Origin of the sequence: Chloracidobacterium sp. (assembly GCA_016720705.1) — a bacterium.
Classification (GTDB): Bacteria; Acidobacteriota; Blastocatellia; order Pyrinomonadales; family Pyrinomonadaceae; genus OLB17.
On record JADKKB010000007.1, the window covers coordinates 1,383,612 to 2,306,357 of the forward strand.

General features: G+C 52.8%; 757 protein-coding genes, 6 tRNA genes, 6 pseudogenes and 1 CRISPR repeat array (2 of these 770 running past the window's edge). Of the genes and pseudogenes, 406 read left to right on the top strand and 363 right to left on the bottom strand.

Annotated features, from left to right (window positions below):
• The 3 genes in view from IPQ00_13380 to IPQ00_13390 are tightly spaced (at most 4 nt apart) and all read left to right on the top strand, a layout consistent with a single transcriptional unit that may run on beyond the window.
• Positions 1–1,869: the 3' portion of an efflux RND transporter permease subunit gene (locus IPQ00_13380; protein ID MBL0241552.1), read on the top strand. 1,326 nt of this gene lie to the left of the window's left edge; 1,869 of the gene's 3,195 nt are visible here — the last part of the coding sequence; the start codon falls outside the window, past its left edge; its stop codon occupies positions 1,867–1,869.
• Positions 1,870–1,873: 4 nt separating this feature from the next.
• Positions 1,874–3,595, top strand: coding sequence for a TolC family protein (locus tag IPQ00_13385; GenBank protein ID MBL0241553.1), 1,722 nt, complete (start codon positions 1,874–1,876; stop codon positions 3,593–3,595).
• 4 nt (positions 3,596–3,599) lie between these two features.
• On the top strand, positions 3,600–4,583 hold the full coding sequence (locus IPQ00_13390) for an NAD(P)H-quinone oxidoreductase (GenBank protein MBL0241554.1): 984 nt from the start codon (positions 3,600–3,602) through the stop codon (positions 4,581–4,583).
• Here IPQ00_13390 and IPQ00_13395 read toward each other — a convergent pair.
• Positions 4,580–4,996, bottom strand: a complete 417-nt coding sequence (locus IPQ00_13395) for a hypothetical protein (GenBank protein MBL0241555.1) — start codon at positions 4,994–4,996, stop codon at positions 4,580–4,582. The genes IPQ00_13390 and IPQ00_13395 overlap by 4 nt on opposite strands.
• Before the next feature lie 477 nt (positions 4,997–5,473).
• Between IPQ00_13395 and IPQ00_13400 the strand changes: the two genes are divergently transcribed.
• Positions 5,474–6,646 (top strand): AAA family ATPase, encoded by a 1,173-nt coding sequence (locus IPQ00_13400; GenBank protein MBL0241556.1) that lies wholly within the window; start codon positions 5,474–5,476, stop codon positions 6,644–6,646.
• A 382-nt stretch (positions 6,647–7,028) separates the two neighbouring features.
• Here the strand turns inward: IPQ00_13400 and IPQ00_13405 are convergent, their stop codons facing one another.
• Complete coding sequence (locus IPQ00_13405) at positions 7,029–7,388, bottom strand: transposase (protein ID MBL0241557.1); 360 nt, start codon at positions 7,386–7,388, stop codon at positions 7,029–7,031.
• Positions 7,389–8,007: 619 nt separating this feature from the next.
• On the opposite strand from IPQ00_13405, the gene IPQ00_13410 reads away from it, so the two are divergent.
• The 10 genes from IPQ00_13410 (at position 8,008) to IPQ00_13455 (ending at position 19,621) form a co-directional block, all read left to right on the top strand.
• Positions 8,008–8,277, top strand: a complete 270-nt coding sequence (locus IPQ00_13410; GenBank protein ID MBL0241558.1) for a helix-turn-helix transcriptional regulator — start codon at positions 8,008–8,010, stop codon at positions 8,275–8,277.
• A complete protein-coding gene (locus tag IPQ00_13415) occupies positions 8,274–9,983 on the top strand; it encodes a DNA cytosine methyltransferase (GenBank protein MBL0241559.1) in 1,710 nt (569 codons plus the stop codon). Before IPQ00_13410 ends, IPQ00_13415 begins: the two co-directional genes overlap by 4 nt.
• Positions 9,976–11,409, top strand: a complete 1,434-nt coding sequence (locus tag IPQ00_13420) for a hypothetical protein (protein MBL0241560.1) — start codon at positions 9,976–9,978, stop codon at positions 11,407–11,409. The genes IPQ00_13415 and IPQ00_13420 overlap by 8 nt, the downstream gene beginning before the upstream one ends.
• A complete protein-coding gene (locus IPQ00_13425) occupies positions 11,409–13,385 on the top strand; it encodes a DEAD/DEAH box helicase (protein ID MBL0241561.1) in 1,977 nt (658 codons plus the stop codon). Before IPQ00_13420 ends, IPQ00_13425 begins: the two co-directional genes overlap by 1 nt.
• A 502-nt stretch (positions 13,386–13,887) precedes the next feature.
• Entirely contained in the window at positions 13,888–14,415 is a 528-nt protein-coding gene (locus IPQ00_13430; protein ID MBL0241562.1) for a DUF3883 domain-containing protein, read from the top strand.
• Between the two features lie 1,105 nt (positions 14,416–15,520).
• The gene (locus IPQ00_13435; protein MBL0241563.1) at positions 15,521–16,591 is read left to right on the top strand and encodes an SDR family oxidoreductase; all 1,071 of its coding nucleotides are present in this window, start codon (positions 15,521–15,523) and stop codon (positions 16,589–16,591) included.
• A 49-nt stretch (positions 16,592–16,640) separates the two neighbouring features.
• Positions 16,641–17,774 (top strand): VWA domain-containing protein, encoded by a 1,134-nt coding sequence (locus IPQ00_13440; GenBank protein MBL0241564.1) that lies wholly within the window; start codon positions 16,641–16,643, stop codon positions 17,772–17,774.
• A 189-nt stretch (positions 17,775–17,963) separates the two neighbouring features.
• The gene (locus IPQ00_13445) at positions 17,964–18,398 is read left to right on the top strand and encodes a transcriptional repressor (GenBank protein ID MBL0241565.1); all 435 of its coding nucleotides are present in this window, start codon (positions 17,964–17,966) and stop codon (positions 18,396–18,398) included.
• A 116-nt stretch (positions 18,399–18,514) separates the two neighbouring features.
• The gene (locus IPQ00_13450) at positions 18,515–19,054 is read left to right on the top strand and encodes a peroxiredoxin (GenBank protein MBL0241566.1); all 540 of its coding nucleotides are present in this window, start codon (positions 18,515–18,517) and stop codon (positions 19,052–19,054) included.
• A 99-nt stretch (positions 19,055–19,153) separates the two neighbouring features.
• Positions 19,154–19,621, top strand: coding sequence for a TlpA family protein disulfide reductase (locus IPQ00_13455; GenBank protein MBL0241567.1), 468 nt, complete (start codon positions 19,154–19,156; stop codon positions 19,619–19,621).
• An 82-nt stretch (positions 19,622–19,703) separates the two neighbouring features.
• On the opposite strand, the gene IPQ00_13460 is transcribed toward IPQ00_13455, so the two are convergent.
• From IPQ00_13460 to IPQ00_13470, 3 genes are all read right to left on the bottom strand, one after another.
• Positions 19,704–20,186, bottom strand: coding sequence for a DUF4112 domain-containing protein (locus tag IPQ00_13460; GenBank protein MBL0241568.1), 483 nt, complete (start codon positions 20,184–20,186; stop codon positions 19,704–19,706).
• A gap of 40 nt (positions 20,187–20,226) precedes the next feature.
• Positions 20,227–22,470, bottom strand: a complete 2,244-nt coding sequence (locus tag IPQ00_13465; GenBank protein ID MBL0241569.1) for a peptidylprolyl isomerase — start codon at positions 22,468–22,470, stop codon at positions 20,227–20,229.
• Between the two features lie 442 nt (positions 22,471–22,912).
• Positions 22,913–23,335, bottom strand: coding sequence for an OsmC family protein (locus IPQ00_13470; GenBank protein ID MBL0241570.1), 423 nt, complete (start codon positions 23,333–23,335; stop codon positions 22,913–22,915).
• 146 nt (positions 23,336–23,481) lie between these two features.
• Here IPQ00_13470 and IPQ00_13475 point away from each other — a divergent pair, with 146 nt between their 5' ends.
• Both IPQ00_13475 and IPQ00_13480 read left to right on the top strand, forming a co-directional pair.
• Positions 23,482–25,089, top strand: coding sequence for a hypothetical protein (locus tag IPQ00_13475; GenBank protein MBL0241571.1), 1,608 nt, complete (start codon positions 23,482–23,484; stop codon positions 25,087–25,089).
• Positions 25,090–25,198: 109 nt separating this feature from the next.
• Complete coding sequence (locus IPQ00_13480; GenBank protein ID MBL0241572.1) at positions 25,199–25,999, top strand: winged helix DNA-binding domain-containing protein; 801 nt, start codon at positions 25,199–25,201, stop codon at positions 25,997–25,999.
• Positions 26,000–26,119: 120 nt separating this feature from the next.
• Here the strand turns inward: IPQ00_13480 and IPQ00_13485 are convergent, their stop codons facing one another.
• A complete protein-coding gene (locus tag IPQ00_13485; protein ID MBL0241573.1) occupies positions 26,120–28,294 on the bottom strand; it encodes a dehydrogenase E1 component subunit alpha/beta in 2,175 nt (724 codons plus the stop codon).
• 174 nt (positions 28,295–28,468) lie between these two features.
• Complete coding sequence (locus tag IPQ00_13490) at positions 28,469–30,145, bottom strand: M1 family metallopeptidase (GenBank protein MBL0241574.1); 1,677 nt, start codon at positions 30,143–30,145, stop codon at positions 28,469–28,471.
• A 241-nt stretch (positions 30,146–30,386) separates the two neighbouring features.
• Here IPQ00_13490 and IPQ00_13495 point away from each other — a divergent pair, with 241 nt between their 5' ends.
• Both IPQ00_13495 and IPQ00_13500 read left to right on the top strand, forming a co-directional pair.
• Positions 30,387–30,884: a peptidylprolyl isomerase gene (locus tag IPQ00_13495; protein ID MBL0241575.1), complete on the top strand. Its 498-nt coding sequence runs from the start codon at positions 30,387–30,389 to the stop codon at positions 30,882–30,884.
• A gap of 4 nt (positions 30,885–30,888) precedes the next feature.
• Positions 30,889–31,356, top strand: a complete 468-nt coding sequence (locus IPQ00_13500; protein MBL0241576.1) for a hypothetical protein — start codon at positions 30,889–30,891, stop codon at positions 31,354–31,356.
• A 24-nt stretch (positions 31,357–31,380) separates the two neighbouring features.
• Here the strand turns inward: IPQ00_13500 and IPQ00_13505 are convergent, their stop codons facing one another.
• The 4 genes from IPQ00_13505 to IPQ00_13520 form a co-directional block, all read right to left on the bottom strand.
• Positions 31,381–31,755, bottom strand: a complete 375-nt coding sequence (locus tag IPQ00_13505; protein ID MBL0241577.1) for a VOC family protein — start codon at positions 31,753–31,755, stop codon at positions 31,381–31,383.
• A gap of 6 nt (positions 31,756–31,761) precedes the next feature.
• Entirely contained in the window at positions 31,762–32,082 is a 321-nt protein-coding gene (locus IPQ00_13510; GenBank protein MBL0241578.1) for a tetratricopeptide repeat protein, read from the bottom strand.
• 92 nt (positions 32,083–32,174) lie between these two features.
• The gene (locus IPQ00_13515) at positions 32,175–32,876 is read right to left on the bottom strand and encodes a lipid-binding SYLF domain-containing protein (GenBank protein ID MBL0241579.1); all 702 of its coding nucleotides are present in this window, start codon (positions 32,874–32,876) and stop codon (positions 32,175–32,177) included.
• A gap of 102 nt (positions 32,877–32,978) precedes the next feature.
• Positions 32,979–33,992 (bottom strand): radical SAM protein, encoded by a 1,014-nt coding sequence (locus IPQ00_13520; GenBank protein MBL0241580.1) that lies wholly within the window; start codon positions 33,990–33,992, stop codon positions 32,979–32,981.
• Between the two features lie 94 nt (positions 33,993–34,086).
• Between IPQ00_13520 and IPQ00_13525 the strand changes: the two genes are divergently transcribed.
• Entirely contained in the window at positions 34,087–34,488 is a 402-nt protein-coding gene (locus IPQ00_13525; GenBank protein MBL0241581.1) for a hypothetical protein, read from the top strand.
• A 10-nt stretch (positions 34,489–34,498) separates the two neighbouring features.
• On the opposite strand, the gene IPQ00_13530 is transcribed toward IPQ00_13525, so the two are convergent.
• From IPQ00_13530 to IPQ00_13540, 3 genes are read right to left on the bottom strand one after another with little or no spacing between them, the layout of a single operon-like run.
• Positions 34,499–35,029, bottom strand: a complete 531-nt coding sequence (locus IPQ00_13530; GenBank protein MBL0241582.1) for a GNAT family N-acetyltransferase — start codon at positions 35,027–35,029, stop codon at positions 34,499–34,501.
• Between the two features lie 31 nt (positions 35,030–35,060).
• A complete protein-coding gene (locus tag IPQ00_13535; protein ID MBL0241583.1) occupies positions 35,061–36,260 on the bottom strand; it encodes a glycosyltransferase family 1 protein in 1,200 nt (399 codons plus the stop codon).
• Between the two features lie 53 nt (positions 36,261–36,313).
• A complete protein-coding gene (locus IPQ00_13540; GenBank protein ID MBL0241584.1) occupies positions 36,314–37,492 on the bottom strand; it encodes an acyl-CoA dehydrogenase in 1,179 nt (392 codons plus the stop codon).
• An 82-nt stretch (positions 37,493–37,574) separates the two neighbouring features.
• Between IPQ00_13540 and IPQ00_13545 the strand changes: the two genes are divergently transcribed.
• Positions 37,575–38,648, top strand: a complete 1,074-nt coding sequence (locus IPQ00_13545) for a flippase-like domain-containing protein (GenBank protein MBL0241585.1) — start codon at positions 37,575–37,577, stop codon at positions 38,646–38,648.
• Here IPQ00_13545 and IPQ00_13550 read toward each other — a convergent pair.
• From IPQ00_13550 to IPQ00_13560, 3 genes are all read right to left on the bottom strand, one after another.
• Positions 38,645–40,432, bottom strand: a complete 1,788-nt coding sequence (locus IPQ00_13550) for an SLC13 family permease (GenBank protein ID MBL0241586.1) — start codon at positions 40,430–40,432, stop codon at positions 38,645–38,647. The two genes, IPQ00_13545 and IPQ00_13550, sit on opposite strands and share 4 nt — an antisense overlap.
• 162 nt (positions 40,433–40,594) lie before the next feature.
• The gene (locus tag IPQ00_13555) at positions 40,595–41,836 is read right to left on the bottom strand and encodes a VCBS repeat-containing protein (protein MBL0241587.1); all 1,242 of its coding nucleotides are present in this window, start codon (positions 41,834–41,836) and stop codon (positions 40,595–40,597) included.
• A complete protein-coding gene (locus IPQ00_13560; protein MBL0241588.1) occupies positions 41,814–42,152 on the bottom strand; it encodes a hypothetical protein in 339 nt (112 codons plus the stop codon). Before IPQ00_13560 ends, IPQ00_13555 begins: the two co-directional genes overlap by 23 nt.
• Before the next feature lie 135 nt (positions 42,153–42,287).
• Here IPQ00_13560 and IPQ00_13565 point away from each other — a divergent pair, with 135 nt between their 5' ends.
• From IPQ00_13565 to IPQ00_13575, 3 genes are all read left to right on the top strand, one after another.
• Positions 42,288–44,060 carry an alpha/beta fold hydrolase gene (locus tag IPQ00_13565; GenBank protein ID MBL0241589.1) on the top strand — a complete coding sequence of 591 codons (1,773 nt, stop codon included), beginning with the start codon at positions 42,288–42,290 and terminating at the stop codon, positions 44,058–44,060.
• A gap of 14 nt (positions 44,061–44,074) precedes the next feature.
• Positions 44,075–45,619 (top strand): serine hydrolase, encoded by a 1,545-nt coding sequence (locus IPQ00_13570; protein ID MBL0241590.1) that lies wholly within the window; start codon positions 44,075–44,077, stop codon positions 45,617–45,619.
• A 96-nt stretch (positions 45,620–45,715) separates the two neighbouring features.
• Entirely contained in the window at positions 45,716–45,928 is a 213-nt protein-coding gene (locus tag IPQ00_13575; protein MBL0241591.1) for a hypothetical protein, read from the top strand.
• Between the two features lie 74 nt (positions 45,929–46,002).
• On the opposite strand, the gene IPQ00_13580 is transcribed toward IPQ00_13575, so the two are convergent.
• Genes IPQ00_13580 through truB form a run of 3 tightly spaced genes read right to left on the bottom strand, consistent with a single transcriptional unit; the run spans position 46,003 to position 48,660 of the window.
• Positions 46,003–46,743, bottom strand: a complete 741-nt coding sequence (locus tag IPQ00_13580; protein MBL0241592.1) for an aminotransferase class IV — start codon at positions 46,741–46,743, stop codon at positions 46,003–46,005.
• Positions 46,744–47,745 (bottom strand): alpha/beta hydrolase, encoded by a 1,002-nt coding sequence (locus IPQ00_13585; GenBank protein MBL0241593.1) that lies wholly within the window; start codon positions 47,743–47,745, stop codon positions 46,744–46,746.
• Between the two features lie 21 nt (positions 47,746–47,766).
• On the bottom strand, positions 47,767–48,660 hold the full coding sequence (truB, locus tag IPQ00_13590) for a tRNA pseudouridine(55) synthase TruB (GenBank protein MBL0241594.1): 894 nt from the start codon (positions 48,658–48,660) through the stop codon (positions 47,767–47,769).
• 38 nt (positions 48,661–48,698) lie between these two features.
• Between truB and IPQ00_13595 the strand changes: the two genes are divergently transcribed.
• The 8 genes from IPQ00_13595 (at position 48,699) to IPQ00_13630 (ending at position 54,208) form a co-directional block, all read left to right on the top strand.
• Complete coding sequence (locus tag IPQ00_13595; protein MBL0241595.1) at positions 48,699–49,253, top strand: RecX family transcriptional regulator; 555 nt, start codon at positions 48,699–48,701, stop codon at positions 49,251–49,253.
• A gap of 191 nt (positions 49,254–49,444) precedes the next feature.
• Positions 49,445–49,999, top strand: a complete 555-nt coding sequence (locus tag IPQ00_13600) for a fasciclin domain-containing protein (protein MBL0241596.1) — start codon at positions 49,445–49,447, stop codon at positions 49,997–49,999.
• Between the two features lie 229 nt (positions 50,000–50,228).
• On the top strand, positions 50,229–50,810 hold the full coding sequence (gene msrB / locus IPQ00_13605; GenBank protein MBL0241597.1) for a peptide-methionine (R)-S-oxide reductase MsrB: 582 nt from the start codon (positions 50,229–50,231) through the stop codon (positions 50,808–50,810).
• Between the two features lie 93 nt (positions 50,811–50,903).
• A complete protein-coding gene (locus IPQ00_13610; GenBank protein MBL0241598.1) occupies positions 50,904–51,734 on the top strand; it encodes a hypothetical protein in 831 nt (276 codons plus the stop codon).
• Position 51,735: 1 nt separating this feature from the next.
• A complete protein-coding gene (locus IPQ00_13615) occupies positions 51,736–52,098 on the top strand; it encodes a hypothetical protein (GenBank protein MBL0241599.1) in 363 nt (120 codons plus the stop codon).
• 2 nt (positions 52,099–52,100) lie between these two features.
• On the top strand, positions 52,101–52,730 hold the full coding sequence (locus IPQ00_13620) for a response regulator transcription factor (GenBank protein ID MBL0241600.1): 630 nt from the start codon (positions 52,101–52,103) through the stop codon (positions 52,728–52,730).
• Positions 52,727–53,359 (top strand): class I SAM-dependent methyltransferase, encoded by a 633-nt coding sequence (locus IPQ00_13625; GenBank protein MBL0241601.1) that lies wholly within the window; start codon positions 52,727–52,729, stop codon positions 53,357–53,359. Before IPQ00_13620 ends, IPQ00_13625 begins: the two co-directional genes overlap by 4 nt.
• Before the next feature lie 150 nt (positions 53,360–53,509).
• Positions 53,510–54,208, top strand: a complete 699-nt coding sequence (locus IPQ00_13630) for a pirin family protein (protein ID MBL0241602.1) — start codon at positions 53,510–53,512, stop codon at positions 54,206–54,208.
• A gap of 35 nt (positions 54,209–54,243) precedes the next feature.
• Here the strand turns inward: IPQ00_13630 and thrA are convergent, their stop codons facing one another.
• Positions 54,244–56,688 carry a bifunctional aspartate kinase/homoserine dehydrogenase I gene (gene thrA / locus IPQ00_13635; protein MBL0241603.1) on the bottom strand — a complete coding sequence of 815 codons (2,445 nt, stop codon included), beginning with the start codon at positions 56,686–56,688 and terminating at the stop codon, positions 54,244–54,246.
• Complete coding sequence (thrC, locus tag IPQ00_13640; GenBank protein ID MBL0241604.1) at positions 56,685–57,977, bottom strand: threonine synthase; 1,293 nt, start codon at positions 57,975–57,977, stop codon at positions 56,685–56,687. The genes thrA and thrC overlap by 4 nt, the downstream gene beginning before the upstream one ends.
• A gap of 66 nt (positions 57,978–58,043) precedes the next feature.
• Between thrC and IPQ00_13645 the strand changes: the two genes are divergently transcribed.
• The 4 genes from IPQ00_13645 (at position 58,044) to IPQ00_13660 (ending at position 63,212) form a co-directional block, all read left to right on the top strand.
• Positions 58,044–58,961, top strand: a complete 918-nt coding sequence (locus tag IPQ00_13645; GenBank protein ID MBL0241605.1) for a homoserine kinase — start codon at positions 58,044–58,046, stop codon at positions 58,959–58,961.
• A gap of 54 nt (positions 58,962–59,015) precedes the next feature.
• Complete coding sequence (gene clpA / locus IPQ00_13650) at positions 59,016–61,265, top strand: ATP-dependent Clp protease ATP-binding subunit ClpA (protein MBL0241606.1); 2,250 nt, start codon at positions 59,016–59,018, stop codon at positions 61,263–61,265.
• 4 nt (positions 61,266–61,269) lie between these two features.
• The gene (locus IPQ00_13655; GenBank protein ID MBL0241607.1) at positions 61,270–61,956 is read left to right on the top strand and encodes a hypothetical protein; all 687 of its coding nucleotides are present in this window, start codon (positions 61,270–61,272) and stop codon (positions 61,954–61,956) included.
• 308 nt (positions 61,957–62,264) lie between these two features.
• Positions 62,265–63,212, top strand: a complete 948-nt coding sequence (locus IPQ00_13660; GenBank protein ID MBL0241608.1) for a TonB family protein — start codon at positions 62,265–62,267, stop codon at positions 63,210–63,212.
• Between the two features lie 13 nt (positions 63,213–63,225).
• Here the strand turns inward: IPQ00_13660 and IPQ00_13665 are convergent, their stop codons facing one another.
• The 4 genes from IPQ00_13665 to IPQ00_13680 form a co-directional block, all read right to left on the bottom strand.
• Entirely contained in the window at positions 63,226–63,393 is a 168-nt protein-coding gene (locus IPQ00_13665) for a hypothetical protein (GenBank protein MBL0241609.1), read from the bottom strand.
• A 989-nt stretch (positions 63,394–64,382) separates the two neighbouring features.
• Complete coding sequence (locus tag IPQ00_13670; GenBank protein MBL0241610.1) at positions 64,383–64,961, bottom strand: hypothetical protein; 579 nt, start codon at positions 64,959–64,961, stop codon at positions 64,383–64,385.
• A 109-nt stretch (positions 64,962–65,070) separates the two neighbouring features.
• A complete protein-coding gene (locus tag IPQ00_13675) occupies positions 65,071–67,572 on the bottom strand; it encodes a zinc-dependent metalloprotease (protein ID MBL0241611.1) in 2,502 nt (833 codons plus the stop codon).
• Positions 67,573–67,715: 143 nt separating this feature from the next.
• On the bottom strand, positions 67,716–68,882 hold the full coding sequence (locus IPQ00_13680) for a phosphodiester glycosidase family protein (protein MBL0241612.1): 1,167 nt from the start codon (positions 68,880–68,882) through the stop codon (positions 67,716–67,718).
• 53 nt (positions 68,883–68,935) lie between these two features.
• On the opposite strand from IPQ00_13680, the gene IPQ00_13685 reads away from it, so the two are divergent.
• Positions 68,936–70,315, top strand: a complete 1,380-nt coding sequence (locus IPQ00_13685; GenBank protein ID MBL0241613.1) for a deoxyribodipyrimidine photo-lyase — start codon at positions 68,936–68,938, stop codon at positions 70,313–70,315.
• 117 nt (positions 70,316–70,432) lie between these two features.
• Here the strand turns inward: IPQ00_13685 and IPQ00_13690 are convergent, their stop codons facing one another.
• The 13 genes from IPQ00_13690 to IPQ00_13750 form a co-directional block, all read right to left on the bottom strand.
• Positions 70,433–71,101, bottom strand: a complete 669-nt coding sequence (locus tag IPQ00_13690) for a GNAT family N-acetyltransferase (protein ID MBL0241614.1) — start codon at positions 71,099–71,101, stop codon at positions 70,433–70,435.
• Positions 71,102–71,138: 37 nt separating this feature from the next.
• On the bottom strand, positions 71,139–71,432 hold the full coding sequence (locus IPQ00_13695; protein MBL0241615.1) for a Fe(2+)-trafficking protein: 294 nt from the start codon (positions 71,430–71,432) through the stop codon (positions 71,139–71,141).
• Positions 71,433–71,520: 88 nt separating this feature from the next.
• On the bottom strand, positions 71,521–71,976 hold the full coding sequence (locus IPQ00_13700; GenBank protein MBL0241616.1) for a peroxiredoxin: 456 nt from the start codon (positions 71,974–71,976) through the stop codon (positions 71,521–71,523).
• Between the two features lie 22 nt (positions 71,977–71,998).
• Positions 71,999–74,287 carry a family 20 glycosylhydrolase gene (locus tag IPQ00_13705; GenBank protein ID MBL0241617.1) on the bottom strand — a complete coding sequence of 763 codons (2,289 nt, stop codon included), beginning with the start codon at positions 74,285–74,287 and terminating at the stop codon, positions 71,999–72,001.
• Positions 74,288–74,420: 133 nt separating this feature from the next.
• Positions 74,421–74,996 (bottom strand): transposase, encoded by a 576-nt coding sequence (locus IPQ00_13710; protein MBL0241618.1) that lies wholly within the window; start codon positions 74,994–74,996, stop codon positions 74,421–74,423.
• A 168-nt stretch (positions 74,997–75,164) separates the two neighbouring features.
• On the bottom strand, positions 75,165–76,121 hold the full coding sequence (locus IPQ00_13715) for an RluA family pseudouridine synthase (GenBank protein MBL0241619.1): 957 nt from the start codon (positions 76,119–76,121) through the stop codon (positions 75,165–75,167).
• Positions 76,114–76,929, bottom strand: coding sequence for a prolipoprotein diacylglyceryl transferase (lgt, locus tag IPQ00_13720; protein ID MBL0241620.1), 816 nt, complete (start codon positions 76,927–76,929; stop codon positions 76,114–76,116). Before lgt ends, IPQ00_13715 begins: the two co-directional genes overlap by 8 nt.
• 46 nt (positions 76,930–76,975) lie before the next feature.
• The gene (locus IPQ00_13725; protein ID MBL0241621.1) at positions 76,976–77,206 is read right to left on the bottom strand and encodes a four helix bundle protein; all 231 of its coding nucleotides are present in this window, start codon (positions 77,204–77,206) and stop codon (positions 76,976–76,978) included.
• Positions 77,207–77,240: 34 nt separating this feature from the next.
• Positions 77,241–77,774 carry a signal peptidase II gene (gene lspA / locus IPQ00_13730; protein ID MBL0241622.1) on the bottom strand — a complete coding sequence of 178 codons (534 nt, stop codon included), beginning with the start codon at positions 77,772–77,774 and terminating at the stop codon, positions 77,241–77,243.
• A 3-nt stretch (positions 77,775–77,777) separates the two neighbouring features.
• Entirely contained in the window at positions 77,778–78,212 is a 435-nt protein-coding gene (locus IPQ00_13735) for a hypothetical protein (GenBank protein MBL0241623.1), read from the bottom strand.
• Between the two features lie 8 nt (positions 78,213–78,220).
• On the bottom strand, positions 78,221–81,079 hold the full coding sequence (ileS, locus tag IPQ00_13740) for an isoleucine--tRNA ligase (GenBank protein ID MBL0241624.1): 2,859 nt from the start codon (positions 81,077–81,079) through the stop codon (positions 78,221–78,223).
• 269 nt (positions 81,080–81,348) lie between these two features.
• Positions 81,349–81,666: an ATP-dependent Clp protease adaptor ClpS gene (locus IPQ00_13745; GenBank protein ID MBL0241625.1), complete on the bottom strand. Its 318-nt coding sequence runs from the start codon at positions 81,664–81,666 to the stop codon at positions 81,349–81,351.
• Positions 81,667–81,846: 180 nt separating this feature from the next.
• Positions 81,847–85,353, bottom strand: a complete 3,507-nt coding sequence (locus tag IPQ00_13750) for a glycosyltransferase (protein ID MBL0241626.1) — start codon at positions 85,351–85,353, stop codon at positions 81,847–81,849.
• A gap of 211 nt (positions 85,354–85,564) precedes the next feature.
• On the opposite strand from IPQ00_13750, the gene IPQ00_13755 reads away from it, so the two are divergent.
• The gene (locus tag IPQ00_13755) at positions 85,565–88,609 is read left to right on the top strand and encodes a sigma 54-interacting transcriptional regulator (GenBank protein MBL0241627.1); all 3,045 of its coding nucleotides are present in this window, start codon (positions 85,565–85,567) and stop codon (positions 88,607–88,609) included.
• A gap of 8 nt (positions 88,610–88,617) precedes the next feature.
• Here IPQ00_13755 and IPQ00_13760 read toward each other — a convergent pair whose 3' ends face one another.
• Positions 88,618–88,995 carry a hypothetical protein gene (locus IPQ00_13760; protein MBL0241628.1) on the bottom strand — a complete coding sequence of 126 codons (378 nt, stop codon included), beginning with the start codon at positions 88,993–88,995 and terminating at the stop codon, positions 88,618–88,620.
• Between the two features lie 17 nt (positions 88,996–89,012).
• Entirely contained in the window at positions 89,013–90,161 is a 1,149-nt protein-coding gene (locus tag IPQ00_13765) for an aminotransferase class V-fold PLP-dependent enzyme (GenBank protein ID MBL0241629.1), read from the bottom strand.
• Positions 90,162–90,242: 81 nt separating this feature from the next.
• On the opposite strand from IPQ00_13765, the gene IPQ00_13770 reads away from it, so the two are divergent.
• The 4 genes from IPQ00_13770 to IPQ00_13785 all read left to right on the top strand — a co-directional run bounded on the left by IPQ00_13770 (position 90,243) and on the right by IPQ00_13785 (position 95,011).
• A complete protein-coding gene (locus IPQ00_13770) occupies positions 90,243–91,928 on the top strand; it encodes an FHA domain-containing protein (GenBank protein ID MBL0241630.1) in 1,686 nt (561 codons plus the stop codon).
• A 64-nt stretch (positions 91,929–91,992) separates the two neighbouring features.
• Positions 91,993–93,066 carry a rod shape-determining protein gene (locus tag IPQ00_13775; protein ID MBL0241631.1) on the top strand — a complete coding sequence of 358 codons (1,074 nt, stop codon included), beginning with the start codon at positions 91,993–91,995 and terminating at the stop codon, positions 93,064–93,066.
• A gap of 155 nt (positions 93,067–93,221) precedes the next feature.
• Positions 93,222–94,061, top strand: a complete 840-nt coding sequence (locus IPQ00_13780) for a TIGR00159 family protein (GenBank protein ID MBL0241632.1) — start codon at positions 93,222–93,224, stop codon at positions 94,059–94,061.
• Positions 94,062–94,078: 17 nt separating this feature from the next.
• Positions 94,079–95,011, top strand: a complete 933-nt coding sequence (locus IPQ00_13785; protein ID MBL0241633.1) for a hypothetical protein — start codon at positions 94,079–94,081, stop codon at positions 95,009–95,011.
• A 5-nt stretch (positions 95,012–95,016) separates the two neighbouring features.
• Here the strand turns inward: IPQ00_13785 and IPQ00_13790 are convergent, their stop codons facing one another.
• Positions 95,017–95,751 (bottom strand): hypothetical protein, encoded by a 735-nt coding sequence (locus tag IPQ00_13790; protein ID MBL0241634.1) that lies wholly within the window; start codon positions 95,749–95,751, stop codon positions 95,017–95,019.
• Positions 95,752–95,796: 45 nt separating this feature from the next.
• Between IPQ00_13790 and IPQ00_13795 the strand changes: the two genes are divergently transcribed.
• Positions 95,797–97,374 carry an O-antigen ligase family protein gene (locus tag IPQ00_13795; GenBank protein ID MBL0241635.1) on the top strand — a complete coding sequence of 526 codons (1,578 nt, stop codon included), beginning with the start codon at positions 95,797–95,799 and terminating at the stop codon, positions 97,372–97,374.
• Positions 97,375–97,393: 19 nt separating this feature from the next.
• Positions 97,394–99,847, top strand: coding sequence for a serine hydrolase (locus tag IPQ00_13800; protein MBL0241636.1), 2,454 nt, complete (start codon positions 97,394–97,396; stop codon positions 99,845–99,847).
• A gap of 7 nt (positions 99,848–99,854) precedes the next feature.
• Here IPQ00_13800 and ttcA read toward each other — a convergent pair whose 3' ends face one another.
• Positions 99,855–100,778, bottom strand: a complete 924-nt coding sequence (gene ttcA, locus IPQ00_13805) for a tRNA 2-thiocytidine(32) synthetase TtcA (GenBank protein ID MBL0241637.1) — start codon at positions 100,776–100,778, stop codon at positions 99,855–99,857.
• A gap of 200 nt (positions 100,779–100,978) precedes the next feature.
• Between ttcA and IPQ00_13810 the strand changes: the two genes are divergently transcribed.
• Positions 100,979–101,608 (top strand): polymer-forming cytoskeletal protein, encoded by a 630-nt coding sequence (locus IPQ00_13810; protein ID MBL0241638.1) that lies wholly within the window; start codon positions 100,979–100,981, stop codon positions 101,606–101,608.
• Positions 101,609–101,646: 38 nt separating this feature from the next.
• Positions 101,647–102,066, top strand: a complete 420-nt coding sequence (gene mscL, locus IPQ00_13815; protein MBL0241639.1) for a large conductance mechanosensitive channel protein MscL — start codon at positions 101,647–101,649, stop codon at positions 102,064–102,066.
• A gap of 40 nt (positions 102,067–102,106) precedes the next feature.
• Here the strand turns inward: mscL and IPQ00_13820 are convergent, their stop codons facing one another.
• The 4 genes from IPQ00_13820 to IPQ00_13835 form a co-directional block, all read right to left on the bottom strand.
• Positions 102,107–102,679 (bottom strand): 5-formyltetrahydrofolate cyclo-ligase, encoded by a 573-nt coding sequence (locus IPQ00_13820; protein ID MBL0241640.1) that lies wholly within the window; start codon positions 102,677–102,679, stop codon positions 102,107–102,109.
• A 15-nt stretch (positions 102,680–102,694) separates the two neighbouring features.
• Positions 102,695–102,883 (bottom strand): hypothetical protein, encoded by a 189-nt coding sequence (locus IPQ00_13825; protein MBL0241641.1) that lies wholly within the window; start codon positions 102,881–102,883, stop codon positions 102,695–102,697.
• A gap of 12 nt (positions 102,884–102,895) precedes the next feature.
• Complete coding sequence (mnmA, locus tag IPQ00_13830; GenBank protein ID MBL0241642.1) at positions 102,896–104,005, bottom strand: tRNA 2-thiouridine(34) synthase MnmA; 1,110 nt, start codon at positions 104,003–104,005, stop codon at positions 102,896–102,898.
• Between the two features lie 64 nt (positions 104,006–104,069).
• Positions 104,070–105,182, bottom strand: a complete 1,113-nt coding sequence (locus tag IPQ00_13835) for a twin-arginine translocation signal domain-containing protein (GenBank protein ID MBL0241643.1) — start codon at positions 105,180–105,182, stop codon at positions 104,070–104,072.
• Between the two features lie 215 nt (positions 105,183–105,397).
• Here IPQ00_13835 and IPQ00_13840 point away from each other — a divergent pair, with 215 nt between their 5' ends.
• The 4 genes from IPQ00_13840 (at position 105,398) to IPQ00_13855 (ending at position 108,863) form a co-directional block, all read left to right on the top strand.
• Positions 105,398–106,822: an MATE family efflux transporter gene (locus IPQ00_13840; protein MBL0241644.1), complete on the top strand. Its 1,425-nt coding sequence runs from the start codon at positions 105,398–105,400 to the stop codon at positions 106,820–106,822.
• 105 nt (positions 106,823–106,927) lie between these two features.
• A complete protein-coding gene (locus tag IPQ00_13845; protein ID MBL0241645.1) occupies positions 106,928–107,569 on the top strand; it encodes a leucyl/phenylalanyl-tRNA--protein transferase in 642 nt (213 codons plus the stop codon).
• A 1-nt stretch (position 107,570) separates the two neighbouring features.
• A complete protein-coding gene (locus IPQ00_13850; protein MBL0241646.1) occupies positions 107,571–107,765 on the top strand; it encodes a YwbE family protein in 195 nt (64 codons plus the stop codon).
• Positions 107,766–107,816: 51 nt separating this feature from the next.
• Positions 107,817–108,863: a saccharopine dehydrogenase NADP-binding domain-containing protein gene (locus IPQ00_13855; protein MBL0241647.1), complete on the top strand. Its 1,047-nt coding sequence runs from the start codon at positions 107,817–107,819 to the stop codon at positions 108,861–108,863.
• On the opposite strand, the gene IPQ00_13860 is transcribed toward IPQ00_13855, so the two are convergent.
• The 4 genes from IPQ00_13860 to recF all read right to left on the bottom strand — a co-directional run bounded on the left by IPQ00_13860 (position 108,860) and on the right by recF (position 114,980).
• The gene (locus IPQ00_13860; protein MBL0241648.1) at positions 108,860–110,422 is read right to left on the bottom strand and encodes a beta-lactamase family protein; all 1,563 of its coding nucleotides are present in this window, start codon (positions 110,420–110,422) and stop codon (positions 108,860–108,862) included. The two genes, IPQ00_13855 and IPQ00_13860, sit on opposite strands and share 4 nt — an antisense overlap.
• 297 nt (positions 110,423–110,719) lie before the next feature.
• Entirely contained in the window at positions 110,720–111,274 is a 555-nt protein-coding gene (locus IPQ00_13865) for a hypothetical protein (GenBank protein MBL0241649.1), read from the bottom strand.
• A 17-nt stretch (positions 111,275–111,291) separates the two neighbouring features.
• Positions 111,292–113,706, bottom strand: a complete 2,415-nt coding sequence (gyrB, locus tag IPQ00_13870) for a DNA topoisomerase (ATP-hydrolyzing) subunit B (GenBank protein ID MBL0241650.1) — start codon at positions 113,704–113,706, stop codon at positions 111,292–111,294.
• Positions 113,707–113,879: 173 nt separating this feature from the next.
• On the bottom strand, positions 113,880–114,980 hold the full coding sequence (gene recF / locus IPQ00_13875) for a DNA replication and repair protein RecF (GenBank protein MBL0241651.1): 1,101 nt from the start codon (positions 114,978–114,980) through the stop codon (positions 113,880–113,882).
• A gap of 151 nt (positions 114,981–115,131) precedes the next feature.
• Between recF and IPQ00_13880 the strand changes: the two genes are divergently transcribed.
• From IPQ00_13880 to IPQ00_13895, 4 genes are all read left to right on the top strand, one after another.
• A complete protein-coding gene (locus IPQ00_13880) occupies positions 115,132–115,641 on the top strand; it encodes a TlpA family protein disulfide reductase (protein ID MBL0241652.1) in 510 nt (169 codons plus the stop codon).
• Positions 115,642–115,804: 163 nt separating this feature from the next.
• A tRNA-Ser gene (locus IPQ00_13885) sits at positions 115,805–115,890 on the top strand.
• A gap of 171 nt (positions 115,891–116,061) precedes the next feature.
• On the top strand, positions 116,062–116,679 hold the full coding sequence (locus IPQ00_13890) for a TetR/AcrR family transcriptional regulator (protein MBL0241653.1): 618 nt from the start codon (positions 116,062–116,064) through the stop codon (positions 116,677–116,679).
• Positions 116,676–118,529: a long-chain fatty acid--CoA ligase gene (locus IPQ00_13895; protein MBL0241654.1), complete on the top strand. Its 1,854-nt coding sequence runs from the start codon at positions 116,676–116,678 to the stop codon at positions 118,527–118,529. Before IPQ00_13890 ends, IPQ00_13895 begins: the two co-directional genes overlap by 4 nt.
• A 2-nt stretch (positions 118,530–118,531) precedes the next feature.
• On the opposite strand, the gene IPQ00_13900 is transcribed toward IPQ00_13895, so the two are convergent.
• Positions 118,532–119,527 (bottom strand): SLBB domain-containing protein, encoded by a 996-nt coding sequence (locus IPQ00_13900; GenBank protein ID MBL0241655.1) that lies wholly within the window; start codon positions 119,525–119,527, stop codon positions 118,532–118,534.
• 172 nt (positions 119,528–119,699) lie between these two features.
• Here IPQ00_13900 and IPQ00_13905 point away from each other — a divergent pair, with 172 nt between their 5' ends.
• From IPQ00_13905 to IPQ00_13915, 3 genes are read left to right on the top strand one after another with little or no spacing between them, the layout of a single operon-like run.
• Positions 119,700–121,646 (top strand): polysaccharide biosynthesis protein, encoded by a 1,947-nt coding sequence (locus IPQ00_13905; protein ID MBL0241656.1) that lies wholly within the window; start codon positions 119,700–119,702, stop codon positions 121,644–121,646.
• A 6-nt stretch (positions 121,647–121,652) separates the two neighbouring features.
• On the top strand, positions 121,653–122,645 hold the full coding sequence (gene galE, locus IPQ00_13910; GenBank protein MBL0241657.1) for a UDP-glucose 4-epimerase GalE: 993 nt from the start codon (positions 121,653–121,655) through the stop codon (positions 122,643–122,645).
• Between the two features lie 28 nt (positions 122,646–122,673).
• On the top strand, positions 122,674–123,876 hold the full coding sequence (locus IPQ00_13915; protein ID MBL0241658.1) for an aminotransferase class I/II-fold pyridoxal phosphate-dependent enzyme: 1,203 nt from the start codon (positions 122,674–122,676) through the stop codon (positions 123,874–123,876).
• A 26-nt stretch (positions 123,877–123,902) separates the two neighbouring features.
• Here IPQ00_13915 and IPQ00_13920 read toward each other — a convergent pair whose 3' ends face one another.
• The 8 genes from IPQ00_13920 to speD all read right to left on the bottom strand — a co-directional run bounded on the left by IPQ00_13920 (position 123,903) and on the right by speD (position 131,633).
• Positions 123,903–124,403: a hypothetical protein gene (locus IPQ00_13920; GenBank protein MBL0241659.1), complete on the bottom strand. Its 501-nt coding sequence runs from the start codon at positions 124,401–124,403 to the stop codon at positions 123,903–123,905.
• A 124-nt stretch (positions 124,404–124,527) separates the two neighbouring features.
• Positions 124,528–125,571, bottom strand: coding sequence for a hypothetical protein (locus IPQ00_13925; protein ID MBL0241660.1), 1,044 nt, complete (start codon positions 125,569–125,571; stop codon positions 124,528–124,530).
• A gap of 81 nt (positions 125,572–125,652) precedes the next feature.
• The gene (locus tag IPQ00_13930; protein ID MBL0241661.1) at positions 125,653–127,257 is read right to left on the bottom strand and encodes an FAD-dependent oxidoreductase; all 1,605 of its coding nucleotides are present in this window, start codon (positions 127,255–127,257) and stop codon (positions 125,653–125,655) included.
• Positions 127,254–128,777 (bottom strand): polyamine aminopropyltransferase, encoded by a 1,524-nt coding sequence (locus IPQ00_13935; GenBank protein MBL0241662.1) that lies wholly within the window; start codon positions 128,775–128,777, stop codon positions 127,254–127,256. The genes IPQ00_13930 and IPQ00_13935 overlap by 4 nt, the downstream gene beginning before the upstream one ends.
• Positions 128,778–128,860: 83 nt before the next feature.
• Positions 128,861–129,121 (bottom strand): DUF350 domain-containing protein, encoded by a 261-nt coding sequence (locus IPQ00_13940; protein ID MBL0241663.1) that lies wholly within the window; start codon positions 129,119–129,121, stop codon positions 128,861–128,863.
• Between the two features lie 2 nt (positions 129,122–129,123).
• Entirely contained in the window at positions 129,124–129,273 is a 150-nt protein-coding gene (locus IPQ00_13945) for a hypothetical protein (protein MBL0241664.1), read from the bottom strand.
• 15 nt (positions 129,274–129,288) lie between these two features.
• Positions 129,289–131,244, bottom strand: coding sequence for a DUF4178 domain-containing protein (locus tag IPQ00_13950; GenBank protein MBL0241665.1), 1,956 nt, complete (start codon positions 131,242–131,244; stop codon positions 129,289–129,291).
• The gene (gene speD, locus IPQ00_13955) at positions 131,241–131,633 is read right to left on the bottom strand and encodes an adenosylmethionine decarboxylase (protein ID MBL0241666.1); all 393 of its coding nucleotides are present in this window, start codon (positions 131,631–131,633) and stop codon (positions 131,241–131,243) included. The genes IPQ00_13950 and speD overlap by 4 nt, the downstream gene beginning before the upstream one ends.
• Positions 131,634–131,748: 115 nt before the next feature.
• On the opposite strand from speD, the gene IPQ00_13960 reads away from it, so the two are divergent.
• Positions 131,749–132,672 (top strand): hypothetical protein, encoded by a 924-nt coding sequence (locus IPQ00_13960; protein MBL0241667.1) that lies wholly within the window; start codon positions 131,749–131,751, stop codon positions 132,670–132,672.
• A 50-nt stretch (positions 132,673–132,722) separates the two neighbouring features.
• On the opposite strand, the gene IPQ00_13965 is transcribed toward IPQ00_13960, so the two are convergent.
• The 7 genes from IPQ00_13965 to mnmG form a co-directional block, all read right to left on the bottom strand.
• Complete coding sequence (locus IPQ00_13965; GenBank protein MBL0241668.1) at positions 132,723–134,357, bottom strand: GWxTD domain-containing protein; 1,635 nt, start codon at positions 134,355–134,357, stop codon at positions 132,723–132,725.
• 123 nt (positions 134,358–134,480) lie between these two features.
• Positions 134,481–135,548 carry a twin-arginine translocase subunit TatC gene (gene tatC / locus IPQ00_13970; GenBank protein ID MBL0241669.1) on the bottom strand — a complete coding sequence of 356 codons (1,068 nt, stop codon included), beginning with the start codon at positions 135,546–135,548 and terminating at the stop codon, positions 134,481–134,483.
• Between the two features lie 7 nt (positions 135,549–135,555).
• Positions 135,556–135,960: a twin-arginine translocase subunit TatB gene (tatB, locus tag IPQ00_13975; protein MBL0241670.1), complete on the bottom strand. Its 405-nt coding sequence runs from the start codon at positions 135,958–135,960 to the stop codon at positions 135,556–135,558.
• Positions 135,961–136,980: a selenide, water dikinase SelD gene (selD, locus tag IPQ00_13980; GenBank protein ID MBL0241671.1), complete on the bottom strand. Its 1,020-nt coding sequence runs from the start codon at positions 136,978–136,980 to the stop codon at positions 135,961–135,963.
• 44 nt (positions 136,981–137,024) lie between these two features.
• Positions 137,025–137,891 (bottom strand): ParB/RepB/Spo0J family partition protein, encoded by an 867-nt coding sequence (locus IPQ00_13985; GenBank protein MBL0241672.1) that lies wholly within the window; start codon positions 137,889–137,891, stop codon positions 137,025–137,027.
• Positions 137,884–138,645: a ParA family protein gene (locus IPQ00_13990; GenBank protein ID MBL0241673.1), complete on the bottom strand. Its 762-nt coding sequence runs from the start codon at positions 138,643–138,645 to the stop codon at positions 137,884–137,886. Before IPQ00_13990 ends, IPQ00_13985 begins: the two co-directional genes overlap by 8 nt.
• A 129-nt stretch (positions 138,646–138,774) precedes the next feature.
• Positions 138,775–140,664 carry a tRNA uridine-5-carboxymethylaminomethyl(34) synthesis enzyme MnmG gene (gene mnmG, locus IPQ00_13995; protein ID MBL0241674.1) on the bottom strand — a complete coding sequence of 630 codons (1,890 nt, stop codon included), beginning with the start codon at positions 140,662–140,664 and terminating at the stop codon, positions 138,775–138,777.
• Positions 140,665–141,011: 347 nt separating this feature from the next.
• Between mnmG and IPQ00_14000 the strand changes: the two genes are divergently transcribed.
• From IPQ00_14000 to IPQ00_14030, 7 genes are all read left to right on the top strand, one after another.
• Complete coding sequence (locus IPQ00_14000; GenBank protein ID MBL0241675.1) at positions 141,012–142,202, top strand: succinylglutamate desuccinylase/aspartoacylase family protein; 1,191 nt, start codon at positions 141,012–141,014, stop codon at positions 142,200–142,202.
• Between the two features lie 5 nt (positions 142,203–142,207).
• Positions 142,208–144,124, top strand: coding sequence for a CBS domain-containing protein (locus IPQ00_14005; GenBank protein ID MBL0241676.1), 1,917 nt, complete (start codon positions 142,208–142,210; stop codon positions 144,122–144,124).
• A gap of 444 nt (positions 144,125–144,568) precedes the next feature.
• A complete protein-coding gene (locus IPQ00_14010) occupies positions 144,569–145,165 on the top strand; it encodes a Crp/Fnr family transcriptional regulator (GenBank protein ID MBL0241677.1) in 597 nt (198 codons plus the stop codon).
• Positions 145,166–145,256: 91 nt separating this feature from the next.
• Entirely contained in the window at positions 145,257–145,715 is a 459-nt protein-coding gene (locus IPQ00_14015) for a cyclic nucleotide-binding domain-containing protein (protein ID MBL0241678.1), read from the top strand.
• 141 nt (positions 145,716–145,856) lie between these two features.
• Positions 145,857–146,888 (top strand): cytochrome C, encoded by a 1,032-nt coding sequence (locus IPQ00_14020; GenBank protein MBL0241679.1) that lies wholly within the window; start codon positions 145,857–145,859, stop codon positions 146,886–146,888.
• A 23-nt stretch (positions 146,889–146,911) separates the two neighbouring features.
• Positions 146,912–149,005: a hypothetical protein gene (locus IPQ00_14025; GenBank protein MBL0241680.1), complete on the top strand. Its 2,094-nt coding sequence runs from the start codon at positions 146,912–146,914 to the stop codon at positions 149,003–149,005.
• 253 nt (positions 149,006–149,258) lie between these two features.
• Positions 149,259–151,172: a cytochrome b/b6 domain-containing protein gene (locus IPQ00_14030; GenBank protein ID MBL0241681.1), complete on the top strand. Its 1,914-nt coding sequence runs from the start codon at positions 149,259–149,261 to the stop codon at positions 151,170–151,172.
• Positions 151,173–151,274: 102 nt separating this feature from the next.
• On the opposite strand, the gene IPQ00_14035 is transcribed toward IPQ00_14030, so the two are convergent.
• The 4 genes from IPQ00_14035 to IPQ00_14050 form a co-directional block, all read right to left on the bottom strand.
• Positions 151,275–152,882, bottom strand: a complete 1,608-nt coding sequence (locus tag IPQ00_14035; GenBank protein MBL0241682.1) for a NapC/NirT family cytochrome c — start codon at positions 152,880–152,882, stop codon at positions 151,275–151,277.
• 125 nt (positions 152,883–153,007) lie between these two features.
• Entirely contained in the window at positions 153,008–153,337 is a 330-nt protein-coding gene (locus IPQ00_14040; protein ID MBL0241683.1) for a cytochrome c, read from the bottom strand.
• A 214-nt stretch (positions 153,338–153,551) separates the two neighbouring features.
• Positions 153,552–154,445, bottom strand: coding sequence for a hypothetical protein (locus IPQ00_14045; GenBank protein ID MBL0241684.1), 894 nt, complete (start codon positions 154,443–154,445; stop codon positions 153,552–153,554).
• Positions 154,445–155,665, bottom strand: coding sequence for a hypothetical protein (locus IPQ00_14050; GenBank protein MBL0241685.1), 1,221 nt, complete (start codon positions 155,663–155,665; stop codon positions 154,445–154,447). Before IPQ00_14050 ends, IPQ00_14045 begins: the two co-directional genes overlap by 1 nt.
• Before the next feature lie 277 nt (positions 155,666–155,942).
• Between IPQ00_14050 and IPQ00_14055 the strand changes: the two genes are divergently transcribed.
• From IPQ00_14055 to IPQ00_14070, 4 genes are all read left to right on the top strand, one after another.
• Positions 155,943–157,439 (top strand): cytochrome c biogenesis protein ResB, encoded by a 1,497-nt coding sequence (locus IPQ00_14055; GenBank protein MBL0241686.1) that lies wholly within the window; start codon positions 155,943–155,945, stop codon positions 157,437–157,439.
• 25 nt (positions 157,440–157,464) lie between these two features.
• The gene (locus tag IPQ00_14060) at positions 157,465–158,928 is read left to right on the top strand and encodes a hypothetical protein (protein MBL0241687.1); all 1,464 of its coding nucleotides are present in this window, start codon (positions 157,465–157,467) and stop codon (positions 158,926–158,928) included.
• Between the two features lie 77 nt (positions 158,929–159,005).
• The gene (ccsA, locus tag IPQ00_14065) at positions 159,006–160,628 is read left to right on the top strand and encodes a cytochrome c biogenesis protein CcsA (protein ID MBL0241688.1); all 1,623 of its coding nucleotides are present in this window, start codon (positions 159,006–159,008) and stop codon (positions 160,626–160,628) included.
• Between the two features lie 6 nt (positions 160,629–160,634).
• A complete protein-coding gene (locus IPQ00_14070; protein MBL0241689.1) occupies positions 160,635–161,348 on the top strand; it encodes a tetratricopeptide repeat protein in 714 nt (237 codons plus the stop codon).
• Positions 161,349–161,481: 133 nt separating this feature from the next.
• Here the strand turns inward: IPQ00_14070 and IPQ00_14075 are convergent, their stop codons facing one another.
• Positions 161,482–162,420: a universal stress protein gene (locus IPQ00_14075; GenBank protein MBL0241690.1), complete on the bottom strand. Its 939-nt coding sequence runs from the start codon at positions 162,418–162,420 to the stop codon at positions 161,482–161,484.
• A 191-nt stretch (positions 162,421–162,611) separates the two neighbouring features.
• On the opposite strand from IPQ00_14075, the gene IPQ00_14080 reads away from it, so the two are divergent.
• Positions 162,612–164,006 (top strand): sigma-54-dependent Fis family transcriptional regulator, encoded by a 1,395-nt coding sequence (locus tag IPQ00_14080; protein ID MBL0241691.1) that lies wholly within the window; start codon positions 162,612–162,614, stop codon positions 164,004–164,006.
• A gap of 14 nt (positions 164,007–164,020) precedes the next feature.
• Positions 164,021–165,943, top strand: coding sequence for a PAS domain S-box protein (locus IPQ00_14085; protein ID MBL0241692.1), 1,923 nt, complete (start codon positions 164,021–164,023; stop codon positions 165,941–165,943).
• A 15-nt stretch (positions 165,944–165,958) separates the two neighbouring features.
• Here IPQ00_14085 and IPQ00_14090 read toward each other — a convergent pair whose 3' ends face one another.
• Positions 165,959–166,414, bottom strand: coding sequence for a universal stress protein (locus tag IPQ00_14090; protein ID MBL0241693.1), 456 nt, complete (start codon positions 166,412–166,414; stop codon positions 165,959–165,961).
• 260 nt (positions 166,415–166,674) lie between these two features.
• Between IPQ00_14090 and IPQ00_14095 the strand changes: the two genes are divergently transcribed.
• A complete protein-coding gene (locus IPQ00_14095; GenBank protein MBL0241694.1) occupies positions 166,675–167,163 on the top strand; it encodes a pyridoxamine 5'-phosphate oxidase family protein in 489 nt (162 codons plus the stop codon).
• A 55-nt stretch (positions 167,164–167,218) separates the two neighbouring features.
• Here the strand turns inward: IPQ00_14095 and IPQ00_14100 are convergent, their stop codons facing one another.
• Positions 167,219–167,599: a DUF5335 family protein gene (locus IPQ00_14100; GenBank protein ID MBL0241695.1), complete on the bottom strand. Its 381-nt coding sequence runs from the start codon at positions 167,597–167,599 to the stop codon at positions 167,219–167,221.
• Positions 167,600–168,167: 568 nt separating this feature from the next.
• Here IPQ00_14100 and IPQ00_14105 point away from each other — a divergent pair.
• Positions 168,168–168,428 carry a hypothetical protein gene (locus IPQ00_14105; protein MBL0241696.1) on the top strand — a complete coding sequence of 87 codons (261 nt, stop codon included), beginning with the start codon at positions 168,168–168,170 and terminating at the stop codon, positions 168,426–168,428.
• 69 nt (positions 168,429–168,497) lie between these two features.
• Positions 168,498–169,031, top strand: coding sequence for an Hsp20/alpha crystallin family protein (locus IPQ00_14110; protein ID MBL0241697.1), 534 nt, complete (start codon positions 168,498–168,500; stop codon positions 169,029–169,031).
• Positions 169,032–169,095: 64 nt separating this feature from the next.
• Here IPQ00_14110 and mnmE read toward each other — a convergent pair whose 3' ends face one another.
• The 8 genes from mnmE to IPQ00_14150 all read right to left on the bottom strand — a co-directional run bounded on the left by mnmE (position 169,096) and on the right by IPQ00_14150 (position 175,770).
• Positions 169,096–170,478, bottom strand: coding sequence for a tRNA uridine-5-carboxymethylaminomethyl(34) synthesis GTPase MnmE (mnmE, locus tag IPQ00_14115; protein MBL0241698.1), 1,383 nt, complete (start codon positions 170,476–170,478; stop codon positions 169,096–169,098).
• A 91-nt stretch (positions 170,479–170,569) separates the two neighbouring features.
• The gene (locus IPQ00_14120) at positions 170,570–171,019 is read right to left on the bottom strand and encodes a hypothetical protein (protein MBL0241699.1); all 450 of its coding nucleotides are present in this window, start codon (positions 171,017–171,019) and stop codon (positions 170,570–170,572) included.
• A 47-nt stretch (positions 171,020–171,066) separates the two neighbouring features.
• Positions 171,067–172,983 carry a membrane protein insertase YidC gene (gene yidC, locus IPQ00_14125; protein MBL0241700.1) on the bottom strand — a complete coding sequence of 639 codons (1,917 nt, stop codon included), beginning with the start codon at positions 172,981–172,983 and terminating at the stop codon, positions 171,067–171,069.
• The gene (yidD, locus tag IPQ00_14130; protein MBL0241701.1) at positions 172,983–173,192 is read right to left on the bottom strand and encodes a membrane protein insertion efficiency factor YidD; all 210 of its coding nucleotides are present in this window, start codon (positions 173,190–173,192) and stop codon (positions 172,983–172,985) included. The genes yidC and yidD overlap by 1 nt, the downstream gene beginning before the upstream one ends.
• A 65-nt stretch (positions 173,193–173,257) precedes the next feature.
• The gene (rnpA, locus tag IPQ00_14135; GenBank protein MBL0241702.1) at positions 173,258–173,596 is read right to left on the bottom strand and encodes a ribonuclease P protein component; all 339 of its coding nucleotides are present in this window, start codon (positions 173,594–173,596) and stop codon (positions 173,258–173,260) included.
• A 26-nt stretch (positions 173,597–173,622) separates the two neighbouring features.
• Positions 173,623–173,769, bottom strand: a complete 147-nt coding sequence (gene rpmH, locus IPQ00_14140) for a 50S ribosomal protein L34 (protein ID MBL0241703.1) — start codon at positions 173,767–173,769, stop codon at positions 173,623–173,625.
• A 280-nt stretch (positions 173,770–174,049) separates the two neighbouring features.
• Positions 174,050–174,628 carry a phosphoribosylglycinamide formyltransferase gene (locus IPQ00_14145; GenBank protein ID MBL0241704.1) on the bottom strand — a complete coding sequence of 193 codons (579 nt, stop codon included), beginning with the start codon at positions 174,626–174,628 and terminating at the stop codon, positions 174,050–174,052.
• Entirely contained in the window at positions 174,628–175,770 is a 1,143-nt protein-coding gene (locus IPQ00_14150; GenBank protein ID MBL0241705.1) for a transglutaminase domain-containing protein, read from the bottom strand. The genes IPQ00_14145 and IPQ00_14150 overlap by 1 nt, the downstream gene beginning before the upstream one ends.
• Positions 175,771–175,883: 113 nt before the next feature.
• Here IPQ00_14150 and IPQ00_14155 point away from each other — a divergent pair.
• The 3 genes and pseudogenes from IPQ00_14155 (at position 175,884) to IPQ00_14165 (ending at position 177,608) form a co-directional block, all read left to right on the top strand.
• Positions 175,884–176,230, top strand: a pseudogene (locus IPQ00_14155) (type II toxin-antitoxin system RelE/ParE family toxin).
• A complete protein-coding gene (locus IPQ00_14160) occupies positions 176,227–176,502 on the top strand; it encodes a helix-turn-helix transcriptional regulator (protein MBL0241706.1) in 276 nt (91 codons plus the stop codon). The pseudogene IPQ00_14155 and the gene IPQ00_14160 overlap by 4 nt, the downstream one beginning before the upstream one ends.
• 68 nt (positions 176,503–176,570) lie before the next feature.
• Positions 176,571–177,608: a hypothetical protein gene (locus tag IPQ00_14165; GenBank protein ID MBL0241707.1), complete on the top strand. Its 1,038-nt coding sequence runs from the start codon at positions 176,571–176,573 to the stop codon at positions 177,606–177,608.
• A gap of 547 nt (positions 177,609–178,155) precedes the next feature.
• Here IPQ00_14165 and IPQ00_14170 read toward each other — a convergent pair.
• Entirely contained in the window at positions 178,156–179,178 is a 1,023-nt protein-coding gene (locus tag IPQ00_14170; protein ID MBL0241708.1) for a phosphoribosylformylglycinamidine cyclo-ligase, read from the bottom strand.
• A gap of 103 nt (positions 179,179–179,281) precedes the next feature.
• Here IPQ00_14170 and IPQ00_14175 point away from each other — a divergent pair, with 103 nt between their 5' ends.
• The 6 genes from IPQ00_14175 to IPQ00_14200 all read left to right on the top strand — a co-directional run bounded on the left by IPQ00_14175 (position 179,282) and on the right by IPQ00_14200 (position 184,663).
• Positions 179,282–179,665 carry a hypothetical protein gene (locus IPQ00_14175; protein ID MBL0241709.1) on the top strand — a complete coding sequence of 128 codons (384 nt, stop codon included), beginning with the start codon at positions 179,282–179,284 and terminating at the stop codon, positions 179,663–179,665.
• 28 nt (positions 179,666–179,693) lie between these two features.
• The gene (locus IPQ00_14180; protein ID MBL0241710.1) at positions 179,694–181,310 is read left to right on the top strand and encodes a DUF445 family protein; all 1,617 of its coding nucleotides are present in this window, start codon (positions 179,694–179,696) and stop codon (positions 181,308–181,310) included.
• Positions 181,311–181,344: 34 nt separating this feature from the next.
• Complete coding sequence (locus IPQ00_14185; GenBank protein ID MBL0241711.1) at positions 181,345–181,824, top strand: nuclear transport factor 2 family protein; 480 nt, start codon at positions 181,345–181,347, stop codon at positions 181,822–181,824.
• Between the two features lie 100 nt (positions 181,825–181,924).
• Positions 181,925–182,614: an ABC transporter ATP-binding protein gene (locus tag IPQ00_14190; protein MBL0241712.1), complete on the top strand. Its 690-nt coding sequence runs from the start codon at positions 181,925–181,927 to the stop codon at positions 182,612–182,614.
• The gene (locus IPQ00_14195; protein ID MBL0241713.1) at positions 182,614–183,891 is read left to right on the top strand and encodes an ABC transporter permease; all 1,278 of its coding nucleotides are present in this window, start codon (positions 182,614–182,616) and stop codon (positions 183,889–183,891) included. The genes IPQ00_14190 and IPQ00_14195 overlap by 1 nt, the downstream gene beginning before the upstream one ends.
• Positions 183,892–183,961: 70 nt before the next feature.
• Positions 183,962–184,663, top strand: coding sequence for a DUF2807 domain-containing protein (locus IPQ00_14200; GenBank protein ID MBL0241714.1), 702 nt, complete (start codon positions 183,962–183,964; stop codon positions 184,661–184,663).
• A gap of 54 nt (positions 184,664–184,717) precedes the next feature.
• Here the strand turns inward: IPQ00_14200 and IPQ00_14205 are convergent, their stop codons facing one another.
• Complete coding sequence (locus IPQ00_14205) at positions 184,718–185,155, bottom strand: hypothetical protein (protein ID MBL0241715.1); 438 nt, start codon at positions 185,153–185,155, stop codon at positions 184,718–184,720.
• Between the two features lie 447 nt (positions 185,156–185,602).
• Here IPQ00_14205 and dnaA point away from each other — a divergent pair, with 447 nt between their 5' ends.
• From dnaA to IPQ00_14220, 3 genes are all read left to right on the top strand, one after another.
• Positions 185,603–186,982 carry a chromosomal replication initiator protein DnaA gene (gene dnaA / locus IPQ00_14210; GenBank protein ID MBL0241716.1) on the top strand — a complete coding sequence of 460 codons (1,380 nt, stop codon included), beginning with the start codon at positions 185,603–185,605 and terminating at the stop codon, positions 186,980–186,982.
• Between the two features lie 473 nt (positions 186,983–187,455).
• Positions 187,456–188,646: a DNA polymerase III subunit beta gene (dnaN, locus tag IPQ00_14215; protein MBL0241717.1), complete on the top strand. Its 1,191-nt coding sequence runs from the start codon at positions 187,456–187,458 to the stop codon at positions 188,644–188,646.
• Between the two features lie 66 nt (positions 188,647–188,712).
• Positions 188,713–189,219, top strand: coding sequence for a hypothetical protein (locus IPQ00_14220; GenBank protein ID MBL0241718.1), 507 nt, complete (start codon positions 188,713–188,715; stop codon positions 189,217–189,219).
• Here the strand turns inward: IPQ00_14220 and IPQ00_14225 are convergent, their stop codons facing one another.
• The 3 genes from IPQ00_14225 to IPQ00_14235 form a co-directional block, all read right to left on the bottom strand.
• Positions 189,220–190,686: an MATE family efflux transporter gene (locus IPQ00_14225; protein ID MBL0241719.1), complete on the bottom strand. Its 1,467-nt coding sequence runs from the start codon at positions 190,684–190,686 to the stop codon at positions 189,220–189,222.
• Positions 190,687–190,766: 80 nt separating this feature from the next.
• The gene (locus IPQ00_14230) at positions 190,767–191,117 is read right to left on the bottom strand and encodes a DoxX family protein (protein ID MBL0241720.1); all 351 of its coding nucleotides are present in this window, start codon (positions 191,115–191,117) and stop codon (positions 190,767–190,769) included.
• Between the two features lie 15 nt (positions 191,118–191,132).
• The gene (locus IPQ00_14235; protein ID MBL0241721.1) at positions 191,133–191,681 is read right to left on the bottom strand and encodes an SRPBCC family protein; all 549 of its coding nucleotides are present in this window, start codon (positions 191,679–191,681) and stop codon (positions 191,133–191,135) included.
• Between the two features lie 197 nt (positions 191,682–191,878).
• On the opposite strand from IPQ00_14235, the gene IPQ00_14240 reads away from it, so the two are divergent.
• The 14 genes from IPQ00_14240 (at position 191,879) to IPQ00_14305 (ending at position 211,611) form a co-directional block, all read left to right on the top strand.
• Positions 191,879–192,637: a hypothetical protein gene (locus IPQ00_14240; GenBank protein ID MBL0241722.1), complete on the top strand. Its 759-nt coding sequence runs from the start codon at positions 191,879–191,881 to the stop codon at positions 192,635–192,637.
• A 548-nt stretch (positions 192,638–193,185) separates the two neighbouring features.
• The gene (locus tag IPQ00_14245) at positions 193,186–194,148 is read left to right on the top strand and encodes a S1/P1 nuclease (protein MBL0241723.1); all 963 of its coding nucleotides are present in this window, start codon (positions 193,186–193,188) and stop codon (positions 194,146–194,148) included.
• A 12-nt stretch (positions 194,149–194,160) separates the two neighbouring features.
• A complete protein-coding gene (locus tag IPQ00_14250) occupies positions 194,161–195,306 on the top strand; it encodes a M20 family metallopeptidase (GenBank protein MBL0241724.1) in 1,146 nt (381 codons plus the stop codon).
• A 24-nt stretch (positions 195,307–195,330) separates the two neighbouring features.
• Positions 195,331–195,430, top strand: a tRNA-Sec gene (locus IPQ00_14255).
• Between the two features lie 7 nt (positions 195,431–195,437).
• Complete coding sequence (gene dprA / locus IPQ00_14260) at positions 195,438–196,565, top strand: DNA-protecting protein DprA (GenBank protein ID MBL0241725.1); 1,128 nt, start codon at positions 195,438–195,440, stop codon at positions 196,563–196,565.
• Positions 196,566–196,704: 139 nt separating this feature from the next.
• Positions 196,705–197,487 carry a YkgJ family cysteine cluster protein gene (locus IPQ00_14265; GenBank protein MBL0241726.1) on the top strand — a complete coding sequence of 261 codons (783 nt, stop codon included), beginning with the start codon at positions 196,705–196,707 and terminating at the stop codon, positions 197,485–197,487.
• A gap of 502 nt (positions 197,488–197,989) precedes the next feature.
• Positions 197,990–200,554 (top strand): type I DNA topoisomerase, encoded by a 2,565-nt coding sequence (gene topA, locus IPQ00_14270; GenBank protein MBL0241727.1) that lies wholly within the window; start codon positions 197,990–197,992, stop codon positions 200,552–200,554.
• Positions 200,555–200,785: 231 nt separating this feature from the next.
• Complete coding sequence (locus IPQ00_14275; GenBank protein ID MBL0241728.1) at positions 200,786–201,367, top strand: hypothetical protein; 582 nt, start codon at positions 200,786–200,788, stop codon at positions 201,365–201,367.
• A 91-nt stretch (positions 201,368–201,458) separates the two neighbouring features.
• Positions 201,459–203,219 carry a M20/M25/M40 family metallo-hydrolase gene (locus IPQ00_14280; GenBank protein ID MBL0241729.1) on the top strand — a complete coding sequence of 587 codons (1,761 nt, stop codon included), beginning with the start codon at positions 201,459–201,461 and terminating at the stop codon, positions 203,217–203,219.
• Positions 203,220–203,343: 124 nt separating this feature from the next.
• Positions 203,344–204,129 (top strand): hypothetical protein, encoded by a 786-nt coding sequence (locus IPQ00_14285; GenBank protein MBL0241730.1) that lies wholly within the window; start codon positions 203,344–203,346, stop codon positions 204,127–204,129.
• Positions 204,130–204,245: 116 nt separating this feature from the next.
• Entirely contained in the window at positions 204,246–205,049 is an 804-nt protein-coding gene (locus IPQ00_14290) for a CbbQ/NirQ/NorQ/GpvN family protein (protein MBL0241731.1), read from the top strand.
• A 6-nt stretch (positions 205,050–205,055) separates the two neighbouring features.
• A complete protein-coding gene (locus IPQ00_14295; GenBank protein ID MBL0241732.1) occupies positions 205,056–206,429 on the top strand; it encodes an FAD-dependent oxidoreductase in 1,374 nt (457 codons plus the stop codon).
• Between the two features lie 626 nt (positions 206,430–207,055).
• Positions 207,056–207,769: an NADAR family protein gene (locus tag IPQ00_14300; protein MBL0241733.1), complete on the top strand. Its 714-nt coding sequence runs from the start codon at positions 207,056–207,058 to the stop codon at positions 207,767–207,769.
• Positions 207,770–208,056: 287 nt separating this feature from the next.
• Positions 208,057–211,611, top strand: a complete 3,555-nt coding sequence (locus IPQ00_14305) for a TonB-dependent receptor (protein ID MBL0241734.1) — start codon at positions 208,057–208,059, stop codon at positions 211,609–211,611.
• A 107-nt stretch (positions 211,612–211,718) separates the two neighbouring features.
• Here the strand turns inward: IPQ00_14305 and IPQ00_14310 are convergent, their stop codons facing one another.
• From IPQ00_14310 to IPQ00_14325, 4 genes are all read right to left on the bottom strand, one after another.
• Positions 211,719–213,827 carry a tetratricopeptide repeat protein gene (locus IPQ00_14310; GenBank protein MBL0241735.1) on the bottom strand — a complete coding sequence of 703 codons (2,109 nt, stop codon included), beginning with the start codon at positions 213,825–213,827 and terminating at the stop codon, positions 211,719–211,721.
• Positions 213,828–213,900: 73 nt separating this feature from the next.
• Complete coding sequence (locus tag IPQ00_14315) at positions 213,901–215,106, bottom strand: hypothetical protein (protein ID MBL0241736.1); 1,206 nt, start codon at positions 215,104–215,106, stop codon at positions 213,901–213,903.
• Complete coding sequence (locus IPQ00_14320; protein MBL0241737.1) at positions 215,107–215,400, bottom strand: Dabb family protein; 294 nt, start codon at positions 215,398–215,400, stop codon at positions 215,107–215,109.
• Positions 215,401–215,407: 7 nt separating this feature from the next.
• Positions 215,408–216,190: an outer membrane lipoprotein-sorting protein gene (locus tag IPQ00_14325; protein MBL0241738.1), complete on the bottom strand. Its 783-nt coding sequence runs from the start codon at positions 216,188–216,190 to the stop codon at positions 215,408–215,410.
• 181 nt (positions 216,191–216,371) lie between these two features.
• On the opposite strand from IPQ00_14325, the gene IPQ00_14330 reads away from it, so the two are divergent.
• From IPQ00_14330 to IPQ00_14340, 3 genes are read left to right on the top strand one after another with little or no spacing between them, the layout of a single operon-like run.
• The gene (locus tag IPQ00_14330) at positions 216,372–217,055 is read left to right on the top strand and encodes an ABC transporter ATP-binding protein (protein MBL0241739.1); all 684 of its coding nucleotides are present in this window, start codon (positions 216,372–216,374) and stop codon (positions 217,053–217,055) included.
• A gap of 14 nt (positions 217,056–217,069) precedes the next feature.
• Positions 217,070–219,610, top strand: a complete 2,541-nt coding sequence (locus tag IPQ00_14335) for an ABC transporter permease (protein ID MBL0241740.1) — start codon at positions 217,070–217,072, stop codon at positions 219,608–219,610.
• Positions 219,611–219,657: 47 nt separating this feature from the next.
• Positions 219,658–220,818 (top strand): hypothetical protein, encoded by a 1,161-nt coding sequence (locus tag IPQ00_14340; protein MBL0241741.1) that lies wholly within the window; start codon positions 219,658–219,660, stop codon positions 220,816–220,818.
• On the opposite strand, the gene IPQ00_14345 is transcribed toward IPQ00_14340, so the two are convergent.
• Entirely contained in the window at positions 220,815–221,267 is a 453-nt protein-coding gene (locus tag IPQ00_14345) for an SRPBCC family protein (protein ID MBL0241742.1), read from the bottom strand. The two genes, IPQ00_14340 and IPQ00_14345, sit on opposite strands and share 4 nt — an antisense overlap.
• A 135-nt stretch (positions 221,268–221,402) precedes the next feature.
• On the opposite strand from IPQ00_14345, the gene IPQ00_14350 reads away from it, so the two are divergent.
• From IPQ00_14350 to IPQ00_14365, 4 genes are all read left to right on the top strand, one after another.
• A complete protein-coding gene (locus tag IPQ00_14350) occupies positions 221,403–222,914 on the top strand; it encodes an MHS family MFS transporter (GenBank protein MBL0241743.1) in 1,512 nt (503 codons plus the stop codon).
• A gap of 73 nt (positions 222,915–222,987) precedes the next feature.
• Complete coding sequence (locus IPQ00_14355; GenBank protein ID MBL0241744.1) at positions 222,988–223,350, top strand: hypothetical protein; 363 nt, start codon at positions 222,988–222,990, stop codon at positions 223,348–223,350.
• A gap of 228 nt (positions 223,351–223,578) precedes the next feature.
• Positions 223,579–223,941 carry a helix-turn-helix transcriptional regulator gene (locus IPQ00_14360; protein ID MBL0241745.1) on the top strand — a complete coding sequence of 121 codons (363 nt, stop codon included), beginning with the start codon at positions 223,579–223,581 and terminating at the stop codon, positions 223,939–223,941.
• Between the two features lie 404 nt (positions 223,942–224,345).
• A complete protein-coding gene (locus tag IPQ00_14365) occupies positions 224,346–225,320 on the top strand; it encodes a VWA domain-containing protein (GenBank protein MBL0241746.1) in 975 nt (324 codons plus the stop codon).
• 46 nt (positions 225,321–225,366) lie between these two features.
• On the opposite strand, the gene IPQ00_14370 is transcribed toward IPQ00_14365, so the two are convergent.
• Positions 225,367–226,818: an amino acid decarboxylase gene (locus tag IPQ00_14370; protein ID MBL0241747.1), complete on the bottom strand. Its 1,452-nt coding sequence runs from the start codon at positions 226,816–226,818 to the stop codon at positions 225,367–225,369.
• Positions 226,819–227,002: 184 nt separating this feature from the next.
• Here IPQ00_14370 and IPQ00_14375 point away from each other — a divergent pair, with 184 nt between their 5' ends.
• Positions 227,003–228,553, top strand: coding sequence for an amino acid permease (locus IPQ00_14375; protein MBL0241748.1), 1,551 nt, complete (start codon positions 227,003–227,005; stop codon positions 228,551–228,553).
• Positions 228,554–228,580: 27 nt separating this feature from the next.
• The gene (locus IPQ00_14380; protein ID MBL0241749.1) at positions 228,581–230,410 is read left to right on the top strand and encodes an amino acid permease; all 1,830 of its coding nucleotides are present in this window, start codon (positions 228,581–228,583) and stop codon (positions 230,408–230,410) included.
• Positions 230,411–231,057: 647 nt separating this feature from the next.
• Here IPQ00_14380 and IPQ00_14385 read toward each other — a convergent pair.
• Positions 231,058–233,046 carry a peptidyl-prolyl cis-trans isomerase gene (locus tag IPQ00_14385; GenBank protein MBL0241750.1) on the bottom strand — a complete coding sequence of 663 codons (1,989 nt, stop codon included), beginning with the start codon at positions 233,044–233,046 and terminating at the stop codon, positions 231,058–231,060.
• 190 nt (positions 233,047–233,236) lie between these two features.
• Between IPQ00_14385 and IPQ00_14390 the strand changes: the two genes are divergently transcribed.
• Positions 233,237–234,088 (top strand): NAD(+)/NADH kinase, encoded by an 852-nt coding sequence (locus tag IPQ00_14390; protein MBL0241751.1) that lies wholly within the window; start codon positions 233,237–233,239, stop codon positions 234,086–234,088.
• Positions 234,089–234,128: 40 nt separating this feature from the next.
• Here the strand turns inward: IPQ00_14390 and IPQ00_14395 are convergent, their stop codons facing one another.
• The 4 genes from IPQ00_14395 to IPQ00_14410 are packed head-to-tail and all read right to left on the bottom strand — an operon-like array spanning position 234,129 to position 236,392.
• The gene (locus IPQ00_14395) at positions 234,129–234,530 is read right to left on the bottom strand and encodes an MGMT family protein (protein MBL0241752.1); all 402 of its coding nucleotides are present in this window, start codon (positions 234,528–234,530) and stop codon (positions 234,129–234,131) included.
• Positions 234,531–234,535: 5 nt separating this feature from the next.
• Positions 234,536–235,045 (bottom strand): molybdopterin-dependent oxidoreductase, encoded by a 510-nt coding sequence (locus IPQ00_14400; protein MBL0241753.1) that lies wholly within the window; start codon positions 235,043–235,045, stop codon positions 234,536–234,538.
• Position 235,046: 1 nt separating this feature from the next.
• Positions 235,047–235,682, bottom strand: a complete 636-nt coding sequence (locus IPQ00_14405) for a cyclase family protein (GenBank protein MBL0241754.1) — start codon at positions 235,680–235,682, stop codon at positions 235,047–235,049.
• A complete protein-coding gene (locus tag IPQ00_14410) occupies positions 235,682–236,392 on the bottom strand; it encodes a hypothetical protein (GenBank protein MBL0241755.1) in 711 nt (236 codons plus the stop codon). The genes IPQ00_14405 and IPQ00_14410 overlap by 1 nt, the downstream gene beginning before the upstream one ends.
• Positions 236,393–236,520: 128 nt before the next feature.
• Between IPQ00_14410 and IPQ00_14415 the strand changes: the two genes are divergently transcribed.
• Complete coding sequence (locus tag IPQ00_14415; GenBank protein ID MBL0241756.1) at positions 236,521–237,315, top strand: menaquinone biosynthesis protein; 795 nt, start codon at positions 236,521–236,523, stop codon at positions 237,313–237,315.
• Between the two features lie 39 nt (positions 237,316–237,354).
• On the opposite strand, the gene IPQ00_14420 is transcribed toward IPQ00_14415, so the two are convergent.
• Entirely contained in the window at positions 237,355–237,894 is a 540-nt protein-coding gene (locus IPQ00_14420) for a DUF1905 domain-containing protein (protein MBL0241757.1), read from the bottom strand.
• 89 nt (positions 237,895–237,983) lie between these two features.
• Between IPQ00_14420 and mqnC the strand changes: the two genes are divergently transcribed.
• The 5 genes from mqnC to IPQ00_14445 all read left to right on the top strand — a co-directional run bounded on the left by mqnC (position 237,984) and on the right by IPQ00_14445 (position 242,246).
• Positions 237,984–239,129 carry a dehypoxanthine futalosine cyclase gene (mqnC, locus tag IPQ00_14425; protein ID MBL0241758.1) on the top strand — a complete coding sequence of 382 codons (1,146 nt, stop codon included), beginning with the start codon at positions 237,984–237,986 and terminating at the stop codon, positions 239,127–239,129.
• A gap of 234 nt (positions 239,130–239,363) precedes the next feature.
• Positions 239,364–240,248: an arsenite methyltransferase gene (arsM, locus tag IPQ00_14430; GenBank protein MBL0241759.1), complete on the top strand. Its 885-nt coding sequence runs from the start codon at positions 239,364–239,366 to the stop codon at positions 240,246–240,248.
• Between the two features lie 257 nt (positions 240,249–240,505).
• Entirely contained in the window at positions 240,506–240,841 is a 336-nt protein-coding gene (locus tag IPQ00_14435; protein MBL0241760.1) for a hypothetical protein, read from the top strand.
• A 5-nt stretch (positions 240,842–240,846) separates the two neighbouring features.
• Complete coding sequence (locus IPQ00_14440) at positions 240,847–241,305, top strand: SRPBCC family protein (GenBank protein MBL0241761.1); 459 nt, start codon at positions 240,847–240,849, stop codon at positions 241,303–241,305.
• An 83-nt stretch (positions 241,306–241,388) separates the two neighbouring features.
• Positions 241,389–242,246, top strand: coding sequence for a fatty acid desaturase (locus IPQ00_14445; GenBank protein MBL0241762.1), 858 nt, complete (start codon positions 241,389–241,391; stop codon positions 242,244–242,246).
• A 56-nt stretch (positions 242,247–242,302) separates the two neighbouring features.
• Here IPQ00_14445 and IPQ00_14450 read toward each other — a convergent pair whose 3' ends face one another.
• From IPQ00_14450 to IPQ00_14460, 3 genes are all read right to left on the bottom strand, one after another.
• Positions 242,303–245,158, bottom strand: a complete 2,856-nt coding sequence (locus IPQ00_14450; protein ID MBL0241763.1) for a VCBS repeat-containing protein — start codon at positions 245,156–245,158, stop codon at positions 242,303–242,305.
• Positions 245,159–245,217: 59 nt separating this feature from the next.
• Positions 245,218–245,691, bottom strand: coding sequence for a hypothetical protein (locus tag IPQ00_14455; GenBank protein ID MBL0241764.1), 474 nt, complete (start codon positions 245,689–245,691; stop codon positions 245,218–245,220).
• Positions 245,692–245,962: 271 nt separating this feature from the next.
• Positions 245,963–246,166 carry a hypothetical protein gene (locus IPQ00_14460; GenBank protein MBL0241765.1) on the bottom strand — a complete coding sequence of 68 codons (204 nt, stop codon included), beginning with the start codon at positions 246,164–246,166 and terminating at the stop codon, positions 245,963–245,965.
• A gap of 109 nt (positions 246,167–246,275) precedes the next feature.
• Between IPQ00_14460 and IPQ00_14465 the strand changes: the two genes are divergently transcribed.
• The 6 genes from IPQ00_14465 (at position 246,276) to IPQ00_14490 (ending at position 254,905) form a co-directional block, all read left to right on the top strand.
• Positions 246,276–248,204, top strand: a complete 1,929-nt coding sequence (locus IPQ00_14465; GenBank protein ID MBL0241766.1) for a winged helix-turn-helix domain-containing protein — start codon at positions 246,276–246,278, stop codon at positions 248,202–248,204.
• Between the two features lie 9 nt (positions 248,205–248,213).
• On the top strand, positions 248,214–248,570 hold the full coding sequence (locus IPQ00_14470) for a DUF962 domain-containing protein (GenBank protein MBL0241767.1): 357 nt from the start codon (positions 248,214–248,216) through the stop codon (positions 248,568–248,570).
• Positions 248,571–248,730: 160 nt separating this feature from the next.
• Positions 248,731–249,354 (top strand): DUF2721 domain-containing protein, encoded by a 624-nt coding sequence (locus tag IPQ00_14475; protein ID MBL0241768.1) that lies wholly within the window; start codon positions 248,731–248,733, stop codon positions 249,352–249,354.
• A complete protein-coding gene (locus tag IPQ00_14480; protein MBL0241769.1) occupies positions 249,317–250,324 on the top strand; it encodes a radical SAM protein in 1,008 nt (335 codons plus the stop codon). Before IPQ00_14475 ends, IPQ00_14480 begins: the two co-directional genes overlap by 38 nt.
• Positions 250,325–250,375: 51 nt before the next feature.
• Entirely contained in the window at positions 250,376–253,546 is a 3,171-nt protein-coding gene (locus IPQ00_14485; GenBank protein ID MBL0241770.1) for a GH92 family glycosyl hydrolase, read from the top strand.
• A gap of 87 nt (positions 253,547–253,633) precedes the next feature.
• On the top strand, positions 253,634–254,905 hold the full coding sequence (locus IPQ00_14490) for a DUF1501 domain-containing protein (GenBank protein ID MBL0241771.1): 1,272 nt from the start codon (positions 253,634–253,636) through the stop codon (positions 254,903–254,905).
• 45 nt (positions 254,906–254,950) lie between these two features.
• On the opposite strand, the gene IPQ00_14495 is transcribed toward IPQ00_14490, so the two are convergent.
• The 3 genes from IPQ00_14495 to IPQ00_14505 form a co-directional block, all read right to left on the bottom strand.
• Positions 254,951–255,310, bottom strand: coding sequence for a DUF4157 domain-containing protein (locus tag IPQ00_14495; GenBank protein ID MBL0241772.1), 360 nt, complete (start codon positions 255,308–255,310; stop codon positions 254,951–254,953).
• 208 nt (positions 255,311–255,518) lie between these two features.
• Positions 255,519–256,274 carry a hypothetical protein gene (locus IPQ00_14500; protein MBL0241773.1) on the bottom strand — a complete coding sequence of 252 codons (756 nt, stop codon included), beginning with the start codon at positions 256,272–256,274 and terminating at the stop codon, positions 255,519–255,521.
• Between the two features lie 72 nt (positions 256,275–256,346).
• A complete protein-coding gene (locus tag IPQ00_14505; GenBank protein MBL0241774.1) occupies positions 256,347–257,546 on the bottom strand; it encodes an argininosuccinate synthase in 1,200 nt (399 codons plus the stop codon).
• 90 nt (positions 257,547–257,636) lie between these two features.
• On the opposite strand from IPQ00_14505, the gene argH reads away from it, so the two are divergent.
• The 8 genes from argH to holA all read left to right on the top strand — a co-directional run bounded on the left by argH (position 257,637) and on the right by holA (position 265,773).
• Positions 257,637–259,025, top strand: a complete 1,389-nt coding sequence (argH, locus tag IPQ00_14510; GenBank protein MBL0241775.1) for an argininosuccinate lyase — start codon at positions 257,637–257,639, stop codon at positions 259,023–259,025.
• The gene (locus IPQ00_14515; GenBank protein MBL0241776.1) at positions 259,022–259,447 is read left to right on the top strand and encodes a PaaI family thioesterase; all 426 of its coding nucleotides are present in this window, start codon (positions 259,022–259,024) and stop codon (positions 259,445–259,447) included. The genes argH and IPQ00_14515 overlap by 4 nt, the downstream gene beginning before the upstream one ends.
• 65 nt (positions 259,448–259,512) lie before the next feature.
• On the top strand, positions 259,513–260,508 hold the full coding sequence (gene tilS / locus IPQ00_14520) for a tRNA lysidine(34) synthetase TilS (protein ID MBL0241777.1): 996 nt from the start codon (positions 259,513–259,515) through the stop codon (positions 260,506–260,508).
• A 171-nt stretch (positions 260,509–260,679) separates the two neighbouring features.
• The gene (gene ftsH, locus IPQ00_14525) at positions 260,680–262,569 is read left to right on the top strand and encodes an ATP-dependent zinc metalloprotease FtsH (protein ID MBL0241778.1); all 1,890 of its coding nucleotides are present in this window, start codon (positions 260,680–260,682) and stop codon (positions 262,567–262,569) included.
• An 81-nt stretch (positions 262,570–262,650) separates the two neighbouring features.
• Positions 262,651–263,499 carry a dihydropteroate synthase gene (gene folP, locus IPQ00_14530; GenBank protein MBL0241779.1) on the top strand — a complete coding sequence of 283 codons (849 nt, stop codon included), beginning with the start codon at positions 262,651–262,653 and terminating at the stop codon, positions 263,497–263,499.
• A gap of 1 nt (position 263,500) precedes the next feature.
• Entirely contained in the window at positions 263,501–264,136 is a 636-nt protein-coding gene (locus IPQ00_14535; GenBank protein MBL0241780.1) for a hypothetical protein, read from the top strand.
• Positions 264,137–264,157: 21 nt separating this feature from the next.
• Positions 264,158–264,709 carry a hypothetical protein gene (locus IPQ00_14540; GenBank protein ID MBL0241781.1) on the top strand — a complete coding sequence of 184 codons (552 nt, stop codon included), beginning with the start codon at positions 264,158–264,160 and terminating at the stop codon, positions 264,707–264,709.
• Between the two features lie 17 nt (positions 264,710–264,726).
• The gene (gene holA / locus IPQ00_14545) at positions 264,727–265,773 is read left to right on the top strand and encodes a DNA polymerase III subunit delta (protein MBL0241782.1); all 1,047 of its coding nucleotides are present in this window, start codon (positions 264,727–264,729) and stop codon (positions 265,771–265,773) included.
• A 6-nt stretch (positions 265,774–265,779) separates the two neighbouring features.
• Here holA and IPQ00_14550 read toward each other — a convergent pair whose 3' ends face one another.
• The 5 genes from IPQ00_14550 to queA all read right to left on the bottom strand — a co-directional run bounded on the left by IPQ00_14550 (position 265,780) and on the right by queA (position 270,092).
• Positions 265,780–266,511: a zinc-ribbon domain-containing protein gene (locus IPQ00_14550; protein MBL0241783.1), complete on the bottom strand. Its 732-nt coding sequence runs from the start codon at positions 266,509–266,511 to the stop codon at positions 265,780–265,782.
• A 13-nt stretch (positions 266,512–266,524) separates the two neighbouring features.
• A complete protein-coding gene (locus IPQ00_14555) occupies positions 266,525–267,727 on the bottom strand; it encodes a PilT/PilU family type 4a pilus ATPase (GenBank protein MBL0241784.1) in 1,203 nt (400 codons plus the stop codon).
• 143 nt (positions 267,728–267,870) lie between these two features.
• Positions 267,871–268,506 carry a thiamine phosphate synthase gene (thiE, locus tag IPQ00_14560; protein MBL0241785.1) on the bottom strand — a complete coding sequence of 212 codons (636 nt, stop codon included), beginning with the start codon at positions 268,504–268,506 and terminating at the stop codon, positions 267,871–267,873.
• A 13-nt stretch (positions 268,507–268,519) separates the two neighbouring features.
• Entirely contained in the window at positions 268,520–269,053 is a 534-nt protein-coding gene (rimI, locus tag IPQ00_14565) for a ribosomal protein S18-alanine N-acetyltransferase (protein ID MBL0241786.1), read from the bottom strand.
• 7 nt (positions 269,054–269,060) lie between these two features.
• Positions 269,061–270,092, bottom strand: coding sequence for a tRNA preQ1(34) S-adenosylmethionine ribosyltransferase-isomerase QueA (queA, locus tag IPQ00_14570; GenBank protein MBL0241787.1), 1,032 nt, complete (start codon positions 270,090–270,092; stop codon positions 269,061–269,063).
• 211 nt (positions 270,093–270,303) lie between these two features.
• Between queA and IPQ00_14575 the strand changes: the two genes are divergently transcribed.
• A complete protein-coding gene (locus tag IPQ00_14575; GenBank protein ID MBL0241788.1) occupies positions 270,304–271,677 on the top strand; it encodes a hypothetical protein in 1,374 nt (457 codons plus the stop codon).
• Positions 271,678–271,743: 66 nt separating this feature from the next.
• Here the strand turns inward: IPQ00_14575 and IPQ00_14580 are convergent.
• The 4 genes from IPQ00_14580 to IPQ00_14595 form a co-directional block, all read right to left on the bottom strand.
• Positions 271,744–271,831, bottom strand: a tRNA-Leu gene (locus IPQ00_14580).
• Between the two features lie 76 nt (positions 271,832–271,907).
• Positions 271,908–272,447, bottom strand: coding sequence for a DinB family protein (locus tag IPQ00_14585; protein MBL0241789.1), 540 nt, complete (start codon positions 272,445–272,447; stop codon positions 271,908–271,910).
• Positions 272,448–272,454: 7 nt separating this feature from the next.
• Positions 272,455–273,762, bottom strand: coding sequence for a hypothetical protein (locus tag IPQ00_14590; GenBank protein MBL0241790.1), 1,308 nt, complete (start codon positions 273,760–273,762; stop codon positions 272,455–272,457).
• Positions 273,746–275,611: a M61 family metallopeptidase gene (locus tag IPQ00_14595; GenBank protein ID MBL0241791.1), complete on the bottom strand. Its 1,866-nt coding sequence runs from the start codon at positions 275,609–275,611 to the stop codon at positions 273,746–273,748. Before IPQ00_14595 ends, IPQ00_14590 begins: the two co-directional genes overlap by 17 nt.
• 100 nt (positions 275,612–275,711) lie before the next feature.
• Between IPQ00_14595 and IPQ00_14600 the strand changes: the two genes are divergently transcribed.
• The gene (locus IPQ00_14600; GenBank protein ID MBL0241792.1) at positions 275,712–276,980 is read left to right on the top strand and encodes an MFS transporter; all 1,269 of its coding nucleotides are present in this window, start codon (positions 275,712–275,714) and stop codon (positions 276,978–276,980) included.
• Here the strand turns inward: IPQ00_14600 and IPQ00_14605 are convergent.
• Together IPQ00_14605 and IPQ00_14610 are read right to left on the bottom strand one after the other, a co-directional pair.
• Complete coding sequence (locus IPQ00_14605) at positions 276,977–279,958, bottom strand: PAS domain S-box protein (protein ID MBL0241793.1); 2,982 nt, start codon at positions 279,956–279,958, stop codon at positions 276,977–276,979. The genes IPQ00_14600 and IPQ00_14605 overlap by 4 nt on opposite strands.
• 264 nt (positions 279,959–280,222) lie before the next feature.
• The gene (locus tag IPQ00_14610; protein ID MBL0241794.1) at positions 280,223–281,962 is read right to left on the bottom strand and encodes a carboxypeptidase regulatory-like domain-containing protein; all 1,740 of its coding nucleotides are present in this window, start codon (positions 281,960–281,962) and stop codon (positions 280,223–280,225) included.
• Between the two features lie 153 nt (positions 281,963–282,115).
• Here IPQ00_14610 and IPQ00_14615 point away from each other — a divergent pair.
• From IPQ00_14615 to IPQ00_14640, 6 genes are all read left to right on the top strand, one after another.
• Positions 282,116–282,206 (top strand) — tRNA-Ser (locus IPQ00_14615).
• Positions 282,207–282,322: 116 nt separating this feature from the next.
• Positions 282,323–282,940: a DUF421 domain-containing protein gene (locus IPQ00_14620; protein MBL0241795.1), complete on the top strand. Its 618-nt coding sequence runs from the start codon at positions 282,323–282,325 to the stop codon at positions 282,938–282,940.
• A gap of 56 nt (positions 282,941–282,996) precedes the next feature.
• Positions 282,997–284,622 carry a glutamate--tRNA ligase gene (locus tag IPQ00_14625; protein ID MBL0241796.1) on the top strand — a complete coding sequence of 542 codons (1,626 nt, stop codon included), beginning with the start codon at positions 282,997–282,999 and terminating at the stop codon, positions 284,620–284,622.
• A 101-nt stretch (positions 284,623–284,723) separates the two neighbouring features.
• A complete protein-coding gene (locus IPQ00_14630; GenBank protein MBL0241797.1) occupies positions 284,724–285,233 on the top strand; it encodes a hypothetical protein in 510 nt (169 codons plus the stop codon).
• A 175-nt stretch (positions 285,234–285,408) separates the two neighbouring features.
• Positions 285,409–286,869 carry a catalase gene (locus IPQ00_14635; protein MBL0241798.1) on the top strand — a complete coding sequence of 487 codons (1,461 nt, stop codon included), beginning with the start codon at positions 285,409–285,411 and terminating at the stop codon, positions 286,867–286,869.
• 46 nt (positions 286,870–286,915) lie between these two features.
• On the top strand, positions 286,916–287,332 hold the full coding sequence (locus IPQ00_14640) for a cupin domain-containing protein (GenBank protein MBL0241799.1): 417 nt from the start codon (positions 286,916–286,918) through the stop codon (positions 287,330–287,332).
• 14 nt (positions 287,333–287,346) lie between these two features.
• Here IPQ00_14640 and IPQ00_14645 read toward each other — a convergent pair whose 3' ends face one another.
• Positions 287,347–287,781, bottom strand: a complete 435-nt coding sequence (locus IPQ00_14645) for an Lrp/AsnC family transcriptional regulator (GenBank protein ID MBL0241800.1) — start codon at positions 287,779–287,781, stop codon at positions 287,347–287,349.
• A 197-nt stretch (positions 287,782–287,978) separates the two neighbouring features.
• Here IPQ00_14645 and IPQ00_14650 point away from each other — a divergent pair, with 197 nt between their 5' ends.
• From IPQ00_14650 to IPQ00_14720, 15 genes and pseudogenes are all read left to right on the top strand, one after another.
• Positions 287,979–288,884 carry a phenylalanine 4-monooxygenase gene (locus IPQ00_14650; protein ID MBL0241801.1) on the top strand — a complete coding sequence of 302 codons (906 nt, stop codon included), beginning with the start codon at positions 287,979–287,981 and terminating at the stop codon, positions 288,882–288,884.
• A 39-nt stretch (positions 288,885–288,923) separates the two neighbouring features.
• Positions 288,924–289,268, top strand: a pseudogene (locus IPQ00_14655) (type II toxin-antitoxin system RelE/ParE family toxin).
• On the top strand, positions 289,252–289,554 hold the full coding sequence (locus IPQ00_14660) for a helix-turn-helix transcriptional regulator (GenBank protein ID MBL0241802.1): 303 nt from the start codon (positions 289,252–289,254) through the stop codon (positions 289,552–289,554). Before IPQ00_14655 ends, IPQ00_14660 begins: the two are co-directional and overlap by 17 nt.
• 220 nt (positions 289,555–289,774) lie before the next feature.
• A complete protein-coding gene (locus IPQ00_14665; protein ID MBL0241803.1) occupies positions 289,775–289,981 on the top strand; it encodes a hypothetical protein in 207 nt (68 codons plus the stop codon).
• 85 nt (positions 289,982–290,066) lie between these two features.
• A complete protein-coding gene (locus IPQ00_14670) occupies positions 290,067–291,143 on the top strand; it encodes a WG repeat-containing protein (protein ID MBL0241804.1) in 1,077 nt (358 codons plus the stop codon).
• Between the two features lie 18 nt (positions 291,144–291,161).
• Positions 291,162–292,271 carry a 4-hydroxyphenylpyruvate dioxygenase gene (gene hppD / locus IPQ00_14675; GenBank protein MBL0241805.1) on the top strand — a complete coding sequence of 370 codons (1,110 nt, stop codon included), beginning with the start codon at positions 291,162–291,164 and terminating at the stop codon, positions 292,269–292,271.
• A gap of 175 nt (positions 292,272–292,446) precedes the next feature.
• A complete protein-coding gene (locus IPQ00_14680; GenBank protein MBL0241806.1) occupies positions 292,447–293,379 on the top strand; it encodes a PD40 domain-containing protein in 933 nt (310 codons plus the stop codon).
• A 121-nt stretch (positions 293,380–293,500) separates the two neighbouring features.
• Entirely contained in the window at positions 293,501–293,971 is a 471-nt protein-coding gene (locus tag IPQ00_14685; protein MBL0241807.1) for a hypothetical protein, read from the top strand.
• A gap of 8 nt (positions 293,972–293,979) precedes the next feature.
• Entirely contained in the window at positions 293,980–295,269 is a 1,290-nt protein-coding gene (locus IPQ00_14690) for a homogentisate 1,2-dioxygenase (GenBank protein ID MBL0241808.1), read from the top strand.
• A gap of 18 nt (positions 295,270–295,287) precedes the next feature.
• A complete protein-coding gene (locus IPQ00_14695; protein ID MBL0241809.1) occupies positions 295,288–295,710 on the top strand; it encodes a hypothetical protein in 423 nt (140 codons plus the stop codon).
• A gap of 22 nt (positions 295,711–295,732) precedes the next feature.
• On the top strand, positions 295,733–296,404 hold the full coding sequence (locus IPQ00_14700) for an alpha/beta hydrolase (protein ID MBL0241810.1): 672 nt from the start codon (positions 295,733–295,735) through the stop codon (positions 296,402–296,404).
• Positions 296,405–296,451: 47 nt separating this feature from the next.
• A complete protein-coding gene (locus tag IPQ00_14705; protein ID MBL0241811.1) occupies positions 296,452–297,108 on the top strand; it encodes a hypothetical protein in 657 nt (218 codons plus the stop codon).
• A complete protein-coding gene (locus IPQ00_14710; GenBank protein MBL0241812.1) occupies positions 297,109–297,381 on the top strand; it encodes a DUF2277 domain-containing protein in 273 nt (90 codons plus the stop codon).
• Between the two features lie 3 nt (positions 297,382–297,384).
• The gene (locus tag IPQ00_14715) at positions 297,385–297,759 is read left to right on the top strand and encodes a VOC family protein (GenBank protein ID MBL0241813.1); all 375 of its coding nucleotides are present in this window, start codon (positions 297,385–297,387) and stop codon (positions 297,757–297,759) included.
• 8 nt (positions 297,760–297,767) lie between these two features.
• Positions 297,768–298,217, top strand: coding sequence for a hypothetical protein (locus IPQ00_14720; protein ID MBL0241814.1), 450 nt, complete (start codon positions 297,768–297,770; stop codon positions 298,215–298,217).
• Here the strand turns inward: IPQ00_14720 and IPQ00_14725 are convergent, their stop codons facing one another.
• The 3 genes from IPQ00_14725 to IPQ00_14735 all read right to left on the bottom strand — a co-directional run bounded on the left by IPQ00_14725 (position 298,218) and on the right by IPQ00_14735 (position 299,751).
• Positions 298,218–298,958, bottom strand: coding sequence for a YebC/PmpR family DNA-binding transcriptional regulator (locus tag IPQ00_14725; GenBank protein ID MBL0241815.1), 741 nt, complete (start codon positions 298,956–298,958; stop codon positions 298,218–298,220).
• Positions 298,959–299,092: 134 nt separating this feature from the next.
• Positions 299,093–299,473, bottom strand: coding sequence for a hypothetical protein (locus IPQ00_14730; protein ID MBL0241816.1), 381 nt, complete (start codon positions 299,471–299,473; stop codon positions 299,093–299,095).
• A complete protein-coding gene (locus IPQ00_14735; GenBank protein ID MBL0241817.1) occupies positions 299,470–299,751 on the bottom strand; it encodes a YggU family protein in 282 nt (93 codons plus the stop codon). Before IPQ00_14735 ends, IPQ00_14730 begins: the two co-directional genes overlap by 4 nt.
• A 79-nt stretch (positions 299,752–299,830) precedes the next feature.
• Between IPQ00_14735 and IPQ00_14740 the strand changes: the two genes are divergently transcribed.
• A complete protein-coding gene (locus tag IPQ00_14740; GenBank protein ID MBL0241818.1) occupies positions 299,831–302,905 on the top strand; it encodes a bifunctional YncE family protein/alkaline phosphatase family protein in 3,075 nt (1,024 codons plus the stop codon).
• Here the strand turns inward: IPQ00_14740 and IPQ00_14745 are convergent.
• Positions 302,902–303,504, bottom strand: a complete 603-nt coding sequence (locus IPQ00_14745) for a YggT family protein (protein MBL0241819.1) — start codon at positions 303,502–303,504, stop codon at positions 302,902–302,904. The genes IPQ00_14740 and IPQ00_14745 overlap by 4 nt on opposite strands.
• A gap of 6 nt (positions 303,505–303,510) precedes the next feature.
• Positions 303,511–304,206, bottom strand: coding sequence for a YggS family pyridoxal phosphate-dependent enzyme (locus IPQ00_14750; GenBank protein MBL0241820.1), 696 nt, complete (start codon positions 304,204–304,206; stop codon positions 303,511–303,513).
• 87 nt (positions 304,207–304,293) lie between these two features.
• Between IPQ00_14750 and IPQ00_14755 the strand changes: the two genes are divergently transcribed.
• Positions 304,294–304,380: transfer RNA gene (locus IPQ00_14755), tRNA-Leu, on the top strand.
• 83 nt (positions 304,381–304,463) lie between these two features.
• On the top strand, positions 304,464–305,072 hold the full coding sequence (locus IPQ00_14760; protein MBL0241821.1) for a class I SAM-dependent methyltransferase: 609 nt from the start codon (positions 304,464–304,466) through the stop codon (positions 305,070–305,072).
• A gap of 8 nt (positions 305,073–305,080) precedes the next feature.
• Here IPQ00_14760 and IPQ00_14765 read toward each other — a convergent pair whose 3' ends face one another.
• The gene (locus IPQ00_14765) at positions 305,081–306,472 is read right to left on the bottom strand and encodes a sigma-54-dependent Fis family transcriptional regulator (GenBank protein ID MBL0241822.1); all 1,392 of its coding nucleotides are present in this window, start codon (positions 306,470–306,472) and stop codon (positions 305,081–305,083) included.
• An 11-nt stretch (positions 306,473–306,483) separates the two neighbouring features.
• The gene (locus IPQ00_14770; protein ID MBL0241823.1) at positions 306,484–308,151 is read right to left on the bottom strand and encodes a PAS domain-containing protein; all 1,668 of its coding nucleotides are present in this window, start codon (positions 308,149–308,151) and stop codon (positions 306,484–306,486) included.
• Positions 308,152–308,339: 188 nt separating this feature from the next.
• Here IPQ00_14770 and IPQ00_14775 point away from each other — a divergent pair, with 188 nt between their 5' ends.
• Positions 308,340–309,038: a hypothetical protein gene (locus IPQ00_14775; protein MBL0241824.1), complete on the top strand. Its 699-nt coding sequence runs from the start codon at positions 308,340–308,342 to the stop codon at positions 309,036–309,038.
• A 33-nt stretch (positions 309,039–309,071) separates the two neighbouring features.
• Positions 309,072–311,933: a carboxypeptidase regulatory-like domain-containing protein gene (locus IPQ00_14780; protein MBL0241825.1), complete on the top strand. Its 2,862-nt coding sequence runs from the start codon at positions 309,072–309,074 to the stop codon at positions 311,931–311,933.
• Positions 311,934–312,124: 191 nt separating this feature from the next.
• Here IPQ00_14780 and IPQ00_14785 read toward each other — a convergent pair whose 3' ends face one another.
• The 5 genes from IPQ00_14785 to IPQ00_14805 all read right to left on the bottom strand — a co-directional run bounded on the left by IPQ00_14785 (position 312,125) and on the right by IPQ00_14805 (position 320,047).
• Entirely contained in the window at positions 312,125–314,257 is a 2,133-nt protein-coding gene (locus IPQ00_14785) for a VCBS repeat-containing protein (protein MBL0241826.1), read from the bottom strand.
• 239 nt (positions 314,258–314,496) lie between these two features.
• Complete coding sequence (locus IPQ00_14790; protein ID MBL0241827.1) at positions 314,497–315,909, bottom strand: S8 family serine peptidase; 1,413 nt, start codon at positions 315,907–315,909, stop codon at positions 314,497–314,499.
• A gap of 92 nt (positions 315,910–316,001) precedes the next feature.
• Positions 316,002–318,791, bottom strand: a complete 2,790-nt coding sequence (locus IPQ00_14795) for a CHAT domain-containing protein (protein ID MBL0241828.1) — start codon at positions 318,789–318,791, stop codon at positions 316,002–316,004.
• A gap of 83 nt (positions 318,792–318,874) precedes the next feature.
• Positions 318,875–319,363 (bottom strand): hypothetical protein, encoded by a 489-nt coding sequence (locus IPQ00_14800; protein MBL0241829.1) that lies wholly within the window; start codon positions 319,361–319,363, stop codon positions 318,875–318,877.
• 75 nt (positions 319,364–319,438) lie between these two features.
• Entirely contained in the window at positions 319,439–320,047 is a 609-nt protein-coding gene (locus tag IPQ00_14805) for a sigma-70 family RNA polymerase sigma factor (GenBank protein MBL0241830.1), read from the bottom strand.
• Between the two features lie 250 nt (positions 320,048–320,297).
• Here IPQ00_14805 and murA point away from each other — a divergent pair, with 250 nt between their 5' ends.
• The 12 genes from murA (at position 320,298) to IPQ00_14865 (ending at position 335,777) form a co-directional block, all read left to right on the top strand.
• Entirely contained in the window at positions 320,298–321,596 is a 1,299-nt protein-coding gene (gene murA / locus IPQ00_14810) for a UDP-N-acetylglucosamine 1-carboxyvinyltransferase (GenBank protein ID MBL0241831.1), read from the top strand.
• Positions 321,597–321,647: 51 nt separating this feature from the next.
• Positions 321,648–321,998 carry a histidine triad nucleotide-binding protein gene (locus IPQ00_14815; protein MBL0241832.1) on the top strand — a complete coding sequence of 117 codons (351 nt, stop codon included), beginning with the start codon at positions 321,648–321,650 and terminating at the stop codon, positions 321,996–321,998.
• 33 nt (positions 321,999–322,031) lie between these two features.
• A complete protein-coding gene (locus IPQ00_14820; protein ID MBL0241833.1) occupies positions 322,032–322,889 on the top strand; it encodes a tetratricopeptide repeat protein in 858 nt (285 codons plus the stop codon).
• Positions 322,890–323,020: 131 nt separating this feature from the next.
• Positions 323,021–325,126, top strand: a complete 2,106-nt coding sequence (locus IPQ00_14825) for a sigma 54-interacting transcriptional regulator (protein MBL0241834.1) — start codon at positions 323,021–323,023, stop codon at positions 325,124–325,126.
• Between the two features lie 138 nt (positions 325,127–325,264).
• Positions 325,265–327,415 carry a VWA domain-containing protein gene (locus IPQ00_14830; protein MBL0241835.1) on the top strand — a complete coding sequence of 717 codons (2,151 nt, stop codon included), beginning with the start codon at positions 325,265–325,267 and terminating at the stop codon, positions 327,413–327,415.
• A gap of 20 nt (positions 327,416–327,435) precedes the next feature.
• A complete protein-coding gene (selB, locus tag IPQ00_14835) occupies positions 327,436–329,355 on the top strand; it encodes a selenocysteine-specific translation elongation factor (protein MBL0241836.1) in 1,920 nt (639 codons plus the stop codon).
• A complete protein-coding gene (locus IPQ00_14840; protein MBL0241837.1) occupies positions 329,355–330,053 on the top strand; it encodes a DUF2071 domain-containing protein in 699 nt (232 codons plus the stop codon). The genes selB and IPQ00_14840 overlap by 1 nt, the downstream gene beginning before the upstream one ends.
• Complete coding sequence (locus tag IPQ00_14845; protein ID MBL0241838.1) at positions 330,053–330,526, top strand: dihydrofolate reductase; 474 nt, start codon at positions 330,053–330,055, stop codon at positions 330,524–330,526. The genes IPQ00_14840 and IPQ00_14845 overlap by 1 nt, the downstream gene beginning before the upstream one ends.
• Positions 330,527–330,570: 44 nt before the next feature.
• The gene (locus tag IPQ00_14850; protein MBL0241839.1) at positions 330,571–330,867 is read left to right on the top strand and encodes a DUF962 domain-containing protein; all 297 of its coding nucleotides are present in this window, start codon (positions 330,571–330,573) and stop codon (positions 330,865–330,867) included.
• A gap of 26 nt (positions 330,868–330,893) precedes the next feature.
• Positions 330,894–332,234 carry a gluconokinase gene (locus tag IPQ00_14855; GenBank protein MBL0241840.1) on the top strand — a complete coding sequence of 447 codons (1,341 nt, stop codon included), beginning with the start codon at positions 330,894–330,896 and terminating at the stop codon, positions 332,232–332,234.
• A 43-nt stretch (positions 332,235–332,277) separates the two neighbouring features.
• Positions 332,278–334,296, top strand: coding sequence for a transketolase (gene tkt, locus IPQ00_14860; GenBank protein MBL0241841.1), 2,019 nt, complete (start codon positions 332,278–332,280; stop codon positions 334,294–334,296).
• Positions 334,293–335,777: a tetratricopeptide repeat protein gene (locus IPQ00_14865; protein MBL0241842.1), complete on the top strand. Its 1,485-nt coding sequence runs from the start codon at positions 334,293–334,295 to the stop codon at positions 335,775–335,777. The genes tkt and IPQ00_14865 overlap by 4 nt, the downstream gene beginning before the upstream one ends.
• Before the next feature lie 67 nt (positions 335,778–335,844).
• Here IPQ00_14865 and IPQ00_14870 read toward each other — a convergent pair whose 3' ends face one another.
• The 3 genes from IPQ00_14870 to IPQ00_14880 all read right to left on the bottom strand — a co-directional run bounded on the left by IPQ00_14870 (position 335,845) and on the right by IPQ00_14880 (position 338,812).
• Positions 335,845–336,789, bottom strand: a complete 945-nt coding sequence (locus IPQ00_14870; protein MBL0241843.1) for a hypothetical protein — start codon at positions 336,787–336,789, stop codon at positions 335,845–335,847.
• Between the two features lie 46 nt (positions 336,790–336,835).
• The gene (locus tag IPQ00_14875; GenBank protein MBL0241844.1) at positions 336,836–337,516 is read right to left on the bottom strand and encodes a hypothetical protein; all 681 of its coding nucleotides are present in this window, start codon (positions 337,514–337,516) and stop codon (positions 336,836–336,838) included.
• A 138-nt stretch (positions 337,517–337,654) separates the two neighbouring features.
• Positions 337,655–338,812 (bottom strand): beta-lactamase family protein, encoded by a 1,158-nt coding sequence (locus tag IPQ00_14880; GenBank protein MBL0241845.1) that lies wholly within the window; start codon positions 338,810–338,812, stop codon positions 337,655–337,657.
• Positions 338,813–338,949: 137 nt separating this feature from the next.
• Here IPQ00_14880 and alaS point away from each other — a divergent pair, with 137 nt between their 5' ends.
• Both alaS and IPQ00_14890 read left to right on the top strand, forming a co-directional pair.
• Positions 338,950–340,836, top strand: coding sequence for an alanine--tRNA ligase (gene alaS, locus IPQ00_14885; GenBank protein ID MBL0241846.1), 1,887 nt, complete (start codon positions 338,950–338,952; stop codon positions 340,834–340,836).
• A gap of 79 nt (positions 340,837–340,915) precedes the next feature.
• A complete protein-coding gene (locus IPQ00_14890; protein MBL0241847.1) occupies positions 340,916–342,493 on the top strand; it encodes an aldehyde dehydrogenase family protein in 1,578 nt (525 codons plus the stop codon).
• 1 nt (position 342,494) lies between these two features.
• Here IPQ00_14890 and IPQ00_14895 read toward each other — a convergent pair whose 3' ends face one another.
• The 11 genes from IPQ00_14895 to IPQ00_14945 form a co-directional block, all read right to left on the bottom strand.
• On the bottom strand, positions 342,495–342,827 hold the full coding sequence (locus IPQ00_14895; GenBank protein ID MBL0241848.1) for a hypothetical protein: 333 nt from the start codon (positions 342,825–342,827) through the stop codon (positions 342,495–342,497).
• A 16-nt stretch (positions 342,828–342,843) separates the two neighbouring features.
• Complete coding sequence (locus IPQ00_14900) at positions 342,844–343,392, bottom strand: hypothetical protein (protein MBL0241849.1); 549 nt, start codon at positions 343,390–343,392, stop codon at positions 342,844–342,846.
• A gap of 469 nt (positions 343,393–343,861) precedes the next feature.
• Complete coding sequence (locus tag IPQ00_14905; protein MBL0241850.1) at positions 343,862–345,226, bottom strand: sigma-54-dependent Fis family transcriptional regulator; 1,365 nt, start codon at positions 345,224–345,226, stop codon at positions 343,862–343,864.
• Between the two features lie 22 nt (positions 345,227–345,248).
• Positions 345,249–346,505: a hypothetical protein gene (locus IPQ00_14910; GenBank protein ID MBL0241851.1), complete on the bottom strand. Its 1,257-nt coding sequence runs from the start codon at positions 346,503–346,505 to the stop codon at positions 345,249–345,251.
• A 197-nt stretch (positions 346,506–346,702) separates the two neighbouring features.
• Positions 346,703–349,318 (bottom strand): zinc-dependent metalloprotease, encoded by a 2,616-nt coding sequence (locus IPQ00_14915; GenBank protein MBL0241852.1) that lies wholly within the window; start codon positions 349,316–349,318, stop codon positions 346,703–346,705.
• A gap of 318 nt (positions 349,319–349,636) precedes the next feature.
• The gene (locus IPQ00_14920; GenBank protein MBL0241853.1) at positions 349,637–350,359 is read right to left on the bottom strand and encodes a superoxide dismutase; all 723 of its coding nucleotides are present in this window, start codon (positions 350,357–350,359) and stop codon (positions 349,637–349,639) included.
• 52 nt (positions 350,360–350,411) lie between these two features.
• Positions 350,412–351,332: an alpha/beta hydrolase gene (locus IPQ00_14925; GenBank protein MBL0241854.1), complete on the bottom strand. Its 921-nt coding sequence runs from the start codon at positions 351,330–351,332 to the stop codon at positions 350,412–350,414.
• 57 nt (positions 351,333–351,389) lie between these two features.
• Positions 351,390–352,160 (bottom strand): exodeoxyribonuclease III, encoded by a 771-nt coding sequence (xth, locus tag IPQ00_14930; protein MBL0241855.1) that lies wholly within the window; start codon positions 352,158–352,160, stop codon positions 351,390–351,392.
• 34 nt (positions 352,161–352,194) lie between these two features.
• Positions 352,195–352,470 (bottom strand): hypothetical protein, encoded by a 276-nt coding sequence (locus IPQ00_14935; protein ID MBL0241856.1) that lies wholly within the window; start codon positions 352,468–352,470, stop codon positions 352,195–352,197.
• A 33-nt stretch (positions 352,471–352,503) separates the two neighbouring features.
• Entirely contained in the window at positions 352,504–352,713 is a 210-nt protein-coding gene (locus IPQ00_14940; protein ID MBL0241857.1) for a hypothetical protein, read from the bottom strand.
• Between the two features lie 13 nt (positions 352,714–352,726).
• Complete coding sequence (locus IPQ00_14945) at positions 352,727–353,686, bottom strand: site-specific DNA-methyltransferase (protein ID MBL0241858.1); 960 nt, start codon at positions 353,684–353,686, stop codon at positions 352,727–352,729.
• A 175-nt stretch (positions 353,687–353,861) separates the two neighbouring features.
• On the opposite strand from IPQ00_14945, the gene IPQ00_14950 reads away from it, so the two are divergent.
• From IPQ00_14950 to IPQ00_15050, 21 genes are all read left to right on the top strand, one after another.
• The gene (locus tag IPQ00_14950) at positions 353,862–354,311 is read left to right on the top strand and encodes a hypothetical protein (GenBank protein MBL0241859.1); all 450 of its coding nucleotides are present in this window, start codon (positions 353,862–353,864) and stop codon (positions 354,309–354,311) included.
• Positions 354,312–354,317: 6 nt separating this feature from the next.
• Complete coding sequence (locus IPQ00_14955; protein MBL0241860.1) at positions 354,318–354,902, top strand: hypothetical protein; 585 nt, start codon at positions 354,318–354,320, stop codon at positions 354,900–354,902.
• Position 354,903: 1 nt separating this feature from the next.
• Positions 354,904–355,446 carry an ATP synthase F1 subunit delta gene (gene atpH / locus IPQ00_14960; protein ID MBL0241861.1) on the top strand — a complete coding sequence of 181 codons (543 nt, stop codon included), beginning with the start codon at positions 354,904–354,906 and terminating at the stop codon, positions 355,444–355,446.
• A 71-nt stretch (positions 355,447–355,517) separates the two neighbouring features.
• Entirely contained in the window at positions 355,518–357,050 is a 1,533-nt protein-coding gene (locus IPQ00_14965) for a F0F1 ATP synthase subunit alpha (protein MBL0241862.1), read from the top strand.
• 74 nt (positions 357,051–357,124) lie between these two features.
• Positions 357,125–358,000: an ATP synthase F1 subunit gamma gene (atpG, locus tag IPQ00_14970; protein ID MBL0241863.1), complete on the top strand. Its 876-nt coding sequence runs from the start codon at positions 357,125–357,127 to the stop codon at positions 357,998–358,000.
• A gap of 182 nt (positions 358,001–358,182) precedes the next feature.
• Positions 358,183–358,428 carry a hypothetical protein gene (locus IPQ00_14975; protein MBL0241864.1) on the top strand — a complete coding sequence of 82 codons (246 nt, stop codon included), beginning with the start codon at positions 358,183–358,185 and terminating at the stop codon, positions 358,426–358,428.
• Between the two features lie 28 nt (positions 358,429–358,456).
• A complete protein-coding gene (vanZ, locus tag IPQ00_14980) occupies positions 358,457–358,894 on the top strand; it encodes a VanZ family protein (GenBank protein MBL0241865.1) in 438 nt (145 codons plus the stop codon).
• Between the two features lie 95 nt (positions 358,895–358,989).
• Positions 358,990–360,144, top strand: coding sequence for an SPFH domain-containing protein (locus IPQ00_14985; protein ID MBL0241866.1), 1,155 nt, complete (start codon positions 358,990–358,992; stop codon positions 360,142–360,144).
• A 113-nt stretch (positions 360,145–360,257) separates the two neighbouring features.
• On the top strand, positions 360,258–360,434 hold the full coding sequence (locus IPQ00_14990) for a Trm112 family protein (protein ID MBL0241867.1): 177 nt from the start codon (positions 360,258–360,260) through the stop codon (positions 360,432–360,434).
• Complete coding sequence (locus IPQ00_14995; GenBank protein MBL0241868.1) at positions 360,434–361,480, top strand: glycosyltransferase family 9 protein; 1,047 nt, start codon at positions 360,434–360,436, stop codon at positions 361,478–361,480. Before IPQ00_14990 ends, IPQ00_14995 begins: the two co-directional genes overlap by 1 nt.
• A 78-nt stretch (positions 361,481–361,558) precedes the next feature.
• Positions 361,559–363,058: a signal recognition particle protein gene (gene ffh / locus IPQ00_15000; protein MBL0241869.1), complete on the top strand. Its 1,500-nt coding sequence runs from the start codon at positions 361,559–361,561 to the stop codon at positions 363,056–363,058.
• A 64-nt stretch (positions 363,059–363,122) separates the two neighbouring features.
• Positions 363,123–363,374, top strand: a complete 252-nt coding sequence (gene rpsP, locus IPQ00_15005; GenBank protein MBL0241870.1) for a 30S ribosomal protein S16 — start codon at positions 363,123–363,125, stop codon at positions 363,372–363,374.
• Between the two features lie 68 nt (positions 363,375–363,442).
• A complete protein-coding gene (locus IPQ00_15010; GenBank protein MBL0241871.1) occupies positions 363,443–363,676 on the top strand; it encodes a KH domain-containing protein in 234 nt (77 codons plus the stop codon).
• A gap of 31 nt (positions 363,677–363,707) precedes the next feature.
• On the top strand, positions 363,708–364,220 hold the full coding sequence (rimM, locus tag IPQ00_15015; GenBank protein MBL0241872.1) for a 16S rRNA processing protein RimM: 513 nt from the start codon (positions 363,708–363,710) through the stop codon (positions 364,218–364,220).
• Positions 364,221–364,934 carry a tRNA (guanosine(37)-N1)-methyltransferase TrmD gene (gene trmD, locus IPQ00_15020; protein ID MBL0241873.1) on the top strand — a complete coding sequence of 238 codons (714 nt, stop codon included), beginning with the start codon at positions 364,221–364,223 and terminating at the stop codon, positions 364,932–364,934.
• Between the two features lie 35 nt (positions 364,935–364,969).
• Positions 364,970–365,335 carry a 50S ribosomal protein L19 gene (gene rplS, locus IPQ00_15025; GenBank protein ID MBL0241874.1) on the top strand — a complete coding sequence of 122 codons (366 nt, stop codon included), beginning with the start codon at positions 364,970–364,972 and terminating at the stop codon, positions 365,333–365,335.
• A gap of 76 nt (positions 365,336–365,411) precedes the next feature.
• The gene (locus IPQ00_15030) at positions 365,412–366,038 is read left to right on the top strand and encodes a ribonuclease HII (protein MBL0241875.1); all 627 of its coding nucleotides are present in this window, start codon (positions 365,412–365,414) and stop codon (positions 366,036–366,038) included.
• A gap of 669 nt (positions 366,039–366,707) precedes the next feature.
• Entirely contained in the window at positions 366,708–369,098 is a 2,391-nt protein-coding gene (locus IPQ00_15035; GenBank protein MBL0241876.1) for an ATP-dependent Clp protease ATP-binding subunit, read from the top strand.
• A gap of 18 nt (positions 369,099–369,116) precedes the next feature.
• A complete protein-coding gene (locus IPQ00_15040) occupies positions 369,117–369,326 on the top strand; it encodes a hypothetical protein (GenBank protein ID MBL0241877.1) in 210 nt (69 codons plus the stop codon).
• An 81-nt stretch (positions 369,327–369,407) separates the two neighbouring features.
• Positions 369,408–369,980 carry a transglycosylase SLT domain-containing protein gene (locus tag IPQ00_15045; protein MBL0241878.1) on the top strand — a complete coding sequence of 191 codons (573 nt, stop codon included), beginning with the start codon at positions 369,408–369,410 and terminating at the stop codon, positions 369,978–369,980.
• Between the two features lies 1 nt (position 369,981).
• Complete coding sequence (locus IPQ00_15050; protein ID MBL0241879.1) at positions 369,982–371,250, top strand: amidohydrolase family protein; 1,269 nt, start codon at positions 369,982–369,984, stop codon at positions 371,248–371,250.
• Here the strand turns inward: IPQ00_15050 and IPQ00_15055 are convergent.
• The 4 genes from IPQ00_15055 to IPQ00_15070 form a co-directional block, all read right to left on the bottom strand.
• Complete coding sequence (locus IPQ00_15055) at positions 371,247–372,440, bottom strand: HEAT repeat domain-containing protein (protein MBL0241880.1); 1,194 nt, start codon at positions 372,438–372,440, stop codon at positions 371,247–371,249. The two genes, IPQ00_15050 and IPQ00_15055, sit on opposite strands and share 4 nt — an antisense overlap.
• 92 nt (positions 372,441–372,532) lie before the next feature.
• Entirely contained in the window at positions 372,533–372,826 is a 294-nt protein-coding gene (locus IPQ00_15060) for a type II toxin-antitoxin system RelE/ParE family toxin (protein ID MBL0241881.1), read from the bottom strand.
• Complete coding sequence (locus IPQ00_15065) at positions 372,823–373,059, bottom strand: addiction module protein (protein ID MBL0241882.1); 237 nt, start codon at positions 373,057–373,059, stop codon at positions 372,823–372,825. Before IPQ00_15065 ends, IPQ00_15060 begins: the two co-directional genes overlap by 4 nt.
• A gap of 105 nt (positions 373,060–373,164) precedes the next feature.
• Positions 373,165–374,067, bottom strand: coding sequence for an SCO family protein (locus IPQ00_15070; GenBank protein ID MBL0241883.1), 903 nt, complete (start codon positions 374,065–374,067; stop codon positions 373,165–373,167).
• 71 nt (positions 374,068–374,138) lie between these two features.
• Between IPQ00_15070 and folD the strand changes: the two genes are divergently transcribed.
• The 11 genes from folD (at position 374,139) to IPQ00_15125 (ending at position 385,889) form a co-directional block, all read left to right on the top strand.
• A complete protein-coding gene (gene folD, locus IPQ00_15075; protein MBL0241884.1) occupies positions 374,139–375,068 on the top strand; it encodes a bifunctional methylenetetrahydrofolate dehydrogenase/methenyltetrahydrofolate cyclohydrolase FolD in 930 nt (309 codons plus the stop codon).
• 68 nt (positions 375,069–375,136) lie between these two features.
• Positions 375,137–375,436: a nucleoside triphosphate pyrophosphohydrolase family protein gene (locus tag IPQ00_15080; protein ID MBL0241885.1), complete on the top strand. Its 300-nt coding sequence runs from the start codon at positions 375,137–375,139 to the stop codon at positions 375,434–375,436.
• A gap of 93 nt (positions 375,437–375,529) precedes the next feature.
• Complete coding sequence (locus IPQ00_15085) at positions 375,530–376,150, top strand: dephospho-CoA kinase (protein MBL0241886.1); 621 nt, start codon at positions 375,530–375,532, stop codon at positions 376,148–376,150.
• Entirely contained in the window at positions 376,140–378,044 is a 1,905-nt protein-coding gene (locus tag IPQ00_15090; GenBank protein MBL0241887.1) for a peptide ABC transporter substrate-binding protein, read from the top strand. The genes IPQ00_15085 and IPQ00_15090 overlap by 11 nt, the downstream gene beginning before the upstream one ends.
• Before the next feature lie 46 nt (positions 378,045–378,090).
• Entirely contained in the window at positions 378,091–380,127 is a 2,037-nt protein-coding gene (locus tag IPQ00_15095; GenBank protein MBL0241888.1) for a peptide ABC transporter substrate-binding protein, read from the top strand.
• A gap of 12 nt (positions 380,128–380,139) precedes the next feature.
• Positions 380,140–381,057, top strand: coding sequence for an ABC transporter permease subunit (locus IPQ00_15100; protein ID MBL0241889.1), 918 nt, complete (start codon positions 380,140–380,142; stop codon positions 381,055–381,057).
• Positions 381,058–381,059: 2 nt separating this feature from the next.
• Entirely contained in the window at positions 381,060–382,211 is a 1,152-nt protein-coding gene (locus IPQ00_15105; GenBank protein ID MBL0241890.1) for an ABC transporter permease, read from the top strand.
• Positions 382,212–382,814 (top strand): hypothetical protein, encoded by a 603-nt coding sequence (locus tag IPQ00_15110; GenBank protein ID MBL0241891.1) that lies wholly within the window; start codon positions 382,212–382,214, stop codon positions 382,812–382,814.
• Positions 382,815–383,166: 352 nt separating this feature from the next.
• The gene (locus IPQ00_15115; protein MBL0241892.1) at positions 383,167–384,195 is read left to right on the top strand and encodes an ABC transporter ATP-binding protein; all 1,029 of its coding nucleotides are present in this window, start codon (positions 383,167–383,169) and stop codon (positions 384,193–384,195) included.
• A 4-nt stretch (positions 384,196–384,199) separates the two neighbouring features.
• Complete coding sequence (locus IPQ00_15120) at positions 384,200–384,850, top strand: hypothetical protein (protein MBL0241893.1); 651 nt, start codon at positions 384,200–384,202, stop codon at positions 384,848–384,850.
• 1 nt (position 384,851) lies between these two features.
• The gene (locus IPQ00_15125) at positions 384,852–385,889 is read left to right on the top strand and encodes an ATP-binding cassette domain-containing protein (protein ID MBL0241894.1); all 1,038 of its coding nucleotides are present in this window, start codon (positions 384,852–384,854) and stop codon (positions 385,887–385,889) included.
• 32 nt (positions 385,890–385,921) lie between these two features.
• Here the strand turns inward: IPQ00_15125 and IPQ00_15130 are convergent, their stop codons facing one another.
• Positions 385,922–386,476, bottom strand: coding sequence for a DUF1232 domain-containing protein (locus IPQ00_15130; GenBank protein ID MBL0241895.1), 555 nt, complete (start codon positions 386,474–386,476; stop codon positions 385,922–385,924).
• Positions 386,477–386,604: 128 nt separating this feature from the next.
• Here IPQ00_15130 and pta point away from each other — a divergent pair, with 128 nt between their 5' ends.
• On the top strand, positions 386,605–387,615 hold the full coding sequence (pta, locus tag IPQ00_15135; protein MBL0241896.1) for a phosphate acetyltransferase: 1,011 nt from the start codon (positions 386,605–386,607) through the stop codon (positions 387,613–387,615).
• Positions 387,616–387,620: 5 nt separating this feature from the next.
• On the opposite strand, the gene IPQ00_15140 is transcribed toward pta, so the two are convergent.
• Together IPQ00_15140 and IPQ00_15145 are read right to left on the bottom strand one after the other, a co-directional pair.
• A complete protein-coding gene (locus tag IPQ00_15140) occupies positions 387,621–388,184 on the bottom strand; it encodes a hypothetical protein (GenBank protein MBL0241897.1) in 564 nt (187 codons plus the stop codon).
• Between the two features lie 77 nt (positions 388,185–388,261).
• Positions 388,262–388,552 (bottom strand): nucleotidyltransferase family protein, encoded by a 291-nt coding sequence (locus tag IPQ00_15145; protein MBL0241898.1) that lies wholly within the window; start codon positions 388,550–388,552, stop codon positions 388,262–388,264.
• A 100-nt stretch (positions 388,553–388,652) separates the two neighbouring features.
• Here IPQ00_15145 and IPQ00_15150 point away from each other — a divergent pair, with 100 nt between their 5' ends.
• Entirely contained in the window at positions 388,653–389,921 is a 1,269-nt protein-coding gene (locus tag IPQ00_15150) for an Nramp family divalent metal transporter (protein ID MBL0241899.1), read from the top strand.
• Here IPQ00_15150 and IPQ00_15155 read toward each other — a convergent pair.
• The 5 genes from IPQ00_15155 to IPQ00_15175 form a co-directional block, all read right to left on the bottom strand.
• Positions 389,918–390,742 carry a cyanophycinase gene (locus IPQ00_15155; GenBank protein ID MBL0241900.1) on the bottom strand — a complete coding sequence of 275 codons (825 nt, stop codon included), beginning with the start codon at positions 390,740–390,742 and terminating at the stop codon, positions 389,918–389,920. The genes IPQ00_15150 and IPQ00_15155 overlap by 4 nt on opposite strands.
• The gene (locus IPQ00_15160) at positions 390,714–390,944 is read right to left on the bottom strand and encodes a cysteine-rich CWC family protein (protein MBL0241901.1); all 231 of its coding nucleotides are present in this window, start codon (positions 390,942–390,944) and stop codon (positions 390,714–390,716) included. Before IPQ00_15160 ends, IPQ00_15155 begins: the two co-directional genes overlap by 29 nt.
• A 12-nt stretch (positions 390,945–390,956) precedes the next feature.
• Positions 390,957–392,171: a beta-ketoacyl-[acyl-carrier-protein] synthase family protein gene (locus IPQ00_15165; protein MBL0241902.1), complete on the bottom strand. Its 1,215-nt coding sequence runs from the start codon at positions 392,169–392,171 to the stop codon at positions 390,957–390,959.
• Positions 392,172–392,173: 2 nt separating this feature from the next.
• The gene (locus tag IPQ00_15170) at positions 392,174–392,467 is read right to left on the bottom strand and encodes an acyl carrier protein (protein ID MBL0241903.1); all 294 of its coding nucleotides are present in this window, start codon (positions 392,465–392,467) and stop codon (positions 392,174–392,176) included.
• Positions 392,468–392,580: 113 nt separating this feature from the next.
• Positions 392,581–393,510 (bottom strand): lysophospholipid acyltransferase family protein, encoded by a 930-nt coding sequence (locus IPQ00_15175; GenBank protein ID MBL0241904.1) that lies wholly within the window; start codon positions 393,508–393,510, stop codon positions 392,581–392,583.
• Positions 393,511–393,742: 232 nt separating this feature from the next.
• Between IPQ00_15175 and IPQ00_15180 the strand changes: the two genes are divergently transcribed.
• Positions 393,743–394,555 carry a fatty acid desaturase gene (locus tag IPQ00_15180; protein ID MBL0241905.1) on the top strand — a complete coding sequence of 271 codons (813 nt, stop codon included), beginning with the start codon at positions 393,743–393,745 and terminating at the stop codon, positions 394,553–394,555.
• Positions 394,556–394,639: 84 nt separating this feature from the next.
• Positions 394,640–395,530 (top strand): ATP-binding protein, encoded by an 891-nt coding sequence (locus IPQ00_15185; GenBank protein MBL0241906.1) that lies wholly within the window; start codon positions 394,640–394,642, stop codon positions 395,528–395,530.
• A gap of 1 nt (position 395,531) precedes the next feature.
• Here the strand turns inward: IPQ00_15185 and dapF are convergent, their stop codons facing one another.
• The 5 genes from dapF to IPQ00_15210 form a co-directional block, all read right to left on the bottom strand.
• Positions 395,532–396,383, bottom strand: a complete 852-nt coding sequence (gene dapF / locus IPQ00_15190) for a diaminopimelate epimerase (GenBank protein MBL0241907.1) — start codon at positions 396,381–396,383, stop codon at positions 395,532–395,534.
• 62 nt (positions 396,384–396,445) lie between these two features.
• Positions 396,446–398,329, bottom strand: a complete 1,884-nt coding sequence (locus IPQ00_15195; protein ID MBL0241908.1) for a M28 family peptidase — start codon at positions 398,327–398,329, stop codon at positions 396,446–396,448.
• Positions 398,326–398,925: a hypothetical protein gene (locus tag IPQ00_15200; GenBank protein ID MBL0241909.1), complete on the bottom strand. Its 600-nt coding sequence runs from the start codon at positions 398,923–398,925 to the stop codon at positions 398,326–398,328. Before IPQ00_15200 ends, IPQ00_15195 begins: the two co-directional genes overlap by 4 nt.
• A 35-nt stretch (positions 398,926–398,960) precedes the next feature.
• Complete coding sequence (locus IPQ00_15205; GenBank protein ID MBL0241910.1) at positions 398,961–400,007, bottom strand: PD40 domain-containing protein; 1,047 nt, start codon at positions 400,005–400,007, stop codon at positions 398,961–398,963.
• A gap of 109 nt (positions 400,008–400,116) precedes the next feature.
• The gene (locus IPQ00_15210; GenBank protein MBL0241911.1) at positions 400,117–401,076 is read right to left on the bottom strand and encodes an MBL fold metallo-hydrolase; all 960 of its coding nucleotides are present in this window, start codon (positions 401,074–401,076) and stop codon (positions 400,117–400,119) included.
• Positions 401,077–401,498: 422 nt separating this feature from the next.
• Between IPQ00_15210 and IPQ00_15215 the strand changes: the two genes are divergently transcribed.
• The 4 genes from IPQ00_15215 to moaA all read left to right on the top strand — a co-directional run bounded on the left by IPQ00_15215 (position 401,499) and on the right by moaA (position 408,038).
• Positions 401,499–405,269 carry a TonB-dependent receptor gene (locus IPQ00_15215; GenBank protein ID MBL0241912.1) on the top strand — a complete coding sequence of 1,257 codons (3,771 nt, stop codon included), beginning with the start codon at positions 401,499–401,501 and terminating at the stop codon, positions 405,267–405,269.
• A gap of 92 nt (positions 405,270–405,361) precedes the next feature.
• Positions 405,362–406,279, top strand: coding sequence for a tRNA epoxyqueuosine(34) reductase QueG (queG, locus tag IPQ00_15220; protein ID MBL0241913.1), 918 nt, complete (start codon positions 405,362–405,364; stop codon positions 406,277–406,279).
• Positions 406,280–406,306: 27 nt separating this feature from the next.
• The gene (locus tag IPQ00_15225) at positions 406,307–407,011 is read left to right on the top strand and encodes a hypothetical protein (protein ID MBL0241914.1); all 705 of its coding nucleotides are present in this window, start codon (positions 406,307–406,309) and stop codon (positions 407,009–407,011) included.
• 37 nt (positions 407,012–407,048) lie between these two features.
• Complete coding sequence (moaA, locus tag IPQ00_15230; protein MBL0241915.1) at positions 407,049–408,038, top strand: GTP 3',8-cyclase MoaA; 990 nt, start codon at positions 407,049–407,051, stop codon at positions 408,036–408,038.
• 17 nt (positions 408,039–408,055) lie between these two features.
• Here moaA and IPQ00_15235 read toward each other — a convergent pair whose 3' ends face one another.
• From IPQ00_15235 to IPQ00_15245, 3 genes are all read right to left on the bottom strand, one after another.
• Complete coding sequence (locus tag IPQ00_15235) at positions 408,056–409,450, bottom strand: tyrosine phenol-lyase (GenBank protein ID MBL0241916.1); 1,395 nt, start codon at positions 409,448–409,450, stop codon at positions 408,056–408,058.
• A gap of 237 nt (positions 409,451–409,687) precedes the next feature.
• Positions 409,688–410,833: a sugar ABC transporter permease gene (locus tag IPQ00_15240; protein MBL0241917.1), complete on the bottom strand. Its 1,146-nt coding sequence runs from the start codon at positions 410,831–410,833 to the stop codon at positions 409,688–409,690.
• 100 nt (positions 410,834–410,933) lie between these two features.
• A complete protein-coding gene (locus IPQ00_15245; protein ID MBL0241918.1) occupies positions 410,934–412,445 on the bottom strand; it encodes a xylose ABC transporter ATP-binding protein in 1,512 nt (503 codons plus the stop codon).
• A 249-nt stretch (positions 412,446–412,694) separates the two neighbouring features.
• Here IPQ00_15245 and acs point away from each other — a divergent pair, with 249 nt between their 5' ends.
• The 6 genes and pseudogenes from acs to IPQ00_15275 all read left to right on the top strand — a co-directional run bounded on the left by acs (position 412,695) and on the right by IPQ00_15275 (position 422,952).
• Positions 412,695–414,647 (top strand): acetate--CoA ligase, encoded by a 1,953-nt coding sequence (gene acs, locus IPQ00_15250; GenBank protein MBL0241919.1) that lies wholly within the window; start codon positions 412,695–412,697, stop codon positions 414,645–414,647.
• Positions 414,648–414,650: 3 nt separating this feature from the next.
• Entirely contained in the window at positions 414,651–415,286 is a 636-nt protein-coding gene (gene mtnB / locus IPQ00_15255; GenBank protein ID MBL0241920.1) for a methylthioribulose 1-phosphate dehydratase, read from the top strand.
• A 10-nt stretch (positions 415,287–415,296) separates the two neighbouring features.
• Positions 415,297–415,845, top strand: coding sequence for a peptide-methionine (S)-S-oxide reductase MsrA (gene msrA, locus IPQ00_15260; GenBank protein MBL0241921.1), 549 nt, complete (start codon positions 415,297–415,299; stop codon positions 415,843–415,845).
• 149 nt (positions 415,846–415,994) lie between these two features.
• Positions 415,995–419,291 carry a hypothetical protein gene (locus tag IPQ00_15265; GenBank protein ID MBL0241922.1) on the top strand — a complete coding sequence of 1,099 codons (3,297 nt, stop codon included), beginning with the start codon at positions 415,995–415,997 and terminating at the stop codon, positions 419,289–419,291.
• Positions 419,276–419,631: pseudogene (locus IPQ00_15270) on the top strand (peptide-methionine (S)-S-oxide reductase). Before IPQ00_15265 ends, IPQ00_15270 begins: the two are co-directional and overlap by 16 nt.
• A gap of 237 nt (positions 419,632–419,868) precedes the next feature.
• A complete protein-coding gene (locus IPQ00_15275; protein ID MBL0241923.1) occupies positions 419,869–422,952 on the top strand; it encodes a hypothetical protein in 3,084 nt (1,027 codons plus the stop codon).
• A 68-nt stretch (positions 422,953–423,020) separates the two neighbouring features.
• Here the strand turns inward: IPQ00_15275 and IPQ00_15280 are convergent, their stop codons facing one another.
• Positions 423,021–423,293 (bottom strand): TMEM165/GDT1 family protein, encoded by a 273-nt coding sequence (locus IPQ00_15280; protein MBL0241924.1) that lies wholly within the window; start codon positions 423,291–423,293, stop codon positions 423,021–423,023.
• Positions 423,294–423,488: 195 nt separating this feature from the next.
• Between IPQ00_15280 and IPQ00_15285 the strand changes: the two genes are divergently transcribed.
• A complete protein-coding gene (locus IPQ00_15285; protein MBL0241925.1) occupies positions 423,489–425,285 on the top strand; it encodes an amino acid permease in 1,797 nt (598 codons plus the stop codon).
• A 102-nt stretch (positions 425,286–425,387) separates the two neighbouring features.
• On the top strand, positions 425,388–425,927 hold the full coding sequence (locus IPQ00_15290; protein ID MBL0241926.1) for a hypothetical protein: 540 nt from the start codon (positions 425,388–425,390) through the stop codon (positions 425,925–425,927).
• Positions 425,928–426,012: 85 nt separating this feature from the next.
• Here the strand turns inward: IPQ00_15290 and IPQ00_15295 are convergent, their stop codons facing one another.
• Positions 426,013–426,972, bottom strand: coding sequence for a phosphoesterase (locus tag IPQ00_15295; GenBank protein MBL0241927.1), 960 nt, complete (start codon positions 426,970–426,972; stop codon positions 426,013–426,015).
• Between the two features lie 73 nt (positions 426,973–427,045).
• Here IPQ00_15295 and IPQ00_15300 point away from each other — a divergent pair, with 73 nt between their 5' ends.
• The 3 genes from IPQ00_15300 to IPQ00_15310 are packed head-to-tail and all read left to right on the top strand — an operon-like array spanning position 427,046 to position 428,458.
• The gene (locus IPQ00_15300; GenBank protein MBL0241928.1) at positions 427,046–427,489 is read left to right on the top strand and encodes a GNAT family N-acetyltransferase; all 444 of its coding nucleotides are present in this window, start codon (positions 427,046–427,048) and stop codon (positions 427,487–427,489) included.
• Positions 427,486–427,779 (top strand): hypothetical protein, encoded by a 294-nt coding sequence (locus IPQ00_15305; protein MBL0241929.1) that lies wholly within the window; start codon positions 427,486–427,488, stop codon positions 427,777–427,779. The genes IPQ00_15300 and IPQ00_15305 overlap by 4 nt, the downstream gene beginning before the upstream one ends.
• Positions 427,766–428,458 (top strand): MBL fold metallo-hydrolase, encoded by a 693-nt coding sequence (locus IPQ00_15310; protein MBL0241930.1) that lies wholly within the window; start codon positions 427,766–427,768, stop codon positions 428,456–428,458. Before IPQ00_15305 ends, IPQ00_15310 begins: the two co-directional genes overlap by 14 nt.
• 93 nt (positions 428,459–428,551) lie before the next feature.
• On the opposite strand, the gene IPQ00_15315 is transcribed toward IPQ00_15310, so the two are convergent.
• Entirely contained in the window at positions 428,552–429,628 is a 1,077-nt protein-coding gene (locus IPQ00_15315; GenBank protein MBL0241931.1) for a class I fructose-bisphosphate aldolase, read from the bottom strand.
• Between the two features lie 250 nt (positions 429,629–429,878).
• Between IPQ00_15315 and IPQ00_15320 the strand changes: the two genes are divergently transcribed.
• Both IPQ00_15320 and IPQ00_15325 read left to right on the top strand, forming a co-directional pair.
• Positions 429,879–431,888, top strand: a complete 2,010-nt coding sequence (locus tag IPQ00_15320) for a DUF3857 and transglutaminase domain-containing protein (protein MBL0241932.1) — start codon at positions 429,879–429,881, stop codon at positions 431,886–431,888.
• A gap of 14 nt (positions 431,889–431,902) precedes the next feature.
• Entirely contained in the window at positions 431,903–433,885 is a 1,983-nt protein-coding gene (locus IPQ00_15325; protein MBL0241933.1) for a DUF3857 domain-containing protein, read from the top strand.
• 73 nt (positions 433,886–433,958) lie between these two features.
• Here the strand turns inward: IPQ00_15325 and IPQ00_15330 are convergent, their stop codons facing one another.
• The 6 genes from IPQ00_15330 to IPQ00_15355 form a co-directional block, all read right to left on the bottom strand.
• Complete coding sequence (locus IPQ00_15330; GenBank protein MBL0241934.1) at positions 433,959–436,742, bottom strand: insulinase family protein; 2,784 nt, start codon at positions 436,740–436,742, stop codon at positions 433,959–433,961.
• Positions 436,743–436,842: 100 nt separating this feature from the next.
• Entirely contained in the window at positions 436,843–437,703 is an 861-nt protein-coding gene (locus tag IPQ00_15335; GenBank protein MBL0241935.1) for an anti-sigma factor, read from the bottom strand.
• On the bottom strand, positions 437,700–438,260 hold the full coding sequence (locus IPQ00_15340) for a sigma-70 family RNA polymerase sigma factor (protein MBL0241936.1): 561 nt from the start codon (positions 438,258–438,260) through the stop codon (positions 437,700–437,702). The genes IPQ00_15335 and IPQ00_15340 overlap by 4 nt, the downstream gene beginning before the upstream one ends.
• Before the next feature lie 138 nt (positions 438,261–438,398).
• The gene (locus IPQ00_15345; GenBank protein ID MBL0241937.1) at positions 438,399–438,863 is read right to left on the bottom strand and encodes a vitamin K epoxide reductase family protein; all 465 of its coding nucleotides are present in this window, start codon (positions 438,861–438,863) and stop codon (positions 438,399–438,401) included.
• The gene (locus IPQ00_15350; protein MBL0241938.1) at positions 438,860–439,630 is read right to left on the bottom strand and encodes a thioredoxin domain-containing protein; all 771 of its coding nucleotides are present in this window, start codon (positions 439,628–439,630) and stop codon (positions 438,860–438,862) included. Before IPQ00_15350 ends, IPQ00_15345 begins: the two co-directional genes overlap by 4 nt.
• 16 nt (positions 439,631–439,646) lie before the next feature.
• Entirely contained in the window at positions 439,647–441,575 is a 1,929-nt protein-coding gene (locus IPQ00_15355) for a 1-deoxy-D-xylulose-5-phosphate synthase (GenBank protein ID MBL0241939.1), read from the bottom strand.
• A 209-nt stretch (positions 441,576–441,784) separates the two neighbouring features.
• Here IPQ00_15355 and IPQ00_15360 point away from each other — a divergent pair, with 209 nt between their 5' ends.
• A complete protein-coding gene (locus IPQ00_15360) occupies positions 441,785–442,369 on the top strand; it encodes a Spy/CpxP family protein refolding chaperone (GenBank protein ID MBL0241940.1) in 585 nt (194 codons plus the stop codon).
• 71 nt (positions 442,370–442,440) lie between these two features.
• Here the strand turns inward: IPQ00_15360 and IPQ00_15365 are convergent, their stop codons facing one another.
• Both IPQ00_15365 and IPQ00_15370 read right to left on the bottom strand, forming a co-directional pair.
• Positions 442,441–442,980, bottom strand: coding sequence for a hypothetical protein (locus tag IPQ00_15365; GenBank protein ID MBL0241941.1), 540 nt, complete (start codon positions 442,978–442,980; stop codon positions 442,441–442,443).
• Positions 442,981–442,988: 8 nt separating this feature from the next.
• Positions 442,989–443,426, bottom strand: a complete 438-nt coding sequence (locus tag IPQ00_15370; protein MBL0241942.1) for a YtxH domain-containing protein — start codon at positions 443,424–443,426, stop codon at positions 442,989–442,991.
• Positions 443,427–443,605: 179 nt separating this feature from the next.
• On the opposite strand from IPQ00_15370, the gene lepA reads away from it, so the two are divergent.
• Together lepA and IPQ00_15380 are read left to right on the top strand one after the other, a co-directional pair.
• Entirely contained in the window at positions 443,606–445,408 is a 1,803-nt protein-coding gene (gene lepA / locus IPQ00_15375) for an elongation factor 4 (GenBank protein MBL0241943.1), read from the top strand.
• A 38-nt stretch (positions 445,409–445,446) separates the two neighbouring features.
• A complete protein-coding gene (locus IPQ00_15380; protein ID MBL0241944.1) occupies positions 445,447–446,022 on the top strand; it encodes a hypothetical protein in 576 nt (191 codons plus the stop codon).
• Positions 446,023–446,095: 73 nt separating this feature from the next.
• On the opposite strand, the gene IPQ00_15385 is transcribed toward IPQ00_15380, so the two are convergent.
• Positions 446,096–448,312: a penicillin acylase family protein gene (locus IPQ00_15385; protein MBL0241945.1), complete on the bottom strand. Its 2,217-nt coding sequence runs from the start codon at positions 448,310–448,312 to the stop codon at positions 446,096–446,098.
• Positions 448,313–448,537: 225 nt separating this feature from the next.
• Between IPQ00_15385 and nhaA the strand changes: the two genes are divergently transcribed.
• Complete coding sequence (gene nhaA, locus IPQ00_15390) at positions 448,538–449,704, top strand: Na+/H+ antiporter NhaA (GenBank protein MBL0241946.1); 1,167 nt, start codon at positions 448,538–448,540, stop codon at positions 449,702–449,704.
• A gap of 521 nt (positions 449,705–450,225) precedes the next feature.
• On the opposite strand, the gene IPQ00_15395 is transcribed toward nhaA, so the two are convergent.
• On the bottom strand, positions 450,226–451,584 hold the full coding sequence (locus tag IPQ00_15395; GenBank protein ID MBL0241947.1) for a phosphomannomutase/phosphoglucomutase: 1,359 nt from the start codon (positions 451,582–451,584) through the stop codon (positions 450,226–450,228).
• 190 nt (positions 451,585–451,774) lie between these two features.
• Here IPQ00_15395 and IPQ00_15400 point away from each other — a divergent pair, with 190 nt between their 5' ends.
• On the top strand, positions 451,775–452,770 hold the full coding sequence (locus IPQ00_15400) for a VWA domain-containing protein (GenBank protein ID MBL0241948.1): 996 nt from the start codon (positions 451,775–451,777) through the stop codon (positions 452,768–452,770).
• Between the two features lie 18 nt (positions 452,771–452,788).
• A complete protein-coding gene (locus IPQ00_15405) occupies positions 452,789–453,880 on the top strand; it encodes a VWA domain-containing protein (GenBank protein MBL0241949.1) in 1,092 nt (363 codons plus the stop codon).
• Between the two features lie 259 nt (positions 453,881–454,139).
• On the opposite strand, the gene IPQ00_15410 is transcribed toward IPQ00_15405, so the two are convergent.
• The 3 genes from IPQ00_15410 to IPQ00_15420 are packed head-to-tail and all read right to left on the bottom strand — an operon-like array spanning position 454,140 to position 456,488.
• A complete protein-coding gene (locus IPQ00_15410; protein MBL0241950.1) occupies positions 454,140–454,514 on the bottom strand; it encodes a VOC family protein in 375 nt (124 codons plus the stop codon).
• A gap of 8 nt (positions 454,515–454,522) precedes the next feature.
• Positions 454,523–455,041, bottom strand: a complete 519-nt coding sequence (locus IPQ00_15415; protein ID MBL0241951.1) for a histidine phosphatase family protein — start codon at positions 455,039–455,041, stop codon at positions 454,523–454,525.
• 22 nt (positions 455,042–455,063) lie between these two features.
• Positions 455,064–456,488: an FAD-binding protein gene (locus tag IPQ00_15420; GenBank protein ID MBL0241952.1), complete on the bottom strand. Its 1,425-nt coding sequence runs from the start codon at positions 456,486–456,488 to the stop codon at positions 455,064–455,066.
• Positions 456,489–456,588: 100 nt separating this feature from the next.
• Here IPQ00_15420 and IPQ00_15425 point away from each other — a divergent pair, with 100 nt between their 5' ends.
• Positions 456,589–457,995: a dicarboxylate/amino acid:cation symporter gene (locus tag IPQ00_15425; GenBank protein MBL0241953.1), complete on the top strand. Its 1,407-nt coding sequence runs from the start codon at positions 456,589–456,591 to the stop codon at positions 457,993–457,995.
• 10 nt (positions 457,996–458,005) lie between these two features.
• On the top strand, positions 458,006–458,713 hold the full coding sequence (locus IPQ00_15430; protein MBL0241954.1) for a rhomboid family intramembrane serine protease: 708 nt from the start codon (positions 458,006–458,008) through the stop codon (positions 458,711–458,713).
• Here IPQ00_15430 and IPQ00_15435 read toward each other — a convergent pair.
• Positions 458,710–460,398 (bottom strand): glycosyltransferase, encoded by a 1,689-nt coding sequence (locus IPQ00_15435; protein MBL0241955.1) that lies wholly within the window; start codon positions 460,396–460,398, stop codon positions 458,710–458,712. The two genes, IPQ00_15430 and IPQ00_15435, sit on opposite strands and share 4 nt — an antisense overlap.
• 109 nt (positions 460,399–460,507) lie before the next feature.
• Here IPQ00_15435 and IPQ00_15440 point away from each other — a divergent pair, with 109 nt between their 5' ends.
• Complete coding sequence (locus IPQ00_15440; protein ID MBL0241956.1) at positions 460,508–461,434, top strand: class I SAM-dependent methyltransferase; 927 nt, start codon at positions 460,508–460,510, stop codon at positions 461,432–461,434.
• Here IPQ00_15440 and IPQ00_15445 read toward each other — a convergent pair.
• From IPQ00_15445 to IPQ00_15455, 3 genes are read right to left on the bottom strand one after another with little or no spacing between them, the layout of a single operon-like run.
• The gene (locus IPQ00_15445; GenBank protein MBL0241957.1) at positions 461,426–462,667 is read right to left on the bottom strand and encodes an ABC transporter ATP-binding protein; all 1,242 of its coding nucleotides are present in this window, start codon (positions 462,665–462,667) and stop codon (positions 461,426–461,428) included. The genes IPQ00_15440 and IPQ00_15445 overlap by 9 nt on opposite strands.
• 15 nt (positions 462,668–462,682) lie before the next feature.
• Positions 462,683–463,522 carry an ABC transporter permease gene (locus IPQ00_15450; protein MBL0241958.1) on the bottom strand — a complete coding sequence of 280 codons (840 nt, stop codon included), beginning with the start codon at positions 463,520–463,522 and terminating at the stop codon, positions 462,683–462,685.
• A 37-nt stretch (positions 463,523–463,559) separates the two neighbouring features.
• Entirely contained in the window at positions 463,560–464,492 is a 933-nt protein-coding gene (locus IPQ00_15455; protein MBL0241959.1) for a glycosyltransferase family 2 protein, read from the bottom strand.
• Between the two features lie 80 nt (positions 464,493–464,572).
• Between IPQ00_15455 and IPQ00_15460 the strand changes: the two genes are divergently transcribed.
• On the top strand, positions 464,573–465,724 hold the full coding sequence (locus IPQ00_15460) for a glycosyltransferase (protein MBL0241960.1): 1,152 nt from the start codon (positions 464,573–464,575) through the stop codon (positions 465,722–465,724).
• Between the two features lie 271 nt (positions 465,725–465,995).
• Here IPQ00_15460 and IPQ00_15465 read toward each other — a convergent pair whose 3' ends face one another.
• On the bottom strand, positions 465,996–467,990 hold the full coding sequence (locus IPQ00_15465; protein ID MBL0241961.1) for a DUF1800 domain-containing protein: 1,995 nt from the start codon (positions 467,988–467,990) through the stop codon (positions 465,996–465,998).
• Between the two features lie 216 nt (positions 467,991–468,206).
• Here IPQ00_15465 and IPQ00_15470 point away from each other — a divergent pair, with 216 nt between their 5' ends.
• On the top strand, positions 468,207–468,731 hold the full coding sequence (locus IPQ00_15470; protein ID MBL0241962.1) for a hypothetical protein: 525 nt from the start codon (positions 468,207–468,209) through the stop codon (positions 468,729–468,731).
• On the opposite strand, the gene larA is transcribed toward IPQ00_15470, so the two are convergent.
• From larA to IPQ00_15495, 5 genes are read right to left on the bottom strand one after another with little or no spacing between them, the layout of a single operon-like run.
• Positions 468,715–469,974: a nickel-dependent lactate racemase gene (gene larA / locus IPQ00_15475; GenBank protein ID MBL0241963.1), complete on the bottom strand. Its 1,260-nt coding sequence runs from the start codon at positions 469,972–469,974 to the stop codon at positions 468,715–468,717. The genes IPQ00_15470 and larA overlap by 17 nt on opposite strands.
• 2 nt (positions 469,975–469,976) lie before the next feature.
• A complete protein-coding gene (locus IPQ00_15480) occupies positions 469,977–470,930 on the bottom strand; it encodes a cation transporter (protein ID MBL0241964.1) in 954 nt (317 codons plus the stop codon).
• 16 nt (positions 470,931–470,946) lie between these two features.
• The gene (locus IPQ00_15485) at positions 470,947–472,185 is read right to left on the bottom strand and encodes a FecR domain-containing protein (GenBank protein MBL0241965.1); all 1,239 of its coding nucleotides are present in this window, start codon (positions 472,183–472,185) and stop codon (positions 470,947–470,949) included.
• Between the two features lie 11 nt (positions 472,186–472,196).
• Positions 472,197–473,222 (bottom strand): TerC family protein, encoded by a 1,026-nt coding sequence (locus IPQ00_15490; GenBank protein ID MBL0241966.1) that lies wholly within the window; start codon positions 473,220–473,222, stop codon positions 472,197–472,199.
• Positions 473,223–473,225: 3 nt separating this feature from the next.
• Entirely contained in the window at positions 473,226–473,732 is a 507-nt protein-coding gene (locus IPQ00_15495) for a GAF domain-containing protein (protein MBL0241967.1), read from the bottom strand.
• 105 nt (positions 473,733–473,837) lie between these two features.
• Here IPQ00_15495 and crcB point away from each other — a divergent pair, with 105 nt between their 5' ends.
• A complete protein-coding gene (crcB, locus tag IPQ00_15500) occupies positions 473,838–474,221 on the top strand; it encodes a fluoride efflux transporter CrcB (protein MBL0241968.1) in 384 nt (127 codons plus the stop codon).
• Here the strand turns inward: crcB and IPQ00_15505 are convergent.
• The 5 genes from IPQ00_15505 to IPQ00_15525 form a co-directional block, all read right to left on the bottom strand.
• Entirely contained in the window at positions 474,204–475,346 is a 1,143-nt protein-coding gene (locus tag IPQ00_15505) for a 5-(carboxyamino)imidazole ribonucleotide synthase (protein ID MBL0241969.1), read from the bottom strand. The two genes, crcB and IPQ00_15505, sit on opposite strands and share 18 nt — an antisense overlap.
• A 75-nt stretch (positions 475,347–475,421) precedes the next feature.
• On the bottom strand, positions 475,422–475,772 hold the full coding sequence (locus IPQ00_15510) for a hypothetical protein (GenBank protein ID MBL0241970.1): 351 nt from the start codon (positions 475,770–475,772) through the stop codon (positions 475,422–475,424).
• 200 nt (positions 475,773–475,972) lie between these two features.
• Positions 475,973–476,470 carry a 5-(carboxyamino)imidazole ribonucleotide mutase gene (purE, locus tag IPQ00_15515; protein ID MBL0241971.1) on the bottom strand — a complete coding sequence of 166 codons (498 nt, stop codon included), beginning with the start codon at positions 476,468–476,470 and terminating at the stop codon, positions 475,973–475,975.
• A 101-nt stretch (positions 476,471–476,571) separates the two neighbouring features.
• Entirely contained in the window at positions 476,572–478,119 is a 1,548-nt protein-coding gene (locus IPQ00_15520) for a bifunctional metallophosphatase/5'-nucleotidase (GenBank protein MBL0241972.1), read from the bottom strand.
• Between the two features lie 81 nt (positions 478,120–478,200).
• Positions 478,201–480,768, bottom strand: coding sequence for a cation-translocating P-type ATPase (locus IPQ00_15525; protein ID MBL0241973.1), 2,568 nt, complete (start codon positions 480,766–480,768; stop codon positions 478,201–478,203).
• A 335-nt stretch (positions 480,769–481,103) separates the two neighbouring features.
• Between IPQ00_15525 and IPQ00_15530 the strand changes: the two genes are divergently transcribed.
• Both IPQ00_15530 and IPQ00_15535 read left to right on the top strand, forming a co-directional pair.
• Positions 481,104–483,314 carry an NADP-dependent isocitrate dehydrogenase gene (locus tag IPQ00_15530; GenBank protein ID MBL0241974.1) on the top strand — a complete coding sequence of 737 codons (2,211 nt, stop codon included), beginning with the start codon at positions 481,104–481,106 and terminating at the stop codon, positions 483,312–483,314.
• Between the two features lie 209 nt (positions 483,315–483,523).
• Entirely contained in the window at positions 483,524–484,549 is a 1,026-nt protein-coding gene (locus tag IPQ00_15535) for a hypothetical protein (GenBank protein MBL0241975.1), read from the top strand.
• A 5-nt stretch (positions 484,550–484,554) separates the two neighbouring features.
• Here IPQ00_15535 and IPQ00_15540 read toward each other — a convergent pair whose 3' ends face one another.
• Entirely contained in the window at positions 484,555–484,842 is a 288-nt protein-coding gene (locus tag IPQ00_15540; protein MBL0241976.1) for a 4a-hydroxytetrahydrobiopterin dehydratase, read from the bottom strand.
• Positions 484,843–484,912: 70 nt separating this feature from the next.
• Here IPQ00_15540 and IPQ00_15545 point away from each other — a divergent pair, with 70 nt between their 5' ends.
• The 15 genes from IPQ00_15545 (at position 484,913) to IPQ00_15615 (ending at position 500,666) form a co-directional block, all read left to right on the top strand.
• Complete coding sequence (locus IPQ00_15545) at positions 484,913–485,413, top strand: hypothetical protein (protein ID MBL0241977.1); 501 nt, start codon at positions 484,913–484,915, stop codon at positions 485,411–485,413.
• Positions 485,414–485,422: 9 nt separating this feature from the next.
• Entirely contained in the window at positions 485,423–486,649 is a 1,227-nt protein-coding gene (locus IPQ00_15550) for a DUF1015 domain-containing protein (protein MBL0241978.1), read from the top strand.
• A gap of 5 nt (positions 486,650–486,654) precedes the next feature.
• Positions 486,655–487,299, top strand: coding sequence for a pyridoxamine 5'-phosphate oxidase (pdxH, locus tag IPQ00_15555; protein ID MBL0241979.1), 645 nt, complete (start codon positions 486,655–486,657; stop codon positions 487,297–487,299).
• Between the two features lie 10 nt (positions 487,300–487,309).
• The gene (locus tag IPQ00_15560; GenBank protein MBL0241980.1) at positions 487,310–487,852 is read left to right on the top strand and encodes a GNAT family N-acetyltransferase; all 543 of its coding nucleotides are present in this window, start codon (positions 487,310–487,312) and stop codon (positions 487,850–487,852) included.
• 9 nt (positions 487,853–487,861) lie between these two features.
• Positions 487,862–488,389 carry a hypothetical protein gene (locus IPQ00_15565; protein MBL0241981.1) on the top strand — a complete coding sequence of 176 codons (528 nt, stop codon included), beginning with the start codon at positions 487,862–487,864 and terminating at the stop codon, positions 488,387–488,389.
• Positions 488,386–489,171 (top strand): SDR family oxidoreductase, encoded by a 786-nt coding sequence (locus IPQ00_15570; protein MBL0241982.1) that lies wholly within the window; start codon positions 488,386–488,388, stop codon positions 489,169–489,171. The genes IPQ00_15565 and IPQ00_15570 overlap by 4 nt, the downstream gene beginning before the upstream one ends.
• Entirely contained in the window at positions 489,168–489,998 is an 831-nt protein-coding gene (locus IPQ00_15575; GenBank protein MBL0241983.1) for an MBL fold metallo-hydrolase, read from the top strand. Before IPQ00_15570 ends, IPQ00_15575 begins: the two co-directional genes overlap by 4 nt.
• Before the next feature lie 147 nt (positions 489,999–490,145).
• Complete coding sequence (locus IPQ00_15580) at positions 490,146–492,269, top strand: diguanylate cyclase (GenBank protein ID MBL0241984.1); 2,124 nt, start codon at positions 490,146–490,148, stop codon at positions 492,267–492,269.
• Positions 492,270–494,450, top strand: a complete 2,181-nt coding sequence (locus IPQ00_15585; protein MBL0241985.1) for an ATP-binding protein — start codon at positions 492,270–492,272, stop codon at positions 494,448–494,450.
• 759 nt (positions 494,451–495,209) lie between these two features.
• Positions 495,210–495,653 carry a DUF559 domain-containing protein gene (locus tag IPQ00_15590; protein MBL0241986.1) on the top strand — a complete coding sequence of 148 codons (444 nt, stop codon included), beginning with the start codon at positions 495,210–495,212 and terminating at the stop codon, positions 495,651–495,653.
• A 195-nt stretch (positions 495,654–495,848) separates the two neighbouring features.
• Entirely contained in the window at positions 495,849–496,100 is a 252-nt protein-coding gene (locus IPQ00_15595; GenBank protein MBL0241987.1) for a hypothetical protein, read from the top strand.
• Positions 496,101–496,295: 195 nt separating this feature from the next.
• Positions 496,296–497,795, top strand: coding sequence for a trypsin-like peptidase domain-containing protein (locus tag IPQ00_15600; protein MBL0241988.1), 1,500 nt, complete (start codon positions 496,296–496,298; stop codon positions 497,793–497,795).
• A 358-nt stretch (positions 497,796–498,153) separates the two neighbouring features.
• Positions 498,154–498,480 carry an STAS domain-containing protein gene (locus tag IPQ00_15605; GenBank protein ID MBL0241989.1) on the top strand — a complete coding sequence of 109 codons (327 nt, stop codon included), beginning with the start codon at positions 498,154–498,156 and terminating at the stop codon, positions 498,478–498,480.
• A 456-nt stretch (positions 498,481–498,936) separates the two neighbouring features.
• On the top strand, positions 498,937–499,302 hold the full coding sequence (locus IPQ00_15610) for a four helix bundle protein (protein MBL0241990.1): 366 nt from the start codon (positions 498,937–498,939) through the stop codon (positions 499,300–499,302).
• A gap of 83 nt (positions 499,303–499,385) precedes the next feature.
• On the top strand, positions 499,386–500,666 hold the full coding sequence (locus tag IPQ00_15615) for an HD domain-containing protein (protein ID MBL0241991.1): 1,281 nt from the start codon (positions 499,386–499,388) through the stop codon (positions 500,664–500,666).
• 9 nt (positions 500,667–500,675) lie between these two features.
• On the opposite strand, the gene IPQ00_15620 is transcribed toward IPQ00_15615, so the two are convergent.
• Both IPQ00_15620 and IPQ00_15625 read right to left on the bottom strand, forming a co-directional pair.
• On the bottom strand, positions 500,676–503,804 hold the full coding sequence (locus tag IPQ00_15620; GenBank protein MBL0241992.1) for a M36 family metallopeptidase: 3,129 nt from the start codon (positions 503,802–503,804) through the stop codon (positions 500,676–500,678).
• 118 nt (positions 503,805–503,922) lie between these two features.
• Positions 503,923–504,807 carry a LysR family transcriptional regulator gene (locus IPQ00_15625; protein MBL0241993.1) on the bottom strand — a complete coding sequence of 295 codons (885 nt, stop codon included), beginning with the start codon at positions 504,805–504,807 and terminating at the stop codon, positions 503,923–503,925.
• Between the two features lie 179 nt (positions 504,808–504,986).
• On the opposite strand from IPQ00_15625, the gene IPQ00_15630 reads away from it, so the two are divergent.
• The 10 genes from IPQ00_15630 to lpxA all read left to right on the top strand — a co-directional run bounded on the left by IPQ00_15630 (position 504,987) and on the right by lpxA (position 514,855).
• Positions 504,987–505,703, top strand: coding sequence for a succinate dehydrogenase (locus IPQ00_15630; protein MBL0241994.1), 717 nt, complete (start codon positions 504,987–504,989; stop codon positions 505,701–505,703).
• Between the two features lie 33 nt (positions 505,704–505,736).
• Entirely contained in the window at positions 505,737–507,530 is a 1,794-nt protein-coding gene (gene sdhA, locus IPQ00_15635) for a succinate dehydrogenase flavoprotein subunit (protein MBL0241995.1), read from the top strand.
• Positions 507,531–507,569: 39 nt separating this feature from the next.
• A complete protein-coding gene (locus IPQ00_15640) occupies positions 507,570–507,866 on the top strand; it encodes a nucleotidyltransferase domain-containing protein (protein ID MBL0241996.1) in 297 nt (98 codons plus the stop codon).
• Entirely contained in the window at positions 507,856–508,191 is a 336-nt protein-coding gene (locus tag IPQ00_15645; protein MBL0241997.1) for a DUF86 domain-containing protein, read from the top strand. The genes IPQ00_15640 and IPQ00_15645 overlap by 11 nt, the downstream gene beginning before the upstream one ends.
• 7 nt (positions 508,192–508,198) lie before the next feature.
• On the top strand, positions 508,199–508,999 hold the full coding sequence (gene sdhB, locus IPQ00_15650; protein MBL0241998.1) for a succinate dehydrogenase iron-sulfur subunit: 801 nt from the start codon (positions 508,199–508,201) through the stop codon (positions 508,997–508,999).
• Positions 509,000–509,420: 421 nt separating this feature from the next.
• Positions 509,421–512,504: an outer membrane protein assembly factor BamA gene (gene bamA, locus IPQ00_15655; GenBank protein MBL0241999.1), complete on the top strand. Its 3,084-nt coding sequence runs from the start codon at positions 509,421–509,423 to the stop codon at positions 512,502–512,504.
• A 163-nt stretch (positions 512,505–512,667) separates the two neighbouring features.
• Entirely contained in the window at positions 512,668–513,240 is a 573-nt protein-coding gene (locus IPQ00_15660) for an OmpH family outer membrane protein (protein ID MBL0242000.1), read from the top strand.
• A gap of 112 nt (positions 513,241–513,352) precedes the next feature.
• The gene (fabZ, locus tag IPQ00_15665) at positions 513,353–513,802 is read left to right on the top strand and encodes a 3-hydroxyacyl-ACP dehydratase FabZ (protein ID MBL0242001.1); all 450 of its coding nucleotides are present in this window, start codon (positions 513,353–513,355) and stop codon (positions 513,800–513,802) included.
• A 1-nt stretch (position 513,803) separates the two neighbouring features.
• Complete coding sequence (locus IPQ00_15670; GenBank protein MBL0242002.1) at positions 513,804–514,079, top strand: hypothetical protein; 276 nt, start codon at positions 513,804–513,806, stop codon at positions 514,077–514,079.
• The gene (gene lpxA, locus IPQ00_15675; protein ID MBL0242003.1) at positions 514,076–514,855 is read left to right on the top strand and encodes an acyl-ACP--UDP-N-acetylglucosamine O-acyltransferase; all 780 of its coding nucleotides are present in this window, start codon (positions 514,076–514,078) and stop codon (positions 514,853–514,855) included. Before IPQ00_15670 ends, lpxA begins: the two co-directional genes overlap by 4 nt.
• Here the strand turns inward: lpxA and IPQ00_15680 are convergent, their stop codons facing one another.
• Genes IPQ00_15680 through IPQ00_15715 form a run of 8 tightly spaced genes read right to left on the bottom strand, consistent with a single transcriptional unit; the run spans position 514,856 to position 521,839 of the window.
• Positions 514,856–515,452 (bottom strand): bifunctional phosphoribosyl-AMP cyclohydrolase/phosphoribosyl-ATP diphosphatase HisIE, encoded by a 597-nt coding sequence (locus IPQ00_15680; GenBank protein MBL0242004.1) that lies wholly within the window; start codon positions 515,450–515,452, stop codon positions 514,856–514,858. It lies immediately after the preceding gene.
• A complete protein-coding gene (gene hisF / locus IPQ00_15685) occupies positions 515,449–516,204 on the bottom strand; it encodes an imidazole glycerol phosphate synthase subunit HisF (protein ID MBL0242005.1) in 756 nt (251 codons plus the stop codon). Before hisF ends, IPQ00_15680 begins: the two co-directional genes overlap by 4 nt.
• Positions 516,194–516,916 carry a 1-(5-phosphoribosyl)-5-[(5-phosphoribosylamino)methylideneamino]imidazole-4-carboxamide isomerase gene (gene hisA / locus IPQ00_15690; protein ID MBL0242006.1) on the bottom strand — a complete coding sequence of 241 codons (723 nt, stop codon included), beginning with the start codon at positions 516,914–516,916 and terminating at the stop codon, positions 516,194–516,196. Before hisA ends, hisF begins: the two co-directional genes overlap by 11 nt.
• The gene (gene hisH / locus IPQ00_15695) at positions 516,913–517,497 is read right to left on the bottom strand and encodes an imidazole glycerol phosphate synthase subunit HisH (GenBank protein ID MBL0242007.1); all 585 of its coding nucleotides are present in this window, start codon (positions 517,495–517,497) and stop codon (positions 516,913–516,915) included. The genes hisA and hisH overlap by 4 nt, the downstream gene beginning before the upstream one ends.
• Positions 517,494–518,597 carry a bifunctional histidinol-phosphatase/imidazoleglycerol-phosphate dehydratase HisB gene (gene hisB, locus IPQ00_15700; GenBank protein ID MBL0242008.1) on the bottom strand — a complete coding sequence of 368 codons (1,104 nt, stop codon included), beginning with the start codon at positions 518,595–518,597 and terminating at the stop codon, positions 517,494–517,496. The genes hisH and hisB overlap by 4 nt, the downstream gene beginning before the upstream one ends.
• Entirely contained in the window at positions 518,594–519,691 is a 1,098-nt protein-coding gene (gene hisC / locus IPQ00_15705) for a histidinol-phosphate transaminase (protein ID MBL0242009.1), read from the bottom strand. Before hisC ends, hisB begins: the two co-directional genes overlap by 4 nt.
• Positions 519,688–520,980, bottom strand: coding sequence for a histidinol dehydrogenase (gene hisD, locus IPQ00_15710; GenBank protein ID MBL0242010.1), 1,293 nt, complete (start codon positions 520,978–520,980; stop codon positions 519,688–519,690). The genes hisC and hisD overlap by 4 nt, the downstream gene beginning before the upstream one ends.
• A 4-nt stretch (positions 520,981–520,984) precedes the next feature.
• Positions 520,985–521,839: an ATP phosphoribosyltransferase gene (locus IPQ00_15715; GenBank protein ID MBL0242011.1), complete on the bottom strand. Its 855-nt coding sequence runs from the start codon at positions 521,837–521,839 to the stop codon at positions 520,985–520,987.
• A gap of 239 nt (positions 521,840–522,078) precedes the next feature.
• Between IPQ00_15715 and IPQ00_15720 the strand changes: the two genes are divergently transcribed.
• The 6 genes from IPQ00_15720 (at position 522,079) to IPQ00_15745 (ending at position 530,960) form a co-directional block, all read left to right on the top strand.
• Entirely contained in the window at positions 522,079–522,312 is a 234-nt protein-coding gene (locus tag IPQ00_15720; GenBank protein ID MBL0242012.1) for a hypothetical protein, read from the top strand.
• Entirely contained in the window at positions 522,312–523,820 is a 1,509-nt protein-coding gene (locus IPQ00_15725; protein ID MBL0242013.1) for an FHA domain-containing protein, read from the top strand. The genes IPQ00_15720 and IPQ00_15725 overlap by 1 nt, the downstream gene beginning before the upstream one ends.
• 144 nt (positions 523,821–523,964) lie before the next feature.
• A complete protein-coding gene (locus IPQ00_15730; protein ID MBL0242014.1) occupies positions 523,965–527,072 on the top strand; it encodes a VWA domain-containing protein in 3,108 nt (1,035 codons plus the stop codon).
• A 16-nt stretch (positions 527,073–527,088) separates the two neighbouring features.
• Entirely contained in the window at positions 527,089–527,745 is a 657-nt protein-coding gene (locus IPQ00_15735) for an HAD family hydrolase (GenBank protein MBL0242015.1), read from the top strand.
• A 131-nt stretch (positions 527,746–527,876) separates the two neighbouring features.
• On the top strand, positions 527,877–529,775 hold the full coding sequence (locus IPQ00_15740) for an ABC-F family ATP-binding cassette domain-containing protein (protein ID MBL0242016.1): 1,899 nt from the start codon (positions 527,877–527,879) through the stop codon (positions 529,773–529,775).
• A 27-nt stretch (positions 529,776–529,802) separates the two neighbouring features.
• A complete protein-coding gene (locus tag IPQ00_15745; GenBank protein ID MBL0242017.1) occupies positions 529,803–530,960 on the top strand; it encodes a PQQ-dependent sugar dehydrogenase in 1,158 nt (385 codons plus the stop codon).
• A 9-nt stretch (positions 530,961–530,969) separates the two neighbouring features.
• Here IPQ00_15745 and IPQ00_15750 read toward each other — a convergent pair whose 3' ends face one another.
• Positions 530,970–531,935 carry a polyphosphate kinase 2 family protein gene (locus IPQ00_15750; GenBank protein ID MBL0242018.1) on the bottom strand — a complete coding sequence of 322 codons (966 nt, stop codon included), beginning with the start codon at positions 531,933–531,935 and terminating at the stop codon, positions 530,970–530,972.
• Positions 531,936–531,957: 22 nt separating this feature from the next.
• Here IPQ00_15750 and IPQ00_15755 point away from each other — a divergent pair, with 22 nt between their 5' ends.
• The 8 genes from IPQ00_15755 (at position 531,958) to IPQ00_15790 (ending at position 543,760) form a co-directional block, all read left to right on the top strand.
• A complete protein-coding gene (locus IPQ00_15755) occupies positions 531,958–533,160 on the top strand; it encodes a PQQ-dependent sugar dehydrogenase (GenBank protein MBL0242019.1) in 1,203 nt (400 codons plus the stop codon).
• Between the two features lie 78 nt (positions 533,161–533,238).
• Positions 533,239–534,255 carry an abhydrolase domain-containing 18 gene (locus IPQ00_15760; GenBank protein MBL0242020.1) on the top strand — a complete coding sequence of 339 codons (1,017 nt, stop codon included), beginning with the start codon at positions 533,239–533,241 and terminating at the stop codon, positions 534,253–534,255.
• A gap of 75 nt (positions 534,256–534,330) precedes the next feature.
• Positions 534,331–535,293, top strand: coding sequence for a sigma-70 family RNA polymerase sigma factor (locus IPQ00_15765; protein MBL0242021.1), 963 nt, complete (start codon positions 534,331–534,333; stop codon positions 535,291–535,293).
• A gap of 140 nt (positions 535,294–535,433) precedes the next feature.
• Entirely contained in the window at positions 535,434–536,561 is a 1,128-nt protein-coding gene (locus IPQ00_15770) for a hypothetical protein (GenBank protein MBL0242022.1), read from the top strand.
• 38 nt (positions 536,562–536,599) lie between these two features.
• Positions 536,600–538,495 carry a PQQ-binding-like beta-propeller repeat protein gene (locus IPQ00_15775; GenBank protein ID MBL0242023.1) on the top strand — a complete coding sequence of 632 codons (1,896 nt, stop codon included), beginning with the start codon at positions 536,600–536,602 and terminating at the stop codon, positions 538,493–538,495.
• An 88-nt stretch (positions 538,496–538,583) separates the two neighbouring features.
• Entirely contained in the window at positions 538,584–539,939 is a 1,356-nt protein-coding gene (locus IPQ00_15780) for a M28 family metallopeptidase (GenBank protein MBL0242024.1), read from the top strand.
• A gap of 132 nt (positions 539,940–540,071) precedes the next feature.
• A complete protein-coding gene (locus IPQ00_15785; GenBank protein ID MBL0242025.1) occupies positions 540,072–541,769 on the top strand; it encodes a DNA/RNA non-specific endonuclease in 1,698 nt (565 codons plus the stop codon).
• Entirely contained in the window at positions 541,769–543,760 is a 1,992-nt protein-coding gene (locus IPQ00_15790) for a hypothetical protein (GenBank protein ID MBL0242026.1), read from the top strand. The genes IPQ00_15785 and IPQ00_15790 overlap by 1 nt, the downstream gene beginning before the upstream one ends.
• Here the strand turns inward: IPQ00_15790 and IPQ00_15795 are convergent.
• The 4 genes from IPQ00_15795 to cas9 form a co-directional block, all read right to left on the bottom strand.
• Positions 543,724–544,374: a class I SAM-dependent methyltransferase gene (locus IPQ00_15795; protein ID MBL0242027.1), complete on the bottom strand. Its 651-nt coding sequence runs from the start codon at positions 544,372–544,374 to the stop codon at positions 543,724–543,726. The genes IPQ00_15790 and IPQ00_15795 overlap by 37 nt on opposite strands.
• A gap of 347 nt (positions 544,375–544,721) precedes the next feature.
• A CRISPR array of direct repeats spans positions 544,722–545,354; the repeat unit is 36 nt; unit sequence GTTGTGAGTTGTGACGATTCTCTTATCTGCTAAAAT.
• A 223-nt stretch (positions 545,355–545,577) separates the two neighbouring features.
• A complete protein-coding gene (gene cas2, locus IPQ00_15800; GenBank protein ID MBL0242028.1) occupies positions 545,578–545,910 on the bottom strand; it encodes a CRISPR-associated endonuclease Cas2 in 333 nt (110 codons plus the stop codon).
• Positions 545,907–546,815, bottom strand: a complete 909-nt coding sequence (gene cas1, locus IPQ00_15805) for a type II CRISPR-associated endonuclease Cas1 (protein ID MBL0242029.1) — start codon at positions 546,813–546,815, stop codon at positions 545,907–545,909. The genes cas2 and cas1 overlap by 4 nt, the downstream gene beginning before the upstream one ends.
• The gene (gene cas9 / locus IPQ00_15810) at positions 546,808–549,810 is read right to left on the bottom strand and encodes a type II CRISPR RNA-guided endonuclease Cas9 (protein ID MBL0242030.1); all 3,003 of its coding nucleotides are present in this window, start codon (positions 549,808–549,810) and stop codon (positions 546,808–546,810) included. The genes cas1 and cas9 overlap by 8 nt, the downstream gene beginning before the upstream one ends.
• A 179-nt stretch (positions 549,811–549,989) precedes the next feature.
• On the opposite strand from cas9, the gene IPQ00_15815 reads away from it, so the two are divergent.
• Positions 549,990–550,304, top strand: coding sequence for a hypothetical protein (locus tag IPQ00_15815; protein ID MBL0242031.1), 315 nt, complete (start codon positions 549,990–549,992; stop codon positions 550,302–550,304).
• A 56-nt stretch (positions 550,305–550,360) separates the two neighbouring features.
• Here IPQ00_15815 and IPQ00_15820 read toward each other — a convergent pair whose 3' ends face one another.
• Entirely contained in the window at positions 550,361–550,741 is a 381-nt protein-coding gene (locus IPQ00_15820; GenBank protein ID MBL0242032.1) for a holo-ACP synthase, read from the bottom strand.
• Here IPQ00_15820 and pgeF point away from each other — a divergent pair.
• The gene (pgeF, locus tag IPQ00_15825; protein MBL0242033.1) at positions 550,734–551,567 is read left to right on the top strand and encodes a peptidoglycan editing factor PgeF; all 834 of its coding nucleotides are present in this window, start codon (positions 550,734–550,736) and stop codon (positions 551,565–551,567) included. The genes IPQ00_15820 and pgeF overlap by 8 nt on opposite strands.
• 5 nt (positions 551,568–551,572) lie before the next feature.
• Here pgeF and IPQ00_15830 read toward each other — a convergent pair whose 3' ends face one another.
• Genes IPQ00_15830 through rlmN form a run of 3 tightly spaced genes read right to left on the bottom strand, consistent with a single transcriptional unit; the run spans position 551,573 to position 553,697 of the window.
• Entirely contained in the window at positions 551,573–552,040 is a 468-nt protein-coding gene (locus IPQ00_15830) for a hypothetical protein (GenBank protein ID MBL0242034.1), read from the bottom strand.
• Positions 552,041–552,059: 19 nt separating this feature from the next.
• Entirely contained in the window at positions 552,060–552,575 is a 516-nt protein-coding gene (locus IPQ00_15835) for a hypothetical protein (GenBank protein MBL0242035.1), read from the bottom strand.
• A gap of 30 nt (positions 552,576–552,605) precedes the next feature.
• Positions 552,606–553,697, bottom strand: a complete 1,092-nt coding sequence (gene rlmN, locus IPQ00_15840; protein ID MBL0242036.1) for a 23S rRNA (adenine(2503)-C(2))-methyltransferase RlmN — start codon at positions 553,695–553,697, stop codon at positions 552,606–552,608.
• 94 nt (positions 553,698–553,791) lie between these two features.
• Between rlmN and IPQ00_15845 the strand changes: the two genes are divergently transcribed.
• Both IPQ00_15845 and IPQ00_15850 read left to right on the top strand, forming a co-directional pair.
• The gene (locus IPQ00_15845) at positions 553,792–554,646 is read left to right on the top strand and encodes a DNA/RNA non-specific endonuclease (GenBank protein ID MBL0242037.1); all 855 of its coding nucleotides are present in this window, start codon (positions 553,792–553,794) and stop codon (positions 554,644–554,646) included.
• A gap of 46 nt (positions 554,647–554,692) precedes the next feature.
• A complete protein-coding gene (locus tag IPQ00_15850) occupies positions 554,693–555,124 on the top strand; it encodes a DUF4281 domain-containing protein (protein MBL0242038.1) in 432 nt (143 codons plus the stop codon).
• A 21-nt stretch (positions 555,125–555,145) separates the two neighbouring features.
• Here IPQ00_15850 and IPQ00_15855 read toward each other — a convergent pair whose 3' ends face one another.
• Positions 555,146–557,890: a pyruvate, phosphate dikinase gene (locus IPQ00_15855; protein ID MBL0242039.1), complete on the bottom strand. Its 2,745-nt coding sequence runs from the start codon at positions 557,888–557,890 to the stop codon at positions 555,146–555,148.
• Between the two features lie 151 nt (positions 557,891–558,041).
• On the opposite strand from IPQ00_15855, the gene IPQ00_15860 reads away from it, so the two are divergent.
• Positions 558,042–558,506, top strand: coding sequence for an SRPBCC family protein (locus tag IPQ00_15860; GenBank protein MBL0242040.1), 465 nt, complete (start codon positions 558,042–558,044; stop codon positions 558,504–558,506).
• Between the two features lie 63 nt (positions 558,507–558,569).
• Entirely contained in the window at positions 558,570–559,280 is a 711-nt protein-coding gene (locus IPQ00_15865; GenBank protein MBL0242041.1) for a response regulator transcription factor, read from the top strand.
• A 5-nt stretch (positions 559,281–559,285) separates the two neighbouring features.
• Here IPQ00_15865 and IPQ00_15870 read toward each other — a convergent pair whose 3' ends face one another.
• The 3 genes from IPQ00_15870 to IPQ00_15880 are packed head-to-tail and all read right to left on the bottom strand — an operon-like array spanning position 559,286 to position 564,593.
• Complete coding sequence (locus IPQ00_15870) at positions 559,286–562,303, bottom strand: VCBS repeat-containing protein (GenBank protein ID MBL0242042.1); 3,018 nt, start codon at positions 562,301–562,303, stop codon at positions 559,286–559,288.
• Positions 562,304–562,362: 59 nt separating this feature from the next.
• Positions 562,363–563,835, bottom strand: coding sequence for a hypothetical protein (locus tag IPQ00_15875; protein ID MBL0242043.1), 1,473 nt, complete (start codon positions 563,833–563,835; stop codon positions 562,363–562,365).
• Entirely contained in the window at positions 563,829–564,593 is a 765-nt protein-coding gene (locus IPQ00_15880; GenBank protein MBL0242044.1) for an SGNH/GDSL hydrolase family protein, read from the bottom strand. Before IPQ00_15880 ends, IPQ00_15875 begins: the two co-directional genes overlap by 7 nt.
• 32 nt (positions 564,594–564,625) lie before the next feature.
• Here IPQ00_15880 and IPQ00_15885 point away from each other — a divergent pair, with 32 nt between their 5' ends.
• The 4 genes from IPQ00_15885 to IPQ00_15900 are packed head-to-tail and all read left to right on the top strand — an operon-like array spanning position 564,626 to position 568,049.
• Complete coding sequence (locus IPQ00_15885; protein MBL0242045.1) at positions 564,626–565,318, top strand: hypothetical protein; 693 nt, start codon at positions 564,626–564,628, stop codon at positions 565,316–565,318.
• Positions 565,319–565,321: 3 nt separating this feature from the next.
• Complete coding sequence (locus IPQ00_15890) at positions 565,322–565,753, top strand: PaaI family thioesterase (protein ID MBL0242046.1); 432 nt, start codon at positions 565,322–565,324, stop codon at positions 565,751–565,753.
• A gap of 41 nt (positions 565,754–565,794) precedes the next feature.
• Complete coding sequence (locus IPQ00_15895; protein MBL0242047.1) at positions 565,795–567,549, top strand: ABC transporter ATP-binding protein; 1,755 nt, start codon at positions 565,795–565,797, stop codon at positions 567,547–567,549.
• Positions 567,550–567,590: 41 nt separating this feature from the next.
• A complete protein-coding gene (locus IPQ00_15900) occupies positions 567,591–568,049 on the top strand; it encodes a hypothetical protein (GenBank protein ID MBL0242048.1) in 459 nt (152 codons plus the stop codon).
• A 72-nt stretch (positions 568,050–568,121) separates the two neighbouring features.
• Here IPQ00_15900 and IPQ00_15905 read toward each other — a convergent pair whose 3' ends face one another.
• Positions 568,122–568,649: a 3D domain-containing protein gene (locus IPQ00_15905; protein ID MBL0242049.1), complete on the bottom strand. Its 528-nt coding sequence runs from the start codon at positions 568,647–568,649 to the stop codon at positions 568,122–568,124.
• A gap of 342 nt (positions 568,650–568,991) precedes the next feature.
• Between IPQ00_15905 and IPQ00_15910 the strand changes: the two genes are divergently transcribed.
• From IPQ00_15910 to IPQ00_15920, 3 genes are all read left to right on the top strand, one after another.
• Complete coding sequence (locus tag IPQ00_15910; GenBank protein MBL0242050.1) at positions 568,992–569,357, top strand: PilZ domain-containing protein; 366 nt, start codon at positions 568,992–568,994, stop codon at positions 569,355–569,357.
• A gap of 12 nt (positions 569,358–569,369) precedes the next feature.
• Complete coding sequence (locus IPQ00_15915) at positions 569,370–570,515, top strand: saccharopine dehydrogenase NADP-binding domain-containing protein (protein MBL0242051.1); 1,146 nt, start codon at positions 569,370–569,372, stop codon at positions 570,513–570,515.
• 449 nt (positions 570,516–570,964) lie between these two features.
• Complete coding sequence (locus IPQ00_15920) at positions 570,965–571,360, top strand: heme-binding protein (protein ID MBL0242052.1); 396 nt, start codon at positions 570,965–570,967, stop codon at positions 571,358–571,360.
• A 162-nt stretch (positions 571,361–571,522) separates the two neighbouring features.
• Here the strand turns inward: IPQ00_15920 and IPQ00_15925 are convergent, their stop codons facing one another.
• From IPQ00_15925 to IPQ00_15940, 4 genes are all read right to left on the bottom strand, one after another.
• Positions 571,523–572,071, bottom strand: a complete 549-nt coding sequence (locus IPQ00_15925) for a carbonic anhydrase (GenBank protein ID MBL0242053.1) — start codon at positions 572,069–572,071, stop codon at positions 571,523–571,525.
• A gap of 98 nt (positions 572,072–572,169) precedes the next feature.
• The gene (locus tag IPQ00_15930; GenBank protein ID MBL0242054.1) at positions 572,170–573,630 is read right to left on the bottom strand and encodes an NADP-dependent isocitrate dehydrogenase; all 1,461 of its coding nucleotides are present in this window, start codon (positions 573,628–573,630) and stop codon (positions 572,170–572,172) included.
• A gap of 159 nt (positions 573,631–573,789) precedes the next feature.
• Positions 573,790–574,197 (bottom strand): helix-turn-helix transcriptional regulator, encoded by a 408-nt coding sequence (locus IPQ00_15935; GenBank protein ID MBL0242055.1) that lies wholly within the window; start codon positions 574,195–574,197, stop codon positions 573,790–573,792.
• 207 nt (positions 574,198–574,404) lie between these two features.
• Positions 574,405–575,001, bottom strand: coding sequence for an RNA polymerase sigma factor (locus IPQ00_15940; GenBank protein MBL0242056.1), 597 nt, complete (start codon positions 574,999–575,001; stop codon positions 574,405–574,407).
• Between the two features lie 363 nt (positions 575,002–575,364).
• Between IPQ00_15940 and IPQ00_15945 the strand changes: the two genes are divergently transcribed.
• On the top strand, positions 575,365–576,135 hold the full coding sequence (locus IPQ00_15945) for a hypothetical protein (GenBank protein ID MBL0242057.1): 771 nt from the start codon (positions 575,365–575,367) through the stop codon (positions 576,133–576,135).
• Here IPQ00_15945 and IPQ00_15950 read toward each other — a convergent pair.
• Entirely contained in the window at positions 576,132–577,256 is a 1,125-nt protein-coding gene (locus IPQ00_15950; GenBank protein MBL0242058.1) for an aminotransferase class V-fold PLP-dependent enzyme, read from the bottom strand. The two genes, IPQ00_15945 and IPQ00_15950, sit on opposite strands and share 4 nt — an antisense overlap.
• Before the next feature lie 103 nt (positions 577,257–577,359).
• Here IPQ00_15950 and IPQ00_15955 point away from each other — a divergent pair, with 103 nt between their 5' ends.
• The 4 genes from IPQ00_15955 (at position 577,360) to IPQ00_15970 (ending at position 581,810) form a co-directional block, all read left to right on the top strand.
• Positions 577,360–577,989 (top strand): SOS response-associated peptidase, encoded by a 630-nt coding sequence (locus tag IPQ00_15955; protein ID MBL0242059.1) that lies wholly within the window; start codon positions 577,360–577,362, stop codon positions 577,987–577,989.
• Between the two features lie 100 nt (positions 577,990–578,089).
• The gene (locus tag IPQ00_15960) at positions 578,090–578,419 is read left to right on the top strand and encodes a YegP family protein (protein MBL0242060.1); all 330 of its coding nucleotides are present in this window, start codon (positions 578,090–578,092) and stop codon (positions 578,417–578,419) included.
• 68 nt (positions 578,420–578,487) lie between these two features.
• Entirely contained in the window at positions 578,488–579,669 is a 1,182-nt protein-coding gene (locus IPQ00_15965) for a DUF1343 domain-containing protein (protein ID MBL0242061.1), read from the top strand.
• A gap of 323 nt (positions 579,670–579,992) precedes the next feature.
• Positions 579,993–581,810: a hypothetical protein gene (locus IPQ00_15970; GenBank protein ID MBL0242062.1), complete on the top strand. Its 1,818-nt coding sequence runs from the start codon at positions 579,993–579,995 to the stop codon at positions 581,808–581,810.
• 27 nt (positions 581,811–581,837) lie between these two features.
• Here the strand turns inward: IPQ00_15970 and IPQ00_15975 are convergent, their stop codons facing one another.
• The 8 genes and pseudogenes from IPQ00_15975 to IPQ00_16010 form a co-directional block, all read right to left on the bottom strand.
• On the bottom strand, positions 581,838–583,304 hold the full coding sequence (locus tag IPQ00_15975; protein ID MBL0242063.1) for an SDR family oxidoreductase: 1,467 nt from the start codon (positions 583,302–583,304) through the stop codon (positions 581,838–581,840).
• Positions 583,305–583,385: 81 nt separating this feature from the next.
• Positions 583,386–584,462: a hypothetical protein gene (locus IPQ00_15980; GenBank protein ID MBL0242064.1), complete on the bottom strand. Its 1,077-nt coding sequence runs from the start codon at positions 584,460–584,462 to the stop codon at positions 583,386–583,388.
• A 203-nt stretch (positions 584,463–584,665) separates the two neighbouring features.
• Positions 584,666–584,974, bottom strand: coding sequence for a HigA family addiction module antidote protein (locus IPQ00_15985; GenBank protein MBL0242065.1), 309 nt, complete (start codon positions 584,972–584,974; stop codon positions 584,666–584,668).
• 11 nt (positions 584,975–584,985) lie between these two features.
• Positions 584,986–585,267: pseudogene (locus IPQ00_15990) on the bottom strand (type II toxin-antitoxin system RelE/ParE family toxin).
• Positions 585,268–585,307: 40 nt separating this feature from the next.
• The gene (locus tag IPQ00_15995; GenBank protein MBL0242066.1) at positions 585,308–585,916 is read right to left on the bottom strand and encodes an ASCH domain-containing protein; all 609 of its coding nucleotides are present in this window, start codon (positions 585,914–585,916) and stop codon (positions 585,308–585,310) included.
• A 40-nt stretch (positions 585,917–585,956) separates the two neighbouring features.
• Positions 585,957–586,448, bottom strand: coding sequence for an SRPBCC domain-containing protein (locus IPQ00_16000; protein ID MBL0242067.1), 492 nt, complete (start codon positions 586,446–586,448; stop codon positions 585,957–585,959).
• A gap of 10 nt (positions 586,449–586,458) precedes the next feature.
• Positions 586,459–587,976, bottom strand: a complete 1,518-nt coding sequence (locus IPQ00_16005; GenBank protein ID MBL0242068.1) for a DUF853 family protein — start codon at positions 587,974–587,976, stop codon at positions 586,459–586,461.
• A 66-nt stretch (positions 587,977–588,042) separates the two neighbouring features.
• Complete coding sequence (locus IPQ00_16010) at positions 588,043–588,642, bottom strand: YdeI/OmpD-associated family protein (protein ID MBL0242069.1); 600 nt, start codon at positions 588,640–588,642, stop codon at positions 588,043–588,045.
• Positions 588,643–588,926: 284 nt separating this feature from the next.
• Here IPQ00_16010 and IPQ00_16015 point away from each other — a divergent pair, with 284 nt between their 5' ends.
• Positions 588,927–591,047, top strand: coding sequence for a sodium-translocating pyrophosphatase (locus IPQ00_16015; GenBank protein ID MBL0242070.1), 2,121 nt, complete (start codon positions 588,927–588,929; stop codon positions 591,045–591,047).
• A gap of 150 nt (positions 591,048–591,197) precedes the next feature.
• Positions 591,198–591,932 (top strand): hypothetical protein, encoded by a 735-nt coding sequence (locus IPQ00_16020; protein ID MBL0242071.1) that lies wholly within the window; start codon positions 591,198–591,200, stop codon positions 591,930–591,932.
• Between the two features lie 95 nt (positions 591,933–592,027).
• Here IPQ00_16020 and carA read toward each other — a convergent pair whose 3' ends face one another.
• The 3 genes from carA to IPQ00_16035 form a co-directional block, all read right to left on the bottom strand.
• Positions 592,028–593,116: a glutamine-hydrolyzing carbamoyl-phosphate synthase small subunit gene (gene carA / locus IPQ00_16025; GenBank protein ID MBL0242072.1), complete on the bottom strand. Its 1,089-nt coding sequence runs from the start codon at positions 593,114–593,116 to the stop codon at positions 592,028–592,030.
• 94 nt (positions 593,117–593,210) lie between these two features.
• The gene (gene lepB, locus IPQ00_16030; protein MBL0242073.1) at positions 593,211–593,939 is read right to left on the bottom strand and encodes a signal peptidase I; all 729 of its coding nucleotides are present in this window, start codon (positions 593,937–593,939) and stop codon (positions 593,211–593,213) included.
• 95 nt (positions 593,940–594,034) lie between these two features.
• Positions 594,035–594,268 (bottom strand): hypothetical protein, encoded by a 234-nt coding sequence (locus IPQ00_16035; GenBank protein ID MBL0242074.1) that lies wholly within the window; start codon positions 594,266–594,268, stop codon positions 594,035–594,037.
• Positions 594,269–594,598: 330 nt separating this feature from the next.
• Here IPQ00_16035 and IPQ00_16040 point away from each other — a divergent pair, with 330 nt between their 5' ends.
• From IPQ00_16040 to IPQ00_16105, 14 genes are all read left to right on the top strand, one after another.
• Positions 594,599–595,615: a chitosanase gene (locus IPQ00_16040; protein ID MBL0242075.1), complete on the top strand. Its 1,017-nt coding sequence runs from the start codon at positions 594,599–594,601 to the stop codon at positions 595,613–595,615.
• Positions 595,612–595,794 carry a hypothetical protein gene (locus IPQ00_16045; protein MBL0242076.1) on the top strand — a complete coding sequence of 61 codons (183 nt, stop codon included), beginning with the start codon at positions 595,612–595,614 and terminating at the stop codon, positions 595,792–595,794. Before IPQ00_16040 ends, IPQ00_16045 begins: the two co-directional genes overlap by 4 nt.
• A gap of 21 nt (positions 595,795–595,815) precedes the next feature.
• Positions 595,816–596,217: a hypothetical protein gene (locus IPQ00_16050; GenBank protein MBL0242077.1), complete on the top strand. Its 402-nt coding sequence runs from the start codon at positions 595,816–595,818 to the stop codon at positions 596,215–596,217.
• The gene (locus tag IPQ00_16055) at positions 596,114–596,557 is read left to right on the top strand and encodes a hypothetical protein (GenBank protein ID MBL0242078.1); all 444 of its coding nucleotides are present in this window, start codon (positions 596,114–596,116) and stop codon (positions 596,555–596,557) included. Before IPQ00_16050 ends, IPQ00_16055 begins: the two co-directional genes overlap by 104 nt.
• 19 nt (positions 596,558–596,576) lie before the next feature.
• A complete protein-coding gene (locus IPQ00_16060) occupies positions 596,577–597,848 on the top strand; it encodes a phage portal protein (GenBank protein MBL0242079.1) in 1,272 nt (423 codons plus the stop codon).
• 54 nt (positions 597,849–597,902) lie between these two features.
• Positions 597,903–598,346: a hypothetical protein gene (locus IPQ00_16065; GenBank protein MBL0242080.1), complete on the top strand. Its 444-nt coding sequence runs from the start codon at positions 597,903–597,905 to the stop codon at positions 598,344–598,346.
• Between the two features lie 78 nt (positions 598,347–598,424).
• Positions 598,425–599,276: a P22 coat protein - protein 5 domain protein gene (locus tag IPQ00_16070; GenBank protein ID MBL0242081.1), complete on the top strand. Its 852-nt coding sequence runs from the start codon at positions 598,425–598,427 to the stop codon at positions 599,274–599,276.
• A gap of 114 nt (positions 599,277–599,390) precedes the next feature.
• Positions 599,391–599,732: a hypothetical protein gene (locus tag IPQ00_16075; GenBank protein MBL0242082.1), complete on the top strand. Its 342-nt coding sequence runs from the start codon at positions 599,391–599,393 to the stop codon at positions 599,730–599,732.
• A 112-nt stretch (positions 599,733–599,844) separates the two neighbouring features.
• Positions 599,845–600,105 carry a hypothetical protein gene (locus IPQ00_16080; GenBank protein ID MBL0242083.1) on the top strand — a complete coding sequence of 87 codons (261 nt, stop codon included), beginning with the start codon at positions 599,845–599,847 and terminating at the stop codon, positions 600,103–600,105.
• Between the two features lie 38 nt (positions 600,106–600,143).
• A complete protein-coding gene (locus IPQ00_16085) occupies positions 600,144–601,472 on the top strand; it encodes a phosphoenolpyruvate kinase (protein MBL0242084.1) in 1,329 nt (442 codons plus the stop codon).
• A gap of 292 nt (positions 601,473–601,764) precedes the next feature.
• Entirely contained in the window at positions 601,765–602,502 is a 738-nt protein-coding gene (locus tag IPQ00_16090) for a hypothetical protein (GenBank protein ID MBL0242085.1), read from the top strand.
• A gap of 4 nt (positions 602,503–602,506) precedes the next feature.
• The gene (locus IPQ00_16095; protein ID MBL0242086.1) at positions 602,507–606,457 is read left to right on the top strand and encodes an InlB B-repeat-containing protein; all 3,951 of its coding nucleotides are present in this window, start codon (positions 602,507–602,509) and stop codon (positions 606,455–606,457) included.
• 224 nt (positions 606,458–606,681) lie between these two features.
• Positions 606,682–610,167 carry a hypothetical protein gene (locus IPQ00_16100; protein ID MBL0242087.1) on the top strand — a complete coding sequence of 1,162 codons (3,486 nt, stop codon included), beginning with the start codon at positions 606,682–606,684 and terminating at the stop codon, positions 610,165–610,167.
• 108 nt (positions 610,168–610,275) lie between these two features.
• Positions 610,276–611,307, top strand: coding sequence for an LD-carboxypeptidase (locus IPQ00_16105; GenBank protein MBL0242088.1), 1,032 nt, complete (start codon positions 610,276–610,278; stop codon positions 611,305–611,307).
• A 6-nt stretch (positions 611,308–611,313) separates the two neighbouring features.
• Here IPQ00_16105 and IPQ00_16110 read toward each other — a convergent pair whose 3' ends face one another.
• Positions 611,314–612,384: a CapA family protein gene (locus IPQ00_16110; protein ID MBL0242089.1), complete on the bottom strand. Its 1,071-nt coding sequence runs from the start codon at positions 612,382–612,384 to the stop codon at positions 611,314–611,316.
• A 121-nt stretch (positions 612,385–612,505) separates the two neighbouring features.
• Between IPQ00_16110 and IPQ00_16115 the strand changes: the two genes are divergently transcribed.
• The 5 genes from IPQ00_16115 to IPQ00_16135 all read left to right on the top strand — a co-directional run bounded on the left by IPQ00_16115 (position 612,506) and on the right by IPQ00_16135 (position 619,911).
• Positions 612,506–612,964 carry a universal stress protein gene (locus IPQ00_16115; protein MBL0242090.1) on the top strand — a complete coding sequence of 153 codons (459 nt, stop codon included), beginning with the start codon at positions 612,506–612,508 and terminating at the stop codon, positions 612,962–612,964.
• Between the two features lie 356 nt (positions 612,965–613,320).
• Positions 613,321–613,563, top strand: coding sequence for a hypothetical protein (locus tag IPQ00_16120; protein MBL0242091.1), 243 nt, complete (start codon positions 613,321–613,323; stop codon positions 613,561–613,563).
• A gap of 25 nt (positions 613,564–613,588) precedes the next feature.
• Positions 613,589–614,041 (top strand): hypothetical protein, encoded by a 453-nt coding sequence (locus IPQ00_16125; protein ID MBL0242092.1) that lies wholly within the window; start codon positions 613,589–613,591, stop codon positions 614,039–614,041.
• A gap of 72 nt (positions 614,042–614,113) precedes the next feature.
• Complete coding sequence (locus IPQ00_16130) at positions 614,114–616,765, top strand: PD-(D/E)XK nuclease family protein (protein ID MBL0242093.1); 2,652 nt, start codon at positions 614,114–614,116, stop codon at positions 616,763–616,765.
• 83 nt (positions 616,766–616,848) lie between these two features.
• Positions 616,849–619,911 carry a UvrD-helicase domain-containing protein gene (locus IPQ00_16135; protein ID MBL0242094.1) on the top strand — a complete coding sequence of 1,021 codons (3,063 nt, stop codon included), beginning with the start codon at positions 616,849–616,851 and terminating at the stop codon, positions 619,909–619,911.
• 6 nt (positions 619,912–619,917) lie between these two features.
• Here the strand turns inward: IPQ00_16135 and IPQ00_16140 are convergent, their stop codons facing one another.
• The 4 genes from IPQ00_16140 to IPQ00_16155 form a co-directional block, all read right to left on the bottom strand.
• A complete protein-coding gene (locus IPQ00_16140) occupies positions 619,918–620,436 on the bottom strand; it encodes an ATPase (protein ID MBL0242095.1) in 519 nt (172 codons plus the stop codon).
• A gap of 242 nt (positions 620,437–620,678) precedes the next feature.
• Positions 620,679–620,754 (bottom strand) — tRNA-Thr (locus tag IPQ00_16145).
• 175 nt (positions 620,755–620,929) lie between these two features.
• Entirely contained in the window at positions 620,930–621,379 is a 450-nt protein-coding gene (locus IPQ00_16150) for an ImmA/IrrE family metallo-endopeptidase (protein MBL0242096.1), read from the bottom strand.
• Between the two features lie 71 nt (positions 621,380–621,450).
• Positions 621,451–621,987, bottom strand: a complete 537-nt coding sequence (locus IPQ00_16155; protein MBL0242097.1) for a helix-turn-helix domain-containing protein — start codon at positions 621,985–621,987, stop codon at positions 621,451–621,453.
• Between the two features lie 422 nt (positions 621,988–622,409).
• On the opposite strand from IPQ00_16155, the gene IPQ00_16160 reads away from it, so the two are divergent.
• The 4 genes from IPQ00_16160 (at position 622,410) to IPQ00_16175 (ending at position 631,583) form a co-directional block, all read left to right on the top strand.
• Positions 622,410–630,245, top strand: coding sequence for a tetratricopeptide repeat protein (locus IPQ00_16160; protein MBL0242098.1), 7,836 nt, complete (start codon positions 622,410–622,412; stop codon positions 630,243–630,245).
• A 51-nt stretch (positions 630,246–630,296) separates the two neighbouring features.
• Positions 630,297–630,539 carry a hypothetical protein gene (locus tag IPQ00_16165; GenBank protein MBL0242099.1) on the top strand — a complete coding sequence of 81 codons (243 nt, stop codon included), beginning with the start codon at positions 630,297–630,299 and terminating at the stop codon, positions 630,537–630,539.
• 61 nt (positions 630,540–630,600) lie between these two features.
• Complete coding sequence (locus tag IPQ00_16170) at positions 630,601–631,098, top strand: GNAT family N-acetyltransferase (protein ID MBL0242100.1); 498 nt, start codon at positions 630,601–630,603, stop codon at positions 631,096–631,098.
• Positions 631,095–631,583: an N-acetyltransferase gene (locus tag IPQ00_16175; GenBank protein MBL0242101.1), complete on the top strand. Its 489-nt coding sequence runs from the start codon at positions 631,095–631,097 to the stop codon at positions 631,581–631,583. Before IPQ00_16170 ends, IPQ00_16175 begins: the two co-directional genes overlap by 4 nt.
• Here IPQ00_16175 and IPQ00_16180 read toward each other — a convergent pair.
• Positions 631,577–632,143 carry an aspartyl/asparaginyl beta-hydroxylase domain-containing protein gene (locus IPQ00_16180; protein MBL0242102.1) on the bottom strand — a complete coding sequence of 189 codons (567 nt, stop codon included), beginning with the start codon at positions 632,141–632,143 and terminating at the stop codon, positions 631,577–631,579. The genes IPQ00_16175 and IPQ00_16180 overlap by 7 nt on opposite strands.
• Before the next feature lie 228 nt (positions 632,144–632,371).
• Between IPQ00_16180 and IPQ00_16185 the strand changes: the two genes are divergently transcribed.
• The 6 genes from IPQ00_16185 (at position 632,372) to IPQ00_16210 (ending at position 641,010) form a co-directional block, all read left to right on the top strand.
• Positions 632,372–632,686, top strand: a complete 315-nt coding sequence (locus IPQ00_16185; GenBank protein ID MBL0242103.1) for a hypothetical protein — start codon at positions 632,372–632,374, stop codon at positions 632,684–632,686.
• A gap of 43 nt (positions 632,687–632,729) precedes the next feature.
• Complete coding sequence (locus tag IPQ00_16190; GenBank protein ID MBL0242104.1) at positions 632,730–633,176, top strand: hypothetical protein; 447 nt, start codon at positions 632,730–632,732, stop codon at positions 633,174–633,176.
• 22 nt (positions 633,177–633,198) lie between these two features.
• Positions 633,199–633,714, top strand: a complete 516-nt coding sequence (locus tag IPQ00_16195) for a phage tail protein (GenBank protein MBL0242105.1) — start codon at positions 633,199–633,201, stop codon at positions 633,712–633,714.
• 32 nt (positions 633,715–633,746) lie between these two features.
• Positions 633,747–634,247, top strand: coding sequence for a phage tail protein (locus IPQ00_16200; GenBank protein MBL0242106.1), 501 nt, complete (start codon positions 633,747–633,749; stop codon positions 634,245–634,247).
• 15 nt (positions 634,248–634,262) lie between these two features.
• Positions 634,263–634,781: a phage tail protein gene (locus IPQ00_16205; protein MBL0242107.1), complete on the top strand. Its 519-nt coding sequence runs from the start codon at positions 634,263–634,265 to the stop codon at positions 634,779–634,781.
• A gap of 61 nt (positions 634,782–634,842) precedes the next feature.
• Positions 634,843–641,010 carry a DUF11 domain-containing protein gene (locus IPQ00_16210; GenBank protein ID MBL0242108.1) on the top strand — a complete coding sequence of 2,056 codons (6,168 nt, stop codon included), beginning with the start codon at positions 634,843–634,845 and terminating at the stop codon, positions 641,008–641,010.
• A gap of 111 nt (positions 641,011–641,121) precedes the next feature.
• Here IPQ00_16210 and IPQ00_16215 read toward each other — a convergent pair whose 3' ends face one another.
• Entirely contained in the window at positions 641,122–648,129 is a 7,008-nt protein-coding gene (locus IPQ00_16215; GenBank protein MBL0242109.1) for a VCBS repeat-containing protein, read from the bottom strand.
• A 525-nt stretch (positions 648,130–648,654) separates the two neighbouring features.
• On the opposite strand from IPQ00_16215, the gene IPQ00_16220 reads away from it, so the two are divergent.
• Positions 648,655–651,042 carry a TonB-dependent siderophore receptor gene (locus tag IPQ00_16220; GenBank protein ID MBL0242110.1) on the top strand — a complete coding sequence of 796 codons (2,388 nt, stop codon included), beginning with the start codon at positions 648,655–648,657 and terminating at the stop codon, positions 651,040–651,042.
• A gap of 155 nt (positions 651,043–651,197) precedes the next feature.
• Here the strand turns inward: IPQ00_16220 and IPQ00_16225 are convergent, their stop codons facing one another.
• The 4 genes from IPQ00_16225 to IPQ00_16240 all read right to left on the bottom strand — a co-directional run bounded on the left by IPQ00_16225 (position 651,198) and on the right by IPQ00_16240 (position 663,446).
• Positions 651,198–652,610 (bottom strand): VCBS repeat-containing protein, encoded by a 1,413-nt coding sequence (locus tag IPQ00_16225; protein ID MBL0242111.1) that lies wholly within the window; start codon positions 652,608–652,610, stop codon positions 651,198–651,200.
• A gap of 403 nt (positions 652,611–653,013) precedes the next feature.
• Positions 653,014–657,552 carry a VCBS repeat-containing protein gene (locus IPQ00_16230; GenBank protein MBL0242112.1) on the bottom strand — a complete coding sequence of 1,513 codons (4,539 nt, stop codon included), beginning with the start codon at positions 657,550–657,552 and terminating at the stop codon, positions 653,014–653,016.
• A 538-nt stretch (positions 657,553–658,090) separates the two neighbouring features.
• Positions 658,091–660,856, bottom strand: coding sequence for a hypothetical protein (locus IPQ00_16235; GenBank protein ID MBL0242113.1), 2,766 nt, complete (start codon positions 660,854–660,856; stop codon positions 658,091–658,093).
• Between the two features lie 364 nt (positions 660,857–661,220).
• Complete coding sequence (locus IPQ00_16240) at positions 661,221–663,446, bottom strand: hypothetical protein (protein MBL0242114.1); 2,226 nt, start codon at positions 663,444–663,446, stop codon at positions 661,221–661,223.
• Between the two features lie 320 nt (positions 663,447–663,766).
• Here IPQ00_16240 and IPQ00_16245 point away from each other — a divergent pair, with 320 nt between their 5' ends.
• Both IPQ00_16245 and IPQ00_16250 read left to right on the top strand, forming a co-directional pair.
• The gene (locus IPQ00_16245; GenBank protein MBL0242115.1) at positions 663,767–664,339 is read left to right on the top strand and encodes a sigma-70 family RNA polymerase sigma factor; all 573 of its coding nucleotides are present in this window, start codon (positions 663,767–663,769) and stop codon (positions 664,337–664,339) included.
• A gap of 89 nt (positions 664,340–664,428) precedes the next feature.
• Complete coding sequence (locus IPQ00_16250; GenBank protein MBL0242116.1) at positions 664,429–667,152, top strand: protein kinase; 2,724 nt, start codon at positions 664,429–664,431, stop codon at positions 667,150–667,152.
• Positions 667,153–667,167: 15 nt separating this feature from the next.
• Here IPQ00_16250 and IPQ00_16255 read toward each other — a convergent pair whose 3' ends face one another.
• The 4 genes from IPQ00_16255 to IPQ00_16270 all read right to left on the bottom strand — a co-directional run bounded on the left by IPQ00_16255 (position 667,168) and on the right by IPQ00_16270 (position 674,154).
• Positions 667,168–670,491 carry a VCBS repeat-containing protein gene (locus IPQ00_16255; protein MBL0242117.1) on the bottom strand — a complete coding sequence of 1,108 codons (3,324 nt, stop codon included), beginning with the start codon at positions 670,489–670,491 and terminating at the stop codon, positions 667,168–667,170.
• 186 nt (positions 670,492–670,677) lie between these two features.
• Positions 670,678–671,499, bottom strand: a complete 822-nt coding sequence (locus IPQ00_16260; GenBank protein ID MBL0242118.1) for a hypothetical protein — start codon at positions 671,497–671,499, stop codon at positions 670,678–670,680.
• 181 nt (positions 671,500–671,680) lie between these two features.
• Positions 671,681–672,202: a carboxypeptidase regulatory-like domain-containing protein gene (locus IPQ00_16265; protein ID MBL0242119.1), complete on the bottom strand. Its 522-nt coding sequence runs from the start codon at positions 672,200–672,202 to the stop codon at positions 671,681–671,683.
• Between the two features lie 83 nt (positions 672,203–672,285).
• Positions 672,286–674,154 carry a hypothetical protein gene (locus IPQ00_16270; GenBank protein MBL0242120.1) on the bottom strand — a complete coding sequence of 623 codons (1,869 nt, stop codon included), beginning with the start codon at positions 674,152–674,154 and terminating at the stop codon, positions 672,286–672,288.
• An 81-nt stretch (positions 674,155–674,235) separates the two neighbouring features.
• On the opposite strand from IPQ00_16270, the gene IPQ00_16275 reads away from it, so the two are divergent.
• Positions 674,236–674,796 (top strand): sigma-70 family RNA polymerase sigma factor, encoded by a 561-nt coding sequence (locus tag IPQ00_16275; protein MBL0242121.1) that lies wholly within the window; start codon positions 674,236–674,238, stop codon positions 674,794–674,796.
• 41 nt (positions 674,797–674,837) lie between these two features.
• Complete coding sequence (locus IPQ00_16280) at positions 674,838–677,558, top strand: serine/threonine protein kinase (GenBank protein MBL0242122.1); 2,721 nt, start codon at positions 674,838–674,840, stop codon at positions 677,556–677,558.
• Between the two features lie 84 nt (positions 677,559–677,642).
• Here IPQ00_16280 and IPQ00_16285 read toward each other — a convergent pair whose 3' ends face one another.
• The 4 genes from IPQ00_16285 to IPQ00_16300 form a co-directional block, all read right to left on the bottom strand.
• The gene (locus IPQ00_16285; protein ID MBL0242123.1) at positions 677,643–678,662 is read right to left on the bottom strand and encodes a VCBS repeat-containing protein; all 1,020 of its coding nucleotides are present in this window, start codon (positions 678,660–678,662) and stop codon (positions 677,643–677,645) included.
• Complete coding sequence (locus IPQ00_16290; GenBank protein ID MBL0242124.1) at positions 678,566–679,729, bottom strand: M20/M25/M40 family metallo-hydrolase; 1,164 nt, start codon at positions 679,727–679,729, stop codon at positions 678,566–678,568. Before IPQ00_16290 ends, IPQ00_16285 begins: the two co-directional genes overlap by 97 nt.
• Positions 679,730–679,967: 238 nt before the next feature.
• Complete coding sequence (locus IPQ00_16295; protein MBL0242125.1) at positions 679,968–683,066, bottom strand: VCBS repeat-containing protein; 3,099 nt, start codon at positions 683,064–683,066, stop codon at positions 679,968–679,970.
• Positions 683,063–683,389, bottom strand: coding sequence for a hypothetical protein (locus IPQ00_16300; GenBank protein ID MBL0242126.1), 327 nt, complete (start codon positions 683,387–683,389; stop codon positions 683,063–683,065). The genes IPQ00_16295 and IPQ00_16300 overlap by 4 nt, the downstream gene beginning before the upstream one ends.
• Before the next feature lie 91 nt (positions 683,390–683,480).
• Between IPQ00_16300 and IPQ00_16305 the strand changes: the two genes are divergently transcribed.
• Positions 683,481–685,373: a winged helix-turn-helix domain-containing protein gene (locus tag IPQ00_16305; GenBank protein MBL0242127.1), complete on the top strand. Its 1,893-nt coding sequence runs from the start codon at positions 683,481–683,483 to the stop codon at positions 685,371–685,373.
• A 73-nt stretch (positions 685,374–685,446) separates the two neighbouring features.
• On the opposite strand, the gene IPQ00_16310 is transcribed toward IPQ00_16305, so the two are convergent.
• The 8 genes from IPQ00_16310 to IPQ00_16345 form a co-directional block, all read right to left on the bottom strand.
• Positions 685,447–686,538, bottom strand: coding sequence for a VCBS repeat-containing protein (locus tag IPQ00_16310; GenBank protein ID MBL0242128.1), 1,092 nt, complete (start codon positions 686,536–686,538; stop codon positions 685,447–685,449).
• 11 nt (positions 686,539–686,549) lie between these two features.
• Entirely contained in the window at positions 686,550–688,280 is a 1,731-nt protein-coding gene (locus IPQ00_16315) for a tail fiber domain-containing protein (protein ID MBL0242129.1), read from the bottom strand.
• Between the two features lie 160 nt (positions 688,281–688,440).
• Positions 688,441–690,216, bottom strand: a complete 1,776-nt coding sequence (locus IPQ00_16320) for a tail fiber domain-containing protein (GenBank protein MBL0242130.1) — start codon at positions 690,214–690,216, stop codon at positions 688,441–688,443.
• A gap of 170 nt (positions 690,217–690,386) precedes the next feature.
• Positions 690,387–690,590 (bottom strand): hypothetical protein, encoded by a 204-nt coding sequence (locus IPQ00_16325; protein ID MBL0242131.1) that lies wholly within the window; start codon positions 690,588–690,590, stop codon positions 690,387–690,389.
• A gap of 27 nt (positions 690,591–690,617) precedes the next feature.
• Positions 690,618–692,678 carry a tail fiber domain-containing protein gene (locus IPQ00_16330; GenBank protein MBL0242132.1) on the bottom strand — a complete coding sequence of 687 codons (2,061 nt, stop codon included), beginning with the start codon at positions 692,676–692,678 and terminating at the stop codon, positions 690,618–690,620.
• 112 nt (positions 692,679–692,790) lie between these two features.
• Positions 692,791–694,410 carry a hypothetical protein gene (locus IPQ00_16335; GenBank protein ID MBL0242133.1) on the bottom strand — a complete coding sequence of 540 codons (1,620 nt, stop codon included), beginning with the start codon at positions 694,408–694,410 and terminating at the stop codon, positions 692,791–692,793.
• Between the two features lie 18 nt (positions 694,411–694,428).
• A complete protein-coding gene (locus IPQ00_16340; protein MBL0242134.1) occupies positions 694,429–696,324 on the bottom strand; it encodes a hypothetical protein in 1,896 nt (631 codons plus the stop codon).
• A gap of 15 nt (positions 696,325–696,339) precedes the next feature.
• Complete coding sequence (locus IPQ00_16345; GenBank protein MBL0242135.1) at positions 696,340–696,657, bottom strand: delta-60 repeat domain-containing protein; 318 nt, start codon at positions 696,655–696,657, stop codon at positions 696,340–696,342.
• A gap of 89 nt (positions 696,658–696,746) precedes the next feature.
• Between IPQ00_16345 and IPQ00_16350 the strand changes: the two genes are divergently transcribed.
• On the top strand, positions 696,747–697,295 hold the full coding sequence (locus tag IPQ00_16350) for a sigma-70 family RNA polymerase sigma factor (GenBank protein ID MBL0242136.1): 549 nt from the start codon (positions 696,747–696,749) through the stop codon (positions 697,293–697,295).
• Positions 697,296–697,336: 41 nt separating this feature from the next.
• A complete protein-coding gene (locus IPQ00_16355; protein ID MBL0242137.1) occupies positions 697,337–699,736 on the top strand; it encodes a protein kinase in 2,400 nt (799 codons plus the stop codon).
• A gap of 169 nt (positions 699,737–699,905) precedes the next feature.
• Here the strand turns inward: IPQ00_16355 and IPQ00_16360 are convergent, their stop codons facing one another.
• The 8 genes from IPQ00_16360 to IPQ00_16395 form a co-directional block, all read right to left on the bottom strand.
• On the bottom strand, positions 699,906–703,196 hold the full coding sequence (locus IPQ00_16360) for a carboxypeptidase regulatory-like domain-containing protein (GenBank protein ID MBL0242138.1): 3,291 nt from the start codon (positions 703,194–703,196) through the stop codon (positions 699,906–699,908).
• A gap of 356 nt (positions 703,197–703,552) precedes the next feature.
• Positions 703,553–704,122 (bottom strand): VCBS repeat-containing protein, encoded by a 570-nt coding sequence (locus IPQ00_16365; protein ID MBL0242139.1) that lies wholly within the window; start codon positions 704,120–704,122, stop codon positions 703,553–703,555.
• The gene (locus IPQ00_16370) at positions 704,100–704,645 is read right to left on the bottom strand and encodes a VCBS repeat-containing protein (protein MBL0242140.1); all 546 of its coding nucleotides are present in this window, start codon (positions 704,643–704,645) and stop codon (positions 704,100–704,102) included. The genes IPQ00_16365 and IPQ00_16370 overlap by 23 nt, the downstream gene beginning before the upstream one ends.
• An 11-nt stretch (positions 704,646–704,656) precedes the next feature.
• On the bottom strand, positions 704,657–707,386 hold the full coding sequence (locus IPQ00_16375) for a tail fiber domain-containing protein (protein MBL0242141.1): 2,730 nt from the start codon (positions 707,384–707,386) through the stop codon (positions 704,657–704,659).
• Positions 707,387–707,467: 81 nt separating this feature from the next.
• Positions 707,468–710,395 (bottom strand): tail fiber domain-containing protein, encoded by a 2,928-nt coding sequence (locus tag IPQ00_16380; GenBank protein ID MBL0242142.1) that lies wholly within the window; start codon positions 710,393–710,395, stop codon positions 707,468–707,470.
• Positions 710,396–710,661: 266 nt separating this feature from the next.
• The gene (locus IPQ00_16385; GenBank protein ID MBL0242143.1) at positions 710,662–712,155 is read right to left on the bottom strand and encodes a hypothetical protein; all 1,494 of its coding nucleotides are present in this window, start codon (positions 712,153–712,155) and stop codon (positions 710,662–710,664) included.
• 73 nt (positions 712,156–712,228) lie between these two features.
• Positions 712,229–714,208, bottom strand: a complete 1,980-nt coding sequence (locus IPQ00_16390; GenBank protein ID MBL0242144.1) for a tail fiber domain-containing protein — start codon at positions 714,206–714,208, stop codon at positions 712,229–712,231.
• A 524-nt stretch (positions 714,209–714,732) separates the two neighbouring features.
• Positions 714,733–715,554 (bottom strand): hypothetical protein, encoded by an 822-nt coding sequence (locus IPQ00_16395; GenBank protein ID MBL0242145.1) that lies wholly within the window; start codon positions 715,552–715,554, stop codon positions 714,733–714,735.
• 324 nt (positions 715,555–715,878) lie between these two features.
• On the opposite strand from IPQ00_16395, the gene waaC reads away from it, so the two are divergent.
• The 7 genes from waaC (at position 715,879) to IPQ00_16430 (ending at position 722,176) form a co-directional block, all read left to right on the top strand.
• Positions 715,879–716,910, top strand: a complete 1,032-nt coding sequence (waaC, locus tag IPQ00_16400) for a lipopolysaccharide heptosyltransferase I (GenBank protein MBL0242146.1) — start codon at positions 715,879–715,881, stop codon at positions 716,908–716,910.
• Between the two features lie 17 nt (positions 716,911–716,927).
• Positions 716,928–717,476 (top strand): isoprenylcysteine carboxylmethyltransferase family protein, encoded by a 549-nt coding sequence (locus IPQ00_16405; protein MBL0242147.1) that lies wholly within the window; start codon positions 716,928–716,930, stop codon positions 717,474–717,476.
• Positions 717,477–717,485: 9 nt separating this feature from the next.
• Positions 717,486–718,301, top strand: a complete 816-nt coding sequence (locus IPQ00_16410; GenBank protein MBL0242148.1) for a DUF3108 domain-containing protein — start codon at positions 717,486–717,488, stop codon at positions 718,299–718,301.
• Between the two features lie 88 nt (positions 718,302–718,389).
• Positions 718,390–719,697: a DUF4912 domain-containing protein gene (locus tag IPQ00_16415; GenBank protein ID MBL0242149.1), complete on the top strand. Its 1,308-nt coding sequence runs from the start codon at positions 718,390–718,392 to the stop codon at positions 719,695–719,697.
• A gap of 100 nt (positions 719,698–719,797) precedes the next feature.
• Positions 719,798–720,010, top strand: coding sequence for a hypothetical protein (locus IPQ00_16420; GenBank protein MBL0242150.1), 213 nt, complete (start codon positions 719,798–719,800; stop codon positions 720,008–720,010).
• Positions 719,982–720,341: a type II toxin-antitoxin system PemK/MazF family toxin gene (locus IPQ00_16425; protein MBL0242151.1), complete on the top strand. Its 360-nt coding sequence runs from the start codon at positions 719,982–719,984 to the stop codon at positions 720,339–720,341. Before IPQ00_16420 ends, IPQ00_16425 begins: the two co-directional genes overlap by 29 nt.
• A 95-nt stretch (positions 720,342–720,436) precedes the next feature.
• On the top strand, positions 720,437–722,176 hold the full coding sequence (locus tag IPQ00_16430) for a DUF1957 domain-containing protein (GenBank protein ID MBL0242152.1): 1,740 nt from the start codon (positions 720,437–720,439) through the stop codon (positions 722,174–722,176).
• Positions 722,177–722,236: 60 nt separating this feature from the next.
• Here IPQ00_16430 and IPQ00_16435 read toward each other — a convergent pair whose 3' ends face one another.
• Both IPQ00_16435 and IPQ00_16440 read right to left on the bottom strand, forming a co-directional pair.
• The gene (locus IPQ00_16435; GenBank protein ID MBL0242153.1) at positions 722,237–725,050 is read right to left on the bottom strand and encodes a VCBS repeat-containing protein; all 2,814 of its coding nucleotides are present in this window, start codon (positions 725,048–725,050) and stop codon (positions 722,237–722,239) included.
• 173 nt (positions 725,051–725,223) lie between these two features.
• A complete protein-coding gene (locus IPQ00_16440) occupies positions 725,224–728,334 on the bottom strand; it encodes a VCBS repeat-containing protein (GenBank protein ID MBL0242154.1) in 3,111 nt (1,036 codons plus the stop codon).
• A gap of 183 nt (positions 728,335–728,517) precedes the next feature.
• Between IPQ00_16440 and terL the strand changes: the two genes are divergently transcribed.
• From terL to IPQ00_16460, 4 genes are all read left to right on the top strand, one after another.
• Entirely contained in the window at positions 728,518–730,668 is a 2,151-nt protein-coding gene (gene terL / locus IPQ00_16445; protein ID MBL0242155.1) for a phage terminase large subunit, read from the top strand.
• A 68-nt stretch (positions 730,669–730,736) separates the two neighbouring features.
• The gene (locus tag IPQ00_16450) at positions 730,737–732,053 is read left to right on the top strand and encodes an inositol-3-phosphate synthase (GenBank protein ID MBL0242156.1); all 1,317 of its coding nucleotides are present in this window, start codon (positions 730,737–730,739) and stop codon (positions 732,051–732,053) included.
• Between the two features lie 94 nt (positions 732,054–732,147).
• Positions 732,148–732,660, top strand: a complete 513-nt coding sequence (locus IPQ00_16455) for a hypothetical protein (protein ID MBL0242157.1) — start codon at positions 732,148–732,150, stop codon at positions 732,658–732,660.
• Positions 732,661–732,960: 300 nt separating this feature from the next.
• On the top strand, positions 732,961–734,169 hold the full coding sequence (locus tag IPQ00_16460) for an ATP-dependent Clp protease ATP-binding subunit (protein MBL0242158.1): 1,209 nt from the start codon (positions 732,961–732,963) through the stop codon (positions 734,167–734,169).
• Positions 734,170–734,217: 48 nt separating this feature from the next.
• Here IPQ00_16460 and glpK read toward each other — a convergent pair whose 3' ends face one another.
• Together glpK and IPQ00_16470 are read right to left on the bottom strand one after the other, a co-directional pair.
• On the bottom strand, positions 734,218–735,702 hold the full coding sequence (gene glpK / locus IPQ00_16465; GenBank protein MBL0242159.1) for a glycerol kinase GlpK: 1,485 nt from the start codon (positions 735,700–735,702) through the stop codon (positions 734,218–734,220).
• 35 nt (positions 735,703–735,737) lie between these two features.
• On the bottom strand, positions 735,738–736,916 hold the full coding sequence (locus IPQ00_16470) for a PLP-dependent transferase (protein ID MBL0242160.1): 1,179 nt from the start codon (positions 736,914–736,916) through the stop codon (positions 735,738–735,740).
• A gap of 155 nt (positions 736,917–737,071) precedes the next feature.
• Between IPQ00_16470 and IPQ00_16475 the strand changes: the two genes are divergently transcribed.
• The gene (locus IPQ00_16475) at positions 737,072–737,470 is read left to right on the top strand and encodes a metalloregulator ArsR/SmtB family transcription factor (GenBank protein MBL0242161.1); all 399 of its coding nucleotides are present in this window, start codon (positions 737,072–737,074) and stop codon (positions 737,468–737,470) included.
• On the opposite strand, the gene IPQ00_16480 is transcribed toward IPQ00_16475, so the two are convergent.
• Together IPQ00_16480 and IPQ00_16485 are read right to left on the bottom strand one after the other, a co-directional pair.
• Entirely contained in the window at positions 737,462–737,647 is a 186-nt protein-coding gene (locus IPQ00_16480) for a hypothetical protein (GenBank protein MBL0242162.1), read from the bottom strand. The genes IPQ00_16475 and IPQ00_16480 overlap by 9 nt on opposite strands.
• Positions 737,631–738,377 (bottom strand): TlyA family RNA methyltransferase, encoded by a 747-nt coding sequence (locus tag IPQ00_16485; protein MBL0242163.1) that lies wholly within the window; start codon positions 738,375–738,377, stop codon positions 737,631–737,633. The genes IPQ00_16480 and IPQ00_16485 overlap by 17 nt, the downstream gene beginning before the upstream one ends.
• Before the next feature lie 178 nt (positions 738,378–738,555).
• Here IPQ00_16485 and IPQ00_16490 point away from each other — a divergent pair, with 178 nt between their 5' ends.
• Positions 738,556–739,545, top strand: a complete 990-nt coding sequence (locus IPQ00_16490; GenBank protein ID MBL0242164.1) for a COX15/CtaA family protein — start codon at positions 738,556–738,558, stop codon at positions 739,543–739,545.
• Here IPQ00_16490 and IPQ00_16495 read toward each other — a convergent pair.
• Positions 739,516–740,199: a lysophospholipid acyltransferase family protein gene (locus IPQ00_16495; GenBank protein MBL0242165.1), complete on the bottom strand. Its 684-nt coding sequence runs from the start codon at positions 740,197–740,199 to the stop codon at positions 739,516–739,518. The genes IPQ00_16490 and IPQ00_16495 overlap by 30 nt on opposite strands.
• A 101-nt stretch (positions 740,200–740,300) precedes the next feature.
• Between IPQ00_16495 and IPQ00_16500 the strand changes: the two genes are divergently transcribed.
• The 3 genes from IPQ00_16500 to IPQ00_16510 all read left to right on the top strand — a co-directional run bounded on the left by IPQ00_16500 (position 740,301) and on the right by IPQ00_16510 (position 743,412).
• Positions 740,301–741,101, top strand: coding sequence for an ATP-binding protein (locus IPQ00_16500; GenBank protein ID MBL0242166.1), 801 nt, complete (start codon positions 740,301–740,303; stop codon positions 741,099–741,101).
• 48 nt (positions 741,102–741,149) lie between these two features.
• Complete coding sequence (locus IPQ00_16505; protein ID MBL0242167.1) at positions 741,150–742,814, top strand: NAD+ synthase; 1,665 nt, start codon at positions 741,150–741,152, stop codon at positions 742,812–742,814.
• 82 nt (positions 742,815–742,896) lie between these two features.
• The gene (locus IPQ00_16510) at positions 742,897–743,412 is read left to right on the top strand and encodes a hypothetical protein (protein MBL0242168.1); all 516 of its coding nucleotides are present in this window, start codon (positions 742,897–742,899) and stop codon (positions 743,410–743,412) included.
• Between the two features lie 2 nt (positions 743,413–743,414).
• Here IPQ00_16510 and IPQ00_16515 read toward each other — a convergent pair whose 3' ends face one another.
• From IPQ00_16515 to IPQ00_16530, 4 genes are all read right to left on the bottom strand, one after another.
• Entirely contained in the window at positions 743,415–744,533 is a 1,119-nt protein-coding gene (locus IPQ00_16515; GenBank protein ID MBL0242169.1) for a VWA domain-containing protein, read from the bottom strand.
• An 83-nt stretch (positions 744,534–744,616) separates the two neighbouring features.
• Positions 744,617–745,585: an OmpA family protein gene (locus tag IPQ00_16520; GenBank protein MBL0242170.1), complete on the bottom strand. Its 969-nt coding sequence runs from the start codon at positions 745,583–745,585 to the stop codon at positions 744,617–744,619.
• Positions 745,586–745,925: 340 nt separating this feature from the next.
• On the bottom strand, positions 745,926–747,632 hold the full coding sequence (sucB, locus tag IPQ00_16525; GenBank protein ID MBL0242171.1) for a 2-oxoglutarate dehydrogenase, E2 component, dihydrolipoamide succinyltransferase: 1,707 nt from the start codon (positions 747,630–747,632) through the stop codon (positions 745,926–745,928).
• Between the two features lie 127 nt (positions 747,633–747,759).
• Complete coding sequence (locus IPQ00_16530; GenBank protein MBL0242172.1) at positions 747,760–748,188, bottom strand: hypothetical protein; 429 nt, start codon at positions 748,186–748,188, stop codon at positions 747,760–747,762.
• A gap of 231 nt (positions 748,189–748,419) precedes the next feature.
• Here IPQ00_16530 and IPQ00_16535 point away from each other — a divergent pair, with 231 nt between their 5' ends.
• The gene (locus IPQ00_16535) at positions 748,420–750,597 is read left to right on the top strand and encodes a DPP IV N-terminal domain-containing protein (protein ID MBL0242173.1); all 2,178 of its coding nucleotides are present in this window, start codon (positions 748,420–748,422) and stop codon (positions 750,595–750,597) included.
• 87 nt (positions 750,598–750,684) lie between these two features.
• On the opposite strand, the gene IPQ00_16540 is transcribed toward IPQ00_16535, so the two are convergent.
• From IPQ00_16540 to lpdA, 5 genes are all read right to left on the bottom strand, one after another.
• Positions 750,685–751,119 (bottom strand): hypothetical protein, encoded by a 435-nt coding sequence (locus IPQ00_16540; GenBank protein MBL0242174.1) that lies wholly within the window; start codon positions 751,117–751,119, stop codon positions 750,685–750,687.
• A 59-nt stretch (positions 751,120–751,178) separates the two neighbouring features.
• Positions 751,179–751,433: a hypothetical protein gene (locus IPQ00_16545; GenBank protein ID MBL0242175.1), complete on the bottom strand. Its 255-nt coding sequence runs from the start codon at positions 751,431–751,433 to the stop codon at positions 751,179–751,181.
• A complete protein-coding gene (locus IPQ00_16550; GenBank protein MBL0242176.1) occupies positions 751,430–752,443 on the bottom strand; it encodes a glycosyl hydrolase in 1,014 nt (337 codons plus the stop codon). Before IPQ00_16550 ends, IPQ00_16545 begins: the two co-directional genes overlap by 4 nt.
• A gap of 92 nt (positions 752,444–752,535) precedes the next feature.
• Complete coding sequence (serA, locus tag IPQ00_16555; GenBank protein MBL0242177.1) at positions 752,536–753,771, bottom strand: phosphoglycerate dehydrogenase; 1,236 nt, start codon at positions 753,769–753,771, stop codon at positions 752,536–752,538.
• 67 nt (positions 753,772–753,838) lie between these two features.
• Positions 753,839–755,248, bottom strand: coding sequence for a dihydrolipoyl dehydrogenase (gene lpdA, locus IPQ00_16560; GenBank protein ID MBL0242178.1), 1,410 nt, complete (start codon positions 755,246–755,248; stop codon positions 753,839–753,841).
• Positions 755,249–755,358: 110 nt separating this feature from the next.
• Here lpdA and IPQ00_16565 point away from each other — a divergent pair, with 110 nt between their 5' ends.
• The 6 genes from IPQ00_16565 to IPQ00_16590 all read left to right on the top strand — a co-directional run bounded on the left by IPQ00_16565 (position 755,359) and on the right by IPQ00_16590 (position 761,287).
• A complete protein-coding gene (locus IPQ00_16565; GenBank protein ID MBL0242179.1) occupies positions 755,359–755,730 on the top strand; it encodes a sulfurtransferase in 372 nt (123 codons plus the stop codon).
• Positions 755,730–756,425, top strand: a complete 696-nt coding sequence (locus IPQ00_16570) for a class I SAM-dependent methyltransferase (protein ID MBL0242180.1) — start codon at positions 755,730–755,732, stop codon at positions 756,423–756,425. The genes IPQ00_16565 and IPQ00_16570 overlap by 1 nt, the downstream gene beginning before the upstream one ends.
• 177 nt (positions 756,426–756,602) lie before the next feature.
• Positions 756,603–757,994, top strand: a complete 1,392-nt coding sequence (locus IPQ00_16575; protein MBL0242181.1) for an MBL fold metallo-hydrolase — start codon at positions 756,603–756,605, stop codon at positions 757,992–757,994.
• A gap of 33 nt (positions 757,995–758,027) precedes the next feature.
• Complete coding sequence (locus tag IPQ00_16580; GenBank protein ID MBL0242182.1) at positions 758,028–758,441, top strand: rhodanese-like domain-containing protein; 414 nt, start codon at positions 758,028–758,030, stop codon at positions 758,439–758,441.
• A gap of 197 nt (positions 758,442–758,638) precedes the next feature.
• Positions 758,639–760,018, top strand: coding sequence for a T9SS C-terminal target domain-containing protein (locus tag IPQ00_16585; protein MBL0242183.1), 1,380 nt, complete (start codon positions 758,639–758,641; stop codon positions 760,016–760,018).
• 63 nt (positions 760,019–760,081) lie between these two features.
• The gene (locus IPQ00_16590) at positions 760,082–761,287 is read left to right on the top strand and encodes an aminotransferase class I/II-fold pyridoxal phosphate-dependent enzyme (GenBank protein MBL0242184.1); all 1,206 of its coding nucleotides are present in this window, start codon (positions 760,082–760,084) and stop codon (positions 761,285–761,287) included.
• A gap of 107 nt (positions 761,288–761,394) precedes the next feature.
• Here the strand turns inward: IPQ00_16590 and IPQ00_16595 are convergent.
• From IPQ00_16595 to IPQ00_16610, 4 genes are all read right to left on the bottom strand, one after another.
• Positions 761,395–762,497 (bottom strand): IS3 family transposase gene (locus IPQ00_16595; GenBank protein ID MBL0242185.1). Its coding sequence is split into 2 segments (ribosomal slippage): positions 761,395–762,233 and positions 762,233–762,497, totalling 1,104 coding nucleotides; the frame shifts between segments, so codons are not numbered across the junction.
• A 193-nt stretch (positions 762,498–762,690) separates the two neighbouring features.
• Positions 762,691–765,417, bottom strand: coding sequence for a carboxypeptidase regulatory-like domain-containing protein (locus IPQ00_16600; protein ID MBL0242186.1), 2,727 nt, complete (start codon positions 765,415–765,417; stop codon positions 762,691–762,693).
• 31 nt (positions 765,418–765,448) lie between these two features.
• Positions 765,449–766,318, bottom strand: a complete 870-nt coding sequence (locus IPQ00_16605) for a hypothetical protein (GenBank protein ID MBL0242187.1) — start codon at positions 766,316–766,318, stop codon at positions 765,449–765,451.
• A gap of 42 nt (positions 766,319–766,360) precedes the next feature.
• Entirely contained in the window at positions 766,361–766,807 is a 447-nt protein-coding gene (locus IPQ00_16610) for a hypothetical protein (protein ID MBL0242188.1), read from the bottom strand.
• A 1,156-nt stretch (positions 766,808–767,963) separates the two neighbouring features.
• Between IPQ00_16610 and IPQ00_16615 the strand changes: the two genes are divergently transcribed.
• Both IPQ00_16615 and IPQ00_16620 read left to right on the top strand, forming a co-directional pair.
• Complete coding sequence (locus IPQ00_16615) at positions 767,964–770,141, top strand: PD40 domain-containing protein (GenBank protein ID MBL0242189.1); 2,178 nt, start codon at positions 767,964–767,966, stop codon at positions 770,139–770,141.
• A 123-nt stretch (positions 770,142–770,264) separates the two neighbouring features.
• Positions 770,265–770,567 carry a PLP-dependent transferase gene (locus IPQ00_16620; GenBank protein ID MBL0242190.1) on the top strand — a complete coding sequence of 101 codons (303 nt, stop codon included), beginning with the start codon at positions 770,265–770,267 and terminating at the stop codon, positions 770,565–770,567.
• A gap of 317 nt (positions 770,568–770,884) precedes the next feature.
• On the opposite strand, the gene IPQ00_16625 is transcribed toward IPQ00_16620, so the two are convergent.
• The 4 genes from IPQ00_16625 to IPQ00_16640 form a co-directional block, all read right to left on the bottom strand.
• Complete coding sequence (locus IPQ00_16625) at positions 770,885–771,451, bottom strand: hypothetical protein (GenBank protein MBL0242191.1); 567 nt, start codon at positions 771,449–771,451, stop codon at positions 770,885–770,887.
• A 133-nt stretch (positions 771,452–771,584) separates the two neighbouring features.
• Entirely contained in the window at positions 771,585–773,009 is a 1,425-nt protein-coding gene (locus IPQ00_16630; protein ID MBL0242192.1) for a hypothetical protein, read from the bottom strand.
• 20 nt (positions 773,010–773,029) lie between these two features.
• Positions 773,030–774,403 (bottom strand): OmpA family protein, encoded by a 1,374-nt coding sequence (locus tag IPQ00_16635; protein MBL0242193.1) that lies wholly within the window; start codon positions 774,401–774,403, stop codon positions 773,030–773,032.
• 8 nt (positions 774,404–774,411) lie between these two features.
• A complete protein-coding gene (locus tag IPQ00_16640) occupies positions 774,412–774,921 on the bottom strand; it encodes a hypothetical protein (GenBank protein ID MBL0242194.1) in 510 nt (169 codons plus the stop codon).
• 124 nt (positions 774,922–775,045) lie between these two features.
• On the opposite strand from IPQ00_16640, the gene IPQ00_16645 reads away from it, so the two are divergent.
• Genes IPQ00_16645 through IPQ00_16655 form a run of 3 tightly spaced genes read left to right on the top strand, consistent with a single transcriptional unit; the run spans position 775,046 to position 779,427 of the window.
• Positions 775,046–777,268, top strand: coding sequence for a PD40 domain-containing protein (locus tag IPQ00_16645; GenBank protein ID MBL0242195.1), 2,223 nt, complete (start codon positions 775,046–775,048; stop codon positions 777,266–777,268).
• Between the two features lie 34 nt (positions 777,269–777,302).
• Positions 777,303–778,709: a class II fumarate hydratase gene (gene fumC, locus IPQ00_16650; protein MBL0242196.1), complete on the top strand. Its 1,407-nt coding sequence runs from the start codon at positions 777,303–777,305 to the stop codon at positions 778,707–778,709.
• A 46-nt stretch (positions 778,710–778,755) separates the two neighbouring features.
• Positions 778,756–779,427 carry a hypothetical protein gene (locus tag IPQ00_16655; GenBank protein MBL0242197.1) on the top strand — a complete coding sequence of 224 codons (672 nt, stop codon included), beginning with the start codon at positions 778,756–778,758 and terminating at the stop codon, positions 779,425–779,427.
• Positions 779,428–779,496: 69 nt separating this feature from the next.
• Here the strand turns inward: IPQ00_16655 and IPQ00_16660 are convergent, their stop codons facing one another.
• The 27 genes and pseudogenes from IPQ00_16660 to thiO form a co-directional block, all read right to left on the bottom strand.
• Complete coding sequence (locus IPQ00_16660; GenBank protein MBL0242198.1) at positions 779,497–779,994, bottom strand: hypothetical protein; 498 nt, start codon at positions 779,992–779,994, stop codon at positions 779,497–779,499.
• Positions 779,995–780,154: 160 nt separating this feature from the next.
• Complete coding sequence (locus tag IPQ00_16665; GenBank protein MBL0242199.1) at positions 780,155–780,859, bottom strand: hypothetical protein; 705 nt, start codon at positions 780,857–780,859, stop codon at positions 780,155–780,157.
• Between the two features lie 9 nt (positions 780,860–780,868).
• Positions 780,869–783,619: a type VI secretion system tip protein VgrG gene (gene tssI, locus IPQ00_16670; GenBank protein ID MBL0242200.1), complete on the bottom strand. Its 2,751-nt coding sequence runs from the start codon at positions 783,617–783,619 to the stop codon at positions 780,869–780,871.
• 70 nt (positions 783,620–783,689) lie between these two features.
• On the bottom strand, positions 783,690–784,286 hold the full coding sequence (locus tag IPQ00_16675; GenBank protein ID MBL0242201.1) for a hypothetical protein: 597 nt from the start codon (positions 784,284–784,286) through the stop codon (positions 783,690–783,692).
• Between the two features lie 5 nt (positions 784,287–784,291).
• Positions 784,292–787,009 (bottom strand): type VI secretion system ATPase TssH, encoded by a 2,718-nt coding sequence (gene tssH / locus IPQ00_16680; protein MBL0242202.1) that lies wholly within the window; start codon positions 787,007–787,009, stop codon positions 784,292–784,294.
• 13 nt (positions 787,010–787,022) lie between these two features.
• Positions 787,023–788,048 carry a type VI secretion system baseplate subunit TssG gene (tssG, locus tag IPQ00_16685; protein MBL0242203.1) on the bottom strand — a complete coding sequence of 342 codons (1,026 nt, stop codon included), beginning with the start codon at positions 788,046–788,048 and terminating at the stop codon, positions 787,023–787,025.
• A 3-nt stretch (positions 788,049–788,051) separates the two neighbouring features.
• Positions 788,052–789,944 (bottom strand): type VI secretion system baseplate subunit TssF, encoded by a 1,893-nt coding sequence (gene tssF, locus IPQ00_16690; GenBank protein MBL0242204.1) that lies wholly within the window; start codon positions 789,942–789,944, stop codon positions 788,052–788,054.
• A 46-nt stretch (positions 789,945–789,990) separates the two neighbouring features.
• Positions 789,991–790,470: a type VI secretion system baseplate subunit TssE gene (tssE, locus tag IPQ00_16695; GenBank protein MBL0242205.1), complete on the bottom strand. Its 480-nt coding sequence runs from the start codon at positions 790,468–790,470 to the stop codon at positions 789,991–789,993.
• Positions 790,471–790,575: 105 nt separating this feature from the next.
• Positions 790,576–791,061, bottom strand: a complete 486-nt coding sequence (locus tag IPQ00_16700; GenBank protein MBL0242206.1) for a type VI secretion system tube protein Hcp — start codon at positions 791,059–791,061, stop codon at positions 790,576–790,578.
• A 174-nt stretch (positions 791,062–791,235) separates the two neighbouring features.
• The gene (gene tssC, locus IPQ00_16705) at positions 791,236–792,726 is read right to left on the bottom strand and encodes a type VI secretion system contractile sheath large subunit (protein ID MBL0242207.1); all 1,491 of its coding nucleotides are present in this window, start codon (positions 792,724–792,726) and stop codon (positions 791,236–791,238) included.
• Between the two features lie 6 nt (positions 792,727–792,732).
• The gene (gene tssB / locus IPQ00_16710; protein MBL0242208.1) at positions 792,733–793,242 is read right to left on the bottom strand and encodes a type VI secretion system contractile sheath small subunit; all 510 of its coding nucleotides are present in this window, start codon (positions 793,240–793,242) and stop codon (positions 792,733–792,735) included.
• A 107-nt stretch (positions 793,243–793,349) separates the two neighbouring features.
• Positions 793,350–794,543: a type VI secretion system protein TssA gene (gene tssA / locus IPQ00_16715; GenBank protein ID MBL0242209.1), complete on the bottom strand. Its 1,194-nt coding sequence runs from the start codon at positions 794,541–794,543 to the stop codon at positions 793,350–793,352.
• A 116-nt stretch (positions 794,544–794,659) separates the two neighbouring features.
• Positions 794,660–795,454, bottom strand: coding sequence for a hypothetical protein (locus tag IPQ00_16720; GenBank protein MBL0242210.1), 795 nt, complete (start codon positions 795,452–795,454; stop codon positions 794,660–794,662).
• Between the two features lie 20 nt (positions 795,455–795,474).
• A complete protein-coding gene (gene tssM, locus IPQ00_16725; GenBank protein MBL0242211.1) occupies positions 795,475–799,056 on the bottom strand; it encodes a type VI secretion system membrane subunit TssM in 3,582 nt (1,193 codons plus the stop codon).
• Between the two features lie 12 nt (positions 799,057–799,068).
• Entirely contained in the window at positions 799,069–799,746 is a 678-nt protein-coding gene (locus tag IPQ00_16730) for a DotU family type IV/VI secretion system protein (GenBank protein ID MBL0242212.1), read from the bottom strand.
• Between the two features lie 7 nt (positions 799,747–799,753).
• Entirely contained in the window at positions 799,754–801,106 is a 1,353-nt protein-coding gene (gene tssK / locus IPQ00_16735) for a type VI secretion system baseplate subunit TssK (protein ID MBL0242213.1), read from the bottom strand.
• 110 nt (positions 801,107–801,216) lie between these two features.
• Positions 801,217–802,011: a YkgJ family cysteine cluster protein gene (locus tag IPQ00_16740; GenBank protein MBL0242214.1), complete on the bottom strand. Its 795-nt coding sequence runs from the start codon at positions 802,009–802,011 to the stop codon at positions 801,217–801,219.
• Positions 802,012–802,017: 6 nt separating this feature from the next.
• Positions 802,018–803,274: an FHA domain-containing protein gene (locus IPQ00_16745; protein MBL0242215.1), complete on the bottom strand. Its 1,257-nt coding sequence runs from the start codon at positions 803,272–803,274 to the stop codon at positions 802,018–802,020.
• Between the two features lie 16 nt (positions 803,275–803,290).
• Entirely contained in the window at positions 803,291–804,700 is a 1,410-nt protein-coding gene (locus tag IPQ00_16750; protein ID MBL0242216.1) for an FHA domain-containing protein, read from the bottom strand.
• A gap of 845 nt (positions 804,701–805,545) precedes the next feature.
• Positions 805,546–805,710 (bottom strand): annotated as a pseudogene (locus IPQ00_16755) (hypothetical protein).
• Positions 805,711–806,093: 383 nt separating this feature from the next.
• A pseudogene (locus tag IPQ00_16760) lies at positions 806,094–806,339 on the bottom strand (FHA domain-containing protein).
• 67 nt (positions 806,340–806,406) lie between these two features.
• Positions 806,407–806,865 (bottom strand): hypothetical protein, encoded by a 459-nt coding sequence (locus IPQ00_16765; protein MBL0242217.1) that lies wholly within the window; start codon positions 806,863–806,865, stop codon positions 806,407–806,409.
• Between the two features lie 28 nt (positions 806,866–806,893).
• Entirely contained in the window at positions 806,894–808,261 is a 1,368-nt protein-coding gene (locus IPQ00_16770; GenBank protein ID MBL0242218.1) for a pyridoxal-phosphate dependent enzyme, read from the bottom strand.
• A gap of 264 nt (positions 808,262–808,525) precedes the next feature.
• On the bottom strand, positions 808,526–809,308 hold the full coding sequence (locus tag IPQ00_16775; protein ID MBL0242219.1) for a hypothetical protein: 783 nt from the start codon (positions 809,306–809,308) through the stop codon (positions 808,526–808,528).
• The gene (locus IPQ00_16780; GenBank protein ID MBL0242220.1) at positions 809,305–809,958 is read right to left on the bottom strand and encodes a class I SAM-dependent methyltransferase; all 654 of its coding nucleotides are present in this window, start codon (positions 809,956–809,958) and stop codon (positions 809,305–809,307) included. Before IPQ00_16780 ends, IPQ00_16775 begins: the two co-directional genes overlap by 4 nt.
• Before the next feature lie 4 nt (positions 809,959–809,962).
• Complete coding sequence (locus IPQ00_16785; GenBank protein ID MBL0242221.1) at positions 809,963–811,360, bottom strand: TlpA family protein disulfide reductase; 1,398 nt, start codon at positions 811,358–811,360, stop codon at positions 809,963–809,965.
• Positions 811,361–811,376: 16 nt separating this feature from the next.
• Complete coding sequence (gene thiO, locus IPQ00_16790) at positions 811,377–812,495, bottom strand: glycine oxidase ThiO (GenBank protein ID MBL0242222.1); 1,119 nt, start codon at positions 812,493–812,495, stop codon at positions 811,377–811,379.
• Positions 812,496–812,603: 108 nt separating this feature from the next.
• Here thiO and IPQ00_16795 point away from each other — a divergent pair, with 108 nt between their 5' ends.
• Both IPQ00_16795 and IPQ00_16800 read left to right on the top strand, forming a co-directional pair.
• A complete protein-coding gene (locus IPQ00_16795) occupies positions 812,604–813,623 on the top strand; it encodes an isocitrate/isopropylmalate dehydrogenase family protein (GenBank protein MBL0242223.1) in 1,020 nt (339 codons plus the stop codon).
• An 86-nt stretch (positions 813,624–813,709) separates the two neighbouring features.
• Positions 813,710–814,105, top strand: coding sequence for a hypothetical protein (locus IPQ00_16800; protein ID MBL0242224.1), 396 nt, complete (start codon positions 813,710–813,712; stop codon positions 814,103–814,105).
• A gap of 6 nt (positions 814,106–814,111) precedes the next feature.
• Here IPQ00_16800 and IPQ00_16805 read toward each other — a convergent pair whose 3' ends face one another.
• From IPQ00_16805 to IPQ00_16815, 3 genes are all read right to left on the bottom strand, one after another.
• Positions 814,112–814,516, bottom strand: coding sequence for a DoxX family protein (locus IPQ00_16805; protein ID MBL0242225.1), 405 nt, complete (start codon positions 814,514–814,516; stop codon positions 814,112–814,114).
• A gap of 87 nt (positions 814,517–814,603) precedes the next feature.
• Positions 814,604–814,966, bottom strand: a complete 363-nt coding sequence (locus tag IPQ00_16810; GenBank protein ID MBL0242226.1) for a hypothetical protein — start codon at positions 814,964–814,966, stop codon at positions 814,604–814,606.
• Positions 814,967–815,123: 157 nt separating this feature from the next.
• Complete coding sequence (locus tag IPQ00_16815; protein MBL0242227.1) at positions 815,124–816,431, bottom strand: aminopeptidase P N-terminal domain-containing protein; 1,308 nt, start codon at positions 816,429–816,431, stop codon at positions 815,124–815,126.
• 187 nt (positions 816,432–816,618) lie between these two features.
• Between IPQ00_16815 and IPQ00_16820 the strand changes: the two genes are divergently transcribed.
• From IPQ00_16820 to queC, 7 genes are all read left to right on the top strand, one after another.
• A complete protein-coding gene (locus IPQ00_16820; GenBank protein ID MBL0242228.1) occupies positions 816,619–817,215 on the top strand; it encodes a hypothetical protein in 597 nt (198 codons plus the stop codon).
• An 87-nt stretch (positions 817,216–817,302) separates the two neighbouring features.
• Positions 817,303–817,509, top strand: coding sequence for a hypothetical protein (locus IPQ00_16825; GenBank protein ID MBL0242229.1), 207 nt, complete (start codon positions 817,303–817,305; stop codon positions 817,507–817,509).
• A gap of 30 nt (positions 817,510–817,539) precedes the next feature.
• Positions 817,540–818,544 carry a hypothetical protein gene (locus tag IPQ00_16830; protein ID MBL0242230.1) on the top strand — a complete coding sequence of 335 codons (1,005 nt, stop codon included), beginning with the start codon at positions 817,540–817,542 and terminating at the stop codon, positions 818,542–818,544.
• 147 nt (positions 818,545–818,691) lie between these two features.
• A complete protein-coding gene (locus tag IPQ00_16835) occupies positions 818,692–819,069 on the top strand; it encodes a hypothetical protein (protein ID MBL0242231.1) in 378 nt (125 codons plus the stop codon).
• Positions 819,070–819,073: 4 nt separating this feature from the next.
• Positions 819,074–819,565, top strand: coding sequence for a hypothetical protein (locus tag IPQ00_16840; GenBank protein ID MBL0242232.1), 492 nt, complete (start codon positions 819,074–819,076; stop codon positions 819,563–819,565).
• A gap of 1 nt (position 819,566) precedes the next feature.
• Complete coding sequence (locus IPQ00_16845; protein MBL0242233.1) at positions 819,567–820,229, top strand: radical SAM protein; 663 nt, start codon at positions 819,567–819,569, stop codon at positions 820,227–820,229.
• On the top strand, positions 820,213–820,893 hold the full coding sequence (gene queC, locus IPQ00_16850; GenBank protein MBL0242234.1) for a 7-cyano-7-deazaguanine synthase QueC: 681 nt from the start codon (positions 820,213–820,215) through the stop codon (positions 820,891–820,893). The genes IPQ00_16845 and queC overlap by 17 nt, the downstream gene beginning before the upstream one ends.
• Positions 820,894–820,897: 4 nt before the next feature.
• Here queC and IPQ00_16855 read toward each other — a convergent pair whose 3' ends face one another.
• From IPQ00_16855 to IPQ00_16870, 4 genes are all read right to left on the bottom strand, one after another.
• Entirely contained in the window at positions 820,898–821,566 is a 669-nt protein-coding gene (locus IPQ00_16855) for a hypothetical protein (protein ID MBL0242235.1), read from the bottom strand.
• 56 nt (positions 821,567–821,622) lie between these two features.
• On the bottom strand, positions 821,623–822,918 hold the full coding sequence (locus IPQ00_16860; protein MBL0242236.1) for an insulinase family protein: 1,296 nt from the start codon (positions 822,916–822,918) through the stop codon (positions 821,623–821,625).
• A 45-nt stretch (positions 822,919–822,963) separates the two neighbouring features.
• Positions 822,964–823,338 (bottom strand): GxxExxY protein, encoded by a 375-nt coding sequence (locus tag IPQ00_16865; GenBank protein MBL0242237.1) that lies wholly within the window; start codon positions 823,336–823,338, stop codon positions 822,964–822,966.
• Positions 823,339–823,403: 65 nt separating this feature from the next.
• Positions 823,404–825,803 carry a hypothetical protein gene (locus IPQ00_16870; protein MBL0242238.1) on the bottom strand — a complete coding sequence of 800 codons (2,400 nt, stop codon included), beginning with the start codon at positions 825,801–825,803 and terminating at the stop codon, positions 823,404–823,406.
• A gap of 239 nt (positions 825,804–826,042) precedes the next feature.
• Between IPQ00_16870 and IPQ00_16875 the strand changes: the two genes are divergently transcribed.
• The 8 genes from IPQ00_16875 to IPQ00_16910 all read left to right on the top strand — a co-directional run bounded on the left by IPQ00_16875 (position 826,043) and on the right by IPQ00_16910 (position 835,155).
• Positions 826,043–828,385 (top strand): oligopeptide transporter, OPT family, encoded by a 2,343-nt coding sequence (locus IPQ00_16875; protein MBL0242239.1) that lies wholly within the window; start codon positions 826,043–826,045, stop codon positions 828,383–828,385.
• 90 nt (positions 828,386–828,475) lie between these two features.
• Entirely contained in the window at positions 828,476–829,375 is a 900-nt protein-coding gene (locus IPQ00_16880; GenBank protein MBL0242240.1) for a hypothetical protein, read from the top strand.
• Between the two features lie 95 nt (positions 829,376–829,470).
• A complete protein-coding gene (locus IPQ00_16885; protein MBL0242241.1) occupies positions 829,471–829,935 on the top strand; it encodes a hypothetical protein in 465 nt (154 codons plus the stop codon).
• Positions 829,936–830,018: 83 nt separating this feature from the next.
• Entirely contained in the window at positions 830,019–831,086 is a 1,068-nt protein-coding gene (locus IPQ00_16890) for a Gfo/Idh/MocA family oxidoreductase (protein ID MBL0242242.1), read from the top strand.
• A complete protein-coding gene (locus IPQ00_16895; GenBank protein MBL0242243.1) occupies positions 831,079–831,168 on the top strand; it encodes an SEC-C domain-containing protein in 90 nt (29 codons plus the stop codon). Before IPQ00_16890 ends, IPQ00_16895 begins: the two co-directional genes overlap by 8 nt.
• 206 nt (positions 831,169–831,374) lie before the next feature.
• Positions 831,375–832,364: a methyltransferase domain-containing protein gene (locus IPQ00_16900; protein MBL0242244.1), complete on the top strand. Its 990-nt coding sequence runs from the start codon at positions 831,375–831,377 to the stop codon at positions 832,362–832,364.
• 18 nt (positions 832,365–832,382) lie between these two features.
• Positions 832,383–834,110 carry a carbamoyltransferase gene (locus IPQ00_16905; protein ID MBL0242245.1) on the top strand — a complete coding sequence of 576 codons (1,728 nt, stop codon included), beginning with the start codon at positions 832,383–832,385 and terminating at the stop codon, positions 834,108–834,110.
• Positions 834,111–834,123: 13 nt separating this feature from the next.
• Positions 834,124–835,155, top strand: a complete 1,032-nt coding sequence (locus IPQ00_16910) for a hypothetical protein (protein MBL0242246.1) — start codon at positions 834,124–834,126, stop codon at positions 835,153–835,155.
• A gap of 23 nt (positions 835,156–835,178) precedes the next feature.
• On the opposite strand, the gene IPQ00_16915 is transcribed toward IPQ00_16910, so the two are convergent.
• Positions 835,179–836,537 carry a hypothetical protein gene (locus IPQ00_16915; protein ID MBL0242247.1) on the bottom strand — a complete coding sequence of 453 codons (1,359 nt, stop codon included), beginning with the start codon at positions 836,535–836,537 and terminating at the stop codon, positions 835,179–835,181.
• A gap of 97 nt (positions 836,538–836,634) precedes the next feature.
• Here IPQ00_16915 and IPQ00_16920 point away from each other — a divergent pair, with 97 nt between their 5' ends.
• The 3 genes from IPQ00_16920 (at position 836,635) to IPQ00_16930 (ending at position 842,779) form a co-directional block, all read left to right on the top strand.
• The gene (locus tag IPQ00_16920) at positions 836,635–837,327 is read left to right on the top strand and encodes a membrane dipeptidase (GenBank protein MBL0242248.1); all 693 of its coding nucleotides are present in this window, start codon (positions 836,635–836,637) and stop codon (positions 837,325–837,327) included.
• Between the two features lie 181 nt (positions 837,328–837,508).
• Positions 837,509–840,814, top strand: a complete 3,306-nt coding sequence (locus tag IPQ00_16925) for a VCBS repeat-containing protein (protein MBL0242249.1) — start codon at positions 837,509–837,511, stop codon at positions 840,812–840,814.
• 1,116 nt (positions 840,815–841,930) lie between these two features.
• Positions 841,931–842,779, top strand: a complete 849-nt coding sequence (locus IPQ00_16930) for a hypothetical protein (protein MBL0242250.1) — start codon at positions 841,931–841,933, stop codon at positions 842,777–842,779.
• Positions 842,780–843,526: 747 nt separating this feature from the next.
• Here IPQ00_16930 and IPQ00_16935 read toward each other — a convergent pair.
• From IPQ00_16935 to IPQ00_16955, 5 genes are all read right to left on the bottom strand, one after another.
• Entirely contained in the window at positions 843,527–845,530 is a 2,004-nt protein-coding gene (locus IPQ00_16935) for a VCBS repeat-containing protein (protein MBL0242251.1), read from the bottom strand.
• A 354-nt stretch (positions 845,531–845,884) separates the two neighbouring features.
• Positions 845,885–847,909 (bottom strand): M13 family metallopeptidase, encoded by a 2,025-nt coding sequence (locus tag IPQ00_16940; protein MBL0242252.1) that lies wholly within the window; start codon positions 847,907–847,909, stop codon positions 845,885–845,887.
• A 74-nt stretch (positions 847,910–847,983) separates the two neighbouring features.
• Positions 847,984–848,730 (bottom strand): 1-acyl-sn-glycerol-3-phosphate acyltransferase, encoded by a 747-nt coding sequence (locus tag IPQ00_16945; protein MBL0242253.1) that lies wholly within the window; start codon positions 848,728–848,730, stop codon positions 847,984–847,986.
• Positions 848,731–848,746: 16 nt separating this feature from the next.
• Positions 848,747–849,610: an energy transducer TonB gene (locus tag IPQ00_16950; GenBank protein MBL0242254.1), complete on the bottom strand. Its 864-nt coding sequence runs from the start codon at positions 849,608–849,610 to the stop codon at positions 848,747–848,749.
• Positions 849,579–850,862, bottom strand: a complete 1,284-nt coding sequence (locus IPQ00_16955) for an HD domain-containing protein (GenBank protein ID MBL0242255.1) — start codon at positions 850,860–850,862, stop codon at positions 849,579–849,581. The genes IPQ00_16950 and IPQ00_16955 overlap by 32 nt, the downstream gene beginning before the upstream one ends.
• Positions 850,863–851,196: 334 nt before the next feature.
• Between IPQ00_16955 and IPQ00_16960 the strand changes: the two genes are divergently transcribed.
• The gene (locus tag IPQ00_16960) at positions 851,197–854,451 is read left to right on the top strand and encodes a carboxypeptidase regulatory-like domain-containing protein (GenBank protein MBL0242256.1); all 3,255 of its coding nucleotides are present in this window, start codon (positions 851,197–851,199) and stop codon (positions 854,449–854,451) included.
• Positions 854,452–855,276: 825 nt separating this feature from the next.
• On the opposite strand, the gene IPQ00_16965 is transcribed toward IPQ00_16960, so the two are convergent.
• The 5 genes from IPQ00_16965 to IPQ00_16985 all read right to left on the bottom strand — a co-directional run bounded on the left by IPQ00_16965 (position 855,277) and on the right by IPQ00_16985 (position 860,548).
• A complete protein-coding gene (locus tag IPQ00_16965; protein MBL0242257.1) occupies positions 855,277–856,284 on the bottom strand; it encodes a tetratricopeptide repeat protein in 1,008 nt (335 codons plus the stop codon).
• A 25-nt stretch (positions 856,285–856,309) separates the two neighbouring features.
• Positions 856,310–856,912, bottom strand: a complete 603-nt coding sequence (gene ribA, locus IPQ00_16970) for a GTP cyclohydrolase II (GenBank protein MBL0242258.1) — start codon at positions 856,910–856,912, stop codon at positions 856,310–856,312.
• A 185-nt stretch (positions 856,913–857,097) separates the two neighbouring features.
• Entirely contained in the window at positions 857,098–857,523 is a 426-nt protein-coding gene (locus IPQ00_16975; GenBank protein MBL0242259.1) for a hypothetical protein, read from the bottom strand.
• A gap of 97 nt (positions 857,524–857,620) precedes the next feature.
• Positions 857,621–858,613 carry a hypothetical protein gene (locus IPQ00_16980; protein MBL0242260.1) on the bottom strand — a complete coding sequence of 331 codons (993 nt, stop codon included), beginning with the start codon at positions 858,611–858,613 and terminating at the stop codon, positions 857,621–857,623.
• Between the two features lie 69 nt (positions 858,614–858,682).
• Complete coding sequence (locus IPQ00_16985) at positions 858,683–860,548, bottom strand: ABC transporter ATP-binding protein (GenBank protein MBL0242261.1); 1,866 nt, start codon at positions 860,546–860,548, stop codon at positions 858,683–858,685.
• Positions 860,549–860,618: 70 nt separating this feature from the next.
• On the opposite strand from IPQ00_16985, the gene IPQ00_16990 reads away from it, so the two are divergent.
• A complete protein-coding gene (locus IPQ00_16990) occupies positions 860,619–861,626 on the top strand; it encodes a stage II sporulation protein M (GenBank protein MBL0242262.1) in 1,008 nt (335 codons plus the stop codon).
• Positions 861,627–861,636: 10 nt separating this feature from the next.
• Here IPQ00_16990 and IPQ00_16995 read toward each other — a convergent pair whose 3' ends face one another.
• The 6 genes from IPQ00_16995 to IPQ00_17020 form a co-directional block, all read right to left on the bottom strand.
• Positions 861,637–862,077 carry an META domain-containing protein gene (locus tag IPQ00_16995; protein MBL0242263.1) on the bottom strand — a complete coding sequence of 147 codons (441 nt, stop codon included), beginning with the start codon at positions 862,075–862,077 and terminating at the stop codon, positions 861,637–861,639.
• 72 nt (positions 862,078–862,149) lie between these two features.
• The gene (locus tag IPQ00_17000; GenBank protein MBL0242264.1) at positions 862,150–862,941 is read right to left on the bottom strand and encodes an aspartate/glutamate racemase family protein; all 792 of its coding nucleotides are present in this window, start codon (positions 862,939–862,941) and stop codon (positions 862,150–862,152) included.
• Entirely contained in the window at positions 862,910–864,220 is a 1,311-nt protein-coding gene (locus IPQ00_17005; protein MBL0242265.1) for a class I SAM-dependent methyltransferase, read from the bottom strand. Before IPQ00_17005 ends, IPQ00_17000 begins: the two co-directional genes overlap by 32 nt.
• Positions 864,221–864,229: 9 nt before the next feature.
• Positions 864,230–864,745 (bottom strand): hypothetical protein, encoded by a 516-nt coding sequence (locus IPQ00_17010; protein MBL0242266.1) that lies wholly within the window; start codon positions 864,743–864,745, stop codon positions 864,230–864,232.
• 83 nt (positions 864,746–864,828) lie between these two features.
• Entirely contained in the window at positions 864,829–866,577 is a 1,749-nt protein-coding gene (locus IPQ00_17015) for a radical SAM protein (protein ID MBL0242267.1), read from the bottom strand.
• A gap of 50 nt (positions 866,578–866,627) precedes the next feature.
• Positions 866,628–867,950: a DUF58 domain-containing protein gene (locus tag IPQ00_17020; protein MBL0242268.1), complete on the bottom strand. Its 1,323-nt coding sequence runs from the start codon at positions 867,948–867,950 to the stop codon at positions 866,628–866,630.
• Between the two features lie 118 nt (positions 867,951–868,068).
• On the opposite strand from IPQ00_17020, the gene IPQ00_17025 reads away from it, so the two are divergent.
• Positions 868,069–868,575 carry a hypothetical protein gene (locus tag IPQ00_17025; protein ID MBL0242269.1) on the top strand — a complete coding sequence of 169 codons (507 nt, stop codon included), beginning with the start codon at positions 868,069–868,071 and terminating at the stop codon, positions 868,573–868,575.
• A 78-nt stretch (positions 868,576–868,653) separates the two neighbouring features.
• Here IPQ00_17025 and IPQ00_17030 read toward each other — a convergent pair whose 3' ends face one another.
• Entirely contained in the window at positions 868,654–869,031 is a 378-nt protein-coding gene (locus IPQ00_17030; protein ID MBL0242270.1) for an RNA-binding protein, read from the bottom strand.
• A 295-nt stretch (positions 869,032–869,326) separates the two neighbouring features.
• Positions 869,327–870,106 carry a patatin-like phospholipase family protein gene (locus IPQ00_17035; protein ID MBL0242271.1) on the bottom strand — a complete coding sequence of 260 codons (780 nt, stop codon included), beginning with the start codon at positions 870,104–870,106 and terminating at the stop codon, positions 869,327–869,329.
• Between the two features lie 340 nt (positions 870,107–870,446).
• Here IPQ00_17035 and IPQ00_17040 point away from each other — a divergent pair, with 340 nt between their 5' ends.
• Positions 870,447–871,571, top strand: a complete 1,125-nt coding sequence (locus IPQ00_17040; protein MBL0242272.1) for a S8 family serine peptidase — start codon at positions 870,447–870,449, stop codon at positions 871,569–871,571.
• Here the strand turns inward: IPQ00_17040 and IPQ00_17045 are convergent.
• Positions 871,564–871,971, bottom strand: coding sequence for a hypothetical protein (locus tag IPQ00_17045; GenBank protein ID MBL0242273.1), 408 nt, complete (start codon positions 871,969–871,971; stop codon positions 871,564–871,566). The two genes, IPQ00_17040 and IPQ00_17045, sit on opposite strands and share 8 nt — an antisense overlap.
• A 160-nt stretch (positions 871,972–872,131) precedes the next feature.
• On the opposite strand from IPQ00_17045, the gene IPQ00_17050 reads away from it, so the two are divergent.
• Entirely contained in the window at positions 872,132–874,750 is a 2,619-nt protein-coding gene (locus tag IPQ00_17050; GenBank protein ID MBL0242274.1) for a VCBS repeat-containing protein, read from the top strand.
• A 93-nt stretch (positions 874,751–874,843) separates the two neighbouring features.
• Here the strand turns inward: IPQ00_17050 and IPQ00_17055 are convergent, their stop codons facing one another.
• From IPQ00_17055 to IPQ00_17065, 3 genes are all read right to left on the bottom strand, one after another.
• Entirely contained in the window at positions 874,844–875,659 is an 816-nt protein-coding gene (locus IPQ00_17055) for a hypothetical protein (GenBank protein MBL0242275.1), read from the bottom strand.
• A gap of 165 nt (positions 875,660–875,824) precedes the next feature.
• Positions 875,825–876,400, bottom strand: coding sequence for a hypothetical protein (locus tag IPQ00_17060; GenBank protein ID MBL0242276.1), 576 nt, complete (start codon positions 876,398–876,400; stop codon positions 875,825–875,827).
• 63 nt (positions 876,401–876,463) lie between these two features.
• Positions 876,464–878,584 (bottom strand): ATP-dependent helicase, encoded by a 2,121-nt coding sequence (locus IPQ00_17065; protein ID MBL0242277.1) that lies wholly within the window; start codon positions 878,582–878,584, stop codon positions 876,464–876,466.
• A gap of 174 nt (positions 878,585–878,758) precedes the next feature.
• Here IPQ00_17065 and IPQ00_17070 point away from each other — a divergent pair, with 174 nt between their 5' ends.
• Entirely contained in the window at positions 878,759–879,124 is a 366-nt protein-coding gene (locus tag IPQ00_17070; protein ID MBL0242278.1) for a cytochrome c, read from the top strand.
• Positions 879,125–879,154: 30 nt separating this feature from the next.
• Here the strand turns inward: IPQ00_17070 and IPQ00_17075 are convergent, their stop codons facing one another.
• Entirely contained in the window at positions 879,155–879,892 is a 738-nt protein-coding gene (locus IPQ00_17075; GenBank protein ID MBL0242279.1) for an SIMPL domain-containing protein, read from the bottom strand.
• A gap of 177 nt (positions 879,893–880,069) precedes the next feature.
• On the opposite strand from IPQ00_17075, the gene IPQ00_17080 reads away from it, so the two are divergent.
• Together IPQ00_17080 and recR are read left to right on the top strand one after the other, a co-directional pair.
• Complete coding sequence (locus IPQ00_17080; GenBank protein ID MBL0242280.1) at positions 880,070–880,375, top strand: YbaB/EbfC family nucleoid-associated protein; 306 nt, start codon at positions 880,070–880,072, stop codon at positions 880,373–880,375.
• A gap of 5 nt (positions 880,376–880,380) precedes the next feature.
• A complete protein-coding gene (gene recR / locus IPQ00_17085) occupies positions 880,381–880,995 on the top strand; it encodes a recombination protein RecR (GenBank protein ID MBL0242281.1) in 615 nt (204 codons plus the stop codon).
• A 74-nt stretch (positions 880,996–881,069) separates the two neighbouring features.
• Here the strand turns inward: recR and IPQ00_17090 are convergent, their stop codons facing one another.
• Positions 881,070–881,684, bottom strand: coding sequence for a phosphoribosyltransferase (locus IPQ00_17090; GenBank protein MBL0242282.1), 615 nt, complete (start codon positions 881,682–881,684; stop codon positions 881,070–881,072).
• Between the two features lie 72 nt (positions 881,685–881,756).
• Positions 881,757–882,206, bottom strand: coding sequence for an NUDIX domain-containing protein (locus IPQ00_17095; protein ID MBL0242283.1), 450 nt, complete (start codon positions 882,204–882,206; stop codon positions 881,757–881,759).
• 131 nt (positions 882,207–882,337) lie between these two features.
• On the opposite strand from IPQ00_17095, the gene IPQ00_17100 reads away from it, so the two are divergent.
• Entirely contained in the window at positions 882,338–884,314 is a 1,977-nt protein-coding gene (locus IPQ00_17100) for a VCBS repeat-containing protein (GenBank protein ID MBL0242284.1), read from the top strand.
• Between the two features lie 70 nt (positions 884,315–884,384).
• On the opposite strand, the gene IPQ00_17105 is transcribed toward IPQ00_17100, so the two are convergent.
• The gene (locus IPQ00_17105) at positions 884,385–886,523 is read right to left on the bottom strand and encodes a M4 family metallopeptidase (protein MBL0242285.1); all 2,139 of its coding nucleotides are present in this window, start codon (positions 886,521–886,523) and stop codon (positions 884,385–884,387) included.
• A gap of 187 nt (positions 886,524–886,710) precedes the next feature.
• Between IPQ00_17105 and IPQ00_17110 the strand changes: the two genes are divergently transcribed.
• The 3 genes from IPQ00_17110 (at position 886,711) to IPQ00_17120 (ending at position 890,027) form a co-directional block, all read left to right on the top strand.
• Positions 886,711–887,136 (top strand): hypothetical protein, encoded by a 426-nt coding sequence (locus tag IPQ00_17110; protein ID MBL0242286.1) that lies wholly within the window; start codon positions 886,711–886,713, stop codon positions 887,134–887,136.
• Positions 887,137–887,155: 19 nt separating this feature from the next.
• Positions 887,156–889,126, top strand: a complete 1,971-nt coding sequence (locus IPQ00_17115) for a S9 family peptidase (protein MBL0242287.1) — start codon at positions 887,156–887,158, stop codon at positions 889,124–889,126.
• Between the two features lie 673 nt (positions 889,127–889,799).
• A complete protein-coding gene (locus IPQ00_17120) occupies positions 889,800–890,027 on the top strand; it encodes a DUF433 domain-containing protein (GenBank protein ID MBL0242288.1) in 228 nt (75 codons plus the stop codon).
• A 418-nt stretch (positions 890,028–890,445) separates the two neighbouring features.
• Here the strand turns inward: IPQ00_17120 and IPQ00_17125 are convergent, their stop codons facing one another.
• The 4 genes from IPQ00_17125 to IPQ00_17140 form a co-directional block, all read right to left on the bottom strand.
• Positions 890,446–893,310, bottom strand: coding sequence for a PD40 domain-containing protein (locus tag IPQ00_17125; GenBank protein MBL0242289.1), 2,865 nt, complete (start codon positions 893,308–893,310; stop codon positions 890,446–890,448).
• Positions 893,311–893,412: 102 nt separating this feature from the next.
• Positions 893,413–894,255, bottom strand: coding sequence for a pyrroline-5-carboxylate reductase (locus IPQ00_17130; protein ID MBL0242290.1), 843 nt, complete (start codon positions 894,253–894,255; stop codon positions 893,413–893,415).
• A 198-nt stretch (positions 894,256–894,453) separates the two neighbouring features.
• Complete coding sequence (locus IPQ00_17135) at positions 894,454–896,583, bottom strand: serine/threonine protein kinase (GenBank protein ID MBL0242291.1); 2,130 nt, start codon at positions 896,581–896,583, stop codon at positions 894,454–894,456.
• Positions 896,584–896,655: 72 nt separating this feature from the next.
• Positions 896,656–897,225, bottom strand: a complete 570-nt coding sequence (locus tag IPQ00_17140) for a sigma-70 family RNA polymerase sigma factor (protein MBL0242292.1) — start codon at positions 897,223–897,225, stop codon at positions 896,656–896,658.
• A 139-nt stretch (positions 897,226–897,364) separates the two neighbouring features.
• Between IPQ00_17140 and IPQ00_17145 the strand changes: the two genes are divergently transcribed.
• The 5 genes from IPQ00_17145 to IPQ00_17165 all read left to right on the top strand — a co-directional run bounded on the left by IPQ00_17145 (position 897,365) and on the right by IPQ00_17165 (position 903,472).
• Positions 897,365–899,368 carry a VCBS repeat-containing protein gene (locus tag IPQ00_17145; protein MBL0242293.1) on the top strand — a complete coding sequence of 668 codons (2,004 nt, stop codon included), beginning with the start codon at positions 897,365–897,367 and terminating at the stop codon, positions 899,366–899,368.
• Between the two features lie 278 nt (positions 899,369–899,646).
• Positions 899,647–900,312: a hypothetical protein gene (locus IPQ00_17150; protein ID MBL0242294.1), complete on the top strand. Its 666-nt coding sequence runs from the start codon at positions 899,647–899,649 to the stop codon at positions 900,310–900,312.
• A 406-nt stretch (positions 900,313–900,718) separates the two neighbouring features.
• Positions 900,719–901,930: a tyrosine--tRNA ligase gene (locus IPQ00_17155; GenBank protein MBL0242295.1), complete on the top strand. Its 1,212-nt coding sequence runs from the start codon at positions 900,719–900,721 to the stop codon at positions 901,928–901,930.
• Between the two features lie 67 nt (positions 901,931–901,997).
• On the top strand, positions 901,998–902,861 hold the full coding sequence (locus IPQ00_17160) for a metallophosphoesterase (protein ID MBL0242296.1): 864 nt from the start codon (positions 901,998–902,000) through the stop codon (positions 902,859–902,861).
• Positions 902,858–903,472, top strand: a complete 615-nt coding sequence (locus IPQ00_17165; GenBank protein MBL0242297.1) for a CDP-alcohol phosphatidyltransferase family protein — start codon at positions 902,858–902,860, stop codon at positions 903,470–903,472. The genes IPQ00_17160 and IPQ00_17165 overlap by 4 nt, the downstream gene beginning before the upstream one ends.
• On the opposite strand, the gene IPQ00_17170 is transcribed toward IPQ00_17165, so the two are convergent.
• Positions 903,469–904,407, bottom strand: coding sequence for a hypothetical protein (locus tag IPQ00_17170; protein ID MBL0242298.1), 939 nt, complete (start codon positions 904,405–904,407; stop codon positions 903,469–903,471). The genes IPQ00_17165 and IPQ00_17170 overlap by 4 nt on opposite strands.
• A gap of 115 nt (positions 904,408–904,522) precedes the next feature.
• Positions 904,523–905,818, bottom strand: a complete 1,296-nt coding sequence (locus IPQ00_17175) for a PD40 domain-containing protein (GenBank protein MBL0242299.1) — start codon at positions 905,816–905,818, stop codon at positions 904,523–904,525.
• A 195-nt stretch (positions 905,819–906,013) separates the two neighbouring features.
• On the opposite strand from IPQ00_17175, the gene dnaK reads away from it, so the two are divergent.
• The 7 genes from dnaK to IPQ00_17210 all read left to right on the top strand — a co-directional run bounded on the left by dnaK (position 906,014) and on the right by IPQ00_17210 (position 919,001).
• Positions 906,014–907,951 carry a molecular chaperone DnaK gene (gene dnaK, locus IPQ00_17180; protein ID MBL0242300.1) on the top strand — a complete coding sequence of 646 codons (1,938 nt, stop codon included), beginning with the start codon at positions 906,014–906,016 and terminating at the stop codon, positions 907,949–907,951.
• A gap of 137 nt (positions 907,952–908,088) precedes the next feature.
• Entirely contained in the window at positions 908,089–909,258 is a 1,170-nt protein-coding gene (dnaJ, locus tag IPQ00_17185) for a molecular chaperone DnaJ (GenBank protein ID MBL0242301.1), read from the top strand.
• A gap of 65 nt (positions 909,259–909,323) precedes the next feature.
• A complete protein-coding gene (locus IPQ00_17190) occupies positions 909,324–909,725 on the top strand; it encodes a helix-turn-helix transcriptional regulator (GenBank protein ID MBL0242302.1) in 402 nt (133 codons plus the stop codon).
• A 135-nt stretch (positions 909,726–909,860) separates the two neighbouring features.
• Complete coding sequence (locus tag IPQ00_17195; GenBank protein ID MBL0242303.1) at positions 909,861–913,307, top strand: TonB-dependent receptor; 3,447 nt, start codon at positions 909,861–909,863, stop codon at positions 913,305–913,307.
• Positions 913,308–913,444: 137 nt separating this feature from the next.
• Complete coding sequence (locus tag IPQ00_17200) at positions 913,445–914,206, top strand: DUF4388 domain-containing protein (protein MBL0242304.1); 762 nt, start codon at positions 913,445–913,447, stop codon at positions 914,204–914,206.
• Between the two features lie 97 nt (positions 914,207–914,303).
• Positions 914,304–918,140 carry a chromosome segregation protein SMC gene (smc, locus tag IPQ00_17205; GenBank protein ID MBL0242305.1) on the top strand — a complete coding sequence of 1,279 codons (3,837 nt, stop codon included), beginning with the start codon at positions 914,304–914,306 and terminating at the stop codon, positions 918,138–918,140.
• A 72-nt stretch (positions 918,141–918,212) separates the two neighbouring features.
• Positions 918,213–919,001 (top strand): hypothetical protein, encoded by a 789-nt coding sequence (locus IPQ00_17210; protein MBL0242306.1) that lies wholly within the window; start codon positions 918,213–918,215, stop codon positions 918,999–919,001.
• Positions 919,002–919,040: 39 nt separating this feature from the next.
• On the opposite strand, the gene IPQ00_17215 is transcribed toward IPQ00_17210, so the two are convergent.
• A complete protein-coding gene (locus IPQ00_17215) occupies positions 919,041–920,165 on the bottom strand; it encodes a CapA family protein (GenBank protein ID MBL0242307.1) in 1,125 nt (374 codons plus the stop codon).
• 50 nt (positions 920,166–920,215) lie between these two features.
• Positions 920,216–922,746: the 3' portion of a multifunctional oxoglutarate decarboxylase/oxoglutarate dehydrogenase thiamine pyrophosphate-binding subunit/dihydrolipoyllysine-residue succinyltransferase subunit gene (locus tag IPQ00_17220; GenBank protein MBL0242308.1), read on the bottom strand. 1,147 nt of this gene lie beyond the right edge of the window; only the last 2,531 of its 3,678 coding nucleotides appear in the window; the start codon falls outside the window, past its right edge — the gene reads right to left on this strand; it ends in the stop codon at positions 920,216–920,218.

Genomic DNA, 922,746 nt, shown 5'->3' on the forward strand with positions numbered 1-922,746 from the left:
ATGGCGGTATTTGTCCCGATCGGGTTTATGCAGGGCATCGTCGGGCGATTTATGTCGAGCTTTGGCCTGACCGCATCGTTTGCGGTGCTGGTGTCCTTGATCGTTTCTTTTACGCTCACGCCGATGCTCGCGGCACGCCTGATCAAGCGTAAGGCCGAGGAACCGGCGAAAGAGCAGGACGAGATCAGCGGTGACGGTATGCTCACGCCGAAAGCGGCGTCGGACAGTCATTATACCGGTTGGTTTCGCGTCGTGGACAAAGTTTACACGTCGATGCTCAGATTCTCGATGGGGCATCGTTGGGCTATCGTCGTCCTCTGTATTTTGGTTTTTCTCAGCATCGTTCCGCTATTTATGTTCGTCGGTAAAAACTTTTTGCCGGTCGACGATCAATCACAGTTTGAGGTTACCGTCCGGGCACCTGAAGGGTCGAGCATCGGAGCGACGTCCCAGATCTTTGAGCGAATTGCCGCGGAGATCCGCAAGATGCCCGGCGTGACCGACACACTCGCCACGGTAGGCGGCGGCCAACAGCAGGTCGTTAATGCCGGCTCGATCTACGTTAAACTCACGGATATCAAGGAGCGTGCGAAGTCGCAGGAAGAGTTAATGGGCGATGCCCGCGAATTGCTAAAACAATTTCCCGGCGAGCTTCGCACAGGCGTCCAACCCGTACAGGCATTTTCCGGCGGCGGTTTCCGCAGTGCCAATGTCCAGTTTCTGATCGCCGGACCTGACCTCAAAAAGCTCGAGGAGTATTCGCAGAAGATCCAAGAAAAGATCAAGTCGATCCCGGACGCAGTGGACGTTGACTCGACGCTGGTCAGCGGCAAACCCGAACTTCAGCTTGAGATCGATCGTGACACGGCGGCCGACCTCGGCGTACGCGTCGGCGACATTTCGCAGGCACTCAATACCCTCGTCGCCGGCCAGGAGGCGACTACTTTCAACGCCGGAAACGACCAATACGAGGTGCGTGTGCGTGCTATCAACCCGTTTCGAACCAGCGTTGAGGGACTGCGGCGAATGATCGTGCCGTCATCCAAGGTCGGCGTGGTGACACTTGACCGCGTCGTCAAGACCTCCACGGGCACCGGTCCGAGCTCCGTCGACCGAACCAATCGACAGCGTCAGGTCACGCTTTTGGCAAATACTCGGCCCGGCGGTTCAGCGGCGAGCATCACTGCGGGGATCGACAGTTTCGTCAAGGAGATGAATCTGCCATCGACCTACCGCACAGGCTACGTCGGCCAGTCAAAGGAAATGGGTAAGGCCGGTTTCTACTTCCTGCTTGCTTTTGCCCTGTCATTCATCTTTATGTACATCGTTTTGGCGGCGCAGTTCGAGTCGTTCATCCATCCGGTGACGATCCTTCTGACGCTGCCGCTGTCGATACCATTCGGTATTTTCAGCCTTTTGGTGGTCGGGCAAACGGTGAATATCTTCTCGGGACTCGGCCTTTTGCTCCTATTCGGCGTCGTTAAGAAAAACGCAATTCTGCAGATCGACCATACAAATACGCTGCGTTCGCACGGAATGGGTCGTTACGATGCCATCATTCAGGCCAATCGTGATCGCTTGCGGCCGATCCTTATGACGACCATCGCATTGGTCGCCGGTATGATCCCGCTGGTCATTTCGACCGGCGCAGGTTCGGGTACAAACCGCTCGATCGGCGTTTTGGTGGTCGGCGGCCAGAGCCTCTGTTTGCTTTTGACGCTGCTGGCTGTCCCGGTCTTCTATTCGATCTTTGACGATCTGGCCGAAATGAAGATCTTCAAATCTGTTAATGGCTTTGCTACGCGGATGTTCGGCGGAGCCAAACGAAAATTATCAACTGCGACCAGTTCGCTTTTCGCGAAGCAGTAAATATATGAAACGGCACCTTTATATCATTTGGTTGGTAATGCTGTTAGCGTTCGGCACGGCCGCACGCGCGCAGCAGCCCACACCGACACCGACGCCGTCCGACACGCAGACTGTCGCACCGGAAAACCTGCAGGGCGTTCCTGCGATCGCACCTAACTACCGCTCGGACGACCGCAGCTTGCCCGATCTCGGCCGCGTCGGCGTCGATATGACACGGCAAAAATCGCTTACGCTGCGCGAGACCATCGAGCTTGCACTCAGCAATAACCGCGATATCGAGGTTTCGCGCAAGACGGCGCGAATGGCCGAGTTTGACCTGCAATCGACCCGAGGCTTTTTTCAACCGCGGCTGTCGGGACAGACCTATTACGACCACACGACGACGCCGAACGTCAGCATTTTCAGCAACAATCAAAAGGCGACTCAGGGCACGCTGCTCGGCAATGCCGCCCTGCAGGCTTTTGCTCCGCAGTACGGCACGATATTCACGGGTGCGTTCAATAATACGCGGGTGACGACCGACAATCCGATCTCGATCCTCAGTCCGCAATACAATTCGACGCTCTCGTTCGCCGTCACGCAACCGCTATTTCGCGGCCGCAAGATCGACGCCGCACGGCGGACCATCGAGATATTTAAGAAAAATCTGTCGCTCACCGACACGCAGTTTCGCCAGCGTTCGATCGAGATCGTCGCCGGTGCCGAAAAGGCGTATTGGGATCTCGCCTTTGCTCTGCGCAATCTGCAGGTCCAGCGTGACAGCGTCCGGGACGCCAAGTCACAGCTCGAACATAGTCGTCGTCTGGCCGAAGAGGGCCAGCTTGCACCGATCGACGTGGTCGCCTCAGAAACGCAGGTCGCCAATTTCGAACAAGCGGTCTATGACGCTCTGAATGTCGTCAATCTGACTGAGAATGCTCTCAAAAATCTCATTTCGGCTAACCGCAGCGACGTCATCTGGTCCGAGGCTCTGACGCCGGTCGATCCGGTCGAGCTCGACACTCCGCGCACCACATTGACCGAGGCAATGGATGCGGCGCTCAGCAATCGGCCTGAGCTTGAGCTCAATCGGGCCCAACGCGACATCAACGCGATCGATCAAAGGCTCTATCGCGATCAGCAAAAGCCGCAGATCGACTTTATCGCCAGCTACTCGTCCTCGGGTGTCGGCGGCACGCAAAATCCGGATTTCAGCCCGTCCTTTCCGACGCCCTGCACCACGGCGCCGACATCGCCTGCGTGTGCGCAGCAGCAGGCCAATCTGGCACTCTTGACCGGCAATCCACTCAGCGGCATTTTCGCCAATCGCTACCCGACGTTTCGCTTCGGCGTACAGTTCAATCTGCCGCTCTTTGGCGACAAAACGGCCGGGGCGTTGCTCGGCAAATCCAAGGTCGAAGCCGAGCGGATCGACACGCAGCGTGAGCAGATCGAGCAAGGCGTCCAGGTCGAAGTACGAAATGCTCTGCAAGCGATCCGCACGAACGAGGCTCGGCTCAGGGCCGCCGCGGTCGCCCGCGATAATTCGGCCAAGCAATACGATTCGGAACAGCGGAAGCTCGACGCCGGCCAGTCCGACATCTATAAGGTGCTCGAACGCCAGACCGCTCTCGCCGTCGCCCGCAGCAACGAACTCCGTGCCCGCACCGAGCTTAACAAGGCGATCGCCGAGCTCGAACGCGCGACCGGCAACTCGCTCAAGGCCAAGAATATCGAGCCGAAATAACACGATGAAGGCCGTCTATATCAATGATCCGTCGCCGAATGCCGCTGTCTCGCTGTGCGAGGTTGACGAGCCCGCATCGCCCTTGGCGTCGCAAGTTTTGGTGCGTGTGCGTGCCGCCGGGCTCAACCGAGCGGACCTTATGCAGGTAAAGGGACTTTATCCGCCGCCGCCCGGAGTTTCGCCAAATATTCCGGGTCTTGAGTTCGCGGGTGAGGTTACCGAGGTTGGTAGCGACGTCACACAATGGAGCGGCGGCGAACGTGTTTTCGGCATCACGGCCGGCGAGGCTCAAGTCGAGTATCTCATCACCGACGCCCTTCATCTCGCACGCATTCCCGACTCTCTGACCTTTATCGAAGCCGCCGCCGTGCCCGAGGCGTTTATCACCGCACAGGACGCCGTCATCACTCAGGCCGCACTTTCGGCGGGCGAGACGCTTCTGATTCACGCGGTCGGATCGGGCGTCGGCCTCGCCGCACTCCAGATCGCCAAGGCTATCGGAGCACGCGTGATCGGCACTTCGCGAACGGCCGCCAAACTTGCAAAATGCGACGAGTTTGGCATCGACGCGGGCATTGTCACCGCCGAACCGCTCTTTGCCGACGCCGTCGCTGAGGCAAACGGCGGCAGAGGCGCCGACGTCATTCTGGACCTCGTCGGCGGTGCGTACTTTTCCGAAAATATTAAGTGTCTTGCGGCAAAAGGCCGTCTGATGCTCGTCGGCCTGACCGCTGGCCGCAAGTCGGAGATCGACCTTGGGGTGGTCTTGCAAAAGCGTTTGACGCTCACCGGCACGGTGCTTCGCGGACGCAGTTTTGACGAAAAGGCGGCGGTGACTCGCAAGTTTGTCGATGAGATCGTGCCGCTATTAGGCTCGGGCCGACTCCGCCCGGTCATCGATCGCGTTTTCGCCGCCGCAGACGTGTCCGCCGCGTACGATCACCTCGCGTCTAACGAGAGTTTTGGAAAGGTTGTGTTGGAATTTTAGCTTCGGGCGATGCGGCGGGCGGCTTCGTCCGTAATTATGCAGAGTCCGCTCGCGCCCTGCGAAGTGAGTTCGTTCATCACGAAAACGGCCTGAGCATATGTAAGCCGCGATACTTCGACACGCTCAAATGAGACGACCGCCCACATCGGACGCGCGAGCTCACTCGATATCGTCATTTCCGCAGGCTCGCATACCGCCTTTGCTGCTTCGGGTTCCGCCACGGCGGCCTCCAAAGCGACCGGCGTTGCTACGGTTTCAGGCTCGTCGTTCTGCAGTTCGCGCTCAAATCGCTCCGCCACCGCGCACAGATCCTGCTCCAGCAGCGTCTGCATCTCAAATATTCTATCGACGGCCGCCGACTCTTGCCTTTTTCGAAGGAGTTCGACTCCCGACCGCATTTCCTGAATTCGCATAAGTACTCGCGTTTCCCGTACCTTAGCACACGCCGGACGGCAAAGTAAACGATTATGTTACAAACCGGCGCAAACACTCACAGCCGATCTGACCGCAAACGCTGCCCACATCAGCAACACCCGCAATAGCGTTCTGGCTCCGGTCACTTGTTCCCGATTTCCCATTCACTCTTCCCCATTCCCCATTCCCAATTCACGATTCCCAATTCCCCATTCCCAATTCCCAATTCACGATTCCCAATTCACCATTCACGATTCCCCATTCACCATTCACAATTCACCATTCACAATTCACCATTCACGATTCCCCATTCCCCATTCCCCATTCCCCATTCACCATTCACGATTCACGATTCACGATTCACGATTCACGATTCCCCATTCCCTCGTTTCACTCTCGCAACACTTGACCATCTACACAACATCTGTTACATTCTAAATTACGGCCGTTTCCATAGGCTTCGGCCGCCGACTTCGATGAATTACGACGACCCATACGCATTTGACGAGTCCGAACTGCCCGAACAGGAAAGCGAGGATTACGTCCTCAAACAGTTTGAGTCGGATCCGCCCAAGACGGCCGAAGAACTCCGCCGCGACGAGGCGGTCGCCAAAGAGACTCAACGCTTTGAGGCGGCGTGCACCCGACACAATATGTTTGAGGTGCTGTCCGCCAATGATTGGATCCGGATCGGCAGCCGGCAGGGCAAGGCTCGTCACCTGTTCGGCGATCTATGGTGTGAGAATGAGCTGACGATAATGTTTGCCGACACCGGCGTGGGCAAGAGTTTGCTCGCTATGCAGATCGCCGATTCGATCGTCCGCGGCCGCCGGATCGAGCCATTTGAGATGACCGCCAAGCCGCAGAGAGTTTTGCTGCTCGACTTTGAAATGACGCACCGTCAGCTCTACGACCGTTATTCTACGGCCGACCCCGTCAAGCTCTCCAAGCGAAAGCCGCACGAGTTTCACCGCGACATTCTGCGAGCCGAGATCGACTGGCAAAAGGGTTTGCCCGACGGTTATCGCACGTACGCCGATTTCGTCCTCGGCTCGATCCAGCAGAGCCTGACCGAGTACGAGGTCCGCGTTTTGATCGTGGACAATATCTCCTGGCTCGTCGCCGGCGGTTTTGCCGCCGATGCCGCCGCTCGCCTGATGAAGGGCCTCAAACTGCTCAAAACCGAACTCGGTGTCTCGATCCTCGTGCTCGCCCACTCCATCAAACGCCCTGATACCCTGCCGATCACGATCGACGCCCTCGCCGGCTCTAAATCGATCGTCAATTTCGCCGACAACGTCTTTGCCATCGGCCGCAACATCTACCAGCCCGAGATCCGCTACCTCAAGCAACTCAAACAGCGAAATTCGGTGATCCGCCACGACACCACAAATGTCGCCGCCTTTCGGATAATTACCGATGAGTCATTTCCCCGCTTTCGCTTTATCGAATGCACCCACGAAGCATTTCACCTCCGCCGCGGCTACGACACGCTCCTTGATCGCGAACCCATCCGCGTAACCCCGGCCCGCCGCGTCGAATCCGTCCGCCGATTCAGCTCCGCCGGCCTCTCCTATCGCCAGATCGCCGACCGCCTAAACATCTCAAAATCCACCGTCGCCCGCATCCTAAAATCCGACAAACCGTAGCCCCCGCCATCCCCGTCGCTGCCGCGTCGCCTCATTGTAGCCGTGGGTAAAAACCCACGGACCGGTGAAAATCCACGGGCGCATCCCCGTCGCATCGCGACGCCTCATTGTAGCCGTGGGTAAAAACCCACGGACCGGTGAAAATCCACGGGCGCATCCCCGTCGCATCGCGACGCCTCATTGTAGCCGTGGGTAAAAACCCACGGACCAGCGATAACCCCCGAAACGCCGAAAACCCCGGAATGTTTCGCGCATCCGCGTCGTATCGCGACGCCTCATTGTAGCCGTGGGTAAAAACCCACGGACCGGTAAAAACCCACGGACCGGCGACAACCCACGGAGCCGTTCGCCAAATCCATCTCGGCGCGTAGCGACGGATGAATCAATCAAATAAATATTTGTCGTCGTAATCTATACCGTGATTCTCCAATAATCGAACATATTCTTCTTCAAAACTTCGTGTCGAATGATGATCCCGCTGCCGCACAATGTAATCGACCACATCCGGCACCGCCGATCTTGAAACCGAAAACACCCCATAACCATCTTGCCATCCAAAATCCGACATTCCTTCAAATTCACGGCGAATTCCGTACGAGGAATCGCCCTTAACGTCTTTGCTACCTGACTCGGTGACAGAGTCGTTGGGACACTCAACAAGGCGTGAATATGATTTTCGATGCCGCCAATTTGAATTGGCGTAATACCGTGGTGCCGTGCGACTCCTGCAATGTATGCCCAGACACGCTCTTCGATCTCGCGGTGAATTAGATCTGTGCGGTTTTTGGTGCTAAAAACGAGGTGCAAATAAACCTGCGAATATGTGTTTGCCATTTCTCAATCGTCGCTGCCGCGACGCAATCATTTTACAATACCTTTTCCGTGGGTTCTTACCCACGGCTACGATCATTTCGTCGCTCCGCGACCCAAAGACACCGCCAATGTCAGTACCACCTGCCGTAGCGGGTGGGGCTTTTCTGCGTTATCCATACACCATCGCGCCACCATTCCCATCCCGTAGCGTAGGGACGATCGCGACTGGCTTCTGACTCTACCCACACTCTTCACTTTTCATTCGCCGCTTTCAATTCTAAACTCGACCCGTGCCCTACACCCGCGACAAACGATAACCAACACCCAACAGCCAAACCGTCTGGCGCGTGATGAGCACCAACCACCTGTCAGAACCGGAAGCCATAGCGACTGGGTTCCTACCGCTTTTCATTGTCGGATAATCTGTTTCCAAAACCGGCATTATACTGATTGTTCCACCCACACAGAACCACACTCCCGCTTTCTAAAAATAGTCGATTTTGGACTATTCAAAATTGACCTTTAATTTGTTTCATAGATGAAATTTCATGGAAAAATCTATCTATTCGCACGATTATTCGATTTTTCTCGACCAATTGCGTAGATTGCGTGCTTCTAAATCACTTACACAGGTTCAAATTGCCGAGCGATTGAATCAGACCCAGTCTTTCGTAAGCAAGGTGGAGCGTGGTGAGCGCCGCCTCGATGTAGTCGAGCTCCGTGCATTTTGCAGAGCATTGGGAATCGATTTTGCTGCCTTTTTAACCGAACTCGAGTCAAGGCTTGAGGGTTCGACAAATGGGGGCGGCAAGATATGAAACCGTTGACTGTGATTGATGTCTTTTGCGGAGGTGGTGGTTTCTCTGAAGGTTTTCGTCAACAAGGATTTGAGATAGAACTCGGAATCGATCGGTGGCAACCCGCAATTGATACGTTCAACCATAATTTTAGATTGGATTGTAAAGCTCGCAATGTTCTCGAATTTTTAGAATCGGTCGATGCAATCGAAGGGCTACCCGATACTGACGTAATTTTGGGAAGCCCGCCGTGCGTAAGTTTTTCATCTTCCAACATCTCTGGAAAAGCAGACAAAAGCGTTGGTATCACTCTTACTCAAACTTTCTTGCGAATCGTCGCGGTTAAGAAATGGAAGAAAGGTTCAAAGCTCCAAGCTTGGTTGATGGAGAATGTGCCGAGATCTGTAAAACACCTTGCGAGCGAGTACACCTTTGAGGATCTTGGCCTAGGGGATTGGGCCATTGAAAACAAAATCGGACCTTCGAAGGTAGCAATACGTCTGTCGGGAAACCATGAAATAGTAAATTCCGCAGATTATGGGAGTGCTCAAGCCCGCAAAAGAGTCATTTCAGGCGAACTTATTGCCCGAAAATCTTTAGTCGTGCCCGAACCGACCCATAGCGAGACGGCATCAAACGGCAAGAAAATCTGGCGTACGCTCGTGGAAATTAAGAATGGATTACCCGATCCGTCTTCGTCGAGAAAGCGATTTGAAACTACAGACCCGAACTATACAAATCTCAAATTATTTAGTGACGAGTTGACAGACCATTTCTACGATACAGGGTTGTATGAGTGCGAATGGAATCTATCAAGATATTGGAAAACCAATCATCCGTTTATGGGGAAAATGTCTTTTCCTGAAAATGAGGATAAGCCTAGCCGAACCGTTACGGCTACCAAGATTGGTTCGTCGAGAGAAGCATTAATTTATAAATCGGCATTAGCTCGGGAAGGGAATGGCGAATATAGAACACCAACTGTTCGAGAGGCCGCTTGTCTTATGGGCTTTCCCATTACATACCAATTTAAGGGGAGCGAAGGAACTAAATGGAGGCTGGTTGGGAATGCAGTTTGTCCATCTGTTAGTCGTGCCTTCGCTGCGCAGATATTGATCGAGCTTGGAGAGGAAAGCCCAGCGAAACCTTTACTAAGCGAGGCGGTAAACACAGAAAATGTATGTAACTTGAATACGTTTACCGAAAAAATATTCAACAATCCGCCCAAGAAAAATAAAGGTTCTCGTTTTAGGCGGCATCCCTTTAAGGACGGCAATATGACGGTCACGCTTTCAAATTATGATATTGCAGAAAAGACTTTAACTATGGGTCACTGGTTAACGTCGGTTCAATACGGTACCGGCAACGGCTTCCCGAATCACGTATGCTCCGATGACACCTATCTTCGTTTGGAACCGCAAATTGCAAGATTTGAGAAGGGCTTCGAGTTTCTCACACTTATTAACAACGGTTTTTTGGAGAAGATTGGGAACTCTAATCAACTACAAATCTTGCATGAACTTCAAAACGCTAATGGTGCACTATTGAATCCGAGTCAACTAGTTGATGAAGTGGGTCGAATCATTGATGAGCTTGACCTTGATAATCAGATTTTCGAGGACGAGGATCAAATTATATTCAAAAACAAGAAGAAGATTCCAACTAAACAGCTTTTCGCCTTATATGCGATAAGCCGGATTGCCGCTAAAGCAAATAGAAATGAATAAGGAAACCCGAACACAAAAAATCGCTGAAATTATGTTAAGAGATGCATACGGAAAACAAGATATTCTGTGGCATGACCGACTCGAGCAAATGAGTGTCTTTGAAATTCCGTTAGAGTATTTGGTTTACAACAAATTTAACGGCCGTATTTTGAGCCGGACGAAGACGCTCGAAAAGCAGGGCCGAAATGTGAATCCGGAGACCAAGGAAGGAAAATTCGTTATTGAAGAACTACTATGGCGATCGAAAGTGTCAAAGAACGAAATTACAAAAAAGGACATTTCAATAAAAGGGCAGCTAAAAATAGGCATAGTTACCCGCGATGGAATTGTAATCGATGGTAATCGGAGGTTGATGCTTCTTAACAAGCTCCAACCCAAATACCGTTTCTTTAAGGCGGTCGTATTGCCGGTAGCTCTGGAGGATGATCCGATTGAGGTCGAGAAACTCGAAACGACCTATCAGATGGGCGAAGATGAAAAGCAAGGTTACAACCCGATCGAGAAATACCTTAAAGCGAAACAAATCTACAATAAACTAATCGCCGAAAACGCGCCCGAGAATGCTATTGGGCAAATTGCTAATTGGATGGGGGAAGAAAAGTCTGAAATCCAGCATTACCTTGACGTGATGGACGTTATTGATGAGTATTTGCAGTATTTGGAGTACGACGGCATTTACGCAATGGCGGATACGCCGAATGATGGAAAGGAGGATCTTTTTCTTTATCTAAAGAAATGGCTAAAAACATTTGGCGATGGAAAAGAATCGACTAAGGCGTTTGACGGCTATGAGCAGCTAGACGTCGATGATCTTAAAAACATCTGTTTCGATTTTGTACGCGCGAAAATTGGAAAGTCATACGACGGAAAATCATTTCGACATATCGCCGACGGACAAAGGAAGAATCACTTTTTCGGTGATGCAAAGATTTGGAAGGATTTTGCAGATACACACTTTTCAATCGTTTCACCAGCTGTCAAAAAAATCAATTCAGAATATCCAATTGACTATAATTCAGAGAATATTGAAGCATCCCTTTCAAACAGGGATGCTAAATTTCGGGATGAAGTATTGGAAGGTATAGCGCACAACCTAGAGGAACATCAAACCGATCTCGGATACCTAAGAGCAGCGGATAAGCCACTCGAACTCGTCACAAGTGCTCGTAAAGCAATCGATTCAATCCAACAAGGACACAAGAATTTCTCCCAACCAGAAGTTCTAGAACGCGTGGAGGATTTAATCCAAACACTAACGGGAATGCTTATCAAGAAATCCCCAGAAGAAACTCTGTCGTTGGTACTAAGCTTGCTTCAAGGAATTGACTTAGATTCGGCACGATTTGACGAAGAAATTATGCTTGCGAATATTAAGAATGTGTCGAAGGCTGCGTATCAGATGGAAAAGCGTATAAAGGCTAGCTAATGAGTCAAACCATTCAAATTCAGACGGAGACTAACATTGGATGGTTTCGCTTGACGGGAAACGTCCTCGAGCTTCTAGATAATCCACGGATTATGTTTGCCCTTCGACGAATGAAGTTTGAAACGGACGAAAACGCGGTTTTGGTTCCATATGAAGAGAAGACTAAGATACAAACACTTCAAGAACTTCAGCGACTTCTGGAAAGATTCTCGTTTGGCTCGACACTATCGGCGGGGACACGCGACGATGTCTCAAGTTTTGAACGTGAAGAAAGTACATTTAGGGAATTCTCAGAAAGAGCAAGGTCTATTAGAAACGATCAGTTTCAAATTGTCCCCGATCTTGTTTCGTACTTTGATGATTTTCAAAAAGTAGTTAAGAACACATTAGTCCGTCCGTTGTACCCTCGTCAGCTGTTGTCAGCTTTTCACATGGCTTTCTCACAGAATGCATGTAATTTTGCTGTACCTGGTGCCGGAAAAACATCAATTGTTTATGGAGCCTATTCCTATCTTCGAGGGCTTCCTGAAACGGATCCAAAGCATGTAAACAAGCTAATGGTACTTGGCCCCTTATCTTCATTTGCTCCATGGGAAAATGAATACAAAGATTGTTTTGGAAAGGAGATAATCTCGCAACGTTTGTCCGGTGAGGCATCTGTTAGTCGCGAACAGAAGGAACAGCACCTATTTTCGACCAACCCAGCCGAACTAACACTGATTTTTCACGGTGGGGTGGTTAGCCTTCAAAACGAGATAATCTCATTTTTGAACCGGAATAAGACCATGGTCGTCATTGATGAAGCTCATCGTATCAAAAACCCAGACGGAGTTTGGGGACGGAGTGCAATTGAGATAGCAAAGGCAGCTAGGTCCCGAATTATATTAACCGGAACGCCAGTACCTAATGGCTACGAAGACCTTTTTAATCTGTTTCAATTTTTGTATCCATATCGATACAAAAGCATTCTGAAAGCCCACTATGGGAATTTGGTTGAAATGACAAAAAGTGCGTCATATGAAAGCGACAGTGTAAAGAACTTTATTGAAAATATTTCACCGTATTTTATTAGAATAAAAAAGAGCGATCTGAAACTGCCGCGGTACTTCGAACATTCAATCGACGTAGTCATGAATCCTATACAGCGTGAGATTTATGATTTCATAGAAACAAAATCTATTCGATTGTTCGAAACCAATAGCACGGCCACGGTAAAGGACTTGCTTAACAGGGCAAAGCTAATCCGACTAAGACAGGCGGCATCAAATCCGTCTTTGTTATTGAAGCCACTCGCAGAAACCTTGTATGAGAACGATTATGAATTCAACGGTACTTTGGGTGAAAATTTGCCGGATGAATTACAGAATGACTCTCAGATTCTTTCAAAACTCTATACTTATCAAAAGAACGAAACTCCGCAGAAGTTTACTGTGGTCAAGGAGCTTCTTGATCAAATACTTTCTAAAAAAGGCGGCAAAGCTATTGTTTGGACCATTTTCGTGCAAAATGCAAAGCAACTACAGTTGTACCTCTTGAATAACGAGATCGTTTCCAAACTCCTTATTGGAGAGGTGGATCAACCTAGCCGTGAACTGATTGTCGAGGAATTTAATAATCCTACAAATACCGACTTTCGAGTTGTAATTGCCAACCCCTTTGCGGTCTCTGAATCAATTTCGCTACATATGGGTTGCCATAATGCAATTTACTTGGAGCGCGATTACAATTGTGCGAATTTCCTTCAGTCTAGAGATCGTATTCACAGATATGGATTACCCCCTAATCAAGAAACCCATTATTACTATTTAATTTCAAGTAATTCGATTGACGGAGTAATAGATGACAAGTTAAAGCGGAAAGTTCAGCGTATGGAGAGAATCATTGACGAGGAAATACCACTTTTCAGCCGACTTGATGATTCTGACGAGACGGATCTCATAATGGCACTCATTAACGACTATGCTCGACGTTCTTAGTCGCTACGAGAATCTAGGCACGCCCCAATTCTTTAGCGAATTATTCAACCAACTTAATGCAGTAAGTCGCGGCTGGACTTCCAATCACGTTCAGGAGCACTTTTTCAACCGAATTATAGACGGCAATCACGTTTTTGACGGCTGCTTGCCCCTAGCTGAGTCGATCGGTGCCGTTGTGGTCAGTAACGACGGGTTTATCACGCTTCATCCTTCACTTGTGCCGGCCCTTGTAAGCGAGAGTTATCTAAAAAATAAATTTCTTGAAATGGTTCTTATTTCGGCAAAGAAGGACGATTTATTCCATCAGATATTTTGTTCCGACTACATTTCGTATGACATTATTTACCGTCTGATACAAATCGACGTTGGTGCATTTCGATTTCGTTATGCCAATTTTCGACAGTTACTTTTGACGTTCGATTTTCTATTTCCTCATCCTGATTCGAATATTAGAAAATACATAGTTAACTCGAAATACAAAAAGCTTTTCGATCGAGAGCTAATGCCCGAAATCAAGAAAAGAAAACTCGGAATTGATGAACTTGAAAAATTACTTGAGCAAAACCATATTCACGGCGAGGAAGCTGAGATATTTGTTGAAGAATATGAAAGGAAACGTCTCGTCACGCACCCAGATCTACGAAAGATCGAGAGAATATCGATGTATGATACAGGCGCCGGATACGACATAGTGTCATTTGACGATTTAGATTCTCACGAGACGAACCGATTCATCGAAGTAAAGTCATTTTCCGGCGTCCCGAATTTTTTTTGGTCCCGTAATGAATTGGATGCCGCCCGGGTCAAGAAAGGGTCATATTTTCTCTATCTAGTTGACCGAGACAAAATGATAAATCCCAACTACCACCCAATCATAATTTCTGATCCATGCCACCGTGTAATCAATGACGACAAAACTTGGACTAAACGCATTGAAAAATACTTCATTAACTTAAACACGTCCTTTGAATCGTTGAACAATTCTTTCGAGTTGGGTGTCTGTAGTAATGAATCGATAGATGGGCAATGAAACCGTTAGTGTTTGACCATGCCGATGTAGGTGCGGTGAAAGCCGGTTTGAAACGAAAGTTGCTCTTGTGAGAGGCCTTTTTCGTGACGGAGCTGTCGGATCCTCTGACCAAATTGATCGATCAGAGATTGGTTTATAATTGGGATCAAAACTATACGTATTGTATGCAGCGATCAACCGACAATAAGTATCGGCCGGGCGCCGGGTCTGACAATGCTCTGACCAAACGTGATGTTTGCCGCCGGTGAGGATCGGTGCGGGTGGACCACTCTGGTCCATTGCGGGCGAATGGGGCAGGGCAGATTTCAGGAAACGCAGGTTTTATGGGCGTTTGAAGGCGTTTAGGTGTCCCAAAAGGTGGTCCATTTGGGACAGAAAGTGCCGTTTTGGACCGCTTTTGGGACAAAAACAGCCGAAATAGGGGCTTTTTTGAGTCAAATAATGGGTCCTTTTGGTGTTTTTTGACCCGTTTGGGACAGATTTTGACCCCAAAAACCGCAAAGATATCCAATTCACTCGTCACTATTCACTATAAACGCCGGATTTTAACGCAAAGCTCGCAAAGGTAGGACGCAAAGTTCGCAAAGAGATCCAAATTAATATTCCCTATTCCCCATTCACAGTTCACAATTCACGACCGACCATTCACAATCCACTATCAACGCCGGATTTCAACGCAAAGCTCGCAAAGGCAGGACGCCAAGCCCGCAAAGAGATCCAATTCACTCGTCACCATTCACGATTCACTATTCCCCATTCACGATCCACCATTCACCATCCACTATCCACTATCAACGCCGGATTTCAACGCAAAGTTCGCAAAGAGATCCAAATTACTATTCGCTATTCTCCATTCACGACCGACCATTCACGATTCACGATTCCCCATTTCACAATCCACTATCAACGCCGGATTTTAACGCAAAGCTCGCAAAGGTAGGACGCAAAGTTCGCAAAGAGATCCAAATTACTATTCACGATTCACAATTCACGATTCCCCATCGACTATTCACGATTCACGATCGACCATTCACAATTCACTATTCACGATTCACGATCGACCATTCACTATTCACGATCCCCCATTCTGCTATGATAGACAGTGATGTTGTACCGAGAGTCGATCTTTATTACGGGGTTTCCGGGGTTTATTGCGGGGCGGCTGGTGGCGAGGCTTGCTCGGTCTGAGACGCAGTTTTATCTGCTGGTGCAGCCGCAGTTTGTCGAGCAGGCGATGCAGGACATCGAGGATATCGCCGAGGAGACTGGCGTGGCTCTAGAGAGCTTTGTGATCGTCGAGGGCGACATCTGCCAGCCCGATCTCGGCATTGACGCCGCCGACCTCGAGACCATTCGGTTTGAGACGACCGACATCTATCACCTTGCTGCGATCTATGACCTCGCGGTCGCACACGACCCGGCATTTGCCGTCAATCTCGAGGGCACCCGTAACGTCAACGCCTTTGCCCGCTCGGTCAAAGAGCTTCGCCGATACAACTATATTTCGACCTGTTACGTCGCCGGCAAGCGCGTCGGTCAAATACTCGAGACCGAGCTCGAGCACGACGCCGGCTTTCGCAACTTTTATGAGGAGACCAAGTACCTCGCCGAGGTCGAGGTCGAGCGGCTCAAGGCCGATCTGCCGGTAACGATATTTCGCCCGGCGATCGTCGTCGGCGACTCGGTGACCGGCGAGACCGTCAAGTATGACGGCATATATTACCTTATAAAATATCTGCGCAAGGCCGCCGTGCTGCTGCGTCTGGTAAATGTCGGCAATGATAAGGTGCGGCTCAATCTTGTGCCGGTTGATTTTGTGGTCGAGGCGATCGCCGCCCTCGCCCGCGATAAGCAGGCCATCGGCAAGACGATAGCCATCGCCGACCCGACGCCAATGACGACCGCCGAGCTTTTTGACGCGATCGCCCACGATATGACCGGCCGCAAGTCAGAGTTTAGCCCGCCCGTTAAGCTCACCGAGTGGTTTCTGAATACGCGTATCTCGCCGCCGCTGACCGGTCTGCCGCACGCCGGCGTACCATACTTTTTTATCTCGCAGACCTACGACACCGCCATCGCCGACGAACTGCTTGCTCCGCACGGCATCGTCTGCCCGCGTTTTGGCGACTACGTCGGCAATCTGCTCGATTTTGTCGAGGAGTTTCCCCAGCTTTAGGGCGCCGCCGCAAGCAAAGATTTGCGGCGTTTGGGCATCATACCGGCTTATGAAGCGTTTCATTGCCACGATCGTCGCTCGGTCCGCCGTTGCTCTTGCGATCGTTATCATCTCGTCCGCCGCCACCCTCGCCCAGAGCGGACGCGTCCAGTCCACCCCAACACCGACGCCCGCCGACGATACCGTCCGCATTACGACCGAGGAGATCAAGCTCACCGTCCTCGCCTTTGACGAAAACGGCAAATTCTATTCCGGCGTCACCGAAAACGACCTTGTGATATCCGAAAATGACCGTCTGCATCAGCCCACAAGCGTGCGGCGTTTGCCAGCCAATGTGCTCATCGTCCTCGACACCGGCGGCGAACTCCGCGCCGTCAAGAGCCTCGATAAAACGCGCGCCGTCGCCCGCGCCGTTGCGCGATCCCTCGCACCAGACGATTCGGTCGCCGTTATGCAGTACAGCGACAAACCCGAGATCGTCGACGAATGGACCACCGACCGTACGCAAACTCTCGCCGCCATTAGCCGTAAGACAAACTTCGGCCGCCGCTCCGCTTTTGTGGACGCGATCACTATGGCGACCGACTTTCTGCTTCGCACTCCGCTCGAAAATCGCCACCTTGTACTCATCACCGATGGCACCGACAGCCAGGGGCGTTCGTCGGCTAAATTTGACGCTTTTCAGCGTCTGCTTACGACCGACATCACCGTCCACGTGCTTAGCTATACCCTTATGGAGACCGGCGATATCGAACCGCGCACCAAGAGCATCTCAAACTCGCCGCCGCCCAAAGCGATGCCCGACGAGGTCGCCGCCGGCTTACCAAACGGCGTCCGCGATGTCGCCACCGCCCCGCGCGCCAAGACCATCACCCTCGATCGCACGCTTATCAAAAAGATGAAGTCGCGCAAGGCCGACCTAGAGGACAGCCAGGACCGCCTCGAGCGCCTAGCCGAAAACACTAACGGCGAATTCGTCCTACCGCTCTCGCCCGACGAAATGGAGTCGAAAGCCCCACTCGTCGCCCGTATGATCGACTCTTCATACGTCGTCACCTATATGCCCAAGATCCCTGTCATCGATACCCGCGGTATCGCGGAACGGGTCATCCAAGTAATGTCAAAACGCCCCGGCCTCATAGTACAGGCCCGCCGCAAACTCCTCGTCGCGACCAAAAACTAGAGCCATTTTCTGTCTTTTCGTCGTTACTCTATTGCAAAAAACTTGATCACCGCTAATCGTACCGATCACTTCACAGCTTAAATGTGACCGCGCATAGTCAATATTTTGTTACCACAGGTCCTTTTTGATTACTCTGTTCATTTGACAAAATTTAGAATAATACTTATTCTAAATACAAGTTGTAACGCTATGGATTTATCACCGATCAAAGAAAAGGGCTTAACGAAACAGCGAGAACTTGTGCTAACGGTTATTCGCTCGAGCAAGAGCCATCTGACAGCGAACGAGGTTTTTGGTGAAGCAAAAACTATTTCGTCAAATATTAGTTTTGCGACCGTTTACAACTCACTCCGTTATCTAAAAGATGCGGGGCACATTGCCGAGATCCAGTTTGGCAATGGTGCGAGTCGATTTGACCGAATTACGCGCCGTCACGATCACGCCATTTGTACCAAGTGCGGTGCGTTGGCTGATATCGAAATGGTTCATCCGGTCAAATTGGTGAGAAAGGCCGCGGAGATCTCAAACTTCAGGCCTGAATCACTTGAGTTTACATTGAGGGGAGTTTGCCCTGATTGCGTTAATAGAGAGTCGTCGGACGACAGTGGCGATGGAGAATTTTAATAATAGCTATTTTGAAAATTCTATTACCAACGTTAACCGGCGGAAAATATTTGAACTAGGAGAATAATAAAATTATGTCAACAGCTACAGGAACTGCTACTGAAAACACCGTCACAATGGCGAAAGTCGGAAAGCCGGCACCGGACTTTAATATGCCGTCGACCAAGAATATGGAAACCTTGGCCGAAAACGTAAAATTGTCGGATTACAAGGGCAAATGGTTGATCCTTATGTTCTATCCGCTCGATTTCACATTTGTTTGCCCGACCGAGCTTACTGCTTTTTCGGATCGCCTCGACGAATTGAATGGTGTCGGAGCAGAAGTGATCGGCATTTCAACCGATTCGGTTCATTCACACCGTGCGTGGATCAAGACTCCGCGAGACAAAAACGGAATCGAGGGGTTGAAGTACCCGCTTGCATCTGATGTCGGCGGTAAACTTTCGCGTGCGTACAACATCCTGGTTGAGGAAGCCAACATCGCGCTTCGCGGCCTGTACATCATCAATCCGGATGGCGTACTTCAGTACGCGGTAGTGCACGATCTGAACATCGGACGTTCGGTCGACGAGACGCTTCGTGTTCTGCAAGGGTTGCAGACGGGCGGATTGTGCTCGGCCGATTGGAAGCCGGGTCAGGAAAATTTGAAAGTGTAGTTTAGAGGGTTCGCTCGGTTTGGCGGGTTGACCGATCAGTCGACCCGCCAAATTTTGCAACGGACTTACTCGTATTACTAAGGAGAAATTAATATGCCAATGAGAATTGGAGATGCTATGCCGGATCTAGACGGGGCGACTACCTGGTTTAACGGCACAGCGGAGCAAATAGCTGAGCACGTCAAAGGCAAGCCTACGCTTGTTCATTTTTGGGCAGTCTCGTGCGGTATCTGTAAAGATAAGATGCCGGCACTGAATGATATCAAAGCGAAGTACGGCGAACTGGGCCTACGGACTGTTGCGGTACATATGCCCCGATATGAGGCCGATACGGATCTTGAGACGGTGAAAGAAGCGATCGAGGCTAACCATATCGTCGAACCGACTGCCGTGGATAGCCTGCACAAACTCAAGGACGCCTTCCTGAATGAACAGGGATGGGTTCCGGTTTATTATTTATTTGACGCCGAGGGGAAATTGAAGACGCGTGCTGCCGGCGAATTCGGTATCGGCGTGCTTCAGACGGCTCTTGATAAAATGTTTGCGACGCAGGGTGCTGCGGCTTAATACGAATTTATTAAATAACGGCGCTTGTCACGACTTAACGGTCTGATGAGCGCCTTTTTGCGGTTCAATTAGTATTGGTCTACTAGAATCCGTTTGAGATAGTCCAGATCAACCACCCAAGAATATAGAAACTGAGGAATATTGAACTTAGCAGGATCAATATCAGAGTCCCGATCAGTCCAAATACAAAAAGATAATCGCTGGTCGTCCCTTCCCCTTGACCAGCGGCGCGCGTCCGGATCAAGTCCATATTTTGTTTATTGGAGCGCCACACGAAGTCAAAAGCGTCGCCAATGAACGGAACCATCCCGACGACATAATCCAGACCAATATTGAAGGCCATTCGGAGAAGCGTGATCTTTGGAACACCGTATCGAACTCCGGCAAACAGAATATAGAATGAAGCGAATGACGTGATCGTATCGCCGACGTTCGGGATCAGCCCGATTACGGCGTCGAGCCCAAACCGCCACCCCGTGCCGGGCACGCGAAAAAGGCCATCCAGATAATGGGCCAGGTTATCCAGGCCTTCTTCGATCTCGACCTGCTTTTGGATCTTATCCATAAGAAATATCAATTGCGGCGGATCGGCGGATTATTACGGACTACTTCCCAATTATCTTTACTGTCAAGATCTTGTCACCGCGGGCAAGACTATCTACGACTTTCATATCCGTTTCGTTCACGTGTCCAAACACCGTATAACCGCCGTCGAGGTGCGGTTGCGGTGAGTGTGTGACGAACCACTGCGAGCCACCCGTATCCTTGCCTGACAAAGCCATACCGACGGCACCGCGGTCATACGGCAGCATATTGACCTCGCAGCGGATCGACCAACCCGGACCGCCGTTGCCGTCACCGCGAGGGTCGCCATCCTGCATAACAAAGTTGGGCACGACGCGATGCACCTCGAGGCCGTTAAAGTAACCCGTACGGGCAAGATGGATCCAATTATCGACGGTTAGTGGGGCTTGTTCAGGAGCGAATTCTATCGAAAATGTGCCCTTTTCCGTCGTTAGTACCGCCTTGACCGAGCCGTTCTTTCGCGAAAGCGCCCGTCGATAGTCAGCATCATTATTCATAACCACCCCAAGAGTAGTTGCAAAAACTGACGAATACGGCAATACCTGATCTTTCTTTTTCGACTTGGCGGCGGCGAGCGAGACGGCAATACCTGGAGACTGCATTTGGAGTTCCTTATCGTTCAATAGTTCAAATGCTTTTCTGCGAATAACGTAATCTTGATCGTTGAGTGCCATTAGCAGCGAACCGACCGCTGCCTTTTTGTCTAGCTTTGTGAGAGCGTCCAAGATCGCTATTTTCGCATCGCTGTCGAATTTGTCGGTAATCATCGCGGCCGCAGATGCCGCTTTTAGAGCGTCGATATTTTCTTTCGATGCCGGAAGGTCGGCGATCGCACCGGCAGCGGCAGCACGGATAAATACGTCGCTATTTGTCAGTTGTCCGCGAAGGACTTCGGGCAAATTATCCGGCTTGAGGGCTGCGAGCGAACCGGTCAGATCGGGCATCGATTTGAGCATTGTGGCTTGATCTGCCGGACGAACACCGGTGGCCATACCCGAGACGAATTTAGTCAACGTCTCGCCCGCTTTGGCGGTCATCATATCGTCCTTAAGGCTTGCAATCTCGGCAAGTCCCTGACCGTATGCCGATGCGATATGAAAATTCTGATAACTTCCGTCAGGACGAGTTAGCAATAGATATGCCTTTGGTGCGACACGCGCTAATGCGATCTCGGTCTCGGGGGATTCAAAATTGTCGGCCTCGCGAAGATTGGAAAGAAATGAGATCGCCGCGGGTTTTTCGGTATTGGCTAAAAGGCGTCCAACAGTTGTCGCGATCTCAAGCAGTTCATTTTTCGGGATCGGAACTTCAATCGGCTTCAGGTCATCGACCTTTTGTCCCGGCCGTATAGGTCCCGGATCGCCGTGGACCCGTATAAGCATCTCGTTTCCGCGTTCGATCAGTTTGTCGGCGGCCTGATGGTCTTTCAAGGCGGCGAGCGAGCGTATGGCGGAAACCCGTACACGTAGATCCTGATCGCTTATCGCCGTCTTTAGCAGCAGGTCGAATGCACCTTTGTCTTCCGCTGCACCAAGCACCCGAGCGGCGTTTGCCCTCACGGTAGGATCTTTGTGATCAGCCAGAAGTTCGCGAACCTCGGCATTGGCGTTCTTTGCGCGAAGCCGCGTAAGCGTATTCAGAGCGACTGCTACGACACGCGGATCTGAAAAGCGAATAAAGTTTTTGACCGAATCCGCCCCACCTTCGGGACGTGCCCGCAGAATAGCAGTCAGCGAAAGCGATACGATCCCCACGTGCGCCGCTGATCGCTTATTGTGTTCGAAGTCTAAGATCGCGACGATCGCTTTCCCAAGCGATTTCGAGCGTTCATCCTTTGGGTTTGCCGCAGCGATCTTGCCTGCGGCTTCGACCGAACGGGCGATTGTGCCCGATGCGGTTCCGCGAGGACGTTTGTCCGGATCCAGAATTTTAAGAATCGCATCGGTAGCATTGATCGATTCGATCTCGCCTATCGCGAACGCGGCCATCTCACGAACTTCTTGCGACACGTCGCTTTCGAGCAAACCGGTCAAAACAGCGATCGCCCGTTCGTTACCTATACGTCCGGCGGCGAGTGCGGTCCGCTTTCGGACATCCGCGTCAGGTGATTTCATTAGGATCTCAAGCTGTGGTCCGTAGGCCCTTGAGTCTTCGGCCCTGACGATCTTTATAAGGGTAGCGGTTGGCACCTGAGCAGCAAAATGGCCGCTAGCAAGGAGGGCGAATGTTACAGATAAGATCAGTTTAGTTATGGAGTTTTTCATTGGGGATCAAAAGCTCTTGTATTGGTTATTACAGATAGGTTGAAAATGTATGTCCAGGCTCGCAAATTCAGTTTACCTTAACAACCGTCCAATGGGTTTGCGATATTGGATCGATTTGCGCCCTTTACGTTAATATCCGTCGTTAATAGGGAATCGTCAACAAATGGCTCTATAGATAACTTGCCTATGCGGTTTTTGGGGTCAAAATCTGTCCCAAACGGGTCAAAAACTACGAAAAGGACCTATTATTTCGCTCAAAAATGCCCCGATTTTAGCTGTTTTTGTCCCAAAAGCGGTCCAAAATGGCCCATTTTGTCCCAAATGGACCACCTTTTGGGACACCTAAACGCCTTCAAACGCCTATAAAACCTACGTTTCCTAAAATCTGCCCTGTCCCATTCGCCCGCAATGGACCACGGTGGGCCACAAATTGGACCGTATCTTAGACCTCTTTGATCTCGTAGCTTGTCGTGATCTCCGCAGTTGGCCGCACGGTTGCCGCAACCGAGCAGTACTTGGTATCCGACAGTTCGATTGCCCGTTCGACAGCATCCGCCGAAACACTACGTCCGTGCACGATATGGTGAACGTGGAACGCGGTAAATTTACGAGGATGATCGTCGGCACGTGTGCCGCTGATCTCGACGTTATAGTCAGTCACATCCTGTCGCTTCTTTTGCAAGATCGAGATGACATCGGCCGCCGTACAGGCTGCAACGGACACCAAAAGCATTTCCATCGGCGTCGGTGCCGCGTGCCTATCACCTTTAGTATCAATAGCTTGGGCGTGTCCACTTGGGCTCGTGCCGATAAAGAATTCGTCGCCGGCGTACTGTACGGTCGCCTTTAATGCATTTTCTGCCATATCATTCTCCTGTGTGTCTTTTGTGATTTTATCACATCGGTATGCGAGCCGAAGTATCACTGGAACAACCATTGGCACGAAAAATGCTACATACTTAGTAGGGTTCGTGTGCGCGCCCGACGCTCAGTGAGGATAGGATGGAAAATATGAAACGATTCGGAAATTCGTTGGCGATGATCGCAATGATCACAACCATAGTATTTGGAACTGTTGGACTCGCTCAGGCGCAAAAGCGTAATGATCGAGATGTGCGTGACGCGGTTCGGACGCTGTCGTCAAAGCTCGACGATTTTGAATACGACCTGCGGTATCAGATGCAGAGTAGCTCGGACAATAATAGCGATGTTTCGGCCGTGACCGACGACATTCGATCGCTCCGTGACAGCGTAAAGCAGTTTCAGCGCAATCTCGATCAAAAGCGTGAAAATCGCCGTGATGTCGAAGATATGATAACGAATGCCCGACAGATCAATTCGTTCGTGATCACATCCTCGCAAAACCGAAAGATTCAGGATGGTTGGAAAGCGATAACCCAGCAGATAGATCGGATCGGAACTAATTACGGCATATCAAATACCTGGGACGATGAGAATGAATCTCAGCCAGTGGTTGACTATCAGGATAACAATCGCCCAAACACCGTCAGCGTCGGACTTTCCGGCACGTACGATCTCGATCTCACACGCAGTGAGCGGATCGACGATATTCTCGACAATGCCAAGCTTGGCAGCGACGACCGCGAAGATCTGCGTGAAAAGCTGGAAGCGCCGGGCCAGATAGCCATCGACATTCGCGGAGATCGTGTTACGTTGGCAACGACAACCTCAGCGCCTGTGAGCTTTAACGCGGACGGACGTGAAAAGGTGGAACAAGCCGGAAACGGCAAATCGATCCGCCTAAGGGCAACCGTCAGCGGGCAAACCCTGACAGTGTCGAGCATCGGCGGCGACACCGACTATACGATCACATTCACATCTCTTAGCAATGGGCAGGCACTCAAGGTCTCGAGACGCGTGACCACCGGCTATCTTGATCAGACCGTGTTTGCCGAAAGCGTCTATAACAAGTCCGATGCGGTCGCTCGTTTGGGAATCGATCGGGTCGGAAATATTAATGACGCAAACGGCGGATATTCGGACAATGACCAGGGCGGCAACCCGACTTATGGCGGGACACCCTCGACTGTAACGGGACGAACCGGCGATTTTGTCGTGCCGAACGGCGTGGTCATTACCGGCGTTTTGGAGAATGAGATCAATACCAAGGCATCGCAGAACAACGATCGGTTTACTATGACCGTTCAGTCGCCGGATGAATTTCGCGGAGCCAAGATCGAGGGTTACGTGACCGGCGTCGGACGATCGGGTAAGGTAACGGGTCAGTCCAATGTGACATTTAATTTCGAAAAGATCACCCTGCAAGACGGCAAGACCTACGACTTTGCCGCCAATCTGCAGACGATCAAAGATCAGAACGGTAAAACGGTCAAGATCGACAGCGAAGGAAGTGCAAAGGGCGGCAGCCAGACCAAGGAGTCTGTAAAACGCGGCGGCATCGGTGCAGGCCTGGGCGCTTTGATCGGTGTCATCGCCGGCGGTGCCAAGGGTGCCGCGATCGGAGCGATCATCGGCGGCGGTGCCGGTGCAGGGTCGGTCGCCATCCAGGGCCGTGATGATCTGCAGTTGATGAAGGGTTCGACCATCACGGTCACGTCATCATCGCCTTTACGCTCGTCGCAGCCGCAAGATAAATAGCAGAACTATCTCACCAGCAACTGATCAAAAAGGGCGGCCGCACGGTCGCTCTTTTTTTCGCTTAGCTTTCCATCTGCTCCGATCTGCGTTAATCTGCGGTTAAATTCTTATGCGAGAGCTACCCGAAGAGATCGAACTATACCGCGACCGCAAATGGCGTCGCGAGGAGTCGCTAAAGGTTGATACTGCCGATGAGGTCGAGACGATGGTCGAGGATCTGGGCTTCTGTCTTGGCCTGACCGATGTGCGAAAGATGTTGCCGTCGGTCTACATCGCCGTCTGCGGCCGACGCGACGCTCATCTGCCGCGAAACGTGCAAAAGGATTTCGAAGCAAGCCGTGCTTGGGTACTAAAGGATGAGGTGATAGCTCGCGGCAAGGTCTATTACGGAAAGTTGGTCAAGGGCAATTCGATGTTTCTGGCTAAAAGGATGATACCGGTTTTCAACGCAATATGGGGTTGTTCGCGTAAGGGTGAGGCCGGCATTTTGTCTATCGATGCTCAGCGCGTTTTGGCCGTTTTGAGAAAAGAGTGGGAAATGACGACCGGTGACCTCCGCGAAGAGTGCGGCTTTAAGGACAAAAAAGATCTGACTCGGGCAATGGACGAACTGCAACGGCGAATGAAGATCGTCCCACGTGAAGTGGTGTACGTCCCAAAATTTACGTATATCTGGACACCGGCTGAGGCCCGATTTTCCGAAGAAATGGAAATCAGAATGTCCCGGGAAGATGCTGTCCGCGAACTCGCCCGATGCTATTTGCAAATGTGCGGGTTGACGCTGTTAGGCGAACTGTCTGGCAAATTCGGCCTCTCCCGTCGGGAGTCAGGTAAGGCAAATCACGAACTTGTCGATGAGGGATTTGCGAAGCGTCTCACGACCGGTGTCTATAAATTAAAAGAAGTTTAACCGCAGATGAACCCAAATGTGCATAGATCAAAGATCAATAGGGCTTTTCGATCCAACTTATCTGAAAATATCTTGTAAATATCTGTATTCATTTGCGGTCATCTGCGGTTAATTCTTTGTCTAGTACCTCATCAATTCCTGCACAGCTTTTTCCACATCCTCCGACTGCGGCAGGATGAAATCTTCGACCTGCGGAGCGTAGGCTACGAATGTGTCGGTCGCTCCGACGCGGCGAACCGGAGCGTCGAGGTACTCAAAAAGCTCATCAGAGATGCGTGCGGCGATCTCGGCTCCGTAACCGTACGAGATAGGATCTTCGTGAGCGACGATGACGCGCGAGGTCTTTTTAACAGACTCGGCGATCGCTTCCCAATCGTATGGGACGAGCGTACGCAGATCGATCAGTTCGACCGAGATACCTTGTTGCTCGAGCCGCTTGCAAGCCTGATTTGACCGTTCGACCAATGCCCCAAAGGTCACGATGGTCACATCATTGCCCTCGCGGACCTTTTTCGCTTTGCCAAACGGGATAAGGAAATCTTTCGACGGATACTGCGACTTGTTATACACCTGACGATATAGATGCTTGTGCTCAAGGAACAAGACGGGATCGTCACAGCGGATTGCCGTCCGCAGAAGGCCGTTGGCGTCGAGCGCCGTCGATGGATAAGCGATCATCAGACCCGGCGTATGTGCGAAAAGGGTCGTACCCGATTGCGAGTGATACACGGCGCCGCCCTTGAGATACCCGCCGACCGGAACGCGAATGACCATCGGGCATTTCGTGTCGCCGTCAGAGCGCCAACGCGTGACTGCAACCTCGTTGCGGATCTGGTGAAATGCCGGAAAGATATAATCAAAAAATTGGATCTCGACCACCGGCTTTAGATCACGCAGAGCCATACCGACGGCCCGGCCGATAATATTTGCCTCAGCCAGCGGTGAGTTGAAAACGCGAGCCGAGCCAAACTTACGCTGAAGATTTGCCGTCACCTTAAACACGCCGCCCTTGCCCTTGACCAGTTCGAGATACTCCTCTCGCGAACAATCGGCCACGTCCTCGCCGAAGACGACGATGCGCTCGTCACGCTTCATTTCTTCGTGCATACACCGATTGATCAGATCGACCATTGTACCGGCATTACCGTGCAGTTCGGCTCCGTCTTCAGTGTCAAAAAGCTGTCGGTCCGTCGGATCGATATCCGGCGAAAAGACGTTTCGATATGCTGTTTCGGGTGCCGGTTGCGGCGTTTCGATAGCGATATCCGATGCCGTATTGACCTCAGCGTCAACATCCTTTCTGAGCGCCTCGAGCGCCTCCGAGGAGGCAATGCCCTCTGTCATCAAAAATTCGGCAAACTTTCCGATCGGATCGGTCGCCCTATCGGCCTCGAGCTCCTCGGCTGGGCGATAGAGCTTTTCGTCGTCGGAAAGCGAATGTGAATACGGGCGAATTACCTTGGCGTGGACGAAGGCCGGCCCTTTGCGGGCCCGGCAATATTCAACTGCGTTCTTGAATACTTCGTACGACGCAAGCACGTCAGTACCATCGACCTTTTGAATGAGCAGGTCCGGAAAACCAACGACTAACTTCGAGATATCTCCCCCGGCCGTACCGACCTCGACCGGTGTCGAAATAGCGTAGCCGTTGTCCTCGACGACAAAAATGACCGGCAGTTTAAGGTTGCTGGCGGTATTTAGAGCTTCCCACCACTCGCCCTCGCTGGTCGTGCCGTCGCCGACCGACATATAGACGACCTCGTCGCCCTTAAATCCGGTGATCTTTTTTTCAAGGCCCTTGACCAAGCCGGCTCGATAGCTCGCCTCGGCGGCACCGACAGAATGCAGAGCCTGTGTCCCGGTGCAGGACGATTGCGAGGGAACATTCAACTTAGTGCTGCCCCAGTGCGAGGGCATCTGTCGCCCGTGCGAATTCGGGTCAGCCTCGGCCCCGACCGCCGACCAGAGCATTTCCTGGGCCGTCATTCCTAGCCCAAGCATCAAGGCACGATCGCGATAATACGGAAAGAACCAATCGTAACCCGGCTTCATCGCCTGTGCTGCGGCAACAAGTACGCCCTCGTGGCCGGCACCGGAGATCTGGAAAAATATCTTGTTCTGACCCTTGAGCTGAATTTCTTTGTCGTCGACGCGGCGGGACATATACATTGTCCGGTACATCCCCACCATAGTCTTAGCATCAAGTCCGTGATACTTGTTAACTGACGATTTCCCGCCATTCGCTCCGGTCTTTGACGCAGTTTTGGTATTAAGTTTTTTGCTCGCAGTGGCCATTATGATTGATCCTTTATATAACGAATATTAATAGTGGGTTAACATTCTAAAATAGCAAAACTGGCGGATTCGGGCAATTTTGAAACCGCAGGCTGGTAGATGAGCCTCCCCAAGGCCGACGACAAACGGTCGGCCTTGGGAGTCAATTGTGCAGAAAAAATGTAGGTGAAGTTACTAGCGTGAAAGCGATTTCAAGACCCAACCGTCAGGATCAACCGCCGGAGCGGCGCCATTGTAGGTGACCGATCCCTTTCCGCCTTTCATCTCGATCCGTTGACTTTTGCCGCCGATCACCACGTCGACGGGCATTGGAAACGGCATATTATTTGGTGTTTGCCAGCTCAAACTCATTGTGCAATTGCTAGTGCATTCCGGCGTTGTGCTAAACACTAACGTGGGCAGTTTCGGTTGACGCAGGTACAACTCGAAATACCAGTCGAGATTCATCTTGCTTTCCTCGTTGACGATCGTCAAAAAATCATCGGTATTGACAAGGCGTTCCTGGCTGCCGTCAGTGAGCTTTTCCATCGCTTTGGTCGGATATGCCATACGGCGGAGCGAGCGGAAAAATGCGGCGTCGCCGACCAAGTACCGAAGCGTGTGCAAGATGTACGAACCCTTGCCATAAATATCGCCATCAGAATTAACGTAGTCGGGCTCCGACATATACACCTGATAGGTGAGCTTAGGTTCCCGAGGTGCGACGGCTTGCTTATTCTTAAAGCCTCGCTGCCGATTGCGCATCGATCTCATATACGCATCTTTGCCGTGCAGTGTCTCGGTGTAGAGCGTGTCCATATAAGACTGAAAACCCTCGTGGATCCAAAAGTCGCGCCAGTCGCTGGCGGTAACGAGGTTAGCCCAGTATTCGTGACCAAACTCGTGCAGCAGCAAGGTGTCAGTACCGTCGTCGTTGTATTTGAATTGGTTGCCGTATGCGATCGCGGTCGAATGTTCCATACCGAGATGCGGAGTTTCGACTATTCCGACCTTTTGCGAGCGAAACGGATACGGCCCAAGATATTTTTCGTAAAATGCGAGGTACTTTTTTTGTTCGGCGATCAGACGCGCTCCTTTTTCAAAGCTCTCGGGCAAAATGTAGAAATATATCGGCATTGTTTCGCCCGTTGCGGTCGTATATTTGTCCTCGATGATCTTGTACGGGGCCGCGTTGAAAACGATCGAGTAATTAGCGATCGGGTTGGTCATTCGCCAGTTGTACGTAGACGTGCTGTCGGCGTTTTTCTTAACGCCCTGATATTTGCCGGGACCGACCGCCATCAGTGGATCGGGTACGGTAATATGCATCGATACGGTCGCCGCCTTGTCCGACGGATGGTCCTTGCAGGGAAACATCAGATCGGCGCCGTCATTTTGAAGTGCGACCGATATCCAGTCAGCTCCATTTGGTGTTTTTTTCCACATAAAACCGCCGACCCAGGGCGGACGCGGTGCCTCCTTAGGTACACCTGCGTAGGTGATCGAGGTCTTGATCTCTTCGCCGACCTGCTTGGTCATCGGAAACCATATCCATATCTTTCCGGCCTTTCGTTCATATTTGAGATCGTGGATACCGTCGGTCAATTTGCTAATGGTATAAGCGGAATCGAGATCGAGTACGATCACATTTGTCGGGATGACCGTCCGCGCCGTCATTACGGTCGTGCCCGCAATTGATTTTGTCTTGGGATCCGCCGAGATGGAAATATCGTAATTTTGGACATCAAAAACGGCCTGTTCGAACATAAGAGGCCCGCCCGAGTCGGTCGGGCGGACGCCGAGCTCACGCTGTGCCAAGATCGCTGTAAATGAGAACAGAAGTACAAAGATCGACCAGGATAGATTTTTCATTGCTTTAGCTTCCTTTATTTTAATACCTTTACTTATTGACCGGATTTATCGAAAATACACCAAAAGAAACGAAATGTTAAAGAACCTTTTGCCAGCACTATTTTCCTTTAGTATTTTTGCCGCGGCGGCATTCGCACAAAGTCCGACGCCGTCGTCAACACCTTTGCCCAAGGCAAACGTCCGCCCTGAACCGAAGGTTGAACAGCAGAGTGAACCCTTTGATACGGCAGACGTCGCCACAATGGTTTCAAAATGCGTCAAGTTTGAGACTGAGGCAGGCAATATCGACATTGAGTTGTATCCCGAAAGCGCTCGCGAAAGCGTGCGGAATTTTCTCAACCTCGTTGCGATCGGGGCTTTTGACACTACGACATTTAGCCGCGTCGTGCCTGGATTTGTGATTCAGGGCGGCAATCTATACACCCGCGAGGGCAAGATGAGTTTTTCGCTTGGAATGCGTGCCCGAAAGGTAATTCCGGATGAGCCGAATAAGATCCTGCACGAACGCGGTGTCCTCTCAATGGCCCGAATGGACGAGCCAAATACCGCGACGACCAGTTTCTTCATTCTCGTCGGGCCCGGGCAGCACCTCGATGGCACATTTGCAGCTTTTGGGCGTGTCGCCAGCGGTATGGAAACAGTGGACGCGATCAACAAGGCGGCCGTTACGGACGAAAAGCCGGACAAACCCGTGCGGATCAAAAAGGCCACGATAACGCCGTGTGTGGCGACCCAATAAATTGATGGGCCCGATCATTCAAACCCTAAAGGGATTTTGCATTCTGATCATTGAAGCCTTGGTCGGCACTATAGTCGGTAGCCTTTTACTGATGATGGCGATGACCTCGATCTATCAAAGCCCACTCGTCACGCTGGCTGTTGCTGCTCTGTTTACACCGTTCCATCTTTCGGATTACAGGCGATTTATGAAAGAACGCGAATGGGGGCTTATCGCACTTCGGTTCGTATTCCTTGTCGGGATCAGTTCGTTTTTGGTGGGTCTGTTTCGACTGGCATTGGCTTATATTGTGTTCGATCGGGTTTTACCTGCGATCCTGATATTTACGGCTCCGCTTTTGTTCGTTTTGATCGTGACGTATCGATTCTTCGACTTTTTCGCACCAAACAATACCGCGTTTGTCAGACTTAATCGCTGGTGGGGCGATATGGTGAGCGGCGGCAAGATCTACGGCGTTTTCTGGAACAGTTGATCGTCGATCAGATCTGGCGAACTTCTAATTGCGGGTTTCCTTGGCGAACGCAAGCACGTGACCGTCCGGATCGAGGGAGTACGCTGCGTCGTGCCCCCAATCGCGCCGTGACAAAGGGCTGATCTCTTCGGCACCGGCGGCCAATGCTCTTTTGTGATAAGTGGCGGGGTCATCCACGATCAGATAGATCTCAGCCCGAGGCTCCGCAGTTTTCCCTATTGGACGCCCCAAGAGACGCGATGCACTCTCTACGGGCATCAAACCCAGAACCGACTCATCGCCGAGACGAAATTCGGTCATTCCAGGCACGTCAAGAACAGGCCGTACGTCCAAAACCGCTTCGTAAAACGCAGCACTTGCCCGCTGGTCCGAAACATAGAGAATAAAGTGGCTCTTAATCACAGATCATTCGTCGGAAAAATCAAGATCCAAGGTCATCCGATACTCATTGGCCATCGACGGATGGCCGTGGGCCATTGATGCGTCGATCCCTTTTTTGTAGGTTTCAATGGCCAATTCGCGATCACCCGACAAAACGTAAGCATTTGCGAGCACGCCGTAGGCGTTACCCTCGTCATCAGAACGAGCAATATAGGTCTCGAGCAGTTCGATGACATCCTCGTGCTGCCCGAGCTTTTCATATTCCTTGGCTAAGCCAAACATTACCATCGTGTTCTCAGGGTCGTTGGCGAGCATTTCCTTAAAGACTTCGATTCGGTTAGACATATTCGATTAGACTAACATCACACCGCGAAATGTATAAGAAAAAAGCGCCGCGATCGCAGCGGCGCCCGTTATTCTGCTATTTTAATTTGCTATCATTTAGCATAGGTCGCCACTAATTTAGAGAACTCTTGCAGCGAAACAGGGGCCGATGACCACTCCATGCCAGTACCGCCGAGTATCTCCTTAGCCGATTTTTGATAGATCGCCTGATTGATGCTCTCGTCCTGTTTTATCACAACGCCCTTTAACGCGACGCCGGCAAAGAGTCCACGGCTTCGTGAATACGACAATATCTCGGCGTCTAACGTCACGTTGGTCGAAGCCGCGGCCGTACGTCCGACGGGGCCGGCCGAGACGCTGCCTTCGCCGCCGATCTCAAATTTGTCTTCAAGCAGGCCCTTGAGACCCTTTTCATTCATTATCAGTAAAACGTAGTCGGTTTTTTGCCCGCCGATCTGCGCTCCGATGCTACCGCCGGCCATATTCATAAATGCCGGTGCGCTCCAGCCGTTCGCCAACCGTCGAATGACAACACCCTCACCGCCCTGGCCACCGAGAATAAATCCGAACTTTAACGCTCCCGGAAAAACAACGATCGCCTTTGCCTTTGCCAACAGGTCGCGCGGGATCGCCTTTTCGTTGATCCGCATCACATCTCTGACAACTGCCGATGCCTTATCGACACGTTCCTCGGCCGCCTTCAACTCTTTTCCCTTTTTCTGAGCAAAAATCTCCGAACCAAATGCCGCGATACCGGCCATGATCAATACCAACGCAATAAATCTGGATCTCATAAACCCTCCATAAGCAAACTTTTGAAATGCACCTGAATGCTTTGAGTGCCGCGTGCGTTAAGACGTTGTACGTGTTTTAAGTCAATGTGCTCATTCGATGGACTAGAAAAGCTTAGGTTGGAAAGGGGCGGCGACCCGATCGGGCTCGGCGGGCTTTTCGTGCCGGCGAAATCCGAGGCGCTTTGCGTGAAAAGCGAAAAGCTTTTTCGTCACTTCCCATTGCTCGGTCTTGCCGGTCATACGGTCTTTGTAGGTCGCGTGGCGGAGTGTGCCGCCGCGTTCGCGTTTCATCGTATTAATGATCTTAGTCACACGGGTCGGCGGCAGACGGTCGTGCATTTTTTGGACAAAATACGCCTCGATCGAATCGGTATCGAGGTGCAGCATCGACATAAATGCCCGTTTTGCACCGCACTCCTTGGCGCGTTCGAGCAGGCCGGGAATATCCGATTCATTATAGCCGGGAATTACGGGCGCGATGCCGATGCCGACCTCGATACCGGCATCGGCGATCTCGCGCATTGCACGAAAGCGCGCCTCGGGAACCGGCGTGTACGGCTCAAACGGGTTTGACCTCTCTTTTGTAAGAAACGGCATTGAAAAGAAAACCGAAACCTTTTCGAGTTTTTTCAAAAGGTCGATATCGCGAGTCACAAGTGGCGCTTTTGTAATTACGGTGACCGGCACGCGAAAATCAACGCAGACCTCGAGACATCTGCGCGTCAGTTCGTAGTTCGCCTCCAGAGGCAGGTACGGATCCGTAGCGAATGAGAAATCGAGGTGCGGCATCTTGTCCCGGCATTTCTTTAACTCCTGTCTCAGCAACTGCGGGGCGTTGGGTTTGACGACGATCTTGGTCTCAAAATCAGTTCCGGCACCGTAGCCGAGGTATTCGTGATATTGCCGTGCAAAACAGTAAGTACACCCGTGAACGCAACCGCGATAGCAATTGACCGTGTAGCGCCAGCCGCCATCCGAGTCGGACGAAAACGCTTTCGTTATAACTTTTTTTGTGGCAGTTTCCTCAAACACCTCTAGCTTGGTCGGCGGCGGTTCACCAACGTATTCGGATGAGTATTGAGAATAGGGATTCGGGGGATTTGTGATCTGTCGCACAGATGAAAGGATATCCCATACCTTAATATTGAGCAAATTCGTTTGCTTACGTTCGTCATCAAATCAGACTATCGTTCGAAAGGGAGTAGAGAATATGTCAACTTATGAACTAAAGCGTCCGTTTTTAACGTCAGCTTACATATTGGCTTCAAATGTATCGGTCGGTAACATAACGGAATTGAAGGTGGGCCGTATAAGCGATAGTGAGATCGGGTCGCTTGTCGGTGCCCTCTACGTACTTCACAGTTATTTTGCAAAATGGGCTGTAGTAACGATCAGCTCAAGCGGAATACTAGCGTTTTCGCCGGAAAAGCAGGACACGCTTAGAAAGGCTTCCGGGGTTACGGTTTTTGTGAGATATGCGAGCGTTTATGAACAAACCGATCCCGGAATGATAAATATTATGAATGGCCTTCCGGCAAATCGGCCGCCTATGACCAAACAGCAGATCAAGGAGGCTACCGAAGTTGCCGACCGCATGCGCGAGTTATTGTAATTCGGTGACATCAGATCGCCCGTTGCATCAGCAGATCGGTCTGCGGGTCGTTTCCGAGTTGGAAGACGTGGCGGCCGACCTGGCGGAAACCGTTCTTTTCGTAAAACCTTTGCGCACGCGGATTATACTCCCAGACGCCGAGCCACATAACGTCGTGGGCATTTTCGATCGCAAACTCAAAGCAGGCGTCCATCAGATTTTGCCCGACGCCTTTGCCAATGTACTCCTGATGTGAATATAGCCGCGAAAGCTCGATAGGGCGTATCGCTGTGATGCCGTGTTCGGTGCTGTCGAGGATCAATTTGGCATAGCCGGCAGCCTTGCCATCGACCTCTGCTATTAGAAAGATCGAATTTGCCTCTGCCAACTCAGCCGTGATCTGATCGACATTGAACGCCTGCCGCATATAGTGGTTGAGATCGTCCGGCGCATTCTTAGGGTGATGGGCGAACGCATCCCAGAAAGTGGTGTACGAGAGATCGGTGAGCAGTTTCGCATCAGCTATCGTTGCCTCGCGTATACGGATCAAATCATCTTCCATCTTTTATGAATAGTACCATTCAAACCGTAGTCTATAATAGGTCCTCGATTGCGTCGCAGCTATCTTTTATGCCGTTCTCATCTACAACAATTTTCGAGATCGCCCGAGCTTTCTGCAAATAGGCCGGATCACCAAGTAGATCATTTAATAGAACGACCGCAGATGCTGCGTTGTATTTATCTCTCGATATCGTCCGCCCGACGCCAAGCCGTTCGACCCTTGCTCCGTTGTCCGGTTGGTCAAAACTGTATGGCATTACAAGTTGCGGAACGCCGGCCCGCAAAACCTGTGCGGTCGTTCCGACCCCGCCCTGGTGAATGACGCAGGCCGCTCGAGATAAAACTTCGGAAAACGGAATATAGTCAAAGACCGCAATGTTATCCGGTAGATCCTGTCTTAGCTCATTCTGGCCGACCAGCAAGATCGCACGTTTATTCAGCTTTTTCACCGCTCTAATGCTCTCTTCATAGAACATTCCGGCGGTTCGAACGGCGGCCGATCCTAGCGTGAAAATTAACGGGGGGTCGCCCGCGTCAAGAAATTTTGCAAGAGCCGCTGGAATTTCCGCGCTATGATCTTGTTTATCATAGAAGACAAATCCTGTTTGTACAGTATTTTCCGGCCAATCGGGTTGTGGGGAGGCGATGATCTGAGAAAACATCGCGAGATTCAGATGAGGCGAAAATTTGTCGTGGAACAGCAGTTCATCTAGTTCGGTGAGGCCGAGTTCGCGGCGAAGATCGGCCAATGGCTTGGTCCAGCTCTTGCTCATCCGCTTTCCGATCCCTAACAAAGCCTGATGAAAGATCGTCGGAGCGTTGCGCAGGTATTTCGTCCACGGCAACGGTGCAAGAACGGACGGATCATAGGCCGAAAAAAATGCCGAGGGCTGTAAAACTGCCATCGCCCATTTAAGGCCTTTCTGTTCGGCGAGAACCTTGGTTGCGAACACGAGTTCACCCGAAATGATGAAATCCGCCTCCGATGCAATGTCCGAAAGATCATCATACATTTCACGCAAACGGGGCATAAAAAGCTCACGGATAATAAACTCCGGCCCCTTTTTAAGATCCATAACGTGCCGCATAAGTTCCGGATCATCCGGCGACATATTTGGCCGCATTGGCTTGAAGTCGAGCCCTATAGCCTCGATCTTTTCACGATAGAATTCGGTGGTGACGATCGTCGTCCGATGCCCGCGTTTTTCAAGTTCAATAGCAAGGGCGATCATCGGATGAAGATCGCCCAAAGAACCTATCGTGGTTAGTACGATATGTTTGCCCACTATTTTCCGCTCATTATCAGCTTTGCGATTGTCTGCAGCTGCATATTTGACGTGCCCTCATAGATCGCTCCGATCTTTGAGTCGCGCCAGAATTTTTCGACCGGATAATCTTTGACGTAGCCGTAGCCGCCGAAGAGCTCGATGGCCTTGGACGCCACCGCCTCGGCACAGCGCGACGAGTAGAGCTTGGCCATTGCCGCTTCCTTGAGAAAAGGCTTTCCGGCGTCTTTTAGGCGGGCGGCATTGTAAACCAGAAGCCGTGTGGCTTCGATCTCGACCGCCATTTCGGCAAGCTGAAACTGGACGGCCTGAAAATTATTGATCGACTGTCCGAACTGCTCTCGTTCGGCGGTGTATTTGAGAGCTGCCTCGTACGCCCCCTGAGCGATGCCGAGCATCTGGGCACCGATTCCGATGCGGCCCTCGTTGAGAGTTTCGATCGAGACCTTGTAGCCCTTGCCGACCTCGCCAAGCACGTTCTCTTTCGGCACTTTACAGTTGTCGAGGATCAGTTCGGTGGTGCTTGAGGCCCTGATGCCGAGTTTGTCTTCTTTCTTGCCGACGGTAAAACCCTCGAACTGCTTTTCGATGATGAATGCGGTAATTCCACGGTATCCGGCGGCCGGATCGATAGTGGCAAAGGTCACAAAGATCTCGGCTTCGTTGCCGTTGGTGATCCAGAGTTTTTGGCCGGTTAATTCCCAATAGTCGCCCTTGTCGACCGCTCGGGTCGTGAGAGCAAACGCGTCCGAGCCCGAACCGGCTTCACTGAGTGCGTACGCCCCGACCCTGCCTTCGGCGAGCTGAGGCATATATTTCTTTTTGAGTTCGTCGCTGCCCCAACGCATAAAAGCATTGGTGACGAGCGTGTTATGAACATCGACAAACACCGACACACTGGCATCAACACGCGCGAGTTCCTCGATGGCGAGGATCGCGTTAAAGATCGTCGAACCGGCACCGCCGTATTCCTCAGGCGATTCGATAGCCATCAGGCCGAGTTCGAAACATTGCTTGATAAGTTCGGGGTCGAGCTTTGCAGCTTGCTCCATATGTTCGACTCGCGGCCGTACTTCACCCTCGGCAAATTCGCGAACCGAAGACCGGAACAGTTCCTCTTCTTCGGATAAAACAGTCAGGCCGGCATTTGATAAGGCGGTTCCAGTTGCAGTACTCATAATTTAATTCCCTTCAAGTGTTTTGTTATTTAGGTTTCGATAAAATACCATTTTAGTCACTAGTAGGCTTAAAGGCAACGCAGTGAACCCTGAACAAGACGCCGAAGATCACGGCCCACCACCAACTAAAAAGTCCAATGGCAATCTCGGCCGACTCAAACTCGCGGGCGCGATCCTGACCGTGTTGGGAATCGCTCTGTTTGCGTATTTTATATACTCGGTCGGGTTTAGCGAATTGATCGGCGGCATTTCGCGGTTCGGGACAGTCGGTTTCGCCATAATTCTGGTGATCTTTTTTCTGCGGATGGCAACGAGGGCAAGTGCGTGGTCACTGTCTGTTTACGAGCCATATAAGCTCAGCTTTCGCGACACAATGCCGGCGGTCGTGATCGGCGAGGCGATGAGCAGTCTCATTCCGCTCGGAATTGTTGTAAGCGGTACGTCAAAGGCACTTGCCGTCAGGCACCGCGTCCCGCTTGTCGTCGGGCTCTCGTCAGTTGCGACGGAAAACCTTTTCTATAGTCTGCTGACCAGTATTTTCCTGATCGTCGGATCGATCACGATCCTGCGCAGTTTCACGCTTGATGAAAGTTGGGTCGTGACGATCGATATTGCGATCGGCCTGATAATTGCGGTCCTGATCTTTCTGTTTCTGCTAGTGATCCGACAATGGCACATCGCCAGTGAACTCTGCGAAAAGTTGTATCAACGCGGATTTGCACGCGGGATCCTGGAACACGGCCGGCTTCAGGTTCGCCTTTTCGAGAATATGATATTCGGCTTTTATCGACGCTATCCTAAGCGTTTCCTGCCGATCTGTCTGCTCGAAGCGTTGTACCACGCACTAGGTGTGATCGAGGTTTGGTACATACTTAGCCGGCTTTCCGACGCATTCCCGACCTTTCTGACGGCATTTTCGCTTGAGACTGTAAGTCGTCTGATCACGATCATCTTCAAATTGATACCGATGGCGATCGGGGTCGATGAGGCCGGTGCTCAGTTTATAGGTGAGACCGTCGCTTTGGCCGCAGGTGTCGCCGTGACGGTCACTGTGATCCGAAAGGGCCGGACGCTTTTCTGGACCGTTATCGGACTGATATTGACCTTAAAACGCGGCTTTTCGTTTCGCGATCTCTTCAACTTTCGGGGCCATTAGAGCGGCCAAAAGATCGGCACCATAACTATCGATACAAAAAAGACGATGATAGTAAGGATCGTGCCGACCTTCACAAAATCCATAAAACGATACCGTCCCGGCGTGTAAACCAGCACACACGCGGGTTCGAGCGGCGTGATAAACGAGAATGATGCAGCGTACGTTACCGCCACTATAAATGTGCGTGGATTGACACCGAGAGCGATGGCCGCCTTGACCGCCACCGGCAGCACGACGAGAGCGGCAGCCTGATTTGACATCGGTTGAGTGAGTGCCACAGTCAGAATGAAGAAGCCCGCCAGCACCGCATTACTTCCATATTGCGCAAAATGTTCATTGATGAGCGACGCCAAATAAATATCCGCCTTGGTGTTTTCCATTGCGACGCCAAAACTCATCATACAGGCGATCAAAACCAACAGACGAAAATCTATCAGCGAATACATCTCGCTGTAACGAACTGTTTTGGTCGCAAGCAAGACCATAACGCCGGCGAGTACACATACCGCAAGCGGCACATCAAATCCGATCGTGACCTTTGTCAGCGAAAGTGCGAGGAACAGGCCAAATGCGGCCATCGCCCATTTACGCTTTTCGACGCGGACGGTGGCGTCCGAAACATCGTCAAGCAAAAGCACCTCGCGATCGTCTACGAGTGGTTCGATCCCGTCCCGCTTGCCCTGAACAAGCAGAACGTCACCGAATATGAACCGTACGTCACTTAATTTGTTGACGAATGTCTCACCGTGACGGTTGACCGCCAATACGGTCAGATCGTAGGTTTGTCGAAATCTGAGGCCCTTGAGCGACTGGCCGACCAGTCGCGAATCACGCATCACCAAGAGTTCGAAAAGTTCGACATCCTCACTCTCAAGATCGACGTCGTTAAGCAAGATATCGGGCTTGATCTCGAGTCCGACCGCCTCTTTTACGCGCAGAATATCGCTGACCTTACCCTCAACGATCAGTGAATCGCGCCGCTGGATACGCTCGCTCGACCCCGGAGCCGATATGCGCTCACCGTCACGAACGATGCCGAGGATCGTGAGCTGGAGTTCGGTATTGATGCCGGCCTCGTCCAGAGTTTTACCGACAAGCGGCGAATCGGGCAGGACTATCAGTTCGGAGATATAATCTCGGATATTGTATTGCTCGGTAAATGACTCTTCGCCGCCGCGGCTCGGCAACATCCGCCGGCCGATCAGGAGCATATATATCATCCCGACCGAAAAGGTAATGATTCCGACCGGCGCAAGCTCAAACATCGAGAATGGTGCTTGGCCATAACGCTGGATCGCGCCGCTGACCGCAAGATTGGTCGATGTGCCTATGAGTGTGCAGCTGCCGCCGAGGATAGCCCCGAAGGCAAGCGGCATAAGCAATTTTGACGGCGGGATCTTGGCTTTGGCGGCGAGTCCGACCACGACCGGTAGAAACATCGCTGTGGTGGTCGTATTCTTGAGAACCGAAGCTCCGATCGCCGCGGCGAGCATTATCAGGGCTGTGAGGATAAACTCACTATCGCCTGCCATCTTATGCATTCGGCGGCCGAGCATATCGACCATCCCGGTTTTGATCAGTCCCCCGACCAATATAAAAAGTCCGCCGATCGTAATTATTATGTCGTTGCCAAATCCGGCCACCGCCTCGTGCACCGTCAGAACGCGGGTCAGTATCAGACCCATCACCAGCAAAATACCGATGACATCAACGGGCAGTTTCTCGCTAGCGAATAAAACGATCGCTACTAAAAGGAGAATGAGGGTTATAGCGATTGGCGACATTTCGCCCTAAGGATAACTAAGTTTACTGATTTTGAAAAGAAGTAATTTGGAAACTGAGAGCAGATTATGTGTTTTGCTTAGATAGGAATCGAGGTGTGTGTGCTTAGTGGCAAGCCGATGATCGACTTGCCACTTATTTGCGATCGATAGCTGTCAGTGCTGCTATTGAGCACCGCCCTGGACAGGGATATCGCCGTTTGCACCGAACGGGTATGCAAAGAATGTTGAGAAGTTGGTGCTGCTTCGAAGAACAAAGAAATTACCGTTTGACGGACGCCAGATCGCGATGTCACTGATGCCATCCTTGTCGTAGTCAGAAACCACGGGCTTATCGCCCGGCGATCCGAACGTAGCCCCGAGGGTTGTGCCGTTCGAACTGCGTTTGAAGAACCAAACGCCGGTCGATGGCCTGTAGATCGCCAAGTCAGCCTTGCTGTCGCCGTCGAAATCACCGTCGATAGGTATGTCGCCGTTAAGTCCCCAATTCTCCTGTTCGAAGGTGTTGCTTCCCGAATTCAGTCGAAACCACGTACCGGAGCTTGGTCGGAAAACAGCGGAATCAGAGAAACCGTCACCGTCAAAATCGCCGCTGTGGAATTGCGTAGCGTGTGGTTCGCCGTAGATAAAATCGTCCATTGCGATCACGTCAACTCCGCCGGTTCCATCGACGTTGCCTGCTAGGAGTGGAGCGTTGCCCGACAATATTTCTACACGGGCGATCTTTTCTCCGGCATTAAATGAAACGCCAACAAATGACAACCCGTTATTCGCTGCCGCTATGGACAACGGGGTTGTTAGCAGACGTCCGTCCGTACCGTAAACGCGCATTATCGCATTGGTATTATTGTCAACGTCGCAGAAGACGGCGCCAAATCCGCTGACTCCGGCCGGAATGCCGGTACCGGGAATAAAAAATTGGATCGACAGCACGTTTGAATTGGCCGTAGTGCTTCTGACGGCAAACAGCCTTTCTGAGCTAAACGTCTGAAAGATCGATGAGTAACTAGCGTTGATATTGCCAAAGCGGACCGCAGTCCCCGACGCGGTACTAGCACTGACTATAAAGTTAGAGGTATCGTTACCGACGTTCGACGCAGGCGACCCGAAGATCACGCCGCGCGGACTGTTTGAATTAAAGAAATTGGCCGGGAAAAAGTTTGGGGCAGCGAATGCATCCGGCACGCCGTCCCAATTTATCTCACGCCTGCCGGTCGCGAAGGTCGAAGCGGTGTTTGGATTTAGAACCCCGCCGAGATCGACGCGAAACTGATCAACCGTTGCCTGGATCGCGGCCGCGTTCGCTCCATTTGCAGTGCGAAATATTGGCGTAGCCGATGCAATGGTTGCCAGTGAAAGTAGCACGAAACCGCTAACTATGGTTTTAAGGTAATGTCTTTTCATCATTTTGATCTCCTATCATTTTTATCTGTTTGGTTGTTGATCTCATTGCTGCCAGCAGTGACGGCAGGCAGAGCGTGATGTCGCCACCGTTTGCCGCACGGAAATGGCCGCTGCCATTCGCAAATTTGAAAATATTGTCGGCATTCGTCTCGAACAGTTCCGCAGCGTCTGTGAGCCTGACAAAGTCCGCTTCGGTGCCGCACTTATCGCAATGGGCAAGTGCGGTCCTTGCACGTTTGCGTATGAGGCGAATCTGTTCATATTCGACGACTATCTCTCGTTTTCCCTTAGGCGTCATATTTTGTTCTAAACTGCACATTTTTTACGCTAAAACAGTTATAATCTTCCTCACCAAGTTTGGTCTTTAGTTTTTTGTGAAGTTTTTCTGAAAGATTTCTGAGGATGTCTTTCGGTTTGGTACAACGTCTGCCAGCCGTAAATTATAGCGATCAGAATGAGCAGATCCTCCAACGAGATATATACCTTTGGCAATTTTCGCCTCGATTCGACCGAGCGGTCGCTGACCGATGGTGGGCGGTCGGTCACGCTGGCACCCAAGGTCTTCGACACGCTCCTGATGCTGGCCGCAAATGCCGGCCGTGTGCTCAGTAAAGAGCGGATGCTCGATGAGGTTTGGGAAGGTAGCTTTGTCGAAGAGAATAATCTCGCACAGAATATCTCTCAGCTTCGGCGAATATTGGGCGCTGAAATGATCGAGACCGTGCCAAAATTCGGCTACCGATTCATTGGCGAGCTTTTGATCGACCAAAGGCTGACGACGGAACCCGAAGTCTTCGAAACGATCAGGGCACGAGTGTACTTCGATGACGGAACACAGAGCATTGATAAAGGCGCTCCCCACATTCACACGACATCTTCGCCGCTTCTCGTCCGGCACACACCGGAAACGCGTTATGTGCAGAATGGCGACGTAAATATCGCATATCAAGTTGTCGGCGATGGTCCGGTCGATATTGTATTTGTGATGGGTTGGGTCTCGCACCTCGAGTATTTTTGGAAACATCATCTTTTTGCTTCGTTTCTCGAACAACTCTCGTCATTCTCACGTCTGATATTGTTTGATAAGCGAGGCACTGGCCTTTCGGATCGCGTTCCGATCGATCATTTACCGACGCTTGAACAGCGAATGGAAGACGTTCACGCCGTGATGGACGCCGTTGGATCGGAGCGTGCGGTTCTGGTAGGAGTTAGCGAAGGTGGACCGATGTGTTCACTATTTGCAGCGACCTATCCCGAACGTACCGCAGGACTCGTAATGATCGGCACCTATGCCAAACGGATCTGGGACGAAGATTATCCTTGGGCTCCGACCGAAACTCAACGTGCTGCGTTTATCGATCTGATGCGTCGCGAATGGGGCGGCCCCGTTGGCATCGATGAACGCTCACCGTCGATGGCAGGTGACCTGGAATTTCGTAACTGGTGGGCCGAGTATCTTCGCAACGGCGCAAGCCCCGGAGCGGCCGTTGCCCTCACACAAATGAATGCTGAGATCGATGTCCGCGGCGTTTTGCCGTCGGTTCGGGTTCCGACGCTCGTTATTCATCGCTCGGGCGATATGTGTCTTAAGGCGGACGAAGGCCGTTTTGTCGCGGGACAAATTCCTGACGCAAAATATGTCGAGCTTGGCGGAATTGACCATTTGCCGTTCGTCGGGGACCAGGCCGAAATTCTTGACGAGATCGAACAATTTGTCACCAGCGTTAGATCTGCCGGCGAATACGACCGTGTTCTCGCGACCGTAATGAGTGTCTCGTTTGCCGATCCGGATGCCGAATCGGCTAGACGCGGCACCATTGAATGGGCGAATTTCATTGCTCGCGCAAAATCATTTGTGCATCGTCAATTGCCAATGTACAAGGGACGCGAAGTTTCCCTCGGCGACGAAGAAATTCTGGCCGCATTTGACGGTCCGGCCCGTTCGATCCGATGTGCCAAAGCGATAAACGATTCGGCAAAACTGCAGGGCGTCGCCCTCAAGATCGGACTGCACACGGGCGAATGTGATGTTTCCGGCGATAATTACAGCGGTTATGCCGTCGAACTCGCCCGCAACATCGCGCGGCTCTCTGAGAGCGGCAACATTTTGGTTTCGAGAACTGTAAAAGATCTGGTTGCAGGTTCCGGCTTGACCTTTGTCGAGTTCGGCGTTCGCTCGTTCGACGGCGTCGATTCCGAGTGGCGTTTGTTCGAGGTCGTCAATTGATATTAAATAGGTATATGAAAAGACTCATCACGATTTCACTCTTTCTGCTCTTTGTTCCGGCGTATGTATTTACCCAGACTCTCGACGCGAAGCTCGCCGAGATCGACGCCTATGCTCAGACCGTGATCGACACGTGGAAATCCACTTCCGGTGCGGGTATGGCGATCGCCATCGTAAAGGATGACAAGGTCGTGATGCAAAAGGGCTACGGGATCCGCGAACTCGGCAAGCCCGATAAGATCGATGAAAACACGCTCTTTGCGATCGCATCGAACTCAAAGGCGTTTACGACCGCGAGCCTTGCCATCCTCGTCGATGAAGGCAAGATCGGCTGGAACGACAAGGTTGCTAAATACCTGCCCGATTTTCAGATGTATGATCCGTGGGTGACCAACGAACTGACGATCCGCGATATCGTCTCGCACCGCGTCGGGCTCGATACTTTTAGCGGCGACCTGTTGTGGTATGACACGACGTATTCGACCGACGAGATGCTGCGTCGGGTGCGGTATTTGAAGCCCGTCTCCAGCTTTCGCTCGAGATTTGGCTATCAAAACCTAATGTATATCGCAGCCGGCCGGATCGTCGAAAAGGTCTCGGGCAAGCCGTGGGCCGACTTCGTCAAAGAACGTATTCTGTCGCCGCTCGGTATGAATCGCACTACGACGAGCGTCCGTGACCTCAAGGATAACTTCGCAATGCCGCATAACGAATCCGGTGGTAAGTTGCGTGCTCTTCCGCTTGGATTTCTCGATAATGCGATCGGTGCCGTGAGATTGAACTCATCGGCCGCGGACCTTTCGAAATGGATCCGGTTGCAGCTCGGACGCGGCACTGTCGATGGCAAAAAGATCTTCAGCGAGGCACAAAGCTGGCAAATGTGGGCTCCAAACACCTTACAGCCGATCTCCGAGGGAGCGTCAAAAAGTAACCCGACACGACATTTTTCGGCCTACGCAATGGGCTGGGGCACTTACGATTACTATGGCCGCAAGATCATCAACCACAGCGGCGGCCTCGACGGTATGCTGTCCTACACGGTGCTGATCCCGGAGGAGAAAGTCGGCTTTGTCATCCTCACAAACAGCGAATCGCCTGCGTTTCAGATAATGATGAACAAGATCCGCGATATGTTCGTCGATGCACCAAAGCGCGATTGGAATATGGAGGCTGAGAGACAGGTCGCCGGCGGCAAGGTTGCTGATGCCGAGGAAATAGCAAAGATCGATGCCGCACGAGTGCCAAACACCAAACCGTCGCTTGTACCCGGCGGTTACGCGGGAACATACTCCAGCCAGATGTACGGCGACGTTACGGTGGCAGACGAAAACGGCAAACTCGTAATGCGGCTCGGGCCGGCGCCGAATTTCGTCGCCGATCTCGTCCACTGGCAGTACGACACCTTTGAGATCAAGTGGCGGCCGTCGGTAAAATATAATTTTCCGCGTGGCTTCGTCACCTTCACCATAGACAAAAACGGCAAGACCGACCAGCTTAAGATCGATCAGCCGAACAACGATTTTTGGTTCTATGAATTGGATCTGCGAAAGGTAAAATAGCGGTAGATTCGACAAAATCACGTGATTTGTGTCAGAATTCTTTTTCGATTAAAACTTTATATCGATCAGACAGTATTTAGGAGACTTTTAATTTAGATGTCAGAAGAAGCAGTACAGGCCGCTGAGGCGCCCGAAGTAGTAGCAGTTGAGGCCGTCGAAGAACCCGAAGATGTGTCTTACCAAGCCGTCGAAAAAGACGGTTCAGTAACGGCAATCTGGGAAATGCAGGGACAAAAACACCTCCGCACGATCGACCCGCGTTCGAACGAGGGCAAACAGATCCTCGCACTTTTCGAAACGGCAGCCTAATAGCGGTTTTAATAGTGAATTACACGAATGTTTGCAAAGCGTGGCTTTGTGAGCGTTCGTGTTTTTTAGCGCCTTCACGGCACAAGGTGAAGTATCGGATGTTCGATAGGATCAAGGGCTCTATGATCCAGATCATTTACCCTGACCACGCCAAGTCCGGCCGAGCTGAGAAATACAGCATCGACGGCTGTGAGCGTGTCGATCGGTGCATTAACTTCCTCGCAAACGAGGTTTTCGATGATGTATTCGCGCGTAGTGCCCGGCAAGCAACCGGTCGAGACGTGCGGCGTAAAAAGTACTCCTTGCTTTAACCAATAAATATTCGACATACAGCCGCCGGTCATTTCACCGTGGTCATTGATCCGAATTCCCTCATTAAAGCCGCGCAAACGCACCTCTTCGATCGCTAAGATATTCTCCAGATAGTTGCACGATTTCACGCCGGTGAGCGGTGAATGCTGATTAACTCGATACGGAGACTCGGTTAGGCTAAATTTCGGCGGCAAACTGCGCCGCTCTGCCGTGATGATCGACATTGCGGTGTTTTCAACCGAGACAGACGGCCAATACAAACCCGCTCTCTGATCGAGAAAAGTGATTCGTGCCCGTCCGTCGCGAACGCCATCATCTTGTAACGCTTGCTCAAGTTTGCCGACGACAATATTCTCGGCAAATGCTGACATATCAATGCCAACCTTTGCCGAATCGCGTTTTAACCGGGGCCAGTGCTTGTCCCAAAATAGCGGCGCTCCCGCACGGATCGCGACGGTGGTAAAGATGCCTTTGCCGTAAAGCTCGGCGTTAGACGACCTCATCTATGCCACCAATTGCGATGTGTCTTCGTCGCGAGCGGCGATCTTTCCTTTTCGGTCGTGGCAAAACTCTGTCACAAGCTCGGTGAATAGTTCGCTTTTTTCTTCCGGCGGCACGTGGCCGCAGTCTTTTAGGATGACGAATCGCGAGTTCAGTATCTCTTCGTGCATCTTGTAGCCGTGCTTGATCGGTATCACCGTGTCCTGGTCGCCCCAGATAATGAGCGTCGGTTGATTGATGAGGTTGGCGTCCTGCTCGAGGCGGCTGGCGTGCCAATTTCGAGCCGTCGCCAATACCGAATGATGTGCATCGGCGGCAAAAAGCGGCCGGCGGATCGATTCGATCCGATCGTCGGTGATCAGATGGTGATTTACCTTGGCGAGCGTTCCCTGCATTCGCAGACGTAGAAACATTTTGGAATCGATCAGAAACGGCGTCACAGCCTCGCCGATCCCGGGCACTGATGTCAGGCGGAGCAGCGGATGTTCTTTCGGCTCGTCGTTGCAGACGGCGTCGACGAGCACGAGTTTTTCGACCATTTCGGAGTAATCGAGGGTAAGGTTAAGTGCGACTGCCCCGCCGTATGAACTGCCGACGACCGTTGCACGGCCGATGCCGAGACGATTCATCAATCGGGAGATCATCCGCGCCTGAGACTGGATCGAGTAGTCGAACCAACGCGGTTTTTCGGAGTAGCCAAAACCAAGCAGATCGATCGCGATGACGTGAAACCCGGCGGCGGCCAGCATCGGTGCCGTTGTCTTCCATACATATACCGATGCCGTATAGCCGTGTATCAGTACGATCGGCGGCTTAGATGCGTCGCCGAATTCCTGATAGTGAACGGTTGCGCCGTCAACGTGTATAAAGTGCGAATTTTCGGCGTGCGGCACCTTGTCAGCGACCGACTCCCAATTGACGGTGTCATCCCGGGTCAGCATTTTGACCGCGACTGCCGCACCGACTGCCCCGCCCAATGCCAATGCAATATTTCGTTTCTTCATAAGCGACCTTCTGCCGACATTTTATACCATAACGACCCGAGGACGAACGGAATTCTCCGCCGCATCAAAGTTTCCTATCGCGACGAGTTGGCCGTCCTCGTCGATCATTCTGACGGTTGCGCCATCGGCGAATAGGTCTTCATAAATTCGCGTGGACAGCCCACTGCGGGTTTTGCTCACGCGATCAGTGTTCAGCGTAAGCGCCGAAAGGTGTCCGACGGCTTCTTCCATAGGGATCAGGGCGGCGGTCGGCTCATCCAGTTTCGCCAGATCGTCGAGTGTGATGCTTCGTGTCAGATCAAACCGTCCGGCGCGAGTTCGACGCAATTCCGTAAGATGAGCTCCCACGCCGATCTCTCGCCCAATATCTTCGGCCAATGTACGGATGTACGTTCCCGCGGAACACGCAACACGCATCCGGAGCGAATCGGCCGCTGACTCGATCATTTCGAGACTATTGATAGTGACCTTGACAGCCTTTCGTTCGACGGTCTCGCCCTTTCTTGCCAGTTCATATAGTTTTTGCCCGTCGATCTTTTTGGCTGAATACATCGGCGGCACCTGATCTATCTCACCGCGAAATAGAGCTAGCACCTTTTCCAGATCCGTTGCTGCAAGCTTGGCGGCGAGTTCATCGGCCGTCATCCCGCTTTCCGCACTTTTCAGTCCCGTCACGTCGCCCGTATCCGTTTCAAACCCAAACCGCACGAGCGCCTCATACTCTTTTTCGTCCTTATCCAGAAACTGTGCAAGGCGAGTCGCCTGGCCGACGAGAATGACCATCACGCCGGTCGCAAATGGGTCGAGTGTACCGGTGTGGCCAACGCGCTTTGTCTTGAGAATTCGCCGAACGCGATACACCACGTCGTGCGATGTGATGCCGGCCGGTTTGTCGATGATGAGTACGCCGTTCATAATATCTGCGAATAAGGATTCTAACAGGTAACCGCTTTATGTGGCGAAAACGATCAGGCACGCCCGACGAAACAAAACGCGTCGTCAAGGACGCAGAGCGTTCACGCAGTAGGACTATGAACCGCGCCGTCCGGCTACTTGCCGCAAAACCTCGATCCGTACGCGAGCTTCGCGAACGCCTGCTCGAAAAGCTGTGGACCGACGAGACGATCGTGGACGCAGTTATCGAAAAGCTAAAGGGCTATAAGTATCTTGACGACGAGCAGTTTGCTCGTGACGTCGCAGTGTCAAAGCTGAGGCAAAAGCCGCAGGGAAAACGCCGCCTGCAACAGTCGATGTCGCAAAAGAAACTGGACAAAGATGTCGTCGATCGTGCGATAGCTGAGGCGTTTGAAACGATGCCCGAAAATGAGTTGATCGACCAGGCGATCGCCAAGCGACTTCGCCTAAAGGGTCGGCCCGAAACCCGCGAAGACACGAAAAAATTTTACGACCACCTTCTGCGGCAAGGCTTTGGCTTTGACCTGATCCGCGAAAAGATCTCAACGGTCGTCAAGGCTCGATTTGACGAAGAATCCGGCGGCGACGACTGATCCATCTCCCGTCCGAAACCCAAGATCGGGCGAATATTTTCCACACCGCATAGAGGTCTAAATGACCCTTCCAAAATCAATCGCCGAAAAAAGTTTGAATCCGATCGACCGACTATCGCGAAAACCTCATCAAAGGGAAGTTAAAAACCTTTTGGAAAACTAATTAAAAAGAACAAGGGAGATATTCGGTAATGAAAACATTTTTTGGATTTGCAATTTTGGCTCTAGGTTTTGCTTTTGGTTCAAACGCGGTGGTCGCTCAGGACAATCCGATGGTCGGCGGTGCAGAAATGTACAAGACCAAGAACATCGTTGAGAACGCGGTTAACTCAAAAGACCACACGACACTCGTCGCAGCCGTGAAGGCCGCCGGTTTGGTAGACACTCTTATGAGTGCGGGACCGTTTACAGTTTTTGCCCCGGTGAACAGTGCATTTGATAAGTTGCCTGCCGGCACTGTCGAAACGCTGCTCAAGCCTGAAAACAAAGCGACACTGGCCAAGATCTTGACCTACCACGTTGTCGCTGGCAATCTCGACGCAAAGTCGGTGATGAAAGCGATCAAGAAAGGCAATGGTAAGGCAGAGTTGACCACCGTTTCTGGCGGCAAGATCTGGGCGATGATGGACGGTAAGAATGTTGTGATAATGGACGAAAAGGGCGGCAAGTCGACCGTCACGATCGCCGATGTCAAGCAGTCGAACGGCGTCATCCACGTAGTTGATTCAGTTTTGTTGCCAAATTAGTAGTTTTAGGCAGCACGGCTCTGCGGCCGATGGCAAATATTACAAGGGTTTGGTCACAAAGCACTTCCACGTAGTATTGCTTTGTGACCAAACAGGGAAAGTCCATCTGCCGCTGAGCCGAACTTATTTATCACCTCACGATCGAAAGTCCGTCACGGACAACATTCTAAAAGCGGCATCTCACCCGACCGACACTGTGTCACACGGGGTATAATTCGGAACTAAGGAAATGAAAAAAATCAGTTTTAAGATCTCATTGTTGGTCAGTGTGGCAGCGTGTGTCGCATTTAGCTTTGCCGCGATCTTTTCAAACACCGATGGTTCACGCATCTCGGCGGCAGCACGCCCGTCGGCAACCCCCGCCAAGGCAGTAGCGGCCACGCGGGCATTGGAGTTCACCGATGGCGAATTTGACGGAAAGGAACTGATCAAGACCGATGCCGAATGGAAAAAAGAGCTTTCTGGGCCGGCATATTACATCCTCCGCCAGGCGGGTACCGAGCGTCCCTACACGAGCCGTCTGAATGGTAACAAAAAGGCCGGCACTTATTATTGTGATGCCTGCGGGCTCGCACTATTCAGTTCAAAGGCAAAATTCGAGTCGGGAACCGGATGGCCCAGCTTTTATGAACCGATCTTCAAAAAGAACGTGATCGAAGTATCGGATAAGACTCTCTCGGAGGAACGCATTGAGGTCGATTGCGCCCGATGTCATTCGCATCTCGGCCACGTTTTTGACGACGGTCCAAAGCCGACCGGGCTACGCTATTGTATGAACGGTGACGGCCTGAGATTTAAGGCCGCACAATAGAACATTTTTTGATCGAATAAAGCCGGATGCTCTTGAGTGTCCGGCTTTTTGGCGAAAATGCAACGATTTGCGTCTTTGTGTTAAAGTTTCCTTATGACCGGAAATGAGATCAGAGCGAGTTTTTTGGAATATTTCGAACGCCACGGGCACAAGGTTGTTTATTCATCACCTTTGCTGCCGGCGGACGACCCGACGCTTCTCTTTACAAATGCGGGAATGAATCAATTCAAAGATGTCTTTCTCGGAAACGAAAAGCGTGACTACACGCGGGCCGTCTCGTCGCAAAAATGCGTGAGGGCGGGCGGTAAGCATAACGACCTCGACGAGGTCGGCAAGACGGCACGCCACCACACGTTTTTCGAGATGCTTGGCAATTTTTCATTTGGTGATTACTTTAAGAAAGAGGCGATCGAATTCGCTTGGGATTTCCTGGTTAATGAGTTGAAGCTCGACGAGACGCGGCTGTGGTTTTCGGTCTTTGAGGGTGACGGCGAGGTCGGCCCCGATGATGAAGCCCGCGAACTTTGGATTACGGCCGGTGCCAAGCCCGAACGCGTCCTGGGTTTTGGCCGCAAGGACAATTTCTGGCAAATGGGCGATACCGGGCCGTGCGGGCCGTGCTCAGAGATACATTATTATATGGGCGACGACCCCGGTGACCCGGAAAGAAATCATCCTAAATGGGTCAATGGCGAGGGCGACACGACGATGGAGGTCTGGAATCTCGTCTTTATGCAGTACAACCGCACGCAGGAGTCGGACGGCACGTTTAAGCTAACGCCGTTGCCTGCACCGTCGGTCGATACCGGTATGGGACTCGAAAGGATCACGGCTGTAATGCAGCACGTTAAGTCCAACTATGATACCGACCTGATCCGTCCGATCGTCGAATTTGCCGCCGGACTTTCGGCCGCAAAGGTCTAGGATGAAGCTTGTCAGAAATATAGCCGCAGTTGTGTGCGGCTATCTGATCTTTGCAGTGTCGGCAGTCGCATTATTTAAGCTCAGCGGGATCGACCCGCACGCAGACTACGGTTTTGCGCTAAGATGCGTCGTCGTTTCGGCCGGTATCGTTTTCGCATTTGTAGGTGGGTACATTGCCAAACTCATCGCCGCGTCAAGATCACTGACCGTCAACCTCGTCTTGGCGCTCGTAGTTGCGGGCTTTGCTGCCTTTTCGTTATTTAAGTCAGTCGGCGAGCATTACACTCAGATCTCAGCGATCTTACTCTTTGCTCCCGCCTCCGTTTTAGGCGGATATACAAGGCGCCGAGCGGAAATAGTATAGAAATGTCCGATACGATCACGACATTGGTTATCGAAAGCCACTCTCTAACGCGGCTTGGGATCAAAACTGCGATCAATGCGACAAGTGACATCGCGGTTGTCGGCGAGTCTGACAGCGCATCGGATGGTTTTAGTCGATTTGTCGAAATGTCGCCTGACGTTACCATACTCGGACTACGGTTTCCGGATTCCTGCACGATCGATGATCTGGACAACTATTTTATCGAAAGACCCAAGGCAAAGATCATCGTACTCGCCGACCATGCGGGCGACGCCGAGATAAGCCGCGCACTTACCAAGGGTGCCCTAGGCTATATCTGCAAGGATGTTTCGGCCGAGGAGTTGCTGACCGCGATCCGCGTAGTCGCCGGCGGTAACAAATATATCCCTAACGATATTGCTCAGATACTAAGCGAAAATATCGGCAAAGAAGAACTGACCCCTGCCGAGTCCAACGTCCTGCGAATGGTCGTCGGCGGAATGTCGAATAAGGAGATAGCATTCGCACTCGATGTTTCCGAAAACACGATCAAGTCACATATTCAGAACATCTTTGGAAAGATCGGCGTCTCGGACCGCACATCAGCGACTATGACGGCTATCAAGCGCGGATTAGTGAGGATAGACATATGATATTTACGGACCAGATCATCGATTATGCCGAGCGGCACACGTCGGACGAAAGCCCTTTGCTGAGCGAACTTCGTCAACATTGTTTCAAAAACTATGACGATCGGTCGATGCTGTCCGGATTTGTGCAGGGACGCGTCTTGTCGATGTTTTCGCATATGATCCGTCCGCAGATCGTGCTCGAGATAGGGACGTATCTTGGGTATTCGGCACTGTGCTTTGCAGAGGGTTTGGCCGAAGGCGGCAAGGTAATTACTTTAGACGTACAGCCGGACACTAATCGGGTCGCCCGTGCGTTTGTGCAGAAAAGTATTTATGCTGACCGGATCGAGTTTCATCTTGGGAATGCAGTCGATATAATTCCGACGCTACCCGAGACATTTGATCTGGTGTTCATCGACGCTGACAAGCCCAACTATCCCAACTATTTTGATCTCGTGATCGACAAGGTGCGTCCGGGCGGCTTTATCATCGCTGACAATGTTCTGTGGAGCGGCAAGGTTCTGGATAGTGAAATGGATGAGAACACCCGGGCACTTGATGAATATAACCAGAAGATCCTGGCTGACGAACGCGTCGAGAATGTACTGCTGCCGATCCGCGACGGGTTGATGGTTGCGAGAAAGCGATAGTCCGCCGCGAGTGGAGATACAATCAATGTTGCTTGGGGTGAATATGATAGCCGAGCGCATCTCACCCAAATGTATTAGACATTGCCTGCCACATTTGATGGTTTCAGTCGACCTTATTTCTTGTAATCTCATATATAAGGAGATAGAGAGATGATAAACATCAGAAGATCAAACGATCGCGGACACGCCAACCACGGTTGGCTCGACACACGGTTTACATTTTCATTCGCAGACTATTACGATGCTCGGTTTATGGGTTTTCGCGACCTGCGGGTCATAAACGAAGACTATATCGAACCTGCACGGGGATTTCCGAAACACGGACATCGCGATATGGAGATCATTACCTATATGATCGACGGCGAACTGTCACATCGCGACTCGATGGGTAACGGCGAAACCGTTCGACCCAATGAAGTGCAGAGAATGACCGCGGGAACAGGCGTTTTGCACAGCGAGTATTCGTCGGACACGGACCGAACGCATTTGCTGCAGATCTGGATCTTGCCTGAAAGCAAAGGTCTCGAACCGGGCTATGAGCAGAAGCAGTTTTCTGCAAAAGAAAAGGAAGGACAGTTGAAACTCATAGCGTCACGCGGCGGTGCCGACGGTTCGATCCATATCAATCAAGATGTGAAGCTTTATGCGACGATACTGAATAACGGCGCTCAAGTGTCGCTCGGCCTCGATGCCGGACGTTATGCCTGGGTGCAGTTGATCAGCGGATCAATTGATATAAATGGAGAAGTTTTAAGCTCGGGCGACGGCGCCGCAGTAAGTGACGAAAGTGAACTGTTGATCAAGGCAATCACCGATAATAGTGAATTTTTAGTATTTGACTTGAATTGATCCGGCGTAATTACATTGCGCGTACTTGCCGCAATTTAGCTGCGAGCAGCCCGAATTATATCAGCAAATACTCCGGCAGCGGTGACGTCGGCACCGGCGCCCGCTCCCTTTATGACAAGCGGTTGCTCCGGGTAGCGGTTTGTGTAAAAGAGAACCGCATTATCCTTGCCGGAAAGGTTAGCAAAATTATGGTCGGGCCCGATCGATTGGAGCCCGACTTTTGCTTTGCCATAGTCAAATGACGCGATATATTTGAGTTTTAAGCCCTGGCCCGACGCATCATCTAGTAGGGACCGAAAATGAGTTTCATGGCGTTCCAATTCGCTGTAAAAATCTTCGACACTGCCGGCAAGGCACGATCTTGGTAAGAATCCCGCGTTGTCGATGTCACCGATCTCCATTTCGTTTCCGGCCTCACGTGCAAGTATCAGGATCTTGCGTGCGACATCGGTACCACTTAGATCAAGCCGCGGATCGGGCTCAGTATAGCCCTCGGCTTGTGCCTCGCGCACCACATCGGCGAAGTTGCGCGAACCGTCATAGTTATTGAAAACAAAATTGAGCGTCCCCGACAGCACCGCCTCGATCCGCCGAACCTTATCGCCGCTTCGCAGTAGATCATTGAGCGTGTTAATTACCGGCAACCCCGCGCCGACGTTGGTTTCGAAAAAGAAGTTGGACCCATACTCTCTCGACAGGTCTTTCAGACGTTTATAGCTCTGGTACTCGGACGACGCTGCGATCTTGTTGCAGGCGATGACCGACACCGCCTTTGACAGTAGCTTCGGGTAAGTTTCGACGACGTCCGAACTTGCGGTCACGTCAACAAATATCGAGTTGCGCAAGTTCAGTTTCAGCACCTCATCGGTAAAGTCGCCAATTGTTAAAGATTCCGCCTTCGCCAGTTCGTCCTTGTAAAGAGCAAGGTCAAGGCCTTCGTCGCTGATTGAGGCACATCGGCTATTGGCCACGCCGACGACCCTCAAATTTAGCCGCAGTTCGTCTAGTAAATGTCCGTGTCGGCTACGGATCTGCTCGATCAGCCTCGAACCTACAGTTCCGACGCCCGCGATGAATAGATTCACCTGCTTGTTGCCGTCCGAGAAAAATTCTTCGTGCAGGGTGTTTACCGCTTTGCGCACGTCGGCGGACGAGATTATCGCCGAAATATTACGCTCGCTCGAGCCTTGAGCGATCGCGTGGATATTGATGCCGTTATGGCCGAGCGTCGTAAACATCTTGCCGCTCACGCCGGTGTGGGCTTTCATATTGTCGCCGACGAGTGCGAGGATCGAAAAGCCGCGTTCGACGCGTAGCGGTTCGATACGGCCCCCGACTATCTCAAATTCAAACTCGCGGTCGACTGTCATTTTGGCAATATCGGCCGATCTTTCTTCGATCGCTACGCAGATCGAGTGTTCGGACGAGCTCTGGGTGATCAGAATGACGTTGATCTGAGCTCTCGAGAGAGCGTCAAACAGCCGCTTGGAAAAGCCCGGAATGCCCACCATTCCACTGCCTTCGAGACTCAGCACCGCAAGCTTATCGATACTTGTGATCCCTCTAATGATCTCCATTTCAGCCGAAGATTCTGCTTCGATCAGCGTGCCGATATCGTCGGGGGCAAATGTGTTTTTGATCAAAACGGGAATGCCCTTGGCCATAACCGGTTGGATCGTCGGCGGGTAGATGACCTTGGCTCCAAAGTGCGAGAGCTCCATCGCCTCGCGATACGTAATGTGCGAGATGCGGCGGACGTTTCGTACAAATCGCGGATCGGCCGTCATCATCCCGGAGACGTCTGTCCAGATCTCTAGGATCTCGGCATCAAGTGCCGCGGCGATGATCGCCGCTGTATAGTCTGAGCCGCCGCGGCCGAGGGTGGTCGTGTGCCCCGCCGTGTCGGCGGCGATGAAACCGGGCACAATATGCAGCTTTGCCAATGAATCACCAAAATGATCCTTGATCTGCAGATCGGTTCGCGCAAAATCAACGGAGGCAAAACCGTGATTTGAATCGGTGCAGATCAAGCTCCGGCTATCGATCCATTCGTTTTGAGCCCCTATCTGCGTGAGCTTTTCTGCAACTATTCGGGTCGATACTATCTCGCCAAAGCTTAAAATGCGGTCGAGTGTTTTTGGCGTCAATTCGCGAACAAGTCGGACGCCTTCGCATAAGTTTTCGAGTTCACGCAGCGTCTCATCGAGAAAATCGGATACGCCATTTGTCCGTCCGTCACTAAATAGTTGAGCGATCGCTTTGGCGTGATTTTCGCTGATCTGGCTTAGCGTCTCAATATAGCCGTCATCGCCACGCTCGGCCGAGCGCCCGGCCTCGATCAATGCGTCGGTCGTCCCCTGCATCGCTGACAATACGACGACGCACTCGTCCTGTGCCGCCGCTCCGCAGATGATCGCCGTGACCTTTTCGATCGTTTCGGCACTTGCGACCGATGATCCGCCAAACTTTAGGACCTTCATATCTTACTTAACAATATTTCCCGGACAGCGTTATAGTCATTGCCGACCAACGTGCTTTGCTTAGGTTTTGCCATAAGGTCGGTGACAGCGTCCGGGACACTTACCTTCGTTCCCAGTATCTCATTTACCGAATCGAACTTCACCGGATGGGCGGTTTCCATAAATATTCCGCGTTGGTCCGGATGGCGATCGATATGATCCGCCAGTGCCCTGTACCCGACTGCCCCGTGCGGATCGAGAATGTAATTACATTGTGCATAAACTTCGCGCATCGTCGCTGCGGTCGTGTCGTCGGATATGCTTGCGGCCTCGAGTTTATTAATCAGGTATGGAAAGTCGTGCTCGAACATTTCGAGGATCCGGACAAAATTGCTCGGTGCTCCGACGTCCATCGCGTTTGATATAGTCGCGATCGATGGCCGCGGCTCATATGCAGCGGTATTGATAAATCTAGGCACGACATCATTAGCATTACACGCGGCGATAAACTTCTTAACCGGCAAGCCCGAAATGTGAGCCAGAATGCCCGATGCCAGATTGCCAAAATTACCGCTCGGCACGGAGATCACGGGTGTCTGCCCCTGCCATTGCTTGAGCGCGTAGAAATAATAGAACTGTTGCGGCAACCATCGGGCGACATTTATCGAGTTGGCCGAGGTCAGGTGGACGCGGGATCGCAGTTCGTCATCTGCCAAAGCTTGCTTGGCGATCGCCTGACAATCGTCAAACGTGCCCTGTAATTCCAATGTAGTCACATTTCCGCCGAGCGTCGTTAGCTGCAGTTCCTGCACGTGACTTACCTTGCCGCTCGGATACAATATAACGACCTCGACACCCTCGACTCCGTGAAATCCCGCCGCCACTGCACCGCCGGTATCCCCCGACGTAGCGACCAGCACCATCGTTTTTCGATTGCGGCCCGCAGCAAAATGCCGCAGGCATCGGCTCATAAACCTCGCTCCGACATCCTTAAATGCGAGTGTCGGCCCGTGAAAGAGTTCGAGTGTCGATATGCTCTCCGTCAGTTTCACAAGCGGGAAATCAAAGTCGACCGTTTCCCGGCATATTTCAAACAGTTCGCGATCCGGGATGTCGCCGCCGACGTACGGACGTATGACCTCAAATGCGATCTGCTCGTTAGGCGAATTACGAAATCCGTCCAGAAACTTATGCGTTAGCGATACAAGTTCGGATGGAAAATACAGGCCCATATCGTCGGGTTGGCCCTTCAAAACGGCCTCGCGAAACGATGCGTGAGGCGACTTTCGGTTTGTGCTAAAGTAGTGCATCGGCGAGAAACTCTGAAACGATCTTAGTCATCAAATGATATAACGGTTGGTACCGATTACGAAAATATGGACGAAATTAGTGTACAGTCGCCGGCAACCGTCTCGAACGTCGTGTGCGGATTCGACTGTCTCGGCTTTGCGCTCGAGGAACCATTCGATGAGATGACGATTCGCAAGATATCCGAACCCGTCATCCGCATCACTCACTCGGACGGCTTCGGGCTGCCGACGGATCCGTCCGCAAATGTCGCCGGCGTTGCACTTCGGGCTTTGATCGATGCCGCCGGTGTGGATTTTGGATTTGAGGTCGAGATCACCAAGCATATCAAGCCAGGCAGCGGGATCGGTTCCAGTGCCGCCAGTGCCTGCGGTGCGGTGGTGGCCGCCAACCGCCTTCTCACTCACAGATTTTCGCCCATCGAACTTGTCGAATTGGCGATGGCCGGCGAGATGATCGCATCGGGCTCGCGTCACGCCGATAATCTCGCACCGTGTATCTACGGCGGATTCACGCTCGTGCGTTCGACGGAGCCGCTGGACATCATCGGACTTACTTTCCCTGAGATGTATGCCACGGTCATACATCCGCAGATCGAGGTCAAAACATCGGTTGCTCGCTCAATATTGCCTCGCGAAGTTCCGCTTAAGGAAGCGGTGCGTAACTGGAGCAATCTAGGTGCGCTCGTCGCGGCGTTATCGAAGGGCGATCTGGACCTGATGGCCCGCTCGATGGAGGATACCATCGTCGAGCCCGTCCGCAGTTCCCTAATTCCGCAATTTAACGAGCTAAAAGCAGCCAGTCTTGCCGCCGGAGCGATCGGCGGCGGCATCTCGGGCAGCGGGCCTTCCGTGTTTATGCTCAGCGAAACCCGTGTGATCGCCGAATTTGTAAAAGACGCGATGGACATCGTGTACTCCCCAACAGGCATTGATTACAATACTTACGTCTCGCGGATCAGTCCGAACGGCGTACGATTTGTATAAACTACCGTTTGTTTTTATTTCCAAAGTGACGAAAACTGCTAAGATATAACTACGATGTTAACGCGCGAATTAGAACAAACCCTGAGTCTGGCAGTCGACGAAGCAGTTCGGCATAAGCACGAGTTTGTGACGATGGAGCACCTGCTCTTTGCACTGCTCGAGGACCCGGCGGGCCGCGATGTTCTATTAAGTTGCGGAGCTCAGATCGACGAGATCGCACGGGCACTGCAGGAGTATTTCGAAGGCGTACTGGAAAAGGTGCCCGGCGAAGAAAAGGTGATGCCCGAGTTGACCAACACCTTTCAGTCCACGATCTCATATGCCGTGCTCCAGGCTGAGGGCAGCGGGCAACCGTCGGTCGACGGGGCCAACATTCTAGCCGCTCTTTATCAGGCCGAGCAATCGTATGCCGTTTATCTGCTGCTGCAGCAGGGTATAACTCGGCTCGACGTGCTCAATTACATCGCTCACGGCATTTCCAAGGTCGACCCGGCGGATATGTTGCCGGACCCTGATTTTGACGAAGATCAGGAAATACCGCCCGGCAGCCAACGCAAAAAGCCGCTTGAGAGCTTCACGGTCGAGTTGGTCGCCAAGGCCGCCGCAGGCCTGATCGATCCGATCGTCGGTCGCAGCGAAGAGATCGAGCGTACCATCCAGGTGCTTTGCCGCCGCAAGAAAAATAATCCGCTCTATGTCGGCGAACCCGGTGTCGGCAAGACCGCTCTGGCCGAGGGCCTCGCGCTCAAGATCAGCGAAGGCAACGTGCCCGAGGTGCTTGCCAATGCAAAGGTGTTTGCACTCGATATGGGCGCAGTGCTTGCCGGGACGCGATACCGCGGTGATTTCGAACAGCGTTTCAAAGCGATCATCAACGAACTCAAGCAGCACGAAAACTCGATCCTCTTTATAGACGAGATACACACGATCGTCGGAGCGGGAGCGGTGTCGGGCGGATCGATGGATGCTTCAAACATCCTCAAACCCGCACTTGCGGCGGGCGAACTGCGGTGTATCGGTTCGACGACTCACGCCGAATATAAGGCCGCATTTGACCGCGACCGGGCACTCGCGAGACGCTTTCAGCGGATCGACATCAACGAACCGACTGCCGACGAAACCTACGAGATACTCAAGGGGCTAAAGCGTTTCTACGAGGCTCATCACGGCGTCAAATACTCTAACGAATCGCTGCGCACTGCTGCTGACCTGGCGGGCAAGTACATTAATGATCGATTTTTGCCTGACAAGGCGATCGACGTCATCGACGAGGTCGGAGCCTCGGTCAAGCTTTTGCCCGCGAGCCGCCGTCCTAAGAAAGTGACCGTCCAGATGGTCGAGAACACGGTCGCACGGATGGCCAAGATACCGCCGAAGACGGTGGTCGCGGACGAAAAGGTTCGGCTCAAGTCGCTTCGTGATGACATCAAAAAGACGATCTACGGCCAGGACGCGGCGATCGACGCGATCGTCGACGCGATCCAGATCTCGCGGGCCGGACTCGGTCACGAGACCAAACCCGTCGGCTCATTCCTGTTTTCGGGCCCGACCGGCGTCGGCAAGACCGAGGTTGCCAAGCAATTGGCGGAGATACTCGGTGTCGAGTTTCTCCGCTTTGATATGAGCGAGTACGCCGAACCGCACACCGTCTCGCGCCTGATCGGCGCACCGCCGGGATATGTCGGATTTGATCAGGGCGGGCTTTTGACCGAGGCGATAATGCGTACGCCGCACGCCGTTTTGGTGCTCGACGAGATCGAAAAGGCTCACCCGAATCTGTTCAATCTGCTGCTCCAGGTGATGGACTCGGCCACTCTGACCGACAATAACGGTAAAAAGGCAGATTTTCGCAACGTCATTCTAATAATGACGACCAATGCCGGCGCCCGCGACCTATCGTCGGGCGGTATGGGCTTTAGAAACTCGTCCGATACCAAGGGCAATGCCAAGGGCGTTATCGAGCGCACGTTTACGCCCGAGTTTCGCAACCGGCTTGATGCCTGGGTACCCTTTAAGGCACTCGATATGGACGTCATAAAGCTGATCGTCGATAAATTTATCAAGGAATTAAATGGCCAGTTGGCCGAAAAGCGTGTTTTGGTCCGGTTGACAGAAGATGCCCGCGAGTGGCTCGGCAAAAACGGTTTCGACGCCCGCTATGGTGCCCGACCGATGTCGCGTCTGATCCACGAAAAGATCAAGCAACCGCTGGCTAATGAACTCCTGTTTGGCAATCTCGTCAATGGCGGAAGCGCTCTGGTCGACGTTGACGGCGAGGATTTGACCTTAAAGTTCAATCAGTAAAGAGATGGCAAGAGAACGAAATCTCAAAACCGCAATAATTTCGGCGTTGATCGGGTGCCTGCTCGGTACGATCGCGTGTCTTATATTCTTTTGGGTTCTGTCCCCGGCTCCGTCTCCGGCCGCAATTAATGATGCCCCCCCATCGACACCGGCGACGACCGGCACGCCCGCCATATCGCCCAACCATGAGATCCCGAATCCGGAGATAAAAGCGGCCGATGTGACCTCGGTCAGCATCAATACGGTTTACAAAGGCTTTTTCGAAACCGGTAATAAGTGTTCAAAGACCTATAACGAATATTTTGGTAACGACGATGGTTTCGGAAGTTCGAGTTCGCCGTGCACCGTCAAGATCACGTTCAGCCGGGACGGCAAGGCGACCAGATCGGTCGAGATCAGCCGCTGGGACAAGGCGGCAAAAGAAAGACGGGTTGTCGAAAAGTCCAACGCTGCTGCCGAGATCACCAACGAACAATTCGATACAATTACCCGCACCATTGTTGCCAATGAGGCATTTAAGTCCTGGAAGAACGGGACTATGATCAACGTCAGCAACTGTACCATCACCGTCACGCACGCCGGCGGAACTAAGTCACCAATGAGCAATGTCGATGAAAACACGACCGTCTATCTCGAGATGGTCGAGGCCTTCAAACAACTTGAGAAACAACTCAGCTGGAAGACCGAGTAGCTGACCGATCTCAAATAACGCTGCCACGCCTCCCGCCGACGCCCCACCGGCAACCACCGCTCCGGCACCCTAAACAACAATTCGATGCTCCGCCGGATCTAATCGCAGAGAGTCAGCGACCAAACCCCTGTCAGAACCGAGAGCGATAGCGATTGGGTTCTTCCTCTTTCCCCCTCGCCGAGCCGGAAACGCGACCCTCAGGAATCGTGCATCTTCACGCACTAACAGCAGACCCGCACTCCAAATGAAATGAGAGGCCTCGATCATTTGTAACTGTGAATCGGCCATCTTGGCGTATAATCCAGGGTATGAATTCGTACACATTCTGCCAAACTATCTACTTGGCTCTCCTGGTATTTTCGTTATCCATCGTTGGAAATGCTCAGGCACCAAAATCACCAAAGCCGATCATCGCAGGAGTTGTAAATGGGAAAGCGACATCTCTTCCCAAACCCGAATACCCTGAAGACGCGCGGACCGCAAAGACCAGCGGCAAGGTGGGCGTACGAGTGTTGATCGACGAGAAAGGTAAAGTAATTTCCGCCGTAACTGAAAGTGGTCTGGAAAACGTATCGCTCCGCGTATCTGCTGAGGCGGCGGCACTAAAGGCAACATTTTCCCCGACGCTGCTTTCCGGAAAGCCAGTAAAAGTCAGCGGCGTGATCGTCTACAATTTCGTAGCGGAAAAAAGTAATGAAGAAAAATTAGCCCCCTTTGCGGTCTCGACATTTCTTACAATGGTTCGCGTGTTCGCAACCGACGAGACACGTCTTAAAAAAGAATTTCCGGCCAGCGACCCCCTTAAATCACAGCTTGGTGAATATCCTCAGTTCGAAACCGAATTTAAGGCAATTGTCGATCTCGAATCAATGCCCGCCGGAGAAAGGGTCGGTGCAATAGACCGTACAAAAATCGCCATCCGTGCGAAATTGAACCCGTCCGACCGCTGGCAGTTCGATCTCGGCGTGCCGATGGGCGAAATGATAAATGAGTTTGCTCAATTTTCGGATGAATCTGATGACGATACCCCCGATCTTGGCAAGCTGGATCAATCCAAAATAAAGCTCGCCCTCAACACCATCAACGACCTAACCCTCTCTGCCCCCACCGAATTTCCGCCTGACATCCTCCAAAAATTAAAAGACCTTGCCAGCTCAAAACCAAAAGACAACGGCATCACATCCGAAAATGTTTTGGACTTCTACACAAAACTCGCCGCCCTTTTTGAGATCATCTCGCCCGGAGTAACTAAATGAATGAGATCTATATCTAACCTAGGAACGGCAACGAGAGACGGCGTAGCTTATAGCGATCGGGGTCACAATTGCGATACTGCAATTCTCTGTTCGGATTCATACTTCTCGATCGTGTGAGCGATCCTGCTTGCCGTGTCGATGCAGCGATAAGGGGCACGACTTCCGTACTGTGATCATTCATTAAACTTCTCCGGACATTGACCTTCTACTTCGATGCGATTGAGCGAAAGCGTGATGTCTTTTGGTCCGTTCGCCGATCGTGGGGTTTCGCGAGGCGGCGATAGCGTCATTTTGTACCGGTTGACGGTTGGTCTCAATGAATTTGTTTGCGGCCTCAATGACCGTCCAAAGCTGAACGCAGGCTCGCTCGCCAGCGTAGAGCCACGGGTGGCGCCGACGGCGAACCCTTGGTGCTGATTTCAGAATCCTCAAACTCCCCTCCTTACAAAGGAGGGGTGGCGTCCCGATGTCTTTTATCGGGATGACGGGGTGGTTCTCAAGCGTCGATCAGGAATTCTGCGTGGTTTGTGGCCTAGGTCTAGCTCACGGTGAATATTAATTATCGTGAGAGAACCACCCCGTCAGCGGAAGCCGCTGCCACCCCTCCTTGGTAAGGAGGGGAGTTTTTCGGATCTCATTTACCTTTGCGTCGATGCGTGTTGCATCTATGCGACGTTGCTGTATCGTTGCAATTTCTGATATAATATAATTTAACCAGTCAACGGATCTTTGAAAACTAAAGACTGATGAAACAAACACAGTAGTTACGGCATTCCTGAGCACATTTTGTAAAAAGCCTGAGGGGAAGGAAATTAATTAGGGACACTTTGGGAGGTTAACCTATTTATTCAGAGCATTTAGCCTGTCCCAAATTCGGCAAAAACGTAAAATTAATTAGGGACACTTTTCGCCCGTAAGTAGCAGAGATCACACGGCTTAGCGTTACGAAATGTGTAAGTTAACTGTCCCAAATTAAATTGACCTAATTTGGGACAGTCTAATTGCGATTTGGGCGGGCTTTGCTTGTCGATTCGGCATTTGGGCGGTCAATCTCTGTTGGCCTGCTCGATTAGGCCAAAACCTAAGAACGGTGAGCGACCGACGAATGAAAAATGTGACGGTCCGTTCACTTAGCTTCCGGACCGTCACATTTGGTAGATCGACGTCTGTCTATTTTTTGACGGCGATCTTGGCCGTAAATGATCCCTTGACGGACTTATCGCCTTCGGTCACATCGATCGTACCGCTGACGGTGTCGGCGGTGACGGACTTGATCTCGACCTGGCCCGTGATCTTGGACGCAGAAAACGATGTATCAAAATTCGTATTCGTCTCCTTGCCGTCCGCAAATTGAAAGACGGCCAAATAGTTAAGGCTCATATATTTTTGCTGCGGATCGGCCTTATATATGCCCGGTTTGAATTCCGATTTCGAATCCGTGCCCTCTTCGCCGACCAGTTGGATCATTAGACGCACTTGATCCGGCGAGGTCAAGGGCTTTGACATTGTCAATGGAGTGGCCGGATCCATCTCGTAATTAGCCAGACCAACCTGAAAGGTTGTAGCCGTAGTAGCTTTGCCGTTTATATCTGTGAACGTCTTGACGTTTTTGTAGGTTCCGCTGGTCTTTGTCTCAAGGCTGACGTCTTTGCCGCCGACCTTTATGTCGATCTTTGCCGAGCCGCCGGTGCCAGCTCCGCAAGCTGTCAAAATCATCGCAAATACAATTATGGTCAATAACTGCTTCATATTGTTCCTCCTCAAAATATACGTCTGTACCACTAAATATACGCCATAAATGCAGCCATCTCGAAGCCGGGCTTTGGCCCGACGATTGATCGACAAATGCCGCGGACGATCAGTTACCGCCGATCGGATCGCCGGGTGGATTTGGCAACGGTGCCGGTTGTTTTCGCGGGGCGTCAGGCCTTTTCAAAAATCGCTCGATGTCTTCGGCGATTGAACGGTAATGAGCCGCTGTATCGCCCGTCGCTGCCTTGCGTTTGAGCATCGCCAAAAGGCTACGCAGTGCCTCGGCCGCGGTGGCACGAACTTGCGATTGCGCATTCGGGTTTGCGGCAAGTTCCATAAGTCTTTCGGCCAAAAGGCTCTGGACCGCACGCTGGATCAACGCCTGGTTCCCATCTGCCGACGCCGGTGATGCAAAAGCCGTTTTTACAAGAGCACCGACCACCTCGCGGAATGACGGATACGCCCGATCGCGTGCGTTTTGGCTGATAGAGCGGGCGGCACGATTGGGCTCGAGCAATCCGCTGATGGCGAGATCGGCGGCGATCTCGGCCGCACCGACGGCGTCAAACATCGGATTGGTCCGCTTCGCGAAAAGCTCCGATCGGCCTGACCCATACCCATACGCAATTGGCGGCATCAGCCGCAGAATGTTGTCGGGGATCGCCAGTTCGTCCGGTTTGATCGTCTCGAGGGCGGCGGCCAGGGCGTCACGCTGGCGAGCAGCCGGGACATTTTCGGTGACGGTAGCAGGATTCGGCCCATTCTCGGTCCGCACGGCAAACGTATAGTACGAACCGCCGATCGACTTGATCGCTGCGTTAAGTTGATAGCGATGATGCAGGTATAGAGGCAAGAATTTGTTTTCGAGCTCGGAGAGCGGCGCTCCCTTTTCGATATTTTGGATCCCGAATTGATTCAGACCGATGCGGCGAACCTTCATTTCGTGACGGAGCATTGCCACCGGGTCAGCGCCGTTGTCCCACAGATTAGCGAGTGGGTTTGATCCGCCGGCAGGGCGGGCATCATTGTCGGACAAAAACAGCATTCCGGCAGCAACGCCCTCGCGAACGATCTTTTCGAGCTCAAAGCTCTCATTTGCTCCGGCACTAAACTGCGAATACGCATATGTGACGGCAAATTTATCGAATGCCCCGATGCCGACCGCATACGCATTTGAAAGATCGAGCTTGCCGTCGCGGATCTCGACCAGCGGTGCCGGGTAGTCCATAACCGAACCTCGGCCGTAGGTGCTTGCGGCAAAATTGTGTGTAAAACCGAGTGTATGACCGACCTCGTGAGCCGAAAGTTGGCGGATGCGGGCGTACGACATTGCTGTCACGTCACTCGCGGCGTCCGTCGAGGCAAGGTAATCGACATCCGGCAACAGGCCGAAATCGCACGCGTTACTTGCCGATGCGTACTGCGGAGCCATTCCGGTACCGAGCAGAAAGTCCTGGCGCGCACGCTGTGAGTCGAGCGTCACGTCGCCCTTGATGATCTCGCCCGTTCGCGGATCGACCACGCTGTCACCGATCGACCAACCCCGCGTCGCACGATGGACCCAATTGACGACGTTGTAGCGGACGTCCATCGGGTCTGCATCGGGCGGCAGCACGCGAACGTGAAAGGCGTTGCGAAAACCGGCGGCCTCAAACGCCTGATTCCACCAGCTTGCTCCCTCGATCAGAGCGTCCTGGATCGCCTTGGGCGCGCCGTTGTCGACGTAATAGACGATCGGCTTAACGGGCTCGCTGATGGCGGCACTTGGGTCTTTTTTCTCTAAGCGATGACGCAGGATCCAACGCTTTTCGAGGTCCTCGTTGATATCTGTGCCGTAGTCGTAAAAGCTGATCGGAATCGATCCGGTTCGCGGATCGAATCGACGCGGACGGTATTTGTCATCGGGTAATTCCACAAAAGAATGACGCTCGCGAACCGTGACATTGCGCCCCGTCGGGGCAACTTGATTTATGAGGTTGCCGGTCTCGGCGGTGGTCGAAAGCGTGACCGTCGCCTCAACTTCGGTGTTTTTGGGAAATCCCTTGGTGTTTGGCATATAGAGGGCACTGCGGCTCTCGTCGAAACTGTAGTTTCCCTGCTTCGCCTGGTTGAGACGGTCGCCAACGCCGTGTGCATCGCGGATCAGAAAGCTCGTCGCATCGATAAGGACGCGCTCACCGTCGGCGGCCTCGACCTTGAAACCCCAGATCACCGACTTGGCAAACGATTCCTCGACCGACTTTTTTTGCTTGGCATCGCCCGTGGCCCGAAAATCGTAATTTGGCTGGACGAGCAAAACCTTATTGCCCGCCCGCTCAAACGTCACGATCTTGGTCGTACCCAATTGGCCGCGATCGAGCCCGAGCGGATTAGACCCAACGCCGGTCGGCAGGCTCACGAGGTACAGAAACTCAGTACCGAACCGCGTGACTTCGATGTAGATCTTGCCGTCGTCAGCACTGATGTAAAGCGGCACAAAACCATCGATCCGCTTCATCTTTTCGGTAACAGCGGCGATGGACTTACGCGGCGGCGTCTGCGCCGTAATAACAAAGGCTCCAAATGAAAAAGCAACGAGCAGGCAAAACGCGACGGTGATTCGATTCATATTTTTAGTTGATTATTGCTCGAAAGTTAACATTATTACGCAGTTCATACCAACTTAGTTTGACCGCAAGATGTCTAGGCCAAAGGCAAACTCCATTTGACGCAGATAAAGAATGGTCAAATTTCTGCGTTACCTGCGGCCGTTTACTTTTTGGGGTTTCGCAGCGTCACGAGGATCGCATCACTGACCTTTCGCTCGCCTTCTTTGTCCGACGGTTTGTTGACCACCTTGCCATCGACAAACATTGTCGTCGAACCACCGCCGTCGAGATTCATTGCGTCGACCGCTCCGAGGCTCAGCAGATATTCCGCAAGATCCTGCAACCCGATGCCGCCGCTCGTCTCGCTCCGGCCGTCGACCGTTATCATCAGAAACTTGCCGTCCTTGAGCTTAGCCACCGCCGTCCGCGGATGCCGCGTTTCGACAAAGGACTTGGTGGTCTTTTCCTGTTCCCAGGTGATGTCTACACGGCCGTTTTTGATGAGTTGAGGAACTCCGGCGACGATGTCTTCGAAATACTCCATTTTCGGCGGATCAGGTTCGTGCGAAATACTGATAATGTGCGTTCGCTGACCAATTTGAATAAGGGTGCCCACCCTAGCAATTTTGGTCAATTCGCTTGCCATCGTACCGCTTGCAGACAATACATAACCATCAGTAGGAATTTCTGAACTTCCAATACTGCGAACTATCTTTACGATGCGGTCTTTTCGAACTATTAATTCTATTGCCGTCTTGCTAGTCAACGTTGTTCGATGAAAATACGGCGTATAAAGAACAATTTCATTCGTGGCCAACTCTCGATTGGATCCCGAGATTTCAATTTCACGCTTTCCCTGAAAAAGAAAATGTGTAAGTTCCGATCTACCAATGGCAACTTCAGTTACAAGTTTGTTATTGGTAAGTCCCAATACGATTCGGTCATTAGTGGAGTCGCTGATAAGATGGCGGTCGATTATCAAAAGCCCTGCAGCATCACCGGCAAAAATACTTGTATCAAGCCTAAAAAAACCCGCGTTTACAGCTGCAAACGCTCCGTGGCGGGCAGCGATCGACGAAGTTTTCTCAGTGCCGATGGCGGCGTCCATCGCGTGGTGGACATCGAGGCGGACCTTGCTGAGATCGAGGCGGAGGAGGTTCATTTGGACCACCTTGCCGCTCACCTCGCGGGTCACCTCGGCGTACTCTACGCCGTCTTTAAGGGTCTTAAAGTCCTGTGCGGAGGAATGGCCACAGAGAGCACAGAGAAAGATGAGGCAAGAAACTAAAACCGGGAGCGACACGAATCTAAACCGTGAAAGCAAATTCATAAACTAATCTTCCTCTGTGTTCTCTGTGGCTAACAATCTCTATAATACACCCAATGCGGATCAACGAAAGAGTCATCGCTCTTAACAACAAACCGGTAAATTCTAACGCTCGATACGTTTTGTATTGGATGCAGATGTACAAGCGTGTCGATAATAACCACGCTCTGATCTACGCGATACGCAGGGCAAATGAGCTGAAGCTGCCGCTGGTGGTTTATGAGGGGCTGAAATATTACTACCCTTGGGCGTCAGATCGTCTGCATACCTTTATTCTCGAAGGCGTTGAAGAAAAGCGTCGCGAATTTGAGCGCCTCGGCATCCGCTATGTCTTTTATTTGCAAAAGGATAAAGACTCGCCGAAACAGACGGTCGCGGCACTCGCAAAAGATGCGGCGTTGATCGTCACCGACGACTTCCCTTGCTTTATCATCCCGGAACACAATCGGCGGATCGCTGAGCGAGCAGATATTCCGGTTTTTGTGGTCGATTCGAATGGTGTTATACCGATGTCGAAATTCGACAAGGAGGAGTATGCCGCGTACACGATACGCCCAAAGATAAAAAAGCTGCTCGACCGCTATCTCGTGCCGTTGGCTAATGAAGCGGTTGATATAACAAGCCTCGGGCTGGAAGTTGATTGTCCCGAAACTCTCATCACCGCTGACAACATTGCTCAACTAGTTTCCGAGTGTGATATCGACCACAGCGTGCCGGCATCCGGCCATTATCGTGGTGGTACAACCGCCGGACGCGCTCGACTCTCCAAATTTGTGAATGACATCTTAACCGATTATGACAAAGCCCGCAGCAAACCCGACCGCGACGGTTCGTCGAGGCTGTCGTCGTATTTACATTTCGGCTATCTGTCGCCAATTGAGATCGCACTTGCCGTGCGAGATGCCGACGCGCCGCAAGAGTCGATCGACGCATATTTAGAAGAACTAATAGTCCGCCGCGAGCTGTCGTACAATATGACACTCTTTAACCCAAAATATGACACGCTTGAGGCTTTGCCCGCTTGGGTTCACAAGACGATGCGTGAGCACGCGGGTGATGAGCGGCAGTTCACCTACACGCTCGAACAGCTTGAGGCGGGCGAGACGCACGACGAACTCTGGAATGCCGCCCAGCGTGAGATGACCGTTACCGGCGAAATACATAATTACGTACGGATGCTGTGGGGCAAGAACGTCATCGCGTGGTCGCCGTCATACGAGGTCGCTTTTGAGACGCTGGTCCACCTCAACAACAAGTATTGTCTTGACGGTCGAAATCCTAATTCGTACTGCGGTATCCTTTGGTGCTTTGGAAAACACGATCGGCCGTGGATGGAGCGAGCGGTGTTTGGCCAGATCCGCTATATGACGAGCGGCAGTACGGGCAAAAAATTTGATTCGAAAAAGTACATCGAGTGGACGAAGTGTCTGGCCTAGAGCAAGGCGGCTCCGTAACAATGCCTATTAGCCGCCGATCACGCAGATGAAGCAGATAAAACCTTATATGAAAGATCTGAGTCATCTGCTATATCTGCGGTTAAATATCTTTCGCCATCACTCAGTTATGATCTTCCAATTGCCCTGCCAATCAAATTGCTCGACGGCGTTGAATCGTTTTTTGTAGTCGTAAAAGGACGTACCCTCGTAGGCGTAGCCGTGATAATAGAATTCGAACCCGAGTTGGGTCGCGTATTCGATCACCTTCAGCATTGTGAAAATACCGAGGCTTCGGGCCGTTTCATCCGGGTCAAAACAACCGTAGATCGCCGAGACGGAGCGTTCGGCAAGGTCGAAAAAGCTGGCGGCGACGAGTTTGCCGCCGTCTCGGACTGTGATCTCAAACAGCTCGGTAGGTGAACTTTCGGCGTCGCGAACGATAAAGTCGAAGATCGAATCCGGAACGCCGCTCTTAAACCGGCGTTTGTGCCGTTCAAATAGATCGTGTGTTTCGGGAGCTACGTCAAATGGGCCGATCGACACGTCGAGGCCGGCGTTGCGGCGGAGCACGCGGCGCTGGCTCTTAGACAGGCGAAAATCAGCCAGCCTGATCCTCAGCGGCATTACCCGGCGGATCTCGCCGCCGTAAATCCCTAGATTGTATCTGAAAAAATGGGTGCCAAAATGACGCCAACCGCCAGCCAGCAATTGATCCAATTCGGCGGATGCGACGAGGTCGGCGTGAAATGCCTCGTTGATAAAGTAAGGTATGTCGCCGTCAAACATCCGTGGCCCCGGTTGATGGTTTGGTCGACGTCGGCAGTTACCAGTTGACCTTGCCCTCTTGCGAGGTGTCTATCTGGGCTAGCTCTACGCCTTCGTTGTAGAAGAATATCTTCATATTGTCGAAGAGAAACTCGTGTGAGTCCGGATTTGAAACGTCGATGCCAAAGTGGTTGATAAGCTGATTTTGCTTTTGCAGCCACTCTTTCCAGCAACCCTGACACATCTCAGCACCGATCTTCTGCCCCAACTCCGTCGGCAGCGGTGCGAAACCTATCGGTTCGGTCTTCTGCCCACAACGTCCACATTTGAATTTTTCACTAAATAAAGCCATAGGCAGATTTTACCACAGAGCACACAGAGGACACAGAGAATCCAGATCTAGCCAGTATGGCGCTCTGTGCTCCCGGTGCTCTCTGTGGTTAATTTCCTTGTGCGGCCTTGATCGCCGCGAGCACGTCATTGTCCGCCGGGCGAAACAGGCTCAGGGATTCTGCCTTGTGATACGTGATCTTGCCTTTGCCGTCGATAACCACTACGCCGCGGGCGGAGCGTCCGGGCAGCCAGGATTTCATATCGTACATTGCCGAGACCGAGCGATCCGTGTCGGCCAAGAGCCGCAGCGGCAGATTATGCTTTTCGGCAAAGCCGCTGTGCGATTCGACCGAGTCGGTCGAGATGCCGACGACCTCGGCACCGGTCGCCTGGTATTCGGACCAATGATCGCGGACCGAGCAAAGCTGTGCGGTGCACACGGGCGTGTTGTCGCCCGGATAGAAGAGCAGCACCACTGTGCGCCCTTTGTAATTACTTAGTGACCACTCGGAACCTTCGCCATCCTTAAGCGTGAAGTCCGGTGCCGGATCGCCTACTTTCATATATTATTGACACCTCCCGGGTTTAATGAACCAATTCGCCGCCGTTGATATTTCGCCAATTCTGACCCTTGATCGCCCACCGGATCCGCCAGAATGCTTCGCCCCCGCTATGGTTGTATCGCAGCGAAACCTTATGCCAGCCAGCCCTAAGCGGCACCACGCCGGAACGCACTTTCCGCTCGGCCGTTCCCGCGTTGTCGAACAATTTCTCGCCATCAACGCTGATGCTTGCATCCCAGGTGGAGTCAGCCTGAAACTCATAAATGCTATCGATCGGCACATTGAGGTACCCGTCGAATGCGACAGAGTATGTGCCTTTCGGATCGACCTGCTTGGCAAACTGAGCAAGGCCGATCGACCGTGATTCCCCGGTAATGGGCACTGGATCGCGCCCTGTTTCAACGCCCGCGGCAAACAACGAGTAGGCAACGCCTGCGGCCTTACCGCTTGGTTCGGCAGGTTGTAGCCATTTGTGGCGAAGCAGCGTGGCTGTATAGACCGAACTCTTGCGGCCCGAGGCTAATACGACCACGGCTTTGACGTCAACACGACCATTTTCGGCGAGCGCGATCTGTATCGGTTTAGTGTACGTGGTGCTCCTTTCGTCGGGCGTCGTGCCGTCGATAGTATAGAAGACACGTGCTCCGGCGAGCGGAGTCGAAAGATCCATTTCCGCCAGTTCGCCATCCGCGAGAACCTTGTTCACGAGGCCTGTCGGGACGGGAATTCGATAACTCACGTTCTGTTTGTCGAGTCGTGCGTATTGCGAGACCAAGCGTCGCTGAAAGTCAGCAAAACTCTTGTCCTCAGGCCTCGACCATACTGATTCGGCGATGGCGAGCATTCTGGGGAAAGCCATGTACTCGACGTTTTCGGGTGTTTTCAAATACTCGGTCCAGATATTTGCCTGGCCGCCGAGTATGTATTTGGCTTCGTCAAACGACAACTCTTTCGGCACCGGATCGAACGAATAAACTTTTTCGAGCGGCAGCCAACCACCGATATTGGTTGGCTCGGTTGCCGGATCGCCCTGGGCATAATCGAGGTACGCAAAATCGGTCGGCGTCATCACCACGTCGTGTTTTGCCTTTGCCGCCTCGATGCCGCCTTTCATTCCCCGCCACGACATAACGGTCGCGTTGGGTGCAAGGCCGCCCTCGAGGATCTCGTCCCAGCCGATCATCTTTTTGCCGCGTTTATTTATGTGTTTTTCGATGCGGCGCACAAAGTAACTCTGTACTTCGTGCTCATTCTTAAGGCCCTCGCGTTTCATCAGGTCCTGCACGAAAGCCGATTCTTTCCAATGGTCTTTGAGCACCTCGTCGCCGCCGATATGTACATAAGGCGAATCCGGGAACAGAGCGATCGTCTCGTCGATCACATCTTCGAGAAACTTAAATGTCTCGTCCGTCGGGCAGAATACTTCCTTAAAGATGCCCCACGTTTTCTTAACTTCATACTTATAATCAGCCTTGCAGCCAAACTGCGGATACGCCGCGAGTGCCGCCGACGCGTGGCCCGGCAGTTCGATCTCAGGCACGACCGTAATGTAACGCTCTTTGGCGTATTTCACGACATCCTTGATCTGTTCCTGAGTGTAAAAACCCTCGACCGGCACGCCGTCGCCCTTGAAAGCCGGTGTGTAATTGCCGACGTGCGACTCGCTCCGCTTTGATCCGATCTCGGTCAGCTTAGGATATTTCTTGATCTCGATCCGCCATCCCTGATCGTCCGTCAGGTGCCAGTGAAATGTGTTGAATTTATATTGCGACATCAGATCGATGTACTTTTTAACAAACTCAATCGGCATAAAATGCCGGGACACGTCGAGGTGCATACCGCGGTATGCAAAGCGTGGCTCGTCAACTATTTCAAGTGATGGAACCCGCAACGGCTCACTCGAATTCGTCGGAAGTAGTTGGATGAATGAATTTACACCGTAGAACAGACCGTTTTCCTCTCCAAGCACGCGAATTCGCTCGGGCAAAACAGCGAGCATATAACGATCCGAATTCGGAGTTATTCCAGGAGCCGCTCCAAATTTCTCTATGGTAATCAGATTTCGCTTTTGTTCTTTTGAAACAATTTTTAACGTAAACCCATATCTCACCGATAAAATTTGGTTCAGAAGATTCGCTATTCGTATTGAAGCATCATCTTTTGCCAGTATCTTCGTATCACGCTTCAGATCGAAATAACCATTCGATGTTCGAATCTGGGCAGGCTTCGGTACAATATTGACCCCATCAGCCTGACCAAAAACCGCAGGAACCAACATCAGCGTAAACACTAAAATTGCTAAGAGTTTCATATTCATCACATTGACTGGAACGCGGACACCCTCGTCCGCAACGCCGGTTCCTCCGGCGTGATGTATTTGGATAACCACGGACGTCTGGCTGCAAAATACGCAGCCGTGAAGGCGAGGGCGCCTGCGTTCCCGGCTATAGCTTTAAGTTTGCACTGCAGTACGGCCATTCTTCAGGCAACTTGCATAGTCTCGCCTTGACCGGATTGTTTTCAATATAGGCGATTGTACTCGCAAAATGCTTGCTGTCGCGAATATAGCGATCGAAATATTCTCTTGCCCAAAATTGGCCCGTTCGCTTTAGTATTTCGTTGGCTGCGTGAGCAGTGTAGGATTTGATCGAGTGCACTATTTCGGGAACCGTCACCCCTGACTCCGGTGTCAGCAGGATGTGCCCATGGTTTGGCATGATCACCCACGCGATCAACTTATATCGTTTGCCGTCCCATTTCAATATGGTGTCCTGCAGAACGTTCGCGATGCGGTGATCGCGGAGGTGACCGGCACCGTAATTTTGATCAAGGTAGACCTCGATGCGGCGGCGATGGTCGGCGTCCGTGATCTCTCCGCCGCGGAGTTCCGCATGCCATCTATCAAGCACGTCCTGCGGGAGCGAATCGGCAAGGCGAAAGGTTATGAACTGGGTAAATCCCTCCTTGTCGAAATGAGGAAGATAGCCGCGACTGTGCCAAAATCGAGGGTCTTTGTCCATTGGCGGTATTGTAACTCAATCCGGTGCCGGGAACGCAGGCGACCCCGCCTGCAAGCGTGCAACGCACGCTGACGAACGCGGAGGAAATTCAAGTTGAAAATATCTAAACACCGTCACGCCGGAGGAACCGGCGTTGCAGGCGAGGGCGCCTGCGTTCCAGTCAAATAGTTACAACAATTGCAAAAACTCTCTCAATTCCGACGGCAATTCCTGAGTAAATTCCATTCGCTCGCCGGTTTTCGGGTGGGTGAACGAAAGCCGTTCGGCGTGGAGGAAAAAGCGACGCATGGTGACGACGGCATTGCGGACATGGATGTCGGCGATGGTGTTGTCACGGCCCTCGTTATAGATCTCGTCGCCGACGACAGGGTGATTGATATAACCCATATGAACGCGGATCTGGTGCGTACGGCCGGTCTTGATCTCGACGTCGAGCAGCGTAAACTTGGTGTAACGCTTACGCACTTTCCAGATTGTGACGGCACTGCGGCCTGTGCCGGCGACCTTCATCCGCAGACGGTTGTGCTTGTTGCGGCCGATCGCGGCCTCGATCTTGCCACTATTTTGCTCGGTCGGGCCGTGGACGAGAGCGATGTACGATTTGAAAACCAGGCGTTTGCGAAACTGCTCAGACAGGGCCTCATGCACTTCGTCATTTTTGGCGACCACGATAAGCCCCGAAGTATCTTTATCAAGACGATGAACGATACCGACGCGGCCGCGGGCCTGAGCCTCGACCGACTGTTCGGAAAGGTCAAAGTGAAACGCGATCGCGTTTGCCAGCGTGCCGGACTGAACACCTGCTCCGGGGTGGACGATCATGCCGGCGGGCTTATTGATGACGGCTAGATCGTCGTCCTCAAAAATAATGTCGAGCGGAATATTTTCAGGCTCAAACCGTGCGACCGGCACCTCGACCAGATCGACCTCGACGACGTCGCCATCGCGCAACTTGTACGAAGATTTGACCGCCCGATCATTGACCAGAACGTCTTCGTTTTCGACTAGACGCTGCAGACGCGAGCGAGACCAACCGTCAACGTGTTCGGCAAGATAGGCGTCGAGGCGCATTCCCGTCTCGTCCGACGTTGGATTTAGGATAAAAGATGACGGTTCTTCATTCACTGGCAATTTGGTTTGGCAATTCGTTAGCCCGCTTGAGCCTTATGACCATGAAAATAAGCGACCCGGCCGCAACCAGCAGACTTATTATCTGCGAAGTCGAAAAGCCCGTTAAGGTCGTCAATCCCCAAAGATCGCCGCGCGGATCGTCGCGGATGAATTCGATCGAAAATCGAAAGATCGAGTAAATTATGCCGTAGGCGATAAGGACCTGGCCGTCAAATTTTTTCTTGCGGTGAAGGTAGAACAGCAGGCCGAAAACGGCCAGCATTGTAAATGATTCGATCAACTGGGTCGGGTGCAGATAGAGGTCCTCGTTGCTCGGGCCGTACATCGGGACGCCGGTGTATTCGTGGCCTTTGTCGGTAAAATGGACACCCCAGAACCAGTCGGTCGGCTTTCCCCAGCAGCAGCCGGCGGCAAAGCAGCCTTGACGGCCGAATGCCTGACCGAGAGCAAGGCCCGGCACAAGAGCATCGGCGACCTTCCAAAACGACAATTTGTAAAAACGTATCAGAATGACGAGCGTGAAAAACCCGCCCAAAAGCCCGCCGTAATAGACTCCGCCCGAACGTAGAAAATCGAGCGTAAAAACGTGTACGTCCGGCTCGACAAAGTACATCAGCAATTTGGAGCCGACAAGTCCGCCGACCAAAACCCAAAGGCCAAGGTCGTAAATGCGCTCGCGCGGCAAACCATCGCGGGCGGCAAGTCGTGACGCTACAAAAAGAGCCAGCAACATACCGACCGCCAAAAAGATGCCGTAGGTCGTTACCGGAAATGTGCCGATGCGAAAAAGTTCAGGATACATCTCTTAAAATTCGAAAGTCGAAATTCAAAATTCGATAGCTTTGCGACTATAAACTCGACTTGATAGTTGCAGAGAATCGGGTCAACATATTACAAATAGATTCAAGATCAACTCTTAGACTATCAGTTTCGGCATAATCGAGATCTTTTGCCAATCTTAAATAATACCTGCATTCTTCGAGTGAACCCTTAGCAATTTTAAAGAATCGCAATTTGCCCCTCTTTCCTTCCTTACCAAATCCCTCGGCAAAATTGGCCGGTATCGAGATCACTGCCAGATATCCAAATCGTCAAATGTCCGGTTGGGCAATGTTAACTCGACACCTCAGAATTTTGACTGTCGATTTTTGAATTTTGACGATCTCGCTTGACGAAGAACATATCGATCAGCAAAAGCCCCGCACCGACGCAGATGGCGGCGTCGGCGACGTTGAATGTCGGATAATGCCACGCACCGAATTGAACATCAATAAAATCAACGACGAAACCTAGCCTTATACGATCGGTCACATTACCGACAATGCCGGCGAGCAAAAGTGCCAGAGGGCCAAGAATTCGGTCATCACTTCGCGGCGTTCGCCAAAAAAAGTAGAGCACTAGAGCCGCGGCGACAAACGCAACTACCGACAGGCCCCATCGGCCCGTGTCGCCGTGATCATCCAGCATCGAAAAGGCGACACCCGGATTTTCCGCGTAAGCAAAGTTTATGAAGCCCGAGATTAGCGGCCTATCACCTTCGAAACGCAAAATGCGAGTCGCCCAGGCCTTGGAGGACTGGTCGATCAAGAATACGCCGCCCGCGATGACGAGATAGCCAAACTTCCAGAATATGTCTTTCTTATTCACTAGTTACTCAGTATAAGGGAAAATCGCCTTAGGTGCTTTGTACCGCCGCCACCAGTCCGCGTAACAGACGTCGGTACAACCGATCGCAAATGTTACGACCTTCCACTTCCCGGCCGTTTTTTTCAACACTGCAAAGAAATTATTGTCGAACATATCTGCATCCTTTGCTTCCTGATATTTGGTACCCCTGTAGTTCGGTTGGCCGCCTTCCGGAGTTTGCGGATCGCCGCCGATGAACGCCCAGTTGCCCGATACGTTGAAATGTTGGGCGGCAAATACGATTTTTTGTTTGAGATCGCGCTCGACCGGCACGCGAAGTGCGGCGAGTATGGCCTTGCGTTCGGGTGAACCCGTTTCCGGGGTGTAAACCGACTGAGCCAAAGATGCTCCCGCTACGAGTAACACGAAAATCAATGAAAATTGAAGTTTAGTAAACATATCAACTCCTATACGCCCATCGCCGCAACTATTTCCGGCAAAGCATCGGAGCAGCGTTCGCATACTGTTGGAAACTCCGAAACTTCCCCAACGCGGGTCGAGTAGTTCCAGCAGCGTTCACATTTTTCGCCATCGGCCGCAACGATCTCAACCGCGAAAGCATCGCCCTCGTGCACTTCGACCTGCGAAACAATAAGGATGTATCGCAATTGATCGTAATAATTGAGCAAAAATCTCGCAGTTCCGCCATCGACGGTCAAGATCACCTTGGCTTCTAGCGGCGAGCCGATACGCTTTTCATTTCGGGCGGCCTCAAGTGCCTTCATCACATCGTCGCGGATTGCAAAGATGCGTTCCCAGTTTGCCATCAATTTTGCATTGTCAACGTCGGCGAGGGCTGGAAATTCGCCTATATGGACCGAACCAACCTCGCGGGCGGGTAGATTTTCCCACGCCTCGTCCGAGGTGAACGCCAGGATCGGCGCAAGCAAACGGCAAAGCGTATCAGTGATCTGATAAAGAGCCGTTTGAGCCGAACGCCGTCCGACTGATCGCGGCGCAAGGATGTACAAACGATCCTTGATTATGTCGAAATAGCGAGCCGACAGCGTAACGGTACAAAAATTATAAAGAGCGTTATACGCCGCCTGAAAATCATATTCAGCATAGGCGGTAAGCACCTTGGCAGTGACTTCGTCCAGTCCGGCAAGTGCCCATCGGTCGATCTCGAGTATTTCGGAGGACGCGACCGAGTCAGTCGCCGGATCAAAATCTATAAGGTTGCCGAGTGCGTACCTCAGCGTGTTGCGGATCTTACGATATGCATCGACCACGCGCGAAAGTATCTCGTCCGAGCAGCGGACATCTTCCGTGTAATCGACTGCGGCCGCCCACAGACGCAGGATCTCGGCACCGGATTTGTCTATGATCTCCTGCGGAGCGGTGACATTGCCGATCGACTTCGACTGCTTTTTCCCGTCACCATCGACGACCCAGCCGTGCGTGATGATCTGCTTGTACGGAGCCTTATCGTGAGCCGCTATGCCGCAGCTTAGAGACGAATTAAACCAGCCGCGGTACTGATCGCCACCCTCGAGATAGACGTCAGCCGGAAATCGAAGTGTGTCACCGCGAGTTTCGAGAACCGCGACGCAGCTTGAACCCGAATCGAACCAGACGTCGAGAATGTCGGTTTCCTTTCTGAAATCCGAACCTTCGCACTTGGTGCACTTGTAGTTAGCAGGCAGCAGTTCGCTCTCGGGACGGGCGTACCAAGCATCGGCCGTTTCGAGCGCAAAAATATCCGCGACGTGATCGATCACTCTTGGGTCGGCGACCGCCTCCTCACAACCGGTACAGTAAAATACCGGGATCGGAACGCCCCACGAACGCTGACGTGAGACGCACCAGTCGGGCCGTCCCTTGAACATATTCGACATACGGCCCTCGCCCCACGCCGGATGCCATTTGACCTTTTCGATCTCGTCGAGCGCTCGCTGCCTGAGGCTGCTGTCGCCGACCGTCTCGTCCATCGAGACAAACCATTGCGGCGTCGCTCGGAATATCACCGCGTTTTTGCAACGCCAGCAATGAGGATATCGGTGGTCGTATCGTTCGACGTTTAGCAAGGCTCCGCTGTCGCGCAAAAATTCGACAATCTTGGGATTCGCCTCAAATACACTAAGTCCGGCAAAATGCTCGACCTCAGCCGTAAATTTGCCGGCCGCATCGACCGGAGCATAGACGTCGAGCCCGTATCGCTTGCCGACCGCAAAATCGTCTGCACCGTGGCCCGGAGCAGTATGGACACAGCCTGTGCCCGACTTGCCTGATGCTTTGCTCTCGTGTCGTGCGTCAAGTTCAACTTCGGCGTCGGCTTCGCCCAGCGTGACGTGATCGGCATTCATTATCAGCGAAGTACGGTCGAGCCACGCGTGCTTCGCTTCGAGGCGGTCGAGTTTGGAGCCTTTGAAACGGGCGACATCTTTATATTCTGTAAATCCGCAGGTCTCGGCAAATGCGGCGGCGAGTTCAGACGCGACGATATAGACGTCAACTCCGACCTCGATAGCCGAATAGTCATAATCGGGATGTACCGTGATGCCGAGATTTGCCGGCAACGTCCACGGTGTCGTTGTCCATATAACGACCGAAACATTCTTGCCAGACAACGCATTGTCGATCAACGCCGGATCGGATCGCAAAGGAAACTTAACATAAACCGACGGCGACGAATGCTGTCGATACTCGACCTCGGCTTCGGCAAGTGCGGTCTGATCGTGGATGCACCAATATACGGGCCGCAGGCCTTTATAGACATAACCACGCTCTAGAAACCGGCCGAACAGACGAGCCGTCGATGATTCGTACTCAGCGGACATTGTCAGATACGGCGTCTTCCATTCACCTAGAATGCCCAGACGCTGAAAATCGCGAGTCTGTCCGGTCATTGCCGTCGAGGCGTGTTCACGACAGATCCGGCGAAAGCTCGATACCGGTATGTCAGCCTTATTCTTGCTCTTTTCCGCCAATTTCTTTTCGACAAGCGTCTCGATCGGCAGCCCGTGGCAGTCATAGCCCGGCACGTACGGCGCATCAAAACCCATCATCGAACGTGATTTCACGACGAAATCTTTCAGGATCTTGTTGAGAGCCGTTCCGATATGGATGTCTGCGTTAGCATACGGCGGGCCGTCGTGGAGGATAAATTTCTCCCGTCCCTTTCGCGACTCAGCGATCGAGCCGTAGAGGTCCATTTCGGTCCACTTTTTAAGGCGGGCGGGCTCGCTTTGGCCAAGATTCGCCTTTTGCGAAAAGTCAGTCTTTGGCAGATTAACGGTCTTTTTGAGATCTAAAGCTTCGGTCATATGTCAGTGATCGGCTTTTGGCAGACTTAAAAGCTGCTGACGCCGTAAAAACTCTTATTTTATCATTTTCGCGGGCGTAACCGTATTTTGCGGATCGTAATTGAACAAGTCCCAAGCCTTTTTCGCGGCTTGGGACTCAATCGATCAAAATCTAAGGCTTCGGCCCGGCTCTCTACGGCGCAAATTTCCTGACGGCAATAATACAAATTGTTGTTTGAGAGCCCATAAACAAGGGAGATACTAGCATACCGTCTGAACTTTCGAGAAGACTATTCTTCTTCGACCGTACACAGAAATGGGTATTCGCGGGCTTTCGCCAGATTTATCGCCTTTTCGGCTTTCATATTAGCGATCTCGTAAGGGTAAATTCCGGCAAGACCGATGCCGTCGTTGTGAACCTTGAGCATAATGCTGATCGATTCGGCCTCGTCACGCATAAAGACGTACTGCAGCACAAAGACGACAAAATCCATTGTCGTGAAATCGTCGTTGTGCAGGAGTACCTTGTAGAGCTTAGGCTTTTCGAGCTTAACGTCGGCCTCGGTCAACACCTCGCCGCCGCCATCAATGTCCGGAAAATCAGGCATAGATAAAATCTACCATAATCGAGTATGTTCGCGGTTGGATGGAACAAAGAAGATCGGAAGTTTATTGCTGAACTTTGCTACATATAAGCACAGGTAACAACCACAACCCCTATTCTTATCGGGGTCGATCGGCACCATTCAGCGACTAAAACTTCTACGGCAAACTTTTCTTGGCTACTTCTAAACCCTCGCCGTTACAGTCGCCTTTCGTTCAAGTTTACCCCAACCGACTACAGCACCGCGGATGGCCGTCCAGACCGATTTGACCATCACCCAGTACATCACCTGGCGGTAACCACAACGCTGTATGACGAGCCATCCAAGCAGTTTTTTCTCTTCGCCTTTTTCCATCAGGAACGCGGCGAATGCTCCAAACCAGTCAACGGCCAGAAACAGAGCGTAATAGAAAATGACCTGATTCAGATTAGTCGGCGTCGTAGAATATTCCTGTTGGTGCTCGAGGTAGCCGATAAGTGCTCCGATGAGCGACCAGATAAACATCAGATCCATCAGCGGTGATATCAGCGGGAAGAGAACCTGAAATATCCAGACGTTGGGCATCGCCACAAAGCCGAGCGTGCCATATCGCGGATTGAGCAATGCATTTTTGTGCTTCCACATACACTGCAGTGTTCCGTACGACCAACGAAATCGTTGTTTTGCGAGATTTCTGAGACTGTCGGGTGCCTCAGTAAGGCCCACCGCATCTTCCTCATAACCTATCGTATAGCCTAGTTTTCGTACCTGGATCGTGAGGTCCTGATCTTCGGCAAGCGTGTCGGACGAAAAACCGCCCGTCTCTTCAAGAACTGTCCGCCGCCACGCCCCGACCGAACCCGGAACGACCGTGATGCAATTAAGCGACGCAAAAGCGCGGCGGTCAAAATTTTGTGACGTAACGTACTCCAACGCCTGCCACTTGGTGACGATATTGATGCGGTTGCCCACCTTGGCATTGCCGGCGACAGCACCGATGCGTTCGTCCGCAAAACGATGAGCCAGAGCCGCGATCGTTCCGGTCGCGAACATCGTGTCGGCGTCGAGACCGATGATCACGTCACCCTTAGCTAGTCGCCAGCCGAAATTCAAGGCCTCAGCCTTGCCTCCGTTTTCCTTTCGATGGACCGAGACTTTGGGGTTGTCGCCAAATGTCTTTTTCGACAGCTCAAATGTATCGTCCGTCGAACCGTCATCCACCACAATGATCTCAAAATTAGGATAGTCAGATGCGAGCAGACTCTCGACCGTACGGACGATGACCTTTCCCTCATTAAATGCCGGAACAATGACCGAGACCGGCGGTTGAAACTGCTCGCCAAAATGCGTCAGTTCGCGCCGCCGCGAGCGGACATATTGTGCAAAAGCGAGAATACCGATGACCACCATTCGCCCGAGTCCCAGGATAATGCCAAGTAAAAACAGCCAACGCATCAGCCAGCCGGCGACCGAAACGCCGTAAAATACGTATCCATCGGCCTTTGTATAAAATGATTTGTCTTGCGGAACGGGCGGCATTGCCTGATCGGGAGTCATATTGGCAAGTTCGGCGACGGTCGTGAATTCGTATCCGCGGCTGCGAAGCGCGTCTATGAGCTTTGGCAACGCCTCGACCGTGGCGGAACGGTCGCCGCCGCTATCGTGCATCAGCACAATGTTGCCGCGTTCTTCGGGTGTGGTGATGGCAACCTGCCTTAGGACCTCGTCGACCATCTGATCGGCGGTGTGCGGCGTGCCGTCGTCGTTATTGAGTTTCCAATCATCCGGGTCGAGGTGCAAGCCGATCGAAATGTAACCGAGGTTTTGTGCCTGCGTGGTCGGTTCAACCTCGTCGGGCGTTCTCGGTTCGGCATCGCCGAAATATGGTGCACGAAAAAGGCGTGTCGAGTGTCCGGTAAGCGATTCGATCAGGCGCTGAGTGGCGTTGAGTTCGAGGTCGGTGACGGCCCTCGGCACTTCGCCTAGATTCGGATGCGTGAATGAGTGATTTCCGATCGTCTGGCCCTCAGCCACGATCCGCTTAACGATATCAGGATTTGTCTGTCCATTTTCGCCGAGAATAAAGAAGGTCGCTTTTACATTTTCCTGTTTTAGAATATCGAGTATCTTCGGCGTCCACACAGGATCCGGGCCATCGTCGAAGGTCAGAGCGATCTTACCCGGTTTATCGCCGGTTCGCTGGATAACGTACGAAGAAGGTATCTGCCGATAGATCTGATCGGTGATCATCCCGTCGGCCGCAACTGTCAGATCGCGCGTTCCGTCCTGCGGTTCTGCGGTAACCTGCAGTATCTCGCCGGTGCCCTGAAAATCGACGTCGTAGCCATACTTGATCGTTTTAAGGTCTTCGGCCGAAGCGTGTCGCTCACCGGAGCCGAACACCTTCCACAGCGATGGATCTTCGCTCCCGAGACGCCAGAGTGCAAAGCCGGCTACCTTGTATGGCTGAGCACTTCGCAACTCGTTATAGGCTGTCGCCGCGTCCAGAAACCAGATGGTATGTTCCTTGCCATCGTCTTCGGAGTACGAAAAATATGGGTTTTTCGAAGTCGGATCAAATTTTATCTCGGTCGGCGAATCGAGAGATTCCTTCGCGGCCAGTAGCGACTGCTGGAAAGAAATATCCTCGCCCTCCTTCTCGTTCTTGGTCCAGTTGTATCCGTAGTTGCCAAAGCAGATGATCGTTTGCGCTGGCGAGAGCTCAGCCATACGCTTCTTTAAGATCGATTCAAACCAGTCCTGCCCGGCGATCGGCCCAGCACCGCCTGTCGACCAATGCTGATCGTAGGCCATCAACATCAAATAGTCTGTGACGCCGGCGTATGCCTTGTAGTCCCAGTCGGGATTGTCGAACGGGACAGCCTGAGCGAGGATCAACCCCCGAGTCTGAAACTCAGCCCGAAGCTCGCGCATAAATGTAAAAAGTTCGGACTGCGATGCCTCCGGTACTTCCTCAATATCGATCGTGAGGCCGCCGAACTTGTATTTTTCAATACTTTGCAAAAGTGCAGCTATTAACTTTTGCCGCTGAGCGTCGGTGGTGATCGACCTTTGCAAAATTTCCGAATTCCACTGCTCATTCTTATAGTTTTGCAGTAACGGCAGGATGGGCATCTCGGGCTTTGTCCGCTGGATAAAATCAATAGCCTCGTCCTTTATGTCCAGTACGAGCGGATCGCTCTCATCGCCCGAGAGTCTTATCCATTCCGGCACGAGCCAGTCGAGGTTGTTAATATTAGTTCTCAACGAAGCCATACTGGAATCGTCCCAGTTTACATAGAAGCCGACCGCCAACGGATTCCCGTCGTTAGTCGCGCGGACGATCGCGGCCGAAGTTTCCGAACGGATTAGCTTAGCGGCTCCCGCCCGTTGGGCTCGTGCATCTTCACGGCGTTTCTTTTCTAATCGAGCCTTATCGCCGACCTGTTTCGCGATCGTCTCGGCCTTTGTAAGTGCGGGTCTTTCCGGTGGATGAAAATTTATGTCCGATTGCTGAGGTAGGACTGCGACGGGTTTTAGGTGTATCTGAGGCAGAAAGGGATTGACCAACACGCTGATCACGAACACCGACAGAAGAACTGTTATAACAATCGCACCAAAAATACTCAGATAGTTAACGAATTGGCGGCGCCTGCCTCGTTTGTCGGAGAACACCGGTTTACCAGGATCCACAATTTTTTCGATTTTCATAGTGTGGACGCTCAGGCCATTCCTCGACACAACACAGACATACGCAAATTCTATACGCTTTGTTTGCTGCAATAAATAAAAATATGGACGTTTGCTCGATCTTCTGTTAGATTTCAGTTGCGCTGTTTACTAAGTATTCAATTAAATAGTTTTGTTGGGCTGATTAATGAAATCGGGCGACGATTGTCCGTTTCATTGGCTATCCGATCAAATGAGTAAAGGTCAGCTTCTGAAAGGCGAAATTGTGGGACATCAGTCGGGCGGCCGGCTCGATGCTATATTTAAGAGTGTCGGCCAGAAATTGCGCGAGGGACGATCGAGCGAAGCTGAAAAGATACTTTTATCCGCGATCGATGAACGGTCGAATACTCCTGACAATTTTGCCAACTTAAAACGTCTTTTGTCTTTCACGCTCGAGACCGCCGGCAGATACGTCGAGTCGCTCGAGGCCGTCAAGCCGTTCGAAGACGAAGAAAACCTCAGAGAACTGTCGATCGAGACGCAGGTGCAGGTGATAACCCAGCTTGCGATCGCATATAACAATGGCAATGAACAGCCAAAGGCCGTTACGCTCTTAAAAGAAACGCTCCGAAAGGCCGAAGATAGTAACCTCCGGCATCTTTCCGGTTCGATCGATATTGCGCTTGCACGCGTGTATCGAAAGCTGAATGAGTTTCCAATAAGCCGGGATTATGCTCAGAAGGCACTTGTCCATTTTCGCGAAAACGGCAACTGGCTCGGTATGGCCGAGGCGTATCGCGAGATTGCGAACAGCTACCATCAGGAAGGAAACAGTAAAAGGGCGGTCGATAACTTTGAACTCGGCATTAAGATCATCGGCGGTAACGATGCCCCGTTTATGCTTGGCAAGCTATATACCGATATGTCCGGAGCATATTGGTTTCTCCGCCAACCAAAGGACGGTATTGCCTGCCTCGAAAAATCTATTAAGTTCTTTGACCAAACCGAGCACGCCCTTAATACGGTCATCGCTTATAACAATCTCGGCATCAATCTGATGCTTATCGGCGAACTTACAAAGGCCGAGGTAATGATCGAACGGGCGCTCGAGATCGCAACCATTCGGGACCACGTACACATTGCGGGCATATACGATTCGTTAGGCGAACTCAACATTATTCGCGGTAATCTCGATCTTGCAGAGCAATTTTTGGACAAGGCCGTGGCATTTGCCGAGAAGCGCAATCATCAGTGGTATCGGGCACAATCGATGCGCAATCTTGCCCGCTGCTACCTCGCCCAGGGCAAAGAGAAAAAGGCGATCTCCAAGGCTATTGAGACGATCAGCTTGTCTGCTGCGATCGGCGACCGTCATTACGCAAAAATGGCCGGGCTTGTGCTTGCCGAAAGCTATCTTCGCCGCGGCGAGATCGAAGAATGTGAGAATTCACTAGCGGTGATCGAGGCAGATGATCCGTCCACGGATTTTTTTGTGCTCGGCAATATTCAGCGTATACGCGGACTGGCACTGCTTGAACAGGACGACCGAGAGTTGGCGATCCATCATTTCAGTCGCAGCCTGACTATTTTTGAGGCAGCCGAGGATCTCTATCACACCGGACTCGTCCATCTTTTGCTGGGGGCAAATCTCGACGCTCGAAATGCGACGCGTGCCAAGCGCCATCTGACCACCGCATTGGAGATTTTTAGAAAACTCGGCGACGGGCCACACACTGCGGCGGCGGCCAAAGAAACTGAACGGATCGAGCACAACGCCCCGGTCGAGTCACCGGGTGCGGAGAAGCGGGCGAACTCGGTCGTATCTCAACTCCTGATGGTCCGTCTAGCGGAGGCAACTGCGACCCGAGAGTTGCTATTTCGTGAATTGGTGGCCGTGCTGCAGCAGGAGAGCAATGCCAAAAGGCTAGTCATTGCCCAGATTAACGATCAGAAGCAGCTTTACCCGTTTATCACACACGGATACTCGCCGCAGGAGAGCAACGAACTTGTCAAAAAGTTTGGCGACGCCCAAAAGGCTCAGGACGAAAAGACGTTTTGTCGTGTGAAGAACATTGCCGTCTTTCCGCTCCGCGGGACGGCGGCGCAACCGGCGTTTTTACTGATCAACCCGCAATCCGGTGCGGTACTCAACGACGATTCCTCACTGCAACCGCTGCTACGTGTCGTCGAACTCGGGATGGATGTTGTTGCGCTTCGCGAAAAAGATAGATCAACGCCGACGGAGCAAGAGGTCAGCCCATACACATCAAATAGCTTGATGCCCGGTTTTATTCATTCGTCACCGGCAATGACGGCACTGGTTGAGGACGTTTACAAGATCCGTTCGTCCGACGTCACAGTTTTGGTAACCGGTGAGTCCGGAACAGGCAAGGAATTGGTCTCACGGGCGATCCACACGCTTTCTAACCGAAAAGACAAGATCTTTGTGCCGTTCAACTGCACGGCCGTGCCAAAGGAACTCGCCGAAGGTCACCTTTTCGGTTACAAAAAAGGAGCTTTTACCGGAGCCGTTCAGGATTCGCCGGGCGTGATAAGGACAGCCGACGGCGGCACGCTCTTTCTGGATGAGGTCGGTGACCTGCCGATCGACGTTCAGCCCAAGCTTTTAAGATTTTTACAGGAAGGCGAGATCCAACCGCTCGGCGATAAACAGCCGATGAAGGTCGATGTGCGGATCATCGCTGCGACCAATATGCCGCTCGAGGAAAAGGTCGCCGACGGAACATTTCGCGAGGACCTATATTATCGGCTCAATGTGATACGGCTCCGCGTACCTCCCTTGCGCGAACGCAGGGCGGAGATTCCGCCCATCGTCAATTACTACATCAACCACTATTCGTCCCGGTTCGGTAAACATAACATCACATTTACGCCGCAGACGGTCGACCTTTTGATGGTGTGTAATTGGGCAGGTAATGTCCGTCAGCTCTGCAATGAGATACAGCGTATCGTCGCCCGTGCAGTCGACAACGAAGTGATAACGCCCGAGCACCTTTCACCGGAGCTAAAGCGGAGTGCGCAACCGCTAACACCGCTTGACCTGCCCGATAACGTCAAGCCGATCGCGTCATATGACGGCGTTTACTCGCCATTTGCCAATATCTCTGCCGGAGGGACGCTTGAAGACGCAGTTTCCGAACTCGAAATGCAGTTGATCAAGGCCTCACTAACTAAGCACAATTGGAATATTTCGCGTGTCGCAAATGAATTGGGCCTGACCCGTCGCGGGCTTTATCTAAAGCTGACCAGATATGGGATCGCGAAAGCAAGCTGAATCGATCGTTAAAGGTCGATACACGCTCCGCGTTTCCAGCGCGTTAGAGACAACTTTTGCCGAAGGTCGCGGTAGACGACTACAGTGACTGTACGGACCGACCTTCGGCCCTCGCGAACGCTCATACAAATACGGTAGTTGAGCCCGGCGACGACCTGGGTTTCGGCTTTTCGTATATTCAATATCGTGATCCGCTTACCGGTATTTTTGCTGCGTGTCCTCACCGCAAATGCGGCCGCTTTCTTGACATTGATGTCGGTGATCGAAGCATTGGCGTAGCCTCCGGTCATAGGTTCGTCCGTTTGGGCCGAAACCGTTGTAAAGGCAGCACTGACGCCAAAAACGAGTGCCAATATAAATGAGCAAAATATTAATTGTCTTTTCACAGAATTCTCCTAACTATTCAATTTCCCGCAATACTTTTAAGTTCGGCAATAATGTCGGGTAAGATATCGACGACGCGGTCGATTTCGGCTTGGGTGTTGTATCTGCCGAGCGAAAACCGGATCGATCCCATCGCCCGACTGTACGGCACTCCCATCGATTGCAGAACGGACGACGACGAACTTTCTTGCGAGTGGCAAGCAGATCCGGTCGAAACGCAGACCCCTGCGACATCTAACCGGGCCATTATCATAGCCCCGTTAATATTTTCGAACGAAATGCTTGAGGTGTTGGGCAAGCGATGCTCGGCCTGATCTGTTCCGTTCCGGAATGCTTTGGGTATCGTCGTCAGGATCCCTTGTTCTAATCGATCCCGCATTTTTTGCACGTGAGCGGTGGCGGGATGTTCAAGCGCCAATTTGGCGGCGGCGCCGATGCCGGCGATCTGGTGAACTGCCTCGGTCCCGGCCCTTCGACCCGATTCCTGGCCGCCGCCGAGCATAACGGCCGGAAGGGCGATGCCGTCGCGAATGTACAAAACCCCTATCCCCTTGGGGCCGTGAAACTTGTGCGCGGCGACGGCCAAGAGATCTATCGAGGCTTTCGTAACGTCGATCGGCACCTTACCGGCGGCATTTACGGCGTCGACGTGAAACAGCGCATTGGAACGCTGTTTTACTCCAAGGCCGATCTGCTCGATCGGAAACAAAACTCCTGTTTCGTTGTTGGCCTGCATTACCGAGACAAGTAATGTTTCGTCGCCGATCTCAGCCAATAGACGCGAAACGTCCATATTGCCATCTGCATCGACCTCGATACGAGTGACGCGATAACCGCGTTTCTCAAGTTCGTCGATCGGTTTTCGAACCGCTTCGTGCTCGACCACCGTCGTGATTATATGCCGCTTTTCCGGCCGCATTTGAGCCGCGCCAAAGATCGCCCAATTGTCAGCCTCTGTACCCGAAGCAGTAAAAACGATCTCGTCGGTTCGCACTGCTCCGACCAACTCGGCGACCTCGGCCCTCGCTTTGTCGACCGCGATTCTCGCTGATCTGCCGATGTTGTGGGCGGAAGACGGGTTTCCGTAGACACCGCGCAGGGCATCGTTCATGACGTCTAAAACTTCCGGTGCGACCGGCGTAGTTGCATTATTATCTAGGTATATCATCAGCTTTATGCGATTCGTCGGCTCAATTATGTCACAATCAGATTCACAATTGCTCGGTGACGATTTACAATAACGCCTGTCGTGAACGCAATCTTTACAATCAGCGAACCAAGCGGACGCACCTGGGAATTCGGTGCAACGCCCGGCCGTATCTATACGATCGGCCGTGCAAAGGAAAATGACATCGTTCTCAATGACCGGCGTGTTTCTCGTAAGCACGCATTCATTGATGCGACCGGCGGGCCATTTAAGCTCGTTGACGGCTACCACGAAAACGGAGAGCTGTTGCGCAGTGTCAACCGGGTTTTTGTAAATGGAGCCGCTCAGATCGAGCGAATACTCGAGTCAGGTGACGTCATAACGATCGGCGAATGTGACCTGACATTTAGGACGCTGTCCGACGGCGCGGCGCAACCGCCAGGCCGGATCGATGTGCCGTCGATAGTGCCCGCCGGGATCAAATATGACGACGCCCCGCTCGGACACCAACAGGTCCAAATGTCCGCCAATGAGATCATTGGGCGACAATCGCATCTATCGATGGAATCGGCGAGTGCGACACCCGAGGAGATCAGGGCACTTAAGCGCAAGGCTATGATGCTCGATCTGCTGTTCGAGATGAGCCGAACGCTGGGTACTGTATTCGACCTTAAGGAGATCTTTGAGAAGGCGACCGATCTCATCTTTCGCGGCACACCCGCGGACCGCGTCGTCGCATTGCTGGCCGACGAGACTGTCGATGGCAAGATACTCGACTACAGCCTTTTTCAGATCGGAGCCAGGACGCGCGATGCTCAGTTTCAAAATCTGACGGACAAATTGACCGTCAGCCGAACGATCACGCAGAAGGTAATGCGTGACCGCGTCGCCCTTTTATCACAGGACGCAAAAACAGACGTTCAGTTTTCGGGGGCTGAATCGATCGTCGCCCAAGGGGTCAGATCGACGATCTGCGCACCACTGATCACGGAATCAAATGTTCACGGCGTGATATATGCTGATCGGCTTGATCCCTTTGCTGCATTTTCGCCTGACCACCTGGAGCTAATTAGCGCCGTTGCTGCGCAGACTGCGGTCACGGTCGAAACCGTCAGGGCACATAAACGTCTGGCCCGCGAAGAGGTCGCCCGTGCAAACTACAGCCGGTTTATGCCGGAATATGTGGTCAAGCAGTTGCTTGAAAACCCCGATTCGTTCAGACTTGGCGGTGTAAATCAAAAGATAACCGTACTTTTTGCGGACATTCGGGGTTTCACGTCGTTTTCAGAAACTGAAAATCCTGAACGTGTAGTGGGGCTGCTCAATCGTTATTTTACGGCAATGACGGAGATCATTTTTGAGTACGGCGGAACTCTAGACAAATACATTGGCGATGGATTGATGGCTATTTTTGGGGCTCCGACAGCGACGCCGACCGACGCGGTAAATGCAGTGAAGGCGGCGGTTGCAATGCAGAAAAGGATGGTCCCGCTCAACGATGAACTGCAGCAAGCAGGCTACTCGCCGGTTCGCGTCGGTATCGGACTGCATACGGGCGTGGCGACGATCGGTTACGTTGGATCTGAACAGCGGTCTGAGTATACAGCCATCGGCGATACGGTCAATCTTGCCGCACGACTCGAACAAAATGCCGTTGGCGGTCAAATATTGATAAGTGAGGCAACCGTTTCGGCCGCCGGCAACATCTTTCCCGTGAAAGGCCTCGAGCCTTTATCGGTCAAGAACCGTCTGCAGCCTGTTGCACTTTTCGAGCTCAATTGGGCTTAAGATAATTGGCAGATATACGGTATTGGGCATATAATTCATATAGTCCGGCGGTGGAGAACATCTGATGTTGAAGATCTCATCTCTAAAAAAACTTGTCACTGATTCTATGGCGATCGATCTTGGTACCTCGAGCACCATTATCGCCGTCAAGGGTCGCGGTGTGGTTGTCGATGAACCCTCGCTCGTCGCGATAAACGAGATGACGGATGAGATCGTCGCATTTGGACTCGAAGCAGCCGAAATGTCCGGGCGCGAGGGGCGGGACGTGATCGTCAAAGCTCCGCTGGTCGGCGGCGTCGTTGCCGATTTTGAACGGACCAAGAAGATGCTCGCCCACTTTGTCAAAAAAGCGAAGACCGGCGGATCGAATATCTCGCTCCAGGCAGTGATGAGTATGGTCTCGGACGTTACGCACGTCGAACAAAGGGCTCTGCACAATGCGGCCGACGAGGCCGGGATAAAAAGGGTCTATATGATGGAAGAGGGCCTCGCAGCGGCATTTGGCGCGGGCATACTTCCGACTGACAAGCGAGCGGCGGCGATCGTCGACATCGGAGCGGGCACGACAAACATAGCGATCATCGCTAAAGGTTCCGTCGTGCATTCGACGTCCGAACGCTATGGCAGTCAGGAGATCAATGAGAGTCTGGCGACACATCTAAGGCGACATCGCGGATTGCAGGTCGGCGAGGAAACGACCGAGCAGCTTAAGACCAATTTCTCATCGGCTTTCTTGCCTGACGATATTTCAAGGGCAATGGAAGTTCGTGGACGCGACGTGCAGACCGGCAGTCCGGCGGCGGTCGAGGTGACGGCGGGTGAGATGTACGCGATCGTCGAGGGGATAGTCCGCCGTATCGCACTTCGCGTCAAGGATACTCTGACGGAACTACGGCCCGAGGTGGCGGCCGACATCTACGATCGCGGAGTGATCCTCACGGGCGGCGGAGCTCTACTCGATGGGATCGATCAGTATCTTAGAGGGTTTATTAATCTGCCGGTAAGCATCGCCGACGAACCGCGATACGCGATCGTCAAGGGACTTGTGAAAATGTTTGAGGACGAAAAACTGCTCGAACGCGTCGCCCGCAATGAGCTTAGCGTTTTACAGAGCGCTGAGATCCCATTTGAAGTTTAGTAGCGAATCGATAGCGAGAAATGCCTCCGAAACACAAGTTTCGGGGGCGTTTTTATGCTATATCCAACGGTAAATATGTAAATCAGCAGCCAGAAATATGGTATTCTTATCGGGTTTAGGCTTAGCCGAGGCCGTTCATCCGGCCTTTTCGAATAATGCAGTTCATCGAATACATATCGGCGATCAGCAGCGTGCGTAATGTCATCGACATTGTGCTCGTTTTTATCATCGTGTATGTCGTTCTGAAGCTGCTCCGCGGTACACGGGCGGTGCCGACCGTTGTCGGAATGGTACTTCTCGGATTGCTATATTGGCTCGCGTCCGTTCAGGGTTTATCAACGCTCGAATTTGTACTGAGATACGCGGTCGTGTACATCGGTATCGCCATCATCGTACTTTTCCAATCCGAGATCCGGCAGGCCCTTATTTATTTCGCCAATCGCTTTCGATTTCCGCTGCTTAGGCGGCAACGCGGCCAGTTTGGCGGCAGTGTCTATGACGAGATCGTCCTGGCGATCACTACGCTTGCGTCCGAAAAGACGGGAGCACTGATCGTCATCGAGAGAAATATCGGATTGCGAAACTTCATCGATGCCGGCGTCCAACTCGACGCGCGTCTGAGCTACGACCTTCTGGTGACGATATTTAATCCGTCAACGCCGCTCCACGACGGCGCGGTTATCATACAGAGCGAGCGACTTGCGGCCGCATCGGTCTTTTTGCCGCTGACCAAAAACCCGGAGATCTCGCGCGACCTCGGTACGCGTCATCGGGCGGCTATCGGCATTACCGAAGGCTCAGACGCGATCTCACTGGTGGTATCAGAGGAGACCGGACTCATAACGTATGTCGAAGCCGGAAACGTCCGGCGCAATCTGGACCCGACAACGCTCAGAAAACTCTTGCTCGAAGCGATGGACATCCCGCTGATCGAACGCAAGAAGGACGCCGCGAATGCCCTTAAAGAAGCCGATACTGAGGTCACAATAGGTTAAAGAACGAATTTCGACAGATGCCGTCCGGAAACGATAAAACTAAAAACAAAGAGCCGCGAAAAGTATTTTTCAGGCATATCCTGCGCAAGATATTTCTCGAGGATTGGGCGTTAAAGCTCGTTGCGCTCGTCATCACGCTGGGGCTTTGGTTTGGCGTAACCGGGCTCAGCACGCCCGCCACCAAGCGCTTTACTGTCCAGCTCGCGCCAAATGTTGCAAATAATGTCGAGATCACCAATAACGCGATCGCCGAGGTCGAGATAGTCGTCAGCGGAGATGAGCGTAAGTTAAAAACGCTGACGAGCTCCGGCCTTGTCGCCGCTCTGGACCTAACATCGACGCCGCCCGGCGACCGTGTCATTTCGCTTACGCCTGAGAATATCTCGGTTGACTTGCCGCTGGGCGTTAAGCTAGATGACATTCAACCGAATCGCATCGCCGTACGGCTCGAGGAGGTCCAAGAGATCGAACTGCCGGTCAAAGCAGATATCGACGGCAAACCGGCAGATGGTTTTGAGATCTATGGCGAATCTGTCATACCGCAAAGGGTCAAGGTGCGTGGGCCTGCGAGCTTTATGAAGACGCTCGATTTTGTACTTACGGACAAAATATCGGTCGAGGGGAGAACGGAGGATTTTACGGCCAGACAGGTTCCGCTTGGCGTTTCAAACACTAAGGCGACTGTGTCGAATACAGTAGTTGACGTCGCATTTCGAATTGGCGAAAAAAGATCTGTCCAGTCATTTATCGTGGCCCCGCCGACATCGTCCGGGCAGACCAAGCGGTATGCGGTCACGTTATTTGCCGCCAGATCCGTACTGTCGAAGATCCGGGCCGCCGAGATCAAGGTCGAGATCGTGAAAAACGCGGACGGCGAGGATGTACCACAAGCGAGCGTGCCAAACGAGTTTTCACATCTGGTCGAGATCAGGTCTGTAAAGGCGAACTAGCGGGGTCACACCGGAAACAGCTCTAAATACTGCCGTATATCGCGCCGCATATCATCGGTGATCTCGTGTTTGGCACGATAGTGCTGTGAACGATAATTTGGCACATACTTTGCCAAACGCCTGTTGAAATCCGCGAACTGCTCCTGTGTATAAAACTCGTCATCATCACCGAAAAGGTAAAATGTCGATGCTGACGGCGGACTATATGCCGCATTAGTATCAAGATCACCCGGAATCCCTCCGCACACGGCGATCACGCCGGCAAGGATCTCAGGATACGTAAATGCAAATCGAAAATTTAGTGCGCACGCTTGAGAAAATCCGTAGATGAATATCTTGCGTTCGTCGATCACGCCATCGGCGGAGAGTTTAGCGATCAGGTCGAGCACGAACTGCTGGTGGAGCCGAATGTGTTCGTCCGGACGGTGGTCTGAAAGCCATCCAAACCCGACGCGGTATCCGTCATCCGTTTGGCGAAAATGCGGATGCGGAGCCTGGATCGACGCGATGACAAAATTCGCGGGTGCGATGAGCCGAGCCTCACGCATCATATATCGCTTGTGAGCACCGTAACCGTGAACGGCGATCAGTAATGGAGCCAAGTCAGCCGCCGACTCTGGTACGTAAAGGTCGTAATAGAGGCTGATCTCTGCCTTAAATGACAGGTCAACCGTTAGATTTTCGTTGGACATAATCTTGGAATTGTCGATCGGCCGCCAAAGCGGGACAGCGATAGACACTTATATCCACTACCCGTCAGCCGAACTGTTATAATACTCGCATTTATGGTCGCATTTATCGAATATATCGACCGCCTGAGCGGTGCCGCGGCCGAAGTCGGGCTGGCAGAAATGCTTGACCGCGTGAGTTTTGTCTTTCTAACGATAACTATTCTGGCGGCCCCGCACTCGATAGCCGCCACCCAGGTCGCCTGGGGTATCGGATTGTTCGCGTTGATCATTCGGTCGGTCATGCGGCCTCGCAAGATCGGCAAATGGCGGCCATTGGTCATTGCACTTTGGGTGTTTTTCGGATGGTCGGTGGTGAGCGCAGTATTCTCATATGAGCCCGCCGTATCGCTGGATCGTCTTCGCGGGCCTGGGCTGATCCTATTCTGCATTTTCGTTATTGGCGTGATCCGAAACATTCAGAGTGCCTATTTTCTGGCATTTGCACTGATCGTTTCGTGTATGGTCAATGTGATAATGACGCCGATCCAGCGGATCATCGGACGAGGCGTCGAGATTCACGGTGTCGCCCCCGACGGGCCATTGGCCAAGTCGGGATTGGGTAACGGCGACACCATTCTCAAGGCAGACGGCAAAAAGCTTTCAGATCCGCAAGCACTTATCGATGCAATCGAGTCCAAAGGGTCGTCGAAAGTCGATTTTCATCGGTCAGATTGGTATTCATCGACCGAGGTTTACAAAAAAGACCTTTTGCCCGGCTCTGACGCCAATTTCCGCCTGGGTGTAAGCACGTCCGGCCCGAGCCATTATTGGCGGATGATGGGGTTTTACAACCACTATACGACCTACGCCGAGGTGCTGCAGTTGATAATGTCGCTACTCTTTGGGTTAATGGTGGCGGCGATCCTAAAGCGTCGAAAAGGCACGCGCCCAACTAACAGCGAACCGCAAACACCGATATCGCGGATATCGTCGCTGTTTACGTCAACGCCATTCTTGATCGCGTCATTTGCGGCGATGTCGGTGGCAATGATAATGACGGTCACACGGGCGTCGCAGTTGTCATTAATGATCTCGGCTCTGTCTATCGGAATGATCTCGATGAGCCGCCGAGCCTTAATAATTGCGGTGCTTGTTGCCATTCCGGTAGGGGCGGCCGGACTATACCTTTTGCAGGAATCGCGAAAAGTCGGGGTTTTTGACTCAACTGACGAATCATCCCAGTATCGCTTGATGATGTGGCGCGACGGTATCAGACTCTGGCAAGCGAGCCCACGAAATGCCGTTTTCGGTGTCGGTATGGACTCGATCCAAAAGCATTGGCAAGAGTGGGATATGTTCGACAAGGGGTGGCAGCATATGGGCCATTTCCACTCTACGCCGGTCCAACTGCTGGCCGAACGCGGCCTTGCGGCATTGATCTTATGGTTGATCGTGCTGGGCATTTACGCCCGTTCGTTATGGAAAGGAATTAGGGCTAATCGCGATGGCGATTGGCGGACGTTCGGTATATTGGCCGGATGTTTTGGCGGTGCCGTCGGCTTTTTTTCAAGCGGCCTTGTCCATTGGAATCTGGGCGATGCCGAGGTTGCAATGGTCTTTTTCCTTCTGATGGGCATCGGCATCCGCACGGTCGAACTTTCAGTCGGAGAATCGCGTATTATCACAAGTTAGTACATTAGGAAACAAAAAAATGAAATTTCATTATCTGCGCTTAAATCTATCAATTTTCGTAATTTTTGCGTTCCTGGTACTTTCGGTGCCGCAATTTGGCTATTCGCAAAATGCGTCAACCAGCACCGCACTGTCGACCGATATCTCGACACAGCTACAGGTGATCGAGACCAAGCTCGAAGCGCGCCGCAAGGAACTCGGGATACCGGGATTATCGCTGGCGATCGTCAAGGACGACAAGGTGATCTACCTCAAGGGTCTCGGGCTAAAAGATTTCGAGGAAAAGATAGCTGTGACGCGGGACACGCAGTTTGCGATCGGTTCCGCAACTAAAGCGTTTACGGCTCTTTCGGTATTGATGTCGCAGGACGAGGGAAAGCTATCGATAGACGATTCGCCCAAAAAATATCTACCGTACTTTAAGATGTTCGATCCGGACACGGACAAGAACATTCTGATACGCGACCTCTTATCGCACTCTTCGGGACTTAACCGGACGGATCTCGCAATGCTCACAGGCCGGCTAAACCGTGCGGAATTGATACAAGTTGCCGCCCAAGCCAGACCGACCGCCAAACTGCGCGAAAAATTTCAATATCAAAACATAATGTACACCGCCGCCGGAGAGATCGTCGCTCAGGCGCAAAAGACGTCTTGGGAAAAGTTCGTGGTTGAGCGCGTCCTGAAACCCCTCGGGATGGAGAACAGCTCGATGTCGATAAAGGAAATGCAGAAGGCCAAAGACTATTCGTACGGCTACGAATACAATTTTGACACAAAGGCCACCGTACGAAAGCCGTTTCGCGGGATCGATCAGGTGGCACCTGCAGGGGCGATCAACTCGAGTGCCCGGGATATGGCCGAATGGTTGAGATTTGTGCTCAACGGCGGAACTGTCGGTGGAAAAAGGCTCGCATCGGAAAGGAGCTTTGCCGAATGGGTCAAACCGCATATGAAGATCGCCGGTTCAACAAGCTATGGATTTGGGTGGTTCCTGCAGGATTGGAACGGCCTCAAGGTCGTCCAGCACGGCGGCAATATAGACGGTTTTAACTCGATGGTGGCAATGATCCCTGAGAAAAAGATCGGCTTTGTATTGCTTACCAATGTGAGTGCGTCGAGCGTAGGCAACGAGCTAATGCAGATAGTTTGGGAAAATCTGATCGGTTTGCCCAAGGTTGACGAGAGCTCCAAACTTCCGGTCAAGACGATGGAAAGGATGGTCGGCAAGTACAGGCTTGCGGTTGCCAATATGGACTTTGAGGTAAAGATCGTCGGCGATGACCTCGTTATGGCAGTGCCCGGACAACCTGAGTACAAACTGCAGCGGACCGCACCGCGGCAATTCAAGATGGTGGGAGCACCCGATGGATTTGCCGTCAAATTCAATCCGGAACAAGGCGATGCGACCGAACTCTATCTGCAGCAGCCGCAGGGAAACTACACACTTCCGCGGCTCAATGCCGGCGTCACGCTGGAGAAAAGTCCGGAAGTGACATCGGGGACGAAGAGCGGCCGAAATGAACTCGTCGGAAAATATACCGTCCCGGGCGGTGGCGTCGAAGTCAGCATCAGCGAGTCAGAGGGCAAACTGACGTTTAACATTCCGGGCCAGCAACCGTATTCTCTTGGTGAAAAGTCTAAGGACGTCTATTCGCTCTCGCCGTTGCCCGATACATACTTTCTAACCGCAAAGCGCGATGCGGGCGGTAAGATCACGAGTGTCGCAATCACCCAACCGGAGGGCGTGTTTGATTTCAAAAAGATCGATGACGCAGGCGAACCCGCGACCACGATAACGACTGATGAACTGATGCAGCAGTCGATCGACGCGATCGGCGGTGAAGCAAATTGGCGAAAGATAACGACGCGTTATACCGAGGCAAATGTCGATCTCGAGAATCAAGGCATCCAGGGCAGGTCGATCAGTTGGGCAAAGGCACCTGATCGTGGGGCGACGAGTATGACGATGACCGCACTCGGCAAGACCATCGCGAGCGGATGGGAATATTATGACGGAAAGGGCGGTCAGGAAATATACACGTTTGCACCTGCTGAAACATACACCGGAAAACGACTTGACGATGCCGCACTGTCGGCCACATTTTACTCACAGCTTGAATGGAAGACACTTTTCAAGAAAGTGACGATCCGAGACAAAGCAAAGGTCGGCGACGAGGAATGCTATGTGGTCGATTTCGAGCCTAATAAAGGTAACAATTTTACTGACTATTATTCGACCAAGACATTTCTGCTGCGGAAACGTATCGGCGTCAGTTCGTCGAGCACCAGCGAACAAAAGACAGCATATTCGGCAACATTTGATGACTATCGAAATGTTGACGGCATAATGCTGCCATTTAAGATGACGAGCTTCAATGCCGGCACCGGCAATGTAGTAACTGTCGTGACGATGTACAAACATAATTTGCCTATGGATGACAAACTGTTTGCACCGCGAAAAGTGAAGTAGTCGTGGCTTATTGGATAGAGTCGATACCGGCGACCGACATCAGGTCCGTAGCATACGCAGGCTCGCTGTGGTCGAAAACCTCGTCGAGTTCCTTTTCGACGCTACCGTGAGTAGAGGGAATTCGTTTGATCATCGGCTCGAAATTGCGAAAATCGTATAGCTCATTATCGAGCAGATGCGAGCCGGTGACATTCGTAAGTGCGGTCATCATCGTCGCGCGGATAAACGGCGTCTCCTTTTCAAGTTCATTGATGAGGCGCTTTACGCGGGCACGTTTCAGATTGGGTTGGGAGCCGCAAAGATTGCAGGGAATGATCGGAAATCCTCGTTCGTCAGAGTATTTCTGGATCTCCTTTTCCTGACAATAGGCGAGCGGGCGAATGATCGTATTGCGGCCATCATCCGAACGCAGGATCGGGGGCATCGCCTTGAGCTGGCCGACGTAGAAAAGATTCATCAGAAAGGTCGCAATGATATCGTCACCGTGATGACCGAGGGCGATCTTAGTGCATCCTTCCTCAACTGCGACCGAATAAAGTATGCCGCGACGCAATCGGGAGCACAGCGAGCAATACGTTTTGCCCTCAGCAATGTGGGACGTCACGATCGAATAGGTATCTTCCTCAACGATGCGATATCTGACTCCGATGCTCTCGAGATAATCGGGCAGAATGTGCTCGGGAAAATCGGGCTGCTTCTGGTCAAGATTGACCGCAAATATCTCGAAATTGACCGGTGCCCGACGCTGTACATCCAGCAATAGGTCGAGCATCGTATAGCTGTCCTTGCCGCCCGAGAGACAGACCATCACCTTATCGCCCTCTTCAATCATCGAAAAATCAGCGATAGCATTGCCCATCTTTTTGAGCAATTTGGTCTTCGTCTTTGTCTCAGTAGTCAACCTTTTACACAGCCTCCGAAAATTATGAATTCTGACACGCTAGCGTCGAAATAACAACCTCAAAATAGTACTAGACACACGCGCAAAAAGTCATCTATTATTTAGTGGACGGGAACAGGGTGTATGTATAAGTGTGGGTTTGGGTGTTTCAAACACTCAAATCTCAGGGTTGCTATTCCTTTCACAAACGGCATTTCAGACGAAATTCTTCAGCGAGGTTTAATAAAAGTATGATCAGAATGGGCAGAAGTTCCAGAACGGAACCCGCAGAATCCAACGATTTTCAGAATCCACCGGCCGCCGATCCGGCATTTCGCTACCAGACCGAGGCACCGGCGGCATCCGGCAGGGCAATATCAGAGAGCGACGCTATGGCCCGTGATATTAAAGAAGGACGCTTGAGCGGTTTTGTCGGCCACGGCACGACACTCACCGGCGAGACCGACTTTCACGCGATGCTGAGAGTTGACGGACATCTGATCGGAACGGTTTCGTCCGAATCCGGAACATTGATCATCGGCACGAATGGTCAGGTCGATGCCAACATAATGGTTGCCGCCGCAATGATCAACGGCACGGTCAACGGTGATATCTATGCGAGCGAAAAGCTACAGCTTGGCCGCACCGCACGCGTGATGGGCAATATTCAGAGCCCGCGTTTGGTGGTCGAGGAAGGCGCGATACTCGAGGGCAGTTGCAGTATGATGAAGGCCCGCGAAATTCAGGAAGAAGAAGTCGCGGCCGCGATCGAACCTAGCCCGGAGACTCCGACCTATCAACAGACCGTCGAGGACGACGCGACGGCCACTTTATTCGCTGAGGACGACGATGACGAGTCAGCGGATGTCGCGACGGCATAAATAGCGATGGTTTTCGAATTGAGCAAGGATAAAACAAAATGCTAAATGAATTTAAGGCCTTTATTGCACGCGGAAACGTACTGGACCTGGCGATCGGCGTCATTATCGGAGCCGCTTTCGGCAAGATCGTGACGACATTTACCGAAGGCATTATTATGCCATTCGTTGGATTAGTGACGGGTGGAGCCGATTTTAAGACCAAGTTTTACGATCTGAGTGGCAAGCTCGGGCCGGGAGCGACGATCGAACAGATCGATGCCGCCGTCAAGGGCGGTGCTCCGCTGTTGCGTTACGGACAGCTCATCAGCGACATCATTACATTTCTGATCGTCGGATTTGTGATGTTTCTGATCGCCAAGGCTGCGATGAATTACTTTACAAAATTGGCAGCCGCGACTCCGGCACCGCCGCAAGAGGCTCTCCTGACCGAGATCCGCGATTTGCTTAAGGAAAAGTAGGATAACGAAGACGGCGGCCGGATAGCCTACGCCGCCGTCGTCAAAACTGATAAACGCCCTCCGGCGTTATACACGCATCCAGTCTGATGTCGTGATCGCCGATATCGTCAATTTCTTCCACCGGCTCGAAAAGGCTCACGCCGACCTTTCGGCAATCGGGCCGGCACCCCGCAAGGAACCCGTCATAAAACCCCTTTCCATACCCCGTTCTATGTCCCGTCACATCAAAACAGAGTAGTGGAACGATCACCAGATCGATCGACTCAGGCTCGACGCTTTCACCGTCCGAAGGCTCTCTGATACCCCAACTGTTTTCGACCAATAATGTCCGGGCGGTAAACGCGATATGCTCTAATTTGCCTGTCCCTAACAGAGTCTTTGGCGCCACAGTTCTAATTGACGGATGTTGGCGCCGGATCCTATCAACTATCAGCGACGTGTCAACCTCGTTGAATTTAGGTATCGAAATGAAGGCGTGCACCGTTCGGACGTCACTCAGATCGACCGCGGCAAAAAAACGACCTGCTATCGAACGGCTTGCTTCGGCGACAGTTTCGGGAGCAAGATCCGCTCTCTTTTTTAGGAACTCCCGACGGAGTTGAGCTTTTTTCATTGACGCAGAGTCGGTTCAGCCCCGTTTCTTTTCCGGACGCAGTTTGTTGGCGACGGCCGTCCTTGGCGTTACCTGATTTGCACGTACCTCTTGGCCGGCGTTGGTGGCATTTGCCGCTTTAGCAGCAGCAAGCATTTTTGATTCGTTGATCGCTTTGAGAGCCGCTTTAGCATTTTTGCTAAGCCTCTTTTTTTCTTTTGGCATAAATTCCTCGTATTAACTTCGCACGATCCATCCGCCGCCGACAACTTCGTCGCCATTATAAAAGATGGTCGCTTGTCCAGGGGTGATCGCCCTCTGCGGTTCATCAAATCGGATCATTGCCCGACTGTCCGGCAATGCCGTTAAGGTCGCCATTGCGGGGTCGTGACGATAGCGGATCTTGACCTCCGCCCGAACCGGTACAGTGGGTTCGTCGAAAGCCACCCAGTTAACACCGCTCGCAATAAACTCGATCGCCTCAAGCTCATTAGCCGCGCCGACGATGATCTGGTTTTTGGCACGTTCGATCTGCACAACGTAAAGTGGTTTTTCATTGGCGATGCCCAGGCCGCGACGCTGCCCGATGGTGTAGCGGTGGATCCCTGAATGAGCTCCGACGGTTTCACCGGCAGTGTTGACGATTGCTCCGCCCTCCGGCATTTCGGATGAGCGCCCTTCGTGCTCTAGATACCGGTCGATAAACTCCGAGTATTTCCCGTCCGGCACAAAGCATATCTCTTGTGACTCCTGCTTTTCGGCCGTATAGAGATCAGCCTCGCGGGCAATGTCCCGAACGTCGCTCTTGAGCATTTCACCGAGCGGAAACAATGAGCGCGACAGTTGCTCCTGATTGAGCTCCCATAGAAAATAGCTCTGATCCTTCCAGTGGTTTTTGCCGCGAAATAATCTATAGCGGTCCGCTGCAGCGTCGTACTCGACCCTGGCGAAATGACCGGTCGCGACCTTTTCGCAGCCGAGCGACATTGCCATCCGGTCTAGCGAAGCAAATTTCAAACGCGAATTGCACGCCACACACGGGATCGGCGTTTCGCCCGATAAATAGCTCTGAACAAAGGGCTCGACCACTGAGCGTTCGAAATCGTCCTCTAGATTTAGGACGTAAAACGGGAAACCCAGCTTTTCAGCGACGCGGCGGGCATCATAAACATCATCTAACGAGCAGCAACGGCTAGGTAGAGGGTCACCGTTTTCGTCCAGATTGATATTGCGGCGCTGATTCCACAACTGCATCGTAAACCCTACGAGTTCGTGCCCCTGCTCCTTCAAGAGCGCAGCTGCCGCCGAACTATCGACACCGCCACTCATTGCAACCGCTATTTTCATTACCCTCACAGTTTATGAGTATAGCGATTAAGGTCAACGTTTTGAAAGCTGTTGTTCTGATAATTTAGGGAAAAAACGGAGTCAACACCTTACGAGTCGCGTCGGCATAGGCTCGTGCTCCCGCCTGATTCGGATGACCGACGGACGCGATTTCACAATATCGGACGGGGTATTTCAGGCCGGTCGATCGTTTTAATTCCGATAACTCACGTCGGCAATCATCACGCCTGCTTTCATAGAGAGAGTCTTCGGAACGACCTTTTCTCCCTAGCCGGAACAGCAGTGTATTTGGTGTTTCGAAACAAGTGTCGGTTGTGATTGGCGTCGGAATAAACACCGCCCGCGAGTTTGTCGATCGGAGATTGAATTTTTCGATCGCCAACCTGAGGTTTCTGTCCGATTCCCTTACCCATATATTAGAGAGCCTGATCACCTTTCGCTTTATCTTATTGAATATGAGCGTCCGCGTCATTACGTTATTTGCCACGGGTTTGAGCGGACGTGGAAATGCCATCGACTCGAGCCAGCCATTAAATACACGACTACCTACCGATACATTTGAAATGATCGGAAAGTACCCGACGATCGCAATGATCGCGTTTGGATTATTTAGAGCGGCGTGCTCCATCAATTCAAACATATCGTCTCGGCAGAATTTTTCGATCAAACCCGGCAATTTTTTCTGATCGCTGAACGGGTTGAGCAATTTTTCGACCGCTATGTCGGTAATACCGCCCGAGATCAGGATCAGATCGGCACCTTTAGGTTTACCGACAGCCCTATATTCATCGGCAGCGACCTCGATCTGTTTCCACATACTTGGAAATCCGACGTTTATTTCCGGATCGTAATAAAACGTCTCTTGCCGTTCCGCTCGTTGGTATGCAAGTGATTCTTCCTTGCGAAACTTGATCGTGGCGCCCGAGTGTGCTTTTACCTTTACATCGACTTTGCGCTTGTTTTGGAAAGCCTCACTGGCCAACCAGTTGGCCGTAAGTGTATATATCTTATCCTTTTCTTCAAGGCCTTGGCCCCAAATGAACGAGTCTCCGATAACCAGCATATTGAGATCGCCGGCCTCGGCAAGCGCTTGCGAAACCGCAGACTTTCCATCAACTAAGAGCATTGCCGACGCAAGTCCGAGGGCCTTTAGAAAATGTCTGCGAGATATGTTCATCTTTATCGGTATTATACCAATAAAGTTTTTGTCCGCATCCGCTCGATCTAATGATTGCGAAATCGGCGTTTGGTATGTTAAATTCTTGAAACTATGATTCCGCTGAGCCGCTAATTTAACCGCAATAGTTGCGCCGATCCGTTCGCCATCACGTATTCGGATAGGTATTTCCCGCACTTGCCGTGTGATCAAAGTCTGCTCGTATTACGAGGTTTATGTCTGCTGACCGCAAATCTCCGCCTTTGGAGACCTTAGATAATTCATTTTGGGCGATCTTGCTTGAAGCGGTGCGCGGTTCGAGCAGGGACCTTACCGTTGGCCCGATCGGGCTCGCAATACTTCTGCTCGCGGTTCCGATGATCCTCGAGATGTTGATGGAAAGCACCTTTGCGATCGTCGACATCTTCTTTGTGGCCAAACTTGGGGCGGATGCCGTCGCGATCGTCGGCCTGACCGAGTCGGTCCTGGCACTCATATATGCGATGGCGTTCGGGTTAGCGATCGGCGCGACGGCGACCGTTGCACGCCGCATAGGCGAAAACAACCCGGAGGCGGCAGCAAAGTCTGCGGCTCACGTGATCTACCTCGGTGTGATAACGTCGGTCGCGATCAGTATGATCGGCATCGTATTTGCACCGCAGATACTAACGCTCTTAGGCGCCAAACCGCACCTGCTCGAAGAAGGATCGCGATTTATGCGGATCATGCTCGGCGGTAACGCGGTCGTGATCTTCATTTTTTTGCTGAATGCGATATTTCGCGGGGCGGGCGACGCGGCGATCGCGATGCGTGTGCTTATTTTGGCAAACGGCCTGAATATCGTACTTTCGCCGTGCTTTATCTTTGGCGTTGGATTCTTTCCCGAACTAGGAGTGACGGGTGCCGCCGTCGGAACTACGATCGGCCGCGGGATCGGAGTCGCGTATGCGGCGTGGCGTCTGTTCAGGCCCGGCGGGCGGGTGCACGTCGGTCGCGAAGCCTGGCGCCTTGATCCGAGCCTGTTGTGGAAACTCCTGAAATTGTCGTCCACTGCGGTCTTTCAGCTTTTGGTGGCGACGGCGAGTTGGACGGCGCTGATGCCGATAATCGCGGGATTCGGCGAGGTGGCGATCGCCGGATACGTAATCGCCCTGCGCGTGGTGATGTTTGCATTGCTGCCCGCTCTCGGGCTTAGCAATGCCGCCGCGACAATGGTCGGACAGAATCTGGGTGCGCGCAAACCGGAGCGCGCGGAGGCGGCGGTGTGGAAAGCAGGTTGGTTCAACGCCGCATTCTATTTTTTGATCGGTGTGATATTTTGGCTGTTTTCTCACGCAATTATCGGAATATTTACGACTGAGCCCGACGTATTGCGATACGGTACGTCGGCTCTGCACATCATCGCCTATGGATTTGCGTTTTACGGACTTGGGATGGTCCTCGAAACGGCGTTTAATGGCGCCGGCGACACGCGGACGCCGACCTACCTAAATCTGTTGATATTCTGGATCTTTGAGATACCGCTTGCTTATCTTTTGGCATATCGATTTGAAATGGGGCCTGACGGCGTTTTTTGGGCGATCACGCTTGCATTCTCACTACTTGCGATCGCCAGCGGACTTCTATTTCGGCGTGGAAATTGGAAGGAGAAGGTGGTTTAAGTCCGCCGTGTCTGCGTCATATCCGCCAAGGCGTCTCTAATGTAGAATTTGTCTATGTCCCAGATCGATTTTCCGGATCCGCTCACATACGATTATCCCTCGTGGATGATCATCGGCCAATTTATGTATCCGGCCGGCGGAATTGTGCATTTTGGCGGGCGGTTGACCGCAGAGAATGTCGTACGGGCCTACCGAATGGGAATATTCCCCTGGTACACGGAAGGCATCCCGTTGCCGTGGCATTGCCCTGACCTGCGAGCGATCATCGAGTTTGACGAGTTGAGGATATCGCGAAGCTTGGCAAAGATCCGCCGCGGCAGTGAATTGCGTTTTACGATAGATCAAGATTTCCCCGCGGTTATTCGCGAATGTAAGCGAGCGTTTCGGCCGGGTCAGCAAGGCACTTGGATAACACCTGATTTCGTAAGGGTTTACACCGAACTTCATCTTGCGGGGATAGCTCATAGTGTGGAAGCGTGGGATGCCGAAGACAATCTGGTCGGCGGGCTTTACGGCATCGACGCCGGCGGCGTATTTTGCGGAGAATCGATGTTTTACAAATCGCCTAACGCCTCAAAACTCGCACTATTGCACCTCATCGACCACCTCAGCGATCGCGGTTCGAACTGGCTTGACGCTCAGGTGATGACGCCGCATATGCAGGCACTCGGTGCGATTGACATTGACCGTGAGGATTTTTTGGATAAACTCAAAGCAACGCAGTTACAGAACCTGACTATTTTCTAATATGCCGCATCGCGAACGCCAAAATATTCGTCCCGGTCAACGAGTCGCTATCGTCCTCAAACAGGACCAGCGAACCGGCAAACAAACCGTCGGTATGGTGAAAGATCTGCTGACCAATTCCCCAAATCATCCGCACGGTATCAAGGTGAGATTGACGGACGGTCAGGTCGGGCGGGTGCAAAAAATTATCGAATAAACGTCCCGGCACTTTGCGTCCTTAGCGGCTTTGCGTGAAAATCCTTTCAATATGGCAAATACTTTCTTGATCTACGGAGCAAACGGTTATACCGGTGAATTGATCACGAGGTTTGCGGCGGAGCGTGGTCTGAAGCCGATACTTGCGGGGCGTAATGAGGCGAAGATATCCGACTTGGCTGGTAAGTACGGCTTTGAGCATCGTGCATTTTCGCTCGATGACACCGCAAAGCTCGATGCGGCTTTGCAGGAGGTCGATATGGTTTTGCATTGTGCGGGGCCGTTTTCGATCACGAGTTTGCCGATGGTCAAGGCGTGTCTGCGAAACCGCAAGCACTACACCGACATCACCGGTGAGATCAGCGTATTTGAAACGTGTGCGGCGATGGACAAAAAGGCACAAGAAGCCGGTGTGATGATAATGCCGGGCGTGGGTTTTGACGTGGTGCCGAGCGATAGCCTTGCCGTGCATCTCAAGAATCGTTTGCCGTCGGCGACGCATCTTTCACTGGCATTTTACGGTATGGGAAGGCTGTCGCACGGAACCGCCGCAACGATGACGATGAATGTCGGCAATGGCGGCGCGATCCGCAAGGACGGTAAGATCACGCCCGTTCCGGCGGCGTGGAAAACTCGTGAGATCGATTTTGGCGAGGTGACAAAGACCGGCGTCACTATTCCCTGGGGCGATGTCGCGACCGCGTACTACTCGACCGGCATACCGAATATCGAGGTGTTTACGATCGTCCCAGCGTCTAATCTTAAGATGCTCAAAATGAGCCGCTATATTGGCTGGCTACTAGCTACGGGACCGCTTCAACGCTATCTGCAGGGCAAAATTCCGGCCGGTGGCCCGAGTGACGCGGAGCGCGCTAAAGGCGGAACGTTGCTTTGGGGTGAGGCATCGGACGCCGACGGGAACAAGGTCGAATCACGCTTGCAAGGCCCTGAGGGATATACGATAACCGCCATCGCGGCGCTCAATATCGCCGAAAAGATTCTCGCCGGCAACTTCGCGCCCGGCTATCAAACCCCGGCCAAAGCCTACGGCGCCAATCTGATCCTCGAGATAGAAGGCACCGCCCGCCAGGATGTTTAATTCCTCGATTTTGGCACTTCCCTCGCCCTCAATTCCTGAATAAGCGGAGGATTTTCAGGGCTGAGGGTGAAATAGACCTCGATATTTAGGTTTTCGGCCTCGATTATGAATCGTCCGCGAAGCCCATTTTCGGGGATCATTTCGCGGACGGTAACTATCTTACCGGCCTTTGCCCAAAGCTCGGCATAATCCTTTTTCAAAAGGTCTATCGGATGGTCCGGGAAGAAATTCTCGGCAAATATCCCGCTGTTTTCGGCGCTGTCCCACGCCGGGATGACCTTTAGTATTTCGGCTTTTCGCTGGGCCAGTATGCTTGAGACCGGAAGTTGTCGGGGCTTGAGGTCGGCGGTTTTGACCATGAGGTCGAGCACCTGCAGATTGACGTTGCCGAGGCTCGCGTACGTTACATTGCCGAATGCCACGACGCCGATGCCGTATTCCGGCAAGATCCGCCATTGACTGCCAAATCCGGGCAGCCCGCCGCTGTGGCCAATGTAGGTACGGCCGTCGCAATCGCGTAGCCAGGCGAGGCCATACGTGTAAGCACCCGCGGTCGCGCAGACTCGTCCGCCGGGATATGTGAAATTCAGATTCAGCCCGTTGAATCGCCACGGATGATGCATCTCGCGGACGGAGGCACGCCCCACCGGGCCGGTCTCGGCGGCATTTGACGGCGGCCAGGCGCTCAGATGAAACGCCATATATTTGCTGAATTCATCGATCGACGAGATCATACCGCCCATCGCTCCCCACGAACCGTCCGGCGTGTCGTGCAGCAGCGTTTCTTCGTTCCAGCGTTCACGCTCCCAACGGTAGCCGTGAGCGAGCTTGTCAGGAGCAACATTGGCGTATTCCCATTCCGAGGTCGTCATCCCGAGCGGCCGCCAGATGTTTTCGCGAATGTACTGCTGATACGGTTTGCCCGAAACCTTAGTGATGATGCGGCCGAGCAGAGCAAAGCCCAGATTGGCGTATTCATAGGCAATCCCCGGCGGGTTTGAAAATGAAACCTGCTTTTTTAGAAGCTCGGACAGATCCTTGTCAGTATCGGCTAGTTGGCGGTCACCCCACGGGTTGTCCTCGGGAAAACCGGCTCCGTGTGACAGCAGTTGGCGGATCGTGATCGGCCTGGAGTCCGCGGTCGGGTATTTCAGGCCTTTCATCTCGGGCACGTAGAGATGCGCCGGATCGTCGAGCCGTAGCTTGCCGTCGTCGCGCAGTTTGAGGATCGCCATCGCCGTAAAGCTCTTGCTCATCGACGCGATCCGAAACAATGACTGTGACGTTACAGGCGTCTTTTTTTCAATATCCGTATAGCCGTCGTTGCCCGCAAAAACGAGTTTGCCATCGACCACGATGCCGAATGCAATGCCGGGGAAATGATTTTTGGCCGCGTGATCCTTATAGATCTTTTCGATCGCCGGAAAGGTCTGCTTTATCTTGTCCAACCTCGCGGGGTCGCTAAACTCCGCCGATTTGTACGACTGATCAAACGTGACCTGGCCGAGGACGGATAGACACAAGACAAGGATAAGGATCGCGCTCTGGATGGTTTTCATTTGGTTTGCTCCGAAAAGGTTCTCTCACAAAATATCAGAGCCGACCGCTAAAGCAAACCTGACGAACCTAACGGGAACTCCGGGTGTGTTATCGCCGGCGGCGAGAAATGTATAGTGTGAACATTTCGAAATGTCATCGTCGATTAAGGCGCGGTCCGCCGGTCAATTGGTTTTACCCAGAATGTCGCGGTTTTGTGAATGAGTTGATCATCAAAAAGCCCTCTTTTGCGGGCAAAAAAAGGCGGCGATCTCGTCTGCGAGATCGCCGCTGATCGGTCGGAATGGATGTTTTAGAGCCTAGGGTGTGTCGACTCGCTTGCCAGGGACGAGTTTGATCTGTTTGAGGGCAGTACCCGTCCATTCGTAAAAATAGTTTCCGCACTTTACCCTGTCGTCGTCGAGACCGCCACCTGGAAAGCCCGTTAGGATGACGAGGCGGCTGGTTGCCTTGGAATAGATCGGGCCGGCATCTTCATCGCCCAGGCCCGGAGCATCCTTTGGCAGTCCGTTTTCGGGAAGCGCACAAAAGCCAAATCCGACGCCGGCAAACTCCTTGGGAAAGAAAACCCGCCCGTTGCGGGCATCAATTATTGCCCACTGCGAACAGTTCGTCCCACATCCCCAACCAGTGAGCACATAGTGGCCGGCAAAATTCACACCGCCCTTGGCGGCATTTCGCAGATTAGTGCGAAACATTCGCGCGTCCTTATGACTCTTGAGATCGACCGTGATCACGCGTTTTTTGTCAGTAGCGGACTTGTACTGAGAGAATGTGGGCAATTTCTGCCCTTGTGCGATGGAGCTTAGAGAAAAAGCGACTACCGCTAACACTATCAACTGACTTAATTTCATATTATCCGAAGGCTCGCCTATACGTCGAGATTCTTAACGTCGAGAGCATTGTCCTCGATAAACTTGCGTCGGGGTTCGACCTGATCGCCCATCAGCACAGTAAAGATACCGTCGGTCTCGATGGCGTCTTCGATACGGACCTGGAGCATCGTTCGCTTTTCGGGATCCATAGTGGTCTCCCATAGCTGTTCGGGATTCATCTCACCAAGACCTTTATAACGCTGGATGGTCAGATCTTTTTTGGCCATCGTCATTACCTTTTCAAGCAGCTCTTCGCGACTTGTCAGGGTCTCGCTCTTGCCGTTTTCGCCGAGCACGAATGGCCCGGAGAAATCTGCGTCGAGCACTCGTTTGAGCTCGATCGCCTTTTGAAACTCGACAAAGCTTGCGAGATTCCAGTCGACCTTGAGCGTCTGGCCATTTGGATAAATGACGTGAATTTCGAGCAAGCCGTGCTCGGTGTCGCCGCCAAGTTCGGCGTTGTAGCCCGCATCGATCAGCTTACCTTCGATCTCTGCCATCATTTCCTGTTCGCCAAAGACCTTTCGGAGGCGAACTTGATTTTTGGTAAGGACGCCGTCTGTCCCGGCAAATGCGTCGAGCAAGAGGTCAGCAAGCTTGCGGTCATTAAACAATCGACGAGCGACACGGTCAGCGTAGTTCCCGAATTCGGTCGTCTGCTCGAGAGCCTTTGACAGCTCGCGGCCCTCGACCGCGCGTCCGTTAGACGTGATCTGAGATTCGCCGGTCGCCATCCGCATAAGGTAGCGAAACATCATCTTCTCGTCCTTGATGTACTCTTCCTTTTTACCGCGTTTGACCTTATATAGTGGCGGTTGGGCGATGTAAACGTAACCGTTCTCCAGCAATTCGGGCATCTGGCGGTAAAAGAACGTGAGCAACAAAGTGCGGATATGGCTGCCGTCTACATCGGCGTCGGTCATCAGACAGATCTTGTGATAACGCAGTTTATTGATGTCAAAATCTTCTTTGCCGATACCGGTACCGAGCGCCGTGATCAGAGCTTTGATCTCGCCGGAGCCGAGTATCTTGTCAAAGCGGGCTTTTTCCACATTGAGGATCTTACCCTTGAGCGGTAAAACGGCCTGATTCTTACGATCACGGCCCTGCTTGGCCGACCCTCCTGCGGAATCACCCTCAACTATATAGATCTCTGACAATGCCGGATCTTTTTCCTGACAATCCGCAAGCTTGCCGGGCAATGTCGATGTCCCAAGTGCAGATTTGCGGACTATCTCGCGGGCCTTACGGGCAGCATCGCGGGCGCGGGCGGCATCGACTGCCTTACCGACAATCTTTTTCGCGACATTCGGATTTTGCTCAAAAAACTCGCCGAGCTTTTCGTTCAAAAATGATTCGACCGGGCCTTTGACCGGCGAGTTCAGCTTGCCCTTTGTCTGTCCTTCGAATTGCGGTTGCGGGATCTTGACCGAGATGACAGCTACCAAGCCCTCGCGGACGTCGTCGCCGGTGAGCGTGACCTTAGCGTTTTTTACCATACCCGAGGATTCGGCGTAGGCGTTGATGGTCCGCGTGATCGCTCCGCGAAAACCGGAGAGATGCGTTCCACCGTCGACGGTGTTGATGTTGTTTGCAAACGAAAAGATCTTTTCGTCGTAGCTGTCGTTGTACTGCATCGACACCTCGATCGACAGTTCGTCCGCAACGACCTCAAAGTACAACGGTTCTTCGTGAAGCAGCGTCTTGTTTCGATTAAGGTGCTTTACAAATTCGGCAATGCCGCCTTTGTAATAAAACTCGTGTGATTTCTCCGGGTCTTCGCGCTCATCCTTGATATGGATACGGATGCCCTTATTCAAAAACGCTTTTTCGCGAAGTCGCTCAGACAGTTTTTCAAAGCTATAAACGGTCGTTTCGAAAATGCTGGAATCCGGTCGGAATGTGATCTTGGTACCGCGTTTTGAGGTTGTACCCGTCTGCTTGAGCGAGGCGACCGGAATGCCGGCCTCGAACTCCATCTCGTGCGTTTTGCCATCGCGCCAGATCTCCAGACGCAAATATTCGCTTAGAAAGTTGACGCAGCTCACGCCGACGCCGTGCAGGCCGCCCGAGACCTTGTACGAATTTGAGTCGAACTTGCCACCGGCGTGCAAGATGGTCATCACAACTTCGGCGGCGGAACGGCCCTCTTGCTTGTGGATGTCCGTCGGAATGCCACGGCCGTTGTCGATGACCGTTACCGAGTTGTCGATGTGGATCGTGACCTCGATGGTGTCGCAATAACCCGCCAGGGCCTCATCGACCGAGTTATCGACGACCTCGTATACCAAGTGATGAAGTCCGATCTCACTTGTTGAGCCGATATACATCGCCGGGCGTTTCCGCACGGCATCACGGCCCTCAAGGACGGTGATCGAATCTGCACCGTAATCTGTCTTTGCTTTAGCCAATTTTATTAAACCTCTCGAATAGATGCCTGTAACATATTTGGCCGAAGAACCTCTACAAATCCAGTATCCGGCGGACACTGAGTAGGAGAAAATTCTCCAGCCTGATAGAAAAGGGAATTATAGCATTTTTCGACCATTTGTGACAGCGTTTCAGACGCGCAAACGCTTTGATTTCATCGCCTTTCAGCTACGCCCTCGCGCACATCGAAAATGCACGCGCCAGTCCCAAAGCGTTCGACAAAACTCTCTTTCGAAGTGGTGACAAAGGTCTGAGTTTTGCCGTCGAGGTAATCTAGCAATTGGCCGATCCGGCGATAATCGAGTTCGGCATCAATGTCATCGAGCATATACAGCGGATATTCTCCTCGGGTGGCGTGAAAAACTGCGATGCCGGCAAGCTGAAGCAGCAAAAGGGCACTTCGCTGTTGGCCCGACGACCCAAATCGGCGAATATCGTGACCGTCGAAGCTTACCGCCAGATCATCACGATGCGTTCCGATAAGCGCGTGCCCCGCCGCCAGTTCGGCCTGCACGCGCAGAGCCAATCGGTCAGTTATCAGCGCCTGATAGTCCGCGAGATCGCCCTTGTCTTCGAGTGACGACAGATACCGGATCGTCAACTCTTCGCGCCCAAACAGCTTTTTTTCAAGCACCTCATTTATCCGCTCAACAAATCGTAAACGCGCACGATGGATCCGCGTTGCCAGCATCGCCAACTGTTCATTCCAAGGCGCGAGAAGCGCCGAGGCCTTGTCCAGCGAATAATCACTGTCACGAGCGTTTGCAAGCAGCGAGTTCTTTTGCCTTACCACACGATTGTAATCCGTGAACGTCTGCACGAAGGGCGGATGGAGCGATACGATCCCACCGTCAAGAAATCGGCGCCTCGCATCAGGCACGCCGCGTATCATCTCGAGTTCGTCGGCGTTAAAGACAACGACGTGCATTTGGCCTAGGTAACGTTGGACGGTCTCCTTTTTATCGTTGATCGAGAGATTTTTGGTATTCCCCTCGATAGCGACTTGTAGCTTTCGGGTTATCTCAGGCGATTCACGGACCATTCCGGAAACGACTGCCAGACTTTCGCCGAAGCGTATGGCGTCCGTGAGTTTAGGTGTCTTAAATGATTTGGTCAGGCCGCAAAGATAAATGGCCTCAAGCCAATTGGTCTTTCCGTGGCCGTTGTCACCCGCGAAGATATTGAGTCCGTTACTGAATGAGATTTTCCCGTTGAGATTGCGAAAATTGAGGATTTCGAGAGATTCGAGCAGCATTTTTGCAATTTTAACATTTATACCGGATGCCGTCTTTGATCCGCGGTTTGAGCCGATAACGTATTTTATTGAAATCCGACGGGAATAACACTTTATTTTAAAGGATGTTAAATTTTTTTTAACATTACTTTGTGTGCAATAAAATATCCCGATGCAGTTACTAAAAATACTTCTACTCATTGCTCTCCTAATGACGCCGGCTTTGGCTCAAAATAGTTTACGGGAGGGCGACCTATCGCCCCAGTTTGCCGCACCAGGAATTAAAGATTCGTTTTTTGATCTTTCCGCAATGCGCGATTCCGTCGTGCTTCTGACATTTTGGTCTACAAAGTGCGAAATCTGCCGAAGTGAGATACCTCAACTCAACCGCTTTAAGAAGCGGTTTGAAGGCCGCCCCGTCGAGTTTATTGCGGTGACAATGGAAGACGAGTCGCGAGTTGAGCCGTTTCTGCGATCGAATAAATTCGATTTTTCGATCATACCGAATGGGTTTGGGATCGTATTGCAGTACGCCGACCGTGACAGACAAGGACGCGTCGATATGGGCTTTCCGGCTTATTATCTCATCGACCGCAGCGGCAAAGTTGCATATCGATCGAGCGGCTGGGACAAGGTGTCCACAATGGAGTCAAAGATCGATCAATTGCTCGCTTCAAATTAAAATCTCAACTAAATTTTTCGTCGAACCTGATGGTGACAGCTCTCTCCGGCGACCGGCGCCGGGGGCGTCTAACGCATTCGAGGAGCTCTCGGGCAGAAAACTGCTTCGAAATCGTTTGTCTGCGCGTTCGATTTGGGGTATATTTTTGAATTGCCTCAATTGCGGAGAGGTAGCCTAATTGGTAAGGCAGTAGTCTTGAAAACTACCGCGAGTGATCGCTTGCAGGTTCGAGTCCTGTCCTCTCCGCCACCTATTTTCCCTTTTTACAAACAATTATTTTGCACACACTGCCACCAAGTGTCGACTAGCGCGCGGTATTACACAAAAATTACGGTCGATCGGGGTATTTTTCTTGATTTGCTACGGCGTTATGGTATAGCCTAGTGCAAACTGAATGATGGTTCATTCATAAGCTGCACTATGTCCCGAACAAACCGGAGCGGTCAATCCGCAAAAACTGTAGTCATCGATAAACGCGAGGCGATTCTGCGCGCCGCGACCAAGGTTTTTGCCGTTAAGGGCTATTTTAACTCGAAGGTGTCCGATATTGCGGGTGAAGCCGGGATAGCCGACGGAACCGTCTATCTATATTTTAAGAGCAAAGAAGAGGTTCTGCATTCGATCTTTGACCGTGCGATGAGCGAATTTATCGAGGAAGGTAAGCGAGAGATCAGCGGCATTGCATCGCCCGAGCAACGAATCCGAAAGATAGCTCAGCTTCACTTGGAGAAATTGGGTTCGGACCGCGATATGGCGATCGTCTTTCAGGTGGAACTTAGGGGCTCGACAAAGTTTATGCAGGAGTTTTCGGCCGCCGGATTTAGCGATTATCTAGACATCATCCGGCAGACGATCGAGGACGGGCAACAGGCAGGGACCCTTCGCAGCGACATCAAGCCGATCATTTGCGCCAAGATACTGTACGGAGCACTCGACGAGATGGTAACCAACTGGATACTGTCGAAAAGATCTTATCCGCTCACACCGATGGCTGATGAGGTTTTAAAAATATTCTTCGGGGGGGTGATGAGCGGATGACCGACGAAAAGGTTTCGACTTCGCCGGTTTCGCGCGGAATTCCGCTCAACCCGGACGAACCACACACGCTTGCCGATCTGTTCCTGCTGTCGGCCAAAAGGTTCGATCTGCCCGACGCTCTAAATTTCAGAGCGGACGGAAAGTGGAATTCGATCTCGGCGGTCACGATGGTCGAGCGGTCGGAGAATATTGCCTTAGGCCTGTATTCGCTCGGGCTCGTAAAAGGAGACAGGGCAGCCATTCTTGCGGCAAATTCTCCGGAATGGACGCTGTCAGATGCGGGCTGCCAGTTTGGCGGATATGTCGATGTCCCCATCTACACGACGCTGACGCCGGAATCAGTAGGCTACATTATCAATGATTCGCAGGCCCGAGTGGTCTTTATTCAGGACGTCGCGATGTTTGAACGGATCCGCGACGCGATCGCCGCGTGCCCGTCGATCGAAAAGCTCATATTTTTCGACAGCACGGGTGTCGATCACGAAATGGCGATGGCTCTCACCGAACTCGAATCTGCCGGAGCGATGTTACGTTTGGCGGAGCCCGACCTCTCGGGATCGCTGCGTAAGGCGGTAAGCCCAGATGACATTGCGACATTGATCTATACGAGCGGCACGACCGGCGAGCCGAAGGGCGTGATGCTCACCCATTCGAACCTGATCTCAAATACGATCGACGCTAGCGAGCATTTTGAGCTCTCGGGGCACGACATTTCGCTCTCTGTGCTACCACTATCACACGTTTTTGAACGCACCGGAATGTACATTTACATACTCTCCGGTTTAGGCGTCTACTTTGCAGAATCGATTGAAAAGGTCCCCGAGAATCTGAAAGAGGTCAGGCCTACGATCTTTATCGGAGTTCCGCGAATTTTTGAAAAGGTCTATGAAAAAGCTCGGCTCTCTGCCGCACGATCGAGTCCAATACGCGAAAAAATCTTTGACTGGGCAATCGAGATCGCAAAGGAATTTGCGCTTGCAAATGAAAATGGCATTCCGGTAAGTATGGCGCTTGCGGCCAAACATCGATTAGCCGACAAGATCGTCTATGCTAAGATGCGTGATTTTTTTGGCGGTCGGCTTAGGTTTTGCATTACGGGCGGTGCCGCACTTTCGGACGATATCCAATTGATCTTTACAGGCGCAGGGATATCGATAATGCAGGGTTACGGCCTGACCGAGACCTCGCCGGTGATCTCATCCAATAATCCGATCGATCATCGTCTGGGTACTGTCGGTAAACCGATCCGCAATGTCGGCATCAGGATCGCCGAGGACGGTGAGATCGAGGCTCGCGGGCCGGGCATAATGCTTGGCTACTACAATAAGGAAAAAGAGACGCGGGACGTTTTTACTGATGACGGGTGGTTTAGAACCGGCGATATTGGACGTCTGGACGCTGACGGATTCTTGGAGATCACGGACCGAAAAAAGGAACTATTTAAGACCTCGGGTGGTAAGTATATTGCCCCGACCCACATCGAACAGATGATCAAACATTCGCGCTTTGTAAATCAAGTCGTACTTGTCGGCAATGAGCGGCGTTTTCCTGCGGCACTGATCGTACCCAATTTTGAAATGCTCGAGTCGTATGCTCACCTCAAGGAACTCGATCTTAAGACTCCCGCAGATTTCTGCCAAAACGCCCGCATCCGTAATCTCTTCGAACGCCAAATCGCAACGGTAACTGAGGGATTGGCTCAGTTCGAAAAGGTTAAGAAATTTATCTTGTTGGAAAATGAATTAACGGTCGACGGAGGCGAATTGACGCCAACGATGAAGTTAAAGCGTCGCGTCGTCGATGAAAAATATCGTGAGCTGATCGACGAAATGTACGCCGACCAGTCATAACTCTAATAGAGTATGCTTGACCCTAGCCCGCCCGTCATACTGCTCAGGCCTGTTCGGGCGGCACCGGTCACGACCTCGAGGATAGTTTGGCCAATACTCTTTTTGGCCTTATCAACCTCAATGATGTCGTAGGGCTCGAGCATAATGTCCTTTTGCTGGCCTTTCTTTATCTGATCGTAGTTTGCGGCGATCACCTCTCGCTCTTTCGAGTTCGGTTTTAGCCTGTAGATCTTGATATCCTTGGTCTTGGCCTCGCGTCGTACACCGCCGATCTTGGCAATAGCCTCGGTCAACGTCATTCCGCCCTCTTTTAGATAAACACCCTGCGGGGCAACGACCTCGCCGGTAACATAAACCGGTGATGCCTTTTGCACGACGATGACATCGCCGGGATAGATTATCGGATTTGCCTCTTCTTTACCTAGTTTAACGCTGCTTAGGCTAAACATTCGCGACGGCACGTCAGTCGCATCACCGCCGGTCATTTTCCAGTCGCTATCATCGTTTCCGTCTGAGCACAGCGGAGCCCGTGTGCGAAAGACCTGTATCATTCCGCCCGCTTCATCCTTAACACCGCCTGAGACAGCGAGTATCTCCACAAGAGTGGCCTTTCTCATCAAGGTGATCTCCTGCGGTTTATTTACCTCGCCGTAGATTGTAGCCGGCGGACGACTCTTGCGCTCGGTTACGCGGACGCTGATCTGGGGATTTCTGAGGTACTTAGCCAACAATGCGCTAATGTCGGTGCGCAACTCGCGTTCGGAGCGACATTTGGCAACAACCGGTTTGTCGAAGAAAGGGACTTCGATCTTGCCGTCCTCGTCGACGGTAGCAACAAAGTCGAACTGCGGCTCGCCGAGAACTTTACCGGTGATCTCATCGCCGGGGCCGACCATATATCCTTTCGGTATGGCGGTATCGGTCGGCGTTGCCTGAGCAAACGCTATCTGCGACAAACCCAAGATCATTACCGAGACAAATAAAAACGCACCTTTCATTAAAAATCCTCACAAAACGACTGCCGCTAAAGAATAACCTACAAAATTGCGCTATTCAACCGTTTTTCGGCGTAGCCACTGAGATATTGGATGAGTATTTTGCATTGACAGTTGCGCTGTCGTCAAAGTAATTTCAGAATAAAATAACCGGTTAGCGATTTTGGTAAGGTAAATGAATCAAGACGATCAGATAAGTGAGAATTTTTGGTTCCTGCGGCGTCCGCTTCAGTTTTTGGCGGACGTGGTGGTTTTATGCGTGGCGTTCTTTATCGCCTATCTTCCGGCCGTCAACATTCAGCTCGGCGAGTATTATGTCGAGACCGCTCTTCACCAGTTACCATTTGTTGTCCTTGTACAGCTTTCGACATTGTTTCTGGTCGGGGCTTACTCCATCATATGGCGGTACGTCAGTATCGAAGACATTAAAGTATTTTTGAAAGCAGCGGCGATCTCGGGTGCCGTTCTGATCATTTTCCGGTTCGTCTTGATGTTCACCAATTTTAACTGGTGGCAGGTGCCGATCTCGGTGATCCTGATCGATACGATGATGGCGTTTGGCGGTTTGCTCGCTCTGCGTATCACGCGCCGTTTCGTGTACGAACTCGACGAAAAGAATCGGACATATTCGGGACGGAAACGCGGTAAGCAAAAGCCGACACTGCTCGTCGGCGCCGGGCGAATGGGGGCGACGCTTGCAAAGGAAATGCTGGGCCGTGCGGACGCTGAGCTTGAAATACGCGGTTTTGTCGACGACGATCCGCGTAAGCGAGGCGGAAGCGTTAGCGGCGTCAAAGTGCTGGGGACAACGCGCGACCTGCCGCGGCTTGTAGATGAGTTAAATATCAAACAGGTTGTGCTCGCGATCGATCAGGCACAGGGCAAAGAGATCCGCCGGATAATGGATGTCTGCAGTGCGATACCGGTCAAGGCACAAATTGTTCCGAGCCTCAACGAGATAGCCCACGGCCGAGTCTCGGTCAGCCGCATTCGCGACGTACAGATCGAGGATCTGCTCGGCCGCGATCCGATCGAACTCGACGATCAAAATCTTCACGAATTTTTATCCGGCAAGACCGTAATGGTGACCGGCGCGGGCGGCTCCATCGGGTCCGAGCTGGTCAGACAGATAACGAATTACGCTCCAAAGCAGATCTTACTGGTCGAACGGGCCGAGTTTTTCCTCTTTCAGATCGGCCGCGAACTTACCAACACATACTCTGACGCTAACTTTGTACCGCTCATCGCTGATATCGGTGATGAACCGCGAATGAGAGACATCTTCGCCAAATACCGCCCGGAGGTCATTTTTCACGCCGCAGCCCATAAGCACGTGCCTTTGATGGAAGTGAACTCTTCTGAGGCGATCAAGAACAATGTCTTTGCGACCAGAAAACTGGGCGAGCTGGCGGGCGAATTCGGCGCGGCTGATTTCGTTATGATCTCGACCGACAAAGCGGTCAATCCGACCTCGGTGATGGGAGCGTCAAAGCGAATTGCCGAGATCGTGATCCAGGATTTGAAGCATTCATTTCCGACTCATTATATTGCCGTCAGGTTCGGTAACGTACTCGGATCGGCCGGATCGGTGGTGCCCATCTTTCGCGAACAGATCGAGAAGGGCGAATCGATCACCGTCACCGACAAGGAAATGACGCGGTACTTTATGACGATCCCCGAGGCATCGCAACTTGTTCTGCAGGCCGGTGCACTCGGTGAGGGCGGCGAAATATTCATACTCGATATGGGGCAACCGGTCAAGATACTTGACCTCGCCGAGGATATGATTCGCCTGTCCGGTTTGACGCCGTACGAGGACATCGACATTCAATTTACCGGTATCCGTAAAGGCGAAAAGCTGTTCGAGGAACTCGAGATAACAGGTGAAAACCTTTTGAAGACTCGGCATCCCAAGATCTTTATCGGCAAGATCGCTACATATTCGCGGCCTGAGGTCGAGAATATTCTCCGAGAGTTCAGAAACGCTGTCGAAGTACAAAGCGAATTTCGTATTCGAACCATCTTTAACGAGTTTTTGCCCGAGGCGACGATCACACAGATCGATCCGGGTGGCGGCGACAAGTTTTTTACGCAAGCTCAACTCGGTACGGCCGAGAAATAGAAATCAATGGCAATTTTGGTAACAGGCGGGGCAGGCTACATCGGCAGCATCGCGGTCGATGATCTGAAAGCTCGCGGCGAGGATGTCGTCGTTGTGGACAATCTGGTTTACGGCCATCGCGAGGCGGTCGATGCCGATGTTCCCTTTTATCACGGTAATATTGGCAACCGCGACCTTCTAAACCGCATTTTTGCGGAGAACGATATTGAGGCCTGTATGCACTTTTCGGCATACGCCTACGTCGGCGAATCAGTCGAAAAGCCGCAGAAGTACTTCGAGAACAACTATGTTCAGACTCTGAGCCTGCTTGACGACCTGGTCGCCAAGGGTATTAAGAAATTCATTTTTTCGTCTACCTGTGCGACCTTTGGTGAGCCGCAGTATCTACCTATCGACGAAGCACATCCACAATCGCCGACAAATCCGTACGGCTGGACCAAATTTATGGTCGAGCGGACGCTGTCGGCGTACGAAAATGCATACGGCCTGAGCTTTGTCGCCCTTCGATACTTTAACGCCGCCGGTGCGACCGCGACTCGCGGAGAAGATCACTTTCCCGAAACCCATCTGATCCCACTTGCTCTTTACGCTGCCGGAGGCCGCATTCCGCACGTGTCGATCTTCGGCAACGATTACGATACGCCGGACGGGACCGCGATCCGTGATTACATACACGTTTCCGACCTCTCAAGCGCTCATATGTCAGCACTGGATCATTTGCGAGCCAATAATGAGTCCGAATTTATAAACCTTGGTAACGGAAATGGCTATTCGGTAAACGACGTGATCGAAACTGCCGGACGAGTTACGCAACGACCGATCAAGACGGTTATCGCTCCGCGGCGGGCGGGTGACCCTTCGAGATTGATCGCGAACGCCGCCAAGGCTCGTAGGGTCTTAGGTTGGGAACCGCGATTTCCAACGCTTGAAACAATTATCGAGAGTGCTTGGGCGTGGTACAGTGCAAATACAGCGGGTTACTCCGGCACGACCCGTTAACGATTGTAATAGATCAGAGGATGGTTTTATGTCAGACGCTAAAGTTTTGAAAAATCGCATCTCCCGAAAGGCAGCAAGCTTCACCGAATCGGTCATCCGCGAGATGACCCGCGAGGCGGTCAAATATGGTGCGGTCAATCTGGGACAAGGTTTCCCCGATTTTGCCGCCCCTGAGGACATCAAGCAAAAGGCTATGGAAGCGATCGCCGCGGACTATAACCAATACGCGATCACGTGGGGCGTTAAGAGCTTTCGCGACGCGATCGCCAAAAAAACAATGTGGTTTCTCGGGCTCGATCTCGACCCTGAGACTGAGATCACGGTCACTTGCGGATCGACCGAAGGGATGATCGCAGCGATGATGGCGACGGTAGATCCCGGCGAAGAGGTCGTGGTATTCGAACCGTTTTACGAAAACTACGCACCCGACGCTATTCTCTCGGGCGCAATACCACGCCACGTGTCGCTGTATCGAACTGATAACGGATTTATATTTGACCGCGAAGAGCTAAAGGCGGCCTTTAACCATAAAACAAAGGCGATCATCATCTGTAATCCGAATAATCCGACCGGAAAGGTCTTTACACACGACGAGTTGGTGTTCATCGCCGATCTCTGTAAAGAACACGACACGCTGTGCTTTACCGACGAGATCTACGAACACATTATCTACGGCATCGACGAGAATGACCCACAGTCTCACCACTGTATGGCCAATATCGACGGAATGCGTGAGCGAACAGTCGTCGTAAATTCACTCTCAAAGACCTACTCAGTCACGGGTTGGCGCGTCGGTTACTGTATCGCTCCGCCGGATATTACATCTGCGATCAGAAAAGTGCACGATTTTCTGACGGTCGGGGCGGCCAATCCACTGCAGCACGCTGGTGCGTATGCACTCGGGCTACCGCCAAGTTACTATCAAGGCCTGCAAACTGAGTATCTCCGCAAACGTGACTTTATCGTACCGGTGCTCAAGGATGTCGGATTTAAGTGTGATTTGCCGGATGGGGCGTATTACGTAATGGCCGATATTTCCAATTTCGGTTTTGCCAACGATATCGAATTTACCAAACACCTCATTCGCGAGATCGGCGTCGCGGTCGTTCCTGGATCGTCCTTCTATCACGAAGCCTCGATGGGAGCTCAAATGGTGAGATTTTGCTTCTGCAAAAAGGACGAGACGCTCGAGGCAGCGGCAGAGCGATTGATCAAATTGCGGAAGGGTTGATCAGTGCTCAAACCGCGACAATTGTCTTAATTATCCTGTTGCCGCCGAATCACGTCTTTGGCGAGTTCGTTGGCACGACTGCTGTAGTCGCGGGCATCTTCCATCAGCTTTCGATAATTTTCGCTTCGTGTTTTGAACTCTTCTTTTACCTTTTCGCGCATCTTCACGTCTTTCGGGTCATAACTGTCGCGGAGAAGGCGCGCAGCCTGCCGATAGTTTTCAAATGCCTCTAGTTGCCTCTTTAGAGCCTCTTCTTTTAATCGCAGATACTCACGGTAGTCGTCATTGATCTGCATTTCCTGTGCCTTTTGGATCTTTTCGACAGCAGCCTTGCCAAAGGCAGTGCCGTCATTGATCAGATACAGCACCTCGTCAGCTATCTTTTTTGCGGACTCAACATCGTTCTTTTCCATGGCGGCCTTGAGGTCTTCGCGTTTCCCTTCATTTTGCTGATAGAGAACCTTGATCTTTGTCAGATCCTTGTTAGCATCAACTACGATCAGAGCGGCATCAGCGGTCTCGTCCAACGGGCTTATGATGCTTATTCCGCCCGAACGCCGACAAGATGTCAGAGCAAACCCCAAGATTACCGCCACGGCCACGGTCAGGCACAATCTTAGGTTCGCTTTTGTTAGCTGTATGTACAATTATTTACGAGATAAATTTTATGCCCGGATTGCCGCTTTTCCGCCATATAAACCCGTCAAGGACATAATGCGTCAATTGCGGAAGAGCGAGCAACGGTACGAGCCACATCTTGAGGCCGCCCCAATTCCAGTCGCCACCGAAGAGCCATTGTTTTTCGTGCCAAACGCCGCGATGCCAGAATAGCTCCTCGATATACGCGAGAGCCCAAAGCGTGGCCAGAAACACTAGCCAATTTGACGATAAAGTGCGATAGACCGGCCCGGCAGTTTCGCGTTTCATACGGGCGTAAAGATATATGAGTGCGAAATATGGCACGCCGTGAATAAGAATATTGGTCACGGTGAACGCATAGTCCGAATTGAAATACACGATCCCGACGTACCAACAAATGGCAGTCGTTGCCACAACGATGTCTTTGCCTATATTCAGAAATCCGACTATGACGTATTGGTACACCGACTTGACGGCATAGACCGTCAACGCCGCCAGGTAGATCGGGAATAGTACTGTTTCGACTATCGTGGGCAAGCGAATGAAATCGTTTTGAACAAACCACTCAAAGTTTCGCGGCAGTTGCGTCATCCAGTACGCGAGCGGATAAACGCTTGCGAGATAGACTGCCGACGCATCGACCCACCAAGTCCAACGCTCGGTCTCGCCCAGCTTTCGCCGATAGAGATTGACCCAGCCGTACTGCTGCCGGACAAAATGAAACACCGCGATCGCCGCCAGCACTTTCCAAAATACAAGTTCGCCCTCGGAATACAGAGCGACGCCGAAGGCATAGCCAAATATCGGGACAAGTGTGTACAACCAGAACCGACGCTTAAATTCCCCTTTATCAAAATAGACACGAAAACTGGTCGACCAAACGTGTGCGACGTCAATCAGCAACACCGCCGAAACCCAAGTCCACTCAGGCGAATCACTATTAACGATCCCCATCTGCCAACCGATGGCCAAAAGTAAGAGCGACAAAACCGCGCTCCCCAAAAAGACCGCGAGATCAGTATTGCGTGAGAACAGCCAGCGATCCGAACCGTCCAAACCTTGGGTCACCGATGGCTGTCCGACGGGCTGATGCAAACTAATATCGATCTCTGAAACTTGTTGCATTTCTATGCGATTTTAAGTCGTGGTCGCCAAAACGGCCTTTGCTGCGCGCAATCCATGATAAAACGCTTCTTCAAAAAGTGCGACGCCGCTGAGGTCGGTATGGGCAAAATGGATGTTGCGGTACGGCTTCACAGCTTTTTCGCGGATGCCGCTCCAGATGAAGTTGGGACGTGGGCTGATCATCGCGTGCCCCCAACGCATAATGTCGATCCGGGTTGTGAGCTCGTAAATATCGCTGTGCGCTCGTGAAAGGTCGGTAAGGCAAACGTCGGCGAGCTGTTTCCAGTCGTAATCGAAAAGCTTGGTCCGACCGTCCTTTTCGTGACACATCGGATAATAGTAGGTCAGTACCGTCGGACCATAATCGATGCCTTTTTGGTGAGTTGCCGTCACGTACCCGAGCGATGGGCTCTCATACAATACATTGTCCCAAGAAAGCGGAAAATCCTTTGCAAATCGCGGCTTTGGCCGATCTTTTAAGAATAGATTGGCGACGAACCACGCATTGTGCTGAAACTCGCCGGCGGCAAACGGTGCGTCATCGCGAAAACCTCTAATTAGGTATGGAGCCGAAAACATCGGCGACGCATAGATCACCTTTTCGCAATGAATACCGCGAAGATCATTACCATCCAGGCAGATGACATCGACGCCTTTGTCGGTCGGGGTGATCGAAACTGCCATTTGGGAACGCCGGATGTGGTCCTTTGCACTTTCGGCAAAATGATGGACAAATTGGCCATTGCCCTCGGGAACTGTAATGAACGGCTGCGACTCGACCCCGCTCTTTCGAACTCGCGAACAAAAATAGAACAGACCGACCCACGCGGACGCCTGATCGGCCTTTAGACCATAGTCGTCGCGCGTTGCATAGTCGCAATACCAATAGAGCCGCTCTGAGGTAAATCCGTTTTGCCGTAGCCAATCGGCAAATGAGATCCTGTCGAGCGAGGTCACGCTCGGGTCATCTGAGCAACCCTCGAGCGGGACCACAAAAGCACGCCTTCCACCGGCATCGCGCCAACTGACCCATTCGTCGATTCGCCGTTGAAACTCGGCGAACTGACGTTTATCTTCCTCGTCGGCACCGACGGCCAGATAAAGGCCTTCGTACCAGCGGCCTTTGTAGTAAAGGCGTTCCTCCGGCTCACGACACAGAAACTGTTCCTTGACGACGACCTCGCCCTGAGCGTCACGGCCATCAGTTAGCAACATCTCATCCAGCAGCGAGATAAGTTCCGTATTTTCCTGAAACGGCACAGGCAGATAATGTGCGGCCCAAGGGTAACTGACCGGTTCGCCCTTGCCGCTTATAGATGTGCCGCCGACATCCTTTTCAAGTTCGAGGAGAACAAAATCGTTGAAGTGTTGCTTTTTAAGTTTCCAAGCGGCCGAGAGACCGGCAATGCCGCCGCCGATGATCGCTACCTTTTTTGTTTCCCAATTACCGGACGGCACATCAAAGGTTCGGTTTTCGCGCAAGATATGCCCTAGCGCAAAGGACTGGCCGACGATTCCCCCTTCAGGGAACACTCGCGGTTGATCTAACCGGCACGCCGCAAATGCGAACGGTGCACCCAGAAACATTGTCAGCAACTCACGGCGGTTAAGATTCATTGCTCAAAACGGCGCCACTCAGCCTCGTAGTAGCGGACCAGCGATTGGTTATCAAGGCGGTTGATCTCGAGCTCTTCGTTCGGCATTGAGGTGTCGGCTGGAAATTCAAAAAGTGACGCGAACGTGTCGCTGTTCAGGAAGCGTAACTCGATTCCGGGCCGGAGCGACTGGGGTTTTTCAAACGGTTGGAGTTTTACGAGAGCAAAGCCCCAGATGCCAAAGCTCGGGACAGTTGTCTGATAGGGTCTGACCGTATAGCCACTTGCCTCGAGCGTCTTGACCACACACCAAAATGACTTGCGTGCGATCAGTGGTGAGGTAGTCTGTATCACCACGGAGGAGTCAGGCCGAAGCTTCTGTTTGAGAAGATTGTAAAACCTCGTCGTATACAGTTTCCCGAGCGCAAAATTGTTAGGGTCGGGGAAATCGACGATCGCTATGTCGAACGGTTCGGCTTGCACACTGTCCAGCCAGACAAATGCGTCGGCATTCGTCACGTGGACGCGCGGATCATCCAGCGAGTGTTTGTTAAGTTCACCGAGTGCCGGGACTGCGGCCGAGACCTTAGTCATATCCGGGTCAAGATCGACTAGCTGAATAAATTCGACAGACGGATATTTTAATATTTCGCGGACGGCAAGTCCGTCGCCGCCGCCGAGAACCAAGACGCGGCGTGGATCACCCGTAAAGGATGCAAATGCCGGATGCACGAGAGCCTCGTGATAACGATATTCGTCAAACGAATTAAATTGCAGATTGCCGTTTAGAAACAGTGCGTAGCCCGTTTTCCCTTTTGTCACAACTATCCGTTGGTAGGTCGAGCTTTTTGCGTAAATGATGTTATCAACGAACAGTGCATCCTCGGCAAGTGTGGTCAGGCGGTCCGCTTTGATAAACGCAATGGCCAACAATGCGAGTATCACGAAGCCCTTGACCCGCATTATCGTGACGTTTCTCTTCAGCAAAGGCAGCAGAAGCCACGTCCCCCAAATGCCGACGGCCGCATTGAGCATTCCAAAGAGCAACGAGGTACGGGTAAGGCCCAATTTCGGCACAAAAAATATGGGGAAAAGCAGAGATGCGGCTAATGCACCGATGTAGTCAAACGCCAAGACTCGAGAGATCAGGTCCTTAAAATCCATTTCGTCCTGCAGGATCCGCATCAGTAGCGGAATCTCGAGGCCGACCAATGTGCCGATAATAAATACGACGGAGTAGAGAACTACGGAGAAATACGAGAGATTGGCAAACGTAAGGAACAACAGCGGTGCTGAAAATCCACCGATGACGGCCACCGCAAGTTCGATATCAATGAACTTCTCGGCAATGTGCTTATCAATAAATCGAGAAAGCCACGAGCCGACGCCCATCGCGAATAGATATATGCCGATAATCAGCGAAAACTGTGTGACCGAATCGCCCAGGACATAGCTTGAGAGCGTCCCGGCAAGCAGCTCATAGATGAGTCCGCAGGTGGCAATGACAAAGACATTTAGAAAAAGCAGCGGAGCACGTTTCATACAAACGGAAAATTAATAGCGGAAAACGGAAAACGAAATAAACCTCGGTCATTTTCCATCTTCCACTTTCCGCTGTGTGTAGATCAGTTGCCCTGAATTGCGGCCGAGATGATCATTGCTACGCCGATGATAATTGCTCCGATGATGATCGCGAGCGACGTATTCTGATCTTCTTCGATCTCCTTTTTGACCGAAAATGGCGAAACTACAACCACAATTATAAAAGCGATTGCAAACACGATCAATCCGATCGCGACAAAGATCACTGTAGTCGTAAGAACAGGCAAAAGTTCTTCAAGCTTGACGACCAAACCGAGAAACGGGGCGATCGATAAAAGACTCATCATCATTTTCCTCCACGAAATCCTGAATAAAAGAACGGCACTCCCAAGCGCGATTTGCTGCCTGAATTAGCCAACTCCCAGCCGAACCACGCCGCCGAGGAGTATGCCAGCAGTACACCGACACCAAAGACAATATAGAGCTTTTTCCACATATATTTTCCTTGCTATTAATCCGAATCGTCCGAATCATCTGAGCCGCTTGCGGCTGCCGTCCCGAACATACTGTCCTTCCAACGACTCGATTCAAAGCTAAACTTTCTGAACAACCCGAGCAACGGCATTATCGCCAAAACAAAAAGTGCGCAGCAGAAATTGACGCCACGGTTCACGCTTTGCTCGACCTTTACCGCGACCGGCATTTGAACCTGCCAGTTTTGCCAGGTCCCCTCGACACGGAGCGTATATTTGCCGGCGGGCAATGATGAAAGCGTGGCATCATTCGTCGTTCCGCCTTCGCTCCAAGGGCCGTCACTGTCGCTGCCGGTATAGTATTCGACCGGGACATTGACCGACTCGACTTCCTGACTCTGATCATTGATCAGGTCCACGTCGAGGTCGGCCCAAGAATTGCTTACATTGGCCCCGGCCGTGATCTTAACGTTTTGATTTCCCTTCAGGTCAAACGGTTGACTGAAGACCGCCTGTCCAGCGGTCGCGTTTGCCATCGGCGGCAGAACGAGTTCTTGATTAAGGACGGTTTTAGTTAATCCCGTCAGCGGTATCATAAATATCGCTACGACGAATAACGCTAAAAGCGGCAACGCACCCCAGGTGTAGTAAAATCGGCCGGTGAACGGCTGATTGGGGGCGACACCCCAGGGCTTTGGAAGGTCGGTGACACCAAATGCCTTTTCGACCTCTTGGTTCGTCATATACGTGCCGACGGACCAGTTGATCTCATTCTCGGATGCTTCACGAGATAGCATCATCGGTGCGGCGACAAAATCGGTCGCTTGAACCCTCTCGCCCTGCTCGACGCGCCAATAGAATTCACCTTTGACGTACTCAACTACGGCCGGTGCATCCTGAAATATCTTAAATGCCGAGCCGTTGTATTTAGCGACGCTGCCGGGGCCGATGTATGCCACATCGACGTCGGCCGCGTTGACGGACTCCACAAAGTTCCAGTGATTATCCGAATGTACAAGCCATCGGAATCCGATCATCGGATTGTAAAGCAGATACTCGTGCCAGTAATATGTCTCGCCCTCGATCGTAACGCTGCGAACCGTCGCTCCGATTATCTTGAATTTTACGTCTCCCGGAAAAGTGCCTTCTGCTCCGATGGGCGCGACAAAGACCGGTGCATTCGGCAAGGGCGTTAACGCTTTGAGATAGGACAACTTGCCCTGATTAACGTCGAGTAGCGAATCACAGTTTGGACAAGTAACGCGTTCGGTTATGTCCGGCGCTAATAATTCGAGCGGGCCGCCGCATTTAGGACATCCCATCGCGGCGGTCGAAATGCGCCGAGCTTCGCGTTCGACCGGTTTGGCGTCGCCAAGCCCGATCTCGGCAAGCGTGACCTGTGTTCCTAGAAAGACCCAGGGCGGATCCATACTATAGTCGATCGTTGCAAAAGCGTTGTTTTTGCCGGCCAGATCCGCGTATTCAAACTTTTCACCGGGTTCAAGCTTGTACGGTATCTCGCCTTCGGCGGCGGCGAACGTGCCGCGGCCCTTTTCCTGCACCATCAGCGGCGTCGGATTGGGGATCTCAGCCACATTCTGGCCAAGCTGCAGGCCATTGAACGACGGAAGCACAGATCCCTCCGGAAGCGGCTGATAGAACGTCAGATAAAACTTGCCCTGAGCCTCGGCCAGCCAACCGACCCAGCCATTTGAGAAGGTCGCGTACCACTCATCCCAAAATCCACCCAATTCGTGCCGAAGTTGTGCACGGCCGGTGAGTTCAAACTTGTTGCCGTTAAACGTTCCTTTCAGGCCGAGTTTCAGCGGGGACTGCGAGTCTGCGATCTCTGCCACCTTGCCGAGATCCTCAAGCGCGCGATCCGTACGGGAGATCGCAGAACGGCAAAACGGACAAACGACCACGATCGTCGAACCCGCCTTAAACTCGATCGGTCCTGCACAAGACGGGCAGTTTGCCTGGAGTGTGCTCACGCTTCACCTCCCGCGGTTACTTGTCTGATAGCTGTGTTTTGGACCGGCATTTCACCTCGGTCGATCTTTGTCACCGACACGTGTTCAGCTCCCAACATCGACTTGAGATTATCTTCCCAGTCCCATTCGGGGCGCGTTCGGCAGCAATAGAGATTGAATGTAGCGGTGCCGTATTCCGGGTAGGTGTGACACGCCAGATGTGACTCGGTCAATGCGATCATCCCCGTCACGCCGCCCTCGCCGGGAAACTTATGCCAGACCGAACCAACAGATCGTAACCCGAGATCAGACATCACCCGATCGAAAAGTGCGCGTATAACGACCTCGTCGCGAAGCGTATCTGCCTCGCAACCAAAAGCCTCGATCAACCATTCAGTTCCAACGATCATCGGTTCACACCAAAATGTACGTTATTGTTTACCCAATGTTCTGAACAATCAGCAATATCCCAGCGTAATAGTTCATCAAGTGAGAAGTGTATCGAAAAGAACTATAGCTAATTTTTTGCTTTTTGTCATTCCTTTTATGGCGATTGGTGTCGGACTATCGTCGTGTTCGTCGTCGGGAACAGCTCCGGCCAAACAGGTAACGGTAAGCTACACGTTGCCAAAAGTCGTAGGAAACATTCCCGGTGACGACATTAGCGAAAGCAGCGGACTTGCCGCCTCAAAATGCTCGCCGAATATATTTTGGACCCACAACGACTCCGGCAATGCCGCGATTCTTTATGCTCTTGATGAGACCGGCGCTCGGAGGGGAATATGGAAGGTGGCGGGCGCCGAAAACACAGACTGGGAAGACATAGCCGAGTTTAAGGATCGAAACGGCAAATGCTTTTTGTATATAGGCGATATTGGGGATAACGATTCAACGCGACGCGAACATTTCATCTATCGCGTTCGCGAACCGGACATCGGAGTTAGGCCCGGTTCGGCGTCCGGAACAGAGCCAAGCGCCACAGCAATAGCCGAACACCTGCGTTTCTCATACCCGGACGGACGGCACGATGGCGAATCGCTGCTCGTCCACCCATCGACCGGCGATATTTATGTAATAACTAAGCGCGTGGACGGACCCGCCGGAGTCTATCGCATAAGGCCCACATTCGATTCGGCGACGACCATCATCGCCGAGCGTTTGTCAGATATTAAGGTGCCGGCCATTCCCAACGGCCTGATCACCGGGGGCGACATATCGCCTGATGGAAAACGGGTGATCCTATGTGATTACGCTCGTGCTTATGAATATCGCCTGCCGGACGATTCCGCAAATTTTGATGATATTTGGAAGCAGAGTCCTGAGCCTGTCGACATCGGTGACCGATTAGCGGGTGAAGCTGTTTGTTACAGCGCGGATGGCAGATCGATATTTGCGACAAGCGAGCGAGCGGGATCGCCCTTTATTCGGGTCGATAGCGTCGCAAAATAGAAACGACGGAACTTTGCAGGTTCCGCCGTAATAGATGATCTAAGCCAATATTATTGTGTGATCGTGAACTTCTCTTCGTTCTTGATCAACTGACCGCCGACGCGATCCTTGATCTCGACCCGGATATTATAGTTGCCGGTCGGCATATTCATCGTCGGCAACAGACGGGCCAGCGTCAGACGCTGTCCAGAGTCACTCAGACCTGACCAGTCCTCATCCTGCCGCAACACCTCTTTGCCGTCCTTTGTAAGCACATATGTCACGTCAACTGCCGGCCGCAGCGTCGTCTGATCGATCTCGGCATTGTATACCTGAAGATAGATGCCGACCTCTTGTCCCTGCTTGTACATTCCGCCAAGATTAGGGATGACCTTAGAGTTTCCGATCACAAACATTTGACCGATGTCACGTTCGTTGGTCGAACGCAGTTTTGACGTAAGGACGAGCGACGAGGTCGACAATTTCTTTTCATCGTACCGCGGGACTGTAAAGCCCATATTCACGATACCCTTGTTGCCGGTACCAACGTCGCGGACGACGACATCGACCTTATATGTTCCGGGTGTAAGTGCGATCGCCTTTTGGTAAACAGACTTCCGATCCATCGCGTCCGCAAGTTCGATCGCGGTAGCGTTGGTGACGACCGAATCTTCGAAAATGCCCGACCGCTTTCCGGAGACGGCGGTGATACGGCCAAAGATATTCATTCGGGCCGTTTCGAGGCCGCCGATCTGCTCGAATTTAAGTTCGCGATTGCTGGTCTGCACGGTGAACGCCGTAATGATACGGTCATCCGACTGGCGGAAGAAGTCTACGCGCAGGTCGAACTGCAGCGGATTATTGTCGATCACAGGCGAATCGGTCAGCGAACTCTGGAGATCACTGAATTTGACTGCCGGCGGCCGCATCAATCCGGTCATTACCTCGAGACGGCGGAATGGAGAATCCTGTTCGCGATAAAAATTGTTTCCCGCGTTGCGGTCATTGCCCGAGATCCGGTCGCCCTTATCGGACATACCTAATTGCTCTGCCGTCGTCATACCCGCACCCGGCACCATAAGCAAAGCGTCCTTTTCGTTGGCATTACGCGCCATACGATATTCGCCGGTTCCCGTAGGATCGACAAACTCGATCTCGAGGCCGTCACCTACGCCGTCAAGATGGCGATAGAACCAGATCTCGAATGGATATGTGGTAGTCGAACCGCCACCCTCGTAGCTCGGGCGATCGTACGATCCGCCTGACGGGTGCGATTCGACCGAGTCGGGCTTGCCCCAGGCAATGTAAACGCGGCCTCGATCAGTTTTCCATCCCGGAATACCTGATGCGAACTTTTCATTGGAGTATGCGATCCGCTCATAATACTCTTCGCGGTATTCGTTTTCTTCGGTGTCCGGATTGGGGTCGCGGCGACGCCAAAACTGCTCGATAAAGTTCTCACGTTCTTCATCGGTCACAAGTGCGTTAAAGGCTTTCTTTTCCTCTTTGGTAATGATGTAGGCAACATCATTGTTGATCCATTTTTTATAAGCCTCTTTTAATTCGGGTTTGACGTTACGTGCCTTGTCCGTGACATCCTGACTTGGCTTATTTTTGTCGGGCGGTTGGGCGATAGCCACTATGGCCGCAAGCGACATTAACACGAATGTCAGCAAAAAACTCTGTGAAAACCTGACTCTTGTCATATAACGTAAAACTCCCAAAAAATGACCGGCCAACAGCCGGGAGGTCAACCAAAATTGTATCAATACAGATTCTAGACAGTAATCCTTATTTACACAAGATGAAAAATCTATGTGGCGGGTTGCTTAACTAGCCGTTTCATCGGATGTTTGGCGCTTTTTGCCGAAGAACCACGCGATAAATATCGATACGATGTACAGACCCATCATCGGCGTGGCAAACAGCATCATATTAGGAATGTCACCAGTTGGCGATACGACCGCCGCAACGATGAGTATTACGACGAGGGAGATCTTCCAACTGCGGATAAGCAATCCGGCAGAAATAATGCCGATCCGGGCGAGAACGTACGAGATGGCCGGCATCTGAAAGATCAGTCCCATCGCGAGCATTATGATCGTGATGAAGTCTAGATAATCACTGGCCTTAAGCAACAATTGGAAATCACCGCCGCCAAGCCCGAGCAAATAGCGGGCCGCCGGCGGGAATAGTATGTAATACGCAAATGCGGCCCCCAGCACAAATGAAATGGTAGATAGACCGATGAACGGCGTCACGTATGACCGCTCGTGCTTGTACAAAGCCGGCGAAATGAACATCCATACTTGCCATAGGAGCAGCGGCACCGAGAATGCGATCGCGGCATAGAGTGAAACTGTAACAAACAGTGTGAACTGCTCGGTTGCGGTCGTCACCGTCATGCGCTCATCGGCATTCGGCTTATCCTTGGCAAACTCGTCAAATTCGACCGGAAGTCGCACCCCCTTCGGGACCACGGCATTGTTTGTGATAAGCGGCTCGGTCGTAAAAAGCCCAAGCTTTCCCTCACTATCGCGCTCCACTTGTGACAGAACGGAAGCGCCCGGAGCGACAACCGTAGCACCTAACTTGGTCGAACGGTCAAAGATATAACGCCCACCGTCGCCCTCTTTGATTTCGCTAAGCGGCAACAGCTTTTCTTCGCCGGTCACACCTCTGATCGGCAATTCCCTGCGGGCCGCCTCGGAAAGTGCCTGTCGTATCGGCACGCTCAAAAAATCGTATATGCGGTCTGAAACAAACCAACATAGCGTAAACGCCACTACGATAATGATGACTGAACTTACAAGCCGTTTGCGCAGTTCGTCCAAATGCTCGAGAAAGGACATATTGGTCGCGCGCTCGTGTACTTGGTTTGATTCGATCTCGTCCATTTATTGATTACAGCCAGTTCTGCTTATCGTTCGGATCGTCCGACGACGACATTTCACCGGATGCCGTTTGTGATGGGATTTCGGAAACAAAAGAAGCGGGGTCAACCTCTTTTATCTCCGGAGGCTTGATCGGATCGGCGGCTGTCGAACTCGGATTCAGGATCGTATTCCCTCTCGCGACCGGCGACGGCTCGTCGTCGTCCAACCTGAAGGCCTTGGCTTCATCCTCAAAGTTGACCTCTCGCTCCCACGTTTGTTTGAATTCGTTCGTGGTATTCCGAAATTCGGATGTTATCTTGCCGATCTTACGGGCGATCTCGGGCAATCTTCGTGGCCCAAGAAAGATAAGGGCGATTACACCGATCAGCATCAGTTCGGACGTTCCGATCGATTCGAGAATGAACAAATACACTTAAGTTACCTCTAAATACATCCCACTGTACGCGCTGACCGAACCGATCACTCGTGAATCCGGCATCTGCCGCACAAAGTCAGACGCATTGGTGGATCCCATACTTATTAGCAATCCGCCCGCTGTCTGAGGATCAAATAACGCACTCTGCATCCCTGAGGATACCGAATCGTAGAATACAACAGTTTCGCCAACGTACACCCTATTGTTCGTGTCGCCGCGGGTGAGCATTCCCCGCGAGATCAGTTCGAGAACGTCCGGCAGAAGCGGAACACTCTCAGAATCAATATTTAGCGTCACTTCGCTACCCTTTGCCATCTCGTACGCGTGGCCCAAAAGCCCAAAGCCGGTCACATCCGTACAGGCGTTGGCTCCGACCTCCCGCATTAGCTTAGATGCCGCCGCCGCCGAGGTCGTCATCGCATTTATCGCGGCGGCGATCGTCGATTCGCTTGCTTCACCGCGTTTTACAGCCGTATTTATCGCCCCGGTGCCGATCGGTTTGGTGAGAATGAGTACATCGCCCGGGCGTGCTCCGGAATTAGTGAAAACACGGTCGGGATGTATCACTCCCGTTACGGCGTACCCGAACTTCATTTCCTGGTCATCGACGGAGTGGCCGCCTATTACCACGACGCCTTCGGCATTCATTGCCGCTTGGCCGCCCTTGAGTATCTCGGCAAGGATGTCCCAGTCGCCCTTTTGAGGAAAACAAACTATCGAAAGTGCGGATAAGGGCGTACCACCCATCGCGTAAACATCATTGAGGGCATTGACCGCCGCAACCCTGCCGTAGGTAAATGGGTCATCCGCCACCGGGGTAAAGAAATCGACCGTCTGCACGAGCGCCGTGTCGTCCGTAAGGCGAAAAACTCCCGCGTCGTCAGATTTATCAAATCCGACGATCACATTCTCGCTACTTTGTCGTGGTAACTTGCTCAAAACTTGGGCAAGGTCGCTAGGGGCGAGTTTGGCCACTCAACCCGCGCACGAAACCATTTCAGTAAGACGCTGACGCATCACGTTTCTCTAACCTCCTTTAGAATCAACACTTTACATCTACTTTATTGTTTTGACCCCATTATCGCCTGATAAATGCGATCGAGATCGTCGGTGCCGTAGTATTCGATCTGGATCTTGCCGCTGGTACCTTTCGCCGATGGCAGGATCTTGACGTTTGTACTTAACCTACGCATCAACTTTGTTTCGGCGGCCTTGGTATTCGGATCGACCACACGTGAAGTGGGTTTGTCCGCGGATCCGCCGCCAACCTTTCCCGCCCGCTTTACCGTGCGTTCAGTTTCACGAACCGAAAAACCACGCTCGACCGCGTCCTTTGCGACCATTCGCTGCACCTTCGGGTCATCGATCATTAGCAATGCCCGCCCGTGACTAAGAGAAAGTCGCCCCTCGATAATGTGATTCTGCACCTCGGACGGTAGTTTCAGAAGCCGCATAGTGGTGGCTACGAGGGTGCGTTCGCGACCGACTCGTTCGGCCACCTGCTCTTGTGTAAGTCCAATAAATTCAATGAGTTTGCGATATGCTTTGGCTTCTTCGATCGGGTTTAGTTCGTGCCTTTGTATATTCTCTATGAGTGCTATCTCAAGTAACTTATCATCCGGGATATCCCGTACGACCGCCGGCACTTTGCGCAGTTCGGCCCGCTGCGCCGCCCGCCAACGCCGTTCACCCGCCACGATCTGATACCGGGTGCCGATCGGGCGCAGAACGATCGGCTGCACAATACCGTTAGATCTGATCGATGCCGCAAGCTCGGCTAATTTTTCTTCGGCAAATCTGGTACGCGGCTGTTCCGGATTGGGGTCGATCAGATCGATATCGATCTCGCGAACTCCCTGCTCGACCGCCGGCACCTTTTCTTCACCCATCAAGGCGCTCAGGCCTCTCCCAAGGGTTTGTCTAGCCATGTCCAATGATCTCCTTTCCTAATTGCATATAGCTCACCGCCCCACGCGAACGCGGATCGTAAAGCATTATCGGCTTTCCAAAGCTCGGGGCCTCAGCCAATCTTACGTTTCGCGGAATAACCGTCTCAAGGACCTGTGAGCCGTAAAAATCTCGAAGATCTTTGGCCACGGCGGCCGAGAGATTGGTACGCTCATCGAACATCGTTAACAAAAGGCCCTCAATGGCCAAAGTCGGGTTTAGTTCCCTGCGGAGTCGTGCAAGCGTATCGAAAAGTTCTGTAACGCCCTCAAGAGCATAATATTCGCATTGGATCGGCACCAGTAGTGAGTCTGCGGCCGTAAGTCCGTTAAGTGTCAGAATGCCAAGCGATGGCGGACAATCGATTATTATGTAGTGAAAATACTCCTTGATCCCGGCAAGTAGCTTTTTGAGGGCGTAGTTTCGGTCGTCTGCGTCGACCAGTTCGATCTCTGCGCCCGCAAGATTCTTATCGGACGGCAACACCCATAAAAACGGTATCTCGGTCGGCAGAACCATCTCACGAACCGGATCGCCTGACGTGAGGGCGTTATAGAGCGTCTTTCGTGAATTACTTCGTGGAATGCCTGCACCGGAGGTGGCATTTGCCTGCGGATCGGCATCGACAAGCAATACCTTCTTGTCCTCGGCAGCAAGTGCCGCCGCGAGATTTACAGCCGTCGTTGTCTTTCCGACGCCGCCTTTTTGATTGGCTACAGCAATGATCTTACCCATATTTCAGAAACTAAAACAGGACTCTAAGTTAGCATATACCTGCCCTGGTCGAACAATCAGACTGTGGTACGTACCACACACGTTGGCATCAATTGAATTGTGGTACGTACCACAATTCAGGAATGTTACTCAAACCGATGCGGTATTTTGGGCTTTTTGTGCGGTCAAATGAACCAAAATGGTAGAAATCGCCGTCGGCGTCAAGCCCGCGATCTTACGAACCTGGCCAAAATTCTGCGGACGAGCCCGCTCGACGCGTTCGATCATTTCGTGTGACAGCCCGCTGATCAGATCAAAGCGGAAACTCTCCGGAACTTTCAATGCATCGTGATGGTTAACTCGCTCAGTGGCCACATTCTGCTTTTGTATGTATCCGCTATATAGCGAATCCGCGAGCGCGGTCGAAAGTTCGGAATCTCTGACCTCGCCTTCTATCCCGCCCGGTAACAGGCGGAGAATGATCGACGGGTCCACGCCTTGGCGCATTGCCAAATGTGACAAAGTAAACGAATCCCCAAGATCGGCGCCAAGCAATTGCGATATACCGGCATATTCAACCGACGATCTCTTAAATCGTGTACTGTCGAGCAAATTGCGAAGCGCAGCTATACGGTCGCGCTTTGCGTTAAAACGATCCCAGTCGTCATCGGCGACCAGACCCACGTCGCGGCCTTTGGGGGAAAGCCGTTGATCGGCGTTGTCGTGACGAAGTGTCAGCCTCGCTTCGGCTCTAGATGTAAATAGACGATATGGTTCATCGACACCGTGCCTGATCAGATCATCCGCCAAAACACCGATATACGCCTCATCTCGCTGTAAGATAAATGGCTTACGAGCCTGAGTGGCAAATGCAGCGTTTATTCCCGCCAATAGGCCTTGACACGCCGCTTCCTCATATCCGGTCGTTCCATTGATCTGCCCCGCGAGAAAAAGCCCGTCCATTCGCGTCGATTCCATTGTCGGCCGCAATTCCCTCGGATCGACAAAGTCATATTCGATCGCATACCCCGGACGGATGATGTCAACATTTTGAAACCCCTCGATCATTCTCAGTAACTCTAGTTGGAGTTCTGAGGGCAATGATGTCGAAAATCCGTTGAGATAGACCTCGTTCGTATTGTAGCCTTCGGGTTCCAGAAAAAGTTGGTGGCGATCCTTTTCACCAAATTTTACAACCTTATCCTCGATCGATGGACAGTATCTAGGTCCGATTCCCTGTATTTGTCCTGAATATAGCGGCGATCGATGAAGATTACCCCTAATAGCATCGTGAACCGACTTGGTCGTGTAGCCGATATGGCACTGGATCTGAGGTTGATCGATCCGTTCCGTCGCGAACGAAAAGGCAACCGGAGATTCGTCCGGCGATTGCGGTTCGAATGCGTCCCAGTCGATGGTGCGCCCGTCGAGGCGTGGCGGCGTGCCGGTCTTGAGTCGTCCGACGGGAAAACCAAGCCGTTTCAGACATTCGGCAAGTTCGATCGATGCTGGCTCACCGGCACGCCCCGCAGCATACGTCCGGTTGCCGGTGTGTATCATCCCATTTAGAAATGTACCGGTGGCGACCACCACAGACTGTGCCCCGAATCGCCTTGTGTCTTGCAGCTCAACACCTGTAACTTGTTTATCCTCAATAGTTAGACCGACCACAACACCCTGACGCAAATACAATCCCGGCGTTGCTTCGAGGACGCGGCGCATCTCTGTGCGATAGAGGCCTCGGTCGGCTTGTGCTCTGGGCGATTGCACTGCGGGGCCGCGTGAGCGGTTAAGGAGGCGAAATTGAATACCGGTCCGATCGATCACACGCCCCATTATGCCGCCGAGGGCATCTATCTCACGGACGACGTGCCCTTTCGCTATCCCGCCGATCGCCGGATTACAGGACATTTGCCCGATCAGGTCAAGGTTGAGGGTCACAAGCGCCGTTTTGGCCCCCAGACGAGCCGAGGCCGAGGCCGCCTCACATCCGGCGTGCCCCGCACCGATCACTATCACATCAAAACTCTCGTCAAACATAAGAGACCATATCTTTGCACTTCGGCGAAAACTACTATTCTAGAGCAACGAACGTGATTTGCAACAAAAATCGCTAGTTGTTCGATCCGAGAGCCCATTGGTGGACGTCGAATACGGGCATTTACTGTGTCATTTTTCGCGGATGGCCGTGAATTCTTGCGCTCATACGCGGCAAAAACGCGCGGGGCGACGACGGGCGGACGGATGAATCCTTTGTATTTTCGTGATATTTAGCTAATATCTCCGTATCGTTGGTCATTTTTGTTGTATCAGTCCGGCAAACGCTAGTAAAGGTGGGCCACGGCACGTCTCGTGGCATCATTTTTGCAGTTTCAGTTTAACGCTATATGAAACCGGCACTTAAAATACCTCGGGCCCTCGAGCTAGTTGAAGGCCAGCATCTAATTGGATCTTTCATCGGCGACCCTGCTGGGCCGACGCTGATAGTCGTCGGCAGCATTCACGGTAATGAACCGGGTGGAGCCATAGCGCTTTTTAGCATCGCCGAAGACCTCTCGACACTCACCGGCAAGATGCTCGGCCGTGTGTATTTCCTCGCCGGTAACACCAGGGCCTTCAATAGTCGTCAACGATTCATCGATCACGACCTAAATCGTGCCTGGACGAGGCGAAATCTCTCTTCGAGGGGAGCGGAACACGTCGAATCAACATCCGAAGGACAAGAACTTCGTGAACTCGATAGTCTGATCGACAGCATATTGATAACCGCCAAGGATGAGGTCTTTGTTATGGACCTGCATTCGACCTCGGCCACCGGCATTCCCTTCGCTACAGTTGGTGATACTCTACGCAATCGCAAATTTGCACAGCGATTTGGCGTAACCATTCTCTTAGGAATCGAGGAGCAACTCGAAGGCACTATGCTGGAGCATTTTAACAATCTTGGTGCGATCACGATCGGGTTCGAGGGTGGCTCGCACGATTCAGCCGAAACAGTCGAAAACCATCGGGCTCTGGTGTGGCTAGGTTTGGTCAATTCAGGGGTCTTAGACTTGTCTGAGGTTCCGGAGTTTCGCAGGATGGCAAATCGTCTTGCCGCGACCAATAATGGCACCCGCTTCGTCGAGGTGCGTCACCGCGAAGCTATCCGGCCCGAGGACGAATTTGAGATGAATCCGGGATTCAACAATTTCGACATAATTACCAAAGGTATGGTCCTCGCAAAGAATAGATTCGGCGAGATTCGTGCCGTTGAATCCGGAATGATACTGATGCCGCTGTACCAAAAGCTTGGCGAAGACGGCTTTTTTATTGGTCGTACGGTCGCTCCTTTCTGGCTCTGGCTCTCAGCGGTTTTGCGCAAGACGCGGGTCCAGAATATTCTCCGCCACCTGCCGGGTGTAAAGGTGGACCCGGACGACAGCGAAACTTTGCATCTGAATACCGCATTAGCCAGATTTTTTCCGTTGCAGGTTAGCCATCTTCTTGGCTTTCGAAAACGTCGGTTGGAGGATCACCAACTTGTTGTTAGTCGGCGACGGTTCGATCTGCACGGCCCCTTCACAAATAGGAGTTGAATCCGATGGGTGAGCACGACATCAAAACCGGTCACAATGAGGAACAAATGCGGGCATTTACACTGTCCGTTCTCAGCGATCTGCAGGCGTTTGAGTATATGTTCGACAATGGGCATTTCTCGGACGAAGTTTGCCGTATCGGTGCCGAGCAGGAGATGTTTCTCGTCGATTCAGCTATGCGGCCGACCCCTCGGTCGCTCGATGTCATTGCGGATGCCGGCGATCCTCGCCTCACGACAGAGATCGGACTATTTAATCTAGAGGCCAATCTTTCCCCGCGTGAGTTTAAGGGCGACTGCCTGTCCTTGATGGAAAATGAACTGAAAGAACTACTGGGCATAGTTCGCAATGTGATGACCAAGTTTGGCGGAGGCGTGGTAATGGCCGGAATATTGCCCACGATCCAAAAGTCAGATCTGACGGTCAATAATCTGACTCCTCATCCGCGATATCACGAGATCGATCGAATAGTAACCGAACTGCACGGTGAAAATCGGATGATCCACATCAAAGGACTCGATGAACTGCAGTTAACACTCCAGAACACATACATCGAGTTTTGCAATACCAGTTTTCAGATCCATCTCCAGATCGCTCCGGGCGATTTCGTCCGGTACTACAACTGGGCTCAGGCACTATCGGCGCCCGTGCTTGCCGCGGCGGTCAATTCGCCATTGCTGCTAAATCACCGATTGTGGCACGAAACGAGGATTGCGGTTTTCAAGCAATCGACCGATACGCGTTCGCTGACCCATAGACAGCGAAATCAAAAACCTAGAGTAAATTTCGGTGATGACTGGGTCAATAATTCCATTCTCGAAGTGCTGCGTGAAGACGTAGTGCGATACCGCATATTGCTGACCCAGGCCGTCGAAGAAAATTCGCTTGAAGTGCTCGCCGCCGGTGGCGTGCCGGAACTAAAGTCTTGGCGATTGCACAACGGTACGATCTGGCGTTGGAATAGACCCTGCTATGGCATCCTGGACGGCAAGCCCGGACTTCGGATCGAAGCACGTTATCTGCCTGCCGGGCCGACGGTCATCGATCAAATGGCAAACGCAGCATTCTTCCTCGGACTTTTGACGGAAATGCCGGAGGAGTTTGGCGACATTCGTGACTTTATGTCATTTGACGACGCCCGGACCAATTTTTACAACGCTGCGCGTTATGGATTGAAGGGCCAGATCCGCGGCCTCGACGGGCAAAGCAGGCGGATCGGCAGGATCATTCTCGAAGAACTTTTGCCGAGGGCGAGAAAAGGCCTCGCGAGGGCCAATGTCGACGAGGCGGATATTGGCCGATTGCTTGACGTGATCGAGCAAAGGGTCATCACAGAGCGGACCGGAGCACAATGGATGCTGGACTCTTACGAGTCAATGGGCTCGAATTCAAAACCCACGGTAAAACTTAGAACAATAACCGCAACAATGAAATCACATCAGGACAATGACGATATTCCGGTCCATGAATGGGATCTCGCAGAAATCCCCGAGGGTTGCGAGTGGATCGACAGTTATCGAACTGTCGAACAATTTATGTCGGTCGATCTATACACCGTTCGCCCCGAGGATATCGTCGATCTCGCCGCCAGTCTGATGCATTGGCGCCACGTCAGACACGTTCCGGTAGAGGACGATTCCGGAAAGCTGATCGGCCTGGTGTCTCACCGTGATCTGCTCGAATTGATCGCCCAGGGTAAATGCTCGACCGGCCAAACACTGGTTATCTCGGACGTGATGAAAACGGATATTATTTCGGTCACACCCGGAACCTCCTCGATCGATGCCCTTCAGCTAATGCGGGAAAAAAATGTGGGTTGCTTGCCGGTACTTGATGAGGGCCGTTTGGTGGGGTTGATCACCACCTACGACTTTCTTACGGTTTCGGCAAAATTACTCGAAGAGAGACTGAATGATACTTGAAAGTCGAATTGAGGTGACCATGACCGGTGCAGGGAGTGCGAGTATAGTTCCCGGCGCACCCTTTCGAAATTATCCGAACGCGCGAGAATTTTCACATAAAGCGGCGAATTGTCACGTTTCAGATCATTATTTTTTGATAAAAGCCTATAAAATGGGCGTTATTTGTTGCAATCGGTCCGACACCTATATTGGAACGATAGTTGCAAAACAAATTGCCGAAGGTCGTTAACTATCCTTTATCATAAAAACGGCCTTAATTCAGCGGACTTAGCCTGACCTTGGGCTACGATGTAAATATATATGAAGGTCTTTCAAGACTTACGGATTCAACATAAGTGTAAAGATTGCGGTATTCGGGGAGATGGTTTCTTTTGTGACCTGCCCGAAACCGATCTCCGCTTATTTGAATCTATCAAGATAACCAAAGCTTGCCCAAAGGGGACAATGCTGTTTGTTGAGGGCCAACCATCGACCGGAGTTTTCCTTCTCTGTCAGGGTAAGGTCAAAATATCGACCTGCTCACCTGACGGAAAGGTAATAATACTAGGCATTGCCGAACCCGGACAAATGATCGGTTTGAGTTCCGTGATAAATGGCGTAGAGCACGAGACTTCGGCCGAAACACTTGAAATGTGTCAGGTCGATTACATCAAGACCGATGATCTGATGCACTTGATCCAAAACAATCCGCAAGCTTGCCTTAATGCTGCTAAACAACTCAGTCGCGATTACCATACGGCGTACGTACAGATCTGTGCCCTTGGGCTATCAGATTCGGTTACTGATAAATTGGCAAAGCTCTTCCTCAGTTGGAGCGGAAATGGGACAGGCGGTGATGGCCGTGTCCAGCTCAAAAATTTCTTTACGCATGAGGAGATCGCCGAGATGATTGGCGCCTCACGCGAAACCGTTACCAGAGCACTCAGATATTTCAGAGAACGTGAACTCGTGACTCTCAAGGGGTCAGATCTGGTCATCCACGACCGGAGGCGGCTTAAAGAAGTTATCGGCACTCGCGGCGGCTATCGAACTGATATGTGACGTGCGTCACAATCGGATGTGACAATTGTCCTATACCTCTAATACACCGGTGTGACATATTTGCTCTGGGCATCATCGCCAAGGAGCACTTATGTCATCCGACAAAAATTCGGGACATAGCTTTTTTGATTTTCCATTTTCCGGCTCAGAGTTTCTGGGCCGGTTATCACCCTCCGACCGTCAAGCATTTGACTCACTTAGGTGTCGTAAACACTTTTCCAAAGATGACGAGATATTCAGCATCGGACAGATGCCCGAATTCCTCTATGTACTCAACCGCGGACAGGTAGCATTAATGCACCATAGTTCCGTAATCGATGCGACGTTCACATCGCCAAACGGCGCGGAAAAGATATTTGGCGCCGTCGAGGCGTTTTCTGCATACCCCTTCGATTCGACGCTTAAGGCAATGGGTCCGTGTGAATTTGATGTGGTCGATAAGTCCCGCTTCTTCGATTTCCTTTTGCGCCAACCATCAGCGTGTCTGCAAATGACAATCATGATCAGCGAGCGGTATCAGCAATCAGTAGTAATACTTGACTCAAACTAAGCACACTGAACTTGCAGAAAAAAAGTAAAAAAAAAGACCGTATTGTGACCGCGCTCACATCACTGACGATCGTTATACATTAATCTAGTCCCACGATAAGGCGTGTCACGTCTTTTCCCCATATTTTCGGAGGCAACTTTTATGGCTTCAGCTAAAAAAATCAAGATCGGCCTACTTACAGGATTTGCATTACTTGCAATGGCGTGGGCGGTCTCAGGAACATATTCAACAATATCCACCGGCACGATGGCCGGTGAGCTCGATCAGGGCCCGCCACAGGCCGCTGCTTCAGCGGACGATTTCGTCGGTAGTGAGACTTGCAAGGCCTGTCACGAAGATCAATTCAAGAGCTTCGCGGGAACCAAGCACGCCAAACTTGCTGAAGTAAAAAGCTGGAAGGACAAAGCCCAAGGATGCGAATCCTGCCACGGTAGCGGAAAACTACACGTCGAGGGCGGCGGCGATAAGACAAAGATCATTACATTCAAGGGCAAGAATTCAAAACAAATATCGGAAACATGCCTGACTTGCCACTCAGGTGCCGAATCGCACAATAATTTTAGACGCGGCGAGCATTGGCGTAATGACGTTGGTTGCACCGACTGCCATTCGTCACACGGTACAGAATTTAAGAATGGCCACGCCGCTTCGGTCACGAACATCGGCGAAACCACATTGCAGAATCCCGGCATCGCCAATATCGCAATGTTAAAACGCAGTGAGCCCCAACTTTGTATGGGTTGCCACACTGAGACAAAATCACAGTTCTCCAAACCGTTTCATCATAAAGTTTTGGAAGGCATAATGAAGTGTACGGATTGCCACAATGCTCACGGCGGTTTCGAATCGAAACAGACCAAACTCTCCGTCGGAGCAGACTCAGCCTGCATCAAGTGCCACGGTGACAAGCAGGGCCCGTTCACCTTTGAACATGCCCCGCTCAAGACCGAAGGTTGTGCAGCCTGCCATACACCTCACGGCTCAAGCAATCCTAAGCTACTTACGCGAAATTCAGTTCGCCAGCTTTGCATTGAATGCCACAGTAGTATTTCGGACCAAGGAGCACCGGGTGTTCCGTCGTTCCACAATCAGTCGACCGTTCGGTATTTAAGCTGCACGGTTTGTCATACGACAATCCATGGATCAAATTCGAGCAACGTTTTCTTTAAGTAGTCGATGAATGAGAGGACACTTATATGTTTGACAGTACACAAATAAAAAAAGGTACCGGCGGATATGGCAGAATCTTATTCTTCGGTCTAATGGCTACGCTATGTTTAGCGTTTATTAATTCAACTGCGGCGGCCCAGACGGCCGCCACCACCCCCCCGGCTAACGAAGAAGTTATCTGGAAGGGTTACAAGCTTGTCTCGACCGTCGAGGCCGGATGGCGTTTTCGCAGAGTCAGCGGTAGCGAACTAAAATACCGCAGCGATCTCAACTACAAGCAGGGAATGCGGTCATTTGACACAAATATTGTTCTTGAAAGTGAAAGCGGAAAGGGCAAGTATTTTGACTCGTTGCTGATAAGTAACTCTGGTTGGGGAGCAGATCCGCAGGGCTTTACCCGCGTCAATCTCGACAAGATCGGAATCTACAAGTTCAACGCAAATGTTCGCCGGGTATCATATTTTAACAACTTGTCGAACCATGTATTGGGCCAACACACCTCGAATACCACGAATACATCCGGCGACTTTGATCTATCGGTGTTGCCGCAAAATGAAAAGATAAGATTTAATTTCGGAATGTCGTTTAACGACTATCGCGGCCCCGGCGTTTATACGATCAGAGCCTTCAGTGATGAGTTTCCGGTAGATAGCTTTACTAGAAATAAATCTACCGATTTTCGCGGTGGCATCGAGGGAAAACTTCTCGGTTTCGATCTGGGTTTGACCCAGGGCTTCCGTTTCTTTAAGGATCGATCTGACTACAGCATTACTAGCACCAACCTTGGTAATAACCCAACCAATAATGCTAGGTTGACGAGTTTTAGCCGTATCTTCCCGACGGATGGCAATTCATATTACACAGCTCTCAGTGCTCATCGAACCTTTGCTGAAAAGCTCGATTTCACTGGAAAGTTTATTTACACATCGACCGACAGCGATATGTCGATGACCGAAAAGATTATCGGGCGTGATAATTCGAACAACATTATCGACCTTGATAATTTCACGATCATGGCAAAGAACAGGCGTATTCAAAAACGCGCTGATTTTGGCTTGACGTATCGGGCAACTGACAATTTCCGCATCTCAAATACTTTTAGCTTTGATACCTTTACCATCAATGGTGGCAACGGGCTCGAAGAGGCGGTTACACGACGCACCAGTGCCGGTAACCCGCTCGCATCGACTTTTACAAAGTCGGCTGCGTATCGAGTAAATGACTTCACTAGGTATGTAAACACGATCGAGGGTGACTACCAATTTAGCAATATCGTCAGTCTGCATCTCGGTTATCGATATGCACACCGCAGTATCAACGTCACGGGCTTTGGAATTACTCTAACGTCGGCCCCATCGCCGACTAATCCAGCATTCATAGCCGAGACGGAAACTAATAGCACGAATGCATTTATTGCCGGAATGAAGATCAAACCGGTAAAAAACTGGGTCATCTTTTGGGATGTTGAAAAAGGCTCGGCAGACAACGTGTTCTCGAGACTCGAAAATTACAAATATACTAATTTCCGCGTCCGTACGCGTGCAACATTCAACAAGTTCGCACTCAATCTATCCGCGATCTCAAAGGACAATTCGAACCCGACCGAGACGGCAACAACACCGCCGCTTCCGTTTGGAACGAATATCAAGAACCGATTCTATACCGGCAGTGTCGATTGGAACCCGATCCGCGAATTGTCGATCAGCACCGGATATACGTATAACCATTTGACTGCGGTCACGCCGATACTTGTCCCGCTTACAGGCGGTCTATTTCTCCGTACCAGCGAGTATTATATGCGTGATCATTATGGCTTCTTTGATGTCTCGGCAAAACCGATGAAGAGGGTGTCGTTGTATGCCAGCTATCGCATAAGCCGCGACAAGGGTCAAGGAACTCGCGTCGCTCAGATCGCGCAGGACATCGTTACGTCATACCCGATGCAGATGCAATCACCCGAGTTCCGCGTCGCCTTTAAGATCACCCGTAATGTTGATTGGAACCTCGGATATCAATACTACAACTATAGGGACTCGCAGACCCCGACGCTCAATTATCGGGCTCATTTACCTTACACGTCTTTGCGAATCTATTTTGGAGGCGGAGCCGCTGACCGCTAAAAAGACATAAGATCCCCAAAGACTTGACGCCGGTGAGGTGCCCTCCCCTCGCCGGCATCATTTTTTTTCGCTAGAGCTCAAAATCCGAAACGACCGTGGGCAAATGTGATAATGGTCACGGTTAATGATTGACTAAAGACTAATAATAACTTGGGAGGTATCTGCAATATTTAATGTATTATTGTTCTGATATACATCCTTTCAGTCAAACTCACATTTGCGAGGTACCGGCGAGCGTGCCAGGGCTAATACTATGAAGACAGGCGTCAAAGTCGGAGTCATTTTCGCTTTTGTCCTATTTTGCGCATCAGCTTACCTGCTGACGAACCGTGGCATCACCGCCGAAGGGCAACCCGCACCCGCACCGGTCAATGTCCCGCCAGCAGTGACCGCCGCGGAACCTGCTGAGCCAAAGCTCGACTGCGCGGGTTGTCACGGGCCGGGCCGGAGCCTGCCGTATCTTGCCGGCGAAAAATTCCATAAAGAAGCTCACGTGGCGATGGACTCGAGCATCCACGCAAAGGTCGCTGCAAGAGGCAAATCAGCAGCTAACTGTATGGACTGTCACTCAGTCAACGGTGATATGGCCACCATACTTGCGGCCGATGATGCAAAATCAACGATCAATCGCGCAAATATCGCACAGACGTGTGGAAAGTGTCACAACGACCCCGCTCTGATGGCGCAGAAAGGGATCACCAACCGACCGTTTTTGGCATATCAGGAGAGTGTTCACGGAAAGGCACTCTCACACGGCAATATGAAGGCGGCGGTCTGCTCCGATTGTCATAACAGCCACGCCGTACTCCCCGCAACAGATCCCAATTCACCAGTCTCAAAATTTAATGTCGCGGCAACGTGCGGCAAGTGCCACGGCGAAATCGCGGGCCAGTTTGCCGAGAGCGTGCACGGAATGTCGCTCGCGAGAGGCAATTACCAATCGCCTAACTGCACGGATTGTCACGGGATACACGGCATCAAGGCCCAAAAGGAATCGCGTCAGGCACTTGGGTTGACGAGTTGCTCGCAGTGTCACGATGGCGTTCGGCTTTCACAGGACTTCGGAATTCCCTCGGAACGTGTCTCAAGCTTTCAGGACAGCTATCACGGTCGTGCTCTCAAACTCGGTTCGGACGTCGTCGCCGACTGTGCGAGTTGCCACGGTGTACACAACATTCTGCCTTCGAGCAACCCTAAATCACTGATAAATAAGGCAAATCTCGTAACTACCTGTGGACAATGTCATATCGGTGCCGGTGATAATTTTACGGTCGGCAAGGTCCATCTTGAAACCGGTGCATCGCAGGACATCGGAAGCCAGGGAAAGAGTTGGGTGCGAACCATTTACTTGCTACTGATATTTGGCGTGGTCGGCGGAATGTTGGCCCATAACGGGATCATCTGGTATCGAAAGGCCTCCGCGAAGCGTAAAAACGAAATTAGGCCGATCGTCAGAATGTCGTTAAACCAACGGATACAGCACTGGCTGTTACTGACCAGTTTTATGGTTTTAGTTGTGACCGGTTTCGCACTCGAGTACCCCGAAAACTGGATCACGTGGATCACCGGCAATAGTGAGTCAATACGCCGATTGATCCACCGCATCGCCGCCGTCGTGATGATGGTCACCGGTATTTACCACATCATTTATTTGTTCGCTCTCAAGGAGGGACGCCTGTGGGCTTTCGATATGCTGCCGCGTTGGAAAGACTTTCAGGATCTTTTCCAGAACTTCAAGCATTTTGTGTTGAACAAGGGAGATCGGCCTAAATTCGCTCGTTTCCGCTATGCCGACAAGGCAGAGTATTGGGCGGTAGTATGGGGCACGATCATTATGGGGCTGACCGGATTGATGATCTGGTTCAAGGTGGGTGTTTTCGGCTTCTTACCTCGCTGGGCTATAGACATCGCGATCGCCATCCACTTTTACGAAGCCATCCTCGCAACATTGGCTATTATCGTCTGGCACTTCTACCACGTTATTTTTGACCCGGACGTTTATCCGATCAACTGGACATTTTACGATGGACGAATGTCGGAGGAACTGTTTAAGGAGGAACACGAGCAAGCGTTTGAGGATATGAAGGCCGAGGAAGCCCGCATCGCCGAATTAGAGGCAGACGAGGACGGTGATACTGCCGTCGGTGGCGAAGAACAGAAGGATTGATCAGCCGCCGCGAACATTGGGAGATCTTCCGACCAAAAGAAAAGTACCGCCAAAGTGGTTCGGCGGTACTTTCTATTTTGCATTGATGATCAGCACAGCTCTCTACTTACGAGGATGACAGGCCGCGCATTGGAACTGCGAGATGTCACCTAGATTGATCGGATGCTTGAACTGCTTGTCCGGTTGATGACACGAGTCACATCTTCTGTCGGCGAGAGCCCCGAGGTCCACCGGATGTATAAACGGCCCAGTCTTCATATTGGCCGACGGCGATGCGTCAGAATCGAACAACGTCGTGTGACAGATATTGCAATCATTGGCGATCACCTTTCCGGCATTACTGAAATGCTGACCATCGTGACATCGGAAACAGCCCGGCGAATTGAGATGTCCGGCGTTGTTCGGATGTGTCTGCCAATTCGTCTTCATTTCCGGGAAGAAATAGTTCTGATAGATCCGCTGCAGTTCAATGACCGCGGCCGAGATCGAATCTTGCTTCTGTGCGGAGATATCCGGATAACTTACACGATAAAAATCCTTTAAGCCAGCGTCGATCGAGCCTAGAGCCTGGTCATTGGTCTCATATGCACCGCTCAGGAGTGCGACTGCCTGGCGTTTCAAGAACGGAAGTGCCTGATCCAATTTGCCGGCGGAGAAAGAGCGGTCGACCGCAACATCGGGCGGCAAATAGTTATGCGCCGGTCGGTTATGACAATCTACACAGTCCATCTTACGCCTTTTACCTTTTGCAAGTTGGTCGGCAGTTGCCGGTTTGCTCCGGTCAAAATATTCGGTGATCGTCCCGTCCTTGTCCTTCGCACTGACCCACGGTATTTCCTGCCGGCGTTCGTCGATCGAAACATAGTTGACTTCATTTTCAGGATTCACGTGCCAGTGGATACCGGTCACCTTGCCTGTCGCTGGACTACTGCCGCCCACATTCAACAACAAACGACGTTGGTGAAGCGTGTTCATCTCGTCGCTACCGTAGCGATCGAAGACCTTCAGCATTCCGCCGAAGAATTTTTCGGGCCAGTGACATTGTTCACACGTTTCCGGGGCCGGGCGGAGATTATGGACCGGCGTCCCGATCGGCCTTGAGTATTTGTTGAAAGACACTGAATAGAGCTGATATGCACCCGAAAGCTTCGATCGAACGTACCAATCGGCTCCGGATCCAACGTGACAATCGACACACCGCACGCGTGCGTGTGCTCCGGCCTTATATGCCAAGAATTCCGGCTTCATCACAGAGTGGCAAGTTTCGCCGCAGAATGTCACAGATTCGGAATATTCAAATGCCTTGTAACTACCAAAAGCGCTTGCGGAAGCAAATAACAGAGTTAGTACCAAAAAGACCATAAAAGATCGTCGGGTCTGCGGATTGTTGAGATCCAGCATCGGATAGGCCAAAACCTCATCCGGCGCTTTAGTTCGCCTTCGCCGACGTTCAAAAAACATCCCGACTGCTGCCACAAAAAGACCGAACATCATTACCGCCGGGATCAATATATAAGTCAGAATGCCGATATAGGCATTCTCGGTCGGTGAAGTGATCTCGATCAGAAACAGCAAAACGTCGCTAGTGACGGCCGCGGTCACAATAGCAACGCCTACAAAACTAACGTAATTTCGCAACAAACTCGGCGGACGCGTCTTGGTCACAACCTCGTTTGGCAATTCATCCTGATCTCTATCTTTCTCTTTCATATTGAGAACCTAGATACCGAAAGATGGTATCTGAAAAAATAGCTTGACCGCCCAATTTCGATCGAACGCCTTTCGGCATAAGTCGGGGCGGCCATCGCTAGGATCGATAAATGTTTCCCCTTCCATCAATTAGCAGCGGTCTTCAGGGACTTCATATAGGTAACGAGTGCCTGGGCATCTTCCGGGGTGATCTTGCCCTCGTATGCCGGCATATTCGGCGGTGTCGCGGGCTTAACACCCTTCATGATCGAGTCGACAAGCACCGCATCCTCCTTTGTGGCGTCAAATTTCTTTTCTGCCTTCGGTGAATGGCACATCGCACATTTTGCCTTGTAGGTAACGGCCGGGTCGTCCGGCATTAACAATGCCGCGTGTGTCGGAACCGCCTTGAAGGTCGACAACAGCATTAGCGGCAACACAAATAAAACAATTGCAACAAATTTGATTCGGTTCATTCCTATTCTTAACTCCTAAATACCAAATTCTAACTTCTGTCAGAAACACCGAAAAAATGCCTCTGGCTTTCATTGAAAGCAACGAGCGTGCCACGATTCAAAAATGCTATCTAATCCCAAATATCACACTCAATGCTCTAAAATAGGAACTTTCAATTCTCAAAACCACCGCCATTATTCACGTATGGTGTGAATATTTTCGCACCGCACGGCCCTAAAACTTAAAGGTTTTCCCTTCGTGACAGCGCTTACAATTGGTAAAATCGTTGGCACCGAATGCTCTTTTGCCGTTGTGGCAAGCCTGACAACTCTGCCGTCCCGCCGGCGCAAAGTGCATCGACGCCAGCGGAGCCGTGACCTGTCTGCCGCGTGCGGCACCTGCAAGCACGTTGTGGCAAGACGCACAATTCATATTTCCCTTTCGGATGTGCTCATTATGACTGAAGTTCACGGTGTATGCCTTGGTCCACTCGGACGTTCGCGGCGGTCGGCCGGCCGTGTGGCAGGTGCTGCAAGACCCGATCGGTTTATCTTGCGTATGACATTGAAAACACGAATTATGAGCGGCGGCCCCCTTGGGTATCGACAGAGCGACCCCGCGGTTGGTCGATCGGTGGCAAGTCGCACAATTCGCCTGACGGATGTGACGGCCGTGGTCGAATCTAGCGTTAAAACTCTTGAGCGACGGAAACCGCTTCATTGCACCGGTCTGCGGGTTAGTATGGCAAATCGTACAGATCGGGCTGGCGGGATCCTGAATTTGAGCGGTGTGACAGCCTGCACACGGAGCGTGTTCGATCTTGCCGGGAAAGCTGAGCCGGGTCGAGTTATCATCACGCCGATGGCACAGCAGACAAGGCAACCGGGTGTGTGACGGATTGGAATGACCAAATCGGGAAAAATCGATATCCTGTGGGTCGCCGGGAATGACATCGTTGCCCGTGGACGCGACTACCGGCTCTTCGGCCGACCAGCCTTTGGCCTGCGTCTCACCCGGAAGCACGAAGGTCAGGTAACCGAATATTATGCCGGCCAAAACAAGGACGACAACTTGCAACTGGGCCGCCATCGATCGCTTTGCTTTTAAGTTGTTTTCGTTGTTTTTCATTATTCACCACCCGCCTCAGTGATCGCTTTTGTATGTGACTCCGGTATAGGCAACTTCCCAAAGGCAATGTGGCATTTAATACACTGGAATTTCGCATCCTTTTGCCGGGCATCAACCTCAACATTTAGAGAACCGCCATCGCCGGCCGTTGCGGTCACGTGACACATCGCACACGACGCGATACCGACACGTTTTGTCAGCGGATCTGCCGTGTTCATTTTTACAACATTGTGACAAGTGGCACACTCCATATCGGAGTGAGCAGCATAAGCGTGCTGATACTTTCCTGATGAGTCCCGGAGTCGCCACGAGTCCAACATACGTTTGTCGTCGATCTTCATATCGGCGATCAATTTCTCATCAACATCCGCTTTGGGTTGGGCAGGTTTTAGCGAATGGCACGCCGCGCAATCACTCGGCACAGGCGTCATACCGCTATCAGCAGAGTGGCAGGTAAAGCAGGTCGTATGACCGATCGGGGCTGTCTTGAAGGTGCCCTTTTTAAGCCAAAATGCATCGCCGAGTTTTGGTGGCGGCGGTGTCACAAACTCGTCAGGAGAGTCGCCTTGCGGCTTATAGGTCTGATGGCAAACGGAGCAACTCTCTTCGCCCGCTAACCTTGCCTTGCCCGCGACGAACGACGCGTTGGCAAACGTGACCGGCCGCTCACCGCCCATCGAGACTATTTCTATGTGCTTTTCGTGCGGAAATCCGACGACAAAATCAGATTGGGCCTTTTTTCCCTTCGGCGAGAGATCAAATATCTCTCGAGGATTTGGAAATGGGTGCCTCGAACTGTCCCGCGGCGACGGATTAGTATGGCAGATCGAGCATATCGGCGGCTTTGCACCCTTAAAGAATTGCTGTTTGTGACAATTAAGGCAGGATTCATGCTTCGGGTATTCAGTTATATCAGCAAAAGCCGAATCACCGGTGCGGACCTTGTTCCAATTATCCGATGGAAACTTGTGGCACGCTGCACAATCTTTCTGATGTGCCTTAACGCTGTGCGGAAATTCAGAAAACTTTACTTTACGCGGTACGGTAGGCGTTGTCCTCTTGGGTTTCTTCGGCGTTGCTTCCGGTATCGGTTGTGTCGAAAGTGTATTTTCCGACGCGACGCCCGAAACCGGAACGTAAATAGTTGCGATCGCGGCAACCGTGATGGTTAGAATGATCGCCAATGCCTTTAATGAAGTGATCCGAATGGAATTAGTCATACCCAATCCTCTGTTCGGGTTATCATACATCAATTTCCATTGCTTGGTGTGTGATTCGTATCACAATTATCCGTCCAATTTTCGTTTCCGGTATTTTGCGTAATTATTCGCAGTCAACCCACAATAATTCGCACCAATCGCCGGGAGAATATGGCATAATCTACTTTGAAGTTTCCACGTAAACCAATATTTTATAAGGCGGTTAGGCGCAAATCGCTTCCCTCCGTGCCACACGGCACGCCGCTTGCACCTTCCGATTCGAGTTTTTCTAAATACTATGTCTACAGTTGAACAAGCGGTAAAACAAAGCGAAACCGGCGTAGCCGAAAATAAGGTCGTAGGGCAGTCCATCTTCACTCGATTTCTCAAGTTTATCTCGTCAGTTCGTTTCGGGGTAACGCTATTGGTGTTGCTGGGATTTGCCTGTCTGGTCGGTATGTTGGTAATGCAACAAAATGTCGCGGGATTTGATCGGTATTTTGCCGACCTGACGCCCGCACAGAGATTGCTCTACGGGCGTTTGGGATTTTTCAATATCTACCACGTCTGGTATTTCAACGTATTGCTTGCGATCTTGTCTCTAAACATCATTTTGGCGTCGATCGAGCGGTTTCCGAAGACGTGGCTTTTTGTATCAAAGCCGCATTACACAGTGCCGGTTCGTTGGCTCAAGGAACAACCACAAACAGCCGAACTAGAGCTATCTGGTACGTTTAACGAAGTAAAAGATCGTCTCACCGCCAATATGGCCAAAAGCGGTTGGAAGAAAGTCACTGCCACCGAGAAAAATGGCAAGACATTTCTTTTTGGCCAAAGTGGCGTTTGGAACCGATTAAGTGCCTATCCGGTTCACGTAGGCCTACTGACGATCTTTGTCGGTGGATTTATGACCGCCCAAATGGGTTCGACCGGCCAGATGCCTCTGTCACCCGGCACATCGACCGACCTGATGTTCGACACGGTCGTCGATCTAGATAAGACCAGCGAAGTAACACAGAAATTGCCGTTCACGGTCTTCTGTACCGACGTACAGCAAAAGTTGATCAAAAAAGATGAGTCGATCTCGGCGATGAACACCATCGACTGGATCACACGATATACGATCACCGACGAGACAGGGACTCACGAAGCGATGGTCCAGATGAACCGCCCGTTCGACTATCGCGGCTATAGATTCTTCCAGGCGAGTTTCACGCCGGTCGGCCGAGCCAGAAATATCACAGTGACGGCCAAGCCGGCTAGCGGCGGTCAACCGGTCGAAGTCACCATCCCGCGTGATGGTACGACCTCGCTGCCGGATGGTACGCAGATAAAATTTAAGGAATTTAGGGGTAATTTTAGCATCGGAACCGAGAATCCGAACGAGGATACATCCAACTATCCAAACCCCGGCGCCGTGCTGCAGGTTACGCAACCCGGCGGACAGACGCAGGTCGCCTACGCATTCGGTGCGCAGATGGCCAGTATGCCTGTAGCCGGTAAACCGGTTGCCGGTTACACATATCAATTGACCGATTTCGAAAAAGTCGCAGACCAGCATATTCTCTCGGTCCAACGTGATCCGGGAGCGACTGTGGTCTACGTCGGATTCATTATCTTGTGCCTTGCGCTAATAGCTGCTTTCTTCTTTTCGCATCAACGGGTGTGGGCGGTGATAGAAAGCATTGGCGAAAAGGATCACAAGATTGTCTTGGGGGGAAATACAAACCGTAGTCTTAATGCGTTTGACGAAAAATTCAAACGCTTTACAGGAGAATTGACTATCCGACAGTAGCAGTACTTTTTGGAGGATAAGCAAAATGACAATTAGTATTAAAAATGTGAAAGTGATGGCAATCGCATCATTTTCCGCAATGATGATCTTGGCTTTTTCGTTTGGAGATTCGGCGGTGACGGTAGGTCACGCTGAAATACCGGGAGCACCGTCAAGACGAACCGGGGCTCCGGGTGAGTCGACCTGCACTTCGTGCCACAACGCAAACACCCCGACGGGACAGGCAAATATCATTGCTCCGGCGACGTATGTACCGGGACAGACTTACACAATCCAGATTCAAAACACCACGACCGATCTTTCGAGGACGTCTTGGGGATTTGAGATGACCACACTGACGGCGTCAAACACCGCAGCCGGCACGTACACCCATACGACCGCATTCACGCAAACCAAGACCGGAACTGTATCCGGCGGTGTCCGAAATTACGCCACACATACAACTTCCGGTGTGTTTGCCGGACAGTCAGGTGGATCAACCTGGACATTTAACTGGACGGCGCCGGCAACCGATGTCGGACCCGTAACTCACTACGTTGCGATCCTGCACGGTGACAATGGACAAGATGACACTGGTGATCAAACATACATCAAAACGCAGGTCGTTACACCGGCAGTTGCGGTTGTGATCCATCACGGATTCACCGATTTTGATGCTGATGGAAAGGCCGATCCGAGCATATTCCGCGGATCAAACGGCTTTTGGTATATCAATCGAAGCACTGCTGGATTTACGGCGACCCAATGGGGTCTCGCAACCGACAAGCTGGCACCTGCCGATTATGACGGTGATGATAAGTCCGATGTGGCCATATGGCGCGAAGATGTGGCGAGCGTTGCCGGATTTTATATCCTTCAAAGTTCTAACAACACAATGCGGATCGAGCGGTTCGGACAAACGGGCGACGATCCGACAATAGTCGGTGACTGGGATGGTGACGGTAAGGCCGATCCGGCCGTGCACCGCGGTCCCGGCGGTGGCCCGCAAGCGTATATTTATTTCCGTGGTTCGCTCAATAACCCGAGCGGCAATGTCACCTTCGTTCCATGGGGAGCCAGCGGCGACAAAGCAATGCGGGGTGATTTTGACGGCGACGGCAAAATGGATCCAGCTGTATTCAGGCCGTCAAATGGCGTCTGGTATATTTCTCAAAGTTCGAACGGAGCGATCCGCTACGAAAACTGGGGCAACGTATCAGATAAATTCGTTCCGGCTGACTACGACGGCGATGCAAAGACCGATCTGGCAGTTTTCCGAAACGGTATCTGGTATATTAAGCAAAGCTCCAATTCGCAGGCTGTGTACATTAGCTTCGGACTCGGAACCGATGTACCTGTACCGGCCGATTACGATGGAGATGGTAAAACCGATGCTGCGATTTATCGAAACGGCATTTGGTATGAGCGTTTAAGCAGCTCAGGAAGTCTGAGCGTAGTAAACTTTGGCCTCAGCACAGATGTCGCTGTCGCCGGAGCATTCGTTAAATAGTTGATACAACCTTTACCCGGGCCGCAGACCCTCAAATCGGCGCAAGCGGCCCGGACTTTCAAAAGAGAGGGGATCATATGAATCAAGAAGTATTGAATAAACCGATAGTAATGCCCGCCGCTGACGATGACGGGTCAAACATAACCTCAACCTGGCAATCATACATTCCGGCGTTTTTAGCCATCTTTGGCTCACTCGCCCTGGTACTAATAAGGATCAACGTCGGTGGCGAACGGTTTATTTCTGACGGTGCGCTGATGATGCTGGCTCTGGCGTCCTACCTTATAGCGGCCGTCTTTCATTTGACCAATCTCTACGCACCGTTCAGGTTTGCGGAAAAGCTCGGCCTATTTGCCGCGACGCTCGGCGTCTTTTTCAACTTGTCGAGTTGGCTGGTCAGGTGGGTTGCGGCATACGATCGTGAGTTAGCTATCTTTAACACGCAGGGATCCAATCCGGCAGATATGCCTTGGGTCTTTCGCTATGTCCCGTTTGCTAACCTTTACGACCTTAGTCTGGCATTTGCCTTCGGTGCCGGAATTACGACGCTGATCGTGATGCGTCGTAAACAATTTCAGATCGTTGCCGCACTTTCGCTGCCGCTCGCAGCAATTATTCTGGTGCTTGCCCGATTTATCGGAAGCGAGATCATCGACCTGCCGCCCGTTCTGGATTCCTACTGGCGCCCGATCCACGTCGGAATCGCATCATTAAGCTATGGCATCGCCCTAGTGTGCTTTGCTGTTGCTGTACTCTATCTCTTAAAAGATGGTTTGAAGGTCGAGAAAATGGCGATCTGGACCAGCATCTTCGCTCTCGGAGTCTTTTTTACTATCAGTAAGTTCAGCGTATTTGCGCCGGCGACATTCGGCACATATACTGCATCGACCTTTGTCGGCACATCAAGGATGTCGCTTGGATTACGGGCTGATATACCGTATGTTGGCTGGCTGATCGTTGCTGCATCGGCACTGCTTGTGGCGGCGTCAATTGGGTACGCACTTTACACGTCCAAGAACGATCTGAACGCCAGATCGTGGGCCAACCGCTTTCTCTACGCCGCTCTTGCGGTGCAAGGGGCGGGCGTGGCAATGCTCGTCTATCAGTTAAAGAATCTGCAGAATGTCGTTGCTGCGATCAGTCCGAGTCAATACCCGAAGTTTGCGGTATGGATGCTGCAACAGCAAGATATGCCGCAGGCTCAGATAAATATGATGGGCCAGCAGCAGCTTTACGATATCTCCAACAAATGGGTCATCGAAAATGGTGCAAATCTGCACCTCAGCTTAAATGCCAATCCGGTGGAGTTAGCTGCATTGATCACAGCATTTACAGGAACATTCTTTATAGTAATGTTCGGCATCAATACCGAAAAGATCCGCTCATTGTTACCGGCAACCGAGAAACTCGACGGACTGATGTATAAGCTCGCTGGTGTGACCTTTGCCGGTCTGGCTCTTCTTTTGATCACCGGTGCCGTCTGGGCAAATGAGTCTTGGGGTAGATATTGGGGATGGGACGCCAAAGAGGTCGGTGCTCTGGTCGCTTGGCTCACATACGCAGGATTTTTGCACTCCAGGATCGCATACGGCTGGCGCGGGCGGCGTTCGGCGTACTTTGCCGTAGTCGCGTTTCTTTTTGTGATCTTTACATATTTGGGCGTCAGCTATTTGCTGCCGGGACTACATTCGTACGCGTAGGTTTTTATGAACAAGGAAAATATTTTATTTGGAGTGGTCGGCCTGTTGGCTGGTCTGATAATTGGCTTTATGTTTGCCAATTCTGTTAATCAAGGCGGAGTTGTGGGAACAGGCCAAACGGCCAAGCTCAATTCGAATATGCCGGCTGATCATCCCGCGGTCCCGCCGGGAACCACGATGCCGGGCGGAGCACCGGGGGCAATGGGTCCGGAGGTTCAGGCAGCGATCGAAAAAGCAAAGTCGGCACCTGAGGATTTTGATGCTCAGGTTAAGGCAGCTGAGGTCTATTACCAGATCGAACGATTCGACGATGCGATCACGTATCTAAAGGCCGCTAACAAGTTAAAGCCCGACGATCGAGAAGTCGTCGTCCACCTCGGCAATGCAAATTTTGACGGAGGGCATTACGAAGAAGCAGAAAAATGGTACACAGCTGCCTTGGCCAAAAAGGCAGATGACGTAAATGTCCGCACCGACATGGGGCTCACGTATGTCTTCCGCGACCCGCCCAATTATGATCGGGCGATCCAGGAATTCAACCAGTCGCTCCAACTCGATCCAAACCATATTCAGACACTTCAAAATCTGACCGTGGCATTTACGAAAAAGGGCGATGCGGCGAAGGCGGCGGCGACACTTGCAAAACTCGAGGGTGTAGATCCGAAGAATAGTGCCATCGCAAAACTTAAGGACGACATCTCAAAGATGGGCACAAAGTAACAACTGTCCGACCAGAAACCTGATAGAGGCTGTCTGAAAAGATGGCCTCTTTTTTTGCGCAACATCCTGTAACAATTAATGGGCCGGCAACGATTACGTTGCCGGCCGATTTTGCCAGGAGAAGTAAGTGACATTATCCCTTCGATTTTCTAACTACTTCAACGGAGCAAGTTGCCCTCGCTGCCACTGCGGCAGAGGTGCTTCCGAGCAGAAATCGCTCAATGCGACTGCCGTAAGCATTGGCGCCGACGAAGATACAGTCGGCGTGCCAATTCTCTGCCTCGTAGGCGAGAATTCTCTTTGGATCGCCTTCAACGATCCGGGTCGTGACCTTAAGGCCGGCCTTTGTAATTGCCCTTGCCGTCTTTTCAGCCATTGTAGCGACCCATTCATATTCACTTCGTAATTCATTTTCGGCCCAATCTGCAACCGGGGGAATAAATCTCCCGATAGCCGTCGGGACGATCGAATCGGTGGCGGCCACCAGATGAAGTTCCGTTCCCTCTGGCCAGTTGCGGTCGAGTACGGCCTTAACGGCGGCATTGGCACCGGCCGAACCGTCAAACCCGACAATGAGTCTCGCCGGTGCGGGATCGACCTCGATCCTGCCGCGGGCCACCCGAACCGAACAATTTGCCTCGGTCAAGATCTTCTGCGAAATGCTTCCGAGGACGATCCGGCCGATGGTCGATTGGCCTTGTGAGCCAACTACGATCAGATCAGGCTTAAATTCGTCCGCGATAGTGAGCATTTCCCACGCCGGCGAGCCGTAGGTCGCCTTGGCCGAGGTTTTCCATCCGGGCAAGAGCACCCGCAGGCGATCATCAGCGTGCTTCGCCATCATTTCTGCCGAGGTCAACCATCGTTCACCACGTTCGCGGTGTCTCTTGACTATCTCATTTATGAATTCGGCCGAAGTTCCGTTACCGTTTTCCACCTCAGGTGGTGGCAACCACACTTCCGCTACGGTGACGACCAAAGCCTCACCCGTCTCCGGTAGACCCGCGCGCTCGAGGTCATCAAGGGCGGCCTCAGAACTTCGCGAACCGTCGTATGCAATGAGTATTTTCATAGAATGCTCGTCACGCTGTGATCCAGACACTAAAATAAGAGCAACGCTCGTGCCAAGTCCAAAATCGACCGATTTCAGACCGAAATAGCGACGAACTTGAGAAATAATTCATTTTGGTGTGTATTTTTTCGCACTAAAGGGATTAAGATTTCTCACCCTATCGCCTATAATGAATCCTGGTTATCAATAAAATGTCAGACATTAACGGCAAAATACTAGTAGTCGATGACGATCGATTCATCCGGATGGCATTGGGTGAAGCACTTCGCTCGTGGAATTACGAGGTCATCGAGGCTGATACGGTGGAGTCCGCAAAGCGGATCTTTGCGGAATTGGAACCGCCCATAGCACTGCTGGATATTGATCTGCCGGACGGTTCGGGGATTGATATTCTTAACAGTATCAAGGAATCAAACCCTGAAACCATCGCTGTGATGATCACGGGCAATGTCGATGTCGGCAACTCGATCGCCGCACTTCGCGGCGGTGCTCACGATTTTATAGGAAAGCCGGTCAGGCTAGAGGAACTGCGGATCACACTTAGGAACGCGGTCGAGATCCGCGAACTCCGCCGCGAGGTAAAGCACGTCAGGCAGGAGCGCTCACGGAGCTTTAGTTTTAACGAGATAATCGGAGAGTCCGACGCGCTCCATCGTGCTCTTGAGCTCGCTAAACGCGTGGCGGTCTCAGACGTTTCTTCTATCTTGCTTAATGGCGAGACCGGGACAGGTAAGGATCTGTTTGCCAAAGCGATCCATTATGCGTCAGAACGGGCGGAGGCTCCATACCTCGCGATCAACTGCGCCGCACTGCCGGCGACTCTGATCGAGTCTGAGTTGTTCGGTTACGAAAAAGGTGCGTTCACCGACGCAAAACAGCGAAAGGAAGGCCTCTTTGAACAAGCCCACGGCGGCACGATCTTTCTAGATGAGATCGGTGAGATGGAATTGTCATTGCAGGCAAAATTATTGAGGGTACTGGAAGAGGGAACATTTCGCCGTGTGGGTGGGCTAAAGGACATTAGCCTGAACGCACGAATAGTTGCCGCCTCTAACCGTGATATCAAGAAAGAAAGCGAGGAGGGGAACTTCCGGCTCGATCTATATTTCCGGCTATCGGTCATCCAGGTCGACATCCCACCGCTGCGTGATCGTGGCGACGACGTTCTCTTATTGGCAAAGCACTACATTGATCGTGTCAATATTAAACGTCGCGGAAAACCTTTGACCGGACTTTCGCCGGAGGTTACCGCGATCTTTCGTAATTATCGCTGGAGCGGAAACGTAAGAGAATTGCGAAATGTGATAGAGCGATCGTCGATACTAGAGGACGGCGAGGTAGTCACTGTTACTCATCTTCCGGCTGATATGATCTCTAATTCGATCGAAGAAGCCCGCGGGTCTGCCGTTGTGATTCTGCCGGCTAATGGCATATCACTTGAAACTGTTGAGTTTGAACTCGCACGTCAGGCGATCGAGAGAACCGGCGGCAATCTGACCAGAGCGGCGAAGCTACTGGATATTTCCCGTGATCAACTCCGCTACAAACTACGTAAAGCCGGAATTGAAAATATTACCGAGGAATAATCGGGATCTAGCACTTGAGCGAACAAAGTAAAAATTCTGATCGTAATCCCAAGGCTCCGGCCGTCAAGGAATTGGCGGACCTCAAGTTTGCGCTTGACCAATCTGCGATCGTCGCAATTACCGATCAAAAGGGTATTCTCACGTACGTTAACGATAAATTTTGTGAGATATCAAAATTTAGCCGCGACGAACTGATCGGACAAGACCACCGAGTGATCAACTCAGGCCACCACTCAAAAGATTTCATTAGATCGATCTGGACGACCATTGCGACCGGAAATGTCTGGCGCGGAGAGATCAGAAATCGAGCTAAGGATGGAACCATATATTGGGTCGATACAACGATCGTACCTTTCCTTGACGACGGTGGAAAACCCTTTCAGTACATCGCCATCCGCTATGACGTCACAGAGCGAAAGCGCGGTGAAGAACGGATAAGCCAACAGGCCTCGCTCCTAGATAAGGCCCAGGACGCTATTTTGGTTTGTGATCTAAACTACCGGATCCTTTACTGGAATAAAGGTGCCGAGCGGATCTACGGATGGCCGTTGAACGAAGTTCTCGGCCGCAATCTATGCGAACTGGTATGCGGTGGTGATAAGTCAGTGATCGAAAATGCCAAGACCGCATTTCAGGTATCCGATGAGTGGAAGACGGAGGTCGGCAACATAACCCACGACCGAACTGCGATCGTTGTCGAAAGCCGTTGGAGCCTGATTCGCAATCGGCGCGGACAACCGGACTACATCCTTATTACCAATACCGACATTTCGGACAAAAAGCGAACCGAAGAACACCTGCTTCGTGCGCAGCGAATGGAATCGATAGGGACGTTGGCCGGCGGCATCGCTCACGACCTGAACAATATTCTTTCACCGATACTGATGGCCGTCGATATGCTCCAGCTTAACCGTCCGGATGTTGAAACTGCACGTTGGCTTTCAATGATACGCGAAAATACCGCCCGCGGAGCCGACCTGATCAAGCAAGTACTAACCTTTGCGCGCGGTATGTCCGGAGACCGAATTCCGGTACAGCTCAAGCACATTGTCAAGGAAATTGTCGGTGTTCTTCGAGAGACTCTTCCGCGTTCGATCGAGGTTAAGTTCGATATCGATCCTGAATTGTGGATCATCTCGGCAGACCCGACACAGATCCATCAGGTTTTGATGAATGTCTGCATCAATGCTCGTGACGCGATGCCGATGGGCGGTAATATTCTGATACGGGCAAGTAATATCATTGTCGACGAAAACTACGCCCGAATGAATATCGACGCCGAACCGGGCCGATATGTATTGTTGACCATCAGCGATACCGGAACCGGAATGACTCCGGAGGTCGTATCAAGGATCTTCGACCCTTTCTTTACCACAAAAGATATAGGGAAAGGCACAGGGCTGGGGCTATCGACCACATTGACGATCGTGAAGAGCCACGGTGGCTTTTTGAATGTTTACAGCGAGCTTAAGCGGGGTTCGCGGTTTTCGATCTACCTGCCGTCTAATGTCGACGCTAAATATAATGTCGAGAGCGAACCGGAAATACGATTGCCCATTGGCAAAGGTGAAATGATCCTGATCGTCGATGACGAGGAGAATATTCGTCTCGTTGCCGAAGCAACTTTGCAAAAATACGGCTATCGGACAATGCTGGCGATCGATGGTACCGACGCACTTGCCGCCTTCGCGAGGCACGGTGCTGATATCTCGGTCGTCCTGACCGACATCGCGATGCCCTATATGGACGGCACCGCGTTGATACGGGCCCTCAAGAAAATAGATCAGGATGTGCCGGTAATAGCTATGAGCGGCCTGGCGAGTATCAGTCAAACTGCCGAATTAAAGGAAATGAACGTCACCGACTTTCTGATCAAACCTTACACCGCCGAATCTCTGCTCAACACGGTCGCTGATATACTCGCACGCCAAAAATAGGAGCTTAAGAAAAGCCTATTTATGAGCCGTTCTTACGACCAGCACTGAACACGGTGCGTGATGGACGACGCCGTCGGAGACGGAGCCCAACATACGGCCCCAGAAACCACGGCCGTGAGATCCAACAACGATCAGGTCACACTTAAACTTTTTGGCGTATTCAACGATCTCGCGGTCCGGCGAGCCGCGGAGCACCTCAGTTGAAAGATCAAGAGCCTTTCCGGGAAACCTGGCTACGATCTCATCTGCTGCCTCTTGAATAAACCGCGTAGCCTGTTCTTTCACAGCTTCCTCGATCTTTTGATAATATTCAGCAGAAAGTGCAAATGGCTCTGCCGTGATCGGAAACGCGTCTTCGTATGCTGATACGACAATTATTTCCGTATTTTCAGGCTCCGCAATGAAATTGCAAGCCTCCGCAACAGCAACCTTGCTGTATTCCGAACCATCGGTTGCGATCAATATCTTCATATTTTTGGCCTCCTCAGAAAAGAATCCGGTCCATTATGGAATCGTGCAATTGGCGTTCCGTTCGGTCGCCAATTTCGCGATCATCGCCAAACGCAGGCAATAGATCAGGATCTAGGGCAATTCCTCTGCGAGATATTCATCCTGATCGTGAAATAACCCGCACCAAACTCGATATTTCCACATATTCAGGATAAATAGAAGTTCGAAATAACGGGCACGCACTTTGCTGTTATATTAGTTAGTTAAGGAGTATTGATCATATGTTGGAAGTCGAAGAACTATCGAGGCCGCAGATAGTTGAGTTGCTTGATCGAATCGATTACGGCCATTTGGCTTGTTCGCTAAACGATCTACCCTATGTGATTCCGGTACATTTCGTACACGACAACGGTGAAATTTTCGTATATACCACCGAAGGAAAAAAATCGCGTATCCTTAGCGTAAATCCTCGGGTATGCCTTCAATTCGAGGAAGTTATCGACAATCAAAATTGGGTAAGTGTAATCGTAGACGGTGAAGCAGCCCGAGTGACCGATCATGTAGAACGCGAACGGATACTCGCACTCATTGCCGAGATAAACCCTACGTTAACACCGGCAGTCAGCATTCACTGGATGGATAACTGGATCCGCGAAAATATCGAGGTGATCTATCGGATCGTTCCCCTAGAGATGAACGGCCGCCGGGCAGTCAGAACTGACGACAAAACAGAATACTTCGTTTCGAAACCGAAAAATACTATCCAATAGCAACTCGAGCCCGCAATATCTGCGGGCTCGTAAACTATTGGTCTTATTCGAGTTGCTAACCAAGTGTCAGCAACTCGCTTTTTACATATTCAACCAGAAACGGCATTGGATGTAGAAAATTAACAAGTGTCTTCGTTCCGGAGACATCTTCGATATCAAGTGTTCCGCCGGGGCCGTTGGCTTCAAACGCAACCGTCCTGGGACTGTAAATATTATGTGTCTGGTGACTCTTCCAACCAGCACCGACATTCAGTTCCATTACGTCGTGACCGTGTTTGTTATCGTAAGTTAGCCCGTTAAATGGTAGTCCCTCAGAAAGCATTTGGGCGCCGAACCTTTGATCTAGTATCTGAACCGATACCTCCCAGTCTAAAAAATCCTGACTAATCCGGTGGAAAAATTCCTCCCAGTCGGCTTGTTGAATTTTCTCCGTCATAACATCACCTCCTAACTTGCCCGGTCATTTGAATCCTCAGATGGTTCGCCTATTTTCTAAGCAAAAGTTGTACCAGATATCCGCACATCAAATTTGGGCATCTGGAGTATATGACCAGACTCAATTCGTGAAAAATCACACGCAAAACGAATTACATCGTGAATTTTCTCGCGGTCACTGCCGGGCAGCATCAGACCGCCCTGAGATTTAGAGTCAAAATGATGTCTGACTTTTGGCACGGCATTTGCCATGTCTTTTAGTAGAAGAATTAGGCGGGAAGTACTTTACCGCCGATAAATTTCGATCGCAACCCTTTTGGGGAGTGTCGAAACAACGAGATCGCGGAAATCCGACCTGGGGCCAGCGCCGACCCCTAATGTGGTTTCCGCGGTCTTCATTTGCGCGTAAAATATCGCGACCACCCCTCACTATGCGGCTTTTTACGCGCCCCAACCGCTCATTTTCGAGGTATATCGCACTGGCACGTTCCTTGCAGTTTAGGTGAATGAGAAGACAAATAAGCGAGATCGATCTCGCTTATTAAAAGTTGGGAATAGGAGAAATTAGTATGGTCAAATTATACGGAGTGTTTTGGCTGGTGTTGGCGGTCGTCGGTTTAGTCCTTGCCTTGGCGGGATTGATGACGATGCCTGTGATGGTTCTCTTTGGCTTCGTTTTATTCGGGATGATCTTTATGGGAATGATAGCCGTGTTGCCGACAATGGTGTCGGATCATTCGCTGGATCCATCTCCCTCGAAACCGGTTAAAGTGAACGCGAGGCATTCTGATCGCAAACTGGAGCGGCCCATTAGGTCCGTACATGCATAATTCTATTTCCAGATAGACCTGACACCTTGCATAGCTTTACGATGCCGGGCGTCATTGGAGTATAGGGATATGAAAAATGAAGGAACATTAATGGTAAAAGAACCGGAAACGACCAACAAGGACTTTCCGGCATTTGTCGAGCTCGAAAAGATGCTCGAACGTGTGGCTGAATTTACGTCGGAGACATCAAAAAAGGCGTACGACTATTTTATGTTGCGGGGCGATGACCTTACATCGCACTTTGATGATTGGCTCAAGGCGGAGATGGAAATATTACGTCCGACGCCGCTCGAGATCACTGAGACAAACGAAACGATCAGCGTTCGTGCCGCAGTTCCGGGCTTCAAGCCGGAAGAAATAGACATAAGCCTCAAGGATGATCTGCTGATAATATCAGGCGAAATGAAGTCTGAAGAAAAGAAAGATGACGAAAAGCTGTTTCTCAATGAATGGCGAAGCAATCGCTTTTGCCGACAAATGAGACTGCCAAGCGAGGTCGAAACAGAAAACGTCACGGCACAGCTGAAAGACGGGATCCTTCACCTTTCGCTTAAAAAGAAGGCAGCCGAAGAGGCCGCAAAGATCGCGGTAACGGCGGCATAATTGCCGCCAATGGGCTGCGGATCAGACTGGTATTGCCGTTCCGGTCTGATTCGTAGCTCTTTTTTTACTTGCCAATGCAAAAGGTGGCAAATATCTGGTCTAGCATATCTTCGGTCGTGGTTTCGCCCGTGATATCGCCCAAATATCGCAATGCGTTATGTAAGCCGATCAGTACGATCTCCTCGCTCAAGCGTTCATCCAACCGCTCTACTGAATCTTCGATCTCACTCTTTGTGCGAAGCAATAAGTCGTGATGCCGAGCGTCAGAAACCAGAAATCCGGCGTTCGAAATATCCTCCGGAGCAAACGGTTTGATGATCGCATCTCTCAGTGCATCAATACCCTCGCCGGATTTAGCCGAAACGGGTGTGATCCGAGGGCGCAAGTATCCAAGGCTCGAGTGTTCCCCGGCGATAACGCGATCAATGTCCCACGATGGAACCTTGTCGATCTTGTTGAGCGCGACGATAAAGTCAAACTTACGGACGCTGTCGAGTATCTTGTGATCTTCTTTGGTTATCGGTTCGGACGCATCCAGGATGACTATCACAAGGTCAGCATCCGCCATCAATGCTCTCGACCTCTCAACGCCGATGCTTTCGACGGTGTCGCTGGTCTCGCGCAATCCTGCAGTATCAATCAATGAGATCGGAATATTACTGATCACCATCCGCTCGTGAATTTGATCGCGTGTGGTACCGGCAATATCGGTGACGATAGCTCGGTCACCGCCAAACATGCTGTTGAAGAGGCTCGATTTTCCAACGTTCGGCCTGCCGACTATCGCGACACATAACCCTTCACGGATGAGATGCCCGGCCCTATATGTGCCGGCTAGCCGTTCGATTTCCCGGGCGATGTCGATCAGACTCGTTCGAACGCTCTCAAGTTGAGTCGCCGGGAGGTCGTCCTCAACAAACTCAAGAGCCGATTCGAGTACGACGATCACACTCAATATCTCATTTTTGAGCGGGGTCAACTGGCGCGACATTTCGCCGCTCATTTGTCTGGCTGCTTGCCTGGCTGATGCTGCCGTTTGCGCGTCGATCAGGTCACGGATCGCTTCGGCCTCGGCCAGATCGATCCTGCCGTTTGAAAGGGCTCTTAAGGTAAACTCCCCGGGCTCGGCCATACGGGCATCGAGCGAGAGGCATATATCGATCACCTGTCTGAGTAGTACGGGCGAGCCGTGACAACTGATCTCAATAACGTCCTCGCCGGTAAATGAGCGTGGACCGGGGAAATAAGTGACGATCGCCTCGTCGATCACTTCATTCGTTGATGGGTAGTAGAGCTTTTGCAGCGTTGCGAACCGCGGTTTTGGCGAGAATTTATCATCCCCTGTCATTCGCCCGGTGATCGCTGTAGCCGCATCACCGCTAATGCGGATCACGCCGATACCGCTACGGCCTGTTGGGGTTGCAAGTGCGACGATCGTATCGGGCATAGATGATATTTCACCACACAAAAAGCAAAGAGCACAGGGCAAGTGATCGAAACTCGCCTTGTGCCCATTGATAAGATCTGCTGCAGTATTGCTACTGCAACCGCACCTGCAGGCGTCGATCGCGGCCGTCACCGACCGACTCAGTAAATAGATCTTCTTCCTTTTGCAGGGTCATATGAATGATCCGCCGCTCGGTCGAATTGAGCACGCCAAATGTGAATGGCTTGCCATTTTTACGAACCTGGTCCGCCGCAAATTTTGCCATTGCGTGCAACTCGGCTTTGCGAGTCTGTCGGAATCCTTCCGCATCGACGACAAAACGATGCTCACGATCCAGTTCGCGGCCGTAAACCTGAAAGAGCAGGACCTCAAACGCATCCAGCAGTTCACCGTTTTCCGCTAGGGCAAAGTGAGAATCCTCGCCGCTGAGGTCTATCAGACAGCCTTCGTCGTTCCAGGTTGAGGTCACCGTCAGGTCAAACTTCATATCAGAAACAAGACCGGACAGGAAATCCTTGGCATTTTCACAAATTTCACTCATATTCTTCAAAAAGTCCGGATCTGCGTCCTAGGCCGGCGATCGGCGAGTTATTTGGACTTCACCTTCTTAGCATTTACCGGAACGGAATCGACCATCTGGGTCCCGGGCGGTACGGCCGGTTTGTTCAAACGGTTGATCACCATTTGCTGGCCAAAACTGACAATGTTTCCAAAGAACCAGTAAAGTAATAATCCGGACGGGGCCGACCACATCACCCACAACATCATCACCGGCATCAGATAGGTCATCATCTTCTGCTGCATCTGCTGCTCGGACGTAACCGTCGCGGCAGTCGGCGTGAACTTCATCGAGAGAACCATCGAGATCGCAAATGCAAACTCGAGCAGATGCCACGGATCTGCAGCAGATAGATCCGGTAGCCACAAGAATGTTGCCTGCCGAACCTCAAGCGACACCGTTACGGCCGTGTAAAAAGCGATCAGTAGCGGAAACTGCAAAAGCATCGGAAGACATCCGCCGATCGGCAAAGCGTCCTTGGTCAGCTTAAGCTGCTCCATCTGCAGGGCACGCATTCGCGGGTCGTCGGTCGGGACGCCCTTCTTCTGCATATCCTTGATCCTATCCTGTATGTCCTTCATCTTCGGCGCATTGCCAGAAGCTTTCTTAAATGACTTGGACTGCGACCATCTGAGCGGAAACAGAAGCGAATAGAAAAGGAAAGTGAAAACAATGATCGCGATGCCGTAGTTGTGCGTTAGCCCGTTAAAGAAATTAAGGGCATAAAGGATCGGGATCGAAAGCGGTTTTGTTAGCCATCTGAGCCACCAATAGTTGCTGAAATTGATAAGGTTTGTGATCTCGACCGGACGTCCGACTTGATCCGACAACGGTTGGTTGAGCGACGACAGCAGAAAATAGTCTTTGGTTCCCGTAAAGATCTTGGTCACCGAACCGTCCGCCGTGATCGGCATATAAACGGTTACGAGATGCCGAGTTTCGCTGGTCTTGGCGTTGCGAAGCACCCATTGAAAGATGCTATCGTAGAACGGCTTTGTCTGGACGTCATATTTTGCGGCTCGATATTCTAGTCCCTGAACCTGTGTCGCAGGTATCGCCGCCATTGCAAAATAAGCATCGCCGACGCCGGCCCAGTCGACCGTGCCGCTGTCCGTCAATGACGATTGCCCGTTCGCGTCGTAAACGAATGTGTAGTTGCCCTGGTGACGCTTAATATCACCATTGATCGATGCAACAGCTTCTGACTCGATATGGTAAAAATTGTGATTATTGATGGCGTGATCGCCAATGCTTGCACCGATCAGCAATTTTGGATTCGGTACGCTCTCGCCGCCTTTCTTAAGGCTGATGCCGAGATCGGCAATATAGCTGTCGCCCCTAAAAACGAAATTTTTCTTAACCTCGACGCCTGAGGCATCGGTCAACGTAAACTCGATCTGCTTTTCCTGTCCGACAGCCAGTGTAACCGTTTCTTCGGCCGTTGAGATCGCGTAATTTCGGCCATTTACGATATCATTTACCGCCGCATCGTCAGTGCTGAGTCTAAACGGCACTTCCTGCGGGCTTCGGGCCAGAGCCTCAGGCGAGATGAGCTGCATTGGCTTTTTGTCCGCCTCGTTAGATCCGTCCGCGTACACAGGAAATTGGCTTTTCGGCGAATCATTCTTAAGAATGATCCAACTCGTGGCAAGAGCACCCTTTGAGTCGAGTGTTACCTCGTAAAGCGGTGATTTGATCGTGATCTTACGATTAGGTGTCGTGTCGAGCGTGGTCGCGGCAGGCGTAACAGCCGGCGTCTGAGCCACCGGGGCCGGCGTTGGGGTCGCTGCCGCAATATTAGCGTTCGAGGCGACATTGGCGTTCGTATTTGCATCGCCAGCCGGCGGTTTTGGTGCAAAAAAGTATGACCAACCAAAAAGTACGACCATCGATAGCACGGCCGCGATCAAGAAACGCGATTGACTCTGATTACCGGAATTTTCCATTATTTCACCGGGTCGTGCCCGCCTTTACAAAACGGCTGACATCTTAAAATACGCGTTAGACCCATCCAAGTTCCGCGTAATGCGCCATACTTTTCAACGGCCTGACGAGCATAATCCGAACACGTTGGCTCGAAACGGCACGCCGGCGGCAGAAACGGCGATAGAAACGCCTTATAAATACCCAAAAGATCTAGAACCAAAAACTTCATCTGCAAAAGAAAAAAAGACAAAAGAAAAAAGGCAAAAGCAAAGTTTCCGTCTGATCTTTTACTTTTTACTTTTTACTTTCGCCTTCGGCTACCTTTGCCGCGATCGCCCTAAATTCAGCTAGCGGCTTATCAAGTTTTGTAAACAGCAGGCTGCGCCTTGCATTCAAAACCCAATCGAATTTTACCGAAATAGCATCGAGTTCGACACGGCTCAACCGAAAACTTTCACGCAAAAGGCGCTTGGCACGGTTTCGCATTACGGCGTTTCCGATCGCCTTTTTCGTCGCCGTCACACCTAATCGGTGCGTGTCCTGATCAAGGGGCAAAATGAAAACCGTCATAAAACGGCCTTCAAAGCGTCTGCCCTGATCGTAAACACGAAGGAAATCGGCGCGCTTTCGCATACGCTCATCCTTCGGCAACGAAAGGCCTAATAATGGTGAACCGTTAATCGCTTGCGTCCTTTGGCTCGGCGGCGTTTGATCACTGCGCGGCCGTTCTTGGTCGCCATACGTGCGCGAAATCCGTGCTTTTTCGCCCGGCGGCGATTGTTCGGTTGATAAGTTCTCTTCGGCATAATTACTCTCCATCATTTCACTCAAAAGTGAAAACCTAGAGTTTACGCGAGTCAGTGCCCTGATGTCAAAAACTAAAACCTAATAAATACGGGCACTTCAGCTACGATTTATGGCAGGCTGGACGCAGTCGCGTATGATGTATCGATAAGCCGTAAATGACCAAAATAACTACAATATCTTGTGCCGGAGAGTTCTCACATTCTAAACAGACTTCGATAAGAGGTCAGCAGAGGCTATCCCACTTCTCTGCAATCTCCGTGACCTCTGTACTCATTGAGGTTATTCAATCGGTTTCATCCGCGAAACTATCAATTTTAACGCCTCGACGTAGAGCGGATGTTCCTGCTCAAGTATTCTTGCCGAGAGCGTTTTGACGGTGTCGTCGGCCAACACCTCGACCTCTTTTTGAAGGATGATCTCGCCGTGATCGAGCAGTTCATCGACGAAATGGACCGTGCAACCCGTCGTTTTCACACCTGCCTCAAAAGCCTGCCTTTGAGCGTCAAGCCCCGGAAATGCCGGTAACAGGCTCGGGTGAATATTGATGATCCGGCCGGGAAATGCTTTAACGAACGAGGGCGACAATAGTCGCATATAACCCGCGAGGCAGACGAGTTCCACGCCGCGACACTTGAGTTCAGCGATGATCTCAGCGTCGTGTTTCGCACGAGCGCGTCCACGTCGTTCGATAACGACCGTCTCGACACCGCGTTCACGAGCCAATTCGATTCCGCCAGCGTCGGCCTTATCGCTGACAACGACAACAACCCTCGCTCCCGCGATCTCTCCGCTGTTTACCGCGTCCACGATTGCCACCATATTGGATCCGCGGCCTGAGATTAGTATTCCGATCTTCATTACAGGAACTTGAGTACTTCGTACGAATTTGCGTCGAAAATGACACCTGAGTTTTTCGGGTTTTGGACGTATTCGACCTTGGTGAGAATGCGTGACTCGGTGACCATAGTTATTCCGACCTGAAAGCCAGGAACGGTCGTTTCGGCGATCAGCCAAGGCTTGCCGTCCCAAGTAAAATCGAGCTTATTCGCATTTACAAATTCGCCCTGCGGCACGGCGACAGTAATATGTCGCGGCGTGTATAACAGCAAATAGTCCTCGCCAATCTGCTCGAGCAACGAGGCAAGCAAGATAGTTTTGTTGCTACAGTCGCCGTTGCGGGTCATCAGCGTCTCGTCGCCGCGTTTAAGCGTTTCGCCGCGGCTTAGAGCTTCGCGGTAACTATATTCGATCTCGTTCGACACAAAATCTACAAGTGACTGGATCCTTGCGTAACGGTCAGTGCCGGCGTCGCGCGTGATCTCGTCTGCTAATCGCTTGAGCGACGGTTCGCCGGGCTTTGCGACCATAATGCCGTGGTTTGCAAAGATGGTGGTCGGTGAAAAGCTGCGCTCAGGCACCTGCGTGATCATACGCCCGCCGTAAACCTGCGAGTTGTTTGTAAGATTCTTGATCTCTTCGAGAGTTGGCGAATATGAGACCTTTCTGAATGGAAAACTGAGCGTTTGTCTGTGATCGATGCGGATGTTTCCACGCGTCGTGCGGAAAAGGCGGCCAAAAGGATCCGAGGCAGTCACCTTGTAGTCAGCAAGTTTCAGTTCGCCATCGGCCTCGGTACCAAACTCGACCTTTGTAATGTCCCAAAAGTGCTTGTTAACAAACTCTAGAAACTCTTCGTCGCTCGACTTTGGATAGGTAAAGATCGCTTCGTCGATGACAATCTTATATTTTTCCAGCCTGCCCTTACCGAGCAACTGTTGCCGAAACTCTTCGCCCGAAAACGTTTGGTAGTCAAGCAATAGTACCATACTGTTACGTATCTCGACCGCCAATTCCTCTTCCGGGTTCGGCCCTTTCGGAATGCTGTAAACGTATAGCCCGTAAGCCGATGCAACAAAGATAACTAACGCCGCCGCCCCGATCGCGATGATTTTGTAATTATTATTTCGCTTAGCGTGTGATTCGAATAAACTGTCCGACATATTCGTTCCCATTTTGCCACACAATTTATTGATAGTATGGTGAAACGATAGATTTTTTAGAACCATCATCAATAAAACAATTGAAAAAGGTTCACATATTTGTTAACATTTGAATGCGAGAAGTGATCTTTTACAAATTGCCGAACGGCGACTGTCCTGTCGAAGTTTTTCTCGACTCTCTAACCGGTAAGCAAGCTGACAAGATAACGTGGGTGTTGAGTGCCGTAGAAGATCTTCAATTGGTGCCGAAGCAATTCTTCAAAAACTGGTGGGCACCGAGGATATTTGGGAAGTAAGGATTGAATTTGGTGGAGACATATTCCGACTGCTTGGCTTTTTCGACAAAGGCAACCTAGTCGTCCTTACAAATGGATTTACAAAAAAGACTCAGAAGACACCTTCGAAGGAAATAGCTCTCGCGGAAAAGCGAAAGAAAGAATATTTGAGTAGAAAGAGATGAGTGACCTAAAAAAATACATTGCAAATAGGAAAAAGACCGACCCAGAATTTGCCGATGGCTATGACGAGGGCTACGAAAATTTCAAGATCGGCGTTCTGCTCCAGCTTTCCCGAGAACAGGCTGAACTGACACAGGATCAGTTCGCAAAAAAGATGGGTACCAAAAAATCAGCGATCTCACGTATCGAAAATCACGCCGGAGACATGCGGCTTTCTACCCTCAAAAAATATGCGAACGCACTAGGCAAGAAAGTTCGTTTCGAGATCATCTGATCGTCCGTGAATGACTATCTGACTAAGGACTCCACTTTGTTGGTTCTATTTAGGAGATGCTTACACCGATGGCCACAAAGACACGCAATATCCTTTCGACTACACCTCGTGTCCTCTCCGTGATTTTCGCATCACTAATTCTACTGTCTCTTCAGGCTTCTGCCGAACGTAAACAACCTCTTCCAGAGGACTACCCTGTGTCGAAGAGCGATGTCTATAAAGGCAAGCCTGTCCGCCCTTTGTTGGGTAGCAAACGAGCCAGAATGTACCGAACGGTATTGAGACAAGGAGCTAGGGAAGGTCCAAATTTCGCGGGCAGATATACGTTAGTCACCTGGGGTGCCGGCCTTGGCGTTTTTTCTATGGCTGTTATCGATGCTAAAACCGGCAAGGTGTTTTTCCCGCCATTTACGTCCGTAGGCAACACTGCCTTTGGCATGCCGTTCCTCGACAAGGGCGATAATCCTTCCTGGAAGAAAGATAGTCGACTCTTCGCCTTTATAGGTCGTCCCGAGGCCCCTGACAAAGGCATGGGAATGTACGTGTATTCATTCGATCGTGGGCGATTTCGATTGTTGTATTTTGAAAAGGAGGATGAGGAGAAAAGGAAAGCGGAACAAGAAAGCTGGGAAAAGGAGCTAGACAGACGATTAGCTTCAATGGCGGATACGTTCGAATCATTCAGGAATCGCATCGGAGTTGTCGATCCAGACCTTAGGTGTTTTCAGGGGTATCATACAACCAGATACCCTTGGGCCGCTATTGACCCGTTATGTACAGAGAACGATTTGATCGTCTCAATCAACATAGTAGACCTCTCAACATCCGTTGAGGCCGAGGACATGCTGAAATCTGATTTGAATTTCCCGGATCCTAAACCGTGGCTATTTGTCGAAGGGCTGGGAGAACAGGGAATCACAACGGACCGATGCGGTCGGGCTTGGATCCGATTTCGCAAGGGGACTTATTATGTGTGGATGAATGCCAACCTTAACCGAGCAGATTCTGATGATCCCAGATGCACAAATGAGCAGAACGCGGACAGTAAACGACTGGCTGAATTTTCAAGCCGGATCGCCTTCGTGTTGGCTGATCTTCTAAAGTAATAGCACCAAACAACCCGTTAGATTGTAGCGTCTCTCGACTCCGCGTAAACATTCAACGGCCTTACACAAAGAACTTCCGTTTCGAGATCGTCTGATTGTTCTGATCAAGACGTCGTGTACGATTCGTCCGAACCATCAACTTGTCGCTAGCAGTTTCCGTCCGCTATTTCCCATAACTAAGACTAAGTTGCGATCTCGATCCTAATTCGCGGAACTTTCGTTTTCCTCCGAACAATTTTCAATTTGACATGCATTACTTGAAACCCAGGACAAGTAATCTCAAGATAGTATGGAATTGATCCGTATCTCTTAAATCTAAACCGCCCATCGCCATTGGTTTTCGTTGATTCGATTTCCTTTTTCCAACCCGCGTTCATTCGCTTTACCAAGACACCAGGAATAGGTGAATCACTTGGGTCCACTACGATTGCCGTTGGGTGCGACGATACGTAGGGCGTGGCGAGTTCAACAGTCATAAATTGCGCTTGAGTCTTAGCCGACGTCAAGAGGATGATCATTAAGATAAGGGTCGGAAATAGAATTTTTATCAAGATATCGATACCTCCTTTTTCCCAATTGTCACGTTCCCTATTTCGTAAATATTTTCTAATTCTGCTTTTACCACCATCTTTGTATCTTCTGCGCAGATCAGCACCATGCCGATCCCCATATTAAAAGTGCGGAACATCTCTTTTTCATCGACATTTCCCAGCCGCTGCATCAGACTGAATATTGGTAATTCTGGCCAGGTGCCGCGGGTTATTTCGACGGAGACGCCATCGGGTAATATTCGAGGGATGTTTTCGAGGAAACCGCCGCCGGTGATGTGGACGAGTCCTTTGATGACGCCGGAATCCAACAATGGGCCGATCTGCGGGAGGAAGCTTTGGTGCGTTGCGAGCAAGGCTTCGCTGACGGTTGTGCCGAGTTCATCGATGTACGCATCTGGCGTGTAGCCGCCGATCTCGAAGAAAAGTTTGCGTGCGAGCGAATAGCCGTTTGTCTGCAGACCTGTTGACGGTATGCCGAGGACGACATCGCCGGGCGTGATCGATTTGCCGTCGATCACCTTTGGCTTATCGACGACGCCGACAATGAAACCGGCGAGGTCGTATTCACCCGGCGGGTAAAAATCCGGCATTTCCGCCGTTTCACCGCCGAGCAGCACGCAACCATTTTCGCGGCAGGCACGGGCCATACCTTCGACAACCGAGGCGGTGGTATCGGGTTCTAACTTGCCGGTCGCGAAGTAATCAAGGAAAAAAAGCGGCCTCGCACCTTGCACCAGAATGTCGTTGACACAGTGATTAACGAGGTCAGCCCCGACCGTGTTGTGAATACCTGTCTCGAACGCAAGTTTGAGCTTTGTCCCAACTCCGTCGGCGGAAGCAACGAGTATCGGTTCGGCCATATCTGGAAACGCCCCGGCGAACATACCGCCAAAGCTGCCGATCTCGGTAAGTGTCCGCTCGTTAAAGGTGCTGCGTGCATATTCGCGGATCTTTGCCACCGCCTTGTTCGCGTTGTCGATCGAGACGCCGGCGTCCGCATATGATATCGATTGAGTCATAAGAGAGATTATATTCGCTTGGCTACTTCTTTTCCATATCTCTTCGCTAAAACCTCGTTGACTATTGGACGCCAACACGATTAGCATTTCTTGGGGGATATATATGAGTTTTACATTGATCGATATGGGTTCGGAGAACTTCGAGATCCTAGCCAACGTATGGCAATGGAAAGCGGCGCTTGAGGTCATTAAGAGTCTGGATGTGATCGGCGATGGAGCTATCAGGCAAATGGCCTATGCCGGAACCGGCGTTAAGGTCTCTCTCGAGGACGCTCACGAACTCGGCGAACGGATCCGCAGCCGAATATTGCCAAGGCTTGAACCGAATAAACGAATTTTTGCCGATCTGACGATCACCGACGCTCCCGACGACAAGACACTCTACCGGGACGGAGACGAGCAGTGGAAAAATTACAGTGTCGGCCACGAATGGCTTTCGGAATTTGCCGAGTTCTGTTTGAGGTCAAAAGGATTTCAGGTTTTTTAAGATTTAAGAAGCTCGGTATCTAATTAACGTGCAGGATCTACTTAACAACATTCAACCGATCTTTAAGAATCTGTACGTTCAGATCGCACTTCTGATCGTATTCGCGACCGCTCACGGTTACGCCGGGGCTTGGCTTGCGGTGAGGATGTTATTCAGGCCTCGCAATCCGGTCAGGGTCCTGGGGATCACGGTATTTCCGCAAGGTATGATCCCGCGGCACCGTGACCGCCTGGCAAATGCTATCGGCAAGGCCGTCGGCGACGAACTGGTCTCACACGACACGATAATCGAACAATTGACCGGAAACGACTTTCTGCGCCGAAAGATACAGAACGTAGTCGATACATACACCTCAGAGCTACTCTCACAAAACTACCCGTCGATCATCGAAACATTGCCGAAGAATGTACGAGAACCGATCCTCGACGCCATCTCCGGGCTTCAACTACGATTGTCCGAACACATCACGGCAATTCTGAAAAGTAGCGAGTCGACTGCCGCGATCAGTTCCTTCGTCACCCGACGTGTCGATGACGTACTCAGCAAGAGAGTTTCTGAAGTAATTGACGATGAGGCTTTTAGTAAAATAACGTCATTTCTAGAACAGCGTATACGTTCGGCGGTCGAGGCACCGTCGTTTGAAAACAAGATACGCGAATTCATCGGGCGACGAATAAATGACCTCGCAGGTTCCGAAACTCCGCTCGGTGAGCTTTTTACGCAGGATGCAGTGGCTCTTTTGAAAGAAAAAGCGAACGAACAAGTAGAACCGGCCATCCGCCAGTTGACCGAACTTGCCGCATCGGAACGCACGCGGAACCAGATCGGGGCATTGATCAAAAAAGAGGTACACGAATACTACGAGAATCTACCGTTCTACAAAAAGATATTCGTGTCGCGCGAAAACCTTCTTCACGAAGTCGACAGCCTTGTGAACGAGAGCCTACCGCGACGGATAGAGGAAACTCTGCGCGGAGAGTTTTTCGCCGACGAGGCTCGCAACTTCATTGGTTCAAGCATCGACAATGCTCTCGCCAAGCCACTGCCAGTTGCGATCGGAGCGATCGCTCCGGAGCAACTTGACCGCCTAAAGGAACAGGTCGCCGGTTCCGTGCTTGGCCTTATACGCGGCGACGAAATGATCGGCGGTATCACCTCCTATATCAACGAGGCTCTCGAAGGCCTCAGGCCGCACAGCATCGATTCGATCCTCAGGACGATTCACCCTGAGGCAGAGGAGAAACTAAAATCGATGCTCTCCCGCGGACTGCTCGATATACTTGCACGCGAAGAAACGGCGCACATAATCAACGAAATGCTGGCCGGCCAGATCGACAAACTCCTTTCGCAGCCGATCGGACGCATTGGCGATCATATCAGCGAGGAAAAAGTGCGGGATGCCAGCACAACTCTCACAGATGCGATCATCGCGGCGGTTCACGCTAAATTGCCCGACGCAGTCGCCGAATTTGATGTCGGCGGCGTTGTACGCGAAAAGATCCATAATTATCCGGCCGAAAAGCTAGAGTCCCTGGTGATGTCGGTCGCTAAAGAACACCTGCGAACGATAGAACTCTTCGGAGCCCTTTTCGGATTTCTGATCGGCGTTGCACAGGCGATCCAGTTCTACTTCTACGCAAAATAGGCTATAAGTTAAGCGTAGCAAGAGGAAAATTCTAATGAAAAGATTGCTCATCTTTGCCTGCTTGGTTCTGTCAATGTCGGCTTCGGCTCTATCACAGACCGCAAAAGATGCTCCCGTACTGACAGGTCTTTTGAACGAGTTTCTAGCCGGTGCCGGCCGTAACGATGTTGAGGTCCACGATAGATTTTGGGCCGACGATCTCATCTACACACGTTCGGCCGGGTCAAGGATCGGAAAATCCGAGTTGATGAAAGGCGTCCGCTCAGCCCCTGCAGCAAATGCAGGTGAGCCCGTCACCACCTACACAGCCGAGGACGTCCGAATTCAGCAATACGGCAATGCGGCCGTTATCGCTTTCAGGCTCGTCGGTACCACATTGCGTTCGGACGGATCCAAGTCCGTTTCAAATCACCTCAACACCGGAACTTTCATCAAGCGAAAGGGTAAATGGCAGGTCGTTGCGTGGCAGGCAACCACCGTCCCGAAACCGGACGCTGAGAAAAAGTCGCCTTAGCGTCGGCGGCATTGGTCTCCAGTTTCTATGAACATTTCCAGCCTTCCGGCGTAAGGTTATCTGGAACGGCGTTCGACGTTCGTTTACCGGCTATGTCCTTATGCTAGAAGCAAAATATCTATCAAAAACCTATTCGGGGGATGGCGTCGATTTTAACGCACTGACCGACATCGATCTGCGGATCGAGAGCGGCGAGTGTGTCGCCATAGTCGGCAAATCCGGCAGTGGCAAATCGACGCTGATGCACCTTCTTGCGTGTCTCGACCAACCTACCGCCGGAAGTGTTTCCGTCGATGGCGCCGACACTTCTGCATTGTCCGAAAAGCAAAAGAACCTGCTCCGAAATGAAAAATTCGGGTTTGTCTTTCAACAGTTTTTCCTTAATGGACGCGACACCGTTTTTGAAAACGTCGTGCTACCGATGCGGATCCGAGGGACGGCCGCGGCGCAGATCACGGCCGCCGCCGCCGAGGCCATCGGTGCCGTTGGATTGGCGGATAAAGCGGGTAAGCGTGCCAAGGACCTCTCGGGAGGCGAAAAGCAGCGTGTCTGTATCGCGCGAGCCTTAGTTTGCAAACCTCAGGTCATCTTCGCCGACGAACCGACCGGAAATCTCGACTCGTCCACCGGAGCGGCCGTGGAAAAGATGCTCTTCGACCTAAACCGCGAAAAGGGCATCACGCTCGTCATCGTCACTCACGATGACGACCTCGCCCGACGCTGCGGCCGTATTATCGAAATGAGAGATGGCCGCATAGTTGCCGAACGCTGTGGGGAGGCACACGCATAATGAAGATCTGGGATCTTATCCGTACCGCAAACCGCAATCTTTTCCGAAATAAATTACGAACCTTTCTGACCGTTATGGCGATCTTTGTCGGCTCATTCACGTTGACGATGACCAATGGGCTCGGCGACGGTATGCGCAATTATGTCGAGAGTCAGGTCAAAAATATCGAGAGCGACCGCGTCATTATGGTTCGCAAAAAGTCCGAAAAACCGCCGGGCGGAGCCAAGGCCGGAGCTCCCGAGGAATACAAGGACTCGCCGGCCGAGAACTCGGTTGACGATTTCGACCCGAACACGTTTCTGCTGACAGTCGCTCAAATGGAAACGGCCATCCGCGGACTTGACGGCGTCAAGGGCATCACGCCGCGATACGGTATTGACGGTGAGTACATATCGCTCGACGGCCAGAAGAAATACAAACTGGAGCTTGGCGTCTTGAGCGAGGGCATTACGCAAAAAACTGAGGTCGGTGCTTCGATCAGCGGAACTGGCCAGATCGTCATTCCGGTCGGACTTGCACGCGAATGGGATGCAGATATCGGAAAACTTATCGGCAAGACCGTGACCGTAGCGTATAGATCCGCGGATGGTGCTATCAAGACGATGCCGCTGAGCATCGTCGGCGTCGCGACCAAGGGATTTATGACGAACTATAATTCGTTTGTCGATACATCGACAGCAAAGACCATTTATATCAGCCAGAGAACGGGTGAAAGTGCCGACAAATATCCCGGCTTTACGATTCAAATGTCGACCAATGACGCGGCCAAGATCGATATGGTAAAGCGAACACTCGACGAAAAGGGTTTTGAGGCCGATACGATCGCCGATACGCAAAAGCGTACGTATGATGCGATCGGCATCTTTAAGATCGGTATGAGCTTGTTTGCCTTTATCGCACTGCTTGCCGCGTCATTCGGCATCATCAATACTCTCGTCATAGCGGTACTCGAACGCACCCGAGAGATCGGCCTGCAAAAAGCACTCGGTATGGGACGCGGTAAGATCTTTGCGGTCTTTTCGCTCGAATCGGTGCTGATCGGATTTTGGGGAGCCTTAATGGGAACGCTCGGCGGCATTGTCGTCGGCATTATTGCAAATAAGGTGCTCATCACAGCTTATGCCGATTCGTTCGAAGGATTCACACTTTTTGTCTTTACACTGCCGTCAATGGCCTTGGTGATGGCGATCGTCTGTGCAATCGCGTTTTTAGCCGGCGTAATGCCCGCGATCAGAGCGAGTCGGCTTAACCCGATCGAGTCGCTCAGATACGAATAGAACTTATTGCGAACTTTCCATTTAGTAAAACCGTTATTCTTCACGGTTAATAATTATTCGGAGGGCACTTATGAAAAAAGTAGGAATTATGATCTTCGCGGCTGCACTTGTTGTCGGCCTGGTCGCATCCAATTTGTTCTCGTTCGGCCGCATCAGCGGTGACTTTGCGAATTTTTCGATTAAATTTGGCGGCGTACACGGTTCGGGCAATGTTGCCACGGAAAAGCGTGACCTTGCCGGCTTCAAGTGTGTAGATGTCGGCGGTATTTTCGAGGTCGAGGTGGTTGCGGGTAATACTTTCAGCGTCGAGGTCACGGCGGATGACAATCTCCTCTCACATATCGAGACCGAGGTTCGCGGAGACACACTTTATATCGAGACTGACCGCAAGATAAAATCGTCAAATTCGCTCCGCGTACGCATCACCGCTCCGGACATCGATAAACTCGACGTTTCCGGTGTCGCCAAAGTATCGCTTAGCGGCGTCAACAATGATGCTGTCACCGTTCACGCAAGCGGTGCGTCAAAGGTGTCTGTTTCGGGCGAAACCTCTCAGCTTAACGTAGATATCAGCGGTGCGACCAAGGTACACGCCGATGATCTCAAAGCTGTCAACGCATCGGTCGAAGCAAGCGGTGCCAGCTATGTCGGCGTCAGCGTCACGGGCGAACTCAACTCTGATATCTCAGGAGCGAGCCGCGTCGAGTATAGCGGAACACCCGCATCGATCATTACCAAGAGATCTGGTGCCAGCAGCGTCAGCTCGAAGTGAGCACTCAAAATTTGCACACAATTTGCGGGCTGTCCTTGATCAGGCGGCCCGCTTTTATGTCTCTACTGCAATTGTCCGGATACCGGCGACATTTCCGCTCTTGTCGTGTCCGGCCAGAATGATATCTATCCTTACAGTGCCGACGCGATACACCTTGATTCCCGTGAGTTGTGAGAGTAGTAACTGTTGCAATCTTAAAAATCTTTCGGCACGAGCAATATCTGCCGGCCCGAACCAATCCTTCATTTGGGTCAATTTCGTAAAGAATGTCGCTTGCTCGACGATTTCAATATTGGACGACGAGTTTGCCCCGGAATACTGAAGGATACTCTCCCGGCTGATATCTTTGATCTCATCCGTGACGAATGGGACGATCTCAGCGTCGGTTTCGCTGACATAATAAAGGCCTTCACAGGCATTTGAGAGAGTATTTGCAATGTCGCCCGGTGTGGGCGATGGTGGGGTTGAATTTTTTTGATTTTTTTTTATCATTTTTAGGCGATTTTTATTTCAAAAATGCTTATGAAAGTTAACCCTTAACCGAACGAAAATCAAGTCAACTGTTTGTTATAAAAGGGTGTTAAATCCGCGTTAAAACCTTTTAGAAAACCTGTGGAATTCCGTTTGCGCTCACCTATTTTTCGTGTTAGTCTGATATCCGTTTTGAGTATTATTGTTCTTGTAAAGTGTTGAAAATAAAAGACTTGAAGCTTTACTTTAGAGTTTAAGCACTTTTTCCACACACCTGTGGAAAACATTGTGGAAAACGCACCGAGCCGCTAGCGAAAAGAGCAGGCACAAAGTTCGCAAACAGAAAGACTTTCATACCGTTACGGGCTTTCTTGATCAGCGATTTGTGACCAAATTCGCGAAACGGAAATTTGAATAAAAACCTGTTACCTCTTAAGCGCATTTTGGAGTATATCCTTGGAACTGATTCTGGAAAAAAACACCGTTTGGGATGACATTCTTGGCCTCGTCCGAGAACGGCTAAACCCACAGATATTCGACACATGGTTTTTACCGATCAGATTCGTGGAACTCGACCCACATTCGAGCGAGTTACGGTTGTCGGCCGGCGACGCCACGATCGACTGGGTCGTAAAGTTCTATTCGGAAATTCTGCAAGAATCATTAAAAGAGATAAATCTATCAGGCTATAAGATAATTTGGACTGCACCTGATGTCGAAGTCGTTGAGGCTGAGCGACCGTCGAGCGAGGAGTTGTATTTTGAACCTAAGCCGCGGCCGGTGATCCACGGGGTGACGACCAATTTTCGCCAATTGGATCCGATCGATACAACTCTTAACCCTAAATATACTTTTGACAAGTTTGTTGTAGGATCCGGCAATCAGTTTGCTCACGCGGCGGCGTTAGGGGCAGCCGAAGCACCGGGAACGACATATAATCCGCTTTTCATATACGGCGGCGTAGGCCTTGGCAAGACACATCTAATGCACGCGATCGGACATTCGATCCGGCATCGGAATTCGAGTCTGCGAGTCGCATACATCACCAGCGAAAAATTTATGAACGAACTTATCAATGCTATTCGCTTTGATAAGACGCCGGCATTCCGTGACAAATATCGATCGATCGACGTGTTGCTGATGGACGACGTGCAGTTTATGGCCGGTAAAGAGCGGACGCAGGAAGAGTTTTTTCACACATTCAACACCCTGCACAACAATCAGAAGCAGATCGTGATCTCGAGTGACTGTCCGCCTCGTGAGATACCAACCCTCGAAGAAAGGCTCCATTCGAGGTTTGAGTGGGGGTTGATCGCTGACATCGAACCGCCGGATCTTGAAACCAAGGTAGCTATCCTTAAACGCAAAGCAGACCTGGACGGATTTCACCTACCTGACGACATTGCGATCTTTATGGCCGGCAAGATCAAGAGCAACGTCCGCGAACTCGAAGGGTCGCTGGTACGACTTGTAGCGATCGCATCGCTCAAGGGCCTGCCGCTGTCAAAGATGTTGGCCCAAGAGGCTCTAAAGAACATTATCGACAGTGAACATCCGGCGGGATTAACGATGGACAGGATCTCTCGTACGGTAGCGTCACATTACCAGATGACGGTCGAGGAACTTAAGTCAAAGAGCAATTCGAGGGCGATCGCGGTACCGCGTCAAGTCGCTATGTATCTGTGTAAAAAGCTGACCCGTCACAGCTTTCCCGAGATCGGGCGCGAGTTCGGCGGCAAGCATCATACGACCGTAATGCACTCGGTCGACAAGATAGAAACGCTCACTCGTGACGATCGCGTTTTCCACAAGAGCGTCAGCGAGTTAATTGACAGTCTTTGCAGCTAATTAAAGACTATTTAACGGTTTTTTCAGTGGATCGATTTCCACAACTTAGAGATTCGCAAAATCACTCTAAGTTCAATTTTATCAGTTATTTGAGAAATAGTTTTCCACTTTTCCGCAGCAGGCGTCGATATCGGCCTGTGGAGATCGGTGGAAAACGGCGGCAGGTAAAAGTTATCCGCAGTTTGGGGTATTTATCCACAAGTTTTCCACACCGGCTGTGGACGGAAAAGTGCCCATTTTTTAAGAACTTACGCGGCTTTTACACATATCCACAGGACCTATTACTAGTACTAGTCTTAAATACAGTTTTATAACTAGTTAGTATTAGTAAAAGGGTCGGTGGCGATACGATCTAGGCGTTAGCGGCAGAATCGGTAATGACCTATAATATTCGAAACATCATTGCAAAAGGTTAGAGATTTGGTCGCCTGAAAGGAAGTTTCAGGAAGAGCGATCACCGGGAGTTAAGTGAAATGGAATTTACTATCAAACAGAGTGTCTTGAAAGAAGAATTGGGATTTATCCAGGGTGTCGTTGAGAGAAAAACAACCATCCCGGTGCTCGCCAATATCCTGATCGAATCGATCGGCGAAAACGAGATCCGCATCGTCGGTACCGATCTTGACGTTACTATCCGCTGCGATGCCGAGGCGAATATCGCTCGGCCGGGTTCGATGTGTATCCAGGCTCGCAAGCTTTTTGACATCGTACGAGCTCTGGGGTCAGATGATGTTCATTTCAAAAAGGAAGACAACGAATGGGTCACGATGCGCAGCGGCCGTGCAAACTTCAAACTCGCGGGAGTCAACAAGGATCAGTTCCCGGAGATACCTCAGTTCAAGAGCACTCCGATGAAACTGCCTGCGGCCGTTTTCAACTATTTTATCCAAAATACGGCGTTTGCTATCACCAACGAGGTGTCACGATTCACTTTGTCAGGGGCTAAATTTATCGTCGGCGAAGGTTCGGCCAAGATGGTCACGACCGACGGACACCGACTGGCGTACATCGAAAAAGCACTCGCTGCGTCCGATTCGACGGATGCGATCGATACGTTGATCCCTAAAAAAGCTTTGCTCGAACTCGCCAAGGTTTCCCGCGATACGTCGAGCGACATCAGTTTTGGTGAGGACACTAATCACCTCTATTTTGAGATGGAGGGCCGACTTTTGATCAGCCGAAAGCTATCAGGCAGTTTTCCGAACTACGAGATGGTGATGCCCAAGGACAATGACAAAGAGGCGATATTCGACCTGGACGATATGCGAAACGCCGTTCGCCGCGTCAGTCTGATGGCCGACGAACGCAACCGTTCGATACGTGTCACTGTCCGCTCAGGCGAGATCGAACTCACCGCACAATCCAGCGAAGAGGGCGAGGGACGTGAGGCTGTCCAAGCAGAATATACGGGTGACGAGTTTCAACTCGGTTTTAACTGGCAATACCTGCTTGAGTTTCTGAACAACGCAGGTTCACTCGAGGGATCATCCTCGGCGGACGGTGAGCAGGAGACGGACGGCGACGGAACGGTACGGGTCAAAGAGGGCCGTTCACCGGTGCGTATATCGTTTCAGTTCAAGGATGCCAACGCCCAGACGCAGATGTCCATAGCCGGCGATTCGCTCTACGACTACAAGTACATCGTGATGCCGCTGCGTATATGATCGGTGTTTTTTTGAACTTGAATATTGTAAATTGAACCAGGTCCAAAGATTGTGGATCAAAAGCTTATGAGCACTATTTTCGACCGAAGCGAAGGCGTGATACTTAATAGCGACCCCGAAGAAGTTACTCCGGAAACGCTGGCACAACTCAAGAGCGGAGCTAACTGGTTTTACTGGATCGCCGGATTATCATTGATAAATTCGGCGATCTTTATATTTGGCGGGAATGTCAATTTTATCGCCGGACTCGCGTTCACTCAGTTAATCGATGCGATCTTTGACGCATCTGTATCGCAAGGTGCTGCGAGCGGGATCATTGCGGTCGCTGCGATCATAGATATGATCGTCGTCGTTATTTTTGCATTGATCGGCTACTATGCAAATAAGGCGATTAACGCAGTATTTATAGGTGGAATGGTGATCTATGCGATCGACGGTATCGTTTGGCTGCTGCTCGGTTCACTATTTGCCGCGGGATTTCACGTGTTCGCATTGGTAATGATCTATCGCGGATTTTTGGCGAGCCGCGAGGTCAATCGCATCAAAGCCGAAAACCTGATTCTGAAAATTTGATCAACCTTCCATTCGCCCGATGTCGACGGCGATATTCCGCCACTTTCCACGTCGGAATATCATTACACTCAGAACGCATCTTGTTACGTGGCCCGCAAGTATTGCGAGCCATATATGGATAGGTTCGAGATGTCCGAATTCGCGGATCAAAAAGCAGACGCCGAGCGGGATCACGACCTGCGATATGATCGAGATGTACAGCGGGCTTTTGGTGTCACCGCTACCCTGCAACCCGCCGGTGTATGTAAGGGCGACTGAAATAAACAACCCTGAAAACGCGAGTATTCGCAATAGTTGTATTCCGATCATCACCGCTTCAGGATCGGTCATACCAAAGATGGCCAAAAGCTGTTGCGGAAAGAAGAAGTAAAACACGCCAAGAAACGCAGAACCTGCCATTCCGTAACGTGCGGCAACGCCGACTGCTTTATTGGCACGGTCAGGATGACCGGCTCCGATATTCTGGCCGACAACTGCCGCTGCCGCCCCCATCAATCCGACAGAAGTCCACGTGACGAGTGAGAAAAGTTGCGTGTACGAGATCGCAAAGGCCGCCTGAGCGGCCGCACTCTCTGCTAGTGAGCCGATGAATGAGAGCATCAGCACCCCGCCCACATTCATCGCGATACCCTGAATACCGGTCGGCAAGCCAAACTTGAAAAGCGATCGAATTACCTTCCAATCCGGCCCCCATCCCTGGCCCCGCGGAAAACCGACGACCCAATTGCCGCTCCACATCTTATAAATAGCAAAAAGTCCGACCAGTCCGGTTGCCAAACTGGTACCGATCGCTGCACCGGCAGTGCCTAAAGCAGGTATCGGCCCGAGGCCTCGGATCAGCACTAGATTAAATATAAGATTGAGCAGGGTCATCGCGATCCCCAGCGTCATCGGAGTTCGGGCATCGCCGGCCGAACGCAGTGCTCCGCTCGTCATAAAATATATGAGCAAGCCAAAACTAAAAACGAAAGTTATACGCAAAAACGGGAGAGCCTCGGCCTTGACACCGGGATCTGCATTGACTAGATCGAGCAGTATCGGCGATAGAAAATAGCCGACCGGAGCCATAATGCCGATGGCGATGAATACAGCCGTTAGAAAGGCCTGGTATACGGTCCGATTGACCTTGGCCTCGTCGTGTGCTCCGGCAAATCGAGCCACGAGGACGCTCATACCGGTAAATAGCGACGAAATAAAAACGATGACGACGAGGAATATCTGATAGCTTACCCCGATCGCCGCATTTGCCTTAAATCCGACAAGGTTGCCGACGAGAACGTGGTCGACCATTCCCTGCATACCGGCGATAGCGTTAGTCAGCATCGTCGGCCAAGCGATCTTCCAAACCGCAGCACCGAGCGGGCCTTCGACTATTGAGCGGTCAAATTTCGATGTTTTGGGAGATATTGAAGAGGGCAGGTCGTCACAAACCTCGTCTATATCATCGTTTTCTATGGTTTCTGACATTTGCCGTTAACCAACAGATTACCGAGTAACGGAGGACGGTGGCAAATCGTATCACTTTAATAAATCTAACGTCCGCCAGACTACTTCTTACGGCCCCACGCGACAAATCCGCACAATAACGCAGTTATCGCAGGAAAGATCGCCATTGCCGGCGATCCAATCGCAGATACAATGACGGCGCCGATCATAATGATGAAGAGCAGTGTAGCGGCAAGCGGCGTCAGTCTTGGCCTTATCTTAAGAGCCCACGGCAAAATGAGCCCGAGGCTACCGATGATCTCACACGCGCCGATGAAGTAAATAAAGCCGATCGACAGGAAAGCCGGCATATTCTGGGCCATTTCCTCGGCGGGCGTAAGAAACTTTGAGACGCCGGCAAACATAAACAGCAGTGAAAGAATTATCTGAATGACCCAAAGTAAAGTGTTCATAAGGTGTTAAGACTCCTATCGTTTATCGGCCTCGACCGTCTGTTTTAATTGTGCCAAACCTTTTTCGAAGTCGGCCCCAACCAAGTGATCCATATTTGCGATCAATGAAAATGCCTTCATAAAAAAGTTATTCTTACCGGTCATTGTCCAAGTCACATTGGTCTTGTCAGCGTCTGTTGCCAACCCAAACTCGATAATATTCCTTGCTGCAAACGGAGCATTAAACTCCAGGTCTACCTTGAGATGGTTTGGCGGATGGCTTTCGAGAATGGTCATTTTACCTTCACCGGCCTCGCTGTTTCCGGCCCAGGCATACGAGGCACCGACACCCTTTGCGGGACCTGAGTATGTCGTTTTCATCGCCGGGTCGATCTTGGCCCACGGCGACCAGGATTCCCATTTGTGAAAATCATCGAGGTGGTCAAAGACCATCGAGGGTGGGGCATCGATCGTAGCCGACCGCGTTATCTTAAAGTCTTCAGTCTGAAACGCCACAACCACGCAAAATACAGCAACGATAGCTGCGATGACCACGATCGACGTCAAAACGATCTTTTTCCACATAAGCAAAATTCCTATTTAGGAGACTTTACACCATCAACGCCTGTTAACCTAGAGATTTTTTTAACCACTTTGAGAAGCCGCAGCCGCCTCAAATCAGTAACGTCGGCTGTAACCAAAATGCTCCCGCCGGGTGTAAGATGTATTTAGGAATAAACGATACGGCGCGTGGTCAACTGTAAGAGTTTCCCTATTTTTATATGAAACGATGTGCGAAATGCGGTGCTATATATACCGACGAGACACTCAGCTTTTGTCTGACGGATGGAACGCCGCTCGAAACTACGGATGAGCAAGTAACGGTTTTGCACGGGAACGCCCCCGATACGCTGCCATTCACCCGTGGCGAGCAGATGCGGGTCGATATTCCGCAAAGCTCTCCGCCGCCCCCGTTCCTACCGACGGCAGCAGTTACACAATCATCCGGGCCGGGAATCGGCAAGGTACTACTTGTCATAGGGATATTTGTAGCATTGCTGGTGGTCGGTACCATTGGTGCCGGTGCCCTGCTCTACTTTAACAGAGTGAATCGACAGTCCGCGGTCAACGAAAATGCCAATAGTACGAATCCTAGCACATCGCCAAAACCAACGATCTCACCTTCCCCGACCGATGATCCGACAGAGGTTCTGCGCAAACAGATCGCCAATCTCGAAAAGCGTTTGGACGAGCAAAAGAAGTCGGGCCAACCATCGAATATTCCGCTGACGATGCCCGAAATTCCAACCGCTGCGACGACTACGGCCAGGGTCAATTCGCCGGGTGACGGCTTTCTGGCTCTAAGGACATTGCCGAATAGCGAGGCCGGATCGCGGATCTCTAAGATCCCTCACGGCGCAGTCATTTCGATTGGCGCCTGTGGCCCGGTCGTCAGACCGGTACAGAGGAGCGGCAGATGGTGTCAGGCAAGTTATAATGGGCAAAAAGGTTGGGTTTTTGATGCCTATCTTGTCTATTAGACTCTATTAAATAGAAAGGGTGCAGTCTTTTGGAGGACCACACCCGGTAGGTTTAATCGGAAGGTATGATAGACAGGAATTATGAATTCGTTCTGTTACGGTCGAACGATACCGACGGGGGATAGTAAAACGTCCCCAATGTCCTGAAGCTTGAAATATCAAACTCCTTGCGTGCTCCACAATCGAGACATACGCGATAAGAACCATTTTTGCTCGAAAACGGGCGGCTCAGGTCTCTGTGCCAACATCCGAACAACTTGCCAAATAACCCGATTCTCCGGCCGAAAGAACCGTCAGTTCTATTTATTACACGTTCGGCGATCGAGTTTTGTTCCAATACTGCCTGCATAACTTTTTCCTCTCCGTTTACACTGCTCTGCAGCGTTTCCGTTCACATTATGTAGAACGTATGTCTGAAGGCGTTTTGCACAATCTATGATGAAATGTTCTGAAAAAAGGTTTGTAATATTTTTTTAAAAAGTAGTTAGGCTTTCTCTTGCCTTGCTAATTAGATAGAATCATCGGAAACGATATAGGAGAAACTTATTATGGCTACACGAGCGATTCGTACATTTATACTTATTTCGATTATCGCGATGCTTTCATTTCCGATATACGCGTGGGACGAGACCGGACATAAGATTACAGCCTATATCGCCTGGCAGCGAATGACGCCGGAGACGAGAGATAAGGTCTTTAAGATACTGCTCGCCGCTCCCGAAGATTCACAGATCGGGGCATATTACCTTCATTATGGTTCACGGTCCGAAGAGTCGAGAAAGCGCGAGTTCTTTATGATGATCGCCACTTGGCCCGATATTATCAAAGATAAAAATTTAGCTACTCGGTTCAAGAAATACAGCAACTCGAATTGGCACTACGCAGATTCGTTTTGGACGTGGAAGAATGGCAAAGCCGAGATGGTCGAGAGCACGGACAAGAACGGCCTGGCGATGGACAAGTTGGCCGAATTTAATCAGTTGATCCGAGGCGATGCATCCGATACCGACAAGGCGGTCGCGATAGCCTGGCTCGAGCATCTGATCGGCGACATTCATCAACCGCTTCACACCTCGGGCAAGGTGACAGACTCAAACCCGAAAGGTGACCAGGGCGGCAACCTTTTCTTTTTGACACCCAAGGGCACGCCTCGCGCCCAGCAGGAAAACCTGCATTCGTTCTGGGATTCGATCGTTGCCCAAAATGTACCGAACGCAAAGGATCAGTGCGATGCCGACTATCTGGATCCGATCGCTGATGAGATCATCAAGCTCTATCCGTACTCAAAACTCGAATCGAAGATCGCCGCGGACAAGTTTGACGTTTGGCAAAAAGAAAGCCTGACGATCGCGACCACTGACATTTATAAGGACGTAAAATTCTTTCAATTGCCCTCAGAAAAATATCGAAAACAGGCATTTTCGATCTCGGAGGAACGACTGGCATTGGCAGGATATCGAATGGCAGATCTTTTTAACGAAGTATTTGGTAAACCGGCTGCGGCCAAGTAGAGCCACTCTCAAATGGACCCGACAACAACATTGACCCATTTTCGCGAACGCCGCGACGAAATGATCGACAAGATCATCCAGATCGTCGATATTGAGTCGCCCTCCGGTGACGTTGGTCAAAACTTGAAGGTCGTCGAATGGATCGTCAAATACGCGGCCGAGTCAGGGCTAAATGTCGAAGTCGAGCGAGTTACGGCCGATGGGTTTGGCGAACACCTGATAATCCGGGCCTTTCCGGGGAACGGCAAACATATTCTGTTGCTTGGTCATACCGATACGGTCCATCCTATCGGTTCCATTGCAAAAAATCCGACCCGCATCGATGATGGCAAATTCTACGGATGCGGAATATTTGATATGAAGGCCAACATCATTTTGATGATCGAGGCTCTGAGTTATATTTCGAAAATAGGCGTCCGCCCGCCGTGTCCGATAAATATCTTACTGTCGTGTGACGAGGAAGTAGGCAGCCATACAGGACGCGAAATAGTTGAGAGAGAGGCGGCAAATGCCGAACTCTGCCTGGTGTTCGAGCCGTCGGCTGAGGGCCGAGTGAAAACGGGACGCAAAGGAACCGGCCAATATCTACTAAAAGCCCACGGCAGCCCTGCTCACGCCGGACTCGAACCGGAGAAAGGCGTTAACGCAGTTTCGGAGATCGCCAAACAGGTCGAACGGATCCACGCGATCGCAAGGCCCGATATCGGGACTACGGTCAACGTGTGTACGATCAGCGGCGGCACAACTTCGAATGTGATACCGGCATACGGGCAATGTGAGATCGACGTCAGATTTACGACAATGTCCGAGGCCGAACGTGTGGACAGTTGCCTGCGGTCGCTCCCGCCGTTTGACGAACGGGTGCGGCTAGAGCTTTGCGGTGCAATCAATCGGCCGCCGCTCGAACGAACGCCGCAGGTCGCAGCACTATTCGAAAAGGCCAAGGCCATCGCCCAGAGCTTTGACTACGCGATCGACGAGGTTCAGGTCGGCGGTGCGTCGGACGGTAATTTTGTCGCCGCACTCGGTGTTCCGATTATTGACGGCCTTGGCCTCGCGGGCACCGGAGCACATATGCTCACCGAACATATTATGGTCGGCGACATCCCGGACCGAGCGACTTTGGTCACGCACTTGATCGCCACCGCCGCCCGCTAGCGGTGAGTTCGAATCTTAATATATGGAGGCGCATCTCGTCCGGTGATGGGCTCGGTCTTCAAAACCGTTTGTGAGAGCGCGAGAGCGTAGCTCAGGTGGGTTCGACTCCCACACGCCTCCGCCATACATTAATGAAGGAATGGATCGCACTCAATATGACACCCGGCGTCGGCCCACGGGCGGCGACCAAACTGCTTGAGCGATTTGGCTCCCCGGGAGCGGTTTTTCACGCTCGCAGGACGGAACTCGAATCTCTCCGCATCAAGCCTGAAACTATCGATAGCCTGATCAAACGAGAATTGGAAGCTCGAGCTGAACAGGAACTCGAGCGGGTCAAAGCTCTCGACGGCGACATTTTGATCCTCGATGACGGCAGTTATCCTGCGTTGCTCCGCGAGATCGACGACCCGCCGATCGTGTTGTACGTAAAGGGTGATTGGCAAGGATGTTTTGACCGACCTTGTGTCGGCGTGATCGGTTCACGGACTTGCTCCACCTATGGCGAGAATGCGTCAGAAATGCTGGCTCGCGACCTAGCGTCACGCGGTATTACTATTGTCTCCGGCCTGGCACGCGGCATCGACACCGCCGCTCATCGGGGAGCGATCCGCGGAAATGGCAAGACAGTGGCAGTCATAGGCACCGGGATCGACAGCGTTTATCCACGCGAAAATACCGGCCTGGTTCGTGAAATACTCGCGTCCGGCGGTTGCATCGTCTCACAATTCCCGCTTGGCACACCGCCACTAAAAGAAAATTTTCCATACAGAAACCGGATCATTAGCGGGCTCAGCTATGGAGTGCTGATCGTCGAGGCGTCAGAACGCAGCGGTTCTCTGATCACCGCGCGACTCGCGATGGAGCAAAATCGCGAAGTAATGGCGGTTCCCGGTAATATCACATCGGGAAACTCGTTCGGTACAAACTATCTGATAAAGAGCGGAGCTAAACTCGTGCAGCAGTGGCAGGACGTAGTTTCCGAGTTGCCGTCGGAGATCGCCGCCACGATCTTGCCGCCAAAGATCAAAAAGGCAAAGGCCGAAGAAGCCGTCCGTCAACCCGAACTCATTCCGGCTGATATGAGTGAGAACGAACGTGCGATTTGGACGCTGCTGACGGCCGATGAGGGAACGCATATCGACATCCTGCTTGAATCCAGCAAACTATCATTTGGCGACCTCAATACCGCTCTCGTCGCTATGGACATCCGCGATCTGATCCGCGTTTTACCGGGCAAACATTATGCCCGAAGGATATGACCGACCCGAAATCTAATATTTATAATATTTCCGACAAGGTATAGCCTCGCATTGACAGACTTGTGAACGAGGTGTTAGAAATCAGAACGTCAGCACGCAGTTTAGCGTCTGACATATTTTTTCATTAACGGTTGGATCTGTGAAAAAGCCGATACAAATCACACGTTTTCAAAAGGCGGAGTTTCTCGACCTGGTTCGCCAACTGGATCGCGAGAATGAAAATAAGATCTTTGAACCGCAACTTCCGCTCGATAGATTATCCAAGAGAGTATCGGAGAGTGTGACGCTCCCGGCGAAAGAACCTGCTCCGGAATGCACGACCTGCGGAGTTTGTTGCGATGCTCTGCTGATAGTACCGATCACAAAAGCTGCATCTGAGCGATTTTCGGAATTCTGGGATATCGTCCCGGACGAAACCGCACCGGACACCGTGATCGAGCGCGTACTACCCCGCGATACTGAAAGCGGCAGGTGTATCCATCTGGCCGGCAAACTCGGTAGCGATATAAGTTGTCGGATCTATGCAGATCGACCTACCCCGTGCCGCGATTTTGAAGTGGGCAGCGACCGTTGTCACGGGTACCGGCGACTGTATGGGTTCGAAAATCCGTTGAGTCGGTCAGCTGTAAAGGCGGCCTTGAGGCACATTGAATCCACAAAAACCGATGTTATTACCTATTCGGCAATAGTTGTGGAATCAACAGGTTGGAGAGCGGCGTGCTCAGGCGAACCGTCCGGTGGTGTAACGACGGTTCCGGTGACTTACCTGCGGGTTGCGGTAATAGTTGATGATCGCGAAGATGACGTGATCGCCCTGCACAGTTACGAAGTGTCAGAAGAAGAGTGGTGTGAAAGTGATTTCTTAGGATTAACCATTGAAGAGGCAGAAAGCCTCATCAAAACAAAGGTTTGCCAAGATTAGAACTTTTTGTTTTCCAGGATTCCGTTGCTTGTTGAGTCGCTCGCAAAAGCGAAGATCAACGAAAGAGCTTGGAGCCGTTCGCTTCGGACCATCCGGCCGATATCGACGTCCTGCTCGAATCGATAAGGCTATTGCACGGCGATCTCAATACCGCACTTCTCACACGTTATATTCGCGATATCGTCCGAGTCTTGCTCGCAAAATAGTGAGCACAGTACTTTTGATTACAGCCGGATCTGTCGCGGTATTAATTTCGGTGATGGTATAGCCTCACATTGACAGGCTAGTCAAATAGGTGTTATCAGTCAGAACGTCAGCACGAATTGTGTGTCTGACGGTTTTTTTTCCAGACGCGTAAAAGCGTAGTCATAATCAAATCGCCCACGAAGGCAATGAATTAGTATCCGGCTTTGAGTATCTAGTAAGGCTAACACTTAAAATATTTCGGGCACAAAATATCAAAATCTAACACTCCAGAACTTTACTAAATACCACACTGAATATGTCAAAGAATTTGTTAATCGTTGAAAGCCCTGCCAAAGCAAAGACCATTGAAAAGATCCTCGGAAAGGATTTTCAGGTAAATAGCTGCTATGGCCATATTCGTGACCTTGAAAAAGCCGGGATGGGCATCGACGTCGAAAATGATTTTCATCCCCGCTATATTATTCCGGATGATAAGAAAAAGGTCGTGAATGAACTGAAGTCGTTGGCAAAAAAATCTGATGAAGTGTGGCTTGCAACTGACGAAGACCGTGAGGGAGAAGCAATTAGCTGGCATTTGTGTGAGGTGCTGGGGTTAGACCCAAGATCTACCAAGCGGATCGTATTTCACGAGATTACCAAACCTGCAATAGAAGCGGCAGTAAAGAATCCACGCACCGTGAATATGAACTTGGTAATGGCGCAGCAAGCGCGGCGCGTGTTGGATCGCATCGTCGGGTTCGAATTAAGCCCGGTGCTCTGGCGTAAGATCAGTACAAGCAATAAAAACCTGAGTGCCGGCCGTGTGCAGAGTGTCGCGGTACGCCTCATTGCTGACCGAGAACGCGAGATCAATGCCTTTCAACAAGTAAGCCATTTCAAAATTGAAGGATTATTCATTGCCGATGATATAACCGGAAAATCTGTCACATTTAAAGCGGAAGGCAGAAAACAGGACAGTGCCGAAGATGCAGAAACATTTTTAGTTGGATGCACCGGCGCGAGTTATAAAGTTACCGACGTACGGGTTAAGCCGGGCAAACGTTCACCGGCCCCGCCATTCACCACTTCAACCCTGCAACAGGAGGCGTCGAGGAAACTTGGTTACGGTGTGGCTAAAACGATGCAGATCGCTCAGAAGCTGTATGAAAATGGTCATATCTCGTATATGCGAACAGATAGCGTAAGCCTAAGCACCACAGCACTAGACGACATTACTCAAACTGTGAGAAGCCTTTACGGCGAAAGATATCACCAGTTTCGCAAATTCAAAAATAAAAACGAATCTGCTCAGGAAGCACACGAGGCGATCCGCCCAACCTACACCAGTAAGGCAACGATCAACGATGTAGAATGGCAAAAGTTATACGAACTGATCTGGAAGCGAACGATGGCGTCGCAGATGGCCGACGCTGAGTTGGAAAAAACTACTGTCAACATCGAGATCTCCACCAACAAAGAAGAATTAACGGCGTCAGGTGAAGTATTAAAATTCGACGGATTTCTGAAAGTGTATCGAGAAGATAAAGACGAGGACGAACAGGAAGAATCAACCGGAGGCCTGTTGCCGCCGATGACCGTCGGACAGGCTTTGCCGCTGTCTGAACTCAGGGCAACGGAACGATTCAGCCGTGCCCAGCCGAGATATACCGAAGCATCTCTAGTAAAAAAATTAGAAGAGCTTGGCATCGGGCGACCTTCTACTTATGCACCAACGATCTCTACTATCCAAAAGAGAGAATACGTAGAAAAGAGAGATAAAGACGGTACGCCAAGGGCTCACAGGATATTGGTATTGAAAAACGATTCCATCAGCAAAAGAGAAGAATTTGAAAATACAGGTGCAGAAAAAGCAAAACTCTTCCCGACGGATCTAGGGTTAGTGGTGACGGACTTTCTGAAACAGCATTTCGACGACATTATGGATTATGGCTTTACTGCCAAGATCGAGGGAGAGTTCGACGAGGTAGCAGGCGGCAAATTGAAGTGGAACGACATGCTTGAGGAGTTTTACGGCCCCTTCAAAAAGGATGTCGACAACACCATCGAAACTGCCGAGCGTGTAAAGGGCGAAAGAGTTCTGGGAACTGACCCCGAGAGCGGAAAACCAGTGGTCGCGCGTATGGCGCGCTATGGTCCGATCATACAGATCGGGAGCGTCTCTGAAGAGGAGAAGCCGCGATTTGCAAAAGTCCCGACAGGACAGAGCATTGAGACGATAACTTTTGATGAAGCTCTGACCTTGTTTAAGTTGCAGACGGCGATGGGCAGTTATGACGGCAAAGAATTGTCGGTAAGCGTGGGTCGCTTCGGGCCTTACGTAAAGTGGGGTGATGAGTTTGTGTCGATACCCCGCGGCATCGACCTTGGAACGGTTGATACGGAAAAAGCGATCGAATTTATAAAAGCCAAACAGGAGGCGGATGCTCCGGTTGGTGAATATGATAGTAAACCTATCACAAAAGGGACGGGGCGTTTCGGGCCGTTTATAAAATGGGACGGTCTGTTTATCAACGTGCCGCGTCGATATGACCTTGAGAATCTGACCCAGGCCGAGATGAACGAACTTATCGAGGCAAAGGTCAGCAAAGAAGCCAACCGCTATATCCAACGTTGGGAAGATGAGAAAATATCGGTCGAAAATGCCCGTTGGGGACCTGTCATCAAATTCGGCAAAAAGATAATTTCAGTGCCAAGAAAAGCTGATGGAACACGCTCTACAGCAGACGAGGCGGCAGTTCTGACACTTGAACAGGTTAAAAAACTTATTGAAGCTGAAGTCCCGGACGCATTTAAGAAGAAGGCAAAGCCTGCAGCTAAAAAGACAGGTGCTAAGAAAACTGCGAAGAAGAATGGTCGATGATGGAAATTTTCGGATTCGAACTTTTAATGAGCCGCCGCCGATTTTTCGCACAAACCGGTTAAAGAAAAGTGCTCATCGTGCGGCATACGGTTTCTAGTGGAAAAGACCAACAAGGATGATGGCGCCGTGCGACATTGCCAAAACAAAGACTGTGATTATAAAATGACTGTCGATAACACGGATTTAACATCTGACGTCACGACAGACCAACCTGCGGTTTAAGTCGACCCAATGAAAGAAAATCTTCAGTTCTTACAGGCATTTTTAAAAAATCCGATGAAGGTCGGAGCCGTTGCCCCTAGTTCTCCGGAGCTTGCAGCCGAGATGTTGATCGGCATAAAGCCGGACGAAAATAATATCGTCCTCGAGCTAGGCGTCGGTACCGGAGCGATCACCAAATATCTCCAGCAGATCATTCCCAATCGGGATTCATATCTCGGTATCGAGCTAGACTCGGAAATGGTGAAGAATCTCGGCAAAAACTACGCTGACCTAAATATTGTGTGCGGAAACGCTGCCGAATCATATCGGATCCATCAGGATTCCGGCCTCGGCAAAGTGCGATATTTGGTTTGCTGCCTGCCGTTTGTCTCGTTGCCTAAAGAGGTGAGTGAGAGCGTTTTGCTCGAGATCGAAAAGTTTATGGATGCTGGTTGCGAACTGCGGATCTTTCAGTACGCTCACGGTTATTACCTGCCGCCCGCGATAAAATTGCGCGAATTTTTGAGAAACCGCTACGGCAAATCCAAACGGAGCCCGCTCGTGTTAAAAAATGTGCCTCCGGCGTTTACGCTTACCTGGTCATCTATCTGACAAATCTTTACATCATTTTCCTTCCGTCTTGTGTTATAAGTAGTTTTGCTTTTACACGAGAATCATTTTATTTTTCAGGAGACATTTAGATATGCTACGACGCAAGATTGTAGGTGTATTTGTAATTTACGCCTTTTTGCTGCCGACGCTCGCTCTAGGGCAATCTTCACCGAAAGTCTATGAAGCACCGAAAGAGGTGCTTGATAAGATCAAAGAAGAAGGAACAAAGAATTCGCAGATAATGCAGACCCTCGGTTATATGTCCGATGTGATCGGACCGCGATTAACCGCATCGCCGGGTGCAAAGCGTGCCAACGATTGGACGCGCGACACGCTTGCAAAATGGGGCTTGCAGAATGCTCATCTCGAATCGTGGGGACCATTCGGTCGCGGCTGGACGCTCAAGCGATTTACGGCTATGGTCGATGGACCGACCGCATTTCCGTTGATCGCGTACCCAAAGGCGTGGTCACCCGGCACTGATACGTTGGTTCCGGCACCCACGGTCGATCCGAAAGCAAAAAACAAATCTCAACCTGCGGCCGCAAATCCGCATACTTCATACACGGGCGAGGTCGTTCGTTTCAACGCTCAAAACGCGGCCGAACTCGAACAGTATAAGGGCAAGCTGAAAGGCAAGATCGTATTGATCGGCCCGATCCGTGAGTTAAAAGCCTGGATGGAAGCGCCCGGCAAACGATTTACCGACACGGAACTTCTTAATATGGCAGACGCCCCCGATCCGGCAACAATCCGTCGGGCGGCAGGCGGTCCCGGCGGCAATCCGAACTTTGCTCAAATGATGCAGTTCAATTCGGCGAGGATGCGTTTTCTGGTCGATGAGGGTGCGGCGATTCTGGTCGACTCAGCACGCGGTGACGGCGGCACGATGTTTGTTCAGGGTGCGACGGCAGTTCAACCGCCACCTGCCGCCCCGGGATCACCGGCCAATCCGCAGGTTCGCGTTTGGGACAAGGGTGCAAATGTACCTATCCAAGTGAGTGCTTCAACCGAACATTTCAACCGCGTTGCGAGAATGATCGATGCCGGCGAAAAGGTAACGATGACGATAAATCTCGCCGTTGACTACCAGGATGCGGACCCCAATGGATACAATACGCTCGCTGAGATCCCCGGAACGGACAAGGCCGACGAAGTCGTAATGCTCGGAGGTCATCTTGACTCGTGGCACGGCGGAACCGGTGCGACCGATAATGCGGCCGGCTGTGCTGTGATGATGGAAGCAGTCCGCATCATCCAGGCACTTGGACTCAAGCCGCGTCGGACGATCCGTATCGGATTATGGACGGGCGAGGAGCAGGGCCTATACGGTTCACGTGCCTATGTCAAGCAACACCTTGGCTACCTCGGTGACGGCACGACGCCAGCATTCGGCGGCGGCGGCGGCGGACGAGCGACCACCCCACAACCGCTAACGAAATTGGCTGAATATGACAAACTTTCGGCTTACTTCAATATCGACAACGGTACGGGCAAGATCCGTGGCGTGTATATGCAGGGTAATGAGGGTGTCCGGCCTTTCTTTCGAAATTGGCTTTCGCCTTTCAAAGACCCCAAATGGTACGATGCCTCAAAGCCGCTCGATATGAGTGCGAGTACGCTGACGCTTGAAAATACGGGCGGCACTGACCACCTCAGCTTTGACGGGATCGGGTTGCCGGGCTTTCAGTTCATACAGGATGCGGTCGAGTATGACACTCGCACACATCACTCAAATCAGGATGTGCTTGACCGCATCCAACCGGATGATGTTAAGCAAATGGCGATCATCGTGGCGACATTTGTCTATCAGGCCGCGATGATGGACGACAAAATGCCGCGAAAGCGATAACTTACTCGATTAGCTGTTAATTGACGATTTGCCTGAGAGTGCTGTCTAGCGGTGCTCTCAGGCAATTTTTTGTTTCAAATTTCGCGTTTATGGGTTAAAATCAGGCGATTTACCGGATATCAATATGGCTAACATCGAATTTTACAGCGGAGCGATCGACGCGTCCGGTTGTGTCAGCAACGGTTGGAATCTAGTTAAGCAAAATTACGGCCTGTTTCTCGGTATAACGCTCGTTGCGATGATAATCGCGGGCTGCATCCCCTGCTTCAGCTTGTTTTTGGTCGGACCGATAATGGGCGGCGTCTTTTACGCCGTGTTGCGCGAAATGCGCGGAGAACCGATCGAGTTTGGGATGATGTTCAAGGGATTTGAGAAATTTGTTCCGCTGATGGTGATCGGTATCATTCAGTCCATCCCGGAGATCGTCGGCCAAGGCATACGATTTACGGTCGACATCGGTCGGATCGGTTTATTGGGCGGCGATGGCGGATCCGATCGTGAGTTTTTTCAAAGTTCAGATCAGGGCCTTGCGATCGCCGGTGGCGTTTTGATCATTTTGGCTATAGTGGGCGTGCTTTTTATGCTGTTGGCGGTCGTGTGGCGAGTGCTGTTGGTTTTTGCGATCCCGCTTGCGATGGAGCACGATCTCGGGCCGGTAGATGCGATGAAATTGAGTGCCAAGGCCGCGACCTCTAATGTGGGTGGACTCGTCGTGCTCTTTATATTTGAAGCTCTGGTCGCGCTACTCGGATTTTTGATGTTGTGTGTCGGATTGTTTTTTGTAATGCCGATCATTTATGCAGCAAATGCGTTTGCCTATCGGCAAGTATTTCCGTTGATCGAACAGAACTTCCAAATAACGCCGCCGCCGCCGACGATTTACGGCAGTAGCTACGGACGCGGTATGTAGTCCTTAGGTTAAATTCCATAAACGGAACACCAGGGTCCGTTTGAACGCCGCCGATACGGATCTAACAATTTCGTCCCCTTGCGTTCTTAGCATCTTTACGTTGAAAATAAAGCTGTATGGAAACAGCAGTCGAACAGTACAAGGTCGCAAACGAACCGTATTATTTGCCGTTAAAAAACGAGGTCGAGCTTTTCGAAGCCGCTTACGTCGCAAAGCTTCCTGCGATGCTCAAAGGCCCGACGGGCTGCGGCAAGACGCGCTTTGTCGAGTATATGGCGCATAAGTTGGATCGGCCGCTTATCACCGTCGCCTGTCACGAAGACCTTTCATCGACCGATCTCGTCGGCCGCTTTCTGCTCGAGGGCGAAGAGACTGTGTGGCACGACGGCCCTCTGACCGCCGCGGTGCGTGCCGGTGCGATCTGCTATCTCGATGAGGTTGTCGAGGCCCGCAAAGACACAGTCGTCATAATTCATCCGCTGACCGACGATCGCCGCCGTCTGCCGATCGAAAAACGCGGCACCGTGATCGAGGCACCGCCCGAGTTTATGCTCGTCGTGTCGTACAATCCCGGATACCAATCGATACTTAAAGACCTAAAACAATCTACACGTCAGCGTTTCGTGGCAATGGAATTCGACTATCCCGATGCGGAAGCCGAGACCGAGATCGTCGCCAAGGAAGGTGGGATCGACGAATCCACCGCGGCTGACCTGGTGGCGATCGGCCAAAAGGTGCGCAATCTTCGCGGCCATGGCCTCGAAGAGGGTGTCTCGACACGCCTCCTCATCTACGCCGCCCAAATGATCGCCCAAGGCATCTCGCCAATCGCCGCCGCCGAAGTCGCCATCTGCTCACCCATAACCGACGACCGCGAACTCCAACGCTCGATCCGCGAGATCGTGACGACCATTATCTGAACTATTATGACAAAGACCGATCGCCGAGAATTTCTCAAGATATTAGGCCTCACTACTGCGGGTATCGCAGTTGGTTCGCACGGTGTATTCGGACAGAAGCTGAGTAAAAGGTCGTGCATTATCATTGGTTCCGGTTTGGCCGGGCTGTCGGCGGCATTTAAGTTAACGAAAGCCGGTTGGAGCGTGACCATCCTGGAAGGCCGAAGCCGTCTCGGCGGCCGTGTTTTTTCGCATTCGATGCCCGAGAACAAAGATCTGACATTTGAGCTCGGCGCCGAGTGGATAGGGGAGGATCACGAGCGCATCAAGGCTCTTTGCTCGGACTTTAAGATCGGCCTTCAACGTCATCAGTTCGACGACTATCTGCAGCAGAACGGCAAGGTCTCGCGTCCCGGCGAATGGGGCTTTTCGAGCGAGGCAAAGGGCGCATTTGAAAAGATGGTCAAGGGCTATGCGAAATTAACAAAGCCGCAGCAAGAGCGACTCGACCGCAAGGATTGGTGGACGCACCTTTCAGACATTGGGTTTTCGCGCGAAGATCTGATCCTTCGCGACTTGGCCGACAGCACTGACTTTGGCGAATCGATCCGCCACGTGTCGGCTTTTGGAGCGCTTGCCGAATACGCTGAGAATGACGAGACGCGTACAAAGAATCAGATGGATTATAAGATGACCGGCGGCAATTCGCGGCTGATCGAGGAATTTACAAAGCGCATCGGTCCCGAAAATATACGCACCGGAATGAAGGTGACCGACGTCAAACAGCGGGCCGGCGTGGTTACGGTCACGGCAGGCGGCGAGAGTTTTCGCGCGGATGCATGCATCTGTACGGCTCCGGTTGCGAGTCTTCGCAAGATAAAATTTGACACGCCGCTCTCGTCTGTTCAGGCGGCCGCCGCTGAAAAGCTGATCTATGCACGTATCATTAAGAACTCTGTGCTTTACGACAAACGGTTTTGGAAGGACGATAACTTCTCGCTCGTCTCCGACACGACGTCGCATTACTATTTTCACTCCACCCAAAATCAACCCGGCAAACAGGGCATTTTGACGGCATACGCGGTCGGCGAAAAGGCCGATGTGCTCGCGTCGCACGACGATCGTCGGCGTATGAATATCATCACGCGCGACCTGACGGATCTCGATCCGGCGGCACCTAGCCTCGCACGCGGCATCACGTCATACGCGTGGCAGCGTGACGAATACACCGAGGGAGCCTACGCGCTCTACCGTCCCGGCCAATGGTTCGGCATCCGCCCGCTTCTCAAAGTGCCCCACGGCAAGGTACTATTCGCCGGCGAACACCTCGCCGATTGGCAAGGCTTTATGGAAGGCGCGATCAACACTGGCGAAGAAGCCGCTGACCTGCTGATAAAGTAGTCCGAGCCGCCATCTTTGTCGTTATAACCGACGACCGCGAACTCCCGCTCGATAAACTAGAGAAGCTGGGCGAGATGCTTGAGGAGCGGAAGTCAATAAGCGGCGGAGCATAACCAAACACCAATTAATGGCATCAAACCATCATGTACAGACTGATCCCCCTTTTCATATTTGCATTGATTGCTGGATCTGTTCAGGCCCAAAAGGTGCCAGATAAGATTGTTGTATCGGATGAGCTCAACTTTATAGCGTTCTTTCCCGAGCCACCAATCAAATCCGAAAGCTCAATCGATACTAGGTTTGGTAAAGCATATTCCAGACGGTGGACATTAGAAGTGCCAGCCGGATTCTACGAAATCTCGGTGGATGACTTTCAAGACTTATCCGTCGAGAAGAATGACAAATCACTGAACGCATTTTACGATTCCGTTTGTAGTGACTTTGCAAGTCAGTATGGAGCGAAGTGTAACAACTATTGGAGCAAAGAATTATTTGGTGAAGTTGGGAAGCATGCGGGAGGCCGCACAAAGTCTTCATTTGTGTACGTCGAGATGTACTTGGTGAACAAGCGACTTTACCAGTTGAAGACTGTCCTGAGCACTTCGATCGAAAACGATAGACAAGCCATGCTTGAAGTGCAAAAGTTTTACGATGAGTTTGTCTTCGTATACCGAAAGAATAATGAGGAGAAATTTACTTACGGAATACCGCCTTCGATCTCACAGAAGAGAAGTGATTCGCTGAACTATCCCGCGATCTGGTTCGCGCCGATCAACGACCCAAACAAACCCGACTGGGAGATACTGCCGCAGGAGGCTAAGGCGGGTGAGGTTATTTTGTCGAAGCGGAATGAGCTTGGGATATTGTCGAACTTTGCGGCGACGCCGTTTGAGATGGACGGAAAGCGTTACGCGAGCGTCGAAGGTTTTTGGCAGATGATGCTTTATCCTGAGGAGCCCGACGATCCGCGTGCTAAGGATAAACTTGTGACTTGGAAATACACCCGCGAGCAGGTCGCACAGATGACCGCCTTCGAAGCAAAAGCCGCCGGAACCTTGGCCGAAGAGAACATGAAGACGCTCGGCATCGATTGGTGCACGTTCGAAGGCAAGAGATTTCTTTACCGCTCCGCAACACCCGGCGAGCATTACAAACTCATCCTCGCCGCGATGCGTGCCAAAGCCGACCAAAACCCCAAAGTAAAACGCATCCTCCTCGCGACCGGCGATCTCATCCTAAAACCCGACCACCACGGCGAAGAAAACCCGCCACCTGAGTGGCTTTACAACGACATCTGGATGCAGATAAGAAAGGAATTAACCGCGGATAAACGGAAATGAACGCGAATATCACTGCCTAGCCTATTTGCGTGTATCTGCGTCCATCTGCGGTTAATTTAGCTCTGTAAATAGAGAACCACCCCGTCAGCCGCCACCCCTCCTTCGTACGGAGGAGATCTTTTGAACAGTGTTAACATTCATTTAACACCCAATTCACCTCTCGTTAACTTCTCATCTCTAATCTACTTTTTGCAGCCAAGAAATTTAACAAATGAAGGAACCAGGGCGACGGTTTTCGGCTAGAGCTGTAAGATCGCCCGCCAAAGTAGTTTTACAAAGGAGTGATGATGAAATCCAACATCTTCGTACGAGTTTTGTCAGCGATATCGATCGTCTTATTCGCATTCATAATTAACATATCGGCTCAGGCCAACGGCAAAATTGCCGGCACGATAACCGACGTTAATGGCGGCATCATTCCGGGTGCCACCGTCACGGTGACCAATGAAAAGACGGGCGAGGCCCGCAACGTACTCGCTAAGGAAGACGGCACGTTTCTCGTCGTCAATCTGCAGCCGGCGATCTATACGGTTGCGGCCAGCGGCAGTAACTTTGCGACTGCGACCAAAAGGAATATCGAATTGCTTGTCGGACAAGAACTCGATCTGGAGCTGAAGCTGCAGGCCAAGGGCGTGACCGTTTCGGTTGACGTTATCTCCGGCGAAGACTTGATCGTCAACACGGCGTCAGCCAGTATGAGCGCAAACGTCAATGCCCGCGAGGTCGAGGGTCTGCCGATCAACGGCCGCCAGCTATCGCAGCTATATCTGCAGGCTCCGGGCGGCGTCAACAGCGGCAGCGGGACATTTTCGGACATTCGCTTTTCGGGCCGAGCCAATAATCAAAACGTCGTTCGGTACGACGGCATAGAGGGCACCGCGATCATCGATGCGAGCCCGGGCAACCTGAACGGCGAAGTGCCGTCACCGTTTCGTCTGCAGTCGAGCCTCGAAAACGTGCAAGAATTTCGCGTCGATTCGAGCAACTTTCCCGCCGAGTTTGGCACCGGAACCGGAGGACAGATCAGCGTTGTCACAAAGTCCGGCGGCAATAGCTTTCACGGTTCGGTGTTTGAATATTTCCGCCGCGATTCATTGGATGCCCGAAACTTCTTTGAAAACTCATCACCGGGGATCGACAAGGGCAAGCTTTCACTCGACCAGTTCGGCGGATCGATCGGCGGGCCGATCATCAAGGACAAGCTATTCTTCTTCGGCAGCTATGAGCAATACCGCGGCCGTTTCGGATTGAATTTTGTCGAAGCCGCACCTAGCCTGAGTCTGGCGTTGCCTGGAGCATTTATCCCCGGAACCACAACACCGGTCAATCCTCTGATCCAACCGTTTATCGCTGCATTTCGCTCTCCAAACGCCGTAGTTATACCGGGAGCCTCGGCCGTGTCCGGATTTGAGGTACTTCAAATCCAGGACAACGAGAAGGTCAACGAAAAAGCATTAGCTGCTCGAATTGATTATCAGATCAACACCTACCATAAGCTCTACACGCGTTTCTTTCGCGATGAGGGGACCGATATCGCACCCGAAGGTATTTCGGGTCGCGTGACATCGATCGAGGCCGTCCCGCAGAATGGTGTCGCAGGGTTTCAGTCGATCCTACGGAAAGACGGATCGCTGATCAACGATTTTAAGTTCGGCTACAACGCCGCCCGCACACGGATCAACGGCCAGGCGGCGACCGTCGGCGGCCTCGACTTTTCAAACTTGATACTTAACATTTCCGGTAGCGTCGCAAATACCGGCATCGCGGGCCAGGGCACTTCGTCAGGCATTTCGATCCCGGGAGGCCTCGTCCGAGCCAATTCTGCGACCAACGGCCGCGGGCAACCTTACACGCCATATTCGCTTTCGTTCGTCGATAGTATCAACTGGGTTCGCGGGAATCACAATTTCAAATTTGGCGGCGAGGTTCGCCTGATCAGAATGTACACAGACCGCCTGGGCGGCACGACATACACGTTTTCAAATCTCGCGTCGTTCCTAGCGAATACGCCGACGTCGGTACAGTATCTGGGCGACGTAAGTGCCCCGAGTCCATTCAACAACGGACTAACGGGACAGCGTTTGGCAAAGCAGGAATATTACATCGGTTATGCTCAGGACGAATGGAAGCTCAAACCCGGACTTACATTGAGTTATGGGCTTCGCTACGAGTATTACACTCCGCTCCACGAAGCAAATAACGGCCAGGTGCTTTTTGATATCAATACCGGAACTCTGCGACCGTCATCTGAGGCGGCGTTCAAATCGTCCAAAAACAATTTCGGGCCACGCGTCGCATTGTCATGGTCACCTGATCAGGATGGTAGCGGATTCTTTTCAGCCGGAAAGTCCGTTATCCGCGGCGGCTTAGGGCTCTATTACGGCCCGGGACAGACCGAGGATCAGATCCAGCCGATCGAAAGCGACCGCGTTAGCTCAACGGTGACGAGCGGTTCGCTACTCGCGTTTCCCGCAAACATTCCGGGGATCATTGCCAATTTTAATGCAAATCCCAACAATCGCAGCTACCAGCCGCGTGCATACTCGAACGACTACACTATTCCGGAACGCATCTTTCAGTACAGCGTTTCGTGGCAGCAGCAACTTCCCGGCGGAATAACGACAACGCTTGGGTACGTTGGCAGCAATGGCAGCAATCTATTTCTGAGAAGCGTCGCCAATCGGATCCTGCCTGGCCAGACGACCATCGCAAACGGAACCAATATCCCGACCGGGTTTGGCGTCATCAACCGCACCAATCCGACCGGGCAGGTCATCGGGGTGACGACGGTTCGTCAATTCAGCATCGTCAGCGGAACGACCGTCTCAAATCCGTATGCCGAGATCGACTATAAGACGAGCGGCGGCGACGATCGATACAATGCTCTCCAGTTTTCGGCCCAACGCAGCTTTCGCAGCGGTTTGACGATGAACGCCCAGTACACATTCGGCAGTAGCCGCGGCACGACAGCGGGTTCAAACGAAGCTCGAACGAGCGCTCAACTCGAAAATTTTGAAGCCGATCGCGGCCGCAATAATTTCGACGTGCGTCACACGTTCAATCTAAGTGCACTTTACGAACTACCTTTCGGCAACGGTAAAAGATTCGATCTCGGCCGCACCGGCAACTTCCTGCTTGGCGGTTGGGAGCTCGGCGGGATCATTAACGCACGAAGCGGCGTTCCGGTCGAGGTGTTGGTTGTGAGGCCTGACATCGTCGTTCAATGTCAGCAAGCGGGCGGTTGTCCCAACGGTGCAGGCGGATTTTTTGCAAATGGCTTCGTCGCAAACCTGCCATCGTTAGGAGCATCGTTCCCGTCATTGCCGACCGGCTTCGTCGCGGTCGTCAATACTCCGGGAGGCGGCAATTCACGCAACGTTCGTCGGCCAAATCTGATCGCGGGCGTCAACCCGTATCTCAATAATGACCGCAACTACATTAATCCGGCCGCGTTCGCGACCCCAGCACCGGGCACATGGGGCGATCTTTCCAGAAATGAGCTGTCCGGACCATCTTTCCGCCAGGTGGATATGATCGTTGCAAAACGGTTCAGGATCAGAGAAACGATGAATTTCGAATTTCGTACCGAATTTTTCAACATTTTTAATCAGACGAATTTCGCTAATCCATCGACCACGATCAGCAACGCTTTGCCAAATCTAGCATTCAATTCGGCGACATCGATCTACTCCGCAACTTCGTCGAATGTCATTCAACCGGGCCAGGCATTCACACAGGGTGCCGCAGGCTCGACATTTGGCTTGCTACGGTCAACCGTCGGCCGTACGGTCGGCTTGGGTTCAAATCGGCAGATACAGTTTGCGTTCCGATTTAACTTCTAATTCAAGGGGGAACCAGGGGTAAAAAGGGTGCGTGAAGATAACTCTTCCCGCACCTTTTTTAAGTGTATCCGAGCAACTAACGCGGGCATTTTGCGATCGGTGGATCGCTATTTGATGACCGCGGTATTCTGCTTTTCTTTCGGATCGAACGGTGATGCCTGGTAGCGCTTTACGGCGTCCTGGGCGTTGTCGTAGTTGTCGCCGATGGTCTCGGCACGTTTATATGCACCGACCGCTCTCGTACGGTCGCCTTTGGCATCGTAGGCATTTCCCATTTTGATCTCGGACCAAACATGCAGCCACATCGGTCGGGCTGCTCCTTGATTGCCGAGGTCGCGGGCCGCCTTAAAGTTGTCGATCGCCAGATCGTAATTACGTTGTTCGAGGAACAGCAGACCAAGATGGTAGTAGATCCAGGCGTTTGAGCGGTCGAGTTTGAGTGCGGCTTCAAACTGTGTCTGCGCCTCGACATAATTGCCTTCCTTAAACTGCTCGATTCCGCGGCGGGCTATCGACGAAACGCGAAGGTCTGGCGAAATCCGCAGTATCTTATAATTAGGGTCGATGATCACGGCTAGCGGTTTGCCGGTCGATTCGATATTAAAATCCGCACTTGCATCTTCGATATTCACCGTCACATTTTGAGATTGGGCCTCGCCTTCAGACCGAAGTTGCAATTCAAGCGGCAACCTCAGGTTATCGTAGTTTTGCGAGACCGTGCCGCGTGTTATAAACTTGCCGCCCTTGGTCCGAATGATCTGGTAATCAGCGTTAAATTCGGGTACGCCGGTGCCCTCCACCCAGCGGGCAAAAAAGTAACGCATCGGCTGGCCCGCGATACGCGACGCTAGTTTTTCAAAATCGTCGATCGACGCGCTCTTACCGCGATATTCGGCAAGGTATGTCTTCAACAGCAGATCAAACTTATCCGCGCCGAGCGTATCGCGGAGTAATTTGAAGACGAATGCGCCCTTGCCGAACATAATGTACTGGTAAGCGATCGACTGATCATCTAGATTTGCCGGAGCACGCAATAGCGATGCGGTTTGTTCAAAAGTCAGAGCTTTTTCCAAAAGTTCGCGGCGCATATCCTCAAGCTTTGCCGCATCGGTCACGCTTTCGCGAAGCATCACGGCACTATATTCTGCAAGTCCCTGTGAAAGCCAAACGTCATCAAACGATTTGAGTCCAACCGTCAAACCCCACCACTGAAGTGCCGCCTCGCGCTGAAGTCGCGTGACCGTCACATCGCGGCCCTCTTCGAACTGGCGATTGGCGATAAAAAGCATTCCCTGCGCCGAGTAGAAATCGAGACTGTCATTATCGATCTCAATTATGTTCAGTTTCTTAGCCGTATCGGCCGCACCAAAACTCTTGGAATAGAACTGCAGTGCCGAGCCAAGAGTTTCGCCGTAGCGCGAGATCAATTCGTTGTTACCGCTACGAGTGAAAAACTGGAGTTCGTAGTCGCCAAATCTGAGCGATTTGGATTGATACTTGCCGTAAGCAAAATTGCCGACCAACGACGGCCGCGATTGCACATAGCGATATTTGCCGCCGCTCGGTGCCACCGGCATATCGCTGTAACCGACCGGCGTGAGTCCGCCCGGGAGCGAGATAGTGACGTCCGAAGTCGCCAGATCCGCAGCGTAATCGTGAAACGGAAACCAACGTGCGGCGTACATTAGATAACCTTGATCAGTACCGATATAGGCGAGGCGCTTAGTCAGAAGCGGGCCGCCGACAGGCAATTCTAAAATACCGTTGTACTTGAACCGGAGCGTGATCGGCGTTCCTTTGATAGCGGTCTCGCCGAGATCGATCCTGACGTTAGGGCCGATGTCGGCCACGCCGGCTTGATCCTGTATGAACGAAAGCCCCGGCGTGGATGCGGCCTTTACGCTCGGTCGCGTAGGCGGCCTTACGCCGGGCTTGACGACCGTATCAGTAACCGTGGTGGTTGCCCCGATCCTTGTGATCGAATCGACCTTGAGCGAGCCGTTAAGCTCAAATGTGATGTTACGCGTGTCGTCGAGCGGCGTGAAAGTCACGTCTACCGTCGCGTTTATCTTTCGCTCAAGCGGTGTCAGCGACACGTCCATTACGTAATTGGTCACGTCGAACGGTGCACGTTTCACCTGCTGTGCAAAGACCGACAACGACAATACGGACAATAACGCAACCGCTTGAAAGACTCTGATCAGTATCTTCTTCATTCTGTTTTCTGCAACAAAAACGCCTACCTCAATTGTGCTCTCTTATGATGAGCGCAAATTACAAATCGTTTGCCTATCGTACATATATCGGGTTTGATACGATCCAGGGCATCATCGAACCGGTTTCGCCTAGGGCGTCCTGATATATCTCAACACGATAAACGCCGGGCCCATCGGGTTTGACCGAAAACTCGTCGGTCTCTGCCTGTTCGCCAAATTTCTCGCCGTTCTTAAAAATAACGGTTCGTGCAGTGACCGGCGACGACGCCTTAAGCGACAGTCCCTCGGAGAACACTACCTCACCGCCCTGTTGGGTCGTTTCGACTCCGCTGGTTGCCACAAATGAGAATCCCGTCGTATCGCCGAAGGCGTCAAAGCCGGTGAAATAGTTGCCTTGCCGGATTGCCTCGATCAAAGATTCGCGGTTTAGTGCAACGTCTTTCGGCAACAAAATATGCATTCGGACAATACGGAAAGTGACGTCGTACGGATCGATCTTGATATTTAAGAGTTTGCCGCCGGTTTCGGTTCCGAATAAATGGATGCCGATATTCGAATGGCCGTCGGTGCCGCCAAACATCGATATACGCCGCGCCTTTGATATTTCATCGAACTGCTGCAGGTTAACGTCCGGCCTTTTTAGATGATCGGCAAACATCAATGCGGGATACGAATATCCGGACCATAGTGCGTCGAAAATGAGCGTCAACGGATTGGCACGCTTTGCCATCGTCTTGAGGTTAAATACTTCGATCCCGTCAAACGCTGAGTCCCAGGTCTTAAACTTCTCAGGATATGCGATCACCGCTAAACCCTTTTCTGAATGTATTTTGGATAGAACGCCGCCGGTGTGCTCGAATCTAAACCCTGCCGCATCTGCGCCGCCGGGAAGCATAAAAAACCTATCCGAATCGGCCGTGTCGATCTCATTTCCGCCAAGGAAAAGTGTCTTACCGTAAATGCCGTTGAGCGTCATTGCGGCCGTGTCGTAACTTTCCGAGTAGTGTTCGGTCATCACGACAAAATCGAGATCATTGGCATTTGCCGCAGCGATCAACTCATCAAAACCACCGGTGCTGTGGCCGCCCAGACTAGTGTGAACGTGGATATTTCCCTTGTATTCGACGTAATTCGGGTCGGTCTTGGGCTTTCTCTGCGACTGGATCTGCGCGACCTTTTCCGCACGATTTCCGATCAAATAGCGGCGATAGATGAACGGTACCTGCACCACCACAAGGATAGCCAGCAATGCCAAAATGATCTTTTTGATCCGTTTCACCTATTCGTTAATAAAATCTACCGAAACGATACGTTCGGAAATCGCTTTACCAAACACGGCTACCTTTAGATGCTCCGGATGGTCAGAATAGCTTGCCAGAGAGTCGCGATCGGTAAAAGTCGACACCAATCCGGTGTCAAATGACCTGTCGAGGTGCAATATGTCGGTCCCGACCTCAAACGAAATGATCTCAGGGATCACGCCTACAAGTGCTCGCAATTGCTCGATGTGATTAAGACGATCCGAGGCACTAGCCTCCGGTTTGTATTTCCAACAGACAATGTGTGTCAACATAAATGTGCTATTTCGGAGCGGTTTGCTTCAACCTCTCCCGTGTGAACAACGCGTCGTCGAGGTTTCCGGGGTATTCGCGGCTAATGACCTCGATCGTGATCTCTGCGCCATAAACGTGATTCGTTACCACTGTTTTGGCTATATAGGGCCTACCATTTGCTGATTTGACTTCCTGCACGACGTACGTTCGGATCTTTTTTTCCAAATTATCAAAAAGGTTCATTTCAATGGGTAAATAATTATCCTTGTCAAAAACCACTCTGCTCATCGCGATCGCCGATTTTTGGCCGTCCTTTAGCTTTCCCTCGACCTCGAAACCGTTCCCGCGTTCGCCGATCAGTTTGTAATCGTATTTGTCCCACGTGCCTAGCAGTTCCTGAGCGGTAAGTCCCCCGATAAACATTTTGCCGGTGTCAGTTTCGCGAAATTCGCCCCGAGACGCCGCGTAGGTCACTACGACCGCCGGTTTTCCCTTTTCATCGACCGTGAGCGAACCGGTTCCGGCGTCCTCTGATGGCTTGGTTATCACACTCAGCGTGGTCGTTACATCACCACTTTGCCGCCGCCAAACATCGAGTTCGGTAATCTCGGGAGCGTTTCCCTTCTCCGTAACGGTAAAGCGGATATGATCTTTGCGATACGGCGCCGCGTCGCGTTTTAAGTGCTCATCCACGATCGCTTCCGCCCGGTTCGGTTCGGCCCTCGACGACGATGTCGGCTCAGCCATTTTTGAGGCGCCCGAGCACCCTAAAAACGACGTAGTCAACAAAAGTGCCGCGGCCAATTTCATTTCAGTTGATATCCTTTACAAATCGCCGTTGTTATCCATAAAATAAAGGCGGTAATAACACTGACAATGCCGAAAAGTCGATCCGGCAAGCGTGGTAACGGCAGGTAATTATCGCGTAATCACTCGCCCCTATCAAATCGAACAGCGAATCAACGACATTAATTCTGAGATGAATGAGACCATCGTCGCATTACAAAGCGTCTGCAAACTATTTGACGGGGCGGGCCGCGTCCAGGCTCTCGACTCGATCGACCTGACCGTCCTCCGCGGTCAGCGTGTCGCCATCACAGGTCCATCCGGCTCCGGCAAATCGACGCTTCTGAATATAATTTGCGGACTCGACATCCCGACCAGTGGGCGTGTGTTGATAAATAACACAGATCTAGCGGCGATGAATGACGACGATCGCACACGTTTGAGGCGTGAGCAGATCGGAATGATCTTTCAGACATTTAACCTGATGCCGACGCTCAACGGTGTCGAGAATGTCGCCTTACCGCTCCGCCTAAACGGTATGGCAGTTCACGAGGCCGAGGCGCGTGCGGTAACGATGCTCGATCGGGTCGGTTTGGCCGGGCGACGCTCTCACCGTCCGGACGAACTGTCGGGCGGCGAACGGCAACGCGTCGCTATCGCCCGCTCCCTGATATTTGACCCGCCGCTGCTGCTTGCCGATGAACCCACGGGAAATCTCGATTCAAAGACGGGCGATGAAATTTTGAGGCTTCTGGAAGAGATCCATCACGAGTTTGGAACCTCTATGATCCTCGTCACTCACAACGAAAGCGCCGCTGCCATCTGCGAACGTCGTGTCGGCCTGCTCGACGGCCGCATCGTGATCGACACGCTCAGCCCAAGCAGATGATACGTGCCCTCACAATGATCGTATTTCGTGATTGGCGCTGTCACAAGCTACGGCTTGCCCTGACAACCGCCGGGATCGCACTGGGTGTCGCAGCGTTTTTTGCTATCCAGAGCACAAATGACGCTTTGGTCATTTCGCTTAACGGCACGATCGAAAAGCTTGCAGGCAAAGCAACCTTGCAGGCCGCGGCCGGCGACGCAGGGTTTTCCTTTGATGTAATTCAGACCGTCCGCTCGACCCCGGGAGTACAGATTGCCGAACCGGTCACTGAGACACTTGCGACCACCACGCTTGGCGGCACTCACCTGTTGATACTGGGCCTTGATACGACGAGCGATCTGAGGCTATACAATACCGCTGCGGACCAGACCAATTTCGCCGTAAAGAATCCGCTCGTGTTTTCAAGCCGAAAGGACTCGGTTGCGGTGACCAGTGCATTTGCCGAGAGGTTTAGCCTTAAGGACGGTGACAAGATAACGGTCGAAACCTCGTCCGGCCCGGCGGCTTTAACGATCCGCGGTTTATTTGTCGCGTCCGGCATCGGCGATGTCTATGACGGCAACGTCGCCGTTATGGACATATACTCCGCTCAAGACACCTTTGGCCGCGGAAACAAGATCGATCGCATCGATATATCAACGGTCGACGGCGTCGAAATCGAAACAGTGCAGAAAGAACTCGCCGAACGGCTCGGAACCGGGATCGATGTGGTCCGGCCTGAGTTACGTGGCCGGAGCCTCGAAAACTCGGTAACAACGATGCACGCCGGATTTACGATCCTGAGCATCGTGGCTCTTATGATCGGCGTATTCATTATCTTTAACTCCTTCACAATAAGCGTAAATCAGCGTTGGAAAGAGATCGCGATACTGCGTTCGATCGGGGTCGAGCGCAGCGGGATCAAGCTTATGTTCCTCTCCGAGGCGGTCATCCTTGGGGTCGTAGGCTCGTGCCTCGGTATCGTTGTCGGATCATTGATCGCGTTGGCAGCGATGGATTTGGTGACACGGATCACCGCGACAGTGTATGGATTTGTTACTTCATCGCCGAAGCTACATCTCGAACCAGGTTACGCGGCAGCGGCCATTGCCATCGGTATCGTTTCGTCTGTGATAGCGGCTTGGGTGCCGGCGGCGTCCGCCGCGAGTCTAGATCCAGCGGCGGCACTTCGCAATATCGAAACGCGCCGCGCTGAACCCGGAATGAACCGTCTGCGTTTGGCTGCGGGCGTTGCCTTTATCGCGGCCGGTTTGTTAGGCGTCAGATTTACGCCGGCGGGGGTTGGCAGTTATATCCAGTCGTCGTACTCCTTTATGATCCAGATCGGCATGATCTTGCTGCTGCCGGTCATTATTGCGATCGGCGGACGCATTCTGCGCCCGATTATGGATCGGCTGTTTGGCGCCGAGGGCGTCATCGCGGTCGAAACAATGACACGATCACCGCGTCGAACGGCCGCGACCGTAGGTGCAATAATGATCGGATTGACATTTGCACTGTCGAACGCGTCACTGATACAAAGTCTTAAAATGGCCCTCGACCGCTCAATTGATAAGGCAGTAGCGGCGGATATTCTCGTCACGTCGTCCGAGCAACTAAGCTCGCGAAGCCATCATTTCTCTGAAAAAACGGCGACGGCGATAGCGTCAATGCAGGAGGTCGAGGTTGCAGATCTGACCCGCGTGACGACAACTCGAATGAACGATCGCGAAGTTACACTTTTAGCACACGATATGGGCGAATATTTCAAGATATCGCCTGATTTGCTCGACAGCGGTGATGCGGTCCAAGCAAGCGCATTGACCTCCCGCGGCGACGGTGTTGTGATCTCAAACAATCTTGCATTTCGGTCGAATCTAAAACTTGGCGATACGATCACGATCCGTTCGCCAAAAGGTGACCTCAGCCTGCCCGTCGTCGGGATGCTCGAATATTACCGCTCCGAACACGGTACTATCTTTCTCGACCGGGAGCTTTATCGGCGGTATTGGGATGATAGCGATGTCGATTACATTTTTATGAACCTAAAACCGGGTGTCGACCGTCAGCTTTTCAAATCGAAAGTCGCGGCCACACTTGCCGACACACAGAGTGCATTTATCTATACGCACGACGAATATAAACTGTGGGCGGGTCGAGTGATCGATCAATTTTTCATATTGATGTATATGCAGACGATCATCGCGATCGTCGTCGCCGCGATCGGCCTCGTCAATACAATGCTCATCTCGGTCGCCGAACGACGACGCGAAATAGGTATCTTTCGTGCCATCGGCGGATTACGTCGTCAAGTGGTCAAAATGGTACTGCTGGAGGCCGCCGCGATCTCGTTGGTCGGATTTGCCGCAGGTGCGGTTACCGGACTGTTGAACACATATTTTTTGATCAATACGGCCGCCAAGGTCGTTGCCGGCTTTACCTTGCCGTTTTACTATTCTTACGGATTATTGATGCTGGCGATACCATCCGTCATCCTAATTGCAATGATCTCGGCCTGGCTTCCGGCGCGAAATGCTTCACGACAAGAGGTTGCTGACGCGATCGGCTATGAGTGAAACACCTCGTTGAAACCGTTTGCCGCAAGAATGCGAAATAGTTAATTATGTTTGAGCATTTGATCCAACCGATCGAAGACACGGCCGCGTCGATACTGAGCGGCGTTGCGAATCTCTTTGGCAAGAGTGGCGAAAACCTTAATGCACCGCCGTCCGACGGCACTGTGAAATTGCCTAACGACCTGTTTGCGCAACCGGACGTCCAAACTGAATGGTGGTATTACACCGGTCATTGCCGGACTCGTACCGGCCGCGAATTTGGCTTTGAGTTGGTATTTTTCAAGCGGCGTACCGACCGAGACAAGATCGGCATAGTCCCGATGAACGTGGTCGCAAACCCGATGTACTTTGCACATTTTGCGATATCGGACGTTACGGCCGCACATTTTAGGTATGAGCACGTTAGGAGTTTTGGTAATCCGTTAGAGTTGCCTGTGGTAATGAGTCCGACAGCGTGCGACGTCCAACTTGGCCCTTGGTCGCTCCGCGAGGTCGCCGGTAAGCACGTTTTGCACGCAACGCTTGAAGATGGATTGATCTTTGACGCGATCCTCGAACCCGCCAAACCGATCGTGCTAAATGGCGACGGCGGCATCACAAAGAAAAAGGACGGTGCCTCAAAGCATTTTTCTTACACCCGAATGAATGTGTCCGGTCAGACCAACGAGGGCGGGGTGGTCGAGACGTTTACAGGTTCGGCGTGGATGGATCGCGAATTCGGCAGCTGGGAACAAGGCAACTGGGATTGGTTCAGCATACAATTTGACGATGAAACTGAGCTAATGATGTACACGTTCAAGGACGATGAGGGTGAGTTTAACGGCGAAACGACCGGAACCTACGTCGATCGCGAAGGCGATTGCACATATCTCAAGCGAAGCGATTTTGAGATCGAGATCACCGACAAATGGCTGAGCCCCAATACGGGAGCCGAGTATCCCGCTCAATGGCAGATAAGAGTGCCTAAGCTCGGGATCGAGGCGAAGATCAGCCCGCTGATCGCCGATCAGGAACTCGATACGCGAGGTTCAACGATGATCGTATATTGGGAAGGTACCTGCAAGGTCGAAGGTTCGCGGTCAGGCGAACCGCTTAACGGCCGTGCGTATGTCGAACTCGTCGGCTACGATATGTCGCACATGGACGCGGGTCTCGGTGATTTCCTATTCGGCAAAAGTATCAGACAAATCACCGAAATCTTCGGCTAATCAGTTGACTCGCACCATTTGCGTGTAACTTCGTGCCGAAAATCGAACATCTTTTCGAGCTTCGGCACGACGAGGATAGGTGCGGCGATCGCCCCCAGAAACCACATCGGCGGCTCGTACTCGATCTCGTCTCTCAGTACTGCTCCTTCGGGGTGCGGCTCGACGATGTGGCGGTGACGCCACGAGCTGAACGGGCCGGATAGCTGCACGTCCTCAAACATCCGCGGGGGGTCATAGGCCGTGTGCTCGGCCACCCAACGTGACGAAACGAGCCCAAACAACTTGTTGTCGATAATCGCCTGTGAGCCGATCTTGGAAATGTCAGCTTTCTTGATGATCGTTGCGTCCTCCCACGGCGGCATCAGCCGCTCGAAAGCGTCAGGCAACTCGTGAAACGCGAACACCCTTTCCGGCGAAGCCTTGATCACTGACTCTTTCACAAATTTCATATAACCTAACGATATCACAGCGCCTGACAGACGATGATTGGCTTGGCGTGTTGAAATACCGCGCCGCAATTGCTTTAATACTCAAATCCTAGTTTCAAAACGACGCCCAAATTCACACGACCGGAGATTGAGCAAATGGCAGAGTCTATTATTGACGCGGGTTCGAACGTCGGCAATGCGATTTCTAAATACAGGATCTGGAAAGTAATAGGAGCATCCGCGGTCGGCACGATGATCGAATGGTATGATTTCTATATTTTCGGCAGCCTCGCCGTGGTCATCGCACCGCTTTTTTATCCGCCGGGAAATGACACGTTCGCTTACATTGCATATCTTGCGACATTTGCTGTCGGCTTTGTCGTGCGGCCATTCGGAGCATTATTTTTCGGCCGGATCGGTGATGTCGTCGGCCGCAAATACGCGTTTCTGGTCACCCTGCTGATCATGGGCGGAGCTACCGCTGTCATCGGATTTCTGCCGACATACTCGCAGATCGGTATCGCCGCACCGATCATATTGTTACTGATCCGCGTACTCCAGGGCCTCGCCCTCGGCGGCGAATATGGCGGTGCCGCCGTCTACGTTGCCGAGCACGTGCCCGATAACCGACGCGGATTTTACACGTCGTTTATCCAGATCACCGCGACGTTGGGGCTGTTTCTGTCACTCGCTGTAATTTTGACGGTGCAGAATACGATGTCGCCCGAGCAGTTTGCCGGCAAGGCCGCGGGCTTAAGCGGCTGGCGCATCCCGTTTCTCATCTCAATATTGCTTGTCGGAGTATCGCTCTATATTCGGCTCAGGATGAAGGAATCGCCGATATTCGAGCAGGTAAAGAGCGCCGGCATGACGTCGGCAAATCCGCTCGTCGAGGCGTTTACCAAGTGGAGCAATCTCAAGATCGTGCTTATCTCACTGTTTGGGGCGACGGCCGGCCAGGGTGTCGTCTGGTACACGGGCCAGTTCTATGCGCTGTTCTATTTGCAAAAGATACTCAATGTAGATGCGACCTCGGCGAATTACATTATCGCGTCCGCATTGCTGTTGGGAATGCCGCTGTTTGTTGTGTTTGGGGCACTGAGCGACCGCATCGGCCGAAAATGGATAATAATGGCCGGATGTCTGCTCGCGGTGCTGACCTATCTGCCGATCTATCATGCGATGCAGTCGGCGGCCGGTTCGAACATCGAAACCGCGACATCCCAGACCAATCCTGCGACCGGTGAAAAGTCGCTGACGCCGCTGACGCGAAATAGCGAGGGCACGCTCGTGCCGGCCCCGAAGGTTCTGGTCTATTCGTCGTTTGGCTCGCTTATTTCTAATTCGACCGCGTGGAAACTGATCTTGCTAGTGCTGCTCCAGGTCGTGTGGGTAACGATGGTCTACGGCCCCATCGCGGCTTATCTGGTCGAGGCGTTTCCCGCCAAGATACGTTATACAGCGTTGTCGCTGCCGTATCATATCGGCAACGGCGTTTTCGGCGGCTTGTTGCCGCTGATCGGCGTTTCGATCATTGCCCAGACCGGTAATATCTACGCCGGGCTCTATTACCCGATGGCGATCGCCGGTATCACGCTAATAGTCGGAACGATATTTTTGAAAGAAACACACGGACATAAGATCTGGGCAGAGGTGAACAAAAATTAAGCCGCTCAGCCCGCAAAATGTCGGTCTGAGTTCACGACGTGTATTACATGAAAAAACTTAAAGGGAGAAACAAATGAAATCTACCATTCTGATATCAATATTCGCGTTTGCCGTGGGCCTGTCGGCTTGCGGCTGGAACCCGGACGTGACCGCGACTCCGATAACCGAACCGTGGGCGTCGATGGGTTTACCGGTCAAGGAAAACGCGGTCGTATGGGGCAGCACCGATAAGCAATTCAAAGCCGTCCACAAAGAAGACCGCAAGGCCGTTACGACCAAATACGTCGAGGCACTGAAAGCAAAAGGCTGGGCTATGGATTCGATCGACGAGAGCTCCGCAACAAACACCTTCGTGGAAATGTCGAAGGGTGCAGAAAAGCTAAAACTGGACATCTACAACTTCCGCAACACCGGCGTCATAATCGACAAGAAGTAGATACAATTCGTCATACAACGTCGTGACGGTTTCTCCGGCCAAGGAGTGACTTGGCAGGGCCTAAGTCTCTAGCCTGATCAATGCCGCGAGAAACCGTCTTTATAACACTCGGCCCGCCCATTGTCTTCGCGCGACATTTTGTTTTTGATGATCTATTTTATTGACAATTGCCTCGTGAAAACGGTAACTTTCACTATATAAATATTGTAGTACCGAGTTTTCCTCCCAATGGATAAACGAATCTTTCACATCACCACTATTCTCGCCGACAATTTTAGTCGCCATTGGTTGGTAGAAGAAATGGCAGCTGAGGTTCGTATGTCTGTTCCCCAATTTCGGCGAGTCTTTAAGGAAAGTGCCGGCGTCACACCAGTCGTGTTTCTCAATGAACTTCGACTGGAGCGAGCCAGTCATATGCTCGCTGACCCGAAGTGCTTTCTTCAGATCAAAGAAATTGGTCACCATGTTGGGCTACCCAACAGCAGTTATTTTACTCGCGATTTCAAGGCGAAAACCGGTATGTCACCCACTGAATTTCGTGCCCTTCAGACCGAAATTTGCCAATCGGACCCGCCCAAGGTAAAGGATTGATCGAATTGGACAAACAATAATTGATTTCGACAACAAATACCTGTTGATTTCGTCGTACATCAGAGGAAACTGATGAATATGACGAGCATTAACCTAACTTACAATAGTTGTATGACCCAGGACTGGGCGGCTTATAATAGTCGAGGTTCAACCTATGGCACCTGTATTGGACTCGAGGGAAATGGAAACAATTGCATCGAGCAACTCGAAGGTTGTGACCCGGCACGTGACCGAGCGGCGGCCTGTAACGGGTTATATTCTGGCTCGGAGGACGGGGATGCTTTGAGCGTTTGCCTGAATAATAGTGGAATCTGGCAGTGCCAATGAACCGCAGTGTGTAAAGTGGTATAAGGCCTAGGGTCGGACATTTCGTTTGACTCTAGGTTGTCGTGAAAGGGGTAACAATGAAAAATCAATACCGTAAGTTAAATTTCCTTCTCATTTTATTATTGATTTCTCTTGTCAATACCGGAAGTTCTCAAGTTACAGATGATGCTCCGATACGGATCAACACGGTGCTCTTGAATGTCCCGGTGGTCGTGAGTGACAAAGACGGGCGAAATATTACCGGTCTAAAGAAGGAAGATTTTTCGGTATTTCAGGAAGGCGTCAAACAAACGATCGAGTTTTTTGCCAACACCGAAGAGCCATTGAACGTGGCGATCGTCGTCGATACAAGTAGCAGCGTCAGGAGAGTGATCAAGAGCCTAAAAAAGGCAGCAAGTGACTTCATAAGCACCCTTGGTCCGGACGACAAAGGGCTCCTTATGAGCTTCGACATTGACGTACATCTATTGTGTGAACTTACTTCCGATAAAGCTGACCTAAGAAAAAGTCTAAATGGCCTATTTATATTGGAAGGACCGGATTCATTGGGGATCGACGCCATTTATCGAATCCATAAGAAGGAATTTGCTTCGATCAAGGGTAGGAAGGCAATAGTGCTGATAACGGACGGCGGGATAGGTGGGTATACTCCATACGAAACATGGGCAAGGATGCTGAAGGAGTCGGACACGGCTATCTACCCGATCTGGTTCCAAACCAGGCCAGTTGTTATGCCCAAAGGAGTCAAAACGGCCACGTTGGACGAATTGCTAAAAGTTCCCGTACCGGAGGTTGCTTTCATGAATCGACTTGCAACGGACACCGGCGGCAGACTCTTTGCAGGTGAGGCGGACAACTTTGAAGGAGCTTTTCAGCGTATTGTCGATGAACTCAAGAAAACCTATGTTCTCGGGTTTTATCCAACAAATACGGATGAAGGAAGGCCGACCAATATCACGATCAAAGTTAATCGGAATGACGCCGTTGTCCGAAGCAAGAATGTCATCCAACTGAAACGGCGCACTCCCGACGGCAAAAAGAAAGACAAATGAATATTCGCCGCCATCTATCGGATCCATAAAAAGGACGTTGCTTCGATTAGAGGTAGAAATGCAACTGTGAATTCAACTGACCCCAAACCTTCCTCAAATGCCGCTCTTCGACGCGGATGCTGCCGACCGATAGCCGCAGCGTAAAACGGCCATTAAGTTTGGTGTGCGACAGATAGGCGTCGCCCGAGGCGTTTATGTCGTTCATTATGCGCTCGTTGAGCTGATCAATGCCGTCTTCGGGAAGGCCTTCGATCTTTGCACGAAAACAGACGAGAGCGAACGGCACGGGTGCCATCAACTCAAAATCCGGCGACTTCTCGACCCATGTGGCAAATAATCGAGCGAGGCGGCAGTGTTCACGCAGCCGTGCGATCAGGCCCTCGCGGCCGAAATAGCGAATGACGAACCAGAGTTTCAAAGCGCGAAAACGCCGTCCTAACTGGATGCCGTAGTCCATGCCGTTCTTAACGGTTTGCTCATCGCTCGTTTTGAGGTACTCGGCGACAAGTGAGAACGCCTCCTTGAGAATGCTGAGGTCCTTGCAATAGAGAACCGAGAGGTCAAAGGGCGTGAACAGCCATTTGTGCGGATTGACGACGATCGAATCGGCACGCTCCCAACCCTTGAACAGCACTTGCATTTCAGGAATGATCGCCGTCGAGCCTGCATAAGCCGTGTCGACGTGCAGCCAAATGCCGTACTTTTCACATATATCAGCGATCGCATAGACCGGATCGATGCTCGAGGTCGAGGTCGTGCCGACCGTCGGGATGACGCAAATGGGAAGATACCCATTTGCGATGTCCTCTTCGATCGCAAGGGCGAGCTTTTCGGGGATCATCTCGAGGCGGTCGTTGCACTCGATCTTTCGCAGACTTCGAAGGCCGAGGCCGAGCGTGATCACGCCCTTATCGATCGACGAATGTACGTGTTCGCTGGCGTAAACCCGCAGCAGCGGCAGATCGTCGCGGCCGCTCATTCCCTGCTCGCGGATATGCAATCCGGCCCGCTCACGTGCGGCGGCGATGGCGTGCATTGTCGAAACAGACGCCGTATCGTAAATGATGCCCTCGAATCGCTCCGGCAGTCCCATCATCTGCCGCAGCCAATCGAGTACGACATCCTCAAGCTCCGTCGATGCCGGCGAGGTGCGCCAGAGCATCGCCTTCATATCAAAGGCGGCCGCAAACATTTCGGCGAATACTCCGACCGAACTGGTCGATGTTGAAAAAAGGCCGTGAAAATTGGGGTGATTCCAATGAGTGACCGCCGGCATGATCAATTTATCGACATCGTCGAGGATGTCGCCGAAATCTTCGCCGGTTTCCGGTGCTGATGCCGGCAGATTGTCCTTTAGCCAATCGGGTTCGACCTGCGACAATACCGGATATTGCTCGATGTTTTCAAAATATTCGGCTATTTGATCGACGATCCGGTATCCGTATTTTTTGAATTCGTCCACGGGCATATCGCCAAAGTTTGATGGTTTTACGGTCATATTAATTTGAAAAACGTATAAGGATCTGGAAACTGCAAAAATAAACTCGACAGGAAATCTAATAAAAGTATAATATCACCAACGATTATCTCGCCAACGTCTATATAACTGAAGATTTACGTAGTTTCGAAAATCCTTCCCGATCTTCGTTGGAAGCGACATTTCATTTTGAACGAGGAAAACTATGGCAACTTCGCCAGCGGAAACCGAACAATCTAGCGAAGGATTTATACGCGGATTGGGGCTATTAGATTCGACAATGATCGTCGCCGGTTCGATGATCGGGTCGGGCATTTTCATCGTTTCAGCGGACGTCGCCCGACAGGTGGGATCTCCCGGTTGGCTGTTGGTCGTTTGGTTGGTCACCGGATTACTAACAGTTGGTGCTGCGCTGTCATACGGCGAACTTGCCGCAATGATGCCGCGGGCCGGCGGAATGTACGTGTATCTAAAGGAAGCATACTCTCCCTTTTGGGGTTTTCTGTACGGCTGGACCCATTTTCTAGTGATCGGCACCGCTACAATAGCCGCTGTCTCTGTCGCTTTTGCACGGTTTACAGGGATCTTGATCCCGCAGATATCAGAAACAAGCTACTTGATCGAACCGATCCGAATTGGTTCGTCTAATTACGCATTTTCACTCTCGACGGCTCAGTTGGTCGGCATCTTAATGATCGCTCTGCTGACTTGGATGAATACCCGCGGCCTTAAGCTCGGCAAGTTGGTTCAGAACACATTTACATTTGCCAAGACCGGTTCGCTTATCGCGTTGATCGTTCTTGGGCTGTTTGTCGGATTGGTATGGCACAGTGACGTAGCCGCCGCCAACTTCAGCGATCTTTGGACGATCCGCGGCGATTTGCAGAGTGTCGGTGCGACCGCGGCGGGCGACAAAGGAGCCGCGCTTACTTCACTACTAACAGCATTTGGAATGCTTGTGGCCGTGTGTGTCGCACAGACCAACTCATTGTTTTCGGCCGATGCCTGGCACAACGTGACGTTTACGGCCGGCGAGGTCAAAGACCCTAAGCGAAACTTGCCGCTATCGCTGTTATTTGGAACGGGCGGCGTCATTCTGCTATATATGCTGGCAAATTTTGCGTATCTCGTGACCTTACGGTTCGAGGATATTCAAAACGTGGCGAGCGACCGTGTCGGATCGGCAACTGCCGAAGTCATCTTTCCCGGTGCCGGTGCGGTGATAATGGCCGTCGCCATTATGATATCGACCTTCGGCTGCAACAACGGCCTGATCTTTGCCGGGCCGCGCGCATATTACGCGATGGCAAAAGACGGTCTATTTTTTAAGTCGGCAGGCGAATTGAATAATAACCACGTCCCCGCTTGGGGTTTGATCATACAAGGGATCTGGGCCGTGTTCTACGTGCTGCCGCGAACTGTAACGAGTGCCGCCGACGGCAAAGTGAGCTATGGCAATCTATACGGCGATCTACTGACTTATGTGATCTCGGCCGCTCTAATTTTCTATATCTTAGCGATCGCGGCTGTTTTTGTGCTCCGCGTGAAACAACCTGATGCCGAGCGCCCGTATAAAGCACTCGGTTACCCGATAATTCCGGCCCTGTACATCATTGGGGCATCTGTAATTTTGATCGTTCTGTTTTTATATCAAACGACGGCCACGTGGCCGGGACTGCTCATCGTGCTGACGGGCGTACCCGTCTACTTTATTTGGAGAGCGCTGTCCGCACGGTCGGACACCGCTGAGCAATAGAATCTAAATCAACCTTAGGAGGTTTCAATGTCACTTTTTGCGACTAAACCAATTTCGAGGATCATTGCCGAGGCGGCAGAGACGGGTGAGCATACCTTAAAGAAGACGCTCACTTCGCTCGATCTGACAATGCTCGGTGTAGGTGCCATTATCGGTACCGGTATCTTCGTTCTGACCGGGCAGGCAGCCGGTAAGCACGCCGGCCCGGCGGTCATCATCTCGATGGTACTCGCGGGTATCGTTAGTGCGTTTGCCGCACTTTGCTATTCCGAATTTGCAGCTTGCGTTCCGATCTCAGGTTCTGCTTACGCATATGGTTACGGAACTCTGGGCGAATTTGTCGCTTGGATCATCGGATGGGATCTGATCCTTGAATACGCATTCGGAGCCGCCACGGTGGCCGTCGGATGGTCAGGCTACGTGGTAAGTTTATTTAGGGATACATTGGGGATACCATTCCCTCTGGCCTTAAGTAAAGGGCCATTTGAGACCATAACGCTCGCTGACGGAAGTACGGTCCACGGCATAATTAATCTGCCGGGACTGCTCATCTCCGTCGCGGTGACCTTGCTACTCATCAAGGGCATCAAGGAATCGGCGAGCTTTAACTCGATCATCGTTTTGGTCAAAGTATTGGTCGTCGTGCTATTTATCATCGCCGGCATCGGCTACGTCAATCCCAGCAATCTGGGTGTCGGATGCGTCGCCGGAACCGCCGGATGTGCCGAATTTATGCCATACGGTTTCCCCGGCGTTGTTACCGGAGCCGCGGTCATCTTCTTTGCCTACATCGGGTTTGACGCAGTATCGACTGCCGCCCAAGAGGCGAAGAATCCGCAAAAGGACATGCCGATCGGCATACTCGGTTCGCTCGCGATCTGTACCGTTCTTTATATTCTGGTTGCAGGTATTATGGTTGGACTGGTCGACTATAAGTTGCTGACCAATGCTGCCGCACCGATCGCAGTTGCTGTTGACGCAGCCGCGCAACTCGCACAAGGGACCACAATGGGGGCGATCTTGAGCGTTTTCCCCACGATCGTTAAGGTAGGCGCAGTTCTCGGACTGAGTTCGACAATGGTCGTGATGGTGATGGGCCAACCGCGTGTTTTCTACTCGATGTCCAAGGACGGGCTGTTGCCGAAATGGGCGTCCAAGATCCACCCGAAATACCAGACACCGCATATCACGACCGCAATAACCGGCGTGATCGTCGCTGTTCTGGCTGGAATCGTCCCGATCAGCTTGCTCGGCGAACTGGTCAGTATCGGTACGCTCTTTGCTTTCGTCATCGTCGGTACGGGAATTATAATCCTGCGGTCGTCGAACCCGAATCTGCATCGTCCGTTCAAGGTGCCGCTCTCGCCGTTCATTCCGGTTGCTACCGTAGTATCGGCTGCATACCTGATGAACAGCCTGCCGCTCGACACTTGGATCCGTCTAATTGACTGGATGTCGATCGGCCTTGTCATCTACTTTGCGTACAGCTACACACACAGTAATCTGCGGACGATGACCAATGAGGATGCCAATGAATCTGAATCTCGTGCCAAACCGCCGATCGCGGCGATCCTGGCTATCGTATTCACGATCGCGTTGACGCTATATCAGGTCCCTTACCTGATGAATCTTAAATCGGAAGCGATACCAGTCAACCTCGGTATTCGCCTTTTTGCGTGGGTAGTAACCGGTCTTCTGGTTGCGATGCTGATGTATGGCAAACAGGATAACCGTGGCGGCATAGATAACCGCATTCAAAAGGTTGGCTTGATCGCATCGGTCATCAACCTTTTGGTCTGGGCCGGTATCACTTACTGGTTCTTTGCCCACTTTGCCGAACTGCACGTAGCGGGTTAGTTCGGGTCGGATCGATAGACGCCACGGAGTTCGTGGAGTGAAGAGCTTTCGCTCTTAGCACTTCACGAACTCCGTGGCATGTCTATTTTGCACGAGAAAACGTAACGCGGCATATAGACTCGTATATTCCAGCGACTCTACTTTAGTCGATCTGATTTGACGATCGGCTGAAGTGAGATCAATGATCGCCGCCGTAAGCTTGTAGCATCCAAAAGCCTACTGCTTCTCATTCTTGATTTTGGATCCAGGCTCTGGTTCCCGCGTTTTGATCCGGATCGTTCGTTTACTGCGGATCACCAGATCCGAGCGGTTGGTCTTTGTCGAGATATCATCCCTCTTCCCACTTCGTCCGTCTGAGCGTAGAAATCAGTGACGTATTGCTTCTTAAGTTCGTCCGCAAGGCTCTTAAACCCAACGTAAAGATTCGAACTATCCGCCGCGAAAATGCAACGCAATCGGTCAACAGTTTTCTGGAAGGATGTAGCTAGCGAAACAAGATGGCTTCATTCGCTGTTAACAAAAATTTATCAGTGCGGCGCCTGGCATTGAATTTCTATGCTACGTGCAAAAACAAAAGCGTCGGTGGTGTTCCGACGCTTTTGTTTTAAGCGTAAGTCCGAACCTACGTTTATTTATTCGAGGGGTGGCTATTGTGCCGGAATATTGGCCGGAACCGATCCTGGCTCAGGTTCATCAGTCTTCGCAAGAACTTCCTTGTAGATAACGATCGAGCCATTATCCTGCAGGCGTTTCTTGGTTGCCGCTAGATAGTCCGAAAATACCGCCGTGCGTTTTTTCGACAACATCTGCTCTAACAGACTGCTTCGCTGTTTGGCGAAATCAGCGGTGTTGGCATCGTCGCGTTTGGTCACGCCGACGACATACCAGTTATCACCGATCTTGATCGGAGTCTTGGTCACCTCACCGGATTTCATTGCGTAAACAGCATCTTCGAGTGCCTCGCTGGTCGATGCCGACGGGCCATCGCCAAGCGGTGAACCGATGATAAAGGCTTTTTGATCTTTCGCCTTCATTCCCTTTGCGATTGCGGCACCGGCGAGAGCGTCAGCACTCGCGGCACCTGAAGCGATCTGTTTGGCGATCTCCTCGACCTTAGTACGTGCCTGATCTAGCTTTACAACGTCGAGTATCTGGGCCTTGACCTCGTCAAATTCAGCGTCTCGCGGTTCTTTGCGGTCGGCCAAAGTCGGGATGGCAAATCCGTTCTGGATCGGTGTTTTTTCGCCGACATCGCCTACTTTTTCGAGTGACGCGATACCCTCTTCAAACTGCGGCGATGTGCCGATGTTCGGAACGTCGTCGCCGGGTTTGATATAAGAGGTCTCTTTGATCATTTCCGCAACATTCATATTAGCCTCGCCGGCAAACTGGGCGGCAGTTTTCTGAACGTCCTTGCTCTGCTTGAGAGCATCGGCGATCTTCTGGGCAAGTTCGGCGGCGACAGCGTAGGCCTTGCGGTTGCGGAGGCTGACCTCGATCTCCTTTTTGGCGTCCTCAAATGATTTTGGCACATCTTCGCCGCGGCGAAGTATGAAGTAACGGCCCTGATAGCTGATGGGCTCGGTCACGTCGCCGGGCTTCATCTTGATCAGACGCTGATACGGATCTTCGGGCTTGTTGAGATTCTCGCGGACGGGACCGCGGAGTTTACCGCCGGACTGAGCTGAAATTGGATCTTCCGAAAAGCCCCTAGCGACCTCGGCAAAGACGGCTTCTGATACGCTATCGCCGTCCTTTTTAAGACGCGTGATAAGTTCAGCGGCCTTTTCCTGCACTTTTGATTCGAACTCAGGCTTGGCAACGCGAAGAACGATCTCCTGGCCGTTTACGCCTCCGATCTTTTTGTCGGCCGGCAGTTTGTCATACTCGGCGCGGAGCTCAGCGTCAGTGATCGGGAGCTTTTCGCCGATCTTGGCCGTGTTGACAAAGATGTATTTGATCTTTTTCTGCGGAACGCTGATGTAATAGCTTGCCTTGTTCTTTTCGAAATAAGCTTTAAGCTCTTCATCGGTCGGCTTGAGTGTCTGTGCAAGCTCGGCGGAGCTGACGGCGACGTATGAAAGGTCAAACTTCGTGTTCTTTCGCTGAAAGTCGGTGAGCAGTTCTTCTTCCGAAACGGTAACGCCGGACGTCAGGAACGCATCGAGCTTTTTCGAGCTGATGTCGTCACGGACGCTCGTTTCATATGCGGTAATGCTGCCAAACTGGTCGATGACGTTCTGTTCGTAGATCTTTTGATCAAACGGCTTGCCTTCTTCCGGCTTGAACTGGCTTCGGATCTCGGCCGCGACCTCAGCATCGCTGGCCGTCAGCCCGAGACGCTCGGCCTCAACGCGGACGATACGAGTGCCGATCAATCCCTCGAGGATCATTTTTGACGGAAACCCGCGACCCTGCGAGAAGCGACTGTAACTCTCTTTCTGCCGTATAAGTTCGCCGACCGTGATCTTTTCGCCGGAAACACTGGCTACGGTTTCCGTGCTGCGACCCAGGTTGGTCTGAACGCCGCTTTGCGTCGGTGCATAAAAGAGAACAAGACTCGCAACCATCAAAATGGCAAAGATCAAGATAACGAAGTTGCGTGTCTTCTCAAGACGAGTGAAAAACTTTAACATCAGTTAATACCTACAAACCCAAAAATTCGAAAAAGATTATCTGCAAAGATAAACCGCAATTCTAACAAAAAGCGCCTTAAAATCCAATGTAAAAGTGGCGCAAGTGCAATAGATTTAAGTGTTTTGAGCCCTAAAATGCTTGAACTTTAGTACTATTTCGTCGATGATTGAGGAGTTGCGAAATAGCTCGATGGAAAATAAACAGATCAGGTCGGTCGGAATTGTCGTTAAACCCAGTCACGCGGAGGCAACAGCAACTGCGTCAGAACTCTCGTCCTGGCTTCGCCAGCGTGGCATCGCTCAACTTGGCGAACCGATCTCGGCCGACGAGATCAAGCCGGAAAATGATCTGACGCTCGATGCCGATCTGATCGTCGTACTCGGCGGTGACGGCACGATGATCTCGGCAGCCAGGCTTGTTGGCGGGCAGGACGTACTCGTGCTCGGTATTAATTACGGCAGCCTCGGATATTTAACGGATTTTCGTATCGAAGAGATGTTTCCGGCACTCGAGGCGATAGTCGCCGGTCAATATCAGATCGACCGCCGCGAGATGCTGACCGCTGAACACTGGCGAAACGGCGAAAAGTTGGTTTCCGGCCGCGTGCTCAACGACGTCGTTATCAATAAGTCGGCACTCGCCCGCATAATCAATATCGACGTCAAGCTCAACGGCCTATTCGTCAACACATTTCGAGCCGACGGATTGATCGTCGCGACGCCGACCGGATCAACGGCATACAATCTCTCCGCCGGCGGCCCGATCATTTATCCGTCGATGAATGCCATTGTAATGACGCCGATCTGTCCATTTACGCTCACCAATCGGCCGATCGTCGTCCCCGATGACGCCTTGATCGAAATGACGCTCGACAACGAGAACGAAGGCGTCGTGCTCAGCCTCGACGGCCAGACCGGCTATCCGATGAAGGCCTCAGACCGCGTCGTGATTCGCAAGAGTTCAACGACATTCAATCTAGTCCAGCCTGCAAATCGTAATTATTTTGATGTCTTAAGAGATAAGCTCAAATGGGGACGGTAAGATAGGACCACGATGGGTACGGAGTGTGTCAGCACCGTTTCTACGGCTTAGCTTTGTGCGTTTTCGGCGACCGATCGACTTCGAACAGGCTGATGTGTTCGTCCTCCTCCGGTTCGAAGCCCTTGGCGATCCACTGAAATGTCTTCAAATCGCATTTACCACCGTTGGTAAAAACGATACCCTCAGCCTCGAGTAATTCTTGTTGTAGATTCAACGGTATGGTCAGACGTCCGGTCGAGCATTTTCCCTGAGAATTGATGACACGCTGCCATGGGACATTTTCACTGTCGGCCCCGCCCATAACGTGACCGACAGTTCGTGCCGTGTAGCCATTTCCCAAAATGATCGCGATCTGGCCATAAGTCATTACCTTGCCGACCGGAATATCACGCACGATCGCAAATACGCGTCCGCGATAGAGGCTATTCTTATAGATACTCACTAGGGCTAATCGGCTAATCTAACCTTCAGAGCGGTGACCTGCCGTACCCATCGCGCGTGTTTTTTCTCGACGGTCGCGATAACCTGCCAGGGTCCGTTCTTGGCATCAAGCGGTTTGTTATTTTTACTGTCGGCAATGATCACGACCTTTTCAGTGAAATCGGGATCGAGATCCGTGAGCGAATAGACCGCTCTATACCCGTCCGCGGCCTCAACGATCAGATATTGACCGATTGTCGGGCCTTTCAGGTCTTTGCCCAATTTTGCACCTGCGGCGGCGAGGATCGTGCGTAGTTCGACACCCTCAAATGTGGCCTCGGTCCCGTCGTGATCAATGGCTTTGACTACCGTCCGCGGATACTTTGCAAAATCAGAGGCCGTCATTTTCAACGTCGGCTTTCCCGAAACGTCAATAGTAACTGAGGTAATAGGTTTGGAGACCGTCTTTGCTACTTGGCCGAGTCCGGTCAACGAACAAAATGCGATCAAAGCAAAAATAAAAACTGTATATTTCATATCAAAGTTGCCTTAAAAAAGTCCTTGCCGGCGACCCGTCTCCTGTTGCTCCATCGTATTTTAGCGGGGCACAGATCAACTCGTAATCCCCCGGCGGCACTGCTCGTAGGTCAACACCTTCAAGGATGACGATCTCCTTTTCGAGTAAAGTGATATGTACCGGATGACCCGGCGAACCACTTTTTTCGATCGAGAGATAATCTATACCAACGAGGACGATGCCACTTTCGACAATATACTCAGCGGTAGGGGGCGTCAAGTAAGCAAAATCGGTCCGAAAACCGTCCTCCGGCGTCGACCAAAAAGCCGAATTTTTAGACTTGAACAACACCCGCTCGACACCCGTCAGATCCCCAACATGCTCAGGTTCGATGCCGGTGACATCCTCCGGAATGGCGATGACGCGGCACGGCCCCAGGAGTTTGTTCGGGTCCAACTCGTGTACGCGCTTTGCACCGTCAATAAAATGGTTTGGAGCATCGATGTGCGTTGCGGTATGAACGCCAAGCGATATCTGTGAGACATTGGCCGTCGAACCGGTAGCGATCGCCTTGAACGTATTGATCTCGACGCCCGGATCACCGGCGTATACCGGCGTCTCCGAACTTACCGTGACTGTTATATCGTAGATCCTCATTATTTGACCACCTCAAATTTGGCGGATGTCTTGGCCAGCCTAAATGTGGTGTTGGCACCCACGCGACGCCATTTATTTTCGCCGGCAAACGTATATTTTTGTTTGTAAAAGCGAGGTGTCTTTGCCGGTTTCGCGGTTACCAGCCAGACATTTACGGCTTCGGTGTCCATAAACTCTTCGGCCTTGAACCACCCTAGGCCTCGCGGCATACCGGACGCACATTCCATCACGTCAACGCCCACTCCGCCTTGTCCCTGATGCATACCACCGCCGTACGAGAGCGTAAATTCATCTAAGCCGTTACGATTGATGTCACGCAGAGCGGCTACGTCAAACGTCCATCCGCTGTCCGAACCGAATATACCGACGACCTCACCATTTTCGCTGATCACGATCGCGACGACGCCTAGTCCGTTGCCTGTCTGACAGACCTGATAGAACGCGACCGTTTGCTTGGCACCGACTCGTGTAAACGAACCCTTTGCCTCGCCCGCAAATTCGGGCTCGACGGTGCACGCATCACTCGCGTACTTTGTCCGTAGTTTTGGTATCGCATCGCGCTCGATCACAACTTTATCTGTCGCCTGCCGCCCGGCGTCTGATGCCGAAACCCCAACTCTTGGATCCACGACCACAACGGAGCTTTGAGCATTTACAACTGCCGTCATCGATAGCGCCAAAATCAGTGATACAAAAAATTTGTGTCTCATATTGTCCAAGAATAATGTATTAGTCTGGTGCATACAACATTTGCATTGTCCGGCACTTTGTATTTACGCTAATAGGCGAGGAAGATCGATCTAGAGCATCAGATAAATAAGGGTTCACGCGCCGGAAAATGAATACGCCCCGAATATCAGCTTCAAGTTACTCAAATACCGCACCGCTGGTGTGGTCCTTTCTCTACGGAAAGGATCGCGGCACGGCAGAACTCATATTGGACACGGCACCCGCACGCTCAGCAGAATTGCTGATGCAGGACCGAGTCGATGCCGCACTTGTGCCTGTGATCGCATATCAAATGATCGAAGGGGTTCGAATGGTGCCGGACATTTGCGTCGGAGCCCGTAAGCGTGTGCGGAGTGTATGTCTCATTACTAACGGACAAGATTTGTCTGACGTGCGTTCGGTATCACTTGATGTGTCGTCGAGGACATCGGTAGTCTTGACCAAGATCATTTTCCGCGAATTTCTCGGTTTTGAACCTGTCTGGAGCAATGCCGTGCCTGATATCGGGCAAATGCTCGCCGAGGCAGACGCCGCACTCGTGATCGGTGACCCGGCATTGCGTCTATCCGCCGCCGGCGACACTCCGCTCAAGGTGTTCGATCTCGCCGAATTATGGCACCAACACACCGGCCTCGGCTTTGTCTTTGCAATGTGGATGACCCGCCGCGAAAATATATCGATCGATCTCGCCGCCGCCCGCGACGAAGGGCTCAGGCATATCGGTGACATTGCAGCAAATTATGCATCGGACACGGGACTCAGCCGCGACGAAATGCAACGCTATCTAACCGAAAATATCTCGTATTCGATCGACGATTCAATGCAGCAGGGCCTCGACCTTTATTTTCGGCTTGCCGCCCGACATCGCCTGATCCCACGCTCCGCGGAGTCGCGATATATTTGAGTAAAATTCGCTTCTATCTCTCGACCCTTGCGGTGGCGGTCAAAAAATCGGCCGTTTAAGTTCCTCTGCAAGTTCCCGATTAACGATCTTGCCGTCATTGCGTTTGAGGTGCTCGATTACGATCAATGAGTAGTGGATTCGTTTGTCAACGTCGCTCGACTTGCTTCCGATATAGTAGAGCAGCGACCGTTGCTTACCCGCCGTGAGAGCGTGAAATAAGCGATCGCCCTCGGTGTCCTGATCCAGAACCTCTTGCAGTTCCTCGGGCATTGGCAGGCCATATTTGCTTTCATCACGGACGAGTTCGACGGCAACGGTATCGTCCGCGACGATCCCAAGTGCGTCACGCTTCTTTTTATTGACGATAATGTAAAAGATGTCGCCGGACGGCAAAAGTGCACATTGAAAGCCACCAGCCCCGTTGATCGAACAGACAATGCGTTTTGATTTTCCTTCAAAACAAAACTTCGACACTATCTCCTTCGAAACTTCTAAAAAATGCCAGCCCGATTCGAGAGGTGAGCGGATCAGTTTCGTCTCAAATTCAATATGGTCGATCGGTTTAGGCATCTTATACATTCGGGAGCATAGCGTTCGCGAATAGTTGCTACTTAATCAATTCTAAATCTCAGGGCAATTTTGCTAAAATTATACTTAGAGTTAAAGCAATGCAAACATCTATTCAGCCAATACTTGATAAAGCCCTCGACGGTGAGCGACTGACCGCCGACGATTGTACAGAGCTTCTCGCTTCAAATGAGATCGCTCGCATCGGCGTGGCGGCGGACGAGATCCGTCAGCGCAAAAATCCCGGCGACGTCGTAACGTACATCATCGATCGTAACATCAATTATACCAACGTTTGTAATGTGGTATGTACGTTCTGTGCCTTTTATCGAAGGCCGGGCAAGCCCGAAACCTACGTCCATACGATGGACGAGATCTGCTCACGAATTGACGAAACGATAGACCTCGGCGGCACGGGCGTGCTGATGCAGGGCGGACTGCACCCTGATTTTAATATCGAGTGGTACGAGGAGTTGCTCTCAACGCTGCACGCCAAATACCCGACGTTCCAGCTTCATTGCTTCTCGCCGCCCGAGATCCATAACATCTCATTGATCTCAAAGCTCGATTACAAAACGATAATGCAGCGTCTTAAGGACGCCGGTTTGAACTCGATGCCCGGCGGCGGCGGCGAGATACTCGATGACGAGGTTCGCCGACGCGTTTCGACAAAATGCACGTCGCAGGAGTGGCTCGATGTGATGGAGGCGGCTCACAGTGTCGGATTGCGAACGACCGCGACGATGATGTTCGGTATCGGCGATAAGATCGAACACCGCGTCAACCACCTGCAAAAGATCCGCGATCTGCAGGACAAGACGGGCGGCTTTACGGCCTTTATCTCTTGGACATTCCAACGTGAGAACACGGCCCTCGGGCGCAAGATCACCGAGGAACCAACCGGCATAGATTACCTCAAAATGCTCGCTGTCGGGCGTCTGTTCCTCGACAATGTCCAGCATATCCAGGCATCGTGGCTGACCCAGGGCCTCAAGATCGGCCAGACCGCACTGCGATTCGGCGCCGACGATATGGGCTCGATAATGATCGAGGAAAACGTCGTCTCTGCCGCCGGAGCCCACAATGAGGCCAGTGAACGCGAACTCCGTTACCAGATCAGCGAAGCCGGTTACGTCCCCCAGCAGCGAGACATTCTCTACAACTACGTCGATCGCGACGGCATCGACAGCCTCGACACCCGCGAATCAATACCGCTCCAACAGCTAAGCGTGGCGTTCGCGGATTGACGGCAATTGTAGTTACTAATGTGACCCACGGTAAAGGAAAATTACGAGAATTCTATCAAGCGATCCTAGCCTTAAAAGCCGTCGGGCCGGAGCAGGACTAACAATTATGTATTCCCGTAATTAATGCTTGACATTGTAGCTCTTGCGGGTGTACGTTTGAATTATCATTTATGGCTAGACGTAAATGTTGTGAGGATGGCTCAATAATTTATAGGTACACGAGAGGTAAATAGAATGTCAGAGAATATAACAGCGGCAGTAAAGAGTAGATACGGGTCGATCGCGGTGAGCAATTTATCGACCGAGCAGTCCGGGGTCAAGGCGGTTGCCGAGGCTTTTGGATACACGGCCGAGGAATTGGCTTCTATACCGGCGGAGGCGAATATGGGTTTGTCGTGCGGCAACCCGACGGCGACGGCCAACCTCAAACCGGGCCAGGTGCTGGTCGATCTCGGCAGCGGCGGCGGGCTTGACGTATTTCTCGCGGCAAAAAAGGTCGGTCCGACCGGCAAAGCCATCGGCATCGATATGACACCCGAGATGATCGATCTTGCTCGGAAAAACGCCGCTCGGGCCAATGACGGCAAGGGCTATGACAATGTCGAATTTCACCTTGCGACGATCGACAATCTGCCGCTAGCGGATGAGTCTGCCGATATTGTTGTCAGCAACTGCGTTATAAATCTCGCACCCGATAAATCGGCCGTTTTTCGTGAGATAGCACGCGTCCTAAAACCCGGCGGCGGCCTCGCGGTAAGCGATATCGTGCTCAAGCAGGCGTTGCCGGCCGAACTCAGCAGTAACGTGCTCGCGTACGTCGGATGTATCGCCGGAGCGATCACGATCGAGGAGTACAAACAGGGCCTTCAGGACGCAGGCCTCACACACGTCGAGATCATCGACTCGGGCGCCGACCTCAATGCCTATGCCAAGGCGGAAAATACATCGACGTGCTGCGGTCCGGCAGATGCAACGGCGACGAGTTGCTGTGAGCCGAAAGTGAGTTTGACCCGCGATAAGAGCGATGATGACGAACTCCTTTCTCTGCTTCGCCGATACAACGTCAACGACTATGCAGCCAGCGTCAAAATATTTGCCGCTAAGGCAAAAGTGGAATAAATATCGATCACTTAAACAATAGCCGAATGGCCGCTGAAAATGCGGCCATTTTTTATTGAACGGCGTGGTACGATGAACCGTGTTGGGGCTAAGCTCGATGCCGGCACGAGAGTTTGCCCGATCCGGATCTTGTTTTTACCGTCGATTCGCCGTTAGTCGGAACGCAGATCGCAAGCCACTGCGGAGAGTCGTGGATTCGTGTTCGAAACTGAACTCACTCGGTATTACGTTGATGAGTCTGCCACTGGTAATTACAAATGAGCTATAAGATTGCCGCGATTATTTGCACATTTCTGGCAGCCGCCGTCGCCGACATCGTGATCCTATTCACGATGTTGATGGCTATGAATGGTTACAGCGAGAGCGATGCGACGTGGGGCTTGGCCGTTTACGTAGTTCTCGCCGCTGTTGCATCGCTGTTAATGTCGATCGGGGCCTTATTTCTGACCGGCAAATTTATTGGTAAACAGTTTGGCCCATTTGTTTCCTTATTGATAGCGGTTTCGGTTTGTACCGTCGCGGGTTTGATCCTGGAGATCATCGCCGGACTGATCGGCCTCGGCGTGGCGGAGTTTGTACGCTTAAACTACTAGAAAATATGCCAGAGATACTCATCGAAACACAGATCCAAGCATCGGCAGAGATCTGCTTTGATCTGATGCGGGACATTCGCATTCATACCGAAACAACAGCTAAGACCAACGAAGAAGCGGTCGATGGCGTCACAGAAGGGATGATCGGACTGGGGCAAACGGTGACGTTCGAAGGCACGCATTTCGGAATGCGGCAGCGGTTAACTGTCACGGTTACTGAGTTTGAACGGCCACGTCTTTTCGTGGATGAGATGACCAAGGGCACATTCAAGTCGTTCAAACACGTTCACGAGTTTGAGTCGCGCGACGGTGGCACGCTGATGCGGGATACCTTAGGCTGGACATCGCCATTCGGTATTCTGGGCCGGATCGTCGACAAATTGCTGCTCGAGCGGCACCTTCGCAACCTCGTTTCCGGACGAAACGCTCGCCTCAAGGCTCTCGCCGAAAGAACGAAAGGCTAACTTTTACCCAATTATTACAAACCGAAATAAGCTAACCTGTTACGCTGTATCTTTACTAATCTAGCGTCTTCTTACTTTACTAAATGCAAAACGTTGTCGAATTTGAAAAGCCACAAATGGGGCCAAACTGGAAAAATATCCTAATGGTGGTTTCGTTTCACCTGCTTGCTATACCCGCGTTTTTTACGCTCAGTTGGCCTAACTTTGCAGCGATGATGATCGGTAATTGGATCGTCGGCAGTATCGGCGTCGGATTGGGTTGGCATCGTTTGCTGACGCACCGCGGCTTTAAGGCTCCCAAATGGATCGAGTATGTGACCAGCATTTTTGCGACTATGTCGATGCAGGATCCGCCCGACAAATGGATCGCGACACACCGTATGCACCACGCTTTTACAGACACCGACAAAGATCCGCATTCGATCCGGCCCGGATTTTGGTGGGCACAGATCGGTTGGGTAGTATGGGGAACGGCCCAAGATCACGACGAAGCGACGATGAAAAAATACGTTCCCGATCTGTTAAAGGATCGTGGCCACGTATTGATCTCGAGATTCTTCTATATTCCGATCATCGTTTCTGGATTTATTCTTTTTGCGGTCGGCGGTTGGTCGATGGTCGTCTGGGGCGTCTTTCTGCGGGTTGTCGTCGGATGGCATACGACGTGGTTCGTCAATTCGCTCGCGCACATATACGGCGGTCGTCCGCACGAGACCGGCGACCTCTCGACCAACAATTGGTTTGTCGCCATACTCACATTTGGGGAGGGTTGGCACAACAATCATCACGCATTTCCAACATCGGCTAGACACGGACTCAAGTGGTATCAGTTCGATATGAACTGGATCACAATCCGTATTCTCGAGAAACTTGGCCTTGCGACCAACGTCAAGCTCGCCGATGTCGGTGCTGACAAGTTGGAATTGAAACGAGCGGCATAAAAAAGTGGCGGAAACGAGAGGTTTCCGCCACAAGGGTCGATGAGTATAGCGACTCGTCAAGGAAGATACGCCGCTGGCACAGGCTTGTCGCCTGCCGCACCGAATCCCTGAACCATGATTCCAGCGGTCGTGCGTTGTAAGTACCAGGTGTTGGTGCTGGGTCGAAATACCGCTGGATCCCATTTGCCGTCACCGTCATAATCTCCGGTAACCGGAAGATCACTGCTTAGGCCGAAAGGCACGGCGTAGTATGACTGATCCTCGCTTCGAAGTACGTACCATTCTCCGGTAGAAGGCCGCCAGAATGCGATGTCAGTTTTTCCATCGCCCGTGTAGTCGCCGGGTACGAGTTTATCCGTCGCGGTTCCAAAAGTAGCGGCGGTGGATAATCCATTTGAAGATTGTAATATCCACCATTGACCATTTGAAGGACGGAAGATCGCTATATCTGATTTACCGTCGCCGTCATAGTCTCCACGTACGGGTATGTCTGTCGACGCTCCAAAAGCTTGTGCTGTCGAACCGCCGGTTGAACGACTTATGTACCATGTCGCGGTCGATGGCCTGAAAACAGCGGCATCGGTTATATTGTCGCCGTCATAGTCGCCGGGAACCGGCACGTCGCTACTATTTCCAAATGGAAATGCATAGTACGTGAAATTTTCCGACCTCAAAACATACCATTCTCCGGTTGAAGGCTTCCAATATCCAATATCTGTCTTTCCATCGCCTGTATAATCAGCAGGTGTAAGTTTATCCGTGGAATCGCCGAACTGGAACGCTCTGTTTTGCCCATCGCTGCTTCTCAGATACCACCATTGACCGTTCGAAGGTCTGAATATTGAAACGTCCGTCTTCCCATCACCATCGAAATCAAATGGAGCACGGGCGACTCCGACCACCTGCGTGACGTTAAAGCTAACAAAGGTCAAGAACGAACCGTTATTGTATTGAACAATTATTGAACCGTTTCGCTGCGGCCCGGCGTTTGGTGCAATCGTGTAGTTTACCGTTCCGGCAAGAAAGCTATTGACCGTGATCCACGGAACATTACTGCTCGGCGTGGCACTGCTGCAGCCTGTTGATCGAGTAACGGTGAACGTGCCGGTAAAGGAACTGGGTTCGGCTAAAAGTCCGAACGGACTCAGAACCGTATCAGCACATATGTTTCTAGCGGGGGAAAATTCGGACGTATTATTCGTTTCATCCGTCGCCGTTGCGCTGACATATTGCCCGACCGTCGCGATCGGTACGTTGAATGTCACATCGAACGTACCATTTCCTGTGGCGTTCGTATTTACGGTCGTAGCACCGAGATAATTTCGCCCCTCGCCATAACCTGTCGTATCGACCGATGTGTTACCAAATAACTCGACCGTGAACGGTTTGCTGGCAATACTGTTGAGAGTGCCCTGAATCCTGACCGTCGAACTGGTCGCATATACGTATGTGATAACCGGAAAATTCTGCAAGTTATTGGCTCCGGTATCCGGATCGCCGGTATCGTTTTGAGTTACGCCAGCAGTTCCGAGGTCGATGCCAAGATTATCATTGCCAAATAGCTGATTTCGCTGGAAGCGATTCCTGATTCCGCCTTCGGCGTTGATCCCTGCGCGATTAAATGAGATCTGATTGCCTTCGTTCGCACCTGATCCGCCGATCTTGTTGTCAAACGTGCCGCCTCCAAGGATCACTCCGTCTGCACCATTTCCGATGTCACTATTTCCACCAAGATTGGTACCGATCTTATTAGCCTGAACCCAATTGTTCGACGTGTTATTGTCCGCAATAAAAATACCAAAACTATTGGCGCTGATGACATTGCCAAGCCCCGGCTTTCCGATCAGATTCGGGGTCTTGGACACAAAGTTGACTTCTGATCCCGCACCCGAAAGCAGAGCGATCCCGCTCGCCGAGTTTCCGACGGCTGTTCCGCCTGAAGAATCAGTGCCGATAAAATTGCCGATGACTTCGTTCGAATAAGACTGCTGACCGACAATCTTGATACCGTCGTTATTATTGCCGCTGATCACGTTGCGGGTCGCACCCGTCGGATCGCCCACGATCACGCCAAACGCATTTTCGAGATATATTCCGTTTCCTTGGTTTCCATCGTCGGATGTTCCATTGCTCGTTCCAATGAAATTATTGAGGATATCTATACCCTGAAGTGCCACCCGGTCACCGATTGGACTTGCAATGATCCTAATGCCGTCGAGTCCGTTTGTGTAGATATAATTTCTCTGGTTAGCTTGTGTGCCGCCTATTCGTATTGTTCGCGGATTGGCTTCGGAGTTCCCCGGAAAGCTAATTCCGCTCATACCATTGTTGTAGATCTCCAATCCTTCAAAAACCGAGCCTCGAGCATAGCCTGCTGAGATACCGTTTCGCTGAAAGTTCCTTATGACAAGGTTGCTGACCTTAGCATTTGTTGTCACGCTTAAATTATCGTTGAACGACAAAAATGTGATTCCATCGATGTTTCCTACTCCTGTACCATCGAGTATTACCTTGGTGCTGTTAGGCTTCATTCCCGATATCCAATCATCGCGATCGAGCAGTACATAATCGTTGATCTGATTTACGGCGTTGGAGAAAAAAATGAAGTCCGCCACGAATCTACCTACACCGCCGCCTACTGCCGCCCGCCAAATGGCCCCCGAACAGTTAGGGTCAGGCGGAAATGCTAACCACGTGACACCCGAGATCTGGTTTTTTTCGCCGTCGGTCAGATTTCGCAGCGACGAACCATCTCCTGCAAACCGAGATGCCTCGGACAGGCTCAACGACTGATTGCATGTGACACCTGCCGAGCTGTCATTAACAGTCAGAGTCGCACCCCAAGCAGCTCCAGCTTGCAAAATAAAAAAAGTGACTATCGAGACCAACGTCGCTTGAAATGTTTTCTTCATAAACTTGCTCCTTTCCGTATTCCTTGCCCAACATGCACTGACCGAAATCTGAGTGCTTTTCACCACGGCCGCTTTTGGTAGTGGGTAACAAATGCATCGCCATCAACCATAAGCATGGGGTCGCCGGTTTTAGGGTGATTGCGGCGTTCAAGCGTATAAGTTGTCGTTGTTCCGCTGTTTGAACGAGCTGTCAGCGAATTTGAGGTTGCGCTCCAGCGTCCGGAATCTCGACTCGATGAATTAGAGCCACCGTAGATGTTTGAATTACTTGTTTCGCCGGAGTACTCATATGTCCCATTACTATTCAGAGTGAAACACAGGTCAGATTGGCGACCGCCGCCGCTGGCGTTCACATTTGCCGAGTAACACCATTTTCCGACCAGATCTTGCGATACGCCACCACCACCACCGCCATTCGAACGTTGACCGCCGCCGGCACTTCGGTTCCTGACCGCGGCAAGCTCCTCATCGGACAGTCTCGTATAAACGACCTTTCTACCCTCGGCCCAGACGGTTAGGACGCCGGCACTCAAGGTAAAAGGAAACTTGATCTGCCCCTGATCATTGCCGATAATGATCGATTTGCCGACGACGGCATATTCATACTGATCATCGTTGATCGTAATCTTGCTACCCGGCTTAAACTAGATCAGAGCTTCGCTACTTTTCCAGTAGCCTTGTAACTGTTTGTCGATCGTGACTTTTTGTCCCACTGCGATGGTCACACATAGTGACATCAGTACACCGGCGAAAATTGTTGTTGCAAATTTGGTCATTATTCTCTTATCTCCTTAAAATTCGGTTTTAGGCATTGTCATCGATCGCGTGATCGGAAAACCGCTCGTCGGCTTCACCATTCATCAACAGCGGCGGTTGGTTGACACCGCTGCCACCCTGCGAAAGTTCAAGGTTCATCGGTTCTGCCGTTTGAGTTTCGGGGCCGATATCGATCCGAAACTTCGTTTCTTTGTAGCTCTCGATCGTTATTCGTGTATGCGAAAGTTTCATAATCTAATTGCCGCAATCACAACTTTTTATTGTGGACAGGTATGGTTTTAGCCTATTATCGAAGTCTAAATCCTTTAGTCGGGCTAAAATCGGGCTAAAATTTTTATAAATGAAGGAAAGTTCGACAAAGATCTATACATTCGGTGATTACTCGCTAAAGGTCGAGGACGGCACACTGTGGCACGGCACCGAGCGTATATCGGTCACGCAGAAATCTGTCGAAATGCTGACTCTTCTACTAGAGAATCGCGGTCGTGTTGTTACACGAGACGAGATCATCGAACGTCTCTGGCCCGATACCTTTGTTGACGAAAACAATCTTTCAGTTACCGTCTCGATGCTTAGAAAGGCTTTTGGGGAAAACAAAGGTGAACCGAAATTCATCGAAACGATTCCGCGAAAGGGCTATCGATTTATGGCGGACGCGACAGAATCCGAGGGTGCTCTCGTATTTACCTCACGAGAATATACGCGAACAGTGATCGAGCGGACTGAAATCGATGACGGAGCAACAACGGATGCTATCGCTCAATTGCGGTCGGGAGCACGTCGCCAGAATTACATTTTGGTCGTACTCGTCATTTTCACGGTCTTATTAATAGTTACAATCGGCTGGAACTACTACAGAGGCGATGGCCGAGATGTGTTTGCGTCGAGAGGCTCAAGAACGATCGCAGTGCTACCATTTCGTAATCTTTCGAGAGATGAAAGCGGAACACAGTTTTCACTTGGCCTGACCGACGCACTGATCACAAAGCTCGCTGGCCTTTCCGATCTGACGGTTCGCCCGACAAGTTCAGTTGTCGGATTTACAGATTCGGCTCCAACATTGCCCGAGGTAATCAAAGAGAAACTCAAGGTCGGAAATTACGTTGACGGCACGATTCAGCACGAGAATGGGCGATTGCGTGTGTCGGTACAGCTAGTTCAAGTATCAGACGGTTCGGTCGTTTGGGCGGAAACATTCGAAGAATCGGTAACCGAATTATTGCGGTTACAAGATTTGATCGCGGTCAAGGTCTTTGCGGCAATGCGTATCGAGGTCTCGCCGAAGCAAAAGGAGATGCTTGCCCGACGCGAATCAAAAAATGGCGAAGCCAATGCTCTGTATCTAAAAGGCCGCTACTACTGGAATCGGCGAAGTTCTGAAAACATCAAAAAGGCCGTCGAGTATTTTGAACAAGCTGTCGAAAAAGATCCAACATTTGCGCTCGGTTTTATCGGCGTTTCGGACGGATATCAAATGTTTAGCGAATATGGCGGCATCGAGCGAAAGGTCGCGATGGAGAAAGCCCGAACCGCCGTTTTACGTGCGATCGAGCTAAATGGTGATTTGGGAGAAGCGTATTGTTCACTCGGTTACCTGCAAGCATTCTATGACTGGGATTTTCCTGCCGCCGAAGCGAGCTTTAGGAAAGCGATCGAACTTTCCCCAAATTACGCTACCGCACACCAATGGTACGGCGAATTATTGATCGCTCAAGACCGGATCGATGAAAGCATCGAGCGGATTAAACGAGCTCTAGAAATAGACCCTGTATCGCCCATCATTCTCACCGATCTCGCGTCGTCGTATTATGTTGCTCGCCGATTCGATGATGCGATCAAAACCGCAAAAGAGGTCGAAGAGCTATCGCCTAACTTCCCAATGGCAAACTACTTTCTTGCATTCTGTTATGCACAAAAGGGAATGGACGCCGAAACTAAAAAATCGTATTACGTCGCTGATAAAACATGGTTGCCGGGCCTAACGAACTCCGATGAAAGTGCTTACACATTGCTTTCGCTCAAGGATCTTTATCTTCGCCGATATCGAGATGCGACGACGTCTCCCGTGAGCAAATATCTGAACGGTTATCAAAAGGCAATGAATGCGGTACTGGCACACGACTTCGAAGGCGTTTTCAGATGGCTTGAAATTTCGCTCGAAAGCCGTGACCGTTGGTTCGTCAATCTGGCGATGGATCCGATATGGGACCCGATCCGGACAGACCCGAGATTCAACGATCTTTTGCAGCGAAGCAGCCTCAAAAAATAGGATACTTAAATGGATAGACCGATAAACGATTATAGTGAATTTTGGGATTTCTATGTTTCAGAGCACAGCCTGCCGATGACGCGTGCCTTGCATTTCAGCGGTACTTCACTGGGTATTGCGTTGATGATCTTTTTTGTAGCCACTGGACGTTGGTATTTCTTTCCCGCTTTTTTCGTCGTCGGCTACGGATTTGCGTGGTTCGCTCACTTCGTTATTGAAAAGAATAAACCGGCGAGCTTTCGCTTTCCGCTGTGGTCGTTTATCAGTGATTTCAAGATGATCTGGTTCATGATCAGCGGGCGAATGGCGGCCGAAGTTAAGCGAGTTTTGGATAACGGAGCCATCATCGACGACCGAAACTCATAGATTTCAGGGCCGTCGGGTGCAGTTACGTCCCCCGAAACGGCGAATTTGGACTCAGAGAAATAATCGTCAAATTACTTTTCTAAATAAATATACTGTTCCCCAACTGTAGAATGGCTCAAGTCGTTCAACTCTTGGGCGGAATAGCGTAAAATGCTTCATTATGTCATCAGGCGATCTGATAAATCCCAATGCACTCAATTCGACTATAGAATTCCTCACGGCAATGGTCACGCCGGCGCTGCTGATCTCGGCGACGGGATCGCTGGTGTTGTCTACATCAACTCGTTTAGGGCGTGTAATAGACCGCGTACGGGCTCTCGAAGAAGTCCTGAGTGAACTGATATACGTCGAAGATAAAGAATCGGTCCCGCTTTACGAAAAACGAGTCGAGGTGATCGTCGATTTGCTCGATAAGGTCACAAGCCGATCTCGTATTCTTCAGAGGGCAATGGCAACTTTCTATTACGGTTTGGGCTGCTTTATCCTCACTAGCGTAACTATCGCGATCGCCGCGTTTTTCAGCTCATATCGTTGGGTTCCCATCCCGATCGGGATCATCGGTATAATGTGCCTTTTTTGGGGGAGCATCTATATGTTGCTCGAAACCCGTATGGCGACCGCTACCGTCAACGCCGAGATGGATTTCACCTGGGAACTCGCACGAAAGGTCGCCCCGAAGGACATAATTAGTAAATATTCGCCGAAGGGCAAGAATAAGGGTATGAAACCCGCAAAGATCAAACAGAATGGCCGCAAGTTACCTGACACTCTTAGCGGAGAATGAACTTGAGTCCCGCGTAGAAAAGCTCGAGTCACTACTCTCGGCTTGCAACATTTGCCCGAAAGACTGCGGCAACGATCGTCTAGATGACGAGATCGCCGCGTGCTACTCCGGGCGTCAGCCGATCGTATCGTCGTACACCGCACATTTTGGCGAAGAACCCTGTCTGTCCGGCACATTGGGTGCGGGAAACATATTTTTTGGCAACTGCAATCTCCGTTGCGTGTATTGCCAAAATTATCAGATCTCTCAAACCTGGCGTGAGCAAAAGAAGAATGAGATCACTCACGAACGCCTTGCCGAGATGATGCTCGAATTGCAGGAACGCGGCTGTCACAATATCGGCTTTGTCTCGCCCACACACTTTGCCCCGCAGATGGCGCGGGCGATACTGATCGCCGCTGAAAACGGTCTGACATTGCCGATCGTTTACAACACCAATGCGTATGATTCGGTTGAGGTGCTGAAATTGCTCGATGGGATTGTCGACGTCTATCTGCCGGATCTGAAATATGCCGACGCTGCCGCGGGGCTTCAGTATTCCAAGATACGTGACTATCCAAAGTTCGCCCGTGCCGCGATCAAGGAAATGCATCGTCAAATGGGCGACGAACTCGTCTTTGACGACGGCGGTTTGCTCAAACGAGGGTTGATGATCCGCCTGCTGGTACTGCCTAACGATGTCGCCGGTATCGAGGAAAATCTGCGATGGATCCGCGACGAGCTTTCGCCCAAAACCGCGATCTCGCTAATGGCGCAGTACTACGCGACCAACAAGGCCGCCACGGATGAGCGATATATTTTGCTGTCACGCCGCATCTCGGAGGGCGAGTGGTTTGAGGCTGTTTCCTTGCTCCACGAACTCGGCATTGACGAGGGCTTTATGCAGGAATACGAATCTGCGTCACACTATTACCGGCCGGACTTCGATGATGCGGAAAAGCCTTTCAGGGACATTCGCGACTTTCTCTAGCTGACCTGCACGCGGAGAAATTGATGGACCTTTCGTTCGGATATTAGCCATATGAAATACCAATATCGATCTATTTCGGCGTTTTCACGTTGCTTAGGCCTATCCTTACTCATCACAGCTTGTTGCTCGCTGATAACGGCCCAAACTCCTGCGGTCGGCTACACTCGCTGGGTCAATCCGTTCATCGGCACCGGCGGCCACGGGCATACTTTTCCGGGGGCGACGATGCCGTTCGGGATGGTGCAGCTCTCGCCCGACACGCGTATCGACAACTGGGACGGATCGAGCGGTTATCACTACTCCGACGACATCATCTACGGCTTTTCGCACACGCACCTGAGCGGAACGGGCATTCCGGATGGATGCGATATTTTGTTTATGCCGACGGTTGGTTACCCACAGCTTCCGCGAACGCGCGGGAACGAGACGCCTGAGAAGAATTACCAATCAACTTTTTCTCATTCGAATGAAAAGGCCGAGCCCGGTTACTACAGCGTCCGACTCGATAAGGGAGACATTCTGGCCGAGCTTACCGCAACATCACGAGTCGGCTTTCACCGGTACACTTTTCAGAGGAAAGCGGAAGCGGCGGTCGTACTCGACCTGAAATGGAGGGACAAGGTTCTTGACTCGGAATTTCGAATTGTCGATGACAAGCGGATCGAAGGTTATCGCCGTTCGAGTTCATGGGCGAAAAATCAGATTGTGTATTTCGTCGCTGAATTCTCCGAGACTTTCTCCACCATGAGCGCCGGTGGGAATTGGAACTCTTCGGGCGCAATGAAGGGAACCGATATGAGGGCGGCTCTACATTTTCGTCTCGGAAGCCGCAATAAGGTTCTTCTGAAGGTCGCGATCTCCCACGTCTCTATCGAAGGTGCTCGAAAGAATCTCGCTGCCGAGCTTCCCGGTTGGGATTTTGACAAGGTTCGCTCCGATGCGAAAGCGGCCTGGAACAAAGAGCTGTCGAAGATCGAGGTATCGGGCGGGACCGACGCACAGACGACTACGTTTTACACCGCCCTGTATCACACGATGATCCAGCCGAATATCTTCAACGACGTCGACGGCCGGTATAAAGGCCACGACGGGAAGGTACATCAGCTTTCGGGATATGCGGGTGTCAGTAGACCGCACGTAAGTAAGGACCCAACTGCGCAAGAAAGAACCACCCCGTCCGCTCAAAGCAGCGGCCACCCCTCCTTCGTAAGTAGGGGAGCTTCGGAGCAATACTCCGTCTTCTCCCTGTGGGACACATTCCGGGCGGCGCATCCGCTTTATACGATCATTGACCAGAAACGCACTGTCGATTTTATCAACACGTTTATCCGCCAATACGAGCAAGGCGGGCGGCTGCCGGTTTGGGAGCTTTGGGGCGAAGAGACCGACACGATGATCGGCTATCACGCCGTCTCGGTCATTGCTGATGCGATGGCAAAAGGGATCAAAGGCTTTGACTACGAAAAGGCCTACGCCGCCGCGAAACACTCCGCCGAACTCGACCATTACGGCCTCGCCGCCTACAAAAAACGCGGTTACATCTCGATGGAGGACGAAAACGAATCCGTCTCAAAGACCCTAGAATATGCTTATAACGATTGGTGTATCTCTAGGATGGCAAAGGTACTTTTACTACAGGAATCTAAGCAGCCGAAAAATTCGCCAAAGCCGAGTTTCAACGCATCAACCGGAATCGCTTCCTTACCAATTGATATGGAAAAACAGCGATATCAGAAGGAGTTTGTCCAGTATCTAAGACGTGCGCGCTACTTCGAAAACCTCTTCGACACTAAAACAGGTTTTTTCCGTCCAAAAAAGAACGGCGGTTTTGTCGAGCCTTTTGCTCCGAACGAGGTGACATTTGGCTTCACCGAGGGCAATTCGTGGCAGTATTCGTTCTTCGTTCCGCACGATGTTACGCGGTTGATGGAGCTGATGGGCGGGCGTGAGAGGTTCGCGGCGAAGCTTGATGAGCTTTTTTCAACGGACGTGAAACTCGCCGGTCGCGAGCAGGCCGACCTGACCGGCCTCATAGGTCAATACGCGCACGGCAACGAACCCTCGCACCACATTGCGTATCTATATAATTACGCACAGCAACCGTGGAAAACGCAGCAATACGTCCGCCAGATAATGGACGAATTCTATAAACCGACGCCAGATGGCCTGATCGGCAACGAAGACTGCGGCCAGATGTCCGCGTGGTATATCCTAAGCGCAAGCGGTTTCTATCCTGTAAATCCGGGCGACGGCATTTACGCTTTCGGCACACCGCTGTTTCCCGAGATGACGTACCGCCTTGAGAACGGTAAGACATTTACCGTCAGAGCAAAGAATGTGTCGGCAGCAAACAAATACATACTGAATGCCAAGCTAAACGGAGCTCCATACAAGAAAGCGTTCATAACTCACGCCGATATTATGTCAGGAGGTGTACTCGAATTTTCGATGATCGATCAACCGGTTAGTACGGCATTCAGCGAGTTTCCGGTCTCATCTCTCGGCATCAAAACGGTCGCGGTTCCGGTCATCACCGGCGGGCGGACCTTTGGCGACAATACAAGTGTAGCGATCTCGACGCTGACTCATAACGCGAAGATCTATTTCACAACTGACGGCACCGTGCCGACAAAAGACTCGACACTTTACACCTCACCGCTTACGGTCGAGCGGACAATGACGATCAATGCGGTCGCGATCGGTGCCGATGGAGCAGCGAGCTTTCCGGTCGAGGCTGTTCTGAAAAAACTTCCGAACGAATGGACCGTACGCGTTATCTCGTCGTACAGCACTCAATACACGGGTGGCGGTGATAATGCGATCATCGATGGTATTCGCGGGACGGTCAATTTTGCTAGCGGCGAGTGGCAGGGCGTACAGGGAAAGACATACGAAGCCATTGTTGATCTGCAGCGTGAGACTGAGGTCAAGGAACTTGGCGGTAGCTTTCTACAGGTCGCGGGGCCGTGGATTTGGATGCCCGACCGCGTCGAGTTTGAGACCTCGTTGGACGGCACCAACTTCACTAAAGCAGCCGAGATCAAACCCGGCTTTTCACAAACGGAAATGACCCCGACGGTTCGCGAATACGTGCAGAAGATAGTGCCAACGCAGACCCGTTACGTCAGAATGCGCGCATTCAACTTTGGCAAGATACCGTCGTGGCACCTCGGCGCAGGCGGCGACCCGTGGATATTCGTGGACGAGATAATTATTAGGTGACCGACAGCCTCCCGATCAAAAAATCGACCGTATCCGATTAACGTGCGTCTAAGATACAGCGGCATTAATTGTCCGAGGTAATTGTTTATGGACAGACGTTATTTCTTGAAGGCTACCGGTATCGGACTCGCGAGTTTTGGCGTCATGGCTGCGGCTCCGGATTTTTTGCATCAGTTTGCCGCTGCACAATCGGCGACAAAGGGGTACGGCAAGAAAAAAGTTCTCGTAACGATATTTCAACGCGGTGCCGTCGACGGGCTGAATATGGTCGTGCCGTATGGCGACGACAGCTATTACAGTGCCCGGCCCACAATCGCCATCCCGAGTCCAAAGCAAGCCAATGGAGCGATCGATCTCGACGGGCATTTCGGACTGCACCCGAGCCTCAAGCCGCTAGAGAAGTTTTGGCAGTCAAAGCAGCTTGCAATAATCGACGCGGTCGGTTCGCCGGACAATACGCGTTCGCACTTTGACGCTCAGGACTATATGGAATCGGGCACGCCCGGCAACAAGGGCACCCGCGACGGTTGGCTAAACCGCGTGCTGCAAACGAGCACTACTAAGGAAAAATCGCCGTTCCGTGCGGTTTCATTTACGCCGCAGTTGCCGCGCTCACTGTATGGCCGATCGCCTGCAGTTGCGATGACGAGTCTTGGTGATTTCTCGATAAAGGCCGGAATATATTCTCAAAATATGAAGGGCGGATTCGAGGGCCTTTACGAACAAAACACGAAAGATACGCTCGGTGAGACCGGTAAGGAAACATTCGAGGCGGTCAACTATCTAAAACAGGCCGATCCGTCGCAGTTCAAGCCCGAGAACGGCGCCGTTTATCCTAATTCGGCTCTCGGCCGTTCGCTGAGGCAGATCGCCCAGTTGATAAAAGCCGGCGTCGGCCTCGAGGTCGCCTTTACCGAAATGGGTGGTTGGGATACGCACTCAAACCAATCTGCGGGGCAGAATCCCGCTCAGGGCCAACTCGCTAATCTTTTACGTGATTTTGGTGAATCAATCGCCGCGTTTGCCGTCGATCTTGGCCAGAGAATGGACGACGTCGTTCTGATCACAATGTCCGAATTTGGCCGCACAGTACGCGAAAATGGGACGCGCGGCACTGACCACGGCCACGCCAACGCAATGATCGTGCTCGGTAATCCCATCAAGGGCGGAAAGGTTTACGGCGATTTTCGCGGACTCAAGAGTGAAAAACTGTACGATGGCCGCGACCTCGACGTCACCACGGATTTCCGCGATGTCTTTGCGGAGGCCGCCTTCAAACACCTTGGAGCCAAGGATCTAGCGAAGATATTTCCAAACTACTCCGTGACCAAAGAGAAATTCCGCGGATATCTTGGCTGATATCACGCAGAACGTTTAAAATCTGCCTCAACTATCGAAGCCGGATCAGTTGTTATTGTCGTTGCTACTGTTGTTTGTTGATTCGTTAATAAGCGATTCAGACTGAGCGGCAGGAACTCCGCCACGTTGCTGCACCACGTGGGCAAGTTCGTGTCCGATCAGTTCGCGTCCGGTGTCTGAATGAGGATCAAAAGCGCCCGGAGCAAAGTGTATGTCATTTCCATCGACAAAGCTTTGTGCGTTTTGCAGCGTCGGCGCGTGACTCTGGTAGATCTTGATATCCGAAAAATCGGTGCCATATTTCTTTTGCATTTCGTGAACCAACGGCTTAGGCAATTTGGTCTCCACTGCATTGTTCACTAATTGTTTAGGCGTGCTCATTAGATTGAAATTGTTGTTTGGCATCTGCGTTCTCCCGTAGGTAATTTATATACCAACTTGATATCACAATTCGGCAGTCGATTACAATAAAATTCTTTGTGGAAAACCCGATCTTTCACCTTCTTGGTTTCGGCGTGAAAGCCAAAAATGATGACCGCGATCTCCGAGGAAAAAAAAGGAAAGGGACGCCTTAAATGACGCCCCTTTCCCGTTTTGAAGCAAACAAACAGATCTATTTAGCTCGGTCCACACGTATTTCTTTACCCGAGGCATCTATATATTTCCGGATAGAGCCGTCATCGCCAAGCACAAAATGACCGCGTCGTCCTTTTTCCTTTTTGTTAAAGGTCCCGAAGGTAAGAGTTTCGGTGTCGATGACCTGAAAATTTTCTTGATCGTCACATTTGACCCGTGCCCAATATCCGCTCACCGTCGTCGTGACGCTGCACTTTACGCCGCCGATGAGGTAATCACCATCGATCGGCCTAGTTTCCTCGCCACCGCCGTTGATGCCGTTGCGCAGGATCGATTCCAGATCCTCAGCGTCGCTATATACGATCGACTCGATCTTATAAACCGTCGAGGACGTATTGGCGGTCGAAAGAGTAAATGTGATCTCATCCGGCTCGCCAATATTAATAAACCGCACTTTCACCACATTGTCCGGCGTGCTCTTGGCAATTACGAAGTTTGTGATCTGTATGTCCTGAGCGTTATAAAGCGGGTCAAAATTTAATGTTCCAACTTCATCAGACTTTGTGTTGAGAGCATCCTGCCAAATAGCGTCGGCCAGGCTTCCGGTAAAGTATTTATCGACAAGCGCCCGGCTTTTTTTCTGAAAGAACGGACTCCTTCGCGCGTTATGTGCTGCGTAAAGGTTTTTCACGACGGTCTCCGGCGAAATGGTGGCGAGCTTATTCTTCTGGGCAAATGCCGGTGAACACAACACAAGTGCAAGAGAAATCAATATAACGAGTTTAGTTTTCATATCTATTATCCGAATTTTGGTATTCGCAACCCCATAACTTATTACGTGAAGACCGAGCAATGCATTGAAAATCTATTCCATATTCCGCAATCTAAGCCTCAATGCCTGTAGTTTAATAAACCCTTCCGCATCGTGTTGGTCGTAGGCACCGGCGTCGTCTTCGAAAGTTACGACGCGTTCGCGGTAGAGCGAATTGGGGGATTTGCGGCCGTTGACGGTGACATTGCCCTTGTAGAGTTTGAGGCGGACGTCGCCGTTGACGACCTCTTGGGTCTGGTTGACCATACTTTTCAGGATTTCGAACTCAGGAGCGAACCAGAATCCGTAGTAGACCGACTCGGCAAACTTCGTTCCGAGCGAGTCGCGCAGGCGTGTGACCTCACGGTCCATCGTGATCGACTCGAGCGCTCGGTGCGCGATTTGTAGAATCGTAACGCCGGGTGTTTCATAAATGCCGCGCGACTTCATTCCGACAAAGCGGTTTTCGACCAGATCGACGCGACCGATGCCGTGCTCGCCGCCGAGGAAATTGAGCTTTGTCAGAAGGTCAACTGCACCGTATTTCACGCCGTCGATAGCCACAGGTTCACCCTTTTCGAATGATAGTGTGATCTCCTGAGCGGTATCGGACGCCTTTTCGGGTGACTTCGACAGCAAGAAAATATCGTCCGGCGGTGCCGCCCAAGGGTCTTCGAGAATGCCGCCTTCGTAGGATATGTGCATCAGGTTGCGGTCCATCGAGTACGGTTTGGCGGCGGTGGCAGTGACCGGAATGCCGTGTTCCGCACAGTAGGCGATCAGGTCGGCGCGTCCCTTAAATTCCCAGGTGCGCCACGGTGCGACAACCTTTATATCAGGTTTGAGCGAGTAATAAGTCAGTTCGAAGCGCACCTGATCGTTGCCCTTGCCGGTGGCCCCGTGAGCGACGGCGTCGGCACCTTCCATTTGGGCGATCTCGATCTGTCGTTTGGCAATTACGGGGCGTGCGAGGCTGGTACCGAGGAGGTAAACGCCTTCATACAAAGCGTTTGCCTTGACCGCCATCCAGACAAAATCTTTTACAAACTCCTCACGCAGGTCTTCGACGTATAGCTTTGATGCGCCGGTTGCCAGTGCCTTTTCTTCAAGGCCGCTGAGTTCCTCGCCCTGGCCGACATCTGCGCAATAGCAGATAACTTCGCAGTCATACGTCTCTTTCAGCCACAGCAACATCGCTGATGTATCAAGCCCGCCGGAATAGGCGAGAACGACTTTTTTGATCGATTTGGTCATATTTTACCTGAAAAAAAGGCACACTCCCGACAGGTCGTGTTTCCGCCTTTTGAGATTTCAAACTACAATTATAGCCGCACGGAGACATAAATGACTAAATCAGGCCAGCTATGGGGCGGTAGATTTACCGAGAAACCCGATAAGACGTTCGCAGAGTTTAACGATTCGTTCAGATTCGATCGCCGGCTATTTGTTGCGGACCTACGGGCGAGCATTGCTCACGCCAATGGATTGGCGGGCGCGGGCGTGATCACCGGCGACGAAGCGGCGGCGATAACCGGCGGCCTGGTGGAAATGCTCGCCGCGGCCGACTCGAATGACGCGATATTTGACGGATCGGATGCCGAAGATGTCCACTCTTTCATCGAGGGTAAGCTGATCGCTGCGATCGGCGACGCAGGCCGCAAGCTGCATACAGGACGGAGCCGAAACGACCAGGTCGCGACGGCGTTTCGCTTATGGCTGAGGGACGAGATCGACGCTATTGCCGACCTCGTTCGGGATACGCAGACATCTATTGTCGAACTCGCGGCCCGGCACGCCGATGCGGTGATGCCGGGATACACGCATCTCCAGCGTGCACAACCGGTAATGTTCGCTCACTGGTGTCTGGCGTATTTTGAAATGTTGAAACGTGACCGCGACCGTCTGGCCGACGCTCGGAAACGTGTCAATATCTTGCCGCTTGGTTCGGGTGCACTTGCCGGCGCGGGCTTTCCGGTCGACCGTGAGGCGGTCGCCCGCGAGCTTGGATTTGAGGGTATTTCGGCAAATAGCCTGGACGCAGTTTCGGACCGTGATTTTGCTGTCGAATTCACATCCGCCTGCTCGCTGATAATGGTACACCTGTCGCGCCTCGCCGAGGACCTGATCATATATTGCTCAAATGAATTTGGCTTTGTGAGTTTGAGTGATGCTGTTTCATCAGGCTCGAGCCTGATGCCGCAGAAGAAAAACCCCGACGCTCTTGAGTTGCTTCGGGGAAAGGCCGGACGAGTTTTCGGACACCAGATGGGCTTGCTCTCGATGATCAAGGGCCTGCCGCTCGCCTACAACAAGGATATGCAAGAGGATAAGGAGGCCGTTTTTGACACAGTGGATACGATAAATATTTCACTGCGGGCTGCCGCGATCGTCCTCGATAATACGACATTGAATGAAGAGCGTGCTCGTAATGCGGCGGCAAAGGGCTATCTGAATGCTACCGAACTTGCTGACTATCTAGTAAAAAAGGGCGTTCCCTTTCGCTCCGCACACGAAGCCGTCGGCCGAGCAGTGCTATTTGCGATCGGCGAGGGCAAAGAGCTGCACGAACTCAGTTTGGACGAAATCAGGCAGTTTTCAGCCGTGATCGGCGACGACGTGAACGAAGCCCTTGGGCTGGAATCGGCACTTGCGGCCAAAGGTACGATCGGCGGGACGTCGCCGGGCCGCGTCGCTCTCGCTCTGGAGTCAGCACGACAATACATTGTAAAATGATTGATAGAAAAAAGTTAATAGAACAATCCGGAAACAACGAGCTGATGCAGTTTCTCGGTGTCAAGATCGAGGTCGCATCTGCGGACCGCGTCGTCCTCACGATGGAGGTCACGCCGAAGGTGCATCAATATGTCGGCATAATGAACGGCGGCGTCTCACTCTATCTCTGTGAAACGGCCGCCTCAATCGGTGTCGTTGCCGGTGCGGACCTTGAAAAGGTCACGCCGGTCGGTATCGAGATCAACGCCAATCATCTGCGGGCAGTCAGTCGAGGCATCATAACGGTCGAGGCAACGCCGCTGCACACCGGGCGAACAATGAGCGTCTGGAAGATCGAGATCACCAATGACCGAGGCAAGTTGGTCTGCACGTCGCGCCTAACGATGCTTATCCAAAAGCGGGCCGCGTATCAGCCGGAATAGATATTGTACAAGGCCGCCTCACGCTACCGTTCGTAATTCGTCATTCGTACGGCTAAACTCTCAGTGTGCACAATTTTATTCGACATTTGATAACCGAATGGCGGCGTCTCAAGCTACCAACGTCTGCTGCGACGGTGATCGTGGCGGTTTCGGGTGGTGCCGATTCGGTCAGTCTGCTCCTCGCGGTTCATGAACTGGTTCGATCAGGAAAACTAAATCTTCGCATTGTTGCCGCACATTTCAACCACCGTCTTCGCGGAGCGGAGAGCGATGCAGATCAGGAATTCGTCCGCCAACTAACCGGTAAACACGGAATCGAATTGGCTCTCGGACATCGCACGAAACCGTTTGAAGGAAATTTAGAGCAAGATGCCCGCGACCATCGATATGCATTTTTGGCTGAGACTGCAAGCGATCTGAACGCTTGTGCGGTGCTGACGGGCCACACCGTCAACGATCAGGCCGAGACCTTTTTGTTAAATCTAATCCGCGGTGCAGGACCCGGCGGACTCGCGGGAATGGCGGCCGTGAGGCCATTGGGCCGGAGCGAAAATGACGTCGACGATGCGGTGAGTCTGGTACGCCCACTTCTGACCTGGGCGATGCGCGAGCAGACCGAGGGTTTTTGTCACGACAAAGGAGTCCAGCCACGGTATGACACTATGAACGAGGACACTGCGTTCAAACGTGTCCGTATCAGAAAGGTCCTACTGCCAATGCTAAAAGAAATGAATCCGAAGATCGTCACCACGCTTGCCTCGACCGCGAGCCTGATGGGGCAAATTCCGTCCAAAGCGATAGAAAGCGAACGCGCACCGGTGAAAAGATATCTTGAGATCAAATCGCTGAGACAACTAAGCGAACCTGAGCTTTTTGCGGTAATTCGGGGCTGGCTTCGCGAAATGAGAGGAACCACGCGCCAATTGCAACTGATACATATAGCGGCGATCGGACGTTTGGCGTTTAGTGATAAGAGCGGCAAGATCGCTGAATTGCCCGGCGGACGCGTCATAAGATCGGGCGGCAAGCTGACGTTTGAAAAGAATAAGGTTGAAAATTGATGCTCAGCCAATTAGAATCAAAGGTTGGCATTTGATTTAGTGCGGCAGGTGTATTCTAAACAACGCTTACACGCCAACTTTCATCAAATTTGGTTCGTGACGCTTTCGGGTGAAGGTTGAATTGGAGGCAATATTTTGAGTTCTAAAGGTAAACAGGTCTTATTGTGGTTGATGATTATTTCCAGTGCTCTGGTCTTTGTCTGGTTTTTACAATCCAGGCAGGTAAAACCGGCACAGGAGTTGTCGTTTGACGCCGCACTGACACAGATCAAGAATAAGGATATCAAAGAGCTGACGGTCCGACAGGACACTCTCGAGTTGGTAAACAAGAGTGACGCAAAACTGGTCGCAAAGTTGGATACGAGCGACTCGACCCGCGATCAGATCTTTGCGGCCGCCAAGGAAACCGATACAAAGATCACACTCGAACCGCCCTCAAGCGGACTTGGGTGGATCGTATTGATCCAGGCTCTGCCGTTCATTCTGCTTATCGGGTTTTTGGCGTTCACACTTCGCCAGATGCAGGCGGGCGGTAATAAAGCACTCAGCTTTGGCAAATCCAAGGCCAAATTGCTCAACAATCAGCAAAAGCGAATAACGTTTAAGGAAGTTGCCGGCGTTGAGGAAGCAAAAGAGGAGCTGCAGGAGATCATTGAGTTTCTCAAGGATCCGCAAAAGTTTCAGAAACTCGGCGGCAAGATCCCCAAGGGCGTCTTGATGGTGGGACCTCCGGGAACCGGTAAGACGTTGCTGGCTAAGGCCGTTGCCGGTGAGGCCAACGTTCCGTTCTTTTCCATCTCGGGTTCTGATTTTGTCGAAATGTTTGTCGGCGTCGGCGCCAGCCGTGTCCGAGACCTTTTCGAACAGGGCAAAAAGAACGCGCCGTGCATCATCTTTATCGATGAGATCGACGCAGTCGGGCGCCATCGTGGGGCCGGGCTAGGCGGTGGTCACGATGAACGTGAACAGACGCTGAACCAGTTGCTGGTCGAAATGGACGGTTTTGAGTCGAATGACGGCGTCATCCTGATGGCTTCGACCAACAGGCCTGACGTTCTCGATCCGGCATTGCTTCGTCCGGGACGCTTTGACCGCCGTGTTGTGGTCGGCCGTCCTGACGTTCGCGGCCGTGAGGGTATTCTGAAGGTTCATACGCGTAAGATACCGCTCGATGAGGGCGTTGACATTAACGTGATCGCTCGAGGCACGCCCGGATTTACCGGTGCTGATCTTGCCAACATCGTTAACGAAGCGGCACTGAACGCGGCCCGTTACAACAAAAAAGTCGTCGGAATGGCTGACTTTGAGATCGCCAAGGATAAGGTAATGATGGGCGCCGAGCGCAAGAGTATGGTCATCTCGGACGAAGAAAAGCGCATTACCGCTTACCACGAGGCCGGCCACACGCTCGTCGGGATCAAAGTTCCACATTGCGATCCGGTCCATAAGGTTACGATCATTCCGCGCGGAATGGCGTTGGGCGTGACGATGTATTTGCCCGAAAAAGACCGCTTGAGCGCGACCAAGGAGTTTTTGCTTGGTCAGATCGCGATGGCGATGGGCGGTCGTATTGCCGAGGACGTCTTTATTGGCAGCATAACGACCGGTGCGTCGAATGATATCGAAAAGGCTACCGAGATCGCTCGTTCGATGGTTTGTGAATACGGTATGTCGGCACTCGGGCCGCTGACTTTCGGCAAGAAGGAAGAGCAGATCTTCCTTGGCCGAGAGATATCGCAGCATCGCGATTACTCAGAGGACACCGCGATCAAGATCGACAACGAGGTTCGTCGAATTATCGATGAGCAATACAAACTTGCCGAAAAGGTGATTCGCGAAAACAAGGACGCGATGATCCGGTTGGCCGAAGCATTGCTCGAGTTTGAAACGCTTGACGCTGTCCAGATCCGAAGGGTCATTGCCGGCCTACCGCTTGACCGCGACAATTCACCGTCGCCGTCTGATGACGGAAATGGTTCGCAAACTGAAGAGTCGTCGGGCAATCCGTTCAAAAAACCGATCCTACCGCCGATAACCGGAAACAATCCGGCGACGGCCTGAGGGAATCAGTAACGTAAAAGTAAAAAGGCAAAAGTGGGAACGATCCTCTACTTTTGCCTTTTTACTTTATAATTTCACCATATGAAGTATTGGCAGACATCTCGTCGAAGGATACAGCTCAATCGTCCATTGGTGATGGGCATACTTAATATCACACCGGACAGCTTTTCTGACGGCGGCAAATACGCTTCGCCCGATGCTGCATTGCTTCGCGCCGAACAGATGATCGCCGAGGGCGCCGACATTATCGATCTCGGAGGCGAATCCACCCGACCCGGCAGTCAACCTATATCGGTCGAGGCCGAGACTGAGCGAACGATCCCGATCATCGAGGCACTTGTCTCACGCTTTGATACTCCGATCTCGATCGACACCTACAAATCCGAAGTAGCAAAACGGGCAGTCGATGCAGGTGCCGAGATAATCAACGACATTTCGGGCCTTAGGTTTGACGCCAATATTGCCAATATTGCCTCAGACAGCGGTTCGGGATTGATCCTGATGCATTCGCGCGGCAACTTTGAATCTATGCATTCGGAACCGCCCGTCGACGAGATCTTACCTGACGTAACCGCCGGCTTTCGCCGTGCGGTTGAGATCGCCGAAAATGCCGGCGTTAGCGATAACAGCATCGTTCTCGACATCGGGATCGGCTTTGGCAAAACACTTGGACAGAACTTAGAGTTGCTCGCCAAAATTGATAGACTTGTCGGAGAGTTTCCTGAATATCCGATACTTGTCGGAACGTCGCGTAAGTCCTTTATCGGCAGAGTCCTTGACGAACGGCCGCCAAGCGAGCGGGCCGCCGGTAGCCTTGCATCGGCGACTGCGGCGATGATAAACGGAGCTTCGGTGGTTCGAGTGCACGACGTGATCCAGACTGTGGATGCGATGCGGATCTTAATGGCAATAAGGGAGGCGAGCGGCTGATATGTACTGTAGGATCTTGGCGATATTTTTTCTGTTGGCGATCACTGCGGGCCCGTTGATGGCGGACGTGGCGCCGGATCCCGGTTTTGTCGGCGTACGGATCAATCTCTTGCTCGAAACAGACGACGATCTCTCCGGCATTCGGTTTTTTGTGCTATCCGGAGACATTGTAAGAGAAATTGTCGTCAAACGTGGCGAGCAACTGACCGTTAACCCGCTCGGCGGCGGAGCGAGATACAGGTCCGGTACGCTGATCGCAGTTCCTGCCAAAAGCATCGAAATCCCGACCGGCTCCGGAGACTTACCGATCGATCTGCAGGCCAAACTATTAAAAAACGAAATTCCCGGAACGATCACCCTTTTGACCCACAGTTTTCGCCGTGACGTCCGAAAAGCCGATGAGGACAAATGGAAGGACGCACTTTTCAAACTGCAGCGAGTGGGCGCGACAGGCGTAGCTGCATCGAAAGTTTCCGGCGGGAATCCAAACGATAGCCCGGAGCAACCGCCAGGTCCGTTTAGTCCTGTTGTCGACAAATCACCGTTGTTCTGGGTTTCAGTCGGTGTGGGTTCGGTCTTGACGCTGGTCTTTATTTTTGCAGGTGCTTGGGTATTTCGACGTTCAAGGTCAAACTGAGCAAGGAACGATATTGTAAAAATGAGATTTTTGAAAACCGTACTTATCATAACAAGTTTCCTCTTCGCTGCCGGCTTTACCGATTGTTATAAACCGGTGACCAATTCCGGCCTGCCCAAGAGTATCCGGAAGATAGCTGTTCCCGCATTTCAGTTTGAGGCAAAAGGAATGCGGTATCGTGTCGAGTCGCGATTTACCGAGGCGGTAAGCCGCGAGATCATTCGCCGAGGCAATGGCCTGCAGGTGCAAGGCACCACGAGGGGAGCAGATGCAGTTGTGGAGGGTACGATCCGTGACTTTACGTTTTCGGGGGTTTTGCTCGATCGCGAAGGCCGGGCACGAGTCTATGAGGTGACGATCGTCGGTGCGGTCACAATTCGCGAACTTAAAGACAATCGTATCTTATACGATAATCAGAACTTCGTCTTTCGCGATTCATTTGAGTTTTCTGAGGACCCTCGCTCGTTCTTTAATGAGGAAGATCCTGCCGTCGAGCGTATGTCGCGGGCATTTGCCGAATCAGTCGTTTCCGCGATCATAAACGGTCTCGGCGTTAGCGAAGAGAAGCCTTGAGCCCTGAACTATAACAAATGGCTGTTATCAAACGCGAAGATCTGAGGGCACAGTTGCGGCGGCGCGAAATGGCGCCGGTCTACGTGCTGTTCGGACCTGAAACTTACCTTCGGGATCTCGCCGCACGCACGATCGCGGATTTTACATTTGCAGACGGTGACCTCCGAGATTTTAATGAAACAGAATATAGCCTGAACGTCGACGGCAATCTTGAACGAGCGATCGCCGCGGCCAACCAACTGCCGATGATGGCGGCCAAGCGCATCGTGCGGGTGATCGACGTCCGTGTTACCGCAAGTGGACACCGCGATACTCTCCGCGAAGAGCACGAAACGCTGCTTACCAATTATTTTCGAGATCCTTCACCATCGACCATAATGATCTTTGTAGCCGACGACCTTAACGGCGTCAGAAAGATCGGCAAACTGCTTCGGGCTGAGGCTACAGCGGTGGATTTTGAGCCGATGGATGACGGCGAGCTAACAAATTGGGCTCGTGAAAAGTTCAAAGCCACCGGGACAGAGATCGACGAACAAGCTCTGCGGCACTTGATCGCTCTCGTCGGCAATGACGCGTCAAGGGTCGAAAACGAAGCCGCAAAGCTATCGACAGCCGCCCTGCCCGAACGACGCGTCACGATGGAACTTATAGATCCTTTGGTGCCGAATTCGCGGGAATTGACCAATTTTGAACTAACTGACAATCTGGTGAGCAAGAATCGAAAGCGGGCGCTAGCCGTATTAAAGAAGATACTTGACGACGGTGCTGAACCGTTGATGATACTTGGGCTGATATCGTATAACTATCGCCGCCTCGTAATGGCGAAAGACCTGATGTTGCGAGGCGCGGACCGCGGTGAAGTCGCTCGTGTACTGAGGCTCAGATACAGTGATCAGGAAAACTTTCTGGCCGCTGCAAGGCGTGCAGAGATGGACCAACTCACCCGTGTACTCGCAAGGCTCGCCGAAACGGATCTCGCGATCAAAACCTCCATCGGAGGAAGCGGCCCGCAGGGCGCCCGAATACAGATTGAAGTGCTCGTATGTGAATTGGCCTCGATGTGATAACGATCAGATGGGCATCAAACCGTTCGCCTTATTGAAAAAGTTGTAAAGCTCGTTGTAATCGTTAATTGCCCGGTTCAGGATCATCGGTAATTGAGGCAGGTCGTTAGTATTTACAACCAGATTCAGATTTCGAAGAAATGCATCGTGTGCACTCATCGTTGCACCGCCTTCTTCCAGTGAGATCAGATACAGACGGCGGCGTTCGGATGAATACATTGAATTCACCTTTTGCTGGAGGATCGCCGCTCCGCCGAGTTCCGGTGCAAAATCCGGCGAAAACAGAAGTATTTCAGTCTTACCGTCGCGCAATCGCTCATTTGCCTGGGCAGGTGTCTGTGCGATATATACCTTGTAGCCGGCATCAGATAATATCTTAGCTGTTTCGTCGAGACGTGAACCAAGACAAAGCAATATTCGACGCGGTTTTGCCGATTCTTCAGGATCTTTGTCGAGAGCCCCTTTATCTGCCGCGAGAGCACTCATTAACGATTTGAGGGCGGAGTTGATCTGAAAGCCGGACTCCTTAGCGGCAAATTCGGCCTTGCCGTCCGGTGATGCCGGCGCAGGCTCGCTTGCCTGCAGTTGCTGGACAGTTGAGAGCCCTTTGCCCGACTCATCTTTCTGTACGCGCAGCATATTCTGACAGCGCGGACAGCGAACCGTAAAATTCCCGCTGGGGATCTTGGACTCATCTAACTGTAATGAAACTGAACAGTTATCGCAGCGTATTATCATATTTTCTCACCAACTATTCGATCATGCTTAAAACCGAGCCCGGATTCTCGACCGGTGTGGGCGGAAGGGCAGATTTGACCGACGTTCCCGTCTGATTCTGAGTAGCAAAATCCTCGGTCGACGACAATCCACGCAACTGGAGTAATAAGTTGTTTTGATTGGTCGCGAACGATAGGCCGTCTTCTATCGAAATCTCGCTTCGCTCGATCATGCCGCGGATAACCGAATCAAAATCCTGCATTCCGTCGATCTCACCATCGCGGATCGCATCAAGCAAAGTTTTACCTTCAGTCTCACCTTTTTCGATGTACTCACGAGTACGCGGATTCGATTTTAGGATCTCGACGGCCGCGACACGGCCCTTGCCGTCTGCTTTGGGTATAAGCCGTTGTGAAACGATGTAGCGAAATGTCTGGGCCAGACGCGTCCTAATGATGCGCTCTTCATTTTTGGGATATAGGCCGACGATACGATCGATCGTTTTAGACGCGTCGATAGTGTGCAGTGTCGATAACACAAGGTGACCGGTTTCTGCTGCTTCGAGAGCGATCTCGGCCGTTTCCAGATCTCGCATTTCGCCAACCAGGATCACTTTCGGGGCCTGACGAAGTGCGGCACGCAGTGCTGAGGCAAAATCCTTTGTGTCGGCACCGACCTCCCGTTGGTTAATGGTGGATTTTTTATGATTGTGCAAAAACTCGATGGGGTCCTCGATCGTGACGATGTGATATGCCTTGATCTCGTTGATCCGGTCGATGATCGCAGCCAGGGTCGAGCTTTTTCCGGAACCGGTCGGCCCCGTCAGCAGTACGATGCCGTTTCTGATCTCGGCAATATCTTCGAGGGCTTTTGGCAAACGCAGCGAGTCAAAACTCGGTATTTGGTGCGGAATGACGCGCATCACTATCGAATACGAATTACGCTGTTGGAAAATATTTACGCGAAAGCGGCACCTGCCGGGAAGTGCGTAACTCAGATCAGCGGTCCGAAACTTAGCAAGTTGATGAGCGGCGTCCGGACTATCGCGGATCAGCGACATCGCTATCGTCTCGGTCTGATACGTCGATAATTTACCCAAACCTATCGGTGACGTTGGGTAAAGAACGCCGTTGATCTCGACTTGTGGTTTTTGTGATACTGAAAAATTGAGATCGCTGACGTTTTCTGAAACGAGCAGCATCTGCTCAATGATCGGTCCTATATCAAGCAAGCTCATTGTATGGGTCTACTCCCGGAAGTAATTCAAAAAGGGCGGGTATTCGTTGGGAAAGAAGTGCCTTGACGCTCCGATCTGGTCAGAGCGACAGGATTATTATCACCTATACGTGATACAAAATGCAAGACAATTTTTAATATTGTTTAACGCTTGTCGGTAAGTAAGTGGATCAGAGACGCCATTCGCTCTTCGATCAGGTCCGGGTCACTGTTGATCGCCCCGATCATCGCGGCAGCATCCGCACCGGCACTCAATACGGGGATCAGGTCTTCGCGGCCGATACCGCCGATCGCCACTATTTTGAGATCGCCGACCGCTTTGCGGATCGTTGTCAACAGTTCTAGCCCGACCGCTGGACCGGCAGCGGTTTTGGTATTGGTCGCGAAGATCGGGCCGACACCGATATAATCTACCGGCGAATCTACAGCCGCGATCGCCTGCTTGAGCGAATGCGTCGATAGCCCGATGATGGCGTGGGGGCCGAGCAGCTTTCGTGCTTCATCGGGCGGCAGGTCGTCCTGGCCGAGATGAACTCCGTCCGCCCCGATCGCTAGAGCCAGATCGGCGCGGTCATTTATGATCAGTTGAGCACCGGCCTCGCGTGCGGCTGCAAGTGCTTCACGTGCATCATCGACCCATTCGCCCACTCTCTGCTCTTTTTCACGCAGTTGTATCAGTCTGGCTCCGCCGCGGACTAATCGCCGCACCTGCTCTGTATGCGAGATACCGCTTAGGCGTACGTCAGTGATGGGATAGATCTTTGGAAGTGTATAGTGCACAGTATTTTAATTATTAAAGGATCGCCTTCATCATCAAAAAGCAATCCTCGCCGTTGCTATAGTATTTATTGATCCGCTGAGCGGTCGTGTATCCGGCGTCATTATATAGCGTCATTGCCGCCTCGTTTCCGACCCGAACCTCTAGCATCAGAGTGCCTATTTCGCGTGCTTTGATCGCCTTCTCGATATGATCGAGCAGACGAGCCGCAATTCCGCGGCGGCGATGCTCAGGTGCTACGCCGATCGTTGTCAGATGGGCCGCACCATTATCGTTGATCATTATGACGGCAAAAGCAACCATCTCGCCCGTATCGTCGGTGACCCGGTAGCTAAGGGTTCGCGGTTCATTGAGCAAGTACTCAAAAGTGTGCTTGGTGTAATTATCACCGTTCCTAAAACACCTTATGTTTAGCCTAAGAACCTCATTGAGGTGGTCCGGCATTAGCGGCCCGATCGAGTATTCGGACGGCGGAGCAGGCACGATTGTCTCAGGCTCGGTGACGGTCATCGGCCTTAGAAAATTGCGAATTGAGTCCAGAACCGCCATTGTCGATTTATCTAATGAACATACAATCGCCGTAACTGTAAAACCTGTACTCTGAATCAACAGCGTGACGATAGGCGTTCATTATAAGGTCGTGACCGCCAAAAGTTGAAGTCAGGATGAGCAGCGAACTCTGCGGCAAGTGAAAATTAGTCAAAATGGCATCGACCGCCTGAAACTCAAATCCGGGTGTGATCGTCAGATCGGCGTCAGTTCGCATAGCCTCAAATCGTCCATTGCTTGAAAAGTTTGATTCGAGCGCACGGGTTGTTGTGGTGCCGACCGCGACGATCCGTTTGCCGCTGTCCTTTGCGTTCTGTAACCGCTCGGCCGTCGCCGAGTCGATCTCGTATCGCTCGGCCATAACTCTGTGATCCGACAGCACATCGGCCCGGACCGGTTGAAATGTCCCATAACCGACGTGAAGAGTGATCTCAGCGATCTCGGTGCCGCGCCGTCTGATGCTGTCCAGGATCTCGGGGGTAAAATGAAGTCCGGCCGTCGGGGCGGCGATCGAGCCTCGGGTTTTCGCATAGACGGTCTGATAACGCTCGCGGTCGGTGCCGGCAGCGGCCTTGTCCCGACGAATATACGGCGGCAGCGGCGTCCTGCCGTATTTGTCGATCAGATCGTTCAGGTTCGTCGCCGACTCAAATCCGATACGTACTCTGCCATCCTCAAATTTTTCTTCAACAACACCGGACAGTCCCTCGCCAAAGTTGATTCGTTTCCCAGTCCGTAAACGCTTTCCCGGTTTCGCTAGTGCCAGCCAGCTGTTAGTATCGGCCTCACTGATCAAAAACACCTCGATCGCCGCACCGGTCTCCGTACGGCCGATCAGCCTCGCTGGGAACACGCGTGTGTTGTTAACAACGAGCAAATCTTTGGGCCCGAGTTGCGAAGCAAATTCTGAAAACGTACTGTCGATGAGTCCACCTGCGGCCCGGTCGACGATCAGCATTCGCGAGTCTTCGCGACGGTCGGCGGGGTGCTGGGCGATCAGGGATTCGGGAAGGTCAAAGTCAAAGTCAGAAAGTTGCATTGATCGTTCAAAAAGGACGTAAGTCGAGTGTTTGTTGTAACAAACGTATGATTCTAATATAATTTTATTGACCGGTTATCACAACAGATATAATTGTTTGCATCCCTACCGACGATAGTAGCGACTAATACGTGGATGCCGACATACCGCTAGGGTCGCTGTCTGTACCTCGGTGTGGCGTTAACAATTATTTGTGAGAGGACAAAATATTATGAAAAGAAATCTACTTAAAACACTTCTATTGGGTGCAATATTTGGTGCTGCGGCAATGATTATGCCGACTGACATCATTGGCCAGGGTCAATTGCGATACCAAATTCGTTATTCAAAGGCTGATGTTAGCCGAATTATTTCCAAACTCGAAGAAAGCAGTAACACATTTCGACGTGACTTTGATCGTGCGATGGATCGAAGCAACCTGAACGGGACGAGCACCGAGGATCGCTACAACGGCAACGTTCGCGATTACGAAAACTCACTCGATCGGCTTCGCCGTGCATTTGACCGCAACAATTCGTGGTGGGACACCCGCAACGATGTATCAAATGTCCTTAGCTCAGCACAGACTGTCAACACAATGATGAACAGCATTTCGTTCCGCCGCAATCTTGAACGGCAGTGGACCAATATGCGTAATGATCTCAATACACTCGCTGACACCTACGATATGCCTGGCCTTGAGGGCGGTGGCTGGAATGGCGGCGGCGTCTGGGGCGGCGTCTGGGGCGGCGGCAACGTCAGCAATCCCCCCAACTGGGCTCAGGGAACATTTTATGGAACAGGTCCTGACGGTTCGCAAATCACCCTCACGATCGATGGGCAGGGTTATGTCACCGCAGTGATCGGCGGCAATAGTAGCCGCGGCACATATTATCGCGGATCGCTGTATATCAACGGTGCGAGTTCGTCCGTGAGCCAGTCCGGCAACGGTATTCGTACAACCCGCAATGACAATCGCGAGGTCATCAACTATTCACGCAATAGTTCGGGTGGCAACTGGGGCAACAACGGTGGTAATAACGGCGGCAACTGGGGCAACAACGGAAGGGTCAGCACTCCGCCGAGTTGGGCCGTGGGAACGTTTTATGGAACAGGTCCTGACGGTTCGCAGATCGCTCTGACGATCGATGGCCAGGGATATGTAAATGCAACCGTTGGCGGCAACTCAAATCGCGGAACCTATTACAACGGCACCATTAACATCAACGGAGCAAATTCACGTGTCAGCAAGTGGGGCAACGGCATCCGAACCACCAGGAGCGATAACCGCGAGGTCATCAACTATACACGCAATAACACCGGTGGTAACTGGGGCAACAACGGCATCGGCGTTGGTAACCGTCCAACGAGTTGGGCCATTGGCACTTTCAATGCTAGAAACCCGCAGAGCGGCGGAACGATCTTCCTGACGATCACTTCCGACGGTCAGGTCACCGTTAATATGGACGGTAATATGTCATACGGTACGATGAGCGGAAGCACGCTTACTATCAATGGCATTTCGTCAACGGTCACCAGGGATGGCAATGGCATTCGGACCACCCGCAATGACAACGGGGAGCGGATCGACTATCGTCGCAACTAATACCTAGTCAGACGGACAAAAAAAGTGGCTCTGATCACCTAAATGGATCAGAGCCGCTTAATATTTTGGTACCGGAGGTCGGAGTCGAACCGACATGAGCGTTAAGCTCGTCAGATTTTGAGTCTGGTGCGTATACCAATTTCGCCACTCCGGCAGCGAACTTTAGATAATAAGGCGCAAGCGACCGAAGGTCAAGACCCCGCCCAGTCTTCCGCTCGGAATTTAAGAGATCAAGCTCTGATCTCGGCGATGCGTCGCCGGATCTGGGCCGAATGTCTGGCCCGGTGGCCACCGAGTAATACTAACCACTCCGCCGCTGAAAGGTCGCCAAAGAACGGATGTGGAAACTTGTGCGTGACCGAGTCAACGCTCTCAAACAATGGCCGCATTTCGTTTAGAGCACTTGCTATCTCCTCGATCGCCGCCATTGAATCAGCAATAGATCTCCCGCCGACAGGGTGAACCATCTCCGGCGCTTCGACCTTGATCCCGGCGATCTGAACCGATTTATCTACAAATTCACTGCTGAGAGAGACATTGCCATTTGACGGTAGCCCGTCAGCCTGTGCTTTAGACAATAGACGCGAGCAGATCTTTGTCATACCGCCGTCAACCATCGCCACGTGCTCGACTATCTCGGCGATCGTCCATTTCTGATCTTTGGCCGGTGCCGATGCCTCGTCATCCGAGATATCGGATACAAGTTCACGAAAATTCGTTAGAATTTGTTCATTGGCGGCGTATACGTCCGCGATCGAGTTAAATTGCATATATGTTCTACTTGTTCGCTACAGACTGTGCTGAGAGTGCCAGACGGTGCCAACGCGAAAAGCTGGTGACGTTGTCGGCCTCATTCTTCAAACGCCGGATGTACGCTGTTTTAAGGTAAAGCAGGTCGTCTGACGGCCATTCGAGTTCGATTATCGGATTGTACGAGACGAGGAGTTTCTCATCCGGCAGTGTCGTGAGCGGTTGATCCGGTGCGGGCGTCGCCGTCGGTGCTGCATTTGCGTCCGAGTTTGTATTTGCGGCTTGCCCGACACGCTGTTGCTCGCGATCATAGGCCTGCGACGAGATAAGTAATTGATTCCTGAGCGGGATCGCCGCTTGAGTCGGTGCTGTCCCGCCGGCGTCGTAAACGCGAACCTGAGTTTCGAACGCGATCGCGATCTTTGCCGAATTCGGCGACCAGACGGGCCGAACAGCGGTCAGGTTGTCGTCGAGTCGGCGTTCACGTCCATTTTTCTCGATCACCCGAAGCCGGCCTTGCGGGACCAGCATCTCACCCTTGCCGTCCGCGATTATCTCGAGTTGGCGCCAGTCACGCTTGGTGGCAGCAAGTGCCGCGAGCATTGTGCTGTCCGGCGACCAAACATAGTAAAAGTAGATCAGGCCTTCGTTCTGAGTAATGGGCTTTAGACTCGCACCTTCGGAGTCACAAATGTATATCTGCTCCGTTCGAAAGGTAAGTATGCCGGTGGGCGATGCCGGTGTCGCGACCGGTGCGGCGGTCGGCATTGGCGTTGCTTCAGGATCCGGATTTGTCGCCGTCGCACCCGGAGAAGCAGTATCGGCATTCGGGTCGAGCGGCAGCGGTCCCGTAGCCCTCAGCATTGCGACAAAGGCGACTGACATTGAGTCAGGTGACCAGACGATCGTATCCGGAAAGTGCACGGCCATCGTCTCAGGCGTTACTTTTTTGAGCAGTTTGCCTTCGGCCGAGTACATATCCAACCGGACCTCCGACATTTGATCCATCACATTTCGATAAACGGCCAAGACACGCTTTTTGTCCGGCGAGGTGATGGTTCGATCCAGTTGTTCCTGAGTGCGTGTCGCGTCAAAGTCGGCTTGCACCGCCGCATTTTTTTCTTCGGCGGCTTGTCCGGGGTTGGCGGCCGCCGGGGCGGGCACATCAGCTTCGTAACGATAATTTAGCCGCACGGCCGGCAGTTCACGCATTGCCGGAGTCGCCTGGTTAGCGTTCTTAAACAGATCGCGGTCACAGGCGGATGCCGAGAGGGTGACGGCAATAGCTGCGATCAAAGTTATTTGAGATAGACGCATCTTATTTGAGCTCAGCATTGAGATAGTCGTGATATAGCTTTTTCTGCAATTCGGTCGGTTCACCTACTTTGTCAAAGCTGTATTCCATACGCATATTACGACCGAGCGTAAAACTGACTTCACGCAACTTGTCGAAACGAAATATCGTCAACTTAACGACCTCGCCCGGCTTTTTATCCGCGATGTAGCTCTGCACAAGATTCTGGCTCGCGCGATAGCCATCAATGGCTAGAACTTGATCGCCGGTGTTCAGTCCCTGATCAAATGCGGGCGTTCCAACCGGCACCGAGCGGATCGTCAGTCTTCCGGCCTCCTCTGCCATATCGGCACCGATATATGCCTTGCCGGCATTAGCGGGCCGCACCGTCATCTGCAGCCCGAGGCCGCTTACGATCGAGTTGTAATCGATCTCGTCAGTACCGCGGACGTACTTTGCAAAGAAATCATCGAGTCCCTTTCCGGCCATTGTTTCAGCGACTTTTTCGAATTCGGCCGGAGTATAGTTACGGCTCTTTTTATAAAATTCGTTGTAGAGGTGACGCAGTACGTCATCAAGTGATCTCGTCCCGCCCGATGATGAGCGGATCACGATGTCGAGCATCATATTGACGAGCTCGCCCTTATCGTAATAGGAGATCTGACTGTTAACGGCATTTTCGTCCGGCCTATAATACTTGATCCACGCGTCAAAGCTTGAATCCTCTAGGCTTTGTTCAAAACGTCCGGGTCGATCCTGCAGTTGCTGAATGCCGGATGCCCGGCCGCCGAGAAAGTCGTTTTCGGTGATCAGTCCGGCACGGCGTAGCAAAAGATTCGAGTAGTACTCGGTGCCGCCCTCAGCGACCCACAAAAGCTTCGTGTAATTCTCATTTTCGTAATCAAACGGCCCGAGAGCGTCCGGCCTGATCCGTTTTACATTGAAAGCGTGAAAATACTCGTGGGCGACAAGACCCAAAAAGCCGTTATAACGGGCCTTGGGCTTAAATCCGAAGCGGTTCACCTGCAACGCGGTGGAATTAAGATGCTCGAGGCCGCCGCCGCCGCGAAGATTAACTATAAATGTGTAATCGTTGTAGGGGAGTTCGCCAAATATTTTGTATGCTTCTTCGACGATCTTGGCGGTGTCGGCAGCCATCTTTTTCAGATCGTAATTGCCGTCGCCGGTTACGACAAAGCGATGCGGCTTGCCTTGAACGGTAAACGATATTTCCTTGAAATTGCTGACCTCAAATGGAGAATCGTAAAGAACGTCAAAATTTTCTGCCTTAAAAGAATTGTCTCGTCCCTCGACCCGCGGCAATCCTGTCGCGACCTTCCAGTCGCCATAAGGTGCAACTGTGACGGTCGACGAAGCTTTGAGCTGATCCTTTACAAAAAACAGAAGCGCCGAATTATTCCAAAACGCGTGCTCGTCATTCAACTCATTTGTACGTACGGTCAGTTCATTAGCGTAAACGCGGTATTTCGCGACGATTTCCTTGCTTCCTTTCGTCTCCACTTGCCAGGTGTTCTTGTTGATCTTTTTCCAACCGAGCACGGCATTTGCTGCGTTAATCGACTCAAAATCCTGTACGTGACGTGCAAATTCGCGCACGAGGTAACTGCCGGGCGTCCAAACGGGCAATTTTAGCTCCAGCAACTCCGGCATCTGCTGCCACTTGACTGACATCTCGACCTCTAGATAGTGCGACGACGGTTTGGACATCGAAACTTTGTAGTCGATCTCAGGGGTTGTCGGTGTGGCGGCGACAGTTGGAGTCAACGATCGTTTTGGACGCTTTTTTTGAGCAGGCGATGTCTGGTACATAGTAAAGATCACGGCCGCGATCAACAATATTATAGCTTTCGAAGTACGTTTTTTTTGCATTACTTTGGCAATATCGTCCAAGATGTTAAGGTTATTTTTCTTGATATCTTACAATAATTTCGATATTCAATCAGTTTAGGCTTTAAGTTTCGACAGTACAATGGACCAGCAGCCATCAAACGACCCCACCGCCGCGGCAAGTAGCGAAAAATTCGTCACAACGCCGTTGGTGATCATTTTTATAACTATCTTCATCGACCTGATCGGCTTTGGAATGGTTATCCCGCTTCTGCCGTATTATGCCGAAACCGCCCCGTTCAACGCCACGCCGTTTGAGATCGGTATGCTGTTTTCGGTTTATTCCTGGATGCAGTTCTTTTTCTCACCGATCCTCGGCCGACTCTCTGATAGATACGGACGCCGGCCGATATTGTTTATGAGTTTGATGGGTTCCGCCGTGGGCTACTTTGTACTAGGGATCGCGGGAACTCTGACTGTAGTCTTTGTCGGCCGTATCTTGGGCGGTATTACGGGCGGCAGCATCTCGACGGCTCAGGCGTATATTGCGGACGTGACGTCGAAAGAAAATAGGGCAAAAGGAATGGGTCTTTTCGGTGCGGCATTCGGACTCGGGTTCATTTTGGGCCCGGCGATCGCCGGTATTTTAAGTAAATACGGTGTACAAGTTCCATTCTTTTTTGCGGCTGCTCTGTCGCTGTGCAACGCGATCGCCCTCTTATTCATATTGCCGGAGTCGGTAAAGTTCGACGCTGCAAGAGTGATAAAGAAGAGTAAAAATCGTTTCGTTGAGATCTTCGAGTCCTTTGGGGAAAATAAGTTTGGGCTGATCAATCTGATCTATTTCCTGCTTGTTACGGCGTTTTCGATAATGACGTATGCCTTTGTACTCTTTACAATGTTCCGCTTTCACTTTGATGCTGAGCAAAACGGATACCTGTTTGCGTACGTTGGGCTAATATCGATCGTCGGCCAGGGGTTTCTGTTTGGGCGTTTTGTAAAGAAGTTTGGCGAATCACGCCTTGTGGCATTCGGATGCGTCACTATGGCGTTGAGCCTGGTCGCTTTTCCGTTCATTGGCCCAGAGTTTGGCGGCCTTGGCTTACTTCTCGTTGTAACGTCATTTCTGTCGCTCGGAAACGCAATGGCATCGCCCGCTCTTACGAGCCTTGCCTCAAAGATATCGGCTGAAAATGAACAGGGTAAGGCTCTGGGTATATTACAGTCGGGGGCGAGCCTTGCTCGTGCGATCGGGCCGACGATCGGCGGCGTACTGCTTAACAACTCGGTGAATCAGATCGACAACTCGACACTGATCCGAACATTCGGAACAGCGTCCGCGATAATGTTCGTCGCATTCATTGCAGCTCTTTATTTTACTAAGTTTGTGCGACCAGAGCCGGCGGTCTAGCTTACGGCTCGTTGCTCATTGATCCGCGAGATGGGAAACACGAGCTTGAATATAGTTCCCTGCCGATTCTCGCTCCGAACCTCGATCGAACCGGAGTGCTCCTGAACGATCCCGTACGAAACAGCGAGCCCGAGGCCGGTACCATTGCCGACACCCTTTGTCGTAAAGAAAGGATCAAATACCTTTTTCAGATTCTCTTCGGGAATACCCTCGCCCGTATCGACGACCTCGACAATTACGCAGTCCTGGTGATCGACAAAGGTCCGTAGTGTGATCGTTCCACCGGCACCATTCATAGCATCGCGTGCGTTCAAGATCAGGTTGGTAAATACCTGTTGGAGTTTGCCGCCGCTACCATTTATCGCGGGGAGTGAGTCGGAGTAGTCCTTGACCACCTCGACGCTGGTCTTTCGCAATTGCGGCTCAAGCAGTTGGAGCGTGTCATTTAAGAGTTTATTGAGCTGAATGTCCATAAACTCGGTCGTGCTGCCGGCCCTCGAAAAATTGAGTAGATTGCCCACGATATTTGATGCCCGGTCGGTCTGCCGCTGCATTTTTTGCAAAAGAGCGTGCTTCGGATCGGACTCGGGTATCATCCCCAACAACATCTGCGTGTAACTAGAAACACCGGTCAGCGGCGTATTAACCTCGTGGGCAACGCCCGCGGCCAGCAATCCGATGCTTGAGAGCTTCTCGCTTTGCTGCAAGGTCTCCTCAAGCTTAACCCTCGACGAAACATTTTCGAGTACGATGATCGCTCCGGTTTGCTTATTGGAAACCGAACGGAGCGGAGCGACCGCGACATTCAGGATCAGCGAACGTCCGGCGGCGTCAAACGTGTGCAGCTTATAGGCGTTGCGTATTTCGGTAAGGTGCCAGCGGGATTTGCCTAAGATCATTTCCAGATTAAGGGCAAAACTAGCATCAAAAATGTCTTCGACCGCGCGGCCGACCACATCTTCGCGGCCGCGACCGATCATCTCCTCAAATGTCGAGTTGCAGCGGATGATCCTGCCGGCTTCGTCTACCGCCAGCAGTCCGACGTTAACTGACTCAACGATCGACTCGTTAAACTCTTTGAGCAGTGCGAGTTCCTCGGCGTGTTTATGCTGTTCTTCGTACAAGCGGCTGTTATCGACCGCGACGGCAATGTAACCGGAAACTGTGCGAAGGATCTCGAGGTCTTCGGACGAAAGCAACGAGCCGTCGCTTGCCCGCCCAAGCCCGATCACCGCAACCATCTTGCCTCGGGCGACGCAAGGAACAAAGTAGTGAAGCTCTTGGCGGACGATATATGACGAATGCCCGTTGCCATTGCCGTTAACGCTTTCCAGATCGATCTCTTGGCGCTCAAGTTCATCGGCACGGACGATTCCCTTACCGGCAGATTTTTGCCGTATCATCGCTCGAAACTCCGCCGGGATCTTGTACTCCTCGCTCAGGCCGACGGCCTTGGCCAATCGGTAGTGAGATTCGACAGTCTCGTCCTCGAGAAAAACCGCGACTTTCTGAACATCCAAAACCTGTTTGAGCCTATCGATCAGTGCCTCAAGCAACGGGTCAAGTGCGGTAGTCGCGGAGAGCGTTTTGCCAAAATCAAGCAGGCCCTGCCGTAGGTCGTATCGTTCACCGTAAAAGAATCTGTCAGCCCGCTCCTGTAGAAACTTTTTGAGCGGTTCGCTGATGAGTACAATGGCTCCCATTGCAATGATCGCGATCAATGCACGCAATGTGATCTCTGTCGTTGACAAGTTGTTGCCAACGGCGAGAAAGACCAGTCCGAGTGCGACCGCACCGATCATCATAGCGATCGCGACCGTCGTCAATGCGTAAACCAGTGCACGCCGCACGACGACATCGACGTCCATCAAGCGGTACCGTACAACCGAATGTCCGAAACTCAGAGGAATCAGCGCCAGCGGCAGCGTTGTCAGTGCCGTTGCAAAATTGTCGTCAGCGATCTGGACGCCAAAGCGTGAGATGAGCTGAACAACTATGATCGGGATCACGGCGGCTACCGTACCCCACATCGCCCATTTCAGACGTTGCCGAACGTCGATCTGCTTATTCTTGAAGAATCGCCAGATCAAAAATCCTGCCCCGATCGAGACACCCGCGACAAAATGAAAAAATAAAAAGCGATATGCATTTCCAAACAAATTCACGCTGTCGCTAACCTTTGCCATCACCTCCGCCAGCGATGATTGTACGAATAGCGCCGGTATCAGCGAGAAAATGAAAAGCAGTAACGAGACGACGGTCGCCGGAACGTACAGCGCGTACGTCTTCCACCTTTGGTCGTCGAAAACCTTGCTTCGTACCGGATATCGAATACAAAAATGCAGGAATAATGGGACAAAGAGCGCAAATGCCAGATCATCGAGCAGTCCGACACCAAGGTCGAGGTCCTGTCCGGTGCCGATCGGCCGATATACGTGAAAAACAAATGCGGTTAAACAGACGGTGGCAAAATGGAGAACGAACGGCGACTGACTACCCTGTTTGAAAAGCACAAAAACGCCAACGCCCAACCAAAAAACGCCGACGATGGATAGAAATACTATCGACGGCGTCCAACGGAGCACCGAGTCAATATGTCGTAGATCAGCAAAGTAGAAACTGTCGGACGCAGTATATGAAGGTCTTTGATAAAAATAGGTTAGATTACCGTCAACGCCTGCCGCATCGAGATACATCTGCACGTCGGCTATGGATGTGATCTCCTCGGTATTGTCCGATGCGTCGAGTCCGATGCCGATGAGTTTGTCGCCAACCGCAATGCCGGCGCGTGAGCCGGCAAACTCCGCCTTAACACCTTGTGCGTAGATGCCGCCATCACGATTTACCCACGTGACGCCATCGGTCGGCGGTAGCTTTTGAAAGCCGCGTTGGGAGAGATTTAACAAGCCGCCCGCCACTAGCAGGACTGCGGAAAGAAGCCATATAAGGCTCCAACTTGTAAGGACTTTTCCCTTCATCGACGTTCAGTAAACTTCACCAAATGATTGTTAACGCAATCCTTGTTCCACTCGGACACTGCCCACATAGGTGCAAAAAAACTGCTAAACCGTTGATTTACACCCGTTTTCAGGTATTTCTGCGTCAAATTGACTGACGGCAATCTACAGTTTTTTGCTAAAGTATCCAAGATTTTGGACAAGCAAAAAGCCAGTAGAAAATGAACGCTACACCCGGAAATGCCTTTCCAAAGTGAACTACTCATCCCCTCGCTGGCTCAAATCCTAAAATCTGACCAATATGCCGCCGCGGAGCATCCGCCGTTGACTATTGATCCGAAGCGATCCCATATCACTCGAAATAGTATTTTGCAGATCGAATAAATTTCGAGCATCGACTATCGCTTCGGCCCGAAACGGCAGCCCTAGATTCGGTAGATTTTGCGTTACCATCACGCTCAAGCCCGGATCGTAGATCGCCAACTGACCCTTGAATGGATCAATCGCGAAGACCGTGGCTTGCGAGGAAAGGCGATAGACGGTCTTGAGGCTCGTGCCCGTCTTCAGATCTGCGGCAACCTGACCAAAAAACGACTGGAATACCGCATTTTGGAATATCTCAGACGGGTCGCTTATCCCAACCGAAGATAACTGCTGACCCTGGCCGATCGAATAACCGACCGCCGTACTCCATACTCCACTCAAACGGCGATTGTAGACCAATCTGACACCTTGCGAACGTCCCTGCTGATCGGCGACGATGCCGGCAAAGGACTGGTTGCCCAACGTGTCGAATGCAACGCTGTTGAGACCAACACCGCGGCCGAAAGTGGTATCGACGAAGGCGTTGGCTTCGAGCGTCGACCGATTGTCCAATACGCGTTCGATACCAAATTCCAAGCGGTTGCTGCGGTTCATTCTTGGTTTGCCGTTCTCGATCACCAGATCGTCTACCGAGACCGGATCGCGGAATATCACCGACGCACCCTCTAGGTCGACCGCTCGTGCCCAGGTTCGATCCTCGGTTTGGGTCGTAAATGCGGTGCGGACGCGAGTTTTAGGATTTACGTCAAACTGCAGTCCGAACCGCGGCGATATCGAAAAGTCATCTCCCGCACCGACAAAGCGTGAATAGTCGAGCCCAAAGACAAATATTACGCCTTCACGGACTTTCCACTCGTCTAGTGTCTGAAACGACGCCTGGCCCAAGTGCTTGCCAGAACCCGTCGAAACAAACGAGCCCAGATCAGTATATGATCCGCTCACTCGGACCTGATGGTCGGGATTTGGTCGAAACTTAAACTCGGTTTCGATCCGGAGCGGCGAAACTTTCCCGGTGCCGATCTGACCGGCGACGATTATCTCAGCGTCGGCATTGATCGGCACAAGTGTCGCAAAATTGACTCCACCAAATGCACCTTTTCGGGATTGGCCAAAATAACTCTCAACGACTGATTGGCCGCCCGGTGTATTAGAACGATCGTCGGCGGACGCATCTGTGTCCGCGTCTGCTGTGGCATCCTCATCGACTGGTGCATTTCCTTCGCGATTTTGATAGATCGATCGTTGACTCTGTGAAGCCCGGATCCGCCATTTCGAACTGTTTCGATCTAGCCGTTTCTCCGGAAGGGTGTTTCCCGCTCCCGCGCGCTCGAGTCTAAATCCATAGACGACATCGGTCGTTCGATTGACCTGAACGTCTGACAATGTAACCGGATTAAAACCTTGAGCCACGGCTAGAACGGTGTACGTGCCGGGCATTATTTTGGCAAGAAAACTGCCGTCAGTCGTCGATTTAACTTGTTTTAGCAGTTTTGACGTGCCGAGGCGAAATATCGCGACCGTCGCATCGGCGATCGGGGATCCGCCATTATCGCGCACGACCCCGCGGATCGTTCCCAGATCCCTCGCCGACTGAAAACTCTCGACTTCCGCAGCGTCGACCGACGCAGCATTCGCAATTATCGCGAGCGCCGCGACTGATACCGCCGTCAAAAATGATCTGAGTTTTCTAGTAAAGCTCATATCGAAATGCTATTCCAAGCAATTCAGGTATTTTGTTCGCAAAACGCAACAGTGTCAAGCATTCAGACTGTTAGCCCAAGATCGTTAAGATGCTCTATGCCTTGACAAAGTTTGCCCGTAGGCTAGAATAAAAAGGTGCTCGCGGGCATCAACGGAGACGTGGCTGAGCGGCTGAAAGCGGCGGTTTGCTAAATCGTTGTAGTCTTAAAAACTACCACAGGTTCGAATCCTGTCGTCTCCGCCATATTTATTATAGAAAAGGCTGTTCTGGTTTTTGCGACCGGAAGGCCTTTTTTATTTTCGTCTACGAGCATACACTCACAATGTCCGGACCCACTTAATTGAACGAGGGATCTCAATATGTTCATAGAGTTTCACGCTACTTTTCTTGACGCACACGCTCTCACCAATATGTTTACCTTGGACGCGACCGCGACCTGGGCAGAAAAGATAATCCGCCCGATCATCGTCTACGCGGCGCTCGTGATAATGCTTCGTGTATTTGGCAAACGAGAACTTGCTCAACTCAACCCGTTTGATCTCGTTGTCATCCTCTCACTCTCCAATACGGTTCAGAATGCGATCATCGGGCCCGATAATTCGCTCGTCGGCGGCATTGTCGGTGCGATCGCATTGCTTGCGATCAACTTCTTATTTTCGCGAATGAAATACGCGTCGAAGACGATCGAGGCAGCGGCCGAGGGCGTCCCGGTCGCTCTTATTCAGAATGGTGTGAAAGACGCGGTTCAAATGAAGCGTGAGCTGATAACCGAACGCGACCTTGAGATCATCGCCCATCAAAAAGGTTTCGATGATCCCAATGACATCGAAAAGTTGGTGATCGACCCGAACGGCTCTTTTCTGATCGACGGCAAAGATGGGATCCGTGACGAAAAATTTAAGAAAGAGGTCTTAAGGAAGATCGCCAATTTGTCAGATCAATTGACCAAACTTAATTCGGCTCTTCAAAAAGGCTGATATCCGACAGATCCTAACTTTGCGTTCTCTGCGTCTTTGCGTGAAACTATTTTGTTATGACAGTACGTGTTAGATTTGCCCCGAGCCCGACCGGCTACCTTCATATTGGCTCCGCAAGGACAGCCCTTTTTAATTACTTGTACGCACGCCATACGGGCGGCAAGTTTCTGCTCCGAATCGAGGACACTGACCTCGCACGCTCGACCGAGGAATCGACCCGCTCGATCCTCGACGGCCTGGCGTGGCTCGGTTTTGCACCGGACGAAGAGATAGTTTTCCAATCGAATAATGCTGATAAGCACCGTGAGATCGCAAAACGCCTACTCGCCGAGGGCAAAGCTTATCGTGATTTTACCCCGAGGGAAGCGCCGACCGACGCTAACGTAAAAGACGCCATCAAGGAACGCGCCCGCTTGCAGGGCGGCGACAAAAATATGAGGGATAATCCGTATCGCGATCTTTCGGCCAAAGAAAGCGATGCGAGAGCGGACGCCGGCGAGCCTTTTGCCATACGCCTCAAAGTGCCGTACGAGGGCAAGACATCGTTCGAAGACGCTGTTTATGGTCAACAGGAACGAGCCTACGCCGAGACCGAAGACCTCGTTTTGCTGCGAAGTGACGGCCACCCGCTTTATAATCTCGCTGTCGTTTGCGATGACATCGAGATGGCGATCACGCACGTCATTCGCGGGCAGGATCATCTGACGAACGCTCATAAGCAAGTTCTGATCTATGAAGCTCTCGGCGTGGCACCACCAATATTTGCTCATCTTCCGCTGATAATGGCACCGAACAAGGGCAAGTTGTCAAAACGAAAGCACGGCGAGGTCGTTTCGATGACAACATATCGCGACGCCGGATTTTTGGCGGAGGCATTTCGCAATTTTCTGGCTCTGCTCGGTTGGTCTGCGGGCGAAGAGCAAGAGATATATTCGCTCGACGAACTCATTGCAAAATTTTCGCTCGACGGCATTCACCGTTCAAACGCCGTATTCAATTTTAGTGCTGATGATCCGCGGAAATGGACCGATGACAAGGCTCAGTGGATGAACGCAGAATATATCCGCACCATGCCGCTCGAGTCACTGCTGCCGTTCGTCAAGGCGGAATTAAAGTCCGCCAAACTATGGCGTGAGGAATACGAACCCGAAGGCCGGGCCCTGACCGGAACAGTTTCCTCTGTCCACTCTCAAAAGTTTGAGCAGAAGACCGAGATCGCGGACCGTCCCGAGAATATCGCTATCGATCTGCCCGAGATCGGCTCGTATGATTGGTACGTGAGCACCGTCGATCTGATCCGTTCGCGATTCTTTACGCTCAAAGATTTTTCGACGCAGGGCCGCGCATATTTCAGCGAGGATTTTGATTTTGACCCGGCGGCTGTCGCGAAGAACCTGACCAAATTCCCCAATCTTCAAACCTGGCTGCCGGAACTCGCCGACCGTTTTGAAGCCGAATTTGCTTCGTCAGACGGGTTGGTAAAGGCCTTCACCGAAGCTAATATTGAAATCGTCGTCAAAGCCTTCACCGAAGAAAAAGGCACAAAACTCGGCGTTATAATGAACGGCGCCCGAACACTCTTGACCGGCGTCGCCGTCGGCCCGTCGATGCTGGCCGTTTTCGAAATCATCGGTTTGCAGAAGGCGATCGTTCGGTTGAGAAGTAGAATTGCGTGGAATTAGCGCCGGAATATAGTGCAACTATCCCATTTCAGCGGAGTGAAAATGATTGTGGTGCTTATTTCCCCTTAAATATCACAAATAAGTACCGGAGGAGCCTAAAGATGAAATGTAAGTTAGTCTTGGTTTCCTCGTTTTTGATATTTGCGTTTTCCTTAGGCATTAACGCTCAAAATAACCCGGCTTTAGATGCATACAATAACTGGAAGAGCGCAGCATCGGCCAAAATTAACGGCGACATCGGAACTCACTATGCCTTGATCTCAACTACGCAACGCCTCAGTGAGCAATCAGCAATCATTCATTTTTTATCGGTAGGAAAACTTCCGAAACTTGAGCTAGAGGTAACGCCTTTATTCATCACCCGCGGAACGGATGGTCAAGTTATCAACACCATACGAGGTGAAAAAGCGGTTGCGACACAAGCCCTCGATAATTCGACCAAATTGAAGGACCCTAAAGCGGAATTAACCATAACGATCCCTGTCGGTATTGCCCACAACGCACTCGAAGTAAACTGGAACATCGATGTAGATGGCAAAAAGGCCACATATTCTCTAACACTTCCACTTGAAAACGAACAGTTGACAAGTGTCCTCGGCATAATACTCTAAACCTCTACCAGCACTGCGAGGTGCCCATTGTGTCCGGCAGGTTGTTTTGAGGTATCGGGTTCGATCGCTGAGAGCGGGAGCCCTGATCGACATTCATTTGTCCCGTTAAATGATTTTTCCTTAGTAATCTCTGTTATTATACCTAATAGGTACTAATAAATAGGAGTGACACAAAATGGAAGACGAAAAGAAAAAGTTGACCTCCGTTTCAGGCAGACCGATAGCCGAAAATCAAAATGCAAAAACAGCCGGACGAAAAGGGCCAATGTTGTTAGAAGACTTTTGGTTTCTTGAGAAATTGGCTCACTTTGACCGCGAAGTAATTCCCGAGCGAAGAATGCATGCGAAAGGTTCGGGAGCTTTCGGCACATTTACCGTTACACACGACATCACCAAATATACCAAGGCAAAAATATTCTCTGAGATCGGTAAAAAAACAGATCTTTTTGTTCGCTTTTCAACTGTCGCCGGCGAGCGCGGTGCAGCTGATGCCGAACGAGATATTCGGGGATTTGCTGTCAAATTCTATACCGAAGAAGGTAATTGGGATCTGGCAGGAAACAATACGCCCGTATTCTTTCTGAAAGATCCTTATAAGTTTCCTGACCTTAACAAAGCCGTAAAGCGTGACCCGAAGACTAATCTTCGGAGTGCAAATCACAACTGGGATTTCTGGACACTTTTACCCGAGGCACTTCATCAAATTACCATCGTGATGAGCGATCGAGGTATTCCTAAAACGTACAGACATATGCACGGTTTCGGGAGCCACACCTTTAGTTTGATCAATGCTAACAATGAAAGATATTGGGTGAAATTTCATTTTAGATGTGAGCAGGGAATCGAAAATTTGACCAATGCAGAGGCTGCAGAGATCATCGCAAGAGATCGGGAAAGTAATCAGCGGGATCTATTTACTGCGATCGAAAATGGCGATTTCCCGAAATGGAAATTAATGGTTCAGATCATGCCGGAAGCAGATGCCAAGACATATCGTTTTGACCCATTCGATCTGACTAAAGTCTGGCCGCACGGAGACTATCCGTTGATGGATGTTGGCGTTATGGAGCTAAACAGAAATCCGGAAAACTATTTTGCAGATGTTGAGCAGGCTGCGTTTAATCCTGCCAACGTAGTTCCGGGGATTGGTTTTTCTCCGGATCGAATGTTGCAGGGGCGTCTGTTCTCTTATGGTGATGCCCAGCGTTATCGACTCGGCGTAAATCACTATCAGATCCCGGTAAATGAGCCTAAGTGTCCGTACCACAATTTTCACCGTGATGGTGCTATGCGTGTAGACGGAAATGAAGGGTCGACCATTCACTATGAACCAAATAGTTATGGACAATGGCAGGAGCAAAAGGAGTTTGTCGAACCGCCTTTAGAGTTAGAAGGAGCGGCGTTTCATTACGACCACCGCGAGGACGGCGACTATTATACTCAACCGGGCAACCTGTTTAGGCTAATGACCGCTGAGCAACAACAAGTCCTGTTTGAAAACACCGCTGGCGAAGTTGGCGGAGCTGAAAGGTTCATCCAGGAACGACATATTTCAAATTGCTATAAAGCAGATCCGGAATACGGAAAGGGTGTTGCCAACGCCTTAGGCATAAATATCAACGACATTAGTTTGTAAGGATCTGGTGTCAAATGATAGGGGTTTACCGGATAAGGGGGAGACTATGAAGGGATTCAAAACCAATATAGAAAAAGATACTTTAGCAAACAAGAACTTTAGGAAAGTTCTGTACACCTCGGCTCATTCCCAGCTTGTGCTTATGAGTTTGAAGCCGAAAGAGGAGATCGGGCTTGAAACGCATCCGGAAAACGACCAATTCTTCAGATTTGAGGCTGGCCGCGGCCGTGTCGAGATCGATGGCAACAAGTACATTGTCAAGGACGGCGATGCTGTCGTGATCCCGGCGGGTGCCAAACACAATGTCATCAACACCTCGGCTACCGACGAGTTGAAGATGTACACGATCTATTCGCCGCCGCATCACAAGGACCAGATCGTACGCAAAACCAAAGAAGAGGCAGAGGCGAACGACGAAGAGTTTGACGGCAAGACCACCGAAAAATTGCCTAGGAAGAAGTAGGGCGGCAGTCTAACCTAGACTTCGATGGTGCGTCGCTTCACGGGTGATGACAGTACGATAGTTGTCGTGGTAATACCGTAGGGCGTCAGTCGGTCGATCATCTCCTGCAGATGTTCGACCGACCGAACGGCGACTTTCATAATAAACGAATCGCCACCAGTGCCGCGATGGCATTCGAGTACCTCACTTGAGTCTTGAGCGACCTCGATTATGTGGCTGTAATCGACGCCGGTGATGCTCATCCGCACAAACGCGGTGATCGGCAACCCGACTGTTGCCGTATCGATCTCGGCACGATAGCCCGTTATGATGCCTGCGTCTTGCAGTTTGTGCACGCGTTCGATCACGGCTGGCGTGGTCAGACCTACACGGCGACCGAGTTCGGCAAAACTGATCCGAGCGTCTTCCTGTAACTCCCAAAGTATCTTGCGATCGATGTCATCTATCATAGTTATATAGAATGTTTGCTAAGCCAATATACATTGTAAAGCGGCAAAGACCATTTTACTTATTATCTAAGGTAATTGTGATGCAATTACTAATGAATGTCATTCAATTATTAGATCGAATCCATTAGAATAGCTTATTCGCAGATAACCGAACCATTCCCGCAAGCATCGTAGATATCACAGGAGCTGCCGTAACTATGCTGACAGATACTATTTCGCCCGTCGTCGCCGATATCGAACTTGAGAATTTTCGCGTTTCGGACGAGGACCTACCTGAGTTTTGCGATCTGAAATTCGAGAATATCAATGAACTGCATATCGACCATCCGGGTGCGAATGACGCCGGATATCGTGAGCGCCGCGACTACATCGCAAGTTGCGCCAAGAGCTTTCGCGAGACGGGCGAGATAACGGACGTTGACTACAACCCCCGCGAACAGCGTGTCTGGCGGTACGTCGCCGAGGAACTCGAGGAACTGCAGCAGCAGTACGCCTCGCCATTTTACCTACGGGCTAAGAAGGATCTCGGCATCGGAACCGACCAAATACCTCAGTTGTCGGAAATGAACCGACGTCTGAAGGAACTGACCGGATTTCGCCTTGCACCGATCGAAGGACTGGTCGAAACTCGCGGATTCCTTTCGTGGCTCTCGTACCGCGTTATGCTCTGCACGCAGTACATTCGCCACCATTCGCAACCCGCATACACGCCCGAGCCGGACATCGTCCACGAAGCTATCGGTCATATCCCAATGTTTACGAATCCGGATTTTGCTGATTTTTCGCAGTTCATCGGCCACGGAGCACGTATCGCGACGGATGAGCAGCTCGAACAACTCGGCCGCCTATACTGGTTCACCGTCGAATTTGGCCTCGTCGAACACGAGGGCGATATCAAGGCATACGGCGCCGGTCTATTATCAAGCTTTGGCGAACTGGAGCACGCCTTTAGTGACCGCGTGGAACGGCGCCCGTTCGACCTCGTGCAGGTGATCAACCACGAATATAACTACAGCGATATGCAACCAGTGTTGTACGTCGTTCCGTCATACGCGGAGTTGAAAGACGTCACGAGGAAATATATTGAGGGCTTTGGAAAATAATTAAGTTGTCTTATCGGACAACATTGAATATAATTATTTATGAGCGAAGAAGTGAGAAAAGTCGTTCTATTCAAACGGTACTTTGATGAATTCTTTGACAAACAACCCCGTAAAGTCCAACAGAAATTGTACTGGTCGATCAAGATCTTGCGAACTATTGAAGATATACCGCGAAACCATTTGAAAGCACTAACGGGTACAGACGGGCTGATGGAAATGCGGACGCAGTTTGGCGGGAATATTTATCGCACATTTTGTTTCTTTGACGAAGGAAAAGTAGTCGTGCTGATGAACGGCTTTTAAAAGAAAACGCAAAAGACTCCGCAATATGAGATCGATCGTGCATTAAGGATCAGAGAGGAATATTATGCTGAAAAAGGGTGACATTAGAACGCTTGATGAGTTTGCCGATGAGAAATTCGGAAAGGTCGGCACGCCCGGACGAGACCAAGTCGAACAAGGGTTTGAGGAATTCAAACTCGGCTTTATGATCCAGGAAGCCCGCAGGAAGAAAGGGTTGACCCAACAGGAACTAGCAGATAAATGTGGTACGAACAAGGCTTATATTTCACGTGTGGAGAACGATATTAAAGACGTCCGGCTTTCAACGCTCAGAAAGATCATCGAAACGGGACTGGGTGGCGAGTTGGAATTGGCTATAAAGCTTTAGCTTTGCGAAGGGTCAGTGATGTCTGAAAATGTCATATAAGTCTTGTTCACGAGATTTCCCCGAATGGCAGATAGCCACGCGAACGAGGCTCAAAAGTAAGAAATGCAACTTGAAGATTTTGCTATCTTTGCCTTCATACCAATTTTGCTAACTCCAATAGCTTCGATCTATTTAAGTTTAAGGTGGTTGAAATGGGAAGCTGAGAAATGGAGGTTTACTAATGAGTAGCGAAAGCCAAATGGCAGAACTTGCCAAACGCAAAAATGTATCGCGCTCCTATCTTAGATCTCTCTCGCCTGAGGCCAAGATCGCCGAGCTTATCAAGCTGCAAGAGCGATATTACGAAATGCTTTCGATACGTGAAGCAAACGGAGGCAAACCGATTCCAACTAAATGGAAGAAATGGTACGTTGCTCGGTATGGATGATCTATCAGAACCACTTTTCAAGACAAATGTAGTGTCTTATCTGAAACGGACAATTTTGATCGCGGTTTGTTTGGCGATTTTGGCTGTGCCATTCGCGATTGCACAGGAGAATGATGACGACGACCCGTTGTTAGTCAGAGTTGACGGAAAAATTGGATACATAGACCGGAGCGGCAAAATCGTTATCGAACCTCAGTTTGAGCAGGCAAACGAATTCAAATACGGTTTGGCTCCGGTTAGCGTTGGTAACAAATGGGGGTTTATTGATCGACGAGGAGAATTTGCTATCGATCCCATTTTTGATTGGATCTATTGGACCGGATTCAATGAGGGCATTTGTCCTGCCGGCATAAATGGTAAGAAAGGTGGCATTGACATAAACGGAAAATTTGTTATTGAGCCAAAATATGAAATGGCTCTTAAATTTGCTGACGGATTGATGCCAGTGCAATTAACTAAAGCCGAGGGCGACTATTTTGAGAAATGGATTTACGTCGATGCAAAGGGGCAACAATCGATCGATAAAGAATTCTTTCATGCGGGTTCCTTTGTCGAGGGTCGTACTTTTGTAAGTGTTGGTTTTGATGAGTGGGCGTTGATAGACAAGAGCGGAAAGGAAGTTACTAAGCGACACTTCGATAGCAATGATCCTTGGAATGTTTTTGCCGAGGGACTTACGGCCGTAAAAGTGAAAAAGAAGTGGGGATATATAGACCGCTCCGGCAAATTCATTATAAAACCTAGATTCGACAATGCCGACAATTTTTCTGAGGGTTTGGCGGTCGTTACCGTTGGGTGTTATGACGGTTATATCGACAAAAGTGGGAAGTTTGTCATCCCGCCCAGGTTTGAAACCGCTGGGAAATTTTCGGGCGGCTTAGCCGCAGTTGCTCCTGAAGGCGATATACCGTGGAGCCACAAATTTGAGATTAAAGGAAAGTCGTATGCAATGTGTGGGGCGGGCCTGGGTTCAAACGCGCCACAAGGTTATATCGACAAAACAGGACGAATGGTCATAGAACCAAAATTCGGTCGTGGTTTTCCGTTCTCGAATGGAATCGCAATGGTCTCGTTTGACGAACCGCCCGACGTTCTCCTGGCGATAGGTAAAAGAGGCTACATTGACCGAACAGGCAATTATATTTGGCAGCCAACAAAGTAATATTAGAAGAAACACATTATGACAACACAAAATCCATTAGGGCTAAAGAAGATACATCACGTTGAGTTTTACGTTGGGAATGCGAAGCAGGCGGAGTTTTATTACCGCAAGGCATTCGGGTTTTCGCGGGCGGCGTATTCGGGGCTTGAGACCGGTAATCGTGAGACGACTAGCTATCTGATGCGGCAGTCGAATATCAACTTTTTACTCACAACACCGCTCTCGCCGGAGCATCCGGCGGCGGAGCATATCAAGGTGCACGGCGACGGCGTTCGCGATATTGCGTTTTACGTCGAGGACGCCGATCACGCATTTAACGAGGCCGTAAAACGCGGAGCGACGCCCGTAACTGAGCCGCACGATATGACGGACGAGAATGGCTCGATCCGCCACGCTGCGATCGCGACCTATGGCGACACGATACACTCATTCATCTCGTATAACACGGACAACGGTCACAATTACAACGGTGTTTTCCTTCCCGGATTCACTGCTCAGGATGTCGCGGGCTCACCGACCGGCATAATGCTGGTCGATCACATCGTGGGCAACGTCGAGCTGGGCAAGATGACCCACTGGTGCGACTTTTACCGCGATGTGATGGGCTTTTTCCGCTATATCACGTTCGACGATAACGACATCTCGACCGAATATTCGTCATTGATGTCGATCGTTATGTCGGACGGCCAGCATAATATCAAGTTTCCGATCAACGAGCCGGCATCGGGCAAGGGCGGCAAATCGCAGATCCAGGAGTACATCGATTTTTATCGTTCGGCAGGCGCCCAGCATATCGCATTGCTATGTCGGGACGTTCGAGCGACGGTCACAACACTTCAGGAGAATGGCGTTGAATTCCTGACCATACCTGACTCGTATTACGATGATTTGCTGGATCGTGTCGGCCCCATCGACGAAGACCTCGAAAGCCTCAAGAAACTCGGCATCCTCGTTGACCGCGACGACGAAGGCTACCTGCTCCAGATATTCACAAAGCCCGTCGAGGATCGTCCGACTGTGTTCTACGAGATTCTGCAACGAAAGGGCTGCAAAGGCTTTGGCAAGGGCAACTTCAAGGCATTGTTCGTCTCGATCGAGGAAGAGCAGAGGCGACGGGGAAATTTGTGATACTTAAATATGAAAGTTCGGACTTTGATCCGCTGGTCGACATCTTTTGCTCGAACATTCCCAGGTATTTCGTACTATAGGAATAGCCGGTATTTTGAGAGGTTCGCGCAGAATAGGCCTAATTATATTCGGTGATAGGGCTCGATAATTTCAAAATGAGGTTAGACAGTAAAATATGAATATATTGAACAAACGTATTCTGTCGTTAATTGCAATCGTTCTTTTTGTGTGCTTGGCTACACAGGCCCAGCCGCCGGAATTCAAAAGGACGGCCGACCCGAATTATAGTCCCGACGGCAAGTTCATTGTCTATTCGGCAAGTATCTCGAAAGGGAGCGATGAGGTTTCAAAAGGTCTGAGCATAATGTCGGCCGATGGCACGAAGATCAAGTCCTTGACGCCAAATGTTAATGATCTGTTTGACGGATTCCCTGCATTCAGCCCGGATGGCAAGCGGATCGTTTTTCTGCGTGGCATCGGAAAAGCTTACCCCGATGTTTGGGTGATAAATTCTGATGGAAGCGGGCTGAAACAGCTGACAAAAACCAAGGAGAATGAACTCCGGCCTGAATTCAATCACGATGGTACTGGTGTGGTTTTCGTTAGGAATGTTTCTCGAAGCTGGAGTAGTGAATATGGTTCACTCCACTCGATCGACCTCACTTCGTTTACAGAGCAGCAGATCTTAGCTAGCGATTATCAGGTCACGCATGCAGTACCGACCTCGCGAGGTTTGTACTTAGTCGCAATGGCTAAGTTTGACGCGACCGGAAAACCAGATCGTGCGGCAAAGGGAAATCAGATCACGCTTGTCAGCCCGACCGGCGAAGTCAGCCCGAAAGCTCCGGTCGCCCTACCTGATGGCAATCCTATTATCACTCGAATTCAGACTACACGTGTCGGCGAATTCAAGATCTACGCCACCGGCGACGGGAAATGGCCCGAGCGTGTCGCATTCCTTATTACCCCAAAAATCGTCGAGAAACTAGAGGATTGCGAATGCTCAATGTCGCCCGATGGTGCAAAGTTGATCACATCGGGTAACGGATCGATGATTAACGTAAAAGGTATTCGAGAAGCACGAGGCGTTACTATCGGAACAAAATAATGGAGCTGAAATACCATACCGGTTTCGGCAACGGGTTTGGTAAAGGCAACTTAAAGGCGTTATTTGTTTCTATTGTAGAAGAGCAGCGACGGCGGGGAAATTTGTAGCTAAAGGGAGGGAAATGCTAACAGTAAAATTCTTGATTGTGATCATCGTGACGATTGTTGGATCAGCATGCGGCTTGACATCGCTTGTTTCCAATTCTCAACAAATCCAGCCGGGCCGCGATCGATCGGTCCTACTTCCTGCGGAGAAGGCAAAGGATCTAATAAAGCAATGCTCGCGCAAGAGCCCTGGATTTACGGCCACGTGGGACCCGACCGCCGTAGATATTGCAAAGATGGAGGCAAATTTTAATAAGATCGTCGGCCTCAACTCTGACCTGCAAGACTTCTATATGCAGTATGTCGGATTAGTTGTGGACGGAAAGAAAGTTATCTATATTAATGCCTTTAAGGACGAATCTTCTTCGCAATCGAATTGGAAAACAATTCCAACAATAGTTTGCGATGGCGGGGAATCATTTTGGGGAATTCTATTTGACGTCCAAAAAGGAGAATTTTTTGATTTAACCTTCAATGGAGGGCCTTAAACAATCTAATGAATCTCAAATACCAGACAGGTTTCGGCAATGAGTTTGCCACGGAGGCGGTCGAGGGGGCTTTACCCATCGGGCGCAATTCGCCGCAGAAGGCTCCGCTTGGGCTTTATGCCGAGCAGCTTTCAGGCACGGCTTTTACGGTACCGCGTGCGGGCAATAAGCGGACTTGGACGTACCGTATCCGCCCGAGTGCGATGCATCGGCCATTTGAGCGGCTCGACAACAAAAGATGGCAGAGTACGCCTGACGTGAGTGAGGTAACTCCGAACCAACTTCGCTGGGACCCGCTGCAGGTGCCGACCGAACCTACGGACTTCATCGACGGTATCACGACCATAGCACTAAACGGCGACCTGTTTTCGCAAACGGGTATCGGCATCCATATCTATGCGTGCAACAAAGGTATGGGCGATCGTTATTTTTACAACGCGGACGCCGAAATGCTGATCGTGCCCGAGATGGGCCGAATTGGTTTTCTCACAGAGCTTGGAGCTATCCAAGCCGGGCCGGGCGAGGTTGTGGTAATTCCGCGCGGGGTGAGGTTTAAGGCCGAGACGCACTCTGACGATACGCAGTGCCGCGGATATATCTGCGAGAATTACGGAGCGCATTTTAAATTACCCGACCTTGGGCCGATCGGGGCCAACGGGCTCGCGAACCCGCGGGATTTTGAGACACCGGTCGCCTGGTACGAGGATATCGACGGCGAATTCACTCAGGTCGCAAAATTTGGCGGCAATATTTGGTCGGCACCGATGACGCATTCGCCGCTCGACGTAGTCGCGTGGCACGGCAATTATGCTCCCTACCGTTATGACTTACGCCGATTCAACACTATTGGCTCGATCTCGTACGATCATCCTGACCCGAGCATTTTCACCGTGCTGACGTCGCCATCGGGCGATGCGGGAGTTGCAAATTGCGACTTTGCCATATTTCCCGAACGCTGGCTCGTCGGCGAAGACACGTTTCGTCCGCCGTGGTACCACCGTAACTATATGTCCGAATATATGGGCTTGGTTTACGGCCAGTACGACGCGAAAGAGGAGGGCTTTTTGCCCGGCGGCGGTTCGCTCCATAACCAAATGTCCGCACACGGCCCGGACCTCGACGCCTTTGAAAAAGCATCGAACGCCGATCTCGCTCCGCAAAAACTCGAGGGCACAATGGCATTTATGTTCGAATCGCGGTACATAATCCGCCCGACTCGCTTTGCGATGGAAACCGCACAATTGCAGCACAATTACAGTGAAGTGTGGCAGGGCTTCAAGAAGAACTTCGATAGCTAAGGGTTTGGAGGAATTGAGATGAGATCAACTTTATTTTCAATCGTTTTTCTTATCGCGTTTTTCGCATTTGTCAGTATCGCAAATATTAACGGACAGACACAGAAGCGGCTTACCTCGACGCCGAAGGCGTTTCAAACCTTCTTTGCAAAATTCAAGAGAGCCACGGTAAATGGCGATAAGAAGGTCGTCGCTACGATGACTTCGTTTCCGTTCCGATACGGATGGGATGCGGGAGACGAAGGCACATATGATCGGGCCCAATTCCTCGCAAATTTCGATAAGATATTCGGCGATGCTCGAAACCTATTTAGGCAGAAAAATCCAAAGTTCTATATCGGGAATCACTCATACGGTCTGACGAACGAAGAGGACGCATCACACTACCGGTTTGAAAAACGCGGCTCGATTTACAAGTTTGTCGCCTTTGTCGTCGAACCATGATCGGATTTGTGTGCCTCTCATTATGGCCGAGAACAGCGAACTTAAATTTATCGCAACACCGGAAAAAGGCGAAGTTTCAGCCCTACTGACGCGGCCGGATGGAGCGACGCATTTGCTAGTCTTAGGGCATGGCTCAAGCACAAATATGCGGCATTCGACGATGGAGGCGATCGCAGAGAGTCTCGCTAGGCTAGGCATTGCAACCTTTCGTTATAACTTTCCTTACAGTGAAAACGGCCGTGGGCGGGATTCGAATGACGTTTGCGTGGCGACGGTTCGAATTGCGGCAAGAGCGGCGCGCGAAGCGGCACCTGATCTGTCCTTGCTCGCGGGCGGGCATTCATTCGGCGGGCGTATGACATCGACCGCTCAATCCAAAGAGCCGATTGACCGTGTAAAAGGCTTGGTTTTCTTTTCGTTTCCGCTACATCTCGCCGGACGGCCTGACACAAAACGCGCCGAGCACCTCGCAAATATTGATGTTCCGATGCTCTTTCTTTCGGGGACACGCGATGAACTTGCGACGCTCGATCTGCTCGAACCGACGATCAAAGGTCTCGGCGAGCGAGCAACGCTTCACCTGATCGACACCGCAAATCACAGCTACAAGATCCTCAAAAAAACGCGAACGTCCGACGAAGATGTTTTCACCGAAATGGCCCGCGTGACGCGCGAATGGCTTCTGAGCATCTGATATTTTTTTTACTTGCCCGGCGCAATTTGTAATAGAATCTAATGCGTATGAGACACTTCATTTTTCTAGTCGGCATAATGATATTCGCATCGGTCGCCTCACCGTCGCAGTCGCCGACGGGCGAAGCGCAAAACAAGCCGTTTTTGATGTCGGTAGAGGATGTGTTTTACATTTCGGGGCGTGGCGTTGTCGCGACCGGAAAGATCGAACGCGGTACGATCAAAACCGGCGATACGGTCGAGATCATTGGGATTCGTGCCACAAAAACCGCAACTGTTTCGGGCATCGAACGGTTTCGCAAGATCGTGGCCGAGGGAACGGCCGGCGAGATCGTCGGCATAATGTTGCGAGGCGTCGAGCGAATGGACGTCGAACGCGGACAAGTGATCGCAGATCCGGGCAGCACCAAGGCTTTCACCAAGTTTAGGGCAAAGATCGATCTGACCTTGGTAAGTGACGGTGGTCGAAAGACGCCTATGGCGAGCGGATTCAGGCCGCAAGTTATGATCCGGACCGGCAGCTTTTCCGGAAGTTTGACCTTTAGTTTGGGAAAGACCCAAGCCGCTGCAGGAGACAAGGACGTTGAGGTCGAGATCGAATTGACGCAACCCGCGCCGCTCGAAAAGGGACAACCCTTTACATTTCGCGAATTCGGCAGGGCGATCGCCACGGGCGTAGTCAGCGACGTCATACCACCAAAATAGATGTGCCGTAATATCAAAACACTATTCAATTTCGATCCGCCGGCGAATAGCGACGAGGTCAATGCATCGGCACTTCAGTTCGTACGCAAGTTGTCGGGCTTTAACACACCGTCAAAAGCGAACTCAGCAGCTTTTCTACTTGCGGTGGAGCGTGTTTCGGCGGCCGCTCAGGAGATGTTGAATTCTCTCGAAACGAACGCGCCGCCGCGAGACCGTGAGGTCGAAGCCGAGCGAGCGAGAGCAAGATCGGCTATAAGATTTGGGAAGAGTTAGGCTATGGGTGTATTACGAAAAGTTGTTCAAACGCGACACGTTCTGGCGGTTAAAGATCTAGCCGTTGCTGCCGAATATTTCAAAGAAGAGCTCGGCTTTGATCTCGATTTCACCGCTCCCGGCTGGGAGTTTCTATCGTTTGGCGATTTCAAAGTAATGCTTGGCGAGTGCTCCGACGAAATGACCGCCGAGGAAACCGGCAACCACTCCTGGTTCGCTCACGCCCTTGTTGAAAATGTCGATGATGTCTACGGAGAATTTGTGGAGCGTGGGGCAAAGATACACGCGCCCATATCGACTAAGGCGTGGGGGATCCGTGACTTCACCGTGATCACGCCGGATGGACATCGGATCGTTTTCGGACAAACAATGAGTTAGGTGATAATATGGCGAAACTTTGGAAGAAAGGTCGCGGAAAGCTCGGCCTATTCGAACCGCTGATCGGCATCTGGGTAGCCGAATCCGACACGCCGATGGGCAAAATGAAATGCACACGCACCTTTGCGAAGCTGTACGGTGATAAGTGGATAACGCTCGATGCCGACTGGGACTTTGGCGGCAAGCACTACGTGGAACACGCAGTCTACGGTGTCGCGGATGATGGAGCTATTACTTTCTGGTCGTTCACTTCGGACGGTAAGCGTTCCGAAGGGAAACTCGCGGACGGCAACGATGTACATTCTGAGGCGATCGCATTCGAAGCACAGATGCCGGCGGGACGTGCTCGTATGATCTACTGGCCACACGAAGACGGCTCAGTAAACTGGGCCGTCGAATCAAAAACAAAGAAAGGGTGGAATAGGTTTACACATCACACCTATCGCAAGCTAGGCTGATCATCCTATCTCGCTCTCGTCGATATCAAAGTTCGCATAGACTTTTTGGACGTCGTCATTGTCGTCGAGGGCGTCGTAGAGCTTCATCATTTTGCGAGCGTCATCGCCGGTGAGCGCGATGTAGTTTTGCGGGATCATCGAGATCTCAGCGGCTTGAGTCTCGATGCCGGCAGCCTTGAGAGCGTCGGTGACGGCCTCGAAAGCGTCAGGCGTCGTAAATATCTCAAAAACGTCGCCCTCGTCCTGCAGGTCGTCGGCACCTGCCTCGATCACTATGTCAAAGAGTTCGTCTTCGCCCTTGGCGGCCTTATCGACTACGATGTAGCCCTTCTTATCAAACATCCACGCAACGGAGCCGGCCTCGCCCATATTACCGCCATTTTTGGAAAAAATGTGGCGGATCTCGGCGACTGTGCGATTGCGGTTGTCGGTCATCGTTTCGACCAGCACGGCGACACCGCCGAGGCCGTAGCCCTCATAAGTGATCTCGTCGTAAGCGACACCCTCAAGCTGGCCCGTGCCGCGTTTTATTGCGCGGTCGATGGTGTCATTGGGCATATTTAGCCCTTTCGCATCGGTCACGGCTTTGCGCAGACGGGCATTGGAGTCCAGGTCGCCGGTGCCGCCGGTACGTGCGGCAACCGTGATCTCCTTGATCAGTTTGGTAAATATCTTGCCGCGTTTTGCGTCCAAAGCACCTTTTTTGTGCTTAATAGTGTGCCACTTCGAGTGTCCTGACATTAGTGTTTATCCTTTTGAGGCAAATTGCATTCGGGCTATAAAGGCATACTGACCAAAGTTGATGTTTCTGCCAACGACTTAGCCGACTTGAAAATATAACACGCCGTTATTTACCTTTCAAAACCGCAAGCCATCTAGCCCCAATGGACCTCGCGGATCTGGCCCTCGTCACGAAGGACGTTGTGGATCAGATCGCAAAGTCGTCCGCGGAGCTCCGAATCCTTCGAACCAAAGACTTTCCACCGATTTAGTTTTTCGATAGTGATACGCCAATCAGCATAGCCCGAGCCGATCGTCTCGTCGATGATGTCAAAATCGAGCTTAAACTTTTCACCCTCGGCCGTAACTGTATCGGTCCAGCCGTGCTCATCGCGACTCGGTTCGGCAAAGATAAATTCGCCGCCCTGTGACTTACTGATAAACCATCGAGCCAGGTCTTCGCCGATCCGGCCATCGCCGGCGTCCCGGCGTGTGCTGTCAAAAAGCTCAGTCGTGAATGAGATATGATTTTTCATTTTGTAACCTCGTCAAACTCTGATTGTGACAGGTTAGCGATCTTTATTCTCTTATTTTTTGAGGTTTCGCCGCTGACGATCGTTATGTCGCTTTTGGCGACTCTAAATTTCTTGGCAAATAGCTTGATCAACTCAGCATTTGCGGCACCATCGACCGGCGGCGAAGCGATCCGCACCTTGAGTGCGCCGTCGTGTTCGCCGACGATCTCACTCTTAGATGCCCGCGGAACGACGCGAACGTCAAAAACGATGGATCCATCTTTATCAAGAAAATTCATTGATGTAGCAAAAGTGTACTGCGTTTACTGAAACAATTGAGATATTATAGCTGACAAATCTGCACTGGGGACATTTCTTATGAGATCACGACCCGTCCGCCGCTTAACCATTCTTTTCGTCGCTCTTGCGACGGCCGCATCGATCACTGCCTACTTCATCCAAACGCGCTCGACGTGGGCAGGTACCGATCCCGTGTGGCCGACTTCATCTGATTCCTTCAGGCCGTCGACGCCGGCGGGAAAGTTGATCCTCGACTCGTCTACGGGACTGCCCGCGGTCGCACCAATGACGATGAATTTTGTCCGAACGCCCGATACAGGCGGCCCGGACGGCAAAGGGCGGTTTCTGATCGCGGTGAATAGCGGTTACGGCATCGTCACTAGCAGCAAAACCAAACCACAGCAGACATTGTCTGTAATTGACCTCGCTGCGGCAGAACCGAGTGTAGTGCAAACGATATATTTTCCGGCTCCTCAGAGCGCTAATTTCGGGCTCGTTTTTGATCCTGTTTTGCAGCCGGACGGACGATACAGATTCTATGTAGCCGGAGGCTATGAGAACAAGATCTGGATAATGGGACTCGACCCTAGGGCCGCCAAACCGGTCACACCGGCTAACAAGTCTGACGAGCGGGTCTCAGCACCGTTTATTGATGTCACCGCTTTTGCTGAAAATGCTCCCTCGCCAAATTACAACGACAATATTGCCGCTGTCTATCCGACCGGAATCGCTCTTGCCCCAGATGGCGAGACACTATATTCGGCAAATAACCTGGGCGACAGCCTCGGAGTCATCAGTGATCTCAGAGACACGCGAAAGATCGAACGCGTCGGCCTACGCCGTTCGGGTTCAAAGCAATTTATTTACCCTTACGATGTCAAAGCTCTCTCGTTCGGTAAGCGTGTAACTAAGGTGTATGTGTCTTTGTGGGGTGATGGGTCGATCGCCGTCATCAAACCGGGACTCAAAAACCGCGTAACTCATATCGCCGTCGGCCGACACCCGACAGCGATGATCTTCAACAAAGCACAATCGCGTTTGATCGTTGTAAATTCTGACTCTGACTCAGTGTCTGTCATCGATACGCGCAGCGATCGCGTGGTCGAAACGATAAATGTCCGGCTTGCGGAAAAGGCACAAAACGGTGCGAGTCCGGAGGGATTGGCCCTCAGCGGAGATGAAGAACGGCTATTTGTTGCAAACGCCCATATAAATGCGGTCGCGGTGGTCGAATTTGAATCAACACCGACGCCGCGAAAGCCGTCGAAACTGCTCGGATTTGTCCCGACAGGCAGTTACGCATCCGCTGTTGCAGTAGTCGGCAACAGGATATTTGTAGCAAATGGAAAAGGCACGGGAATGGATAACTCGTCGCAGACTATCAATGATTCGGGCCGGTATCCCAATATGCCGAATGAGCAGTTTCCGGCTCAGAGCTATAACAAACGCGGTATGTATAGTGCTGCGATCGTTTCGGGCAACATAAGTTTGGTCACGATCCCGGACGAAAGGCGATTATTTGCTTACTCGCAGGCGGTGATGCGAAATGAAGGGCTGCTTGGGCGCGAAAAGCGAAGCATCTTTCCCGACGGCAGATCGCCGTTCAAGCACGTCATATATGTAATGCGCGAAAACCGAACTTACGATCAGGTGTTTGGCGACCTGATGAGCAGCGGTGACGGTACGCGGGCGGACGGCGACCCGTCGGTCGCGATATTCGGTGCCGGTGAGAGTGCAAGGTCACCAAGTGGTGAAGCACAAAATATCACGCCGAACGCTCGGTCCCTCGTAATGCGTTTCGGACTGTTTGACCGCTTTTTTGTAAATGCCGAGGCGAGTCCGGACGGTCATAACTGGTCGACCGCCGCATTTTCGAATGATTATGTCGACAAGGCGTTTCGGTGGGATTATTCGGGACGCGGCCGCACCTACGACTACGAGGGATTTAACCGCTTACCGTCATTCAATCCTCCCGGCGGCCAACCGCCCGTCGCACTTCCACCTGTTTTTGATATTCCGGCAACTGCCTCCGACGTGGCAAATTTTCTGAAGCGTTACGTTCCATACCTGAACGGTGCCCGTGATATTGCCGAGCCCGAGTCGCTGTACTTGTGGGACGCAGCAAATCGTGCAGGCCTGAGCTATCGAAATTACGGCGAATTTGTCGGAACCATCTCGGCAGAAGATGTCAGGGAACTAAACACCCGCAAACCCAAGCGGTACCCCGATCTGTCGCCAAACGTTACGGCATTTGCGACCAAGAAGTCACTGGAGGGCCATTTCTCGACTACCGTTCGTAATTTTGACCAGAGCTCGCCCGACAGCTTTACCACCGAATCATATCGGTCAGCACGCACATCCGCAAACACCGTCGATCCGGCTATCACCGACGACAACTCGACCGAAGCATTCCGCGGAACCTCGCGATATGGTGCGTGGGCAGCCGAATTTAGGAGCTTTGTGGCTGATCTGCAAGCCGGGAAGGGCGACCATTTGCCCAATCTCTCGATCATTAAGCTATCTAATGACCATACCAGCGGTCTGCGCAGAGGAACCCCGACCCCACAATTTTACGTTGCCGAAAACGACTACGCTCTTGGCCGTTTGGTCGAAGATGTGTCGAAAAGCCCCTATTGGGCGGATACTGCGATCTTTGTCGTTGAGGACGACGCTCAGGACGGACCTGACCACGTAGACGCGCACCGCTCGCCTGGCTTGGTAATTTCGGCATATAACCGTCCCGGCGCGCTTGTTCACGAATTTCACAATACCGTCAGCCTGATTCGGACAATGGAATTGTGTCTGGGAATATCGCCGATGAACTTCATCGATGCCAACGCAACGCCGATAGACATCTTTACGTCCAAAGCCGACTTGAGGCCTTACGTTGCTGAGTTGCCGATAATTGCACTCGACAATCTCTATCCCCCAACTAGGCCTAATGGCGCGATGGCTTACTATATGGACCTGACTGACCGCCAGGACCTTAAACACGAGGATATGGCAGACCCGCGACAACTTAATGAGATCATATGGTTTTCGGTAAAGGGCGACGTCGAGATGCCGGTTGCGGTGCGGATGCCAGCCTTCGATCTGATGACTGCCGGCGTCAAGCCCGATGATGACGAAAAAAATGAGGCCGATGATGACTAATTAGCGACAAAAACCCGAAGGACTATTGACTGTAGAAATCCGATCACCAGTAGCACGATCATCGCTGAGATATCAAACATTCCGATCGGCGGTATCAAACGCTGGACGGGAATCATTATCGGGTCAGTAACTCGTTTTACAAATCCGAAAAAGGTCTTGGAATTGAATACGAACCACGATGAAATAAACCGTATAAAGATAAAAAGCACGAGAATACTGAGCAGGCCATAGAGTACGAAACCTATAAAAACCTTAGGATTACCATTAGCGACTCCTGCTGTGAGGCCATCGATCACGTAAAACGTATTTCCGATGATCTGCATCGCAAAATAGGTAAATATCAAACCGATAAAGATCGACAGCAACGGTGCCAGTCGAGTGTCTATGCGATACATCGCCAAAAATCTAGCCATCGGATACACCCACTTTTCGGTTGCGCGGCGAACCTTAAATCCGAAACGACCGATCTTGCCGAAAGGGTTGGGGTCAGCGTAATTAAAGACCAACCTTAAGAGCAGTATCCCAAGATAAATACCGAAAAGACTCCAGACCACGATTCTGACGATCGGATAGACCTGTGTAGATAGAAACAAATTCATTACGATTTACCGCGGATATTCACGTTCGCCAAAAATGGCGGTACCGACACGAACAACGGTCGCTCCCTCTTCGATCGCGACCTCAAAATCATTACTCATCCCCATCGACAGATCAGCACGTTGATCCGAAAAGGCATTTTCCGTCGCAAGTTTGTCGCACATCGCTCTCAATCTCTGAAAATATGGCCGCGTTGCCTCAGCATCTTCAAAAAACGGCGGCAGGATCATCAATCCACAAAACTTTAATCGGACGCATCCCTTAAGAAAGCTGACAAGCTTAGGCATTTCACTCTCGCCAATGCCGGATTTTGTCGCCTCTCCCGCAAGGTCAACGTGAACGTACACGCAAAGCTGCTCACGCCCCTCTTCAATGCATATACGCTCAAGTCGCTCAGCCAGTTCGACCGAATCGACAGAGTGTATGACATCAAATAACTGCACCGCCTTACGGGCCTTGTTTGACTGCAAGTGCCCGATCAGATGCCATTCGGCGGCGTTGCGCCCGATCTCAGCGATTTTGCCTTCGGCTTCTTGCACCTTGTTTTCGCCAAACACGGTCGTACCGGCATCGATCGCTTCCAGCAACGCGCTTGCGGGATGCGTCTTACTGACCGCCACCAATTTTATGTCCGCCGGATCGCGACCGACACGGCGTGCCGATGCAGCGATGCGGGCGAGTATTGCGGCAAGGTTGTGTCTAATGTCGGTCGTCACTTACATCAAATATAGCAAACACGTCCGCCTTTCTTGAATTTCCGCGTGCGAATTCGTATCATCAATGTTCGCAACGCGGACGTGGCGGAACTGGTAGACGCGCAGGTCTCAGAAGCCTGTTGCCGCAAGGCAGTGGAAGTTCGATTCTTCTCGTCCGCACCATATCGAGCAAAAGGGATAAAGGATGATGTCCTTTATCCCTTTTGTATTGCGTTCTAAACGGCTTTGCGTAAAACTCAGATCTAATGCGTAACGAATTTATCCAGGCTCTCAAAACTCACCAAACTGCATTTAAGATCAGTCTCGATGACACTCAGATCGATCGATTGGCGGATTATTTCGAACTTATTCAGGAACACAATCCGATATTGCATCTGGTAGCACCGATGACGCCGGAGGAGTTTGCGATCCGACATATTCTCGAATCGCTGACAATGATGGAATATTTACCGAATGGCTCGAGATTTGCCGATATCGGTACCGGTGGCGGTTTGCCATCCATTCCTTGCCTGCTCGTGCGAGGCGACCTCAAGGGCGTTTTGATCGAATCGAAAGAAAAGAAGACCAAGTTTCTCGAACTGGCGACCGCCACGCTTGGAATTAGTAAACGGACGGCGATCACAAACAAACAATTTCAGGAGGTCGACCCCGCCAATAGCGAAACGGTGACCTGCCGGGCTCTCGATAAATTTACCGAGAAACTGCCCGGACTGCTTAGATGGCGAAAGAGCCGACAGATGCTGCTCTTCGGCGGCCCCAATCTCCGCGATGCTTTAGAAAAAAATAAGGTAGTTTTTATCGAAAAACTGATGCCGATGTCCGAACAGCGTTATCTGTTTGTACTCAATCGCTAGACGTCGATTTACCGAATATCCAGATCATACTCACGCAGACGCCTGTAAAGCGTCGACGGCGAGATGCCTAATAACTCAGCGGTCTTGCCGCGGTGCCATCCCGTTTTTTCGAGTGCGCCGATGATCTGCTGGCGTTCGACATCGCGGAGATTGGATGGCGAAGCATTGTGAAACGTGCCGTTACCGTTAGTTGGCAGTGTGTTGTAGCTGACTGAGACGCTCGACGTTTCCTGACGAAATGCGATCTCGGGCGGTAGTTCCCGCGGTGTGATCATTCCGTTGTCACAGAGCAATATCGCACGCTCGAGACAGTTACGGAGTTGGCGGACGTTACCCGTCCAGTCAAATGCGCAAAGCGCTTCGATCGTTGCCGGCGACATTTCGGGTTCGTGCGAACCGGCGAGTTTATGCAGCAGATGACGGGCCAGCGGTTCGATATCCTCGCGACGCTCACGCAACGGCGGAATGTTGATCTCAAAGCTGTTGATCCGGTACATTAGGTCTGCCCGAAAAACACCGTCAGCCACAGCTGTTTCCTTGTCGCGGTTGGTAGCCGCGAGCAAACGGACGTCAACCTCGACCTTTTTGACGCCGCCGACGCGGAAAAATGAACGTGTCTCTAACGCCCTTAGCAGTTTAGACTGAAGCTGCATCGGCATCTCCATTATCTCGTCCAAAAACAAAGTGCCGCCGTCCGCTATCTCAAACAGCCCGAGTTTTCGCGTCCTGGCCCCGGAAAAGGCTCCGGCTTCATAGCCAAATAGTTCGCTTTCGAGCAGCGTGTCCTGGAGTGCCGCGCAGTTGAGGTCGATGAATGGCTTATCACTTCGACGGCTCAAGCGGTGTATCGCCTGTGCGACCAACTCCTTGCCGACACCGGAATCACCGGTGATCAGAACCGAAGTTTCAGACGGTGCCACACGGTTCACCAGCCGCAAAACCTCTTTCATTTGCGGGGATTCCGCGACAATGTCAGGCAGAGTGGCCGTCGTCCTCGCAAGCTGTGCTCGGAGGCGTTGATTATCGATCTTTAGTTTTTGCTTTTCCGCAGCTTGGGTAACTAGGGCCGACAATTCAGCGATCCGATATGGCTTGGTCAGATAGTCGTAGGCGCCGAGCTTCATAGCCTCGATCGCGGATTCGACGGTCGCCTGCCCTGTCAGCATTATGACCTCAGGCGGATCCTGTATGCGTTCGCGGGTGCGGCGTAAGAGGCTGATGCCGTCGAGTCTCGGCATATTAATATCACAGAGAACGACGTCGTAATCATCAGCTTCGATCATCTCCCAGGCGGCCTCGCCATCGGGTGCTTCGTCAGTATCGTGACCCTGGCGGGTCATCTCCTTTTGGACAACGAGTCTTAGATTTTTTTCGTCGTCTACTACTAGAATTTTCGCCATAGTGGTTGGGGTTATAGGGTTTGTGATCCGGGACGTTGGATCACAGGTAGGAATATGCTGAACGTAGTGCCTTTGCCTAAATTTGAGCGAACGCTGAGCCGTCCGCCGTGTTCGGAGATTATTCCGTAACACACCGAGAGCCCGAGCCCCGTGCCTTTGCCAACCTCTTTGGTGGTAAAGAACGGTTCGAATATCTTCGCCATATCTTCGGTCGGAATACCGGTGCCGGTATCGGTGACCTCGATCAAAATGCGACTTACCTGCCGACTAGCGGTCAGAGTCAATGAGCCGCCCGCCGGCATCGCGTCGATCGCGTTGGTCGCCAATGCGATTATCGCCTGCTGTATCTGCCCGCCGTCTGCGCTGATGAAGGGCAGATCATCGGCGACTTCGACTTTGATGCTTATCTGGTTGCCACGTTTTTGGTGCGAGATCAGATTTGCGGCTGAGACTACGACCTCGCCGATGTCGGTCAAAACGCGATCACCGGGCCGTACGCGGCTAAAGTCAAGCAGGCCGGTCGTGATCGATTTGCACCTAAAAGCCTCGCTTTTGATCAACCCAAGGTATTCCGTCAGGTCAGCTTCAGAATCTGATTCCTTAAATTCGCCCTCGCTCACTCGCTGCTCGAGTGCCTCGGCACAGGCGGCGATCGTAGCCAAAGGGTTGTTGATCTCGTGGACGACGCCGGCGGCGAGGCGTCCCACTGCAGCTAATTTTTCGGCGCGACCGATCGCGTGTATCGCTTCGACCCTTACCGTCACGTCTTCGCCGACGGTTATGACGTGTGTAACCTCACCGGTCTCGCTGCTCCGCATCGGGATCTTGCTGACCATCCAATGCAGCGTCGAACCGTCATCGGCGACGGTCTGCTGTTCGATCCGCTCGATCTGTCCGGTTCGGAATGCTCGTTCAAACTCCTGCCTAAGCCGGCCCTGAGGATATTTTGCCAAGACATTAAAAACGTCCCGGCCGATCGCCGAGTCACGCGGAATACCCTGTATGCCAACTTCGCGATGTCGATTCCACGTGACGATCTTGTAATCGCGATCGACCACATAAAGCGAGACGGGCAATGCATCAAGTACGGATTCAGTAAACTTTCGATGCTCTTCGCGAGCTTGAGTGATCGAATTGTTGAGAGCCAGCTCGTAGTGGGCGGATAGATTGACACTCATAGCCGCGAGTTGAGTCGCCGCCTCTATCACGCGTGAACCATTCTCGGTAAAATGCCGTTCGTCGCAGAAGCCCGTTACGATCGCGCCCTTCGTCTCACCGTCTATCTGCAGCGGTGAAATGTACTCGATCGAATGTTTACGACCGTCAAACATATATTCGTGCGCATCGCGTTCGACATATCCTATCTGAGGCGGCAGGAACTGGAGCCAGCGGTCAAATTTCGATCGGGCCAGAAAATCACTCGCCAATTCGCCCTCGCGGGTCACCGCGCACGTAACTAGGCCAATATTCTTCAGTTCGGCAGCAAACAGGCAAAAATCCGCATCCAAGTGTTGGCGAAGAGCCTCAACGACCCGACTCGCTACTTTCTTTGGGTGCACGGTAATAAGCAGGCTTCGCCCCAAGTCCGATATGAATTTTAGGTCACCCTGAGTCTCATTCGGCTTTTGTGCGATAGTGCCGGAAATTATTTCCGTGTTTTGCGGCGCAGGTGTCAACATTGGGTAGTGGTATGTTGGCGGATCAGTCGAACCGGCAACTCACGCAGGTTAGGAGACAAAACGATCGAGAGAGAAAGTTTTCCCTCTCCTTGATTAAAAACAATATTAAACATTTTGTCAAGAGGTTTAACGCCTTACGAATTGATTGACACCTCGAATGATTCAGGCAAAAATGGTTTGTTAACTATATGTTTGTTCGATCCAGAGATATTTTCCGAATCCTGATACTCGTTGCCGTTGTGACAACGCTTCTGCTGATCAATTCGGCGGCGATATCGGCGCAGGAGTTGGTCGATAAGACTGTCGCGACCGTCACCGACGGTGCGAGGAGCGAACTGATCACCTATTCGGACATAATGTGGCAATTGGCACTCGAACCCGGAGCGCCGATCGATCCGCCTAAACGCGACGATCTCAGTTCTGCTCTGCTTCGGTTGATCGATCAGCGACTATTTGCGCTTGAGGCCAACCGGTTGCCTCGTCCGATGCCGACAGACGAGGAGATCAAGGCCGAAATAGACAAGATCGTAAGGTTTTTTCCGTCCGCTGTGGCATTTGAAGCCAGATTGAAGATCGTCGGTTTTGAATCCATTCAGGATGACAATTTTCAGAAGCTGATATCTCAGCGACTATCGATCGAAAATTATATTGATTTTCGTTTTCGATCGTTTATCGTAGTCACTCCGGAGGATGAAGCCCGATACTTCCGCGAAGTGATAGCTCCCGATTTTCGCAAACGATATCCTGGTCTGCTAATGCCGACCTTGGACGAACGCCGCCTTGAAATCAACCGGCAACTTACCGAAGAGCGAATTGCCACAAGGCTCGAGAGTTTTCTTGATGATGCCAAACGGCGCGTCGAGATCGAGATCATTTCTGAACCGTGACCTGAGCGGACGTTTGTCCGCGATCGATCTGCAATGAAGTACTATGCCGCAATTTGTATATTGGCCGTAGCATTATTGGCTTGCACGGCGTGGTTTGTGACCGCTGACCAGAAGGCGGCCGAATCCGTTATGTCGCAGGTCCCGACCTCGCGGAAAGCAAGCGCATTTGCTGTGTCACCAAAGGTGCGCGATCTAGCGCGAACTAAACTTTTCTCGGCGACGCCGGGTAGTCGGTTGACGGTCAAAAATGTTTCGTCATCGGAGCCGAACAGCGGTTCGAATGGCACGGGGGGCAAAGATGACGGTATCGCTGTGATGACGACAGCGCCGATGCCGCCGGCGACTCTATCATTTGACGGGCTAAGTAATTTCGACAATATCGCCGCATATAATCTCGTGATCCTGCCGCCGGATATGAATGGCGATGTCGGGCCGAACCATTACGTTCAGGCAGTTAATTCGCTTGTGAGGGTCTTTGACAAGAGCGGTTCGCCGCTGATCGATCCGCTCAAATTGAGTCAACTATTTGAACCGCTTGGAACAGCGTGTTCGACCCGAAACGATGGCTTGCCGACAGTCCTATATGATCCGCTCGCCGATCGTTGGCTGATAAGCCAGTATTGTTATAACGTCCCGCCATTTAGGCAGATGATCGCCGTCTCGCAGACGGGCGACCCGACCGGAGCGTACTACATATACGAATTTGTAATGCCGAACGTCAAGATCAATGACTTTTCGAAATTCGGAATGTGGCCTGACGCATACTATATGTCAACCGAAGAGTTCCTCGGTTCTGACTACGCCGGTGCCGGCCTGTTTGCCTTCGATCGGGCTAAATTGCTTGCGGGTCGACCGGATGCAGGCTATGTCTACTTCAACCGCCCGTCGGACAGCGTAGATCGCCGCCGCAACCTTTTACCTTCGGATCTGGACGGACTGAGGCCGCCGCCGCCCGGAGCTCCAAATACGTTTGTCAGCTACACTGCCGACGAATATGGTGATCCGCAAGACGCCATCCGGCTCTTTGATTTTCACGCCGACTTTGTAGATCCATATAACTCGACATTTACCGAACGTCCGGAAAGCCCTGTATCGGTCGCCGCGTTTGACCCGACCAGTATCGATGGCCGAACAGATATTGCCCAACCGGCACCCGGCGACTTTCTGGACTCTAACAGCGACCGCGTGAACTATCGGGTCGCCTATCGTAACTTTGACGATCGGGAATCGCTTGTTTTCAATCAGACAGTGAGGCTCTCGCAAACGCCATATCGGGCTGGTGTGCGGCTTTACGAATTTCGCCGTATCGGCGGCGGCCCATTTAGCGTGAGCGAACAATCTACGATCGGCGATGCAACGTCGTCACGCTGGATCGGTTCGACCGCACAAGATCATCTGGGCAACATTGCGGTCGGCTATAACTTTGTCAACGACCTAAAGAAGCCGTCGATCTTCTACACCGGAAAGCTCTCTACAGACCCCGCCGGAGTCTTTCGCGCGGAAAATACTCTGATCGAGGGCACCGGAGTGCAGAAGGCGTTCGGATGGCGTTGGGGAGATTACAGCGGTATGGTCGTCGATCCGGTTGACGACTGTACGTTTTGGATGACGGGTGCGTATTACACGCAGATGAGTCAGGACTTTAGTGATTTCACGTGGCTCACGCGTATCGGACGATTCAAGTTCGACGAGTGTACGGCGGCACCGCGTGCGACAATTTCGGGGACAGTGACCAATGCCGCAGATGGCCAACCGATCAGCGGAGCACAGATAACTGCCGGCGCTTATACCAGACGAACTGCCGACACTGGCATCTACGGAGACCTTGCAATATTGCCGGCGACGTATAGTATTACCGCCTCCGCCGCGGGATTTCGTTCGCAGACCGTATTGGTCACAGCGTTGGACGGCGAAAATGTCGTTCGAAACTTTATCCTACAACCGATCCCCGTTATCGAGAACACGGCTCTACAGGTCGCGTCCGAAAGTTGCGGCGTTAACTCAACGCCTGAGCCGGGAGAAACCGTTACGGTCGATCTACCGCTTTTGAATACCGGACTACTGAACACGCAAAATTTGACCGCTGCGCTGCTGGCAACCGGCAGCATCACAAATACGAGCGAACCGCAAAATTACGGTACGCTAACGGTCGGCGGATCGCCGGTCGCGAGGCCATTTAGTTTCACTGTCGCCGCTACGGTCACCTGCGGCAGTGAGATCCTGCTCAATTTTCAACTTCAAGACGGCACAAATGATCTGGGGGTCGTGACTGTCGCACTCCGAGCGGGCGTGGTGCGGCCGGCACTCCGTCAAAACTTCGATCGCGTTGCCGGTCCCGGACTGCCTCAACGCTGGACGTCATCTGCAACGGGAGCACAGAGTTCGTGGAAAGCATCGAGAAGTCGCTCCACCTCGGGCACTAAGGCTCTGTTTTCACCGGACCCGAATCAGGTCGGGCTCAATGAGCTAAGTTCGCCGGTATTTAAGATAAACACCGCCGGAGCCGAGATTTCGTTTCAGAATTGGTACGAACTCGAGACCACCTTCTTGCGAAATCGGCTCTATGACGGTTCGGTTATGGAGATCAAGATCGGCGATGGCGATTGGCAAGATATTATCGCGGCTGGCGGACAGTTTTTATCAGGCGGTTATGATGGGGTGATCGATAGCTGCTGTCAAAATCCGCTCGGCGGGCGAAACGGATGGTCAGGCCGCAGCGGAGTCAATTCCCTCTCCGAGTTTATTATCACACGAGCCAAACTCCCGCCGTCTGCCGCCGGACATCTTGTCCAGATGCGTTGGCGGATCGGTACCGATATCGGAACGTTTCGCGAGGGACAATATATCGATGATCTGCTTGTGACCGATGGCTATTCGTGCGGATGCTCGAACTGACATTTAGCTAATAAAAACCCCGGCCGAAAGGAGGGCAATTCGGCCGGGGTGAGGCGATCTGAGCATTCGATCATAGCTTCAGTTTATGATCCCTCAGAACCGTTAGTGAGATGGTCCGCAGATGCCATTGGTTGTGCATAAAAGGCAGGCGTCGCTAAACGCCCACCCTTTATGTCGCCTCAGTTTCCGTGTTACTGGGCCACAACCGGAAGGTCACCGTTCAGACCGAAATGGATCGCCTGAAAAGCTCCGTCCGAACTCCGCAGGATATACCAATTGCCGTCTGACGGGCGGAACACCGCGATATCGGTCTTGCCGTCGTTGTCGTAGTTGCCCGCGACCGGAATGTCGCCATCCAGGCCAAACTGCATCACCGAATATCCGCCGTCCGTGCTGCGGTAGGTGTACCACACACCGGTCGAGGGGCGAAACACCGTGACGTCGCCTTTACCGTCTCCGTCAAAGTCACCGCGGACCGGGATGTCGCCGGTTGCCCCGAAGTGCATCGCACCTGTCTGGCCATCCGAACTTCGGATCCAGTACCAGTTACCCAAGCTCGGACGATAGACGACCACGTCATCCTTGCCGTCGCCATCGATGTCGGCCGGCATCGGCCTGTCTTCGGCAATACCCCAGGTGATAAAAGCGTAACCCGTGTTGTTGCTCTTCTGGATATACCAGACACCGCTTGACGGGCGATAGACCGCGAGGTCGAGGCGTCCGTCGCCATCAAAATCGCCGCGGACCGGAGTATCGTTACCGAGGCCGAATGCATAGCCGCGTACGCTGCCGTCAAAGCTGCTCTTCATCTCCCACACGCCTTGTCCGTTGACGTTTCGGTAAACGGCCGTGTCAGTTTTGCCATCGCCGTCGTAGTCACCGGAGACGACAATGTCAGTAGATGAACCAAACGTCGAGGCACCAAATCCGGCACTATTCTGCGTGTACCAGGCACCGGTCGACGGTCGGAAGACCGAGAGGTCGTTGCTGCCATCGCCGTCAAAATCGGCGATACCCGAACGCTGTCTGAAGGTGCTGGCGATCTCACCGCCGGGATTGTTGGCACTTGAGATGACTGCTGACCAGAGGCCCGTGCGGAGCAATTGCACCTGTGCGGCTGTTACATCGAATGTCACGCTTGCAAAGTTCCCGTTCGTTCCGCCGATCGTGCCGAAATCACGGATAGTCGTCGTCGTGCCGACCAAGGTCTCGATGCGAGCACCGGTCTGGGCACTCGAAAGGTTGTGAAATTCCCCAAAGACGGTCGCCTGCGTTTCAGCGGCATTAAGGTTGACCTTGAATTCGCCGGTTGCACCGGTCGTAACTGGTGGCGTCATGCCGTTTCCGGTCAGGTTTGCTTCGAATGAGCGTCCCATGGACGGACTCGGGCTCGGCGTCGGGCCTGGCGTGCCGGTCGGTGTCGGGCTCGGTGTCGGGCCACCAAATCCGGCAAAGGTGCCATTAAGGATCGCGTTACCGCCGTTGCTGATCGAAATGGTCGAGCCAGCGATTACGACCGGTACGGTTTGTCCGTTGTCGCTTCGCAGCCGAAGTCGTCCTTCGCCGCCGCTCTGCAGCGACATGCTGCCGACCGATGCTCCGTCAACGGCGACGTTGAGCGAGGTTCCGGCCGGAAGATTGATTTGATTGATACGGATCTCAAGTTCTGTGCGGCTGCTGTGGATCTCGTACTGAGCATATCCACGCGGCAGTACGCCATTGATCATGCCGCCCGTAAATCCGGCGAAAAGGTCGCCTGAATTTGGAGTGCCGGTCGGCGACGGGCTTGGGCTCGGGGTTCCAGTTGGGGTTCCGGTTGGGCTCGGGCTCGGAGTGCCATTAGGTGTTCCGGTCGGCGTCGGTGTCGGGTTGGGGCCGCCGCCGTTCAGCGTACCGGAAACTAAAACCGTTGTACCGTTTCGCACTTCGACGGTCGAACCGTCGTTGGTCATCGGAACTGCCTGGCCATCCTCGGTACGAAGCTTGAGCTTGGCCTTTTGTCGATCGTCGACTGCCATTGTACCGATAATATTGCCGTCAACGACGGCGTTAAGATCTGTACCCATCGAAAGGTTCACATCCTCGATCTCGACCTCGATCTCGCGGTTACCGCTTTGGTACAACTGCCATGCTGCTGCTCCGTGCGGATTGATGCTACCGGTTGGCGACACCAAAGCCGCGTTCCGCAATACGATGACCGGTGTAGCATCGGCTTTGACGCCTCCGGTAAGCATCGGGATCGACACCCATGCCGCGACCAAGGCGATCACTGCAGCAAAATGTACGATTCGTCTATTTCTGTTTTGAAGTGCTGTCTTTTTCATCTGGAACTCCTGCCTATAATTTTTTGTTTACCTCGATTCTTGAGGTGTCGTCAGAAACACTGTGTGGGACCGAGGGTAAAAAAGACATCAATTCGCAATATCACGATTTTTTTTGAATCAGCAACAATAATTGACTGGTACTAAAAACTGAGTAAGGCTGGTCAATGCAAAACGGGCCGGCCACATTCCCGTGGTCAGCCCGTTATTTTTCGGCCTGAAGTTCTCCGGCAGATTGACGACTATCTTCCGGAAATCGGTTCAGAACCAAAAATCAGAATGCCGTTAGGCGATGGGAGACAGATCGGAGCCGTTGTAACCGCATTCAGGGCATCGACCCGATTGAGACGTACGTTTCCCCAGGGCGGCAAGTCATTCCATCGTATGTCGATCGATGTTTCCTTGATATGATCCAGTATGCCGTGCGGCGTAAGACACGCCGAAGTATACCGAGCTCGAACCAGTGCGGTGATCCCTGCGACGATCGGAGCGGCCATCGAGGTGCCGGACCAAACGCCATAGCGGCCTCCAGGCAGGGCACTCACGATATTCTCGCCCGGAGCTGAAACATCGACCCACGAGCGGTCATAAGACGAAAATGACGCCAACTCGTCGTATCTAGTACTAGCGGCGACTGAGAGCATTCCGTCACGCTGTTCGGCAGCAGGGAAGACGGGTGTTGTATTCGCACCGTTGCCGGAGCTGACCGCGACTGCGAGCCGTCGTGTGCCGATCTCAGGAAATGTCGTTCCGGTCGCTGTCGAGCCCATGTCGACACAATCAAGCAGATCATGCAGCAATCTGACATCCTCAGGATAGCCCAGACTCAAATTTGCAACATCAGCCCCGTGAGCCGCCGCCCAGATCAGCCCGGCGGTGATCCGCCATAGTTCGCCCTCGCCGTCTATATTGAGAATACGGAGCGGCATTATCTTGGCGTCAGGAACGGTCATAGCAACGATGCCCGCAACGTGCGTACCGTGGCCGAAAGCCGGATCAACGCGAAGAACGCCGACCTCGCTTGGGTCATTGTCGCCATCAACGAAATCCCAGCGATCTGCGGGTGGAACGAGTTTACCGGCAAACGCCGGATGATTGAGGTCAATGCCTGTGTCGAGAACAGCGACTACGATCGGCGCCCCTATATCCTGGCCATTTACCACGCGGCGGCCACGCGTGCCGGCCGCGGCATATGCCTCGTTGAGATGGATTACGTCCGGAAACCACTGGCTTGCGTATCCCTTTGAACTACCGCCGACCGCCCAAGATCGCCCAACGGCCCACGAGCGGCCCTGTGTCCAGTTTAGCCCCGGACGCTCGACTTGGGATAGCTTTCGGTTCACCTCGGCAAACCTGATCCGACCATCGAGTGGCGTGGTCATCGCGGTGACAACCTGTGTCGGGGTACTGCCGTTTGTAATGTGTAAAAGGAAAATGGCGGGAGATGCGACCTGCGAAAGCGGCAACGGGTCAAGCCCGTACTGAAGGGCGACTGCGGGCAGATCCGATACATTAATTAGCTGGACGATGACCTGATCCGGCACGCAATTGCAGCCGGGAGTTCCGACTTTCTGACCGTTTGCCGATATGAAAGCTGCCGCCGCAAACGCCAGAAGCAAGATAAGTTGCACGATCCTTGAAATACTACAGGTCATTACTGCCTCGCACAGGTCAAAATATCCGGGAATTACCCGCCATCATCACAGTGCGCCTAATTCTATCAAAAAGACATTTCCAAAAATTAATTTTATCGGCCGATCAATATAAACGGTGACCACAAATACGGATGATCACCGCGCTCGATCGCTATTAACTGAGAATGTCTGAGAGATGCGGCGGTGGTGGTGCCGCGTTGTATTTCGGTATAAAAATCGGTCATCAAACGTCCTGCCGCGGCATCGTTTACCGCCCAGAGGCTGACAATGAGCGATGATACTCCCGCGGCGAGAAATCCGCGTGCAAGCCCGAGTATCTCGTCACCCGCAAAAACCTTGCTTAATCCAGTTTCGCACGCGCTGAGCACAACAAGCTCAGCCGAAAGTTCGTGTTTACAGATATCGCGAACTGTTAGGCGTCCATCTGCCAGATGCAGACTCGAAAAAAGCGGACTTTCAGCCCGAAACTGTCCGTGACACGCGAGGTGAATAATGTCGGCAGCAGGTGCGAATCGATCGAAAGCCCGGACTGTCGCCTTCGGCCCTACAAATAACCGGGCTTCCGGTAGTATTTTGCCTATCACCTTAATCTCGTCCTCAACTAGTGGAATCCGTTCGTCAGCGAAGCCCATCAAAAGAGCATTTTTCAGGCGGTACGACGTGCGATCGCCAAGTTCGGCCCAGACCGCCGAACTTGGGGCGTAGCTTACCTCAAATCTTTCGACGAGATACTGCTCTCCATCAAAAAGTGCGTGAAACGGGACATAATTCAGCGTACCGACCGGCACGATGACCAAACGAGTACCGCCGATTGCCGGACCTAGAGGGCGAATGAGCAAGTTGTACAACTTCCTGAGTTGGGCTTCGGCACGCGACTGCATTTCGGCGGCAAATCGAGCAATGTAGCCATACCGCATCGTCCCGAATTGAAAATGCAGATCTTCAACTGTCGTAATGACTGCTGCTGCTGAGGCAATGTCGCGAAAAAACTCTACCTTTCCATTAAATGCGACGAACGCGGAAAATTGCCCGGCGATCTCGATAAATTCTACCAACGCCGTGGAATTGCCCAGTTGCCGCAACAATTTGGCGGCCGAGAACCTTGAATTACGGCCGTTCTCGTGTGCGACCGCAACGCTTGAGATCTGACGCGTAAGTTTGCTTATCAGACCTTCGCGTTCATCGACCGCGCGTCTGATATCAGCCACTTCGTCGGCTTCGGCGCGGTCGAGACGTTTATAGTATGTGTTAAGTTCCTCCCGAACGTCATCGAGTCGACGGTCGAGATCACCTACATATCCTGAGCCCTTCTTGCGGCGCCCAATCGAATCTGCTAGCGATCGTGAACGCCCACTTTCAACTATGCGAAAAGCGTCTTTTATCCGATCTCGTCGTAGATATAGACGAGCGAGAGCGTCGTACGGTCTTAAACGGGCGGCAAGAAACGCCATTCCGAATTCTTCGGATGCGAGCGGTGCTCTCAGCTTTTCGACGATCGCGATCGCCATTTTGAATTTTCGCTCTCCATCAGGATGGTTCCCGGCGTCGACGTCTATTTCACCAAGAAGGGTCAGGGCTCGCTGCCGAACGTCCGGATGCCGCAGGCGAATGGCGTCGTCGAGAACCTGTCGAAACACTCTTGCCGCATTGTCAGCTTCACCGCGTTGCCCGATAGCTTCACCGGCAAGAATGGCGGCCGCCAACCCGAGGCGCGGATTAGTGGTTTTTGTCAGGAGTTCGCGGGCCATCTCCGCATTCCTCAACGCGGTTACGTGATCGCCGCTGCGGAGTGCGATATTCGCAGTTTCCAAACGAGCCAAGGCGGTACCTGAATCGTTGCCTTCGGCCTCAAACAGCTTGAGTGCACGGCCGATCTGTTTTTTAGCCGTTCTTATATCGCCGGTTGCGTAGACCGCTCGTGCGTAATTTATCCTGGCACGCGACTCTTCAGACTGGAGTTTGAGTCGGCGAAGCTCTCCACATACATCCCTGTATATGCCAACCGCCTCGATATTAAGGTTAAGCTCAGCATAAATGTCAGCGATCTCAAGGTCGGCGATAGCCGTTTGATGCGGCATATCGAGCATTGCAAACTTGCGGCGAGAGAGTTCAAGATGCCGCAATGCGTCGCCATATCGCCCGCGAAAAAGGGCGAGGTTTCCCATACTTGCCTCGACCTCGGCCTCGGTGACCAGCATTCCCGCACCTATAGCTGTCGCCCGGGCGGCTTTGTAAAATCGGGCAGCGCGGTCAAAATCGTTGAGTTCGGCGTATGTGTTGGCTAGTCCATTTTCGGCCATCGCCTGCCACGAAGGTTCGCCGGCGACAATAAAGCGCCTTCGGGCTGAGGCACAATAGCCCTCGGCGTCGGCGTGCTTGCCGCGACGCGAGACGATGTTGCTCAGATTCATCTCGATCTTTCCGGCAGCAAGCTGATCTCCGCTATCGACAAGGACAGGGATTGCCGCGAGACCCGTGTCGAGAGCTTCGTCATATCGCGAGAGCATTGCCAAGGCGAGCAGTTTTGACACCTTTACACGAGCCGCTTCAGTATCGCGGCCGAGGTTCAAAAATACTGATATCGCGACTTCAAGCCGCTCGACCGCGTTTTCGAATCTTCCGCGCGTTATAGCCGCAATACCGTCCGTCCACTTTAGGTTTGCCAGAACGTCATCAGTGCGATGAGCCTTGTAAATGCAGCGAAGAGCGGAGGCCGAACGTTGTACCCGCGACGGGTCGCTCGACCAACTCGAGATGCAGAGCTCTCTGATCTCGTCGGACAGACGCCCCGCCGGATCGTTTGCGGCACTCAACAGCAGACGCAGTCGGTCGGCGTCTGACCCGGCGCTTATGATTTGTTCCGCAAGGCAGCTTTCAGTCATCGGATCGTTCGATTATATAACTAAAAAGCGACCGGCCGCTCTTACGGCCGATCGCACAAGGGATGGGCGAAGATATTGCCCACTCACACGAACTCGATATTTTCGACCACCAATTCGCTGCTTCTGCCGGTGATTACGATGGTATAGGTTCCCGCATTCACGGAATCAATTCTGAATCCGCCTTCGTCGTCAACTACCGCTGTCGTTGAGGAGTTAACTCCCGTGAGCACGACCTCGCCCGGCCCTAGACCGCCGAGGATCTGCCCGCGTATATCAAATCCTCTTGCACCACTCGTTACGCGAAGATCGATCGCATACTCACCCGCGTCAAACCACATTTGTCTTGCCTTCCCACTCGATGCTGAGCGTTCGCCAAATGCGGCACGATCGGGCACGAGGTCCACCTTGAGGGCGGCAACAAGACGTTGGACAAGCGTCGGCTTGGGTTCAGCGGCACGTGTGCGAAAAAGATCGCTAACATATTTGAGCGCATCTGCCGGAGCGTCGATCGATGTGTCGGCCTGCATCCGTCTGATGATGTGTTCGAGTTTTTGCTCCAAAGGGCTATTCATTACCATTGTTTGCGTTCTCAAACGCTCGCTCCACCCAAACAGTGTGTCTAAATCTCCAAAAAAGACAGGATCTCTTTAAGACGACAATAACTTTTCCAGTTTTTTCAGACACCGTGACCGCATCGGGCTGATGCTGGTCTCGCCGACATTGATCGCGGCAGAGACCTCGACATAACTTGCCGCCGGATCACGAAGATAGATCATCGACAATATCTTTTGACATCGTTCCTCGAGTGATAACAACGCGGTTCGGATCAGATGCTGTTCTTCGACCTCGATCAACATATCGTCAGCCAACGGCGATACGTCACGCAGGTTTGCCATTTCCGCTTCCATTTCCTCTTCGGTTTCGGGCGAATAATGGCCTTTGCCGCTTCGAACGATGGCCCACGTTTTGAATTTTGCAGTTGTCACCATCCACGAACGTATTCGGTCAGGTTGTTCGATGTCATCGATTTTTTGCAAAAGCGTAAGAAAAACTTCCTGAAAAACGTCTGCCGCCTGTTCGTCGTTGAGTCCGGCACGACGAGGTATAGCGAAGATCAATCGCTGATACCTAGTCACCAATTGATCCCAAGCTGTCTGATCGCCGTTTCGACACGATCTGACCAACTCGGCGTCGTCGAGGTCGACCGCCCGAGAACTCAGAACTAGTTTAGATCTGTTGTATGATTCAGAACTCACTTAAAATGATATTGTGTTATTGATCACCATTTGGCAATTCACACCAGCAATCGCGTCGTGTAATAAGCTTATACCTTCGCTATTCGAAACTCGCTTTGGAGTCTAAACGGAATCGTGTTATCCGATGTTGATCTACCAAGGCTTATACAACGGTTTTTGCGCATTCGACGCTTGTGATAAGATTTCGTTCTTGCTTCTATAAGCAACGCTTACAGGTAAGTTCGCTTGGCCGGACTCCGAATGGACAAATATGGATAAGTTTAAGGTTCGTGGTGGTAATCCGCTACGCGGAAAGATCGAGATCAGCGGTGCGAAAAACTCCGCATTGCCGTGCCTCGCAGCAACTCTGCTGACGGCCGAGACCGTAATCCTTCACAATGTACCGTACGTTAAGGACCTGATCACTCAGCGGCGTCTGCTAGAGGATCTCGGAGCGACGGTTTTAACACCGGAGTTGCGTACGCACAAGGTCAACGCCGGAAACGTGCAGGTCTTTGAGGCGCCATACGAACTCGTTAAGACGATGCGGGCAAGCGTATTGGCTCTCGGGCCTTTGCTTGCCAGATTTGGCCAGGCCAAGGTCAGTTTGCCCGGCGGTTGTGCCATCGGTACACGCCCGATCGACCTCCATCTCAAAGCTTTCGAGCAACTCGGCGCGGTCGTCTCGCTCGAGTCGGGCGATGTGGTCGCCCGAGCGCCGAAAGGGCGTCTCATCGGCAACACCGTAGAATTTGAAAAGGTCACCGTCACCGGAACTGAAAATGTGATGATGGCCGCCTCGCTGGCGATCGGCAAAACTATAATAAAAAATGCCGCTCAGGAACCTGAGATCGACGACCTTGCCGAATTGCTTAACAAGATGGGAGCACGCATCAAGGGTGCCGGCACGCCAGTCATCGAGATCGAGGGTGTCGAGTCGCTCGGCGGTGCCGAACATACGATCATCCCTGATCGTATCGAGGCCGGAACGTTCATTGTCGCCGCTGCGATTACGGGCGGTGAGATCGAGATCAAAAGCTGTCGTCCGGAGCATCTCACGGCAGTGATCGAAAAACTCCGTGCTGTCGGCGTGATCATCGATGAGTTAAATCAGAGCACGCTGCACGTTCGCGTTGGCCCCGACGGCCTCAAGGCGTGTGACGTGACGACCGAGCCTCATCCGCTCTTCCCGACCGATATGCAAGCCCAATATATGGCCCTTATGACCCAGGCCGACGGCACATCGACGATCACCGAAACGATCTTCGAAAATCGGTTTATGCACGCGTCCGAATTGATCCGTATGGGAGCTGATATTCATATTTCGGGTAATACTGCCGTCGTGCACGGCAAAACGCCTCTGATGGGTGCTCCGATCATCGCGTCAGACCTGCGGGCGTCCGCGTCTCTGGTTCTGGCAGCACTTTGCGCGGGCGGCGAGACGGTCATTGATCGTGTTTACCACATCGATCGCGGGTACGAGACCATTGTACGAAAGCTGCGAAGCCTCGGCGCAGACATCGAACGGATAACCGAGAGTTCGGCCATAGTCGCGCAATCTAACGCGTAGCAGAGCCATTAACAAAATCGTTTGCTTGTGATTTAATTTAAGGACTAGGTTATGAGCGTACAAGATTGCATCTTTTGTAAGATCTCAACCGGAGCGATTCCGGCGGAAAAGCTATATGAGGACGATACTTGTATTGCTTTCAATGATGTAAGCCCTCAGGCTCCGACCCATATCTTAATAATTCCGCGAGAGCACATTGCTTCGCTCGATAAGGCCGAAGACAGTCACCGCGATTTGCTCGGAAAGCTAATGCTGGTTGCGGCCGAGATCGCACGTGAACGGGGTTTTTCGGAAGACGGTTATCGCGTTGTGATCAATACCAATGCCGACGGCGGCCAGACGGTATTTCACCTCCACGTTCATTTGCTCGGCGGCCGGCCATTTATCTTTCCGCCCGGATGAGTTCCGCTGTCATTTATAGATCTATAGTTTTGTATGAGGAATTTCTTTCCAGCCATCATTTTGCTCTCGATGCTTGCCGTCCAGTTTGGATGTTCGGGCAACGCGTCTAACACGGCGAACGCCGACGCCAATGCCAATACGGCAAAGGTATCGCCGTATGCCCATATTACTGACCCCAATGCGGCACTTGCCGAAGGTGATCAGTTATTGGACAACAACCGGACCGAGGACGCGATCGAAGCCTATAAGCAGGCCGTCACGCTCAATCCCGATTTTGCCGAAGCTTACTTTAAGATGGGCATTGCCTATGCATTGATCGAGTCCGAAATGCAGCGATCCGGGGCAAACATTGAAACATCGGCCAACGCGGGCAAGGACAAGGTCGTCAAGACAAACTCGCAAAAGGCATTTGAACGTGCGATCGAGGCGTACAAAAAGGTGATCGCGGCAAATTCGAAAGATGATGTTGCCCAGTTTAACCTCGGGCGGGCATATAATAAGCTGAATAAAGATGAAGAGGCTGAAACCGCCTTCAAGCAAGCTGTCAAACTCAAGCCGGACGACACCGAGTATCAAACAGAATACGGCTCGATCCTCATCAAACTCGCCCAATACCGCGATGCTCTTGCTCCGTTAAAGAAAGCTCTGGAGCTTGACGCTGAGAATTCCCGGGCGGCAGATCTGCTCGAGGATGCCGAGGCCGGCACTAAGCGAGTAGACTTTGTTCAAAGGGACGATTCTAATACAAAGCGTTCCAATTCAAACACTGCGGCCAACGCGAATACGGCTAGCAACAGCAATACGGCGACCAAACCGAGTAATTCCAATACTAAGGTGCAACGTGACGAACCGCGGGAGAAAAAACCCGAGAGGCCGTCAATTAAGCCGTAGGCCCGAACAGCACCATTTGGTGCGAAATTACACATTTCCGGTCGTATGTGTGTCAACTTGACATTCTCGTCGGTAAACTTCAGATTAACCTTATGGTTACGGGTTAGCTCGCCGGGCCACAAGGTTTTTCTATGTCCCAGGACACAGCAGAAGCATCATTGAGTGCCGAACGGCGTTCCCGAATGCAGGAGGCCCGCGAGTCGATCATAGATCGGTTAGCTCGTGATCTGCCGACCAATATCGACCTCGAACGGTTTCTAAATGTCGTCGTTTCTGAGATCGGCCGAATGCTCAATGCCGACCGTTGCGATCTGCTCCAACTCAGTGACGGAAAAGAGCTACGGATCAGCCACGAGTGGCGAAAAGATAAATCTGTTCCGAAGAGCGAAGGCACGACCATTCCGTTCAACGCCGAGAGACTAGGTGAGCGCTTTGACATCACCAAGCCGATCCGGATGAATGACACATCTCTCGCGAAGGATCCGACACTTAAATTTTTCACCAAGGCGCTTGAAACCAGGTCACTGCTGATCATTCCGATCATCCTCAATGGCCGCGTGCTTGGGCTACTCGGCCTGCACGACACGCATTCGCCGCGCGTCTGGCTCGACGACGAGGTAACTTTCCTGCAGTCGATCGCACAACAGCTAGCGATCGGATACCAATACACGAGCTTATATGTGACCCAGGAGCAGGAATCGAAGCGGACCAACGCCCTACTCGAGATCGCCAATACGCTCAACTCTCATTCTGATTTCAAAGAGGTTTCGGCTCTTGTACTCGAGCGTGCTATCGGGCTCGTCGGAGCGGATTACGGTGCCCTCGGCGTGCTGGATCAAACCGGAAAACGGATCTCACTTGCGTCATTCAAATCGGCTGAGGGCATTAAGGTCACCAGGCTTCTGAAAATGATCGAACAGCACAACAAATCGTTGGCGATCGATTCGTTTTCGGCGCTCGGCGATCTTTTGAGCGACCGCAAAACGCTTCGGCTGGTGGACTCGCAGTTGCCGTTCGCGATCAGGCTATTTTTTAACACACAGCTTCGAGGCAAGACGGCGCTTGTCACGCAGGTCAATGTTGCGGGTCAGGCTTACGGACTTTTGGGATTCGTTTGGAGCCGCGAGAACCCCTTCGAGGATCACGATATCGCCCTGATCGAGGGCATTGCCGACCAGATCGGAACTGCGCTTGAGCGCGACCAACTCTCGGCCGAGGTGATGCGGCTTAAGAGTGAGCTGCATCAAAAGCAGAGCGAGATCGTCGGCCAGGCACCGTCGATCCGGCGGGCGATCGAGCTTGGGTTAAACGTCGCGGATACCAATACGACGGTGCTCATCCTCGGCGAATCCGGCACGGGCAAAGAGCTGATCGCAAATCTTATTCATTTCAATTCAGGTCGCGAAAGCGGGCCGTACATCAAGCTAAATTGCGGTGCCATCCCTGAGACTTTGATCGAATCCGAGCTCTTTGGCCACGAAAAAGGAGCGTTTACCGATGCTCGTTCGCAACGTCAGGGCAGATTTGAGGAGGCCAATGGCGGCACCTTGTTTCTGGATGAGATCGGCGAAATGCCGCCGCAGGCGCAGGTCAAACTCCTGCGTGTGCTGCAGGACGGCGAGTTTACACGGATCGGCGGCAAGCAAGTGATCAAGTCTGATGTGCGGGTGATCGCCGCGACCAACTCTGATCTGGAAACAGCGATCGACGAAGGCCATTTTCGCAAGGATCTCTTTTACCGCCTGTCGGTTTTTCCGATCTCTCTACCGCCGCTGCGGGAACGGCCTGAGGACGTTCACTTGCTGATCTTTCACTTCCTCGAGTTGTATAAGGAGAAGTCGGGACGCTTTGTTTCGGGCATTTCAAACGAGGCAATGCGGGCACTTGTCAGCTATGAATGGCCGGGAAATGTCCGCGAACTTGAGAATGCGATCGAGCGAGCGGTAATTATCGCTTCCGGTCGGCAGATCGAACTTGCTGACTTGCCTGATGCCATCGGCCGGAGAGTCTCGGAGGCCCACGCATACGCCCGGCAGGAACGCGCCGCCGCCTCCGGTGAAGGCCGCGCGATCAGCCTCGATATCTCGCTGCCCTCGGCGTTGGACGAGATCGAAAAACAAGTCATCCGCGCCACGCTAGACTATACCGCCGGCGACAAATCACGTGCCGCCAGACTTCTCAATATTGGCCGCAAGACTCTTTACCGAAAGATCGACGAATACAACATCGCAGATTAGAACGCGTGTCGAAAATTTCTTGCCGAATTCCGTGTAGCTCGTTTAGACTATTTTCAAACGAGATATCTGACCGGCCGACCTGTCCTAAATACTTTCCGACAGATCGATCTTAATACTGACGATCCGGCGGAGACATAGATGAATAAGTATTTTCTACTAACAGCAGTTTCGATATTACTGACACTTTCGTTATTTGTGCAGGCACAGACGCCGACGCCCGCCCAACAAAATGAGGATGTGGTGCGTATATCGACAAGCCTTGTGCAGATCGACGCGGTCGTGACCGACAAAGACGGCAAGCAAATCACCGACTTAAAACAATCAGATTTTGAATTGCTGCAAGACGGAAAACTTCAAAAGATAACTAAATTCTCATTTATAGGTGATCCGCGGCAGCCTGTTTCGCCTAGCAGATCCGGCGAGCAGACTATCACTGCACCTATTTTGCCGATCGCCGGCAGTGCCACCGGGCGTCTCGTCACCTTTATCGTGGACGACGGCAATTGCCTGGCATCACACTTGGGCATCACTGCAACGCGTGATGCACTCGAAAAATTTATCACTCGGCAGATGCAGCCAAATGACCGCGTAGCGATCTATCAGACGCGATCGGGCAGCAGTATGCTCCAGCAATATTCGTCAGACAAACAAGTATTGCTGCGTGCCGTAAAGCGTATCCGTTGGGTGCCGCCGGGCGGTGGATGCAATGCGTTTGACGGATCATACTATGAAGCCAATCGTTCGAATACGACCATTTCGATCGATTCTAACGGTGCGATGACATCAAAAGCCATTGAGTCTGAGCAGGATCGAAAGCGACGAGAGGCGGGTGAAGATTTCGGCAAAAACAACCAGACGATCGGCACGATCGGAGTGATCAATTATGTCGTCCGCGGCCTCGAGTTAGTTCCCGGCCGCAAGATGGTCATCTTTCTTTCCGACGGACTTTCGATCCGCGACCGGACGGGCATTTCGGCGACGGCATTGTCGGTACTTCGCGAATTGACCGACCGTGCGAACCGCAGTTCCGTGCTTTTTAACACGATCAATGTCAGGGGTACATTTGATCCGGGAATGATCGAGGCCCGGGACGAGGTAGACATCAAAGGTGAGATCGACACGGGCAAACCTTCGGGCACCTCGCTGGTTACGTCCAATCGGGAAAGGGACACGCGGATTGCGGTGGAGGGAATGGCATATCTGGCCAATGAGACCGGCGGGCGATATTATCAAGGCGCAAATATGCTTGACGGCCCGATCGAAAAGGCTCTGAGCCTTGAAACGGGATATTATCTTTTGGGATATGAGCCGGATGATGAGACGTTCAACGGTAAGGATTTTCACAAGATCCAGCTAAGGGTGAAGCGTCCGAATGCTAATGTCGCGACGCGCTCCGGATTTTTGGCAAAGCCCGACATCGACCCGCCGACGCGGCTAAAGTCCGCCGACAGTGAACTTTATCAGGCGATCGCCGCCCCGTTGCCAAAGGCCGGTCTTGACCTGAGAATGACGGCCTTTTTTGGAAACACGCCTTCCGAGGGCAACTACATCAGGGCGATGATCGCAATTCGCGGGTCCGACATCGGTTTCGTGCCTGATCCAAGCGGCGTGCAAAAGGCGATTTTTGACGTTGTCGCCGTCACGCTGGACGAAAAGAATAAGGTGGTCGACGAATTTAATCGGACGCATACACTCAAGGTCGATCTCAACACCGCAGAGTTCATCAGGGCCAACGGACTTGTCTATTCAGTCGATGTCCCGGTTAAAAAATTCGGGATATATAATTTTCGGGTAGCGATGCGCGACACATCGAACAAGGTTATCGGATCTTCGAGCCAAGTGATCACCATCCCGGATTTGAAAAAGTCGCAATTGACCATTGCGGGCCTTACGCTCGGCGAACTCGATGCCGACGGCAAATTCGGTAGCCCGTCGCTGACCAAACCGGACAATGGGTTTTCGATGCTCACATCCCGGGGCGGTCCGGTCACGCGGCAGTTCAAGCGGTCATCGTCGTCGGCCTATTCATATACTATATTCAATGGTGGGCCGGACGCTTCGGGGTTGACGCTGCAAGTCAATCTTTACAAAGATGGAAAGCTGATCTCCGAGGGGCAACCGAAAAAGATCGAAAGTTTAGCGATAGCTCCCGGCAGGATAGATGATCGCGGATTTTTGCGATTTAATGCGGCAGTCGAGACGGGCGATTACACACTCGAGGTCATCGTGCGTAATCCGGCCCGGAAACAGATCGCATCGGAAACCGTCGATTTTGAGATTGTCGACTAACGCTAAACCCTTGAGGAATAATGATAGATCTGACAGTCGGTACTGCCGGCCACATCGATCACGGCAAGACCACGTTGGTCAAGGCACTGACGGGCGTCGACGGCGATCGTCTGCCGGAGGAGAAACAGCGCGGCATTACGATCGATCTCGGGTTTGCGGAACTTGAGTTGGGCGATCTGCACGTTGGATTTATCGATGTGCCGGGGCACGAGCGATTTGTCAAAAATATGCTCGCAGGCGTCAGCGGCATCGACCTTGTAATGCTGATCGTCGCCGCGGACGAAGGCGTGATGCCGCAGACGCGGGAGCACTTCGACATTTGCCGCTTGCTCGGGATCAAAGCGGGCTTTGTCGTTTTGACTAAGAGCGATCTGGTCGACGCCGAAACAATGGAACTCGCGAGACTCGATGTAGCCGAACTTGTGAAAGGCTCATTTCTCGAATCGGCCGCAGTGATCGAGGTCAGTTCGCTCGACCTGGCAGGCCTTGAATCCGTTCGCGAACTTCTAAAAGAGAGCTCACGACACATATCGCCCAAACCCAACTATTTTTCGACACGCTTGCCGATCGACCGCAGTTTTACTGTAAAGGGATTTGGTGCGGTCGTGACCGGCACGCTCGCGGCAGGCGAAATACGCGATGCAGATGAACTCCAACTGCTCCCCGACGGACGCCGTATACGCGTACGCGGACTGCAGACTCACGGCCGAAAGGTCGCATCGGTGCATTCCGGTCAGCGAGTCGCCGTTAACCTTGCGGGGATCGATCACTCGATCATCGCTCGTGGAATGCAAGTCTGTGAACCCGATGTATTTAGGCCGTCGCAGATCATCGATACCGAGGTCGAGGTGCTCGAGACCGCAAAACGGCCGTTGCGGACCCGGCAGCGTATAAGGCTGCATATCGGCACCATCGAAGCTCTCGCTCGGGTCACGGTGTTGAATAACGCCGGCGAGATCGCTCAGGGCGAAGCCGGATCTGTTCAGTTACGACTCGAACAGTCGATCGTTTGCGTCCCCGATGAGCGATTTATCATTCGCCAATATTCGCCTCAGGAAACGATCGCCGGCGGCCGCATTCTCGATCCTCTTGCCGAAAAACATCGCAGAAAGGATCAGGCAGCAGTTAACAAGTACCTCGCCGATTTGGCCAAATATGAAAACGGAACGGTCGGACAAATTGCCGTATTTATCGATCATTCCGGAAAAGCAGGAATCGATCTTGCAGATCTCCGAGCACGGACGGGTTTGGATGAGAGTTTTCTACGAAAGCTATTGGTAGAGCTTGTTGTGGCCGGAACGGTCATCGATGCGGCCGGACGATTCCTTTCGGCAACAGCCTATTTAGAGATTACCGAAAACGCGACTGCCGAACTCGAGTTGTTTCACAAGAGCGAACCGCTTGCTCGGGGAATGCCGCTGGATGTGATGCGCGAGCGGGCGTTCGCCTACATCCCGCCGACAATTGCCCGGGCGGTCGTGGATCAACTTGTTCACGACGGCAAGGCTATCGTCTCGGCCGACATCGTCAGGCTTGCCTCGCATCGTACCGAATTGTCAGGTCCCGAGCAGCGAACGAGTGAGAGCATATCCGAGATATATCGTTTGGCCGGCCTCGATGTGCCGCGTATGAATGATGTTTTGGCCGCCGCCTCAGAGGGCGGTAGTTCGCCTGAGGTTGTGCGAAAACTCTTTAATATGAAGGTCGACGCGGGCGAGATAGTTAAGGTAACCGACGAATTTTACTTTGCGGCTTCTGTCATCGATTCGCTAGTTGCAAAACTTCGTGACCAAGCCGCAGCAACGGGAAATTCGCTGATAGATGTGGCACAATTCAAGCAAATCGCGGGTGTGTCACGAAAATACGCTATACCACTTCTCGAATATTTTGACCGGACGCGAGTGACTAGGCGGGCAGCCGACAAACGGATCATACTGTAATGAAAAAATTCCTAACAGCACGTTGGCAAGACCTCATAATGGCAAATTATGCGATCGATCCTGAGCTGTTGCGCCCGCGACTGCCGGCGGGCACTGAGCTTGATCTGCAGGATGGCAAATGTTTTGTCAGCTTGGTCGGGTTTATGTTTTTGGACACGCGTGTCTTGGGCATTCCGGTTCCGTTTCATATAAATTTCGAAGAGGTGAATCTCCGCTTTTACAACAAACGCGTCGCGGATGGCGAGACGCGCCGGGCGGTGTGTTTCGTCAAGGAAATTGTCCCGCGGTGGGCTATCGCGACTGTCGCCCGGGTACTGTACGGTGAGCCTTACCAGTGCTGGCAGATGGAACATTCGCGAACCGATACGAACGTAAGTTACTCGTGGTCAAATGCAGAGAGTCACAATCATCTTGAGGTCGAAATTGACGAGAGTGTCGGGGTTCCCGCAGAGGGTTCGCACGGCGAATTTATCATCGAACATTATTGGGGCTACACCGACCGCGGCAACGGCCGGGTCGATGAGTACAAGGTCGAACACCCCAAATGGGAACTGTATTCGGTCAAAAATGAACGAATAGATGTCGATTTTGGCAAGACATACGGCAAAGAGTTTGCTTTTCTTGCCGACGAAAAGCCACACTCAGTATTGTTGGCAAAGGGTTCGGAGGTCGCAGTTTACAAGGGGAAACGTATCTGATGATCGTAGCAATAATAGCAATCGCTGAAAATTACGCCATCGGTAAGGGTGGCGGCCTGCCGTGGCATTATCCGGCAGATCTCAAGTATTTTCGGGAAACGACGACCGGCAACGCTGTCGTGATGGGTGCAAATACCTGGAGGTCCATCGGCAAACCATTGCCGCATCGCGTCAACGTGGTATTAAGCGGTTCGCTCAGTGTGATACCGCCGTCGGGGGTTATATTGCTAAAGGAGAAAGTCGATGTGATTGATCTTTCGAGCCAGTTGGACGGCGATATGTACATTATTGGCGGTGCCAAGATCTACAAGGCGTTTGCCGAAGACATCGAAAAATGGCTCGTTACCTCTATTCCCGAATCCGTTCCCGATGCCGACACGTTTATGCCGCGGGACTTTTTAGACGGCTTCGTCCAAACTGACTCGCAGAAACTGGACGGTGGACTGATCGTCAAAACATTTTGCAGAAAATGATTTTGGTGTAAAATCAAGGCAAATCAAACTCAGGAGAGAGTCGTATGATGGGTGGACGCAGTTGGGACGAATGGATCGACGAGTATTCCGAAGGTCATCAGCACCCGATCAACAAGTTGACCCATCAACTTGGGATACCGATGATCGCCCTGGCGATCTTGATGGTACCGGCATCATTTTTTTTCAGCGGACTCTGGCGGTCCGCTTTGGGCATATTCATTATCGGGTGGATCTTGCAGTTCATCGGACATTATTTCGAAGGCAAGCCACCCGAGTTCTTTAAGGACTATCGCTTTCTCTTCGTCGGCCTACGCTGGTGGATAAAGAAAACCTTCGGCTAAAATTTACTACGCACTGACCCAAAGCCTTGACCCGATCATTTATTTTAGCTCTCGACATCGGCACCTCGAGTGTCCGCGCCGCACTTTACGATAAGTCGGGAGACGAACTGTCAGATGGATCTGTTCGTATCAGGTCCTCTTTAATTCGAACTGCGGATGGCGGAGCGGAGGTCGATGCCGACGAGGCTTTTGATCAAGTCACCGCCGCTATCGACGCACTGCTTGCCAAGACCGAACGTGTTAGCGGCGAAATCGGGTATGTCGCCCAATGCGCGTTTTGGCACAGCCTCGTAGGTGTCGACGCCAAGGGCAAACCGACGACCAAGGTCTTCAGTTGGGCGGATACACGCAGCCGAAATTACACCGAAGTTTTGCGAAAGCGTTTCGATGAGAGTGAAACGCATGATCGCACGGGAGCGAGGTTTCATTCAAGTTTTTGGCCCGCCAAACTACTCTGGCTGCGAAAGGAATGTCCGGACGTTTTTGCAAAGACCGCCCGTTGGCTAGCGTTCAGCGACTATGTGGCCTTAAGGCTTTTCGGCGAGGCCGTTACGAGCGTGTCGATGGCATCGGGCAGCGGTATTTTCGATCAGAAACTGTGTGATTGGGACGGCAAACTTTTGAGCTACCTGAAGGTAAAGCGAGCAAACTTGCCGTCTATAGTTGCTGCCGATACCGATACATTGAGGTTGAGCAAAAAGTACGCAAAACGCTGGCCCCGATTGGCGAACGCTCGGTTTTACGCGGCGATCGGCGATGGAGCGGCCGATAATATCGGTTCGGACTGCATTAATAAAGCAAACGCGGCGTTGATGGTCGGCACGTCCGCCGCGATGCGTGTAGCATACACCGGCGCGCCGCCGCAGAAAATTCCTGCCGGCCTCTGGTGTTATCGCATCGACCGCAAACGCGTGATCGTCGGCGGTGCTTTAAGCGACGGCGGAAATCTCTACGCTCATCTCAAGCATCTTTTCAAACTGCCGCACAACACTGACGAACTGCTCGCCCAGCGCAACCCTAAAGACGGCCTCGTCGTGATCCCGTTCTTTCACGGCGAACGCAGTACAGGCTACGACGAAAACGCCCGTGGTGCGATCATCGGTATGAGCGCCGACGATGACGGGATCGACGTATTGCGGGCCGCGATGGAAGGCGTAGCATTTCGCCTAGCCGATATTTTTGAGCAATTAAAGAAAATAGCCAAGATCGAACTGATCGTCGCCTCCGGCGGTGCCCTGCGTGATTCACCGGTGTGGACGCAGATAATAGCCGACGTACTAGGCCGCGAATTAACCGTGAACGACGCTCGGGAGTCATCTTCTCGCGGGGCAGTTTTGCTTGCACTCGAAAGTATTGGCAATATATAGATTATCGACTTCAGAAAACTCAGCACGATTTACCGGATAAAAAATGACGACTGCAAAAACCGACATCGACCAACTCTGCATTAACACCATTCGTACGCTTTCGCTCGATGCGATCCAAAAAGCGAATAGCGGACATCCGGGCTTACCGCTTGGTATGGCTCCCGCGGCTTATGTGCTGTGGACCAAGTTTCTCAGGCACAATCCAAAAAATCCGAAATGGTTTGGCCGCGACCGGTTTCTGCTGTCAGCGGGCCACGGGTCGATGCTGATTTACAGTCTGTTGCACCTGACCGGCTATGACCTTTCGCTTGACGACATCAAGCAGTTTCGCCAGCTACATTCAAAGACGCCGGGACATCCCGAAAATGTTCTTACGCCGGGCGTCGAGATCACGACCGGACCACTCGGCCAGGGTTTCGCAAATGGCGTCGGTATGGGCATTGCACAGGCGCACCTCGCGGCCAAGTTTAATGTAAAGGGCTCAAAGGTCGTCGATAATTACATTTATTGCATCTGCTCGGACGGCGATCTGATGGAGGGTGTGAGCTACGAGGCGGCATCGCTCGCCGGTCATCTCAAACTCGGAAATCTGATCTATTTGTACGACGATAACCGCATCACGATCGACGGCTCAACCGATCTTGCCTTCACCGAGGATGTGACAAAGCGATTTGAGGCGGCCGGTTGGCACGTTTCTGAGGTTGCTGACGGCAACGATATCAAAGCTATTGAGAGAGCGATCAAAGAAGCCCACAAGATAAAAAACCAGCCGAAGATCATCCGTGTTAAGACGATAATTGGCTATGGAATGCCAAAGCAGGGAACCAGCAAGGCACACTCTGACGCACCGGGTGTCGATGCGGTCAAGGAAACCAAACGCAATCTCGGATGGCCCGAAGACAAGAGTTTTTACATCCCCAAAGAAGCATCGGCGCACTTTCGCACGGCGATTAAGAACGGTGCCGCATTTGAGAAAGATTGGAATGCACTGGTCAAACAATATGAGAAAGCAGATCCGGAATTAGGTGCTGCTTTTGTTTCGATCCGCAGCAGTTCGCTGCCTGACGGTTGGGAAAGATCGCTGCCGAAATTTGAAGGGACCGAGGCCAAGGCGACGCGTGCATACAGTGGCGAGGTGATCAATGCGATCGCCGATTCGCTGCCGAGCCTGATTGGAGGTTCAGCTGATCTCAAACCTTCGAATAATACTTACATCAATTCGTCCGCTGACATTCAACCGGGGACGTACGCCAATCGCAACATTCACTATGGTATTCGCGAACACGCGATGGGCGCCGCGATGAACGGAATGGCTTTGTTCGGAAGCGTGATACCGTTCGGCGGCACATTTCAGACGTTTTCCGACTATATGCGGCCGGCAATTAGACTTGCGGCGTTATCAGATACCCAGACGATCTTTGTGTTCACACACGATTCGATCGGCCTCGGCGAAGACGGACCGACGCATCAGTCGGTCGAGCATCTCGCCGCAATGCGCGCGATACCGAATCTCGCCGTCATTCGCCCGTGCGACGCCCACGAGACCCGCGAAGCCTGGCGTGCCGCGATCAAGCGCCAGCACGCACCGACCGCATTTGCTCTGTCACGGCAAAAGGTCGCGCTTATCGACCGCAAAAAGTTTGCCGATGCAAAGGGCCTGCACAAGGGTGCATACGTACTCGCCGAAGCCGAAACTAAGGCCGGAAAGGCGACCGCACCAAAATTGATCATCATCGCCACCGGAAGCGAGGTCGGCCTCGCGATGGAGGCCCGCGAGCATCTGAACGCCGCCGGGACGCCGACCCGAGTCGTGTCGATGCCGTGCTGGGAGTTCTTTGACGCTCAAACGCAGAAGTATCGTGACGAGGTCCTGCCGCCTAAGGTAACGGCCCGTCTGGCCGTAGAAGCAGGCGTATCTCAGGGCTGGCACAAGTACGTCGGTGACAAAGGCGATATTCTCGCGGTCGATAAATTCGGCACCTCAGCACCGGCCGAAGATGTTTTTCGCGCTTATGGATTCACGCTCCAGAATGTTATTTCGAAGGCAAAAGCGTTGATATGAGATCTATTGCCACTATAAGATATGTGCTGGCATCCGTCGTATTGACGCTGGTATGCAGCATCGTTTCCCAGGCGCAACCTGCGGACGTATTGAAGCGAGCAACCGAGGCGTCAAAGCTCGGTGCCGAACAATTCAAAAATTCCCAGTATGATGCCGCGATCGTGTCCTATTCGGAATACATCAAGCTTCGCCCGAACGCCTCGTTGGGTTGGTACAATCGCGGAATTTCGTATTATCAACGGGCGTCATTAAATCCTACGCAAGCGGACTATCGACAGGCGATCGCGGACATTTCGCAGGCCATCAAGATCGACCCGACGGAGTACGATTACAGACTCTATCGCGGCCATTCATATTGGCGACTGATCTCTGTAGATTTTCAGAAGAGCAGCGTTGCCGCGATCGCGGACTATTCTGCCGCGATCAGGCTGGACGCAAATCGGTCGGCTGCCCATAGCGGACGCGGCCAGGTCTATTTTGAACTGCAGCAATATGATAAGTCCCTCACGGATCTGAATACCGCGATCAGACTGGATCCCAACGATGCTGTGCCGTACTTTTTTCGCGGCAAGGTCCACCACTACTTCAAGAACAATACCGCCGCCAGGGCCGACCTCGGTCGAGCTCTCAAGCTGTTTCCCAACTATGTTGCGGCCCGATCGTATCTTGAATATATGGACGACGAGGCCAAGAGATCCAACACGAAAATAGCTGCAAAACCGATCACGCAACCTGTCGTTCCGTCAGCAGTTTCACCGTCGAACAGGCCGATAACTGACCCGTATATGGGGCTTAAACGGGCCCAGGATGCCGAAAGTTCAGGTGACTATCGCGGTATGCTGGACGCGGTCGATCGATCGCTTCCCTTTATCAAAATGGAGTCGGCGAGCTTGCCCAAGGATGACCTGATGACGCTCACGTATTTGAGTCTTTTGCATAAAAGAGCACGTGCGAAAACGGCGCTAAAGCGTTACACGGAGGGCGACGAAGATCACAAAAAAGCAGCACTTGATGCTATGGCGAATATCAATCGCCACAATAGCCGAGCCGTTGAGAGTATGAAAAAGGACTTGATCGGGTCCGGCATAGGCATCATTATGGGCGAATTCGAAACAGGTCGGGCCGCCGGTATTTGCCAGTCCGCTTTTGACGATGCCAATCACTGGTATGATACGGCCGCTCGAGAGCGGCCAAAGGAGATGAGTGTTCTTCTATCGGCGAGCGTTCATATTGGTGCGATCCGCGAAATATGTTCGATGACCTATGTGTCGCTTGGCGATTATCAGGAGGGGCAGAACAGCGCCAAAACAAATAGAACAAAGAAGCTAAATGAAGCAGTTGCTAGCTATACTGAAGCGATCAGGTATCTTACGGTATATCGTGATGCGTACGTCCGGCGAGCATTGGTTTATCGGCAGTTACGCCGAAACGATCTCGCTGCCGCTGACGAAGCAAAGGCTGAACAGCTAAAAAAGCGTTAGATCGGTCTATGGCAAACGTGGCAAAATTGCCACCTGCAAAGGCTTTTAACCCCGCAGGCTGGAGTTATCAATTGCCGCAGGTGGAGTGTTCCCAACTTACCAGCTTCATATTTGAGTATTGGTCCATACTGACGACAGCCTGAATGATGTGTTTTTCGCCTTCTTCGTCGATCTTCATACAAATGCGATAGGTCATCTCAAACATTCCTTTGTTTTCGGCCTTTAAGATACTAACGAGGGAATGGGCTACGCCCTTATCTTCAGAGTGTTTTTTAATTGCGAAATCAGCCGCGAGACCGATTCCGGGATCGGAGTTCTTGACCGTCGTAAAACCGTCTGCAGATTCGCCGCATCGACCATCTTTCCAATCTGTTAGCTTATAGTTGGAATACTGATCCATCGATACCAGGGCCAGTGCTCGCCCGGGTTTTCCATTATTTATGACCGACATGCATAATCGAAAATCTCGCGTTCCGAGAGTTGGTTCCTTGTCCTCCACTTTGACCATTTCGCCAAAAGTGATCTTCGACTTTGTCTTTGCGGATTGCAGGCGGATCGCATTTTGTGCCGCAAAATCAGCTCCGGGATCGTCCAGATCAACGGCCTTGTAAGCGGTATCAGGCTTAAAGCCGGGAACTGATGCGGCCGAACCATTGCCGCACGTCGACTTGGACCACCCCATAAGCTTAAGGTTTGAATATTGATCCATTGTCACAATGGCTTGGACATATGTCTGTTTGGCTTGGATCGACGTGTCAAGGCACAGCATAAAATCTCTTGCGCCGAGGATTGGTTCTTTATCGGAGGCCTTGACGACACTGTTGAGCGTCACGGTGGTTTTAGAACGCGTGGATTGCTCGCTTACCGCAAACTTCGCGGCCATATCGACTCCGGCATCGTTGGTATCAGCAACCGGGCGATAACCGCCTGATTGAGCCAAAGCGGTCAAAGTAAACACAAAGGTGACCGCATATGCGGACATTAAAAATCGCGTCACTGCTTTACCGTTCATAGTTATCCTCTTTTATTACCCGATTTGCCCCGTGATCGACGGGTACTTAATATATTGCTCCGCCAATGCTACAGTCGGTCTCCTTCCAACTCGACAGGCTGTAGTTCCGCTTTAGGTCTTGGTAAACAACCGCCGCGACCATCTGCGGTTCATCGCCCTCGACCTTCACACGCATACAGATGCGATAGTTCATACCCTGAACGACCTGGCGTTCGGCACTAAGGATATCGTCCAGAGCAAATGCACCTGCCATTGCCTTGGATCTCTCGGCCACAGCGAAATTTGCCGCGGCGACCACCTGAGCGTCAGTTTTTGCCGCCGCCCCAAATCCTCCGACAACGGGCAGTTTCGAAACCGGTGCGACTGCGGTCTCACCACAGGTCGAAAGTACGAAACTCGACAGCTTTCGATTATTCTTGAGGTCCACATAGACGACTGCAAGCACATAGAAAGTGTCGCTGCCATCAGCACTTACTTTCAAACAGAGTCGGTAATTTGACCCTTGCACAACTTGTCGTTCGGCCTTTACGATATCTTCTAACGTATATTCTTTCTCTGTCTTTTCAGATTGGGCCTCGATCGCAAAGTCGGCCGCTGCAACCGCTCCGGCATCTGTTTTTGCCACTGCTTTGTAGCCGCCGACCATCTGCGCAAAACTCGCAGACGCAAAAGTCAAAATCACTGCACAAGTTGATAGCACGATTGCCGTTCGAACATTTGATCTCATCTATTTTTCCTCTATTGATTGAATCTGCTGACCTCGTAAGTCTGAGGTTAGAGCAGGTATCGTGTCAAACGGTTGTCCGCAATCAAAACGATTACTGTGGATCACGAACGGCATCTATTCAAAAACAGTCTCCGGACCTTAAAAGAGCGCGGTGACTGAGCGTCTGATATTGTCGGCCCACTTCAGTTCGCCTCCGGCACTTTCGGGAGCTAGTAAATTGGTATTAAAAACGACTATCGCCGCCTTTCGCTTGTCGGGATCTACGTCGAGATAGCTGATGAAACCGTTTTGATCACCGCCGTGTCCGAAGTGGCGTTTGCCCAGCCTTGTATCCAGAAAATATATCAGGCCGATGTCGGTCGTAAAACCGCGGCTACCATTGGCGTCGACCTCGACTTGCAATTGAGGTCGCCACATCTCCTCGAGCGATGAGCGTTTGAGAATGGTTTCGTAAACTCCATTTTTGGCATCTCCGATCAGAAATTGCAGATACTTGAGCATATCGCTGATCGGCGAATTGAGCCCGCTGTTCGATACCGTAATGCCCGTATCGGCATCAAAACGGCCTTCGGTTCGCTTGCCGTCCCGTATGTAATACGAATGTGACCGGTGTTTGATCAAATGCGGCGGCGTAGTGTCAAAATAGCTCCGATACATCTCGAGCGGCCGAAAGATGTTCTTGTCGATGTAAATCTCGTAATCCTCGCCCGAGAGTTTTTCGATGATCTTGCCGAGAAAGATAATTCCCGGATTTGAGTAGCTAAATTTGCTTCCCGGCTTGAACGTGATCTCGGTGTAGGGAAACATCGCGACCAACTGCGAATATTCCGTCGGTTCGAATGGTTCCCAATCTTTGCCGCTGCCCCACGGCCACGTGCCGCCGCGAAAACCCGCCGAGTGTGTCATCAAATGGCGGATCGTGATATCGTCCATCGATCCGAAGGAATTATGGACCTTTCGCAATTCCGGCAGATATTTGGTCACCGGATCATCGAGCTTGAGCAGGCCGCGGTCGCGAAGCTGCATTATTGCAATTCCGGTAAAGGGCTTGGTATTTGATGCCCAATGCCAGATCGTATCGTCGTCAACCGGCTGCTTTTTTTCCAGATTCGCCGAGCCATAATTGAGGCGCGAGATCTTACCGTCAGAAATAAATGCAAATGAGCTGCCGACGATGCCGATACGCTTTAGCTCACTCTCATAGATAGGCTTAAGATCTGAAATAGAAGTCGGCATTTGGGCGTTTGAGGCGAGTCCGATCGCCAACATCAAAAACATTACGACAGATAGCCGCATTATATGACCTCGCAGTTTGATTTGAGATTGCACGGCAATAATAATGATGACTCGCGATAATTTCAAACCAAGCGGCGGCGTGACACATTATTTGCCGGTCGTGTTTGGTGCTTTCGAACTGTTATATTATCTAAATGATGAGTGTTTACGAGGAATTGAACGATACCCAACAATTTGCCTGCCGCGTGATAGCCGATCACGCCCGGTCGACCGCATTTTCGATCGCCGACGGCATCCTGCCCGGTAATGAGGGCCGCAACTACGTTTTGCGCAAGATAATGCGGCGAGCGATCTATAACGGCCGCGAACACCTCGGGTTAAAAGATCTCTTTTTCTATAAAGTATGTGATTTTGTCGTCGGCGAAATGAGCGGTGCGTATCCCGAACTTGCCACACAGCGTGATTTTATTGGCAAAATGGTTCGACTCGAAGAGGCGCGATTTGGAACAACGGTTACCGTTGGCCTCGCGCGCCTTAATGATCTCGACCTGAACTCGGAAACACCAAAGGATGACGAACTGTTTCGCTCGATCGGCAAACTCTATGACACCTTCGGCACGCCGCGCGATCTGATCCGCGTTTTTCTGGAGCAAAAAGGCATTGAATTTGCCGAAGATGATTACAACGACAGGTTTGACTCGGCTCTTCACGAATTGCAGCAGCAGTCAGGTGTCGGTCAGACGGCGCGCAAATCGCAGATATCACCCGTCTATGCGGCGATGCTCGAAAAGGTGGGTGCCAATAAGTTTCTCGGATATGAGGCCACGCAGATCGACGGCGCACGCGTCGTCGCCATACTTGACGGCGAAGACGAGTTGGGCGAGATCGGCGAAGGCACTCAGGGCAGCATCATTCTCGACCGGACGCCATTCTATGCCGAATCAGGCGGCCAGGTCGGCGATAGCGGGCGTCTGACAAGTGCGAACGGATCGATCACTGTCTCGGACACATACTCGCCCGTTCAAGGTTTGATCATCCACAAGGTAACGGTAAATAACGGGGCCGTTACTGTCGGAGACCATTTAACGGCGACCGTCGATGCTGACAAGCGCGACGCGACGCGACGTAACCACACCGCAACCCACCTTGTTCACGCCGCACTTCGCGAGGTTTTGGGCACACACGTAAAGCAAGCCGGTTCGATCGTCGCGCCTAACTATTTGCGGTTTGATTTTACGCATTACCAACCGATGTCGCCGGCCGAGATCACGGAGATCGAAGACCTCGTTAACCGATATATTCTCAAAAATGAGCCGGTCAGCACCGACGTTATGAATATCGAGGATGCGATGCGCTCCGGCGCAGTGGCTCTATTTGGCGAAAAGTATGGATCGGACGTTCGCGTTTTGAGTGTCGGCGGCGGCGAATTTTCGCGTGAGCTCTGCGGCGGTACGCACGTCCGTGCAACCGGCGATATCGGTTCGTTCAAGATTACGGCGGACGAGGCGATCGCATCGGGTGTACGCCGCATTAGGGCGATAACCGGCATCGATGCTTTCGAGCGTTTTCGTGATGACGAAGCGTTGATCAATGCATCACTAGGTGTGCTGAATACTCAACGCGACAATCTGCCGAACGCCATCGCCCGTTTGCAGGACGACCTCAAAAAAACGCGCAAGGAAATGGACGAGCTAAAGCTCAAGATCGCGACCGGTTCGCTCGGCGGTGACGCCGTCGGCGACGAGCCCCGCGAGGTCAGCGGCGTTCAGGTCGTAGGCAAGATCGTCGAAGGCCTCGACGCCAATGGCACACGGCAGTTGTCGGACACGCTGCTTGCCAGACTCAAGTCCGGCGTGGTCGTTCTCGGCCGTAAAGACGAGGGCAAGGTCGGTATCATCGTCCGCGTTTCGGACGATCTCACCGCCCGCGTAAAGGCAGGTGATATTATTCGCGAGATCGCACCGATAGTCGGCGGTCGAGGCGGCGGCAAAGCGGATATGGCTGAAGGTGGAGGCACCGATCCGGACAAACTCGCCGAAGCGATAGACGCGGCTTACGATGTAATCGCTCGGATGGCTAGCTGATCTAAGCGGGATCGCTGGAATTATCGTCCGCTGATCCGGCTTAACTGTGTGTTCCGTGTCCAAACTTGCTGAGGCAATTATGAACGCTATCGTACCAAGCAAGCACGACGAGATCGTCTCTTACGATCCGGCGACCGGAGCAGAAGTCGGGCGAGTACCGGTCACTTCGGCTGAAGACGTTGCGGCCGCCGTAGCAAAAGGCCGTGAGGTTTTCGGTAACTGGAAAAAAACCACATTTGCCGACCGCAAGCGACTCGTAATGGCGGCCCGCGAGGTCATCCTATCGCAGATCGACGAGATCGCGCATCTGATCTCCCGCGAATCCGGCAAGCCATTTGGCGAGGCGATCGCTCTGGAGATCGCTCCCGTACTGGATCTGATGCAGTACTTTGCTCGCAAGTCCGAACGCCTGCTGCGTCCTGCAAAGATCGACATTGGACTTTTTAAGCTGCTCGGGCGGTCGTCGCGGATCGTGTATCACCCGCTCGGCGTCGTCGGCATCATACCCGCCTGGAATTACCCTTTCTCGATACCGCTCGGCGAGGCCGTAATGGCCCTGATGGCGGGCAACACCGTGATCATTAAACCGTCCGAGCTGACGCCGTTCGTCGGTTTGAAGATCGGTGAGATATTTGAAAAGGCCGGTTTCCCCTCCCACGCGGTCCAGATCGTGACCGGCGACGGATCGACCGGTGCGGCCCTTGTGGAATCGGCGCCGGACAAGATAATGTTTACGGGCTCGGTCGCGACCGGCAAGCGGATCGCCGAGGCCGCCGCTAAGGATCTGACATCCGTTGTGCTCGAACTCGGTGGCAAGGACCCTATGATCGTATTCGAGGACGCGGATCTCGAACTCGCCGCCGGTGCCGCAGTTTGGGGTGCGTTCTGCAATTCCGGTCAAAACTGTGCGGCGGTCGAGCGATTGTACGTGCAAGAGAGTATCGCCGACACGCTGACCCAGAGAATAATTAAGAAAACTTTGGAATTAAAGCAGGACACGGGCGATAAAGAAACGACGTCGATCGGGGCTATGTCCTCAGAACGCCAAATTCGGATCGTCGAGGACCACGTCGAGGATTTCCGTGCCGCGGGAGCAAAGATCGAAACCGGCGGCCGCCGTAATCCCGATCTGGAAGGCCTGTTTTACGAACCGACGGTCATATCCAACGCCAATAACGATATGCGTGCTATGCGCGAAGAGACGTTTGGCCCAACGCTCCCGATCGCGACATTCGCAACCGAAGACGACGCCGTTAGACTGGCAAATGATACCGAATTCGGGCTGACCGCCAGCGTCTGGACACGCGATTACGCCAAAGGCCGTCGCGTCGCCGAGCGGATCGAGGCCGGCACAGTCTGTATCAACGAACACCTTTATACACACGGCATCGGCCAGACGCCGTGGGGCGGATTTAAGAATAGCGGCCGCGGACGTACGCACGGTCGCGAGGGCCTTATGGAATTAGTCCAACCGCAACACATTCACACCAACAGGATCGCGATCCTTCCCGACGCTTGGTGGATGCCGTACTCCCCGGTCGCAGTTGAGACCTTTCGCGGATTTGCACATAAATTTGCAAGCGGCAGCATTCTTAGAACCTCGCTAATGCTGCCGCAACTCTACAAGCGGATCCGCGAACTAATGCGAAAACAGTAGTTTATCGATCGTCATCGTCCGAACCCTTCTTATCGCGATCGTCGCGATCCGTGTGAGTCTTGACGCGATTAGAATTTGCGGATCTGTTACCTGACCTCACATCATCTCGGTCGCCCGTTCTGACTCCGTTCGATAGTGTCGAATTCGATCCGTTGCGGCTCTTGTCGTCGTCGTCATTGTCGACTCTAGCCCCGGTGTTGCTGTTTGCGGGCTGAGTGTTTACGTTAGTTACGGCCGCCGGTGACTTGTTCTCACTTTTTTCTGCCGAACCTCCGCAGCCGATGAATGATAGCCCAAGTGTCAATGTCATACTCAAAAAAAGTATCTTTTTCATAATTTATCTCCGTTTTTTAGTCGTCGTGATCGTCCTTTTTAGATCTCTTCTCAACCGCTCCGGGAGTTGTCTGCGTACTCTGCGGGTTATTTGCCGTCACTCCAAATTCGTGGACAAGTCGTCCGCCCTGATGTGCTGTATTCATCAGCAAAACAACGCCCGCTCCATAAAACACCAAGAATGCTACATTTAGCGGAATTACGATCTTCCGCGACAATTCTTTTTTGAATATCATTGGAGCGAAGAGCATTACGCCAAATATCGTCGTCAATGCCGCAAATACGGTTTGGGTAGTCTCGGCGAGTTCCTCGTGCTCTTCGAGAACCGATTTAACGTTCGGGACGTGTTCGGCAAGTTCGCCGGCGGCATCGCCCGTCGATACGGCGACGAAGGTCGCAATGGTACCGATCAGCATCAACACAAAAGCTGATATCAGAACGGCCCGGCCATTCTTTGGCATTAGCAAGCCGAGAATGATGATGACCGGTGCGATCATCAACAGTGCGATCGGAAAGTGCACGATGATCGGATGAAGGCCTTCCCAGGTAGGTATTGGCGGAAACATAATAAACACTCCTCGGAGAAATTAACTTCAGGCGTTGGAATTAACTTAAATAACCTTGTAGTTTTCCCCTTTCAAATTAGTTGATAGATTCAAATTTTTCTTTCGGCATAAAATCGCCCGGACGTTTTTGAAACGACGCATCCGTTGACGTGCATCCACACGCCGACGAGACATAAAAAGCATTCTCGTCGGGTCTCTAAGCGTCCGGATCGGCTAGGGCATCGGCAAACAACTCGGCCTGTTCGCCTTTCGCAGTTTTCGAGATCGCATTTGTGTTTACCTCCTTTTAATTCAAATCAGTATGGGTAACTGTTGAAAGAGATAAGTGCAATTCCGATGCCGTCCGACGAACGGCGGATAAGCCGTTTATTTGCAGCGTTTAGTGGTAATGGAGGGATGTTGGGGCCAATTCGTGGTATCAAATGTAATACGCAATGAGGTCAATGTGTATGAAAATTACTACATACGGTCACAAGCCATACTTTCTTATCTTATATGCAATATCACTGCGCGAGATGCCTAAGTGGCGGGCAGCTTCAGCCTGTACGCCGTTCGAATCGAGCAATGCTTCAGCTATCAACTTCGACTCGATCGAGGCGAGAAATGCGGGTAGTTCGACTCCGTCCGGGAGTGTGATGTCGTCGTTTGCCGAGGCCTCTATGTCGAGGTTATCTGATACGAGCACTAGGTCTTTGGCATCGATAACATCATTCGCCGTCAGAATACACGCTCGCTCGATGAGGTTGCGCAGTTCGCGAACATTTCCCGGAAAATGATATTTTTGCAGTTTTTTGAGGGCTGCGGCACTCATTGTGCGTTCCGGAACTTTCAGTTCCCGACAAACTTTGCCAATGAGATACTCAACCAGCACGGGAATATCTTCTGTTCGTTGACAAAGTGGCGGTATGTCGATCGGTACTACCGCGAGTCGATAATAGAGATCCTCCCGAAATGATCCTACCTTGACACGTGCAAGCAAGTCGCGATGGGTTGCCGCAAGCACCCGGACGTCAACCGTACGCGGCGTGGTCGCTCCGACCCTTAGAAACTGGCCGTCCGTCAGAACACGCAGCAGTTTAGCCTGCAATCCAAGTGACATTTCACCAGCCTCATCGAGTAGGAGTGTTCCCCGATGAGCGGCCTCAAAAAGTCCTTGGCGCGCTTTATCCGCTCCGGTGAACGCACCCTTTTCGTGGCCAAATAATTCAGATTCGAGTAGTTGTTCCGAAACGGCGGCACAGTTGACCGCTAGAAATGTCTCATTAGCACGCGTACTGCCTTTGTGGATCGCCCTCGCAACTAACTCTTTCCCGGTGCCGGTTTCGCCCGTGATGAGCACGGTCGCGTTAGTTGGGGCGATCTTCGCGATCTTCTCCTTAAGATCGAAGATCGCCGGGCTGTCACCCAGTATCTCATTGGCAAATTCAAACCGCTTTGCCTCGGTTCGCAGAACGACGTTTTCACGCAAAAGCTTTGTGCGTTCGGTCGCACGCGTGACCACCGCCGTTACAACCTCCGGCACAAAAGGTTTCGAGATGAAATCGAAGGCTCCGGCCTGCATTGCTTCGACGGCAAGCTCGACCGTGGCAAGTGCGGTCAAGATGACTACGGGCAACGACGGCTCGTTCTCGCCGCAATACTTCAACACGTCAAATCCGTCACCGTCCGGCATTTTTTTGTCGGAGATCACAAGGTCAAACTGATCGGAGCCCAATTGAGCGAGTGCCTGGCTGACGCCGCCCGCTTCGACCACGGAATGGCCTGACTCCTGCAGAATCAGGCTCAGGATCCGCCGCATATTCGGCTCGTCGTCGATTATCAGTACTTTTGCCATCTTTCTTGCGTGCCCCGGACGCTCAAAACCGTATTTCAAATCTCACATTACCATTTTCGTTGTTGGCAAGAAACACATCGCCGCCGTGTGCACGTGCAATGTTTCTGACGATAGGCAATCCAAGCCCGGTACCCTTCGGCCCACTCGTGTAAAATGGCTCAAAGATCTTCTCAGCAATCTCATCGGGGATACGAGAGCCTTGACCTTCGATATATAAGATCAACAAACTCTCTCTTTTTTCGCCTCCGATCGTTATTTCATCGCCCTGTCTGGCAGCATTGATCGCATTTGTAAGCAGATTGAGCAACGCTTGGTGGATCAGTGAGCCATCCATCGGAGCGAAAAGCTGGCGGGGGCACTTAACCCTTAACACGATGTTCTTTTCGGCAAGGCTGGCCTTGGCGAGGCTGGCGATATATTCGAGAGTCTCATACACGTTAACTGACTTGAGTTCCGGTTTTTTGGAACGAGCAAATGCCAGAAATTCAGTAGTCAGAGACTCGAGTCGTTTTGCCTCTGCGGTTGCAATATTGAACATTTCCGTTCGGATCGGCGAACCTTGCTCATACTTTTCAGCCATTTTCAGCGAGTTAGCGATCATCGTTACCGGATTTCTAATCTCGTGAGCGATGGAACTGGATAATTGGCCCACTGCTGCGAGTTTTTCCTCGGCTACAAGCTTTTCCTGAAGAAGCCGGAGCTCTATCAAACTCGCGTTTAGCTTTTCTTCTTCACTTCGCAAGTTACCTACCAGAAACCAGACGACTAACGCCACCACCAGAAAGACCAGAGATACCGTTGCCGCTTCAAAATATTCACTCACGTCGATCGGCGGGTGATAGCTGAAATAGATCGAAACTTCGAGAAATGTAAGTGCTGCAATTATCGTCGTGATCAGCAGCGTTCGAATTAGACTGAAGTGATATGCCGCCGACAATATCGGCAGTATCATCAACACCGAATAGTGACTATCGGCCGTACCGCCCGAGATAGCCGCCATAAATGCGAAAACAATGTTTAGGATGATCGAAAAATGAATATGGACGTCAATTGCGAATAAACTTGTAGTCTCGGTAAGCCGTTGTACCCATAGCAATTCAAAAATAAGAATTACGAATCTGATTGCTAGCGTTAATAAGAGCGCCATTGTGGGACGCCCGAGTAGTGATATAAAGCCGATGTGTACAAAAAACAGTGCCGCGATGACGCCAATGTTGAGCAAGATCAGTGCCGATTCCTGCGTCTTATATTGGTTGGTCCTTAACCGAGCTTGTCCCATATGTTGATCAGCGCCTTTTTCGGTACGTCTCTAAGATAATATTTACAAATAAGAGGCGCGACAATTTTCGATGCAATTCAAGTGCCATAGATCGGGGAAAACAAGGGGGATTACGTTAATAAATCCAAACGGCACACAGACAGGCGATCTGCCGTCCGTGTGCCGTTTAGTATTTGGCGGTTGATCAAGTCGTCTGATTACGGCTTGATGATATGGTCCTGCCAGCAGGACGCGGGTTCCAGATATAGGTCGATGAGTTCCATCGCGAGTCTGTTGCTCGATCCGGTCGCCGTCGTGTTCGTACCTTGATCCGGGTTGAGGATCTTGGCGATCTGGTCACGGACACCTTCGAGGTGAACGCGCGTTGCCCGGTCGGTCGTCTTGCTCAGGGCAGCAACTGCCGACGAATTGATCGCCCGCAATTCGGCACGGTAAAATGCCTTTTCATCACCGCTGGTGACGAACATAGCGGCGAACGATGCCGGTAAACCCTGCGGCAGGGCCGCGGGCGTTGCGTTGAGCTTCGCATTTGCGATGTCGAGGTACGCCCGCTGCAGATTACGGCGATAGGCGTCGATGGTCACTCTCGGCGTTCCGAGTTCGGTCCATACGCCGGCCCTTACGTCGGCCAGAAACTCAGCTGGCAAATACGCTGAGCTTCCGTCCAATGCCTGCTGCTCGACGAGCCGTGCAAAACGCGAACTGGACAGCAGATTGTTCAAAACGCTGTTCTGCGCATTTCTTACGCGATTGAGAGCACCGATCGGTTCGATCCGTCTCAGGATCTCTTTATCGATCGCCCACGCCGGCGTTGCAAATGCATTCTCATTAAGGAATTTGACCGCCTCGACCATCCGGGGTTTTGGCACGACGGTAAATCGAACGCCGCTCTGTCCGATATGCTTTTGCTGCGAATTGAGCCCGCCGACGATCGCGGCGACGTGGTTCATTTCGAGTGTCCACTGACCGAGCATACGGCCATAGAGTTCGGCAAGGTCGTCGTACGGCATACCCTTTTCATTGGTCGTCGCCGGCACGAGCATTTTCGAAACCCGCTTCAGATTCATCATTCCGAGTGTGGATGACTTGACCGCGTCAGCGTCGCCGACGGCCTCGGTCAACTCACCCGGATCGCTGCCCGCCGAACCGGCGGTCGAAAATCTGTACCACGGCGTCGCGTCCTGAGCGAGTGCCCAAGTATCCAGAGTCGACTTTTCGGCATCAGGGGTCTTTGCTCCCGGGATCGGCTTATAGCCCCACATCGTTGCCCATTCGTCATACGGCCCAATACCGGGGACGAGGTCTTCGACGCGGATATTGTCCTCGGGTTGCGCAACGTAATTAAATCGCGAATAGTCCATCAGCGATGGCGTATGGCCCATCTTGTGGACCCACTCGCGATCGCGGACCTTCTCTTGCGGATACATCGAACTCGCCTTCATATTATGCTGAAAACCGAGTGTGTGTCCGACCTCGTGAGCGACCACATATTCGAGCAGCACACCCATCAGGTCATCAGGCATCGGCAGTTGCTGAACGCGTTTATCCAGCGGACCTACCTGCAGAAAGTACCACGAACGCTGGAGGTTCATAATATTGTGATAGAACTGGATGTCCGACTCGAGTATCTCGCCGGTACGCGGATCCGCGACGTGCGGGCCCGAGGCGTTCTCGATCGTTGACGGCAACCAGCGGATGACGGAATAACGGGCGTCTTCGGCCGCAAAATCCGGATCTTCCTTTTTGGTCGGTGCACGCTTGGCGATGATCGCGTTCTTAAATCCGGCGGCCTCAAAAGCCTTCTGCCATTTCTCGACGCCCTTGATCATAAACGGGACCCACTTGGTAGGTGTTGCCGAGTCGATGTAGTAAACGATCGGCTTGACCGGTTCGGAAAGCTCAGCACTTGGATCTTTTTTCTCCAGTCTCCAACGGCGGATATAGGTCGTCTCCGGAGCCTTTTGCTCATCACGGCCATAGTCGATCTGCGTCTGCGAAAAATAGCCGACCCGTTCGTCGAAGAGGCGCGGCATCATCGGATTTTCGGGCAGCTTGACCATACTGTGATGCAGCACGACCGTCGCACTGCCGGGGTTCATTCCGGACGATTGCGAACTGCCGCCGCCCGGCATTCCCGCAGGCGGAGCGATCCGGGTATATGTCATCGAAGATTCGGCCTCGATGTTGGTCGGATATGGTGTGACGCGTTCGATAAATGAGCGTGACGAGTCGAGTGCGGTCGCATTTAACCGCTGACGGGCGCTGAATTCGAATACGTCCGTGCTGAATAGCCGAGTCACGTCGATCACCGCTGTATCGTTATTCGGGCCCCACGCCGCGACGCTGAACGTCATCAGGATCGAGTCGTTGTTAGCTGCCTGGACCGCCTCGGATATCGGTGTCTTAGGGTCAGCGATGACGCTGTAATTGCGGTTTCGCAGGTGGACTTTGTTGTCGATCAGTTCCCAGCGGACGACACGGTTGCCGAGTGCCTGGCCGCCGTATCCGGCACCTAGGGTCGTTTTCGCGATCTGCGCAACCCAGAGATATTCCTTGCCAAATTCGCTCTTCGGTATCTCGTAATAATATTTGTCTTTCACCTGATGGACGGCGAATATGCCTTTCTTTGTTTTGGCGTCCTTGGTGATGACCTTGTCATAAGGCTGTGGATCCGATGAGGGCGGACCGCCTGCTCCGGGCCTCGCACCTCCCGGTGTGGGCGTTTCCGGCGGCGGATCCTGGGCATTTACGACCAGAGCGGTCGCTGCCAGGCATATTAAAAGCAAAAGCGAACTTAACTTAAAGGTTCTCATTAACGTAACTCTCCTGGATTGGTGGATAATCGGGCAATTTCTCGGAACTAGAGCTCCAGGCCCCGGCAACAATAGGGCCTTTTGTGTCTCAAACTTATTCGAAAACTCCGTCGCAGTATAATAACGACAGCGGTTCTCCGACAAAACTATTTCTAATTGGACTGGAATCTTACGTAACAGATAGTAACTTTGTTTCTGCGGCCAATCAATAAATTTTGACCGATAGACCATTTTATTTGGGCTATCGGGCATTTCGCGGCGGTTGTCACTCGAATCAAAGTACTTAGTGATCCGGCAAGTGGCAATATTTACGGGTCGCTAAGATTTCGGCAATGTTTCGACCCGTCGATTAACTTCGTCCCAATTTACGTTTGTCATAAACGCATTTACGTACTTATCTGCCGCGGCACCGTAATCCATTTGATATGCGTGTTCGTACATATCCAGCACGAGTAGCGGCACTGTGAATGGCGGACTGGTGGTGTGGTCAAATGACCAGTAGTTATGAAATTCGCGAGTGTGCATATTGTATGCAAACACTGTCCAACCTGATCCTCCGCTAAGTGAATTTCCGGTGCGTTTGAATTCGGCTTCCCACGACTCGTAGCTACCAAACCATTTTTCGATCACTTTTTTCGCATTTCCGTCAGCCTTTCCGTTGCCGCCGAGGTTTGCAAAATAATGTTCGTGCAATACGATCGAGCCGGTGCGGATGAGCTCTTGGCGCTTGAGATCGCCGTACAAATATGCGGGCACATCCTTATCTTGCATCATTGCTGCGAGCCGTTTTTCGACGGCGTTGAGGGCTTTGACGGCGCCTGCGTAATTATTGTCGTGGTGAGAACGGATCAGCTTTTCCGATATTCCGGACAGCTTTGCGGCGTCGAATGGAAGCGGTTTTGCGATATGCGATCCGGCAAAGGCCGGAGCCAATTCTTCCGTTCGGGCTGTCGTCTGGCCGCTGATCCGACCCGCTGCCAATGCGGCGGTTCCGGTTGCCAAAATTCCCGTTAATGCTTCTCTGCGTGTGATCTTATTCATAATTTACTCCTTGCTCAATGATTTTACTCGGTTATTCTAAGTTCGTTAATCTCTATAGCGTTGAACGAAACTTAAGGTAATCGTTCGCCGACTGCAGCGGGCGTTCGACCATCGGTACGTGGCCGACTCCCGGCATTATTATCACCTGCGAGTTCGGCATCAAATTGTGTAGTATCTCGGCGGACGCAACGTTAAGCGTCCGATCAAGTTCTCCCCACACGATCAGTGTCGGCGTCTGCATTCCATTTACCCGCTGCTCGACCGAGTCCGCTATAAGTTGCGGAAATATCTTTTCCTCCAGCGTATAGTTAAGTATCCGCTCGCGTGCCATCACATTCATCAATGGCCGCGGGATAAATGGAGCGTCCGCCATCACGAATGGGATCAGCTCGGCAAATTCGTCCTCAGTTTGCGGCATCAGAGGATTCTTTCCCGTTTTGGCAATGAGCTTTCTAAGATCGCTCTCAGGCGCCGACCAGATACCGGCGGGATCAAGCAGCCAGAGACTTTTTACTTCGTCGGGATAAAGTGCGGCATACGCCATAGCGATCTGGCCGCCCATCGAGTTGCCGCCGAGATGTAGGGTGGAAATGCCGAGGGCTTTGGCTAGTGCGTGCAATCGCTCGGCCTGAGCATTTGGGGAATAGTCAGCCTCCGCCGGATGATCGGACTCACCAAATCCGATATGGTCCGGCACGACCACTCTGTAATGCGATGTCAGATATCGTGATGTGCGGGCAAATGTGTCCTTATTTGCGCCAAATCCGTGCAAGAGCACTAAGGCCTCGCCCTGGCCGCCCTCGAGATAGGCATAATTAGCGCCGTCGGGCAATCGTATCTCTTTACGAACCAGTCCGGCGCGTTGGCGCTCAAAATTGAAAAGGACTCTCGTTGCAGTCTCGGGTGTCAGATAGATAAAACCGATGGCGGATCCGACCGCGATCACAAACACGATCGCCAGAATAGTGATCATGCTCAATATTACCTTTCTTTTCATCTACTTTGACAATTTTTGCGCGTGATCCCGAGCCTAAATAGAAAATTCAGCAACGACCGGCGTGTGATCGCTCGGACGCTCCTGACCTCGCGGGGCTTTGTCGATCCAGCAACCGGTACATTTCTCGGCCAAGGGCTGCGATACCCAAATGTGGTCGATCCGTAGGCCCTGATTTCGCTGCCAGGCGCCTTCGCGGTAGTTCCACCACGAAAACTCCTGCACGTCTCCGTTTTTATGACGAAATGCATCGACAAAACCCCATTGTTTGACGTGATCCATCGCCGCGCGTTCGGGTTTGGAAAAGTGGAGTTTGCCCTGCCAGGCGGGAACGCTCCAGACGTCTAGCTCGTCCGGTGCGACATTAAAATCGCCGCACAAAAGTACATTCGAGTTTGTGTCGCAATTATCGTCAAACATTTGCCGGAGACGATGCAGCCAATCGAGTTTGAAGGTAAATTTTTCAGTCCAGAGTTCCGTGCCGTTCGGGATATATGTGTTGACGATCCGAATGCCGTTGATGGTCGCGGCGATCAGACGCTTGGGTTGCTCGTCGTCATCGTCGTGAAATCCCTTTTGCACGTCGGCTATTTCGTGTGTCGAAATGATGGCGACTCCGTTGTAGGATTTCTGGCCAAAGAACGCGACGTTGTAGCCCGCAGATGTGAACTGCTCGAGCGGGAAATGCTCATCATCCACCTTGGTCTCTTGGACGCAGAGTACATCAGTGCCCGTTTGCTCGAGCCAATTGAGCATCGATTCCGTCCTCAGACGGATCGAATTAACATTCCAGGTTGCGACTTTCATTATCTAGTTTTTAACATATCTTGATCAAGGCAAGCTACTTTTTAGGAGCGATCGGTCGCGGATAAAGTCTGACAGTTCGATGAACCTCGCCATTCTTGTCTAAAAGATCTACTTCGGCTTCAAAGACTGACATATAGGTGCTGTGCTTTCCGTCGTTGACGCTAATGCCTGCGTACTTGAAGTGAGGTTCTGAAAACTCACTTCCGGTCGGAGATTGAGCGCGTGATGGCGATATTAGCAGTGTTCGCAGTGAGACACTGCCAGCGGAATCCGTTCGCAGCTTGACGGACATACATTCTGAGGTCACCATACGGTCGGTTTCCGGTGTCCGTTTAATAACTTCTCAGCCCCAGCAATACTTTGCCTTGACGTCCTTTTCCGCGAATGGCCCGCCAGTTTCCTCATCCGTCAAATAAACGCGAACCTGCGGCACTCTAAACGGACGACCATATACGAGATCTGATCTAGTAGTCGGAACCGTAGATTTTTGCTGAGCCAACGTACCGCTACCGACAACGGTCAGAAAAAATGAGATCAAAAGTAGAGATTTCATAGATGCTAGAACATTACTCTGGACTAATTGCGGATGAATTTCTCTCCCAAAAGACCCCATCCGCAAATCCCTGAATAGCATTGTCGGTTTCCACGAGTTCGAGCCGCTTTTGCGCCAGCAGACAATAATTTTCATCCGATTCGATCGTAACAAAATCTCGCCCGAGCTTTTTTGCCACGACGGCGGTTGTGCCGCTGCCTGCGAATGGGTCGAGGATGACGTCGCCGGCGTCGGAACTCGCAAGAATTATCTTTGCGAGGAGTTTCTCGGGCTTTTGCGTCGGGTGGTCTGTATTTTCGGGCATTGACCAAAAGGGCACGGTGATATCTGTCCAGATATTTGACGGGTGAGTGTCGCGAAAATTGCCGCCGGGTGTTTCCGTCCAATCTTTCGGTTTCCCGTCCTCACGATACGGTGCGAGCACGCGCCGCCGTTGCTTTACCGCGTCCACATTGAAGGTATATTCATCCGACATCGTGAAAAACCATATATCTTCCGAGGCGTTCTTCCAGTTAGCCTTGGCTCCGCGGCCCTTTTCTCGCTCCCAGGTAATACGGTTCTGCAGTTTGAAATATCTCGACCCGACACTTTGGATCACCGAACCCGAGCGCCAGTCGCCGCAGATATAGGCCGACGCTCCGGGTTTAAGAAGCGGCACGCACAGCTTTAGCCACGAATCGAGCCATTCTTCATATTCGTCGGACGATCGCTCACGAAAGCTTTCTTTCCCAAATCTCTTGGTCAGGTTATATGGCGGATCCGCAAAAAGCAGGTCGAAATGGCAATTGGGTAATCGTGGCAACACTTCGAATGCGTCACCGCAGATGACCAAATTATCAGAATGCGGCCTGTCGCCGAGTTGGTCGGAGCTTACGAGTTGTTTTTGGAGCGAAACGACCTCATCCGCACCTATCTCGATAGTTCGGTTTCGCGGAGCTCTCGGTCGAGGATCATTTGTTTGAGATCTTGCCATCAGGGTGTTCGTTTTGAACTCTAGCATAGTGACGAAGTATTGCGAACCAAAACTCCGGCAACGCTCCGACGCAAGCGCTCCTTGACCCTTAAAATGGGCGCGTGATACCATTAAGTCTTTTGAGAATCGGGCGCTTTTAGCCTTTTTAACACACTGTTATTGGTCAAATAAGTTTATGCATTTGTTGGCGTTTGCCGAAAGTATACAACTCTTCCCGGACGGCACGATCTTCATCCATATCGCGTTGATCCTGATCATGATCTGGGTCCTCAACCGCACCCTGTTCAAACCGATCAACCGCATTATGGCGACCCGCGATAAATACAAGGGCGTCGAAGGCGGCGAAGCGGGGACGATCCTGCGCGATGCCACCGAAAAAGAATCGAGATACTCACGCGAAATGCTTGAGACCCGCTCAAAGGGCTACGAGTTGATCGAAAGCGAGCAGAAAGACGCGGCGGTCGATCGGGAAAAACAGATCGGCAAGGTCAAGGCTGAGGTCGCCGATAGATTTGAGACCGGCAAAGCGGAAGTTGAAAAGCAGGCCGCCGAAACACGTTCGACGCTGGCCGCTGACGCTGAAAAGATAGCCGATTCGATCGCAGCCAATATCTTAAAGGCTTAGGATTATATGCTCTTGTTCATAAGCAATATTATTTTATTTTTCTCCGGTGCGGCCGCGGCCGGCTCCGGCGGAGCTTGGGAATCGTTTAAGCATTTTTACAACGAGTGGTTCAATTTTCCAGGTTTTGAGATCTGGAAATTCATTAATCTCTTTCTGTTTATCGCGATCGGTGTTTACCTTCTCAAAAAACCGCTCGGAGATGCATTTAAGGCAAAGCGCGAAGCCATCCGTTCCGAGTTGATTAAGGCTGAGGAAGAGAAGCAGGCCGCACTCGCGAAATTGACCGCTGCCGAGGCCAAACTCGCTCAGCTCGAAACCGAGAAACAAGGTGTTTTTGCTAACGCGAAGGCCGAAGCCGAAGCGGAAAAGCAGCGTCTTGCCGCTCACACTGAGACCGAGATCCAGAGGCTTCGTCAGCAGACCGAGGCTGAGATCGCCCGTCTGGTCAGTCAATCACGTGCTGAACTCCGTCGATTTGCTGCCGAAGAAAGCATTCGCCTTGCCGAGCAAAAGCTACGTTCGCAGATCAATGGCGAGAGCGATGCCCGTTTGGTAAGGGCAAACATCCAAGAGATCGGAGGGCTTAACTAAAATGAGTACCGAAACAGTCGCCCGCCGCTATTCCGCCGCACTTGCAGACGTTGTTTTGCAGGCAGGCGACGTTGATACCGTCAGAGATGAGCTCGCCGGTTGGCACCGTATCTTTGACGAAAACCCAAATCTGAGTAACGTTTTCAGCAATCCGTCGATCACGCACCTCAATAAGCAGAATCTGCTTGAGGAACTGATCGCCAGATCCGCTCCGACCAAAACGACGGCAAACTTCTTGCGTATTTTGCTCAAAAACGACCGACTGAATGAGATCGGCGAGATCAATCGCCGGTTTGCGTCGGTGCTAGAGGAGCGTAAAGGCGTGATCGCGGCCGAGATCACATCGGCCCGCGAACTGCCGGAAAATGAACGTGCCGCTTTTCAGCTAAATATCGAAAAGATGACGGGCAAAAAGGTCAATATTAAATTTTTAACAAACAGCGATATTATCGGCGGCGTCGTAACCCGCATCGGGTCAACCGTCTATGACGGCTCGATCCGAACTAAATTAGATACTCTTAAAGAACAGCTCATTGGTGGATAGCAATTTGCGGGCGGTCTGCCGCTGGTCGAAAATGCGGCAGGCTTAACGGCAACGGGCCACTAACAATTAATATGGAAGCAATTAAAGCAAACGAAATAAACGAGATCATTCGTGCACAGATCGAGAACTTTGACGCCAGTATGACGGTCAACGAGGTCGGCACGGTGATCAAGGTCGGCGATGGTATCGCCGAGATCTACGGCCTCGAAAAGGTTATGGCCGGTGAGTTGCTCGAATTTCCGCACGGCGTGCGCGGTCTCGCACTTAACCTTGAGGAAGACAAGGTCGGTTGCGTGCTCTTCGGCGATTTCCAGAAGATCGAGGCCGGTGACGAAGCCAAACGCACCAAGCGCATTATGAGCGTGCCGGTCGGCGATGCATTGATCGGCCGAGTAGTTGACGCTCTCGGTAATCCGATCGACGAAGCGGGCGACATCGTTACTGACACCTATTTTCCGATCGAGCGTATCGCCCCCGGCATTATTGATCGTCAGCCCGTTAAAGAGCCGCTTCAGACCGGTTTGAAAGCTATTGACTCGATGGTGCCGATCGGCCGCGGACAGCGTGAGTTGATCATCGGCGACCGCCAGACCGGTAAAACGGCCGTCGCGATCGACACGATCATCAACCAAAAGGGCAAGGACGTTATCTGTATCTACGTCGCTATCGGCCAGAAGCAGTCGACGGTTGCTCAGGTTCGCCAAAAGCTCGACGAATTTGGCGCGATGGACTACACGATCATCGTTTCGGCGACCGCATCTGATCCGGCGGCTATGCAGTTTCTAGCTCCGTACGCAGGCTGCGCGATGGGCGAGTACTTTCGCGACAACGGCCGTCACGCTCTGACGATCTACGACGATCTGTCCAAGCAGGCTGCGGCGTATCGTGAAATTTCACTTCTGCTCCGCCGTCCGCCGGGCCGCGAGGCATATCCGGGCGACGTTTTCTACTTGCACTCACGCTTGCTAGAGCGTGCGGCTAAGATGTCGGATAAGCAGGGCGGCGGTTCGCTGACCAGTTTGCCGATCATCGAGACTCAGGCCGGCGATATCTCGGCCTACATTCCGACCAACGTAATCTCGATCACGGACGGCCAGATCTTCCTTGAGTCCGACTTGTTCAACTCAGGCGTACGGCCGGCTATCAACGTCGGTAACTCGGTTTCGCGTGTGGGCGGTTCGGCTCAGATCAAGGCGATGAAGCAGGTTGCCGGTACATTGCGTATCGACTTAGCCCAGTTTCGCGAGTTGGCGGCATTTGCGCAGTTCGGCTCGGACCTGGACAAATCTACCCAGTCTCAACTCGAACGCGGAAAGCGTCTGACCGAGATACTGAAACAGCCGCAATACCGGCCGATGGAAGTAGTCGAACAGGTGCTGATCATCTGGGCTGTTACCAACGGAATGGCAGACGACATCGAGGTTTCCGATCTTAAGCGTTTTGAAGAAGAGCTGACCACGTTTGCTAAGGACGCTCATCCCGCCGTGCTCAACACGATGCGCGAGAAGCAGTCGATAGATGACGATCTCAAGGCCGCGATGAAGGAAGCGATCGAGGATTTCAAGGCAACACGTTGGGAAACGTCAACGGCAACCGCAGCGTAGGTTAGTTATAGGTGATTAGGTGCGGGTAATAGTCGACGACTATTACCCATTCCCTATCACTCATCAACAAGAATATGGCAAGTCTATTGGATATGCGCCGACGCATTAAGTCGGTCAAAAATACTCAGCAGATCACCAAGGCGATGAAGATGGTCGCCGCGGCCAAGCTCAAACGGGCCCAGGATCGCGTCACTTCATCACGCCCTTTCGCGGGTAAGATGTCCGAAGTTTTGGGCGGCCTGAGCGCAAAGGTGGCTGATGAATTTTCGCATCCGCTACTCGACGAGCGTGGAGACGACAAATATCTCATCGTACTGATCAGCGCCGACAAGGGCCTCGCGGGTGCGTTCAACGCCAACGTCATCAAGGCCACACAGGCCTTTCTTAAGAGTCACGACGGCAAGACGACCGAGATGGTCGCTGTCGGTCGTAAGGGTCGGGATTTCTTTAGGCGTCGTGACGTGGTCTTTGCCGACGAATACATTGGATTGACAGGTTCGGGCCAGGTCAAACTCCAGGACGCACTCGAGATCGCTGAAAAGCTTATCAAGGACTTTGTCGCTGATGAGACGATCGACAAGGTGTTTATCGTCTTTACCGAATTCAAGACCGTTCTATCGCAAAAACCCGTTATTGAGCAGCTTTTGCCGATCCCGCGAAATGATTCCGATGCGGGTGCAGACGGCACCGCTCAGGCCGAATATATCTATGAGCAGCCTGTGGCCGAGATCTTTGGCAAGCTTTTGCCAAAACAGGTCGAGACGCAGATCTACCGCGGTATGATCGAATCGGTCGCCTCAGAACAAGGTTCGCGAATGACGGCAATGGACTCGGCGTCAAAGAATGCCGGCGAACTGATCGACACTCTGGTTCTCAATATGAACCGTATCCGTCAGGCTGCGATCACCAAGGAGATCATCGAGGTTGTCAGCGGCGCCGCGGCAGCATAATTTGCGATCGGGGTTTTACCAAAAGGCCGGGCGCGTGATCGTAGCCCGGCTTTTTTGCGCATCGCGGTAGAGTTGTTAATCGCATGGTACCGTTGTAATATACTGTCGATCTTTACTTTTCGGCATTTGCTCTTTAATGTCGCTGTTTTCGAGAACTTTACCATCAAAAATTGGAGGACACTATGGCGATACTTGGTCTTTTGGGTTTACTTCTGTTGGTAGTTGGTTGGGTCTGGTTAATGATCATTGCATTCAAGAGCGGCGGGGCGCTTTGGACGGTTTTGATCTTTTTCTTCTCGTGGATCGCGGGCCTGATATTCTGTTTTGTTAAGAAGGAAGGCTGGATGCAACTGGGGATGATGATACTAGGAATGATCTTGATGATCGCGGGCGGTAGTTTTTCGGCCTCGACGTCATTTGGCAACTAGCGGCCGATAATTGACTGGATCTAAGGGTATGAACGAGAGACGCGATCGCATATTTGCAGTTGCGTCTCTCGTATTTTGGGTCGGCATCATTTTTTATCTGTCGAGCGGACAGGGGGCGATGGATCAGACTTCGAGATTTATCCGCCCGTTGCTCGAGTTTTTGTTTCCGTCGGCATCGTCGGACACGATCACGCTGTATCACGCGTTCATTCGCAAATTCGCACATTTTACCGAGTATGCCATTCTCGCTTTCCTGGCATTCCGGGCGTCCAGGAACTCCCGTTGGAAGTATATCGCGGCCTTCGCGCTTGTGATCGCGGTCGCATCGCTTGACGAATTCAATCAGAGTTTTGAGGCGACAAGGACCGGCAGCATCAACGACGTGATGCTTGATATTGCCGGCGGCGTCTCGATGATCGCAGTTATTTGGGGCATTCTCAAAATCCGGCGGTCGGTAATCGCATAGCGACATTCAATTGTCTTCGGCCAACAAAAAACTTCCATTTTCGGCAACTTTGTGTCATATTTTATCGTTAAGAGTACTGACAAGGAGATTTATAAATGAGCATTTTTGACAAGATCAAACAAGAGGCATTAAACCAGTTTATCGAGGTCATCGAGTGGCTCGATGAATCACAATCGACACTCGTATACCGTTTTCCGGTCGCCGCCCAGGAGATCAAGAACGGTGCCCAGTTGATCGTTCGCGAATCGCAGGCCGCAGTCTTCGTTTTCGAGGGCCAGGTCGCTGATGTGTTTACGCCCGGACGCTACACCATCGAGGGCGGTAATACGCCGATCCTTTCGAAATTGGGTGCGTGGAAATACGGTTTCAATTCTCCGATCAAGTCTGAAGTCTATTTCGTCAATACGAAACAGTTCACTGATATGAAATGGGGCACGTCCAATCCGGTTATGCTCCGCGACGCCGATTTTGGTATCGTCCGCCTGCGTGCGTTTGGCGCCTACAGCTTGCGGGTCGCTGATCCGAGCGAGTTTATCAAGCAGATCGCCGGCACCAATGCCCATTTTCAGACCGACGATATCGACGGTCAGCTCAAACGTGCCATCGTTACTGAGTTTTCCGATGCTCTCGGCGAACTCAAGATACCGGCGCTCGACCTCGCCGCTCAGTACAAAGAGATCGGCGATACGATCCGCGGTAAGATCAACGAAGATTTCAGTAGCTACGGGCTCGAGGTAACCAAGTTTTACGTCGAGAATGTCAGCCTTCCGCCCGAAGTCGAGGCCGCGATGGACAAGCGTGCATCGATGGGAGCTCTCGGCGACGCTCAGACCTATATGCAGTTTCAGGCAGCGGACGCCCTTCGCGATGCGGCGCAGAACGAAGGCGGCGGTGCGGGCCTCGGTGCCGGCCTCGGTGCGGGATTTGCGGTCGGCGGCCAGATGGCAAATGTTTTTGGCCAGCAGGCAGGCGGTGCTCAACCCCCGGCGGCAGTCGCGGCGACGGTTCCGTGTCCGGCGTGCGGCAAAGCGAATGTGGCCGGCGTTAAGTTTTGCTCCGATTGCGGCGGCAAAATGGAGGTCGCTAAGGTTCCGTGCATTAAATGCGGTGCCGAACTTCGCGAAGGTGCCAAGTTCTGTTCCGAATGCGGCTCGACGCAGGAAAAGGCCAAGTGCACCGGTTGCCAGTTCGAACTCGCCCCGGGAGCCAAGTTCTGCCCCGAGTGCGGTGCTAAGACCGACGACGCCTAAACTGAGATTTTGGCATTGACGATCCGAGGACGGGTGGGCGAGCTAAGTCCATCCGTCCTTTCTATTTGCGTTTCAAACGTATTAGAATTAGTCCTTATTGGAGCAAAAAATATATGGCCGTTAGCCCCGAACTATTAGAGATACTACGCTGCCCAAAGTGTAAATCCGAACTCGAGATCAACGCCGAGCAAACCCGACTCAAGTGTCTAAACCCTGAGTGCTCATTGGTTTACCCAATTCGCGACGACATCCCCGTGATGCTCGTCGATGAAGCGACGGTCGAAAAATAATGAACCGGCCCGAGATCGATTGGGGCGGCATCAGGCGTGTGCTGGTCGTCCGCCTGCGTTCGATCGGCGACACCGTTCTCGCTACGCCCTCTTTGATCGCACTGCGGCGATTCCTGCCCGATGTCGAGATAGACATATTGCTCGAAGATTGGGTCGCACCCGTGCTCGACGGTTTTGAGGGCGTGAACGTAGTATCAGTCGGAAGCGGCAACGCCGCTAAACTCAAGACATCCGGATACTTACGCAACCGCAAATACGACGTCGCCATCAATCTGCACGGAGGCACGACCAGCTCAATTTTTGTAAGGGCATCGAGTGCCAAGCACCGTATCGGACTATCGCATTACCGTTACCCGCGATTCTATAATCATATCTATTCATCGGCAGCGGATTTCTGGCGGCGCACGGATATGCATTCCGCCGAACAGCAGCTCGCTGTCCTTGGCTTCGCCGGTATCCCGGTCGGAGACCTGCCGAAAAGTCGTTTGACCGTAACCGATGCGGCCACTCTCACGCTGCAGGCGAAATTTACCTCAGCCACGCAGCGATCGCTGGCCCAAGAACCGCGATTTGCATTGATCCATCCGGCGGCGGCGTTTGCGACAAAGCAGTGGGCGACAGAGAGTTTTGCCAAAACCGCCGAATTTTTGGCCGACCGCGGACTCGGGACAGTCGCTGTAGCGGCTCGGCACGAGTCAGACATCTTAAAAAAACTTGTCGATCTGTCCACTGTTCCGATAGCTGTGTTTGATGATCTGACGCTGCCTGAGATCACGGCGCTTGCCTCGAAAGCCGCAATATTTGTCGGCAATGACAGCGGCATCGCACATATCGCTGCTGCGGTCGGTACACCGAGTGTTGTGGTATTTGGCTCATCCAACCGCAACCACTGGCGTCCGTGGACCGATGCGCCAAATGAGATCGTCTTTCACGAACTGCCTTGTCAACCCTGTGCCGGTTATGAATGTAAGGTCTTTGGCGAGCCGAAATGCATCCTCGACGTCGCGCCCGCCGCAGTATTTACCGCCATTGAAAGGGTGCTTTAAGTGCCCGTATTTCTTGACACTTCCGCCCCAAACCCGTAGTATTTATAGTTTCGACTCTAGTGGCCGAAGTGTGTCTATATGTTCGAATCGCTGTCTGACAAACTTAAGTTAACACTGCGAAATCTTCGCGGTGCGGGCAAGCTGTCGGCTGAACATGTAGATATTGCTCTCAAAGAGATCCGAATGGCTCTGCTTGAGGCGGACGTTAACTATAAGGTCGCTAAAGATTTTGTAGAATCGGTTCGCATAAAGGCCGAGGGCGAAGAGGTCTGGAATGGCCTCAAACCGCATGAACAGGTCGTCAAGATCGTCTATGACGAACTGAGCGAACTGATGGGCGGCACGTCTTCGCGGCTTGTTTTTACCAAGGCCACGCCGAACGTCGTGATGATCGTCGGACTGCAGGGTTCGGGTAAAACGACCTCGACCGGCAAGATCTCACGCTGGCTCGCGGACAATCAGGAGCGTAAGCCCTTGCTCGTCTCGGTCGACGTCTATCGTCCCGCGGCTCGCGAACAGCTTAAGGTTGTCGCCAATGCTGTCGGCGTAGCGGTTTACGAGGCTAAGGAAACAAACGATCCGATGACGATCGTTCGCGGAGCGGTCACACACGCGGTCGAATTTGGTTTCGACACGCTGATGATCGATACCGCCGGCCGTCTGCACATCGATGACGACCTGATGGTCGAGCTCGAGCAGATCAAGGCCGAGACCAAGCCCGTCGAAGTGCTGTTTGTCGCTGATGCGATGACGGGGCAAGACGCGGTCCGCTCGGCGGAGGTTTTTCACGAACGCGTCGGCATCACCGGCGTTGTTCTGACCAAGATGGACGGCGACGCCCGCGGCGGTGCTGCTCTGTCGATCAAGCAGGTCATCGGCCAACCGGTGAAGTTTGTCGGTGTCGGCGAAAAGTACGACGCGATCGAGCCCTTTTACCCTGACCGTATCGCTCAGCGAATACTCGGGATGGGCGACGTTCTGAGCCTTATCGAAGAGGTTCAGGGCAAGATCAACGAAGAAGAAGCGCAGGAACAGCTGCGAAAAATGACGAGCAATCAGTTTTCGCTCGAAGATTTTCGTAATCAGCTGGGACAGTTCAAAAAGCTTGGATCGATGTCCAAGTTGATGAAGATGCTGCCGGAACAGATGACCGGCGGACTGCAGATCACCGATGAGCAATCGGCCGTAGTCGACCATCAGATGAAACGCACCGAGGCGATCATCGATTCGATGACGCGGCTCGAACGCAATAACCATAAGGTGATCGATGCGAGCCGTAAGACGCGTATCGCCGGCGGTTCGGGCTCGACCATTGCCGAGGTCAATCAACTGCTCCGTCAGTATGAGCAGATGAAAAAGATGATGGCCCAGATGAATCGCGGCGGCCTGCTCGGCGGTTTGGGCCGAAAGATGGCCGGTGGACTCGCCGGCGGTCTTGGCGGACTTTTAGGCGGCGGTGGAAATCCGTTGGGGATGCTGGGCGGCGGTTCGGCGATAGATCATTCGGATGACGGCGATTCCAACGACTCGCTGGCAAAACGCATTAAGAAGAAGAAAAGACACAAGAAAAAAAGATAGTGGGTCGAAATAGTGGATCGTGCATAAAGCGATCTACGATCGGCAGTTCACCAGTTACGGAGAAATTATGTTAGCAATTAGTTTGATGAGAATGGGCGCGAAGGGTAAACCTTTCTACCGCCTTGTGGTTAAGGAAAAGCGATCAAAGCGCGATGGTAAATACCTCGAAAACGTAGGCACGTACAATCCGATGATCAACCCGGCTGAGGTTAAGCTCAATCACGAACGTATCCAGTATTGGATCGGTGTCGGAGCGCAGCCGACCGATACGGTCAAGAGCTTGATCAAAAACAACCCGGCTCAGGAAGAGGCTTAACCACAGTCACGCGGAGGTCCAGATAGGAGCGATCCTCTGTGATCCCTGCGGCGTAGTGGTGTAAAACAATGAAAGAAGCTGTAGAAAGAATTATCAGATCGCTCGTCGGCACGCCCGACGCGGTCGAGGTGGCTGAGAGCGGCGACGGTAAGAATGTGCGTATCGCGGTTCGCGTTGCAGAGCACGATATGGGCCGTGTGATCGGCCGTGAGGGCCGCACCGTCAAGTCGATCCGCAGCTTACTTTTTGTGGCGGGGCAGAAGCACGGAAAACGCTTTCAGCTCGACCTGCTCGAGGACTAACGTCCGACAAACTTCAGTTTGTCGAAATCGCGTGGAAGAACTCGTCACCATAGCCAAGATCGTCAAGACCCGCGGCCTCAAGGGCGAGTTGGTCGCTGATCTGCTGACCGATTTCCCGCAGCGGTTCGAGGGCCTTGAGAGCGTCACTGCGGTCAGGCCTGATGGCTCGATGCTGTCGCTAAACCTGGACGATTTCTGGTTTCAGAATGGCCGCGTCATCCTGAGATTTGCGGGTTACGGGACGATCGAGTTGGCCGAGGCGTTGCGGGGCGTTGAGATATGCGTCTCCGAGGCCGAGGCGGTCACGCTCGATGACGGCGAGTTTTACGATTGGCAACTGCAAGGCTGTCGTGTTGAAACCTTGGACAGGACCGAGATCGGTGTTGTTACCGAACTGATGCGAAACGGCGCTACCGAGATATTGGTGGTCAAGGGCGTTGAAAAAGATCATCTGATCCCTTTTGCCGAAACGATCTGTCCTGAGGTCGATATTGAAAATAAGTTGATCCGGATCGATCCGCCGGACGGGTTGCTGGAGTTTTAGGTGAAAATTGATGTATTAACAATTTTCCCAGAGTTTTTTGGCCAAGCCTTTGATTTCGGCATTATTCGCCGGGCAAAGCTTGCCGGAATAGTCGAGATAAACGTCCACGATATCCGCGAGTATGCGGTCGATAAACACAAAATGGTCGATGATCGGCCATTTGGCGGCGGCGACGGGATGGTCTTAAAACCCGAACCGATATTCGCCGCGATTGAAAATTTGATAGGAACGAGCGATCGTGACGCTTACCCCGAAGGGACGCGCGTCGTGATGCTGTCGCCTCAGGGCCGGCAACTCAAGCAAGCTGTGGCAAAGGAGTTTGCCGATGCCGCGGAGCACATCGTGATGATCTGCGGACGGTACGAGGGCGTTGACGAACGCGTCAACGATCTGCTTGTGACGGACGAGTTGTCCATCGGCGACTATGTGCTCTCGGGCGGCGAACCCGCGGCGATCGTCATCGCCGACAGCATCGTCAGGCTTTTGCCGGGTGCACTAGGCAGTGATACATCGGCCGCCAATGACTCGTTCAGCGACGGTTTGCTCGATTGCCCGCATTACACGCGGCCGGCCGAGTTTAGGGGAATGTCGGTTCCCGAAGTTTTACTTAACGGCAATCATGCCGAAATTGAAAAATGGCGCCGGGCTAAGGCGCTCGAAAAAACGAGACTAAATCGTATTGATCTTTTAACAGGAGAAAATGGTGATATGTGAGCGGCATTGCCGCTGACCTCTGGCCGAATTAGAAAATGAACAGACTAGATAGCGTCGAAAAGACACAGATGAAAGAGACCGTACCGGTTTTTCAGCCGGGCGATACACTTCGCGTACACGTACGCATTAAGGAAGGCAATAAAGAGCGCCTTCAGGCGTTTGAGGGTATCTGCATCGCCCGCAAGCACGGCGGCGTCCGCGAGACCCTGACCGTCCGCAAGATCAGCTTTGGCGTCGGCGTCGAGCGTATCTTCCCGCTGCACGCAACGGTGATCGACCACATCGACGTCATTCGTCACGGTAAAGTGCGTCGTGCCAAGCTCTATTACCTTCGCGATCTGCGTGGTAAGGCAGCACGTATCAAGGAACGCGATACACGCGGCAAGGCTAAGAAAGCCTAGTCGGGAGAGATAAATAGTGAATAACGCGGGAAATTCGGATCCATTCGTAAGAGACGGGTCCGACTCCCGCGTTTCTTTGTTTGACGATGTCGTTATCGACGGTATCGGTCTCGCATTTGAGCAAAATGCCGTCAGCGAAGGCCACCTTTTCGTCGCGGGTGTGGACGAGGTCGGCCGCGGATGTCTTGCCGGCCCCGTCGTGGCTGCGGCGTGCATCCTCGACATCGCCAGGCCGTTTCCCGCCGGTCTCGACGATTCGAAAAAGCTGACCGAGAAAAAACGCGACACCATCGCCGCCGAACTCAAACAAACCTGCGTCGCTTATGCGATCGGCCAGGTCGAGGCGGACGAGATCGATCGCATCAACATCCTCGAGGCGACAAAACGAGCGATGCTGCTCGCGATCGCCGGACTTGTCCCCGCCGCCGATTACCTTCTGATCGACGCGCTCCATCTCAAACAAAGCGATTTGCCGCAAAAGGCGATCATCAAGGGCGACTCGATCTCGGCCTCGATCGCTGCCGCATCAATACTCGCCAAAACCTACCGCGACGATCTGATGAAGGCATACGACATCGAATTTCCCCAATACGGCTTCGCCGGCCACAAAGGCTACGGAGCCGTCACCCACTTTGCCGCCTTACGCATACACGGCCCGTGTCACCTTCATCGCAGATCATTTCGCGGTGTCCTACAGGACTAGAAATATCGTCGTTGCCGTCAACGCGCGAGCCAACTCGTCGAAAGCCGCGAATTTTGGGCAATTAATATTTATCCGCAACGACAGAAGCCGATCTATTTGATTGTTGCATAGATAATATACTGTACGATACACAATATTTATGAGATAATTGTAATATGAAAAAGCATAAAGCCGCTAAATGCAACAGAGACATCGGTTACGGCATTTCCGAGCACATTTTGCGATGAAGCTGAGGGGAAGGAAATTAATTAGGGACACTTTGGGAGGTTAACTTATTTATTCAGAGCATTTAGCCTGTCCCAAATTGTTTGAAACCACGAAATTAATTAGGGACACTTTTCGTCCGTAACTCACAGCAAACGCACGGCTTAGCGTTACAAAATGTGTAAACCGACTGTTTCAAATTAAATTGAACTAATTAGGGACACTCGGCGATTATAAATCGCTAAGGTCGCCCCGTTGCCGTTCGAGGTGCCATACGATCGCGGCCAGGAAAGACATAGGTTTAATTAGAGCCAGATTTTTGCTCTCCGTTTCTGGATTTTCGGGGTCTTTATCACTTTATGTCTTGGTAGCTCGGTAGTGATAAAAATAAACAATTAGGCGCGTAACCTCCGGCAATTAGGTATAATGAGTATCGTTAACCGCAAAGCCGACGATTAGAATTTTATGTTCGAACGCTATACGGAGAGGTCACGGCGAGTGATCTTTTTCGCTCGCTATGAAGCCCTGCAATACGGTTCTCAGGTGATCGCACCTGAGCACATATTACTCGGGCTAATGCGCGAGGATAAGACCATTTCTTCACGCTTTTTCCCGTTTCGAACCGCCCTGACGGTCGATACGATCCGGCGCGATGTCGAGGAGCGGATCGTGCTGCGCGACCGCATACCGCAATCTGCCGAACTGCACCTTTCGCCGGTCACAAAACGCATACTCTTTTACGCCAATGAGGAGAGTCGGCAGCTTAAGAACCGCCACATTGGCCCTGAGCACCTTTTGCTCGGGTTGGTCCGCGAGGAGCGTTCGATCGCCGCCGAGATACTCTTTGGCTACGGGCTCCGGCTCCAGGACGTGAGGGACGAGATGTCGCGGCAGAGCACCGTGCCGCACACTGCGGCCGCGGTCGGTTCCGACGCTTCGAAAACGCCGAATCTGACGGAATTTACACGCGATCTGACCAACGAAGCGACCGAGGGCCGCCTGGATCCGCTCATCGGCCGCGAGGCTGAGATCGAGCGGCTGATCGAGATATTATGCCGCCGGACCAAGAATAATCCGGTCCTGATCGGCGAATCCGGCGTCGGCAAAACGGCGATCATCGAGGGCCTTGCCCAACGCATCGTCGATCGACAGGTGCCGACATTTCTTGAGAAAAAACGCATCCTCTCGCTCGATCTCTCGCTGGTCGTCGCCGGTACCAAATACCGCGGTCAATTTGAAGAACGGCTTAAAAAGATAATGGCCGAGCTTAGGGAGAACGCGGAGAATATCGTCTTTATCGATGAACTGCACACGCTGGTCGGGGCCGGTTCGGCCGAGGGCACGCTCGACGCCGCCAATATACTCAAGCCCGCCCTTTCACGCGGCGAGATACAGTGTATCGGCGCAACTACGCCGGGCGAATATCGCAGATCGATCGAAAAGGACCGAGCACTCGAACGCCGCTTTCAGGCCGTCAAGGTCGAGCCGGCGAGCGAGGCAGACGCACTCCGGATAATCGAGGGCATCGTTGAACGCTATGAGGCGTTTCATCAGATACGCTACACCAAGGACGCACTCGCCGCCGCTGTCCAACAATCGAATCGCTACATTTCGGACCGGTTTCTGCCCGACAAGGCGATCGACGTGCTTGACGAAGCCGGAGCGAGAGCCAAACTGCGGCATCAGCAGGAAAATCGCGGTGAGCCGTCGTGGAAAGAGACGGTCGAAAACTGGAAACGCGCCGCCGCTAACGAAGACCAACTGATCTCGCTCGAGCTCCGAACCCTTGAAGATTCGTTCTACGCTGTCGAAGTGACGCGCGACGACGTCGAGGAAGTGATCGCCCGCTGGACCGGCATTCCGATCACATCGATCAAGACCGACGAAGCTCAAAAGCTGCTAAATATCGAAAAAGCCTTGCACGAACGGATCATCTCGCAACGGCCGGCGATATCGGCACTTGCGAGGGCGATACGGCGTTCGCGTGCGGGACTTAAGAATCCGAGTCGCCCGGTCGGGTCGTTTCTATTCCTGGGGCCGACGGGCGTCGGCAAGACCGAGGTAGCGAGGACGCTGGCTGAGTATCTATTCGGTTCCGAGCGTGCTCTGATTCGTTTCGATATGAGCGAGTTTATGGAAAAGCACTCGGTGTCAAAATTCATCGGGTCGCCTCCGGGATACGTCGGCCACGAAGAGGGCGGCCAACTTACCGAAAAGCTCCGGCGTTCGCCATACGCGGTAGTGCTGTTTGACGAGGTCGAAAAGGCCCATCCGGACGTATTTAACGTGATGCTGCAGGTCTTTGAGGACGGCGTTTTGACCGACGCACTCGGGCAGGCGGTAGATTGCAAACACGCTATTTTTATAATGACCTCAAATCTGGGTGCCCGCATCATTCAGAAAAACGCGGCATTTGGCTTTACGGCCAATGCGGCAACCTCCCGCGAACAGGTCGAGGAGCAGGTAATGTCGGCGGTCAAACAGACGTTTGCACCGGAATTTATCAACCGTCTCGATGAGATCGTGATCTTTGACGAACTTGGCGACGACGACCTGCGCCAGATCGTCGATCTGCAGGTAGCCAAACTGGGCCAGATTCTCGAGGATCGACAATTGACCATCGGACTCTCAGAAGAGTCCAAAACGTGGCTTATACAAAAGACCTGCTCCGACCGCAAGTACGGTGCCAGGCCGCTGAAACGGGCGCTCCAGAAATACGTCGAAGACGAACTTTCGGAAGCATTGATCCAAGGCCAAATGGACGGTTCCGGCCGTGTCGAAGTTTACTGCGAAAATGATAAACTTGCTTTTCGGCTAGTGCCGTCGCCCGAGACAGAGTTATTGGAGAAAGCATAGGCGGCCCGAAGACCAAAGATGTACCCGAGAGCAAAATTTGTAGAGATACTGCACGAGATCCGTCAGGAGATGTCGCAGGAGGCGGATTACGACGTCGTGCTTTTTGCCGAAATGGTGCGCACCGGCGATAGAGCTCACGACCTAGGCAAAGGCAAAAGCCTCGATTCCGGCCGCTCTGTCAAGATGAACGCCGACGCGGGGCCTGAATTGACCCGTTCGGGGAAATGACGATCGTGGATTGTAGATCGAACGCAGAATTGATTAAATACATCGCGTAAGCGTACGACCGCCTTACGCGATACGCCAAGGATGTTCCGTTACCTCATTTCGCTCATCTTTATCCTGATCGTGCTTGTCGGCTCGGCGGCCATCTTTTTTCCTGAATATTGGGTTCACCGTTACGACGATCTGATCAGCCGACAGGCCCGAGTTTACCGCATTGACGAAAAGCTTGTCTGGAGCGTGATCTATGAGGAGACTTACTTTCGAGCTTGGAAAGTGGGTGCGGCCGAGGAGGTCGGGCTGATGCAGGTGACGCCGACCGTCGCCCGGGAGTGGGCCAAAGAAACCGGCCTGAAGGAAATGGAAAAGCAAGCCGCGTCGAACGTCAACCAACTACTATCGGACCCTGAACGAAATATACAGATCGGCTGTTGGTATCTGGAAAAGGTCCGTGAAAAATACCGCGAACGCCCGGCTGAAACGGCGATGATGCTCGCGGCATATAATGCCGGAGCAAGCCGCGTCGATGAATGGACCCGCGATGCCGACACGATGACGATGGCCGAAAGCGATTTTGTCTCGCGTATCGCTATCGCGAGCACTCGGTCGTACGTCACCTCGATACTCGGACGTTACCGAGCCCAGCCAAAACAAAAATAGAATGAAGATCATCACCGCCGATCACGTTTTGCCGATCTCGACAGAGCCGATCACCAACGGTGCGGTCGCTATCGTTGGCGAGTGCATCGCTGCCGTCGGCGATCGCGAGCAGATCGTCGGGCAGTTTCCGGACGCCGAGATCATTGACTATGGTGCGGCGGCAATAATGCCCGGAATGGTCAATTGCCACTCGCACCTTGAGATTACCGCAATGCGCGGGGCACTCGACGAGGTCGAACACGATTTCAGATCGTGGCTGCTGCGACTCAATTCGATCCGCGAGAGTTGGACGGATGAAGACGTCGAAGCATCTGCTTCGGCCGGAGCATTGGAAGGCTCGCGTGCGGGCGTGACTTGCTTTGGAGACATCGGGCGGATGGGCAACGCGGGCGTCAAGGCTCTGAAAGCCGCGGGCCTGCGAGGCATCGTGTATCAGGAAACTGAGTTTTCGCCGGACAACCGCACGGCCGCAAATGACTTTGAGGAGCTTGGGGCAAAATTTGAGTTACTTAAGGACGAAGAGACCGATCTCGTAAAGGTCGGCCTGTCGCCGCACGCGCCATATACGGTCAGCTCGCAACTTTTTGAGTTGATCGCTCAATACTCCATTATCAATCGCATTCCGCTGACGATCCACGCCGCCGAATCTGCCAGCGAGATCGAGCTTCTAACACGCGGAACCGGCTTTTTTACCGATGTCTACGAGAAATTTGGTGTTGAATGGTTCAGTCCGCATTGCACGCCGATCGAGTATCTCGAACGCCTCGGAGTGCTGTCCGCCCGGCCTCTGCTCGCCCATTGCGTTAAGGTATCTGCAACCGACATCGAGCGGATCGCGGCCAACGGAGCAAGCATCGCTCATTGCCCGAAATCAAACGCGAAATTCGGCCACGGCTACGCTCCGTTCGAGCAGTTTGTCGATGCCGGGATCGCTGTCGGGCTTGGTAGCGATTCGGTCGCGAGCAATAATGTCTGCGACCTTTTGGAAGAATCACGCTTTGCCGCTCTGTCGGCGCGCAACCGCGACGGTTCGGAGCGATTCGTCGGCGCCCGCGACGTTCTCGAGGCCGGCACCGTCGGCGGAGCCAAAGCCCTAAACCTCGATCACCTGATCGGCACACTCGACGTCAGCAAGCAGGCCGATATCGCTGTCGTTTCGCTCGAAAACAACGCTCAGCAACCAGTCAGCGACATTCACGCCGCGATCGTATTTTCATCAAACGCGCGAGATGTCGTGATGACGATGGTGAGTGGAAGGCGTGTTTATTAGTTGGTGTTTGCTTTTGCGGTATCGAGCTGGGCATTAAAGCGATCTATCAACGTCTGCGCTCTGTCGGCAACAAACGGGTGAAAGTCGCCCATATTCAAGAAGACACGTTGCTGATTGAAACGATCAACAATAGGAACTGCTTTCGAAAGAAAGGGTTTTGCATCCATCATAACCAGAGCGATCGCTGCGTATAGCCGCACAAAATCCTCTTTGGCTGATAGAAGTTTACCTAAAGCTCCGGCGTATTTCACTGACTTTAGTATGCCGAGAGCAAGTGCCGCATCCTTTCTCACCAGCGATCGTTTATCCGACAGTAAAAGAGCGATCTTGTCTTCGAATTCCGTTGCTCCCATCATCGCCAGAGCCTTTGCGGCATCGCCTTTCACAAAATCTACAGTGAGAAGTTTTGCGATTTCAGGCTTTGTGTCTTTTGCATCTATCCGGACAAAGAGGAACATTATTGCGGTCCGCTGTTCACTGTCAAAACTTTGGCGCATCAATGCGATCAACTCTCGTTTGTAGTCCGGTGCCGCTCCGGTTTCGAGCAGGAAATTAAGCGGCGCCAATTTGTTTAGGGAATAAGCATTCTTATCCAGCATTAGATCGACAACCGCCTTTGCGTGCTTTCGGCCACCGAGGCCGATCAATGCGGTTATTGCTCCTTCACGATTAAAGTCATTGCCGGTTTTCAGAAGCTCCAACACCTTATTTTCGTATTCAGTGGCCCCAAGCATCGACAGGGCGATGGCGGCTTGCCCCTTGGACACATCGGTCATTTGAGCGAACTCATCTTTGAACTTAAAGTCACCCTCCAGAATGTTTGCGATCGCCGGCACATATTTCTTGTCGCCGAAACTGCCAAGTACCACCGCGGAGAATCCCCTGACTACGCTATCATCTGACTTTGTAAAGGCAGCAAATCTGTCCTTGACACCATTCAATCCACCTAGCTTGGTCAATGCTTCTTGATCGTTAGACCGGATTGCGGTGAGAAAATCGGTAAGGTCGTTAATTACCTTATCAACAGCAGACTTATCGGAATAGTTATGACTTAGCGACCACATCATTCCCATAAGTTGTGGTAGGTGTTCACTAAAACGGGAGTGGACGGCCTCGATATTGTTTGGATCAAAAGGTACATCACTCTGATCGAGCGTCTGGGCTCGACCAGGTATTTGGCAGGAAAACACTGCCAATAAAAAAAACAGATTTAGTAGGAGTGATCTATTGAACATTTGGGCGAACGGCACAGGCTTAAGGTTGTGCAACCTAACAATTCACTTTAGTCGACCCTATCTTTCCAGTATCCGGGCTTTCGGCTCGAATGCATTACGGCTACGACTAGTATCGAGCCTTGGGATTCGGCATAGAGCAGAACGTAGCGAAATTTCTTTAAGAAATAGCGACGAATTCTTCCTTCAAAAACCGGCCATCGCTGCGGTTCCGCTCGCAGCTCGCTTGTCGCTTCTCGTACGATCCTACCGAATATGTCACCAAGACCCGGTTCTTCGCGATTGTAGTATTCGACAGCACTCTTCAACTCAAGTCTTGCAAGCCGATGAAATCTTGCCTTCATCTGGAGCTCAGTAAACCGAGGTCTGCAAAAACCTCGTCTGCATCAATTGCCTCTTCCGCACCCGACTCTATCTCGTCGAGCCTTCTTAATGCTTCCGTCGCCCATGCTTGACGGATCTCTTCGGACTCGGTGTTCGGACCCAGACTATCAAACAATCTATTCGCAAGGATGGCCCGCTCTGACATAGGTAGCGACAATGCCGTTTCAGTAATTTCTTCGATCAATACGCCCATATTTCTTAGGATACGTCGGTTCTAATCTGCTTTCAATAATTATTTTGTTAGTTAGACGTCATGTTCCGGTTTTCGTGTTACCCGTTTCCATTTTCAACCAGAGCGTCACGGTTTTGGCGGACCCATCGCTGCCTCAAGGTCGCTGAGCAGGTCGGAAGGCGTCCAATTGTTGCCGGGGAGGATCTTGAAGACATTGCCGTCCGGGCCGATAACGGCAGTGCGCAGGCTGTGATTGAACTGTGCTTTATCGTTTTCGTCGACCTCATAGCGGAGCCCGAAGAAGTCGGCGAGCTTGCGGACATCGGCGTCCTTGCCGACGGCAAGTTGCCAGATCGTAAAGTCCGGTTTCACGTCTTTGCCGAGATAACCCATACCATATGAACGAAGCTTCTCGGGCGTATCGCGGGCCGGGTCAAACGATATGCTTAGCAACCGTAACTTGTCCTTCGCGGCGGGATCGGCACTGATCTGCTTGGCCAGATCGCTGAAATTAGTCGACATCTTGATGCAGTAATCGGGCAGCGGACATTGTGCATAAATGAATGTGATCGCTAAGGCTTTACCACGAAAATCTTTGATCGAGACGATCTTGCCGTCCTGATTGGTCAGCATAAAGTCGGGTACGGGCTTGCCGATCTGGACAAATCGCTCATCGATGATCGGCGTTGCCTGGCCCGGCATCGGGGCCGCGACGATGCCGATATTCTCAAGCCAAAACGGATCTTTGGCAGTGTTATCGACAACAAGTTCGGCCTTGATCTCTGCACCGGGCTGCAGTTCATTCCAGACCCAATCTGCGTGGATCGGAAAGTCCATCGTCATCGCATCCATATAGCCCTCGACCTTTTTGTGGTCGATCGTGGCCTTTTTGGCTGCTTTGTCGACGGCGATGACCTTGCCCTCGATCGGGTAGCGTTTAGCCGACGTTGACGAACTGTTGACGGCCGTACCTGATTGGCAGGCCGAAACGAACACTGAAATAATAAGTACGAGTAAAGTTTTACGCATATTGATATCTGCCGCCGTTACCGCTGATTTTAGCAAAGTCCGCGGCTTTACGGTAAAATCGATACAAGATTATGACTGCAAAATTATTGAGTGGAAAGGTTTTTTCTGATGCTATAAAGGCCGAGGTTGCCGCTGAGGTTGCTGACATCCGGGAGGTTCACGGATTTTCGCCGTGCTTGGTAGTCGTGCGGGTCGGCGAAGACCCGGCGTCGGCCGTCTATGTCGGCAGCAAGGTCCGCACAGCTGAGGAACTAGGTATTAGGTCGGAGCAGATCCATTTTGCTGCTGATGCAAGCGAGAACGAGATCATCGACGCTGTCCGTGGGCTAAATGCACGTACGGATGTCGATGGCATTCTTGTCCAGCTGCCTCTGCCCAAACACATCGACGAGCAAAAGGTGCTAGAGCTTATCGATCCTGAAAAGGATGTCGATGGCTTTCATCCGGTCAACGCGGGGCGGTTGATGCAAGGCCAAAACGCCTTGAAGCCGTGCACTCCGGCGGGTGTGATCGAGGTGCTGAAACGCTCCGGTATTACGATCGCCGGTAAAAACGCCGTCGTCGTAGGCCGCAGTAATATCGTCGGCAAACCGATGGCGATGCTCTTGCTGCACGAAAACGCGACGGTGACCATCTGTCATTCGCGAACGGCGGATCTGGCTGACGTTTGTTCGCGGGCCGACATACTGGTCGCGGCTATCGGTCGGGCCGGGTTTATCAAGGCTGAACATATCGGCCAAGGCGCAACAGTGGTAGATGTCGGGATAAACAATGTCGAAGATCCTGAGCTAGCTCGCGAGCTTTTTGGGCCGGATGATATCGAAAAGCGTCTGGCGACGATCGAAAAGCGCGGTTTTACGCTGGTCGGCGATGTTAACCCGCGCGACGCGATGGATAAGGCCGCGTATTTCACGCCCGTTCCGGGCGGCATCGGATTGCTGACCGTCGCGATGCTGATGAAAAACACGGTCACGGCCGCTCGTATGAGACGAAGGATCTGATCGCAGAAAAAGATTCCGAGTAATCGAAGTGCTAGATCTATTTTACGGTTTCGCAGTAATACAAAAATATGAACTTTGAAGAATATCAGTCAGCGGCGTGCAAGACCGCACATTACCCTCGGCGGCTCGAAAATCTGGAGTATCCGACGCTCGGACTTGCCGGCGAGGCCGGTGAGGTCGCCAATGTCGTTAAAAAGATCCAGCGTGATCACGGCGGCGTGATGAATGAAGATATCCGAACGAGGCTCAAGGACGAACTCGGCGACGTGCTATGGTACATCTCGGCCTGCGCTGATGAGCTAGACCTGACCCTCAATGAGATCGCCGAGTATAACGTCGACAAACTCAATAAGCGTCACGGTAGTTAATTAAAACTTCACCGACGAGTTGCCGATCATTGAGTGGCCTTTAGCTTTGGCAGACGGACCTTCGGGGAGCGTTTGCGTCTCTAATCAAATCGAATGTTGACTGTTGGATTAACGGGTTCGATCGCTGTCGGTAAGACGTTCGTTTGCAGTGTCTTGCGTGAGGCCGGAGTGCGGGTTTTAGATGCGGACGTGACAGCCCGCGACGTCGTTGCGAAGGGAACCGAAGGGTTAGTCGAGATCGTCAAGCATTTTGGCAAAGATATTCTCACTATCGACGGCGAACTTGACCGCAAAAAGCTTGGCACATTAGTTTTTGCCGATGCGGAAAAGCGAGCTCTGCTCAATTCGATAGTTCATCCGCGAGTGTTCGCGGTCCAGGACGGTTGGCTTCGCGATGCTGCGGTTGCCGACCCCGACGGAATCGCGGTGATCGATGCGGCATTGATGATCGAATCCGGTGGTTACAAGCGGTTTAACAAAATTATTGTCGTTTGGTGCGAACCTGTTATACAATTGAATCGCTTGATGTTACGCGATAATCTGAGCCGCGAAGACGCCGAAAGACGCATCGACGTTCAGATGCCGCAGGATGCGAAAAAGCTCTATGCCGATCATTTGATCGACACCTCACACGGCTTTGACGACACTCGTCGGCAAACGCTCACATTAGTCGAAGTTCTACGACAACAAGCGGCTATTAGCGATGAATGTTAACGACCAGATCATTGCCAAGGTTCGGCGAATGGCATTTCGCCTGACATTGCCGGGCGCGATCCTCGTGATCGCCGCGACTTTTGTGATGACCGCCTGCAGCGAACTTAGCCGGCCTAAGACAGAGACATTTTACGCCCAGACCAAACCGCCAAAGCAACAAGAATTTCGCTGGAGCAACGGCAAAGCTCCCAAAAATTTAGATCCCGCGCGTGCAGCCGCCGCCCCGGAAACCGATATTGTTCGCGGCATTTATGAGGGGCTGACCGATCTTGACGCCAAATCGCTCAAGGAGGTACCGGGCGTTGCCGAAAAGTGGGAATCGTCGGATGACCTTAAAACCTGGACATTTCATCTGCGCGGCGATGCTCGTTGGTCGAATGGCGAAGCGGTGACCGCAAACGATTTTGTCCGCTCGTGGAAACGTCTCGCGGATATGCGTGAAAAGGCGGCAAACAACTACCTTTTCAGTAATATCGTTGGGATGAGTCGAACGCCGGCAACGGTCGTCAATCCGGGCCAGCCGATCGATTTTATGGGCAATCCGGTTTTTGACAATGTTTCGCCGATCCAGCAAATGTCGGCCAACTCAAATACCGCATCCGAGCCGAAGCTCGAGAGCAAACCGGACATAAAAAACGCCAAGCCGACCGCATCGCCCGAGGTAGGTAATCGAACGGAACCTGTGCCGCCGCGATTCGGTGTTTCGGCAACAGATGAACGTACTCTGAAAGTCGAGCTTTCGTCGCCGGACAAAGATCTGCCGCGACTCGTCGCCAATCCGATCTTTCGTCCGGTTTACGGTGACGGGTCGTCTTTCGAACGATCGGGCATCGATCATTCCATAGTCACCAACGGTCCATTTCGCATTACCGAAACAGACGGTGACGGCATCCTGCTCGAACGTGCCGATCATTACTGGAATCGCGATGCCGTCGGGCTCGAACGCGTTAGGTTTGTGCCGATGGAAACAGCCGAAAAGGCTCTTGAGGCTTATCGTGCAGGGTCGATCGACGCCATCACCAATGCCAATTTCGAGCCGCTTGCTTTGAAGCTTTTGGCACCCTTCGAGGATTTTCGGCGAACGACGCACAGTGCCCTCAACTATTACGATTTTAACCTCAAGTCGGCCCCGTTCCGCGACCGTCGCGTACGTGAGGCTCTGGCCATCTCCATCGATCGCGAACGCCTTGCCGACGGCGAACTCGAGGGATCGGTCGAGCCGGCGAATAGATTTCTATCACTCAATGACAACGGTAAAATTGGGGTGGCGTATGATGTCGAAGTTGCACGTGGGCACCTCGCCGCGGCCGGATTTCCGAATGGCGAGGGCTTTCCGAAAATTCGTTTGGTCATCAACCGAAATAATCTGCAGCAGCGGATAGCGAAATTTATCGCACGTATGTGGCGGCAGAACTTAAACATTGAGACCGATATTATCGTAAAAGAAGCGGCGGAGATCGAAGCGGCCCGGGCATCAGGCGAATACGATCTGATGCGGCGGGGTATAGTGTTGCCGACGGCCGACGAACTCGTCAGTCTCGCAGCCATCTTCGGGTCAGACCAAGCCATCCAGCCCGAACCGACACCCGAAACGACCGCGGAAATCGGTAAACGTATTAAAGATCCGAGCGTGGCGCCGACGACGAATGGTCCGAACGTGGAAACCGGTCTGCCCGTGGAACCGTCTCCAAGCCCTAAGCCGTCAGCCGTTCAGAATCTGACGGAACGTGCCGCGATATTTGAATTGCGTGCAATTCCGTTGTATTTTCCAAAGTCTTACGCTATGGTCAAACCGTATGTAAGCGGATTTGAAATGAACAGTTTAGATGCACCTTCGTTAAAAGATGTGACCATCGATAGCGGTTGGCATCCGAGATCGACCACCGGCGAATAGCCTGAGCTCTGACAACACTAATTTCCTGGATCTTCCTCGATCGTTTATGGCCTTGTTTCGACTAAAAGCATTTCGAACCGCGACCATTATCGCCATTTTGGCATCATTGATGTCGGGCTGTATGTCGTCCGCAAAGGGCAAATACTTTGGCAAGACAACGCCGCCGAAAGACAATGTGCTGAGGTACATTACAGGTTCCGAACCCGAAACTCTCGACCCGCAACTCCCCGACGGCCAACCCGAAGCTCGTATTTTTATGGCGCTCTATGAGGGTCTTGTGGAATACGGACCGAAAGATCAACAGCCAATACCTGCGATCGCCAAGAGTTGGGAGATCAGCCCAAAGGTTGACGAATTTATCTTTCACCTTCGCGATAATGCCAAATGGAGCGACGGCACGCCGATCACGGCCCGCGACTTTGTCTACAGCCTTCGCCGCGGCTTTGCGCCTGAAACGATCTCGCGAACCGCAGGGCTCGGATATGCCATAAAGTATTCGGCAGAGTTCAACGGCGAGAAGGTTTTTGTAAAAAAGAACGGTAAGTTTCTGACGTCTGCGGATATCGCCGGTTCGCCGTTTAGGGACACGCCGGCGTTCGGCCCCGAAACCGACTTTAACCGCGACCTGCGTTCATCCGTTCGCGTCACGCTCGAGGGTGATGAAAAGAAGCGTACCAAGGAGCTCGACGCTGACGCCAAACTGAAGGCGGCCGTCGAAGGCGGTGAATTTGTTCCGGTCAAGGCCGAGGACATCGGCGTCGAGGCGATCGACGACTACACGCTGAGAATCTCGCTGCGGCAGAGCGCTCCATATTTTCTGGGATTGCTCGCTCATCAGTTTTTCCGTTTGGTTCCGCGGCAGGCGATCGAAAAATACGGTAAGGAATGGACGCGTCCCGAAAATATCGTGACTTGCGGAGCGTATCGGCTCAAAGAAGATCGTCCATACGACAAACTTGTTCTCGAACGCGACCCGAATTATTGGGACGGTGCTAATGTTCATTTAGACGGCATCGAGTTTTATCCGGTCGAAGAGCTTTCGACGATGATGAACCTGTACAAGGCTGGATCCGTCGATGCTTTTCTCAATCACACGGTACCGACGTCCTGGATCGACGAGGTAAAGCCGTTCAAGGATGAGTACCTCAATTTTCCGGAAGCTGCGACGGCGTATTACGCGATGAATACGACCAAGGCTCCGTTTACGGACCCGAACGTGCGTCGGGCATTTATGCTCGGGCTGGACCGCGAGGCGCTGTCGAGTTTCCGCAAGATCACCAAACCGCTCTACGGCAAGGTTCCTACGGGTATCTTCCCGAACTATGACAAGGCGGTCGAAAAGGTCGGCGAAGAGATCCGCAAAGAAAAGAACATCTCACCCGAAGCGTGGGCGAAGCGAAACGACTTTGATTCCGCTACGGCCCGCAAACTGTTGACGGCCGCAGGATTTCCGGTGCAAGAGACAGGTAGCGGCTATGCGTGTCCTAATTTTCCGACCGACCGGATCGCGATCACGTTCAATACTAACGAAAATAACCGTTCGATCGCGGAGTTCATACAGTCGCAGTGGAAACAGAATCTAGGTATCACGGTTCCGCTCAAGACGATGGAATTCAAGACCTACCTACCATATTTTAAGTCGTTGCAGTATGAGGGATTTGCTCAATTCCTATGGTCGGGCGACTATATGGACCCGTACACGTTCCTGAGTCTGCAATACGGCAAGGACAATGAGGGTGGAGCAGGCTTTTACGACGCGAAATACGACAAGATGCTGGATGACGCTAACGCCGAACTCGATCCGGATAAGCGATTTGAGATGCTCGCTCACGCTGAGTTTTACCTTATGGATCAGTTGCCCTTCGTGCCGCTGACGATCAACGCGACCAACTGGCTGAAAAAACCCTATATCAAGGGAATGTATCCCAATCCGGGAACACTCTTTGCGTGGAAATTTGTTTACATCGAGCGTGACGAGGCCAAGTGGGACAAAGACGTTGAGAATATTTTCAAGACTCCGGATCCGCAGTTCGAAAAACAATTGTCAGAACTGACGGCAACGCAACAGAAGGCCGCGAAATAGCCGGGAAACACAATGCTAAGTTTCATTATTCGCAGATTGCTGATAATCATCCCGATGGCTTTGCTCGTCGTGACGCTGACGTGGGGACTGATCCGCGTCGCTCCGGGCAATTTCTATTCGGGTGAAAAGAAGCTGCCGCCGGCGGTCGAGGCCAACATCCGTAAAAAATATGGACTGGATCAGCCGTGGTACATCCAATACGGAATGATGATGTCTAACATCGTCCGCGGCGATTTTGGCGATTCGCTCAAGTACCAGGGGCAGTCGGTCAACGAGATCATCAGGCGGCATCTGCCGTATTCGGCGACGATCGGCATCCTGGCATATCTGCTCGCTCTGGCGGTCGGCCTGACCGCAGGTACGATAGCGGCTCTAAAACAGAATTCCGCATTTGATTACGTTTCGATGTCGCTCGCGATGCTTGGGCTTTCGGTGCCGAATTTCGTGCTTGGGCCGCTGTTGGTCCTGATATTTGCATTCGGGTTATATTGGTTTCCGCCGGCCCGTTGGGGCGGTATTTCGAGTATCGTTTTGCCGGTGATCACACTGTCGGCGATATATGCGGCGTATATCGCCCGCCTGACGCGTGCCGGAATGCTCGAAGTTATGCGGTCCGACTATATCCGTACCGCTCGAGCCAAGGGCCTCGACGAAAAGACAGTGCTGCTCCGCCACGCTCTTCGCGGCGGCATCATTCCGGTCGTATCATTTACCGGTCCGGCACTCGCGGCACTTCTGGCCGGAACGGTCGTCGTCGAAAAGGTTTTCGCCCTGCCGGGGCTCGGTGACATCTTTATCAAATCGGTACTCAATCGTGATGAGCCTCTAATACTAGGCATCGTGGCATTTTTGTCGATACTGATAATGCTCTTTAATCTGGCAGTGGATATCGCATACGGATATCTCGATCCGAGGATTAGATACGAATAGTAATGAATAGCCCAACTGATCAACAAATCCAGTCAAGTTCTGTCAAGAAAGGTTCCTTGGGGCTGTATTTCTCTGTCTATGTAGCTATCCAGATCCTGGTCGATTTTGTTTGGACATCCATAGGTTGGACGCGCAGTTGGGAAGGTTTTCTGGCTTTGAATTTAGATTTGCTTCTGATATTTTTCACGTTCGCTCTAATTCGGCTGTCACGCGCCAAAAGCGGTTCCTTGTGGGCTGACGCGACAAAACGCTTGATGCGAAACAGGCTCGCTTTTGCAGGGCTGATCGTCCTTTTCATTATTGTTGTCTGCGTCATAAACGGTCCGCCGCTGCTCGAATGGGCAACGGGTAATACTTACGACATGATTCCGGGCAACGCGGGGCTTGCTCGTTCGCTGCCTCCGTCCCTACCGCATCCGATGGGCACCGATGACGCAGGTCGCGATATGCTTGCACGCGTACTCCAGGGCGGCCGAATATCGCTGATGGTGGGCATCATCTCGACATTCGTATCACTGATCGTCGGAGTATCGTACGGAGCGATCGCCGGATTTATGGGTGGACGGATCGATAACCTGATGATGCGCATCGTCGATATTATCTATGCCATCCCTTACATTTTGATCGTAATCGTTCTGCTTTCAGTTTTTGGCGGGCCGTCTACGCCGGAATGGATAAAGTGGCTGTCCACCAATATCGGCGGAGCGGGTAATCAGGCCCTGAGCCAGATATTCCTGTTGTTTTTCGCGCTGGGGTTGGTGTCGTGGCTGACGATGGCGCGCGTGGTGCGGGGACAGATACTGTCGCTCAAGAATCAAGAGTTTGTGTTAGCGGCACGTGCGACCGGCGTTTCGAACTTTGGGATAATCTTTCGCCACCTTGTCCCGAATGCTCTCGGCCCGGTGATCGTTTACGCGACGTTGACGATACCGAGCGTGATGCTGACCGAAGCGTTTCTGTCGTTCTTAGGGCTTGGCGTTCAAGCGCCGTACGCGTCTTGGGGAAGCCTCGCCGATGCCGGTATCAAGAATCTGGCGATTTTCCCGTGGCAACTCATATTCCCGGGTCTGACTATGGCGCTGACGCTGTTCTCACTCAATTTTTTAGGCGATGGCATCCGTGATGCTCTCGATCCGCAGACGAGGAAGTTTTAGATGATAAAAGCTCGATATTTAAGATTTGTATCAAAAGCGATCGGCGGTGCGTTTTTACTTGCGGCCGTCGCGCCGATGGCCGATGCCCAGAAGACAAAAGGGCTCATCGTGGAGGGTGTCAGCTATGAGAAGGTTCTGATCGGGAAAACGACGATGCAGGAGGTAAAGACGATCTACGGCAAGAATTACGAGACTTTCGAAAACGGCAATTATTCGGTCGTGATCAGCTACAAATCGCTCGGACTTTCGTTTTACGCGTGTACGCAAGACCCGAAAAAGGAGATCTTTGACATTACATTTGAGGCTCCGGCCAAGGTGCGGTCGAGCAAAGGAATCATTCTGGGAAAGAGCAAGCTTTCAGACGTCTTTCGTATTTATGAAGGCCAGGGCGAACAGACCTACAGCGACAGTGACCAAACTGGGGTCCTATTTTTTGTGAGAGAAGATAGTTTCGGCGATGATGCATACCAGACTCTATCGCCCGACGCTGACGCCAAAGAAATGCGGATCCATAACGCGAAGATCATCAAGCGCATCGAGTTGATCGAAGCAACCGAGTCGCGCCAGTGCGACGCTAAGTTTGGCCCGCAAAGCAACCAATGAGCAACAACGGCACAATTTTATCGGTCGATGGCCTCGATCCGCAGTCGAGGGGATGTCGATAGTTATTCGGTCAGAATGCCAGCTTATGAGTTTTATCCAAAAAATATTTAATACACTGCTTCCGGCTTCGTGGTCTCAGTCAATGGAATCTGATTCGCGGCTTTGGTTCATGACGTGTCTAAAATGCAATTTTGAGGAGTCGATATGGGAGATGGGAGGCATTCGTTGGAAGGCAAAGGGTAATTCGAGAAATCTGAGAAAATGTCCTAATTGTCACGAGAGGACGTGGCACTCGACCTACAAAAAAAAGACTGACGACCTGGTCCCGACCACCGGCACCGAAAAATAGTAGATGATCAATGATAACAACACAATTTTATCGGTCGATGGCCTCAAGACCTATTTCCATACCGAAGACGGCGTGGTCAAGGCAGTTGACGGTATCTCATTCGAACTGAAAAAGGGCGAGACTCTCGGCATTGTCGGCGAATCGGGCTCGGGCAAATCCGTGACGAATCTGTCTGTAATGCGTCTGATACAGCAACCGCCTGGTGAGATCGCAGGCGGCAAGGTCATCTTCGACAACATCGACGTTTTGAGTCTGCCAATCGACGAGGTCCGAAAGATCCGTGGCCGCCGCATCGCGATGATCTTTCAGGATCCGATGACATCGCTCAATCCGTTTCTCAAGATATCAATACAGTTGATGGAGGTGACCAGGCTTCACCTCGGCCATTCCAAACAGCAGGCTCGCGAACACGCCATCAAGATGCTCAAGCTGGTCGGTATCTCCGACGCCGAACAGCGGATCGACAGCTATCCGCACGAGTTTTCGGGCGGAATGCGTCAGCGTGTGATGATCGCAATGGCACTGAGCTGCGACCCCGAATTGTTGATCGCGGATGAACCGACGACCGCACTCGACGTGACTATTCAGGCTCAAATTCTCGAGCTTATCAAAGACCTGAAAGCACGAATGGGCACTAGCGTCATCCTGATCACGCACGACCTCGGAGTCGTTGCCGGTATGACGGACAAGATCATAGTGATGTACGCCGGCAAGGTGTTTGAGCAGGCCGCGACGCGTGAACTGTTTGCAACGCCGGCGAATCCATACACAAAAGGACTATTGAGAAGCGTGCCCGATCCGGCACACGAGCAAGGCAAAGAGCTATATCAGATTCCCGGACTGCCGCCCGACGTCGCCCATCTGCCGCCGGGTTGCCCGTTTGCGGAACGCTGCGAACGCGCGACCGACCTCTGTCACCGCGAGTTTCCGCCCTTTGTCGAAGTTGTGGTGGGGCACAAATCGCTCTGTCATTTTGCCGGAGACGTTTATCGAGAATCGAAAACCGAAGCAGCTGAAAAGGCCGCCGACTAAAATTATGAAAAAGATCCTGCTACCGCTCATCCTCCTTCTCATTGCTATACTTGGATGCTCAAAATTCAAGGAACTGACTGGCGGTGCCGGCGGCGGTACGGGTGGCGGTTCCGGCGCTTCGTCCGGCGGCGACCCGACGACCGAGCTAAAAGCGGCGTCGAAAAAGTTCATGGATCTCAAATCGTTCTCGGCGAAGATGGAGGGCATGGGCCAGACCGAGATCCGGTCGCAGGTTGATTTCATCGCACCTGATAAATTTCACATCACCTATCTTGGCGGTACCGGAGCCGGAATGGAATTGATCTTCATCGGCGCTGATGGCTATATGAAGTCTGGCAGCAAATGGACCAGGATGCCCGGCAATAAAAATTCGATACCGAATCTCCGTGATTCATTTACCGAAGAGGGTTTGAAATCGATGACCGATGTAAAATTTGAGGGCGAAGAGACCGTCGACGGCAAGCCCGCACTCGTTTACACATATAAAAACGTCACGCCGGTCGGCAATTATCCGTTCACCTCCAAGAGTTGGGTCAGTAAGAGCTCAGGCCTACCGATCAAGATCTATATTGAATATTCAAATGGAATGCTCAAGAATATGACGGTCACCTACGACACCGAGTCGCCGGTGACGATCGAAGCGCCAATAAAATAGAATGCCGGAATCGAATCAAGACAATTTGATCTCTCTGCAGGATCTAAAGGTCCACTACCGCTCAGGCGGCGGACTCTTCAGCGCGGCCAAAACTGTCCGCGCAGTCGATGGCGTTAGCCTCGACATCAAAAAAGGCGAGACATTGGGGCTCGTGGGCGAATCGGGCTGCGGCAAATCGACGCTCGGCAAGGCAATTCTCAGGTTGACCGAGCCGACGGGCGGAAAGGTCTTTTATGACGGCAAAGACCTCGGGCATCTGCCAAAATCGATGATGCGCGATCAGAGAAAGCATTTGCAGATGATATTTCAGGATCCGTACGCGAGCTTGAACCCGCGAATGACGGTGGGCAATATCATCGGCGAACCGATCCGTACATTTCGGCTCGGTGCCGGTTCGGTATCGCAGCGTGTGGAGGAACTGATGGAGACCGTCGGCCTTAGTCGCCGCTTTATCAAGCGATATCCGCACGAGTTTTCAGGCGGACAGCGTCAGCGCATCGGCATCGCCCGGGCACTCGCCGTTGACCCCGAATTCATCGTCGCCGACGAGCCGATATCCGCTCTCGACGTGTCGATCCAGGCCCAGATAATGAATCTGATGGAGAGACTTCAGGCCGAAAAGAATCTGACGTATCTATTTATCTCGCACGACCTGCGGGCAGTTAGGCACCTTTCGGACCGCGTCGCTGTTATGTATCTGGGCCGCATTGTCGAGTTAGCTGACGGCTTTGAGATATATAGCGATCCACTGATGCCGTATACCAAGGCATTGATCTCAGCGGTGCCTGTGCCCGATCCGGAAACGGAAGCCAAACGCTCGCGCATCATACTCAAAGGCGATGTCCCGTCCCCGATCGATCCGCCGACTGGCTGTCATTTTCATACGCGATGCTCGTATGCGATCCCGGAGTGTGCCGCCGTTTCGCCGACACTCGTCGAGATCAAACCGCGCCACTACGCCGCTTGCATCCGCATCAGCCCGGCAAACCCGAAGATCGAAGAAAACGCCGCTGCTGGCCTAAAGGTTATTGGTGCTTGAACTACTGTTAGAGCCTTTTGCGGCCGGACAGATCAGTTCGGTTTACGCTCAGGGATGCGCGGGGAGGTGAAGGGCGTGCGGGCTTCGAGCTCAAATTCCTCCGAATCGATCTCACGGACGACGGCTTCGTCACGTTTTGTGATACCGCGGAGCACCTTTCCGGCGGGAGCGAGTTCGACGCGGGATGTAATGACGCGGGCAATGCGCTTTGGCAAAAACTTGGGAGCAATGCCGGCGATCGAATCGGCAAGTGCAACGATATCGCCGCCGCCCGACCAGTGCTCGCGGACAACCGACTCGTCAGTTCGATTGACCAGCCTGAGCAGAACGAGAGCGACCATATATAGGTCATCGACCTGGCCGATAAACGGGAAAACGTCCGGTATGAAATCGATCGGTGAGACAACGTAAACGATCGCGGCGACAAAGAGTGCCTTTTCGGCCGTCGGGACGCGAATGTCCTTGAGCAATCTGCCGAGTAGCATCACCATATTCGGTAAAAACATTAAAAAGCTGTGCAGACGACCTTTTAATTCAGACTTTTCACGGCGTTTCAGCTTGTTTTTCGGCTCAATGCTCTTGCTCATATTTATGTACCGCCCGGTTGGTTTCCTTCAGTCTAGAAATAACCGCAGCTTTGTGCAAGTTTCACAAGGTTTGGTTGTATGGTAAATTCGAGTTGAATATCGTCAGTTGACCGACGAAAGAATAATTTATGATCTTGCAGCAAATCCGCGAGCGGGCCGCAGCCGACATTCAGCACATCGTTTTGCCTGAGGGCGAAGACATCCGTACAGTCGAGGCCGCCGCCATCTGTGCCCGCGATCGGGTGGCAAAAATAACCGTAATTGGAAACGAGGAAAAGGTTCGTTCGCTGGCCGGCGAGGCGGGTGCTAACCTCAACGGCGTCAATATCCTCGACCACCGCAGCGACCATCATCAATTTGGTAAGATCGCGGAGCTATATCATCAGATCCGACGCTCAAAGGGCATCACGCTCGAAGAGGCCGAACAGACGGTCAGGGATCCGCTCTATTTCGGAAATCTGCTCGTTCGCTTGGGTCGGGCCGACGGCTCGGTCGCCGGTGCGACCAATACAACTGCCCACACTGTTGCCGCCGCTCTCAGATGCATCGGCGTACGAGAAGGCTACAAGATCGTGTCGAGCTTTTTCCTGATGGTCGTGCCGGATAAAAAGTTTGGTGCAAGCGGAGCGATGATCTACGCTGATTGCGGCGTCGTCATCGACCCCGACGCCGGCGAACTCGCGGAGATCGCGATCGCATCGGCAGACTCGTGTAGGGCTTTGCTCCAGACGGACCCGCGCGTCGCGATGCTCTCGTTCTCGACCAAAGGCAGTGCCAAACATCAGCTTATTGACAAGGTCATCGAGGCGACCAAGACCGTAAAGATCCGTATGCCCGATCTGGCCATTGACGGCGAACTCCAGGCCGACGCCGCACTCGTCCAGTCCGTCGCCAACTCCAAGGCGCCCGGATCACCCGTCGCAGGCAAAGCGAATGTGCTGATATTCCCCGACCTAAACTCAGGCAACATCGCCTACAAATTGACCGAACGCCTGACCGGCGGCACCGCCATCGGCCCCATTCTCCAAGGCCTCGACCGCCCCTGCAACGACCTCTCACGCGGTTGTTCCGCGACAGACATTGTCGATGCCGTTGCGATCACCGCAGTCCAATCACAGGCGAGAAAGGACCCGGCCTGAAGCGTCTAATTTGAGCTAGGCAGACTGACAACCCTTACTACGATTACAAAAACTGCTAATAAGCAATATGTGACAAGGTTGGCTTTGCCCACTACGCGCTTGAGATGCTTCGACGACTCGATGACACCGTCGGCATTTTGCCCTTTTGGAAACATTGTTTTTATTACCAAGTATTCTATCGCCCACGACGCCAGGCCATAAGGTATGAGTAGGAACAACATAGCCCCCATAATGACCCATTGTTCATTGTGAACACCCGGAGCTACCCATGGTGAGCCGAGCGTGACAGAGAACAATACTGTCCAAGGATTGCGGTCAGTCGTCGCGGCGATCGCGTTTACACTGGCCAATTCCAACACGTAAAGCAGAAACCATGTTGCAGGAATTCCGATAAAGGTCGAAGCTACATTGGCCGTCGCCACCGAGATGAGTACTTTTTTAGTGTCGGTCCGAAGTGCCGATCTAACGACAAACGCCTCAATTAATACGATCGGTACCAATGCAACCGCCATCAAGGCAAGTGACGGTATGATCATTGGTAGCCCCATGTCGAATAGTAAAACGCTCATGCTGATGTTCCATTTGCCGCTTAAAATTCAACTAATATCTTCAAGAATGTCTTCAATTAACAATACGTACAGATCGTTCAGACATACTTTAAGTCGTTGCTGATCGCTCGGTAATATTTAGGCTTTATCCCACTCCGGGACACTAGGTCGACTCTCAGCTTTAGAATGCTCTCCAATTGATCTGCAAGTTCAATGAACTCGATACCCACGGGAGCGTCAAACTCGACGAGTATGTCGATGTCGCTGTCAGAGCGTTGCTCATTGCGGGCATAGGAGCCAAAAATTGCAAGATTCTTGATGCGAAATCGCTCAAAAAGCTCAGCCTTTCGCAAGGTTAAAGTTCTTTGTATCGAATCAAGTGTTTGCATTCTTTCCTCGCACAAACTGTAACAATTTACGGATTACACTTCAATAGGAATTTGTCCATCAAACGACAGGACCATAGGTGATATTCTAACCTCAACAGATATGACACGCCGCGACAATCCGATAACACGACTTTTCGCACGCCTCGGCCCCGGGTTGATCACAGGTGCCTCCGATGATGATCCGTCAGGGATCGGGACGTATTCTCAGGCCGGAGCTGCGTTGGGTTTTGCGACGTTGTGGACGGCGATCGTGACACTGCCGCTGATGGTCGTGGTGCAGCATATCTGTGCCAAGATCGGGATGGTATCGGGCCGCGGGCTTGCGGGCGTACTGCAACGGTATTACCCACGCTGGCTACTGTATCCGACGGTGATAGGACTGGTCATCGCAAATACGATCAATGCCGGTGCTGACATTTCAGCGATCTCGGCGGCGATCAATATGTTCGTCCCGATCCCGATATCGGTGATGGTCGTGCCGATCGCTGTTGCGATAGTGGTACTGCAGATATGGGGATCTTATCGATTGATAGTCAAGATATTTAAGTGGCTGTCGCTGTCGCTCTTTGCGTACGTCATCGCCGCCTTTCTTGCCAAACCGGACTGGTACGCGGTCGCCACGGCCACTTTTATCCCGCCGATCAGGCTTAGCAGCGAATACATCACCACGATCGTCGCCATTCTTGGTACGACGATCTCGCCGTATCTCTTTTTTTGGGAAGCAAGCGAAGAGGTCGAAGACGAAAAAAGCGAGGGCCGAACAAAGCTGACCCAACGGCTCGGGGCGACCGATGCCGAGATCAAACGCGAAAAGATCGACACCATCGTCGGAATGGTGTTTTGTAATGTCGTGTTTTATTTTGTGATCCTTGCGGCCGGTGCGACGCTGCACGTCTCGGGTAAGACCGATATCCAATCGGCGACCGATGCGGCACAGGCTCTGCGGCCGCTCGCGGGCGATCTTGCGACCGTCCTGTTTGCGATCGGGCTGATCGGAGCGGGCTTGCTCGCCGTTCCGGTACTGACGGGTTCGGCGGCATATGCGGTGGCCGAGACATTCAGCTGGCCGTCGGGCCTCGACGAAAAGCCTCGTCACGCCAAAAAGTTTTACGCCGTCATCGCCGTTTCGACGCTAGTCGGAGTGCTTATTGATTTTGTCGGCATCAACCCGATCAAGGCACTATTCTGGACGGCGGTGATAAATGGTGTGGTAGCTCCGCCGTTGCTCGTGGTCGTAATGCTCGTCGCCAACAATAAGCGCGTTATGGGCGATCGGGTCAACGGTACATTTGCCAATATTGTCGGGTGGTTGGCCACCGCCGTGATGTTTATCGCGGCTATCGCGATGTTCATTACCTGGGGAAATTAGTTTGCGGACCGCTTGCGCTTTTTCAGGTCAAATTTGTCGCCGGCATTTAAGAAATACACGGCCATACCGCCTTTGACCTTTTTTGTATCGACAAACATTACCTGAGTCGGCCCAACTACCTCGAGCTTCCGATCGTCGGCGATCATCACAGCCATATCCTCGTCGATCCCGACACCGAGCATTCCCGGCCGGACCATCAGCAAGCCGAAAAGGCGGTTATGACGCTGGCGGACTAAAAAATGTTGGTCAAATATGACGCCCGAAATTAAGCCGAGCCCTTGGCGAATGCCGACCTTCGAACCGTCTAGCTTTTTGAGGTCAGCATCGCCGGTCATCATCGGGTCCGACAATACTGCTGCGCCGGCACTCGTGCCGCTCATCACAACGCCGACGGCGTATCGCTCGCGAATGGTCTTCAGCAACTCTTCATCCTTGAGCACATCCATAATGCGGTTTTGGTCACCGCCGGTGAAAAACACGCCCGTCGCCGAACTGATCTGTTCCACAAATCGCTTTCGCGTTTCTGCGTCGAGCGGTGTCGCAGGTGATGCTTCGATGAATGCGGGTTTATAGTCGACGATGCTGTCCGTAAGTGCCTTAAAGCTCGCGTCCGGGTCGCCGCTCGCCCACGTGATCACGAGGATGCGAGCCTTTTCGCCGCCGGCCCATTCGACAAATCGCTTCATCGCCTCAGCGGGGCGGTTACCGCCGCCGATCACGATCAAGCGCTGTTGGCCAAGTGCCGGCATCGCACCGAGCACGAGCAAGATCGCCGCAATAATTATTATGGACCTAGCGGGATTGCCGGTTGGATATTTCATTGTTTAGACGTAGGCATTGCGGGCAGAGACAGTCAGCAAATGACTTGCCGATCGACGCGGCGGCAGCCGATGTGAGCTCGACGGCGGAGCACCAACAGCTTTCGGCATTGGCTCCGCAACCGAATCCTGCTCCGCACGACTCGCATACCTTTACGGTGTTGCCGACACGTTCGCTTTCGGATCTCGGTGCTTCGGGGTCCATATCTATCAGCCTTTAGCCATTCCAACGGCGAAATGCGACGACGGCGTTCAGGCCGCCAAAGGCAAACGAATTTGAGATCGCTGCTTCGACGGTCGCCGGCCGTGCTTCGTTGGGTATCACGTCCAACGGGCAATCAGGGTCGGCTTCGTTAAAGTTTGCAGTTGGCGGCAGAACCTTGTTGTGAATTGCGAGAATTGTCGCGGCCGATTCGATCGCTCCGGCGGCGCCAAGGGCGTGGCCGTGCATCGATTTGGTCGAGCTTACCGCAAGAGCGTCCGTATGCTGGCCGAATACTGACCGGATCGCTTCGGCCTCCATCGGGTCGTTGGCCTGAGTCGCCGTTCCGTGGGCATTGATATAACCGACCTGCTCTGGGGCGATACCACCATCAGATAGTGCGGCCCGCATTGCCTTTGCCGCCCCGCTAGACAGCGGCATCGTCAAGTGATGGGCATCGGCGGACATCCCAAAACCGGCGATCTCGGCGTATATCCGCGCACCGCGCTTCTGAGCCGACTCGAGGGTTTCCATTACAAACATCGCCGCACCTTCGCCGAGTATCATTCCGCTTCGGTCACGCGAAAACGGACGGCAGGTATCTTGCGATACCACTCTCATCGATTCCCACGCCTTGAGATTGCCGTAGCAGATCGGAGCCTCACTGCCGCCGGCGACGGCCATATCGATCGTACCCTGACGGATCAGCCAGAATGCCTGGCCGATGGCGTGGTTGGCCGACGAGCAAGCCGTCGAAATGGTAAATGTCGGTCCCGTCAGGCCAAATTCCATCGAGATATGGCTCGCGGCCGCATTGCTCATCGCACGCGGAATCGCGATCGGTTGGTGGCGCTGTTTGCCTTCGGCGTAGAGTTTGTAAAAAAGTTCGTCCTCGGTCATCTTGCCGCCTAGGCACGATCCCGTTACAACGCCCCCGCGGTCACGCAACTCATCAGTTAGCTCGAGGCCGGAATCGACAATCGCCTCGCGTGCGGCGACGATGCCGTATTGCGTAAAGGGATCGAGCCAGAGCAGTGATTTTTCGTCAAAGTGATCCGCCGCAATAAAATCGCTAACCTCTGCCACGTTTTGAAATCGCAGCGTCGATCCATCGACCTTGGTCATCGGCCCGATCGCCGAACGGCATTCGGTCAATGAGTTCCAAAACGAAGCGGCGTCATTCCCGATAGGGGAAACAACGCCAAGGCCCGTGATCACCACTCGTTTCATTTCTATTCTTTCTCGGCCGCAGTCGGATGTATCGGCATCTTGGTCTGATCGTCGGGGTTAGCTAAAAGGTATTCTATGCCCTCGACGACCTCGGCAACGCTCTTCATCGACTGCACCTTATCATCGGGGATCATAATGTCAAATTCCTCTTCTAACTCAAAGATCAGGTTAAGCCCGTCGAGCGAATCAAGCCCGAGATCCTCAAAGGTCGTTTCGCTCTTGATCTCGTCGGGCGACATCTTTTTGAATGTTGCAAACACTCGGCGGACCCGTTCGAAAACAGTTTCTTCTGACATATTAAATCCCCCTGTTTGATCAAATATTACCGTTCGGCTTTTTCAAAATAAGTGTAATGGATTTGTTCCATTCCTTCCACTTCCGAATAGAACCCTATTGCCGAATTTGTGTCCTAGTAGATCGACGGTTCGCCCGGCGGACGTGTTTTCCAACGCTTGTGTATCCAGAACCACTGATCGGGATATGCCCGGATCACCTTTTCGATCTCATTGGTAATTTCCCTTGTGAGCTCGAGCATATCGTGTTGACGGTCGCCGGTGTTGGACGGTTGGATCAATTTGCCGTGAACGATCCGGTACATTTTTCGATTCTTGTCCCAAATGCAAAATGTGGGCAATATCAGCGCGTTCGATCTTGAGGCGATCATCGCCGGCCCGATAGACGTGCAGGCCGGCACCCCGAAGAACGGGACAAATACGCCCTCTTTCGGATGCACGTTCACATCAGCCAAAATGCCGAGGCCGCCGCCCTCATTCAGTATCTTTATCGCGACCATCGCTGAGTTATTCTTGTTGATCGGCATATTGCCGTAACGCGATCGAATGTCGTAGGTCATTTGGTCGATCATCAGATTATCGAGCGGTCGGGCCAGATATGATATCGGCTCGTAATTGGCGGCAAATGCCATTACGAGCATTTCCCAATTGCCAAAATGGCCGGTTACGAGCATTACGCCGCGACGTTCAGATAGGTGACGGTCATAAAGGGCCTGTGCCGTTTCGTCGAGTGTAAGATCGATTATTTGGGCCAGGTTTTCCGGCGTTGATTTGTGAAACTGGCTTAGTTCGCCGAGCACGCGGCCGAGATTGTCGAACGCCCCTTTTAGTATCTCGCGTCGCTCCGATAGCGACTTTTCCGGAAAAGCGATCTCCAGGTTTCGCATTCCGACCTTTCGAAGGCCTCCGATCAAGTGAAATGCCGTACGCAGAAAAACAAAGCACAACGCAAGGCTCATCCGCCGCGGCATCACCCCGAGCGTTACGAGCAATGCCCGCACAGCCACGTATTCTACTTTTATCTGTAAGCTGCTTTTTTTAGCCATTCGGTCCGGTAAGACAATGTAATACTTTAGATGCATCACTCGATAAATTCAATACCGCCCGTCGAAGTGTTAAACCTTACAAAACTCTTACAATTGCCGCGTTCAAAAGCTGTTAGGGTATTTGATGGGGACATTTGTTCCTGCAATTATTCAACCGTAAAGGGGCTTATTAATAGTGGAAAACGTAGTCGATTTTGAACCGTCGAGAAGTGGCAAATACAATTGGAACACGATCTTTTTCGTGGCCACATTCCATCTGGCCGCTCTAGCCGCATTTTTTACATTTAGCTGGCAGAATCTGGCCGCCGCACTGATCATCTGGTGGTTTGCCAATAGCTGGGGCGTCGGCATCGGCTATCACCGCCTGCTGTCGCACCGCGGATTTACGACGTCCAAATGGATGATCCGTTTTCTATCGACGCTAGCCACATTGGGGCTCCAGTCGGGCCCGATCGCGTGGACGACTACCCACCGCCTGCACCACGCCTTTACCGATCAGGAAAAAGATCCGCACAGCCCCCGCGTTAGTGCCTGGTGGTCGCATATGGGCTGGATATTTCAGGGAACGGCCCAGAATCAGCCCGATTCGGCGCGTAAGCGTTACTCGCCCGACTTGATGAAAGATCCGTATTTGGTCTTTATCGACAAGTACTATTACGTCACCACGCTGATCTTGGCCGCCGGCCTGTTTGCTATCGGCGGTTGGACAATGGTGCTCTGGGCAGTCGTCGTACGCGTCACGGTTAGCTGGCACTTTACCTGGTTGGTCAACTCGGCGACCCATATCTGGGGCTACCGTCGGTTCGACACCCGAGATGATTCGCGAAACAATATCCTGGTGGCCGCAGTCACCTTTGGCGAAGGCTGGCATAATAATCATCACGCTTTCGCACGTTCGGCAAAGCACGGTTTTACGTGGAAGGAATTTGACATCAACTGGTATCAAATTCAGCTTTTTGAGAAACTCGGTTTGATCAGCAATGTTTACGCCTACGACCTGAAGACCCAATCCGAGGCGCCAAAGGAAGTCCTAAAAGCCGCATAAACAATAGAAAACCTCAAAACGGAAAATGGAAAGTGAACCTGAGGGTTTCAATTTTCCATTTTCCGTTCTACATTTTGAGTAGCTATGCGCCGGCGTAAGACAGCTATTTTCTTTCTCGTACTCGGTATCGTCCTGTCGGTATTGGCGGTCGCGCTCAATATCGGGTGGATCATCCTGAATGTCCGCGAGGTCGTTCTGCTAGTGCTCGGGATCATATTTTTTGCCCTGATCATCACTGGACTGATCCTCAATACGATATTTCTCGTCCGCGAGATCCGCCGTAACGAGCAGCACGACGCCTTTCTCAATGCTGTCACCCACGAGCTAAAAACGCCCATTGCCTCGATCAAGCTCTACCTCGAGACGCTCAAGACTCGCGAACTGACCAAGGAAAAACGCGAAGAGTTTTACGACATAATGCTGTCGGATAATAAGCGCCTGCTGAACACGGTCGAACAGGTCCTACAGGCTAGCCGGACGCGTGAAAAGAGCCGACCGATGAATCTCGCTGAGATCGACCTGGGCGAATTGATCGTCGAAGCGATCGCGACGATCCGCAACCAGCGTCATCTCGGTGAGAGTGATATTCGCTTTACGGGTCCGAGCGAGTCGGTCAAGGTGCTCGGTGACCGTTTAGAACTGCATACCGCGATCGTAAACCTGCTCGAAAACGCCTTTAAGTACTCAGGGGCCGAGCCAAGAGTCTCGATCCGGCTCAAACCCGCCAGCAAGAATAAAGCTGAGATCTATGTCCGCGATAACGGCATCGGCATCGCCCGCAGCGACCTCAAGCGCATCTTCAAACGCTTTTACCGCGTACCGAATGCGTCGGTCGATGCCGCCAAAGGCACCGGCCTCGGCCTCGCCATCGTTCGCTCGATCGTCGAAAAACACGGCGGCCGCATCCGCGCCCAAAGCAAAGGCGAGGGCAAAGGTTCAACATTTATAATTCAATTGCCCAGGAATAGGGCCTGATCTAAAGCGGCCACGACCCTGTGTAAGCGAGGTCGGCGGAGCCTGTTAGGACTATTTCGTTGTCGTCGCGCCAGGTAACGCCGGTTTTGCCGCCGGGGCTCTCGACTGTCACATCGTGGCCGGTCTTACCGGTAAATGCGCAGAGCACGGCTGCACTGGCCGAACACGTTCCTGACGCCGAGGTTTCGCCAACGCCTCGTTCCCATATGCGAAGCTCGATATTCGCTCGGTCGTGTACCTTTACAAAAACGATATTGGCACGCTCGGGAAACAATGGATGGCTCTCCATCTCGCGGCCGACATCGCGCCAGTCAAAATCAAAGTTTTCTACGAAGATACACGCAACGGGATTGCCGACATTGATGGCCGAAACCAATATTGCCTGATCGCCGAGGACTACTTCGCGGTCGATCACTGAGTGGATCAGTTCGTCGGACGCAAATGGCACCTCGCGACTGGTAAAGTGCGGTATGCCGATCTCGGCCGTAAATTCAAAATGGCCCGCCGCCGACTCGAGCAGGTGAAAGCGCTTGATGCCGCTGCGCGTCCGCAGGCGTAGGTCGTCTGCCTCCCAATTTCCGGAATGATGCAGAAACGCTACCGCGCACCGGGTGCCATTACCGGAAAATCCGGCGATCGATCCATCCGGATTGACGATCTCGCAATTATAGTCGGCATCGACACCGTCGAGTCGCTCGAGTACCGCGATACCGTCCGCACCTGCTCCGGTATGCCGATCGCAGATCGCCGCCGCAAGCGTTGAAAGATCCGTGCCCGCCGTGAGCGAAGAGCCCTCGATGACAATGTAATCGTTTCCAAAACCGTGAAATTTACTAAAGTTGAGAGTGTTCATTAATGTTTTGTTATCTTAATTGGGGCCGTTGCCGTTTTCAATAAGGTTCTTAAAATGCCGTCTTACTGCCGTTTGACAGGTGTGATCTTGAGCGGAACGGTCTCGTCGCCGCGCTTCACCACGACATCGTAAACTTCACCGGCCTTCATCGTACCCATCACGAACATATAGTCCTGCGTGTTACGTACGTCGCGGCCGTTAAGCTTGACGATCTTGTCGCCCGTTTTGATGCCGGCGGCCGATGCCGGGGAATTGTCGCGAATACCGTCGACAACCATTCCGTCGTCGCTATCACCGTACCCGGGGATCGTGCCGAGCGTGATCGAAATGCCGCCGCGGCCGCCGCCCGGTGCTGCTGCCGATTTGGCGACCGTGTATGTCGGCCGCACCGCATTCTGATCGACCGCATTCACCAGGTCGGCGACGAATGTGTTGATGCGTTTGATACCTGCATAATTGATCTTGTCGGCCGTATCCGAAGGCTTGTGATAGTCGAGATGCGTGCCGGTAAAAAAGAATAATACCGGCACCTTCTTACCGTAAAATGAAGCGTGGTCCGACGGCCCGTAACCGTCGTCACTCAACACGAGATTAAATTTGCCGCCGACTCCGCTTGCCGCATCCGACAGCATCTCGTTATGCTTCTTAACGAGGTCGTTCCATTCACTGGCCGAGCCCATACCGCCAACATTAAGCTTGCCCTCATTCAATCGTCCGACCATATCCAGATTAAACATCGCGACCGATTTATCAAGCGGATATACTGGATTATTTGCGTAGAATTTAGACCCCAGCAAACCCTCTTCTTCACCACTGAAGGACATAAAGATGATCGTCCGTTTATTTTTCTTAACCGCCGAGAATTGCCGAGCTAGCTCTAGCAATGCGGATGTCCCCGACGCGTTGTCGTCCGCTCCGTGGTGGACCTCCATTGAGTTTGGAGCCAGACTGCCCTGCCCGCCACGTCCGAGATGGTCGTAGTGAGCTCCAATGATAATGTACTCGCCCTTCAGCACCGGATCAGTGCCGGGCAGCACTCCGATTATGTTGTAGGCGGGCGATGTCTTTTTTACAAGATTTACCTTGTAGCTCACCATCGGACGCGTGTCCGGGATCTTTACGTTGACCTTAACCGACGTATCCTTGCGCATCGCGGTCAAGCCCTCGATAGTCTTGAGTTCGTCAGCACTGACGCCGAGTATGTTTTCGGCAGTGTTTCGCGAAATTATAAACGTTGGGATCGCTGCCTCGCCGGTGGTTTGGTCGTACTTGAGCTGGGTTAACTTGTCGTCCTCAAACTTCGACTCGCGTGAGATGATAAGCATACCGACCGCCCCGTGATCCTTGGCGATCAATGCCTTGGTGAGCGGGTTCATTCGGCCGAACGCGCTCTGCGGATTGTCATTATCCGGATTGCCGTCGAAAACAATGACGATCTTGCCCTTGACGTCCACATCGACACCGTTCGGTTTGTAATCATCGTATTTCAGTTCGGCGGACGTGATGCCGAATCCGGCAAAGACCACGCTCACCGCCGGCGAGCTACCGTTAGGTGAAAAACCGACGGGCCGGGCGGGCACAAGATTTTCGACCTTGATCCGCTTGCCGTCCTTTTGTGTTAATTCTAATGTAAATTCATTGCCCGTTCTGCCCATCTCAACGCCCGTAACGTATTGAAAGGGCTGCATAAAGTTCGTCTTTCCGGTCGCCGTCTTAAAGCCGGGTTTGAGTTTTAATGCCGCGAACTGATTTGTCACATAGCCGGCCGCAACGGTCGCCCCGGGCTCACCCGTTCGTCGGCCTTCGAGTTTGTCAGAGGCGAGATAGCCTACGTGTTTGCGCAGATTTGCATCGATAACATCGGTCTTGACCGCCTGAGCCTTTTGGCCCGCGACGCTGCAGACTAGTGTTAAAACTAAAAATAGTCCGAATAAATGCCTTTTCATAAATTGATCGTCCTAAGGAAAACGTCACGGAGCTTTGCCGCTGCCGCCTGTGCCTCACGCGCCGATCTGAGGTCAGCGGCCGACAGTTTATCCCGCGTGTTACCGTCTTCGATTACGCGAACGGCCCGACCCGCGTCAAAGTATATGCGGCGTTCCGCCGGGAGAGCTTCGTCGTTTTCAGCTTTTTGAAAATAGAAGATGAGACGACCTAAGCCGTCAAATAGATATTCGTCGTGATAGACGCGGATCGACGATTTGCGTTCGGCCTTGACCATCACGAGTTCGTCAGGATATAGATGAGCCTCACTGTCGCCGCCCTTGTAATAGAACTTGAAGGTTTGTCCGTAGATCCCGACAGCCCGCCACTGATGGCCGCGGCTGTTGATCGACAACTCGTTCATCACAAGTTGTCCGGTTTCTGCTTGTTCGCCGTCGGTCTCGGCGAGGCGAGCTTTTTCAGCGATATCGGAGTAAGTCTTGCGTATGCTCTCAACGGCCTTGTTCGGCGACTGGGCCGCAACGGTGATGACCGCGAATAAAAAAAATGAAACGAAGACGATCTGTTTTTTCATATCAAATAGAACGCTTCGTTTCATATCAAATTTTTATTGTCCGGGGCTTTCGCCCGGAACTATTCTACCCAGTCAGCGATGAACACATTCGTGTCCCCCACCTTGGCATCGTTGCGGTTCGAAGCAAAAACCAACTTCTTGCCATCCGGTGAAAACATCGGAAAGCCGTCGAACGTCTCGTTATAGGTGACACGCTCAAGACCGGTACCATCGAGATTGATCAACGCCAGGTCAAAGTTACGTTTTCGCGGGTCTGTCGCGAAATGATTTGTACAAAAGATGATCCGCTTACCGTCCGGCGTAAAAAATGGTGCAAACGAACCCGCACCCAGTCTGGTGATCTGGCGTTTATTGGTTCCATCGGCATTCATCACCCAGAGCTCAAACGCAGTGGGAACTATCAGGTGCTGGGCCAGCAGACTCTTGTACGTCTTGATCTGTTCCGGTGTATCTTGGGTCGAGCGTCGATAAACTATCGATTTGCCATCCGGCGAATAGAACGCACCGCCGTCATAACCGATGGCGTCCGTCAGGCGTTTAATATTTTTGCCGTTGACGTCCATCGAGTAGAGATCAAGGTCACCGTCACGCTCTGATGTAAATACGATCTTCTTGCCATTGGGGCTTACGGTTGCTTCGGCGTCGTAACCCGGCGAGTCGGTAAGTTTGGTGATTTTCTTGCCGTCGATCGTTGATGTGTAAATATCGTAATCCGGATAAACTGCCCAAACGTAACCGGTCGAAAAATCCGGGTTTGGCGGACACTCTTTCTTTCCGCCGTGGGTCGATGCGTACAGGATCTTTTTGTTGCCCTTAAGAAAATAAGAGCAGGTCGTACGACCCTCGCCATTCGAGACCATCTTAACGTTCGAGCCGTCGATGTTCATCTTAAAGATCTGGTCGCAGCCGAGGTTGTCCCGCTTTGACTGAAAGATCAGCTGTTTGCCGTCATACGAAAAATACGCCTCGGCATTCTCACCGCCGAAGGTGAGTTGCTTAATGTTTTTCAAGTGCTTTTCGCCCTCAAAAGCCAGCGAGTTTTGCTGTGCCCCAACATTTACAAATGCCAAAACAACGATTACGAGAAAAAGAGCATAGAACTTCATATATAAGAAATATACCATTAAATTAGCTAATTTGGCACATCGCGTGACCTCAAAGCTGGCAAACTACCGGCCTTTTGTGAGGTCACGCGCGTAATTGCCTAATCGATGGTCAATTCGGCCGGTAATGCTCAATGCCGCCGCTGATCTCGAGTGCGATCTTGCCCTCGGAATGAGCATAGTCAAGATGAGCGATCGACTCTGAGATCGCCAAAAAACGGTGAACGTCGTGATCGAAAGAGTCGGGAAACAGTTCGCGGGCAACGTCGAATGCGGTCGTGCCCGTTTTGGGCACAAGTGAGATTACGCGTCGTTGGCGTTCGTCGATCGCCCGAACGTAGCGGTTAAATATCTCTTCGAAATCGGTCACCGGCTCTCCGTGGCCGCCGTAGGCCAATGTAGGCGAAAAGCTGCGCAGGCGTGCAAGCGAAACAAGGTACTCACCCAACGACTGGAACCGCTGTGTCGGGTCGAGTGGATGCGGCGACAAGATGGGGTTGGGCGTGATCCGCTTGATGACGCAATCGCCGCAGATCAGCGTCCGGTCGGCCTCACGGACAAATGAGCACGAACCCGGCGTGTGGCCCGGCGTGTGAAGTACCCGCAACACACCGCCGTCAAATTCGAGTTCCGCATCGTCAAGCAGTGGTCGATATTCGCCATCCGCCAGGGAATCGGTCAAAAGACTAATTTCTTCGTACAGGCTCTGCATTTCCAGAAACACCGAATCAGGCACGCCAGAACGATGCATAAGGTCACGGTGCTCCTGATGGGCAAGGCGCCCAAAAAGGTGTCCGGTCTCCCATTCGTGTATCAAGACCTCGGCGTTCTTGGATTCGTCGCGAACTTGCTTGGTAAGTCCACAGTGGTCCTCATGGGCGTGGGTCAAAACGATCCGTCTGACATCCGAAAACTTGATGCCGTGCTGTGCAAGCTTTTCGCGCAAGGCTTTGGATGCAGCCGGCGTTTTAGGCCCGACGTCGATCAGCGTCACCGGATCTTCTTTGATCAGGTAAACATTGACATCACCTACATAGAACGGGGTTGGGATCGACAGTGGAATTATCTTCATATAAATTAACGCAGCACGTTACACGAATAGCACGAAACGATCGCAAAATACAGCGTCAGGCGCCTGTTGTCAGGATCTATCGAGCGAGCATTTATATACTTTTACAACCCAATAATAGTTGTCCGCACAACACTATTCGATCGACGGTATATGCTAAAATTCGCTTAAGCCAAAATTGAAACGGTTAAAATAACAAAAACATCACGTTTTTACTTGCCTAAATTCGGTTTTTGGGTTAAAAATTTCAAAGCTAATCTTTTCTTTGCAATTATCTGACCGCAATCGTTTTATAGTTCAGTCTTGAGTCCGATCACAGATCCGGCCCAAATAAACGGGGTATCCGACTTTCCCCCATTTTGCGACAGCAACAGCAATTGCCGGCAGAAATTCAAATGTATCAAGAGTTTAAGGAGATAAAATCAATGAGATCATTACCGTCAAACGCGGCGGCAGCGTTATCACGTCTCGTGGTATTTACAGCTGCATTGCTGGTGTTTACAGCGTCTGCAATGGCTCAAGCACAGGCAACCGCTGCCGACCTTTCTGGAACGGTGACCGACCCGAGTGGCGCCGTCGTCGCCGGTGCAACCGTTACAGCTAAGAATATTGGCACAAATGCCGCACGTACCGTCGTTTCAGGACCCGATGGCGATTACCAGTTCATCGGTCTGACGCCGGGAGCATATGAGATTTCCGCACAGGCATCTAACTTCAAGAAAGTAGTCATCTCTCCCGTCCGACTTACCGTCGGTCAGAGTGCTGCACTTTCGATCAAGCTTGAGATCGGTGGCCAGGACATTGTCGTTAATGTGTCGGGTGATGATGTTCAATTGGTCGAAACAACACGCACGACCGTCTCGAACACTATCGATCAGGCGCGCATCAACAACTTGCCGATCAACGAACGCAGTGCAACCGGTTTTGCCTTGACGCTTTCGACGGTTGGCCGTGATAACGGCCGTGCGGTCGGTCCGGCGCCGACATCGGGTCTCAACATCGGCGGCCAACGCGGTCGCTCGACGCTGGTCCAGGTCGATGGAGCCGATTTTACCGACAACTCGATCAACGCCGCGCGCTCGACCGTTTCGCAAGAGGCGGTTCAGGAATATCAGGTTACGACAAACTCGTATATGCCTGAATTTGGACGTGCGACAGGCGGTATCGTCAACGTTGTCACCAAACGTGGCAGCAATGATTTTCACGGTAACGTTTTCGGATTTATCCGTGACAAGAGCATCCAGTCCAAGAACGCATTTGCCCCGCTGATCGATAATGATCCGAGCAAAAAGCCCGGCTATACGCGTGCCCAATATGGAGCGACCCTCGGCGGTCCGATCGCTCGCGAAAAGGCATTCTTCTTTATTGCTTTCGAACAGCGTCGCCGTCAGGAATCCGGTTTCTTTACCGGCGATATCGTCGGCGGTGCAACCTCAAGCGTGACGATCGGTGCTCCGATCCTGCCTTTTACACAGACCTTTAACGGTATGACGGCGGCACAGGTCGGTTACGTCCAGGGCCTGATCGCAACCGGTATTCCGGCTAATATCAGCCAAGCCGTCAGCTATGCTTATCTGACCTCGGCCGGCACCCAGACCGCTCTCAACGGCGGCAGCACATTGATCAGTGCGGGTGGTGCGATCCCGGCGGGACAGCCTGTCGGCAACCGCTTTTTCCTTTCAGGTGCCCCGGTTCCCTTAACACGGAACGCGGGCGGCGAATTTGTTGCGTTTCGTCCGTTGAATCAGTTGCGGCGTATCTTCCCTATCTCGGAGGGTACAACCTATTATTCGGGACGCTACGATCAGGTCCTCAATGATAACAATCAGCTTTCGATCCGCGTCGGCTACAACCCGAGCCGGATCAATGGTATTCAGGACGAGTCGCAGAATCAGACGCTCGGACAGAATGACTACTCAAGAACGGGTATTCAGGACCTAAAGGATATGTCGTTTGGTGCATCGATCACCAGCATAATGCCGAAAAATCTGATCAATGAGTTCTACTTCAACTTCGGCCGCCGCGACGCCAAATTTGACTCGCAGGTTCCGAGTGTAGCTCTCCAGATCGCCGGAACCGGCTTTATCGGGTCCAATCCGTTCTCGCCGGTCACTCGTCGCGAAAATCGTTACCAGCTTCGCGACAATATGACCTGGGCACCTAAGAACCACATCGTCAAATTCGGAGTTGATATGAACTACGTGGGTGGACGTGCCAGCTTTGAGCTGAACTTCCCCGCACTTTTCAACTTCAGCCAGCAGTCGTGCAGCACGCTCATCACAGGATGCACGGGGCCCGCATTGACCGCGATCCAGGCATACGGTCTTGGTTTTCCGAGTGTGTTCATTCAGGGTTTTGGTGACCCGAACAGCTCGATCAAAAATAAACCGATCGGTATGTTCATCCAGGATACCTGGAAGCTCAGCCGCCGCGTTACCTTTAACTACGGTGTCCGTTACGACATCGAGCTGACCGATGAGTTTGCCCCGAGTGCATTCCGCGATCCGCTGACCGGCATTACCTTGACGCAGGAAGATGTGCAGGTGGCCCAGGATGCTCTCAACATCACGCAGGGATTCCCGCGTGACCGTAACAACATCGCACCGCGAATCGGTGCAGCGTGGGATGTCCGCGGAAACGGCAAGACTGTCATCCGTGCTGCCGGTGGTATGTTCTACGATCACCCACTGCTCGTAGTATCCTTCAACTCGAACGTTGCTGACGGTTCACAGCAGCAGCAGGCGACACTTCTGCCGATCGGCGGTCCGTCGCCACTCGGCTTGTTCAACGCATTTCAGGTAATGCACGGAACCCTGATTCCTTGTAACTTTGCGGGTGCATCGCCGGGAACCAACTGCACGCCTGGCCTTGCCGGTTCGGCTCAGTATCTCCCGGGTTATATGCGTTTCAATCCGAGCACCTTTACCGGTTTCGGACCGATCTTGCCGTTCACACTGCACGTGTCAAAGGACTTTGAGTATCCGTACGCGATGCAGGGCAACCTTGCTATTGAACAACAGATCGGCAAGGATATGTCGCTCTCAGCCAGTTACATCACCGTCAATTCACGTCACCTTGCCCACCCGCAGGACGTCAATCAGGTGAATCTACAGGCCTTGACTGATAACTTCCGCCGTTACACCGCAAATAATCCGCTCGCTTGCGGCGGCCCTTGCGGACCGAACGGACGTGCTCCGTCAAACCTTTCTGAAGCTGCGTTCTTCTCAATGCCGACGACCTCCAACGCTCTTTACACGGTCGTCATTCCGGGACTGATCGCAGTCAATAACACGACCGGACTTAGGATCGTCAGCCCGATCGTTGCTAACTTCTTCCGCCGCCTCGGCCCGAACTACTTCTTTGCCGCGGCCGTCACCGGCGGAGCAGTTACCAAGGCAGTGCTCGACGCTCAGCTTGCCGGATCGCTCCGCTCTGCGGGTCCGATCAATCCGTATGCTGACGTCAATGCCCAGCTTTCGGATGGCAACTCGTCATACAATGCCTTGAACATCGAATTGAAAAAGCGATTTTCAAGCAACGTTCAGTTCTTTGCGACCTATACCTGGTCACACTCGATCGACGATTCGTCGGATCTGCAGACGCTTCTTAAACCGCAGGATAATAACAATTTCCGTGCGGAACGTTCGGATTCGCTGTTCGATCAGCGTCACCGATTCGTATTCAGCGGTGTTATCGGTGCTCCGGATAGCTGGAGATCAGATGGTGGCTTCAAGCGGTTTTTGCACGGATTTTCGTTTGCTCCGATCGTCGAATACGGTTCAGGCCGTCCCTTCAACATTCTGGCAGTGGGCGATGCGAACGGCGATTTCCAGAGCACGAACGAGCGTCCGACCGTTAGGACCGACGGTTCGCTCTGTGCGACCGGTGTTGACGCGAACTGCTTCCAGGGCGTCTTCCCGATGAGCGGCAATCTGGGACGTAATATGGGTATCACCCGCAATTACTTCTCGGTTGACGCACGTCTCACCAAGAAGATCCGCATTGGCGAACGTGTCAGTCTGGACCTCATTGCCGAGGGCTTTAACTTGTTCAACCGCTTTAACGAGGCGGCATCGAACCCGTTCTATCAGGTCGTCAACTCTGTCGGCCAGAAGAAGGGTGGTAAATACCTCAGCAACTCAACGTCCGCATTTGACCCGCGGCAGTTCCAGTTTGGCCTGAAGCTCAACTTCTAAGCCACCGGATCTGATCAAGACTTGCGGCCGGATATTCGACGAATATCCGGCCGCATTTTTGCGTCGATACGTTTTGCTCGGGTAATCTATTGATGATGTCGATTTCCGAAAAGATAAGGCAGTTTGCTCTCGACGCCGGCTTTGACAAGGTTGGCATCGTCCCGGCAATGTACCTCGACGATGAGACCGAGCGGTTCAAGCTCTGGCTCGACGCCGGACACCACGCCGAAATGGCCTGGATAGCCCGCGATCCGCAACGCCGCACAGATCCTCGTGAGATCTTCCCGGCAGCACGGTCGGTCGTCGTCGTACTCAAAAATTACTATACCGATCACCGGCATACGTCTCCTGGAAAGATCTCGCGGTACGCGTGGGGAGACGATTATCACGACGTGGTCGGAGCCGCACTCCGGACTATGCTCGAACTCATAAGGACCGAGGTCCCGGATGCGGACGGTAAGGCCTGCGTCGATATCTCGCCGATGATGGACAAGGCCTGGGCCGTCCGGGCGGGACTCGGGTGGCAGGGCAAACACTCTAATGTAATAACTCGCGACCTTGGTTCGTGGGTCTTTATCGGCGAACTGATCCTCGATCTCGATCTCGAATACGACGCCGTACAGGTCGAAGATCATTGCGGCACTTGCACGGCCTGCCTCGATGCCTGCCCGACGTCGGCGATCGTCGAACCGTACATCGTCGATTCGGCCAAATGCATCTCATACGCGACGATCGAGCATCGTGGTGAATCGCTGCCGCCGAATATTGCGCAAAATCTCGAGGGTTGGATCTACGGCTGTGACATATGTCAGGACGTATGCCCTTGGAATCGATTTGAAAAGCAGACGTCCGAGGCACGATTTGAACCACGACTAGGCCAAACGTCGCTCGATCCGGATGCGGTCATCGAAATGGACCACGAGGCATATGTCGAGCGATTTCGTCGCTCGGCTGTCAAGCGTGCAAAATTGGGCGGCCTGCAGCGTAACGCAAATTATCTCAACAAATGAGCACCACACGTGCCGCAAAACCCATATATGAAGAGAAGTAGCTACTTATTGCCAACTATTATGATCGGGGCATTTGTATTCGCCGTCTCCGGTGCTTTGATATCGGCTCGAGCCGATTCGGCAGCATTATCGACTTTGGCAAAGCCTTTGCCGACGCCCGTAAGGACACAGGCAAGGACCGCGGATGCTGAATTCAAACGGCTACTGCGTCTCCGCGATTCATTGGCAAAAATTCCGGTGGAAAAAATTGATCGCCAACCGCATAAGAGCTTTATAAAGGCCAACCGCAAGGATATCGTTTACAGCGAACCTGCCGGTCAGTGGTTGGTGCGGTCAGACCTTTTTTGGAATTTGCGAAATAAGTACAAGGCACTGCCGATCGCCGACGACATTGCTTGGGCCGCCGCCGAAAACCCTTTGCCGGGTGAATGTGAGGGCGATATAAACTGCTACATCTACACTAACCGCGTCACACTCGCCCAATATTTGAGTTTCTACCCTAACGGAAAGAGTGCTAAAAAGGCTCTGGCCGAGATCATCGAGGAGCTTGACTACATAGTCGAAGACCTAAACGGCAAAAAGGGAAACTATGTGGGCCCGGACGACAAGGCGGGGCGGGACGAACTTGCCAAAAGGATCGCGGAAATGCGTGTGATCTTGTCAAAGGTCACCGCGGCGGACCGTGCAAAGGTCATCTCGCAGCTTGCTACGATAGGCGAAGCGTTCAGGTAGAGCGAAATTCGCCGGACTATCCTGTATCATTAATTTAATGCTTCGCGATGCTTACAATCGGGTCATCCGTGACCTTCGTATTTCGGTGACCGACCGGTGCAACTTCAGGTGCTTTTACTGCCTGCCGAACGGCGAACCGCCGATGGCTCGAAAAGATACGTTACTGACCTTTGAAGAAACAACGTACTTAGCCGAAATATTCGTTTCGCTCGGCATCGAGAAGATAAGGCTCACCGGCGGAGAACCGCTTGTGCGAAAGGACGTTTCCAACCTTGCGGCGGGCATCGCCGCTCTTAAGCCGCAACTCAAGGATCTCGCGATCACTACCAACGGGTTCATTTTTCCGGCACACGCCGCCGATCTGCGAAAGGCAGGTGTCGATCGTGTAACGATCAGTCTGGATAGTCTCGACCGCGATAAATTTGCCAAAATGACCGGCGTCGACGGTATCGACAAGGTCTTTGACGCGATCGAGGCGGCACGGCAAACGGGCTTTGATCCGATCAAGATCAATGCCGCTGTCATCCGCGGGCATAATGACGATGAGTTTGTCGACTTTGCCCGATTTGCCCGTGAAAATGCGATCTCGATGCGATTCATCGAGTTTATGCCGCTCGATAGCGGTCACGAGTGGAGCCGTGAAATGGTCGTCCCGGGCCGCGAGATCTACGACACGATCAACGCCGTCTACCCATTGAAATTAAAAGGTGCGTCGCGTGGAAGCGAGACCGCCTGGAAATATGAGTTTGCCGACGGCTCGCCCGGCGAGATCGGGATCATCGCTCCGGTGACCGAGATGTTCTGTGGTGCCTGCTCACGAATTCGCCTAACGGCCGACGGCCAGATCCGTACCTGTCTTTTCTCAAATATCGAACATAACCTCCGAGATGTGCTCCGTAGCGGTGCCTCGCGATCCGAGATCATTGCCTTTATCGAAGATGTAGTCTTAAAAAAAGAACCGCGTCATTACATAAACGACGCGGACTTTGTCCAACCATCACGCACGATGAGCTTTATCGGCGGCTAATACCCATTCAGTCCGGCCTACAATCGCTCAAACCTCGCCTGAAAGAACCTCAAATACTTCGGCTCGTAGACCATCTTCAGCCCGGTCGTCTGGTCACGGATCTCAAATGCTGCGCGGACTGATTCGGCAACGACATCCATATGGGCCTGTGTATATACGCGACGCGGGATGGTCAGGCGCGTTAGTTCGAGTTTGGGGAAATTGTGGTCGCCGGTCTTAGCGTTGCGTCCGGCGCTTGCGATACCGCGTTCCATCGAGCGGATCCCGGAGTCGAGATAGAGTTCGGCGGCCAGCGTTTGCGCCGGAAACTTGATCTGATCAAGATGCGGATAAAATGCCTTGGCGTCCAGAAATATCGCGTGGCCGCCGACCGGATGGACGATCGGGATGCCCCACGTCGTCAGCAGTTCGCCAAGATAACGCACCTGACCGATACGCGAATGGATATGTTCGTCCTGCACGCTTTCGGCGATACCGATCGCCATCGCCTCGAGGTCGCGGCCGGCGAGGCCGCCGTAGGTATGCAGCCCTTCATAAACAACGACGAGATTTCTCAGCTCTTCAAACATTTCGTGGTCGTTGATGGCCAGCCAGCCGCCAATATTGACGAGACTGTCTTTTTTGGCACTCATCCAGGCACCGTCGGTGTAAGAGCAAAATTCCAGCAGGATCTCGGCGATCGACTTGTTTTCGTAACCGTCTTCGCGTTCCTGTATAAAGAATGAGTTTTCGACAAGGCGCGTGGCGTCGAGATATACCTTGATACCGTAGCGGTCAGCGAGTGCTCGCACCGCCCGGATGTTTTCCATACTCACCGGTTGACCGCCGGCCATATTTACCGTTCCGGCGACGCTGACATACGCGATATTCTCAGCACCCTCGCGCTTGATAAGTGCGTCGAGTTTGTCTAGGTCGATATTCCCCTTAAATTTGTGCAGTATCTCGGGGTCGTGTGCTTCGTCGATGATGACGTCGGCAAAGATGCCGCCGGCTAACTCCTGATGTAGCCGCGTGGTCGTAAAGTACATATTGCCGGGGACATACTGGCCCTTTTTGATCGCGACCTGACTGATCAGATGTTCGGCCCCGCGGCCCTGATGCGTCGGGACGATATATTTGTAGCCGTAATATTTCTGTATCGCGTCGTCGAGATGATAAAAGTTGCGGCTACCGGCGTATGCTTCGTCCCCGAGCATCATTCCGGCCCACTGCCGATCACTCATCGCACCGGTACCGCTGTCGGTCAAAAGGTCAATGTACACGTCGTCAGACCGCAGCAAAAAGGTGTTGTAGCCCGCCTCGGTCAAGGCTTTTTCGCGATCTTCGCGGGTGATCATATTGAGCGGCTCGACCATCTTGATCTTCCAGGGTTCGGCCCACGATCGTCGGCTAAACTGCTGGCCAATGGTCATTAATGTATTCGGTGACATCTGATTCAGTACTCCTTATTTCGGAACTTAGATCTACTTTCGGTAAGGTCGCTTGATATCGGTCGAGGACGTTTCGACCATTCGACACGCGCAACACGACAGACGGGATCTGCGTGATCCCGACATTGCCCCGATCAACTTTCAACCGCGCCGAAAAATACTTTGATTATGCTCTCTTATTTTTTAGAGAAAAGTGACCGGCATCACAGCCCGGGCCGATCAGCCTTGTTTCCGGCCGGCCATATCCAGGCCAACCGCAGCCACCAGTATGGAACCCTTGATGATGTCCTGCATAAAATCGCGTACGTTGAGTAGCGACATCCCGTTATCGAGGCTCGCCATTATCAGAGCGCCGAGGCAAGCTCCAAATATCGTGCCGCGTCCGCCGACCAGCGAGGCGCCACCGATGACGCAGGCGGCGATGGCATCGAGTTCTTTCAGTGTGCCGGCATCGGGCGTCGCACTGCCCACTCGTCCTGCAAATATCAGTGCCGCCAGGCCCGTGAGTGCACCGAGTATCATATACACCTTCAGCACATTGCGGCGGTTGTCGATACCCGAGAGTCGGGCCGCGTCGGCGTTGCCGCCAATGGCGTAAAGATATCGCCCAAACGTCGTGGAGGTGGTCATAAACGCTCCGAAGAGTGCAACCACGACAAATATCAGGACCGGGATCGGGACGCCTTTGCCCTCGTACGAGTTCATCACCCAAATAAAAGCGATTATCGCGCTTATCGGAAGGATCGATTTGATCAGTTCGGAGCCGTAATTTGCCTCGCCGAGGCCATACGTTTTGACCGAGCGAGCCCGCTGAACGGCCATCAACAGCACGAACGCGATTGCTAGTGCAGCCAGTATCCACCCGAATCCGGAGCCGACATAGCTCTGGCCGATCGCCTTGAACGACTCGTCAGAGATCGGGATCGTATTGCCGCTCAAAAGCATCTTGACGGCACCGCGCCAAGCGAGCAGGCCGCCGAGTGTGACAATAAAGGCCGGAATATTGAGGTATGCCGCCAATACGCCGTGCACTAGTCCGATGACGACACAGACCGCGATCGCAAGTGCTATCGCCGTCGGCAGACTATATCCGGCGGCCAGAGCCCACGCCGCCATTCCTCCGGCAAACCCGAGCACCGACCCGACCGACAGATCGATGTTCCCCGAGACGATCACCATCAGCATCCCGACCGACAAAATGCCGGTCACCGACATCTGCGTCATCAGATTGGAAAGATTGCGTGGCGTCAGGAAGATGGAGTCGGTCGCCCAATGAAAATATGCCCAGATCAGCCCCAGCACCGCGATCATCACATACGCTCGGAGCGATGCCGTATTTATTCGAGATTTGATGGTTTCGTCCATTTGTTTCTTTCTGATCGAGCAGAGCTACTTTATAAATAACCTTAGTATCCGCGCGTGCCGTGTGATCTGTGGTCTAAATGCAGTTGCGGTCAATATTGCATCAATTCGAACCCGTCGCGGCCGCCATTACTTTTTCGGGTGTGGCTTCGCTGCGCGTAAATTCGCCGGTTATACGGCCCTCGTGCAGCACCATCACACGGTCCGATAGCCCAAGCACCTCGGGCAACTCCGACGAGACCAGCACGATCGCCATACCATCTTTGGCAAGCCGGTTGATCTCCGCATAGATCTCTTGTTTTGCTCCGACATCAATGCCCCGTGTCGGTTCGTCGAGAAATAAAATTTTGGGATTGGTCAAGAGCCACTTACCCAACACGACTTTTTGCTGATTGCCGCCCGACAGCGTGCCGGCGACCGTCAATGTGGAATTTGCCTTGATCCTGAGACTCTTCATCGGACCGCCGGCAGCGATCGTCTCCCGCGTACGGTTACACACAAATCGGCCCGAGATCGATTTGAGACCCGCGAGCGTCATATTGTCGAGTATCGTCTGCTCCAGTATCAAGCCAAAACGCTTTCGGTCCTCCGTGACAAATCCGATGCCGTGAGCGATCGCGTCCGCGGGCGAATTGATCGCTATCGGGCGACCGGCGGCTAATATTTCGCGGCTATACACACCCTTCCAAGCGCCGAATATTGCCATCAGCAACTCAGATCGTCCCGCACCCATCAAACCGGCGATCCCGAGCACCTCACCCTTACGGACGGCAAACGAAACGTCCTTGACCAGAGCCTTATCCGGCCGATCGATCGAGAAGACATTCAAACCCCGGACCTCCAGTGCCATCTCGCCAAATTCGTGTTCGGGCTTGGGGAAAATATCACCGACCTCGCGACCGACCATCGCCGAGATGACCTTGTCCTTGGTCAGATCGGCAGTGGCGTGTGTGCCCACAGTTTTACCGTCGCGGAGCACTGTGACTCGGTCGCTGAGGCGAAAAACCTCGTCCAATTTGTGCGAGATGTAGATCATCCCAACGCCGCGGTCGCGCAGCTTTTCTAGAATGTGAAAAAGGGTTCCGACCTCAGATTCCGTCAGAGCGGCGGTCGGTTCGTCAAGTACCAGTATTCGTGCATCTTTTGAGAGTGCCTTGGCGATCTCGACGAGTTGCTGTTGCCCGATGCCAAGATTGCCGACCTTTACACGCGGATCGATGTCGAGATTGAGTTCGCGGAGCAGATTTGAGGCCTTGTGGTACAACTCGGTCCAGTTGATAACACCAAATCGCGAAGGCTCTTTGCCCAAAAAGATGTTCTCGCCGACCGTTAGTTCTTTGACCAGCGACAGTTCCTGAAAGATGATTGAGACGCCTGCAGTTTCCGAGTCGCGAATGCCCTTAAATTCACGCACGCGGTCATCGATCAGGATATCGCCATCGTAAGTACCAGTTGGATACACTCCCGAGAGCACCTTCATCAAGGTCGATTTGCCCGCACCATTCTCGCCCACGAGCGAGTGAAACTCGCCGGTATTTAGCGTAAAGCTCACGCCGTCCAGTGCCCTGACGCCCGGAAATTCCTTGACGATCGAACGCATTTCAAGCAGGTGCATAACTTAGGAAGGACGATCTCGTCTTAAGCCGTTTAACGGATTTTCTTTGCCGATTTTACGCGCTTACCGGAGGATTCCAAAACGCAAATACTACCGAAGTTCAACCTGGCCAAATGACCGCCCGAAATATTGCAAAAGTAGACCGCCACAGGCAGAACTGACCCAATAGAGTTTTATGTCACACGGCGACAGCATTGGTACTGATCGGCCGATACATTATAATTACATTCGTTCACTTATTATAAGATTATGTCTGAACAACCATCTATAACGTCAATGTCGAGCGAATCGAGGCTCTTTCCGCCGCCGGCTGATTTCGCGGCTGATGCTCACGTCAAGAGCTTTGATGAATACGAGAAGCTTTATGCCGCGGCCGCGGCCGACCCGGAAGGCTTTTGGGCAAAACAAGCCGAGGATTTGCATTGGTTTCGCAAGTGGGACACCGTGCTCGACTGGCAGGAACCGCACGCCAAATGGTTCTCCGGCGGTAAGATCAATATTACTTACAATTGCCTCGATCGCCATCTGACGACGTGGCGGCGAAACAAGGCCGCGATCATCTGGGAGGGCGAGACCGGTGAGGTCAAGACCATCACTTATCTACAGCTGCACCAAGAGGTTTCGCGGTTTGCCAACGTCCTCAAGAGTCTGGGCGTCAAGACCGGTGACCGTGTCGCTATCTATATGCCGCTTATTCCGGCACTGACTGTGGCGATGCTGGCGTGTGCCCGCATCGGAGCGACGCATCTGGTTATTTTCGGCGGGTTCTCAGCCGATGCCATTCGCGATCGCGTCAATGACGGCGGCTGTAAACTGATAGTTACGGCTGACGGAGGTTATCGTCGCGGTAGTGAGATCAAGCTCAAAGAGATCGTTGACGAGGCTGTCGCACAGTGCCCGATCGTAGAGGACGTAATAGTTTTTCAGCGGACACAGTCCAAGGTTCATATGGTGCCGGGCCGCGATCATTGGTGGCACGAACTCACCAAGACCGTCGGCATTCCGTGTCCTGCAGAGGAACTTGACTCAGAACATCCACTATTTGTTCTTTACACCTCGGGTACGACTGGCAAACCCAAGGGCATTCTGCACACGACGGGCGGCTATCTGACGCAGACCGCCTACACGACAAAGCTCGTTTTTGACCTAAAGGACAATGATATCTTTTGGTGCACGGCCGATATCGGCTGGGTGACCGGCCACAGCTACGTGGTTTACGGCCCGCTTGCCAATGGAGCAACGGTCTTTATGTACGAGGGCGCGCCGAATTACCCCGATTACGATCGCTTTTGGGATATGATCGACCGCCACAAGATCAACATCCTCTACACTGCGCCCACCGCGATCCGTGCGTTTATAAAGTGGGGTGAACAGTATCCTCTACGCCACGACCTCTCATCTCTGCGTCTGCTCGGCAGTGTCGGCGAACCGATCAACCCCGAGGCGTGGATGTGGTATCACAAGGTGATCGGCAAGGGAAAATGTCCGATCGTCGACACCTGGTGGCAGACTGAGACCGGGGCGATAATGATCAGCCCGTTGCCCGGGGCGACACCAACTGTGCCGGGTACGGCCACGAGGCCGATACCGGGGATCCTGGTCGATATCGTCACCAAATCCGGCAAACCGGTTGGACCAAACGACGGTGGCTATCTCGTGGTTACGCATCCCTGGCCGGCGATGCTCCGCACACTTTGGGGCGACGACGAAAGGTATAAGCAGGCATACTGGTCTGAGATCCCCGGCAAGTATTTTGCCGGTGACGGTGCCCGCCGCGACGAGCACGGTTACTACTGGATAATGGGCCGTGTCGATGATGTGATCAATGTCAGCGGCCATCGACTCGGCACCGCCGAGATCGAATCAGCCCTTGTTTCACACGAGTTTGTGGCCGAGGCAGCGGTCGTTGGGCGACCGGACGAGATCAAGGGACAGGCTATTTCGGCATTTGTCACGCTCGAGGGCGGCCGCACGGGCGACGACGAACTCAAGAATATTCTCCGGGCTCACGTCACTCACGAGATCGGAGCGCTTGCCCGGCCCGACGATATCCGCTTTACGGATATGCTGCCAAAAACACGCTCAGGCAAGATAATGCGCCGGCTATTGCGCGAGCTTGCTGCCGGCGGTGTGGTCGCCGGCGATGTCACCACGCTCGAAGACATCTCGGTGCTCGAAAAGCTCCGCGAGGATGAGGAATAAACGATGACGGCACAAAACCCGACCCCAAGTCCGACGCAGGAACTGACCGATGCCGGCCGCGACTTTTATCGCCGCGGTTGGGCTCTCGGCACGAGCGGTAATTTTAGCATCCTGCTCGCCCGCAAGCCTTTGCGACTATGCATCACCGCTGCCGGCAATGAAAAAGCAACGCTTGACGAGACCAATTTCCTTGAGCTGGATGACGACGCTGAGATCTTGCAGGGATTTGGCCGCCCGTCGGATGAGACGCTGCTGCATTTAGCGATCTATCGCCTGCGGCCGCGGGCCCGCTGTATCCTGTACACACATTCGGTATGGGGCACGATACTTTCGGATATGATGTATGTCGACGGGGCGATCACGCTACAGGGTTATGAGGTCTTAAAGGGGCTCTCGGGCGTCGATAAACACGATCACATCGAAACCGTGCCGATCATCGAAAATTCGCAAGACCGTATCGCTCAATCACACGTCTTACAGAATGTTCTGCTCGAGTCGGGCGATATTCACGGCATTTATATTCGCCGCCACGGTCTTTTTGCGTGGGGCGAGACCGTCGCCGAGGCTCGGCGGCACGTCGAGATATTTGAGCATTTATTTGAGGTGACGGTGCGTTCGTTGGGAATCACAAAGAAATAGAGATATAGATATGGAAAACAAAGCTTTAGAAACGGCCACGTTGGCCGCCGGATGTTTTTGGTGCGTCGAGCCGATCTTTGACGCCCTGATCGGTGTCGAGGATGTCGCCTCGGGTTACTCCGGCGGCCGCACCGAAAATCCGACGTACCAACAAGTGTGTTCCGAAACAACCGGCCACGCGGAGGTCGTCCAGGTCCGGTTTGATCCCGAACAACTTTCGTATGCCGATCTCCTGCGTGTCTATTTCACCGTTCACGATCCGACTACTCTCAATCGTCAGGGCGGAGACATCGGTACATCATACCGGTCGGCGATCTTTTACCGATCGGATGAGCAACGGCAAACCGCCGCCGAGATAATCGCCGAGGTCACCGCCGAAGCCATCTATGACAACCCGATCGTCACCGAAGTGACCGCATTCGATAAGTTTTGGCCCGCCGAAGACTATCACCAGGAATACTTCGCCAACAACCCTAACCAACCGTACTGCGCCGCAGTGGTCGCGCCCAAGGTTGCGAAGTTTCGCCAGAAATTCGCTTCCCGACTCAAACGCAGTTGACGGCATTAATATCTGCAAAATAAAGATTGACACTTTCAAACAGTGTTTGTTATTGTTTAATGTGTCGCGAGTAAACGCGCTACCTTCCTTGATTTCCCCTTCTTTTAAGCAAAATTTGTGATCCTTTTTTGTTGAGGTCAACCCCTTATATGTCTAAAAATTCGGTCAATATGCGCCGCCTCGCGGCTTGTTTAGTATCCGCAATAATTGCGTCTGCTGCTTTCGTTGTTTGGTATTCGACGCCGTCACACGCACAATTCTCGTCTTCTAAAGATGAGGATTCGATCATGATGGCCGGCACCGTCAGCGGAACTGTCTACATTGACTACAACATGAACGGTACTCGCGATACGACCGGAACTTCGCCAAATCTTGCGGTCGATTCGTTGGTAAGCAACGTTACGGTTACTGCATACGATTCTTTAGGGGCAAATAGAGGAAGTGCAGTTTCGGGCACTAATGGAATATACTCGATCGTCACGACCGGTACGGGACCGTATCGACTCGAGTTTACTACGCTTCCGAGCGGATATTCTCCGAGTTCCGTCGGCTCGAACAACGCCTCGAGCGTGAAGTTCATAGCTGATGGGCCGTCGACCGGAAACGATTTCGGTATCGTCAGGAATAGTGACTACTGCCAAAACAATCCGATCATAGCCACTCCTCAGTTCCTTAATGGTGACAACATTGCAGCAGGTGCAACTATTGCAGCATTGCAATACGATGCGACGGGCTCACTTATGTCGTTGGGTGATTCTGATGAAACGGGCGCTGTTTGGGGACTGGCCTGGCGTCGAAAGGACAAGAAGTTGCTTGCCTCGTCGGTATTGAAACGACATAGTGGGTTCGGCCCTGGTAAAGATGGTGTCCGAGGCAATTTGGACGATATGCGTACTATATACGTCTATGATTACACTACGCCAGGTCCTATCGGGCAGGCTACCATCAACAACGCACAGACTATCGATCTTGGATCTTTTGGCTTAAATTTGGGGGCCAATCCGCGAATCGGGAGTACGCCCGCAAATGATCTAGGAACCGTGACTCAGCCAAACTACGATCATGCAGTTTTCACAAATGTCGGAAAGCGTGGAATCGGCGGTATAGCGCTGTCCGAGGACGAAAATACGCTGTATGCGGTAAATCTAAGTGCACGCGAATTAATTTCGCTAAATCTTACGAACATCGGAACTGTGACGCTTAACAGTACGACCGCAATCCCAAATCCCGGCTGCGCAGCCGGTGATTACTATGCTCCTTGGGCCGTTCGAGTATACCAAGGCGTTCCATATGTCGGCGTTGTTTGTACGGCCGATGTCTCACAGAATTATTCAAATTTGCGAGCATATCTGCTGAGACTGAACGGCGGCACTTTCACGACTGTTGATCTCGATTCTACGACTGCAAACACTTATATTTCATTGGGCTACGACAGGACATTCGGTTATGCGGGTGCGAACGGCCTAGGTGCAAGCGGACGAGCAGAATGGCGGCCTTGGCTGAATAGCTTTCCGACGACTATAACTACCGCATTCAACAAAACGTACGCGACACCTATATTTTCAGATATGGAGTTCCATTCTGATGGTTCTATTTCGATCGGTTTAATGGATCGAACCGGTCATCAGATCGGATACGGAAACTACGGTACATCCGGCACAACACTATATGACTACATTTCCGCCGGCGATGTACTGAAAGTTTGCAACAGCGCCGGAAATCTCATTCCGGAAGGCAGCGCAGGATGTGCCCAGTCGATTCCTGGGATTTACGATGCCCCAACTAATGCTGGTTTGACGCCTCCCGAAGTCGCCGGAACTCCGAGCGAATTCTACAATGACTCTTCACTGCTCGGCGGAGCTGGAAGTGACGGGCATCTTGAGACATTTCACGGCGGCTTGGCATCAATTCCCGGTGTCAATGAGCTCGTTATGGTGCAAATGAATCCGATGCCGATCTATCACTCAGCCGGATTTCGATGGGTTTCGACTACAACGGGTGCCGCATTTAGAAACTATACCTTGTATCAGAATCCGAATAGCACAGGCACAGATGATACATTCGGAAAGTCTAACGGTCTGGGCGACATCGAAGCTCTATGCGATGCGGCTCCATTACAGATCGGCAACCGAATTTGGCGAGATGCAAACGCGAACGGCGTGCAAGATCCGGGTGAAGTGAACATCGCTGGCGTAACTGTCAACCTCTGGGGCGATACTGACGCCAACGGAAGCGTCGACGCAATAGTAGGAACCTCGGTCACCGATGCTAACGGAAACTACATTTTTGGCGGCATCAACAATACGAATCTCGGAACATACGCTTGCGGCACAACGCCGGGATCGGTTGATGTGCGTGTAAATGCAAGCTCGGATGACGCCGAGCAGGCAGCGACTGGCGGGGCGGTTTTATTGAACAGTAATGATTTGGACTTTTTCGGTGAGACAAACGGAGCCGGAACCGCCTATTCAAGCATAGGTGTCAGATTTAACAACTTAACTATTCCGCAAGGTGCAACTGTAACCGGTGCATACATCCAATTTACCGCGAATGACAGCGGTAGCGTATCGGCCGGCAATCCGACCTATACGATCCAAGGTCAAAACGTCGATAATGCATCGACCTTTACAACCGCGACTAATAACATCAGCGGTCGAACGTGGCTTTCGGGTAATGACGTAAGTTGGTCGCCGGGAGCCTGGTCGAACGCAGCAACGACAAATACCAGCACGCCTTCGTTGACAAATATCGTTCAGGCGATCGTCAATCGCGGAGGCTGGGCAAGCGGAAATTCGATGGCATTTCGCGTCACCGGAAGTTCAACCACTACGTTATATCGAGAGGGTGAGTCATGGGATGGTGTTAGCGCAGCGGCACCGAGACTGGTTCTGACATACACAATGCCCAATTCGTGCACTCGCAGCGTTCTACCAAATACCGCGTACCAAGTTCGCTTGGATGATCCGACAAACTACTTGCCGGGTAATCCATTGAATTCCTTGACATTGACAACTCCGAATCAAAGTTCGCAGCTAGGCGACGATGACGCGTCGGATTCGGATGCTTCAACGGTCAACAATCCGGCAGGGTCGCCTGTCGGCAACTTCCCGGTTATCAGTCTGAACACCGGTGGTCCCGGAGCGAATAACCATACCTTCGATGTCGGTTTTTACCTTGCACCTTCGGCGGCCGGGTTATCAGTTGACGGCCGCGTAACAACCGCCGATGGTTATGGCATCCGCAACGTCGTACTCTATCTGATGCTTGAGGATGGCACCGTCATGACGGCACGCACTGGTTCGTTTGGGTACTATCGCTTTGAGGAGGTCCCGGCCGGTCAGACGGCGGTCCTGTCGATTGTAGCGAAGCGTTACACTTTCAGAAATCCGGTACGTTTAGTTCAGTTGACGGATAACGTCACTGACGCTGACTGGATGTCAGAATAGCGGACGCCCCACGCGTCCAACGCTCCGATCTAATAAGGCGGCCGATACATACGGCCGCCTTATACTTTTTAAGGTCTGCCAAGCAGCATCAGGACGTCGATGACGATAAACGCCACGGCGAGGTCGTCCAGATCAGATTTGATTCCGCTCAGCATTCGTACGCCGATCTGCCGAGCGTCGATTTCACCGTTCACGACTCCACCCCACTCGATCGGCAGGGCTGCGACATCGGTCCGTCATATCGTTCGGCAATTATTTATCATTCGAATGAACAGCGGCAGTGGTCGCGCCCAAGGTAGCGAAATTTAGGCAGAAGTTTGCATCGCGACTAAAACCTTAGCTATCTATATCGGACGTCAAGTCTAAAAATACGTGTTATTTGCCGTGAATAGCGGACAAATACCTACGTCTCCGAGTGTATAAAGTTGTTTGACAAAAATAAATACGTTTGGTACATTCTTACAGGAAGGGCTTATCAGCCTCTACGGTGATAGGACCCTTGCTTGCCCGCAGTGTACCTCCCGAGATAAATTCCCCTTCCTTTTTGATTCGCAATTTCTGATTGCCAAACACCACTATGACAACCCCTAATCCGTTCAATTACCGCCGCCTGGCGGCATTTACGATCATCGTGACCGCGATAGCCTTTGGCGCGGCCGTTACACAATCATTCCGTACGAGCGCGCAGCAGACGGCCAGGTCGGTCGAGCTTGCTCCTGACGCCCCCGATGCTGCGACCATATCGGGCCGCGTTTTTCAGGATTTTAATAGTAATGGTACATACGACACTGCTACCGGCGTAAACTCGATAGACGTCGGGGTTGCGGCGGTTACCGTCAGCGCATACGACTCGGCAGGCGTTGCTCGCGGTTCCACAACCACGGCATCGACCGGAATTTACAGCCTCGCCGCGACCGGCACCGGCCCTTATCGTCTGGAGTTTACGACATTGCCGGCGGGCTTTTCGCCCTCGGCACGCAGCACCGATTCGGTCCTTGGCGGCACGGCGACAAATGCCGGTTCGACTGTGCAGTTTGTCAACAACCTCAACACCACGAACGTCAATCTCGCTCTGGCCAGAGGCGAAGACTTTTGTCAGAACAACCCGACGCTCCTCGTATCACGTTATGCTCAGGGAGCATCGAATGGCACGTATGCGGCTAATCCGGTACTTTATGATTTTCCATACAATGCCGGAACGACCTATACCGACACAACCGTCGCCAATTATGACAATCCGACTGCACATACTCTGACCACAACACAAGCGAAGATCGGCACTGTCTATTCGCTGGCATATAATCCCAATACTGACCGGATCTATGCCGCTTCATATTTCAAACGCCACTCGGGTTTTGGGCCGGGTGCCGACGGAATTCTAAATAACGCTGACGATATGGGTGCGATCTATCTGATCAACCCCGCGAATAGTGCGGTCACGGCCACCTTCACGGTGCCGAACGTAACCGTAAATAATCACGACATCCTGGATTACGCCTCCGACAATTATAATGTTGGTTGGAACGGTGTCGGCACGAGCGGCCTCGGCGGTATGGATATTGCCGATGACAGTAGCCGACTGTTCGTAATGAATCTGCAGGACCGCAAGCTGTATGCGCTCAATCCGACGACCGGAGTGAATCTCGGCAGTACCGTAGATTTTTCGACGCTGACATTTGCCACACCCGCCGGACCAACCGGCAACTGTGCGGCTGCCGACAAGCGTCCGTTTGCGGTCAAATACTATCGCGGCAGCGTTTACGTCGGGGCGGTTTGCTCAGCCGATGCTGCAAATAACGCGACGGGACTGTATGCCTACATTTTTCAGGTCAATCCGACCACACTTGCCGTAACGGCAACACCGATCTTTTCGGCCCAACTCAACTACGGCCGGGGATTGGCCGATCCCGGACAAGCAGCCGAATGGCGTCCGTGGGAAACTACCATTCCCGCCGACTTCGCATTCCCTCAGCCGATGCTGTCGGCACTTGAGTTTGAAAACGGAAACGTGGTGCTCGGTCTTCGCGACCGAACAGGCGACGCAGCACTAGACGCCGGCCCCGACCAGAAACGTACCGCCGGCGATACGCTCCGAGCCTGCGGCACATTTGGTGCGTGGACTCTAGAGAGCAACGGACTCTGCGGCGGCACCGGTTCCGCACCTCAGGGGACAGGACAGGGCCCGGGCAACGGTGAGTTTTACCACAATGACGATTTCTGTCTGACCCCGAACGGTGGTAACTATCACGATGAGGTCTCGTGGGGTTCGTTAATTTATGTCCCCGGTCGCCAACACGTGATCACGACCTTGCTTGATCCGATCAGCCGTACGATCGACGCCGGCGCGACGTTTGACGGCGGTGTTCGATTTTTTAACAATACGACCGGAAATGCCGAGCGTGCATATCGCATCTACAACGGACTAGGCGGCGTTGGGCAGCCTGACTTTGGTAAGGCCAACGGGCTCGGTTCGATGGCGGCTATGTGCTCGGCAGCACCGATCGAGATAGGTAATCGAGTATTTCGCGATACCAACAACAACGGAGTCCAGGACCCCGGCGAAAATGGCATCGCAGGTGTCACGGTCCGCCTATATGAAAGCGGCACATTGGCCAACTTTACCTCGACGCCTTACGCAGACACCTTCGCCGCCATTGCCTATAACGGCTCGACCGGCTCGACCGATTGGAGCACTACGCCGTGGATCGAGGTCGGCGATGACGACGTTGTCACGACGGGTGATGTTACCGTTACAACAGATCTGAGTAGCAACAGACTTCGCCTCAACCGCGCTAGCAACGGAGCCCTGCGTCCTATAAATCTCTCCGGAGCATACTCGGCGACGCTAAGTTACAACTACCGCCGAGGGAATAGTCAGGGAGCCACGGTCGAGTACACTATTGACGGGACGACCTGGACTACACTTGTGACTTACGGGTCCGGAACAGATGCGGCGTATCAGGCATCAGGATCGATCGTACTTCCTGTCACGGCTACTGCGATCAGGTTTATGAACGCCGCAGCTAATGGAAATAACCGATTGTTCTTTGCCGACAACATTCAGGTGCAGGTAGTTATGGCACCCAACACCATTGTGACCGACGCCAACGGTGAATATTACTTTCCAAACATTAAACGAAACACGGCGTATCAGGTTAGGCTTGACCGACTCGCGGACTTCCAAGCCGGAGGGGCTCTTTCGGGACTTTTCCTGACCTACACGGATCAGACTTCACAGCTCGGCGATGATGACAGCTCAGATTCCGACGGAGTTAATACGGTCAACCCCGCAGGGTCGCCAACGGCCGGGATCTTTCCGGTCATAAACTATACGACCGGCGGGGCCGGTGCAAATGACCATACGTTGGACTTTGGTTTTGCAACGATCGCACCAACGGCGGCGGACCTTTCGGTTGACGGACGTGTCGTAACTTCCGACGGCAATGGAATTAGAAACGTCATTATGACGCTGACCGAAGAAGATGGCACCGTCCACACTGCCCGCACCGGAACCTTCGGTTATTACCGCTTTGTGGGCATTCCGGGAGGACAGTCTGTAGTTTTGTCGATCTCTGCAAAACGTTACACCTTCGACGTGCCGGTTCGCCTGCTCTCACTCGGTGACGACGCAGTCGATGTCGATTGGATGTCGATGGAATAAACGCCGCGACTGCTGCGTTAACTATCCTTAAACCCGGCGGCCGTTTTCCACGGCCGCCTTTTTTCGTCTTAAAGTTTGCCGAGCAGCATCAGGACGCCGATGATGATAAACGCCACTGCGACGATCCGCTGTAGCCACTCGGTCGGTACGTACTGACTAAGGACACCGCCCAGCAAAACGCCCAGCAGCGTCACCACGATCAACGCGAGCGATGCACCCAGAAACACTGAGATCTTTGACTCAGTACTCGCCGTCATCGTGATCACCGCCAACTGTGTCTTATCACCAAGCTCCGCCAAAAACAGTGTCAAAAATGCAGTTCCAAATATTTTCCAATCCATAGTCTTCGATTTGATAGAAATTACTCACGTCTGGTGAGGTTGCACAATATTACCATCGTCAACATTTATTTATTTTGGCCGAAACGCTTAATATCAGTCAATTACTTGCATCTTAGAGCGTTTTGGGGCAAAATTCGCTGAAACTAGCCAATCCGGCACATAATCAAATCCGATCAAGACTTTACGAGCGATATTATGAATCTCTTTAGGACGAAATCTATTTCGCAGATCCAGACCGATGCGGCCTCGGGGTTGTTGGAGCACGCCGGCGACGTAGCGGCACCGGGAACGCTGAGGCGTACATTGGGTGTATTTGACCTGACGCTGATGGGCATCGCCGCGATCATCGGTGCCGGTATTTTTGCGATGGTCGGGAAGGCATCGTATAACGGCGGCCCGGCGGTGGCTCTGCTGTTTGTCTTTACGGCCGTCGCGTGTGCCTTTTCCGCACTGTGCTACGCCGAATTTGCATCGCGAATTCCGGTCGCCGGCTCGGCATATACTTACGCTTATGCGTCGATGGGCGAGTTTATCGCGTGGATCATCGGTTGGGATCTGATCGTGGAATACGCTATCGGCAACATCGCCGTTGCGATATCGTGGAGCGACTATTTTACAGGATTGTTGAAAGGCTACGGTATCGATATACCGTTGCATTTCACTATGGATTTCCTGACCGCCAAGCGTGGTTACGCCGCCGTAACCGATGCGATCGCGGGCGGAGCAAAGGTTGACGCCCTGACCAAGGGCTGTGAGGCTGCTGATGCTACGGTCAACTGCGGCCAACTCGACAGCTACTCAGCGTGGCTCAATGCACCGCACATCGGGTCGATCCCGGTCGTCTGCGACCTGCCGGCACTTTTGATCACGCTCATTATTACCACGCTCGTATTTATCGGCATCCGCGAATCAAAATTTGCGGCGAATATAATGACGGTGCTCAAGATCGGAATCATCTTGCTCGTCATTTTTCTCGGCCTCAATTACGTTCATCCGGCAAACTGGTCTCCGTTTGCCCCGAACGGCATCTCCGGCGTTCTAAAGGGCGTGTCGGCAGTATTCTTTGCTTACATCGGCTTTGACGCACTCTCAACTACCGCCGAAGAATGTAAGAATCCGAGTCGCGACCTACCGATCGCGATGATCCTATCGCTCGTGATATGTACGATACTCTACATAGCGATCGCCCTAGTCCTGACCGGTATGGTCAGCTACACCAAGCTCGATGTCGGTGATCCGCTTGCTTTCGTCTTTGGCCCCGAAGGTGCCAATTTACCGTGGGTTGCCGGCATTATCGCGGTTAGTGCGGTCATTGCTCTTGCGACGGTTTTTCTGGTTTTCCAGATCGGCCAACCGCGTTTGTGGATGGCGATGAGCCGTGACGGCCTTTTGCCGAAAGTATTTTCGTCCATCCATCCAAAATTCAACACTCCTTGGTTTGCGACCATCATCACCGGCATCGTCGTCGCGATCCCGGCACTGTTTATGAATCTGACGGAGGTGACGGACCTCGCCAGTATCGGGACGCTGTTCGCGTTTGTGGTCGTCTGCGCGGGAGTGCTATTTAAGGACAAGGAGTTTAAGGAGAGCGGCACGCGCTACGTGCCGTACATAAATTCGCAAATTCTGCTGCCTTTGATATTGATAATCGTCGGATTTGTCATTAATTACTTCAGTCCGACGTTTTACAGCGACCTGATCACGATCACTCCGGCTGAGGGCGAGACAATGCTGGGGGCGTTTTCGCACAAGATACCGATGATCTTTTTCGTCGTGATCTCGGTCATTCTCGTATTTTTCAGCCTGACCAAAAAGCTGTCGCTGATCCCGATCCTCGGCCTACTTTCGTGCCTCTATCTGATGACGGAGCTTGGCGTGACCAACTGGATCAGATTTGGCGTATGGCTGCTCGTCGGTATGGTCATCTACTTTATGTACGGTTATAAAAACAGTCATCTAAACCGTGACCGTGACGCGGCCGTTGAGGCGTAGTATCGCTTACAATTCTTTACGTTTTTGCCAAAACAATTTGCGCTAGTATTGCGTCTTAGCTAGAGGTATTAAAATTTTAGCTTTTGATCTTAGGAGCAATTTATGAAAAAGAACTTGTTTTTGGCAGCTATCTTTTCGTTGTTTGTTTTCGCGGTAACGGCATCGGCGCAGATCGCGGATCACTCCGGTACGTGGAAGCTCGATGTGAGCAAATCAAAACTTGGCGATCGCAATATGATCGCCGAGCAGACACTGACCGTGGTCCAGACGGCTAAGGACATTACGGTCACGCCGGTCACCAAACGCAATCCTCCGCCTGAGGGCTCGATGGGCGGGCGTTCCGGCGGCGGTATGGGCGGTGGCGGCGATGCCGCGATGACCTACACCCTCGACGGCAAAGAGACCAAGGCTGAGGTCGAAGGCCGAATGGGCAAAATGCCCGTTACTCTCTCGGCCAAATCGGAGGGCGGCAAACTGCATCTCACGTCGGTCAGCACTTTTAGCGGTCAGATGGGCGAGATCACCGTAACGACAAAGGAGAGTTGGGAGATGAGCACGGACGGCAAGACGTTAACCATCACCACCGACCGCACTACGCCCCGCGGTACGGACTCGACGACCAGAGTTTTTACCAAGAACTAACGGATATCCGCACGATATCAAACTAATAGGCTGCCGGGAGATAGACTCCAACGGCAGCCTATTTTTTTGAATTGAGAAAGGTTTGTTATTCGGCAAATTGCAGTTCGTCGATGATCTCGGCCATATATTTCTTGCCGAGTTCCAGATCATCGGGCTTGAGACTGACCGCTCCGACTACGGCGTGGCCGCCGCCGCCGTAGCGTTCGCAGATCTCGGCAATATTGTGCGTCCGCGGCCTCGGCGCCCACGGATTTGACCCGACCGAGATCTTTGTGCGAAATGAGCTTTGGCTCAAAGATACGACATACGTCACCTCAGGGTGAAAGTAGTACGGTATGAACTTGTTATACCCCTCAACACCGGTACCCGTCAGGTCAAAATGCACGACGCCGCGTTCCGCAACCGCACGGCCTTTGATCAATTCCACGGTGGCCCAATGCTGCTCGAGTATCGGCGTGAGTTTTGCCTGAATGACGCCGCTCGCAACGATCTCGTCGAGTGAGTGTTCGGTCAGCATTCGGATGATCTCCTCGACGAACGCAGGGTCCTTTTCGCCCTCGATCACCTGCATTAATTTTAGAGCGGACGAGCGAAGTTCGACGCACTGAGCAGGCGATTCGTACAGAGCACCGTCGATAATGTGAGCCCAATGGATCAACTCCGCCAAGGACTCATCCTCAAATCCAAACTGCTCTTTAGCGATGCGGGCGATAAATTCGGCACAAGATTTACTTGTGGTATCCAGAAATTTCCTGCCCGAGGTGTCTGCCAAAAAATGCTCTTCGTCCGGCTTTGTCAGAAAGGCCGACTGATGATGGTCAAACCACCACGTTAGTCGCTCATCCGGGCAATATTTGAAATCCACGATCGCATTCTCATCGCCGTCAAACTGGTCCCGGTCAAAGGCGTTTCCGGCCCGGTGCATCGTCGGCGTATATGCAACGAGGGCCTCGGGGTGAAACTTTGCCTTGTAAAACTTAGTAAAGATCGCGGCCGATGAGACGCCGTCGAAGCAATTGCCGTGATAAAGTATCCGAAGTTTCATATAATCACTATTTGCCCTTAGACAAAACATTTTAGACTAGTTGGCGGAGGGGCTTTCGTCAAGGAATCGAAGTATGAATATCAGACAGGCAAGCGCGGATGACGCTCATTTTTTTGTCGAATTTAATCAGGCTATGGCGTTTGAGACCGAGGGCAAACACCTCGACCCAAATGTCGTCGGCCCGGCCGTTGAATCGGTATTTGACGAGACTGAAAAGGGCTTTTACGTTGTCGCAGAGGATGAGGGCAACGTGATCGGCGGCCTTATGATCACATACGAGTGGAGCGACTGGCGCAACGCTTGGATGTGGTGGATACAGAGCGTGTACATTCGCCCGGAGGCACGCGGGCGGCGTGTGTACAGCCAACTGTACGATTTTGTTAAGACGGCAGCACGCGAAAAAGGCGTTTACGGGATCAGGCTCTATGTCGAGCACGACAATGCTCACGCGCAGAAGGTCTACGAAGCGGTCGGGATGGAAGCCTCGCATTATATTATGTACGAAGAGATGTTATGACCACGATAAGCGAGGCCGAATTTGCCCGTATATGCCAAGGCATTAGCAGCGACCGTGAGAGCATCGTCCGGCACAATCCGCTCGGCTCTGACGAAGAGATCTTGCTCTGGATGCTGCTTAGCTGTCTGATCAGCTACCTGAATCTGACCGAGATCGAGACTCCCTGTTTTACGGGAATGCCCGACGCCGACACCTACCGCAACGCTATCCGGTTCGTGCTCAACGAGCGACGCGATGACCGGTTTGATATCGAAAAATATCTGAGTGAACTTACCGATGCTGATAACTAAATTTCCGCTTACGCCATTTCAACAAAACACCCGCGTAGTTGCCTGCGAGAGTACCCGTAAGGCAATATGCATCGACCCGGGCGAGGGTTCTGACGAACTGGTCGAGTTTATTCGCAATAATGATCTGGACCTACAGGCGATAACGCTGACGCACGGCCATCTTGATCACGTTGGCGGTACGACCTATCTGGCCGACGCGTTTCCGGAGGCCGAGATCATTCTCCACAAGGACGACGAAGACCTATATTACGGCCTGCAGCAGCAGGCATTGTTATTGGGTATCCCGCAGGCTCAACTCGCGGCACTGGGGTTTGCTTATGAACGGCCGCCGACGCTCAGTCGCAATTGGCAGCACGGCGAGATATACGAGGTCGGGAAATTATTATTTTCCGTGCGGCACTGTCCGGGGCACACGCGCGGTCACGTCATATTTGCCGAATTGGCTAACAGACAGGTTTTCGTCGGCGATTGTCTGTTTGAGGGCTCGATCGGCAGGACCGACCTGCCGGGCGGCGACTATGACCAATTGATCGAGTCTATAAACACTCAGATAATGTCGCTCGTTGATGAAACCATTGTCCATTCGGGCCACGGTGCGGAAACTATGGTCGGCCGCGAGCGGACGTCAAATCCGTTCTTGACCGGCGTTTACAATCTATCGCGAGGTAGATTTATTTGACTGTTCACGACTTTGGCAAAGAAAATGGCCGGGAACACTTACGTATTTTATCGTGTGTTCCCGGCCCGACATTTGTTTAAGTGCCTTAATTAACTATGCCACGGTGATCTGTTCGTCAAGGTAAACGTCCTGGATCGCATTCAGCAGATCGACGCCCTCCGTCATCGGCCTTTGAAACGCCTTGCGGCCTGAGATCAGTCCCGTTCCACCGCCACGTTTATTGATGACCGCAGTTCTGACCGCGTCGGCGAGGTCGCCGGCACCCTTCGATTCGCCGCCTGAGTTGATCAAGCCGGCACGGCCCATATAGCAGTTAGCCACCTGATAGCGAACCAGATCGACCGGGTGGTCAGTGGTTAGTTCGGTGTAGATCTTCGGGTTGGTCTTGCCGTAGCTGCTCTCGATATTGAGAGCATTGTAGCCGCCGTTCCGCTCCGGCAGTTTCTGTTTGATAATATCCGCCTGGATGGTCACGCCGAGATGGTTGGCCTGGCCCGTAAGATCGGCCGCCGTGTGCATATCACCCTGCGGAGTTTTGAATGCGGGGTTGCGAAGGTAGCACCAGAGGATCGTCGCCATTCCGAGTTCGTGGGCGTAGGCAAAGGCCTCGGCCACCTCGGTGATCTGGCGGGTCGACTGTTCCGAACCGAAGTAGATCGTCGCACCGATCGCCACGGCGCCCATATTATGGGCCTGTTCGACCGTGCCGAACATCACCTGGTCAAACTGGTTCGGATATGTCAGAAGTTCATTGTGATTGATCTTAACGATAAACGGGATCTTGTGCGCGTATTTGCGAGCTACTGAACCGAGTACGCCAAAAGTCGATGCCACGCCATTGCAACCGCCCTCGATGGCGAGCTTTACGATATTTTCCGGATCAAAGTATTCCGGATTCGGTGCAAAACTCGCTCCTGCTGAGTGCTCGATGCCCTGATCGACGGGCAAGATCGATAGATATCCGGTTCCTGCCAGACGTCCGGTGCCATAAAGCGTTTGCATACTCCTCAATACACGGATATTGCGGTCCGAACTTACGACAATGCGGTCAACAAAATCACCGCCCGGCAAGTGTATATGCTCTTTTGGGATCGTCGTCGAAACGTGTGACAAAAGTGTCGCGGCATCAGCGCCTAAAAGTTCTTGGATCTTACTATGATCGACTGCCATTAAAATATCTCCTCTTTGATAAATACTTAATTAAATCAATATTTAGGATGAATTATAGCACAAGCGTTCCGCCCATCGCAGGCGGAGAAAAATGTTGTTTAATTGTGACAATTGTCATAGACTATGGGCGCTCGACTTGATATTACTGTCCCAGTTTATTGATCTCCACCTCCTGTGTATCCCTTTTTGTTTCTCAGGAGAACGTCGTCGGCACCTAACTGACCGTTAGTACATTCTGGCAGGTATAAAAATGCGAACCTTTCCCAAACAACTGTTGCTTTCAGCATCATTATTATTGACGATCCTTTTGATCGGCGGTTCAGTTCAGGCCCAGGACAATGAATGGCGGCCGATCTCGTCCGGCGAGATCGCTCAAAAAACTCCCATTGTCGATGCCGATGCCGATGCAGAGGCGATCTTTTGGGAGGTTAGAATTGACGACAGTTCCAGCGATGAACTTTCGCGTAAGCATTATGTTCGAGTAAAGATATTTACCGAACGCGGTCGCGAGAAATACAGTAAGTTTGATATCACGTATTCGAAAGGCACTAAGATCAAGGACCTCGCGGCACGCGTTATAAGAGCAGACGGTACGATCGTCGATATCAAAAAGGAAGAGATCTTCGATCGTGAGATCGTTCGTGCAAACGGCGTCAAGGTCAAGGCACGATCGTTTGCCGTGCCAAATATCGAACCGGGTGTGATCGTTGAATACCGTTACAAGGAAACGGTCGAGGATGCCAGCGCAATGGGGATGAAACTCCAGTTTCAACGCGATATTCCGGTGCAGAATCTGGTGTATTACTACAAACCGTATAACGATAAGGCGCCTCAGACTCAGCCTTACAACCTCAAAGGGGTTGAATTCGTGAAGGATAAGGGCGGTTACTATCTAGCGACGCGGACAAATGTACCGGCACTTAAGGAAGAGCCCAGAATGCCGCCGGACGATATGGTCAGGGCGTGGATGCTGCTTACCGGTACCCGATTTGCTTATACCTTTTCGGGGAATTCGCTCACGTATGCGGTAAAAGACCCGAGCAATGTGCAGAAATATTGGGCCGGAGTCGCCGGCGAGCGCTCCTCGCTGGCCAAGTTTATATTAAAAAAGGACAGCGATATCAGAAAAGCTGCTGAGGAGATCACCGCCGGGGCACAGACAACCGACGAGAAACTACAAAAACTCTACGAATATTGTCAGAGCCAAATATCAAACACCACGTTCGACGCCACGCTGACCGACGAGCAGCGAGCCAAGTTGCCGGAAATAAGATCGCTTGCGGATGTTTTGAAGCGAAAATCCGCAAGTTCGCCTTACATAGATATGGTCTTCGGTGCAATGGCGAGTTCGCTCGGGCTGGAGACAAGGGTCGGATTGGTCGGTGACCGCAGTCAAATGTTCTTTCATCCGAATATGGCCAACGATCGGCTGATCCACGTTGGATTGATCGGTGTAAACGTCGTCGGCGCCTGGAAGTTGTTTAATCCGGGAATGAAATTCCTACCCTACGGTATGCTCGTCTGGTACGAAGAAGACAATTGGGCTCTCCTTGTCTCCGACAAGTCGTACAGTTGGGAGCAAACGCCGTTTACGCCGCAAGACAGATCAAACATCACGCGGAACGGAAAATTTAAGTTGCTCGAAGATGGCAGCCTCGTGGGTGATGTCGTGATGGAATATAGCGGGCATCCCGCGCTCTCGTATAGATCTGCAAATTATGACGAATCAGCCGCAAAACGCGAAGAAGATCTCAAAACTGAGATAAAAGCAAGGCTCAGTACGGCTGAAATATCAAACGTGTCGATCGAAAACGTCGACGATATCAAAAAGACCCTGACCAAGAAATATACCGTAAAGGTGCCGAATTACGCTCAAAAGACCGGTAAGCGAATTTTTGTCCAGCCGGGATTTTTTGAATATGGTGTATCACCTCTATTTAAGGGCTCGAGCCGCACTTACGATATCTTTTTCTCGTATCCGTGGTCCGAGACCGATTCGGTCGAGATCGACTATCCTGCTGCCTACGATCTAGACAATGCCGATGCTCCCGGCGCCATTTTCGATTCGGAAAAGATCGCGTCGCTCGATATTAAGATCGGTGTGGATGCGGCCACGCATTTCCTTAAGTATGAGCGCAAGTTCTTTTTTGGCGGCGGCGGAAAGACACTGTTTCGCGTCGAATCATATCCCGCATTGAAAGGCTTGTTTGATAATTTTCACAAGTCGGATACACATACGATCACTCTCAAGCAGCGGTAATCCTCGGAGTAACTATGTCGACTAGATCCACTCTCCCGCTACGATCCGTCTTTCTTGCCGCTCTATTGCTGTGCGGCGCTGTCACCGGAGCATATGCCGACGACCAAATCCCGGCGTGGATGACTCAGGCGGCCCGAGGCGTCGTTCCATCGTATGACAAGGATGTGCCGGCGGTAGTCCTGCACGATGAGCAGCAAATTACTTATAGCGACGGCAGGTTGTTATCGGTCGAGAACTACGCAGTCAAGCTCTTGTCCAAAGAGGGGCGGAGGTTCGCCGTCGCGAGGGCGTATTACCTGGTCAGTTCTGGCAAGGTCAAGGACATAGTAGCGTGGCTGATCCGCCCGGACGGAACCACCAAAGCGTATGACAAAAAGTCGGTGCTCGATATCATCGCAGATAAAGATGACGTCTATAACGAAGGCCGTATCAAGTTGATAGATGCCTCGGGCGATGTCGAAACGGGGTATGTATTCGGCTATACGATCATATCCGAGGACACGCCTCTTTTCTATCAGGATACCTGGAGATTTCAGGGTAGATTGCCGACGCTATTGTCACGCTACTCGATCTCGCTTCCCGCAGGCTGGTCAGCATCAAGCATTACCTTTAACTCGCCCGAAATTAAGCCTACCGTAAACGGAACGACGTACTCGTGGGAGATGCGTGGGCTCAAACCCGTACCGCCTGAGCCGATGAGCCCGGCGATAGTAAATCTGGTGCCGCGGATCGCTGTCAATTACGGTCCCGACAACAAGACTCAAACCAGAGACCGTGTATTCGAGGACTGGACCGAAGTATCACGTTGGGCCACCGCAATGTACGACCCGCAAGTGGTAATGGACGACAATATCGCAGGCAAGGCCCGCGACCTGACCGAAGGATCACAAACTGAACTCGACCGGATCCGTGCGATCGGCAATTATGTACAGAATCTGCAGTATATCTCCATCGATATCGGCGTCGGGTACGGCAATGGTTATCGCCCGCGTTCTTCGGCGTTGGTAATGAGTCGGGGATATGGCGACTGCAAGGACAAGGCCAATCTGATGCGTGCGATGCTCCGTGCGCTAAAGATCGAAGCCTATCCGATAGCGATCTATTCCGGCGACCCGACCTATGTTCGTTCGCAATGGGCATCGCCGCGACAATTCAACCATTGTATTATTGCCGTAAAAGTCAGCGATTCGACCGTTGGCCCGACCGTGATCTCGCACCCGACACTAGGTCGTCTATTGATCTTTGACGCTACTGACCCCTATACGCCTGTGGGCGATCTGCCCGACTATTTACAGGGAAGTATGGCTCTGCTAATTGCCGGTGAAAAGGGCGGACTCGTGCAGATGCCGATCTCGCCCCCGGACACCGACGTGCTCGACCGCCGAATTGACGCTGAGATCTCCGTTACCGGCGAGGTTGCCGGGAAGATACTTGAGAGAGCCAGCGGTCAGATCTCAACGACATTTCGGCGTGAACTTCGCGAATATTCATCTGCGGACTATCGCAAGGCGGTCGAGAGTTGGCTGACACGCGGTTCTTCCGGTGCAACGTTGATCGATGTTCGATCGAAAGACCGTGCGTCCGAGGCCGGTTTTGATCTCGATGTTACCTTTGCGGCACCTCGCTATGGTCAGTTGATGCAGGACCGTCTGTTGGTATTCAAGACCGTAGTGGTCGGCCGCCGCAATGATATTTCGCTAACTGAAAGTCGGCGTACCAATCCGATCGAGATCGACTCGTTCTCGATGCGCGAAACTGCGGTCTTTGGATTACCGCCGGGATTTGTCGTCGACGAAACGCCTGACCCCGTTAAACTTGAAACGGCGTTCGGAAGCTATTCCACGAGTTACGAAGTAAAGGGTGACAAGCTATATTTTACCCGCAATCTGATCACTCGACGCAAATCATTGCCGGCCGACCAGTACGGTATGGTCAAAGAGTTTTATACAAAGATCCGCGATGCCGAACAGTCGCCGGTGGTATTGATCCGTAAATAAATGCGGGGTTCAATAAGAAAAGAAGAGGCAAGGCTGTTCGCCTTGCCTCTTCTTTTTGTTTGTTGACCGATGCTTATTGTGCGGCCGGATTGCCGTCAGCATCGAGGATCGTAAGCGGATAACCCAGCTCTTTTAAGCCCGGTTCGATCACTTTTCGGTCACCGACGATGACGATCGCCATCTTTGTCGGGTCGAGGTACTTATTGGCAACGCGATTTACGTCCTGGACAGTGACGGCGTTGACATTGGGAATATACTCGTTAAAGTACGCGTCCGACAACCCGTAAACGACCAGATTGGCGAGCTGGCCCGAGATCTGACCGACTGTCTCAAACCCACTCGGGAATCGGCGGATCAGGCTCTGCTTGTTGGTCTCGAGCTCGTCATTACTGACCGGAATCGAACCGCGAATGCCGTTGAGTTCTTTCATAAACTCGACGATCGATTCTTTGGTCGAACCGGTCTGAACCTCGGCTGACGCGGCAAACGGGCCCGCTCCGCGGCGATAAGTAAAGCGGCTGTAGGCACCGTACGTATAACCTTTGTCTTCACGAAGATTCATAAACAAACGGGCACCGCCGCCGCCGCCGAGGATCGCGTTCATCACCTGAACAGCGTAGTAGTCGGGGTTGGCACGGTCGACTCCGACTTGGCCGATCGAAACCGATGACTGAGCGGCACCCGGTTTGTCGACCAGGTAAACGCCCGGTTTGCCCATCATATTCGAATCCGGCTTCGCCATTGCCGCACTGCCGCCGGATTTCCACGCTTCAAACGCCTTTTCGAGCTTTGGCATCAGCGTCTTGGTTTCGACGTCGCCAACGACGATCAGCGTATTGCCGCTCGGGCCGTAGTTTTTGGCATAAAAGTTTGCGAGATCGTCACGGGTAAACGCCTTGACAGACTTTTCGTCGCCGCTCAACTGCCGTCCGTACGGCTGGTCGCCGTAGAGCACCTTGTTATATACGACGTCCGAAACTGCCGTCGGATTTGATTTTCGCTGGAAGAGCTGGCCGAGCAGACGGCGGCGGTTACTTTCAAATTCAGCATTCGGGAACGTCGGATTGACCACAACGTCGGCGTAAATGCCGAGAGCCTGATCGAGATCCTTGGTCAGCGACTGCATACTGACGTTCGTCGAATCCCAGCCGGCCTGGGCACCGACCGATGCACCGATCGACTGCAGTTGGTTGGCAATATCATTGGCCGAACGCGTCTTGGTGCCCTGATTAAGCATATTCGCGGTAAACGACGAGACGCCCGACTTATCGGCCGGATCGAGTGTTCCGCCGGTGTTGAGCACGAGGTTCATCGAGACTATCGGGAGTTCGTTCTGCTTGACTATCCAAACGTTCAGGCCGTTCGAAAGTTTGGTCTTTTCGATCGCCGGCAGTGCGATTGACGGGTTTGGGCCCGGCTTTGGCAATGCCGCTTTTTGCTTGGCGAGCAAGGCATCGTCCTTTTTCTTTTTCTCCGTCGAGGTCGGTTTGTTGGCGTTCGGATTTCCCGCCGGGCCGGCACCTTTACGCGGGACGTAGCTCATAACAAGCCGATTTGCCGTAAGGTATTTGGCGGCGACACGCTGGACATCGGCCGCGGTCACTTTACGATAGCGGTCGAGATCTTCCTGGAAATAGTCAGGCTTTCCGCGATAGCCGACAAAATTACTCAACTGCCCGCCTTTGCCCAGTACCGTCTGCAGCCTGAATATCGTCTGCGATTCGATGCCGTTCAACGCACGGGTCATCTCGTCGGCGGTCGGCGGATCTTTTTTAATGCGTTCGAGCTCGATGTTTACTTCTTTTTCAATATCGTCGAGCGACTTGCCCTGTTTTGCCAGAGCCGTGACCTGAAATACGCCGGCGATCTCATTGGTGCCATTGTTGGCAAATATGTTCTGGGCGATCTCCTTGCCGTAGACAAGGTTGCTCTGGAGCCGCGAACCGCGGCCTGAACTCAGGATATTGCCGAGGATGTCGAGAGCGGCTTCGTCGCCGGCAAACTGCGGCACGCTGTGCCATACCATCGATATACGCGAGAGCGGCACGGCGTCCTCGACGACTACACGAACCTCTTTATCGAGAGCCGGCTGAGCCGGTGTCGGACGAGATACGTCAGCACCCTTGGCGATCGGGCCAAAGTACTTTTTGATCCAGGTTTTCGCCTGTGCCTCGTCAAAACTGCCGGCGAGAACGAGCACTGCATTGTTAGGCACGTAATAGGTGCGGAAAAATGACTTTATGTCGTCGAGCGAGGCGGCACCGAGATCTTCCATCGAGCCGATGACCGACCAGTTGTACGGGTGGCCTTTCGGATACATGATCGCGCCGATCTTTTCGCCTTCGGTTCCGTAGGGTTGGTTATCTACGCGTTGGCGCCGTTCATTTTTTACAACATCGCGCTGATTATCGAGCTTTTCTTGCGACATCGCGTCGAGCAGTCCGCCCATCCGATCTGCTTCCAGATAAAGCGCACGCTCGAGGAAATTTGACGGAACGACCTCGTAATAATACGTCCGGTCCTCATTGGTCGTGCCGTTTACGTTGGCACCAGCCTCATCCATTGCGCCGAGATATCCGTCGCCGTAGTTCTTTGATCCCTGGAACATCATATGCTCGAATAGGTGGGCGAATCCGGTTCGTCCGGGTGCCTCATTTTTCGAACCGACGTGGTACCAGACGTTGACTGCGACGACGGGCGTCGATTTGTCCTGATGAAAAACAACCCGCAAGCCGTTCTTTAGCCGGTACTCTTTGATGTTGATCTTCGGCAGCTTATTGCCGGTTTGGGCGAATATACTCAGAGGCATTAGCGAAATGGCCGCAAGCAAGAATAGCAAAGTGAATCTGGAACGCATTTGTAACTCCTAACTTAAATTGAAATATACAACGAAAAGACCGAAGGCACATCGCATTAGAGCGACCGAGCCTTCGACCAAATTTAAAAACTCAATTGTACTACGTAGTTGATTTCGATTGGGGTTCAACCTTTGCAAGCGCCGCGATCTTTTCCCGCTTTGAAACTACAACGCCGCCCGGTTTCTCGATCGTGATTGCAAAAAGCTCAGGGCCGAGAGCCTTCAGTTTGGCGTCGATCGGTATGACCACTTCGCCGCTCTTGTCGACGTCAAAAGTTCCGCCATCGATGGGCGTAGCCTTGTCCTGCGTCTTGTCGAATATCCAGAGCTGATAGGTCTCTTTGGACTTGTCATTGACCGGTAGTCCACGCAAACGCATATAGCCGGTCTGCTTTTCGTCACTCCAGACAACGTCGCCGCCAATATCCTTGAGGTCTTTCATATTGCCGGCACCCCACGAAGCTTTCGTGAGTGAAGCCTGCGAAGCCAGTAATTGGGCCAATTCCTGCTCCGGCGTTAGTTTCTCCGGCGTCGTTGCCGGCGGTTTGCCGGGGCCTGCGACCTCGATAGGTGTAAATCTCGTCATCCAAACGTTGCCAGCCAAAGCCACGATCGCCAGTCCTGCAAACGCCCATCCCAACCAACTCCAAGAGCGTTTTGGTTCGAATGTGAGAACCTTCTGATACTCGGGCTCAGCGCTCGGTGCTGCGTCCGCGACATTTGCAGCAAAATACTGGTCCGCCGATGCGATAATGTTCGCATACAGGTGCTGCGGTAAGGGCTCATCAGTGTTTAGATCGACAAGACTTACCGCTGCCGCCGCCATATCAAACGAATCGTCGGAATTGATGCCCGCTTCCGCAAGCATCGATTCAAGCGACCGCATTTCGGCCGCATCCAATCCAAAAAGAGCTTTTTCCGTAAGGATGTCGATCAATGATTCTTGTACGTCTTTGTTCATACCGACACCCCCTTTAAGCGTTCCGCATTACCTAATCCCAAATTCTCCCTGACCTGCATTAATCCACGTCGAGCGTGGGTCTTGACAGTACCTATCGGCATACCGGTGGCATCAGATATTTCCTGATGCGACATTCCCTGAATGATCGAAAGACGTAAAACCTGCTGCTGTTCGGGCCTCAGCTTACGCATAGCCTCGGCAGCTTCATTAGCTTCTACGCTCATCTGCATATCCTTATCAGACCGGTTAAACGGTTCGAGCAGGACATCGTCCAATGAATCCGCCGAGATCCGTCTAGTCGCGTATCTGATACGATCGATTATTCGACGGCGGGCGATCATTGCGATAAACGTCGTTTCCGACGCCTGAGCTTCGTCAAAACGACCGGCGTTTTTCCAGATGTCGACAAAGATCTCCTGTACGGCATCTTCGGCATCATCCGAATTACGCAACATTTTTCTTGCGATCGACCAAACCAATCCGCCATATTTTGTCAGGCATTCCTGAACGGCGGCACGGTCACCCGATGCTATGCGATGTAGTATTGCTTGAGTCACTTTATATTCGCCAAAAGCGGTTATTAATACCCTAAGCTACATCATTTACACTTCAAATGCCAAGTCGAAACATATACACAATTTCGACGCTCATAAATAGTTTTCGATACGCTTCGAAATTTAGATTCAGGCATTTAGCTATGCTGTTGATTTAGGCTGTAGGTAACGGGAAATCAGGTAGAGAATAAACAAAGTGAAGCTGGTCGCCGCCGATAAGAGACAAAATTGACAAAATGCACCGATCACAATGCCTTGGATATAAATGAGCCAAACTGAAAAGATGGCCATTATCGTTGCCTGGATACCATAAAGACCCCAGAGTGACCGATATCCAAAGGCTGTCAGCAATGCTAGCGAAAATGCGGCAAAATACGCGGCCGCACCAAAAGCCGCTAGCGGAAATCCGGCGATCTCCGCGTAACCGCTTGTCAAAACCTGTTCGCAGCCTTCGATAATGCTGCACGGAACCGGTTCGGCGGTGTAATGGTGCGCGGTCAGGTAGACCGAATCTGCAACGCCGACCAACGCAATGATGGCCGCCGTCATAGGCAGCCATCGAACGTGGTTCACTTCGTCATTTACGGTTGTTTCGCCCTCGCTCACTTATTTGAGTTGGTGTTTTCGGCCGCAGGTTTGGCTGCCGGGGGCGTTGAAGCTGCTTTTTCAAGTTCGGCGTCGATTATACGTTTGAGGCTCTCGACCTTCATTTCGTTAAACGGAATCGATATGCCATTAACGTAAACGGTCGGCGTGGAGTTTACGTTCAATCCGCGGCCTCGCTGGAGGTCAGCGTCTACGCGTCCTTTGGCGGCAATGCCGGCAACGTCAGCCTGCAATTTTACGAGGTCCAGGCCCAGCTTCTGTGCATACTCGTTCCAAAGCTGTTTGTAGTTCGGGTTTGAGGTCCAGGTCTGCTGATTGGAGAACAGTTGGTTTTGCATCTCCCAAAACTTACCCTGCATACCGGCGGCCTCGACCGTCACGGCGGCATCATAGGATTTGTCGTGGGCCGGGATCGACAGTGGATAATTACGGAAGATAAACCTTATGCGGCTGCCGTATGACGACTTGATCTCGGACATCACCGGGTTTGCCGCAGCACAAGATCCACACTGGAAATCGGCAAATTCCTCAACCGTGACCGATGCTGTCGGTGAACCGGCCTGATTCGGCGGTTGAGCTCCAAGCGGCGCATTTACCGGGATTCCCGGTGTCTTTGTAGCGTTTGCTGCGGCGTTAGTATTCGTCTTAGGAGGTGTGCCCGGTTTACCGGATGTAAAAAGATAGTAACCACCGCCAACTGCCAATAACAAAACTATACCGATGATCACGACCGGCATTCCGCTCTTTTTTTGATTCTGTTTACTCATTATTATTTGATCCGGTTTATTTGACCGCTCTTATCTTTCTGCCACCGCTCTGTTCCGCGTTAAGGGCGTTGAGCGAGTCCAAAACTCGTTTGTAGATCCCGTCAGCATCTAGGCCATAGTCACCCAACAGGCGGTTCGGGTCGCCGTGGCTGACTATCTCATCCGGCACTCCCATTCTAACCACTTTGACCTTGTCCTGCAGATCGTTGGCCTCGAGCAATTCCATAACCGCGGAGCCAAATCCGCCGGCCAAATATGCCTCTTCGACCGTTACTATGAGCGGCATTTCGCGAGCCGTTGATAGCAACAGTTCGGCATCGAGCGGTTTGACGAATCTGGCATTTACAACCGAAATATTTACGCCGCTCTTTGCCAACTTTTCGGCGGCTTGCATTGCCGGATAGACCATCGAGCCATAGGCGACCACGGCACCGTCCGTGCCCTTTCTGAGCACCTCGCCCTTACCGATCTCGATGACCTTTGGTGCGGCCGAAATATCAACTCCGTGTCCATTGCCCCGTGGATATCGGATCGCTGCCGGGCCCGGATGTTCGATCGCTGTAATCATCATATCGCGCATCTCAGCCTCATCTTTCGGGGCCATCAGCACAATATTCGGGTAACTGCGTAAATACGCAATGTCCAAAAGTCCGTGGTGCGTAGGACCATCCGCGCCGACAATGCCGGCCCGATCCATCGCGAGAGTTACATTCAGGTCCTGCAGACATACGTCGTGGATCACCTGATCAAAACCGCGTTGCAGAAATGTCGAATAAATTGCGGCGACCGGCTTCATTCCCTCGCACGCCATTCCGGCGCAGAATGTGACCGCGTGCTGCTCGGCGATGCCGACATCAAAAGCCCGTTCCGGAAATTTCTCCAGGATCTTATCCACGCCGGTACCGTCCGGCATTGCGGCCGTGAGCGCGATTATCTTGTCATTCGACGCCATTAATTCGCACATTGTGTCGCCAAATACTGCTGTATATGACGGTGCAGCGGCCTTGCTCGACTGGAAGGGTAAACCCGTCTTGGGGTCGAACGGACCGGTCGCGTGATACGCGTAGTAATTTTTTTCAGGGTTAGGAAAGCCTTTTCCCTTGGTGGTCAGGGCGTGGACGATGACCGGGCCGTCATCGACCTTTTTTGCTTCTTCCAGTGCCCGCACCAGCATCGCGACATTGTGACCGTCAACGTAGCCGATATATTTGAATCCAAGTTCGTTGACCAAAGCCCCGGGCAGTACCGCGGCAGCGATCGCATCTTTAAAAGATTTTGCGGCGCGGCGAAGCGATCCACCGATGCCCGGCACGCTCTCGAGTGCGTCGCCGATCTCTTCTTTGAGGTGCTGGTAGCTCTGGGCCTCTTTGATACGGTTAAGGTAACGGCTCAATGCACCGACCGCCGGTGCGATCGACATTTCGTTGTCATTCAGCAGTACGATTAGACGTGATTTGAGATGTCCTGCCTGATTGATGGCTTCCATTGCCATCCCGCCCGCAAGGCTCGAATCGCCGATCAGCGTGCAGACGTGAAAGTCCTCGCCCTTCTTGTCGCGGGCGACCGCCATCCCTAGTCCGGCCGAGATGGACGTCGAGGCGTGGCCGGCACCAAAGGTGTCGTACTCCGACTCATCACGGCGCAAAAATCCCGAGATACCGCCTTCCTGCTTGATCGTGTGAAGCTGATCACGGCGGCCGGTCAGTATTTTGTGAGCGTACGCCTGGTGTCCGACGTCCCACACAAGTCGGTCTTTGGGCGTATCAAAGACATAGTGCATCGCGACGGCGAGCTCGACCGCGCCAAGGCTGGCGCCGGTGTGCCCACCTATCAGCGAACAAGTGTCGATAATGAACTGGCGAACCTCGTCCGCAACTTCCTGAAGGTCTTCGACCTTTAGCTGCCGGAGATCAGCCGGCGAATTGATCTCTGATAAAAATCTCATCTGGCTACAATGCGCTACTACCTAAATTTCGCATTTTCGGTCTGTAATATGCAAATGATAACAAACATTCCTTGCTAATAGTATGTATTGAGCGTACGCCGGATTTACATTTCTTTGCACTCGCATACAAAAATCTTACGACTAAACGCACACGGCACACGTCTAAGTAAGTGATGGCGAAAGCCAAATAAAATTCCAGAGGTACTACTATGTCATTAAAATTCAAATTTTTTACAGTATTGTCGCTCGCAGCAGCAACTGCGGCATTCACGGTAGCAACATCCGCTCAGGACGCGACCGTACCCGCCGAAAAGAATACCCAGAAGGTCCACAAGGGCCAACGCCGCGGAATGGGTCAGGGCGAGTTCGGCCATAAGGGTATGGGCGGCCAACGCCGCGGAATGGGGATGCGCCAAGGCGCCGGAATGGGTCGTATGCTCCAGGGTCTCGATCTTACCGATGCACAGAAGACCCAGATCCAGTCCATAATGGCTGCCGACAAGCCCTCACAGGAATCTCGCGAAGAGATGCGAACCTTGATGATGGCCAAACGAAACGGCACATTGACCACCGCACAGAATGAGCGTTTCGCGGCAATGGGCACTGAGCGTAAGGCAAAGGGCAAAGCAATTCACGAACAGGTTATGGGCGTTCTAACGGCCGAGCAAAAGGCCAAGATCGAAACCAGAAAGCAGGAAATGCGCCAGCGTATGGAAGAGCGTCAAACGCAACGCAAGCTTCGCAAATCGCAGTCCCAGCCGACCGACACGGTCAAAACACCAAAGACCAATTAGAAATGTCTGATCTCTAAATAGTGAGGCCGCCAATATTGGCGGCCTCACTTATTTGATGACTATGATTTCGCCTACCCGATGAACATCTCATCATCGATGTACACCCGATCGATCTGTTTAGGCGTCGGGGCAAACAGCACTTCGAGGCCCTTTTTGACACCGGCCATTATAGCGGCGATCTCGCGGGCGGGCACGACGATCTTCTGATTGACAAACTCCGTTGTATCCAAAACTTGCGAATGAGTCCGATCGATCGATCTGCTGACCATCTCGACCTTGTCCTTAGCCGTGATCGCCGTCTGGCCGACCAGTACGCGGAGGTCGGCGACCTCCAACTTGATCAGTTCGGTCGACTCGGCCAGATACTTGGTAGCGGTCGAGAGATTCGATGAGATCTCGTTGAAATGAACAGATATCTCTCTGCCCTGTACGCTGATCGCATCAACCTTGGTGATCAGCGGATCGATCCGCTCCTCGACCCGCTTGACTGTCGCAACGACACGCCGAACCGTTACAGCGATCGCGATCAACGCAAAAGCCATTACGATAAAGCAAATTGCGATGATGATCGACGCGATCATCATCCAAAACTGCGGCTCATTCGGGTTCATAGATTAAGTTAGTTCGTCTCTTCGTCCTTGACCGGATAGCTAGCGCGTCCATCGGCAATAGACTTTGATTCATTCTTACGCTTTTCTTGCGTATAGGCGTCCTTACCGGCTTCGATCGCTGCCGAAAACGGATTTGCCGTACGAACCGCTGCGGCCTTTGCCTTTTCGGTCAGATCTTCGGCCTTGTCCTGTGCGGTCTGGTAAAATTCGGTAGCCTTTTCACGCGATACTTCATAGTATTCGCCGGCCTTTTCCTGTAATTGAGTCGCCGTTTCCTTGCTTTTTTCGATGCCCTTGCGGGTCACGTCGGCGATATCACCGCGAAGTTCTTGTCCCGATTTCGGGGCAAACAACAGAGCCAAAACAGCTCCGATACCGCCACCGATGATCAAATAGGATAGCTTTGTTGCAATGCTCGATTCTTCTCGTTCGTACTCGTTTCTCATAATTTTATATTACCTCCGGTCAATATCTCTGATAAATCAAAAATCTGAATGTGTGTCGCAATTATAACAAATATTCGGTGTTTTTAACAAAAAAATTATTTGCTCGCCCCGTGCCGCACTTTTGGCGAAATAATGCGTAACTACCGCAGTTTTGTTACAATTCGAGTTTGTCTTAGTGTATGGATACCGAACTTATTAGAAATTTCTCGATCATTGCCCATATCGACCACGGCAAATCGACGCTCGCCGACCGCTTATTACAATTGACCGGAGCAGTTGCCGAGCGCGATATGGAGGCGCAACTGCTCGACAGTATGGATCTCGAACGTGAACGCGGGATCACGATCAAGTCCCACGCAGTGCGGCTTGACTACACGGCAAAGGACCGCAAACAGTATGTTCTCAATCTGATCGATACACCGGGCCACGTCGATTTTTCTTACGAGGTTTCGCGATCACTCTCGGCTTGCGAGGGGGCGTTGCTGGTCGTCGACGCATCGCAGGGCGTCGAGGCACAAACTCTTGCAAACACATATCTTGCGATCGAAAACGATCTCGAACTGATTCCGGTACTTAACAAGATAGATCTGCCGTCCGCCGAACCGGACCGGATCAAGGAGCAGATCGAGAATATCATCGGCCTGGACGCCGGCGAGGCGGTACTGACGTCGGCCAAGACCGGCCTCGGCGTTGACGAAGTACTCGAGGCGATCATCGCTAAGGTGCCGCCGCCGAAAGGCGACCGCAACGCTCCGGTCAAAGCACTTATCTTCGACAGTTGGTACGATTCGTACCGGGGCGTCATCGTGCTGTTTCGTATGATCGACGGAACCCTTAAAAAAGGGATGAAGATCAGATTTTTTAACACCGGCCGCGACTATCTGGTCGAAACGGTTGGCGTCAACCGTCCGCGTCCGACGCCGATCGACGAACTCGGGCCGGGCGAAGTCGGCTTTCTGACCGCATCGATCAAGACTGTGGCCGACGTACAGATCGGTGATACGATCACTGACTCGGCGAGACCGGTCACGGAGCCGCTCCCCGGTTTTCAGGAAGTAAAGCCGATGGTCTTTGCCGGTCTATATCCCATCGATTCCGCCCAGTACGAGGACCTCCGCGATGCGATGGATAAGCTCCGTTTGAATGACGCATCTTTCTTCTACGAGCCGGAAAGCTCGACCGCACTCGGCTTCGGCTTCCGCTGCGGATTTCTCGGCCTGCTCCATATGGAGATCATCCAGGAGCGGTTAGAGCGCGAATTTAACCTCGAATTGATCACCACCGCCCCCGGCGTGCGTTACCGCGTTACGACGACCGACGGCGTGGTTGCCGAGATCGACAGTCCATCGAAAATGCCGGACAGCAGCCGTATAGTCAAGATCGAGGAGCCTTTCATCGAGGCGACGATCCTGACCAATGACGACTACCTTGGCGGGATACTGCCGCTTTTGGACGAAAAACGCGGCGTGCAGAGAAAGTTTGAGTACATTACGACCAACCGCGTTATGCTCGTCTACTCGCTGCCGCTGAACGAGATAGTGCTCGATTTCTATGACCGTCTAAAGAGCGTCTCCAAGGGTTACGCATCGCTCGATTATCACGTCTCCGGCTATCAGGCCAGCAAACTCGTTAAGCTCGATGTGCTCGTATCAGGCGAACCGGTCGACGCACTTTCGGTGATAATGCATGCCGATACCGCGACGTCGAAAGGCAAACTCCTGACCGCAAAGATGAAAGAACTCATCCCGCGGCAGATGTTCGAAGTTGCCATTCAGGCTGCGATCGGCAACAAGGTCATTGCCCGCGAAACCGTCAAGGCAATGGGCAAAAACGTCATTGCTAAGTGCTACGGCGGCGACATCTCTCGTAAACGCAAACTGCTCGAAAAACAGAAAGAAGGCAAAAAGCGTATGAAAAAAGTTGGCCGTGTAGAGATCCCGCAGGAAGCGTTCTTGGCCGTGCTCAAGGTCAACGAGAGTTAGGCTGCAACGGTTTTTGCACGGTATCCGTTAGCTATCAAATGGAAACGTACCAAAACATCGTCGACTATCTTTTCGGAGTGTATATCTACGATCGTCGGGGCGTGCTGGTGATCGAAGACCGGAGGCCAACGCTCGGAATGTTCGTTTCGATCGTCGGACTACTCGGCATTGCGATATTCATCGCAGTGTCGTTCGTTTTGGCAAGGGTCGGAGTAGATCTCGATATCTGGTCGAGCTTCGGCGCACTCGCGGGACTCATAGCAACCTTTGTCGTCTTGCTTCTCTTCAGTTTGGGCGGAACGTTTCGCGAGGTTTACGCCTTCGACAAATCAAACGACTCATACCACTTCACACGCCGGGGCATCTTCAAGAACGAGGTGATCGAGGGCAGTGCCAGTCAGTTTTGCGGAGTACGCATCGACAAACGCACTGCGGATGACGATAGCGTTTATATGGTCGTACTTCTGCTTGGAGGGATGTTGCTAGGTCAACCCGGAGAGCAGACACTTCGTGACGACCCGCCCATATTCAACAGCTACCAAAAGGAATCGCAGATCGCGGGAGCTATTTCGACGTTTCTCAACACCAAGCCACAGGACGACCTTGATCCCTAGACCGCGGCCTATCGTATTCCGGTCACGGTTTGCCTATATAGCGGCCAATTACAGATCTAACTCGACGTCGGTATTAATTGCCGGGGCGGTATTTGCTTTCGGTATGGCCCTTTAGCTGTGCCGGATAAAAGTACACTTCGCGTAAATTTCCGGCGGCATAGTTTTCGGCCTGATCGTTAAAATGCTTGGATTTCGGGTCGCCGCTCTCGCCGCCGGCGGTTACGGCCTTGGCTCGGACCTTTTGACCGAACTCAACGACCGCGACAAAGCTGTTTCCATAGCTACCGTAAAGTTTTTTCGATCCCATATACCTTCGGGCTCCAAATGACGCAAGCGAACCGTAATTCGCCGACGTAAAGCCTACCGGTATGCTTGGGGCAGCATCGCTGAAAGGATGAACGATGTCATCCGTGATCCTCTGAAAGCGGTTAATGTCGCCCCACGGCGTCTGCCATTTGCCAAAATCCGCCGTAAGTTTATCGGATGCCGCCGCGAGCGACTTGAGCATCGATTCCGGTGCCGCTCGTTCGGCAATGTAATCTTCGAACGACATCTTAGTCTTTTGAGCGTCCGGGGCGATCAGACGCACCAGATCTTCGGCCCAGAAAATAGCAAGTGATGTCGGCACTGAGTCCACCGCCCAGCGTCGATCCCAAGCCTTTAATGCGGCGATCTGGTCGGCCGTCTTTGCTTTGAGCGGGTCGGACGCGGCGGCGGCATCCCAGGCTTTGATCAGCGAGGGCAGTGCCTTGTCAAACCATGTCAGGTAACTGTCGTACGCGGCATCGCGGAGCGAATCGAGCGTAAAATCGCGCTTGCCCTGCAACACCTTGATGGCGTGTAGTCCGCGGGCTGATTCGACGCCGCTGTCGACATATGCGGGATAATCGGATTGTTTCAGACTGCTCGCACCGGCGGCCGACCAGGGCCAATTGTTGCTGTTGTATAGCCAGCCACTCTTGGGGTCGAGCAGATCGGGCGACTCGGCCATTGTATGCAGTCCTTTCTGATCGGTCGCTGGGTCAGAGCCGTCGACGGGTTTCGTCCAGTCAAATTTCGGGTTGCGGCGCGGCATATAGTTGACGTGAAAATAGGCGATGCGTCCGTCGCGGTCGGCATAGATCGTTGCGTTTGATGAATTGGCTTGTTGTTGCTCCATCACCGTCTTAAATTCAGAATAGTTTTTCGCCTTGGTCCGCATATACGATTGGATAAGGGCAGCGACCGGTTTGTTCATCAGGCTGACGGTCACCCATTTACCATTTTCCTCACGCACGACCGGACCGTGTTGTGAATAGTAGGTCGTAAATGTGCGTTGCGCCAAGCCCTTTTCGGTCTTGAAGGGCACCGTTATATCTGCGGTCGCAAACGGGCGTTCCTCACTGCCGTACTTGTAATCGTAATGGTTACCGCTTTTAATGACGGTCTCGAGATATTCGTCAATGACGTCTGCCGCACTCGACGTATGCATCCAACCGCAATGTTCATTAAAGCCCTGATAGATAAAAAACTGTCCCCACGTCGATGCACCGTAGGCATTGAGGCCCTCGCCGCTCGTCATCTGCAGCTCCGAGCGGAAAAAGAACGACGTGTGCGGATTGATCAGTAGCAGAGCCTTTTTATCCCGCGTATTTGACGGCGCGATGGCGATGCCGTTCGAACCCAGAGGCTCTTTGAAGACATCGTCGTTTATTGCAAACGAACCCGCAGCCAATTTCGTATTGCCATAAAATGCGGCCAGGTCGCGCAGGCTGACCGACTCGATATCACCGCCGATGCTGCCCTCTGTAAAGCTGAGTGCCATCCACGGCTCAAACCGCGTCAGCACTCGCGGTTTGGTCTGCGGATGCTTTGCGAGATAAAAGTTAAGCCCGTCGGCCCACGCCGCCGTTAGTTTTTGCAACCATGCGGGCGAGGAGGCGAGGTCTCGTTTGAGTATGTCGGGATTGATAAATAATTTCTGCCGCAGATCGCTCCAGATCGCCTTTTCACCCTCGGCCTCGGCGAGCCGCCCGAGCGAGTTTAAGTAGTTGACCTCAATGCGGTTAAAGTCGTCCTCCGCCTGAGCGTAGATCGCCCCGAATACCGCATCAGCATCAGTTTTGCCCGTAACGTGAGCGATGCCCCAATCGTCACGTACGATCGAGACATTTGCCGCCTGCCGCTCCCAACGCGCAAGTTCCGCGTTGCGATCGGTAGCAGTTGTGATAACTGCAAATGCCGATATCAGACAAATAGCGGCGATCCCGTTCCGGATCGTTCTCAGAGTGACGGACAATTGATTCTTCATGCAAGAAATATAACCCCGCACGCAAATTGATACAACAATACCCGGCCGATCTGATCGGCAACAGCCAATTAAAGCTCTTCCGGCTCAGGGGGCACGTGGTATGTTTACCACGATGATTGTCTAGTACGTGCTAAATCAAGTACTTTTGTGAGCAGTATCAAAAACCCTTATTTTGATGACGAGAGCCTTACGAATCTTCTGATATCCTTAATAAATAAGAAAAATATGCGTGTGGTACCGAAAAAATTATCAAATACATTCAAAGCATTTTTTGACTCGGAAAAATCGGGTGGAATATTGCTGATCGTTTGTACGGGCATCTCGATCCTGGTGGCAAACTCGGTTATTGGAGATCAGTATCTCGGAGTTCTGCAGCGGGATTTGGCCGGATTGACCGTAGAGCATTGGGTGAACGATGGGCTGATGGCTGTGTTCTTTCTGCTGATCGGCCTGGAGCTCGAACGCGAGCTTTATAACGGCGAGTTGTCGAGTTTCAGGACGGCACTGCTCCCTGTTATCGCGGCGATCGGCGGCGTAGCGTTGCCGGGAATGATTCACTTTGCACTTAATGCGGGAACTGTCACACAAGCTGGTGTCGGAATCCCGATGGCGACCGATATTGCGTTTTCGCTTGGTGTGCTGGCGTTGCTCGGCAATCGTATTCCGGCGTCTCTGAAAGTGTTTCTCGTGGCGTTTGCGGTGATGGACGATCTGTTTGCCATAATCATCATTGCAATCTTTTACACGGCAAAGTTTTCTATCTTCTATTTAGCCGGAGCAATGGCGGTTTGGGTTCTGTTAATAGTTCTGAATCACTATTTCAAGGTTATGTCGCTCGTGCCGTATCTGATCGGCGGGGCGTTGATGTGGTTTTTGATGTTGAAGTCGGGTGTTCACGCGACAATTGCCGGCGTGTTGCTCGCGTTTGCGATGCCGTTCTCAACCAAGCAAGATGACGAAGAATCGCCGTCACACCGTCTCGAACATCTGCTTCACAAACCTGTCGCGTTCGTGATCCTGCCGATCTTCGCGTTAGCGAATACGGCGATCGTGATCGGAGCAGATTGGTCGCAAAATCTGTTGACGGCTAACAGCGAAGGAATAATGGCTGGCTTGTTGATAGGAAAACCTTTGGGAATTTTGGTGGTTGGTTTCGCCGCCGTCACTTTCGGTCTGTGCAAATTGCCCGAAGACCTGAATTGGAAGCACATTGCGGGTGCCGGAATGCTCGGCGGGATCGGTTTCACAATGTCGATCTTTATTACTAATCTTGCCTTTGTTGGCGACGCTCAAGTAATAAACGCGTCGAAGATCGCAGTGCTGTTGGCGTCGCTTACCGCCGGAATTGTGGGTTTTATTTGGCTACGATTAGTTACAAAGTCGGAAGAATAAGGATGCTCTTTATTGGGTAGCACCCAAAATGCGACAAGTCGCTATCCCCGCGAGTTATTTTTCGAATTAAGAGTTGAACTGGTCTTTGAAAACTAAGGAGATATGCGCGGCCGGATCGAGCATCAACTGTGTCGGGACTTGGGACACCCTTCTCAGTTCAAAATGCAGAATGGCGTAGGCAAATTGCACCAGAGCAGCCCGAAATGGGAAATTATAATTTGAAACAGCGATTGGCCACTAACTGAACCAAGCACAGGGTTTACGGTGTTTTGAGCGGATCTCAACATTATCGCGAGCGGGTATAAAATTAATTTGAAACAAAATCGGGGGTTAAAGTCAATAAACAAAGGACTTAAGTTGTTTCAAATTCGGTGAAAACTTGAAATCAGTTTGAAACACTTCTTGCTCGTAAGCCTAGGCAAATAGACGGTTTAGCGGCCCACAGCTTATAATTGCGTTGTTTCAAATTGTTTTAGTTGCTACGCCCGCCAAATTCGACGGGCACTTTGTGTCGAAGATCCTCACGCTGCAGCGACGATAAACTCGGCAACCTTTGATTCGACAATGGCCCGGATCTCGGCCAGGCGGGCGTCGGACTGAGCCTCAAATCGCAAGACGAGGATCGCCTGAGTATTTGATGCACGCACGAGGCCCCAACCATTTTCGAAAAGGATGCGGGCACCATCGATAGTGATCACCTCGTGATCGCGTGCAAAATACTCGGCAACTTTGGCGACGACGTCAAATTTTGTGTCATCGGAACAGTCGACACGCAGTTCCGGCGTCGAAAATGTCGTGGGCAGATCGCTGAGCAACTCTGAGAGCGGCTTGTCGGTCTTGGAGAGTATCTCGATCACACGGGCACCGGCGTACGTAGCATCGTCAAAGCCGTAAAATCGGTCGGCAAAGAAGATGTGGCCGCTCATTTCACCGGCAAGGGCAGCATCGGTCTCTTTCATCTTTGCTTTGATCAGCGAGTGGCCGGCCTTCCACATAATGCCGTTACCGCCGTGTTTGGCGATGTCGTCATAGAGAGTTTGCGAACATTTTACCTCGGCGATGATCGTCGCTCCGGGACGAGTCTCGAGGATCGAGCGTGAGAGCAGGACCATAAGTTCGTCGCCCCAGATGATGCGGCCGTTCTCGTCCACAACACCGATTCGGTCGCCGTCGCCGTCAAACGCTATGCCGATGTCGGCCTTAGTTTCGCGAACCGTATCGATCGTATCTTTGAGATTTTCGGTCACGGTCGGGTCGGGATGATGGTTGGGAAAGCTCGAATCAGGCTCGGTAAATAGTTCGACGAGTTCGACGCCGAGTTGCGAGTAGACCGGAACGCCAGTCACGCCGCCCATCCCGTTGCCGGCATCAACAACCGCCTTGATCTTGCGCGGCCCAAGGTCGATCCGAGAGGCGATGTCGCGGCAATATTCGTTCAGAACTTCAAGATGCTCGACCGTCCCGCCACCGGATGCAAAGTCGCCCGAAAACGCGATCTGCCGGATCTCCTGTATCTGCGAACCGAACAATGTGGACTTGCCCAGACAGATCTTAAATCCATTGTGGTCGGGCGGATTGTGCGATCCAGTGATCATCACGCCGCCATCCACATCACGCGTAAAGACCGTGTGATAGAGCACCGGCGTCGGAACCATACCGATCAGCACAACGTCGCAGCCGGCCATATTGAAGCCCTGCGTTAGAAGATCGCAAAACAGTGGTGAGCTAACTCGGGCATCGTACCCGATCGCGATCCGCTTCGCCCCGTTTTGGCTAAAGAATGTACCGATCGCCTTACCAAGTGTGGCGACGGTATCGGTCGTTAGTTGTGGCCCGACGATACCACGTATGTCATATTCTCTGAAAATGTTGGGATCCATATGATTAAAAGGTAAATTCAATTCTTACTTGAAAGGCGTTAAGGGTGCAATCGGCAAGAGCATATTAAGCCATTTTGCGTGTAGTTCGAGCCCAATTTTGCTATAGTTGGAGGTTGCGTTCGGACAACACAAAACCGTTCTAGCGCATCGAAAACATTGAATTTGCAAGGTGTAAGAGACATTGCCGCATATGAGATCAAACTACCGAATTATATTTTTCGCAGCCGCATTTTTAGTATTTCTGGCGATCGCTGACGTCAACGCTCAGACCGCGACACCAACGCCGACGCCAGTCACCAATTCGTCTGACGACCCGGGCGTCACCAAGATCTTTGAGGTGCGACTGCCGGTCACGGTGCTGCAAAAAAATAAGCTGATGTCCGGCTTTACACGCGGCGACTTTCAGGTTTTTGAGGATGGCGTGCAGCAAGAGGTCACGTTCTTTTCGGACGAAAAGACCAATCCGCCTGTATTTGTCGGAGTGCTGATGGATACGTCGCCATCAACCGCCGGTAAGATCGGATTTTCGAAAGAAGCGGCAAAGAATTTCATTTACACTGTAACGCGTCTGCGAAAGGATAAAGCTGCATTTATGACTTTTGACCACGAGGTCACTCTCCGACAAGATTTTACGGACAAACTCGACCTGCTCGACCGTGCCGTCGATAAGGTAAGCAAGGTCGGATCGCAGACCTCGCTATACGACGCCGTATGGCAGTTTTCGGATGAAAAGCTACGAAATGTGCCCGGTCGCCGGGTCATTGTGCTCATCACGGATGGCGACGACACCTTTAGCCGGGCTGAGTTGAAAGACGCGATCGACATTGCGCAGCGAACCGAAACGACCATTTTCGGCATCTCTACCAAAGCAGGCTTTCTTGGCACGGTTCCGGGAGTCGAGGCCGGGACCGTTAAGGACAAGGGCGACAAGTATCTGACCCAACTATGCGAAGACACCGGCGGCGAGGCGTTTTTCACCGGCGATATGCTCGAGCTCGAGCGGGCATTTAAGAAGATATCAGAGGAACTTCGCTCACAATACATCATCACTTATCGCCCGGCCAATCAGAATTATGACGGTAAGGAACGCAAGATCGAGGTGCGATTTGCCGACAAGGACCGCGGTAAAGATGTCAAGATCCGTACCAAATCCAGCTATCGTGCTATCAAAGACAGTCTGAAATAGGTTTCCCGGAGTTTTACGATGACCATAAGGCTCAAATCCATTATCACCGTCTCGATGCTCGCCTTTGCGGCAGTTTCTGCGATCGGGGTAAATTTCGTGTCGGCTCAAAAGAGCGACTCGAAGGACGCGGTTATGCCGACCCCAACCCCGACGCCGATCGAGGATGATGACATAATCAAAATCGATACAGAGGTGGTCAACGTGCTGTTTACTGCACAGGATCGCAACCGCCGCCTGCTGACAGACCTCAGACAAGGTGACGTCCGTATTTTGGAAAATGGCTCTCCGCAGGAGATCGTGGCATTTTCCCGGCAGGTCGATCTACCGCTGAGCCTGGCGATCGTGATCGATACGAGTATTTCGCAAGAGCGGACGCTGCCCGAGGAAAAGGCGGCGGCCATATCATTCCTCGAGTCGGTCGTAAGGCCAAAGATGGATGAAGTTTCGATCGTGTCATTTACGGGTGAAACCACGCTCGAACAGGGAATGACCAATAACATTACTCGGCTCCGGCGGGCGATCGACCGTGTGCAGTTCGTCGCTCCGTCGGGTTACGTGGGCGGCGGCGTGCTGACGAACGGCGGCGGTGTACCGGGAACTCCGCCGATCTCCTCTGACAACCAAATGATCGCGGGTTCGACGGCGATCTGGGATGCGATATGGGTCACATCGGACGAGGTGCTCGGCCCGGCACCGGAAAAGACGCGGCGCGCTATCATTCTGCTTTCGGACGGGATGAACACCTCCGGCCGGAAAAAGCTCGATGACGCAGTTCAGGCGGCTCTCAAATCAGAGGCGATCATCTACTCGGTGGGTATCGGCGACAATTTTTACAGCGGAGTCGATAAGGGCTCGCTCAACAAGATCTCAGAGCGGACCGGCGGTCGGGCATATTTTCCGCGGGACGAACGCGAACTTCGCGAGGCTTTTAAGCAGATCCAGGAAGAGATGCGATCGCAGTACCTGATCGCTTACGAACCGTCTGACCAAAAGCGTGACGGGTCGTACCGCAAGATCGAGATCCAGTTGACAAACCAACAAATGGTCAAGGACAAGATCAAGGTGACGCACCGTCAAGGCTATTTTGCCAAAACGGCCGCCAAGAAGTAATAGCCGATTAGCCGTGACCAGGCCAATCTAGTCACCACTGATTTCCAATGGGATATCGGAATCGCGCACTTTGGCCATAGCCACGATCGCCCGGATCCTGATTGCTCGCAGTTCCGGTATTATCCGGATTGCAGATAACAAAACGCTCCTCGGTATCCAAAATCGTACGGGTAAAATCGATAAAGCCATCTGCGTCCTCCACAACAACGTACCGCATTAACGGCTGATAATAGTCCGGTATGCCCAAATATCTTCGTTTTTACTCAATAACCGACGTGATCCACCAGACATTGCCGAAGGGATCAGTCACGCCACAGCTGCGGCCGTATTCTTGATCGTCGGGCGGCATAATAGTTCCCGCTCCGTTTTCGACAGCCCGAGCATAAGTGTCATCCGCATCATCGACATAAACAAACATATTCGCATTCGCCGCCGTCCATTCGCCGCGGCTATTTGAGAACATTATCGTGCTTCCGCCGATCTGTATTTCGCAATGCCCGACCAGGTCGTCCTCACGGATGCTATGGTGAGTCAATTCGGCATTGAAAACGCGGGTAACAAACCCGATGAACGACGCAGCGTCATCCAAAATCAAATACGGCATCACTGCCTGATGGCTTTTGGGAATATTCATAGGGCTATTTAATAGTCGGTCACTTCTACACTTTTCAGCTTGCCGTTACGGATTTTGATGATCCACATTTTGGAGTACTCGGTCTCCAAGAGCGGTTTGTACTTCTCTTCTTTAATAAATAAATTGGCAAGTGTCGGTGTCGTGGTGTTATGCGCGACGATCAGAAAGCGTTTAGTCTTTGACGCCATCACGCTTGCAACCAGTTCATCAAGCTTTTTTGGATCAAAGATCGTGACCGCTTTTTTTCGCCAGACCGCTGTCGGTGTGGCAGTCGCACGGGTCCGGATGAAGTTGGTCGAATAAACTGCTCCGGGCTTATAACGCTTGACAGTTGTGGCCAATCGTTTGGCCCTTTCCAGACCGATATCGTTGAGTGGTGGGTCAACCTTATCGGCAGTTGCGGAAATGTCCTTTTCCGCGTGACGAACCAGAATTATGGTCTTTTTCTGCGCCTGTGCCTCGATGCCGCCGATGATAAAAATCACCAAAGCCAACAACAAGGCCCGAAGAAGTAGTTTTTTCCTCATAGAGTTTTCTGAGCAAGCCTAGCTAGATAAACATCTTGCCGGGATTTAGGATACCGTTCGGGTCAAAGGCTTTTTTGATGCCTTTCATTATCTCGATTGTCGGAGCGTTTAGGGCATAGTCCAGATAGCGAGACTTCACATAACCGATGCCGTGTTCGCCGGAGATCGTACCGCCTAGGTCCACCGATAGCTGAAAAGTCTCGGCGACACACTTGCGAGCCCGGGCGATCTCATCCGGGTTTTCGCGGTCAACAACAAAATTCACGTGGATGTTGCCATCGCCGGCGTGGCCGAAATTGGCGACAAAAGTATTGTGTCGACGGCCGATCTCCTCGATTCGCGCAACGAGTTCCGGGACCTTTGATCGTGGTACGACGACGTCCTCGTTGATCTTGAGCGTGCCGTATTTCATCAGCGAGGGCGAGATGGCTCGACGGACGTCCCAGAGCTTGTCTTCCTCTTCTTTTGACTTTGCGCGGAGGACGTCGAATCCTCCGTTTTCGCCAATGATGCGTTCGATCATTACGGCATTTCGCTCGACCTCGTCGCGAGAACCGTCCACGGCAACGAGCAGGATCGCCTCAGCGTCAGGCGACAGGCCGAAGGCAAAATTCTCTTCGACGGCGGCGACGCAATATTTGTCGATGACCTCCATCGCCATCGGCAACAGGCCGTGCGGTGTGAATTTGGTCAACACCTTGCAGGCGGCTTCCATCGAGTGAAAATTAGCACGCACGGTAGATGTTGCCTCCGGCATCGGCAGCAGCTTGAGCGTCGCCTCGGTAATAATCCCAAGCATACCCTCGCTGCCGCACATTAATCCGGTCAGGTCGAATCCGACGACGTTCTTTACCGTCTTGCCGCCCGTGTAGATAATATCGCCGGTCGCGGTGACGACCTCAAGTCCGAGTACGTGGTGCTTTGTAACCCCGTACTTTGGCGTACGCATTCCACCGGCATTTTCGGCGATATTGCCGCCGATAAAACTGTCCTTATAACTTGCCGGATCAGGTGCAAACATCAGGCCCTGCATTTCCGCCGCCTGCTGCAAAGCAAATGTCGTAATTCCGGGCTGGCAAACCGCATAGAGATCATCCGCGTTGATCTCGATGATCTTGTTCATCCGGTCGGTTCCGACGACAATGCCGCCGTCGACCGGAACGGCCCCGCCGGTATATCCGACTCCGCCGCCGCGTGCTGTCACGGGAAAAAGGTGCTCGTTGGCAAGTTTCAATATCGCGACCATCTGAGCCGTGGATTCCGGAAACACGACAGCCTCGGGCGGAAACTTTTCCTTTACCGCATCAGCACCGTACGGTTCGACTTTGTCGGGATCGACGACGACATTCTCCGCTCCGACGATCGCTCGAAGCTCTGCGATAACCTCGGGTTTTGAAGCGTTTGTCGTCTTCCGACCTACTGAATTGAAATGGATCGATTCGAACATTATTTTGTATCTTATCGCAAATTTACCAAATTACCTGGAGTTCTGCTAAACTCACTCAAATTTATAAATTTTCGGCTTTCCAAAATAGGAGCAGTTAAGAATGAGCGAACAGGACAAGGAAACGTTACCTTCGGATCAGTATGACCTTGAAATTGCGACGGACCTCGACGATAACACGGACGACAAACCAAAAGGTATGGCGTTGCACACCAAGATTCTTATCGGCTTGGTGGTTGGCATAGGCGGCGGTTTGATCGCAAATCAGGTCCTGGGCGGCTCTAGCGAAGGCGTTTCGTGGTTGATCTCTAATATCACGCAGCCTGTCGGAACGCTCTTTTTGAATTTACTGTTAATGATCGTCGTTCCGCTCGTGTTTTCTTCACTGGTGTCAGGTGTTGCCGGCATCGGAGACATCCGTAAATTAGGGCGAATCGGTCTCAAATCGTTTGCCTATTGTCTTATTATTTCGGCGATATCAGTCGTGATAGGCCTCGGGTTGACCAATACGATCCGTCCGGGAGAACGCATCAGTCCTGAGATAGCGATACAACTAAAAGAAAAATTCTCGAGTGGTGCAGCATCTGCCACGGACGCTCAAAAGAAAGCTGCCGAATCAGCAAAGGCTGATTCTCCATTGATGCAGGTGGTCAAAACCGTCGTGCCGAAGAATATTTTTAACTCGATCGCTGGCGAAAATCCGAACATGCTCCACATTATGTTCTTCGCCTTGATCGTCGGAATTGCGATCACGCTCTTGCCGGCACCGATCTCTACTCCGTTCGTGAGCGTGATGGACGCGATATTTGCGATCACTTCAAAGATCATCGATATAATTATGAAGTTCGCGCCGTATGCCGTGGCGTGTTTGATCTTTAATAACATTGCTCAATTTGGCATTGACTTGCTCGGTTCGTTGGCTTGGTTCGTGGCAACGGTCCTCTTGGGTTTGGGAATACATTTTTTCGGTGTTTATTCGCTCTCTGTCTGGCTACTATCGAAGATCAATCCGATCGATTTTTTCCGACGTGTTTGGACCGTGATCATCACTGCGTTTTCGACTAGCTCGTCGAACGCTACATTGCCGACTGCTCTTCGAATTTCAGAAGAAAATCTCGGTGTCCCGAAAGAGATCAATAGTTTTGTGCTCACCGTCGGAGCGACCGCAAATCAAAACGGAACAGCCCTTTACGAAGGTGTTACGGTTTTATTTCTGGCTCAGCTTGCCGGAGTGGATCTGTCGATCGGCCTACAATTGATGGTCGTCTATCTCGCGATCCTCGGCGGCATCGGTACCGCCGGCGTGCCTTCGGGCTCGATTCCTTTTATTATCGGGATCTTGGCGATGATCGGGATCGATCCGGCTCTAATAGCGATCATACTCGGAGTTGATCGTATCCTCGATATGTGCCGCACGACGCTGAATGTCGTCGGTGACATCACGGCAGCAACATTTGTCGCACGGAGCGAAGGCTACGAGCTATTGAAAACTCATCCGGACTCGAATTAAGAATTAGATTATGTTTCCAATCGGCGATGACAACTCTGATCGGCGCATTCAGCCAGTGGTCAATTACGGCTTCATCGCTGTGAATATCCTCGTGTTTCTGCTACTGCAGCAACTCGGCGGCAACGAAGCATTCACCTACGCATTTTCACTTGTGCCTAAGGAGATAACGACCGGTGTTGACCTTAATGGCATCCAGATTCTGCGTGATTCGCTCGGACGGACCGCGGAGATACACCATTACGCCTCGCCATTGCCCGTCTATTTCAACTTTCTGAGTTCGATGTTTATGCACGGCGACATAATGCATATTTTCGGCAATATGATGTTTCTGTTCATATTCGGTGACAATCTTGAAAATCTTTTGGGGCATATCCGCTATGTAGTGTTTTACCTTGTTTGCGGTATCGCCGCAGCCTCGGCACAGATACTGATGGGGCCGGATTCGATCATACCGATGCTAGGTGCCTCGGGCGCGATCTCGGGTGTTTTGGGCGGTTATCTATTGCTGTTTCCAAACAAGCCCGTAAAGGCGATCATTTTCAATTTTCTTACGACGGTACCCGCGTATGTTGCCCTCGGTATCTGGATCGTGTACCAATTGGTGATCGGATATTTGACGCCGTCAGGCGGCGGCGGCGTGGCTTATGCCGCACACATTGGCGGTTTTGTCGCCGGACTGGTGTTGATCAAAGTATTTGCGATCGGGCGAAAAGCCTAGATCTTTATTCGAAACTGCCCGTCTTCCGGGTCTAGATTGCAGTTGTAGAAAGGGTCGCGGGCGATCACGTCCCGCCATCTTTCTTCAAATGCGGTCGTTTCGCCCTTTCTTGCACCGATCTGCTTGGCTAGCTTTGAACCACTTTTAAGTTGAAACACCGCATACGGATCGAACACGATCCGAAGTCCTCCCTCGCCCATTCGCAAACATAGATCGGCGTCTATTAGATCCATTGGCAATGTCGTATCAAATCCGCCGATGTCATTAAAGTTACTTTTGCAAAATGCAAAACACGACATCGACACGGCCGAATAATTGCCAACGACGATTCCTCGAAACATATTGCCGGCTTCATCCTCAGCAAATCCAAAATGGGCGACGTTCACGAGTTCACTGCCGCCGAAAACCAGACCGCCATCCACAACTCGGCGATGCTTGTCAATGACTTTGCCGCCAATCGCTCCAACGTCGGCCTGGACCGCGAAACTTACTAATTCGGATAGCCAATCGCAACATTTCGGAACTACGGCGGTGTCGATAAGACAAATGACATCTCCAGATGCAGTAGCGATCGAATTATTAAGGCGGTTAGCAAGGTCATTGTCGGCGGGGACCGATCGATATTCGACACTAGAATAGTTGGTCAAAATTTCTATCCCATCTCCGATTCTGTCGCCGCGATGGCCAATAGTGATCACCGTGACCCTCGGAGCCTCTTCCGGCAACGAATATCGGACCCGATGAAAATTTAAGTTGGTTGGCTCTACGACCGCATCTGATCCTATCCTTTTCAAATGATCCGAGATCGCAGTGCGTGCCCGGTCGTGAGCATACGGCTTTTCGTCGCCGCTCAACGCCACCGATCCGGGTATCGCACGCCAGTGATACAGGACTCGCGGAATGTGACGGATCTGAGCACTAGAGATCTCATCAATAACCCTCAATGCCAGATCATAGTCTTGGCTTCCCTCCGTACCGATGCGAAAACCACCGACCTTTCTGAGCAGATCGGCTCGATACGCGGATAGATGGGTCACAAGATTGATCGATAGTAAAAGGTCCCGGCTGAAATCAGGCTTAAACTTGAGGTCGAACCGATGCCCTTTATCGTCGATCATATCCTCGTCGCTATAGATCAGTGCCACATTTGGATCCTCGACGATCTCTCTCGCTACCGAATACACGGCATCTTCAGAAAGTTCATCATCGTGATCAAGCAGAATACAAAATTCGCCGGTAGCCATTTCAAGAGCATCATTGGAGGCAACTGAAATATGGCCATTCTCAGTTCGATAGACTACTCGTATCCGCGAATCCAGTTTGCTGTAATGATCCAAAACAATTTTGATATGCGGCGAAGGAGAATGGTCGTCCACAATACACAGTTCCCAGTCCTGATATATTTGCCCGCGAACCGAATTAACACACTTGCGGAGCCATTTCTCATCGATATTGTAGACCGGCATCAAGATCGCGACTTTTGGTCTGCGCGGCATCGCTTGGATGTCGTCACGAATTTGTATTCTTTCTTTTTCGCTCAAGACACCGTATTTTCTGATCCAGTTCTGTTCGGATCGACGGATGGAGATCCGTCGGATCACCTGCTGCGATTTTGCCGTCACAGCACCGAGGCCGCCGCCCCGAAATGCTTCTATCACGGTATTGATCTTTCTAGCCAACTTCATCTATTTCACAACTTAACACTTTTTTGATTTACTTACTTAGGCTGATATGTCAAAAAACTGCCAAATTTGTAGCAATCAAGTAGGAAACCGGATACACACGGCTCGCGAGATGATGTTTGGCACCCGTGAGGCTTTTGACTATTTGGAATGCGGGGAATGCGGCACGCTACAGTTAGTCGATATTCCGGATCTCGCAACGCATTATCCTGACGAGTACTATTCGTTTTCTGCCGCTGAGAACGAACTTGAGTCGAGTGTGCAGCGGCGATTTGCAGTCCGACAGATCGGAAAGTATCTAATGTTCGGAAAAGGATTTGTAGGTAAGAGATTGGCGGAGCGCAGGCCATATCTTGTCAGTCGTTTTCCGGCTTCGCTCCGAGAGTCACTGCTCGACCTGAATTTCAACTCAAGGATCCTGGACTTTGGTTGCGGCGGCGGTGAGCTACTTCGTCATTTGAGCATATTCGGCTTCACTGATCTGACCGGAGCAGATACGTTCATTGAACGAGATCTGACGTTCCCGGGTGGGGTTCGCGTGTTTCGCTCAGGCCTTGAGAGCCTTGAGCCTGCGTTCGATCTGATAATGCTCCACCATTCGTTCGAACATCTTCCGGACCCTGTGAACGCACTGCTTGGGATAAAACGTTTATTAGCCGACGACGGCACTTGCCTGATCAGAATCCCTGTTGCGAGCTACGCTTGGGGAAAGTACGGTGTCAATTGGTTTCAACTCGACCCCCCGCGTCACCTCTTTCTTTATACGGAACATAGTTTTCGAGCCCTTGCTGAGGCGGCCGGATTTGACGTCATAAAGACGGTTTATGACTCCACCGCTGCACAATTTTTCATTAGCGAGCAATATGCCGCGGATATTTCAATGCACGATGGTCGGGCCTATAGTGGGAAAGCAGATGAGAGCATTTTCACGCAGGGTCAGCTTGATAAATGGGAAGTTCAGACCACTGAACTTAATCGTGATGGTCGCGGCGATCAGGCTTGTTTCTATCTGAAAAAAAGAAATAAGCATTCAAACTGACACTGTGGTTTTCCATTCGAGAATCGGCCTGACGATTCCAGGTAGGACACCAACATAGTCACCGCGGGCAGAGTCTCCGGCAATGCTGTCGATCACATTAAATGTGACTGCATCCCACTCGACAAAATGTACCTCAAGCGGTGAATACGTCGTTACGGCAACTCCGACATAAACCGAACCCTCAGCTAGGAAGTTGCCCGGTAACCAGACTGTGCTGTTGTACTTGCCTATCGGCCGTGGTCTGTCACGCCAACCACCGCCCCAATCGTGCGAAACAAAGATACACGTCCCGGTCTCGTTAAAAAAGTGCAGATTGGGCACCATAACCTTTGCAGGTTTAAGGACTTCGTAGCACACCTCGACACCGACCGGAAGCCTTATATCCGGAGATGCAGTTGTTTTTCCGGCCTCGTCGCACACTCGCACGCTTCGCAATCTTACAAATTCGCTTGCCGGTGCCGACGACTCGGGCCAATATCTTTCAGCACCGATGCTTTCCTGATCGTGAAGATATTCGCCGACGACATCTCTTGCGACCCCATCAAGGCGAAGTTTACCGTCCTTGATCCAAATGACGCGGTCGCACAGTCGCGTGATCGCACTCATATCGTGTGAGACAAATATCACGGTTCGGCCTTTTTCGCCGACATCTTTCATTTTGCCCAAACACTTTTTCTGAAATCCGACATCGCCAACTGCCAAAACTTCGTCAACGATCAAAACTTCCGGTTCGAGATGAGCCGCGATCGAGAAAGCTAGCCGCATATACATACCACTCGAATAGTGCTTGACCGGCGTATCCAAAAAGCGTTCGATCTCTGAAAAAGCGATGATCTCATCAAACTTAGATTCTATCTCAGAACGCTTCATCCCGAGGATAGCACCGTTCAGGTAGATGTTTTCGCGGCCCGACAGTTCGTTGTGAAAGCCGGTCCCGACCTCAAGCAGCGAGCCGACGCGACCGTGGATCTCGACACTGCCCGCAGTTGGTTTGGTAATACGCGATAGGATCTTCAGCAACGTGGATTTACCGGCACCGTTCCGTCCGATGATGCCCAGAGTTTCGCCCTCGTTGACCGAAAACGAGATGTCGTCCAGTGCCCAAACCTCGTCGATCGGTCGTCGACGGCCGCTCTGCGAAAAGACGCTATATATGAGGTCGCGCAGTGAGTTATGAGTGGTGCCGCCCAGCACATATCGTTTTGAAAGGTTTTTGACCCTGATCGCCTCCATATTTTTCGTAGCCAACTAGATCACGTCAGCAAAATCATCCTCCATCTTTGAAAATATGATCAGCGAAATGACACACATCACAGCAACCGATAGAACCGAAATTCCAATTAATTCCCAATCGAACGGCAGACCGAAAAGGGAGCTTCGAAATCCGTCGATCAGGCCTGTTAGTGGGTTTATGGCAAATGCCAGCCGCCACCGGCCGCTGACCATACTCGCTGGATAAAATATCGGCGACGCGATCATCCAAACCTGCAATACGAATGGCAGGGCAAATTTGACATCGCGAAATTTAACATTGAGAGCCGAGAGCAACGTGCCGAGGGCTGCGGCCATTACAAAAGCCAAGATCAAAAAGACAGGGGCAAGTAAGATGCCTGACGTCGGCTCGATACCGTAATACAGGATCAAGCCGATAAGTATGATCACACTGAATATCAAGTCGAAAATACCCGATAGCGTTGCCGCCAGCGGCACTATCAAACGAGGAAAATACACTTTGGTAACGAGATTGGAGTTACTGACAAAACTGCCGCTCGCAAGCGTAATGGCGTTATGGACAAACAGCCAAATAACAAGTGCACTCAGAGCAAAAACAGGATATGGTGTGCTACCGGTCTCAAAGCGTGCAAAATTGCTAAATAGCAGTGTGAAGATCGCCGTGGTGACAACCGGCTGCAAAACCGCCCACGCAATGCCGATGACGGTTTGCTTATAGCGTATCTTGACGTCGCGCCAAGTGAGAAAATACAGCAATTCGCGATATCGCCACAGCTCGCGCAGGTCTATTGCGCCCAATCGGCTTCTCGGGCCGATGACGGTCATTTGATCCTCACGTGTATTTACGTTATCCAAACTAATTACACCTTAAATATACTGAAATATATCCCGCTCAGACCGAAAAACGGGCACGCTTGCTGCGGCGATAGTAATTGACGACTGCCATCGGGATAAACATCCTAACACTAAACCTGAAAAGATCGGATGTTCCCCGCGACCCCTTCCAATTGGCTACCGCCAATTTTGCGGCTGACATCTTATTACCGTGCTGAAGCAGTTCGCGGGCGTACCGATATTTTGTCTCAGTTTGTATGTCAGCAAGTTGTTCGGGCGATAGGCCGAGAATGTGAAAATTGCGTTCCTGGGCGGCGATCACCTCGGTAAGCATCAATAGTGTATCGCCGCTCGTATTATAACGATGTTGCCGCCAGGCTGACAGAATTGCCGGATCAAACGCAAATTCGCCGAGCTGCATCATTTTCAAATATAGCTCATAATCCTCTAGCCTTGAGTTCTCATTCCACCCAACGGACTCAAGAGCTGAACGACGGTAAAAGAGCGTCGAACTCACAGGAGCTATTCCGCTCAATAACATCCGCCTCGGATCACCATCGGGATAATTTCCCCAGGTCGAACGATATTCGGCGGTCGAGTCGTATTCGCGGCCATTCTCATCGACAAAATATGCGTGCCCGTAACCGAGAACCGCTTTTGGCCGCCCTTCTAGTAGATCGACCCGCTTTTCGATAAAGCTGTCCAGCCAATAATCATCCGATCCGATATAAGCAAAATACTTGCCGGAACTTAGTTCCAGAGCCTGATTTAGTGTTCGACACAGGCCGCGATTTTCGCGAACTATCAACTCTGAATCAAACGGACAATCCTTGAGAACGCGGTCTATGACCGCTGGCGAATCGTCCTTAGAGCCGTCATCGATCACAAGCAGCTTTTTTGGCGAAAGGGTTTGGCCTATAATCGATCGCAGACAGGTCTCGATAAACGGGGCGTGGTTATAAGATGGAACCACAACGGTAGTCTCAGACATCGACAACTATTGTAGATCGTTATACTTAAATTGTTAATGTCGATCCGCAAAATGGTTCTGTACTGCACCGATCACGTGTTATGAGAATTCTATATTTCCTAGATACACTTGGGCGGGGCGGGGCGGAAATGCAGGCACTGGATGTCGCGCGAAATGCTGCAGATTTTGGCCTCGATTTGACGATCGTATCTGGCGGTGGTGGCTCGCTTGAGGAGGATTTTAAGGCTTCCGGCGCTGAGTTGATCCAACTTCAACGTCATTTGCCGGTTGATCCAACTATTGTTCGCACCGTCCGGCAAATAATCCGAAACCGGGAGATCCAGATCGTTCACGGCTACCAACCGGTGGACGGAATCCACCTATACCTTGCGTCGAAAGGGCTGAAGAAGGTCAAGAATGTTTTGAGCTTTCAGGGGTTTATACAAGATTGGAAGAATCGTTCGGCCGCCAAATTCCTGATACCCCGAATGGACGCGAATATTGCAGTCAGCCGCGGACTACAAAAATGGCTAAGTGCCAATCATAAACTTGATACATCTAAAAACTTTTCAGTGATCTATAACGGAGCCGATCCCAAGCGGCTCGCTCCAACAGGTTCTTCATTGCGGCCGGAATTAAACATTGGAGCATCGACACCGCTCGTCGGAATGGTGGCGAATTTTTACAGAGATCAACGGAAAGATCAGTTGACGGTCGTGAAGGCAATGGTGGATGTCATAAAAAGATTTCCCGATATTCATTGTGTCTTTGCCGGCGGTGTCGAGGACGGTGCTGAGGGAAAGTTGACCGCCTGTGTAGACATTTGCCGGTCCAACAATATAGACGATCGGGTCCATTTTCTGGGTAGCCGAGATGATGTTCCGAATATTTTGGCCGAACTGGATATCGCTATTCTGTCATCCTTTCACGAGGGTTTGCCGGTGGCGATCTCTGAGGCAATGCTGGCAGGTACCGCGATGATCGTCTCGGACATCGAACCCCATCTTGAAGCGTCCGGGGATGGCAAGTATGCCGCCGTGTTTCCTGTCGGCGATGCTGACATACTTGCCCAAAGAATGATCGATCTGATCGGCGATAATACTGGGCGAGACGCTTTAGCTCAAAAAGCAAAGTCGTATGCACTCGAAAATCTCAGCATCTACTCCCATCTGCGTGACTTAACGAAACTTTACGAAGCACTTATCGAAAACCAGTTGGCCGATCTCGCCCGCGTCGATCCCACCGGTCAGTGACAGAAGTTGGCGGATCGAGATCGATGAATTGGACCTGTCGCCGTTCAAAATAGCGACCGACACATCGCGGCGTTTGCGGGAATACGCTGCGGCCGACTTAAACCGCTGCTGTTCAGTTTGCCTGGTGTCGTCTTGCCCAAGTGCCGCGTTGGCAGCTAGAAATACAATTATGCTCAAATGCTATATAATTTCTTCATACCTCACGTCATAATGAAGGCCGGAGATCAGGTCACTGAGACTGTCTCACGGCCACCAACTGATGCATACATATTTACTGACGCTGGAATTCAGGCGTGCCGAGTACTAGGCTCACCACCTTGAAAACTTCGGGATTTCCGCTCGGATTCAGTAGTCTCGCTGGTCGACCCTGTCCTCCCTGTTGGCCGGGTTGTCGCATATTGGGCACATCGCCGATCACATTGTCGAGTTCCTTGCCGGGCTTGACGTCCGGTAGCGGTTGCTCGATCTGCTTGACGAGCGTGCTACGGGTGGCGGCCGAGATATCTCCGTCTAGGATCTCACCGATCGCTCGGTCAAGAGTCTTATGCTTGTCATTTTGGTTAAATCCGCTGAGGTCAACCGTCGTACCCGCGATGCGGTTGCTCGCAAACGCAACGGCGAAATTAAGCCGCTCGAGCAGAGCGCCAGTGTTTACCCATTCCTCGGCGGTATCCGGATAGCCGGTGGGGGCTTGATAACCGTATGGCACTTCGCCTAGTTTGTTGAGCATCGCCAAAAATTGTGGTCCGGCATTGGTTTCTGCCCCGAGAGCCCGTAGCGAGCTGACAGCAAGTTCAAACGGAGTCTTGATCTTTGCCCGGTAATTGTCCGGTGCAAAAAACTCTTTGTCCGTAAACATAGTCCTGAGCGTCGCCTTGATATCACCGCCGGTTCGGCTAAAGGTATCGGCGACGTGAGCGACGAGTGCATCACTCGGATTGTCGGAAACGAATTTGACTGCGAGCTTTCTGGCAATAAACCGCGCGGTTGCAGGCTGACGGACTAATATGTCGATCACCTTAAGGCCGTCTTTGATGCCGCCCTCATCAACCTTTTGTCCCAAAACAGTTTTTGCACCCTTCTCGTGCCAGCGATCGTTGAAATAGAATTCGCCGCTATCGAGATCATCGGGCACTCCGGACTGACGTTGGAGTCGCTGCAATCGACGGTTTTCGGTTCCATCGATATCGCCCGCCGCGGCCCGACGGTATCCACGAGGATCGGCGATCGTCCATCCGGTAAAGCATTTGGCGACCTCTACAATATCTTTCTGGGTGTATCCGCCATCCACTCCCAGGGTATGAAGTTCCATCAACTCACGGGCATAATTTTCATTTATCCCTCGCTTTTGGCGTTGCTGGGCGGGCTTTGGATCGTCGCGCATTTCCTTGAGCCGTTGGTCGAGTTGTGCGTCATTGATCCCCAATTGCTGCTTCATACGTTCACGAGCCGGCGGCCCCAATTGCCCGCCGGATCGAATCAATTGCTGACGTCGTTGGGCATTCTGATTATTTCCGGGCATCGGAGCGTTTGGCGATACCGATTCGAAATTGTCCAGAAAGAACAACATCGCCGGATGCTGAGCAGTTCCTATCAGTAGGTCCTTAAAATTTCCCAACGCATTTTTTCTGAGTACGTCACGCTCGTAACTCGGTATGTACCAGCGAACCGCAGACTTTCCTGAAAAGACATTAAAATGGTTCTGCCAAAAGTCCACCATTACTTCCTGCAGTTGCTTTTCGGAGTATACTGCGCGGAGAACACGATTTGCGGCTATCTGCGGGACGATCTGATTTGCCGGCTTGAGGTCATATTTTTGGTATAAGGCACGAAGCTTCTGCTGCCTTTCCTGTCGTTGTTTTTCAGTCACATCCTGCTGTGGGTTCTGAGCAGCAGGCTGAGCGGCATTACCATCGATCATCCTCAGGAGTGCGGTCGGATTCGGGTACTTGGCAAAGAGTTCGGCGGTCGAAAGATCGAAAATATCCAAACTTCGAACCTTGCTCTCGAGGTTACTGTCACTGATCGTACCAGGGTCCAATTGCTGATCAATGTACTTCTGAATACCTATTGACCTAACCCGTTCAACATCGCCGGGCCGTGCGCCGAACCCAAGACGATTCAATACGTGAAAGATCTTTTGATCCTCTGTAAGAGGCTTTGATGCGGTCCGTACGGTATTTGCCGTTGCGAATCCAGGAAAGGATATTGCGGTCAAAAGCGTCGCAACAATTGCTCTATGCAGGTACAAACAGTGGAGTTTCATAAGTTACTACCTCAATAAATACTTTTCAAAGTATATTTGCAGACTGCAGTTTAGACGTCGTCCAAGACTTAAAGGGCGAGATAATCGCAATGCATGAACTCAGAAAGTTGAATTTCGATGAAAGACAACATTCGGGGACCTTATAACATCCTACGACCGCATTGCCTTTTTTGGATGTATCGTAGTATCGACAAAGTATTGTAGAATAGGGAAGTTATGAGATCGCAGAAATTTACACTATTGTTTGCAATGCTTATTGCGTTGGCAGCGTCAACGGCCATCTTTGCTCAGGACGATGTCTTTAGCGCGGCAAATGTCGACTATTCGTTTTCGCTTCCGGATGCCAAATGGAAGCTGACGGTAAAGCCGTCGGATACCAGCCCAAATGTCGAATATGTTTACGGCGACCGCACCAACGGGCATTTTGAGGTCCGTAAGCTGGCCGCTCGCAAGGATATGCTGACGTCGGAGGTTATTCAGGACGAGGAGCAAAAACTACAGTTCCTACCGGGTTATGTCGCCGGTAAAGAAGAAAATTTCGCCGGACGATTTCGGGGCGTTATTTTCAATTATGAATATGTAAGGGCGGGACGGCCAATGAGCGGAAGGATCTACTTTCTGCGGATCAACGAAACGACCGTGTATGCCATACGCTTTAGCGGCCTAAAGGATATGCTGCGTTCGATCCAGAACCAGACCGATTCGATCGCTCGGACGTTCGATGTCAAGCAACCTCAATAAACGTTCGTGCACCATTTGAAAGAATATAGCCGTTCGACCATCGGGCGGTTTTTTCTATGGCCTCCTGCAGTGTGGCGGCGGGAACCATTCGAAGGGTTTTTACAAGTTCAGGAGCGAGCGAACTGACCAGGATGACCTCGAACTCCTCGCATTTCTTCACAATGCTCCACGCGGTCTGGCCGTTGACCTGATATTTTTCGCTCAACTTGACCGCCATATCGTGACTATCGCCTGCTTCAAACCATCTGGGCATATCAGCGTGGCCAAGCCCGTCTCGACACTCTGCAAGCAGGATGATCATTCCACCGGAACGACAAGCCTGCGACGCGGCATCGAGTGCTTTGTGAGCCTGGATCAAATTGACGTCGTGTGGGTAGCCCCCACAACTGACGATTACAAGGTCACGCTTATCATCGATACTAACGCTATGGTGTTTTGCAAAATTGTCACACGCCGCCCGATGAGATCGGATCCAATCGCCACAATATAAATCGACGATGTCGCCTTGTTCGTTGACAACGGTAGTGACCGCGAATGACGGCAGTGCGGCAGACGCAGCCTCAACAAAAGCTTCGTGAACCGGATTTCCGTCAAGTCTGGCCAGTCCAACGCCATCACGCCGGACGAGTCGATCAGGATCGAACGCCAACTTATGCGTGCCGGCGATCGTTCGCGTTGATGCGAGGCCCGGACAGATCAATTTTCGCCCGCCGGTAAACCCGGCAAAGTAATGAAATGAAACCCCGCCGACCAGGATCACGTGGTCGTGCTCGATCAACGCTCGGTTCAACTCGACCGGAATGCCGCTTGCGGTCTGACCCAAAACCGCAAATTGCATCAGATCTCGAGCATCGTGATCTAGCATCTTGATACGTTGGGCAATAAACGGGGTAACGATCGCCGCCTTTTCGGCTTCGGTCACCTTTCGGTGAATACCCGTCGCAAATATCAGCCTAATATCAAATGCGTTTACGCCGCCGGCGATCAATCGCCGCACTATTAAATTGACCACTTGGCCGCAACCGACATCGCGCGTCGCATCAGGAACCACTATAAGAACGCTTTGGCCCGGATTGATTATTTCGTCGATACCGGGCGATCCAATCGGCTCATCAAGTCTGGCCCCGATCTCGGCATCGCTGAGAGTATTCGGCAGTTCGACCGAGTCGATCAGGCCGAAACTGCCTTCGTCATATTCGAAAACTATAGTGGAATTGCCGTATCTGAGGTCAATTGCAGACATTCTTAGTGGGTATGTGGACTCCGAGTTGCCGGTTCGAAGCACCGTATGCCGGTCTCGCAAACATAGACGGCCTCGGCTTTGTTATCAAAGCTCTCCATCTGGATAGTGAGATGATCGATACCAAATCGGTCATTTACCATTGTCCGGATCGAAACCAGCAGATCCGAGTGCGCGGTTGATTCCAAATGACTGATATGGGCTGATAGAGAAATGATGCCGGATGAGATCGTCCAAATATGAAGGTCGTGGATACCGCTCACGCCTTCGATCTCAAGTATCGCGGATTCGACCTTTCGTAGATCGATGTGAGAAGGTGTGCCCTCGAGTAAGATATCTACCGACTCAAGAATTAGCCGCCCCGCGCCAATAATGATGATCAGGCTGATAAGGATGCTGCCGGCCGCATCGGCCCAAAGCCATCCGAATGCCAGGATCAAAACTCCCGCAATGATCGCTGCAGCAGACCCCAGCAGATCGCCGATAACGTGGAGAAATGCTCCTCGTATATTCAGGTCGTGCGAGTGATTTGAATGCAGCAATTTTGCCGCGATGACGTTAATTATCAGTCCGCCGAACGCGATCGCCGACATCTGGATCCCGTGGATATCGCCCGGATCACGCCAGCGATTTACCGCCTCCCAAATCACCCAAATTGAGAGCAGGACGAGAGCAATGCCGTTGACGAAGGCTGCAAGTATCTCGAGGCGATAATAGCCGAACGTCTTATTTGCGGTCGGCGGCCTAGACGCAAACCATATCGCACTGAGCGTTAGCGCGATCGCCGCGACGTCCGTCAGCATATGACCGGCATCCGCCAACAACGCAAGCGAATTGGATACCCATCCCCCGATCGCCTCGACGACCATATAGATTCCGGTCAATACCAATGCGATCGACAACACGCGCGTCTTGGAGCGCGTGCGGGAATCGTCTCGATGTACGTGATCTGCACCCATTTAAGCTAAGTTGAGACTAGTAACGACCTAGGAGATTGCCCGTTCGGAGCGAGATCACAAACCCGGCCCGATTTCCTCGGTCATCGCCGACCTCGACCTTGGTCTCGGCTGATGGAGTCGATATTTGGAGACGGAATGAACCATCCGGACCTGCAAATGTTTCGCGGCCCTGTGAACGTACGACCATTCCGGGTTGTGTCTTTCCACTAATAAAATAGATGTTCCCTCCGACTCGGTCGGCTTTCCACTCAGAGGTTTCTATAGAGATGCTGCCACCGCGTTTGATCACGGTAAATTTCCACGCGTCGTTCCAGTTGGTGGTCTGTCCGGATCTTGCATTCGACCTTAGCCGCCAATAATAAGTTCCCGGAGATAACCCCGCCAATCGAAATTCACGCGACGTAAGGCCAGATCGATCGACCAAAATTGCGTCAGAGGCAAATAGCGGTGACCTCGAAACTTGTAGGTAAAAGCTAGCGGCATTGCCGGCCTCGGCATCTTGCCATCCAAATAAAACGCTGACACCGGTACCGGACGCGTCGACGATTTGTGACGAGTTGCCTGGAACTGCGGGCCGAGGCGGAGCGAGCAACCTTTCACGCGCCGAGAGTTTGCCGCTATTGACCGCCGCAAACTCATTTTGCTCGATGGTCGTTCGGTCTCCGCCTATCGTGGTCTCGACGCCGCCGCGGCTCACCCTAATTTCGCCGGCATTATTGCCATCTGCATTAAAACTCGCGTCAGTCTGCGGTAAGAGTCTATTTTCGGAATCTGCTACTTCGACAATGTTATTCGAGTCTGCCGGTTGTTCATCGGTCCTCACGTTCAGCTGACCGTCATTCAACGAAACGCGCACGTTTTTACCGCCAAAAAGCGATGTGCTATCCCGGACAACAACCGTACTATTCGGCCGAACGGAGTAAACTGAACCATCGATCATCTGGACGATCGCCCGCCCGTCAGACTGTGTCTGAATAGTGTCGCCGGCGGCAACCCAAGTCTCTTTGGTTACCAGTATAGTTTCGCGTGTTTGTGCCCTTATTATCCGAACTTCACCCTCATATGAGATGATTTTTGCTGCGTCTACAGGCATCTCGGCATCCTGGGTCGCAACAAACCAATTATTCTTGGAAGCCCACCACGAACCGCCGGCGATGGCTCCGCCGACGACCAAGATCGCGATCAGCCCATAGATCGTACTTTTTCGAACGTTCCACCATTCGACGTAAAATTTGCGGTATTTATTATCGTCCATCGATGGCTGGCTTATTGAGCATCTTTTGCGGCCGTCTCGGCCGGCGGAAATATCAGTGACAATATTACAGCAAGTATTATCGCACCAATTACGATCCCGAGCGATAGATTTATCACTGACTGCTCAAATTCGTGATGCAGATATCTTTTTAAGAAGATAGCGATTCCCGACTCACTGCCATCGCCGAGTATCAACATCGTCCCCTCAGCGGCAAGCGGCAGCAGCATCTTAAACCCAATAAAACTCAATACAAATGCGAGGCCATACTTAAGAAAATGAAATTTCTCAGCCATATCGACCAAGAGAAAAAAGAACGTACGTAGTCCTAGGATCGCAAAAATGTTTGACGTGTATACGATAAACCGGTCGGTCGTAATGCCGAAGATCGCGGGTATGGAGTCCACCGCAAAAACGAGATCGGCGATGTTGATGACGACCAGGACAAGCAAAAGCAGAGTGCCGACTCGCTTGCCATCGATATTTACGAAGAACTTCTCTCCGTCGTAATGTTTCGATATGCGTATAAATCTGGTCGTCAGCTTTACGATCGCACTATCCTCGGGCTCAAATGCCTCGTCCTCACCGAACATTTTAATGCCTGTGTATATTAGGAACGCCCCAAATCCGTATAGTATCCAACTAAAGCTCTCGACAAGTTCGGCTCCGGCGAATATCATCACCATTCGCATTACCAGGGCCATAAATATGCCCCAGAACAGCACGCGATGCTGATACATTTTCGGAACCTTGAAATATGCGAATATCAGGAGAAATACAAACAGATTGTCGATCGAAAGTGACAATTCGATCAAATATCCTGTGAGAAACTCCTTGGCCTTAAATCCGCCAAACTGCGAGTAGATAAAAGCGTTGAATGCTAACGCGAGAGATATCCAGATCAAACTCCACGTGATGGTCTCCCTACGGCTAGGCGCGTGCGACTTACGGTTTACAATGCCGATATCGACAAACAGCGCCGACAGGACTATGACGAAGAAAAAGATCCAGACCCAGTAAGGGTATTCGATTACGTTCATTAATTAAGTTTGAAGTCGACCGTGTTCGACGACGGCCTCAACATATTTCACCACACGGCCCAATCCAGTCACGTCGATCTCGGAAAAATCATCCAATCTATCGCTGTCCACGTCAAGTACGCCGAAAACCTCTCCGTCCTTACCGAAAACGGGAACGACAATTTCCGACTTCGATGCCGAGGCACAAGCAATATGACCCGGAAATTTATCTACATCAGGCACGATGACGGTTTCGCGTGTCGCGTACGCGTGACCGCAAACTCCCTGGTCAGGTCTGATGCGCGTGCAGGCCAGCGGCCCTTGAAAAGGCCCGAGCACAAGATCGCCATCTTTTTCAATGTAGAAACCGACCCAGAAAAAACCGAACGCCTGCTTGAGCACTGCCGCGATATTTGCCAAGTTCGCAATTATATCGGTCTCGCTACTAATCAGTGCTTCGATCTGTGGTGTGATCTCAGCATAGACCGTTGCTCGATCCGCGTTCTGAGTAAATTGGAGCGATTCGGACATAAAGCTTGAGTTTACTGTCTAGCCACCATCGGGGCAAATGATTAGCTCGCCCGAAAAATGTATAATCGCAATCACATCGATCGGTAAAGCGGTACAGATGACAAGATGGAGTTTGTAATCAAGTTAATTGCAGTGGCTATCGGTGGTGCGTCCGGTGCTGTGGTTCGTTACCTCATAAATATCTCGCCCGTCGCAAATCTATTTGCCAAATTTCCGTTTCCGACCTTTCTAATAAATATTACGGGGTCGTTTCTTATCGGATTTCTACTAGTTCTCCTGACGGATAAGATCGATGTCAATGACAATCTCAGAATGGCGATCATTGTCGGCTTTCTCGGAGCGCTCACCACTTTCTCGACCTTCGAAATGGAAATATTCGGGCTCGTCCGCGAACGCGAATTCACCACGGCATTTGTATATATGTCGCTGAGTGTGGTCGTTGGCTTTGTAGGAGTGGTCGGCGGAGCAACACTAGCTCGCAGGTTTTAGGGATTCGCGGGCGTGTCGAACGGATCGTATCGCACCGGCCGCATTTTCTGATAGCGACGTTATGTGACCCATCTTTCGTCCGGGCCTTGGCTCACCCTTACCGTAGAGGTGTAATTTAACAGCAGGGTTATTGAGCGCAGTTGCCCAATCGGGTTCGCCGTTTTCCCAAACATTGCCGAGTACATTTGCCATTGCGGCCGGCCGGTAAAAATCGGTCGACCCAAGTGGCAATCCGCATACTGCCCGTAACTGCTGCTCAAATTGCGAAGTTACACAGGCGTCAAACGTCAGGTGTCCCGAGTTATGCGGGCGCGGGGCCAGTTCATTGACCAAGAGAAGACCGTCGCGCGTCAAAAAGAATTCGACGCAGAGCGTACCGACATATCCCATCGTATCAGCGATGTTTCGAGTAATTTCGATTGCTCGCTCAAACGTAGTCGAATCCACGACGGCCGGTGCGAATGAAACATCTAGAATATGATTGGCGTGCTCATTTTCGATAACGCCAAAGTGGGCAAAAGTGCCCCGTTGATCGCGGGCGCAGACGACCGATAATTCTTTTTCAAAATCTACAAATGCCTCGAGCACCGCATCGCGACCGCCCAGTAATTCAAATGCAGCCGTAATATCTGCGGCGGAACTTATCTTGCTCTGTCCTTTGCCGTCATATCCGAATCCAGCAGTTTTCAAGACGCATGGCGTGCCCAACTCTACGACGGCATTTTGCAGATCATCAAGGGCCTTGATATGGCGAAATGCTGTGATCGGGAAGCCTTTGGAGGCCAAAAAGTTTTTTTCACGGAGTCGATTCTGAGTGATGTGCAATACCTCACCACGCGGAAATACGTCGACAAATTCGGCGGCGGCTTCGACTGCGGCGGACGGTACATTTTCAAACTCAAAGGTCACAACATCGACGCTTTGGGCAAACACCCTTATTTCATAAAGGTCGTCGTATGAACCTTGTGTTTCGATATCGGCGATCTGGCCCGTAGGCGTGTCACTGTCCGGCGAGTAAGTATGAACCCGATAGCCGAGCTTGCGCGCCTCAATTGCGAACATCCGCCCGAGTTGCCCGCTGCCAAAAACCCCGATAGTTGAGTTAGGAAGAGTTGGTTTTATCACGAATTCCTCATCCGCCAAAGATGCTGAACCGTTAGATTAACCTAATTTAGTTTCGATTTGAATTCGCGATCTACATTACCGGGCGGGTTGCATCAGCTTTCGTGTTTCGGCTAGCCGTTTCTCTGATTCGGCCAATCCCTGACTATTATGGATCGCGTTCTTAAAGGGCTGCAATCGCTTTTGATCTGAATCGCTTCGCGATGTAAGCGTCGGTTGAGGCCGTGGCGTCAAACCATTGGTCTGGGACGGATCTTTTTGATTGACTTCGTCAAAGGAACTCAAAAATCCCGAATATAAGTAATATGCCGCCCCGCCGATGACGGCGATAAACAGCATCGTATAGATCCAGGACGATTGTTTCGCCGCTTGACGCGGACCTTTGGGCACTGCGTGGACAGCACCCTTGGATTTCGAACTCGATAACATATACTCACCGATCCGAAACCCACAACGTTTACAGAATATTTGAGACCTGAAATTACTCAGGCCGCACTGACCGCATTGAACACCCTTCATCTGTTTACTGCCCGTACTGACGAATGGAGAGATGGGCACTCCTAAATAGATTTAAGTCTATTTTTGCCATCGGTGTCAACAAGTTTTAACACGGTGAACCTGAGCTAATGCTATCCGACGGAATCGTTTAAGACATTATCGGTCTGAGAGGAGCGGAATTTATGAAGCTTTTCTCTCAATAAAGGACGTGAATTGGCTAGGATCGCGATCGCCAGTAGCGCCGCGTTCTTGGCTCCCGCCTGACCTATCGCGAGTGTGGCTACCGGAATGCCGGCAGGCATTTGCACAATGGACAGCAGCGAGTCGAGACCCTTCAAAGCCTTGCTCTCGACCGGCACCCCGAGTACTGGAAGCACGGTTTGGGATGCACACATCCCCGGCAGATGTGCCGCACCGCCGGCACCGGCGATTATGACCTCAATACCTCGCGACTCCGCAGTCTTTGCAAACTCAAACAGCAGATCCGGCGTTCGGTGGGCCGACACGACCTTACTCTCGTGCTCAACACCAAATTCGCTTAGCGTCAGCGATGCGATCTCCATCGTCGGCCAATCTGACTTACTGCCCATAATGATCGAGACTAACGGTTGAGGGTTTGTGTTTGGCATTACGTCCTGAATTTAGCAAATAAATGAAAAAGGACGAAGCCAATCGGCGTCGCCCACAATTATCGAACGAATTTTTGTTTTAATTGATTATTTATCCACCCTCAAACCTTGCGCACCCGACCCTCAAGTTTCGGCGAATAAGTTTTGAATGTTTTTAAGTATGTGATCATCGATTGGACCATCTCGACACCGGTATTTTTGTATTTACCTGTCTTCTTAAACATTAGAAAGCCGTCGCCTCCATCGGCCAAGAAGTTTGAGGTGAGCATCTTGTATGTTCGGTTGTCATCCAGCGGAACACCATTGACCTTACAGATGATTATGCGACTACCTACCGGTTCACTCTCATCGTAAACCACCTCGACACCCTTGGACACCTGCAGTATGCCGTTGGTAAGGCCGGCACCGTGCTCGAATATCGCACGCATATCGCTACCTTTCATTTCAAGTTGAACGATGGTATTTGGAAATGGAAAGGTCGAGATGAGATCGCCAACCTTTACGGAGCCTGCTTCGATATCCTGTCGAAGTCCTCCGCTATTCGTAACCGCAAAGTCGAATTCAGGGTAGGTTGCCAGCATCGCATCGGCGACCATATCGCCGAGTGTGGATTCCTCGCCGTACGAACGCGTCATCGTCGCCGTTACCGTGGTCACCTTTTCATCGGTGATCACTTTAAGCTTTTCTTTCCATTTTGCAATAACCGCGACCATAGTGGGGTCATCGGGAACTTCGTCGTCAAATAGGTAATCGAGATGATTTTTGTACGATTTTATCTTATCGAGCTTTTTGTCATAGACCAGTTCGAGCTTTCCGAGTTCAATCGAGTAGGCATCCGTGGAAACGATGATGGTGCCATTTGAGATGATCGGCTCGCGAATGCCACTGTGCGGATGGCCGGTGATCATAACGTCAATGCCGGGCACGCTCTTGGCGAGCTCAATGTCGGCCTTGTGGTTTCGCACGACATCAGCCTCGCCTGTGGTCGATTGGGTGCCGGGAATGCCCAAATGTATCAGAAGAACAACGATATCCGCCTTGCCGTTCAGTTCGGCAACGTATTTTCGAAGATATTCCTTTTCATCGCGAGTATCGATGCCGCGGATCATCTCATCGGATGTCGTATCGTAGAAAGCAAACCTCTCGTGCAGGCCAATAATACCGATACGGATGCCGTTGACCTTCTTAATGATATAGGGATTGTTCCAAACGAGTTTTCCAGTTTCGGCGACAAAGATATTGCCGTTAAGGATCGGAAACTTAGCCTTGGCAAACTGAGCCTGTGCATTCTGCCAGTTGTGGTCAAACTCGTGGTTGCCAACGCAGGCCGCGTCGAGCCCAAGATAGTTCATCGCATCGATGATTGCTTCGCCCTTTGTAAGGGTGCTGATGTATGGACCCGTAAAAAAATCGCCGGCGTCAAAATAGACCGTGTGCGAATTAGATGCCTTTTCGCGCTTTACGATCGTTGCGATATTGGCGAATCCTCCGACTGGCCGCGTTTTGCTGATCCACGGTTCTATGTGAGGTTCGAGATGTGCATGGAGATCGTTAGAGTAAAGAATGTTCAGCTTTTTTTCCTGAGCCTGAACCGCAAAGCCAAAAGAGAACACAAACAAGACCAGCAGAGAAAACGCGACTCTTTTCATATTCCATCGTTTTATCAGACTTGGTGAACATATCAAAGACGTTGGAGACGAAAGTGGTTCGCACGGTCGAATGTTTACGACTTACTTTCGAAAATTTCTAAGCTTGATCCATTTCTCAAACTCGACGGCGTGAAATACGATCGCCGACATCGCTAAGCAGAAACCGAGTTCGGCGAGCGTTAGTGGTTGAGTTTTCAGGATCCGATTCATAAATGGAAGATAGATGACCGCAAGCTGCAACCCGAGCGTTGCCAAAACGGCAGTTATCAAAGGTAGGTTGGTAAAGATACCCTGACGAAATAAAAACGTACGGTCGCTTCGCACGGCCAAAACGTGGCCCAACTGCGACACGGATAGGACGGTGAAGACCATCGTCTGCCAATTCTCCCACCCACGGCCTATCGCGACTGCTTGCGTCACGATCGTTACGGCCGCCATCAGAAGTCCGACCCAGACAATATGATATCCGACCCCGTCGGAGAACAGGCTTTCGCCCGGTGACCTCGGGGGCCGCTTCATCACGTCCTTTTCCGCACTTTCACCCGCTAGTGCCAGCGCCGGCAAACCATCGGTAACCAGATTTATCCACAATAGATGCACCGGCAAAAGTGGTATCGGCATCCCAAACAGCGGCGGGAGAAAGATCGTCAATATCTCGGCGCCGTTGCACGTCATAATGTATTTGACGAATTTGCGGATATTGTCAAAGATCCTCCGGCCTTCCTTAACCGCTTTAACGATCGTCGCAAAATTATCGTCAAGCAGTATCATATCGGCGGCTTCTTTACTGACGTCGGTGCCGTTAATACCCATTGCGATGCCGATATTCGCCGCCCGGAGTGACGGTGCATCGTTCACGCCGTCGCCGGTCATCGCAGCAAAATGGCCTTTATGCTGTAATGCACGGACTATCCTGAGTTTCTGATCGGGCGACACACGGGCATAAACTGCGGTACGTTCAACTTGCGCATAAAAAGCCTCGTCACTAAGTTGCGTGATCTCAGGTCCGGTCAAGACCAGGCCGTGCTCATCGAGGATACCGATCTCACGGGCAATCGCTTTTGCGGTCAACGGGTGGTCGCCGGTGATCATTACCGGCGTGATGCCGGCTGTCCGGCATTCATCGATGGCATCGCGAACTTCGATCCTCGCAGGGTCGATCAGTCCGGCTAGGCCCGAAAGGCACAGATCACGCTCGACCAGTTCGCACGTATATGGTTCGGGCAGAGCCTCAAGCTTCTTATATGCATATGCCAAAACCCGCATCCCGTGATTTGCCCAATTTTCAGAGATGCTTCTAACCAAACTTGCTTCGGCATTGTCATTTAGACAATCTGCGATCGCCTCGCTCGCACCCTTTGTCACGATCAAATAGCCGTCGTCCAAATGGTGGACGGTGGTCATACATTTGCGATCTGAGTCGAACGAGATCTCGCCGGTCCGTTCGTGCTGGCCAATTACCTCAAAGTATCGATCGATGGACATTTCCTCCACGGCTCTTTCGACCAAAGCAATTTCGGTCGGTTCACCAAAGGGTTCGTTGAGCTCGTTAAATTCGACGTTGTTATTAAGTGCGAGCCCGAGCCAGAACATCGAAATATTGTCGCCGTCAACCTTGGAGTGATCGTAAACTTCGGCTGTCCGCATACGGTTCTGCGTCAGCGTCCCGGTTTTGTCGCTACAGATATAGGTGACGGAACCAAGTGTTTCTACCGCCGGAAGTTTGCGTATGAGTGCGTGCTGTCTGGCTAGCCGAGATGCCCCACGAGAAAGGGCGATGGTGATCAATGCCGGTAGTGCCTCAGGAATAGCGGCCACGGCCAGGCTAACCGACACCAGCAGGATCTGAAACGGCTCTTCGCCACGGAGAACTCCGGTGAGAAACAAGATGGCGCATATTAGGAGGATGAGATATGAGAGATTTTTACCGAACCGAGCCATTCGCAATTGCAGTGGCGTCGGTGCTTCGTCTTCGTGCAGCAATCCGGCGATCCTGCCGATCTCGGTGTCCATTCCCGTTGAGGTCACGATGCCGTTTGCCCGGCCGTGGGTAACCAGCGTTCCCTTGAACGCCATATTTAACTGGTCGCCGATAGTTGCATCCGAACTATCAAGTGTGTCGCTTGTCTTGTCGACGGGCACCGACTCGCCTGTTAAAGTGGACTCATCAACACGGAAGGAGAATGTTTCGAACAGGCGTATATCGGCCGGAACAATATTTCCAGCTTCCAGGACCACTATGTCCCCAGGAACAATGCCAACGGCCGATATGACATGATGCCTTCCGTCTCGAATGACCTGGGTCATTGTAACCGTCATTTTCTTTAGAGCACCTAGAGCTTTTTCCGCACGATATTCCTGTGCCAAGCCAATGATTGCGTTCAAAATGACGATCACAATGATTATCACTGTGTCGGTCAGGTCACCCATCACCCCGGAAATGATCGCGGCAGCAATGAGGATCAGGATCATAAAATCCCGAAACTGTCGGGCTAAGAGGACCCACGGCGAAGGCGGGGCTTTTTCGGCCAGTTCGTTTGTCCCAAACCGCAACAGTCGATCTGCGGCCTCGGCTTCGTCGAGGCCATCGAGCGTAGCGGTAAGCTCGGACAAAACACCTTCAACTGGCTTGCTGTATGGGTTTTGAATAGACACGGGTCAATTCTCCTAAGACGAAAACGATGCAATAAACAAGTGTATCGCGTATCCAATGAAAAAACTGTGCGTCTTATCACATTTCACAGGTTGAAAAAACGTTGTCCGGGGAGCGATCTGTGTGTACGAGGTCATTAACTTCGCCCCCTTTTGCAACAAAACGGAGACATTTGGCGATCGTGAATCTATGGCCTAAGTCAAAGTTGACACGGATCGCGAATATTAATGATTGTCGATGTCTGATTTTGTGCATTGAACCCGGACTGTTAATTGGTGTTCAAAATTATTTTAATAGCTATGATAATCTTAAACTAGGTACACGAAATAAAATGTCAAAAATCTACTACACTTTAACCGATGAAGCCCCGATGTTGGCGACGCATTCGTTTTTACCGATCGTAAAAGCATTTACCGGATCTGCAGATATTGAGATCGAAGTTCCCGATATTTCGCTTGCGGGTAGGATTTTAGCGAATTTTCCCGAATATTTAAGAGATGATCAAAAAACCCCTGATGCACTCGCGGAATTGGGCGAATTGGCGACAAAACCGGAAGCCAATATCATAAAATTGCCAAATATTTCCGCCTCTGTTCCGCAGTTGGAAGAAGCCATCGCCGAACTCCGGCAACAGGGCTTTGCATTACCAAACTATCCTGCCGAACCTAAAACTGATGAAGAAAAAGCCATCAACAAGAGTTACGCGAAAGCCTTGGGGAGTGCGGTAAATCCTGTACTTCGAGAAGGAAATGCCGACCGACGTGCTCCGAAGGCCGTGAAGAATTATGCCAAAGCAAACCCGCATAGAATGGGCGTTTGGGCATCGGATTCTAAAACTTCCGTTGCACATATGAATTCGGGCGATTTCTACGGCACTGAAAACTCAACGACAGTCGAAAACGAAGGAAAATTCAGAATTGTCTTCTACTCGAGTGATGGCGCCGAAAAGGTTTTGAAAGATTACGCTCCGTTAAAAGCGGGCGAGGTAATTGATTCCTCGGTGATGAGTCTTTCTGCGTTGAGATCCTTTGTCGAGCAGGCGATAGCTGAAGCGAAAGAGAAGGATGTCCTGCTTTCCGCACATTTGAAAGCCACGATGATGAAGATCTCGGATCCGATCATTTTCGGAGTGATCGTCGAAACGTATTTCAAAGATGTTTTTGATAAATATAAAGATACCTTTGCATCGCTAGACATAAATCCAAACTTCGGACTAGCTACGCTGAACGAAAAAATTGTCGGGCATCCGCAAGAAGCTGAGATCAAAGCTGACATTGCAAACGCAATAGAAAGCGGACCGAGACTCGCAATGGTAAATTCGGACAAAGGAATTACCAATTTCCACGTTTCGTCGGATGTGATCGTCGATGCTTCGATGGCGGCGCTTGTCCGCGGCGGCGGAAAAATGTGGAATAAGGACGGCAATGAAGAAGACACCGTATGCATTATTCCCGACCGAACCTACGCCGGCTTCTACGATGCGATAATTCAGGATATGAAGAAAAACGGGGCCATCGATCCGAGAACTTTCGGCTCGGTCCCTAATGTCGGATTGATGGCACAAAAGGCCGAAGAATACGGTTCGCACGATAAGACTTTCCAGGTGACCGAAGAGGGGACCGTGAAAGTTGAGGACGAAAACAGAAACGTACTGCTCGAGCAAAGCGTCGGACAAGGCGATATTTTTCGGATGTGTCAGGCCAAAGATGCTGCGATCAAGGACTGGGTGAAATTAGCAGTTACCAGAGCAAAACTTTCGGACACGCCTGCCATTTTCTGGCTTGATAAAGATAGAGCACACGACGCACAGATCATACGGAAGGTTACAAAATATCTGAAAGAGTATGATCTGACCGGTCTCGACATCCAAATTATGGATGTGAAAGATGCAATGATCGAAACGCTGAAACGTGCCAGAGAGGGCAAAGACACTATTTCGGTTTCCGGAAACGTTTTGCGGGATTATCTAACCGATATGTTCCCGATCCTGGAACTTGGAACTTCGGCAAAAATGCTTTCGATCGTTCCGTTGATGAACGGCGGCGGTTTGTTTGAAACCGGCGCCGGCGGCAGTGCCCCGAAACACATCGAGCAATTCCTTCACGAGGGCTATTTGCGTTGGGATTCCCTGGGCGAATTTTTAGCTCTGCAAGCGAGTTTGGAACATTTGGCTCAAACTCAAAATAACAAAAAGGCTCAAATTTTGGCAGACGCTCTAGACCAAGCAAACGCGAAGTTTTTGGCAACCGACAAATCACCGGCACGCAAGGTCGGGCAAATTGATAATCGCGGTTCGCATTTCTATTTGGCAATGTATTGGGCGGAAGCCTTAGCAAATCAGACAGACGATACGGAAATTTCGGAGAAATTTGGCCCTGTTGCCAAGTCTTTGAAGGAAAATGAGGAAACGATCAATGAAGAATTGATCGCTGCACAGGGCAGATCGCAAGATGTCGGCGGCTACTATCACCCAAACCCGGAAAAGGCTTATGCAGCGATGCGATCTTCCGGCACACTGAACGCGATCGTGGACGAAATCTAATGAGCTAAAGCCAGATTCGGCAATACATTACTGAGTGTACGCGGTCCAAAGTGCCGACGATCTAAGATGTATCTCGCGGAAATTCGTGTATATACCTATGTAATTGACATCCATTTGACGTGCGTGGCATCCAAAGATGATTGGATCGGCAATCTGGCGGATATGACAATTGTGAAACTTTTTGCCGGCCGTTGCGTGGAGAATTTATTGTGAAAAAACTGTTCGCTATCTATTTATTAGCAGTGGCTTGTACCGTGACGGCATCGGCGCAGTTTCCGCAAATGCGTACTGTCGAGGAACGCACTCAGCAAAAAGGCGAAGATGTTCGCCGTGTTGAAGACGAAAAGCGGCGGCTCGAGGGCGAACCTAAGGTGACACAGCCTGTCATCAAACCCTCAGTAATGAACGTTGACGTTCAACTGGTACTAACCAAACTGGAATACAAAGATTTTGCTACCGCAAAGCCGTTTAACGTGACGCGCATCGCCGACGGCGATCCACTTTGGCTCTACTTCAAGTTTAATGGAAAGTTAGGTGACTGGGTTTACACGATGCGCAACTCTGACGGCACTGAGCGGTACCTGCTCTTCGCGGAATACGGTCCGCAGGGTGATGTGACTGCAAAGAGTCATCAGATCATCGAGTTTCGCAAGGACGAGCTTAAGATAACCGAGCTTAAGATGAGCCTTGCCCCCGGTAAGGCGGGCAACAATAACGCTCTCGAGATCTTTATCAAGAATATTTCGGCCGCTCGGCCAGGTCTTTGGTCCAATGAATTACGGATCTCGCGTAACGCTGGCTTTCCTCGTGCCGCTAACGACTATCTGGCAAAGATCGGCTTTGCTTGTGACTTTTCCAAGGGAATATCCAAGTATCCCGCAATGTTGCCTGGTTATCATTCGATGATTCTGCGTGATTCTTTAGACGAAAGGATATTGCCGATTCAGGGGAAATTGGACGATTCACTCGCCCGAGCATCGTTCGCGACGAAGTTGGCTGAGGCCGGGATCGTGCCATCGAGGATCTATTTTGCCGCTGATAATTGGTTGGAATACAGCGATCAGTCGATCAGCGTTCGACAGTATCGAAAGGTCACCGGCGTGTTTCTGTTTCAGCGTGAAGGCACTTGCTTCTACGGTACAGCCGATATCGTGCAGCCATTCGACGCGATGAATAATTCATTTACCGATGCGACGGTATCGCTGGGCAAACCGATCTTGACGACCTGTCAATAGTCTATTCAGTCCGCGATCGCGTCGATACGAGCAGCGAGTTCCGTATCAAACTGCGTGATCCCGCCTCGGTCGTGGGTCGTGGTAAGTATCTCGGCATACCCCCAGCCAAACGTCGTGTCGGGATGATGGTCGAGTTCCTCAGCGAGGATACCGACTCGGTTTACAAATCCGAGAGCTTCGGCGAAATCCACAAACTTAAATCTTCGCTTTAGCGAAACACCTTCGACTTGCCAACCGTTCAATTGCTCCAGCGCTACGGTGGTCTCGTCTTTTGTTAGTAATTTTCGTTCCATCATTTTCTCCGAATCCTTGAATTACGCTATAATTGACGTTTTTGAGACTGTAATCAAAGGTATATTTAAGATGCGATTTTGGTCAAGGATCATAATATTTTCGATAGTGATAGCGGCAGTCTCGTGCGGCGGTGACAAGCAACCTGCATCCCCGCTTGAGACATTCAAAACCTACACAAAGGCTATCAAACAAAAAGATACGACGACGATGAAGATTCTCCTTTCGAATGCAACGATCAAGATGCACGAGAAAGAGGCCAAGGCTCAGGGTCTGACAGTCGACGACATCGTTAAGCGTGAAACACTATTCAGCGAAAATCAAAAGTCGGTCGAGTTTCGCAACGAAAAGATCGATGGCGAAAAGGCAACGCTACAGGTCAAAAATGCTTATGGCTCTTGGGAGACCGTACCATTCGTACGCGAAGACGGCGTGTGGAAGATCGATAAGGCCGGATATGCTGACCAGTTGATGCAGGATGTCGAGGAAAACAATAAAAAGATCGACCAAATGATCAACAATGGAGGCGACGGCATCGATGACCTCGCGCCGCCGCCGGCAACCCCGAAATAGGAGAATTTAGTGTCAAAGATCAAACCATTCAATGCTCTGCGGCCACGTGCTGAGCTTGCGGCAACCGTTTCGAGTGCACCGTATGACGTTGTATACGAATCTGAGGTTCGCGATGAGGCGGCCCGCAATCCGCATACGTTTTTGCGGGTGACCCGGCCGGATGGCGACTTTCCGGCAGGCGAACAACCTAATTCAGAAGAGCTTTTCTTACGTGCCCGGCAAAACCTCGAAACGCTTATCACAGATGGCGTTTACGCAGTCGATCCGGAACCGGCGATCTACGTTTATCGCCTCACGATGGGCGGACAGTCCCAGACCGGTATCGTTGCGTGCTGTTCGATAGACGAATACGAGAGTGGCCTGATAAAAAAGCACGAAAAAGTGCGCCCGGATAAGGTCGAGGACCGAACCGCTCATATCTTGACCGTCGGAGCTCAGACGGGACTGATCTTTCTCGCATTTCGCGGCACCGATACAACGGCACGACTTTTTGCCGCAGCAGTCGCCGAAACGCCGCTTTACGATTTTGAAGGCAGCGACGGTATTCGGCATACGGTGTGGCGTATAACGGAAACCGAACCGTGGATCGACGCCTTTGCCGAAGTTCCGGAACTGTACGTCGCCGACGGCCATCATCGCGCCGAGAGTGCCTTTTTGACACGGACGAAAATGCGGGAGCGTCATCCTGATTTCAAGGGCGACGAACCATATAATTACGTTTTCGCGGGTATGTTTCCGGCTGATGATCTCGCCATTATGGCGTACAACCGTGTGGTGACCGACCTCAATGGCCTGACGGAAAACGAATTTTTCGAACGGCTCAACGAGAGCTTTATCGTCAGTGGGGCCGACCGTAAAGAACCTTCTGAACGTGGCGAAATATGTATGTATCTGAGCGGAAAATGGTACTCATTGCGATTTAATGTCCAGTTTGTCCGTGAGCCGGACGCGATCGAGCGGCTTGATGTCAGCATTTTGCAAAAGTACGTGCTGGAGCCGATACTCGGCATTAAAGATGTCCGGACCGACGAACGGATCGGCTTTGTCGGCGGGCGACGCGGTACCGCCGAGCTCGAAAGAATGGTTGACAGTGGTGAATCGACCGTCGCGTTTTCAATGTATCCGACCACGATGGACGACCTTTTTGCCGTTTCGGATATGGGTGAAATAATGCCGCCAAAATCGACTTGGTTCGAACCAAAACTTAAGGATGGCCTGCTCGTGCACTTGATCTGAATTATATGATCGACACCAATCTAGCCGACCTTCGCAAAACGTATTCAAAGATGGAACTGACAGAACGGTCGGTGTCTGCGGATCCGTTTCAGCAGTTCGGCAAGTGGATGAACGAGGCTCTCGGTGCTGACGTTCCGGAACCAACGGCAATGACGCTTGGCACCGCATCGGGCGAAGGCCGACCATCGTCCCGAGTGGTGCTGCTGAAGGGTTTTGACCAGTCTGGTTTTGTCTTTTACACCAACTACAAGAGCCGTAAGGGACGGGACCTTGCGGAAAATCCATACGCGGCGATGCATTTCTTCTGGCCCGAACTTGAACGTCAGATAGACATCTCGGGCAAGGTCGAACTTGCATCGGCCAAAGAGTCGGATGAGTACTTCGCTTCGCGGCCATTCGACAGTCGGATCGGTGCGTGGGCTTCGCGTCAAAGTGAAAAAATCGCTTCACGGAGTGTTTTGGTCAAGCGCGTCCTAAAGATCGTTGCACTACACCCGACCGGACACGTTCCCAGGCCGGAGCATTGGGGGGGATTTCGGCTGATCCCGGATCGGATCGAATTTTGGCAGGGCCGCCCAAGCCGATTGCACGATCGAATTTGCTACGAATTAGTAGATAGTGTCTGGCAGCGTTCGCGTTTGTCACCGTAAATTTAAGCATATGATCGAAACTGAGCGACTGATTATCGACCGCCTTACGCCGGACGACCTGTCTTGGCTGGTGGAAATGCGCTCGCCGGACGCAGTCAACCGCTATCTTGGCGGCCCGACGATGCAAAATCTCGAAGCACTGACTAAAAGGCTAGAGTTCTATCTTGATTGCTACGAGCGACTTGGTTTTGGGTTTTGCGCTATGACGCTCAAGAGTACCGGCGAACGCATCGGTACCAGTGGACTCGTCCCGCTCGAAGACTCGGGCGAGATCGAGATCGGATACAACCTGTCGGAAAAATTCTGGCGGCAAGGTTTCGGTTATGAATGTGCGATGGCCTGGCTCAAATATGGGTTTGAGGTCGCCGGTCTTGAGCGGATAGTCGCCGTCGCACACCCCGACAACAAAGGTTCGTGGGGGATTATGGAAAAATGCGGGATGCACTATGAAAAGTCCGGCTTTCATTACAATATGGATGTAGTCTTCTACGCGATCACGCGCGAAGAGTTTATGCGGCCGAAGCACGACGAGACGGTCATCAAACTGATGTAGCCAACGCAAATGAAGCCAAATATTCCAAAGCTGATATTCGCCATCTTAGCATCGCTCTACGTGCTGTGGATCGCTTACGACCCGATGCAGGGCAGCTTTTTGGACAATGTCGATCTGCCGATCCACGAGACAGGACATCTGTTATTTCGCCCGTTTGGCGAGTTTATGATGGTCGCCGGCGGCTCACTATTTCAGGTGATATTTCCGATCGTATTTGTCGGCTATTTCATCTGGCAACGGAGTTACTACTCGGCGTCGATCGTGATGCTGTGGGTCGGTCAGAGCATCTTGAACGTCTGGGTGTACGCCTCGGACGCGGTCGTTATGCAGCTTGTGCTGACCAGCGGCTTTACCGGCAGCGAGGGCAGCTTTCACGACTGGAATTATATGCTTTCGCATTTCGGTTTGCTCGACTCGACCAAGGGCATTGTTAAGGTCATACGATTTGTGGGTGCGATCACGATCATCGCTGCCGGTGCAATGGCAGTCTATTTCTCGCTCCAACCGGCCGAGCAGGAGTTTGAAAAGGAGCTATGAAGGTAACCCTTATCACCGGTGCGTCAAGCGGTATCGGCGAAGCATTTGCCCGGCGGTTGGCTGCCGAGCACCACAACCTCGTTCTCGTCGCGCGCTCTGAAAACGACCTCCACGAGCTCTGTGACGAGTTGATGCTCAAGCACAAGATTATGGCTCACTACGTCGTTCTCGATCTGACCAAACCCGATGCTGTCGATGAACTGTGGACAGAAACTGTAAAGCATGATTTCGAGATTGATTGGCTGATCAACAACGCGGGATTCGGGTCGGCCGGTGATTTTGCCAAGCTCGACGGAGAACGTGAGGTCGAAATGATCGATCTTAATATTCGATCACTGGTGGCGCTCACGCACCGCTATCTGGGGCCAATGCGTGGGCGAAAGCGTGGCACGATCATTAATGTTTCGTCAGCCGCCGCATTTCAGCCGATACCGTTTATGGCGACTTATGCGGCGACCAAGGCATTTGTGTCGTCATTTACAGAGGCTATCGCCGAAGAGAATCGTCCACTCGGCATCCGCATTCTCGCTCTCTGTCCGGGCTCGACCAAGACCGATTTCTTTGCCGCGTCAAATATCGACCGGCCGATTCAGGTCAAGGGGCAACAGACGCCCGAGGACGTCGTTGAAACTGCCTTAAAGGCAATAAAGGGCAGCCGTGCAAAGGTCGTATCGGGCTTTGCAAACAAGGTCGGTGCGTTTCTCGGCGGCCACGTCCCGCACGTTATATCGTCGAGAGCGATGTCGAAGGCCCTCCGGCCGAAATATCAGGGAGATAAATGAGATTTACCGTGCTCGGCAGCGGATCGACCGGAAACGCCGTTTTGATCTCAAGCGACAAGACCAACGTCCTCGTCGATGCCGGAATGAGCTCGCGTGAGATATTGCGCCGGCTGGCCGAGGTCGGCGTCAGCCACGACAGTCTCGACGGTGTGCTGATCACTCACGAACACGGCGACCACGCCGGCGGCCTGCGCGTACTGATGGCGTCGGTCAATTGCCCTGTATTTATGTCAAAGGCAACAGAGGATGCGTATTACGATACTCGGGCCGGCGGGCAGAATGGCGATAGCGAATCATCTAAGCGAAAGGCCGCCCTCAATAACAAGACCGTTGAGATCGAATCGACACGCGATTTTCGTATCGGTGATATTGATTTCGAACCTTTTAGCGTGCCGCACGATGCGGCTGACAATTTTGGCTTCGTCGCCCGCAAGGACGGTGTCCGCGTGGCGACGCTGATGGATTTTGGCCACATCACTGACCTTGTCAAAGAGAAGCTAAAGGGTTGTGACGCGATCGTCGTCGAATCAAACCACAGCCGCGATATGCTCCGGGCTTGCTCAGTTTACACCTGGGACCTGAAACAGCGGATAATGTCGCGCACCGGACACCTTTCAAACGAAGACCTCGCCGAATGGCTGCAGAACGAGTTTGACGGCAGTGCTCGCTACATCGTCCTCGCCCATCTTTCGCAGCGAGCCAATGACCCACACCTCGCCCGCCTGATGGCTGAATCGGCGATCCAAATGCGGTCTCCGCTCTTCAAGGCTGAAACGAAAATAACTATCTCGCAACCTAAGCAGCCGACTGATTGGTTTCAGTTTTGAGTCACTCGCCGCTGGGCGATTTGCTACCTTACCTACTAATAATCACCACTTAGAATTTCGAAATTTCAAATTTCCAAAGTTTCGTGAAATAGACATCCTATTAACCGTTTGTGTGGGTACATAATAAATTGCAGACAGGCTGATCCGATGTCGACGGTATCGCTTGGGTCAGACAAGCAATTTTGTATTTCGATGAGTTTGCAGAAAGAAATACCGGAGGCAGCAAAGCTCGATCAGATCGCGGACGAATGCGGCCTGGCGATCGCGGTTGCGAATCGACAAAACGTCGAGCTGTCAGTATCGAACAACAATTCGATCTGCCGAATACTAAATCCGGAAGCCAAATACTGTCGCGAATGCGCGGCATTTTGCGGCACCGCACTCGAAGAATCGCTGGAAGTCGGTGGACCGGTGACGTTTACGTGTCACGCGGGACTCGAATGCAGGGTCGATGCGTTTATGCTCGACGGCAAGCCGGTGGCGGCCATCGTCGGGCGCAGTTTCAGCACTGCAGAAAGCTATCGAAAGATGACCGAGAAGGCGAGTTCGGGCGACTGGGCGGAACTGCCGGTTGATGAGTTATTTGAAAGCATTCACCTGACCGACGGCAGAGATTCGCTTGAAAAGGCGCTCGAAAAACTTGAAAAGGCGTCTGCCGATATTGAGCTTGTGCCGGCCGAGCGCGATATCCCCGAAAACAAAGATCAGTTGACCGAGTCGGAAACGATCTTAGAATTGCCGCCTTTGCCGGACGAACCGTCAAATGTGTTTGCTACTCACGCCGAGCAACCCGTTAGACCGCGGGCAACAGCTAGCGAGTGGCGCTCATTCTTTTCCGGTTTGCAGAGCAAAGACTATATTTCGGCTTGTGAGGCGATCATCGAATTTTTGGGCCGTGAGTACGGTCTGGATTCGTTGGCGTGGCTTGACCGCCGAGACGAACGGCTGATCAGTATTGCCGCAAATGGTGAATTGCACGGCAGAAAGCTGAAACTCGGCATTCGCTCCGACGATCGGCGTTTGGCCGATGCGGTGCGCGACGAATTGCCGATCGAGCTCGGCGAACGGTCAAAGAGCGGCGATAAAAGGCGACGCAGTATGTGCCTGTTTCCGGTGCCGGTCGGTATCGAGGTGCCCTCGGCTCTGGCTGTGCTCGACGAGATCAGTGATGACGCTGTCCGGCGTCAGTTAGCACGGTTATGCCGATCGATCGGGCCGCAGATCGAAGTCTTGAGGCTACGCAACGAGGTTTCGCGGAGAGAAGCTCTTGCGACGGCCGTTCGACGATTTGGCGAGGGGCTTAAGCACGCTGATTCGGAAGATTTCTGGCTGCATTTGACGCAGGTAGCGGCTGAGTTGATGCAGGCAGAACGCGGGTCTCTGCTTGTCGTAGATCCGGTCACGGGCGAGCTCGAGATCAAAGCGTCGATCGGAGGCAGCGTGGACCTCGCAAGCGACGAAAATCCAGGGAAACGAGTTGCGCGATTCGTGCTCGAACGTGGTGAGCCGACGGCCGTAACTGATGTCAAACGCTCCGGTTTGCCGCCCGCAGATCCGGGACGCGGTTACAAAACATCGTCGTTTATGAGTGCTCCGGTCACGATAGGCGGCCGCAATATCGCGGTGATCAATTTTACTGACAAGGCGACCGGCGAACCTTTTGGACGTGAGGATCTAGACCTTTTGCACGAACTCTCGCCCCAGATCGCAGTGGCGATCGACCGAGCTGTATTAAAGGAGCGTGCGGGCGAATTCGAACAGCTTTCGGTGACCGATCAGCTGACCGGACTGCTCAACCGCCGATACATCGAGGAGCGTCTGATGGAGGAGGTCAAGCGATCGAACCGTCACGGCTATCCGATGAGTTTTATAATGCTCGATGTCGATCATTTTAAGTCGTACAACGACGAATTTGGCCATCCGGCGGGCGACGAGGCATTGCGGATCGTGGCCGCTGTCGTCCGCGATACACTACGCGGAGCGGATGTCGCGGCGCGGTTTGGCGGTGAGGAGTTTGCGGTCCTTTTGCCTCAGACGCCCCGCCCCGAGGCGGCAATGATCGCCGAACGTATCAGAGCCAATATCGCGGCGGCCGATTTCCCTTGCCGGAGGGTGACCGTCAGCGTCGGCGTGGCGACGTGTACTGACGAATTATGTACGACCGACGGCATCGTACTTGCCGCCGACAAGGCTCTCTACGCCGCAAAGCACGCCGGCCGCAACATCGTGCAGATATATGACGAACTCGAGGAAACGGTCGGATCCGGCTAGATGAACGATAATCCGCACAACAGAATTTTGGCAGATCTGGCCGCCGCTCATTTTGTCGGGCGCGACGATGAACTGAGCCGTATCATCGAGCGCGCGCGTTCCAAAACGGCGTCGGGCATCGACCTGCTCGCGACACCCGGAGCAGGTACGACTGAGCTTTTACGACAGGCTTTTGACCGGCTGTTTGGAGAGCAGGGCGACGTGATACCCATCTATTTTGCCGTGCGAACTTCGGACAAAGGCCCGCTCGAGGCCGCAAGGCGGTTTGCCCACGACATTTTGAAACAGACAGTGGCTTTTCGCCGCAGCGATCCTTCGATAATCGAGGCTTCACCCGGGATGCGCGAGCTTGCCGAGCTCGCCGCTCCCGAGGACGCGTATTGGGTTGACCGTCTGGTCGAGGCTTACTACGCTGACTCTGACGCGGCCGACGAACCCTCGTATATTCGGATGCTCCTGAGCACACCGCTGAGGGCGTTGGCCCAGGGTGTCAGGATGTTTTTGATGGTCGATGACCTTCACCTGACTCAGTTTATGGCCGACGGCGCTAACTTCTTGGGCGAGATCAGCGACATTTACGAAGGCTCGGCGACGACATACGCATTTGCAGGTGCCCGGCGGATGATGTTCGGCCGGGGCAAAGGGGCCGTGATGCGGATCGACGATTTTCAGAATGGTGCGGCCTCGCAAATGGTCGCCGCGACTGCCGAGCGATATGGTGTCGAGATCAACGATGAGACTTGCGATCTGATCGCCGAGCAACTAAACGGCAACCCGCGATACACAGCCAGGCTATTTGCCTCGGCGGCCGAGTGCGGAGAGGACTTTTTGAGTTTCAAAGCGGTCGAGAGCCTGTACTGCGACGAGATATTTGGCGGCCGGATCGGCCGCGGCATCGATGCCGGGCTCGAGGCGGCCGTACCGGAAAGCTCAATGTGTAACACCGCAAGGCTTCTGGCTGAAACGCTTGCCTCAGACGGCCGCAAGACGACGCTCACAAATTGGCGCAGGCGTCTCGGGGTCGCGGGGCCGGAGTTTCGTGCGGCGATCAACCGTCTGAACGCTCTGGAGTATATCAGCCTGCGGTCCGGATACATTTATGCCGAGCCCGAAAATATGCCGCTTTCTGACCACATTCGCGGTGTTGCGCGGCTTGATGCCGGCGAATCGCGTGCGCAAGTGGTCGGCGAGGCTCTGGCCGAATTCGTCAAACGGGCTCCGGCCGTGATGGCGAGAGCTTACAGGCGAAATGCTGCTTTCGGGCTGCGATCGCTGCTGGCACAATTTGACTGTCAGGATATACCTGCCGAGTTGATCGACTACGCCATATTCGACGAGCGCGTCAAAGGATTGTCCGACAAGGATTCTGACACTGCCGTGGCCGAAAGCTCCGAGATGTTCAAGCTGCCGCACATCGTTTACACGGCAAATACAGCGGCATTCTACCCGCATATTTCTGAGTTGATTGACGACGAGAGATCGGTGATCGCCCTCGGCTTTGAGGAGACCAACTACCGCGAAGACACCGTCTGGATCGCCGCCGAGATCGAATCAAAGCTCGAGGCCGCCCGCGACCACACCGAGTTTTGGCTTGATCGTCTCGAAATGGCGGCACTGTCGTGCAACTTTCTCAAATACAAGATCTGGCTCATCGCTCCCGAGGGGTTTTCGCCCGAGGCTCGCGAGGTGTTGAGCGAACGAAATGCCTTTGGGTCATCTCGTCGCCAGGCCGAGATGCTCTCTGATCGGCTTGGTAATAAGGCATCGTCAGCCGACACCGGGCGAGGCGACGAATTCGAGTTGGTGATCCCGATGGGCGACAATACCGAGATGATCGCCGCCCACGCTGTCGAGGAGATCGCCAAGCGGGCCGGATTTTCCGCTAAGGCCGTCCGGCAGATCAAGACCGCTCTCGTCGAGGCGTGCATCAACGCAACCGAACATTCCCTAAGCCCCGACCGCCGCATCTATCAGCGAATAACGGCAGATAGCGACAAACTTGCGATCACCATCGCCAATCGCGGCCTGCGACTCGCTGACAAGGTCGCTCCCGAAATAGTGCCCGACCAAGGCCGCCGCGGATGGGGCCTCAAACTGATGAAAGGCCTTATGGACGAAGTCCGTATCGAACAATCCGACGACGGCACCCGCATCACACTCGTAAAATACCGCACCGCGTAACACTTCTAATTCAACCAAGCACGGTCTGACAGCAGATGCATTCTGCGGCAAAGTGCGTACTGACAGCTTAGACGACCCCGATCGCTTTACCCGCAGCGAGTGTCCCAAATTAGGTCAATTTAATTTGATACAGTCAGCTTACACATTTCGTGACGCTAAGCCGTGTGTTTACTGTACTTTACGAGCGAAAAGTGTCCCTAATTAATTTCCATCCCCTCGGGTTCACAAAATGTGCTTGGAAACGCCGTAACACCTGTGTTTGTTGCATCAGTCTCTAGTTTTCAAAGATCCGTTGGTTAGTAAAATTGTATCATAAATTGCAGTGATACAGCAACGTCGCATAGATGCAACGCAAATCGACGTAAAGACCGTTGAGATCCGAAAAACTCCTCTCCTTACCAAGGAGAGGTGGCAACCCGATGCTTTTTATCGGGATGACGGAGTGGTTCTCAGGCGTCGGGCACGAATTCAGCCTAGTTGACGCCCTAGGTCTAGCGCACGGTGAATCTTTATTATCGTGAGAGAACCACCCCGTCAGCGGCCAAAAGACGGCCGCTGCCACCCCTCCTTACCAAGGAGGGGAGTTGTTTTTGAGGCTTTAATGCTCGATCGGAATTGCAGATATCTTCTTTTTTAGATATACAATTTAACAAACTCCCCTCCTTACGAAGGAGGGGTGGCATCCCGATGTCTTTTATCGGGATGACGGGGTGGTTCTCTCTTGCACGGGCATCGAAACAACGTTCGGGCAAAGTTCATATGCCATACGATCGACGAAAGGGTGACATAAACAATCTGCCACGCCTTGCTGAGTTCCGCAACGAACTTCGCAACGACCTCACGCCAGCCGAAGCTTCGCTATGGAAGATGATCAGGAATTCGCAGTTTGAGGGGCGCAAGTTTCGCCGCCAACACAGCGTCGGAAATTACATTCTTGATTTTTACTGCCCGTCCGAGAAACTCGCGATAGCGCTCGACGGGGCTCGCCATTATTCCGGTGAGGGTGCCGCATATGATCGCGAAAGGTGTGCGTATCTCGAATCCAAAGGCATTCGATTACTCCGGTTTGAGAACGAACGCGTATTTCAGGACCGTGATTGGGTCGCCGATATGATCCGCGATAATTTCAGATCTGGAGCGGCGGCACCGACTAGGATCTATAAACGCGGACGAAGTCGGGATGAGGATGAATCGTCGGGTTAGGGGCACGGTCAAGTTTTTCTCTAGATATTTTATTCGAGCGTGAGAACCACCCCGTCAGCGGAAGCCGCTGCCACCCCTCCTTGGTAAGGAGGGGAGTTTGAGGATTCTGAAATCAGCACCACGGGTTCGCCGTCGGCATCACCCGTCGCTTTGTGCTGATGCCCGCGTTCGCGGCACTAATGCTTTGATCGTTCATTGAGGCCGCCGAACAGATCCATTGACACCGACCGGCAACAGGTACAAAATGACGCGATCGGTGCTTCGCAAAACCGCACGACCGGCGACCGGCCAAAATACATCGCCCTTTCGCTCGATCGCATCGAGGGAGACGGACAAGGTCAGGAGAAGTTTGATGAAAGATCAATGTATCGAGGTCGTGACGCGAATCTCTGCATCGAAACGGTAATACTTATCGCTCACACGATCGAATCGTATGAATGTAAATAGAGAATCGCACATTTGCAAGTTTGATCCCGATTTCTCCTGACGCATATTAGCATGAGGCGGCCGAGCGGCTAATGACGAAGTATTCCGAAAACTACCCGTTAAACGAAGACAGACGATAGCGACGTTTCCCGAATAGTTATTTCGGTCAAGCGGGCGATTGTTGCGAAGACGATACTTTGGCGCTACCTTTTGTTTATGAAAATTCACCTTTTGGCGAGTCTGCTTCTATTCGGCTATTTCTCAACGTTCCCGCAGACACGGGATTCGAAACTCGATGCAAGTGCGATCTTCGAACGGTCCGCAAAGTCTGTGGTCGTCGTATTCTGTGGAAACGCAGAAGGCAAATTCGTCCAAGGAAGTGGGGTTATCCTACGCGCGGATGGCGTCATAGCCACAAATTTTCATGTCGTTGGCAATGCTTACACCTGCCGAGTAAAGCTCTCTAGTGGGGATGTGTATGACGATGTTTCAATCCTACAAACCGACGAGCGTAAAGACATTGCCATCATACAAATCAGGGGTATGAACTTGCCGGCACTCACAATGGCGGACTCTGACCAAGTGAAGGTAGGGTCAACTGTTTATGCGGTTGGGGCACCTCTGGGTTTGGAAGGATCGATAACGTCTGGCCTCATCAGTTCTATACGCCCAGTCAATGAGATGTTTTCATGGGCTGAGGGGTTTCGAGTCATGCAGATCAGTACGCCGGTCACACACGGGAGTAGCGGTTGCCCGGTTCTTAACGAAAAAGGCGAGGTCATCGGGTTAGTATTTGCAGCACGCGTCGAAGGGCAAAACCTTAACGCCGCCATCCCTATAAATTATGTACATCCGCTTGTTAGTACGAGTGTCGCCGCGACTGCGTTAAAACAGTTTCCAAAAGCCGTTCCCACCAACGTCACCGCGACACCAAAGGTTATAAATGAGAGTATTAACGGTCTCGCCGGTGTGTATTCCGGTAATTGGGCAAGCGAAAACTTTCCCAGCTCGGGCTCCCTTGTGATCACCATTTCGGTCAAAGACCAACTCGCAACGGTTAACGCTGTCTTCACAGGTAGTGAGGTCCTTAACCAGGAGGAGTTCGTGGCCAAGTTTACGTCCATAGGCAGTGGGGTCTTGAAAATGGAATACGTTGGTAAAACGACTGGAATTACTGGAACCGGAATTCTGAATGACGGAAGATTTAGCGGTGATTACAAATTCGACCCAGATTCTGGTAAATGGTCATTAGCACTCAAAGGGATGCCGGATGCACCCATCGTCGTCACGGCACCACCCACGGCACCGTCAAAGGGCGTTTCAACGAAAGACGATTACGAATATGGAAGCCTCTCCGAACTTCGCGGTATCAAGAAAATCTACATACAGACCGGTATCGAAACGTCATATCGAGAACAGATCATTAGGGCGCTTGAGAAAACGGGTCTAAACCTTCAGATCCTAGCTTCTGAGGAAAATGCCGAATGCGTTATCATCTTTCGCAATGAATTGATTAATGAACCTTGGTTCAGCGGAAGCGCAGCGATAGTAGAAAAGAGTCTCGGGCAGGGAATGGTTATTCTTGTGGGCAAGGGTCAGCAACGGCACAAGTTGCTATACAAATTCCGGGAGACGAAGGACAGTTGGTTTGAAGGAAAACCAATTGGAAAGTTTGCGAAGATTGTCGCAGCGGGGTTTAAGGATGCAAACCGCTAACTGCGGTGCGGACGAACGGAAGATGGGTCTGGCCTTCGATGTTGCGATTCGAGGTTGGTATTCGACACCGATGGTTTCGGGAATCAGGAAAGACGGGTCAGGCACTGCGATCCTATGCCATACGGACAGAAACGTGAGTGTGATGTGTCGGAGAGTCCGTTGAGTCTGTCGGGTCTACCGAGTCTTTTGAGTGTGGAGCGTGGAATTCGATAGAGAACCACCCCGTCAGCGACGCGATGCGACACCCTTCGTAAGGAGCGGAGCTTTTATGTTGTATTTGATCTGACTGTGTGTTAAAAACTAACCTCAAGTGGATTCTTCGCGCAGGCGGCGTAAGTTTAACAAGGAACAAACATAAGTGATCACTGAAAACGGTGTGGAAACGGCATTTTCGGCGGCTGATGACAAGGCTGTGGTGCTCGCGGGCGACTATTTGAACAAGCTCTCGGGCGAGGCTATCGAGCGTGAGTGCAAGACCAAGCTCGAATCCGGCGTAAAGGAGTTGGTCGTCGATTTTTCGCAGACCGAGATCATCAACAGTATCGGCATCTCGATCCTGCTCGGCGTGATCGACACGGCCGCCAATTCCGGTGCAAAGGTAGTTTTCTCGGACTTGAACGAAGAATCGGCGGAGCTTTTTGAAATGCTCGGCCTGACCAAGCATGTGGAAGTCGTGAAGTCGTGAAGTCGTGAAGTCGTGAATCGTGAATCGTGAATGGTGAATGGTGAATGGTGAATAGTGAATAGTGAATCGGGAATGGTGAAGTCGTGAAGTCGTGAATCGTGAAGTCGTGAATCGTGAATCGTGAATGGTGAATGGTGAATGGTGAATAGTGAATAGTGAATCGGGAATGGTGAAGTCGTGAAGTCGTGAATCGTGAAGTCGTGAAGTCGTGAATGGTGAATCGTGAATCGTGAATAGTGAATCGGGAATGGTGAAGTCGTGAATAGTGAATCGATCGACTTGGACGACGAACGACGATTCACCAGCGACGATTCACGAACGACGATCCACGAACGACGATCCACGAACGACGATCCACGAACGACGATTCACGAACGACGATTCACGACCGACGACTCACGACCGACGATTCACGAACGACGATTCACAATTCACGACCGACGATTCACGCTAATTATGCGTTCTCACGAAAAACTGGATGTTTGGAAAAGGTCCATCGATCTGGTTGTGTTTGTCTATCGGTTGACGGAGAATTTTCCGTCGGAAGAGAAATTTGGATTGACGTCTCAGATCCGGCGGGCAGCGGTATCGATACCGGCAAATATTGCGGAAGGCGCGGCCCGCGAAACAGACAAGGATTTCGGACGATTTTTGACGATCGCCCAGGGTTCGGCCAGTGAGGTCGAGACCGAGTTACTGATCGCAAATCGACTTGGGTTTTTGTCAACCAAAGACTTTGACGAAGCGATGGCCTCACTTGATGGCATTGGCCGAATGATAACAGGCCTGTCGAAACACCTTAAACGAAAATCGACAACTTGAGGGTCAGGACCAACAATTCACGAACGACGATTCACGATTCACAAACAACGATTCACGACCGACGATTCACGAACCACGAACCAATGATCGAACAACGAACAAAACTGATCCACGCATTTGGGGCTTTGGCGGACCTTGGGCAGGAAGTTGCGAATAAGAACAACTTTCAGGAAACGATCCGAACGGCACTGCACCTGATATCGGGTTCGCTGGCGATAATGCGCGGCGGGGTGGCGAGGTATTCGCGATTCGGCCACGAACTGAATATGCTCGCCGTGCGCGGCTTGGGCGATGATTTTCCGCTCAGTCTGTCGCTCTGTCTGGAGGACGAACGCCAGTTTTTGGCGAACGGCCTGAACCCGATCGAAACGGCGGCGGCGAGGGTTTTGCCGTTCTTTCAGGTCTATGACCGCAGTTTTGAAAGCCGTCGGATCGAGCTTTTTGTCCCGCTCGTGATCCGTGATGAGATCGTCGGAGCAGTATTCCTGGGCGAAAAAGCGACCGGCGAAGCATATACCTCGTACGAAAAAGAGATCATCTGCGCGATGGGCCGCCACATCGGCGTCGCCATCTCACAGCGAAATCTGATGGCCGAGATCGAGCGTCATTCCGAGGAGAACCGACGACTCTTTGAAGGCTTGCGGACGACCTATAATGACACGGTCAAGGCCTTTGCCGCCGCGATCGACTGTAAGGACAAGTACACCGAGGGCCATTCCGTGCGGGTCGGCCGATACTCTGAGATCATCGCCGCTGAGCTTGATTGGTCGCCCGATCAGGTCGAGGGTGCGGCGACCGCCGGCTATCTGCACGACGTCGGTAAACTGACCGTCGAGCGCAAGATCATCAACGCTCCATATCGCATCAACGCAAAGGAATCCGCCGAGTTGAACAAGCATCCGTCGGTCGGCTTTGAGATCCTGCAGCCGATACATCACCCGTACACTGACGTTCCGCTGGCGGCAAAATACCATCACGAACGCCTCGACGGCCGCGGTTACCCCGACGGACTCTACGACCGCGAGATACCGTATATCGCCAAGATCGTGAATCTCGGAGATTCCTTCGACGCGATGACGACCGACCGACCTTACAAGGCACGCCGTCCGGCCAACGATGTGGTCGAGGACCTAAGGCGCAACGCCGGTAAGCAGTTTGCACCCGAGCTAGTAACGGCTTTCCTGCGAGGAATGTTAAAAGAGCTGACCGGTGAGAGCAAGGACAAGCGTTTTCGCCGAATGCTCGGCCGCGAATATATGGAGGCTGAGGGCATCGTCCCGACGCTCCGCAATACGCTCAACGAAATGCAGCCAACGACGACGCTGACCTATATCGCCACGGATATCGCAACCGATCAGCCGTAAGCGGACGGTTTATTGCGGCGGCCCGGCGGCAGTCAGCGGAAGGTCGTTGGCAAGCCCGAATTGCGTGATCAGAATCCCCGACGACGAACGCAAAATGTACCAGACGCCGTTTCGGTAAACGGCGATATCGGTGCGACCGTCGCCGTCAAAATCACCGGGCGACGGTATATCCGACGCGATGCCGAACGGGACAAAGTCGTTTCCGCCCGAGCTCTTTTTGATGTACCAAACGCCATCTGACGGCCGAAAAATTGCCAGATCGAGCTTGCCGTCACCGTCGTAATCGCCCGCCGCTGGATTGTCGCCGGCCGATCCCCAAAAATCCATAACGCCCGAAAGATGCCCGTCGGACGACCGCGACCAATTCCAGCGACCTTCGCCGAATGTCGCAAAATCAGCCTTGCCGTCAAAGTCAAAATCACCGCTCACGGGCACGTCGTTCGGCGAAGGCCTCGACACCAGCACGACTCCGTTTGAACTCTGCAGAACATAAAAACGATGGTCGGCCGGGCGAAAAATGGCGGGGTCGGCCTTGCCGTCGCCATCAAAATCGCCGATCGCCGGCAGATCGCCGGGCGAACCCCAAGAGATGTACGAGACGGCGAAATTTGAACTCCGCAACACATAAAAGTCAGCTGCCGCCGCGTCCGCAGTCGGCCGAAAGATCGCGATGTCGGCCTTGCCGTCGCCATCAAAATCGGCGGGCACCGGACGATCGCCCGCCAGCCCGAAATTTGCCGCTATAAAGCCCGCAGTCGAACGCTGAATGTACCAATTGCCGTCCGACGGCCGAAATACCGAAACGTCGCTGCGCCCGTCGCCGTCAAAATCTGCCAGCGGCCGCGGCCCGACCGGCAAATCGAACGATTCGGTCACGACGGTGTTGTTATTACCCGAACCGACGTCCTGGATCGAGGCCAAAACCCCCATTCCCCGCATCGCAAATCCGCGCCAGACGTGACGGACGTCAGAGGGGTTTGCCGCCTGTGCGGCGACTAGAATGGCATCGCGCATCTGGAGGACGGTCGGATTGAGCGGCGATAACTTCATCCCGTCCGTAATGTATTGCAACGCCCGTCGGTTGCCCTCGGCCGGCCCGAGAGCGTCGATCAAAGAGGCTCGAACTTCCCACAGTGCGACTGTCCAAACTTCGCCAAAATTGTTGACCTGATCGCACGTAGTCGTGCCGATCGGACCGCGTGGAAATGCGCTGTTTGGCGGCGGGTTTGACGTGGTCGTGCCGATCAGCGTATTGCAGTCCGAATTTAAGTAGCGAAACGTGAGGGGGTTGTGCGGCAGTCCGTTCGGACCGACAGAACCTCGCCTCGCGACCGGAAATCGCCGCAGTCCGTAATAGCAATTAGAGTCAAAACCGGGAATTATCTGATAGCTCGAATAACAGCCGACCGCATAGGTGCCAAACGTGTCGTCCGTTGGCTCAGACAGCAATGCCAATGCAAAAAAATCGGACCAACCCTCGCCCATTCCGCGCGCCATATTGCCGGTCAGGCCGGTGGCGTTTCCGATCAGACGATTTGAAAGACCGTGCGTGAACTCGTGCAAAACGATCTGGGCATCGAGGGCTCCGTCGCGGGCCGGCGTCGAGCTGGTCCAGACGAAAAACTGAGCTCGCGGGCGGATGCCGTCAGCCGGCGTCGAGAAATTTGCCGAGTTTGAACCGGTGCCGTCTTGAATCTCGACCGAGAGCGAATCATTACTGATGCCGCCGCGTCCGAAATTGTCGGTTTGGAAATTGCGGCTCGATTCGTTAAAGCCGAGCAGATACGTCTCGTCGTGCCAGCGATTGGCCAGATAAAAGGCGTTGGTCGCCGAGCCCTGCTGAAACGGCGTCGGCGGATATGGCTGTGTGCCGGTCGGCAGCGGACTCTGCCCCGGCGGCGTCAAGCCCGGGGCTGGATCGTATGCGAACACAAAATTGCGGCCCGCATCGCTGAATGCCCAGCCGTTGTTGTCGACGCCCTGTGTCCCGTCGCGGTCAATGCCGGCCTCGGCCGCATTGCCGATCGTGCGATTTTCGCCGTCGGCGACCCAACCGTTGTTATTAAAGGTGTAGGGTGGCTCATTTCCGATCAACGTGAACGGCGTCCGGGCGATCATCGCCGGTTGCGGGCAAGGATTGGGGCTCGGGCAACTCGGAGTTCCGGGCGCAGGGCTGTCGGCGGCCCTTGTCATTGCCGTTAAACTGCCGTAAACGCTGTATGTCGATGCCTGAGTCTGTGACTCGGTGATATTTTTGCGCCACAAAAGCTCTTGATCAGCCGCATCGACGACAACATAATACGCTGCCGTATCCAGCCACAACAGCACACACCACGCCGGCCGTATGACACCGCGTTCGATCGGAAAGTAGAACTTTTCGGCCGAGATCACATCGGCAAAACTGCTGTGCTGAAAAATAACATTTTTGCCGTCCAGACGTGATCTGCGGAGCGAGTCTTTGGCAATTTCGATGCCGACGTTTCGTGCCGCCGCCGCCACGGCGCGTTCCGGAGCCCCGAAATCATCCCGAACATCAAAAGGGCCTGGAGCAAGATAATTGATCACACGCACGAGCTTGTTGCCGCGATCAAAGGCCGCCCGCATCGTGCCCTGAAAGACCGGGACGCCTCCGATCGACTGCTGCAAGTCGACTATCGAAATGCCGCTCGCACGGGCACTCTGGCCGACTTCGAGCGTCAGGTCGACTATCTGCTTTTCAGTAACGCCGAAAAGGCCTTTGTTGGCATATATAAATGTACGGAGTGTACGTTCACGACCGTTGCTGCCGGTGCTCTTGGCGAGAACACCTTTCGAGATTGCCGAGGTGCCGATGATCTCGGGTGTGTGCAGTTCGTCGCCATATTCGACGACCACCCCCGAAACGCTCTGACGCAAGCGATGCTCGGCCGCGGCCATACGTTCGATCACGACATCGCGGTCGACGTTGCTGAATGAGCTTTGTGAACGGTAACGCCGGAGCACCTCATCGGCAGCCGTGCTAGTGTCGAGCCGTATCGAGTAATTTTCAAATACAGGACGTATTTCGGGATGATCGCCGGCGGCAACGCCGGGCGAACGTAATTGATACAGGCAAAAGCCTGCTATCGAAAGACACGCGAAAACAAGTACATTTCTCACAAGTGCGCCGTCCTCTGATCCGATATACTCGACCGTTTATGGCAACATTATGTTCGACATCGCTCGAAAAGACAACAAAAATAATTTTCGGCGATGCGCGCGTGCCTTTCTGCGGTGATTAGTTTCGTCCCAAAAGCTCGACAAACTTTTTGGCGGCGATCGACAACTTTCGGTCGCTGCGGTAAATGACGCCGACCGAGCGGACCCAGTATTTTTCGGCGAGATCGATGACCGCGAGCCTGCCCGATGCTGATGCACCGGAGACGGTCGGCTCGGGGACGATCGCCAGCCCAAAGCCTACTTCGACCGCACGTTTGATCGTCTCGATATTGTCAAATTCGGCGACCTTGACCACCTCGACGCCGTGATCCTTGAGGATCTTGTCGGTAGCCTTGCGGGTCGGGATATCTCTCTCAAAAACCACGAATTCACGCCCGTTCAAATCCGAGACCTTGACCGTCTTTTTCGAGACGAGCTTGTGGTCGGGCGGGGCGATCAGGACGAGTCGGCTGTCTGCCATTTCGACTATCGAGATGCCGCGTTTCGGTTCGGGGTAGGCGATGATGCCGAGTTCGACTGAGCCGCTGAGCACGTCGCGGACGATGCGTGTCGTTCTGGAGTACTCAAGGTCGATCTTGGCCGCCGGAAACTTGGTCATAAATTCGCGGACCTTCGGCGGCAGTTCGTGCAGGCCGACGCTGTAAACAGTTGCGACCTTAACGGTACCGCCGATCTTGCCGATCACGCCCCGGAGCGATTCGTGCAATTGGTCATAACTGCCAAGCACCTTTTTGGACTCGCGGTAGAATACCTCGCCCGCCGCCGTGAGTTTGACGTCGCGGCGACCGCGAACGCGCTCGATCAGGCGCCGCTTGAATTTATCCTCGAGTGAGCGTATTTGCTGGCTCACTGCCGACTGTGTGATGAAGTTGCGTTCTGCGGCCAACGAAAAACTCTCGAGGTCGACCAGATCGCAAAAGACCTTAAATGTTTCGATATGCATAACTATTGCAGACCCTTATATATTAGTATCACTTATCAATCTGTGCTATCAATTTCATTTTAACTTATCTGCACTCTGCCGTATGATAAAAAGAATCGTGTTTACGTTGCTCAAACGGCAATTTAGAATTAGAATTTTCACAAATCTATTTAAGGTATTCGCGCGAATTGGACTATTAGATGGCGATCAAATTTTCGAACACATTCTTACTTCGCAAGTTGCACCAGATCACGGGGATCGTGCCGCTCGGGATCTTTTTCTTCGTGCATATGTTCACGAATTCAAAGGCGATGAACGGAGCGGCCAATTTTGATAAGGCGGTCAAGGAGATACACGATATCCCTTACCTGCTGTTGATCGAGATCTTCGGCATCTTTGTGCCGCTGTTGTTTCACTCGATCTACGGCGTGCTGATTTCGTCCGAGGCTAAGCCGAACGTGCTCAGTTACGGTTATGCCCGCAATTGGTTTTACCTGCTGCAGCGTGTGACGGGCATGTTTCTGTTCGTGTTCATCCTTTTTCACCTGCTCAATCTGCGATTTGGCCTGATACCCGGACTGACGGAAGTCGCAGTCGCCGGCAACGCAGACAAGGCGTACGCGATCGTCGCGAGTGATTTTCAGAAAACGTGGGTACTGATCGTTTACATTCTCGGTATCATCGCGACCTCGTGGCATCTGGCATACGGATTTTTCCTTTTCTCGGTAGATTGGGGATTGGTGATGGGTGAAAAGGCACAAAAGATGACGATCGCCGCCTGTGTGGCCCTCGCGGCACTGCTGTCGGTGGTCGGTATCAACGCGGCATTTGCATTCCGAAGCCCGTGCGGACTGATGCCCAAGGTGTTATGCGAAGCACCGGCAAAGGCGGGCCCGACCGGGCCGACAAAGTTTTAACGAGACGTTTTACTAAGGGTTAGATTTACTAATATGGCATCCAGCGGATTAAAAATTGCGATCGTCGGCGGCGGGCTTGCGGGCCTCGCGGCGGCGATGAAGATAGCCGAGGCCGGCCACGAGGTCGATATGATCTCGGTCGTTCCGGTCAAGCGTTCACACTCGGTCTGTGCCCAGGGCGGCATCAACGGAGCGGTCAATACCAAGGGCGAAGGCGATTCGCCGGCCAAGCACCTCGACGACACCGTCTATGGCGGCGACTTTTTGGCTAATCAACCGCCCGTCCAGCGGATGACGGATATGGCTCCGGCGATCATCAATCTGTTTGACCGTATGGGCGTGCCGTTCTCGCGTACGAAAGAGGGTTTGATGGATTTTCGCCGGTTTGGAGGCACGCTCCATCACCGGACGGCATTTGCCGGAGCGTCGACCGGCCAACAGTTGCTGTACGCTCTCGACGAGCAGGTCCGCAGGTATGAAGTCGGCGGCAGCGTGCATAAATACGAGGGCTGGGAGATGCTCTCGCTCGTGCTTGACGACCATCAGGTATGCCGCGGTCTGATCGCGATGAATCTGCAAACGCTTGAATTAAAGACGTTTGCGGCGGATGCCGTGATAATGGCGACGGGCGGGCCCGGAATGGTCTTTGGCAAATCGACCAATTCGCAGACCTGTACGGGAAGTGCGGTTGCCGCCTGTTACCAGCAGGGTGCCAAGTACGCTAACGGCGAATTTATCCAAGTACACCCGACATCGATCCCCGGCGAAGACAAACTCCGCCTAATGAGCGAATCGGCCCGCGGCGAAGGCGGCCGCGTGTGGGTGCCGCGTGACCCGATGGATGCCCGCAAGCCTAAGGACATCCCCGAGAGCGAACGTCTCTACTTTCTCGAAGAGAAATATCCGGCATACGGCAATCTCGTTCCGCGTGACATTGCTACCCGAGAGATCTTTCAGGTCTGTCTGGAGGGCAAAGGCGTGGGCGGCGAGAATCAGGTCTATCTCGATCTCACGCACATTCCGGCCGACACTTTGACCGAAAAGCTCGGAGCCATTCTCGAAATTTATGAGATGTTCGTCGGCGACGATCCGCGTTACGTGCCGATGCGAATTTTCCCGGGCGTTCATTATTCGATGGGCGGCCTGTGGGTCGATTTTGAACAGCGGACAAATATACCCGGATTGTTTGCGGCCGGCGAATGCGACTACTCCATCCACGGTGCTAACCGCTTGGGTGCCAACTCTCTGTTATCTTGCGTTTACGGCGGATTCGTAGCGGCACCGGCCGCAATGGAGTACGGCAAGAACGTCGAGCGCGGTGCGACCGAGAGCAATGGCATTCACGCCGATGAACTGAAACGCCAACAGGAGATCAACGATTCGATCATCAAGAGTGAGGGCGGCGAAAATCAGTACAAACTGCACGAGGAACTAGGCAAGGTGATGACCGATAATGTCACCGTCGTCCGCTACAACGACCGTCTGCAGGCAACCGATGACAAGATCCGCGAACTGCAGGAGCGTTACAAAAAGATCTCGATCAACGATTCGAATCTATGGGCGACGCAGGCCGTGCCGCACGCCCGGCAGCTCGCAAATATGTTTGAGCTCGCACGCGTCATAACGCTCGGAGCGCTCAACCGAAATGAATCACGCGGGGCACATTACAAGCCCGATTTTCCAGAGCGTGACGACGAGAACTTTATGAAGACGACCATCGCCGAATACTCGGCCGAGGCTCCGGTCCTGAGCTACGAGGCGATCGACATATCGCTGATCGAACCGCGAAAGCGAGACTATTCGTCGGGTAAGAAGGCAAAGGCCTAATCGAACGAGCAAAACCATTGCGAGTTAGAGATCAAAATAATGTTCGAGATCGAAAAATTTCGTGATAGGGTCCAACTGATCTGCCGCGAGTTGCGGTTGCAGCGGTTGGAACTAGTCGGCTCTGCCGCCCGAAGTGATTTTTCCGAGCAGAGTGATATTGATGTTCTCGTGAGCTTTTCGGGTGATGACCGGTTGTTCGATCGTTATTTCGAATTGAAAGAGCGGCTTGAAAAGGTATTTGAACGCCCCGTCGATGTGATCGAGGAGCGAGCTGTAAAAAACCCGTTTTTTAAGAAGACGATCGAACGAGATCGCGTGACGCTCTATGGAACGTGACGTCAACACCTATCTATTCGATGTGGTTGAAAACTGCAAGCTGATCGTCGGATTTGTACGCGGACTGGATTATGCGGCTTATGAAGATGACGAACTTGTTAAGTCGGCCGTTGAACGCCGTTTTATCAATATCGGTGAAGCATTGAATCGGCTAAAGCAGACCGACCCCGAACTGTTTGGAAAAATTTCGGATGCGCATCGGATCGTAGGATTTAGAAATGTGTTGGTTCACGGTTACGAATCTATTTCTGACCGCCTCGTATGGGGAATCATCGAAGAGAACTTGCACGAGCTCAAAGTGTCTTGCGAAAAGTTGTTGAATTGAATTGTTTATGACCACAAACGCACACGTAGAAAAGAAACGCCTCGATAACCCGCCCGCGACGATCAAATTCAAGATCCAGCGGCGTGAAAAAGAAGGGGCAGAGTCGCACTGGGAAACGTTTGAGATACCGTATCGGCGTAATCTCAACGTCATCTCGGCGCTGATGGACATTCGCAAAAATCCGGTCACGATCGACGGCAAAGCGACCACGCCGCCGGTGTGGGATATGAGCTGTCTCGAGCAGGTTTGCGGCATCTGTACGATGGTGATCGACGGACGTGTCCGGCAGTCGTGCTCGGCGTTGATCGACGATCTGCTGCTGGCGTCCAGCAGCGATACGGTCAGCCTTGCGCCGATGTCAAAGTTCCCCAACGTTCGCGACCTCAAGGTCGATCGGACAAAGATGTTCGAGCATCTGAAAAAGGTCGAGGCCTGGATCGAACTCGATGGATCATACGACCTCGGGCCCGGTCCCGCGATATCTAATGAGACGGCACAAGAGCGATATGCGCTATCGCGATGTATGACCTGCGGTTGCTGCCTCGAGGCGTGTCCGCAGTATGGCGATGACCAATACATCGGACCGCAAGCGATCGCTCAGGCGCGCCTTTTCAATATGCATCCGGTCGGTAAAACGACGATGGACGATCGCCTCAACGGACTTTTAGAAGAAGACGGCATCGCTAACTGCGGCAACGCACAAAACTGCGTGCAGGTATGTCCGATGTCGCTGCCGCTACCCAGGGCGATCTACGAGACCAACCGTGATATTACGGTCAATGCACTATTCGGTTGGCTAAAAAAATAGAATTTCGCCCGACCGTGTGGTCAGAAAAGAGCGGCCCGAAACGGTCGTTCTTTTTCTTTTACCCAACGGATTACCATTCGGCGGACAATGCCGCATTATCTATTTGTGGTGGCTCGTCGCCGTCTGCGCACAAGATATAAGCACAACAACGAAAATAGTGACTGCGAGATAGGCTGTCGAGCCGTGCATATCTCGTTCCGCTTTTTATTTTTCGGAATTTTCCCTGTATAATTCGTAAGTTTGTTGGATCACCGCGAAAGGGCAACCTGTTGCCGTAAGCGCGAATCATAGATTGAGTAAATTCCGACATTGAAATGCCGGTTTTGTTCGGTTGCAGTTTTTAATTGAGCAAAGCAAATACGGCATATCAGGAGCTGTTTTAGGCTCCAAAATTTGCACTCATAAAGGATACATCGGTTTTATGCATAATCTTCGCGTAATCGGGCTAGTAATATTGGCTTTGGCGGCCTTTGCGTTGCCCGCCATTGCCGGCTCGGGCGACCCTGCAGGCAAGTCGGCAGAAAAGAAAGCGGCAGTGCAGCAGGTGGTCGAATCAGTAGATATTCAGGGGAACCGGCGGCTTCGCGACGAAGACCTGCTTTACTACATCAAGACCCGTCCGGGCGACGTCTATGACCCGGCAGGCCTCGAACGCGACCTCAAAGAACTGCTCTCGCTCAACTTTTTTGACAAGACGGCAACCCGCGTTTTGACCGAAGAAGGCGTTCGCGGCGGCGTCAATGTAATTTTTGAGGTTCGTGAGTTGGCCATCATCCGCGACCTGCAGTTTAAGGGCAGCAAGGCGATCCAGGAATCGGACATTCTTAAGGAATTTCGCGAAAAACGCGTCGGCATCTCGAAAGAGGCGGTCTATGACCCGGTCAAGGCACGCAATGCAACACGCATCTTGCGTGAGATGCTTGCGTCCAAGGGGTTTCCGAATGCCAAGGTCACGGTACAGGAAGACGAGGTTTCGGCCACGTCGATCGCGGTCACCTTTAACATCGAACAGGGCAATCGTTCACGTATCATCAATATCCAATTTGACGGCAACGAGAAATTTAAGGACAGCGAACTCCGAAATGCTCTGACGCTCGTCAAGCAAACCGGTATCATCACTCGATTCAAGGGCCAGGACATTCTCGATCTTAGAAAACTCCAGTACGATCTGCAGAAGAACGTGCGGGCTTATATGTTCTCGAAGGGCTATTTTCAGGCCCGCATCGGTGAACCTGAGGTGGTCGGACTCGGCTACAAACGCACCGGACTGCCGCTCATCAAGAATTTGCCGATCCCGGTCCTGACCTCAATGGACGACACGCTGAAGATCATCGTACCGGTCACTGAGGGTCGTATTTTCCGCGTCGGCGAACTCAAGGTCGAGGGCAACTCGATCTTTTCGGAACAACAGATCCTCGGCTATGTCGGGCTCAAGAAAGGCGAGATCGCGGACGGCAAACGGTTGCAGGACGCGGTTTACGAGGACCTCAAAAAGGTTTACGGCGGCCAGGGCTTTGTCCAGTACAACGCCGAATTTGAGCCGGATTTCAAAGATAATCCGACCAACCCCAACGAGGGCATCGTCGATATTACGATCTCGATCGACGAAGGCAAACAGTTCAGCTTGAGAAGGCTCGAGTTTACGGGCAACACCTTTACCCGCGACCGCGTGATGCGACGCGAGTTTCTGATCAACGAAGGCGATATCTATAACCAGAATTACCTCGAGATCTCGGTCGCACGTCTTAATCAGACGCAGTATTTCGACCCGATCGACAAGGAACAGGATGTCGAGATCCGCACTGACGAAGAGAACGGCAACGTCGATCTGATCGTCAAGGTCAAGGAAAAAGGTCGTCAACAGATATCGTTTAACGGCGGCGTTTCGGGTATCGGCGGTTCGTTCTTCGGGTTAGAGTACTCGACTAATAACCTTGCCGGCCGTGGCGAAGTTTTGTCATTCAACGTCGGTTACGGTAATCGCCAGCAGACGCTACAGATGACCTTTCAGCAGCCGTATTTCCGCAACAGGCCGATCTCAGTCGGTTTGTCGGTATTTGCGAGCCGCTACAAGTTTTTTGGCGAAGGCACGTACCTGACGCAAAATCAGGATCTGCTCAACGAGTTGTACAATCCGTACGGCCAGGTCGTGACCGACTCGGCCAATCTGTTTACGCAGAGCACATACGGCGTTACGCTCTTTGCGACGGCTCCGCTGTCAGAGCTTTTCTTAAAGAAGCGTAGGTTTACACAGTTTACGCGAGTTGGCCTCAACTATCAGCTTTCGGCGACAACCATTGCTGACCCCGCGGTAAATAGCGGCAACGATCCCGGGTCGATCATTCCGGTCATTTATCGTCAGCCCAATATTCTTACAAGCCGCATTACCGGTACCTTCGCTTACGATTCGCGTCAACCTGCCAAGAATGGCATCGACACGCTTGCCGGCAGCCAGTTGTCGCTTTCGATCGGATTTGCGGGTCTCGGCGGCGATGTCCGAACGTATCAGCCGAGCATAAGCTACTCTAAGTTTATCCCGATGCGTAACAAGAAGAAGCCGAATCCGGATGTCTTCGCGTTTCGCATAATGGCCGGCACGATCGGCACCTGGGCTCTCAGCGACAAGGTAAAGAACGCAAACTCGATCGCATTTGTCGGCGGAGTTCCGGCTTACGAGAGATTTTTCCTCGGTAGTGAGAATGACATTCGCGGGTACAACTCGCGATCCATCGGCCCCGTCGCACCGTTTGACACCTATGTGACAACCCGCAATGTCGTGCTGGCAAACAATGCCTTTGGTACGGCGGATACGAATCATCTGATCGATCCGAGGACGCGTGACGAGTTGGTCACTATCGGCCAACTAACCGGAGCAGCGGGCAACAATCCGGCACTGTACAGCCGCAATTTCCGCTTTATCGGCGGCGACACACAGATGCTTGCGAACGTCGAATACCGCATTCCGATCTTCGGCCCGGCGACGCTCGCCCTGTTTGCCGACATCGGTTCGGTATTTAATCTTCGTAATGCCGGTACACAGCAGATCAACAGCGAATTTCTCGAAGACGAGAAACTGCTCGGCGGCGGACGCCTGACGGCACTCGGGCTGATCAACACGCCCGTGCTCGAGCAAAGTTTCGGCAGCCTTTTGTACTACCGCGGTCGCGTGATGACACGGACCGACTTTGTCAATGAGTTTTGCCGTGGCAATCGATTTGCTTGCCCGACGAGTCTTTCGCCTCAGGTCCAGCAGTTATATCTACGCGGCGATGTGCAGCAAAATTCGTTGCTCAAGGTAGGCGACAGTGCGTTTTCGAAACTGAAAGATTTTAAGGCAAGCGTCGGAGCTGAACTCCGCGTGCAAGTGCCGATCGTCAACGTCCCTTTCCGTCTGATCTACTTTTACAACCCGAACGCAAAACTCGGCTATACCGAGGAGTTGCCGGGCATCTTCCTTCCGGGTAAGCGTAACGGATTTAGATTTACCGTCGGACGTACGTTCTAACAGGCGCTTTATCGCAAAATTGACAACAATTTTGCGATAATCTACTATTGCTTTTCTTTTTTTGAAACGACAAGCAACAGTTTGCGTACAATTGGTTTCAAATAGATGACGAAATAGCGGGGTCATTGCACCTTTCTAAGAGTTTAAGGAGTACTACATAATAATGAGAAGATTCAGTTTAGCCGCCCTCAGCCTTTTATTCGCTGCGATGTTTGCGGTATCAGCAAATGCTCAGGCTGGAGCTGCGCAGACCGGTGCCGGCAAATTCGGCCTAGTCAATAGTTACCTTTTTGCCGATGAGAAACCCGGCGGTGGCATCACCAAGTTCAAGAATGCGTTGACCGCCCTCGAAGCGGAATTCAAGCCTCTCAATGATGAGCTTAAGACGATGCAGACCAAGTACGAAGGACTTGCTGCTGAGATCCAGAAGCTGCAGAATCTGCCGCAGGCTGACCGCAACGCTATCCAGGCCAAGGTCGACGAGGCACAGAGCATCGAGACCAATATGAAGCGTAAGCAGGAAGACGCCAAGGCACGCTATACCAAGCGTTATGATGCGGTAGTCGGCCCGGTGACGGACGACATCCTCAAGGCGATGAATGATTACGCCAAGGCCAAGGGATATGCCGTAATTATGGACGGGCCGAAACTGCTCGAAGCTCAGATCCTGATGGGCTTTGACGAAAAGTCTGACGTCACCCTTGATTTCATCGCGTTCTACAACGCTCGTAAATAGCGATCCGGCCGGACTAGTGCCGGCGGCGAGTTGCTAACCAAAATGACGAGTAGCCGGTAAAATGTATTTTGCCGGCTACTCGTATTTTATATTTTTGGTATCATTTGCGAGTATGACAATCCTCGATTCAGTTGCTATCCAAAAGATCCTGCCCCACCGATTCCCGTTCTTACTGGTGGATAAGATCATTGAGCTCGAGCCACGTGTGAGCATCGTCGGTATCAAGCAAGTGACATTTAACGAACCATTTTTCAGCGGACACTTTCCGGGTGCGCCGGTGATGCCGGGCGTGCTGCAGATCGAGGCTTTGGCGCAGGTCGGAGCTATCCTTGCCCTGCGTGAGTTTGAGGATCGCGAGAGCAAGATACCTTTCTTTACCGGCATCGAGGACTGCAAGTTTCGCCGCCCCGTAGTGCCTGGCGACACACTGAGACTCGAGGTCACGACGCTGCGGATCGGGTCAAAAGTACAGAAAATGCGTGGTGTCGCCACCGTTGACGGACACGTGACGGCCGAGGCGACGATCACGTCGATCATCGCTGACCGCCCCAAGGAGCAATAAGATGGAACCATACCAATTAACAACCCGCGAAGCGCTTATGTGGGTGATGCTGATAAACGCTCTCATCGGACTCGGGCTCGGGCTGATCCCGCTGCTCTTTGGCTATTTTAATAAACAGCTTCGGTTAGGTGTGATCGGCATTATCGTAACCACGGTCGGCGGAGCCATACTCGGTATTTTTATCTCGATACCGGCGACTATCATCTTTACGTGGCTGGTCGCCCGCAAATCTAAGTCATCGGCCGGCAAACCGGACGACGATCAACCGCAGATATGAGCACATTTATCCACGCCTCGGCGATCGTGCACCCTGATGCGGCGATCGGTGATGATTGTCATATCGGCCCGTTTTGCTCGATCGGTGCCGAGGTCAGACTCGGTGCGGGCGTGAGGCTCGATTCGCACGTCGTGATAGACGGTATCACCACGATCGGCGACGGCACGCACGTTTACCCATTTGTCTCGATCGGGCTCGGCCCGCAGGACCTCAAGTACGCCGGCGAAGCGACATCGACAGAGATCGGCCTGCGAAATCAGATACGCGAATTTGTGACCATTCATCGCGGAACTGTCGGCGGCGGCGGCGTCACGCGTATCGGTGACGACAATCTGCTGATGGCACAGGCGCACGTCGCACACGATTGTCAGGTCGGCAACAGCGTGATAATGGCTAATGCCGCCACGCTCGCGGGCCACGTCGAGATCGCCGATCGGGCAAGCGTGGGAGCTTATTCGGGTGTGCACCAGTTTTGCCGCGTCGGCTATGAGGCGTTCGTCGGCGGTTATTCGGTGGTAGTTAAGGACGCTCTGCCCTTTGCGATCATTCAGGGAAACCACGCCAAATGTTACGGCCTGAACAAGGTCGGAATGAAGCGTCGCGGATACAGCCCCGAAGTGATCGAAAGCCTCAATCACGCATTTCGCCTGCTGCTGTCGTCCAAGCTCAATACGACTCAGGCTCTCGAGCGTATCAGGGCCGAGGTCGCTGACTGCAAAGAGGTAAAGCTGCTGCTCGACTTTATCGAAGCTTCGAAACGCGGCGTCGTTAAATAGCTATTTGCGGCGTGTCGCGAGAACTGCCAGCACGTCGCATATCGACTCATTCTTGGCTCTGAGCAAGATCAAATAGTGAAACAACAGATCGGCAGCCTCGGACAAGAATTTGTCCCGGTCGTCGTCCTTTGCCTCGATGACGAGTTCGACGGCCTCCTCGCCGACCTTTTGGGCGATCTTGTTGATGCCTTTTGCAAAAAGGCTCGCGACATACGACCCTTCGGCGTTGGTCGCCCGGCGATCGTCGATAACGCTCTCAAGCTCTGTGATAAGGTCAAAGGGCCTCCGGATCGCATCGCCAAAGCACGTCGCTGTTCCATTGTGGCAAACCGGGCCCGACGGTATCGCCTTTATCAACAGCGTGTCCTCGTCACAATCCGGAGCGATGGAGACGACCTTGAGAAAATTGCCGCTGGTCTCGCCTTTGGTCCATAACTGCGACCGAGAGCGTGAATAGAACGTCACCTGGCCGCTCGCCTGTGTCTTGAGCAAAGCTTCCTCATTCATAAACCCAAGCATTAAAACGGCTCCGGTTCCGGCGTCCTGGACGATCGCCGGTATCAGTCCGTCGGCGTATTTATCGTATCTAAGGTTCATAATCTCACCTCTATTCCCCTCGTTGCCAGATAGTGCTTGAGGTTTGCGACCGACATCTCACCATAGTGGAAGACGCTTGCCGCCAATGCCGCATCCGCGTGCCCATACTCAAAAACGGCCGCAAAATCATCGTTATCGCCGGCCCCGCCGGAGGCGATCACGGGCACGCTCACGGCATCCGAGACAGCCCGCGTCAGTTCAATTTCAAATCCACTCTTTGTTCCGTCTGCTTTCATAGAGGTCAGCAGTATCTCGCCGGCACCGAGTTCGACCCCGCGACGAGCCCAATCGAGAACGTCGATGTCGGTGGCAACTCGGCCGCCATTTAGAAACACCTTCCAGCCCGTGTCGGTTTCCTTAGCGTCGATGGCGAGGACGATACATTGCGACCCGAAATTGGCCGCCGCGTGTGTTAAAAGGTCAGGCGATCTGACCGCTGCGGTATTTATCGATACCTTGTCAGCGCCGCATCCGAGCAGAACTCCGATATCCTCAACAGCCGAAATACCGCCGCCGACCGTAAACGGTATATTGATCTCGGACGCCACGCGGGAGATCAAGGCGGCAAAGGTCTTTCGCCGTTCATTGGTCGCCGATATGTCGAGCAGGACCAGTTCGTCCGCGCCCTCGGAGCAATATCGGACAGCGAGATCGACCGGATCGCCCGCGTCCCGCAATCCTATAAAATTAGTGCCCTTTACGGTTCGACCGTCCTTAACGTCGAGGCACGGTATTATTCGTTTAGCCAACATATCTCGATAGTTCCTCCAGTGCGATACTTCGCTCATAGATCGCCTTTCCGATGATCACGCCTTTGCAGCCGATCGCCTCGAGAGCGTCAACGTCCGCGGTGCTGGTGACTCCGCCGCTCGCGATCAGATCGATCGATGGTATCGTAGCCAAGATCTCTCGATAAAGCTCAAGCGATGGCCCGGCCAACGTACCGTCATTGGCGATGTCGGTCACAAATATACGGGTGACACCGCGGGTCGCAAACCCGGACAGAAACCCTACGATCGGCTCGTCCGTCTCTGTTTTCCAAGCGTCGATCGCGACATTGCCATTCTTTGAATCGGCACCAAGCAAGAACCTGTGAGCACCAAATTTTGTGATCCAGTCAAAAAGCAGTTCAGGATCGCGGACCGCAATACTACCGACGTTGATCACGGATGCACCCGCCTCAAATACTGCCGCCGCGTCTGTGTCCGTTCGAATGCCGCCGCCATAATCGATGACCAGTGACGTGGCTGACGCAATGCGGTCGAGCACCTGCAAATTAGCCGGTTTGCCGCTACGGGCGCCGTCGAGATCGACCATATGCAAGCGTTTCATCCCCGCATCTTCGAAGCGTTTTGCTATCTCAAGCGGGTCGGTGGAGTAAACGGTCTCGCGGGAAAAATCGCCCTGTACCAGACGCACACAACTGCCGTCGATCAAGTCCATTGCCGGTATTATTTCGATCATAGCTTTAAGAAATTCTCCAGGATGAGTGCCCCTATATCACCCGATTTCTCAGGATGAAATTGCAGCGAATGAAAATTGTCACGGCTCAGACCGGCACTGAATTGGCCACCGTATTCCGTAACCGCCGTCGTGTCCGCACCTACGCCGACGTAATACCCGTGAACAAAATATACCCACGCACCTTCGGCGACACGGTCAAATAGCGGTGACTGCAACTGCCCGATCTGATTCCAACCGGTGTGCGGGATCTTGAGCGTGCCGTCAACAAACTTGTTGGCGCGATAAGGCAAGATGCCCAGACACGTAGTCGAATTTTCATCAGAAAATTCGCACATAAGGTGCATCCCCAGACAAATGCCCAGCACCGGCTGCGTCAACGTGCGGATAACGCCGTCGAGTTTGTGCTCACGCAGATATCGCATCGCACTCGAAGCCTCGCCGACGCCCGGAAATATCACGCGGTCCGCCTGCCTGAGCTCGTCCGTCGAGTCGGTGATCGACGACTCGACGCCGAGGCGGTGGAGGGCATTGGCAACCGAGACGGAATTGCCGGCATTGTATTTAACGATCGCGACTTTCATAAAACTCCTTTCGTGGTCGGCAGCGAGTTTCCCTCGCGTCGAACCGCCATCTTGATCGCCTTGGCAAACGCCTTAAAGATCGCTTCGATCTTATGGTGTTCGTTTGTGCCGGTCGCGACGATATTGAGGTTGCACAGAGCCTTGTCGCTGAACGATTTGAAAAAATGAAAGAACATCTCGGTCGGCATCGCGCCGATCATCTCGCGTTTGAATTCGGCGTCCCAGACGATCCAGTTTCGGCCGCCGAAATCTAATGCGACCTGAGCGAGGCAATCGTCCATCGGCAGGCAAAAGCCATATCGCTCGATACCGCGCTTGCCCGCAAGTGCGAGTGCAAACGCCTCGCCGAGCGTGATCGCGACGTCCTCGATGGTGTGGTGCTCATCGATATGCAGGTCGCCCTTCGCCGAGATCGAGAGGTCTAGACCGCCGTGACGAGCAAGTTGCTCGAGCATATGGTCGAAAAATGAAATGCCGGTCGCGATCTCCGCACGGCCGCTGCCGTCGAGGTTGAGATCGACCGTGATCTCGGTTTCGTTTGTTTTGCGCGTGTGTGTGATCCGGCGGTGCGGCATACGCAGAATGTCATAAATATCATTCCAGTCACGTGCCGTTTTCACTGATGCATCGACATTCAGGTCCAGAGGAAAATTGGGATTCTCGATGTAGATCGCCCTTGCACCGAGATTTTTGGCGAGTTCGACGTCAGTCGGTCGGTCCCCGATGACGTAGGAGTTTGCCAGATCGTATTCCCCCGTAAGATATTTGGTCAGCATCGCGGTTCCCGGCTTCCGCGTCGGTGCATTTTGGCGCGGGAGCGTCCGGTCAACAAAGACGTCGGCGAATACGACGCCCTCATCCGCGAATGTCTGCAGCACAAAATTCTGTGCCGGATGAAACGCGGTCTCGGGGAACGAATCAGTACCGAGTCCGTCCTGATTGGTGACCATCACGATCATAAAATCTGTTTCCCTCACGATCTGAGCGAGTCTGGTAATTGCCCCGGGCAGAAATCGAAGCTTTTCGATCACGTCCACCTGAAAGTCCTCGGGTTCGCGGATCAGCGTGCCGTCACGGTCGATAAATAGAACTCTTTTCATATTTTTACATCTCCGGATGCCGTAGTTGCCGGCACATTCTCCGTATTTTCGATCATTTCGAGAGTGGCGATCAGCCGATCATTCTCCGTTGCCGTGCCCACGGTGATCCGCAGGCATCCATCACAAAACTCGACGTTGCTGCGGTTGCGGACAACTATCTTTTGATCGATCAGTGCGTCGTAAACCGCATTGGCATCGGTAAATTTTGCCAAAATGAAATTAGCGGACGACGGATAGACCTTTTTAACAATTTGCAGTTTATCAAGTGCAATTTGCAGACGTTCCCGCTCCGATATTATGTCGCCGATCCATTTCTCTATCGTCGAACGATCAGCCAATGCCCGGATCACCGCATCTTGGGCAATCTCGCTGACGTTATAGGGCGGCTTTACGCGATTCATCAGATCGACGATCGACTGATCCGCATAGGCGAGACCCACGCGAATACCCGCCATTCCCCAGGCTTTGGAAAATGTTTGGAGCACGACGAGATTCGGTATCCGGCCGATCTCGCCCGTGAGCGAGGCGTCACCGGCAAAATCTATGTAGGCTTCGTCAACGACAATGATCCCGTCGAAGCTCTCGGCGAGTTCGATCATTGATTCGTGCCGCATCAGATCGCCGGTCGGATTATTCGGCGAGCAGACAAAGATCAGCTTCGTCCTTTCGGTCAATGCTCGCTTGATCGCGGCGACATTGAGCTGAAAGTCATCGGTCAGGAGCACTTCGCGTACCGCAACGTCATTGATCTCTGCCGACACACGATACATCCCGTAAGTCGGCGGGCAGATTATCACCTCATCGCGGCCCGGTTCGCAAAATACGCGAAACAGCAGATCGATCGCCTCGTCGCTGCCGTTGCCGATGAATATCTGCGACGGCAGTACCTGCTTTATCGGAGCAATGCGGGCCTTCAACGTCGTTTGAAGCGGGTCGGGATAGCGATTGTATCCGGGGCCCGCCGGCGATCCGAATGAGTTCTCGTTGGCATCGAGGAATACCTCGGCCGTGCCGACAAACTCGGAACGTGCCGATGAGTATGGCTTCAGATCTCTGATATTGCGGCGGACCAGCCGCTCTAGCTTAAATGTCACTGTGCCCTCCCGACGGACTCACGCCGCAATGCCATCGCGTTTCGGTGAGCATCCAGGCCCTCGGCCGCCGCTAGGGTCTCGACGATCGGGCCGAGCCCTCGGACGCCATCAGCGGTCAATTTCTGAAACGTGATGGTCTTGTTAAAGCTGCTGACCGAAACACCGCTATACGCACGGGCGGCGCCGCCGGTCGGGAGCGTGTGGTTGGTCCCTGACGCGTAGTCGCCGGCACTCTCGCACGAGAAATTACCGATGAAAACGGAACCGGCGTTTACGATCCTTTCAGCTACGTCGTCTGCCCGCTCGGTCGCGATGATCAAGTGTTCAGGCGCATACTCGTTAAGTATTTCGACCGCCTCATCGATAGTTTCGACGAGTATGGCAGTTGAATTCTGAAGAGCCGCCGCCGCGATCGACTTGCGGGGCAACAGCTCGATCTGACGTTCGACCTCCGAAAGCGACTTATCGATCAGTTCCTCTGAGGTCGCGATCAAGATCACCTGACTGTCCGGGCCGTGCTCCGCCTGTGAGAGCAGATCTGACGCCACAAAAGCAGGAATGGCGGTGTCGTCGGCCAGTACTGCGACCTCGGACGGTCCGGCCGGCATATCGATCGCGACGCCCGAACGCAGGACCTGGAGTTTGGCCTCGGTCACAAATTGATTGCCGGGGCCAAAGACCTTGTAAACCGCCGGCACCGTTTCCGTGCCGTACGCCATCGCCGCGATCGCCTGTGCGCCGCCTATTTTGAATGCACTGGTCACTCCGCACAGTTTGGCTGCATACAGGGTTACCGGATCGATCTTGCCGTTGCTATTGGGCGGCGACGCGAGGACGATCTCGCGGCATCCCGCGATCTTGGCCGGAACGGCCAGCATCAAGACGCTGGAAAAAAGCGGTGCACTGCCCGCCGGTACGTAGAGCCCGACCTTTTCGATCGCCACCGACTTTTTCCAACAGAAAACGCCCGGCATCGTTTCGATCACCGGCGGCAATTCATCGGCGACGGTGTGAAACTTCTCGATGTTTGCCTTGGCGACAGCGATCGCGTCCTTGATCTCTGCCGAGACGAGCGACTCGGCTTCGGCATATTCATCGTCGGTGATCAGAAACTCTTCGAGCTCGACCTTATCAAAATGACGAGCACAATGACGAAGTGCGGCGTCACCGTTCGCGTGGACGTCTTTAAGAATATTGGACACCGTACGCTCCAGAAATCCGGTGTCGATCGACGGTCGCTTTAGCAGCCCTCGCAGTTGTTCATTTGTCGGAAATTTTATTATTTGCATATATTTACCTGATCATTTGATCGATCGAAAGCACAAGTATTCCCTCAGCACCGGCCCGTTTAAGAGCGTCGACAACTTCCCAAAAGTCAGCTTCGCCGACCACCGAGTGCATCGACACCCAGCCCGGTTCGGCAAGCGGCAATATCGACGGGCTTCGCATTCCGGGCAGGATAGCCCGGATCTCATCGGCCCGCTGAGTCGGGGCATTTAGGAGAATGTACTTGTTTTGAGACGCGGCCTTAACGCTGCGAATGCGGAAAAGCAATTGGTCGAGTATGTCCTGTTGCTCGCCCCCGAGCGTTTGACGGGCGATCAGCACAGCCTCGGACGACATCACGGTCTCGACCTCTCTGAGCCCATTCGAAAACAGTGTGCTGCCGGAACTGACCAGATCACAAACTGCGTCGGCAACCCCGATAGACGGGGCGATCTCGACCGAACCGCTGATCTCGTGAATATCCGCGGCGACACCGCGTTCTGAAAAGTATTTATGAAGTATCGTTGGATAACTGGTCGCGACGCGGCGGCCCGCGAGGTCGGCGAGGGCAGTATAGTCAAATGCCTTAGGCACGGCTATTGACAGTCGGCAACGGCCAAATCCGAGTCTCTCGATCGTATCGACCGACACGGGACTCTCGGCGAGTACATTCTCTCCGACGATGCCGATATCCGCGACGCCATCGGCAACGTAGGATGGAATATCATCGTCACGCAGGAAATATATCTCCAGCGGAAAGTCGTAAGCCTCGGCCCGCAGTTTGCCAAGTCCCTTGGAAAAGCGGATCCCGCATCTTTGCAGCATATCGGCCGAACCGTCCGCTAATCGTCCTTGTTTTTGTAATGCGATCTTTAATTTCATATATGTAAAAACGACAAAGCGACGCCCTTTGAATCTATTCAAGGTTTGCGTCGCAAATAAAACTTATTTTGTAGAGTTATCTAAAAAACTATGTTCGATCCACGCGCAAATGGGTATGCACGTGGTGGTGGAAGGTATGGATGTAAGTAAAGGCCCTAAGCATCGTATCTATATTAAAAACATACCGAGCCGGTAATTGCAAATCCGTTTGTGTGGGCCGATGTGCTAAAATTTTGACTTTGACCATGGAAACTGCATCGCAAGACACCGTAATATTGGAATTTGGCAAACGTATTCAGCGTTGTTACGGCTGCTTTATCGCCTATCACCTAAAGGATCTGTATCTCGGCGAGGACGTCACGTTCTTTTGCGAAAACTGCAAGGACGATACTATGTTCCACTTCGAAGATTTTTCGCGTCTGCTGGACATCTCGAAGCTGAAAGAAGTATCGGAAGATGACCATCATCATTGATGAAAACGGCAACACTCCACATCGATGCTCCCGACGGCGTCCGTGTCGTGACGCTCGATGACGAACTGACGATCGGCCGCACAATGCCGTCGCAACTCGTGCTGAGCGACAGCGGGCTTTCACGCAAAAATACAACTATATTTCGTGACGAAGACGAGATCCTGGTCGTCGACGAAGACTCGACGAATGGTACATTTCTCAACGGCGAACGTATTAGCGGCGCACCGCGGAGGTTGACGAGCGGCGATAAACTCTCGATCGGGAGTTCGACGACGATCCGTGTCGAGATCGAGGGTGTCCCATCAGCTATTACGCCACCGCCCGCGCCCGCCGAGGCGTCACTGCCAACGCCATTGCCAACACTCACACCGGCGGCACCAACGGTCGCGGCGGAGTCCGGCGACTCACAGACCAAGATGCTGATCGCGGCGGGAGCACTGACGTTCCTCATAGTTTTCGGAGCATTGATCGCTCTGCTGGTCGTCACCCGAAACGGCGGCGGCGGTGGAACGGCGGCAAACGGCGGCACGACAAGACCGGTGCTGGCGTCGGGCCTGATACCAAAACGCGTCATCGACCCGCTCGGCGGTGAGGACGAGGACGACCTGGATGATCTGATCGCATCGTGGGAAACCGAAGAAAAAGAGCTCGACACAACGTCGGTCGCCGACATTACGGCTGATCCGACCAAGACGGAAGATGCTGACCTAAATGTGACATCCGCATTTCTGGCGGCCCAAGAGCGTAAGTCACTTGAGGCTCGAAGCGGCGAAACCGGCATCCGTCCGGCGGGCCTCGATGTGCCCAAAGAGCTCTTTGGCGACGGCGTGATCAAACAAAAAGCCAAACTGACGCAGATGAAAAGCACCGGATATCTCCAGCCGATGGATTTTGCGGAGCTCGCTGATAAGCGTCTGAAACAAGAGCTGATCGAAATGCCGATGGCGACAAAGAGCTTTTATCTGGTCGTCGGCGGTAGTGCGGGCGAGGGGCCGTTCACCTCGTTCAATTTTCAAACCGGTAATGCAGAGATCGCTCAAGGTTCGCCCAAGTACAAAACGCTCGAACAGTTGGCCGCAAACTTCGGCGGTCAAAAGTATGACGTCAATAATTCGGCCGATCGCAAGCAGATGCGGATCAGGCTCTTGAGAATGTTCAACAAGCGGGCAAAACCGGTACTCGAAGAGGTGGCAAACGCGTATTTGGAAAAATTTGGACGGCCGCTGAGAGTAACCTCGTTGACCCGTTCGATGGACTATCAGATCAGCCTTAATGCGACCAACGCAAACTCATTTAAGGTGCGCGGCGAAGGCTCGCTGCCGCCGCACACGTCGGGCTGCGCATTTGACCTCGCCCGCAAGCATATGACGGCGGACGAGCAAAATTTTGTGATGGCAAAGCTCGCCGAGATGGAGCGTGCAAACAAATTGGACGCACTTATCGAATACGGCACCAACGCCTGCTGGCACATCTTCATCTACTTCGACGGCGTACCGCCGCGAATGTGACGTTTAGAACAATTAAGCAATAAACTGCTGCCCCGCATACATCTGATTTCCCCGATCAGGCTACACCGTCGACTGCCGCCGCCGCGTATTAAGTTGCGGGGTTTTTGGACAATCAGCCCGGCAATTCTTAGACTTGAACAATAGATGGAAAATGGCTCGAAAAACAAAAAGACGCTGACCGGCCTCGCCGCGCGTCTTGGGCGACTGCCGAGCGACAAAAAGCGGGCGGCGCTTGAGACAAGTGCGGCACTTGCGGGTGTCAGCCTGCGTGTCAGTCGCAAATTTGTCGAGGCAGTGCCGCGAGCCGCTAAACTGCTCTCGGCCGACGATCTGCGGCTGTGGGGTGAGGTGGGCCGCCGCCTGGCTATGGGCAGTGCCGATGTCGGAGCCGCATTTTTCGCCGATGGCGTTGCGGGCCTGAAGCCGGTGCCTGAGAACTCCCGAGCGGCCGTATTTCAGATCTGCACGCGGCAATTGGTGCTGTCGAGTTCGATCGCTCTGGAGACATTTCGGGCGGTACCGGAGATCGCCCGCGAGGTCGACGACGAACAACTGTTGGCGGAGATATTTGCCGTTGCGTTCGAGATCGCGCAGCGATCGGCAAAGCACAGTGCCGAGTTTTTGCAACATACTCCGGCGGTTGCGGCGGCGATCAGAGCAAACGGCGACAACGGCGAAGTGGCCGCCGCCGCGATCGCTCTCGCACGCCAATTTGCCGAGCGAACCGGTGGAATGACTGCAGATCTCTGGAGCGGTCTGCCGGACACTCTGGCCAAGGTGTCGTCTGACAACGCGGTCAAACTACTGCATTGTGCGGGACAATTCCTGGAGTTTGGCGGGAGCGTGACATTGCATTTCGTATCGTCGGGCGGCGACGTTCTGGGTGCGTGCGAATCAGCGTTTGACGATTGGACGCTGGTTGCGAGGACGGTCGCACGGCACGGAAATGCCGTACTGATCGCCTTTCTGCGGACCACGCCAAAGGTCATCGCGGCCCTCACACGTAATAAACGCGAAGACCACAGTCAGGCCGTCGGCCGCGTTCTGCAGCTAACGGCTAAGATCGCCGAAACCGACGCCGAAAGTGCCCTGGCCGCATTTAAGTCGAGTGCGGCGGCATTGCGAACGGTTTCGCTTGAGCAATTTGAGGAATGGGTCGAGACCGGGATCAAGGAGCGTAGCGGCGATTCGTCAAAGGCACGGCGAAGCTATTTTGCGCTTGAGACACGCGAATCCAATTCGCGTCTGCAGCGGGCTCGTCTGGGTTTGCCGCTCGAAAAGGTCCAGTCCGTTTTGCGTATGTACGTCGAGGCGCTGACTGGCAAAGAGGTCGAGGTCGCCCCGATCACCGAAATCCCTCAGGAGTCGCGGATCGGTGACGGTAAAACCATTTATTTGCCGAGTGCGGTCGCCGAGTTTGAAGACGACGAAATGGATTTTCGGCTGTACAAGGTGCTCGCCGCACACGGTGCCGGACAGATCGAATTCGGCACCTTCGAAAAGGACACCGATGGACTAAAGGCGGCGTTTACTGAGTTGAGCGAGCTTTATGAGGCGACCGCCGATCAAACGGACGCGTTTTCGCTCGCAGGCTATATCGAGGATGTGCAGAAGGGCGAACGAGCGCTCTCGAACGACGAGATCGCCGCGGAAAAGCGTCGAAAAAAGAAAAAACTGCCGAAAGGTTCGGATTACCGAGACGTTTTGACCACCTTTCCCGAGCCGCGTCTGGCCCGAAAGATATTCGGCACGATGGAGAACGCCCGCATCGACGGGCGTCTGCGGGGCGTGTACCGCGGCCTCCGAAAGGACCTTGATCTGATGCAGAAATTTTTGCGTGAGAATCGGCCGTATATTTTCGACCTGCCGATGCATCAGGTGCCGTTCGAGTTATTGTTTCAGATCACGATGTGCGGCGGTGCGACCGATGACGCAAGGAAATTTTACGGGCAAGTCGTGTCCGAGATCGAGGCGATCATTGAGAAGTATGTTGCCTTTGACCGTCGCGGCGATCGCGTCACGACGGTGGCCGATTCGATAATGGCGACGAGCCGCATTTACACGCTCTTTCAGACAGTCACGCCTGAGCAAAATCAGGATGCCGAAAGCGAACAGACCGACGATAATAGCGAATTTGCCTACGACGATAAGGACGCTGCCGAGGCCGTCACCGAGGATCAGGTAAAACGCGAAAAGCCAAAGGAAGCCAAGGACGTTTCCGACCTTTTCAATGCGTGGAACAGCCTCGACGACGAGGGCGAACCCGACGAACTGCAGGGCTCGGAGGCTTGGTCGCAAAGCGAGATGCCCGAGCAAGCCCTGGAGTCCGACGATGTTGCCTTTGCCTACGACGAATGGGATCGTGAGTTGAACGACTACCGTGTCGGCTGGAGCCGCGTAATCGAGAAACGTGTAAAGCAGGGCGACCGCACCTTTGTCGAACTTGCGCGTTCGCGGTATCGCGGCGTGATCGCGTCGATCAGACATCAGTTTCAGCTAATGAAACCCGAAAATCTGACAAGGGTCAATCGCGAGATCGACGGCGAGGATTATGATCTGAATGCCCTGGTCGAATTTGTCGTCGATCGTCGTGCCGACGGACGGCAATCAGAAAACATCTATACCAAAAAGCTGAGGCGCCAGCGTGACGTCGCAGTTTCTCTGCTGCTCGACCAATCGTCGTCGACGGCCAGGACGATCACGCGAAATCCGCTCCAGCCCTACACACATCCGGGCCGGCGGATCATCGAGATCGAAAAAGAAGGCTTGGTGCTGATGAGCGAGGCTCTCGAGGCGGTCGGCGACGTGTATTCGATCGCCGGGTTTACCAGCGAGGGTCGGCGAAACGTGAAGTTTTATGTCGTAAAGGATTTTGACGAGAAATACTCCGAGGAGATCGAGCGTCGCATCGGCGGCATTACCTTTCAGAACAACACTCGGCTCGGGGCCGCTATACGCCACGCCGCGCATAAACTGCTGCGGCAAGAGTCGCGGACCAAATTGCTCATCATCCTGACCGACGGCCGGCCGTACGACCACGATTACGGCGATGCCCGCTATGCCCGCGAGGACGTTCGCGAGGCTCTGACCGAAGCAAAAATGAGCGGCATCACGCCGTTTTGCATTACGGTCGACCGCGAGTCTGAGGCCGAACTCCGCGATCTGTACGGCGACGTCGGCTATACGATCATCGACGATGTCCTCTCGCTGCCCGAAAGGATGCCGAATATTTATCGACGACTGACCAGCTAGTGCGGTGAGATTGACAATGCATAGACCGGAAACAGTATTCCTCTTCGACGTGGATAACACGCTGCTCGACAATGACAGTGTGACGGAGGATCTGCGGGCGTTTCTCGAGGATGAAGTTGGTAAGGATCGCAGTGATCATTACTGGGAGATATTCGAAAAGTTGCGAAACGAGCGTGGCTATGCGGATTATCTAGGGGCTTTGCAGCGATACCGGATCGCAAATCCGTACGACTCGCACTTATTGGCGATGTCTACCTTTCTGATAAATTATCCGTTCGCCGACCGCTTGTTTCCGTACTCGCTGGAGGTGATCAAACATTGCCGAACGATGGGAAAGGTCGTGATACTGACCGACGGCGACGTCGTCTTTCAGCCGCGAAAGATCGAGAGCTCAGGCCTTTTCAATGCCGTCGACGGCAACATCCTGATCTACGTCCACAAGGAACAAGAACTTGCCGACGTCGAGCGTCGTTATCCGGCCGAGCATTACGTTTTGGTCGATGACAAGGTTCGCATCCTCACCGCGATCAAAAACATTTGGGGCGAACGCGTGACCACCGTATTTCCGCGTCAGGGCCACTACGCTCTCGACACCGAGCAGGTCGCCAAATACCCCGCCGCCGACATCACGGTCGAACGCATCGGCGATATCCTGGCTATCGAATCCTTCTAAAACTTATCCTACTTCGCGATCTTCGCGGCTTTGCGCTAAAAATCTTCTCACGCAAAGCCGCGAAGACCGCCAAGGAAAAAAGTGACCCAATAGCGGCGACGGCGGTATTCTGCTACCCTCAGAGGTTTACTATGAATATCGTCTCGCTCGAAAATGTCTCTAAGAATTTTGGCTTCAAGCCGCTTTTTGAAAATGTGACCCTAGGTCTCGAGGATCGCGACAAGATCGGCATTATCGGTGCGAACGGCTCGGGTAAATCGACGCTCTTAAAGATCATCGCCGGGCTCGAAGAACCCGATACCGGACGCGTCGTGAGGGCAAAGGGCAAGTCGCTCGCTTTTCTGTCGCAAAACCCGCAGTTCGACGACCAACTGACGGTACTCGAGACGATCTTTGCCTCGAGTAGCGGCGTGATGCAGACCATACGGGATTACGAGGCGGTCTGTCACGATCTCGCCGCCGGCCAGCACGATGCCGCAACTCTCCAGAGAATGTCCGATCTGCAGCACGAACTCGATACCAGCGGCGGTTGGGAGGTCGAGGCAAATGCCCGTGCTGTCCTGACGCGACTCGAGATCACCGACACCTCGGCCAAGATGGGCACGCTCTCAGGCGGCCAGCGTAAGCGCGTCGCCCTTGCTCACGAACTCATCTTTAAGCCCGACATCCTGATCCTCGATGAGCCGACCAATCATCTCGACGCCGATACGATCGAGTGGCTTGAGGAATATCTGTCACGCTACACGGGCGTCCTCTTGCTGGTCACGCACGACCGCTACTTTCTCGATCGAGTCACGAGTCGCATCTTCGAGGTAGATCGCGGTGCGATCCAGAATTTTAACGGAAACTACGCCTACTATCTCGAAAAAAAAGCTGAGCAGGACACACTTCGCGAGGTCGAGGGCCACAAACGCGACCAACTGATCAAAAAAGAACTCGCCTGGTTGCGTCGCGGAGCAAAGGCCCGAACACGCAAATCGAAACATCGCATCGAGGCCGCCCATACGCTGATGGCGATCCCGAAAGAGCAGGCCAAGGGCGAGGTCGATATCGCGATCGGCTCAAAACGCCTCGGTTCAAAGGTCATCGAATTCAACAATATTTCGAAATCCTACGGCGACGCGACCTTGATCGACGGCTTTACATACCTGCTCAAACGCGATGACCGCATCGGCATCATCGGTGCCAACGGCAGCGGCAAAACGACTTTGCTTGATATTATCACCGGCCGCATCGAGCCGACCGGCGGCGAGATCGAGATGGGAACGACAGTTCACATCGGCTATTACGACCAGGAAAGCCGAGCTCTGAACGACGAACAGCGCGTGATCGATTACATCCGCGACGTCGCCGAATACGTCACGACCAACGAAGGCATTCAGATCACCGCGGGCAAAATGCTCGAGCGTTTTCTCTTCGCCCCGGCGGCTCAGTACGCCGTCATCGGCAACCTATCGGGCGGCGAACGCCGTCGCCTTTACCTGCTACGGATCCTTATGGGCTCGCCAAACGTCCTGTTGCTCGATGAGCCGACCAACGATCTCGACATCCCGACGCTCATCGCCCTCGAGGAGTATCTCGACGATTTCGGCGGCGCTCTGATCGTCGTCAGCCACGACCGCTACTTTCTGGATCGGACGATCGAAAGCGTTTTTCGATTTGAGCCCGGCGGACACGTTCGCGAATATACCGGCGACTATTCCGCCTATCTCGAGCGACGCGAAGTCGAGGAAGCCCAGCTCAAGGATCAGGGAAGTGTAAAGCCTCCCGAAAAGCCCTTGGCCGTGCCGGCGGCCGAAAAACCAAAAGGTAAAAAGCTCTCATTCAAGGAGCTTCGCGAGTATGAGGAGCTCGAGATCCGTATTGCACAAACCGAAAAACGGCTGCCCGAGATCGATACTGACCTCGCGGCCGCCGCCAGCGATGCAGGCCGTGTACACGAGCTTTTTGTCGAACAGCAAAAGCTCAACGACCGTCTCGAGATTGATATGGCCCGCTGGGCCGACCTCGCCGAGCGTCACGATGCCTGACGCCGCGAAGATTGGTACTATCAGAGAATGGAGAAATTAAGGATCACGCTACTCGGAATGTTTTGCTGTTCGCTATTGTTTGCCGCCTGCGGCAATGCGGCGACAGGCTTTGGCGAAAACCAGGTCTTTGAGTCGCACGCAAAAGACGCTCGGTTTCGCGTCGAGACCATCGCCTCCGGCCTCGAGATCCCTTGGGGATTTGCCTGGCTCCCGAATAAAGATCTGATCTTTACCGAGCGTCCCGGACGTGTGCGTATCATTCAGAACGGCAAGCTGAGGGCCGAACCGGTATTTGTCGTTCCGGACGTCGAGCCGTCGGGCGAGAGCGGCCTGATGGACATCTCGCTCCATCCCGACTTTGCCAAAAACCGCTTTATATATCTGGCGTACTCGTACAATAAAGAGGGAAAGCGCGTAAAGGTAATGCGCTATAAATACGCTGACGGTAAGTTTACCGAACCGAAAGTGATCGTCGAGGACGTGCCCGGAGCTCCGAATCACGCCGGTATGCGGTGCCGGTTCGGCCCCGACGGTAAGCTGTACGTCACGACGGGCGACTCGACCGATTGGAGTCTGGCACAAAAGCTCGAGTCGCTGGCCGGCAAAACGCTAAGGCTCAATGATGACGGCACGATCCCGTCCGATAATCCGTTTATTAAGACGGCCGCAGCACGGCCTGAGATCTGGAGTTACGGCCACCGAAACGCTCAGGGATTGGCGTGGCAACCCGGTTCCGGGCTGATGTTTCAGACCGAGCACGGACCGAGCTCATTTGAGGGCAAAGGGTCAGGCGGCGATGAAGTGAATATCGTCGAGGCGGGCAATAATTTAGGCTGGCCCGATATCCACCACAACGAAAAACGCGAAGGTATGATCTCGCCTCTGCTCGAATACAGTCCCGCGTGTGCACCCGGCAGCGGTATGTTCTACAACGGCTCAGCGTTTCCCGCTTTCAAGGGAAATTTCTTTTTTGGCTGCCTGCGCGGTGCACGCATCACGCGGGTTACACTCGACGGCCGCCGGGTCACAGCACAGGAAAACCTGCTCGAGGGCATCGTCGGACGAATTCGGGAAATGTCCGAAGGCCCCGACGGCTATATCTATTTCTCGACATCTAATCGCGACGGCCGGGCAAATCCCGCTAAGGACGACGACCGAATAATGCGGCTCGTGCCGGCGAAATAGTTGATCAGATCAGTTTTTTGACTTTTTCGGTTTCGAGGTCTTTTTATCCTTGTCCTTGTTGGGCACGGTCTTTTTCACCAAAAGGTGCGGTGCGATCTCGCCCTCGAGGATCTTCTTGGCTTGCTGCAATTCCGCCAGATGCTCCGTGCTCATTGTCGGATACGTCATATCGAGCGACTCGAGCTTGCGGACTATGATCTCTGATATCGCGAGACGTGTAAACCATTTCTTGTCCGCCGGGATCACGTACCACGGGGAGTGATCGGTCGAGGTCGCCTCCATCGCGTCCTCGTATGCATTCATATAATCGTCCCAAAAGACACGTTCCTTGGCATCGCCGGCCGAAAATTTCCAATTCTTCTCGGTGATATCGATCCTTTCAAGAAAGCGTTTCTTCTGCTCGTCTTTGGAAACGTGCAGGAAAAACTTGATCACGTGAGTGCCGTTTTCGGTGAGATGCCGTTCCCAGTCCCGGATCTGCCGAAATCGCTTTTGCCAGATAAATTTGTCATTCTTGACCTTGTCCGGTAGTTGTTGCAGTTGGAGAATGCCCGAGTGCACGCGAACGACCAGAACCTCTTCGTAATGTGAGCGGTTAAAAATACCGATTCGGCCGCGTTCGGGCAGTGATTTCTGACATCGCCAGAGATAGTCGTGATCGATCTCCTCCGACGAAGGCTGTTTGAAAGATGTGACCTGACAGCCCTGCGGATTGAGGCCGCTCATCACGTGCTTGATCGCTCCGTCCTTGCCGGCGGCGTCCATCGCTTGAAAAATGATCAGCAGTGAGTGAACATTTTGAGCGTAAAGGATATCCTGAAGCTCGGCGAGCCGCTCAATATTTGCGGCAAGGTCGGCGACGGCCATTTTCTTATCGGTATAGCCGTCGGACTGGTCGGTAGCGTGATCGTCCAGATTGACCTTTGAGCCCTCGGCGACGCGAAATCGTTCGATATCAAATTTATTTTTTGCCATCAAGTACACGAATACCACGAAACTGATGAAAATACTACCGCTTTTGTTGACACTTCTGATCTCAGCTACCGTTTTTGGCCAGCCCAAACTTGTTCCGACGCGAGTCACACTTAAGAACGGCAAGTCGTTTACGCTCAATCTGGCCGAGGGATTTGAGATCATCCCTGCGGCCGAGGGACTCAAGCGCGTACGCTTTTTTGCAAAAGCACCGGACGGCCGCATCTTTGTCACGGATATGTACAACCTCACGGACAATAAACGCGGTACCGTGTACATTTTGGATGGTTGGGACGCGGCAAAGGGCAAATTCTCCAAAGTCATTCCGTATATGACCGGCTTGCACAATCCGAACAGCGTCCAGTTTTACCGCGACAGCGACGGCCAGGAATGGATCTATCTGGCCGAAACAGAAAAGCTGACGCGGCGCAAATTTACACGCGGCGAGATCCGGCCTACCGACACAAGGCCGCAGACGCTCGCGACCTTTCCGGACTACGGTTTGAGTTACAAGTACGGCGGTTGGCATCTGACGCGGACGATCTCGTTCTCGCCGGACGGCAAGCTTTACGTCTCGGTCGGGTCAAGCTGCAATGCCTGCGTCGAAAAAGAAAAGATCCGGGCGAGCATCGTCGAGATGAATCCGGACGGCACGGACCAACGCGAATTTGCACGCGGCCTGCGCAACGCGGTCGGACTGCGGGCGATCGGTAAATTTGTGTTTGCGACCAATCAGGGCTCGGACCATCTCGGGCTGCAAAAGCCGGACGAGACATTTTACGCTCTAAAGCAGGGTTCGGATTATGGCTGGCCGTACTGCCATTCGTCGGGCGGTAAGATATTTGCCGATCCCGGTTTCAAACGGCCGGGCCAGTGCTCTAACGTAACGGCGCCTTACGCGTATTTCCCGGCGCGTTCGTCCGCACTCGGGTTCGATTATTTTGATGACGCCGATACTGTGGCTTCGATCAAGGACGCCTTTCTGGTCTCGCTCCACGGATCGACGAATAAGGCGATCGGCCACGGCTATAAGGTTGTAATAATGCGAAAAGGCGAGCGGCTGCAGGATTTTATGAACGGATTTTTGCAGCGGGGCAAGGTCAACGGCAGGCCGTGCGACATTATGAAACTCGATGCCAACGCATTCTTAATGACGGACGATTTTTCGGGGATCGTTTACCTCGTGCGTAAAAAGGGTACGGTTACCGAGATCGTGGAGGACGTCTAGAACGTCGCTGAAAAATCGCCCTTTCAGCTAGTCGGCGGTATCAATCGGTGTCGGTCTGTGATTAAATTTTTGTAGATTATGCTCAAACGCTATATGCACAAACGCGAGCGGTATCACGCGTTTCTCGAAGATAACCGCGTCGTGCATCCGTTTGAATGGGGGACGGAGTACATCACCGACGATGCCGGCGGCCGCGACTCGCGCGAGCTGTTCAGCGAGTTTTCGAAATACACGATCGAACACAGCGAAGATTTTTTCTGCTCGCCCGAGATCAGCGATTTTCGATTGGACGGCGACGATCTGACCTGGACGAGCGGTATAAGAACGCTATCGCCCGAGAACAACACGGTCTACGCCAAATATTTCCCAAACCAATCACACGACAAGAAAGCCGCCGTGCTCGTGCTGCCGCACTGGAATGCCAAGGCCGGGACGTATTTCGACCTCTGCAAAATATTTAACCGGTTGGGTTTTTCGGCATTGCGAATGACGCTGCCCTACCACGAGCAGCGGATGCCGCCCGAACTCGAACGTGCCGATTATCTCGTGGCTCCAAATGTCGGACGGACACTCCAGAGCCTGCGACAGTCCGTCGTCGATACGCGTTCGGCCGTGCGTTGGCTTAAGTCTCAGGGTTACGAAAAGATCGGCCTCGTCGGCACCAGCATCGGTTCGTGCGTCGGCTTTTTTGCCTTTGCACACGATATGCAGATCGATACGGCCGTCTTTAATCACGTTTCGGGCTACGTCGCCGATGTCGTTTGGGAGGGCCTGTCGACCTATCACGTCAAAGAGGGCATCGGCGACAACGTCGGTCTTGACGAGCTTCGCGAATATTGGCTGCCGATCTCGCCGATGGCGTATATGGACCGACTGTCAAAACTGCCGCCGCGGCCGCAGCGATATATCTATACGCTCTACGATCTGAGCTTTCCGGTCGATCTCTCACGCGATACGATGGCTGCCCTTCGCCGCCACAAGATCAAACACAGCAAAGCCGCGATCCCCTGCGGCCACTATACTCTCGGCGAAAAGCCCTGGGTGTACTACGACGGCTATAAGATCGTGTCCTTCCTAAGAAAGCACCTTAAATAGATCCTCAAATCCGCCAAACAACTCCAATTCTTCGAACTTACATCCAATTGATGTTAAAATTCAGTCATCTTTTGAATGAGTCTGATCGCCGAGAAGCACAAAAATACGGTAAGCGAAGCGATAGAGCACTTGATCTCTCGTGCCGAGAACGCGCGTGGGCTTGAGGGATCGGATATTGCCGGACGCGTCGAGGCTACGCTCGAGAAATATCTGCTTCGCGACTCGCCGAACGCTGCCCACACGGATATCGAGGAGTTCGTACACGATATTCGGGCCGACGACCTGTGTCTGATAGTGGCGTGCGAACGCGGTGATGAAAGGGCTTGGGAAGATCTGGTGGCAAATTTTGACCCGACCGTAAAATCGGCGGCTCGTAGAATATCGTCGAACAATGACGACGCTGAGGATCTGGCGAGTTCGATCTGGGCCGAACTTTACGGCCTGAGGATAGGGGCGGACGGCAAAAAGAAGAGTAAGCTCGCATATTACTCCGGACGTGGCAGTCTGGCCGGATGGTTGCGGGCGGTCGTCTCGCAGCTTGCGGTCGATGAATTTCGCAAGCAGTCAAAGTTTGTACAGATCGAAGAAGACCGCGAGTTTGAAAATCTCGCCAACGAGGCCGCCGGCCGCGACAACAATCATTTCGCGTCGCGCGGCGAAAATCCTGAGGTTTTGTTCAGCGACGGCGAAAGCGGTGCGGACGTTGCGGACGCTCTGGCCGCTGCGATCGCCGGACTCGAGGCCGAGGATCGCCTGATCCTGAAAATGTATTATTTTGACAGCCTAAAGCTAAAGGACATCGCGGCGACATTCGGCTACCACGAGGCGACCGCCAGCCGTAAACTGACACGGGTGCAGTCCGACATCCGAAAGGGCGTCGAACGCGAACTCAGATCGAGACACGGTTGGACCGACGGCGAGGTCAAGCGCCACCTTAGCGACACAGCCGCAAGCCTCGGCGTGAATCTCGAGACGATGTTCGCCGCTCTGCTCGTTTTGGCTCTGATGCAAGATATATGGATCGGCGGCGTTCTATAGTTGGGTTACGAAAACCTCACCACAGGGGCGTCGGGGTTTGAGGCAAGATGGATATGAATTGCAGGATGTCAGTCATGAACATTAAATCAAGTCGGTCTGTCTCTGCATTCTCCGTGGCTTCTGTGGTGAAAATTTACTAGATGGAACTTGAATTCGACAAAGAAATAGACGCGATACTGCGAAAAGCGCGGAGCGGTACGAGTGCGGCGGCGACGTCCGCGGACTCGTCGCACCTTGACGCCGACTCGATCGCTGCATTTGTCGAAAACGCTCTGCCGCAAGCGTCCAAACTGCTCTATATGGAGCATATCGCCGATTGCGACCGTTGCCGCCGGATTCTGTCACAGACCGTTACGCTTGATCGCGACGAGTCCTCAGATATTGCTGCCGCCATTACGCCGCCGATCGAGCAACCGATCGCCGAAACGGTTTTGCCGTGGTACAAACGGTTCTTTAACACGCCCGAAATGGCAATGACGTTGGGGGCTTTGGTACTGGCATTCTCCGGCTTACTGGGTTACATCGTGATGCAAAACACGGATAGTGCGGCGAAGCCGGAACTATCTCGCGCCACCGAACAACAACCCACACAGGGCGGGCCGTTTTACGGCGGCGAAGCAGATTACCCAAGTGCAAACAAGGCCGCGGCGGTCTCGGATACCGCGAATGTCGTAGCCGCAAATTCGGCCTCAGGTGCAATGCCGATGAATACTGCCGCAAACACTGCGGCAAACTCAAGCGGCCTGATCGATGCACCGAGTGGCAGTGCCGCCGGGAACCGAGCAGTAAGTGCAGCAAAACCCGAAGCGTCAGCGGACGACAAGTCAATCGCCGCCTCGCCGCCGCCGCCCGCCCCGATCACTAGCCAACCGCCGACGAGCGAAAGTGATGCAAAATCGGACGGCGGATCACCAAAAGCAAAAGAACAGAACGCAAGACTCGCCGCAACATCGACCGATGAGCGTATGGCCCGCGACGCCGCACCGCCGGCCAAAAAGAACACGGCCGTCCGCTCGGGCCCGTCAAACGCTCAGGCCCAGACTCAAAACGTCATCACCGAAAGCTCGCTACGTTCGGTGGGCGGCAAGTCGTTCGATCGCCGGGGCGGCGTTTGGTATGACCTCGCCTACAAGGGCCAATCGACCAAAAAGGTGACTCGCGGGTCAAATGACTACCGAAAGCTCGATGGCGGACTCCGCAATATAGGTGATTCCCTGGACGGTACGCTCGTCGTAGTGTGGAAAGAAAAGGCGTATCGTATCCAATAGTTCTTCGATTTCAACGCAGCCGGCGTTAATATAATCGTATGAGAGTATTTGCTTTACTTTTGTGCGTTTTTTGCATTAGTAGCTCCGCTACGGTCGCTCAGTCCGTGTGGCAAACCCCGCTTGACTCAAATATTCGATTTTATCAAACGACAGATCTCGGGATCGTGATCGCCGGAACGGAAAAAAGCCTTTACGCCATCGACGGTACGACGGGCGAGCGTCTATGGCGGCGGTCAACCGGTAAGATCGGCGAAACTGCCGTTACCGCGATCCCCGACACCGACGTTATTTTGTTTACACAGGACGTTGGCAGCAAATCGCGGCTCGAGGCGGTCGATATCGTGTCGGGCTCTCGTCTGTGGCTGAGCGATAAGGTAAAGGGCGATGTGATGCAACTCGCCGTCGATCCAGAGAACGACCTGATCGCCGTGGTCTTGGTCAAGGACGCAAAGGGCAATGCCGGCGAGACGCTCAAGCGAAAGCCGGTCATTCACGTAATGCAGCTCTCGACGGGCGACGAACTATGGAAACGCGAACTCGATGGCGCGATCGAGATGATGCCCGCCCGCTTTGCCGAGAATCTCGGCGAGATCGCTTTTACACTCGACAATTACCGCGCACCCTTGATGATCGACGGTCGCCTGTTCTTGTTTTATGACGGAGCGACGTCCTGTGACGCTCGGTCCGGCAAGGAGAAAGAACGCGAAAAATTCAGAATAAACGAAGACGGCCTCGCCCTGACCGAGGCTGACCCGATCGTTGACGACGTCCACGTTTACGTCTCGGGCCGCGGTCGTGTGCGGGCCGTTAATCGGCGGAGCGGCGAGGTCGATTGGAAGGCCGATGACCTCGGCATCAGTGCCGAGATGGCGCAGGTCGGCAATATTCTATATGTCCGTACCGGCGGGCAATTTACGCGGCTCAAGGACGGCGAGATCCAGGAGAAAGGCCCGTTCGGCGTCTCGGCGATCGACACGCGAAACGGCAAGACGCTCTGGCGTTTTAAGGGAGCGGACAAAGGGCTGACTAATTTTGTTTTCTCCGACGCCTCGACGATCTTGATCGCCGACAAGGATGACCTGATCACGCTGGATGCCAAAACCGGCAAACCCCGATCAAAACGTGAGCACAAGGTCGAAAAAGCGCAGTTCGTGTTAGTCAATGAGAGCGGACAGGCCGTCGTCGGCGGCCGTGATCAGATCGCCGCTTTTCGCGTTGGTGAGAAAAAAGGCACGGAAATATGGCGTGTTCGTCACAAGGCTCCGGACCGCGGCGTGCTGAAGATCGTCGCGGGCGTAGCACTGCGGGCGGCGGCGATATATTTCCGTTACGGCGGACTGGCGACGTCGGCCATCGGACTGGCACGAAGCGGTTTGAGCTTTGCAACGGCGGTCAATTCGTTTCGCGTGTCGGGATTGAAGACGCGATTCGGTTCATTTGATCTCTCAACGCTGGCCGGCAACTCGGTTAGAAACTATGTCACGCGCCGCATTTACGCATACGGTTCGCTTGGGCGCACGCCGGGACTCTTGAGCGGAATGTCGGGGTTACAGGTGTCGCTGCCAAATGCGACCGACCTTCGCGGCCGTGTCATCGGCAGGGCGATCGACCGTGTGACGCCGTCGCGGGCGGAGGTGCAGGACAGCATCTTTGACCGTGTCGACCCCGTCCGACAGATCGAGCGATTGTCCGACTTTCTGCTTAGGCGAAAGAGCCTTGCCGAACTGCGGTCAAATCATATGTATTTCTACACCGATCTGCCCAAGCCATTTGATCGCAAGGGCCTCGTCGGCGTAAATATTCATAACGGAATTGACGCGAGATTTGCGCTCGTCGCCGATCCGGACCCGCAGTTTGTAACGGACGAAACCGCCGGGCTACTCTATTCCGCCAGCGGCAGCCGTTTGCAGGCATTCGATATTTTGAACCGTTAAGAAAATTCACCGGAGATGCACACAGACCCATTGATCTATCCGTATCGATCCGTGTTAATCTGTGGTTAATTTTCGCTTAAATACTAAGATTATGAGATCAAGATTGTTCGTTTTTGCCGCCGTTATTCTTTGCTTTTCGATCACTCAGGTCGCTGCGCAAAAAAATAAACCAAACCCCGAGATCACCAAGATGGTCAAGGAGGTCTCGGCCAAGAATATCGAGGCGACGATCCGCAAGCTCGTCTCATTTGGCACGCGCAATACGCTGTCTGAGCAGGACAGCCCGACACGCGGCGTCGGTGCGGCGCGTGACTGGTTGTTTGCTGAGTTTCAAAAGATCAGCGCCGATTGCGGCGGATGTCTCGATGTGCAAAAGCAGGCGTTCGTGCAGCCCAAGGCCAATCGAGTGTCCGAACCGACGACGCTGACCAACGTATTTGCCGTGCTCAAGGGCACGACCGACCCGACCCGCATTTACGTCGTGTCAGGCCATTATGATTCGATGTGCGGTTCGCCGACCGATGCAAAATGCGATGCCCCCGGCGCGAACGATGACGCTTCGGGTACGGCGGTTTCGCTCGAACTTGCACGCGTTATGTCCAAGCAGAAGTACGACGCGACGATCGTCTTTATGGCCGTCCCCGGCGAAGAGCAAGGCCTGCTCGGGGCGACTTATTACGCCGAACAGGCAAAATTGAACAAGACGAATATCGACGCGATGTTTACCAATGACATCGTTGGCGGCGCGATCACGCAGAAAGGCTCGATCAACCGCAACAAGGTCCGTGTCTTTAGCGAGGGCGTGCCGTCGAGCGAGACCGAGCAGCAGGCGAACACGCGCCGCAGTGTCGGCGGCGAGAACGACTCGGCATCGCGTCAGTTGGCACGATTTATCAAGGAACAATCGTCGCGGTATCTTAAGAATTTTGGCGTAATGATGATCTATCGGCGCGACCGCTACCTGCGCGGCGGCGATCACATCCCGTTTGTCGAACGAGGTTTTACCGCCGTCCGCATTACGGAATCTGACGAGGACTATACCCATCAGCACCAAAATGTCCGCACCGAGAATGGCGTCTTTTACGGCGACACGCCCGAATTTGTTGACTTTGAGTACACTGCCAATGTCGCAAGGGTCAATCTGATCGCACTTGCCAGCCTCGCTCTGGCACCGGCTAAGCCCGCCAATGTCGGCATCGTCACCAGCAAATTAACCAACGATACGGAGCTCAAATGGGACGCCAATACCGACGCCGATCTCGCCGGTTACGAGGTCGTCTGGCGCGATACGACTGCGGCCGAGTGGACCAATTCCATCTTCGTCGGCAACGTGCTGACGTACGCTGCCAAGGGTATGTCCAAGGACAATTACTTTTTCGGCGTGCGTGCGGTCGATAAGGCCGGAAACAAAAGCCCTGTCGTTTATCCGCGGCCGATGAGGTAAAGGCCCGAAAACGTGTCTGAAATTAAGATTTCACGCAACGCCAACGGTTCATTCCACCGTCGAATTGTGGTATAAATTGAGTTTACGTTTTAATTTGCCGATCCCGCCCGGTGTATTAACAAGGAATAATTAATGAAGAAGTATCTATTGGGTTTATTCGTATTGTCGCTCGCCGTTGCGGGAGTTTTCGTTTCGTACAAAACCACTGCGGAATCGGTCACGGTAATGCCGTCGCCGAACATCGTTATCAGCCAACTCCAACCGGGTACAACGGCAGTACCGAATGACGAGTTTATCGAGCTACACAATATCGGAGCGGCGCCCGTCGATCTCAATGGATACACGCTGGTCTATCGTTCATCGTCGGGCTCGAACGATGTCGGCCCGATGGCGGCGTGGAATCAGTCGACGATCGTTCTGCCGGGACAATATTACCTGGTAGCATCGACGTCCTATACGGGAACAGCGACGCCGGATCTGACGTACAATCCGACGACCTGCTCGTGCTCACTTTCGGCGACCGCGGGCGGTATGGCGATCCGACAGGGTGCGGTCAACTCCGGTGCTGTCATCGACGCGATCGGTTGGGGAGCGGCGAGCAATATCTTTTTTGAAAATACGCGGACTGCCGCCCCGGGCAGCGGTAACAGTCAGGCGAGGCTCAATCAGGGCTGTCAGGACACCGACAACAACGCAAATGATTTTGCCGTTCAGGTGTCTTCCGGTCGTAATATGGCGACACCGCTATTCGCCTGTAGCGGCGGCGGCACGACGCTCTTTGCGGCTCTGACCGCTAATCCGGCGACGGTCATTCCGGGCGGATCGACCCTGTTGACCGTCACGGTCATTCCGGCGACAACGCCGCCGAGTACGGGCATAACCGTGGTCGGTAACCTCACGGCGATCGGCGGATCAGCCACCCAGACGTTTTATGACGACGGCACCAATGGCGACGAGACGTCCGGCGACAACATCTATTCGGTATTCGCATCTATCCCGGTCGATGCGACGGGCGGCGTCAAGGTCGTCACCGCTCTTGCATCGGATGCAGAAGCCCGTACCGTTTCGCTTACCCAAAATATCACCGTCAGTGCACCGCTGCCGGACGAAGATCCGCTCATCTTTGGCAATCCGAGCAACGCAACCGGCAGTATCGCCAACGAGACCAACTATCTGATGCAGAAGCCGCAGTATTCGCTCTCGTATCATCGGACAAACGGTCGTCCGAACTGGGTCGCGTGGCGGCTCGACAGTTCGTGGATCGGGGGAGCATCGCGACAGGACGATTACCGTGCAGATCCCGCATTGCCGGCGGGTTGGTATCAGGTCCAGGACAATGATTATTCGGGGTCCGGTTACGACCGCGGCCATATGTGCCCGTCGGGCGACCGCACGCGTTCGATCGCGGACAATTCGGCGACGTTCCTGATGACCAATTTCGTACCGCAACTCGGTGCCAACAATCAGGGCCCTTGGAATGATTTTGAAAATTATTGCAGAACGCTGGCATCACAGGGCAACGAGATCTACATCATAACCGGGCCGTCGGGGAATATCGGCACGATCGCCGCGGGCCACGTCGTAATTCCGGCCGTCACTTGGAAAGTAGTGCTGGTGCTGCCAAATGGATCCAACGACCTTTCACGCGTATCGCGTGCGACGCGGGCATTTGGCATCATTGTTTCAAATCAGCCGCCGATCACGAGCACCGCGTGGCGCAATTACCGCGTTACGGTCGATCAGGTCGAAAATCTGACGGGATATAATTTCTTTTCAAATATCCCGAAGATCACGCAGGAACTTATTGAACGCAAACGAGATAAGCAGTAATGAAATACAATAGACCGGGCACCGCCCGCATCAATGTGATCCTAGGCGCCGCCATTATTTTGGCTGGCGCCTTTTCCGCATTCGGCCAAAAGGAATTTGCGATCTCGCTGATCCAGGGCGACAAGAATATGTCCGCGTACGAGGGCCAGGTCGTCAAGGCCTCGGGCATCGTGACCGCACGGACACGGACCGGATTTTTCCTGCAGACGCCGGATGACAAGGTCGACTCAAACCCGAATACCTCCGAGGGCATATTTGTCTATACCAAGACTGAGCCCGAAGCAGATGCGGCCATCGGCAGTATGATCGTCGTGTCGGGCAAGGTCGAGGAGTTTCGCCCGCGGACCGAGCCTGCCAGCTTGCCGGTCACCGAACTATCGATGTTGAAGGGCCGCGACCTGATCCAGGTGCTGTCCAAAGCCAATCCGCTGCCCAAGCCGATCGCTCTGACGATCAATGATTTTAAGATCAACTCGATCGACCAGCTCGAAAAGTTTGAGGGAATGCGGGTTTCCGTTGCGGAGATGACCGTCGTCGCCCCGACCGGCGGACGCGTCGACAACAAGACGAACTCGGTCGAATCGAACGGCACCTTTTACGGCATCGTCAAGGGCCTTGCTAAGCCCTTTCGCGAACCCGGATTCGAGCTTTATGATTTTCTGTTTCTGACGGATAAAGAAAAAGCAGATTTTAAGAAAAACTATCCGGCAATAAAGTTCAACGACTCAAATCCGGAACGCTTGCGGGTCGAGACGACGGCCCAAACGGTTACCAAGGAAGCCGATCTCGGTTCCGATGCGAAAGCGATCGGTGTTACGGCTGGTGTTCGGTCATCGGCCCGCCCGATCGAGGTGCCGGCACTGACCGAGCTCAAAAACGTCGTCGGCGTGATGCACTACGGTTACCGAACGTACACGATCCTGACCGACGTCGAGGCTCGCCCGGGCGTCTCGAGCTATATCAAGCAGGTCAATCTGCCGCCGGTCGCCCCGCGTCAGTTCTCGGTCGCAGGGATGAACCTCGAAAACTTTTTTGACGACATCGATGATCCGGGCATAAAAGAGGATATCGTCACCACCGAGTCGTTTAACAAACGGATGAAAAAGATCTCGCTCGGCGTGCGCAATATTATGCAGTCGCCGGACGTGATCGGCGTGACCGAGGCCGAAAACCTCGCCGCCCTCAAGCGTCTGGCCGAAAAGATAAATGCCGACACCGAGGCTGCCGGTAAGCCAAATCCGAAATACGAGGCGTATCTCATCGACGGCAATGACGGCCGCGGGATCGACTCGGGCTTTTTGGTCAAATCGTCGCGGATCACCGTCATCGAGACCAAACAACTCGGCAAAGAAGATAAGTTTGACAACACTAGTACGTCGGATGAGGCATTTCTCAACGATCGTCCGCCGCTGATGCTACGGGCGTCGATGATGGACGACAAGACCAAGCAGCCGTTCGAGTTTACGGCGGTCATCAACCATCTCAAGTCATTTCTCGGTTACAACGACCCGAAACGGATGGATGGTGTCCGTACCAAAAAACGCCTGCAGGCTGAGTTTTTGGCAAAGCTCGTCCAGCAGCGGCAGACCGCCAACCCGCAGGAAAAGATCATCCTGATGGGCGACTTTAACGCGTACCAATTCAATGACGGTATCGTCGATGTCATCGGAACTATCAAGGGCAAGCCCGCGGTGAAAGGTGAGGTGATGAATCCGTCCGAGGATTTCGTCAATCCCGATATGATCGACCTTGTCGATCTGATCAGCGTCGACCAACGATACTCATATCGCTATGACGGCAACGGCCAGGTGCTCGATCACATCTTGATCAGCAACTCGCTCCAAAACTACATAATGGGATTTGGTTACGCCCGTATGAACGCCGATTTTCCGGAAAGTTACCGGATGGACGACACACGTGCCGAGCGATTCTCAGATCACGACGCCGCAGTCGCCTATTTCTCAATAGACGCCGCCACCGTCAAGCCGTGATCGCCGGCGGGCTTGATCAGCACCCACGTCGTCATACAGCGTAGATTCTCAACATTGGTGGTCTTGATCGGCTCCAGAAAGTCGCCGCCGAGGCTCAGGGTGCAGTCCCTGAGCATCTGCTCATCGACAATAAATCGCTCTGTGCCGTCCGGCATCAGATAGCGCCCGTTGGCCGTGGGGACAAGCAGGTCCTCGATCCCGATCGAGGATGCGAGCCGAGCAAAAAATATCCCGCCGGGTTTGAGCTTACTCCACATTTCAGCCAGCATTTGGTCAAATTGGCTGCGATCCTTGGCAAAATGCAAAACCGCGTTGCAGATGATCCGGTCGAAACTCTCATCCGGAAACGGGATCGATTCGAGCGTGGCTTGCCGGAAATTATCAGGCGATAGTGCGGGCGCCAGATCCTTGGCCAGGTTTCGGACGTCGCAAACCGCACCCTCGTTAATATCGACCGCCGAGACGTCAAATCCGTTCCGCATCAGCCACACGACGTTTCGCCCTCCGCCGCAACCCGCGTCGAGGACCTTCATCCCCGGCGTAAATCTACCCTTTTGGATCTGGTCAAAGAGATATATGTCGATGTCGCCAAAGGCTTCTCGGATATTTAGCATCGTGTCGCCCGCTCGTTTATCGAAATTTTATCAGAGAATCAAATGAATTTCGATGCGATCCCGCTAATCACGGTTCCCAAATTACGCCCCTGCCTACTTCTTAATAGATGCCGCAACCGTCTGGCCGTGACGGACTTCAACCGATTTAGGTTTCGGACGCACGGCGTTTCGTCGTGCCTCGCGGATCGTGGGACGCAGTATTTTTGCGTCCCACGATCCGCGAGTTGTGACGATTCTCTTATCTGCTAAAATGCCGAGGTTCACGATGTTCGCCACGTACTGGTTGTGAGTTGTGACGATTCTCTTATCTGCTAAAATAGCCGAGAAACTAAAGAAGACAAGAGACGGTTGTGAGTTGTGACGATTCTCTTATCTGCTAAAATTATTCGGCCTCGGCAAAAAGCTCGGGATGGTTGTGAGTTGTGACGATTCTCTTATCTGCTAAAATTGCCTGGCTGACGAATCCGGCAACTTCACGGTTGTGAGTTGTGACGATTCTCTTATCTGCTAAAATGGCACCACCGACGCCTCCGATGTTTTGTAGTTGTGAGTTGTGACGATTCTCTTATCTGCTAAAATCACGATCATCGAATGGATGGTCGAGCATAAGTTGTGAGTTGTGACGATTCTCTTATCTGCTAAAATTTCGGCAAGGTCCGCCCAACCTAGTGCCCGTTGTGAGTTGTGACGATTCTCTTATCTGCTAAAATGCCCACGCCACGCGGCCCGGCGTCTCTTCGGTTGTGAGTTGTGACGATTCTCTTATCTGCTAAAATCTGAATAATGACGCCGCCGCGATCGGGCGGGTTGTGAGTTGTGACGATTCTCTTATCTGCTAAAATAAATATCGTTTCTGCGTCAAGCACCCGTCCATTCGTTGTGAGTTGTGACGATTCTCTTATCTGCTAAAATTCGAACCAGTCAAGGACTTGAGTGGAACACGGGTTGTGAGTTGTGACGATTCTCTTATCTGCTAAAATCTCGACTGGCAGCAGACGACGATCGACCTGTTGTGAGTTGTGACGATTCTCTTATCTGCTAAAATTTCTAAACTGTTGTGAGTTGTGACGATTCTCTTATCTGCTAAAATCAGTGACCAGGGTTACTAATCAGTAACCAGTTGTGAGTTGTGACGATTCTCTTATCTGCTAAAATACACCGGCCGTAAAGTGTTGGTGAAATTGGGGAAACCGTTGCTGATACTCAGAAAAAACTGAGTTGAAGCGGCGGTTCTTCGGTTTTGCGGGGCATTTTTCCATAAAATGTCTTCATTCGGGCAAACTGCTTTTCGGTAACTCTAAGTATACGGACATTTCCTTTCTCCGGCAACGCCCACGTCACCCGCTTTTCGTGGACATCGGCGTTTTCGTCGCTGGCACAATGTCGACCGTAAACCGAGAATTGCATCATCGTAAACCCGTCCTTGAGCAGAGACTTGCGAAAAATTGCATACCGCTTTCGCGCAAGCTTGGTATCGGTCGGCAGATCAAACATTACAACCATCCACACTGTGTCAAGCCCTCCAAAAAAATTCATAATTGCGGTATCAGCGGCCTTTCCGCTTCGCGGGCAAATACTTGCTTGACCGAGGCGGCAAAGAGGCCGATCGCGATCAGCAGAGGCATTCGGCGCTTGTCAAAAACGCAATCTTCACCGAGTACCCGGAGCAGGTCTGCCTTGACCGCCGTGTCCAACATAAATTTGGGTTCGGAGCCGTCGGGTTCCTTTTGCATCTCTTGCTCTATCTGCCATACGCGGGCGTCGATGAAGGGTCGAAGCGGTTCCATCAGGTCATCGGCAAGCGGCATCGGATTGTATTGATTATTGTGATGTATGCCGAATGCCGGGTGGAGGCCCGTGGCGACGATCGCCCTCGCCATCGACGCCCGCATCACGGCGTAGCCGTAATTAAGCAATTTGTTGGCATCATCCGCCTCGCGGTCACGGCGAAACTCGCTGCCAAACAGTTTTTGCCAATAGAGCCTTGCGGCATATGCCTCGAGATTTTTGGGGTCGCCGCTCGGCACGCGTTTTGAGATCTCGGTCAGAGTCGAGGCGTCCTTTCCTGCCAAGGTTAGCGAACGAGCCTGATTGGCGATCTTTTTAGAGATGACGTCGGCCCACAGACGCTTTTTTTGCGGAGCCGAGATAGCGACCTGTTGCCGCAGTATCTTGCTTTGGGTTGAGTGCCCTGAGAACGGCACCGAAACCGATGCGGGCAAGTGCTTGGCATCGGTAAAGATCAGAGCGACATTTGCCTCGGCAAGGTACGCGATCAGCCCCGATGATATCGTGACCTGTGGGCTATCAATAATAAGGACGCCGAGATCCTCGATCGGCACTTGCCCGAGTGTCTCCGCGTCCTTCTCAATTACCAACTGCTTGTGCCGCGAATGGACATAACAGCCGTGTGTCGATATCTCAACCGTTCGTTTAATCATTAGCTTGGGTAAGATGCCCAAGCGGATCGACCTGAAGTTTACGAGTAATTTTCCTTAAAGCGTTGGATCCAGTCATCACAACGGTAATTCCTGGAATGTATCCTGCTCTCGTATCTTCCAAAGGGCGAAGTTGAACTTGCCAATTCTGCCCGCCTGACATCTTCTGAACCCGATAAACTCTTAATCGACCGTCGTCTCCCAAAAACTCGACATAGTCGTTAGAGCACAAGGTGAACAGCAACCGCCATTCCGGGCCGAGATCAGCAGGTTTCCAGCTCCGTTGTGCGGCATAAAATCGCGGAACGAGAACGGCCTTGCGATCTTCGGTCAGAGTGTTTTCGTAGATACGAACGTGGTGATTGCCGGCGAGTGGATAGTACTTATATTCCTTTCCGCTCGTGTCGCGGATAGGAACCAATGTGTCCGGTGACATCTTGACGTAAATTCGTGTTTTGCGAATGGGTGTCTTGCCGTCCGAGTGCAGCAACGGGTTTGTCTCGTCGCCGAATGCTTTCTTAAAATCGCCGTCAAATGCTGACAGTCTGGCCTTGACGAGTTCCTTGATCGTTTCGTCAATGATATTCTCGACCATTTTGGGAGTCATTGATGACAGCTCCTTTTTGGTCACATAAACGCCCGGGGTGACGGTGGGTCCGTATGCTGTTTCCTCGACGAACTGGCCCCTGATCCGCCGTGTCGGAGCGTGTGAGATCACGATCGAATTTAACGCATCCTCGACATCGCTCAGGAAACTCTCCCACGGCAATTCAAAGCCCGACAGCTTACGCTTCATCAATTCACGGTTACGTCCCGCCAATTTGGAAATGTACTGATACAACCATCGATCGGTCAGTGCGATGACGATCGCATCGACGGCGTGGTGACGGTGATCAGTTCTGTTTTTAACCTCAATGTCACCGTCAGACAGTATTGCGTTGATGTGCCAGACGTGACGCAGATTGGCCGTTGCGCCACCCGCGACGACCTGTACATATTTGCTCTCATCGGGGCTGTACGGATAAAGCTGACGAAGGTATCCGCGAACTTCTTTGCAGATATAACGAGTGTCGGACAACTGCCGTCCGGCCCAGTCCGTCTGTGCGAGTTCCTCCTTGGACTGTTCAAATTTTCGGACCTTCGGCGACGGCAGCATTTTTACCCTCTCCATCAACTCAAAAAATTGCTGGCTTTCGCGGTCGTAGATCTCACCCGGAGCCTGATTTCGCTTGACCTCGCGATTGAACTTGGCGTCGCAGATCGTCTTGTTCATATACGAATCGTCAAAGCACTTGCTGTACGGGATAATATGCTCGATATCGACAAGTCCGTCGTCCAACAGCGATTCGGGCGGGATGTTTTTACCGGTATACGGACATCGTTCACCGGACTCTTTCCAAAGCCGATATTTCAATTTATCGGTCGATGACACATTCTCGAGGTTGAATTTTTGTTTGAAAAATTCCTCGGCCTGCACATTGATGCGCTTGTTTTCATTCTGCTGCTTCATCGATCGTTCTTTCTGAATCTTGGTCAGTTTCAGATCACGTGCCATTTCGAGCCTGATCTCATCAGGCAATTTATGTTTACGAATTATCGCGTTGACCACCTTGCGAACTTCGCACAGTGCCTTAAAAACGATCGGATTGCGCAGGTCTTTGGGCGGCAGTTGGAGTTTCAGGCTGTTTCCAGCCCCAAACGTCTTTCGATGGTCGCCGTAAGCCTCGGAAGCGGCCTCGTCATACCGCTTTCCTGCCATCATCAATGGCAACACTTTCCTGATCGCCTTGAGCGACAAACGGCTGTAGCCATCTTCGAGTTTGTGCCAAACACCTTCGAGTTTGTGGATCTGCTCATCGTCAAACTGCCAGTGTTCGCTCAGTCTTCGCTTTAGAGCAAGCTCATTGTCGATCCGAAATAGTTCTTCGATAAGGCGATCCTGTTGTTCTGCGGTAAAGTCATCCCACGGCTTATCAGTTTTCTTTAGCGCTTTTCGGAACTGATATGCGGTCGAATTGCCCTTGATCTTCTTGTCGTTGGCTTCGAGATTGATCCTGACGTCATCATCCAATTTCAGAACCTTTCGCAATTTCTCATATTTAAGAACTTCGATGTTTTCGAGTTCCTTAACAAGCAGTTCCTTTTCGACATCTTTCAATATCCGCCAATTTAGCGTGGCCCGATTTTGTATCTGTAGATTGTTAAGGTCCTGCCAATACCGAAACCGCTGGGCTTCCTGCCGAGCGAGGTCGCAGCGTTTCTTGTCAGTTTCGAAAGAACATTTGCCTATCAGACCACGTTGGGACCGTAGCGGGCGCTGATAAAAGATCGTGTTCTTTACACGCATTTTTAGATCGTCCGTAAGCAATGTCGGATCAAATGCGGATTGTGTCGACCAAATAGATTCGAATTCGTCCTCGGTCATCGCCCGATGGGTAAAGTGCTTTCGCTTCTTTTCTTTGGTGCTGAGGAGTTGGCCGATAGTTTTGAAATTGCCCGACGCTAACTCTTCGCGAATCCGCGCGATACCCCCGAGAACTTTGCCGTCTTCGTTTGCGTCGCCCGACTTTCGATTACTGAGAAATCCGCGCCGTTTTGACAGATGGTAGATCGAACGCCCGATCTCATACGGAGTCAGCTTTTCGCTCAATGCCCGTACTCTCAACTCGTACGGATCGCCCAACTCCTGAAATGACTCGGCCGATGTCGCCGATTCGATCGCAGGCAAAAGGCCGTTGTCTGCCAGCATCGCGCGCAGATCATTACGGCGTTGAGCCTTACGCATAACCAATCGACGTTGGCCGCGCGAAGTGCGTCGCTTGTGATTTTTGGGAGCATTCGTCTTGTCTTCGGTTGTGGCAGGGAAGATGCGAACTCCGGCGTCGGTTATCTCGCGTGATATGATCGACCCTTCTTCGTCGAACGATGTCGTCAAGAGAGCCCAACCGACCGATGTGACGCCGAGATCTAGGCCAAGTACAGTTTTTGCGTGAGGCATAGGAATTCTCCTTAAATTAGCTTGAAAAATAATTTAGCTTAATATACCATAGGAAAATCTTAGCAGATAAGAGAATACGTAACTTCTTATAACAAGAATTATTTCGTAGGATATCCGGTAACGGTAACGGTAACCCCGGCCCGCGTGGAAACACCCGGGCCATTTTTGTGCTTATTTTTATGTTTGATGTTGCAGAAATAAAATATTGTACGACAGATGAGAAATGCGATATAATTGATGATTGGCTTGAACATTTTTTTAGTCGTTCGGCCGTTGCATTTTTGCGAGCGTTGTTACTTGCACAACGTAAAAATGGCACGATTTATGGCTGCAAATGCTTTGGTGGCAATGGGTTACAGGTGGTCCCAATGTTCAAAAATGGCACGATTTATGGCACGAATTTTGGCACGGCGTATTTGCGGCGATCGCGTCGATCAAGATCCGGTTGGGATATTGCCGGGCTTGCGAAACGAACTGCGTGGATCGACTGCTGATACGAGGAAATGCTAGGGTGAACCGCCCTGAAACGAGCCTTTAGGACGGACCGTAACTATGATCTTTCGAAAATGACCTGTGCGATCGCGTGGTCGCTGGTGTGCGAGAGGGAAAGGTGAACGGCGTCGGTGCCGGAGGCGTCGAGCAGGCGTTTTGCTTCGCCCGAGATGTTGAACGCGGGTGCGCCTTCGTCCGACTGTGTCACCTCGATCTCACGCCAGGCGAGTTTGCCTCGCCAACCGGTTTTCAGTGCTTTTAGGAAAGCTTCTTTGGCCGCAAAACGTGCCGCGTACGACTGGGCCGCAGCGACGCCTTTGCTGTCGCAATACGCGCGTTCCGCGTCGGTATAGACACGCACGGCAAACCGCGGCGTTCTTTCCAACGTCTCGCGTATGCGATAAACTTCCACAATGTCGATGCCGGTTGAGATGATCATTAGTGAAGACACGAGTTTAACCGAAAGCGGATTCGTTTGGCGAGAGCGGGACGGCGTAAAGGTGCTGGTGAGCACCGCGCTCGAGGCCGCCGGCTTTGCCAATGGTTTTTCGACGCGTCTCGGCGGCGTCTCGGCGTTTCCCTTAGGCGACCTTAATCTTGCCGGATTTAATGAGGACTCTGCCGAGAATATCTACGAGAATCGCCGAAGGTTTCTACGCGTTTTCGACGGCGAATACAAACTCGCGATGGTCTGGCAGGTGCACGGCAGCGATATGAAAGTCATAAGCAGCATCGATGACATCGGCGACTCGGAGGAGAATGCGGATGCGGTGCTGTCTGATATTCCGGGCGTTCTGGCCGGTGCCAAAACCGCAGACTGCGTGCCGGTCCTGATCGGCGACCCGAAAACCGGTGCATTTGCCGCCGTTCACGCCGGATGGCGCGGAACGGTGCGGTCGATCGCGGCCAAGACCGTCGTGCGGCTTAGTGAAATTTACGGTGCCCGGCCCGCCGATATGATCGCAGCGATCGGGCCCGCCGCGTGCGGGCGAAACTACGAGATCGGTCAGGACGTGATCGACGATTTCGCGGCCAATTTTGCCGACAGCGAAAAGTATTTCGCACCGACGAGCACCGGCCACGCGCTCGTCGATCTTCACGCGGCCAATCGCGACCAACTGATCGCCTCGGGGCTCAGCAGTAGCAATATCCACACTGCACCATATTGCACGATGGAGCGGCTCGATCTGTTTTTCTCATACCGAAAAGAGAAAAAGACGAACGGCAAAACCGGTCGTCTCCTCTCAGTTATCGGTCGGCGATAGCTCGACTATTTGACCTTGGCCGTCAGCGTAACTTCTTTGGACTTGGGCGAATAGCAGACCTCATCGGTACACGCCTGATACTTGACCGTCACCCGCACCGAGATGCGGTCGCCGCGAAATGTCGCCGGAACCGTTACGTTAAAGCCAAACGAGGTGCGGCCGTCGTAGACGTTGATCGTATTTTCAGAAAACGCAAATTTGCGATTCTTGCCGCGAGGGTAACTGATTGGCCCGATCTTTGCTCCCGGCGATGTCGCACGGACCACGGTCGCAACCGCATATTCGCTGTTCGGCCGGTTCGAGTTGACGTGCAATCCGCCCGGAATGCTGAGCACGACCGTCGCACGGGCCGACTTGCCGCGAGTGACAGCACCGCCCGCGATCGATCCGCTGACCGACTGGGCATTGGTCTGAGCAAAGACGGCCGCGGCCGCCGACAGTAATAACGCAAAACTAAGGTTTTTGATTCTCATATCTTAATGCTTGATATAACTATTTTACGACGAATGACGTGATCATCAGATCGAGTTTGCCGAGGAGAGCCTCGTCGATCGATTCGAGTGACGTCGCCTTTAATTCGACCACGTTGCCGTCCTTTTCGGCAAGTTTGTAGATCTCGCGAAATCCGATGCCCTTTTCGACCACCTCGGCCTCGAGCAGCACGTACTTGCGGCCGTCGATCACCTCGGGCGTTTCGGATATGACCTTGACCGCCTCGCGAAGAGCTCCGACCGCGTATTTCAAATTGCGTTTGCGATAAACGCGGGCCTCGAGCCTCGCGGCCTTAAACTCGGCGGCCTCACCGGCGCCGAAATCTTTGGAGTATGACTTGAATTCGAGTCCGTCCGGCGGACCGATAACATTTAGAAATCCCTCGGGCTTTTCGATCGAAAACCACTCTGTCTCGACCGTCTCAGCCTCAAACGCCTCAGCCGCGACGCGTTTGATCCGGGTCGATGCATAGACCATAAGGGCAACGAGAATAAGTCCGGGGATCAGCAGTTCCATATATAATGTGCGGTAAAGTGCGAACCCGAACTATTCGGCTCCGGCGGTCTCGACCTTACCATTTTCGACCTTTCCAGGTTGTTCGTCCATCGCCGCAAGCTGGCCGCAAGCGGCGTAAATATCTCGACCGCGAGGCTGCCGAACGTATGCCGATATGCCGCGAGATTCTAAAACGCTCTTAAATCGATCGACACTCTCGGGCGTCGATGTTTTGTAATCGAGTTGCTCGGCTCCGTTATGCGGGATCAGATTGATCTTGACCCTTGACAGTTGATAGCGATCAAGCAGGCGGGCAAGCTCATAGGCGTCGGCCGCCGAATCATTGACCCCGCCGAGCATAACGTATTCGAAGGTGAACCGTTCGCCGCGGCGAAGCGAGCCTTCAAACTCCTTGGCCGCCGACATCAGTTCGTCGAGGTTCCATCGTTTGTTGATCGGCATCAGCTTATCGCGAAGCTCGTCGCGGGCCGATGAGAGCGAGATCGCCAGATGCGGCCGGTTTTCAAGCGCCGCAAACTCGTGTATCTTCGGCACGATCCCGGCCGTGGATATCGTCACGCGATTGGGCACGATGAACAGGCCGTTTTCGTCGGCCATTATCTCAAGTGCGGCGATGAGATTTTCGAAGTTGAGAAAAGGTTCGCCGGCGCCCATTCCGACCAGATTGGTGCCGTGCGGGGTCTCGCCGCCGACGCCGTAAACGTCGTTGAGGACGATGATGATCTGTTCGACGATCTCGCCGACGGTCAGATTACGCAGCAGGCCGAGCTTTGCCGTCAGGCAGAAATCACATTTGAGCGGGCAGCCCGATTGCGACGAAAAGCAGATGGTGTCGCGATTCTCAGTCGGGATAAAGACGGTTTCGACCGGATAACCGTCGGGTGTTTTAAGCAGATACCGCCGAGTGCCGTCCACTGAAACGTACTTAGCCGTCACGGTCAGGCGCGAGATGTCGGCGATCGCGTCGAGCTTTTCGCGGAGTTTTTTGGGCAGATCGGTGACCTCATCGAATGAACGCAAGCGCCGCTCGTGGATGGCCTTGAATATCTGATTGGCTCGGTATCGCGGCTCGCCGAAATTTGCCGCCAGATCGACGAGCTCAGCGGGCTTTAGGCCTGTAATGTGTATCTTTTCGGTCACAGACTTTCATTTTACCGTAAATGTCGCGAATGTGCTTATCCGGCAACTTTGCTAAACTCTCAGACAGGAAAGCCGGATGACGTTTCTCTGTCGAATTTCATTAGTTTTGGCGTTGTCGCTCACGTGGATGACCGCCGCCGGATGCGGCTATGTGTATCAGCGACCGGCAACCGAAACCCCACCGACTGCTCCGATAGCGTCGTCGACGCCAAAGATCGATCTGCTGCCATTCGGCAATCCGTCGGGTGCAACCCCGGATCCGGCAAACAAGGAAAATTACCTGATCGTGCGCGGATCGGTGGTGACCTCGTATAACGATAGCCGCGGAACTGCCAATTGGGTCGCGTGGCGAACGCGGCCTGGTGACCTCGGCGACTCGATCTCCCGGCCGATGTTTGAGCCGGACCCGGCATTGCCGAAAGGGTTTCGCCGTATCGGCTACTACGACTATTCGGGTAGCGGTTACGACCGTGGCCATCTTCTGCCGAGTGCTGACCGGTTTGGCAGTCGTGAGCAAAATGCGGAGACGTTCTACCTCACAAATATCGTGCCGCAGGCCGGCGACCTCAATCAATTTGCGTGGAACGAACTTGAGTCATACGCCCGCGGATTGGTGCGAAACGGCAGTGAGCTGTACACGATCTCGGGTGTGTATGGCGAGCAACAGCGGATCAAGGGCAAACTGATCGCACCGACCAATTGCTGGAAGGTGATAGTCGTTTATCCGCGAGGACAAATTATCGACACGATCACAAATATCACTCGCGTTATCGCTGTCGATATGCCCAATATCGATGGTATTGAGAATGACCATTGGCAAAAATACCGTACAACCGTCCGTGCGATCGAGGAAAATGCAGGCATTGATCTTTTCCGCACACTGCCGCGTGAACTGCAGGACCGTATCGAGACGCGTGCCGACGGCAATTGAGATAAGCACAGCGTTTTCTTAGACCTGATAGTAAACTAGTTAAATAATGTCACCTGAATCGATCTTTACCACAGTCAATCTCATCGCGGTAGCCGGTTGGCTGCTCATCGCCATTATGCCGCGTTGGAAATACACGCGGATGATCGTGCTGTCAGGCGGGATCCCGCTGCTGCTCGCGGTCGCATACACCATCATAATGGTGCTTTATTTCGGAAAGGCCGAGGGCGGATTTGGCTCGCTGGCCGACGTGATGAAGCTATTTTCAAACGAGTGGGCCGTGCTCGCCGGTTGGATACATTATCTCGCCTTTGACCTTTTTGTCGGAGCCTGGGAGGTCAAGGACGCGCACGAGCGCAACGTCTCACACCTTTGGGTGATACCCTGTCTAGTGCTGACGTTTACGCTCGGGCCGGTCGGATTTTTGACCTACAGCATCCTGCGACTATTTCCGCAAAAGGACGAGGAAAACATATTTTAGACGGCTCTCACGACCGACGACCTACAACGTGATCGCTGCCTGGGCTGCCGCCAAACGGGCGATCGGTACACGGAATGGTGAACAACTGACGTAGTTCATACCAAGTTTGTGACAGAACATTACGCTGTCCGGATCGCCGCCGTGCTCGCCGCAGATGCCGACCTTTAGATTTGGCTTTTCTTCACGCCCGCGATCGATGCCCATCCGGATCAATTCGCCGATGCCATCGGTGTCGATCGTCTGGAAAGGATCGTACGGCAGAATGCCGAGATCGAGATATTTCGGCAGAAATCCGCCGATATCGTCCCGGCTAAAGCCGAAACTCATCTGCGTTAGATCATTAGTGCCGTAGCTGAAAAAGTCAGCCACCTTTGCCATAAGTCCGGCGCGGATCGCGGCCCTTGGCGTTTCGATCATCGTACCGTATAGATAGGGTATCTTCTTGATCTTCAGCTTTTCGCAAACTTCTTTATACACGCGGTCCACGATCAGCTTTTGGTGTGAGAGCTCATTAAAGGTGCAGGTGACCGGGATCATTATCTCGGGCAGAGCTTTTTGGCCCGCTTTGATCAGTTCGGCAGCCGCCTCAAATATGGCTCGGACCTGCATCTCGGTTATCTCCGGATAGCTAATGCCGAGACGGACGCCGCGATGACCGAGCATCGGATTGTTTTCGTGCAGGGCGATCACGCGGCGTTTAAGTACGCTCATACTGATGCCGAGTACCTTGCTGAGTTCCTGTAGCTTGGCTTTATCGTGCGGGACAAATTCGTGCAGCGGCGGGTCAAGCAGTCGGATCGTGACCGGCAAGCCCTTCATCACCTTGAGCGTATCCTTGATGTCCTTTTTGACGTATTTCGCGAGCTGATTGAGAGCTGCACGGCGTTCTTTCTCTTCCTTTGCGACGATCATTCGCCGCAAGTGGAACAGCGGTTCCTCGCCGCCCTCACCGTAGAACATATGTTCTGTGCGGAAAAGTCCTATGCCCTCGGCTCCGAATTTCATCGCCTGCTTGGCATCCTCGGGCGTTTCGGCATTGGCCCGAACCCCAAGTACCTTGACCTTGTCCACGAGCTTCATTAGCTGTGTGTACGATCGGTTTTTGTCGAGGTCGATGGCGACGAGCGGCATTATGCCCTCGTAAACCAGTCCCTTGGTGCCATTGAGGCTGAGCCAGTCGCCCTCGCGAATGACGGTGCCGTCGTGGGTCTTGAATGTGGCGGACTCTCGATTGATCTCGATATCGCCGCAACCGACGATACAGCATTTGCCCCAACCGCGAGCGACCAGAGCAGCGTGCGATGTCATTCCACCCTTGGTGGTGAGGATCGCCTGCGACTTGTGCATTCCATCGACATCCTCAGGCGAGGTCTCTTCGCGAACGAGGATCACCTTTTCGCCCTTTTGAGCCCAAATGACGGCGTCAGCAGATGAGAAAACAACGCGGCCGAGAGCACCGCCGGGACCGGCGGGCAATCCCTTGGCGATCGGTTTGGTGACAAGCTCAGCTTTGGGGTCGAGCATCGGCAGCAAAAGTTCGACAAGTTGATTGGGGCCGACGCGCATCACGGCGGTATTGATATCGATCAGTTTCTCGGCATACATTTCCGCCGCCATTCGAACCGCCGCGACGCCGTTTCGCTTGCCGACACGACACTGCAGCATATACAGTTTTCCGCGCTCGATCGTAAACTCGATGTCCTGCATATCCTTGTAGTGCCGCTCCAGGCGCTTCTGGTATTCAAAGAGTTCTTTGTAGAGGCCGGGCATCAACTTTTCGAGAGTCGTGAATTTACGCGACTGATCGTTCTTGGAGTATTCGTTTACGGGAGCGGGCGTCCGGATGCCGGCGACGACGTCCTCACCCTGAGCGTTGACGAGATATTCGCCGTAAAATTTGTTCTCACCCGACCCAGGATCGCGGGTAAATGCAACGCCTGTGCAGCAATCTGAGCCCATATTGCCGAAGACCATCGCCTGAATGTTAACGGCCGTGCCCCATTCGTCTGGGATATTTTCGATGCGGCGGTATTCGATCGCCCGTTTGCCGTTCCAACTGCTGAAAACAGCACTGATGCCGCCCCAAAGCTGTTGTTCCGGGTCATCGGGAAACTCTGACCCGAGAACCTTTTTGATCGTCTTTTTGTAGTCGGCGACCAATTTCTTAAGGTCATCGCCGGTCAGATCGGTGTCAAACTGATAGCCATTTTGATGCTTGACGCTTTCCAGCTTTTCGTCGAGTAGCTTGCGGATGCCTTTACCGCCCTTCGGCTCGACGCCGGCCGCCTTTTCCATAACCACATCGGCATACATCATGATCAAACGGCGGTATGCGTCGTAGGCGAAGCGCTCGTCGCCGCCCTGGGCGATGAGGCCGCCGATGGTATGCTCAGTCAAGCCGATGTTAAGCACGGTCTCCATCATCCCGGGCATCGAACGACGGGCGCCCGAGCGGACCGAGACGAGCAGGGGGTCGCTCGCGTCGCCAAACTTACGTCCGGCGAGCTTTTCCATTTTGCGCAAGGCCTCGTCAGCCTCAGCCTTGAGTGACTTGGGATACTTTTTACGGTTTTCGTAAAAGTAGGTGCAAACCTCGGTCGTGACGGTAAATCCCGGCGGAACCGGGAGTTGGAGTTCGCGGTGGCCGGCCATTTCGGCCAGATTCGCACCCTTTCCGCCCAGAAGGTTTTTCATCGATTCATTGCCTTCTGCTTTGCCGCCGCCAAAGAAATATACGAATTTTGGATTTTTATTAGGTTTTGCCATAGGTCAAATATAGAGTGCTATTCGAATTTTAACGACCCGCGAAGCGTTAGAATATGACCAATGTCACAAATTTGAATCACCCCGGCATCCAAATCAGACGAGTGAACGAATCACATCGTTCGACAAAAAGCTATAATGTCGAGGAAAAGCTATGGCCGAACACATCTTGTTGCGTGAGATCACACTTGCCCTGCCGAGGCCCGAGGCATTCGGTTTTTTTGCGGACGCTGGAAACCTTGAGCGGATAACGCCGCCCGAACTCAAATTTCAGATAATTACTCCGCAGCCGATCAATATCGAAAGCGGTGCGCTGATCGATTACCAACTGCGGATGCGCGGAATACCAATAAAATGGCGAACCGAGATATCGACCTGGGAACCGCCATTCCGGTTTGTCGACCAACAGTTAAAAGGTCCGTACACGCAATGGATACACACCCACACTTTCACTGAGATCTCGCCGAATGAAACCCTTATCCACGACGAAGTGCGCTACCGCCTGCCGCTCGAACCGTTGGGCGACATCATCCATTTCTTTATTCGAAAAGAGCTCGACTACATCTTTGACTATCGGCAAAAGGCCGTTGCGGAGATACTTGGTGATAAAGTCCACTAACAGACCCGTCTTTAGAGCAGCATCCTGATAAGATGTAGAAAGTCTAAGCGTGGGGTCAACATTGTGCAGAAAATACTGATCGTTGAGGACGAACAACATCTGGCCGACGGCCTGCGGTTTAACCTTGAGGCGGAGGGCTTTGTGGCAGAGGTCGCAGCGGACGGCGAGATCGCACTTGAGCGGTTGGCGGCCGCGAAGTTCGATGCGGTCGTGCTGGATGTAATGCTGCCCAAGGTGGACGGTTTTGACGTCGCCCGCACGATGCGTGAGCGTTCTGATTACACACCGATACTGATGTTGACGGCTCGTGGACGTCCTGAGGACGTACTTATCGGATTTGAGGCCGGAACGGACGATTATCTGGCAAAACCATTTGATCTGGAGATCTTTTTGGCAAGGTTGAACGGCCTCCTACGTCGACGCCAATGGCTCGAAAACTCGGGCCGCTCAAAGCCGTCTGAGTCGATTATCAAGGTCAACGGCCGTACGATCGATCTCGGAAATCTCGAACTCCGCCACGGCGACGAACTCGTCCGGATCACTCTGATGGAGGCCAAGCTGCTCCGTTATCTGATCGAACACGAAGGCCGTGCCGTATCGCGCAAGGTGATACTCGAAGAGGTTTGGCAGTTACAAGAGGATACCGATACGCGTGCGATCGATAATTTTATCGTCCGTCTGCGTAAGCATCTCGAGGATCAACCCAACGACCCAAAGATAGTCCAGACCGTTCGCGGGATCGGCTATAAATTTGTTTCCGATACCGTTGGTTGAATGCGCTATCGAACGTAGGCATTCGGCAACGGCACATCTCCCGCCAGTCCCCAATTAAAATAAATACCGCCGCCGTCCGAGCTTTTGCGGACGTACCAGGTGGCGTCGGACTGGCGCCAAACGGCAAAATCAAATCGTCCGTCGCCTTCGTAGTCGCCGACTACCGGCAGATCGCCGCTACTGCCCCACGCGACGGCCAGAAAATCGTCATTAGAACTTTTCAAAACGTACCAAACGCCCGTTGACGGACGGAAGACCGCGATGTCGGCCTTACCGTCACCATCGTAGTCGCCAGCCACCGACTTATCGCCCGCCATACCAAATTGGCGGATATAGATCTGGCTATCCGAACTGCGCCAGATATACCAAACGCCCGTGGATGCCCGGAATATTGCCGTGTCGTCCTTGCCGTCGCCGTCAAAATCAGCTGCAACCGGGACGTCGCCGTTTGAACCGAGAGTGCGAACGCTGAGGGCATTATCCGAGCTCTGCCGAATGTACCAATTGCCGTCGCTCGGCCGCCAAACCGCGAGGTCGGCCTTGCCGTCGCCGTCATAATCGGCGGGCACGGGTATGTCGCTTGCCAAGCCGAATTGGGCAAAATAGATCGGCCGGTTAGCACGGTCGACAACAAACCACAGGCCGTTTTCGGGCCGATAGAATGCAAAATCAGTGAAACGGTCGCCGTCATAGTCCGCCGGCACGAGAGTGTCGGTCGGCCGTGCAAACCTTAGCCACGCAGTAGTAGAGCTTAGCGACGAAACATACCAATTCGAATTGCTGGATCGATAGACGGCAAAGTCGGTCCGGCGATCGCCGCTGAAATCAAAATAGTTGCCCTTGGCCACCTGACAACTGTTGAGCATTATCGAAACGTCATTCGACCCAAAATTAACAGACACGATATCGGGCTTGCCATCAGTATTAAAATCGGCGACGCGGACGGCATTCGGATTTTCGCCCACAGTAACGTTACTTGATGAAACACGGACAATATTCGTCCCGCTCATCGCGGTCGCATATGTTTTGATCCCGCTGTTTAAGAAATCCGCCGCCGCGATCGAGATCGGATTCGATCCGCCGGCCGGATTATTGTTCGAGCAGTTTGTAAACGAACCGTTAATGTTGCCGTTGCAACTCGAGATACTGTCGTTGTTGTAATTTGCGACGATCAGGTCCGCGATACCGTCACCGCCCAGATCGGCGAGTTCGATGGCGACCGGGCCTGTGCCGGTCGGGATGTTCTGATTGAGTACAAATGTACCGTTTCCATTGCCGAAAAAGGTCGAGACGCTGTCCGAGCCAAAATTGGCGACGATCACGTCCTTATTGCCGTCCGCGTTAAGATTGCCGGTCGTGACAAATGACGGTTGCGTACGAGTGCGGATCGAGGTGCCGGGTGTAAATGAGCCTGTGCCGGTTCCCAGCAAAATTGAGACAGTGCCGGAGAAAAAGCTGCCGAAGTTGGCAACAACGAGGTCTTGTTTCGAATCGTTGTTAAAGTCGGCCGAGGCGATCGAGAGCGGGCTTGCACCCACAAAAAAGCTCAACGGTGCCCCAAAGGTCCCGTTTCCGTTGCCGAGATAGATCGCAACGGTGTTTGATCCCGAATTAGTGACGGCGAGGTCAAAATTATTGTCTGCGTTAAACTTACCGGCGACGATCGCGTACGGCCCTGATCCGGCACTGAGGAGCGTCTGCGCCTGCATCGTGCCGTCGCCGTTGCCGAGCAGGATCGAAACGTCATTAGATACCTGATTGGTTACCGCCAGATCCGCTTTGCCGTCGTTGTTATAGTCAGCGACGGCGACGTTGGTCGGATTGATGCCGACAGGGAAACTGGTCGGAGCAAACGACGCCGCCGAACAACTCGCAGGCGGTAGCGTTGGTGGCGGGCCCGTCGTAATGTCGATGCTCCAGCCACCGGTGATCGTGCCGGATGTACTGGTCGAATTGGACATTATGAATAGCCGCCATTCACCGTTTGGGCTGAAATTGTTAAAAATGTTCAATCCGCTATTGTTGGCATAATAGGGTGCCAGTGGTGCCGGGCCCGGGAAATAATGAGAACCGCCAGAATTGTCGGTCGGCCGATAACTGCCGGTGAGGATCGGGATCGTGACTTGCCCCGATGCCGAATCATCGAAGGTGACATTTGCGTTGTTAACGGCCGCACTCGACCCGGCTCCGGACATCAGCACGAGGCTGCGGCCATTCGGGCTGACGAGCAGAAATCTTGACGACTGCGGATTTGTAAGGGTCAAACCGTTCAGCGTCACATTGATATCGGTAATCGCTCCGACCTGTCCGGCAACGGTGATCGGGGTTCCGTACGGCGTTGCCGGTCGATTTTGATCATAAATACCGATAAATGAGCTGTTTGCAAATGACGCCGGTGCCCCATCGGTAGTGATCGACAGCGACCAACCGGAGTTGATGCTGCCGGCAGAGAAAATGGCGTCGTCGGCGACGTATAGCGTCCAGTTGCCGTTCGGGTCGGTGCCGTTAAAGACTGAGGCAAAGGTCGATGCGTTCGGCTGGCTGTACGGCCCGGCAGGAGCGGGCGAGGGGAACGTGTCTGCAACGGCATCGCCGCTGGTCGGCTTATAGTTGCCGGTCTGCGCATCGAGTGGCAATGTATTGGCTGCGTCATCCGCAATAGTCCAGACACGATCATCGACATTGAGCGATGCACCCACATCTGACAAGAAAATGTACTTCGCACCGGTCGGCCCAACGAGTAGAAAATCCAGGTCATTCACCCGTTGATGGCTGACACCATTGAGAGTCACGGCGACGCGCGTTATCGTTCCGGTCATAGAGCCTACCGTGATCTGAGAAGGGTACACGCTGGCGGCCGTCGGTGCCGTCAGCGACGGAACGGCGTTGATCGTGACGCTCGTATTATTTGAAAAGACGGTTTTGGGAGTCCGTGTCTGGGCGGGAAGTGCCGCCGCAAGCGAGAGGACGAGCAGACAAACCTGTAACGATGCGAACGACGCACGAATGCTGTGTAAACCCATAATAAACTCCTGAATGTTGACGAATCCTATCGCAAACTTAACATTGATCGAGGCGGAAATCAATGACTTTCCGAATGAGAACGGCGGCCCACGACCTTTACGGCACCACGCCATTTCTCGTGTAGTTCGAACCGCCAGATCTCGATCTCGGGGTCAATCGCCGCGGCAAAAAGATCAAGATCGCGATGAAAACTCAATGCCGGAGCAGCGACATAAACGAGAGCCGGTTTATCCAGGATCTCCCGTCCGCCGAAGAGATCAGCCTCGGCCAGGATGCCACGGCGTCGTTGAAGTTCGATCTTGCGCCAGTAATCGGCGGCTTGAAATATCATCTCACGATCGGGCTTGGTCTTGAGCTCGATAATGACGAGACGACCGTCCTTGCGTAAGGCGAGCAGGTCGATCTTGTCGTTGGACGAGCGAAACTGATTGTAGATCGGAGCAAGTATCAGATTATCGTCAAGTAGCTTGATATTGCGGCGAAGTATGGATTCGAGCCACGCCTCGGGAGCGGCACGATAGAGTTCGTGGCGGCGGTTCGGCGGGTCAGGCGAACGATGGAGTTCGAGTTCGGCGACGAGTCCCGCAAGCTGGTCGGCATTTTCAAATGTCAGGATGCGGCGATCTTTGCGGATGCCGAACCACGTCCGTTCGCGTCCGAGGATCGTCCTCACCCGGGCAAACGGTAACCCGTAAAATCGTAGTGTTTCGCCCTGTTTCGAATAGACTATATCGATATTGGCGGGCGACAGAGCGATGATCGCGGCGGCCGTTTCGCTCGGTTGCGGGTTAGCGGGAAGGGTTAATTTTCGGGATCTTTCGCGCCAAAGATCGCGGATATTTCGTTTGGGCAGTTCGACAAGCAAGGGCGGATCAACCTTTCGCGAGACTTCGACGATCGATATCACACTCTTCCAGCGTGCTGTGAAAAGGGCGTGTAGTTTTTGCAGATTGCGCGCCCCTCGGCGTTCGGCAATAATCCAGATATCGAGGACAGGTTTCTTTTTTCGCGCACCGAGTTTTTCAAACCAGAGCATCGCGGCGGCGGACATCGTTTCAGCGGTTAATTTATCGGTGACGTCAGCGATCGCGGCAATGTGTTTGCCATCGCGGACAAATGTGATCTGGGCGATGCGGCCGTTATACGCGTTAAGAGCGACGCGTTCGAGCCTTGTGCCGTGGCAACTATCAGCTATCAGACGGCCAAACTCATTGGCCCTTTGCAAACGGGCGAGTTCGATCTCGGCGGTCAGTTCCGAGGCCGCTGTGCGTGGTATCAGCCTGACAGTCTCGCGGTTTTTGCCAAATGCTCCGGCAACATCAAGCTCGATCTCGTGACCGTCCGGCCGGAAACCATTCAACCGCCAAGAGTGAAAACCCGCATCATCCGGAAACCCAAAGAGAGCTTTGCCATCCCGTGCATCGACATCCAGCTCATCGCAATTCAACGGAAACGAACGGCCGCCTTCGCGGACCAGAAGCCATTCGAAATGGCCGTCGATCAACTGCCGAAGTGTGTCCGCGTCTACCATTCGTAATTTTCGGTGAAAAACTTGATCATCGCCGCGGACCAATCGTTATAACCCTGTTCAGATGGATGAATGCCATCGGCGAAGAATCCATCGAGTCTGACTTCGACCGGTTGCGGATAATAGAAAACGCGCTCCATATCGCGGGTAAATTCCTTGATATTGGCGTCGTGCATTTGCGATAGCTGCCATAAAAGCTGCTTGGACGGCGGCGGTATCGCGTGGGTGTACTTGATCATCGGGCAATTGGAGATAAAGATGACGGCGTCCGGGTGCTTACGCCGCATAATGCCGATGAGTTCGGTCATATCCTCGCGCCAACGGCGTGGGCTAGAGAGCCTCATCACGTCGTTACCGCCGATTCCGAGCAGAATATAATCGAACTGCTTGTCGGGCATATGCGGCACGAGTTCGTCGATCGTGCGGCGGGCGGTCACGCCGTTTTTGCCGAGTACGTCCCATTCGACGGGGCGTTTAATATGATCGCTAAGGTGCTTGGCGAAGCGTCCGGCAAGTGCGAGTTCGTGTGTGCGGGCACCAAGGCCGGCGACCGTCGATTCGCCAATGACATAGAGCCTCGCCGGATCATCGCCTTCGCCTGCGATGCCGGTCAGCGGTCCGGCGGCGGCAGGCAGCACACCGACCTTCCACCGCGTGATCGACCCCTGCATAAATAAAAATGGCGATATCGGCGCGATCGCCGCCGCACCGAGTACGAACTTTGCCTGCAGCCGCCTTAGGTTGGTGTCGTCCTTGTCCATTGGTTTCGTTATGTTAGAATTTAAATACTCTAATGCAATTGTCAAATCTACCAAAAATTCTCCTCATTCTTACGTTTTCGGTCGTTGTTTTTCAAGGTTGCGGCGGCAACAAGCCTGCTGATATCGATTCCGGTCCGCCCGCCGATGCACAAAAGGCAGAACCGCCCTACGCAAACGCTGAACCCGAAAAATATCAGACCGAGATAGTCGTCACGAGCGGTGCCGTTGTTGAGAACTTTATGGTCGTTCGCAACGGCGGTAAATGGCGTGTCGATACCGCCTTTGGCGAGCCGAAACAGGTGACAACCATCCGTACCGACAAGGACTATGTCCTCTCGATCGCGTCAAAAAGCTTTGCAGAATACCAATCCGGACACGGCTATGAGGAGCGGGCGCAGATGGTCGAGGACATAACCCACGGTATGATCAACAGCCGCACTAACGCCGTATTTGAAAAGCTCGATACGGAGGGCGGCGTGACCAAATACCGCAAATGGGGCGAGGCGGGCAAGAACCTTGTCTCGATCGTCAGTTTTGACGAAAAGGCCGGTATTCCGGTCAAGATGGAGATCTTCAAGACTACGCCCGGAACCGGTCCGGCGGACATCACCGTGCAGCTAGTTAACTTTAAGCTTGAGCCCGATGAGACACTGCTGGCGATACCAAAAGATTTCAAGGAAATTCCGATCCAGGATATGAAGAAAATTCTGATAGCAGCACCGTAGAGTATGAGTGACAATGTCCAACTTACTGAGATAACTCCGGAGATGCGCGCATTTGCCGAAAATGCTCTGCACAGCCTGTCGTTTTCAAAACTCATAGGTATGAGGCTGGTCGATCTGCAACGCGACGTTGCGGTGATCAGTATAGAGATGCGCGACGACCTGCGGCAGCCAAGCGGCGTACTGCACGGCGGCGTCACTGCGACGCTGATCGATACGGCGATGGCATTTGCCGTACGGACGCGGCTCAGCATTGCCGAGGCGACCGCGACGATCGACCTGACGATCCACTATCTGCGGCCGCATATCACCGGCACATTTACCTGCACCGCCAAGGTCGTAAGGGCCGGCAAAAGGATATTCACCGTCTCGGCCGACGTTGTCAATGAGCACGGTAAGCACATCGCGACGGCCGTTTCGACATACACGCGTTTGTAGTCGATCGACAAACGTGACCTTGACTCACGATTCACTATCGAATGGACCAACTTCGTAAATTTGCCCGCTACTTCAAGCCGTACAAATGGATGATCCTGGCAGGGATCTTTTTCATTTTGTGCTCAATGTCGTTTGGGCTGTTTGTCCCGTATATGGTCGGGCAGGCGATCGATGACCTAAGGGCCGGCGTGACGCGTGAAAAGATCATTTTCTATCCGCTGGTGATATTGGGCATCAATCTCGCGAGTGGTATTTTTCTATTTCTGCAGAGGCGCGTGCTGATCAATACATCGAGGCATATCGAATTTGATATGCGGCGCGATTTTTACGCATCTCTGGTCGGTCAGCCGCTCGAGTATTTTCAAAACAACCGTGTCGGCGACCTGATGGCACGTGCGACCAACGATCTGTCGGCGGTCCGGCAGATGGTCGGGCCGATGATCCTGTACAGTTTTCAGGCGATATTCGCCCTGGCGATCTCTCTGCCGATAATGCTCAATATTTCGGTCAAGCTGACGCTGCTGCTGCTGATCCCAATGCCGCTCGTGAGCTTAACGGTCAAGTTTCTCGGCGATCAGATCCATCGGCGGTTCGAAAAGATACAAGGCTTTTTCTCCGACATTACGGCACGCGCACAGGAAAATCTGACCGGCGTCCGAGTCGTTCGGGCCTACGCACAGGAAGACGCCGAGATCGAAAAATTTCAGGAACTCAACCGCGAATATGCTACCCGCAATCTACAGCTCGTAAACTATTCGGCAGCAATGCGTCCGCTGCTGTTCTTTTTCATCGGATTGGGCTTTGTGATCATCGTTGCGGTCGGCGTGCCGATGGCCGTCAGCGGCGAGATAACGGCGGGCGATTTTACGGCCCTGATGCTGTATCTGCAGCGGATGATCTGGTACCTCATCGCCCTTGGGTACGTGGTCAATCTGTACCAACGCGGCACTGCCAGCCTCAAGCGATTCAACGAGATACTCGAGGCCGAAACCGCGATCGAGGATCAGGACGGCGTCACCGAACGCCCTAAGATCCGCGGCACTATCGAATTTCGCGATCTGAACTTTGCTTACAACGGAAAACCGGTGCTGCAGAATATCGACCTCCAGATCGAGTCCGGTAAGACGATCGCTCTCGTCGGCCGGACCGGCAGCGGCAAATCGACACTTGTCAGCCTGATCCCACGCCTGATGGACGCCCCGGATGGCAGCGTACTTGTCGACGGTATTCCGGTCCGCGATTATCCGCTCGCCCAACTTCGCCGATCGATCGGATTTGTCCCACAGGAAACATTTCTGTTCAGCGACACACTTGCCGCCAACATCGCATTTGGGATCGACGAGGAGCGAGAGAAGCGAAGCGGTTCGATGACCGTCGAAGACGCTGCCCGCATTGCGGGTCTCGCCGACGATATATCTGAATTTCCGGGCGGCTATGAGCAACTTGTCGGCGAACGCGGTATAACGCTCTCGGGCGGGCAAAAACAGCGAACCGCCATTGCCCGTGCCGTAATGCGCGAACCAAGGATATTGATACTCGATGACTCGCTCTCGGCGGTCGATACCTACACCGAAGAAACGATATTGCACAACTTGCGCAAAGTCCGGACGGGCCGGACCACGCTGATCGTCTCGCACCGCGTTTCCACCATTCGCGATGCCGACCTGATCTGTGTCCTCGATCACGGCCGGATCATCGAGCGCGGCACCCACGATCAACTCCTCGTCCTCGGCGGCGAATACGCTGACCTCTACGAGCGGCAGCTTTTAGAAGAGGAATTGGATGCGACGGAATAGCACGGCAATGTTGGAAATAAAGCCCGATACCGTTGAATAGAATGGAAGATAATAAACCGAATCCCGAACAGTTATATACAACATCGCTGATAATATGGTTGTCCTTGTTCGTCTCGCAATTTCTGTTTGTCGTAATCCTTTATTTCACCAAGCCTGAACTTTTCAGATTCGACTTTATGCAACCGTTGCTTGGTGACAACGCGGCTATCGTCGCGGCACTTGGGTTTATCTCGATCACAAATATCCTGGTGTCCATCGGCCTTCGTAAAAAGTATCTTGCCCAAGCCGTGGCGGAGCAAAATGTCGGTCTGGTTCAGACCGCGATGATCATCGGGTGTGCACTTACCGAGTCTGCCTCGTTATTTGGCCTGATACTCGGGGCCGTATTCGGGTATCAATATTTCTTTGTTTTTTCGGCTATCGGGATCGTCGGCACCACCCTACACTTTCCGCGACGCGAGAGTGTCCACGCCGCCAGTTACAAGCCCCAGATCAGATGACCGCGGCGACACGCCAAAAAAGCAAAAACGCCCCGATCGATCGGGGCGTTAATGTATTGAATTGAGTAAATACTACTGAGCCGAAAAGATCTCGACGCCACGGCGTCCGAACTTTCGAGCCTCAGAGCAACTGGGTACCCAGATATCGATCTTTTTGCCCTTGATCGCACCGCCGGTGTCGGAAACGAGGTACGTTCCGCTCCAGGGGCCTGCACTGATAGTGACACGCGATCCAAGTTTCAAAAATCTCGGGTCCGCAGCAATGATACCTCGACGAACGCCGTGACCCATTGCTGTTTTTCCCTGCAGGCAATAAGCCGTAGCGGAAAATGCTCCCTTACTTGCTCCCGCACCTGCTGCGGTGACCGATACGGTCTTTTTAACTAATTTTTTTCTATCGTCCTGCTGATTAAATGACTGCTGATTAATTATCTGATCTTCTAAAATTAAATTATTATCAATTGAAATTGTACTTTTAATTGTAGGCTGCAAAACATTCGCATTGGCGAGTGTTGATTCCGGCGACGTTTGTGCGTAGATAAATACTACGAACAAACTAAGTAGCAACAGAACCGCGCCTCCTCTAAAGAGATTCTTCATTCAGTGTTCTCCAAATTTAGCGACTCCGCTTAAACGCAAAAATAGTGTCTGAGATTTGGGTCATCAGCCACTATTCGCTTTTAACGAAGACTGTTTCGGTGGACGTATTTCCACCTGTTCTCGTATCACTTGGATCGAAACGTATTTGGAGAATAGCGCTTTTGTAAGCTATTGTCTACCGACCAAAAAGCCGCAAGCCCTTATGTTATATGCAATTGCTGAAATACAAGGGGCTTACGTCTGTTAACTTTTTTTATTTTAGATAGACTTTTTATAGTGTTTTCGCGTATATTCCTAGTCTGAAAGGGGTGTGAACTAGGCTCGAGACTTAGAGGAATAATTATGGATGACAGACGCTATGGCGGCCGCCATATGATCTCATTTCCGGTTCGTGTCCGATGGAAAAACTCGGAGGGCAAAGAGATCACTCAGGACGGTCTGACCGAAAATGTCGGGCCGCAGGGCACCCTGGTCTACCTTCCGCGTAATCTACCGTTAGTCGGCGGTAAGGTCAGTCTGACCGTGACCGAAAATCCCGAGGACGAAGTCTCGGTGACCGCTCAGGTCATCAGGCTTGAGCGCAACGCATCACATCCGCAAGTCGCATTACAACTCACGGACGGGATGCGGATCTGGAAAAAGAAGGTGTGGGAAGTCGCCGGGGCGATCATCGCATCGGAGCAACCTGAACCGCTCGATGAGTGGTAGAACTAAACTGATATGAAAATCTTAATACTCGGCGCCGGACGAATGGGACACGGCGCCGTTTTTGATCTAATAAACAATTCGCCGGACGTCGAGAGCGTCACGGTTGCCGATTTTGATCTGAAAAAGGCCGACGCGGTCGCCGACGCGGTCGATCCCGCACGCGTCACGCCGCATCACATCGACGCCTCAAACGAATCCGACGTCGCTCGTTTGATGGCCGGCCACGACTCCGTGATATCGTGCGTCAATTATTGGTACAACGTTTCGCTTTCGAGGGCGGCGATCGCCACCGGAGCTAACTTTTGCGATCTCGGCGGCAATAACTACATCGTCGACGAACAGCTTGCTCTTGATGCGGCCGCCAAGGCCGCCGGCGTCAATGTCATTCCTGATTGCGGCCTGGCTCCCGGAATGGTGTCAATACTTGCGATGCACGGTGCGGCGAGATTTGACTCGGTCGACGAGATCCACATTCGCGTCGGCGGACTGCCGCAGAACGCGCAACCGCCACTAAATTACCAACTTGTCTTTTCGGTCGAAGGCCTGATCAACGAATACATCGAGTCGGCGCGCGTCATACGCGACGGCAAGATCGTCGAGGTCGAGTCGATGACTGAACTCGAAAGTCTCTCATTCGACGGCTTTCCGCCGCTCGAGGCTTTTCAAACGTCCGGCGGCACATCGACACTGCCCGATACATTTCTCGGCAAGATTAGGGAACTCGACTATAAAACAATCCGCTACGCCGGGCACTGCGATAAATTTAAGACAATGATCGACCTCGGCCTCTGCTCGAGCGACGAGATCGTCGCCGATTTTGTCAGCACAACGCCGCGAAAGGTTTTCGCCGAGCTCCTGCAAAAACATCTTCCCGCCGATGGCCCGGACTACGTGCTTGTGCGGCTGGACTTTGCTGGTGCGAAAGACGGCGCACAACGGAAACTCCGCTACGATATCGTCGATAAACTCGACGAGAGCACCGGAATGAGCGCGATGATGCGAACCACCGCCTTCCCCGCCTCCATAATCGCCCAAATGATGGCCCGCGGTGATGTTTTATCGCGAGGAGCAACGCCGCAAGAGAAAGCGATCGACCCGGAAAAGTTCGTTTCAGAGCTTGAGAAACGAGACATCGTCATCTCAATTTCGGGCGCGTAAACGAAAACTGTCTGTGATTAAAAGGGTCATCATTTCTATTCTGTTCGGCCTAATATTCCCGATTTCGTACGGCTTCATCGCCGCAGGGCTTTTATATACTTTCCCCGGTACTTTCGCGGCCGATATGCAGCTTTATGGAGAACCGGCTCCAGGCCCAATTTTGGCTCCAATACTTGGCACCTTTTATTTATATTCCTGGATCAAGTTTCATCACTATTTCGGAATGGCGTCGATACTTGATACATTTTGGTTTAGGGTGTTTTTCTCGACCGTGCCCGTTTTCGCGTTCTATTGTCTAACTGCATTTGGAGTCCTGACAGTTGTCGGCTTTCCAAAACGCCGACAATTGAAATCAGTCAATTCTCAACTTCCACCTCCACCTCCAAAATTTGAACAAATATGAAAATATAGGATGATAATAATTAATATTTTAGGGATAATTGAGTTCTATGATCACACTAGAAGATGCACGAAGAATAATTGCGGCTGCTGAGAAAAAGGCAGTTGAGATCGGTCAGCCGATGAATATTGCGGTGGCGGATGCGGGCGGCAATCTTGTCGCACTCGTTCGAATGGACAATGCGTGGATGGGCAGTATTGATATTTCGATCAAGAAGGCCTGGACGTCACGAGCCTTCGATATTTCGACCAAAGACCTCGCCGAGCACAGTCAATCGGGCGATCAGTTTTTCGGTATCCACGCTTCGAACGGCGGTAAGGTAATGATCTTTGCGGGCGGAATTCCGCTCAAAAAGGACGGCAAGGTCGTCGGAGCTATCGGCGTATCAGGCGGAGGCGGCGACCAAGACCACGCCGTTGCCGAGGCCGGGGCAGCCGCTTACTGAACGAAATAACCGTTTGCCTCAGCGGGCGGCGAGAACTGCAGCAAGATTAACGACAGATGACGCAGATAAAAGAGATCTAATACTCTTATCTGCGTCATCATTGTTTACACAAACGCCTGTTCCCAAACACACCTCTCATTTCTGAGCGACCGTTGAGTTAATTTAACTGCGACCCGGCTTTCGATCGAGCCGAGCCAGAGCCCCATCGAATCTATCCTCGATATCCGTTACCGACGAAATTTTGAAGCCAAGATCTTTCGCTGCACCTGCTTCCGCGTCAAAGATCCATCCCCGGACAGTCAGAGATTGTCCGCGTTCCCAGGCTCCTATCACGCACGGCGATGAACACAGCCGGTGCACCTGTTCGATAACATTCAGTTCACACAACCTTGTAAATCGCCGTGAAGTGTCTCGGATACCGTCCAAGTGGAGTCGATATTTTTCGGCGACCCGGTCGATGATACGAAGCCAGTTTCCCGCTGCTCCGACGGGTCGATCGTTAAGTGCGGCCGCGATCGCAACGCAATCGTAGTGTCCACAGACAGTAATTTTCTCCACCTTTAGGAAGTTAACTGCCGTCTCCACCACCGAGATGCTGGATAAGTCCGAGAGATGAACAAGATTCCCAAGGTTCTTGTGCGACATTATCCTGTTCATCTTGATGCCCAGGATATCCGGTTCGGTCGTCGAACAGTCTGAGCATCCGATCATCAAATGGTCGATCGGCCTCCCCTCGAAGTGTTTGGAGTTCACCGGATGCCCTATTTGCGGAATTCCGCGATCTTTTTGCACGTGGAACATCTCCCGGCCTATTGGCCCTGGCCGAGCGAATATCCGAGCTCACCGTCGAACGTGCAAAGGTTTTCGAGTTTTATGAGCTCGAGCCCCAATGCGTCGATCCGGGTGAGCAACTCCACGATCTGAGCCGTGCTGACGTGAGTGCCCTTATTCACGGAATGAAAGCGGCAACGCCAATGATCGGTGCAGAAGGTCTCGGGCATTCCCTCGGGATAGACTTTGACGCCGCGATTTGTGATCATCTGCAGCTGGAGGCCCTGCGTGTCCGCACGTTTCAGTATCTCGCCAAGTTCACTCGGCAGTCCGCCGCTCCACTCAAGGAATATGTCGACACCGACAGTCTCTTTGCGAATCGTCCTAAGGTTTGTGGACGGAACGTAGGCCGTAGATATCGTTTCGGCTGATTCGGGATATTCGGCCACTTTCAGTTTTTCCGGTAGTTGACCAAGCCGCTCGATAACCGCGGCCGCAAACTCACGTGTTCCGACCGCCTCGGTGCTGATACCTTCCTTATAGACGTCGGGTGTGTGAATACCTTCCTCGATCGTTCGGAGCCACGCGTTGTGTACCTTTTCGGCAACGTCGCGCTGTCCGATGTGAGCGAGCATCATGATCGCACCGTGTATAAGTCCGGAGGGATTGGCAATGTTCTGGCCGGCAATATCCGGAGCTGAACCGTGGATCGCCTCAAACATGGCAACGTGTTCGCCGATATTCGCTGAGCCTGCGAGGCCTACCGAACCCGCGATCTGGGCCGCGACGTCGGAGAGGATATCGCCGTAAAGGTTCGGCATTACAACGACGTCAAATTTTTCAGGCGTATCGGCGAGTTTTGCAGCACCGATATCGACGATCCAGTGCTCATTCTCTATTTTCGGATATTCAGCCGCGATCTCGTCGAAGACCCGATGGAACAATCCATCTGTCATTTTCATAATGTTGTCCTTGGTAAAACATGACACTTTTTTACGGTTATTCTGCCGGGCATATTCAAACGCATACCGGACGATCTTTTCGCATCCCGGACGCGTAATGAGCTTTAGGCATTGGTAAACTTCGCGCGTTTGGCGGTGTTCGATACCGGCGTAGAGGTCCTCTTCATTCTCACGAACGATCACCATATCCATCACGGGATGCTTTGTATCCACGAATGGATGATAGGAAACGCAGGGCCGGACATTCGCATAAAGGCCGAGCGTCTTGCGAACCGTCACATTAAGTGATTTAAATCCGCCGCCCTGAGGCGTCGTGATGGGCGATTTCAAAAAGATCTTTGTCCGCCGCAGTGAGTCCCACGCCTCTCGCTCGATGCCGGAGGTGTTACCCGATAGATAGACGCTTTCGCCGATCGCGATCGTTTCGATGTCTAAGCGGGCACCCGCGGCCTGGATGATACTGAGCGTGGCGTCCATTATTTCCGGACCGATGCCGTCGCCGTAAGCTACTGTTATAGGTACATTTAGATTTTCCATTTATTTGTGATTTTCCTTTTTAATAATTCACGGACCTTCGACCGAAATAGCCGCCGTCGTCGTGGCCGCGGCACACATCTATCCTGCCGAAGATCTAACTGATCTTCGGAAATAGAAGTTTTTGGTGTATCTGGAAAATTTCTAACGAACGGTGCGGTTTTAACGCCGGCTGATCATAACCTCGGTCGCCTTGAAGAGGGCATACGCCTTCATCCCGACCTTAAGCCCCAACTCGTCGCAGCCCTGCCGGGTGATTATCGAAAGTATCCGTTGTCCTCCGACGTCCACGGCGACCTCGGCAAAGAAACCATCGATCCTGATGTCCGTCACAACGCCGACCAACTGATTCCTAACGCTGATCTGATCTGCCGAACGCCCCGGTTCCAAACGCGAAGTGCGTCGTGGTAGCGATTCGCCGAGTACTCGTTCCACTTCGCTCGTGGGTATTCGGTGATGTCCGCCCGGGGTTTTCATCGATTTGATCTTGCCGTCATATATCCATTTTTTGATCGTCGGATAGCTAACGCCCATTAACTCTGCCGCATCTTTCGGCTTTAGATTTTCCATAAATGAATTTATATGAATTACTATGATTAAATCAAATCAAAACAGACTATTTATATGATTCTATACGATAATATCTCGATTTGGAACGAATTTTAATTCGTTTTGGCACTATTTCAGGATTAAGAATAACGCGAAATCGTCTAGAATCGAAAACAAAAAAGGCTTCCCATTGCTGAGAAGCCGTTTTCGGGGTAAATTCGCAAAAAGTTATGCGTTGAGTCCGACCAGACGCGGATTGGCTTTCTTTTTGAGCAGTTTCTGCAGTTTTAGTCGGGCTTTGTGCAACTGCGATTTTGATGTGCCGACCGAGCATCCGAGAATGCGGGCGACCTCTTCGTGTTCGAAGCCCTCGACGTCGTGCAGAACAAATACATTCTTGTATCCGGTCGGCAGTTGGGCGATCGCGTTTTCGAGTGCGATCTTATCGACGATCTGCATCTTCATCGGGTTTGTGCTGCCGGTGACGATCTGATCGGGTGTTTCGCCCTCTTCGGTTGTCTTTTCAAACTTCACGTTTCGCTTGCGAAAGTGCATCAGCACCTGGTTGACCGTCATACGGTGAAGCCACGTGGTAAAGGCCGAGTCGCCGCGAAAACTACCGATCTTACGATAGAGCTGTATAAAAACGTCCTGTGTCAGATCTTCTGCCTCAGAGGCGTTCTGCAGCATCCGCAGACAGATCGAATAGACCCGGCGGTGATGCCGCGTGTAGACCTCCTCAAAGGCCCCCATATCGCCCTTGCCTGCCAACTGAGTAAGCTGGAAATCGGTGGCGGTCTTAAGATCTCCGACGGCTGAATCCATCGGAAAATTCACAATATCTGTTTCAACACCTTGCTCGCTATGAAAAACCGGAAAATTTAACGTATTTGTAGTCATTGTATTTCCCCCCTCGTCGAGTACTACTTCAATTGCCGTGCCAAACCCTAGAGACTTCAATATATTGTCCGTCACATTTTCACAAAAATACTTTAGGGCCAATGTTTACGGACATATTTAATCTTTCGCCGTTCATCAAAGAATAGATTCGGAATCTCGTTTACCAACGAGTGCGTCATATCGTATACGATTTGGTGCGCTAGTGTTCCCGTTTGGTTTCCGAGGTAAAACGGCGAGGTTAATGCTAGAATCTTTATTCCGCGTTCGGCACCGGCGGAGAGGTTATTGATGAAATTCAGGTTTTTGCTCAGTAGTATTTTATTGACGGTCGTGATCGCCTTTGCTGCCGCAAGCGGCGGTCTAGCCCAGTCACCCGTGGCGACACCGATCAAAAGCCAGGAGGTCTCCGAGGGCGACGGTATCCCGGTTTTGATCAAGCACCTACCGGATTGGGAAAAGCTTCGTGACAAAACTACATTCACCAACGATACCGCAACGCTGAAAAAGGCTCTGGGCGAAAAACCGTTGGTCGACCTCATAGATCTAAAGGCGGGAGCCGAGGCCGTAACGGCACCGTATCCGGCGGGTACGCTACTGATCGTCGAATATACGACACCGCAGGTTTCGATCGAGGCCGACGGCCGATTTACCGCACGACTCGCTGACCTCGGCGATACCCAGACAGCGTACCGCCGTATCGGAAACTACAGCGTTTTTGTTTTTGACAGCTCGGACCCTGCGGCCGCCAACGCATTGATCGATGAGGTCAAGTACGAGAAAAATATCCAGTGGCTGGGTGATGATCCATTTTTGCTAAGACGTGCCGAGCGGGCATTTATCAATACAACCTCGGGCATTTTTACATCGACGGTCACAGTGATCCTGATCGGGATCGGGATCGCCATCACCGCCGGCCTGATCGTCGGCATCACCTATTTTATGCTCCGCGTCCGCCGCCGAGCCGAAATGAAGACCTTTACCGACGCCGGAGGTATGACCCGCCTCAACCTCGACGGCTACACGCCGGAGATTTTACCTGAACGGCTGTTGGGCGACTAAGGCATCGCTCCGAGTAGTCTCTCTATATCATTCTCATTATTATAGAAATGTGGAGCGATACGCAGGCGGTCGCCTCGCGGGCTGACGACGATATTTCTTTCCTGAAGTTCGGCCGCGACCTGGTTTGACGTAAGTCCGCCGCGATGCCGAACGCAGACGATCTGCGAGCGCTCACCGGGCAAACGTGAACTGACGATCTCGTAATCGCGGCCCGCAAGTCCGTCGCAGATCTGATCCGAAAGATTTGCAAGATGTTCTTCGATACGTTCGGCACCGGTCGAATGCAGCAACGTCAGGCTCTGTTCGAGTCCGTAGAACAACGACGATGGCCCGGTACCGCTTTCCCACGCAAGGGCGTTTGGTTTTAGAGGTTGCTCGCGGTCGGCGAAATCCCAGGGCGTTTCGACGCTGATCCATCCGATAAGCGTCGGCTTGATGCGTTCACGTGCCCGATCCGACAGATAGATAAATCCGCAGCCCTCAGGAGCACAGAGCCACTTATGGCTCGCTCCGCACGCAGCATCGACAAACTGGGCCGGCAGATCGAAAGGCATCGCACCGAGACCCTGGATGATGTCTACACAAAACAAAGCACCTACAGCACGGGCAGCACGGCCGACGCGTTCGAGGTCAGCCCGAAAGCCGGATGCAAACTGCACCGCACTAAGGGCGACGACCTTTGTGTCAGCGTCGATCAGCGAGATCAGTCGTTCAAGGTCGATGCGGCCATCGATCTCGTCAACGAGCCTGAGTTCGACACCGTAATCGTCACGCACGCGCCGCCACGGATAGAAGTTGGAAGGAAATTCGCCTGCAAAGCTAACGATATTATCGCCCGTCTGCCAGTCGATACCGGCGGCGATAGACGCAAAGCCATCAGACGTGTTTCGGACAAAGGCGACCTGTTCGGGCCGCACGCTTAGCATTTCGGCCAGGATAGCCCGCGAGCGATCCTTGGTCGCGACCCACGCCGGATAATGGAGCGAACCGTGTCCCGCGACGTCGTGCAACTGCGACGTGATCGCTTCGACGGCGGTCGTCGGCATCGGCGAGACCGCCGCACTATTAAGGTAAGCATAACTCTCGAGTATCGGAAACAGTGATCTGATATCTTGGTTCATAAGCTTAGAAGTATCACTACGCCGGGCTGAAAAAACAAGTTTTGCTCTCCGACATTTCCGAATAGTTAAACTTAGGCCGGTTTTCGTGGCAAAATAGACGCATATGTGCGGACGAGCATCACAGCGCGGAAAGCGCGAGGATTTCAAAAATTACATTTACGAATTTGAACCGCAGGGCGATCTGTTTCGCGGCAATATCAAGCCGACCCAAAAGGTGAGCATCGTCATCAATGACCGCAACACGGTCAAGACAGTCGAGGCGCGATGGTGGTGTCAACTTGAGGGTGCCAAGGAATGGAGTACTAAATACGCGACATTTAACGCCAATATCGAACGGCTCGAATCGAGTCCGATGTGGCGAAATCTGCTCAAGAGCAAACGCTGCATAATGCCGGTCACAAGCTTTTATGAATGGCCGGAAAAGGGAAAGCCGCCGCTCGAGATCTTTGCCAACGGCGGCCATCCTTTTGCTCTCGCCGGACTTTGGTCGACGTGGTTCGATGGTGGCGTCCGGCGTGAGTCATTTGCCGTAATTACGACCGCGGCGAATGATTTTATGTCGGCGTATCACCGGGCGATGCCGGTAATACTTGAGAGCAAAGATATACAGAAACTCTGGCTGCTAGAGGGCGGAATGGACATTTTGCGCGGCTTTGAATGTCATCTGACCGGCAAGCCATTAACTGACAAGATCGAAAACGTATATCCGGACCGATCGGACGGCCTTGCTTGATTCAATTTTCATATAGCTTGTGCTATGCTCAAGGCGTTCAAACAGTGGTATCGATCTGTGAAAACAATAAGTTTGACTATTACATCGGAGGAGTACTTAAATGGCAGGTAAATTTGAATTAAAAGTATCGAGCAATGGTAAATATCATTTCAATCTAAAGGCCGGGAACGGACAGATCATACTTTCAAGCGAGATGTATGAATCAAAAGCTTCGGCCGTGAACGGCATCGCTTCGGTTCAGAAAAACGCCGGTGATGACGCCCGCTTTGAACGCAAAGAATCAACGAATGGCAAGCCGTACTTCAATCTGAAGTCAACGAACGGTCAGGTGATCGGCAAGAGCGAGATGTATGAGTCCGTCGCGTCGATGGAGAACGGCATCGAGTCGGTCAAAAAGAATGGACCGGAAGGCGTTACCGTTGAAGTTTAATTTTTCGATCGAATGACCTCGATCAGGATAGCCCTTGCCGCAAGCTTGGGCTATTATTTTGTCTAATTATGAGCAAACAGAGAACCCGTCTCGGCGTCGAACGCCTACTTAACGAAGAGATTGACCTAATCCGCGGCAAGCGCATCGGTCTGGTGTGCAATCAAGCGTCGGTGATGCCGGACACATTTGCCCACGCGGCGGACGTTTTTGGCGAACGCACCGAATTTGACCTGACTACGCTCTTTGGCCCGCAGCACGGTATCCGCGGCGACGTTCAGGACAATATGATAGAGACGCCGCACACAACGGACGAACGCACCGGCAAACCGGTATATTCGCTCTACAGCGAGACACGCGAACCCACAGCGGAGATGGTCGATAACATTGACGCCTTTGTCATCGATCTGCAGGACGTCGGTTGCCGCATCTATACATTTGTCTACACGATGGCAAATTGTATGCGGGCGGCTAAGCAATTCGGCAAAAAGGTGATCGTATGCGACCGCCCCAATCCGATCAACGGCAACGCGATCGAGGGCAATATCACCGAACACGGGTTCAAATCATTTGTCGGACAATTTGAGATCCCGACGCGGCACGGGATGACGATCGGCGAACTCGCAAAGATGTTCAACGAGCATTTTGGCATCGGATGTGACCTCACGGTCGTGGAGATGACGGGATGGTCGCGCGAAATGTGGGGCGATGAGACCGGATTGCCCTGGATACTGCCGAGTCCGAATATACCGACGGTTGATAGCTGTGTCGTTTTTCCGGCGACGGTTCACGTCGAGGGCACCGAACTCAGCGAAGGCCGCGGCACGACCAAGCCATTTGAGATCAACGGTGCGCCCTACATCGACCCGTATGCGTGGGTCGCCGAGCTTGAAAAATTCGGATTCGATGGCGTGAAGTTTCGCCACGTTTTTTTTCGCCCGACCTTTCAGAAATGCGCCGAGCAACTCTGCGGCGGCGTCCAGATCCACGTCACCGACCGCGAGGCATTTACGCCTGTGATCGTCGGCATCGCAATGCTAAAGACCGCCTACGATATGTACCCGGAGCATTTCGAGTGGAAAAAAGACCCGTACGAATACGTCTATGACATCAACCCGATCGACGTCGTCTGCGGTACGGACAAGATCCGCAAGCAGTTCGAGGCCGGTGTTTCATTGAGAGAGATCGAGGCGGGATGGGCCGAGGGCGAGGCGGAATTTGCAGAGGCGAGAAAGCCGTATTTATTGTATTAGGCTACTCGTCCGGAGTCATTGATTGCATTGCACGGGCCTGCGATCGAGGCCAAGCGACCGCATTTTGATAGACCAGGTCCGCCCGAAACGTATTGTAATTAATTGGTAATATTCAGGTTTTCCCCATATTTGAGCTGGTTTTAGCTCAAATTGGTTATGGCAATTAGGTTATTCTTAATTGCCGTTTCGTTGCGCAAACCGGACTTGAGGTCGCGTTTCGCATCGACTACGGGATCAGACCGATCCGGTCATACAGTGCGGATGCGGTTTTGGGGGGATCAATGCAGCAAGTCAATAATCAACACACATTTCACATTCCGGTAATGGGAACGGGATTTACCATCGACACGCCGGTAAAGGTCGCTCATTTAGGGATCTCTTCGGTCATCTCACTGGTGGACGATATCCTCGCCGAGCGAATGAGAGAGTTTTACTGCCGAAAGCTCGAGATCCCATACGTTGCTATCACAGACAAGAATAGCGACGACCCGCGTGCGCAACGCATCACTGCGTATCTCGATCTTGTGGATAAGATGGTGCGAGAAAAGTTTGCGTTGATGAAGCAGTCGTTTCGGGAAACCGGCGAAGAGGTTCAAAAATACCTCGATATGCTTCCCGAATTCTCGGCCATCAAGGAACAGTTTCGGCAATTTGCCGCGAGCCATAACATTCGCGAGGACATCGCCGCCTGGATCGACGCACACCTCCGTCCGGGCAGTATCGACGTGAATATTATGACGAAGCTCGACAAGGATAATTACCGCGGGCGTCAGAAGCTTCCAAATGAATTCAACGACGCGCACGCAGCGCTTCGCGGCTACGCACAGAGTTCACTGAGTTCGGCGATCGTCTTTTCGGCCGGCATCAATCCGCGGCTTTATGGTTACATCGAGACCTTCGACGATTTTTATCCCGACGCCGACGGCGAGATCAAAAAGAAGATAATTTTGAAAGTGAGCGATTACCGCTCAGCTATTATCCAGGGACGATTTTTGGCGAAAAAAGGCTTGTGGGTTTCGGAGTATCGTATCGAATCCGGCCTGAACTGCGGCGGCCACGCATTTGCCACAGACGGCAATCTGCTCGGGCCCGTGCTTGAGGAATTTAGAACTCATCGGCAGGATCTGATCCAGACAACGCATAAGATCGTGGTCGAAGCGTTAAAGAACAAGAATCGACCCGTGCCATCGTCGCCGTTGCCGATCAAGATCACGGCCCAGGGCGGTGTCGGCACGGCCGAAGAACATCAGTTCTTGCTCGACCATTACGGACTGGATTCGGTCGGGTGGGGTACGCCTTTCCTTCTGGTGCCGGAAGCAACCAATGTTGACGCGCCGTCAATGCAGCTATTGTGCGACGCCAAGGAAAAGGATCTCTACCTCAGCAAAACGTCGCCGCTCGGGGTGCCGTTCAACACTCTACGAGGGAATACAAAAGACGTCGAGAAACAGAAATTTATCGATCGCGGACGCCCCGGCAGTTCGTGCCCCAGAAAGTTGGTTCAGCTCAACACCGAATTTACCGAGCGTGCAATCTGCAGTGCGTCGCGGCAATATCAGAACATTAGGATCAAGATGCTTGACCAGAGCGGCGCCGACCCACAGCAACGCCAACAGGAATTTGATTCGATAACAGACAAGTCGTGCATTTGCGTGGGGCTCGGGACATCGGCATTGTTGGTCAATGACCTCGATACCAAAGTCGAAGGCACCGGCGTTTCGATCTGTCCGGGGCCGGGCATCGCTTATTTTGACAAGGTCGTGTCCTTAAAAGAGATGGTCGATCATATTTACGGTCGGACGAATTCGGTCGGTAGAGCCAAGCGTCCGAGCATTTTCGTAAAGGAACTACAACTATATGTCGATTATCTCAAGTCAAAGACCGCTGAGACCCAGTCACCGATCACGGACAAGCAGATGAAATACTTTCGTGAGTTTCAACACAACTTAAACGAAGGCATCGAATACTATAAAGGCCTGTTTTCAGAGTACGCGGCGAAATTAGCGGTTTTGCCGAAAGACGTTCTCAGGGAATTGGAACAGATGAGGGACGAACTGCAGGGATTATCGATCATAGGCGGCCTGCCCGCTTATCACTCGCCCTCATTTGCAACGGCGACGTCAACATCAGTTTCCGCGTGACTGCACCGGGGCACGATCGTCCTGCCGCTAGACATCGTCCTGAGGTTTTCGAAAGGCGATGATGTTTTCCGCCATTCCGCCGAAGACGAAATAGTGGAATGGAAGCACCGAATACCAGTAAAGCCGGCCGAGCAGACCTTTCGGGCGAAAGGTGGCTGTCTGTTTCAATTGCCACAAACCGTCCTTTTGGATGACGTTGAATTCCAGCCATGCTTCGCCGGGCAGTTTCATTTCAGCATATAAAAGCAGACGCTTTTTGGGCTTGTCGGCAACGAGGACACGCCAAAAATCAAGCGTGTCGCCCGCGTTGATCGTATCCGGCGATGTGCGGCCGCGCCGCAGTCCGACGCCGCCAAAAAACTTATCCATCAGGCCGCGGAGCGACCAGAGCCAGTTGGTGTAGTACCAACCGCGACTGCCGCCGAGCGACCAAATGTTATCGACGACATCATCGACATCGACCGCTCGCGGGATCGGTATGGTTCGGTCATCGGTGAGGCAACCGTTAATGGGAACCTGCAAATGCTGCCGCAGAGAGTTGTCCTTAAAGCTGGAGACCAACGAATCCTTCCAACTTGAGACGACGGCGTTCTGGCTTATCTTCTGAAACGCAAGTTCGACCGCCTCCCTATAAGGGATCAGCCGTATGCCTAGGCTATCAGCGAGATCATTGGGCGCGGCGACCACCTCGACCTTCATACTGTTGACCAGATTGACGGCGAGGCGATATGACGTGCTGGTCACAAAATAGAGCCAATACGATGACAGCTTAGGCGTCATTATAGGAACGGTATAGATCCAGCGTTTGAGGCCTCGAACCTCGGCAAACTGGTTCAGCATCTCTTTGTAAGTCATTACGTCCGGGCCGCCAATGTCGTAAGACCGGCCGTAGGTGTCTTCGCGAAAGAGGACGCCGGACAGGTATTCGAGTACATTCCGGATAGCGATCGGCTGTGTGCGAGTGTCTAGCCATCGGGGCGTGATCATTACCGGCAATTTCTCTACCAGGTCGCGTATGATCTCAAATGACGAACTGCCTGACCCGACGATGATCGCCGCCTTGAGCGAGGTTACCGGAATGTCGCTGCTTCGCAGAACCTCATCGACCTTTTTACGTGACGCCAGATGCCTCGACAGGTCGCCGTCGTTGGTGATGCCCCCAAGGTAAATGATCTGCCGTGCCGAAGACCGTTTTAAGAGTTCGACGAAATTAACTGCTGCTTTAGATTCGAGTTTTTCGAAGCTCGACACGTCGTCACTCATCGAATGGATCAGATAGTAAGCCGCGTCAATGTCGTTTAGAGCGTCATTGCCCCGCACGTCCTCTAGAAAATCGATCTCTGTTACCGAAACATTCGGGTGTGCGTAAAGGCCGTTCGTAGGGAATCGATCCTTATCTCTGACCGCACACACGATCTCGTGCCCTTGCTCGACCAGGATCGGCAAGAGGCGCTTTCCGATATAGCCGTTTGCCCCTGTTAGAAGTATCTTCATTACACAATACAGTTTACGCTATCCGGGCATAACGCATTCGGTCACATCAAGGCTTAATAGTTGGAGATTAAATAACCACGACTAATATCTTGAGGCTAGGAGCGGGAGAGATACAGACTTCGTGCTGTCGAGCCACATACCATTTAGTACTGATGAATCGAAGGTCCCCGAGATCGACCCGCCATCTACCCAGCGGTGGTCGCTGTCCGTGTTGACGTTCATTTTGGTCTTACGCAACACATGTTCGGTTAATTGGAGTTTTGCGCCTTCGATATCCCCGGTGAGGTATATTCCTTTACGATATTTCAAATAAGCGTAGATGCCGTGCACCCCGTCGCTCCCGTCGATCTCTAGAATCGCCACAAACGGTGATTTGCCATCTACTGTGCCCTTGAACAATTGCGGTAAGGTGTTAGATCGGAATTTCGCCAAATTTCCCGATTGCAGGTTGAAAACGATCCTTCCATATTCGTTCAAATATTGTCGAAAGTCACGCAGATTAAACACAACCTCCATGTTCAAACCCTCGCAACACAGCGATTTTCCAAGGAGGTTGTCGCCGTCAATAGTTATCGAACCGGCCTTTATCGAAAAGTCCGAAAGATCATCGTGCGCAATGATCTCAAGAAGTCCTAAAAAGGCTTCCCGGTCGCCCGGTTCAACTTTCCGAGCCACTTCGGACCTGTAACTGCGCGAGCGTCTCTTAACTACGAGTTCGACAAATTTCTCGTATCCAATGTCAGAAAAGAGGTCACGTAATGAGATCCGATCGCCATTTTGAGCGTTGAAATTGTAATAGCGATTCCACCAATGCGTAGTCGCTCCGTCCATTGAGTTATAAAATCCGACGGATAGGATTCGCGGGCTATTAGCGAAAACGTCATACGAGAGCGAGACTTTGCGGCCATAGATCGACCCATCATTGATCATCACTTGTTCGAAGATGTTTTTCGGTTTTTTATCAGCTAACCCTAGCAGTTCAGAGAGTTGAAGAAATTGGTTGATCTTGGTTTCAACTCGTTCGTTACGGCGAAAGTTCAATATCGGAAATGAAAAGTCTTTTCCTTTTCGAACGGTGCGGACAGTGAAATATCCTGATTGGGCGAAGATCGAGATCCCGAGAATGAACACAAGCAGCAGTGCGGTGAACTTTTTCATGAGTAAATTACGAATTGAATCTCATTGACTAGAATATGAATAAGTTAACTATCAACTTTTTCTAATTTTAAATAAACCGTGCAGCCACAGTAGGTGGACTGTACGAAGCCACAGTTCTCGCGCCCGGTCGTGTTTCCGCCTTAACATCTCCAGCACCTTTTCGCCTTTGGGCAATAGGCGATAGCTGGGCCGGAGACCATTTATCAGGAAAGTACCACTTCCTTGTTCGCCCAGGGCGTTATTCCGGCGAGCACCGATTCCAGGGAATCTTTTGCGATCGCCGCGTCATAGTCAAGCTGGAGGCCTGTCCAAAAATTTTCCGACATTCCAAAAAAGCGCGACAGACGCAGGCCCGTGTCGGGCGTGATACCACGTGTGCCCGCTACGATCTCCCCGATGCGTCGCTGCTGGACGCCGATCTCCTTTGCCAGACGGTATTGAGTTATCCCCATCGGTTTCAGAAATTCTTCCAATAGAATTTCGCCGGGGTGCGGGTATGGAACCTTACGCATTGTAGTCTCCTTTAGTGGTAATCCACGATCTCAACGTTTGTCGGGCCTCCCGGCTCCCATATGAAGCAAACCCGAAACTGGTCATTGATTCGAATGCTAAACTCGCCAACGCGCTCGCCTCGTAGGGCTTCGAGTCGATTGCCGGGCGGAACCCTTAGGTCGTCAAGCCGTTCGGCCCGGTTGAGCATCGCCAATTTTCGCATTGCCGCGTTTTCGATGTTCACAAACCGCCTCACGCGTTAACCTTTGAACAATGCCTTCGTTTCTGAGCATTTGAACGAACGTAATGGCATAGTAAATAGTATTGTATGTCGCTAGTATTGGCAAGCAATATCAAGATAAATTTGCACCGTGCGATCGCTCCCGCAGGCAAATTAGAATTTTCTCACCCCTCGGCGACAAACGATAGCCGGGCCGCAGGCTTTCTGTTAATCCCAGAGCCTTCAGTTTTCTCACCCAGGGTTTGAAGTGCGGGATGTCGAGGCCGATCTGTTCGGCGAGGATCGCGGCGTGGATATTGGGTTGGTCGTGGATCATCTGCAGGTACATTTGTGTCCACCGACCACGCTTGCAGGCGATGTCGAGTTTATGGAGTTTTGCGATGATGTCGGCAACCTCATCTGGCGAGAGTTCGGCGTTTTGCCGCAGTTCTTTTCGCGGGTCCTCGCCGGCAAAGCGTATAGCGATGCGATAAATATCGGTCGGTTCGTCGCGTTCGATCAACTGAGCGAGCAGATCTTTTTTTGACGTGAATCCGGCAGCGATCGCATCCTCAACAGTGATCTTGCGTTCCGTAACGACCGCGACACCGTCGATAGCGAACACGCCGCGTTGCGTCATCTGCGTCCCGCCCGCCTTAACGCCGGGCTTTTTCCAGCGACGAAAGAGAAGCGAGATCTCGCCCGCCTTTATCTTATCCAAAATAATGTTTTTGATGAGCATTGCGATTAAAACAGACGGTCCGCCGACTAAACGGCCAAGGTCACGAATTCAGGACGTTGCGAATATCGGCGTTCTTGTTTCTCAGGTCGATGCCGCCCTCGAGGACGGATTTGAGGTTTGCGAGATAAAATGTCCATCCGGACAAGCAATCTATGTAAGTGACGCGTTTCGGATCGTCCGGAATATTGCTTTGAGTGAGTTCGACTACCGTTTCGCCGTACTCGTCACGGATCGTGACGGTGACAAGACAATTCTGTGTGAATGAGAACGCGAACCTTTCGTGGCCGTTTGCCTCGATTATCAGGCCGGCGTCGTTGATGTCATCGAGATGGCCGTGCCAACGCCAGAGATATGAGTCACCTGCCTCGACCTCGCGGTCGCGACCTTTCGGCGTGCCGTCGTACCCGACGTATTCGGCGGAGCGTGGTAACCAGCGGGTGATCTGAGATGGAACGGCCCACGCCTCATAGATAGCGTGGGCCGGGTATTTGACCGTGATCTGCCGTGTAAAACTGCTCCAATCACGACTCATTAAATATCTCCTAGAACCAACTGGATTTGCCCTTGCCTCCAAAAATACTGCCGAGTACTCCGCGAACGATCGTGTTACCGATCTGGCGGCCGATGGAGCTGCTCGCCGAGCGGGCGACGCTTTTTGTCACCGATTCGACCAGCGAGTCGTTTCGGCTGCTGCTCCGCGAGGATCTTGCCTCTTCCTTAGCCGCCTTGTCCGCTTCCTTTGCCGCGGCCTCAGCTTCTGCCGTCGCCTGCTGTTCGGCAATTTTTGCTTCGGCTTTTACTTGTAGAAGTTCGTATGCCGATTCACGGTCGATGGCGGTCTCGTAAACCCCGGCGACGAGCGAGTTGGCGATCAGGGCCGAGCGTTGTTCGGGCGAGATCGGCCCGATGTGGCCGACCGGCGGCACCACAAAAGCCCTGTCGACGACCGTCGGTATGCCTTTTTCATCAAGTGTTGAGATCAAAACCTCGCCGACGCCGAGCTCAGTGATGACGGTCTGGGTGTCGAGTTTTGGATTGACACGGAATGACGTGGCCGCGGCCTTGACGCCCTTTTGCTCCTGCGGGGTATAAGCCCGCAGAGCGTGCTGGATCCGGTTACCGAGCTGAGCGAGGACCTTTTCGGGAATGTCCGCCGGATTTTGGGTGACAAAGTAAACGCCAACGCCCTTCGATCTGATAAGGCGGACGACCTGCTCGACCTTATCGATCAGAGCCTGCGGTGCATCCGAGAAAAGCAGATGTGCTTCATCGAAAAAGAATACGAGTTTTGGCTTGTCGAGATCGCCCGCTTCGGGCAGAGACTCGAAAAGCTCGGAGAGCAGCCAGAGCAGGAACGTCGAATATAGTTTCGGAGCGTTGATCAACTGATCGGCAGCGAGCAGATTGAGCACGCCTTTGCCGCCCACCGACTGCATAAAATCTTCGAGTTTGACGGCCGGTTCACCGAAGAAATTGTCGCCGCCCTGTTCGTCGATCTGCAGCAGCCCGCGTTGGATAGCACCTACGGACGCCGATGAGACGTTGCCGTATTGGAGCGTGAGTTGGTCAGCATTGCCGCCGACAAACTGCATCAATGACTGCAGGTCCTTGAGGTCGAGTAGCATCAGGCCGTTGTCGTCGGCGTACTTAAAGGCGATCGACAGCACGCCTTCCTGCGTATCGTTAAGCTGCAACAGACGCGATATCAGCAGCGGACCCATTTCTGAAACCGTCGCCCGCAAAGGGTGGCCTTGTTTGCCGAAAACATCCCACAGCGTCGCCGGAAAACCCTCAAAAACAGGCGTGATGCCGAGCAGTTCGTTTCGTGCATCGACCTTCGAATTTCCGCCGCCGGCCTGCGTCACACCGGTCAGGTCACCCTTGATATCGGCCATAAAAACCGGCACGCCGCGCAATGCAAAGCCCTCGGCCAAACGCTGCAGTGTCACGGTCTTGCCGGTTCCGGTCGCACCGGTGATCACGCCGTGGCGGTTTGCCATATTGGTAAGCAGATGAAATTCGCCTTCGGTATTTTTGGCGACGAGTATTGGTTCAGTCATATTGTTTGTAACTCTTGTGCTGGTAACTATTGTATCGAGTTCGCACACTTGCCGGAACTCAAAAGCTTAACATTTTTCGTATTTCCAATTGCGGCGCTTGCCCTCACGCAGCCACTCGAGCGTGGTAGCGACACGTTTTTCGCGGGTCGCGTCAGTCTTTGCCTCGGTTATCCATTGGATGTACTCTCGTCGGCATCCGGCCGGAAAATTATTGAACGTTTCCGCCGCCCTTTCGTCCTTTGCCAGTGCCTCCAGCAAAATCTCCGGCACCGCGAGAGCCTTGCTCGCGGGTTTAGATTTAACGGCTTTTGTCCCGTCATCATTGAGCTTCATCGCTTGTTTGATGAGCTTTTTCAGAACGGCGTCGCTCGGCAGGTCATCCAATGAGGTCAGTCGGCCAAAACTGCCCATCGCGGTTTTGGTGTCTGAGAACTCATCCGACTCCATCATGCTTTGTTTCCAAAACCCGAAAGTACAATGCTGCTTGAATGCCGCAAACCCGCATAAAATGCCCTTATATCCAAAACTTGGCATTCCCCATTTGATCGTTTCCGTTGTGTCCGGACACGCCGAATGAACTAAAGCCCGCAGATGCGTTAGCACGGGTTTTGCGAAATCCTGCGACTTTTCGATATACGCGTCGATGCGCGGATCTGTTGTCGGCATAAAACTCCTCTCGATCGATCAAGGATGACTCGGATTATACACGATTTCCCATTCGAGTAACCAACAATGATCCTGACTAACGCTCATCGCCGCGGTCCGGCTAGTGATCTTTTACCGCTACATTATGCCCTGCGTTATTGATTAAATAGCTCATTTATTTGATAATCAGTAGTTTTGATGTTAGCTGCACTTTGTCTACGTTCGCCGTTTGAAAAAGCGAAGAGATAAAACTTTGCAATCAACGTACTCGGCAGTACGGCGAAGACATAAAGATAAGAACCAATATGAACGAATACGTAATTTACTTAACGCCCGCACTCGGCGTCCTTGGCTTGATCGTAATGGCATTTAAGTCGGCGTGGGTCAGCAAGCAGGATGCCGGCAACGAGACGATGCAGGAACTCGCACGCCATATCGCGGACGGTGCGATGGCGTTTCTTAAAGCGGAATGGAAGGTGCTCAGCATATTCGTTTTGCTCACAATGGCATTTCTCGCCTATTCCGGAACGATCCATTCGATAAACGGCAAGGCGATCCATTCGCACTGGGTTATCTCGATCGCATTTCTCATCGGAGCCGTGTTTTCCGCGACGGCCGGTTACATCGGGATGAAGGTTGCGACTAAGGCTAACGTCCGCACGACACAAGCGGCGCGTACGAGCCTGAAGCACGCACTGCACGTATCATTTACCGGCGGAACCGTAATGGGACTTGGCGTCGCGGGCCTTGCGGTCCTTGGTCTCGGTGGATTGTTTATCATATTCCTTTCAATGTTTGCGGATCTCGGAGCGAACCAGATCAAAACCACGATCGAAGTATTGACAGGCTTTTCGCTTGGTGCAGAGTCGATTGCACTCTTTTCACGAGTCGGCGGCGGTATTTACACCAAGGCTGCTGACGTCGGTGCCGACCTGGTCGGTAAGGTCGAAGCCGGGATCCCTGAGGACGACGTACGTAATCCGGCCACGATCGCTGATAACGTCGGCGATAACGTCGGCGACGTTGCAGGTATGGGAGCCGATCTATTCGGTTCATATGTGGCAACGATCCTGGCAACAATGGTTCTGGGACAGGAGATCGTCGTCAAGGACGGTTTTGGTAATATGTCGCCGATCCTTTTGCCGATGGTCATTTGTGGCCTTGGCATCGTGTTTTCGATCATCGGTACGATGTTCGTCCGCATTCACGACGACAAATCGAGCGTGCAGAACGCCCTGAATATCGGAAACTGGGTGTCGATGCTGCTGACTGTCGTCGCGTCCTATTTCGTCGTAATGTGGCTGCTACCTGACGGCCCGCTCACATCGCGTGCCAGCACGTTTACCAAAAACGGCGTCTTTATGGCGATCGTCGTCGGTACTATCGTGGGGGCCATAATGAGTGTCGTAACCGAGTATTTCACGGCAATGGGTAAAAAGCCGGTGCTCTCGATCGTCCAGCAATCATCGACAGGTCACGCGACCAACATCATCGGCGGCCTTGCTGTCGGTATGAAATCGACGGTCATCCCGATATTGACCCTGGCCGCCGGTATTATGGCGTCATATTATTTTGCGGGCTTGTATGGCGTGGCCATCGCCGCCGCCGGAATGATGGCGACGACCGCTATGCAGCTCGCGATCGACGCCTTCGGGCCGATCGCCGATAACGCCGGCGGTATTGCTGAAATGAGCAAATTGCCCCCCGAGGTTCGCGAACGCACGGATAATCTCGATGCCGTCGGTAACACCACCGCGGCAACCGGAAAGGGTTTTGCGATCGCATCGGCGGCACTTACTTCACTGGCGTTGTTTGCGGCCTTTGTCGGTATGGCCGGTATCGACCGCATCGACATCTACAAGGCAAATGTACTCGCCGGATTGTTCGTCGGCGGTATGATCCCGTTCATTTTCTCAGCATTGTGCATCCAGGCGGTCGGTAAGGCTGCGATGGAGATGGTCGAGGAAGTCCGTCGTCAGTTCCGCGAGATCCCGGGCATTATGGATCATACTGCAGAACCCGAATATGAAAAGTGTGTGGCCATCTCGACCGAGGCGTCGATCAAGCAGATGCTGCTGCCGGGAGCGATCGCACTTAACGTGCCGGTCATCGTCGGCTTTATATTCGGCCCCGAAGTTTTGGGCGGATTGCTTGCCGGCGTTACGGTCTCAGGTGTGTTGATGGGTATTTTCCAATCCAACGCAGGCGGAGCGTGGGACAACGCCAAAAAGTCGTTTGAAAAGGGCGTGATGATCAACGGCGAGATGTACTACAAGGGATCCGAACCGCACAAGGCGTCGGTCACCGGCGACACGGTCGGCGATCCTTTCAAGGACACGTCCGGCCCGTCGATGAACATACTTATCAAGCTGATGTCTATCGTCTCGCTGGTCATCGCACCGTTCATTGCCGGCATCGGGCGATGATCGGGAGAATGAGGTTTGCATAGTAAAGAGCCCGGCTCACAAGGTCGGGCCTTTTTGCACAACTCTTTCCCTTTTGGAAAAAGTGTTGGCAACAGTTGGCAGTCTCGGCAGCATCATTGTCACGACAGTATTTTGTGTTAGAAATTGAAAATGATCTTTATGAAAATCTTTGTTAAAACATCATTCGCGGCTGTGATCGCGATAGCCGCTGCGGTAATACTAATGCCGCAATTTACGTTTGCTCAGGACGAAGATAAACCGATCGACAAGTCGGCCGTAGCGTCAACCGGGACAAAAGCGTCGGACTTTGCACCCAAGGGCTGGAAGGTCGAAGAAGAGGTCAAGGGCGACGTCACCGCTGATGGCATCCCGGACCTCGTCATTAAGCTTATCGAAGACAAAAAGACGAGCGAAGACGAACCGGTCAATCGCAATCGTGCATTGGTCGTCGCCGTCAGCGATGGCAAAGGAAGCTATCGAACTGCCGCGATCAACGACAACTTGCTGCAGTGCACATCGTGTGGCGGTGCATTCTACGGCGTGCTGGACGCTCCGGCGGACGTTGCGATCGTTAAGGGTGTAATCGTTACTTCGGACGAATCCGGTTCGCGTTGGGTCAGCAATACCGAATACAAGTTCCGATATGATTCGACGTTAGATAAGTTCGTGCTGATCGGCTTTGATTACGCTAGCCGCGACCGTGCCGAAGCTTCCGTTTCGAGCGAAAGTACCAATTACATTACCAGCAAACGCATCACCGAGACGAGCAAGGGAAAACGCACTGTTAAAAAGACGGCGGTGATCAAGAAAACGGTCATCACGCTCGACGAGCTCAATGCTGAAGAGCTCGAAGGCGAAGCATTAAAACGCCTCGGACTCGATTAATAGACTTAGCTAAAGCAACTTACGAAAAGGCACGAAACCTAAGCCGATGATATCTCGGCAAACAGGGTTTCGGGCCTTTTCTCGTTGTCGATCTGTTACGCCATCATTCCAATAAACCGCTCGAATAGATACTCCGAATCGTGCGGGCCGGGGGCGGATTCGGGGTGATATTGGACAGAAAATACGGGCAATGTCGTGTGCCGAAGTCCGGCGACCGTCTGATCGTTGAGGTTGACGTGTGTCACCTCGACATCCGCCGGCAGGCTCGCGGCATCGACGGCAAAGCCGTGATTGTGGGCCGTGATCTCGATCTTGCCGGTGGTCAGATCCTTGACCGGTTGATTGCCTCCGCGGTGGCCGTACTTGAGCTTGTACGTCGTCCCGCCAAATGCCGAACCGATCAACTGATGGCCGAGACAGATGCCGAACATCGGGATTTGCGATGCAACAAGCTTTTTGACCTCGTTGACCACGGTCTGCATCGACGCCGGATCGCCCGGGCCGTTCGAGAGAAAGATGCCGTCCGGTTTGAGAGCAAGTACCTCGTCGGCGGACGTCGCGGCCGGCACGACCGTGACGCGGCAACCAAACTTTGCAAATTCACGAAGGCTATTGGTCTTGATCCCAAAATCGTATGCGACGACGTGAAATCGCTCACTGCCATCGGCGGAATATTCGTAGGCTGTGCCGGTGGTGACGCTGGTCGCAAGTTCGCGATCGGTCATCTCCGGAGACGCCAGCACCTTGGCGAGTAGCGATTCGCGATCTGCATCGATCGTCGAGATCCCGGCTCGCATCGCACCTTTGTCGCGAATGTGCCGCACCAGGGCGCGTGTATCGATGTGCTCGATGGCGACGATGTCATTTGCCTTTAGGTAGTCCTGCAGAGACATCGTCGAGCGAAAATTCGACGCTATCCGGCTTGCCTCGCGTACCACAAACCCCTCAGCCCACGGCCGTCTCGATTCCACATCCTCGGTGTTGGTGCCGTAATTGCCGATCAGCGGATAGGTCATACAGATGATCTGTCCCGCGTATGATGGGTCGGTCAATATCTCCTGATAGCCCGACATTGATGTGTTAAAGACCATCTCGCCAAACCGCTCTCCGTCGGCGCCAAACGACGTCCCGACAAACGTACGTCCGTCCTCAAGTACCAAAATTGCCTTACTTGCTTTGTCCATCAGAGATAGATTTTAACGTATTAGGCGCGAGGCGGGAAACTTAGCGTGGGCAGTATGACCATTAGCCGTAGATATTCGCAACTATCCAACCGCGTTATCTGGTGTCGTCAGCCCGAAAGTCGCTCTCGTCCGGCGTGGGCGTAGGGGTCGGCGTTGGTCTGGGAACGCTGCTATCGTATTCGCCGTGTTCGAGAAAACCGATCATTGACGGTTTCCAATAACGAAAAAAAGCCTTTCCGTAGATATACTTTTCCGGAACGAGTCCCCAGTAGCGCGAGTCGGACGAATTGTCGCGGTTATCGCCCATCACAAAATAATGATGCTCTTCGACCTTCTTTGACGGCCAACTCGGCAGTGATTGGTTATGTTCCACGTCGAGGTAGGTTTCCTTGAGCTCGGTCCCGTTGATAAAGACCTTGCCGTTGCGGACCTCGACGTTCTCGCCCGGCAATCCGATGACGCGCTTTACATAGCTCTTGTCCGGATCATTCGGAAACCAAAAAACAACGATGTCGCCGCGTTCGATATGCCCCCAACTGACACTCTGTATCTTGTAATAGACCAGCTTATTAACGAGCAGACGCTCGCCGTCGTGTAACTGCGGCAGCATCGACGTGCCCTCGACCACCACCGGTTGGACAAAAAATACGCCGAATAGGATAAAGACCACGACGATCAAAAAAATATCGCGGACCAATCTCAGAGCCTCGGACCAAATGCCCTGACGCGATTCGCTTCGGAGGCTGAGTATGTCGATATCGCTGTCATCCCGAGGATCGACCGAACCGAATGTGTGCTTTTTTTTGCCGCGCAGGTCAAACATATATCGCGACGCCGTAAATAACAGCGTCAATAACAAGTTAGACTTCGCCAACCGCTTTGTCAAAGAATTTGCAACCCTTCGGGCGGCGTCAAACTCTATTTCGAAAGACTCCTGACCCATTTCAGAAAAGAGTCTTCGTAAACGAGCCAGCCAAAGCGTGTCGGACCCTGGCCGACGGTCTCGAATGTCCCGTTTTCGCAAAGTGAGATGAGAGTCGGCCGCGACGGTGCCGGCGTAATTATCCTGTGCTTTTTTATCAGACGGCTGATCTCGGTCAAGCGTAGTGTGGGGCGAGGTGATATATCCAACAAGCGTTTCGTGATAGTCATTGTCTTATGTGGTAGTTTCGGCATATTTGTTGACGTCATAGGGTTTGGGCGACCTGCATAAATTACGTAAATTCGGTAAATATCGTAAATACAATAAATCTCGTAAAGATCGTAAAAAGCTTCAATATCATAAATATCGTAAATCGGATCTCGGCAAAAGCGTATTAGTCTATTACTAAGGCCGAAAGGTTCGCCCGGGGGCAAGGGTGGATGGCATTACTGTAACTTGCTATCACCCGACCGTTGGATAATATCAAACGAATAGCTCTAACGCAAGCGAATGTTCTTCGGTTTCTAAATATTATTTTTCGATATTGGAGACAACAAACTATGACATTTACACAGACCGATAAGTTAAAGGCATTTGCGATCGTCAAGACATTTGAGACATCGCATCCCGCGGGCGATTATGCCGCCTGCATTGTACTAAACGACGGTGCCGGTATCTCGTACGGCATCAGCCAGTTCACACATCGCTCAGGGTCGCTTCGTGCGGTCGTCGACCAGTATTTGGCGTCCGGCGCAACAGTCGGCGCCGAGGTGATGAACGGTCGCAGGAGTGATCTGAGCGACACATCGGGCCGCTCGATCAGCAAACTCTCCGGCGACAGCGAATTCAGACGAGCCTTGCGCGCCGCTGCGGCGACCGACGAGATGCGCGCCGCGCAGATGGCCGTCAACGACACGCTCTATTTCAAGCCGGCGATCGCCGCCTGCGAGCGTATGGGGTTTACCCAGCCGTTGAGCCTCGCCGTCATCTTCGACTCCGTAGTTCACGGGTCATTTTATCGCGTCGCGAGAGGCGTTGCGGCCGCCAGGTCAGATGAAAAGGCCTGGATCACGGCCTATGTCCGCCGACGTGATGGCTGGCTGGCGAGTTATCCGAGGCTCAAGGCGACACGCTATCGGATGAGGTTCTTTCTGGGCCAGATCGCGATATCAAACTGGGGTCTCGCATTTCCGCTCGATGTACAAGGCGTGCGGATAACTGCCAAGTCACTCGGATATGTCGAAGCAGTCAAATCCGCCACCGCCTCGCCGGCAAAACCGCCGACGATCGCGGCCGCCGAGCCGACGACATCGATAGTCGAGGGCTATGACCGTATCGAGAGTGCCGTAAGCACTGCGTTTACGCGGGCTGACGCCGCCAAATCGCTCTGGACCACCGTCTTCGGCACCGTCTGGCAGACATTTTGGGCGGTTGCGGCATTTCTCGCCGGACTGCCGCGGGAGATCTGGGTCATCTCGGCCGTCATCGCCGGCATTTTAATGTTCGGCTATCTCTATCGACAGATCGAACTCGGCCGGATCCGCGAAAGGGCGGCCACGGGGAGCACACAAATATGAACGACACCAAAAACCTCCTGATCGCGTGGTCGAGTTCTGCGACCTGCCTTTTTGCGGCGATCGAGACTCGCACCTTGATAACGATCGTCTCGGCGGTCGTACTGCCGATCATCTTTTTTGTCTGCGGCAAGGCGATCGACGTATTGCTGCAGATCTATTTTCGCCGCGACAGAGACTGACGCAGGCAGGAGCAAGATCCTATGACTGACAACACAAAAATAAAACTGATCGGCGGTGCCCTGCTGGCACTTTTGGCAATATCGACGGCCGGATGGTTGGTGACGACCGTCAGGGTCGAGCGTGCAGAACGCCGGTTGACCAATGCCGTCGCTGCGTCCGCCAAGGCCGAAAGCGAGGCAGCAGCTCACAAACTCGAGGCCGCTGAGTACATACAACAGATCGCCTCGCTCGAGAGCCAACTCGCCGAGATCAGATCGACCACAGCAAAACAAGATGAAAAACTCAAAAACACGACTACTAATACCCGCAATGCTCGTAATGATCTCGAGCGTATTCGCCGCACAAGCCCAAACCCAAACAACGCCAATGCAGGAGCCAACGCCGTCTGCGAGAGGCTTGGATCCGTCGGCCATCCGTGCTGACGTGGGGCTCAGGTCCGCGTGTCTCGCTGCAGCGGCCGACCTCGAAGCCACACGCCGTCTGGCAGATGCCCTGACGGCCGAAAATGTGGCACTGATGGAGCGACTCGAAACAGAAAAGCGCGCATCGACAGTATTTGCGGAGCTCGACACGGCGCGACGGTCTGAGGCGGGAGCACTGAGGCAGGCGATCGCCGCCGGAGAACGCGTGATCGTAGCCAAGAATGGCGAGATCGCAGCTCGCGACAAGCTAATTGACGAGCTGCGGCGGAGGCGCTCATCGCCGTGGCGCAGGCTCGGCGACATTCTGATCGGGGCGGCAATCACCGCCATTCTCAAATGACAATTATGGAGAAACGAATATGAATGAACATATACAGGAGGCCGTAGAGCATTTTCGCTCGCGGACGGCGACATATACGAGGGCCGAGCGGTACTACGCCGGCGATCACGACCTTGCGTTTGCGACCGACAAATTCAAAAACGCCTTCGGCACGCTCTTTCGCGAATTTGCGATGAATCTCTGCCCCGCGATCTGCGATGCAGTGCGCGACAAGCTGCGAGTGACCGGATTTTCGCTCGACGGCGGCGATGAGGGCACGGCAGGTGAGTTGACGGCCAATGCACGACGCATCTGGTCAGCCGGCAAGATGCGTTTGCGGGCCGGAGAAGTGCACAAGGAAGCACTCAAATGCGGCGACGCATATATGATCGTGTGGCCCGACGCTGCCGGCAACGCAGCATTGTATCCGAATCGGGCATCGACCTGCACGGTCACCTATGACGACGAGCATCCGGGCCGCATTGTCCGTGCCGCCAAATATTGGCGCACGGCCGACAAGCGACTGCGTTTCAATCTCTTCTATCCCGACCGAATCGAAAGGTACGTCTCGAAACGCGATTCGGATAGCCTGTCGGACGCAGCGTCTCTGACGGCGAACGGGCCGGACGTTCCCAATCCGTTCGGCGTCGTTCCGGTATTTCACTTTGCTAACAATGCCGACATCGCGGCATTTGGCAAATGCGAGTTTGACGCGGCGATCCCGATCCAGGACGGCCTTAACAAGTCTGTTCTGGATATGCTCGTGGCAATGGAGTATGCGGCGTACCGTCAACGCTGGGCGTCGGGCATCGAGGTCGAATATGACCTCGACGGCAATGCGCACACGCCATTTACGGCGGGTGCCGACCACGTCTGGATGTCGAGCAATACCGATTCGAAATTTGGCGATTTTAACGCCTCGTCGCTCGATCAATTCCTAAAGGTCAAGGATGGCTTTCGCATCGACATCGCGTCGGTCACGGGCACGCCGCTGCATTATTTTACGCCGGTTACCGACGCACTTCGGACCGGCGCCGGCGTCAAGCGTAATGAAACGCGATTTTTGGCAAAGGTCCGCGATCGTCAGGAGGCGTTCGGGCAGGTGTGGGCCGATGTGATGAGTTTCGCGCTTTTGGCTGAGGGCCTTGCGGCGGATGCACGTCTGCTGACGCTCTGGGAGGATCCGGCGCCGATCTCCGACCGCGAAGTGCTCGAAAATATCATTCTCAAAAAGCAGATCGGGCTCCCGGACGCTCAGGCTCTATCGGAGGCGGGCTATGGCGAGGCTGATATCAAGCGAATGCTCGCTTAACACCGACTAGATCCTCTTAAGTCAGACAGGACAATTGCAAAACGATAAAACAATATGAAAACTCCAACAACAATCGAACCAACTACACCCGTCGAAGCGGTGCCACCGCCTGACGATACTCCCGACGTTGCACTGGCAGCACTCGCCGCCGAAAATGCGGAGCTTCGCTCAGCCATTCAGATTAGCAATGCCCGCGACGCGATCATCGCTGACCTGACCGCCGCCGGGGCACGCTCGCCACGCTTGCTGTATGACGCTGTAAAAAGCGAGATCAGCGTCACACCCGACGGCGTCGTCGCCGGTCGCACCGAGGTGGTCGAAAGGCTAAAGGCCGCCTTCCCCGAGCAATTCGGCACCGCAGCACCGCCATCGATCGACGCGGGTGCGGGCCGAACCGCCGCTACGGTGCTCACCCGCGATGCACTCGCCCGAATGTCGCCGGTCGAGATCGCCGCCCTCGACTGGCAAGCGGTCAAGCAGGCGCTCGCGGCCAAGTAGCGGCTCGGATAGTATCCCGGCCGCATCCCGGCGGCCCGAGAGGGCCGTTTAACTTCAGACCATTAAAAGGAAAACAATATGTCAATCGAATTTATCCCGACAGTATGGGCCGCGAGACTGCTCGTCGCTCTCGACAAGTCACTCGTATATGGACAAGCGAATGTGTGTAACCGCGATTACGAAGGCGAGATCCGCGAGGCCGGCAATACGGTCAAGATCGCGTCGATCGGCGACGTTACGGTCGCTGATTATGTCAAAAACAGCGATATCGCCGACCCCGAGACGCTGACCGACGAAGAGCAGAGTCTGCTCATCGACAACGCCAAGTACTTTAACTTCTACGTGGACAGCGTGGACCGTGCCCAGGCCAATGCGAACATTATGGATGAGGCGATGCGTCGCTCGGCGTGGTCGCTGAGGGCGGCGGCCGACACCTTTCTGGCGGCGGCGATGGAGGCCGCGGTGCCGTCCGGCAACAAGATCGGCACGGTCGGTGATCCGGTGGTGCCGACCAAGGACGATGCGTACGAGCATCTCGTCGATCTCGGCGTCCTGCTCGACGAGGGCAATGTGCCGGTCGATGGCCGATTTGTCGTCGTGCCGGCGTGGTTTCACGGGCTGTTGCTCAAGGATGACCGATTCGTCCGCTCCGGCACATTTCGCGGCGACATCCGCCTGGCGAATGGCGAGGTGGGCGAGGCCGCCGGTTTCCGCATACTGAAATCCAATAATGTGCCCAACACATCGGGAGCAATATTCAAGATCATCGCCGGCCACTCAATGGCGACGTCCTTTGCCGAGCAGGTGCTGGATGTGCAGACATACCAGCCCGAAAAGCGCTTTGGCGACGCGGTCAAGGGCCTGCACGTTTACGGTGCCAAGGTCGTCAGGCCGACGGCGCTCTCGATGCTGATCGCCGATAAGGCGTAACCCTGCGGGGCGTGGGCGGCCGTTGACGCCGGCAGTCTTGGGGGCCGTCCACGCATATATTTAACGATCACCGATCTACACACACGTTCTACACACAAAAGGGAAGTAACTAATATGCCCGAAACATATCTCGAAAAACTAAAACGAATGTCCGCGTGGGAGGCCGAGCCGTCGCTCTCCGAGGGCGAACTGGGCGACATCCTCGCACGGTCGGCAAACGCGGACATCAACGGCCTCGAACCGACTCACGAAGAATGGACGCCGACCTATGACATCAATGCGGCGGCATCGGCGGCGTGGGTCGCCAAGGCGGCCAAGGCAAGTTCGCTGGTCGAGGTCGATCCGCCGGGTTCCGGTATCGTCACGGCAAAGGTATTTGACAATTGCCGCCGAATGGCCCGCATCTATGCCGCAAAAGGCCTCTGCTCGGTGCGTTTGCGCAATACATATACGTAAATACGTATATGTTACGTCCACATTTTGGCGATCAACGCGGCGGGACATATTTGTATGTCGCAAATATGTCCTGCTATCGTGCATTCCGTCATTTTGCCCAAAATCGGTTAGAATGTTTGCTGGATTGAAACAATACAAGATCTACAAAAAGCTTGCCTGGCTAAATGGGCTTCCTGCGTCGGAGGCGGAGTACGTCCTGCGAGAGTGCGGCGGCAGCGACGAATGGGCCCGAGGGCTATCGTCGGTTCGTCCGTTCGTGATGCTCGAGGACTTGTTCGACAATGCACGCGAGCACTGGGCGCTGACTGCCGAGGGCGGCGAAGCCGGCTATAGCCGCATCTGCGCGCGACTTGGCAAACTGCTCGAGCGCTGACGTGGATCCACACCGGACCTCACACTATTGTCATAGATATGCTGACGACCATTGACCAGAGCATGTTCGACACACTCACGGGGCGACTGAGCACGGCGCTTGAGGCGGATGCACGTCGGTACCCGGGCGACTCGCACAACCGCCAACCCGTGCACACGGTCTATGGCGGAGCGCAGCTATTCAATGCGGACACGCCGGCAAAACTTGGCCGTCTCGCGGCACGAGCGTTCGGGGAGTACGCGGCCGAGCCAACGGTGCTGACGTCGGTACTGGGCATCGATCCCGATCTGGCGGGCGTCGTCCATCAGCGGGTGCGCGAAAAGCTTGCCCGCGAGCCGATCGAGGATCTGCGTGTCGATTTCGAAGACGGTTACGGCATTCGCGCGGATGACGTGGAGGACGCCGACGCCGTAAAGGCAGCGGCCGAGATGGCAAAGGCACTGGATGCCGGCACTCTCCCGCCATTTATAGGTATCCGCGTCAAGGCTCTGTCGAGTGAGGCAAAGCGTCGTTCGATCCGCACTCTGGACCTGTTTCTGACGGCGCTTGTCGAAGCTGCGGGTCGTCTGCCCGACAATTTTCTCATCACTCTGCCAAAGGTGGTGCTGGCCGAGCAGGTCGCGGCGCTCGCAGACGCATTTGACCTGCTTGAGCAAAAGCTCGGCATCGCCGCCGGCACGCTCAAGATGGAGATAATGATCGAGTCAACTCGTTCGATCATCACGGCGGACGGTCGCTGGGCGATGCCTATATTTCTCGAGGCGGCACGCGGGCGGATGTCGGGAGCGCATTTCGGTGCTTATGACTATACGGCGAGCTGCGGCATCACGTCTGCCAATCAGGATATGCTGCACCAGGCCTGCGACTACGCCCGCAATGTGATGCAGACGGCGTACGGCGGCACCGGCGTTTTTCTCTCGGATGGAGCGACCAATATTATGCCAGTCGGGCCGCACCGCGGCGAAGACCTTAGTGCCGGTCAACTGGCCGAAAACCGCACGGTCGTCCAACGTGCCTGGCGTCTCCACTACGATCACGTCCGCCACTCGCTCGCCGGCGGGTTTTATCAGGGCTGGGATCTGCACCCGGCACAGATACCGACGCGGTATGCTGCGATCTTTGCATTTTTTATGGAGAATATGGAGACGGCAGCGGTCAGGCTCCGCAACTTTATCGCCGCCGCCGCGCGTGCGACGCTGGTCGGGGATCAGTTTGACGACGCCGCGACGGGTCAGGGCCTTTTGCTTTTCTTTGTCAGAGCGGTCAATTGCGGTGCCGTCTCGGAGGACTACGCCGCCCGCCTGACCGGACTTACCATTGAGCAACTTCGTTCGGCATCGTTCGCAGACCTGATCGCAAAGCCATAGGCGCATCAGGCTATAAACGCGGACGCGGTCGCCGCCTGCGCCATCGTGATATCGGCCTCCAAACCCGCACGATCGCGACAATATCAGCATATTTCGTACGCAAATGATTGCGGCAGACGTTTTCGGTTTGTAACCGCAGAGTGCGCACGACTATAATGCAACGCATATAAATACGCCGTTTCGTTTACGAGGAATGTAGAGATGTGTCTCTCGGTCACCGGATCGACGACTTTTAACTATTAGCTATTTATTGAGATCGAAAAGTTTTGTGTAAGGAAAGTATCTAAATCCAATGATCAATCGACGAAGCCTCAGAGCCTTTATTATCACAGCCATCATCGCCGTCACAGCCATCTCCGCAAGTGCAAGCTGGACAGATTACATTAATCCGTTCAATTTTTTCTCATCGGCAAACGGCATAGCAGCAACGACGCCACAAATCACCATTGCGTCCACCCAAAGCCAACTGAGAACCCCGGCCCAAACAAGGCGAATCGCGAACATAAACGAATCAATATTTGCCCAACCGATGCAGCCAAGTTTTTTTGCGGGTGAGACGCTTTACGATTCATTTGCAGACGGTGACTTTACTGCAAACCCAGTTTGGGTTGGAAATACATCATCGTGGACGATCGTGGCTAATAGTGATGCGGCTGCGGGTGCTACAGGATCAAATACATTGCGACTCGCTTCGACGGGAGGATCCACAGATTATTTAAGTAGCCAGATTAGTTCATGGGGAACTAGCCAAGAGTGGGGCGTTTTCTTTGGTCGTAGGGCACAAGCATTTACGACGGCTAACCAACAATACTTTTGGCTCTACGCAAATGAGTCAACGCTCAATAATGGTACTGTCGATGGATATCGTCTTGCGATTGGCGATGATTCTGGCGATGACGACATTAGATTGGAATATATCGTTAATGGAGCAGTTAGCTCTACGGTCATTACTTCCACGGGGGCCGTAACCAATGGTCGTACTGATATAGGGTTTTTAGTAAGAGTTACTCGCTCATCGTCTGGAGCGTGAGCAAATGTTTACATCGGCATTGCCGACTGTTAATGGCACAGGCGCAATCGCGACTGACATTCCAGATTCGTCGAGTGCGACGGTCAGTCAAGGTACGGGAACAAATAATACTTTAATTCCAGCGGCGAATGGATATCTCGGTGTCGCCGCTCTTCACTCCACAGGAGCAAATGCAGTCATTGGTGCTGAGTTTGATCAGATCTATTTTACCCCGTCCGGCGGCGGCCCGACGGCACCCATTGTCACATCATCTGCGGCAACGTCCGTCACCACAACTGCCGCAACCCTGAATGGTAATGTTCCGTCCGATGGCGGAGATGCGGTAACGGATCGCGGTTTTGTTTACAATACCTCGCCGGGTGTGACGATCGCCGATAATAAGACGAACGTCGCCGGAACGACGGGAGCATTTACACTAACGCCAACGCTCGCCGTCAATACGCAATACTTCTTCAAGGCATACGGAATTAACACACTTGGGACGACGCTTTCGTCGCCGGAACTTAGTTTCTATACGCTGGCAAATACACCTAGTGCACCGACGGTTGCAAATCCGACGCAGACAAGTTTGGATGTGACGGTCGGCTCAGGCGACGGCAACCCTGCCGCGACTGCATACGCGATACAGGAGACGACTTCGGGCAACTATGTTCAGGCAGCAGGAACTCTCGGTGCCGTTGCTGTTTACGCAACAGCAGCGACGTGGGGAACCAAGACGGTTACAGGGCTTGGCTCAAACACGACTTACACATTTCAGGTAAAAGCACGAAACGGTTCGTCGGTGGATACTGCATTTGGCTCGACAGCCAACGGCACGACCTCGCCCGGAACACCAAGCGTTACGACTGAGGCAGCAAGTGCGGCGACAACTTCGTCGGCAACTCTCAACGGAACGGTCACAGGCGACGGCGGCGGCACAATCACGGATCGCGGATTCTATTGGAACACCACCGGAACAGTCACAACTTCGGACAGTATTCTGTCAGAGGGCGGAACATCGGTAGCCGCATACAGCAAAGACCTCAATGGTCTTTTGGTCAACACAATCTATTATTACCGTGCATATGCGACAAACGCCGCCGGAACGACTTTAGACACCGCCGATACGAGCTTTTACACTCTTGCGAACACTCCGAACGCCCCAACGGTCGATGGAGCAACTGGAACTACTTTGAATGTGACAATCGGAACGGGTGACGGCAATCCGGCAATTACGACATACGCGATACAAGAATCTGGCGGGCAGTATATTCAATCAAGCGGAGCATTGGGCGGTAGCTCGTTTTATCAGACAGCCGCAGCTTGGGGAACAAAGACCGTAACAGGATTAAGCGGTCTGACTTCATACACTTTTGCCGTAATAGCCCGAAATGGAGCATTAGCCGAAACGGCGTCAGGGCCAACGGCTAGCGGAACAACTTTGGTTGCTCCGACTCTATTGGCCGGTTGGGATTTCCAAACAACAGCGACCGGCGGAACGGCAGCGGCTGTTGCTCCAAACTCACCGTCATCTTATCAAGCGAATATTGGAGTGGGTACGATCTATTTAGACGGTACGAATAATTCAAGTACATGGATAACCGCGACCACTGGAAATGAAGTAACTTCATTTGCCGGAACTGCGTTAAATGCCGGAAGTGGTTTTGCAACATCAACGACAAGCCCCGCTTGCTTGGCTTTGGTTGGTGGCACAAGTAATTCAGCCAATGGGAAATTTGTAGTTTTCAAATTTAGCATGACGAACCGTAAAGATCTTGGGGTTAGTTATGCAACTCAAGGCACGGGAACCGGATTCTCAACTCAGGCTTGGGAATATAGTACGGATGGGACTACATGGACATCGGCCGGTACGATATCCTCCATTCCAAGTTCGTTTGCAACACAGTCCCTTAGCACAATAACCGCTCTTAACAATGCATCGACGGCTTATTTACGTTTAACACCAAGTGGTGCATCAAGCGCATCCGGAAACAATCGCATAGATAACATTCAGCTAATTGCGACTGATACTTATTCCGTGACCTATGACGCAAATGCCGGAACCGGTTCGCAAACTGATGCAAGCAGTCCGTATAGTTTTGGTTCAACGGTAACGGTCTTAGGTGTTGGTTCGATCACGAGACCAGGATTCACCTTCAACGGATGGAACACGGCATCAAATGGAAGCGGTACTAGCTACAGCCCCGCCGATACATTTACGATTTCCGCGAGTACGACACTTTATGCTCAATGGACGGCGGCGCCGAACGGCCCGCCGATCGCGGTGGATGATACGGCGATGACCGAGCAGAATAAGAATCTCGTTGTGAGTGGTGCGACACTGGTTAGCAACGATAGTGATCCCGAGAGCCAACCGCTGACCGTAGTGTCCGTTGGGAATGCATTGAACGGTTCTGTCTCTATTTCCGCCGGTATCGTAACCTTTGTGCCGGACTTAAACTTTACCGGAATTGCGAGTTTTGAATACACGGTCTCGGACGGTTCGCTTACGGATGTCGGTTTGGTAACGGTTACCGTCACGCCGGATGTAACGCCGCCGGACACATCGATCGACAGCAGTCCGACTAACCCTTCGAACAATGCGTCGCCGTCATTTACTTTCAGCGGCAATGATTTCGACGGTTCCGGCGTGGCGAGCTTCGAATGCGATCTCGACGGCGGCGGTTTTGCGGCGTGTACATCACCCAAGAGCTACACCGGCCTTGCTGATGGCCTGCACACATTCCAAGTGCGTGCCCAAGATGCCGCCGGCAACACCGATCCGGTTCCGGCTCAGGTTGCGTGGACGATCGACACGGTTGGTCCGGAGATCGTGCCTAATTCACCGCTACCGGACACGACGGCGAACATTGTTCAGAAATATACTCTGACGGCGTCTGACAATTTGGCACTCGGTGCTGTCACAATTCACTACGCAGTGAATGGCGGCGAGCCGTCGTCAGCCGTGTGTGCGGTTACGATGACGTTTGGAACGCCCGCAGAGTCGTATGACTGTGATATTCCGGGACAGGCGGACGGGAGCTTCGTCACCTACTATGTTACTGCCAGCGACACTGCCGGCAATACGACACAGAGTCCAGCCGGAGTGCCCGATCTCTATACAGTCGGCGTGGTAGCTATCCCGAGCGGAACCTATACCGATCTATCGCTCGGTGATGGCGTGACGCTCGCCGGTGACACGACGGCCAACGGCATAGTGACGTTCGGTGGCGTCGTGACGACCGGTGCCAATACGCTCGAACTCGGATGCGATGCGACAATTGCGGGTGCCGGAGCGGGCAATTACGTCAACGGCAACGTAAAGAAAGACTACTGTGCGGTCGGAGCGTTTACATATCCGGTCGGGCAGAATGGCTATACGCCGCTCGATGTCACCATCACCTCAGTGTCGGGTGCGTCGAGTCTGACGGTCTCGTCGCTCGATTCGCGTGATGCGATCTTTGATCCGGCCCAGTCGCTCAAACGGACTTGGGTTCTGACGGAAACGGGCAACATTACCGTCGACCTTGTGTTTAATTATCTGGCAGGCGATGTAGCCGGCGACGAATCGGCGTACATCCTCTGGAAGACCGATGCCGGATCGCCGGTCAACGTCGGCGGAACTGTCAATGCAGCCGCTCACACGCTGTCGCTCTCGGGCGTCAGTAGCTTTTCGCGTTGGACCGGAGCAGGTCCGCTGGCACCGACCGCCAGCGAGGTTTCGGTTTCGGGACGTGTCTTGACCGCTAACGGGCAAGGCATACGCAATGCGAGGGTCAGCGTCAGCGGCAACACTCTGCCGCAACGGTTGTACGCGATGACCGGGCCATTCGGCTTTTATCGGATCGACGGCCTCGAGGCAGGCGAGACGTATGTCGTGACCGTCGGCGCGAAAACCTACGTATTCCAGGTGCCGAGCAGGGTCATAACACTCGCCGACAGCGTCGAGGATCTCGATTTTATCGCCCAGCCCTAGGCTCGGTCTATATATGGACGTCGGTTGTGTTTTAGCCGAAAAAGGTAGTATATTTTTCGTGAGATCTACGGTCTCAAAAAGGGCGCTTTTCACCTGGGTGATCAGCGCCTTTTTTATTTCTAGGTGCGAGTCGGCGCCATTTTTTTAAGTCAAATGCTTTATGGTGTTTGCATACGAGTTTGCACAGGTTTATATTTGTGCGGACTTAATTCCCCGGAGAATAAATGAAAAAACTGAATGTAATAGCTGCCTTCGCATTTTTTATGCTGATTTGGCTGGCCGTGCCGAGCAATGTGCCGGCACAAAAGAACCCCAAATTTGACTATCCGACGCTGGAGCGCCAGCTTACGCAGGAGTATCACGGTGAAAAGGTTCGCCCCGGCAGCGAACTTGCCAAACTGATCGCGGAGAATCAAGATTTTGAGATGCTCCGCTCTGATGAGTTTACTGATAAGCGCGGCCTGCCGCCCTGGATCCGTGTATGGTGGCGTAAGGGCCATCCGGAGGGCGACTATAACGACATCGACCCGACCAAGGGCTATCCGCTCGTGCTCAAAGAGATCGTTGAATGGATGATGACCCATCAGGATCTTAAGCCCGGCCCCGGAGCCGAATCAGAACGGACCGGCGGCTCGTCGTTCGTCGATATGCTGGTCGGCACCAATGTCCGCACCTCCGGAGCTCAGACGGTGCCCCGCAGCGAATCGTATATTCAGATCAATTACTTTAATACTTCGCAGATCCTCGTCGCGTCAAACAATATCGGCGGCAGTGGGCAACAGGGTGTTTATCGCTCGACTGACGGTGGCTCGACGTGGGCACAGACGACACTGCCGTTCGCTCCGGGCGACTCTACTCATTCGGATCCGACGGTAGATTTTACGAGTGACGGCCGTTCGTGGTCGTCAACGCTCGGTATCGCCGGCTCGACGCTCCGTCTACGTAATTATTACTCGACCGACGGCGGTGCGACGTGGACCTTTGAGGCAACGCCATCGGGTTCGCAGACCAACGTCGATAAGCAGATCGTCTGGGTCGACAAGAGTGCGACATCGCCATTTTTCGGCCAGACCTATGCGATCTGGCATAACGGCAGTCCTGCCTTTGTAAATCGCCGTACCGCTGGTGCCGGCGGCACCTGGCTCGCCGCGCCGATCCAAGTCAGCGGTACCGAATCTACAGGAACCGCGATCGGCGGCGATATTCGCTCGAATAGCGTCGGCGAGGTTTTTGGATTTTGGCCAACTACGACCAATCGCCGGATCATTATGATCAAATCGACCGACGGCGGCAATACTTGGGCTCCGGGTATCCAGGTCGGATCGACCTTCGATGGATTCGATATCGGAATTCCTTCCTTTGCCAACCGCCGCGCATTTATGTACGTATCCGGCGGCGGATATCGCACGGTCTCAAAGAATAACGTGTATGCCTCTTGGACCGACCTTTCGGGCGACGCGGGTTGTACCGCGGCGGCCAACGAGCCGGGCACAAACGTCGCTTCGACATGTAAGATGCGCGTATGGTTTGCGCGTTCGACCGATGGTGGAGCGACGTGGTCGCCTGCCGTAAAGATCAATAATCAGGCGACCAACAACGATCAGTTCAGCCAGTGGCTGGCCATCGATGAGACCAACGGAAATCTTGTAATGATCTATAACGATACCGTAGCCGACGCGGGACGAAAGAAATCTGATATTTGGTTTCAAGCCTCGTACGACGACGGTGCAACCTGGACGACCGCTGAAAAGGTGACCACCGCCATGACCGACGAGACGATCGCCGGTGCCGATAGCGGCAATCAGTACGGCGATTATAACGGTATGAGCGGTTATGCTAATTCGTTCTTCCCGTCGTGGACCGATCGTCGCAATAACGCCAGCGAAGAGATCTGGACAGCCCTGATCTCGCTCGGACCGCCGCCGCCGCCCGCACCGATCATCCAATCGGCAGGCGTCGCGATCACGGCTGAGAATGGCGTGCCGATCAACGGCGTTCCGGATCCTGCCGAGACAATCACTGTAACGCTCGGGCTGCAAAATATCGGCAATGCCGACACCGGTAACGCGGTTACGGCGACATTGCAACCGACCGGCGGCGTGACCAATCCGACGACGGTACAGAATTACGGCACGCTGACCTTTGGTGGCCCCGCCGTCACCCGCAGCTATACTTTTGTGGTCGATCCGTCGACCGTCTGCGGCAATTCGATCACGCTGACGTGGGCCGTACAGGACGGAGCAAATTCGCAAAACGTGACGCGTACCTATTCGACCGGCACACCGATCTCGAGCCTGACGCAAAACTTTGACGGTGTTACCGCTCCGGCACTTCCGGCAGGATGGACGTCAACGAACGAAGGCGCCGGACCGCCGGCCGTTTGGGTGACCTCAGCGACGGGTCCGAACAGTGCCCCGAACTCGGCGTTTACCAATGACCCGGCGACGATCGGCAGTTCGTATTTTGAATCGCCGGTGATCGCGATCAATTCGGCCGCGGCGACCTTCAAATTTAAGAATAAGTACGCCACCGAGTCGACCTTTGACGGAATGGTACTTGATATCAAGATCGGTGCCGGTGCCTACACAGACATCGTCGCAGCGGGCGGAGTCTTCGTCCTAGGCGGATACAATTCGACGATCTCGTCGTCATTTCAGAGCCCGATCGGCGGCCGTCAGGCTTGGTCAGGTGCTTCCGGCGGATTTATCAATACCGAGGTGACGCTGCCGGCGTCGGCCAATGGCCAGAATGTCCAGCTTCGATGGCGTATGGCAACCGACTCGTCCGTTTCATCGACCGGTGTAAATATCGACGATGTCCAGGTACTTGCCGGAACCGGTTGTGCGGCCGTCACCACATCGGTCAAGTCAAGGGCCGACTTTGACGGCGACGGCAAGACCGATGTTTCGGTGTTCCGACCGTCGACCGGCGTCTGGTATCTTGATCGTTCGACTGCCGGATTTGCGGCGATCAACTGGGGAGTGAGCGGCGACGTTCTCGTACCGGGAGATTTTGACGGCGACGGCAAAGCGGACACGGCCATTTTCCGTGCGGACGCTAACCCGGCAAACTCCGATTACTACATTCTAAAGAGTAATGGATTTGTCTTTTCGGGGACGTCGTGGGGCGTACCGGGCGACGTGCCGATCGTCGGCGATTACGACGGCGATAGCAAGACCGATTTCGCGGTGTTCCGTCCGTCGTCAGGTACCTGGTTTGTGCTCAACAGCAGCAATGGTTCAAACACCGTCGCGGCATTTGGCCAGACGGGCGATCAGGCGATGGCGTTTGATCTCGAGAATGACGGTAAGACAAATTTTGCCGTTTATCGCCCGAGCAACAACACCTGGTATATCGCTAAGAACACCGGCGATCCGGCGACCAACTTCGAAGTCTATCCGTTTGGATCGGCGGGTGATATCGCGATCGCCGCTGATTACGACGGCGATAACAAGGACGATGTCGCGGTATTCCGGCCGTCGAATGGTGTCTGGTATATTCGCCGCAGTACTGACGGCGGTGTGATCTTTACCGCATTTGGGCTCAATGGCGACGTGCCGGTACCGGGTGACTACGACGGCGACGGTAAGGATGATGTGGCCGTTTACCGCGGCGGCACATGGTACGTCAATCGGTCGACTGCCGGATTCTTCCAAACGGCGTTCGGCCTCGCGACGGATACTGCGGTTCCGGCGGTTCTGCATCCGTAAACTGTTGATACGACAGGGGAAAAGGCCGGCCATTTGGGTCGGCCTTTTCATTTTTTGTCCGCATTGTTTCGTGATGCGGCAAATTGGCGATATATTTATCAACTAGAGATGAACCGACGAGAAATGTTAAAAGGTGCGGCCGCGATCCCTCTGCTGGCTCAAGCAATGGTCGCCGGGACGGCCGCCAGGCCCAAGATGATCAAACCAAAACGCCTTAAGCCCGGCGACACCGTCGGGATCATCGCACCGGCCAGCGGCGTCGCACCGGAAACGTGGGACCGTGCCGTCAAGAATATTGAAAGTCTCGGCTTTAAGGCAAAGGTCGGCAAGAACGCCCGCGGCCGCCTGAGCTTTCTGTCAGCGACAGACAAGGAGAGGCTCGAGGACCTGCATTGGGCGTTTTCTGACGCTGAGGTGAGCGCCGTCTGGTGCGTACGCGGTGGCGGTGGTGCTCCGCGGCTGTTGCCGGATATCGATTACGCACTGATCCGGAAAAATCCAAAGATATTCATAGGGTTTTCTGACATAACGGCATTGCACGTCGCGATCCACCAAAAAACCGGCCTTGTTACATTTCACGGCCCGGTCGCGTCTTCGGAATATTCTGATTACACGCGTAAGCACGTTATAAGTGTCCTGTGCGAACCGTCGGCGACGCACCTCGCCCAAGTGTCGGAGTTTAACGCGGCTAAGGAATCCGCGTATTTTCGTACTGAGACGCTCCGTAAGGGCAAATGCCGCGGCCGTCTGACGGGCGGCAATCTCGCGTTGCTGACCTCCATCGCCGGCACGCCCTACGCTCTCGGTGATCTCAAGGGCAAACTGCTCTTTATCGAGGACGTCAACGAACCGCCGTACCGCGTCGACCGTATGCTCACGCAATTACGGCAGAGTTGTGACCTGAGTACTGTTGCCGGTATTGCTCTCGGTATCTTTGATGAGGGCGGAGCAACGCCGGCAAAAACGTCGCAGCCGTTGATGGATGTTTTCCGCGATCGACTGGGAGATCTCGGTGTGCCGTTGGTTTATGGCCTTTCCTTTGGGCACATTCGCGACAATTTAGTCTTGCCGTATGGTATCGAGGCCGAGCTCGACGCCGACAATGCCACGATCACCTACCTCGAACCGGCAGTTATTTAAGCGTATTTATTTTGGCAAAAGTATGGGATCGGTCACGCCGATCTTTCGCACGATCGCGGCTGACTCGGCCGCCGTAGTGCTGCGCGGGGCACCGAAACGCTCGACGATGACCGGCAGCAGCTCCACTTGCTCGAGCCGCGCTGTCTTCTCGACGTTTACACCGCCGTCGTGAGCGACCGAGATCTTGAGCATAAGCCCCTCCATCGTGTCCGGTTTGCGCTGGTCAAATATGAAGTTTCCGAGCGAATAAAAGATGTATTTGCCGCGATAATTTTCGATCGTCTGGATCCAGTGCGGATGCGCTCCGATCACCATATCCGCGCCGTTATCAATTGCGGCGTGGCCAAAATCGATCTGCGGCTGATGCGGCCGCCGCGTGTATTCGATACCGGCGTGCATCGCGACGACCACAAATTGACACCCTTCATTTCGCAAACTCGCGATCGAATTGCGCATTAGTTCGACATCCTCGATCCTGGCGACAAATGGGTTTCGTCCGGTGCCGCCGTCATTGTATGACGAGTATGACGCGGCGATAAAGCCTATCTTTACACCATTTGCCGTGACGATCTTGCCTTTCCAGGCTTCCTCCGGCGACTCGCCGACGCCGACATATTCGATGCCCTTGCCGGGCAGAAATGCCATCGTGTGCCGCAGACCCGCGACGCCCTGATCGAGAGCGTGGTTATTGGCAAGTCCGACGATCTTAAAATTGAATTGGACGAGACCCTCAACGTCCTTTTTGCGCGTGTTGAAAACCAGGCCTTTACCGATGCGGCTGTCATTGCCCGATACAGGAGTTTCCAGATTGCCAAAATTGAAATCCGTCGAGCGGAAGACGCCTGCGAGCGAATTGAATGGAGCAAGTTCGCCTTCGCGGTCGATGAGGCGGGCGACACCGCGTGAGAGCATAATGTCGCCGACCGCCAAAAATGTCGCTTTCGACGGTTTGGTTTCGACGACCGGTTTGGTGTTTGCCGGCACGGTATTCGTCGATGCGCCGCCGCACCCCCAAGATGACGCGGACGCCAGGATCAGCAGCCCAAATATTCCCAAACGCAAAGTCGATCGTTTCATTATTCAAAGCCGATACGTTCACCGGATATCTATTGTACGCGCCGACTATCAGCCTATAATGGCACGACATTTGCGTCAAGGTAATTGCGGCAGAGTACTATTTTAACTTAGGAGGCAAGCTATGAAAATACTCATTGCGACCGATGGTTCGTCGTTTAGCACGGCGGCCGTGGAGATGGCAGCGCAATTATTACCGAATCGATCGGATACACAGGTCAAGTTGATCTCGGTCTATGAAAAGTTGGGGCCGATGGTCACGGAGCCATTCGGTGTCTCGATCGAACATTATCGCGAAGCCGAAAATGCCGAGCGAAAACTCGCCGAAGAAGCGGTCATTAGCTCCAGCGATAAGTTGCGCGCGAGCTTTCCGGATATGAAATTTACGATCGAGACCGAGGTGGTACGCGGTCGATCGTCGCGTATCATCGTGGAGACAGCGGCCGAATGGCAGGCCGATATGATCGTTGTGGGTTCGCACGGCTATGGTTTTTGGGAACGCAACCTGCTTGGTTCGGTCTCAGACGCAGTTGTTCATCAGGCACATTGTACGGTGCTGGTCGTTAGGTCGGCGCCCGAATAGGCATTTCCGCCGACTATGACATTGCCCGTGCCGTGAGCGTCTGCTTGCGTCACGGGCATCTCTTGTTTAGGCACACGCTACCGATATCGAGCGGTATTGGTAGCCTACTTTGCCGGGGATTACGCTCGCCGTTGGTTGTTTGGGGAGCGTCTCACGGTCAGCGGTCGTGGGTTATTCCACATCGGGCGCGAGGCTCTACGCGGTCGCGTGGGCGGTGCGACGACATAACGCCGGCGAATTCGCGTTACCGCGGCACATTGTGCGGTACGCCGGTTGCCACGAAATACATTTAGCAGAGGCATTGCGCCGGATCGGATCACTTAAAAAATCGGATCTAAATTTCCAAAGGAGGAACTATGCAGACCAGACTAAGAGCAGAATTTGATGGAGATCGCAACGAGGATGTGATCGGCATCAGCGATTACAGAACCGACCACAATACCCACGAGATCCTGTGTAGCGAATGCTTTCGCCCGTTTTTTGCCGATCAAGCGGCATTTGAGAGCATCTCCCGCGCGATCGAAGAGGGAATAGACAACCCTTTCCTTTGTGATGGTTGTGAGGCGATATACGACGATGCCGAACAACGCGAACACTAAATTAATTGTGTGGAGGTATCGTGAGATGAAAAGAATATTGGCCCTTGCAGCACTATTGATCGGTATGTCTTTATCAGCATTTGCGCAGAGCGGCAAGATCACCGGAAAGCTGACGTACCCGAGCGACGGCATCCCGCTGACGATGGCGGTGTGCGTGTATCCGACGGCGGCCTCGGCCACCGCTCGATATTGCTCATTTGATAAGGCCGCAAGCCTCAAAACGGCAAGGATCGCCTTCGCACTCAACTATCGCTCGGCTTCGTACCAGATCACATTGCCGGCAGGCATTTACTATCTGTACGCGACGTTTCCAAAAGGAAAGGCACCGACTGCCGATTACGAAAACTATAAGGCTTTCTACAACGAGTTTGTCCGTTGCGGTATGAACGTCGAATGCACGTCGAAACGAAAGATCGCCGTGACCGTTCGCTCAGGGCGAATCACGAGCGGCATAACGATCGGCGATTGGTACCCTTAGGCGGGGAGCAAATTAAATCGTCGTCGTGGCATCGTCTCGCGCGGGATTTCTTGTATAATCCAATTCGATCGGATGTCACGAATTATTCAAACCGGACTGTTTCCCTCGATTACCGGGCAAGTTGCTGACGGCGCGCTCACGGTCGCGCTTCATCCGCGGGCGGTTAATGGAGGTGTCGGCATTTGCTCGTCCAAACTTACCCGTTTGGCGGCCGATGTCATAAAGCAAAACGGAATGACGGTGACACGGGGCGTTACGGCGAGGCACCTTTTGAGATCGGCTATCTTGCGGACATTTCCCGACGCTCACGCGTCCGCTCTCGCAACGAGGATCAGACCGATCCTGAAAATCGTTCTTAGTACCGGCATCGACCCTCAGCAGCTTATCGAACACGGTTCGCCACGTGTCAGACAGCTCGGCGTGATCGCCGCCGAGTACAAGAGGTCTTTGCGGGAAAGAAGATCGATCGACGGCGAAGAGATGCTCATAACGGCCGCTGCACTCGCCCAGGAACGCCGTCCTTTGGCTATCTACGGTTATCACCGCGCCCGAAAAGAAGAGATCCTGTTCATTGACGCTCTTGCCGGCGATGGCAGCGTATTGTATCTGCCGTGCGTGGCCGATGGGATGTTTACGGTCAACCAACGTTGGATTCGATTTTTGGCAGACCGCGGATGGGAGATTTCGCACGATGAGACATCGCCCGCCACCACCGGTGAACGCCTCGCAGCGTCATACGCCAAGGTCTCGCCGCGACAGAGCGTCGATGCTCGTGCGTATTCGGATATCGACGCTGAGGTGCGCTCGTGTCTGGCTGAGGCCAAGCAGTTGGTCATTTCCGGGGTCGATCCACGTGAGATAGCTTTCGCGGTTCGCGCCCAGGAGGCTTATGCTCCGGCCATCGCGGCCGTGGCCGACGAATACGGCTTGCCGGTCAATATCACGCTCGAAATGCCGCTCTCAAAAACGGTTTTTGGCGGATTTGTCGAGCTGATCCTTGAGGCCGTTTTGAAACAGCTTGCCTTCGAGCCCGCAGCCCGGCTTCTGATGCATCCCTTTGGGCCGAAAATGCCCGAGGGCAAATGGACCGAGGCCCGTGTCGAGCATTATTCCGGCGTTCGGGCCTGGACACTTGTGTCTCCCGAGATCGCCGCACTCGAATGGGCGGACGAAGACCTGACTCTGTCTGATCGGGCAGACGCTCTTACAAACTTTCTTAAGTCGATCAAGGTCCGCGAAAAGGCGGCACCGCGCACCCGCGAATCACTCGCCTATCGGGCGTTCACCGAGGCTCTGAGCGAGCTCAAGGCTCTGGATGGCGATCATATGATGTCGTTGGACGGATTTGCCGCCGCCGTCGGCGAATTGCTCGCCGACGAGACCGTCCCGTTTAGCCCTTCGGCTGCCGGCATTGCGGTCATCGAACCCAAGAATATCGTCGGCGTTACCTATGAGCGGGTTTTTGTACTTGGAATGGCTGAAGGCGTCTTTCCAAAAACCACGTCCGAAGATCCGGTCGTCGATTTCTTCGAACGGCGTCAACTTGCCGCACACGGCATCGAATTTGCCGAGGCGGCCGAGGTCGCACGGTGGGAAGAACTGTCATTCTATTTCACACTTAACGCCGCCCGCGGCAATATTAGCTTTAGCTTTCCCAAGATCATCGACGATCGCGAGACGGTTGAAAGTCCCTTTTTTAAGCGTATCAGTGAAGGCGGTATAACGGCCGTCGCCGAATCGACGATAGCCTCAAGCCCGGAGGAACTCCGTCGAGCGTACCTTCGCTCGGATGACGCCTTGCCGACCGATGCCGCTTTAACGCGAGCCAAAGCTCAGCATTGTGTCGAACGCCAACGCGAGAATACCGGCATCTATGATGAATACGACGGCGTGATCGGCGTGCCGTACGATCCGTCCCGCCGCACCTGGAGTGCATCGCAATTGACCCAGATCGGCCAATGTTCATTCCGTTGGTTTGCCGAGCGACTGCTGAGGCTAAAACCGATCGACGAGATGGAACTCGGACTGGATCCGGCAATGCGCGGCACGCTGTACCACAAGGCGCTCGAGATCGCCATCGAAAGGGCAAAGAACGCGCCCGACATACGTGCCGCGACGCTTGAGCACATCGACGAGGCATTTGCCGAGGCCGAACGCGACCCGAAGGTGGCTCTGCCCGATCTGCCGAACTGGGAGTCGGAACGTGCCGATCAGATCCGGGAACTTAAAAAAGCGATCGAGGCTCCTGAGTTCATCACCGACGGGTCAAGCGTCGTCGGTGTCGAGGTTGAATTTAGGACCGATTGGGAAGGATTTACCTTTACCGGCAGCATCGACCGCGTCGATGACACGCCTGACGGCCTGATCGCCATCGACTACAAGACCAGCGGTACTAAACCGCTCGGGGCTAAGGACCGCAGCGGCAAACTCGCGGTCGATGTCCAGATACCGCTCTATGCCAACGTCGCCCTCCCCGCCCTGTATCCGGGCGGCAACTATGGCGACAGTGCCTATTATTCGCTGACCAAGGGCAAAATATTAAGAACGGAAAAGGACGGCGATATCGAAAAATTGACCGACTTGGTAGAAGACGTCAGATCGCTGCTGGCCGAAGGTGCGTTTGCCGTCGACCCCGATCACGCCGAAGCGGTTTGCAAGTATTGTGAGCTCGAATCGGTCTGCCGCAAGGGCCCGCGGCTGAGGAGGAAATCACGAGCAGCATAGCCCTTACATCGGATCAGAAATCCGCGGCCGAGGCCGACGGATGCGTTGCCGTAACCGCAGGTGCGGGCACGGGCAAGACGCGTATGCTTGCCGAACGGTATCTCCACCACGTTCGCAAACACGAGTTGTCGCCGCTAGCGATCGTCGCCGTTACGTTTACCGAAAAGGCCGCCGCGGAACTGCGTTCGCGCATCCGACAGACTCTGATCGAAAAGCTCAACGACGAAAAGTTGATCGCCGAGATCGAAGCCGCACAGATCAGTACGATGCACTCACTCGCGGGACGCATCTGTCGTGATTTCTACGACATTGCCGGTATTCCTGCGGATTTTGTCATACTCGATGAGCTCGAATCGCCACTCTGGGCCTCGGAGAAGTTTGACGAAGCTCTCGGGCAGATCGACGTCGAAATATCCGACGATCTTGGTTTCAAATGGCTGGTCGGCGTCCTCAACGAACTGCTCAGGGATCCACTGGCGTCTGAAAAAGCTCTCAGTCTCGGCGCCGAAAACTGGCGTAAGGCCATTGATCAGGCGCGCTCCGATGCCATCGCGGCACTTGTCGACTCAGACGTTTGGAGTGACGCGGCCAACATCCTTACAGATTGTTGCGGTGGGGCGAACGACACACTCGAGGTGATCCGCGGCGATGTGATCAACTCAATGGCCAACGTCGGCAGCGACGGCGTAGTCTTGGAACTTGAGACCATTCTGAAACGGTTCAAAATAAACTCCGGCAGTTCTAAAAAATGGGATGCGAGCGCCCTTGAACGCGTTCGCAGTTGCCTTGTCGAGCTCAAGGCTCTCGTTCGCAGTACCTTGGAGGTGGCGTCGATCACGTTTGGCCCCGACGACGAAGAGGCGGCCCGCCGCATACCGCCGTTGGCCGAGGCGTTTCATCAGGTTCGAGAATACATAGCCGCCGCAAAGCTGCGGGAAAAGGTTTTGGACTTTAACGATCTCGAGCATTATGCGCTGAAAGTTTTGGCAGATCCGTTGGCTGTGGAACACTACCGTTTGCGTTGGAAAGCGTTTCTGGTAGACGAGTTTCAGGACACAAACCCCATCCAGGCCGACATCCTCGAACGCCTCACGAGCGAGGCGATACTGACCATCGTCGGCGACGAAAAACAGTCCATATATGGATTTCGCGGTGCGGACGTCGATGTATTTTCCCGCGTTCGTGACTCGATCGTTGACTCCCGCGGCGGCGAACGCGTGCCGCTCAGTCGAACCTTTCGGACGCACGAGACACTCGTCGAGGCGATGAACACGCTATTCAAGGAAGTCCTGGGACCGATCCACCAACCGCTCGACGCCGAGCGAAAAAGTTCGACGATCGCATCGCCCCACATCACGCTGGCGACGGTCGCCGCGGAAAAGGGCAGTTTGGCCCGTGACCAGCAGGTGATCGAGGCGAGATATATCGCCGCCCGCGTCAAGGAGCTAAATGACGCCGGCGTCGCCTACCGCGACATCGCCATCATCGGACGTCGCTGGGCTCCGCTAGAGACATATCAGAGTGTGCTGTCGGCTGTGAATATACCGGCGGTCAATGCCGGCGGCGGCAGTTTGCTCGAAACCCGCGAAGCTCTCGACGTTTATTCGCTTATCAGCTTTCTGGCCCAACCGTCCGACCCGATCCCGCTCGCGGCGGTACTGCGAAGTCCATTTTTCGCAATTAGTGACAAGGTGCTTTATGACGCGTCGCGAGCGGTCAAGGGTGACGTTTCCTGGTGGGGTGCGATCCGTGGCCGGCCGGAGTTTGCCCATGCCGTCAGTGTCCTTGACGAATTGATCGCGGGCCGCGATCTCCTCACGGCAGAGAGCCTCGTCCGGCTTGCTGACCGTTTGACGGGATACGGCGCTGTTGTCGCAAATTTGCCGCAAGGCCTCAGGCGGACCGCCGACTTGAGCGGGATGTACGCTCTTTTGCGCAAGATTGACGGACGGTCGGGCGGCGGCGTTTTTACATCAGCGAGGGTTTTGCGCGAGTTGTACCAGACCGAGACCGATATCCCGCGTCCGCCCGTCGATGCCGGCGACGCCGTCGTGCTGATGACGATCCATCGTGCCAAAGGCCTCGAATGGCCGGTCGTTTTCGTCCCGGATCTCACCTCAAAGCCGCGCGGCGACAGTGCTCCGATCGTGATCGACAGCGAGTTGGGGGTAGCGTTTCAGATCGAGGGTGATGAATATGAAAAGAGCGAGCCCGGCATCTATAAGCTGATCAAACTCCGCCGCAAAATTCGCGAACTCGAAGAATCGCGTCGTCTGTTGTACGTCGCAATTACGCGGGCTAAGGACAAGGTGATCCTCACGGCGGCCAAGGGTAAGGGATACGATCTCGATATCCTTACTCCCGGCCTGGACGCCGCCGGCATCGTCGCCCAAGAGATACCGTTCAATTACGATGACGCGATAGCCCCTAGCCCGGGCGATCCGCCGCCATTTGCATTGCCGACTACGGTCAGTATCGAGCCTGTAAAGATCGGCGTTCGGGAAATCCCGGCGACCGGCCTGACGACCTACGCGCTCTGCCCCAAGCAATTTGAGTATCAGGTTGTCGAGGGTCATCCGGGAATATCGGATGTCTATGCTCGGGCTCGTGAGGTCGGTACGCTGACGCATTTGGCCCTCGAACTCGATATCGACAACATCGACGAACTCCGCCGCCGTTCGCTCGAAGGTAACGACGCTGAATTGAATGAGGCTATCGGTCTGGCCGCAAAGTTTCGCGAGCATCCGGCGTACGATGCCGTTCGCCCGCTCGGCACCGCCCGCGAACTCAGATCCGTGGTCGAGATCGGGAGTGTCAGCCTGACCGCTATTGCCGATGTTGTCGGCGATGATTTTGTGCTGGATTACAAGACGGACGGTACCTTTAACCCTCACGAACACCGCTTTCAGCTATGGGCATACGCTAGGGCTTTTGATAAGCCGAGGGCGTTGATCGCATACCTTCGCCTCGACAAACTCCACGAGTTTGATGCGGTACAACTCCGTGAGATCGATGCCGAGGCTCTCAGGTTGATCGACGACATTCGCAATGGCGATTACACACCAAAACCCTCAGCCGAAACCTGCGGATGGTGCTCATACCGTACTTTCTGCCCGGCGTCTGCGGCGACCGGACTTGAAATATAATCTTGGTTAATCGCGATGCCAGTTTACGCGGGCGACCTTATTCTCGTGCGAAACATCGTATGTCACCTTGCCCGAAAATGCGTTATTGAGCGCGTGTCCGAGTCTTTGTGCCATATGCTCGGTCGTCGTCTCCAAGAGAATCTCGTCTTCGGCCTCGATCCGATCCATTATTCGCGAAAGCGGATTGTCCTCGATCGCCCGGATCGCCTCATTTTCGATAAGTCTGATGATCTCGTCGTGATGAGTTACGAGAAACTTGCCATTCAAGGTCAGATAACCGCCGACCACGTGATCGGCGATCTGGCGGCACGCCTGACAGATGACGGCATTTGAGGGTCGCCAATGCTTGTGCTTACCGCTTTCCTTAACAAACTGAGGACTGACCCAGCGACCGTCGCAGTAAATAGAACTGCATTTCGGACACGATGCCGGTTCAGCAAGCTTCATCCCTTCACGATGAGCACCGCCCCCGCGATGGATCCGTTTAGCAAACGTCTGATCGGTATTTTTTATGGTGCTGTTCATTTCGTCACCTCAAACACTTAGAGTGCAAAAAGCGTGCCTCGCAAAAAGCCGTAAAATCCACCAAAAGGTGCGATTGTACAGTCATAAATGGCATAAATGGTGGGGCTGGCGTCAAAAATCCCCATCACAGCGAATAATCTCGCGCGTGCCTTGACCGACCGTCCGGACAAACAAAGAAAAGCGGCCCTTGCGAGCCGCTTTGTTATTTAAGGTAAGTATATTATTTACTGCAGTTTATTATGTGGAGCCGCCCATCGGAGTCGAACCGACGACCTTTCGATTACGAATCGAATGCTCTACCAACTGAGCTAGGGCGGCCTAATGGTTAGTGAACACCGTCCGCAGCGTCACCGGAAAATACGAGATCGTCCAATGCTTTATATGCCTTGACGCACCTGAGAGGTGCGGCGGAACCGGCTTTTTTCGGCAAAGCCGAATCAAATAATATACTTGTTGACTTACAGACTGTCAAGCAAACTCCGCGGCCCAGGCGTTATATGCCTCTGACCCTGAATAGCTCGGCCCGTTCGGCGACGAGGTCCGGCGGCAATCCCTCATCGCTGACAAGTTCGTCGGCGGTGCGGCCCACGATCCAATCCCTCGGGATCAGAGCACATACCGCAAAGATGTCGGCCTCGCGCTCCTTACGGTCGCGGTGTCCGACGCCGTGAAAGTTGGCTGTGGTGCCCGAGTCAGGCAAATGCAGGAGAAAATGCCCCAGCTCGTGAAACATCACAAAGAGTCTTTTGAGTGGCGGCAGTCTGCTGTCGATGGCGATAAAGTGGCGGCCGCGAACCGAATAGTAAAAGCCGTTCGTCCGCAAAGGCATCTCTGTCACCGAGACACGTAAACGACGGCAGATACGGTGAAAGTCGTCTTCGTTCAACGCTTTACGGTTCCACTGACGGCAGGCGGCTGACGCTTTTTCGGCTAAAAATCGCATTAGATGGGAGCAGTGTACTGCTAGAGCAACAATGTATCACGAATGGTGCGGCGATATCAATAAATTGGGAGCTACTTTGCCTTTAGAGTACGGTCAAGCACCTTTTTGGCATCGCGGACGGCCTCGATCTTTTCGGCACTCGAATAACTCGACCAACCCTGGAAAAACACGACGCCGTAATCTTCGGGATAATCACGTCCCTCGAAGCGAAACCACTCGTTCATCACTCTCTGCGGGTCGTCAAAGTTTCGAACAGCCGTTTCGATGTCAAATGTTGGCGGTGCGTCGATCGTGCCAAGTTCCTCGACCGGTTCGGATGGACTAGCGGCAAATCGGCGGTCGATGATCTCGTTTATCCTTTCTTCAAAAATTCGGCCGAGATCGAGTTTTGGCGCAACGCCGACCAGCATCTCGCCCTTACCTGTAAGCAGCCAATTCAGCGAAACACTGGTTTGATTGGCGATCTTGATCAGCACCTCAGGAGCGGGCAATCGTCCGCCGAAGTAATTACGGACGGTTGCGTGGGGCACGCCGATGCGGCGGGCGATCTCGGCCATTGAGGCGTAGTCAAAGGCGCGTTGGAGGCGTTTAGAAAATTCGTCGTTCATATTCGTGTTTCAACGTGTGTTGTTTAGTTACAAACAGATATTACCTCTAATATCGCCGATCTCAAAGTGGCAAGGACTCGGTTTTGAGTAAGAGCTATGGCGAAACACGACCGCTCGGAGCGATCGCACCCGGCGATCACAGTCTTCGCTGCCCGGTCGAAAGTGGTCGTCGATCTGCACTTTACCGACGACTTGCGAAATAACACACGGCCGCTGTGAGAAATTCGCCAATGTGTGGTCAAGCTGCAGAAAATACAAGACTCAATAGCCTATTTTCCACGGTGTTTTGAGGCTGCAGAGGCGGCCTTCTCGGCACGCAACTTGCGCTGAATATTAATGTAGTAATACGACCGCTGTTCTTCGACAGATCGTTAAATGTGGCGCCCGCAAGCGGGTTTCCGACTGCGAGCCAAGGAGTCAGTATGAGAGTTCACCGCGTATTAGCGTCCGCACTCGTATTTGTTTTTTTAGTCACGATCTCTACAGTTTCAGCCCAGTTTTCGGCGTCGTTTAAGTCAACCTCGGCGGCGCCGGATCTTGTGCCGCCGGTGACTCGTGTCGATGGCCTTTCTCTGGCGTCCCTTTTTCCTGAAATGGCTGCCCAGGACGAGACCGAACGGTTACTCGAGCAATGGGCACGTTCCGGTAGTCCGGACGAGGCGGTGGTCGATCGGATGATGCGTGAACTCAACATAATGTCCAAGCAGGACGAGGCCGCACTCATCGCAAAGCTCAAGGCCGCCGGTGTGAAGTACTCGGACGGCCCAACGGCATTTGAGGCGGTCGTCCGCGAGACGCTCGATCGACGGCGTTATTCGAGAGTTGACGACGCGATCCGCGAGGTGATGGCATCGTACGGCAACGAACTAGAGGCCGTCATCCGCACCGGATCATCGGGCAAGCGCTACCTTCAGATCCGAGGTTCCGGCGACGGCGGAGCAGGCTACCGAATGTTATTTTCGGACGACGATATCTCATTCGTCGGACCCAAGGCAGAGGAGGCGGCTCGAATGCTCAACGGCATTCTCGAAAATCAAGGCCTCTCCAAGCTTAAGGTCAAGGCGATGGATCTTGGCTCGCTCAAGAATATTCGCGGCATCGACCTAACGGCTCTGGATCTGCTCGAACCGGACAAATTCCTCGGCGAATCGGGTGTCGCGAGTATTAAGGGCGAGATGCTCGATAAGGGAGCAGTTGTTGCCGAACGCACGGGCGAATCGCTGTCGATGACGGCCAAGCCGCTCCGGCAGTTCGTCGAATCCAAAAAGAGCAAGATGCTCGCAGACCTGATGGACGACAAGGCGGTCAAGGCGACCGTGCAAAAATTTGGTGCACTGACCGTCGTCGGCAGTTGCGAACGCCAGATCGTGCAGACGCACGCCGGATGGGAAAACCTGCCGGATTCGGAAAAGGTGAAATACATTCTGCGCGAGCGATTTGCCCTGAGCGAGTCGGGTGCTATGCGAAATGTAGCAGGCGAAGCGGCGTCAGTCACGGCGTCGGACATTGCTAAGCTGACCTCGCTCCGCTCCGAGTTAAAGCTACGGCCAAACCTGACATCGGCCGAACTCTCCTGGATCGAAACCCTGCGGGCTCAGAATATCGATCTTGCCTTTAAGGAGATCCCGCAGAGACTCGCCCCGGTGATCGCGACGGCTGAGACCACGGGACGCTCGCTCGCATCAAATGCGGAAGTGCGTCGAATGATGAACGAACTCACGACCGGCTTTGCCCTGATGCGCGACCGTGTCATCGATATTCCCGAGGCCGAAATGATCGCCAAGCTCAAATCCTTGGCCGGCGAAAATCGGGAAGTTTACAGTGCTCTCTACACCAGTTTTCAGCAGAGCAAGGACCTCGTCGAGGCACTCGATCAGTGGATCGCATCCGGCGGCACACGCGAGGCTTTTATCGATATGTTGGTCAAATCGGAGGGCCGACTCGCCCGCCTCCAGCAGGTAACTGCCCGTCGTGCCAGAAAGGCAAATACACCCGAAGCCAAGACACTTACGGCACTTGAGGAAATGCTCGGTACCGATCTCGGCGATAACTTTTTTATGAAGATGGCCAAAAATCCCGCGGCCAAAAAGGTCGTTTTGGCGAGTCTGGTCGCCGCCGGTGGTGCGGCGTGCCTCAAGGCGATGTACGACTCGTGGGCAAGGGGTAATTTTCAAGAAGACCTCAGCTCGGCCGCATTCGGGCTAATGGATTTCGTGCCGGGCGGCAGCGAGGTCAAATTGCTGTTTACCGAGGGTATGGACAAGACGGTGATGGTGCTTTTCATCAAGGACGCACTGTATTTCTCACCGGCGTGGCCGATCGCGCTTGTCGGCGACGTTCTGATCCTCTCGATCGATCTCGGTGGTGCGTATCGGATACAGATGCAGCAGCAGGGACTGATCGATTTCTTTGTTTACAACGGCGAATATGACACGTCCGGCGAACGGCCGAAGTTCTTACGCCTCAAACTGCCTGCGGGCACGACGGTGGAGCGTGAGGCTCTGGCCAAATATTTATTTGAGACTAAGGCTCTGAGGTACCGCCACACCGGCAAAGAGTATCTTATGAACGACCTTTCGGCCGTCAGCACTGACCTGCTCGACAAGGCATTTATTCCCGAGGATCCCGTGACACAGCAATTGCGGATGGCTGCCGAGCAGCAACTTGCGGCGATCAATCACGCGGAGGCCTTGGGGGCTGAAAATGTATTTTCGGCAACCGCCGGATTCGGCCGCTGGCTGTTTGGTTTTGAGACCGTTTGCCAAAAGAGCGAAGAGCGTTGGTGCAAGGTCTTTGGCTTGCTCAAGCGAAAGATCGTCGATCGGCGTGAGATCGTCAAGGAAAAGGTGATGATACCGCAGTTGATCGAAATGGCCGAGATCAAGCGGGCGACGCTCGCCGCCGTCAATGAGACCGAGGGAAAACTCGATAAACTACAGTCGCAGATCGAATCGCTCCGCGGCAGCAAACTCGAGGTCAAATTATCGGCAGTGGTAAAAAAGCAGGCCGAAGACATCGCGGCATCGGTTCGCTCCGATACGACCGAGGAGCGCGATATGAAAAGCGGTAAACATTGGACTGCGGCCTACGACACATATTTGCGGATCTGGAATTGGCAGCGAAACGTCAAAACCAATATCGCCACTAAGACGGGTTGGGAGCGAGCATCGGTACTGCAATTCAAATGGACGGGCGATTTCGCCGATGATGAACGAAAGTCCGAGCAGTCGCGTAGAGGTTTTGCCTCGGCACTTGCACGCATCACCCGCGAGATCACGGTCATCAAAGGATCGACCCCCAAAACTTCGGATGTGATCGATAAAGAAGCCTTTGCGATAATGAGCCAGGTCGTATTCCCTTGGCGGGCGGCGCTCGACGAGGCCGACAAGGATACGGCAGATCAGGGCTCTACGTATTTTACCGAGTACGAAGTGGCAGTCGAACGGGTCAAAAAGCTCTATGCCGGCAGTGCCGACTTTCAGGCACGGCTTGATAAAGGTGCCGAGATACGCAAGAGCAATGAGCGTCTGACGCTCGATCGTTCGACATCGTTTGAACTTCGATTCAATGATCCGGTGCTGGCGAATCTATATAGCGACGGCACGCTGAGCGTGAAATGGTTTGCGGCGCTCAATGGCAGTTTTTCGCCGGACGACACAAATCTGCGGACGAACTTTGCACCGTATAGTCCGGAACCGGTCAAGATCACGGTGATCGTGACCCGGGGCGGTGTTGACCGTGCAAAGGGTTCGCTGAGCGTGACGATGAACGTCGCGGTGCCCGGAAGCTTTCTCGAACTGTCGCTGATGCCGGCCAAGCCAAAACCGCTTGATATCGCCGGTATCGCCGCATCGATCCCTGAGCGATTTTTCGGCGGCAAACCGCGATTTCATTACAATTGGACCTGCAACAACTGCAAGGTCGATAACTATGACCGCTCACGGACGGCCGTAACCGCACCCAAGAATGGTGCCTCAAGCGTTGTTTGCGAACTGCTGGTCGAGGGGGCAAATGGCAAGTCGACCATCTTGTTACGCAAAGAGTTGAAGTTCGACGTGTCGGGTGCCGTCAAGCCGACGCCGACGCCCACCCCGAGAGTTACGCCGACTCCGACGCCGACACCGAGAGCAACTCCAACTCCGTCGCCGAGAGTCACTCCGACCCCGGCGGCAACGCCCGGACCGATACCGACGCCAACCCCGGCGGCAACGCCAATAGCAACGCCGACAGCGAACCCGACCGCGTCGCCGACCGCGTCACCGACGCCCAAACCTCCGACGGTCGATGAAGAGACCGAAAAGAAAATTCGATATTTTAATTGCCTCTGCCGCTGCTACAGCGGATGGGCCGGCCATATCGGCGTCTATTGGGATCCTGAGGGTAAAGTAATACCCGAGTGTGAAAGCTCCGGTCCGTGCATCGGCGGCCTTGGTGCATTTGGCTGTACCCGCAGGCATTCCTTTGGCGCACCAAATGAGGAGTCCAAGCGATGCTATGAGGGCGTTTACGGTGCCGGAACATATGACGAGGCAAAAGCCGACAAGATGAGGCGTGAAGAGAACAAAAAACACGCCAAGCCGCTTACCGTAAAATTTAATTTCGAAAAATGCCCGATCACCGCACAGTTAGGAGAAACGATCAATTTCGAGGCCACCATTGGCGGCGGCATTCCGCCGCATAAATACACCTGGACAGGCAACGGCTCCGCCAAGGACAACAAATTCATCTTTGCCGATAACGGCAAGCCCGGAAATCAGACGGTTTCGGTTACGGTGACCGATGACGAGGGCGACTCGGCTACGGTGAGCTGTACCGTTATCGTCGAAGCGATGACGGTCAAGATCGAGCTGTTGGATAAGGAGAATAAGATCTCGTTCGGCGAATCACGGAGCTTCAAGGCGACCGTGATGTCGGGTGACAAGCCGGCTAAGGGCAATTTTTATTTTCTCTGGCAGCCGCACCCCGAGATCCAATTTAACCCGTTTGAGTACACAGGCGGCAGTTCCACAACGACCAAGGCCGTATTTAATAAGGTGGGCACCACCAGTGTTTTGGTCAAGGCGTTTACTAAAGAAGGCGATAAAGTGACGCCCGTCGGCGAGTCCGACGAGATAGCGATCGAGGTCGCCAAACCCGAACTCGAACTGGTATTCAGCCCCGTCAAGCAATTGGTGGCGGCTGAGGTCAAAGCAAAGGTCACGGCGAAAATACCCGACCGGAAAGCCATCGATTTTCGTTGGGAGCTAAGCCAAAACGGCAAACTGCTCGGCACGTCGCAGGACTCGTCCGAGATAACGTTCGCACCGCAGGACCTCAAGCCGATCACCGTCACCGTCTATGGACGCATCCCGGTAACCGGCGAGGATCTAGGCAGCAAGTCGGCGACGTTCACCGCATTTCCACCCGAAATAAAGGTCACCGTTCTCGGAACCGAAGGGCCGTCACCGCAGGTCTGGAAAGAGGGCGTTGGGCTCGTTACGGTTGAAAAGGCGATCGCCATTCACCAAAATGTCAATCTCCGCGTCGATGTCAGCCCGAAGATCGAGGATGTCAGATATCAGTGGAGCGTCAACGAAGATTCGCATATAGTCGGTAGCGATATCTCGCAGGCCGTCCGGATCAATCGAAGCCAGGTCGGCAGTTGCGAAGCCTCGGTAATTATCAAAACTAAGGATGGCGTCGAGCTTGGCCGCGGAACCGGTACATTCTCCGTGACCATTTCGCAGGCCGATATCGACAACGGCAAAAAGCAGGGCGACGTTTCCGGCAAACTCAACGAGGCCAAAGCAATGGTGCAGAAGGGCTTGCTCGACGAGGGCATAACTACCATCGACAGCGTCCTCGCTGCGGCACCGAAGAGCGTCGAGGCCAAAACTCTGGCTGCCAAATGGAAAAAGGAGCGGACGACGGTGCAGGGGCAACTGACAAAAGCCAGAACACTACTTGGCCAAAACAAGTTTGCCGACGCGACCAAGGAGTTGAATGTCGCAAAGGCTCTTCACCCGAAATACAAGCCCGTTGTGGATCTCGAAAATGAGATCAAAGACAAAATGGGCAAGCAGGACGCGGCACTCAAGGACGCGATCGCCTCTGTTCGTTTGGCTAACGAGGCTAAAGATTTCAAAAAGGCTCTCAGTCTTGCTCCGCAAGTGCGGACGGGTTTCAAGCTCACGCCGGCAAACGAGGCTGAACTAAAACGCTACGAAGACTTGGCACGCGAACGCGAAACCGAAAAGGAACGCCGCCGCGGTATGCTCAGGCAGGCCGAAGCGAAACAGAACTCCGGCGATTACGACGGCGTGGTCCGGGATGTCGACGAGATCTTGAAAAGCTTTGACACATATTGGAGCAGCACGATCGACTCCGAGCCCAAGACCGCCGAAAGCCTCAAGGCCGAGGCTCTAAAACGCAAAGACCGCGTCAACGGTTTGATGATGCAGGTCAAGGCGGCCGCAGAGGCGGTCAAATTTGATAAAAAGCAACTCCAACTCGGCCTCACAAATGCCGATGAGGTGTTGCGAACGGCACCATCGCACGTCGACGCTGCTAAATACAAGGCGATCATTGCCGACCGTCTCGCACGCGGCGAGAAAGGTGCCAAGGCGGACGACGCGGAGGCAAAAGGCGATACGGCGACCGCGTCGGGCGATCACAAGTCGGCGATCAAAGCGTACGATTCGGCTATCAAGTCCAATCCGAACGATGCTGAGAACTACATCAAACGCGGTTCGTCCAAGCTGGCGGTGAACGACGTTAAAGGCGCTCTCAAGGACTTTGACAAGGGCATTGAGCTCAAACCCGGCGTGCCGGCGTGGCATATGAAGCGGGCCGCGACCCGTGACAAGGCCGGCGATAATGCCGGTGCTGTCAGTGACTATCAAAGCGTAATAATCGTCGAACCGCGAAATATGGACGCTCTGACTGCCCTCGCCGCCGTCTACGTCAAAACAAACAACAACGCGGGCCTGATCGATGTTTACACACGCATCATCAATCTCGAACCCGGCAACGCACGGGCATACCTTGCACGCGGTATGGCGTATCAGGCGAGCGGCAGTTGTCCGCTGGCATTGCGTGACTTTGAAAAGGCGATCGCTCTCGATCCGCGAAACAGCCAGGCCTATAACGGCCACGGTGAATGTCGCGAACAGGGCAATGATCTGAAGAACGCGATCAAGGACTATGAGACGGCGGTCAAGCTCGACCCGTCCAACGCTGAGGCCGTCGCTAACCGTGACAGGCTCAAGCTCAAGACGACGCCGACACCAAAACCCGCAGCGACACCTAAACCGACGCCAAAACCGATCCCGACGCCGATACGTACACCTAAACCCGTACCGACGCCCAAACCGGTTTCGACGCCAAGGCCGACGCCTAAACCCGTCGCAACGCCACGGCCGACGCCTAAGCCGTCCGGTACGCCATCCAAGATCCCGTCCAAGATCAACATTCCGGGCATCGGATCGATCAAGATACCGGGAGCGAAACCCACGCCGACACCGCCGCCCACCAAGACCGGCAGCGTTCCCGCCGGCAAGGAAACTCACGTGCTCAATAATGGCAATATTTACGGCGTGTCCAATGGACCTACATCGCCCACAGCCTTTAAGGTGACCGGCAAATGGGTCCTGACATATATCCAAACCTATCATTGGAACAACGCGACCGGAATGAGCCCCGGATACATCAGCCTTACCGAAAATTCGGGCACTAAATACGGTCCGTGGCGGGCCACCGGTACGCCCGGACAGGGCGGCGTCCGCAACGCCTACTGGGAGGTCAGGCCAAATGTCGTGCTCCCGCCGGGAACATACACGATCGTCGATTCGTCGCCTGCGACGTGGTCGCAAAACTCTCAGAGCGGCGGCAAGGGATTTGCCGTAGTTAAGGGCTATTTTGCCGGTTCCGCCCAGACATCTGTCGGCGGTACGTCGACGCCGACGCCGACACCGTCCAAACCGCCCTCGACATCGGTCGGCAACCAGTCCGTGACGGCGATCATTGAGAATCGGTCGAATATGGCAACGCACATCTTTACCGCGGGCGAAAGCTTCGGGCCCGGCAATAAATTTGCACCCGGCGAGAAACGCGAGGTCCGCGTATTGAGCGACTTTAGCGGGCGCATACAATTTGCGGCCGGACGCAACGGCAAGGTTATTACGACCAAGGTATGGGCTGGTACGGGGGGCGACGCCAGCCGTTACCCGAGGGTGATCTTTGACGGATCACAATTGTTGATCACTACCGGCTTGCGTTAAGCCGTTCAAGGAGTATTCACGCTCGCGGGCCCGACGGTCATTACCCAGATATTGACATATCACTGGAATAACGGGCAGGGAGCAGTGGGCGGTACGATCAAACTGATGAATACTAACGGCGATACATTCGGCCCTTGGCCCGTGAGCGTGCGGGCAAAGGTCTATTGGGAAGTAAACCAGGAAATCAAACTCCCGGCCGGCACCTACACAGTTTTCGACTCCGATCCGGCGACCTGGGCTCAAAACTCCCAGAGCGGCGGCCGAGGAATGGTCACCATCCGGGGCGTTCAATAAAAAAACGGCGTTATTAGTATCGTCATTTGCGGACTTTTTCCGGTTGGGCCACAATCTCAATGTGGAATTTGATGAGCACGGATCAGAGATATCGTTGAGGCCGGTTGCCGATGGCGACTCGGACTTTCTGTTTGACCTCTACGCGGAAACACGGCAGCACGAGGTTGAAATGTTCGGCTGGGACGCCGCCGCGGCCGATGGTTTTCTGCGGATGCAATTTGATGTAAGGAGCCGATCATACGCATTACAGTACCCACAGGCCGTAGACAGCGTAATCTCGTGTTCCGGGCAGCCGGCCGGCCGAATGATCGTCGATCCGGCCGATACGGCGTTCGTACTGATCGATATCGCGATTTCGCGGGCGTTTCGGCAAAAAGGGATCGCATCCAAACTGATTCGAAGCCTTCAGAGCGATGCCGCCGCTGCTTGCGTACCGCTCACGCTGCACGTGGATCGTACGAATCACAACGCGTTTTCGCTTTATCAGAAGCTCGGTTTTGAGGTATCGGGCGAGAATGAGATCCATTTTTCAATGACCTGGACCGGACCCTCGCAATGAATAATGAACCGGGAATCTCGATGCGGCCGGTAACGCCGGATGACCGCGAGTTTTTGCTTAGCGTTTACGCGGCATCGCGTGAGGCCGAGTTAGAAATGTTGCCTTGGGATGATGCGTTGAAACGCGGCTTCGTTGAACATCAATTCGGAGCCCAGTCGGCGCATTATCTTGAAAAATATCCGTTGGGGACACACGATATTTTGCTGGTGGATGGCGTGCCGTGCGGGCGGCTTTATGTCGACCGCGGCGAGAGCGAGATCGCGATACTCGATATCATCGTCCTACCCGAATTTCAACGCCGCGGTATCGGCACAACCGTCGTCGAGGGCCTCAAGGCCGAGGCCGGCAAACGCTCGGTCCGCGTCTACATAGAGAAGTTTAACCCGTCACAGAAATTGTTTTCCGAGCTGGGGTTTAAGCCCGAAACGACCGACGCAGACGCGATCCACATCCTATTTCGATGGCAAAACGCCGGCGGTCAGTAGACGGAATCTTCGATCATAGTTGTCAGCCAATTATTAACGACACAGTCGATCACGAGATGAATCCGGTCGGTCGCGCCGCGGTTGGCGACGCTATGATAGTTGTTTACGTTTAGGTACCAAGCCTCGCCCGGAGCCATTTGGACGCGTTCGTCGGCAAGCATAAATTCGACTTCGTCATTGGTGGCGGCCGGAATATGGATACGGCAAACGCCGTCTTCGAGCCCGAGGGCGTAATCGCGATGCCGTCTGATTTGGGCGCCGGCGGCGAGTTTCATAAACCGAACCGTCTCCATTTCGCACTCGAAGGCGGTCAGCACTTCGGGCACGTAACGGCAGATGGACATCTGTTCGGTCTCGACATAGCCATCCGTCGCGTTCGGGTCGGGAAAGATCGCCGAATTGCCGCCCTTCACCGCTCGCAGCGGTATCACGCTCCACTCGCCTTCGTAGTTGTGGATGTTGAAATGGGGTATCCACTCGTCCGCCGCGAAACGGTCCGCATCGGCAGCCAGCATTTCATAATCAAATCGAATCGGTAGTTTTGCTTTAATGATCGTCATCTCAATTCACGCACCGCCGTTCAGCTGATCACAACTTTACTTTGTGACAGTGTACTCCAAAGTTTGGTTCGCCTGCCTCATTGTTGAGACAAAGAGTTTAGGTTTGAGGTAAATTTTTGCGTGGATTCGGCGATCGCTTGTGTGCTAGTATTATGTTCGATCACTCAAGGGCTTCTGGCGACTCTGAATACGATTTAGGTTTTAGGTACTGTTCTATCTCTCGGTGCTATGGATGAAGTCGATACCAATTTGCCGACGCTTGACGATTTTTCGGTGCAATTAAACTCAAAATTCCATATCGCGTCGGAAACGCAGCCATCATTTGATGCTGAACTGGTCGAGGTCGAGCAAACGATCTCAAACTCAGTTCAGATGAGTTTTTCGTTAATATTCAGGGCTCCGGCGGACACACCTCCCGCCCAGAGTCTTTACAATGTGGCCCATCCGGTCCTTGGTGAAATGCTGATATTTCTCGTACCGATCAAAATGAACGATCAAGGGCTTTTTTTTGAGGCTGTGTTCAATAAACTGTTGTTGAAATGAGGCTCGTCCGCCGGGTGGACACCTTGTGTAGGGATCGCAAAATATGAAGATATCAAGGCGAAAGTTCGTAGTTGCCGCCCCGCTTGCGGCCGGAATGTTGGTACAGATGAATTCGGTAGCGTCGGCTCAGTTTGCCATCGCCGGTTCTCCGGATGCGGCTGTTGCTCCATTTTCGTGGGACAGTTTTTATCCGTACTTGACCACATCATTTACTTTTCGCGACGCTGCGGATATGCCGGTTGAGATGCGGCTTATGCAGATGACCGACAACCGTACGCCGCAGACGGCGGCCGAAGGCGAGTGTTTCTCATTGATATTTACGGGGCCGGCCAATCAACCGCTAAAGCACGGCGTTTATACGATCGAGCATTTTGCTCTCGGCACCATGAGCCTTCTTGTCACGCAGGGCGTCACGCGAAAGAGTGTCATCAGGTACGAAGCGATCATCAATCGAATGACGCCGATTCAAAAGAATACGGTTAGACGCTAGATTTACGGAGAAGTTAAAGATTATGGCCACTCCATTTATTGGACAGATAATGATGTTTGGAGGCAATTTCGCACCGCTCGGATGGGCATTTTGCGACGGATCACTGCAGGCGATCTCGCAGAATGAGACCTTGTTTGCGTTGATCGGTACTACCTATGGCGGCGATGGCCAGACGACGTTCGCCTTGCCCGATCTTCGCGGACGCATACCGATACATCAGGGCACCGGCCCCGGACTGAGTCAATATACGATCGGCCAATTGGGGGGAGTCGAAACTGTAACGCTGACGGCGGTCCAACTCGGCGGCCATACTCACGCCATTCAGGCAAACAACAAGTCGGGCAGTTCGGCATCGCCGGGCGGCAACATCGTCGCCGGTACTGCCGTCAATCCGTACTCGACCGGGACAGGCGACGTCAATATGGGGGCCGCGACCATTGGCGCCGCCGGCGGTTCGCAGCCGCACTCAAATATGATGCCGTTTTTGGCCGTTTCGTTCGTGATCTCATTGTTTGGTATTTTCCCCTCGCAGAACTGACGATCGCTTTGCACTTGAAGAAATAAATTATTATGTCAGAACCATTTATTGCCGAGATACAAATGTTTGCTTTTGCCTTTGCTCCCCGCGGATGGGCTTCGTGCAACGGGCAGCTTTTGCCCATAAATCAAAATCAGGCGCTGTTTTCACTGCTTGGAACGACGTATGGCGGCAATGGTCAGACCAACTTCGCATTGCCTGACCTGCGAAGCAGGACGCCCGTAAATCCCGGAACCGAGATCGTTTTAGGTCAAGTAGGCGGGGTTGAAACAGTCACGTTGTCGAACTCTGAGATACCCCAGCACACTCACACGCTCAACGCGTCTGCCGGAGCGATAACGGGCGGTTCGCCGTCGGGCACTTTCCTGACGACCCAACCGACGGATGCGATGTATACGATACCGGCAAATGCTAATGTCAGTATGGCGGGACAGGCGGCATCCAATGGCTCTCAGGCACACACAAATATACAGCCCTATTTGGTAGTCAATTTTTGCATTGCGCTACAAGGTATATTTCCGTCACGAAATTAAAAGGAGTTTTGAACTATGGCTGACCCGTTTGTTGCAGAGATCAAGATGTTTGGCGGTAATTTTCCGCCGCGAGGATATGCCTTTTGCGACGGGCAGTTACTTGCTATAGCGCAAAATACGGCGCTGTTTTCATTGGTCGGGACGATTTACGGCGGCAATGGCCAGAGCACCTTTGGGTTGCCGAATTTGCGTGACCGATCGCCTATGGGGTGGGGTAATGGCCCAGGATTGACAAATCGCTCTATTGGCGAATCTGACGGATCGCCCACCGTCACGCTACTTTCGAGCGAGATCGCGTCTCACACACATGTATTGCCGGCGACAAGTAGTTCGGGCTCAAGTGATAATCCGAACGGTGCCCGTTTTGGTACAAATGGCCGCGGTCGGTCGCCGATCTACTCGAGCACCGCGCCAAGCGTACCAATGTCGCCAACCGACATTGGCGGCGGCAGTCAACCCCATACCAATCGCCAACCCTACGCAGCAATTTATTTTATCATCGCCCTTCAAGGCATCTTTCCGCCTCGCAACTGAGCGGACGCCGAGATCAATTAGGATAATTTTCCGGACAATTCAGCCGACGGGAGCTAAAATTATGAGACCAAGCGGATCCAGATTACTCGCCACCAAATTCGTTTTCATCGCGGTCATTTCAGCCTCGGCCATTGCCGGCTTTGCTTATTTTCAAGGCATTTCTGTGCGCCCGGTAGGTGCCGTAAGTGATGCCGCCGGTGTCAGGCGATTTTCGCTCGCCGTTGATTCCGTCCGGCCCGAAATGGCGTCTGTAGATGATTCGCCCTGGCTCAATCTGCGTTCTGGTAAAGCTATCGGATCTGAGTATGCCGGTACCGAAGCGGCGATCAGTTTGTTTGAGAGTGGATCACTCCGGCCGTCGACGCTTATCGCCGTCGACGCCAATTTTGACGGACTTGCCGATGCCATTAGTGGGTTTAGCTCGGGCAACGGCGGTGTGATCACGCTACACCGAGCAGCCCGCGAGGCGTTTGCACCGGAATCACCGGAATCGCTTGCCGGCATCAAACGCGGCGAGTTTCCGTCGAGCTTCGAACGCGAAGCTGCCGTGATCGAGGTTCCCATAAGCCCTGATTTTATCGCCTCCGGCCGTTTTCGCTCGGATTCCGATCTCGACGTTGCTGTCGCGTCACGCAATTCATCCGACATCTACCTTATTCCGCTGGACGGAAAGGGCGGTTTCGGAACTCCGGTCAAGTTTGATGCCGGCGGCGACGTTACCGCGATGGCCGCAGATACGTTCGATCCGACAAAGGCCTTTGCAGGCATCATTCTTGGCACGCATCGCGATGCCGGTTTCCGGTTGATGATCGCCGATGGCACGACCGGTTTCGACCAGACCAAAATGCGTTCGATAGAGTTGCCGCAGCAAGTTGATTCACTCGTTTTGGCCAACCCAGATGGTTCTACGCTCGAAAAAGACCTCTTCATTCTCGGCGGCGGACAGTTGAGCCGGGTTGAAGGTATTGGCAAGAGCGGTTCAGACCCGGAAAGCATAGACCTACCGGTACGCGTCCGCGATTTTGCCGCCGGTGAATTTATCCGCGACCGCCGAGCCAAAGCCGAATTGGCTGTTTTGGGCGAAAATGGAGTCATTTATTACTTCAAAAACGGCCCGATCGATACGCGCCCGTTTACCGAGTCCGAGGTGCGTGAGAATTTTGCCAAAAACGGCCGCGGCCGTTCGCGTGTGGTCAATTCGACCGACACCGACAGTGCTCTGGCAAATAACTGGAGCATTGCCGAGGAAAAAGACCTTGGGATCATCAACCCGGCCCGCGAAACAGTGGCTCCGATACTCGTCCGCTCCCGTGTGACCGGCAACGAAACCGACGATCTGATCGTCATTGACCCGGCGGCAAATAGGGTCAAAGTGCTTTTCAAAGAGCCTAATTACGAGGCCGGCCGTTCGTCATTCACCGGCACGACCCAAGAGGGCGACCTCGGATTTGCCGGCGGCATTACTGCCGTGCTTCCAATGCGCTTAAGCGTTATGGGTCAGCAGGGGATCGCCGTGCTCGAAAGCGGCAAACTTGAGCCGACGCCGATCGTTTTCACACCGCAAGCGACATTTATAGTCTCCAAGACCGCCGACACCGCCGATGGCCTTTGTAACGCCGATTGTAGCCTGCGCGAAGCGATCGTCGCCGCCAACACGGCCGCCGGAGCCGATCTCATTGCATTTGCGCCAAACGGCACGCATCAGTTAACTATCGCGGGTGTAAATGAAAACGGCTCGGCAAACGGCGATCTGGACATAACTCAGGCGACGACCATTACCGGTAACGGTTCGCTTAACACGATCTTGCAGGCCGGCACGACCACGTCCAATGGTATCGACAAAGTGTTGTCGATCAACCCAGCTTTTACATCGGCATTTGCGACGAGTATTTCGGGAGTGACGATACGCTTTGGTCGAAACCCAAGTCCATTCGCGGGCGACGGCTTTGGCGGCGGATTTGACTGGGAAGCCAGCGGCACAGGCACCTTGTCGGTAACAAACTCCGAGATTTCAAGCAACAGTACGCTTGACGGCGACGGCGGCGGCGTAGTCGCGACCAACTCGAACGCCGGTGCCGGTGCGGTCACGATCAACAACACCGTGATTACGGGCAATGCTCCGGCCCGAACGGGTGGGGCTTCGCCCGCTGGCGGCGGCCTATTTGTCGGAACCACAACGCCGTATTTCATATCTCTATCAGGATTTTCGAGTAACACCGTCAATGGCTCGGGCGGCCAGGGACAGGGCGGCGGCATTTTCGCCTTCGGTCCGGGCGGAACCGGCGGCAATTCGACAATGTCCGGTTCGAGCGTTACGAGCAACACGGCTCCGAGCGACGCCGGCGGACTCTACACGACCCAGCGGATCGATATCAGCCCAACGGCCAACTTCGTCAGCAACACATCCGGAAGATTTGGCGGAGCGATCTTTATCAATCACGCGAGCTCGACATCCTCGGTCAGCAAAGCGGTCATCCGCAATAACTCGGCGACCACAACCGGCAGCGGTATTTATCTGGGTTCCTCAACGACGGCAAATGTTCTCAACGTCAGCTTTTCGCGCATCGTCAATAACACCGGTGCCGGGCTCAAGGGCCTCGCGACCGCCGGCGGAACAGCCAACGCCGAGAATAACTGGTGGGGCTGCAGCACGACACCGACCGCCGCACCGTGTGACACGGTCGGCAACACGGGCTTGGGCACGGTCGATGCAGATCCCTGGCTGCAGTTGCGGCTGACCGCATCGCCGTCAACTATAAATGTCGGCCAGACATCGGCGTTGACGGCTTCATTCCTACTCAACTCGGCGGGAAGCACGATCTCAACAAGCAATCTCGATACCCTGATCGGTATCAACGTCTCTTGGGGCGGAACGCTCGGTACAATATCGGGCTCGCAGAATACGATCCAGGCGAATGGTACGGCGACGGCGACCTACAATGCGACTACGGCCGGTCCCGGAACTGCGACCGCAACGGTCGATAACGGTACGACCACTGCAAACATTACGGTAAATGCCCCCCCTTCGGCTGACCTCTCGATCACCAAGACGGACGGTGTCACCACAGTAACGGCAGGCGGTTCGACAACATACACGATCACTGCGTCAAACGCGGGCCCGAGCAATGCGACCGGAGCAACTGTCGCAGATACATTCCCGGCGTCATTGACCGGAACATGGACGTGCGTTGGAGCAGGCGGCGGAACTTGCACCGCGTCAGGTTCGGGTAACATCAACGACACGGTCAATCTACCTTCGGGCGGATCGGTAACCTACACCGTCTCGGCGGCGATATCGGCATCGGCAACAGGCTCGCTCGTAAACACGGCGACTGTCGCTGCACCGGCCGGCGTCACCGACCCGACACCGGGCAACAACTCAGCGACCGATTCCGATACGATCTCAGCGTCGACCGATCTCTCGATCACCAAGACCGACGGTGTCACCACAGTAACGGCAGGCGGTTCGACGACCTACACGATCACCGCATCAAACGCGGGCCCGAGCAATGCGACCGGAGCAACTGTCGCAGATACATTCCCGGCGTCATTGACCGGAACATGGACGTGCGTTGGAGCAGGCGGCGGAACTTGCACCGCGTCAGGTTCGGGTAACATCAACGACACGGTCAATCTACCTTCGGGCGGATCGGTAACCTACACCGTCTCGGCGGCGATATCGGCATCGGCAACAGGCTCGCTCGTAAACACGGCGACTGTCGCTGCACCGGCCGGCGTCACCGACCCGACACCGGGCAACAACTCAGCGACCGATTCCGATACGATCTCAGCGTCGGCCGATCTCTCGATCACAAAAACGGATGGCGTTACCTCGGTAACGGCAGGAACTTCGACGACCTACACGATCACGGCATCCAATGCCGGCCCTAGTAACGCACCCGGTTCGACCGTCGCGGACACATTTCCCGCGGCGATCACCGGAGTAACCTGGACCTGCGTCGGAGCAGGCGGCGGCACATGTACCGCTTCGGGTTCGGGCAATATCAATGACACGGTCAGTCTGCCCGCAGGCGGATCAGTGATATACACGGCGGTTGCTGCGATCAATGTTGCGGCGACCGGTTCGCTTGTTAACACTGCAACGGTTGCCACAGCGGGCGGAGTAAGCGACCCGACACCGGGCAATAACTCGGCGACCGACACCGATACGATCATCCCGTCCGATATCATACCGCCAACGGCCACCTCGACGCCGGCCGGCGTAAATACGGCCGGTGGCACAAGTTACATATTTACCGTGACTTATGCGGACAACACCGCGATCAACGTTTCGACGCTCGACAGCAATGACGTGATCGTGACGGGGCCATTAGCGTTTTCGGCACCGGCGACCTTCGTCAGTGTGGACACGAATACCAACGGCACTCCGCGAATTGCAACTTACTCGATCATACCTCCGGGCGGATCGTGGGATGCGGCTGACAACGGCACGTACTCGGTCGTGATGCAGGCATCGCAGGTTGCCGATACTATCGGAAACTTTGTCGCCTCGGGCACGCTCGGTACATTCCAGGTGCTGCCGCTAACGCTCACGGTCGACCGAACAGACGACTCTGCCGGGGCCAATGCTTGTACCGCAGCGGCCAACGACTGCAGCCTTCGCGGTGCCATCTCGAGGGCCAACGTTGCGACCACCAATGATACGATCAACTTTGATCCGGTGATTTTCGCAACACCGCAGACGATCCTTCTGGCCAATACGGAGCTAGTCCTCAACAATAGCGGAACACTCAATATAATCGGACCGGGAGCCGACAAGGTGACGATCGACGGCAACAATGCGACCCGCATTCTTGTTGCGAGCCCGAGCCTGGTCGCAACCGTCAGCGGCATCCGCTTGACCAAGGGCAACGGTGTCGGAACGACAAACACCGGACGCGGCGGTGCGGTATATAACACCGGAGCAAACCTGACGCTTAACGGCGTTATCATCACGGGCAACGCGGCTCCTAATGGCGGCGGCTTTAACACCGCGACCAACGGCACGACCACGTTAGTCAATTCGTGGATCTATAACAACTCGGCAACCGGAGCCGGTGGCGGCGGACAGAACTTCTCAGGTTCGACGCTCAACGTCATTAATACGTCGATCACCAATAACACGTGTGCTTCGACCAGCACCGGTGGTGGTGCTCTCCAGGCCAACGGCACCGTTTTCATCACCAATTCGACCATCGGCGGTAATACCGCCACCGGCGGTTCGGGCGGCGGCATTTATTTTAACGGAGCCGCTCTGACGGTCACTAATTCGACCATTGCCGGAAATACGTCGACCAATAATGGCGGAGGCATACACGCAACTACGGCGACTGCGGCGATCCGCAATTCGATCATTGCCGGCAACAACGGAACGGCGGCGTCGGTCGATGCGACCGGCACGTTTGTTTCAAACGGCAATAACATCATCGGTGTCGTCGGGCTATCCGGCGGTTGGGTCGGATCGGACCTGCAAAATACCGATCCGCTACTCGCACCGCTCGGTTTCTATGGCGGTAACGGTTTGACGTTTGCACTGACCTCAGCCTCGCCGGCAGTCAATGCTGCTCAGGGATGTGTGCTGACCTTGACCTGTACGGGGACGAATCCGGCGGCTGCCATAACGCTCGACCAGCGTGGTGCAGGTCGCGTTGGAGTTGTTGATATCGGCTCACTCGAATTAAACAACTCGGCCAATGGCGGTTCGTACGTCGCAGTCCTGCCTTCAGGACTTCAAAACTCTTTGTACGGATTCCAGTTGACCGCCAATAACGGTCTGTTCACTCAAGCGATTACGTCAGGTGCCCTGCCAAACGCAATCCTGCTAACGACGGCCCTCGCCCCCGCGGCGGCAACGTCGCTCGCGGGTACGCCGACAGTGTTCGGAGTTTTCAATTTCGGAATCACATCGACGTCCGGACCTAATTCGAACCTGACGGACTACCGTTTAACGGTCTTTGCCGCCGCGGGTTCGTTTGTCTTTTTAGAGGGGCGCATCACCGATACCAACGGCCAGCCTGTCAGAAATGCAGCGGTCGTTCTGACCGATACCGGAGTGTTGAAGCGAGCGACGCTGACCTCGCCGCTTGGCTATTACCGATTTGAAAATGTTCCGGCCGGGCCGGGCTATTCGGTGGGCGTTTCGTCGAAGCGTTACTCGTTCATATCGGTCAACTTTAACGCCAATCTCAACATTACCGGCCTCGATCTGGTCGGAACACCTCTGCCGTAAACACATCGGTATACAAACACAAAAGAGGGGGCCGCAAGGCCTCCTCTTTTCTTGCGTTGCGTCTGCGGCGATATTTAACGCCTCAGCCGGTAATCCGCATCATTGCCACGTTTACGGCTCAGCCACAACGATCAGATTGGTCACTTCGTCGGTGACATTTAAGAGTTGCGGAGCAAAGACATAGCTCTTTGACCGCACGTTGAGTACATAAGTTTCGCCGACCGTCACATCATCGAATCGGAAGAACCCGAACGAATTCGAAATGGCCGTTCTGACCATTCCTGACTGATCCGTCATTGACAGACGGGCATTCCTGACCGCCTGGCCACCCGGCGACAGCACGATACCGCCGACCGACGTTCCGGCTGCAGTCGGGGCAAGGATCGTTACCGTACCCGCGTTGAATGTCGTCGGTAATGCCTCGGCAGCAGCACTGCTGACCTGATTGACCACCGGCGGTGCTCCAGTAAAGGCTAACGATGTCGGCCCACCGGATGCCGTCGGCAATATGTTGAACCGGATCTTGACGATCTCACGAGTTCCGAATGGAATTGTAGTTCCTGTCGTCATAGCCGTCACTACGCCGACTTTGCCTGCTGTCAGGCTGTTTACGATCGGGGGGGTTCCCGGCATATCCGCACCGGTCAGGACAACAGGGTTGCTCAAGATGGTACCGTCATAGCTGATGGTAAATCCAAAGCCGTTCTCGTCGCCCTGGGCGTCGATGCTGATCGAAACCGTCACCGTGCTGTCGCGGCTTGCCGACACATCTTCCACCCGGAGAATACGCGGTTGCAATGTCTGTTGACTATCGTCTTGTCCCTTGGTCATTTCCTGGAACGGGAACAGGCTGGCCAATGTTTCGCCTCCGGCCCCCGACCACATATCCAGACCGGCGGCATAACGGCCCGCCTGGACATAATCGCCAGCGGTAAGCAATCCGTCACCCTTGGTCGCTCTCGGAGCCGAATCAGCCCGCTGAAATTCGTTGTATAACGGATCGGGCGTCTCAAGGCCAACCACGAAGCGCCCGATCATCGTAAAATCGGTAACGTCGATCACATTGTCACCCGTAGGCCGTGGTGTGACGTCTGACTCGTATCCCTCAGGTATAAGGGCAAATGTCGCCGTCACGCTTTTGTTGTCATTGATCGCGATGTCCTGAGGATTGGTCGTTCCCGTCAGATCGCCGCCAAAGCCGGAAAACGCCCAGTGCGTTGATCCAGGCACCGCCGTCAGTGTCACCGCATCACCGTAATAATACGGCCCGGCAACACTGCGGTTAACAACACCGTAGCCAACCACGGTCGTCGTCAGCGTGTACTCGTTTCGCGTGAAGTTCGCGGTCACGGAGATATCTGCTGTGATGCCTGAATCTGTTCGCGGATTCTGGGTCGAGTTGTCGCTCCAGTCGACGAAGTGGTAACCGGTCGCCGGCACCGCCGTGACCGTCGAGCCGTCCGCTCCGTGGTTGACCGTCTGCAATGAAGCCCCCGTGATCGAGCCGTTCCCGCCCGACATATACGTCAGCGTGTAGGTATCGATCGCAAAGGTTACCGCGATGGTATGGTTGGATACCACGTTCGTAAACGTATATGTGCCGCCGGGCAGAGGACCTTCGTAAGGAACACCGTCGATGAGCACTGATGCAACGTGATGATAGGCATCCGGGTTGATCGAGAAGATCTGCCCTGAGTTTGTGTTCACGGTGACCTCTCCGCTCGGAGTTATCGAGCCGGCCGGGCCGGCCGACGCCGTGATCGTGTAATTTTGCTGCAGGCTGTCGGTGATGACAACGTTTTGCGTCAAGGTCGTGCCGAGAGCGATACCGATTGACGGATTCGAGATCGTCATGATCGCGGTCTCGGTGCCCTCGTATATCAGATCATTGACCACCTTGAACGTCACGGATCCCGTGGTTTCTCCATCGGGAATCGTGATCGTCGTACCAGTCAACGTGTAGTCGGCTACCGTGATATTCGATCCCGAGACTTCGAGATCAACAGTCTGAGCACCGGTTACCGGATCGGACACCGTCGCCGTTACCGTTACGACCGTAGCCGCCGCTTCAGATGCGCTTGCCGCATTCGCACTCACCGACAGATCGACCACCGGCGTGCACACAGCCAGACGGATCGACACATCGTTTGACGCGCGATTCGCCGTCGCCACGTCCAGTTTGCCGTCCGCGTTGAGATCGCCGAACGTCACCGAATAAGGATCCGACCCGACGGCGAAATTCACCGGAGCCCCAAAGCTCCCCGTGCCGGTCCCCGTGAGAACCGAGATCGTGTTCGTGATCTCATTTGCCGTGGCGATATCCGGTTTCCCGTCACCGTTTAGATCGCCCAACACAAGCGAAATGGGCCCTGATCCGACGGCGAAATTCACGGCGGCACTAAACCCGCCCGACCCGTTGCCGAGTAGGACCGAGACGTTGTCCGATGCCGAGTTAGCGGTGACGATGTCCTGAAATCCGTCGCCGTTGAGATCGCCCGCGGCGACCGAATACGGGTTTGATCCGACGCCGAAATTCGCGGCGGCACCAAAACCGCCCGACCCGTTGCCGAGCAGGACCGAGACGTTGTTCGAAGCAGAGTTAACCGTGACGATGTCAGGTTTGCCATCACCGTTGAGATCGCCGATCACGACCGAAAATGGTGCTGACCCCACGCTGAAATTCGCCGGGGCCGAGAATCCGCCGCTGCCGTCGCCGAGCAGGATCGAGACACTGTTTACCCACGGGTCAGCGACCGCCAGATCCGGTTTGCCGTCGCCGTTGAGATCGCCGATCGCAACCGAGACCGGCGTCGTTCCGAGACCGTAATTCGAGGCCGCACTGAAACCCCCGGCTCCGTCGCCGAGCAGAACCGAAATGTTGTATGAACCAATGTTCGCGGTGACGAGGTCCTGTTTGCCGTCGCCGTTGAGATCGCCGACCGCAACTTCCTTGGGGAGCGACGCGACGCCATAATTGACCGCCGCCGCAAATCCGCCGCTGCCGTCTCCGATCAGGACCGAGACGTTGTTCGAATTGACATTCACCGTCACCATATCCTGAATGCCGTCGCCGTTGAAGTCGCCGACCGCTATGGATACGGGAGTGTTCCCGACGGGCTTTTCAGGACTCGCAGGCGATGTGAATCCGATATTCCCGTTGCACGCCGTTCCGTTCGTAACCGTCAGCGTAAACGTCTTGGCCGCCGTGCCGCTTGGGCCGAAAGCCTTGACCGTAACGATGTACGACCCCGCCGGGGACGCGTTGGTCACACGCACCACGCCCGTCACCGGATCGGCCGCGAGCGTGCCCTTGAAATTGGTGTCGGTCGTGGCCGTGGCTCGCGTCGCGTTCTGAAGAGCGACAGTCGGAGTGACGTTGAGGTTTGCTCCCAATTGCGTCTCGGTGTCGGCATAGATTCCTGCCGAGGGCGGATATGGTATGTAGAGTGTCGTCGTTGCCGTGCCGACCGCCCCGAAGGTGTCGGTCACCCGCAGCATTATTGTGTGGGTTGCACCCATCGCCAAGGCGCTTAAATCCGGAACGAGCGTTGGGCCCTCACCGAGCGGGGATGTCGAATTGAGAAGCCATTCGTACCGTACGATCCGGTCGCCGCACGACTCATTAGGGTCGTACGAGCCTCTGCCGTCGAATGTTACCGGTGCAAGATAGCCGCCGGAGTACGGCCCGCCGGGAACTGCGACAGGGTTGCCGTTACCGAGGCTGACCATCACGTCGTGCGAAACGGTGTCGGTTCGGGGTGGTGTGTTGTCGTCCGTGACGGTCAATGACGCGGTCCGCACCGCGTAGGCAGAGTAAGCGTGTGTCGGTGTCGCACCGCTGCCGGTCTGGCCGTCGCCGAAATCCCAACTGTACGAAGTGATAGTACGGCCCGGGTGGCCATGGGTCGAAGCGGTTGCGTCAAAGGCGACCGGCTGACCGCAGGCCGCCGGGTTTGGCATCGCGTTGAACGCCGCGTGCGGCCGGTTGTCGTAGACCGAAACGGTCGCCGATGCCGTATTGCCGATGCCGAAATTGGCCGATGTGACGCGGCTCGTAACGTTGTTCTTTACACCGGTCGTTTCTCCGGTGACTGTCACGCCGATCACACACGAACCGCCGCCCGCGATCGACGCTCCCGTCAGCGTTAAGACGTTTGACGCGACGTTCAGCGTACCGCCGCATTGCGACGATGTCTGGTCCGAAACTGTCAGGCCGGCCGGCATCGTATCGGTAAAACCGACGCCGGTCAGAGCCTCAGACGAATGCGGGTTTGTGACCGTTATGGTCAGCGACGTCGCGGCACCGAGATCGAGATCGGGTGTTCCAAACGCCTTTTCGATAGATGGCGGCGGTTGATATTCGAAAGCACCGCGGTCATCGTAGGTGCGCGTGCCGACGCCGGTATTAGCTGCGATCGGATCGTCTATCCGCGGTTTGCCGTCAAGGTCAAATGCCGGTTCGCCGGTCGCGTCGGAATCGGCACTGTCGATCGCCGGCGAGCCGCTCAAGACGTGATAGTCGCCAACTGCCGCCGTTCCCAAATATGGTACGCCGTCCTGCCTTAGGACCGACGGCACCGGATCCGCAAACAGCGGATCGCCTTCGAGGCCATTCAACTCTTGTGCCGGAAACGCCGCCTGCAGTGCCGCTAGCGAAACGTAATTGACGTTGTTCCAGATGATCTGGACCGACGCATTTCCGATGTCGAAAACATTGTAATCGGAAACTGTACCGTCGACCGATGCCGTGTCGACCCTCAAATTTCCGCCAAACGATCCGGTCGGCGGCGTGTAACCGTTACGTGAGCTAATGTTGTTGCGAATTACGGCGTGATGCGAACCCGTTGCCGGCTCGCCCTCAAAATTGATGCCGACCGTTCCGTTGCCGTGGGCAGTATTGCCTATGACGGTGTTGTACGGTGAATTGTTGGTATCGATGCCGTGATCGCCGTTCTCATAACTGAGATTGCCGGCGATCAGATTATGGCTCGATGCGACCCCAAGATCGTGGACGTAAACGTTTATGCCGCTGTCTTCATTGCTGTAAACGACATTGTGGATGACCGTATTGTAGCTCGAACCGGTCAGTTCGATACCGGCCGCATCGGTCTCGACGACCGAAAAGTTAGCAAATGAAATGTTGTTGCTGACCAGATTGTGGTCGCTGTTCAGCACGAGCCTGATGCCGATACACGTATTGTGATCGGTCGTGTTGCCCGAGATCTCCGAGTACGTCGTTCCCCTCAGATAGATGCCTTGTTCGTATGGGTGTGTGGGCGAGGTCACGCCCGCGTTGCTGACGTGGTTGTTGATGATCGTCAGGTGATCCGATGCGTCGGCGTAAATGCCTTTGTAAGGGGTATTTGTGATGCTGAAACCGTCGATTACAATATAACTCTTGGCTCCCATTGCAAAGGCACTGCCGAAACCGCCTGGGTCGCCGGTCACCGTAACGCCCGCGTCAGCATGAAATGTGACAGGTTGCCCGGCGGTACCGCTGTTCGGATATACGGTCTCGGCATACATTCCGGCAAGCACGTAGACGGTATTGCCGGCGGCGGCAACCGTCGCAGCCTTTGTGATCGTGCAGAACGGCAACTCCCGCGTGACACCCGGACCAGAGTTCGAACAAAGGGCGTTCGTGTTGTCGACGTAAAAGGTTTCGTCGTCGATGATCGTGGCCAATGCAGTTCCGCTCGCGATCGATGCATTGACCGGCGTGTCGATCGTCAACCGAAAGGTCTCGTCAGCCTCGGTGATACCGTCGGGCAGGATCGGCACCGGGATCGTCGTCGTGATCGCTCCCGGAAGGATCGTTGCGGTTCCGGAGACGGCCGTATAGTCGAGCCCGGCAGTTGCCGTAATATCTGCGGTCGAGTAATTAAACGTTGTTGCGAGGTCGCTGACCGCCGATTGTGTCACTGTAAAGCTAATGTCACCAATGCTTTCTACGGCCGATACGTTGCCGACCGAGATCGACGGCATAACGTCGTTGTCGGCGATGTCGATGGTTTGCGTTGTCGTAGCCCCAAGCGAAATGCCCGACGTCGGGTTGCTGATCGTCAGCGTGGCGGTCTCGGGTCCCTCAAATGTCGCATCGTCTTGAATCGTAAATGTCACCGTTCCGGAAGTCTGCCCATTCGGGATCGTGATCGTCGTATCGCTCAGTGTATAGTCGCCGGCAGTGATGTTTGTGCCGGAAACTCCAAGGTTGACCGACTGCTGTCCGACCACCGCGTCTGACGCTGTTGCAGTTACCGTCACCGCTGTCGCACCCGTTTCGGTCGCCGAATTGAGATCAACGTTCAGATCAACTGCATTTATCGGATTTGCCTTCGCCGCAAGATCGTCGATGCCGAGGGCGTCATCGGCTCCCGATACGTTAAAGTCGTTCCACCTTATCCAGATCGTGCCACCATTTGCGATATTGAGTCCGCTGATCGTGCCGCTGATAGCCGATCGGTTCGCGGCACTATTGCCGTCGAGCGAAGCTGCCGGCGATGTGTCGTAGATCGGTGAGCTGAAATCAAGTGCATCGTAGTTGGTCCATGTGCCCGTTGTCAGGCTCGTCGCGTCGGTACTGTATTGAAAGTCAAGCCGGTCTGCCGAACGCGGTCCATCGCCGAGCCTCCATTGCTCGCCGATGTAGCTTAAAGTCAGCGAAGCCATTACCGCGCCGGTATTGTTGGTAAACGACGCTCCGACCGTCGGTATCAGGGTTCCGCTCAGCAATCCGCCGAAAGCGCGGTCGGACGAGAGGTCCTGTCCCCAGCTATAGGTGTCGCCCGTCGTTACCGTGCCGGCTCTGGCTCTGTACGTGGAGTTAGCATTTGTGCCCGCCTCACTGAACGCCCAACCCTCAGGTACGGAGGTGTTCGTGTCGCCGGAACTGGCAAGAGTGTCAAAATTCTGCGTGTAGGTGCTCGCAAATGATGTCAGGCTGATCGTGCCGGCCAGCGGCCTTTCGCCCGTCGGCAAAGGTGCGGTCGGCGATGGTCGAAGGGAAGGAAAGAATAGTTTTTGTTCGCCCCACGCGGCAGCGATAAGGTCGTGGATCGCGGCATTTGGCGAAAACGCCGCGACCCTGGAGCCTGCGGCGAATATTAAAGAAATTAGCACGGCCGAGACCGCGACTTTAATTAAAACGGATGATCTGGTTTTCGAATGAACATTTTTTTTCAACATGGCGGCTATACCTCCAACCGCTTCTCGCCGGGATAGCTGAAAGGGTTTGGTATATGTGCTTAGGAAGAGGAGAAAAACTGCACCTCCAAACCTTCATCGCCACCGACAACACGGCATATTGCGCCGATAGTATCTAATCTCATCGTATGCCTATTACAGGCAATATCTGTGACAGCGGTCACATCTGGAAAATGTATTTTAGAGATGCGGCCATTCATCCGAGACCGCGTCACGAGTCGCCGCTTGCGAGGTTCATCTCCGAAGGCGCCTGGCCGACGTGACCTCACAAAAAATCTTCATAAGGGTTGACAATCGTTGCCGCTCCTGATTAGTATTGCAAATGAAAGTCGCTTTCAATAAGAGATCGACAATCGATAGTCCCAAGTCAATCTGCTTAGTCCATTCGCTTTTAGCGGCTAGCGTGGCCATCGGCGGCAAGGGAGTCTCAGAGTACAAATTATGAAATTCAGACAGATCCTTCAGGCAACATTTAACCAGCTGGTGCATATTACCAAAGGTCCGCATTATTACCGAACACTTATCAGCCGATCTACCGTCGCTGCCTTATTGATCATTGCGATCGCGTCGGCATTGTCGGCACAGAATAAGGTTGGTTCAAATCGGGTCACAGGTGTGGTCGTCGACCGTTCGGGGGCGTCGATCGCCGGGGCGGCGGTGAGTTCGGATGCGGTTTCGGCCGCGGCCGATGGCGAGGGTCGATTTTCGATCGCACTTTCAAACGGTGCTCACGAACTTCGGATCTCCGCGTCGGGATTTAGCGGCGATGTCCGCCGGATCGGCCTGAGCGGCGGTAATGTCGATCTCGGTACGATAGTACTCGAGGTTGGGCCGGCAGAGGCGACGGTGACCGTTTCTGACAGCCCGATATATTTGGTGGCTGCGATCCAATCGACCACTAAGACCTTTACATCGCTTCGCGACGTGCCGCAGTCGGTCACTGTCACCAAGTCCGAGCAGATGCGTGACCAGATGATGTCCGGCATTGCGGATGTCGTTCGATACGTGCCGGGCGTCTCTGCCCATCAGGGCGAGAATAATCGCGACGATGTGATATTTCGCGGTAATCGCAGCAGTGCTGACTTTTTCCGTGACGGCGTCCGCGACGATGTGCAGTACTATCGCGATCTGTATAATCTCGACCGTGTCGAGACGATCCGTGGGTCTAATGCAATGGTCTTTGGCCGTGGAGGTGGCGGCGGCGTGATCAATCGGGTCACGAAAGAGGCCGGATTTACGCCGATCCGTGATTTCACGGCGAGCCTTGGGTCGTACTTTCAACGCCGGTTTACAGCGGACATCGATCAACCGCTTGGCAAACGGTTAGCTCTTCGCGTCAATGGCCTTTACGAGGGTGCGGACAGCTTTCGCAAATCTGTAAATTCAAACCGTGTAGGCATCAACCCGACGCTCACATTTCTGCCCGACAACAAAACTCGTATAACGCTCGGCTATGAGTATCTACGCGACCGCCGCATCGCCGATCGCGGGATATCTTCGTTTGCCGGTCGTCCTGCGGACGTTCCGATCTCGACATATTACGGCGACCCCGACAACAGCCGCGTTAAAGCCGACGTTAATATTTTTACGGCATCTATCGATCGAGTTTTTGGCAGGCTTATCGTCCGTAATCGTACTAATTACGGCGACTACGAACGCTTTTATCAAAATTACGTTCCGGGTGCGGTCAATGCACTTAAAACGCTGGTTACGCTCTCGGCCTACAACAACTCGGCCCATCGCCGCAATCTCTTTAACCAGACTGACCTGATATACGATGTCAAAACGGGCAAGATCCGTCACACGCTTGCGTTCGGCACCGAGTTTGGCACTCAGCGGACGCGCAACTTTCGCCAAACGGGATATTTCAATAATTTGACGACGTCAACGCAAGTCGCATACGATCGGCCGCAGACCAATATGCCGGTCACATTTCGCCAGAGTGCGACCGACGCCGACAATCATCTCAGGCTCTATCTCGGTGCCGCGTATATTCAGGATCAGATCGCGGTTTCGCGCTATTTGCAGCTTATCGCCGGTGTTCGCTTTGACTATTTTGGGCTCAAGTATTTTAACGACCGCACGGCGTCATCACTCAGTCGCGTGGATCGTCTCGTTAGCCCGCGATTCGGTGCTGTAATCAAACCGTTCGCCGAACTCTCGCTTTACGGGAGTTATAGCGTGTCGTTTCTGCCAAGTTCCGGCGATCAGTTCGCATCGCTTACAAACATCACTCAGCAGGTCAAGCCCGAGCAGTTTACGAATTACGAGGCCGGAGCCAAGTGGGATCTCGCCCGCGGTCTTTACCTGACGGCGGCCATTTATAGGCTCGATCGTACAAACACACGTTCGGTCGACCCCAATGACCCGACGGCGATCATCCAGACCGGCAGTCAACGGAGCGAGGGATTTGAGTTTGGCGTCACCGGTAGCTTTTCGCCAAAATGGGTTTCATCGGGCGGATTTACCTGGCAGAATGCACGCATCACATCTGCCACCGCGAGTGCTGCCGCAGGCAAACAGGCTGCTCAGGTGCCGCATAATACCGTTTCGTGGTGGAATAAATACTCCTTTACGAACCGCTTGAGTGCAGGCATCGGACTGATCTATCGCTCGGATATGTTTGCGGCGATCGACAATACGGTCGTCTTGCCGGGATATTTTCGGGCGGACGCGGCGGTTTATTACAATATCAACGAGAAATGGCGTTTGCAGGCAAATATCGACAATCTGACGAACGTTCGCTATTTTGCCAACGCTGACGGCAACAATAATATTTCGCCGGGCTCGCCGCGATCTGCAAAGGTCGGCGTCGTAGCACGGTTTTGATCTTCGAACTTCCGCTGACCCACCGTTGCACTGTAAGACCAGACCGAGGCCGTCCGGCACAGACGGCCTCACTCCCACAACCCCCAAATTCTCATCTGTATGCGGTCGTGCAAGTAATCCAGGGAACTGTCCGCGCTCCGAATTCTGCGTCTAGGTCATCGCACAAACGCATTCGGCAAGGGTAGATCGCCGCTCTGGCCAAACTGCTGGATCAGCACTCCGGCGGTCGAACGGTTGAGGTACCAGGTCGAGCTGGACGGGCGGAAAACGGCCGCGTCGGTCTTACCATCGCCGTCATAATCTCCCGGAACTGCCGCGTCGGTGCCCGACCCGAACGGGAATGCGTAGAATGTCAGGTCTTCGCTTCGGAGTATGAACCATTCGCCGGTCGATGGCCGCCAGTATGCGACATCGGCCTTGCCGTCGCCGGTGTAATCGCCCGGAACGGCCTTATCGGTCGGCAGTCCGAACTGTGTCGCGAACGAACCTCCGGTACTCTTAAGTATCCACCATTCGGCGCCGTTCGCTCCGGTTGGCCGATATATGGCAATATCCGTCTTGCCGTCGCCGTCGTAATCCGCCGGGACGGGCAGGTCGGTCGTCAAACCGAACTGCTGAATGGTAGTGCCGCCGCCGGAATTGCTGATATACCAGGTTGCGGTGGACGCCCTGAATACTGCCGCGTCCGCCTTGCCGTCGCCGTCATAATCCGCCGGAGCAGGCACATCGGAGCCGGTGCCGAACGGGAACGCATAGAATGTAAGATCGTCGCTCCTCAGCACGTACCAAAATCCGGTTGACGTCTGAAAAAACGCGATGTCGGCCTTACCGTCGCCGGTGTAATCGGCCGGTACCGTCTTGTCCGCCGATGAACCGAATTGCGTCGCAAAATTCCCTCCGTTACTGCTCTTGGACACCCACCACTCACCGGCTGCAGGCCTGAATATCGAAACATCCGACTTGCTGTCGCCGTCAAAATCAAAGGCTGTCGCGGGCGGTGCGGCCATTGTGACATTGGTCGTGTAAGGTTGGTCCCCGCTCGGGCCGCCGGCGTGATTGGCCTGGATTCCGGCGGCGTAGAGCGTCACAGGGCCGAGGTTTGCCGCGGGAGCTATCCAATTTACGGTCCAAAGTGCTCCTCCGGTTTGATCAGTAAACGTGCCGGCAAGTGTCTGCTCGATGTATGTGCGTCCGTCTTCGGATAAGACCTGAGTGTTTGCTCCAAGATTCCCGAAAGTACCTGCCGCAGTCTGCCCGGCAAGTCCCGTCATCTCAAATCCCCAACGCAAGCGCGTCACATCGGCATTAGTATGACGGACCCGCAATTGGTAAGTCTGTCCGGGCCGGTATGAGGTCGGTGCATCGAGGATCTCAAACTGCCCGTTCGGCGTCGGTCCGGAGTGGCACGCCGCACAATTATTCTCGTCCGGAGCACCCGAAAATCCGGCGGGCGGCCCTGACGAGATCGAACTTACTTTCTCGACAAGCCCATTGCCCGTCATAAGACTAACAACGCCGATCGCCGTAAAAACCAATAGGCAGACGATCTTGATCCCTCTTGTTTTCATCTGAGCTGCAACCTCCGGATTTGGATGGACCCGACGCGGATCCGTGTTCGACGGTAGATAACGAAATAATTGAGCTAACGTCCCATCCTAGCACAGACGCTTCGCTCGGTAATAGCAATTTTTCGGCTTAAATTATCTTGCGTCGAGGTTTTCGGCTTTAAGATAAGAGCAATAAAACATCATCGATTTGCCGTTTGCCGACGTGAAATGTCACGACCGAGCATATCGTCTGAGCCGATGATATCGGCTTCGTAAATGCCGAGGATAACCAAAACGATCGTAGTCTTGTTTCAAATGATCGCAGTGACAGCCGTCACATTCTGCGAAGAGTTTTGCAATACGATGCAATGCCCGCCCCAATTCGGGGCGGGCATTGTCGTGGTGCCAAGACTACATATTGACGCTATCTGACAAATGCGTTCGGCACCGGGACGTCACCGACCGAGCCGAATTGTTGGATCAGCAGACCGTCCCGCGAACGACTTATGAACCAGTTGGACGTCGCCGGTCGGTAAACTCCGGCGTCCGCTTTGGCGTCGCCGTCATAGTCAGCAGGAATGGGTAGATCGCCCGCCGCACCGAACGGGAAAGCGTAGTATGAGTAATCATCGCTTCGGAGGATGAACCAATATCCGGTCGCCGGATCCCAAAAGGCGATGTCGGCCCTGCCGTCGCCGGTGTAGTCGGCCGGCACGGCACGGTCGGTCGGTCGGCCGAACTGTGTGGCAAAAACGCCGCCCGAGCTCTGCATTATCCACCATTCGGCACCTCCCGTCCCGTTTGGCCTAAATACCGCGATGTCGGCCTTTCCGTCGCCGTCGTAATCTTCGATAACAGGTTTGTCGCCGACAGCACCAAACTGTGTGATGCCCGTTCCTCCGGTCGAACGGCTGATGTACCAGGTCGTGTTCGACGCTCTGAAAACTGTCGGGTCGGCCTTTCCGTCGCCGTCAAAATCAGCCGGAGTCGGAATATCGCCCGAAGCTCCGAACGGAAAGGCGTAATATGTGACATCCTCGCTTCGCAGTACATACCAGAATCCGGTTGAAGGCTGCCAGAAAGCAATGTCCGTCTTGCCATCGCCGGTATAGTCGGCGGTGACGATCGTATCGGCCGCGGCACCAAACTGCACGGCACCGTTGCCGCCGGTCGACTTGAGCCACCACCACTCGGCACCGTTTGCGCCATTCGGGCGAAAGATCGCCAGATCAGACCACATATCACCGTCCATATCCGCCATCGTCTGTGTACCGACGCATTTGCCGAGATTGCCGGCCTGGTATATCGCCTTGATCTCGTTTGCGGCCAATGCCCGGCGGTATATTGCCGGGTCATCGATCTTTCCGTTAAAGTATCTCGTCGGTGACCCGCCGCCCCAGGCAAAGCCAAGATTCAGCGGTCTCGTGTTATTTGCAGGCGTAGTCATTGGGGTTGAACCTTGAAAAGATCCGTCAACATACAGCGCCATGCTGGCACCGTCCCAAACCCCGGCAATGTGATGGTAATTTCCGTCGAGAGCATTGGCGATCGATACAACCTCCGCAAAGTCGGACGTTCCTGCACCGCCTCGTCCAATAGCGAAGTGAACAACACCACCTTCGCCCGAAAACGCGGTGAATACCCATCCGGTAGAGTCGGCAAAACCGTGCGATTTATCAATAATGGACGACAATGATTCGGGCTGAGCTCCGTTGCTCTTCATCCAAAACTCGCTCGTAAAACCGGTCGAATTTACACCAAGCTGGGTGCTGTGGGGAATCGTTACTCCCGAATTTGACACGCCTTGAAAATTGAACGATTGACCGACTTTTCCGACCGAGTAGCCGCCGGCGTTGAGAAGCGTGCCGTGGTCGAGTTTTAGACGGTCGAGAGCGTTTGATTGTGCTCGCCACCACGCGTTCATTCCTGTCGGACGGGCGGCACACCCCGGCGTCGCGGCGGCCGCGCCGATATGTTGAGCGATAAACGTTCCCATTGCATACGGCGAACTGCCGACCGGAATATCGATGACCGAATGTGTCACCGCGTTAATGCTTACAACCGTGTTTGATGTCGCCGCGGCCGCCAGGATGCGGGTGCTGTCCGCACTTACCGAGATGCCCTCGGTCGAGCGGCCGACCGGAATGAGAGTGCCTTGGTTAGTTGCGGTATCGATCTGGAGTACGTCGGTCGAACCACCGGCGACATAGGCCCGCGTACCGGCGGCGTTTACCGCGATGACTCGCGGGGTCGGATGTGAAATGTTGGCAATTATTGCATTTGACCCGGCGTCGATCACGGCTATGTTGTTTGCACTCATTACCGACACATAAACCCTTGACGAGTCCGGCGAGACCGCGACGCCGTAGGCGATGCCGCCAACCGGGATCGTGAATACACTGTTGTCGAAAGTGTCAATGGCCGAGACCGTTCCGCCGTAATTTCCTACGTAAACGTGTCTACCATCGGGAGCTGCCGCGATCGCAAACGGATTAGAACCGACCGGTATCGTGGCAAGTATCGCACCCGTCGTTGTGTCGAGAACACGGACATTACTGCCATCGCGCTCCGTCACGTAGATCCGTGTGCCGGCCGGATTGACCGCCACACCGTGTACTGTGCCTGGAACGGTCAGCGTATTTATCAACGAATCGTTCGCCGTATCGAAAACCGAAATATTACCCGACGACACCTGCGGTATGTAAAGCCGCGAACCGTCGTCGCTTACCGTTACAAACGATTGCTGGGGCATTGCGCTATTTGTGAGCGTCGCGACGACGCTGCTGGTCGCAATATCGATGACCGATGTGGTTGCATCGCCTGAGTTCGGCACGTATGCCCGTCCCAGGTTCGGGATACATACTCCGGTCGAGCCCGTGTTAAAGATCTCGGCGATCTCAGGCGTCGTCAATGCACGATTAAACACCATCGCCTCGTCGATAAGTCCCTTGTAAAACTGCATACCGACATCGTCGCTGCCGAGTTTGAGATTTGACGATGTATTAATGACCGTGACCGGGCCGATGGGTGTTGACCCGACAACCTGTCCGTCCTGCAGAACTCTGAGCGTATCGTGATCGTAACTGCAGGCAACGTGTGTCCAAGCGCCGATCGGCACCGAACCGCCCGTCGCCGTATATTGCGGCCAACCGCCGCCGGTGTTAAAGCCGCACCAGATCTTATTGACGCCTTCAATGTTGGTCAGCGTTAACTGATACCCGTTGAGATTTGAGATCGGTCCCACCTTTGACATCACCAGTGCCCCGTTCGGGTATGTCGGGATGACCTCAGGCTTGACCCACGAGGCCAACGAAAATTCTGTGGTGACGTCGAGAGAATTATTATCCGGCACGTCGACCGTTGCGGTCGTGCCGTTAAAGCTAAAAGCCCTGCCGACCTTGCCGTCGGCATAGCCCGCACCGCCGAGCAACGTGCCGTTGTTGCCCGAGATAATGTCGATAGCATTGTTTGATCCCCGCCACCAGCTTACGAGCCCGGTTGGTGCCGGCGAGCAGGCAGAGCACTTACCTGCGTTACCGCTGTCATAAATAGATCGGATCTCGGTATCCGTAAGTGCTCGTCCGTAGATCGCCGGTTCGTCGATCTGTCCATTCCAATATGCCCCGCCGATCCGATAGCCCATCGACAGTCCGTGACTCTCAAGTACGGTGTTAAGCGTCATTGCAGCCTGATTTTCCAACTGTCCGTTCAGATAAAGCTTGAGAGTTGTCCCATCAAAAGTTACGGCCGCGTGATACCAGGTATTCGGCAGTATCGTCGTGGTACCGGCCAGATCAGCACTGTGTCCATAAAAATACAGTTTGCCCGGTGCGTTTCCCGAGGTGATCAGTCCGAACATACTGCCGGTAGAGGCAGTTCCGTACTGAATTATTCCGGCCTCAGTTGATACCGACAGATCGATCGGCGTGCGAAACCAAAGTTCCATCGTGCGTGCATCGTTGCCAAGCGGTAACCCGTTTGGAACGGCAACCTGTACAAAGTCGCCGCTGCCATCGAGGTTGAACGCGTTCCCGACCTTTCCGGACACAAAATTTGTATTGCCGTTAAGAACCGCATTATTCAGACCGATAGCGTCTAATGAATTGTTTTCCGCTCCCCAACGCGAAATTATGTCGGCAGCCTGCGGAGTACACGAGCGGCAAGCGCCCGCCGAACCCGCATCATATATGGCTTGGATCTCGGTTTGAGTAAGAACACGATCGAACATCATCGCTTCGTCAACGGATCCGTTCCACTCAGAAGTGATATTGTCTGGCCCGGTTCGGCCGATGATAAAGCCGCCCGCGTTTAGTTGGGTATTAAGACCAAAGCTGTGTGACGCTTCGAGCTGTCCGTTCAGAAAAAGCGTGATCACGTTTCCATCATATGTGACCGTTCCGTGATACCAGGTATCATTTTGCAATGGTGTGGCTCCGGCCAGATCCGCGCTTTCGCCCCAAAATGAGAGCGCACGATTGTAGTAATTTGGAGTGAAAAGGCCAAACTTGGAACCTTGTGCATTGCCGCCGTACTGCATTATTACTTGATGGGTATCGCCCCAAGTCGTCGGCGTTTTGAACCACATCATCATCGTGCGTGGTGCATTGCTCAACGGGAGTCCGGTCGGTGCCGCGACTTGCACGTAATCAGTATTGCCGCCGAAATCAAACGCTCGTCCGACCTTGCCCGCAACGTATGTAGCGCCGTTTACAATAACGCCGTGATTTGAACCCGTCTGATCATTGGTATCGTCATCTCCGGGCCACCAACTGACAAGGCCCGTCGGCGGCGGAGCACACGTTATTTCGGGTGCGGGCGAAAGCTTTCGCCCGTCGTCACTCACAAATGAGAAAGCCGCAGCGTCCGAGCCTGCGGCGTTAATAAGGTAGAGCGATACGGCTACTGCCGCGATGATAATGACTACGATCCGACGGAAATTTGAACTTGCATATTTTTTCAACATGGCGACTCATACCTCCAACCGTTTCCCGGCCGGGACGGCTGGAATGCTTTTGGAGCTAGTGACCCCGACCGGAAGTTGCGTTAACTCGCGGCCTTGTTCGCCCCGGCGAAACTGCATATTGCGCCGATGTTATTTAACTCCATCGTATGCCTGTTTCAGGCAATATATGTGACTGGCGTCACATAGTGCAAATATATTCTCACTACAAAAAAGCGGCCCGCGCCGATAGCCGGAACGGGCCGTGATTCAAACCTCAAACGACGCTATCTCACAAACGCATTCGGCACCGGCAGGTCGCCGGTCTGGCCGAACTGATTGATCAGGATGCCGGCAGTCGAGCGATTGATATATCAGTTGGTCGAGGTCGGCCGGAAAACGCCGGGATCGGCCTTGCCGTCGCCGTCAAAATCGCCGCAGTGATGATGCCGTTCGATGATCCGAACTGACGCCTGCATAAGCTATAGCGAGGTTTAAAAGTAAGACAAAAAAGGCCGCGGGCATTCAAACCCGGGGCCTTTAGTTACCTGCGAAACGTAGCCTACTGAGCCGCAAAATCGAGATCCTCGATCGCGTCATTCAGGGATATGATCCGCGGGATGAACGTAAACCGCTTGCTCGCGACCGCGACGGTGTAGGTCCCGCCGACCTCGACGTCGTCAAAGCGGTAATAGCCGAATGCACTAGTGACCGCACGGCGGGTGGCTCCCAGGCTGTCAGTCAACTGCACAACGGCATTTCTGACGCCGATGCCGTTTGCAGTGGTGACGCGACCCGCGACGGTCACGCCGGCGGCGGTCGGGGATGCTATAACCCGGAAGATGTACGAGTTGATGCCGCCGATGACTGGGCTTGATTCCGGGGCGAGGGCTTCAAACGTCTTCGTAAAGCCCATACGGCCCCAAATTGAGCGATATCCGCTCTCGGCGGGGCGGTTGGGGTTTATCGAAGTTCCGTCCGAGCCGTCCGAGGCAAAAAAGTAGATCGTGTGCAGGCCGTTTTGCAGCACGCCGGTTTGGGCGGTCGCGGTGACGGTCGTTGACGTGCTGCCCGTGTTCGTTGCCCTGCTCCACGTTCCGTTCGCCGTGTCCACTTGATAATAGATATTCTGCGGCGGAGGTGCGGTCGGCGAATATGTAGATGTCGCCGTCATCGTAAACGTCGGAGCGTAACTCGACGTTGTCATTCCGGCAAGCGGCGTGATGGCCGTATTGAGAGGGATCGCGTTGGTCGGGGCCGGAGTAATGACCGTCACGTTGTTACCGGTTCGATTGGCGACATATATCTGATTCGTCAGTGGGTTGACCGCAAAGAGATTGGGAAACGATCCGACCGCAACAGTCGAAGTCGAGTTGTTCGTGCCGTCGATCACCGTCATATTATTACTATCTAAATCAGCAACATAGATCTTGTTAGTCGCCGGGTTGACCTCCACCGCATAGGGGGTAAAAGGCGCAGCTACCGTCGCGGTCGAATTGTTCGTGCCGTCGATGACCGTCACGTTGGAGCTGACCTGATTCGCAACATAGATCTTGTTCGTCACCGGGTTGACTGCCACGGCAAAGGGGGTCGAACCAGCAGCGACCGTCGCGGTCGTGTTGTTCGTGCCGTCGATGACCGTCACGTTGGCGCTGTTCTCATTCGCAACATAGATCTTGTTCGTCACCGGGTTGAGCGTCAATGCGATGGGAGTCGTGCCGGCCGCGACAGTCGCGGTCGTGTTGTTCGTGCCGTCGATGACCGTCACGTTGGCGCTGTTCTGATTCGCAACATAGATCTTGTTCGTCACCGGATTGACGGCTACGGCATAGGGGCCAGTGCCGGACGCTACCGTCGCGGTCGAGTTGTTAGTGCCGTCGATCACTGTCACGTTATTGCTTACTCCATTGCTGACATAGATCTTGTTCGTCACCGGGTTGACCGCCACCGCCCTCGGATTGGTGCCGGCCGCTACCGTCGCGGTCGAATTGTTCGTGCCGTCGATGACAGTCACGTTATTACTTCCTAAATTGGTGACAAAGATCTTGTTCGTTACCGGGTTGACGGCTACGGCAACAGGTTGGGTGCCGGCCGCGACCGTCGCGGTCGAATTGTTAGTGCCGTCGATGACAGTCACATTGTTACTGCCAAAATTAGCGACATAGATCTTATTCGTTACCGGGTTGACCGCCACGTCAGATGGAGTAGTGCCAGCAGCGACGGTCGCCGTCGAGTTGCCGTCGCCGCTGATCACTGTCACGTTGATACTGAAGTAATTAGCGATATAAATCTTATTCGTCACCGGGTTGACTGCTGCGGCCCGTGAACCTACTCCGGCCGCTACCGTCGCGGTCGAGTTGTTAGTGCCGTCGATCACCGTCACGTTATTGCTGTTCGCATTCGCGACATAGATCTTGTTCGTTACCGGGTTGACCGCGACGCCAAGAGAGAGTGTTCCGGCCGCGACGGTCGCTGTCGAGTTATTGGTGCCGTCGATGACCGTCACGCTGCCGATAGTTGTGTAGTTGGCCACGTAGATCTTGTTCGTCACCGGGTTGACCGCCACAGCCGCCGGGCCACTGCCGGCCGGGACCGTCGCGGTCGAATTGTCAGTGCCGTCGATGACAGTCACGTTGTTACTGCTGAAATTAGCAACATATATCTTGTTCGTCACCGGGTTGACGGCTACAGCATAAGGGGTACTGCCGGTTGCAACCGTCGCGGATGAGTTGTCCGTTCCGTCAATGACAGTCACGTTGTTGCTCCCGCGATCGGTTACATATATCTTGTTCGTCACCGGGTTTACCGCAACGGCCCACGGGCCACTGCCGGACGCGACAACCGTCGTCAAGTTGTTAGTGCCGTCGATCACCGTCACATTATTACTGTCATAATTAGCAACATAGATCTTGTTGGTCACGGGGTTGACTGCCACGGCATAGGGCGTAAAACCGGCCGCGACTGTCATTGTCGAGTTGTTCGTGCCGTCGATGACAGTTACGTTGTTGCTCCCTGAATTGGCGACATAGATCTTGTTCGTCAACGGGTTGACCGCCAAAGCCCACGGGTTAGAGCCGGACGCAATCGTCGCGGTCGAATTGTTAGTGCCGTCGATCACGGTCACGGTGTTGCTGCCGTTATTAGCGACATAGATCTTGTTCGATATTGGGTTGACCGCGACGACAAATGGGTTAGTGCCGGCCGCAACGTTGCCGATGCTGCCGTCAGCCCGTACGGGATCGACGTAGTAGACGGGCACGGCCGAGAGCGATAACAATGCAAAGACGCGAATTGAAGTTTTAAGAAAACGGCGGCGAGAAAGTAACATGATGAACTGCCTCCTCCAAGCTTAAGAGTGTAAGACTTGATCCTTACAAAAACCTTGAACGGCAATTTCGCAGATTTGCGCCGAGATTGTTCTGCAAACTGTTTGACGTACTTTTTCGCACAATATCACAGAAGTCCGATACTAAGCAATCAAATTATTTGTTTCCACAGACCATTCGAGCCGGCAGCGATTTTGGGCTTTCCGACGTTAATGTCTACATGCACTAAAGGTGTTGGCTAACCGCAAGACAAAAAGGGCTTTGCCCCGATTTGGACAAGGCCCTTAACGCGTGTTCATACCCGGTGGGACGTCAGTCGTGTGCCTTCCTCAGAACGCTCGGTCAACGCCACATCCGCTCGAGAGCTTATCTCACGAACGCGTTCGGCACCGGCACGTCGCCGGCGATGCCGAACTGCTGTATCAGGATGCCGGCAGTCGAGCGATTGATATACCAGTTGGCCGAGGCCGGCCGGAAAACGCCGGGATCGACCTTGCCGTCGCCGTCGTAATCGCCGGGCACCGGCAGATCGGTACTCGACCCGAACGGGAACGCATAGAACGTCAAGTCCTCACTCCTGAGAACGAACCATTGTCCGGTCGACGGTCGAAAAAATGCCACATCCATCTTGCCGTCGCCGGTGTAGTCGGCGGGCACAAGTTGATCGTCGGCTTGGCCAAATTGTAGTGCGACCGTATTCGGGCTACTGCTTTTCGCGTACCACCACTCGCCTTTTGACGGCCGAAAGATGGCGATATCGGAACGGCTGTCGCCGTCAAAATCAGCAACGACCGGCCTGTCCCCGGTTGTTCCAAATGCCTTAATAACTGTTCCGCCACCGGCTGATCTTGAAATATACCAAGTTGCGGTTGAGTCTCGGAAAACGGCTGCGTCGGTCTTCCGGTCACCATCGTAATCGCCGGGGACCGGAGTGTCTCCGCTGGTTCCGAACGGGAACGAATAGAATGAGTAATCCTCGCTCCGCAAAACGAACCATTCGCCCGTCGATGGTCGCCAGAAAGCTATGTCCGTCGTGCCGTCGCCCGTAAAATCGCCCGGTGTGATCACGTCCGTCGATGAGCCAAATTGCGCCACGCCGTTGCCGCCGTCGCTGCTTCTTGCATACCACCATTCACCGACGTTAGGCCGAAATATCGATAGATCGGTCTTACCGTCGCCGTCGTAGTCAAATGTCGAGCGGCGGCTTAGTGTTGCCGTTTGGGTGATCGGGATGTTTGCCGAACCCGCGGTCCCGACCACATTAAATGAAATGTTATCCGAACGGTTAGTGCCCTGCGGATTGACAAAAACGTGGAACGTCGCCGTACCCGGGCCGATGCCGACCTTATTGACCGAGACCCACGATTCCCGGTATATATTCCACGTGCATCCGGGTTGGGTCGAGACCGTTATCATCCCGTCCTGAGCAATGCGATCCACGACTAGGGTAGTCGGTGAAAACGCGTATGTGCAGTTCATCCCACTTTGCGAAATGGTAAACGTCCGCCCCGCAACATCGATAGTGCCGCTACGGTCCGCACCGTTATTTGCACCGACCGAGAAGATTACGGATCCGTCGCCGCGGCCCTCCGCATTAGATGTGATCCACCAGGCATTTGAGTGAGATGACCAGAAGCACCCCGCCGGTGCCGATATCGCAAAGCTACCGGAGTACGCTGCACCCGGCAGATCGATCGATGTGGTGCCGATAGAATATGAGCAGTTCAGAGCGTCCTGATCGACGGTAAACGTGAGATTCTGCGTTGGGGCCGGCGAATATCCGGGCACGACGGTTATCGTGCCGCTACGGGGCGACGGCCCATTCGGCGTGACTGTGTACGTTGCATTTCCGGGCCCATTCTGACCGGGCGTTTGCACGTCAATAAAGAAATTTTGGGTAAACGGTTGCCAGCCGCAACCTATCTGGGTCGTAACGCCGAATCCAAATGTACCTCCCGCCCCGGGCACCTGAGCACCCGCAGGGTTGAGCGAATAAGCACAATAAGGCGTCGAACTCAGACTTAGCGTATATATCCCGAATTGGTTGGCGAACGCAGTGTTGACGAGAATGGCATATTGGCCCGTTTCCGGAAGTGTTGCCAACAGGTAGGAATTGGTGCCCTCGCCGCTATCGTCGTCCTCGAGAGTCAAAGTGCCGGATTCATTCGCGATACCCAAGTAGGTATCAAATTCTGCGGAACTCAAAAATATCGGCACTACCTGTCCCTGCACGCCGTTAAACACATAAAAGTCGGCGTATGAATTATCCGGCAGTTGGCAGTCATTCTGGTTAATAATACCGTAATTGATCGAGCCTAATGAGGTTTCAACCGCAGTGTCGCAGGGGTCTCCGGCCGCAATACTCAGAATTCCGTTCGGAATGCCCGCCAGATCCGTGGGCGTCAATAGCACCAGCGGCGAGCCTTCGCGTTTCACTTTGACGAGGGTTTTAATGCGTTCGGTCAAGACGGTTCCGGCGACACCCTTTTTCAGATCGGTAGCCTGTCCGTAAACATCTGCCGATGTAAAAACAAGTGTCGCCAGCAGAGTGCAAAGTAAGGCAAATACGATTCGATGTAAAAGCAACTTCATCGCGAAATAAGTATGTGTTGTGCAATTACTGATCGGCAAGGTGGCAACTCGGACGATCGCGTGGCGGAATCCAACAACGATTCCCGATCAGTATCCCCAAAACCCTATAATATCAACCTCGCCATACACTTTCAATTATTGCCGCTTGGCTGTCACCTCACAAAAATTCCGGGAAGCGGAATATCGCCGGCCTGGCCGAATTGCCGGATAGATCACGACCGAGTGTCAATGCCGAGCGGGCAACTTCAGAAACTTTCTTTGAATTAGGTATTTATTGATATAAAATATAATAAATCAAAGGAAACCGACATAAACAGTATATGAGTGACGGCCAATCCCCCGAGATCACACAGATATTGCACGAATGGAGCGACGGCGACGATGCGGCCCGCGAGGTTCTCTTGCGCGAGGTGTACGGTACGCTCAAGCGCCAGGCCCGCTTTTTAATGTCGCGTGAGAGGTCTAACCACACGCTCCAGCCGACCGCTCTGGTCCACGAGGCATTTCTCAAGCTCGGCAATGCCGGCGGCATCCAATGGCAGGATCGCGGACATTTTTTCGGATTTACGTCGCGGCTGATGCGCCAGATACTGGTCGATCACGCCCGCCTGCACGCGGCGGGCAAACGCGGTAATAATCCTATTCATTTCTCGACCGACGATGTCGATATACCGGTCGAGGACCGTGCCGATTCGATCCTAGTGGTTGACCAGTTGCTTGACCGCCTTGCGGCAATTGACGAGCGTCAGGCCAAGGTGGTCGAGATGCGTTTCTTTGGTGGAATGACCAATGGTGAGATAGCTGAAGCGATCGGGACCACCGAACGAACGGTTTTGCGCGAATGGCAATCAGCCCGGCTCTGGCTCTATCGCGAGATCTCGCAAGGCAGTTGAGAAAATATACGTCCCCCGCTAAAAACAATGTCGCTATAATTCATCCGTTTACGCATTCATATTCGAACAGGGAATCAGGCTTAAAAATTATGAGTGCGGAAAATTGGCCATTGGTAAAGGCGATTCTTGACGAGGTGCTTGATCTGGCTCCGCCGGAGCGGGCGATCTTTCTCGATGCTGGCGGGCTTAAGCCTGAGATACGTGCCGAGGTCGATGCTCTGTTGGCCTTTGAGGATGACGCCCAAGGGCTGATGCAGTTGTCGGCGGTCGAATTTGCCAAGAATTTCATTGATGATGACGAGAGCGATATGTCGGGGCAGACCGTCGGAGCGTACCGGATCGTCCGCGAACTCGGCCACGGCGGTATGGGTGCCGTCTATCTGGCCGAACGCACGGATGGCAAGTTTACGCAACGCGTCGCTCTTAAACTGCTCAAACGCGAGATGAATACGAGCGCACTCCGGCGTCATTTTGAGCAGGAGCGTGAGATCCTCGCCTCACTCGAACACCCGAATATTGCTCGTTTGCTCGACGCCGGCACGACCGAAGACCGCGTGCCGTTTATCGCGATGGAGTACGTCGATGGACTTCCGATCGGTGAATACTGTCGCGTCAAGAACCTCGATCTCAACGCTCGGCTCGAGCTATTTCGAACGGTCTGCGGGGCGGTCGACTATGCCCATCAAAATCTGATCGTCCACCGCGACCTCAAACCGTCCAATGTTATGGTCACGCACGACGGCGTGCCTAAATTACTCGATTTCGGCATCTCAAAGATTCTCTCCAAGGGTATTGATGACGCCGATTCGGCGACCATAACCCGAATGGGTCTGATGACGCCATCATACGCATCGCCCGAACAGTTACAGAAAAAGAGCGTGACCACTCTGTCCGACGTTTATAGCCTCGGCGTGATCCTCTTTGAGATGCTCAGCGGACATCGGCCATTTGAGAGCAAGGAAAATGACCTTCGCGAAATTTACAGTGCCGTCATCGAGCACGAACCGATGCTGCCGTCGAGCGTCATCGACCGCCATACCGGCGAAATGACGTCCGAACCGTACGCCAAGTCCGTTCCCGGCAACGTGACAGAGCCCGTAAATGTCCGCCACACCGGACCAACATCTTGGACACTGTCAGCCGGCAGCGTCCGCGGCGACCTGGACAATATCGTGCTCAAGGCGATGCGAAAGGAACCCGAACGACGATATTCGTCCGCCGGCAATCTCGCCGAAGACATTCGCCGCCATCTGAACGGCCTGACCGTTACGGCCCGGCCAAATACATTCTCGTACCGCGTCACTAAGTTTGTCGGACGCAATCGCCTCGGTGTGCTGGCCGCAGCGGTCATCTTGCTGGCAGTTGTCGGCGGCGTCGGCACCACGCTCTGGCAGGCTCGCGTCGCGAGTGCCGAACGCTCTCGTGCCGAAAAGCGGTTCAATGATGTCCGTAAGCTGGCAAACTCATATCTTTTCGACGTTTATCCCGAGATCGAGAATCTCGAAGGCTCGCTCAAGGCCCGCGAGGCGATCGTCAAAAACGCGCTCGAGTATCTCGACAGCCTGTCGGCCGAGGCCGGCAGCGACCTCGAACTGCAGGCCGAACTCGCCACTGCCTACGAAAAGGTTGGCGACGTTCAGGGAGCATTAAATAATTCGAGCCTCGGCAATACACACGCCGGGCTCATCAGCTACGAAAAGGCCCGCCGCCTGCGCGAGTCCGTGCTTGCCGCCTCGCCCGCCGACATCGAAGCGAAAGAACAACTTGCTAATAATTACTACGTCTCGGCCCGCACGCTGTGGAATAACAGCCAGACCAATGAGGCGACCGAGATGTTTGAAAGCGGCCTCAAACTCCGCCGCCAACTCGCCGCCGCCCAACCGGATCTCGTCGAGGCCAAAAATCGGCTCGCGGTCCTATTGATCGATTACGCAGCGATACCGAATTTTAACAATCAGGCGGAAAAGGCGCTTGCATTGTATAACGAGGCATTCACGATCATCAGCGATCTCCGTAGCCGCGACCCCGAGAATCCGGATCTCAAAAAGAGCCTGACACGGCTTATCCGCAGTCAGAGCCAGGCCAAGGCCACTCTCGGCGATTTTGACGGTGCCATTGCCGACCTGAATATGGCGGTCGGCGTCAGCAAAGAACTGGCAGTTCAGTTTCCTAAAGATTTCCGCGTGCAGCGGGCCGCTTGGCTGACCGAGAGCATCATTTGCGAAGTTTACGTCAACAACAGCAAGACCGAAAAGTCCGTCGACGTATGCGCAAAGACGATCGACTTTCCGGCTAAGGCTCTCGCCCACGAGCCCGAAAACGGTGTCGTCGCCTACGATCTCGCCGTGTCGCATTTCAATCTCGCGCGGGCCTACCGCCTCGAGGGCGATCTTCCGCGTTCGATCGCCTCCGGCGATCGTGCGGTCGAAGTTATGGCTGCGTTAAGCGCCAAAGAGCCCGAGAATAACGAATACAAGCGAAACATCGCTGCCTATGAGACCGAGATCGGCCGAGGCGAGATCGGGCTCGCACGATACGATCAAGCCGCGGAACGCTTGGCCCGGGCCATCAAGACACTGATCCCGATCGTCGCCAACGATCCCGGCACGACCACTTATCTCTACGATCTCGGGCTCGCTCACCGCCTACTCGCTCAGGCGCTCAACAAAAAGGGCGACCGCCCGGGTGCCCTTGAGCACATCGACGAAGCGATCGCCATCGTTGCGGAACTAAAAGCTAAAAACTCGCTTCGTGATGCCGACGGCGACCTCAACACCGAACTCGAAAACGAGAAGTTAACCTACACCAAGTAAGGTGCTCCCACCATCCTAACGCACAAACGAGTTGGGTATCGGCAGGTCACCCGCTTGGCCGTATTGCTGGATCAGAACTCCGGCGGTCGAGCGTTGGACGTACCACGTCGAGTTCGTCGGCCTGAAAACACCTGCGTCCGTCCTGCCGTCGCCGTCGTAATCGCCGGGAACTGGCGAATCGCCGTTTGAGCCGAACGGAAACGCGTAATACGTTAGATCCTCGCTTCGCAGGACACTCCATAGCCCCGTTGCCGGGTGCCAGACCGCTACATCCGTCTTACCGTCGCCTGTGTAATCACCCGGAACAGCCTTGTCGGTCGCCGCCCCAAACTGTGTTACGAACGTGCCGCCCGCGGATTTTAATATCCACCATTCCGCACCGTTGGCTCCCGTCGGACGATAGATGCCGATATCGGCCTTGCCGTCTCCGTCATAGTCGCCGGGAACGGGCAGATCGGTTGCCACGCCGAATCCCTGGATGGTCGTGCCGCCGCTCGACTTGCTGATATACCACGTTGCGGCCAGAGGCCTGAAGACCGCCGCATCCGATTTGCCGTCGCCGTCATAGTCCGCGGGCACCGGTATATCGCCGTTCGCCCCGAACGGGAACGAATAGTACGTCGAGTCCTCGCTTCGCAGCACAAACCAATATCCTGTCGAAGGCCGCCAATACGCGACATCCGTCTTGCCGTCGCCGGTGAAATCGACAGCGACCGGTTTGTCGGTCGATGTGCCGAACTGCGTCGCAAAATTACCGCCATTCGAACTCTTTGATATCCACCACTCGCCCGGTCCCGGCCTGAAAATCGAGAGGTCAGTCTTGCCGTCGCCGTCAAAATCGAACGGCGTTTTGAACAACGCTTGTATCGTCGGCACCGACTTGATCACCTCGACAACACCTCGGCGGCTCGAAAAGTCGCGATGGTATCCGCGGGCCATTAGATATCCACCGGTCGTGTCGATACCGCTTAAACTCCAACTGCCGGTCACTACGTCGCGAACGCCCGCCCCGACAAATTGCCACAATTGGGTATCAGGTGCCGTGTAAAAATCCACTCTGGTAAATGCCGGTGCCGAACCTGCCTGCGTCCACTTGACTAGGGTCGGCGTGGCAGTAACGGTCTCGACCGCCGGCGTTGGAATGCTGAGCCGGGCAAATCGATTGCGTGATTGTCCGGCGACGGTTGTGAAATAGCCGCCAGCGAGTATCTTGCCATCGCTCTGTTGTGCCATCGCCAGTACGACGTCGTTGGCGTTTGCCGTAAATGATGTGTCGAGCGAACCATCAGCATTCACCCGCCCGAGGTATGCCCGAGCGACGCTGTTGATACCGGAGAACCTGCCCCCGAGCATGATCTTGCCATCTGCTTGAACCGCCATCGACAGTGCGACCGAGTCCAGCGTGGTAGTGAAAGTCGCATCGAGCGAACCGGTCGAATTGAGGCGTGCGATATACGATCTCCCGGTTCCGCTGACGGACGTAAAGCCGCCGCTGATCAGGATCTTGCCGTCCGGTTGGAGCAACATCTCGTTTACGGTCGGCACTATTCCTGCGAGAGCCGCGTCAAAGGTGGTGTCAAGCGTTCCGTTGTTATTGAGTCGGGCAAGTCCCACCCGAGCCACGCCGCCGACCGTTGTGAATTCGCCGCCGACAAGTATCTGACCGTTTTGAAGATAGACCAATCGGTACGCCCAGAAATCGAGATTTGGGTTGAACGTCGAGTCGAGCGTGCCGTCAACGTTGATTCTCGCGATGCGGTTTCTCGCCGTCCCGTTAACGGTCGTGAACGACCCGGCGATTATGATCTTGGTATCTTGTTGGACCACTGCGGCGTAAACCGGGCCGTTGAGGTCCACATTGAATGACGTATCGACATTGCCTATCGATCCTATACGCGTCAGATACTTGCGGCTGCCATTTCCATTGACGGTAGTAAATTCGCCGCCAACTAAGTAACGCTCAGCGATGTCAAGTGTAATGCAGTTGACCCATCCACCGGCAAAAGTCGGAGCAGTGAATGCAGGATCACGCTTACCCGCGGAGTTTACGCGGGCAATTTCCGCCATCGGAGTTCCGTCAAAATTTGCAAAGTTACCGCCGATCATCGTCTGGTCGAGACGCGGCAGGGGCACGATGACCGCGACCGGACCATCGACCGATGCTGTGCCCGCGGTGGCGTTCGCGTCAGGCGTGCCGTCTTGATACACCCGGCCGATCCCCAAACGGCTAGTGCTACCGATCGCCGTAAATGCTCCCCCGATGAGGATCTTGCCATCAGGTTGGACGGCGAGAGCATCCAACCGCGAACCCGTCACGTTCGGATCGAAATCGAGGTCGAGTGTGCCGTTGGCGTTAAAGCGGGCGACCTTATTGCGGGGGACCGCGCCGATGGCAGTTATAAATCCGCCGATCACCGCCTTGCCATCGGATTGGATCGCGATAGTGCTCACCCACGAGGATGTCGAATACGAGAATGCAGGGTCGGTCAACCCGCTACGATTTACGCGGAAAACCCCGCTCGAATGGCCGATGATGACCTTGCCGTCGGGTTGTATCGCGAGGGCAGAACCGAGGCCCGGGCTGGTGGGCGCAAACGATGTGTCGGCGGCGCCGGACGGAAAAAGGCGGACAACCGCCGGTTGCGTAACTCCGCCGATCACCGAGAAATCGCCGGCAACGTAAACTCGATTGATTGCAGCGTCGAATTTTATCGCTCGAACCGTCGCATTCGGTGCCGGATCAAAACCGGCGTCGAGCGTCCCATTCGTTTCCAGACGGGCGAGTCGGTTTCGACCGGTGGAATTTACAGATGTAAATGCACCACCGATGACGATCTTTTGGTCGCTCTGTACATCGAGAGCGAAAATTGTGCTGTCGACGACCGGCGCGTACGTCGCGTCCAGATTACCAAATTGATCGAGCCGGGCTATGTTTGAACGAGCCACGCCGTTTACTTTGTCAAATGTGCCTGCGATAACGATCTTGCCATCGGCCTGAATTGCGACCGCATATAATTGTCCGACAAAACCCCCACTTTCGACTCCGATCGGGGCGAAAGTCGGATCGCCTGAGCCGTCGCCATTCAAAAGTGCGATGCTCTTTCGGGAAAGGCCGCCGAGTGTATTGAATCCGCCGCCTACGTAGATCTTGCCATCCGCTCTGATCGCAAAGGCATTCACGTTTATGGCTGCGGTCGTTGGATTGAAACCATCGTTAGCACTCTGTCCGGCCGCCGGCGAAGCGGCGAAAATGAAGACTGCGGCAACTACTGCGATTCGAAGTGAACCGCGGATAATAAGACTGATTGTCGGGTAACGGCTCGAAATTTCGTTGGTCATTGGAATGTCTCCGAGGAAAAAGATCGACATAGAATACTAGTGTCTCAGACAAACTACGCGAAATAGCGTTCAAAATAGGCTCAATATATCGACTCACTATTTAAGAAAATGAAAAGCGGACGACTGCCCGCCTTTCGCTTTGCCGTGTATCTGCCGTAGTTCAAATACCCGGAATTTGGCCGAAGTTCAATTGCCGGTTAGCCGCATTGTGTAGGCAAACTGGGCGAGTGCGATATTTCTCACAGAAACCTTCATCCCAAGCTTGATGGTCATCGGCTTTCGGTAAAGGCGATTGATGACCGGTTGCGGCAGTCCGAGATCGGCAAAATAGCTGCGAGCAAACCCGCGAGTCGCAGCCGAACTGTAGGCGTCGTAACCGAAGTCAAATTCGCCCGCTACGACCGATTTGTTGGCTATTTTTGTGCCGAAGGCCGATACCGTCAGTACGCCGTTTAGCGGAGCACCGGTGGTTGGGTCCACCGCTGTCGGGTCATTAAGTGCGTCACTCTCGATCCGCAGTGTCGGTGTGTAGCGAACGAATGTCGGCAATACATTGGAATATGTGTTTTCGACCTCGCTGGTCATCGTGTTGTTCAGAATAAAGTAGATGACGTTCTCAGCTGATCTGCCCGGGATCGTGATCCGGCCGATATCTTCAAATGTCGCCGATGATGTCGTCGTGCCCACGGTGTGCGTGAAACAGCGGTCATCGGGGCCGAGCGTGATGCCGTGGTCGCTGAGCAATACAGCAGGGTCACAACTGAAATAGGAATACACGGTGCCGGTCGAGGCGCTGCCGAGAAATAATACGTTCTTTCCAAACGAATCCGGCTCGCCCACTCCGGCCACGGTCAGCAATGCATTAATGGGATCCTGCATCTGTTTTTTTGCATCGGCGATCTCGGCCTTAACGCCATCGCGGTCCGCCTTTCGGTCCGGCTTGTTTTGAGCGGCGACCAGATGTGCGGCGACGAGAGAGATCAATAGAGTCAGTAATACTTTTTTCATAAATTCTCCTTGGATTTCCCAAATATTTTCAAACTAGAACGGTCTTTTTTCACTTCCAAACAACTACGCGGTATTTGTGATCGAACTGGTTCATTTTTTTTATCGCAACACAGTCCACTTGCTTCAGGAAACCGCAAATCGCCATGGTCCGGCTTGTCGCAAAGCTCGTAAGTGTTGTGAATTACTGTCTATTCGGTTCGCTCGAGATGATATCTATATCGGCAGAATTGTCAGTTAAATTCACCAACTGAGGCGTAAAATGAAATTGCTTTGAGTGGACACTGAGGATGACAGTCTGTCCGGCTTCGATATCGTCAAAGCGGAAATAGCCGAAAGATCCGGTGCGCGTCATACGGGTTAAACCTGTTCGGTCGCTAAGGTAAACCATTGCATTTCGCAACCCGTTGCCGTCCGGCGTCAGGACTCTGCCCGAGATCGAAACCCCGGCGGCGGTCGGCGAGAGATCACCCTGCCAAAAACCTCCGTGCACGTCGAACGGACCGCCCGCTGATGTCGTCCCAGCGGCCTGTTGTCCGGTCGTTCCGGTAATGCCAAACGTGCCGCCGCTTGACTGACCACCGCCGCTTGAAACCACAGCCTGCGTCAAGGCGTAGCTACCACCCGACGCGATTTGCGAATAGATCGTAACCGCCGAAATGGCGAGCGAAAATATAATGACCATCGAAAATATTACTCTTTTCATCTACTTCGTCCTCCGATCTTTGTTCTTATAAACTGTGGTCAACAAACGGCATAGACCGTGCTCATTGTTCAATCTCACACCAGTTAAAAGCCGGTGTTGCTACCCTGCGAATTGAGGATGTAAAACTTACCGTCGCCGAGATAAACGAGTTCAACCGAGCTTCCTCTCCCGCCGGTCATTTCTGTCGTTGCCCTCGAGTTGTTGACGTAGATCTGTCCGCCGCCCGTTCCGGCAAACAAAATACTGCCATCCGCCGATGACGCTACTGACCCCCAAAATCGAACGGGTAGTTGCTGAATCCAGGTAATGCCGGAGTCGAGTGACGTGTAGATATAATCGTTTTGTGCGACGGCAACCATTTTCGTGCCGTCCGCGGATAAAGCAACTCCATTCCACGTTTTGATAGGGGTAGATGTCCCGGCCCAAGAAACGCCGGAATCAGTCGACCTGTAGACATTCGTGTTTTCACCAGCCGCGATCAACGTCGTGCCGTCCGCCGATGACGCGACGGATTTCCAACCTCGGTTCGCCTCCCTCGGTGTCCAGGTTACGCCCGAATCAACGGACGTGTAAATTTGTCCGCCCCCAACAATAGCAACCAATTTCGTGCCGTCCGCCGATGACGCGACGGAATACCAACCTCGGTTCGTTTCCCTCGGTGTCCAGGTTAGCCCCGAATCAACGGACGTGTAAATTTGTCCGAATAAAACAACCGCCACCAATTTCGTGCCGTCGGCTGATGATGCGACCGAAAACCAATTTCTATCGGTTTCGCGAGGGATCCAGGTTACGCCCGAATCAACGGACGTGTAAATTTGTCCAAGTTCCGCGGCCGCAGCCAATTTCGTGCCGTCGGCCGATGACGCGACCGAACGCCATTGTCGGTCACTTTCGCGCGGAATCCAGTTCATCCCCGAGTCAGTTGAAGTGTAAATTTTTCCATTGTAAGCGACGGCAACCGCTTTCGTGCCATCTGCCGATGACGCGATCGAGGCCCAATCTCGATTCGCTTCCCGCGGTGTCCACGGCAGATTTGATTGTGTCGAGAGCGGGCGAAGAATTGTCTGCCCGGCATTTATCGTAATCCGCCAACCTGCAGGGTCCGTGTCCGCGTCCGCTATGCGAATGATGTCGCCTATTTGCGGCGCCGTCGGCAGGTTTATTGTTACCAGACTGTTGCTGTTGATCAGATACCCGTTATTTCTTTCGGCTTGCTGATCGCCCCCGATGACATTCCACTTGAATGTTCCAACGACATTTGTAAGTTGAGAGCCGTTGCCGTTAACCTGAAGGTAATTTCCCGCCGAAACTCCGCCCAGATTATTGGAATTTATTGCTGTGGTTGCCGTTTGCGCTGTAACTGAGGTTTGAGCGGTAGCCGCGTTCATCGCATTCGCTGCATTCGCAACCGTTCCGAATACCTTGTTGCCGTCAAGACCAACGATATGTGCATCAGTGATACATTGGTTGCAAACGGATGACATCGCATCCGCAGTTTGTGCTTCACTAGCTTTATTGGCCTGAATAGCAAACGGCGCCGTATTGATCTGTTGTCGAGGTGTGAGAGTGTTGTATGCGCCTGTGCTTGCTCCCGGGCGAACGGCGATCTCGAGCCACTTGTCCACCTGATCTTGAAACGGGAGTGAGCCGAAGTCGAGCGAAACTGTGAGGATACCGTTGGTCACAACGACATCTTGCAGGTCCATAACCGTTACGTACGCCGTGCCGCCGGTCGCTGCGTCAAAGAGCTGCAACTTCAAATCGTATTGACCGTTTGCCGGAATGCCAGTGTCGGTCAGCTTTCCTTGATATGTGAATGCAGTCGTCTGGGCGTGAGCAACTCCGCTCTCGATCGCGATAAAGGTCACCGCTAAGGTCATCGCAAAAAATATAACTCTTAGACGGTTTCGATTCCGAAAGGCTCTCGACAGGACGTATCTCAGATCATTCATAATTCCTCATTTGGGAAACGCAAATTTTTACTTCACCCAACTACGCGAGAAATCTGATAAAATCGGGTCAATCTTTTTCTTATGGCGAATGAAGTCACCCAGCTTTTGCAGCAGATCGGACAAGGGGATAGCTCCGGCGATCAAGCTGCGCTGAATCGGCTTTTGCCGATCGTTTATGACGAACTCCGTCGTCTGGCTTCGAGCTTTCTTCGCCGCGAGTACGCGGTCTCAATGCAAACGACCGAACTCGTCCACGAAGCGTACTTCAAACTAACAAATCAGCGGGCCGTCGATTGGGAAAATCGCGGCCAATTCTTCGCCATCGCCGCCCAGGCGATGCGGCGGATACTGATCGACGCCGCCAGAGAAAGGATGTCATTAAAGCACGGTGTCCAAAAAGTTTCGTTGGATGATGCCCCGCAGATCTCCGTGGAGATGAATCAAAACCTGCTCGAACTCGACAATGCCTTGAAAGAGCTCGAAGAATTTGACCCGCAGCAGTGCCGGATCGTCGAACTCCGATACTTCACCGGCTTGACGATCGAGGAGACCGCGAGCGTTCTGAGTCTGTCGCCCTCCACCGTAAAGCGCGAGTGGATCATTGCTCGTGCCTGGCTCCATCAAAAGATCGATGGCAAATGAACCGATTCGACACTCTTTTCCGCGTAGTTGATTGAAAAGCAATGGACACGGCAAAATGGATACAGATCAAGGATACTTTTTGGGTCGTTCTCGAACTGCCGCTAGCGGAACGCAGTGCGGTTTTGGATACGACCGGGCCGGAAATACGAAGCGCCGTCGAGAAGATGCTGGCGTCGCACGAGCAAGCCGAAGGCTTCATTGATAAACCCGTTCTGGTTCAGCAAGGCATTGCCATAGATGACGCGAGTGACGAGTATCTCGGCAAGACGATCGGTCATTACCGGATCAAAAAAAGGATCGGTGCCGGCGGAATGGGCCTGGTCTATTTGGCCGGAAGAGAGGATTCTGACCAACTGGTCGCGATCAAACTGATCAAACGGGGAATGGATACGGAAGCTATCCTTAAACGTTTTCTGCTGGAACGACGGATACTCTCAAGACTCACTCACCCGTTCATTGCACGTCTGCTCGATTCCGGCCAAACCGATGATGGACTGCCGTATTTCGTGATGGAGTACGTCGAGGGATTGCCGCTGCTCGAATATTGCGATGACCAACGAATGGGTGCCAGGGAACGCCTCGAACTATTTCGCCAGATCTGTTCGGCAATAAGTTACGCGCATCAAAACCTGATCGTCCACCGTGACCTCAAGCCGTCGAACATCTTAATTACAAACGACGGGACGCCGAAGCTGCTAGATTTCGGCATTGCCAAACTGCTCGAGACCGAGTCCGAAAATACGGCAACACAAGCCCGGATCTTTACACCGGAATACGCTTCGCCCGAGCAGCTAAATGGCATGCCAATTACGACTTCGGCGGATGTCTATTCGCTCGGTGTCGTTTTATATGAGCTTTTGAGCGGCACACGGCCATTCAGGTCACAGACCCGCAACTTTACGGAGATCACCAATAAGGTTCTGACGCAAGCACCGGTTCGCCCGTCGTCGGTCATCAGCGGTGAGCCAAGTTGGCCGTTGGCCAGACACACTGTCGATGACGATGTTAAACCGCAAATGGAAGCGGGCAAATTCCACATTTCGCCAGCCGACATTCGATATCTTAAGGGCGACGTCGACAACATTATCCTCAAAGCACTCCGCAAGGAACCCGAGCGGAGATATGCATCGGTACAGGATCTTGCGGAAGATATCCGGCGAAATTTGGTCGGATTGCCGGTGACGGCAACCGCGGATTCGCGAACCTATCGGGCGCGTAAGTTCGTCAAACGCCATTCTACCGCGGTCTTTGCCGGATCCTTTATAGTGCTGACGCTACTGCTTGCAACGTCGGTCACGTCGTGGCAAGCGATCGTCGCCCGGCGTGAGCGCGATAAATCCGAGCGGCGTTTCGATGATGTTCGGAAACTGTCCAATTCATTTTTGTTTGAATTTGATGATGCGATCCGGAATTTGCAGGGGGCGACACCGGCTCGCAAACTGGTGATCGACCGGGCATTGCCGTTTCTGAATAGTTTGGCGGAGGAATCTGACGGCGATGATTCGCTGCAAAACGAATTGGCAGAGTCCTATCGCAAACTCGGTGAGATCCAGGGCCATCCGTACTTTGCAAACGTCGGCGATGTCGCCGGCGGCATCCTGAGCTTTCGCAGATCCATTGATATCGGCGAAAAGCTCGTCAGTCGCAACCCGACTAACCAAGAATATAAAATAAATCTATCAAAATACTACGATATGCTCGGCGATATGTATCTCGCGGCAAGCTACGACACGCCAGACGCATCTGCAAATTACCAAAGAGCCTTAAAGCTGCGCGAAGAGTTGCGTGATCAAAGCGCCGATGACCCGCTAATTTTGGAGAGTCTAATGGTCAGCTATGAACGCGTCGGATATATCAAAGCGAAAACGGGCGAATTAGCCGCGGCGATCAATAACTTTCAGGCGTCACTCGCCATCGGCGAACGTCTGGCCGCGTCGCAACCGGCAAATAACAGGTTTCAGCGTGACCGTTACGTTTCCTATTCTGAGATCGGGCGGGTTTTACACTCCGACGGAAAATATAGGGAGGCGATAGAGCAGTTTGATAAGGGCCGAACGATCGTTAAGGACTTAATGGCCGGTCGTCCGAATGATGTAGATCTGCCGCGAATGGGCGGGATCTTCGATGATCTGTCGGCAAACGCTCACATCCAACTCGGTGAGTTCGCCGCGGCGACTTCGCTTTCAAATAATGCCCTTGCCGCTCGCGAAAAGCTCTTTGCCGCAGATCCGACAAATGTACTGGCTTTTGGGGATCTGACCGTCAGTCTCGATACGGCGGGCGATCTGCGTGTCAAAGCGGGCGATGCTGCCGGGGCACTAAAACTATTGCGCCGCTCGCTCGCGATGCGCGAGGCGGCACTTAAGCAGGATCCGACAATGACGCTTGCCAAGCGTTATATCGCCATCAGTCACAACAAGATCGCTTTGGTGTTTCGCTCGCAAAACGACCTACCTATGGCTCTCAACGAGCACAGAGCGGCTTTGAACATAAATCGTGAATTAGCCGGTGCCGACCCGACTAATCTGGAACTGCGTCGCGAGCTGTCCGTTTCATTACAGGGAGTCGGCGAAGTACTCGGCCTGATCGCCGTTAAAGAGCGTGATCGGATAAAATGGACGCAAGCCCGCGAACTGCTCGACGAAAGCCTCGGCATCTACGGCGAGATGAGTGCCACCGCCCGTTCGTTCGGTGCGGACGTCGGGAAGATCCCCGAGCTCAAGGCATTTATCGAAAAGCACGAACCACTCTTTACGAGCTAGAGCGATCGGCAAACCAATATACATCGACCAAAAAAAATTGGCCCGCCGGAGATCGGCGAGCCATTTCTATTTCTATAATCGGCACTATTGCCGCACAAACACGTTGGGGACGGGCAGATCTCCCGTCTGGCCGAATTGTTGGATCAGCGTGCCGGCGGTCGAGCGGTTGACGTACCACGTCGAGTTGGACGGCCGAAATACACCTGCGTCGGTTTTGCCGTCGCCATCATAATCGCCGGGAACCGGGATGTCTGTACCGGAACCGAACGGGAATGAGTAATAGCTGCCGTCCTCACTCCGGAGCACGAACCAACTACTGGTCGACGGCCTGAAAAACGCAAGGTCTGCCTTGCCGTCACCCGTAAAATCGCCCGTGACCGCTTGGTCGCCCGTCTGGCCGAATTGATACGCCGTCAGTCCGCCGGTGCTCCGGGCGATCCACCATTCGGATACCGAGGGTCTGTACACGCCGATGTCTGCCTTGCCGTCGCCGTCGATATCCGAGGCGATCGGGGCGTCACCGTTTGCACCGAATTGGGTGATCGTCGTGCCGCCGGACGACTTATTGATATACCACGTCGCGGTGGACGGACGAAAAATCGCTACGTCCGCTTTACCGTCACCGTCAAAATCCGCCGGCATCGTCACATCACCGCTACTGCCGAAGGGGAATGCGTAAAATGACTGATCCTCACTTCTGAGAATGTACCAAAATCCGGTCGAAGGCCTGAAAAACGCGAGGTCTGCCTTGCCGTCACCGGTAAAATCGCCGGGCGTCAAGACGTCGCCCGCGGCGCCGAATTGTGCCGCTCCGTTGCCTCCGTTGCTGCTCTTGGCATACCACCATTCGTTCTGGCCGGGGCGGAAAACGGAAAGGTCCGTCTTACCGTCACCGTCAAAATCAAACGGCGATCGCCGCGTCGATACAAATGAACCCTTGCCGAGTTCGGCGACGTACGACAGTGCGAGCTTGGTAAATTTCAGAGCGTGATTTGCGTTGTCGCCGCTCAGGTTGATCTTGTCATTCGCCGAGTGAATGGCGGCGTTGTCGTCGTTGAATGTCGATTCAAAGGGAACGACGCCGGGTAGCTCTTGTTGTGCCACGAGGCGTGATCCGAACAAGCATAGCCACAGGTGGACGTCCCGACGACCATCGTCGGCTGATATGCCGTGATCAGATCGCGGACAAACTGGTTTTGGGCCGCGTTTGTATAGTCCGTGAAAATGACGATGTCGTTGCCGAGCGTGCCCTTATAGTTCGTCATATCCATCTGCATCACGCCGACGACGTTAGCGTTAGCGTTTTTATACTCGGTGGCGATAGCGGCCGAGCCTTTAAGCCCGACTTCCTCGGCCGCGTACGCCATGAACTTGATGGTGCGGTTGGGCCTAAAGTTTTTTGCCATCATCACGCGGATCGTCTCGGTCAGACACGCTATACCCGACGCATCATCGTCAGCACCCGGTGCTGAGAGAGTCTGGCCGCCGGTGTTGATCGAGTCCTGATGAGCTCCGAGCACGATGATCTCGCTCGGCAAGGTCGTACCTTGGATCGTCATAATGATCGACGGCTGAGGCGAGGTCGCGACCGGATGCGTATAAAAATCGACCGTTACGTCGTTGCGTCCGGCGGCGAGAGTCGTCCATTTATTCTTGATCCAATTGGCCGACTCGGTTCCGCTGGGTTGGTTATAGCGGCGATTGGGAAATGCCGAAAGGTCGAGGATCGTCTGGCGATTTTGAAGTTCGCTGGCCTCGGCGTGCATCGCGTTGACGACCGCCGCATTGTCGATCGTATAGGCTATCAACTGTTGCTGTGCATTAACGGCTTTTAGCTCATCGATGGAGGCAATTGCGGCTTCCTCGGTCGGATGGGCGATATAGCCGCTGCATTTGTGAAAGCTCTCGTGCATCGACCTCGACAGCGCCTCCATCTGCGCTTCGTTCAAACGAACGACCGCGATGCCGTCTTTGACGGTGCGCACATCGATATCTCTAAGCCGCGTTTCGTCCGTACCGAGCGACTTTTGAATATGCGAAAGCTCAGCATTATCAACAGTTACCCAATAATCAAAACGGTCGGCCTGCGAATTGCCGGCGTAAAACAGAACACCCGCCGCCACACAAACCAAAACCGCCACAAGGCCAAAGAACTTATATTTTAGAGACATTTATTTCGTATCAGACCATTCGGATCAGTTAAGAAGATATGAGCGCCGTGACACCTGACTATACATTATATAAATACGACTTTTCAATAGACTTTTCCAGTAAATGGCGTCCGACAAAAGCACCCCGTAACCGTTAAGCCGCGGGGTGCTTTGCTGTGCTCGATCTATCGGCGGTGATTTTACGGCCGGTCTCAGATTACGACGCCTCCCATTGTAACCGCCGCGTTCCGTAAAAGCGTCAGCGTACGAACGCACTCGGCACGGGTTGGTCTCCCGCGATGCCGAATTGCTGTATCAGCGTGCCGGCGGTCGAGCGGCTTGCGTACCAGGTTGCGGTCGATGGCCTGAAGACAGCGGCATCGAACTTTCCATCACCGTCATAGTCACCCGGCGACGGCGTATCGCCGGTCGAGCCAAACGGGAATGAGTAGAACGAGAAATCCTCGCTTCGGAGAATGAACCAGAATCCCGTGGATGGCCGCCATAGTGCAAAATCGGCCTTGCCGTCGCCGGTATAGTCGCCGACGACCGCCTTGTCGGTCGGGTTTCCGAACTGCAGTCCACCGGAGCTTCCGTTCGAGCTCTTGATCCACCACCACTGTCCGAGTGAGGCACGCCAAACGGCAATGTCGGCTTTCGAGTCGCCGTCGTAATCCGCCGCGACCGGTTGGTCCCCGGTCAGGCCAAATTGCTGGATCGTCGTTCCGCCGGTTGACTTGCTGATGTACCAGGTCGCCGTTGCAGGACGGAAAACAGCAGCGTCGGCCTTGCCGTCGCCGTCAAAGTCGGCCGGCGTCGGGATATCGCCATTTGATCCGAACGGGAACGAATAGAACGTCGAATCTTCGCTGCGGAGTACGAACCACATTCCGGTTGACGGTCGCCAAAAGGCGATGTCCGCCTTGCCGTCACCGGTAAGATCCGACGCGACGAGCCGATCGGTCGATGTGCCAAACTGCGTCGCATAATTGCCGCCGTTCGAACTCTTGAGGTACCACCATTCGCCGGGTCCGGGCCGGAATATCGAAATGTCGGTCTTCTTGTCGCCGTCAAAATCGAAAGGCGTCTTGGTTGACGGTGCCGCTTGGTTAACAGTAAACGTCTGTCCGGCGATAGTCAGCGTTCCTTGCCTTGCGAGACCCGTGTTTGCCGACACGGCCCACGTGACAGACGCCGGCCCGGTGTAGTTCGTCCCGGAACTCACAGTGATCCAGGCCGCATTGCTGGCTGCTGTCCATTGGCAACCTGCTCCGGTCCCCACGGACATCCCGTCGTTCGGCGTTCCGCTCGCGGGATAGCTCGCAGTCGAGTGGCTGAGGGGATATGTGCAGCCATTATTTTGCGAGATCAAAAAGCTCTGTACCGCCGTTCCGGTCCCGTTGTTATATGTGATATTGATCAGGCCGTCACGCGGCGGACTCGGGTTTGCCGCGACCGTATAATTTACGGTGCCGCCCAGCACGCTAGTGACGTTGATCCATGCGACATTGCTCTGGGCGGAGTACGAGGAGCAACCGCTGGAATAGATGACCGTAAAATTGCCGGGTCCGCCGCCGAGTGGTGCCAAAATGTCGGTTGGACTAAATAACATATTGCCGCAGGCATTCTTTGCCAAGGAAAACTCGGATGTGTTGCCATTGACGTCGGTCGCCGTTGCGGTCACCCAGGAGCTCACATTGCTCCGCGCAACCGTGAAATTCAGCCCTGTAAACGTAGCGTTTCCGGCGGCGTTGGTGTTTACCGTCGTCGCCCCGAGAAAGTATCTGCCCTCGCCGTAACCGGTTGAATCAACGCCGTCGTTGCCGAAAAACTCGAGCGTAAAGGCCTGATTAGGCGTCGAGTTTAATGTGCCACTGAGCGATACTGAGCTTGCCTGAGCGTTGACATACGTAATTACAGGGAAATTTTGAAGATTGTTCGGGCCGCTGTCGCCGTCGCCGGCGTCATTTGGCGTTACACCGGCGGGAGCCAGATCAATGCCCATACCGTCATTGGAGAACATACGATTTCGTCTGAATGCGTTACGAATACCGGCGTCCGCTTTGATGCCGAGAGCATTAAATGCGATCAGATTACCTTCACCCGTCCCGGTACCGCCTGCCTGATTATCGTACGTTCCGTTTCCGAAATAGATTCCCGCCAGAGCATTGCCGAGATCGCTGTTGCCGCCCGGATTGGTGCCGATCAGATTGCTCTGGATGACGTTGTTTGACGTGTTGGTATCAGAAATATATATGCCATAGCCGCCATTTGAACTGATCACATTGCCGAAACCAGGCAGTCCGACACGGTTAATAGTGCTGTTGATAAAATCCGCGCTGTCGCCTGCACCCTGAGAGAAAGCGACCCCGCTCAATGAGTTTCCAAGTGCGCCGCCGCCGCTTTCGTTAGTGCCGATGTTGTTCCAAATGATCCTGTTGCTGACGGCCCCGGCGCCGATGATCGAAATACCGTCGCTGTTGTTGCCGCTGATCACGTTCTTGGTCGTGCCGCCGGTATCGCCGATCACGACTCCGATCGTGTTTATGAGCGTTATGCCCGGCCCGCCATTACCATTGTCGGTCACGCCATCGCTGGTGCCGATGAGGTTGTTGAGTATATCGATTCCCTGATCCGGAAATCGGTCGCCGACGGGCGAGGATTCGATCCTGATCCCGCTCGCTCCATTCGCGTAGATCCGATTGCGATGTTGCGGTTGGTCGCCGCCGATCCGAGTGTTTCGGGAATTTGTGGTCGGCGATCCGCTCTGGTAGCCAAGGTCGATGCCGTACGTGCCGTTGTTATGTATATCGAGGCCCTCAAAGATGGCTCCGCTTGTGGCAAAAGCGTGAATTCCGCAGGCCGGAAAGTTGCGAATTTCCATATTGCGGATCTGTGAACCCGAGAATGTGGACATATAGATGCCGCAATAACCGGAGCCGAGTCCGGTGCCGTCGAGGATGATCTTGCTGGTACCGGTCGTCCCGTCGATGTCGTCGTTTTGGCCAAGCGAGATCGACGCGTTGATCGGCACGGTCATTCCGCTCGCAAAAACGATATCGTCAGCCGAATTGATCCCGACTCCTGCCGTGGCGAGCCACAACGAAGCTCCGCATGGCCCCGGCAAAGCCGGTACAAAGGTTGCCCCGCTTATCTGATTTTTCTCTCCGGTCGAGAGGGCTCGCGACATCGTCCCTTCACCGAGAAGAGCGGCTTCCTCAAGCGTCAAAACGCTGTCGCAATTGTTTCCGGGTCCGACCCAATTTACGGTGAGTGTCGCACCGGCGTGAGCCTTAGCGGCAAAACTAACTATAACGAATATCACCGCAAGCGATGCGACCAACGTTTTCGTCTTCATATTAACCTTCTCCCCTCTAAGCCTTTTTCCGCGTTGATTGCCGCGAGCGTGGTCACATTGCCGCCGGCATTCCACTCTGAAAGTGATGCAAGACAGACCAGCATCTGCAAGTTTTCGGTCTCGAAGTAATGGATGGCTCCGGCGTCGATCAACCGATATATTTGCCGCGTGCTAAGCCGCAGTACTTTGGCGGCATTTTCGGCCGTAATCATCGGCGAAGCGTCGGGGCACACCGAGCAACTGTGAGATCCGGTACCGTCAGCGCGTCTCACGCGCCAGATCTCGCGCTGTTCGAATGTGACTTCGAAGTGTGATGTCTTCATATTGCTCTTTCAACGAAAGCAATTGTGTGATATTTAAGTGTTGTTGTAGTTAAGGCTCGGTTAATGTTTGGTTAATATTGCGGTTAAGTTAATGAAGCCACAGACGCCGATTTACAAGTTTGGCGAATTTCGGCTGGATGTGTCGGAAAAACAACTGCGCCGCGACTCCGGCGAGATCGTGCCGATCCCGCCAAAAGCATTCGAACTGCTGCTCTTCTTGGTCGAAAATCCCAACCATCTCCTCGAAAAGAATGAACTGATGGACAATGTTTGGGCCGGAAGCTTTGTCGAAGAGGGCAATCTGAAGATCCACGTTCATAACCTTCGAAAGGTGTTCAACGCGGATGGAGCGGAATTTATCGAGACCATTCCTCGCCGCGGATACCGCTTTAATGCAGATGTCAGCGTTCTCGAAGGCGATCTGGTAGTTGAAAAGATCACGCAGTCGCGGTTAGCCATCGACGGGTTCGAATCAAGGGGTGAGCCTAGCAACCCATCGCGTCGTGCGAAATATTTGGTCGCGGTGCTCTCGTTGGTCGTCGTCGCACTCGGCGTCGCCGGAGTCTGGTATTGGGGGCGAAATCGCGATGCCGCACAGGGCATCGTTACCGCCGCCAAACGCGACACGACTATTGCCGTTTTGCCATTTCGCAATCTGACACAGGACCCAAAAGACGAATTTATGGTCGTCGGTCTGACCGATGCGGTGACCACCCGACTCGGTACAATACCGAGATTGACCGTGCGCCCGACGAGTTCGATCCTGCGGGCAACGTCATCGACCGGCGATATCGGCGAAAGGTTAAAGGTCGACGATCTTGTCGAGGGGACGATCCAGCGTTTCGGAGATCATTTGCGGATCACTGTCCAGCTCGTTCAAACTCGCGACGAAAAGATCCTTTGGTCGCGTAGCTTTGACGAAAAAGATTATAGCCTGCTCTACATCCAGGATATGATCGCCTCGAACGTGGCTGCCAACCTGATACAAGGGCTGTCGGACTCCGAACGCTCGTCCCTTACGCGGCCCGAGACCAATGACGCAAAGGCGTACGAATTGTACCTGCGCGGCCGACATTTTTGGAATATGCGAACGTCGGTCAGCCTCAAGCAATCCAACGAGTTTTTTGACCAGTCGATCAAACTCGATCCCAACTTTGCTCTCGCCTACGCCGGCAAGGCCGATGCCTACGAACTGCTCGCTGAATATGGCGGTATGGACGCGGCCGAGGCGTTTCAAAAGGCGCGTGAATCGAGCCGTGAAGCTTTGCGGTTAAATGAGGGGCTTGCCGAAGCCCACACATCACTTGCGTACGCACTCGCGTTTTACGATCGCAACTGGCCCGAGGCAGAGCGTGAGTTTTTGCGGGCGATCGAGCTTAAGCCTAATTATCCGACCGCGCACCAATGGTATGGCGAATATCTTACAATTTTTGGCCGCTTTGACGAGGCACTCGCCGAAACCCGACGGGCCGAGGATCTGGATCCGACTTCACCCATCATCCCGACCGATTGTGCCGCTATTTTTTACCTGAACAGACAATATGACCGATCGGCCGAAGAGACTCAAAAGGTGTTCGAGCTCGACTCGAATTTTGCCTACGGATATGCTTACCGGTGGATCGCACTCGAACATTCGGGCCGGATCCCTGAGGCGTATGAGGCCATAGTCAAGCTCGATTCGCTCTTTTACCCGGAGTCGGTGGTCGAAGCGGAACGCAACGCCTTTGCGGCCGGAGGCTGGGATGGTTTGTGGCGTCTCAAGTTTTCTCAAACCGAAAAGGCGCCTTTCGATAAGCTCTGGACCAACTACGTCAAAGCGATGGCGGCAGTCCGTGTCGGCGATACCGACAAAACCCTCGAATTCCTCCGGCGCTCGGTCGAGCACCGTGAGCGTTGGTCGGTAAATCTCAAATTCGATCCTCAATGGGACGCCGTCCGCCGAGATCCACGCTTTGCAGCCATCGAACAGAGTTTAGGCTTCTAAAAGATCTGACGAACGGCAAAGGCCGTGATTGCTCACGGCCCTTACTCACACCAAACTCCGATATTTCAACACGTTATCTGACAAACGCGTTCGGTAGCGGCGTATCGCCCGCGATTCCGAATTGCTGAATCAGGACGCCGGCAGTGGAGCGGTTGATGTACCAATTGAGGGTCGAGGGGCGATAGACTCCGGCGTCGGTCTTGCCGTCACCGTCGTAGTCGCCGGGAACCGGAATATCGCCAATGGTGCCAAAGGGGAACGCATAAAACGTCAGATCCTCGCTCCTAAGCACGAACCACTGCCCGGTCGATGGCCGCCAATATGCGACATCCGTCTTGCCGTCACCGGTGAAGTCTCCGGGAACGGCCTTGTCGGTCGGTTGGCCGAATTGGGTGGCGAAAGAACCGCCCGAGCTCTTGAGTATCCACCACTCAGCACCGCTCACGCCGGTCGGACGCCAGACAGCGATGTCGGCCTTGCCGTCGCCGTCGTAATCCGCAGGGACCGGCAGATCGGTCGGAATGCCGAACGCCTGTATGGTCGTGCCGCCGGTCGATGGACTGATATACCACGTCGCCGTCGAAGGCCTGAATACCGCCGCGTCCGCCTTGCCGTCGCCGTCATAATCCGCCGGTGCAGGCACATCGCCGTTGGCACCGAACGGGAATCCGTAGAATGTAAAATCCTCGCTTCTCAGCACAAACCAAAACCCGGTCGAAGGCCGCCAGTACGCGACATCCGTCTTGCCGTCACCCGTAAAGTCCACCGGCACGATCTTGTCGGTCGAGGCTCCGAACTGCGTCGCAAAATTGCCGCCGTTCGAACTGTTCAACACCCACCATTCACCTGGCCCCGGCCTGAAGATCGAAATGTCGGTTTTGGAATCACCGTCAAAGTCGAACGGTGAACGCACAATTGCTGCGTTATTTCCACCGCCGCCCCAGAATCCGCTCGTCAGGTTAAATGACCCGCCAGTCGATGTCGTCCCGGCGACCGCCTCGCCCATCGTGCCGTCGAGCGTGAAAGTCCCGCCCGCAGTTCGCCCCCCGCCTCCGCCTATCACCGACTTGGTGATCGTAAAACTGCCGCCCGACTGGGATCGGGCAACGCTGACTACCAAAACGGTCAACACCAAACACGCGATTATCAAACTGAGTTTCTTCATAACGATTCCTTCTAATTCCTAGCCCGGCAAACCTCCGCCGACGGGTTTTGTGAACAGACCAGAGCCTTGAACGCCTCGACCTGCATCTCAAGCGACTTGATCTTCGCGTCCTGTGCTTCGATCTGGGATTGCTGGCTGCTTATCTGCTTGTGTTGACCGCTGATCTGAGCCTGTTGTTCCTTAACGGCATTAATAAGAACCACCCCGATACGATCGTATTTGATACCTTGTATTTTACCTTCACGATCATAGGTTACTAGGAGCGGATCGATCTCGGCCACATCATCGGCGACAAGGCCGAGATCCGGTTCGGCGCGGCCTTTCCAGTCGAAAGTTACGGGCCGCATCTGGTTTACAAGGTTTAAGCTGCCCGTGAATGGCCGAATATTTTCTTTGTAACGCGAACTCGACGAGCAAGCCGCGAGAACATTGTTATTGGTAATACAGAGACTATTCGCCGTCGCTCCTGCTAACGTCCCGATCCGAACGGTGTCGCTGCCATCCCTACCCAGCTGAATCCGACTGCTCGCGGTTACAACTGCATTTGAACCCACAGCCGTTGCATATGTTAGATTGTCAACTTCGACATCCGCGAGGACGCCGACCAATGTATTGTGACTGCCGGTCGTATTCGTGGAACCCGAATCCTGGCCGAAAAACGAATTCTCTGATCCACTGATATTGTACGAACCCGCTACCACACCGACGAATGTATTGCCATTTCCGGTGTTAGACTCTCCGGCGTCTCGTCCGAAAAATGAATTGTTGAGTCCCGTTGAGCCGGAGCCCGCAAACGCTCCGACAAAAGTATTGTTGCCGCTGAGCCCGTTCAATGCACCCGCATTTATTCCGATAAAAGTATTGTTGGAACCGCCATTTTGAAAACCTGCCGCCTTGCCGAAGAATGAATTGCCGTTTGCCGAAAAATTCGATGTTCCAGCCTCGGCACCAAAATATGAATTGTTCAAGCCACCCAAATTCCCTTGCCCCGCTCTCCATCCAAAGAACGAATTTGCGCCGCCGGTCGTGTTCATGGCACCGGCACTTGTACCAAAAAAAGCGTTTCTTATGCCGGTGTTACTTTGCCCTATCCCGAGTCCGACAAAGGTATTGTCGGTCGCCGGTACACTCAGGACGCGGCTGCCGCCAATATTGAACTGCGTCCCGGCGTTGAAAATATTCGCAGAGCCCGTGCCGCTGACGTTGAAATTACTTGATGCCTGTGGGCTAGTCGTGTTTTGGACGTAATTCGCTGAACCAGCGGTTGGAGGCCGATCGTTGGTCAATCGCGGGTCGGTCGTTACGACATACTGGCCCGCAGCGACTCCGCCAAGCTGTAATGTGTTTACCGCATTAGCGGCGGTAAGACTCTTGACGGAATAGGGCGAACTGTTGACCTGTTGTCGCGGAGCCAACGGCGTAAATGCTCCCCCGCCTGCGGTCCTCACCCGGATCTCGAGAAAGCGGTTGGCTCCCGGAAACTGAGCGGCCCCAAAATCAAGGCTGACCGTAAATACGCCGCCCGCGACCGCGACCGTGCTTCGCGTCAGTGTCGAACCGATCTGCCCACCCGCAGCAACCGAGTCAAACAAAGCAAACTCAAAATCGTAGTTGCCAGTTGCCGGGTTTGCACCGTCCTTTAGGCTACCTTGATATGAAAATTCTGTTGTTTGAGCGAACATATTTCCGCACAGCAAAAAGAAACAAAATGCCATTGCCAAATACTTACTCGTTTTTTTCATTGCTTTGATCTCCCTCCAATGTCTGTCATCTGAAATTGATGGCAAATCGTAGCAAGTACCAACACCAAAGTCCTCAAATTTTCTCAAATATCTTCTCAAACTTTTCTCAAATGGTGCCGTATCGGCGTAAAAGTGTTAAATCATTGCGATTTAAGACAGTTTACTTTTGTAAACACACCTTGGCCGTCGGTCTCAATTCGCACACGATCTGCTTTAGTTCGTTGATCTCTCTCTGCTGTGCTTCGATCTGAGATTGCTGCTCTTTGACAGCATTAATAAGAACAACGCCGATCCGGTCGTATTTGACGCCCTCGACCTCGCCTTGGTCGTTGGTGGACGTAAGAAGAGGTTCAACGGCATTCACCTCTTCGGCGACCAAACCCATATCCGCTATCCCGCCGTCCTTCCAGTTGAATGAAACAGGACGCAGTTTGCGGATCAGCTCAAGGCCGGATGTGAATGTGTTGATATTGTCTTTGTAGCGCGCCGACGATGAACAGGTCGAGATCTCGTTCGAGGCGTTGCGGCACAATGCGGTCGAACCGGCGGAGCCGAGCTGGACCACCTTGACACGTCCGGTCCCGGTATCCATCACGAGGCTCCAGCCGCCGCCATTGACACCGAAAAACCCGACGCTACTATCGTTTTCCATGCCGACAAAAGCTCGCTCAGTCGCGGGGCTATTTTGGAAAAGGAAAATACCGGCCGAATTATTCCCACTTGTACTGCCACTCACCTGCTTGATTCGTACCCGATCGGCGACATCCAGCCTAAACGTGGGGTTTGTGCCGATGCCCACGTTCCCGTTTTCGAGAACAGTGAAGCCGCCGCCATTTACCTGCAATCTACCGGGAACAAGAACTGCGTCCAAGCCGTTCTGCCTGCCAAGCTGGATCGTATTGCTGGCCGATACCTGCGCTCCAGCTCCGATTGCCGTCGCATATTCCAGATCATCGGCATTGATTCCACTGTCGGCCCCGATGGCTGTGGTAAAACTTCCGGCTCGTTCTCCGTTAGCCGGAAAAAAGAGAAAGCCGGCACGACCGCCGAGAAATGTATTGGCGCTACCGGTCATATTGAGCCCGGCTTCGGATCCAATGATCGTATTGCGGCTTCCGGTCGCGGTCTGCCCGTTTCGATTTCGTCCGGCATCAAATCCGAATAGCGAGTTGTCGTTTCCTCCGACGTTAGAAATTCCTGAGCCTGCACCGAAGAACGAGTTCCTGCTACCAGAGATCGTTTTTTCACCAGCAAAAGCGCCAAAGAAAGAATTCGCAAGTCCATTGCTGTTCTTGCCAGCGCGAAAACCAACGAAGGAGTTGTTGAAAATCGACCCGTCATTTACTGCACCACCGGCCTCGACGCCTATCGCCAGATTGTTGAATTGATCAGTTGCGATAAACCGGTTGCTGCCAATGTTAAATTGATTTGCCGAAAGAATTCCGCTGACCGTGCCGTTGCCAGAGATGTCGAAATTAGGCAGAGGGTCGCGCGCGTCCGACATTCGCGGATCGGTCGTTAGCACATACGACGCCGCGCTGACCCCGCCAAGATCCCTTGCATTAACTGCAGAAAGTGCGTACGGGGTCGCGGTAAATTGATGTCTCGGAGTTAGAACGGTATAAGATCCTCCGCCTGCGGGTCGAACCGCAATTTCAAGGTACCGACCAAGGTTAAACCTGAATGCACCAACGCCAATATCCAGCACGACGCCAAACACGCCGTTTGTCACAGCGACATTCAATTTGGTCATTGTTGAGCCCTGTGGATTGCCTCCGGTCGAAGCGTCGTACACAGTGAATTGCATGTCATAATTACCGTTGGCAGGAACTCCGGAGTTCTGCAGATTTCCTTGATAGTTAAATTCGGACGACTGCCCAATTGCGGCATCGGTGCCGATTGTCAGAAAGATCACGATCGCTGCAAGAATTTTCATAAATATCTCCTTCACTTAAAGACGCGGAATTTTTGCGAGAATATTTCAGAAAATTTGTGATGGTCGCAATGTGATCAGCGTGCCCGGAGGCGTCAAAGATAAGAAACGGGCCGATCGCGGCCCGCCACGTCCGGAGGTTTTCGCCGCCGGCAGAATTTGGGGATTAATAGCTATCGCTGCTTGAACAACATATACCTGACGTTGTTTCGCGTCTGCGTCGCCCCGAGTTGTGTTCCATCCGAAACCGCGTCAAACAACGCAAACTCAAATTCATAATTCCGGTTCGCCGCGTTGGCACCGTATTTGAGGCTGCCCTGATAGTTAAACTCGGTCGTCTGTGCCGAACCGGCAAAAACGGTTGAAAGAACGATCAATAAAATTCCGATGCTCTTTTCTATATTTTACTCCTTGCAGAGATCGGCATCCTTATTTGTCAGGCAGATGATCCTCTTCATGGCGTCGATCTGACGCTGTTGGGTTTCGATCAGTTTTTGCTGCGATTCGATCTGAGCCTGCTGTTCCTTGACGGCGTTGACGAGCACAACGCCGATGCGGTCGTACTTGACGCCCTCGATCTGGCCGTCTTTGTTGTATGTGACGAGCAAAGGTTCGATCGCCGCGACGTCCTCGGCACCGAGGCCGAGGTCGCGCATCCCGCCGTCTTTCCAGTCAAAACTAATTGGCCGAAGCTGGTTAATTAATGACATTCCTTGCGAAAACTCTGAAACATTCCGCTTGTACTTGAGCGACGACGAACATAACGAGATCTCGTTCGACGCATTGCGGCAAAGCGGCGTCGCTCCTCCTAAACCGAGCGAACCGATCGACGTCGTGCCCGTTGTAACATTTGTGGTGAGGCTCCATCCGCCGCCGCCATTTCCGAAAAATCCGAAGTTGCTCGCGTCCTTAATGCCGACGAAACCGCGGTCGCCATCGACACTGGTTGCGAGCCACATTCCGGGCAAGTTGCCGACTTCCTGATTGAGTCTCATTCTGCCGACGACGTCTAACTTGAAACCGGGCGACGCCGTGCCGATGCCGACATTACCGCCCGTGTCCTGAATTATCACCTTGCCTCCGTTTGCCGCTGAGCGGATATACCAGTCGCCGGTCACCCCAAAATGAATGTGACTCGAATTTGGTCCGATGGCCGTATTAACAAAACCCGCGGTGTTATCAAGTGACGTATTTCGCTTTGAGCGAACAGTCAGCGTAGAGCTCGGTGACGTCGTGCCGATGCCGACATTGGTATCGGCGACGGCACCGTTAACACCATTTATGCTGCCGAGCACCAGCGAATTGTTGGCGGCGGCGGTAGCCCGAGATCCTATCGCGGTCGCGTTCGTCAGATTTGTCGCGCCGAGATTTGCGTTGTTTCCGATCACCGTATTGCCGGACCCGGCCGCGTTGATCCCACCAGCATTCACTCCCACAAACACATTGCTGCTTCCGGATGTTGTGTCAAAACCGGCCGAATCGCCGAAAAAAGTGTTGCCGACACCGACTGTATTATTAAAACCTGATGCATATCCGAAAAATGAATTTGAACTGCTAACAGTATTTTTGAAACCCGCACGGTAGCCGAAAAATGCGTTTTGCGAGCCGTCAGAATTAACAGCACCTGCGTCCTTTCCAAAAAACGAATTGTAACTTGCGAGGTTGTTATAGCCCGCGGACGCCCCAAAAAAGGAATTGTCGCTGCCAAATACGTTTCCTCCACCGGCGTTTGATCCGTAGAACGAGTTTTTGGCCCCCATGTTTGAGTAACCCGCAGCAAATCCGTAAAACGAGTTATCACTTGAGTTGACGTTCGAAAATCCAGCATTTAGCCCGAAAAAGGCATTTGACTCACCCAGATTGTTTTGCATTCCTGCGTTTTTGCCAACAAACAGACTTGTTGCCGGAGCACTTAGGATCCGTTGGCCGGCAAGGTCAAACTGTGCCGCTGCACTGAGGATATTTGCGGTTCCGTTGCCAGAGATGTTGAAGTTGCCGGTCTGTTGCGAGGTGCTGTTTTGAATAAAATCAGCTCCGCCGCCGGTCGTGGTGACGTATTGATTTGCGGCGATCCCGCCAAGTTTTGCCGAATTCAGACTCTGTATTGAGTACGGTACGCTCTTGATCCGGCTTCGGGGAGTCAAGGTTGTATATCCGCCGCCCGATCCGCTCGGCCTAACGGCGATCTCGATGAACCTTGTCGCACCGGCCGAAAAAACACCCTCGCCAAAATCCAGTTCAACTGCGAAAACGCCGTTTACGACCGGAACGCTCGGGTATGTGTTTGAATTCAGAAAAACGCCGCCGGTTTCTGCATCCCATAGACTTATGCTAATAGCGTAATTGCCGGACGCGGGAGCAGCCCCATCTTTAAGGAAACCTTGATAGTTAAACGCCGTAGTCTGCGCGTTTGCGGCGCCGACGCTGAGTGTCAAAACGACTAAGATCGCTGCAAGAATTTTCATAAATATCTCCTTCACTTAAAGACGCGGATTCTTCTAGGAAATATTTCAAAAAAGTTCGTGCAGGTCGCGAGGCGATGATTGGCCGCGAGATGCCGGATATTCGCGTGTCAGTCTAACGCTTTTTGAACAGCGTGTACCTCAGCGGTTCATAGTCGCTGTCGGTCAGGATCAGCAAAAAGCCGCCGCGAACGGCTTGAAATTGTGCCCAAAATTTCTTTGCTTTGCCGCTGACGCGATTTGTTGCCGTCAGGTCCCAATCGCCGACGGTAAATTGTCCGCGATATTGCAATTTGGCAAAACGCGCCCCGCCGCCGCTCATATTGGCACTGTTGTGTGTGCTCTGATAACTGCCGTTGGCGGCAAATACAAATTCGTCCGAGGTCGAGATCGCGCTCATTCCCTGATAACCGTATGCGTTGTAATATTCGACACCGCCGCCGCCACCGCCGGTCCACGTTCCGGCCAGATCCTGAGCTGCAACGGCAAATTTGTTGTAATTGAGCATCCGGTTAAGGTCGTTCGGATGTGCAAACTGCTGCTGATACGCCGGTTTATTTGGAGCGGCAGTTACAATGACCCGCGCGCCGCCGTCGTAAACGATCTTCATCGTGACAAACAAACGCTTGCCTGTCTGTTTATCGACCGCGTCCGCCTGGCGGAAATAGATAACCGGATATTCGACGCCCGACCAGTTTTGGGCGTTACTGACATTGAAATATGGAGTGACGGTTCGGCTCCAATAATGATCATTGGGCTCGACGGTATTTGGGCGCGAGTCGTCCCACTCTTTATTGACATAGAAAAGTCGCACTTCCGTGTCGTTACGCGTAACCCGCACATAGTCGGCGTCGGGAACGGCTTTCCAACCGTCGTCAAAACCGGTTATGTATTTGGCGATCCCATAATTGCCTGCAGGTTGCTGCGGGGCAGTGATCTGCGGTTTCTGCGATTCGGGCTGGGTGTTCTTGAATTTCAGGGCATTACCCTCAAAACGCACGTCGTTCGGGTTAATTTTCAATATCTCCAGCAGCAACGCGCCGGAGATGACCTTTGCGAGATCGAGCATCTGCTTGTCGTTCGACTGCTTTGCCTGTGCGTAAAAGGCCAAAGGTATCGCGGCGAAACTGACATACGTGTCGTAAAGAAACTCCTTGTCCTTGTTCGGAACACTCGCTATTCCGGGCGTTTCGTCATACATCGCGGATATTGCCTGAAATAGATTCTCCTGGGCTTCTTCCGTCGGTTCGGGAGCGTCGTTGTAGATCGTGACGGTCGTGGCGATAAAAAAAGTCATAGCTGCTGCGAGGTTGTTTTTTCTGCCTTGTGGGGCTAACTGAGCGTCAAATCCACGCCTCGCATCGGCAAAAAGCTGCCTGAACAAAGTTCGTTGTTCGGCGTCTTGCCCGACCGTATCGGCAATTAGCTTAAAGTTGTCACCCGAAGCGGCGGGCGTGAAGAACGCCTGACTTTTCCGTGAGCTATTCGCCGCACCGGCTGGGTTTTTGCCGGATCTGTTTGCGGCCGCCTGCTGCGAGATCGCCCGTTGGATCTGCGTCTGAGTGTTTTGCTGTATGCTCCGCGTCGCCTCGGCAAGCCCGTTCGATTGATAGACCCGGCCGTAACCGCCGTTGTTGTCATCGGCGCCGGAATTGTCGGTCTGGGCGGGCGTGTCGGTCGCCAACGACGCAAATAGCACACCCAAGATCAGCGTTAGATAGATTCCGTTTTTCATAACTTCCTTAAAGATCGGCTATTTCGACAAGCGAATATTGCTCACATAAAACTCGTCGCCCGGGTCTGCGTTTGGAGCACTGCTCAGTCCAAATCCGAAAAAATTCCAACGAATGTTTTCGCTCAGCACGGCGTCCTCGATCATTTTCGTCCCGTTAAAATAGGTCGTCAGCAGCGATCCCTGGCGGACCAGTTTTACTTTGACGAGATTCTTGTCTTTGTAATAGAGTTGCGTCTTTTCGGCCTTATCCAATTTGTATCCGCCGCGGGCGTCAAAAACCTGTAGGCCATAGCGTCCGTTTTCGTTATTCCAATACGGATCGATCCATAGTGCGACACGTTCCATGCGCGACGACGTGTAGGCATTTATGTTGACGAGTTCGCGGTCATAGCGTTTGAGAGTGTTGTCATACGGTGCAGCCCCGAGGTGAAAGTAAAAACTAGGGCTATAATACGAGATGCTTTTGGTCCAACTGACCTCAAACTCCAAAGTAAAATTATTTGGCAGCGAGAGCACCGCATAGTCCGGAAAGAAAAGGCCTTCTTTGCTCATCGCCAGCCAATTGCCGGGTTGACCGGTCTTGTTCTTAACGATCCCGGTGATGTTGCTAACGGTCCATTTGCCCGGAGTTTGACCGACGGTGGCGTTGGCAAAATCTTCAAAATATGACCCGCCGCTTTCTCCGGTTGGAACAGTGTCCGCCGCAGGTTTGCCGGTGTTTCTGATCGGTGTGTCGCCCATCCCCGCGATCGTCGGCGGTTTCGGCATCGGACTCATCCCGACCATTTTCCGGATCACATTGAAATCGAATTCGTCTTCAAATTTTTTTGCAAAGGCGACTTTGGCAGGCGAATTGCCTTCCTGACGGTGCTGGACAACGACGACTTGCGGCTGCCATTTTGGCAACCTGGGGTCGTAGAAATCCTGATTTGCGACATAAGCAAATTTCCCTTTTCCTGTCCCCGTGCCAAATCGAATTTCGCTTGGCTGATTAAAGATCTCGTTGAAGTTCGAGATAAAAGCCTCGGATCGAGAGTCGGTGGCTTTTAATACCGTGTCCGTGAATCTGACCGCATTGCTTCGTCTGGCTTTGTTCTCGTCAATTGCTCGCTGCGTCTTTTGATCGCCTTCGCGGAGACTCTGGAAAAAGTTCTGCTTTTCGGCTTCGCTCATAACTCCTTTTTCAGCCGAAACGCGGTTAAAGGTCTTTTGCGAGGTCGCCAATACGCCTTCGAGCCGTTTGATCTCCTCGTCGATCTTTCTGAGCCAATATTCGCGATAGGATTGGGCAAACTCAAACCTACTGACCCGCCGATATGGCAGGGCTTTCCTTTCGGAAAAATACCAGCCCGAGAACTGTTGCTCATTGTTTTCGTTGAAGAAATAAATATTCTTCATTCCGTTTTTGTTTTCTACGATGCGGATATCTCCGCTCAGATTCAATCGCAACTCGGTTCCGGCGAGCGCCAGATCCCCCGAATTTCCATTCACGGCGAAGTCCTTAACGTCGTTCACTCGAAAATAGATCCAGTTGCCCGTTTCGCCTTCCGGTCCGATGACGTTCTTTCCCTGAGACTTGTAACAGACAATATCTTTGATCATGAAAAAGCCTTCGTAATATTGAATGTCATTTGGCGACGCGGTACTTATTCCCATTGCGTCAAAGATGCCTTGAGTGACCTCCAGGCCTTTTGGCGGTTGGGGAAACAGCCGCTGCATTTCCGAAATTACCGGATTCATCGCGTTTGCCCAGTTTCCGCTCTTCGTTTCAGGGCGGAGTTTCCAGGGCAGTAACGCGTTGTCGCCCGCCGCGTCCCCAGCGGCGTCGCAGAACGATTGACCGTGAGCTAAATTGGCGCTCATCAGTAAAAAGACGATCAGTAAAATTAATTGGGAACAATTTCGATTCTTCATAAACTTTCCTAGGTGCTAACGGTTTAGGTTTCCCCCAACAGGCACAAAATCAACGTCGAATAAACTCTCATTGACCGAGACCGAGTCGCGGGAAACCGTAAGTTCTGATACCGCGTAGTTGTCATTGGTCAGGCGAGCAACATTGGTTCGCGTAACACCGCCAACACTCGAAAAACTACCACCCATCAGTAATTTGCAGTCATTCAGAATCGCGGAGGCATAAGCGACTCTCTTCATAACATTTACATCAAAACCATCAAGCGGCGATTGTGCCATTACCGTTGAACCAAACAAGAACGCTGTTATTAAGATCGCGAATAAGACTGTTTTCACTTTTACCACCCTCCGGTTAGACCTCGGAAATTTTTCTCTAACTATAAACGCGGAAGTTTTGTTAAAATTTTTCAGATACCTAAAAAACAATGGCGAATGAAGTTACACGGCTATTGCAGGATTGGCGTGACGGAAAAAAGAACGCTCTAGATGAGTTGTTGCCGATCGTCTACGACGAACTGCGACGTGTCGCACGCAATTTGCTCAACAACGAATACGCCGAGACGCTTCCGACTACCGCCCTTGTTCACGAAGCCTACCTGAAACTCGCCGGACAGCACTCCGTCGATTGGGAAAACCGCGGGCAGTTTTTTGCGATCGCCGCGCAGGCGATGCGACGAATTTTGGTCGATCACGCCCGCAACCGCCATGCAAAAAAGCGTGACGGTATCAAGATCGTGCTCGACGACGCCGACGCGATGTCCGTCCAGATGGACGAATCGCTCATTGACCTCGACATCGCTCTTAAGGAACTGGCGGAGTTTGACGAACTGCAGTCTAAGATCGTCGAGCTTCGGTATTTTGCGGGACTCACCTTTGACGAGACGGCCGCAGTTTTGCAGATCTCGACCGCGAGCGTTTTCCGCGAATGGACCTTTGCCCGGGCGTGGCTTCACCGAAAGATCAACGGCGTCTGAAATAAAATCGCAAAAGTTACGCGTTTATCTATTAGAAGAAGATGCACGAGTCCGACTGGGCACATATTAAGGAGCTTTTTCACCATACGCTGGGGCTTAATGCGGCCGAGCGGTCGGCGTTTCTTGCCGGTGAGAGCGAAGCGGTTCGGCGAGAGGTTGCCGAACTGATCGCTTCCCACGAGAGCGCCGAAGACTTTATCGCGCGTTCGGCGGCTGACGAATACGGCCTCAATTCAAACGCGCTGATCGGTCAGCGGATCGGAAATTACACGCTGCTCGAGGTCGTCGGAACCGGCGGAATGGGCACGGTCTTTCGCGCAAGCCGCGAGGGGTTTGAAAAGGAATTTGCCGTCAAGCTGATCAAACGGGGAATGGATACCGACGCTGTTCTGCGGCGGTTTCAGCTCGAACGCCGCATATTGTCGCGTCTCGAACACCCGAACATCGCCGGCCTGATCGACGGCGGAACAACTGATGACGGTTTGCCGTACTTCGTGCTCGAGTTTGTCGCCGGCGTTCCCGTGACAAGATTTTGCGACGAACATCGACTAGAGGTGCGTGAGCGGATCGAACTGTTTCGCCGCATCTGCGCGGCGGTCAGTTACGCTCATCAAAATCTGGTCGTCCATCGCGACCTGAAACCATCAAATATACTCGTCACCGCCGACGGCACGCCAAAGCTTCTCGATTTTGGCATCGCAAAACTGCTTAGCTCCGACGAGAATGAGGCGACGGCGACGCAAGCACGAATGTTCACGCCGGAATACGCGTCGCCCGAGCAGCTAAACGGTTGGACGGTAACCACCGCGTCGGATGTCTACAGCCTCGGCGTCGTCCTCTACGAAATGCTGAGCGGCCAGCGTCCGTTCAGGTCAACCGGCAAGAGTTATCAGGACATCGTCAACCGCATAATGACCGAGGAACCTGCCCGCCCGTCGTCATTTGTCGGCGGCACAGAGCAGGCTGAGACCAGTGTCACTTCGCCTGACGACCGCCGTTGCACGGGCAGCGGAGATGCCGCAAAGTCCGCAGGCATTAGCGACCGCCGCTCACTCGAAGGCGATCTCGACAACATCATCCTCAAGGCTCTGCGAAAAGAGCCCGAACGCCGTTATCAATCGGTCCAGGAATTCTCCGAGGACATCCGGCGGCATTTGTCGGGCCTGCCGGTTACGGCGACCGCCGACACCAGGCTCTATCGGCTGTCAAAGTTTGTCGGGCGTCACGGAATGGGCGTCGCGGCCGGAACATCTGCTGCCGTGCTCATTCTTGCGGTCTCAGGAATCGCGATCTGGCAGGGAATTACTGCAAACCGCGAACGTGCAAAGGCCGAACGGCGTTTCGAACAAGTTCGCAAACTTGCCAATGCGATGATATTTGACTATCAGAGTGAGATCGAACGTCTGCCCGGCACGACACCGATCCGGCAAAAGATGGTTAGCGACGCGGTACTTTACCTCGATAATCTGGCCGCTGAGAGCAGTGGTGACACTTCGTTAAGGGGCGAACTCGCAAGCGCATACGATAAGATCGGCGACATTCAGGGCAATCCGTTTTTTGCCAATCTTGGCGATATGGACGGGGCACTCGCCAGCTACAACAAATCACTGGCTATCCGCGAGGATCTGCTCGCCGGCAACCCGGAAAACAAGAATCTTAAGTTCAACCTGTCACTAAGCCTCGGGTCGGTCGGCGATCTGCTTTGGGCAAAAGGCGAGTATCCGAACGCACTTGAGAAATACAGGCGTGCACTGATGATGGCCGAATCGGTGGCAAACGAAGAACCGCCAAACGCCCCAAATAAGTACGCTCTCGCCCATCGGCATTATTCTATCGGGCAGACCCTGCGAAAAATGGGGGATTCGGCCGGAGCTCTCGATAGTTTTGGCCGTGCGCTTGAGATCAACAAAGAACTGCTGGCCGCGGAACCGGGCAACACCGACTACCGCCACGCGGTGGCTGTCGCGTATTTGAAAACGGGCGACGTTTTTTACGACGCGGCCGATCTCCAGACGGCCCTCAGTTATCACCAACAGGCATCCGAGGTGCTCGAACCGCTGGCGAAGGACAATTTGGATGTAACTTCAAACCGTGAAATTGCTCTTTTCCTTAATCGGATCGCTATCGACAAACGTGGGCTCGGCGATATAAATGGTGCGGTCGAATCGGACCTCAAAGCGATCGCTGTCCAAAAAGAGATCTCCGGTCTTGACCCGAGAAACGAGCAGTCCCGACTCGACCTCGCCAATTATCAGCAGAGCTTGGCCGAATCTTACGCAAGGCTCGGCAAACGGGACGAGGCGGCCGGACTTTTAGCGAAAGCCGTCGTGGTATATGAAGATTCGCTAAAGAGGAACCCCGCCGACGCCGAGGTCGCCGCGTATTTGACCTCGGCACGCCGCTTGATCGAATACAACAAAGCTGGCTCAAACCCCCGTTAAACTTCGCCGCACTCGGCTAATTATCTACCGCACAAACGCGTTCGGTAGCGGCGTATCGCCCGCGATGCCGAATTGTTGGATCAGGACGCCGGCGGTCGAGCTCTGACGGCAAGACAAAAAAGGCCCGGGCATTCAAACCCGGGGCCGTTAGTTGCCTGCAAAATTCTGCCTACTGAGCCGTAAAATCCAGGGCATCGACGGCATCGTTGAGCGAGATGATCTGCGGAGTAAATTGGAACCGCTTGCTCTGGACCGCGACGGTGTAGGTTCCGCCGACCTCGACATCGTCAAAGCGGTAATACCCGAATGTACTCGTGACCGCACGGCGGATGACGCCTTGGCTGTCCGTAATGGTCACGACCGCGTTTCGCAGGCCGAGACCGGACGATGTAAGGACGCGACCCGCGACGGTCACGCCGGCGGCGGTTGGGGCGAGTGGTGCGGGACCCGCCGACCAATCCGAGAATTGCGATACGCCGGTCACGGTGAACGTCTTAGCCGCCGCGTTTACGCTCGACGGAGTCGCTTCAACCGTCAGATTCGTCGAACCGCTTCGCTTAAATGCCCGATAGCCTGATTCCGTGCCGTTGACGTCCGAGTTTGTATAGTTAAAGGTCAGATCCGTCGTGATTCCGGACCCAGTCAGAGACCAGAATCGCGATAGCGACAGAGCTTGCGGCAGGCCGATCAGGAAATTGTCCGAAACGGTCGCCGTCAGACTGCCGGATCCGTTTACATTCGTAGCGGTCAGCGGTGAATAGTTGTTCTGGTCGCCAAGCGGATAAGTGAAACTCTCGTTCACAGCTCCACAGAAATCACGGCGGACGCTCCCGACAATATATGCCGAACTTGAACCGCCCGTTAAATTTCCGCCGCACTGCACCTGGATCTGTCCGATATTCATCACCGAACTGATAGTCATTGACCGCCCACTCGGAATGATCCCGGTAACCAAACCGTTAGGAAGACCGTTCGACCAGTTGGCGGGATTATTAATATCGCCGTCCGCAATAGCGGTCGTGTCAAAGAACAGAACGGAGACGAAATTTTGTTCAACGTGCCCGACAAACCAACGGTTGCGTGTGGCATCAAAGGCAAATGTATTCGTGCCGTTTGTAACGTGCCCGACGACGCTGTTGCCGCCAAAGGCTCCGTCAGTAATCGGGCCGCCCGTACCGATCGCACCGTTGCCGAAGGTATAAGCTGAAGCATCCGTTCTAATCGGTGTCTGATTATCCCAAAACGCACTGTTGACAACATAATTTCCGTTGTTTAATGCCGATACTGAACTGCCCACATAATCGTCAGCCGTGTTACCGATCAGCGAATTTGAGACCGAAACTAATCCGACGGTGCCGCTTGCACCGTTCCCCCAAGTTACCGCACCGACATCCGATATGAAGACTGCCGGATTATCCCACCTCGTACTGTTGACAACGTAATTGCCATTCGTTAATGCCGTCACTCCGAATCCACCCACAAAATCGTCCGTCGTGCTGCCGATCAGCGAATTTGAAACGGAAACCAGACCAACCGTGCCGGTTGTTCCATTTCCCCAGGTTACTGCCCCGGCATTAGTTCTCATGGGTGACGGATTAGTCCAATTCGGACTGCTTACGACATAATTTCCGTTTGTTAGTGCCGTTAACCCGGAAAAGCCGACAAAATCGCCCGTGGTGCCGCCGATCAGCGAATTTGAGACGGAAACTAAGCCGACCGTACCGCCTGTGCCGTTTCCCCACGTTACCGCTCCCACATCCGCGATCGCAGGTGCCGGATTATCCCAATTCCTACTGCGGACGACATAATTGCCGTTCGTTAATGCCGCTAATCCGAAAATGCCGACATAATCGCTCGCCGTGCTGCCGATCAGCGAGTTCGACCCAGAAACTAACCCGACCGTGCCGCCTGTGCCATTGCCCCAAGTTGCCGCACCGACATCCAATATCGCAGGTGACGGATTATCCCAATTCGGACTGCCGACAACGTAATTGCCATTCGTTAATGCCGTTACTTCGCTATTGCCCACATAATCATTTGCCGTGCCGCCGATCAGCGAATTTGAGGCGGAAACCATCCCCACTGTGCCGCTTGCCCCATTTCCCCAGGTTACCGCTCCGACATCCGATATCGCGGGTGACGGATTATCCCAATTTGGACTGCGGACGACATAATTGCCATTCGTTAACGCCGTGACGCCGCCAAGACCAATCCAATCATTTACCTTCACGCCGATTAGCGAGTTTGAAGCGGAAACTAATCCGGCGGTGCCGCTTGCACCGTTCCCAAGGGTTGCCGCACCCGCATTTGTTATCAGCGATAGCGGATTGTTCCAAGCAAAACTGCTAACAACATAATTGCCGTTCGTTAATGCTGTTATTCCGCCGATGCCGACCCGATCGTTTTCCGTGCCGCCGATGAGTGAGTTACTAATTGACACCAAGCCCCTAACGCCGCCAAAGCCGTTCCCCCAGGTTACTGCTCCTGCCTCTAGTATCGCGGGTGCCGGGTTATCCCAATTCGGACTGCCGACAACATAATTACCGCTCATTAATGCCGTTACTCCACCATTGCCGACACTATCGCTTTCCGTGGCGCCAACTAGCGAATTTGAGATCGAGACCAAGCCGACCGTACCGCTTGTGCCGTTTCCCCAGGTTACCGCTCCAACATCTACTATCGCGGGTGCCGGATTATCCCAAAACGGACTATTGACGACATAGTTGCCGTTGGTAAGGGTCGTTATCGCGTTCACGCCGACAAGGTCATTTTCTGTGCTGCCGATGAGCGAATTTGAAATAGAAATTAACCCGGACGTGCCGCTTGTGCCATTCCCCCAGGTTACCGCTCCAACATCCAATGTGGCAGGTGCCGGATTATCCCAATACTGACTGCGAACGACATAATTGCCATTGGTTAGGACCGTCATTTCATCAATGCCCACAAGATCGCTTGCCGTCGAACCGATGAGCGAATTGGCGCCGGAAATCGCACCGCTGCAGCCAGTCGTTGCATTACACCACGTTACCGCACCGACCTCCGCTATCACAGGTGATGGATTGTTCCAATTTGGACTTCTGACGACGAAATTGCCGTTGGTTAATACGGTTACTCCATTATTGCCGACCAAATCACCTGCCGTGCTTCCGTTCAACCTACTAATCATCGCGAGCGTCACGCCATTAAACAAAAAAACCGCCCCGACATCGTTTGCGCCTGAGGGAATATCGTAGTCGGGGGCGGTTACAACAATGTTTCCGTTCGGAAGCACGGTCACTGTATCGCCGAAACGCGGGGTTCCCGCGGCACCGATGAAGTTGATTTGCGAAGACGGAGCGAACGGCGCTTCACGGAATTTTGAATCGGATGGATCGCGTCTGTCCTGGGCCGGTGCCGGCGATACGGTCATACCCACAAAGACAAGCGAAAAAAGAGCAAGGGCGGCAATCAAACGGATCATACGTGCTTCCTCAAGGAACAATCAAACGATGGCTGCCATCGAAGCCATATTGTAGTCTAGAATTCCATCTGGCTGATGGCAACACGGCATTTTGTTGTCGACAAGCAAATTCAGAGCAATGCGTAATTTGAGATTCGCCCGTCGGCATTGTCGTTGTGAAGGCTCCCGCCCCCAAACTGTCTTGCTTCTGAGCAATCGAATCAGGATCTACGAGGTATCGCCCACCTAAAAGCGACTAGGGACACGGTGGCTCCTCAATTTAAGGCCCCCACAAACCAACCCTCTATTTTCCGTGAGGGCTGCACCAAAATGGGGGCACGTCGAACCGCCTCTGGCCATTCAGTTAGGCGTTTCGATCAACGCACAAACGCGTTCGGTAGCGGCGTATCGCCCGCGATGCCGAATTGCTGAATCAGGACGCCGGCAGTGGAGCGGTTGATGTACCAATTGAGGGTCGAGGGGCGATAGACTCCGGCGTCGGTCTTGCCGTCGCCGTCGTAGTCGCCGGGAACGGGAATATCGCCAATGGTGCCGAACGGGAACGCATAGAACGTCAGATCCTCGCTCCTAAGCACGAACCACTGTCCGGTCGATGGCCGCCAATATGCGACATCCGTCTTGCCGTCACCGGTGAAGTCTCCGGGAACGGCCTTGTCGGTCGGTTGGCCGAATTGGGTGGCGAAAGAACCGCCCGAGCTCTTGAGTATCCACCACTCAGCACCGCTCACGCCGGTCGGACGCCAGACAGCGATGTCGGCCTTGCCGTCGCCGTCGTAATCCGCAGGGACCGGCAGATCGGTCGGAATGCCGAACGCCTGTATGGTCGTGCCGCCGGTCGATGGACTGATATACCACGTCGCCGTCGAAGGCCTGAATACCGCCGCGTCCGCCTTGCCGTCGCCGTCATAATCCGCCGGTGCAGGCACATCGCCGTTGGCACCGAACGGGAATCCGTAGAATGTAAAATCCCTCGCTTCTCAGCACAAACCAAAACCCGGTCGAAGGCCGCCAGTACGCGACATCCGTCTTGCCGTCACCCGTAAAGTCCACCGGCACGATCTTGTCGGTCGAGGCTCCGAACTGCGTCGCAAAATTGCCGCCGTTCGAACTGTTCAACACCCACCATTCACCCGGCCCCGGCCTGAAGATCGAAATGTCGGTTTTGGAATCACCGTCAAAGTCGAACGGCGAACGCACATTGGCTGCGTTATTTCCGCCGCCGCCCCAGAAACCACTCGTCAGGTTAAATGACCCGCCAGTCGATGTCGTCCCGGCGACCGCCTCGCCCATCGTGCCGTCGAGCGTGAAAGCCCCGCCCGCAGTTCGCCCCCCGCCTCCGCCTATCACCGACTTGGTGATCGTAAAACTGCCGCCCGACTGGGATCGGGCAACGCTGACTACCAAAACGGTCAACACCAAACACGCGATTATCAAACTGAGTTTCTTCATAACGATTCCTTCTAATTCCTAGCCCGGCAAACCTCCGCCGACGGGTTTTGTGAACAGACCAGAGCCTTAAATGCCTCTAACTGCATCTCAAGCGACTTGATCTTCGCGTCCTGTGCTTCGATCTGGGATTGCTGTTCTTTGACGGCGTTTACTAGAACAACACCAATACGGTCGTACTTGACGCCCTCGACCTGGCCGTCTTTGTTGTAGGTGACGAGCAAAGGTTCGATCGCCGCGACGTCCTCGGCGCCGAGGCCGAGGTCGTGCATTCCGCCGTCTTTCCAGTCGAATGTTATTGGTTTGAGTTGATTGACCAGGTTCAGACCGAAATCGAATCGGCTGATGTTAGTCTTGTACCTCAGCGAAGATGAGCAGGTCGAGATCTGATTCTGGACGTTGCGACAGAGAGCCGTTGATCCGGCGGAGCCCAATGCTCCCAAGCTCATCGTTCCGTTGACTCCTAACTTGTCAGGAGTGTTTGCTGTGCCGATGTTAACATTTCCATTCGGAAAAGAGATGCTCGTGATAGCGGGACCGGCGCGATTGACCGTCAACCACCCCGTTTCGGAAGTCTCGGCATCATTTAATGCGGTAAAGGTGAGAGAGTTTGTTGTCGCATAGTTTTGCCATTTTTTTGCGTCCACCGCGCCGCCCGTGAAGTTAAGCGAATAACGTGGAAAGATCGCCGTCGTGTTGCCCTCGACCCTTACGTTCTCCCCGACGACATGAAGCCTGTAGCGGGGATAGGTTGTGCCGATGCCGACATTTGTATCGAAGGTCGCGCCGTTGAAGCCATTTACGCTTCCCAAAACAAGCGAATTGCTTTGATCCACTCTTGCGTTTGCTCCGATAGCGGTTGCGTTGGTAAGAAAAGAGACGCCTACATCTGAGTTCGCACCGATTAACGTGTTTTTATTGCCTCCCGTGTTTGTTGCTCCGGAGCCTTCCCCAAAAAACGAATTAAAGTTACCGCTCGTGTTTAAGGATCCTGCGTTTCCCCCAAAAAACGAATTGTCGTAACCGTTCGTGTTTGAGGATCCCGCCGATTCTCCGAAGAAAGAGTTCCAAATTCCCGCAGTAGTCGCGGCGCCCGCACCAAAACCTGCGAATAGATTGTGGGTGCCCGCCACGCTCAGCACGCGGCTACCGCCGATATTGAATTGTGTTGCGGCGTTCAAGACATTCGCGGTACCCGTTCCGCTGATGTTGAAATTGCTTGTCCCTTGTGCGGATGTGCCGTTTTGAATGTAATTTGAGCTTCCCGGCAGCGGCGATCTCGCATCGGTCAGCCGGCCGTCGTTAGTCTGCACAAATTGATTCGCGGCGACGCCGCCGAGTTGTGCGGCATTTGCTGCGTTGGTAGCGTTGCTAGCATTGATCGCGTTTGTTGCATTTATAGCATTGTCCGCGTTGGTCGCATGTGAGACCGTGCCGTTGATCGATCCCGTCACGGAAAGAGTTCCCGGAACAACGACGGTGTCCTGGCCTGCATTTCTTCCGAGCGCGATCGTGTTGCTGGCCGACGCGATGGCACCGGCCCCGATGGCGGTGGCGAAGTTCAGGTTGGCCGAGCCGACATTTGCTCCGTCGCCGATCGCCGTGTTGAAGGTTCCCGAGACATTTACATTCCCCGACGCGCGACCGAAAAACGAGTTGTTCGAACCGGTCGTCGTTCCAGTCCCGGCCACGCTACCGAAAAACGAGTTGTTGTTACCAGATTGATTGGCCTGGCCCGCCGCCCCGCCTACAAAAGTGTTGTCGCTGCCAAGCGTGTTGTCGCGGCCTGCGGTCACCCCGAAAAACGCATTTCGGTTTCCGTTGGAATTGGCGGCTCCCGAGTTGCTGCCAAAGAACGCGTTAAATCCGCCGCTCGAATTCAATTCGCCGGAACCGTTGCCGAAGAACGAATTATCATTTCCCAGAAAATTCGAGCGTCCGGCGTTGGCTCCGAAAAACGCGTTGTTTGACGTATTTGACGTTCCCCCAAGTCCGGCCCGGTAGCCCGCGTAGGTATTTGCGAGGCCGCCATTCGGCGTACCGGCTTCGAGGCCAAACACTAAATTTGAACTGACCTGACTTGCGAATCGTTGTCCGCCAAGCCTGTATTCGAAGGTCGAATTAACATTTTGTCCGGACAACGTGCCGCCCGCCGTGCCGTTTCCACTAATATTGAAATTGGTTGCCGGTTGCTGGCCCGTTGTATTTTGAACATAATTCCCACTGCCGGACAGTGGACTGCGAGCGTCTGAGAGTCTGGCATCGCCGGTCAAGACATATTGGCCCGCTGCCACACCGCCGAGGCTCAATGCATTGGTAGCCGACGCGGCCGTATTGGCATTGGCGGCGGTGGCGGCAGTATCCGCACTCAGGCTCTTAACCGCATACGGTGAGCTGTTTACTTGTTGTCTTGGCGAAAGCGTGGTCAATGCCCCGCCGCCCGTAAGCCGCACGCGGATCTCAAGAAAGCGGGTTGCTCCCGGAAACTGGCTGCCGAAATCGAGCTTTACCGCAAATGTACCGCCCGCGACCGCGACGGTGTTCCGTGTCAGTGTCGAACCGATCTGCGAGCCTGCCGCTAGGGAATCGAAAAGGGCGAATTCGAAATCGTAATTGCCCGTTGCGGCACCCGCACCGTCCTTCAGACTTCCTTGATATGTAAATTCGGTCGATTGGGCAAAGACGGCTTGGTTCATAAGCAGCAGGCCGGCAAACAAGATTGTAGTGGCGATCAGTTTAGTCATATTGGTCTCTCTCGGTAAATCAGGTCAAAGTGACGTTTTATTGTCTTACCTTGACTACGCGTAGAAACCGTCCATTTTGGCTCACGGTTTTTTGCAAAAGTTAACCAGGCGATTTCCCGCACAGATCAGAGCCTTCATCTCCGCGATCTGCTTAACCTGCAAGTCGATCTGCAACTGCTGTTTTTCGATCATTTTTTGCTGTTCCTTGACCGCGTTGACGAGCACGACGCCGATGCGGTCGTATTTGACGCCCTCGACCTCGCCTTTTGCGTTATATGTGACGAGTAAAGGCTCGATCGCCTCGACATCCTCGGCACCGAGGCCGAGATCGTGCATACCGCCGTCTTTCCAGTCGAAAGTGATCGGGCTCAGGCGTGTGACAAGATCGAGGCCAAACCCGAATCGATTGATGTTAGTTTTGTACCGCAGCGAAGAAGAGCACGGGAAAGTAATACGATTCGCGGCATTTAGGCAGACCGACGTAGACCCGGCTCCACCGGGAGCACCGATAACGAGAGTACCATCGATAACGGTCGAGCCGGCAATTCGCACAGAATCTGAGCCATTCGATCGCCCTAGAAAGATCGAGTTGCTTTGACTAGCGACCGCATCTGCCCCGATAGCGGTAGCATATGTCAGATTTCCGCTCGTAACGTCGGCACTATTGCCAACGATCGTGTTGTTATTGCCTGTGACGTTTGTATTTCCGGCTGCAGTTCCGACAAACACGTTGGACGAGCCGGACGTATTTCCGCTCCCAGCGGAATAGCCATAAAAAGCGTTGCCACCGCCGTTGATGTTTGATTCACCAGCCTGGCCTCCGAAAAATGAGTTCACGATCCCGGTTGTATTGAGGACCCCGGTATTCGCCCCGAAAAATGAATTTGCGCCGCCTGTGGTCGATTGTCCTGCCAGATGGCCAAACATCGAATTAAGGCCTGAACTTGTGTTCGCCTCACCGGCACGAAATCCGAAAAATGAATTGCCGACGCCAGTCGTATTTGCAAACCCTGACGCTCGGCCGAAGAAGGAGTTGCCGCCGACGGTTGTATTCGCGCCGGATTCGGCACCGAAAAATGAGCTGTCGCCGGAATTGGCACTTTGTCCCGCATTCCGTCCGAAAAACGAATTGCTACTACCGGTTTGATTGTTGACGCCGGCGCCGTATCCGAACGAGGAATTAAAGTTTCCGCCTGTATTCGCGACTCCGGAAAAGGCACCAAAAGAAGAATTTTGGCCGCCTGTTGTATTGTTAGAACCTGCAAAACTGCCAAAAAAGGCATTATTGCTGCCGGTAGTGGACGTATTGCCAGCCCAGAAACCGAAGGCTGAGTTTGCGACGCCCGTCGTATTTGCGCTGCCCGACCGGTAACCAAAAAACGAATTCTGAAGACCGGTCGTATTTGCCAGACCCGAAAGGGCTCCGAAGAATGAATTTTGGCTGGCGAGATTATTACTTCCGGCACTCGAACCGAAAAATGCATTATCGGAACCGATGAGATTGTCAACGCCCGCATTGGCGCCGACAAAAGTGTTGCTGCCGCCGGTCGTGTTCTTCATTCCCGACTGTGCACCGAAAAAGGCGTTATTGCCCGCAGTCGTATTAGCACCGCCCGAAAGCGATCCAAAAAACGCGTTTAGGCTGCCGATCGTATTTGAGTCGCCTGCATTTGCGCCAAAAAACGAATTCACATTGCCAGAGGTATTTGACGCTCCGGTGAGATAGCCGAAAAACGAATTTCTCTCGCCGCCGATATTCAACTGGCCTGACCCGGAACCAAAGAACGAATTACCCAAACCACTCGTTGTCATTCGGCCCGCCGACGCGCCAAAAAAGGAATTGTGAAACCCGTTGTTGCTAAGGCCCGCCTCGTCGCCGAAATAGGAATTAGATTGGCCTACTACGTTCGCGGCTCCCGTTCCCCGACCGACAAAGAGGTTGTTGTCTCCCGCCGAGCTGATCATGCGAATGCCGCCGATATTGTACTGGGCTGCGACATTTAATATGCCGGGAATATTGACGGAATCCTGGCCCGCACTCCGTCCGAGAGAGATGGTATTGCTGGTCGCGACGCTGGCATTTGCTCCGATCGCCGTCGCAAATTGGAGGTCGGGAGCCGTGACCTCGGCATTGGTCCCGATCATTGTGTTTGCAAATCCGGTTATGTTGTTTCCGCCCGCCGATTGTCCAAAAAATGCGTTGCTGGTGCCTGTCGTCGTGGCGACGCCAGCACTGCCGAAGAATGAGTTATTGTTGCCAGTCGTATTTGCAGCACCAGCATTTTGGCCGAAAAACGAGTTGTTGCTCCCCGTCGCGTTTGTTGCACCGGCTCCGACGCCGGCAAAAATATTGTTCGTTCCTCCGTTACTCAGAATACGGGACAATCCTATGTTGAATTGTGTGAGTGCCGTAAAGGTGTTTGCCTTTCCTGTTCCGCTAATGCTGAAATTGCTCGTAGGTTGCTGGAAAACCGAGTTTTGAATGTAATCTGCGCTTCCCGCAATCGGCGCCCGGGCGTCGGTCATTCGTGGGTCGGTCGTTACGACATATTGGTTTGCCGCGACTCCGCCGAGTTGGGATGCGTTAGTTGCTGTTGTGGCAGTCGTCGCGTTGGTCGCATTATCCGCAGTCAGTGTTTTTACCGAATACGGAGAGCTGTTTATCGGTGACCGCGGGGTCAATGGCGTAAATGCCCCGCCGCCTGCAGTTCTGACCCTGATCTCAAGAAAGCGGTTGGCTCCCGGAAATTGTGTGCCCCCGAAATCAAGGCTGACCGTAAATACGCCGCCCGCGACCGCGACCGTGCTTCGCGTCAGTGTCGAACCGATCTGCCCACCCGCAGCAACCGAGTCAAACAAAGCAAACTCAAAATCGTAGTTGCCGGTTGCCGGATTTGCACCGTCCTTCAGACTGCCCTGATAGTTAAACTCCGTCGTCTGTGCCGAAGCCGCCCCGAATAAAATTACGGTAAGAACCATCGCCAAAAATAATTGAATCACCTTTCGCATAACATAATCCTCCGTTAAGTTGTAATGAGTCATCCGCACTAGTGCTCCGAAAATCACGCATCGTCAACCTATTGTTGACCTCGGCGATAATGCCGTTGCGTCCGGCCTCAGCTCGCAGACGATCTGTCTTAGAGCATCGATCTCGTTTTGTCGTCTGTCCATTGTTTTTTTCTGCTCGTCGATCTGCTCCTGCTGTTCCTTGCCGGCCTTGACAGGCACGACGCCAACAAATTCTTACTCGTACCGGCAGCATCCGGTTTTTTAGCTCAGGGCGTCTTTGGACGCTGGTCCTGTTTTGTACGCAGGGCGTCATCACGAGCCGGTTCGTAGTTCATGCCGCGCTCCTTTGGCTGGCCGTAGAACTCCGGGTACTGATACGTCCCCTTTTCCAGCCCTTCTTTTTCTGTTTCGACGGGTGCCGCACGGTTTCGCATCCAGAGATCGTTGCGGACCGCCTCGACACGCCACGAGACCTTTGCCCCCGGAGCTCCGCCCGCGATGCGGAATGAAACCTTTGGCACTACCTCGCCCGGCATCGCTTTTGCGCCGGCAGCGAGCTTATCTTCGCTGATCTCCTCGGCGATATGCAGCATCGGCATCGGTGCCCCCATCGCGGTCAGCGTGTACCGCGGGTCTTTGTTGATGGATGCGAAGTATGCGGGAAGTTCGACGACAGCGGTGCCATCGCTGTCAAGGATCACTTTGCCCGAATAGAAATTGATGACCTCGGGCGACTCGGCGGAGTAGTGGAGGAGGTACTTGTTCGCGGGATCATTCGGATGGTCGATGCGGAACGACTTGGTGCCCGACGCACCCATGTTGCCGCCACTGTAAACCCCATATCCTGTAGGGCTGCTGGCAAAACCGCGTACGCCGAAGGTAGAGCCGGTTACCCCAGTCGCCCAGCCGAACACGCCAGCCCCGTCCGTGCTGGAGCTCTGGCCCCACACGCCGTAGGTGTTGCCGCTACCTGCCGTTGAATTGCCGTACACGCCGGTCCCGTCCAGGCTTTCGCTCAAAAAGTATCCGCCGTACGTGGTGGCGTTAAGCGCGGTCGAAGTGCCGCGCACCCCCGCCGAATTGAACAATGTTGAACTGTTTGTCCCGCTGATGATCGCCGTAGAGGCCGCGCCTGTCAGACTAAGCGGGTTCGGCAGAAGGGAAGCGTTCAAGGTGCCCGCGTTGAGGTTGTCCGCGTTCTGATAAAATGCCGATGGCTGCCCGTTGAGTTGCGTGGCGTTGGTCGCGGTTGTGGCCGTCGTTGCGTTGGTCGCGTTAACAGCATTAGTCGCATTTGTCGCGGTTGTTGCCATCACCGCGTTCGTCGCGTTTACCGCATTTGTGGCATTCGTAGCATTTGTTGCGGTCGTCGCATTATCCGCATTCAAACTTTTCACCGAATATGGTGAACTATTGACTTGTTGTCGCGGCGCCAACGGCGTATAAACCATGCCGCCCGAAAGCTTAACCCTGATCTCAAGAAACCGGGTTGCCCCGGGAAACTGGCTGCCGAAATCAAGCTTTACCGCGAACGTGCCGTTAGCGACCGCAACAGTGTTTCGAGTCAAAGTCGAGCCCTGTTGGGCTCCGCCCGAAAGAGCGTTGAATAACGCAAATTCAAAATCGTAGTTGCCGTTTGCGGCATTTGCACCATCTTTCAAGCTACCCTGATAGGTAAACTCAGTCGTCTGTGCCGAAGCCGCCCCGAATAAAATTACGGTAAGAACCATCGCCAAAAATAATTGAATCACCTTTCGCATAGAACCATCCTCCGAGTAGATTGTCGTAAATGTCCTTAGATATCGCCCAAAAAAAATTGACTTCAGTCTATGTTCACCTGGGCGAACACCCTTTCGCGGCCGGTCTCAATTCGCACACGAGTATTATTAATTGGCTGATCTGCTCTTGCTGTTTATCAATGAGCTTCTGCTGGCCTTCGATCCGGGCCTGCTGTGCCTCGAACTGCTTCAGCAGATCGCTGATCTCCGTTTTTTGTGCCTCGTTCTCGGTGGACAGCTCCTTGATCGCGGCTAGCATCACGCCGGACATATCGCCGGAGTTGATGGTGGTCGGCGAGCCGAATGAACCGATCTCGTCGCGGCCAAAAGCCGAGTAGAAATCCTGTGCCATCGGGCCGTAATGGCGAAACGACTTAGCATCCTGGCCGATGTAGTTCCAACTGGTCATATTAAACCCGCGGATCTTACGCAGAACGTCCTTACCGCTGACGGCGAGAAAGTTCTCTTTCAGGTTTTTATCCGACGAAAAGGTATATGCGACCTGACCCTCGATGACCGTAACGGCGGCGTTGCCGATCCGCACCTTGTTGCTGGCGTTAACGATCGCCATGGAGCCGATCGCTGTGACATTTGAAAGGTTGCCCGACGATACATCCGCGCCAATGCCGATGATGGTATTGCCCTTGCCCGTCGTGTTAGATTGACCGGCCTCATAGCCGAAGAACGAGTTGTAATAGCCCGTCGTGTTAGAGTAACCGGCATTCACGCCGACGAACGAGTTGTAATAGCTCGTCGTGTTAGAGTAACCGGCACTGTTGCCGACGAACGAGTTGCCGAAGCCCGTCGTGTTCGCTTGACCGGCAGACGACCCCACGAACGAGTTGTTGTCGCCCGTCGTGGTTGCGTTGCCTGCATTTTTGCCAAAGAACGAGTTGCCGGAGCTCGTCGTGTTCGCTTTGCCTGCATTATAGCCAAAGAACGAGTTCGAGCCGCCCGTTGTGTTCGAGTACCCGGCACCCGAGCCGAAAAACGAATTAGCGAGGCCCGTTGTGTTCGAGTAACCGGCATCCCTGCCGACGAACGAGTTATCGCCACCCTCCGTGTTTGCGTTGCCGGCAGAATAGCCGACGAACAAGTTGTTCTCGCCCGTTGTGTTCGCTTTGCCGGCATTCGAACCGAAAAACGAGTTCGAACCGCCCGTCGTGTTCGATTCGCCGGCAAGTGAGCCGAAGAACGAGTTCCATTTGCCCGTCGTGTTCGCGTAACCGGCAGACCCACCGAAGAACGAGTTGTAATAGCCCGTCGTGTTCGCGTAACCGGCAGACGACCCGACGAACGAATTGTTAAAGCCTGTCGTGTTTACGTAACCGGCAGATGAGCCGACGAACGAGTTGGAGGCGCCCGTCGTATTTGCCTGGCCTGCACCAACACCGGCAAAGAGATTAGCAGACCCCAGATTGCTCAATATGCGATTGCCGCCAATATTGTACTGCGTTCCGGCTCTGAAAATACCCGCAATGCCTGTGCCGCTGATGTTGAAATTACTTGATGCCTGTGGGCTAGTCGTGTTTTGGACGTAATTCGCTGAGCCCGCCGTTGGAGCTCTGTTGTCGGCCATTCGCGGATCAGTCGTGACGACATATTGCCCTGCGTTGACTCCGCCAAGTTGTAGAGCGTTGGCCGCATTAGTTGCGGCAAGACTTTTTACCGAGTAAGGCGAACTGTTGACCTGTTGTCGCGGAGCCAACAGGGTAAATGCTCCCCCGCCTGTAGTTCTGACCCTGATCTCAAGAAAGCGGTTGGCTCCCGGAAATTGTGTGCCCCCGAAATCAAGGCTGACCGTAAATACGCCGCCCGCGACCGCGACCGTGCTCCGTGTCAGTGTCGATCCGATCTGCGAACCTGCGCCCAGCGAGTCGAACAGCGCAAACTCAAAATCGTAGTTGCCGGTTGCCGGATTTGCACCGTCCTTCAGACTGCCCTGGTAAGTAAATTCGGTTGTTTGAGAGAAAACCGGGGTCAACGAAAAACAGACAAACAAAACAAAAAGAGCGATCCCGGAATTCAATTTCATACGTTCCTCCTGAGAAATGGTTGTGAGAACAAGTGGTTACCAGACACGCTGATAATCGTATCTGTTTTTATTAATGCGCCGTTTCTTCATAGATAGACCGATCTACCGAAAATTCAACCCTTTTTATGGGACTACATTACTCATATTCACGCGGTCAGGCGGGCCGCTCCGACCGATCGTACCCTGAATAGGCTCCGAAAAACGCAATGACCAAAATTGCCGTTAATAATAATTGAACTGCTTTTTGCATAACATCATCCTCCGAGTAGATCGTCGCGAATGGGTCGCATTTTATATCGAATATCGCTCAATGTAAAGACTGAATGTTCATTAGTATAGTTAGCACTTTATACATCCGAAATTTGTAATAGGTGAGATGTCCGCTTTTGGGACAAAGGATCATAGAAACCCAGAGTTCAGATGACTGAGACTCAAGTTTTTAGCCAGCCGAGTATTCTTGGCTTGGCCAATTGATCCCGCACCTAACGCATCGGTGTCGGGCAAAATCTATTGCAGTTTGGACACTAGCGAAATTCGATATTTCCGCCGGAGACGTTTATGTTATTCGGATCAGTCTTTAAGATCATCTCGATCAACATACCCGCAATTTGCTTGTACGCCTTGAGTGTTTCGCGGTTATTGGTTTGCTTACCTTCGTTATATCCGGCTAGCAGAAGACCGCTGAAGCCGATCAATTTGTTGTAATAGTCCTGTTTTTCGCGATTCGGGATCTTGGCAAATTCGGGCACGCTGTCGATGACCTGACTAAATCCGTTAAAGAAATTATCGGCACCCGCCTCGCTTGGCTCAGGCCCGTCGCGATAGACCGTTACCGCCGTCACGACAAAGAATGTCATTGCTCCGGCGTAATTATTCTTCCACCCTTTGGCGGCCGCCGCAGTCTCAAAAGACGTTTTGGTCTGCTTGAAAACCGCCGCAAGCAGGGCTTTTTCTTCGCGGGTCGTGCCAAGGCTGTCGGCCAGGAGTTTGGCCGTGTCGACCGCGGCATCGGGCTTGAACACGGCGTAGCTGATGCCGGTATTTTGAGACGGGCTCGATGCCGTTGGTTTCGAGCTAACCGCGGTCGCCGCGGCATTTCCACGATTTGCGCCGGACCGCGGTGCCGCGACCTTGTTTTTTGCACGCCAGGCGTTAGCATTTGCCTGGATCACCTGCGAGAGCATCGCCGAACCGGGATTTCGCCAGACCGTGCCGTAGCCTCCGTTATATCCACCGGCGTATGTGTTGTAAGTCTGAGCCTCGGCGGTCGCCGCGGTAAGGCAAATCATCGCGAATACCAACGTTTGCACAATGGTTTTTACGGAAAGCTGAATATTCTTCGTCATATATTTTTTCCTGAGGCCCTTCGGGCGATCGTCGATCGGGCCGAAGTCTCGCTCGAAGCTCTAAGTGATCGATCCATTACGCATAGATCGTCGCAGATGTCGCAAGTCCATCGTTGTTATTGACAGTTATTCCCCAACACGCACCGTCCTCCAACATACTACGCGTATATCTGCGCAAAAAAGGCTCAAGTATGGCCAACTCTTTTTACACACGCCCGGGCATCGACCGCCGACCCGGAGACCGAGGCGAAAGCAAACTGCCGCGCACGCTGATCTATATAGCTGATTTATATATTTACGTCATTCGATCTATCATTAAGACCGATGCGGATCCTTATCGTTAAATTAAGTGCGATCGGCGATATCGTCCACGCTCTGCCGGCGGTCGCGGCGATCCGTGCTAATCTGCCCGACGCCGAGATATCTTGGGTCGTCGAGCAGCGTTCGGCTGAGATCGTGCGGGGCAGTTCGGTGGTCGATCATCTGATCGAGATCGACACGCGATCGATGCGCGGCGGCAAGGTGATCGACGAGATCTTGCTCGATATGACCAAGCAGGCCAAGCTCATACGGCAGCGAAAATACGACATCGCTATCGACCTTCAGGGGCTGATCAAGTCAGCCGTGATCGCCAAGATCTCGGGCGCCAAGCGGCGTTGGGGCTTTTCGCGTTTGGGCCTGCGTGAACCGGCGGGGCGATTCTTGCTCACCGATACGGTCAAAACGCCCGATAAATCCCACGTTATTCGCAAAAATCTCCATCTCGCTGCCGGAGCCCTCGACTTTGCGTACGACGACACGCGGCTCGAGTTTCCGATCGCCACAACGGACGAGCACCGCGCCGAGGCCGACGCCATTCTCAGCCAAATGGGCGAGCGATTTGCGATACTTAATCCGGGCGGCGGTTGGGTCACCAAGCTCTGGCACGCCGAAAAGTTTGGCCAACTTGCCGACCGCATTTATGACGAGACCGGAATGACATCGCTCGTTGCGACCGGCCCTGCCGAATCTGAGCTTGCCGAGCGCGTAGCCGCGGCCAGCCGAACGGGCAGGCTGACCCTGGCCGAGCCGAGCCTCAGAGGCTTTTACGAGATCGCTCGCCGTGCGGCTGTTTATATCGGCGGCGATACCGGGCCGACCCACATCGCCATTGCCGCCGGTGCTCCGACAGTCGGCATTTTCGGCCCGACCGAATGGTGGCGCAATGGCAGCCTCGCCGCCGGTGATATCTGCGTCAGCCGCGACGACATCGATTGCCGCATCGACTGTCACCGCCGGACGTGCGATAAATGGATCTGTATGGATATCAGCGTCGAGACCGTCTTTAACGCGGTCCGCCAGCGGATCGGCACCTAATTGACAGCATCTCTGCGATGGTACGTTTCAATAAAAGATGGCTCCAGCGGATACGCGTTCCCCTCGCGATACCGTTTGCCCTTGCGTTGTTCATATTTGCCGTACCGACGCCTCTATCGCTCGCCTCCGGCGGTTCGGCGGTCGTCCTCGGTCTCGCACTTCGGGCCTGGGCGGTCGGACATCTTCGTAAGGCGTCGGTGCTCGCCACGCTCGGGCCGTACGCCCACGTTCGCAATCCGCTCTACGCCGGCAGCTTATTTTTGTGCATCGGCGTCGGTGTTGCCTCGGGTGTCTGGTGGCTCGGCGTTCTGCTGATAATTCTGATGGCGTGCATCTATATTCCCGTCGTAAACGTCGAAGAAGGTGATCTGCTGGCGCTATTCGGCGACGAATTTACCGAATACAAGCGAAATGTCCCGGCGATCTTGCCGCGGATCAGGCCTTGGCGAAATATGGACGGCAAATTTGATTTTCAGCTATACTTGAAAAGCCGCGAGTACCGGGCAGCACTCGGTGCCGCCGCCGTGATGGCATTTCTGGTGACCAAGGCGTATTTTCAGTACTGACCTAAACAGATGTTAAGAACATTTAGAAGATCGATCGTGATCGCATTGCTCTCGGCGTTTGCCGTCTCGTACGCCTTCGCCCAGGCGCCGCCGCCCGGCAAGCCGGCACCGTTCAAGTTTGTTGACGGTGAGGCCTTTCGCTACGAGGGCAAACTCAGCAAGATAATTCAGGGTCTATCGGTCGCCGAACTCAAGTTTGACGTGAGCCGCGTGCCGGATACGAGCAATTTTGTCATCAAGACCGAGGCGACATCTAAGGGCACGTTGCTTAAGCTCTTTCGTTTCAGCTTTTTACAGCAGTACGAATCGGTCGTCGATGGCGACCTGATGCGCATCCTCAAGACGACCAAGCACGACGTGCAGAAGGAACGCGTCCGCGACAGCATCGCCGATTTTGACTACAGCGAGGGCCGTGTCACATACATCGAGACCGACCCCCTGGACCCCAATCGTCCGCCGCGCCGCATCGCTTCGGAAATGACAAATTCGTCTGTGTACGACCTGGTCTCAGGCATCTACGCTCTACGCTCTCTGCCGCTCGCGGTCGGAGCGTCGTTTGATATGTTGATCAGCGATTCGGGCCTTATATATAAGGTGCCGATCCGCGTCACGGCCCGCGAAATTCAGAAGTCCGAACTCGGCAAGATAATGTGCTTTCGCGTCGAGCCGCTCGTCTTCGGCAAGGACCGTCTGATCGAGCAAAAGGGCAATATGCTGATCTGGATAACCGACGACGCCCGCCGGATCCCAGTCCGCGGCCGCATCGACACCACCTACGGCAAGATCGAGGTCAAGATCAAGTCCGTGACCACCCCGATGCCCTAAAGATCGGTGAAAATCTAAAAACAGCTTGTAACTTGTGCCGAAAGACCGCATACTTTATGTTTGCGGTTTTTGAATTATGGAGTCTACAGTGTCGACAAAAAAGAGTGCTGCCCGCAAGCCGGCGGCCAAAAAGTCAGAGATATTAAAGGCGGATGCGGCTGAGCCGTTTGCCGCAGTTGCCGAACCGGGCGAGCCGAAGAAGCCCGCCGCCAAGAAGACAGTCGCCAAGGCAGTAAAGCCGGCAAAGCCGACAGCGAAGATCGTCGAGCCCACGGCTAAACCATTGAAGCGAAGGGCGAAAGCAGTCGCTGCCGATCCCTTTGCGGAGCTCGCCGAGGCGACCTCACCGGTCAAAGCGGCCGCCAAAACGGCCAAAAAGGCCAAGGCGACAGTCGCCGCCACGGCCGCAAAAACGGTCAAAGCAGGTAAAAAGCCGGTCAAAAAAACGTTGAAAACGGACACGCCCGACGAAACGTTGGTGACCGTCGCCGTAGACCCTTTGGCCGAGATGTCGCCGGTATTTAAGATACTCGCCGACGTCGAACTGCCCGACCTCAAACGCGAAAACCGCGCCCGTCTGCAGATGCAGACACCGACACGGCTCTATTTTTACTGGTCACTTCGCGAAAACCCATGGGCCACGCTCCGTAGCGTTTTCGGCAATGATCTCGGCAGTTATGCTCTCGTCGTAAAGCTCATAGACAATCATCACGGCCGCGAAGAGATCACGCTGTGTGACGCCGAGGGCGACTGGTGGTTCAACGTCGAGCCCAACGGTTCCTACACCGCCGAGCTTGGGTTTTACGCCACGAACCGCCCGTATTTTCGCATTATTTACTCAAATACCGTCGAGACACCGCGGCGGGCGCCGAGTCCGCGCTCTGCGGCCGAATCCGATTGGCGAGTGTCGGCGGCCAAGTTCGCCGAGGTGCTCGATGTTGCAGGGTTTACCCGCGACGCCTTTGACGTAGCGGTCGCGGGCGACAATTTCGTTGCGTCCGAGAGTGCCACGCATCGGGCATTTGCCGACCTTGTCGGCGGCACGGGCCACGACCTGAGTGGTGTCGCGGGTGATGATATTCGCTACGCAATGATGGCGCTTGCCGCCGGATCGACGCTCGAAGAACTGCGGTTCAAGATCAGTCCGGCTCTCTTCGCGATCCTGCAGGCGAATGTAGCATCGATCGAGGCGGGCAAGGCGATGAATGCGCTTACAGAGCATTTCGATATCGACGAAAGCGAGTTTTTCGAAGATGATTTCGGCCCCGCGGTGTACGGTGCCAGCCTTATCAACTTTCCGAAAACGCTCAAAACGCGAACTGCTTCGACCCGTACCGTTTCACCAAAATACGCACCGCGATACAATCCGGTGAGTTCGTTTTCGATCGGACGGTAGACTAATTCCGGAGAATTGCAAGGGATGGGATATCGATTTGATACCCCATCTTTTTTCTTTCTTTAGCCTGATTCTTTGCTATCATTAGAGGACTATGCAAATGATGGAGATCCCGGTTTCAGAATATCAACGCCTGCAAGACGAGTTGTCGATGCTCAAGGACACCGAGTTGCTGAAAAAGCTAAATAGGCTCGTGGATTATCTTTATCAGGATAAATATGGCCTTTATTTGGGCGACAACACTGACGATCTGACCGAATTCGCGGTTAACAATGCTTGGGAGAATGAGGAAAGTGCCTGGGATAAAGTGTAATCAGAAAGATATCGTCCTCGTGCCGTTTCCGTACTCGGATCTTAGCAGCTCGAAACGCCGTCCCGTGCTGGTCGTATCAAATGACGACTACAATCGGCAATTTCACGACATTGTTGTCTGCGTTATCACGAGCAATCTGCGCAAGGACGCCTATTCGATAGAACTCAATAATGATGATCTGGATGTCGGTATCTTGCCCGAACGTTCTGTAGTCAAGGCCCATAAATTATTCACCATCCACCAGGATAAGGTCTTAAAGAAATTTAGTGTGGTGAAAAGTGACTTGTTTTCAAAAGTCAGTAAAAAGATCAAGCACCTTATAACCGAATAAAGCGTCAGACGGCTTTGGGACAGCTTACGTATAGCAGTAATCGATAAGCACCTGAATAATACTGCTAACGATCCACCGCTGACAGCTTACTTTCTATGCCGACAGGATATTTCAGCCTCATTCTTCACGCTCATCTGCCCTTTGTCCGGCATCCTGAGTACCCCGAGTTTTTGGAAGAAGATTGGCTCTACGAGGCGATCACCGAGGTCTATCTACCGTTAATATTCATTTTTCAATCGCTACACGAGGGCGGGATGAAGCCGCGTCTGGCGATGAATGTCTCGCCGCCTTTGTGCGAGATGCTCGCGGACCCACTATTGCAGGAGCGCTACACACGCCACCTCGAAAATCTGCTCGAGCTTGCCCGCAAAGAGCTCCAACGCACGCTTGCCGAGACACAGGAGTTTCGCGATGTCGCCCAGATGTATGTCGATAATCTCACATCGTCGCTGCACCTCTGGAATGACCGCTACGGCCGCAATCTGATCAACGCCTTTCGCGAACTGCAGGACGAGGGCGTCATCGAGATCATCACTTGCTGCGCGACCCACGGCTTTATGCCGCTCATCTCTACGCAGGAATCGCGAAGGGCACAGGTGCGGATCGCCGTCGATAATTATAAAAAGCATTTCGGCCGCCAACCCCGCGGTATTTGGCTCGCCGAGTGTGCATACGAACCCGGCGTCGAAGACCTGCTCAAGGACTACGGCATCGAATATTTCATATCCGACACGCACGCGATACTCTACGGCGATCCGCGGCCGCGATACGGCGTCCACGCGCCCGTAGTTTGCCCCAATGGAACGGCCGTTTTTGCCCGCGATGTTGAGACGAGTCAGCAGGTCTGGTCCGCCGAGGTCGGTTATCCGGGCAACGATCTGTACCGCGAGTTTTACCGCGATATCGGTTGGGACGCTCCGCTTGAATACCTAAAACCGCACCTTCACGAAGACGGAAGCCGCCGTCATCTCGGGCTCAAATATTATCGCATTACGGGCCGCGATGTGCCGCAAAACCGCAAGCAACCGTACATCCCCTCGCTTGCCCGAGACAAGGCCGCCGAGAATGCCTCGCACTTTATCGGCGAACGCATCAAGCAGGCAAAACTGCTCCGCGAGACCTTTGAGGGCCATCCGCCGCTCGTCGTAAGCCCCTACGACGCAGAGCTTTACGGCCATTGGTGGTTTGAGGGTCCGCAGTTTATAGATTTTTTCTTTAAGAAGATACATTTCGATCAAAACGAGATCGAATGCATCACACCCGGCGATTTTCTCGACTCGGGCCTGCCCATTCAGGTCCAACAGCCGACTGCATCATCGTGGGGCGAAAACGGCTATTACAAGGTGTGGATCAACGAGGCCAACGCGTGGATGTATCCGTATCAGCACGACGCCGAACGGCGGATGACCGAGTTCGCGAATAAATTCGCCGGGAACGCCGACGCCCTCGTCGGCATGGACGCCGCTTCGGCGGCCAGCGGTGCTCACGCCGGAGGAACCGGCGTTGCAGGCGAGGGCGCCCGCGTTCCGGCCAATCGCATTCTCAACCAAATGGCCCGCGAACTGCTGCTTGCCCAATCGTCCGACTGGGCGTTTCAGATATATCAGGGCACAACGGTCGAATACTCGACCCGCCGCTTTCGTTCGCACATCCAACGCTTCGACCTTCTCGCCGAAATGCTCGACCGTAATACAGATGGCGGAGACGCGAGTGTGAACGAGCGTGCCGAGTCGTACAACCGCGAACTCACTTCCGACGACCTCGCCCTTCTCACCGAGATCGAATCCCGCGACAATATTTTCGCCGAGATCGACTACCGCGTTTATTGCAGCTAGTTCTTTGTCTTCTTTGCGATCTTAGCGTCTTTGCGTGAAATTTCCTCACGCCGATATCGATCAAGGCACGAACGAATTCGGGATCGGCAGATCGCCCGCGATGCCGAATTGTCGGATCAGGGTGCCGGCGGTGGATCGCTGGACGAACCAAGTCGCATTCGATGGCCGGAATACGCCTGCATCCTGCTTGCCGTCGCCGTCATAGTCGCCTGCGACGGGAATGTCGCCGGTTGCTCCGAAGGGGAATGAGTAGAATGAGAGGTCTTCGCTTCGTAGCACAAACCAATTGCCGTCCGCGGGCCGCCAAAACGCGATGTCGGCTTTGCCGTCGCCGGTATAGTCGCCCTGGACCGGCTTGTCGGTCGACGTGCCGAATGTAGCCGCAAAAACCGAGCCGTTCGAACTGCGGCGGATCCACCACTCGGCACCGCTTGCACCGTTTGGCCGAAAGATCGCGATGTCGGCATTGCCGTCGCCGTCGTAATCCGCCGGGACCGGTTTATCACCCGCGGAGCCAAATCCGATGATGTCGGTGCCGCCCGAAGACCGTTGGATGTACCAAGTGTTGGTCGAAGGCCGAAAAACTGCTGCGTCGGCTTTTCCATCGCCGTCGTAATCGGCGGGAACGGTGACGTCCGTGCCGGTGCCGAAGGGAAAGGCGTAAAACGACATATCCTCGCTGCGCAGCACAAACCAAGTGCCGCTCGACGGCCGCCAAAACGCAATGTCTGCCTTGCCGTCGCCGGTGTAGTCGGCTGGCGCCGTCCGGTCCGACGATGTGCCGAATTGAGCGGCGAAATTGCCGCCGTTTGACGACCGCTCGTACCACCATTCGCCGACCGCCGGACGATAGATCGAGATGTCGGTTTTGCGGTCACCGTCAAAATCGAACGGAGCCGGCCGTGCCGCCGCCGTACCGAAAATTGTAAATGTGATCAGCCGCGAGACCGAAAATCCATTTGCAGAGCCTGTGTCGGTGACGTACCAACGGCCATAAAATGTTTGGCCGATGAGCGCCGCGTCATTGGGGATCGAGAGCACTGCCGAGCCAAAACCATTTTCAACGCCGGCGCCCAAAAGCGTCATTTGCACGCGTGCAAACGAGCCCGCCGCGGGGATCGTCGAACCAACTCCAGGATCAGCCGCTCCGACCACCAGCACTGCCGAGGCCGCACCGACAGTGTTTGAAACGGCGATCGTAAATCGATCATTGCCGACAACGGGCGGCTCGATCGCGATGGCATTGGGCGGAACGCCGGCGGTTCCGTCGCGGCCTGTTCCTGAGATGGTCGGGACAAACGCCGATTCGGTAAACAGCTTTGGCCGATCAAAGGGCGGCAATTCTTGTGCGACTCGCTGATCTGTGAGCGGCCGTTTGAGAAAGGCGACGAGGGCGGCACGCTGTGCGACCGTCAGATTCAGCGGCCTAACCCGCGTATCGACATTCGGAGCCGGAAAATCGCCGCCGCGGTTGTAAAACTCGACGACGTCCTCGACCGCTGCAAACCTGCCTGTATGAAAGTAGTTGCCCCTGAGTTCGAGATTTCTGAGCGGCGGCGTTTTGAATCGCCCAATGTCCGCGCCGATACCGGTGAGGGCTCCGCGTCCCGGATCGTCCGTGGTCGGGCGGACGCCGACGTTTTGAAAAGTATCATTCGAGAGCAGAGCCCCGCCGTGGCAAAAAGTACATTGCTGAGCTACGAATATCGTGCGGCCTTGCTCCTCTTGCGTAGTCAGCGATTCGAGCTGCGCCGACCAGCGGTCAAGCGGCGTCTGGTCCGAAAACAGTGTTCGCTCGTGCGTCGCGATCGCCATTGCGATGCGCGCCGGCGTGACCTCGGGCGTACCGAATGCTTCCGCAAAAAGCTGTGCGTAATCGCGGCCCGAGAGCCAGTTTGAGAGCCCCGCGGGTATATCGTGAGCAAGTGCCAGCGGCCGTGAGTTGCCGATCCGATCGACTATCGAGGGCCAATCGCGGCCGAGGTGTCCCATCTCTGCGGTGGACATCGGCGGGAAAACGGACTGGCTCTCAAGTCCGCCATAGCTTGATAGGAGCACCGAGTTGGTGATCGGATCGCGAAACTGATCTTTCGCCCGACCATCCCAAAATATACCGTCCACCGTGTATCCGCCGTTCAGATATGAGGGAGCTTTGCGGTTCGTGACTTGCAGCCCCATACCAAATAACGGTGCCGGCGAATACGCTCCGGTAGCGTCATTCTGGGGCACGCCCGGCGAACCGAAAATATCGTCGATGGTGTTAAATGTGTTGTCCGGCCCGGGATGCCGTGTGGCGGGGCCGGTTCGCGGGTCCGAGCCGCCGGCCGCCGGCCGATGACATGTGCCGCACGAGACCGTTTTGGTTGACGAAAGCTGTTCGTCCCAAAATAGCGTCTTGCCGAGATATGCTTTTGCCGCGGTGATCGGATTTCCGGTGGGCACGTTGGGCGGTTCGAGCGGCGGAAACGGAGCTCCCGGCGAATTGTTGCCCACCGCCCGCATCCCTGCATCGCCTGCACTGAGCGGGCTGACAGCCTCTGCGTTTTCCGCACGGACCCAATAATAATATTGCTGAGCGGCGGTCGCGGTGGCGTCAAAATAGTAGTTTGCGGGCGTTGTGCCGATCGAACTTGCCGATTGCGGATCGTTGGTCACCGCCCTAAAGATGCGGTACGCGGTCGCGTAAGCGACTGGCTCCCAATGCAGTCCGACCTTGGTCGCATAGACCGAGTCTGTTGCGGTGAGTTGAAGCGGCGAATTCAGATCGGCAAAGCTGCTCCGCCCGCTGACCCGCTCCGACACGGGCCCCGCGAAAAGAGCAAACAGGCCCAGCACCAGGGCTGCCACCAGCACGCAAAGCTTTACTCGATACAAATTAACAAACTCCCGATCAACGAGCTCTGCTCGCCAAGACCCACGCCACCTGACATTCTAACACCCGACCTTTTCAGCAATCAATCCCGCAAACTCCCCACGTTACCAAGGAGGCGGGGCAACGAGCCGATTTAGATCTTCGAGCCCGCATTTCGAGAGCTAACGTCGTGGCATTATCGCACGAATGCTGACGGAACCGGCGTGTCGCCGGCGGCGCCGAATTGGGTGATCACGGTTCCGCCGCCTGAGTTGGCGATGAACCACTGGCTGCCGGGCTGGCGGAATATGGCTGCGTCAAACTTACCGTCGCCGTCAAAATCGCCCGCTGACGGCACGTCGCCGTTTGACCCGAACGGGAACGCGTAATACGACGAATCCTCGCTCCTGAGTACGTACCAAAAGCCGTTCGGTCGCCAAAACGCAATGTCTGCTTTGCCGTCTCCAGTCCAGTCGCCGGGCACGGCCAGGTCGGATGATGTCCCAAATGTGGCCGCATATGTTCCGCCGGTAGATCTCGAGATCCACCATTCGGCACCCGACGCTCCGACGGGGCGAAAGATGGCGATGTCAGCCTTGCCGTCGCCGTCATAGTCTGCTGCGACGGGCCGGTCGCCGGCTGCGCCGAATTGCGTGATCGATATTTGCGAGTCGGACGAACGCCTTACATACCACGTCGATCCCGCGGGCCGGAAAATGGCCGCGTCGGCCTTGCCATCGCCGTCATAATCCGCCGGCATCGGCACGTCGCCGTCTGAGCCGAAGGGAAACGCATAGTACGTCAGATCCTCGCTTCTGAGCACATACCACGTCCCGCTTGACGGCCGCCACAGAGCGATATCGGCCTTGCCGTCACCGGTAAAATCGGCCGGGGCGATCCGGTCGCCCGTCGAGCCAAACTGAGCGGCAAATACGCCTGAGCCGCCGCTTTTCGATATCCACCATTCGCTCACGCCGGGCCGAAAGACGGACAGATCGGTCTTGCCGTCACCGTCAAAATCGAACGGAGCGGGGAGCGTCAAAACCGAGGGTGCGGTCTGATTGTAAAACAGCTTGACGTAACCGGCGGTCGATGTGGTAAATCCGGCTATGATGTCGGTCTTCTGATCGCTGTCGAGATCGGCGGTCGTAAGGGTCGTGGCCTCGACGCCGGCGGTCCACATCCGCTCCTGACCGAGAGAGCCGTGTCCATTATTGAGTAGCGTTACGATCGTATTTCTGCCGGCGATGACGCCGACGTCCGGAACGCCGTCCTGATTCCAGTCGCCGATCGCGATGCGGAGTGCCCAGGCCTGCGTTATCTGAGAGTTCAGGCCGCTGCCAAACGTACCGTTACCCGCTCCCGGCAAAACTGTGACGCCCGCGTCTCTGGCTGCGACGATGTCAATATAACCGTCGCGGTTCATATCGGCGCAGGCAATATCAAACAGTCCCGAGCCCAGCGAGATCGTCGGCGATGCGGTAAATGATCCCGAACCGTTGTTGATCAGGATAGATATGGTATTGGCATTGTAATTAAGTATAGCGAGGTCGCTCTTGGTGTCGTTATTGAGGTCGGCGACTATGATGCGGCTGCTCGCGACCGTCGACAGGTATGCGGTCGGCGGCAGAAATGTACCGTTGCCGACGCCAATTGAAACCAGTACGCCGTCATATCCGGTGGTGATCAAATCGAGTTTGCCGTCACCGCTCACGTCGGCGGCGACGCCATCGTATATGTCGCCGGTCCCAAACTGCAACAGGGACGTGGCAAACGTGTTGTTGCCGAGGTTTCGCAGCAGCAAAGCGTTTTGCGCGGCGCCATTTGCCCCGTGGCCGACAACGATAATGTCGGTTCGCCCATCGGAAGTGAAATCGCCCGTGGCCGCCGCATAGCCGTCAATGCCCGGATCGACCAGGCCTTTGCCCTCAGGGATGATCTCGGCCCGTTCGAAATTTGCCTTGCCGTCCACTGCCCCGGCCGCCTGGCCCTGGACAAGGATATAGATCGGGCCCGGCCCGCCGCCGCCGCCGCGATTTACGATGACAAAGTCAGGCAGCGTGTCGGCGTTCAAATAAGCGATCTCGATGTCCTTGGTCCCGCTCAAAAAATTAATGGTCGGTGCCGACCTGAATGTCCCGTTGCCGCGGTTCAAAAGGACCGAAAAACTGCCTGATCCGATGACGGCAAATTCGATCGACTCGTTCGCGACGATGTCCGGAAAGCCGTCGTTATTAAGATCGCGTACATATGCGTCGCCGCCGCCGCCGTCGGCATAGACCGTCTGCGCCGCAAATGTTCCGTTACCGAGCCCGCGATGGATGAGCGTCCGGTTGGCCGTCGAAAAAACGAGGTCCTTGCTTCCATCCAGATCGAGATCGGCGACTTCGGTCAGATAGGCCCGCTCGTTTGTACTCAGAGTAATGTCGGCTGCCTGTGTAAAGGTAAACCCGCCCGCACCGAGCCAGACCGCCGCCACCGGAGCCGTCGTCACTGCCTGCGACGCGATCAGGTCGATCTTGCCGTCGTTATTGATGTCGGCACCGCGAACGGAGGCAAAGCCAAAGTCGATCGTGTCGATCGTCTGCGGAGCGGCGTAAGAACCACCGCCCAGATTGCGGACCGCCCTGAGGTCTTGCGATGTGCCGTAGGCAAGGTCGATCAGGCCGTCATTGTCGAGATCGAGCGGAACTACCGAACGCGCCGCCACACCTGTATTGGCCTGATCTGTGGCGACAAACGAGCCCAACAGGTCGCCCTTGTAGGTCACGATCAGGTTATTGCCCGACGCTTGGGCCGGGCCGACGAGGTCGAGTTTACCGTCCTGGTCCATATCGACGGCTTTCAGGTCGTTCGGCATCGGCGACGGACTGCTGAAAACCGGCGGCTTAAATGTTCGGTCGGCGTTGCCAAAATAGATGGCGATCGCCAGCTGTGACGTCTGCGGGTTCGTTCGAAAAAATGCCAGATCAGACCGCCCGTCCGAATTAAAGTCGGCCGCCAAGGGATAAACGTAACTGCTGCTGGTGTAGGAATATACCGTCAGCGGCGATTCGTCAAAATTGCCGCTCCCGTCGCCGAAATAAACGTAGAGCTTGTCGTAACTTGCCGTGACGACGTCCGCCTTGCCGTCGCCGTCAAAGTCGCCGGCACTCGTGGCGTAGTACATCGCATTGTCGCCGCCAAACGACCGTGCAGCAAAAAACTCAACCCCGGAAACGGCCTGTGCAGTCTGAATTGTTACAAGAGAGATGGTCAGCAGAGCGAACAGCTGTAGCCGAAAAGAACCTCGAAAATGTGTGGGCATAGGTCAATGATAGGTCAATTACCGCAATTATTCCAAACTCTTTTCCACACCGCCCATCTTTCCGTAAATATCATAAATTCCATAAATCTCATAAATCTCATAAATCTCATAAACATCGTAAATCTCATAAATCCCGTAAATATCGTAAAGCGCGTTTGTTGAGATCGGGGGTAGGCTATATATATGGCCGCAAAAGTCCCTCAGCAGAAGATCGCGGATTGTCGAGAGTTGTACTTAAGGTACGGCGGCGGTGCACACGAGCGGATCGCGTCCGAGATGCGTGAGCGCGGTTGGCGAGGGTTTACGAAACGCAATCTGTACGCCCGCACCCGCGGCGGCGTTGTCACACAGGGCTGGCCGGAACGCTTCGGCTGGGACGGTGATCTGCCCTTGAAAGGTGCGAAAGGCACTAAAAAGGGAAGATGCGGCACGGCATACGCAAGCCGCCGCACGTTTGCAAGAGAACACACGCCGCTCAGGCCTTCCGCTCTAGAGTCGCCCAAACCAAAGTTCAACCGCCAGAAAGCCAAACGCCTGCGCCGAATGGCCGAACGGCGTTCAAAACAGCTGAAAGGGAAAACACGGATGCAAGGGATACAAGAACGGCCCGGTTCTATACATATCCCCGACTCAACCGACTCGCCAGACTCAACCGACTCGTTCCACGCGTGGCTTAAGTCTATGCCGTCGGCCTGGGACTGGGACCTTCGGCATCAGTTGTATCTGTACGAGCACTTGCAAAAAGTAACGGACGGCGAGTGTAAGCGTCTGATGATCTTTATGCCGCCGCGTCACGGCAAATCAGAGCTCGTCACGGTCCGCTACGCTGCCTGGCGGCTTAAACAGAGGCCTTCGATGCGTGTCATTCTCAGCAGTTACAATCAGAAGCTCGCCGATCTATTCTCCCGCAAGATCCGGACAGTGCTTGCGGATTCTTTTGCCGCAGAGGCTCAGAGACGCGGACAAGCAGAAGAGGGAGAAGAGATGATGGGGAGTGGGGGAGATGGGGAGAAGCGGAGTAGGGAAGACGGCCGTACGAAAACTAGAGCGGCCTCCCACACTCCTCCACTCCCCAACTCCTCCACTGCTTCGCCCTTCCCGTTCACGCGGCCGAGGCCCGCAAACCGCGTCTCGGAGTGGGAGACGACCGTCGGCGGCGGCCTCAAGGCAGTCGGCGTAGGGGCGGGCGTGACGGGCTACGGAGCCGATCTGATCATCATCGATGATCCGGTCAAGGGCCGCAGCGAAGCCGGCAGCCCTGTGCTTCGCGAAAGGCTCTGGAACTGGTTCAGGGACGATCTCTCGACCCGCCTCGAACCCGAAGGCTCGATCATCCTCATACAGACCCGCTGGCACGAAGACGACCTCGCCGGGCGTCTGCTGAGGGAGCAGGCCGACGGCGGTGACCAATGGACCGTCATCCGCCTGCCCGCCCTCGCTGAGACGTGGGAAGAACGGGTAACCGCGGAGGCGCAGAGACGCGGAGGGGAGAATGACAGTGAGGAGGGTGAGACTTCAGATATCGACGGTTGCTCATCTCATCTAATACTTCCCGCTGCTTCTCCGTCTTCCTCTTCTTCTCTGCGCCTCAGCGTCTCCGCGGTAGAAACACCTCCCGACGCTCTCGGACGAAGCCCCGGCGAGGCTCTCTGGCCGGAGCGTTTCTCCGCGGAGTACTTTGAGCGTCTGCGCGAACGGGTCGGCGAACTCTCATTTGCCTCGCTCTATCAGCAAAGGCCTGTACCGGCCGAGGGCGACGTCTTCAAACGCGAGTGGTTTCGGAACATTGTCGATCAGGCACCGGCCGGCCTCAAATGGAAACGCGGCTACGATCTGGCCATTTCCACCAAACGCACTGCCGACTACACGGCATCGTTCCGCATCGCCTTTGACGCAGAGGGCTATCTCTACATCGACGGCGGATACCGACGACGCATAGGCTTTCCGGAGCAAACGCGTTATATCTCCGAATGTATACGCAAGGAGCAAAATACCGAACACGGCATCGAAAGTGCCCTCCACGGCCGTGCCTTTATGCAGGTGCTCCGCCGCGACGCACGCCTTAACGGACGCTCATTTCGCGGCGTCGATGCCCGCGGCGATAAACTCGAAAGGGCCGGTTCCTGGATCAGCCTCGCCGACCAAGGACGCATACGCCTCGTCCGAGGCCACTGGATCCGTGCCTTTGTCGAAGAACTCTGTGCCTTTCCACACGGCAAGCACGACGACCAGGTCGATGCCGTCTCAATAGCGATGTCGCTCCACGAAAACCCCTCGGGTAAACTCTTCTTCTATTCACCAAACAATCCAAACGGTGAAATAAGACGGGCTTAACCCCGTGCGGCGTTTGCCTTAACATATATGTAAAGTTATTCTTTTTATTAAGTTTCACGGAGGAAAAAATGGTCGAAAAAGGCGTGGACATCGCTCCCGCAGAAGGAAAACTCGGAATATTGCTGGTCGGGCTCGGCGCCGTCAGCACAACCCTTATCGCCGGCGTCGAGGCCGTCAAACGCGGCATCTCAGAGCCGGTCGGGTCACTGACCCAACTCGGCACGATCCGCCTCGGCAAGCGCACCGATAACCGCAGCCCGAAGATCAGCGACTTTGTGCCGCTCGCATCACTCGATGATGTCGTCTTTGGCGCTTGGGATATTTTTCACGATTCGGCGTATGACGCGGCGATGAATGCCGGCGTGCTCGATAAGGATCTGATCAATCAGCTCTCTGAGCCGCTCTCCTCGCTCAAGCCTATGTCGGCCGTATTTGAGCAGAATTACGTCAAACGCATCACCGGCGAAAACGTCAAGACCGGCAAGAACAAGATGGATCTGGCGGAGCAGTTGATCGCTGACATCGCTAAGTTTAAGTCTGACAACAATTGCAGCCGTCTGGTGATGGTCTGGGCCGCATCGACCGAGATATACATCGAGGAATCGGCGATCCATAAGACCGTCGAGTCGCTCGAAAAGGCGATGTACGACAGCGATCCGATGGTCGCGCCGTCGATGATCTACGCTTATGCGGCGATCAAGTCCGGCGTGCCCTTTGCCAATGGTGCCCCAAATCTGACTGTCGATATCCCGGCATTGACCACGCTCGCCGAACAGCACGGCGTCGCCATCTGCGGCAAGGATTTTAAGACCGGCCAGACGCTGATGAAAACCATCCTCGCACCGGGCTTGAAATCGCGTATGCTCGGCCTCGACGGTTGGTACTCGACCAATATTCTCGGCAACCGCGACGGCGAGGTGCTCGACGATCCCGAAAATTTCAAGTCGAAAGAGGTTTCAAAGCTATCGGTGCTCGAGCACATATTCCAGCCCGAGGTCTACCCCGACCTTTACGGTGATTTTTCGCACGTCGTCAAGATCAACTATTATCCGCCCCGCGGCGATAACAAAGAGGGATGGGACAACATCGATATCTTTGGCTGGCTCGGCTACAAGATGCAGATCAAGGTCAACTTTCTCTGCCGCGACTCGATCCTCGCCGCACCGCTTGCTCTGGACCTGGCACTGTTTATGGACCTTGCCCAGCGTGCCGAGATGAAGGGCGTCCAGGAGTGGCTATCATTCTACTTTAAGGCACCGCAGACCGCTCCGGGACTGTACCCCGAGCACGATATCTTTATCCAGTTGATGAAGCTGAAAAACACCCTGCGGCATATGATGGGCGAAGAATTGATCACTCATCTTGGGCTCGAATATTACGATTAGTGTATTCGGCAAAAGTTTGACCTCGTGTCCGTCAATACAAAGTAACTCCGATAGTGTCGGAATCGAAACGGACGATTAAAGTGAGGACGAACCAATGAGTGCAAGATTTAGAACAGACAGCCGAGGCAGGACACACTACCTTCTGCATCAGGAAATGTCACAATCGTGCGGCCCCGCCTGCGTGGCGATGGCCGAGAGTTTCTACAAGCTGGCTTGTATGATGGACCCCGAGTCGCGAGCCCGGCAACTGTCGCAGAACTATCCCGGTAAATTTACCGCCGCGGGCGGCACCGGGGCCGAGAATCTGGCTTATGTGCTCAACGCGGAGGGCGTGCCGTCGTATGCCGGTACGGGAGTTCCGCCAAATAAGATATTTGATTATTTCTGGAAATACCTCGGCGAGCGAACCAAGATAATCGCCCATATTGCGTGGTCCGGCGGCGGCGGCCATTTTACAATGCTCACGAAGATCGATGCCGACCATAAAATGATCTTCCTCGACCCGTGGTACGACATCGTCGAGGTCCCGCGAGCTTCGCTCCCGAGCTATAACGTCGGCGGAGCATCGGGCACGCTTAGCGGTTGGTTGACGATCACGCATCGTTGATCACGGTCCGCCACCGCAAACACGTAATAGAGCCGTAATACCAGATCTTGACGATTTTTTTTGCGTTTATTTGTTGCATCAGAGGCAAAAGTTGTGTTAATCCTAAGATTGGAGCCGGGCTTTCATACTCGGTTCAGACCTCTGGGCTAACCTTCCGGGCCTAAGAGTCCAGCCAACGAATATTCTTTTTAAGTCATCATTATAGACGACATAACGGTTGTCCCGTTATCGGCAAATTTCTCACGATGACAACGTCTTTGAAGTACCGGCACCGATATCGCGGCCGGCCAGGAGCTAGAGATGAAAGAGGAAACGGCAAGCAAAAAAGACAAGGTGACAAAGGGTATTTTACTCGACCCCGACCGTAAAAGTCCCCGAGCGGCCGAGTTTGAAGACAAACTCTTGGCTCAGATCGTCGGTCAGGAACGTGCGGTTCGGCGTATGAGCGGTCTGTTTCAGATCTATCTCGCCGGGATGAATAATCCGTCGCGTCCGATCGGGACACTGCTGTTTCTCGGGCCGACCGGCTCCGGCAAAACGCGTGTCGTCGAGGCCGCGTCCGAGGTGCTCTTTAACGAACCGTACACCGTCGTTAAGATCGACTGTGCCGAATTTCAGCACTCGCACGAGATCGCGAAACTGATCGGCTCGCCTCCGGGATACCTCGGCCATCGCGAAACCTCGCCGATGCTGACGCAGGAAAATCTCGACAAGGCGCATACGGACGATACCAAACTCACGTTTGTGCTCTTTGACGAGATCGAAAAGGCGTCCGATTCGCTGTGGCAGCTTTTACTCGGCATCCTCGACAAGGCAACCTTGACGCTCGGCGACAATCGCCGCGTCGATTTTTCGCGAACGGTCGTCGTTATGACGTCCAATCTCGGTGCCCGTGAGATGTCGGATATGATCTCGGGCGGCATCGGTTTCGCCCCGACCAAGACCGATCAGGTCAAGGCCGATAACGAGATCGATACCAAGATCTACCGCACCGCACTCGAGGCCGCAAAACGTAAATTCTCACCCGAATTTATGAACCGCATCGACAAGGTCGTGGTATTTCGCAGCCTGAAGGAACATCACCTGCGGTTGATACTCGACATCGAGTTGCGTGCCGTTCAGGATCGCATAACCGAGTCGGCCGGAACAAAATTTGTCTTTGAATGCACGACCGAGGCAAAGGAATATTTGCTCAGCGAGGGCATCGACCTCAAATATGGTGCCCGTCACCTCAAGCGTGCGATCGAGCGTTTTCTGGTCTATCCGCTGTCAAATCTGGTCGCGACCGAGCAGGTTGAGACCGGTGATCTGGTGATGGTCGATTTTGACGATGACACCAAGATGCTGTATTTCACCAAACAGTCGGGCAAGATGATCGTGGCGGACACGCCGGAGGATGCCGATCTCGACTCGCCGCTGACAAATGCCGATGCTGCCGGTGTGCCGCTACCGACCGTGGCCGCCGCACCGCAGATGAGCAAGTCAAAAGGCGAGAGCGAAGACGTTTAGGCATTATATTTGAAACTTTCGGGAGCCCTAAACATAGGCTCCCGAATTTTACGATTCACAATGCAACGTACGTTTGACAGCCTCGTGCCAACGTTGTATTGCGGCAATCGACTCGGCCTCGGGCATCTGCGGTTCGAAACGCCGGTCAGCCTGCCAGTGATGGGCGACATCGTTCTTTGACAACCAAAACCCGACCGCGAGCCCGGCAAGGTATGCGGAACCGAGTGCGGTGGTCTCGGCGGTCTTCGAGCGGACGACCGGTATCTGAAGGATGTCTGCCTGAAACTGCAGCAGAGCATTATTCGCGGTCGCTCCGCCATCGACGCGTAGCTCTTGTAGAGTCGAGTGCGAATCGGCGTTCATTGCCGTAAGCAGATCAGCCGTCTGAAACGCGATCGATTCGACAGCTGCACGGGCAATATGGGCTTTACCGGTGCCGCGAGTCAAACCCGTGATCGTCCCGCGAGCGTCCTGATCCCAATACGGCGATCCGAGCCCGGCAAATGCCGGAACGAAATAGACGCCTCCGTTATCGTCGACCGATGCGGCAAGTGCCTCGACCTCGGACGACGTCGCGATGATCCCTAGTGCGTCGCGGAGCCATTGGATGACCGCACCGCCGATAAAGACGCTGCCTTCAAGGGCGTATTCGGTAACGCCGCCGATCTGCCAGCCGACGGTCGACAGCAGGCGGTGCTCTGAGATGACCGGCGACGTGCCGACATTTTGCAGCATAAAGCAGCCAGTGCCATAGGTGTTTTTAGTAGCTCCGGCGGCAAAACACGCTTGGCCGAAGAGTGCCGCCTGCTGGTCGCCGGCGATGCCTGCGATGGCGATGCCCTTGAGTTCCTTGGGCGTTTCGACCTCGCCGTACACTTCGGACGACGAACGTACCTCGGGCAATATCGCTCGCGGAACGTCAAATATTGCGAGTAGCTCGTCATCCCATTTGAGCGTGTTGATGTCGAAAAGCATCGTTCGCGAGGCGTTCGACACATCGGTGATATGGAGTCGGCCGCCGGTCAATTTCCATACGAGCCAGGTGTCGATCGTGCCGAATGCGAGTTCGCCATTCTCAGCTCGCCGCCGAGCGTCCGGGACATTGTCGAGTAGCCATTTGACCTTGCTCGCGCTGAAATAGGCGTCGGTCTCGAGCCCGGTCTTTCGCTTGATAGTTTCGCCGTGAACGGCCCTTGCCGCATCGCAGATATCGGCGGTCCGGCGATCCTGCCAGACGATGGCGTTGTGGATCGGTACGCCGGTTGCCCGGTCCCAGATGACGGTCGTTTCGCGTTGATTGGTGATCCCGATCGCCGTAATATCTGCCGCCGTCAGGTTGGCCTTGGCAAGTGCCTCGACGGCGGTTTCGACCTGCGAACGCCAGATCTCGTCCGCGTCGTGCTCGACCCAACCGCTTTGCGGATAGATCTGGGTATATTCCTTTTGGCCGACCGAAATGGTATTGCCGCTGTGGTCAAAAACGATCGCCCGGCTGCTGGTCGTGCCTTGATCTAATGCGAGAATGTAAGACATTGTGTTTTATATTCGCTCAAACGTATATGTATCGATCAGATACGCTCAAGAGCTTGCTCGATATCGGCCGATAGATCTTTGACATCCTCGATCCCGACCGAAAGTCGGATCATCCCATCGGTGATGCCCGCCTTCAGACGGTCTTCGCGCGGAATGGTCGCGTGGGTCATCGACGCCGAGTGCTGCAGGATGGTCTCGACGCCGCCGAGCGAGGTCGCGAGCGTGCAGAGCTTGACGGCATTGGCAAACGCCTTGCCCGCCTCGACGCTGCCGACATCAAGAGCGATCATTCCACCAAAACCGCCCGGCATCTGCCGCCGGGCAATGTCGTGGTTTTGATGCGAAGCAAGGCCCGGATAGTGAACGGCAGCGACCTTCGGGTGACGCTCGAGCATCTCGGCGATCGCCATCGCATTGGAATTGTGCCGCTCCATTCTGAGGGCGAGGGTCTTGATGCCGCGTGATACGAGCCACGCGACCTGCGGAGCGATATTGCCGCCGTAATATTTATTGGCACCCTGACGCGCGGCATCGACAAACGCACTATCGCCGACGATCACCCCTGCGGTCAGATCGCTATGGCCGCCGAGGTACTTGGTCGCACTGTGGATGCAGGCATCGGCACCGAGAGCCAAAGGGCGTTGGTTAAAGGGCGTCGCGAAGGTGTTATCCACGATCGTCACGGCACCGCACGCTTTACCGATCGCCGCAACGGCCGAGATATCTGTCACGCGGAGTAGTGGATTTGACGGTGTCTCGACCCAGAGCAGTTTGGTGTTCGGCCGGATCGCAGCTTGGTAATTGCCGGCGTCGGCAGCGTCGACAAAGGTGCTCTCTATGCCGAACCGTTCGCCGATGTGGTGCAGCAAGTTCGTCGTCGTCGAATAGCCCGATTCGGGAGCGATGATGTGATCGCCGTACTTACAGGCGGTAAATACCGCCGCCGAAACCGCCGCCATCCCCGAGGCGAGGGCAAGTGCCGAGTCGGCGTTTTCGAGTTCGGCAAGGGTGCATTCCAGTGCCGTCTGGGTAGGATTGCCGAGTCGTCCGTAATAGTAGCCCGGTTTTTCTTCGTTGTGGATCGCCGCCGCCTCGTCAGCGTCCGGAAAGGCAAATACCGATGCCGAATAGATCGGCACCGACAGAGCCCCGAAGTGCTCCGAGTGATCATCGCCGGCGTGGACAGCGGCGGTATAGAACGACGATTTACTCATTGATAACTATTGCTCCTTGATGCTTGGGATATCGTACGCCCAATGCCGCTCTTGTGGCAAAAGCCTTGGCAAAGAATGGTTGTACCGGTACTAGCCGCCATCGTTGCGTTACATATATGGTTAACGTAATATGACATTACTCGATGAGGTGAAATATGAACGAAGTCGTCTTTGCGGATCTCGAAAAACTGTTTCTGGCACTGTCGGATCAGACCAGGCTGCGGCTGTTGTCGCTAATGTCCGGCGGCGAGGTTTCGGTCGGCTACCTGGCCGACGCCTTGGGCGAAAGTCAGCCCAAGATATCGCGGCATCTCGCGTACCTCCGCGGTACGGGACTGGTCTCGACGCGGCGCGACGGCAAATGGGTATATTACGGCATCGACGACGGCCTCGACCGCGATGTCCGCCGAGTACTCGACACAACGCTCTCGTCGATACGTTATTCAAATCCGATCGCGAATGCCGAAGCTTCCGGATACTCGGACTCGGCCCAGACGCGCGAGGTCGAAGTTGACGATTGGTCGCCCAACGAGATGGCGATCCACTTACTTTAGGTCGCCGCCGTCTCCGTATGGGCAATGCCGGCAACCATTGCCGCAACAATAGCCGCGGTTCACCAGAAAACGCTCGGTCAGAACCATCAGGCCGCCGTCAAAATAGTAGTCGACGTCCTCAACCAAAGTGGGGCGAGCATCGTCTCCGGCGTCGGCATTCTTAAGCTCGTCGCTCATAAGCGGATAGAAATTCCTTGTTGCCCTCGGCACCGTAGATCGGCGATTCGATAGTGCCGATGACCGTCAGGCCGCAGCTTTCGGCAAAGTTATTTACTTCGGTGACCACGCGTTCGTGCTTTTCAGGATCTTTGACAATTCCGCCCTTGCCGACCTCGCCGCGGCCGACCTCAAATTGCGGCTTTATGAGAATGACTATCCTGCCGGTCACAGTCAAAAGCGGTACGAGTGCGGCGAGGATCTTGGTGGCTGAGATGAACGAAACGTCCATCACGATCAGGTCAAACGGAGCCGTGAAATCGTCCGGTTTGAGCTCGCGTGCATTGGTATTTTCGCGAACGTCGACACGCTCATCGGTCCGCAGACGCCAGACGAGTTGATTCGTCCCGGCATCGACCGCCACGACGGAGACGGCACCGTGCTGCAGCAGGCAATCGGTAAATCCACCGGTCGACGATCCAACGTCGAGACAGTTGTAGCCGCTCGGGTCGATATCGAAGTCCGCAAGAGCACGTTCGAGCTTTAGTCCGCCGCGGCCGACATATTTGGTCTCCGGCGAGTCGCCCTTGATGCGGATGACCGCATCCGCGGCAAAGGTCTCTGATGCCTTGTCCACACGCTTTTCGCCGACCAGCACTACGCCGGCCATCACGAGTGCCTGAGCCTTTGCGCGTGAGTCGGCAAAGCCGCGAGCAAGTAGCAGTTTGTCGATGCGTTCCTTTTGGCTCACAGGGCTGTCCTCATTTGCAGGCACGCGATACGCTCTCCGGCTCGCGCGGCCTTATGTCTGGATCGCCGGCCACGGTGTATGTCCGCGAGGCCGTTGGCCGCGAAGGACTCTATAAATAAGAATGATGCGAGCCGGAGCTTCATTTTTGACCGTGTCTAAAAGTGATATTCTAAGCAAAATGAAACAGGAAACAAAACTGGACAGATTTGCCAAATACGCATGGTACGTTCTCGCGTGGAATGTCGTCGTGATCGTTTGGGGCGTTTTCCTGCGTGCATCCAAGTCCGGTGACGGCTGCGGCGAGCATTGGCTGACCTGCAACGGCGAGTTGATACCTTCGGCACCGCAATTCAAGACTGTCATCGAGTTTTCGCATCGAATGACGACCGTGATCGACGGATTTCTGATGCTGATCCTGCTGATCTGGGCGATCCGTATCTGGCAGAAAATGCGGGATCGCCGGAGCCGGATCATTCTCTATTCGGTGATCGGTGCCGTCTTTTTTGTCATCACCGAAGCGGCGGTCGGTGCGGGTCTTGTGCTGACGGGCAATACGGCCGTTGCCGTGACGGACACCCGTCCGTTTTGGGCGATGGGCCATCTGGTCAATACGTTTGTCCTGCTCGTATTTTTGGTAATGACCGTCTGGCTCGCTAAGCGTGAACGGCAGTTCGGACCCCGCCCGGAACGTAAGGTCGTGGTGCTAGTTGCCATCGCGTTTGCGGCACTTTTACTTGTTGGGATGAGCGGCACGCTCGCCGCACTCAGCAATATGCTGTTTCCGTCAGCGTCGCTCGCCGAGGGCATCGCAAAGGACTTTTCGGCAAGCTCTAATGTAGTGCTTCGGCTACGCTTGAGTCATCCGATATTATCGGTGCTGACGGGCGTATATCTTATTTTTCTTGCAGGATGGCTTAAATCGCGGCGTCCGGCATCGGGTGACGTCAGGTGGTGGTCGGGGGCGGTGTCGGCGTTGGTCGTGATCCAGATAGCATTCGGGGCGGCGACGCTCTTATCGCTAGGTCCGATAGTGATGCAGCTCGGACACTTGTTTTTGGCGGATATGGTCTGGATCGCCGTGATATTTATGGCGGCAAATTATTTTGCTGCCGAGCCTGAAATGCCAAAGGCAGAAGATCTAGTCTCCGGCCATCCGATCGAGAGCTGATTGCAATTCGGCAAACCGTGCCCGATCATCGTCGGCGTCACCGTCGGCTGCAACATAGATCGGTTCGCCAAAAACTGCTTCAGCCGATGTGAACGGGATCGGGATCAGCATCCGATCCCAACTCCGCAGTGTGATAAAGCGGTCGGGACGGATCGCAAATGGGACGATAGGATTACCGGATCTTTTGGCAAGCGATACGGCTCCAAATTTGGCAATATGACGCGGGCCTCGCGGGCCGTCGACGGTCAGACACATCTCGAAGCCGTCACGCATTACGCGTGCCATCTCTATCAGGGCCGCCGCACCGCCGCGTGACGATGATCCACGCACGACGCCGAAACCAAGTCGTTGGACCAACCGGGCTATGTATTCGCCGTCGAAACTCAATGAGGCAAGGCCCGCGACGCGGCGGTTGCGCAGATAATATACGCCGAGAAAGATATTGTCGTGCCAGGCAGCGATGATAGGGACTTTTCCCTGAGCGGCAATGGCGTCAGTATGCTCCTTTCCGGTAGTTCGTACACGAACTGTCATACTGATGCCCGTGATCAGTAAATAAAGCGTCAGATCGGCTACATAAACGAATAGCCGCTGCTTGAGGGTGCACTTTGCAAGTGATGCCCGGGTAAAAATGGTTTCAGTATTTTCAGTCACGAAGTTATAACCAGAATAGAAAAGTAGTACCAACTTGGAGTATTATTTGCAACAACGGCTAGACTCAGATCGTAATTTTGTTTAGCGGCCGCAGCCTAGATATGCAGCGAAGAATACTGATAATCGATGACCACGACGACCTTGCAACCTCTTTATACGAGGTCTTTACGCATTTCGGCCATTTCGTGAAAGTCGTCGAGGGCCGTGACGAGGCTATAGCCATCGGAGATATCGGTAGCTTTGATCTGGTAATTACCGATCTTGATATCGACCGACTCGCTTCCGATCCGCTAAACGTAGATGTGCCGGTGTGTTTGCCCACTACGCTTGTCGGTCACGAGGGCGAGCGCGTCAAGGCGTTCAAGATCTGTGCCGCAAATTTCAGACGTGACGAATTTGACGAAGATGAATTGAAAAATCTGATCGCGACGATCCTGGATTACAAGATCAAGTTCGTCGATAAGGCTGAGACGGTCGCGATGCTGCACGAGAATATCGAATTTGAGTTGCCGTCGGCCATCTCGCTGATGAGTATTGTGCTCGATTATCTGATGAAGCGAGTCGAAAAGCTGGGTGTCATTAGACCTGAAAAATCTAATCTTTTCGTGGCACTGGACGAGGCTTTCGTTAATGCCGTCAAACACGGCAATAAGTTTGATGTAAAGAAATTGGTGCGAATTGCGGCCGAGGTTTCGAGAGACGAGGCGAGATTCACGATCGAGGACGAAGGTGAGGGCTTCGATGTGCAGAATATCCCTGACCCGCTCGACCCGCAGAATCTATTCAAAACCTCGGGCCGCGGCGTGCTTTTCATCTACAACATAATGGACGAGGTCAAATACAACGACCGCGGCAATCGTCTGACGATGGTCAAAAAGAGTGACGAACGCAACACCGTTTAGAGTTATTCGGCATTATCTTCGACGGTATTCAATCCCGTTAATCCCAATATGAAAGTCACGATCGCGCAGATCAACACCACCAATGGCGATATCGCCGGCAACGTTGCGAAGATAGTTGCGGCGATCGAAAAGGCAAAGTCCGATGGCTCGGACCTGGTTGTTTTCCCCGAGGTCGCAACGCACGGATACACGTCGCAGGACTGGTTTCAGGACGCCGACATCATCAATGCCTCAGGCGAAGCCCTTGAGACGATCATTGACGCGACAAGCGGTATCACAGCGGTCGTCGGTACGATCCGCCCAAATGTGGACCGAGACGGCCGCCGACTGTTCAATTCGGCGGCAGTCATTTACGATCGCCAATTGCTCGGATTTGCGGATAAGACCCTTTTGCCGGAATACGATGTTTTCGACGACCCGCGATATTTCGAACCGTCGGATCATCGACGGATATTTGATATTAACGGCATAAAGCTGGGCGTGGTCGTCTGTGAGGATTTTTGGAATGACAAGACGTTTTGGAAAGAGCGCTTATACGAGAGCGACCCGACCGACGAGGTGATCGGGATGGGGGCCGATATTATCGTCTCGGTCAACGCCTCGCCGTACAACAAGGGCAAGATCAAACTCCGCTGCGATATGGTCGCCCACCGGGCCAAACTACAAAAAAAGCCGATCGTATTCGTCAATCTGGTCGGCGGCAACGACGGCATCATCTTTGACGGTGCGAGCCTGATAGCTGACGAAGAGGGCGACATCATCCTGCAAGCGACGGCGTTTGAGGAATTTGTCGAAACGGTCGAACTCGATGTCCACAAGCCGGATGCTCGTGGTATTACAGGCGGCGAGATCGATTCGATCCATCGTGCCCTCGTACTCGGCATTCGCGACTATGCCGTCAAAAATGGTTTTAAGAAAGCCGTGATCGGACTGTCCGGCGGGATGGATTCGTCACTCGTGGCAGCATTGGCCGCCGAGGCGATCGGGCCAGACAATTTGCTGTGTGTGATGATGCCTTCGCCTTTTTCGTCGGAGGGCAGCATAAAGGACTCAGAAGAATTGATACGCAATCTCGGTTGCCAAAGCCGGATCGAATCGATATCCGATACCTTTTACGTCCTGCTGAGGCAGATGAACCTGCACAAGCCGACCAAGGGCGGCGAATCGCTCGCGGCAGAGAATATGCAGTCACGACTGCGAGGCGTTATCCTGATGGCGATATCCAATGCCGAGGGCCATCTATTGCTCACAACGGGTAACAAGAGCGAGCTTGCGGTCGGCTATTGCACGCTCTACGGCGATACTAACGGCGGCCTTGCCGTCCTCGGCGACGTGCTCAAAACCGAGGTCTGGCAGATCGCCCGACAGATCAATAAAAATGCCGGCCGCGAGGTGATACCCGAGAAGATCATTGACAAAAAACCGTCTGCGGAACTCGCCCCGAACCAGTTTGACCAGGACAGTTTGCCGCCGTATGAAGTGATGGATCCGATCCTCAAGATGTACTTTGAGCAAAAGGCATCGCCGGCCGAGATCATCGCCGCCGGCCACGACCCGGAACGCGTCTACTGGATACTCAATAAAGTCGAGAATCCGGCCAATGAGTTCAAACGCCAGCAGTTGCCGCCGACATTGATAATTTCTAAAAATGCCATCGGTGTCGGTCGCCGCCGGCCGATCACACATAAATATCGTCGTCGGTTTGTTCCTTGAAAGTTTAATGCAAGTTCGGTATCGGTACTCGTTCAATATTTCGACAGCCTGAAGCTGAAGTTCGATTGAACGGAGTACTTATATGTCTAAATTCGATAGTCCGCTGAATGATATCAAGATCGCAAGCCCGTGTTCTGCTGATTGGAACGGGATGTACGGTGACGAACGCAAACGCTTTTGCGGCGAGTGTAAGCTAAACGTATATAACCTTTCCGGAATGACTAAGAACGAAGCCGAACGGCTTGTGACCAACGCTGAGGGCCGACTCTGTGTCAGATTCTATCAGCGTGCTGACGGTTCGGTCATAACTGCGGATTGTCCGGTCGGGTGGGCGAGGATCAAGCAGCGTACGCGACTTTATGCAACCGCGGCACTTTCGTTGGTAATGGCATTGTTTACGGGAGTATTCTTTGTTTCGTTGGTTTCCAAACCGAAACTGACCATGGGCAAACTGATACAACTTGCTACCCCGACGCCTGCGCATACGATGGGCGCGATCCCCGAAAGGCCGGACTCAAACAGGAGTTCGACCAATAAGGAAAAACCAAATCGCGAGGTAATGGGCGATATTTCACCCAATCGCGACCAAGATATCTAAGGTCAGTTCTTAACGAAATAACCCTGCCGGGCTCTTACTCGAAGACCCGTTCGGGTCTGCAGTCCGACATCGAGTTTGATAAATTTATTAAGCGGAAAGTCACCGTCCGAATAGAACTGCAAGAGGTATTGTGACCTAAGCTCATTGCCCAGTTGGCGAAATATGCGTTCCAGGATCTCGGCATTCTTTCGGCTATTGTTGCCATTTTGGTACTCGTCTTTGGTGTCGATCGGCTGAAATTTTGGAAGGAAAGCCGTGCCGCCCGTATCATCGGCAAAACGCTGCATATTCTCCTGGCCGAATACACTGATCTGATTCAACTGAAACGAACTGCCCGCCGGATTGATCGAATAGAATACTGTATCCGCGTTCTGCAGGGCCTTCAGCACGCGAACGCGTTCCTGAGCACTCGCATCATTACGTGATTTGACGGTCAATTGATAAAGTTCCTTGGTCGTGATCGAGTTGATCCTATCGCCCGCTCGTCGGTAACCGTCCTGGATGGCTTTTGAAATTCGCTTACTATTGGTATCTTCGCCGTCTGAGATGACAACTATTACGCGTCTTGTACCGTCCGGGGCATTTTTTTGCAGATACTCTGCGGCGGCACCGACGGTATCGTAAAATGCAGTAAACTCCTTAGTCGGCACGATGGCTCTAACCGCCGCCGCCGCCGCTTCGGCCGAGTTTCTGCCCTGCACGAGGATCGGACTTGCTCCGATAGTAAATATCGTAGCTCGATCGCCGGACCGCATCACTTCTTGTAGAAACTTTGCGGCCGTGTCCTGCTGAAACTTGAACATCGGACTCGTCGTGGCCGAAATATCAAACAAGAGGGCGATCTCGAGCGGGACATTATCGGCAGTACCGATATTATCGATGCTCTGTGGACGGTTCTCTTCCGAAAGGCGAAAGTCGTGGGACTTTAGGCCTAATACCGGCGAGCCGTTTTGATCGGTCACCGATACCGGTACCACGACCAGCCTTGATTCGACCTTAATGATGTCATCGTCAGGCGTGGGTGTTGCGGTTGGCGACGGCGTCTGGCCAGCGGCGAGACTCTGGACGGCGCATATAACCGCAGTCAGGATCAATGATCTTACGAGCCGATTAGTGAACATTTGGATCTTTGAAAAATGAAGAGGGCGTCTCGAGATATCCGGCACAATTTGCCGGCTCAAGACGCCCAAATTAAGAGGCCGGTCTATTGGTCGTTAGAGTCCGATGCCTGAGCTTTTACCTCGACATTCTGATTGATGCCGCGGCTGACCATTAGCTTGATCTCGACGCGCCGATTCTGCTTGCGGCCTTCGACAGTCGAGTTGTCTGCGACGGCCTGGAGTTCGCCGTAACCGTACGAGGTGCTCATTCGACGTAGCGGGATATTGTGGCTTTCGATCAAATAGTCCTTGACCGCCTGAGCACGGCGTTCGCTGAGAGCCTTGTTCTTGCGTGAGTCACCGTCAGCCGAAGCAAATCCGGTAACTTCGATCACATAACCCTTGAGTGTGGTCGCGGTCGTCGCAACCTGATCAAGCGAGGCTTTGCCTTCTGCTGAAAGCACTGAACTTCCGACCTTAAAGTTAACGGTCGCCGTCGTCTGGACGACATAATCGTCTAGATCGGTGATGCGTTTATTTGTAGCATTGACGCCGGCAACGGCAGCATCTGCAGTGTCCTGAGCAGCCTTGGCTCCGCCCTTAGCGGCATTCGAGATCGCCATTAATTCGTCGATTTGTCCTGATACACGCTGAGCATTTTGCTCGGCAGCGGTCAAACGCTCTTCCGCCGGTGCTACACGAGCATCGATCGACTGAGCCGTGGCGAGATTGCTTTTATCGAAGCGAACCTTGGTTGCCGCTAGACTGCCTGACGAATCGCCTACGCCCTCGGCCTCGAGATTGAGCCCGCGAACAATGGCACTGACGGGATATTTGTCGCCGCCAAAAAGGCTGTTGTTCTTAACGCTGGCATTGCCGCTGATCACCACCTTGGTATCAACACCGACAGTGTCGCGAATAACGAAGGTCGTGTCATTTTCTTTCGAAATAACAACACCCTTGATCTTATATTTCTGACCGGCAGTTAACGCCCGCAATTGCGCTCCTTGAGCGAAAAGGCTGACCGCACCGATCGAAATAGCAATTGCGAAAACTGATATTCTCTTGAACATATTTATCTCCTTGAAAAAAGGCCGCTGATAGAAGATCAACAACGAAGTGTTAGACGCCAATAGGACACGAGGGGTTGTCACTAATCCGAAATTCAATTTTACGAACTGTTGAACGGGGAAACCACTCGATCATCAAATACAATAGATAGCCCGAAGCACAGTCACCTGAAGCGTCCCCAAATATCGATCCGTCAAAACGGTCAATGCAGTATCCGGGGCTCTATTTCGATAGTTAAACAAATAGAAAGGTCAAAACCAATTCCTAACATTATAACGCACCCGACGCCATAAATGCTACAGCTATTTTTTAGCGTCGGAGTGCCGTCACTATTGAGCTTTGTTAATATGCGAAGTTATTCGTTTCGAGGAAATTCTTGAGAAACGCCAAAAATCGTTCGCCATCTGAGCCATCCACGATCCGGTGGTCATAGGTCAAAGCAAAGTACGCCATCTGTCGGATCGCGATGTAATCATCGCCGTCCGCGGACGTTAAGACCTTGGCCCGCTTTTCGATCGTTCCGACACAGAGAATGGCCACCTGCGGCTGATTGATGATCGGCGTACCGTAAAGTCCGCCAAAAACGCCCGGATTCGTGATCGTAAATGTTCCGCCTTGTACTTCGGCCGGATTGAGCTTCTTGGTCCGGGCCCGGTCAGCGAGATCGTTCGCGGCTATTGCCAGTTGGGAAAGCGAAAGGGTATCGGCCTGTTTGATCACCGGCACGATCAGCCCCCAATCGAGAGCCACCGCCATCCCGAGGTTGATGTCGCCTTTATAGATGATCTGATCGCCATCGACCTGACTGTTAACGATCCGAAATTCGCGTATCGCCGCCGTGACAGCCTGGAATATGAACGGCATAAACGTCAGCTTGGTGCCGAATTTTGCCTGAAAGTCTGCCTGGTGAGCCGCTCGAAACTTTGCGACGTTGGTCATATCGATCTCGTAAACGCTGGTCACGTGGGCCGACGTCTGCTTTGAGAACGTCATATGCTCAGCGATCTTCTTACGCATCACTGACATTTTTTCGATCCGGTCATCGACCGTCGCGTGGATCGTCGGCGCCGAGTATGTCGAGGCGGGAGCGGTGGAAACAGTTGCCGAAACCTTCGGAACCGATTCCTTGACCATCAGATCCTGCGGACTGAGTGCTGCACCGCTTTCGATAAAGGCCATAATGTCGCCTTTAGTGACGCGGCCGCTAATGCCGGAACCGGCGATACGCGTGATATCAATGCCGTGTTCGCGGGCGATATTGCGGACCAATGGGCTCGACTTTATTTGCCTAAGCTCGTCAAGTGAGGCGTTGCCGCTGGCTGCCGCAGCCTTAGCCATTACGGGTATAACCTGTGCCGCCGGAGCCTGAACTTCCACTGCGGGGGGCTGAATGCTCGCCGGAGCCACTGCGGCAGGTTTTGCGGATGGTGCACCACCGGCCGCGCCGACCAGTGCCAGCACGGAGCCGACCTCGACGGTTTGGCCTTCGTCAACATTGATCGAAAGTAAAACACCTGCGGCTGGGGAAGGCACTTCGGCATCGACCTTATCGGTCGAGATCTCTAAGAGCGGTTCGTCTTTTTCGATCACGTCACCGACGGCCTTAAGCCATTTCGACACGGTACCCTCGGTGATCGACTCGCCCATCTGGGGCATTACAACTTCCGAAGCAGCACCTGTCGCGGTAGCTATCGGGGGCTGAATTTCGGCGACGACCGGAGCAGGCGTTACTTCCGGTTCCGTCTTAACAATGGCGATCGGTTCGGCCTTAGCTTCCGCAGGCGGAGGCGTCACAATAGCACTTGCCTCGCCCTCGGCACCGATGACGGCGACCACAGTTCCAACCTCAACGGTCTCGCCTTCTTGATGACGTATTTCCAGCAAGGTGCCCGCTCCGGGGCTCGGCACTTCGGCATCGACCTTGTCGGTCGAGATCTCGAGCACAGGCTCATCCTTTTCGATCTTGTCACCGACTTGCTTCAACCATTTTGAAACTGTTCCCTCGGTGATGGATTCGCCCATTTGAGGCATCACGACTTCTAAACTCATAAGATCTCCCGATATTTACTTACGCCCGACGGCAAATTCATCAATTGACTAGAATACTAGAAAAATTCGGTCTGATAAAATCCGGCACCGGAGAATTGAGTTTGGACCACTCGGCAGTCGGGCGGGGTCACGCAGTTCTGTGCCTATGGATAAAATCAAAAAGCTCATTAATGCCGGCGATCGAAGCCGGTATCAGCACGGTCCGGCCATCTTTACTTTTAATCACGATGTGGTCACGCTGCCGCTCAGTCTCTTTGCTGACGGTATCTATTTCGCTCCATTTGCACGAGAACTTTCGATACTCTATCCCGTCTTGATAAACCTTGACGAGATTTTTTCGCTGGACGACCCACGAAAGCATTGTGACGATATATACAAATAAAAAGGCGGTGGCGAGCAAGAAATAGCCGAACTGCTGCCTCATATAGAACGCGAACATCATCGCGATAAAAAAGAGAAATGACAGCACCGCGACAAACACCGCCCGTTGCAGATATGATGGGTGGATCCCGAAGATGCTGACTAGACGCCCGAGATCATTTGTTGATTGTGCCATCGCTATTTCACGGTTTTTCGATGCGGCAAAGTTTTGGCACGCAATGGTTCGACTTCCAAAATATCACGTTTGCAGGCGAATTTGAGCATAGTGCTCAAATGCAACGGCAAGAATTGTATCTGGATCTTATCAAAGACACCGCCACAGGATGTAATACTCTCGAAAGTTGCTATAAAATGAAAAGGAACAATTTCACCGAAACCAAATTTCGTCTGCTCCGTAACAATTAAAATGAAAAAGATCTCGATAGTTGCTCTATTCATCTTCTCTATAGCCATTTCGGCAACGGCTCAAAAAACGGTATTTACCAATGAGGACTATGCCCGAGCCGAAAGAATGCTCAGTTCCGGCACCGCACCGTTTGTCGACCGCAGCGGTGTCAGGCCGACGTTTTTGCCCGATGGGCGTTTTTGGTATCGGGTGATGACCGCCACCGGTAGCGAATATGTCATTGTCGATCCGTCCGACGGTTCGCGCAAGTCGGCGGCAAAACTCGCGGACCTTGGCATCACTGCCGCTGCAGGGGCGGGCGGTTTCGGCGGGAGATTCGGCGGCGGCACAGCGGTTTCGTCGCCTGATGGCACAAAACAGGTTTACATAAAGGAATGGAATCTGTGGGTCAAGGACGTAGCGACCGGCAAAGAGAAACAGTTGACGACTGATGGTGTCAAGGACTTTGGTTATGCTACCGACAATGCCGGTTGGAAGCACAGCGAACGAGCTATCGTGCTCTGGTCGCCTGATTCCAAAAAGGTTGCGACATTTCAGCAGGATCAACGAAATGTGAGCGATATGTATCTTGCTTCGACCAATGTCGGGGCACCACGACTCGAAGCGTGGAAATATCCTTTACCGGTGGACAAGGAGATCATCAAGATCCATCGCATTGTGCTAGACGTTGAGTCCGGCAAAATGATCCGGTTCAAGATGGCACCGGATGACAGACGTGGAACGCTGTGTGACGACATCGCTTGCGACGGTACTTTTGGCGACAACGAATGGAGCGAGGACGGCTCGTCGCTTGCGTTTGTTTCGAGCTCGCGTGACCACAAATCCGCAAAGTTTCGCATTGCCAATACAGCCACCGGCGATGTCCGAGAGGTTTTCGAAGAGTCTGTCGCCACCCAATATGAATCCGGTCAGGGCGAAGCTAATTGGAGATATTTTCCGGCAACAAATGAGGCTATTTGGTACTCTGAGCGTGACGATTGGGGTCATCTATACCTCTATGATCTCGCCACCGGCAAGCCGAAACTGCAGATTACGAAGGGTAATTTCGTCGTCACGCGGATAGTCAAGATCGACGATAGATCCAGAACCATATTTTTTGAGGCAAATGGCCGCGAGCAAGGCCGTGACCCATATTTTACGCATTTCTACCGAGTCGGATTTGATGGCAAGGGAATGGCGTTGCTTACGCCGGATGATGGCACCCATCAGGTAACACTATCGCCCGACGGCAAGTACTTCATCGATTCGTACTCAAAAATGAACGTCGCTCCGGTAACGGTCCTTCGCGATATGACCGGAAAGTTGGTCACGACCTTAGAAAAAACCGATGTTTCACGTTTGGCAGCAACGGGTTGGAAACCGCCGACACCGATCACAGTCAAGTCACGCGATGCAAAATGGGATCTATACGGTGTAATGTTTACGCCGACCGATCTGGATCCTGCAAAGAAATATCCGGTAATCAACTATATCTATCCCGGCCCGCAGGGCGGCGGCGTTGGCTCCCGCGCATTTTCAGCTAGCCGTAGCGACCATCAGGCTTTGGCGGAACTGGGGTTTGTCGTAGTCATAATCGACGGCACTTGTAACCCTGACCGGTCTAAGTCATTCCACGACGTCTGTTACGGTAATATGGCCGACAACACGCTTGAGGATCAGATCTCCGGGATGAAGCAGTTAGCTGCAAAATATCCGTATATGGACCTAGATCGCGTAGGTATTTGGGGACACTCAGGCGGTGGATTTGCGACGGCCGCCGCAATGTTTCGATATCCGGATTTCTATAAGGTCGGAATTTCCGAATCGGGCAACCACGAAAACCGCAATTACGAGGATGATTGGGGCGAACGGTACATCGGTCTCGTAGCCGGAGATAATTATGAAAAGCAGGCAAATCAGAACTATGCCAAGAATCTCAAAGGCAAACTGATGCTCGCTCACGGTGCGATGGACGACAATGTGCCCCCATACAACACTTATCTCGTGGTGGATGCCTTGATCAAGGCCAACAAGGATTTTGACCTGGTCATCTTTCCGAATGCCCGCCACGGTTACGGGGGAGATAGTTTTTATATGATGCGGCGGCGTTGGGACTATTTTGTCAAGAACCTGTTGGGTGCCGAACCGCCAAAGGAATACAAGATCACGCCAAAACCTGATCCGCGAATGGCACAATAATTTTTACTTTTGAATACTCCAAGTGCCTCGTCGAACTATTCGGCGGGGCACTTTTCTTTTGCGGTCAGAGCGATGATCAGAGAAATTTCACCGATCTTCGAGCTTTTGGGTTTCGTCTTCACTGTTGTCAAATAGTGAAGTATGCGTCGGGAGAGCTTCAGCGGCGCTTGTATTCATTTCAAGCTGGATCTTTGCGACCGCGTCGCGGGCCTTTTCAATGTCGCGAGCCTGAACTTTCAGAGACAGCACACCTTCATTGTTCGGTATGCCATTCAGCGCGTGCAGCGAACGGGTACGCACCTCGATCTTGGCATTGCGGCTCAAAAAGCCCTTCTTAAAACTGATGTCGAGAATATCTGCAGTGGACAAACGAGCTTCTTTTATTCCCTCCGAGATCAAACCGAGTATTTTCTTTTCGAACTCAAGTACGATGCCGGCGGGCGAGAACTTTGCCACGCCATTGACCTGAGCAATGCCGTGACTGGTCTCTGTCTTAAAAGGAACGCTGATAAAATTGTGCATACTTGACGTCAAGAACTCGAATGTTGGGAGTGTGTCTGATAACCCAAAGGCCTTACTGGCTACGGATTACGCTTCCGACTAAAAAACCGTATAACTCCAACAATACTGATCAACAACCAGAAGAATTCTACTACGAAAGCTGAAAAGTTAAAGCTGAAATACAAAGAAACGAGTATCAGCAGGGCCCCAAAGGCGTTGTAGATCGAATACGCAAGTTGTTCGCTTCGAATACGGCCAAACTGCAGCGATATGTATGTCAAGACAATTGCCGCAACGCCGATCGTCCCGAGTAGGTCGTACCAAGCGTAGGTCATTTCATTCGCACCACAAGGCCTTTCGCCCCGACAGCCCAGGTCGCTTTTTTGCCCTTTGTCTGCACGGCATTGTATTCCGACTTATCTATCGAGAGCCAACTGCCAAGTTGATACGAGGAAGTGTCCGAACCGGTCGAACCGACGGTTACGGCGTGATATTTATCTAAATATGCTATCGCGGAACGGAAGCCGTGCGGGAACTCAGGGCTCTGATACCACGACTTACCGCCGTCGCTTGTAAAGGCGATCTGATTCTTTGCAGCGATCTCCGGTTTTTCGTAATTGCCGCCGACGATCACGCCGTTCTTAGCATCCCGCATAGCGATACCAAAAATACCGCTACCCGACGTGCCCTTGACCATCGGGGTGTCAGCGACCTGCCACGTTTTGCCGCGATCAATGGTCCTAAAAACCCTCGCGTCGCCGCCGCCTGTGACAATAAACGCGTTGTTGTTGCCATGCGTGATAATGCAGGTGCCGCTTGCGGCAAATGCCGCCTCACCGGATCCGGCCGCAGGCATTCCGCCCGTGTCGATCTGCGTCCAGGTCTTTCCGCCGTTCGCGGTTTCGATCAGGTTGAACTTGTCATCGACCGGGTCCGCCATTGCAATGCAATTATTCTTGTCCCAGCACGCCATAGCATCAAAAAATGCTTTTGAGTTCGTATTGGTAAACTGCAGATTCCACGTCGCGCCGCCGTCAGTGGTTTTGTAGATCCGCGATGATCCACCGTTGCCGATACTCAGAATATAGGCCGTATTTGGATCAAACGCCTCGATATCGCGGAAATCAAGTTTCTCAGCGCCGGGAACTATCATCACCGACCAGGTTTTTCCGCCGTCGAGTGTTTTTATCACTGTTCCGCCGGTACCGCTTGCCCATACGACGTTTTCGTTTACGACCGCAAGCCCGCGAAAACTCGCTGTGGTATTCACGGTCTGCTTGATCCATTGTGCCGTGGCGAATTGGGCACTTAAGAGAATGACCAATATGCTAAGTATGGTTTTCATAATTTATCTGACCTAACCGCAGACCAAAGGGGCGACGCAGGTCAAAAAGCGACAACTTGATATGCTGACTTGGCTGGGTGAGGTCAATTTTCTCAATACACCATCCGAGCCTTGACGGTTCCTTTGATCCCTTTCAGTATCTCAAACGCTTCTTTGGACAACTCGTGATCGATGTCCAATATTACGTAACCGATCTGGTCGTTGGTCTTGAGGTACTGGCCGACGATATTGATCCCGGCTTTAGAAAGTCGGGAGTTGATCTGCCCTAATACGCCCGGAATATTCCGGTGAATGTGCAGAATACGATGGGTCGATGCCTGCGGCGGCAAACTCACGGAGGGCACTGTGTGTGAGCCTGCAGAGATACCGAGTTCGAGGTATTTCGTCAGTTTTGAGGTAACGTCGAGCCCGATGTTTGCTTGAGCTTCTTCGGTCGATCCGCCGATATGCGGCGTCAGGATCACGTTCGGCAGGTTTTGTAGAACCGACTCGAACGGATCACCGTTCTTTTCCGGCTCGATCGGAAACACATCGACTGCGGCTCCGATTATCTTTCCGGCCTTGATCGCTTTTTGAAGAGCTTCAATATCGACCACATCGCCGCGGCTGTGGTTGATCAGAATGCTGCCTCTACTCATTTGCTTGAGAGTTTCGGCATTTATCATATTTCGCGTCGTCTCATCAGACGGCACGTGGAGCGTGACGATATTCGACCGTTTCAGCAGGTCCTTTAATTCGCGTACAGATTTTGCATTACCGAGCGGCAGTTTGGTTGCGATATCGTAATAGATCACCTGCATCCCCATCGCCTCAGCCATCGTCGATACCTGCGAACCGATATTGCCATAGCCAATGATGCCAAGCGTTTTGCCGCGAAGTTCGAAGCTGCCTTTAGCGTCTTTCAGCCATTCGCCACGATGTGCGGCAGCATTTTTATCCGCGATCTTTCGGATAAGCATTACGCTGAGCCCGATTATCAGTTCGGCCACTGACCTTGTATTTGCGTGCGGTGCATTAAAAACAGCAACGCCGTTTTCCGTGGCGGTGTTGAGGTCTACCTGATTTACACCGATACAAAAACAACCGATCGCCACGAGCTTATCCGCCGCCTCCAAGACATTTTTGGTGATCCGCGTCTTTGACCTTATACCTAGCAAATGAACGCCGCTAACGGCCTTAATAAGCTCACTCTCGCTCAATGCTCCGTTAATTCGTTGTATCTCAAAGTATCCGCCGTGATTCAACTCATCAACGGCGGCGTCAGAGATGTTCTCAAGCAAAAGTATCTTGATCTTGTAACGGGGATATGATGTTTGGGCAGATTTCATTTTGTAAAAAATATGGCCAATTGTCAGAGTGGTTCCGACAATTGGCCACCACTTACTGACAACCGATCTACATATGTATCGTCATGTCGTGCACACCCTCGGCGGCTTCCATAACTGCTTCGGAAACGGTCGGGTGGGCGTGAATAACGCGTCCTAGTTCGTCGGCCGTCGTCTCGAGCGACATTGCTACGCAGGCCTCGGCCAGCAGTTCGGTCGCGTGCGGACCAATGATGTGGACGCCGAGGACCTCGTCATATTTCTTCTCTGACACGATCTTTACGAAACCGTCAGTTTCGCCGAGGATGCGAGCCTTGCCCGATGCCGAGAAAGGGAATTTGCCGACCTTGACGTCATAACCGGCTTCTTTCGCCTTTGCTTCGGTCAGGCCGACGCTGGCGACTTCGGGATCACAATATGTGCAGTTCGGGACGAGGTTTTGCTTAATCGGCTCTACCTTTTTGCCCGCGATCTTTTCAACGACCAGAATGCCTTCTTTCGAAGCGAGATGAGCGAGCCAAGCCGTATCAATAACGTCACCGATGGCGTAAACATTGGGTTCGTCGGTCTCGCAATATTCGTTCACCTTGATCGTACCGCGCGGATTGACGACGGCCTTGGTCTTATCCAAACCGATATTCTCGATCAACGGCATACGGCCGACGGCGACAAGTAGCATTTCGGCTTCGAACGTAACTTCATCGCCTTTCGCGTTTTTACCGGAGACCTTGATGCCTTTTTTGTCCTTGGTGAGTTTATCGAGCTTAACGCCAGTCTCACATCGAATGCCTTGCTTCTTAAAGGCTCGAGCAAGTTCCTTAGAAACGTCCGCGTCTTCGATCGGCACTATCCGATCCATTAATTCGACCACGGTAGTCTCGCATCCGAAACGGTGATAGACGCTCGCAAATTCGACGCCGACGGCGCCCGAACCCATCACGACCATCGATTTCGGCACTCTATCGAGTTCCAGTATGTGGTCAGAATTGACGACCTGCTTTCCGTCGGTTTCAAATCCGGGGATCGGTCGAACGACGGAACCGGTTGCTATAATAATGTTCTTGGTGTCGATCGTCTGTTTGTTGCCGTCTGCGGAGGTCACCTCGACCTTGCCTTTACCGGCGATCTTTCCAAAGCCATTGAAAACCGTGACCTTGTTCTTTTTCATCAAGTAGGTCACGCCCGCGGCATTTTTGTCGACGATATTCGATTTGTATTTCTGGATCCCGGCCCAGTCAAAACTGAGGCCTGTGACCTTCAAACCAAAATCTTCGAAATGACCCGCTTTCTGATATAGATGGGCTGCGTTCAATAGTGCCTTGGTCGGTATACAGCCACGCAGGCCGCATGTGCCGCCAAGTTTCGCGTCCTTTTCCTTTTCGATGATGGCTACCTTGAGTCCAAGTTGTGCCCCGCGGACCGCGGCAACGTATCCGCCCGGCCCTGCTCCGATAATAGTGATGTCAAATTGTTCTGCCAATGTAGTTAACCTCTATGTAGATAATGAAAAATTGCGTAAAGGACATTATAAGGCTTTCGAGAACTGCAGGCTAGTTAATTACTTTAGATTTGCGATAGACTGACCTCAGTATGATCCATTCAGACGAATTTCTGTCGATCGTCAACGACGCAAAGTCTCGAATTCGTGAGTTGACCGTGCCGGAGGCTCAGGAACGAGTCGCCGTCGGAGCCAAACTCATAGACGTCCGCGAAGATAGCGAATGGTCCGAGCACGCGAGCGGTGCGATACACATCGGGCGCGGTGTGATCGAGCGCGATATAGTTAGCGAGATCCCGGATAAATCGACCGAGATCATTCTGTATTGCGGCGGCGGTTACCGTTCGGCACTGGCGGCGGATATGCTGCAGAAGATGGGATATTCCAATGTGTGGTCAATGGACGGCGGCTGGAAGGCGTGGAAGGATGCCGGAGCACCTTTTGAAATGGAGATACCTTTCTAATGAATAACGATCAACGAGACAATGAATTTGACCCGAGAGCCCGCACCCGTGAGATCCGGGCGGAGTTTGCCGCACGAGGCGACGTCATCGGATGGTTTGAGGCTCTTTACACGGAAGCGGCGGGGGACAATACCAAAATTCCGTGGGGCGATCTTGTGCCAAATCCGTACTTAAGGGCGTGGGCAGAATCTACGGGCTTAAAGGGAGACGGTCGCAAGGCACTTGTCATAGGATGCGGCCTTGGCGATGACGCGAAATATCTGTACGATCTCGGATTTAAGGTTACGGCTTTCGACGTTTCGCCAACAGCGATCGAATGGGCAAAGCGTATCCATTCCGATACGGACATTAAATTTGAGAATGCCAATCTTTTTGATCCGTCCCGTGATTGGATCGGCGCATTTGATTTTGTGCTGGAGGTCTATACGATCCAACCGCTCCCGCTCGATCTGCGTCCGAAAGTGGTCGATGCGATATCGGCATTTGTGGGAGATGATGGAGAGCTTCTGGTGGTCACGCGTGGCCGCGAAGATGATGTCGAACCGGACGAATTGCCCTGGCCGATGTCCCGTAAGGATCTTTCCCGCTTTGAATCGAACGGTCTCGTTCAAACCGATTTTGTCCAGATGCCGGGCGAAGAAGACGAACCGCCGCGATTCGTGGTCACATATAGACGCAATTCTATGCCCGAGTAGTTAAATTGTTCAATTATTGTCGCCGATCGCCGCGATTGCTATCAAGGCGAGGCACGTTATTTGCACGTTACTATTAGCGGAGTCCTTTTATCGGCATTTGCTCTAAGTTGAGTGAAAAATTACACGATTACTCTGCAAAATCGGTAAAATATACGCACGTACAGGAGAACCGGACTTATGCAATTCAAGCAATTCTATCTTGGCTGTTTATCCCACGCATCGTACTATCTCGGTTCGGACGGCGAGGCGGTGATAATCGATCCGCAGCGTGACGTTCAGCAATATCTGGACGAGGCCGCCGCCAATGACCAGAAGATAAAATATGTTATCGAGACCCACTCACACGCCGATTTTGTGAGCGGGCATCTGGAACTTGCCGGCAAGACCGGTGCCGACATCATCTACGGTGAGCGTGCAGCGACACATTTTCCGACACATAAGGTTCGCGACGGCGACGAGTTGATGGTCGGCAAGATCAAATTGAGATTTCTTGAAACGCCCGGACATACGCCTGAGGGCATCACGATAGTTGCCGAGGACACAGAAGACAAATATGCACCGCTGAAGATGTTCACGGGCGACACGCTATTTATAGGGGACGTCGGACGGCCTGATCTGATCGGTTCAAAAGGCTTTACCGCAGAGCAGATGGGCGAGATGCTGTACAGTTCGCTCCACAATAGTATCCTCGCATACCCGGATGAGACCGAGGTTTATCCGGCACACGGTGCGGGTTCGCTCTGCGGCAAGTCGTTGTCGAAGGAGACTTGGTCGACACTCGGGAATCAGCGCCAGTTTAATTACGCTCTTCAACCAATGAGCGTTGAGGAGTTTGTAAAGATCGTGGCGGCCGATCAACCTGAAGTGCCGATGTATTTCCCAAAGAGTGCGGCAAAAAATCTACAAGGCTCCGGCTCTCTCGACGATATCGCCAAGCCACGGCAGATATCAGAAGACGAGCTGATCACGTTTGATGGAGTCGCGATCGACGTCCGGCAAGCCTCTGAGTACGGGGCAGGTCACGTGCCGAATTCGGTCAATATCGGGCTCGGTGGGCAATTTGCTTCGTGGGCCGGAACGCTGATCCCGATCGGAACTCCGATCGCGATCATCGCTGAAACCCAAGACCAGGTTGACGAGGCGGTCACCCGGCTTGCACGGGTTGGGCACGAAAATGCCACATACTTTTTCTTGATCAGCGACTATTCCGGAGACATCAGAAAGGTTGGACAGGTATCCGTGGACCTCGTCGACCAATTGATCCGGGACGGCGGCAAAATTCAGTTTGTTGATGTCCGCAGGGCATCAGAACACGCCGCAAGTCACGCACCTCAGACTACCAATATACCGCTTGATAGACTTGCTGTTGATTTCGAAACGCTCGATCCCACGGCGCCGACCTACGTTATATGCCAAGGCGGTTATCGATCGAGCATTGGGACGAGCATTCTCGAAAACGCAGGGTTTCGTGAATTGTTGAACGTTACGGGTGGAACCGCGGCGTGGCTCGCGGCGGGCTTGGAGACGCAAGTGTCGACCGCAGTCTGCGCAGCAACTAAACAGGTGTGACATATGCGAATTTTATTAATATTGGTCTCAATAATGGTCTTGTTCTCCGGATGCCAGAAGTCCGGTAGGACAACGACTGATTCGGGTGTTCAGACATCGTCCACTACCGTAAGAGAGGCCTCACCGGTCGAAACGCAGGTAGCAGTCTCAAAGGCCTATTCTCAATTCATTGATGTACGGACGCCTGAAGAGTATGCGGGCGGCCACGCCGCGAGGGCGGTAAATATACCGCTGGATACATTAATGGGCAGCCTTGATCGTCTCGAAAAGAACGAACCGGTTTATCTGATATGTCAGACCGGGCGACGGTCAGGTCAAGCCGCCGAAATGCTAAAGGGAGCGGGTTTTAGCAATGTGATCAACGTGACGGGCGGCACTACCGCCTGGCAAGCCGCTGATCTGCCAATGGAAACTAAGCCGCCACATAATGTGCCGGCACCAAAATAGAGGTTTATAAAGCAAATGGAAAACTTGATCATATTGATTGCGGCCGCTGGAGTCTGGCTGTTGTTGCAACTCGTTATTTTGCCAAGGCTCGGCTTCAGCACCTGAATGCGCGGAGCCTGCGACGCCGGGTCCCGGCGTGATAAACCGCATTCTGATCTAACGGAAAATGAAAGTACGAATATTAGTGGTGATGGTAGATGACTCGCGCTTATGAAATAAGGGTAATGATACTATCGGCCTTACTGCCGATAGTAATTTTCGTGGCTGGCGGTTGCGGCCAAGCAGTGAGTGTCAACCGCATCGTCACGTCAAATCTCGTTGGAGACAGTTATTCTCTATCGATCGAAGCTGCCGAGATCAACGGATTCGCCGGGCTTCACTCATTCGCCGTGGCGCAATATGATCGTAAATGGATTCTCATTGGCGGTCGTACTGATGGACTTCATCGCCGACAACCCTTCGCGGCATTTTCGCCGGACGGCAATAACACAAACGTCATCGTCATCGATCCGCAAACCAAGCAAAGTTGGAGTGCCGGAATCGCAGATCTGCCGCCTGCTATAAGTGAACAACTGCAATCAACCAATATGCAGTTTATTCAAACGGGGAAGACACTCTATTTGATCGGTGGTTACGGCTACAGCAAAGCGGCCGGAAACCACATAACTCATCGATCACTAATTGCGGTTAAACTCGACGGTCTCGTCGCCGCGATACAAAAGGGCGGAACGATCAATTCCCATTTTAGACAGATAATTGATCCGATTTTTGCTTTGACAGGCGCACAGATCGGCAAGATCGGCGACGTATATTATCTGGTGGGCGGTCAGGAATTTCAGGGTCGATATAATCCGATGGGTCCTGATCACGGTCCTGGATTCATCCAGAAATACAGTGATCAGATCCGCAGATTTCGTATCCTGGATGACGGCATAAAACTAGGCGTTGAAAAGCTTGCCGCGGTTACGGACAGCGACAATTTGCACCGACGTGACCTTAATATGTTGCCGCAGATATTTGCGAATAACAAAGAGGGTTTTACCGTTTTCTCCGGCGTGTTTCAGGTTTCCGCAAATGTTCCGTTTACAAACACCGTCGATATTTTACCCGATAAACACACGGTGAACACATCATTTACTCAATACCTCAATCACTATCATTCGGCAAAAGTAGCTCTATATGACGCGGCAAAAGAGAGTATGGAAAATATCTTCTTTGGTGGCATAAGCCAGTACGAAGATAATGCGGGTACGCTGACCAAAAACGATGATGTGCCTTTCACAAAGGTGATCAGCAAAGTGACCCGTGACAAGTTTGGAAAAATGAGCGAGGTAAAACTCGGCGATATGCCCGGATATTTCGGGGCAAGTGCGGAGTTTTTGGTTAGCCAGGATGTGTCAAAATTCGAAAACGATATTGTTAAGATCAATGATCTCAAGGGCGACCGGCTGCTACTTGGCCATATAGTCGGTGGAATAACCAGTTCACAAAAGAGTGTTTTTTTCAGCAACCGGGGATCAGAAAGTACGGCCAACAAGACTATCTTTGCGGTTTGGCTTACCAAGATACCTAAGTAAGGTGTGAACGACCATAGGACCTTTTTGAAGGATCCTTGAATTCTCGGAGCAAAGGTGAATTTTATGAGTAAATATTTTGATCCAAGCAATGCAATTCAAGATTTCTTAGTATTTGGTGAATTCGGTGATGTCAATCCGTCCATAACTGACTCGTCGACATTTACCTTTATGTCGCCTGATCGAATGGAGGAGCTTTTCGATCACGAGATCGAGGGCTGTTTCCTGTATTCGCGTCACTGGAATCCAACAAATAAATTCCTGTCCGATGCCCTGGCGCGAATGGAGGACAGCGAGGCGGCGCAGGCCAAGGCATCAGGAATGGCTGCCATCAGTTCGGCGATCATCCAACTATGCGGAAATGGCGATGAGATCATTTCGTCGCGCACCGTGTATGGTGGCACGTATGCGTTATTCAAGAATTTTCTTCCGCGATTCGGTATCAAGGTACATTTTGTGGATGTTCTGGATCTTGATGCGATAGCCGCTCTGATCAATGAAAATACAAAGGTAATTTATTGCGAATCTATCAGTAATCCATTGCTCGACGTCTCGGATATCCCGTCACTTTCTAAACTATGCAAAAGCCACGGGATCAAACTCGTCGTTGACAATACCTTCAGCCCGATGATGCTGTCGCCGATCCGACTCGGTGCAGACGTGGTGGTCCACAGTCTGACAAAATACATTAACGGTACGAGTGATTGTGTCGCGGGATGTGTTTGTGCAAGCAATGATTTTATACATCAACTGACGGACATCAACTCCGGAGCGTCGATGTTGTTCGGTGCCGTACTCGACAGCACGCGGGCCGCGAGTATTCTCAAAAACTTACATTCGCTGCACTTGAGAATGAGGCAGCACAGCCGGAATGCTCAATTTATCGCAGAGAATCTGCAGGAACTGGGCCTGAAGGTATTCTACCCGGGACTGCCCGACCACCCGCACCATCAGCTACTAACCGAAATGATGAACGACGGGTTTGGTTATGGAGGAATGTTGGCGATCGATGTCGGTGATGCAGCCACAGCAAATCGACTGATGACCAGAATGCAGGAGGAAAAGGTCGGTTATCTTGCAGTGAGCCTCGGGTATTTCAAAACTCTCTTCAGCTCGCCGGGCCACAGCACATCATCTGAGATCCCCATTGAAGAACGTCAGGCGATGGGATTGAGTGAGGGCCTTGTCCGATTTTCGATCGGGTTGGATAACGACATCCAACTCTCGTTCGAGCGTATCAAATCCTGCCTGAAAGAACTCGGCATCGTCTAAAAGAAAGTGCCGGGGCGACGACGCTCCGGCACTATTTTTCTCTACTGGATCGACACCGATGACTGTGCCCGTGGCTGATCTGTAAACCTCCCCTGATTGTTACCCGTCTAAATTGGAGTTTTCGGGTTAAGGAGAACGTGTCCGCATGATGCTCTGGGAGGCATGCCTCCCAGAGCATCATGCGGCCGGCGGCGGTTGTAGAAATCGATCCACTTGGCCGTTAGTTCTCGTACCTGGTCCAAACTTTCAAAGATATACATATCGAGGATCGCCTGACGATATGTCCTGTTAAAACGCTCGACGTAGCCGTTTTGCATTGGGCGTCCGGGTTTGATGAACGCGAGCTCGACCTGGTTCTGCTCGGCCCAGTCCGCGACTGCTACGCTCGTGAACTCCGGTCCGTTATCGAATCGGATCCGCTGCGGCAGGCCTCTCGTTTCGGCGAGCCGGTCAAGCACTCTGATGACCCTTCTGCTTCCGAGATTGAGATCGATCTCGATTGCCAGCACCTCGCGTCGGTGGTCGTCGATCACGTTAAAGGTGCGAAACCGACGTCCGTCACCCAATGCATCGCTCATGAAATCCGCCGACCAGCTTTGGTTCGCACTGACGGGAACCGTCAATGGCTCAGGATGCCTCGTCGGAACACGCCGCTTATACTTTCGACGCTTGTTCAGCTTCATCTCGCAGTAAACACGGTGCACACGCTTGTGGTTCCAACCGTGCCCGTCGGCTTTGAGCAGATCGTAGAACTTCCCAAATCCGAGATCGGGATGGTCTCTGGCGAGATTGCCCAGAGCTTCGATCAACGCCGCGTCGTCCCTTTGTTGCGGCGAGTACCGATACACCCGTCTCGATATCAACACCGCTTCACACGCACGCCTCTCACTAAGCTCATGTTCCGTTTTCAAATACCCGACCGCCTCTCGCCTCAACGGCGTCACCAGCCTTTTTTTTCGATCAGTCCTTTCAACGCTCGGTTCTCTAAACTCATCTCCGCGTACATCGCTTTCAGCTTTGCGTTCTCTTCCTCAAGCTCCCGCAGCCTCTTGATCTCGCTCGCTGTCATCCCGCCATACTTCGCCTTCCAGTTGAAATACGTCGAATCCGAGATCGAATGCTCGCGGCATACCTCAGCCACCTTCCGACCGTTCTCCACCGCTTTCAATATCCCCAATACCTGCCCTTCACTAAACTTACTCCTCTTCATCTTCAGCCTCCTTCTCTATCCTATCTCAAAGGCCGAAATCTCCACTTACCAGTGGTTACATTCTAAGGGATCCTTACAGATCCTTCAGGTCTATCTTCGCACTGACAGCCAATTTTCGAACAAGTTTCCAGCCTCGTATGCCAGTGACTCACAGTCGTTTCGTCGTCTCAGGCTCTATCCTCGTAAGCATCCGCTACGGAAGAGCGATGAAATCCAGGTCATATATCTCGTCATTCACCGATACAATCTGCGTCCCGTTTGCGAATTGAAAACGTTTACTGGCGACGGAGATCGAGTACGTTCGACCGGCCTCAATATCATCAAATCGATAGTAACCGAACGGGCCGGTCAGTGACCTTCGGACCGGTCTCTCGGGGTCACTCAAGCTCACCCAAACATTGCGAATGCCGTTGCCGTTTGCCGTTACGACACGACCGCTGACAGAAGTATGGGCGGCAGTCGGGATAAATTCGTTTTGGTAGCGAGCGATTGCAAAATCATAATCTGTGCCGTTCCAGGACCTGCCAGCAGCTAAAATACCAGTATTTTGATGGATCGCAAGGGCATTTATGCGGGCATCGTTGTTTGGAAAGCCCGTGAGAGTCCTGCCCAGCGTTCCCCAACCGAAAACCAATGCTCCGCCCGGCTCAATTTTTGCGATGCCGAATCTATCGCCCGTCCCTGGGTTGCTCGAACCGCCAACGATCATCTGTCCGTCGGGTTGAAGCAGAAGAGCATTTGCTTCGTCATTTGGATCGTCAAGGACAAAATCGATCAGCGAAATGCCGCTCGCACCGAAATTCTCGGTGAAATTCGTATCTAGTACGCCGTTCGCTTCGTAACGCAGAACAGCAAAATCGTGGTCGCCGCCGACATTCAATCCGGTCGAACTCACAACGATCTTATCGTCGGGCTGAATAACGATATCGGTTGCTCGATCATTCAAAGTTGCCGAGATGTCCGATGTTGTTATTCCGCTCGTGCCAAACGTTGTGTCGATTGCCAACGTCGTCAAATGTCTGCCTACCTTTACATTTTCGCTGATGCCGTCGTTTCCGTAGCCTGCAACGACTAGTTTGCCGTCTGTTTGAAATGAGCATTCGAGAATTTCGTTGTTCATTCCTACCGTGCCAAGATTGTTGACAACCGATGTTTCAAAATTTCCGGTTGCCGAAAATCGGGCGATTCTTCCGCTTCTCGTCGTTGTCCCCGATGAACCGCAACCGATTATTTTGCCATCGGTCTGAATTGCCAACGCGTGAAATCTTGCCGCACTTGTCGTGGTTGCCACTCCGTCGAAGCTAAACGTCGGATCGGGAATTCCGTTGGACGTGAATTTTACAATTGTTCCTCCGTTTGTATCGTATTCGCCAGCGACAAAGAAACTGCCGTCGTTCATTACTTTTAAATCGTAAAAATATGAATCAAAATTGGTGCTTAGTTGATACGAACCATCGTTCATAAACGTCGTGTCGAACGTTCCGTTGGCGTTGAGTCTGAGGAGTCTGGCGATAATAAAACCGTTTGAATCTTGCCAACCCGCGACCATAATTTTACCGTTTGGCAAACCCGCGATTGCTTCAATATTCGTAAATCCGAGATTCGCTTTGCCGTTTGGCGTAACGGAATTGAAGATATAATCAACTGAGCCGTCCGTGTTAAAACGCTGTGTGCAAATTCCATCATTATTGCCCGAAAGATTCGGGCGATCTTGCGAACCGACGGCGATTATTCTGCCGTCCGTTTGCAAAACGATTTCGCTGCCGTCTTCGCACCAATGCGATCTGGTTACGCCGTCGACATCGAACGAATTGTCGGACGAACCATTTGCATTAAATCGGGCTAGGATGAAATCATCCTCAACATAAAATGTAAAGACCGAACGCTCATCGGCAATCCCGACGATTTTGCCATCCGTTTGCTGAACGATTTCGTTGAAATAGTAATTTTCTGAATTCGGTGTAAGTGCGATGGTTTTGATCCCGTCGCCGTCAAAAGTCGTGTCTAAACTTCCGTTCGCATTGTAGCGAAACAACGCCGGATCATACCCGATACTCGTTAAGCCGCCGCCAACCAATATTTTCCCGTCGCTTTGCACAAGGAGACTTCGTGCCTCGCCATTTTCAGTTCCGACAACGGTTTGGACAATTCCGTCGCCATCGAACGATGTATCATAAGCTCCGGTCGTTAGAACGCGAACGACCGAAACATCACCGGAAGTTGTCGAATTCAAACTTTTTCCGGCAATGAGAATTTTTCCGTCAGTCTGTAATGCTAAACCTCTAGGAAAAAACAGATTCGGATTTAAGCTCAATCTTCCGTCCGAGTCAAAGCTAGTATCGAGCGTTCCGTCTGTATTCAAACGCACGACCGTCGTCGTGTTGCCAAACATCGAAACAGACATTGTGCTAAAAACGATTTTGTTATCTGTCTGAATGACGAGAGCCAAAGGGTTTCCCGAAGCCGTAATAGTTTGGATTCCATCGCCGCTAAAGGTTGTGTCGAACGTGCCGTCCGTATTCAAACGGTAAATGTATGCCGTATTCGCCGAATCGCCGCCACCGCCGACCACGACAATTTTCCCGTCAGTCTGAACAGCGACCGCATTCGCAGAATCGAATTGCGATCCGTTCGTCAAGGTAAAAAATCCGTCGCTGCTAAACGTAGTGTCGAGTGTTCCGTCCGAGTTGTATCGGGCGACGAGATATTCATAAAGAAATGCCGTTCCTTGATCTCGAGTCCCAACGACCACGATTTTACCGTCAGCTTGAATTGCCGAATCTCTAGGTCTTTCGTCCCGCTGTGCCGCCGCAAAATCAGAAATAACATAACCGCCGGTCACGCCGAAAGTTGTATCCAGGTCGCCCGGCAACCCAAATATCTGCGTCGAAAGCAACAATACAAATAGCAGACGTCTCATATCACCCCTTTTCGATCATCAGGTCGAAATACTAATCTTTGATCGTCCATCCTTGTCCTGTGCCGTAGATCTTGCCTTCTTTGCATTTCGGGCTCGATGGAACAAAGAACTTGCTTTCCTTGTTTGGGCCCATCTCTTTGCCCCCTCTGTCGTTGTATCCTAGAATTTTTTTATAAACAAAGGAAAATTTTGTGATGTCATCATCTTTCGCGTCAGCCAGATCATCACGACCGCCGATAGTGCAAGCAGTTTGACCGCTCAAAGGGCATTCTACTTCAGAAATATTTTCGGTCTTCCATTTACCGCTATTGCGGTTGAAATACTTCACTTTGGAAACTATGATGTTTCTCCCGGTGTCATTTCGGATCAGAAAAGATACGTTTTTGCACGCATCCCCGAGCCCTCCTGAACTGTCCTGTGATCCAGCATCAGACGTTCCGCCGATACTCCAGCCTTGTCCGTATCCGTAGACCTTTTCTACCCGACAAACAGGATCTGTTGGCATGAATTGCTGGCTTTCACGCTTAGTGTTACTGTTCACGTCTTGGTAGACGAAGATCACGCTAGTCAATCTATCGCCTTCGGCATCAGCCAGATCTTCGCCGGTATGGATCAATAGATTTCCGCCCACGGTACAGCTCGAACCTCGCTCACAACGGGCATAGCCTCCCGCAATGTCCTCAGTTTTCCACTTCCCTTTGCTGGCATTGTAGTACCTGACCTGTTTGACCTCGATCGCGACATTTCGGTCATTTGTAACCTTGAACGTCACATTTCGGCACGAATCGAAAACGACTTCAAATATCGGATCCAGGTCACTCGCTCCGGCTGATTGGCTGGAAAGCAAATATAGTCCTAAACCCGAGATAACGATCGCGAAAACTACTAACGCACGTTTCATTATTTTGCTCCTATTCTCTATAAACTAAGTCCTCAATGCCATCTACGGCACTTCGATCTTTGTCACGCTAACGGAACACTTTGTTTTCTCATCAGGCACAGTTTCACCAGTGACCTTGATCTCTTTTCCGGCCGTCACCTCTTGGCCTTTTTCGGTATAGACCAGCAGATCGTTCCAAGAATAGTTCGCGGGCAGAGGCTTGATCTTGTTTGGTTCGCTCTTGTCGCTGGTCCAGATTGTGACTTTGACCGCATCACCAGTCGCGTCGGCCTTGGTCATTAGAAATAATTGATAACCGACCGCGGTGATCGCTCCGCCCTTTCGCAGTTGAATGGTGTCGATAGTTTTCGGCAGCGAAAGGTAACCTTGCAGGACCGCTTTCGTGCCTTCGGCTTGCGAGCAGACGTCTTTGATCTCAAACGGTTTTGGCGAACTACATCCAAATGCGAAAAGGCAAAGACTTGATATTGCAATAAATAGACGCTTCATACTAGTTTTGTTTTCGGAGTCGAGGACGTAAAGGGTCCGCCCTCGATATGCCAGATAATTGATCGACTAGTGCATAGCTAGGGCCTTTTGGTCGTTCGCATTGGCTTCCTCGGCTGTTTTCGTATTTTCGGAGCCGCTGTCGCGGAGTTCGGATCTCTAGTTGTCGTTGGTTGGGACCGTATATCCTGAATCTCAAAATTACCCAGTTTATCTCCTAAAACAACCGGCGGTTTCAGCTCCCCGGCGGGCTTTGGAGCCTGAACCGGCTTAGGTTTTGTCTTTCCAGTTTCGCTCAAACTAGTAGATGTTTCATTGGTTCGGCTCACTGGATTTTCGACGTTATTACTACCTTTGTTTCCGCTAGTAACGGAGCTACTTTCCCGAATATTCGTCCGTTTTCTGTAGTCAAGGTGTGCGTCACCCGAATCTTTGGGCCGCCCTTTTGTTCTATTTTGGTTAGAAACAGCGGAATTCGTCGACTTTCCGGCTTTCCGCGAAGCGGGTTGTTTCTGCTGCTGATTTGGATTCGTAGTGCTATTGGTTGGTCGACCCTGAGGAGCATTTTGCTTCCGCGCTCCCAAATAGCCACCACTCTGACCGTTGATCATAACGCTAGTTGCCGTAGGCTGCGCGGGCGACTGAATTGCCTCTGGTCGCTGTGCTTTGACGTTTGAGGTTCGGTTCGGGGAAGGGGATTTCGTGTTTTTGACTTTGGCTGCGGGTTTTTGCGTTTTGTGTGTTGTGTTATTTACGCCGCCTTCCCTATATGCAGGCTGAGTAGGGCTAACTTGGGTTCCCGTACTCGGAACACGGTGAGTTTCGTCGTTTTCAACCTCGATCGTTCTAATTGGCGTTTTCTTTATCTTTCGCGGAGTCGGCATAGCCGAGGGCGAAACATTACTACTCGCTTCAGTCTTTGCCGGTTGAACGAAGATCATTCCGACCGAAAATATTGTCATGATTGCCGCAAGCACGTATAGATCTCTCTTTTTCATTTTGTTTGCTCCTTGTTTTCTCGTAAACCCGCTTTGTTGTAAACTTCAGCAACGGTTATTTACGTCCACTGTATTGGGTTGACTGGGATATTAGATCGAATTTGCGAGACAAGTCCTCAAAGATTCGCTCAAAAAATCTCAAGGAAATTCTCAAAGCGTTTATGAGTAATGAAATCAATAACTTATACGAGTTTGCGAATTTTCGTTTCGACGCGGAAAAGGGAAAGTTATGGCAGGATGAAAAGCTGATTCTACTCTCACCAAAAGCTACTGAGTTATTGAAATTGCTTCTAGAGGAAAATGGTGAGTTTGTTTCAAAGGAAGATATCTTTGATCGCGTCTGGGCGGACACATTTGTAGAAGATGGAGTATTAACCCAAAATATCTACACGCTACGCAAATTTCTTGGCAAAGACTCTAACGGTCATCAATTGATCGAGAATAGGACGCGGCTCGGCTATCGGATAACAGTGCCCGTGGTTAGTTCTTCCAGCAAAAATCCTTCGGAAAACAATAAAGTCTCTGCAGAAGATGCTGGCGATCATCGCCTGTTGCCTAGTGTGCGACCAGTCTCCGGACGAACTCGAAAGGGAGTGGTTTTCTCGATTGGCTTTCTCTTACTCGTAATCTTGGTGGGCACATCTTATAAATATTTCGGGTCGAATTTAAAATCACTCTTTCGGAAGCCGATCGAGCGCGTTCGATTTACCTCGCTAACAAGCTCGGGCGATCTCACTAGCGCTGTTATCTCGCCGGACGGAGCTCTGCTTGCGTTCGAACGTGGGGACGGCCTGTTTTTGAAAGATGTCCATACCGAAAAGGAGATCCAGATCCATATACCAAACGCTAAAGCATTTGGTGCTCTCCAATTTTCACCGGACGGAAATTATATCTATTTCCGAAATAGCGGAATTATCAGTTCGAGGGCTGCAATCCTTAAGGTATCGCGGTTTGGCGGAGAACCGGAATTGATCGTAGAAAAAGCCTGGGGTTCTTTCAGCATATCGCCTGACGGAAAACGAATCGCATATTTTCTAAATGTTCCACCGGTAGCAAAATTCAATTTGCTCGTCAGAACGATTGAAACTGGTGAAGAAGTGCAATATCGAGCAGCAGACCCACCGGAAAATCCGTGTGCTGTTTGTTCTCCGGCCTGGACACCCGATGGTAATAGGCTCCTCTTTACGATAAATGTTCCTCCTACCTCAGGTCGTCTATTTATTCAGAATTTGGCGACCGTTGAGCGCGAAGAGATCAAAGTTGAGAGATTACAACGTTTTGAGCAGGCGGCCTGGCTTCCCAACGGTGAGAGTTTTGTTGTTTCGGCAACGGAGAGAAGTAAGTACTTTCACCTCTGGCAAATTTTTTATCCGGGAGGGGAACCTACTCCCCTCACCAGCGGACTTGCAAACTATAAAAAGGTATCGATCTCCGCCGATGGTCGTTCTATCATCACCCTCAAGGATGATGAAACCTCAAATATTGTTCTGAGCGACGCAAAAGCACTTGGTGAGCCTATACAGATCACATCGGGCGATCAGAATAATTTCGGCCAAAAGGGCTTAGCCTGGGTCGATGAAAAGCGACTTCTGTTTTCCAGCTCCACGGAGTCTGGACTATCGGATAGTTTGGTTGTGATGAATGTTAACGATAAGTCAAAAATTACGATCCCGAGCAAAAAGGAAAGTGCTTTTCGGATACCGGTCTCAGACGGGGAATTTATCTGGTTTGCTATGAGCGTAAACGGCGTCTCACAGATCTTCCAGATGGATATGGATGGAAAAAATGTCGCTCAACTAACAGAAACTACTGATGGGCAAAAGTATTCTCCACGCATTTCAAATGATTCTAGGCACCTTTATTACGTAATTAATAGGAAAAATGACGCTGCCATTATGCGGTTTGATCTGCAGAATAAGAGTGAAGAAGTTTTTTTTATAAACCCGGATGTCCAGCCAGGAACATTCTTAGAACTTTCCCCTGACAACAAGTATCTGACATTTTCACGCAGGCTAAAGGGTGAAGACGATACATCGGAAAAAATGATGGCGATCGTTTCGATTGAAAATACTGACGATCTCCGGTTTGTTTCGGCTCAGACCCTGCCGGGCATAAGACGCTTTTCACCCGACAGCCAGTCTCTCGACTACATCTTCGCGCCAACCGACGGGACTCAGATCGTCAGGCAAAAATTAGACGGCGGCGAACCCCTGCCGATCGTGACCGTTAAGGGTCAGACAATTTTTAATTTCGCTTGGTCAATAGATGGAAAGCAGCTTGCTATGGCGTTGGGAAAACAATCGCGTGATGCCGTTCTGCTCTCAGAGTTTAGCAGGTAGAGAATTACGAGGCTCGAATTACTGGCGGTTCGCATCTTGCCCAAACGCTAAACCGGCTCGTGAAAAAGGCGCGAAAATGCAAGTTTATTAATACAACAACTCAAAGAATTGCGGACAAAGCTAATGAATCCGGGTTGTGGTTACGGTGGAATGTTGGCCATCGACGTCGGAGATTCGGCAAATGCGAATCGTTCGATGACTCGAATGCAGCAAGAAAAGGTAGGATATCTTGCCGTCAGTCTCGGGTATTTCAGAACGCTATTTAGCTCACCAGGGCATAGCACATCATCAAAAATCCCATTCGAGAAACGGCAAGGAATGGGTCTGAGCGAGGGGTTGGTTCGTCTTTCGATCGGGCTCGACAACAATAACGAATTGACGTATGAGCGGATTCAAGAGTGTTTAAGTGAACTTGCGATCATCTAGGCAGTTGATCGGATAAGGAATAAGCCAGGTCGCTATAGACCCGACCCGTTCCGTCTGACCTTGACTCCGATCGATCGGTCGGCAATAGTGATTTGAACTCTTACCGCAGTCTATAACGCCTACTTTGTCGGATCATGCGCGTCAAATAATATAGCCGCCCTCTGTATGGATGGTTTGCGGTCATTCTTGACCTAGGATCGTCGTTGTTGGATGTACCGTTGCTGATTATTCAGACGTTAACGTCAGCCGAAGACATCTCAACTATCAAATATTCTTGTTTTTGAGCTCCGACGACAAATTTCTCGTTTTCGCGTGGTTCAGGGGTGACACTTTCGCTTAACCAATCCGATCCCTTTGGAAACGCAATTCGATTCGGTCGGCTGGTTTTGCGGTGACATTTGCGGCTGAACGTTTTTGTTGACAATGTTAATGACGGCTCCACTGTTCCAAACGGAGGTCAGGTGTAGAGTAATCGACTGTTTTTCCTTATAACCGTCCTTTCGTATATCGAAAAGATATCCGTTCGGCCCTGAGTCCATAGCAACATTTAATATTCTAGGGCGGCCACGTTTGGCAAGCGTTGCCGCACCTAACGCGGTCAAAGTCTCCGCTTTGGGCGAAGTAAATTCGATCCTTGCACTCGCCAGCTTATGGTTCGTTTTACAGTGCAAAATGCCGTCGGTGGTGATCCATACTTCGTAGGTTAGCGCTCGTCTGTTACGACCATCGGTTTCGCGTTTTTGCGGCTCGAAATTATCGTCAGTGACGACGTTGACAGGTTTCCCGGCATTCGAGTCGATTACCGGAATTTGACCGGTTGCGATCAAGGTCACACATAGGCTGGCAAAAATAGCTCCGAGACCACGACAAATGTTGCTTTGCACAATTTACTCCTCCGTTGATCCAGAGCTTGAGCTTTCACCTGGAGGACCAGATAGCGCTCCCGTTAAAATACGTGCCTGCGTAAATGTTTCTCCAATCTGCGTTCCCACCTCTTGATCTCGATTCGCGTCTCAATTACTTTGAGTGCCAAAACACGAAACCGTCGGGAGGTTTAGCGCCACGTAGGACCACTAAGTTGCCATCGTTCTGCATGCTCAACCAGACTGTTTTGGAATAAGGAGTCGGCGATTCTGAATCTATGCCGATAGTAAAATCAAAATAATCACTCCATCCCTTCTCATTTCGCCGTTTCAAATCGGACACCGAATCCCATACTGCCTTATTATTAGGGCCGTAAACTACAAGGTTTCCATCCTTTTGAAATACCGCCTTGACCCCAGGAAAGGGCGCGAGGATCGTCGGCTTGTTGGTTCCTGTATTCCATATTGGCTCGGGGCCCGTGCTAGCTGTCCTGTAGATAACGAGGTTGCCGTCTCCCTGAAATACTAGAAAGTGTTTCTTGTTCGGCGACCAGTAACGCTTATTTATCACAAATACGGTATTGACGGCGATCAACCCGGGCGTCTTGGCTATAATCTCGGCAGCCGTTTCGTTAGGGGCAGATGGGATCGGTGCCGGGGGCTGTTTACGAAAATCCGACGCGAGTTCGACGCGGATCAAGATTTCACCACCGTTCCACATACCTTCAGCAAATACATGATCCTTATTCACGACTCCCTTAAATGTTGTGGCCGGCCGCCCGAGAAATGCTTTATGTGCAATCAACCTGCGCATCGTTATCTGGCCGTCCTGTCCAATCTTAAAATCAAGCGAGTTTGCAGCATCACCTAATCCGTTGACCGTCATAGGAAGGTCGCCGGTCAGAGCAAAGCCCCCGACCTTTACCCCACTATCAATAACTCTTCCGACCGCCTGAAATCTTTCTGAGTTGTCACGCTTTTTTATGGTAACGGTCGCCGTGACATACCAACCTCCTTTGTCCGTCCATTTCGTCGCCGCCTTGATAACGGCGTCGTCCAAGAACGTTCCTGAATTAGTCTCGGCTGGTGGTTGTACACCACTGCCCATCTGCTGACTCGGGGCGAGGTAAATGGTTATGTCGCACTCCTTGCTGTCCCAGATCACCTTGCCTTTGGCATAAGGTGCTCGGAAATTATTCTCCATTTTCGCGACCTCGGCCGGTCGACCAAGAAACGGCTTGCCGCCGATATCGTGCCTGACCCGCACAGTAAAGGACGAGTCGTTGAGGATGTTGATGTACACAGTATTGCCTGGTATTTCTGAGCCATAAAAGGCCTTTAGAGGGAGGTTTCCGGCGAGCACCTTGCCCTTAACCTCAAGATAGGCTCCTGCCGAGAACTTCTCGCCGTTAGGCATTTGTATGTCGATGTCCGTGCGAACGACCCACTTGCCATTGGCGTCCGCGGGAAGCGTGGCTTTTTCAAATGCCTGCTTAACGAATACCGGTTGGGCAAAACCACTCGACACGAAAACGAGAGATATCACGGTAGCAAATAGTAACAGACTCAGTATTTTCATAATTTTTCCTCTATTCAGATCTAGTTTTTTACAAGTTCCACACGCCTGTTCTGGGCGCGTCCGGCCTCCGTTTCATTTGGGGCTACTGGTTTTGATAACCCCAATCCGGCCGCAGTCAGGCGGCTTGCGTCGATTCCCGCTGTAATTAGAAATTCCTTAACGGCAATTGCCCGTTTTTCAGACAATGTTTTGTTGAAAGCATCGCCGCCGATGTTGTCGGTATGACCCTCGACGGTCATTTTCCAGTCTTTGTTTGTTTTTAATACCGTGACTATCTGATTTAGAACGGTCTTTGATTCATCACGCAATTTATCCGAGTTGAAATCAAAGTTAATGCCGTAGATCACGGCCCGTCCGTCTTTTGTTAGATCAGTTGCAAGTTGACTGGCCGCTCCGTCTGTTTTATTGAGATCTTTGAATTGCGGACACTCCCCGACATCGCTGCTGATCTTTGTCCCGCTCCACTGGTCCGAATAACCTTTTGTTTCACCGGGGTTTCGGAGAAATGCAACGACCTGTTTTCCATCATTCAAAAAGGTAAATATACCGGTGAAATCCTCTGTTATTTTACTGCTGTCGTTCACGACCTCGGTTAGATTGGTTTTTAGAATACGGCCTTCGGTACCGCCGGACAGGACACCGCTGCGGTAGTCATAACACCCGACGACCGATGTGCCGTCCTGTTTTAGATGAAGCTTGCCAATGCCTTTGCCCATCTGATACGTGCCGCTGACATTTTCGAGCTGTGCGGTGTTAGTCAGTTGCTCACCATAACCGCGTATCTCGGCCAACTCGACCCTTTCTTTGCTCCCGAAATTATTCTTAAGCGTTAACCGCACCCAGCGTCCGGGAATTGGTTTTGCGATATTGAGGATCTGATCGTCTTTTTTCAGTGCAAGCGTTGTAGAGAGAACCTCGGCGAAACCATCAGTCTTTGAGACGTTAGAGATCTCGACCTTGATATCTTTCGCAGGTCTTTCTGAGTCGCTTACATAGGCACTGTCGAATGAAAACTTATTCAACAGCGTCTTTTCCGCCAGTTCAAAAACGAAAACTTGATCGACCGTGTATTGCGCACCCGCCTGCGATTCCCAAGAGCTTTTCGCTGATTCGTCGATCAGGTTGTAGGTCGTATATGTGTAATAGGCTTTTTCCCAATCCTTTGGCACCTCGACTATAGTCGTACCTGACGCGTACGCAAGATAGTTCACCTCAGTGTTTCCTTCGGCCTTCGCGACATTTGTATCCTCAGAGTTGGAATCGATCTGTTTCCGCCCGGCATTAGCAATTGTCGTGTTTGACCCACTATTTCCACTATTTCCGGCGAAGGGCAGATTGCCGCAAGCTGCGGTCAAGCATACGAGTAACAGGGACGGCAAAAGTTTAATTTTCATATTGTTTGTCATCTGCATTCATCTTGAGTCGGCCCGGAGCCAGCGGCGTCAGGAAACAAGGTTCGCCAGTTGTTGGATTCGTTGGCTTCGGCCACCTTTTTGTAGGGGTCGGCCTCGATGTAAACGAATGTTTCGGCAGGGATCTTTTTCATCGAAACATCAAACGTCTGAATCGAACTTTCGCCGCCTTTCAATGCTTTAACGGTGCTGCCTACGAAATATATGCCTTTGGCTCCCGATTGATCATTCTCTTTGAAGGTTACAAGCACATACGAAGCCCCGGCTGTAGGCTGACGACAAGCATTTGTGACCGTAACCGTTATTCGCTCGACAAACCACCCGCTTTTATCTCGTGTCAGACTCGCCCCGGAAACTATCAGATCGGGCATTGCTAGGACCGCAGACGCGGGAAGCGTCACGAAAATAAGTACCGCCAAAAATTTAAGATACAGCTGCGTCACGTATGGGTCTCCGGTTCGGTTCGTCTTGCGAATGCATTGTTCGTTGACTACCGTCACAATGGCAGGTTTTAGAAGGGGAAATCCTTTATGTTATTGTGTTTTTGCGGTTATTTTTTCTTTATTTTTTCTTTATGTTCTGTTAAATTGTTGACACAGAAAGACTTTGATTGGAGTACGTAGTTTGCCGGATACTGCAGCCAAGAATTTTTATAAATTTGGTAACTTCCGGCTTGATGCTGAGAGGTGTGTATTATTCGACGGCGAGAACGCGGTCGTCGACGCCACGCCCAAAGCACTCGCGATCCTGTGCGTGTTAGTCGAGTCGGCAGGGCGGGTCGTGTCAAAGGACGAACTGATAAAACGTGTGTGGGCCGATAATTTTGTTGAGGAAGCCAATCTATCTCACCACATATTCCGACTTCGCCGCGCACTCGGTGAATCCGAGGACGAAAAGTACATTCAAACCGTTTCGAAGCGCGGCTACAGATTTGTAGGAGCAATACGGTCAAACGATCGAGGCGGCGATTTGGCGTCAGTGGCAACGGTAAAGCTTGCCTCAAATCAACAGGGTCTGTCGCGGCCTAAAAGTTATCTCATAGCTCTTTCTGCATTTTTAAGTCTCATCGTAATATCGTTCGCCATCTATTTTGCTTGGAACGGCAGACGCCCCACGGATGGTTACCGACAAACGGAGATACCAACGCCCCGAAGTGAAAGTCCGATGACGCTTGCTCGCGTCACAAACGTCGGCGGTGTTGGAGCAGCTTCGATATCTCCGGATGGTAAGTTCATAGCATATGTTGAGCATTCCGGATACGGTCAAGGCTTGATCCACGTGCGGCAAACCGACACGAATTCTGAGATCCAGCTTCTCGAGCCGGGTGAGAGGGCTTTTGGCTCGACTGCCTTTTCCGCCGACAGCAAGAGTATTTTTTTCGTGATAATCGATAAGCGAGATCCAGAGGGGGCACTTTACCGAATATCGGTTTTAGGAGGGCGGCCTGAGAGAGTCTTGGCTGATATAGATTATTTTTTCACACTGTCGTCGGACGGTAAATATGCGGCGTTTTACAGGGCGGACAAGGAACTCAAACAATCTAGCATTGTCATCGCATCACTCGACGGCAGCGGTCAGGAACGCTCTATTCTGACTTTTAATACTGAAAAGGAAAGTCCCGACAGTGTTCCGGCCTTTTCACCGGACGGCATGCGCCTTGTATTTGCCTACGCGGATCAACCGGATGCGGTGGATAAAGCTCCCGCACGAATCAGTTTGTTTGCCGTGGAGATCAGCAGCGGCGAGATACAGAAGCTATCCGATGAAAAATGGATGGGCGTCGGTATGATGAATTGGATGCCGGACGGAAGCGGCGTCATATTCGTTACCTATCGAGAACGGGCACTTAACCAGATCTATTTTCTTTCATATCCCAAAGGTGACGTCACGGCTATCACAAACGACCTGACCGGCTATAGCAATTTTGGAATGGGCATTACTTCGGACGGGACGACCTTAGTGGTGGACACACTGGAGTTTTCATCTCAGTTATGGTCGATCGGGGCGAACGGTAAAGCTCGGGATGCCGTACAGTTGACGACAAACGGACTCGACGGTGCCCGTGGACTAACTAGTCTGCCGGGCGGCGAGATCGTTTACACTTCGGGAACCGTGACTGATGAGGACCTTTGGAAACTATCGGACATAAACGGCCGACGGGAGGGCAATCCGCTTGTCAGTGACCAATATATCCAGCGCGAACCTGCGGCTTCGCCGGATGGGACATTTGTGGTGTTTGGGTCAGATCGTGCCGGTAAGAAACACATTTTTCGCATTGATATTGACGGAGCGAACTTGAAACAACTGACCTTCGGCGACGGGATGGATTCCGCGGCCGACGTTTCCCCCGATGGTAAATGGATCGTCTACACGTCATCCGTAAATGAGAAAAACAGGCTTTGGAAGATCCCGAGTTCCGGCGGTCCGGCGGTCGAGTTTACGAATGAAGAGTCTGTCTCACCTGCATTCTCGCCGGACGGTAGACACATATCGTATATTTCGCCCCCTGATAGTCAGGCGACTCTCGGGCGTCTCGTGGTAGTATCGGCGGACGACGGCACGATTGAGCATTCATTTGAAATAATGAATTTTGAATTTTATTATGTCGCTCCTCGATGGACGCCGGACGGCAAGAGCCTGATCTTTCGCCGGACGGACACCATCGTCGGCAATCTGTGGAAGCAGGGTCTGGCTGGGGGGGAGCCCGTACAATTTACCGATTTCACTTCGCAAAGACTTGCTTATTTTGCCTATTCTCGAGACTTTAAGAATCTGCTTGTATCACGTGGAAGCGTCCTGCAGAATGTCGTAATGCTAAAGAACTTTCGTGTCAATAGCCGGCAGTAGTGCCTTTTGACACCAACCGATAACCCATATTTATATGTCACAAGTAACAGAACATTCAGTAAAAACAAGAATAGAAACAGACTCGATGGGCGAGATAGAGGTGCCCGTCGAAGCATATTGGGGTGCTCAGACTCAGCGATCGCTTTTGCACTTTAACATCGGATTCGATGTGATGCCGCGTGAGGTCATTCGGGCGCTAGGTATTTTGAAGAAGGCGGCAGCGATAGTCAATTTTGATCTCGGTAAGTTGCCTAAGGAAAAACTTGACCTTATCGTTCAGGCGGCAGACGAGGTGATCGAGGGCAAGCTCGACGCGCATTTTCCGCTTCGCGTGTGGCAGACCGGTTCCGGCACGCAGACGAATATGAATGCCAACGAGGTTATCTCAAACCGTGGGATCGAGATCGCCGGCGGCGAGATGGGTTCGAAAACGCCCGTTCATCCAAACGACGACGTTAACAAATCGCAGTCGTCCAACGACACTTTCCCCACCGCGATGTATATCGCCGCCGCCGAACAGATGATGGGACTAGTCCCCGAGGTTCAAAAGGTCCGCGATGCGATCCACGCTAAGGCTATCGAGTTTGCAGACGTAGTAAAGATCGGCCGTACGCATTTACAAGACGCGACCCCGATGACAGTGGGGCAGGAATTCGGTGGCTGGGCTTCGCTGATTTCTCGTGACATTGACCGTTTGAGAATGGTGATGCCGGGGCTTTTCGATCTCGCTATCGGAGGCACGGCAGTTGGGACGGGGCTTAATGCCCATCCCGAATTCGCACAGCGTGCGGCAGACAAGATCGCCGAGCTGACCGGATTGCCATTCAGATCACACCCCGACAAATTTGCTGCCCTTTCGGCACACGACGAAGTCGTCTTCGCTTCCGGCGGCCTAAAAACTCTGTCCGCAAGCTTGATGAAGATCGCCAATGACATTCGCTGGCTTGCTTCGGGCCCGCGTTGCGGAATTGGAGAATTGTCGCTTCCGGAGAATGAGCCGGGAAGTTCGATAATGCCGGGTAAGGTCAACCCGACTCAGTCCGAGGCGATGACGATGGTTTCGGTTCAGGTTTTCGGCAACGATGCAGCGATCGGCTTCGCGGGTTCGCAGGGCAATTTCGAACTCAACGTCTTCAAACCCGTGATGATCCATAATTTTCTTCATTCCGTGCGGCTTATCAAAGATGCGTGCCACGGGTTTGTCGATTACTGCATTAACGGCATCGAACTCAACCGCGATCAGATCGAGCACTACGTGAAAGGCTCGCTAATGCTCGTCACGGCGCTCAATCAGCATATTGGATACGATAACGCCTCAAAGATCGCAAAATATGCCCACAAAAAGGGTATTTCGCTGAAAGAATCCGCCGTACAGCTACAGCTCTTAACAGCGGAACGATTCGACGAACTCGTTATCGCAGAAGATATGACGCATCCGTAATCAGCAGTCAGAGATGACGAGGCGGGAGGCGAACAGTAAGGAATTTATGAAAAAATTTGTGATCACCCTGGTTCTGTTATTCAGTTCGTCGGCATTTGCACAACATTCGTTTGCACTTAGAGACGCATCGAAATACTTCGACATTAATGTAGATGTCGCGAAATGTGACGATATGTATTGCTCCGGAGCGGCCAAGTTTTCCTTTTTTAAGAAAGGCGGGACTAGGCCATATCAAGTGATCGCTCTGCCGGACACACAACTCCAGCGTAGTGACGGTGGAAAGCCGCTCACCAATGTGACACTGCTATATGACGATCAGAGCGTTGTAAACGTCGCCGATTACAATTTCGACGGTATGGAAGATGTCGCGATCTGCGATGGTGCGAACGGTTCGTACGGGATGCCTTCGTATCGCATCTACTTGTCGTCAAGGGCGATGGGAAAATTTGTCTATGATAAGGCGTTCAGCGATCTCGGTAGTCATCTCGGTATGTTCACGGTTGATAAGGAAAAAAAAGTGCTCGAGACTTTTGATAAGAGCGGCTGCTGTTACCACATTACGGAACGCTATTCGGTCATCGGCAATAGGCCAGTAAAAATATATTCATTTGAAGAAGATGCCAATATCGCCGACGAAACAAAGGTAAAAACAACCACAAAACTCTTTGTCGGCGGTAAATGGAAAACGACCGTCAAATACGTAAAACGAGAAGAGTAACCGCTCTTTTGTAGCAATGGCGTAGAAGATCCCCGTGTAGCCTCTTGCGGCACTATCGGGATTTTCCATTTATCCACCAATAATAACGGTCATCTCCCCTTTGGTTATCGAGTTTGGCGGTCCGATTGCTTCGAGGATGGTGTCGCCCATTCGTCCGGCCGGCAGATTGTTTATCATTACCGTCGCCGAACCTGTGATATCGACTCCAGGGCCGTGCGGTGGCACCGGCAGCGGAACAGCACACATATGAATATCTGCACCGGCCGCCGCTCCGGTGATAGCACTCGACATTGCAGCGAGAGCGGCGGCCTTTGTAGCCTGTTCCGCCGCAACTGCCGCTGGTGCACCCGGCGTACCCGCAGCCGCGGCGGTCGCCGCAACCGCCGTCTGAATTGCCGCATCCGCCGAGGCCTTGGCCGACTGTAATGCAGCGACGGCCGCCAGCGGTATGCCCCGCCAGGCCGGAGCAAAGCCGATCAATACCGTCGGGCTCCCCGGTCCGGGTGATAACATTGGCGGCAACGGATGTGCGGTCGTGTCAACTAAAGCTCGTGCGGCTGGCGGCATAAAAAACTCCTACCTAAAAGCAAAAATAAAATGAGTTTCGTGTCCTGTAATTTCCACTAGCATTTTTGGTCCAAAATATTTTCGCTGAACATTGCGTCTGGGATGAGCAGGTCGTGAATAAGAGCTACACCCTTTATTGCTGCTGGAAACATGGATTCTCCTACATTGCGTATGGTATTAATAGGTCTTTCTCAAGTACTTTCTTCTCAAATTTGATCGTGCCTTCAGTGCTGATCGTGAGTTCATAAACCGCAAGATCTTGCCCGGACACGGCGTAATAGGTACAGGCTTCTCCGACACACGTCGGCGCTTTTATTATAGAAGTGTACTTACCGACGAAAGCCTGAAACTGAGTCGATTGAGCTTCGTTTAGCCCCGGCCGAGGCTTGATCGAACTTACTGAATCAAGTATTTGCAACCTGCTGGCACCAGCCACACAGATCGTCAAGAACTCCATTCCAAATCCAATGCGATCCTCTGAACGAGTAAGCGAAACGCCTGAGCGTTCAACAAACTTAGCAAATTCGTCCTTGTCGCCGGTCAAAACAAATGCCTCGGTCTCGGAGACGACACCCACGTATTGGATCATCCTACGCGTTGGTGCGAATTTGCTGATTTTATATTTTGAGCCCTTTCCAAACTTTGGACCGTAGCCATCGAGTTTTGTAGCAGGATCGCGAACGAAGTCAGCGATCGACTTATTCGTCTTCTCCAATAGGTTTGCTAATACTTCCTTTTCCATTACGACCTTTTTCTCCTTCTGCGGCGTCGGTGCCGCTAGGGTAGCATTCGAAATCACTTCGGGCGATCTTCCGCAACTATCAATGAGAGCAATGCTCATCGCCATCAGATATAACAACTTCATAGTCGTCGATTATGGCGTTCCACCGCCTGACGGATGGGCATCATCCCATGCATCTCCGTAGTAGTCAGGATAGCTTTCGCCTGAGTTTGAGGTTTCGACCTCGCCATTCCGAAATCCTTCTTCAACACGCTCGCGACCCGCCGATCGACCCGCTGCGGCCGCGTCGGCATCACTGATATCGGGATTCGCCGCACGAGCGTCTGCCACTCCCTGGTTGTAGGCACCATGATACTCGTCCTGCAAAGGATACTGCGTCGCTGAAGCACTATCGTGTCCGCTTTCGATCAGTTCATCCCGTGCTTCAATGCTTCTGACGACGCCTTCTGATTCCTCGTCAACCATCGCATCTACATATTCATCGCGGCCCTGATTTTGAATATCGCCCGACGTCCCTTCATGATGCTCTTCGGCATGGTTCATCTCATGAACAAATCCGAGAGCCTGTCTGTCAGGACTCTGGGCAGGATTGATATTCATGTTGTTGTCACCCGGATCGAACGTCGAACCTTCGCCGCCACGAAAACTGGATGAAACACCATAACGGTCATATACCTCGAGGGCATGACGACCCTGTTCCGAATTTGCCAGTGTGCCGCGCATTGCGGTGATCCGCGGGTCTTCGCCAGGTCGCGGAGGAGCAATGTAGTGCTGCGACTGCAGATTTCGTCTGCGACGTCCGCCGCCGCCGCCGGAACGTGGACGGTCAAGATATCCTGGTTCGCCGGTGTCGGCGGTTTCGGCATCAAGAGCGTCGTCGAATGCGGGATTGCCGGTTCCCGAGGCAAATCCGCCTGAATTGATCTTGGTCATTGTGCCGGCAATTGTAATTCCGCTCGGGTCGATCATGATGCAGTTACCACCGACCTTTAGGCTTATCTTGGTTAGAGCCTCAAGGGTGATCTCACGGGCATTCAGTTCCGTTTTGGCACTGACGATCGTTGAAAGATTGCTTTGGTAATCTTCTACAACATCACCTTTCACGGATTCATTTAGCTTTCCATCAATCCCAACGTAGTGACTGTCTTTGATGTGAACGTCCTTGTTTCCGCCCACAGTGATCGCGAGGTTTCCGCCCGGATTGTTGTCGGAACGGACGCCGATCACCTCTTGGCGATTGCCGCCGCAGGTTTCGTACATCGATCCACGAGCGCGCAGGTCGTAGCGTTTTTGTGAACGCACGAACACTTGCTCTTTGCCCGCCTTGTCCTCGAAACGCAGTTCGTTAAAGCCTTTACCATCATCGGGCGAAGTTCGGGTCTTGATGTAGGTCAGCGTTTTGAACTTGGGGAGTTCATAATGCGGCATTGTCTGCGGGTTATAAACTGAACCGGTGATGATCGGCTGATCCGGATCGCCTTCCATAAAGTCGACGATCACTTCTTGTCCGATCCGCGGAATGAACATCGTGCCCCATTTGTTGCCTGCTATGCTGGTTGAGACTCGCAGCCAACACGACGAACTCGCGTCGTTTCTGCCTTGCCTGTCCCAATGGAATTGTACTTTTACACGGCCGAATTTATCCGTGAATATCTCTTCGCCGGCCGGGCCTACCACGACTGCAGTTTGGCTACCGTTGACGATCGGCTTTGCCGTCCTTCTCAACGGCCGGAATGGTGCCTGGCCGTTGCCTTGGGGTATACACACGAAGTTAATGTTATATGAGTTCGAGATCGCATCGTCCGAGACGTAGCTAGGCGATTGGACTGCCTCGGTCTGGACGCTTATCAGGATGTGGTTACGATTATTCTCAGCGGAGGGATGGGTCGTCAGCCGAAATCGATATCCGGCCGCCATCGAGCAGCAGTCGGATGACCCGTAATTCGTTTTATACGCAACATCCAGTTCTTGCTGACGGATATCAACGGTCCGCTGACGGTCGTTAAATATCTTATTGAGTTCGCCCGGTTGTTCGCCTCCGCCGGACGAAATACCGTCAAACCTCTTGGCGAATTCGCCCGGATAATCATAATGCTCCAGTTGTTGGTTACCGCCAATGTTGAATCGGCTAACCTGTTGAGCCTCTAAATGGTTGGTCGGAAGCTGAAAATTATGGTCAAAGAGTGTGTATTTGCCGGTGCGAACCTGATTGGTCACCTGCCAGGTATGAACCATACCTTGCCATTCTGTTAGCTCGGTACTGTCGATCGCAAAGGGTATCTCAGATCGTTCCGGACACTCGCGGTGGGATGAGTCCGTGTTCGCGATTATCATCCGGTGTGAGTTATCGGTATGCTCAAAGTAGTAATATATGCCTTCTTCTTCCATCAGACGCGACGCGAAGTCCCAGTCCGACTCTCGATACTGAACGCAATAATTTCGGGGTTCGAACGTGCCCGGCAATTCAATGTCGATCTCAAATCCATCAAACACCTGCCGCAGTATATCGGGAACTGAGATGTTCTGAAAGATCCGGCTTTGGGAGACTTGGGTCAATACCCATACATTCGGAACAAGCTCGGCCCGATATTTCGAAAAACGTGTATTCCGATTGCCCTGTGTGAAGTTTACGCATAGGCCGTTAAAATATCGTTTGGTGCCGTCAGTCTGTTCGGCCACGATGGTCATCGGTTGCCCGAGTAACTGTTGCGGATCAACTTTCGTTGCTTCGCGACCGTCCTCTGATTCTTCGTGAAGAAGTTCGAGATCAAAATGAAACAATGAAGATAATGCCTCACGAGACCGAATCCGCTTTATGAGCAGAAAATCGTCGTCGAGTGGCGTGGTTACCTTTAAGAGTCTTCCTTCTTGTGTCGTCGGCATATATTCTTCGAGCCCTTCAAAATATTTGCTCGTACTTAAAGACGAAGCAGGTCAATATTTTTTGCGTTTGCTACGGACGCGGTTCCCTACGCGGGTCGTGTACGTCCCCGTCCGAGTCGTACCAAACACTCGGATTTTGGAATTCCGTTATTATATTTCCGTCGCGACCGTACACGACGACCGGACCTTCCCACTCGCCATATTCGATCGGAGATTCCTCACAAAACCAAAATCGGCACCTTTCCGAACGGGAATATGTCTGTGTTTCCCTCGCGGCCGTAACTTCGGCGTGTGCCTGTAGTGCAATATGTCGACACAACTCGTCGCCATCGCCGTGTCGCGTCATCGAAGTTTCGGCAACGTGGCACGCCAAGATAACGATCCGGTCCACCTTGTCACGCAAACGCGCGAAGTGATGAACTGTCGTAAAAGCAATAAGTTCGTGACAGAAGAGCAATGCCGTGGTATTTTCGGCTAATACCGTTACACCGTGGCACATCAGATACAAGACTCCGATCCCGCTATGCTCGTCCGCAATACGAACGACGCGATCAAAGAAATCTTCGATATGTGTACTGTCGTCGACGTCAAAGCTCAATGCAGAAGCTGTTGAGATCGGCGTCCTGCCTTCGAGCCTTGTATCGTGAACTACTACGTTTACGGACATTTTACTTATTCAAATTGATAGGTGAAGTTTTCACCTTCGCCGACGCCGACGTGCACCTTGCTGATACCCTCGCCGCTCGCCATTCGTGCGAGCACCTCGCCGGACATTTCCGGCAATAGTGTCCCTGTCAGAATGTTATAGACATTCCGGGCTCCGCTGTCCACATCTGTACAGCGTTTTGCTACTGTCTCTATGACGGTATCGTCATACGAAAATTGCGCATTGTGGTTGTCTTTTATTCGTTTTGCGATCTTGCCGAGCTGCAGTTTGATGATCAACCGCATTATCTCGTCGGAGATCGGATAGAACGGCACGGTAACCATTCTGCCGAGCAATGCCGGCTTAAAGGCCTTGTTGAGTTCCGGTTTGATCGCATCCACCAGACCCTCAGGTGATGGTGTCGTATCAGGATCGGCACACAATTTCATAATTGTGTCCGTTCCGACATTGGATGTGAGAATGATGATGCAGTTCTTAAAATCGATCTCGCGGCCCTCACCATCCTCCAGCACACCCTTATCAAATACCTGAAAGAAAAGTTCCATCACATCCGGATGGGCCTTTTCGACTTCGTCGAGCAGCACGACCGAGTAAGGCTTACGCCGAACTGCCTCGGTCAAAACGCCGCCTTCACCATAGCCTACATATCCGGGAGGTGAGCCCTTAAGACTCGAAACCGTATGGGCCTCTTGATACTCGCTCATATTTATCGAGATCAAATTTCGCTCGCCGCCGTACAGAGAATCGGCAAGGGCAAGAGCCGTCTCCGTCTTTCCGACGCCTGATGTTCCCACTAGCATAAAAACGCCGATCGGACGCTTGGGGTCGGTCAGGCCGGCCCTAGATGTCCGGATCCGCTGGGCTATCGCCTCGAGAGCGTGATTTTGGCCCAAGACGCGTTCTTGTAGGGTCGCAGCCAACTTTAGCACTGCATTTATTTCATCGGCGACCATCTTTCCGATGGGGATTCCGGTCCATCCTGAGATGACTTCGGCAACCGTCTGGCCGTTAACGACCGGCTGCATAAGCGGATTTTCGCCCTGAATCGTTTTGAGCTCTTCATTAGCCGATTTCAGTTCGGCCCTAAGCAGATCCACGTCCACGGCAGGTTCCGGAGTTGTTGTTTCGGCATCGACTGCGACTGCTTCGCCCTCGATCGCCGCAGTTTCAACCGGCTCGGGGTCTAATCGGGACATTTCCAGCTTCGCGCGAATGTTGCGGATCTTTTCGACAAGTTCTTTCTCTTTTGTCCATTGACCGTTAAGTTTCGCGAGTTCCGCGGTTGACGTGTCAAGAGCAGTTTTCAGCTCTGCCAATCGTGTGCCGTGGTCGGCTCCCGTCACTTGTTCCCGTTCGAGAGCTTCGGATTCCGACGAGAGATTTTGTATCAGTCGCGTCTCATCTTCGACGGCGGCAGGCGTTGCACCTTGGCCGATCGCGACTTTTGCACATGCGGTGTCGAGTACTGAGACGCTCTTATCAGGCAACTGACGGCCGGTAATATAACGCGAAGAGAGTTTGACGCACTCAACTATCGCCTCATCCAGGATGCGGACGTTGTGGTGCTCCTCCATTTTGCCCGTTAGTCCACGCATCATCGCAACGGCTTTTTCTTCGTCCGGCTCATCGACCTTTACAACCTGAAACCGTCTGGCCAGAGCGGCGTCCTTTTCAAAATACTTTTTGTATTCGGCCCAAGTTGTCGCGGCAATCGTCCTAAGTTCGCCACGGGCCAACGCGGGCTTTAGTAGATTGGCCGCATCGTTCTGACCGGCCTGACCTCCGGCACCGATCATTGTGTGGGCCTCGTCGATGAACATTATTATTGGTTGCGGCGAAGACTTTACCTCATCGATCACATTCTTGAGACGTTGTTCGAACTCGCCCTTAACGCCCGCGCCCGCTTGGAGCAGGCCCAGATCAAGTGAGCGTACCGAGACGTTTTTCAACGGATCAGGGACGTCTCCTGCTGCGATCCGAGCGGCAAATCCTTCGACAACTGCAGTTTTACCAACGCCCGCCTCTCCCGTAAGTATCGGATTATTCTGGCGGCGACGGGTCAGGATGTCGATGATCTGGCGGATCTCACCCTCGCGGCCAAGGATGGGGTCGATCTTGCCGGCGGCGGCCTTTGCCGTCAGGTCTTCGGTGTACTGGTCGAGAGCCTTTGTCTTGCCGGGAACACCGCTTGCGACCGGCGAACCGTCAGCCGACCCGGCCGTTTCGCCGAGGGCGACGGCATCACGTTCTTCGTTAGAGTCCGCTGTAATTTCGGGCAGTTTGATCTGCAGCGATTCGGCCGAAATATGATTAAATTCGCGTGATATCTCTCTAGCGATCCGCGCATAGCTTTCGTTTGCGACCAGAGCGAGTACGAGATGACCGCTCCGGACACGGGCTGCTCCAAAGTCAACGGATGCCAAAAGCCACGCGTCCTGGATCCATCGCGGCAGGCGGTCGCTTAGCCCCGGCGTACGCGTATTGCCAGTCTTTAGGCGGCCAAGTGCTTCATTTACATCCTTAGCCAAACGGTCGATGCTGACCTCGTAATGATTGCAGATGCGATGAAGATCTGTGTTGTCCTGTTCGAGTAACTTGAACAGAATGTGTTCGATTTCGACATCATAATTTGTTCTCGAAAGGCACAACCCGGCGGCGCCTTCCAGCGCCTCGCGGCACGTGTCGTTCAATCTGCCGATCAATGATTTTAAGTTAACGTTCATTACTGGTCATCTCCTAATTTTCTGTGAGTGAATCACCCGTTTGCAGCACTAATTGATCGTCGTCGGCGACGAAGGGTTTTGTTTTGAGCCAGGTTGTCCAACCTAGCATTGGACGTCGAACGGCCTTGGTCGTTAGTACCGAACTCGGCACCTGCTTGGCAGCCAAGATAAGCTGCAGATCAAAATCAAACTCGAATCCGATCAAAAACTTGATCATCGAGTGTAGCTGGCGATACGCCGAGCCGTTTGGCAAAAACGCCTGATATTGCTTAAATTTGAGTGGCCCGATTCGAACGCGTATTTTTGATTGCTGATCCCATACACGCGTTCCGATGATCGAACTTCGGCCAAGTTCTGAGTTGCTCTTGCCTAATTTTGTCGTATCCTCGTCCGAAAGGTCGAGCCACTGACCAAAATACTGATCCACCTTCGCCGTAACGCCAAAATAATCGCTGATCATATTTTCTAAGGCGTTCACCGAATGTGGCTTCTGTCCGATCAGGCCGACATAGGGAAGTAGCGACTCGTCATCAATGGCCATCCGACCGCGAAGCCCATTGGTGCCGAGTCCGGCAAGATCAAAAATATATGACGTAAATTCGCGATCGCCCCGTTCATAGGCGATGGGAAAACGATATTTCGCCCAAGCCCGATAAAACATTGAAACGGATCGATGGGTAAAGATGTCCAGAAATGACCAAAGCGTTGTATCGCGATGACGCACGCGATCAAGCACGAGTTCGGTGTAATGTGTCGGCAAGACTCCGCTTACACCCGCCATCCCCATAAAATTTACGATCATCTCGACAAGCCGCTTATCGGAATCTGCCACGGCGGTCTCACGGATCTCTTGGATCTCACTTGCAGGGAACTCGAGGCCTATACGCGATCGAAAGCGAACCACTTCTTCGTTCGGAAGTGCATCCCTGCCGACGGTCTTGCGGTCCGAATATATTCTCTCAAGCAGACGGACAGCTTGAAAGAACTCGAACGCGAAAGGTTCGTCGAACAACTCCTGATTTAGTGGCTTCTTCGACACAATTTACGACAGTTCCTGTTCTCCGGCCCGAGGTGCAAATCGCCGAACATTCTCCTCGCGCTGTTCGGTTCTGACAACGAGTTGATTAAACGAGTTTATTGACGAGTAAAGGCCCAGAAACCGCTCTAGAACACTTGCGAATAGAAATAATCCACTACCCACGTATTGTTCTTCGTCAAAGGTTAGCGTCGTCTCGAGCCCTCGGACAAATCCGGCACCGATCCTACCACCGATCTGTCTGACCACCTTTCGTGTCGCGATCTTGGTTATTCCCAGTATCTGCTTTCTGGTTACCGACGAATCGGCAAAATTATATAGGTGCAATAGTTCCTGCAGTGCTTCGGGCGTTCCGTTTTCTGCATTCACCAGCGAGAGATAATTCAAATTAAGGTGAGATATCAGACGCCATTGAGCGGAACGGCGTTGTGGTGGTCGGATCGTTTCGGTGGGTTTTGTCAGGCATCTGACCCGTGACAAAAGTGCCGTGCCCTCGACCTCAAAATCACCTTCTTTACCGCCAAACGGCAATTTGGCGGGCAAGTCGCGATTAGTGCAGGTGGTTTTTACGTTAAGAACCTCGACCGCCGGGATCAACGGGTTAAATTTCAGATCTACCAGCGACAAGAATACTTCGGTCCCGGCATCGTCCGTTCTTTGCGACGGCCGCCGCACACCGTACCAAAACGATTTTTCTAACTGTTCACCGTAGGCGTGGCGCATAGAGTAGAATGGCGAAAATTCGCGGGTCCGATTTGAACGCGGATCTGTTGTGATCACGTCATTTACCGAATAGATCTCAGTCGTTGACTGGCGGTGTACATCCGGAATGATCTGGTATTCGAACTTTTTCTGAGATAGATAGATCGGATCGGAAAGTTTTGAAAACAGATTTACGATCGGCGAGCAACCCAATCGAAATGTCTCATTCGTTATAGGTGCGACCGGCGGCGTAATGTCGCGCAGATGTATAACGATATCAAAATGGCTGCCGAATTTTTTAGCGATCGCTTGATCAATGCCGTACAGGTCAAAAAACAAAAACTTGTATGGGAAAGCGAAATACTCGGTCAGCAACCTGTATCCGGCGAATGAACGCTTAGTGAAGGGGAGTACAGCCTCACTCTCATCAAACCCGACCGCTTTTATCACGTCACTTGCGGCAAGGATCACTGGATCCGGTTTCTTAAACTGGATATTGGTGATCGTTTTCATCGTCTTACCGTCGATCGGAGCATCTTTTGCCCTGAACTCGACAGCAGTGGCGTGATTCAACAGGATCTCGTAAAGCGGAAAGACAAGCTGCGGTTCGCCATCAAGATAAAACCGCATTTTCTCAGGCGGTTTCGAGGTCGCGCCGTTCTTCAGTTCGCTGAGGTTGGCGTTGCCATAGCACCTCATACTGAGGCGTATCGACGCTTCGGATAGGTTGCCGCGGGCATCTTTCGGCGCCGGCGATTCGAGGGCGGCAGATTGGATCTCGATCGGCATTAGGTCAACGTCAAATGCCGTACGAAAGCGGCACGGCGTACCGTCGACCGGCCGTGAATTAAGCCGCGTACCACGTTCGATCGTTTGCGCGGCAGTCAGATTATCATTCGGCGATCCGTAGGAGAATTGGACTATCGCCATCGACGGTATCGGCGATAGATAGTGAGGATAAAGAATATTGAGAAATGCTTCGGTGATCTCGGGCAACTCGTCATCGAGTTTGTGCCCGATACGGGCCGTCAAATAGGCGAATGCCTCGATCATTCGTTCGACGTGCGGATCTTCGACCTTGTCTTCGTCCAACTGCAGCCGAGCGGCGATCTTAGGGTATTTTTTGGCAAACTCCGCGCCCATTCGACGCAGAAAGACGAGTTCTCGCTCGTAATATCCTAAGAGTTCATCACGCATAACGTTCAAATACTGCCCAGGCCCACCTCAGTGTTCAGAAGGCGGTCTATGACATCGAAAACTCGCCGCTGCCGAGTTCCAGCATAGTATCAAATACGATCGGTTCCGGCGTTGGTTCAATATCCAGATTTGCCTCGATCCTAAATCTAAGATGTCTGTCCGCGTGCTCGACGGGATCCATTGTGACCTTTAGATTCATAAACCGTGGTTCAAATATTCGGATCGCTGTTTCGAGAGACTTTGTAAGCCTCGTCTGTTCGGCATTATTTTTCGCGTTCATACCCATTATGTCGGGCAGTCCATAGAACGCGATCGAGCGTTTGGCCTCGTCGAGTTGGTTGTCGTCGTCATTAAGATGACATCTCGTATTGAGCAGCCATTCCAGATCCCGTCGAACCGATGCCTTAAGGTCCTGCAATCCTGCAGATCTTGATTTTGGGGCCTCGCGGCTCTCCTGCGGATCAAGATCGATTAGTCGGTCGAGCACCGACGGGGTGACGCGTATATCAGAATTACTGCGGGACATACTAAAACCAAACGGAGGTCAACAAAACTAATTTGCAGGGCTGCACCGATTTGCGATACAGCCCTGCGGATCTTCCTGCCGGCCAAGGCCGGGATGAAGTTGAAGTTAGACCTTCTTATTGGCCTTGACGTCGTAGCCGGCCTTGATAGCACCGCCGAGTGAACCGTCCGGTTTCTGCTCCTTGTACTCGACCTCGATCTTGGCAAAGTTCAACGAGATCTGATCCGTTGAGAAATCTCCGCCGTTAGCGGATCCGCCGGTCTGGTACGATGATACGAGGACGTCGCTCATTGTGACCTTGAGAAATTCCTGTTGCTCAGTTCCGGCCTTTCTCGATACGAGAACAGCTTTCTTGATGTGTTCGCCGGTCGCACAAGCCAACATCAATTTCGGTGATGCCTTGCTGGTTCTCATAACGAAGTGAAAATCCTGCATCGAGACCTTACCGGCACCACCACCACCACCCATTGAAAATGAACCTGCGTTTGTGGCTCCGAATGACCAAGACTGGAGATCGATCTCACCTTTATGTTTGTGATCTGCGCTCTCACCTTCGACGGTGCCAAGATTCAAAAAATAATCAACTGCCATTTTATTTTGCTCCTTTTATTTGATGGAAAAGCGTTTCTGCTATCTCCGAACTACTCACATCACTAAGACGATAGCGATAGTTTTTTTTGCGAAGAACGCGAAAAAAATAAATTAGCCGGGCGACAGATGCGAAATTTCTCAATAAAACCTTGCACCCGTCGCCATCGGCCGACGTTAGCCGTTTGCCGGCTGCGGCAAGTCCGCGACCAAACGCAACGAAACAGATAGTTCGTCGAGTTGGAAATGCGGTCTTAAGAAAGCGACTGCCCGATAGCAACCAGGTTTACCCGGGATCTCGGCCACCTCGACCTTGGCTTCGCGAAGCGGATACTGAGATTTGGTCGCCGCTGACGCATTATCGTCTTCGGTGACGTAGTTCATTATCCACTTATTGAGAAACATCTCGCACTCGCTACGCGACATAAAGCTGCCGATCTTGTCACGCATCATTGACTTGAGGTAATGTGCGAAACGCGAAACGGCAAAGATATACTGCAATTGAGTCGAGAGCCGGGCGTTGGCATTGGCGGCATCCGAATCATACTTTTTGGCCTTATTGGCCGACTGCGTTCCGAAAAACGCGGCATAATCCGTTCCCTTGCAATGAACGAGAGGGATAAAACCGTTGTCGGCAAACTCCTTCTCACGGCGATCGGTCACCGCGACCTCGGTCGGGCATTTCATCGCGATCTCGCCTTCATCCGTTTCAAATGTATGCGTCGGCAAGCCTTGGACCAGGCCACCGCCCTCGACGCCGCGGATAGCTACACACCATCCGTACATCGAAAATGCCTCAGTGAGACGCGTACCAAGTGCGTAAGCTGCGTTACCCCAGAGGTATTTCTTGTGGTCCTTACCGTCAACATCTTCTTCAAACCGAAAGGTTTCGGTCGGCTTTGTCGCGGCACCGTACGGTTCACGCATTAGAACGTGCGGCAGCGTGAGCCCGACGTAACGCGAATCTTCTGATTCACGGAAGCTACGCCATTTCATATACTCGGTGCGGTCAAATATCTTGGAGACATCGCGTACTTCCGACATCTCGCCAAAATTATCCCAGCCAAACATTCCTGCCGAAGCGGCACTCAAGAACGGTGCGTGAGCCGCGGCCGCGACTTGCGAAATGTTCTCGAGCAGTGCCATATCCTGCGGATGGTTGCCAAATTCGAAATCGCCGATCAATGCGCCGAACGGAGCACCGCCAAACGTTCCATATTCTTCTTCGTAAACTTTCTTGAATAGTGCTGATTGATCAAACTCCAAAGCTCGTTCAAAGTCCTTTAGGAGGTCATTCTTGGTCACGCTCATAACCTTTATCTTGAGCAGCGTGCCGGTCAGCGAATTCTTGAGCAAATGGTGGAGTCCGCGCCACGAACCTTCCAATTTCTGAAAGTCCTCGTGGTGCATTATCTCGTTCATTTGGGCCGAGACCAGACGGTCGATCTCCGCGATACGCGAATTGATCGCAACGTCCATATTCTTGGACATCGTAAGTTCGCCACTCATTACCTGATTGACGAATTCGCCGATCATATCCTTAGCGCGTTCTTTCTGGAAATCATCGCGGGCCATACGGCCCTCGGTCAATATCTTGTCCAGCAATCCGCCGGACTCTTCGGTCACGACGGTTTGAGCGGCGGCATCTTGTTCTTTAGTTTTTGCCATTTTCGTTTAGTCCTCCTTTGAACCAAGCTGGTCGCTTAATTCCTTTTGCTTATCGACATTTGCGATGATGTCCTCGAGCATCGTCTCGAGTTTTTCATTGCCGTCCATCTTCGACCGGAGGTCTGCGAGCTTTTGCCGTGCCTCAACAAGTTTCCTGAGCGGCTCGACCTGCTGGACGATACGATCGGGTTCAAAGTCCTCGATACTGCTAAATTTCAGTTCGACACCCATTTTGCTGCCGTCGTCCTGAACTTTGTTGTCCACTGTATACGCGAGCCTCGGAGCCATTCCTGCAAGGACCGAATTGAAGTTATCGGGATCGATCTCCACAAACTTACGGTTCTTGAACGCCGGCAGCGGTTCTTCCGGTTTTCCGACGAAGTCTCCCATAACGCCGAGAACAAACGGAAGTTCTTTTAATTCGATAGCTCCGCCGACCTCCACATCGTACGTTATCTGCACACGAGGCGGGCGAACCCGATCGATCTTATGCTGCAAACTTTCTTTCTTTGGCATATTCTATTTTCTCCTTAGGCTTTAACCATTTATATAAGACTAATAATTGCAAAATCTTTCCGGCAAACTACTCGCCTCAAACAGGCGACATCGAAACCGTCGCAAAGTTACCATTCATCGCTACCGGTTGACTCCGATTCGGTCGTTTCTTCAGCCGGTTCGGAGTAATAATCGCCGGCGGATGACGAGGTGCCGATCCCGAGCATTTCATTGATCTGCTCGAGAGCCGCCGAGTCCTTGATGACCTCTTGCAGCCAACTGTCGAGCGGCATATTACCCCATTTGACAGCTCGATTCACGAGATATGCGACCGGGCTGTGCGGTTCGGACCGGTGAAAGAATACAGCGATCTCCGAAAGTCGCTTGAGGGCATCGGAACGCGACTTGACCGCGCCTACCATTGTCGACGGAGTTCCGGCGTTAGTGCTTTCTGACGATCCATCCTCACTCGGAGTCGTTTCTTCGGCAACATCGTTTTCATCGGGTTCCTCAAGACGCTTCCTCTCTAAGATCTTCTTGACCTGGCCGTAGACATCGTCAAGCGATTTTTTTAACGTGCTAAGACCGGGCATCTGATTGCGGTCGTATTTTTCCTCGATCACCCGATTGAGTTCAGTAAACGCTTCCCAACATTCTTCGATAGTACGATTGATCGACTCGGCTTGGGCTCGTGTGGTCTTGGCGACTGCGACCTTCCAGAGATCACCGGTCACTCGGCCTTCGCTTTCCGCCTTAGCCCGTTGGTTATTGAATTCCTGTTGTTTGTCGGGGTCTAACGAATCAAAATTCGGCGGCGTCTCAAGTGAACGGGCCGTAAGCCAATCATTGTAGGAATAGAGGGCACCACCGGTGATCGGGCACGACTTGACGGCATTCGCGCCTTGGACGTCGAGCCACGAAACGGCATTTGCTCGGCCCTCCATATCCCCTTCGTCGATGATCGGATGGAGCGTGTCCCAAAACTGATCCTGAAGTCCGCTAACGAGTTTCAGGCTGTCGCGAAGACCGGCAAATCCGTAATTTACGATCAGCGACTCCGAAAGCCAAGCGGCGATCTGCAAGTCCTTGGCCTCCGTTGCCAAGGCCGGTACTGCCAGTTCGACGACTTTTCGGTAATCGGCCACCTTTAATTCGGTCTGCCATTCGCCCTGGTTAAGGTTGTCGTCTGATCTGCGAGCTTCGTTTATTTCATCGTAAAGCCCCGAATAGCGCAGGCTCACGCCAGATGGCGTCTCTTCGGACACCGGCTGAAGCAGGGCATCTAAGTCGATCACTTGCGGAACCGACAATTCCTCATTCATTCGAAAAACTCCTTGCAACTGACATACAAAGACGTTCGGATCTCAATAGTTTGCTGAAATACGCTTCATTCTATCCGAAAACTAGATATAAATCACTATATTTCTTGCGTAGCAAGTTACTCATGTTCAAACACGATGGTTTCGAGGTCGAGTATCGACCGATCCTTGCCGTCCATCCAAAACAATTTTAGTCCTTCGCCGGCGTACAAGTCTGACCCGAGGTCACGCCAATCGGTCATACGGCCGAGTCGCACCAGATCGTTCTCACTATCGGACGAGCCGGAGTATAAAGACGGAAAGAACATTTCGCCGTTGGTTCCGTCGACGAGTTCGACCTGAGCCTGGATCCAAAACAGATCGCGTAGCGATTTCGGCTTAAAAAATTCGACCTTTTGTACCTGTTCGATCGGCAGCCAAACGTACGAGTCCTTGAAAATTACCTCGAAGATACACATCGTCGAATCGTTATAATCGCGAAAGTCGCTGATCTCACCGCCGTTGACCGTAGCTTTGAATGCGGGGCGTTCTTCTTCGATACGGTCAAGCATCGCTCTTGCTTCGGCAATATTACCCTCGCGGATACGATTGTTGGCCTGGATCAGGTCCTCGACATACGTCGGCGGCGGGGCGATGATGCCCGGCTTTAGACCATCTGCAAAATAACGGGCACGGTCACGCTCCGCCTTGAAATTATTGCGGTAGATCAGGGATCCGATCATCGCATTAGCGTCTTGGTGGCCAATTACATCAAGCTGCTTTTCTGCCCGATCCCAATCGCCTGCGAAACACGAAAGTTCAAAGAGAAATATTCGAGCCGGTATGTCCGTCGGATTACTCCGGACGTGATCCAAAACCGACGCGATCGAACCTGTGAGGTCACCACCGTCCAGCATCTGTTTAGCGTTTTGCATAAAATCCTCCAATCCCTCCGCTACTTGAGCATATTCTGCGGAGCCTTGACCTGTCTGAAAATGCTCTTATCAAAAAGGTCGCCGCCGCTTGGCCTTACCGTGGCCGATACCGATTTACCGCCTACCGAGTAGCTGAGGGTGTATTCACCACCTGCCTGTTTCTGCGGTTTGCCGGCGTCAACAAAGCGGAATAGTCCCCAAGTGCCAGGGAATTTTAACGACGACGAGTCAGACGTCGGCGGTGTCGCCGAATTCGAAGCCGGAGGTGCAGTTGTCGTGGTCGCACCGGACGCCCCGGAACTTACGATCACTCCGGTCTCGGCCGACTGTGCCGCCGGGAATGAACCGTTGATCGACGCGGTCCCTTCGGATGTGACCTTTTGTCCGTCGATGGTAACCTCTACGAGCGAGTCCTTGCCGACCTTTAGGGCAAAAGCGTACTCAAATTTCGGCGTGTTGCCCGTACCGTAAAGAGCCTTTCTAAGTGCAAAGGCGTTGTTGAGGTACGCGACAAACTCGTCACTGAACTTGACCTCGGCAGTGTCCTTCAGCTTCAACTGGCCATTGGACTCCTCAAAGTATTTCTTGAGGCGGTCATCGTAGAATTTAGACAGTTTACCGTCAGTCGGATTGAGGAAGGCGGTCAGTTTCGTAAGGTCCGACTCCGATTGCCCGTCTTCAAACGGAAATCCTTTTTCGATCTCTTTGGCCGCCGGCATTATTTGTTCGCTCCAGGATTTTTTGAGCTGGTCCTGAGCACCTTGGCCGAGCAGGCTCTTCAGATTACCCAGCGGTTCCTGCAGGACCGTCGCTAATTCCTGGGTCGACGATGTCGTAAAGCTCTGGATCATCCCGATGATCGCCCGTTCGTTTGAGAGTAACTTCAGGCTATCGTCCTTCTCGTTCGCAAGATCGTCCGAAACTTGTTTTAGCTTTTCGGCCGAAATTCCGTTCAGGTTCTTGTAGACGTTTTGCAGTGAGGCTCCATAATTATCCACCGGAGCCCGATCTTTCTGACCTTTTTTACCGACAAATTCAAAAAGCGGCTGAAATTCCTTCTCAGGCGGTGTCCCACCCGCGTTGGGATTTTCCTGCGATACAACAAAGCTCTTGATCCAATCCCACCAGCCGATAACCTCGGGCGGAGCCGAGAGATTTGTGTTGCGGCTGATCTCGATCATCAGCACTTTCATCGGCGAATTTTCGAGTGAAAAAACCTGCAGTGCCGCCGCAGCATCTTCCTTTGTCTTATATGGCTTTACGGTTATGCCCTTGGCAAAAGCCCGCCATTCATCGGCGTAGTCGCGATAATAGCGGTCTTCGAGCTTTTTGGAATCGGTCGTCTGGGCGATCTTTGATTTGCCGACCTCACCCATTACCCAATCGTCTTCGCTCAGCTTTTCATCAGCCTCTTTGAGGGCCTTTTTCATTAGTTCGTTGCCGGAACGCGTAAAGATGCTTCGCACCTGATACGCACCATCGAGAAATCTCGCGTCCGAACCGTTTCGGGCCAATATGGCATCGACAGTGGTCGGCCCGACCTTTTCATCGACCGCCTTTGAAATCTCCGTGACCTTGCGTTTGTAATATCTGAATACCGCGGGGAATGCTTGCAGTTTGGCACGCGTATCGGCAACCAGCTTTTCATCGATCAGAATACGCGGAAAGCTGTAATCTTGATCGTCTCGGTCGACCTGTTTGGCCCAAAATTCTAATTGGAGAGCCGCTTTGGTTTTGAGTTCTGCCGGGATCTTGCCCTCGGTTGTCCAGTAATCCTTTAACGCACTGGCAATATGCGCTGAGTCGGCTTTGTCCTTGTAGGGGCCGGCTAACATCAAATAGGCCTTCAAGAGATCGTAATTTTTACCTAGAAGAGCCTCCTCAGCATCGGTCAACTGCGTTGAATTAACGACGGGATTCGATGTGGAAAACTTCTTTAGGTCACTTTGAACCTTTGCGATCGTGGCGGTCTTGTACCGGTGTTCGATCACGTCCATATAGACCTTTAACAGATGCTGTTTGTAGACGCGATTGCCCGAATAGAGCCCGAATCGCATAAACCAAGGGGCACCGTTTCGCTCATAATCATCAAGTTTGACGATCAATTCCCGAAGTGATTCGGTGGTGTCGATCTCTGCACGCGTTGCCTTTTCGTCAGCTTTTGAGGGGTCCTTGTATGCTGAGGTTTGCGTTATTGCGATTAAAGCCTCGCCGCGAGCCCGAGCATCCTCGAGCATCTTTTTATTGTTATAGAGCGAAACGCCGGATAGCGAAAGCAGAATGATCAACAATCCGGCACCGAGCAAAATTGATGCCCACCCGAGCAGCGGTGCACCTTGTTTGCGTGCTTGAAATGCTCGTACAATATCCTTGTCACGCAGCAAAACGTCGCGGAAGAACCGATGAGTAAAGAATGTGTCCGCAACCGTCTGGGGTGCGTTCGGGCTGGACTTAGCCGCGGGTGACGCACTGAAATAAAAACCTCTAAGCAGCGGATTTTCGCTAAAGGGGTTTGGTCGGAAAAGAGTCGCCACAAAGGCACCGATCTTTCGACGTGCAGACCCGAAATGCAACGGAAAGTTAAATATACGCAGCTGTCGGACCGGCGAAAACGGAGCGGAAAGTCGCAACAATCGCCGTTTCATCGCCGAATTATGAAGTAATTCAAATTCGCCTTCGAACATCGATTGGCCCGCATCACCCTTGTCGAGCGGAATGGTCGATCCCCAGACCAGCGAGCGTCCATCATTTTTTGAGACCGAAAATGAGTCCCGGAAACCTTCTATTCCATCGGCATGAGTAAAAACGGTGTAAACCGGAAATCGAACCTTTAGCCGTTGGATGGCATCATCGACCCTTGCCCTTAATACCTTCGCCAACTCATCATTTTCGCGATCATCGCCCTTGATGACCCGATCCACATCGGCGGTGATAATATAACCGTCTATCGGGCGGTTCGGGCGGTTCTTGCGTATCAATTCCAGTAGAGCACTCCACTCGTCGCTATCCGAACCCTCGGTTTGATAGCGGCCCGAGGTGTCAATAAATACAGCTTCGCTGGTAACTCGCCAGGTAACGGACGTTGTCGCTCGAACAAACTTTTGCTCAGATTGTCTTTGGCTCGGAAGGGTTTGAAAATCGAGGTCTGAGCCTACGATCAGCGACGTTTTGCCACTCCTAGGCGGTCCCGCCACGATATACCACGGCAGAGAATATAGGGCGTCCTTTCCGCCATCTCCCAGACTGGATGTACGCAAAAACTGGATCGTCTCAATAATGCTCTGTTCGAGTTCGGGGTATTTGCCGGTCGGGGTTGTCGTGGCGGCGGCCTTCTCCGTCGTTTCCGTTCCGACCGTTTCCGCGGCGCTTGCGGCTTCCGCTTCGGCCCGTTCACGCTTTTTGCGGCGGCGTGAACCGACGAACGCGATGACCAGTGCAAACGGCAACGTCAACAGAACGAGTCCGATAATGACGATCTTCTGGGTATCGCCCACGGTGCTTGGCGGCAACATATACACGATGACGCTGACAATGCCATAAAACGACATCATTCCACCGATGCCGAACGCGTATGATAATTGGCTTGTATGCCAGGAACTCATATTCTCGTAAAACTAACGCTGTAACTTGTCTACTGCTTCCTGAATGTACATCGAGGACATCAGAAACATTATTAAATAAGCGATCAAAGCGGCGCCGAGCCCGCCAAAGGCTCCGATCTTTGCCCAAGTCGGTAGTCCACGGTCTTTCGGCACTTCCGGCTGATCATTGGCGAGCCAGTTCGGCGACAAGTCGACCGGTTTGATCTTGCCGGCCTTGACCAGGGCGTTGGCGGTCGATTGCATTATGGCGAGCAGTTTTTCCTGCTCATACACACCATACCTGCCCTTAAAACCGAGCAGCATACAGTAATAATAGATCTCGACAGCATCTTGCGTGACGTCGATCTGTCTAAGCATCGACTCAAGCTTGTCAAAGAATTTGTTGCCGGCCAACTGCTCACCAAAATACTCGAGTTGGAGTGGGTTTCGCTCCCATTCCGAGCGTAGGGGGAAATTGTTGGTCAATATCGTTTCATCAACAAATGAAGCAAGTGCAAATTTCGATACCGAGACGATTTTGTGATTGAATTTGTATCGCTCGGCACGCTTTTCAAAATCGTCCAGCAATCCAACGACCTTGGGCCGAAGGTCATTCGACGGCGCGACAATACTTGCCTTGAGACGGAGGATCAAGTCAAAGATCGGCCCGGCAAATGTTATTAGATCATTTTTACTGACAGTTTCGGACATATTACAGTCAGGGTTTTACTGCGTACATTTCGAGTTTAACATCGGTGATCTCGTCGGGAACATAGACCGACACAACCTTTGAGCCCTTGATCCCGTCCCAGTAGGGGCCGATCGAATCGAGTTGAAAATACTTAAAGCCGACGCGGGCCGGGATCGGTGCCGGCGGCGGATTAGTGTATGTCAAAACGACGCCGGGCAATGCCGAACCAATGACCGAATCGATCACGTCGCGTGATGCGATCTTGACCACGCGCGGAACACCATCTATGACCTTTGACTCGGGTATCTGGGACCTTACGGCCAGATAAAAAGCCGCGTCCTTGAGCAATCGTTCGTCTTCCACCCTGCCGACATACAGGGTTTCGCGTGTTTTCTCGAGCGGGATGGCAACACATCGGCTTGGGATCACAGTTTCGAGCAGATCTCGAAGCTGTCCCGCTAGGTTAAAGAACGTGAAATAGAGGTCATCGTGATCGTACTTGACGATGTCACGCGGGTGGAAATCCGTCGAGAAAGTCATCAACTTGCCGACTAGTCCAGCCATCTCGAGATACAGTCTTTCCGGATGCACAAGGGATGAATAGAAAAAATGCGACATTGCCGGAATCGATGAGTTAATGGTATGCAACAACCAGAATACCCCGGTATCAGAAGTCGTAAAATCAGCCAAGCCAGCCTGACGCTGCCGACGCTGTTCGCCGAGGCTCCCACTTTTGGTGATCAATATCTCAACGAATTGACGCATCATATCGCCCAGCCAGACGGAGCTGGATGCATTTAGCGTTGGCGGGATATATTCGTCTGAGATCCTTACCTGGCCGGTCGGAGTTCGTTCAAGTTCAGCGATCTTGATCGAGGTAAAGCCGTCCCGGAGTTCGTCGTCAAAGATTATGCGGAGATTATTCTTTGTATATGCGAGCGGCTGTTCGTTCGTGCCGCTGGTTTCGTCCTTGACCAGAGCACCTTCCTGCAAGTACCTGAGCGTCGCGCTTGCTTTCGCCCCATTGGACTGAAAATTAGCTTCGCCGGCCTTCATCGCGGGGATCGCAAGGTGCACACCCAATTTTTCAGCCTCAGCGTGAAAATGGTCCCCCACGGGACGCAGATCGGGCACCGATTCGACATCGGGGACGTTTACGACCAATCCGTCAGGCATTACGGCACGACAACGGGTGATCTGAAAGTTAGCGTTGGCGATCGCTTCATTGTTGATCTTGAGGTCGAGTATTCCATACGAATATGGAGCGACCGACCCGATCCGTGACTGAAGCAGGTCTTCGTGGTAGTTGTCCCACTGCTGAAAATGATGCGGCGTGAGCAGCATTCCTTCATTCCAGACGATCTTGCGGTATTTGCTCATAAGCCAAGGTAGAGGTAAATAGTAAACCGAGTTTGCCAATTAGTAAATAGCGCGAACAGCTAATAAGCCGATACAGCACTTCGGTTTGCAGTCGGACGGGCTGTGCCCAATTACGCTTCCGCCGACGGTATTTCGGTTTTGGTCAGTTGACCAAAAAAATCGGCCGCCCATCGCTCGCCGGTCTTTTCCTCAAAGATGTCCGGATGGCGTTCGACAAAGTCGAGTGCCTCGATCATCATCAGCGATGACAGCCCGTCTGTATTCCTGGTGCGCCCGACGTTTAGCATTGCTTTTGATGGCTTTAAGATTATTGGGACCTTTTTGATCTTTTCACCGGATGGACTTGCACAGTATTCGGCCGGCGAAGTGACAAGATATTCACGGCACACAAGCGGGCGATCCGGATGGATCGAGCACGACTCATCCTCTAGAAACGGGCACGGGATATCCTCTTTCATATAGCTTGTAACCGTCTCGACGTACTTCTGTGGCAAAAATCCGGGCAGGTGTTCTGACGCCAAATCCATTAGGTCGGTGAGTTTGTCAAACCATCGGATCGCGACAAAGTGAGCAAGAGCATCAGCAAATCGCTTCCGGACGACCGACCGGCGTGGTTCCGGCATCGAAGCAACGAGGTCCGCGATCTGATAAGCCTCGACCTCCGAGATCGGAACAGCCTGTCGGCAACAGGCACCGCATCCGGCCTTACACGATATCTCAATATTGTCGTCTTCCAATGAATCAATGCTTAGACCCACCACGGCACTCGACATCTGTTGAAAAATTGGCAGCATACGCTGAGGCTTGACCGGTGCGGCGGGCACGGTCAATTGCATCTCGACCGGTTGACCGTTTATCCTCAAAACGACGTTGCCTGTGACCCATTCTTCGGTTTCCATTTCCATATTAGCTTAAAGTCCCGGTGCCTCAGTATTGACGCCAAACGCCTTCGGGTTTTGCATTATCGTGCCAACGGCCAGAAATCGAAGTGCAAGGTCGTATTGGCTATCGGTGATCTGGCCATTCCTCTTCAGATACCAGATGGTGCGTATCTCGCGCACTAGTTGCGGCGAGTCCGTCGCCAGTTTTTGTAGCATATTACGCATTCGCATAAAGTCGCCGGACGCACCTTGATCATACGCTGCGATCATTAAGAGGCAATCGTCGCCGAGTTCGTTGCCGACCTGTATGCTCAATTTGTCCAATGTGTCGGCCATTGACTGCGCGGTTTGTAGCACGTCGCCGCGTTGTGAACCGAGTTTCGTGATCGCCGCCGCCGCCAGAAATTGCGGCTTTAGGTTCTTTGATTGAGCGAGAGCCTTTATCTGGCTTGAGTTCTTTCGTGCCGAGGCGAGGTTGTCGGCCAAGGATGAACCTGACTTGATTGAATTGATTTTGGCGCCCACTATCTGGGCATTGGCACCCGTGATGAATCCGCGTTTGTCGTTTTGGGCGATCGAGCGTAAAAAGCTCTTGGCACTTTCCTCGACCTTAGTGGTTTCGGTCTGATCGCCGGTTGGCGGAGGTAACGATTGATTGGTGTTACCTGTTGGCGTGGGGCTGACGGTGATGACGTCATTGGAGTTTCGTTCCGGAGTGTCCGAGCCCGCCGGAGTTTTCGACCTCGCGGGCGGGTCGATCGGGTCGTCGGAATATACGATATCTCGATTGTCCTGTCTGCCGTTTCCACGCGTCATCAAAACGAAAGCCCCGACGCCAATGAGAATCAGAATTGCGATTATCGGGGCAATGTAAAAAAGGCTTGGCGGAATGCCGCCAGGAGCGGTAGCCGCCGAGCTCGGTTGAGGTATGGCCGGTGCCGGTTTGGTGCTCTCCGGCGGAACCGAGGGCGGCAGACCGGACGGATCGTCCGAGACAAATTCGACATCGATCTCAAAGCCGCCAAGTTCGAGGCGGCAGTTTTCGCTTAGAGCCGTCGGTTCGGTCAGCGGCGTGTCATTGATCGTTGAGCCATTGCTGGAACCGCGTTCGGTGACGACAAAAACGTCGCCAAAACGGTCGATCAACAAATGGTCGCGCGACAGCCGTCCGTCAGTGATCGCGAGGTCGTTGGTCGAGTGTCGCCCGATCGCAAATCGTGCCTTATCGACAGCGACGCGTTGCTCCGCTCCGTTTGCGTCCTTAAATTTTAGGAAAAGTTCGATCATCGTCCCGGTCGCCGTTCTATTTGGTATACGTCGAAACCGGTTGGAGGTTCAGCCCAAAATCCTGCGGGTTTTCGCCAATTATGGCGGCAGCAAAAAACTTCGGCACGTACTTAAAGTTCTCTGCCTGAAATTGTTTCGAGAGTTTGTCGCCGTTCGCGATCAGTGTCCAAAAATCACGCGGCAAACCCGAATTCGAATCCAACGCCTTCTGCAGATTAGAGCTAAGCCCACCCTCGCCGCTATTATAGCTGCCGATCGCCAGCGGCACGCTTGCCGGACCGGTGCCGTATCGTCCGGTCAGGGCTTTCATATAGGATGCGGCGGCCCGTGCCGCAGGTTCGGGCTGACAGCGTTCGTCCGGGTTTGACGGCGAAGCCCCCGAAAATACCTTTAGGCCGTGGATCTCCGCCGTTGCCTTCGTAAACTGAAACATCCCGAGCGGCCCTGTCGGGCTCTGCAGACAGATGCAGTGCTCCGATTCGATCATTGCCAAATAGAGCCCTATTCGCGGATCGATGCCTTTCTCATTAAACGCCCGTACGACGAATGGAGCATTCTTACTGGCGCGTTCAAATGTGGCCTGGAGATTATCGCCGAAGCGGCAGCCGCCAAGCGGTTTCACCTTTGCCCTTGAGGCATAGGCGTCCGTAAATCCCTTTATTTTATCGATCGCGGCTGCCGGTATAGCCTCGCTGCCGCTATTCCCGATCACCTGTGCGATACGCATCGCTTTGGCCTCAAGGTACTGGCGGCGTTCGGCGTCGGACATCTCCGCATATTTCTTGCCGCTCGGCACGTTTACCGGCGTAATGTTGCTATTGCCGACCGGTAGGTCGTTTGCTCCGGTATTTGAATTGTCAGACACCACCGGCGAACTCGACGGCGAACCGTTCGGTTTTGCGGTCGGTGACGGTCGCGGACCCTCATCTGGAAATGTATCGACATCTCGGTTCGACGCGATCTCCGGACCCGGGCTCATCACGGCAAAAGCGATCAGAACGACGGAAATGCTGATCACCATTATCGCGGCTGCGATCACGATGACGGGCACCATACTGAATTTTCCAGCCGGTTCGGCGGACGAAACCACGTTGCTTGGCCGAGGCTCCGCCCGTGCAGTTTTCGGCTCCAAGACATTGACGGTTAGAAGCGTGTGGTCGCCGATCTTGATGCGGTCACCATCGCGAAGCGGCGTACCGGTCGCGGCAGCACGTTCACCGTTGACAAACGTGCCGTTGGTCGAATTTTCATCGACGATCCAAATGCGTTCGCCGTCGCGGTAAATTACCGCGTGCAGCCGCGAAAGTCCGTCGTCGGCAAATCGATGGTCGGATTCGTTCCCGCGTCCAAAGGACATTCGCTCACCATCGATCGAGATCGTTTGCGAACCTTCGGGTGTCGGATATGTCAGCGTAAACTGCTTCATCTTACATTGCTACGCGGTAAAGGTCCGACAACGGGCGGTCCTTTGTCAGTCCGAATGCCTGCGGATTTTCCGCCACGATCCCGGCGGCAAAAAAGCGTATCAACTGTTCGCGTTCGGCCGGCGTTCGGATCGAATTCCATACATCGGTACGATTTTGCGGCAAGGTCGCCTTCCACGCCCCGGCGTCCTGGGGCGATTTGCCAAAGGCCGCAGCACTATAGATGACGTCGCCGTCAAAAACACCGAATATTATCGCCTTGGCATATAATGCGGCGGAGCGTGCCGCACACGCTTGCGACGCGTCCGACAGCGTCTCTGTCCCGCACATACCATTATATTTATTTTCGGTGACAAATGCCGTCGTCATCCGCCAGAGGCCTTCGTCAGAACCCTGTTTATCGACCACGAACTTACTCCGTGCCATCGCAAGGATAAAGCCGAACGGCGGATCGATATTCTGCTCGCGGACAAATGCGGTGTTAATGGTATCGCGATAGACTGCGGCACGCTGTGAATAGCCCTCGATGGCATACTCGCCGGAGCGCTTTTGCACTTCCTGCAAAAATTGTTTGTTCGTAACGTTGTAGCTGAAACTGCCCGAAAACTGCTTGACTAAGCGTTGCGTCAAATCGCTCACCTGCACGAGCGAAGGTAGTCCGCGACCGGATGGTTTGCCGGGTTGCGTATTCGTCTGAGCCACGATCGGCGTCTGCGCAGGTTTGGCGATCGCCCGAGTCTCAAACGCAAGAGCGACCGCAGAGCCTTGCGGCATCTTCTGTCCGTTTTCGTCGATCAAAACGATCTCAAGAACGTGGTCGACCCCGTCAGCGAGTTCCGGATGTTCCTTAGGGTCGAGTGTCGCACTGAAGCTTGGGCCATTTGCCGTGGCGACCTCTTGGCCGTCGATCAGGAATATTGCCCGATCGACACAAGCCGTATTTTCGGCCTTGACCTCGATCTCGACCGCAGCATTGATCGTGTCGCCGGGTTCGGGTTTGACGATACGGGCGGTGGCGTCACAGGCTGACGATCCGCGTGTCATATAAAACGCACCCGCCGCGACCGCACACACCACCGCTAAGCCGACCACGGCACCGGCGATCAGGATGGTAGGGTTTGAGGAAGACGAAGACGTCGCTGCCGCCGCCTGGGTATTGGTACTAGTAGCGTTGCGGACACCTTGTCGGATCACATCGTAAGCGGCATATTCCGCTTCGGTCGACGCCTGCGAACCGATCGTCGACATCTCGCTGTTTGCCCGCGACATTCCGGCCGAATCCGACACTTGTGAACCGCCCCTATCGACCGCCGATCGGCCTGAAGACCCGGCGTCGCTAGAGTCGTCTGATGTGCCCGCAAGTGCAAATTCGGCCTCGCTAGACCCGCCGAAGAGGATCGCGTCGCCCGGGACAAGTCGGGCCTCGCCATTTACGCAGACACCGTTGACGGTAGTACCGTTACTGCTCTGCAGATCGATAAGGTAATAGTCACCGCCGCGTTTTTCGATCTCGGCGTGATAGCGCGACACATTCGAATCCGACGGAAAGGCCACGGCGTTGTCCGAAGTTCGACCGATCGTCGTCACATCGCCGTCGAGCTCCGTTTCACTGCCGTCGAATTTTAGTATCGCGTGCTGCATACTAGTTTACGACGATATCGTATCAAATAATTTGCGGTTTGCGGCGGCAGATCGCCGCCATTGTAGATCAGAATCCGCCCGTGTCCGAACGGCCATTGAAAAACAGAAAGTAAACAAAGGCTACAAATCCGATCGCGACCGCCGCCAACACGAAAACGACAAGTGCGGCGAAAATCGGGCGCGAGGCCTTGGCGGGCTTGGTCGTCGGCCTTTCCACGAGGACGCGTTCGGCCGTAAACTCCTCGGAAATAAACGGTTGAGGCTCGATCGCGACCGCCGGAACGTGTGCCGGGGCCGTTGCAACCGCGGCTTCTGACGGTGATTTTCCCTCGGGCGGTGCGTATAGCTTTGCCAGAGGGTCGTCGGGCAGTTCGAGAGCGATATCGTCATCATCGCCCGGGGTCGAGGGCTCTAGGGTGTCGGGTTCCGGGTCGAAAAGGTCGATCGGATCGACATCGTCGGGGCGGACCAGTTCGCCGGTGGAACTGCGAAATACCGGTTCAGGCAATTTCCATTTATTCGACATATTATCGCTCACTGCTTACAAGTGCCGATCAATGCGGCAGATCCAAAACGTCCGAACGCGTAATAATACCCGTAATACGCTTGAAATCCTCGATCACGACTGCCGGAGACTTGGTCAGTTTATTCTTGATCGAGTCAAAGCTTTCGTCAACGTCAACGACCGGAAAACTCTTGTCCATAATGTCGCTGACCTTGGCATCGAGCAGATTACGATCCTTGAGCAAGTTGGTCAAAATATGGCTTTCGCGAAGGCTGCCGACCGATTCGTGACCGTCGATAACTGGCAGCTGGGTCACGCTGTTCTCACTCATCAGTGCCAATGCGGCCGCGACCTTTTCGTCGGGGCCGACCGAGATCAGTTCACGCGGCGAACCCGCACTTTTGGTGTCAGCGATCAGGCTGGCAGTTATACGCTGCGGTTCGAGTAGCAGTTTCTCCTTCATCCATTCATCCGAGTGAAACTTACTCAGATAATGTTCGCCCGTGTCGCAGACGATGAAAACGATGCACGCCGATTCGTCAAGATCCTTGGCGACCTTAAGGGCGGCGGCAAAGATCGTTCCCGCCGAACCTCCGCAAAAAATGCCCTCACGGCGGCCGAGTTGGCGAGCGAGGTCAAAGGACTCGCGGTCCGTTATATTGATGATCTCGTCGATCGTATTGAGGTCGGCGTTGCCGACCGGCAGATTTTGACCGATGCCCTCGACCAGATACGGTGTCGCCTCGGGGATGAATCCCGATTCCTTGTAGGTCTTAAAGATCGAGCCGTATGGATCGGCTCCGATCACCTTGATGTCGGGGTTCATCTCCTTAAGGTAGCGTCCGGTACCGCTGATGGTGCCGCCGGTGCCGATCGAGGCGACAAAGTGCGTGATCTTGCCGTCGGTATCATTCCAGATCTCGGGGCCCGTCGTGCGGTAGTGCGCCGCCGGATTTTCCGGATGATTGTACTGATCCGGATAAAATGAATTAGGTGTTTCCTCCGAGATCCGCTTTGCCGTCGCGACGTAATGGTCGGGAGTGCCGGGCTTGGCCGCCGCCGGGCAGACGACGATGTCAGCCCCGAGGCCTTTCAGATAACGCACCTTTTCGGTCGAGGCTTTTTCCGTAAGTACAAAAATGCACTTGTAACCGCGAACCGCCGCAACCAGAGCCAGGCCGATGCCGGTGTTGCCTGATGTCGCCTCAATGATGGTCCCGCCCTTTTTCAGCACGCCCTCGCGTTCGGCCCAGTCGATCATCGAGATGCCGATGCGGTCCTTGACCGAGTATCCGGGATTGAGGCTCTCCATCTTGGCGTAAATCGGTGCCTTGATCTTGAGTTGCTTGGTAATATTGTTGATACGTACGAGCGGCGTATCGCCGATCAGTTCCAGAATGTCGTTGTAAACTTTCATTTGTCCTAAAATTGTGCGAGCTATTGCCAAAGCAAATAGTCGTATAAGATTTGCTGCTACGCAGAGTTTAATCGCAAAGCCGCTCTGAGGCAAGAATCACACGGATCGGGTATCGCTGAAACCGAATATACCTGCTCCGCCGCTGACACAATGACGCTCGTAGGCGTAACACGTAAATGTAACGAGCACAACGGCCTACGTCATTGGACTTGATCAAAATGGCACGATCTTCGACACGACAGCCGCGAGTTTGGGCAACAGGGCTCAACTGCCGATTTGTCTGGCGTCGAGCAGTCGTTTGGGGTCGTTTGTGATCAAGGCCCTGATCCCTCGGGTTTGGCAACGGGCGATCCATTTGGGGGCATCGGCGGTCCAAATGGTCACCGGCATTTGAGCCTCTCGGGCGAGGTAAGTGAGTTTCTTTGACGCAAGGGTATGATGCAGCGATATTTGCTGTGCCCCGAATTCGTGGGCAAGAGCGATCATATATTTGCGACGGCGGAGTACCGTCATTATCGTCGGCTCGAACAATGCGGCGGTCTGAGCCTCTGGCAAGCGATGGCGGACAACGGGAATTGCCCCGAGCCTGAAACTCTTAACGATCATCTGCCCGAGCCGCGGCGAATCGCGGATCACGTCGGAGACGGCAATGGCCAGCGAACGATAGTCTGCTACGTTAACCTTGAGTTCGATATAGATAAGGCCGGCAAAATCGCGGCATAGCTCAAGCACCTGAGCCAGTGTCGGCACCGATTGGTCGGCAAACGCGCTATCGGCAAGCTTTGGATGTTTGTCGTTAAACCACGAACCGACATCCGCCGAGCCGAGTTCGGCAGCGGTCAGATCCGCGACACGGTCGCGCCGTCCGCCAGTGCGTTCGAGCGTTGCGTCGTGGATCACGACCGGAACGCCGTCTTTTGACAACTGCACGTCGAACTCGAGCCCGTCGGCACCGGCATCGATCGCCAGCTGAAATGCGGCGAGCGTGTTTTCCGGTGCGAATGAGCTTGCACCTCGGTGGCCGATTATGAGCGGCGTGTTACTCACTTTTTCTCCAGTAGAAAAATCGTCTTACTCCAGGCTATCGGTTCGGTGATAGGGAATTCGTGATTGCCGACAATGTTGAAATAGCGTGTCGCGGCGACCCTTACGTTGTCCAAAGGATGGATCTTAAACTTGTATAGCAGTTCGAGTACGGACCCGACGATCGATGGCTTCACCGGCAGTAGTACGAGCGGGGCACCTTTTTTGAGAACGCGTGCCGCCTCGCGGAGTCCGGCATCGAGCGGCGTGTATTCGAGTACGCCGCACATCAGGATGAGGTCGAACGACTGGTCCACAAACGGCAGGCTAAGAATGTTTCCCTGCACGATATCCGTGATCTTGGCGTGCTTTCGGCGTTTTAGAAACTGCTCGCGGGCTACCTTGAGCGATTTGAATGATAGGTCAAGTGCGATCGCCCTTTTCGGATCGAACGCCGCGTCCTGAAACGCCAGCGAGACGATGCCCGTGCCACATCCGGCATCCAATACGAGCGAGTCTGAATCGATCTTGAGATCTAGCGAACGCAGATACTTGGCAACCGAATTGCGGTAACCGTTGAGCCTCAACGCCAGATTATGAACGTCAGCGATGCGGTCATAGAGGCCTTGGGTTTTAGCTTTACCGGTTTGGGTGTGCGTCCCTTTTTTGGGCATTCGGTTACTTTTCCGCCATAAGCTTGAAGATCATTGCACGTATTTCCTCAAGCCGGGAGGAGTTGGTGCCGGTTTCAATATAGCGGATTATGCCTTTTCGGTCGACCAGTACTGCGGTCGGCAGAGCCATTGCACCAAATTGGAGTTGGACGGATTGGTCGCCCGCGACCACAAAATCGTATGTCAGATCATACTTTGTTCGAAAGGCTTTGAGAATGGCGATCTCCGCCGGCGGGTCTTTGGCACCGATCTGCATTCCGTAATACCGGGTCACGCCGAGAATCTCAAAGCCGTCTTTGGCAAAATCTTGCTGCCATTCGCGGAGTGACGGAAATGCCTCGATACAAGGTCCGCACCACGTTGCCCAAAAGTCCAGCAGCACGACCTTGCCCTTAAGGTCCGCCATAGTCCGAGGCTTGCCGGGCAGCCATTGGTCGACATTAAGCAACTCCGGCACCGGTTCCCCGAGCATCTTGTACTGTTTTTCGCGGCGTTTCAGTCGGGCAAAAACATCGGCTTGAGCGGTTTTGGCAGTAAAGTCCTTAGCCGAACTGATCAGGGCCTCGAGGTACAACTCGAGAGCGGAGCTCTTTCGTCCGGTTGATATCATATAAGTGATCTTTCTATCGACAGCGTAGTAGTAAAAGCTTGGTGATTCGAGTTCCTTGGCCCTGCGGCGTAGTTCGTCGAGTGCGGCGTCTGCCTTTGGAATATCGCTCGAACCGGCATATGCCTCGAAAACGAGCATTCCACTATCAAGTATTTCGTCAAGGCCGCGCGAGCGTGTCGCCGCCTCCTTGAGCATCGATCCGGCAGTGTTGTACGCCGCTTCGGCGTGCGGTGCCATTTTCTGGAACTGGGCGGCTGATTGGTATGCCTTTGCGAGTTCATTTTCCATTCTGAGCCGCTCGCCGCTCTTAACGCTTGGCCCCGCCAGATAGTCGCTCAGTGCCTTTTCAGCCTGTTCGAATCTGCCTTGTTTGGCCGCGACCACCGAGATCAGTGAGCGGGCGGTCTGGAGCTTTTCAGCCGAGGGGTCGGTTGACACAACATAACGCTCGAGCCACGTCGCGGTGCCATCAAGATTGTCGGCTACCCAGTAGAGCAGGCCGGTGAAGTATAGATCTTCGCCTGACGGTTCTTGCCGTGCGGCGGCGATCGCTGCATTTTTTGCAGCGAGCTGTTTTTGCTCTTTGCGGGTCTGTTCCTGAAGGCGTTCGCTGTACGGCAGTTTTTTGTCGGCGTATTCGATAAACTTTGACCGTGTGTAACTATTAGTTTCGTCGAAAAGCTGTTTGACGCTAGCGGTTGTTACGATTTCCGGTGTCCCCGTCGACCGGCCGGACTGGGCATCGGCGACCATCACGAAAACAAATAAGGTAAAAATTAAAAAAATGCGCATTTACAATAACCGTTGTCTATCTGTTGCGAAACCGATCCGGCCCGAACGCCTCCAAATACGGTGAACGCCGGCCCTCTAGAATCAGATCCGCCATTATTTCGGCAGTCCGCGGTGCGAGCAGGATGCCATTACGATAATGTGCGGTAGCGATATAAAGACCGCCAATACCGTCGATCTCTCCAAGGATCGGCATTGCGTCAGGTCCGGCAGGCCGGAGACCCGTCCACTGATCGACGATCGAGAGTCCCGCAAGAGCAGGAGAGATCGTCGTGGCCACCTCAACCAATCCGGCTGTTGCTTCCGCGGTAATATCGCGGTTAAACCCAACGTCTTCGGATGTTGCTCCGACCAGGACGCGGCCGTCAGCCCGCGGCACCATATAACCGCCTGTGCTATAAATAACTCGTTCAAAAAGCCGCTTGGCTGTACGAAACGCGATCATCTGACCGCGGATGGGCTTGACCGCAATTGGCACGGGGAAAGCCCCGAGTTTGATGAGCGAGGTCCACGCTCCGGTTGCAAGTATCGTTTTGCCCGCAATTATCTCACCCTCGTCGGTCCGTGCTCCGCGAACGCCGCCGTTTTGGCTAATAAGATCGATCACGCTTCTTTCTTCGACGATCTTAACGTCATTAAGATCGGCATAATGGCGCAGAGCCTTTATTAGTTTGCGATTTTCGACCTGCCAATCATTAGGAAAGAGAGCACCGCCGATAACCTCCGGCGAGACGAACGGTTCGGTTCGGCGTACCTCGGCGGCCGTCATTGTTTGAACGTTAAGACCGGCTTTCTGCTGCCATTGGACACGTGCCGATATCTGTCTGACGTCATCATCGTCAAACGCAAGGTAGAGCGTTCCTTTTTGGTCCAATTCTATATCGATGGCCGTATCGCCAAACAACGAAGCGGCAAGTTCGGGGTATTTGGAACGCGATTCTGCCAGGAAAGCCAGCATATCGCCGGGTTCGTCCGTCTCGGCCTGGGCACCGAGCATTCCGGCTGCGGCCCACGATGATTGTTCGCCGCAACGCCCTTGTTCGACGACCGTAATGCCGCGGACGCCGCGACGGTTAAGTTCGCGGGCAATGCTAAGCCCGATAACGCCACCGCCGATAATCAATATTTCTGAATTCATTCGAACTCGAACCTCAGCCAAGGACTAAATTATAGATGATGACGTTCGAGAGCAGAAACGGTTGATTTGTCCTCAGGTGCTATTTGCGTAAAATAGGACATTAAGATTATGAAACACACAATCACATTGATCCCTGGCGACGGTATCGGCCCCGAGATCACCGCTGCGACCGTTCGCGTGATCGAGGCGACCGGCGTCGAGATCATTTGGGAAACCCAGATCCTTGGTTCGCAGGCGTTGGAAAAGTACGGCGAGACACTGCCTGCGGCGGCAATCGAATCGATGCGGTCGACAAAGGTCGCTCTCAAAGGGCCGATAATGACACCGATCGGAAAAGGCTTCACGTCGGTCAACGTCGGTCTCCGAAAGGCTCTCGACCTATATGCGAACGTTCGGCCCGTCAAGGCTTTGCCGAATGTCGAGTGTCGATATCCCGGGCTCGATCTTGTGATCGTTCGTGAAAATACCGAGGACCTGTATGCCGGCCTCGAACACGTCGTCGTGCCGGGCGTTGTCGAGTCGATCAAGATCATTACCGAAAAAGCGTCGACACGCATTGCGAAATACGCCTTCGAGTATGCACGCGACAATGGCCGTAAAAAGGTAACGGCGGTTCATAAGGCGAATATTATGAAGCTCTCGGACGGCCTATTCCTAGAGTGCTTTTACAACCAGGCAAAGTTGTTTCCCGAGATCGAGGCCGACGACAAGATCGTTGATAATTGCTGTATGCAGCTCGTAATGCGGCCCGAGCAGTTCGATGTTCTAGTGCTCGAGAACCTGTACGGTGACATCGTCTCGGACCTATGCGCCGGACTGATCGGCGGACTTGGTTTAGCACCCGGAGCGAATATCGGCGAGCTTGGAGCGGTGTTCGAAGCAGTTCACGGATCGGCCCCCGATATCGCCGGACAGGGAATTGCCAATCCGACGGCGTTGATGCTATCGGCGATCCAGATGCTGAGGCATATAGGCGAGAATGAAGCTGCGAAAAAATTTGAAAACGCGTTGCTCGCGACCTTCAAGGACGGCCTCAAGACCCGAGATCTCGGCGGTACTGCACGGACCGCTGAATTTGCCAATGCGATCGTCGAACGCATAAATACTGAAGCAGCAGTGGCGGTCTAAAGGGAGAATTTATATGCAACCACTGGACCGTTCGATCGTTCTAATTGTGCGGGCTTCGGTATTCGCTGTCCGCATCGGAGGTTAAGATGAAATTACTGGTCTTTGCATTTATATTAACTGCCTCAATGGCACTCACCGCCTATTCCCACACACCGGAAACGATCACCGTGAATTCGGGTAAGCAGGCGGCCGCTAAAAAGAGCAAGCTCAAGGTCAAGTTTATATCCGTTACCGAAGACTCACGCTGCCCCGAAGGTGCACAGTGCATCTGGGCGGGAAACGCTAAAGTTCAGGTCGAGATATCTGTGCCGAATGGGGAGAAAAAGACGTTTGAATTCAACACCGGAACGGGACCTAAAGGCGATCAGATCGGCGGCTGGGCCGTGACGCTCGAATCGCTTAGTCGGAATCTTGCCTCGAACGAACCGTCTGGACCAAAGAAATACATTGCAAAATTTACGATCGAACGGTTGCAGAGATAACTATCTTCACACTGACGTGAGGAACATCATTATCAGGTCCAGAAGGAAGTACGGAACGAGGACGGCAGCACCTGCGTAGTCCTTGGCGACGCGTTGGCCGAGGAAGAGGCCCGTGATCGTTGCGGCGCCGAGGATCGAAGAGTAGAAAATAACGATGGTCGAGCCTGCGACAAAGAAATAGACGATACCCACAGCGGCAGTGAGTCCGGTCAACAACTCGAGAATCGTGATCTTGGCCAACATAAGCGGAACCACTCCGCTGACAAACGTCTTTGAAAAATGCCCGGTCAACCACTCGAGATTTCCTTTCCAGTCGAGCACCTTATCGAGGCCCGATTGGATAAACAATATCGCCACAAACAGCGCTGAGAAAAGAGCGGGTAGATTCTTTAGTATTCCATCCAGATGCATATAATTTGTGAACGCTGACGGTCAGCGCAAGGTCGTTGAGACTCCTCAATCCTAATGCAAATAGGCCGACAGCGTCCACACGACCGGTCATCTAGTTACGGCAGTAGTTGCCGTAAGTATGGTTGAAATATCGTCGGAAACGATGATCGATCCACGATGAATATGCCGAACCGTCTCTGCGTCTATCTTCAGAACGGTCAGATATTTGCCGTTGTTTTCAGGCGGCGGAGTGGTCGTCAGAATGTATGCTCCCGATGGACTACCCGGATTGATCATCGCTACCGCAGAGCCAAACACACAGGCAATCGAATCGCCGATGGCCAGATGCAGATCGACGGTTGAAGTCACAACCATCCTATTTGTGCGAGAGCCTTGTTTTATATCTATCGTTGCTGCTTTGGATCCCTTCAGTTCGGACGTGCCGATAACCAATATTCTTACAGTGATCATATTTCTTTCCTCGCTATTCCAAGTTAAATTTGGGCTTTCATCTGTTAATGCGAAAATTTGAGCATTAATGTGACAAAAAAAATATCCCGGACTTTTCAGCCCGGGATTTCAGCGAGAAACAATATCAATCTAACTTGATGGACGTTGTGTCGAGTAGCTATTTTTTACCGTTTTGCATTATCGCTTCGATCTCGTCGGCGTCCTTAGTGACCTTAGCAGTCAGATTGCGGTTACCTTCTTCGGTGACGAGTATGTCGTCTTCGATCCGAATACCAATACCACGGTATTTTGCCGGGGCCGATTTGTCATCGGGCGGAATGTACAATCCCGGTTCAACGGTCAGTACCATTCCCGGTGCAAAAGGACGCGAGTTTTTGGCCGTCTGGTCGCAGAAATAACGTCCGGCGTCGTGCACATCGAGCCCGAGATAGTGACCGACTCCGTGCATATAGTACTTCATATACTCTTGCTTTTTGATCAGGTCTTTGGTCTTGCCCTTAAGCAGGCCGAGCTTTTTCATTCCTTCGGTCAGGAGTTCGATCGAGAATTCCTGTCGAGCCTTGACCGTGTTACCCGTTTTTGTGTATTCGATGCACTGGAGTTGGACGTCGAGCACGACATCGTAAACCTCACGTTGTGCTTTCGTAAATTTGCCGTTGACCGGAAATGTGCGAGTGATGTCGGCCGCATAGCCCTTGTATTCGGCACCGGCGTCGATGAGGATAAGATCGCCGTCCTTTAGCGGCATATTGTTCTCCACATAATGGAGGATCGTCGCATTATCGCCGCCGCCGATTATCGAGTTGTACGCGACCCCGCTCGCGCCCTTATCCCGCATATATGCCTCGATAAGCGATTCGACCTGCGATTCGTTCATACCGGGCCTAACCTTTTGCATCGCGAGAATGTGAGCCTCCGCCGAGATGGTCGCCGCGGTCTGCATCATTTCGACCTCATCGTCGGATTTATGCAGACGCATTTCGCCGGTGATGATCGTAGGGTCGATGATCGTATGCGGTGGATAAGCTGTCTTAAGGCGACGAACACGTTGACCTGACAAATATTCAAGTAAGCGTGCGTCTAATGTTCTATCAACAGAAAAGCGATAGTAAAGCTTGTCCTTGCCATCGAGCAACTTTGCCAAATCAACGCCAAATCGCTCAACCGTAAACGCCCGATCGGCTCCGTGGTTTTTGACCGCACCTTCCACGCCCTGGCGACGGCCGTACCAGGTTTCCATCAGCGGGTCGCGGGGGCGAACGTATAGGGTTAGTGGCTTTTTCGATGCCGGGTCGATGACAGCAATTGCGTCAGGTTCCGGAAATCCGGTAAGGTACCAAAAATCAGAGTCCTGCCGAAACTTAAATTCAGAGTCGTAGCTTCGGGTGACCTCGTGTGCCGCCGGTATGATAGCGATCGAATTGGGTTCCATCGCCTCAATGAATTTCTTTAATTGTGTTCGCATAGATATCCTCTTTTCCGAAAATTGTAACTCAAAAATCAGTCATTGTCAGAAGTTGGTTACTCGTCGTTACTATCCATAATCAACAAATTTTGTCTGCCGAGCAACAATTTGCTTTAGAGCTCCAACCATCCGAACTATTTTGCTGTTATAATCACCAAAATTTTGTCATCTACGGGAGTCAACAATTATGAAACGAACACTTTGTCTAATGTTACTTACACTTGTCGCGTCAACCATCGCCTTTGGGGACATTGCGCGGCCTCAACCTTCGAAGACGCCAAAGCAGAAGGCAAGCATCGATTCAACGTTGAGCATACGGCTCAGCTCCGACGCTAAAGAGGCGAAGCTCGTAATTCCCAAGTCTCAGCTAAGACAACTGCGGGCCGAACTAGAAAGGCTCGACGACGGTTCCGATGACACCGCCGTTTTGGAAACAACAAGCGGAGTCACACGGACGCAGACGATAGTCAGCGGTGCTTTTTTGAGTCTGGCTCTTGTTTTTGGCGGAATGTGGCTTGTTCGTTCAGGTAAGTCGGCTACCAAGATGGGGAAAACGCTCGTGATACTCACCGTTATAGCCGGTATCGGTTCAGCGGCGACATTGGTTTACGCTAATGCAGGCCCACCTCCTGAGACTCGCAGCATCACCGGCAAGATCTTTTCGCAGACAGTACAAAGCTGGAAGTGGGGCTCCGGCAAGATCAAGGTCGAGACCAAGTCCGAAGGTGATTCGATAGACCTGATCGTGCCCGATTCGCCTAAAACACCTAAAGGCGAGGAGTAGACTGCCCCAGTCGATCAAAATTTGGTTTTAGCTAGCGAACATATGGTGAATTATATTAAAAAAATTATCGTTCTCGTAGCTTTGATTATGCTCGGTTCGGCCGCGACCTATGTTTACGGCGACATCGCCTTGCCCCGGCGGGACGAGATCAACCGTCGGCTATTTAATATGGAAGATGCGTCCGGTGGATGCTGCACGGCGACCTCCGATCTGATCCAGATCAAGGTTTACAATCGTCACGACGTACTATTGCAGGTTCCTGATTCAAAGATCGAAAGCGATAAGGGCAATTAGTCCGCCGGCGGCGTTCGCCGGATTTAAGTAATGCAAGCAGTCCGCATAACTCGTGTCGAGGTTACGAGCGCACATTATTTTCTAATGGCGTTCGTAGTTTTGTGCTCAATTACGGCGGTGCTGATCGGTAGTTTTCCGCTACAGGCGTCGATTGTGACAATCTTCCTTTTCGCCGGCGTCCATAATTTTATGGAATTTCGCTACTTCGCCGCGCGGATGCCGTTGAAATGGGGAAGGTCCAAGCTTTTTTATTCTGTGGGCATCGGTGGCGTTGTGGTGCTAACGGCAGCGTATCTTTCGCTCTATTTCGGTGGCGGCAACTGGCTCTGGAGTCTAGGCGATTGGCCTTCACTGATCGCCGGTTGGAACACTGCTTTCATCTTATGGGTCGGACTCCTTTTTTATATTCGCGGACGCCAACGACCTAAGAGCGATTGGAGTTGGGCGTTTCCGCTTGCGTTTTTGCTCTCGGCGCTTGCGTGGATGGTTCCCCAGTACTGGAGCCTTGCCCTTGTCTATTTTCATCCGTTCGTGGCGATGTGGTTTCTCGATCGCCAGATACGCCGCACCAAACCAGAGTGGCTACGGGCATATCACGCTTGCCTGGCATCGATACCGATATTTGTATTCGGGCTCTGGTTGGTGTTTGCGGCTCGGCCAAACCTTAGCGAGGATACCACGCTCTTCTGGCGGATCACGCAACATGCCGGTAGCGAAATACTGCCCGGTATTTCAAGCCATTTTCTGGTCGCGACCCACGTCTTTCTCGAATCGATCCATTACTCCGTCTGGATAGTGCTAATACCGCTGATCGACCGCCGAGCACTTCCGTGGAAGTTTAATGAAATACCCTTATTTGCTAAAAAGGGTGGTTGGCCAAAGCTCGTGGCAGGAGCCTTCGTGGTCAGCCTTTTGCTCGTTTTTGCTTTCTGGACGGGATTTGCGGTCGATTACACGTTGACGCGTGATGTGTATTTTGCCTTCGCCATCGCTCACGTGATGTCCGAGTTTCCGTTCCTGATCAAAATGCTCTAGTGGGCAGAAATCGGGCAATTGACGATGAATTGCTAAGCGGTTGAAACGTGCGATCCTTAGTAATCATATTCGCCTATTCAACTAAAAATTATGTTCCTCTTCGATCTGGTAAACGATCCTCCTGTCCAGTCCCTTCCGATCGGTGAACTGTGGCGTTTTCTCCCTTTCGGCTATCTTTTGACGATACTGATCGAAACCCCGATACTGCTTGTCGGTCTCTCGCCGAAAGTCACATTTAAGCAAAAGTTACTCTGCGGCGTATGGTTGACGGCGTGCACATATCCGATAGTTATTTTGGTGTTGCCGGCACTCTTTTTTGATACGTCTAGATTTGTATACCTGACGGTCGCCGAGATATTTGCCCCCGTAGCGGAATGTGCACTGTTTTGGCTCGCGTTTCGCGGCAAAGGCTTACTAGGTCCCGGCGATTGGACTCGGTCGTTGATCGCCATAGTTATCGCTAATCTTGCATCATTCGGATTTGGCGAGATAATGAATAGTAACGGCTGGTTTGGCCTGTTTTAATTGTATGCGACATCAATTGATCATTTTCGCGATATTATCCTTAGCGTTATTAGCACAGACAACGACCGGACAGATCAGGTACGAGTCGTATTCTAATGCCCGGTTTGACTACTCGATCGACTACCCCGTGAATCTTCTTGTACCTCAGAGGGAATCTACGAACGGTGACGGGCGCGCCTTTCTTGCAAAAAAAGGCGATGCGAAGATGCTTGTGTGGGGGCAATACAATGCTCTTTTTGATACTTTGACTAATGCGTATCAGAGCGATCTGGAAGAACGTGGGGCGGACGTTACTTACAAGATATTGCTCAAAAACAGTTATGTCATTTCCGGCACGAAGGCCGGCAAGATCTATTACCAAAAGACGATGTTGTCCGGTACGGACGGCGATGGAGATGCGACATTTGCTACCTTTACGATCGAGTATAAAAAGTCTGAAAAGGCAAAGTATGACCCGATCGTCGCCCGGATATCTAAGTCATTCAAATTCAATTAAAATGACTGCTGCCGACCGATCTCTACGCATCACGGAAGTTTTTCTCTCGATCCAAGGGGAGTCTTCGCACGCCGGTCGCCCATGTTCGTTCGTGCGTCTTACGGGTTGCCCGATGAGGTGCGTCTGGTGCGACAGCGAATACACGTTCACCGGCGGCGAGCGGATCGCGTATGACGATATTTTTGTAAAGCTCGACGAGTTCGGGTGTGGTTTGGTAGAGATCACCGGCGGAGAACCACTGGCCCAAAAAGCGGTGATACCCTTCATCAATGAGCTTTGCGAACGAGACTACGAAGTTCTGATCGAGACCGGGGGATTTGTCTCGACCGAAGACATCGACCCTCGGGCTGCGATTATTTTAGATGTTAAGTGCCCGGCTTCCGGCGAGGCCGAACGCAATCACTGGGCGAATCTCGCCCGTTTGCGGCCTGATAAAGATGAAGTGAAATTTGTCATTGCTGAAATGGTCGACTGGGAATTTGCCAAAGAAACAATAGCAAAGTACGATCTTGCGAATCGCACAAAGGAGATTTTGATCTCACCCGTTCACGGGATCGAAAATCTCGCTGAGATCGCTGAGGCCGTTTCGCAAAGCGGCATCAAATTGCGATTGAATCTGCAGTTGCACAAATACATTTGGGGGCCGGATGTTCGAGGTGTCTAAAAAGGTCTCGATCGTACTTGTTTCGGGAGGAATGGATAGCTGCGTCACGGCATCTATGGCTCGGATTGAGAATGATGAGTTGGCATTTCTCCATATTTCGTACGGTCAGATAACTGAGGTACGCGAGCGAATGGCTTTCAACGACCTTGCCGATCACTTTGACGTCGAAAAACGGCTTGATATTTCGATCGAATATCTCACTAAGATCGGGGGTTCGTCGTTGACAGACGCGTCCATTTCGGTGGCCGAGGCTGACCTGACATCGACTGAAATTCCGACCAGCTACGTTCCATTTCGTAATGCAAATATGCTCTCGATCGCGACAAGTTGGGCCGAGGTGATCGGAGCGACGGCCATCTACATTGGTGCGGTATTCGAAGATTCGAGCGGCTATCCGGATTGCCGCCCAGAGTTCTACGCGGCATTTCAAGCGGCAATAGATTCCGGAACAAAGTCCGACACAAATATCGAGATTCGCACCCCGATCATCCAATTGTCCAAGGCCGAGATAGTGCAGAAAGGAATTGAACTAGATGCACCGCTACATTTGACGTGGTCTTGTTATCGCTCTGAAAGTTTGGCCTGCGGCACGTGCGACTCGTGCGCTCTGCGGCTACGTGGGTTCGCTCAGGCCGGCGTCATAGATCCGATCGCGTACCGTTGATGACTTATTGGTCAGGATCGTCTGAGATACCGGCAAGTTCCGCCTTTCTTATCTCGAGTTCCGCGATCCGGTCCTTGAGTGTTTCGATCTCAGCGTCTAACTTTGCCTCACTCGTTTCTCCACCGCTCAATTTATGAAAAACCGGTGTGATCACGGTTACAGATGCAATGATGATCGAAAGTATGCCGATCATCCGGGACACTATATCGCTATCACTTTCCGGTTCAAACCATAAAAGCCAAAGCAGTATTGCATCCAGCAAGATCGCCGCCGCAAACGCTAGATTGCGTGACCAGATAAATTTACGATCGAGATTTGCCAGTGAGATGAGGCTCAAGAGTCCGCAGGTGGTCGCCAGCATAGTGGCTGTCACCGTAGTCTTGGCGTAAATATCGCCCGTGTGTTGATGAAACCAGATCACTCCGATAACAAGGACACTCGCGAGTATCGAAAAAGCTATACCGGCAAAAGGAATTGCCTTCGCACCCTTTGCTTCGTAATACGCTCCGCACGCAAGCCCCAGGATACTAGTGCAAGTGATCGTAAACGTCGTTCCCAACACCTTCGACTCAAATTCACCAAATTCGCCGAGTAGAAGCACGCCGATCCCGAGTACGGCACAGACCGCCACCGAGGTGATCAAAATGTATAGAAAGAATTTTCGAAGATCCATTATTTCGTCCTCCTCGATTTAAGCGGGTTCACGGCCAAAAAATTCGTCCGTTAGATCTAGATGGCCAAACGGCCGCGTGTGATATCGAGGCCCTCGAGATCGCCGAGCGCGGCAAATGCGACATTCTCCGTCTTAAAGCTTTCCGCAAGGAGAGCGTTGATATCGTCCGTGGTTACATCGTTGATCTTTGTCAGTGCCTCGTCGACCGAGATCTGGCGGCCGTGGAGCATTTCGGCCTGGGCAAGCGTTGCGGCACGAGCGGCCGAATCCTCGAGACTTAGCAGTATTGACGAAACCGTCTGTTGCTTAGCGAGGTCGAGTTCGTCCGCTGTAACGCCATTGTGGGCGACCGCACGCATCTCAGCGATCGAAAGGTCGATGACCTCCTCGACCTGTTCGGGGGACGTGCCGGCAAAGACTGAAAACATACCGCAGTCCTGATACATTATGGCCGATGCACCAACGCTGTAGGCAAGTCCACGTTCCTCACGGATCTTTTGCCACAAACGGCTAGACGTTCCGCCGCCGATGATATTTGCGAGCAGGTCGGCCGCGTACCGGCGTTTGTCGCGGGCCGAAACGAGTGGCGTTGCGATGATGAGATGTGCCTGTTCGAGATTAGCGTTTTGCCTAATGACGATCGGAGCAGCTAACGTCGGTTTTGCACTACCCTCTTTACTACGGAGCGTTGTAATTGCTTCCGCTAAGGCGGGGTTCTCCGAGCTCGCAAAGGCTGTGCTTGCCATCTCGACCAAGGCCTCGTGCTCAATATTGCCGGCCGCGGCTATCACCAGATTGCCGCCGTGATACATCGCCCGGTGATAGTTCCGTGTTGTCTCGTGGTCGAATGACCGAACTGTTTGCGGCGTTCCGGCGATATTTAGCCCTAGCGGATGCGACGGGAAATACGCCTCGCTGAAGATCTCGCCCAAATACTCTTCCGGAGAATCCTCGACCATTTTGATCTCTTCGATAATCACACGCTGTTCGCTTTCGAGATCTTTCGCGTCGAAACGCGGGTTCAGAAGCATATCAGCGATCAGCTCAAATGCCTTCGGCAGTTGGTCGTCGATCACTTTTATGGCGAACCCTGTTTCCTCGTGCGTTGTAAAGGCGTCAAGATTGCCGCCCAGACGATCCTGCTCGATCGCGATGTCGAGAGCAGAGCGTTTCGCGGTTCCCTTAAAAACGGTGTGTTCGATAAAGTGGGAAATTCCGTTCAGCTCGTCGGGTTCGTGCCGCGAACCGACGCGGTAAAAGAACCCAAGCGTCGCACTTCGTACATCCTTCATCCGGTCCGTCAGTACGACGAGGCCATTTTCAAAACGAGTTTCTTGTATATCTTCCTTCATTAAGAGTTTTAGCCACTAATTACACTAATGGCACGAATAAGGAGTTTACAGGACGAGACGTTCGTACTCTAATTTGTATTTTCCAAAATTTACCAGAAGGGCAAGTCCGTAGCTCGTGGCCTTCAGATAGTTGAGCGTTTGAGCTTTGTGGATCTCCGCAATTCGATCTTGTGCTTTGAGTTCAATAATGATGGAATCCTCTACGACGATGTCTGCAACATACTCCCCGACTATTTTTCCGTGAAATGGGACAAGGATCGGCATCTGCTGGACCGCTTTGATCCCATTCTCCTCGAACAGTACCATCAATGCATTTTCGTAGACTTTCTCAAGAAATCCAAAAGCCAACTCTGTATGCACCTGCATAGCAAGTCCAACTATTTTATACGAGAGATCCTTGTGTAAAATCCTTTCTTCCATTCGTGTTATTTGTGTAATTCGTGGCAAAAACTCCTATTCTTCGTGTTAATTCGTGGCGAAAATTCCTACCGACTTATTGCATTGAACAGCAACGGAAATGTCGCTAAGCTTTGGCCGCGATATTGCGGACGAAAGCCAAACAGGATGATCTTGCCTTTGCCCATCGTTACCTCTACAAGTGCCGCTTTGCCGGCGATCTTTTCCGCTCCGAGTGCCCAGCCGGAGAGGAGGATCTGTTTCGGGTCTGTCGGGTACCGGGCGATGATGCGGACGGTCATCGTGTCCGTAGCCCGCACGTTAGTAAGGACTCCACGCTGGTCTCCACCCGACGTTGAGCCCTCGCTCACGGTCGGGCTACTGATACGCTCCGCGATGACCTCGAACACCGGGCCATTTTCGAACCAAGCTATTGACTGAGCGGGCATGCCTTTGGCGATCGGCGAGGTCAGGTCGAGTTCGGTGCGTAGGATCGAGCCGGGGATGAAGAAATCCTTGCGGTTCAAGCCCTTGGTCACGTCTCGGATCGGCAGGTTGAACTGCTCGATGGCGAAATCCGACGAGCGATTTAGAAAAACAAGCGTGCCGCCGGCCTCGACAAACTTTTTCAGATTCTCAACTCCTTCTTTACCAACGCCGCCGGTGTATTCGTCGGGCATCGTGCCTTTGGCGTAGCCGTTGAGGATCTGAGCTGGCGGTTGGTCGGGGAAGACTATAGTCTTTGAGACGAAAATTCCGCGCGCTGTCTGACCGTTTCTTAATTCGGCAATAACAAATTCGGTACAATCGTGGCTCGATTCCCGCCACGTCTTACCCTCCAAGACAAAGCGAGTCCAGCCCTCGTCCATTGCAGGAACGTTAGAACGATAGACAGAAACGGTTGGCCGACGTTCGGCGAGGCATTCGCCATAACTGTAATAGCTCGCGTCTACATTCTTGGGCGCGCTCGGCAACGCGCCCAAAATACGTTCGACCTCTATGTTCTGCAGAAACGAAATCGAGTGCGCCGTCACATCATATGGCGGAATCGGATTCCCACTGGCGTCCTTTAAATTTGGATAAACCTGGGGCTCTAGTATGGTCTTCGCAAAATCAAAGTAGGGCTGCGAAGCTTTGATCAATATGAACCAGTGCGTATTTGCCATCGTCGTGCCCCGAAGTTTGTTCTCGAACTCGACGCCGGCTCTCCGCAGAATATCTTGCAATACAAATGCATTTGCGTTGTCTTGTACCGCTAATGCTCGCAATTCACCATTTTTTCTCGGCCGCACCGCTTCCTTCGCGATCTCATAGAACCTCGAAAGCCACTCCTCACGGTTGTTCGCGGCATGATTGAGTAGACTAAACGCGGCGGCGGTCATGTAGTTGGTGATGTCGCGGATGTGCCATTCGCCGCCTTTCCAGACGGGGCCGAAGGTGTCGGATTCTTTGCGGACGTCGTAGCCTTCGCCGTTTCGCAGTTGATCGTACGTGACGGTGATCGGCGTCGCGAGCTTACACGAAGCCGTCTCGCTTAAGATGCGAACGCCGCCGTGGTAGTGCGAATATGCTCGGGCTGGTGTCCAAGCGTCGTAGGTTGAGTTGGTTGTTATGCCTTGCAAACCCTGTTTGCGAAGATCAGCCGCGACATAATTCCCAAGCTCGGTGTAGCCTTCGACGATCTGTTTGGGGACGTTCGGTTCGACGGGGTCCATGTATGGCGGCAAGAAAAGCCTTGAGCCGAACTCGCCTTGCTGATGGATGTCGTTGACGATCTGCGGGTGCCAGACGTTGTGGATCTTATCGACGGTGAGCTGCGTTTCGATCTGCGTAAACGCATACCAGTCGCGGTTGTCGTCGTGGCCGACATATTTGTGATAAAGCTCAGGCGGATCGGTGCCTTCGAACTTAGTGCCGAGCGTTTTGTCGTACCAGTTCTTGATAATATCCACGCCGTCGGGATTTAGGCTGGGGACGAGCAGGATGATCGTATTATCGAGAATTTTCTTGATCTCGGCACTATTGTCGCTAGCCAATCTGTAAGCGATCAGCATCGATGAGAGAGTCGAGCCGACCTCGTTGGAGTGAATGCCGCAGGTAATTAGCACGATCGTCTTTCCCTCTGCGATCAGCCGTTTCGCCGCAGCGTCATTGCTCTTAAATGTCCGAGGATCGGCGAGCTTGGCGTTGATCTGTTTGTATTTTTCGAGGTTCTTAAGATTCTCCGGTGAGCTGATCGTCGCGAACACAAACGGCGCTCCCATCGTCGTTTTGCCGATCTCTTGAAACATCACACGGTCGCTCGCCGCGTCGAGCTTCTGAAAGTAATCGACGATGCTCGCCCAACTTGCCAGCTTTCGGTCGTCGCCTGGCGTAAAGCCGAGCGTATCCTTCGGCGCCGGAACGGTCTGGGCCGCAACCGACAAAATAAGAAATGCGCCACATAGGCACAGGATCACGGAGTGTCTTAGATTAGATCTTATTCTCATAGGCTGATTAATTACGGAATTTGCTGACATCAATTTACCACAGCTTTTAACGGCCGAATCGAGATTTTTTATAGTTTTATCTGCGCTTTGCGTATCTCTGCGGTGAATTTCTCCCAAATACTTGCGTGTCAACCAAATGCAATGTAAATTAACGCAAGTTATAATCCTTTCCCCAATTAGCTTTCCGCGATCTCATTCGCGGATGTTCGATTCGAAGACAACCAAGGAGACCAAACGGGATGAAAAACCCTTTTCTCGAGAATTTTCGACCATTTATTCCGGATTCAAGCAAGCTCCGCGAGCTTTCTGCGTTTCCGTTGATAGTCGGTACGCTACTCGGCATCATTTTTGGAGCATCGTCACTCTATCTTGTACTCAAGACCGGACTCACGGTTTCCGCGTCGATTCCGGTCGCGGTCATCGCTATCACGCTGTTTCGATTACTATCCAAGATCGGAATGCGGGACGCGACCATCCTCGAGGCAAATATGATGCAGACGGCCGGTTCGGCCGGTGAATCGATCGCGTTTGGTATTGGAGTAACAATGCCGGCGATCATGATCCTTGGATTTGATCTCGATTTTACGCGTGTGATGCTGGTCGCCGTGCTGGGTGGACTTCTCGGCATTCTGATGATGATTCCGCTTCGGCGAGCTTTAATAAAAGAGCAGCACGGTTTCCTGAAGTATCCGGAAGGTACGGCGTGTGCTGAGGTACTAAAGGCCGGAGCGTCCAAAGAATCGCGGGCCGAATCGATCGAGAGTCACATTGAGGGCAATGATGACGCGGCACTGCAAGGCGGCAAGATCATCTCGATCGGCTTTGCACTTGGCTTTGCGTTCAACGCGTTGATGAAGGTGCTCTTCTTTTGGAAAGAATCACCGGGCTATGACTTTACCGAAAAGGGCTTCAAGGGCGGGTCGATCAGTTCGGACAATGATCCGACGCTGTTGGGCGTCGGCTATATTATTGGTCCGAAGATCGCCGGTCTTATGATGGGCGGCGGCGTTCTGTCGTATCTTGTACTTATTCCCATCATTAAGTTTTTTGGCGAGGCTGTCACGAGTCCCGTGGCTCCTGAGGTCAGCAAAACCATTTCCGAGATGGATCCCGGGCAGGTCCGGAGCGCGTACATATTGTATATCGGAGCCGGGGCCGTGGCGATGGCGGGTATCATCTCGCTCGGCCGCAGTCTGCCGACGATCTGGCACGGCCTGAAAGCCGGGCTTGCGGACCTTCGTGGTGGTTCGGCTGAGTCAAACGCGACTTTGCCTCGTACTGATCAGGATATGTCGATGAAGTGGGTTGTGATCGGCGTCATCGCTCTTGTCGCGGCGATAATGCTCTTTCCACAGTTAGGACTAAGCGTTTTCGTCAGTCCTTTCGTATCCTTCTTTGGGGCGATCCTGATTGTTATTCTTGGGTTCTTGTTTGTTACCGTCTCGTCGCGACTGACGGGCGAGGTCGGGTCTTCATCAAACCCCATCTCGGGAATGACTGTTGCCACATTGCTAATTACGTGTCTTGTTTTTCTGGCACTTGGTTGGACGGCGGCTGATCCCTATTTTGTGACGGCCCTGTCGATCGGCGGTATTGTTTGTATCGCAGCCTCCAATGGCGGCACGACTTCGCAGGATCTGAAAACGGGTTTCTGGGTTGGCGGCACGCCACGCAATCAGCAGATCGCGATCTTGGTGGGAGCACTTGCATCAGCGCTTGTTCTCGGTTCGCTACTCATATTTCTCAACGATTCACGAACGTATTATCAAAAAGTCGATCCAAATTCGTCCGAAGCGAAGGTTGTGGTCACGACTGAAAAATTTCATCGGGAACACGGCGAGGTCAAAACTGAAAAGGCCGGTGGAAAATTTAAGGACGTCGATACCGCTACATATAACGTCTGGCAGAATACTGAACCGTCGGCCGGACAGGTCGGCAAGTATCTTATCGACCAATCAGGTAAGCCGGTTTATTTTGTCGATCCGGGCATAAACGGGATCCTGAAAAAAGACGATGAGGGAAAAGATCTTGAGCGGTTTGACGCTCCGAAAGCAACTTTGATGAGCTACATCATCAAGGGTGTTCTAGGACAGAATCTGCCATGGGGGCTGGTTATTCTGGGTGCGATGTTGGCTGTGGTTTTAGAACTTGCGGGCGTACCTTCGCTGGCATTCGCGGTAGGGATCTACCTGCCGATCTCTACGTCGTCACCGATCTTTATCGGCGGTATCGTTCGATATCTGGTGGATATTTATCTTAAACGAAAGCTTGCGGGTCAGGATCTCACCGAAGATCAGATCGTTGCTGAGACCGATAAGTCGAACGGCGTGCTGATGGCCTCCGGTTATATCGCCGGTGGTGCCATCGCAGGTATATTGATAGCCGTATTTGCAGTTATTCCGAGCCTTAAGGCATTTCAGAAAGGTATGGAAGAATGGGCTGCGACAGGAAACGTGTTTTACGACGGAGCGAGCGCTGATCTGCTCGGACTGCTTCCTTTCCTTGGACTAGCGGTCATCCTCTATTTTGTCGGTAGGGAATGGCTCCTCAGCGGTAAAAAGAACAGTAAACCGTCAGCGTAAATCTTGTTTTACGTTTATCTACGCGGCACGCTATAATTTGGCGTGTCGCTTTTTTAATTTTGCAGCACTGTTGTTAGTTAGGACATAAGGATGATCAACAATAATTTCCGTGTCGGAATTACAATCGTAATTGGCGTAATGTTCGTCGGTATCTTCTTCGGGCTGACCGAAGGATGCTCGGCAACGGAGAACAAGAATGCCGCCGATACCAAGCCGGTGATCAATGCCGTTAATTCAAATACAGCTACACAAGCAACGGTTAATGGCGGTTCTAAGATCACGATCGACCCGAACGGCCCCGCCGATACCGTCCGCGTATTTTATAAAAATTTACGTGAGAAGCGGTTTCGTGAGGCGATCTTTCTGACGAATTTGCGTCCGGCGGTCGAGGGCTTGACCGAAGCGGAGCTAAAAGAGTTTGCACTCGACTTTGAGGCACTTGCCGGGCAGATCCCGGCCGAGATCCAGATCAACGGTGAAATAATCAGCAGCGATCAGGCTACCGTGACGGCTAATCTGCCCGATCCGGACGAGGACGGCAAAAACTCAATACAAGAGATCAAGCTCAAACGGTCCGGCGACGTTTGGATAATTCAGACAGTCGATCCCGTTGCCGAGGCGAAGATCAAAAAGGACGGGAAAGCATATTTTTACAATCTGCGGATCGAGACTCACGAGGAAGAGGCCAAAAAGATGCTCGAACGAATCTCAAAGTCCCAACTCGCATACTCTCTCCAGAATGGTGGGGTTTTTGCGGATATGGCGACGCTCATCGCAGCCGGTCTATTACCGGACGATGTCACCACGAGCACGTCCACCGGTTACAAATATGTCATCAAAGTAGGCGAAAATAAGATCAATTATTTTGCTACCGCAATACCGGAATCTTATGGCAAAAGCGGTCGACTTTCCTTTTTGCTCCAGCTAGACGCCAAGGGTATTTCTCACGTCACAAGCAAAGACTTGCGTGGCCAGCCAATGAAAAAATGACGTCATTGTAAAAAAATGCGCAAACTCGTTGGATTTAAGTGTACTATTGAGTTACGACCGTTCGTTAAGTCAGAGTTGTGCTGAGGACCGACATAATGATCAGAAGACTCATTTCGAAACTAAATCGTTCGTTGTCTGAAAAAATGGTACCGGCCCGACGGAGATATACCGCACCCGTCAAGGTTTGGTTCGACCCCGACATAAACTCTGAACGTCACCGTCTTGCGGCAATGAGTGCGTGCATCATAGGCGAGACCATCGATATGAGCAGGTCGGGAATCGGATTTTTGGCACCTTCGATCCGCATCTCTGAAAAGTACCTCGTGGGCCACGACCGCCCGTTGAACATAGAGATCGACTTGCCCAACGGCAAAGTGCGAATGACTGCTATCGGCAGGCGTTACAAAAAGGGTGGCGCCGGTCCCAGTGACGACCGCTTTCTTATCGGGGCGCAAATAAGTAGTTATGGACCGGGCAGTGAAGAAGCGTACCTTCATTTTCTGAAAAACGGTCGCCGCTCTCGAAAGACTGCCGGTGAACTCGAACTCGGAATCGACTAGTATGCGGACAAATTTCGATAAAGCGCAGGCGAGCGGTCCTGCGCTTTTTTATTTTTCGCAATTGTCGTTCTATTTAAGTAAATATGCAAGATAATATCGGTATTGGAATCATAGGCACCGGATTTGCCCGAAAGGTGCAGATACCCGCATTTCTAAGCTGTGACGGAGTCCGTATCGCATCAGTCGCCAGTTATCGACTAGCAAACGCACAGGCGACCGCGGCGGAGGCCGGATCCGGACACTTTACGGACGATTGGCGGCAGACCGTCATTCGTGATGACGTCGATCTTGTCTGCATAACGACACCGCCGTCGTCCCATCACGAAATGACGATGTTCGCACTCGCACACGGCAAGCACATATTGTGTGAAAAGCCGATGGCGATGAATGTTGCTGAGGCTGCTGAGATGACGGCCGCCGCTCACGGCAAACCGTTGCTTGCGCTGATCGATCACGAATTGAGATTTCAAAAAGGCCGCCAAACCGCGTTCAAGATGCTCCGTGATGGCATTATCGGCAAGGTCCGTCACGCTAAGTCGTTTTTTCAGGCACCGCATCGGGGCGATCCGACACTGCCTTGGAATTGGTGGTCAGACGTCGGCGAAGGCGGTGGTGCACTCGGTGCTATCGGTTCACATATAATAGATTCCCTACATTGGTTTCTAGATGCTGATATTACATCCGTTTCGTGTCAGTTGCAGACCGACGTTAAAGAGCGAAGTGATGCCTCGGGTACGCTCCGGGCAGTGACCAGTGACGACAGTTGCTATATGCTCTTGAACTTTGCCGATAGTGAGCTAACCGACGGTGCGAGCGGAATCGTCTCGATCTCAATGACCGAAGGCCCGCATTATATGAACCGCGTCGAGTTTTATGGCTCCGGCGGCTCGATGCGGATCGATCATCTTGGTGAGGTTTACATTGCCAGATCGGGTGCCGCTGAATGGGAAGAGATCCCGACTGACCTCGGCAGAAAAATGCCCGGCATGCCCGACACCGGATTTGCCCGCGGTTTTATGGCGATAGCCCCCGTGATCGTTGCGGCTATCCGTTCAGGTGAAAACGAGATCGAACACGCCGCGACGTTTGCGGACGGGCTTCGTGTCCAAAAGGTGCTGGACGCCGCCCGGGCACTCGCCCTTCATGTGTGACAACCGCAAGATGAAACCCAACGACCCGTGCCACTGCGGCTCAGGCAAAAAGTTCAAGAAATGCCAAGGGGAGGGGACGTAGTCGATTACAAGTGAACAGTTATCAAAAGTCATTTTGAAAGGCGGCTCGATCCGCCTTTTTGTTTGCGTTTGTATTTATTATAGTTAATACTTTCAAAAACGGATTACCGCGATCACATTACCGTCGAACCTAAAAAACGCGGCAACAAACCTCGTGTACGTGTTCTCAGGATCGTAGTTCGATCCGCTCTTTTTTTGTGACAATTTATGAATGAATGGTTAATCAGCCACCTGGTTTGTCCGCGCGACAAGATGAAGTTGTCCCTCGTCGGTGACGATCTCATCTGCTCCGAAAAGCATATTTATCCGGTTTTTGATGACATCCCGATTATGCTTGTTGACGACGTCGAGACGACGCACGATTACATAACGCGGACGCTAGAGAAGGTTGAGCAATCGAAGGCGAATGAGACTGAGGCTGGTGTTCCTCCAACAGGAGCAAACGAACGAGTTCTTATTGATGCATTTGTTCAGGGCGAAATTCCTTATACATCCGGCATACTCTATTTTTCAGTACAAAACCGACTCACGCGATATCCAATCCCCGAAATCCGACTGCCGCAAGGAAACGGCGAAAGATTACTTGACATCGGCTGTAATTGGGGTAGATGGTCGATTGCGGCAGCTCACAAAGGTTATCAACCAGTCGGAATCGACCCAAGTCTTGACGCTGTTTTAGCTGCCCGGCGTGTATCGAGGCAGCTAGGTGTGGAAACTAGCTTTGTCGTCGGAGACGCTCGATTTTTACCTTTTGACGGCGATTCTTTTGACACGGTTTTCTCCTATGGTGTCTTTCAGCACTTTAGTAAAGAGAATGTTCGTACCTCGTTGGATGAAGTCGTAAGGGTATTAAAGCCGAACGGGAACACACTTTTTCAAATGCCGAATAAATATGGCATCAGGCAGTATCAACAGCACCGCAGGCGCGGATTTACCGAGGGCGAAGGCTTTGATGTCCGGTATTGGACACCCTCGGAGCTACTCAAAACGTTCCAAGATAAGTTCGGCCCGATGACATTGAGTGCAGATTGCTATTTTGGTCTCGGCATACAACATTCCGATGTTGACCTGTTGCCGCTAAAATATAGAATAGTGGTTCACTCGTCGCATTTAATACGGCAATTGAGCAAAATCGTGTCTCCACTTATACAAGTTGCTGACAGCGTTTATCTCGAATCGAAGAATTCAAAAAAATAGAGCTATTTAGTTAAATTAATGAGTGTCATTTTAGGAATCAATACATTTCACGCGGGATCATCGGCCTCAGTTATCATCGACGGCGTACCTGTTGTTGCACTAGCCGAAGAAAGGCTTAATCGCGTGAAGTATTACGCTGGATTCCCGACCTTGTCGATTAAGAAATGCCTTGAGATCGCCGGAGTTAAGTTTTCGGACATCGATGGCGTAGCTGTCGGGCGCGATTCTTCGGCAAATCTTCGTAAGAAATTAGAGTTCTCGCTCCGCCATCCGGGAAAGCTCTTAAACCTCGCGAGAATGCGGAGTAAAAGTAAGACCTTCGACGATATGAAATCGCTGATCGCGACTGAATGTCGTGTCGACAGTGACACACTCAAGTTCCAAACGTATAACGTTGAACACCACCTTGCACACACAGCGAGCGCCTATTTCATATCCGAATGGGACAAGTGTGCGGGGATAACCATCGATGGTTCAGGCGACTTCGTTTCGTGTTTGCTTTCGGATTGCTCGGGTGACGAAATAAAGCCGCTCAAGAAGATATTCGTGCCGCACTCGCTCGGAACGCTCTACACCGCCGTCTGCCAGTTCATCGGTTATGGAAAATATGGCGACGAAGGCAAAGTAATGGGTCTCGCACCACTGGGGAGTGATGTCTATCACGACTTTTTCGAGAAGATGCTGATATCGAAAAAAGATGGTTTCGAGTTAAACCCTGAATATTTTCTGCCGTTCGGAGCTAATCAGGGAATGGAAATCAACGATGCCGGAGAAATGGTCGTTCATCGTCTTTATTCCGATAAATTTATCAACGAATTGGGTGCTCCGCGTGAGAAACGTGGCGAGATAACACAACGCGACATGGATGTTTCGTTCAGCTTGCAGCACGTATTTGAAAAATACTATATGCATCTGCTCAATTCGCTTCACAACCTTGTTCCTACCGAAAAGGTCTCGATGGCGGGCGGTTGTGCATTAAACAGCGTGGCAAACGGCAAGTTGTTAATAGATACGCCGTTTCGAGAAACTTGTATTCAACCGGCGGCGGGAGATGATGGACTCGCGATCGGAGCTGCTCTTTACGTGTCCAACTCGATTCTCAAAGAGAACAAACGCTGGGTGATGAAGGATTCGTATTTAGGTAATGAGTTTTCCGATTCCGTAATAAAGGCCGAACTCGAACGCTATAACGTCAGCTTTAAGGAACTCAGCCGCGAGGAATTACTCGAAGCAACTGCGGAAGAGATCAAAAACGGTAACGTCATTGGCTGGTTCCAAGGCAGAATGGAATGGGGGCCGCGTGCCTTGGGCAACCGCTCGATCCTCGCCCATCCCGGATTTCCCAACATGAAGGACATTTTGAATGCCCGTATCAAACACCGCGAGTCTTTTCGCCCGTTTGCTCCGTCGGTGTTGCAGGAAAGACAGTCCGAACTCTTCGAACAGGATCATCCTTCACCGTTTATGCTCCATGTTTACAAAATTCGTCCCGAATGGCGCGACCGTTTGTCAGCGGTGAATCATGTGGACGATACTGGCCGTCTCCAAACGGTTGCCCGTGATGAGAATCCTCTTTACTATGACCTGATCAAAAAGTTTGAGGGCAAGACCGGAATTCCTGTTATTCTAAACACGAGTTTCAACGAAAACGAACCGATAGTCTGTGAACCGTTTCAAGCAATTGAATGCTTTCAACGGACAAAAATGGATACGCTTGTGATAGGTTCTTTCTTCTGCAAGAAGTGAGGTGACGGGAAATATGGAATGGAAAGTCCAAGAAATCTCACAACTTCGGGGTTTCACTATCGAGTGGGCGGAAATTGGCAATTACTACCTTTCCAAACGCAATCGGTTATTTCATTCGATTGATCTCAAGCCGCCTTTCACAGAAGTTGCCGTAATCGCCGCACCTGCATGGAAGCAGATTGTAGCTAACTCTCGACTCGCTCAGCGTCTACTTCGATTCATGGTCACCAATGTCATTCCCATGACGAACGGCGATCTCTTCGTCACCTTTGATAAGTCGGTGGGTGTTATTCGCGACGGGGGCTACAGCGAACTAAAAGGTCTCGTCCGTCCTTGCCGCGTACTCCGTTCGGCCTGTGCAGTCGATGGAAACGGTGATATCTTCTTCGGTGAGTATCTTGCGAACGACGAACGCGGTGAAATGCGGATCTACCGCTTTTCACAGGGTAGCGACGAACTAAAGATCGCCTACACCTTCCCTCCGAACTCGATCAAGCACATTCACGGCCTCTACTACGACAAATTCACCCAATCGATCTTTTGCTTAACGGGCGATAACGACTCTGAGTGCCAGATCTTGCGTTCCTCAAACGGTTTCGCAACTGCCGAGGTTGTCGGCTCCGGTGATGAATCATGGCGAGCGGTAAGCATCGTGTTTAACGAAACCCATTTCTACTACGGAACAGATGCTGAGTTCCGTGCCAACAACATTTACAAAGTGAACCGTGGTACTCTAGATCGGGACGACCTCGGAGAAGTAAACGGTACTGTGTTTTATTCCAAGAAGATCGGAGATCAACTATTCTTTACGACCACCGCCGAGAACGCCCCAAGCCAAAAAGAAAACGTCGCGGCCCTTTGGAATGTCAGCCGCGACGGAATTCTGAGTGAAATAACAAAATTCAAGAAGGATAAATGGCATCCTACCCTATTTCAGTTCGGCACCATCCACCTTCCAAACGGTCCCGACGATAAATCAAGTCTCTATTTTCATCTCGTCGGGGTTGAACGTGACAACAGAACCTTTAAGCTCTCGCGGGATTAGTGGTTCAAGGTCCATACCGTATGTCAATTGCAAGACCAAGCACCATTGATACGCTTTGCAAAAGCGCCCGAGCCGCTTCCACCACATGTGCTGGTCTGCTGACAATCTGAACAGTAGTACGCTGTCCCATTTCCAGGCGACCCAAGGTTTGAGTAGGTTCTAGAACCGAGTTTCAATGTGTCGATCTCAGTTTTATATTTGTTTGTACCGAAAAGCAAGATGGCATCGTCTTGAAGAGTGTACCCTTTGTTGGATTCGCAGGTTGCACCCTCAAAGCAAAATTTGTCACCAATTGAATAGAGTTGAGTGGTTCCTTTGGCAATAGCCGAAACGTCAGCTTGGTCGAAACCAAATTGGTTTCCCATTGACACGACAGTACTATCCTTCAACGTTACCCCACTCATAAATGTGTTATTCATTAGATATACTGGATAGTTTCGTCCAGTTCCGTATACCGAGTCACCATCTAGATGGACATCGTACGTGAAGTTTTCCGCCACAGTATTGCGGATGCTTAGATTCCCATGGTTATTTACGTAAACTAAGGCTTGAGCCATCGTTCCACTCACTGGACCGTTTCCAATAATTAGGTCCAGAGTCATATAGGTACTGTTTTCCAGATAAAACCCGTATCCACTCGCTGGAACAAGCATGTCAACACTAGTTACGCTCCAGCCGGAGTTATGGGAATTTATTCGTACGCCTTGGGTACAATTCTCAAAGAAGCTGTGATCTAGTCTTACATTGTCAAACTGCCATTCAGCAGAATTTTGAGCGTTGACGTAGATGCCTTTATCGAATCCAGTAAATTTCAAATTACTGAACTGAAAACCTAAACTTGATTGGTTAGAGCCGTTTCCTCCTTGGGCGAGTATTCCGTAATTTCCGGATGTTCCAAAGCCGGAAACCAAAGCAAGATCCCGGATTGAGACATCCTGAACTCCTTCGCCAATCTTAAAAATCGCTTTACTTGTTCCAACCTGCACGATCTTTGACGATAGATGGTACGAGGAGGACGGCAGAATTGGGTAGCTCGCATTTCCGACGAAGGAACTTCGGCCTGTTCCCACGATGGTTCGATAAGAATAAACTGTAAGCTCATCGTTTATGTAGTAATCAGCCTCGTCGAAGACCAATCTTCCCAATGCAGCATTCAAGGCGCGTTGTAAACGTGGTTGGTCGTTATTCTTGGTTACTGTTGTCGTCCCACTGGTTGCACCATTTGGAATGGTAAAAGTACCGTCACCGGATGTCCATGGGTAACAACTCGTGTGAAAAACTCCGTTGATTTGACCGCTGCTACAAGACTGCGATCGTCCGTCAATCGTTAAGAATACAGTCATAAAAATCGCAACAATTGCGATATTAGAAAATCTTGACATTTATTTATCCTCCTGATTTGTGAACTGGGGTCAGCATTATATAGTGGATAAACAACGTTGTCAATTGTTTAACATAACCAGATGTATTTCGCAAAGCATGTCCCGTCTAAGTTGGATGCATAATTTCATCGAACGCCGAAAGTGTGAACCCATCGTCGGCGGCTGGCTCGGCATAGAGGGAGCCCAAGCTCTCGAGGGCGATCCGGCAAACGTCGACGAACTATTTGCCGCCGGCTTCCGGATGATGTCGCCTTCGCACTTTTTTGATACCGAAATGGGCGGTTCGGCTCACGGTATCGAAAAGTACGGCCTGACCGAAAAGGGCCGCGAAATGGTGCGCCGAATGGAGGCAAAGCGAATGTTTGTCGATGTCGCACACGCTTCACAGCAGACGATCGACGACGTCCTCTCGATGGCGACGCGGCCGGTCGTGGTTTCGCACACCGGCGTAAAAGGTACGTGCGACAACAATAGAAACCTCTCTGACGATCAACTTCGAAGGGTCGCGGCCACCGGCGGCATTGTCGGCATCGGTTTTTGGGATACCGCGGTTTGCGGCAGTGATGCGGCGGCGATCGCCCGAGCCATCAAGTACGCCGTTTCAGTCATAGGTGCGGCGCACGTCGCTCTCGGTTCGGACTTTGACGGTTCGGTAAAAGTCCCGTTCGACACTAGCGGTGATGTCCTGATAACCGAGGCACTGATCGCTGAGGGTATTTCCGATGACGATATTGCACTCATAATGGGCGGCAATGTGCTGAAATTACTTTCCGAAAACCTTCCCGAGTAAACTATCTTGCACATACTGTATTCAACTTTGTCGGCAAAACTAGTACAATTCGACTCAGAACTGCGGAAGAATTGATCCGGTTTATTTGCCGGGCATAGTATCTGGCCCGGATAATCACTTAGTTAAATTAAATTCACGCGAGCGGCCCCGGTTTCGCTCGCATTGCTACCAGGAGCACTTGATGAAAAAGTTTTTTGCCGTAATGGCTGTAATACTGTTTGCGTTGCTGGCCACGGCTGCGTTCTACTTTCCGCTGACGACGTCTGAGGCACAGGCCGACTTCGGCGTTGACCCGGCCGAGCCCGATATGCCACGCATTTGGGATCGTTCGCGATCGACATTTGGCAAAGAAGATTTTCTCAAAGAGCGAGCGGAGGCGTATGCCATAAAGCGTGGCATCATTGACGGCAATGCTCCCGATCCCGGTGCACGTCCTGCGGCTGTCAGAAAGATGGAGCAGCAGGAGATCGCCCGCGACCTTTTGCCGCCATCGGAGGCAAAGAATGCACTGCTCGCCGCCTGGAGTCCGATCGGCCCTAATCCGATACCGAATGGATCTTTTCCGTGGTCCGGCCGAGTGATCGCGATCGCGGTCCATCCAACCAACCCAAACATCGTCTACGTCGGTGCGGCACAGGGCGGACTCTACCGTTCGACGGACGGCGGGACTAACTGGACAGCATTGATGGACAATGCCTTGAGCCTCGCCATCGGTGCCATCGCGATCTCACCGTCACAACCCGAAACCGTCTATGTCGGAACCGGAGAACCAAACTTTTCGTCCGACAGTTTCTTTGGCGTCGGCATCTATCGCATCGATAACGCCAGCACGACGGCCAACATCTCGGGCCCGTTCAATAAGAATGCGGGGAATTCCGATATCTTTACCGGCCGCGGCATCGGCGAGATCATCGTCCATCCGACCAATCCGAATGTGATCTTTGCGGGCTCGACCTCGGGTCTCGGAGGCATCGGCGGGGCCGCAAATAATGTACTGCCGTCACGCGGCATTTACCGCTCGGATAATGCCGCCGGAGCGTCACCGACATTTACAAAAATGACGGGACTCGCGGCCAATACGAACGCAAGTATCCGCGATCTGGCGATCGACCCGAATGATCCCAACATCCTCATCGCAAACGCCATTATCGGCGGCGGCACCGGCGGTATCTACCGCTCGACCAACGCACTTGCGGCCGATCCGACAACGGCGACATTTGCTCTCGTCGAGGCATTCAACTCGACGTCGACTAGCGAGCTTACGGCCGAGTTTACGGCTATCCACCCGGCCGCCAATGCCGACGCGACGTTTTACGCGGCAACCGGCAATCTCGGCGGACGCGTATTGCGTTCGACAAATGGTGGTGCGACGTGGACCCAGCAGATCGACAATAATTTCTGCACACCGCAGTGTTTTTATGACATTGCTGTCGCTGTCGATCCGGTCAATGCCGATAAACTGTATCTCGCAGGTTCGCCGACTATGGTCATTGGCTATTCGAGTAATGCCGGCGTTTCATTTACTAATTCGGGCTCCGGCGTTCACGTCGATTCCCACGCGATCGCGGTCGCTCCATCTGACCCGAACACTGTTTATCTGGGCACCGACGGTGGTATTTATAAGTCCACAAACGCGGCGGCATCGTTTACATCGCTTAATAACAGCCAGTTTTTTGCCACCCAGTTTATGGGTGTTTCGGTGCATCCGACCGACCCCAACTTCACGATCGGCGGGACACAGGATAACGGCACCAACTATTACAGCCCGACAGGGACCTGGGCACGGGTTGATAGCGGCGATGGCGGTTACACGGTGATCGACCAAAACGCCGCTGACACGACCAATGTCAGGATGTATCACACATATTACAACTCCATCTCTGGCACCCTCGCCGGATATGCGACCCGCGGTACGACATCAGCAAGTTGGTTATTTCGCGGGTGTAACGGCTCGGCGGGCAATGGTATTAATTGCAACGATACCAATGTCCTCTTTTATGCTCCGCTTGAGTCAGGGCCCGGCAACCCCAATTCGATCTACTTTGGGACAGACCGCCTTTACCGCTCGGGAGACACCGGAGTCACTCATACGGTTGTCAGCCAGGCTCCGATCGAGTCGGGCGTGGCGGTCAGTGCGATAGGTATCTCGCCGCAGAATGACAATGTTCGCATCGTTGGCCTTGCCAATGGCGGCATCTATGGGACGACCACGGGTTCGTTAACGCTGACCAATCTTGATCCGAGCAACACGGTCCCGAACTTCTTTATCGCTCGCGCCATTGTCGATCCTAACAACGTAAACACGGCGTATGTGTCGATGTCAGCGTTTGGCATCGCAACAGTTTACAAGACGACCAATCTTAGTAGCGGTACACCGACCTGGACCCTCGCTTCCGGTTCCGCCGGCAACGCCTTGCCGTTGGTTCCCGCCAGCGGATTTATCGTCGATCCGAGTGATTCGAACACGCTCTATGCCGGCACGGACATAGGCGTTTACAAATCAGCCAATGGCGGTGCGACCTGGGCACCATTCGGAACCGGATTGCCGCGAGTGGCGGTATTTGACCTCGCTATCACTGCCGGTTCGCCGCGAAAGTTGCGTATCGCGACACACGGCAAAGGGATGTACGATATCAGCCTGGCGACCGCCCCGACGGTTCGTTCGCCGTTCGATTTTGACGGCGATAATAAGACCGACATTTCGATCTTTCGTCCGGCACCGGGCGAATGGTGGTACTCCAAGAGCAGCAACGGCGGCAACGGAGCCGTTACATTCGGCACTTCGAGCGATACGCTCACACCGGTTGATTTCACCGGAGACGGCAAGACAGATATTGCATTTTTCCGCCCGTCGACCGGCCTCTGGTACGTTCTCCGCAGCGAAGATCTGACGTTCTACGCTTTTCCGTTCGGTACGACCGGCGACGTGCCCGTCCCGGCTGATTACGACGGCGACAACAAGGGCGACGCGGCAGTTTTCCGCCCAACGACCAGCACGTGGTACATCAGCAATTCCGGCGGCGGCACGACCATTACCGGATTCGGCGCGGCGGGCGATCGGCCCGTTCCGGCTGATTACGATGGCGACGGCAAGGCCGACGTCGGTATCTATCGTCCCGGCCCGGGCCAGTGGTGGATCCAGCGGAGCACCGCCGGACTCGTCGCGGTACAATTTGGCCAAACCGGCGATAAGACGGTACCCGGTGACTACACGGGTGACGGAAAGGCGGACATTGCCTATTTCCGCCCATCCACGGGTAACTGGACGGTTTTGAGAAGCGAGGACTTTTCGTTCTTTGCTTTCCCGTTCGGTACGACCGGTGACGTGCCGGTCCCGGGCGATTATGACGGTGATGGCAAGGCAGACGCGGCTATATTCCGTCCGTCAACGTCGACGTGGTACGCACAACGCTCGACCGCCGGAACGCTCATCCAAGCCTTTGGCCAAGCCGGCGATATTGCGGTACCAAATCTGTTCGTTAGATAACAGATGTAACGTGGAATAACCGCAAACGGCGGTGACTGTGAACAAGGAGTCGCGAGGGCCAACCTCGCGGCTCTTTTTTTGTTCGAGTCTTTCGGCCCAAGAGTGTCCCAAATTAGGTCGATTTAATTTGAAACAGTCAGCTTACATATTGTGTAACGCTAAGCCGTCCGTTTGCTGTGAGTTACAGGCGAAAAGTGTTTCAAATTAATTCCACGTTTCTGCCGAATTTGAAACAACTTAAGTCTTTTATTTAGCCACTTTAACCCCCGATTTTGTTTCAAATTAATTTTCATCCCCTCAGGCTTTTTGCAGAATGTGCTCGGAACTGCCGTAACCAAGTTGTTTAGAGCAGTTACGGCATCTCGGGTGTTTCATATTACAATTCCATATATCAGGACAATCTGATTCATTTTGCTTCGACTATTCTGCATTCCGGATGCTCCGTTGTTGGTTGACCAAGGTGTCCCATGTCCCGACACCTCAGCGCACGCAGCGTGTCATTGATGCTCGATTCGGACTCGCATAACTCGTTAGTTTTCAAAGATCAATTGACTGGTTAAATTGTAACACGGATTGCAACGATACGTTTCTGTCGCATAGATGCAACGTCACGAGAAGGCTTTATTTGAATGCGGATGACGCCGATATTTCGGATCGATCTATAAAAGATGATCTTAAGATACGCCCTTATCTACGTCATCTGCGTCATCTGCGTTTAAGTTCTTCGTTAAATCAAAATGAGCCGCCGACCACTCAGACAATCCCCGCGTAAGGGAACTCTTCGTTGATCTCTCCCGCCACGTGTCACCCGTCACCGTATCGCCCAAAATTGTATTGACACCAAGGCGCAACAGGTACAAAATGACGCTATCGCCGCCTCGCTAAACCCCTCGGACGGCGAACGGCCAAAAGACATCATTCTTACGCTCGATCGCATCGAAGTGGAAGGACTATGTCCGGAGAAGTTTAATGAAGAATCATAATAGTGAAATCGTGCTCCGTATCGCTGCATCGACACGGCAACCCGGATCGCTCACACGATGGGGCAGTATGAATCTAAATAGAGAATCGACAAAATCGCAGGCCTGGCACCGATCGCTGGCACAGATCGCTCCTATGGGCACCGATCGCTCCTGGATGAAGACGAGTCTGAATTTAAGAGGTATTAATATGAAGATTTTAAAGAGAGTGTGTTTGACGTTTGCTGTTGCTCTATTATTAGTTGGCGTGATTTCAGCCCAGAAAACGTGGGAAAAGCCCTATAAGAAATGGAGTAAGGACGACGCGATGAAGATTGTGACCACTTCGCCATGGGCAGCTACATATCAGTCGATAAACGGGTCTGCTGCAGCATCGCAGAGCCAGATTGCCCGCAATCAGACCGATACCGTAAATGGTGGTGGCAATGGGCGAAACGCGGGTAGTTTCGATCGAAATGCCGGGCCGGCACCGGTTGTTTTTCGCCTACATTCTGGCCGCCCAATTCGCGAGGCGATCCAGAGAGGACGGGAAATTGCGGCTGGCTACGATAAGATGGACGACCAGAAGAAACAGGAGTTTGATGCGTCGGGGAAAGGCTTTCTTGATTGTGCGATTTGCAAAGACTATTACGTAGTTTCTGCTACGAAATTTCCCGATCCTACAAGTGGGTCTGTGGATGAAGGTATTTTGCAAGGCTCAACGCTCAACGATCTAAAAGGAAACGTTTGGTTGGTTAACGATAAGGGCGAGAAGCGGGAGATATTTCAGTTTACGCCTCCAAAACGAGCGGGTGACTCGGCGTACATGTTTTTTGCGCGAAAAGACGAAAATGGAAGCGAGCTTATACGTGCTGATACGAAATCCTTCAAGCTTCTTTTCAACAATAATTTCTTTTTAAGTTCGAATCCCTACGCGGCACTTATGCCGAGTTCTATGGAGTTCAAGGTCCCCCAGCTTTTGGTTGGGAACAAGCTTGAATTTTGATCTGAACCGAAACTTAGATTGTTTCTACGGACGAGGCTGTCTGATAACTATGGAACTCGGTGCCAGGCTTGCTATTTTGTCGATTCTAAATATATCCCGCGAAACATTGATTAAAGGATGTGGGGTCATCTATGAAGTAACCCTTGAAGTCAAGCGCACGGGTAATATAGCATCTTTGGGATGCGATAGGTGCGTTGGATTGACTGACAAAAGAGAACAACCGGCGCCGCCATTATTAGTTAGATTCTTTCAGATACGCACCGCTGTAATTAGCGAATGCCATCATCTATTCGTGCACAGCTTCGATCGAGCGGTTGGCTACATGAAACCTGATCGGCTCATTTCCGGTTCTTCATCTGGAAATGGCTGGTCGTGCCATTAAACCTTCGTCTTCGGTCCGCGGAAAGGGAAAGAACCCAGTCGCTATCGCTCCCGGTTCTGACAGATGTTCGCCGCCTACGGAACCATTGACACCCACCACACAACAGGTACAAAATGACGCTATCGCCGCTTCGCAAAACCCCACGAACGGCGAATGGCGGGAGCGACACTTATGACGGCGAGAATAGGCAAACGCGAGTGAAAAATTGTTCGAACGCGACGCTCGGTCGATACTAGTACGGGCGGCGATGGAAAGCGTGTCAAGACGGTCGCTGGGTTTGCCGATACTTCTAAACTAGTAAGAGGCTGTGCGGTGAGTGGATCACCGTACAGCCTCTTAGCATCGTAAACCAACTATCCCTAAAATCAGGGAATATATGCGCTGGCAAGTGGCGTATCGGTGCTTAGGCCGAATTGTTGGATCTGGACGCCTGTCTGTGATCGATTAAGATACCACGTCGCTCCTGACGGCCTGAAGACGGCGGCATCGGTGATTAGATCACCATCGTAATCGCCCGGAACCGGAATATCGTTAGTCGATCCAAACGGAAAGGCATAGAAGGAAAAATCTTCGCTTCTGAGAACAAACCAGTTGCCGTTGGAGGGTCGCCACACTGCAAAGTCAACTTTGCCGTCGCCCGTATAATCGCCGGGAACCGCTTTGTCGCCCGCGACGCCGAAGGTCGCAGCGGTAACGGTGTTGTCGCTGGATCTCTGATACCACCACTCTTTGTTTGCTCCATTGGTACGGAAAATTGCGAGATCGGCTTTGTTATCACCGTCGTAATCAGCCGGAACCGGTGCGTCTGAGCTGAGCCCGAAGGACTGAATGACGGTACCGCCGGCCGATTGTGAAATATACCAGGTCGCGCCGGCAGGTCGGAAAACCGCCGCGTCCATTTTGCCATCGCTGTCATAATCGGCAGGGACGGGCTTATCACCGTTTGCGCCGAACGGAAAGGCATAGAAGGAAAAATCTTCGCTTCGCAATATGAGCCAGTTGCCATTTGACGGCCGCCATACCGCCAAATCCAAATTACCGTCGCCGGTATAATCACCCGGCACTATCTTGTCACTCGGCAGCCCGAAGGAAAATGCCGAGACACCCGTGTTCTGACTTCGACGCAGCCACCACTCGCGGACTCCGCCGTTTGAACGCGAGACTGAAATATCGGATATTCCGTCGTTGTCCAGATCGTTGCTGGGAAAGACAAACCCCGTAAAATATAATCCAAATCGCCGTAAATTTCCGCTATCGAGAACAGAATTATCGCTGACGTTCAGTTTCCAGATGCCGTCGGCATTTTCGCCTCTGAATTTCGTGAATCTTCCATCCGGTTCCGGTTGGAAAATTCCCGACAACACTTGTCCGTTTTGACTCGTTATGGTCGAAACCAATGGATTGTTGAATTGATCTTTAAGGTCGAAAGAGCAAATATTGTCGCGACTACCGCCGCGTCTACTCATAAATGTGACCGTCGTTCCTTTTGGCGACGTGAGCTTAAATGTCAGATCGCCGATAAATGTATGATCAACTGCCGCATTTGTGTTTCCGGCGGTAGCATCACAACCTGCTTGGAACGGAAAGGTAAATTGTAAGTCCCGAATTCTGCCAATTCCGGCAACAGGAAGCGAAATATCAACACCCGCTGGAACGTTGTCGGGAATTGGAACGGCGGGGCCGGTGTAGTTTATGAGTCCCGATCCCGTCCCGCAAGTTGAATTCCAATTGGTTGAAGAGACAGATAGGGTATATGGCGTTCCGTTGCCCACGGAGGCAACTGTCGAAAAAACGACTACAGCGATGCTCGTATTTGCAGGAATGATAGTTTGAAATGTAATAACTCTTGTGCTAGTTGTTACGCCCGTACTTACACCGGGATCACCCAGATAGCGGCCCGAACTAGAAATATCTCCGGCAACAAAGGGCTGTCTGAATGCCGCCACCGCAAGGTTCTCCGTACTTGCGTTGACGAGGGTAAAAGTAACGCAAGCCGGGGTCGAAAATGTATTGGTAATGTTATGAACATTGTAAAGAAAAGCACCGGAATCATTAGTCCCGGGATACACGGCCCCGGAACACGTCGCAGCCGCACTTGGCCCGGCTCTGAAAAGCCGGGTCGTAAGATTACCCGTTGACCCTCCGCTGGGTGCCGTTCCGAGCGTTCCGCTTAGACTACAGGCTTGAGGAGCAATGTCACTGTTATCGATACTTTGTCGATCACGCGTGGCGGCCAAATTTTCCTGTGCTGAAACCGAGGTTTCTAAGCCAAACGTTCCCGGTGTCACAAACAATGAAAACACCAGTGCAAGAGCCGCGGTCGTAGCTATGATCAACGTTCTGATCAAACTTTTTTGCGTTTTTGTCATTTTTCTTTACTCCTAATCGTATTGGGCCGGTCACACGGATCAATGGCGCTGTGATATGTACTCCAAAAGGTACCAGACTTAGTTGAGTCAGACATTTTTGTCGGCAATCGATCCCGAAAATCTCAAGAGATATCTATTTTGTCACGAGATCCGAGTCAGAGAGCTCTATAGGTCAGGCACTTCCTCGTCGATCAAAGGCAACCCATTTACCGTCTATCGTGATAAATCGTGTTGAGTCCACTATATAGCCAATGCCGTCGTTCAGCAAGACTTTGCCATTATCATTTGCCGAATAATAAAATGCGGCTGCCCTAAAGAGCAGCCGCAAACTTCCCAATTGAATTAACCGTCGGTTTACCAGATCAGGCAGGCATTGGGACGGATCATTTTTTGCGGGGCCTTGCAGCCAAACGCTTTGGCGAACTCGGGCATATTCGACATCGGTCCGTTCACACGCCAGCGGGGGAGAGCGTGCGGATTGCCGGCGACCTGTTGGCGTTCGGCCTCGGGCGTGTATTTGCCGGCCCAGACCTGAGCCCAACCCAGGAAGAAACGCTGTTCCGGTGTGAAACCGTCAATATTGGCAGGACGCGGTTTGCCGTCGAGCGATTTCTGAAACGCGTAGTACGAGACCGTCAGACCGGCAAAGTCGCCGATGTTTTCGCCAAGCGTCAACTTGCCGTTGATAAACAGGCCGGGCTGGACTTCGTAGCCGTCAAACTGCTTGACGACGCACGCTGCACGCTCGTCGAACTTGGCACGGTCGGCGTTGGTCCACCACATTTTGAGGTTACCGTCGGCGTCGAAACGGCTGCCCGAATCGTCAAACCCGTGGGTGATCTCGTGGCCGATGACGCCGCCGATAGCACCGTAGTTGATCGCGTCGTCAGCGTCAAAGTTAAAGAACGGCGGCTGCAGGATGCCGGCGGGAAATGTGATGTCGTTATTGACGCTCGAGTATGACGCGTTGACGGTCGGCGGCGTCATTCCCATACGCGACTTGTCACGCGGTTTGCCGATGTCCTCCATATTTCGCTTGATCTGAAACTGGTTGGAACGGACGAGATTGCCGGCGTACGAGTCGCGTTTGATCTCGAGGCCCGTGTAACCGCGGAGCACGTCCGGGTAGCCGATCTTACGCTTAAAGGTCGAAAGTTTGGCCTGCGCCTGGACCTTGGTCTCCGGGCTCATCCAATCGAGGCCCTCGATGCGGCCCTTCATCGACGCCATCAGGTTGTCGATCAGCACATTCATACGAGCCTTGGCCGCCGGTGTGAACGCACGCTTGGCATACTCCATTCCAAGTGCCTCGCCGAGCGATCGGTCAACGGTCTGAACACAAGTTTTCCATCGTGGCTGACGTTCTTTCTGTCCGCTCAGGTGCTTGCCAAAGAAATTGAAATTCTCATCGGAAAACGCTTTTGGCAGAGAGGTTGCGGACGAATTGACCACCATCCAACGCATATAGGTTTTCCAGTCGGCGATGGATACATCGGTCATCATCGAGTTCATTTCCTTAAAGAACTTGGCCGGAGCGACGTTAAAGTCGCCGGCGGCCGGAACGCCGCGGGTGGCGAAGTATGCGTTCCAGTCAAAATTGGGCGTCAACGTCTGCGCTCCGGCAACCGTGATCTTGTTGTAGCCGCTATCGGGATCGCGGCGTTCGACGGGCGTCAACGAAGCTTTGGCGAGCCGCGTCTGGATATCCAGAACCTTGGCCGCATTGGCTGCGGCGGTGGATTCGCTATCGCCGAGGAGCTTGAACATATTCGTCATATAGGTGACAAATTTGGCACGAGTCTCGACCGATTTTGCGTCCGTCTGAGTATAGTAATCACGGTTCGGCAGCGTAATGCCGCCTTGTGATGCGTTAACTATGACATTGTTCGAGGCCTTAAGGTCGGGGCCTGCGCCAAAGCCGAAGATCACCCCGAATCCGAAGTTGTGAAGTTCGGCGATCTCACGCTGCAGATCGGCGGCGGTCTTGACCTTGTCAATTGCCTTTAGGTACTTGCTGATCGGTTTGATCCCGGCCTTTTCGATCGAGGCTTCGTCAATGCAGGTCGCATACATATCGCCGATCATCTGCGTATCGCTGCCCTTTGCAGACTTGGTCCGGACGGCACTTTCGAGTACCTCTTTAAGCGTACCGTCGTTGCGGTCACGGAGAATATTGAAAGTCCCCCAACTCGCCTCTGCGGGCGGTATCTGGGTGGATCTGAGCCAAGAGCCGTTGGCGTATTCAAAAAAGTCCTCACAGGCATCGACGTTCTTGTCCATTCTGGTGGTGTCGAAACCTGAGCTCTGGGCAAGGACGGAAAGTGTCATAGACGTCAGAATCGCCAACGTCGTCATCGATCGGAAAAAATATGTTCTCATTTGGTGCTCCTAGAAAGGTCAGTTGGTAATACGGAGAAATGTGCCAATAGGTTATTGAAAACCCCGGGCCGAAATTAGACGACCGGAATGAATGCATCCGAGACTTTCTGCCGCAACTCGGCGGCAAGTGCTTTTCGGTCGGTATTCTTGATCGGAGCCTCACCGAAATTGATCACCGTCGTAAATCCCGAGAGCTTAAACATTCGCCAAATATGTGCGAAAAAGCTGATGTCCTCCCACCAGCAAACATATGTACTCGCCGGAGGTGCGCCGTCAGGTGTGCGGTAAGTGACCGCGGCATAAGAAACGGGAACGTCCGATTCGGCGGCAAACTGCAAAAAGGATGAATTGAACGGTAAAACCTCCTCACCCTTGGACGTTGTGCCCTCCGGAAAGACGATCACGCCTTCGCCGGCATCGAGCCTTTCGATGATCTGTCGGCCGGCACGCGGTATGTCGCGGCGGTTGGTGCGGTCGATGAAGACAGTTCCCATTGACTTGATGATCGCACCGGCAAGCGGCCAGGTCAGGATCTCGGACTTGGCAACGAAAACACCGACCACCGCCTGTCGCAGAGCGGCCATATCGGCGTAACTAAGGTGATTGCAAACCAGAAAATAAGGCGGTTTTGGCGGCGTGCCGATTATCTCGATCTTCATCCCGCAGATCTTTGTAAAAGTCCAGGTCCAGCCATTAAAGATCATCTGTCGCCAGTAAACTTTGTTTGGAATGAGCAAATTTCCTACAAACCATATGACGTAAGCGCCGAGCGTCGACGCGGCAAACATAAAGATTCGGATCGATGCTCGTATTGTCTTCATTTAAGGTGGCGGCCAACTATCGCTCAAGCTTTTTGAAATTGTATCGTAGCAAAACACGTATCGGCAACGTCTTGCCATTACGTTCGGCGGGACGCCATTGCATCGAGCGCACTGCTTTCAGTGCCGAGCCATCGAGGCCGAAGCCCGCCCATCTGACTACTTCCGCCGCCAGGATCGAGCCATCCGAGGCCAGAGTAAGTTCGATCTCGACGGTCGCGGCCACATCATAGAATGAGGCGATCGCGGTGTACTCCGGCTTAATGCGCAAATATGGGATCGGCGAACGAAAATTGAGGGCACCCGGTGTACCGTCGGCGGGCATCTCCTCGATCTCGGCTGACGCCTGTTTGGCAGGAGCCAGTCCGGCTGCCGCGATCGCCGCACGGATATTCGCCGCAAGCTTTGGCATTGATCCGATCAAAGTGTCCTCGGACTCCTTAATAGATGCGCCGTTGAATGCGGAATTGGACCAATCGATAAGGTTGCCGAGCTTTTGCGATATCACAAATACGGAAGCGAACGACTCGTAATACTCAGGCCGTTCGAGCGCGGTCCGCCGCATCGTCGCCGCGCGAATGATGATCAGATAGTCACATCCGACAGCGGTCGCAGCGACGCTCGACTGGCGGGCGGTCATATTAAATGGTGTTGTGATCGATAATGCGTCAAATGCGGAGCGGCTTAATGACAGGTCGAGGACATCCGAGGTTTTGGCGAGTTCGTTCGAAAGCCCGTCGGCCGTCCGCTCGGCTATTCGATTTGTCTCGGGTGTCACGATCGCGATCGTCTGTCCGGATGCCGCAGTGGCCCAAACGAGCAGGGCAAACGCTAACGCCGCGATCGCCGAACTACGGCTTATGATAAATTGCAGCGATCTCATCTTTTAGTTCTGCCGGAAAGCATACTCTGTGAATCCGATATCCTTGCTGAAGCCCTCTAACGGCAGAGGAGACCTCGGATATCTCGCGGACCGACGGGCGGGCAAATCCATCCTCGACGAAAATAAGGTTTTTGGCATCGGCGGAATCCGTCGTGTAGAAATTGTATGCCGCGTCGCCGGTCTCGTCTTCGCTGACATAATATTTAATGTCAAAGCCGCGGGCTGACACGACGGCCTCGACCTCCCGCACAAACGAATGGATCTTGTCCGCCGGCATATCCAGATCGAACGCAGCAAACAGCCGACGATCGAGAAATCTTGACGCAAGGTCCGAAAGTACCTGGTCCGCCGAGAATTGCCATTGCTTGATATGAAAGAAAACGTCGGTATCATCGAGTGAAAGATGTTCGGACAATGATAGACGCTGTTTTTGCAGGATTTTTTCGAATGCGGAACCGGTTCGGTGCCAGACATCGCCGCCGGCGGCGTACACATCGATCGCCCGTTTGAGCAGTGATTTCAGGACGGCCTCGGCCGCTCTCAGCGTTCGATGAAAATAGACCTGGCGAAACATATAGTAGCGAGCCTGCAGATAATCCTCGACCGCGTAAATTCCGGGTGCGGCAATGTATAGCCGATCATTTGCCTCATCGATCTCGATCGATTTGATTATCCATTCCAGGTCGTAGATGCCGTACTTTGCACCGCTCATAAGCGAATCGCGAAGCAAGTAGTCCATTCGGTCCACATCGAGTTGCGACGAAACAAGTTGTGTAAGAGCGAGCGGCCTGAAATCGCCGCGGATGATGCCGGCGACGTCCTCGGCTAGTTCGCGCGAAAAGCCCGAGAGCACTCGTCCGACATCAGTGTCGCCGCTCAGGATCGTGTCGATCGAAAACTGTTCGTGGTGAAATCCGAGGATAGACTCGATCACGTGAGAGAATGCACCGTGTCCAATGTCGTGAAGCAGGGCAGCGACCCGCACCGCAGTTTGGTGCTCGTAACTTATTGTATATTTGGAGTTGAGCCTCTCGAGTGTCCTGGTAGCAAGATGAAAGGCGCCGAGTGAATGAGTGAATCGCGAGTGTTCGGCACTCTGATAGGCGAAATATGCGAGGCCGAGTTGGCGGATTCGCCTAAGCCTTTGAAATTCAACGGTGTCGATCAGCGTTTCGATCAGTTTACCTTCGGCGGAACTATTGTCCAGCCTGATAATATTATGAACCGCATCTCGATAATTTCGTTCTGACAATTGCCACTCCCGCCCGCTAAAGGATCCTGTCCATTATCGTGGCATTTTGCCTCCGCCCGCAACTCAGGCTGACAATTTGCCTGAGCCGAGAGCCATCGAAACAATCAAATTGTGGCAATCCATCTATTTGGAAAATCTTCAAAATATTGAATACGCTGTGACGACCGAAAGTAGCCCTGCTAAAAAGGAGAGATGTAAGTGTCAGTATTTACAGGCATTTAAGGGCTTTTATTAAACAAAGCGGCGAGTGGCAACAAAATTGCTTGTTTTACAGTGAACATATTGCCTTTTTTTGGCATTACCCTTCAACTTCAAGATTTATTGGGAGAAAAAAATGAAAATTCAGCGAACTATTAAAGTTATCTCAATGCTCATTCTTATCGCTTTTGCTGTGTCGGTCAGTATCGCACAGGAAACGGTAGGTGGTATCGAGATCACTACTAAGGACACAACCGGAGCCGTTGTTCCCGGCGTCGTCATCACTGTAACCAGTGGTGCGGACACTGCCGGTTACAAACGGACCGTCACAACCGACGGTTCGGGCTACGCGCGTCTTACACAGATGCCTCCGGGCGGATACATTCTGACGGCGGCTCCTATCTCAGGTTTTTCTGAGACTAGAACGACCGCTCGTGTCGAACTCGGAAAATCGAGTCAGGTAACCCTCGAAATGGGCATCAAGAGCTCAGTCGAGGTCGTTGTTACCTCAGGCGATACCGTTGTTGACACCGGTAGCTCGGAAATTTCGACATCGGTCAGCTCAGCTAAGATCGAGTCGCTTCCGGTTGCAGGTAACTTCACCTCGCTTCTCAAGATCGTTCCGGGCGTCCGTCCTGAAGCTCTCGCCGGTGGTTTCACCATCGACGGTGCCAGCGGTGCTGAGAACACATTTGTGATCGACGGCCAGGAAGTGACCAACTATCGTAACGCCGGTCTGAACTCGAACAACAACGTGCCTTTCGCACTCGTTCAGGAGTTTCAGGTCAAATCGAGTGGTTTCAACGCCGAGTACGGCGGTGCAACCGGCGGTGTGGTTAACGTTGTTACCAAGGGTGGAAACAACCAGTTTCACGGTGATATCGGAATCGGTTTTGAGCCTTCGAAACTTCAGGGCGGAAATCGTCCGGGCTTGAACCGTTTCACATCGGGCTCGGTCTCGAACACCACTTATGTCGCGACAAACGAGTACATTACGGCTCCGAAATCGCAGTACCTGACCACCGTTCCTTCGGTCAACCTCAGCGGTCCCATCCTCAAGAATAAAGTTTGGTTCTTTGCCAGCTATTCGCCGACGATGTTTTCGCAGACTGTTGACTCGGTTTATTACAGCTCAGCCCCGTCCGCTACTCGTGCGGTCACCGGCGGCGAGCGATATACCGGCAAGCAGAGGAATGAATACAGTTTTGGCCGTATCGATGCTTCGCCGTTCTCGAAACTGCGTTTGACCGGTACGTTCCTTTATAACCCGCTTATCCAGCAGGGTGTTATCCCCTATGGCACCTATGCTATCGGCGGAACGACCTCGTGCGTCAATTTTGGCGGCACCATCGGCAGTCTCTGCGGCAACGATCTCGCTAGCCGTCAGGGTGGATTCCAGTCATCCAAGAACGTTACGGGTCAGGCCGTTTACACGCCGCTCAGCAGCATTGTTGCAACGTTCCGATACTCGCGTGGTTTCTTGAACGAAAAACTTGGAAACTACTTTAAGCCGTCTGGTACACGTTATATTTGTACCTCAGGCAATGCAGCCGGTACCACGACGTTTGGTTCGGAAGCTTGTACGACCGGTATTAATGATCCTGCGAACGACCAGACCTTCAAGGACGTTTCGGTCCGCACCAATTACGAAGGCGATATGAGCTTCTTGTTCAACGCCGGCGGACGTCACGAACTCAAGGGTGGCTACGGTCATCAGGCTATCTACAACGACCTGTTGAAGAACTTCACGACGCGTGTTTACATGCAGTACGGTCGTCCTATCGATAACGATTTCAACTGGAGCAACCTCGCAACTCCGTCAGCTCCGATCTGTGCAGTAGGCCAGGTTGTCGGCTGTGTGCTCGGCCACGGTGCTCTTTATCGCTACGGCGAGAGAGGCGAAGGCAGCAATTTGAACCAGGCGATCTATGTCCAGGACAAATGGCAGATCGGTCGACGCTTTACCCTGAACGTCGGTGTCCGTATCGAAAAGGAATCGCTTCCGTCGTTTAACGGTTTTGCTGCTCCGTTCGCATTTGGATGGGGAGACAAGATCGCTCCGCGTATCGGTGGTGCATTTGACGTATTTGGCGATGGCAAGACCAAGGTCTTTGGTAGCTATGGCAAATTCTATGACCGTCTGAAATTCAAGATGGCACAGGGTTCGTTCGGTGGTAACTTCTACCGTGTGGACTTCTTTGAAATTGCTCCGAACAATGCGCCTTACCGCTCAGCATATACACCCTCGACAATTTTGGGTAATTTCACCGATCCGATCGGTGGTGCGTGTGCTCCGACCGGCTTTATCGGCAGCGGCCTCAGCCGTTGTCAGAATGACTACCGTGTTGCTTCGAACGTCCCCGGTGTTGACATCGAGGATGCCGGCGGCATCGACGTTAATCTGAAGCCGTATCAGCAGCGTGAATTCACCTTTGGTGCTGAGCACGAACTTCACAAAAACTGGGTCATCAAGGGCCGCTATACCAATAAGAAGCTACTTGAGACAGTCGAAGATGCTGGTGCTATCAGTGCAACCGGCAGTGAGATCTACATTACGGGTAACCCCGGAAAGGGACTTCACGCTCAATTCCTGCAACAGTTTGGCTATGCCGAACCGTATGCTTCGGCTCGTCGTGACTACAACGCAGTCGAGCTTCAAATTGAACGCCGTCTGGCTGACAACTTCTACTTCAATGCTAACTACACCTATAGCCGCCTTCGTGGTAACTATTCAGGTTTGGCTAACTCAGATGAAGCAGGACGTTCGGATCCGGGCGTAAACCGTAGCTTCGATCTTCCGATGATCGGATTCGTTGCTAAGGGTGGATCTGATTACGGTGCACTTGGAACCGATCGTCCGCATGTTGTTAATGCGTACGGCGGCTACAACTGGATCTGGAAAGGTACCGGTAACTCGACCGAGTTCAGTGCATTCCAGACATTCCAGTCGGGAACCCCGCAGTCGACCCTTATCAACTTTATCGTGCCGATCTTCTTGAACGGCCGTGGCGATATGGGCCGTACACCGATGCTCTATCAGACGGATTTCAGCGTTTCACATCGCTACAAATTCGGAACTGACAAGAAGTATGCGGTCGAAGCTAACATTAACTTGATCAATGCATTCGATCAGGCGACCGTGACAAGTCTTCAGACCACGCTTTCCAATATCTCCTTGGCTTCATTTGGAGCTGCTCAGGGATATGGTTGTGCGTCGGGTGACTATCCTTGTCTCTTGAACAAGTTTAATGCTGGTTCACTGTACACACAGATCAACACTAATCTGAATTCGAACCCCCTCGTGTTTAACGCTAAGAATAGCTCGTATGGCATGGCCAACGGTTATCAGGGTGGTCGTAATGTTCGTTTTGGTTTCAAATTTGTTTTCTAAATAAATTTGTTTCCTAAAACCTTTTGGCCCGCCTGAGCGATCAGGCGGGCCTTTTTTGCAACTTTGCTGCAGGTCGTACGCACATTGCTAATACGATATGCAGTCTCTCGCCGCTCCGCCGCTACATCGCAGCAAAGCCGAGTTTTCCATAACCAACGGTTTCTCGGTCAGGCATTCAGTACTTTGTGGTGATCTCGACATCGACGCCGTCACCTTTCGGCACCAGCGAGTACGGCATAACTATATATGTCCTGCTCCCTCGCCAACGAGTCGTTAAACCGGTCATTTATCTTTACCGCGATCAGTGGCGGAGCTGAACTCAGAGGCTATTTTAGTTTTGGATCTGGTCGGAAGTAGGGCGTCCAAGAGAAATAACCGTAGATCAAACCTCCGACGAGATGCCAGCGATCGATATCGAGCGGAGGCCCGATACTGATCAGGTCGTGCTTATTCAACGTATGAAGGCAGACAAAGGCAGAATGAAGCCGGCCCTGTTAACCCGGCACTAGTGCGTCGGGCGGCTTAATAGCGGTTTCGGTAAAGTATGCTGTGGGATATCGGTGGCCCTCGTCGGGCTATTGCTGAACGACCCGAAATCGGCGATCGAGTCGTCCTGACCTGCGAGTTAATTGCCGAGAGCAGTTCAACAGCACGAGCCGTTACTCTGAGCACCGACACGCCGTAGGAAACACATGCCGTTCTTCGATGACCCGAGTGCTCGCGGTCATTTAAGGCTAATGATGTCGCTGTGCCGACTCAAAATCGGCGAGCTAACCCAATATCGTGGAAGATCGAATAGGTTTTCGCGACCGCACGGGTCAGATCCTAGGTCTTAGACCTAAACTGCTTGATCAATTTCTTTATATCCTCTTTATTTGGGGCTTCCGGGGCAACTTTCAAATAGGCCTCGAGTTCCTTGGCCGCCTCGGCATAACGATTGAGGTCTCGACCAAACAGTAGGGCCAGTTGCCAGTGGGCATCCGCCGACGTACCTTCCGAGGCCTTTATGGCACGTTTGAGCGCCGTCTCGGCCTTTTCGTATTCTTTGGTAGAGCGGGTGGCCATACCAAGTAGCAGATTTGCCTCGACCGAGTCCGGACTTTCGACGAGAGCCTTCTCGGTAGCTGCAACAGCCTCCGGGAAGCTTTTCAGGGTAAATTTGGAGTAGCCGATACCGTACCAACAGTCAAAACATCGTGATTGCACTGCCAACGCCCGCTCAAAAATACCGATAGCAGTCGTATAGTCTCCCTTAGTGAGACGCAGATAGCCGAGCTTTTGGAGAGCTAGAAAATAGGTCGGAAAGGTGTCTACTGCTTTTTCGAGGCTAACCAGAGCTTCGGTCGGCCGCTGCCCGTCGATATCGTCGATCGCAGACTTATATAGTGCGGCCGCGGCCGGGGGCACATCTTGTGCGTAGACGACCGCATTTTGGAATGGAATCTTGCTCGACTCTTTTCTCGCCTTCAGATAAATATCTTTTTGCTGTATGTCCGGTAACGACTGGCCTCGACTCCCGACTCCGGCTAACTCGACGTCCACGCTTTGCTCGACCAGCCCGGTTCCATACGGTAGGGCCTTGACTGTGTAACGGCCGTTGGGCAGATTTGGGAAATAATAGCGGCCCGACACATCCGTTCGGACGCGGCCCATCGTACGGTTAATATCGTTCGTCAGCTCTACCCAAACCTGCGAAACAGGACGGCGATCCGGGCCGAATACAAAGCCCGAGATCGAACTCCTATTATCCGCCTGGCCAAAAGTTGTGGCAGCGGAAACGAACAGAAACAAAATTACAACCAGAAAACTAACCCGATAGCGACCACGATTCATACTTTCCCCTATTCAACCACTAACCTTAAAATCTCAATAAATGCCCCATTTTTTCCCGTTTCGTCTTCATATACTCGACCGACTCTTCCTCGGTAGCGACCTCGATCGGGATCCGCTCAACGAGTTTCAGGCCGGCTTGCTCGAGAGCTGCGAGCTTGTCCGGGTTATTCGAGATCACCCGAACCTTGCAGAGGCCGAGGTCATATAGTATCTCGGCACACTGCTGATAATCACGAGCATCGATCTCAAAGCCGAGACGCTCATTTGCTTCGACGGTGTCGGCGCCTTCGTCCTGCAGGGCATAGGCCCGGATCTTATTAATAATGCCGATCCCGCGGCCCTCCTGCTGCTGGTAGACGATTGCTCCGCGGCCTTCGGCATTGATCATTTCCATCGCCCGGTGGAGTTGTGGTCCGCAATCGCATTTGATCGAACCAAACACATCCCCCGTAAGACACTGCGAATGGATGCGGACCAGTGTCGGCACCTCGCGATCCATAGAGCCTTTGTAGAGTACAACAAATTCTTCGCTGCTGTTGAGCGATCGATAGCCTGCGATCTTAAATGATCCACGCTTGGTCGGAAGGTCCGCCGTCGCTACTCTTTCGACCGTCAAGTCCCGCTGCATTCGGCAGCATTCCTCAGTAGTTGCGGGCGGAATATTATTCTGTGACATTTCTCTGCTGATGGGTAATTATAGAACTTCTGCCGGCTAAAAGCTACATTTCGTTTGACGCCACCATAGAGGAAAGGCACAAAAATAGCCGCCGGACGCGGTGCTGGCGGCTTGGTCAAGATCCATTGTTCCGGAGCTTAATTACTTTCTTTGTCGTCGCTGTCTGCGGTATCTTCGTCCGACGGCTTTTCTTCGTGTGCCATAACGGCCGAGTCGCCGTGGCCAAAAAGTCGCGATAGTATTCCGCTGATCGATTCGGACGCTTTGGCCGGAACATTCTCGACGGTCGCTGCCGATATAATGTCAGGCCCGTTAATGGCAAGCTCCAGCCGGACGAGTTCCACTGTCTTGGTGCGGCAAAATCCGCAGTCGGAAAGGTGTGTGACCAGCGGAGTTGCTTCGCGCATCGTCATATTGCCTTCAACAAAGGCTGCCAGCGTCTCCTCGTCGAGATGATTAGCAGTATCAAACGCCTGATCACCTGCCGAACGATCTAGCAAGAAACGCTCCAAAAGGCCCTGAAACCTCGTGTCAAACCCAATGATGTTTTCCGTGCTTCCCATTTGCTGTAGAACCTCCCGATAGTTAGACGCAATAAACAGATCCTTTTGCGTAACTGCCGCCCGGAGGCTTAAATTATTCCTTCGTCACAAATAACATCTATAAATTTCCGGTCAGATCCTTGTATATATCGCCGCCTGCGAGGTCTTGCATCGCAAGGCTCATACAGGTTTCGATCTCTGACTCTGACAGTCCGTGGACGCTAGTCAGTTCGTCCCTAAATAGCTGCAATACGCGAGCGTAACTCTTTTCGAGCCAACGCATAACCGTCGATTCGTGAATTCGTGCGTTCGGGTCCTTATCGCGCGACTGTGACCGACGCTGAAACCAACCGCGAAGCGGAGATGTCTCATTTTCGACCAATTTCGAGATCTCGCGAAGCTTAAGATTATCGACGTGATAATACAAAAGTAAGAGCCTCTCGTGAGCTTCAAGTGAGGCGAATGCATTTGATAGGGAGGTTACGGTCGCCTTGCGATAACGGTCACGCGTGATCCCTTCGATCATCGATTCCTCGCCGCCCGACGGTGCCGCGGCAAAATTCGCGTGTGCGGCGCCTTCGCCGACGTTCTCGGTCATTTCGTCAAGCGAGACCTCATCGTGGCTTGCCCTATGCATATCGACAAGCGAGTGCCAGATCACGGTCCGCAGCCAACCGCGAATCGAGCCACGGCCGCTATATGTCGCAAACTTCGAAACGCGTTCGCCATCGACAACACGGGTTCCGTACAATTCGCCGTAAACCCAATCGACGACTTCGTCAGCATCGACTTCGGTTTTTGCCAGATGGCGGGCGACCCGCTCCATATACGAACGGTTTGCGTGATCGAATTCCCACCACGATCTTTCGTTTCCATCAGCGCACGCGAGAGCTAAAAAGAGATCGTCAGCCTGGATCAAACCCAGAAATTCGCGAACGTCATCCTCACTGGCCGGATCGGTCGAGGCGTCAATAAGGTACTTCTGAGTTGTGTTATGAAGCGAGGCTCGAAAACGCTCGATCGTTACGCCAAAATTCGGAGAGCTATCACGACAGCGCTCGAATAACTCGAAAGTGACCGAATCGAAGACTTGTTGGAGATCGTCATTCATCGCCGAAATACTCAAGATAAACCTGTCACGATATTATAAACAAACTAGTGCGTTCAGCCTAACAATCTATCAGCCGGCAGTTTCAGGCTCGAGTTCATATCCGGTGGCTGAGGGCTCGGTCGAGAGATGAACGAGTTTCTCCTCCGAATACTGCAACTGATATAGACGCCAATAGAGGCCGCGATTTGCCAAGAGTTCATTGTGGGTGCCGATCTCCCGCAACTCTCCGTGGTGGAGCACGATGATCCGATCACATTTTTGGATCGTTGAAAGCCGATGGGCCACTACCAGCGAGGTTCTGCCGTCCATCACGCGTTCGACAGCATTTTGGATCAACTGTTCCGTTTCGGTATCGATCGAACTTGTTGCCTCGTCGAGTATCAGGATCTTGGGGTCGAACGCCAGAGCGCGTGCGAATGAGATCAACTGCTTTTGCCCGACCGACAGCCCGGCCCCGCGTTCCTTTACCTCGGCCTCATAACCGCCGTCGATATTGCGAATAAACTCGTCTGCGTGGACCTCTTTGGCTGCCCACTCCACCCGATCTCGTCCGATCTCGGTGTTGCCGAGCCGAATATTATTCTCGATCGAACCGCTAAAGAGGAATACGTCCTGCAGTACGACCGCAAAGTTCGAACGCAGATCTCTGAGATCCCAATCGCGGACGTCGACGCCGTCGAGCAAAATGCGCCCTTTCTGCACGTCATAAAATCGCATTATCAGATTGGTGATCGTGGTCTTACCGGAGCCTGTATGCCCGACAAGTGCGACACTCTCGCCGAGACTGACGGAAAATGAAACGTCGCGGAGCACCCAATCTTCGTCTTTATACGCAAACCAAACGTTTTCAAACTCGATCCGTCCCTCTGCCTTTCCGGTACGGACGGGCACGCTTGGCGACTCAATTGTGATCTCGCGGTCAAGCAGGATAAATATCCGATGGGCTGCGACGATGGCCGCCTGGAGCACGTTGAACTTATCAGAAAGATCCCTGATCGGCTGAAATAGCTGAAGCGAATACTGGATAAACGATGCCAGGATGCCGACCGTCAAGGCCGCCCCTGAGACTGACATCCCGCGCAGCGTTTCGAAACCAAAGGCAAAAATAACGACTGCGATGCCGATCGCTCCAATAAAATCGACCAGCGGGTAGAAGATCGAATAATAATAGATCGTCTCAAGATTGGCTTCGCGATAGTCGTCATTGATCTCGCGGAACCGGTGCTGGGCCTTTTTCTCAGCGTTAAACAGCTGCACCGTCTGGGCACCCGAAATATACTCCTGAAGAAACGCGTTGAGCTTCGCATTTCGCGTCCGCACTCGGTCAAAGCCGTTTCGGGCGTGCTTTCGAAACCAGTTTGTCGCGGTAAAGAGCAACGGCACCGTGATCAGCGACACCAGTGCCAACTTCCAGTCCATCCAGAACATTATCCCTAGGATCGCGATGATGATCACCAGATCGCCAAGGACGTCTATCACACCGGAGGTAAAGAGTTCGTTGAGGGCATCGACATCCCCGGTCAGGCGCGTCATCGTCCGCCCGACGGGATATTTGTCGTAATAGGCTACTTCCTGCTTCTGAAGTTTGGTGTAGAGTTCGGTCCGTAGATCGAACATCACCTTTTGGCCGACTTTATTTAGCAGGATCTCCTGAACATAAGAGAAAATGAAGCGTAGCAAAAACACACCGAAAAAGGCTAAGGCAAAGAGCCATATCCCATCGATGCGTTTCGGTTCGATAAAATCATCGACAGCCATCTTGGTGAAATATGGCTGGGTACTGATCAGGATATTAGTAAGTAGCGTTAAGGAAAGTGCAGCGGCGGCCAACCGCCAATACGGCTTGAGATATCTAAAGAGACGGCCAGCTACGCGAAAGTCGTACGTTTTGCCGATCTCGTCCTCTTCGTGATATTTTTTGGCCTCATCTGACATAGGGTAAGATTCGATTTTAGATTTGGGACTTGCGAATGGCAATACGCCGTCGCATAATTCGCCAAAGGCAATGAATCGATTTCTCGACGACAAGAAGAATAATTGGCAACGGCTCGAGGACCTTTTGTCGATGATGAGCGGCGTCGGCCTCCGCGGTTTATCGAGGGCCGAGGTGCGCGAATTTGGCGAACTGTATCGCCGTGCCGCGGCGGATCTGGCAATTGCCCGCTCGGAAACGCGCGATCCGAAATTGATCAATTATCTGAATAGCCTTGTGATCAGGGCTCACGGCCGCATATACCGCTCCGAGAGTGATGGCGTCGGGACGATCCGAAAGTTCTTTACACTTGAGTTTCCAAGGGCGTTTAGAGCGAATTGGAAATATATGGCGCTTGCGTTCGGGGTGTTTGCCGCGTTCGCCTTATTCGGTTTTATCGCGACGTGGGTCGATGTTGATTTTACGCATTTTGTCGCACTTTCCGGCGTAACTGATGAGATCAGGGCAAATAATCAATGGTGGAGTTCGCTCAACGAAGCCAATCAGGTCGGGGCAAGTCAGATAATGTCGAACAACATTATCGTTACGTTTCGCGTTTTTGCTTTCGGGGCATTTTTTGGCGTCGGGGCGTTTTATGACCTTGCGTTTGAGGGAGCGAGGCTTGGCAGCGTTTTCGCGGCCTGCTATCAGATCGACCCTGCATTCGGAAATGCACTCGCAAGCTTTGTGGTCGGCCACGGCGTGATCGAGCTGTCGTGCATATTCTTTTGCGGCGGTGCCGGTATGATGATCGGATACGCAATGATCGATCCCGGCGACCTGACCAGAGCCCAAGCACTTAAGAAAAAAGGCGTCGAGGCGGCCAAGATCGTCATTGGTTGTGCTTGCCTACTTGTAATCGCCGGTACGATCGAAGGGTTTCTCTCGCCGTCGGCACTGCCGCCGGGCATTAAGATCGCGACCGGCGTATTATCCGGAATTGTGATGTACAGCTACCTGATACTCGTGGGGCGTATACCCGCCGATGACGAGATCAGAGCGGGGCAAGATCGCCCGATACAAGTTGCCATCGCCGCGTAGTTTGGAGCTGTTAGCACATATTGTGCGGCTTGGGTTTTCGGACACGCGTAAACCTGACGAAGCTTTTGGCATCACCGTCCGTTATCGTCAAAACGCCATCTACGAGCGTGAATCTGTCTGATGACCTCAGTGTCTCGTAAAATGTGCGTTCAAACGACATTAGAGGCTCTTCACAAGCCATCATTGTCGAAAAGATCTCGCTGATCTGCAGTTTACCTTCGGCAAATGAATAGCTACCGCCGTACACATTGCATCCCGAAAGCCCGCCGATCTTGCCCTCGCTATCGATGTTGAGCGTGATCAGTTCTTTGCTGATCGGATCGGCGATCTTCTGCCCAAACTTATAACTATCGAGTTTCCATTTGCCCACCGGAAGCGACTCGGCAAACGCTGTGACAGCTAATCCAAGGACGATCGTGAAAAGTGCGGCGGTTTTAAGAAAGGTATTCATATCATTCCTCAACGGTGAAATATCACCGCTCTAACTTGAAGAACGAATATGGTGCGGGCGACTTGCAGCGGCCTAGATCGAAATGCTCTCAGCCGAGGCGATCGCGACGCCAAAGGCCTTTTGGGCCGATGATCGAATCATTTGCGCGTTGCCGGTAGTCAGAAACGTGTCGCCGCCGGACAATGGCATTCCCGCACTGCGGACGATCTCGACCATCTCCGCCGCGGGATCGATAAATATGGTTTGGGGCGAAACGAGTTGCCGGAGCAAGGGCGTGATCGCGGGGTAGTGAGTGCACGCGAGCAGTATATGTGAGCAGTTTTTTAGCGGTGCGAGGATGCGTTTTGCCTCGCCGCGTAACGTCTCGGATACAACGTCTCCGCTTTCGATCAGTGCCGAGAGCGGTTGGGCGATCCGCTGTTTCACTTCGATATTCTGAGCCTTAAGTAAACGCCTATACACGCCCGAGACAACCGTCCGACGACCGCCGATAAGCCCGAGCTTTGTAGGCTTCAGTTTAGCCGCCATTTTAGTCGCGGGTACGATCACTCCGTCGACCGGTATTGCGTGGTCCGCCAGATGCGGGATCGCGGTGCTCGCCGCGTTACAGCCGATGATGATGTGTGTGACACCGCGACCTTTCAGATATTCGATCACGGAATCAAGACGTGCGGTAAGCTCAGGCCGAGACATTTTGCCGTACGGCGTCGCCCCGGTATCGGACAAGTATGTCACCGGAACGTCGCCGATCTGCTCCTTGATGAGCTTATAGATACTGACTCCGCCGATACCCCAATCGATTATTCCCAACCTGCCGGCCATCGTCCCTCGCTTATGGATAACTAAGTTTTGCGTCGAGCCCATTCTCGACCGGTCCGCTGTCAAAGGCCACGATGCGCGAGTGCCAGGCCATATTGAGTATCTCCATCTTTTGTCCGGGGAAACGGCTTTCGAGATACCATTTCATCTCGTGCTCGGAGCGGATCGGATTGTACTCAAGCATTTTTTTCCAATCCGGATGTGCGACTAACTTCTGCAGAGCAGCGTCGAATCCGGAGTTTGCCTTCTGATCCTTCATCGTTCGCAGTTTATCGCCGATCAGCCGCGGATATTCGCCGACCGCAACCGGGACGGTGACCATATCAATGATCAGGAACTTGCCGCCCGGCCGCATTACGCGTTTGATCTCAGCCAAAAGCGGGTCCCAATCGAGATAGCGAAACGACATCAGCGATGTGACGGCATCGAACGAATTATCAGGAAAGGGAAGCACAGGACCGTCGATCTTCTGAAAAGATATGTGCTTATTTTCGGCATTTTTCAGTTTGGCACGCTCGATGATGCCACCCGACTCGTCCACGCCGATCCCGCTGTTGATGCGGTCGCGCAGGGCGTAGAGCAGAGCTCCGTTGCCGCACCCGATGTCGAGCATATCGACTGCTCCGTTCGGCAAATGCTCATTCAGCCATTTCCATTCGGCCTGCCGCACTCGAATATCCTGAAATGCGGCGTCGTAGAGTTCGGCGACGTGATCATACGATGTGTCGCCGTCGGGCGGACGCGGCTCAAATCGCTTCATTTTCTCAGCGGGCATAAAGCCAAGCCGCTTTTTTGCCGACGCGACAAAGCCGTGTGATTTACGGCCCTTGCAACCTATCGTATAGAGTTTGCCGTCGGCTTTGTCGCCGACCGAAACGTATTTTTCGCTGTTGCGTGAAAATGTGGTGTACCAAAAAAAGCCGTATGTCGGAATGTTGAAAGTGCGGGCAAAGAACGGTGCAAACCATCGTGCCGAACGGCAGCAAAAGAAGTATGCTGACGCGTCCTCGGCAAACGGGATCTCCATTTGTTCCCATTCATACGGTGAGAACTGTTCGGGAAAGGCAACGGTACCGTACATTGGGCCGTACATCCCGGAATGGCCGACAAAATGAAACTCCTTAATGAGTTTGTCGGCATCCTTGATCTCCGCAATTGCCTGTAGGATATCGCGTTTGCTCTCGACGGCACGCGTAATGATCTCACCGTTAAACCCCGCCTCGCGTTTCTCGTCAGCGAGGGTTTGGGCTACGACCGGAAATTGGTGGCCGCCAAGGCGGTATTTGGTGGTGTAGATCACCAAAATTACTTGATCGGTTGGCATTATCAGCTTTTATTTTATGAACTTAAATGACGCGAGAAATTTTTCGCGATCGGGCGATTTATTGGTAACAGCGACCGCCGAAGTTAGCGAATATATCTTGCCGTCCTTCTTATATATCCGGCAATCCATCAGACCGTCGATAGCGCCGAGTTTTGCCGAAGCCTGAAATGATCGTCCCGGGGCGGTGCCGGATTTAGCCGACGTGCCGGAGATGAGCGTACTATTCATTCCTTCGATCAGGCCGTTTTGAAAAGCTTCCAACAAAGTATCATCGTCCGCCGGGCCCTTCGGGATCATGGTAACCGAAACATTGTAATAGATACTATCTGCCGAACATTCGAAGTAAGTCTGCAGCTGAGGGTTCTCCGGCGTGCCGACATTCTCGGTCGATGATTCTATTTCACACGGTACCAGGACACTGAAATTTTCTTTGGCGGACTTGAATTCTTTCCATTGACCTTGGGCATTTGCAGCGGCAAAAAGCGACAGGACAAGTATCAGCAGAAAAGGAAGTTTGAGCTTCATATTTTTATTTGCGAAAACGGCAAAGCGGCGATGGCCCGTCTCTTGCCAAATTGATCAGTATTAACGACCGAGGCGTTGCACGGTCATACGGTTTCGCCTCGGCTAACTCTCTCGATGCGGTGAACCTTGTCGAGGTAGCTTTTGGCTGATTCGGATTGAAACATTTCGCGATCCTCTTCGTGGTCCGTGACCGGTTCGAGTGCGGTATCCATATATGTTAACCGATCAGGATCCTTGCGGACGCGCATATAGATCAGCCTAATTCGAATATAGAGCGATATCCACCTAAATTGTCGGCGGAGAGTCCCGGCCAGATATTTTGGATAAAAGGTCAAAGGGCTCTCGATACCAAGACCGGAGCGTCGATTTTTGCGCGACTTTATTCTCAAAAATCCACCCTCGAGCGGATGAATGCCCTCAATGTGTATGCAGCCCTTGAACCAAACGATAAAGAACATCGTCTTGCCGGGACTTGTGCCGGTCGCGATGCAGCGACGGAGCACGGTTTCCACGTGTTCGTCGGTGTAATAGGTTTCCCACGCCTTTCGATAGGTATCACGCAATTCGGTTCGCGACATTATCGCGTGGTCGGTAACGTCGTGATTGAGGTCGTATTTATTGAGGTCCTCGTCCATCGCGATGCCGGCTTCGTGTAGTCTTTTGTGATCCTCCGAGCCGGGCAGCGGTGTGAGGTAAAAGAACTCAAGCATATCGACGGGCAGTTCGCGTTTGATTATCTCAATGTCGCTGATGATCGACTCGGGCGTGTCACCCGGAAAGCCCAGAATGTATCCGCAATACGTAACGATACCGGCGTGTTTCCACGCGAGCAGCATCTGGCGGTAATCCGTGATCTTGTTTTGCCGCTTTTTGGCACCGAGCAGGCTGTCAGGATTGATATTTTCAAGGCCTATGAAGACACGTTTGATACCCGCCCTTTTTGCCTTTTCAATAAAGTTCGGCAGTTTATGACAAAGGGTATCCACCTGGATAATAAAACTGATCTTCAGTTTTTCGACCTCGCGGAGTTCGATCAGTTTGTCGAGGATGATCTCCCAATCCTTGTTGCGGGCAAAATTGTCATCGGTGATAAAAAACGAGTGAAGACCCTGAGCGACATTGGCCCTGACGATGGTTTCAATGTCGGCAGGCGATCGGCGGCGGGATTTGCGGCCCTGGACATTTATGATCGTACAGAACGAACACGCGAAAGGACAGCCGCGTCCGGCGTCAAAGCTGGTGGTCGCACCGGCGGTGAGGTGCACGCGCTCGGCCGGCAGCAGCGGCGAGGCGACGCCCTCAATATTGGGCAGATCGTCCATAAAGTTATAGACGGGCTGGAGTTCGTTGTTATGAGCATCGATCAGCACCTGGCCGAGGCGGCCTTCGGCCTCGCCGGCGAAAAGCGAGACGCCGATATCGAGTGCCTTTTGGACATAAGGATCACGTTCCTTTAGCATCGCCATCGTACCGGAAACGTGAAATCCGCCGATACCGACCTTGATACCGCGTTCTCGAAGCGGACGGGCGAGGTCGAGAGCCCTCGGAAATTGATTGGATTGCACGCCCACGAGCATCACCATTCCATCATCTGCACTCTCGATAAGTGCGGCGATGTCACTGATGTGGATCACCGTATTCGTTTCGTCAAAAGCGTGGATATCGATATCGACATCAGCACCGAGGACACTCTGTTGAGCACACTCGAGCGAGAGACCATACAGCGCGGCCAGCGAATTAGACGGAATGGCGGATCGAAACCATTGGATCACATATCCGTCATCATCGTAATGCGAAGGTTTGATCAATACTAGACTAAATCGCTTTTTCATTATTACCGAAATAATATAATGGCTTTATCGTCAAAACAAACAAACTATTACTAAAGCAGACCGCGTTCCTTGACCCGCAGATAACTTTCGAGCAGTTTCGGGACAAGCGTCTGAGTGGTGACGTCGAGAGCAAGGCCTCCGAGCGTCTCGACCATTCGAAGCGCAGTTGCGCGTTGGTGGATTATCTCCTCGGCGGCGGATTGCGTAAAGACATCCTTTAGATCGTTCGGCGTTCGGCTCACAGTGGCATTGAGGTCGCGGTCGCCAAGTGTCGCCACTAGCGGCAAGTGACGCGGACGCAAAAGTCGGAGCGATTCGATCAATTCTTTGGAGCTGTCCTTGTCGACGACGTCCGTCAAAATCACGACAAAGGCCCGTTTCTTAAGATTGGACGCAATGTATTGAAATCCACGAGCGTACGACGGTTCGATGAGCTCAGGCTCGAGGTTATACAGTGACTCAAGTACACCGTCGATATGCTCAAGGCCCCGTCTGGGCGGCACAAATCGTCGGACACGGCGTCCGAAGACGATCAGGCCGCAATTGTCGCCGGCACGGTTGCACGCGGACATCAGTGCAAGGCTCGCGTGGACGGCGGTATCAAATTTGGTCTCGTCGTTGATGCGTCCGGTCATCAAGCGTCCGGCGTCGATCGCGATCATTACAGTCTGGTCACGCTCGATCTGATATTGACGGGTCGTCAATTTTGAACGACGGGCGGTCGCGGTCCAGGAAATGTGGCGTAATTCATCGCCACGGACGTAGTCGCGCATTGATTCAAATTCGCGCCCTTCACCGCGTCTTACGGCACGGCGTTGGATAGCCAGGAACGAGCGTGCTCCGAGCGCTTTGAGTTCCATTTCGCGGGCACGGCGCATATTTGGATATACCTTGACGGACTGCGAAGTCCCGAGCTCCGCCTGACACCAGACAAGCCCGAGACGCGAGAGATATCTCACGGCCGTACGGCCAAAACTATAGCTCCCGCGTTTGGGCGGCGTGAGGTGATAATAAAACTCGACATTGGCCCGGGCGGGCACCTCAAACTCGGCCTCGCGGCTTTCTTTCAGCGTCATCTCGGCCGGATACTCGTCCTTGACCTTTATATAGTAACTACGCGAGAAGCCGTTTTCGACAATCAGACTGACCTTGACAGCGTCGCCGATCGCAAACCGCGACGAAAATTCACGGGAGACCGTGAACTCCTCCGGCAGTTTGCGGCTCAGCAAATAATCGATCACCGCGGCGGCGATCAGCAACGCATCAAATACGAAAACCGCCGTCCGCAACTCGGGCAACTTCCACGAGAGCGACAGCGGCACGATGCCGAGTGCCAGCAAAATATATGATCTTCGGGTGAAGACAAATCGCATATGGTCACGAGATTATAGCACTCTCGCTGAGTGAGCCGTGTTTTTGCCGCCGTGCCAAAGCAACTTTTCGGCATTTAGGCGGTTCTAAGCCTACAGAAGTAGTTTTGGAGGAACACAGGTGAAGGTTGTCATTTTAGGATTGATAATGTTGGTGTCGCAGATCGCCGCGTACGGACAAAGCTCGGGCGGTGTGGATGAGATATTTCTGGCCCGCGACGACGGAAACGGTAAGGCCGGCGAGGCTGTATCTAGATTCTTCACCACCGACATACCGATCTACTGCGTCGTCCAACTCGCTTCGGATGCATCCGTAACGGTAAAGATGAATTTCGTCGCAGTGGCGGTTGCGGGCGTAAAGCCTGAAACTAAGGTCGTCACGACCAGCTATACAACTAAACAAGGCCAAAGCCGTGTAAATTTCTCCGGCAAGCCTTATGACAAATGGAGTGTGGGCAAGTATAAGGTCGAAATTTACGTGGACGGCAAGTTTGCCAAGGATCTGGTTTTTGACATTCGTCCGGCGTCGGGCACACCTGACGGGGCCGCATTCTTCCAGTCTAAAACTAAGCCTTTAGCACCTACCGCGCCAAGGCCAAAGCCGGCCGCAAAGCCGAAGCGTAACTAGGCGAAGAATTTGGATCTTAACAAAAAAAGGCTGTCCGGAATCGTTCGGACAGCCTTTTCGTTCGGGTTCAAACCGAAACTACCAACGATTCGAGCCGCCGCCGTAGTTGCCGCCACCGCCTCCGCCGCGATTGCCTCCACGGCCACCACCGCCTCCGCCGTAACCACCACGACCGCCGCCACTGCCGCCACTGTAACCGCCGCGATCTTCACGGGGCTTGGCTTCGTTGACCTTGATCTCACGACCGCTGACTTCTTTGCCATTAAATTCGGCAATAGCCTTTTCGCCTTCTTCCTGCGATGCCATCTCGACAAAGCCGAAACCACGCGAACGGCCGGTTTCACGGTCTTCAACGACGGTTGCCGATTCTACGGCTCCGACGGTTGCGAACAATTCTTCCAGATCAAAACTCGAGGTCTGGAACGAGAGGTTACCTACATACAGTTTCATTGACATTGTAATATTTACCTTTTCCCTGAAAAGAGAAGCTTTTAAGAAGTGCCGAAATCGGATGTTGTGCTTCTCGGGGTTACGGTCTGCCCCCGCAAGGATCGCGTCTCGGATGCCCGGTGTCGAGCGACTTCTATATACCTTAAAACAACCAACCCTCGAACTATCCTAAACGCCGTCGAACAAGACTTACGCAGTATCGGGGCGCATCACCGTTGATGCGCGAGAGCAGGGCGAACGTTGAATATGATGCACGACGGCGCAGGCAGTTGCAAGCAACCAAAAGTAAATAATCACGGAATCATTGAGTTAAAGCAAGAATTTCGTCGATTCGCGAGCGTGCCGCGGACTCGCCGAGAGCGATAAATTCGTCGAGTTTACCGATCTGGTCGGGCCGGAGATGAGCGATCGCAGGCTCGATGACGAGGTCGGCCTTTGTCGCCTGACTACCGGATGCAGTGCGGATCAGAGCGAGGGCCGATCGTACCGTGATCGACAGCACATTACGGGGTTTGTGGCGAAATACACCGCCGCAGGCGATCAGATCGACAGCGATAATGACATCGGCGCCCATTTTGCGAATTACGTCGAGCGGTAAGACGGATGTCACGCCGCCGTCGACCAGTATACGACCGGCGGCGTCCTTGATCGGCGAAAATATACCGGGCACGGTGCAGCTTGCTCGGATTGCTTGAACGAGGTCGCCGTTGCCCTGCAATACGACTTCTTCGCCGGATACCAGATCGTATGCGACGGCGGCAAATGGAGTAGGCAGATCTTCGATCCGAGTAAACGGTAATCCGCCGGCTAAAAACTTACCCATCGGTGCGGTCGAGAGCAAGCCGCGAAGCGGAAACGACGGCCGTAAAGTGTTAAGCCATCGAACCTTGCGGGCCATCGCCTCGATCTCAGCCGCGCTCATCCCCGCTGCGAGTGCACCGCCGACAAATGATCCGGCAGACGTGCCGGCGATCATATCAAACTTGACACCGTGCTGCTCGAGCACTTTAAGTACGCCGACGTGGGCGAACCCGCGTGCACCGCCGCCTGATAGAGCCAAACCGATCTTTTTCTTAGACATAAGCTGATATCGCGGGCAGTCACCCGTAGCCGCGGGCTTCAATAGCAAATTGATTTTAACCGCACGTTGTGAAAAACTTGAAATCGTCACGATGTCCCTACAAGGTTCCGCACAACTTTCTGCTCCCGGCACGGTCGCTGATTTTGCCGCAGGCGACAACGCCTGTCCGGTCTGCTCGCGTGATGACCGCGGCGATTTTATCCCGCTCGACGCGCTTGAGGGCGACGTTGCGCGTCTGATCCGTGCAAATGCCCCGGATACTGCTGATTTCGCGTCGGTCTGCTCGCGGTGCGTGCGAATATTTGAACGGGCAAAAGAAAATCTGATCGCTGATGCGGCGATGCAGAAAGACGGTTCGCACGTGCTCTCGACGCCGTTGCGGCTTGATGCGGACGAACGCTACACCGGGCGAGGCGTGACTATCGCGTTCCTTGATTCCGGATTTTATCCGCACGTCGATCTGACGACGCCGCGAAATCGTATCGTCGCCTATCGCAATATGCTCGACGACGACGGTGATCTGTCATCGTTATTTGATCCGGATGTGGCAAGTTGGCACGGGATGATGACATCGGTCGTAGCGGCGGGCAATGGCTCGCTCTCGAACGGATTCTACCGCGGCATCGCATCAGACGCTGACGTTGTGCTCGTCAAACTTGCCCGTACGGGCCGCATCACCGATGACAACATCCGCGAGGGCCTCGAATGGGTGCTCGAAAACCGCGAAAAGCACGGGATCAGGATCGTAAACATCTCAGCCGGCGGCGACGAAGAGGCGAGTTACCTGAGCGATCCGCTGTCGCAGACGGTCGAGGCGTGCTCAGCGGCGGGTATCACGGTAGTGTGCGCGGTCGGTAATGCGGGACATCTGCCGGATCATCCGGTCGTGCCGCCGGCGAGTGCCCCGTCCTGTATAGCTGTGGGCGGGCTCGACGATAATAACTCGATCAACAGAGCACGCCGCGGTATGTACCGTTCGTCATACGGCCCGACTATCGACGGCCTCCAAAAGCCCGAGGTCATCGCGTCATCGATCTGGGTGCCGGCCCCGATCCTGCCCAATACTCCGACTGCACAACAAGCTAGCCTGCTGTCGATGCTCGATAAGGCAAAGGACGAAAACCTACACGAACTGATCGACGACAATCCCGGCATTGACCCCGAGATCGACGCCGTCGCTGACCGCGAGATCCATAGTATTCGCCAGTTGATCACGCTCAAGATACGCCGCGAAAACGTCATCACTGAGCATTATAAATACGTGGACGGCACCTCATTTGCGGCTCCGATCGTCTCGTCGGTCATCGCCCAGATGGTCGAAGCCAACCCGCGTTTGACACCGTCGGCCGTCAAACGCATCCTGATCTCGACTGCCGAACGCTTGCCCCAATTCGAAACCGACCGCCAAGGCTGGGGCGTCATCGATGCCCGCCGTGCGGTCGACAGTGCTGCGTCGTCTAAGTAGATCGGACTCGCCCGAACCGTCGTTCTGAGTGGTTGATCGGGCTCATTTTTCTGTAAAAATCGCTCAGATCGGTGTCAAAAATCATCAAAAAAGCCGCGTTTTTTGGACCAAACCGCTTCATTATTGACATTTCAGGCTCATTTTGACCGATTTTACCCCCTAAAATCGCCATAAACTGCCCCAAAACGGCTCTTTTTGGCATCAAAGTGGCCCATTTGGACCGCATTTGTGGACCACTTTTCGGCTCTAAATCATTGCAAACACAGGCTTCCTGCCCAAGTGGGCTGCCCCAAATTGGTCCGCAATGCGTGAATCTTATTTCGATACCGCCCGACTTCTTCACCAACGCCGCCTGCAACCAATAAACAATGAGTGCCGGGACCTGCGAAACCAACCACACATAATGGCGAACTAGTAAGCATAAAGGTAATGCGAGCTTAGTTAATTAATAATGAATGAGGAAAAACACCTTTAAGAATGGGTTTACTTATAATAGACTTAAAAAAATCGGCGTTGTTCTTGGAAATAATCTACAGACAGATCGAATCGGTAATTCTCGTATGATGAGCTTTTTGCATTACTTCCGCACGACTTGCGGAGTCCCCAAAACAACTATCAGGAGACGACATCCATTATCGCTGGTCTTGATCTACTCGCTACTCATTGTTCTGCTCTTTCTTGTCGAAACCAATAATTGTTCTGCGGCGACTTTTGTGGTGACCAAAACCGCAGATACAAATGACGGACTGTGCGATGCAGACTGTAGCCTCCGCGAGGCAATTGTAGCTGCGAATTCCGTGTCCTCGGACGACTTCGTCAATTTTGACCCGATGTTTTTCAATTCGGCGCATATGATCACGCTCAGCGGCAGCGAACTTATCATCGGTGCCGGAACCAATCTAACGATCAACGGACCCGGACCTAGTCTGCTGACAATCAACGCAAATAACCAGAGCCGCGTCATTTTCGTGGACCTTAATGCGACGGCAAGTATTAATGGACTGAAAATCTTCAATGGTAACGGCATCGGGTCATTCGAACATCACGGAGGCGGTATTCGAGCTTTCAATTTTACCAATGTTTCGCTGAACAATCTTGATATAACCGGCAACAGGACGCCGGGGCAGGGCGGAGGTATTTTTGTCGCAAATTCAACTATGACTGTTACAAATTGTACGGTTTCGAATAACGATGCGGGTTCGTCCGCCAGCGGGATCTTTGTATATGAGTCCACGGTTACGATCACGGGCTCAACCATTAAGGCAAATTTAGTCGGCGGCATTCAAACCAATGGCGGTAATGTAACTTTGCAGTCTTCGACCGTCATCGGCAACAACTTCGGAGGAAATGGCGGTGGCGTTGCTAATGGCGGCGGCACTTTTACCATTAACGATTCTATCATCAGCGGGAATCGAGCCCTGCAAGGCGGCGGCGGAATTTCGGGAACCAATGGGTCAATTACTATCACAAATTCGAGCATCGTAAATAACACCTCGATATACGGCGGTGGAGGCGGAATCCAAAGCAACGGCAGGCTTACTGTTACAGGTTCCACGATTGCTTACAACACGGATAATTCTCCAAACTTCGGTGGCGGTGGGATCTTTAATCGGGCCCAAACCACAACGCTTAACATTAGCAACTCATTGATCAAAGGAAATACGACCACAGGTGACGGCGGCGGAATTTACAATGACGGCACCGGACAAAACGAAAACTACTCGCTGCTGGTAAATAGTTCCCTGATAATGGAAAACTCCGCAACCGGTAAAGGCGGCGGAGTGTGGGTCGACACCGATCTCCTGTTTTATAACGTGACGATCACCGGCAATATTTCGATGTCGAACGGCGGCGGAATTTTCAACAGCGGGCTCTATACGCTTATCACGAATGTCACGATCGCCAACAATCAGGCGGCTAACGGAGGCGGCGTCCAAAACGAGAATTTCCTCTATACGCGAAACTCGCTTGTCGCCAATAATGTCGCAACGGGTGGAACTTCTCGCGATTGGTCGGGCTTCGTGGATTCGTTCGGGTATAACTTGATCAAGGATGTCTCCGGAGCTACGATCGCCGGCACGATACAAACCGGAAATATTTTCGGGATGGATCCGCTACTCGGTCCACTAAGAAACAATGGCGGACCCACGATGACTCTTGCCTTACGTCCCGGAAGTCCGGCAATCGACAAAGGAGCTTTTGTTAATCCTGCGCCGTTGTTAAATGATCAGAGGGGTTTTCTGCGTCCTGTCGATTTCGATCTTGTTCCGAATGCGGTTGACGGGAACGGCTCGGACATTGGTGCTTTTGAAAGGCAAATTGATGATGTTAGTTTCAATTTTACACCATTCGATTTTGACGGTGATTCTAAGACCGACGTGTCCATCTTCCGCCCTGCACCCGGAGAGTGGTGGGTGAGCAGGAGTTCGGATGGAGGGAATTTTACGGTGCAATTTGGGGCATCGAGGGATTTGATCGTGCCGACGGATTATACGGGAGACGGGAAGACGGATGTGGCGTTTTGGCGGCCTTCGACTGGACAGTGGTTTGTGCTGAGGTCGGAAGATTTTTCATTTTATGCGTTTCCGTTTGGGACGACGGGCGATGTTCCTGTTCCGGCGGATTATGATGGGGATGGGAAATCTGACGCGGCTGTATTTAGGGAGAGTTCGTTGACTTGGTTTATTAGTAAATCGTCAGGTGGGACGGACATTGTTGGGTTTGGGGCGGCGGGTGATAAGCCTGTGAATGCGGATTACGATGGCGACGGGAAATCGGACATTGCGGTCTTCCGGCCGAGTGGAGCGAACGGAGCGGAGTGGTGGATACGCCGCAGTTCGGATGCGAGTGTGTTCGCGGTGCAATTTGGAAACTCGACGGACAGGGCAGTTCCGAGCGATTTTACCGGCGACGGCAAAGCTGATGTTGCGTTCTGGCGGCCTTCGACGGGCTTCTGGAATGTGCTGAGAAGTGAAGACTTCTCGTACTATGCATTCCCATTCGGCTCCAACGGCGACACTCCGGTTCCGGGCGACTACGACGGCGACGGCAGAACGGACGCGGGAGTTTTCCGTCAGCCGGGAGCACAGTGGTTCGTCAACAAATCGACCGGCGGCACGCTGATACAATCGTTCGGCACCGATGGCGACGTGTCGATACCAAGTGCGTATGTGCATTGAGGCAAGCGTTAACAGTTTTGTGATTTCTTGCAAAAAGAGCCGCCCGTACTTACGAGCGGCTCTCAGTTCCGAATAAATTTCCGTGTCAATCAGTTAATTCCCCGGTGTGCGTACCGGCTTTGGCGTCGGTCGCGGTCCCTGGCGAGGCGTTGCCGCCGGGGTCGGGGTCGGCGGACGGACGTTGAACGTATTTGCAGGGCGATTGGCGCTCGGCGTACGGGTCGGTGTCGGATCCGGGGTGTCGTCCGGCGTGGCGGTCGGACTGGGTTTCGGCGTCGGTGATGGCGTCGGGGTCGGCGTCTTCACGTTGGCGTTAGTGTTGAAATTCGAATTGAGGTTGCTCGGCGAGTTGAAGTTCGCGTTCATATTGAAGTTGAAATTCGTGTCTATGGCCGGCATCGAATTTACGTTCGAATTGAGATTGCCGTTAAAGCTACCGAGATTGGTATTGATATTGCCATTTGCGGGCGGTTCCTTTTGCAAAAGCCAAAATAGCCCGGCACCTACACCGAGCAGCGTGAGCGTCCCGATGATGGTCAAGACTACGACCTTGAGTGTGTTCGGCTTTTCGGCCGGCGGCGGATAATATGCCTGAGCGACGCGTGAGCGCACGTCTTGCGGCGTCGGAGCGGGCGTGGTCGGAATGACGATACGCTCTGACGGCGGGGTCGGCGGCGGCAGTTCGGCATTGAGATCGTCGATCGACGGCGGTGGGGCCGGCACGTCTTTGCGGCGAATGACCGTGACCTCGCCGATGTCGTCGTCTTCAAACCCGGGAACGTCGAACTCCTCGCTTGGCATCTCGACAAAGCTCGGTTCCTTTTGATCGATCAGCGGCGAACCGTCCTTGGTGCAAAAACGGATGATATCTTCGTCAAAAGTGGTGTCGCAGATCGGGCAAATTTTCATAGTGAGTCACACTTAGCGCGAGGCGTCGGCTGATAATGTGCAATATTACCACGAATCGTCTTTTGGAAAATAACGTGCAGTGCTCGATCGAACAATAAATTTGTCGGCAGAGTTGGGTTCGCGGGACACGGGGCGTCAAGATCGTGGGTAATCCACCAACGAGGTCTAACCGTCGCCGGTGAATTGACCGCTGATCGTACTGTGGTACATCGGGTCGGCGTTGAGCGAATCCTGAAGGGCATCGAGGAAGAAGGCAATATTGCTGTCATCGTGCGAGCGCATATTTTCTACGATCGAATAAGCGATTATCGCATTGGACCCGAATTCGAATGACAACCGCGGCAACCCCGAATTGCGAGCGTAATACGCTTGAGCAATATAGCCCGCGGCCTCGTTGTCGATCCACGGCATAGACGAGCGTGTGAGGTCAAAGGAAGCGTGGACCGCCTCGTGACAGATCAAGGCGTTGAACAACCTAGAATATCGCGGATTACGGCCGAGGTAGAATGTGTTTGCGGCAAATCCGTGCGCGGTATCGGCGTGGGCGCTGTACATCGCAATATCGGTCGTAAAGTGGTTTTCGACTACGGCGAGACTGCCATCAGAGAGAGCATCGGCAACCGCTAAAAAACTGTGCCCATTTACCGAGATCGTCGCACCGGATGTACCCGTAAAACTAAATCTGATCCGCTGAGCCTCGCTACTTCGCAGGATCGAGATCATTTGTTCTTTCGCGCCCATATTTTAACACCTCGCGGCTTTCCGAAATGTTGACGACATCATATTAACTCTTTTGCGTATAGACTAGTTAATAAATTCTTTGGTGCCGGACGGGTTTAACAAGACCGGTGCGTCAAAAGCCGTTTGCTCTTCTTCGAGATCCCAGATCTCGTACAGCAGAGCAGGACACTCGGTGACGAACCGCGACGGTTTCTGCAGGACGGTCTGGCGATTATAGTCGGTCATCAGCAGCGGATAAGTCAGATATAGCTCGTCCTTGGCCCGCGTCATCGCGACGTACCAGAGGCGACGCTCTTCCTCCTCGCTGTCGATCTCGCGAAGCGACTTGGGCGAAGGAAACTTGCCCTCGGCGGCCCAAATTATAAAGACCGCTTTCCACTCGAGTCCCTTTGCCTGATGGACGCTCGTTAAAGTTAACAGTTCGTCATCATCGCCGCCCGAGATGACCTCTTCGCCGACAAGCGGCGTTGGTTCCTTAAAACGCTCGGTCGAGAGCAAGGCGAGTTCAGACAGAAACTCCTCGGTCGAAGAGTAGCGATCGGCAAATGATGCAAGCCCTTTGAGGTCCTCGATGCGGGCCTCGGCATTCTCAAAGTTTTCGTGCAGATACTGCTCGTAGCCGCTCGTGAGGATGATTCCGATCTGCTTTGAAGGCCGCCCGCGATTTTCGTCGGCGACCAGCAATTCGAGCAGAGCGATAAATGCTTTCCAGGTCGCCTTTTCGCGCACGTTCGGCGGTGCAGAAATACGCGATGCTGAAAAATTACCGGGCAATGTGATCGACTCCGAGATCTCGCCGGTGTCCTGTAACAAGGCCGGTTCCGCCGTTTGCATCGTGTCATAGATGCGGTTTGCCGTCTTGTTGCCGATCCCGGGGATCATTTTTAGAATGCGTTTCCAGGCGAGTTCATCGCGAGGATTGATGATGATGCGGAGGTACGAGATGACGTCCTTGATGTGAGCCTGTTCGAAAAATCGAACGCCCGACTGGACGCGGTACGGGATGTTTCGCCGCGAAAGTTCGAGTTGGAGTTCGATCGAATGGTAATGCGAACGGTACAGCACCGCCATATCCTCGAGGCTTGTCCCTTCGTCACGAAGTTCTAAGATCCTCGATGCAACAAACGCTGATTGCTGCTCGACGTCCGAACACGGCACCAACGCCGGCCTGATGTCACGCGAACGGCGGACGGCGGTCAGAACCTTTGGAAACTGTTTGCGGTTGCACGCGATAGACGTATTGGCGAGTCCGAGGATCTCGGGCGTCGAACGATAGTTGGTCTCGAGCTTGAAAACCTGAGCGTCGGGGTAGCGTTTGGGAAACTCGTAGATATTCGAAAACTCGGCACCGCGCCATGCAAAGATCGACTGGGCGTCATCGCCGACGACCATAACATTGCGATGCTTGACCGCCAAAAGGTCGATGATCTCTGCCTGAAGTCGGTTGGTGTCCTGATATTCGTCGACCAAGATATGCTGAAACTGTTCGGCGTAGAGATCGCCGATCGCCGGTTTTTCGACCAAAAGGCGCTTGACGTTGAGCAACAGGTCGTCGTAATCCATCACGTTTCGCTCTTGTTTGCGAGTCTGATAGAGCATAGCGACACGCTTGATCGGGGCGGTCAGCGGCTCGAAATACGGATACTTGAGCGCGACCACATCCTCGATGGCCATATCAGTATTATTCGCGTACGAGATGATGCCCAGTATCACCTCTGCCTTGGGGAAGCGTTGTGCCTTGGTGTCGACGCCCGCGTCGTCAACGCAGACGCTGATCAATTCGCGGGCGTCCTCGCTGTCGAGGATCGAATAGTTTTGGTCAAAGCCAATACTCACGGCGTGGCGGCGGAGTATCAGATTGGCGATCCGGTGAAATGTCCCGCCCCATACGCGATGGACGTTGTTCGATCCGGTCAGAGACTCAACTCGACGGAGCATCTCGCGGGCCGCCCGATTGGTAAATGTCGCAAGCAGAATGCTCTGCGGCGAGACGCCCTGCTCGATCAGATACGCGACGCGGTAAGTGATCGCACGCGTTTTGCCCGTGCCCGCACCCGCAACGACCAATGCCGCCTTGGGCGGAGCAGTAACGACGCGAAACTGCTCGTCGTTGAGTTCGCTTTTATATCGTGTTAACCGCTCGGGCAGGGCCGATCGATCTCGTTTTATGACGTAGCGTGCCATCGTTTCATTTATAACACGCTATCCCGTATATTAAAAGCGCATCAGATCTTTGAATTGTCGATTTCGATGCCAGTGTGCACTGCGACGAGCTCACTCAATTTCGGAGGCCGAGCGGAAACCTAGAGATCGCCGATATACTTGCTCAAATCTTCGCAGCACAGCATAATACTGAGAATGAAAAAGGCGCAGATCATTAAAACTTCGATCAAATTATTTGTTATCGCCGCAGTGTCGGCGGTCGGCATCATTAGTTTGGGTTCGGCTCGGACGTATGCGAGCTTGGGTTCGACCGGTTCGGCGGGGCCGAGAGCACTGTATGTACAGAATTGTGCGAAGTGCCACGGGGCAGATGGCCGGGCGGACACACCGAAAGGCCGCGAGGTCGATGCCGATGACCTGACGAGTTCGGCGACAAAGCGAGCCAGCACCGCCAAGCTACTCCGCGTGATCACCAAGGGAAAAGGCGATATGCCTAGCTTTGCTAAAAAACTCACGGCGGAGCAGATCCGTCAGATCTCTCGCTACATCCGAACGCTCTAGAGCGTCGTCGGCAAATCGCGAAATTTCTCGTCAACGCACGGCGAAACTCACATTGACTACTGCCGTCATATCCTTTTCGATGGTCGATGTGTCGTAGGTGCCGTAGTCGGAAACGTCTGTAGAATCGGCCGCGGTGATCTGCAGCACACCCATTTTGGCTGATTTGACCGAGCCGATTGAGTTGCCTGTGCTTGACGCGATCCGCTCGGCTCTTTCCTTTGCGTCCTTTGACGCCTCACCCAACATCTCGATCTTAAGATCACCGATCTTGGTGTAATAATATTGAGGCGACTTGGACTCGACCAAAATGCCCTGATCGATCAATTCTGTCGCCTCCCGCGAGATCTGAGCGATCTTTTGTACATCGACGGATCTGACCTCGATCTGCTGTGTGAGTTGGTACCCGATTATCTCCTGAGTTTCGCCTCCGTTTGCATCCTGACGCTTTACGGCAGTCGTCGTGATCGACGATACGGTCAATTGCTCCTCAGGAATGCCTTTGCCGATCAGATATTGCTTCAGCTTGGGCACATTGGCAGAAAGCGTTCGATATGCGTCGCTCAACTGCGGGGCCTCGGCGGAGATACCGGCACTCCAAACGACAAGATCGGACGAGATGCGGCGTTTTGCTGAACCGGTCACGGTGATCGATTCGTCGCCGCGCTTTGAGGTCGAATAAAACCATCCGAAGATCAACGACGACAGTATCAATCCGATCGCCAGAGCAACCCCCGAATTAAACCAACGATTTTTGCGTTCGTCACTCATTTCAATCCTCCCCGAAAATAATGCTGTTCAAGCTCATCATACACCTATTTGATCTAGTGCAAAGTAATTAATTCGGCGTGCGGTAGCCGGTGTTCCGAAATGCGTCGGGTTTGCAAATAGAGCCTCGTAAAGTTAGGATTGGGTACTTGCAGTAACAACATTTGAGGAAATAACGCAATGAAATTACCAGGTGGAATGGATCTAGGGTCGATGATGCGTCAGGCCCAGGAAATGCAGGCGAAAATGGGCGCCGAAATGAAGCAGATGATCGTCGAGGCTGCTGCCGGCGGCGGTGCCGTGACGGTCAAGATGCGGGGCGATTTTGAGGTGATCAGCGTGACATTCTCGCCGGACCTTATCAAAGACGGCGATGTCGAGATGATACAGGATCTGACGGTTGCCGCTCTCAACGAAGGCCGCCGAAAAGTCGAAGAATCGCTCAAAGGTAAGCTGGGCGGAATGCTCCCGCCGGGACTGATGTAAATTAAATGCTTGATTACTCAGAACCGGTCGCCAAGCTGATCGACGAATTTAAGCGACTGCCCGGCGTCGGGCAAAAGTCAGCCCAGCGATTGGCTTTCTACATTTTGCGGAGGCCGATGCCGGAGGTCGAGCAGTTTGCGAATGCTCTCCGCGAGGTTAAGGAAAAGATCGTATTTTGCTCGGTCTGCAATAACCTGACGGATGTGGATCCGTGTCTTTACTGCGCCAATCCAAAGCGTGACCGTTCGATCATATGCATTGTCGAGGAGCCGTATAATTTGGTCGCAGTCGAAAAAACGCGGTCATTTCGCGGCTTGTACCACATCATCCACGGATCGCTGTCGCCGCTGCGAGGCATAGGGCCGGACGAATTAATGCTCGCCAACCTCATTCCACGGTTGCGACCTGAAAATAACGAGGGCGTTGAGATCGCCGAGGTGATCGTCGCGACAAACCCAACGACCGAGGGCGAAGCGACAGCAAATTACATTGCCCGTTTGCTCAAACCACTCGGCGTGCGTGTAACGCGGATCGCGATGGGTATGCCGGTCGGAGCGGACATCGAGTTTGTCGATGAAGTGACGATGGACAAGGCACTGACCAATCGCCACGATATGTAGTCGGCGGATCGGATATGAAAAGGGCGGCTTGGAAAGTTTCCAAGCCGCCCTTTTTAATTTAATGTGTGGAGTTACTAGAATCGCACCTTCAACTCGGTCGCGTCCGATGCACTCTTAGAACGCTTCCATTCCTCCTCGGTGTCGTAAAAATTCACGTCAAAGTTTAAGAGACTCTTGAGCGGGATGCCGTCAAACTCATTCGGAGCTCCTTCAAATTTGGCGATAGTGCCGATGCCAATGACGTCGGCCCCGAGTTCGCGTACAAGGTCGATCGTCTCTTGAATCGCCCGGCCGGAACGAATAATGTCATCGACGATGATCGCCGGATAGATATCACCCTGACTGATAAATTGGCGAAACTGCCGTTTACCTTGTTCCATTTCGGCCCAATATATCTGATGAGCACCTAGCGCCTCGCGGATGCCGAATGCGACCATTATGCCGCCCGGACTCGGGCTGATGATCGAGATCTCCGGCAAACGGCTTGCGATCATCTTCTCCATTCGAAACAAACGGCTGAGGCCCACTGACAGCACACGGGCGTTGTCGTAATACCTGAATGCCAGCGGCATCTGAAAGTAATGGGACGCGTGTTTGCCGTTCGGGTAAACAAAATGTCCGCGTTGGTAAGCACCGGTATCCGTGAGGATCTTCATCACGGACTCGGGCGATGGAACGAGATCAACCATAAAATTCTCCTATAAATTGCAATTGTTGGTAAATGAAATGATATCTAATAGTAAGCACCGCAGACGCTATTATCAACTTTCAGTCCGTAAAATTTCCCGAATGAGGTTCTGTTGACCGACATTCATCGCGGCCGGGAGGTCCTCGGCGGTAAACCAACCGAGGCTAACTATCTCGCGACTGAGCACCGTCGGATCACCGACGGGGCGGGCTAGAAATAGTATCTCGACGTGGCGTTTCAGCGTGCGGATGCGGTACAACCTGACATCCGTGAGTTCGATGCCCGTTTCCTCAGCGACCTCGCGGCGGAGAGCGTCTTCGGGTTGCTCACCAAAGCCTATAAAGCCGCCCGGAATCCCCCAACCCGACGCCGGACGGAGCACGTGATCGAGCAGCAGCACCTGCCCCGCGTCGTTAGTGATAACGGCCGCCACTGAGACGGTGAATGTCCGCTGCGAGATGCGTGTGATGCGTGTGCGAAGCCAAGCGGGGAGAAGTCTCCAGATCTTACCTAACAGATTCATATAAATTAATTTGGCCGGGCCGTCATCAAATTGGAAAAACAACAGTGTTGTTAATGTTTAAAACATATAGGCTGAGAAACCATCGGCCGTTGTTGAAGTAATTTTCTCCATCTCGTACAACGCACGGATATATGAAGCGATCAATTATCTCCCGAATTTTGCTGTCCGCCGCATTTCTAAGCTTAACAGGTGCCGTCTTTGGCCAGACATCGGCGGCCTCAGCGGACGTCGCCGCATCATTCAGTCGATTCGAACTAACGCGGGCGACGATCGCGGACACCGGAAACGGAAGTCGGCAGATCAAGTTTAGCGGAGATCGGGCGATCACGGTAGAACTGACGCCGCACGATCTAAGGATTGCCGGATCACGCAGCGAAAATACGGGCATAGACGGCAGGGTTCCGCAACCGCTCGCGGCTATCAGCACATATACGGGAACGGGCGTCGGCGGCGTTTCTGCACGAATAAATTTTAACGGCGGTGTGTTTGAGGGGTTTCTCAACGTCAACGGCGAAATTCTTTTCATTGAGCCCGCGAGCCGCTATTCAAAGTCGTCTAATGCCGCGGAGTACGTCATATATCGGGCAGAAGACGCGATCGCTCGCAGTCCGATATCGTGCGGGTCAAAACTCGGCGACAAGATCGGCTCTCTGATGCCCGTAGTGCAAACGGCCCAAAGCTCCGTTGCAATCAAAAGGATCGAACTCGCCACGGAAGCCGACCTGGAATACGTTTCGACACTCGGCGGCATTGCTCAGGCAAATAACGAGATCCTGGGCATACTGAATACGATCGAAGGGCTCTACGCGAATGAATTAAACCTGACGATCAAGGTCGTGTACCAGCATACCTGGACGGTCGCGGACCCGTTTGCCAGCGTTAATTCTGAGACGGCGGTGCGTAATTTTCAAGCACATTGGAATTCTAACTTTCCGCTTTCGGAATATCCGCGTGACGCCGCTCACCTGTTTTCGGGCAAGTCGAATCTGCAATCGCAGGGTTGGGCGTTTATCGGTGCGACGTGCCGCAGGCCGGCCGATGCTTACGGTATGAGCGGCTACGTGAACTGGGCTCCGGCAAAGTATCTGATCACTGCCCACGAACTCGGGCACAACCTCGGTGCCAACCACGTCGAGGCGGCACAGAACTGCGGCAATTCGCTGATGAACGCGCAATTGAGCGGCGACACGCCGATGTCATTTTGCCAATATTCTCGCGACGAGATCGGAACCTATATTGACACGAATGGTAGTTGCATCACCTCCGCCAACAAGTGTGCCTTTGATTTTGAAGGTGACGGCAAGTCGGACATCTCGATCTTTCGGCCGTCGGGCGGCGAATGGTGGTATCAACGAAGCAGCGATGGCGGCAACTCGGCGTCGCGATTCGGTACACAAAGCGATGTTTTGATACCGGCCGACCTGACCGGTGACGGTAAAAGCGATATTGCCTTTTTTAGGCCATCGACGGGATTTTGGTACGTACTTCGCAGTGAGGATCAGTCGTTTTACGCGGTGCCCTTTGGAATGGCGGGTGATGTGCCCGTTCCGGCCGACTTTGACGGTGACCAAAAAGCGGACATCGCGATATTTCGCCCGTCGACGCAGACGTGGTTTGTGCAACGATCATCCGGAGGCACCGATATTATCGGTTTTGGTTCGAACGGCGACAAGCCGGTAGTCGGCGATTATGACGGTGACGGCAAGGCCGATATTGCCGTTTTTCGCAACAATGCCGGCATCGGCGAATGGTGGATCAGACGAAGTTCAGATGCGGGTGTTACTGCCGCACAGTTTGGATCAGCGACAGACAAAACTGTCCAAGGCGATTACACGGGCGACGGCAAGGCAGACATCGCTCTTTGGAGGCCGTCGAACGGCTTATGGTATATCCTGCGGAGTGAAGATCGGACATTTTACGCGTTTCCATTCGGTTCGAACGGGGATGTGCCGGTCGCCGGAGATTATGATGGTGACGGCCGTACGGATGCGGCGGTTTTCAGGCCATCAAATTCGACCTGGTACGCCGCTCGCTCCACAGCGGGAACACTCATACAACAGTTCGGCCAAGTAGGTGATGTGCCGATCGCAAACGCGTTTGTTAGGTGAGCATTCGCGAATGCAATAAAAAAGGGAACTCCGGATCGGGGTTCCCTTTTTTGCATCATCAAGCAAGTTTTTACTTGAGAGATACGTCATCGACGCGGAAAGTGGTCGTGACCGAAGTATCCATCGTCGAACGGAATTGAACCCTCACGGTCTGCCCCTTATAGGCAGCGAGATTCAGCGACTTTTGCGAATAGGTCGTCGCAGAGGCAACCTTGTTAAGGTTGCTGTATGTCGCGAGAGTCGCCAGCAGCGTGCCCGAAGTATTGCGAACCTCGGCAAACAGCTTGTCATACTGCTTGGTCGTGCTGGTTTCGCTGGAGGTCACATTGAGCCAGAACGTCAGCGTACCGGTAGCGGTCGTCGGGATGGCCACGGTCTGATATGACTGGCCTGTGGCTTTGTTGTTTACGCCAAAGTAAACATATCCCGTTCCGCCGTGCGGAGCGTTGCCGTTTGCGGTGTAGAAGTAACCGTTTCCGGATCCGACCCACGGGCTTGCCGATGTTTCAAATCCGCCGTTGACGAGCAGTTCATTGCCGCTCGGCGTCGGGGTCGGAGTCGGTGTCGGCGTCGAACCGCCGGGACACGTTCCCACACCTACCGCACACCAACCGGTCGCAACTGTATTGTACTGAGCACTCGAAGCACCGAAAAGGTCGGTCGCAGCACTTAGCGTCGCCGTTCGAGCACCTGCAAAGTTGGTGCTGGCGGTCATATATACCGTCAACGCACGGTAGAAGACCTTAGCTGCGTCGGTGCCGCCGATACCTGTCACAGCAACGCCGCTGATACGGTTGGTGCCGCCCGCCGCCATTAGATAAAAGGCGTGATTCTGAATACTCGAATTAGTGTGCACGCCGCACTGGTCATTGGCGTTCGACGCGGTGCAGGTGCCAGGGTAGAGTCGCAACGAATAGTGATCGGGATCGCCGACCGCATTCGGATTGTCCATCCTGCGTAGCGCGTCGCCGGCGGTTCCGGGCGTGTAGGCATCTTCGCCGATCTTCCACGTGTCTGCCGAAACGACGCCGCCGTCAGCGTAAAGTTCGACCATCGAGCCCATTATGTCGGACATCGATTCGTTCAGAGCTCCGGACTCTTTAGCATAGGTCAGGTTAGCAGAGCGTTCGGTGACGCCGTGCGTCATCTCGTGGCCGCAGATGTCGATCGTCGTCAGCGGCGTGAAGGTCGAACCGTCACCGTCGCCGTAGGTCATCATATTCTGATACCAGAAAGCGTTGTTGTAGCCGCTGCCGAAGTGAACGCGTGAAGCGACGATGCTTACGCCGTTCGACACAGCAGTGGTCGTTCCGGGGCCATAATTGCCGTCGATTCCGTTGCGTCCGTGGACCGATTGATAATAGTCAAAGGTCTTAGCGGCACCGTAATGGGCATCGACGCCCGCACGAGCATTGGTCGCGGTCCAATTGTCATCGGCATCGGTGTAGCGCGACTGCGTGCCGCCCGTGCCGGTCGACGTGTTGCCGGTATTGTTCATATTGAACGTACCCTGACGCCGCGTCGTGTCTTCCATATAGTAATTTGCCCCGGAAAGGCTTGTGCTGATGTTTATGTTGCCGCTGTAAAGCGACGAACCGGTGCCGGTCTGCAGATTGTTATAGCCATCGACGATCTCGCCGGTGTGTGCGTCCACAAAAACGACCGGTGCAGAGGTATCGGCCGAACCGTCAAGACGCGGCGTCTCGACGCGATAGACGAGATGGTCGCGGTCGGTCGAGCGATAGACATACAATGCGATCTGTGACGCGCCGGTTATCTGGGCACTGCCCGAATAGGCGTTCATCGCAAACATCGCCGCTTCTTTCTCAGAGAAATTAGGTTTTGTGTTGACTGCGACCGACTCTTTCAGATCGTCGGTAATGGTGGTCATTCTGCCGTCGGCGTCGAGGTGCACGATGGCCTCGCCTTCCCAAACCGGAACACCGTTCACGGTCTGTCTGACACGCGTGTGTGCCATCCGGAGTTCATCGATCTCAACTTTCTGGATCTGATATTCGTCAACATTGCCGATCGCCCTTTGGGCAGCACGGTAACGGAGAATGTCGAGACTGATCCGTTTAGCATTATCAAGTTCGTCTTGCGAACCGGTGGAAAATACCGCTTTGTTTGCTTCGGCACGTTTTGAAACGATGCCAAAGACCATCAGGACGCATACTGCAACAGCAAGCAGGCCGAGAATTTTTTTCACAATTTGATCTCCTTTTAGATTCGGTTAAGCAGCCAGTAAGGGATAATAGACATCACCGCGCGTGAGGCACGGATCAAATCTATCATTAGCCAATATCGTCGTCTCTTCTATCAAAAGAACAGTTTTTTTTGTTAAAGAATATGGAAAGGCGGAATGAATATTATCACCAATACCGATCGTGTCAAGTATGAAAGGTCCTGATGAAGCAACCAGCGGTATTTTTTTGGCGCCGAGCAGTATCGGTCAAGTATTTAATTGGGACGAGGTTAGCGAGGTTCATCGCTCGCGCATCGGCATTTATCAGAGTCGAGGGTTGTTGGTCTCGCTGCTAACCGATTTTGGCAGGATCAATCCGTGCTACCCGGACGTTCACGGCGAATCAAACAATATCATCCATTACACCGGATACGGACGCCGCGGCGATCAGAAACTTGATGTCCACAATCGGGCACTGATCGAAGCCGCTCAGACACAAATACCGGTCCCCTTATTTAACAAACTCGCGGTAAATCGTTGGGAATTTCTTGGCTTTTGGCGTGTGTCGGAACCCCGTTATGTTTTTGATGAAAGTCAGAATAGAATGGTGTGGAAATTCACATTACAAAAAGTCTGAAATGATCGGAGGATCGTATATGAATAGATTTGTCTGCGTTGCAATATTATCTTTGTTGCTTGCCGTCGCGGCTTCTGCACAGAATATTTGGTCGCCGGAGATGCAACTAAAAACAAAGACCATCGCTAGTCCGCGAGTTTCGCCGGATGGAAACCACGTCGTGTACACGGTTTCAAACGAAGTGATGACCGCGGACAAGAGCGAATATGTGACCCAGATATGGCTGGCAACATCGGACGGCAAGGAGAATACTCAGCTCACATTTGCCGACAAATCTTCGACCAATCCAAAATGGTCGCCGGATGGCAAATGGATCGCGTTTACTTCGACCCGAAAAGACAATAAGAATAATCTGTTCTTTCTCCGCGCCAACGGCGGAGAAGCCGAAATGGCGACCGATCTGAAGGGCAGCATCGGTGATTTTGACTGGTCGCCCGATGGTAAATGGGTCGCCTATTCGATGACCGATGCGAAGTCCGACGAGGAAGAAAAGAACGACAAGGGCCGAAACGATTTTCGCTGGGTAGATGAAAATATCAAAATGGCCCGACTCTATGTATTGCCGGTCGCGAAGGATGCCGCGGGTAAACGCGACGCCAAAAAACTGACGAGCGACAACCGCAGCGTCACCGGTTTTGACTGGTCTCCGGACGGGGCGAAGATCGCGTTTGGCCACGTCGCAGATCCACGGGCGGATTTCTGGCCGACTTCGGACGTGTCGATCGTTGATGTCGCAAGCGGAAAGGTCTCGCCATTCGCAAACACGACCGCTGCTGAGGCTTCGCCGAGCTATTCCCATGACGGAAAATGGATCGCGATGTCGGTCAGCGACGGCCCGGTCCGCTGGGCGCAAAGCAATCGGATATACGTATTTCCATCGACCGGCGGCAATGCGAAAATTATGCCGTTGTCGTACGACGGCCAGCCTGCCATAGTTGGGTGGACAGATGACAGTGCGAAGGTCTATTTCACCGAAGCGAAAGGAACGGGCACTGCCGTTTACGAGGTGAACGTCGCCACGAATGCGATCACCGAACGTCATCACGTGGGCGCCGTGATCTCGGGAATTTCCATGAGTCCGAGCGGAATATTTGGTATGGTCGTCCAGACGAGCGATCGAGCTCCCGAGGTTTTTGTGGCTCGGATGGAGCAGGAGGTGCCGACCCAAGTCTCGAACGTAAATGCCGACATAGCCAGGCAAAAAGTCGGCAGAACAGAGGTCGTAAAATGGAAGAGTAAAGACGGCCGCGAGATCGAAGGCCTTTTAACCTATCCGAATAACTATGTCGCCGGCACGAAAGTGCCTTTCATTCTAAGTATCCACGGCGGGCCTGCCGGTGTCTTCCAACAAAGTTTTATTGGCGGCCGCGGTGTTTATCCGATCGCCACATTTGCGTCAAAGGGTTATGCGATCCTGCGTCCGAATCCGCGCGGTTCGAGCGGTTATGGAACAGAATTTCGGCGTGCGAATACGAAGGACTGGGGCGGAATGGACTATGAGGACATAATGTCCGGCGTCGACAAGGTGATCGAAATGGGAGTTGCCGATCCGAACCGAATGGGAGTGATGGGCTGGAGCTATGGCGGATATATGACCTCGACGATCATTACAAAGACGAAACGGTTTAAGGCCGCGTCCGCTGGTGCTCCGGTCACAAATCTGATGAGCTTTAATGGAACGGCCGACATACCGGGATTTGTGCCCGATTATTTCGGCGGCCAATCGTGGGAAATTCCCGATATTTATTCAAAACACTCCGCGATGTTCAACATCAAAGGTGTCTCGACGCCGACCCTCATCCAACAAGGCGACGCCGACGTCCGCGTCCCGATATCGCAGGGCTACGAACTTTACAATGCGTTAAAGCAACAAGGTGTGCCTGTCAGAATGATCGTCCTGCCGCGCCAACCCCACGGCCCGACCGAGCCGAAAATGCAGCTCGCAGCCATGCAGAGCAATCTTGACTGGTTTGAGAAGTATTTGAAATGAGTTTCAGACGCTCGAAGTGGTTTGAGTGCAAACAAAACCCAGATCTGAGGTCTATATCCTCGGTATCGAAGACAAGAAATACCTGGCCGAAGCCTACGGAAAAGACCTCGGGGGCGTGACCGGCTATTGCATCAGGTTCGCGGGCTCTTAATGAAATAAACACCGATGTACTCAAAGCGGCGGTTGTGTTTGTGTTCGAGAATACGAATGAAAAAGGGTGAGCTGAATTTATGAAACTCGATGCACATTTCCGCTTTCGACTTGCTGTCTCCATGACGATATTATCAGCACTTCTTGCGGGTTATTTTAATGTAGGACCGCTCTACCTTTTTGGACTTCCGCTCGTCCCGTTGGCCATCAGCCTATTGATTCTTTGGACGACAAAGACATCGATCCTTAGAAAGGCATCCGCAACGCTATTCGCCATGCTTTTTATACCAGTCGGTTTCTTTATATGGGTTTGGTGGAATGGGATCACCGTTATTCGGAATGGGTAAGGATCGCAGCAAAAGGAGAAACAATGAGAAAACTAATTGCAGCTGAATTCATGACGATCGATGCGTCATACAGAACGCGGAAAATGAAGGTGATCGGTTTAAGTATGGCGGGTGATTTTCGCCGTATGCGGACGAGGTAAATGGAGCCGGCAGAGCTACTAATGTATAATGGCTATATGAATACTGTCATCGAAACCAATGTTGTTTCTTCATCCCCCGATGTGATGAGCGGTGCGGTGGTTTTTGCCGGAACTCGCGTGCCGGCGCAGAGCCTTTTGGACTACCTCGCGGGCGGACATACACTTGACGGGTTTTTGGATGACTTTCCGACAGTTAAGCGTGAGCAAGCCGTCGGACTTCTGCACGAGCTAAGTCATTCATTCGAACTGGCGCTCGAGAAATGAGAATTCTTATCGACGAGTGTCTTCCCAAAAGGCTAAAACTCGAATTTCCGGATCATTTTGTACAAACCGTTCCAGAGGCTGGTTGGGCATCAAAGTAGAATGGCGAATTACTCCGGCTCGCGGAAAAGGAATTTGACGTTCTCCTCACTAACGACCGGAACATCGAACATCAACAAAATTTGAAACAAGTCGCACTTGCCTTCATCGTTTTGGTCGCCGCAACGAACGACATCAACGACCTCATACCATTAGTGCCTGCCGTCAAAATCACATTGAACGATATCCAACCAGGCGAGATCAGATCAATTCAACGAGACTGAGCCATTAGAAAAATAATTGCCGCTGAATTTATGCCGAGCGATTGGTAGCCCAACCTATTCCTCGGGCGACCGGAACGCTGAGCGGATTCCCTGAGCGGCTATTGAATAAAGGCGTTTGGCACGGGAACATCTGACGCGATGCCCCAGCGGAATCCGGCAAAACCGGCGGTTGAATGCAACAAATACCAAATGCCATCGGACGGACGGTAAACCGCAACATCAGCCCGACCATCGCCGTCGTAGTCTGCCGGAACCGGCTTATCTCCATTTGATCCAAACGGAAAGATCGTGAACGAGCCTGAGCTGCTATTGATGATGTACCAGACGCCCGTTGATGGCCGGAATACCGCGAAATCCGTCTTTCCATCACCGTCAAAGTCCGCGGGCGAAGGAATGTCCTCGGCTATACCCCAACGGGTCGCCCGTTGAACGCCGTCGGCACTGCTCAACCACCACCAATTGCCGTCCGATGGACGGTAGATCGCGGGATCGGCCTGGCCGTCACCATCAAAATCACCGATTACCGGCTTGTCGTCGGTGGCTCCGAACCAAATGTCGGACAGGGCTCCCGTGGTGCTGCTTATCCGATACCAGTGACCGTTCGACGGCCGATAAACGACGTAGTCCGCACGCGAATCACCGTCAATATCGGACGGCAAGGGAATGTCGCCGGGCTTGCCGAGATGATAGTTGATCTGCTGACCGTTGATAGTGCTGATTGACCAAAAGTCGCCGTTCGAAGGTCGATAGATCGCAATGTCGGTCTTCGAATCGCCGTCAAGATCGGAAGGGACCGGCACGTCGCCGGTGAGAGCGAATGTCGTCTGCATCAGGCTCAGATCAGAACTGCGGAGAATGTACCAGATGCCCTCGCTCGGCCTAAAAACAGCGACATCCGCTTTGCCGTCGCCATCAAAATCGAATGGACCTCGTCGCGTTGCGGGCTGTACGGGCTGCCAATCAACATTGTGTCCGTTCGTTACCATTATGGTGGCGTTCCCACCGGCTATCGGAAGAGACTCAACATTGTATGTGGACAGACCGAATAATCTCGTATAGATGATTCGCGTCCCATCGGGCGAAAACGACGGCTTATAGATGAATCCGCTTAAGCCCATTGTAACCGGATTTGAGCCATCGGAATTCGCAATATAAAACTCCGAGGTAAATGGCCCACTGTTGTAGCGTCGAAATAGAAGTTTGGTTCCGTCGGGCGAAAATGACGGAAAACCATCATAGATCGCAACCGCAGTTGACGGAAACGAGACCTGTGTCACGTTCGATCCGTCAACAGCATTCATTGTGTAAATCGCCGTCCGGCCCGTAGCATCATTGGGGCGAGCGAATGCGATCTTTGTTCCATCCGCTGAAAATGTAGGTTCGTCGTCCACGCCCGCGTTTTTGGTCAAACGTAGCTGATTTGAACCGTCCGCATTCATCGTGTAGATCTCGACGTTACCGTCCCGGTCGCTCGTGAACGCGATCCTAGCACCGTCGGGTGAATATACCGGATATTCATCAAAGCCCGCTACGTTAGTTAATCGCTGGATTCCGGTCCCGTCAAAGTTGATACGATAGATCTCGAAGTTGCCGTCGCGATTCGAGCGGAACAAGACTTTGTTACCGTCCGGCGAGAAGGCCGCGTCCACGTTGATCCCGCCGGTCGTTAAAAGTGTGACGTCCGTTCCGTCCGCATTCGCGATATAGAGATCACTGCCACGCTCGAAGACGACTTTGCCATTGACCTTACAGCCAGGCATCGAGCAGGTCTGGCCGGCCGCGAAATCGGCAATGCGGTTTGCAATGACACCGCTGAAGATCTTTCGAGCGGGTGTGAAAATGTGGTTTGCGATTGTTGGCGTAACGGTATAGGAACCACCGCTGGGAAGGTTCCCGAAGTTAAACTCACCCAATGCGTTCGTGGTCGCGGTCGACGTTTCCGAGCCGGTCAGGTTGACTGTCACGCCGGCGAGGCTCTCGCCATTTCTGGCGATACGACCGCTGATCACGACGGTGTTTGGCTGGAGTACGACTGGCTGCCACGCGGGGTTGTTATGTTCGGAGCGACCCGGGTTTAATGGATTGTCGGCTAGCACACGAAGCTGATTGCCGCCAACGGCATCCATAGTGTAAATGCCGTTGACCGTGGTGCCGCGTCTGACAAACGCGATCTTGGTAGCGTCGTTGGACCACGAAGGGCTACTGTCCTCGCCGTTGTTGGTCAACGGAATTTCGTTGGTGCCGTCAATTTGGACGACGGATATGCCTGTGCCGGCCCGGGCAAAGATGATCTTAGTGCCGTCGGGCGACCAAGCGGGGCCGGAATTTGTGTCGTTGTTAAATGTCACGCGGCTTTCATTTGTGCCGTCGCTATTGATGACCCAGACGTTGCCGCCCGATTGGAACGCGAGCATTGTGCCGTCGGGCGAATAGGCCGGAGCGGCGGGCGAGGGCTGAGTGATCGCCGCGAAGGCGGCTTGCGCCGTGCCGTTTGAGTTCATCGTCCAGATCTGGCCGTCGCGTTCGTAGGCGATCTTGTCGGCCGGGGACCACGACGGGTTATGTTCGGCGGTAGGCAAAGCTGTAATGGTCAAGTTGGCCTTGCCGCTTCCGTCGGCGTTCATCACCCAGAGCTCATTGTCGGTCTCGTAAACTATCTTCGTGCCGCTCGAGTTCCACGACGGGTTGTTATTGTAGATAGGCGGCACGCCGGCGCCGGCGAGGACTGCGGTGCCGGTTCCGTCGCTGTTGGACGTAGCGACAGAGATGTAGCCAAAACCGCCGGAAGCGAAATCGGTCCGGTCGTAGGCGAGCCTGCCGAGGGCGGTTGGTTGGGCGACCGCGTCCTTGGTCGAGGATCTTTGGGAGAGGACTCCGAAGCCGACAATTGCGACAAACACAAGAGCTATTGTCACGATCGTCCGATGTCCTAAAATCATTGAACTCGTGGAAGTTCGATTCATCCCGCTGACTCCTTTTAAGTCTATTTGAAATCCAATTCTCTCAAATTTGGCCGCGGTTCACAATAGAAATGCGGATGAGACAATGTCCGGAGCGACATCGCCCTAAGCTTTCTTACCGAGCTCGCCCGCTCGCTTATACGCCGCATAGACAGCTTTTGACAGTACCGTCCGTAGCGAGCCTTTCTCCATTTGGTAGATCGCTTCGGCGGACGTGCCGCCCGGGGACGTGACCATATTGCGGAGTTCAGCGGGGTGTTTGTGCGAATCGATCGCAAATTTGACCGAGCCGAGCATCGTTTCCTGCACGAGTTCCTTGGCCATATCCCGCGAAAATCCGAGATGAACGCCTGCGTCGGTCAATGCCTCCATCACCATAAAAATGTACGTCGGGCCGGTCGCGGAGAGCGAAGTGGCCATATCGATCATATTCTCGGTCTCGACAAAGAGTTCTTTGCCGAGGGCTGAGAGCATCTCGCGAACGTGGCCGCGCTCGGTCTCGCCGACCGCGTTAGTGCAGGTCCACGCCGTGATCCCGGCCCCGATCTGCGAAGGCGTATTCGGCATTGCCCGCACAATCTTGGCAGTACCGAGTTCTTCGGCCAGATGCTCGATACGTGCTCCGGCAACGATCGAAACGACCAATTGGTCAAGTTGCAAAACGCCGGTAAGGTCGGCTAATACGCGGGTCAAACGCTGCGGCTTGACGCAGATCAACACGGCCGAATTCTCGTACCCATTCACGAATTGGGCGGCTTCGGCATTGCTCTCGAAAACGGATATGCCGTAGCTCGCGGCAAGTGCGGAGCGTCTGGAGTCACGCGGATGGCTCGCTGCGATATTCTTAGGATCGACGAGTTGTTTTCGCAGCAACCCGGCGATCATCGATTCGCCCATTACGCCGCAGCCTATAAAGGCGAGATGAAGATCTTTTAGTTGGTTTGTCATAAAATTACGGTTTTGCGGATGTTGATACGCAGTCGCGAGATATCGGACCCGTTCGAAATGGACAAGCGGCCATAATCTGTCTGCATTACCATCTACGATTTAATCATTTATGTCTGTCGGGGAACAAACTATGGGCTGAGAAGCGATAGAATTCGGTCTATTGCGGGAGATCTGATCACCGTATCGCCGGACGGGCAACTACCTGGAATTACCTGTTTCCGTCAGTGCCTTTTCGACGAGTTGGAGACTTGACTTCATTGATGCTGCTGAATCGCTGCCTTTTAGCTTTTCGACGCCTTGCCTACAGATAGCATAGTGGTCGCCGAAATCCTTATGGTTTTCTTGCATTTGGAGTACGTAAGCCAGACGGCATTCATTTGCATAGATCGCAATATTATCTTCTCTGTAGTGGATCCGAAACAAAACGACGGCTTCGCGCAGCATTCTTTCGGCGATCTGATATTTGTTTTCGTCAGTCGATGGTGTAACCGCTTGGAGATAAGCGTCTTGCGTCTGCGGGCTGTCGGGCAATGTCAACCGTGATGAATAGCCTTCGAGCATATACGGTAAGTTCAGGTTGTTAGGATTTGCTTCACGCATCATCCCGATTGCTTGGTTTAGAACAGCCGCTTGTTCCGCATCGGTTTTGCCTAGAAATGCGACGCCGTACATCAGGTCTTTGGCGACAAGTTCGTGACGTTCGCCATAAAATTGCTTTCTCAGTTCTAATGCCCGAAGTGCGTGAAACTTTTCTTCCTGACGAAACTTCTCCTTTTGGATCGGATCCTTTGCACTATATCCGACCCAATGATAGACCTCGGTAAATTTGTGATGCAGTTCGGATTGCACATCGGCCTCACCGTCAAATTCCGTGTCGATCTTTGCGCCCAGATCATTAAGTGCGTCGATAACGCGAGCGTCACCATTAAATCTTGACCCCTCGGCGTACCACGCCGGGTTGGCGTAGGAGATGACCTTCGCCATAAACTTGCTGATCTTTTCAGCCTTTAGCTCCTCTGCTCTTGATCGTTCGGTCTCGCGTTCGGCCAGGTTTTGCGAAACGACGGCGTTGTGAGCCTGAACTTCTGCGATCCTTGTTTGCCTGAATGCAACAATGATCCCGGTCACCAAACTCAAAAAGATCAAAACGGCGGACGCAACGGAAATTTTATTTCTTTTCAAAAACTTGCCTGCCCGATACGAGACCGACGCCGTGTGTGCCAGTACCGGCAATCCGTCAACGGATCGCCAAATGTCTGCAGAAAATTGTTCGACGGTGGCGTACCGCCGCTCGGCCTTTTTGCTGAGAGCTTTAAGGACAATGCTATCCACATCGCCCCTCAAAGATCCCCGGATAGTGGAGCCTTGATCTTTGTCGTTTGCGGTCGGAACTGCTGAGGGCGGGATCGGCCGGTCTTCCGTGATCGCTTTGCGAAGTTCGTCATTGCCCCGGCCTTTGAGTTCGAACGGATGAGCACCGGTCAAAATCTTGTATAGAACAATGCCGAGGCTGTAAATGTCGGTCGCAGTGGTAATAGGTTCGCCGCGTATTTGCTCAGGTGACGCATATTCGGGAGTCATCGCTCCGAGCATCGACTGTCCGGGCCGCCCCGCAGTACTCTCAGCAGTGAGTAATTCTGAAATGCCGAAATCAAGCAACTTCGGAATTCCCCCATCGGTCACCATTATATTTGATGGCTTAAGGTCTCGATGTACGATCAGATTCTGATGGAAAAACGCAACCGCGTCACACGCCTTATTAAAGAGTTTTAGCCGCTCGACCAAGCTTAGATGGTTGCGAAAGCAGAATATGTCGATCGGCAAGCCTTCGACGTACTCCATCACAATATAAGGAATACCTTCGTCGGTCGTGCCTGTATCGAGGATGGCAGCAACATTTGGGTGGACCAACCCGGCTTGGATCTCGATCTCACGCTTAAACGATGCGCGAAGCGCAGGGACATTAAATTCGCGTTTGAGGACCTTGATCGCGACAAGCTGGTTAAATTTGCCGTCGAGCCTTTCTGCAAGATAAACTGCCGCCATACCGCCGATCCCAAGTTCGCGGATCGTTCGATAAACTCCGAATTGCTGAACAGTCTCCGGCGACTCGTCGCTATCGACCGCCAGAAAGTCCTTGGAGAGATCGAGGGCCGAGACGTCCAGCATCTTGTCGGCATCATTCTGATGCTCCAGCAGGTCCTCTAGCTCCGAACGAATGGCCGGATCTATATTATTGTCAGTGAAATAAGCGGAGCGACGCGATGGATCGAGCTCAACCAGATCCATTAAACTTTGCTTAATTGCTTTCCAATTCTGATCTGCCATCAGTTCGAACTACAACCTCACCTGTTATAGGTGTCAAAAAAGGAAAAATATAGCCAAAAACCCGGTTAGCCGTTAGCCGCGATGCAGTTCGCGGAATAGCCAAAGCTTTGCCGCTTTCCATTCGCGGGTCACGGTTCTCTCAGAGATCTCGAGTGCCTCAGCGATCTCTGTACCGGTCATTCCGCCAAAAAAACGCATTTCAACGATCTTGGCCTGCTGCTCGTCAAACTTCTCAAGTTGCTCAAGCACGTCATTTAACGCGAGGATCGAACCCGCGCGTTCTTCGACGGGGATCTGGAAATCGTCGATCGAATAATGGATCGGCTTATTTCCACGCTTACTCGCGGCGTGCCAACGGGCGTGCTGCACGAGGATCTGCCGCATCAGACGTGACGCAATGCCGTAAAAATGACTTCGATCTTGCCACTCGATACCGCTTTGGACGCCTATTCTGATAAACGCTTCGTGAACCAAAGCCGTCGGTTGGAGTGTGTGGTCGGAGCGTTCGCGAGACATCAAGATGCGAGCTTGCCTCTTCAATTCATCATAAACGAAGGGGATCAGGCGCTCTTTTGCTTCTTCATCGCCGCTATTCCAGTCGATCAAGATCTGCGTTATGCCTGAAGTTTCGATCCCATCCATAAAACCCGTCGCTTAGTAATTGAATTTTAACTCACGCGCGAATTATTTCATAAAAAATGTCGGAAAATCGATGATTACTACGCATTAAACTATGAACCGCCGAATTGTCGGGTCAAATTTTATTCCGTAGGAGCAATAAATGAAGTCGCTGAGAGTTTTACGAATAGCTTGTTTTTCGTCTGTATTATTACTGATCATTGGATCATCAACCGCGTTCAAGGCCCAGACGCTCGACGCATTCAATCCGGGTGCAAATGCTAATATTAGCGATTTTCTGCCTCTACCGAGCGGAAAGATCTTGGTCGGCGGCACGTTTTCGACAATCGCAGGCAACGCCAAGAGAAATATTGCTCGGCTGAACGCTGACGGCACATACGATGCTACTTTTACTACCGAAACTGATATCACCGGCTCAGTACTACAGTTTGTCGCACAACCGGACGGGAAGATCCTGATCGCCGGCGGATTTGCGACAGTAAATGGAGTGACTCGACATCGTCTTGCCCGGCTGAACGAGGACGGAACGCTCGACACCGGATTTAACGCGGGCTTTACTCCTCCTGTTGGTGTTTCGCGTATTGCTCTGCAGCCCGATGGCAAGATCCTTGTTCCTGCGAGTTTTAGCGGAACCATTCAAGTCTCACGTCGAAATGTCGACGGAAGCATCGATAGTTCCTTCAACGCCCCAACATTCAGCGGAAATCCCAATAACCTAATAATTCAACCAGACGGAAAGATCATCGCAACAGGTGCCTTCTTAACGGTCGGCGGCGTTGACCGCAAATTTATCGCGCGACTCAACGAAAACGGTACATTGGACACTTCGTTCACTAGCCCTAATCCGGATCAGACCAACATAAGCTGGCTCACTCTGGCGCCGGACGGCAAAATGTATATCAGTGGTCCCTTTACGATAGTTGGAGGTCTGGCGCGTCCCTATATTGCAAGACTTAACTCCGACGGCACCTTAGATACCGGTTTTCAGAACCCTGCTGCCGCCCCGACCGTTCGAAGTGCTTTTAAGTCGTTTCTACAACCTGACGGAAAGCTCGTCATAGTCGGATCATTTGACACAATTGGGGGCGTCGCCCGAAGAGGGCTTGCGCGGATTAACTCTGACGGAACGCTCGATACGACTTTCAGGAATATTCCGTTCGGATCCGGAACACCCGCAATTGAATCGCTCAGACGCCAACCTGACGGAAAGATTTTGGTCGGCGGCAGCTTTACAACAGTTGACGGCGTTGCCCGCGGCCAGATAGCCCGCATCACCTCTGACGACACAGGACTAGTGAGACGCGTACCGTTCGATCTCGACGGAGATAACAAGACGGACCTGTCGATCTTCCGGCCGAATGGGGCGGCGTCGGAGTGGTGGTGGTTAAAGAGTTCGACGGGCGGGAATGCGGCGTTGCAATTTGGTGCGAGTACGGATAGGCTGGTGCCGACCGATTATACGGGCGACGGGAAGACCGATGTTGCGTTCTGGCGGCCTTCGACGGGGCAGTGGTTTGTATTGAGGAGCGAGGACTTTTCGTTCTATGCTTTTCCGTTCGGAGCGACCGGTGATGTGCCGGTGCCAGCGGATTATGACGGTGATGGGAAATCGGATGCGGCGGTCTTTAGGGAAAGTTCGTTGACCTGGTTTATCAGTAAATCGTCGGGCGGGACGGACATTGTCGGATTCGGTGCCGCGGGCGACAAGCCTGTCAACGCCGATTACGACGGCGACGGGAAGTCTGACATCGCGATCTTTAGGCCCGCGGGTGCGAATGGTGCCGAGTGGTGGATCCGCCGCAGTTCGAATGGCAACGTGTTTGCAACGCAGTTCGGAACCTCGACCGACAAAACGGTTGTTGGTGACTATACAGGCGACGGCAAAGCAGACATCGCGTTTTGGCGGTCTTCGACCGGATTCTGGAACATTCTCCGCAGCGAAGACCTCACATATTTCGCGTTTCCGTTCGGCACGACCGGCGATTTCCCCGTCCCGGGAGATTACGACGGCGACGGCAAGTTTGACGCCGGAGTTTTCCGCCCGTCGAACTCAACCTGGTTCATCCAAGGCTCAACCGCCGGCACGCTGATCCAGCAATTCGGCATTACCGGCGATCTGCCGGTGCCGAATGCCTTCGTGAGATAGCAGGTCGGGACCTTCTACAGGCAAATCGAATCGGCGGGGACACATCTCCCTAGACTAAAAGCCAAAGCACGATAATTCGGGCTTTGGCTTTTTCTGTTGCCTTGATCCACCGTTATTTCGATTCTGACGCTGCGGTTTGACGCAGATGGCGACCGCCAGGTCCTTACCACCAGCAACTGCAGATGCGGTTTCGAAATGGGCTGCATCTGTCGTAAATCCATATTTTGCTGAATAAAACGTGTGGCAAAATGTTCACAAATTGGTATAGAATGAGCGCTATGACCAATACTTCGGCAAAAGTAATTTTAGCGGTTGGAATTACGGCGCTTATGACCGCCGTTGTGTTGATCGCCGGATTTATGGGCTATCTTTACCTGCGTCCTCAGCCAAACCCAGTTGTCAGCGACGCGCCGGCGATTAACAATAAAAAGCCGGATGCCGAAATAGTACCTCGTTCAAAAGGCTCGGATCGCGTCGCTGCGGCGAATATTACAAAGGTCACTTTCTCCGAATCGACGATGGGTAACATTTCTTCGGCTAGCCCGACCGGCTATTTTAGTAATATCAACGTCCAGAACTACGCGTCATCATCGAAGATCGTGACGTTTTCTGCTGACGGCGTATGCAGCAAAAAAACATCGCGCGAAACTACCACCAACGGTGTAAAGAAAGTGCCCGAGAACGAGTCTTTCACCGCAAACATCGACAAGACGGCATTTTCTGCACTTGCTGAAGTTCTTGCCGACAACGACTTTTCAAACGAACCCGACTCACGCTTTATTACCTCGCTTCCAATACGTAACATCTTGACGATCCATTACAACGGTGGCGTAAAAACAATAAACACAGGCCATTTAGGGAAAAATTCGCTTGAAGCCGCAGCAATGCTAAAGGCCGTAAGCGAACTCGATCGGTCCGTTAATTGGAAAGCCGCAAGTCAATAGCAGGGCATCAATGATCCTGTTTAGAAATGCGTTAAATCACGACAAGCCGGCGATTTGGCAGATCATCAAGACGGGGATCGGCGGCGAGGTTATGGCGACATTTTGGTTGTAGGCAACATACAGGCCTCGGCAAATACGTTGGGAACGCCGCCTACATTGTCTCGCAAGCATCTTATAGCAAAGGCATCGGGAAGAAGACGGCATTCTGGTCGCTCGACGAAGCAGGAGGTATGGTCTTTACGGCGAGGCAGTTCAACTTCGTCCTTACAACAATATTTTCGCCATCAAACTCCGACAGGATATCGGTTTCGAGATCAACGGCGGATCTCCGATGCTTTTAACCATGCGAAAAACGACCTGACCAATGCGTACATTATGTGCCGTACGTTATAATTGCCGTCTTACTATGACCATTGACGAACAAATAGAGTTTCTCCAAAAAGGCACGATCGATGTCATCCGTGAGGAAGACCTGCGTAAAAAGCTCGAGCGTAGTGCAAAATCAGGTAAGCCGCTACGCATCAAACTCGGGCTTGACCCTACCGCACCAGATATTCATCTCGGGCACACGGTCGTGATCCGTAAGCTTAAGGCGTTTCAGGACCTCGGGCATACTGTAATTTTCCTGATCGGAGACTTTACCGGAATGATCGGCGACCCTTCGGGCAAGAACGTAACCCGACCGCCTCTGTCGCGTGAAGAAATAAATACGAACGCGGAGACGTATAAGCGCCAGATGTTCAAGCTGCTCGATCCGGATAAGACGGAGTTGCGATTTAACGGCGAGTGGCTGGATAAACTCACGGCCGCGGATTTCGTCAAGCTCTGCGCCAAAACTACGGTCAGACAGATCCTCGAGCGCGATGATTTTACCAAGCGAATGGCCGAGGAAAAACCCATCTCGCTCCACGAATTGCTTTACCCTCTGGTCCAGGGCTACGACTCGGTCGCACTCGAGGCAGATGTCGAACTCGGCGGGACCGACCAGAAATTCAACCTTCTGATGGGCCGCAATCTTCAGCGTGAATTCGGCCAGGAACCCCAGGTCATCATCACGACACCACTGCTTGAGGGACTCGACGGCGTCAACAAGATGTCCAAATCGCTCAATAACTACATCGGTATCGATGAGGCGGCGGGCGAGATGTTTGGCAAGGTGATGTCGATCTCCGACGAACTGATGTGGAAATACTACGAGCTGCTGACGGACCTCAACCCGACTGAAATTGCAGATTTGAGAGCTCAAATCGAAGCGGGCGAAAATCCACGCAATCTTAAGGTCGCTCTGGCCAAACTTATCGTTAAGGATTTTCATTCGCAGGCAGATGCCGACGCCGCTGAAGATGAGTTTATAAAGCGTTTCGTCCAAAAAGAAGTTCCTGACGAGATCGACGAAAAGACGGTCGCAGCGGGAACATACCAGTTGGCGCAGTTGCTTGCGGATGCCGGACTCGCCGGGTCAAAGGGCGAGGCTCGCCGCCTGATCGAACAGGGCGGAGTCAAGGTGAACGGCGAAAAAGCCGTTGCCGGTACCGATGTGACCATAGGGTCCGACGGTGTATTGTTCCAGGTCGGAAAACGCAAATTTCTCAAATTAGTGTCGGAAGCGCCCGCGTAGGCTTCGAAGCTCGCAATATTGTTTTGATTGTATTGCGGCTGTGTAAAAGTTATCATCTTCATACGAAATGACGATCGCCACGCCAAAACGGATCAAGTTGTCCGAACGCATAAACGCCTACGTTGCCTCCGAGGCACCGTTGCGAGCGATCGCGGGTAATTGGTCAAAAAAGGCAAAGCTCGCGATGGATGAGGCGACGAGTCTGTCGCTCGAGCGTGTCGAGATCCGGTTAAAGCGTTTGCCGAAGCGTCTTGACGGATTTAAGATAATCCACCTTTCCGACATTCACCATAGCCCCTTTACCGGCCTTGAGCATATTGAGCGTGTCGTAAAGGTAGCCAATCGATTGCGTCCGGATATGTTTCTGCTGACCGGCGATTACGTCTCGCACGAACGCGAATATATCGCTCCGGTCGCTGCCGCACTCGCCCAATTGAAGGCAAAATTTGGAATTTACGCTTGTCTCGGCAATCACGACCATTGGACGGACGCCGATCTCGTCACCCATATGTTTCGCGGCGAAGGCGTAAAAATGCTTGTCAATGAAGGCTTACGTATCGAGGCTCGGGGCTCGACCTTCTGGCTCGCGGGCGTCGATGATTATATGGTCGGCAAGACCGATGTCGCGGCCGCGATGCGCGGCTCGTTTCCGGATGAAATGAAACTGCTTTTGGCTCACAATCCGATCATCTTTCGTCAATCGGTCCGGGCCGGTATCGATCTGACACTTAGCGGCCATACTCACGGCGGTCAGATCAAGATCCGTGACGCGGAAAAGCGTATTTTGCGACGACGCAAGCTCTCAAGCGGACTCCATAGCCGCAAGGACGCTCAGGTCTATATCACTCGGGGCATTGGCACAGTTGTGCTTCCGGTCCGCTATCAGTGCCCGCCCGAAATCTCAATGTTGGAGCTGCGAACGGCAGAATGAGCGGCTCAATTCCATCTTCAAGAATTCTCACGATCCCTAACATTCTGACATTTATCAGAATGGGTCTGATACCTGTATTTGCGAGTATGCTGTACTACGGCAAGGTCGAGTGGGCACTGATCATTTTTGTGCTCGCGGGCATTTCGGATGGGATCGACGGTTTTATCGCACGTCGTTTCGGGCAGGAATCCGAACTCGGGACCATCATCGACCCCATCGCCGACAAACTATTGATGACGGTTGCGTTCATTGTACTGACGCTGCCGAACGTGCTGCCGCAAACGAGGCATTTGCCGATACCGTTCTGGGTAACGGCGGCGGTCATCGGCCGCGACGTTTTGATCGTCACCGTCGCCGCGGCAATTAATGTAATGACCGGTTTTCGTGGGTTTAAGCCGTCGTGGCTCGGCAAAGCCAGCACTTTTGTGCAGGTAGTGGCCGTGACGCTCGTCCTCGCGGCGGCGGTCACGGGTATCCACATACATTTGCCGACGACATATTTCATCGTCGCACTATTTGCCGCGCTGTCAGGCGTGCATTACGTATTTCACGTTGCACGCCTGATGCGTGAGGCCGAATCCACAGAGCCCGAAAGTGATGTCCGAACTTAGAATTTCTTCGGCTCTGCCATCGGCTTAGTGTTGGCATACTTAATAAATTCAACAAGTCCGTCCTCGGTCTTATTCTTAAATTTATAGATCTGCACCAGCCTCGGTTTCCAAATACTCAGATTCGGGTTTTTCTCGGTTTCTGCACGAGTTACGGTGCGGGCATACGCGTCCATCAGCGATTCGAGGATATTATCGACCCTGGCCTTTTCCGTCTTATAATCGGCGTCGCTTAATGCTTTGCCTTCGACCTTTGTATTCAGTACCTTTGAGGCACTCTCGTATTGCGATTCGTAATACGACGCGATCATCGAATACGGGTCGGCACTGTCCTTGATCGCCGAGTCCACAAGCGTTGCCCGATAGATCTCAACTATCCCCGTATTCATATCCTGCTCAAAGCTCAGAACGCCTGCAATATAGTGCATAAACGCGACCGCCGTGCTTTTGTCCTTGAACGGGAAAAACTCCTTTGGCATCGTACCGGCGTCAAAAAGTTGTGAAGTCCTTTTGGCAAACGATATCGTGTCATCTGCAAAGACGCGGTCCTTTGTCCCGACGGTCGCGTTGTATCCGGCAAATGCCAGATTCATTAGCACGTCAACATTGTTGGGTTGCTCAGCAAGTATCTCTTTTCCGAGAGCAAATGCCTCAGGATACTTTTTACCGTCGATCGCCGCATAAAAAGCGGGGTCGCGATACTTTACGTAAAACGTCTTGACCTTTGCGATCCGGTTATCTTTTTCGTTGCCAAAGCGTTTGAGGAAATCCTTGCTGAGTTGAAACGCCTTTTCCATATCCTCAGGCTTTTTGGTGTTAGAGAGTGTTGCGATCTGCTTAAAAAGCTCATCCATTGACGGCGAACTTTGCGCCGAGACAAAACTAACGAGCATAAGTGCGATAAGGGCACACGAGACGATCGAAAATGATCTGTTCATATCTAATTCCTTTCAGACTAAAATGAGTACGAAGTAAATATATCAGCCGCGATTTCGTGCATTCAAATGCGGCACAGCATTTTTTAGTAAATACCGCCGGAAATTAAGGTAGTGACTATTTGGTCGTGCAAGTAACGAAAATACCGGACGATGCGAATTTCGGATCCAGACGTTTGTTTGAGCCGTAGATAACACACTTGCCGGTCCGCGAGATCGCCGGTGTGCCGACCGCGGATGTCAGGTCTCTGGAGACCGCTATTGTCTCACCGGCGGCAACGTGCCGAACCACGAGATTTCCGCCGAGATTTTTGGCGTTTGTATTAAAGGCAACAAGGCTGCCGTTGTATGTGATCGCGATCTTTTCGCCCTGGCCGATCGGACTGTCGCCGTCGCCTTGCGAGCCAAGTGCCGCCGTACTGGCTCGCACCACATTCCCGCCGGTGGTGTCGGTGACGAATACATCCTGCAGTTTATTGGTATCGTTGCCGACCATATTCGCGGCCGTCGTCGCATACGCTACGCGGCGCCCATCGCCTGAGATAGACGGCGACACCACGCGGCTTGAGCTCTCAGTGCCTTGATCGCGGTCAGATCCCGATTGCGTTAGGCTGATACGCCTGAGTTTCGGATTGCCCGCTTCGTATATAAATATGTCCCAGAGATTGTTTTTGTCGCCTTCGGCGAGTGTCGAGGCAAATGAGTAAAACGCGAGTTTCGATCCGTCTTCCGAGATCGAAGGCCGCGAACCGCCTACGCCCTTCTTTGTTTTTGGGTCGATGGTGATCAATTTCGTCGAGCCGCTGAGCATATCTTTTAAGTAAACATTTACCGTACTTGTGCCCTCGACACCCGGCGTTATATTACTCGCGCCGGACGTGTATGCGATAAATCGGCCATTACCCGAGATCGTCGGTTCAAAGCTCTCGGAGTTGGTCTCGATCTCACCGGGTCCTGTGCTTACCGCCGTGGTAGTACCCGTTTTCGCATTCCAAACAAAAATGTCTCGAACGCCGTTTGTGTCGATCGGCACAAGATTGGTCGCGTATGACTCATATGCGATCGCCATTCCATCCGCCGAGATCGCCGGTGCGAAGCTGTTTTGATTGCCCTCGACACCGTTCATACCTCTACTGACCAAACGTGTTTCGCCGGTTTTACGGTCTCGCCAGATTATCTGCCGATATTTGCCAAGCGAACCGCCTAAGCCCTTTGCGCTCGAGATGAATGCCACAAATCGGCCCTCATCCTCTCCGGTGCCGCCGATAACCGGGGCGGTCGAGTCGTAAAATGTACCGACCGACTTGCCGTCCGTACTGCGGCTCACCAGTTCATTAGTTGCCTGAGAGTAGGCCGCGGTCGAAAGCACCGACGCGGCAAAGATTAGGGCGATGTGATACTTAATTGATCTCATAGTGTTAGAACCTCGGACGTAACTATACTATTTGATGCCGTCAGCGATGTAATACGAAGGCAAAAAAATCTATATCGAACAATCAAATTTAAACTTGACAACAACGCACTCAAGTATTATTCTAGCTTCAGGCTCAAGTTATCGTTTGATTTAAGTTTGGGCAGCGCAATTTTACATAGTTGGAGATTTCACATAATGAGCAAAATCATAGGTATCGATCTTGGAACGACAAATTCGGTGGTCGCCGTAATGGAAGGCGGAGAACCGGTCGTTATTACAAATTCAGAGGGCGGACGCACGACACCGTCGGTCGTCGCCTTTACAAAGGACGGTAATCGTCTGGTCGGCCAGGTCGCTAAGCGACAGGCCGTGACGAATCCGGAGAACACGCTTTACTCGATCAAACGCTTTATGGGCCGCCAATTCGGCGAGGTCAGCGAAGAGATCAAGCAGGTTCCGTATAAGGTTGACAAGGGCGGCAACGGCGACGTCAGCATCAATGTTGACGGCAAGCATTACAGCCCGCCTGAGATCGCGGCAATGGTGTTGCAGAAACTCAAGCAGTCGGCCGAGGACTATCTAGGCTCGAAGGTCGAAAAGGCTGTTATCACGGTTCCGGCATATTTTAACGACGCTCAGCGTCAGGCGACCAAGGACGCCGGTAAGATCGCAGGGCTCGAAGTTCTGCGTATCGTCAACGAACCGACGGCAGCAGCACTGGCATACGGCCTGGACAAGAAAAAGGATGAGATCATCGCCGTATTCGACTTTGGCGGCGGTACATTTGATATATCGGTGCTCGAAGTTGGCGAAGGCGTGGTCGAGGTCAAATCGACCAATGGCGACACGCACCTTGGTGGTGACGACGTTGACGAAGTGCTGGTCGGCTGGATCATCGATGAATTTAAGAAAGATCAGGGCATTGACCTGCATAACGACAAAATGGCTCTCCAGCGTCTGAAAGAGGCGGCTGAAAAGGCAAAGGTCGAACTTTCAAGCGCGATGGAGACCGAGATCAACCTGCCGTTTATCACGGCGGATGCGGCCGGCCCCAAGCACCTAGTGACCAAGCTGACGCGTTCGAAGTTTGAGCAGTTGGTTGAGCCGATCCTCAAGCGACTTATGCCGCCGGTAGAGCAAGCGATCAAGGATGCGGGGCTGACGGCGAAGGATATCGAGGAGATCGTGCTCGTCGGCGGTTCGACGCGTATCCCCAAGGTCCAGGAGATGGTCAAAGAATTCTTCGGCAAAGAGACGAATAAGTCCGTCAACCCGGACGAGGTCGTTGCTCTCGGAGCAGCGGTCCAGGCCGGTGTTTTGGGCGGTGAGAAGACGGACATTCTGCTGCTTGACGTGACGCCGCTCAGCCTGGGTATCGAGACTCTTGGTGGTGTTTCGACGCCGATGATCCAGAAGAATACGACGATCCCGACTCGCAAGTCTGAGATCTTTTCGACCGCGTCGGACAATCAGACGTCGGTCGAGGTTCACGTCATACAGGGTGAGAGGCCATTGGCGTCTGACAATAAGACGCTCGGCAAGTTTCATCTTGTCGGCATTCCCCCGGCACCGCGCGGCGTACCGCAGGTCGAAGTAACGTTTGATATCGATGCTAACGGAATCGTAAACGTGTCGGCCAAGGACGTCGGTACCGGACGCGAACAGAAGATCACGATCACATCATCGTCGGGCCTTTCGAAGGAAGAGATCGATAAGATGATGAAGGACGCCGAAAGCCACGCGGGCGAGGATGAAAAGAAGAAGGCGGCTATTGAGGCACGCAATCGTCTGGACAACCTCGTGTACAGTGTCGATAAGACGCTTGGCGAAAACAAGGATAAGGTCGATGAGGCCTCAGTCGCTGAGATCGAATCGGCGATCGCTGATTCGAAGACCGCGCTTGCCGGCGAAGATGCGGAAGCTATGGATAACGCCTTTGAACGTCTGCAGACTGCGTCGCACAAGTTGGCTGAGGCGATCTACAGTCAGGCTGCGGCACCGGGAGCAGAAGGTGCGGCAGATGAGCAGGCCTCGACGGCAGCGGCGGGTGCCGACGACGAGACCACTGCGGCGGCCGATGACAACGTCATCGACGCTGAGTATGTCGACGTCGAAGACGAAAATAAGAAGTAAACCTAAAAGCAGTGAGCGGTAAGCAGTGGGCGATGCCGTTCACTGCTGCCGCTTTTCTGTAGAGCATTGGACAATTGAAGATGGACGGGTCTTAAGCTAAACTGCTCTCGACCCGCAGCTTAGAGTTCACGATATTGATGGCAAAAAAGGACTATTACCATTTACTTGGCGTAAAAAAGGATGCAAAGGCTGACGAGATCAAAAAAGCCTATCGCCGCCTTGCGCGAAAGCATCACCCGGACGTAAACCCGGGCGATACGGCGTCTGAGGACAAGTTCAAGGAGGTTCAGGAGGCTTACGACGTTTTGTCCGACGATAAAAAGCGTAAGGTCTTTGACCACTTTGGATACTACGCCGACAATCTGGACATCAATTCGCCGTATGGAGCGGGCGGCGGTTCACCGGGCGGCGGTGCCGCGGGTTATGATTTTTCAGGATTTGATTTTTCGACCGGAGCCGGCCAATCGGGCGGCGGATCGAGTTTCAAAGATATCTTTTCGGACTTTTTTGGCGGCGGAGGCACAGGTGCCCGCCCCCAACCTGACCCGCCGCGGGCTATGCCCAAAAAAGGCCGCGATATCGAGATACCGCTTGCGTTGAGTTTCGAAGAGGCATTTTCGGGACTGACGACCAACATCACCGTGAGCCGCTCAGAGCAGTGCTCTAGGTGCCATGGTGCGGGCGACACGGGTGGCCCGGTGGTCAATTGTCCTACCTGTAAGGGCAGCGGGCAAGTGATGCGATCCGGCGGCCGTCTGCAGTTTTCTCAAGGCTGCACCGACTGTGAAGGTACCGGACGCCGTCGCCAACCGTGCAGCTTATGCAGTGGCAAGGGCGTGACGCCAAAGAGTGAGCAGGTCAAGGTCAAGATACCCGCCGGCGTCGATACGGGCTCGCGCGTACGGATCCCCAAAAAGGGACACGGCGGTCGATTAGGTGCCGAACCGGGCGATCTTTTTATCCTGACCAACGTCGGAAAGCATAAGTTCCTCGAGCGGAAGGGCGATAACGTTTATATTACGGTGCCGATCACGGTGCCTGAGGCAGCACTCGGTACCAAGATCGAAGTACCGACCGTCGAGGGCAAGGCTCAATTAAAAGTGCCGTCCGGAACGGAGTCGGGCCAGAAATTCAGATTACGTGAACGCGGTTTTCCGTCGTTGAGAAACCCGAGCCTGCGTGGAGATCAGTTTGTCGAGGTAAAGATAATGCTGCCGCGCATACTGTCCGAAGAAACCAAGGAAGTCTTGCGGCAGTTTGAAAAGCTAAATCCGGAAAATCCCAGAAAGGTCATTGGTTTAGAATGAGCCCACGGGCGAGGTCCTGAGATCGATATTGTCCTCAAGGATGATCCCTGCAGCTATATGATCAGATGAAGAAGCGAGTTAAGACATACACGATCAGTGCGGTCGCTGAGATGTACGAGATACATCCGCAGACGCTTCGCCTGTATGAGCGCGAGGGTCTGCTGCTGCCGTCACGTTCGGTGGGAAATACGAGACTCTACGAAGACTCGGATCTCGAGCGGCTTGAGATAATTTTGTCGCTGACTCGCGAGTTGGGCGTCAATCTCGCCGGCGTCGAGATCATCCTCAATATGCGTGAAAAGATGGACGAGATGCGGCGAGAGTTTGAAAGATTCTTTGGCTATCTTAAGGATCACGCCAATGAATTTGCCGCCCACAACGCTTCATTTTCGTCGACCGAAGCACTTATCCCTATCTCTCGTGCGCGTGTGATCCGCATACGCGAAACGCATTCGTCCGAAGACTGATACCATTTCGGCACAACTTTTGTATACCTTATACCGCCTTCAGCGATAAGTGCGGCTTTCCGTGCAGTTTTGCGTTAGGTCGTTTTTTCGGCTACGATTGCTTTCATTCAGACTGAATTGTAGTAGGAGAAATTGATGCTAGCTAGAATCTCGACAGTTTTGTTTACGGCCACGATATTGCTGGCCATTTGTACGTTGGCGGCACTCGGCCAGGACCTCGATGACGTAACCGTTAGCGGCCGTGTCACTGATTCGAACGGCCTGGCGGTCGTAGGTGCTACGGTTGCGGTCACGCTCGGTGAAACCGGCGTTGCACGAACTATTATCACTGACGATGACGGGCGATACCGCTTTTTGAAGCTCAAGCCCGGCACGTACAAGATCAAGGTCACTGCCGACGGATTTGGTCCTCAAGAGACTCCGGACATCGCTACGATATCAGCACAAAATGTGGCTAAGGACTTTACTCTCCGCCCGGCCGACGTGCGTGCAGAGCAAGTCGTAACGGTGACCGAAGACAGCGGTCCGCCGGTCGACACTACGCGAACGATAGTCGGCGGCACGATTGCCGAACGTGAGATCGAAGAGATACCTAATACATCACGCAACCCGCTCGATCTCGTACTTACATTGGGCGGCACGTCCGAGGAGCAACTCTCGACCAGTGGCCTCGCCGAGGACCGGGGAGCCAACCCGAGTTCGGCGCCGCTTGAGCAGGGCAATTTCTCGATTTCAGGCGGAACGGCGTATTCAAACAATATTACGATCGACGGCCTTGATAATAACGACGACCGTTCGTCACGTGACCGCTTTCAGCCTTCGCTCGAGGCGATCGCTGAGGTCCAGGTCATCTCTAATCAGTTTTCGGCTGAATACGGTCGAGCATCGGGCGGCCGCGTTAATCTTAGAACGCGTGCCGGCGGCAAGAGACTTCGCGGACGAGCATTTTTCTTTTACCGCGATGATGCTCTGAACGCCAACAGTTGGTACAACAACAGCCGTGCGATCCCCCGGCCTGACCTACGCGAGATGGTGCCGGGATTTTCGCTTAGCGGCCCGGTCTTTATTCCTAAGTTATACAATGGCAAGGCTCGAACGTTTTTTGCAACAACATACGAATTTACGAAGCTCGACGACACGACACTGATCGATACGTATATACCGGTCATTGCGAATCCGCGTTATACGCTACCGACGCCGACCGGCACGACGCAGTTTTGTGACAACGCTTCGCCGCTCGCGTGTACGGCGACGCCGCCGACCGCAGGATTTATGCAGCAGTACTCGGCATTGTATTCGACGCCCAATAAGAATCACGTCTGGACGGCGAGAGTGGACCATCGATTGTTCAAAAACAACGATCTTACATTTGCGATCCAATTTGCAAAGCGTACTAACCGCCGCACTAACGGCAGTTCGACGACCCGTTTGGAGAACGCATTTCAGGAAAAGAACAACAATACGATCGCCTATAACATTACGGATAATCACGTTTTCGGTGCGAGAGCGGTAAATCAGTTTAGGGCTCAATGGTCGAAATACCAGCCAAGCTTCCAGACGGCAAGCCCGCTGGATCCGGTGGTATTGGTCGGATTCCGAAGCCCCGTTACCAATGGTGTCCAGACACTGATCGCCGGCAACTCGACGACCAGCACATCCCAGAATTTTGCCGATTCACGAACTGAAACTCGATGGCAGTTTCAGGACTCGCTGACCTACTTATGGAAAAATCACACGTTCAAAATGGGCGTGGATATGCAAGATGTTAACTCGGCTGTATTCGGACTTGGCGATGCTACCGGAACATTTAATTTCGGAAACGTGCTGCAGTATTCGACCAACCAGGTAACGCGTTATCGTCAGAATTTCGGCACCAGGCAAGCCGTTAAGAATCGCTACTACGGATTCTTCTTCAACGACGAATTTAAGCCTTGGTCGAATGTCACGGTCAGTGCGGGCCTTCGCTACGAGCGTGAAACTGCTGTTACGGACAAAAACAATTTTGGCCCCAGACTCGGCGTCGCTTGGGATCCTTTCAAAAAGGGCAAGGGCGTGATCCGATTTGGAACCGGTATTTTCTATAACCGCGTACTGCTCCGCACCGTCGGTGACTCGATCCAGAACAGCGGCGGTACCTTGGTGGCATTTGACTCGAACACCATCGGCACATCAGCGTCGGACAGCAGGCGAACATTTATCCTGAACGCGATCGCCGCGAATTTTCCAAACAGCTACGCGACTGTTGACCAGTTGCGAAACCTTGTGACGACCGTATGTCCGACAGTGCCGTCGCCGCTCGGTCCGTGCAATGCGAATACCGGATTTTCGATCGGCAACCTTTCGTCGGCGGGCAATCCGCTCCGTTCGGTCGACGCCGACCTGAAGATACCGGAGAGCTATCAGTTTAACGTAGGTTTTGAACGTGAAATCTTTAAGGGTTGGGTGTTTGAGGCAAATTACACCTGGAACAAGACGGCCAGACTGTGGCGCGACTCTAACCCGAATGCACCGCGTCTGCCGGCGGGATTTACCGATTGGACACAGTGGCTGTTGGGGAACACATTCGTCCTGACCAACCAGAACGGCACCACGACCCGTACGTACAGTTTCGTCCTCGGGGCAAATAATGACCCGTCCGGCGTTAGCGGCACTTGCAGCTTTACGGCGACGAGTTCGTGTGTGGTCAATCTCAATTCGATCAGCACGTCATCGACCGCTCCGGGAGCGGCCGTCACGGGTACGAACGGCAACTCGACGGGCGGACCGGTCGGCATCGCACTTGCGGCGATCGCTCAGTTTCGCCCCGACCAGACGGTCGAAGAAACGTCGCGGATCGGTTCGCGAGGAAATGCCTTCTATAACGGCATCATACTCGAACTCCGAAGCCGCTACCGCAAACTCGGCGCAGGATTTGGAGCTAATTTCCGCTTTGTTTACACGCTCTCGAGCACAAAGGACGACGGGCTGAATAACACGGCCAATGCTGAGGTCAACGGTGACTTTAGCCGCGAGTGGGCACGCAGCCTGCAGGATCGACGGCATCGGCTAGCTTGGTCTGGTTCGTTCGACACGCCGTATTGGTTTGGCAAGCTTCGGTTCTCGCCGCTGCTTCGCTGGGGCAGTTCGGCACCGTTTAATCTGAGTGGCGGCGGTACGGATCGTAACCTTGACGACGTTAGTACAGATCGTCTCAATTTCAACGGATCACTGAGCGACATTCGTTACAGAGAGCCGGGTTCGCCGGTTCCTACCGCATTACTCGCTCAGTTCTCACTACAGCCGATCGGATCGAAGAGCGGTAATCTGCGGCGCAATGCCGGAACCGGCCCGAATCTATTTACCTTTGACCTGAACGTCACTCGTGAATTCAAGGCCGGCGAGCGGATCCGCATTCGGCCGGTGATCGAGTTTAATAATATTTTCAATGCCTCGGTTTTCTCATACGGAAGTGAGTACATCAATTTCCAGGCATTGAGTGCGACACAGACCCCGACTCAGCAACTCGCACGGGACAATTTTCTTGTACCGACGCGAACATATCGGCAGCGTGACATCCGGCTTGGCGTCAGATTCGATTTCTGATCGATACCTGATCCAACATTTCGACGGGCCGTCTTCGGGCGGCCCATTTTCGTGCTCGGCGATCAATAAAAGTAATGACTTCACCAATCGAAATATGTTAGATTTGAGTGTTGAACAATTTTGTTCATACCTGCCGTATGAGAGAGATCGCCGAAAATACAGCCACACCATTTACTGAAACATCGATCGAGTCAGTGCTTCTCGACGCAGACCTCTTTGTAAAATACAGTTCGCCGGAAAAGGCGTTCGAACTGCTCCGCACCTCGCTCGAGCGCAGTCCGCGCTCGATCAGCTTGCGCGAAAAAATGCGCGATATTTGCGTGAAGCAGCGGAATCTCAATGAAGCGGCCCGCCAGTGCCTTGCTCTGGTCAGTCTCTATATCGCACGCGAAGATTTTGACGTTGCCTACGATCGATTGCAGGAGGCCAAACTGCTCGATCCGCGAATATCGGTTGCACCGGGCCTCGAGGCGATCCGCCGTGCACGCCGTCCGGAATTTGCCGCTGGCCGTGATAAGTCGCCGCAGAAGGTGCGCACCGATGTCACATTTGCCGGCAATCTCGCGTTTGTGAGCATTTTTGACGCAGTTCAGGTGATCGAAAACTCCAAAATGACCGGACTCTTGGTCATCAAGTCCGACCTGTATCTGGCAAATGTCGCGTTCAACGACGGCAAGATAGTCGACGCCGAGTGTAATGGCAAGAACGGTGCTTTGGCATTTCGCGACATTATCGAGATCAACGGCGGGACGTTTGAATTTTCGGTTTCCGAAACGCCTTTCCCGATCTTGATCGCTGTCAGCAGCAACACCAACTTTATGCTCGATGTTTTGACTGAACTTGATCACGAACGTGCGGAGAAACAGGGCCTCAGAAACGTGGCAGACGAGCAGTTGTAAACCCGGTCTTTCGTCAAAATCTCTACATTCTTTTAGTTGACACAAAGGCTCAAATACAACAAAATATAGTGCTTCCCCAAAATGCGAGCACTATAGGATGTTTAAGCTTCAGCGCCTGGAAATATCGGGCTTCAAATCATTTGCCGACCACACTGAGATCGTCTTCACCGGAAGCGGCATAACTGCGGTCGTCGGGCCTAATGGCTGCGGTAAATCGAACGTTTCGGACGCGATGTCGTGGGTTCTCGGTGAACAGCGTGCCAAGAGTCTTCGCGGGGGCGAGATGAAGGACGTCGTCTTTGCCGGAACCAAAACCCGAAAGCCGGGCGGGATGGCTGAGGTCGTCCTGCATATGGTCCGGGACAATACGGTCTTTGACATTGAAGAAAGCGAACTCGAGGACATCGACGAAGCTCTTAGCGGGATCGATGAGGCGGCCGTAGATATGGACGCGATCGAGGGCATCGATGCCGACGAGGTGGTCGAGGCCGCTGACTTAGTCGCCGCCGAAGTCGACAATGGTGGATCGGTTTCTGAGTTTTCGGCCGGAGCACCGGACGAAGGCGGTGTCGAGATCGAGACGGTTCAGGCGGCGCAGGTCGGTTCGATCCGCACGGTCGAGACCAAGGTCAAATCGAAACGCCATTGGCGTCCGCGCTCTTTCGCACTCGATTTTGCACCCGGCGAGGCAGTTTCGGTCACGCGTCGGCTCTACCTTTCAGGTGAGAGCGAATATCAACTGAACGGCAGGACCTGCCGCTTACGTGATATCACGGACCTATTTGCGGGCACCGGACTTTCAGGCGCACATTACGCGATCATCGAACAGGGACGCATCGGCCAGATACTCTCTGCCAAGCCCGCCGATCGCCGAAATTTGATCGAAGAAGCTGCGGGCATTTCAAAATTCCGGTCTCGCCAGCGGGCGGCCGAATCGCGGCTCGATACGGCCAAGAACAATCTCGGGCGCATCTCTGACATCGTTTCGGAGATCGATAAACAGGTCAATTCACTTCGACGACAAGCGGCTAAGACACGTCGTTTTAAGATACTTCAAGAAGAATTTCGTGTGCTATTGCGGCAGCTATTTGCTGCTGAAGGCAAACACCTTTCAGAACTGTCGGAAACTCTCAAGATTGAACTTGCCGGAGCAATCGCTACCGAGACAGATCTCGGCCTGCAGGTCACTGCCAAGGAAGAAGCAGTGCGTGAGTCGACGCAAAATGCTCGAAATGCCGAAGAGAGCCTTGCGGAGCTTCGCAAGTTCCACTCCGACAACGCTCTCGAGCGTGACCGTGCCGAGCGCGAACACATTTACAGATCCGAACAACTGGTCAATCTCAATAATCGGTCGGAGGTGTTACGCGGAGAAATAGCGTCGAGCAAGGAGCGTCTCGAAACCCTCGCCGGCGAACTCGAACGCCTGCAGAAAGATGATCGGGCCGAGGCCGAATCATTTGGCAAAGCCGATTCCGATCTCAAGGCCGCCGAAGAAGAATATGGCCGTGAGGCGGCGGCACTCCAGACGATCGAGACTGCGATGGAGACCGTTCGAGCCGAATTGATGCAGCATACAGCGGCGGCCGAGCGTTTCGACGAGATCGGCCGTCAACTTGAGATCAATCTGGAAAAACTCTCGATGCGGGTCGAGGGGCTGAGATCGGAAGGCGAACGGGCGGCAGTGAATTTTGCCGAACACGAAAAGCAGGCCGCCGAACTCGCGTCAACGCTGGCCGCCGAAGAGATCAAGTTACAGGGCCTGACGGTAGAAAAGGAAGCATTGCTGGCCCGGACGAACGACGCACGAGCAGTTTTGCGTGATGCAGAGAGCGATCTCGATCGATTGTCAGACGAATATTCGGCCAAAAAGCACCGCCTCGCAACGCTTAACGAACTCGAGGAAAAGCGGGCTGTCTATACGCCGCAGGTGCAGAAGCTATTTGCTGAGCAGGAGTCGATCGGCGTTAAACTCGGCGGCGTACTCGCGGACCGCCTAAAGGTCGCGGCCCGTGCGGAACGTGCGATCGAGACGCTTTTTGGGCCGTATCTCGAGGCGGTTATCGTGGATTCGCTCGAGGACGCTCGCCGATTGGCAACGTGGCTCAAGGACAATGATATCGGCCGAACGGCAATGCTGATCGCTCCGAAAGGGAATGGATCAGCATCGAAAGGCCGAGCCGCGGTCCCCGGTTCGATCGAAGATCACCTTGGTATTTCGGCCGAATTTGCCGATACCCTCCGTGAGGTATTTCCCCGTGAAATGTCCGCAACGCTCGTCGAAGACCTATCGGCGGGTGCGGCCATCGCCGGCGAGATCCAGATAAATTTTGAAGGCGAAGTGCTCTTGGGCGGCCGTATGTTTATCGGCGGCAAGCAGGGCTCGGATGGTAAGAATGAGTCGCTGCTTGCGTTCAAGCGTGAACTGAACGACCTAGGTGCCGCCGTAGCAAAACTTTTATCCGAGATCGACACAGCACGAGGCGGGGTAGAAAAGGCCCGTGATGTACTGGTCGAGTTTGAAAGCAAGACGGTCGATCTTCAGTCATTGATGATCAAGGTCGATCGCGGGATTCACGGACTGCAGATCCAGGTGCGTGCTGCCCGCGAAGAGATCGAGCGTTCTGAGCGTCACCGCAAAGTGGTTGAGGACGAAACCGGCCAAACTCAGTCCGAGCTTGTCGAACTGGGCCAAAGGATCACTGACGCTGCCCAGAATCGAGATGCAGCAGAGAAGGCGCGCGTTGAAGCTTCGGAACGCCTTGACGGTATCGCCAACGGGCTAAGCTCCGCTCGCGAGAGTGTCGAGGCGGCCAACTTAAAGCTCAATGACAAGCGAATGACCGCTGCCACGTCTGGCGAACGCCGGCGTTCGGCCCAATCGGCACTACGGCGCGTCGAGAACGAAGGCCGCGAGATCGAATCACGACTTGCTTTTCAGGAACTCGAGATCGGTGAGGCCGACGGTAAGATCAAACTGCTTCACACGGCGATCACTGAGATCACAGACCGCATTGCGGCCGCATCGACCGATATCGCGGGCGAGCGAGATGCCCTAACGGCCGCGATCAACGCACTTGCGGCGGCTCGCGAGAATGCCGACCGTATGAGTGAGAACCTCGCTCAGCTAAACCGTGCTGCCTCGGACGCCCTCAATCGCCGGGCTGAGATCGAGGTGCGTCAGGCGGAGACGATCACAGAATTAAAGAACGTAGGCGAAAATTGCGAACACGAACTTAATCTGCCGCTCGAGCAACTCGTGGCAGAGGTCGAATTTGATGTAGATTTTGATCTAAATGACGCCCGCCGCGAGACCGAGAGCCTCCGCCAACGCCTCGATTCCTTTGGAGCGATCAATATGCTTGCGCTTGAGGAACTCGGTGAAGCCGAGGAGCGTTGGCAATTTTTGACGACCCAGCGGCAGGATATCATCGATAGTATAGCGACGACCGAAGAAGCTCTGCGAGAGATCAAGCAGCGTTCCCGTGAGAAATTCCGTTCGGCGTTTGACGCGATCAACGCCCATTTCGTCGAATTTTTCCAGGAGCTATTTGGCGGTGGCCGCGGCGAGATGACGCTGCTCGAATCCGAAGATATTCTCGAGGCCGGCATCGAGGTCGTCGCCCAACCGCCGGGCAAACGCTTGCAGAATATACTTTTGCTCTCCGGCGGTGAAAAGGCTATGACGGCGATCGCACTGGTAATGGCGATATTCAAGTACCGGCCATCGCCTTTCTGTCTGCTCGATGAGGTGGACGCTCCGCTCGATGACGCCAACGTCGGCCGATTCGTCAATAAGATCGCCGAAATGTCCGAAAAGACGCAGTTCATCGTCATCACTCATAACAAGCGGACGATGGAGGCCGCCAGAGCTCTCTACGGCGTAACCATGCAGGAAGCAGGCGTGTCGAAGGTCGTTTCGGTCAAGTTTGAATAGCACGTGCCAACCGATCCGGTATTTGCCACATCAAAACTCCCGATACTTTGTGCGCTAGCGGTTCTGACAACGATGGATCTCCGAAAAAAAATAGCGGTTTTGTGTTACGTTGTATTGGCTGTGGTTGCTGTCTCGGCCCAGGTCAAAAAGACGCCACGGCCCGGAACACCGCCGCCGATCGCTCGATCGACTCCACAACCGACACCCGAACCAACTCCTGAGAAGAAGAACGGCCGCCCCGATCCCAGCGTTAAATCTGGCGATAAGGCCAAACCGACGTTCGTCCCAACTCATATATTCAAATTTGAAAGACCCGGATTCCTGACGTCAAAGATAGTCATTGAGCACGACGACAGCGGTAAAGGCACGATCGCGTTTCTCAAAAAGGATTTTGACGAAACGATGACCGACCCGATCCAATTGTCCGAAAAGACCATCGATGGCCTCAAGCAGGCTTTTGAACGCTTGCACTTTCTCGATTCGACCGAGTCGTATCAATATGAAAAAGAACTTGCCAATATGGGCTCTAACGAGATCACGCTGAGACTAGACGGACGCGAGCGGACCGTCAAATACAATTGGACCGAGAATAAGGACGCTAAGTTTTTGATGGATGAATACAGGCGGATCGCCAACGAGTACGTCTGGAAATTTGATATGGTGGTCACACGCGAAAATCAGCCGCTTGAGGCTCCGCGGATGATAGGCACACTCGACACGTATCTGCGCCTCGGTGAGATCTCCGATCCGCCGCACCTTTTGGCGTTCATCAAGGAGATAAGCGAAGATGAACGCCTGCCGCTGATCGCCCGCAACCACGCCGCACGTCTGATTAAACAGATCGAGAAAGTTAAGAAGTAGACGGTCACACAATATTCAATCACATCGTTAGTTGCCGATTTACTTCGGAGTGATCGTGCCGTCGTCGGCGATCTTTGGTGCGTTTGTGCCAAAGTCGGCAATCGAGAGATTTCGTACGGTGCGGATCGAAGTGCCGTTCTTATCAAGTGTCGGAATGCCCTTGCCTTCGAGAGTAGCGGCGTTGATTTTGCCACTTATAAAACTCCCATCCGCGCCCAGGTTCACCTCGAGCACCATGGTCAATGCAGTTTCAGCGGCGAGCCGAAACCAGCCATAGGTCGCAAAATTGCCGAGCGAATATGCGATCAAACGGTCTTTGTAGAGTTCCATCCCGCGCATAACGTGCGGACCGTGACCGAGTACCAGATCTGCACCCGCATCAATAACAGTATGTGAGAATGCCGGCAGATTGCCGCGGTTTTCGCCTAAGAAAAGTTCGTTGCGGTTGGGCACATTCTGTCGGTCGGTGCCCTCGGCACCACCGTGAAACGAAATAATGACAATGTCCGCCTTTTTCTTGGCTTCGAGCACCAGTTGGCGTGCTCCGGCAAGGTCATTGATGCTCGGCATACCATTGTTGTGGCCGAATCCGATGACAGCGATGCGCTTGCCTTTAGCTTCGAGAAACGCCGTCGTTGCATGCGGGTCGAGGCTGCCGGCATACTTTATGCCCTGTTCATCCAGAACTTTTTGTGTGCTGATGCGTCCGGCCAGTCCAAAATCGCCGGCGTGATTATTGGCGACGCTCATTACGTCGAAACCGGCTTCTTTTAGATATTTGCCGTATCGGGTAGGCACGCGAAATGCAAAGCACTGCGTCGATCCGGGTCGGCATTTAGCCGACACACCGGTGTCGATCATCGGGCCCTCGAGGTTGCCGAAAGCGATATCGGCCGCAGACAGTATCGGCGTCACTTCTTTCAGCAGATCGGCACCATCATTCGGCGGCATCCGGCTTTCGTTCGGAAACGGGGACGCCATCATAATGTCGCCGACGGCCGCGATCGTGATCGGTTCCTTGTTGGTCGGCGGCGTTGGCTCCGGGGCTGCGACAGTCGCCTTCGGAGGCTCTTCACTGTTGACGATCTTTGGCTGGCAGGCCAAGGTTATAAATATCGCGATCGATGACGCCAGCGTCACCAACATCAGTTTCGGGTAGGTCATAATTAACATTCTAAAGATCGTAGCCATTCCTATTGTTCGCCGATAACAGTTCAGCCCGCCGCCGACGTTTCGTCGTCTGCTGAGCCCAGAGTTTCCTCTATCAACTTGGTCTGCTCGAGATTGTGGATCGCGTAGGAACCGGTCGCCGGCGATGCCGATGCCGCACGGCCAACATATTGGAGTGTGACGCCCACCGGAAGGATGCTTCGAAAACGCGGCTCGACAAAACTCCACCCGCCCATATTTTTCGGTTCTTCCTGAGTCCAGACGAACTCTTTCACATTTGGGTACGAGGCGATCACTTCAGCAAGCCTTGTGGCCGGGAACGGATAGAACTGCTCGAGCCTAATGATTGCGACATCCGGGTTGCCGGCGGCCGAACGTGCGTGATCCAGGTCATAGAAGACCTTGCCGCTACATATTGAGATACGTCGTACTTTAGAACGATCAGTGATCGACGCGTCATCGATCACCGAATGGAAACCGCCCGACTCAAGCTCGGACATTTCTGAAGTCGCCGCGGGTAAGCGCAAAAGACTCTTCGGCGTCATTACGATCAACGGCCGAACGATGTCCTGCCTGACCTGCCGCCGCAATAAGTGGAAATATTGAGCAGGTGTCGTTGGGTAACAAACCTGCATATTGTTTTCTGCACATAACTGAAGATATCGTTCGAGCCGTGCCGACGAGTGCTCGGGCCCCTGGCCTTCGAACCCGTGCGGCAAAAGCATTACCAACGGCGAATGCTGCTGCCATTTGTCCTCTGAGGATGAAATGTACTGGTCGATCATGATCTGTGCCCCGTTTGAAAAGTCACCGAACTGAGCTTCCCACGCGACGAGATGATTTTGCGACAAAACCGAATAGCCGTATTCGAAACCCAGCACGCCATACTCCGACAGCGAACTGTCGAATATATACGCACGTGCATTTGGGTCGGTGACGCTGCGGAGTTCGTTGAGCGGAGCCCAACGGTCGCCGGTCATCGTGTCGTACATATTGGCGTGCCGTTGCGAAAACGTGCCGCGGCCGGAATCCTGACCGCTGAACCGAACAGAAGAGCCCTCGAGCACTAGCGAGCCGATCGCCATCAGTTCGCCAAATGCCCAGTCCATCGGCACCTCGCCCTCGCCCATTTTGGCACGGCGGGCAAGTTGGCCGACCATTTTCGGGTTGACGCTAAAGCCTTCGGGGACGAGCGAGATCTTGTCGGCAACGGTCTTTAGCACCTCGGCAGCAACGCCCGTTTCGAGCACGTTTGAACCGTCATCATCGACGGGCGGCGGGGCGAGCGTGGCTTTTGCCGGCTTTTCGGCAGCGATATTCTTAGCCCGAGCCAGAACGCCCTCGTATTTTTCGACGACCTTTCCGGTCATTTCCGTCAGATCGTCATCGGTGATCACGCCTTCGCGGATAAGCTGTTGAGCATACAGATGACGTGTACCCGGATGAGCTTTCACGCGGGCATACATCACCGGTTGCGTGTAACTCGGCTCGTCGCCTTCGTTATGGCCGAGACGCCGAAACCCGATCAGGTCGAGCACGACGTCGAGGTTAAATTCGCGGCGATAGTCGAGGGCGATCTGGATCACACGGTATGCAGCCTCGGGGGCATCAGCATTAATGTGAAAGACCGGCGTTTGCGTAACGTGAGCCGCATCCGTCGAATAGACGGAACTTCGGCTTAGTCCGGGCGACGTCGTAAATCCGATCTGATTATTGATGACCAGGTGGATCGTGCCGCCGGTCCGATAGCCCGGTAGGCTGGCGAGTTGGAGCGTTTCCATTACGACGCCCTGACCGGCAAATGCGGCATCGCCGTGCAGCAGTAACGGCATAACCATATCGTGAGTCTCTTCACGCGTACGGCCGGATCCCTCGTACAGTTTGTCCTGGCGTGCCCGGGCCATTCCCTCCACGACCGGATCGACGGTCTCGAGGTGGCTCGGATTACACGAAAGCTGGATATGAAGATCACGGCCGGCCTTGGTCTTTCTGAGCCCAACTGCGCCCTGGTGATACTTAACGTCGCCTTCGTCGGCGGGGAAGTCGGGATGCGATGTTCCCTCAAATACGGTGAAAATACGCTCGGCCATATCGCCCGTATCCGGGTCGCCGACGATATTGGCAAGCACGTTGAGGCGTCCGCGATGGGCCATTCCCATATAGATCTCATCGACGCCGCGGGCTGACGCACCCTCGATCAGTTGATCGAGCATCGGTATAACAGTCTCGCAACCCTCAAGCGAAAAGCGCTTTTGTCCAAGATATTTTTTATGCAGAAACTGCTCGAACTGCTCGGCCTCGATAAGCTTTTGGAGCAATTCCTTTTTGGTCTCGGCGGAGAGTGGTTTGGTGTCGACAAATTTCTCGCGAACCTGACGGCGGATCCAGTCCTTCTGCTCGTCACTCCTGAGGTGGCGATATTCGACGCCCACCTTGCCGCAATACGCTCGGCGAAGTATGTCCAAAATGCGGCGAAGTGTCGCGGTTTGCTCACCGTGCAGACCACCGGTAATAAATTCGCGGTCGAGGTCCCATATCGTCAGGCCGAAATTTTCGAGGTCCAATTCCGGCGTGT

Excerpts from the sequence above, each read along its gene's own strand:
- IPQ00_16490 (MBL0242164.1), top strand. The coding sequence starts at position 738,556 with ATGAAACAGGAAACAAAACTGGACAGATTTGCCAAATACGCATGGTAC.
- thiO (MBL0242222.1), bottom strand. The coding sequence starts at position 812,495 with ATGAATTCAGAAATATTGATTATCGGCGGTGGCGTTATCGGGCTTAGC.
- IPQ00_14785 (MBL0241826.1), bottom strand. The coding sequence starts at position 314,257 with ATGAAAAAGACAGCACTTCAAAACAGAAATAGACGAATCGTACATTTT.
- IPQ00_15680 (MBL0242004.1), bottom strand. The coding sequence starts at position 515,452 with ATGAACCTTAGATACGATAAATACGCCGACGGACTGATACCGGCGATC.
- IPQ00_13900 (MBL0241655.1), bottom strand. The coding sequence starts at position 119,527 with ATGAAAGGTGCGTTTTTATTTGTCTCGGTAATGATCTTGGGTTTGTCG.
- IPQ00_13525 (MBL0241581.1), top strand. The coding sequence starts at position 34,087 with ATGTCAACTTATGAACTAAAGCGTCCGTTTTTAACGTCAGCTTACATA.
- IPQ00_14390 (MBL0241751.1), top strand. The coding sequence starts at position 233,237 with ATGGAAAATAAACAGATCAGGTCGGTCGGAATTGTCGTTAAACCCAGT.
- IPQ00_13775 (MBL0241631.1), top strand. The coding sequence starts at position 91,993 with ATGTTGAAGATCTCATCTCTAAAAAAACTTGTCACTGATTCTATGGCG.
- IPQ00_16875 (MBL0242239.1), top strand. The coding sequence starts at position 826,043 with ATGAAAAACCCTTTTCTCGAGAATTTTCGACCATTTATTCCGGATTCA.
- carA (MBL0242072.1), bottom strand. The coding sequence starts at position 593,116 with ATGGACAAAGCAAGTAAGGCAATTTTGGTACTTGAGGACGGACGTACG.
- tssC (MBL0242207.1), bottom strand. The coding sequence starts at position 792,726 with ATGGCAAAAACTAAAGAACAAGATGCCGCCGCTCAAACCGTCGTGACC.
- IPQ00_16010 (MBL0242069.1), bottom strand. The coding sequence starts at position 588,642 with ATGCCGACAACAGATCCGCGCATCGACGCGTATATCGAAAAGTCGCAG.
- IPQ00_14220 (MBL0241718.1), top strand. The coding sequence starts at position 188,713 with ATGAGCACTATTTTCGACCGAAGCGAAGGCGTGATACTTAATAGCGAC.
- IPQ00_16765 (MBL0242217.1), bottom strand. The coding sequence starts at position 806,865 with ATGTCGAATAAATGGAAATTGCCTGAACCGGTATTTCGCAGTTCCACC.
- holA (MBL0241782.1), top strand. The coding sequence starts at position 264,727 with ATGGCTGTTATCAAACGCGAAGATCTGAGGGCACAGTTGCGGCGGCGC.
- IPQ00_14710 (MBL0241812.1), top strand. The coding sequence starts at position 297,109 with ATGTGCCGTAATATCAAAACACTATTCAATTTCGATCCGCCGGCGAAT.
- IPQ00_16195 (MBL0242105.1), top strand. The coding sequence starts at position 633,199 with ATGGCCACTCCATTTATTGGACAGATAATGATGTTTGGAGGCAATTTC.
- mnmA (MBL0241642.1), bottom strand. The coding sequence starts at position 104,005 with ATGAAAATAGCGGTTGCAATGAGTGGCGGTGTCGATAGTTCGGCGGCA.
- IPQ00_14770 (MBL0241823.1), bottom strand. The coding sequence starts at position 308,151 with ATGTTGACACCTGCGCCGCAAAACACGGAAATAATTTCCGGCACTATC.
- IPQ00_16015 (MBL0242070.1), top strand. The coding sequence starts at position 588,927 with ATGAACGAATACGTAATTTACTTAACGCCCGCACTCGGCGTCCTTGGC.
- IPQ00_15285 (MBL0241925.1), top strand. The coding sequence starts at position 423,489 with ATGAATCTCTTTAGGACGAAATCTATTTCGCAGATCCAGACCGATGCG.
- IPQ00_14955 (MBL0241860.1), top strand. The coding sequence starts at position 354,318 with ATGCTCTTGTTCATAAGCAATATTATTTTATTTTTCTCCGGTGCGGCC.
- IPQ00_15330 (MBL0241934.1), bottom strand. The coding sequence starts at position 436,742 with ATGCGTTCCAGATTCACTTTGCTATTCTTGCTTGCGGCCATTTCGCTA.
- msrA (MBL0241921.1), top strand. The coding sequence starts at position 415,297 with ATGGAAAACAAAGCTTTAGAAACGGCCACGTTGGCCGCCGGATGTTTT.
- argH (MBL0241775.1), top strand. The coding sequence starts at position 257,637 with ATGACTAAATCAGGCCAGCTATGGGGCGGTAGATTTACCGAGAAACCC.
- IPQ00_17210 (MBL0242306.1), top strand. The coding sequence starts at position 918,213 with ATGGATCTCCGAAAAAAAATAGCGGTTTTGTGTTACGTTGTATTGGCT.
- IPQ00_14060 (MBL0241687.1), top strand. The coding sequence starts at position 157,465 with ATGACAATTAGTATTAAAAATGTGAAAGTGATGGCAATCGCATCATTT.
- IPQ00_14985 (MBL0241866.1), top strand. The coding sequence starts at position 358,990 with ATGAGCATTTTTGACAAGATCAAACAAGAGGCATTAAACCAGTTTATC.
- IPQ00_15410 (MBL0241950.1), bottom strand. The coding sequence starts at position 454,514 with ATGAATATTCCCAAAAGCCATCAGGCAGTGATGCCGTATTTGATTTTG.
- IPQ00_13395 (MBL0241555.1), bottom strand. The coding sequence starts at position 4,996 with ATGCGAATTCAGGAAATGCGGTCGGGAGTCGAACTCCTTCGAAAAAGG.
- IPQ00_16620 (MBL0242190.1), top strand. The coding sequence starts at position 770,265 with ATGAATCCGGGTTGTGGTTACGGTGGAATGTTGGCCATCGACGTCGGA.
- IPQ00_14735 (MBL0241817.1), bottom strand. The coding sequence starts at position 299,751 with ATGAATTTTCTTGATAAAGATGGATCCATCGTTTTTGACGTTCGCGTC.
- IPQ00_13440 (MBL0241564.1), top strand. The coding sequence starts at position 16,641 with ATGAAGCGTTTCATTGCCACGATCGTCGCTCGGTCCGCCGTTGCTCTT.
- IPQ00_14290 (MBL0241731.1), top strand. The coding sequence starts at position 204,246 with ATGGAAACAGCAGTCGAACAGTACAAGGTCGCAAACGAACCGTATTAT.
- IPQ00_14230 (MBL0241720.1), bottom strand. The coding sequence starts at position 191,117 with ATGAACACTTTACTTTGGGTCATTCAGATAATTCTTTCACTGCTGTTT.
- IPQ00_16290 (MBL0242124.1), bottom strand. The coding sequence starts at position 679,729 with ATGTCTCTAAAATATAAGTTCTTTGGCCTTGTGGCGGTTTTGGTTTGT.
- IPQ00_16070 (MBL0242081.1), top strand. The coding sequence starts at position 598,425 with ATGTCAATCGAATTTATCCCGACAGTATGGGCCGCGAGACTGCTCGTC.
- IPQ00_14945 (MBL0241858.1), bottom strand. The coding sequence starts at position 353,686 with ATGGCAAGATCTCAAACAAATGATCCTCGACCGAGAGCTCCGCGAAAC.
- IPQ00_15420 (MBL0241952.1), bottom strand. The coding sequence starts at position 456,488 with ATGTTCGAATCGATCCATTTCAATTCAGTAGGTCGGAAGACGACAAAC.
- IPQ00_15355 (MBL0241939.1), bottom strand. The coding sequence starts at position 441,575 with ATGAGATTTTTATCAGAGATCAATTCGCCGGCTGATCTCCGGCAGCTA.
- IPQ00_15660 (MBL0242000.1), top strand. The coding sequence starts at position 512,668 with ATGAGAAGATTCAGTTTAGCCGCCCTCAGCCTTTTATTCGCTGCGATG.
- IPQ00_16655 (MBL0242197.1), top strand. The coding sequence starts at position 778,756 with ATGAAAAAATTTGTGATCACCCTGGTTCTGTTATTCAGTTCGTCGGCA.
- IPQ00_14105 (MBL0241696.1), top strand. The coding sequence starts at position 168,168 with ATGGTCAAATTATACGGAGTGTTTTGGCTGGTGTTGGCGGTCGTCGGT.
- IPQ00_14680 (MBL0241806.1), top strand. The coding sequence starts at position 292,447 with ATGAATATATTGAACAAACGTATTCTGTCGTTAATTGCAATCGTTCTT.
- IPQ00_17000 (MBL0242264.1), bottom strand. The coding sequence starts at position 862,941 with ATGGGCTCGACGCAAAACTTAGTTATCCATAAGCGAGGGACGATGGCC.
- IPQ00_15245 (MBL0241918.1), bottom strand. The coding sequence starts at position 412,445 with ATGCACCTGCTTGAAATGCGTTCGATCGTCAAGGAATTTCCGGGCGTC.
- dnaJ (MBL0242301.1), top strand. The coding sequence starts at position 908,089 with ATGGCAAAAAAGGACTATTACCATTTACTTGGCGTAAAAAAGGATGCA.
- IPQ00_13945 (MBL0241664.1), bottom strand. The coding sequence starts at position 129,273 with ATGTGGAAAAAGCTCTATATTGTCTTTGGTGTCGGTGTACTGCTGGCA.
- IPQ00_14360 (MBL0241745.1), top strand. The coding sequence starts at position 223,579 with ATGGATAAACGAATCTTTCACATCACCACTATTCTCGCCGACAATTTT.
- IPQ00_15790 (MBL0242026.1), top strand. The coding sequence starts at position 541,769 with ATGAAATACAATAGACCGGGCACCGCCCGCATCAATGTGATCCTAGGC.
- IPQ00_14145 (MBL0241704.1), bottom strand. The coding sequence starts at position 174,628 with ATGAAGATCGGAATACTAATCTCAGGCCGCGGATCCAATATGGTGGCA.
- IPQ00_16255 (MBL0242117.1), bottom strand. The coding sequence starts at position 670,491 with ATGACCAACGAAATTTCGAGCCGTTACCCGACAATCAGTCTTATTATC.
- IPQ00_16275 (MBL0242121.1), top strand. The coding sequence starts at position 674,236 with ATGGCGAATGAAGTCACCCAGCTTTTGCAGCAGATCGGACAAGGGGAT.
- tssI (MBL0242200.1), bottom strand. The coding sequence starts at position 783,619 with ATGCCGACGACACAAGAAGGAAGACTCTTAAAGGTAACCACGCCACTC.
- IPQ00_14660 (MBL0241802.1), top strand. The coding sequence starts at position 289,252 with ATGCTGAAAAAGGGTGACATTAGAACGCTTGATGAGTTTGCCGATGAG.
- IPQ00_16565 (MBL0242179.1), top strand. The coding sequence starts at position 755,359 with ATGATCCATTCAGACGAATTTCTGTCGATCGTCAACGACGCAAAGTCT.
- IPQ00_15775 (MBL0242023.1), top strand. The coding sequence starts at position 536,600 with ATGAGAGTATTTGCTTTACTTTTGTGCGTTTTTTGCATTAGTAGCTCC.
- IPQ00_13915 (MBL0241658.1), top strand. The coding sequence starts at position 122,674 with ATGTCAGACGCTAAAGTTTTGAAAAATCGCATCTCCCGAAAGGCAGCA.
- IPQ00_13940 (MBL0241663.1), bottom strand. The coding sequence starts at position 129,121 with ATGAGTCTTTTATCGATCGCCCCGTTTCTCGGTTTGGTCGTCAAGCTT.
- IPQ00_16855 (MBL0242235.1), bottom strand. The coding sequence starts at position 821,566 with ATGGATCTTCGAAAATTCTTTCTATACATTTTGATCACCTCGGTGGCG.
- IPQ00_14420 (MBL0241757.1), bottom strand. The coding sequence starts at position 237,894 with ATGTATAAGATGCCTAAACCGATCGACCATATTGAATTTGAGACGAAA.
- IPQ00_13765 (MBL0241629.1), bottom strand. The coding sequence starts at position 90,161 with ATGATATACCTAGATAATAATGCAACTACGCCGGTCGCACCGGAAGTT.
- ccsA (MBL0241688.1), top strand. The coding sequence starts at position 159,006 with ATGAATCAAGAAGTATTGAATAAACCGATAGTAATGCCCGCCGCTGAC.
- IPQ00_14020 (MBL0241679.1), top strand. The coding sequence starts at position 145,857 with ATGGCTTCAGCTAAAAAAATCAAGATCGGCCTACTTACAGGATTTGCA.
- IPQ00_13675 (MBL0241611.1), bottom strand. The coding sequence starts at position 67,572 with ATGAATCGAATCACCGTCGCGTTTTGCCTGCTCGTTGCTTTTTCATTT.
- IPQ00_13480 (MBL0241572.1), top strand. The coding sequence starts at position 25,199 with ATGCGAGAGCTACCCGAAGAGATCGAACTATACCGCGACCGCAAATGG.
- IPQ00_15200 (MBL0241909.1), bottom strand. The coding sequence starts at position 398,925 with ATGAAACGAAGCGTTCTATTTGATATGAAAAAACAGATCGTCTTCGTT.
- IPQ00_14920 (MBL0241853.1), bottom strand. The coding sequence starts at position 350,359 with ATGAATAAGATCACACGCAGAGAAGCATTAACGGGAATTTTGGCAACC.
- IPQ00_14915 (MBL0241852.1), bottom strand. The coding sequence starts at position 349,318 with ATGAGAACCTTTAAGTTAAGTTCGCTTTTGCTTTTAATATGCCTGGCA.
- IPQ00_15920 (MBL0242052.1), top strand. The coding sequence starts at position 570,965 with ATGATCACACTAGAAGATGCACGAAGAATAATTGCGGCTGCTGAGAAA.
- IPQ00_14825 (MBL0241834.1), top strand. The coding sequence starts at position 323,021 with ATGTCCCAGGACACAGCAGAAGCATCATTGAGTGCCGAACGGCGTTCC.
- cas2 (MBL0242028.1), bottom strand. The coding sequence starts at position 545,910 with ATGAATTTTTTTGGAGGGCTTGACACAGTGTGGATGGTTGTAATGTTT.
- IPQ00_16130 (MBL0242093.1), top strand. The coding sequence starts at position 614,114 with ATGTCACGAATTATTCAAACCGGACTGTTTCCCTCGATTACCGGGCAA.
- IPQ00_16630 (MBL0242192.1), bottom strand. The coding sequence starts at position 773,009 with ATGAAAATACTGAGTCTGTTACTATTTGCTACCGTGATATCTCTCGTT.
- IPQ00_16200 (MBL0242106.1), top strand. The coding sequence starts at position 633,747 with ATGTCAGAACCATTTATTGCCGAGATACAAATGTTTGCTTTTGCCTTT.
- IPQ00_16960 (MBL0242256.1), top strand. The coding sequence starts at position 851,197 with ATGAAAATTCAGCGAACTATTAAAGTTATCTCAATGCTCATTCTTATC.
- IPQ00_15875 (MBL0242043.1), bottom strand. The coding sequence starts at position 563,835 with ATGGTAGACGCGGACACACTTCGGCAGTTGATCGACGGCCATTTCGAA.
- IPQ00_14370 (MBL0241747.1), bottom strand. The coding sequence starts at position 226,818 with ATGACCGTAAAACCATCAAACTTTGGCGATATGCCCGTGGACGAATTC.
- sdhA (MBL0241995.1), top strand. The coding sequence starts at position 505,737 with ATGGCATCCAGCGGATTAAAAATTGCGATCGTCGGCGGCGGGCTTGCG.
- IPQ00_16210 (MBL0242108.1), top strand. The coding sequence starts at position 634,843 with ATGAGACCAAGCGGATCCAGATTACTCGCCACCAAATTCGTTTTCATC.
- IPQ00_17165 (MBL0242297.1), top strand. The coding sequence starts at position 902,858 with ATGAGCGGCTCAATTCCATCTTCAAGAATTCTCACGATCCCTAACATT.
- IPQ00_15640 (MBL0241996.1), top strand. The coding sequence starts at position 507,570 with ATGTTCGAGATCGAAAAATTTCGTGATAGGGTCCAACTGATCTGCCGC.
- IPQ00_15885 (MBL0242045.1), top strand. The coding sequence starts at position 564,626 with ATGCAATTGTCAAATCTACCAAAAATTCTCCTCATTCTTACGTTTTCG.
- IPQ00_16820 (MBL0242228.1), top strand. The coding sequence starts at position 816,619 with ATGAAACGAACACTTTGTCTAATGTTACTTACACTTGTCGCGTCAACC.
- IPQ00_15970 (MBL0242062.1), top strand. The coding sequence starts at position 579,993 with ATGGGAACGGGATTTACCATCGACACGCCGGTAAAGGTCGCTCATTTA.
- IPQ00_13565 (MBL0241589.1), top strand. The coding sequence starts at position 42,288 with ATGAGCAGATCCTCCAACGAGATATATACCTTTGGCAATTTTCGCCTC.
- IPQ00_16470 (MBL0242160.1), bottom strand. The coding sequence starts at position 736,916 with ATGAGTAAATCGTCGTTCTATACCGCCGCTGTCCACGCCGGCGATGAT.
- IPQ00_15415 (MBL0241951.1), bottom strand. The coding sequence starts at position 455,041 with ATGAGGAAAAAACTACTTCTTCGGGCCTTGTTGTTGGCTTTGGTGATT.
- IPQ00_15225 (MBL0241914.1), top strand. The coding sequence starts at position 406,307 with ATGAAGAGAAGTAGCTACTTATTGCCAACTATTATGATCGGGGCATTT.
- IPQ00_14595 (MBL0241791.1), bottom strand. The coding sequence starts at position 275,611 with ATGCAAAAAAAACGTACTTCGAAAGCTATAATATTGTTGATCGCGGCC.
- lgt (MBL0241620.1), bottom strand. The coding sequence starts at position 76,929 with ATGTATCCTGAACTTTTTCGCATCGGCACATTTCCGGTAACGACCTAC.
- ileS (MBL0241624.1), bottom strand. The coding sequence starts at position 81,079 with ATGACCGAAGCTTTAGATCTCAAAAAGACCGTTAATCTGCCAAAGACT.
- IPQ00_16330 (MBL0242132.1), bottom strand. The coding sequence starts at position 692,678 with ATGAAAATTCTTGCAGCGATCTTAGTCGTTTTGACACTCAGCGTCGGC.
- IPQ00_15835 (MBL0242035.1), bottom strand. The coding sequence starts at position 552,575 with ATGGAACTGCTGATCCCCGGACTTATTCTCGTTGCCCTTATGGTCTAT.
- IPQ00_14160 (MBL0241706.1), top strand. The coding sequence starts at position 176,227 with ATGAGTGACCTAAAAAAATACATTGCAAATAGGAAAAAGACCGACCCA.
- IPQ00_15750 (MBL0242018.1), bottom strand. The coding sequence starts at position 531,935 with ATGGCAAAAAATAAATTTGATATCGAACGATTTCGCGTCGCCGAGGGC.
- IPQ00_15465 (MBL0241961.1), bottom strand. The coding sequence starts at position 467,990 with ATGAAACTCCACTGTTTGTACCTGCATAGAGCAATTGTTGCGACGCTT.
- clpA (MBL0241606.1), top strand. The coding sequence starts at position 59,016 with ATGTTAACGCGCGAATTAGAACAAACCCTGAGTCTGGCAGTCGACGAA.
- IPQ00_15560 (MBL0241980.1), top strand. The coding sequence starts at position 487,310 with ATGATCGAAACTGAGCGACTGATTATCGACCGCCTTACGCCGGACGAC.
- IPQ00_14690 (MBL0241808.1), top strand. The coding sequence starts at position 293,980 with ATGAATCTCAAATACCAGACAGGTTTCGGCAATGAGTTTGCCACGGAG.
- IPQ00_16430 (MBL0242152.1), top strand. The coding sequence starts at position 720,437 with ATGCCGACAGGATATTTCAGCCTCATTCTTCACGCTCATCTGCCCTTT.
- IPQ00_16340 (MBL0242134.1), bottom strand. The coding sequence starts at position 696,324 with ATGAAGAATCGAAATTGTTCCCAATTAATTTTACTGATCGTCTTTTTA.
- IPQ00_16100 (MBL0242087.1), top strand. The coding sequence starts at position 606,682 with ATGAAAAAACTGAATGTAATAGCTGCCTTCGCATTTTTTATGCTGATT.
- IPQ00_16390 (MBL0242144.1), bottom strand. The coding sequence starts at position 714,208 with ATGAAATTGAATTCCGGGATCGCTCTTTTTGTTTTGTTTGTCTGTTTT.
- IPQ00_16090 (MBL0242085.1), top strand. The coding sequence starts at position 601,765 with ATGATCAATCGACGAAGCCTCAGAGCCTTTATTATCACAGCCATCATC.
- IPQ00_16055 (MBL0242078.1), top strand. The coding sequence starts at position 596,114 with ATGATCTCGAGCGTATTCGCCGCACAAGCCCAAACCCAAACAACGCCA.
- IPQ00_17005 (MBL0242265.1), bottom strand. The coding sequence starts at position 864,220 with ATGCCAACCGATCAAGTAATTTTGGTGATCTACACCACCAAATACCGC.
- IPQ00_15745 (MBL0242017.1), top strand. The coding sequence starts at position 529,803 with ATGGAGAAATTAAGGATCACGCTACTCGGAATGTTTTGCTGTTCGCTA.
- IPQ00_13580 (MBL0241592.1), bottom strand. The coding sequence starts at position 46,743 with ATGAGGTCGTCTAACGCCGAGCTTTACGGCAAAGGCATCTTTACCACC.
- alaS (MBL0241846.1), top strand. The coding sequence starts at position 338,950 with ATGAGTGTTTACGAGGAATTGAACGATACCCAACAATTTGCCTGCCGC.
- IPQ00_16270 (MBL0242120.1), bottom strand. The coding sequence starts at position 674,154 with ATGAATGATCTGAGATACGTCCTGTCGAGAGCCTTTCGGAATCGAAAC.
- IPQ00_16020 (MBL0242071.1), top strand. The coding sequence starts at position 591,198 with ATGATCTTTATGAAAATCTTTGTTAAAACATCATTCGCGGCTGTGATC.
- IPQ00_13390 (MBL0241554.1), top strand. The coding sequence starts at position 3,600 with ATGAAGGCCGTCTATATCAATGATCCGTCGCCGAATGCCGCTGTCTCG.
- IPQ00_15040 (MBL0241877.1), top strand. The coding sequence starts at position 369,117 with ATGTACCCGAGAGCAAAATTTGTAGAGATACTGCACGAGATCCGTCAG.
- IPQ00_14850 (MBL0241839.1), top strand. The coding sequence starts at position 330,571 with ATGATGGGTGGACGCAGTTGGGACGAATGGATCGACGAGTATTCCGAA.
- IPQ00_15460 (MBL0241960.1), top strand. The coding sequence starts at position 464,573 with ATGAGAATTCTATATTTCCTAGATACACTTGGGCGGGGCGGGGCGGAA.
- IPQ00_16865 (MBL0242237.1), bottom strand. The coding sequence starts at position 823,338 with ATGGAAGAAAGGATTTTACACAAGGATCTCTCGTATAAAATAGTTGGA.
- IPQ00_15585 (MBL0241985.1), top strand. The coding sequence starts at position 492,270 with ATGAACGATAATCCGCACAACAGAATTTTGGCAGATCTGGCCGCCGCT.
- IPQ00_15300 (MBL0241928.1), top strand. The coding sequence starts at position 427,046 with ATGAATATCAGACAGGCAAGCGCGGATGACGCTCATTTTTTTGTCGAA.
- IPQ00_14250 (MBL0241724.1), top strand. The coding sequence starts at position 194,161 with ATGGACCCGACAACAACATTGACCCATTTTCGCGAACGCCGCGACGAA.
- IPQ00_15010 (MBL0241871.1), top strand. The coding sequence starts at position 363,443 with ATGAAAGAAGCTGTAGAAAGAATTATCAGATCGCTCGTCGGCACGCCC.
- IPQ00_14055 (MBL0241686.1), top strand. The coding sequence starts at position 155,943 with ATGTCTACAGTTGAACAAGCGGTAAAACAAAGCGAAACCGGCGTAGCC.
- IPQ00_15185 (MBL0241906.1), top strand. The coding sequence starts at position 394,640 with ATGCGCCGGCGTAAGACAGCTATTTTCTTTCTCGTACTCGGTATCGTC.
- terL (MBL0242155.1), top strand. The coding sequence starts at position 728,518 with ATGGCCGCAAAAGTCCCTCAGCAGAAGATCGCGGATTGTCGAGAGTTG.
- rnpA (MBL0241702.1), bottom strand. The coding sequence starts at position 173,596 with ATGCGAAAGCGCGCCGATTTCCTTCGTGTTTACGATCAGGGCAGACGC.
- IPQ00_16980 (MBL0242260.1), bottom strand. The coding sequence starts at position 858,613 with ATGAATGACGATCTCCAACAAGTCTTCGATTCGGTCACTTTCGAGTTA.
- IPQ00_16235 (MBL0242113.1), bottom strand. The coding sequence starts at position 660,856 with ATGTTACTTTCTCGCCGCCGTTTTCTTAAAACTTCAATTCGCGTCTTT.
- IPQ00_15670 (MBL0242002.1), top strand. The coding sequence starts at position 513,804 with ATGGAACCATACCAATTAACAACCCGCGAAGCGCTTATGTGGGTGATG.
- IPQ00_14575 (MBL0241788.1), top strand. The coding sequence starts at position 270,304 with ATGAAAAGAAATCTACTTAAAACACTTCTATTGGGTGCAATATTTGGT.
- IPQ00_17160 (MBL0242296.1), top strand. The coding sequence starts at position 901,998 with ATGACGATCGCCACGCCAAAACGGATCAAGTTGTCCGAACGCATAAAC.
- IPQ00_16300 (MBL0242126.1), bottom strand. The coding sequence starts at position 683,389 with ATGAAGACATCACACTTCGAAGTCACATTCGAACAGCGCGAGATCTGG.
- IPQ00_15125 (MBL0241894.1), top strand. The coding sequence starts at position 384,852 with ATGCCGGAATCGAATCAAGACAATTTGATCTCTCTGCAGGATCTAAAG.
- IPQ00_15945 (MBL0242057.1), top strand. The coding sequence starts at position 575,365 with ATGAAATTCAGGTTTTTGCTCAGTAGTATTTTATTGACGGTCGTGATC.
- IPQ00_17070 (MBL0242278.1), top strand. The coding sequence starts at position 878,759 with ATGAAAAAGGCGCAGATCATTAAAACTTCGATCAAATTATTTGTTATC.
- IPQ00_15590 (MBL0241986.1), top strand. The coding sequence starts at position 495,210 with ATGCCATACGATCGACGAAAGGGTGACATAAACAATCTGCCACGCCTT.
- IPQ00_14485 (MBL0241770.1), top strand. The coding sequence starts at position 250,376 with ATGAAATACCAATATCGATCTATTTCGGCGTTTTCACGTTGCTTAGGC.
- IPQ00_16005 (MBL0242068.1), bottom strand. The coding sequence starts at position 587,976 with ATGACTGAACCAATACTCGTCGCCAAAAATACCGAAGGCGAATTTCAT.
- IPQ00_14975 (MBL0241864.1), top strand. The coding sequence starts at position 358,183 with ATGGCGATACTTGGTCTTTTGGGTTTACTTCTGTTGGTAGTTGGTTGG.
- IPQ00_17120 (MBL0242288.1), top strand. The coding sequence starts at position 889,800 with ATGAATACTGTCATCGAAACCAATGTTGTTTCTTCATCCCCCGATGTG.
- xth (MBL0241855.1), bottom strand. The coding sequence starts at position 352,160 with ATGAAAGTCGCAACCTGGAATGTTAATTCGATCCGTCTGAGGACGGAA.
- truB (MBL0241594.1), bottom strand. The coding sequence starts at position 48,660 with ATGAACGGCGTACTCATCATCGACAAACCGGCCGGCATCACATCGCAC.
- IPQ00_14400 (MBL0241753.1), bottom strand. The coding sequence starts at position 235,045 with ATGAAATATACAGTTTTTATTTTTGCTTTGATCGCATTTTGTTCGTTG.
- IPQ00_16935 (MBL0242251.1), bottom strand. The coding sequence starts at position 845,530 with ATGACAAAAACGCAAAAAAGTTTGATCAGAACGTTGATCATAGCTACG.
- IPQ00_14540 (MBL0241781.1), top strand. The coding sequence starts at position 264,158 with ATGAGATTTTTGAAAACCGTACTTATCATAACAAGTTTCCTCTTCGCT.
- sdhB (MBL0241998.1), top strand. The coding sequence starts at position 508,199 with ATGACCACAAACGCACACGTAGAAAAGAAACGCCTCGATAACCCGCCC.
- IPQ00_16320 (MBL0242130.1), bottom strand. The coding sequence starts at position 690,216 with ATGAAAATTCTTGCAGCGATCGTGATCTTTCTGACAATCGGCACCGAT.
- IPQ00_16095 (MBL0242086.1), top strand. The coding sequence starts at position 602,507 with ATGTTTACATCGGCATTGCCGACTGTTAATGGCACAGGCGCAATCGCG.
- IPQ00_13630 (MBL0241602.1), top strand. The coding sequence starts at position 53,510 with ATGATAAACATCAGAAGATCAAACGATCGCGGACACGCCAACCACGGT.
- IPQ00_14440 (MBL0241761.1), top strand. The coding sequence starts at position 240,847 with ATGCCAGAGATACTCATCGAAACACAGATCCAAGCATCGGCAGAGATC.
- IPQ00_14605 (MBL0241793.1), bottom strand. The coding sequence starts at position 279,958 with ATGAAGGGAAAAGTCCTTACAAGTTGGAGCCTTATATGGCTTCTTTCC.
- IPQ00_15645 (MBL0241997.1), top strand. The coding sequence starts at position 507,856 with ATGGAACGTGACGTCAACACCTATCTATTCGATGTGGTTGAAAACTGC.
- tssK (MBL0242213.1), bottom strand. The coding sequence starts at position 801,106 with ATGAGCAAATACCGCAAGATCGTCTGGAATGAAGGAATGCTGCTCACG.
- IPQ00_14345 (MBL0241742.1), bottom strand. The coding sequence starts at position 221,267 with ATGAAATTTGTGAAAGAGTCAGTGATCAAGGCTTCGCCGGAAAGGGTG.
- thrA (MBL0241603.1), bottom strand. The coding sequence starts at position 56,688 with ATGAAGGTCCTAAAGTTTGGCGGATCATCGGTCGCAAGTGCCGAAACG.
- IPQ00_15610 (MBL0241990.1), top strand. The coding sequence starts at position 498,937 with ATGCGTTCTCACGAAAAACTGGATGTTTGGAAAAGGTCCATCGATCTG.
- IPQ00_13930 (MBL0241661.1), bottom strand. The coding sequence starts at position 127,257 with ATGAATCTTAACCGCCGTGAGTTGCTGACAATGTTTCTGGGTGCACCG.
- IPQ00_15115 (MBL0241892.1), top strand. The coding sequence starts at position 383,167 with ATGATCAATGATAACAACACAATTTTATCGGTCGATGGCCTCAAGACC.
- IPQ00_16995 (MBL0242263.1), bottom strand. The coding sequence starts at position 862,077 with ATGAATACCTTTCTTAAAACCGCCGCACTTTTCACGATCGTCCTTGGA.
- IPQ00_16800 (MBL0242224.1), top strand. The coding sequence starts at position 813,710 with ATGAAATTACTGGTCTTTGCATTTATATTAACTGCCTCAATGGCACTC.
- selB (MBL0241836.1), top strand. The coding sequence starts at position 327,436 with ATGATAGATCTGACAGTCGGTACTGCCGGCCACATCGATCACGGCAAG.
- IPQ00_15235 (MBL0241916.1), bottom strand. The coding sequence starts at position 409,450 with ATGACCATTGGCCAGCAGTTTAGCCGACGATCGTGGGCCGAACCCTGG.
- serA (MBL0242177.1), bottom strand. The coding sequence starts at position 753,771 with ATGAAATCTGCCCAAACATCATATCCCCGTTACAAGATCAAGATACTT.
- IPQ00_13710 (MBL0241618.1), bottom strand. The coding sequence starts at position 74,996 with ATGGACAAAGACCCTCGATTTTGGCACAGTCGCGGCTATCTTCCTCAT.
- topA (MBL0241727.1), top strand. The coding sequence starts at position 197,990 with ATGTCAAAGAATTTGTTAATCGTTGAAAGCCCTGCCAAAGCAAAGACC.
- IPQ00_13680 (MBL0241612.1), bottom strand. The coding sequence starts at position 68,882 with ATGAATTTGCTTTCACGGTTTAGATTCGTGTCGCTCCCGGTTTTAGTT.
- IPQ00_15985 (MBL0242065.1), bottom strand. The coding sequence starts at position 584,974 with ATGCGTAAGGTTCCATACCCGCACCCCGGCGAAATTCTATTGGAAGAA.
- IPQ00_15820 (MBL0242032.1), bottom strand. The coding sequence starts at position 550,741 with ATGATCATCTCAACCGGCATCGACATTGTGGAAGTTTATCGCATACGC.
- IPQ00_15615 (MBL0241991.1), top strand. The coding sequence starts at position 499,386 with ATGATCGAACAACGAACAAAACTGATCCACGCATTTGGGGCTTTGGCG.
- IPQ00_13860 (MBL0241648.1), bottom strand. The coding sequence starts at position 110,422 with ATGAAAACCATCCAGAGCGCGATCCTTATCCTTGTCTTGTGTCTATCC.
- IPQ00_15155 (MBL0241900.1), bottom strand. The coding sequence starts at position 390,742 with ATGAAATATCCAACCGGCAATCCCGCTAGGTCCATAATAATTATTGCG.
- IPQ00_13665 (MBL0241609.1), bottom strand. The coding sequence starts at position 63,393 with ATGAATGATCACAGTACGGAAGTCGTGCCCCTTATCGCTGCATCGACA.
- IPQ00_15600 (MBL0241988.1), top strand. The coding sequence starts at position 496,296 with ATGAAAATTCACCTTTTGGCGAGTCTGCTTCTATTCGGCTATTTCTCA.
- IPQ00_15105 (MBL0241890.1), top strand. The coding sequence starts at position 381,060 with ATGAATAGCCCAACTGATCAACAAATCCAGTCAAGTTCTGTCAAGAAA.
- IPQ00_15930 (MBL0242054.1), bottom strand. The coding sequence starts at position 573,630 with ATGGAAAATCTAAATGTACCTATAACAGTAGCTTACGGCGACGGCATC.
- waaC (MBL0242146.1), top strand. The coding sequence starts at position 715,879 with ATGCGGATCCTTATCGTTAAATTAAGTGCGATCGGCGATATCGTCCAC.
- hisB (MBL0242008.1), bottom strand. The coding sequence starts at position 518,597 with ATGAAAAGAGTTCTATTTATCGACCGTGACGGCACGCTGATCCGCGAA.
- IPQ00_16860 (MBL0242236.1), bottom strand. The coding sequence starts at position 822,918 with ATGAAGGAAGATATACAAGAAACTCGTTTTGAAAATGGCCTCGTCGTA.
- IPQ00_16925 (MBL0242249.1), top strand. The coding sequence starts at position 837,509 with ATGAAAAAGTTTTTTGCCGTAATGGCTGTAATACTGTTTGCGTTGCTG.
- IPQ00_17170 (MBL0242298.1), bottom strand. The coding sequence starts at position 904,407 with ATGAACAGATCATTTTCGATCGTCTCGTGTGCCCTTATCGCACTTATG.
- IPQ00_17010 (MBL0242266.1), bottom strand. The coding sequence starts at position 864,745 with ATGAAGCTCAAACTTCCTTTTCTGCTGATACTTGTCCTGTCGCTTTTT.
- IPQ00_15895 (MBL0242047.1), top strand. The coding sequence starts at position 565,795 with ATGGACCAACTTCGTAAATTTGCCCGCTACTTCAAGCCGTACAAATGG.
- IPQ00_15770 (MBL0242022.1), top strand. The coding sequence starts at position 535,434 with ATGGAACTTGAATTCGACAAAGAAATAGACGCGATACTGCGAAAAGCG.
- folP (MBL0241779.1), top strand. The coding sequence starts at position 262,651 with ATGAAGTATTGGCAGACATCTCGTCGAAGGATACAGCTCAATCGTCCA.
- IPQ00_14070 (MBL0241689.1), top strand. The coding sequence starts at position 160,635 with ATGAACAAGGAAAATATTTTATTTGGAGTGGTCGGCCTGTTGGCTGGT.
- IPQ00_14080 (MBL0241691.1), top strand. The coding sequence starts at position 162,612 with ATGTCAGACATTAACGGCAAAATACTAGTAGTCGATGACGATCGATTC.
- IPQ00_16665 (MBL0242199.1), bottom strand. The coding sequence starts at position 780,859 with ATGAAGTTGTTATATCTGATGGCGATGAGCATTGCTCTCATTGATAGT.
- IPQ00_14765 (MBL0241822.1), bottom strand. The coding sequence starts at position 306,472 with ATGGCGAAAATTCTAGTAGTAGACGACGAAAAAAATCTAAGACTCGTT.
- IPQ00_14685 (MBL0241807.1), top strand. The coding sequence starts at position 293,501 with ATGCTAACAGTAAAATTCTTGATTGTGATCATCGTGACGATTGTTGGA.
- IPQ00_16600 (MBL0242186.1), bottom strand. The coding sequence starts at position 765,417 with ATGAGACGTCTGCTATTTGTATTGTTGCTTTCGACGCAGATATTTGGG.
- IPQ00_15120 (MBL0241893.1), top strand. The coding sequence starts at position 384,200 with ATGAAAAAGATCCTGCTACCGCTCATCCTCCTTCTCATTGCTATACTT.
- IPQ00_14550 (MBL0241783.1), bottom strand. The coding sequence starts at position 266,511 with ATGATAATACGCTGCGATAACTGTTCAGTTTCATTACAGTTAGATGAG.
- IPQ00_15150 (MBL0241899.1), top strand. The coding sequence starts at position 388,653 with ATGACACGCCGCGACAATCCGATAACACGACTTTTCGCACGCCTCGGC.
- IPQ00_13455 (MBL0241567.1), top strand. The coding sequence starts at position 19,154 with ATGAGAATTGGAGATGCTATGCCGGATCTAGACGGGGCGACTACCTGG.
- IPQ00_16375 (MBL0242141.1), bottom strand. The coding sequence starts at position 707,386 with ATGACTAAACTGATCGCCACTACAATCTTGTTTGCCGGCCTGCTGCTT.
- IPQ00_16105 (MBL0242088.1), top strand. The coding sequence starts at position 610,276 with ATGAACCGACGAGAAATGTTAAAAGGTGCGGCCGCGATCCCTCTGCTG.
- IPQ00_15570 (MBL0241982.1), top strand. The coding sequence starts at position 488,386 with ATGAAGGTAACCCTTATCACCGGTGCGTCAAGCGGTATCGGCGAAGCA.
- IPQ00_16455 (MBL0242157.1), top strand. The coding sequence starts at position 732,148 with ATGAGTGCAAGATTTAGAACAGACAGCCGAGGCAGGACACACTACCTT.
- IPQ00_17055 (MBL0242275.1), bottom strand. The coding sequence starts at position 875,659 with ATGAAAATTTGCCCGATCTGCGACACCACTTTTGACGAAGATATCATC.
- IPQ00_16920 (MBL0242248.1), top strand. The coding sequence starts at position 836,635 with ATGTCCCGTCTAAGTTGGATGCATAATTTCATCGAACGCCGAAAGTGT.
- IPQ00_15350 (MBL0241938.1), bottom strand. The coding sequence starts at position 439,630 with ATGAGTAAACAGAATCAAAAAAAGAGCGGAATGCCGGTCGTGATCATC.
- IPQ00_15435 (MBL0241955.1), bottom strand. The coding sequence starts at position 460,398 with ATGAAGTTGGCTAGAAAGATCAATACCGTGATAGAAGCATTTCGGGGC.
- IPQ00_14275 (MBL0241728.1), top strand. The coding sequence starts at position 200,786 with ATGAAAGAAAATCTTCAGTTCTTACAGGCATTTTTAAAAAATCCGATG.
- IPQ00_14120 (MBL0241699.1), bottom strand. The coding sequence starts at position 171,019 with ATGAGTGAAATTTGTGAAAATGCCAAGGATTTCCTGTCCGGTCTTGTT.
- IPQ00_14890 (MBL0241847.1), top strand. The coding sequence starts at position 340,916 with ATGAACGCTATCGTACCAAGCAAGCACGACGAGATCGTCTCTTACGAT.
- IPQ00_15940 (MBL0242056.1), bottom strand. The coding sequence starts at position 575,001 with ATGGATTCAGCCGTCGGAGATCTTAAGACCGCCACCGATTTCCAGCTT.
- pta (MBL0241896.1), top strand. The coding sequence starts at position 386,605 with ATGATCTTGCAGCAAATCCGCGAGCGGGCCGCAGCCGACATTCAGCAC.
- IPQ00_15315 (MBL0241931.1), bottom strand. The coding sequence starts at position 429,628 with ATGGCAGTCGATCATAGTAAGATCCAAGAACTTTTAGGCGCTGATGCC.
- rplS (MBL0241874.1), top strand. The coding sequence starts at position 364,970 with ATGAACAGACTAGATAGCGTCGAAAAGACACAGATGAAAGAGACCGTA.
- nhaA (MBL0241946.1), top strand. The coding sequence starts at position 448,538 with ATGCGTGTGGTACCGAAAAAATTATCAAATACATTCAAAGCATTTTTT.
- IPQ00_15905 (MBL0242049.1), bottom strand. The coding sequence starts at position 568,649 with ATGAAGAATCTCTTTAGAGGAGGCGCGGTTCTGTTGCTACTTAGTTTG.
- IPQ00_15445 (MBL0241957.1), bottom strand. The coding sequence starts at position 462,667 with ATGGAGGCGATCAGGGTCAAAAACCTTTCAAAACGATATGTGCTGGGC.
- tssB (MBL0242208.1), bottom strand. The coding sequence starts at position 793,242 with ATGCCAAAGAAAGAAAGTTTGCAGCATAAGATCGATCGGGTTCGCCCG.
- IPQ00_13540 (MBL0241584.1), bottom strand. The coding sequence starts at position 37,492 with ATGAGTACTGCAACTGGAACCGCCTTATCAAATGCCGGCCTGACTGTT.
- IPQ00_14880 (MBL0241845.1), bottom strand. The coding sequence starts at position 338,812 with ATGCGGCTATCTGTCGTAATGTTTTTGATGTTGGCGATCGGACTCGCC.
- IPQ00_15545 (MBL0241977.1), top strand. The coding sequence starts at position 484,913 with ATGCGATTTTGGTCAAGGATCATAATATTTTCGATAGTGATAGCGGCA.
- hisA (MBL0242006.1), bottom strand. The coding sequence starts at position 516,916 with ATGATCGAAATAATACCGGCAATGGACTTGATCGACGGCAGTTGTGTG.
- IPQ00_14815 (MBL0241832.1), top strand. The coding sequence starts at position 321,648 with ATGAGCGTACAAGATTGCATCTTTTGTAAGATCTCAACCGGAGCGATT.
- IPQ00_15305 (MBL0241929.1), top strand. The coding sequence starts at position 427,486 with ATGACCACGATAAGCGAGGCCGAATTTGCCCGTATATGCCAAGGCATT.
- IPQ00_16535 (MBL0242173.1), top strand. The coding sequence starts at position 748,420 with ATGAAAAAGATCTCGATAGTTGCTCTATTCATCTTCTCTATAGCCATT.
- IPQ00_14935 (MBL0241856.1), bottom strand. The coding sequence starts at position 352,470 with ATGGTGACCTCAGAATGTATGTCCGTCAAGCTGCGAACGGATTCCGCT.
- dprA (MBL0241725.1), top strand. The coding sequence starts at position 195,438 with ATGAAGGAATGGATCGCACTCAATATGACACCCGGCGTCGGCCCACGG.
- IPQ00_14745 (MBL0241819.1), bottom strand. The coding sequence starts at position 303,504 with ATGAATTTGTTTCTATCTACACAGGTCTATCCGATCGTCAGAATCGTG.
- IPQ00_17065 (MBL0242277.1), bottom strand. The coding sequence starts at position 878,584 with ATGGCACGCTACGTCATAAAACGAGATCGATCGGCCCTGCCCGAGCGG.
- IPQ00_14205 (MBL0241715.1), bottom strand. The coding sequence starts at position 185,155 with ATGATAAAAAAAAATCAAAAAAATTCAACCCCACCATCGCCCACACCG.
- IPQ00_15935 (MBL0242055.1), bottom strand. The coding sequence starts at position 574,197 with ATGGAAAATCTAAAGCCGAAAGATGCGGCAGAGTTAATGGGCGTTAGC.
- IPQ00_17080 (MBL0242280.1), top strand. The coding sequence starts at position 880,070 with ATGAAATTACCAGGTGGAATGGATCTAGGGTCGATGATGCGTCAGGCC.
- IPQ00_14405 (MBL0241754.1), bottom strand. The coding sequence starts at position 235,682 with ATGAGGATCTACGATATAACAGTCACGGTAAGTTCGGAGACGCCGGTA.
- IPQ00_13415 (MBL0241559.1), top strand. The coding sequence starts at position 8,274 with ATGAAACCGTTGACTGTGATTGATGTCTTTTGCGGAGGTGGTGGTTTC.
- IPQ00_15860 (MBL0242040.1), top strand. The coding sequence starts at position 558,042 with ATGGCCGAACACATCTTGTTGCGTGAGATCACACTTGCCCTGCCGAGG.
- IPQ00_14295 (MBL0241732.1), top strand. The coding sequence starts at position 205,056 with ATGACAAAGACCGATCGCCGAGAATTTCTCAAGATATTAGGCCTCACT.
- IPQ00_14075 (MBL0241690.1), bottom strand. The coding sequence starts at position 162,420 with ATGAAAATACTCATTGCATACGACGGTTCGCGAAGTTCTGAGGCCGCC.
- IPQ00_14995 (MBL0241868.1), top strand. The coding sequence starts at position 360,434 with ATGAACCGGCCCGAGATCGATTGGGGCGGCATCAGGCGTGTGCTGGTC.
- IPQ00_16135 (MBL0242094.1), top strand. The coding sequence starts at position 616,849 with ATGCTTGCCGAACGGTATCTCCACCACGTTCGCAAACACGAGTTGTCG.
- folD (MBL0241884.1), top strand. The coding sequence starts at position 374,139 with ATGACTGCAAAATTATTGAGTGGAAAGGTTTTTTCTGATGCTATAAAG.
- IPQ00_16975 (MBL0242259.1), bottom strand. The coding sequence starts at position 857,523 with ATGGGAAGCACGGAAAACATCATTGGGTTTGACACGAGGTTTCAGGGC.
- IPQ00_16360 (MBL0242138.1), bottom strand. The coding sequence starts at position 703,196 with ATGATCCGTTTGATTGCCGCCCTTGCTCTTTTTTCGCTTGTCTTTGTG.
- IPQ00_16815 (MBL0242227.1), bottom strand. The coding sequence starts at position 816,431 with ATGCGAACACAATTAAAGAAATTCATTGAGGCGATGGAACCCAATTCG.
- IPQ00_14555 (MBL0241784.1), bottom strand. The coding sequence starts at position 267,727 with ATGAGCTTGCTTGATATAGGACCGATCATTGAGCAGATGCTGCTCGTT.
- IPQ00_15110 (MBL0241891.1), top strand. The coding sequence starts at position 382,212 with ATGATAAAAGCTCGATATTTAAGATTTGTATCAAAAGCGATCGGCGGT.
- IPQ00_15165 (MBL0241902.1), bottom strand. The coding sequence starts at position 392,171 with ATGAAACGAGTGGTGATCACGGGCCTTGGCGTTGTTTCCCCTATCGGG.
- IPQ00_14495 (MBL0241772.1), bottom strand. The coding sequence starts at position 255,310 with ATGCCAAACAACAATTTCAATCTAATGAGCACGCCTAAACAATTAGTG.
- IPQ00_16065 (MBL0242080.1), top strand. The coding sequence starts at position 597,903 with ATGAAAACTCCAACAACAATCGAACCAACTACACCCGTCGAAGCGGTG.
- IPQ00_14305 (MBL0241734.1), top strand. The coding sequence starts at position 208,057 with ATGAAATCCAACATCTTCGTACGAGTTTTGTCAGCGATATCGATCGTC.
- IPQ00_14445 (MBL0241762.1), top strand. The coding sequence starts at position 241,389 with ATGCAAAACGTTGTCGAATTTGAAAAGCCACAAATGGGGCCAAACTGG.
- IPQ00_15725 (MBL0242013.1), top strand. The coding sequence starts at position 522,312 with ATGAAAACGGCAACACTCCACATCGATGCTCCCGACGGCGTCCGTGTC.
- IPQ00_16140 (MBL0242095.1), bottom strand. The coding sequence starts at position 620,436 with ATGAACAGCACCATAAAAAATACCGATCAGACGTTTGCTAAACGGATC.
- IPQ00_15370 (MBL0241942.1), bottom strand. The coding sequence starts at position 443,426 with ATGAGAAACGAGTACGAACGAGAAGAATCGAGCATTGCAACAAAGCTA.
- IPQ00_15070 (MBL0241883.1), bottom strand. The coding sequence starts at position 374,067 with ATGCGTAAAACTTTACTCGTACTTATTATTTCAGTGTTCGTTTCGGCC.
- IPQ00_16395 (MBL0242145.1), bottom strand. The coding sequence starts at position 715,554 with ATGACGAAGAATATTCAGCTTTCCGTAAAAACCATTGTGCAAACGTTG.
- IPQ00_13695 (MBL0241615.1), bottom strand. The coding sequence starts at position 71,432 with ATGGCTTTATTTAGTGAAAAATTCAAATGTGGACGTTGTGGGCAGAAG.
- IPQ00_13880 (MBL0241652.1), top strand. The coding sequence starts at position 115,132 with ATGCAGTTACTAAAAATACTTCTACTCATTGCTCTCCTAATGACGCCG.
- IPQ00_15325 (MBL0241933.1), top strand. The coding sequence starts at position 431,903 with ATGTCGACTAGATCCACTCTCCCGCTACGATCCGTCTTTCTTGCCGCT.
- IPQ00_16120 (MBL0242091.1), top strand. The coding sequence starts at position 613,321 with ATGCAGACCAGACTAAGAGCAGAATTTGATGGAGATCGCAACGAGGAT.
- IPQ00_15785 (MBL0242025.1), top strand. The coding sequence starts at position 540,072 with ATGAAGAAGTATCTATTGGGTTTATTCGTATTGTCGCTCGCCGTTGCG.
- IPQ00_13660 (MBL0241608.1), top strand. The coding sequence starts at position 62,265 with ATGAATTCGTACACATTCTGCCAAACTATCTACTTGGCTCTCCTGGTA.
- IPQ00_16840 (MBL0242232.1), top strand. The coding sequence starts at position 819,074 with ATGCGACATCAATTGATCATTTTCGCGATATTATCCTTAGCGTTATTA.
- IPQ00_14610 (MBL0241794.1), bottom strand. The coding sequence starts at position 281,962 with ATGAGCTTTACTAGAAAACTCAGATCATTTTTGACGGCGGTATCAGTC.
- IPQ00_13530 (MBL0241582.1), bottom strand. The coding sequence starts at position 35,029 with ATGGAAGATGATTTGATCCGTATACGCGAGGCAACGATAGCTGATGCG.
- IPQ00_16185 (MBL0242103.1), top strand. The coding sequence starts at position 632,372 with ATGGATGAAGTCGATACCAATTTGCCGACGCTTGACGATTTTTCGGTG.
- IPQ00_15310 (MBL0241930.1), top strand. The coding sequence starts at position 427,766 with ATGCTGATAACTAAATTTCCGCTTACGCCATTTCAACAAAACACCCGC.
- IPQ00_16205 (MBL0242107.1), top strand. The coding sequence starts at position 634,263 with ATGGCTGACCCGTTTGTTGCAGAGATCAAGATGTTTGGCGGTAATTTT.
- IPQ00_16350 (MBL0242136.1), top strand. The coding sequence starts at position 696,747 with ATGGCGAATGAAGTTACACGGCTATTGCAGGATTGGCGTGACGGAAAA.
- IPQ00_13460 (MBL0241568.1), bottom strand. The coding sequence starts at position 20,186 with ATGGATAAGATCCAAAAGCAGGTCGAGATCGAAGAAGGCCTGGATAAC.
- IPQ00_14470 (MBL0241767.1), top strand. The coding sequence starts at position 248,214 with ATGGATAGACCGATAAACGATTATAGTGAATTTTGGGATTTCTATGTT.
- IPQ00_14910 (MBL0241851.1), bottom strand. The coding sequence starts at position 346,505 with ATGGGACAAGCTCGGTTAAGGACCAACCAATATAAGACGCAGGAATCG.
- IPQ00_14465 (MBL0241766.1), top strand. The coding sequence starts at position 246,276 with ATGAAGGAAAGTTCGACAAAGATCTATACATTCGGTGATTACTCGCTA.
- IPQ00_14725 (MBL0241815.1), bottom strand. The coding sequence starts at position 298,958 with ATGTCAGGACACTCGAAGTGGCACACTATTAAGCACAAAAAAGGTGCT.
- IPQ00_15815 (MBL0242031.1), top strand. The coding sequence starts at position 549,990 with ATGTTTGATGTTGCAGAAATAAAATATTGTACGACAGATGAGAAATGC.
- IPQ00_16050 (MBL0242077.1), top strand. The coding sequence starts at position 595,816 with ATGACTGACAACACAAAAATAAAACTGATCGGCGGTGCCCTGCTGGCA.
- IPQ00_14900 (MBL0241849.1), bottom strand. The coding sequence starts at position 343,392 with ATGTTTCCGCCAATACCTACCTGGGAAGGCCTTCATCCGATCATCGTG.
- arsM (MBL0241759.1), top strand. The coding sequence starts at position 239,364 with ATGTCAGAGAATATAACAGCGGCAGTAAAGAGTAGATACGGGTCGATC.
- IPQ00_13655 (MBL0241607.1), top strand. The coding sequence starts at position 61,270 with ATGGCAAGAGAACGAAATCTCAAAACCGCAATAATTTCGGCGTTGATC.
- thrC (MBL0241604.1), bottom strand. The coding sequence starts at position 57,977 with ATGCACTACTTTAGCACAAACCGAAAGTCGCCTCACGCATCGTTTCGC.
- IPQ00_16750 (MBL0242216.1), bottom strand. The coding sequence starts at position 804,700 with ATGAAGCAGTTTACGCTGACATATCCGACACCCGAAGGTTCGCAAACG.
- IPQ00_15360 (MBL0241940.1), top strand. The coding sequence starts at position 441,785 with ATGTCATTAAAATTCAAATTTTTTACAGTATTGTCGCTCGCAGCAGCA.
- IPQ00_14375 (MBL0241748.1), top strand. The coding sequence starts at position 227,003 with ATGGCAACTTCGCCAGCGGAAACCGAACAATCTAGCGAAGGATTTATA.
- IPQ00_16745 (MBL0242215.1), bottom strand. The coding sequence starts at position 803,274 with ATGATCGAACTTTTCCTAAAATTTAAGGACGCAAACGGAGCGGAGCAA.
- IPQ00_14110 (MBL0241697.1), top strand. The coding sequence starts at position 168,498 with ATGAAAAATGAAGGAACATTAATGGTAAAAGAACCGGAAACGACCAAC.
- IPQ00_16355 (MBL0242137.1), top strand. The coding sequence starts at position 697,337 with ATGCACGAGTCCGACTGGGCACATATTAAGGAGCTTTTTCACCATACG.
- IPQ00_15080 (MBL0241885.1), top strand. The coding sequence starts at position 375,137 with ATGAACTTTGAAGAATATCAGTCAGCGGCGTGCAAGACCGCACATTAC.
- IPQ00_15095 (MBL0241888.1), top strand. The coding sequence starts at position 378,091 with ATGGCCTTGTTTCGACTAAAAGCATTTCGAACCGCGACCATTATCGCC.
- IPQ00_16845 (MBL0242233.1), top strand. The coding sequence starts at position 819,567 with ATGACTGCTGCCGACCGATCTCTACGCATCACGGAAGTTTTTCTCTCG.
- IPQ00_17040 (MBL0242272.1), top strand. The coding sequence starts at position 870,447 with ATGCAGAAAGACGGTTCGCACGTGCTCTCGACGCCGTTGCGGCTTGAT.
- IPQ00_13425 (MBL0241561.1), top strand. The coding sequence starts at position 11,409 with ATGAGTCAAACCATTCAAATTCAGACGGAGACTAACATTGGATGGTTT.
- hppD (MBL0241805.1), top strand. The coding sequence starts at position 291,162 with ATGACAACACAAAATCCATTAGGGCTAAAGAAGATACATCACGTTGAG.
- murA (MBL0241831.1), top strand. The coding sequence starts at position 320,298 with ATGGATAAGTTTAAGGTTCGTGGTGGTAATCCGCTACGCGGAAAGATC.
- IPQ00_16905 (MBL0242245.1), top strand. The coding sequence starts at position 832,383 with ATGAGTGTCATTTTAGGAATCAATACATTTCACGCGGGATCATCGGCC.
- IPQ00_16000 (MBL0242067.1), bottom strand. The coding sequence starts at position 586,448 with ATGAGTCGTGATTGGAGCAGTTTTACACGGCAGATCACGGTCAAATAC.
- IPQ00_16940 (MBL0242252.1), bottom strand. The coding sequence starts at position 847,909 with ATGAGAACATATTTTTTCCGATCGATGACGACGTTGGCGATTCTGACG.
- IPQ00_15045 (MBL0241878.1), top strand. The coding sequence starts at position 369,408 with ATGTTCCGTTACCTCATTTCGCTCATCTTTATCCTGATCGTGCTTGTC.
- IPQ00_14050 (MBL0241685.1), bottom strand. The coding sequence starts at position 155,665 with ATGACTAATTCCATTCGGATCACTTCATTAAAGGCATTGGCGATCATT.
- cas1 (MBL0242029.1), bottom strand. The coding sequence starts at position 546,815 with ATGATTAAACGAACGGTTGAGATATCGACACACGGCTGTTATGTCCAT.
- IPQ00_13735 (MBL0241623.1), bottom strand. The coding sequence starts at position 78,212 with ATGTTTACTAAACTTCAATTTTCATTGATTTTCGTGTTACTCGTAGCG.
- IPQ00_16035 (MBL0242074.1), bottom strand. The coding sequence starts at position 594,268 with ATGACTATCACGAAACGCTTGTTGGATATATCACCTCGCCCCACACTA.
- IPQ00_14795 (MBL0241828.1), bottom strand. The coding sequence starts at position 318,791 with ATGACTGAAAGCTGCCTTGCGGAACAAATCATAAGCGCCGGGTCAGAC.
- IPQ00_16515 (MBL0242169.1), bottom strand. The coding sequence starts at position 744,533 with ATGTTCACTAATCGGCTCGTAAGATCATTGATCCTGACTGCGGTTATA.
- IPQ00_16550 (MBL0242176.1), bottom strand. The coding sequence starts at position 752,443 with ATGAAAACCATACTTAGCATATTGGTCATTCTCTTAAGTGCCCAATTC.
- IPQ00_16575 (MBL0242181.1), top strand. The coding sequence starts at position 756,603 with ATGCAATTCAAGCAATTCTATCTTGGCTGTTTATCCCACGCATCGTAC.
- IPQ00_13470 (MBL0241570.1), bottom strand. The coding sequence starts at position 23,335 with ATGGCAGAAAATGCATTAAAGGCGACCGTACAGTACGCCGGCGACGAA.
- IPQ00_14280 (MBL0241729.1), top strand. The coding sequence starts at position 201,459 with ATGCTACGACGCAAGATTGTAGGTGTATTTGTAATTTACGCCTTTTTG.
- crcB (MBL0241968.1), top strand. The coding sequence starts at position 473,838 with ATGGAGTTTGTAATCAAGTTAATTGCAGTGGCTATCGGTGGTGCGTCC.
- IPQ00_15960 (MBL0242060.1), top strand. The coding sequence starts at position 578,090 with ATGGCAGGTAAATTTGAATTAAAAGTATCGAGCAATGGTAAATATCAT.
- IPQ00_16385 (MBL0242143.1), bottom strand. The coding sequence starts at position 712,155 with ATGCGAAAGGTGATTCAATTATTTTTGGCGATGGTTCTTACCGTAATT.
- acs (MBL0241919.1), top strand. The coding sequence starts at position 412,695 with ATGTCTGAACAACCATCTATAACGTCAATGTCGAGCGAATCGAGGCTC.
- IPQ00_13670 (MBL0241610.1), bottom strand. The coding sequence starts at position 64,961 with ATGAAGCAGTTATTGACCATAATTGTATTTGCGATGATTTTGACAGCT.
- IPQ00_15975 (MBL0242063.1), bottom strand. The coding sequence starts at position 583,304 with ATGAAGATACTTCTAACAGGGGCAAACGGCTATATCGGAAAGCGCCTC.
- yidC (MBL0241700.1), bottom strand. The coding sequence starts at position 172,983 with ATGGAAAATTCCGGTAATCAGAGTCAATCGCGTTTCTTGATCGCGGCC.
- IPQ00_14335 (MBL0241740.1), top strand. The coding sequence starts at position 217,070 with ATGATCGTATTTCGTGATTGGCGCTGTCACAAGCTACGGCTTGCCCTG.
- IPQ00_17090 (MBL0242282.1), bottom strand. The coding sequence starts at position 881,684 with ATGGTTGATCTCGTTCCATCGCCCGAGTCCGTGATGAAGATCCTCACG.
- IPQ00_13420 (MBL0241560.1), top strand. The coding sequence starts at position 9,976 with ATGAATAAGGAAACCCGAACACAAAAAATCGCTGAAATTATGTTAAGA.
- IPQ00_14730 (MBL0241816.1), bottom strand. The coding sequence starts at position 299,473 with ATGAAAAATCATATCTCATTCACGACTGAGCTTTTTGACAGCACACGC.
- IPQ00_13490 (MBL0241574.1), bottom strand. The coding sequence starts at position 30,145 with ATGAAAAATCTATCCTGGTCGATCTTTGTACTTCTGTTCTCATTTACA.
- IPQ00_16420 (MBL0242150.1), top strand. The coding sequence starts at position 719,798 with ATGATGGAGATCCCGGTTTCAGAATATCAACGCCTGCAAGACGAGTTG.
- hisH (MBL0242007.1), bottom strand. The coding sequence starts at position 517,497 with ATGAAAGTCGCGATCGTTAAATACAATGCCGGCAATTCCGTCTCGGTT.
- bamA (MBL0241999.1), top strand. The coding sequence starts at position 509,421 with ATGCATAATCTTCGCGTAATCGGGCTAGTAATATTGGCTTTGGCGGCC.
- IPQ00_14585 (MBL0241789.1), bottom strand. The coding sequence starts at position 272,447 with ATGCAATTTAACTCGATCGCGGACGTATACGCCGCCAATGAACAAATT.
- IPQ00_14790 (MBL0241827.1), bottom strand. The coding sequence starts at position 315,909 with ATGACCTGTAGTATTTCAAGGATCGTGCAACTTATCTTGCTTCTGGCG.
- IPQ00_16890 (MBL0242242.1), top strand. The coding sequence starts at position 830,019 with ATGCAAGATAATATCGGTATTGGAATCATAGGCACCGGATTTGCCCGA.
- hisD (MBL0242010.1), bottom strand. The coding sequence starts at position 520,980 with ATGCAAATAATAAAATTTCCGACAAATGAACAACTGCGAGGGCTGCTA.
- IPQ00_14515 (MBL0241776.1), top strand. The coding sequence starts at position 259,022 with ATGATTGATAGAAAAAAGTTAATAGAACAATCCGGAAACAACGAGCTG.
- IPQ00_15240 (MBL0241917.1), bottom strand. The coding sequence starts at position 410,833 with ATGGACGAAACCATCAAATCTCGAATAAATACGGCATCGCTCCGAGCG.
- IPQ00_14500 (MBL0241773.1), bottom strand. The coding sequence starts at position 256,274 with ATGAAAACTAAACTCGTTATATTGATTTCTCTTGCACTTGTGTTGTGT.
- IPQ00_14325 (MBL0241738.1), bottom strand. The coding sequence starts at position 216,190 with ATGAAATTGGCCGCGGCACTTTTGTTGACTACGTCGTTTTTAGGGTGC.
- IPQ00_16150 (MBL0242096.1), bottom strand. The coding sequence starts at position 621,379 with ATGCGATTTTTAGCCGAAAAAGCGTCAGCCGCCTGCCGTCAGTGGAAC.
- IPQ00_15880 (MBL0242044.1), bottom strand. The coding sequence starts at position 564,593 with ATGGACAAGGACGACACCAACCTAAGGCGGCTGCAGGCAAAGTTCGTA.
- IPQ00_14590 (MBL0241790.1), bottom strand. The coding sequence starts at position 273,762 with ATGCTGAGCTCAAATAAGATGCGTCTATCTCAAATAACTTTGATCGCA.
- cas9 (MBL0242030.1), bottom strand. The coding sequence starts at position 549,810 with ATGCCTCACGCAAAAACTGTACTTGGCCTAGATCTCGGCGTCACATCG.
- IPQ00_15565 (MBL0241981.1), top strand. The coding sequence starts at position 487,862 with ATGAAGCCAAATATTCCAAAGCTGATATTCGCCATCTTAGCATCGCTC.
- IPQ00_14235 (MBL0241721.1), bottom strand. The coding sequence starts at position 191,681 with ATGTGGAAAAAGATCGTTTTGACGTCGATCGTGGTCATCGCAGCTATC.
- IPQ00_15050 (MBL0241879.1), top strand. The coding sequence starts at position 369,982 with ATGAAGATCATCACCGCCGATCACGTTTTGCCGATCTCGACAGAGCCG.
- IPQ00_16530 (MBL0242172.1), bottom strand. The coding sequence starts at position 748,188 with ATGGCACAATCAACAAATGATCTCGGGCGTCTAGTCAGCATCTTCGGG.
- IPQ00_14035 (MBL0241682.1), bottom strand. The coding sequence starts at position 152,882 with ATGAAAGAGAAAGATAGAGATCAGGATGAATTGCCAAACGAGGTTGTG.
- galE (MBL0241657.1), top strand. The coding sequence starts at position 121,653 with ATGGCAATTTTGGTAACAGGCGGGGCAGGCTACATCGGCAGCATCGCG.
- IPQ00_15060 (MBL0241881.1), bottom strand. The coding sequence starts at position 372,826 with ATGAAGGCAAGATTTCATCGGCTTGCAAGACTTGAGTTGAAGAGTGCT.
- IPQ00_15510 (MBL0241970.1), bottom strand. The coding sequence starts at position 475,772 with ATGTTATCGAGTTCGAAATCCAAGGGTGCTGTCCACGCAGTGCCCAAA.
- IPQ00_14310 (MBL0241735.1), bottom strand. The coding sequence starts at position 213,827 with ATGAAGAAGATACTGATCAGAGTCTTTCAAGCGGTTGCGTTATTGTCC.
- IPQ00_15145 (MBL0241898.1), bottom strand. The coding sequence starts at position 388,552 with ATGCAAACACTTGATTCGATACAAAGAACTTTAACCTTGCGAAAGGCT.
- IPQ00_15490 (MBL0241966.1), bottom strand. The coding sequence starts at position 473,222 with ATGAACGTAATCGAATACCCTTACTGGGTCTGGATCTTTTTCTTCGTC.
- IPQ00_16160 (MBL0242098.1), top strand. The coding sequence starts at position 622,410 with ATGAGAGTTCACCGCGTATTAGCGTCCGCACTCGTATTTGTTTTTTTA.
- mnmE (MBL0241698.1), bottom strand. The coding sequence starts at position 170,478 with ATGCCCGATACGATCGTCGCACTTGCAACCCCAACAGGCCGTAGCGGT.
- IPQ00_16740 (MBL0242214.1), bottom strand. The coding sequence starts at position 802,011 with ATGGAAATGGAAACCGAAGAATGGGTCACAGGCAACGTCGTTTTGAGG.
- IPQ00_16730 (MBL0242212.1), bottom strand. The coding sequence starts at position 799,746 with ATGTCCGAAACTGTCAGTAAAAATGATCTAATAACATTTGCCGGGCCG.
- IPQ00_15630 (MBL0241994.1), top strand. The coding sequence starts at position 504,987 with ATGGCGATCAAATTTTCGAACACATTCTTACTTCGCAAGTTGCACCAG.
- IPQ00_15425 (MBL0241953.1), top strand. The coding sequence starts at position 456,589 with ATGAGCGAACAGGACAAGGAAACGTTACCTTCGGATCAGTATGACCTT.
- IPQ00_15275 (MBL0241923.1), top strand. The coding sequence starts at position 419,869 with ATGACAACCCCTAATCCGTTCAATTACCGCCGCCTGGCGGCATTTACG.
- IPQ00_17125 (MBL0242289.1), bottom strand. The coding sequence starts at position 893,310 with ATGAATCGAACTTCCACGAGTTCAATGATTTTAGGACATCGGACGATC.
- IPQ00_13465 (MBL0241569.1), bottom strand. The coding sequence starts at position 22,470 with ATGAAAAACTCCATAACTAAACTGATCTTATCTGTAACATTCGCCCTC.
- IPQ00_16250 (MBL0242116.1), top strand. The coding sequence starts at position 664,429 with ATGAGTGCGGAAAATTGGCCATTGGTAAAGGCGATTCTTGACGAGGTG.
- IPQ00_16460 (MBL0242158.1), top strand. The coding sequence starts at position 732,961 with ATGAAAGAGGAAACGGCAAGCAAAAAAGACAAGGTGACAAAGGGTATT.
- IPQ00_14650 (MBL0241801.1), top strand. The coding sequence starts at position 287,979 with ATGCTGACAGATACTATTTCGCCCGTCGTCGCCGATATCGAACTTGAG.
- IPQ00_14600 (MBL0241792.1), top strand. The coding sequence starts at position 275,712 with ATGGACCAGCAGCCATCAAACGACCCCACCGCCGCGGCAAGTAGCGAA.
- IPQ00_15160 (MBL0241901.1), bottom strand. The coding sequence starts at position 390,944 with ATGGACCCCGAAGCACCGAGATCCGAAAGCGAACGTGTCGGCAACACC.
- IPQ00_15830 (MBL0242034.1), bottom strand. The coding sequence starts at position 552,040 with ATGAGAATCAAAAACCTTAGTTTTGCGTTATTACTGTCGGCGGCCGCG.
- IPQ00_15915 (MBL0242051.1), top strand. The coding sequence starts at position 569,370 with ATGAAAATCTTAATACTCGGCGCCGGACGAATGGGACACGGCGCCGTT.
- rimI (MBL0241786.1), bottom strand. The coding sequence starts at position 269,053 with ATGGCGGTTCTGGACTCAATTCGCAATTTTCTAAGGCCGATGACCGTC.
- IPQ00_14475 (MBL0241768.1), top strand. The coding sequence starts at position 248,731 with ATGTCATCAGGCGATCTGATAAATCCCAATGCACTCAATTCGACTATA.
- IPQ00_15850 (MBL0242038.1), top strand. The coding sequence starts at position 554,693 with ATGTCACCTGAATCGATCTTTACCACAGTCAATCTCATCGCGGTAGCC.
- IPQ00_17195 (MBL0242303.1), top strand. The coding sequence starts at position 909,861 with ATGCTAGCTAGAATCTCGACAGTTTTGTTTACGGCCACGATATTGCTG.
- IPQ00_16585 (MBL0242183.1), top strand. The coding sequence starts at position 758,639 with ATGACTCGCGCTTATGAAATAAGGGTAATGATACTATCGGCCTTACTG.
- IPQ00_14740 (MBL0241818.1), top strand. The coding sequence starts at position 299,831 with ATGAGATCACGACCCGTCCGCCGCTTAACCATTCTTTTCGTCGCTCTT.
- IPQ00_15385 (MBL0241945.1), bottom strand. The coding sequence starts at position 448,312 with ATGAAGAATCAATTGTCCGTCACTCTGAGAACGATCCGGAACGGGATC.
- IPQ00_14895 (MBL0241848.1), bottom strand. The coding sequence starts at position 342,827 with ATGAAAAAGATACTTTTTTTGAGTATGACATTGACACTTGGGCTATCA.
- IPQ00_15065 (MBL0241882.1), bottom strand. The coding sequence starts at position 373,059 with ATGGGCGTATTGATCGAAGAAATTACTGAAACGGCATTGTCGCTACCT.
- larA (MBL0241963.1), bottom strand. The coding sequence starts at position 469,974 with ATGTCTGCAATTGACCTCAGATACGGCAATTCCACTATAGTTTTCGAA.
- IPQ00_13850 (MBL0241646.1), top strand. The coding sequence starts at position 107,571 with ATGCCGCATCGCGAACGCCAAAATATTCGTCCCGGTCAACGAGTCGCT.
- IPQ00_13510 (MBL0241578.1), bottom strand. The coding sequence starts at position 32,082 with ATGTCTAACCGAATCGAAGTCTTTAAGGAAATGCTCGCCAACGACCCT.
- IPQ00_14150 (MBL0241705.1), bottom strand. The coding sequence starts at position 175,770 with ATGTCGGACAGTTTATTCGAATCACACGCTAAGCGAAATAATAATTAC.
- IPQ00_16505 (MBL0242167.1), top strand. The coding sequence starts at position 741,150 with ATGAAAGTCACGATCGCGCAGATCAACACCACCAATGGCGATATCGCC.
- IPQ00_16580 (MBL0242182.1), top strand. The coding sequence starts at position 758,028 with ATGGTCTTGTTCTCCGGATGCCAGAAGTCCGGTAGGACAACGACTGAT.
- IPQ00_16910 (MBL0242246.1), top strand. The coding sequence starts at position 834,124 with ATGGAATGGAAAGTCCAAGAAATCTCACAACTTCGGGGTTTCACTATC.
- IPQ00_14450 (MBL0241763.1), bottom strand. The coding sequence starts at position 245,158 with ATGAAGAAAACATTTCAAGCGACGTTGGTCTCGATAGTCACTTTTTTT.
- IPQ00_14185 (MBL0241711.1), top strand. The coding sequence starts at position 181,345 with ATGAAAAGATTGCTCATCTTTGCCTGCTTGGTTCTGTCAATGTCGGCT.
- IPQ00_13610 (MBL0241598.1), top strand. The coding sequence starts at position 50,904 with ATGACCGGAAATGAGATCAGAGCGAGTTTTTTGGAATATTTCGAACGC.
- IPQ00_16475 (MBL0242161.1), top strand. The coding sequence starts at position 737,072 with ATGAACGAAGTCGTCTTTGCGGATCTCGAAAAACTGTTTCTGGCACTG.
- hisF (MBL0242005.1), bottom strand. The coding sequence starts at position 516,204 with ATGTTGGCTAAACGAATAATACCGTGCCTCGACGTTAAGGACGGTCGA.
- IPQ00_13840 (MBL0241644.1), top strand. The coding sequence starts at position 105,398 with ATGTCTGCTGACCGCAAATCTCCGCCTTTGGAGACCTTAGATAATTCA.
- IPQ00_14365 (MBL0241746.1), top strand. The coding sequence starts at position 224,346 with ATGAAAAATCAATACCGTAAGTTAAATTTCCTTCTCATTTTATTATTG.
- IPQ00_15625 (MBL0241993.1), bottom strand. The coding sequence starts at position 504,807 with ATGCATATCGAAACATTTAAGGTCTTTTGCGATCTGGTCGACCTCGAG.
- IPQ00_13560 (MBL0241588.1), bottom strand. The coding sequence starts at position 42,152 with ATGTGCAGTTTAGAACAAAATATGACGCCTAAGGGAAAACGAGAGATA.
- IPQ00_15400 (MBL0241948.1), top strand. The coding sequence starts at position 451,775 with ATGAGATCAAACTACCGAATTATATTTTTCGCAGCCGCATTTTTAGTA.
- IPQ00_17110 (MBL0242286.1), top strand. The coding sequence starts at position 886,711 with ATGAAAGGTCCTGATGAAGCAACCAGCGGTATTTTTTTGGCGCCGAGC.
- IPQ00_14480 (MBL0241769.1), top strand. The coding sequence starts at position 249,317 with ATGGCCGCAAGTTACCTGACACTCTTAGCGGAGAATGAACTTGAGTCC.
- IPQ00_16335 (MBL0242133.1), bottom strand. The coding sequence starts at position 694,410 with ATGAAAAACGGAATCTATCTAACGCTGATCTTGGGTGTGCTATTTGCG.
- IPQ00_13825 (MBL0241641.1), bottom strand. The coding sequence starts at position 102,883 with ATGCCAAAAGAAAAAAAGAGGCTTAGCAAAAATGCTAAAGCGGCTCTC.
- IPQ00_14800 (MBL0241829.1), bottom strand. The coding sequence starts at position 319,363 with ATGAATAGCCCTTTGGAGCAAAAACTCGAACACATCATCAGACGGATG.
- IPQ00_14925 (MBL0241854.1), bottom strand. The coding sequence starts at position 351,332 with ATGATCACTATTCTGGCGATCGTGTTTGTGATCGCGGTCGGATCCGCC.
- IPQ00_13495 (MBL0241575.1), top strand. The coding sequence starts at position 30,387 with ATGGTTTCAAAATGCGTCAAGTTTGAGACTGAGGCAGGCAATATCGAC.
- IPQ00_15735 (MBL0242015.1), top strand. The coding sequence starts at position 527,089 with ATGCATAGACCGGAAACAGTATTCCTCTTCGACGTGGATAACACGCTG.
- IPQ00_16870 (MBL0242238.1), bottom strand. The coding sequence starts at position 825,803 with ATGAGAATAAGATCTAATCTAAGACACTCCGTGATCCTGTGCCTATGT.
- IPQ00_15575 (MBL0241983.1), top strand. The coding sequence starts at position 489,168 with ATGAGATTTACCGTGCTCGGCAGCGGATCGACCGGAAACGCCGTTTTG.
- IPQ00_13745 (MBL0241625.1), bottom strand. The coding sequence starts at position 81,666 with ATGCCTGATTTTCCGGACATTGATGGCGGCGGCGAGGTGTTGACCGAG.
- IPQ00_13690 (MBL0241614.1), bottom strand. The coding sequence starts at position 71,101 with ATGTTTGACGGCGACATACCTTACTTTATCAACGAGGCATTTCACGCC.
- IPQ00_17155 (MBL0242295.1), top strand. The coding sequence starts at position 900,719 with ATGACCATTGACGAACAAATAGAGTTTCTCCAAAAAGGCACGATCGAT.
- IPQ00_15205 (MBL0241910.1), bottom strand. The coding sequence starts at position 400,007 with ATGAAGTTCTATGCTCTTTTTCTCGTAATCGTTGTTTTGGCATTTGTA.
- IPQ00_16660 (MBL0242198.1), bottom strand. The coding sequence starts at position 779,994 with ATGCCGCCAGCCGCACGAGCTTTAGTTGACACGACCGCACATCCGTTG.
- IPQ00_13550 (MBL0241586.1), bottom strand. The coding sequence starts at position 40,432 with ATGTCGCCAATCGCTATAACCCTCATTCTCCTTTTAGTAGCGATCGTT.
- IPQ00_15520 (MBL0241972.1), bottom strand. The coding sequence starts at position 478,119 with ATGAAAAGAGTCGCGTTTTCTCTGCTGGTCTTGTTTGTGTTCTCTTTT.
- IPQ00_17100 (MBL0242284.1), top strand. The coding sequence starts at position 882,338 with ATGAAGCGATCAATTATCTCCCGAATTTTGCTGTCCGCCGCATTTCTA.
- IPQ00_13435 (MBL0241563.1), top strand. The coding sequence starts at position 15,521 with ATGTTGTACCGAGAGTCGATCTTTATTACGGGGTTTCCGGGGTTTATT.
- IPQ00_14435 (MBL0241760.1), top strand. The coding sequence starts at position 240,506 with ATGAGCTATAAGATTGCCGCGATTATTTGCACATTTCTGGCAGCCGCC.
- IPQ00_16315 (MBL0242129.1), bottom strand. The coding sequence starts at position 688,280 with ATGAAAAAAACGAGTAAGTATTTGGCAATGGCATTTTGTTTCTTTTTG.
- rpmH (MBL0241703.1), bottom strand. The coding sequence starts at position 173,769 with ATGCCGAAGAGAACTTATCAACCGAACAATCGCCGCCGGGCGAAAAAG.
- IPQ00_16440 (MBL0242154.1), bottom strand. The coding sequence starts at position 728,334 with ATGCCCACACATTTTCGAGGTTCTTTTCGGCTACAGCTGTTCGCTCTG.
- lpxA (MBL0242003.1), top strand. The coding sequence starts at position 514,076 with ATGAGCACATTTATCCACGCCTCGGCGATCGTGCACCCTGATGCGGCG.
- queA (MBL0241787.1), bottom strand. The coding sequence starts at position 270,092 with ATGCAACTTTCTGACTTTGACTTTGACCTTCCCGAATCCCTGATCGCC.
- IPQ00_14100 (MBL0241695.1), bottom strand. The coding sequence starts at position 167,599 with ATGACGGAGAAAATTCAACAAGCCGACTGGGAGGAATTTTTCCACCGG.
- IPQ00_14415 (MBL0241756.1), top strand. The coding sequence starts at position 236,521 with ATGAATACGCCCCGAATATCAGCTTCAAGTTACTCAAATACCGCACCG.
- IPQ00_17035 (MBL0242271.1), bottom strand. The coding sequence starts at position 870,106 with ATGTCTAAGAAAAAGATCGGTTTGGCTCTATCAGGCGGCGGTGCACGC.
- IPQ00_15365 (MBL0241941.1), bottom strand. The coding sequence starts at position 442,980 with ATGAACCCGAATGAGCCGCAGTTTTGGATGATGATCGCGTCGATCATC.
- atpG (MBL0241863.1), top strand. The coding sequence starts at position 357,125 with ATGGCAAGTCTATTGGATATGCGCCGACGCATTAAGTCGGTCAAAAAT.
- IPQ00_15730 (MBL0242014.1), top strand. The coding sequence starts at position 523,965 with ATGGAAAATGGCTCGAAAAACAAAAAGACGCTGACCGGCCTCGCCGCG.
- IPQ00_17215 (MBL0242307.1), bottom strand. The coding sequence starts at position 920,165 with ATGACCTACCCGAAACTGATGTTGGTGACGCTGGCGTCATCGATCGCG.
- atpH (MBL0241861.1), top strand. The coding sequence starts at position 354,904 with ATGAGTACCGAAACAGTCGCCCGCCGCTATTCCGCCGCACTTGCAGAC.
- IPQ00_17190 (MBL0242302.1), top strand. The coding sequence starts at position 909,324 with ATGAAGAAGCGAGTTAAGACATACACGATCAGTGCGGTCGCTGAGATG.
- IPQ00_15175 (MBL0241904.1), bottom strand. The coding sequence starts at position 393,510 with ATGGCTAAAAAAAGCAGCTTACAGATAAAAGTAGAATACGTGGCTGTG.
- lepB (MBL0242073.1), bottom strand. The coding sequence starts at position 593,939 with ATGTTTGACCTGCGCGGCAAAAAAAAGCACACATTCGGTTCGGTCGAT.
- IPQ00_15265 (MBL0241922.1), top strand. The coding sequence starts at position 415,995 with ATGTCTAAAAATTCGGTCAATATGCGCCGCCTCGCGGCTTGTTTAGTA.
- queG (MBL0241913.1), top strand. The coding sequence starts at position 405,362 with ATGATGTCGATTTCCGAAAAGATAAGGCAGTTTGCTCTCGACGCCGGC.
- IPQ00_15540 (MBL0241976.1), bottom strand. The coding sequence starts at position 484,842 with ATGGAACGAAAATTACTAACAAAAGACGAGACCACCGTAGCGCTGGAG.
- IPQ00_16450 (MBL0242156.1), top strand. The coding sequence starts at position 730,737 with ATGGTCGAAAAAGGCGTGGACATCGCTCCCGCAGAAGGAAAACTCGGA.
- IPQ00_14845 (MBL0241838.1), top strand. The coding sequence starts at position 330,053 with ATGATCGTAGCAATAATAGCAATCGCTGAAAATTACGCCATCGGTAAG.
- IPQ00_13785 (MBL0241633.1), top strand. The coding sequence starts at position 94,079 with ATGCCGTCCGGAAACGATAAAACTAAAAACAAAGAGCCGCGAAAAGTA.
- IPQ00_14200 (MBL0241714.1), top strand. The coding sequence starts at position 183,962 with ATGAAAAAAGTAGGAATTATGATCTTCGCGGCTGCACTTGTTGTCGGC.
- IPQ00_13905 (MBL0241656.1), top strand. The coding sequence starts at position 119,700 with ATGAATCAAGACGATCAGATAAGTGAGAATTTTTGGTTCCTGCGGCGT.
- IPQ00_16675 (MBL0242201.1), bottom strand. The coding sequence starts at position 784,286 with ATGTCCGTAAACGTAGTAGTTCACGATACAAGGCTCGAAGGCAGGACG.
- IPQ00_14630 (MBL0241797.1), top strand. The coding sequence starts at position 284,724 with ATGAAATGTAAGTTAGTCTTGGTTTCCTCGTTTTTGATATTTGCGTTT.
- IPQ00_15090 (MBL0241887.1), top strand. The coding sequence starts at position 376,140 with ATGAATGTTAACGACCAGATCATTGCCAAGGTTCGGCGAATGGCATTT.
- IPQ00_16500 (MBL0242166.1), top strand. The coding sequence starts at position 740,301 with ATGCAGCGAAGAATACTGATAATCGATGACCACGACGACCTTGCAACC.
- IPQ00_15760 (MBL0242020.1), top strand. The coding sequence starts at position 533,239 with ATGCTCAAACGCTATATGCACAAACGCGAGCGGTATCACGCGTTTCTC.
- IPQ00_17020 (MBL0242268.1), bottom strand. The coding sequence starts at position 867,950 with ATGCGATTTGTCTTCACCCGAAGATCATATATTTTGCTGGCACTCGGC.
- speD (MBL0241666.1), bottom strand. The coding sequence starts at position 131,633 with ATGATCGTTGGAACTGAATGGTTGATCGAGGCTTTTGGTTGCGAGGCA.
- IPQ00_13795 (MBL0241635.1), top strand. The coding sequence starts at position 95,797 with ATGGTCGCATTTATCGAATATATCGACCGCCTGAGCGGTGCCGCGGCC.
- IPQ00_14005 (MBL0241676.1), top strand. The coding sequence starts at position 142,208 with ATGGGTGAGCACGACATCAAAACCGGTCACAATGAGGAACAAATGCGG.
- IPQ00_14940 (MBL0241857.1), bottom strand. The coding sequence starts at position 352,713 with ATGAAATCTCTACTTTTGATCTCATTTTTTCTGACCGTTGTCGGTAGC.
- IPQ00_16895 (MBL0242243.1), top strand. The coding sequence starts at position 831,079 with ATGTGTGACAACCGCAAGATGAAACCCAACGACCCGTGCCACTGCGGC.
- IPQ00_17015 (MBL0242267.1), bottom strand. The coding sequence starts at position 866,577 with ATGAAAAAGCGATTTAGTCTAGTATTGATCAAACCTTCGCATTACGAT.
- IPQ00_13585 (MBL0241593.1), bottom strand. The coding sequence starts at position 47,745 with ATGAAGAAACGAAATATTGCATTGGCATTGGGCGGGGCAGTCGGTGCG.
- IPQ00_13450 (MBL0241566.1), top strand. The coding sequence starts at position 18,515 with ATGGCGAAAGTCGGAAAGCCGGCACCGGACTTTAATATGCCGTCGACC.
- IPQ00_14780 (MBL0241825.1), top strand. The coding sequence starts at position 309,072 with ATGAAGTACTATGCCGCAATTTGTATATTGGCCGTAGCATTATTGGCT.
- IPQ00_17145 (MBL0242293.1), top strand. The coding sequence starts at position 897,365 with ATGAAGTCGCTGAGAGTTTTACGAATAGCTTGTTTTTCGTCTGTATTA.
- IPQ00_14000 (MBL0241675.1), top strand. The coding sequence starts at position 141,012 with ATGAAACCGGCACTTAAAATACCTCGGGCCCTCGAGCTAGTTGAAGGC.
- IPQ00_15140 (MBL0241897.1), bottom strand. The coding sequence starts at position 388,184 with ATGAGCGTTTTACTATTCGACATGGGGCTACCAATGATCATACCGTCA.
- IPQ00_14340 (MBL0241741.1), top strand. The coding sequence starts at position 219,658 with ATGTTTGAGCATTTGATCCAACCGATCGAAGACACGGCCGCGTCGATA.
- IPQ00_13705 (MBL0241617.1), bottom strand. The coding sequence starts at position 74,287 with ATGAAACTCTTAGCAATTTTAGTGTTTACGCTGATGTTGGTTCCTGCG.
- IPQ00_15405 (MBL0241949.1), top strand. The coding sequence starts at position 452,789 with ATGACCATAAGGCTCAAATCCATTATCACCGTCTCGATGCTCGCCTTT.
- IPQ00_14635 (MBL0241798.1), top strand. The coding sequence starts at position 285,409 with ATGGAAGACGAAAAGAAAAAGTTGACCTCCGTTTCAGGCAGACCGATA.
- IPQ00_14040 (MBL0241683.1), bottom strand. The coding sequence starts at position 153,337 with ATGAACCGAATCAAATTTGTTGCAATTGTTTTATTTGTGTTGCCGCTA.
- tssE (MBL0242205.1), bottom strand. The coding sequence starts at position 790,470 with ATGTCCCGCAGTAATTCTGATATACGCGTCACCCCGTCGGTGCTCGAC.
- IPQ00_13645 (MBL0241605.1), top strand. The coding sequence starts at position 58,044 with ATGGACGAAATTAGTGTACAGTCGCCGGCAACCGTCTCGAACGTCGTG.
- IPQ00_17200 (MBL0242304.1), top strand. The coding sequence starts at position 913,445 with ATGAGAGAGATCGCCGAAAATACAGCCACACCATTTACTGAAACATCG.
- IPQ00_16425 (MBL0242151.1), top strand. The coding sequence starts at position 719,982 with ATGAGGAAAGTGCCTGGGATAAAGTGTAATCAGAAAGATATCGTCCTC.
- IPQ00_16280 (MBL0242122.1), top strand. The coding sequence starts at position 674,838 with ATGGACACGGCAAAATGGATACAGATCAAGGATACTTTTTGGGTCGTT.
- IPQ00_14175 (MBL0241709.1), top strand. The coding sequence starts at position 179,282 with ATGAGTTTTACATTGATCGATATGGGTTCGGAGAACTTCGAGATCCTA.
- IPQ00_14355 (MBL0241744.1), top strand. The coding sequence starts at position 222,988 with ATGAAATCTACCATTCTGATATCAATATTCGCGTTTGCCGTGGGCCTG.
- IPQ00_15395 (MBL0241947.1), bottom strand. The coding sequence starts at position 451,584 with ATGGATCCCAACATTTTCAGAGAATATGACATACGTGGTATCGTCGGG.
- IPQ00_14320 (MBL0241737.1), bottom strand. The coding sequence starts at position 215,400 with ATGTTGACACACATTGTCTGTTGGAAATACAAACCGGAGGCTAGTGCC.
- IPQ00_13865 (MBL0241649.1), bottom strand. The coding sequence starts at position 111,274 with ATGAAATTAAGTCAGTTGATAGTGTTAGCGGTAGTCGCTTTTTCTCTA.
- IPQ00_13965 (MBL0241668.1), bottom strand. The coding sequence starts at position 134,357 with ATGACAAGAGTCAGGTTTTCACAGAGTTTTTTGCTGACATTCGTGTTA.
- IPQ00_15495 (MBL0241967.1), bottom strand. The coding sequence starts at position 473,732 with ATGTCCGAATCGCTCCAATTTACTCAGAACGCGGATCGAGCAACGGTC.
- IPQ00_14380 (MBL0241749.1), top strand. The coding sequence starts at position 228,581 with ATGTCACTTTTTGCGACTAAACCAATTTCGAGGATCATTGCCGAGGCG.
- IPQ00_14225 (MBL0241719.1), bottom strand. The coding sequence starts at position 190,686 with ATGTCAGAAACCATAGAAAACGATGATATAGACGAGGTTTGTGACGAC.
- IPQ00_14300 (MBL0241733.1), top strand. The coding sequence starts at position 207,056 with ATGCTTGAAGTGCAAAAGTTTTACGATGAGTTTGTCTTCGTATACCGA.
- IPQ00_16930 (MBL0242250.1), top strand. The coding sequence starts at position 841,931 with ATGGGCACCGATCGCTCCTGGATGAAGACGAGTCTGAATTTAAGAGGT.
- tssA (MBL0242209.1), bottom strand. The coding sequence starts at position 794,543 with ATGAATGAGGAATTGTCGGTTCCGCAAGTGATCGACTTAGATGCCCTG.
- IPQ00_15955 (MBL0242059.1), top strand. The coding sequence starts at position 577,360 with ATGTGCGGACGAGCATCACAGCGCGGAAAGCGCGAGGATTTCAAAAAT.
- tssM (MBL0242211.1), bottom strand. The coding sequence starts at position 799,056 with ATGAGTTCCTGGCATACAAGCCAATTATCATACGCGTTCGGCATCGGT.
- IPQ00_14350 (MBL0241743.1), top strand. The coding sequence starts at position 221,403 with ATGGCAGAGTCTATTATTGACGCGGGTTCGAACGTCGGCAATGCGATT.
- IPQ00_15855 (MBL0242039.1), bottom strand. The coding sequence starts at position 557,890 with ATGGCAAAACCTAATAAAAATCCAAAATTCGTATATTTCTTTGGCGGC.
- IPQ00_16180 (MBL0242102.1), bottom strand. The coding sequence starts at position 632,143 with ATGACGATCATTAAAGCAAAACTACCGATTCGATTTGATTATGAAATG.
- sucB (MBL0242171.1), bottom strand. The coding sequence starts at position 747,632 with ATGAGTTTAGAAGTCGTGATGCCTCAAATGGGCGAATCCATCACCGAG.
- IPQ00_16965 (MBL0242257.1), bottom strand. The coding sequence starts at position 856,284 with ATGAATCGTGGTCGCTATCGGGTTAGTTTTCTGGTTGTAATTTTGTTT.
- IPQ00_15085 (MBL0241886.1), top strand. The coding sequence starts at position 375,530 with ATGTTGACTGTTGGATTAACGGGTTCGATCGCTGTCGGTAAGACGTTC.
- IPQ00_17140 (MBL0242292.1), bottom strand. The coding sequence starts at position 897,225 with ATGGATGGGATCGAAACTTCAGGCATAACGCAGATCTTGATCGACTGG.
- IPQ00_16700 (MBL0242206.1), bottom strand. The coding sequence starts at position 791,061 with ATGGCAGTTGATTATTTTTTGAATCTTGGCACCGTCGAAGGTGAGAGC.
- IPQ00_13820 (MBL0241640.1), bottom strand. The coding sequence starts at position 102,679 with ATGAAAAAAGCTCAACTCCGTCGGGAGTTCCTAAAAAAGAGAGCGGAT.
- IPQ00_13935 (MBL0241662.1), bottom strand. The coding sequence starts at position 128,777 with ATGAAACGTGCTCCGCTGCTTTTTCTAAATGTCTTTGTCATTGCCACC.
- IPQ00_16880 (MBL0242240.1), top strand. The coding sequence starts at position 828,476 with ATGATCAACAATAATTTCCGTGTCGGAATTACAATCGTAATTGGCGTA.
- ffh (MBL0241869.1), top strand. The coding sequence starts at position 361,559 with ATGTTCGAATCGCTGTCTGACAAACTTAAGTTAACACTGCGAAATCTT.
- IPQ00_13600 (MBL0241596.1), top strand. The coding sequence starts at position 49,445 with ATGAAAACATTTTTTGGATTTGCAATTTTGGCTCTAGGTTTTGCTTTT.
- IPQ00_14505 (MBL0241774.1), bottom strand. The coding sequence starts at position 257,546 with ATGACCAAATCGATCAAAAAAGTCGTTCTCGCCTATTCCGGCGGGCTT.
- IPQ00_17150 (MBL0242294.1), top strand. The coding sequence starts at position 899,647 with ATGACCAATACTTCGGCAAAAGTAATTTTAGCGGTTGGAATTACGGCG.
- IPQ00_16520 (MBL0242170.1), bottom strand. The coding sequence starts at position 745,585 with ATGTTCAAGAGAATATCAGTTTTCGCAATTGCTATTTCGATCGGTGCG.
- IPQ00_13810 (MBL0241638.1), top strand. The coding sequence starts at position 100,979 with ATGATCAGAATGGGCAGAAGTTCCAGAACGGAACCCGCAGAATCCAAC.
- IPQ00_15210 (MBL0241911.1), bottom strand. The coding sequence starts at position 401,076 with ATGAAGATAATTCCACTGTCGATCCCAACCCCGTTCTATGTAGGTGAT.
- IPQ00_16240 (MBL0242114.1), bottom strand. The coding sequence starts at position 663,446 with ATGAAGTTGCTTTTACATCGAATCGTATTTGCCTTACTTTGCACTCTG.
- IPQ00_14195 (MBL0241713.1), top strand. The coding sequence starts at position 182,614 with ATGAAGATCTGGGATCTTATCCGTACCGCAAACCGCAATCTTTTCCGA.
- IPQ00_16945 (MBL0242253.1), bottom strand. The coding sequence starts at position 848,730 with ATGAAGACAATACGAGCATCGATCCGAATCTTTATGTTTGCCGCGTCG.
- IPQ00_17050 (MBL0242274.1), top strand. The coding sequence starts at position 872,132 with ATGATGAGCTTTTTGCATTACTTCCGCACGACTTGCGGAGTCCCCAAA.
- IPQ00_16810 (MBL0242226.1), bottom strand. The coding sequence starts at position 814,966 with ATGATCACTGTAAGAATATTGGTTATCGGCACGTCCGAACTGAAGGGA.
- dapF (MBL0241907.1), bottom strand. The coding sequence starts at position 396,383 with ATGAACACTCTCAACTTTAGTAAATTTCACGGTTTTGGAAACGATTAC.
- IPQ00_15035 (MBL0241876.1), top strand. The coding sequence starts at position 366,708 with ATGTTCGAACGCTATACGGAGAGGTCACGGCGAGTGATCTTTTTCGCT.
- IPQ00_14820 (MBL0241833.1), top strand. The coding sequence starts at position 322,032 with ATGAGGAATTTCTTTCCAGCCATCATTTTGCTCTCGATGCTTGCCGTC.
- IPQ00_13855 (MBL0241647.1), top strand. The coding sequence starts at position 107,817 with ATGGCAAATACTTTCTTGATCTACGGAGCAAACGGTTATACCGGTGAA.
- IPQ00_13685 (MBL0241613.1), top strand. The coding sequence starts at position 68,936 with ATGCGGATCAACGAAAGAGTCATCGCTCTTAACAACAAACCGGTAAAT.
- IPQ00_16805 (MBL0242225.1), bottom strand. The coding sequence starts at position 814,516 with ATGCATCTGGATGGAATACTAAAGAATCTACCCGCTCTTTTCTCAGCG.
- IPQ00_15795 (MBL0242027.1), bottom strand. The coding sequence starts at position 544,374 with ATGCTAAATATCCGAGAAGCCTTTGGCGACATCGACATATATCTCTTT.
- IPQ00_14090 (MBL0241693.1), bottom strand. The coding sequence starts at position 166,414 with ATGAAGATATTGATCGCAACCGATGGTTCGGAATACAGCAAGGTTGCT.
- IPQ00_16830 (MBL0242230.1), top strand. The coding sequence starts at position 817,540 with ATGCAAGCAGTCCGCATAACTCGTGTCGAGGTTACGAGCGCACATTAT.
- IPQ00_14410 (MBL0241755.1), bottom strand. The coding sequence starts at position 236,392 with ATGAGACACAAATTTTTTGTATCACTGATTTTGGCGCTATCGATGACG.
- IPQ00_14165 (MBL0241707.1), top strand. The coding sequence starts at position 176,571 with ATGGCCACAAAGACACGCAATATCCTTTCGACTACACCTCGTGTCCTC.
- IPQ00_15530 (MBL0241974.1), top strand. The coding sequence starts at position 481,104 with ATGTCAAAAATCTACTACACTTTAACCGATGAAGCCCCGATGTTGGCG.
- IPQ00_16295 (MBL0242125.1), bottom strand. The coding sequence starts at position 683,066 with ATGAAGACGAAAACGTTGGTCGCATCGCTTGCGGTGATATTCGTTATA.
- IPQ00_14875 (MBL0241844.1), bottom strand. The coding sequence starts at position 337,516 with ATGAGATCAAATGTTCGAACGGCAATCGTGCTATCAACTTGTGCAGTG.
- IPQ00_15380 (MBL0241944.1), top strand. The coding sequence starts at position 445,447 with ATGGAAACGTACCAAAACATCGTCGACTATCTTTTCGGAGTGTATATC.
- IPQ00_13385 (MBL0241553.1), top strand. The coding sequence starts at position 1,874 with ATGAAACGGCACCTTTATATCATTTGGTTGGTAATGCTGTTAGCGTTC.
- IPQ00_15910 (MBL0242050.1), top strand. The coding sequence starts at position 568,992 with ATGGATGACAGACGCTATGGCGGCCGCCATATGATCTCATTTCCGGTT.
- IPQ00_16175 (MBL0242101.1), top strand. The coding sequence starts at position 631,095 with ATGAATAATGAACCGGGAATCTCGATGCGGCCGGTAACGCCGGATGAC.
- IPQ00_15295 (MBL0241927.1), bottom strand. The coding sequence starts at position 426,972 with ATGAAACTTCGGATACTTTATCACGGCAATTGCTTCGACGGCGTCTCA.
- IPQ00_14645 (MBL0241800.1), bottom strand. The coding sequence starts at position 287,781 with ATGATAGATGACATCGATCGCAAGATACTTTGGGAGTTACAGGAAGAC.
- IPQ00_14705 (MBL0241811.1), top strand. The coding sequence starts at position 296,452 with ATGAGACACTTCATTTTTCTAGTCGGCATAATGATATTCGCATCGGTC.
- IPQ00_14015 (MBL0241678.1), top strand. The coding sequence starts at position 145,257 with ATGTCATCCGACAAAAATTCGGGACATAGCTTTTTTGATTTTCCATTT.
- tatC (MBL0241669.1), bottom strand. The coding sequence starts at position 135,548 with ATGGACGAGATCGAATCAAACCAAGTACACGAGCGCGCGACCAATATG.
- fumC (MBL0242196.1), top strand. The coding sequence starts at position 777,303 with ATGTCACAAGTAACAGAACATTCAGTAAAAACAAGAATAGAAACAGAC.
- IPQ00_16605 (MBL0242187.1), bottom strand. The coding sequence starts at position 766,318 with ATGAAACGTGCGTTAGTAGTTTTCGCGATCGTTATCTCGGGTTTAGGA.
- IPQ00_17060 (MBL0242276.1), bottom strand. The coding sequence starts at position 876,400 with ATGGGCGCGAAAGAACAAATGATCTCGATCCTGCGAAGTAGCGAGGCT.
- IPQ00_16190 (MBL0242104.1), top strand. The coding sequence starts at position 632,730 with ATGAAGATATCAAGGCGAAAGTTCGTAGTTGCCGCCCCGCTTGCGGCC.
- IPQ00_16085 (MBL0242084.1), top strand. The coding sequence starts at position 600,144 with ATGCTGACGACCATTGACCAGAGCATGTTCGACACACTCACGGGGCGA.
- IPQ00_16125 (MBL0242092.1), top strand. The coding sequence starts at position 613,589 with ATGAAAAGAATATTGGCCCTTGCAGCACTATTGATCGGTATGTCTTTA.
- IPQ00_16825 (MBL0242229.1), top strand. The coding sequence starts at position 817,303 with ATGCTCGGTTCGGCCGCGACCTATGTTTACGGCGACATCGCCTTGCCC.
- IPQ00_16985 (MBL0242261.1), bottom strand. The coding sequence starts at position 860,548 with ATGTCAGATGAGGCCAAAAAATATCACGAAGAGGACGAGATCGGCAAA.
- IPQ00_14030 (MBL0241681.1), top strand. The coding sequence starts at position 149,259 with ATGAAGACAGGCGTCAAAGTCGGAGTCATTTTCGCTTTTGTCCTATTT.
- IPQ00_14775 (MBL0241824.1), top strand. The coding sequence starts at position 308,340 with ATGTTTGTTCGATCCAGAGATATTTTCCGAATCCTGATACTCGTTGCC.
- IPQ00_16795 (MBL0242223.1), top strand. The coding sequence starts at position 812,604 with ATGAAACACACAATCACATTGATCCCTGGCGACGGTATCGGCCCCGAG.
- IPQ00_16225 (MBL0242111.1), bottom strand. The coding sequence starts at position 652,610 with ATGAAAACAAGAGGGATCAAGATCGTCTGCCTATTGGTTTTTACGGCG.
- IPQ00_15580 (MBL0241984.1), top strand. The coding sequence starts at position 490,146 with ATGTCGACGGTATCGCTTGGGTCAGACAAGCAATTTTGTATTTCGATG.
- IPQ00_17075 (MBL0242279.1), bottom strand. The coding sequence starts at position 879,892 with ATGAGTGACGAACGCAAAAATCGTTGGTTTAATTCGGGGGTTGCTCTG.
- IPQ00_15440 (MBL0241956.1), top strand. The coding sequence starts at position 460,508 with ATGATGTTTGGCACCCGTGAGGCTTTTGACTATTTGGAATGCGGGGAA.
- IPQ00_16080 (MBL0242083.1), top strand. The coding sequence starts at position 599,845 with ATGTTTGCTGGATTGAAACAATACAAGATCTACAAAAAGCTTGCCTGG.
- IPQ00_16230 (MBL0242112.1), bottom strand. The coding sequence starts at position 657,552 with ATGTTGAAAAAATATGCAAGTTCAAATTTCCGTCGGATCGTAGTCATT.
- IPQ00_16885 (MBL0242241.1), top strand. The coding sequence starts at position 829,471 with ATGATCAGAAGACTCATTTCGAAACTAAATCGTTCGTTGTCTGAAAAA.
- moaA (MBL0241915.1), top strand. The coding sequence starts at position 407,049 with ATGCTTCGCGATGCTTACAATCGGGTCATCCGTGACCTTCGTATTTCG.
- IPQ00_16245 (MBL0242115.1), top strand. The coding sequence starts at position 663,767 with ATGAGTGACGGCCAATCCCCCGAGATCACACAGATATTGCACGAATGG.
- IPQ00_17030 (MBL0242270.1), bottom strand. The coding sequence starts at position 869,031 with ATGTCAATGAAACTGTATGTAGGTAACCTCTCGTTCCAGACCTCGAGT.
- IPQ00_13575 (MBL0241591.1), top strand. The coding sequence starts at position 45,716 with ATGTCAGAAGAAGCAGTACAGGCCGCTGAGGCGCCCGAAGTAGTAGCA.
- mscL (MBL0241639.1), top strand. The coding sequence starts at position 101,647 with ATGCTAAATGAATTTAAGGCCTTTATTGCACGCGGAAACGTACTGGAC.
- IPQ00_13400 (MBL0241556.1), top strand. The coding sequence starts at position 5,474 with ATGAATTACGACGACCCATACGCATTTGACGAGTCCGAACTGCCCGAA.
- IPQ00_15215 (MBL0241912.1), top strand. The coding sequence starts at position 401,499 with ATGAGATCATTACCGTCAAACGCGGCGGCAGCGTTATCACGTCTCGTG.
- IPQ00_13555 (MBL0241587.1), bottom strand. The coding sequence starts at position 41,836 with ATGATGAAAAGACATTACCTTAAAACCATAGTTAGCGGTTTCGTGCTA.
- IPQ00_14720 (MBL0241814.1), top strand. The coding sequence starts at position 297,768 with ATGGCGAAACTTTGGAAGAAAGGTCGCGGAAAGCTCGGCCTATTCGAA.
- IPQ00_17135 (MBL0242291.1), bottom strand. The coding sequence starts at position 896,583 with ATGGCAGATCAGAATTGGAAAGCAATTAAGCAAAGTTTAATGGATCTG.
- ftsH (MBL0241778.1), top strand. The coding sequence starts at position 260,680 with ATGATTATTTCCAGTGCTCTGGTCTTTGTCTGGTTTTTACAATCCAGG.
- IPQ00_13535 (MBL0241583.1), bottom strand. The coding sequence starts at position 36,260 with ATGATCGCCCTTGCTATTGAACTTGAAAAACGCGGGCATCGGACGACG.
- IPQ00_17175 (MBL0242299.1), bottom strand. The coding sequence starts at position 905,818 with ATGAGATCAATTAAGTATCACATCGCCCTAATCTTTGCCGCGTCGGTG.
- IPQ00_16155 (MBL0242097.1), bottom strand. The coding sequence starts at position 621,987 with ATGAACGACGAATTTTCTAAACGCCTCCAACGCGCCTTTGACTACGCC.
- IPQ00_15485 (MBL0241965.1), bottom strand. The coding sequence starts at position 472,185 with ATGGACGATAATAAATACCGCAAATTTTACGTCGAATGGTGGAACGTT.
- IPQ00_16780 (MBL0242220.1), bottom strand. The coding sequence starts at position 809,958 with ATGCCCAAAAAAGGGACGCACACCCAAACCGGTAAAGCTAAAACCCAA.
- fabZ (MBL0242001.1), top strand. The coding sequence starts at position 513,353 with ATGACAATCCTCGATTCAGTTGCTATCCAAAAGATCCTGCCCCACCGA.
- IPQ00_16785 (MBL0242221.1), bottom strand. The coding sequence starts at position 811,360 with ATGCGCATTTTTTTAATTTTTACCTTATTTGTTTTCGTGATGGTCGCC.
- IPQ00_16590 (MBL0242184.1), top strand. The coding sequence starts at position 760,082 with ATGAGTAAATATTTTGATCCAAGCAATGCAATTCAAGATTTCTTAGTA.
- IPQ00_16720 (MBL0242210.1), bottom strand. The coding sequence starts at position 795,454 with ATGCAAAACGCTAAACAGATGCTGGACGGTGGTGACCTCACAGGTTCG.
- IPQ00_14010 (MBL0241677.1), top strand. The coding sequence starts at position 144,569 with ATGCTGTTTGTTGAGGGCCAACCATCGACCGGAGTTTTCCTTCTCTGT.
- IPQ00_13700 (MBL0241616.1), bottom strand. The coding sequence starts at position 71,976 with ATGAAAGTAGGCGATCCGGCACCGGACTTCACGCTTAAGGATGGCGAA.
- yidD (MBL0241701.1), bottom strand. The coding sequence starts at position 173,192 with ATGAAGTTTTTGGTTCTAGATCTTTTGGGTATTTATAAGGCGTTTCTA.
- IPQ00_13780 (MBL0241632.1), top strand. The coding sequence starts at position 93,222 with ATGCAGTTCATCGAATACATATCGGCGATCAGCAGCGTGCGTAATGTC.
- IPQ00_14905 (MBL0241850.1), bottom strand. The coding sequence starts at position 345,226 with ATGGCAAAAGTACTGATAATCGACGACGAGCCGAATATGCGGCGGATC.
- IPQ00_14025 (MBL0241680.1), top strand. The coding sequence starts at position 146,912 with ATGTTTGACAGTACACAAATAAAAAAAGGTACCGGCGGATATGGCAGA.
- IPQ00_17130 (MBL0242290.1), bottom strand. The coding sequence starts at position 894,255 with ATGACAAACCAACTAAAAGATCTTCATCTCGCCTTTATAGGCTGCGGC.
- IPQ00_15130 (MBL0241895.1), bottom strand. The coding sequence starts at position 386,476 with ATGAGCAAGAGCATTGAGCCGAAAAACAAGCTGAAACGCCGTGAAAAG.
- pdxH (MBL0241979.1), top strand. The coding sequence starts at position 486,655 with ATGATCGACACCAATCTAGCCGACCTTCGCAAAACGTATTCAAAGATG.
- IPQ00_14285 (MBL0241730.1), top strand. The coding sequence starts at position 203,344 with ATGGCTAACATCGAATTTTACAGCGGAGCGATCGACGCGTCCGGTTGT.
- IPQ00_15335 (MBL0241935.1), bottom strand. The coding sequence starts at position 437,703 with ATGAACAAAGACGTACAAGAATCATTGATCGACATCCTTACGGAAAAA.
- IPQ00_16260 (MBL0242118.1), bottom strand. The coding sequence starts at position 671,499 with ATGAAAAAAGTATTACTGACTCTATTGATCTCTCTCGTCGCCGCACAT.
- IPQ00_14460 (MBL0241765.1), bottom strand. The coding sequence starts at position 246,166 with ATGAAACTTTCGCATACACGAATAACGATCGAGAGCTACAAAGAAACG.
- IPQ00_13990 (MBL0241673.1), bottom strand. The coding sequence starts at position 138,645 with ATGGGTAAGATCATTGCTGTAGCCAATCAAAAAGGCGGCGTCGGAAAG.
- IPQ00_16615 (MBL0242189.1), top strand. The coding sequence starts at position 767,964 with ATGAGTAATGAAATCAATAACTTATACGAGTTTGCGAATTTTCGTTTC.
- IPQ00_13895 (MBL0241654.1), top strand. The coding sequence starts at position 116,676 with ATGACCGACGAAAAGGTTTCGACTTCGCCGGTTTCGCGCGGAATTCCG.
- IPQ00_15995 (MBL0242066.1), bottom strand. The coding sequence starts at position 585,916 with ATGCTCATCAAAAACATTATTTTGGATAAGATAAAGGCGGGCGAGATC.
- IPQ00_13515 (MBL0241579.1), bottom strand. The coding sequence starts at position 32,876 with ATGAGATCCAGATTTATTGCGTTGGTATTGATCATGGCCGGTATCGCG.
- IPQ00_13985 (MBL0241672.1), bottom strand. The coding sequence starts at position 137,891 with ATGGCTAGACAAACCCTTGGGAGAGGCCTGAGCGCCTTGATGGGTGAA.
- IPQ00_14190 (MBL0241712.1), top strand. The coding sequence starts at position 181,925 with ATGCTAGAAGCAAAATATCTATCAAAAACCTATTCGGGGGATGGCGTC.
- IPQ00_15280 (MBL0241924.1), bottom strand. The coding sequence starts at position 423,293 with ATGGATTGGAAAATATTTGGAACTGCATTTTTGACACTGTTTTTGGCG.
- vanZ (MBL0241865.1), top strand. The coding sequence starts at position 358,457 with ATGAACGAGAGACGCGATCGCATATTTGCAGTTGCGTCTCTCGTATTT.
- IPQ00_16310 (MBL0242128.1), bottom strand. The coding sequence starts at position 686,538 with ATGAAGAAACTCAGTTTGATAATCGCGTGTTTGGTGTTGACCGTTTTG.
- IPQ00_13625 (MBL0241601.1), top strand. The coding sequence starts at position 52,727 with ATGATATTTACGGACCAGATCATCGATTATGCCGAGCGGCACACGTCG.
- mnmG (MBL0241674.1), bottom strand. The coding sequence starts at position 140,664 with ATGTTTGACGAGAGTTTTGATGTGATAGTGATCGGTGCGGGGCACGCC.
- IPQ00_13445 (MBL0241565.1), top strand. The coding sequence starts at position 17,964 with ATGGATTTATCACCGATCAAAGAAAAGGGCTTAACGAAACAGCGAGAA.
- ribA (MBL0242258.1), bottom strand. The coding sequence starts at position 856,912 with ATGCAGCGGGACTTGACGGTCGAAAGAGTAGCGACGGCGGACCTTCCG.
- dnaK (MBL0242300.1), top strand. The coding sequence starts at position 906,014 with ATGAGCAAAATCATAGGTATCGATCTTGGAACGACAAATTCGGTGGTC.
- IPQ00_13800 (MBL0241636.1), top strand. The coding sequence starts at position 97,394 with ATGAAATTTCATTATCTGCGCTTAAATCTATCAATTTTCGTAATTTTT.
- IPQ00_16510 (MBL0242168.1), top strand. The coding sequence starts at position 742,897 with ATGTCTAAATTCGATAGTCCGCTGAATGATATCAAGATCGCAAGCCCG.
- IPQ00_15870 (MBL0242042.1), bottom strand. The coding sequence starts at position 562,303 with ATGGGTTTACACAGCATTCGTGCGTCGTTCGCATCGTTACAGGTTTGT.
- IPQ00_16990 (MBL0242262.1), top strand. The coding sequence starts at position 860,619 with ATGAATCGATTTCTCGACGACAAGAAGAATAATTGGCAACGGCTCGAG.
- IPQ00_16040 (MBL0242075.1), top strand. The coding sequence starts at position 594,599 with ATGACATTTACACAGACCGATAAGTTAAAGGCATTTGCGATCGTCAAG.
- IPQ00_16115 (MBL0242090.1), top strand. The coding sequence starts at position 612,506 with ATGAAAATACTCATTGCGACCGATGGTTCGTCGTTTAGCACGGCGGCC.
- IPQ00_14715 (MBL0241813.1), top strand. The coding sequence starts at position 297,385 with ATGGGTGTATTACGAAAAGTTGTTCAAACGCGACACGTTCTGGCGGTT.
- IPQ00_15480 (MBL0241964.1), bottom strand. The coding sequence starts at position 470,930 with ATGGGTGCAGATCACGTACATCGAGACGATTCCCGCACGCGCTCCAAG.
- smc (MBL0242305.1), top strand. The coding sequence starts at position 914,304 with ATGTTTAAGCTTCAGCGCCTGGAAATATCGGGCTTCAAATCATTTGCC.
- IPQ00_16220 (MBL0242110.1), top strand. The coding sequence starts at position 648,655 with ATGAAATTCAGACAGATCCTTCAGGCAACATTTAACCAGCTGGTGCAT.
- IPQ00_15925 (MBL0242053.1), bottom strand. The coding sequence starts at position 572,071 with ATGATCGGATGCTCAGACTGTTCGACGACCGAACCGGATATCCTGGGC.
- IPQ00_16635 (MBL0242193.1), bottom strand. The coding sequence starts at position 774,403 with ATGAAAATTAAACTTTTGCCGTCCCTGTTACTCGTATGCTTGACCGCA.
- tssF (MBL0242204.1), bottom strand. The coding sequence starts at position 789,944 with ATGCGTGATGAACTCTTAGGATATTACGAGCGAGAACTCGTCTTTCTG.
- IPQ00_14840 (MBL0241837.1), top strand. The coding sequence starts at position 329,355 with ATGAAAAAATTCCTAACAGCACGTTGGCAAGACCTCATAATGGCAAAT.
- IPQ00_16610 (MBL0242188.1), bottom strand. The coding sequence starts at position 766,807 with ATGAAGCGTCTATTTATTGCAATATCAAGTCTTTGCCTTTTCGCATTT.
- IPQ00_14170 (MBL0241708.1), bottom strand. The coding sequence starts at position 179,178 with ATGACTCAATCGATATCATATGCGGACGCCGGCGTCTCGATCGACAAC.
- IPQ00_14830 (MBL0241835.1), top strand. The coding sequence starts at position 325,265 with ATGAATAAGTATTTTCTACTAACAGCAGTTTCGATATTACTGACACTT.
- IPQ00_15195 (MBL0241908.1), bottom strand. The coding sequence starts at position 398,329 with ATGAAAAGGCATTTATTCGGACTATTTTTAGTTTTAACACTAGTCTGC.
- mqnC (MBL0241758.1), top strand. The coding sequence starts at position 237,984 with ATGCAAACATCTATTCAGCCAATACTTGATAAAGCCCTCGACGGTGAG.
- IPQ00_17095 (MBL0242283.1), bottom strand. The coding sequence starts at position 882,206 with ATGAATCTGTTAGGTAAGATCTGGAGACTTCTCCCCGCTTGGCTTCGC.
- IPQ00_16380 (MBL0242142.1), bottom strand. The coding sequence starts at position 710,395 with ATGCGAAAGGTGATTCAATTATTTTTGGCGATGGTTCTTACCGTAATT.
- mtnB (MBL0241920.1), top strand. The coding sequence starts at position 414,651 with ATGACGGCACAAAACCCGACCCCAAGTCCGACGCAGGAACTGACCGAT.
- IPQ00_17115 (MBL0242287.1), top strand. The coding sequence starts at position 887,156 with ATGAATAGATTTGTCTGCGTTGCAATATTATCTTTGTTGCTTGCCGTC.
- IPQ00_14625 (MBL0241796.1), top strand. The coding sequence starts at position 282,997 with ATGACAGTACGTGTTAGATTTGCCCCGAGCCCGACCGGCTACCTTCAT.
- tssH (MBL0242202.1), bottom strand. The coding sequence starts at position 787,009 with ATGAACGTTAACTTAAAATCATTGATCGGCAGATTGAACGACACGTGC.
- IPQ00_15170 (MBL0241903.1), bottom strand. The coding sequence starts at position 392,467 with ATGTCAGAAGAAACTGTTTTCGAACGGGTCCGCCGAGTGTTTGCAACA.
- IPQ00_16110 (MBL0242089.1), bottom strand. The coding sequence starts at position 612,384 with ATGAAACGATCGACTTTGCGTTTGGGAATATTTGGGCTGCTGATCCTG.
- IPQ00_13890 (MBL0241653.1), top strand. The coding sequence starts at position 116,062 with ATGTCCCGAACAAACCGGAGCGGTCAATCCGCAAAAACTGTAGTCATC.
- IPQ00_15845 (MBL0242037.1), top strand. The coding sequence starts at position 553,792 with ATGACGTTTCTCTGTCGAATTTCATTAGTTTTGGCGTTGTCGCTCACG.
- IPQ00_14045 (MBL0241684.1), bottom strand. The coding sequence starts at position 154,445 with ATGAAAAACAACGAAAACAACTTAAAAGCAAAGCGATCGATGGCGGCC.
- IPQ00_15715 (MBL0242011.1), bottom strand. The coding sequence starts at position 521,839 with ATGAAATTAAAGATCGCATTACAAAAACAAGGACGATTAGCGGACGGT.
- IPQ00_14240 (MBL0241722.1), top strand. The coding sequence starts at position 191,879 with ATGAAACGATGTGCGAAATGCGGTGCTATATATACCGACGAGACACTC.
- IPQ00_16915 (MBL0242247.1), bottom strand. The coding sequence starts at position 836,537 with ATGTCAAGATTTTCTAATATCGCAATTGTTGCGATTTTTATGACTGTA.
- IPQ00_14665 (MBL0241803.1), top strand. The coding sequence starts at position 289,775 with ATGAGTAGCGAAAGCCAAATGGCAGAACTTGCCAAACGCAAAAATGTA.
- dnaN (MBL0241717.1), top strand. The coding sequence starts at position 187,456 with ATGGAATTTACTATCAAACAGAGTGTCTTGAAAGAAGAATTGGGATTT.
- IPQ00_13755 (MBL0241627.1), top strand. The coding sequence starts at position 85,565 with ATGAGTAAAGGTCAGCTTCTGAAAGGCGAAATTGTGGGACATCAGTCG.
- IPQ00_14620 (MBL0241795.1), top strand. The coding sequence starts at position 282,323 with ATGTTCATAGAGTTTCACGCTACTTTTCTTGACGCACACGCTCTCACC.
- recR (MBL0242281.1), top strand. The coding sequence starts at position 880,381 with ATGCTTGATTACTCAGAACCGGTCGCCAAGCTGATCGACGAATTTAAG.
- IPQ00_14640 (MBL0241799.1), top strand. The coding sequence starts at position 286,916 with ATGAAGGGATTCAAAACCAATATAGAAAAAGATACTTTAGCAAACAAG.
- IPQ00_13845 (MBL0241645.1), top strand. The coding sequence starts at position 106,928 with ATGATCATCGGCCAATTTATGTATCCGGCCGGCGGAATTGTGCATTTT.
- IPQ00_16950 (MBL0242254.1), bottom strand. The coding sequence starts at position 849,610 with ATGAGATCGCTGCAATTTATCATAAGCCGTAGTTCGGCGATCGCGGCG.
- IPQ00_14385 (MBL0241750.1), bottom strand. The coding sequence starts at position 233,046 with ATGTTAAAGTTTTTCACTCGTCTTGAGAAGACACGCAACTTCGTTATC.
- IPQ00_14490 (MBL0241771.1), top strand. The coding sequence starts at position 253,634 with ATGGACAGACGTTATTTCTTGAAGGCTACCGGTATCGGACTCGCGAGT.
- queC (MBL0242234.1), top strand. The coding sequence starts at position 820,213 with ATGTTCGAGGTGTCTAAAAAGGTCTCGATCGTACTTGTTTCGGGAGGA.
- IPQ00_16570 (MBL0242180.1), top strand. The coding sequence starts at position 755,730 with ATGAATAACGATCAACGAGACAATGAATTTGACCCGAGAGCCCGCACC.
- recF (MBL0241651.1), bottom strand. The coding sequence starts at position 114,980 with ATGCTGCTCGAATCTCTCGAAATCCTCAATTTTCGCAATCTCAACGGG.
- IPQ00_15965 (MBL0242061.1), top strand. The coding sequence starts at position 578,488 with ATGAGCAAACAGAGAACCCGTCTCGGCGTCGAACGCCTACTTAACGAA.
- IPQ00_15290 (MBL0241926.1), top strand. The coding sequence starts at position 425,388 with ATGAAAAAGAACTTGTTTTTGGCAGCTATCTTTTCGTTGTTTGTTTTC.
- IPQ00_16900 (MBL0242244.1), top strand. The coding sequence starts at position 831,375 with ATGAATGAATGGTTAATCAGCCACCTGGTTTGTCCGCGCGACAAGATG.
- IPQ00_14695 (MBL0241809.1), top strand. The coding sequence starts at position 295,288 with ATGAGATCAACTTTATTTTCAATCGTTTTTCTTATCGCGTTTTTCGCA.
- IPQ00_13595 (MBL0241595.1), top strand. The coding sequence starts at position 48,699 with ATGTGGCGAAAACGATCAGGCACGCCCGACGAAACAAAACGCGTCGTC.
- glpK (MBL0242159.1), bottom strand. The coding sequence starts at position 735,702 with ATGTCTTACATTCTCGCATTAGATCAAGGCACGACCAGCAGCCGGGCG.
- IPQ00_15890 (MBL0242046.1), top strand. The coding sequence starts at position 565,322 with ATGAGTGACAATGTCCAACTTACTGAGATAACTCCGGAGATGCGCGCA.
- IPQ00_15320 (MBL0241932.1), top strand. The coding sequence starts at position 429,879 with ATGCGAACCTTTCCCAAACAACTGTTGCTTTCAGCATCATTATTATTG.
- IPQ00_14535 (MBL0241780.1), top strand. The coding sequence starts at position 263,501 with ATGTACTGTAGGATCTTGGCGATATTTTTTCTGTTGGCGATCACTGCG.
- pgeF (MBL0242033.1), top strand. The coding sequence starts at position 550,734 with ATGATCATTAGTGAAGACACGAGTTTAACCGAAAGCGGATTCGTTTGG.
- IPQ00_16045 (MBL0242076.1), top strand. The coding sequence starts at position 595,612 with ATGAACGACACCAAAAACCTCCTGATCGCGTGGTCGAGTTCTGCGACC.
- IPQ00_13835 (MBL0241643.1), bottom strand. The coding sequence starts at position 105,182 with ATGAACATATCTCGCAGACATTTTCTAAAGGCCCTCGGACTTGCGTCG.
- IPQ00_15455 (MBL0241959.1), bottom strand. The coding sequence starts at position 464,492 with ATGTCTGAGACTACCGTTGTGGTTCCATCTTATAACCACGCCCCGTTT.
- IPQ00_16770 (MBL0242218.1), bottom strand. The coding sequence starts at position 808,261 with ATGAAAGTTTACAACGACATTCTGGAACTGATCGGCGATACGCCGCTC.
- IPQ00_13500 (MBL0241576.1), top strand. The coding sequence starts at position 30,889 with ATGGGCCCGATCATTCAAACCCTAAAGGGATTTTGCATTCTGATCATT.
- IPQ00_15740 (MBL0242016.1), top strand. The coding sequence starts at position 527,877 with ATGAATATCGTCTCGCTCGAAAATGTCTCTAAGAATTTTGGCTTCAAG.
- IPQ00_16305 (MBL0242127.1), top strand. The coding sequence starts at position 683,481 with ATGAAGCCACAGACGCCGATTTACAAGTTTGGCGAATTTCGGCTGGAT.
- IPQ00_16540 (MBL0242174.1), bottom strand. The coding sequence starts at position 751,119 with ATGCACAATTTTATCAGCGTTCCTTTTAAGACAGAGACCAGTCACGGC.
- IPQ00_14700 (MBL0241810.1), top strand. The coding sequence starts at position 295,733 with ATGGCCGAGAACAGCGAACTTAAATTTATCGCAACACCGGAAAAAGGC.
- IPQ00_14990 (MBL0241867.1), top strand. The coding sequence starts at position 360,258 with ATGGCCGTTAGCCCCGAACTATTAGAGATACTACGCTGCCCAAAGTGT.
- IPQ00_13615 (MBL0241599.1), top strand. The coding sequence starts at position 51,736 with ATGAAGCTTGTCAGAAATATAGCCGCAGTTGTGTGCGGCTATCTGATC.
- IPQ00_16410 (MBL0242148.1), top strand. The coding sequence starts at position 717,486 with ATGTTAAGAACATTTAGAAGATCGATCGTGATCGCATTGCTCTCGGCG.
- IPQ00_13485 (MBL0241573.1), bottom strand. The coding sequence starts at position 28,294 with ATGGCCACTGCGAGCAAAAAACTTAATACCAAAACTGCGTCAAAGACC.
- IPQ00_14760 (MBL0241821.1), top strand. The coding sequence starts at position 304,464 with ATGCGTAACGAATTTATCCAGGCTCTCAAAACTCACCAAACTGCATTT.
- msrB (MBL0241597.1), top strand. The coding sequence starts at position 50,229 with ATGAAAAAAATCAGTTTTAAGATCTCATTGTTGGTCAGTGTGGCAGCG.
- IPQ00_13430 (MBL0241562.1), top strand. The coding sequence starts at position 13,888 with ATGCCCGAAATCAAGAAAAGAAAACTCGGAATTGATGAACTTGAAAAA.
- lepA (MBL0241943.1), top strand. The coding sequence starts at position 443,606 with ATGGATACCGAACTTATTAGAAATTTCTCGATCATTGCCCATATCGAC.
- IPQ00_14965 (MBL0241862.1), top strand. The coding sequence starts at position 355,518 with ATGGAAGCAATTAAAGCAAACGAAATAAACGAGATCATTCGTGCACAG.
- IPQ00_15900 (MBL0242048.1), top strand. The coding sequence starts at position 567,591 with ATGGAAGATAATAAACCGAATCCCGAACAGTTATATACAACATCGCTG.
- IPQ00_13750 (MBL0241626.1), bottom strand. The coding sequence starts at position 85,353 with ATGAAAATCGAAAAAATTGTGGATCCTGGTAAACCGGTGTTCTCCGAC.
- IPQ00_15950 (MBL0242058.1), bottom strand. The coding sequence starts at position 577,256 with ATGAACCAAGATATCAGATCACTGTTTCCGATACTCGAGAGTTATGCT.
- tkt (MBL0241841.1), top strand. The coding sequence starts at position 332,278 with ATGACGACTGCAAAAACCGACATCGACCAACTCTGCATTAACACCATT.
- IPQ00_15765 (MBL0242021.1), top strand. The coding sequence starts at position 534,331 with ATGAGTCTGATCGCCGAGAAGCACAAAAATACGGTAAGCGAAGCGATA.
- IPQ00_16405 (MBL0242147.1), top strand. The coding sequence starts at position 716,928 with ATGGTACGTTTCAATAAAAGATGGCTCCAGCGGATACGCGTTCCCCTC.
- IPQ00_16545 (MBL0242175.1), bottom strand. The coding sequence starts at position 751,433 with ATGACCTACGCTTGGTACGACCTACTCGGGACGATCGGCGTTGCGGCA.
- IPQ00_14870 (MBL0241843.1), bottom strand. The coding sequence starts at position 336,789 with ATGAACGGTAAAGCAGTGACGCGATTTTTAATGTCCGCATATGCGGTC.
- IPQ00_15100 (MBL0241889.1), top strand. The coding sequence starts at position 380,140 with ATGCTAAGTTTCATTATTCGCAGATTGCTGATAATCATCCCGATGGCT.
- IPQ00_14095 (MBL0241694.1), top strand. The coding sequence starts at position 166,675 with ATGTTGGAAGTCGAAGAACTATCGAGGCCGCAGATAGTTGAGTTGCTT.
- IPQ00_13570 (MBL0241590.1), top strand. The coding sequence starts at position 44,075 with ATGAAAAGACTCATCACGATTTCACTCTTTCTGCTCTTTGTTCCGGCG.
- IPQ00_16265 (MBL0242119.1), bottom strand. The coding sequence starts at position 672,202 with ATGAAAAGAGTAATATTTTCGATGGTCATTATATTTTCGCTCGCCATT.
- IPQ00_13620 (MBL0241600.1), top strand. The coding sequence starts at position 52,101 with ATGTCCGATACGATCACGACATTGGTTATCGAAAGCCACTCTCTAACG.
- IPQ00_16370 (MBL0242140.1), bottom strand. The coding sequence starts at position 704,645 with ATGAAGAAACTCAGTTTGATAATCGCGTGTTTGGTGTTGACCGTTTTG.
- IPQ00_14865 (MBL0241842.1), top strand. The coding sequence starts at position 334,293 with ATGAGATCTATTGCCACTATAAGATATGTGCTGGCATCCGTCGTATTG.
- IPQ00_16060 (MBL0242079.1), top strand. The coding sequence starts at position 596,577 with ATGAATGAACATATACAGGAGGCCGTAGAGCATTTTCGCTCGCGGACG.
- purE (MBL0241971.1), bottom strand. The coding sequence starts at position 476,470 with ATGCCAAACACAAACCCTCAACCGTTAGTCTCGATCATTATGGGCAGT.
- IPQ00_16480 (MBL0242162.1), bottom strand. The coding sequence starts at position 737,647 with ATGAGCGACGAGCTTAAGAATGCCGACGCCGGAGACGATGCTCGCCCC.
- IPQ00_13475 (MBL0241571.1), top strand. The coding sequence starts at position 23,482 with ATGAAACGATTCGGAAATTCGTTGGCGATGATCGCAATGATCACAACC.
- IPQ00_15430 (MBL0241954.1), top strand. The coding sequence starts at position 458,006 with ATGTTTCCAATCGGCGATGACAACTCTGATCGGCGCATTCAGCCAGTG.
- IPQ00_14245 (MBL0241723.1), top strand. The coding sequence starts at position 193,186 with ATGGCTACACGAGCGATTCGTACATTTATACTTATTTCGATTATCGCG.
- IPQ00_16075 (MBL0242082.1), top strand. The coding sequence starts at position 599,391 with ATGCCCGAAACATATCTCGAAAAACTAAAACGAATGTCCGCGTGGGAG.
- IPQ00_14950 (MBL0241859.1), top strand. The coding sequence starts at position 353,862 with ATGCATTTGTTGGCGTTTGCCGAAAGTATACAACTCTTCCCGGACGGC.
- IPQ00_15980 (MBL0242064.1), bottom strand. The coding sequence starts at position 584,462 with ATGAAAAAGTTCACCGCACTGCTGCTTGTGTTCATTCTCGGGATCTCG.
- IPQ00_15470 (MBL0241962.1), top strand. The coding sequence starts at position 468,207 with ATGAGATCGCAGAAATTTACACTATTGTTTGCAATGCTTATTGCGTTG.
- IPQ00_13410 (MBL0241558.1), top strand. The coding sequence starts at position 8,008 with ATGGAAAAATCTATCTATTCGCACGATTATTCGATTTTTCTCGACCAA.